Source organism: Mycobacterium cajalii (genome assembly GCF_045809005.2).
Classification (GTDB): domain Bacteria; phylum Actinomycetota; class Actinomycetes; order Mycobacteriales; family Mycobacteriaceae; genus Mycobacterium.
On the sequence record NZ_CM141436.1, the window covers coordinates 226,408 to 1,135,290 of the forward strand.

827 protein-coding genes, 5 tRNA genes, 48 pseudogenes and 2 riboswitches (1 of these 882 only partly in view) are annotated in these 908,883 nt (G+C 69.7%); of the genes and pseudogenes, 524 read left to right on the forward strand and 356 right to left on the reverse strand.

The features are described from left to right. Positions 1-817, forward strand: partial view of a FadD7 family fatty acid--CoA ligase gene (locus ACJ512_RS01110; protein WP_407684962.1) — the 3' portion only. It extends 758 nt beyond the left edge of the window; 817 of the gene's 1,575 nt are visible here — the last part of the coding sequence; its start codon lies off the left edge, out of view; the stop codon is at positions 815-817. Positions 818-957: 140 nt separating this feature from the next. Then, complete coding sequence (locus ACJ512_RS01115; protein ID WP_407689781.1) at positions 958-2,679, forward strand: transposase; 1,722 nt, start codon at positions 958-960, stop codon at positions 2,677-2,679. Positions 2,680-2,859: 180 nt separating this feature from the next. On the opposite strand, the gene ACJ512_RS01120 is transcribed toward ACJ512_RS01115, so the two are convergent. From ACJ512_RS01120 to ACJ512_RS01130, 3 genes are all read right to left on the reverse strand, one after another. After that, positions 2,860-3,342: a hypothetical protein gene (locus ACJ512_RS01120; protein WP_407684961.1), complete on the reverse strand. Its 483-nt coding sequence runs from the start codon at positions 3,340-3,342 to the stop codon at positions 2,860-2,862. A gap of 6 nt (positions 3,343-3,348) precedes the next feature. Beyond that, complete coding sequence (locus ACJ512_RS01125) at positions 3,349-5,514, reverse strand: elongation factor G-like protein EF-G2 (protein ID WP_407684960.1); 2,166 nt, start codon at positions 5,512-5,514, stop codon at positions 3,349-3,351. 129 nt (positions 5,515-5,643) lie between these two features. Then, positions 5,644-6,063: a TIGR03668 family PPOX class F420-dependent oxidoreductase gene (locus tag ACJ512_RS01130; RefSeq protein ID WP_407684959.1), complete on the reverse strand. Its 420-nt coding sequence runs from the start codon at positions 6,061-6,063 to the stop codon at positions 5,644-5,646. A gap of 239 nt (positions 6,064-6,302) precedes the next feature. On the opposite strand from ACJ512_RS01130, the gene ACJ512_RS01135 reads away from it, so the two are divergent. The 4 genes from ACJ512_RS01135 to ACJ512_RS01150 all read left to right on the forward strand — a co-directional run bounded on the left by ACJ512_RS01135 (position 6,303) and on the right by ACJ512_RS01150 (position 11,442). Then, positions 6,303-7,382, forward strand: a complete 1,080-nt coding sequence (locus ACJ512_RS01135) for a S1C family serine protease (RefSeq protein WP_407684958.1) — start codon at positions 6,303-6,305, stop codon at positions 7,380-7,382. A gap of 118 nt (positions 7,383-7,500) precedes the next feature. Continuing rightward, positions 7,501-9,327, forward strand: a complete 1,827-nt coding sequence (gene treS / locus ACJ512_RS01140; protein ID WP_407684957.1) for a maltose alpha-D-glucosyltransferase — start codon at positions 7,501-7,503, stop codon at positions 9,325-9,327. Between the two features lie 2 nt (positions 9,328-9,329). Then, positions 9,330-10,679 carry a maltokinase N-terminal cap-like domain-containing protein gene (locus ACJ512_RS01145; protein ID WP_407685009.1) on the forward strand — a complete coding sequence of 450 codons (1,350 nt, stop codon included), beginning with the start codon at positions 9,330-9,332 and terminating at the stop codon, positions 10,677-10,679. Between the two features lie 49 nt (positions 10,680-10,728). Further along, the gene (locus tag ACJ512_RS01150) at positions 10,729-11,442 is read left to right on the forward strand and encodes a YoaK family protein (RefSeq protein ID WP_407684956.1); all 714 of its coding nucleotides are present in this window, start codon (positions 10,729-10,731) and stop codon (positions 11,440-11,442) included. A gap of 29 nt (positions 11,443-11,471) precedes the next feature. Here the strand turns inward: ACJ512_RS01150 and ag85C are convergent, their stop codons facing one another. The 6 genes and pseudogenes from ag85C to ACJ512_RS01180 form a co-directional block, all read right to left on the reverse strand. Further along, positions 11,472-12,482 (reverse strand): diacylglycerol acyltransferase/mycolyltransferase Ag85C, encoded by a 1,011-nt coding sequence (gene ag85C, locus ACJ512_RS01155; RefSeq protein ID WP_407684955.1) that lies wholly within the window; start codon positions 12,480-12,482, stop codon positions 11,472-11,474. 223 nt (positions 12,483-12,705) lie between these two features. Beyond that, positions 12,706-13,523 (reverse strand): annotated as a pseudogene (locus ACJ512_RS01160) (ABC transporter permease). Continuing rightward, on the reverse strand, positions 13,513-14,337 hold the full coding sequence (locus ACJ512_RS01165; protein ID WP_407684954.1) for an ATP-binding cassette domain-containing protein: 825 nt from the start codon (positions 14,335-14,337) through the stop codon (positions 13,513-13,515). The pseudogene ACJ512_RS01160 and the gene ACJ512_RS01165 overlap by 11 nt, the downstream one beginning before the upstream one ends. Next, positions 14,334-14,795 carry a MarR family winged helix-turn-helix transcriptional regulator gene (locus ACJ512_RS01170; RefSeq protein ID WP_407685008.1) on the reverse strand — a complete coding sequence of 154 codons (462 nt, stop codon included), beginning with the start codon at positions 14,793-14,795 and terminating at the stop codon, positions 14,334-14,336. Before ACJ512_RS01170 ends, ACJ512_RS01165 begins: the two co-directional genes overlap by 4 nt. Before the next feature lie 18 nt (positions 14,796-14,813). Next, the gene (locus ACJ512_RS01175) at positions 14,814-15,311 is read right to left on the reverse strand and encodes a metallophosphoesterase family protein (protein ID WP_407685007.1); all 498 of its coding nucleotides are present in this window, start codon (positions 15,309-15,311) and stop codon (positions 14,814-14,816) included. A gap of 18 nt (positions 15,312-15,329) precedes the next feature. After that, the gene (locus ACJ512_RS01180) at positions 15,330-15,503 is read right to left on the reverse strand and encodes a hypothetical protein (protein WP_407684953.1); all 174 of its coding nucleotides are present in this window, start codon (positions 15,501-15,503) and stop codon (positions 15,330-15,332) included. A 191-nt stretch (positions 15,504-15,694) separates the two neighbouring features. Here ACJ512_RS01180 and ACJ512_RS01185 point away from each other — a divergent pair, with 191 nt between their 5' ends. After that, entirely contained in the window at positions 15,695-16,150 is a 456-nt protein-coding gene (locus tag ACJ512_RS01185) for a MaoC family dehydratase (RefSeq protein ID WP_407684952.1), read from the forward strand. Between the two features lie 64 nt (positions 16,151-16,214). Here the strand turns inward: ACJ512_RS01185 and ACJ512_RS01190 are convergent, their stop codons facing one another. From ACJ512_RS01190 to ACJ512_RS01205, 4 genes and pseudogenes are all read right to left on the reverse strand, one after another. After that, a complete protein-coding gene (locus ACJ512_RS01190) occupies positions 16,215-17,549 on the reverse strand; it encodes an acyl-CoA dehydrogenase family protein (protein WP_407684951.1) in 1,335 nt (444 codons plus the stop codon). 63 nt (positions 17,550-17,612) lie between these two features. After that, positions 17,613-18,347 (reverse strand): GAF and ANTAR domain-containing protein, encoded by a 735-nt coding sequence (locus ACJ512_RS01195; RefSeq protein WP_407684950.1) that lies wholly within the window; start codon positions 18,345-18,347, stop codon positions 17,613-17,615. Between the two features lie 59 nt (positions 18,348-18,406). Then, positions 18,407-20,118 (reverse strand): annotated as a pseudogene (ctaD, locus tag ACJ512_RS01200) (aa3-type cytochrome oxidase subunit I). An 82-nt stretch (positions 20,119-20,200) separates the two neighbouring features. Further along, a complete protein-coding gene (locus ACJ512_RS01205) occupies positions 20,201-21,277 on the reverse strand; it encodes a F420-dependent hydroxymycolic acid dehydrogenase (protein ID WP_407685006.1) in 1,077 nt (358 codons plus the stop codon). A 115-nt stretch (positions 21,278-21,392) separates the two neighbouring features. On the opposite strand from ACJ512_RS01205, the gene ACJ512_RS01210 reads away from it, so the two are divergent. Next, complete coding sequence (locus ACJ512_RS01210) at positions 21,393-21,758, forward strand: hypothetical protein (protein WP_407685005.1); 366 nt, start codon at positions 21,393-21,395, stop codon at positions 21,756-21,758. Between the two features lie 6 nt (positions 21,759-21,764). Here the strand turns inward: ACJ512_RS01210 and ACJ512_RS01215 are convergent, their stop codons facing one another. Next, positions 21,765-22,439 carry a TetR family transcriptional regulator gene (locus ACJ512_RS01215; RefSeq protein WP_407684949.1) on the reverse strand — a complete coding sequence of 225 codons (675 nt, stop codon included), beginning with the start codon at positions 22,437-22,439 and terminating at the stop codon, positions 21,765-21,767. A gap of 70 nt (positions 22,440-22,509) precedes the next feature. Between ACJ512_RS01215 and ACJ512_RS01220 the strand changes: the two genes are divergently transcribed. The 4 genes and pseudogenes from ACJ512_RS01220 to ACJ512_RS01235 all read left to right on the forward strand — a co-directional run. Further along, positions 22,510-23,619, forward strand: a complete 1,110-nt coding sequence (locus ACJ512_RS01220; RefSeq protein ID WP_407684948.1) for a flavin reductase family protein — start codon at positions 22,510-22,512, stop codon at positions 23,617-23,619. Between the two features lie 17 nt (positions 23,620-23,636). Beyond that, positions 23,637-24,752, forward strand: a complete 1,116-nt coding sequence (locus ACJ512_RS01225) for a fatty acid desaturase family protein (protein ID WP_407684947.1) — start codon at positions 23,637-23,639, stop codon at positions 24,750-24,752. A gap of 107 nt (positions 24,753-24,859) precedes the next feature. After that, entirely contained in the window at positions 24,860-25,387 is a 528-nt protein-coding gene (locus tag ACJ512_RS01230) for an SRPBCC family protein (protein WP_407684946.1), read from the forward strand. A 4-nt stretch (positions 25,388-25,391) separates the two neighbouring features. After that, positions 25,392-25,547, forward strand: a pseudogene (locus ACJ512_RS01235) (LLM class flavin-dependent oxidoreductase); the annotation flags it as partial. Here ACJ512_RS01235 and ACJ512_RS01240 read toward each other — a convergent pair. Further along, positions 25,545-26,657 carry a hypothetical protein gene (locus ACJ512_RS01240; protein WP_407684945.1) on the reverse strand — a complete coding sequence of 371 codons (1,113 nt, stop codon included), beginning with the start codon at positions 26,655-26,657 and terminating at the stop codon, positions 25,545-25,547. The pseudogene ACJ512_RS01235 and the gene ACJ512_RS01240 sit on opposite strands and share 3 nt — an antisense overlap. Next, positions 26,654-27,229 carry a TetR/AcrR family transcriptional regulator gene (locus tag ACJ512_RS01245; RefSeq protein ID WP_407684944.1) on the reverse strand — a complete coding sequence of 192 codons (576 nt, stop codon included), beginning with the start codon at positions 27,227-27,229 and terminating at the stop codon, positions 26,654-26,656. Before ACJ512_RS01245 ends, ACJ512_RS01240 begins: the two co-directional genes overlap by 4 nt. A 97-nt stretch (positions 27,230-27,326) precedes the next feature. On the opposite strand from ACJ512_RS01245, the gene ACJ512_RS01250 reads away from it, so the two are divergent. Next, positions 27,327-28,490 carry a sulfotransferase family protein gene (locus tag ACJ512_RS01250; protein ID WP_407685004.1) on the forward strand — a complete coding sequence of 388 codons (1,164 nt, stop codon included), beginning with the start codon at positions 27,327-27,329 and terminating at the stop codon, positions 28,488-28,490. An 18-nt stretch (positions 28,491-28,508) separates the two neighbouring features. Continuing rightward, positions 28,509-29,399 carry an alpha/beta fold hydrolase gene (locus ACJ512_RS01255; protein WP_407684943.1) on the forward strand — a complete coding sequence of 297 codons (891 nt, stop codon included), beginning with the start codon at positions 28,509-28,511 and terminating at the stop codon, positions 29,397-29,399. Between the two features lie 28 nt (positions 29,400-29,427). Here ACJ512_RS01255 and ACJ512_RS01260 read toward each other — a convergent pair whose 3' ends face one another. Next, positions 29,428-29,640, reverse strand: coding sequence for a TOBE domain-containing protein (locus tag ACJ512_RS01260; protein WP_407684942.1), 213 nt, complete (start codon positions 29,638-29,640; stop codon positions 29,428-29,430). 53 nt (positions 29,641-29,693) lie between these two features. Then, positions 29,694-30,308, reverse strand: coding sequence for a TetR/AcrR family transcriptional regulator (locus ACJ512_RS01265; RefSeq protein ID WP_407685003.1), 615 nt, complete (start codon positions 30,306-30,308; stop codon positions 29,694-29,696). Between the two features lie 143 nt (positions 30,309-30,451). Here ACJ512_RS01265 and ACJ512_RS01270 point away from each other — a divergent pair, with 143 nt between their 5' ends. Then, positions 30,452-31,771 (forward strand): cytochrome P450, encoded by a 1,320-nt coding sequence (locus ACJ512_RS01270; RefSeq protein WP_407684941.1) that lies wholly within the window; start codon positions 30,452-30,454, stop codon positions 31,769-31,771. A 9-nt stretch (positions 31,772-31,780) separates the two neighbouring features. Here the strand turns inward: ACJ512_RS01270 and msrA are convergent, their stop codons facing one another. After that, positions 31,781-32,293 carry a peptide-methionine (S)-S-oxide reductase MsrA gene (msrA, locus tag ACJ512_RS01275; protein ID WP_407684940.1) on the reverse strand — a complete coding sequence of 171 codons (513 nt, stop codon included), beginning with the start codon at positions 32,291-32,293 and terminating at the stop codon, positions 31,781-31,783. 112 nt (positions 32,294-32,405) lie between these two features. Here msrA and ACJ512_RS01280 point away from each other — a divergent pair, with 112 nt between their 5' ends. Genes ACJ512_RS01280 through ACJ512_RS01290 form a run of 3 tightly spaced genes read left to right on the forward strand, consistent with a single transcriptional unit; the run spans position 32,406 to position 34,370 of the window. Continuing rightward, positions 32,406-32,912, forward strand: coding sequence for a nuclear transport factor 2 family protein (locus ACJ512_RS01280; protein ID WP_407684939.1), 507 nt, complete (start codon positions 32,406-32,408; stop codon positions 32,910-32,912). Beyond that, complete coding sequence (locus tag ACJ512_RS01285) at positions 32,909-33,931, forward strand: NAD-dependent epimerase/dehydratase family protein (protein ID WP_407684938.1); 1,023 nt, start codon at positions 32,909-32,911, stop codon at positions 33,929-33,931. Before ACJ512_RS01280 ends, ACJ512_RS01285 begins: the two co-directional genes overlap by 4 nt. A gap of 58 nt (positions 33,932-33,989) precedes the next feature. After that, a complete protein-coding gene (locus tag ACJ512_RS01290) occupies positions 33,990-34,370 on the forward strand; it encodes a DUF427 domain-containing protein (protein ID WP_407684937.1) in 381 nt (126 codons plus the stop codon). Here the strand turns inward: ACJ512_RS01290 and ACJ512_RS01295 are convergent. Continuing rightward, positions 34,364-34,765, reverse strand: a complete 402-nt coding sequence (locus tag ACJ512_RS01295; RefSeq protein WP_407684936.1) for a nuclear transport factor 2 family protein — start codon at positions 34,763-34,765, stop codon at positions 34,364-34,366. The genes ACJ512_RS01290 and ACJ512_RS01295 overlap by 7 nt on opposite strands. Positions 34,766-34,834: 69 nt before the next feature. On the opposite strand from ACJ512_RS01295, the gene ACJ512_RS01300 reads away from it, so the two are divergent. Then, positions 34,835-35,746 (forward strand): DNA-3-methyladenine glycosylase family protein, encoded by a 912-nt coding sequence (locus tag ACJ512_RS01300; RefSeq protein ID WP_407684935.1) that lies wholly within the window; start codon positions 34,835-34,837, stop codon positions 35,744-35,746. A gap of 78 nt (positions 35,747-35,824) precedes the next feature. Continuing rightward, positions 35,825-36,367 carry a DNA starvation/stationary phase protection protein Dps gene (dps, locus tag ACJ512_RS01305; protein ID WP_407684934.1) on the forward strand — a complete coding sequence of 181 codons (543 nt, stop codon included), beginning with the start codon at positions 35,825-35,827 and terminating at the stop codon, positions 36,365-36,367. Between the two features lie 22 nt (positions 36,368-36,389). Here the strand turns inward: dps and ACJ512_RS01310 are convergent, their stop codons facing one another. Next, a complete protein-coding gene (locus ACJ512_RS01310; RefSeq protein WP_407684933.1) occupies positions 36,390-38,405 on the reverse strand; it encodes a chloride channel protein in 2,016 nt (671 codons plus the stop codon). 223 nt (positions 38,406-38,628) lie between these two features. On the opposite strand from ACJ512_RS01310, the gene ACJ512_RS01315 reads away from it, so the two are divergent. From ACJ512_RS01315 to ACJ512_RS01365, 11 genes are all read left to right on the forward strand, one after another. After that, positions 38,629-39,606: a pirin family protein gene (locus ACJ512_RS01315; protein ID WP_407685002.1), complete on the forward strand. Its 978-nt coding sequence runs from the start codon at positions 38,629-38,631 to the stop codon at positions 39,604-39,606. Next, on the forward strand, positions 39,606-40,241 hold the full coding sequence (locus tag ACJ512_RS01320) for a TetR/AcrR family transcriptional regulator (protein ID WP_407684932.1): 636 nt from the start codon (positions 39,606-39,608) through the stop codon (positions 40,239-40,241). Before ACJ512_RS01315 ends, ACJ512_RS01320 begins: the two co-directional genes overlap by 1 nt. 71 nt (positions 40,242-40,312) lie before the next feature. Continuing rightward, positions 40,313-41,275 (forward strand): class I SAM-dependent methyltransferase, encoded by a 963-nt coding sequence (locus ACJ512_RS01325; protein ID WP_407684931.1) that lies wholly within the window; start codon positions 40,313-40,315, stop codon positions 41,273-41,275. 49 nt (positions 41,276-41,324) lie between these two features. Further along, entirely contained in the window at positions 41,325-42,257 is a 933-nt protein-coding gene (locus tag ACJ512_RS01330) for a class I SAM-dependent methyltransferase (RefSeq protein WP_407685001.1), read from the forward strand. Positions 42,258-42,374: 117 nt separating this feature from the next. Beyond that, positions 42,375-43,808, forward strand: a complete 1,434-nt coding sequence (locus ACJ512_RS01335) for an aldehyde dehydrogenase family protein (protein WP_407684930.1) — start codon at positions 42,375-42,377, stop codon at positions 43,806-43,808. A 42-nt stretch (positions 43,809-43,850) separates the two neighbouring features. Further along, on the forward strand, positions 43,851-44,711 hold the full coding sequence (locus ACJ512_RS01340; RefSeq protein ID WP_407684929.1) for an SDR family oxidoreductase: 861 nt from the start codon (positions 43,851-43,853) through the stop codon (positions 44,709-44,711). Positions 44,712-44,721: 10 nt separating this feature from the next. Next, positions 44,722-45,690, forward strand: coding sequence for an NADPH:quinone oxidoreductase family protein (locus ACJ512_RS01345; RefSeq protein ID WP_407684928.1), 969 nt, complete (start codon positions 44,722-44,724; stop codon positions 45,688-45,690). A gap of 281 nt (positions 45,691-45,971) precedes the next feature. Then, positions 45,972-47,135: a ferritin-like domain-containing protein gene (locus ACJ512_RS01350; protein WP_461479939.1), complete on the forward strand. Its 1,164-nt coding sequence runs from the start codon at positions 45,972-45,974 to the stop codon at positions 47,133-47,135. Between the two features lie 56 nt (positions 47,136-47,191). Next, the gene (locus ACJ512_RS01355; RefSeq protein ID WP_407684927.1) at positions 47,192-47,575 is read left to right on the forward strand and encodes a hypothetical protein; all 384 of its coding nucleotides are present in this window, start codon (positions 47,192-47,194) and stop codon (positions 47,573-47,575) included. A gap of 28 nt (positions 47,576-47,603) precedes the next feature. Next, on the forward strand, positions 47,604-47,891 hold the full coding sequence (locus ACJ512_RS01360; protein ID WP_407684926.1) for an NADH-quinone oxidoreductase subunit I: 288 nt from the start codon (positions 47,604-47,606) through the stop codon (positions 47,889-47,891). Between the two features lie 37 nt (positions 47,892-47,928). Then, positions 47,929-48,336: an SCP2 sterol-binding domain-containing protein gene (locus ACJ512_RS01365; protein WP_407684925.1), complete on the forward strand. Its 408-nt coding sequence runs from the start codon at positions 47,929-47,931 to the stop codon at positions 48,334-48,336. Positions 48,337-48,410: 74 nt separating this feature from the next. On the opposite strand, the gene ACJ512_RS01370 is transcribed toward ACJ512_RS01365, so the two are convergent. Beyond that, positions 48,411-49,085 carry a response regulator gene (locus ACJ512_RS01370; protein WP_407684924.1) on the reverse strand — a complete coding sequence of 225 codons (675 nt, stop codon included), beginning with the start codon at positions 49,083-49,085 and terminating at the stop codon, positions 48,411-48,413. A gap of 35 nt (positions 49,086-49,120) precedes the next feature. On the opposite strand from ACJ512_RS01370, the gene ACJ512_RS01375 reads away from it, so the two are divergent. The 7 genes and pseudogenes from ACJ512_RS01375 (at position 49,121) to ACJ512_RS01405 (ending at position 55,359) form a co-directional block, all read left to right on the forward strand. Next, on the forward strand, positions 49,121-50,407 hold the full coding sequence (locus ACJ512_RS01375) for a sensor histidine kinase (protein WP_407684923.1): 1,287 nt from the start codon (positions 49,121-49,123) through the stop codon (positions 50,405-50,407). 179 nt (positions 50,408-50,586) lie between these two features. Beyond that, on the forward strand, positions 50,587-50,997 hold the full coding sequence (locus tag ACJ512_RS01380; protein WP_407684922.1) for a sterol carrier protein: 411 nt from the start codon (positions 50,587-50,589) through the stop codon (positions 50,995-50,997). Positions 50,998-51,048: 51 nt separating this feature from the next. Then, on the forward strand, positions 51,049-52,665 hold the full coding sequence (locus tag ACJ512_RS01385) for a long-chain fatty acid--CoA ligase (RefSeq protein ID WP_407685000.1): 1,617 nt from the start codon (positions 51,049-51,051) through the stop codon (positions 52,663-52,665). A 48-nt stretch (positions 52,666-52,713) separates the two neighbouring features. Beyond that, positions 52,714-53,820, forward strand: coding sequence for an NDMA-dependent alcohol dehydrogenase (locus ACJ512_RS01390; RefSeq protein ID WP_407684921.1), 1,107 nt, complete (start codon positions 52,714-52,716; stop codon positions 53,818-53,820). Next, a pseudogene (locus tag ACJ512_RS01395) lies at positions 53,820-54,209 on the forward strand (BtrH N-terminal domain-containing protein); the annotation flags it as partial. The gene ACJ512_RS01390 and the pseudogene ACJ512_RS01395, both read left to right, overlap by 1 nt. A 149-nt stretch (positions 54,210-54,358) precedes the next feature. After that, positions 54,359-55,027 (forward strand): transglutaminase-like domain-containing protein, encoded by a 669-nt coding sequence (locus tag ACJ512_RS01400; RefSeq protein WP_407684920.1) that lies wholly within the window; start codon positions 54,359-54,361, stop codon positions 55,025-55,027. A gap of 167 nt (positions 55,028-55,194) precedes the next feature. Then, on the forward strand, positions 55,195-55,359 hold the full coding sequence (locus ACJ512_RS01405) for a hypothetical protein (protein WP_407684919.1): 165 nt from the start codon (positions 55,195-55,197) through the stop codon (positions 55,357-55,359). A 4-nt stretch (positions 55,360-55,363) separates the two neighbouring features. Here the strand turns inward: ACJ512_RS01405 and ACJ512_RS01410 are convergent, their stop codons facing one another. The 4 genes from ACJ512_RS01410 to ACJ512_RS01425 all read right to left on the reverse strand — a co-directional run bounded on the left by ACJ512_RS01410 (position 55,364) and on the right by ACJ512_RS01425 (position 61,120). Continuing rightward, positions 55,364-57,061, reverse strand: coding sequence for a PE family protein (locus ACJ512_RS01410; RefSeq protein ID WP_407684918.1), 1,698 nt, complete (start codon positions 57,059-57,061; stop codon positions 55,364-55,366). Between the two features lie 76 nt (positions 57,062-57,137). Continuing rightward, on the reverse strand, positions 57,138-58,919 hold the full coding sequence (locus ACJ512_RS01415; protein ID WP_407684917.1) for a PE-PPE domain-containing protein: 1,782 nt from the start codon (positions 58,917-58,919) through the stop codon (positions 57,138-57,140). A gap of 163 nt (positions 58,920-59,082) precedes the next feature. Then, positions 59,083-59,907 carry a tyrosine-protein phosphatase gene (locus tag ACJ512_RS01420; protein WP_407684916.1) on the reverse strand — a complete coding sequence of 275 codons (825 nt, stop codon included), beginning with the start codon at positions 59,905-59,907 and terminating at the stop codon, positions 59,083-59,085. Continuing rightward, the gene (locus tag ACJ512_RS01425; RefSeq protein WP_407684999.1) at positions 59,900-61,120 is read right to left on the reverse strand and encodes an acyl-CoA dehydrogenase family protein; all 1,221 of its coding nucleotides are present in this window, start codon (positions 61,118-61,120) and stop codon (positions 59,900-59,902) included. The genes ACJ512_RS01420 and ACJ512_RS01425 overlap by 8 nt, the downstream gene beginning before the upstream one ends. Before the next feature lie 123 nt (positions 61,121-61,243). Between ACJ512_RS01425 and ACJ512_RS01430 the strand changes: the two genes are divergently transcribed. From ACJ512_RS01430 to ACJ512_RS01445, 4 genes are all read left to right on the forward strand, one after another. After that, positions 61,244-61,705 carry a DUF1348 family protein gene (locus ACJ512_RS01430; protein ID WP_407684915.1) on the forward strand — a complete coding sequence of 154 codons (462 nt, stop codon included), beginning with the start codon at positions 61,244-61,246 and terminating at the stop codon, positions 61,703-61,705. Between the two features lie 264 nt (positions 61,706-61,969). After that, positions 61,970-63,073 (forward strand): Re/Si-specific NAD(P)(+) transhydrogenase subunit alpha, encoded by a 1,104-nt coding sequence (locus ACJ512_RS01435; RefSeq protein ID WP_407684914.1) that lies wholly within the window; start codon positions 61,970-61,972, stop codon positions 63,071-63,073. Then, on the forward strand, positions 63,073-63,396 hold the full coding sequence (locus ACJ512_RS01440) for an NAD(P) transhydrogenase subunit alpha part 2 (RefSeq protein ID WP_407684913.1): 324 nt from the start codon (positions 63,073-63,075) through the stop codon (positions 63,394-63,396). Before ACJ512_RS01435 ends, ACJ512_RS01440 begins: the two co-directional genes overlap by 1 nt. After that, positions 63,393-64,817, forward strand: a complete 1,425-nt coding sequence (locus ACJ512_RS01445) for an NAD(P)(+) transhydrogenase (Re/Si-specific) subunit beta (protein WP_407684912.1) — start codon at positions 63,393-63,395, stop codon at positions 64,815-64,817. Before ACJ512_RS01440 ends, ACJ512_RS01445 begins: the two co-directional genes overlap by 4 nt. Before the next feature lie 8 nt (positions 64,818-64,825). Here the strand turns inward: ACJ512_RS01445 and ACJ512_RS01450 are convergent, their stop codons facing one another. Beyond that, complete coding sequence (locus ACJ512_RS01450) at positions 64,826-64,951, reverse strand: hypothetical protein (protein ID WP_090350544.1); 126 nt, start codon at positions 64,949-64,951, stop codon at positions 64,826-64,828. Between the two features lie 156 nt (positions 64,952-65,107). Between ACJ512_RS01450 and ACJ512_RS01455 the strand changes: the two genes are divergently transcribed. Further along, entirely contained in the window at positions 65,108-65,731 is a 624-nt protein-coding gene (locus tag ACJ512_RS01455; protein ID WP_407684911.1) for a TetR/AcrR family transcriptional regulator, read from the forward strand. Positions 65,732-65,736: 5 nt separating this feature from the next. On the opposite strand, the gene ACJ512_RS01460 is transcribed toward ACJ512_RS01455, so the two are convergent. From ACJ512_RS01460 to ACJ512_RS01475, 4 genes are all read right to left on the reverse strand, one after another. Continuing rightward, a complete protein-coding gene (locus ACJ512_RS01460) occupies positions 65,737-67,152 on the reverse strand; it encodes a PE family protein (protein WP_407684910.1) in 1,416 nt (471 codons plus the stop codon). A gap of 89 nt (positions 67,153-67,241) precedes the next feature. Continuing rightward, entirely contained in the window at positions 67,242-68,690 is a 1,449-nt protein-coding gene (locus ACJ512_RS01465) for a PE family protein (RefSeq protein WP_407684909.1), read from the reverse strand. 118 nt (positions 68,691-68,808) lie between these two features. Next, positions 68,809-69,771 carry a PE-PPE domain-containing protein gene (locus ACJ512_RS01470; RefSeq protein ID WP_407684908.1) on the reverse strand — a complete coding sequence of 321 codons (963 nt, stop codon included), beginning with the start codon at positions 69,769-69,771 and terminating at the stop codon, positions 68,809-68,811. A 120-nt stretch (positions 69,772-69,891) separates the two neighbouring features. Continuing rightward, positions 69,892-70,791: an alpha/beta hydrolase gene (locus ACJ512_RS01475; protein WP_407684907.1), complete on the reverse strand. Its 900-nt coding sequence runs from the start codon at positions 70,789-70,791 to the stop codon at positions 69,892-69,894. A gap of 114 nt (positions 70,792-70,905) precedes the next feature. Between ACJ512_RS01475 and ACJ512_RS01480 the strand changes: the two genes are divergently transcribed. From ACJ512_RS01480 to ACJ512_RS01490, 3 genes are read left to right on the forward strand one after another with little or no spacing between them, the layout of a single operon-like run. Continuing rightward, positions 70,906-72,006 (forward strand): NAD(P)H-dependent amine dehydrogenase family protein, encoded by a 1,101-nt coding sequence (locus ACJ512_RS01480; protein ID WP_407684906.1) that lies wholly within the window; start codon positions 70,906-70,908, stop codon positions 72,004-72,006. A gap of 18 nt (positions 72,007-72,024) precedes the next feature. After that, the gene (locus ACJ512_RS01485; RefSeq protein WP_407684905.1) at positions 72,025-72,765 is read left to right on the forward strand and encodes a glucose 1-dehydrogenase; all 741 of its coding nucleotides are present in this window, start codon (positions 72,025-72,027) and stop codon (positions 72,763-72,765) included. Positions 72,766-72,790: 25 nt separating this feature from the next. Further along, entirely contained in the window at positions 72,791-74,131 is a 1,341-nt protein-coding gene (locus ACJ512_RS01490; protein WP_407684904.1) for an FAD-binding oxidoreductase, read from the forward strand. A gap of 94 nt (positions 74,132-74,225) precedes the next feature. On the opposite strand, the gene ACJ512_RS01495 is transcribed toward ACJ512_RS01490, so the two are convergent. The 3 genes from ACJ512_RS01495 to ACJ512_RS01505 are packed head-to-tail and all read right to left on the reverse strand — an operon-like array spanning position 74,226 to position 76,432. After that, complete coding sequence (locus ACJ512_RS01495) at positions 74,226-74,765, reverse strand: TetR/AcrR family transcriptional regulator (protein ID WP_407684903.1); 540 nt, start codon at positions 74,763-74,765, stop codon at positions 74,226-74,228. 10 nt (positions 74,766-74,775) lie between these two features. Further along, a complete protein-coding gene (locus tag ACJ512_RS01500; RefSeq protein ID WP_407684902.1) occupies positions 74,776-75,600 on the reverse strand; it encodes a thioesterase family protein in 825 nt (274 codons plus the stop codon). A 16-nt stretch (positions 75,601-75,616) separates the two neighbouring features. Then, positions 75,617-76,432, reverse strand: a complete 816-nt coding sequence (locus ACJ512_RS01505; protein WP_407684901.1) for an SMP-30/gluconolactonase/LRE family protein — start codon at positions 76,430-76,432, stop codon at positions 75,617-75,619. 172 nt (positions 76,433-76,604) lie between these two features. Here ACJ512_RS01505 and ACJ512_RS01510 point away from each other — a divergent pair, with 172 nt between their 5' ends. From ACJ512_RS01510 to ACJ512_RS01520, 3 genes are read left to right on the forward strand one after another with little or no spacing between them, the layout of a single operon-like run. Continuing rightward, on the forward strand, positions 76,605-77,495 hold the full coding sequence (locus tag ACJ512_RS01510) for an acyl-CoA thioesterase (protein WP_407684900.1): 891 nt from the start codon (positions 76,605-76,607) through the stop codon (positions 77,493-77,495). 11 nt (positions 77,496-77,506) lie between these two features. Beyond that, positions 77,507-78,427 carry an LLM class F420-dependent oxidoreductase gene (locus tag ACJ512_RS01515; protein WP_407684899.1) on the forward strand — a complete coding sequence of 307 codons (921 nt, stop codon included), beginning with the start codon at positions 77,507-77,509 and terminating at the stop codon, positions 78,425-78,427. Then, entirely contained in the window at positions 78,427-79,575 is a 1,149-nt protein-coding gene (locus ACJ512_RS01520) for an acyl-CoA dehydrogenase family protein (RefSeq protein WP_407684898.1), read from the forward strand. The genes ACJ512_RS01515 and ACJ512_RS01520 overlap by 1 nt, the downstream gene beginning before the upstream one ends. Before the next feature lie 71 nt (positions 79,576-79,646). On the opposite strand, the gene ACJ512_RS01525 is transcribed toward ACJ512_RS01520, so the two are convergent. Then, the gene (locus tag ACJ512_RS01525) at positions 79,647-80,324 is read right to left on the reverse strand and encodes a DUF427 domain-containing protein (RefSeq protein WP_407684897.1); all 678 of its coding nucleotides are present in this window, start codon (positions 80,322-80,324) and stop codon (positions 79,647-79,649) included. 311 nt (positions 80,325-80,635) lie between these two features. Here ACJ512_RS01525 and ACJ512_RS01530 point away from each other — a divergent pair, with 311 nt between their 5' ends. From ACJ512_RS01530 to ACJ512_RS01590, 13 genes and pseudogenes are all read left to right on the forward strand, one after another. Next, positions 80,636-81,349, forward strand: coding sequence for a hypothetical protein (locus ACJ512_RS01530; RefSeq protein WP_407684896.1), 714 nt, complete (start codon positions 80,636-80,638; stop codon positions 81,347-81,349). An 81-nt stretch (positions 81,350-81,430) separates the two neighbouring features. After that, positions 81,431-82,600: a CaiB/BaiF CoA transferase family protein gene (locus ACJ512_RS01535; protein ID WP_407684895.1), complete on the forward strand. Its 1,170-nt coding sequence runs from the start codon at positions 81,431-81,433 to the stop codon at positions 82,598-82,600. A gap of 119 nt (positions 82,601-82,719) precedes the next feature. After that, the gene (locus tag ACJ512_RS01540) at positions 82,720-83,250 is read left to right on the forward strand and encodes a hypothetical protein (RefSeq protein WP_407684894.1); all 531 of its coding nucleotides are present in this window, start codon (positions 82,720-82,722) and stop codon (positions 83,248-83,250) included. Continuing rightward, positions 83,247-83,951: an NIPSNAP family protein gene (locus tag ACJ512_RS01545; protein ID WP_407684893.1), complete on the forward strand. Its 705-nt coding sequence runs from the start codon at positions 83,247-83,249 to the stop codon at positions 83,949-83,951. Before ACJ512_RS01540 ends, ACJ512_RS01545 begins: the two co-directional genes overlap by 4 nt. Next, positions 83,951-85,171, forward strand: coding sequence for a cytochrome P450 (locus ACJ512_RS01550; protein WP_407684892.1), 1,221 nt, complete (start codon positions 83,951-83,953; stop codon positions 85,169-85,171). The genes ACJ512_RS01545 and ACJ512_RS01550 overlap by 1 nt, the downstream gene beginning before the upstream one ends. Position 85,172: 1 nt before the next feature. After that, entirely contained in the window at positions 85,173-86,141 is a 969-nt protein-coding gene (locus ACJ512_RS01555) for a zinc-binding dehydrogenase (protein WP_407684891.1), read from the forward strand. Then, entirely contained in the window at positions 86,138-86,905 is a 768-nt protein-coding gene (locus ACJ512_RS01560) for an HpcH/HpaI aldolase family protein (RefSeq protein ID WP_407684890.1), read from the forward strand. The genes ACJ512_RS01555 and ACJ512_RS01560 overlap by 4 nt, the downstream gene beginning before the upstream one ends. 29 nt (positions 86,906-86,934) lie before the next feature. Further along, positions 86,935-87,642, forward strand: a complete 708-nt coding sequence (locus ACJ512_RS01565; RefSeq protein ID WP_407684998.1) for an SDR family NAD(P)-dependent oxidoreductase — start codon at positions 86,935-86,937, stop codon at positions 87,640-87,642. Positions 87,643-87,735: 93 nt separating this feature from the next. Next, complete coding sequence (locus ACJ512_RS01570) at positions 87,736-88,698, forward strand: alpha/beta hydrolase (protein ID WP_407684889.1); 963 nt, start codon at positions 87,736-87,738, stop codon at positions 88,696-88,698. A gap of 154 nt (positions 88,699-88,852) precedes the next feature. Then, positions 88,853-89,056 (forward strand): annotated as a pseudogene (locus ACJ512_RS01575) (hypothetical protein); the annotation flags it as partial. Between the two features lie 167 nt (positions 89,057-89,223). Then, the gene (locus tag ACJ512_RS01580; protein WP_461479940.1) at positions 89,224-89,535 is read left to right on the forward strand and encodes an enolase C-terminal domain-like protein; all 312 of its coding nucleotides are present in this window, start codon (positions 89,224-89,226) and stop codon (positions 89,533-89,535) included. Between the two features lie 160 nt (positions 89,536-89,695). Beyond that, the gene (locus ACJ512_RS01585) at positions 89,696-90,148 is read left to right on the forward strand and encodes an acyl-CoA thioesterase (RefSeq protein WP_407684888.1); all 453 of its coding nucleotides are present in this window, start codon (positions 89,696-89,698) and stop codon (positions 90,146-90,148) included. Between the two features lie 13 nt (positions 90,149-90,161). After that, on the forward strand, positions 90,162-90,599 hold the full coding sequence (locus ACJ512_RS01590) for an SRPBCC family protein (protein WP_407684887.1): 438 nt from the start codon (positions 90,162-90,164) through the stop codon (positions 90,597-90,599). A 21-nt stretch (positions 90,600-90,620) separates the two neighbouring features. Here ACJ512_RS01590 and ACJ512_RS01595 read toward each other — a convergent pair whose 3' ends face one another. Next, positions 90,621-91,313, reverse strand: coding sequence for a GntR family transcriptional regulator (locus ACJ512_RS01595; protein WP_407684886.1), 693 nt, complete (start codon positions 91,311-91,313; stop codon positions 90,621-90,623). 128 nt (positions 91,314-91,441) lie between these two features. Between ACJ512_RS01595 and fadD5 the strand changes: the two genes are divergently transcribed. From fadD5 to ACJ512_RS01660, 13 genes are all read left to right on the forward strand, one after another. Beyond that, positions 91,442-93,127 (forward strand): fatty-acid--CoA ligase FadD5, encoded by a 1,686-nt coding sequence (fadD5, locus tag ACJ512_RS01600; RefSeq protein WP_407684885.1) that lies wholly within the window; start codon positions 91,442-91,444, stop codon positions 93,125-93,127. A 263-nt stretch (positions 93,128-93,390) separates the two neighbouring features. Next, complete coding sequence (locus ACJ512_RS01605) at positions 93,391-94,146, forward strand: MlaE family ABC transporter permease (protein WP_407684996.1); 756 nt, start codon at positions 93,391-93,393, stop codon at positions 94,144-94,146. Between the two features lies 1 nt (position 94,147). After that, positions 94,148-95,017, forward strand: coding sequence for an MlaE family ABC transporter permease (locus tag ACJ512_RS01610; RefSeq protein WP_407684884.1), 870 nt, complete (start codon positions 94,148-94,150; stop codon positions 95,015-95,017). A gap of 5 nt (positions 95,018-95,022) precedes the next feature. Beyond that, positions 95,023-96,324, forward strand: coding sequence for an MCE family protein (locus ACJ512_RS01615; RefSeq protein ID WP_407684883.1), 1,302 nt, complete (start codon positions 95,023-95,025; stop codon positions 96,322-96,324). Then, positions 96,321-97,361 carry a virulence factor Mce family protein gene (locus ACJ512_RS01620; protein WP_407684882.1) on the forward strand — a complete coding sequence of 347 codons (1,041 nt, stop codon included), beginning with the start codon at positions 96,321-96,323 and terminating at the stop codon, positions 97,359-97,361. The genes ACJ512_RS01615 and ACJ512_RS01620 overlap by 4 nt, the downstream gene beginning before the upstream one ends. Next, positions 97,358-98,923 carry a virulence factor Mce family protein gene (locus ACJ512_RS01625; protein WP_407684881.1) on the forward strand — a complete coding sequence of 522 codons (1,566 nt, stop codon included), beginning with the start codon at positions 97,358-97,360 and terminating at the stop codon, positions 98,921-98,923. The genes ACJ512_RS01620 and ACJ512_RS01625 overlap by 4 nt, the downstream gene beginning before the upstream one ends. Continuing rightward, positions 98,920-100,494 (forward strand): virulence factor Mce family protein, encoded by a 1,575-nt coding sequence (locus ACJ512_RS01630; protein ID WP_407684880.1) that lies wholly within the window; start codon positions 98,920-98,922, stop codon positions 100,492-100,494. Before ACJ512_RS01625 ends, ACJ512_RS01630 begins: the two co-directional genes overlap by 4 nt. Positions 100,495-100,610: 116 nt before the next feature. Further along, positions 100,611-101,771, forward strand: coding sequence for a virulence factor Mce family protein (locus ACJ512_RS01635; RefSeq protein WP_407684879.1), 1,161 nt, complete (start codon positions 100,611-100,613; stop codon positions 101,769-101,771). Next, the gene (locus ACJ512_RS01640; protein WP_407684878.1) at positions 101,765-103,315 is read left to right on the forward strand and encodes a virulence factor Mce family protein; all 1,551 of its coding nucleotides are present in this window, start codon (positions 101,765-101,767) and stop codon (positions 103,313-103,315) included. The genes ACJ512_RS01635 and ACJ512_RS01640 overlap by 7 nt, the downstream gene beginning before the upstream one ends. Then, positions 103,285-103,947, forward strand: a complete 663-nt coding sequence (locus ACJ512_RS01645) for an Mce protein (RefSeq protein WP_407684877.1) — start codon at positions 103,285-103,287, stop codon at positions 103,945-103,947. Before ACJ512_RS01640 ends, ACJ512_RS01645 begins: the two co-directional genes overlap by 31 nt. Beyond that, complete coding sequence (locus ACJ512_RS01650) at positions 103,944-104,903, forward strand: RDD family protein (protein WP_407684876.1); 960 nt, start codon at positions 103,944-103,946, stop codon at positions 104,901-104,903. The genes ACJ512_RS01645 and ACJ512_RS01650 overlap by 4 nt, the downstream gene beginning before the upstream one ends. Further along, positions 104,900-105,454 (forward strand): mammalian cell entry protein, encoded by a 555-nt coding sequence (locus ACJ512_RS01655; protein ID WP_407684875.1) that lies wholly within the window; start codon positions 104,900-104,902, stop codon positions 105,452-105,454. The genes ACJ512_RS01650 and ACJ512_RS01655 overlap by 4 nt, the downstream gene beginning before the upstream one ends. Next, on the forward strand, positions 105,421-106,110 hold the full coding sequence (locus tag ACJ512_RS01660; RefSeq protein ID WP_407684874.1) for an Mce protein: 690 nt from the start codon (positions 105,421-105,423) through the stop codon (positions 106,108-106,110). Before ACJ512_RS01655 ends, ACJ512_RS01660 begins: the two co-directional genes overlap by 34 nt. An 11-nt stretch (positions 106,111-106,121) precedes the next feature. Here ACJ512_RS01660 and ACJ512_RS01665 read toward each other — a convergent pair whose 3' ends face one another. Genes ACJ512_RS01665 through ACJ512_RS01675 form a run of 3 tightly spaced genes read right to left on the reverse strand, consistent with a single transcriptional unit; the run spans position 106,122 to position 109,616 of the window. Further along, positions 106,122-107,255 (reverse strand): phosphodiester glycosidase family protein, encoded by a 1,134-nt coding sequence (locus ACJ512_RS01665; RefSeq protein ID WP_407684873.1) that lies wholly within the window; start codon positions 107,253-107,255, stop codon positions 106,122-106,124. 56 nt (positions 107,256-107,311) lie between these two features. Beyond that, positions 107,312-108,718: a YhgE/Pip domain-containing protein gene (locus tag ACJ512_RS01670; protein WP_407684872.1), complete on the reverse strand. Its 1,407-nt coding sequence runs from the start codon at positions 108,716-108,718 to the stop codon at positions 107,312-107,314. Between the two features lie 31 nt (positions 108,719-108,749). Further along, positions 108,750-109,616 (reverse strand): MarR family transcriptional regulator, encoded by an 867-nt coding sequence (locus ACJ512_RS01675; protein WP_407684871.1) that lies wholly within the window; start codon positions 109,614-109,616, stop codon positions 108,750-108,752. A gap of 61 nt (positions 109,617-109,677) precedes the next feature. On the opposite strand from ACJ512_RS01675, the gene ACJ512_RS01680 reads away from it, so the two are divergent. Then, complete coding sequence (locus tag ACJ512_RS01680) at positions 109,678-110,832, forward strand: NAD(P)H-dependent amine dehydrogenase family protein (protein ID WP_407684870.1); 1,155 nt, start codon at positions 109,678-109,680, stop codon at positions 110,830-110,832. On the opposite strand, the gene ACJ512_RS01685 is transcribed toward ACJ512_RS01680, so the two are convergent. After that, positions 110,735-112,156, reverse strand: a complete 1,422-nt coding sequence (locus ACJ512_RS01685; RefSeq protein ID WP_407684869.1) for an alpha/beta hydrolase domain-containing protein — start codon at positions 112,154-112,156, stop codon at positions 110,735-110,737. The two genes, ACJ512_RS01680 and ACJ512_RS01685, sit on opposite strands and share 98 nt — an antisense overlap. 175 nt (positions 112,157-112,331) lie before the next feature. On the opposite strand from ACJ512_RS01685, the gene ACJ512_RS01690 reads away from it, so the two are divergent. The 4 genes from ACJ512_RS01690 to ACJ512_RS01705 all read left to right on the forward strand — a co-directional run bounded on the left by ACJ512_RS01690 (position 112,332) and on the right by ACJ512_RS01705 (position 115,102). Then, positions 112,332-112,613 carry a hypothetical protein gene (locus ACJ512_RS01690; RefSeq protein WP_407684868.1) on the forward strand — a complete coding sequence of 94 codons (282 nt, stop codon included), beginning with the start codon at positions 112,332-112,334 and terminating at the stop codon, positions 112,611-112,613. 68 nt (positions 112,614-112,681) lie between these two features. Continuing rightward, on the forward strand, positions 112,682-113,521 hold the full coding sequence (locus tag ACJ512_RS01695; protein ID WP_407684867.1) for an alpha/beta hydrolase: 840 nt from the start codon (positions 112,682-112,684) through the stop codon (positions 113,519-113,521). A 325-nt stretch (positions 113,522-113,846) separates the two neighbouring features. Then, a complete protein-coding gene (locus ACJ512_RS01700) occupies positions 113,847-114,596 on the forward strand; it encodes a DUF2786 domain-containing protein (RefSeq protein ID WP_407684866.1) in 750 nt (249 codons plus the stop codon). Then, positions 114,593-115,102, forward strand: coding sequence for a TIGR04338 family metallohydrolase (locus ACJ512_RS01705; protein ID WP_407684865.1), 510 nt, complete (start codon positions 114,593-114,595; stop codon positions 115,100-115,102). The genes ACJ512_RS01700 and ACJ512_RS01705 overlap by 4 nt, the downstream gene beginning before the upstream one ends. A gap of 266 nt (positions 115,103-115,368) precedes the next feature. Here the strand turns inward: ACJ512_RS01705 and ACJ512_RS01710 are convergent. Further along, positions 115,369-115,530, reverse strand: a pseudogene (locus ACJ512_RS01710) (L-histidine N(alpha)-methyltransferase); the annotation flags it as partial. Positions 115,531-115,555: 25 nt separating this feature from the next. Further along, positions 115,556-116,857 (reverse strand): ergothioneine biosynthesis glutamate--cysteine ligase EgtA, encoded by a 1,302-nt coding sequence (egtA, locus tag ACJ512_RS01715; RefSeq protein WP_407684864.1) that lies wholly within the window; start codon positions 116,855-116,857, stop codon positions 115,556-115,558. A gap of 626 nt (positions 116,858-117,483) precedes the next feature. Here egtA and ACJ512_RS01720 point away from each other — a divergent pair. Further along, positions 117,484-117,888, forward strand: coding sequence for a hypothetical protein (locus ACJ512_RS01720; RefSeq protein ID WP_407684863.1), 405 nt, complete (start codon positions 117,484-117,486; stop codon positions 117,886-117,888). A gap of 325 nt (positions 117,889-118,213) precedes the next feature. Further along, positions 118,214-119,644 carry a sugar porter family MFS transporter gene (locus ACJ512_RS01725; RefSeq protein ID WP_461479941.1) on the forward strand — a complete coding sequence of 477 codons (1,431 nt, stop codon included), beginning with the start codon at positions 118,214-118,216 and terminating at the stop codon, positions 119,642-119,644. A gap of 12 nt (positions 119,645-119,656) precedes the next feature. Here ACJ512_RS01725 and ACJ512_RS01730 read toward each other — a convergent pair whose 3' ends face one another. From ACJ512_RS01730 to ACJ512_RS01745, 4 genes are all read right to left on the reverse strand, one after another. Continuing rightward, positions 119,657-120,172, reverse strand: a complete 516-nt coding sequence (locus tag ACJ512_RS01730; protein WP_407684861.1) for a DoxX family protein — start codon at positions 120,170-120,172, stop codon at positions 119,657-119,659. A 334-nt stretch (positions 120,173-120,506) separates the two neighbouring features. Then, positions 120,507-120,968 (reverse strand): methyltransferase, encoded by a 462-nt coding sequence (locus ACJ512_RS01735; RefSeq protein WP_407684860.1) that lies wholly within the window; start codon positions 120,966-120,968, stop codon positions 120,507-120,509. A gap of 151 nt (positions 120,969-121,119) precedes the next feature. Then, positions 121,120-121,914 (reverse strand): class I SAM-dependent methyltransferase, encoded by a 795-nt coding sequence (locus ACJ512_RS01740; RefSeq protein ID WP_407684859.1) that lies wholly within the window; start codon positions 121,912-121,914, stop codon positions 121,120-121,122. Continuing rightward, complete coding sequence (locus ACJ512_RS01745) at positions 121,911-123,479, reverse strand: radical SAM protein (protein ID WP_407684858.1); 1,569 nt, start codon at positions 123,477-123,479, stop codon at positions 121,911-121,913. Before ACJ512_RS01745 ends, ACJ512_RS01740 begins: the two co-directional genes overlap by 4 nt. Positions 123,480-123,667: 188 nt before the next feature. Between ACJ512_RS01745 and ACJ512_RS01750 the strand changes: the two are divergent. From ACJ512_RS01750 to ag85B, 3 genes and pseudogenes are all read left to right on the forward strand, one after another. Further along, a pseudogene (locus ACJ512_RS01750) lies at positions 123,668-123,998 on the forward strand (DUF427 domain-containing protein); the annotation flags it as partial. A gap of 74 nt (positions 123,999-124,072) precedes the next feature. Continuing rightward, a pseudogene (locus tag ACJ512_RS01755) lies at positions 124,073-124,423 on the forward strand (hypothetical protein); the annotation flags it as partial. Between the two features lie 174 nt (positions 124,424-124,597). After that, a complete protein-coding gene (ag85B, locus tag ACJ512_RS01760; RefSeq protein ID WP_407684857.1) occupies positions 124,598-125,575 on the forward strand; it encodes a diacylglycerol acyltransferase/mycolyltransferase Ag85B in 978 nt (325 codons plus the stop codon). 22 nt (positions 125,576-125,597) lie between these two features. On the opposite strand, the gene ACJ512_RS01765 is transcribed toward ag85B, so the two are convergent. Next, on the reverse strand, positions 125,598-126,332 hold the full coding sequence (locus tag ACJ512_RS01765; protein ID WP_407684856.1) for a Crp/Fnr family transcriptional regulator: 735 nt from the start codon (positions 126,330-126,332) through the stop codon (positions 125,598-125,600). 420 nt (positions 126,333-126,752) lie between these two features. Here ACJ512_RS01765 and ACJ512_RS01770 point away from each other — a divergent pair, with 420 nt between their 5' ends. Continuing rightward, positions 126,753-127,598, forward strand: coding sequence for a patatin-like phospholipase family protein (locus ACJ512_RS01770; RefSeq protein ID WP_407684855.1), 846 nt, complete (start codon positions 126,753-126,755; stop codon positions 127,596-127,598). Between the two features lie 508 nt (positions 127,599-128,106). Next, positions 128,107-128,304, forward strand: a pseudogene (locus ACJ512_RS01775) (redoxin family protein); the annotation flags it as partial. 401 nt (positions 128,305-128,705) lie between these two features. Here the strand turns inward: ACJ512_RS01775 and mymT are convergent. Beyond that, positions 128,706-128,852 (reverse strand): copper-binding metallothionein MymT, encoded by a 147-nt coding sequence (gene mymT, locus ACJ512_RS01780; protein ID WP_407684854.1) that lies wholly within the window; start codon positions 128,850-128,852, stop codon positions 128,706-128,708. 650 nt (positions 128,853-129,502) lie between these two features. On the opposite strand from mymT, the gene ltrA (ACJ512_RS01785) reads away from it, so the two are divergent. Beyond that, a complete protein-coding gene (ltrA, locus tag ACJ512_RS01785; RefSeq protein ID WP_407689776.1) occupies positions 129,503-130,876 on the forward strand; it encodes a group II intron reverse transcriptase/maturase in 1,374 nt (457 codons plus the stop codon). Positions 130,877-130,982: 106 nt separating this feature from the next. Further along, entirely contained in the window at positions 130,983-131,642 is a 660-nt protein-coding gene (locus tag ACJ512_RS01790) for an O-methyltransferase (protein ID WP_461479942.1), read from the forward strand. Positions 131,643-131,792: 150 nt separating this feature from the next. Here ACJ512_RS01790 and ilvD read toward each other — a convergent pair whose 3' ends face one another. Further along, positions 131,793-133,508: a dihydroxy-acid dehydratase gene (gene ilvD, locus ACJ512_RS01795; protein ID WP_407689666.1), complete on the reverse strand. Its 1,716-nt coding sequence runs from the start codon at positions 133,506-133,508 to the stop codon at positions 131,793-131,795. A gap of 145 nt (positions 133,509-133,653) precedes the next feature. On the opposite strand from ilvD, the gene ricR reads away from it, so the two are divergent. The 3 genes from ricR (at position 133,654) to ACJ512_RS01810 (ending at position 136,406) form a co-directional block, all read left to right on the forward strand. After that, on the forward strand, positions 133,654-133,944 hold the full coding sequence (gene ricR, locus ACJ512_RS01800) for a copper-sensing transcriptional repressor RicR (RefSeq protein WP_407689667.1): 291 nt from the start codon (positions 133,654-133,656) through the stop codon (positions 133,942-133,944). Between the two features lie 113 nt (positions 133,945-134,057). Beyond that, complete coding sequence (locus ACJ512_RS01805) at positions 134,058-135,302, forward strand: MFS transporter (protein ID WP_407689668.1); 1,245 nt, start codon at positions 134,058-134,060, stop codon at positions 135,300-135,302. A gap of 117 nt (positions 135,303-135,419) precedes the next feature. Further along, the gene (locus ACJ512_RS01810) at positions 135,420-136,406 is read left to right on the forward strand and encodes a L,D-transpeptidase (RefSeq protein ID WP_461479943.1); all 987 of its coding nucleotides are present in this window, start codon (positions 135,420-135,422) and stop codon (positions 136,404-136,406) included. Between the two features lie 15 nt (positions 136,407-136,421). On the opposite strand, the gene ACJ512_RS01815 is transcribed toward ACJ512_RS01810, so the two are convergent. Beyond that, positions 136,422-138,407, reverse strand: coding sequence for a M13 family metallopeptidase (locus ACJ512_RS01815; RefSeq protein WP_407689157.1), 1,986 nt, complete (start codon positions 138,405-138,407; stop codon positions 136,422-136,424). 42 nt (positions 138,408-138,449) lie between these two features. On the opposite strand from ACJ512_RS01815, the gene ACJ512_RS01820 reads away from it, so the two are divergent. Then, entirely contained in the window at positions 138,450-139,094 is a 645-nt protein-coding gene (locus tag ACJ512_RS01820; protein WP_407689156.1) for a hypothetical protein, read from the forward strand. Beyond that, on the forward strand, positions 139,091-139,780 hold the full coding sequence (locus tag ACJ512_RS01825; protein ID WP_407689155.1) for a hypothetical protein: 690 nt from the start codon (positions 139,091-139,093) through the stop codon (positions 139,778-139,780). The genes ACJ512_RS01820 and ACJ512_RS01825 overlap by 4 nt, the downstream gene beginning before the upstream one ends. A 4-nt stretch (positions 139,781-139,784) precedes the next feature. Here ACJ512_RS01825 and ACJ512_RS01830 read toward each other — a convergent pair whose 3' ends face one another. Both ACJ512_RS01830 and ACJ512_RS01835 read right to left on the reverse strand, forming a co-directional pair. Beyond that, positions 139,785-140,309, reverse strand: a complete 525-nt coding sequence (locus tag ACJ512_RS01830) for an XRE family transcriptional regulator (protein ID WP_407689154.1) — start codon at positions 140,307-140,309, stop codon at positions 139,785-139,787. Next, positions 140,306-143,329: an MMPL family transporter gene (locus ACJ512_RS01835; protein WP_407689153.1), complete on the reverse strand. Its 3,024-nt coding sequence runs from the start codon at positions 143,327-143,329 to the stop codon at positions 140,306-140,308. Before ACJ512_RS01835 ends, ACJ512_RS01830 begins: the two co-directional genes overlap by 4 nt. 342 nt (positions 143,330-143,671) lie before the next feature. Here ACJ512_RS01835 and ACJ512_RS01840 point away from each other — a divergent pair, with 342 nt between their 5' ends. Then, complete coding sequence (locus ACJ512_RS01840; RefSeq protein ID WP_407689152.1) at positions 143,672-144,223, forward strand: hemophore; 552 nt, start codon at positions 143,672-143,674, stop codon at positions 144,221-144,223. A gap of 105 nt (positions 144,224-144,328) precedes the next feature. On the opposite strand, the gene ACJ512_RS01845 is transcribed toward ACJ512_RS01840, so the two are convergent. Next, positions 144,329-145,510 (reverse strand): lysylphosphatidylglycerol synthase transmembrane domain-containing protein, encoded by a 1,182-nt coding sequence (locus tag ACJ512_RS01845; RefSeq protein ID WP_407689151.1) that lies wholly within the window; start codon positions 145,508-145,510, stop codon positions 144,329-144,331. A gap of 121 nt (positions 145,511-145,631) precedes the next feature. On the opposite strand from ACJ512_RS01845, the gene ACJ512_RS01850 reads away from it, so the two are divergent. Continuing rightward, entirely contained in the window at positions 145,632-146,792 is a 1,161-nt protein-coding gene (locus tag ACJ512_RS01850; protein WP_407689150.1) for an AI-2E family transporter, read from the forward strand. Between the two features lie 12 nt (positions 146,793-146,804). Here the strand turns inward: ACJ512_RS01850 and mmpL3 are convergent, their stop codons facing one another. The 3 genes from mmpL3 to trmB are packed head-to-tail and all read right to left on the reverse strand — an operon-like array spanning position 146,805 to position 151,196. Next, positions 146,805-149,624 carry a trehalose monomycolate exporter MmpL3 gene (mmpL3, locus tag ACJ512_RS01855; RefSeq protein ID WP_461479944.1) on the reverse strand — a complete coding sequence of 940 codons (2,820 nt, stop codon included), beginning with the start codon at positions 149,622-149,624 and terminating at the stop codon, positions 146,805-146,807. Between the two features lie 49 nt (positions 149,625-149,673). Beyond that, positions 149,674-150,387: an NYN domain-containing protein gene (locus ACJ512_RS01860; RefSeq protein ID WP_407687331.1), complete on the reverse strand. Its 714-nt coding sequence runs from the start codon at positions 150,385-150,387 to the stop codon at positions 149,674-149,676. Next, on the reverse strand, positions 150,384-151,196 hold the full coding sequence (trmB, locus tag ACJ512_RS01865; protein WP_407687330.1) for a tRNA (guanosine(46)-N7)-methyltransferase TrmB: 813 nt from the start codon (positions 151,194-151,196) through the stop codon (positions 150,384-150,386). Before trmB ends, ACJ512_RS01860 begins: the two co-directional genes overlap by 4 nt. Before the next feature lie 276 nt (positions 151,197-151,472). Between trmB and ACJ512_RS01870 the strand changes: the two genes are divergently transcribed. The 3 genes from ACJ512_RS01870 to ACJ512_RS01880 all read left to right on the forward strand — a co-directional run bounded on the left by ACJ512_RS01870 (position 151,473) and on the right by ACJ512_RS01880 (position 156,155). Then, entirely contained in the window at positions 151,473-152,603 is a 1,131-nt protein-coding gene (locus ACJ512_RS01870; protein WP_407687329.1) for a hypothetical protein, read from the forward strand. After that, positions 152,600-154,153: a hypothetical protein gene (locus ACJ512_RS01875; RefSeq protein ID WP_407687328.1), complete on the forward strand. Its 1,554-nt coding sequence runs from the start codon at positions 152,600-152,602 to the stop codon at positions 154,151-154,153. The genes ACJ512_RS01870 and ACJ512_RS01875 overlap by 4 nt, the downstream gene beginning before the upstream one ends. Positions 154,154-154,325: 172 nt before the next feature. Then, the gene (locus ACJ512_RS01880) at positions 154,326-156,155 is read left to right on the forward strand and encodes a phosphoenolpyruvate carboxykinase (GTP) (RefSeq protein WP_407687327.1); all 1,830 of its coding nucleotides are present in this window, start codon (positions 154,326-154,328) and stop codon (positions 156,153-156,155) included. 130 nt (positions 156,156-156,285) lie between these two features. Here ACJ512_RS01880 and ACJ512_RS01885 read toward each other — a convergent pair whose 3' ends face one another. Together ACJ512_RS01885 and ACJ512_RS01890 are read right to left on the reverse strand one after the other, a co-directional pair. After that, the gene (locus ACJ512_RS01885) at positions 156,286-156,528 is read right to left on the reverse strand and encodes a LuxR C-terminal-related transcriptional regulator (protein ID WP_407687326.1); all 243 of its coding nucleotides are present in this window, start codon (positions 156,526-156,528) and stop codon (positions 156,286-156,288) included. Further along, a complete protein-coding gene (locus ACJ512_RS01890; RefSeq protein ID WP_407687325.1) occupies positions 156,510-157,067 on the reverse strand; it encodes a hypothetical protein in 558 nt (185 codons plus the stop codon). The genes ACJ512_RS01885 and ACJ512_RS01890 overlap by 19 nt, the downstream gene beginning before the upstream one ends. 99 nt (positions 157,068-157,166) lie before the next feature. Here ACJ512_RS01890 and fadD4 point away from each other — a divergent pair, with 99 nt between their 5' ends. Next, positions 157,167-158,708: a fatty-acid--CoA ligase FadD4 gene (gene fadD4 / locus ACJ512_RS01895; protein WP_407687324.1), complete on the forward strand. Its 1,542-nt coding sequence runs from the start codon at positions 157,167-157,169 to the stop codon at positions 158,706-158,708. A gap of 47 nt (positions 158,709-158,755) precedes the next feature. After that, complete coding sequence (locus tag ACJ512_RS01900) at positions 158,756-159,688, forward strand: enoyl-CoA hydratase/isomerase family protein (RefSeq protein ID WP_407687338.1); 933 nt, start codon at positions 158,756-158,758, stop codon at positions 159,686-159,688. Here ACJ512_RS01900 and ACJ512_RS01905 read toward each other — a convergent pair. Both ACJ512_RS01905 and ACJ512_RS01910 read right to left on the reverse strand, forming a co-directional pair. Beyond that, entirely contained in the window at positions 159,682-160,032 is a 351-nt protein-coding gene (locus tag ACJ512_RS01905; protein WP_407687323.1) for a CD225/dispanin family protein, read from the reverse strand. The genes ACJ512_RS01900 and ACJ512_RS01905 overlap by 7 nt on opposite strands. 56 nt (positions 160,033-160,088) lie before the next feature. Continuing rightward, positions 160,089-161,234 carry an acyl-CoA dehydrogenase family protein gene (locus ACJ512_RS01910; protein ID WP_461479945.1) on the reverse strand — a complete coding sequence of 382 codons (1,146 nt, stop codon included), beginning with the start codon at positions 161,232-161,234 and terminating at the stop codon, positions 160,089-160,091. Positions 161,235-161,281: 47 nt separating this feature from the next. Between ACJ512_RS01910 and ACJ512_RS01915 the strand changes: the two genes are divergently transcribed. From ACJ512_RS01915 to ACJ512_RS01945, 7 genes are all read left to right on the forward strand, one after another. Then, positions 161,282-162,289, forward strand: a complete 1,008-nt coding sequence (locus ACJ512_RS01915; protein WP_407687321.1) for a MaoC family dehydratase — start codon at positions 161,282-161,284, stop codon at positions 162,287-162,289. Between the two features lie 229 nt (positions 162,290-162,518). Next, positions 162,519-164,192 (forward strand): hypothetical protein, encoded by a 1,674-nt coding sequence (locus ACJ512_RS01920; protein ID WP_407687337.1) that lies wholly within the window; start codon positions 162,519-162,521, stop codon positions 164,190-164,192. A 167-nt stretch (positions 164,193-164,359) separates the two neighbouring features. Beyond that, positions 164,360-165,772, forward strand: coding sequence for a tyrosine-protein kinase domain-containing protein (locus ACJ512_RS01925; RefSeq protein ID WP_407687320.1), 1,413 nt, complete (start codon positions 164,360-164,362; stop codon positions 165,770-165,772). Between the two features lie 2 nt (positions 165,773-165,774). Continuing rightward, positions 165,775-167,253 carry an O-antigen ligase family protein gene (locus tag ACJ512_RS01930; protein ID WP_407687319.1) on the forward strand — a complete coding sequence of 493 codons (1,479 nt, stop codon included), beginning with the start codon at positions 165,775-165,777 and terminating at the stop codon, positions 167,251-167,253. A gap of 65 nt (positions 167,254-167,318) precedes the next feature. Then, entirely contained in the window at positions 167,319-168,329 is a 1,011-nt protein-coding gene (locus tag ACJ512_RS01935; protein WP_407687336.1) for a glycosyltransferase family 4 protein, read from the forward strand. Between the two features lie 16 nt (positions 168,330-168,345). After that, entirely contained in the window at positions 168,346-169,272 is a 927-nt protein-coding gene (locus tag ACJ512_RS01940) for an aldo/keto reductase (RefSeq protein WP_407687335.1), read from the forward strand. Beyond that, positions 169,269-170,945, forward strand: coding sequence for an FAD-dependent oxidoreductase (locus ACJ512_RS01945; RefSeq protein ID WP_407687318.1), 1,677 nt, complete (start codon positions 169,269-169,271; stop codon positions 170,943-170,945). The genes ACJ512_RS01940 and ACJ512_RS01945 overlap by 4 nt, the downstream gene beginning before the upstream one ends. Before the next feature lie 12 nt (positions 170,946-170,957). Here ACJ512_RS01945 and ACJ512_RS01950 read toward each other — a convergent pair whose 3' ends face one another. Both ACJ512_RS01950 and ACJ512_RS01955 read right to left on the reverse strand, forming a co-directional pair. Continuing rightward, positions 170,958-171,833, reverse strand: a complete 876-nt coding sequence (locus ACJ512_RS01950; RefSeq protein WP_407687317.1) for a hypothetical protein — start codon at positions 171,831-171,833, stop codon at positions 170,958-170,960. Further along, the gene (locus ACJ512_RS01955; RefSeq protein ID WP_407687316.1) at positions 171,830-172,951 is read right to left on the reverse strand and encodes a Gfo/Idh/MocA family protein; all 1,122 of its coding nucleotides are present in this window, start codon (positions 172,949-172,951) and stop codon (positions 171,830-171,832) included. Before ACJ512_RS01955 ends, ACJ512_RS01950 begins: the two co-directional genes overlap by 4 nt. Positions 172,952-173,390: 439 nt before the next feature. Here ACJ512_RS01955 and ACJ512_RS01960 point away from each other — a divergent pair, with 439 nt between their 5' ends. Both ACJ512_RS01960 and ACJ512_RS01965 read left to right on the forward strand, forming a co-directional pair. Continuing rightward, positions 173,391-173,798 (forward strand): UDP-N-acetylglucosamine--LPS N-acetylglucosamine transferase, encoded by a 408-nt coding sequence (locus ACJ512_RS01960; RefSeq protein ID WP_407687315.1) that lies wholly within the window; start codon positions 173,391-173,393, stop codon positions 173,796-173,798. Then, positions 173,795-174,322 (forward strand): glycosyltransferase, encoded by a 528-nt coding sequence (locus tag ACJ512_RS01965; RefSeq protein WP_407687314.1) that lies wholly within the window; start codon positions 173,795-173,797, stop codon positions 174,320-174,322. Before ACJ512_RS01960 ends, ACJ512_RS01965 begins: the two co-directional genes overlap by 4 nt. Positions 174,323-174,340: 18 nt before the next feature. Here the strand turns inward: ACJ512_RS01965 and ACJ512_RS01970 are convergent, their stop codons facing one another. The 4 genes from ACJ512_RS01970 to ACJ512_RS01985 are packed head-to-tail and all read right to left on the reverse strand — an operon-like array spanning position 174,341 to position 179,464. Further along, positions 174,341-175,384: a glycosyltransferase gene (locus ACJ512_RS01970; protein WP_407687334.1), complete on the reverse strand. Its 1,044-nt coding sequence runs from the start codon at positions 175,382-175,384 to the stop codon at positions 174,341-174,343. An 11-nt stretch (positions 175,385-175,395) separates the two neighbouring features. Further along, positions 175,396-177,375: a glycosyltransferase gene (locus ACJ512_RS01975; protein ID WP_407687313.1), complete on the reverse strand. Its 1,980-nt coding sequence runs from the start codon at positions 177,373-177,375 to the stop codon at positions 175,396-175,398. A gap of 56 nt (positions 177,376-177,431) precedes the next feature. After that, positions 177,432-178,007, reverse strand: coding sequence for a serine O-acetyltransferase (locus tag ACJ512_RS01980; RefSeq protein ID WP_461479946.1), 576 nt, complete (start codon positions 178,005-178,007; stop codon positions 177,432-177,434). Continuing rightward, positions 178,004-179,464 carry an oligosaccharide flippase family protein gene (locus ACJ512_RS01985; protein ID WP_407687311.1) on the reverse strand — a complete coding sequence of 487 codons (1,461 nt, stop codon included), beginning with the start codon at positions 179,462-179,464 and terminating at the stop codon, positions 178,004-178,006. The genes ACJ512_RS01980 and ACJ512_RS01985 overlap by 4 nt, the downstream gene beginning before the upstream one ends. 589 nt (positions 179,465-180,053) lie before the next feature. Between ACJ512_RS01985 and ACJ512_RS01990 the strand changes: the two genes are divergently transcribed. The 4 genes from ACJ512_RS01990 to ACJ512_RS02005 are packed head-to-tail and all read left to right on the forward strand — an operon-like array spanning position 180,054 to position 184,259. Beyond that, the gene (locus ACJ512_RS01990; RefSeq protein ID WP_407687333.1) at positions 180,054-182,042 is read left to right on the forward strand and encodes a hypothetical protein; all 1,989 of its coding nucleotides are present in this window, start codon (positions 180,054-180,056) and stop codon (positions 182,040-182,042) included. An 11-nt stretch (positions 182,043-182,053) separates the two neighbouring features. Further along, positions 182,054-183,070 carry a GHMP family kinase ATP-binding protein gene (locus ACJ512_RS01995; RefSeq protein ID WP_407687310.1) on the forward strand — a complete coding sequence of 339 codons (1,017 nt, stop codon included), beginning with the start codon at positions 182,054-182,056 and terminating at the stop codon, positions 183,068-183,070. Continuing rightward, the gene (locus tag ACJ512_RS02000; RefSeq protein WP_407687309.1) at positions 183,058-183,675 is read left to right on the forward strand and encodes a D-sedoheptulose-7-phosphate isomerase; all 618 of its coding nucleotides are present in this window, start codon (positions 183,058-183,060) and stop codon (positions 183,673-183,675) included. Before ACJ512_RS01995 ends, ACJ512_RS02000 begins: the two co-directional genes overlap by 13 nt. Positions 183,676-183,677: 2 nt before the next feature. Continuing rightward, positions 183,678-184,259: a D-glycero-alpha-D-manno-heptose-1,7-bisphosphate 7-phosphatase gene (locus ACJ512_RS02005; protein WP_407687308.1), complete on the forward strand. Its 582-nt coding sequence runs from the start codon at positions 183,678-183,680 to the stop codon at positions 184,257-184,259. Between the two features lie 11 nt (positions 184,260-184,270). Here the strand turns inward: ACJ512_RS02005 and ACJ512_RS02010 are convergent, their stop codons facing one another. Beyond that, positions 184,271-185,074, reverse strand: coding sequence for an FkbM family methyltransferase (locus ACJ512_RS02010; RefSeq protein ID WP_407687307.1), 804 nt, complete (start codon positions 185,072-185,074; stop codon positions 184,271-184,273). Between the two features lie 60 nt (positions 185,075-185,134). Further along, positions 185,135-186,050, reverse strand: a pseudogene (locus tag ACJ512_RS02015) (IS982 family transposase). 334 nt (positions 186,051-186,384) lie between these two features. Between ACJ512_RS02015 and ACJ512_RS02020 the strand changes: the two are divergent. Continuing rightward, a complete protein-coding gene (locus ACJ512_RS02020; RefSeq protein WP_461480087.1) occupies positions 186,385-187,653 on the forward strand; it encodes an IS110 family RNA-guided transposase in 1,269 nt (422 codons plus the stop codon). 108 nt (positions 187,654-187,761) lie between these two features. Further along, complete coding sequence (locus tag ACJ512_RS02025; RefSeq protein ID WP_407688422.1) at positions 187,762-189,444, forward strand: hypothetical protein; 1,683 nt, start codon at positions 187,762-187,764, stop codon at positions 189,442-189,444. Positions 189,445-189,453: 9 nt separating this feature from the next. On the opposite strand, the gene ACJ512_RS02030 is transcribed toward ACJ512_RS02025, so the two are convergent. The 3 genes from ACJ512_RS02030 to ACJ512_RS02040 all read right to left on the reverse strand — a co-directional run bounded on the left by ACJ512_RS02030 (position 189,454) and on the right by ACJ512_RS02040 (position 192,749). Next, positions 189,454-189,879, reverse strand: a complete 426-nt coding sequence (locus ACJ512_RS02030) for a hypothetical protein (RefSeq protein WP_407688406.1) — start codon at positions 189,877-189,879, stop codon at positions 189,454-189,456. 169 nt (positions 189,880-190,048) lie between these two features. Beyond that, the gene (locus tag ACJ512_RS02035; RefSeq protein WP_407688407.1) at positions 190,049-191,554 is read right to left on the reverse strand and encodes a sugar transferase; all 1,506 of its coding nucleotides are present in this window, start codon (positions 191,552-191,554) and stop codon (positions 190,049-190,051) included. Between the two features lie 22 nt (positions 191,555-191,576). Then, positions 191,577-192,749, reverse strand: a complete 1,173-nt coding sequence (locus tag ACJ512_RS02040) for a PPE family protein (RefSeq protein WP_407688408.1) — start codon at positions 192,747-192,749, stop codon at positions 191,577-191,579. 992 nt (positions 192,750-193,741) lie between these two features. On the opposite strand from ACJ512_RS02040, the gene ACJ512_RS02045 reads away from it, so the two are divergent. After that, on the forward strand, positions 193,742-194,935 hold the full coding sequence (locus ACJ512_RS02045) for a CoA transferase (protein WP_407688409.1): 1,194 nt from the start codon (positions 193,742-193,744) through the stop codon (positions 194,933-194,935). Further along, a complete protein-coding gene (locus tag ACJ512_RS02050) occupies positions 194,929-196,242 on the forward strand; it encodes an amidohydrolase family protein (protein ID WP_407688410.1) in 1,314 nt (437 codons plus the stop codon). The genes ACJ512_RS02045 and ACJ512_RS02050 overlap by 7 nt, the downstream gene beginning before the upstream one ends. A gap of 7 nt (positions 196,243-196,249) precedes the next feature. Here the strand turns inward: ACJ512_RS02050 and ACJ512_RS02055 are convergent, their stop codons facing one another. Further along, positions 196,250-197,143, reverse strand: a complete 894-nt coding sequence (locus ACJ512_RS02055; protein ID WP_407688411.1) for an alpha/beta hydrolase — start codon at positions 197,141-197,143, stop codon at positions 196,250-196,252. Between the two features lie 252 nt (positions 197,144-197,395). Between ACJ512_RS02055 and ACJ512_RS02060 the strand changes: the two genes are divergently transcribed. From ACJ512_RS02060 to ACJ512_RS02085, 6 genes are all read left to right on the forward strand, one after another. Next, a complete protein-coding gene (locus tag ACJ512_RS02060) occupies positions 197,396-198,058 on the forward strand; it encodes a class I SAM-dependent methyltransferase (RefSeq protein WP_407688412.1) in 663 nt (220 codons plus the stop codon). An 84-nt stretch (positions 198,059-198,142) separates the two neighbouring features. After that, the gene (locus tag ACJ512_RS02065) at positions 198,143-199,324 is read left to right on the forward strand and encodes an alpha/beta hydrolase fold domain-containing protein (protein WP_407688413.1); all 1,182 of its coding nucleotides are present in this window, start codon (positions 198,143-198,145) and stop codon (positions 199,322-199,324) included. Between the two features lie 42 nt (positions 199,325-199,366). Then, a complete protein-coding gene (locus ACJ512_RS02070) occupies positions 199,367-200,776 on the forward strand; it encodes a WS/DGAT/MGAT family O-acyltransferase (RefSeq protein ID WP_407688414.1) in 1,410 nt (469 codons plus the stop codon). A 116-nt stretch (positions 200,777-200,892) separates the two neighbouring features. Continuing rightward, positions 200,893-201,684, forward strand: coding sequence for a crotonase/enoyl-CoA hydratase family protein (locus ACJ512_RS02075; RefSeq protein ID WP_407688415.1), 792 nt, complete (start codon positions 200,893-200,895; stop codon positions 201,682-201,684). A 45-nt stretch (positions 201,685-201,729) separates the two neighbouring features. Further along, positions 201,730-203,241, forward strand: coding sequence for a class I adenylate-forming enzyme family protein (locus ACJ512_RS02080; RefSeq protein WP_407688416.1), 1,512 nt, complete (start codon positions 201,730-201,732; stop codon positions 203,239-203,241). Further along, positions 203,238-203,534, forward strand: a complete 297-nt coding sequence (locus ACJ512_RS02085; RefSeq protein ID WP_407688417.1) for a hypothetical protein — start codon at positions 203,238-203,240, stop codon at positions 203,532-203,534. Before ACJ512_RS02080 ends, ACJ512_RS02085 begins: the two co-directional genes overlap by 4 nt. Here the strand turns inward: ACJ512_RS02085 and ACJ512_RS02090 are convergent. From ACJ512_RS02090 to ACJ512_RS02105, 4 genes are all read right to left on the reverse strand, one after another. Then, a complete protein-coding gene (locus ACJ512_RS02090; RefSeq protein WP_407688423.1) occupies positions 203,531-204,109 on the reverse strand; it encodes a TetR/AcrR family transcriptional regulator in 579 nt (192 codons plus the stop codon). The two genes, ACJ512_RS02085 and ACJ512_RS02090, sit on opposite strands and share 4 nt — an antisense overlap. 101 nt (positions 204,110-204,210) lie before the next feature. After that, positions 204,211-204,342 carry a hypothetical protein gene (locus tag ACJ512_RS02095; protein WP_407688418.1) on the reverse strand — a complete coding sequence of 44 codons (132 nt, stop codon included), beginning with the start codon at positions 204,340-204,342 and terminating at the stop codon, positions 204,211-204,213. A gap of 287 nt (positions 204,343-204,629) precedes the next feature. Continuing rightward, positions 204,630-206,099: an aldehyde dehydrogenase gene (locus tag ACJ512_RS02100; RefSeq protein WP_407688419.1), complete on the reverse strand. Its 1,470-nt coding sequence runs from the start codon at positions 206,097-206,099 to the stop codon at positions 204,630-204,632. A 42-nt stretch (positions 206,100-206,141) separates the two neighbouring features. Then, a complete protein-coding gene (locus ACJ512_RS02105; protein WP_407688420.1) occupies positions 206,142-206,912 on the reverse strand; it encodes a class I SAM-dependent methyltransferase in 771 nt (256 codons plus the stop codon). 42 nt (positions 206,913-206,954) lie between these two features. On the opposite strand from ACJ512_RS02105, the gene ACJ512_RS02110 reads away from it, so the two are divergent. Further along, positions 206,955-208,148 (forward strand): glycosyltransferase family 4 protein, encoded by a 1,194-nt coding sequence (locus ACJ512_RS02110; RefSeq protein ID WP_407688421.1) that lies wholly within the window; start codon positions 206,955-206,957, stop codon positions 208,146-208,148. On the opposite strand, the gene ACJ512_RS02115 is transcribed toward ACJ512_RS02110, so the two are convergent. Both ACJ512_RS02115 and ACJ512_RS02120 read right to left on the reverse strand, forming a co-directional pair. Then, positions 208,114-209,799, reverse strand: a complete 1,686-nt coding sequence (locus ACJ512_RS02115; RefSeq protein WP_461479947.1) for a hypothetical protein — start codon at positions 209,797-209,799, stop codon at positions 208,114-208,116. The genes ACJ512_RS02110 and ACJ512_RS02115 overlap by 35 nt on opposite strands. Before the next feature lie 21 nt (positions 209,800-209,820). Beyond that, positions 209,821-211,104, reverse strand: coding sequence for a PorA family protein (locus ACJ512_RS02120; RefSeq protein ID WP_407688955.1), 1,284 nt, complete (start codon positions 211,102-211,104; stop codon positions 209,821-209,823). Positions 211,105-211,292: 188 nt separating this feature from the next. Here ACJ512_RS02120 and ACJ512_RS02125 point away from each other — a divergent pair, with 188 nt between their 5' ends. The 3 genes from ACJ512_RS02125 to ACJ512_RS02135 are packed head-to-tail and all read left to right on the forward strand — an operon-like array spanning position 211,293 to position 213,163. Then, the gene (locus ACJ512_RS02125; protein ID WP_407688956.1) at positions 211,293-212,489 is read left to right on the forward strand and encodes an acyltransferase family protein; all 1,197 of its coding nucleotides are present in this window, start codon (positions 211,293-211,295) and stop codon (positions 212,487-212,489) included. Between the two features lie 49 nt (positions 212,490-212,538). Further along, positions 212,539-212,784, forward strand: coding sequence for a hypothetical protein (locus tag ACJ512_RS02130; protein ID WP_407688957.1), 246 nt, complete (start codon positions 212,539-212,541; stop codon positions 212,782-212,784). Next, complete coding sequence (locus ACJ512_RS02135) at positions 212,771-213,163, forward strand: type II toxin-antitoxin system VapC family toxin (protein WP_407688958.1); 393 nt, start codon at positions 212,771-212,773, stop codon at positions 213,161-213,163. The genes ACJ512_RS02130 and ACJ512_RS02135 overlap by 14 nt, the downstream gene beginning before the upstream one ends. 4 nt (positions 213,164-213,167) lie before the next feature. Here the strand turns inward: ACJ512_RS02135 and ACJ512_RS02140 are convergent, their stop codons facing one another. Both ACJ512_RS02140 and ACJ512_RS02145 read right to left on the reverse strand, forming a co-directional pair. Then, on the reverse strand, positions 213,168-214,664 hold the full coding sequence (locus ACJ512_RS02140; RefSeq protein WP_407688959.1) for an AMP-binding protein: 1,497 nt from the start codon (positions 214,662-214,664) through the stop codon (positions 213,168-213,170). Next, positions 214,661-215,641 carry a phosphotriesterase family protein gene (locus ACJ512_RS02145; protein ID WP_369741070.1) on the reverse strand — a complete coding sequence of 327 codons (981 nt, stop codon included), beginning with the start codon at positions 215,639-215,641 and terminating at the stop codon, positions 214,661-214,663. The genes ACJ512_RS02140 and ACJ512_RS02145 overlap by 4 nt, the downstream gene beginning before the upstream one ends. 74 nt (positions 215,642-215,715) lie before the next feature. Between ACJ512_RS02145 and ACJ512_RS02150 the strand changes: the two genes are divergently transcribed. Further along, entirely contained in the window at positions 215,716-217,425 is a 1,710-nt protein-coding gene (locus tag ACJ512_RS02150) for an acyl-CoA dehydrogenase (protein WP_407688960.1), read from the forward strand. Here the strand turns inward: ACJ512_RS02150 and ACJ512_RS02155 are convergent. Together ACJ512_RS02155 and ACJ512_RS02160 are read right to left on the reverse strand one after the other, a co-directional pair. Then, positions 217,407-217,787 carry a hypothetical protein gene (locus tag ACJ512_RS02155; RefSeq protein WP_407688961.1) on the reverse strand — a complete coding sequence of 127 codons (381 nt, stop codon included), beginning with the start codon at positions 217,785-217,787 and terminating at the stop codon, positions 217,407-217,409. The two genes, ACJ512_RS02150 and ACJ512_RS02155, sit on opposite strands and share 19 nt — an antisense overlap. A 73-nt stretch (positions 217,788-217,860) precedes the next feature. Beyond that, a complete protein-coding gene (locus ACJ512_RS02160) occupies positions 217,861-219,123 on the reverse strand; it encodes an amidohydrolase (RefSeq protein ID WP_407688962.1) in 1,263 nt (420 codons plus the stop codon). A 253-nt stretch (positions 219,124-219,376) separates the two neighbouring features. Between ACJ512_RS02160 and ACJ512_RS02165 the strand changes: the two genes are divergently transcribed. Both ACJ512_RS02165 and ACJ512_RS02170 read left to right on the forward strand, forming a co-directional pair. Then, positions 219,377-220,051: a TetR/AcrR family transcriptional regulator gene (locus tag ACJ512_RS02165; protein WP_407688963.1), complete on the forward strand. Its 675-nt coding sequence runs from the start codon at positions 219,377-219,379 to the stop codon at positions 220,049-220,051. Beyond that, positions 220,048-220,871: pseudogene (locus tag ACJ512_RS02170) on the forward strand (R2-like ligand-binding oxidase). Before ACJ512_RS02165 ends, ACJ512_RS02170 begins: the two are co-directional and overlap by 4 nt. 22 nt (positions 220,872-220,893) lie before the next feature. Here the strand turns inward: ACJ512_RS02170 and ACJ512_RS02175 are convergent. Next, on the reverse strand, positions 220,894-222,270 hold the full coding sequence (locus tag ACJ512_RS02175) for an NADP-dependent succinic semialdehyde dehydrogenase (RefSeq protein ID WP_407688964.1): 1,377 nt from the start codon (positions 222,268-222,270) through the stop codon (positions 220,894-220,896). Between the two features lie 82 nt (positions 222,271-222,352). Between ACJ512_RS02175 and ACJ512_RS02180 the strand changes: the two genes are divergently transcribed. Further along, complete coding sequence (locus ACJ512_RS02180; RefSeq protein WP_407688965.1) at positions 222,353-223,999, forward strand: acetolactate synthase large subunit; 1,647 nt, start codon at positions 222,353-222,355, stop codon at positions 223,997-223,999. Positions 224,000-224,083: 84 nt separating this feature from the next. Then, on the forward strand, positions 224,084-225,454 hold the full coding sequence (locus ACJ512_RS02185; protein ID WP_461479948.1) for an HNH endonuclease signature motif containing protein: 1,371 nt from the start codon (positions 224,084-224,086) through the stop codon (positions 225,452-225,454). Here ACJ512_RS02185 and ACJ512_RS02190 read toward each other — a convergent pair. After that, complete coding sequence (locus ACJ512_RS02190; RefSeq protein WP_461479949.1) at positions 225,445-225,777, reverse strand: hypothetical protein; 333 nt, start codon at positions 225,775-225,777, stop codon at positions 225,445-225,447. The genes ACJ512_RS02185 and ACJ512_RS02190 overlap by 10 nt on opposite strands. A gap of 129 nt (positions 225,778-225,906) precedes the next feature. Here ACJ512_RS02190 and ACJ512_RS02195 point away from each other — a divergent pair, with 129 nt between their 5' ends. After that, on the forward strand, positions 225,907-226,800 hold the full coding sequence (locus tag ACJ512_RS02195) for a LysR family transcriptional regulator (RefSeq protein ID WP_407688904.1): 894 nt from the start codon (positions 225,907-225,909) through the stop codon (positions 226,798-226,800). Positions 226,801-226,896: 96 nt separating this feature from the next. Then, positions 226,897-228,051 carry an NAD-dependent formate dehydrogenase gene (locus ACJ512_RS02200; protein WP_407688905.1) on the forward strand — a complete coding sequence of 385 codons (1,155 nt, stop codon included), beginning with the start codon at positions 226,897-226,899 and terminating at the stop codon, positions 228,049-228,051. On the opposite strand, the gene ACJ512_RS02205 is transcribed toward ACJ512_RS02200, so the two are convergent. The 4 genes from ACJ512_RS02205 to ACJ512_RS02220 form a co-directional block, all read right to left on the reverse strand. After that, a complete protein-coding gene (locus tag ACJ512_RS02205) occupies positions 228,042-229,484 on the reverse strand; it encodes a lipase maturation factor family protein (protein ID WP_407688906.1) in 1,443 nt (480 codons plus the stop codon). The genes ACJ512_RS02200 and ACJ512_RS02205 overlap by 10 nt on opposite strands. Positions 229,485-229,572: 88 nt before the next feature. Further along, positions 229,573-233,814 (reverse strand): alpha-(1->3)-arabinofuranosyltransferase, encoded by a 4,242-nt coding sequence (locus tag ACJ512_RS02210; RefSeq protein ID WP_407688907.1) that lies wholly within the window; start codon positions 233,812-233,814, stop codon positions 229,573-229,575. Between the two features lie 22 nt (positions 233,815-233,836). After that, positions 233,837-234,010, reverse strand: a complete 174-nt coding sequence (locus ACJ512_RS02215; protein ID WP_407688908.1) for a DUF2613 domain-containing protein — start codon at positions 234,008-234,010, stop codon at positions 233,837-233,839. Positions 234,011-234,063: 53 nt separating this feature from the next. Next, the gene (locus ACJ512_RS02220; RefSeq protein WP_407688909.1) at positions 234,064-234,261 is read right to left on the reverse strand and encodes a DUF2613 family protein; all 198 of its coding nucleotides are present in this window, start codon (positions 234,259-234,261) and stop codon (positions 234,064-234,066) included. A gap of 123 nt (positions 234,262-234,384) precedes the next feature. Between ACJ512_RS02220 and ACJ512_RS02225 the strand changes: the two genes are divergently transcribed. From ACJ512_RS02225 to ACJ512_RS02235, 3 genes are read left to right on the forward strand one after another with little or no spacing between them, the layout of a single operon-like run. After that, positions 234,385-235,536 carry a glycoside hydrolase family 3 N-terminal domain-containing protein gene (locus tag ACJ512_RS02225; RefSeq protein WP_407688910.1) on the forward strand — a complete coding sequence of 384 codons (1,152 nt, stop codon included), beginning with the start codon at positions 234,385-234,387 and terminating at the stop codon, positions 235,534-235,536. Between the two features lie 38 nt (positions 235,537-235,574). Beyond that, positions 235,575-236,225, forward strand: a complete 651-nt coding sequence (locus tag ACJ512_RS02230) for a TetR/AcrR family transcriptional regulator (protein ID WP_407688911.1) — start codon at positions 235,575-235,577, stop codon at positions 236,223-236,225. Positions 236,226-236,236: 11 nt separating this feature from the next. Then, entirely contained in the window at positions 236,237-237,490 is a 1,254-nt protein-coding gene (locus tag ACJ512_RS02235) for a chloride channel protein (protein ID WP_407688912.1), read from the forward strand. 13 nt (positions 237,491-237,503) lie between these two features. Here the strand turns inward: ACJ512_RS02235 and ACJ512_RS02240 are convergent, their stop codons facing one another. Then, complete coding sequence (locus ACJ512_RS02240; RefSeq protein WP_407688913.1) at positions 237,504-238,364, reverse strand: MaoC/PaaZ C-terminal domain-containing protein; 861 nt, start codon at positions 238,362-238,364, stop codon at positions 237,504-237,506. A 22-nt stretch (positions 238,365-238,386) separates the two neighbouring features. Then, a complete protein-coding gene (locus tag ACJ512_RS02245; protein ID WP_407688914.1) occupies positions 238,387-239,751 on the reverse strand; it encodes a 3-oxoacyl-ACP reductase in 1,365 nt (454 codons plus the stop codon). Positions 239,752-239,898: 147 nt separating this feature from the next. Between ACJ512_RS02245 and ACJ512_RS02250 the strand changes: the two genes are divergently transcribed. Then, complete coding sequence (locus tag ACJ512_RS02250; protein ID WP_407688915.1) at positions 239,899-241,245, forward strand: acetyl-CoA C-acetyltransferase; 1,347 nt, start codon at positions 239,899-239,901, stop codon at positions 241,243-241,245. Between the two features lie 264 nt (positions 241,246-241,509). Here ACJ512_RS02250 and ACJ512_RS02255 read toward each other — a convergent pair whose 3' ends face one another. The 4 genes from ACJ512_RS02255 to ACJ512_RS02270 all read right to left on the reverse strand — a co-directional run bounded on the left by ACJ512_RS02255 (position 241,510) and on the right by ACJ512_RS02270 (position 246,342). Continuing rightward, the gene (locus ACJ512_RS02255) at positions 241,510-242,538 is read right to left on the reverse strand and encodes an IS110 family RNA-guided transposase (protein WP_461479950.1); all 1,029 of its coding nucleotides are present in this window, start codon (positions 242,536-242,538) and stop codon (positions 241,510-241,512) included. Positions 242,539-242,613: 75 nt separating this feature from the next. Continuing rightward, entirely contained in the window at positions 242,614-243,849 is a 1,236-nt protein-coding gene (locus tag ACJ512_RS02260; RefSeq protein WP_369741377.1) for an IS256 family transposase, read from the reverse strand. Positions 243,850-243,871: 22 nt separating this feature from the next. Beyond that, entirely contained in the window at positions 243,872-244,210 is a 339-nt protein-coding gene (locus ACJ512_RS02265) for a hypothetical protein (protein WP_461479951.1), read from the reverse strand. A 296-nt stretch (positions 244,211-244,506) separates the two neighbouring features. Then, positions 244,507-246,342, reverse strand: coding sequence for an acyl-CoA dehydrogenase (locus tag ACJ512_RS02270; RefSeq protein ID WP_407688256.1), 1,836 nt, complete (start codon positions 246,340-246,342; stop codon positions 244,507-244,509). 258 nt (positions 246,343-246,600) lie between these two features. On the opposite strand from ACJ512_RS02270, the gene ACJ512_RS02275 reads away from it, so the two are divergent. Beyond that, on the forward strand, positions 246,601-247,089 hold the full coding sequence (locus ACJ512_RS02275; RefSeq protein WP_369741051.1) for a flavin reductase family protein: 489 nt from the start codon (positions 246,601-246,603) through the stop codon (positions 247,087-247,089). Between the two features lie 63 nt (positions 247,090-247,152). Here ACJ512_RS02275 and ACJ512_RS02280 read toward each other — a convergent pair whose 3' ends face one another. The 5 genes from ACJ512_RS02280 to ACJ512_RS02300 all read right to left on the reverse strand — a co-directional run bounded on the left by ACJ512_RS02280 (position 247,153) and on the right by ACJ512_RS02300 (position 251,665). Beyond that, a complete protein-coding gene (locus tag ACJ512_RS02280) occupies positions 247,153-247,899 on the reverse strand; it encodes a succinate dehydrogenase/fumarate reductase iron-sulfur subunit (RefSeq protein WP_407688257.1) in 747 nt (248 codons plus the stop codon). After that, complete coding sequence (locus tag ACJ512_RS02285) at positions 247,900-249,831, reverse strand: fumarate reductase/succinate dehydrogenase flavoprotein subunit (protein ID WP_407688258.1); 1,932 nt, start codon at positions 249,829-249,831, stop codon at positions 247,900-247,902. Between the two features lie 43 nt (positions 249,832-249,874). Continuing rightward, positions 249,875-250,705, reverse strand: coding sequence for a hypothetical protein (locus tag ACJ512_RS02290; RefSeq protein ID WP_407688259.1), 831 nt, complete (start codon positions 250,703-250,705; stop codon positions 249,875-249,877). 78 nt (positions 250,706-250,783) lie between these two features. Continuing rightward, positions 250,784-251,089 carry a hypothetical protein gene (locus ACJ512_RS02295; protein WP_407688260.1) on the reverse strand — a complete coding sequence of 102 codons (306 nt, stop codon included), beginning with the start codon at positions 251,087-251,089 and terminating at the stop codon, positions 250,784-250,786. A 114-nt stretch (positions 251,090-251,203) separates the two neighbouring features. Next, positions 251,204-251,665: an Hsp20/alpha crystallin family protein gene (locus ACJ512_RS02300; protein ID WP_407688261.1), complete on the reverse strand. Its 462-nt coding sequence runs from the start codon at positions 251,663-251,665 to the stop codon at positions 251,204-251,206. Between the two features lie 251 nt (positions 251,666-251,916). Here ACJ512_RS02300 and nirB point away from each other — a divergent pair, with 251 nt between their 5' ends. Next, the gene (nirB, locus tag ACJ512_RS02305; RefSeq protein ID WP_407688272.1) at positions 251,917-254,451 is read left to right on the forward strand and encodes a nitrite reductase large subunit NirB; all 2,535 of its coding nucleotides are present in this window, start codon (positions 251,917-251,919) and stop codon (positions 254,449-254,451) included. Further along, positions 254,448-254,816: a nitrite reductase small subunit NirD gene (gene nirD / locus ACJ512_RS02310; RefSeq protein ID WP_407688262.1), complete on the forward strand. Its 369-nt coding sequence runs from the start codon at positions 254,448-254,450 to the stop codon at positions 254,814-254,816. Before nirB ends, nirD begins: the two co-directional genes overlap by 4 nt. 2 nt (positions 254,817-254,818) lie before the next feature. On the opposite strand, the gene ACJ512_RS02315 is transcribed toward nirD, so the two are convergent. The 8 genes and pseudogenes from ACJ512_RS02315 to ACJ512_RS02350 all read right to left on the reverse strand — a co-directional run bounded on the left by ACJ512_RS02315 (position 254,819) and on the right by ACJ512_RS02350 (position 262,799). Further along, entirely contained in the window at positions 254,819-255,271 is a 453-nt protein-coding gene (locus ACJ512_RS02315) for a TetR/AcrR family transcriptional regulator (protein ID WP_407688263.1), read from the reverse strand. Positions 255,272-255,318: 47 nt separating this feature from the next. Further along, complete coding sequence (locus tag ACJ512_RS02320; protein ID WP_407688264.1) at positions 255,319-256,464, reverse strand: uroporphyrinogen-III synthase; 1,146 nt, start codon at positions 256,462-256,464, stop codon at positions 255,319-255,321. A gap of 16 nt (positions 256,465-256,480) precedes the next feature. Continuing rightward, on the reverse strand, positions 256,481-257,899 hold the full coding sequence (locus tag ACJ512_RS02325) for a nitrate/nitrite transporter (protein WP_407688265.1): 1,419 nt from the start codon (positions 257,897-257,899) through the stop codon (positions 256,481-256,483). 512 nt (positions 257,900-258,411) lie between these two features. Further along, positions 258,412-258,797: pseudogene (locus ACJ512_RS02330) on the reverse strand (aminoglycoside 2'-N-acetyltransferase). Positions 258,798-258,822: 25 nt separating this feature from the next. Continuing rightward, positions 258,823-259,734 carry a 5-oxoprolinase/urea amidolyase family protein gene (locus tag ACJ512_RS02335; protein WP_407688266.1) on the reverse strand — a complete coding sequence of 304 codons (912 nt, stop codon included), beginning with the start codon at positions 259,732-259,734 and terminating at the stop codon, positions 258,823-258,825. A gap of 14 nt (positions 259,735-259,748) precedes the next feature. Then, positions 259,749-260,411 carry a 5-oxoprolinase subunit B family protein gene (locus ACJ512_RS02340; RefSeq protein WP_407688267.1) on the reverse strand — a complete coding sequence of 221 codons (663 nt, stop codon included), beginning with the start codon at positions 260,409-260,411 and terminating at the stop codon, positions 259,749-259,751. A gap of 100 nt (positions 260,412-260,511) precedes the next feature. Next, positions 260,512-261,510, reverse strand: coding sequence for an ABC transporter substrate-binding protein (locus ACJ512_RS02345; RefSeq protein WP_407688268.1), 999 nt, complete (start codon positions 261,508-261,510; stop codon positions 260,512-260,514). 72 nt (positions 261,511-261,582) lie between these two features. After that, positions 261,583-262,799 (reverse strand): annotated as a pseudogene (locus tag ACJ512_RS02350) (DNA polymerase domain-containing protein). A 57-nt stretch (positions 262,800-262,856) separates the two neighbouring features. On the opposite strand from ACJ512_RS02350, the gene fadD2 reads away from it, so the two are divergent. Next, entirely contained in the window at positions 262,857-264,536 is a 1,680-nt protein-coding gene (gene fadD2 / locus ACJ512_RS02355; RefSeq protein ID WP_407688269.1) for a long-chain-fatty-acid--CoA ligase FadD2, read from the forward strand. 21 nt (positions 264,537-264,557) lie between these two features. On the opposite strand, the gene ACJ512_RS02360 is transcribed toward fadD2, so the two are convergent. The 3 genes from ACJ512_RS02360 to ACJ512_RS02370 all read right to left on the reverse strand — a co-directional run bounded on the left by ACJ512_RS02360 (position 264,558) and on the right by ACJ512_RS02370 (position 269,308). After that, positions 264,558-264,923, reverse strand: a complete 366-nt coding sequence (locus ACJ512_RS02360) for an ATPase (RefSeq protein WP_407688270.1) — start codon at positions 264,921-264,923, stop codon at positions 264,558-264,560. A gap of 904 nt (positions 264,924-265,827) precedes the next feature. Beyond that, positions 265,828-268,056, reverse strand: a complete 2,229-nt coding sequence (locus ACJ512_RS02365) for an acyl-CoA dehydrogenase (RefSeq protein WP_461479952.1) — start codon at positions 268,054-268,056, stop codon at positions 265,828-265,830. A 121-nt stretch (positions 268,057-268,177) separates the two neighbouring features. Further along, positions 268,178-269,308: an alpha/beta hydrolase family protein gene (locus tag ACJ512_RS02370; RefSeq protein ID WP_461479953.1), complete on the reverse strand. Its 1,131-nt coding sequence runs from the start codon at positions 269,306-269,308 to the stop codon at positions 268,178-268,180. Positions 269,309-269,480: 172 nt separating this feature from the next. Here ACJ512_RS02370 and ACJ512_RS02375 point away from each other — a divergent pair, with 172 nt between their 5' ends. Beyond that, a complete protein-coding gene (locus tag ACJ512_RS02375; protein ID WP_407689573.1) occupies positions 269,481-270,041 on the forward strand; it encodes a VOC family protein in 561 nt (186 codons plus the stop codon). 74 nt (positions 270,042-270,115) lie between these two features. Beyond that, positions 270,116-270,310: pseudogene (locus tag ACJ512_RS02380) on the forward strand (hypothetical protein); the annotation flags it as partial. Here the strand turns inward: ACJ512_RS02380 and ACJ512_RS02385 are convergent. Further along, positions 270,293-270,964 (reverse strand): TetR/AcrR family transcriptional regulator, encoded by a 672-nt coding sequence (locus ACJ512_RS02385; protein WP_407689572.1) that lies wholly within the window; start codon positions 270,962-270,964, stop codon positions 270,293-270,295. The pseudogene ACJ512_RS02380 and the gene ACJ512_RS02385 overlap by 18 nt on opposite strands. 92 nt (positions 270,965-271,056) lie before the next feature. On the opposite strand from ACJ512_RS02385, the gene ACJ512_RS02390 reads away from it, so the two are divergent. Next, positions 271,057-271,962, forward strand: a complete 906-nt coding sequence (locus ACJ512_RS02390) for an oxygenase MpaB family protein (protein WP_407689571.1) — start codon at positions 271,057-271,059, stop codon at positions 271,960-271,962. Here ACJ512_RS02390 and ACJ512_RS02395 read toward each other — a convergent pair. Beyond that, positions 271,937-272,374 carry a type II toxin-antitoxin system VapC family toxin gene (locus tag ACJ512_RS02395; protein WP_407689570.1) on the reverse strand — a complete coding sequence of 146 codons (438 nt, stop codon included), beginning with the start codon at positions 272,372-272,374 and terminating at the stop codon, positions 271,937-271,939. The genes ACJ512_RS02390 and ACJ512_RS02395 overlap by 26 nt on opposite strands. Beyond that, positions 272,375-272,632: a ribbon-helix-helix protein, CopG family gene (locus ACJ512_RS02400; protein ID WP_407689569.1), complete on the reverse strand. Its 258-nt coding sequence runs from the start codon at positions 272,630-272,632 to the stop codon at positions 272,375-272,377. 132 nt (positions 272,633-272,764) lie between these two features. Here ACJ512_RS02400 and ACJ512_RS02405 point away from each other — a divergent pair, with 132 nt between their 5' ends. Then, a complete protein-coding gene (locus ACJ512_RS02405; protein ID WP_461479954.1) occupies positions 272,765-274,531 on the forward strand; it encodes a PPE domain-containing protein in 1,767 nt (588 codons plus the stop codon). Between the two features lie 18 nt (positions 274,532-274,549). Here the strand turns inward: ACJ512_RS02405 and ACJ512_RS02410 are convergent, their stop codons facing one another. The 5 genes from ACJ512_RS02410 to rpmB are packed head-to-tail and all read right to left on the reverse strand — an operon-like array spanning position 274,550 to position 275,910. Continuing rightward, a complete protein-coding gene (locus ACJ512_RS02410; protein ID WP_407689615.1) occupies positions 274,550-274,939 on the reverse strand; it encodes a hypothetical protein in 390 nt (129 codons plus the stop codon). Next, positions 274,936-275,202, reverse strand: a complete 267-nt coding sequence (gene rpsR / locus ACJ512_RS02415) for a 30S ribosomal protein S18 (protein ID WP_407689614.1) — start codon at positions 275,200-275,202, stop codon at positions 274,936-274,938. The genes ACJ512_RS02410 and rpsR overlap by 4 nt, the downstream gene beginning before the upstream one ends. Continuing rightward, positions 275,202-275,507, reverse strand: a complete 306-nt coding sequence (gene rpsN / locus ACJ512_RS02420; RefSeq protein ID WP_407689613.1) for a 30S ribosomal protein S14 — start codon at positions 275,505-275,507, stop codon at positions 275,202-275,204. Before rpsN ends, rpsR begins: the two co-directional genes overlap by 1 nt. 2 nt (positions 275,508-275,509) lie before the next feature. Then, a complete protein-coding gene (gene rpmG, locus ACJ512_RS02425; protein ID WP_407689612.1) occupies positions 275,510-275,674 on the reverse strand; it encodes a 50S ribosomal protein L33 in 165 nt (54 codons plus the stop codon). Next, positions 275,674-275,910, reverse strand: coding sequence for a 50S ribosomal protein L28 (gene rpmB / locus ACJ512_RS02430; protein ID WP_407689611.1), 237 nt, complete (start codon positions 275,908-275,910; stop codon positions 275,674-275,676). Before rpmB ends, rpmG (ACJ512_RS02425) begins: the two co-directional genes overlap by 1 nt. Positions 275,911-276,015: 105 nt before the next feature. Here rpmB and mrf point away from each other — a divergent pair, with 105 nt between their 5' ends. Together mrf and ACJ512_RS02440 are read left to right on the forward strand one after the other, a co-directional pair. Continuing rightward, entirely contained in the window at positions 276,016-277,209 is a 1,194-nt protein-coding gene (mrf, locus tag ACJ512_RS02435; RefSeq protein WP_407689610.1) for a ribosome hibernation factor-recruiting GTPase MRF, read from the forward strand. After that, positions 277,209-277,472 carry a type B 50S ribosomal protein L31 gene (locus ACJ512_RS02440; RefSeq protein ID WP_407689609.1) on the forward strand — a complete coding sequence of 88 codons (264 nt, stop codon included), beginning with the start codon at positions 277,209-277,211 and terminating at the stop codon, positions 277,470-277,472. Before mrf ends, ACJ512_RS02440 begins: the two co-directional genes overlap by 1 nt. 18 nt (positions 277,473-277,490) lie before the next feature. On the opposite strand, the gene ACJ512_RS02445 is transcribed toward ACJ512_RS02440, so the two are convergent. Then, complete coding sequence (locus ACJ512_RS02445) at positions 277,491-278,057, reverse strand: DUF7676 family protein (protein WP_407689608.1); 567 nt, start codon at positions 278,055-278,057, stop codon at positions 277,491-277,493. A 91-nt stretch (positions 278,058-278,148) separates the two neighbouring features. After that, a riboswitch (cobalamin riboswitch) is annotated at positions 278,149-278,328 on the forward strand. Positions 278,329-278,363: 35 nt separating this feature from the next. On the opposite strand from ACJ512_RS02445, the gene ACJ512_RS02450 reads away from it, so the two are divergent. From ACJ512_RS02450 to ACJ512_RS02530, 17 genes and pseudogenes are all read left to right on the forward strand, one after another. Further along, on the forward strand, positions 278,364-280,028 hold the full coding sequence (locus ACJ512_RS02450; RefSeq protein ID WP_461479955.1) for a PPE domain-containing protein: 1,665 nt from the start codon (positions 278,364-278,366) through the stop codon (positions 280,026-280,028). Positions 280,029-280,076: 48 nt separating this feature from the next. Further along, a complete protein-coding gene (locus ACJ512_RS02455) occupies positions 280,077-280,985 on the forward strand; it encodes a class I SAM-dependent methyltransferase (RefSeq protein ID WP_407689678.1) in 909 nt (302 codons plus the stop codon). 145 nt (positions 280,986-281,130) lie between these two features. Continuing rightward, complete coding sequence (locus ACJ512_RS02460) at positions 281,131-282,894, forward strand: PPE family protein (RefSeq protein WP_407689677.1); 1,764 nt, start codon at positions 281,131-281,133, stop codon at positions 282,892-282,894. A gap of 113 nt (positions 282,895-283,007) precedes the next feature. Beyond that, the gene (locus ACJ512_RS02465; RefSeq protein ID WP_461479956.1) at positions 283,008-284,450 is read left to right on the forward strand and encodes a PPE domain-containing protein; all 1,443 of its coding nucleotides are present in this window, start codon (positions 283,008-283,010) and stop codon (positions 284,448-284,450) included. 200 nt (positions 284,451-284,650) lie between these two features. Further along, positions 284,651-286,516, forward strand: a complete 1,866-nt coding sequence (gene eccA, locus ACJ512_RS02470) for a type VII secretion AAA-ATPase EccA (RefSeq protein WP_407689360.1) — start codon at positions 284,651-284,653, stop codon at positions 286,514-286,516. Continuing rightward, positions 286,513-288,069, forward strand: a complete 1,557-nt coding sequence (gene eccB / locus ACJ512_RS02475; protein WP_407689359.1) for a type VII secretion protein EccB — start codon at positions 286,513-286,515, stop codon at positions 288,067-288,069. Before eccA ends, eccB (ACJ512_RS02475) begins: the two co-directional genes overlap by 4 nt. Beyond that, on the forward strand, positions 288,066-292,058 hold the full coding sequence (gene eccCa, locus ACJ512_RS02480) for a type VII secretion protein EccCa (protein WP_407689358.1): 3,993 nt from the start codon (positions 288,066-288,068) through the stop codon (positions 292,056-292,058). The genes eccB (ACJ512_RS02475) and eccCa overlap by 4 nt, the downstream gene beginning before the upstream one ends. Before the next feature lie 2 nt (positions 292,059-292,060). Further along, on the forward strand, positions 292,061-292,369 hold the full coding sequence (locus ACJ512_RS02485) for a PE family protein (RefSeq protein WP_407689357.1): 309 nt from the start codon (positions 292,061-292,063) through the stop codon (positions 292,367-292,369). Between the two features lie 3 nt (positions 292,370-292,372). Beyond that, complete coding sequence (locus ACJ512_RS02490; RefSeq protein ID WP_461479957.1) at positions 292,373-293,872, forward strand: PPE domain-containing protein; 1,500 nt, start codon at positions 292,373-292,375, stop codon at positions 293,870-293,872. After that, entirely contained in the window at positions 293,869-294,162 is a 294-nt protein-coding gene (locus tag ACJ512_RS02495; RefSeq protein ID WP_407688760.1) for a WXG100 family type VII secretion target, read from the forward strand. Before ACJ512_RS02490 ends, ACJ512_RS02495 begins: the two co-directional genes overlap by 4 nt. A gap of 31 nt (positions 294,163-294,193) precedes the next feature. Beyond that, a complete protein-coding gene (locus tag ACJ512_RS02500; protein ID WP_407688761.1) occupies positions 294,194-294,484 on the forward strand; it encodes a WXG100 family type VII secretion target in 291 nt (96 codons plus the stop codon). 20 nt (positions 294,485-294,504) lie between these two features. Next, positions 294,505-295,365, forward strand: a complete 861-nt coding sequence (locus ACJ512_RS02505) for an ESX secretion-associated protein EspG (RefSeq protein ID WP_407688762.1) — start codon at positions 294,505-294,507, stop codon at positions 295,363-295,365. 39 nt (positions 295,366-295,404) lie between these two features. Then, complete coding sequence (eccD, locus tag ACJ512_RS02510; protein ID WP_407688763.1) at positions 295,405-296,829, forward strand: type VII secretion integral membrane protein EccD; 1,425 nt, start codon at positions 295,405-295,407, stop codon at positions 296,827-296,829. Next, the gene (mycP, locus tag ACJ512_RS02515; RefSeq protein WP_407688764.1) at positions 296,826-298,229 is read left to right on the forward strand and encodes a type VII secretion-associated serine protease mycosin; all 1,404 of its coding nucleotides are present in this window, start codon (positions 296,826-296,828) and stop codon (positions 298,227-298,229) included. Before eccD (ACJ512_RS02510) ends, mycP (ACJ512_RS02515) begins: the two co-directional genes overlap by 4 nt. Next, the gene (eccE, locus tag ACJ512_RS02520) at positions 298,226-299,203 is read left to right on the forward strand and encodes a type VII secretion protein EccE (protein WP_407688765.1); all 978 of its coding nucleotides are present in this window, start codon (positions 298,226-298,228) and stop codon (positions 299,201-299,203) included. Before mycP (ACJ512_RS02515) ends, eccE begins: the two co-directional genes overlap by 4 nt. A 470-nt stretch (positions 299,204-299,673) precedes the next feature. After that, entirely contained in the window at positions 299,674-300,606 is a 933-nt protein-coding gene (locus tag ACJ512_RS02525; protein ID WP_407688766.1) for a sulfite exporter TauE/SafE family protein, read from the forward strand. A 154-nt stretch (positions 300,607-300,760) separates the two neighbouring features. Further along, positions 300,761-301,032 (forward strand): annotated as a pseudogene (locus ACJ512_RS02530) (MFS transporter); the annotation flags it as partial. Positions 301,033-301,034: 2 nt separating this feature from the next. On the opposite strand, the gene ACJ512_RS02535 reads toward ACJ512_RS02530, so the two are convergent. Next, a complete protein-coding gene (locus ACJ512_RS02535; RefSeq protein WP_407688767.1) occupies positions 301,035-302,246 on the reverse strand; it encodes an alpha/beta hydrolase family protein in 1,212 nt (403 codons plus the stop codon). Between the two features lie 97 nt (positions 302,247-302,343). Between ACJ512_RS02535 and ACJ512_RS02540 the strand changes: the two genes are divergently transcribed. Continuing rightward, positions 302,344-303,129, forward strand: a complete 786-nt coding sequence (locus ACJ512_RS02540; RefSeq protein WP_407688768.1) for a trans-aconitate 2-methyltransferase — start codon at positions 302,344-302,346, stop codon at positions 303,127-303,129. On the opposite strand, the gene stf0 is transcribed toward ACJ512_RS02540, so the two are convergent. The 4 genes from stf0 to ACJ512_RS02560 form a co-directional block, all read right to left on the reverse strand. Then, a complete protein-coding gene (stf0, locus tag ACJ512_RS02545) occupies positions 303,118-303,921 on the reverse strand; it encodes a trehalose 2-sulfotransferase (RefSeq protein WP_407688769.1) in 804 nt (267 codons plus the stop codon). The two genes, ACJ512_RS02540 and stf0, sit on opposite strands and share 12 nt — an antisense overlap. A gap of 15 nt (positions 303,922-303,936) precedes the next feature. Further along, positions 303,937-305,283, reverse strand: a complete 1,347-nt coding sequence (locus tag ACJ512_RS02550) for a sulfatase family protein (protein ID WP_461480088.1) — start codon at positions 305,281-305,283, stop codon at positions 303,937-303,939. A 113-nt stretch (positions 305,284-305,396) separates the two neighbouring features. After that, entirely contained in the window at positions 305,397-306,002 is a 606-nt protein-coding gene (bluB, locus tag ACJ512_RS02555) for a 5,6-dimethylbenzimidazole synthase (RefSeq protein ID WP_461480089.1), read from the reverse strand. A 65-nt stretch (positions 306,003-306,067) separates the two neighbouring features. After that, on the reverse strand, positions 306,068-306,550 hold the full coding sequence (locus tag ACJ512_RS02560; RefSeq protein WP_407688772.1) for a hypothetical protein: 483 nt from the start codon (positions 306,548-306,550) through the stop codon (positions 306,068-306,070). A 113-nt stretch (positions 306,551-306,663) separates the two neighbouring features. Here ACJ512_RS02560 and ACJ512_RS02565 point away from each other — a divergent pair, with 113 nt between their 5' ends. Then, on the forward strand, positions 306,664-307,329 hold the full coding sequence (locus ACJ512_RS02565; RefSeq protein WP_407688773.1) for a L,D-transpeptidase family protein: 666 nt from the start codon (positions 306,664-306,666) through the stop codon (positions 307,327-307,329). A 17-nt stretch (positions 307,330-307,346) separates the two neighbouring features. Here ACJ512_RS02565 and ACJ512_RS02570 read toward each other — a convergent pair whose 3' ends face one another. Then, positions 307,347-307,835, reverse strand: coding sequence for a nuclear transport factor 2 family protein (locus tag ACJ512_RS02570; protein WP_407688774.1), 489 nt, complete (start codon positions 307,833-307,835; stop codon positions 307,347-307,349). Beyond that, positions 307,822-308,466 carry a TetR/AcrR family transcriptional regulator gene (locus ACJ512_RS02575; RefSeq protein WP_407688775.1) on the reverse strand — a complete coding sequence of 215 codons (645 nt, stop codon included), beginning with the start codon at positions 308,464-308,466 and terminating at the stop codon, positions 307,822-307,824. Before ACJ512_RS02575 ends, ACJ512_RS02570 begins: the two co-directional genes overlap by 14 nt. Positions 308,467-308,504: 38 nt before the next feature. Here ACJ512_RS02575 and ACJ512_RS02580 point away from each other — a divergent pair, with 38 nt between their 5' ends. From ACJ512_RS02580 to ACJ512_RS02590, 3 genes are all read left to right on the forward strand, one after another. Continuing rightward, positions 308,505-309,731 (forward strand): hypothetical protein, encoded by a 1,227-nt coding sequence (locus ACJ512_RS02580; RefSeq protein WP_407688776.1) that lies wholly within the window; start codon positions 308,505-308,507, stop codon positions 309,729-309,731. 160 nt (positions 309,732-309,891) lie between these two features. Then, positions 309,892-311,787 carry an Hsp70 family protein gene (locus tag ACJ512_RS02585; protein ID WP_461479958.1) on the forward strand — a complete coding sequence of 632 codons (1,896 nt, stop codon included), beginning with the start codon at positions 309,892-309,894 and terminating at the stop codon, positions 311,785-311,787. Positions 311,788-311,913: 126 nt separating this feature from the next. Continuing rightward, positions 311,914-313,305, forward strand: coding sequence for a DUF7159 family protein (locus ACJ512_RS02590; protein ID WP_461480090.1), 1,392 nt, complete (start codon positions 311,914-311,916; stop codon positions 313,303-313,305). Between the two features lie 23 nt (positions 313,306-313,328). Here the strand turns inward: ACJ512_RS02590 and ACJ512_RS02595 are convergent, their stop codons facing one another. Continuing rightward, on the reverse strand, positions 313,329-314,555 hold the full coding sequence (locus tag ACJ512_RS02595) for an IS110 family RNA-guided transposase (RefSeq protein WP_461480091.1): 1,227 nt from the start codon (positions 314,553-314,555) through the stop codon (positions 313,329-313,331). 317 nt (positions 314,556-314,872) lie between these two features. On the opposite strand from ACJ512_RS02595, the gene ACJ512_RS02600 reads away from it, so the two are divergent. The 3 genes from ACJ512_RS02600 (at position 314,873) to ACJ512_RS02610 (ending at position 317,244) form a co-directional block, all read left to right on the forward strand. Then, complete coding sequence (locus ACJ512_RS02600; protein WP_461479959.1) at positions 314,873-315,226, forward strand: hypothetical protein; 354 nt, start codon at positions 314,873-314,875, stop codon at positions 315,224-315,226. 41 nt (positions 315,227-315,267) lie between these two features. Further along, complete coding sequence (locus ACJ512_RS02605) at positions 315,268-316,287, forward strand: NADP-dependent oxidoreductase (RefSeq protein ID WP_407688655.1); 1,020 nt, start codon at positions 315,268-315,270, stop codon at positions 316,285-316,287. Between the two features lie 114 nt (positions 316,288-316,401). Further along, positions 316,402-317,244, forward strand: coding sequence for a glycoside hydrolase family 16 protein (locus tag ACJ512_RS02610; protein ID WP_407688656.1), 843 nt, complete (start codon positions 316,402-316,404; stop codon positions 317,242-317,244). Positions 317,245-317,247: 3 nt separating this feature from the next. Here the strand turns inward: ACJ512_RS02610 and ACJ512_RS02615 are convergent, their stop codons facing one another. Continuing rightward, positions 317,248-318,762, reverse strand: coding sequence for a glycosyltransferase family 39 protein (locus ACJ512_RS02615; protein ID WP_407688657.1), 1,515 nt, complete (start codon positions 318,760-318,762; stop codon positions 317,248-317,250). 59 nt (positions 318,763-318,821) lie between these two features. Between ACJ512_RS02615 and ACJ512_RS02620 the strand changes: the two genes are divergently transcribed. Then, positions 318,822-319,127: a hypothetical protein gene (locus tag ACJ512_RS02620; protein WP_407688658.1), complete on the forward strand. Its 306-nt coding sequence runs from the start codon at positions 318,822-318,824 to the stop codon at positions 319,125-319,127. Positions 319,128-319,133: 6 nt separating this feature from the next. Here the strand turns inward: ACJ512_RS02620 and ACJ512_RS02625 are convergent, their stop codons facing one another. After that, positions 319,134-320,561 (reverse strand): amidohydrolase family protein, encoded by a 1,428-nt coding sequence (locus tag ACJ512_RS02625; protein WP_407688671.1) that lies wholly within the window; start codon positions 320,559-320,561, stop codon positions 319,134-319,136. Between the two features lie 38 nt (positions 320,562-320,599). Here ACJ512_RS02625 and ACJ512_RS02630 point away from each other — a divergent pair, with 38 nt between their 5' ends. Next, on the forward strand, positions 320,600-321,274 hold the full coding sequence (locus ACJ512_RS02630; RefSeq protein ID WP_407688659.1) for a GAP family protein: 675 nt from the start codon (positions 320,600-320,602) through the stop codon (positions 321,272-321,274). 24 nt (positions 321,275-321,298) lie between these two features. Then, positions 321,299-321,970 (forward strand): GAP family protein, encoded by a 672-nt coding sequence (locus tag ACJ512_RS02635; RefSeq protein WP_407688660.1) that lies wholly within the window; start codon positions 321,299-321,301, stop codon positions 321,968-321,970. On the opposite strand, the gene ACJ512_RS02640 is transcribed toward ACJ512_RS02635, so the two are convergent. Beyond that, complete coding sequence (locus ACJ512_RS02640) at positions 321,958-322,683, reverse strand: hypothetical protein (RefSeq protein WP_407688661.1); 726 nt, start codon at positions 322,681-322,683, stop codon at positions 321,958-321,960. The genes ACJ512_RS02635 and ACJ512_RS02640 overlap by 13 nt on opposite strands. Positions 322,684-322,737: 54 nt before the next feature. On the opposite strand from ACJ512_RS02640, the gene ACJ512_RS02645 reads away from it, so the two are divergent. Continuing rightward, complete coding sequence (locus tag ACJ512_RS02645; protein ID WP_407688662.1) at positions 322,738-324,234, forward strand: bifunctional phosphatase PAP2/diacylglycerol kinase family protein; 1,497 nt, start codon at positions 322,738-322,740, stop codon at positions 324,232-324,234. Here the strand turns inward: ACJ512_RS02645 and ACJ512_RS02650 are convergent. Further along, entirely contained in the window at positions 324,182-324,703 is a 522-nt protein-coding gene (locus ACJ512_RS02650) for a PAS domain-containing protein (RefSeq protein ID WP_407688663.1), read from the reverse strand. The genes ACJ512_RS02645 and ACJ512_RS02650 overlap by 53 nt on opposite strands. 321 nt (positions 324,704-325,024) lie before the next feature. Here ACJ512_RS02650 and ACJ512_RS02655 point away from each other — a divergent pair, with 321 nt between their 5' ends. Beyond that, positions 325,025-326,635: a diguanylate cyclase gene (locus ACJ512_RS02655; protein ID WP_407688664.1), complete on the forward strand. Its 1,611-nt coding sequence runs from the start codon at positions 325,025-325,027 to the stop codon at positions 326,633-326,635. 16 nt (positions 326,636-326,651) lie between these two features. Here the strand turns inward: ACJ512_RS02655 and ACJ512_RS02660 are convergent, their stop codons facing one another. Beyond that, positions 326,652-327,188 carry a hypothetical protein gene (locus ACJ512_RS02660; protein ID WP_407688665.1) on the reverse strand — a complete coding sequence of 179 codons (537 nt, stop codon included), beginning with the start codon at positions 327,186-327,188 and terminating at the stop codon, positions 326,652-326,654. 276 nt (positions 327,189-327,464) lie between these two features. On the opposite strand from ACJ512_RS02660, the gene ACJ512_RS02665 reads away from it, so the two are divergent. From ACJ512_RS02665 to ACJ512_RS02675, 3 genes are all read left to right on the forward strand, one after another. Further along, complete coding sequence (locus tag ACJ512_RS02665) at positions 327,465-328,133, forward strand: TetR family transcriptional regulator (RefSeq protein WP_407688666.1); 669 nt, start codon at positions 327,465-327,467, stop codon at positions 328,131-328,133. Positions 328,134-328,326: 193 nt separating this feature from the next. After that, positions 328,327-328,878, forward strand: a complete 552-nt coding sequence (locus ACJ512_RS02670; RefSeq protein WP_407688667.1) for an MmpS family transport accessory protein — start codon at positions 328,327-328,329, stop codon at positions 328,876-328,878. After that, a complete protein-coding gene (locus ACJ512_RS02675; RefSeq protein ID WP_407688668.1) occupies positions 328,875-331,805 on the forward strand; it encodes an MMPL/RND family transporter in 2,931 nt (976 codons plus the stop codon). Before ACJ512_RS02670 ends, ACJ512_RS02675 begins: the two co-directional genes overlap by 4 nt. Before the next feature lie 230 nt (positions 331,806-332,035). Here ACJ512_RS02675 and ACJ512_RS02680 read toward each other — a convergent pair whose 3' ends face one another. Then, the gene (locus ACJ512_RS02680) at positions 332,036-332,920 is read right to left on the reverse strand and encodes a hypothetical protein (RefSeq protein ID WP_407688669.1); all 885 of its coding nucleotides are present in this window, start codon (positions 332,918-332,920) and stop codon (positions 332,036-332,038) included. Between the two features lie 144 nt (positions 332,921-333,064). Here ACJ512_RS02680 and ACJ512_RS02685 point away from each other — a divergent pair, with 144 nt between their 5' ends. The 4 genes and pseudogenes from ACJ512_RS02685 (at position 333,065) to ACJ512_RS02700 (ending at position 335,837) form a co-directional block, all read left to right on the forward strand. Further along, complete coding sequence (locus tag ACJ512_RS02685; protein WP_407688670.1) at positions 333,065-333,601, forward strand: hypothetical protein; 537 nt, start codon at positions 333,065-333,067, stop codon at positions 333,599-333,601. A 326-nt stretch (positions 333,602-333,927) separates the two neighbouring features. Next, a pseudogene (locus ACJ512_RS02690) lies at positions 333,928-334,212 on the forward strand (integrase catalytic domain-containing protein); the annotation flags it as partial. Positions 334,213-334,513: 301 nt separating this feature from the next. Further along, the gene (locus ACJ512_RS02695; RefSeq protein WP_461479960.1) at positions 334,514-335,065 is read left to right on the forward strand and encodes a hypothetical protein; all 552 of its coding nucleotides are present in this window, start codon (positions 334,514-334,516) and stop codon (positions 335,063-335,065) included. A gap of 178 nt (positions 335,066-335,243) precedes the next feature. Beyond that, on the forward strand, positions 335,244-335,837 hold the full coding sequence (locus tag ACJ512_RS02700) for a hypothetical protein (protein WP_407689492.1): 594 nt from the start codon (positions 335,244-335,246) through the stop codon (positions 335,835-335,837). Positions 335,838-335,938: 101 nt separating this feature from the next. On the opposite strand, the gene ACJ512_RS02705 is transcribed toward ACJ512_RS02700, so the two are convergent. Then, positions 335,939-336,012 (reverse strand) — tRNA-Gly (locus tag ACJ512_RS02705). A 167-nt stretch (positions 336,013-336,179) separates the two neighbouring features. On the opposite strand from ACJ512_RS02705, the gene ACJ512_RS02710 reads away from it, so the two are divergent. The 7 genes from ACJ512_RS02710 to ACJ512_RS02740 all read left to right on the forward strand — a co-directional run bounded on the left by ACJ512_RS02710 (position 336,180) and on the right by ACJ512_RS02740 (position 345,473). Continuing rightward, a complete protein-coding gene (locus tag ACJ512_RS02710; RefSeq protein ID WP_407689493.1) occupies positions 336,180-336,827 on the forward strand; it encodes a hypothetical protein in 648 nt (215 codons plus the stop codon). Between the two features lie 35 nt (positions 336,828-336,862). Continuing rightward, positions 336,863-337,435: a dCTP deaminase gene (dcd, locus tag ACJ512_RS02715; protein WP_407689494.1), complete on the forward strand. Its 573-nt coding sequence runs from the start codon at positions 336,863-336,865 to the stop codon at positions 337,433-337,435. 110 nt (positions 337,436-337,545) lie between these two features. Further along, on the forward strand, positions 337,546-339,516 hold the full coding sequence (locus ACJ512_RS02720) for a DUF7159 family protein (protein WP_407689495.1): 1,971 nt from the start codon (positions 337,546-337,548) through the stop codon (positions 339,514-339,516). A gap of 213 nt (positions 339,517-339,729) precedes the next feature. Further along, complete coding sequence (locus ACJ512_RS02725; RefSeq protein ID WP_461480092.1) at positions 339,730-341,322, forward strand: DUF7159 family protein; 1,593 nt, start codon at positions 339,730-339,732, stop codon at positions 341,320-341,322. 47 nt (positions 341,323-341,369) lie between these two features. Then, the gene (locus ACJ512_RS02730; protein WP_461479961.1) at positions 341,370-342,509 is read left to right on the forward strand and encodes a DUF7159 family protein; all 1,140 of its coding nucleotides are present in this window, start codon (positions 341,370-341,372) and stop codon (positions 342,507-342,509) included. Between the two features lie 144 nt (positions 342,510-342,653). Next, entirely contained in the window at positions 342,654-344,051 is a 1,398-nt protein-coding gene (locus ACJ512_RS02735) for a DUF7159 family protein (protein WP_461479962.1), read from the forward strand. 96 nt (positions 344,052-344,147) lie between these two features. Then, positions 344,148-345,473, forward strand: a complete 1,326-nt coding sequence (locus ACJ512_RS02740) for a UDP-glucose dehydrogenase family protein (RefSeq protein WP_407689140.1) — start codon at positions 344,148-344,150, stop codon at positions 345,471-345,473. On the opposite strand, the gene ACJ512_RS02745 is transcribed toward ACJ512_RS02740, so the two are convergent. From ACJ512_RS02745 to ACJ512_RS02765, 5 genes are all read right to left on the reverse strand, one after another. Then, entirely contained in the window at positions 345,470-345,868 is a 399-nt protein-coding gene (locus tag ACJ512_RS02745; protein WP_407689141.1) for a MerR family transcriptional regulator, read from the reverse strand. The genes ACJ512_RS02740 and ACJ512_RS02745 overlap by 4 nt on opposite strands. A 4-nt stretch (positions 345,869-345,872) precedes the next feature. Then, the gene (locus ACJ512_RS02750; protein ID WP_407689142.1) at positions 345,873-347,495 is read right to left on the reverse strand and encodes a peptide chain release factor 3; all 1,623 of its coding nucleotides are present in this window, start codon (positions 347,493-347,495) and stop codon (positions 345,873-345,875) included. 77 nt (positions 347,496-347,572) lie between these two features. Beyond that, a complete protein-coding gene (locus tag ACJ512_RS02755) occupies positions 347,573-347,923 on the reverse strand; it encodes a hypothetical protein (protein ID WP_407689143.1) in 351 nt (116 codons plus the stop codon). Then, positions 347,916-348,302 (reverse strand): hypothetical protein, encoded by a 387-nt coding sequence (locus ACJ512_RS02760; protein WP_407689144.1) that lies wholly within the window; start codon positions 348,300-348,302, stop codon positions 347,916-347,918. The genes ACJ512_RS02755 and ACJ512_RS02760 overlap by 8 nt, the downstream gene beginning before the upstream one ends. Continuing rightward, a complete protein-coding gene (locus tag ACJ512_RS02765; RefSeq protein ID WP_407689145.1) occupies positions 348,292-348,840 on the reverse strand; it encodes a hypothetical protein in 549 nt (182 codons plus the stop codon). Before ACJ512_RS02765 ends, ACJ512_RS02760 begins: the two co-directional genes overlap by 11 nt. Before the next feature lie 96 nt (positions 348,841-348,936). Here ACJ512_RS02765 and ACJ512_RS02770 point away from each other — a divergent pair, with 96 nt between their 5' ends. The 3 genes from ACJ512_RS02770 to rfbA are packed head-to-tail and all read left to right on the forward strand — an operon-like array spanning position 348,937 to position 350,991. Further along, on the forward strand, positions 348,937-349,701 hold the full coding sequence (locus ACJ512_RS02770) for a maleylpyruvate isomerase family mycothiol-dependent enzyme (protein WP_407689146.1): 765 nt from the start codon (positions 348,937-348,939) through the stop codon (positions 349,699-349,701). Positions 349,702-349,752: 51 nt separating this feature from the next. Next, positions 349,753-350,115: a nuclear transport factor 2 family protein gene (locus tag ACJ512_RS02775; RefSeq protein ID WP_407689147.1), complete on the forward strand. Its 363-nt coding sequence runs from the start codon at positions 349,753-349,755 to the stop codon at positions 350,113-350,115. A gap of 9 nt (positions 350,116-350,124) precedes the next feature. Beyond that, complete coding sequence (rfbA, locus tag ACJ512_RS02780; protein WP_407689148.1) at positions 350,125-350,991, forward strand: glucose-1-phosphate thymidylyltransferase RfbA; 867 nt, start codon at positions 350,125-350,127, stop codon at positions 350,989-350,991. A 10-nt stretch (positions 350,992-351,001) separates the two neighbouring features. Here rfbA and ACJ512_RS02785 read toward each other — a convergent pair. The 8 genes and pseudogenes from ACJ512_RS02785 to ACJ512_RS02820 all read right to left on the reverse strand — a co-directional run bounded on the left by ACJ512_RS02785 (position 351,002) and on the right by ACJ512_RS02820 (position 362,153). Further along, positions 351,002-352,290, reverse strand: a pseudogene (locus ACJ512_RS02785) (pyridoxal phosphate-dependent aminotransferase). A gap of 31 nt (positions 352,291-352,321) precedes the next feature. Next, entirely contained in the window at positions 352,322-355,144 is a 2,823-nt protein-coding gene (locus ACJ512_RS02790; protein WP_407689149.1) for a (Fe-S)-binding protein, read from the reverse strand. Positions 355,145-355,374: 230 nt separating this feature from the next. After that, positions 355,375-357,096: an Hsp70 family protein gene (locus ACJ512_RS02795; RefSeq protein WP_461479963.1), complete on the reverse strand. Its 1,722-nt coding sequence runs from the start codon at positions 357,094-357,096 to the stop codon at positions 355,375-355,377. 101 nt (positions 357,097-357,197) lie between these two features. Continuing rightward, positions 357,198-357,731: a hypothetical protein gene (locus ACJ512_RS02800; RefSeq protein WP_407686918.1), complete on the reverse strand. Its 534-nt coding sequence runs from the start codon at positions 357,729-357,731 to the stop codon at positions 357,198-357,200. Positions 357,732-357,791: 60 nt separating this feature from the next. Beyond that, positions 357,792-358,370 carry a hypothetical protein gene (locus ACJ512_RS02805; RefSeq protein ID WP_407686917.1) on the reverse strand — a complete coding sequence of 193 codons (579 nt, stop codon included), beginning with the start codon at positions 358,368-358,370 and terminating at the stop codon, positions 357,792-357,794. 60 nt (positions 358,371-358,430) lie between these two features. Beyond that, positions 358,431-358,943, reverse strand: coding sequence for a (2Fe-2S)-binding protein (locus ACJ512_RS02810; RefSeq protein WP_407686916.1), 513 nt, complete (start codon positions 358,941-358,943; stop codon positions 358,431-358,433). Then, entirely contained in the window at positions 358,936-359,817 is an 882-nt protein-coding gene (locus tag ACJ512_RS02815) for an FAD binding domain-containing protein (protein ID WP_407686915.1), read from the reverse strand. The genes ACJ512_RS02810 and ACJ512_RS02815 overlap by 8 nt, the downstream gene beginning before the upstream one ends. After that, a complete protein-coding gene (locus ACJ512_RS02820; RefSeq protein ID WP_407686914.1) occupies positions 359,814-362,153 on the reverse strand; it encodes a xanthine dehydrogenase family protein molybdopterin-binding subunit in 2,340 nt (779 codons plus the stop codon). Before ACJ512_RS02820 ends, ACJ512_RS02815 begins: the two co-directional genes overlap by 4 nt. Before the next feature lie 52 nt (positions 362,154-362,205). Between ACJ512_RS02820 and ACJ512_RS02825 the strand changes: the two genes are divergently transcribed. Then, positions 362,206-362,760, forward strand: coding sequence for a nucleotidyltransferase family protein (locus tag ACJ512_RS02825; RefSeq protein WP_407686913.1), 555 nt, complete (start codon positions 362,206-362,208; stop codon positions 362,758-362,760). Positions 362,761-362,788: 28 nt separating this feature from the next. On the opposite strand, the gene ACJ512_RS02830 is transcribed toward ACJ512_RS02825, so the two are convergent. Further along, complete coding sequence (locus ACJ512_RS02830) at positions 362,789-363,451, reverse strand: RES family NAD+ phosphorylase (RefSeq protein ID WP_407686912.1); 663 nt, start codon at positions 363,449-363,451, stop codon at positions 362,789-362,791. Next, the gene (locus ACJ512_RS02835; RefSeq protein WP_407686921.1) at positions 363,436-364,029 is read right to left on the reverse strand and encodes a DNA-binding protein; all 594 of its coding nucleotides are present in this window, start codon (positions 364,027-364,029) and stop codon (positions 363,436-363,438) included. Before ACJ512_RS02835 ends, ACJ512_RS02830 begins: the two co-directional genes overlap by 16 nt. A gap of 230 nt (positions 364,030-364,259) precedes the next feature. Here ACJ512_RS02835 and ACJ512_RS02840 point away from each other — a divergent pair, with 230 nt between their 5' ends. After that, positions 364,260-365,288: a CobW family GTP-binding protein gene (locus tag ACJ512_RS02840; RefSeq protein ID WP_407686911.1), complete on the forward strand. Its 1,029-nt coding sequence runs from the start codon at positions 364,260-364,262 to the stop codon at positions 365,286-365,288. Here the strand turns inward: ACJ512_RS02840 and ACJ512_RS02845 are convergent. Beyond that, positions 365,269-365,406: pseudogene (locus ACJ512_RS02845) on the reverse strand (serine protease); the annotation flags it as partial. The gene ACJ512_RS02840 and the pseudogene ACJ512_RS02845 sit on opposite strands and share 20 nt — an antisense overlap. 202 nt (positions 365,407-365,608) lie before the next feature. Between ACJ512_RS02845 and ACJ512_RS02850 the strand changes: the two are divergent. From ACJ512_RS02850 to ACJ512_RS02875, 6 genes are all read left to right on the forward strand, one after another. Beyond that, the gene (locus ACJ512_RS02850; RefSeq protein WP_407686910.1) at positions 365,609-365,845 is read left to right on the forward strand and encodes a hypothetical protein; all 237 of its coding nucleotides are present in this window, start codon (positions 365,609-365,611) and stop codon (positions 365,843-365,845) included. Next, positions 365,842-366,177: a type II toxin-antitoxin system PemK/MazF family toxin gene (locus ACJ512_RS02855; protein ID WP_407686909.1), complete on the forward strand. Its 336-nt coding sequence runs from the start codon at positions 365,842-365,844 to the stop codon at positions 366,175-366,177. Before ACJ512_RS02850 ends, ACJ512_RS02855 begins: the two co-directional genes overlap by 4 nt. 337 nt (positions 366,178-366,514) lie before the next feature. Next, positions 366,515-368,374, forward strand: a complete 1,860-nt coding sequence (gene dnaK / locus ACJ512_RS02860) for a molecular chaperone DnaK (protein ID WP_407686908.1) — start codon at positions 366,515-366,517, stop codon at positions 368,372-368,374. Beyond that, positions 368,371-369,009, forward strand: a complete 639-nt coding sequence (grpE, locus tag ACJ512_RS02865; RefSeq protein ID WP_407686907.1) for a nucleotide exchange factor GrpE — start codon at positions 368,371-368,373, stop codon at positions 369,007-369,009. The genes dnaK and grpE overlap by 4 nt, the downstream gene beginning before the upstream one ends. Positions 369,010-369,055: 46 nt before the next feature. Then, on the forward strand, positions 369,056-370,234 hold the full coding sequence (dnaJ, locus tag ACJ512_RS02870) for a molecular chaperone DnaJ (RefSeq protein ID WP_407686906.1): 1,179 nt from the start codon (positions 369,056-369,058) through the stop codon (positions 370,232-370,234). Continuing rightward, complete coding sequence (locus ACJ512_RS02875; RefSeq protein WP_407686905.1) at positions 370,234-370,632, forward strand: heat shock protein transcriptional repressor HspR; 399 nt, start codon at positions 370,234-370,236, stop codon at positions 370,630-370,632. The genes dnaJ and ACJ512_RS02875 overlap by 1 nt, the downstream gene beginning before the upstream one ends. Here the strand turns inward: ACJ512_RS02875 and ACJ512_RS02880 are convergent. From ACJ512_RS02880 to ACJ512_RS02890, 3 genes are read right to left on the reverse strand one after another with little or no spacing between them, the layout of a single operon-like run. Further along, entirely contained in the window at positions 370,629-371,519 is an 891-nt protein-coding gene (locus tag ACJ512_RS02880; protein WP_407686904.1) for an aldose 1-epimerase, read from the reverse strand. The genes ACJ512_RS02875 and ACJ512_RS02880 overlap by 4 nt on opposite strands. Positions 371,520-371,542: 23 nt before the next feature. Next, complete coding sequence (locus ACJ512_RS02885) at positions 371,543-372,697, reverse strand: FAD-binding oxidoreductase (RefSeq protein ID WP_407686903.1); 1,155 nt, start codon at positions 372,695-372,697, stop codon at positions 371,543-371,545. A gap of 34 nt (positions 372,698-372,731) precedes the next feature. Next, a complete protein-coding gene (locus ACJ512_RS02890) occupies positions 372,732-373,700 on the reverse strand; it encodes a DUF3060 domain-containing protein (protein ID WP_407686902.1) in 969 nt (322 codons plus the stop codon). A 111-nt stretch (positions 373,701-373,811) separates the two neighbouring features. Between ACJ512_RS02890 and clpB the strand changes: the two genes are divergently transcribed. Then, complete coding sequence (clpB, locus tag ACJ512_RS02895; protein ID WP_407686901.1) at positions 373,812-376,358, forward strand: ATP-dependent chaperone ClpB; 2,547 nt, start codon at positions 373,812-373,814, stop codon at positions 376,356-376,358. Between the two features lie 4 nt (positions 376,359-376,362). Here clpB and ACJ512_RS02900 read toward each other — a convergent pair whose 3' ends face one another. Both ACJ512_RS02900 and ACJ512_RS02905 read right to left on the reverse strand, forming a co-directional pair. After that, positions 376,363-376,929 (reverse strand): LemA family protein, encoded by a 567-nt coding sequence (locus ACJ512_RS02900; RefSeq protein ID WP_407686900.1) that lies wholly within the window; start codon positions 376,927-376,929, stop codon positions 376,363-376,365. A 37-nt stretch (positions 376,930-376,966) separates the two neighbouring features. After that, positions 376,967-378,775: a DUF2207 domain-containing protein gene (locus ACJ512_RS02905; protein WP_407686899.1), complete on the reverse strand. Its 1,809-nt coding sequence runs from the start codon at positions 378,773-378,775 to the stop codon at positions 376,967-376,969. 225 nt (positions 378,776-379,000) lie between these two features. Here ACJ512_RS02905 and ttfA point away from each other — a divergent pair, with 225 nt between their 5' ends. From ttfA to ACJ512_RS02930, 5 genes are read left to right on the forward strand one after another with little or no spacing between them, the layout of a single operon-like run. Next, positions 379,001-379,876, forward strand: a complete 876-nt coding sequence (gene ttfA, locus ACJ512_RS02910; RefSeq protein WP_407686898.1) for a trehalose monomycolate transport factor TtfA — start codon at positions 379,001-379,003, stop codon at positions 379,874-379,876. Positions 379,877-379,892: 16 nt separating this feature from the next. Next, the gene (locus ACJ512_RS02915; protein ID WP_407686897.1) at positions 379,893-380,666 is read left to right on the forward strand and encodes an SDR family NAD(P)-dependent oxidoreductase; all 774 of its coding nucleotides are present in this window, start codon (positions 379,893-379,895) and stop codon (positions 380,664-380,666) included. After that, positions 380,653-381,204, forward strand: a complete 552-nt coding sequence (pyrE, locus tag ACJ512_RS02920) for an orotate phosphoribosyltransferase (RefSeq protein ID WP_407686896.1) — start codon at positions 380,653-380,655, stop codon at positions 381,202-381,204. The genes ACJ512_RS02915 and pyrE overlap by 14 nt, the downstream gene beginning before the upstream one ends. A 3-nt stretch (positions 381,205-381,207) precedes the next feature. Continuing rightward, positions 381,208-382,128, forward strand: coding sequence for a hypothetical protein (locus ACJ512_RS02925; RefSeq protein WP_407686895.1), 921 nt, complete (start codon positions 381,208-381,210; stop codon positions 382,126-382,128). After that, positions 382,125-382,769 (forward strand): TrmH family RNA methyltransferase, encoded by a 645-nt coding sequence (locus tag ACJ512_RS02930; RefSeq protein WP_407686894.1) that lies wholly within the window; start codon positions 382,125-382,127, stop codon positions 382,767-382,769. The genes ACJ512_RS02925 and ACJ512_RS02930 overlap by 4 nt, the downstream gene beginning before the upstream one ends. Positions 382,770-382,785: 16 nt before the next feature. On the opposite strand, the gene ACJ512_RS02935 is transcribed toward ACJ512_RS02930, so the two are convergent. Then, positions 382,786-383,745 (reverse strand): LysR family transcriptional regulator, encoded by a 960-nt coding sequence (locus tag ACJ512_RS02935; RefSeq protein ID WP_407686893.1) that lies wholly within the window; start codon positions 383,743-383,745, stop codon positions 382,786-382,788. Between the two features lie 24 nt (positions 383,746-383,769). On the opposite strand from ACJ512_RS02935, the gene ACJ512_RS02940 reads away from it, so the two are divergent. The 8 genes and pseudogenes from ACJ512_RS02940 to ACJ512_RS02975 all read left to right on the forward strand — a co-directional run bounded on the left by ACJ512_RS02940 (position 383,770) and on the right by ACJ512_RS02975 (position 392,371). Further along, entirely contained in the window at positions 383,770-384,927 is a 1,158-nt protein-coding gene (locus tag ACJ512_RS02940; RefSeq protein WP_407686892.1) for an XdhC family protein, read from the forward strand. Positions 384,928-384,959: 32 nt separating this feature from the next. After that, positions 384,960-385,841 carry an FAD binding domain-containing protein gene (locus ACJ512_RS02945; protein WP_407686891.1) on the forward strand — a complete coding sequence of 294 codons (882 nt, stop codon included), beginning with the start codon at positions 384,960-384,962 and terminating at the stop codon, positions 385,839-385,841. A gap of 2 nt (positions 385,842-385,843) precedes the next feature. Further along, positions 385,844-386,323: a (2Fe-2S)-binding protein gene (locus ACJ512_RS02950; RefSeq protein ID WP_407686890.1), complete on the forward strand. Its 480-nt coding sequence runs from the start codon at positions 385,844-385,846 to the stop codon at positions 386,321-386,323. Further along, a complete protein-coding gene (locus ACJ512_RS02955) occupies positions 386,320-388,719 on the forward strand; it encodes an aerobic carbon-monoxide dehydrogenase large subunit (RefSeq protein ID WP_407686889.1) in 2,400 nt (799 codons plus the stop codon). The genes ACJ512_RS02950 and ACJ512_RS02955 overlap by 4 nt, the downstream gene beginning before the upstream one ends. 2 nt (positions 388,720-388,721) lie before the next feature. Then, positions 388,722-389,447 (forward strand): annotated as a pseudogene (locus tag ACJ512_RS02960) (XdhC family protein); the annotation flags it as partial. A gap of 164 nt (positions 389,448-389,611) precedes the next feature. Beyond that, a complete protein-coding gene (locus ACJ512_RS02965) occupies positions 389,612-390,496 on the forward strand; it encodes an AAA family ATPase (RefSeq protein ID WP_407686888.1) in 885 nt (294 codons plus the stop codon). A 13-nt stretch (positions 390,497-390,509) separates the two neighbouring features. Then, positions 390,510-391,151 carry an SRPBCC family protein gene (locus ACJ512_RS02970; protein WP_407686887.1) on the forward strand — a complete coding sequence of 214 codons (642 nt, stop codon included), beginning with the start codon at positions 390,510-390,512 and terminating at the stop codon, positions 391,149-391,151. Positions 391,152-391,159: 8 nt separating this feature from the next. Continuing rightward, a complete protein-coding gene (locus ACJ512_RS02975; protein WP_407686920.1) occupies positions 391,160-392,371 on the forward strand; it encodes a vWA domain-containing protein in 1,212 nt (403 codons plus the stop codon). On the opposite strand, the pseudogene eutC reads toward ACJ512_RS02975, so the two are convergent. Then, a pseudogene (gene eutC, locus ACJ512_RS02980) lies at positions 392,355-393,071 on the reverse strand (ethanolamine ammonia-lyase subunit EutC); the annotation flags it as partial. The gene ACJ512_RS02975 and the pseudogene eutC overlap by 17 nt on opposite strands. Further along, positions 393,071-394,477, reverse strand: coding sequence for an ethanolamine ammonia-lyase subunit EutB (locus tag ACJ512_RS02985; protein ID WP_407686886.1), 1,407 nt, complete (start codon positions 394,475-394,477; stop codon positions 393,071-393,073). The gene ACJ512_RS02985 and the pseudogene eutC, both read right to left, overlap by 1 nt. Positions 394,478-394,525: 48 nt before the next feature. Between ACJ512_RS02985 and ACJ512_RS02990 the strand changes: the two genes are divergently transcribed. After that, positions 394,526-395,644: a glycoside hydrolase family 76 protein gene (locus ACJ512_RS02990; protein ID WP_407686885.1), complete on the forward strand. Its 1,119-nt coding sequence runs from the start codon at positions 394,526-394,528 to the stop codon at positions 395,642-395,644. Here the strand turns inward: ACJ512_RS02990 and ACJ512_RS02995 are convergent. Beyond that, positions 395,625-396,311: a DedA family protein gene (locus ACJ512_RS02995; protein ID WP_407686884.1), complete on the reverse strand. Its 687-nt coding sequence runs from the start codon at positions 396,309-396,311 to the stop codon at positions 395,625-395,627. The two genes, ACJ512_RS02990 and ACJ512_RS02995, sit on opposite strands and share 20 nt — an antisense overlap. A gap of 66 nt (positions 396,312-396,377) precedes the next feature. Then, the gene (locus ACJ512_RS03000) at positions 396,378-397,175 is read right to left on the reverse strand and encodes an Rv0361 family membrane protein (RefSeq protein ID WP_407686883.1); all 798 of its coding nucleotides are present in this window, start codon (positions 397,173-397,175) and stop codon (positions 396,378-396,380) included. Positions 397,176-397,291: 116 nt separating this feature from the next. On the opposite strand from ACJ512_RS03000, the gene ACJ512_RS03005 reads away from it, so the two are divergent. Further along, a complete protein-coding gene (locus tag ACJ512_RS03005; protein ID WP_407686882.1) occupies positions 397,292-397,705 on the forward strand; it encodes a DUF3151 domain-containing protein in 414 nt (137 codons plus the stop codon). A 9-nt stretch (positions 397,706-397,714) separates the two neighbouring features. Here ACJ512_RS03005 and ACJ512_RS03010 read toward each other — a convergent pair whose 3' ends face one another. Then, entirely contained in the window at positions 397,715-398,497 is a 783-nt protein-coding gene (locus ACJ512_RS03010; protein WP_407686881.1) for a site-2 protease family protein, read from the reverse strand. A gap of 9 nt (positions 398,498-398,506) precedes the next feature. After that, on the reverse strand, positions 398,507-399,163 hold the full coding sequence (locus tag ACJ512_RS03015) for a peptidase M50 (protein ID WP_461479964.1): 657 nt from the start codon (positions 399,161-399,163) through the stop codon (positions 398,507-398,509). Between the two features lie 96 nt (positions 399,164-399,259). Between ACJ512_RS03015 and ACJ512_RS03020 the strand changes: the two genes are divergently transcribed. From ACJ512_RS03020 to ACJ512_RS03040, 5 genes are all read left to right on the forward strand, one after another. Further along, entirely contained in the window at positions 399,260-399,982 is a 723-nt protein-coding gene (locus ACJ512_RS03020; RefSeq protein WP_407688689.1) for a class I SAM-dependent methyltransferase, read from the forward strand. 230 nt (positions 399,983-400,212) lie between these two features. Continuing rightward, the gene (locus tag ACJ512_RS03025; protein WP_369740925.1) at positions 400,213-401,511 is read left to right on the forward strand and encodes an adenylosuccinate synthase; all 1,299 of its coding nucleotides are present in this window, start codon (positions 400,213-400,215) and stop codon (positions 401,509-401,511) included. Then, positions 401,508-402,152, forward strand: a complete 645-nt coding sequence (locus ACJ512_RS03030; RefSeq protein WP_407688690.1) for a PaaI family thioesterase — start codon at positions 401,508-401,510, stop codon at positions 402,150-402,152. The genes ACJ512_RS03025 and ACJ512_RS03030 overlap by 4 nt, the downstream gene beginning before the upstream one ends. Before the next feature lie 44 nt (positions 402,153-402,196). Next, positions 402,197-403,492 (forward strand): formate-dependent phosphoribosylglycinamide formyltransferase, encoded by a 1,296-nt coding sequence (purT, locus tag ACJ512_RS03035; protein WP_407688691.1) that lies wholly within the window; start codon positions 402,197-402,199, stop codon positions 403,490-403,492. Beyond that, complete coding sequence (locus tag ACJ512_RS03040) at positions 403,489-403,884, forward strand: rhodanese-like domain-containing protein (RefSeq protein ID WP_407688692.1); 396 nt, start codon at positions 403,489-403,491, stop codon at positions 403,882-403,884. The genes purT and ACJ512_RS03040 overlap by 4 nt, the downstream gene beginning before the upstream one ends. A gap of 4 nt (positions 403,885-403,888) precedes the next feature. Here the strand turns inward: ACJ512_RS03040 and ACJ512_RS03045 are convergent, their stop codons facing one another. Beyond that, positions 403,889-405,262 carry an NAD(P)/FAD-dependent oxidoreductase gene (locus ACJ512_RS03045; protein WP_407688693.1) on the reverse strand — a complete coding sequence of 458 codons (1,374 nt, stop codon included), beginning with the start codon at positions 405,260-405,262 and terminating at the stop codon, positions 403,889-403,891. A gap of 328 nt (positions 405,263-405,590) precedes the next feature. Between ACJ512_RS03045 and ACJ512_RS03050 the strand changes: the two genes are divergently transcribed. Further along, the gene (locus ACJ512_RS03050; RefSeq protein WP_369741958.1) at positions 405,591-407,030 is read left to right on the forward strand and encodes a recombinase family protein; all 1,440 of its coding nucleotides are present in this window, start codon (positions 405,591-405,593) and stop codon (positions 407,028-407,030) included. A 217-nt stretch (positions 407,031-407,247) separates the two neighbouring features. Here the strand turns inward: ACJ512_RS03050 and ACJ512_RS03055 are convergent, their stop codons facing one another. The 4 genes from ACJ512_RS03055 to ACJ512_RS03070 all read right to left on the reverse strand — a co-directional run bounded on the left by ACJ512_RS03055 (position 407,248) and on the right by ACJ512_RS03070 (position 410,891). Next, positions 407,248-407,421 carry a hypothetical protein gene (locus ACJ512_RS03055; protein ID WP_369741957.1) on the reverse strand — a complete coding sequence of 58 codons (174 nt, stop codon included), beginning with the start codon at positions 407,419-407,421 and terminating at the stop codon, positions 407,248-407,250. After that, positions 407,421-408,971, reverse strand: coding sequence for a replication initiator (locus ACJ512_RS03060; protein WP_369742072.1), 1,551 nt, complete (start codon positions 408,969-408,971; stop codon positions 407,421-407,423). Before ACJ512_RS03060 ends, ACJ512_RS03055 begins: the two co-directional genes overlap by 1 nt. An 80-nt stretch (positions 408,972-409,051) precedes the next feature. Continuing rightward, on the reverse strand, positions 409,052-410,452 hold the full coding sequence (locus tag ACJ512_RS03065; protein WP_369741956.1) for an FtsK/SpoIIIE domain-containing protein: 1,401 nt from the start codon (positions 410,450-410,452) through the stop codon (positions 409,052-409,054). A gap of 100 nt (positions 410,453-410,552) precedes the next feature. Then, entirely contained in the window at positions 410,553-410,891 is a 339-nt protein-coding gene (locus tag ACJ512_RS03070; protein WP_369741955.1) for an SCO3933 family regulatory protein, read from the reverse strand. Between the two features lie 291 nt (positions 410,892-411,182). Between ACJ512_RS03070 and ACJ512_RS03075 the strand changes: the two genes are divergently transcribed. The 6 genes from ACJ512_RS03075 to ACJ512_RS03100 all read left to right on the forward strand — a co-directional run bounded on the left by ACJ512_RS03075 (position 411,183) and on the right by ACJ512_RS03100 (position 415,643). Beyond that, the gene (locus tag ACJ512_RS03075; RefSeq protein ID WP_369741954.1) at positions 411,183-411,524 is read left to right on the forward strand and encodes a putative quinol monooxygenase; all 342 of its coding nucleotides are present in this window, start codon (positions 411,183-411,185) and stop codon (positions 411,522-411,524) included. Next, positions 411,478-412,728, forward strand: coding sequence for a helix-turn-helix domain-containing protein (locus ACJ512_RS03080; protein ID WP_369741953.1), 1,251 nt, complete (start codon positions 411,478-411,480; stop codon positions 412,726-412,728). The genes ACJ512_RS03075 and ACJ512_RS03080 overlap by 47 nt, the downstream gene beginning before the upstream one ends. A 475-nt stretch (positions 412,729-413,203) precedes the next feature. Continuing rightward, positions 413,204-413,872, forward strand: a complete 669-nt coding sequence (locus tag ACJ512_RS03085) for a hypothetical protein (RefSeq protein ID WP_369741952.1) — start codon at positions 413,204-413,206, stop codon at positions 413,870-413,872. Positions 413,873-414,052: 180 nt separating this feature from the next. Beyond that, complete coding sequence (locus tag ACJ512_RS03090) at positions 414,053-414,742, forward strand: chymotrypsin family serine protease (protein WP_369742071.1); 690 nt, start codon at positions 414,053-414,055, stop codon at positions 414,740-414,742. A 111-nt stretch (positions 414,743-414,853) separates the two neighbouring features. After that, positions 414,854-415,408, forward strand: a complete 555-nt coding sequence (locus ACJ512_RS03095; RefSeq protein ID WP_369741951.1) for a hypothetical protein — start codon at positions 414,854-414,856, stop codon at positions 415,406-415,408. A 31-nt stretch (positions 415,409-415,439) separates the two neighbouring features. After that, entirely contained in the window at positions 415,440-415,643 is a 204-nt protein-coding gene (locus tag ACJ512_RS03100) for a hypothetical protein (RefSeq protein WP_369741950.1), read from the forward strand. A gap of 302 nt (positions 415,644-415,945) precedes the next feature. On the opposite strand, the gene ACJ512_RS03105 is transcribed toward ACJ512_RS03100, so the two are convergent. Beyond that, positions 415,946-416,185, reverse strand: coding sequence for a hypothetical protein (locus ACJ512_RS03105; RefSeq protein WP_369741949.1), 240 nt, complete (start codon positions 416,183-416,185; stop codon positions 415,946-415,948). Positions 416,186-416,999: 814 nt separating this feature from the next. Here ACJ512_RS03105 and ACJ512_RS03110 point away from each other — a divergent pair. The 5 genes from ACJ512_RS03110 (at position 417,000) to ACJ512_RS03130 (ending at position 421,317) form a co-directional block, all read left to right on the forward strand. Next, entirely contained in the window at positions 417,000-418,763 is a 1,764-nt protein-coding gene (locus ACJ512_RS03110; RefSeq protein ID WP_369741948.1) for a PE family protein, read from the forward strand. A 411-nt stretch (positions 418,764-419,174) separates the two neighbouring features. After that, positions 419,175-419,348, forward strand: coding sequence for a hypothetical protein (locus ACJ512_RS03115; RefSeq protein ID WP_369741947.1), 174 nt, complete (start codon positions 419,175-419,177; stop codon positions 419,346-419,348). Positions 419,349-419,422: 74 nt separating this feature from the next. Continuing rightward, positions 419,423-420,019, forward strand: coding sequence for a hypothetical protein (locus ACJ512_RS03120; protein WP_461480093.1), 597 nt, complete (start codon positions 419,423-419,425; stop codon positions 420,017-420,019). Positions 420,020-420,298: 279 nt separating this feature from the next. Next, the gene (locus ACJ512_RS03125; protein ID WP_407689294.1) at positions 420,299-420,931 is read left to right on the forward strand and encodes a nucleotidyltransferase domain-containing protein; all 633 of its coding nucleotides are present in this window, start codon (positions 420,299-420,301) and stop codon (positions 420,929-420,931) included. Then, on the forward strand, positions 420,931-421,317 hold the full coding sequence (locus ACJ512_RS03130) for a hypothetical protein (RefSeq protein WP_407689295.1): 387 nt from the start codon (positions 420,931-420,933) through the stop codon (positions 421,315-421,317). Before ACJ512_RS03125 ends, ACJ512_RS03130 begins: the two co-directional genes overlap by 1 nt. Positions 421,318-421,924: 607 nt before the next feature. Here the strand turns inward: ACJ512_RS03130 and ACJ512_RS03135 are convergent. From ACJ512_RS03135 to ACJ512_RS03155, 5 genes are all read right to left on the reverse strand, one after another. Further along, entirely contained in the window at positions 421,925-422,452 is a 528-nt protein-coding gene (locus ACJ512_RS03135; protein WP_407689296.1) for a hypothetical protein, read from the reverse strand. Between the two features lie 391 nt (positions 422,453-422,843). Beyond that, positions 422,844-423,368: a GNAT family N-acetyltransferase gene (locus tag ACJ512_RS03140; RefSeq protein WP_407689297.1), complete on the reverse strand. Its 525-nt coding sequence runs from the start codon at positions 423,366-423,368 to the stop codon at positions 422,844-422,846. Between the two features lie 3 nt (positions 423,369-423,371). Continuing rightward, positions 423,372-423,641, reverse strand: a complete 270-nt coding sequence (locus tag ACJ512_RS03145; RefSeq protein WP_407689298.1) for a type II toxin -antitoxin system TacA 1-like antitoxin — start codon at positions 423,639-423,641, stop codon at positions 423,372-423,374. Between the two features lie 443 nt (positions 423,642-424,084). Further along, positions 424,085-424,438 (reverse strand): CopG family transcriptional regulator, encoded by a 354-nt coding sequence (locus tag ACJ512_RS03150; protein WP_407689299.1) that lies wholly within the window; start codon positions 424,436-424,438, stop codon positions 424,085-424,087. Further along, positions 424,422-424,712 (reverse strand): transposase, encoded by a 291-nt coding sequence (locus ACJ512_RS03155; protein ID WP_407689300.1) that lies wholly within the window; start codon positions 424,710-424,712, stop codon positions 424,422-424,424. The genes ACJ512_RS03150 and ACJ512_RS03155 overlap by 17 nt, the downstream gene beginning before the upstream one ends. A 136-nt stretch (positions 424,713-424,848) precedes the next feature. Between ACJ512_RS03155 and ACJ512_RS03160 the strand changes: the two genes are divergently transcribed. From ACJ512_RS03160 to ACJ512_RS03170, 3 genes are all read left to right on the forward strand, one after another. After that, positions 424,849-425,993 (forward strand): IS3 family transposase gene (locus ACJ512_RS03160; protein ID WP_407689303.1). Its coding sequence is split into 2 segments (ribosomal slippage): positions 424,849-425,116 and positions 425,116-425,993, totalling 1,146 coding nucleotides; the frame shifts between segments, so codons are not numbered across the junction. A 655-nt stretch (positions 425,994-426,648) separates the two neighbouring features. Then, entirely contained in the window at positions 426,649-426,828 is a 180-nt protein-coding gene (locus ACJ512_RS03165; protein WP_407689301.1) for a hypothetical protein, read from the forward strand. A gap of 104 nt (positions 426,829-426,932) precedes the next feature. Further along, positions 426,933-427,238 carry a ribbon-helix-helix protein, CopG family gene (locus ACJ512_RS03170; protein WP_407689302.1) on the forward strand — a complete coding sequence of 102 codons (306 nt, stop codon included), beginning with the start codon at positions 426,933-426,935 and terminating at the stop codon, positions 427,236-427,238. Positions 427,239-427,345: 107 nt separating this feature from the next. Here ACJ512_RS03170 and ACJ512_RS03175 read toward each other — a convergent pair whose 3' ends face one another. From ACJ512_RS03175 to ACJ512_RS03185, 3 genes and pseudogenes are all read right to left on the reverse strand, one after another. Then, complete coding sequence (locus ACJ512_RS03175; protein WP_461479965.1) at positions 427,346-427,723, reverse strand: helix-turn-helix domain-containing protein; 378 nt, start codon at positions 427,721-427,723, stop codon at positions 427,346-427,348. Between the two features lie 1,170 nt (positions 427,724-428,893). Further along, positions 428,894-429,445 (reverse strand): hypothetical protein, encoded by a 552-nt coding sequence (locus ACJ512_RS03180; protein WP_461479960.1) that lies wholly within the window; start codon positions 429,443-429,445, stop codon positions 428,894-428,896. A 301-nt stretch (positions 429,446-429,746) separates the two neighbouring features. Then, positions 429,747-430,031, reverse strand: a pseudogene (locus ACJ512_RS03185) (integrase catalytic domain-containing protein); the annotation flags it as partial. 248 nt (positions 430,032-430,279) lie between these two features. Here ACJ512_RS03185 and ACJ512_RS03190 point away from each other — a divergent pair. After that, positions 430,280-430,996, forward strand: a complete 717-nt coding sequence (locus ACJ512_RS03190) for a maleylpyruvate isomerase N-terminal domain-containing protein (RefSeq protein WP_407689035.1) — start codon at positions 430,280-430,282, stop codon at positions 430,994-430,996. Between the two features lie 81 nt (positions 430,997-431,077). Here ACJ512_RS03190 and ACJ512_RS03195 read toward each other — a convergent pair whose 3' ends face one another. Genes ACJ512_RS03195 through ACJ512_RS03215 form a run of 5 tightly spaced genes read right to left on the reverse strand, consistent with a single transcriptional unit; the run spans position 431,078 to position 435,479 of the window. Beyond that, entirely contained in the window at positions 431,078-431,728 is a 651-nt protein-coding gene (locus ACJ512_RS03195; protein WP_407689039.1) for a hypothetical protein, read from the reverse strand. Continuing rightward, positions 431,725-432,363, reverse strand: coding sequence for a TetR/AcrR family transcriptional regulator (locus tag ACJ512_RS03200; protein ID WP_407689034.1), 639 nt, complete (start codon positions 432,361-432,363; stop codon positions 431,725-431,727). Before ACJ512_RS03200 ends, ACJ512_RS03195 begins: the two co-directional genes overlap by 4 nt. A 9-nt stretch (positions 432,364-432,372) precedes the next feature. After that, on the reverse strand, positions 432,373-433,518 hold the full coding sequence (locus ACJ512_RS03205; protein WP_407689033.1) for an acyl-CoA dehydrogenase family protein: 1,146 nt from the start codon (positions 433,516-433,518) through the stop codon (positions 432,373-432,375). A gap of 13 nt (positions 433,519-433,531) precedes the next feature. Continuing rightward, positions 433,532-434,716, reverse strand: coding sequence for an acyl-CoA dehydrogenase family protein (locus ACJ512_RS03210; protein WP_407689032.1), 1,185 nt, complete (start codon positions 434,714-434,716; stop codon positions 433,532-433,534). 16 nt (positions 434,717-434,732) lie between these two features. Continuing rightward, positions 434,733-435,479 (reverse strand): SDR family NAD(P)-dependent oxidoreductase, encoded by a 747-nt coding sequence (locus ACJ512_RS03215; protein ID WP_407689031.1) that lies wholly within the window; start codon positions 435,477-435,479, stop codon positions 434,733-434,735. A gap of 69 nt (positions 435,480-435,548) precedes the next feature. Here ACJ512_RS03215 and ACJ512_RS03220 point away from each other — a divergent pair, with 69 nt between their 5' ends. From ACJ512_RS03220 to ACJ512_RS03250, 7 genes are all read left to right on the forward strand, one after another. Continuing rightward, entirely contained in the window at positions 435,549-435,911 is a 363-nt protein-coding gene (locus ACJ512_RS03220) for a DUF3054 domain-containing protein (protein ID WP_407689030.1), read from the forward strand. 4 nt (positions 435,912-435,915) lie between these two features. Continuing rightward, positions 435,916-436,113, forward strand: a complete 198-nt coding sequence (locus tag ACJ512_RS03225) for a hypothetical protein (RefSeq protein ID WP_407689029.1) — start codon at positions 435,916-435,918, stop codon at positions 436,111-436,113. 404 nt (positions 436,114-436,517) lie between these two features. Then, positions 436,518-438,641: an MMPL family transporter gene (locus ACJ512_RS03230; RefSeq protein ID WP_407689038.1), complete on the forward strand. Its 2,124-nt coding sequence runs from the start codon at positions 436,518-436,520 to the stop codon at positions 438,639-438,641. Positions 438,642-438,666: 25 nt separating this feature from the next. Continuing rightward, positions 438,667-439,158, forward strand: coding sequence for a GNAT family N-acetyltransferase (locus ACJ512_RS03235; protein WP_407689028.1), 492 nt, complete (start codon positions 438,667-438,669; stop codon positions 439,156-439,158). A 127-nt stretch (positions 439,159-439,285) separates the two neighbouring features. Further along, complete coding sequence (locus ACJ512_RS03240) at positions 439,286-440,329, forward strand: ABC transporter permease (protein ID WP_407689037.1); 1,044 nt, start codon at positions 439,286-439,288, stop codon at positions 440,327-440,329. Positions 440,330-440,331: 2 nt separating this feature from the next. Further along, complete coding sequence (locus ACJ512_RS03245) at positions 440,332-441,330, forward strand: ABC transporter ATP-binding protein (protein WP_407689036.1); 999 nt, start codon at positions 440,332-440,334, stop codon at positions 441,328-441,330. Beyond that, the gene (locus ACJ512_RS03250) at positions 441,330-443,381 is read left to right on the forward strand and encodes an AMP-binding protein (RefSeq protein ID WP_461479966.1); all 2,052 of its coding nucleotides are present in this window, start codon (positions 441,330-441,332) and stop codon (positions 443,379-443,381) included. Before ACJ512_RS03245 ends, ACJ512_RS03250 begins: the two co-directional genes overlap by 1 nt. A 12-nt stretch (positions 443,382-443,393) precedes the next feature. On the opposite strand, the gene ACJ512_RS03255 is transcribed toward ACJ512_RS03250, so the two are convergent. Next, entirely contained in the window at positions 443,394-444,650 is a 1,257-nt protein-coding gene (locus ACJ512_RS03255; RefSeq protein ID WP_369736942.1) for an ISL3 family transposase, read from the reverse strand. Between the two features lie 62 nt (positions 444,651-444,712). Here ACJ512_RS03255 and ACJ512_RS03260 point away from each other — a divergent pair, with 62 nt between their 5' ends. From ACJ512_RS03260 to ACJ512_RS03270, 3 genes are read left to right on the forward strand one after another with little or no spacing between them, the layout of a single operon-like run. Then, positions 444,713-449,575: a type I polyketide synthase gene (locus ACJ512_RS03260; RefSeq protein WP_461479967.1), complete on the forward strand. Its 4,863-nt coding sequence runs from the start codon at positions 444,713-444,715 to the stop codon at positions 449,573-449,575. Beyond that, positions 449,572-454,887 carry an amino acid adenylation domain-containing protein gene (locus ACJ512_RS03265; RefSeq protein WP_461479968.1) on the forward strand — a complete coding sequence of 1,772 codons (5,316 nt, stop codon included), beginning with the start codon at positions 449,572-449,574 and terminating at the stop codon, positions 454,885-454,887. The genes ACJ512_RS03260 and ACJ512_RS03265 overlap by 4 nt, the downstream gene beginning before the upstream one ends. A 5-nt stretch (positions 454,888-454,892) precedes the next feature. Continuing rightward, positions 454,893-455,909, forward strand: a complete 1,017-nt coding sequence (locus ACJ512_RS03270; RefSeq protein WP_407685685.1) for an NAD-dependent epimerase/dehydratase family protein — start codon at positions 454,893-454,895, stop codon at positions 455,907-455,909. Positions 455,910-456,052: 143 nt separating this feature from the next. On the opposite strand, the gene ACJ512_RS03275 is transcribed toward ACJ512_RS03270, so the two are convergent. Both ACJ512_RS03275 and ACJ512_RS03280 read right to left on the reverse strand, forming a co-directional pair. Next, positions 456,053-456,391, reverse strand: coding sequence for a hemophore-related protein (locus tag ACJ512_RS03275; protein ID WP_407685686.1), 339 nt, complete (start codon positions 456,389-456,391; stop codon positions 456,053-456,055). Positions 456,392-456,725: 334 nt separating this feature from the next. Beyond that, positions 456,726-457,766, reverse strand: coding sequence for an NAD-dependent epimerase/dehydratase family protein (locus ACJ512_RS03280; RefSeq protein WP_407685687.1), 1,041 nt, complete (start codon positions 457,764-457,766; stop codon positions 456,726-456,728). 484 nt (positions 457,767-458,250) lie between these two features. On the opposite strand from ACJ512_RS03280, the gene ACJ512_RS03285 reads away from it, so the two are divergent. From ACJ512_RS03285 to ACJ512_RS03295, 3 genes are read left to right on the forward strand one after another with little or no spacing between them, the layout of a single operon-like run. Next, on the forward strand, positions 458,251-459,912 hold the full coding sequence (locus ACJ512_RS03285; protein ID WP_407685688.1) for an acyl-CoA dehydrogenase family protein: 1,662 nt from the start codon (positions 458,251-458,253) through the stop codon (positions 459,910-459,912). Beyond that, the gene (locus tag ACJ512_RS03290; RefSeq protein ID WP_407685689.1) at positions 459,909-467,597 is read left to right on the forward strand and encodes an SDR family NAD(P)-dependent oxidoreductase; all 7,689 of its coding nucleotides are present in this window, start codon (positions 459,909-459,911) and stop codon (positions 467,595-467,597) included. The genes ACJ512_RS03285 and ACJ512_RS03290 overlap by 4 nt, the downstream gene beginning before the upstream one ends. Before the next feature lie 11 nt (positions 467,598-467,608). Continuing rightward, the gene (locus ACJ512_RS03295) at positions 467,609-473,125 is read left to right on the forward strand and encodes an ATP-binding protein (RefSeq protein WP_407685690.1); all 5,517 of its coding nucleotides are present in this window, start codon (positions 467,609-467,611) and stop codon (positions 473,123-473,125) included. On the opposite strand, the gene ACJ512_RS03300 is transcribed toward ACJ512_RS03295, so the two are convergent. Together ACJ512_RS03300 and ACJ512_RS03305 are read right to left on the reverse strand one after the other, a co-directional pair. Continuing rightward, the gene (locus ACJ512_RS03300; protein ID WP_407685691.1) at positions 473,114-473,857 is read right to left on the reverse strand and encodes a 4'-phosphopantetheinyl transferase family protein; all 744 of its coding nucleotides are present in this window, start codon (positions 473,855-473,857) and stop codon (positions 473,114-473,116) included. The genes ACJ512_RS03295 and ACJ512_RS03300 overlap by 12 nt on opposite strands. A gap of 5 nt (positions 473,858-473,862) precedes the next feature. Continuing rightward, positions 473,863-474,615, reverse strand: a complete 753-nt coding sequence (locus tag ACJ512_RS03305) for an MBL fold metallo-hydrolase (protein ID WP_407685692.1) — start codon at positions 474,613-474,615, stop codon at positions 473,863-473,865. A 96-nt stretch (positions 474,616-474,711) separates the two neighbouring features. Here ACJ512_RS03305 and fgd point away from each other — a divergent pair, with 96 nt between their 5' ends. From fgd to ACJ512_RS03320, 3 genes are read left to right on the forward strand one after another with little or no spacing between them, the layout of a single operon-like run. Further along, positions 474,712-475,722: a glucose-6-phosphate dehydrogenase (coenzyme-F420) gene (fgd, locus tag ACJ512_RS03310; protein WP_407685693.1), complete on the forward strand. Its 1,011-nt coding sequence runs from the start codon at positions 474,712-474,714 to the stop codon at positions 475,720-475,722. A gap of 10 nt (positions 475,723-475,732) precedes the next feature. Further along, a complete protein-coding gene (gene pta / locus ACJ512_RS03315; protein ID WP_407685694.1) occupies positions 475,733-477,808 on the forward strand; it encodes a phosphate acetyltransferase in 2,076 nt (691 codons plus the stop codon). Next, entirely contained in the window at positions 477,805-478,968 is a 1,164-nt protein-coding gene (locus tag ACJ512_RS03320) for an acetate kinase (protein ID WP_407685695.1), read from the forward strand. The genes pta and ACJ512_RS03320 overlap by 4 nt, the downstream gene beginning before the upstream one ends. On the opposite strand, the gene ACJ512_RS03325 is transcribed toward ACJ512_RS03320, so the two are convergent. The 3 genes from ACJ512_RS03325 to glnX are packed head-to-tail and all read right to left on the reverse strand — an operon-like array spanning position 478,965 to position 483,576. Then, positions 478,965-481,262, reverse strand: a complete 2,298-nt coding sequence (locus tag ACJ512_RS03325; protein WP_407685696.1) for a serine/threonine-protein kinase PknG — start codon at positions 481,260-481,262, stop codon at positions 478,965-478,967. The genes ACJ512_RS03320 and ACJ512_RS03325 overlap by 4 nt on opposite strands. Further along, complete coding sequence (locus ACJ512_RS03330; protein WP_407685697.1) at positions 481,262-482,257, reverse strand: glutamate ABC transporter substrate-binding protein; 996 nt, start codon at positions 482,255-482,257, stop codon at positions 481,262-481,264. The genes ACJ512_RS03325 and ACJ512_RS03330 overlap by 1 nt, the downstream gene beginning before the upstream one ends. Beyond that, positions 482,257-483,576, reverse strand: coding sequence for a protein kinase G-activating protein GlnX (gene glnX, locus ACJ512_RS03335; RefSeq protein ID WP_407685698.1), 1,320 nt, complete (start codon positions 483,574-483,576; stop codon positions 482,257-482,259). Before glnX ends, ACJ512_RS03330 begins: the two co-directional genes overlap by 1 nt. A gap of 125 nt (positions 483,577-483,701) precedes the next feature. Between glnX and ACJ512_RS03340 the strand changes: the two genes are divergently transcribed. Next, on the forward strand, positions 483,702-484,343 hold the full coding sequence (locus ACJ512_RS03340; RefSeq protein ID WP_407685699.1) for an NUDIX hydrolase: 642 nt from the start codon (positions 483,702-483,704) through the stop codon (positions 484,341-484,343). Here ACJ512_RS03340 and thiE read toward each other — a convergent pair. After that, positions 484,315-484,986 carry a thiamine phosphate synthase gene (gene thiE / locus ACJ512_RS03345; protein ID WP_407685700.1) on the reverse strand — a complete coding sequence of 224 codons (672 nt, stop codon included), beginning with the start codon at positions 484,984-484,986 and terminating at the stop codon, positions 484,315-484,317. The two genes, ACJ512_RS03340 and thiE, sit on opposite strands and share 29 nt — an antisense overlap. 154 nt (positions 484,987-485,140) lie before the next feature. Here thiE and thiO point away from each other — a divergent pair, with 154 nt between their 5' ends. From thiO to ACJ512_RS03365, 4 genes are read left to right on the forward strand one after another with little or no spacing between them, the layout of a single operon-like run. Further along, positions 485,141-486,157 (forward strand): glycine oxidase ThiO, encoded by a 1,017-nt coding sequence (gene thiO / locus ACJ512_RS03350; RefSeq protein ID WP_407685701.1) that lies wholly within the window; start codon positions 485,141-485,143, stop codon positions 486,155-486,157. Further along, positions 486,154-486,351, forward strand: coding sequence for a sulfur carrier protein ThiS (gene thiS, locus ACJ512_RS03355; RefSeq protein WP_407685702.1), 198 nt, complete (start codon positions 486,154-486,156; stop codon positions 486,349-486,351). The genes thiO and thiS overlap by 4 nt, the downstream gene beginning before the upstream one ends. Before the next feature lie 52 nt (positions 486,352-486,403). Beyond that, positions 486,404-487,108, forward strand: a complete 705-nt coding sequence (gene thiG / locus ACJ512_RS03360) for a thiazole synthase (RefSeq protein ID WP_461480094.1) — start codon at positions 486,404-486,406, stop codon at positions 487,106-487,108. 11 nt (positions 487,109-487,119) lie between these two features. Next, positions 487,120-487,878: an SGNH/GDSL hydrolase family protein gene (locus ACJ512_RS03365; protein WP_407685704.1), complete on the forward strand. Its 759-nt coding sequence runs from the start codon at positions 487,120-487,122 to the stop codon at positions 487,876-487,878. Here ACJ512_RS03365 and ACJ512_RS03370 read toward each other — a convergent pair whose 3' ends face one another. Beyond that, positions 487,879-488,403 (reverse strand): serine/threonine protein kinase, encoded by a 525-nt coding sequence (locus ACJ512_RS03370; RefSeq protein WP_407685705.1) that lies wholly within the window; start codon positions 488,401-488,403, stop codon positions 487,879-487,881. Between the two features lie 225 nt (positions 488,404-488,628). On the opposite strand from ACJ512_RS03370, the gene ACJ512_RS03375 reads away from it, so the two are divergent. The 3 genes from ACJ512_RS03375 to ACJ512_RS03385 are packed head-to-tail and all read left to right on the forward strand — an operon-like array spanning position 488,629 to position 490,931. Further along, a complete protein-coding gene (locus tag ACJ512_RS03375) occupies positions 488,629-488,964 on the forward strand; it encodes a CD225/dispanin family protein (RefSeq protein WP_407685706.1) in 336 nt (111 codons plus the stop codon). Positions 488,965-488,980: 16 nt separating this feature from the next. After that, a complete protein-coding gene (locus ACJ512_RS03380; RefSeq protein ID WP_407685707.1) occupies positions 488,981-489,406 on the forward strand; it encodes a DUF2752 domain-containing protein in 426 nt (141 codons plus the stop codon). Between the two features lie 22 nt (positions 489,407-489,428). After that, positions 489,429-490,931 carry a M28 family metallopeptidase gene (locus ACJ512_RS03385; RefSeq protein WP_407685708.1) on the forward strand — a complete coding sequence of 501 codons (1,503 nt, stop codon included), beginning with the start codon at positions 489,429-489,431 and terminating at the stop codon, positions 490,929-490,931. Positions 490,932-490,958: 27 nt separating this feature from the next. Here ACJ512_RS03385 and ACJ512_RS03390 read toward each other — a convergent pair whose 3' ends face one another. Beyond that, on the reverse strand, positions 490,959-492,515 hold the full coding sequence (locus ACJ512_RS03390) for a sigma-54-dependent Fis family transcriptional regulator (RefSeq protein ID WP_461479969.1): 1,557 nt from the start codon (positions 492,513-492,515) through the stop codon (positions 490,959-490,961). A 417-nt stretch (positions 492,516-492,932) separates the two neighbouring features. Between ACJ512_RS03390 and ACJ512_RS03395 the strand changes: the two genes are divergently transcribed. The 14 genes from ACJ512_RS03395 (at position 492,933) to ACJ512_RS03460 (ending at position 509,251) form a co-directional block, all read left to right on the forward strand. After that, positions 492,933-494,564, forward strand: coding sequence for a ferritin family protein (locus ACJ512_RS03395; protein ID WP_407685710.1), 1,632 nt, complete (start codon positions 492,933-492,935; stop codon positions 494,562-494,564). A gap of 98 nt (positions 494,565-494,662) precedes the next feature. Next, a complete protein-coding gene (locus ACJ512_RS03400) occupies positions 494,663-495,706 on the forward strand; it encodes a 2Fe-2S iron-sulfur cluster-binding protein (RefSeq protein WP_407685711.1) in 1,044 nt (347 codons plus the stop codon). 41 nt (positions 495,707-495,747) lie between these two features. Then, entirely contained in the window at positions 495,748-496,848 is a 1,101-nt protein-coding gene (locus tag ACJ512_RS03405; RefSeq protein WP_407685712.1) for an aromatic/alkene monooxygenase hydroxylase subunit beta, read from the forward strand. Between the two features lie 23 nt (positions 496,849-496,871). Beyond that, on the forward strand, positions 496,872-497,207 hold the full coding sequence (mimD, locus tag ACJ512_RS03410) for a propane 2-monooxygenase effector subunit MimD (RefSeq protein ID WP_407685724.1): 336 nt from the start codon (positions 496,872-496,874) through the stop codon (positions 497,205-497,207). Between the two features lie 73 nt (positions 497,208-497,280). Continuing rightward, positions 497,281-498,018, forward strand: a complete 738-nt coding sequence (locus tag ACJ512_RS03415) for a metal-sulfur cluster assembly factor (protein WP_407685713.1) — start codon at positions 497,281-497,283, stop codon at positions 498,016-498,018. Between the two features lie 117 nt (positions 498,019-498,135). Continuing rightward, entirely contained in the window at positions 498,136-499,788 is a 1,653-nt protein-coding gene (groL, locus tag ACJ512_RS03420; RefSeq protein ID WP_407685714.1) for a chaperonin GroEL, read from the forward strand. Between the two features lie 115 nt (positions 499,789-499,903). Continuing rightward, on the forward strand, positions 499,904-500,929 hold the full coding sequence (locus tag ACJ512_RS03425; RefSeq protein WP_407685715.1) for an NAD(P)-dependent alcohol dehydrogenase: 1,026 nt from the start codon (positions 499,904-499,906) through the stop codon (positions 500,927-500,929). Next, positions 500,871-502,115, forward strand: coding sequence for a glycerol dehydrogenase (locus tag ACJ512_RS03430; protein ID WP_407685716.1), 1,245 nt, complete (start codon positions 500,871-500,873; stop codon positions 502,113-502,115). Before ACJ512_RS03425 ends, ACJ512_RS03430 begins: the two co-directional genes overlap by 59 nt. Positions 502,116-502,222: 107 nt before the next feature. Then, positions 502,223-504,136 carry a propionyl-CoA synthetase gene (locus tag ACJ512_RS03435; RefSeq protein ID WP_407685717.1) on the forward strand — a complete coding sequence of 638 codons (1,914 nt, stop codon included), beginning with the start codon at positions 502,223-502,225 and terminating at the stop codon, positions 504,134-504,136. Between the two features lie 44 nt (positions 504,137-504,180). Further along, on the forward strand, positions 504,181-504,609 hold the full coding sequence (locus tag ACJ512_RS03440; RefSeq protein ID WP_407685718.1) for a diol dehydratase small subunit: 429 nt from the start codon (positions 504,181-504,183) through the stop codon (positions 504,607-504,609). A gap of 14 nt (positions 504,610-504,623) precedes the next feature. Next, on the forward strand, positions 504,624-506,345 hold the full coding sequence (locus ACJ512_RS03445) for a propanediol/glycerol family dehydratase large subunit (RefSeq protein ID WP_407685719.1): 1,722 nt from the start codon (positions 504,624-504,626) through the stop codon (positions 506,343-506,345). Positions 506,346-506,367: 22 nt separating this feature from the next. After that, positions 506,368-506,958 carry a propanediol/glycerol family dehydratase medium subunit gene (locus tag ACJ512_RS03450; protein ID WP_407685720.1) on the forward strand — a complete coding sequence of 197 codons (591 nt, stop codon included), beginning with the start codon at positions 506,368-506,370 and terminating at the stop codon, positions 506,956-506,958. Next, positions 506,951-508,852: a diol dehydratase reactivase subunit alpha gene (locus ACJ512_RS03455; RefSeq protein WP_407685721.1), complete on the forward strand. Its 1,902-nt coding sequence runs from the start codon at positions 506,951-506,953 to the stop codon at positions 508,850-508,852. The genes ACJ512_RS03450 and ACJ512_RS03455 overlap by 8 nt, the downstream gene beginning before the upstream one ends. A 6-nt stretch (positions 508,853-508,858) precedes the next feature. Beyond that, entirely contained in the window at positions 508,859-509,251 is a 393-nt protein-coding gene (locus tag ACJ512_RS03460; RefSeq protein ID WP_407685722.1) for a glycerol dehydratase reactivase beta/small subunit family protein, read from the forward strand. Between the two features lie 204 nt (positions 509,252-509,455). On the opposite strand, the gene ACJ512_RS03465 is transcribed toward ACJ512_RS03460, so the two are convergent. The 3 genes from ACJ512_RS03465 to ACJ512_RS03475 form a co-directional block, all read right to left on the reverse strand. After that, positions 509,456-510,868 carry a PPE family protein gene (locus ACJ512_RS03465; RefSeq protein WP_461480095.1) on the reverse strand — a complete coding sequence of 471 codons (1,413 nt, stop codon included), beginning with the start codon at positions 510,866-510,868 and terminating at the stop codon, positions 509,456-509,458. 225 nt (positions 510,869-511,093) lie between these two features. Beyond that, positions 511,094-512,482 carry a PPE family protein gene (locus ACJ512_RS03470; RefSeq protein WP_461480096.1) on the reverse strand — a complete coding sequence of 463 codons (1,389 nt, stop codon included), beginning with the start codon at positions 512,480-512,482 and terminating at the stop codon, positions 511,094-511,096. Positions 512,483-512,487: 5 nt separating this feature from the next. Then, positions 512,488-513,879 carry a PPE family protein gene (locus tag ACJ512_RS03475; RefSeq protein WP_461479970.1) on the reverse strand — a complete coding sequence of 464 codons (1,392 nt, stop codon included), beginning with the start codon at positions 513,877-513,879 and terminating at the stop codon, positions 512,488-512,490. A 328-nt stretch (positions 513,880-514,207) separates the two neighbouring features. Here ACJ512_RS03475 and ACJ512_RS03480 point away from each other — a divergent pair, with 328 nt between their 5' ends. Next, on the forward strand, positions 514,208-515,464 hold the full coding sequence (locus tag ACJ512_RS03480; protein WP_369736942.1) for an ISL3 family transposase: 1,257 nt from the start codon (positions 514,208-514,210) through the stop codon (positions 515,462-515,464). A 12-nt stretch (positions 515,465-515,476) separates the two neighbouring features. Here ACJ512_RS03480 and ACJ512_RS03485 read toward each other — a convergent pair. Then, positions 515,477-515,566: pseudogene (locus tag ACJ512_RS03485) on the reverse strand (hypothetical protein); the annotation flags it as partial. Between the two features lie 92 nt (positions 515,567-515,658). Beyond that, positions 515,659-515,955, reverse strand: coding sequence for a PE family protein (locus ACJ512_RS03490; protein WP_407688470.1), 297 nt, complete (start codon positions 515,953-515,955; stop codon positions 515,659-515,661). Positions 515,956-516,295: 340 nt separating this feature from the next. Between ACJ512_RS03490 and ACJ512_RS03495 the strand changes: the two are divergent. From ACJ512_RS03495 to ACJ512_RS03505, 3 genes and pseudogenes are all read left to right on the forward strand, one after another. Continuing rightward, positions 516,296-516,767, forward strand: a pseudogene (locus ACJ512_RS03495) (peptidase); the annotation flags it as partial. A gap of 279 nt (positions 516,768-517,046) precedes the next feature. Then, positions 517,047-518,489 carry an HNH endonuclease signature motif containing protein gene (locus ACJ512_RS03500; RefSeq protein WP_407688471.1) on the forward strand — a complete coding sequence of 481 codons (1,443 nt, stop codon included), beginning with the start codon at positions 517,047-517,049 and terminating at the stop codon, positions 518,487-518,489. A 94-nt stretch (positions 518,490-518,583) separates the two neighbouring features. Further along, positions 518,584-520,077, forward strand: a complete 1,494-nt coding sequence (locus ACJ512_RS03505; RefSeq protein WP_407688472.1) for a neutral zinc metallopeptidase — start codon at positions 518,584-518,586, stop codon at positions 520,075-520,077. A gap of 16 nt (positions 520,078-520,093) precedes the next feature. On the opposite strand, the gene ACJ512_RS03510 is transcribed toward ACJ512_RS03505, so the two are convergent. The 5 genes from ACJ512_RS03510 to thiC all read right to left on the reverse strand — a co-directional run bounded on the left by ACJ512_RS03510 (position 520,094) and on the right by thiC (position 524,580). Beyond that, entirely contained in the window at positions 520,094-520,963 is an 870-nt protein-coding gene (locus tag ACJ512_RS03510) for an LLM class F420-dependent oxidoreductase (protein WP_407688473.1), read from the reverse strand. 16 nt (positions 520,964-520,979) lie between these two features. Further along, positions 520,980-521,417 (reverse strand): MarR family winged helix-turn-helix transcriptional regulator, encoded by a 438-nt coding sequence (locus ACJ512_RS03515; protein ID WP_407688474.1) that lies wholly within the window; start codon positions 521,415-521,417, stop codon positions 520,980-520,982. 72 nt (positions 521,418-521,489) lie between these two features. Continuing rightward, positions 521,490-522,116: an alpha/beta hydrolase family protein gene (locus ACJ512_RS03520; protein ID WP_407688475.1), complete on the reverse strand. Its 627-nt coding sequence runs from the start codon at positions 522,114-522,116 to the stop codon at positions 521,490-521,492. Further along, a complete protein-coding gene (gene thiD, locus ACJ512_RS03525; RefSeq protein ID WP_407688476.1) occupies positions 522,113-522,940 on the reverse strand; it encodes a bifunctional hydroxymethylpyrimidine kinase/phosphomethylpyrimidine kinase in 828 nt (275 codons plus the stop codon). Before thiD ends, ACJ512_RS03520 begins: the two co-directional genes overlap by 4 nt. Beyond that, positions 522,937-524,580 (reverse strand): phosphomethylpyrimidine synthase ThiC, encoded by a 1,644-nt coding sequence (gene thiC / locus ACJ512_RS03530; protein ID WP_407688477.1) that lies wholly within the window; start codon positions 524,578-524,580, stop codon positions 522,937-522,939. Before thiC ends, thiD begins: the two co-directional genes overlap by 4 nt. Then, a riboswitch (TPP riboswitch) is annotated at positions 524,573-524,683 on the reverse strand. It overlaps the preceding gene by 8 nt. Positions 524,684-524,811: 128 nt before the next feature. Here thiC and ACJ512_RS03535 point away from each other — a divergent pair. The 3 genes from ACJ512_RS03535 (at position 524,812) to ACJ512_RS03545 (ending at position 529,839) form a co-directional block, all read left to right on the forward strand. After that, positions 524,812-525,483 (forward strand): PAS and ANTAR domain-containing protein, encoded by a 672-nt coding sequence (locus ACJ512_RS03535; protein WP_407688483.1) that lies wholly within the window; start codon positions 524,812-524,814, stop codon positions 525,481-525,483. A gap of 136 nt (positions 525,484-525,619) precedes the next feature. Beyond that, on the forward strand, positions 525,620-525,976 hold the full coding sequence (locus ACJ512_RS03540) for an STAS domain-containing protein (protein ID WP_407688478.1): 357 nt from the start codon (positions 525,620-525,622) through the stop codon (positions 525,974-525,976). Further along, positions 525,973-529,839 carry a SpoIIE family protein phosphatase gene (locus ACJ512_RS03545; protein WP_407688479.1) on the forward strand — a complete coding sequence of 1,289 codons (3,867 nt, stop codon included), beginning with the start codon at positions 525,973-525,975 and terminating at the stop codon, positions 529,837-529,839. The genes ACJ512_RS03540 and ACJ512_RS03545 overlap by 4 nt, the downstream gene beginning before the upstream one ends. 11 nt (positions 529,840-529,850) lie before the next feature. Here the strand turns inward: ACJ512_RS03545 and ACJ512_RS03550 are convergent, their stop codons facing one another. Then, on the reverse strand, positions 529,851-530,126 hold the full coding sequence (locus ACJ512_RS03550) for a hypothetical protein (RefSeq protein WP_407688480.1): 276 nt from the start codon (positions 530,124-530,126) through the stop codon (positions 529,851-529,853). 63 nt (positions 530,127-530,189) lie between these two features. Between ACJ512_RS03550 and ACJ512_RS03555 the strand changes: the two genes are divergently transcribed. Then, positions 530,190-530,471, forward strand: coding sequence for an Rv1535 domain-containing protein (locus tag ACJ512_RS03555; RefSeq protein ID WP_407688484.1), 282 nt, complete (start codon positions 530,190-530,192; stop codon positions 530,469-530,471). Here ACJ512_RS03555 and ACJ512_RS03560 read toward each other — a convergent pair. The 5 genes and pseudogenes from ACJ512_RS03560 to ACJ512_RS03580 all read right to left on the reverse strand — a co-directional run. After that, positions 530,446-533,946, reverse strand: a pseudogene (locus ACJ512_RS03560) (HAD-IC family P-type ATPase); the annotation flags it as partial. The gene ACJ512_RS03555 and the pseudogene ACJ512_RS03560 overlap by 26 nt on opposite strands. A 483-nt stretch (positions 533,947-534,429) precedes the next feature. Further along, positions 534,430-534,864, reverse strand: coding sequence for a hypothetical protein (locus tag ACJ512_RS03565; protein WP_407688481.1), 435 nt, complete (start codon positions 534,862-534,864; stop codon positions 534,430-534,432). Positions 534,865-535,058: 194 nt separating this feature from the next. Then, positions 535,059-535,865: an exodeoxyribonuclease III gene (locus ACJ512_RS03570; protein WP_407688482.1), complete on the reverse strand. Its 807-nt coding sequence runs from the start codon at positions 535,863-535,865 to the stop codon at positions 535,059-535,061. Between the two features lie 2 nt (positions 535,866-535,867). Then, on the reverse strand, positions 535,868-536,779 hold the full coding sequence (locus ACJ512_RS03575) for an N-acetylglutamate synthase, CG3035 family (RefSeq protein ID WP_461479971.1): 912 nt from the start codon (positions 536,777-536,779) through the stop codon (positions 535,868-535,870). Next, positions 536,779-537,372 (reverse strand): peptide deformylase, encoded by a 594-nt coding sequence (locus ACJ512_RS03580; protein WP_407689219.1) that lies wholly within the window; start codon positions 537,370-537,372, stop codon positions 536,779-536,781. The genes ACJ512_RS03575 and ACJ512_RS03580 overlap by 1 nt, the downstream gene beginning before the upstream one ends. A 221-nt stretch (positions 537,373-537,593) precedes the next feature. Between ACJ512_RS03580 and ACJ512_RS03585 the strand changes: the two genes are divergently transcribed. Genes ACJ512_RS03585 through ACJ512_RS03615 form a run of 7 tightly spaced genes read left to right on the forward strand, consistent with a single transcriptional unit; the run spans position 537,594 to position 542,762 of the window. Beyond that, positions 537,594-537,902, forward strand: coding sequence for a DUF3263 domain-containing protein (locus tag ACJ512_RS03585; RefSeq protein WP_144950754.1), 309 nt, complete (start codon positions 537,594-537,596; stop codon positions 537,900-537,902). Between the two features lie 18 nt (positions 537,903-537,920). Beyond that, positions 537,921-538,391 carry a LytR C-terminal domain-containing protein gene (locus ACJ512_RS03590; protein ID WP_407689220.1) on the forward strand — a complete coding sequence of 157 codons (471 nt, stop codon included), beginning with the start codon at positions 537,921-537,923 and terminating at the stop codon, positions 538,389-538,391. Positions 538,392-538,440: 49 nt separating this feature from the next. Continuing rightward, the gene (sodC, locus tag ACJ512_RS03595) at positions 538,441-539,163 is read left to right on the forward strand and encodes a superoxide dismutase[Cu-Zn] (RefSeq protein WP_407689221.1); all 723 of its coding nucleotides are present in this window, start codon (positions 538,441-538,443) and stop codon (positions 539,161-539,163) included. Next, positions 539,144-540,283 carry a glutamate--cysteine ligase gene (locus ACJ512_RS03600; RefSeq protein WP_407689228.1) on the forward strand — a complete coding sequence of 380 codons (1,140 nt, stop codon included), beginning with the start codon at positions 539,144-539,146 and terminating at the stop codon, positions 540,281-540,283. The genes sodC and ACJ512_RS03600 overlap by 20 nt, the downstream gene beginning before the upstream one ends. 4 nt (positions 540,284-540,287) lie before the next feature. After that, positions 540,288-540,929 (forward strand): LON peptidase substrate-binding domain-containing protein, encoded by a 642-nt coding sequence (locus tag ACJ512_RS03605; protein WP_407689222.1) that lies wholly within the window; start codon positions 540,288-540,290, stop codon positions 540,927-540,929. A 1-nt stretch (position 540,930) separates the two neighbouring features. Beyond that, complete coding sequence (locus ACJ512_RS03610; protein WP_407689223.1) at positions 540,931-541,947, forward strand: TIGR03617 family F420-dependent LLM class oxidoreductase; 1,017 nt, start codon at positions 540,931-540,933, stop codon at positions 541,945-541,947. Then, positions 541,944-542,762, forward strand: coding sequence for an enoyl-CoA hydratase/isomerase family protein (locus tag ACJ512_RS03615; RefSeq protein WP_407689224.1), 819 nt, complete (start codon positions 541,944-541,946; stop codon positions 542,760-542,762). Before ACJ512_RS03610 ends, ACJ512_RS03615 begins: the two co-directional genes overlap by 4 nt. A 4-nt stretch (positions 542,763-542,766) precedes the next feature. Here the strand turns inward: ACJ512_RS03615 and ACJ512_RS03620 are convergent, their stop codons facing one another. From ACJ512_RS03620 to ACJ512_RS03680, 13 genes and pseudogenes are all read right to left on the reverse strand, one after another. After that, the gene (locus ACJ512_RS03620) at positions 542,767-544,932 is read right to left on the reverse strand and encodes an AAA family ATPase (protein ID WP_407689225.1); all 2,166 of its coding nucleotides are present in this window, start codon (positions 544,930-544,932) and stop codon (positions 542,767-542,769) included. Beyond that, a complete protein-coding gene (gene pssA, locus ACJ512_RS03625; RefSeq protein WP_407689226.1) occupies positions 544,929-545,792 on the reverse strand; it encodes a CDP-diacylglycerol--serine O-phosphatidyltransferase in 864 nt (287 codons plus the stop codon). Before pssA ends, ACJ512_RS03620 begins: the two co-directional genes overlap by 4 nt. Beyond that, positions 545,789-546,511 (reverse strand): phosphatidylserine decarboxylase, encoded by a 723-nt coding sequence (locus ACJ512_RS03630; RefSeq protein WP_407689227.1) that lies wholly within the window; start codon positions 546,509-546,511, stop codon positions 545,789-545,791. Before ACJ512_RS03630 ends, pssA begins: the two co-directional genes overlap by 4 nt. Before the next feature lie 242 nt (positions 546,512-546,753). Next, the gene (locus ACJ512_RS03635; protein WP_407689781.1) at positions 546,754-548,475 is read right to left on the reverse strand and encodes a transposase; all 1,722 of its coding nucleotides are present in this window, start codon (positions 548,473-548,475) and stop codon (positions 546,754-546,756) included. Between the two features lie 63 nt (positions 548,476-548,538). Beyond that, positions 548,539-549,744, reverse strand: coding sequence for a molybdopterin molybdotransferase MoeA (moeA, locus tag ACJ512_RS03640; RefSeq protein WP_407688609.1), 1,206 nt, complete (start codon positions 549,742-549,744; stop codon positions 548,539-548,541). Next, the gene (locus ACJ512_RS03645) at positions 549,745-550,668 is read right to left on the reverse strand and encodes an SDR family NAD(P)-dependent oxidoreductase (protein WP_369740870.1); all 924 of its coding nucleotides are present in this window, start codon (positions 550,666-550,668) and stop codon (positions 549,745-549,747) included. Between the two features lie 36 nt (positions 550,669-550,704). Continuing rightward, a complete protein-coding gene (locus ACJ512_RS03650; RefSeq protein WP_369741779.1) occupies positions 550,705-551,487 on the reverse strand; it encodes an ABC transporter permease in 783 nt (260 codons plus the stop codon). Between the two features lie 74 nt (positions 551,488-551,561). Continuing rightward, on the reverse strand, positions 551,562-552,404 hold the full coding sequence (locus ACJ512_RS03655) for an ABC transporter ATP-binding protein (RefSeq protein WP_369740869.1): 843 nt from the start codon (positions 552,402-552,404) through the stop codon (positions 551,562-551,564). Next, positions 552,401-557,881 carry a type I polyketide synthase gene (locus ACJ512_RS03660; protein WP_407688610.1) on the reverse strand — a complete coding sequence of 1,827 codons (5,481 nt, stop codon included), beginning with the start codon at positions 557,879-557,881 and terminating at the stop codon, positions 552,401-552,403. The genes ACJ512_RS03655 and ACJ512_RS03660 overlap by 4 nt, the downstream gene beginning before the upstream one ends. Before the next feature lie 49 nt (positions 557,882-557,930). Next, positions 557,931-559,697, reverse strand: a complete 1,767-nt coding sequence (locus ACJ512_RS03665; protein ID WP_407688611.1) for an NAD(P)/FAD-dependent oxidoreductase — start codon at positions 559,695-559,697, stop codon at positions 557,931-557,933. 12 nt (positions 559,698-559,709) lie between these two features. Further along, positions 559,710-559,922 (reverse strand): hypothetical protein, encoded by a 213-nt coding sequence (locus ACJ512_RS03670; protein ID WP_407688612.1) that lies wholly within the window; start codon positions 559,920-559,922, stop codon positions 559,710-559,712. A 95-nt stretch (positions 559,923-560,017) separates the two neighbouring features. Next, a complete protein-coding gene (locus tag ACJ512_RS03675; RefSeq protein ID WP_407688613.1) occupies positions 560,018-560,524 on the reverse strand; it encodes a cupin domain-containing protein in 507 nt (168 codons plus the stop codon). A 27-nt stretch (positions 560,525-560,551) separates the two neighbouring features. Beyond that, positions 560,552-560,851: pseudogene (locus ACJ512_RS03680) on the reverse strand (short-chain dehydrogenase); the annotation flags it as partial. Positions 560,852-560,871: 20 nt separating this feature from the next. On the opposite strand from ACJ512_RS03680, the pseudogene ACJ512_RS03685 reads away from it, so the two are divergent. The 3 genes and pseudogenes from ACJ512_RS03685 to ACJ512_RS03695 form a co-directional block, all read left to right on the forward strand. Then, positions 560,872-561,069 (forward strand): annotated as a pseudogene (locus ACJ512_RS03685) (SbtR family transcriptional regulator); the annotation flags it as partial. 288 nt (positions 561,070-561,357) lie between these two features. After that, positions 561,358-562,983: a chaperonin GroEL gene (gene groL, locus ACJ512_RS03690; protein WP_407688614.1), complete on the forward strand. Its 1,626-nt coding sequence runs from the start codon at positions 561,358-561,360 to the stop codon at positions 562,981-562,983. A 166-nt stretch (positions 562,984-563,149) separates the two neighbouring features. After that, a pseudogene (locus ACJ512_RS03695) lies at positions 563,150-563,583 on the forward strand (SDR family NAD(P)-dependent oxidoreductase); the annotation flags it as partial. Positions 563,584-563,771: 188 nt separating this feature from the next. Here the strand turns inward: ACJ512_RS03695 and ACJ512_RS03700 are convergent. Genes ACJ512_RS03700 through ACJ512_RS03710 form a run of 3 tightly spaced genes read right to left on the reverse strand, consistent with a single transcriptional unit; the run spans position 563,772 to position 567,378 of the window. Then, complete coding sequence (locus tag ACJ512_RS03700; RefSeq protein ID WP_407688615.1) at positions 563,772-564,167, reverse strand: pyridoxamine 5'-phosphate oxidase family protein; 396 nt, start codon at positions 564,165-564,167, stop codon at positions 563,772-563,774. Between the two features lie 8 nt (positions 564,168-564,175). Further along, entirely contained in the window at positions 564,176-565,609 is a 1,434-nt protein-coding gene (locus ACJ512_RS03705) for a PPE family protein (protein ID WP_407688616.1), read from the reverse strand. Positions 565,610-565,647: 38 nt separating this feature from the next. After that, positions 565,648-567,378, reverse strand: coding sequence for an N-acyl-D-amino-acid deacylase family protein (locus tag ACJ512_RS03710; RefSeq protein WP_407688617.1), 1,731 nt, complete (start codon positions 567,376-567,378; stop codon positions 565,648-565,650). A 77-nt stretch (positions 567,379-567,455) separates the two neighbouring features. Between ACJ512_RS03710 and ACJ512_RS03715 the strand changes: the two genes are divergently transcribed. Then, the gene (locus tag ACJ512_RS03715; protein WP_407688618.1) at positions 567,456-567,968 is read left to right on the forward strand and encodes a mycothiol transferase; all 513 of its coding nucleotides are present in this window, start codon (positions 567,456-567,458) and stop codon (positions 567,966-567,968) included. A gap of 10 nt (positions 567,969-567,978) precedes the next feature. Further along, a complete protein-coding gene (locus ACJ512_RS03720; RefSeq protein ID WP_461479972.1) occupies positions 567,979-568,833 on the forward strand; it encodes a hypothetical protein in 855 nt (284 codons plus the stop codon). Here ACJ512_RS03720 and ACJ512_RS03725 read toward each other — a convergent pair. From ACJ512_RS03725 to ACJ512_RS03770, 10 genes and pseudogenes are all read right to left on the reverse strand, one after another. Continuing rightward, positions 568,830-570,503, reverse strand: a complete 1,674-nt coding sequence (locus ACJ512_RS03725) for a cytochrome c biogenesis protein DipZ (RefSeq protein WP_407685202.1) — start codon at positions 570,501-570,503, stop codon at positions 568,830-568,832. The genes ACJ512_RS03720 and ACJ512_RS03725 overlap by 4 nt on opposite strands. Positions 570,504-570,512: 9 nt before the next feature. After that, positions 570,513-573,332 (reverse strand): MMPL/RND family transporter, encoded by a 2,820-nt coding sequence (locus ACJ512_RS03730; RefSeq protein WP_407685284.1) that lies wholly within the window; start codon positions 573,330-573,332, stop codon positions 570,513-570,515. A gap of 65 nt (positions 573,333-573,397) precedes the next feature. Continuing rightward, positions 573,398-573,820: an MmpS family transport accessory protein gene (locus ACJ512_RS03735; protein ID WP_407685285.1), complete on the reverse strand. Its 423-nt coding sequence runs from the start codon at positions 573,818-573,820 to the stop codon at positions 573,398-573,400. Between the two features lie 276 nt (positions 573,821-574,096). Next, the gene (locus ACJ512_RS03740; RefSeq protein ID WP_407685203.1) at positions 574,097-574,246 is read right to left on the reverse strand and encodes a hypothetical protein; all 150 of its coding nucleotides are present in this window, start codon (positions 574,244-574,246) and stop codon (positions 574,097-574,099) included. Positions 574,247-574,322: 76 nt separating this feature from the next. Continuing rightward, positions 574,323-574,520, reverse strand: a pseudogene (locus ACJ512_RS03745) (helix-turn-helix domain-containing protein); the annotation flags it as partial. Positions 574,521-574,675: 155 nt separating this feature from the next. Continuing rightward, a complete protein-coding gene (locus tag ACJ512_RS03750; RefSeq protein ID WP_461479973.1) occupies positions 574,676-575,932 on the reverse strand; it encodes a phophatidylserine decarboxylase associated domain-containing protein in 1,257 nt (418 codons plus the stop codon). Between the two features lie 115 nt (positions 575,933-576,047). After that, positions 576,048-576,497, reverse strand: coding sequence for a DUF5078 domain-containing protein (locus ACJ512_RS03755; RefSeq protein WP_369740855.1), 450 nt, complete (start codon positions 576,495-576,497; stop codon positions 576,048-576,050). Positions 576,498-576,573: 76 nt separating this feature from the next. Continuing rightward, the gene (locus tag ACJ512_RS03760; RefSeq protein ID WP_407685205.1) at positions 576,574-577,500 is read right to left on the reverse strand and encodes a crotonase/enoyl-CoA hydratase family protein; all 927 of its coding nucleotides are present in this window, start codon (positions 577,498-577,500) and stop codon (positions 576,574-576,576) included. Positions 577,501-577,511: 11 nt separating this feature from the next. Continuing rightward, on the reverse strand, positions 577,512-577,823 hold the full coding sequence (locus ACJ512_RS03765) for a hypothetical protein (RefSeq protein ID WP_407685286.1): 312 nt from the start codon (positions 577,821-577,823) through the stop codon (positions 577,512-577,514). Between the two features lie 219 nt (positions 577,824-578,042). Continuing rightward, positions 578,043-580,139 carry a prolyl oligopeptidase family serine peptidase gene (locus tag ACJ512_RS03770; protein ID WP_407685206.1) on the reverse strand — a complete coding sequence of 699 codons (2,097 nt, stop codon included), beginning with the start codon at positions 580,137-580,139 and terminating at the stop codon, positions 578,043-578,045. 67 nt (positions 580,140-580,206) lie between these two features. Between ACJ512_RS03770 and exaC the strand changes: the two genes are divergently transcribed. The 6 genes from exaC to ACJ512_RS03800 are packed head-to-tail and all read left to right on the forward strand — an operon-like array spanning position 580,207 to position 584,803. Further along, positions 580,207-581,730 carry an acetaldehyde dehydrogenase ExaC gene (gene exaC / locus ACJ512_RS03775; protein ID WP_407685207.1) on the forward strand — a complete coding sequence of 508 codons (1,524 nt, stop codon included), beginning with the start codon at positions 580,207-580,209 and terminating at the stop codon, positions 581,728-581,730. After that, complete coding sequence (locus tag ACJ512_RS03780; protein WP_407685208.1) at positions 581,730-582,230, forward strand: DUF779 domain-containing protein; 501 nt, start codon at positions 581,730-581,732, stop codon at positions 582,228-582,230. Before exaC ends, ACJ512_RS03780 begins: the two co-directional genes overlap by 1 nt. A gap of 10 nt (positions 582,231-582,240) precedes the next feature. Next, positions 582,241-582,519, forward strand: coding sequence for a putative holin (locus ACJ512_RS03785; protein WP_407685209.1), 279 nt, complete (start codon positions 582,241-582,243; stop codon positions 582,517-582,519). After that, positions 582,512-583,075, forward strand: coding sequence for a hypothetical protein (locus ACJ512_RS03790; RefSeq protein WP_407685210.1), 564 nt, complete (start codon positions 582,512-582,514; stop codon positions 583,073-583,075). Before ACJ512_RS03785 ends, ACJ512_RS03790 begins: the two co-directional genes overlap by 8 nt. Positions 583,076-583,107: 32 nt before the next feature. After that, positions 583,108-584,514 carry a dihydrolipoyl dehydrogenase gene (gene lpdA / locus ACJ512_RS03795; protein WP_407685211.1) on the forward strand — a complete coding sequence of 469 codons (1,407 nt, stop codon included), beginning with the start codon at positions 583,108-583,110 and terminating at the stop codon, positions 584,512-584,514. A 13-nt stretch (positions 584,515-584,527) separates the two neighbouring features. Next, a complete protein-coding gene (locus ACJ512_RS03800) occupies positions 584,528-584,803 on the forward strand; it encodes a hypothetical protein (RefSeq protein WP_407685212.1) in 276 nt (91 codons plus the stop codon). Here the strand turns inward: ACJ512_RS03800 and ACJ512_RS03805 are convergent. Together ACJ512_RS03805 and ramB are read right to left on the reverse strand one after the other, a co-directional pair. Continuing rightward, complete coding sequence (locus ACJ512_RS03805; protein WP_407685213.1) at positions 584,800-585,366, reverse strand: carboxymuconolactone decarboxylase family protein; 567 nt, start codon at positions 585,364-585,366, stop codon at positions 584,800-584,802. The genes ACJ512_RS03800 and ACJ512_RS03805 overlap by 4 nt on opposite strands. After that, complete coding sequence (gene ramB / locus ACJ512_RS03810) at positions 585,363-586,778, reverse strand: acetate metabolism transcriptional regulator RamB (protein ID WP_407685214.1); 1,416 nt, start codon at positions 586,776-586,778, stop codon at positions 585,363-585,365. The genes ACJ512_RS03805 and ramB overlap by 4 nt, the downstream gene beginning before the upstream one ends. A gap of 156 nt (positions 586,779-586,934) precedes the next feature. On the opposite strand from ramB, the gene ACJ512_RS03815 reads away from it, so the two are divergent. From ACJ512_RS03815 to ACJ512_RS03830, 4 genes are all read left to right on the forward strand, one after another. Next, a complete protein-coding gene (locus tag ACJ512_RS03815; protein ID WP_407685215.1) occupies positions 586,935-587,729 on the forward strand; it encodes an acyl-ACP thioesterase domain-containing protein in 795 nt (264 codons plus the stop codon). A 279-nt stretch (positions 587,730-588,008) separates the two neighbouring features. After that, positions 588,009-589,295 (forward strand): isocitrate lyase, encoded by a 1,287-nt coding sequence (gene aceA / locus ACJ512_RS03820; protein ID WP_407685216.1) that lies wholly within the window; start codon positions 588,009-588,011, stop codon positions 589,293-589,295. Positions 589,296-589,461: 166 nt separating this feature from the next. Further along, positions 589,462-590,328, forward strand: coding sequence for a 3-hydroxybutyryl-CoA dehydrogenase (locus ACJ512_RS03825; protein ID WP_407685217.1), 867 nt, complete (start codon positions 589,462-589,464; stop codon positions 590,326-590,328). Between the two features lie 70 nt (positions 590,329-590,398). Continuing rightward, positions 590,399-591,259 (forward strand): cyclopropane mycolic acid synthase family methyltransferase, encoded by an 861-nt coding sequence (locus ACJ512_RS03830; RefSeq protein ID WP_407685218.1) that lies wholly within the window; start codon positions 590,399-590,401, stop codon positions 591,257-591,259. 45 nt (positions 591,260-591,304) lie between these two features. On the opposite strand, the gene pcaA is transcribed toward ACJ512_RS03830, so the two are convergent. Further along, positions 591,305-592,168, reverse strand: a complete 864-nt coding sequence (gene pcaA / locus ACJ512_RS03835; protein ID WP_407685219.1) for a cyclopropane mycolic acid synthase PcaA — start codon at positions 592,166-592,168, stop codon at positions 591,305-591,307. A gap of 191 nt (positions 592,169-592,359) precedes the next feature. Next, positions 592,360-593,061: a TetR/AcrR family transcriptional regulator gene (locus ACJ512_RS03840; protein ID WP_407685287.1), complete on the reverse strand. Its 702-nt coding sequence runs from the start codon at positions 593,059-593,061 to the stop codon at positions 592,360-592,362. A 107-nt stretch (positions 593,062-593,168) separates the two neighbouring features. Here ACJ512_RS03840 and ACJ512_RS03845 point away from each other — a divergent pair, with 107 nt between their 5' ends. From ACJ512_RS03845 to deoC, 6 genes are all read left to right on the forward strand, one after another. Continuing rightward, a complete protein-coding gene (locus ACJ512_RS03845) occupies positions 593,169-594,530 on the forward strand; it encodes a DUF445 domain-containing protein (RefSeq protein WP_407685288.1) in 1,362 nt (453 codons plus the stop codon). 84 nt (positions 594,531-594,614) lie between these two features. Beyond that, a complete protein-coding gene (locus tag ACJ512_RS03850) occupies positions 594,615-595,061 on the forward strand; it encodes a helix-turn-helix domain-containing protein (protein ID WP_407685220.1) in 447 nt (148 codons plus the stop codon). Between the two features lie 170 nt (positions 595,062-595,231). Next, entirely contained in the window at positions 595,232-595,825 is a 594-nt protein-coding gene (locus ACJ512_RS03855; RefSeq protein ID WP_407685221.1) for a heparin-binding hemagglutinin, read from the forward strand. A 79-nt stretch (positions 595,826-595,904) separates the two neighbouring features. After that, positions 595,905-596,192, forward strand: coding sequence for a DUF2516 family protein (locus ACJ512_RS03860; protein WP_407685222.1), 288 nt, complete (start codon positions 595,905-595,907; stop codon positions 596,190-596,192). Between the two features lie 4 nt (positions 596,193-596,196). Next, positions 596,197-596,625 (forward strand): DUF2599 domain-containing protein, encoded by a 429-nt coding sequence (locus ACJ512_RS03865; protein WP_407685223.1) that lies wholly within the window; start codon positions 596,197-596,199, stop codon positions 596,623-596,625. Further along, complete coding sequence (deoC, locus tag ACJ512_RS03870) at positions 596,625-597,293, forward strand: deoxyribose-phosphate aldolase (protein ID WP_407685224.1); 669 nt, start codon at positions 596,625-596,627, stop codon at positions 597,291-597,293. The genes ACJ512_RS03865 and deoC overlap by 1 nt, the downstream gene beginning before the upstream one ends. A 10-nt stretch (positions 597,294-597,303) precedes the next feature. On the opposite strand, the gene ACJ512_RS03875 is transcribed toward deoC, so the two are convergent. Genes ACJ512_RS03875 through ACJ512_RS03885 form a run of 3 tightly spaced genes read right to left on the reverse strand, consistent with a single transcriptional unit; the run spans position 597,304 to position 599,721 of the window. Continuing rightward, positions 597,304-598,350, reverse strand: coding sequence for an LmeA family phospholipid-binding protein (locus ACJ512_RS03875; protein WP_407685225.1), 1,047 nt, complete (start codon positions 598,348-598,350; stop codon positions 597,304-597,306). Then, positions 598,347-599,189, reverse strand: a complete 843-nt coding sequence (locus ACJ512_RS03880) for a carbon-nitrogen hydrolase family protein (RefSeq protein ID WP_407685226.1) — start codon at positions 599,187-599,189, stop codon at positions 598,347-598,349. The genes ACJ512_RS03875 and ACJ512_RS03880 overlap by 4 nt, the downstream gene beginning before the upstream one ends. 10 nt (positions 599,190-599,199) lie before the next feature. Then, the gene (locus ACJ512_RS03885) at positions 599,200-599,721 is read right to left on the reverse strand and encodes a DUF2505 domain-containing protein (RefSeq protein WP_407685227.1); all 522 of its coding nucleotides are present in this window, start codon (positions 599,719-599,721) and stop codon (positions 599,200-599,202) included. Positions 599,722-599,747: 26 nt separating this feature from the next. On the opposite strand from ACJ512_RS03885, the gene ACJ512_RS03890 reads away from it, so the two are divergent. Both ACJ512_RS03890 and ACJ512_RS03895 read left to right on the forward strand, forming a co-directional pair. After that, positions 599,748-600,860 carry a UDP-N-acetylmuramate dehydrogenase gene (locus tag ACJ512_RS03890; RefSeq protein ID WP_407685228.1) on the forward strand — a complete coding sequence of 371 codons (1,113 nt, stop codon included), beginning with the start codon at positions 599,748-599,750 and terminating at the stop codon, positions 600,858-600,860. A gap of 82 nt (positions 600,861-600,942) precedes the next feature. Further along, positions 600,943-602,307, forward strand: a complete 1,365-nt coding sequence (locus tag ACJ512_RS03895; protein ID WP_407685229.1) for a L,D-transpeptidase — start codon at positions 600,943-600,945, stop codon at positions 602,305-602,307. On the opposite strand, the gene ACJ512_RS03900 is transcribed toward ACJ512_RS03895, so the two are convergent. Further along, positions 602,279-603,040 (reverse strand): SDR family NAD(P)-dependent oxidoreductase, encoded by a 762-nt coding sequence (locus ACJ512_RS03900; RefSeq protein ID WP_407685230.1) that lies wholly within the window; start codon positions 603,038-603,040, stop codon positions 602,279-602,281. The two genes, ACJ512_RS03895 and ACJ512_RS03900, sit on opposite strands and share 29 nt — an antisense overlap. Before the next feature lie 173 nt (positions 603,041-603,213). Between ACJ512_RS03900 and ACJ512_RS03905 the strand changes: the two genes are divergently transcribed. The 6 genes and pseudogenes from ACJ512_RS03905 to regX all read left to right on the forward strand — a co-directional run bounded on the left by ACJ512_RS03905 (position 603,214) and on the right by regX (position 609,433). Beyond that, positions 603,214-604,467 carry an ROK family transcriptional regulator gene (locus tag ACJ512_RS03905; protein ID WP_407685231.1) on the forward strand — a complete coding sequence of 418 codons (1,254 nt, stop codon included), beginning with the start codon at positions 603,214-603,216 and terminating at the stop codon, positions 604,465-604,467. A gap of 57 nt (positions 604,468-604,524) precedes the next feature. Next, on the forward strand, positions 604,525-605,898 hold the full coding sequence (gene mshA / locus ACJ512_RS03910) for a D-inositol-3-phosphate glycosyltransferase (RefSeq protein ID WP_407685232.1): 1,374 nt from the start codon (positions 604,525-604,527) through the stop codon (positions 605,896-605,898). Beyond that, a pseudogene (locus tag ACJ512_RS03915) lies at positions 605,895-606,444 on the forward strand (type III secretion system chaperone family protein); the annotation flags it as partial. The gene mshA and the pseudogene ACJ512_RS03915, both read left to right, overlap by 4 nt. A 117-nt stretch (positions 606,445-606,561) precedes the next feature. Continuing rightward, positions 606,562-607,317: a phosphoglyceromutase gene (locus tag ACJ512_RS03920; protein WP_407685233.1), complete on the forward strand. Its 756-nt coding sequence runs from the start codon at positions 606,562-606,564 to the stop codon at positions 607,315-607,317. A gap of 150 nt (positions 607,318-607,467) precedes the next feature. Then, positions 607,468-608,700: a sensor histidine kinase gene (locus ACJ512_RS03925; protein WP_407685234.1), complete on the forward strand. Its 1,233-nt coding sequence runs from the start codon at positions 607,468-607,470 to the stop codon at positions 608,698-608,700. Positions 608,701-608,749: 49 nt separating this feature from the next. Then, on the forward strand, positions 608,750-609,433 hold the full coding sequence (regX, locus tag ACJ512_RS03930; protein WP_003873718.1) for a two-component sensory transduction protein RegX: 684 nt from the start codon (positions 608,750-608,752) through the stop codon (positions 609,431-609,433). Here the strand turns inward: regX and ACJ512_RS03935 are convergent. From ACJ512_RS03935 to ACJ512_RS03950, 4 genes and pseudogenes are all read right to left on the reverse strand, one after another. Next, positions 609,430-609,777: pseudogene (locus tag ACJ512_RS03935) on the reverse strand (NUDIX domain-containing protein); the annotation flags it as partial. The gene regX and the pseudogene ACJ512_RS03935 sit on opposite strands and share 4 nt — an antisense overlap. A gap of 121 nt (positions 609,778-609,898) precedes the next feature. After that, complete coding sequence (locus ACJ512_RS03940; RefSeq protein WP_407685236.1) at positions 609,899-611,764, reverse strand: GMC family oxidoreductase; 1,866 nt, start codon at positions 611,762-611,764, stop codon at positions 609,899-609,901. Then, positions 611,761-612,090, reverse strand: a complete 330-nt coding sequence (locus ACJ512_RS03945; protein ID WP_407685237.1) for a hypothetical protein — start codon at positions 612,088-612,090, stop codon at positions 611,761-611,763. The genes ACJ512_RS03940 and ACJ512_RS03945 overlap by 4 nt, the downstream gene beginning before the upstream one ends. Continuing rightward, positions 612,087-613,040 carry a hypothetical protein gene (locus ACJ512_RS03950; protein ID WP_407685238.1) on the reverse strand — a complete coding sequence of 318 codons (954 nt, stop codon included), beginning with the start codon at positions 613,038-613,040 and terminating at the stop codon, positions 612,087-612,089. The genes ACJ512_RS03945 and ACJ512_RS03950 overlap by 4 nt, the downstream gene beginning before the upstream one ends. Before the next feature lie 45 nt (positions 613,041-613,085). Here ACJ512_RS03950 and ACJ512_RS03955 point away from each other — a divergent pair, with 45 nt between their 5' ends. Beyond that, positions 613,086-613,862 (forward strand): FadR/GntR family transcriptional regulator, encoded by a 777-nt coding sequence (locus ACJ512_RS03955; RefSeq protein ID WP_407685239.1) that lies wholly within the window; start codon positions 613,086-613,088, stop codon positions 613,860-613,862. Here ACJ512_RS03955 and ACJ512_RS03960 read toward each other — a convergent pair. Then, on the reverse strand, positions 613,818-614,612 hold the full coding sequence (locus ACJ512_RS03960; protein WP_407685240.1) for a hypothetical protein: 795 nt from the start codon (positions 614,610-614,612) through the stop codon (positions 613,818-613,820). The two genes, ACJ512_RS03955 and ACJ512_RS03960, sit on opposite strands and share 45 nt — an antisense overlap. Positions 614,613-614,810: 198 nt before the next feature. Here ACJ512_RS03960 and ACJ512_RS03965 point away from each other — a divergent pair, with 198 nt between their 5' ends. The 7 genes from ACJ512_RS03965 to ACJ512_RS03995 all read left to right on the forward strand — a co-directional run bounded on the left by ACJ512_RS03965 (position 614,811) and on the right by ACJ512_RS03995 (position 620,066). Further along, positions 614,811-615,827 carry a Ppx/GppA family phosphatase gene (locus tag ACJ512_RS03965; RefSeq protein WP_407685241.1) on the forward strand — a complete coding sequence of 339 codons (1,017 nt, stop codon included), beginning with the start codon at positions 614,811-614,813 and terminating at the stop codon, positions 615,825-615,827. Continuing rightward, positions 615,824-616,792 (forward strand): hypothetical protein, encoded by a 969-nt coding sequence (locus ACJ512_RS03970; protein WP_407685242.1) that lies wholly within the window; start codon positions 615,824-615,826, stop codon positions 616,790-616,792. The genes ACJ512_RS03965 and ACJ512_RS03970 overlap by 4 nt, the downstream gene beginning before the upstream one ends. A gap of 36 nt (positions 616,793-616,828) precedes the next feature. Next, positions 616,829-617,671: a sugar phosphate isomerase/epimerase family protein gene (locus ACJ512_RS03975; protein ID WP_407685243.1), complete on the forward strand. Its 843-nt coding sequence runs from the start codon at positions 616,829-616,831 to the stop codon at positions 617,669-617,671. Between the two features lie 13 nt (positions 617,672-617,684). Then, the gene (locus ACJ512_RS03980) at positions 617,685-618,515 is read left to right on the forward strand and encodes a thioesterase family protein (RefSeq protein WP_407685244.1); all 831 of its coding nucleotides are present in this window, start codon (positions 617,685-617,687) and stop codon (positions 618,513-618,515) included. 27 nt (positions 618,516-618,542) lie between these two features. Beyond that, complete coding sequence (proC, locus tag ACJ512_RS03985) at positions 618,543-619,418, forward strand: pyrroline-5-carboxylate reductase (protein ID WP_407685245.1); 876 nt, start codon at positions 618,543-618,545, stop codon at positions 619,416-619,418. Positions 619,419-619,558: 140 nt separating this feature from the next. Beyond that, complete coding sequence (locus ACJ512_RS03990; protein WP_407685246.1) at positions 619,559-619,816, forward strand: cell division/environmental response transcriptional regulator; 258 nt, start codon at positions 619,559-619,561, stop codon at positions 619,814-619,816. Positions 619,817-619,964: 148 nt separating this feature from the next. Beyond that, positions 619,965-620,066, forward strand: a complete 102-nt coding sequence (locus ACJ512_RS03995) for a 30S ribosomal protein bS22 (RefSeq protein ID WP_003402602.1) — start codon at positions 619,965-619,967, stop codon at positions 620,064-620,066. Between the two features lie 27 nt (positions 620,067-620,093). On the opposite strand, the pseudogene ACJ512_RS04000 reads toward ACJ512_RS03995, so the two are convergent. After that, a pseudogene (locus ACJ512_RS04000) lies at positions 620,094-620,439 on the reverse strand (IS607 family element RNA-guided endonuclease TnpB); the annotation flags it as partial. On the opposite strand from ACJ512_RS04000, the gene ACJ512_RS04005 reads away from it, so the two are divergent. Continuing rightward, positions 620,401-621,525, forward strand: a complete 1,125-nt coding sequence (locus ACJ512_RS04005) for an SDR family oxidoreductase (RefSeq protein WP_407685247.1) — start codon at positions 620,401-620,403, stop codon at positions 621,523-621,525. The pseudogene ACJ512_RS04000 and the gene ACJ512_RS04005 overlap by 39 nt on opposite strands. A gap of 5 nt (positions 621,526-621,530) precedes the next feature. Continuing rightward, complete coding sequence (locus ACJ512_RS04010) at positions 621,531-622,601, forward strand: lysophospholipid acyltransferase family protein (protein WP_407685248.1); 1,071 nt, start codon at positions 621,531-621,533, stop codon at positions 622,599-622,601. Between the two features lie 89 nt (positions 622,602-622,690). On the opposite strand, the gene cmaA2 is transcribed toward ACJ512_RS04010, so the two are convergent. The 7 genes from cmaA2 to ACJ512_RS04045 all read right to left on the reverse strand — a co-directional run bounded on the left by cmaA2 (position 622,691) and on the right by ACJ512_RS04045 (position 629,115). Then, a complete protein-coding gene (cmaA2, locus tag ACJ512_RS04015) occupies positions 622,691-623,623 on the reverse strand; it encodes a cyclopropane mycolic acid synthase CmaA2 (protein ID WP_407685249.1) in 933 nt (310 codons plus the stop codon). 10 nt (positions 623,624-623,633) lie between these two features. Next, the gene (locus tag ACJ512_RS04020) at positions 623,634-624,146 is read right to left on the reverse strand and encodes an FAS1-like dehydratase domain-containing protein (protein WP_407685250.1); all 513 of its coding nucleotides are present in this window, start codon (positions 624,144-624,146) and stop codon (positions 623,634-623,636) included. Positions 624,147-624,192: 46 nt separating this feature from the next. Next, entirely contained in the window at positions 624,193-625,104 is a 912-nt protein-coding gene (locus ACJ512_RS04025) for an HAD family hydrolase (protein WP_407685251.1), read from the reverse strand. 313 nt (positions 625,105-625,417) lie between these two features. Then, a complete protein-coding gene (locus ACJ512_RS04030; protein WP_407685252.1) occupies positions 625,418-626,044 on the reverse strand; it encodes a hypothetical protein in 627 nt (208 codons plus the stop codon). A 24-nt stretch (positions 626,045-626,068) separates the two neighbouring features. Then, a complete protein-coding gene (locus tag ACJ512_RS04035; protein WP_461479974.1) occupies positions 626,069-628,519 on the reverse strand; it encodes a TNT domain-containing protein in 2,451 nt (816 codons plus the stop codon). A gap of 4 nt (positions 628,520-628,523) precedes the next feature. Next, positions 628,524-628,814 (reverse strand): WXG100 family type VII secretion target, encoded by a 291-nt coding sequence (locus ACJ512_RS04040; protein WP_407685255.1) that lies wholly within the window; start codon positions 628,812-628,814, stop codon positions 628,524-628,526. After that, the gene (locus ACJ512_RS04045; protein ID WP_407685256.1) at positions 628,807-629,115 is read right to left on the reverse strand and encodes a WXG100 family type VII secretion target; all 309 of its coding nucleotides are present in this window, start codon (positions 629,113-629,115) and stop codon (positions 628,807-628,809) included. Before ACJ512_RS04045 ends, ACJ512_RS04040 begins: the two co-directional genes overlap by 8 nt. 83 nt (positions 629,116-629,198) lie before the next feature. Between ACJ512_RS04045 and ACJ512_RS04050 the strand changes: the two genes are divergently transcribed. The 7 genes from ACJ512_RS04050 (at position 629,199) to ACJ512_RS04080 (ending at position 635,539) form a co-directional block, all read left to right on the forward strand. Next, positions 629,199-629,468 carry a glutaredoxin family protein gene (locus ACJ512_RS04050; protein WP_407685257.1) on the forward strand — a complete coding sequence of 90 codons (270 nt, stop codon included), beginning with the start codon at positions 629,199-629,201 and terminating at the stop codon, positions 629,466-629,468. Positions 629,469-629,587: 119 nt separating this feature from the next. Beyond that, the gene (locus ACJ512_RS04055) at positions 629,588-630,967 is read left to right on the forward strand and encodes a glutamyl-tRNA reductase (protein WP_407685258.1); all 1,380 of its coding nucleotides are present in this window, start codon (positions 629,588-629,590) and stop codon (positions 630,965-630,967) included. 13 nt (positions 630,968-630,980) lie between these two features. Further along, positions 630,981-631,928 (forward strand): hydroxymethylbilane synthase, encoded by a 948-nt coding sequence (gene hemC, locus ACJ512_RS04060; protein WP_407685289.1) that lies wholly within the window; start codon positions 630,981-630,983, stop codon positions 631,926-631,928. Positions 631,929-631,950: 22 nt separating this feature from the next. Continuing rightward, positions 631,951-633,630, forward strand: a complete 1,680-nt coding sequence (locus tag ACJ512_RS04065; RefSeq protein WP_407685259.1) for a bifunctional uroporphyrinogen-III C-methyltransferase/uroporphyrinogen-III synthase — start codon at positions 631,951-631,953, stop codon at positions 633,628-633,630. A 94-nt stretch (positions 633,631-633,724) separates the two neighbouring features. After that, complete coding sequence (hemB, locus tag ACJ512_RS04070) at positions 633,725-634,708, forward strand: porphobilinogen synthase (RefSeq protein ID WP_407685260.1); 984 nt, start codon at positions 633,725-633,727, stop codon at positions 634,706-634,708. Between the two features lie 55 nt (positions 634,709-634,763). Next, a complete protein-coding gene (locus tag ACJ512_RS04075; RefSeq protein WP_407685261.1) occupies positions 634,764-635,276 on the forward strand; it encodes a DUF3093 domain-containing protein in 513 nt (170 codons plus the stop codon). Next, entirely contained in the window at positions 635,273-635,539 is a 267-nt protein-coding gene (locus ACJ512_RS04080) for a hypothetical protein (RefSeq protein ID WP_407685262.1), read from the forward strand. The genes ACJ512_RS04075 and ACJ512_RS04080 overlap by 4 nt, the downstream gene beginning before the upstream one ends. Positions 635,540-635,552: 13 nt before the next feature. Here ACJ512_RS04080 and ACJ512_RS04085 read toward each other — a convergent pair whose 3' ends face one another. Then, positions 635,553-635,993 carry an STAS domain-containing protein gene (locus ACJ512_RS04085; protein ID WP_407685263.1) on the reverse strand — a complete coding sequence of 147 codons (441 nt, stop codon included), beginning with the start codon at positions 635,991-635,993 and terminating at the stop codon, positions 635,553-635,555. Positions 635,994-636,384: 391 nt separating this feature from the next. On the opposite strand from ACJ512_RS04085, the gene ACJ512_RS04090 reads away from it, so the two are divergent. Both ACJ512_RS04090 and ACJ512_RS04095 read left to right on the forward strand, forming a co-directional pair. Further along, the gene (locus tag ACJ512_RS04090; protein ID WP_407685264.1) at positions 636,385-637,629 is read left to right on the forward strand and encodes an acyltransferase family protein; all 1,245 of its coding nucleotides are present in this window, start codon (positions 636,385-636,387) and stop codon (positions 637,627-637,629) included. A gap of 102 nt (positions 637,630-637,731) precedes the next feature. Further along, positions 637,732-638,418, forward strand: a complete 687-nt coding sequence (locus ACJ512_RS04095; RefSeq protein WP_407685265.1) for an Rv0518 family GDSL lipase — start codon at positions 637,732-637,734, stop codon at positions 638,416-638,418. Between the two features lie 206 nt (positions 638,419-638,624). Here the strand turns inward: ACJ512_RS04095 and ACJ512_RS04100 are convergent, their stop codons facing one another. Next, the gene (locus ACJ512_RS04100; RefSeq protein ID WP_407685266.1) at positions 638,625-639,497 is read right to left on the reverse strand and encodes an alpha/beta hydrolase; all 873 of its coding nucleotides are present in this window, start codon (positions 639,495-639,497) and stop codon (positions 638,625-638,627) included. A gap of 251 nt (positions 639,498-639,748) precedes the next feature. On the opposite strand from ACJ512_RS04100, the gene ACJ512_RS04105 reads away from it, so the two are divergent. Continuing rightward, positions 639,749-640,060, forward strand: coding sequence for an alkaline phosphatase family protein (locus tag ACJ512_RS04105; protein ID WP_407685267.1), 312 nt, complete (start codon positions 639,749-639,751; stop codon positions 640,058-640,060). A 73-nt stretch (positions 640,061-640,133) separates the two neighbouring features. Here the strand turns inward: ACJ512_RS04105 and ACJ512_RS04110 are convergent, their stop codons facing one another. Then, positions 640,134-640,373, reverse strand: coding sequence for a hypothetical protein (locus ACJ512_RS04110; RefSeq protein ID WP_461479975.1), 240 nt, complete (start codon positions 640,371-640,373; stop codon positions 640,134-640,136). 135 nt (positions 640,374-640,508) lie between these two features. Between ACJ512_RS04110 and ACJ512_RS04115 the strand changes: the two genes are divergently transcribed. From ACJ512_RS04115 to ACJ512_RS04125, 3 genes are all read left to right on the forward strand, one after another. After that, the gene (locus tag ACJ512_RS04115; RefSeq protein WP_407685290.1) at positions 640,509-641,072 is read left to right on the forward strand and encodes an alkaline phosphatase family protein; all 564 of its coding nucleotides are present in this window, start codon (positions 640,509-640,511) and stop codon (positions 641,070-641,072) included. 329 nt (positions 641,073-641,401) lie between these two features. Then, on the forward strand, positions 641,402-643,090 hold the full coding sequence (locus tag ACJ512_RS04120) for a glycine/sarcosine N-methyltransferase (RefSeq protein WP_461479976.1): 1,689 nt from the start codon (positions 641,402-641,404) through the stop codon (positions 643,088-643,090). 128 nt (positions 643,091-643,218) lie between these two features. Further along, positions 643,219-644,643 carry an amino acid permease gene (locus ACJ512_RS04125; protein WP_407685292.1) on the forward strand — a complete coding sequence of 475 codons (1,425 nt, stop codon included), beginning with the start codon at positions 643,219-643,221 and terminating at the stop codon, positions 644,641-644,643. 16 nt (positions 644,644-644,659) lie between these two features. Here ACJ512_RS04125 and ACJ512_RS04130 read toward each other — a convergent pair whose 3' ends face one another. From ACJ512_RS04130 to ACJ512_RS04140, 3 genes are read right to left on the reverse strand one after another with little or no spacing between them, the layout of a single operon-like run. Then, positions 644,660-645,577 carry a ketopantoate reductase family protein gene (locus ACJ512_RS04130; RefSeq protein ID WP_407685269.1) on the reverse strand — a complete coding sequence of 306 codons (918 nt, stop codon included), beginning with the start codon at positions 645,575-645,577 and terminating at the stop codon, positions 644,660-644,662. Positions 645,578-645,587: 10 nt separating this feature from the next. Then, a complete protein-coding gene (locus tag ACJ512_RS04135) occupies positions 645,588-646,748 on the reverse strand; it encodes an enolase C-terminal domain-like protein (protein WP_407685270.1) in 1,161 nt (386 codons plus the stop codon). A 9-nt stretch (positions 646,749-646,757) separates the two neighbouring features. Further along, entirely contained in the window at positions 646,758-647,153 is a 396-nt protein-coding gene (locus ACJ512_RS04140) for a nitroreductase family deazaflavin-dependent oxidoreductase (RefSeq protein ID WP_407685271.1), read from the reverse strand. 82 nt (positions 647,154-647,235) lie between these two features. Between ACJ512_RS04140 and ACJ512_RS04145 the strand changes: the two genes are divergently transcribed. The 8 genes from ACJ512_RS04145 to ACJ512_RS04180 all read left to right on the forward strand — a co-directional run bounded on the left by ACJ512_RS04145 (position 647,236) and on the right by ACJ512_RS04180 (position 655,001). Further along, positions 647,236-647,577, forward strand: coding sequence for a hypothetical protein (locus tag ACJ512_RS04145; RefSeq protein ID WP_407685272.1), 342 nt, complete (start codon positions 647,236-647,238; stop codon positions 647,575-647,577). A 100-nt stretch (positions 647,578-647,677) separates the two neighbouring features. Further along, entirely contained in the window at positions 647,678-649,006 is a 1,329-nt protein-coding gene (gene hemL, locus ACJ512_RS04150) for a glutamate-1-semialdehyde 2,1-aminomutase (protein WP_407685273.1), read from the forward strand. Continuing rightward, positions 648,999-649,607 (forward strand): histidine phosphatase family protein, encoded by a 609-nt coding sequence (locus ACJ512_RS04155; protein WP_407685274.1) that lies wholly within the window; start codon positions 648,999-649,001, stop codon positions 649,605-649,607. The genes hemL and ACJ512_RS04155 overlap by 8 nt, the downstream gene beginning before the upstream one ends. A gap of 14 nt (positions 649,608-649,621) precedes the next feature. Further along, positions 649,622-650,233, forward strand: coding sequence for a TlpA disulfide reductase family protein (locus ACJ512_RS04160; RefSeq protein ID WP_407685275.1), 612 nt, complete (start codon positions 649,622-649,624; stop codon positions 650,231-650,233). After that, complete coding sequence (locus ACJ512_RS04165; RefSeq protein ID WP_407685276.1) at positions 650,230-651,009, forward strand: cytochrome c biogenesis CcdA family protein; 780 nt, start codon at positions 650,230-650,232, stop codon at positions 651,007-651,009. Before ACJ512_RS04160 ends, ACJ512_RS04165 begins: the two co-directional genes overlap by 4 nt. 101 nt (positions 651,010-651,110) lie before the next feature. After that, entirely contained in the window at positions 651,111-652,679 is a 1,569-nt protein-coding gene (gene resB, locus ACJ512_RS04170) for a cytochrome c biogenesis protein ResB (RefSeq protein WP_407685277.1), read from the forward strand. Then, positions 652,676-653,653, forward strand: coding sequence for a c-type cytochrome biogenesis protein CcsB (gene ccsB / locus ACJ512_RS04175; protein ID WP_407685278.1), 978 nt, complete (start codon positions 652,676-652,678; stop codon positions 653,651-653,653). Before resB ends, ccsB begins: the two co-directional genes overlap by 4 nt. 49 nt (positions 653,654-653,702) lie before the next feature. Beyond that, positions 653,703-655,001, forward strand: coding sequence for a MinD/ParA family ATP-binding protein (locus tag ACJ512_RS04180; protein WP_407685279.1), 1,299 nt, complete (start codon positions 653,703-653,705; stop codon positions 654,999-655,001). 4 nt (positions 655,002-655,005) lie between these two features. Here the strand turns inward: ACJ512_RS04180 and ACJ512_RS04185 are convergent, their stop codons facing one another. After that, entirely contained in the window at positions 655,006-655,167 is a 162-nt protein-coding gene (locus tag ACJ512_RS04185) for a hypothetical protein (RefSeq protein WP_407685280.1), read from the reverse strand. Between the two features lie 123 nt (positions 655,168-655,290). Here ACJ512_RS04185 and ACJ512_RS04190 point away from each other — a divergent pair, with 123 nt between their 5' ends. Beyond that, positions 655,291-655,569 carry a DUF4229 domain-containing protein gene (locus ACJ512_RS04190; protein WP_407685293.1) on the forward strand — a complete coding sequence of 93 codons (279 nt, stop codon included), beginning with the start codon at positions 655,291-655,293 and terminating at the stop codon, positions 655,567-655,569. A gap of 11 nt (positions 655,570-655,580) precedes the next feature. Here ACJ512_RS04190 and ACJ512_RS04195 read toward each other — a convergent pair whose 3' ends face one another. Further along, positions 655,581-656,453 carry a 1,4-dihydroxy-2-naphthoate polyprenyltransferase gene (locus tag ACJ512_RS04195; RefSeq protein WP_407685281.1) on the reverse strand — a complete coding sequence of 291 codons (873 nt, stop codon included), beginning with the start codon at positions 656,451-656,453 and terminating at the stop codon, positions 655,581-655,583. Between the two features lie 50 nt (positions 656,454-656,503). On the opposite strand from ACJ512_RS04195, the gene ACJ512_RS04200 reads away from it, so the two are divergent. Beyond that, positions 656,504-657,280, forward strand: coding sequence for an S-methyl-5'-thioadenosine phosphorylase (locus ACJ512_RS04200; RefSeq protein ID WP_407685282.1), 777 nt, complete (start codon positions 656,504-656,506; stop codon positions 657,278-657,280). Further along, entirely contained in the window at positions 657,277-658,311 is a 1,035-nt protein-coding gene (locus ACJ512_RS04205; protein WP_407685283.1) for an NAD-dependent epimerase/dehydratase family protein, read from the forward strand. Before ACJ512_RS04200 ends, ACJ512_RS04205 begins: the two co-directional genes overlap by 4 nt. 322 nt (positions 658,312-658,633) lie before the next feature. Here ACJ512_RS04205 and ACJ512_RS04210 read toward each other — a convergent pair whose 3' ends face one another. Then, positions 658,634-659,944, reverse strand: a complete 1,311-nt coding sequence (locus tag ACJ512_RS04210) for an ISL3 family transposase (protein ID WP_407689792.1) — start codon at positions 659,942-659,944, stop codon at positions 658,634-658,636. 226 nt (positions 659,945-660,170) lie between these two features. On the opposite strand from ACJ512_RS04210, the gene ACJ512_RS04215 reads away from it, so the two are divergent. Beyond that, positions 660,171-661,568 carry an IS1380 family transposase gene (locus ACJ512_RS04215; RefSeq protein WP_461479977.1) on the forward strand — a complete coding sequence of 466 codons (1,398 nt, stop codon included), beginning with the start codon at positions 660,171-660,173 and terminating at the stop codon, positions 661,566-661,568. A gap of 190 nt (positions 661,569-661,758) precedes the next feature. On the opposite strand, the gene ACJ512_RS04220 is transcribed toward ACJ512_RS04215, so the two are convergent. After that, positions 661,759-661,989: a hypothetical protein gene (locus ACJ512_RS04220; RefSeq protein ID WP_407689809.1), complete on the reverse strand. Its 231-nt coding sequence runs from the start codon at positions 661,987-661,989 to the stop codon at positions 661,759-661,761. On the opposite strand from ACJ512_RS04220, the pseudogene ACJ512_RS04225 reads away from it, so the two are divergent. After that, positions 661,922-662,179 (forward strand): annotated as a pseudogene (locus ACJ512_RS04225) (cation:proton antiporter); the annotation flags it as partial. The gene ACJ512_RS04220 and the pseudogene ACJ512_RS04225 sit on opposite strands and share 68 nt — an antisense overlap. A 73-nt stretch (positions 662,180-662,252) precedes the next feature. Beyond that, positions 662,253-663,020, forward strand: a complete 768-nt coding sequence (locus ACJ512_RS04230; protein ID WP_407689808.1) for a cation:proton antiporter domain-containing protein — start codon at positions 662,253-662,255, stop codon at positions 663,018-663,020. Between the two features lie 15 nt (positions 663,021-663,035). Here the strand turns inward: ACJ512_RS04230 and ACJ512_RS04235 are convergent, their stop codons facing one another. Continuing rightward, positions 663,036-664,634: a DUF7937 domain-containing protein gene (locus tag ACJ512_RS04235; RefSeq protein ID WP_461480097.1), complete on the reverse strand. Its 1,599-nt coding sequence runs from the start codon at positions 664,632-664,634 to the stop codon at positions 663,036-663,038. Between the two features lie 338 nt (positions 664,635-664,972). On the opposite strand from ACJ512_RS04235, the gene ACJ512_RS04240 reads away from it, so the two are divergent. From ACJ512_RS04240 to ACJ512_RS04255, 4 genes are all read left to right on the forward strand, one after another. Next, on the forward strand, positions 664,973-666,754 hold the full coding sequence (locus ACJ512_RS04240) for a hypothetical protein (protein ID WP_461479978.1): 1,782 nt from the start codon (positions 664,973-664,975) through the stop codon (positions 666,752-666,754). An 11-nt stretch (positions 666,755-666,765) separates the two neighbouring features. After that, positions 666,766-667,425 (forward strand): glycosyltransferase family 2 protein, encoded by a 660-nt coding sequence (locus tag ACJ512_RS04245; protein WP_407685196.1) that lies wholly within the window; start codon positions 666,766-666,768, stop codon positions 667,423-667,425. Continuing rightward, positions 667,425-668,081 (forward strand): TIGR04282 family arsenosugar biosynthesis glycosyltransferase, encoded by a 657-nt coding sequence (locus ACJ512_RS04250; RefSeq protein ID WP_407685201.1) that lies wholly within the window; start codon positions 667,425-667,427, stop codon positions 668,079-668,081. The genes ACJ512_RS04245 and ACJ512_RS04250 overlap by 1 nt, the downstream gene beginning before the upstream one ends. A 121-nt stretch (positions 668,082-668,202) precedes the next feature. Then, entirely contained in the window at positions 668,203-668,934 is a 732-nt protein-coding gene (locus ACJ512_RS04255; protein ID WP_407685195.1) for a DUF732 domain-containing protein, read from the forward strand. Between the two features lie 15 nt (positions 668,935-668,949). Here ACJ512_RS04255 and ACJ512_RS04260 read toward each other — a convergent pair whose 3' ends face one another. The 11 genes and pseudogenes from ACJ512_RS04260 to fadD8 form a co-directional block, all read right to left on the reverse strand. Beyond that, positions 668,950-670,302: a hypothetical protein gene (locus ACJ512_RS04260; protein ID WP_407685200.1), complete on the reverse strand. Its 1,353-nt coding sequence runs from the start codon at positions 670,300-670,302 to the stop codon at positions 668,950-668,952. Between the two features lie 23 nt (positions 670,303-670,325). Beyond that, a complete protein-coding gene (menE, locus tag ACJ512_RS04265) occupies positions 670,326-671,429 on the reverse strand; it encodes an o-succinylbenzoate--CoA ligase (RefSeq protein ID WP_407685194.1) in 1,104 nt (367 codons plus the stop codon). A gap of 44 nt (positions 671,430-671,473) precedes the next feature. Further along, positions 671,474-671,776 carry a DUF3349 domain-containing protein gene (locus ACJ512_RS04270; protein WP_407685193.1) on the reverse strand — a complete coding sequence of 101 codons (303 nt, stop codon included), beginning with the start codon at positions 671,774-671,776 and terminating at the stop codon, positions 671,474-671,476. Between the two features lie 55 nt (positions 671,777-671,831). Continuing rightward, on the reverse strand, positions 671,832-672,131 hold the full coding sequence (locus ACJ512_RS04275; protein ID WP_407685192.1) for a hypothetical protein: 300 nt from the start codon (positions 672,129-672,131) through the stop codon (positions 671,832-671,834). Further along, positions 672,128-673,375: an inorganic phosphate transporter gene (locus tag ACJ512_RS04280; protein ID WP_407685191.1), complete on the reverse strand. Its 1,248-nt coding sequence runs from the start codon at positions 673,373-673,375 to the stop codon at positions 672,128-672,130. Before ACJ512_RS04280 ends, ACJ512_RS04275 begins: the two co-directional genes overlap by 4 nt. Before the next feature lie 97 nt (positions 673,376-673,472). Continuing rightward, positions 673,473-673,880 carry a VOC family protein gene (locus ACJ512_RS04285; protein WP_407685190.1) on the reverse strand — a complete coding sequence of 136 codons (408 nt, stop codon included), beginning with the start codon at positions 673,878-673,880 and terminating at the stop codon, positions 673,473-673,475. A 46-nt stretch (positions 673,881-673,926) separates the two neighbouring features. Further along, entirely contained in the window at positions 673,927-674,823 is an 897-nt protein-coding gene (locus tag ACJ512_RS04290) for an SDR family oxidoreductase (RefSeq protein WP_407685189.1), read from the reverse strand. Positions 674,824-674,852: 29 nt separating this feature from the next. Further along, a complete protein-coding gene (locus ACJ512_RS04295; RefSeq protein ID WP_407685188.1) occupies positions 674,853-675,755 on the reverse strand; it encodes a 1,4-dihydroxy-2-naphthoyl-CoA synthase in 903 nt (300 codons plus the stop codon). Continuing rightward, positions 675,752-676,213: a nitroreductase family deazaflavin-dependent oxidoreductase gene (locus ACJ512_RS04300; protein WP_407685187.1), complete on the reverse strand. Its 462-nt coding sequence runs from the start codon at positions 676,211-676,213 to the stop codon at positions 675,752-675,754. The genes ACJ512_RS04295 and ACJ512_RS04300 overlap by 4 nt, the downstream gene beginning before the upstream one ends. Positions 676,214-676,227: 14 nt before the next feature. Beyond that, positions 676,228-676,818 (reverse strand): annotated as a pseudogene (locus ACJ512_RS04305) (aldo/keto reductase); the annotation flags it as partial. 150 nt (positions 676,819-676,968) lie between these two features. Next, a complete protein-coding gene (fadD8, locus tag ACJ512_RS04310) occupies positions 676,969-678,570 on the reverse strand; it encodes a fatty-acid--CoA ligase FadD8 (RefSeq protein WP_407685186.1) in 1,602 nt (533 codons plus the stop codon). 119 nt (positions 678,571-678,689) lie between these two features. Here fadD8 and ACJ512_RS04315 point away from each other — a divergent pair, with 119 nt between their 5' ends. The 7 genes from ACJ512_RS04315 to ACJ512_RS04345 all read left to right on the forward strand — a co-directional run bounded on the left by ACJ512_RS04315 (position 678,690) and on the right by ACJ512_RS04345 (position 686,076). Further along, the gene (locus ACJ512_RS04315) at positions 678,690-680,291 is read left to right on the forward strand and encodes an amidohydrolase (RefSeq protein WP_407685185.1); all 1,602 of its coding nucleotides are present in this window, start codon (positions 678,690-678,692) and stop codon (positions 680,289-680,291) included. Between the two features lie 50 nt (positions 680,292-680,341). Continuing rightward, positions 680,342-681,256, forward strand: a complete 915-nt coding sequence (locus tag ACJ512_RS04320; protein ID WP_461480098.1) for an o-succinylbenzoate synthase — start codon at positions 680,342-680,344, stop codon at positions 681,254-681,256. Between the two features lie 17 nt (positions 681,257-681,273). After that, positions 681,274-681,801, forward strand: coding sequence for a hypothetical protein (locus ACJ512_RS04325; protein WP_407685183.1), 528 nt, complete (start codon positions 681,274-681,276; stop codon positions 681,799-681,801). Positions 681,802-681,840: 39 nt separating this feature from the next. Then, positions 681,841-682,629 carry an alpha/beta fold hydrolase gene (locus ACJ512_RS04330; protein WP_407685182.1) on the forward strand — a complete coding sequence of 263 codons (789 nt, stop codon included), beginning with the start codon at positions 681,841-681,843 and terminating at the stop codon, positions 682,627-682,629. A gap of 32 nt (positions 682,630-682,661) precedes the next feature. Then, on the forward strand, positions 682,662-684,296 hold the full coding sequence (menD, locus tag ACJ512_RS04335) for a 2-succinyl-5-enolpyruvyl-6-hydroxy-3-cyclohexene-1-carboxylic-acid synthase (RefSeq protein ID WP_407685181.1): 1,635 nt from the start codon (positions 682,662-682,664) through the stop codon (positions 684,294-684,296). A gap of 10 nt (positions 684,297-684,306) precedes the next feature. Further along, positions 684,307-684,855: a DUF3592 domain-containing protein gene (locus ACJ512_RS04340; protein ID WP_407685180.1), complete on the forward strand. Its 549-nt coding sequence runs from the start codon at positions 684,307-684,309 to the stop codon at positions 684,853-684,855. 69 nt (positions 684,856-684,924) lie between these two features. Continuing rightward, positions 684,925-686,076: a glycosyltransferase family 4 protein gene (locus ACJ512_RS04345; protein ID WP_407685179.1), complete on the forward strand. Its 1,152-nt coding sequence runs from the start codon at positions 684,925-684,927 to the stop codon at positions 686,074-686,076. 11 nt (positions 686,077-686,087) lie between these two features. On the opposite strand, the gene ACJ512_RS04350 is transcribed toward ACJ512_RS04345, so the two are convergent. Then, entirely contained in the window at positions 686,088-686,606 is a 519-nt protein-coding gene (locus ACJ512_RS04350; protein WP_407685178.1) for a CHAP domain-containing protein, read from the reverse strand. Between the two features lie 167 nt (positions 686,607-686,773). Between ACJ512_RS04350 and ACJ512_RS04355 the strand changes: the two genes are divergently transcribed. Further along, on the forward strand, positions 686,774-687,466 hold the full coding sequence (locus ACJ512_RS04355) for a demethylmenaquinone methyltransferase (protein WP_407685177.1): 693 nt from the start codon (positions 686,774-686,776) through the stop codon (positions 687,464-687,466). Positions 687,467-687,490: 24 nt separating this feature from the next. Here the strand turns inward: ACJ512_RS04355 and ACJ512_RS04360 are convergent, their stop codons facing one another. Then, a complete protein-coding gene (locus ACJ512_RS04360) occupies positions 687,491-687,823 on the reverse strand; it encodes a DUF732 domain-containing protein (RefSeq protein ID WP_407685176.1) in 333 nt (110 codons plus the stop codon). Between the two features lie 40 nt (positions 687,824-687,863). Continuing rightward, positions 687,864-689,102, reverse strand: coding sequence for a menaquinone reductase (menJ, locus tag ACJ512_RS04365; RefSeq protein WP_407685175.1), 1,239 nt, complete (start codon positions 689,100-689,102; stop codon positions 687,864-687,866). Positions 689,103-689,124: 22 nt separating this feature from the next. On the opposite strand from menJ, the gene grcC1 reads away from it, so the two are divergent. The 3 genes from grcC1 to ACJ512_RS04380 all read left to right on the forward strand — a co-directional run bounded on the left by grcC1 (position 689,125) and on the right by ACJ512_RS04380 (position 691,628). Next, entirely contained in the window at positions 689,125-690,132 is a 1,008-nt protein-coding gene (gene grcC1, locus ACJ512_RS04370; RefSeq protein ID WP_407685174.1) for a nonaprenyl/(2E,6E)-farnesyl/geranylgeranyl diphosphat synthase, read from the forward strand. Between the two features lie 105 nt (positions 690,133-690,237). Beyond that, complete coding sequence (gene htpX, locus ACJ512_RS04375) at positions 690,238-691,098, forward strand: zinc metalloprotease HtpX (protein WP_407685173.1); 861 nt, start codon at positions 690,238-690,240, stop codon at positions 691,096-691,098. Positions 691,099-691,271: 173 nt separating this feature from the next. Further along, positions 691,272-691,628: a type II toxin-antitoxin system HicB family antitoxin gene (locus tag ACJ512_RS04380; RefSeq protein WP_407685172.1), complete on the forward strand. Its 357-nt coding sequence runs from the start codon at positions 691,272-691,274 to the stop codon at positions 691,626-691,628. Positions 691,629-691,638: 10 nt separating this feature from the next. On the opposite strand, the gene ACJ512_RS04385 is transcribed toward ACJ512_RS04380, so the two are convergent. Both ACJ512_RS04385 and ACJ512_RS04390 read right to left on the reverse strand, forming a co-directional pair. After that, positions 691,639-693,168, reverse strand: coding sequence for a SulP family inorganic anion transporter (locus ACJ512_RS04385; protein WP_407685171.1), 1,530 nt, complete (start codon positions 693,166-693,168; stop codon positions 691,639-691,641). A 201-nt stretch (positions 693,169-693,369) separates the two neighbouring features. Beyond that, positions 693,370-694,395 carry an NAD(P)H-dependent glycerol-3-phosphate dehydrogenase gene (locus ACJ512_RS04390; protein WP_407685170.1) on the reverse strand — a complete coding sequence of 342 codons (1,026 nt, stop codon included), beginning with the start codon at positions 694,393-694,395 and terminating at the stop codon, positions 693,370-693,372. Positions 694,396-694,573: 178 nt separating this feature from the next. Here ACJ512_RS04390 and ACJ512_RS04395 point away from each other — a divergent pair, with 178 nt between their 5' ends. Further along, the gene (locus ACJ512_RS04395; RefSeq protein WP_407685169.1) at positions 694,574-696,052 is read left to right on the forward strand and encodes a trypsin-like peptidase domain-containing protein; all 1,479 of its coding nucleotides are present in this window, start codon (positions 694,574-694,576) and stop codon (positions 696,050-696,052) included. A gap of 3 nt (positions 696,053-696,055) precedes the next feature. Here the strand turns inward: ACJ512_RS04395 and ACJ512_RS04400 are convergent, their stop codons facing one another. Beyond that, positions 696,056-697,579: a flavin-containing monooxygenase gene (locus ACJ512_RS04400; protein WP_407685168.1), complete on the reverse strand. Its 1,524-nt coding sequence runs from the start codon at positions 697,577-697,579 to the stop codon at positions 696,056-696,058. Between the two features lie 225 nt (positions 697,580-697,804). Then, entirely contained in the window at positions 697,805-698,296 is a 492-nt protein-coding gene (locus ACJ512_RS04405; RefSeq protein ID WP_407685167.1) for a YajQ family cyclic di-GMP-binding protein, read from the reverse strand. A 69-nt stretch (positions 698,297-698,365) separates the two neighbouring features. On the opposite strand from ACJ512_RS04405, the gene ACJ512_RS04410 reads away from it, so the two are divergent. Continuing rightward, positions 698,366-698,449 (forward strand) — tRNA-Tyr (locus ACJ512_RS04410). A gap of 155 nt (positions 698,450-698,604) precedes the next feature. Here the strand turns inward: ACJ512_RS04410 and ACJ512_RS04415 are convergent. Then, a complete protein-coding gene (locus ACJ512_RS04415; RefSeq protein ID WP_407685166.1) occupies positions 698,605-698,931 on the reverse strand; it encodes a type II toxin-antitoxin system PemK/MazF family toxin in 327 nt (108 codons plus the stop codon). Then, positions 698,928-699,146 carry an antitoxin MazE family protein gene (locus tag ACJ512_RS04420; RefSeq protein WP_407685165.1) on the reverse strand — a complete coding sequence of 73 codons (219 nt, stop codon included), beginning with the start codon at positions 699,144-699,146 and terminating at the stop codon, positions 698,928-698,930. The genes ACJ512_RS04415 and ACJ512_RS04420 overlap by 4 nt, the downstream gene beginning before the upstream one ends. Positions 699,147-699,415: 269 nt before the next feature. On the opposite strand from ACJ512_RS04420, the pseudogene ACJ512_RS04425 reads away from it, so the two are divergent. The 3 genes and pseudogenes from ACJ512_RS04425 to ACJ512_RS04435 all read left to right on the forward strand — a co-directional run. Next, positions 699,416-699,880, forward strand: a pseudogene (locus ACJ512_RS04425) (acyl-CoA dehydrogenase family protein); the annotation flags it as partial. Further along, complete coding sequence (locus ACJ512_RS04430) at positions 699,774-700,019, forward strand: hypothetical protein (protein ID WP_461479979.1); 246 nt, start codon at positions 699,774-699,776, stop codon at positions 700,017-700,019. The pseudogene ACJ512_RS04425 and the gene ACJ512_RS04430, both read left to right, overlap by 107 nt. A 10-nt stretch (positions 700,020-700,029) precedes the next feature. Continuing rightward, positions 700,030-700,193 (forward strand): annotated as a pseudogene (locus ACJ512_RS04435) (steroid C27-monooxygenase); the annotation flags it as partial. A 74-nt stretch (positions 700,194-700,267) separates the two neighbouring features. On the opposite strand, the gene ACJ512_RS04440 reads toward ACJ512_RS04435, so the two are convergent. Together ACJ512_RS04440 and ACJ512_RS04445 are read right to left on the reverse strand one after the other, a co-directional pair. After that, on the reverse strand, positions 700,268-701,419 hold the full coding sequence (locus tag ACJ512_RS04440) for a Rieske 2Fe-2S domain-containing protein (protein WP_407685164.1): 1,152 nt from the start codon (positions 701,417-701,419) through the stop codon (positions 700,268-700,270). Positions 701,420-701,586: 167 nt separating this feature from the next. Continuing rightward, positions 701,587-703,872 (reverse strand): MMPL family transporter, encoded by a 2,286-nt coding sequence (locus tag ACJ512_RS04445; protein ID WP_407685163.1) that lies wholly within the window; start codon positions 703,870-703,872, stop codon positions 701,587-701,589. Positions 703,873-704,434: 562 nt separating this feature from the next. On the opposite strand from ACJ512_RS04445, the gene ACJ512_RS04450 reads away from it, so the two are divergent. The 4 genes from ACJ512_RS04450 (at position 704,435) to ACJ512_RS04465 (ending at position 709,256) form a co-directional block, all read left to right on the forward strand. Next, complete coding sequence (locus ACJ512_RS04450) at positions 704,435-704,812, forward strand: DUF1490 family protein (RefSeq protein ID WP_407685162.1); 378 nt, start codon at positions 704,435-704,437, stop codon at positions 704,810-704,812. Next, positions 704,799-707,204 carry a copper-translocating P-type ATPase gene (locus tag ACJ512_RS04455; protein ID WP_407685161.1) on the forward strand — a complete coding sequence of 802 codons (2,406 nt, stop codon included), beginning with the start codon at positions 704,799-704,801 and terminating at the stop codon, positions 707,202-707,204. Before ACJ512_RS04450 ends, ACJ512_RS04455 begins: the two co-directional genes overlap by 14 nt. Continuing rightward, the gene (locus ACJ512_RS04460; protein ID WP_407685160.1) at positions 707,201-707,743 is read left to right on the forward strand and encodes a DUF5134 domain-containing protein; all 543 of its coding nucleotides are present in this window, start codon (positions 707,201-707,203) and stop codon (positions 707,741-707,743) included. Before ACJ512_RS04455 ends, ACJ512_RS04460 begins: the two co-directional genes overlap by 4 nt. 217 nt (positions 707,744-707,960) lie before the next feature. After that, positions 707,961-709,256 (forward strand): NRAMP family divalent metal transporter, encoded by a 1,296-nt coding sequence (locus tag ACJ512_RS04465; RefSeq protein ID WP_407685159.1) that lies wholly within the window; start codon positions 707,961-707,963, stop codon positions 709,254-709,256. Position 709,257: 1 nt separating this feature from the next. Here the strand turns inward: ACJ512_RS04465 and ACJ512_RS04470 are convergent, their stop codons facing one another. From ACJ512_RS04470 to ACJ512_RS04485, 4 genes and pseudogenes are all read right to left on the reverse strand, one after another. Beyond that, on the reverse strand, positions 709,258-710,619 hold the full coding sequence (locus tag ACJ512_RS04470; RefSeq protein ID WP_407685158.1) for a hypothetical protein: 1,362 nt from the start codon (positions 710,617-710,619) through the stop codon (positions 709,258-709,260). A gap of 105 nt (positions 710,620-710,724) precedes the next feature. Further along, positions 710,725-711,157, reverse strand: a pseudogene (locus ACJ512_RS04475) (DUF1214 domain-containing protein); the annotation flags it as partial. Between the two features lie 232 nt (positions 711,158-711,389). Continuing rightward, positions 711,390-711,839: pseudogene (locus ACJ512_RS04480) on the reverse strand (cytochrome P450); the annotation flags it as partial. 184 nt (positions 711,840-712,023) lie between these two features. Then, positions 712,024-712,929, reverse strand: coding sequence for an NYN domain-containing protein (locus ACJ512_RS04485; protein ID WP_407685157.1), 906 nt, complete (start codon positions 712,927-712,929; stop codon positions 712,024-712,026). Between the two features lie 35 nt (positions 712,930-712,964). On the opposite strand from ACJ512_RS04485, the gene ACJ512_RS04490 reads away from it, so the two are divergent. Further along, a complete protein-coding gene (locus ACJ512_RS04490; protein ID WP_407685156.1) occupies positions 712,965-713,861 on the forward strand; it encodes an alpha/beta fold hydrolase in 897 nt (298 codons plus the stop codon). Positions 713,862-713,953: 92 nt separating this feature from the next. On the opposite strand, the pseudogene ACJ512_RS04495 reads toward ACJ512_RS04490, so the two are convergent. Both ACJ512_RS04495 and ACJ512_RS04500 read right to left on the reverse strand, forming a co-directional pair. Continuing rightward, positions 713,954-714,343: pseudogene (locus ACJ512_RS04495) on the reverse strand (adenylate/guanylate cyclase domain-containing protein); the annotation flags it as partial. Positions 714,344-714,583: 240 nt separating this feature from the next. Then, positions 714,584-716,743, reverse strand: a complete 2,160-nt coding sequence (locus ACJ512_RS04500) for an FUSC family protein (RefSeq protein ID WP_407685199.1) — start codon at positions 716,741-716,743, stop codon at positions 714,584-714,586. A gap of 150 nt (positions 716,744-716,893) precedes the next feature. On the opposite strand from ACJ512_RS04500, the gene galT reads away from it, so the two are divergent. From galT to ACJ512_RS04525, 5 genes and pseudogenes are all read left to right on the forward strand, one after another. Continuing rightward, a complete protein-coding gene (gene galT, locus ACJ512_RS04505; RefSeq protein WP_407685155.1) occupies positions 716,894-717,970 on the forward strand; it encodes a galactose-1-phosphate uridylyltransferase in 1,077 nt (358 codons plus the stop codon). Further along, complete coding sequence (locus ACJ512_RS04510) at positions 717,967-719,058, forward strand: galactokinase (RefSeq protein ID WP_407685154.1); 1,092 nt, start codon at positions 717,967-717,969, stop codon at positions 719,056-719,058. Before galT ends, ACJ512_RS04510 begins: the two co-directional genes overlap by 4 nt. Positions 719,059-719,150: 92 nt before the next feature. Continuing rightward, positions 719,151-719,240: pseudogene (locus ACJ512_RS04515) on the forward strand (hypothetical protein); the annotation flags it as partial. A gap of 29 nt (positions 719,241-719,269) precedes the next feature. Then, complete coding sequence (locus ACJ512_RS04520; RefSeq protein WP_407685153.1) at positions 719,270-719,626, forward strand: hypothetical protein; 357 nt, start codon at positions 719,270-719,272, stop codon at positions 719,624-719,626. Beyond that, on the forward strand, positions 719,623-720,318 hold the full coding sequence (locus ACJ512_RS04525) for a PAS and ANTAR domain-containing protein (protein WP_407685152.1): 696 nt from the start codon (positions 719,623-719,625) through the stop codon (positions 720,316-720,318). Before ACJ512_RS04520 ends, ACJ512_RS04525 begins: the two co-directional genes overlap by 4 nt. 17 nt (positions 720,319-720,335) lie before the next feature. On the opposite strand, the gene lpqN is transcribed toward ACJ512_RS04525, so the two are convergent. Continuing rightward, the gene (lpqN, locus tag ACJ512_RS04530) at positions 720,336-721,031 is read right to left on the reverse strand and encodes an envelope biogenesis lipoprotein LpqN (protein WP_407685151.1); all 696 of its coding nucleotides are present in this window, start codon (positions 721,029-721,031) and stop codon (positions 720,336-720,338) included. A gap of 175 nt (positions 721,032-721,206) precedes the next feature. Here lpqN and ACJ512_RS04535 point away from each other — a divergent pair, with 175 nt between their 5' ends. Then, positions 721,207-723,831 (forward strand): GH92 family glycosyl hydrolase, encoded by a 2,625-nt coding sequence (locus ACJ512_RS04535; protein WP_407685150.1) that lies wholly within the window; start codon positions 721,207-721,209, stop codon positions 723,829-723,831. A 27-nt stretch (positions 723,832-723,858) separates the two neighbouring features. Here ACJ512_RS04535 and ACJ512_RS04540 read toward each other — a convergent pair whose 3' ends face one another. Then, positions 723,859-726,249, reverse strand: coding sequence for a lysylphosphatidylglycerol synthase domain-containing protein (locus ACJ512_RS04540; protein WP_407685149.1), 2,391 nt, complete (start codon positions 726,247-726,249; stop codon positions 723,859-723,861). Between the two features lie 238 nt (positions 726,250-726,487). On the opposite strand from ACJ512_RS04540, the gene ACJ512_RS04545 reads away from it, so the two are divergent. From ACJ512_RS04545 to ACJ512_RS04590, 10 genes are all read left to right on the forward strand, one after another. Next, on the forward strand, positions 726,488-727,444 hold the full coding sequence (locus ACJ512_RS04545; RefSeq protein ID WP_407685148.1) for a class I SAM-dependent methyltransferase: 957 nt from the start codon (positions 726,488-726,490) through the stop codon (positions 727,442-727,444). A gap of 86 nt (positions 727,445-727,530) precedes the next feature. Next, positions 727,531-728,253: a FadR/GntR family transcriptional regulator gene (locus ACJ512_RS04550; RefSeq protein ID WP_407685147.1), complete on the forward strand. Its 723-nt coding sequence runs from the start codon at positions 727,531-727,533 to the stop codon at positions 728,251-728,253. Next, positions 728,250-729,047, forward strand: coding sequence for an MlaE family ABC transporter permease (locus tag ACJ512_RS04555; protein WP_369740722.1), 798 nt, complete (start codon positions 728,250-728,252; stop codon positions 729,045-729,047). The genes ACJ512_RS04550 and ACJ512_RS04555 overlap by 4 nt, the downstream gene beginning before the upstream one ends. A gap of 1 nt (position 729,048) precedes the next feature. Then, positions 729,049-729,918, forward strand: a complete 870-nt coding sequence (locus ACJ512_RS04560) for an ABC transporter permease (protein WP_407685146.1) — start codon at positions 729,049-729,051, stop codon at positions 729,916-729,918. Positions 729,919-729,922: 4 nt separating this feature from the next. Next, positions 729,923-731,137, forward strand: coding sequence for an MCE family protein (locus ACJ512_RS04565; RefSeq protein ID WP_407685145.1), 1,215 nt, complete (start codon positions 729,923-729,925; stop codon positions 731,135-731,137). Next, a complete protein-coding gene (locus ACJ512_RS04570) occupies positions 731,134-732,165 on the forward strand; it encodes an MCE family protein (protein ID WP_407685144.1) in 1,032 nt (343 codons plus the stop codon). The genes ACJ512_RS04565 and ACJ512_RS04570 overlap by 4 nt, the downstream gene beginning before the upstream one ends. Continuing rightward, the gene (locus ACJ512_RS04575) at positions 732,162-733,595 is read left to right on the forward strand and encodes an MCE family protein (protein WP_407685143.1); all 1,434 of its coding nucleotides are present in this window, start codon (positions 732,162-732,164) and stop codon (positions 733,593-733,595) included. Before ACJ512_RS04570 ends, ACJ512_RS04575 begins: the two co-directional genes overlap by 4 nt. After that, entirely contained in the window at positions 733,592-735,091 is a 1,500-nt protein-coding gene (locus tag ACJ512_RS04580; protein ID WP_407685142.1) for a virulence factor Mce family protein, read from the forward strand. Before ACJ512_RS04575 ends, ACJ512_RS04580 begins: the two co-directional genes overlap by 4 nt. An 8-nt stretch (positions 735,092-735,099) precedes the next feature. Beyond that, positions 735,100-736,251 carry a virulence factor Mce family protein gene (locus ACJ512_RS04585; RefSeq protein WP_407685141.1) on the forward strand — a complete coding sequence of 384 codons (1,152 nt, stop codon included), beginning with the start codon at positions 735,100-735,102 and terminating at the stop codon, positions 736,249-736,251. A 3-nt stretch (positions 736,252-736,254) separates the two neighbouring features. Then, entirely contained in the window at positions 736,255-737,805 is a 1,551-nt protein-coding gene (locus ACJ512_RS04590; protein ID WP_407685140.1) for an MCE family protein, read from the forward strand. A 48-nt stretch (positions 737,806-737,853) separates the two neighbouring features. Here the strand turns inward: ACJ512_RS04590 and ACJ512_RS04595 are convergent, their stop codons facing one another. Beyond that, entirely contained in the window at positions 737,854-738,582 is a 729-nt protein-coding gene (locus ACJ512_RS04595) for a TVP38/TMEM64 family protein (protein ID WP_407685139.1), read from the reverse strand. A 93-nt stretch (positions 738,583-738,675) separates the two neighbouring features. Between ACJ512_RS04595 and cysC the strand changes: the two are divergent. Next, positions 738,676-739,107, forward strand: a pseudogene (cysC, locus tag ACJ512_RS04600) (adenylyl-sulfate kinase); the annotation flags it as partial. A 13-nt stretch (positions 739,108-739,120) separates the two neighbouring features. Here the strand turns inward: cysC and recD are convergent. Genes recD through recC form a run of 3 tightly spaced genes read right to left on the reverse strand, consistent with a single transcriptional unit; the run spans position 739,121 to position 747,413 of the window. Then, positions 739,121-740,851: an exodeoxyribonuclease V subunit alpha gene (recD, locus tag ACJ512_RS04605; protein WP_407685138.1), complete on the reverse strand. Its 1,731-nt coding sequence runs from the start codon at positions 740,849-740,851 to the stop codon at positions 739,121-739,123. Next, positions 740,848-744,129: an exodeoxyribonuclease V subunit beta gene (gene recB / locus ACJ512_RS04610; RefSeq protein ID WP_407685137.1), complete on the reverse strand. Its 3,282-nt coding sequence runs from the start codon at positions 744,127-744,129 to the stop codon at positions 740,848-740,850. Before recB ends, recD begins: the two co-directional genes overlap by 4 nt. Continuing rightward, positions 744,129-747,413: an exodeoxyribonuclease V subunit gamma gene (recC, locus tag ACJ512_RS04615; protein WP_407685136.1), complete on the reverse strand. Its 3,285-nt coding sequence runs from the start codon at positions 747,411-747,413 to the stop codon at positions 744,129-744,131. The genes recB and recC overlap by 1 nt, the downstream gene beginning before the upstream one ends. Before the next feature lie 80 nt (positions 747,414-747,493). Here recC and ACJ512_RS04620 point away from each other — a divergent pair. The 3 genes and pseudogenes from ACJ512_RS04620 to ACJ512_RS04630 form a co-directional block, all read left to right on the forward strand. Beyond that, a pseudogene (locus ACJ512_RS04620) lies at positions 747,494-747,748 on the forward strand (nitroreductase family protein); the annotation flags it as partial. Between the two features lie 34 nt (positions 747,749-747,782). Next, positions 747,783-748,625 (forward strand): lysophospholipid acyltransferase family protein, encoded by an 843-nt coding sequence (locus tag ACJ512_RS04625; RefSeq protein WP_407685135.1) that lies wholly within the window; start codon positions 747,783-747,785, stop codon positions 748,623-748,625. After that, positions 748,625-749,059, forward strand: a complete 435-nt coding sequence (locus tag ACJ512_RS04630) for an SRPBCC family protein (protein ID WP_407685134.1) — start codon at positions 748,625-748,627, stop codon at positions 749,057-749,059. Before ACJ512_RS04625 ends, ACJ512_RS04630 begins: the two co-directional genes overlap by 1 nt. 25 nt (positions 749,060-749,084) lie before the next feature. On the opposite strand, the gene ACJ512_RS04635 is transcribed toward ACJ512_RS04630, so the two are convergent. The 3 genes and pseudogenes from ACJ512_RS04635 to ACJ512_RS04645 form a co-directional block, all read right to left on the reverse strand. Then, a complete protein-coding gene (locus ACJ512_RS04635; RefSeq protein WP_407685133.1) occupies positions 749,085-749,258 on the reverse strand; it encodes a hypothetical protein in 174 nt (57 codons plus the stop codon). A gap of 343 nt (positions 749,259-749,601) precedes the next feature. Then, positions 749,602-749,818 (reverse strand): annotated as a pseudogene (locus ACJ512_RS04640) (FAD-dependent oxidoreductase); the annotation flags it as partial. A gap of 8 nt (positions 749,819-749,826) precedes the next feature. Continuing rightward, complete coding sequence (locus ACJ512_RS04645; RefSeq protein WP_407685132.1) at positions 749,827-749,955, reverse strand: ferredoxin; 129 nt, start codon at positions 749,953-749,955, stop codon at positions 749,827-749,829. Positions 749,956-750,049: 94 nt separating this feature from the next. On the opposite strand from ACJ512_RS04645, the gene cynS reads away from it, so the two are divergent. Further along, positions 750,050-750,505, forward strand: coding sequence for a cyanase (gene cynS, locus ACJ512_RS04650; protein WP_407685131.1), 456 nt, complete (start codon positions 750,050-750,052; stop codon positions 750,503-750,505). Next, positions 750,506-750,683 (forward strand): annotated as a pseudogene (locus ACJ512_RS04655) (patatin-like phospholipase family protein); the annotation flags it as partial. It lies immediately after the preceding gene. 178 nt (positions 750,684-750,861) lie between these two features. Here ACJ512_RS04655 and ACJ512_RS04660 read toward each other — a convergent pair. The 3 genes and pseudogenes from ACJ512_RS04660 to ACJ512_RS04670 form a co-directional block, all read right to left on the reverse strand. After that, on the reverse strand, positions 750,862-751,557 hold the full coding sequence (locus ACJ512_RS04660) for a crotonase/enoyl-CoA hydratase family protein (RefSeq protein WP_407685130.1): 696 nt from the start codon (positions 751,555-751,557) through the stop codon (positions 750,862-750,864). Positions 751,558-751,630: 73 nt separating this feature from the next. Next, positions 751,631-751,894 (reverse strand): annotated as a pseudogene (locus ACJ512_RS04665) (hypothetical protein); the annotation flags it as partial. 185 nt (positions 751,895-752,079) lie between these two features. After that, complete coding sequence (locus tag ACJ512_RS04670; RefSeq protein ID WP_407685129.1) at positions 752,080-752,793, reverse strand: MBL fold metallo-hydrolase; 714 nt, start codon at positions 752,791-752,793, stop codon at positions 752,080-752,082. 122 nt (positions 752,794-752,915) lie between these two features. Here ACJ512_RS04670 and ACJ512_RS04675 point away from each other — a divergent pair, with 122 nt between their 5' ends. The 12 genes from ACJ512_RS04675 (at position 752,916) to rplA (ending at position 758,013) form a co-directional block, all read left to right on the forward strand. Further along, the gene (locus ACJ512_RS04675; RefSeq protein ID WP_407685128.1) at positions 752,916-753,131 is read left to right on the forward strand and encodes a type II toxin-antitoxin system VapB family antitoxin; all 216 of its coding nucleotides are present in this window, start codon (positions 752,916-752,918) and stop codon (positions 753,129-753,131) included. 140 nt (positions 753,132-753,271) lie between these two features. Beyond that, positions 753,272-753,344: transfer RNA gene (locus ACJ512_RS04680), tRNA-Thr, on the forward strand. Positions 753,345-753,377: 33 nt separating this feature from the next. Further along, positions 753,378-753,451, forward strand: a tRNA-Met gene (locus ACJ512_RS04685). Between the two features lie 31 nt (positions 753,452-753,482). Continuing rightward, positions 753,483-753,650 carry a 50S ribosomal protein L33 gene (gene rpmG, locus ACJ512_RS04690; protein ID WP_067102879.1) on the forward strand — a complete coding sequence of 56 codons (168 nt, stop codon included), beginning with the start codon at positions 753,483-753,485 and terminating at the stop codon, positions 753,648-753,650. A gap of 73 nt (positions 753,651-753,723) precedes the next feature. Next, positions 753,724-754,176: a (3R)-hydroxyacyl-ACP dehydratase subunit HadA gene (gene hadA / locus ACJ512_RS04695; protein WP_407685198.1), complete on the forward strand. Its 453-nt coding sequence runs from the start codon at positions 753,724-753,726 to the stop codon at positions 754,174-754,176. After that, positions 754,163-754,591 carry a (3R)-hydroxyacyl-ACP dehydratase subunit HadB gene (gene hadB / locus ACJ512_RS04700; RefSeq protein WP_407685127.1) on the forward strand — a complete coding sequence of 143 codons (429 nt, stop codon included), beginning with the start codon at positions 754,163-754,165 and terminating at the stop codon, positions 754,589-754,591. Before hadA ends, hadB begins: the two co-directional genes overlap by 14 nt. A 3-nt stretch (positions 754,592-754,594) precedes the next feature. Beyond that, on the forward strand, positions 754,595-755,095 hold the full coding sequence (hadC, locus tag ACJ512_RS04705) for a (3R)-hydroxyacyl-ACP dehydratase subunit HadC (RefSeq protein WP_407685126.1): 501 nt from the start codon (positions 754,595-754,597) through the stop codon (positions 755,093-755,095). 157 nt (positions 755,096-755,252) lie between these two features. Then, positions 755,253-755,325: transfer RNA gene (locus ACJ512_RS04710), tRNA-Trp, on the forward strand. A 146-nt stretch (positions 755,326-755,471) separates the two neighbouring features. After that, on the forward strand, positions 755,472-755,939 hold the full coding sequence (gene secE / locus ACJ512_RS04715) for a preprotein translocase subunit SecE (protein ID WP_407685125.1): 468 nt from the start codon (positions 755,472-755,474) through the stop codon (positions 755,937-755,939). 32 nt (positions 755,940-755,971) lie between these two features. Continuing rightward, positions 755,972-756,760, forward strand: a complete 789-nt coding sequence (nusG, locus tag ACJ512_RS04720; protein ID WP_407685124.1) for a transcription termination/antitermination protein NusG — start codon at positions 755,972-755,974, stop codon at positions 756,758-756,760. A gap of 44 nt (positions 756,761-756,804) precedes the next feature. Beyond that, positions 756,805-757,233 carry a 50S ribosomal protein L11 gene (gene rplK / locus ACJ512_RS04725; protein ID WP_369740671.1) on the forward strand — a complete coding sequence of 143 codons (429 nt, stop codon included), beginning with the start codon at positions 756,805-756,807 and terminating at the stop codon, positions 757,231-757,233. A gap of 72 nt (positions 757,234-757,305) precedes the next feature. After that, the gene (gene rplA, locus ACJ512_RS04730) at positions 757,306-758,013 is read left to right on the forward strand and encodes a 50S ribosomal protein L1 (RefSeq protein ID WP_407685123.1); all 708 of its coding nucleotides are present in this window, start codon (positions 757,306-757,308) and stop codon (positions 758,011-758,013) included. Positions 758,014-758,164: 151 nt separating this feature from the next. On the opposite strand, the pseudogene ACJ512_RS04735 reads toward rplA, so the two are convergent. The 9 genes and pseudogenes from ACJ512_RS04735 to ACJ512_RS04775 all read right to left on the reverse strand — a co-directional run. Next, positions 758,165-758,437: pseudogene (locus ACJ512_RS04735) on the reverse strand (RNA polymerase subunit sigma-24); the annotation flags it as partial. Next, positions 758,431-758,562 carry a hypothetical protein gene (locus tag ACJ512_RS04740; protein ID WP_407685122.1) on the reverse strand — a complete coding sequence of 44 codons (132 nt, stop codon included), beginning with the start codon at positions 758,560-758,562 and terminating at the stop codon, positions 758,431-758,433. The pseudogene ACJ512_RS04735 and the gene ACJ512_RS04740, both read right to left, overlap by 7 nt. 147 nt (positions 758,563-758,709) lie before the next feature. After that, positions 758,710-759,606, reverse strand: a complete 897-nt coding sequence (gene mmaA4 / locus ACJ512_RS04745) for a hydroxymycolate synthase MmaA4 (protein WP_407685197.1) — start codon at positions 759,604-759,606, stop codon at positions 758,710-758,712. Positions 759,607-759,693: 87 nt separating this feature from the next. Continuing rightward, positions 759,694-760,587, reverse strand: a complete 894-nt coding sequence (locus ACJ512_RS04750) for a cyclopropane mycolic acid synthase family methyltransferase (protein WP_407685121.1) — start codon at positions 760,585-760,587, stop codon at positions 759,694-759,696. 115 nt (positions 760,588-760,702) lie between these two features. Continuing rightward, the gene (locus tag ACJ512_RS04755; protein ID WP_407685120.1) at positions 760,703-762,217 is read right to left on the reverse strand and encodes a flavin-containing monooxygenase; all 1,515 of its coding nucleotides are present in this window, start codon (positions 762,215-762,217) and stop codon (positions 760,703-760,705) included. Positions 762,218-762,517: 300 nt separating this feature from the next. Beyond that, positions 762,518-763,378, reverse strand: a complete 861-nt coding sequence (locus ACJ512_RS04760) for a cyclopropane mycolic acid synthase family methyltransferase (RefSeq protein ID WP_407685119.1) — start codon at positions 763,376-763,378, stop codon at positions 762,518-762,520. 91 nt (positions 763,379-763,469) lie between these two features. After that, positions 763,470-764,387, reverse strand: a complete 918-nt coding sequence (locus ACJ512_RS04765; protein ID WP_407685118.1) for an alpha/beta fold hydrolase — start codon at positions 764,385-764,387, stop codon at positions 763,470-763,472. 9 nt (positions 764,388-764,396) lie between these two features. Then, the gene (locus ACJ512_RS04770) at positions 764,397-765,743 is read right to left on the reverse strand and encodes an ABC1 kinase family protein (protein ID WP_407685117.1); all 1,347 of its coding nucleotides are present in this window, start codon (positions 765,741-765,743) and stop codon (positions 764,397-764,399) included. Between the two features lie 52 nt (positions 765,744-765,795). Further along, positions 765,796-766,386 carry a DinB family protein gene (locus ACJ512_RS04775; RefSeq protein WP_407685116.1) on the reverse strand — a complete coding sequence of 197 codons (591 nt, stop codon included), beginning with the start codon at positions 766,384-766,386 and terminating at the stop codon, positions 765,796-765,798. A 29-nt stretch (positions 766,387-766,415) separates the two neighbouring features. On the opposite strand from ACJ512_RS04775, the gene ACJ512_RS04780 reads away from it, so the two are divergent. The 5 genes from ACJ512_RS04780 (at position 766,416) to rplL (ending at position 773,424) form a co-directional block, all read left to right on the forward strand. Next, positions 766,416-770,594 (forward strand): glycoside hydrolase family 38 N-terminal domain-containing protein, encoded by a 4,179-nt coding sequence (locus tag ACJ512_RS04780; protein WP_407685115.1) that lies wholly within the window; start codon positions 766,416-766,418, stop codon positions 770,592-770,594. After that, entirely contained in the window at positions 770,591-771,208 is a 618-nt protein-coding gene (locus tag ACJ512_RS04785; RefSeq protein WP_461479980.1) for a DUF7158 domain-containing protein, read from the forward strand. Before ACJ512_RS04780 ends, ACJ512_RS04785 begins: the two co-directional genes overlap by 4 nt. Before the next feature lie 5 nt (positions 771,209-771,213). Then, a complete protein-coding gene (locus tag ACJ512_RS04790) occupies positions 771,214-772,149 on the forward strand; it encodes an ROK family protein (RefSeq protein ID WP_407687650.1) in 936 nt (311 codons plus the stop codon). A gap of 277 nt (positions 772,150-772,426) precedes the next feature. After that, positions 772,427-772,999: a 50S ribosomal protein L10 gene (gene rplJ, locus ACJ512_RS04795; protein WP_407687649.1), complete on the forward strand. Its 573-nt coding sequence runs from the start codon at positions 772,427-772,429 to the stop codon at positions 772,997-772,999. Between the two features lie 32 nt (positions 773,000-773,031). After that, positions 773,032-773,424, forward strand: coding sequence for a 50S ribosomal protein L7/L12 (gene rplL / locus ACJ512_RS04800; protein ID WP_407687648.1), 393 nt, complete (start codon positions 773,032-773,034; stop codon positions 773,422-773,424). Positions 773,425-773,478: 54 nt separating this feature from the next. Here the strand turns inward: rplL and ACJ512_RS04805 are convergent, their stop codons facing one another. Beyond that, positions 773,479-774,192, reverse strand: a complete 714-nt coding sequence (locus ACJ512_RS04805) for a TetR/AcrR family transcriptional regulator (protein ID WP_407687647.1) — start codon at positions 774,190-774,192, stop codon at positions 773,479-773,481. Positions 774,193-774,263: 71 nt separating this feature from the next. Here ACJ512_RS04805 and ACJ512_RS04810 point away from each other — a divergent pair, with 71 nt between their 5' ends. The 9 genes from ACJ512_RS04810 to ACJ512_RS04850 all read left to right on the forward strand — a co-directional run bounded on the left by ACJ512_RS04810 (position 774,264) and on the right by ACJ512_RS04850 (position 789,912). Beyond that, entirely contained in the window at positions 774,264-775,760 is a 1,497-nt protein-coding gene (locus tag ACJ512_RS04810; RefSeq protein ID WP_407687646.1) for a carotenoid oxygenase family protein, read from the forward strand. A gap of 139 nt (positions 775,761-775,899) precedes the next feature. Next, the gene (locus tag ACJ512_RS04815; RefSeq protein ID WP_407687645.1) at positions 775,900-776,910 is read left to right on the forward strand and encodes an ABC transporter ATP-binding protein; all 1,011 of its coding nucleotides are present in this window, start codon (positions 775,900-775,902) and stop codon (positions 776,908-776,910) included. Positions 776,911-777,314: 404 nt separating this feature from the next. Beyond that, positions 777,315-780,839, forward strand: a complete 3,525-nt coding sequence (rpoB, locus tag ACJ512_RS04820; RefSeq protein ID WP_407687644.1) for a DNA-directed RNA polymerase subunit beta — start codon at positions 777,315-777,317, stop codon at positions 780,837-780,839. Between the two features lie 34 nt (positions 780,840-780,873). Then, complete coding sequence (locus ACJ512_RS04825; protein WP_407687643.1) at positions 780,874-784,824, forward strand: DNA-directed RNA polymerase subunit beta'; 3,951 nt, start codon at positions 780,874-780,876, stop codon at positions 784,822-784,824. Positions 784,825-785,036: 212 nt separating this feature from the next. Beyond that, positions 785,037-785,795 carry a deoxyribonuclease IV gene (locus ACJ512_RS04830; protein ID WP_407687642.1) on the forward strand — a complete coding sequence of 253 codons (759 nt, stop codon included), beginning with the start codon at positions 785,037-785,039 and terminating at the stop codon, positions 785,793-785,795. Between the two features lie 51 nt (positions 785,796-785,846). After that, entirely contained in the window at positions 785,847-787,475 is a 1,629-nt protein-coding gene (locus tag ACJ512_RS04835) for an acyl-CoA dehydrogenase family protein (RefSeq protein WP_407687641.1), read from the forward strand. Positions 787,476-787,483: 8 nt separating this feature from the next. After that, positions 787,484-788,422: a crotonase/enoyl-CoA hydratase family protein gene (locus ACJ512_RS04840; RefSeq protein WP_407687640.1), complete on the forward strand. Its 939-nt coding sequence runs from the start codon at positions 787,484-787,486 to the stop codon at positions 788,420-788,422. 3 nt (positions 788,423-788,425) lie between these two features. Then, positions 788,426-789,148, forward strand: a complete 723-nt coding sequence (locus ACJ512_RS04845; protein ID WP_407687639.1) for a PaaX family transcriptional regulator C-terminal domain-containing protein — start codon at positions 788,426-788,428, stop codon at positions 789,146-789,148. Further along, positions 789,145-789,912: a crotonase/enoyl-CoA hydratase family protein gene (locus tag ACJ512_RS04850; protein WP_407687638.1), complete on the forward strand. Its 768-nt coding sequence runs from the start codon at positions 789,145-789,147 to the stop codon at positions 789,910-789,912. The genes ACJ512_RS04845 and ACJ512_RS04850 overlap by 4 nt, the downstream gene beginning before the upstream one ends. 4 nt (positions 789,913-789,916) lie before the next feature. On the opposite strand, the gene ACJ512_RS04855 is transcribed toward ACJ512_RS04850, so the two are convergent. Together ACJ512_RS04855 and ACJ512_RS04860 are read right to left on the reverse strand one after the other, a co-directional pair. Then, positions 789,917-790,402 carry a DUF3060 domain-containing protein gene (locus tag ACJ512_RS04855; protein ID WP_407687651.1) on the reverse strand — a complete coding sequence of 162 codons (486 nt, stop codon included), beginning with the start codon at positions 790,400-790,402 and terminating at the stop codon, positions 789,917-789,919. Positions 790,403-790,456: 54 nt separating this feature from the next. Beyond that, positions 790,457-790,834, reverse strand: coding sequence for a DUF3060 domain-containing protein (locus tag ACJ512_RS04860; protein WP_407687637.1), 378 nt, complete (start codon positions 790,832-790,834; stop codon positions 790,457-790,459). 141 nt (positions 790,835-790,975) lie between these two features. On the opposite strand from ACJ512_RS04860, the gene ACJ512_RS04865 reads away from it, so the two are divergent. From ACJ512_RS04865 to ACJ512_RS04895, 7 genes are all read left to right on the forward strand, one after another. Beyond that, on the forward strand, positions 790,976-791,632 hold the full coding sequence (locus ACJ512_RS04865) for a TetR/AcrR family transcriptional regulator (protein ID WP_407687636.1): 657 nt from the start codon (positions 790,976-790,978) through the stop codon (positions 791,630-791,632). Positions 791,633-791,889: 257 nt separating this feature from the next. Further along, positions 791,890-792,264, forward strand: coding sequence for a 30S ribosomal protein S12 (gene rpsL / locus ACJ512_RS04870; protein ID WP_007167812.1), 375 nt, complete (start codon positions 791,890-791,892; stop codon positions 792,262-792,264). Beyond that, on the forward strand, positions 792,264-792,734 hold the full coding sequence (rpsG, locus tag ACJ512_RS04875) for a 30S ribosomal protein S7 (RefSeq protein WP_044509806.1): 471 nt from the start codon (positions 792,264-792,266) through the stop codon (positions 792,732-792,734). The genes rpsL and rpsG overlap by 1 nt, the downstream gene beginning before the upstream one ends. 83 nt (positions 792,735-792,817) lie before the next feature. Next, positions 792,818-794,923: an elongation factor G gene (gene fusA, locus ACJ512_RS04880; protein WP_407687635.1), complete on the forward strand. Its 2,106-nt coding sequence runs from the start codon at positions 792,818-792,820 to the stop codon at positions 794,921-794,923. 110 nt (positions 794,924-795,033) lie between these two features. After that, positions 795,034-796,224 carry an elongation factor Tu gene (tuf, locus tag ACJ512_RS04885; RefSeq protein ID WP_407687634.1) on the forward strand — a complete coding sequence of 397 codons (1,191 nt, stop codon included), beginning with the start codon at positions 795,034-795,036 and terminating at the stop codon, positions 796,222-796,224. A 149-nt stretch (positions 796,225-796,373) separates the two neighbouring features. Beyond that, complete coding sequence (locus ACJ512_RS04890; RefSeq protein ID WP_407687633.1) at positions 796,374-797,192, forward strand: mycofactocin-coupled SDR family oxidoreductase; 819 nt, start codon at positions 796,374-796,376, stop codon at positions 797,190-797,192. Between the two features lie 25 nt (positions 797,193-797,217). Next, a complete protein-coding gene (locus ACJ512_RS04895; protein WP_407687632.1) occupies positions 797,218-798,390 on the forward strand; it encodes an NAD(P)/FAD-dependent oxidoreductase in 1,173 nt (390 codons plus the stop codon). A 28-nt stretch (positions 798,391-798,418) separates the two neighbouring features. Here the strand turns inward: ACJ512_RS04895 and ACJ512_RS04900 are convergent, their stop codons facing one another. Beyond that, positions 798,419-799,465, reverse strand: a complete 1,047-nt coding sequence (locus ACJ512_RS04900; protein ID WP_407687631.1) for a DUF2332 domain-containing protein — start codon at positions 799,463-799,465, stop codon at positions 798,419-798,421. Then, positions 799,462-800,055, reverse strand: a complete 594-nt coding sequence (gene mftR / locus ACJ512_RS04905) for a mycofactocin system transcriptional regulator (protein ID WP_407687630.1) — start codon at positions 800,053-800,055, stop codon at positions 799,462-799,464. The genes ACJ512_RS04900 and mftR overlap by 4 nt, the downstream gene beginning before the upstream one ends. 98 nt (positions 800,056-800,153) lie before the next feature. Here mftR and mftA point away from each other — a divergent pair, with 98 nt between their 5' ends. The 7 genes from mftA (at position 800,154) to mftG (ending at position 806,726) form a co-directional block, all read left to right on the forward strand. Continuing rightward, positions 800,154-800,243, forward strand: coding sequence for a mycofactocin precursor MftA (gene mftA, locus ACJ512_RS04910; RefSeq protein ID WP_407687629.1), 90 nt, complete (start codon positions 800,154-800,156; stop codon positions 800,241-800,243). A gap of 4 nt (positions 800,244-800,247) precedes the next feature. Beyond that, positions 800,248-800,520, forward strand: a complete 273-nt coding sequence (gene mftB / locus ACJ512_RS04915) for a mycofactocin biosynthesis chaperone MftB (RefSeq protein ID WP_407687628.1) — start codon at positions 800,248-800,250, stop codon at positions 800,518-800,520. Beyond that, a complete protein-coding gene (gene mftC / locus ACJ512_RS04920) occupies positions 800,517-801,689 on the forward strand; it encodes a mycofactocin radical SAM maturase (RefSeq protein ID WP_407687627.1) in 1,173 nt (390 codons plus the stop codon). Before mftB ends, mftC begins: the two co-directional genes overlap by 4 nt. Before the next feature lie 2 nt (positions 801,690-801,691). Further along, entirely contained in the window at positions 801,692-802,894 is a 1,203-nt protein-coding gene (mftD, locus tag ACJ512_RS04925) for a pre-mycofactocin synthase MftD (RefSeq protein WP_407687626.1), read from the forward strand. Between the two features lie 112 nt (positions 802,895-803,006). Next, positions 803,007-803,732 carry a mycofactocin biosynthesis peptidyl-dipeptidase MftE gene (gene mftE, locus ACJ512_RS04930; RefSeq protein WP_407687625.1) on the forward strand — a complete coding sequence of 242 codons (726 nt, stop codon included), beginning with the start codon at positions 803,007-803,009 and terminating at the stop codon, positions 803,730-803,732. Continuing rightward, entirely contained in the window at positions 803,729-805,141 is a 1,413-nt protein-coding gene (gene mftF / locus ACJ512_RS04935; RefSeq protein WP_407687624.1) for a mycofactocin biosynthesis glycosyltransferase MftF, read from the forward strand. The genes mftE and mftF overlap by 4 nt, the downstream gene beginning before the upstream one ends. A gap of 145 nt (positions 805,142-805,286) precedes the next feature. Next, positions 805,287-806,726 carry a mycofactocin dehydrogenase MftG gene (gene mftG, locus ACJ512_RS04940; protein WP_407687623.1) on the forward strand — a complete coding sequence of 480 codons (1,440 nt, stop codon included), beginning with the start codon at positions 805,287-805,289 and terminating at the stop codon, positions 806,724-806,726. 30 nt (positions 806,727-806,756) lie between these two features. On the opposite strand, the gene ACJ512_RS04945 is transcribed toward mftG, so the two are convergent. The 3 genes and pseudogenes from ACJ512_RS04945 to ACJ512_RS04955 form a co-directional block, all read right to left on the reverse strand. After that, positions 806,757-807,626: a PE family protein gene (locus ACJ512_RS04945; RefSeq protein WP_461479981.1), complete on the reverse strand. Its 870-nt coding sequence runs from the start codon at positions 807,624-807,626 to the stop codon at positions 806,757-806,759. Positions 807,627-808,239: 613 nt separating this feature from the next. Next, positions 808,240-809,352 carry an MFS transporter gene (locus ACJ512_RS04950; RefSeq protein ID WP_407689169.1) on the reverse strand — a complete coding sequence of 371 codons (1,113 nt, stop codon included), beginning with the start codon at positions 809,350-809,352 and terminating at the stop codon, positions 808,240-808,242. Between the two features lie 10 nt (positions 809,353-809,362). Further along, positions 809,363-809,482, reverse strand: a pseudogene (locus tag ACJ512_RS04955) (TetR family transcriptional regulator); the annotation flags it as partial. Positions 809,483-809,524: 42 nt separating this feature from the next. On the opposite strand from ACJ512_RS04955, the pseudogene ACJ512_RS04960 reads away from it, so the two are divergent. From ACJ512_RS04960 to ACJ512_RS05020, 13 genes and pseudogenes are all read left to right on the forward strand, one after another. After that, positions 809,525-809,987, forward strand: a pseudogene (locus tag ACJ512_RS04960) (TetR/AcrR family transcriptional regulator); the annotation flags it as partial. A 460-nt stretch (positions 809,988-810,447) separates the two neighbouring features. Then, positions 810,448-810,753 (forward strand): 30S ribosomal protein S10, encoded by a 306-nt coding sequence (rpsJ, locus tag ACJ512_RS04965; RefSeq protein ID WP_003873519.1) that lies wholly within the window; start codon positions 810,448-810,450, stop codon positions 810,751-810,753. Positions 810,754-810,767: 14 nt separating this feature from the next. After that, positions 810,768-811,442, forward strand: a complete 675-nt coding sequence (gene rplC / locus ACJ512_RS04970) for a 50S ribosomal protein L3 (RefSeq protein ID WP_407689170.1) — start codon at positions 810,768-810,770, stop codon at positions 811,440-811,442. Then, on the forward strand, positions 811,442-812,095 hold the full coding sequence (gene rplD, locus ACJ512_RS04975) for a 50S ribosomal protein L4 (protein WP_369740609.1): 654 nt from the start codon (positions 811,442-811,444) through the stop codon (positions 812,093-812,095). The genes rplC and rplD overlap by 1 nt, the downstream gene beginning before the upstream one ends. Then, complete coding sequence (gene rplW, locus ACJ512_RS04980; RefSeq protein WP_407689171.1) at positions 812,095-812,397, forward strand: 50S ribosomal protein L23; 303 nt, start codon at positions 812,095-812,097, stop codon at positions 812,395-812,397. The genes rplD and rplW overlap by 1 nt, the downstream gene beginning before the upstream one ends. Positions 812,398-812,426: 29 nt before the next feature. Continuing rightward, a complete protein-coding gene (gene rplB / locus ACJ512_RS04985) occupies positions 812,427-813,269 on the forward strand; it encodes a 50S ribosomal protein L2 (protein WP_407689172.1) in 843 nt (280 codons plus the stop codon). A gap of 18 nt (positions 813,270-813,287) precedes the next feature. Continuing rightward, positions 813,288-813,569: a 30S ribosomal protein S19 gene (gene rpsS, locus ACJ512_RS04990; protein ID WP_003892827.1), complete on the forward strand. Its 282-nt coding sequence runs from the start codon at positions 813,288-813,290 to the stop codon at positions 813,567-813,569. Beyond that, a complete protein-coding gene (gene rplV / locus ACJ512_RS04995) occupies positions 813,566-814,099 on the forward strand; it encodes a 50S ribosomal protein L22 (protein WP_407689173.1) in 534 nt (177 codons plus the stop codon). Before rpsS ends, rplV begins: the two co-directional genes overlap by 4 nt. Further along, positions 814,099-814,935, forward strand: coding sequence for a 30S ribosomal protein S3 (gene rpsC, locus ACJ512_RS05000; RefSeq protein ID WP_407689174.1), 837 nt, complete (start codon positions 814,099-814,101; stop codon positions 814,933-814,935). The genes rplV and rpsC overlap by 1 nt, the downstream gene beginning before the upstream one ends. A gap of 3 nt (positions 814,936-814,938) precedes the next feature. Further along, entirely contained in the window at positions 814,939-815,355 is a 417-nt protein-coding gene (rplP, locus tag ACJ512_RS05005) for a 50S ribosomal protein L16 (RefSeq protein WP_407689175.1), read from the forward strand. Continuing rightward, entirely contained in the window at positions 815,355-815,597 is a 243-nt protein-coding gene (gene rpmC, locus ACJ512_RS05010) for a 50S ribosomal protein L29 (protein ID WP_407689176.1), read from the forward strand. The genes rplP and rpmC overlap by 1 nt, the downstream gene beginning before the upstream one ends. Next, on the forward strand, positions 815,597-815,902 hold the full coding sequence (gene rpsQ / locus ACJ512_RS05015; protein WP_144949707.1) for a 30S ribosomal protein S17: 306 nt from the start codon (positions 815,597-815,599) through the stop codon (positions 815,900-815,902). Before rpmC ends, rpsQ begins: the two co-directional genes overlap by 1 nt. A 176-nt stretch (positions 815,903-816,078) precedes the next feature. After that, positions 816,079-818,457: an arylsulfatase gene (locus ACJ512_RS05020; RefSeq protein WP_407689177.1), complete on the forward strand. Its 2,379-nt coding sequence runs from the start codon at positions 816,079-816,081 to the stop codon at positions 818,455-818,457. Positions 818,458-818,656: 199 nt separating this feature from the next. On the opposite strand, the gene ACJ512_RS05025 is transcribed toward ACJ512_RS05020, so the two are convergent. After that, positions 818,657-820,378 (reverse strand): transposase, encoded by a 1,722-nt coding sequence (locus tag ACJ512_RS05025; protein ID WP_407689781.1) that lies wholly within the window; start codon positions 820,376-820,378, stop codon positions 818,657-818,659. 269 nt (positions 820,379-820,647) lie between these two features. Between ACJ512_RS05025 and ACJ512_RS05030 the strand changes: the two are divergent. The 15 genes and pseudogenes from ACJ512_RS05030 to rplO form a co-directional block, all read left to right on the forward strand. Beyond that, positions 820,648-820,761 (forward strand): annotated as a pseudogene (locus ACJ512_RS05030) (DUF4436 family protein); the annotation flags it as partial. A gap of 106 nt (positions 820,762-820,867) precedes the next feature. Continuing rightward, on the forward strand, positions 820,868-821,200 hold the full coding sequence (locus ACJ512_RS05035; protein WP_407688444.1) for a DUF4436 family protein: 333 nt from the start codon (positions 820,868-820,870) through the stop codon (positions 821,198-821,200). Positions 821,201-821,234: 34 nt separating this feature from the next. Then, positions 821,235-822,104 (forward strand): formylglycine-generating enzyme family protein, encoded by an 870-nt coding sequence (locus tag ACJ512_RS05040; RefSeq protein WP_407688445.1) that lies wholly within the window; start codon positions 821,235-821,237, stop codon positions 822,102-822,104. A 616-nt stretch (positions 822,105-822,720) separates the two neighbouring features. Beyond that, on the forward strand, positions 822,721-823,110 hold the full coding sequence (locus ACJ512_RS05045) for a hypothetical protein (protein WP_407688446.1): 390 nt from the start codon (positions 822,721-822,723) through the stop codon (positions 823,108-823,110). 265 nt (positions 823,111-823,375) lie between these two features. Continuing rightward, on the forward strand, positions 823,376-824,125 hold the full coding sequence (locus tag ACJ512_RS05050; RefSeq protein WP_407688447.1) for a GAF and ANTAR domain-containing protein: 750 nt from the start codon (positions 823,376-823,378) through the stop codon (positions 824,123-824,125). Positions 824,126-824,457: 332 nt separating this feature from the next. Further along, complete coding sequence (rplN, locus tag ACJ512_RS05055; RefSeq protein ID WP_003403649.1) at positions 824,458-824,826, forward strand: 50S ribosomal protein L14; 369 nt, start codon at positions 824,458-824,460, stop codon at positions 824,824-824,826. Beyond that, complete coding sequence (gene rplX / locus ACJ512_RS05060) at positions 824,827-825,144, forward strand: 50S ribosomal protein L24 (protein ID WP_407688448.1); 318 nt, start codon at positions 824,827-824,829, stop codon at positions 825,142-825,144. It abuts the gene before it with no gap. Continuing rightward, positions 825,144-825,707 carry a 50S ribosomal protein L5 gene (gene rplE / locus ACJ512_RS05065; RefSeq protein ID WP_407688449.1) on the forward strand — a complete coding sequence of 188 codons (564 nt, stop codon included), beginning with the start codon at positions 825,144-825,146 and terminating at the stop codon, positions 825,705-825,707. Before rplX ends, rplE begins: the two co-directional genes overlap by 1 nt. A 2-nt stretch (positions 825,708-825,709) precedes the next feature. Beyond that, positions 825,710-825,895 (forward strand): type Z 30S ribosomal protein S14, encoded by a 186-nt coding sequence (locus ACJ512_RS05070; protein WP_407688450.1) that lies wholly within the window; start codon positions 825,710-825,712, stop codon positions 825,893-825,895. Positions 825,896-826,051: 156 nt separating this feature from the next. Further along, positions 826,052-826,450 (forward strand): 30S ribosomal protein S8, encoded by a 399-nt coding sequence (gene rpsH, locus ACJ512_RS05075; RefSeq protein WP_407688451.1) that lies wholly within the window; start codon positions 826,052-826,054, stop codon positions 826,448-826,450. A gap of 23 nt (positions 826,451-826,473) precedes the next feature. After that, positions 826,474-827,013: a 50S ribosomal protein L6 gene (rplF, locus tag ACJ512_RS05080; protein WP_407688452.1), complete on the forward strand. Its 540-nt coding sequence runs from the start codon at positions 826,474-826,476 to the stop codon at positions 827,011-827,013. 2 nt (positions 827,014-827,015) lie between these two features. Continuing rightward, positions 827,016-827,423: a 50S ribosomal protein L18 gene (rplR, locus tag ACJ512_RS05085; RefSeq protein ID WP_407688453.1), complete on the forward strand. Its 408-nt coding sequence runs from the start codon at positions 827,016-827,018 to the stop codon at positions 827,421-827,423. 40 nt (positions 827,424-827,463) lie between these two features. Then, positions 827,464-828,138: a 30S ribosomal protein S5 gene (rpsE, locus tag ACJ512_RS05090; protein ID WP_407688454.1), complete on the forward strand. Its 675-nt coding sequence runs from the start codon at positions 827,464-827,466 to the stop codon at positions 828,136-828,138. Positions 828,139-828,140: 2 nt separating this feature from the next. Next, positions 828,141-828,338, forward strand: coding sequence for a 50S ribosomal protein L30 (gene rpmD / locus ACJ512_RS05095; RefSeq protein ID WP_407688455.1), 198 nt, complete (start codon positions 828,141-828,143; stop codon positions 828,336-828,338). Further along, a complete protein-coding gene (rplO, locus tag ACJ512_RS05100; protein ID WP_407688456.1) occupies positions 828,335-828,775 on the forward strand; it encodes a 50S ribosomal protein L15 in 441 nt (146 codons plus the stop codon). The genes rpmD and rplO overlap by 4 nt, the downstream gene beginning before the upstream one ends. Positions 828,776-828,866: 91 nt before the next feature. Here rplO and ACJ512_RS05105 read toward each other — a convergent pair whose 3' ends face one another. Continuing rightward, positions 828,867-829,793 carry an LLM class flavin-dependent oxidoreductase gene (locus tag ACJ512_RS05105; protein WP_407688457.1) on the reverse strand — a complete coding sequence of 309 codons (927 nt, stop codon included), beginning with the start codon at positions 829,791-829,793 and terminating at the stop codon, positions 828,867-828,869. 40 nt (positions 829,794-829,833) lie between these two features. Here ACJ512_RS05105 and sppA point away from each other — a divergent pair, with 40 nt between their 5' ends. Continuing rightward, positions 829,834-831,621 (forward strand): signal peptide peptidase SppA, encoded by a 1,788-nt coding sequence (gene sppA / locus ACJ512_RS05110; RefSeq protein WP_407688458.1) that lies wholly within the window; start codon positions 829,834-829,836, stop codon positions 831,619-831,621. Here the strand turns inward: sppA and ACJ512_RS05115 are convergent. From ACJ512_RS05115 to ACJ512_RS05145, 7 genes are all read right to left on the reverse strand, one after another. After that, a complete protein-coding gene (locus ACJ512_RS05115) occupies positions 831,618-832,532 on the reverse strand; it encodes a class I SAM-dependent methyltransferase (protein WP_407688459.1) in 915 nt (304 codons plus the stop codon). The two genes, sppA and ACJ512_RS05115, sit on opposite strands and share 4 nt — an antisense overlap. A gap of 9 nt (positions 832,533-832,541) precedes the next feature. After that, complete coding sequence (locus ACJ512_RS05120; RefSeq protein ID WP_407688460.1) at positions 832,542-833,453, reverse strand: class I SAM-dependent methyltransferase; 912 nt, start codon at positions 833,451-833,453, stop codon at positions 832,542-832,544. Positions 833,454-833,465: 12 nt separating this feature from the next. Next, on the reverse strand, positions 833,466-834,422 hold the full coding sequence (locus ACJ512_RS05125; RefSeq protein ID WP_407688461.1) for a class I SAM-dependent methyltransferase: 957 nt from the start codon (positions 834,420-834,422) through the stop codon (positions 833,466-833,468). 109 nt (positions 834,423-834,531) lie between these two features. Continuing rightward, on the reverse strand, positions 834,532-834,792 hold the full coding sequence (locus tag ACJ512_RS05130; RefSeq protein ID WP_461479982.1) for a hypothetical protein: 261 nt from the start codon (positions 834,790-834,792) through the stop codon (positions 834,532-834,534). After that, on the reverse strand, positions 834,789-835,676 hold the full coding sequence (locus tag ACJ512_RS05135) for an MBL fold metallo-hydrolase (protein WP_407688462.1): 888 nt from the start codon (positions 835,674-835,676) through the stop codon (positions 834,789-834,791). Before ACJ512_RS05135 ends, ACJ512_RS05130 begins: the two co-directional genes overlap by 4 nt. After that, complete coding sequence (locus tag ACJ512_RS05140; protein ID WP_407688463.1) at positions 835,673-836,326, reverse strand: L-fuculose-phosphate aldolase; 654 nt, start codon at positions 836,324-836,326, stop codon at positions 835,673-835,675. The genes ACJ512_RS05135 and ACJ512_RS05140 overlap by 4 nt, the downstream gene beginning before the upstream one ends. Then, complete coding sequence (locus tag ACJ512_RS05145; RefSeq protein WP_407688464.1) at positions 836,323-837,303, reverse strand: NAD(P)-dependent oxidoreductase; 981 nt, start codon at positions 837,301-837,303, stop codon at positions 836,323-836,325. The genes ACJ512_RS05140 and ACJ512_RS05145 overlap by 4 nt, the downstream gene beginning before the upstream one ends. Positions 837,304-837,333: 30 nt before the next feature. Here ACJ512_RS05145 and ACJ512_RS05150 point away from each other — a divergent pair, with 30 nt between their 5' ends. Continuing rightward, positions 837,334-838,692, forward strand: coding sequence for a xylulokinase (locus ACJ512_RS05150; protein ID WP_407688465.1), 1,359 nt, complete (start codon positions 837,334-837,336; stop codon positions 838,690-838,692). Positions 838,693-838,701: 9 nt separating this feature from the next. Then, the gene (locus ACJ512_RS05155) at positions 838,702-839,373 is read left to right on the forward strand and encodes a GNAT family N-acetyltransferase (protein ID WP_407688466.1); all 672 of its coding nucleotides are present in this window, start codon (positions 838,702-838,704) and stop codon (positions 839,371-839,373) included. 325 nt (positions 839,374-839,698) lie between these two features. Here ACJ512_RS05155 and ACJ512_RS05160 read toward each other — a convergent pair whose 3' ends face one another. The 3 genes from ACJ512_RS05160 to ACJ512_RS05170 form a co-directional block, all read right to left on the reverse strand. Further along, the gene (locus ACJ512_RS05160) at positions 839,699-839,914 is read right to left on the reverse strand and encodes a hypothetical protein (protein WP_407688467.1); all 216 of its coding nucleotides are present in this window, start codon (positions 839,912-839,914) and stop codon (positions 839,699-839,701) included. 30 nt (positions 839,915-839,944) lie between these two features. After that, entirely contained in the window at positions 839,945-842,515 is a 2,571-nt protein-coding gene (locus tag ACJ512_RS05165; protein WP_461479983.1) for an ADP-ribosyltransferase, read from the reverse strand. 141 nt (positions 842,516-842,656) lie between these two features. Further along, positions 842,657-843,562 (reverse strand): class I SAM-dependent methyltransferase, encoded by a 906-nt coding sequence (locus ACJ512_RS05170; protein WP_407688089.1) that lies wholly within the window; start codon positions 843,560-843,562, stop codon positions 842,657-842,659. Positions 843,563-843,803: 241 nt separating this feature from the next. Here ACJ512_RS05170 and secY point away from each other — a divergent pair, with 241 nt between their 5' ends. The 6 genes from secY to ACJ512_RS05200 all read left to right on the forward strand — a co-directional run bounded on the left by secY (position 843,804) and on the right by ACJ512_RS05200 (position 848,370). Continuing rightward, positions 843,804-845,129 (forward strand): preprotein translocase subunit SecY, encoded by a 1,326-nt coding sequence (secY, locus tag ACJ512_RS05175; protein WP_407688088.1) that lies wholly within the window; start codon positions 843,804-843,806, stop codon positions 845,127-845,129. Beyond that, the gene (locus ACJ512_RS05180; RefSeq protein WP_407688087.1) at positions 845,126-845,671 is read left to right on the forward strand and encodes an adenylate kinase; all 546 of its coding nucleotides are present in this window, start codon (positions 845,126-845,128) and stop codon (positions 845,669-845,671) included. The genes secY and ACJ512_RS05180 overlap by 4 nt, the downstream gene beginning before the upstream one ends. 19 nt (positions 845,672-845,690) lie before the next feature. Continuing rightward, the gene (gene map, locus ACJ512_RS05185) at positions 845,691-846,494 is read left to right on the forward strand and encodes a type I methionyl aminopeptidase (RefSeq protein WP_407688086.1); all 804 of its coding nucleotides are present in this window, start codon (positions 845,691-845,693) and stop codon (positions 846,492-846,494) included. A gap of 66 nt (positions 846,495-846,560) precedes the next feature. Further along, the gene (locus ACJ512_RS05190; RefSeq protein ID WP_407688085.1) at positions 846,561-847,100 is read left to right on the forward strand and encodes a sigma-70 family RNA polymerase sigma factor; all 540 of its coding nucleotides are present in this window, start codon (positions 846,561-846,563) and stop codon (positions 847,098-847,100) included. A gap of 27 nt (positions 847,101-847,127) precedes the next feature. Further along, entirely contained in the window at positions 847,128-847,844 is a 717-nt protein-coding gene (locus tag ACJ512_RS05195) for an anti-sigma factor family protein (protein WP_407688084.1), read from the forward strand. Between the two features lie 19 nt (positions 847,845-847,863). Beyond that, positions 847,864-848,370 (forward strand): MarR family transcriptional regulator, encoded by a 507-nt coding sequence (locus ACJ512_RS05200; RefSeq protein WP_407688083.1) that lies wholly within the window; start codon positions 847,864-847,866, stop codon positions 848,368-848,370. Here ACJ512_RS05200 and mmsB read toward each other — a convergent pair. The 11 genes from mmsB to ACJ512_RS05255 form a co-directional block, all read right to left on the reverse strand. Beyond that, entirely contained in the window at positions 848,367-849,257 is an 891-nt protein-coding gene (gene mmsB / locus ACJ512_RS05205) for a 3-hydroxyisobutyrate dehydrogenase (protein ID WP_407688082.1), read from the reverse strand. The two genes, ACJ512_RS05200 and mmsB, sit on opposite strands and share 4 nt — an antisense overlap. A 9-nt stretch (positions 849,258-849,266) precedes the next feature. Next, complete coding sequence (locus ACJ512_RS05210; RefSeq protein WP_407688081.1) at positions 849,267-850,442, reverse strand: acyl-CoA dehydrogenase family protein; 1,176 nt, start codon at positions 850,440-850,442, stop codon at positions 849,267-849,269. Positions 850,443-850,455: 13 nt separating this feature from the next. After that, a complete protein-coding gene (locus ACJ512_RS05215) occupies positions 850,456-851,976 on the reverse strand; it encodes a CoA-acylating methylmalonate-semialdehyde dehydrogenase (protein ID WP_407688080.1) in 1,521 nt (506 codons plus the stop codon). Between the two features lie 139 nt (positions 851,977-852,115). Next, positions 852,116-853,987 (reverse strand): PecA family PE domain-processing aspartic protease, encoded by a 1,872-nt coding sequence (locus ACJ512_RS05220; protein ID WP_407688090.1) that lies wholly within the window; start codon positions 853,985-853,987, stop codon positions 852,116-852,118. 118 nt (positions 853,988-854,105) lie between these two features. Next, positions 854,106-854,882 (reverse strand): ABC transporter permease, encoded by a 777-nt coding sequence (locus tag ACJ512_RS05225; protein ID WP_407688079.1) that lies wholly within the window; start codon positions 854,880-854,882, stop codon positions 854,106-854,108. Further along, positions 854,879-855,541, reverse strand: a complete 663-nt coding sequence (locus ACJ512_RS05230; protein WP_407688078.1) for an ATP-binding cassette domain-containing protein — start codon at positions 855,539-855,541, stop codon at positions 854,879-854,881. The genes ACJ512_RS05225 and ACJ512_RS05230 overlap by 4 nt, the downstream gene beginning before the upstream one ends. Positions 855,542-855,592: 51 nt before the next feature. After that, positions 855,593-857,023, reverse strand: coding sequence for a PecA family PE domain-processing aspartic protease (locus tag ACJ512_RS05235; RefSeq protein ID WP_407688077.1), 1,431 nt, complete (start codon positions 857,021-857,023; stop codon positions 855,593-855,595). A 135-nt stretch (positions 857,024-857,158) separates the two neighbouring features. Then, positions 857,159-857,767: a dTDP-4-dehydrorhamnose 3,5-epimerase gene (rfbC, locus tag ACJ512_RS05240; RefSeq protein WP_407688076.1), complete on the reverse strand. Its 609-nt coding sequence runs from the start codon at positions 857,765-857,767 to the stop codon at positions 857,159-857,161. After that, positions 857,764-858,759 carry a dTDP-glucose 4,6-dehydratase gene (gene rfbB, locus ACJ512_RS05245; protein WP_407688075.1) on the reverse strand — a complete coding sequence of 332 codons (996 nt, stop codon included), beginning with the start codon at positions 858,757-858,759 and terminating at the stop codon, positions 857,764-857,766. The genes rfbC and rfbB overlap by 4 nt, the downstream gene beginning before the upstream one ends. A 28-nt stretch (positions 858,760-858,787) precedes the next feature. Continuing rightward, positions 858,788-859,654: an LLM class F420-dependent oxidoreductase gene (locus ACJ512_RS05250; protein WP_407688074.1), complete on the reverse strand. Its 867-nt coding sequence runs from the start codon at positions 859,652-859,654 to the stop codon at positions 858,788-858,790. After that, positions 859,651-860,529, reverse strand: coding sequence for an LLM class F420-dependent oxidoreductase (locus ACJ512_RS05255; protein ID WP_407688073.1), 879 nt, complete (start codon positions 860,527-860,529; stop codon positions 859,651-859,653). The genes ACJ512_RS05250 and ACJ512_RS05255 overlap by 4 nt, the downstream gene beginning before the upstream one ends. 274 nt (positions 860,530-860,803) lie before the next feature. Between ACJ512_RS05255 and infA the strand changes: the two genes are divergently transcribed. The 8 genes from infA (at position 860,804) to truA (ending at position 865,517) form a co-directional block, all read left to right on the forward strand. After that, entirely contained in the window at positions 860,804-861,025 is a 222-nt protein-coding gene (gene infA / locus ACJ512_RS05260; protein WP_003418601.1) for a translation initiation factor IF-1, read from the forward strand. A 44-nt stretch (positions 861,026-861,069) separates the two neighbouring features. Further along, positions 861,070-861,183 (forward strand): 50S ribosomal protein L36, encoded by a 114-nt coding sequence (rpmJ, locus tag ACJ512_RS05265; RefSeq protein ID WP_003919293.1) that lies wholly within the window; start codon positions 861,070-861,072, stop codon positions 861,181-861,183. Positions 861,184-861,409: 226 nt separating this feature from the next. Beyond that, on the forward strand, positions 861,410-861,784 hold the full coding sequence (gene rpsM, locus ACJ512_RS05270) for a 30S ribosomal protein S13 (protein ID WP_369740391.1): 375 nt from the start codon (positions 861,410-861,412) through the stop codon (positions 861,782-861,784). Positions 861,785-861,790: 6 nt separating this feature from the next. Further along, positions 861,791-862,210: a 30S ribosomal protein S11 gene (gene rpsK, locus ACJ512_RS05275; protein WP_407688072.1), complete on the forward strand. Its 420-nt coding sequence runs from the start codon at positions 861,791-861,793 to the stop codon at positions 862,208-862,210. A gap of 13 nt (positions 862,211-862,223) precedes the next feature. Further along, a complete protein-coding gene (gene rpsD, locus ACJ512_RS05280; RefSeq protein WP_407688071.1) occupies positions 862,224-862,829 on the forward strand; it encodes a 30S ribosomal protein S4 in 606 nt (201 codons plus the stop codon). A gap of 106 nt (positions 862,830-862,935) precedes the next feature. Next, positions 862,936-863,979 (forward strand): DNA-directed RNA polymerase subunit alpha, encoded by a 1,044-nt coding sequence (locus ACJ512_RS05285; RefSeq protein ID WP_407688070.1) that lies wholly within the window; start codon positions 862,936-862,938, stop codon positions 863,977-863,979. 94 nt (positions 863,980-864,073) lie between these two features. Next, positions 864,074-864,676 carry a 50S ribosomal protein L17 gene (gene rplQ / locus ACJ512_RS05290; RefSeq protein WP_407688069.1) on the forward strand — a complete coding sequence of 201 codons (603 nt, stop codon included), beginning with the start codon at positions 864,074-864,076 and terminating at the stop codon, positions 864,674-864,676. Continuing rightward, positions 864,657-865,517 (forward strand): tRNA pseudouridine(38-40) synthase TruA, encoded by an 861-nt coding sequence (truA, locus tag ACJ512_RS05295; protein WP_407688068.1) that lies wholly within the window; start codon positions 864,657-864,659, stop codon positions 865,515-865,517. Before rplQ ends, truA begins: the two co-directional genes overlap by 20 nt. A gap of 17 nt (positions 865,518-865,534) precedes the next feature. Here truA and ACJ512_RS05300 read toward each other — a convergent pair whose 3' ends face one another. Both ACJ512_RS05300 and ACJ512_RS05305 read right to left on the reverse strand, forming a co-directional pair. Beyond that, the gene (locus tag ACJ512_RS05300) at positions 865,535-866,236 is read right to left on the reverse strand and encodes a cutinase family protein (RefSeq protein ID WP_407688067.1); all 702 of its coding nucleotides are present in this window, start codon (positions 866,234-866,236) and stop codon (positions 865,535-865,537) included. A 76-nt stretch (positions 866,237-866,312) separates the two neighbouring features. Then, positions 866,313-867,224, reverse strand: a complete 912-nt coding sequence (locus ACJ512_RS05305) for a cutinase family protein (RefSeq protein WP_407688066.1) — start codon at positions 867,222-867,224, stop codon at positions 866,313-866,315. A 159-nt stretch (positions 867,225-867,383) separates the two neighbouring features. Between ACJ512_RS05305 and eccB (ACJ512_RS05310) the strand changes: the two genes are divergently transcribed. Beyond that, positions 867,384-868,766 (forward strand): type VII secretion protein EccB, encoded by a 1,383-nt coding sequence (gene eccB, locus ACJ512_RS05310; protein ID WP_407688065.1) that lies wholly within the window; start codon positions 867,384-867,386, stop codon positions 868,764-868,766. Here eccB (ACJ512_RS05310) and mycP (ACJ512_RS05315) read toward each other — a convergent pair. Together mycP (ACJ512_RS05315) and eccD (ACJ512_RS05320) are read right to left on the reverse strand one after the other, a co-directional pair. Next, positions 868,681-869,979 (reverse strand): type VII secretion-associated serine protease mycosin, encoded by a 1,299-nt coding sequence (gene mycP / locus ACJ512_RS05315; RefSeq protein ID WP_461479984.1) that lies wholly within the window; start codon positions 869,977-869,979, stop codon positions 868,681-868,683. The two genes, eccB (ACJ512_RS05310) and mycP (ACJ512_RS05315), sit on opposite strands and share 86 nt — an antisense overlap. Further along, the gene (eccD, locus tag ACJ512_RS05320) at positions 869,976-871,313 is read right to left on the reverse strand and encodes a type VII secretion integral membrane protein EccD (RefSeq protein ID WP_461479985.1); all 1,338 of its coding nucleotides are present in this window, start codon (positions 871,311-871,313) and stop codon (positions 869,976-869,978) included. Before eccD (ACJ512_RS05320) ends, mycP (ACJ512_RS05315) begins: the two co-directional genes overlap by 4 nt. 125 nt (positions 871,314-871,438) lie before the next feature. Between eccD (ACJ512_RS05320) and eccCb the strand changes: the two genes are divergently transcribed. The 9 genes from eccCb to ACJ512_RS05365 all read left to right on the forward strand — a co-directional run bounded on the left by eccCb (position 871,439) and on the right by ACJ512_RS05365 (position 881,467). Then, positions 871,439-875,140, forward strand: a complete 3,702-nt coding sequence (gene eccCb, locus ACJ512_RS05325; RefSeq protein WP_407689292.1) for a type VII secretion protein EccCb — start codon at positions 871,439-871,441, stop codon at positions 875,138-875,140. Then, on the forward strand, positions 875,137-876,348 hold the full coding sequence (locus ACJ512_RS05330) for a type VII secretion-associated protein (protein ID WP_407689291.1): 1,212 nt from the start codon (positions 875,137-875,139) through the stop codon (positions 876,346-876,348). The genes eccCb and ACJ512_RS05330 overlap by 4 nt, the downstream gene beginning before the upstream one ends. Before the next feature lie 48 nt (positions 876,349-876,396). Beyond that, entirely contained in the window at positions 876,397-876,714 is a 318-nt protein-coding gene (locus tag ACJ512_RS05335; RefSeq protein WP_407689290.1) for a WXG100 family type VII secretion target, read from the forward strand. Between the two features lie 16 nt (positions 876,715-876,730). Then, the gene (locus tag ACJ512_RS05340) at positions 876,731-877,027 is read left to right on the forward strand and encodes a WXG100 family type VII secretion target (RefSeq protein WP_407689289.1); all 297 of its coding nucleotides are present in this window, start codon (positions 876,731-876,733) and stop codon (positions 877,025-877,027) included. Between the two features lie 226 nt (positions 877,028-877,253). After that, positions 877,254-877,697, forward strand: coding sequence for a 50S ribosomal protein L13 (gene rplM, locus ACJ512_RS05345; protein WP_369740367.1), 444 nt, complete (start codon positions 877,254-877,256; stop codon positions 877,695-877,697). Then, positions 877,694-878,230: a 30S ribosomal protein S9 gene (gene rpsI, locus ACJ512_RS05350; RefSeq protein WP_407689288.1), complete on the forward strand. Its 537-nt coding sequence runs from the start codon at positions 877,694-877,696 to the stop codon at positions 878,228-878,230. Before rplM ends, rpsI begins: the two co-directional genes overlap by 4 nt. A 153-nt stretch (positions 878,231-878,383) precedes the next feature. Further along, positions 878,384-879,721 carry a phosphoglucosamine mutase gene (glmM, locus tag ACJ512_RS05355; protein WP_407689287.1) on the forward strand — a complete coding sequence of 446 codons (1,338 nt, stop codon included), beginning with the start codon at positions 878,384-878,386 and terminating at the stop codon, positions 879,719-879,721. Positions 879,722-879,764: 43 nt separating this feature from the next. Further along, the gene (locus tag ACJ512_RS05360; protein WP_407689286.1) at positions 879,765-880,070 is read left to right on the forward strand and encodes a hypothetical protein; all 306 of its coding nucleotides are present in this window, start codon (positions 879,765-879,767) and stop codon (positions 880,068-880,070) included. A 2-nt stretch (positions 880,071-880,072) separates the two neighbouring features. Then, positions 880,073-881,467 carry a hypothetical protein gene (locus tag ACJ512_RS05365; RefSeq protein WP_461479986.1) on the forward strand — a complete coding sequence of 465 codons (1,395 nt, stop codon included), beginning with the start codon at positions 880,073-880,075 and terminating at the stop codon, positions 881,465-881,467. 5 nt (positions 881,468-881,472) lie between these two features. Here ACJ512_RS05365 and ACJ512_RS05370 read toward each other — a convergent pair whose 3' ends face one another. From ACJ512_RS05370 to ACJ512_RS05380, 3 genes are read right to left on the reverse strand one after another with little or no spacing between them, the layout of a single operon-like run. Beyond that, positions 881,473-882,516 carry an LLM class F420-dependent oxidoreductase gene (locus tag ACJ512_RS05370; protein WP_407688757.1) on the reverse strand — a complete coding sequence of 348 codons (1,044 nt, stop codon included), beginning with the start codon at positions 882,514-882,516 and terminating at the stop codon, positions 881,473-881,475. A 46-nt stretch (positions 882,517-882,562) separates the two neighbouring features. Next, positions 882,563-883,414: a dienelactone hydrolase family protein gene (locus ACJ512_RS05375; RefSeq protein WP_407688756.1), complete on the reverse strand. Its 852-nt coding sequence runs from the start codon at positions 883,412-883,414 to the stop codon at positions 882,563-882,565. Positions 883,415-883,463: 49 nt separating this feature from the next. Further along, on the reverse strand, positions 883,464-883,658 hold the full coding sequence (locus ACJ512_RS05380; RefSeq protein ID WP_407688755.1) for an Rv1535 family protein: 195 nt from the start codon (positions 883,656-883,658) through the stop codon (positions 883,464-883,466). A 649-nt stretch (positions 883,659-884,307) separates the two neighbouring features. On the opposite strand from ACJ512_RS05380, the gene glmS reads away from it, so the two are divergent. From glmS to tsaD, 11 genes are all read left to right on the forward strand, one after another. Continuing rightward, on the forward strand, positions 884,308-886,185 hold the full coding sequence (glmS, locus tag ACJ512_RS05385) for a glutamine--fructose-6-phosphate transaminase (isomerizing) (protein ID WP_407688754.1): 1,878 nt from the start codon (positions 884,308-884,310) through the stop codon (positions 886,183-886,185). 103 nt (positions 886,186-886,288) lie between these two features. Continuing rightward, positions 886,289-887,128, forward strand: a complete 840-nt coding sequence (locus ACJ512_RS05390; protein WP_407688753.1) for a DUF4436 domain-containing protein — start codon at positions 886,289-886,291, stop codon at positions 887,126-887,128. A 99-nt stretch (positions 887,129-887,227) separates the two neighbouring features. Next, positions 887,228-887,905, forward strand: a complete 678-nt coding sequence (locus tag ACJ512_RS05395) for a rhomboid-like protein (RefSeq protein ID WP_407688759.1) — start codon at positions 887,228-887,230, stop codon at positions 887,903-887,905. A gap of 49 nt (positions 887,906-887,954) precedes the next feature. After that, a complete protein-coding gene (locus ACJ512_RS05400; protein WP_407688752.1) occupies positions 887,955-889,403 on the forward strand; it encodes an NAD(P)H-hydrate dehydratase in 1,449 nt (482 codons plus the stop codon). Positions 889,404-889,409: 6 nt separating this feature from the next. Further along, positions 889,410-890,807, forward strand: a complete 1,398-nt coding sequence (locus ACJ512_RS05405; RefSeq protein ID WP_407688751.1) for a glutamate decarboxylase — start codon at positions 889,410-889,412, stop codon at positions 890,805-890,807. Positions 890,808-890,908: 101 nt separating this feature from the next. After that, on the forward strand, positions 890,909-892,075 hold the full coding sequence (gene alr / locus ACJ512_RS05410; protein ID WP_407688750.1) for an alanine racemase: 1,167 nt from the start codon (positions 890,909-890,911) through the stop codon (positions 892,073-892,075). Between the two features lie 52 nt (positions 892,076-892,127). Further along, a complete protein-coding gene (locus ACJ512_RS05415; RefSeq protein ID WP_407688758.1) occupies positions 892,128-893,180 on the forward strand; it encodes an alpha/beta fold hydrolase in 1,053 nt (350 codons plus the stop codon). Beyond that, a complete protein-coding gene (tsaE, locus tag ACJ512_RS05420) occupies positions 893,173-893,643 on the forward strand; it encodes a tRNA (adenosine(37)-N6)-threonylcarbamoyltransferase complex ATPase subunit type 1 TsaE (protein WP_407688749.1) in 471 nt (156 codons plus the stop codon). Before ACJ512_RS05415 ends, tsaE begins: the two co-directional genes overlap by 8 nt. Beyond that, complete coding sequence (gene tsaB, locus ACJ512_RS05425) at positions 893,640-894,263, forward strand: tRNA (adenosine(37)-N6)-threonylcarbamoyltransferase complex dimerization subunit type 1 TsaB (protein ID WP_407688748.1); 624 nt, start codon at positions 893,640-893,642, stop codon at positions 894,261-894,263. The genes tsaE and tsaB overlap by 4 nt, the downstream gene beginning before the upstream one ends. After that, entirely contained in the window at positions 894,260-894,736 is a 477-nt protein-coding gene (gene rimI / locus ACJ512_RS05430; RefSeq protein ID WP_407688747.1) for a ribosomal protein S18-alanine N-acetyltransferase, read from the forward strand. Before tsaB ends, rimI begins: the two co-directional genes overlap by 4 nt. Beyond that, positions 894,733-895,755, forward strand: a complete 1,023-nt coding sequence (gene tsaD, locus ACJ512_RS05435) for a tRNA (adenosine(37)-N6)-threonylcarbamoyltransferase complex transferase subunit TsaD (RefSeq protein WP_407688746.1) — start codon at positions 894,733-894,735, stop codon at positions 895,753-895,755. The genes rimI and tsaD overlap by 4 nt, the downstream gene beginning before the upstream one ends. Before the next feature lie 4 nt (positions 895,756-895,759). Here the strand turns inward: tsaD and ACJ512_RS05440 are convergent, their stop codons facing one another. After that, positions 895,760-896,431: a C39 family peptidase gene (locus ACJ512_RS05440; RefSeq protein ID WP_407688745.1), complete on the reverse strand. Its 672-nt coding sequence runs from the start codon at positions 896,429-896,431 to the stop codon at positions 895,760-895,762. Positions 896,432-896,823: 392 nt separating this feature from the next. Between ACJ512_RS05440 and groES the strand changes: the two genes are divergently transcribed. The 6 genes from groES (at position 896,824) to ACJ512_RS05470 (ending at position 902,387) form a co-directional block, all read left to right on the forward strand. Beyond that, positions 896,824-897,126, forward strand: coding sequence for a co-chaperone GroES (groES, locus tag ACJ512_RS05445; RefSeq protein WP_007167930.1), 303 nt, complete (start codon positions 896,824-896,826; stop codon positions 897,124-897,126). 82 nt (positions 897,127-897,208) lie between these two features. Next, complete coding sequence (gene groL / locus ACJ512_RS05450) at positions 897,209-898,849, forward strand: chaperonin GroEL (RefSeq protein ID WP_407688744.1); 1,641 nt, start codon at positions 897,209-897,211, stop codon at positions 898,847-898,849. Between the two features lie 677 nt (positions 898,850-899,526). Then, complete coding sequence (gene ltrA / locus ACJ512_RS05455; protein WP_407689776.1) at positions 899,527-900,900, forward strand: group II intron reverse transcriptase/maturase; 1,374 nt, start codon at positions 899,527-899,529, stop codon at positions 900,898-900,900. A 106-nt stretch (positions 900,901-901,006) separates the two neighbouring features. After that, positions 901,007-901,279, forward strand: a complete 273-nt coding sequence (locus ACJ512_RS05460) for a type II toxin-antitoxin system Phd/YefM family antitoxin (protein WP_461479987.1) — start codon at positions 901,007-901,009, stop codon at positions 901,277-901,279. Next, positions 901,276-901,527 (forward strand): type II toxin-antitoxin system RelE family toxin, encoded by a 252-nt coding sequence (locus ACJ512_RS05465; RefSeq protein ID WP_407686600.1) that lies wholly within the window; start codon positions 901,276-901,278, stop codon positions 901,525-901,527. Before ACJ512_RS05460 ends, ACJ512_RS05465 begins: the two co-directional genes overlap by 4 nt. Before the next feature lie 80 nt (positions 901,528-901,607). Continuing rightward, on the forward strand, positions 901,608-902,387 hold the full coding sequence (locus tag ACJ512_RS05470) for an enoyl-CoA hydratase (protein ID WP_407686601.1): 780 nt from the start codon (positions 901,608-901,610) through the stop codon (positions 902,385-902,387). Between the two features lie 41 nt (positions 902,388-902,428). Here ACJ512_RS05470 and ACJ512_RS05475 read toward each other — a convergent pair whose 3' ends face one another. Beyond that, entirely contained in the window at positions 902,429-902,737 is a 309-nt protein-coding gene (locus ACJ512_RS05475; protein WP_407686602.1) for a WhiB family transcriptional regulator, read from the reverse strand. Between the two features lie 378 nt (positions 902,738-903,115). Here ACJ512_RS05475 and ACJ512_RS05480 point away from each other — a divergent pair, with 378 nt between their 5' ends. The 3 genes from ACJ512_RS05480 (at position 903,116) to ACJ512_RS05490 (ending at position 905,369) form a co-directional block, all read left to right on the forward strand. Continuing rightward, the gene (locus tag ACJ512_RS05480) at positions 903,116-903,937 is read left to right on the forward strand and encodes a hypothetical protein (protein WP_407686603.1); all 822 of its coding nucleotides are present in this window, start codon (positions 903,116-903,118) and stop codon (positions 903,935-903,937) included. A gap of 81 nt (positions 903,938-904,018) precedes the next feature. Continuing rightward, a complete protein-coding gene (locus ACJ512_RS05485; RefSeq protein ID WP_407686604.1) occupies positions 904,019-904,594 on the forward strand; it encodes a sigma-70 family RNA polymerase sigma factor in 576 nt (191 codons plus the stop codon). After that, a complete protein-coding gene (locus tag ACJ512_RS05490; protein WP_407686605.1) occupies positions 904,587-905,369 on the forward strand; it encodes an anti-sigma-D factor RsdA in 783 nt (260 codons plus the stop codon). Before ACJ512_RS05485 ends, ACJ512_RS05490 begins: the two co-directional genes overlap by 8 nt. Positions 905,370-905,396: 27 nt before the next feature. On the opposite strand, the gene ACJ512_RS05495 is transcribed toward ACJ512_RS05490, so the two are convergent. Beyond that, positions 905,397-905,810 (reverse strand): DUF5319 domain-containing protein, encoded by a 414-nt coding sequence (locus ACJ512_RS05495; protein ID WP_407686606.1) that lies wholly within the window; start codon positions 905,808-905,810, stop codon positions 905,397-905,399. Positions 905,811-905,969: 159 nt separating this feature from the next. Between ACJ512_RS05495 and guaB the strand changes: the two genes are divergently transcribed. Together guaB and ACJ512_RS05505 are read left to right on the forward strand one after the other, a co-directional pair. Further along, the gene (gene guaB / locus ACJ512_RS05500; RefSeq protein WP_407686607.1) at positions 905,970-907,556 is read left to right on the forward strand and encodes an IMP dehydrogenase; all 1,587 of its coding nucleotides are present in this window, start codon (positions 905,970-905,972) and stop codon (positions 907,554-907,556) included. Positions 907,557-907,563: 7 nt separating this feature from the next. After that, positions 907,564-908,691 carry a GuaB3 family IMP dehydrogenase-related protein gene (locus ACJ512_RS05505; protein WP_407686635.1) on the forward strand — a complete coding sequence of 376 codons (1,128 nt, stop codon included), beginning with the start codon at positions 907,564-907,566 and terminating at the stop codon, positions 908,689-908,691. Positions 908,692-908,883: the final 192 nt, after the last annotated feature.

Consider the following 908,883-nt stretch of genomic DNA (forward strand, 5'->3'; position numbering starts at 1 on the left):
CGACATCGACGCCGTCCGGGCCACCTGGTACACCGCGGTCCCGACGATTCACCAGATCCTGCTGGAGCGGGCCAAGACCGATCGGCAGCAGACCGAAAGGGCCGCGCTGCGGTTCATCCGCAGCTGCAGCGCCCCGCTCACGCCGGAGACGGCGCAGGCGCTGCGCGACACCTTCTCCGCGCCGGTGGTGTGCGCGTTCGGCATGACCGAGGCCACCCACCAGGTGTCCACCACGGGCATCGACCAACGCGAAAACCCCGCCGAGACACCGGGTCTCGTGGGCCGTTCGACCGGACCCGAGATCAGGATCGCCGGGTCCGACGGCCAGCCGCTGGACGCCGGGGCCGTCGGCGAGGTCTGGCTGCGCGGCCCCACCGTCGTGCGGGGCTACCTCGGCGACCCGGCGATCACCGCGGCCAACTTCACCGACGGGTGGCTGCGCACCGGCGACCTCGGGTCGCTGTCGGCGGCCGGCGACCTGAGCATCCGCGGCAGGATCAAGGAGCTGATCAACCGCGGCGGGGAGAAGATCTCACCGGAGCGGGTCGAGGCAGTCCTGGCCAGCCACCCCGGTGTGCTCGAGGTCGCGGTGTTCGGCATGCCCGACAAGATGTACGGGGAGACCGTGGCCGCGGTGTTCGTTCCCCGGCAACTCGCCGCGCCGACCCCCGCCGAACTGGTGGCGTTCTGCCGGGAGAAGCTGGCGCCCTACGAGGTGCCCACCATCTTCCAGGAAGCCGGGGAACTGCCCCACACCGCAAAGGGCTCGCTGGACCGCCGCGCCGTGGCCCGGCAGTTCGGTCCTCAACAGGGGTAGCCCGCCGAGCGCGAGCGTGCGCAGAATGTCAGGCACACCGGCGTGTCGCCGTACAGACACGCACGCTCGCGGTCTAGGGGGCTGGTGTTTTTCGCGTGGCGTTGACCGGGTAATCGGGTGCGGTCGGCGAGAATGGTTGGGTGAGTTTGGGTTTGACGCCGAAACAGGCGGATTTGTGGCGGTCGACGGTGGATTTCTGCGAGGGCCGGGTGGCGCCGGACTCGATTTACAGCGTGCTGCACCGGGAGTGCTTCAACTTGTTCGGCGATGAAATGTTCGCCGACTTGTTCACCGATGTCGGCCGGCGCAGCGTGCCGCCGATGATTGTGGCGGTGGTGATGGTGTTGCAGCGCATCGAGGGGCTTTCGGATCGGGAGGCGGTGGATCGGTTCGCGTTCGACGCGCGGTGGAAGTATGCCGCGGGCGGGCTGGACTTCGATTATCCGGGGTTTGTGCACACCGTGTTGGTGGACATGCGCGCGAGGCTGGCCCGCTCGGATCGCCCGGACCGGATCTTTGAGGTCACCCTGCAAGCGGCCAAGGCGGCCGGGCTGGTGGGCCGTAAGCGGGTGCTGGACTCGACCCCGCTGTATGACGCGGTGGCCACCATGGACACGGTCACATTGATCCGCTCGGCGATCCGGGGACTGCTGGCGGTCGCCGGCGCGGAGCTGCAACCCGCGCTGCGGGCGCGGCTGTCCCGCGACGACGACTACGTCAGCGCCGGCAAACCGGTGTGTGACTACGACGACGTGGCGGCGCGCGAGGCGCTGGTGGACGCGCTGGCCCGCGACGCGTCTGCGCTGCTGGCCTGCCTGGATGAGCAGGCGCTGAAGCCCGAGGTGGACAAGGCGGCCAAACTGTTGGCCACCGTGGTCGGCCAGGACCTCGACCAAGACGCCGCCGACGGGATATTCCGCATCGCGCGCCGTGTGGCCGCCGATCGGGTGATCTCCACGGTGGACCCGCAGGCACGCCACGGCCACAAGACCTCCGCGCGGGGTTTCGACGGATACAAGGGTCACATCGCGATCGACCCCGACGCCGAGATCATCACCGCCACCGAAGTCACCGCCGGCAACGCCGGCGACGCCCAACCCGCCACCGACCTGCTGGCCGGCGACCTACCCACTCCGGTGACCAGCGACACCAACACCGCCGACGGAGATTGCGTTGATCCTCAGGACGACTCGAGCCTCGGTGCAAGTGCTGGCACGACGACCGCGGCCAGCGCGGTCGGTGATGGTGATGGCGACGGGAGCGCCCCCAGCGTGTGCGGAGCCCAAGACCAGCGATGCCCGGCGGTTTACGGCGACGCCGCCTACGGTGCGGGCAAACTGCTGGCCGTGTTGGAAACCGCGGGCGCGGAAATCTTCACCAAGGTGCAGCCACCGACCGCGCCGGGTGGCCGCTACGCCAAGGACCGCTTCGTCATCGACCTCGACGTCGGCACGGTCACCTGCCCGGGCGCGGTGACCGTGCCGATCCGCCCGGCCAAGGGCGGCGGCGGCAACGCGGTGTTCGGCCCGGCTTGCGCCTGCTGCCCACTGGCCGAGCAGTGCACCAGCTCAACCGCCGGGCGCACCATCGCGATCAGCCGCTACGAGGCCGAACTCACCCGTGCTCGCACCACCCAAGCAGATCCGGGCTGGGTCGCCGACTACAAGGCCACCCGGCCGAAAGTGGAACGCAAGATCGGCCACCTGATGCGCCGCCGCCACGGCGGCCGCCGTGCGCGCGTGCGCGGCACCACCAAGGTCGCCGCCGATTTCTCCCTGCTGGCCGCCGCGATCAACCTCGCACGCCTGGGTGTGCTCGGATTACACCGGGAAGGCGCAAACTGGGCCGCCGCCACGACCTGAGGCCGGTCGGCGATGCCAACCGGCCCACCAGGACCGCCTGTAGACCAGCCAAGCAACGGAATCGCCAATCCCGACAACCGAATTCACCTGAGCTAGGAACCGCTCACGACCACACGAGCATCGCCCAATAGCCCGACCGGTCAACCAGCGCCCCCACAATGGCCGTTCGACACCAGCCACCTAGGGGGTGGCTGAGGACACCGTGCCCCACGCCGCCCGGGCGCCGGAATCGCCGATGCGGTAGGTCTGGATCAGCGTCGCGGCCGCGGCGACGACCACCAGCACCCCGACCACCGACTGCGCCACGAGGCTGACCGCCGTTCCGCGCGTCTGGCGGACATGGACGGCGGCCAGCAGCGCGACGGTGGCCAGCAGCGCCGCGACGATGTAGATCAACGTCGAGCCCAGCTGCTCGTGCGCGGCCAGCACGGGCACCGCGGCGGGCGCGGCGCGAACCCGCGCCGCCAGCCACGCGCCCGCGCCGGCGGTCACCGGGGTCAGGGCCACCGTGGCCACCGCCAGCAGGACGACGAGCCAGATCAGCCGCCGGCGCGCCGCCGGCCACAGCGCGCACAGGATCGCCAGGACCGCCGTCAGCGGCGCGAGGACCACGACGAAATGGTTCAGCAGGATATGGGCGGGAAGTCCGTTGAATGTCGACATGCCTTGTCAGACAGTAGCCGCCACCTTTGCGGCCGCCGATTCCGGCATCGGTTCGTAACGGGCGAACGACCGGGTGAACGACGCGGCCCCGTGCGCCAGGGAACGCAGATCGATGGCGTAGCGGATCAGCTCCACCTGTGGCACCTCGGCGTGCACGATCGTGCGGTCGCGACCGGCCTCGGTGCCCAGGACCCGCCCGCGCCGGCTCGACAGGTCGCCCATCACCGCGCCGACGAAGTCGTCGGGCACCAGAACCGAGATCTCGTCGATGGGTTCGAGCAGCGCCACCCGGGTCGTCGCCGCCGCCTCCCGCAACGCCAGCGCGCCGGCCGTCTGGAACGCGAAGTCCGAGGAGTCCACGCTGTGCGCCTTGCCGTCGAGCAGGGTGACGCGGATGTCGACCACCGGATAGCCGGCGTGCACACCCTTTTCCATCTGGGCGCGCACACCCTTCTCCACGCTGGGGATGAACTGGCGCGGCACCGCCCCGCCGACCACCTTGTCGAGGAACTCGAACCCGGAGCCCTCCGGCAACGGCTCCACCTCGATGTCGCACACCGCGTACTGGCCGTGCCCGCCCGACTGCTTGACGTGGCGGCCCTGGCCTTTGGCCTTGCCGCCGAACGTCTCCCGCAGCGGGATTCGGACGTCGACGGTGTCCACGGTCACGCCGTAGCGGTTGGCCAGCGCGTCCAGGACCACACCCGCGTGGGCCTCGCCCATGCACCACAACACGATCTGGTGGGTCTCCGGGTTCTGCTCGATGCGCAGTGTCGGGTCCTCGGCGGCCAACCGTCCCAGCCCGACCGACAGCTTGTCCTCGTCGGTCTTGGCGTGCGCCGCGATGGCGACCGGCAGCAGCGGTTCGGGCATCGTCCAGGGTTTGAGCACCAGGGGCTCGGACTTGTCCGACAGCGTGTCGCCGGTCTCGGCACGGCTCAGCTTGCCGATCGCGCAGATGTCCCCCGCGACCGCCGCCTGCGCCGGGCGTTGCTGCTTGCCCAGCGGAAACGACAGCGCCCCGACGCGCTCGTCCTCGTCGTGGTCGGGGTGGGTACTGCCATGGGAGTCGGCGCCGTTGCCCGCGCCGAAGAACGACGCAAAATGGCCCGACACGTGAACCGTCGCGTCGGGCCTGACCGTGCCGGAGAACACCCGGACCAGGCTGACCCTGCCGACGTAGGGGTCCGACGTCGTCTTCACCACCTCCGCGAGCAACGGCGCGTCGGCGTCGCAGGCCAGCGTGGTGTGCGGGGCGCCCTGCGGCGTGAACACCTCCGGCAGCGGGTGCTCCATCGGGGAGGGGAAGCCGCGGGTGATGATCTCCAGCAGTTCCTGGGTTCCGACGCCGGTCCCGCTGCACACCGGGATCACCGGGAAGAACGACGCCCGGGCCACGGCCCGCTCGAGGTCCGCGATGAGCACGGCCTCGTCGATCGTCTCGCCGCCCAGGTAGCGCTCCATCAGCGACTCGTCCTCGGACTCCTCGATGATCCCCTCGATCAGGGCGCCGCGGGCGCTCTCGATGCGGTCGGCGTCCGACGGGTCGGGCGGGTGGGTCGTGCGTCGCCCGTCCGCGTAGCCGTAGCAGGTTTGCGACAGCAGGCCGATCAGGCCGGCGCAGGCCGGCAGCGAGGCGGGCAGGTACAGCGGTAACACCTTGTCGCCGAACGCGTCCTGCGCGGCGGCCAGCGCCTCGGAGTAGTCGGCCCGTGCGTGGTCGAGCTTGGTGATCACCACCGCGCGGGGCATGCCGACCTGGCTGCACTCCTGCCACAGCAACTTCGTCGGCTCGTCGACCCCCTCGTTGGCGGCGATCACGAACAGTGCGCAGTCCGCCGCCCGCAGTCCGGCCCGCAGTTCGCCCACGAAGTCGGCGTATCCGGGGGTGTCGACCAGGTTGACCTTGATGCCGTCGTGCGCCAGGGACGCGACGGCGACGCCCACCGACCGTTGCTGACGGATCTCGGCGTCGTCGTAGTCGCACACCGTGGTGCCGTCGGTGACCGAGCCGGCCCGGGACAGCACCCCGGCCGCGACGAGCAGGGCTTCGACGAGGGTGGTCTTGCCGGCCCCGGACGGTCCGACGAGGACGACGTTGCGAATGTCGGCCGGGCCGGTGGCGGCGGGGGCGGCCGTCGCGCCGTGGGAACCGTTCGTCCTGTCCGCCATGGCTTCCCTCCGACTTTCCCGGGTCGCTTACTGCCGTACGTCTGTCTGGATATCTAGCTACCCTTCACCCAACAATCGGGGACCACAAGAGCCCGGGACGAATCGTTGACCGGCCCGCGCCGGGCGTGCTCAGGCCTGCCAGCCCGACCACCGCTGCACCGTCACCGCGATGACCGGGCCGTCCAACGAAACCGATTGGTACTGGGGGTATTTAGCGCGCAGCAGCCGCCGTCCGGCGTCCATCGCCGGGCCGTCGTCGTGCACGGCGGCGACACCGTCGGCCCGGACCCACCACAGCCGCGTCCAGTCGTCGGCGTAGTGGTCGACGAGCAGGCTCACCCGCGGGTGCTTCTCGATGTTGGCCAGCCGCCGCAGCCGCCGGGTGGTTTTGGGCTTGGCGTCGACGGCGGTGTACACCACGTCGCCGCCGGCGCCGTCGTCGAGCGCGAAAACCACCGGCACCAGGTGGGGGAGGCCGTCGGGTGTGATCGTGGCGAGCCGGGCCACCGGCGAGCGGGCGAACCTGGCCCTGGCGTCGAAGTCGCCCACCGTCTCAGCTTAGGCACCGGGACCGGTCGCCGTTCCCGTGGTCGGGGCGGCCGCGCAGCAAACCGGCGGCTTCCCGCCGCGGCCGGCTCGGCGCCGGCGGTCCCCGCGCGGTTACGCCGACCGCGAAACCCTGACGAGCGCCTGAATGGCGATCTGCATTACGGTTATATATTCAAAGTCGTCCCGCCTCAGAGCCGGAGGCCGGGGCGATTTCTGATTCTCGGCTACAGGAGGTACGGATGAGCAAAGGGCATCACCGCTCAGTCTGGTGGTCATGGTTAGCCAGCGTGCTGGCCGTGGTCGGTCTGGGCCTGGGCCTGGGCGCGGTGCCCGCGTCGGCCGCACCTCCCGGGTTGTCCACCCCCGCACTGGATCGGATCGCCGACCGGCCCATGCTCGCGCTCGACCCGGCGGCGCTGGTCGCGCAGGTCGGGCCGCAGGTGGTCAACATCAACACCAAGTTCGGCTACAACAACGCGGTGGGGGCCGGCACGGGGATCGTCATCGACCCCAACGGTGTCGTGCTGACCAACAACCACGTGATCGCCGGCGCCACCGACATCAGCGCGTTCGACGTCGGCAACGGCCAGACCTACGGCGTCGACGTGATCGGCTACGACCGCACCCAGGACGTCGCGGTGCTGCAACTGCGCGGGGCGGCCGGCCTGCCGACCGCCGCGATCGGCGGCGGCGCCAACATCGGCGAGCCGGTGGTCGCGATGGGCAACGCCGGCGGACAGGGCGGAACGCCCAGCGCGGTGGCCGGCCACGTCATCGGCCTCAACCAGACCGTCGATGCCACCGACACCCTGACCGGCGCCCAGGAGACGCTGGGCGGGTTGATCCAGGCGGACACGCCGATCAAGCCGGGCGACTCCGGCGGGCCGATGGTCAACGGCAACGGCCAGGTGATCGGCATGAACACCGCCGCCACCGACAACTACAAGATGTCCGGCGGGCAGGGCTTCGCCATCCCGATCGGCCAGGCGATGGGAGTGGCCGGCCAGATCCGCTCCGGTGCCGGCTCGAACACCGTGCACATCGGCCCGACGGCCTTCCTCGGCCTGGGCGTCGTCGACAACGGTGGCAACGGCGCGCGGGTCGAACGCGTGGTCGGCGACGGCCCCGCCGCGGCGGCGGGCTTCGCGCCGGGCGACGTGATCACCTCGATCGACGGTGCCCCCATCCACGGGGCCACCTCGATGACGGACGCTCTCGTCCCGCATCACCCGGGCGACAACATCACGGTGAGCTATCGCTCCGTGTCGGGCGGCGACCGCGAGGCTGTCGTGACCCTGGCGGACGGCCCGCCGGCCTGACACCCGTCCGGGGTGGTGCCCGCCGTCCAATCCGCTTGCCGCCCGGCGTGGTTCGCCGCGGCGTCGCGGGCGTGATTCCCGGCGCGCCGCCTCGGGTACCCGTGGCATCGTGGAATTGATGAACGACACACGAGACGCTGTCGAACACCATCCCGCAGAGGGCAGCCACGTCCAGGGCGGCGTGGTCGAGCACCCGAACGCAGAGGATTTCCGCAACGCGGCGGCACTGCCGGCCGACCCGACCTGGTTCAAGTACGCGGTTTTCTACGAGGTGCTGGTGCGGGCGTTCTACGACGCCAGCGCCGACGGGGCCGGCGACCTGCGCGGGCTGCACCAACGGCTGGACTACCTGCAATGGCTGGGCATCGACTGCATCTGGCTGCCCCCGTTCTACGACTCGCCGCTGCGCGACGGCGGCTATGACATCCGGGACTTCTACAAGGTGCTGCCCGAGTTCGGCACCGTGGAGGACTTCGTCGCGGTGCTCGACGCGGCCCACCGGCGCGGCATCCGGGTCATCACCGACCTGGTGATGAACCACACCTCGGATTCGCATCCGTGGTTCCAGGAGTCGCGCCACGACCCCGACGGGCCCTACGGCGACTACTACGTGTGGAGCGACACCAGCGAGAAATACACCGACGCGCGGATCATCTTCGTCGACACCGAGGAGTCGAACTGGACGTTCGACCCGGTCCGCCGCCAGTTCTACTGGCACCGGTTCTTCTCCCACCAGCCGGACCTCAACTACGACTGCCCGGCGGTGCAGGAGGCGATGATCGACGTCATGCGCTTCTGGCTGGGTCTCGGGATCGACGGGTTCCGGCTTGACGCGGTGCCCTACCTGTTCGAGCGCGAGGGCACCAACTGTGAGAACCTTCCCGAGACGCACGCGTTCCTCAAGCGGGTCCGCAAGGTCATCGACGACGAGTTCCCCGGCCGGGTGCTGCTGGCCGAGGCCAACCAGTGGCCCGCCGACGTCGTCGAGTACTTCGGCGAGCCCAGCACCGGCGGCGACGAATGCCACATGGCGTTTCACTTCCCGCTCATGCCGCGCATCTTCATGGCGGTCCGGCGGGAATCGCGGTTTCCGATCTCGGAGATCCTCGCGCAGACCCCCGAGATTCCCGACATGGCCCAGTGGGGCATCTTCCTGCGCAACCACGACGAGTTGACGCTGGAAATGGTCACCGACGACGAGCGCGACTACATGTACTCCGAGTACGCCAAGGACCCCCGGATGAAGGCCAACGTCGGGATCCGTCGCCGGCTGGCGCCGCTGCTGGACAACGACCGCAACCAGATCGAGCTGTTCACCGCGCTGCTGTTGTCGCTGCCCGGATCGCCGGTGCTCTACTACGGCGACGAGATCGGCATGGGTGACGTGATCTGGCTGGGTGACCGCGACGGGGTGCGCACCCCGATGCAGTGGACACCGGACCGCAACGCCGGGTTTTCCGCCGCCAACCCGGGTCGGCTCTACCTGCCGCCCAGCCAGGACCCGGTGTACGGGTACCAGGCCGTCAACGTCGAGGCCCAGCGCGACACGTCGACGTCGCTGCTCAACTTCACCCGCATGATGCTGGCCGTGCGCCGGCGGCACGAGGCGTTCGCCGTCGGGAGCTTCGAGGAACTGGGCGGGTCGAACCCGTCGGTGCTGGCATTCGTGCGTCAGGCGGCCGATGATGGCGACATCGTGTTGTGCGTCAACAACCTGTCGCGGTTCCCGCAGCCCATCGAGCTGAACCTGCAGCACTGGAGCGGCTACACACCGACGGAGCTGACCGGGCATGTGGAGTTTCCGCGGATCGGCCACCTGCCCTACCTGCTGACGCTGCCGGGACACGGCTTTTATTGGTTTCAACTGTGCGCATCGGAGGAGAGGCATGACCCACACCGCCGCGACGATGCAGAGCGAAGCGATGAGGAGGAGCGGCGCTCATGAGCATGAGTGAGCCGGCCAAGCTGCCCTGGGCCGAGTGGCTGCCACAGCAACGGTGGTACGCCGGACGTAACCGCGAGTTGTCCGCCACCGATGCGAGTCTGGTCGTGCCGCTGCGCGAAGACCTCGACCTGGTGCTGATCGACGCCGACTATGCCGATGGCTCGTCGGAGCGCTACCAGGTGATCGTGCGCTGGGATACGGCGCCGGTCTCCGAGTACAGCACCGTCGCCACGATCGGCGCGGCGGGCGATCGGACCGGTTTCGACGCCCTGTACGACACCGATGCGCCGCAGTTCCTGCTGTCGCTGATCGACGCGTCGGCCGAGCGGGACGCGTCGGGTACGCGGCTGAGGTTCGTCAAGGAACCGGATGCCGAGCTGCCGCTGGAGGCGCTGCCGCACGTCGCGGATGCCGAGCAGAGCAACACCAGCGTGATCTTCGACCGCCGGGCCATCTTCAAGGTGTTCCGGCGGGTCAGCAGCGGCGTGAATCCCGATATCGAACTCAACCGGGTGCTCGCCCGCGCCGGCAACCCGCACGTCGCGCGGTTGTTCGGCACCTATGAGATCGCCGGGTCGGACGGCACCGACGACACGGCGTGGCCGCTGGGCATGGTCACCGAATTCGCGTCCAACGCGGCCGAGGGCTGGGCGATGGCCACCGCCAGCGTCCGTGACCTGTTCGCCGAGGCCGACCTCTACGCCCACGAAGTCGGTGGCGACTTCGCCGGCGAGTCGTACCGGCTCGGCGAAGCGGTCGCCTCGGTGCACGCCACGCTGGCCGAGAACCTCGGAACCAGCCGGGCGACGTTCCCGCTGGACACCGTGCTGGCGCGGATGTCGTCGACCGTGGCGAAGGTGCCCGAACTCGAGGAGTACGCGACGGCCATCGAGGAGCGCTTCCAGAAGCTGGCAGGCGAGACGATCACCGTCCAGCGCGTCCACGGTGACCTGCACCTGGGGCAGGTGCTTCGGACACCGGAGAGCTGGCTGCTGATCGACTTCGAAGGCGAGCCGGGCCAACCGCTGCAGGAGCGCCGGGCACCGGACTCGCCGCTGCGCGACGTGGCCGGGGCGCTGCGGTCCTTCGAGTACGCCGCCTACGGGCCGCTGGCGGACCAGGCCACCGACAAGCAGCTCGCGGCCCGGGCCCGGGAATGGGTCGAGCGCAATCGCACCGCGTTCTGCGAGGGCTATGCGGCCGCGTCCGGAGTCGATCCGCGCGACTCGGCGGAGCTGCTGGCCGCCTACGAACTCGACAAGGCCGTCTACGAGGCCGGCTACGAGTCGCGGCACCGCCCGGGATGGCTGCCGATTCCGCTGCGCTCCATCGCACGGCTCACCGCGGACTAGGACAACGCGCGCCGCTGCGCCCGCCACGCTTGTCTGGAAATATGTACGCGTGACCGAGGAAGCGTTCAACAGTGAGGCTCGTCTGTCGTGGGTGCTGGCCGTGCTCGCCGGTGTGGTGGGCGCGATCTCATTCACCCACTCCGCCGGTTATTTCGTGGTTTTCATCACAGGCAACGCCCAACGCGCCGTGCTCGGATACTTCACCGGCGAAGTGTGGCTGGCCGCGAGCGCCGGGCTGCTCATTGTGGCGTTCGTCGCCGGCGTGGTGGTCGCGTCATTGTGCCGGCGATATTTGTGGGTGGACCACCCGCATGGTCCGACGGTGCTGACAACCCTGAGTTTGGTGGCCGCCACCGTGGTCGACGTCATCGACGAAGGGTGGGCACAAAACCTCCTCGACTTCGCGCCGATCGTGCTGATGGCCTTTGGCACCGGGGCCTTGAACACGTCGTTCGTCAAGGACGGCGAGGTGTCGGTGCCGTTGAGCTATGTGACCGGCACGACCGTCAAGATGGGCCAGGGCATCGAACGCCACATCGCCGGTGGTGGAAACGCCTCGGACTGGCTGGGCTACTTTCTGCTGTTGGCCAGCTTCGTCATCGGCGCCACGGTGGGTGGCCTCATCAGCGTGGTCGTGAACGGGACCTGGATGCTGGTGCTGGCAACGGCGTTGTGCGCGTTGACAACCGCGTACACGTACTTCCACCAGGACCGCCGTGCCCTGCTCGACCAGGCACCCAGAAGGCAGCGGCAGCGACGCTGACCGGTGCGCCGCTGCCGCTGCTGGTTCTATCAGGCGGCGGGCGCCTCCGGGGCGGGTGCGGCGCTGGTGAGAAGCACGTGCTGGATGTCGGGCTTCATGGCGACCAGTTGCTGGTTCCAGTAGGGCCACGAGTGCGTCCCGTTGGCGGGGAAGTTGAACGTCCCATTGTTGCCGCCCGCGGCCAGGTAGCTGTTCTGGAACTGCTGGTTGGTGCGCAGGGTCAGGCCCTCCAGGAACTTCGCGGGCATGTTGTCGCCGCCGAGGTCGCTCGGGGTGCCGTTGCCGCAGTAGACCCAGATGCGGGTGTTGTTCTGCACCAGGCGCGGGATCTGCAGCATCGGGTCGTTGCGCTTCCACGCCGGGTCGGTGGACGGGCCCCACATGCTGTTGGCGTTGTAGCCGCCCGAGTCGTTCATGGCCAGCCCGATCAACGTCGGCCACCAGCCCTCCGACGGGTTCAGGAAGCCCGACAGCGAGGCGGCAAAGGGGAACTGCTGGGGGTAGTACGCGGCCAGCACCAGCGCGGAACCGCCCGACATCGACAGACCCACCGCGGCGTTCCCGGTCGGTGAGACGTTGCGGTTGGCCTGCATCCACGCGGGCATCTCCCGGGTCAGGAAGGTCTCCCACTTGTAGGTGTAGGTCTGGCCGTTGCCCTGCGACGGCTGGTACCAGTCGCTGTAGAAGCTGGACTGGCCGCCGACGGGCATGATCACCGACAGCCCGGACTGGTAGTACTCCTCGAAGGCCGGGGTGTTGATGTCCCAGCCGTTGTAGTCGTCCTGGGCGCGCAGACCGTCGAGCAGGTACACCGCGTGCGGCCCGCCGTATTCGAACTGGACCTTGATGTTGCGGCCCATCGACGGCGACGGCACCTCCAGGTATTCGACCGGAAGGCCCGGCTTGGAGAACGCCCCCGCGGTCGCCGAGCCGCCGATCGCGCCGACGAGACCGGACAACAGGGCAGCCCCGATAGCCGCGATAGCCAGCCGGCGTGGCATACCTGCCGCCGCGCCGCGCACCGTTTCCACGAACTTCATGGCTCCCATCCATCCCAACTTTTTGTCTGCCGCATGACGCGGTCGGATCTGTTCTGGGGAGTGAAACACAGCGGAAGGGCGCGATCGGACCGTCGTGGCCGCAGCGCGACATCGCGGTTGGCTAACGATTGGACATCGCGCCGGAATCGTCTCGGTCAGGTCACGATTGGTTATCGGGTTGTTCCGGCGCGCCGCCGAATGCGGCCGGTACGGCCAAGCGAGCCTAGGCGACGAGGCGGCGCAACAGCGTTGCCGCCGTGACGATTCCGAGCACCGGCGCTACGAACAGCACGACGAGGTCCAGGAGGTCGAACGGCGCGCCGATCAGCAGCGCCCGCAGGGCGTTCACTTCGTAGCTCAACGGGTTGACGACGCTCAGCGCATGCAGCCACCCGGGCATCACGTTGATCGGGTACAGCGCGTTGACGCGAAGAACAAGGGCATGGTGATGGCCTGGCCGATGCCCATCAGGCGATCGCGGCTCCGGACCAGCCCGGCCAGCGTCATCGACAGGCACGCGAAGAACGCGGCGCCGAGCATGACGACGCCCATCGCCGCCAGGATCCGCAGCGGATTGACGGTCAGCCCGACGCGCATCGCGTAGGCCAACACCAGCACCCCGATCACCTGGGCGACCGAGCGCACCCCGGCCGCGAACGCCTTGCCGGCGATCAGCGCCGACGCGGGCGCCGGAGTCGCCATGAGCTTGGCCAGGACACCGGCGTCGCGGTCCCAGATGATCTGTATCCCATAGAAGATCGAGATGAACAGCGCCGACTGGGCGATGATCCCCGGCGCCAGGAAGGCCAGGTAGGACACCGGCCCGGTGTCGATGACGCGCAGGTGGCTGAACGTGGTGCCGAAGATCAGCAGCCACAGCGCCGGTTGCACCGTCCGGGTGAGCAGTTCGGTGCGGTCGTGCCGCAGCTTCTGCAGTTCCACGATCGCGAAGGCGCCCACGTTGCCCCATGTCGCGGCGACTCGTTGCCATCCGCGCGGCGCGCGCAGCAGCCACGCGGGGGCCTGCTGGTCAAGCGACACGGCCGGCAACCTTTCTGCGGGACTGGATTTCGCGAAGGGACGTGCCCGATTCGGTGGTGTCCCGGGACAATCCGGTGGCCGCGTGGTGGCGGAAAACGTCCTCGAGCGTGGCCTGCGGGGACAAGGCCGACTTAAGCCCGCCGGGCGTGCCCACCGCCTGCAACACCCCGCGGTGCATCAGCGCGACGCGGTCGCACAGCGCGTCGGCCTCCTCCATGTAGTGGGTGGTCAGCAGCACGGTCATGCCGAACTCGGCCTGCAGGTGCCGCACCTGTGTCCAGACGCCGTCGCGGGCGATCGGATCCAGCCCGACGGTCGGTTCGTCGAGCACCAGCAGCGACGGGCGGTTGACCAGCGCCTGGGCCACCTCCAGTCGGCGCACCATGCCCCCGGAGTAGGTGGCTGCGGGCCGGTCGGCGACGTCGAGCAACCGCATGGCCTGCAGCGCCTGGTCGACGCGCTCCGTCCGCTCGGCGCGGGCCACACCGTACAACCGCGCGAACCAGGCCACGTTCTGCCGGCCCGTCAGCGCCGGCTCGATCGAAAGCTGTTGCGGCACATAGCCGATGTTGCTGCGTATGTCGACGGCCTGGGTGCGCGCGTCGAGCCCGAACATGTGCAGCTCGCCGTGCCGCACGGGCGTGAGGGTGGTCAGCACCCGCACCACCGTCGTCTTGCCGGCACCGTTGGGGCCGAGCAGTCCCATGGTCTCGCCGGGCCGCACCTGCAGGCTCAGGCCGTCGACGGCGGTGAAGTCCCCGTAGCGGCAGGTGAGGTTGCGGCAGTCGATCGCCATGATGTCGGGCGCGCTCATATCGATTTCTCCTGCAGCATCGTGGTCAGCCTCTCCAGAACCGCCAAACCCTTGGCCAGCGCAGCGATTTCGGTGTCGTCGAGCTTGTCGAGCAACTCGGCGACCAGGGCGCGCCTGGCCGCGGCCGAGGCGTCCATGACCTGCTGGGCCGGTTCGGCCAGGTGCAGCCGGCCGACGCGCCGGTCACGGGGATCGACGTGGCGGTCCAGCAACCCCGCACCGACCAGCTTCGACACCAGGGTGGAGGCGGTGTTGGGCACCAGGCCGAGTTCGGCGGCGGCCTCGTTGACCGAGATCCCCGGCCGCCTCGCGATCAGCCGCAGCAGTTCGGCCTGGGACTCCGACAGTTGCCCGGGAGCGTAGCCGGTCCCGGCGGAGCGGCGCAGGTGGCGGCGGAACCGGCCGACGGCACGGGTCACGTCGGCGGCGAGCTCGGAGCGGGGTGTCACCCGGCCGATAATACCTCTTTAGGGAAGCTATCTTTCAAGCGCGTGGAGGTTGACGCTGGTCAGGGCGCCGCCGGCCGCGGTCGCGGTCATGTACGTGCAGTGGGGTTGGCGACGGCGGTCGGTCGGCGAGCCGGGGTTGAGCAGCCGCAGGCCGGAAGCCGTCGTGGTGTCCCAGGGGATGTGGCTGTGGCCGAACACCAGCACGTTGCTGTCGGGGTAGAGCCGCGACATCCGGGCCTCCCGCCCAGCCGCGGCGCCCGTCTCGTGGACCACGGTGACGCGCAGGCCGTCGAGCACCGCGTCGGCACGCTCGGGCAGCCGCGCGCGCAACCGCGCTCCGTCGTTGTTGCCCCAGCACGCCAGCAGGCGCGCGGACCGGTTCTCCAGCTCGTCGAGCAGTTCGACGCTCGTCCAGTCGCCGGCGTGGACGACGACGTCGGCCGCGGCGACCTCGTCCCACACCCGGGCGGGCAGGTCGTGCCCGCGCCGCGGGAGGTGGGTATCGGCGATGAGCAGCAGCCGCACCGCCCCATCTTGCACCAGCTACTTCTCGTTGGCGCGGGCTTCGGCTCCGGTCTCGCCGACGTCGAGCGAGTCGTCGGGGCTGGTCTGGCCGACGTACGTGCCGTCCTCGTCCCCGCGGCCGGCGCGCGAGCGCGACTCGTGGGTTTCGGGCTCGACGTCGGATTCGGCCTTGTGGCCCTTGGATTCAGGCATGTGCGGGGTCCTTTCGCTGTTTGCTCCTGGGTTCCCGTGACGGTGCCCGGCAAACCGCGCTCGGCTACAGCGGTAGGAAGTCGCGCCGGCGATGCCATGCGCCGTCCCCCGGCGACCACCCCCGCGACCCCCGGACAAACATGCCCCGATCCGGCGCTATTGTTACCACCCGGACCCAAGGAGGACACCGCATGCGCACCTTCGAATCAGTAGCCGACCTCGCCGCCGCGACGGGGGAGACGATCGGGCAGAGCGACTGGGTGACGATCACCCAGGAGGACGTCAACCTGTTCGCCGACGCGACCGGCGACCACCAGTGGATCCACGTCGACCCCGAACGCGCGGCCGCCGGGCCGTTCGGCACCACCATCGCCCACGGGTTCATGACCCTGGCGCTGCTGCCGCGGTTGCAGCACCAGATGTACACGGTCAAGGGCATCAAGCTCGCAATCAACTACGGCCTCAACAAGGTTCGCTTTCCGGCCCCGGTCCCGGTGGGTTCCCGCGTACGCGCGCAGAGCTCACTGGTCAGCGTCGACGACCTGGGCGACGGCGCCGCGCAGGCGACGGTGTCGACCACCGTCGAGATCGAGGGCTCGCCCAAGCCGGCGTGCGTGGCCGAGAGCATCGTCCGCTACATCACCTGACGGACCGGCGGCCGACCATCTCGGCAGCATCTCGGCGAGCAGAAGACACCAAGCCGGCGTGGGGTCAGAACTCGGCGATCGAGTGCTCCAGGCGTTCGGCCAGGCGGGCCTGCGCCTCGGCGCGCCGGGTCGGTATGTGCGCGGACGGGAAAGGTGTTGTCACCGGCTGGTATTCGCGCAGCGTGCGGCGGGCGACCGTCATCTTGTGCAACTCGGTGGCGCCGTCGGCGATGCCCAGTGACTCGGCGGCCACCAGCATCTTGACGAACGGCATCTCGTCGGAGACGCCGAGCGCGCCGTGCAGGTGCAGGGCCCGCTGGGCGACGTCGTGCAACACCTGCGGCATGGCGACTTTGACGGCGGCGATGTCGCGGCGCACCTTCTGGTAGTCGTGGTGCTTGTCGATCAGCCAGGCCGTGCGCAGTACCAGCAGCCGGAACTGTTCGATCTGGATCCAGCTGTCGGCGATCTTCTCCTGGGTCATCTGGAAGTCGGCGAGCCGGCCGTGCCGTGTCTTGCGGGACACCGCGCGCTCGCACATCATGTCGAATGCGCTGCGCGCCAACGCGATCGTCCGCATCGCATGATGGATGCGGCCACCGCCCAGCCGGGTCTGCGCGATCATGAACGCCTGGCCCTCGCCGCCCAGCACATGATCGGCCGGGACCCGGACGTCGTGGTAGCGGACGTAGCCGTGGCTGGCTCGCTTGGACGATTCGGCGCCCACGCCGACGTTGCGCACGATCTCGATGCCCGGTGTCTCGGCGGGGACGATGAACAGCGACATCTTGTCGTAGGTGCGCGACTCGGGATTGGTGACGGCCATGACGATGAAGAAGGATGCGTGCTTGGCGTTGGTGGAAAACCACTTCTCCCCGTTGATGACCCAGTCGTCACCGTCGCGGGTGGCGGCGGTGACGAACTGCCCGGGGTCCGAACCGCCCTGCGGTTCGGTCATCGAGTAGCAGGACGTGATCTCCCCGTCGAGCAGGGGTTGCAGGTAGCGGGCCTTCTGCTCGTCGGTGCCGAACAGCGCCAGGATCTCGGCATTGCCGGAGTCGGGCGCCTGGCAGCCGAACACCGACGGCGCCCACCGCGAGCGCCCGAGGATCTCGTTGAGCAGCGCGAGCTTGACCTGGCCGAAGCCCTGACCGCCGAGTTCGGGCCGCAGGTGCGCGGCCCACAGACCCTGGTTCTTGACCTGCTGCTGCAGCGGCCGCAGAACCGCCATCGTCTCGGGGTTCTTCTTGTCGTAGGGATCCAGGGCGACCAGGTCGAGCGGTTCGAGTTCGTCGACCATGAACTTTTCGACCCAGTCGAGCTTCGCCTGGTATTCCGGGTCCGTTTCGAAGTCCCACACCGTCGCCAGCCGTTCCCCGGTGCCGCGCCGCACCGGCATCGTTGATGGAGTCCCATCATCGTAGAGGCAGCGACCCGGCGGTGGGGCCGCCGCCACCCGGCCTCAGTGGCGGTCGCGGCGGGTCTCTACGACGCGCTGGGCGATGGCGGCCAGCTTCATCTGTCCCTCCTGGGAGAGCTGCCGCAGCATCTGGAAGGCGCGGATGTCGTCCACGCCGTAGCGCTCCATGATGATGCCCTTGGCCTGGCCGATGCGGTCCCTGGTGGACAGCGCGGTCAGCATCTGCTCCGCGTGCCGCCCGGCCAGGATCGCCGCCGCGGCGTGCGCGGCCAGCACCGAGCCGACGGTCTCGACCTCGGGCTCCCACGCACCGGCGGTGAAGCCGAACACGTTCAGCGCCCCGGCGGTCCGGTCCGAGGTGTACAGCTTGAACGACAGGGCGCGCAGCACCCCATGCTGCACGGCGCCCGGCGCGAACCGCGGCCAGCGCGTCTCGGCGCGCAGATCGTCGCTGCGCACGATCGTTTCGTGCAGGGCGGCCTCGTCGCAGGGCCCCTCGCCGAAGGTGATCTGCAGCTCGTCGAGCTCGCCGACCACCTCGTGGGTGCCTGCCACGGATTCGAAATCCCCGCCCCTTTTCACCAGCAGCACCCCGACGGCGTCGGCCCCCGGGATCATCTGCGTCGCGGCGTCGGTGACCTCTTCGAGGGTGTGCTCGACCGGGCGGGTGACGGTGAGCGTGCGGGCCAATTCGGCCATCCTCAAGGCCAGCTCGTGTCTGGATTCCGGGTCGGTGGGCTCGGGGGCATCGGATTCCCCGCGTTGTTCATCCGACATGACATCCAGCGTAGCGACCGGCGACCGTGGGCACTTCCGGCGCGACGGGGCACTGCCGCTCAATCGCTGGAGTGCTCCTTACCGAAGGCGCTGACGTGCATCTCCTCGCGGATGCGCTCGATCATGTGCGGGTAGTGCAATTCGAACGCCGGACGCTGCGAGCGGATCCGGGGCAACTCGGTGAAGTTGTGCCGCGGCGGCGGGTAACTGGTGGCCCATTCCAGCGCCTTGCCGTAACCCCAGGGGTCGTCCACGGTTACCGGTTCGCCGTAGCGATAGCTGCGAAAGACGTTCCACACGAACGGGATCATCGACACGCCCAGGATGAACGCGCCGATCGTCGAGACGACGTTGAGCGGCTGGAACCCGTCAGTGGACAGGTAGTCGGCGTAGCGGCGCGGCATGCCCATGTCGCCGAGCCAGTGTTGCACCAAAAACGTCGTGTTGAAGCCGATGAACGTCAGCCAGAACTGCAGCTTGCCCAGCCGCTCGTCGAGCAACCGGCCGGTCATCTTCGGGAACCAGAAGTAGATCCCGGCGAAAGTCGAGAACACGATGGTCCCGAACAATACGTAGTGGAAGTGCGCGACCACGAAATACGTGTCGTGGACGTGGAAGTCGAGCGGCGGGCTGGCCAGTCTCACACCCGTCATGCCCCCGAGCAGGAACGTGACCAGAAAGCCGAACGAGAACAGCATCGGCGTCTCGAACGTCAACTGGCCCTTCCACATCGTGCCGATCCAGTTGAAGAACTTGATCCCGGTCGGCACCGCGATCAGGTAGCTCATGAACGAGAAGAACGGCAGCAGCACCGCGCCGGTGGCGAACATGTGGTGCGCCCACACCGAGGCGGACAGCAAGACGCTGGACCACGTCGCGAAGACCAGCCCGACGTAACCGAACGTGGGTTTGCGCGCGAGGACCGGGAAGATTTCGGTGACGACCCCGAAGAACGGCAACGCCACGATGTAGACCTCGGGATGGCCGAAGAGCCAGAACAGGTGCTGCCACAGCAGCGGGCCGCCGTTGGCGGGATCGTAGACGTGAGCACCGAGATTGCGATCGGCGAGCAGCCCGAACAGCGCCGCCGTGAGCACCGGGAAGGCGAGAAAGATCAGCACGGAGGTGGCCAGAATGTTCCAGGTGAAGATGGGCAGCCGGAACATCGTCATGCCCGGGGCGCGCAGGCACACGATCGTGGTGACCATGTTGACCGCCGCCAGGATGGTGCCCAGCCCGGACACGATGAGTCCGGCCGCCCACAGGTCGCCGCCGGCCCCCGGCGAGTGGACGGAGTTGGACAGCGGGGTGTAGGCCGTCCACCCGAAATCGGCTGCGCCGCCCGGGGTGATGAAGCCGGAGACGACGATCAGTCCGCCGAACAGAAACAACCAGTACGAGAACGCGTTGAGCCGGGGGAACGCGACGTCGGGTGCGCCGATCTGCAGCGGCAGAACGACATTGGCGAAGCCGAACACCACGGGGTGGCGTACAGCAACAGCATCAGCGTGCCGTGCACGGTGAACAGCTGGTTGTACTGCTCGTTGGACAAGAACTGCAGCCCCGGCGCGGCCAGCTCGGCGCGCAACAGCAACGCCAGCAGGCCGCCGATCACGAAGAAGCCGAACGTGGTCACCAGGTACATCTGCCCGATGATCTTGTGATCGGTCGTGCTGACCAGGCTCAGCACCCAGCCGCCCAGCGATCGGCCGCGCGGGGAGAAGGGCCGCCGCGCCTCCGGCACGCGTACCAGTTCGACTTCTGCGACCATGCGATCCTCCCCGCCGCGGCGTCCCGGGCCAGTCGTCCGTCCGGGTGCGGATACCCGGGGGTGCCGCCTCAAACGAGCGACCTCAGTGCAGCTCGGGCAGGACGCGGGAGGAATAGAAGTCGATGGCGGTGACCGGATCTTCCTGGGGGAAGTGCAGGAACGGGACGGCGCCGGCGTCGAGAACCGTTTGCGCGGCGGCGATGTGGGGCGCCGGGTCGATGCCGACGGTCCAGTCGGCGAGCACCTTGTCGATGGGGTTGGACTCGGCGGCGCGCTGGATCTCGACGGGGTTGGGCTGGTCGACGGCCCCGGCGGTGAACCGCCACAGGACCGCGGCCCGGGTGGCCTGGTCCTTGTCCCCGACGACGGCGAACATCTCGGCGCGCTTGCCCAGGGTGGCGGCGTCGCGACCGGCGGCCCGCGCGCCCGCGGCGAATGCGGCGGTCAGCCGGGGGTTGGTGACGTCGCGGGCCTGGCCGATCCACCCGTCGCCGTAACGGCCGGCCAGGGTCGCGCTCTTGGGGCCGCTGGCCGCCACGAAGATCGGCGGCGGCGTCGGCGGCAGGTCGTAGAGCTTCAACGAGTTCGTCTGAAAGTATTTGCCGGCAAAAGAGATCCGTGAACCGCTCCACAGCTGGCGGATCAGTTCGATGGCTTCGAGCAACCGGTCGTGGCGCTCGGCGTAGGGGCCGAACTGGTTGGTGGCGGCCTGCTCGTTGAGCCGTTCGCCGGTGCCCAGTCCCAGGAACACGCGCCCCGGACTGAGCACCGCCAGCGAGGCGAAGGCCTGGGCCACGACGGCGGGGTCGTAGCGGTAACTGGGGCAGGTCACTCCGGTGCCGAAGGAGATGGCCCTGGTGGCGTTTCCCACCAGGGCCAGGGTCAGCCAGGGAAACATCGAGTGGCCCTCGTTGTCCTGCCATGGCTGGATGTGGTCGCTGGCCCACACGTATCCGAAGCCGCCCCGCTCGGCCGCCTTGGCTTGCGCCACAAGCTGATCGGTGCGGAACTGCTCGTGCGAGAGCACCACGCCCACGCTTTTGGCCGCGGCCGGGGGCGGGCCGGCGGGTCCGCCGCGATCGCCGCCCGGTTCCCCGCAGCCCGCGGCGAGTCCGGCGGTGCCGAGCGCGCCCGCCCCGGCGGCCAGCTGCCCGAACAGGCGTCGCTAGATGCCGGTCACCCGACTAAACTACCCGCCGCGGCGTTTAACGGACGAGGGCTCGGGCAACCGTCTCGGTATGGCTAGCGACGATGGCGAATTCGGTGCCGGTGACATGGTCGACCCCGCGGACTTCCCCGAGGAGGGCGGCCCCGGCGCAACGCTGAACCCGAGCGAGGGCACGGATTCCGACGAGGTGCGCAACGACGACGGCGACATCGTCGTCGACCCGCCCGAGGGCTGGCGCGAGGCGAACCGCTTCGGCGTGACGGCGCGCGAAGAACGCGAAGGCGAGTCCCTCGACCAGCGGCTGGCACAGGAGCGTCCCGACGTGCCCGAGGGCGCGACCGGGCCGGTGGCGGACGAACCTCCCGGGCGGGCGCACCGGGGCCAGATCGACGGCGCCCTCGAGGACGGCGAGTCGCTCTACGAGGTCGTCGACGAGAACGCCGCTCCGGACTTCACCCGGCGCGAGCGATGAGCCGAGTCAGGGGTTGCTGCGCCAGCCGGCGATGCCGACGGCGATCATCCTGAGCTGTTTGACGGCGATGCGCCGGATCTCTTCGAGCGCCTCGGCGCTCTGCGCGTCCTCGATCGCCTCGGCGATGGCGATCATCGCGTTGACGAACAAGGTGGCCAGCACGTTGAGATCCTCGGTGCTCCACGCGTTGAGCCCCGGGAAGCGGGCCAGGTCGGTGGCCAGCTCCGAGGTGATCAGCCGGATCTCGGTGCGGATGGCGTAGCGCAGCACGCTCAGCCCGCTGTTGCGCTCGCGGCCGATCAAGCGCCAGTGCTCGCGGCGGTCCGCGACGCTGGCGATCAGGATCTCGACGGACGACTCGATGACCCGGTTGGGGTCGAACCTGCCGCCGCGCGCCGCGCGCAGCGTGTCGCGCAGCGAACGGAACGACTCGTCGATGAGCACCAGGCCGAGCGCCTCCATCGACTCGAAGTGACGGTAGAACGCCGCCGGCACGATCCCGGCCTTCCGGGTGACCTCGCGCAGGCTCAGGCTGGAGAAGCTGCGGTCTCCCAGCAACTTGAGCGCAGCGTCGATGATGGCGCGCCTGGTGGCCTCCTTGCGCTCCTCGCGCGACGGGCTGTCGCGGGAGCGTTCGCGCCCGGAACCCCGCGGCCGTGAGCCAGGCGTACGGCTGTTCACTGTGTGAACCCTAACACAGAGCTGCGGGAAGGCCTTGACTACCTGGGCCTGCCGGTAGCACTGTGTACACATGTTCACTCAAACTACGCACACCTCCGGTGGGACCCTCGCCCGGGCTTTCCGGAAGCGAGTTCTGGGTTCCGATCTGCTCGACCTGCTCACCGGTCCGCACGGCGTCGACCGGTACGCCGAGCTGGTGGATCCGACCTGGACGCGGGGGGAATCCCGCGCCAGGGTCGTCGACGTCCGGCGGACGACTCCGCGCAGCGTCACCCTCACCCTCGCCCCGAACGAAACCTTCACCACCGCCCACGCCGTCAAGGCCGGTCAGTACGTCAACCTCACCGTCGAGATCGACGGCCGCCGGCACACCCGCTGCTATTCACCGGCCAACGCCGAAGGGGCGGCCACTCTCGAGTTGACGGTCGGTCGCCACGACGGCGGGCTGGTGTCCAACTATCTCTACCACCGCGCCCGCCGCGGCATGGTGGTCGGCGTGTCCGGGGTCGGGGGCGACTTCGTCCTGCCGGCCCGGCGGCCGCGGCGAATCCTGTTCGTCTCCGGCGGCAGCGGCATCACGCCGGTCATGGCGATGCTGCGCACCCTGGTCGCCGAGGGCCACCCGGACACGCCCGGTGCCGAGGTCGCGTTCGTCCACTACGCCCGCACCCCAGCGGAGGCGTGCTACCGCGACGAGCTGGCCGCGCCGCCCCCCGGCGTGCGGGTGCTGCGCGGCTACACCCGGTCCGGAGGCGGCGACCTCGTCGGCCGCTGCGGGCCCGAACACCTCGCGGCCGCCATGCCGGCACCGGACGCGGTGTTCGTCTGCGGCCCGGCGGCCCTGGTCGAGGCGGTCCGCGAGCACTGCGACAACGTCTACGCCGAGAGCTTCGTGCCGCCGGCACTCGACGCGCCGGCGACGCCGTCGGGTGGGCGAATCACGTTCTCCGACAGCGCCATCGACGTCGTCGACGACGGCCGGCCGCTGCTCGAGCAAGCCGAGTCGGCCGGCCTGGCGCCGGCCAGCGGATGCCGGATGGGCATCTGCCACACCTGCACGCGGCGCAAGAGCGCCGGCACCGTGCGCAACCTGGTCACCGGCGCGGTCTCGACCGTCCCCGACGACGACGTGCAGATCTGCGTGTCCGTCCCGGTCGGCGACGTCGACATCGCGCTCTAGATCCCGGAGGGAAAACCATGCCACAGAACAAGATCACGCTGACCCCGGATCAGGCCGACGCCTTCGGCCGCGAACTCGACGCCATCCGGGACCGCGTCCTGGCCGACCTCGGCCAAGAGGACGCCGACTACATCCGCCGCGTCATCAAGGCCCAGCGGGCGCTGGAGGCCGGCGGGCGGGCGCTGCTGTTCGCCGGGATGCTCCCGCCGGCCTGGCTGGCCGGCACCGCGATGCTGGGCCTGTCGAAGATCCTCGACAACATGGAGATCGGCCACAACGTCATGCACGGTCAGTACGACTGGATGCGCGACCCGGCGATCTCCGGCCGCTCCTTCGAGTGGGACACCGCCTGTCCCGCCGACCAGTGGCGGCACTCGCACAACTACATGCACCACACCTACACCAACATCGTGGGCATGGACCGCGACATCGGCTACGGCATCCTGCGGATGAGCGAGGACCAGCCGTGGGAGCCCTACTTCCTGGGCAATCCGCTGTACGCGTTCCTGCTGATGGTGTTGTTCCAGTACGGCGTCGCACTGCACGAGCTGGAAACCGAGCGCATCCGCGCCGGCGAGATCCGGCTTGCCGACAAGCGCGAGGTGCTCCGCGAGATCTGGAAGAAGACCCGCCGCCAGACGCTCAAGGACTACGTCGCCTTCCCGTTGCTGGCCGGACCGTTCGCGCCGTTCGTCTTCGCGGGCAACCTCTCGGCCAACCTGATGCGCAACGTGTGGTCGTACATGATCATCTTCTGCGGCCACTTCCCGGACGGCACACAGGAGTTCAGCATCGAGGAGACCAAGGACGAGTCCCGCGGCAGGTGGTACTTCCGGCAGGTCCTCGGCTCGGCGAACCTCACCGGCGGCACGATCTTCCACCTGCTGTCCGGCAACCTGTCGCATCAGATCGAGCACCACCTGTTCCCGGACCTGCCGGCCCGCCGCTACCCCGAGATCGCGCCCGAGGTGCAGCAGATCTGCGAGCGCTACGGCATCCCGTACAACCGCGGTCCGCTGCTGCGCCAGTTCGGGACCGTCGTCCGCAAGATCGTCAGGCTGACGCTGCCGGATGCGGTGCTGGGGAGGGGCCGGGCCGACTCGCCGGCCGCGCAGGCGCCCGTCGCGGCGTGACCGGCCGTCGAGCCTGCGTCCACGGCGTGCCCGCCCGGTAACGGATAGCACTGGACGCAGTCTCGATTCGGTCCGGCTGGGCCACATCCGGGTCGCGGCGGTGGCCAATGGTCGGCGTGGAATGGACCGGCGCGCGCTATGCGGACAGTCCGACGGTGGAGGCGTCGACGTGGATCGACGCCGACCCGGCCCGCGTGTGGAGCCTGGTCTCCGACATCAAGCTGATGCCGACGCTGAGCAACGAGCTGCAGTCGGTGGAGTGGGCCGACGGCGGCGACGGCCCGCGCGTTCGTTGTGCCCGCTTCGTCGGGCACAACGAACACCAGGCGTTCGGGCGCTGGAGCACCACCTCCCAGATCGTGGCCTGCGACCAGCACCGCGAATTCGCCTGGGCGGTCGGTGAACCCGACAACCCCGCGGCCACCTGGCGCTTCCGGCTCACCCCGCGCGACGGGGGCACCACCCTGAACTACCGGATGCAGATGGGGCCGGGGCGATCGGGGTTGTCGGTGGCCATCGAGGCGATGCCCGACAAGGAGCAGAAGATCGTCTTCGTGCGATTGCGCGAGTTCGAGACCGCGATCGACAAGACGCTGTCGGCGATCAAACGGCTGGCCGAACACGGCGTGCGGTGACGTGATGCGCACCGCGACGACGGTCGAGTTGTCCGGGGGGACATCCTCGGCCGCCGGCGACGTCGTCACGCTCGCCGTCGAGGCGGAGAACCTGGGTCTGGACGTGTGCTGGGTCGCCGAGGCGTGGGGTGCGGACGCGGTGTCCGCGCTTCTTTTCTTAGTGCACGGCCGTCGGCGCTTCGGCGACCTTGACGAGTCGCACCTGCGGGCGCGCCGGCACCTCGTCCGCCAGAAACCAGCGGAACGCGAGGTTGCCGCGCGGATAGCCCAGCGTGGTAAGCGAATTCGGGTGGGCGGTCCGCGCGCGGGACAACACGATCGTCACCGATCCGTCGCCGTTGGGCACGGCGCTGTGCCCGTTGATCGAGCAACGCGCGTCGGGACCCTCCGCGGCCCCGTAGGTGGCCATGAACTGGTTCCACACCACCAGGTTCCAGAACCGGCACGACGGCGGGCGGTGGGTGATGACCAGCGCCTCGTCGTCGGCAAGCACGAAGCTGCCGTAGGAGTAGCAGGCGTCGCGCGCCGACCAGCCGAAGTTGGCGTCGGGAACCTGGTAGGGATCGGCGAATTCGTTGGCGGCGTGCGCGGTTTGGTGCCCGAGCGCGTGTTGGTCGTCGGCGCGGGTCCCGACGGCCAGCGGGACGATCGCGAACATGGTGCGCAGCCACGCCGCGGCGGCCCGCAGCGCCGCGGCGGTTTCCGCGTCGCCGTGGCGGATCGGGTCCGGATCGTCGAGCGCCTCGATCCGCCAGTCGACGGGGCGACCGGTCAGCGGGTCGGCCTGGTAGTCGCGGGTCATGAGCACGGCGGCGTCCAGGGTGGGGCCCAGTTCGAAGGAGAAGTTGCCGCCGGCGTCGATGTCGAGGTCGCTGTCGCGGACGATCGCCACGACGCGGTCCGACCACGCGCCGGGTGCGGGTTCGTTGTAGGCGGTCAGCGAGAAGTACACGCTGTCGCCCCTGTTGCCGCTGACGCGGTAGCGCCGCGCCGGATCGACCGGGCACAGCAAGTAGTAGGCGTCGGTGTTGTCCCCGCCCCAGCGGCGGTCGCGGCGGAACGGGGTGTTGACCGCGACGAACTGCGGCCGGCCGGGCTCGGCGAACAGGTAGGCGTCGAACGCCACGCCCAGCGTGGTGGCCAGCATGCGGTAGCCGTCGGCGACGTGCCGGTCGTCGCTCACCGCGCGGTCGCCCTCCAGGAACGAGCGGTCCAGCCCGCCAAGGGTTTCCAGCAGTTCCCGCCACGCCGCGGTCGACTCGTGCGTCATGCGCTGATTCCTTTCAGGAGCAACTCGGTGGTGCGATCGATCCACGCGTCCCCGAGTTCGCGGGAGCGGGTGAGCAGGCCCAGCAGCGCGATGCCGGCGATCGCCTCGGCCAGCTCCGTGGCGGTGAGGTCGGCGCGCACCAGGCCCGCGCTCGCGGCGCCCGCCAGCCAGCCGGCAAGACCGCCGGCGATGACGTCGGCGAACCGCTCCAGCAGCGCCGAATGCAGCGTCGGGTCAGCCGCCATCTCGCCGATCAGGCCCGGCAGCGCCGCGCGGGCCGCCGGGTTCGACAGGAAGGCCACTGTGCGGCAGACCATTTCGCGCAGGTCGTGCCGCAGCGACCCGGTGTCGGGTATCGCGGTGGCGGCGCCGACCGGAAACACGGCCTCGTGCACCAGGTGTGCCTTGCCCGGCCAGCGCCGGTAGATCGCGGGCTTGCTGGTGCCGGCCCGCTGGGCGATCGCGGCGATGGACAGCCCGGAGTAGCCGGTTTCGGCGAGCAGTTCGACGGTCGCGCGCAGCACCGCACCGTCGATGCGGGGGTCACGGGGGCGCCCAAAATCCACTGCCATTACGAAACTCAACGTAACATAAGTCGCCGTGACCCAAGTCCGTCTCGACGACCTCGCCCACCCGCGCTTCGGTGAAGAAGCCCGGCAGATCCTCGACATGATGTCCTCGATGGCGCCGCTGTGCCCGTTGGACGCCGCCGCGCTGCACGCCCGGGCCGGCGCCGACACCGGCCTGCACGACTTCGGGCCCGACGACTACCGCGAGCGACTCGACGTCTACCTCGCGGCGCTGCGCGAGATCGACGGCCTGCACGAGGCGGGCGTCGTCAACTTCTACGGGCAGCTGCTGCAGTTGCTCAAGAACCGGTTGCTGCTGGCCGACCTGCTGCGCCGGCACCCGGAGATCGAGGACCTCGCAGTGCAATCGCCGGTGGTGATCGCCGGGCTGCCCCGCACCGGCACCACCCACCTGCACAACCTTTTGGCGGCGGCGCCCACCTTCCGCACCATGCCGTACTGGGAGAGCGTCGAACCCTTTCCCGTGCCGTCCGAAGAGGGAACCGAGCCCGATCCGCGGCGCGCCCGGATGGACGTCGCGGTCGGGGTGATCAACACCGTGATGCCGCATTTCGCGCTGATGCACGAGATGACCACCGACCACGTCCACGAAGAGATCCAGCTGCTGGCCAACGACTTCTCGACGATGCTCTTCGAGACGCTCGCCGAGGCGCCGCGCTGGCGCGAGTACTACCAGGCCCACGACCAGACGCCGCACTACCGCTATCTGGCCACCCAGCTCAAGGCGATGCAGTTCCTGCGCGGGGGACGGCGCTGGCTGCTCAAGTCGCCCCAGCACCTCGAGCAGGTGCCGGTGCTGGACCGGGTGTTCCCCGACAGCATCGTGGTGTTCACCCACCGCGACCCGGTGCCGGTGGCGCTGTCGATGATCGCGATGATCACCTATTCCGCGCGGATGCACCGCTCGCCGGTGCCGGTGCAGCGGATCGCGGCGTCGTGGGTCGACCGGCTCGATTCGATGCTGAGCGCGCTGGTCCGCGATCGCGACACCATCGGCCCGCACCGCTCGATCGACGTCCGCTTCGACGACTTCACGGCCGACGAACTCGGCGTCGCCGAGCGGGTCTACGCCCTGGCCGGCGAGCCGTTCACCGCCGCGGCGCGCACGGCGATCACCGGCTACCTAGGCGGGCACCGCCGGGGCCGGCTGGGCAATGTGGAGACGTCGGCGCAGATGTTCGGGCTGAGCGAGCGGGATTTGCGCGCGCGCTTCGCGCCGTATGTCGAGCGGTTCCTGGCGTAGCCGGTACGGTCACCGGGCATGGTCACCATGCCCGCGCTGGACGGCGTCGCACACCGGTTCGTGGATCTGCCCGGCGGCGTGGTGATCCATGTCGCCGATGCTGGGCCGGCCGACGGGCCGGCGGTGATGCTGGTGCACGGCTTCCCGCAGCACTGGTGGGAGTGGCACGAGCTGATCGGTCCGCTGGCCGCCGACGGCTACCGGGTGCTGTGCCCCGACCTGCGCGGCGCGGGCTGGAGTTCGGCGCCCCGGTCGCGCTACCGCAAGAACGACATGGCCGACGACCTGGCCGCGGTGCTGGACCGGCTGGGTGTGGCGACCGTCAAACTGGTCGCCCACGACTGGGGCGGCCCGGTCGCGTTCATCATGATGCTGCGCCATCCCGAGAAGGTCACCGGGTTCTTCGGGCTCAACACCTCGGCGCCCTGGGTTCGGCGCGACCTGTCGGTGCTGCGGGAGGTCTGGCGGTTCTGGTACCAGATCCCGATCATGCTCCCGGTCATCGGCCCGCGGGTGATCGCCGATCGCAAGGCCCGGTTCTACCGGATGCTGGCGTCGTGGGTCGGCGGGGGATTCCTGGCGCCCGAGGAAGAGGTCCGGATGTACGTCGAGTGCATGCGCCAGCCCGGGCACGCGGTGGCCGGGTCGCGCTGGTACCGCACCTTCCAGACCCGGGAGCTGGCGCGCTGGCTGTTCGGCGAGTACGACGGGGTGCGCGTCGACGTCCCGGTCCGCTGGCTCAGCGGCACCAAGGACCCGGTGCTGACACCGGAGCTGCTGAACGGATATGCCGAGCGGATCGGCGATTTCGAGGTCGAGCTGGTCGACGGCGTCGGCCACTGGATCGTCGAGCAGCGGCCTGAACTGGTCCTGGACCGGCTGCGCGCTTTCTTGCGCCTCGAAACGTAGTGGGCTGCACGAGGCTTCGGCGGTGTGGTTACTCGACGCCGATCATGACCTCGGTGGACTTGACGAACACGGTCGCGGGCTGACCGACCGCGAGGCCGAGTTCGGCCGCCGCGTCCTTGGTGATCGAGGACGTGACGACCTGCTCGCCGCCGTCGAGCTTCACCTTCACGATCGCCATCACGCTGCCGAGGTTGACCTCGGTGATGGTGCCTTTGAGCTGATTCCGGGTCGACAGACGCATCGCGGGCCTCCAGGGGACGAGGGGTGTGCGCTGAGCTTAGCGGGCGGGTGGGCTCAGCCGCGCGGGCCGAGCAGGGCTATGGACGCGTCCACCGCCGGTTCGACGATGTCGCGGACCGCCTTCCCGTCCTCCATCGCCAGGGCGGTCAGTTCGCGCAGGCCGCCCAGCAGGATGACGGCCAGCGACCCGGTCAGCGGCGGCAGGCCGGCGCGGCGGAACCCCGGGCTGGCGCTCAAATCGATCAGCAGGTCGGACAGCAGCTGAATCCCGCGGCGCTGCGCGGGCCGGGCGATCGCACCGAGCGAGGGCAGCTCCCGGATCCAGCTCAACGTGAGGGCGGGCCGGGCCTCGATGTGTGCGGCGTAGGCCTCGACGGCCTGCCGGATCTGCACGGGCCAGTCGGCTTCGGGGTCGACCGCCGCGGCGATGCCGTGCCCCAGCTTCTCGTTGTCGGCCTGCAGCAGTTCCAGGAAGCACGCTTCCTTGCTGGTGAACCGGTCGTAGAAGGTGCGTTTGGACGTGCGGGCGTTGCGGACGATGTCGGCGACGGTGCTGGCGCGGTAGCCGCGCTCGTCGATCGAGGTGGCGAGGCCCTCGAGCAGCCTGAGCCGGAACGGATCGGCCTCGGCCGGCGGGTCGCCAACCGCGTCGTCGGCGGCCGCCGTCATTGCTGAGGTCACCGCCGGCGCCCCTTTCGTGATCGCGACACCCTTGTCAGGAAGTGGTACCTCAAAGTACCGTACCGGGAAAGACCTGCGGTACATGGCGGTACCACCCCGCAGGGGTCGACAGGTGTTGGGAGATCATCGAAATGAGCGAAGTCGTCACCGACGCGCCCCCGGCGGTACGGATGCCTCCGGCGACGCGCCTGCCACCGATGGTGCAGGCCCTCGCGTTCGCCACGGCCCGGCGGTCGATGATGAACCGCCTCGCGCGCCGGTACGGCCGGGTCTTCACGGTCGCGATCCCGCTCTACGGTCAACAGGTCGTGGTCGGCGACCCGCAGCTGGCCAAGCAGGTGTTCACCACCAGCCCCGAGGTGCTCGGCAACATCCGGCCCAACCTGAGCCGGCTGTTCGGCTCCGGCTCGGTGTTCGGGCTCGAAGGCGAGGACCACCGGCAGCGGCGGCGGCTCCTGGCTCCGCCGTTCCACGGCAAGAGCATGAAGAACTACGAGAGCATCATCGAAGAAGAGACGCTGCGTGAGATCGCGGACTGGCCCGAAGGCGTGCCGTTCGCGACGCTGCCCTCGATGATGCGGATCACCCTCAACGCCATCCTGCGCGCGGTGTTCGGGGCCGAAGGCGCCGAACTCGACGAGTTGCGCCGGCTCATCCCGCCGTGGGTGACGCTGGGTTCGCGGTTGGCCGCCCTGCCGAAACCCCGACGGACCTATGGGCGCTACAGCCCCTGGGGGCGGCTGCGGGAGTGGCGCCGCCGCTACGACGTCATCATCGACAGGCTGATCGACGCCGAGCGCGCGGATCCGGACTTCGCGGAGCGCACCGACGTGCTCGCGCTGCTGCTGCGCAGCACCTACGACGACGGATCGGTCATGTCGCGCAAGGACATCGCCGACGAGCTGTTGACGCTGCTGGCGGCGGGGCACGAGACGACCGCGGCCACGCTGGGCTGGGCGTTCGAACGGTTGAGCCGGCACCCCGACGTGCTGCGGGCGCTGGTCGCCGAGGTCGACGACGGCGGCGGCGAGCTGCGCCAGGCCGCGATACTCGAGGTGCAGCGGGTCCGCACGGTCATCGACTTCGCCGCCCGCCATGTCTGTTCGCCGACCTATCGGCTCGGGGAATGGGTTATCCCGCAAGGTAATTCGGTCCTGGTCTGCATTTCGCAGATCCACGGCAATCCCGAGGTCTTCCCCGACCCGGAGCGCTTCGACCCGCAACGGTACCTGGGCAACAAGCCGCCGGCGGCCGCCTGGATCCCGTTCGGGGGTGGTACCCGCCGGTGCGTGGGGGCCGCGTTCGCCAACATGGAGATGGATGTGGTGTTGCGAACGGTGTTGCGCCACTTCACCATCCAGACGACGACGGCGCCCGGCGAGCGCTGGCACTCGCGCGGCGTCGCGTTCACGCCGAAGGACGGCGGGCGGGTGGTGGTGCGCCGGCGCTGAGCGACTGCCCTACTGGTCGGCGGTGGCCCGGCGCGGCAGCTTCCAGCCGGGACGCACGTAGTGGCAGGTGTACCCGTGGGGGTAGCGCTGCAGGTAGTCCTGGTGCTCGGGCTCGGCCTCCCAGAAGTCGCCGGCCGGGCTGACCTCGGTGACGACCTTGCCCGGCCACAGGCCCGAGGCGTCGACGTCGGCGATGGTCTCCAGCGCGATCCGCTTCTGCTCGTCGTCGAGGTAGAAGATGGCCGAGCGGTAGCTGGGTCCCAGGTCGTTACCCTGACGGTTCTTCGTTGTGGGGTCGTGGATCTGGAAGAAGAACTCCAGCATCGTGCGGTAGTCGGTGACCGTGGGGTCGTAGACGATCTCGATCGCCTCGGCGTGGGTGCCGTGGTTGCGGTAGGTCGCGTTGGGCACGTCGCCGCCGGTGTAGCCGACGCGGGTGGAGACGACGCCGGGCTGCTTGCGGATCAGATCCTGCATGCCCCAGAAGCAGCCGCCGGCGAGGATGGCCTTCTCGGTCGTCATAGCTTGTCCTCCTCGGGCTCGCGCTCCTCGGGATGGGATGACGTTGCCCAGGCTACACTTCGGCGATGCTGTGTAACGGGGCGATGACGTGTAACGGTGCGAAGGAGCCCTCGTGACCGCGCGCGAATTCTCCCGCGATGAGCTCTCGGCCGCCTTCGACAAGTTCGAGGCGAGGGTCGCCCGCGCCGCCGAGACGCGGGACTGGGACGCCTGGGTCGAGCAGTACACGCCGGACGTGGACTACATCGAGCACGCGATGGGCACCATGCACGGCCGCGACGAGGTCCGCACCTGGATCCAGCGCACGATGACGACCTTCCCGGGCAGCCACATGGTCGCGTTCCCCTCGCTGTGGTCGGTCCTCGACGAGTCCACCGGGCGGGTCATCTGCGAGCTGGACAACCCGATGCGAGACCCCGGCGACGGGACCGTCATCAGCGCCACCAACATCTCCATCGTCACCTACGCCGGCGACGGCCAATGGTGCCGTCAGGAGGACATCTACAACCCGCTGCGCTTCCTGAAGGCCGGGATGAAGTGGTGCCGCAAGGCCCAGGCCCTGGGCACCCTCGACGACGACGCCGCGCGGTGGATGCGGCAGAACGGAGGGGCCCGGTGAGCGCCAAACCCAAGCTGGTGATCGGCGCCAACGGTTTTCTGGGCTCGCACGTGACGCGCCGGCTCGTCGGCGACGGCGCGCAGGTCCGGGCGATGGTGCGCCCGAACGCCAACACGCGCGCCATCGACGACCTCGAGCTCACCCGCTTTCACGGCGACGTGTTCGACACCGCCACCCTGCAGCAGGCGATGGACGGCGTCGACGACGTCTACTACTGCGTCGTCGACACCCGCGCGTGGCTGCGCGATCCCTCGCCGCTGTTCCACACCAACGTCGAAGGCCTGCGCAACGTCCTCGACGTCGCCGCCACGGCCGGCCTGCGCAGGTTCGTCTTCACCAGCACCTACGCGACGGTGGGCCGGCGGCACGGGCACGTGGCCACCGAGGACGACGTCATCGCCTCGCGGGGTCTGACCCCCTATGTCCAGTCGCGGGTGCAGGCCGAGAACCTGGTGATTCGCTACGTGGCCGAGGCCGGGCTGCCCGCCGTGGCGATGTGCGTCTCGACCACCTACGGCAGCGGCGACTGGGGCGGCACCCCGCACGGCGCGTTCATCGCCGGCGCCGTCTTCGGCAAGCTGCCCTTCCTGATGAACGGCATCGCGCTCGAGGTCGTCGGCGTCGACGACGCCGCCCGGGCGATGATCCTGGCCGCCGAGCGCGGGCGCGTCGGCGAGCGCTACCTGGTCTCGGAGAAGATGATCGCGCTGAACGACGTGGTGCGCATCGCCGCCGACGAGGCCGGCGTGCCGCCGCCGCGCCGCTCGATCTCGGTGCCCGTGCTCTACGCGATGGCCGCGCTGGGCAGCCTGCGGGCCCGGCTCAGCGGCAAGGACGCCGAGCTCAGCCTCGCCTCGGTGCGCATGATGCGCGCCGAGGCCCCCGTCGACAGCGGCAAGGCCAAGCGCGAACTGGGTTGGCAGCCGCGCCCGGTCGAGGAGTCGATCCGGGAGGCCGCCCGGTTCTGGGCGACGATGCGCACGCCGAAGAACACGAGCACGACCGCCCGGCCCGAGTAGGCGCGCCTAGGCTCGGTGGCGGGCCGTGCAGACGCACGCGCCTGAGGAGGTAACACCCATGAGCCACCCCGAGATCAAGGAGCCCAGCGCCGGGCACCCGATCACGATCGAGCCCACACCGGGACGGGTACAGGTGCGCGTCAACGGCGAGCTGATCGCGGACACCACCGCCGCGCTGCAGCTGCGCGAGGCCACTTTGCCGGTCGTGCAATACATTCCGATGGGCGACGTGGTCGTCGAACGGCTGACCCGCACCGACACCGGCACGTACTGCCCGTTCAAGGGTGAGGCCAGCTACTACAGCGTGACCACCGGCGCCGGGGACACCGTCGACGACGCGATCTGGACCTACGAGCAGCCCTACCCCGCGGTCGCGGCGATCGCCGGGCACGTCGCGTTCTACCCCGACAAGGCCGACATCAGCGTGTCCGCTCAGTAGGGGACCCACCCGGGCAGCGCCGCGGCCTGCGCCCGGGTGTCGCTGTACAGGCGCATCGAGACGATCAGCCCCTCGCGGGTGTCGACGATGCACACGAACGGGCTGTCGTAGGCGACGCCGTCGATGGTCGTTCCGGTGGCCTGCGCCTCCACGACCACCGTGTCGCCCTCGTTGACGCAGCGCAACAGGTCGACGGTGACTTCGAGGTTCTGTTTGCGCCGTTCGATCGCCCGCCGGAACGTCTCCTTGTCGCAGGAGGTGCGCGTATACAGGGTCCAGTAGGTGAAGTCGTCGCTGAGCAGCGAGAAGCCCTCGTCCAGGTCGCCGCCTTCGCTGGTGCACTGGAAGAACATCCAGGCCAGCTCTCCCTGCGGGTCGTCGAACGGCGTCGTCACATCGCAATACTGTCCTGGGAGGCGGTCGACGGTCAATCGAGCCGGCGTTGCCGGGATCGGAGGGAACGGGTGCACAGCGAGCGCACTGTCGCCTTCCCGGGACCGGTCGACTTCCGGACCACCCTGGCGCCGCTGCGGCGGGGCCCCGGTGACCCGTGTTTCCAGGTCGCGGGCGACGGCGCGGTCTGGCGGACCAGCCTGCTGCCCGCCGGCCCCGTCGCCGCCCGGATCGCGCGCCTGTCGCACGACGCCGTGCACTGCGTGGCGTGGGGCGCCGGCGCGCCGCAGTTCGTCGAGCTGCTGCCCGCGATGCTCGGCGCCGACGACGACGCATCGGACTTCGTGCCGACCGACCCGACGGTGGCCGCCGCCCACCGGCGCGTCCCGCACCTGCGCCTGGGCCGCACCGGGCTGGTTCTGGAGGCGTTGATCCCGGCCGTCATCGAGCAACGGGTACCGGGTGCCGACGCGTTCCGGTCGTGGCGCCTGCTGGTGTGGCGCTACGGCACGCCGGCCCCGGGGCCGGCGCCGGCGGGCATGCGGGTTCCGCCGTCGGCCGAGGTCTGGCGCGGCATCCCGTCGTGGGAGTTCCATCGCGCCAACGTCGATCCCCGACGCGCGCAGACGGTGGTGTCCTGCGCACGCCGGGCGGACTCGCTGGAGCGGCTGGTGTCGCGGCCGCCGGAGCAGGCGCGTGAGGCGCTGACCTCGCTGCCGGGGGTCGGGGCGTGGACCGTCGCAGAGACCGCGCAGCGGGCGTTCGGGGACGCCGACGCCCTGTCGGTGGGCGACTACCACGTGTCGAAGATGATCGGCTGGACGCTGCTGGGCCGCCCGGTCGACGACGCGGCGATGGTCGAGCTGCTCGAGCCGATGCGGCCCCACCGTCACCGGGTGGTGCAACTGCTGTACGCCAGCGGGCTGGCCCGCGAACCGCGCCGCGGGGCGCGGTTGCCCGTGCAGCACATCGGCCGCCTGTAGCGCACCGGGTTACCCGACGGCCGGGTCGGGTACCCGTCGGGGGAACGCGACCGTGTCCGAACGTAGGGGAGAAATCGCATGACACAGTTCACAATTCCCGGACTGACCGACAAGCAGGGCGCGCAGCTGGCCGAACTGCTGCAGAAGCAGCTGAGCACCTACAACGATCTGCACCTGACGCTCAAGCACATCCATTGGAATGTGGTGGGCCCCAACTTCATCGGGGTGCACGAGATGATCGACCCGCAAGTCGAGGCGGTGCGGGGCTACGCCGACGAGGTGGCCGAGCGCATCGCCGCGCTGGGGGCCTCGCCCATGGGCACCCCCGGCGCGATCGTCAACGACCGCACGTGGGACGACTACTCGGTGGGGCGCGACTGCGTGCAGTCCCACCTGGCCGCGCTGGATTTGGTCTACACGGGCGTGATCGAGGATCTGCGCAAGGCGATCGACGAGACCGAGGACCTCGACCGGGTCACCCAGGACATGCTGATCGGCCAGGCCGCCTCGCTGGAGAAGTTCCAGTGGTTCGTCCGGGCGCACCTGGAGAGCGCGGGCGGCAAGCTGGCGCACGAGGGTTCGTCGAGCGAGCGGGACGCCGCGAGCAGCGCGCGCGGCTGACGGCAACGCCCGCGCCCGGCGGTCAGGCCCGGTTGTCGGACCTGGCCGCCGAATCGTGCTCGCGCGCACCGTTGGTGGGCACCAGGATGTTGACCCGGTCGCCCGGTTCGAGCCGGACGGCCACGTCGGCGTCCATCAACTGGCGCTGGTGGATGACGGACACCGGGTAGTGCCCGGGCGGCCACTCGAGTTCGCCGATGCTGCGGCCGACCGCAGCCGAGTCCGGACCCAGCGTGTATTCGACGATGCGGTAACCGGACAACTGGCTACGCGGGTCATGTTCGGCCGTAATGGCTTTCGGGTCGGCCCACTCGGCCGCCTGGTGGCTGGCCGCGATGTCCGGATAGGAGGCGGCGAGGTGGGCCGCCACCGCGCGCAGCACGTCCTGGTTGGTCAGCCAGCCCTGGACGTGCCGCTCCTCGGTGTCGATGACCGGCAGTCCGTCGCGGCCGTAGAGCACCAGCTGTCGCAACGCCTGGGCCAGGCTGTCGTTGGCGAACAGCGCCTGCGGCCGGCGGACGCGGGTGACCGGTCCCAGCCGCGACGTCCAGTCCTCGTCGGCGGCCGTCGCGCGGCCCAGGTCCAGCGGAACGGTGAACGGGTGCATGGCGTCGGCGGCGGTCAGGTGGGCGAATGCGTGGGTCGGCGTCGGGCGGTCGATGTCGATGCCGCGGCGCAGCAGCTTGGTGGTGTAGATGGTGCCGTAGGACAGCATGCGCGACACCGTCGTGCCGACGGCCACGGCCAGCATGACCGGCAGCGTCAGCGTGAAGTCCCCGGTCATCTCCACCGTGCTGGCCAGCGCGGTGAGCGGGGCCCGCGCGGCCGAGGCGAACACCGCGCCCATGCCGACGATCGCGTAGATCGCGGGGTTGCCCACGGCCGGGCCGATCAGCTGGTGCACCACCATCCCGAAGGCCATGCCGGAGGTGGCCCCGATGAACAGCGAGGGCGCGAACACGCCGCCAGAACCGCCGATGCCGATGGTCAGCCCGCAGGCCAGCATCTTGCCCGCCGTGAGGATGACCAGGAACCACAGCGCGTAGTGCCCGGCGAAGGCGTTGTACATCACGGGGTAGCCGACGCCGTACAGCTGCGGCACGGCGAGCAGCAGCAGCCCCAGCACGAGGCCGCCGACGGCCGGGCGTGCCCAGTCCGGGCGGGGCTCCCAGATCCGGTCGCACAGGTCCTCGGTCTTGTAGAGGACGTTTTTGAACAGCACGCCGAGTAGTCCCGCGATCACGGCCAGCAGCGCCACCAGAAGGTAGTTGGCGATGTGGTCGAGCTCGATGCCCTCGGGCAGCCGGGTCAGGAACGGGGCGGCGCCGAAGAAGACCCGGCCGATGACGTCGGCGACCATCGCCGAGAGCATGATCGTGAAGATCGCCTCGACCGAAAGCTCCCGCAGGATCAGCTCGACGGCGAAGAACACGCCGGTGATGGGGGCGTTGAAGGTCGCCGAGATGCCGCCGGCGGCGCCGCAGGCCACCAGCACCCGCAGCCGGTTCTCCGGCATCCGGACCCACTGGCCCGCGCTGGACGCCAGGGCCGCACCGATCTGCACGATCGGGCCTTCCCGTCCGACCGAGCCGCCCGAGCCGATGCACAGCGCCGAGGCCAGCGCCTTGACCACCGTCACCTGAGGCCTGATCCGGCCGCCGTTCTCGGCCACCGCGATCATGACTTCGGGCACCCCGTGGCCCCGCGCCTCACGGGCGAAGCGGGAGATCAGCGGGCCGTAGAGCAGTCCGCCGAGCACCGGGATGACCACGAAGAACCCGACCCCCAGCCACGGCAGGTGGTCGCTGCCCACCCAGCCCTGCCGGCCGAACTCGTCGTGCCCGGTCGCCAGCCAGGTGAAGCTGAAGATCAGATAGCGGAACCCCACGGCGCCGATCCCGGCGCCCATGCCCACCACGAGCGCGATGCAGAACAGCCCGAGGCGATTTGCTCGCAGCCAGCCGGCGGCCCGCCCGGCCGCGTGGGACAACATCCGCGGCCCCCGCGCCGAATCGGCGACCGTCTTTTCCTGCGCCATTCGCCGTCACCCTCTCCGCCGTCGGCCCTTCACCATTCGAGCATTTCAGACGGGCGCGTCACGACGATCCTCCGCCCCGGCGACTATTGCACTATAAAAGTTTCGCTGCGGACGGCGATGCGGTGCAGGTCACACGGGGAACCGGGCGTCGGCCCGGTCGATTTGCGCGGAATAATCGGACCGTAGTCCGGTTATATGGGTGGCTCTCGAATTGGAGGTACACATGCCGCCCGTCACCGCAGACCCACTCACACTGTCCCGGATCGGCCCGGCCGGACCCGCCGACACCGAACGCCCCGTCCGGTCGGTCCACACCGGCCGACGCGGCTACGAGGGGGTGGGGTTCCCCGTCGTCCGGGCGTTCGCCGGAGTCGGCGCCGCCGCCCTCGACCCGTTCGTGCACATGGACCAGATGGGTGAGGTGGACTACCAGCCGGGCGAACCGCGCGGCACCGACTGGCACCCGCACCGCGGCTTCGAAACCGTCACCTACATGCTCGACGGAACGATGGCCCACCAGGATTCGCACGGCGGTGGCGGCCTGATCACCGACGGCGCGACGCAGTGGATGACCGCCGGTGCGGGCATCCTGCACATCGAGACCCCGCCCGCCGAACTGGTCGAGCGCGGCGGCCTCTTTCACGGCATCCAGCTCTGGGTGAACCTGCCGGGGAAGGACAAATTCGCACCGCCGCGGTACCAGGCGATCGAGGGCGGCGACGTGTCCTTGCTGGCCTCCGGCGACGGGGGCGCGCTGGTCCGCGTCATCGCCGGTGAGATCGACGGCCACCGCGGCCCCGGCGTCACCCACACGCCGATCACGGTGGCCCACGCGACGATCGAGAACGGCGCCCGGCTCAACATCCCGTGGCGGCGCGACTTCAACGCGCTGCTCTATGTCCTGTCCGGCAGCGGGTATGCCGGTCCGCTCGAACATCCGATCCACCAAGGCCAGCTGGCCGTGCTGGGCCCCGGCGACCGCATCACCGTCGGCGCCCCGACAAACCGGCGCCCGACGGGAATTGACGTGATGCTCCTGGGCGGACGGCCCATCCGCGAGCCGGTATTCCATTACGGCCCATTTGTGATGAACTCGCGCGCGGAATTGATCGAGGCGCTGCGCGACTACGAAGCCGGAAAGTTCGGCACCATTCCGCCGAATGCTTTAATGCCGCATCACGGGGGTGGCACACTTTACTGATGTCGCCAGCGGTGGGTCGTCGCGCGGGCCGCCCGCCGGCGGCCAGGGCGGATCAGACGCGCACGCGCATCGTGCGTGCCGCTCGCCAGGTGTTCAGCGAACGCGGATTCGACGGGGCGACCTTCCAGGAGATCGCCGTTCGCGCCGACCTGACCAGACCGGCCATCAACCACTACTTTTCCAGCAAGCAAGACCTGTACCGGGAGGTCGTCCGGCAAGCCAACCACGACGTCGTCGGCGCCGGCATCGAACGGGCGCGCCGGGAGGGCACGCTGCTCGGGCGGCTGGGCGCATTTCTCACCGTGGCCCGGCAGGCGGATATCGACAATCCCGCCACGTCGGCATTTCTGGTCACCAATGTGCTGGAAGCGCAACGCCATCCCGAACTGAATGCCGCGGAAAATGACGCCGTCCGAATGACCCGGGAATTTCTGATTTGGGCGGTCGGGGACGCGATGGACCGCGGCGAGATCGGCGTCGAGATCGGCGCCCCGGCGTTGGTCGAGGTCTTGTTGCTGCTGCTGTGCGGCACGGGGTTCTATGCCGGTTATCTACGCAGCCACCAGGAGATGCAGGCCGTCACCGAGACGCTGCGGCGGCTGCTGCAAGGCGCGCTCACCCGGGCCGCGGGCTGACCCCGCCCGGGCAGTGACATCGAGCACAATCGCATAGCTTGCCTAACTTATTCCGGTAGTGTAGGCGCGTCATGACTGATCTCGGCGACTCCTCCCCGGCAGGGGCCCCGTCGGAGCCGGCTTCGCGACGGACCGCGGGCGACTCCTGGGCCATCACCGAACTCGTCGGCGCGACCGCCCTGGGCGTCGCCGCGTCGCGGGCGGTGGAAACCGCCGGGCCCGACCCCCTGATCCGCGATCGGTTCGCCGCGATCCTGGTGTCCTCGGCCGGTGCGCCGTGGGCGCGGCTCGCCGACCCCGAACTGGCGTGGCTCGACGGTGACGATCACGGGCAGCGCGTGCACCGGCTCGGCGTCGACTACCAGGCCGTGCGCACCCACTTCTTCGACGAGTACTTCGGCGGGGCCATGCGCGCCGGGCTCCGCCAGGTGGTGATCCTGGCGGCCGGGCTGGACTCGCGGGCCTACCGGCTGGACTGGCCCGCCGACACCACGGTCTACGAGATCGACCAGCCCAAGGTGCTGGAGTACAAGAACGAAATCCTGGAATCCCACGACGCCGTTCCCACGGCCCGGCGGCGCCCCGTTCCGGTGGATCTGCGCGACGACTGGCCGGCGGCGCTCACCCTGGCGGGTTTCGATCCCGGCCGCCCGACCGCGTGGCTCGCCGAAGGCCTGCTGCCCTACCTGCCGGCCGACGCCCAGGACCTGCTCTTCGAGAGGTTCACCGCCCTGAGCGTGCCGGGCAGCCAGGTGGCGGTCGAGGTGTTCGGGATGAACTCGCGCGTCACCACCCAGCGGTGGCAGCGGATGCGGGAGCGTCTCGGTCTGGACGTCAACGTCCAGGCGCTCACCTACCACGAGCCCGAGCGTTCGGATCCCACGCAGTGGCTGCGCGACCGCGGCTGGCAGGTGGACGAGGTGAACAACCGCGAGGAGATGGCCCGACTGGGCCGCCCGGTACCCGAAGACCTGGCCGACGAGGCCGTCAGCAGCACGTTGCTGCGCGCGCGCCTCGGCGCGCCATCCGAGTGACCGTCAAACACGTCAAACACGTCGAACAGAGGAACACCCGATGAGTTCACTGCGCACCCACGACGACACGTGGGACATCAAGACCAGCGTCGGCTCCACCGCGGTGATGGTGGCCGCCGCCCGGGCCGTCGAGACCGAGCGGCCCGACGCGCTGATCCGCGACCCGTACGCCAAGTTGCTGGTCGGCAACTCCGGCGCGAACGTGCTCTGGGAGAAGATGCTCGACCCGGCCATCGTGGCCAAGGTCGAGGCGATCGACGCCGACTCCGCGGCCCACCTGCACCACATGCGCAGCTACCAGGCGGTGCGCACCCACTTCTTCGACGCGTTCTTCAACGACGCGGTGGCCGCCGGCATCCGGCAGGTGGTCATCCTGGCGTCGGGGCTGGACTCGCGCGCCTACCGCCTGGACTGGCCGGCCGGGACCACGGTCTACGAGATCGACCAGCCGCAGGTGCTGGAATTCAAGTCCGCGACGCTGGCCGAGAACGGTGTCACGCCGACGGCCGACCGCCGCGAGGTGGCCATCGACCTGCGCCAGGACTGGCCGGCGGCGTTGCGCGAGGCGGGCTTCGACCCGGCGGCGCCGACCGCGTGGCTGGCCGAGGGCCTGCTGATGTACCTGCCCGCCGACGCCCAGGACCGGTTGTTCGCCCAGATCAGCGAGCTCAGCGCGCCCGGCAGCCGGGTCTCCGCCGAGACCGCGCCCGCCCACGCCGAGGAGCGGCGCCAGCAGATGCGGGAACGGTTCAAGAAGGTGGCCGCCGAGATCGGCCTGGAAGAGACCATCGACGTCGGGGAACTGATGTATCGCGACGACGACCGCGCCCACGTCGCCGACTGGCTCAACGACCACGGCTGGCGGGCCCAGTCGCAGGCCGCCACCGACGAGATGCGCCGCCTGAACCGCTGGATCGAGGGCGTGCCGTTCGCCGACGACAAGGGCGCGTTCTCCGACTTCGTGACCGCCGAGCGTTTGTAGCCGGCCGGCGCTGCGGATCCTTCCTACTGCTCTCCCAACCGCATGGTTAGGATCGCGGTTATCGCCGATTGAGCGGCGAACGCACGCTGCACTGCGTGCCTTCGCTCAGGAAGGACAATGATGACCACCGAATCGGTTGCACCGAAGTCACCAGCATCCGCGAACGGCGGGCCGGGCGCCGCGCCGGTCGACGTCGCCGCGACGGTGGACCGGCTGCGCAAAACCTTCGCCACCGGGCGCACCCGCGACATCGAGTGGCGCAAACGCCAGCTGCTGCAGCTGCAGAAAATGATGGAGGAGAACGAGGCCGCGCTCGCCGCCGCGCTCGCCGACGACCTGGACCGCAACCCGTTCGAGGCCTACATCGCCGATATCGCGACCACTGCGGGCGAGGCGAAGTTCGCGGCCAAGAACCTGCGGCGCTGGACACGGCGCAAGCACGTGCTGCTCGAGGTGCCGCAGCTGCCGGGCCGCGGCTGGATCGAGTACGAACCGTTCGGGACCGTGCTGATCATCGGCGCCTGGAACTACCCGTTCTACCTGACGCTGGGCCCCGCGGTCGGCGCGATCGCCGCGGGCAACACCGTCATCCTCAAGCCGTCCGAGCTGGCGCCCGCGTCCTCGCACCTGATGGCCGAGCTGGTGCCCCGCTACCTGGACCGCGACGCGATCGCGGTCGTCGAGGGCGACGGCTCGGTGAGCCAGGAGCTGATCGCGCAGGGCCTGGACCGGGTGATGTTCACCGGCGGCACCGAGATCGGCCGCAAGGTCTACGAGGGGGCCGCACCCCACCTGACCCCGGTCACCCTCGAGCTGGGCGGCAAGAGCCCGGTGATCGTGGCCGCCGACGCCGACATCGACGTCGCCGCCAAGCGCATCGCCTGGATGAAGCTGCTCAACGCCGGTCAGACCTGCGTGGCGCCCGACTACGTGCTGGCCGACGTCAAGATCCGCGACGAGCTGGTCGACAAGATCGGCGCGGCCATCACGAAGTTCCGTTCCAAGGACCCGGCCGGGATGCGGATCGTCAACCGCCGCCAGTTCGACCGGCTCAAGGGCTACCTGTCCGGCAAGGACGGCAGGATCACCGTCGGCGGCGAGTGCGACGACGCGACCCTGCGCATCAAGCCGGCGGTCGTGGTCGACCCGGACCTGGACGGGCCGTTGATGTGCAACGAGATCTTCGGGCCGATCCTGCCGGTCGTCACCGCCCAAAACCTGGACGACGCAATACGTTTCGTCAACGCACGGCCCAAGCCGCTGGCCGCCTACCTGTTCACCAAGTCGCGGGCGACCCGCGAGCGCGTGATCAAGGAGGTGCCGGCCGGCGGCATGCTGGTCAACCACCTGGCCTTCCAGGTCTCGACGGCCAAGCTGCCCTTCGGCGGGGTCGGCACGTCGGGGATGGGCGCCTACCACGGCCGCTTCGGGTTCGAGGAGTTCAGCCACCGCAAGTCGGTGCTGACCAAGCCGACCCGGCCCGACATGTCGAGCTTCATCTACCCGCCCTACAGCAACTGGGCCTTCAAGCTGGCCCGAAAGCTGTTCTGACACCGACGTTTTAGCCCCTCCCAACCCCTCGAAAGGAACCTGATGCCAGGAGTGCAGGATCGCGTCGTCGTCGTCACCGGAGCGGGCGGAGGTCTCGGGCGCGAGTACGCCCTGACCCTCGCCAAGGAGGGCGCCAGCGTCGTCGTGAACGACCTCGGCGGCGCGCGCGACGGCACGGGTGCCGGCCACAACATGGCCGACCAGGTCGTCAACGAGATCCGCGAGGCGGGGGGCCGGGCGGTGGCCAACTACGACAGCGTCGCCGACTCGGCGGGCGCGGCCAACATCATCAAGACCGCGATCGACGAGTTCGGTGCCGTGCACGGGGTGGTGAGCAACGCGGGGATCCTGCGCGACGGCACGTTCCACAAGATGACGTTCGAGAACTGGGACGCCGTGCTCAAGGTGCACCTCTACGGCGGCTACAACGTGCTGCGCGCGGCGTGGCCGCACTTCCGCGAGCAGAGCTACGGCCGGGTCGTCGTCGCCACCTCCACCAGCGGGCTGTTCGGCAACTTCGGCCAGACCAACTACGGCGCGGCCAAACTCGGCCTGGTCGGCATGATCAACACGCTGGCCCAGGAAGGGGCCAAGTACAACATCCACACCAACGCCGTCGCCCCGATCGCGGCCACCCGCATGACCGAGGACATCATGCCCAAGGAGGTGCTGGAGAAGCTCACCCCGGAGTACGTCGCGCCGGTGGTGGCCTACCTGTGCACCGAGGAATGCGCCGACACCGCATCGGTTTTCATCGTCGGTGGCGGCAAGGTGCAGCGGGTGGCGCTGTTCGGCAACGAGGGCGCCAACTTCGACAAGCCGCCGTCGGTGCAGGACATCGCCGCGCACTGGGGTGAGATCACCGACCTGTCGGCGGCCAAAAAGGCGGAATTCAAGCTGTAGGTCCAAGGCGATGAAAGCCTGCGTCGTACAGCGCCTGTCGGGCCCGGCCGGTATCGCCTACACCGACATCGACGACCTCGCCGAGGATCCCGACCACGTCATCATCGACGTGCGGGCCGCCGGGGTGTGCTTTCCGGACCTGCTGCTGAGCAAGGGCGAGTACCAGCTGAAGCTGCCGCCGCCGTTCGTGCCCGGCATGGAGGCCGCCGGGGTGGTGCACTCTGCGCCGGCGGGCTCGGGCTTCACAGTGGGCGACCGGGTTTCGGCGTTCGGCATCCTGGGTGCCTACGCCGAGCAGGTCGCCGTGCCGGTGCCCAACGTGATTCGCAGCCCCGCCGAGCTCGACGACGCCGAGGCGGTGTCGCTGCTGGTGAACTACAACACCATGTACTTCGCGCTGGCCCGCCGGGCGGCGATGCGGCCGGGCGACACGGTGCTGGTGCTCGGCGCGGCCGGCGGGGTGGGGACGGCGGCGATCCAGGTGGCCCGGGCGATGGGCGCGAAGAAGGTGCTGGCCGTGTTGCACCGCACGGCGGCCACCGACTACGTCTCCTCGCTGGGCGCCGACCTGGTGCTGCCGCTGTCCGGGGACTGGGCCGACGAGGTGCGCAGGTACACCGGCGGTCGGGGGGTGGACATCGTCGTGGACCCCATCGGCGGCCCGGCGTTCGACGACGCGGTGCGGGTCCTGGCCATCGACGGCAAGCTGCTGGTCATCGGTTTCGCCGCGGGCAGCATCCCGACCGTCAAGGTGAACCGGCTGCTGCTGCGCAACGTCAGCGTGGTGGGGGTGGCGTGGGGCGAGTACCTCAACAAGGTGCCCGGCTCGGCGGCGTTGTTCTCCTGGGGGCTGGGGCAGCTGGTCTACCTGGGCCTGAAACCGCCTCCCCCGCAACGATATCCGTTGTCGGAGGCGCAGGCGGCGCTGCAGTGCCTGGCCGACGGCGGGGTGCTGGGCAAGCTGGTGCTCGAGCCGTAGGCGGCGGGTCGCGACACCCCACCACTGACACACGCAAACCGGGGTCGCCGTTGCCGTCGCCGACGGGCACGGTGGTGGCGGTGATCGGTGACGACCGGCCCGCATCATGGCCGGCTGACGATCGATCAGGGGCCGACCAGTCGCGATTGGCCCAATCGGGTCAGGCTTGACCCGGGCGGACCTTACAGGCGGTGTGAGCGGCGTCATACGGTGGCGTTACCCAGGGATACAGGGGATTACCTAGCGGGAAGGACCGCCGCATGACCGAGATACTGACCCGCATGGAGCCGCTGCCCGGCGAAGTTCCGCTCGAAGACGAGGCATTGGCCGCTTACGAGAAGAAGTTCCGCGAGGACAACACCATCTGGGCCGAGCTTTTGCAGGAAAACCTCGACCGCCTTGGGCGCGGGTCGTTTTCGCTGCACTGGATGGACACCGAAAAGGCGAATTGGGGGGTGCGGGCGCGGCCGAGCTCGCGGGGATTGACCTACACCGACATCAACCGTCCGCCGGCCTACGGCACGCTGCCCGAGCACAATGCGACACGCAACTTCGCCCCGCGCGGCTCCGTGCGCGACCCGTACGCCGAGCAGATGCCGACGATCGACGCCTACGACATCCTGGACAAGAAGGAAGCCTGGGCAGACAACGTGATGACGCTGTATGAGGAGGCCAAGGCGCGGCAGTGGAACTCCACCAGCGACATCCCGTGGAGCGAGCTCGAACCGGTCAGCGAGGATCTGGAGAAGGCGGCGTGCCAGCTGGCCACCTCGCTCACCGAGGTCGAGTTCGTCGCCGGCGACTTCCCGTCCCGCTGGGTTTACCGCACCTCACCGGATTTCTTCGAAATCAAAAATTTCCTCGTGACGCAGATGATGGACGAAGCCCGTCACATGGAAGTGTTCCGCAAGCGCGCTCTCGCCGGGGGCGGCGGCTTGTTGCACGCCAGCCCGGCTTTGGAGTGGGCACTGAAGGCGATTCTCGAGTCGCCGACCCACACCCAGGGCACGTTCCTGCTCAATGTCCTGGGCGAAGGGCTCGTTCTCACCATATTCCGGGCCGGCGAATTCCTGTCCAAGACCCATGTCGACAAGGAAATCTTCCGGCGCTGCATGCAAGACGAGGCCCGACACGTCTCCTACGGCACGCTTGAGCTGAAGAACTTCCTCGACTGCTCCACCGACAGGGACAAGGCGCTTTCGGATATGCACCGCTTCGCCGACCTTGGTGAGCAGATCATCCTCACCGCGCTGAGCAGTCCCGGACTGCTCGAGCCGCTAGCCGTTCTGATGGGTGGAGGAGTCGACAAGATCGACGACGGCATGGAGGGTGTGTCGTTCCTTTGGGGGACGATTGTCGAGGAGTACCTGCAGCGCTGTGATCGCGCTGGGTTCGACCGCCGCGACAAGGTGACGATCCCGTTGGAGATGCCGTGGACGGCGTGAGCACGAGTACCGACCTTCCCACCGTCGAGTGGCTGACCAGGCTCGCGGAGACCAACATGGCAGACCTCGCCGAGTTTCGGAAGCTCGGCGAGGTCGACTGCCGGTTCGCCGTCAACATCTTCGACGGCGGCCCCGACGGGTCCGCGCTGATCGTCCAACTGCTTTTCGACGGTTTCGACGTCAGCGAGATCAAGGAAATCGGCGACACCGAACTGGATTCGATGGATTTTGTCATCGAGACCGACCGGGACTCGTGGCAGGAGATGGTGGACAGCATTCGCGCCGGACACGGCCGGCCGGACCTTGATCACACCCTCAACGCGCTGAGCATGGCGGCGACACCGATACGGGTCTGGTCGTCAGACCCGCTGGGCCGGGACTTGTTTTTCCGCAATAATCAGAGTTTGCAGCAATTCTTCAACAACTGTGCTCGGTTGTGAATCGCCCCATCAGGGAAGAGAAAAACTGATGAGCCGGACACGGCGAGGCAACTTCTATATCGATGACACGTGCATCGGGTGCGGAGCGTGCGAGCATGCGTGCCCGGGACGCATCGATGCCATATCGAAGAAAGCCGACGATTTCCTGGGCCGATTCGTGATCGACCTCGACCAGTGCATTGACTGCGGGAAATGCGTGCCGCTGTGCCCGGTCGACTGTATTCACGACGGCCGAGTCGAAGCGGGATTCGTGCCGGACAATGGCTACACGAAGATCGCCGAGCTGCACGAGTGGGCGGCCCGCAAGGACAGCTGAGTGCGTTGAAGGATTCAGGAAGCTGAGGTGCTATACCGTGGGTGTTTTCAAAGACGGCGACGAGGCGACGAAGTACATTGCCGGGATTTTCGAGAAGGCAGTCGCAGACGAATCGATCGGCGACCAACTCGCCGCGTCCGGTGTCGTGCTGCAACTCAACTGCTCCGACCCGGACATCCAGATCACGGTCGACATGCCCAACAAGAAGGTGTTCACCGGCAGTTGTGACCTTTCGCCCACCGTGGCGATGTCGATGACCTCCGACATGGCCAACCGGTTCTGGCAGGGCAAACTCAACCTCGCTGTCTCGCTGGCCAAGGGCCAGGTCCGCGCGAAAGGCCCGGTGCCGAAGATCCTCAAGCTCGTGCCTGTCGCCAAGAAGCTTTTCCCGCGCTATGAGGAGTTGTTGCGGGCCGAGGGGCGCACCGACTTGCTGGCTGTTTGACGCCGGCTTGGCACCCCGGCGGACTCGAATCCTTACTGGGAAATCCTTACTGGGAAATCCTCCCTGGGAAATCCTTACTGGGACCGGTCGGACTCGGAGAGATCATCGAGCAGTCGGAGCCGCCCGGCCATCGCGGCGGCGGCGATGCGATTGGTGACGCCGAGTTTGTGCAGCAACGCGGCCACCATCCGTTTGGTGGTGCGCTCCGAGACCATCATCCGGTGCGCGATATCGCCGGTCTCCATGCCCGTGGCAACCAACCGCCATAACTGGAGTTCCTGCGTGCTGAGATTGTCCAGCAACGCCGATCGCGGTTCGCGGGACTTCGCCAGCAGCGCATCGAGCAGCGCGCCGTCGATGACCCGCAAGCCTTCGGCGACGGTCCACAGCGGGCCGGCCAGTGCTTCGGGCCGCGCCGTCTTCGGCAGGAATCCGTCGGCGCCCGCGCGCAGCGCCTCCTCGGCGAGCTCGAGGTTGCCGGTCCCCGACAGCGCCACGATCCGGGTTGTGGGATGACGCGCCTTGATATGCCGGATCGCGGCTATCCCGCCGAGTGGGGGCATGGACAGGTCGATGATCGCGACGTCGGCAGCGCAGCGCGCCACCAGGTCGGCAGCCTCCTCGACGTAAGTGGTCTGCCCGCCCACCGTGAACAACTCGCCCCATTGGCGGTCGAGCAGCAAAGCCAGCCCTTGTGCGAAAAGCTCGTGGTCGTCGACGATTACAACGACGAACGGCTTGCCGGTCATTGCTGTGACGCTACCCCGGCCCTAATGTCGGCCCGGTGAGATCGGTCGATCGGCACCGTTGGACGGCGGAGGGACACGGCAGCGGCTACGGGCTGGCACGCACCGTCGTCGCCGTGCGGGTCGCGGTGGTGATCTCGATCGGCTTGCTGTTGCCGGTAGAGCCGGCCGGGGCGCGCGTGTATGTCGCGATCCTGATAGCGGCGGCGCTGGTCTATGCGGCGATCGTGTTCGTCCATCCGCAGTTGGAGGTGCGCCGCACTCGTTACCGTTGGCTGGTCACCGGCTTCGACTCGATGTTCACGCTGGTGTTCATCGCGCTGACCGGCGGGGTGCACAGCCCGGCGGTGTCGGTGCTGGTGCTGGTTGTCATCGCCTCCGCGGCACGGCTGTCGCTTACCCAGACGCTGGTGTTGGGGGTGCTACTCGGCGCCGGGTACATCGCCGTCGCGCTATTGGCCTCCACTGACGGTGTCGCGCTCGCACCGGTGCCGCAGAGTAGCTGGTGGGCGCTGTACCTGCTGTTCACGGCGATCATCACGGCTGGGTTGTCGTCCCTGGCCGAACGCGAACACCAATACAGCGTAAAGGCGATGGTGGAGGCCGAAGCCGAACACGCCGCCGCTGAAGAGGAACGTGACCTGCGCAGCCGGCTGTTGCAGTCCTACCAGTCGCAGCAGGACGGGTTACAGGTGCTGGTACACGAATTCCGCACCCCCATCGCTTCCTTGGAGGCGCTCATGTCCGCGCTCGCATCGGCGACGCCGATGCCGGAGTCCGACCGTGCCGCCAGTCTGCAGCTGGCCGGCCGCCACGTTCAGCACCTCGGCGACATGCTCGACGCCCTGTCCGACGTCGCGTTGAGCCGGCGCCCCGCCTTCTCGTCGGGCCGGGTCCGGCGGGTCGACATGGCCGGCCTGATCACCGCTGCAGCCGACGCCGCGGGCCTGGTTCCACCGCAGCTGCGGCTGACGGTGGGCGACGACGTGGGCGCGGTCGCGGTCAACGCCCAGGGACTGCGGCGGGTGCTGACCAACCTGCTGGAGAACGCTTCCCGGCATAGCCGTGATGCCCCCGTCGACGTGACGTGCGCCCAGACCGGCAACGACATCGTCATCGAGATCGCCGACCACGGTCCTGGCATACCCGCTCAGAGTCTGGGCCGGCTGACGGCCAAATACGTCAGCATCGGTGACCGGCGCGGTACCGCCGGGCTGGGCCTGTGGATCGTGCAGCAGATCCTCGAGGCGATCGGTGGGCGGGTCGATTTCAGCGCGCGCGACGGCGGCGGGCTCGTGGCGACCGTTCGCGCCCCGATCGCGTGATTCGATCGGGCGGGGATTGGCCCGCGGAGGCCACTGATTGGCACGCGCGCGACTGGCACGGCGGTGCTGTGGTCGCCACCATGGCACCAGCACGGCTGGTGGCGCACACCACAATGCCGCGCCCGCGGCGACGCCCGCACGCCCGAGCATGTCACCTGATGCACAGAACGGAGGCCGGGATGGCCGTCTTCACCGATGAAGATGAGGTTTACGCCTATCTGGGTGGGATTTTCCGGCGTGGGCTGGAAAAGGAAGGGTTGGCCGACAAGCTGGCGGCTTCGGGAGTGGTGTTGCGGGTTCACTACACCGACCCGGATGCGGTGGTGACGGTGGATATGCCTAACAAGGTCGTCGAAACCGGAGCGTCGAGTACGGCGGTGCCCAACGTTGAGTTGTTCATGTCGGCGGACATGGGAAACAGGTTCTGGTTGGGGAAGGTGAACTTGACGGTGGCGATGGCCAAGGGCACGGTGCGGGCCAAGGGTCCGGTGGCCAAGCTGATCAAGCTGATACCACAGGCCAAGAACTTGTTCCCGGAGTACCGGCTGATGCTGGAGGCCGCGCAGCGTCAGGACCTCATCGATGCGTGAGCGGCGCTGGACTGGTCTGCTGAGCGCGGTGGTGCCGCGGTGAAGTCGACGATGCAGGACGTTCAGTTGGGTGTCGCCGGGATCGTCGAGCATGCGGCGACGGTGCATGGCGAGCGGGAGGTGTTCAGCGCGCGCGGTCCCGGCACGATTTCTCGGGTGACCTACCGCGAGTTGGCGGTTCGGGCGGCCCGGCTGGCCAACGCGTTGCGTCAGGTCGGTGTGCGCGGTGACGAGCGGGTCGCCACGCTGCAGTGGAGCAATCAGGAGCACCTGGACAGTTACGCCGCGGTGCCGTCGATGGGTGCGGTGCTGCACACGTTGAACCTGCGGTTGCCGCCGCAGCAGTTGGCGTGGATCGCCAACGATGCCGACGACCGGGTCGTCATCGTCGACGACACGGTGCTGGGCGTGCTGGCGGCGGCGCTGCCGACGATGGCCTCGGTGCACACGGTGTTGGTCACCGGTGAGGGTGACCTGTCGCCTCTGGACGGTTGCGGGAGAACCGTGCTGCGCTACGAGGAGGTGGTGGCGGGCCAGCCGGAGACCTTCGACTGGCCCGGTGTTGACGAGCGCTCCGCCGCGGCGATGTGCTACACGAGCGGGACCACCGGTCACCCGAAAGGAGTGGTCTACAGCCATCGCTCGACGTGGCTGCATTCGCAGGCCGCCTGCACGGCGAACGCGTTGGGTATCGGCCATGACGACACGGTGCTGGCCATCGTGCCGATGTTTCACGCCAACGCCTGGGGGCTGCCCTATGCGGCGATGATGGCCGGCGCGCAACTGGTGTTGCCGGACCGCTTCTTGCAGGCCGCGCCGCTGGTGGAGATGATCGAGGCGACGCGCCCGACGATGTCGGGTGCGGTGCCGACCATTTGGACCGACATCCTGCACTACCTGCGCGACAATCCCGGCCATGACCTGAGTTCGCTGAAGTTGGTGGCGTGCGGGGGATCTGCGGTGCCGCGGTCGTTGATGAGCGCGTTTGACGAGTTGGGCATCCGGATCGTGCAGGCGTGGGGCATGACAGAAACGTCACCGCTGGCCTCGGTGGCCCTGCCGCGCCACACCGACCCCGCCGATACCGCGCAGCGACTGCGGGTGACACAGGGTCGGGTGGTGGCCGGCGTGCAAGCCCGCATCGTTGACGACACGGGCGCCGAACAACCCTGGGACGGTGAGTCGGTCGGGGAGATCCAGGTGCGCGGGCCGTGGATCACGGAACGCTACTACGGCCAGGACGTGGTCGCGGTCGCCGCCGACGGGTGGCTGCCAACCGGTGACGTCGGCACGATCTCCGAGGATGCGTTCATCACGTTGACCGACCGGGCCAAGGACGTGATCAAATCCGGCGGTGAATGGATTTCCTCGGTGGAACTGGAAAACGAATTGGCCGCTCACCCCGGGGTGCGCGCCGCGGCGGTCATCTCCGTGCCCGACCCCAAATGGCAGGAACGGCCGTTGGCGGTCATCGTGCGTCACGCCGGGCACACCGCGACAGCCGCGCAACTGGCGGACTTCCTGCGCGACCGGGTGGCCAAGTGGTGGCTGCCGGAGCGGTGGACGTTCGTCCCCGAGGTCCCGTTGACCTCGACCGGCAAGTTCGACAAGAAGACGCTCCGCCGGCAGCACGCGGACGGCGCGTTCGTCATCGAGACCCTCGGTTGATCTTGTCCCGTCGATAAACCAGGAGCACCCAGTGCAAGGAGTGAAACGGTGAAGACACGCGCAGCGATTCTGTGGGATCTGGGCCAGAAATGGGAGGTCGAGGAGGTTGAGCTGGATCCCCCCGGTCCCGACGAGGTGCTGGTCCGGCTGACCGCGACCGGGTTGTGTCATTCCGATGAACACCTGGTCACCGGCGACCTGCCGATACCGCTGCCGGTGGTGGGCGGACACGAAGGTGCCGGCACCGTGGCCGCGGTCGGGCCCGGCGTCGACGACGTCGACGAGGGCGATTCGGTCATTTTGACGTTCCTGCCCGCGTGCGGACGCTGCTCGTATTGTGCGCGCGGCATGGGCAACCTGTGCGAGATGGGTGCGGCGATCATGATGGGCCCCCAGATCGACGGCACCTACCGCTTCCACGCCCGCGGCCAGGGCATCGGTCAGATGTGTTTGTTGGGAACGTTTTCCGAGTACACCGTGGTGCCCAAAGCCTCACTGGTCAAAATCGACGCCGGAACCCCGCTGGACAAGGCAGCCTTGATCGGGTGCGGTGTCACGACGGGGTACGGGTCGGCGGTGCGCACCGGGGAGGTGCGCGCCGGGGACACCGTGGTCGTGGTGGGGGCGGGCGGTATCGGCATGAACGCCATCCAGGGCGCCCGCATCGCCGGAGCGTTGACGATCGTCGCGGTCGACCCGGTCGCGTTCAAACGCGAGCAAGCCGCCCGCTTCGGCGCGACGCACACCGCCGCCACGATCGATCAGGCGTGGGCGTTGGTCAGCGATCTGACCCGAGGCAAACTCGCCGACGTCTGCGTGTTGACCACCGACGTGGCCGAGGCGTCCTACATCGGCGAGGCGCTGTCATTGGTGGGCAAGCGGGGCCGGGTCGTGGTGACCGCGATCGGGCACCCCGACGACGCCTCGATGTCGGGATCGCTGCTGGAACTGACGTTGTACGAAAAGCAGATTCGCGGCGCGTTGTACGGGTCGTCCAACGCCGCCCACGACATCCCACGGCTGGTCGAACTCTACAACGCCGGGCAACTCAAACTCGACGAGCTGATCACCCGGGAATACAGCCTCGATCAGATCAACGAGGGATACGACGACATGAGATCAGGCCGCAACATCCGAGGCCTCATCAGGTTCTGATGACTGGCGCGACAGGGTTGGGTCAGACGTCTGTGCAGATACCGTACCGGCACCGGAGGGGTGGAGACTGCGGGTCGGGGGCGTTGCGTGATCTCACCGAGTGGGCTCGACTCGGTTGGGGGCCTGAAGTGCCAACCGAGGGTTTGGTGTTCGCTCTCGGCGGCGCCCTGGATTTTGTCTATGTGCGTTGCGCGCGGCTACGGCCCCAAGTCTATTTGGTGGGGCGCGGAGGCGGGCTGGAAGAGGACTACCTGACCCGTATCGGCGCCGGGTTCCGTGTGCGCTGCACTGACGACCCGGAAGTCGGCTGGGCGTGGGTGACCGGTGAAATCGACTCCGGCCGACCGGTCATGGTGTGGGCCGACATCGCCGAACTGCCCTACTGCCGCCGCACCGCTGCAGGATCGCTGTATCGCGGTCGCCGAACTGGCCGCGGGGCTTCCCGACGCCGAACACCGTCTGGCTGGCGCCCTGGACTGCGCCGCGCGATCGGTGACAACTCACCGAATACCACCATGTAGATGACGAAAGGCCCTCTGTGACGCACACATCGACCGAGCCCGATCCAAGCTTTCTGGACACCACGGAGTTCCTGGACTGGCGCCACGACAACGTTCAGCGCTTCACCCGGGCGGCGGTCGGCGACAGCCGCGATCCGGTGACGAGGGCTCAGCGCCTTTTCCTCGCCGTCCGCGACAACATCTGGTACGACCCCTACAGTGTCGATGACGATCCCGGCCACTACCGCGCCAGCTACGTCGCCACCGCTACCCGCGCCTACTGCGTCCCCAAGGCGGTCCTGCTCACCGCGGCGGCCCGCGCCGCGGGTATACCAGCCCGACTGGGTTTCGCCGACGTACGCAACCACCTACAAACGGCCACGCTGCGAGCCCGGATGGGCGGCACCGACCTGTTCGTCTACCACGGCTACAGCGAACTGTTCGTCAACGACCGCTGGGTCAAGGCGACACCGGCGTTCAACGCCGAACTATGCGCCCGATTCGGTGTGTCCCCAATCGACTTCGACGGCGAACACGACGCCCTCCTGCACGCCTTCGACAGCGAAGGCCACCAGCACATGGAATACCTTCATGACCGCGGCTGGTACCATGACCTGCCCTTCACCGAAATCATCACAGAACTCCGGCAACGTTACGGCCCGCTACTGCAAACCCACCCCACCGAGCGCGACGCCTTCGCAAAATAAGCTCTACCGGGGCGGCTCACACGTCGCGATAACCGCGAAATTTATTCGCTTACAGTGTCCGGCCGGATCGAACAATCGTGGCTGATCTCAGGTCCACGAGTTAGCCGTACCGGGCGGCGGGCGAGGCCGCGCGCTGATGCGGGTGGTTTGGCCAGGGCCTACGACGCGTGCTCATCGAACTTGCGGCGGTGCGCGGCGAGGAAGTCATCGGCGATGCGCTCACAGTCGTGACGATCGACCACCACCACCCGAGAACTAGGTTCGGGAATGGCAGCGCGTCGACGCTGAAGAATCTTGGGGCACAGAAAATGTCGTTCGCGCGGGAACCGTAGCCGGCTACGGCGAGGGGTGCGGCGTCCCGGTCAGGATGGTGTCGAGCGCGCTGGCGACGGTGAGGAATTCGACACCGCCGGCCAGGGTGCCCAGGCCCACATCGGCGGCGATGGGCTGGCCGATCGCGTTGGCGAGGCCCTGGAGCGGCTGGCCGTTGATCGCCTGCGTGATCCCGTTGAGGAACAGGTTGGCGTCGTAGGACGGCAGCGTGACGACCAGGGCCGTCGCGATGTCGGCGGTCGGCAGCAGCGTCGCGTAGGCGGTCGAGACGTCGGAGGCGAGGGCGTTGGCGAATCCGGTGTTGGCGTTCTCGAGGCCCGAGATGGCGCCGTCGAGCGCGGACGTCAGCGAGATGCCCGTCGGCACGGCCGGCGGTGCGCCGCCCAGGCTCGGCAGCGCCGGCGCCGACAGGCTCAGCGACGGCAGCCCCTGCGCGCTCAAATCGCTTCCGGCGGCCAGGATTCCCTGGTAGGCGCCGCTGAGCAGGTCGGGGCCCAGGGCCAGGGTGGCGTTGAGCGGCGGTAACACCCCGAACGGCGTGGTGACGTTGGCGTAGCCGGTCGAGTAGCCGTAGTTGGGGTCGCCGTAGCCCCAGTTGACCAGATACCTCAAATCCGGCTGCAGCAGGTCGGCCAGCGGGTTGCCGATGCCCGGGATCGCGCGCAGCGGTTCCAGCAACGGCAGGTTCTGGGTGGGGATCATGTAGTAGTGGGAGCCGCCGTCGTAGCCCGGCGACACCGGAAGGGTGATGGCCTGCGAGATCTGGCTCGCCGGGATCGTCAGGTACGTGCCGTGCACGAACGCGATGCCCGCGAAGGCGTTGAGATCGGCCAGGATGTCGATCGGGTACTGCGGGAAGTCGGCGAAGCCGTCGTATTCCAGCGTGTAGTTGTAGATCGAGTACCCGGTGTTCGAGGCCATTCCGCCATAGAAGGGGATGCCGAGACTGGGCAGGTCCAGGCCGGGGAAGCGGGCGAGCATGCCGCCGTTGGGGGTCATCTCGTTGCCGACGAGCACGAAGCTCACGTCGGACGTCGGCACATGGGCGGCAACGAGATTCGGCAGCTCCAGGGCGGCCAGGATGGCGCCCTGCGAGTAGCCGAAGACGGTGACGGGCTGGGTCGGCGCGTTGGGCCCGGTGAGCGCGTTGTTGAGGATCGTCAGGCCCCGGTCCACCGAGATGTTCAGGGTCAGGTCCTTGATCCCGGTGATCGGGTACAGGCCCTCGGGGGTGAACAGACCCTGGATGTTGCTCGCGGTGAAGTCGCGGGAGACGTAGTTGCCGTACGCGGTGGCGATGTACTTGGCGTCGGGGATCGGCACGCCGCTGGCGCCCAGGATGAGCGCGGTCTGCACCGGTGTCGTGCTGGTGGCCAGCGCCGTGGTGCCCGCCGCGCCGGATGCGCCGAGGGCAGTGGCCGCCGCGGATTCGGTTGCCGCGTAGGCGGTTGCGGCGCCGGTCAGCGCCCGGGCGAACTCGTCGTGGAAACTCTGCGCCTGCCGCAGCAGCGCCTGGTATTCCTGGGCGTACGCGCTGAACAGGTTCGCGGTGACCGCGGACACCTCGTCGGCGGCCGCGGCCTGCAGGCCGGTCGTCGCGCCCGCCGCGTCGGCGTTGGCCGCCCCGATCGCCGACCCGATCCCGGAGACGTCGGCGACCGCCGTCGCGATCGCCTGCGGCTGGGCGAAGACAAACGGCATCGGGTCACCCTATCTGCGGTCGGACGGCGTCAACGCGGTTTTGTTTGGCGCTCAAAGCTTTTCGGTGCGGGAACGGTCAGTAGGGGCCCGGGTTCGGCGTCCCGAGCAGGATCGTCTGCAGGGCATTCTCGAAGTTGATGAACTCGAAGCCGCCGGCCAGCGTGACCAGTCCGGTGTCGGCGGCGATCGGGTCGCCGATCGCGTTGACCAGGCCCATCGGGTTGCCGTTGATGGCTTGCGTGATCCCGTTGAGGAACAGGTTGAGGTCGTAGGACGGCAGCGACACCACCACGGCCGTGGCGATGTCGGCCGTCGGGAGCAGGGTGGCGTAGGCGGTGGAGATGTCGGTGGTGAAGCCCCCGACGATGGTGTTGTTGGCGTTCTCGATGCCGCCGATGAGGTTGGTGAGCGTGGTCGGGATGGACGCCACGGTGGGCAGCGCCAGCGCGGTTGTCCCCGACGACGCGCCGCCGGACAGCGCGCCCGCGATGCCCGGCACCGACAGGGTGGGCAGCGCCATGGCGGGCAGCGACGTGGGCAGCATGGCCGAGATGTCGGCCCCGAACGCGGCCGCGCCCTGCTGGGCGCCGCTGACCAGCAGCGGTCCCAGGGCGGTGGTCGCGCTCAGCGGCGGCAGGAACCCGAAGGGGGTCTGCACGTTGGCCAACCCGGTGGAGTAGCCGTACTCGGGGTTGCCGTAGCCCCAGTTGACCAGGTAGCGCAGGTCGGGCTGGACCAGGTCGGCCAGCGGGTTGCCGATCACGGGGATGGCGCGCAGCGGGTCCAGCAGCGGCAGGTTCTGGGTGGGGATCATGACGTAGTTGGTCAGGGCGCTGCCGCCGGGAGTGCCGAGCTGCGCCGACCCCGGCAGCAGGAACCCCGAGGCGATCTGCGAGGCCGACAGGGTCGGGTAGGTGCCGTGGATGAAGACGATGCCGGCCAGCGCGTTGAGGTCGGAGAAGATGTCGATCGGGTACTGCGGGAAGTCGGCGAAGCCGTCGTACTCCAGCGAGTAGATCGTGGTGTTGAACATGTCGCTGGGCGTCGAGTTGCCGAACGTGACCCCCAGGCTCGGCAGGCTCAGGCCGGGGAAGCGGGCGAACAGCCCGCCGTTGGGGGCGCTGGGGTCACCCAGCAGGGTGAAGTTGATCTGGCTGGACGTGTAGCCAAGGTTGTGCAGGATCGGCATCGCCATCGACGCGGCGATCGAGCTCTGCGAGTAGGTGAGCACGGAGATTGCGGAGCCGTTGCCGGGTGCGAACCCTGTGACACCGGTGATGGCGTTGTTCAGCTCGGTGACGTCGCGGGCCAGCGAGATGTTCAGCGTCAGGTCCTTGACCCCGGTGAACGGATACAGCCCCTCGGCGGTGGAGACGGCCTGGTTGACAAAGCCCGAAGGAAGCGTGAACTCGGTCAGGTAGCGGCTGGCGACATTGTTCATGTAAGTCAGCGACGGCGTCGCCGTGCCGCTGCCGGTCAGGATCAGCTGGGCGATGACGTTGGTCTGCGTCGGAGTGTACGGCGTGCCTGACGACGAGGCGGTGGGAGCCGCGGAGCTGAGGCCCAGCGTGCCGGCGATGCTCGCCTCGGCCTGGGTGTAGGCGTTGGAGGCCGCGTTCAGCGCCGCCACGAACTGGTCGTGGAACGTGCTCGCCTGCGCCATCATCGCCTGGTACTGCTGGCCGTAGGAACCGAAAAGCGCTGCGGTGGCCGCGGAAACCTCGTCCTCGGCCGCCGCAACCAGCCCGGTCGTCTGGGCCGCGGCCGCCGAGCGGGCCTGCTCGATCGCCGAACCGATTCCCGCCGCGTCGGACGCGGCCGTCGCCATCAACTGGGGCTGCACAAGCATGCTCGTCATCGGGCATTCCCTTCACGACCAGGATTCTTGAGTTGGCCAGCGCTTCAGCAGGCACGGTTATCTTAGAGCCGCGAGCGTCTCTTCGTGCGGCTTTTGCACACCCAATTTCCCGGCCGCTGCGCCGGCCGCGAGAACCGTTGCGGGGCCGGGCTTCCGGCGCCGGTCAGCCGAACAGCGCGGCGCGCAACCGGTCCACGTCGTCGGTGGTGATGCCCGCGTCGTGCAGGTACGCCTGCAGCGACCCGAACTCGCCGTCGATGGTCTGCCACGCGGCGGCCAGATACTCCTCCCGCACGCCCAGCACCCCGTCCGACAGCCGGGCCTCGGCGAAGGTCTCCACCTCCGGGGTGACCTCGGCCTCGGCGCGCTGGCGGATCATCTCGGAGATCTCGGCCCGCAGCTGGGGGACGGCGTCGTTGCTGCGCAGGAAATCCGCGACGATGACGTCGCGGTCGACGCCGACCGCCGCCAGCACCGTCGCCACCACGAAACCGGTGCGGTCCTTGCCCGCGAAGCAATGCGTGAGGACCGGGCGGCCGGCGGCCAGCAGCGTGACGACCCGGTGCACCGCGCGCTGCGCCCCGTTGCGCGTGGGGAACTGCCGGTATTCGTCGATCATGTAGCGGGCCGCGGCCTCCTCGACCGACAGGCCCTCCTCGCGCTGGAGCAGTTGCCGGAACGCGTGCTCGTGCGGCGCCTGCCCTTCGTCGCCGTTGGCGGGGTCGTCGTCGGCGAGATCGGGCACCGGCAGCAGGTGGATATCGACGCCGTCGGGCACCCGCCCCGGGCCGCGGCGGGCGACCTCGCGCGCCGACCGCAGGTCGGCGACGTCGGTGACCCCCAGTCGGCGCATCGTGGCGCGCCCCGCGTCGTCGAGGCGGCTCAGCTCACCGGAGCGGAACAGGCGCCCGGGCCGCAGCGCCGACACGGCGTCGGAGACGTCGCGAAAGTTCCACGCCCCCGACAGTTCCCGGGGCGCCTCAGCCACGCGACGTGACCGCCGCGGCCAGCGGGGACTTGGCCGCGCCGAGTTCGGCGCGCGCGATGGTCCGCATGTGCACCTCGTCGGGCCCGTCGAAGAGGCGCATGGCGCGGTGCCAGCCGTACGACCGGGCCAGCACGGTGTCCTCGCTGACGCCGGCGGCGCCGTGCACCTGGATGGCGCGGTCGATGACGTTGCAGGCCACCTGCGGCGCCACCGCCTTGATCTGGGAGACCAGCGTGTGCGCGGCCTTGTTGCCGTGCTGGTCGATGGTCCACGCCGCCTGATGGCACAACAGCCGGGCCTGGTCGATCTCGTTGCGGGACTTGGCGATTGCCTCGCGCACCACGCCCTGCTCGGCCAGCGGGCGGCCAAACGCCACCCGGTTCTGTACCCGGTCGACCATGAGGGCCAGCGCCCGTTCGGCGCCGCCGAGCGCGCGCATGCAGTGGTGGATGCGGCCCGGACCCAGCCGGGCCTGGGCGATCGCGAAGCCGCCGCCCTCCTCGCCGAGCAGGTTGGTGACCGGCACGCGCACGTTGTCGTAGACGATCTCGCAGTGCCCGGGCTGGTCCTGATAACCGAACACCGTCGTTGAGCGGACCACCGTCACACCCGGGGTGTCGATCGGCACCAGGACCATCGACTGCTGCTGGTGGCTCGCCGCGTCAGGGTTGGTGCGGCCCATGACGATGAGGATCTTGCAGCGCGGGTCCGAGGCCCCCGACGTCCACCACTTGCGGCCGTTGATGACGTAGTCGCCGCCGTCGCGCACGATGGAGGTCTCGATGTTGCGGGCGTCGCTGCTGGCGACCGCCGGCTCGGTCATCGAGAAGGCGCTGCGGATCTCGCCGGCCAGCAGCGGCTCCAGCCACTGCCGGCGCTGCTCCTCGGTGGCGAACAGGTGCAGCGTCTCCATGTTGCCGGTGTCGGGTGCCGCGCAGTTGAGCGCCTCGGGCGCGAGTTCCAGGCTCCAGCCGGTGAGCTCGGCCAGCGGCGCGTACTCCAGGTTGGTCAGGCCCGACTCGGCCGGCAGGAACAGGTTCCACAGGCCGCGCTCCTTGGCCTTGGCCTTCAGTTCCTCGACGACCGGCGGGACGGTGTGGTCGTCGGGGCCGGCCTGGAGGCGGTATTCGTCGTAGGCGGCCTCGGCTTCGAAGACATGCTCGGTCATGAACTCGGTCAACCGCTGGTGGTAGTCGCTTGCTTTGGCCGACATCGCGAAGTCCATGCCCGTCACGATAGGGCACCTCACATTCGGCGGCGCGAGCAGACGCGGACTCGCATTCAACAGCGCAGATCCATGCGATGGTGTGTCTGCTCGCGGTGGAAAATGTGTGCCATGACCGAGACGCTGCCTCCCTTCCCCCCGTTCACCCGCGAGACCGCGATGCGGAAGGTGCAGGCCGCCGAGGACGCCTGGAACACCTGCGACCCCGAGCGCGTCAGCCGCGCCTACACGCCGGACTCGCGGTGGCGCAACCGCGGCGAGTACGTCGTCGGCCGCGCCGACATCGTGGCGCTCCTGACGCGCAAGTGGCAGCGCGAACTCGACTACTCGCTGCGCAAGAGCCTGTGGGACTTCCACGACAACCGCATCGCCGTGCGGTTCCAGTACGAATGCCGCAACCGCGACGGCCGGTGGTACCGCAGCTACGGCAACGAACTGTGGGAATTCGCCCCGTCGGGGCTGATGGGGCGGCGCGAGGCCAGCATCAACGACGTGCCGATCGACGAGTCCGAGCGGCGCTGGTTCGGGCCGCGCCCGGCCGCCGAACACGGCCAGGACATCCCCATGTGGTGACGGTGCGGCTGTTGGTCACGCGTTGTCGCAACACAACGCCGTCTTGTGGCCCCACAACACAGCGACAGCTACCGAATCGCCGCCCGGTGGCGAAGCATCGACCGGGACAGCCGATCGGTTGCCGGGTTGGTCTGCCCGGCTGATCAGGGGTCGGTGGTGAATGCGGCGCGCGTTATGGTAGCCAAGCGCGCGGCCGAGCCGGCGCCATATCCATCGGTGGAACCATCCACCGGCAGAAAGCACGGGAAAGTAGATGTACGCGTCATGACAGATTCGCAGGCAGCGCCCGTCACGGTCGGTGTGGTCGCCGAGTCCGGGGCCGGCGAGCGCAGGGTCGCGCTGGTCCCCAAGGCGGTCGCACCCCTGGTGAAAAGCGGTGTCAACGTCGTCGTCGAATCCGGCGCCGGCGAGAAGGCGCTGCTGCCCGACGCCCTCTACACCGAGGCCGGGGCGAGCATCGGCGACGCGTGGGGCGCCGACGTCGTGGTCAAGGTCGCCCCGCCGACCGCCGCCGAGGTCGCCAAGCTGCGCGCCGGCCAGACGCTGATCGGCTTCCTGGCGCCCCGCAACGCCGACAACGCGATCGGCGCGCTGAAGAGCGCCGGGGTGCACGCCTACGCGCTCGAGGCCATCCCGCGCATCTCGCGCGCCCAGGCGATGGACGCGCTGTCCTCGCAGGCCAACGTGTCCGGCTACAAGGCCGTGCTGGTCGCGGCCTGGGAGTCGACCCGGTTCTTCCCGATGCTGACCACGGCGGCGGGCACCGTGAAGCCGGCCACCGTGCTGGTGCTCGGCGTCGGCGTGGCCGGGCTGCAGGCCCTGGCGACCGCCAAGCGCCTGGGTGCGCGCACCACCGGATACGACGTGCGGCCCGAGGTGGCCGACCAGGTGCGCTCGGTGGGCGCCCGGTGGCTCGAGCTGGGCATCGACGCGGCGGGCGAGGGCGGCTACGCCCGCGAGCTCACCGAGGAGGAGCGCGCCCAGCAGCAGAAGGCCCTCGAAGAGGCCATCACCGGCTTCGACGTGGTGATCACCACCGCCCTGGTCCCGGGCCGGCCCGCACCGCGGCTGGTGACCGCCGCGGCCGTGCAGGGCATGAAGCCGGGCAGCGTCGTGGTGGACCTGGCCGGCGAGACCGGCGGCAACTGCGAGCTGACCGAACCCGGCCAGACCGTCGTCAAGCACGACGTCACCATCGCCGCGCCGCTGAACCTGCCGGCCACGATGCCCGAGCACGCCAGCGAGCTGTACAGCAAGAACATCACCGCACTGCTGGACCTGCTGGTCAAAGACGGCAAGCTGGCCCCGGACTTCGACGACGAAATCGTCGCGGCGGCGTGCGTGACCCGCACCGGAGAGGACTCCTGATGTACGACGAGCTGTTGCAGAACCTGGCGATCCTGGTGTTGTCCGGGTTCGTCGGGTTCGCGGTGATCTCCAAGGTCCCCAACACGCTGCACACCCCGCTGATGTCGGGGACCAACGCCATCCACGGGATCGTGGTCCTGGGGGCGCTGGTGGTGTTCGGCAAGGTCGAGCACCCGTCGATCGCCCTGCAGATCATCCTGTTCGTGGCGGTGGTGTTCGGGACGCTGAACGTCATCGGCGGCTTCATCGTCACCGACCGGATGCTGGGCATGTTCAAGGGCAAGAAGAAGCCCGCCAAAATTGAGGAGCCTGCGGGCAAATGAACTACCTGATCACCGTCCTCTACATCATCGCGTTCTCGCTGTTCATCTATGGCTTGATGGGCCTGACCGGCCCCAAGACCGCGGTGCGCGGCAACCTGATCGCCGCGGTCGGCATGACCCTGGCGGTGGCGGCGACGCTGGTCATGATCCGCGACACCACCCAGTGGCCGCTGATCATCGCCGGCCTGGTCGTCGGTGTGGTGCTCGGCGTGCCGCCGGCGCGGCTGACCAAGATGACCGCGATGCCGCAGCTGGTGGCGTTCTTCAACGGCGTCGGCGGTGGCACCGTCGCGCTGATCGCGCTGTCGGAGTTCATGGAGACCAGCGGCTTCTCGGCGTTCCAGCACGGTGAGTCGCCGACCGTGCACATCGTGGTGGCCTCGCTGTTCGCCGCGATCATCGGCTCGATCTCGTTCTGGGGCTCGATCATCGCGTTCGGCAAGCTGCAGGAGATCATCTCCGGCAAGCCGATCGGCTTCGGCCGGATCCAGCAGCCGATCAACCTGCTGCTGCTGACCGCGGCCGTGGCCGCCGCGGTGGTCATCGGCCTGCACGCCCATCCCGGCAGCGGCGGTGTGTCGCTGTGGTGGATGATCGGCCTGCTGGCCGCCGCCGGGGTGCTGGGCCTGATGGTGGTGCTGCCCATCGGTGGCGCCGACATGCCGGTGGTCATCTCCCTGCTGAACGCGATGACCGGCCTGTCGGCCGCCGCGGCGGGGCTGGCGCTGAACAACACCGCGATGATCGTGGCCGGCATGATCGTCGGCGCGTCCGGTTCGATCCTGACCAACCTGATGGCCAAGGCGATGAACCGCTCCATTCCCGCGATCGTGGCGGGCGGGTTCGGCGGTGGCGGCGTGGCCCCCGGCGGCGGCGACGCCGGCGACAAGGTCGTCAAGGCCACCTCGGCCGCCGACGCGGCGATCCAGATGGCCTACGCCAACCAGGTGATCGTGGTGCCGGGCTACGGCCTGGCCGTGGCGCAGGCCCAGCACGCGGTCAAGGACATGGCGGCGCTGCTGGAAGACAAGGGTGTGACGGTCAAGTACGCCATCCACCCGGTGGCCGGTCGCATGCCCGGCCACATGAACGTGCTGCTGGCCGAGGCCGAGGTCGACTACGACGCGATGAAGGACATGGACGACATCAACGACGAGTTCGCCCGCACCGACGTCGCGATCGTCATCGGCGCCAACGACGTCACCAACCCGGCGGCCCGCAACGAGAAGTCCAGCCCGATCTACGGCATGCCGATCCTCAACGTCGACAAGGCCAAGTCGGTGATCGTGCTGAAGCGGTCGATGAACTCCGGTTTCGCGGGCATCGACAACCCGCTGTTCTACGGCGAGGGAACGACCATGCTGTTCGGCGACGCGAAGAAGTCGGTGACCGAGGTCGCCGAGGAACTCAAGGCGCTGTAAGCGGTCTGCTAGACGGGCGGGTAGGCCGGCGGCGGGTAGCCGTTGCCGTCGACGACCCCGCGCAGACCCCACGGCACATAGCGCAGGAAGAACTCGATCTCGTCGCTCGCGTCGTAGTCCGGGCTCGGATCCATTGGGCCACCCCTGTAGTCGGTAACGACTGGTTCGGCGTTAAGTCTAGTCCCATCCACCTCGGCGCAACACCCGCCTAAACTGTCCAACCAGTTGATTGACAGCTAGCCTGGTCCGGGGTCGCGCCCGGCCCCGGCAATGGACGATAGCGAGTGCAGATGCCATCCGAGACCGGGGTTTCCCGCCGCGAGGAATTACTGGCCGTTGCCACCAAGCTGTTCGCCGCCCGCGGCTATCACGGCACCCGGATGGACGACGTGGCCGACGTGATCGGCCTGAACAAGGCGACCGTCTACCACTATTACGCCAGCAAGTCGCTGATCCTGTTCGACATCTACCGCCAGGCCGCCGAGGGCACGCTGGCCGCCGTCCACGACGACCCGTCGTGGACGGCGCGTGAGGCGTTCTACCAGTACACCGTGCGGCTGCTCGGCGGGATCGCCGACAACCCCGAGCGCGCCGCCGTCTACTTCCAGGAAGCGCCCTACATCGCCGAGTGGTTCACCGCCGAGCAGGTCGCCGAGGTGCGCGAGAAGGAAGCCCAGGTCTACGAGCACGTGCACGGCCTCATCGACCGCGGGATCGCCAGCGGCGAGTTCTACGAGTGCGACTCACACGTGGTCGCGCTGGGCTACATCGGCATGACGCTGGGCAGCTATCGCTGGCTGCGGCCCAGCGGGCGGCGCAGCGCCAAGGAGATCGCCGCCGAGTTCAGCACCGCGCTGCTGCGGGGGCTGATCCGTGACGAGACGATCCGCCAGACGTCGCCGCTGGGGCCGTAGGGGCGCTAGCAGTACGGCCCGGGCGGGATCAGCCGGAAGATCGAGCCGAGGGCCCCGCTGAGCAGGGACAGCCCGGTCACGCTGGGTTGTCCGAGGTTCAGCGAGAGGCCCGGGTCCGCGGACGGAAGGTACGGGTAGGCGTCCGGCAGGCACGACGGCGGCAGCAGGCCGACGTCGACCAGGGCGGCCTGGGGGCCCTGCACGGCTCCGATGGCCAGATCGGCGCCGACGGTGAACGGGTCGATGACCTGGAACAGCCGCGCCGGGGTGGGGACGTTCGCGTAGTCGCCGCCCGGCCCGTAGTTGCCGTAGCCGAGGTCGACGAGCACCCGCAGGTCGGGCTGGACCAGGTCGGCGATCGGGGGGCCCACGAACGGGATGCCGCGGATCGGGGCCAGCAGCGGCAAGTGCTGGGTCAGCACCATGTAGTAGTGGGTGTCGCCCGTGTAACCGGGAGACACCGGCAACGGTTGGGCGGTCGCGATCTGGGTGGGCGTGAAACCCGCGTAGTCGTGCGCGTAGAGGTCGCCCATGAACGCGTTGAGGTCGGTCAGGAAGTTGAACGGGTATTGCGGGGCGTCGGCGATGCCGTCGTACTGGGACGTGTAGATGCTGGTCGGGAACGGCGAGTTCGGCGGGGTCGCCCCGTTGAAAGACATATCGAGGAACGGCAGGTAGAAGCCCGGGAAGCGCTCGAGTAGACCCCCGTCGGGGTTGTTGGGATCGGCGGTCAGCACGAAGGACAACCGGCTCGGGTCGGGGCGCAGCGCGGCCGGCAGCGCCGCCAGCGCACGGATCTCGTCGGTGGCGACCGCGGCGCTCTGCGAGTAGCCGAAGACGACGACGTCGTTTCCCGCGCCGAGTTGCGCGCGGATCGCGCTGTCCAGCAGCGGGACGCCCGCGGCGACGGACTGGCCGATCTTGAGGTCGCCGAGGCCAAAGGTGAACGGCCAGAACTGTTCGGGGGTGAACAGGCCCTGCGGGATCGCGCCGGGGAACAGGGTCTGGATGTAGGACGTGTTGACGGACCCGATGTAGCCGGGCGCCGGTGCGGAGTTGCCCGTCCCACCCATGATCAGCGCGGTGAGCGGGGGCGCGGCCGCCGAGCCGATCGGCGTCTGACCCGACAGCAGCGCCGCGTTGGCCGCCTCCGCGTGCGCGTAGGCGTTGCCCGCGGCGGCCAGCGCCCGGGTGAACTCGGCGTGAAACGCCGCGGCCTCCTCGACGGCCCGCCGGTACGCCCGCCCGTACGCGCCGAACACGGCAGCGACAGCGGCCGACACCTCGTCGCGGCCCGCCGCGACCACGCCGGAGGTTGATCCCGCCGCGGCCGCCTGCGCCGCGCCGATCGACGCGTCGACCGCCTCGAGGTCCGCGGCCGCCGTCGTCATCAACTGCGGGGACGTGAGCACGTACGACATCCCGCGCCCCCTCGATGACGACGACTCCTACGCGGCCATCGTGACCGCGGGGACAGGGCGGTGAGAAGGGTAGAAAGTCCCGCGGCCGATCAGAGCTGGGGCAGGTCGGTCACGGGCGGGATCAGGTGCAAGACGGGCCCGACGGCCCCGGTCAGCGTCGACAGCAGCGTCGTACTCGGCTGGCCGAGGAAGACGTTGAGGTGCGGACTGAGCGCCGGCGCGTACGGGTAGGCGGTCGGCAGCGCGGACGGGGGCAGGTAGCCCAGGTCCACCATCGCCGCCTGCACCCCCTGCACGGCGCCGGTGCCCAGGTCCGGGATGACGGTGAACGGGTTGGGGATTTCGAACAACCCGGCCGGGGTCGGGACGTTCGCGTAGTTGCCGTCGGGGCCGTAGTCGGCGTAGCCCAGGTCGACCAGCACCCGCAGATCGGGCTGGACCAGGTCGGCCAACGCATTGCCCACGTAGGGGACGTAGTCGCGGATCGGTTGCACCAGCGGCAGGTTCTGGGTCAGGACCATGTAGTAGTCGGTGTTGCCGCCCGACGTCGGCAACGGCACGGCATTGGCGACCTGGCTGGCCGTCAGCAATGGGTAGTGGGAGTGCAGGGACAGGCCCATGATGGCGTTGAGGTCCGACACCAGGTTCAGCGGGTACTGCGGGAAGTCGGCGATGCCGTCGTATTGGATCGTGTAAATCGAAGTGTGCCAAGGGGATTGGGGGGTGGCTCCGTTGAACGGCACGTCGAGCAGCGGAACGTAGAAGCCGGTGAACCGCTCCAGGATGCCGCCGACGGGATTGTTGGGGTCGCCGAGCAGCAAAAACGCGAGCTGGCTCGCGCTGGGTTGCGCCGCGGTGGGCAGGGCCAGCAGCGCGTTGATCTCGTTGGTGGCGATCGTGGCACTCTCGGAGTAGCCGAGCACCAGTGCGTTGTTGCCCAGCGCGATCTGGTTGTTGATCGCGGTGTTGAGCAGGCTGACCCCCTGGGTGACGGACTGGCCGAACGTGAGGGTGTTGCCGAGTTCGGGGGTGATCGGCCAGAACTGCTCGGGGGTGAACACGCCCAGCGGATTGGCCCCGCTGATCAGCGGCTGGATGTAGGCGGTGTTGACCTCGTCGATGTAGTACTGCACCGGGCCCGGGTTGTGCGCGCCGCCCATGATCAGCGCCGTCACCGGCAACGACGGCAGCGTGGACGCGAAGCTCACGGCCCCCGTGGGCGCGGTGGCGACCGCGGACTGGCCCAGCAGGCTCGCCCCGGCGGCCTCGGCCTGGGCGTAGGAGTTGCCGGCGGCGGCCAGCGCCTGGGCGAACCGGTTGTGGAAGTCCGCCGCCTGCGCCAGCAGGGCCTGGTTCTGCTCGGCGTAGGCGCCGAACAGCCTGGCGACCGCCGCCGACACCTCGTCCTCGGCCGCCGCGACCAGGCCGGTCGTCGGGCCGGACGCGTCGGCGCCGGCCGCGTCGATCGCCGCACCGATGCGCTGCACGTCCGCGGTCGCCGACGCGAGCGCGTCGGGCGCGGTTGTCAAATACGACATGTTCCCCGTCAATCCCCCTGCCCCGGCGGTCGGGCATCAGAAGAGACTGGAGCCGTCCGGCCGGGACGTCCTGCGCTTGCCGAACCTTCATAGCATGCTCAGGTGCGGCCGGCCGGGCTCAGTTCAGGACCGGCGGAATGAGGTCGAGCACCTGCCCGGCGTCCCCGCTCAGCACCGACAGCAGCGTCGTGCCCGGCTGGCCGAAGAAGACGTTGAGGTGCGGGTCGACCGAGGGGACCCACGGGTAGACGCTCGGGTACATCGACGGCGAGAGCAGCCCGGCCTCGACCCCGATGTCCACCGCGGCGCCGTAGGGGCCCTGCACGGAGCCCAGCGCCAGGTCGGGAATGACGGTGAACGGGTTGGGCACCGAGAACAGCCCCGCCGGGGTGGGGATGTTCGCGTAGTCGCCGCCGGCCCCGTAGTCGGCGTAACCCATCTCCACGAGCACCCGCAGATCGGGCTGGAACAGGTCGGCGATCGGCGGCCCGGCATAGGGGATGTCGCGGATCGGCTGCAGCAGCGGCAGATTCTGCGTCATGACCATGTAGTACTGGGTGTAGCCGGGCGACGTCGGCAACGGGACGGCGTGGGCGACCTGGTCGGGCGTCATCATCGGGCAGGTGTCGTGCACGTAGAAGTAGCCCATGAACGCGTTGGCGATGGCTGCCAGGTACTGCGGGCCGGGCAACGCGGTACCGGTGTGGCCCAGGATCAGCGCCTCCGTGGTCCCGCCGGCGGCCGGCGTCGACAGGGCGGCCAGCGCGGCGGCGGGCCCGGCGCTCACGGTCGGCGCCGGTCCGCCGATCCCGCCCGGCAGCAGCGCCGCGCCGGCCGCCTCGGCCTGGGCGTAGGTGCTCGCCGCGGCCGCCGGCGCGCGGGTGAACTCGTCGTGGAAGGCCGAAGCCCGCGCGACCACGGCGTGGTAGTCCCGGCCGAACGCGGCGAAGAACCGGGCGGCGCCCGCCGACACCTCGTCCTGCGCTGCTGCCGCCAAACCCGTTGTGGGAACGGCGGCTTGGGCGATCGCCGCGCTGATCGCCGAACCGATGCCGGCGACGTCGGCGGCCGTCGACGCCAAAACCCCGGGGCGGTGAACACCTGCGACATCTCCCCCCGTCCTTGCCGAGGCGACTAGGTGTGCACCGAGGGTAGGGTCGGGTCGCCGCAAAAACGGCCGTTTGCACAGAGTTCGCGGCGGCTAATCGCGCGCCGCCTTCAGGTGCTCGTCGAGGAACGCGATCTGGTCGGCGACGACGCGCTCGAACGCGGCGCCGACGTAGATGTCGAAATGGCCCTCGGGGTAGGACTTGATCTCACCGCGCGGGGCCCTGGCCGCATAGCGCAGCGTGGGACCCGCGGGCGCCACCGAGTCGAACTCGCAGACGCAGAACAGGATCGGGCAGGCGATCTTCGCCGCGGAGCGCCCCGGCCGGTAGGTCATGACCTGCAACGCGATCCGGGCGGCCACCGCGTTGGTCAGCCGCGCGCCGTCGGGCACCAGTCGCAGGTACCCGTCGTAGGCGTCGGGCGTGTTCAGCAGCGCAGCCTCGCCGGGGCGGCCCGCCGTGGCGACCATGACCGGTGGCCTGCCCAGCCGGCTCGCCACGACGTCGCGCACCGCGAGCGCGAAGATGCGCGCGGTGGCCAGCGGGTTGGCGATCGTGCGCGCCGAGGCCAGGCCGTCGGTGAAGGGGCACTGCGCCACGGCGGCGGCGATGCCCGGCAGGCGGGCCGCCGAGGCGATCACGTGCCCGCCGCCGAACGAGGTGCCCCACAACGCAATCCGATCATGGTCGATGCCGTCGAGGGTGCGGGCGTAGGCGACGGCCGCCGCCCAGTCCGCAAGCTGCATGTCGACGTCGAGCACCTGGCGGGGCCGCCCCTCGCTGTCGCCGAAGTTGCGGTAGTCGAACACCAGGCAGGCGTAGCCGGCCGCGCTGAACCGTTCGGCGTAGGCGTCCAGCCGCATGGTGCGCACCGCCCCCAGGCCGTGTGCCATCACCAGCAGCGGCGCGGGGCCGCCGGTGGCGGGCCGGTAGAGCCACGCGCTGATCCGGTCGCCGCCGGAATCGAACCAGACGTCCTCGCGTTGCGTCATCGCGGTCTCCCTTCTGCGCGCCGGCGCCGGCACCGGCCGTGGTAGGCCATTCAAAAATAATGGACTAGTGTCTAGAAACGCTTTCCAACGTTCACCTCAGGACGGAGGCCGCTCATGGCGATCCGCGTCGCCCACGTCGGGACCGGGAATGTCGGCCGGCTGGCCCTGGCCGAACTGATCACCAACCCGCAGTTCGAGTTGACCGGGCTGTGCGTCTCGTCGCCGGAGAAGGTGGGCAAGGACGCCGGCGCGCTGTGCGGGGTCGCGCTGGACGACGAGGTCGTCACCGGCGTCACGGCCGTCTCCGACCTGGACGCCGTGCTGGCCACCGGGCCCGAGTGTGTCGTCTACTGCGCGATGGGCGACACCCGGTTGCCGGACGCGATGGCCGACGTCATGCGCATCCTGGCCGCCGGGGTCAACGTCGTCGGGTCGTCGCCGGGGCTGCTGCAGTACCCGTGGGGCGTGATGCCCGACAAGTACATTGCGCGCGTCGAAGACGCTGCCCGGCAAGGCAATTCGAGCATCTTCATCAGCGGGGTCGACCCGGGGTTCGCCAACGACCTGATTCCGCTGGCCCTGGCCGGGACCTGCCGGCGCATCGAGCAGGTGCGCTGCATGGAGATCCACGACTACGCCAGCTACGACGGCGCGGAAGTGATGCACTACATGGGCTTCGGCCGCCCGCTCGACGAGATCCCGATGCTGCTGCAACCGGGCGTGCTCAGCATCGCCTGGGGCACCGCGATCCGGCAGCTGGCGGCCGGGCTGGGCATCGAGGTCGACGAGATCGCCGAGTCCTACCAGCGCGAGCCCGCACCCGAGGACTTCGACATCGCGGTCGGCCACGTCGCCAAGGGCACGCTGGCCGTGCTGCAGTTCGAGATCCGCGGCATGGTCGAGGGCCACCCCGCCATCGTCATCGAGCACATCACCCGGTTGCGGCCCGACCTGCGGCCCGACCTGCCCCGGCCCGCCTCCGGCGACGGCTCCTACCGCGTCGAGATCACCGGCGAGCCGTCCTACGCCGTGGACATCGTGCCGAGCAGCCGCAAGGGCGACCACAACCACGCCGCGATCGCCGGCGCGGCCGGCCGGGTCGTCAACGCCATCCCGGCGGTGATCGCGGCGCCGCCGGGCATCCGGACCACGCTCGACCTGCCGTTCATCACAGGAAAAGGCCTCTATGCGCTCACCGGGCTGGTGGCCACCTAAACCGAAGGGAGCCCAGCAGTGGGACGGGTTGACGGAAAAGTAGCGCTCATCAGCGGTGGCGCCCGCGGGATGGGCGCCGAACACGCGCGCCTGCTCGCGGCCGAGGGCGCCAAGGTGGTGATCGGCGACATCCTCGACGAGGAGGGCAAGGCGCTGGCCGAGACGATCGGCGACGCGGCCCGCTACGTCCACCTCGACGTCACCCAGCCCGACCAGTGGGACGCCGCGGTCGCGACCGCCACCGGCGAGTTCGGCAAGCTCAACGTGCTGGTCAACAACGCCGGCATCGTCGCGCTGGGGCAGCTGAAGAACTTCGACCTGGGCAAGTGGCAGAAGGTGATCGACGTCAACCTGACCGGCACCTTCCTGGGCATGCGGGCGGCCGTCGAGCCGATGACCGCGGCCGGGGGCGGCTCGATCATCAACGTGTCCTCGATCGAGGGCCTGCGCGGGGCTCCGGCGGTGCACCCGTACGTCGCGTCGAAGTGGGCGGTGCGTGGCCTGGCCAAGTCGGCGGCTCTGGAGCTGGCGCCGCTGAACATCCGGGTGAACTCCGTGCATCCCGGCTTCATCCGCACTCCGATGACCGCGAACCTGCCCGAGGACCTGGTGACCATCCCGCTGGGCCGCCCCGGCGAGGTGCGAGAGGTATCCACGTTCGTGCTGTTCCTGGCCAGCGACGAGTCGTCCTACGCGACGGGCAGCGAGTTCGTCATGGACGGCGGCCTGGTGACCGACGTGCCGCACAAGGAGTTCTGAGCGCGGCGGTGCTATAACCGCGAGCATGCTGCGCGCGCTGGAGACCGTGGTCGGAGCGAGCCACGTCGTCACCGATCCCGACGTCCTGGCCGGCCGCGCCGTCGACCACACCGGCCGCTACCGGGGGCGGGCCGGCGCGCTGGTGCGGCCGGGCTCGGCGGAGGAGGTCGCCGCGGTGCTGCGGGTGTGCCGCGACGCCGGGGCCCACGTCACCGTGCAGGGCGGCCGCACCTCCCTGGTGGCCGGCACCGTGCCCGAGCACGACGACGTGCTGCTGTCCACCGAGCGGCTGAGTGCCCTCGGCGATGTCGACACCGTCGAGCGCCGCGTCGAGGCCGGCGCCGGGGCCACGCTGGCCGCCGTCCAGCACGCCGCCGCCGCGGCGGGCCTGCTGTTCGGGGTGGACCTGGCCGCCCGGGACACGGCCACCGTCGGCGGCATGGCCTCGACCAACGCCGGCGGCCTGCGCACGGTGCGCTACGGCAACATGGGCGAGCAGGTGCTCGGCCTGCAGGTCGCGCTGCCCGACGGTTCGCTGCTGCGCCGGCACAGCCTGGTGCGCAGCGACAACACCGGCTACGACCTGCCGGCGCTGTTCGTCGGCGCCGAGGGCACCCTCGGCGTCATCACCTCGCTGGACCTGCGGCTGCATCCCGCCCCGTCGCACCGGGTGACCGCCGTCTGCGCGTTCGCCGACCTGGACGCGCTCGTCGAGGCGGGCCGCACGTTCCGCGACGTCGACGGGATCGCGGCGCTGGAGCTGATCGACGGCCGGGCGGGCGCGCTGGTCCGCGAGCACCTCGGGGTGGCGGCGCCGGTGGACGGCGACTGGATGCTGCTGGTGGAGCTGGCCGCCGACCACGACCAGACCGACCGGCTGGCCGACCTGCTCGACGGTGCGCAACTGTGCGGGGAGCCCGCGGTCGGGGTGGATGCCGTTGCGCAGCAACGGTTGTGGCAGGTCCGCGAATCGCTCGCCGACGTGCTCGGCGTGTACGGGCCGCCGCTGAAGTTCGACGTGTCCCTGCCGCTGTCGGCGATCGCCGGGTTCGCCCGCGACGCGACCGCGCTGCTGGGTGCGCTCGCGCCCGACGCGCTGCCGCTGCTGTTCGGCCACGTCGGCGAGGGCAACCTGCACCTCAACGTGCTGCGCTGCCCGGTCGAGCGGGAGCAGGCGGTGTACGGCCCGATGATGGACCTGATCGCCGCGTGCGGCGGCAACGTCAGCTCCGAGCACGGCGTCGGCAGCCGCAAGCGCCCCTACCTGGGCATGTCGCGCGAACCCGCCGACATCGCCGCGATGCGCGCGGTCAAGGCCGCGCTGGACCCGACCGGCTACCTCAACGCCGCGGTGCTCTTCGACTGACCGATCTCGGTCCGCGAGCGTGCGCAGTTGTACGCCCAACACGGCGTGTCAGCGTGCAAACACGCACGCTCGAGGGGGACCGGGGGGCCGGGGGTCAGCCTTGCGGCTTGATGCCGACGGCGTGGCGCAACTGCGCCAGGAACTGGTCGGCGTCGTCGCTGCGCACGATGTAGTGCGAGATGGCGATGCGGATCACGGTCGCCGCCTTCACCGCGGCGTTGGGCCCGGGCAGGTGTCGCTGCAGGCCCTCGCGCATCTCCGGGATCGCGGTGGCGAACTGGGCGATGGTGTGCTCGGGTTCGACGTCGACCATGCGCACCCCCGAGTACGAATGCTGGTACTCGACGATGAAGCGCAGCACCGCGTCGAGCTTGTCGACGCCCTTGAGCCCGGCGGTGGCCCGCACCAGGCCGCTCTCGAAGGTCTGGCGCTCGTAGCGCGAAAACGCCGACAGCAGTTCCTCTTTGGAGGCGAACCAGCGGTACAGCGTCGGACGTGACACCCCGGCCTGGGCGGCGACCTCGGACAGGCTGAGCTTGGTCTTGCCGTTACGGCCCAGCACCTCGGCGGTGGCTGCCAGGATCCGCTGGCGCGTCGAGGTGTCGGTGTCCGTGACCGACGCCGGCTGGCTCATATCTCAAACTCTACGAAGTTGCGCCGGGACGGCGGCGCACCAGCACGCATTGCTGGATGGCGCCGACCGCGCCCCGCTCGTCGAACAGCGTCCCGATCGTCGTCCCGACGCCGTCGGGGCCGTAGCTGGTCTCGGCGCGGATGCCGATCCACTCGCCCTCGGGGATGCGGAACACGTGCACGGCCAGATCGGTGTTCAGGAACGTCCACTTGCGGATGTTCAGCTTGCTGCCGATGCCGTTGGCGCAGTCGGCCACCGCGAACAGCCGCTCCAGCGGCGACATGGTCTCGCCCTGGACGAGGTCCACTTCCGGGCGGATCCAGGATTCGCCCGGGCCCCCGCTCATCGGTTCGGTCAGCCACAGCCAGTCCAGGCTGTGTACGTAGTTGCGGTCCCAGTCCTTGGCCTTGAGGTTGCGGTCGCGGGCCTCGGACCGCGGGCGCGGCGGGGGAGCCGCGGCGTGCGCCACGGCCGTCGTGTCCTGCCGCTGGAACCGCCACCCGGTGGCGCGCGCGACCGGGCGGGGTTCGCCGTCGGGGCCCGGCGCCAGCATCTCGGCGCCGACGAGCTCGATCTGCTTGCCGCCGCGCCGCAGTTGCGCGCCGACCCACAGGTCACCGTCGGCCGGCACCCCGCCCAGCAGGTCGATCACAACCCGGCTCAGCCGGGTGTCGTCGCGGTGTTCGCACCGCTCCATGGCCCGGACCAGCAGCGCCGAGACCGGCCCGCCGTGCTGGATGGCCGCCGACCAGGTGCCGCGCGTCAGGTCGGTGGCCCGGAACCTCTCGCCGTGGGCGTCCGCGTCGTCCATCAGCTCGTAGTAGGAGTCGGTCATGTGCGCCTCTCGGATGTCACGGCAGGCCGGCGCCGGGCGTCTCGACCGTCACGGCGTCCAGGCGGGACAGCCGGGTACCCCGCAGTCGCTCAGGGTAGGCGTCGGTGCTGGACAGCAGGAACAGCGTGCGGCGCCGGGGCCCGCCCAGCGCGCAGGCGATCGCGACGCGGTCGCCCATGTCGATGCGGTCGGTCACCTCGCCGCCCTCGATGACGCGCTCGAACTGGTGGGCCAGCGTCATCGCCGTCCACACCCCGCCCTCGGCGTCCAGCGCGATGCCGTCGGGCGGGCCGTCGAGGCCGTCGGCGAAGACGCGGCGGCCGGTCAGGGAGCCGTCGTCGCCGATGCCGAACGCGGTCAGCCGCCGGCCCGTCGACTCGGCGACGACGAGCTCCCGGCCCGGCGTGATCACCATGCCGTTGGGGAAGTCGAGGTCTCCGGCGACGACGGTCGCGGTGTCGTCGGGGTCGAGCCGGATGATGACGCCGCCGTGGGGCGCCTGGGATCCGATGTAGGCGCGCCCGTCGGCGTCGACGACCATGTCACCGAGGTTGGCCGGTGCCAGGGCGGCGAGGTCGGCGACGGGTGTCACGGTGTCGCCGTCGTAGCGCAGCACCTGCCGGTCCTCGGCCGAGACGATCAGCAGCGACCCGTCCGGGCGGAAGCCCAGCCCCGAGGGGCAGCGGCCGGGCAGGGGCAGCGTGGTCACCGAACCGGCCATCGTTGCGGTGTGCACGGCCTCGCCCAGCATGTCGGAGAACCACAGCAGGCCCTCGAACCAGCGCGGGCCTTCGCCGAAGCAGAACCCGTTGGCCAGGGGCTCCGGGATCATCGGCTCGCGTCTTTACAAACCACCGAGAAAGTGTCATGCACCGCGGGTGCCGGTGTCAATGTGGGCGAGTCCGCGCGCCACCGCTCCCGCGCGGTCGTTAGCCAAGCTTTACAAATCTTACGCAAAGTGTCACGCTGAGCCGTGAGCTGGCAGCGCGAGAGATGGAGCGGACTTGAGTAAGGTCTCCGAGGAATCCGGGCAGGCCGAGTGGACGGTGCAGGGCCTGCTGGACCTGTTCGACGTGCGGGCCGACGGGCAGGACCGATTCTTCGGTGACACCGGGATCGCCGGCGGCGACGAACGGCAGGTCGTGGAGGGCACGCAGGTGCTTGCCCAGGCGATCGTCGCGGTGGCCAAACGATTCCCGGACAAGTCGGTGCGCTCGGCGCACGCGGTGTTCTCCCGCGCCGTCACCGTCGGCCCGCCGGTCGAATTCGTCATCGACGTCGTGTCCGAGGGCCGATCCACCGCCACCGCGGTCGTCGCCGTGCACCAGAACGGCCGGCGCTGCCTGAGCATCACGGTGCTGGCCGACGTGCCCACCGCCGACGTCATCCGCCACCACCTGCCGCGGCCGGACGTGGCCGCCCCGGCCGATTCGCATGTGTCCGAGATGCCGATGGTCGGGCGGGAGCTGCGGCTGGTCGACGTCGTCGACGTCAACAGCCCCGACGAGGTCGGTCCGCCCGAACTGTATGCGTGGCTGCGCTACGACCCCATCCCCACCCGCGACGACCTGGCCAAGGCGCTGGTCGCGTACTTCACCGGGCACCTGGGCATTTCGACCACCATGCGCGCGCACCCGGGCATCGGCACCAGCCAGGCGCACCTGACGGTGTCCACCGCCCCGATGAGCATCTCGGTCGCCTTCCACGAGCCGGTGCGCTGGGACGGCTGGCTGCTCTACACCCACGAGAGCACCCAGGTGGGCGCGGGAATGTCGTACGTGCGCGGCACCGTGCACACGCAAGAGGGCGAGCTGCTGGCCTCGTTCGCCCAGGAGGCCCTGATCCGGCCGCTGCGCACCAGCGACACCTCGATCGACTCGCGCTCCCGGTTCTGACGGGCGGACCGATGCGCTTCGCCTTCACCCACCCGATGCACACCCATCCCTACAACCCGGAACTGGCGACGGGGGAGGGCATCGCGACCGTGGCGGCGGCCGCCGAGGCGGCCGGGTTCCACGGGTTCGGCTTCACCGACCACCCCGCCCCGTCGCAGCGTTGGCTGGAGGCGGGCGGCCATGATGCGCTGGATCCTTTTGTCGCACTGGGTTTCGCGGCGGCCAGGACGACGACGCTGCGGTTGATCCCCAACATCGTGGTGTTGCCGTACCGAAACCCGTTCGTGGTGGCCAAGTCCGGCGCGACGCTGGATCTGCTTTCCAACGGCCGGTTCACTTTGGCGGTCGGCGTGGGCTACCTCAAGCGGGAGTTCGCGGCCCTCGGCGTGGACTACGACGAGCGTGCCGAGCTGTTCGAGGAGGCGTTGCAGGTGATCCGCGCCGCATGGACCACCGACGACTTGTCGTTCGAGGGAAAGCATTTCACTGCGCGGGGCATCACCGCGCACCCTCGCCCGGTCAGCCGGCCGCACCCGCCGATCTGGATCGGCGGCAACACCGCGTCCGCCCGCCGGCGCGTCGCGCAATACGGCGACGGCTGGTGCCCGTTCGCCGCGCCCGGGATGCTGGCGCAGACGGCAGGCACCGCTCCGCTCGACTCCCAGGAGCGCCTCGCCGCGGGAATCGAGGACCTGCGCCGGCGCTGCGACAAGGCGGACCGGGACTTCTCGGCGTTGGAAATCACCTTCACCAACTTCGAGGGTGGCAGCCCCGGAAGCGACGAATTCGACTCCCGCGCATACCTTTCCGGACTGCACAAGCTGGCCGCACTCGGGGTGACCTGGGTGCAGGTCGGTCTGCCGGGCGACAGCCTGGCGCACCTGCTGGAAAGCATCGAGCGCTTCGGGAAACTCGTCATCGAAGCGCGCTGATGGACTTCTCCCGGGTCGAGCTGTCGGCCGACGACCAGGTGTTCCTCGACGAGTTGCGTGCCTTCATCGCCAAGCACGTCACCGACGCGGTGCTTCATCGACAGCTGGAGTTCGGCGAGAACTTCGACGAGCGAGTCCACCTGGCGCTGGGCAAAGCCGGCTACCTGGCCGCGGACTGGCGGCTCGAGTCCGAGGGCGGGTTCAGCCCGGTCCGCCGCCGGATCTTTCAGCTGGAGATCGCCCGGGCCCACACACCGTGGTACCACTGGGGCACGACGTCCGTCGTCGCGCGGCTGGTGCAGCAATTCGGCGCGCCGGAGCTCATCGACAAGGTGTTGCCGGGAGTGCTCTCCGGCGAGATCCGGCTGTGCCTGGGCTACACCGAGCCCGAGGGCGGCTCCGACGTCGCCGCCTGCAAGACGCGGGCGGTGCGCGACGGTGCCGGCTGGGTCATCAACGGCGCCAAGATGTTCACTTCCAACGCGCAGAACGCCCGCTACGTCTTCCTGCTGACCAACACCGACCCGCAGGGCCCCAAGCACAAGAACCTGACCATGTTCCTGGTGCCATTGGACTCGGCGGGCATCGAGATCCAGCCCCTGCGGACCGTCGACGGCGACCGCACCAACATCGTCTACTACAGCGACGTACGCGTCGACGACCTCTGCCGCATCGGCGAGGTCAACGCCGGCTGGACCGTGATGCGCGCGGCGCTGGACTCCGAGCACGGCATCGTCGACCGGGAAGACCACGGCCTGCAGTACGTCGCGGCGATGTCGGCGCACGGCGACATCATGGCCGAGGTGGTCGACACCGTGGCGGGGCTGGTGGCGCGGTGCGACGACGATTCGGTGAGATACCGGCTGGGGCGCGACATCGCGCGCATGGAGGCCGCGCTGTCCACGCCCGGGATGTTCGGCCGCGTCGCGATCGCGCAGACGATGCGCGACATCGCCCCGGACCTGATGGACATGCTGGGGCCGGCGTCGGCGTTGCCCACCGAGGCAACGGGCGCCGCGAGTGACGGTACGGCCGAACACCTTTTCCGGCTGTCACTGCCGCTGGGCATCTACGGCGGCACCCTCGAGGTGTTCCGCAACATGATCGCCCAGCACGCGCTGGGACTCGGGCGTCCCCGCTACTCGTGACGCCCGCGAGAGTGCTACTGCCGACGGCGGCACTTGGGATATGCGTCGCCGGTTGCACTTTCGCGGCTAGGCTAGGTGGCCGGCAGCTCGGCCAGCAGCCCGACGCGCGTCTCGTCGAAGCTGAGGAAGCCCTTGATGGGCAGGCTTTCCGGGGGCGGGTCCGGGTAGCTCCAGGCGATGTCGTCGACGACCCGCCCGCCCACGACGGCGGTCCAGTAGGTCGCAAAGCCTTTGTAGTTGCAGTAGCTCGACGTCTGCGAGCGCCGCAGCGCAGCGGTGTCGACCAGGGTGGGATCGACGTAGAGCCGTGGCGCGAGCGCCGTCTCGAACACGATCACCGTGTCGTCGGTGTCCACCAGCACGGCGCCGTCGACCGCGACGCGCAGGCGGCGTCTCGTCGGGCGGCAGTCCACCCGGTGGTACGGGTTCGGCGGGTAGTGCACGAGTTCGCGGCCCTCCTCGAGCCAGGTGTCGACCGCGTCCCACGGGACGTGGACGAAGCCCGGCGCCGCCGGCTCGGGCTCGGTCGGTAGCGCGGCCACCTCATCGACCGGGAAGACGTAGCTGAGCGGGTGGCCCCGGCGGTGCACCAGCAGCGCCCGTTCGGTGTCGAGCACCGGGCGGCCGGCGCGCAAGGCCTGCACCCGCCGCGGGTGCGGCTCGACGTAGACCACCTCACCGGGCAGTGGGGGCCAAAACCGCCCGGCCGGGTCGCTGCTGAGCGGGCCACGTCCGGCGACCAGGGTCATAGCGCTCCTTGGGGGAATGAGAGTTTCGGCGGATATCCCTTATTAAAACCACAATCCGGGGCCTCGGTCGCGGGTCCTGGCGAAGCCGGGCCGTGCCGCCCGTAGTGGCCACTCATGCCATACCGGCGGTCGGACGGGCCAGTAGCAAACCGCGCAGTGTCGCACGGGCGCCGTTGTGACAACGGTAAGGAAACGCGCAGATCACAAACCTTGACCTCATCGTGTTGTAAACGTGACGTAAGGCGATCACTGTTACCAAAGTGAAATGGGTTGGCGCTGATGCACTTTCCAAGACCGCTGAGGAGCGACGCATGACCGCACTGATGATGTATCCGCCCTGGGTCGAGCAGCTGGTGCGCCGCGCCTCCGGGGTCCGCCCGGCCGCATCCGCGGCGCTGCGGCCGCTCGCGGTGACGGCGGGCGTCGTCGCTGCCGGGGCGATGTCGCTGGCGCCCGCGCACGCCGACCCGCCCTCCGACCCCATCACCAGCGTGCTAGGCGGCGCCGGCACGGGCGGCGGTTCCCTCAACGACACCCTCGCCGGGTTCGGGCAGTCGCTGTGCCCGATGTTGGTGCAGCCCGGGGCGCAACTGGCGACGATCGCGTCGCAGCTGTCGGGCAAGCCGGGCCTGCCGCCGGAAATGGTCGGGGCCGTCGCCAGCATGGCGATACAGGCGGAATGCCCGGGTGTCATGACGTCACTGGCCAACGGGCAGATGCCCTCCGCGCTACAGGGTTTGGGCGGCAATTCGGGTATGCCGCTGCCGTTCCAGATCCCGGGGGCCGGCGGGGCGCCCGGAGGCCCGCTGCAGCTGCCGGGGCTGAGCCCCGCGGCGCCGAACCCGCTGCAGGTTCCGGGGCTGAGCCCCGCGGCGCCGAGCCCGCTGCAGGCGCCGGGGCTGAACCCCGTGGCGCCAAACCCCGTGGCGCCGAACCCCGTGGCGCCGAACCCCGTGGCACCGAGCCCGGCGGCGCCGGGCGTAATCCCGGTGGCCGCGAACGCGCCCCAGGTACCGGTCTCCTGAGACGGCGCGGCGGGCCCTCGATACGTGTCGCCGGGGACCCGCCACCGGCACCCACCGGCACCGCGGAGTAGGAACTTACCCATGGCGGGACCGGTGGAGGGCATCAAAGTCGTCGAGCTCGGGGTCTGGGTGGCCGGCCCGGCCGCCGGGGCCATCCTGGCCGACTGGGGCGCCGACGTCGTCAAGATCGAGCCGCCGGCCGGCGACCCGGGCCGCATGTTCGGCCGGATGCTGGGCTGCGACCTCGGGGTCAACCCGCCGTTCGAGATGGACAACCGCTCCAAGCGCAGCATCGTGCTGGACCTGACCACCGGGGCGGGCCGCGACACCGCCTTCGAGTTGCTCGGCGGCGCCGACGTTTTCGTGACCAACGTGCGCCCCGCTGCGCTGCAGCGGCTGGGCCTGGACTACGAGTCGGTGTCGGCCCGCAACCCCCGGCTGGTCTACGGCCTGATCACCGGCTACGGCGAGACCGGGCCCGACGCCGACCGCGCCGCCTACGACGTGGCCGCGTTCTGGTCCCGCGCCGGCCTGGCGCACCTGCTCACCCGGCCCGGCGACACGCCGCCGTTCCAGCGGGGCGGCATGGGCGACCACTCGGCCGGCATGACCCTGACCGCGGCCATCTGCGCGGCCCTGATCGCCCGCGAACGCACCGGGACCGGCCAACTGGTGAGCACGTCCCTGTACCGGCAGGGCGCCTACACCGTGAGCTTCGACCTGAACACCTACCTGTTGACCGGCCAGCAGATCGCCATCGGGCAGCGCGAATCGATGGGCAACCCGTGCATGAACAACTACACGGCCGCCGACGGGCGCCGGTTCTGGATCGTCGGCCTCGAGGCCGACCGGCATTGGCCCGCGCTGTGCCGCGCCGTGGGCCGCCCGGAGTGGTTGACCGACCCGCGATTCGAGGACGCCCGCGCCCGCGCCCACAACGCGGTGCCGCTGATCGCCGCGCTCGACGAGATCTTCGCGACCCGCCCGCTCGACGAATGGGCCCAGGCCTTCGCCGCCGAACCGGACTTCTTCTGGTCACCGGTCAACACGCTCGAGGACGTCGTCGCCGACGAGCAGTTCCACGCCGCCGGCGGCATCGTCGATGTGCCCGACGGCGCGGCCGGCGTGGCGATGGTGGCCACGCCGGCGGACTTCCACGGCACGCCGTGGGCACCGCGTTCTGGCGCACCGGAACTGGGCCAGCACACCGACGAGATCCTCGCCGAACTCGAGGCGCGCCGCGGGTCGTGACCGGCCCGGCGGACCTTTACAAATTTGCGCCAAAGTGTCACGCTGTCGGGTGAGTCGCGTCCCAACGCAAGCGCCGACACGTCAACCCCTCCCGGCGTGCGGCGGTGAGGAATGGATTGATGGTCACTTCAATGTTCGACGTCCGCGCGAGCGGCCGGGTCACCCCCGCGCGGACCACGGCCTCGCTGCGCTACCGGCTCGACGTCGTCGCGGCCGGCGCCGCCGACGTCGTCCAATCGGCCGGGGGCTGGCTCTACGACCGCGTGATGGCCGGATGGGAGGTGACCGTGCGGCTGCCGCACAGCTGCGACGCCCGCGCACTGCGGATCCTCGGCGCCCGGGTGTCGGATTGCCGGTCCGGGTGGTACGAGACCGAGATCGCCGATCAGGGCCTGGCCGTCAGCGCCGCGGCGTTCCGCGCCGACCCGCTCGTGCGGGACCGGGTGCTGGCGTCCCTGGACGGCGGGCTGACCGAGGTCGCGCTGTGGGGTGACGGGTGGCCGCTGAACGTGGACCGGGCGATGAGCCGGGCCCAGCACGTGCTCAGCGCGGCGGCCCGGGCGTTCAAGGGCCATGCCCTGCTGGCCGCCGGAATCCCTTGTGAGGCGGTCGGTCCCACCGAGCCCCTGCTGGTTCGGCCGGAGCGATGAAGAAGTACCACGGCCACACGCTGCTCTACCTGCACGAGACCATCGCCCTGGGCTCCGGGCGCGGCGACGGTTTCACCGAGGTCTTCACGGACACCTACCAGCCGCTGATGCAGGAGCTGGGGGCCCGGCTGTTCGCGCTCTGGGAAACCACCCCCTACAACGGCCACTGGCCGCAGGTGACGATCATCTGGGAGATCGATGGGTTCGCCGACTACTCCCGGATCGGGGCCGCCCAGGCGCGCGGCGGCAGCCACGAGGCCGCGGCGACCGAGTGGTCGGCGTTCCTGGCCGGCACCGGGGCCTCGGGCGAGGGCCGGATCATGTACCCGGGCCCCAGCAACAAGACGCTGGCCCAGCTCCGCGACGCCGGATTCACCGCGCCGCTGGTGATTCAGGAGATCATGCAGACCAAACCGGGACGGCAGGACGACTACATCCGCGAGCTGGAACGGCTCTACGTGCCGTGGTCGGAGCGCACCGGCAAGCGCTGGCTGGGCTCGTTCACCACCACCTTCCGCTACAACGAGGTGATCCACTACTGGGCGCTGGACGGAGGCTGGGAGTGCTTCGCCAACCACTACCCCTCCTGGAAGGAGAGCCCACCGGCCGAGATCGTCACCTGGATGAGCCTGGCGCCGGCGCTGCGCGACGGCTGGGAGGACTCGATCCTGCAGGCCCTACCGCCCTCGCCGCTGCAGTGATGCGACGACCCGCTTTCGCCTACGACCCCTTCGACGCCGCGGTGATGGCAAACCCGTTGCCGTACTACAGGATCCTGCGCGACGAGCACCCGGTGTACTACATGCCACGGTGGGACACCTACGCCCTGTCCCGCTTCGAGGACATCTGGCGGGTGCTGGAGGTCAACGACGGGACCTTCGTCGCCTCGGAGGGCACGCTGCCCGCGGCGTCGGTGCTGGCCGAACACAACACCGGGCCGGTCGCGGATCCGCCGCTGCACCCGTTGCCGTTTCACGCGGTGTTCGACGCCGGCCTGTACGGCGAGATCCGCCGCGCGCACTCACAGCCGTTGCGCCCCAGGCCCGTCGCCGGGCTGGCGGACCGGATCCGCGCGCTGGCCGACGAACGGCTCGACCTGCTGCTGCCGCAGGGCTCGTTCGACCTGACCCAGGACTACGGCGGCATCGTCGCGGCGTCAATGGTATGCGACTTGCTGGGCATCCCAACCGATCTCGCGCCGCAGGTGCTGGCCGCGGTCAACGCCGGCAGCCTTACCGAGCCCGGCGTCGGGGTGGACACCGCCGAGGCGCGGCCCAACTACCTGGAGTTCCTGGTGCCGGTTGTCGCGGCCCGCCGGGCCGGGCGCTCGACGGGCGCGCTGCCCGTCGTCGACGGCCTGCTCGGCTACCGGCTGCCGGACGCCAGCGCCCTGTCCGACGTCGAGGTCGCGACCCAGATGCTGTGCATCTTCATCGGCGGGACCGAAACGGTGCCCAAGATCGTCGCCCACGGACTGTGGGAGCTGCGCCGGCGGCCCGACCAACTGGCCGCCGTGCGCGCCGATCCGGCCACCAACGTCCCCCTCGTGCGCGAGGAGATGATCCGGTTCTGCGCGCCCGCCCAGTGGTTCGCGCGCACGGTGCGCAAGCCCTTCGGCCTGCACGGCCGGACGCTCGAGCCGGGCCAGCGCGTCATCACGCTGCTGGCCTCGGCCGCCCGCGACGAACGGGAGTACCCCGACCCCGACGAGTTCGTCTGGAACCGGCCCGTCCAGCGTTCCCTGGCCTTCGGCCGCGGACAGCACTTCTGCGTCGGCTACCACCTGGCCAGGCTGGAAATCGACGTGCTGCTGACCGAATGGCTGCGCCGGGTGCCCGACTACGCCATCCGCGACGAGGACGCCACCCGGCTGCCGTCCAGCTTCCAATGGGGATGGAACAAGATCCCGGTGGAGGTCTGACGTGTGGTCCTACCGGATCGTGGCCCCCTACGCCTTCGAGCGGATGTCGATCCCCGGCAAGACACCCGAAGACCTGGCGGACGGCCAAGTGCTGCTGCGGTTTCTGGCCGCCGGTGTCTGCGGCAGCGACCTGCCGGCGTTCCGCGGGGTGCGGGGCCGGGTGCCCGGCGACGACGGGCCGGGCGCGGCGGAGAAGGACGGCTTCCCGATCCACGAGGTGGCCGGCGAGGTGATCGCCAGCCGCCACCGCGACCACCGGGCCGGTGACCGCGTGGTGGGCTGGGCCTCCGGGTTCGACGGCATGATGGAGCGCGTGATCAGCGACGGCGACGGGCTGGCGCCCTACGACCCTTCTCTCACCCCCGCGCAGGCCGTCGGGCTGCAACCGCTGGCCTGCGTGCTCTACGCCTGCGAACAACTGCCGGACCTGGCCGGCCGCCACGTCGCGGTCATCGGCCAGGGCTCGATCGGACTGCTGTTCTCCTACGTCGCCAAGGCCGCCGGGGCGCGGCGCGTCACCGGCGTCGACCCGGTCGACCGGCGCCGCGTCGCAACGGAATTCGGGGTCGACGACGCGGTGCGCGCCACCAGCGACCGATGGGCCGGCCGGCTGGCCGCCGGTGATCGCGCCGACGTGGTCATCGAGGCCGTCGGACACCAGGTGGCCACCCTGAACCACGCCATCGCCGCCGCGGCGATGGGCGGCACGGTGTTCTATTTCGGCGTCGCCGACGACGACGCCTACCCGATCAGCATGCGCACCATGCTGCGCAACAACCTGACGCTGAAATCCGGTGTCACACTGGACCGGCGGCGGATGCTGGAACTGGCCGGCAAGTTCGCCGCCGACCACCCCGGGCTGCTCGGGGCGTATCTCACCCACACCTTCGGCGTCGACGACGTCCAGGCCGCGTTCGACCTGGCCTGCCGTCCCGACCCGGCGCGCGTCAAGATCGCGATCGCGGAATGAGCATGCCGGACAGCAACCTGCAACGGGCGCTGCGCCGCGGCGGCCCGGTCTGGGGCGGCTGGCTCACCGGCCCGACGTGGCTCGGTCCGGTCGAATTCGCCCGCGCCGGCTACGATTACGTGGGATTCGACGCGCAACACGGTTACCTCGACGACGCCGACATCGCCGGCGCGCTGCGCGACGTCGAACAGGTGCCGATCGGCACGGTGGTGCGGCTGCCCGACGCCGGCGCCGCGCCGATCGGCCGCGTGCTGGACGCCGGCGCCGACGCCGTCGTCATCGCAATGATCGAGTCGGCCGAGCAGGCCGCGGCGGCGGTGGCCGCCACCCGCTATCCGCCGGCCGGAGTGCGCAGCTTCGGCCCGCTGCGCGCCGGCCTGGGCCTCGACCCCAGGGCCCACGAGTCGCGGGCGAGCGTGTTCGCGATGATCGAGACCGCCGCGGCGCTGTCCGACCTCGACCGGATCTGCGCCGTCGACGGCCTCACCGGAATCTACGTCGGCCCGGCCGATCTGGCGATCTCCCTGGGCGCCGACCCGGTCGGGGCCACCCGGCATCCGGAGGTGCTCGACGCGATCGTGCGCACGCACCGCGCCGCCACGGACGCCGGCCTGGTCACCGGGATCCACGCCGGGGACGGCAAGGCCGGGCGGGCCATGGCAGAGCTGGGATTCCAGATGATCACGCTGACCGCCGAATCGCAGGCCCTGCGCAGGGGTGCGGCGGAGTATCTCCGGGAGGCCCGGGAGGTCGAGGGAAGGTGAGCGACGACACGAACCACCCGGTGGCCCTGGTGACCGGCGCCGCCGGCGGGCAGGGCTGGGCCATCACCAAACGCCTGCGCGCCGAGGGGTTCTCGGTGGCCGCCTGTGACCGGCGCATCGGCGAACTCGGCACGGCAGTCGAGGAACTCGGCGACGACGCGGTGCTCGCGCTCGAACTCGACGTCACCTCGCCGGCGCAGTGGCGGGCCGCCGTCGACCGCGTCGTCGAGCGCTTCGGCGCGCTGAGCACCCTGGTCAACAACGCCGGCGTGCTGCACCGGGCCTCGCTCGAGGAGGAAACCCCCGAGGGGTTCGAAAACTCCTGGCGCGTCAACTGTCTGGGGGCATTCCTGGGGATCCGGGCCGCCCTGCCGCGGCTGCGCGAGGCGCCACAACCGTCCGTCGTCAACATCTGCAGCACGGGCGCGATCCGCCCGTTCCCGCAACACACCGCCTACGGTTCGGCCAAGTGGGCGCTGCGCGGGCTGACCCAGACCGCCGCTGCCGAGCTGGGCCCGGCCGGCGTCCGGGTCAACGCCGTGTTCCCCGGGCCGATCTCGACACCGATGCTCGACGCGGCCACCCAGACCCGGCTGGCCGCGACGGCGATGTTCGGCCGGCTCGGCCGCCCCACCGAGATCGCCGACGCCGTCGCTTTTCTGGTCTCCGACGCGGCGGCGTTCATCACCGGCTCCGAGCTCGTCGTCGACGGCGGGCAATGCCTGCAGATCCGATGAGCCAGGGCTGTCGGTGGGCATCGTCGGCGCCGGCGCGTAGCTTCTGGGGGATGACCCGCAGATTCGAACCCGCCGACTTCAGCTGGTCGGCCCATGAGTGAGCTCGACGGCATCGAACGGCTCGACCCCGCGCTGCGCGCCGTCGCCACCACGCGTACCGATTTCTCCGCCGCCGCAATCGAACTCATCCGTGAGCCGTTCAACCAGCGGCGGCTCCTGGCGGCCGAGCTGACCGACGCGCGGGACGTCGACGTCGTCGACGACGAGGTGCCGGCGGAAACCGGGCCGGTGCCGGTGCGGATCTACCGCGGCGGCCCGGCGCCTGCACCGGCGGTCGTCTACTGCCACGCCGGCGGGTTCGCGCTGGGGAACCTGGACACCGACCACCGCCAGTGCCTGGAGCTCACCCGCCGCGCCAGCTGCACGGTGGTGTCGGTGGACTACCGGCTGGCCCCCGAGCACCCCTATCCGGCCGCGCTCGACGACGCGACCGCGGTGCTGCGCTGGGTGGCCCGCGACGCGTTCGAACTCGGCGTCGACCCGGCGCGGCTGGCGGTCGCCGGCAGCAGCGCCGGGGCCACCCTGGCCGCCTGCCTGGCGCACGGCGCGGCCGACGGGTCGCTGCCGGCGGTCGAGTTCCAGCTGCTGCACCAGCCCGTGCTGGACGACCGGCCGACGGCCTCCAAAGCCGAGTTCATCACCAGCCCGGCCTTCGACGGCGAGGCCGCCGAACTGATGTGGCGCCACTACCTGGGCCCGGCCGCCGGACCGGCGGCCGCCGTGCCCGCCCGGCGGGCCGAATTCAGCGGTCTGGCTCCGGCATTGATCACGTGCGCCGAGATCGACCCGTTCCGCGACGAGGCCGTCGACTACGCGCTGGCGCTGCTGCGCGCCGGGGTCTCGGCCGAGCTGCACGTGTTCCCGCGCACCTGCCACGGCTTCGACTCGCTGCTGCCCGACTGGGTGGTGTCCGAGCTGCTGTTCGCCCTGCAGGGCCACTCGTTGTCCACCGCGCTGCACGGCGCCCCCGGCCCCGGCCGCCCGACACCCGCCTAGGACCTAAGCCTCTACCCCGGCCGCGCGGCCGGCGCCACAATCGGCGGTCATGAAGATCACCGGCGTGGACGTGGTGCCGTTCGAGACGTTCGTCGACTGAATCGCGTTCGGCCAGTTGCTCACCGACCGCCGCGTGGTGCAGACCGTGACCACGGTGCGCACCGACGACGGCGCGCAGGGCCACTACTTCGGCGGCCACTTCCACGGCGACCAGGACGGCCTGCTCGCCGGGGACCGGGCGCTGATCACCCAGTTCCTGGGACCCCTGCTGGCGGGGCAGGATCCGCTCGACCGGGCCGAGATCTGGCGGCAACTCTGGGCGGCGAAGCTTCCCGAAAATGTCTGCAGCGTGATCGATCTGGCCCTGTGGGACCTGGCCGGCCGGGTGACCGGGCTGCCCGTGCGCAAGCTGCTGGGCGGCGCCCGCGCGCGGGTCAAGGCCTACGCCAGCAGCCGGGTCGTGCGGGCCGCGGTCGGCGACGAGATGGTGCTGATGTTGGACCCGAGCACCGGGTCGACTCCTACGTGCGGCTGGCCCGCGACCTCGAAATCCCGCTCTGCTCAACGGAGATCGCCGAGGGCGGGATCTACACACGGGCGGAATGGATCGGCCGGCGCGCGTCCGACATCAGCCGCATCGACGTCCTGCGCGGAGGCATCACCGGGGTGATGAAGGTGGCCGGGATGTGTGAGGCCTTCGGCATCCGCTGCGAGATCCACATGAGCGGCTTCGGCAACCTGCAGGTGCTGGGCGCCACCAGCGAGGACGTGTGCGAATACTACGAGCGCGGCCTGCTCGGCCCGGGGGTGCGCTACGACACCACGCCCCCTACCTGAAGGCGCCCTGCGACCCGCTCGGCCCCGACGGATACGTCGACGTGCCCTCGGCCCCGGCTACCAGATCGTGTGGGACTACATCGACGCCCACCGACTCGGCGAGTCGCAGGCCGAACCGGTCGCGCCCCTGCACCCGAGGTAGGCGTGCTGGAATACACCCATGGCTATTCCGTCCGCACCGGATGCTCTCACCAGCGACGACTTCCCGGTGTTGTGGCCGGTCGGCACCCGGTGGGCCGACAACGACATGTTCGGCCACCTCAACAACGCGGTCTACTACCAGCTTTTCGACACCGCGATCAACGCCTGGATCAACACCACCACCGGCCTCGACCCGCTCACCACGCCCGCGCTGGGCATCGTCGCCGAGTCGGGCTGCCGCTACCTGTCCGAGCTGGCCTTCCCGGACAGCCTCGTGGTGGGCGTGGCGGTGACGCGGCTCGGCAACAGCAGCGCCACGTACCGGCTGGGCGTGTTCCGGAGGGGAGAGGGGCAGCCGATCACCGCGCTGGGCCACTGGGTGCACGTCTACGTCGACCGGGACACCCGCAAACCGGTGCCGATCCCCGACCCGATCCGCGCGCTGCTCTCGACGGCCCGTGTGGGCCAATAGATATGCTTCGCCCATGCCAGTTCTGAGCAAGACCGTCGAAGTCAGCGCCGCCGCCGCGGCGATCATGGGCATCGTCGGCGATTTCGAGCGGTATCCGGAGTGGAACGAGGGGATCCGGGGCCTGTGGGTGCTCGCCCGCTACGACGACGGGCGCCCCAGCCAGCTGCGTCTCGACACCGAGGTGCAGGGCATGGAGAGCACCTTCATCCAGGCCGTCTACTACCCGGGGGACAACCAGATCCAGACCGTGCTGCAGCAGGGTGACCTGTTCTCCAAGCAGGAGCAGCTGTTCAGCGTGGTGGAGACCGGGGCGTCGAGCCTGCTGACGGTGGACATGGACGTCGAGACCTCGATGCCGATCCCCGCGCCCATGGTCAAGCAGCTGCTCAACCAGGTCCTCGACCACCTCGCCGACAACCTCAAGCAGCGCGCCGAACAACTCGCCGGGTGAGCGGCCACGGCGAACGCCGGGTCAGTCGAAGATCCCGGCGCGCTCCAGCATCTCGGTCAGCCGCTGCGCCGCGTCGGTGAACTGCCAGACCGTGTGCTCGGTGACGGCGGCGGCGTCGCGGCGGCGCAGCGCGGCGATCAGCCGGCGGTGGTTGTCCACCGCGGCCGCGCCCCAGTCCGGGTCGCCCGCGTACACCAGCACCGGCATGTAGCGCGCGGCGTTCAACAGGAACCAGGCCAGCTTGATCCGGCCGCCGGCCTGGTTGAAGACCCGGTGAAACGCGAACTCGATGTCGGCGATGGTCTCGGCGTCGGCGGATCCCACGGCCGTCGACAGGGCGTCGTTGGTGCGCTCGAGCTCATCGATCTGGGCGTCGGTGATGTGGGCGGTGGCCGCCGCCGCCAGTTGCTTGGCGATCGTCTCCTGCAGCCAGAAGATGTCCTGGATGTCCTGGCGGGTCAGCGGCAGGACGACATGGCCGCGGTGCGGCTCCAGCTGCACCATGCCCTCGCCGCGCAGCTTGAGCAGCGCCTCCCGCACCGGGGTGACGCTGACCCCGAGCTCGGCCGCGGTCTCGTCGAGGCGGATGAACGTACCCGGGCGCAGCTTCCCCGACATGATCGCCGCCCGCAGATGGCCCGCCACCTCGTCGGACAGCTGCGCCCGGCGCAGCGGCCGCCGTCTCCTCGGCCGGGCCGATATCGGTGCGTTCACGGGGGCTGCCAGGGCTTTCAGGGACTTGTCACGGGACCTTCGAGGCCATAGTGTGACCTACACAACACCATGTTTAATCAAATATCAAACTGGCGCAAGCGGTGCGCGAGTGAGGGGAAGGCGTTGAGTTGACCGCGCAATTGGCCGGCCACCGGACACAGGCCGCACAGGCCCACGATCGGGCGCACGAACAGCCCTACCGGGCCCGCAGGCAGAACTGGGTCAACCAACTCGAGCGGCACGCGCTGATGCAGCCGAACGCGACCGCGCTGCGGTTCCTCGGCAGGACGGTGACGTGGGACGAACTGCACCGCCGCGTCTCGGCGCTGGCCGGCGCGCTGAGCCGTCGCGGCGTCGGCTTCGGCGACCGGGTCATGATCCTGATGCTCAACCGCACCGAATTCGTCGAGGCGGTGCTGGCGGCCAACATGCTCGGCGCCATCGCCGTCCCGCTGAACTTCCGACTCACCCCGTCCGAGATCGCCCTCCTCGTCGAGGACTGCGAGGCGCGGGTCGTCATCACCGAGTCGGTGCTGGCCCCGGTGGCCACCGGGGTTCGTGACATCCAGCCCCTGCTGGCGACGGTCGTCGTCGCGGGCGGCCCGGCCGAGGGTTCCGCCGACAACGGGGTGCTGGGCTACGAGGACCTCGTCGGCGAGACCGGTGACGCCCACCCGCCGGTGGACGTCCCGAACGAGACGCCCGCGCTGATCATGTACACCTCCGGCACCACCGGCCGCCCGAAGGGCGCCGTGCTGACGCATGCCAACCTGACCGGCCAGACGATGACCGGCCTCTACACCATGGGCGCCAGCATCAACGACGACGTCGGCTTCATCGGCGTCCCGTTCTTCCACATCGCCGGAATCGGCAACATGCTGACCGGGATGCTGCTGGGCACACCGACGGTGATCTACCCGCTCGGCGCCTTCGAGCCCGGGCAGCTGCTCGACGTGCTGGAGGCCGAGCGGGTCACCGGCATCTTCCTGGTCCCGGCGCAGTGGCAGGCCGTGTGCGCCGAGCAGCGGGCGCGGCCCCGCGACCTGAAACTGCGGGTGATCTCGTGGGGCGCCGCGCCGGCGCCGGACGCGCTGCTGCGGGAGATGTCGGCGACCTTCCCGGGGGCCCAGATCCTGGCCGCGTTCGGCCAGACCGAGATGTCGCCGGTGACGTGCATGCTGCTGGGCGAGGACGCGATCCGCAAGCGCGGCTCGGTCGGCAAGGTGATCCCGACGGTCGCCGCCCGCGTCGTCGACGAGAACATGAACGACGTGCCGGTCGGTGAGGTCGGCGAGATCGTCTACCGGGCGCCCACGCTGATGAGCGGCTACTGGAACAACCCGGAGGCCACGGCCGAGGCGTTCGCCGGCGGCTGGTTTCATTCCGGGGACCTCGTCCGCATGGACGCCGACGGCTACGTCTGGGTCGTCGACCGCAAGAAGGACATGATCATCTCCGGCGGCGAGAACATCTACTGCGCCGAGGTCGAGAACGTCCTGGCCGGCCACGAGCGCATCGTCGAGGTCGCCGTGATCGGGCGCGCCCACGACAAGTGGGGCGAGGTGCCGATCGCGGTCGTTGCCGTCACCGGTGAGCATCTGCGGCTCGACGAGCTCGACGAGTTCCTGACCGAACGGCTGGCGCGCTACAAGCATCCCAAGGCGCTCGAAATCGTCGACGCCTTGCCGCGCAATCCCGCCGGCAAGGTGCTCAAGACCGAACTGCGGGTTCGCTACGGAACCCTGGAGACATCTCGAATGCGTTCCACAACAACGGATTCCATCAGTGAAGAGGGGGATTGGCGGAAACTGTAACGTTTGCCCACTGTTGACGAAGGGTTAATTGTGCAGATGCGGTTCACACGTGCATGGCCATCGGGTACATTCCTGTGGTCCCGGTTACTACTGGCGAGTAGATAGCCGATGGTCACACACGTGGAGTCTGGGCGAGGAGGGGGCGTGCGACACGATCCGCGGGGGTCTCGCCGGGCAGGCGGGACCGGCGTGAGGGTCTCGTGGTGACGTCAACTTCGACGAACCGGCGCGGCACCTACCTGGTCGGCTACCTCCGCGACCAGATGCAGACGCCGATGACGGTGATCGGCGGATTCTTCCGGATGTGCGTGCTGACCGGACAGGCCTTGTTCCGCTGGCCGTTCCAGTGGCGTGAGTTCGTCCTGCAGTGCTGGTTCATCATGCGGGTGGCGTTCCTGCCGACGATCATGGTGTCGATCCCGCTGACCGTGCTGCTGATCTTCACCCTCAACGTTCTGCTGGCCCAGTTCGGCGCGGCCGACCTGTCCGGGGCGGGCGCGGCGATCGGCGCGGTCACCCAGCTGGGCCCGTTGACCACGGTGCTGGTGGTGGCCGGCGCGGGGTCGACGGCGATCTGCGCGGACCTGGGCGCCCGCACCATCCGCGAGGAGATCGACGCGATGGAGGTGCTCGGCATCGACCCGATCCACCGCCTGGTGGTGCCGCGGGTGATCGCCGCGACCCTGGTCGCCACGCTGCTCAACGGGCTGGTGATCACCGTCGGCCTGGTCGGCGGATACCTGTTCGGGGTCTACCTGCAGAACGTGTCCGGGGGCGCATATCTGGCCACGCTGACCACCATCACCGGGCTGCCCGAGGTGGTCATCGCGACCGTCAAGGCGGCCACGTTCGGCCTGATCGCCGGACTGGTCGGCTGCTACCGGGGGCTGACCGTGCGCGGTGGCTCCAAGGGCCTGGGCACCGCGGTGAACGAGACGGTGGTGCTGTGCGTGGTCGCGTTGTACGCGGTCAACGTGGTGCTGACCACCATCGGTGTGCGGTTCGGGACGGGGCACTGACATGTCGACATCTGCTGTGCTGCGCTCCCGCTTCCCGCGGGCGGTGGAGAACCTCAACCGCTACGGCGGGGCCGCCGGGCGCGCGGTCGACGACATCGGGCAGATGGGATGGTTCGGGGCCCAGGCCGTCGGGCACATGCCGCACGCGCTGCGCAACTACCGCAAGGAGACGCTGCGGCTGATCGCCCAGATCGGCATGGGGACCGGTGCGATGGCCGTGATCGGCGGCACGGTGGCGATCGTCGGTTTCGTGACGCTCTCGGGTAGCTCGCTGGTCGCCATCCAGGGGTTCGCTTCGCTGGGCAACATCGGCGTCGAGGCGTTCACCGGGTTCTTCGCCGCGCTGATCAACGTGCGCATCGCCGCCCCGGTGGTGACCGGCATCGCGATGGCGGCCACCGTCGGCGCCGGGGCGACCGCGGAACTCGGCGCCATGCGCATCAGCGAGGAGATCGACGCCCTGGAAGTGATGGGCATCAAGTCGATCTCGTTTCTGGCCAGCACCCGGATCATGGCCGGGCTGGTGGTGATCATCCCGCTGTACTCGCTGGCGATGATCATGTCGTTCCTGTCCCCCCAGATCACCACCACGGTGTTCTACGGGCAGTCCCACGGCACCTACGAGCATTACTTCCGTACCTTCTTGCGCCCCGACGACGTGTTCTGGTCGTTCCTGGAGGCCATCATCATCACCGCGGTGGTGATGATCACCCACTGCTTCTACGGGTATGAGGCCGGCGGCGGACCGGTCGGCGTCGGCGAGGCCGTCGGCCGGTCGATGCGCTTCTCGCTGGTCTCGGTGCAGGTTGTCGTGTTGTCGGCCGCGCTGGCGCTCTACGGCGTCAACCCGAACTTCGCGCTGACGGTGTAGCCGCCATGCCCGCCCAGATCAACAAGCCGCACAACCCGCCCTACAAACTGGCCGGGGTGGCGGTGCTGGTCGCGGCCGTGGTGGCCGGCGCGTTGGTGTACGGGCAGTTTCGCGGTGATTTCACGCCGAAGACGAAGTTGACGATGCTGGCCTCGCGGGCGGGGCTGGTGATGGATCCGGGGTCGAAGGTCACCTACAACGGGGTGCAGATCGGCTTGGTGGCCGACATCGCCGAGACGCAGCACGACGGCAAGCCGGCGGCGAAGTTCACCTTGGACGTCTATCCGCGGTATCTGCATCTGATCCCGGCCAACGTGACCGCCAACATCGAGGCGACCACGGTGTTCGGTGGGAAGTACGTGTCGTTGACGACGCCGAAAAACCCTTCGCCGCAACGGATCACGCCGTCGATGGTGATCGACGCGCGCGGTGTGACGACCGAGATCAACACGTTGTTCCAGACGATCACCTCGCTTGCCGAGCGGGTGGATCCGGTGAAGGTGAACCTGACCTTGAGCGCGGCCGCGCAGGCGCTCTCGGGGCTGGGGGAGAAGTTCGGGCAGTCGATCGTCAAGGGCAACGCGGTGCTCGACGACGTGAACCCGCAGATGCCCCAGATCCGCGACGATGTGCGGAAGTTGGCGGATCTGGGCGACACCTATGCCAACGCCTCGCCGGATCTGTTCGATTTCCTGAGCAACGCGGTCATCACCTCGCGCACCCTCAACGCCCAGCAGAAGGACCTGGATCAGGCGTTGCTGTCGGCGGCGGGCTTTGGTAACACCGGTGCGGAGCTGTTCGACAAGGGCGGGCCGTATCTGGCGCGTGGGGCCAAGGACCTGGTGCCCACCGCGCAGCTGCTGGACACCTACAGCCCCGAGATCTACTGCACGTTGCGCAACTACCACGACATGGAGCCCAAGGTCGCCGCATTCCTCGGCGGTAACGGCTACTCGCAGAACACCCACACCGAGGCGCTGTCCGGGCTGGGGTTGGTGCTCAACCCGCTGTCGCTGGTCGCCTCGGCCGTGCTGACGATGGGCCTGGGCGGCATCGCCGGCGTGGTCGGCGGCGCGCCCAATCCCTACATGTACCCGGAGAACCTGCCGCGGGTGAACGCTCACGGGGGACCGGGCGGCGCCCCGGGCTGCTGGCAGCAGATCACCCGCGACCTGTGGCCGGCGCCCGAGCTGGTCATGGACACCGGCAACAGCATCGCACCGTACAACCACCTCGACACCGGTTCGCCGTATGCGATCGAGTACGTCTGGGGCCGCCAGGTAGGGGATAACACGATCAACCCATGAAAATCACCGGTACCCTCGTCCGACTCGGCATCTTCTCGTTGGTGCTGCTGCTGTTCACCGCGATGATCATCGTGGTGTTCGGCCAGATGCGCTTCGACCGGACATACGGGTATTCGGCCGAATTCAGCAACATCAGCGGGTTGCGGGCCGGCCAGTTCGTCCGGGCCTCCGGGGTGGAGGTCGGCAAGGTCAGCTCGGTGCACCTGGTCGACGGCGGCAAGCGGGCGCGGGTCGACTTCGCCGTCGACCGCTCGATCCCGCTGTATCAGTCCACGACCGCGCAGATCCGCTACCTGAACCTGATCGGTGACCGTTACCTCGAACTCAAACGCGGCGCAGGCGAGGGCGCCGAGAAGGTCCTGCCGCCCGGCGGGTTCATCCCGCTGTCGCGCACGTCGCCGGCACTGGACCTCGACGCGCTGATCGGCGGATTCAAACCCCTGTTCCGGGCGCTGGACCCGGAGAAGGTCAACACCATCGCCACCACGCTGATCACGGTGTTCCAGGGTCAGGGCGGCACCATCAACGACATCCTCGACCACACCGCGCAACTGACGTCGCAGCTCGGCGAGCGCGACCAGGCGATCGGCGAGGTGGTCAAGAACCTCAACATCGTCCTGGACACGACGGTCCGGCACCGCCAGCAATTCGACCAGACGATCAACAACCTCGAGGTGCTGATCACCGGCCTCAACGACCACCGCCAGCAGCTGGCCGGCGGGACCGCGCACATCAGCAACGCCGCCGGAACCGTGGCCGACCTGCTGGCCGAGGACCGTGCCCTGCTGCACAAGACCCTCAACAACCTGGACGCGATCCAGCAGCCCCTCATCGACCAGCGCGAGCAACTGAACGACTACCTGCACAAGGTGCCGACGGCCCTGAACATGATCGGACGCGCCATCGGCTCCTACGGGGACTTCGTGAACTACTACGCCTGCGACATCACGCTCAAGCTCAACGGGCTGCAGCCCGGCGGGCCGGTCCGCACGGTCCGGCTCTTCCAGCAGCCGACGGGGAGGTGCACCCCGCAATGAGAAGCCTCGAACCCGCCAACCGGCCCCGGATCGGCCTCATGGGCATCCTGGTCATGCTGCTCGTCCTCGGCGTGGGCCAGAGCTTCACCAGCGTTCCGATGCTGTTCGCCAGGCCCAGCTACTACGGGCAGTTCACCGATTCCGGTGGCATCAGCACCGGCGACAAGGTCCGCATCGCGGGCATGGACGTCGGCAAGGTCGAGGGCCTGAAGATCGACGGCGACCACGTGCTGATGAAGTTCTCGATCGGGACCAACACCATCGGCACCGAGAGCCGGCTGGCCATCAAGACCGACACGATCCTCGGCAAAAAGATCATGGAAATCGAGACGAGGGGTTCGGAGCGGCTGCGGCCCGGGTCCACTCTGCCGATCGGCCAGAGCACCACCCCGTACCAGATCTACGACGCGTTCTTCGACGTCACCAAGGCCGCCTCCGGCTGGGACATCGACACGGTCAAGACGTCGCTGCACGTGCTGTCGCAGACCATCGACCAGACCTACCCGCACCTCAGCGCCGCGCTGGACGGCGTCGCCAAGTTCTCCGACACCATCGGCAAGCGCGACGACCAGATCAAGCACCTACTGGCCCAGGCAAACCAGGTGGCCGGCGTCCTGGGTGACCGCAGCGAGCAGGTCGACCGGCTGTTGGTCAACACCAAGACACTGCTGGCGGCCTTCAACGAACGCGGCCAGGCCATCAACGCGCTGCTGGGCAACATCGCGGCCTTCTCCGAGCAGGTCAAGGGGCTGATCAACGACAACCCCAACCTCAACCACGTGCTCGAACAGCTTCACCAGATCAGCGACATTTTGGTGCAGCGCAAAGACGACATCGCCACGGGGTTCACCGAGGTCGGCCACTTCCTGCCCTCGCTGAATGAGGCCATCGCGTCGGGACCGTTCTTCAAGGTGGTCCTGCACAATCTGGCCCTGTATCAGATCGTTCAGCCCTGGGTCGACGCGGCGTTCAAGAAGCGCGGCATCGACCCGGAGAACTTCTGGCGCAGCGCCGGGCTGCCGGCCTACCGGTTCCCCGACCCCAACGGCACCCGCTTCGCCAACGGCGCTCCACCACCGGCTCCCCCGGTGCTCGAGGGCACCCCGGACCATCCGGGACCGGCCGTCCCGCCCGGTTCGCCGTGCTCCTATACGCCGGCCGCCGACGCGTTGCCCCGGCCCGACAACCCGCTGCCCTGCGCGGGCGCGATCACCGGACCGTTCGGTGGCCCGGGCTTCCCGGCACCGATCGACGTGCAGACGTCGGCGCCGAACCCCGACGGCCTGCCGCCCACGCCGGGCATCCCGATCGCCGGACGCCCCGGTGACCCGCCGCCGGACGTTCCCGGCACCCCGGTGCCGCTGCCGACGCAGGCACCGCCGGGCGCGCGCACCGAGAACCTCGCGCCGGCGGGCCCGGTACCGCCGCCGTCGACGTTCGCCCCGGGCCTGCCGCCCGGACCGCCGGCCCCGCCCGGGCCCGGCGAGCAACTACCGGCGCCGTTCATCAACCCCGGCGGCACCGGCGGCAGCGGTGCGGCGGGGGGAGGTAGCCAGAATTGAGCACCATCTTTGACATCCGCAATCTGAGACTGCCCAAGCTGTCGCGGGCGTCGGTCATCATCGGGTCGCTGGTGGTGATGCTGGCCCTGGTCGCGGGGTACGTCGGCTTCCGGCTGTACCAGAAGCTGACCAACAACACCGTGGTGGCCTATTTTCCCGACGCCAACGCCCTCTATCCCGGCGACAAGGTCCAGATCATGGGCCTGCAGGTGGGGTCGATCGACAAGATCGAGCCGGCCGGCGACAAGATGAAGGTGACCTTCCACTACGAGAACAAGTACAAGGTTCCGGCCAACGCCTCCGCGGTGATCCTCAACCCGACCCTGGTGGCCTCGCGGGCGATCCAGCTGGAGCCGGCCTACAAGGGTGGCCCGGTGCTGGCCGACAACGCGGTGATCCCCGAGAACCGCACCCAGGTGCCGGTGGAATGGGATCAACTGCGCGACAGCGTCACCAACATCGTGTCCAAGCTGGGCCCCACCAAGGAGCAACCGACCGGGCCGTTCGGCGAGGTCATTACGGCCTACGCCGACGGGCTGGCCGGCAAGGGCAAGCAGCTCAACACCACGCTCAACAGCCTGTCGCAGGCGTTGACCGCGCTCAACGAGGGCCGCGGCGACTTCTTCGCGGTGGTGCGCAGCCTGGCGCTGTTCGTCAACGCGCTGCACGCCGACGACCAGCAGTTCGTCGCGCTGAACCAGAACCTGGCCGACTTCACCACCCGGCTCGCCAGCTCCGACGGGGCCCTGGCCAACGCGGTGCAGCAGTTCGACGGCCTGCTGGCCGCGGTGCGCCCGTACCTGAAGCAGAACCGGCAGGTGTTCGCCAAGGACATCGACAACCTGGCGACCGTGACGAACACGCTGCTGCAACCGGATTCCCTCAACGGGCTGGAGACCTTCCTGCACGTCGGTCCGACCGCATTGTCGAACGTCAACCAGGTCTATCACCCGTCGCACGGATCGGTCGTCGCCGTCACCGCGATCTCCAACTTCGCCAACCCGATGCAGTTCATCTGCAGCGCGATCCAGGCCGGCAGCCGGCTGGGCTACCAGGAGTCGGCCGAGTTGTGCGCGCAGTACCTCGCGCCGATCCTGGACGCGATCAAGTTCAACTACCCGCCGTTCGGGTTGAACCTGTTCAGCACCGCCGAGGTGCTGCCCAAGGAGGTCGCCTACTCCGAGCCGCGGCTGCAGCCGCCCGACGGGTACAAGGACACCACCGTCCCGGGCATCTGGGTGCCCGATACGCCGACGTCGCACCGCAACACCCAGCCGGGCTGGATCGTGGCCCCCGGGATGCAAGGGCAACAGGTGGGGCCGGTCACGGCCGGGCTGTTGACCCCGGACTCGCTGGCCGAACTCATGGGTGGCCCCGACATCGCGCCGGTCCAGTCCGACCTGCAGACCCCGCCGGGGCCGCCGAACGCCTACGACGAGAACCCGATCCTGCCCCCGATAGGGCTCAACGCGCCGCAGGTGCCCATACCGCCCCCGCCGCCGGGCCCGGGCGTGGTCCCGGGTCCCGTCGCGCCGACACCGGCGCCCGTCGCCGCGGGGCTGGGCCAATGAGGGGAACGATGAGCGCGCTGCGCGCGAAGAGTGCACCGAATCGTCGGGTTCCGAGGGGAACGATGAGCGCGCTGCGCGCGAAGAGTGCACCGAATCGTCGGGTTCCGAGGGGAACGATGAGCGCGCTGCGCGCGATCCGCCACCGCTCCTGGCAGGCCCTCGCGCTGGGCGTGGCCGCGCTGATGCTCAGCTCGTGCGGCTGGAAGGGGATCGCCAACGTCGCAATCCCGGGCGGGCCGGGCACCGGGGCGAACTCCTACACCGTCTACGTGCAGATGCCCGACACGCTGGCAATCAACGGCAACAGCAAGGTGATGGTCGCCGACGTCTACGTCGGGTCCATCCGGGCGATCCAGCTGAAGAACTGGGTGGCCACGCTGACGCTCGGGATCGACAAGAGCGTCAAGCTGCCCAAGAACGCCACCGCCAAGATCGGGCAGACCTCCCTGCTGGGCTCCCAGCACGTGGAGCTGGCCGCACCGCCCAACCCGTCGTCGCAGCTGCTGAAGGACGGCGACACCATCCCGCTCAAGCACTCGTCGGCGTTTCCCACCACCGAGCAGACGCTGGCCAGCCTCGCGCTGATCCTGCGCGGGGGCGGCATTCCGAACCTGGAGGTGCTGCAGAACGAGGTCTACAACATCCTCAACGGCCGCGGTGACCAGATCCGCTCGTTCCTGGGCAAGCTGGACACCTTCACCACCCGGCTCGACGAACAGCGCCACGACATCACCCACGCGATCGACTCGACGAACCGGCTGCTGGCCTACGTGGCCGGGCGCGCCGACGTCCTCGACCGGGTGCTGACGGACGTCCCGCCGCTGCTCAAGCATTTCGCCGACACCAAGAACCTGCTGATCGACGCCACCGACGCGGTGGGACGGCTCAGCCAGTCCGCCAACCAGTACCTGTCGGAGGCGCGCGGGCCGCTGCACGAGGACCTGCAGGCGCTGCAATGCCCGCTCAAGGAGCTGGGACGGGGCTCGCCGTACCTGATCGGCGCGCTGAAGCTGATCCTGACCCAGCCGTTCGACATCGACACGGTGCCGAAGATCTTCCGCGGGGACTACCTCAACATCTCGCTGACGCTGGACCTGACCTACAGCGCCATCGACAACGCGTTCCTCACCGGCACCGGACTGTCGGGATCGCTGCGCGCTCTCGAGCAGTCGTTCGGGCGCGATCCCGAGACGATGATCCCCGACGTCCGCTACACGCCGAACCCGAACGACGCGCCCGGCGGGCCGCTGGTGGAGAGGGGGGACCGGAATTGCTGACCCCCTTCGTCAAACGCCAACTGGTCGCGTTCGGGATCATGACGGTGATCTCGCTGCTGGTGCTGGGTGTCTACTACCTGCAGATCCCCAGCCTGGTCGGCATCGGCCGGTACACGCTGCAAGCCGACCTACCCTCCTCGGGCGGGTTGTATCCCACGGCCAACGTGACCTATCGCGGCATCACGATCGGCAAGGTCACCGACGTCGAGCCCACCGAGCGGGGCGCCCACGCGACGATGAGCATCGACAGTCGCTACAAGATCCCGGTCGACGCCGTCGCCAACGTGCACTCGGTGTCGGCGGTCGGTGAGCAGTACCTGGACCTCGTGTCGACCGGCCACCCCGGCAAGTACCTCGCGCCCGGGCAGACGATCACCAAGGGCACTGTGCCGGCCGCGATCGGGCCGGCGCTGGACACCGCCTACAAGGGCCTGGCCGCGCTGCCCAAGGACAAGATCAGCCAGCTGCTCGACGAGACCGCACAGTCGGTCGGCGGCCTCGGCCCGGCCCTGCAGCGGCTGGTCGACTCCACCCAGGCGATCGTCGGAGACTTCAAGACCAACATCACCGACGTCAACGACATCATCCAGAACTCCGGGCCGCTGATCGACAGCCAGGTCAAGTCCGGGGACGCGATCGAGCGCTGGGCACACAACCTGAACAAGCTGGCCGCGCAGACCGCCCAGCAGGATCAGAGCCTGCGCAGCGTGTTGCGCCAGGCGGCGCCCACCGCTGATCAGGTCAACGAGGTCTTCGGCGACGTCCGGGAGTCGCTACCCCAGACGCTGGCCAACCTCGAGGTCGTCTTCGACCTGCTCAAGCGGTACCACGCCGGCGTGGAGCAGGTGTTGGTGTTCCTGCCGCAGGGCGCCTCGATCGCCCAGGCGGTCGCCGCGCCGAACCCCGGCATGGCCGACCTGGACCTGGCGCTGTCGATCAACCAACCACCCCCGTGCCTGACCGGCTTCATCCCGGCGTCGCAATGGCGGTCCCCGGCCGACACCAGCCTGCAGCCGCTGCCGTCGGGCACGTACTGCAAGATCCCGATGGACACCCCGGCCAACAGCGTGCGCGGGTCGCGCAACATCCCCTGTGTCGACGTGCCCGGCAAGCGGGCCGCCACGCCCCGGGAATGCCGCGACCCCAAGCCCTACGTCCCCGCGGGAACCAACCCCTGGTACGGCGACCCCAACCAGACCCTGACCTGCCCAGCACCCGCGGCCCGCTGCGACCAGCCGGTCAAACCGGGCATGGTGATCCCGGCGCCGACGGTCAACAACGGCCTGAACCCGGCGCCGTCGGACCACGTAGCCGGCACCCCCCCGCCTACCAGTGACCCGCTGACGCGGCCCGGGACCGGTTCGGTGGAGTGCAACGGGCAGCAGCCCAACCCGTGCGTCTACACTCCGGGCGGGCCACCCTCGGCGGTCTACAGTCCCCAGAGCGGCGAACTGGTAGGGCCCGACGGAGTCAAGTACTCCGTCGAAAACTCGACCAAAACAGGAGACGACGGATGGAAGGAGATGCTGGCACCAGCCGGCTGAACCCCACCGACGCGGACGACTCGTCGCGCACCCAGGACATGACCGACGACGCCCCGGAATCCGAGGCTTCCGAAGCCGATCAGGACGCCCCCGAGGACTCGGCGGCGCCCGCCGATGACCAGGTGCCGCGCGGCCCGTCGCGGCTGGGCCGGGGCTGGGTGGCCGGCATCGTCGCGCTGCTGCTCGTGTGCGCCGGCGCCGTCGGGGCCGGCGGTTATTTCGCGTTGCGTTTCCACCGGGAGGCCCTGGCCATCGCCCGCGAGGACGCGGCCGCGCTGAAGGCGGCGGTGGAGTGCGTGTCGGCGACGCAGGCGCCGGACCCCAACGCGATGGCGGCGAGCGAGCAGAAGATCATCGACTGCGGCACCGACGCCTTCCGGTCGCAGGCCCTGCTGTACACCAGCATGCTGGTGCAGGCGTATCAGGCCGCGAACGTCCACGTGCAGGTCTCGGACGTGCGGGCGGCCGTGGAGCGCACCAACAAGGACGGCTCGGTCGACGTGCTGGTCGCGATGCGCGTCAAGGTCGTCACCGACGAGACGCAGAACGAGACCGGCTACCGGCTGCGGGTGAAGATGGCGCTGGCCGAGGGCCAGTACAAGATCTCCAAGCTCGACCAGGTGACCAAGTGACGGTGGTGGTCGAGGAAACTCCCACCACGGCGGTGTCACCGGTGAACCCGTTGGCGCCGTGGCACATTCGCGCGTGCGCGATCGCGGTGGACGTCGTTCCGGGCGCCGCGGTGACGACGACGTCGGCGCTGGTGGCCATCACCGTCCGTGAGCACCCCGTGTGGTGGTGGCTGTGGCTGTCGGTCGGCGGCCTGGCGATCCTGGCGACGGCGGTCAACCGGTGGGTGCTGCCGGCCGTCACCGGCTGGAGCCTGGGCCGTGGCGTGTGCGGGATCGCGGTGGCCCGCCCGGACGGCGACGCGCCGACGGCGTGGGCGCTGCTGCTGCGGGATCTGGCCCACCTGCTCGACTCGGTCTCGGTGGTGGGATGGCTGTGGCCGCTGTGGGACTCCCGGCGCCGCACGTTCGCCGACATGGTGCTGCGCACCGAGGTGCGGCAGGTCGAGACGGATCGGCGCGCACTGCGGAGGTGGACCGCGGTGACGGTGCTCGCCGCGGCGGCGGTCTGCCTGGCGGGGTCGGCGGCCGGCTACGTGCTGGTGTACTCCCGCGAACGCGCGACCGATCGGACCGTGGCCCAGCTCGCGATCCAGGGGCCGAAGATCGTCGCACAGATGCTGACCTACGACCCGAAGTCGCTGCACGACGACTTCGCGCGCGCCCGTTCGCTGGCCACCGACAGCTACCGGGACAAGCTCGCCAAGCAGCAGGAGGTCGTGGAGAAGGGCCATCCCGTGATCAACGAATACTGGGTGACCGACAGCTCGATCCAGTCCGCGAGCCCGGACCGGGCGACGATGCTGCTCTTCATGCAGGGCCGACGCGGCGCCAGCCCCGACGAGCGGTACATCACCGCGACCGTGCGGGTGAGTTTCGCCAAAGCCAAGGGGGGCGACTGGCGCGTCGACGACCTCACCGTGCTGACCAAACCCAAACCGCCCGGGAGCGAAAAGTGAGCCCACGCAAGAGGTTTCATCCCGGCGAGGCGCCGTTGCTGGTCGGGCGCCCGGCGCCGGGGCCGCGACCCTGGGGCCTACCGGTCGCCGCGGCGATCGCCGCGCTGCTGACGGCGGCCGCGATCGCGGTGTGCAGCCTGATGCTGGTCTCCCACGAACACCACGAGCGCGCCGCGTCCAGGGACCGCGCGGTGCTCGGCTACGTGACCGGCTTCATGACGCAGTTCACCTCCATCGACCCCTTCCACGCCAACGACTACGTGTCGCGGATACTGGCCCAGGCGACCGGGGAATTCGCCAAGCAGTACAAGGAGAACGCGAACAACATCCTGCTGCAGGTGGCCCGCGCCGAACCGGCCACCGGCACCGTGCTCGACGCCGGCGTGGAACGCTGGAACGACGACGGCAGCGCCAACGTGATGGTGGCCACCGCGGTGACCTCCAAGAGCCCGGACGAGAAGCAAGTGATCGAGAACACGAACCGGTGGACGGCAACCGCGAAGCAGGAAGGGAATCAGTGGAAGATCAGCAACCTGGCTCAGGTGATCTGACCGCCGATGCGGGCGCTGTCGAGCCCGACGAGACCGCCGATGCGGGCGCTGTCGAGCCCGCCGCGGACGCCGAGCCCGCCGGCGAGGAGGCGACGGCCCTCGAAGACGGCGCCCCGGAGGGCCCCGTCCGGACCAGGCGTCCGGCCGGCAGGCGCCTTGCCGCCGCCGTCGCGGTCGCGGCGTTGCTGTTCGTCGGGTCCGCCGCGTTCGCCGGGGCGGCGGTGCAGCCCTACCTGACCGACCGCGCGACCGCCGCCACCAAGATCGAGGTGGCGCGGACCGCGGCCAACGCGATCACCACGCTGTGGACCTACACGCCGGAGAACATGAGCTCCCTCGCCGATCGCGCGTCGCGCTACCTCAGCGGCGATTTCGAGGCCCAGTACCGCAAGTTCGTCGACGCGATCGTGGCCCCCAACAAGCAGGCCAAGGTGACCAACAGCACCGAGGTCACCGGCGCGGCGGTCGAATCGCTGGAGGGTCCCAACGCCGTCGTCATCGTCTACACGAACACCACGTCGACCAGCCCGCTGACCAAGAACATCCCGGCGCTGAAGTACCTGTCCTACCGGTTGTTCATGAAGCGCACCGGCGGGCACTGGCTGGTGACCAGGATGACGACCATCACCTCGCTGGACCTGACACCGCACGTGTAGCGCGGCGCCGGTTAGTTGAACGCGAGCCAGCTGGGCAGCGCCCGTTCGTGGGAGTCGCACAGCACCTGCCGGGTGTCGCAGGAACCCCGCGGCGAACCCGCGCCGGCCCACATGCCCCCGGTGTCGCGGCGCAGCACGATGGCCGACGATCCGCCGCCGTCGAGCAGGATCGCCGTGTCGCTGCCCAGGCCGCGGAACAGGTCCTGCATGTTGTCCGGTGTGTAGCTGCCCCCCTCGAAGACGTACATCTCGTCCTTCTGCCGCGCATAGGCAAGGGCGGTTCGCGCCGCGCTGGGACCGGGATCGTGCAACTGGCCGGTGTCCCCCGGGGCCAGCAGCCCGAGCCCGGACACCGCGACGAACCTCTCGTTCTTGTTGAGCAGGTCGTTGATCACCGGGGAAGCGGCGTCGTAATCCTGCTTGCTCCTGGGCGCCACCACAAAGGGTGCACGACCGGCGGGCAGGACCATCGTCGTCAGCGCGGTCCACACCCCGTCGCCGTTCGACAGGGCCGGCTTACCGGGGTAGGCCGCGTTGCCGGTGATCGGCTGGTTGGCGCGGCCCAGCCCATGGGTGTTGTCCACGAAGGCGCCCAGCGGTGAGCTGCAGCCGGTCTGGCGCCACGAGCCCGCCTGCTGCGAGCGGATGTCAAAGAAGTTGGCGTTCACCGCGATCGTCGGCTGCCCCATGCGCTGCCAGGCGTTCAGCGGCGTGTACAGCTCGGACGCCTGCCACGATCCGTCACTGGCGCGGGCACCCGGTTTGTGTTCGCACAATGCCTGGATGCCCCGATGGGTGTCGACCAGCAGGTGTGGGGTGAGTCGCGCGGAGGCGTTCTTGATGATCATCAGGTGCCCGCCGTTGTTCATCTCGTACCAGCTGCCAGCGGCGTTGAGCATCGGCGCGGGGTGGCCGGCGCCGAAGTTGTAGACCAGGTAGGTGCCCTTGGTCGCGTTGATCGCGTTGGCCAGTTGATCGCGCCCGTCGGCGGCGTGCGCGACGGGCTGTCCCGCGGTGGCGGCCGCCAGGGCGCACGCGACCGCGGCGGCGCCCAAGACCGCCAGTCGGCGCAGGCCGCCGGTCGGTGTCAGCACGGTAGCCCTTTCGGCCCTGAGGTGAACGTCAGCACTGACAGCATCAGTCACACCAGCCGCACTGTCAACTTAAGTCACGTGCGGGTGACGGTTGGGTCGCGCCCGAATTACGTTTCCTCGCTTGAGCTTTCGGGTGCGTCGGCCCCCACGCCGTCCGGCGCGGTCGCCGGCTTGTCCCCCCGGGGCCGTTGCCGCGCCTGGTGCTGGGCCTGGTGTTCCATGGCGATCGCCATCTCCACCGCCCCGTGGATGCGGTGAAAGCCCTTGCGGTCGTAGAGGTGGGTGACGACGCCGCCCAGCAACAGGCCGATAGCCAGGCCGATACCGGTCTTCCACAAAGCCTGGGACAGACCGGCATCGGCGTCACCGGCGAGATACAGCAGCGACCGCGTGCCCAGGAACACCTGGTGCATCGGCTCGAAATCGGCCAGCCAGCGGAAAAACGGCGGCACCGCCTCCAGCGGGACCGTGGCGCCGGCCGACGGCAGTCCGAGGAACACGAAGATCAACAGGCCGACCAGCAGGCCGATCGTCCCCAGCACCGAGAGCAACGACGTCGACGTGACGCCCACCGCGGCGATCGCGAACGCTCCATACGCCCACAGTTGCCAGCCGAGGTCGATGGGCATGCCGAGCCCATGGGCGATCGCCAGGTAAGCCGCCGACGTGAGCAGCGCCAGCAGCACCATGATCCCCCACTTGACCAGCAGCGTCTGGAAGCGTGAGATCTTGACCTGCTCGGCGAAGCGGTACACCGGCCCGAACTCGGCCGGCACGTAGCCGAGCAGCGCGTCCACCAGGGTGTTGACCACGATGCTGCCGGTGAAACCGGCCAGCAGCAGCAGCAGTGCGTAGTAGAAGGCCGACAGCCCGTTGCCGGTGCCGTTCGGCAGCGGGTGGTACACGACCGACTTGACGTCGATCGGGCTCGCGAGGCCCACCGCCGAGGCGCCGGAGAGCGGCGCACCCTCGGCCTGGGCCGCGACGTCGGCCGTAAGCTGTTGGCCTACTTGGCCTTCCACAACCCCCATCGCCATGATCAGGGTCTGGTTGGCGATGCTGGCGCCCAGCGTGCCCGCCCGCGGGTTGGTCGAGACGGTGATCACCGGCCGGGTCGCGTGGGTGGGCGTGACCGCACTGGCGCCGTACTCGCGCAGGCTCGAGGAGAAGGTCGGCGGTATCAGCACCTCGCCGTACACCTGGGCCCGGTCCAGCCGCTGGGTGGCTTCCTGCCTGGACAGGATCCGGACCTCGAACTTCCGGTTGTCCAGGCCCGCGACCAGACCGGCGGCTATCTGGGCGCCCGCCGGGCCGGCGTCCTCGTTGACCACCGCGATGGGGAAGTCCCGCAGGTTGGTCCTCGGATTCAGGATGCCGCCGAGGTAGAGCGCGCACAGCGCCGACATCAGCGCCAGCGTGATCAGCAGCGGTGCCAGCCAGAACCGTACGGTCCGAAGCGCCTTGATGTTCCGATCAGGGTTCGGCGCCGCGTGCTTGGCCTGCGATTGAGACATGTGGGCTCCCGTCCGTCCTGCCCACTCTAGGTCAGGGCACCCCGGCGGTGAGCAATCGCTGGGCCTGGCGCAGTGCGTCGTTCAGCGCATCCAGGGTCAGGCCGACGGGGTGGCCGAGGTGGATCTCGATCTGATACTCCGGCTGGCCGTGCTGCCCGAAGATCGGCAGCACGACGAATTCGGTTGTGGTCAAGGCGGTTTCCAGCACGTCGGTGACCGATTGCAGCGTCACCATCGTCATCAGGGTGGTGAGTTGCCGGGTCACCCGCGCCGTCGGCTCCAGCGACGCCAGCACGTCGGCCAGCCGGTGGTGCAGCGACTGGTGGGTGTCGTCGAAGCGCCACGCCCCGTAGCCGCGGGCGCGGATGTCGGCGAGTACCCGCTGCTGCTGGGCTATTTCGGCGCGGCCGAGTCGCGGCATGACCCGGTGCAGCCAGGCTCGGACGAACTCGTCGTCCCGCCAGGCCATCGCGACCAGCCCGAACGGCGGGTCGATGGGGAAGCGCTGGCCGACGGCGTGCTCACCGTCGGTGCCGTGGCCGACGGCGTCGACGGTGGTCAGGTGCTTCTCGCCGATCTTCGACATCGAGCACCCCGCACCGAGGGTCTCGTGCAGGAGCGTCAGCACCGCACGGCCGCGGTCCAGCAACGGGAACTGCCGGCGCAGGCCGTGCACCAGCCCGAACAGGCCGCTGCCCAGGGCGTAGCGGCGATCCCCCCGGCGCGTCACCCATGCGCGCCGTTCCAGCTCGGCGAGTACCAGCGCACAGGTCGAGGTGCTGATCCCGCAGACCTTCGCGACCTCGGCCGACGTCCGCCCGTCCGGCGAATCCGCCAGCGTGGCAAGCACCTCGACCACGCGCGCGGTGGGCGGTGACTTGGCGGTTGACGTATCCATGCGCGGCTTTCTAGCATCCGTCCGAAATATGAGGAAGTGCGTCCTAATAATAGGAGAAACGGTGTACAAGGTGGGTGTCTGGGGGCCGGGCTCGATGGGGGTGATCGCCCTGCGGGGTGTCATCGACCACCCGCAGCTGCGATTGGTCGACCTCGTCGTGCACAGCGACGCCAAGGCGGGCCGCGACGCGGGTGAGCTGTGCGGCAGCGCCCCGGTCGGGGTGGCGGCCACCCGGGACCCGGGCCCGATGCTCGCCGGCGGCGCCGACGTGGTGGTCTACGCCGCCGGCGCCAACCTGCGACCGCTCGAGGCCGTGGAGGACATGGTGTCGATCCTGCGGGCCGGCAAGAACGTGGTGTCGTGCTCGGTGGTGCCGCTGGTCTTCCTCGACGCGGTCGACGGCGCGTTCACCGGCCCGCTGCGGGAGGCGGCGCTGCAGGGCGGCGCGTCGTTCTTCACCACCGGCATCGACTCGGGATTCGCCAATGACGTTCTGCCGCTGGTTCTCACCGGTGTGTCGCGGGTCATCGAGTCGGTCCGGGTGACCGAGATGTTCAACTACGCCACCTACCCGGACCGCTCGGCTGTCTACGAGATTCTCGGGTTCGGCAAGCCGCCGGAGTACCAGGCCTTCGCGGCCCAGCCCGGCATCTTCACCTTCGGCTGGGGTCCCGTCCTGCACCAGCTCGCCGCCGGGCTCGGCGTCACGATCGACACCATCGAGGAGGACAACGAACGCGTCGCCGCCACCGAGTCCTTCGATACCCCCACCGGCCACATCGCGGCCGGGACGATCGCGGCGATGCGCTCGACGCTGACCGGATACGTCGGTGGCATGCCGACTTTCGTCCTCGACCACGTCACCCGGATGCGCGACGACATCGCCGGAGACTGGCCGCAGCCGCACATCACCATCCCCCCGAGGGACCTGGGCTACGGGCCCGCATCCGGACGCGGTCTCTACCGCGTCGAGATCGAGGGTTCCCCGAGCATGCGGTGCGAGTTCGAGATGGCCGAGGACCACGACCACGACCTGGGCGCGCGCATCGCCGGCGCCTCCCGGATGGTCAACGCGATCCCCGCGGTGTGCGCGGCCGCCGCCGGACAGCCGGCTGTTCTTAGACCGGATACGTCGCGGCGGCCAACCGCAGGATCTCGTCGCGGTCGGCGGCCAGGACGACCCCCGAGCCGATCGCACCGTCGAGCGCCGCGGTGAAACTCTCGAGGTACTGGCCGGCCCCGCCCGGGTACAGCCGGCGCAGCGTGGCGGCGTCGAAGGGCTCACCCGAGCCGAAGAGCGCGGCCATGACGCTCTCCTGAGAGCCGACGCCGGAGGTCCGCGCGGTGGGCACGTCCACCCAGGGGGTCCTGACGCCGCCGCGCGCGAGCCCGTTGGCGTCCAGGGCGGGCGCCGGCGACTCGGTTTCGACCACCTCGATGGGCGGGGCCGCCGCCGCGGGCCGGCCGGTCCGCACCCAGGTGTGCAACGCGTCCAGCGCCGCCTGCACGACGTAATGGTGCTGCGGCCCGAAGTTGATGTAGTGCTCCAGTCGTCGGCCCATCAGCATGCGGGTCGGGGCGTAGGCCGCCACCAGGTCGTCGAGCGGTGCGCTGCCGTCATCGATCGGCGCCACCTGGATCGTGTAGTTGTCGGCGTGGGCGGCGCCGGGAATCTCCCAGACCCGCAGCCGGTCGGTGTCCGGCTGGCGCGCGAAGTAATACCCGTGCCGGACGCCGCCGAGAAGATCGGTTTCGGTGATGATCGCGACGAGCGGGACCCGCAGGTCGGCGCGGAACCGGGACGCCGCCAACCCGCCGGAGTCCTCGAAGATCGAGCCGCCGTCCAGCGGCGCCGCGGGCCCGAAGCGCGAGTGCACCAGAAAACCGTCGTAGGCACGGGCCAGCGGGTCGACGGCGTTGACATAGGTCGTCAGGAACATGGCCGACTGGGACTCGCCCACGGCGATCACGTGCCGGGCGTCGAGCCCGCGCAGCACGCCCTGGGCGCCGCCGCCGTCGCGGCCGTCGCCCAGGAGTCCGGCGACTTGGGAGAAGATGTCGTAGCAGAAGGCGTCGCCGGGGTGGTGCAGGGGCGCGTACCGGGCGGGGTCCTGGCTTTTCAGGGACATGTCCGCGCCCAGCATGCTGGCGCCTCCCTCGACCCCCACGCGCTGGGCCGACACCGCGACGTAACCGTAGCCCGCGCGCACGATTTCGCGGTGCGCCATCATCCACACGGCCGGCGCGTCGATGCCACCGCTCACGTTGAGCCATTCGACCAGGACCGTCCCGTTGAACCGCGCCCGGTCGGCGGGCGTCACGACCACCAAACGGGTCGTGTAATCGGCTGTTTCACAAGGGGTTACGCTCCATTGGCCGTCCGGGCCCAGCGGAGCGGTGGGAAGGTAGGCCGAGGCCGTGCCGGAGACGAAGAACTCCTCCGCCACACAGCCCACCTCGGCGATGTCGAAGGCCCCCAACAGCAGCAGCGGCTTGCCGGGCACGGACGTGACGCGGGGGGAATCGGTGAGCGGCCGCACGCGCACGAGCCTAAACGGCGACCCGGGGGCGCGGCCCGGCCGGGTGTTCGTTAAGTCCGCGTTATAAACGAGGAAGCCAATGGCTTTCGGGGCTTTGGTCCCTTCAGCGGCACCTGGGTCCGGATTAGCGTGGTCCCTGCTGGACGCCCACTGCCCGACAACGCACCCGAGGAACATGAACGACTGGGACGCATCCGACCTCGCGTGGGCACTGGCCGATGCGATCGCCCCCCTGCTCGCCGACGGCGACCGCGCCCGTATCTATGCCATCGTCGGTTCCGGCGAGTCGGACACCGCGATCGGCATCGTGCTGCAGACCGTTGCCCGGCGCGGTCTGTCCCTGCCGCCGGAGCTCATCGCCAAACTCGCCGACTGGCTCGGGGCCTATGCGCACAGCGACGACGCGTCCCGACTGCAGCGACTGCTCCGCGCGATCGAACCGTCACCCACCGACTGAACCGGCCGTCCGCAGCGCACCGGCGCGATGACGAGAGGTCTGCTCGCGGAGCCGTTACGCTGCCCGTAATGGCTACCACCCGCACCGAACGAGATTTCGACGGCGTCGGGGGCGTGCGCATCGTCTACGACCTGTGGACGCCGGACGCTTCCCCCCGAGCGGTGGTCGTGCTCTCGCACGGCCTCGGCGAGCACGCCCGCCGCTACGACCACGTCGCGCAGTGCTTCGGCGACGCCGGCCTGGTCACCTACGCCCTCGACCACCGCGGCCACGGCCGCTCGGGCGGCAAGCGGGTGCTGGTGCGCGACATGTCCGAGTACACCGGCGACTTCGACACGCTGGTCCGCATCGCGACCCGGGAGCACCCCGGCCTCGCCTGCGTCGTGCTCGGGCACAGCATGGGCGGCGCGATCGTGTTCACCTACGGGGTGGAACGCCCGGACAACTACGACCTGATGGTCCTGTCGGGTCCGGCGGTCGCGGCCCAGGACCAGCTGTCGCCCCTGCTGGTGCTGGCCGCCAAGGTGCTCGGCGTCCTCGTGCCCGGCCTGCCGGTGCAGGAACTCGACGTCGACGCCATCTCGCGCGACCCGGCGGTGGTGGCGGCCTACAAGGACGATCCGCTGGTGTACCACGGAAAGGTCCCTGCCGGGATCGGCCGGGTACTGGTGCACGTCGGCGAGACCATGCCGCAGCGAGCGCCCGCGCTGACCGCGCCGCTGCTGGTGGTGCACGGTTCCGACGACCGGCTGATCCCCGTCGCCGGCAGCCGTCGCCTGGTCGAGTGCGCGGGCTCCGCCGACGTCGAGTTGAAGGTCTATCCGGGGCTCTACCACGAGGTCTTCAACGAACCGGAGCGCGACCGGGTCCTCGGCGACGTGGTCTCCTGGGTTCTGCAGCGGCTGTGAGTGGCCGGACGCGGAATGTCGTACCGCTGCCGTAGTTTGGCGCCCATGACTCGCGCCGTCGACGATGCAGAGCGTAGCGATGAGGTGGGGGCACCTCCCAGCCGCGAAGCGGCGAGGGGGAGAGTGGCGCCCATGACTCGCGCCGTCGACGATGCAGAGCGTAGCGATGAGGTGGGGGCACCTCCCAGCCGCGAAGCGGCGAGGGGGAGAGTGGCGCCCATGACTCGCGCCGTCGACGATGCAGAGCGTAGCGATGAGGAGGAGTGGCGCCCATGACTCGCGCCGTCGACGATGCAGAGCGTAGCGATGAGGAGGAGTGGCGCCCATGACTGACGACAAGATGCTGGCCCGCATCGCCGCCCTGCTGCGCCAGGCCGAAGGCACCGACAACCCGCACGAGGCCGAGGCGTTCATGGGCGCCGCGCAACGGCTGGCGACGGCCGCGTCGATCGACCTGGCGGTGGCGCGCTCGCACGCGGCCGACCGCTCGCCGGCGCAGGCCCCGACGCAGCGGACCATCACCATCGGGACGGCGGGCACCCGGGGCCTGCGGACCTACGTGCAGCTGTTCGTGGGGATCGCGGCGGCCAACGACGTGCGCTGTGACGTGGCGTCGAATTCGACGTTCCTCTACGCGTACGGCTTCGCCGAGGACATCGACGCCACGCATGCCCTCTACGCCAGCCTGGTCGTCCAGATGGTGCGGGCTTCGGACGCCTACCTGGCCTCGGGCGCGCACCGGCCCACCCCGACCATCACCGCCCGGCTCAACTTCCAGCTGGCCTTCGGGGCCCGGGTCGGCCAGCGCCTGGCCGAGGCCCGCGAACAGGCCCGCCGGGAGGCCACCGAGGACCGCGGGCGCGCCCCGGGCACCGCCGTCGCGCTCCGGGACAAGGAGATCGAGCTGCGCGATCACTACCGCAGCGCGTCGAAGGCGCGCGGCACGTGGCGGGCCACCAGCGCGTCGGCCGGATACTCCTCGGCGGCCCGGCGTGCCGGTGACCACGCGGGGCGGCGGGCACGGCTGGGCGACAGCCCCGAGCTCCCGGGGGCGCGGACCGCGCTGGGCCGGTGAGTCCGGCGGGTGCCCCGCGGGACTTCCAGCGCGCCAAAGTGTATGCGGCCGAAGGGTTCGTCCGCACGTTGTTCGACCGCGCCGCGGAGCACGGGTCACCGGCGGTCGAGTTCTTCGGCACGCAGTTGACGCTGCCGCCGGAGGCCCGATTCGGCTCGGTGGCTTCTGTGCAGCGCTACGTTGACGAGGTGCTTGCGTTACCGGCGGTGCGGCGACAGTGGCCCGACGTTTCGCCGCTGAGGGTGCGCTCGCGGCGGTCCGCCACCGCGGCGCACTACGAAAGCCGCGACGGCGCGGGCGTCATCGCTGTTCCCGACCGCGACACCGCCGACTGGGCGCTGCGCGAGCTGGTGGTGCTCCACGAGGTGGCCCACCACCTGTGCCGGGCGCAGCCGCCGCATGGTCCGGAGTTCGTCGCGACCAGCTGTGCGCTGGCCGAGCTGGTGATGGGCCCCGAGGCGGGGCACGTGCTGCGCGTCGTCTACGCCACCCAGGGCGCGCGGTGAGCGACCCGGCCCTGTGGGCGCGCGAGGTGGAGGCCCGGATGACCGACGACGAGCGGTTCTCTCTGCTGGTCGGCGTGATCGGCGCCGGGGAGGGGTAGCCGTTGCGCGACGGGCTCATCCCACAGGACGTTCCAATGACCGCGGCGACCCTCCCGCTGCCGGCGATCGGCCTGCATCCACATTTCCGTGCGCTCGGCTTCGGCGTTCCGGCAGGCGACGTGATGGTAGGCACCGAGGTCCAAATCGGCGCAGCGAGCCGGTATCGCGGCGTGTGTCGGTTGGTACTCGGCCAGCCGGGTGATCTGATCGAACAGGTCGCTTCCCGCCGGATCGTAGAACCATCTGGGCGGCAACGACTTCGGTGTCTTGCGCAGGCGCGCGTCGTACGCCGAGTCAGCGGCGAGGTGGTTGAACAGCGACAGCGTCATCGGTCCTTCCTCGGATCGAGCCGGCTCAGCGAACCCACGGCTGTTCCTGCGCCAGCCGCGCGACCGTGGCCGCGATGCCCTGATCAATCACCCGGTCGGCGAAGTCGTGGGCTGGGCAGCGGCCCTGTTCGACCGCCCGGACCAGCCGATCCATAGCGTCAGCAAGCGGTTTTGGCGCCCGTTCGGCGGCGGTGGCCACGCAGCGGTTGGCCGCCGCGTACAGGCGCCGGTCGGCCAGCCCGATACGGGCCGCGGCGTCCCAGGCGGTGGCAACCGGTTCGACTGCTTCGGCCGCGATGTCGGCGGCAACCGGGTTGTCCAACAGTGCCACCAGGGTGAACACCACAGCCGGCCAAATGGTTTCGGGAACGGCATCGAGGTAGCGGATCTCCAGCCAGCCGCGCGGACGCACCGGCGGAAACAGCGTGGTCAGGTGGTAGTCCAGGTCGGCGGTGGTGGGGCGGCGCCCGCCGAGCAGCGCCCGTCCGTCCGCCCACTCGGCGAACGGCACGTAGTGCGTCACCGGCACCGCGTCCGGGTCGCGCACCAGCATCACAGGCGCCTTCAGCGCGTAGCGTGCCCAGTCGATGCCGGGATCCTCCCCGCTGGCGGCCAGGATGGGTCCGCAGCGCGCGGAGTCCAGCTCACTCCAGACCCGTTGGCGAGTCGACAGCCACCCGGAGAACGTCCCGCCCAGCAGCGGGGAATTGGCGGCGATCGCGATCATCGTCGGCCCCAGGGCGTGTGCCAAGCGCACCCGCGCCGCCCAGCCGGCCCGCGGCCCGCCGTCGAGGTTGACCTGCACCGAGGCCGTCGACGTCATCATCGCCGCCCCGGCTACACCGCTGCGGCTGGCAGCGAAGAACCGCTCCATGGCGCGATACCGCGCGCCCGGATTGACCCGTCGGGCCGGCCGTAACGGGTCGGTGCCCAGCAACACCAACCCCAGGCCGGCCTCGGCGAACGTCGTGCCCAGCACCGCCCGGTCGCGAGCCATCGCGTCAATCGCCGGCACCGCGCCGTCGGCGGGCGGACCGGACAACTCCACCGCACCACCGGGTTCCACCGTGACCACGCTGCCGCCCGGCAACGCGGGAAGTGCCTCCAGGACAGCGGCGATTTCATCCCAGCCGGGCCGACGGTAGGGGTCTGCGGGATCGTAGCAGTGTGCTTCGATCTCCAGGCCGACCCGCCCCAGCGGGATATCGGTCAGGCAACTGTCGCTGATGTAGTGCGCGGCGGCCGCCGAGCTGGCCAGTCCGCTCTCGGTCAGGCGCGGGTCGTCGCGCTGCGCCGCGATGCAAGTGCCGGGAGGAGCCAACGTCACAGCACGACCTCTTGACGCCCGCGCCGTCCCAGGCGCGGGCAGCAGTCCGTTGTCATTCGGCGTGTCAGTCTCATCGATCTCCTGCGGTCGGGTCGTCGGATCAACAGCGTCGTGCCGGGGGTCCAGTGAACCGGTTCGGCGCGGCCGCCGTCCAGGCACTGTTCGCCAGCTGACAATGCGGCCGGTTTCCGATTGTTGAGCGTCTCTTTGGATGACGACCACGGTGGGGCTGCGCGTCAGTGTTGTTGAGCTGCAGCGGTGTGCATGGTGTCGCGGTCGTGAGGTTGGGCCAGTGGCGATGCCTTGTGGGGCAACCGGAGCGCCGTTAGTTGCGGGGGCCGAGGCTGGTGCGGAAGGGTGCAACACCGATCGCCCCTTGTCGATGACGGGGTGCGGCGAGACGGTGGGACCTATGCCAGGAGCCCAACGCGGTGATCATCGTTGCCAACGCCCTCGAGGCACAGGCTGGGCTACGCGAGGGCCGGCTGGTGTGCCCGGCCTGTGGTGGGCGGTTCCGCAAGCATGGATTTTCGCGGCGGCGGTGGGTGCGTACCTACGGCGGTGGGCGTCGCCACCTACGTCCGGCTCGGGTGTGCTGTACGAACAAGGCGTGCGGGCGTACGCAGGTGCTGCTGCCGGCCTGGTGTGTACCGGGCCGGGCCGACGATGCCAGCACCATCGGGGCGGCGCTGAGCGCCGCTGCCGGCGGCCAGGGGCACCGGCCGATTGCCGAGCGGTTGGGCGTGTCGGCCGGCACCGTGCGCGGTTGGCTGCGTGCCGCACGCGCCGGTAGCGAATGGCTTTATCAGCGCGCCGTCATAGTCCACGCCCGGGTCAACCTGGTCTGTGAGGACCCCGCCTTGCCCGTGGCGGGTGGTACGGCGTTGGCCTATGCGGTCGACGCGTTGGGTGCCGCTGCCGCGGCGATCCGGCGTTTTTTCGGCGCCGCACTGCCACTCTCGGGGTGGCAGTTGATTGTGTTCATCACCGGCGGCCGCCTGTTGCGGCCCGTGCGGGTCAGGTCCGGCTGAACTTACGCACCGAAAATTGGTGAAGTCTGTGTTCTTCACCACACCACCCGGATTCTCGGCCGCATATTCGTCGACAGGCAGGCGCGTCTCATCGTCAAGCTGACGCCCCAAACCGCAGGAAAGCGTGTGCACCGTGCATGTCGCCGCCATCCTCAAAGCGAGTGTCGCGCAACACCGATCACGTCGACGGTGATCGTCAGATTGCTGACACATTGGTAGGCCGAGGCGGCGGCCGTGTTCGTTACTGTGCCGGCATCAACAGTCGGCGGAAAGGTCAGACAGCGTGCGGCGAGTCGATGATCTGCGAACCTCGCGGGTGGGACGCATGGCGGGCATCAGTGCGGCGAGTGTGGGCGTCATCTATGGCTACGACTTGTCGAATTTCGCGAGCGCGCTGCGCTACATCACCGATGACTTCAACCTGTCGACGCACCAGCAGGAGATGGTGACGACTGCGGCGGTGATCGGGCAGCTGGCCGGGACGATTGGCGGGGGCGTGCTCGCCAACGCAATCGGGCGAAAATCCTCGATGGTGCTGGTGGCTGCGGCCTACGCGGTGTTCGCGGTGCTGGGTGCGGTCGCGGTGGTGTCGCTGCCCTCGCTGGTAGCGGTGCGGTTGCTGCTCGGGCTGACCGTCGGAGTATCGGTGGTGGTGGTCCCGGTGTTCATCGCCGAGTGTGCGCCGGCTCGGGTGCGCGGGTCGTTGCTGGTCGCCTACCAGTTGGCAACGGTGCTCGGTTTTATCGCCGGATACATGGCGGCCTACCTGCTTGCTGATTTGCACAGCTGGCGATGGATGCTCGGTCTGGCCGCGGTACCCGCGGTGCTGGCCCTGCTGCTGTTGCTGCCGATACCCGACACTGCTCGCTGGTACATGCTCAAGGGCTCGGTAACACCGGCACGCCAGGTATTGCGGTGCGTGGAGCCCGAGGCAGAAGTCGAGCACGACCTCGCCGAAATCGCCGGCACGCTGTCCGAAACGCGCGGCGGCGCGCTCACCGACATGCTGCGACGGCCGTACTCCCGGGCCACGGCTTTCGTGGTGGGGCTCGGCTTTCTCGCGCACGTCACGGGCGTCAACACCGTCATCTACTACGGCCCCCGCTTGTTCGCGGCGATCGGATTCGCCGGCGACTTTGCGCTGCTGGTTCTGCCGGCGCTGGCGCAAGTCGCCGGGTTGGCGGCTACGATCGTTTCGCTGACCCTGGTCGACAAGCTGGGTCGGCGGCCGGTTCTACTGTCCGGCATCGCCATGATGATCGCGGCTGATGGCCTGCTGATTGTCGTGTTCACCGCCGGTTCAGGAGCCGACGGGCGCGTTCCTGGGCTGGAACTGGGCCTGGGCTTGGCGGGCGTGATGGTGCTCGCCGCTGGTTTCAGCTTGGGCTTCGGCTCGCTGCTCAGCGTGTACGCGGGTGAGAGTTTCCCGGGACGGCTGCGGTCAATGGGATCGAGCGCGATGCTCACCGCGGATTTGGTGGGCGCCACGATCGTCGCCGCGGTGTTCTTGACCATGCTCAGTTCGCTCGGCGGTGCGGCTACGTACACGGTATTCGGCGTACTGGCGCTGGGGGCGTTCCTCTTCGTCTACTGGTTCGCCCCCGAAACGAAAGGCACTCAGCTCGAAGAGATCCGGCACTTCTGGGAGAACACCGGCAGACCCACCGATCGGGCCATGCCGGGAATCCTGGTCCCCAAGGCGCGTGACGAAGTCATTGACCCACCGGCCGCGCTCCCCGTGGTGCGTGAGCGGTGAAGCCGTGCCCGATCATCCCCCGTTCAACGCCGTCACACGCCGAGCCAGCAGCGCGTCCACACTGGCCTTGCCGGCTCCGACGCACAACAGCCATGCCAGCAGACCGATCAGCAGCCACTCCGAGGAATAGAACACGTTACTCAGGAAATGCCACGGATCCGGATATTTCTGCGCCAGGCCCGGACCGATGTCGGTGATCAGCGCGCCGACCATGTCCCCGGCGAGAACCAGCGACACCAGCCGGGTGCCAAGGCCCAGCATCAGCGCCGCGCCACCGAGGAGTTCCACCACAGCGGTGAACGGGGCCAGCACCGGCGCGGCGGGAATGCCCAAATCGGCAAACATCGCGGTGAACTTCCCGAGATCACCGAGTTTGCCCACGGCGCCGCTGAAGAACATGAATCCGACGGTGAGTCGCAGCACGAAGTTCGGCAGCCAGCCCAGGTTGTTCAGTGTGTCCGTCGCCTGGCGGTATGCGGGCTGAATACGTGCGACGAGGGATTTACGGGCCATCACGGGGTGGGTCATGTTTTCTCCGCGTTCATCAGGGTGTATCCGCTGCGGCCACCTGCGACCGCACCGGTCGCCAACCGGGTGTATGTCAGCACTTCAGCTATGTCAACACTTCAGCTATATCAACACGGTGCGCCTGGTGCGCGGTGGGCGAATGTCAGCTGCCAGACAATATGCGGGGTTTCCGTGGGAACGTCGTGACCTTCCACGGCGAACCCGAAGGCGCACCGCGTACGTTCGTAATTCGCGCCACGGTTTGCCTGGAATAGCGGAGTTCGACGTCATCGCCGGCGGTGGGTCGAGGTGCACGCCCAGGTGGCGCGCGTTCGTCCGCAAACGCAAATTTTGCTCACCGATGCCCATTTTCCCTGATCTTCTCTATTCGGCTCTCAATGATGTTCAACCCGACGTAGCTCTGAAGCGCGATAACAAAGTAAGCGGCGTTGCCGCTGTTCAGGGCGGCGCCGATGAAGACTAGGACGTAACTGTCGTATATCGGGTTCCTAAGCAAATTGAATATGCGAGCGTGCGATATCTTCCCGCGCCCGAACCAGTTGCCGTTAAGTAGAGATGGCCAGCCAATCTCGCGTATTGCCAGCGCGAAAATCAACGTCGCCAGCGCGAAAAATGTATAGCCCACGACCGGCATGGCCGGGAAACGGAGGAGGTAATGGCTGTTCAAACGGAGTACTCGGTATATCGCGATTATCCAGAACGGCAGTATGACCAGGCCGTGAACCAACCAGCCGTTTTTTTGCCAGCGGTTGTAAATTCGGAATCGCTTTTGGGCGAACACGCTGGCGGAATTCATACCGACGGCGAGGGTGAAAATGACGCAAGTAAGTGACAAATATCCCATATCAACCTCGGTGGCTGGACGACGTTGTTCCGAGCGTCGGCCAAATGGCGATACCTCGGCTGAATACGCGTGACGAGAGATTCACGTGCCGTCCGGGGGTGGGTCAGCTTTTCTCCGCGATCATCAGGGTGTATCCGATGCGGCCCGCTTCGACCGCGTCGGTCACCAGCCGGGTGTATGCCAGCACGGTATCAGGTTCAATACCGCTGTCGGCGAGAATTTGTGGCGCTGCGATGCGCAGCGCGGTGATCCGAGCGTCGATGCGTTCGATCATTTTCAGCAGGCCGTCGTCATGGGCCTGCGTGTGTCGTACGTGCAGTCCCGCGCCGGCGAAGATCTCGGTGTAGTCGGCGACCGACCGGGCATCAGCGATGCAGGCCACCCACGCCGCCAGTGTAGTCAGCTCCGCCGGTAGGCCGGCGTCGGTGATGGTGACATCGGTGATTCCGGCCAACCCGCCCGGACGCAGGATGCGCGCGAACTCTCGCGCGGCGGCGTTCTTGTCGGGGAACGTGCACAGCGAACATTCGCAGACCAGTGCGTCGAAGGCGTTGTCGGGCAGTGGAAGATCTTCAGCGTCACCATGCTGGAAGCGCGCTCGCTGGTCCAGCCCGTCCGCTGCGACGGCGGCTCGCGCGTGGTCGACGTTGATCTCGCTGAAGTCGACGCCGTCGACGGTGACGTCGTATTCACCGGCCAGCAGCCGGGCAGTGGCGCCGCGCCCGCAGGCGACATCGGCCACTCGGCGCGCAGCGGCGCCCAGTCCGAGCGCCCCGGCCAGTGTACGGGTCAACGCCGCCCCGCCGGGATGGTAGGACTCGCCGAGCAACAACGCCACGGCGTCGCTGGAATACGCGTCGGCGCAACACGTTTTGATGCGCTGCGGCGGTACCGTCATCGGCGTACGGCTCTGCTGCCGGTGTTGGTGGCGTCGTGCCCGGTACGGGGACCGCCGGCTGTTTTGGAGCCGTTCGGGGAGTCGGTCAGCAGCCCGGCCAGCGGGGCGGCGTTGGGCACGATGTCGGGCACCGCCACCCCGGTGAGCTGTTCGCGGACCTGCTCGCGGTAGCCGACCGAGTTGAAGGCGCAGAACGGGATCAGCCGCCCGTCCGGGGTGATCTGCTGCACGCAGCATTTCATCAGCTGCTTGACGTTGAGGGTGAACGGATCCTGGAAGTCCTGGATCACGATCGCGAACACCCGGTCGGTGAGATTCGTCAGCGCGTCGGGCAGGTTGATCCCGCACGCGTCGGCGCAGTCCAGGGCACGGACAGCCTTCTGGAGCTGCTCGGTGGTGATGTCGCTGCCCATCACCGCCGACGCCGACCACAGCTTCTCCAACGCCTCCCGGATCGCCAGATCGGGGATGACCCGGTTGGAGACGTAGTCCAGGTAGTCCTCGACGGCCAGCAACCGCGGGATCGGCGCCACATGCTCGCCGTCGGTGAGCAGGTAGGTGATCGAGCGGCAGCTGGGGAAACAGCACGGCACCGGGAAAAAATCGCTGGCCTTGAGCCACTGCGGCAGCTGTGCGGCGATGCCATGGATGATGTCGGAGTTGGTCAGCCGGGTCAGCGGGTCGAACTCGACGTGCCGTCCGGCATGGGTGACCGGCTGAAACACCACTGTCTGCACGGCGGGGTGCGCCATGGCGTGGCGGATGACGGCGCCGAGTTCGTGCTCGTTGATACCGCGTTCCACCGCGGCGACCAGGCTGACGGTCAGGCCTGCCTGCGCGCAGTTGTCCAGCGCCCGGGCTTTGACGTCCCGTAAATCGCGGCCCCGGATCGCGCGGTGCGTGGCTTCCTCGAGTCCGTCGAACTGCAGGTAAATGTGCACCGGGCGGCCGGGCCGGTTGCGCTCGGCGAGCCCGGCGACAAACCGCCGATCCGAGGCCAGCCGGATGCCGTTGGTGTTGATGATGACGGTCTTGACCGGGCGCGCTTGGGCGGCGTCGACGAAATCGAGGATCTGTCTGTGGACGGTCGGTTCGCCGCCGGAAAACATCACCACCTCGGGTTCACCTTCGGCGGCCACCAACGCGTCGAGCATACGGTCACACTGCTCCATGGTGATGGCGAACCCATCGGGTTGGTGACCGGAGTCGGCGAAACAGATCGGGCAGTCCAGGTTGCAGTGGCTGTTGACCTCGATCAAACCCAGGCAGGCATGCTGCTTGTGGTCCGGGCACAACCCGCAGTCGCTGGGGCAGCCGTCGCGAATCTCGGTCTGGAACCGCAGCGGCAGTGTACCGGGCTTGTTGAAACGGGCTGCGTCCATGTACATTTCGGCGTCCCCGTGCACCAGTGCCTCGAAAGAGCCGTGGTCGCGGCAGCGTTTGCGCAGATACACCTTGCCGTCGCGGATGTTGACCTGGGCATCGACCACTATCTTGCACACCGGGCAGATGCTTTTGGTGTATTCGACGAACACCTCGTTGAGTTCTCGCTTCACGGTCGTCACCGATGCTCTCCTGTCAGCCGCACAACTCAGCGATTTCAGCACTGTGCGTCTCGTGCGCGATGCGCGACTGTCAGCAGCCGGACAGTTCGCCGCGGCGGGCGGCACTGTCTGCGCGATGACAGTTCACCGGTTTGGCGCACCCCGCAAGAGTGCAATGGGGTAGCAACACCTATGAGGAGGACTGCACCATGATCCGCGCCGTATGGAACGGGACCGTGCTCGCGGAGGCGCCGCGAACCGTCCGGCTGGAGGGCAGCCACTACTTTCCACCCGCGTCGCTGCACCTCGAGCATTTCATCGACAGCCCGACCAAATCGGTCTGCCCGTGGAAGGGCTTGGCTCGCTACTACAGCGTCACCGCCAACGGGGAGGTGAACCCGGACGCCGCCTGGTATTACCCACGCCCCAGTCCGCTAGCACGCCGGATCAAAAACCACGTCGCGTTCTGGAGCGGGGTGACCGTCGAAGGCGAACCCGAAGATGCAGCGCACGGGTTTCGCACGTCGCGTGGCGGACTGGCGGGAAAACAACATGGCGCGACGCGACAGCAACACACGAAACGGACAACAACTGAGGATCTCGCCCAGAGACGCCGCTCGACAACCGACGACGCGCTGCCGATATGGCGCGTCGGCGTCACCGGCGGGCTGGTCGGCATCCTGTGTTGCGCTGGCCCCACCATTCTCGCGCTCTTCGGAATAGTCAGCGCTACAACGGCATTGGCGTGGGCTAACAATCTGTACGGTAATTACGCGTGGTGGTTCCGCCTAGGCGGGCTGGCTGCACTCGTGCTGCTGACCTGGATTGCACTGCGGCGACGTGATCAGTGCAGCATCACCGCTATCCGGCGACTACGGTGGCGACTGACGACACTGCTTGCGATCGCGATCGGAACGTATGGTGCGCTCTATGCGCTGACGACCTGGCTTGAAAGGTTCGCGTAATCCGGGGAGCCACGCTGCGCAACGTTACCGGCACTGTCTCAACGCAATTAACTCAAGAAGCACGCTCACCTCGCTCGACGCCGCGCTGAACGTGCACGCATGAGTCACCATCAATTGAAGTCGCCCGTTGGGGCGCCTCACTGACTAGATCAAGGGACTCAGATAGGGGGAGACATGGCAGTTGTAAACGGAAACCTGCGGGGTTGGTCGCGCCTGCTGGGGGTGGCCGCGGTTGCGACCGCAGCTATTCTGGGCCTGATCAGCCTTGCGGGCGGAGCAGCGACCGCGCGGGCGTTTTCGCGACCCGGTTTGCCGGTCGAATATCTGCAAGTGCCGTCGGCGTCGATGGGTCGCGACATCAAAGTCCAGTTCCAAAGCGGCGGAAAGAATTCGCCCGCGGTGTACCTGCTCGACGGTCTGCGCGCCCAGGACGACTACAACGGCTGGGACATCAATACGTCCGCGTTCGAGTGGTACTACCAGTCGGGGTTGTCGGTCGTCATGCCGGTCGGCGGGCAGTCCAGCTTCTACTCCGACTGGTACAGCCCGGCCTGCGGCAAGGCAGGATGTCAGACCTACAAGTGGGAGACGTTCCTCACCAGCGAGCTGCCCCACTATCTTGCTTCCAATCGCAACGTCAAGCCGACTGGCGGCGCCACGGTTGGCATCTCGATGTCCGGGTCCTCGGCGATGGTTCTGGCGATCTACCACCCGCAGCAGTTCATTTACGCCGGTTCGTTGTCGGCGCTGCTGGACCCCTCGCAGGGGATGGGGCCGTCGCTAATCGGTCTGGCGATGGGGGATGCCGGCGGCTACAAGGCCGCCGACATGTGGGGGTCGTCCAGTGACCCGGCTTGGCAGCGCAACGACCCGTCGCTGCATATCGCGGAGCTGGTCGCCAACAACACCCGGTTGTGGGTCTACGTGGGCAACGGCACCCCGAACGAGTTGGGCGGCGCGAACATGCCCGCCGAGTTCCTGGAGAACTTCGTGCGCAGCAGCAACGTCAAGTTCCAGGACGCCTACCACGCCGCAGGCGGCCACAACGGGGTGTTCAACTTCCCCGACAACGGCACCCACAGCTGGGAATACTGGGGTGCCCAGTTGCAGCAGATGAAGCCCGACCTGCAGCGTGCCTTGGGGGCTGCCTGACTTGGCTGGGCTCCGGTCCGCCTCATGCCGCGCGAGCCCGCAACCCGTCCGGATCGGTGATCTCGATGACCGCGTACCCGACGGTGATCAGACGATCGCGCTCAAACTCTTTAAGGATCTTGTTGATCGACGGACGCTGCGCGCCGAGCATCGCAGCGATGGTGCGTTGCGCGAGTTCAACTCGCTTCTCGACGGCCTCGTCGACAAGGAGTTGCGCGAGCTGTGCGGGCAGGGGTCTACCAAGCATGCTGATCAGCCTGGCCTGCCCCGCGGACACCCGTTGCGCCACACTCGACAGCCACCGCCGCGAGATGGCCGGGCGGGTGGCGAGCAGCCGCTCAAACGCCTGCCGCTCCAGGAACAGGCAGGTGGCATCGGTCAATGTCCGCGCCGTGTAAAACAGCGGCATATCCAACAGCAGGGGGATGTCTCCGTCCACATCGCCGGGACGAAGAACATCCACGACTGCGCGACGCCGTCCGGACCCGACCGCGAGCTCGATCTGTCCCTGCCGCACGATCCACACCCCGTCAGCGGCCTGATCGCCGAGGAAGACCACCTGCCCAGGCGCGAACTGCTTGGCTTGCAAAGTTTCCGCGAGTGCCGACAGATCGTTGGGGTGCAGCGGCGCCGCTGCGCCGCGTCCCACGCAGCGTGCGACCCAGGCCGCGTGTCGCACCTGCGCCTCAGGCGGCTGCTGCCCGCCGGTCAGTGACTGCACAATATGCCGCAGCGGACCCGCAGAGTGGTCGGACATCGTGCCCCCTCGGTCGCTTAGCCAATAGTGCCATCCTGCCGACAATCTGGCCATCGTAATGTCATATTGCTGACAAGTTCGCGGTTCGACTCCGGTCGGCGAGTCCGCACGACATCGCGCTGTGCGCGATCGACGAGGGCTTGATCAGATGAGCGGCCGGCGAGGTTCCAGCCAGTGCCGACGGGGTCGTCGGGGTGTAACGGCGCCAAGGCCCCGTGTCCGACCCACCGCGTTGTCCGGGGCTACGTGTCGCGCCTGTGCGTCAGCTGCACGCTGACCACCGGTCGACCCGAGTTTGTTTGCTGCCCTGGTCGGGCCGGCGGAGCCTTTCATCGATCTCGACACTCACCCGCCTCATCGGAGTGTCACCACAACGACAATCGCGACAAAGCCCGGTGCTCCCGGCTGTTAGGTGAAAATATGACGACAGCGTTCGTGCTCTCCGGGGGTGCGAGCCTCGGTTCGATTCAGGTTGGGATGCTCCTCGGTCTCGCCGAGGCCGGGATCATGCCGGACCTGATTGTCGGCACTTCTGTGGGCGCGGTCAACGGCGGCTGGATGGCTTCGCGGCCGGATACCGCTGGGATCGGCGCGCTGGCCGACCTATGGCGGTCGCTGGCGCGACAAGACGTGTTCCCCACCCGCCCGATCGTCGGGCTCCTGGGGTTTCTCGGTTGGCGCTCCAACCTCGTGCCCGCCACGGGCCTGCGACGACTTCTCGGCGACCACCTGCAGTTCGCTCGGCTCGAGGAAGCACCGATCCCCCTGCATGGGGTGGCCGCCGACGTGCTTTCGGGCCAAGATGTCCTATTGTCGTCGGGAGATACGGTCGACGCGATCGCCGCCAGCGCCGCCATTCCCGCCGTCTGCCCGCCGGTGACTGTCAACGGACGCGACCTGATCGACGGGGGTGTGGTCAACAACACCCCGCTGTCTCACGCCGTCGCGCTCGGCGCCGACCTGATCTGGGTGTTGCCGACCGGCTACTCGTGCGCCCTGCCCGAGTCACCGAAGGGGGCTTTGGCGATGGCGCTGCACGCCATGACCCTCGCTATCAACCAACGCCTGGCCGTCGACATCACCCGCCTTGAAGGCGTGGCCGACCTGCGCGTCGTCCCACCGCTGTGCCCGCTCAGCATCTCACCAATCGACTTCACCCACTCGGTCCAGCTCATCGAGCGGTCGCATGCCAGCACCCGTGAATGGCTGGCAACGCGGCACCCCGTCGCCGGGCAGGCAGCTTTGCTTGAGCCGCATCGGCATTGAGCGCGGCGCCGCCCGCCGAAAACGCTTTCAGGGCAAGATTTTTACCCTAGCTGTCCTCCATCCGATACGCTTGCTGAGAGCCTAGGCCAGTGCTGACGGTGCCCACCTCGATCGGAATCGGAGTCGCTGAAGGCGTTGCTGTTCAGCCTGGTTCGTTTTCGTCACCCACGGCCGCCTCAACCTCGACCGGGGAAATGCGCGCTGGTTGTGCGACGTTTTCGCACAGCGCGATGTCCCAACACCCGCACCCGGCGACTGAGCCTCTGAAGCCGAATAAACCTTGCGTGACGAACAATTCGATAGTGAGCCGAGCCCGGAGAGGCGAACGGATAAACCGAAACAATGTCAGCGAGAGGACGATTTGCGTGCCTGGCTCATGCGCACAGGTTGAACTCGGGCATGCTCCATTCTTTTCTCTGCCCCACTAAGGCAACGTCTTTGCGCGCGAGACGGCTTCGGCGGGCCCCGGGTCGAGTCGGTAGTCGAAGACCGTGATGGTCGAGCTGCCTTTCAGGGGCAACGCCTGGTGGGTAAACCCGCGGTGCTGTGGTTTTGGACACCATGGTGTCCGACCTGTCTAGGCGAGGCGCCGATAGTTGGCCGAGTCGCCGCGGCACGCCCGGGTGTGACCTTCGTCGGAGTCGTCGGACTGGATCAGATAGCTGCCGTGCAGCAGTTCGTCGACAAGTACAAGCTGCAAGGATTTCAGCGAGCTGGCAGTGCTCGTTGCGCGAGGACGCCGGCTTCGTCGAACGCGCGCTGCACTTGGTGGTCGCGGCTTTCCGGGCCCGCCAATGTCACCCGTTCGATGATGCGATCCATCCCAGCGATGCCGGAATCCGATGTGCTACCACACCTTTCGGTGATTCGGCCATGTCGGTTGTGCTCCAGTCGTCTATCGGGACGGCCGGGGAGGATTTGGGCAACGTGTTAGCCGAAAACGCGATAGGCCTCTACAAAAAGTCGCTTACTCGTGTTACGTCGGTCCGGTTTCTGTCGCGGCGGCCAGCCCGCGATTGACCGCCACCGCCGAACCCGCCGACCGCCCGTTCGGGCGGTGACCGGCAGCAGGGCAGGAGCCTGAAGGTACGACCGTCGGTGCCGGATCTACTTGACGGGCACCAACTCGTCGCCGCAGGTGCAGCGGTAGGCTTGACCGGCACCCGAGCAGTGGCAGGGCCCTTCGATGCGGACGCGGCAGCCGCAGCCCTCGTGGCCACAGGTCAGCAAAGTTCCGGCTTCGTAGCTTGCCATGATGGATCACCCCTTGATGTCGTGAATTTCTCGTGCCGTCCCACTGTATACCCCACGCGGGTATATGGGAACGGTGCCGGCCGAATTTCACAGCGGCCGGCCGGTCGGTGCGGTCACGGGCCGCATCCGGCTAGCGTTGTCGGCATGGTGCGTCCTAGAAGCTGGATCAGGCTTGCGGGTGTAAGTCCCGTCCCGGTAGGCACCGGAGCGCCGGGTAGCAGGCCCCGGTTCGTCGTTGAGAGGCGGCGGGCTAAGCGGGGTGTCGAGAGCCTCTTTGGAGGGAGCAAGTGCGCGGGCCGTAGTGCCGCTAGGCGCGAGTCCTGCAGCCTCGTCAAATGTACAACGGAGGAGCCGAGCCGCTCATGTCACGGCGAAGGCCTATGTCCGTCGAGCCCCGGTCCGGGGTTAGCTCGGCGGGTCCTTCCGGGGTATGGGGAGCGGCACGTGCACACAGTCTGGTTCGGAAGGGGAGAGACCCGTCTGCCTGGCCTGCGTCAGGCAAAGACCAAGGGTATAAGCCGATGGTGAAATCCTTTGGAGGGCAGCGGGAGTCCGAGGGGGTCGTAGTACCGCTGATCGGCGTGAGAGACACGCCGGGAGGGAAGGGCCCCTGCTTTGATCACGCGCGCGAAGCGGGTAAGCATCAGGGCATGACCGAGGTGACTCGGTCCAATTACCCCGGCAAGCCATCGCTTGCTGTAGCCGACGACGAGCCGTTGGTGGCCTCGCCGGTGAAAGTGCAACAACTGCAACGGGTGCTATGGGCTGCGGCCAAGCAGTCTGAGGGTCGGCGTTTCCACGCTCTGTATGACCGTGTCTACAGGGGTGACGTCCTGTGGGAGGCGTGGGAGCGGGTGCGTAAGAACAAAGGTGCGGCCGGGGTGGATCGGATCACCGTGGCTGCGGTGGAGGACTACGGCGTGGACCGCATGTTGCGCGAGTTGCGTCGTGACCTTCGCGAGGGTGTGTATCTTCCCGCGCCAGCCAGGCGTGTGGAGATTCCGAAACCACGAGGTGGTAAGCGGCCGTTGGGGATTCCCACGGTGCGAGATCGGGTGGTCCAGGCGGCGGCCAAGATCGTGTTGGAACCGATTTTCGAGGCGGACTTTTTGTCGTGCTCGTTCGGGTTTCGGCCGAGGCGGTCGGCGGTGATGGCCAAGGAACGCTTGCGGACCGGGTTCATCGAGGGCCAGGTGTTTGTGGTCGAGTTCGATATCGCTAATTTCTTCGGCGAGATTGACCACGACCGGCTGCTCACGCAGGTGGGTAGGCGGGTCTCGGATCGGCGGGTGCTCAAACTGCTGCGGTTGTGGCTGCAAGCAGGAGTGATGGTCGAGGGGGTGACCCAGCGGACGGTCGCGGGCACCCCGCAGGGCGGGGTGATCTCGCCGCTGTTGGCCAATATCTTTCTGCATGTGCTCGACACCGAACTCGCTGCCCGTGGGGTGGGTGAGTTGGTGCGTTACGCCGATGACGGTGTGGTGTTGTGCCGCACGGCGGAACAGGCCGAGCATGCTTTGGCGGCGGTGGGAGAGATCCTGGCGTCGTTGGGGTTGCGGCTGCATCCGGAGAAGACGAAGGTGGTCGATCTGCGGGCAGGGCGTGAGGGCCTGGACTTTCTGGGCTGTCATTTCCGCGCCCGCATGTCGGGACGGTTGTGGGAGCAGAAGCGGGTCATCCGCTACTACTTGCACCGCTGGCCCAGTCAAACGGCTATGGCCCGGTTACGGGCCAAGGTGCGCGACCGCACCGGCCGCAACCGGGTCGGTCTCGATATCCGTGACGTGATCGCGGAGTTGACGCTGATTCTGCGCGGCTGGGGCAACTACTTTCGTACCGGCAATGCCGCCGTTAAGTTCCGCCAGATCGACCGGTACGTGTGTTGGCGGTTGTTTCGCTTGATGGTTAGAAAGCGGGGCCGCAATCTGCGTGCTGGACAAGCTGAGCAGTGGACCGAAGAGTGGTTTAACGGGCACGGCCTGCACCGGCTTCGTGGCACCATCCGTTACCCGAAAGCTGCGTAACCATGTCTAGAAGATCATCGGTAAGCCGTGTGCGGGAAAACCGCACGCACGGATTGAAAGGGGGAAGGGGAAACGGGCTCAACGAGCACCGCGCCCCCGACTACCAATGAGCCCGAAACCCACGCCCCGCGACGTCGACGAATTCCTCGATACCACAATGCTTGGCGACGACCCGGCCCTGGCCGCGGCGGCGGAGGCCAGCCACGCGGCCGGCCTGCCCCCGATCGCCGTCTCCGCGCAGCAGGGCAAATTCCTCAGCCTGCTGGCCGGGGCGGTCGGCGCCCGGCGGATCCTCGAGATCGGCACCCTGGGCGGATACAGCGCCATCTGGCTGGCCCGGGGGGCCGGCCCCCGCGGGCGGGTGGTCACCCTGGAATACGAGCCGAGGCACGCCGAGATCGCCCGCGCCAATCTGCAGCGCGCCGGGGTCGCTGACCGGGTTGAGGTGGTGGTCGGGGCGGCGCTGGACACGCTGCCGACGCTCACCGGCGACCCGTTCGACCTGGTTTTCATCGACGCCGACAAAGAGAACAACGTCGCCTATCTGCAGTGGGCGGTGAGGCTGGCCCGTCGCGGCGCGGTCATCTTGCTGGACAACGTGATTCGCGAGGGCAAGATCCTCGACCCGGCGGCCGCGGACGCGGCGGCGCTGGCGTCCCGCCAGGCGCTGCAGCTGATGGGTGATCATCCCCGCCTGGACACCGCGGTGATCCAGACCGTCGGAGCCAAAGACTGGGACGGCTTCGCCGTCGCGCTGGTTCGCTAGACGACGCCAGGGCGAGGAGCGTGGGCGCATCCGCCGCGCGAGACATAAATCAATGCGATTCCCACCGGCGTGTCGTCGCAACGGTTTACGTGTCGCGGAACCAGGGGAGGACCGGGAGAACCAGGCCGGCGGTGATCGACGGCGCGCGGCCTAACCGCAGACCGCGCCGCCGGCCGCCGACCCGACCAGCTTGACGTATTTGGCGAGCACACCGGAGGTGTACCGCGGCGCCGGCGGTGTGACGCTGTCGCGCCGCGCGGCGAATTCGTCCGGGTCGGCCAGCACGTCGAGGGTGCGGGCGCCGGCGTCGAGCCGGATCCGGTCGCCGTCGCGCAGCAGGGCGATCGGCCCGCCGTCGAGGGCCTCCGGAGCGATGTGGCCGACGCAGAAGCCCGTCGTCCCGCCGGAGAAGCGGCCGTCGGTGAGCAGCAGCACGTCCTTGCCCAGGCCGGCGCCCTTGATCGCGCCGGTGATGGCGAGCATCTCGCGCATTCCCGGGCCGCCCTTGGGGCCCTCGTAGCGGATCACCACGGCGTCGCCCTTGACGACGGTGCCGTCCTCGAGAGCGTCCAGTGCCGCCCGCTCGCCGTCGAAAACCCTTGCGGTTCCCTCGAACACGTCGGAGTCCAGGCCGGCGGTCTTGACGACCGCGCCGTCGGGTGCCAGCGATCCGCGCAGGATCGTGATCCCCCCGGTCGGGTGCATCGGGTTGCTCAGCGCGCGCAGCACCTTCCCGTCGGGGTCGGGCGGGGCGATCGCGGCCAGGTTCTCGGCGACGGTGCGGCCCGTCACGGTCAGGCAGTCGCCGTGCAGCAGGCCCGCGTCCAGCAACGCCTTCATCGCCACCGGGATGCCCCCGATGTGGTCGACGTCGGACATGACGTGGCGGCCGAACGGCTTGACGTCGGCCAGGTGCGGCACCTTTGACCCGATCCGGTTGAAGTCGTCCAGCGCCAACGCGACCCGGGCCTCGTGGGCGATGGCCAGCAGGTGCAGCACCGCGTTGGTCGAACCGCCGAACGCCATCACCACCGCGATGGCGTTCTCGAACGCCTCCCTGGTGAGGATGTCGCGGGCGGTGATGCCGCGCCGCAGCAACCCGACGACGGCCTCGCCGCTGCGGCGGGCGAACCCGTCGCGGCGGCGGTCGGTGGCCGGCGGGGCCGCGCTGCCGGGCAGCGACATGCCCAGCGCCTCGGCGGCGCTGGCCATCGTGTTGGCGGTGTACATGCCGCCGCAGGCGCCCTCGCCGGGGCAGATCGCGCGCTCGATCGCGTCGACGTCCTCCCGCGGCATCAACCCGCGGGCGCAGGCACCCACCGCCTCGAAGGCGTCGATGACCGTGACCTCGCGTTCGCTGCCGTCGGAGAGCTTGGCCAACCCCGGCAGGATGGTGCCCGCGTAGAGGAACACCGAAGCCAGGTCCAGGCGGGCGGCCGCCATCAGCATCCCGGGCAGCGACTTGTCACAGCCGGCCAGCAGCACCGAGCCGTCGAGCCGCTCGGCCTGAATCACGGTTTCGACGCTGTCGGCGATCAGCTCGCGCGAGGGCAGCGAGAAGTGCATGCCCTCGTGCCCCATCGAGATGCCGTCGGACACCGAGATGGTGCCGAACTCCAGCGGGTAGCCGCCCGCGGCGAACACCCCTTCTTTGACCGCCACGGCGAGGCGCTGCAGTGACAGGTTGCACGGCGTGATCTCGTTCCACGACGACGCGACCCCGATCTGCGGCTTGGCGAAATCTTCGTCACCCATCCCGACCGCGCGCAACATGCCACGGGCGGCGGTCTTCTCCAGGCCGTCGGTGACGTCGCGACTACGCGGTTTGATGTCGGCGACTGGCGGCGAATCGGTTGGTGTGGCCATCGTGCAAGTATGCGCGAGCCCCCCGCGCGGCAAATGCGCGGGTCATACCCCGGCGGGGTATGAGGTAGAATTCGGGCCGTGGGCCCGTACCACGGCAGGCACGTATTGGCAGGGGTGAGAAAAGTTGGCAGGGGTGAGAAAAGCGATGACGACCGCGCACGGATACTCGCAGCAGAAAGACAATTACGCCAAGAGGCTGCGGCGTATCGAGGGTCAGGTGCGCGGCATCGCGCGCATGATCGAGGAAGACAAGTACTGCATCGACGTCCTCACCCAGATCAGCGCGGTCAACAGCGCCCTGCGTTCGGTGGCGCTGAACCTGCTCGACGAGCACCTGAACCACTGCGTCACCCGAGCCGTGGCCGAGGGCGGCAGCGACGCCGAGGACAAACTGGCCGAGGCATCGGCCGCCATCGCGCGTTTGGTACGTTCCTGATAACGCAGGCGTGTTGAAACGCAAAGGCGGGGGAACCCGTCGTTGCGGTGCGTACGGTAGGGACAGCGTGATCTCGCAAGCACCTCGCCCGACAGGTTGCGCGCCCCGAAGCGATGACTGCCATGACTGCCGAAACCGCCACCGTTGCCGCGCGAACGTGGACGCCACGGGTCGCCGCGCAGCTCGCCGTGCTGGCCGCGGCCGCCTTCACCTACGTCACCGCCGAGATCCTGCCCGTCGGCGCCCTCCCGTCGATCGCACGCAACCTGCACGTCAGCCTGGTCGCGGTGGGCACACTGCTGACCTGGTACGCGCTGGTCGCCGCGCTGACGACGGTCCCGCTCGTGCGCTGGACCGCGCACCTGCCGCGCCGGCGGGCGCTGATGCTCAGCCTGACCTGCCTGACCGCCTCGCAGGTCATCTCGGCGCTGGCGCCCAACTTCGCGGTACTGGCCGCCGGACGGGTGCTCTGCGCGCTGACCCACGGCCTGCTGTGGTCGGTGATCGCCCCGATCGCGACCCGGCTGGTGCCGCCCAGCCACGCCGGGCGGGCGACCACGTCGATCTACGTCGGGACCAGCCTGGCGCTGGTCGTCGGTAGCCCGCTGACGGCCGCCCTGAGCCTGATGTGGGGCTGGCGCCTGGCGGTCGTGTGCATCACCGTCGCCGCGGCCGTCGTCACGGTGGCGGCCCGGCTGGTGCTGCCGGAGATGGTGCTCAGCGAGGACCAGCTCGCCCACGTGGGCCCGCGGTCGCGGCACCACCGCAACGGGGCGCTGATCACGGTGAGCCTGCTCGCGATGGTCGCGGTCACCGGCCACTTCGTGTCCTACACGTTCATCGTGGTGATCATCCGCAACGTCGTCGGCGTGCACGGCCCGAACCTGGCCTGGCTGCTGGCGGCCTACGGCTTCGCGGGCCTGCTGGCGATGCCGCTGGTGGCGCGGCCGCTGGACCGCCGCCCCCGGGGCGCCATCATCTGCTGCATGGCGGGGCTGACCGCGGCGTTCGTGGTGCTCACCGCGCTGGCGTTCGGCGGCCGGCTCAACGCGGCGACCGTGCTGATCGGGACGGGCGCGATCGTGCTGTGGGGGGCGATGGCCACCGCCGTGTCGCCGATGATGCAGGCCGCGGCGATGCGCAAGGGGTCCTCCGACCCGGACGGCGCGTCGGGCCTGTACGTGACGGCGTTCCAGGTGGGCATCATGGCGGGTTCGCTGGCGGGCGGGCTGTTGTACGAGCGCAGCGTCGCCCTGATGCTGGCCGCGTCGGCGGGCCTGATGGGCGTCGCACTGGTCGGCGTGGCCGCCAACAGGAAGATGCTGGACGTCACACCGGCAAGCTCACGCGATTCATAAGTCCCCAGCTCAAAGGGGGTTTTGCGGCCATTTTCCGGTCGCGCGGCGGCCGCGGAAAAGGTAGCTGGTCACCGCGTTGTGCCACACTGTTTCAGGAAGGTGACGGGAGGGATACACATGTCGCGCTGGACGAGGGCAGCCGGACTGGCCGCGGTCGTGGCGCCGCTGCTGGTGCTGACCGCGGGGCCCGCCGTGGCGGATCCGGATCAGGCCCCCGGGGATCCGGGGCTGGTGGCCGGCCCCGTCGACCCGCCCGCCCCGCCGCCGTGGGGCGTGCCGCCGGCCGACCCCGCACCCGGGCCGCTGGCGCCCGGGCCGCTGGCGCCGGCGCCCATGGCGCAGCAAGCCTACACGGGTCCCGCCGCCGGGCAGAACCCCGCGCCGTTCACCGGCGTCGCGCCGTTCGGTCCGCCCAGCTTCGTCCCGGCGCCGGGCTCGACCGTCGGGGTGGCCCAGCCGATCATCATCAACTTCCCCGGCCGCGTCGACGACGCCGGCGCCGCCGTGGACGCGGTGCACGTCTCGTCGGTTCCCGCGGTGCCGGGCAAGTTCTACTGGATGACCCCGACGCAGCTGCGGTGGCGCCCCCTGAGCTTCTGGCCGGCCCACACCGCGGTGACCATCGACGCAGGCGGCACCGTCTCCAACTTCATGACCGGGGACGCGCTGGTGGCGACGGCCGACGACGCCACGCACCAGCTGACCATCACCCGCAACGGCGTGGTGGAGAAGACCTTCCCGATGTCGATGGGGATGGCGGCCGGAGGCCACCAGACGCCCAACGGCACCTATTGGGTGCAGGACAAGAAGGCGTCGGTGGTGATGGACTCCTCGACCTACGGGGTGCCCGTCAACTCCGCCTATGGCTACAAGGTGACGGTGACCGACGCTGTCCGCTTCGACAACGTCGGCGACTATGTGCACAGCGCGCCGTGGTCGGTGAGCGACCAGGGCAAGCGCGACGTCAGCCACGGCTGCATCAACATCAGCCCCTCCAACGCGAAGTGGTTCTACGACAACTTCGGCCCTGGCGACCCGATCGTCGTGAAGAACTCCGTCGGCACCTACAAGAAGAACGACGGCTCCAACGACTGGCAGAACTAGCCTGCTCGCCCAGGGTCAGTTCCAGATGCGGACGCGGCGCGCCGGCTCCAGGAACAGCGCGTCGCCCTCGCCGACACCGAACGCCTCGTAGAACGCGTCGATGTTACGCACGACCCCGTTGCAGCGGAACTCCGGCGGTGAGTGCGGGTCGACGGCCAGCCGCCGGATCGCCTCGGCGTCACGGGATTTGGTGCGCCACACCTGGGCCCAGCCGTAGAACACGCGCTGCACGCCGGTGAGCCCGTCGATGACGGGGGCGGGCTTCCCGCCCAGCGACAGCTCGTAGGCCAGCAGCGCGATGGACAGCCCGCCCAGGTCGCCGATGTTCTCCCCGACGGTGAACGCGCCGTTCACGTGGTGGCCGTTGCTCAGCGCCCGGGGGATGTACCCCTCGTACTGCTCGATCAACGCCTTGGTGCGGGCGCCGAACTCGGTGCGGTCGTCGTCGGTCCACCAGTCGACCAGGTTGCCGTCGCCGTCGTACTTGGCACCCTGGTCGTCGAAGCCGTGGCCGATCTCGTGCCCGATCACCGCGCCGATCCCGCCGTAGTTGGCCGCGTCGTCGGCCCCGGCGTCGAAGAACGGCGGCTGCAGAATCGCTGCGGGAAAGACGATCTCGTTCATCCCCGGGTTGTAGTAGGCGTTGACGGTCTGCGGCGTCATGAACCACTCGTCACGGTCGACCGGACCGCCGAGCTTGGCCAGCTCGCGGTCGTGGTTGACGGCGTATCCGCGCCGGTAGTTGCCGTACAGGTCGTCGCGGTCGATCACCAGCGCCGAGTAGTCGCGCCACTTCGCCGGGTAGCCGACCTTGGCGGTGAACTTGGCCAGCTTGGCCAGGGCGCGCTCCCGGGTCTGCGGCGTCATCCACTCCAGATCGTTGATGCTGACCCGGTAGGCCGCCTCCAGGTTCTCCACCAGCGCGTCGATGCGGGCCTTGGCGCCGGGCGGGAAATGTCTTTGCACGTACAGCTTTCCGACGGCATCGCCCATCAGGCTCTCCACCAGCGACACGCCCCGCTTCCAGCGGTCGCGGATCTGCTCGGCGCCGGTCAGCAGCCGTCCGTAGAAGTCGAAGTCGGCGGCGACGACGGCGTCGGTCAACCAGGCGGCGCGCGCCCGGATCACCCGCCAGTGCGCCCAGCGCTTCCAGTCCTCGAAGTCCTCGCTTTGCCACAGGCCGGCGAAGGCGGTGAGGTAATCGGGTTGGCGCACCACGACTTCGGCGACCGCCTCGGGCGTGCCGCCCAGCGCGCCGACCCAGCCGTCCCAGTCGAAGCCGGCCCCTTCGGAGCGCACCTCGGCGAACGTGCGCAGGTTGTAGGTCAGGTCGGCGTCGCGGCGCTTGACCACATCCCAGTGCGCAGCAGCCATTTTCGTCTCCAGCGCCACGATGCGGGCCGCGGTCTCGGCGTGGTGTTCGGGGTCGCCGCCGAACACCAGCGAGAACATCCGCGCGATGTGGCGCGGATAGGCGGCCAGCACCGCGGCGTGCCGCTCCTCGCGAAAGTACGACTCGTCGGGCAACCCGATGCCCGACTGGGTGAGGTGCACCAGGTAGCGGGCCGAGTTCTTGGAGTCGGTGTCCACATACAGCCCGACGCCGCCGCCGACCCCGGTGCGCTGCAGGGCGCCCAGCACCGCGGCCAGCGCGGCCGGGTCGGCGGCCCCGTCGATGCTCGCCAGCTCGTGTCGCAGCGGCTGTAGGCCCCGGCGTTCGACGGCCTGCTCGTCGAGGAAGCTCGCGTAGAGGTCGCCGATGCGCTGCTGATCGGTGCCCGGGGCCGCTCCGCCGCCGCCGGCCTCCCTGATCAGGTCGCGCACCTGCTCCTCGGCGCGGTCGAACAGCTGGCGGAACGCACCGTCGGTGGCCCGGTCCGCGGGAATGGCGTATTCGGCGAGCCAGCGGCCGTTGACATGACCGAACAGGTCGTCCTGGGGGCGGGCGTTCGGGTCGACATGGCTCAGGTCGATGCCCGAGCGGATGGCCTCAACTGTCACCCTGCCATCCTTCCATCTGCGCGGGGGTGCGACGATCGGGCCATGTCCGACGGCGAGCAAACCGGGTCACCGGCGCGCGAAGAGGCCGACGACTCCGCCCCGCCGGACACCGGTCCCGCCGACGACCGCATCTTCTCCCACTACGGCGTCGCCTCGGCCGTTCTCGGCGTGCTCTCGGTGGCCGCGGTCGTGCTCGGCGCCCTCGTCTGGTCCGGCCACCGCGACGCGGTGGCCGAGCGCACCTACCTGACCCGCGTCATGCAGACCGCCGCCGACTGGTCGGGTGTGCTGATCAACATGAACAGCGGCAACATCGACGCCAGCCTGCAGCGGCTGCACGACGGGACCGTCGGGGAACTCAACGCCGACTTCGACGCCGCCGTGCAGCCCTACCGGCAGGTGGTGGCGAAGCTGCAGTCGCGCAGCAGCGGCCGCATCGAGGCGGTGGCGATCGACACGCTGCACCGCGACCTGGACACCCAGCCCGGCGCCGCGCGGCCCCCCAGATCCACCGTCACCACGAAGTTGCCGCCGTTCGCCAGCCGCACGGACTCGGTGCTGCTGGTCGCGACGTCAGTCAGCGAGAACGCCGGCGCCAAGCCGCAGACGGTGCACTGGAACCTGCGGCTCGACGTCTCCGACGTGGACGGCAAGCTGATGATCTCCAAGCTGGAGTCGATCCGATGAGGAACGCCTGGCGGCTGCTGGCCTTCGACGTCGTGGCCCCGCTGGCCGCGATCGCCGCGCTGCTGGCGGTGGGGGTGGTGCTCGCCTGGCCGCTGTGGTGGGTGGCGGCATGCTCGGCGCTGGTGCTGCTGATCGTGGAAGGGGTGGGCGTCAACTTCTGGCTGCTGCGCCGCGACTCGGTCAGCGTCGGCACCGACGACGAGGCGCCGGGACTGCGGCTGGCCGTGGTTTTCCTGTGCACGGCCGCCCTGGCGGCGGCGGTGCTGACCGGCTACACGCACTGGACGCGGGCCGATCGCGCCTTCGACCGGGACTCGCGCGAGGTGGTGCAGATCGCCACGAGGATGGCCGAGGCGATGGCGTCGTTCACCCCGGGCGCACCGGCGAGTTCCATCGACCGGGCCGCGGCGATGACGGTGCCGGAACGGGCGGGGGCGTTCAAGGAGCAGTACACCAAGTCCAGCGCCGAGCTCGCCCGCCAGAACGTCACCGCGCAGGCCACCGCGCTGGCGGCCGGGGTCGAGGCCATCGGCCCCGTGGTGGCCAGCGTGGCGGTGATCCTGCGGGTGACGCAGAGCGCGCCCGGGCAGCCGCCCGGCCGCGCGGCGCCGGCGTTGCGGGTGGGGCTGGTCAAGCGCGGCAGCGCGTGGCTGGTGTCCGACGTGGTGCCGGTGAACTCGCGCTGAGCGATCAGTTGGATTCCGCGGCGCGCGCGGACTTGACCTTGACGAACCGGTCCGACAACCGGCGCATCCGGATCATCAGCGAGGCCGACGGGCTGGCGCCGCCGGCCAGGTAGGTGGCCAGGTCTTCGGGATCCACCCCGATGCGGGAGGCGAATTCGTGTTCGGCCAGGCCGGACCGGTCGATCAGCACCCGCACGTGGCGGGCCACCTCGGCGCGTTCGTTGGCGTCCAGGTGGGCGCGGGCCCGTTCCAGCACCTCCCACAGGGCCCTGGAGATGCCCGTGATGCCCGTGATGCCGTACGGCCGGGTTACGTCCAGGACCTCCTCGACCTGGCGGGCGGTCCGCCCGTACGGGTCGCGTTTCAGGGCGGCCGCGATGCGCTTCCAGGTCGCGATGTCCCCGCCCTGCAGCGCCGACCGGATGGCGGCGGTCGACCAGAATTCGACCGGCTGGTCGGGGTCGGGCAGGGATTCGCCGCCGGACCGCTGCGACGGCGACGCGGGGCGTCGGTCGGATGCCAACGTCACCTCGCCTCCTCCAGCATCGCCACGGCCACCGACAGGCAGCGGTGTCTCACCTCGTCCCAGTCCGCCCTGGCGTCCGGTCCGGACCACTGCTCTTCGGTGAAGTCGCAAGGATGTGGGTCTGCGAGCCGACGGACCAACTGGGTGGCGATCCATTCCCGCCCCGATGACCCACAACAGTAGTACCTGTCCATTGTGCCCAGAACGAGAGCGGCGGTTTCGGGTTCCACCGTGCCGACCATATCCGCGAAATCGGCGTAGTCGCGGCTGGTGTTACGGCACATGATCAGGTAGCCCTTCAGGCGCAGCGCCTCGGCGCCGGTCGGGACCAGCAGGCGGTCCCCGGTGGGCAGTTGCACGTTGGCGGTCTCCACCGGGCTGCGCCGCTCGAACCGCGACTCCTCGCCGACGTCCCCGCTGGTCTGCAGCGCGTCGAGGGCGACCGACAGCCGCCCCCGCCACAGCGTGACCGGGTGCACCGGACGGCCGTTTCCGGTGATCGCGCGGGCGATGCCGTTGCGGGAGGCCCGCACCCCGGCCGGCCTCGTGGCGGGATGGCCGTTGCCGTTGCCGTTGCCGTTCCGGGCCGGGCCTGCCGCGACCAGCGCGCTTTCCTCGCCGAGGTCGACGTGGTGCGGAATCTGGCCCGGGCCCAGTCCCCGGTCCCGGCCGGTGCCGGCTTTCGCGCCGTTGCGGGCACAGCCGGTGAAGGCCAGCGGGTCGGCCACGCAGATCGCGTCGGGAGCCAGGTGTTTGAGCTTGGCGGCCGACTTGAGCACCACGCGCAGGTCGGCGCTGGGGGCGACCAGGGCCGAGATGTCGTCGGGGATGACCACGACGTCGCCGAGGTCGACCTCGGGCAGCGGCCGGTCGAAGTCGACCGACGGCAGGACGCGCGACAGCCAGGGCGGAATCCACCAGTTCCACTGCGCGAACATCGCCATCAGCGCCGGCACCAGGACCAGCCGAACCACGGTGGCGTCGACCGCGATCGCGACCGCGCAGGCCACGCCGATCTCGGCGACCAGCGGCATGCCGGCGGACGCGAACCCGATGAACACCGCGATCATGATCAGGGCTGCGCTGGTGATCGTGCGGGCGCTGGTGCTCACGCCGCACGCGACGGCATCGCGGGTGTTCCCGGTGTGCAGGAACCGTTCCCGGATGCGGGTGAGCAGGAAGATCTCGTAGTCCATCGACAGCCCGAAGGTCATCGCGAGCACCAGCGGGGGCACGGTGCTGTCGATCGAGTCGATCCGGGGGAACCCCAGGTCGGCCAGCCAGCCCCACTGGAACACCATCACCAGGCTGCCGTAGGCGGCCGCCACCGACAGCAGCGTCATCACCACGCCCTTGAGCGCCAGGAACACCGAGTGGATGGACAGCAGCAGCATCACGAACGCGATGAGGGCGACGAAGAGCAGCACCAGCGGCTCGGTCTGCGACACCCGGTCGTCGAAGTCCTTGATCAGCGCGGTCGGTCCGCCGACGTCGACGCGGGCCGTTCCCGCGCCGGGCACCTTGGGCAGCTGCGCGCGCAGCCAGCCGACGGTCTGCCGGGCGCTCAGGTCGTCGGGGTCGACCGAGAGCACCGCGGACAGCAGGGCGCTGCCGTTGTCGTCGGCGAACTGCGGCGGCGAGACCGAGGTGACGTCGGGGGCCTGCGCCATCCGCTGACGGATCGCGCCGAGTAGCCGGCTGTGCTCGGGTGCGGACGCCCCGCCGTCGGGGAACGTGACGAGCACCTGGATCGGGCCCAGCGTGCCGGGGCCGAGCGCCTGGGCCGCGGCGGCCACGCCGGCGCGGATCTCGTGCGAGGAGTCGAACTGGCGCAGCAGGCTGTTGCCCAGCACCATCGACGAGACGGGTACCGCCATGACGAGCAGAAGGGCCGACGCGGCCAGCGCCGAGATCCACGGCCGGTGCATCACCCCGCCGATCCAGCGGTTCCAGAACCTCGACTGGGTGCAGTCCGGCTGGCGCGACCAGCGCAGCAGCGCCGACCTGCGGGCCGCCGCGCGGCCGAACGTCGCCAGCACCGCCGGTGTCAGGGTGGTCGACGTCAGCATCGCCACCGCGACGGCCAGGATCGCCCCGGTGGCCATCGACTTCAGCGCCGGGGTGTTGATCAGGTAGATCGCGGTCATGGAGGCGACGACGGTCAGCCCGGACAACACCACGGCCAGCCCGGACGTGGCCATCGCGGCGTCGACGGCCTCGCGGGGCTCCCGGCCCGAGCGCAGCTCCTCGCGGAAGCGCATCAGGATGAACAGCGAATAGTCGACGGCCAGCGCGATGCCGAACATCGACACCGTCGGCGCCGCGAACACCGACATGGTGGTGTAGTCGGACAGCAGGTAGACCAAACCCATGGTGACCACGACGGTGCAGATGCCCAGGGCGAGCGGGATCGCGGCGGCCGCCAGGGACCCGAACACCGCCAGCAGGACGATCAGGATGATCGGCAGGTTCCAGCGTTCGGCGGCCGCGATGTCGTGCTTGGTGTTGGCCGCCGCCGCGGCGCTGAGCGCGCCCTGGCCGATGACGTACAGCCGCACCCGGCCGTTGGCGGTGTGACCCGGTTGGTCGCCCTGGACGCCGATCCTGGTGCGCAGCTGTTTGGCGACGTCGCTGGTGCCGGAGTTGTGGGCGTCCAGCCGCAGCGACAGCACGTAGGGCCGGTCGGGTTGCGGCGGCCGCTGCCGGGGACTGGGTGCCTCGGTCACGCCGGGGAACTGCCCGACGATCCCCCGCAGCTCCGCGACCGCGTCGCTCATGTCCTGGTAGGTGGCGTCCGGGCGGGGTGCGGCCACCAGCGCCAGCGACGACGCCCCCAGTTCGCGGTACTGATCCTGCAGTTGGTCGTGGACCAGCAGCGACTGCGAGCCGGCCACCTCGAAACCACCGCCGGTGAGGTTTCCGGACTGCGTCAGCGCCAGGTACACCGCCGGCACCAGCGCCAGCAACCAGCCCGCGAACACGACCCAGCGGTATCTGCGCAGGCTGCGGCTGACGCGCATCATGTACTGCTGGATGTTGGGCTCCCCGGTCTTCTCACGCGACGCGTGCAGGCGAGGATACCGCAGCCGGCTGTGTACGTGTTGGGCTTATTCGCATCCTGAGCTGCGGCAACACCGATGTTGCCAAGACGGGGCCAAGTCGTTGCGCATCGGTGACCTCGCCCGCCGCAGGCGATGTCGATCACATGCGTTGGCAGCCGCACCGCCGGGCTGGCAGGATGGCCGGTGGCCGCGCGAGGGGTTGGGGAACTCTGCGAAAAAAGGGCCGTTGACCGCAGCCGATCCGACGGCGTGGCACCCGGGGGAAATCCGGTCGCGCCGTCGCAAGCTTGGAGGATTTCTTCGATGACCACAGGCCCCGCGACCGTGCGCCGCAGACTGCGCAGACTCTCGCTCGGAACGCTCGCCGCGCTGGTGCCGGGCGCCGTCGCCGCGGTGGCGGTGGCGGCCGGGCCGCCCGCGAGCGGCGCCAAGGACCCGTGCTCGGCCAGCGAGGTCGCCCGGACCGCCGGTTCGGTCGTCAAGTCGATGGGCGACTACCTGGACTCGCACCCCGAGACCAACCAGACGATGACCGCGTTGCTGGAGCAGCAGTCCGGGCCGCAGTCCCTCGGGACGCTGAAGACCTACTTCGAGGCCAACCCCAAGGTCGCCGCCGACATGCAGAAGATCTCCGACCCGCTGACCGGGCTGTCGCTGCGGTGCAAGCTGCCGATCAGCATCCCGCAGGCCATGGGAATGATGCAGCAGATGCAGGGCGCCGGCGGGCTGCCGGGCGGTGCGGCCGGCGCGCTGCCGGTCGGCGGGACGACGGGCGCCCCGCCCGCGGCGACCGGACCGGCGCCGGCGGCCGCCAACCCGCTCTCGGGCCCGCCGCGGAACAACACCGTCGGCTAGTGATGTCGCGCCGAGCGTGAATCCACTGCGAAAATCCTCGCCGAATTTCGCAGTGGGTTCACGTTCGGTGACATCGCCCGTTCGGTGACATCGCCCGACGACGCGTCAACCCCCGGCCTCCGGGTCGTGGTCGGGCGGCGGCAGGGGGCCCTGCAGGGCCGTTTCGGTCGGGTCGGCCGGCCCCCGATCCGGCATGGGTGACCGTGCGGCCGGGGCGTCGTCGTCGTCGTAGTCGGGGACGGCGACGTCGTCGGCGTTCTCGGTGCGGAACACGAAGAAGAACACCACCCAGCCGACGGCGGCGATCAGCAACCAGCTGATCAGCCGGTAGATCAGCATCGCCGAGATGGCGCTGGGCAGCGACATGCCGCTGGACACCAGGCCCGGCACCAGCACCGCCTCGACGATCAACAGCCCGCCCGGCATCAGCGGTATCGTGCCGACCGCGCGGGCGGCCGCGTAGGCGACCGTCAACCCGGCGACCGACGCGTGGTCGCCGGCCGCGTAGGCCGCGAAGCCCAGGCAGGCGACGTCGGCGATCCAGTTGAACAGCGACCAGCTGAACGCCACGGCCAGGTCGCGCCGGCCCAGGCTCACCGACTCCAGCTGCATCAGCGTCTCGCGCCACTTCTCCAGGCCGGTGTCGGCCGGCCTGCCGCGCACGGAGTTGACCCATGACAGCACCCGGCAGCCGATGCCGTCGATCAGCTCCGGGCGCGAGGCCACCGCCTGGGCCAGCAGCAGCAACGCGACGAAGCCGCCCAGGGTGAACAGCAGCGAGAACGGGTTGTTCTTCGCGCCCAGGAAGAACGCCCCGCCCAGGCCCAGCAGCGCCAGGCCGACCGCCTGCAGCACCCCGGACATCACCAGCTGCCACGACGCGACCACCGTCGAGGCGCCCCAGATCCGCTGCTGGCGCAGCAGGAACGTCGCCGACAGCACGGGCCCGCCGGGCAGGGTGGTGCTCAGCGAGTTGGCGGCGTAGAAGGCGGCCTCCGACCGCAACTGTTTGACGTGGACCCCGGCGGACTTCAGCAGGGTTCGCTGGATCTGGGCGAAGCTGTGCATCGACGCGGCCGCCGCCGCCACCGCCGCCAGCAGCCACCACCAGTTGGCCTCGTAGACGCTCACCCAGCCCTTGGTCAGCTGGTCCCAGCCGAGCGAAACCTCGACGGCCAGCACGATTCCGACGATGCCGAGAATGACCCACCGCAGCCACCAGTACTTGCCGCGCGAGGTCTCCTCGCGGGGCAAGTCGAGCTTGCGGGCGGGTGCGTCGTGAGACACGTGCTTTAGGGTAACCGTGCAGGTGGCGCGGCGGTCGGGACGCGGCTCCGACCGTGTCGCCGTCGTAACCGGATCGTGCCGGCATCGAAGGCCGCGACGCGCACATCGATAGGCTGGCGCAATGTCGGGAAACGTCGACAAACCCTCTGACGCGGCCGCCGTCGAGCCCCTGGTCCGCAAGACCGCGGCCTGGGCGTGGCGTTTGCTGGTCATCTTTGCCGCGCTGGTCGCCCTGGCCTGGCTGCTCAAGAAACTCGAGATCATCGTCGTACCGGTGTTGCTGGCGCTGATGCTGAGCGCCCTGCTGGTGCCGGCGGTCGACTGGATGGACCGGCGGGGCCTGCCCCGCGGCGGGGCGGTGGCGCTGGTCCTGCTCGGCGGACTGGCGATCCTGGGCGGCATCCTGGCGTTCGTCATCACCCAGTTCATCGACGGCCTGCCCGGCCTGACCGACCAGGTCACCCAGAGCATCGACTCCACCCGCAGGTGGCTCATCCAGGGGCCGCCGCACTTCAGCGGCGACCAGATCGACAGCGCGGGCAACGCCGCGATCGAGGCCCTGCGCAACAACCAGGCGAAACTGACCAGCGGCGCGCTGTCCACCGCCGCCACCATCACCGAGGTGGTCACGGCCGCGGTGCTGGTCCTGTTCACCCTGATCTTCTTCCTCTACGACGGGCGCAACATCTGGCAGTACGTCGCCAAGATCATCCCCGCCCACTCCCGCGACCGGGTGCTCGCGGCCGGCCACGCCGGGTACGGCTCCCTGATCGGGTACGTGCGGGCCACCTTCCTGGTGGCGCTGACCGATGCCGCCGGGGTCGGCACCGGCCTGGCGATCATGGGGATACCGCTGGCGCTGCCCCTGGCCTCGCTGGTGTTCCTGGGCGCCTTCATCCCCCTGGTCGGTGCGGTGGTCGCCGGGTTCCTGGCCGTGATAGTCGCGCTGCTCGCCAAGGGGTTCGTCTACGCGCTCATCACGCTGGGGTTGCTCGTGGTGGTCAACCAGATCGAAGCCCATCTGCTGCAACCGCTGGTGATGGGGCGCGCGGTCTCGATTCACCCGCTCGGGGTGGTGCTGGCGATCTCCACCGGCGGTGTGCTCGCCGGGATCGTCGGCGCCCTGCTGGCCGTGCCGTCGGTCGCCTTCCTCAACAACGCGCTGCAGGTGCTGCTCGCCCGCGATCCCGACGCCGAAGCCAGGGAGCAGACCGGCGACGACGAGGACGTCGGGGTCATCCTCCGGGCGGAACCCGACCAGCCCGAGGACGGCCGGGATTGAGCGCCGCCGGACCTACAGCCGGCCCTCGCGGCGCAGCAGGTCCTGGGCGCTGAGCGCGCCGCCGATGCGACGGCGCTGGCGCGCCTTGTCGGTGTCGTCCTGCTGCCCGGGTTCCTGCGCGCGGGCGTTGAGCTTTTCCGTGGCGGTCTCGGAGTCGTCGGCCTCCGAGCGCATGACCGGCATGGCCTTGGTGGGTTCGGCGGGATCGCCGGCCTCGGCCTTGTCGGCCGCGTCCGCGGTCGGGACCGGAATGGCCCGGGTCTGACCGGCGGAGGGCGGCGGCGCCGGAGGTGACGGGGGCCGCGCGGGGGCGGGCTGGCCGGGGCCGCGGGAGTCGGCCGGCCGTTCCCGGCCGGGTGGTTTCTGGTTGCCGGTCGCGGCGCTCGCGCTCCGGTCGGGCGCGTCGGCCCGGGCGGGGCCCGACAGGCGGGGCCGCGCCGGCTCGGGCGCGCCCGGGTGCGTGGGGTCGTGCAGTGTCCGCGGGGCGGCGGCGACCAGCGCGCCCGCCGAGACCGGGGGCCGCGCGGGCCGGCCGTTGATGGTGGGCCGCTTGCGCTCGTCGGGCAGGTTGGTCTCGCCCAGGCCGAGGCGGTTCTGCAGCCGCCGGGCCCAGCGCGGCGCCCACCAGCAGTCGTCGCCGAGCAGCTTCATCACCGACGGCACGAGGAACATCCGCACCACGGTCGCGTCCAGCAGCAGCGCCGCCATCAGGCCGAAGGCCAGGTATTTCATCATCACCAGGTCGGAGAACACGAACGATCCCGCGACCACGGCGAGCACCAGCGCGGCCGCGGTGATGATCCGGCCGGTGGTGGCGGTGCCGATCCGGATGGCCTCCGCCGTGGACATGCCGCGTTCCCGCGCCTCGACCATCCGCGACACCAGGAACACCTCGTAGTCGGTGGCCAGGCCGTAGCCCACCGCCACGACGAGGGCGATCACCGGCGCGGTCAGCGGGGTGGCGGTGAAATTGAGCCACTTCGCGAAGTGCCCGTCGACGAAGATCCACGTCAGGATGCCCATGGTGGACCCGAGCGTCAGGGCGCTCATCACCGCCGCCTTGACCGGCAGCACGAACGACCCGAAGGCCAGGAACATCAACAGCATGGTCGCGGTCAGCAGCACGACGAGCATGAGCGGCATCTGGGCGAACAGGCTGTGGATCGAGTCCTGTTCGAGGGCGGGCGTGCCACCGACCCATATCTCGAGCCCCTTGGGCGGGGCGATCGAGCGCAGCTCGCTCAGCTTCTTCGGGGCGTCACCGGGGTTGATCAGCCCGTTCTGCAGCACCCGGACCGAGGGGTCCTTCGACGCGCCCGGCGCGTAGCTGCGCTCCTGCCACATCTTCGCCGGATCGTTGTCCGGGTCGATGAAGCCGCTGATCGACATCGCCCGGTTGCGGACGTCGGCGATCTGGGCGTCGGTGACGGGCTGGTGGTTGGTCGTCTGGATCACCAGGGTCAGCGGATTGGTGCGGTAGCCGGGGAAGAGCTTGTCGAAATGCTCCTGCGCCAGGCGCACCGAGTTGTCGGGCGGCAGGTACTTCTCGCTCATGCCGCCCAGCTTCAGGTTGCCCAGCGGGATGACCAGCAGGATCATGCCGACGACGATCGGGATGGCGAACACCAGCGGCCGCTTCATCACCCAGTTGACCAGCTTGCCCCAGAAGCCGGCCTCGACCTCTTCGCGGGTCTTCGTCTTCTGCAGGCGGTCGGCGAGCCAGTTGAGGTAGGCGCGCGAGACCTTCCAGTTGCGCAGGAACGGCACGCGGAACAGCGTCCGCACGCCCAGGGCGTCGACGTGCTTGCCCAGGATGCCAAGGCAGGCGGGCAGCAGCGAGATCGACAGCAGCGCGGCAAGCCCCACCGCGGCGATCAGCGCGTAGGTCAGCGACTTCACGAAGCCCTGCGGCAGCATCAGCAGGCTGGCGCCCGACGCGATGATCAGCACCGCCGAGAACGCGATGGTGCGCCCGGCGGTCATCACGGTGCGCCGCACCGCGGACTCGGTGTCGTAGCCCTCGGCGATCTCCTCACGGAACCGGCTCACCACGAACAGGCCGTAGTCCACCGCGATACCCAGCCCGATCAGCGAGACCACCGGCTGGGCGAAGAAGTGCACCGGCCCGAAGACCGCGAGCAACCGCAGGATGCCCAGGCCGCCCGCGATGCTCAATCCGCCGACCATCACCGGCAGGCAGGCGGCGATCACGCCGCCGAACACCAGGAACAACACCACCGCCACCAGCGGCAGCGCCAGCACCTCCATCCGGCGCTGGTCGGTCGCGATGGTGCCGGTCAGCGCGTTGGCCACCGGTTCGAGCCCGGCCAGCTGGACCGTGCCGCCGTCCAGCTTCTGCAGGGCCGGGGCGACGTCCTTGTAGTTGTTCAGGATGGTGTCGTCGTCGTCGCCCTTGAGCGGGATGGAGACGAACGTGTACTTCTTGTCGTCGGTCGCCATGCCCTTGACCACGGGGTTGGTGGTGTCGGGTGCGCGGAGGTAGCCGGCCCAGCCCATGACCTGGTCGGGGTGGTCCTTCTGGAACGTGTTGAGTTCGTCGGTGATCTTCTTCGACCAGGCCGGGTCGTTGACGGTCTTGCCGGCGGGCGCCTTGAAGATGGCCACGATGTGGCCGCTGCGGTCCCGGCCGTAGACGTTGTCACCGATGATCGAGGCCTTGACCGACTGGCTGCCCTCGTCGTAGAAACCGCTCTGCGTGACGTGCTTGCCCAGGCTTATCCCGAATGCGCCGCCGATCAGGCACAGAGCTACCGTGACCCCGATAACGATGTACCGGTAGCGGTACACAGTTCGACCCCACCAGGCGAACACGCAAACTCCTTACTGGATCGTTACCGACCCGCGCATAGGTTTTCCAGTGTCACACACGGGTGGTCAACAGCGCTGACAGCGGCCGGAACGGCTGCAGCCACGCCCCCTGATCTGGCAGCGAATCCAAACCGATCCGCGGCAACGGCTCCCTGAAGACACCGGCGATGTCCTCCAGGTCGACGAAATCCAAGGTATCCGACGCTAGCGCCCAACTCGCGTGTTCGCGAAATCCGAGCACCTGCACGGGCACCCCGGTGTGGGCGATCTCCTCGAGCGGTTCCCGGAACGCCTGACCGTCGGCCGAGGCCACGACCAGCGCCGCGAGCCCCTCTTGGCGCCGCTGTTCGATGTGGGCGAGCATGTCCCGGTCGACGTCGCTGTCCTCGTCGATCTTCGGTTTGGCGAAGACCGCGAACCCCACGTTGCGCAGGGCGTCCACCCAGGGCCGGACCACCTCGGCACTGCCCGGGGCGATGTTGGTGAAGACGGTCGCCTCGGGTTCGACGACCACCCCGGGACTCTCGGCGCTGACCTCGGCCGTCCGGGACAGCAGCCACCGGCCGAGCGCGTCGAAGCGGGGGCGCTCCATGGCCGTCGGCCGGCGGCCCAGGATCGAGCCGAGGCCCATGTCGAGGTTGGGTGCGTCCCACACCAGCAGGACCCGCCCGCCCGACGCCGAGAAGCCCGACATGCCGGAATCGGCCGGGTCGGCCGGGGATTCCAGGGGTTCGGGCGCTGCTGTGGTCTCTTCCGCCAGGCTCATGCTCGTCTTATCCAGATCAGCTCGGTCACGGCGCTGCCCGCCTCGTGGGCCTTGGTCTCGTACTTGGTGGTGGGGCGGGCGACCGAGACCGGCAACTCGGTGCCGGGATCGACCCGGCGCAGTCGCGGTTCGCCCATCCCGGCCTCGGCGATGTGCTCGGCGTAACCCGGGTGGTCCGTCGCCGCGTGCAGGACACCACCGGGGAGTAGTCGGTCGGCGATCATGCCAAGCGTGACCGGCTGCAGGAAGCGGCGCTTGTGGTGGCGTGCCTTCGGCCACGGATCCGGGAAGAAGACGCGGACCCCGCTCAGCGAGCCCGGGACGATCAGGCGTTGCAGCACGTCGATTCCGTTGCCGCGGATCAGCCGGATGTTGCCGACCTGCTCCCGGTCGATCGCGCACAGCAGCTGGGCCAGGCCCCGCCGGTAGACCTCGACCGCGATCACGTCGACGTCGGGCTCCACCTGGGCCATCGCCAGCGTCGACGACCCGCTGCCGCAGCCGATCTCGAGCACCACCGGTGCGGCGCGGCCGAACCAGGCACGGGTGTCCAGCGGCTCGCCGCCCGGGACCTCCTGGTCACCCAGCGACAGACCAAGCTCCGGCCACCGGCGTTCCCAGGTGTCGCGCTGGGCCCCGGACAGCGCGGAACGCCGCGAGCGGAACGCCGTGGCCGGCAGGCGGCGCTGTTCGCGATCGGTCCCCGACGGGCCCGGAGCGGGCGTCATGCCCGGCGCCCCCGCATCCACCGGTGTGTCGGGCCGTACCCCCACGCCGGGTTGCGCATGCATTTGTTCATCGTGGCCCATAAACGCCCCTGAATGCCCGATGTAGCCGACCCTGGTCCGGATTGATACCCAACAGTTGCCTTCGGCTGGTAACAGATGAACGGTGGCTCGCATCTCTTTCATCCGGGTGCCACCATTCGGTGGTACCGCTCGGCGACGACGCGGGCCGCACCCGGCCGCCACGGTGTGCTGGGACCGGGGGCGACCGCGCACCGCCCGGCAAACGCACCCGGCCTCGCAGACGAGGCTACAGCCGGATCCACGGGGGCGGGCGGGCCGACCGGACGGGGGCAGGGCATGAAGGGGCAGGGGCACCGAATCTTCGTCGACGAGCTGAGGCGATTCGCCGCCGGGCACGCCGACCCCCGGGTGACGGCGATCGCCGAGCGCACCGCCGAACCGCTGCGCGTGGTGGTCCGCGGACGCCGGGGGGCCGGACGCAGCACCGTGGCGCGCGCCCTGCGGGCGGCGGGGGAGCGGGCCACCGCCGGGCCGGCGACGTTCCGGGAGATACCTGCGGCGCGCGCGGTGGGCTCCGGCGTCGACCTGATCGTCGACTTGATCGTCTACGTGATCGCCGAGGTGATCAAGCCCGAGGACGCCGAAGCGATCGCGGCCGCCCGGCACCCGGTGCTGGCGGTGCTGAGCAAGGCCGACCTGGTCGGCTCCCTGTCCGGCCGCACCGGTGACGGGCCGACGGCGGCGGCGCGCGCCCGGTGCGCCGATCTCGCGGCGCTCGCCGGAGTGCCCGTCGAGCCGATGATCGGGTTGCTCGCCGTCGCCGCGCTCGACGGCCTCGACGACGGCCTGTGGGCCGCGCTGCGGGTGCTGGCCGACGAGCCCGGCCACGCCGACCTGTTCGACCTGTCCTGCGACGGGTTCCTCACGGCTGACGCCGCGGTGCCCGCCGACGTCCGGCTGCGCCTGCTGGACACGCTGGGCCTGTTCGGCGCCGCCCTCGCGGTGGCCGCGCTGCGCCAGGGCAGGACGGCGGCGCAGGTCCGGGTCCTGCTGCGCCGGATGAGCCGCGTCGATGCCGTCCTGGGCGCGCTGTCGGCCGTCGGCGCCGAGGTGCGCTACCGGCGGGTGCTCGATGCCGTCGCCGAGCTGGAGGCCCTCGCCGTCGGGGACGAGGCGATCAGCGGCTTCCTCACCCGCGACGACACGGTGGTGGCCAGGATGGCCGCCGCGGTCGACGTGGCGGAGGCGGCCGGGCTCGAGGTCGGCCCCGTCTCCGCCGGGGGCGCCGACGCCGACGCGGCCGCCCACCTGCCGCGGGCCGTGCGGTGGCAGCGCTACAGCATGGGCAGGCTGGGCCCGGTCAGCGACCTGCACCGCGCCTGCGGCGCGGACATCGCCCGGGGATCGCTGCGGCTGTGGTCACGGGCCTGCGGCTCGTTGCCCGAGCAGTCGGGCAAGGCGTGGTGAGCGGCGACGCGCCCGACGGAGACGATCCGGTCGCCCGGGTCGACGACCGCGTCGCGGCGGTGGCGCCCCAGCTGGGTCCGCCCACCCTCACCCGGCGCGACGTGGTGTTGGTCACCGGACCCTGGCTGGCCGGCGTGACCGCGGTCGCCGACGCGCTGCGCGAGCGGCTGCCGCAGCACAAGTTCGTCGAGTCGGCGGACCTCGGTCCCGGTGACGCGCCGGCGGCGGTGGTGTTCGTCGTGTCGGCGGCGGCCCCACTGACCCCGTCCGACTGCGCGCTGCTCGACGCCGCGGCCGCCGGCACCGACGTGGTGGTGGGGGTCGTGTCGAAGATCGACGTGCAGCACGGCTGGCGCGACGTGCTCGAGACCGACCGCGAGACGCTGGCCGCCCACGCGCCCCGCTACGCCGCCGTGCCGTGGGTGGGCGCGGCCGCGCTGCCCGACCTCGGCGAGCCCAGGATGGACGACGTGGTCGAGTGCGTGACCGCCCGGCTCGCCGATCCCGACCTGGTGCGGCGCAACCGGTTGCGGGCATGGGAGGCGCGGCTGCGCCACGCCGCGCAACGCTTCGACCGCGACGCCGACGGGCCCGGCCGCCGGGCCCGCGTCGATGCGCTGCGGGACGAGCGCGGCGCCGCGTTGCGGCAGCGGCGCCAGGCGAGATCCGAGCGCACCATCATGCTGCGCGGTCAGCTCCAGCAGGCGCGGGTCCAGTTGTCCCACTTCGCGCGCAACCGCTGCGCGTCGGTGCGGACCGAGTTGCAGGAGGACGCCGCGCGCCTGTCGCGGCGGGACATGCCCGGCTTCGAGGCCGGGGCGCGGGCGCGGGCGGACGAGGTGGTCGCCGAGGTCAGCGAGGGCACCGCCGCCCACCTGGCGGATGTGGCCCAGGTGGTGGGCGTGCCCCTGGAACTCCCGGGCCTCGAGCTGGACCCGGGGGAGCTGCCGTCGGTCGACGCCGCCGGGCCGCCTCTCAAATCGCGGCGGCAGGAGACTTGGCTGATGACGCTGCTGGGCGCCGGATTCGGGTTGGGCGTGGCGCTGACGTTGAGCCGGATGGTGTCCGGCCTGGCCCCCCGCCTCGATCCCGCAATGCAGATCGCCGGTGCCGTGGTCTGCGTGGCGGTCGGGCTGGCCGTCACGTTCCTGGTGGTCAACCTGCGCGGCCTGCTGCACGACCGCGCGCTGCTGGACCGCTGGGCGGGCGAGCTGACGTCGTCGCTGCGCTCCGTCGTGGAGGAGTTGGTCGCGACCCGGGTGTTGACCGCGGAGTCGGCGCTGAGCAACGCCCTGGTCGTCCGTGACGAGGCGGAGAACGCGCGGGTCGGCGAGCGGGTCAGCGCCATCGACACCGAGCTGCGCGAGCACGCCGCCGCCGCGGCGCGGGCCGCCGCGGCGCGGGACAGGGAGATGCCGGCGCTGGCCGCCGCACTCGAAGTCGTGCGTGAGGAACTGGGCGAACCGGGTATACGGCAGCTTGAGTGCCGGGCCCAGGGCGCCGACACCCGCGAACCGCCGCCTAGGAGCGCAAATGACAGCGATTGCTGACTTTTGGCACCGGTTTCTGAATCGTTGTAGTGAGCAGGCTTATACCCGCCCGAGCCTTACTCGACAAGTTGCTCACGATAACCTGTAGTTAACGCCACCAGGTCAATCGTTGTGTGGGCCTGGCTATAAATACAGACGCCCGTAAGCACGCAGGAGAATTCAGGAGAGTTCGATGACCTCAGCGACCATTCCCGGTCTGGATAACGCGCCGACGAAGCACCAGGGTCTGCTGTCGTGGGTACATGAGGTCGCCGAGCTCACGCAGCCCGACCGGGTGATGTTCGCCGACGGCTCCGACGAGGAGTGGCAACGGCTCTGCGAGCAGCTGGTCGAGGCGGGCACGTTCAAGCGGGTGAACGAGAAGAACTTCCCCAACTCGTTCGTGGCGCAGTCGGATCCCTCCGACGTGGCGCGGGTGGAGTCCCGGACGTTCATCTGCTCGGAGCGCGAGGAGGACGCCGGGCCGACCAACAACTGGAAAGACCCGGCCGAGATGCGGTCGACCCTGACCGACCTGTACCGCGGCTGCATGCGCGGCCGCACGATGTGGGTGGTGCCGTTCTGCATGGGCCCGCTGGGCGCCGAAGACCCCAAGCTGGGCGTGGAGATCACCGACTCCGAATACGTCGTCGTCTCCATGAAGGTGATGACCCGCATGGGCAAGGCCGCCCTGGAGAAGATCGGCGACGACGGATTCTTCGTCAAGGCGCTGCACTCGGTCGGCGCCCCGCTGGAGCCGGGCCAGAAGGACGTGCCCTGGCCGTGCAACGACACCAAGTACATCACCCAGTTCCCGGAGACCCGGGAGATCTGGAGCTACGGCTCCGGCTACGGCGGCAACGCGCTGCTGGGCAAGAAGTGCTACGCGCTGCGGATCGCCTCGGTCATGGCCCGCGACGAGGGCTGGCTGGCCGAGCACATGCTGATCCTCAAGCTGATCTCCCCGGAGAACAAGGCCTACTACATCGCGGCGGCGTTCCCGTCGGCGTGCGGCAAGACCAACCTGGCGATGCTGCAGCCCACCGTCCCGGGCTGGCGCGCCGAGACGCTCGGCGACGACATCGCCTGGATGCGTTTCGGCAAGGACGGGCGCCTGTACGCGGTCAACCCCGAGTCGGGGTTCTTCGGCGTGGCGCCGGGCACGAACTGGAAGTCCAACCCCAACGCCATGCGGACCATCGCCGCGGGCAACACGATCTTCACCAATGTGGCGGTCGACGACGACGGCGACGTGTGGTGGGAGGACCTGGAGGGCGAGCCGCCGCACCTCATCGACTGGAAGGGCAACGACTGGTACTTCCGGGAGACCGAAACCGCGGCGGCCCACCCGAATTCGCGCTACTGCACCCCGATGTCGCAATGCCCGATCCTGGCGCCGGAGTGGGACGACCCGCAGGGCGTGCCGATCTCGGCGATCCTGTTCGGAGCCCGCCGCAAGACGACCGTGCCGCTGGTGACGCAGGCCCGCGACTGGCAACACGGGGTGTTCATGGGCGCCACCATGGCCTCCGAGCGCACCGCCGCCGCCGAGGGCACGGTGGGCTCCGTGCGGCGCGACCCGATGGCGATGCTGCCGTTCATGGGCTACCACGTCGGGGACTACATGCAGCACTGGATCGACATCGGCAAGAACTCCGACGAGTCCAAGCTGCCGAAGGTGTTCTTCGTCAACTGGTTCCGTCGCGGCGAGGGCGGCAAGTTCCTGTGGCCCGGGTTCGGGGAGAACAGTCGGGTGCTCAAGTGGGTCATCGACCGCATCGAGCACACGGCCGGTGGCCAGGACACCGCGATCGGCACGGTGCCGTCGGTCGAGGACATCGACATGGACGGCCTCGACGCCAGCGCCGAGGACGTGGCGGCGGCGCTGGCCGTCCGGCCCGACGAATGGCGGGAGGAGTTGCCGCTGATCGAGGAGTGGTTCGAGTTCATCGGCGACAAGCTGCCCACCGGTGTCAAGGACGAGTTCGAGGCGCTCAAGCAGCGGCTGGCCGAGGCCGACTGACCGCCGCTCGGCGGTCGGCTAGGAGCCGCGCCGCCGACGCCTCTCGATCGGCGTGACCGTCGCGGGGGTGGGCTGTGTTTCCGGGTCCCGTTCGGGCGTTGGGCCGCCGTGGCGCGGCTGTGCTGCCACGCTATGGCGGGGATCGCGGGCGCACATCCGTAGCCGGGTACGCGATCTCGTCCGGCCGGAACGCTGACGCTACGTGGAGTCGGCCGCCTACGCGCCCGACTCCACCGGCGGTTCGCTTGGAGACCACGAGCCGCTCGGCGATCTCGCGGGTGCTCAGCCCCGCAACCAGCAGGTTGGCGATCTCGCGTTCCCGGGCGCTGAGCGGCAGCGGCCGGGCGGCCGCGGTCAGCGCCGGCGTGTGCATGCCACCGCCCGCGCGCGGAACATCTCGGCGGCTTGCGCGGCGGCGTCGGCGGCCGGCAACAGCGCCCCGAGCTGCTCGTCGACCAGCGAGGCGAGTTCCTCGCTCACCGCGGCGCGTCCGCGCAGCTGCCAGATGCCGCGCACCTGGCGCAACGTGCCGGCCTCCACGGCCCCCTCGACGAGGTGGCGCAGGAGCGCGTTGCCGCCGGTGTCCCCCCACATCGCGTCCGCGCTGAGGCCTTCGACGGGCCGCCGAGCACCCGCTCGACCCGCTCGACGGACTGCTTCTTGTCGAATGGCCGCGGCCAGGAACGCCGTCGGGTCGCGGGTGGTGCCCGCCCCGACGAGGTAGGTGAACGAGCCCAGCGGGATGCCGCGCGACGAGGCCGTTCCGGCCACCCAGCGCACCCGGTTGGGCAGCGACCCGGCGACGTCACGGGCCAGGGTGGTCTTCCCGACGCCGCCCTGCCCGGTCAGGGCAGCGCGGACCGCCGCGAACTCCGGCTCGCGGCGCATCAGCGGCCAATCGTCGGCGCCCACCAGAGCCAAGTCAGCGCCAGCAGAGGTAAAAGCCCCCCTTTACGGGCACAGAATGGGGGCTTCTACGTCTGGTCGGCGGGTGGGTAATACAGTCTGCGCATGGAGATCCGCCCCCACACTTCCGCTCGGGGAGGCGCGGGCAAGCCCGCGGTCATCCTCCACCCGTCGGGCACCGTCGTCACCTTCGATGAGCTGGAGGCGCGGGCCAACCGGCTGGCGCACTACTTCCGCAAGGCCGGCCTGGTCGAGGGCGACGCCGTCGCGATCCTGATGGAGAACAACGAGCACATCCACGCGGTGATGTGGGCGGCGCGCCGCAGCGGCCTGTACTACGTGCCGATCAACACCCACCTGACCGCGGCCGAGGCCGCCTACATCGTCGACAACAGCGCCGCCAGGGCGATCGTCGGCTCGGCGGCGCTGCGCAAGATCTGCGAGAACCTCGGCGAGCACCTGCCCGGCGGCCTGCCCGAGCTGCTGTTGATCGCCTCGGGCGAGGAGGATGCCGAGCTGCCCGGGTGGCAGCGCTACCCCGAATGCGTTGCCGACCAACCCGACACGCCCATCGACGACGAGCTCGAGGGCGACCTGCTGCAGTACTCCTCGGGCACCACGGGCCGCCCCAAGGGCATCAAACGCGCCCTCCCGCACGTCCCGCCCTCGGAGGCGCCCGGCATGATGTCGGCGCTGGTGAGCTTCTGGATGACGCCGGATTCGATCTACCTGAGCCCGGCGCCGCTGTACCACACCGCGCCGTCGGTGTGGTCGATGAGCGCGCAGGCCGGGGGCATCACCACGGTGGTGATGGAGAAGTTCGACCCGGAGGGCTGCCTCGAGGCGATCCAGCGCTACCACGTCACGCACGGTCAGTTCGTGCCGGCGATGTTCACCAGGATGCTCAAACTCCCCGAGGCGGTGCGCAATTCGTACGACCTGTCCAGCCTGCAGCGGGTGATGCACGCGGCGGCCCCGTGCCCGGTGGAGATCAAGAAGCAGATGATCGACTGGTGGGGTCCCATCATCGACGAGTACTACGCCTCCTCGGAGGCGATCGGGTCGACGCTGATCAGCTCCGAGGAGTGGCTGGCCCACCCGGGTTCGGTCGGCAAGCCGATGTCGTGTGAGATCCACATCCTCGACGAGGCCGGCAACGAGCTGCCGCCGGGTGCGTCCGGCGAGATCTACTTCGCCGGCGGCTACGACTTCGAGTACCTCAACGACGAGGAGAAGACCGCCTCCTCCCGCGACCACCGCGGGTGGGTGACCGTCGGCGACGTCGGCTACGTCGACGACGAGGGGTACCTGTACCTGACCGACCGGCGGCACCACATGATCATCTCCGGCGGGGTGAACATCTACCCGCAGGAGACCGAGAACCTTCTGGTCACCCACCCGAAAGTCCTCGACGCGGCGGTGTTCGGCATCCCCGACGACGAGATGGGCCAGAGCGTCAAGGCGGTGGTGCAGACGGTGGACCCGGCCGACGCCACCGAGGCGTTCGCCGACGAGCTGCTGGGCTGGCTGCGGGATCGCCTGTCGCACTACAAGTGTCCGCGGTCGATCTCGTTCGAGGCGCAGCTGCCGCGCACCGACACCGGCAAGCTGTACAAGGGGGAGCTGGTCAAGAAGTACTCGATGTGACGCTGCGCGTCGTCGATCTGGCCGAGCCGGCGGACGCCGACGAGCTCATGTCGGCAGGGCAGCCGCCCGGGGTGCTCGTCGCCGTCGGACCGGTCGCCGGTGCACCCGAATACTGGCTCGAACGAGCGACTTTCACCCTCACCGAGCAGCGCTGCGCGGACCGGCGGGTCGTCACCGTCGACTCCGTGCCCGACGCCCTGGCCGAGCTCGACGAGCGCTGCCGACGTTGGCCGCACGCCAGCAGCGTGTGCGACGACGTGCTGCGCTGCATCGATCCCGACGGCCCGGCGCTGACCGGTGTGGTGACCGAGTCGCTGGCCTACTCGACCCTGCAGGCGGGCCCGGAGTTCGCGCGCTGGCTCGCGCAGCGCGGGCCCGCGCGCATGCCCGGCAGCGCCGAGCCGGTGCAGGCGCGCCGCGACGGCGACGTCCTGCGGATCAGGTTCAACCGCCCGCACCGGCACAACGCGTTCTCCACCGGGGCGCGCGCCGCGCTGCTGGAGGCGCTGGCAGTCGCCCGGCTGGACCCGTCGGTGACCGGGGTGGTGCTGAGCGGCAACGGGCCGTCGTTCTGCAGCGGGGGAGACCTGGCCGAGTTCGGCACGCTCGCCGACCCGGCGAGCGCACACCTGGCCCGCACCCGTCACAGCCCCGCCCTGGCGCTCGACGCGCTCACCGCCAGGCTGGGCCGGGACTGCCGCGCCGAGGTGCACGGGCGGGTGCTGGGCAGCGGCCTGGAGATGGCGGCCTTCTGCGGGTGGGTCGCCGCGGCGGCCGACTCGGTGTTCGGGCTGCCCGAGCTGGCGCTGGGCCTGATCCCGGGCGCCGGCGGGACCGTCAGCGTGACGCGCCGCATCGGGCGCTGGCGCACGGCGTATCTGGTGTTGTCGGGACGCACCATCGGCACCGAGACCGCCCTTGACTGGGGGCTGGTGGACGCTAGTTACCTTGGCGTGCAAGGTGTTCAGGGCGTTCAGTAGCCCGGAAGCGTCGTGGCGGCGGGCGTTCGGGGCATCTCGGTCACCGCGACCGTGAGGATGACCAGGTACAGCACCCCGATGATCAGGTAGAAGGAGGCGGCCGCGATCGCGCCGATGACGGCCCACCTCTTGGCGTCGGCGGCCGCGGTCTGTGCCTCGGCGAAGCGCCCCTGGGCCCACAGGCCGGACACCTTGCTGGAGTACACGATCGACACGATGCCCAGCGGCAGGCAGCACAGGACCGCGCACAGGACCGCCCAGAGGAGGTAGTTGTCCGGCTCCCGCGGGGCCGGCCAGCCCTGCCAGCCCGGGGAACCCCCATAGGACCCCGGCGGATAACTCATGGCGACCGACTTTCCCGCTCGGCTCGCCTGATGGGAGAAGTCAGGCAAATAGAGTGTCAGAGGCCGCCGCGGGCCACCAGTTGCGCGGCGATCACGTTGCGCTGGATCTCATTGGTTCCCTCTCCGACGATCATCAACGGCGCGTCGCGGAAGTACCTTTCGACGTCGTACTCGGTGGAGTAGCCGTAGCCGCCGTGGATGCGCATGGCGTTCAGGGCGATCTCCATCGCCACCTCGGAGGCGAACAGCTTGGCCATCCCGGCCTCCATGTCGGCGCGCTCGCCGCTGTCGTAGCGCTCGGCCGCGTAGCGGGTGAGCTGGCGGGCCGCGGTGAGCTTGGTGGCCATCTCGGCCAGGTAGTTGCCGACGGACTGGTGCTGCCAGATCGGCCGGCCGAAGCTCTCCCGCTGCCGGGCGTAGTCCAGCGCGTCCTCGAGCGCGGCCGTGGCCACGCCCAGCGCCCGCGCGGCCACCTGAATGCGGCCCGTCTCAAGGCCTTTCATCATCTGCGCAAAGCCCTGCCCCGGTTCGCCGCCCAGGATGGCCGAGCGCGGAGCGCGGTAGCCGTCGAAGGACAGCTCGCAGGCTTCGACGCCCTTGTAGCCCAGCTTGGGCAGGTCCCGCGAGACTGTCAGGCCGGGCCCGTGCTCGACGAGGAGCACCGAGATGCCCGCGTGCCGCGGCGCGGCGTTCGGGTCGGTCTTGCACAGCAGCGCGATCAGCCCGGAGCGGCGCGCGTTGGAGATCCAGGTCTTGGACCCGTTGATCAGCAACCCATCGGAGCCGTCGGGCAGCGCGGTCGTCGACATGTTCTGCAGGTCGGAGCCGCCGCCCGGCTCGGTCAGCGCCATGGTGGCCCGCAGCTCGCCGGTGGCCATCGGCGGCAGGTACGTCCGCTTCTGCTCGTCGGTGCCGAACAGCGTCAGCAGCTTGGCCACCACGGTGTGGCCGCCCATCGCGCCGGCCAGGCTCATCCAGCCGCGCGCCAGCTCCTGGGTGACCCGCACATAGCACGGCGTCGACACCGGCGACCCGCCGTACTCCTCACCGATGGCCAGGCCGTAGATGCCGATCCGCTTCATCTGCTCGATCCACGCCTCGGGGTAGGTGTTGGCGTGCTCCACCTCGCGGACGGTCGGCTTGACGTCGCGGTCGACGAACGCCCGGACCGTGGCCACCAGCATGTCTTCTTCGTCTGTCACGCATGCCATATTGCCCCCGATCGGACGGGCTGCCAGCATGTGGCGTTGTGACGTACGCCGGAATCCGCGAGGGTGGTCCCTACTTCGACGACCTGTCCGTGGGTCAGGTCTTCGATTGGGCGCCCCCGATGACGCTCTCGGCGGGGGTGGCCGCCGCGCACCAGGCGATCGTGGGGGACCGGTTGAGGTTGTGCCTCGACGCCGAACTGTGCACCGCGGTGACCGGGGAGCCCGGTCCGCTGGCGCACCCGGCGCTGGTCTGTGACGTCGCGATCGGGCAGTCGACGGTGGCCACTCAGCGGGTCAAGGCCAACCTGTTCTACCGCGGCCTTGTCTTCCACCGTTTCCCGGCGGTCGGTGACACCATCTACACCCGCACGGAAGTGGTTGGGTTGCGCGTCAATTCGGTCAAGCCGGGGCGCGCGCCGACGGGCATGGCGGCGCTGCGGATGGTCACGACCGACCAGGCCGACCGCATGGTGCTCGACTTCTACCGGTGCGCCATGCTGCCGGCGAGCCCCGGCTGGACGCCCCCGGCGGAGCCCGGCGACGACCTGTCGGCGATCGACGCCGACGTGCCCGGCCCCGCCCACGACCCGGCCGGGCAATGGCAGCCCGAGGTCTTCCGGGCCAGGGTGCCCGGGCCCCATTTCGACGCGGGCGTCGCGGGCTCGGTGCGGCGCAGCAGCGGCGACGTGGTCAGCAGCGCTCCGGAGCTGGCCCGCCTTACGCTCAATGTCGCCGGTGCGCACCATGATTCGCGCGTGGGCGGCCGGCGGCTGGTCTACGGCGGGCACACCATCGGGCTGGCGCTCGCGCAGGCCTCCCGCTTGCTGCCGAACCTGGCGACGGTGCTGGGCTGGCGGTCGTGCGACCACACCGGGCCCGTCCACGAGGGCGACACCCTCTACAGCGAGCTGCACGTGGAGTCGGCCGAGCCGACCGGTCGCGGGGGCGTGCTGGGGCTGCGCTCGCTGGTCTACGCCGTCGGCGAGGCCGACGGTGCGCCGGATCGGCCGGTGCTGGACTGGCGGTTCAGCGCGCTGCAGTTCTGACCGCCCTGGCTCAGCCGTGGCTGCCGGCCCTCCCTGGGTGGTGGGAAGACGTCGGATGTTCGCCATGAACTCGGGTCTACCGGTGTTAGTCGATCACTGGATACAATCCCGAAACCCATCCCGTATGCGTGGCGGCATTGCGAGGCGAAAAATGAACTTGGCCGGTTGCCGGACGCGCATTGTTGCGCTTCTGCGTGGGGGGGACGGGAGAGTGGCGTCGGCTGTGGCCGTGTGCACGGCGCTGGTTCTGGCCGGCTGCGGAGGCCACATCCACTACTTGCCGTTGTCCGCGGTGGGCGTCGAGTCCGCGCCGTCGCGCGCGCCGGCCGATCCGGACACAGCGCTCGTCGGGCGTGACATACCCAATCCGCTGCGGGGCCAATACGAAGATCTCTTGCAACCGCTTTTCCCCCAGGGCAATCCCGCGCAGCGGCGGTATCCGTCGTGGCCCGCGGCGCACGACGCGGGTTTGCGCGTCTCCTGGCGGCAGTTGCAGCCCACCGATCCGCGTGCGTTGCCGCCCGATGCGCCAGATGATCGCAAGTTCGACTTCAGCGTGATCGACAATGCGCTGCAGACACTGGGCAACCGCAACATGCGGCTGATGCTCCGGGTGTATGCCTATAACTCGTGTTGCGACGACCACTACCCGAACCACACGAACATCGCCGTTCCCGATTGGGTGGCGGCCATTCCTGGCGCAACCACCAGGTATCCCGGGCCACCGAACAGTCCCGAAGCCTGGATAACGCAGGTGGTGCCGAACTGGAACAACCCCGATTACCTCAGCGGCTTTTCCGGGCTGCTGGCCGCGCTCGGCCGACGCTACGACCGAGACGAGCGGCTGAGCGTGTTCGAGTTCTCCGGGTACGGGGACTTCAGCGAAAACCACGTCACCTACTTGCGAGACTCGCTGGGTGCGCCCGGTCCGGCGCCGGGCGACAGCGTCGCGGAACTGGGGTATTACAGCCAGTTCCGCGACCAGAGCATCACCGCCGACTCCATTCGGCGGCTCGTCGCCGCCAACGTTGACGCCTTCGGCCATACCCAACTCGTGGTCACCCCCCAGAATCCGGAGATCGTCCGCGAACTGCTTTCCGACCAGGTCACGAATAGACTGTCCACGCCCGTCGGCATCCGCTCGGATTGCCTTGGCACTTACTCGCCGTTGCCGGTATGGGCCGAGTCCGGCGCCTCCCCGTATGTGCAGACCGGCGACCCGGTCGTCGCGGCGATCAGGCAGCGGCTGGCGACGGCGCCGGTGATCACCGAATGGTGCCAGCTACTGCTCGACGAAATCCCCCGGTCCTATTACGAGAAAGCCCTGCACGACGTCGTCAATTACCACGTTTCGATGACGGCGAGCTTCAATTTTCCGGACCGGGAATCCACCTCCCCGATGGCCGCCGACCTGTATGCGCTGTGGGCGCAGGCCAACGCCGCCGCCGGCTACCGATACACGGTGGATGCCCGGCCCGGGTCGCAATCGGTACGTGCCGCGGCCGCGACCGTAGCGGTCACCTGGGCCAACTACGGTTCCGCCGCCGCCACGGAGCGATGGGTCCCGGTCTACCGGCTGGTCGATTCCTCCGGCGCGGTGGTGCGCACTCTGCCGGCAGCGGTCAACCTCAACAGGCTCGTCCGTGACGGCCTGAGCCCATCACCTCACGAAGTCCTGGCGCCGTCTGCCACCGAGTCGGTCCGCCTCGACCTGACGGGCCTGGCGCCGGGGCGCTACACGATGCGCGCCGCGGTGAAGTGGAAACAGCACAAGCCCGGCGCCTCCCATGTGGTGAACTACCCCCCGATGGTGTTGGCGCGCGACGGCCGCGACGACGCCGGGAGCTATCCCGTCGCAACGCTCGACATACCCCGCGACGTACCCGCTCTCGCCCACCCCTGAGCGGCTTGGCTGGTCGTGGTTGCTGGCTTGAGGGGGCGGACGTCCGGATTGCGATTCGGAGGCTGCGGCGTGACGATTCTTGCTAACCTGCGATGTGCTTTGCTCGGCGGGTAAGGCGCAAACGGGATTGATGTTGTGTCGCACCGTCGGCTTAGAAAGGCTCGTGGATGGATTTCCGCACCTTCGTCCGGATTCTCCTTGCGCACTGGAAACTCGCCATGGGTGCGCTCCTGGCCTGTATGGTCGGCGCCGTCGTCGTCACGCTGTTGCAGACGAAGCACTACCAGTCGTCGGCCACGGTTCTGGTCTCCTTTTCCGGTGCCACTGATCTGAGCGAGTTGTACAGCGGCACGACGGCCGCGCAGGAGTGGCTGTCCTCGTACGCCCAGATCGCCGGCGGGCGCACCGTGATCGAGCACGCGATCAGTCAGCTTCAGGTCCCGTTGAACGCCGACGACGTGCTGAGCCAAACCAAGGTGAAGTACACCCCCAAGTCGATGCTTCTCACGATCAACGTTCAGGACACCGATCCACGGCGCGCTGCGGCGCTGGCGGGGGCGATGGCCGATCAGTTCAGCATTTTCGTCGCGACGCTCGGGACAAGTCTGCGGCCCGGTGGCACGACTACGACGCCGGCCCAGGCGCAGGACCTGCCCGCGATGGTAGGGCCGGCGGGCAAGGCGTTGCCGGCGGCTCGGGCGAAGGTGGTGGAGCCGCCCCGGGTCCCCGACAGTCCGGTTTCGCCGGCGCCGTTGCGCAACATGGTGATCGGGATCATCGCCGGGGTGCTCCTCGGCGTCGCGGTGGCGCTGACCCGCGACGTCAGCGATCGCACCGTGCGCACCCGCGAGAAGCTGGAAGAGCTTTCCGGTTTGCCGACCCTGGCCGAGCTACCCGGGACTCGTGGCGCGGCACCGCGGTTCGGCACGAACGCCGCGTTCGACGACGCCGTGCGTGACATGCGCGCGCGGCTGCGCCGGGCGATCGGACCGGAAGCACGCCGCGTCCTGGTGACGGCGCCGTTCGGCGGCGAGGGAACGACAACGACGGTGCTGAACCTGTCGCGGGCATTCGCCGAGGTCGGCGAAGACGTGCTGGTCGTCGAGGGCGATACGCGCCGCTCGGTGATCGCCGGTTTGCTCAATGTGACGTCGGGGGAGGGGTTGGCCAGCGCGCTGGCCAACCCCGAGATCGCCATGGAGGCCGTGAAGCCGACGCCCATCGAGAAGCTGTTCGTTCTCGCTTCGCGGATGGTCCGCCGCGACGCCCCGTCCTGCAGCGCCTTTCCGCCCGAGGTCGTCGACCATGTGCTGGCGGACCTGTCGTCGCGTTTCGACCGGGTGCTCATCGACGGCCCCCCGGTCTTGGCGACCGTCGACACCGCTCTGCTGGCCGGCGCCGTGCAGGCGACCGTGCTGGTCGTGCGGGCGAGGCGCACCACCGACGACGAACTCAAGGACGCGCTGACCGCTCTGCGCGCGGCACACACCGAGATCGTCGGGACCGTGCTGACCGACGCCCGACCGTCCTTCCGCAACGTGGCAGCCGGGCGCAACTATCGGGCCAAGGTCCGAGGCTAAGGGTGATCTTCTACCTGCAGAGGCGCCATCGCCTGGCGACGAATGCGGCCGCGCTGGCGGTGTTCGTGTTCGGGTGCTTCGTGTTCGGTGTGTTCTCGGTGCGCAGAACCACCGAGGGAGTGTTGCTGGTCGCCGCGCTGTTCTGCGTGGTCGTGTACTGGGTGAAACCTGAAGGGATGGTGGGGGTCACGCTGTTCGGGGCGTTTGCGGCGCTGCCGCAGGGATTGCACGTAGGCAAAGTCTTTGGCCCCGTGACGATCTTCGCGTATCAATTGGCCGCGGTGCTGGCGATCTGCTACCTGCTGCCGGCTGTCAGAATGCGACGATCCGATTTCCTGTTGCCGGGAATGCTCACGCTGATGGTGGTCTTCTCCACGGTGGTCGGATTCGAGACCGGAAGCGACGCCAAGTTGGTGATGCGTGAATCGACGACGATGCTCGAAATGATCGTCGGATTCGTGCTGGCCTTATTCGTCGTCTACGGCAACTACATCACATGGGCGATCCGCGTGATGGCTGTGACACTGTGGTTCTCGGCGGGCATGGCGATAGTGAGCTCGTTTCATGCCATCCGCCTAGCCGGCCGGGCGGAGACCCTGCGAGGGACCGGCGCCGGTCAGGCTCTCCGCATCATCCTCACCACCCAGACGCCGGCCACCGCCGTGATATGCGCACTGATCGCCGCCGCGATCATCGGCCGGCTTAGGCGCGCAACGTTTTTCGCGTTGGGCGTGCCCGCGTTGATCATCGCGTTTCTGGCCTTCACCCGTAACACGCTCATCGCCATGGCAGTGTCCGCCGGCGTGGCCCTAATTGGCGGCTTGAGCTGGTCGACCCTGCGCCGGACGGTCATGGTTGTGGCGGTCGCCGCGGCGGCCGTCGCGGTGACCGTACCGGGATCGCTGTTTTTGCTGCACGACACGGCGGCCGGGGGCTGGCTCAACGATCAGCTCTCTGTGTTCAATCAGCGGGTCCTCGGCGGCGTCTCGGAAAGTGCTCTCGCCGTGGACGAATCGACGCAGGAACGACTGCGTGAGGACGCCCTGCTCAACCATGAGATCGCCCGGGCGCCGGTGTTCGGCCACGGTCTGGGCTACGCCTATCAGCCCCCGAAAGGGGAGGGCGATGACGAGTTCAACTGGACCTACTACCCCGCCTACTCGCACAACTTCTACCTCTGGTGGTTGGCCAAGGCCGGGGCGGTCGGCATGGCGGCCTTCGTCGTCTTCGCGCTGACGCCCCTGTTCGCGGCGCTGCGGCGGGCGTCGGCGCCGGCGAAGATCAGCGCCGCGGCCAGCGCCGGCCTCCTGGCGATCTCAGCCGTCTGGCCGTTGCCGGAGATGCCCCCGGACGCTCTGGCGGTGGGGTTGGCCCTGGGAGCGGCGATGGCGTTCGCCGGCCTGCGGCGCGGGGTCCGGGATGCGGGCCAGCCAGACGCCGACCGGACGCCGGAGCCGATCGGCGCGACCACAGCCGGTTGAATACCGACGTGGCTTATCTCGACCGGGTGGCCGGTTTGCCGGGAGACCCGCGAGGGCCGCAAACGATCACGGTGATCCACGTGGGGCCCGACCGATACAGCGTGGGCGGGACCCAGTCGGTAATCCGGGTCATTCACGACAACAAGATCGGCGCCGACGAGGTCCGGGTTCTTTCGACGTGGAACGGGCCGCATCAGGCGAGGAACCTGCTGCTGACCGCGCGTGCCGCGGCGGCGTTGGCGCGTGTCCCGCGCACCACCATCGCGCACTTTCACATCTCGCACGGCGGGGCGTGGCTGCGCGAAGGATCATTGCTGCGACTGGCGAAGGCTCGCGGGTTACCGGTGCTCGTCACCGTCCACGGCTTCGATTTCCCCGAGTTCGCCCGGTCGCACCCCCGTTTTGTGGGTGCCACGTTGCGCCACGCCGGCCACGTGATCGTCTTGTCGGAGGACGCCCGCGCGGCCGTTGCCGAGGTGGCACCCTCGGTGCCGACCTCGCTCGTGGCGAACCCTGTGGTGATCGACCGAGACGCGCCCAAGGCCGGCTCGACGCCACTGGTGGTGCTCTTCGCGGGCGCCGTCGGCCTCCGCAAGGGCGTCGATACCCTCGTCGCGGCCTGGCGGTTACTTGTCGCCGAGGGCGTCGAAGGTCGTTGCCGAATAGTCGGTCCCAGAGAGGATTACACCCCGCCCCCGACGGAGCGGCTTTCGCTCGAGGGGCCGGTGCATCCGGACGCGGTCCGCGAATTGATCCGGTCGGCCCGAGTGGTTGTGCTTCCGTCGCGCGCTGAAGCGATGCCGCTGATCGTGACCGAGGCCCTCGCCGGCGCGCGACCGGCCGTGGCCACTCCCGTTGCGGGCATCCCGGCGATCGTGCCGGACCCGGCGATGCTCGTGCCCGTCGATGATGCGCCCGCGCTGGCCGCGGCGATCGCCCGGTACCTGCGCGATCCGGACCTGGCTGAGCTCGACGGGCTGCGGGGTCAAGCGCACATTGCGGCCACACGCAGCCCCGAAGTCATCGGCGCGCAGTTGCGCACGATCTACGAGAGCCTCGACGGTGCAGCGGGTTGAGCTTCCGGGACCCCGGCTGACGGTGAGTGTGGTCGGCTTCGGCTGCGGCGGCTTGATGCGGTCGCCGTCCCGCAAGGAACGCATGGCCGTGCTCGGCAGCGCCGTGGACAACGGCATCACCCACTTCGACACCGCGCGGATGTACGGCCTGGGAATGGCGGAGGCCGAGCTGGGCGTGTTCTTGCGCGCGGTGGGGCGCGACGCGGTCACGGTCGCCACCAAGTTCGGCATCGACGTCGGCGGAGCGGCAGGCCGCCTCGCCCGGTTTCAGGCCCCGGCGCGGGCGGTGCTGAAACGAGCCCCCGCGCTGCGGCGCGCGGTCAAGCGTCAGCACCAACCCGCCGGCAGCGCGCGACGGTACGACGCCGCCGTCGCGGCCCGCAGCCTCGACCGGAGCCTCGCCGCGCTCGGCGTCGACTACATCGACATTCTGTTCGTGCATGCTCCCCGGCCCGGGGACACGGTGGCGGCCGGAGAACTCCGCGAGTTCTTCGAGCGCGCGCGTCGGCAGGGCAAGATCCGCGCTTGGGGTGTCTCCCAGGACGAGGGGCTCGAGGTGGATTTCGCGCAGGCTTTCGCCCCCGAGGGGGTGAGTCAACTTCGCAGCGATCTGCTCGATCCCTCGCCGCGTCCCGCGGACATCGCGTTCGGCGTGCTGAGCGGGCCGTTGGCGACGCTCTCAGCGGCGTTGCGGGCGGATGCGCGGTTGGCCGGCCGATGGCGCGAAGTCCTCCAAGTCGATCCGCTGACCCCCGGCGTGCTCCCGAGGCTGATCGTTGGATCCGCCGCGACGGCAACGGGTTGCCGCGCGACGCTTTACAGCACCACCGATCCGCGCCGGGTCGCCGAAGCGGCGGGCGCCGTCGCGGCGCCGCCGGAGGCGGAGACCTTGACGCGATTTCTCGCCCTCGTCGAGAAGTTCCGCAAGGGTGCCGCCCCATGATCCGTGGTCCGGACCAGTTCGCCGCGGGCACGACGATCGAAACCGACGTCGCGATCGTCGGCGCGGGTCCGATCGGCATCGTGATTGCGCTGGAACTCGCGAAATCGGGCGTGCGGGTGGCGCTGATCGAAAGCGGTCTGCGGCGCGCGGACCGGGCGGCCCAGGAACTGGCGATGTTCGATTCGCGCCAAGACGACTACTTCCATGCGCGCAGCGGGCTGACCGTCCGTCGGCAGGTCGGGGGCGCCTCGGCGCTCTGGGGCGGGCGCTGCGTCAAGTTCGACCCCATCGACTTCGAAAACCGGCCGATCACCGCGGCGGCGCCGTGGCCGCTCGGGCACGACGATGTCGAGCCCTACCTGCAGAGGGCCTGCGATTGGGCGGCGTGCGGTCGGGCGGTCTTCAACGCGCGCGAGATTCCGGAACTCGCGCATAACGACATGATCGACGGGCTCCCCGACGGCGTGGTGCGCACGACCGACCTCGAACGCTGGGCTTTGCCGACGCGCTTCGGGCGCGAGTACCGCGCCGCGTTGCGGGACGCACCCCGGCTCACTCTGTGGTCCGGCCTCACCTGCACCGAGATCGTGACGGCAGAAGGCGGCGACTCCGTCGACCACCTCGTCGTCAAGAGGCTCGATGGCCGCGAGGGGCGAGTCATGGCGACCGACTACGTCGTCGCGACCGGGGGTGTGGAGGCGACCCGCCTGCTGCTGGCATCCAACCGCCACCATCCCGCGGGGCTGGGAAACGCCGGCGGACACCTGGGGCGCTGGTACATGGCCCACGTCGAGGGCCGGGTCGCGCGCGTGCATTTCAGCACCGACAAGATCATCTACGAACATGAGCGAGACGGCGAGGGCGTGTACGTTCGCCGGCGTTTCACGTTCAGTCCGTGCCTGCAGCGCGAACTGGGCATGCCGAATGCCGCCGTCTGGTTGGTGAACCCGCCGATCAGCGACCCGGCGCACGGCAGCGGCATCTTGTCGGGCGTCTACCTCACCCTGATCTCGCCGCTTGGGCGTTTCCTGCTCGCGGAGGCGATTCGCGAGGCGCACACCAAGACGGACGCTTCGCCCCGGGTCCTCGCGCACCTGCGCAACATTGTGCGAGACCTGATCCCCTCGGTCCGGTTCGCGGTCACCTTCTGCTACGCGCGGTTCCTCCGCAAGGGCCGCAAGGCGCCGGGCTTCTTCGTGAAGACCGCCGACAACAGCTATCTGCTGCACTACCACGGCGAGCATCTTCCCCACCGGGAGAGCCGGGTCGAACTGACCGACGAACGCGACGCGCTCGGCATGCGCAGGATCCGCACCCACCTGCACTTCCGCGACGCGGACTACCAAAGCGTGCGCAAGGCCATCACCCTGATCGACGAGCACCTCCGCCAGCACGGCGCCGGACACGTGGAGTGGCTGACCGACGACGCCGAGGGCTCGGTGCGCGCGTTCATGGCGGGGAATGCCGGCTTCCACCAGGCCGGAACGACCCGGATGTCCGAGACGGCCGAGGGCGGGGTGGTGGATCCGCACCTGCAGGTCCACGGCGTGCGCAGGCTCTACATCGCCAGCACGTCGGTCCTTCCGACCTCGAGCCAAGCCAACCCCACGCTGCTCGGGATAGCGCTGGGCGTCCGACTCGCCGAGCGCCTGGCGGCGGCCCGAACGCCCTGATCTACCAACGAATCACGTTGGCACTTGCCACAGTTCGTCGATCAGCGACTTCGTCTGCGCGATGTGGGCACGGCTGGAAGCCCCGAATACGATCGACTGGATCTGCGGTTGCCGGCAGACGTAATCGATGGCCTCGCGGGGCGGGATTGCGCCCGAGGCGAAGACGGACATCGCGATCACCCGGCAGCGCTTTTCGCGGATCGTCTTCTCGTAAAGCTCCGTGCCCCCGCACATCCGGAAGCCGATCTTGTTGATGTTGGCGCAGACGATGGGGTTGTCTATGCCTTGTCCCTCGAGCACGTCGAGAAGGCGCGGGAGGTTCATCGTGATGAAGCCCGGCTCGGCGTTGTACCTGAGCTTCACGTGGTCGCAGAAGAGCGGGAAGATCTCGTCCATTCCGAGGCCGAGGAGCAAGTCGGTGACGATGTTCTGGATGAAGATGACCGGCGTCGAAAGCCCGGCGTACATCTTCATCTCGGCGTCGACGAGGAGCTGCATCATCGACTCGACGTCCTTGGTGGCCAGCGCCACACCACCCTTGAACATCGACCGGACGGCGCCGGTGTCCGGAAGGAACCGCCGCAGCGCCTCGACCATCCCGAACTCGGTCACGGCGTTGGCGTATTTGTGCGCGTAGGGCATGCACGGGTAGAAGACGTAATCGGGATATTCGGCGCTGTTGGCGCGGAAGTGATCGCAGATTTCGCCGACGCGATCGTGGGTCGTGCAGACGAACGTGCGGATGCCTTCCCGGTAGGCGTCGTCGAGCGTCGCGAGAATGGCGGGGAGGCGCTGGAAGCGCATCGCCTGTTCGCGCGCCTTCTCCTCGGACATGTGGTTGACGCCGAAGAACTGGTTGTCCCCGAAAAGCACCCGGTCCATGGTCAATGCGCCGCGGTGGCGCGTCTCGCGAAGCGCGCGACGATCTCGCGGCGCAACGAGACGCGCACGGACCCGCCCTCCGCCGGCGGCGATGGCGCCGCGGGGCGCGCGCTGAGCGCGGTGCCCGCGATCATGTCGACCACGCGATCGACGTCGAGCGCCGAGCGAAATGTGTTCTCGCCGTTGACCCGATTGGTCTTCACGCTCTCGGCGAAGTAGTCGATCTGCGCCGAGTACTCCTCGCCGCGCAGGTAAAACCAGACCTCCTCGGTGAGGTCCGTCGTGTACCGGGAGGTCCAGCCCGTCCCGAGCTCGGGGAGTCCGGGATGCGGTTCCCGCAGATAGATCCGGCACTCCTGGCGGTCGGCGGTGATGCGGCCGTTTGTCCCCCACACCGACACCTTGACCGACATTTTGCGATAGCTCTCGTCGCTCCAGTTCACGCACAGCTGGCCGCTTGCGCCGTTGGGATAGCGCGTCGTGCAGTAGACCTCGTCGTCGACGTCGCGCGAGTAAATACTGTGGCGGACGACTCCGTCGACCGCATGCGGCACGCCGGCGATGAAGTTCATCAGGTCGATGGCATGACACGCGTAGTCGTAGAGGGCGCCGCCGCCTTCGGACTTCACCCCGCGCCACGTGCTGCCCTTCTGGCGCAGCACGACGGGGCCGTATGCCTCCGCGCGCACGTGGTCGACGCGCCCGAGGGCACCCGATGCGACGATCCGTGCCGCTTCCCGGAACGCGCCGACGAAGCGGTAGTGGTAGCCGACCTGAGTGACGAGCTGACGGCTTTCCGCCAGGGCAACCAGGTGTTCGCCATCGCGCACGTCGAGGACGAACGGCTTCTCGCAGAAGACATGCGCCCCGCTCATGAGGGCCTTCTCGACCAGCGGCGCGTGCAGCCGCGACGGGACGGCGATGACCACCGCATCGGGCCGGGTCTCCGCCAGCATCCGGTCTACGTCGTCGTAGCACGAAAGACCGGTGTATTTGCCCAGGACGTCGCGCACGTATCCGGCCGAATCGCAGGCACCCACCACGTCGAGGTCCGGATGCGTACCGAGGATCGCGAGGTGCGACAGACCCATCTTGCCCAGGCCGACGACGGTCGTCCGAATCATTGTCTGCGCCTCTCAGTCTTCTTTCGAGTCCCGGATCGGCGATGTGTACAGCTACCGTGTCGAGCCGGAGCAGCAAGAAGGATTGCATACTTCTCAGCGCGGGGCTAATGATTCCGTCTTTTCGGCGGTCTCTTTGCCGTCGGCAGTCTCCGCAGATGGCGCGTATGCCGCGAAGACAGTGGGCGGCTTTTCCCAGGCACGGTGCGCTGCGCTGCAATATTTCTCGCCGTGCGCGCGGGCAATTCCGATAACGCTGTGAGGCGATGCCACGTTTCACTACCATGAGCCTGCCCTTGTTCAATGCGTCGGAGGGGAGAGGTCGATCGTCCGCTTCAAGTTCGGTAAAGCCAGATTTGCCTTTGCGGACGGCTGCATCGCCGCGCACGGAAGCCCTGGCCGCCTTCTCCTTATCTCGTCATCGGGCGGGCATATCTACGAGATGTTCTGCCTGCGGGACTTCTGGCAGGACAAGGATCGGTACTGGGTGAGCTTCGGGACCGCCGACGCCCGATACCTGCTGCGTGAAGAGGAGGAGGTTTACTGGGCGGCGCACCCCACCGTCCGCAATGTCCCCAATTTGCTGCGCAACCTGGTGCTGGCATTGCGACTCCTGATCCGGCGTCGGCCCGCGATGATCCTGACCACCGGTTCGGGCGTGGCGGCCCCTTTCCTCTGGCTGGCTTGGCCGTTGCGGATTCCCACCGTTTTCGTCGAGTCCATCACCCGCATCACCGAGTTGTCGCTCACCGCGCGGATGGTGAAGCCCTTCGCCTCCCGTTTCCTGGTGCAATGGCCCGAATTGGCCGACCAAATTCCCGGCACGGAGTACCACGGGCGGATCGTGTGATCTTCGTGATGATGGGCATGGAGGTGCATCCCTTCGACCGGCTGGCACGCGCGATCGACGAGTTGGCCTGGGCCGGTGCGGTCGGCGACGATTTCTCGTTGCAGCTCGGAAACTGCACATACGAGCCGCGCCACGCCCGGTTCGAGCGCTTCCTTTCCTACGGGGACGTCTGCGAGCAGATCCGGCGCGCCGCTGTGGTCGTCACCCACGCCGGCGCGGGATCGGCCCTGCTGTGCATCGAGTTGGGGAGGTGCCCGGTGATCGTCCCCCGTCGCTCGTCGCGCGGGGAGCACGTCGACGAGCACCAGCTGCCGTTCGCCGAGAAACTGGAGGCCGCCGGCCTGGCGACCGTGGTCACCGAAATGGAGGAGCTACCGGCGGCCATCGCGGCGGCTCGGTCCCGGTCCGCTCCGCCCGACGTGCTGGGCCGGGCACGCGAGCTGACCGGGTGGTTGGAGACGTATTGGCGGGGCCTTGCGCGCGGGCGGGCCGCGCCGTCGTTGGGTGCGGGGCCTAAAAGCTAATCGCGCCAGTCGATCCGGTCAACACCGCTGGGCCAGCACCTCTGCGACGATCTCCAGGAGACGCTCCGCGACCATGTCGACGGCGCACCGGCGCGCGTAGTGGCGCGTCGCGGCGGCCCCGCGCTCCGCCGCGACGGACGGATCCGCCAAGGCGTCGAACGCGGCGGCGAGACCGGCAACGTCGTCGACACCGACCGGCGGGCAGCCCGGCGGCTGGTATTCGGGCAGGGCGCCGGCGGTGGACACGATCGGCATGACGCCCAGCTGCATGGACAGCACCTGCACGCCGCTTTGCGAGGCGCGCCGATAGTGCGTGACCGAGCCCTTCGCGGCGGCGAGTGTGGGGATGACATCGGCGTAGCGGTAGCTACCGGTGCGCCACACGGTGTGTTCCGGTAGGGCGCCGGCGTCCAGCTCTCCGGCGCCGATGAGCACCAGGTTGTCGCCGCACCAGCCACCGCCGCCGGCATGTCGCCGCCAGGCCTCGAGCACCAAGCCGAGGTTCTTGTAGGGGTTGAGCCGGCCGAACATGACAAAGTCGTGCCGGCCTTCGGGCCCCACGAACGGCGGAACCCGGTCCAGGTCGAGGTCGCTGGCAAGCGGGACCACGTGCACCCGTGTGCCGGCAACGTCGCGGCGCGTGGCGACGGCGGTGGCGACGTACTCGCTGTAGGTGATCGTCGCCGCCGAACGCGCGCCCCACCGGTCCAGCACCGCGAGTTCGTAGGCCGCCTGCTGTTCGCCGGGGTCGTGCGGACGGTCGTCGTGCACGATCTGAATGCGGGGAGTCAGCCCCGCCAGCACCATCCAGCGTGGGTCCCTGACCAGTTCGGTGAGCACGATGTCGGGCCGGAACTCGCGGATGCGGCGCCAGGCCTTCAGGGTCGGGAGCCAGGTCGCTGCCGTGCGGAACCGCGGATCCAGCACCAACTCGTAGTCACGTGCGGCGTCGGACTCCGGGTGTTGATCGGAGGTCACCAGCAGCACGTCGGCTCCTCGCCGCTGCATCGCCTCGGCCTGCACGCGCACCGCCGGGCGCGTCCACGGCGAAAACCACAGCACCCGAGGCGAACTCACAGCACTGCCTCGATCGCAGCCAGGTAGGCGTCGGTCATGGCCTCCACCGTGTAGTGCTTGCGCATGCGCTCGTAGCCGCGTCGTCCGACCGTCGGCAGTGCGGCGGAATCCGCCAGTATCCGGGCCAGGTGCTCCCGCCACCCTGACATCGACACGGGCTCGACAACGAACCCCGCCCTGCCGAAGTCCAGTATTTCCGGAACCGCGCAAATCGCCGACGCCGCGACCGGTACCGCACGCGCCATCGCCTCCACGATCACCAGCGGGAACGCCTCCGAGCGGCTGGGAACGCAAAGCAGATCGGCGTCGGCCAGCGCGGGGCCGGGGCCGGCCGACCACCCGCGCCACTGCACCCGCTCGCGCAACCCGGCGGGCGTACGCGCCTCTAGCCACTCCCGATCGGGGCCGTCCCCGAAAATCGAGAGCCGCCAGGGCAGGTCGACCAGCGTCGCGAGCGCTTCGATCAGCAGATGCGGGTTCTTGTGCTCGACGATGCGCGAGAGCATCACCAAGTGCGGCGGCGCATCGGCGGCCCGGATGCGCGGGCCGGGGTCGCCGCTCGCCACGACGCCGTTGGGTGCGACGAATCGGCGTCCCCGGAGCCTATGCTGCGCGGTCAGCATGTCCCAATGCCGTTGGGCCAGAACGATGAAACCATCCGCGCGACGCATGGCGGCGGTCAGCGGCCGCGAGTAGACGGGCCGGTCCTCCTCTGGGGGGACATGCGGCGCGGCCAGCCAGCGCCGGCCGGTGCCGGCTCCGCGCCACAGCGTGCCGAATCCCGTTTCGGTGTTGGTGTCGCCGGTGATGAGCACTGCCGGGCCCTCGGGAATGCCGACGATCGGCGCCCACCAGGGCCGGCGCACCACGCGCACGGTGTCCGGGATTTCCCGGATGATCGGCCCGAACCGCTGCAGGCAGACGATGGTGACCGAGTAGCCGCGGCGGTTCAACTCCGTTGCCAACAAAGCTTTTTGGCGTTCGGCTCCCCCGTAGACCAGGCGGTTGGTGGTGATCACGATCGACGGCAGGTTTGTGCGGCCCCGGCCGGTGCCGGCGAGCGTCGGCGCCGCACCGCCCCCGGACCGCTGCCGTCGCTCCAGCAGTGCGGCGCCGGCCAGGTAAGCGTCCGCCCGATGGACGCCGACCTGATGTTCGAGCAGCAGCGCGGCACTCGCGCGCGCCAAGTCGCGACCTCGGGAGCGCTCGGCGGCCGCGGCGACGGCCGGTCCAGCGCGGTCGACGCCGAGCTCGTCGGCCAGCAGAACCCGCCAACCTGCCGCGCGGGCACGGGCCTGCCAGTCGGCCGCCGCACCGTAGTCGTAGAACTCCTCGTCGAAGCCGCCTGCGGCGTTCCAGGCCGCGCGGCTGATCGCCAGGCAGCTGCCGCCCAGCTGTCCGTCGATGCTTTGCGACTCGGGCGGTTGGCGGGCGAAGAGCTCGGAAACCGGTGCGCCGCGTAGCGAATTCGAGCGCTCGGCGGCCGCGGTCAGCGACCGGACCAGAGTCGGGCGCCGGGTCGCGACGTCCCACGGCCGGCGGCCGGATGCGCTGTCGTCACCCGCCATGGGCGCAACCGCGGCCACTCGCGGTTGGCGAAGCAACTCCCGGGTCCGGGCCAACGGCCCCAGCAGGCGGGCGCCGGCGTCGAGGAACAGCAGGTCGGCGTCGCTCGGCGCGTGCTCTACCAGCGCGTTGACGGCCGCGGCGAAGCCGAGGTCCGCCGGCCCCGTCACCCAGCGCGCCTTCGGATAGCGGGCGGCCAGTTCCTCGCGGCGCCGGATTTCCCCGGCGTTGTCCGCGTGCACGTAGACCGGCAGCTCGGGCAGATGCTCGCCGACGCTGCGGAGGCACGCATCGAGCGCGTCGCGACAGTCGTGGTGCACGATCAGCACCGCGAGCGACCGCTTGGTCGGCAGGGCGGCCGTGCCGCCGACCGGGCGCCTGAGATAGGCCCGGTCCATTTCACGGGTCATGTCGCCGGCCGATTGCGCCGCAACGGGGCATCGGCCGCAGCAATGAAGAAAATCGGCTAATCCTCCGTGGTCGGCGTGATCGGCGTGGTCGGCGTGTTCGGGCGGCGGTCACGGACGATTCGGGCCGGATAGCCGGCGACGTCGACATCGTCGGGCACCGATTTGGTGACAACCGCACCCGGGCGGATGGCGACGCGGTCACCGACGTCGGCGCCCAGCACCATGGCCATGGGCGAGATGAAAACATCGTCGCCGACGGTCGGGTAGTGACCAGGGCGCCCCTCACCGATCGTCACGCCGTGGTGAATCCGGCAATTCGCGCCGACCCGGGCCTTGTAGTGCACGACCACCAAGCCGGCGTGAGCGATCGACAGGCCCGGGCCGAAGACGTTGCGCGGGATGTCGAAGCCGAGCCTCTCACCCAAGAGCTTGGTTCGCAGCCTCAGATACGCGGCGACGATGTGTCCTGCCGGCGTCCGGGCAGTGTTGGTCCAATACTCAGATTTGCGCAGCAGGCGCTGAAAATGGGCCGGGCGCTCCAAGATCCGGTGACGCAGTCGCCAACGCGGTAGGCCGTATGCTGTCAAGTCCGCAGCCAGGTACGCGCGCAGGTCCTCGCGAGTCCTGATCATGTCGGCTGTTTTCGGCGCACGGCGGCCAACGTCGACCAGGAGAGGGGGCCGACCGCCGCGCTGGTGGCCAGGTAGACGACAGCGGCAGCCGTCAGCACCACAACCACGTGGTGGCCCCAGAGCAGCAGCGTGACGACGACGCTCGCTCCCGTCGGAATCAGCAGCCGCAGCAAGAACACCACCGGCGTACGGTAGCCGCACCGACGGCGCAACCACCAACTGGAAACCACCATGTTGAACAGCTCCGTGCATACCAGCGCGACGCCGGGTCCGACGGCGCCGTAACGCCCGGCCAATGCCAGATTGAGCGACACGTTGAGCGCGAGGGTGGCAACCGTCAACCAGAACAAGACGTGCTGGAAATGCGCGGCGACCAACCCCTGCCCCAGGGTGCCCCCGACGATCCGCAGGGCCGCCGCGACGAACAACAAGGCCAGCGTCGGCGTCCCGCGCTCGACGAACGCCTTGTCGCCGAAGAACCCGATCAACGGGCCCGCCAGCAGCACGCCGACCACCGCGACGGGCGCCGCCACGAAGCACATCAGCTCGACGCTGCGGCGCAAGAAGCCGGCGAACGCGGCGACGTCACGGGAAAACAGCCCGGTGGCCGTCGACAGCGTCGACTTGAGGAACACCAGGGAGACCACGACGGTGTTGAACGCAATCGTGAAAGCCAACCCGTAGACGCCTACCTCGGAGTGGGTGCTCAACAGCGACAGGATCACGCCGTCGGCGCGACAGTACAAGAATCCGACCACCAGGAATCCGATCAGCGGCAGGCTTTCCAGTAACAGGTCGGCCGCCTCCCGCGGCGCGAAGACCGGACGCACGGAAATGTGCCGCATCGCCGCGCTGCCCTGAATCAGCAGAGCGACGGTGGGTGGGATGAGCTGCGCGACGGCGAACCAGATGACGTCGGACCGCGCGACAACCAGGTAGGCGACCATGGCCAGGGTGCCCAGCCGGCCGACGAGGTCCGAGATGGCCACGGCGGTGAACCGCACGGTGGCGAGAAAAACCGGCTCGAAGCGCGTCGTCATGGTTTGCAGCAGTAGGCCGCCGGACAGCACCACGAGCATCACCCGCACGTCGGCGTCGCGATAGACGAGCAGCCCCGACCCGGCGGCCAGCGCCGCCAGCGGAACGCAGTACACCAGGGCCATGGCGCTGTTGACGCGCACCAGGCGCTCGAGGTCGCCGCGGCCGGAGGCCACGCGTCGCACGATCACGGTGGCGGTGCCGAGATCGGCCAGGCTGGTCCACATCGCGATGAAAAGAACCGCGATGGCGAGCTGGCCGTAGCGCCCCGGGCCCAGGTAGCGAGCCGTCATCGCCACCGAAACCACTGAGGCCAGCATTCCCATTGCGCGGCCGATCAATTGGATCGAGAAGGCGTGAGCCATCCGGGCGAGAGGCACCGATGGGATGACCGCGGCCTGTATCGTCGGCTCAGACATGGCCGGTGGGCACCTAGTGTGCGCCGTGGCGTGTTGAGACGGGGGCCACCGCCTCGGCGATGCTCGCCCGATCAACCGCCGTCGAACACTCGGCGACACAGGAGATATCGAGCCGGAACACCGACACAATCTAACACGTCCAATAACATCGGCCTGGTTTGCTGTGGATCACTCCGACGGCTCGGTCGGCGCGTTTCGCGGGGGGCCGCAGACCTCGGCGATAAGCTGTCGCGTCCGGGAATACGCGGTAGCCGCAAAGCGCAGGATTCGGCGCGGTCCCGCGGCCCGGCGCCAACGGATGGCTGATTCTGGAGACACCGTCTCCCGCCGCATGCGCGCCCCTGCCCTGGGCGGCGTCCCACGGGCAGGTTGCCTGCTCACATGCTCCCCGTCCCCTCGGTGGACGCGTGCTTTTCGGGCGCCGGGCTCTTTCGCCGGGGCCCGCGTGGATTCGTCGAGGAGCCCGGCATCGGCCCCCGGAATTCGTTGAAAGCCAGGCGATTGCCCCGAGCACGGCGGCGGCGAAAGGGCCGATCCCGCGGTCCGCCGTTTGAAGTATTCGGTTGCCGGTGGTGATTCGCTGGCGACAATGCATACTGTTGCGGTGACGTTGTGGAGATGGCCGGGCAAAGCCTTCGCACTGGCCGGTGTGGTGGGACTGCTGGTGATCAGCGCTCCGGCTTCGAGTGCGCTCGGCGACCCGGGCACGGTCGTCGAGGCGCCGACGATGGCTTTGAAGGACATCGGGTCCACGGACGTGTTGACGTTCTGGGGCCTGACAACGAGCCAGCAGTTGACCGTGCCGGTCCTGCACGGGCTGACGCCGACCGCCCTGAACGCGAACGTGGAAGTGCCGATCAACCTGCGGTCGGGATTGCTCACCGTCACCCAGGGCGAGCGCACCATCGCGAGGGTGGGCCTGCCCACCAAGGATCAAGATTCCATTGTCATCCCACTGGAGGGAGCGGAAGTCTACGACAACTCGGTCACGGTGACGATGCGCTCGTACCTGGTGCCGTTGGAGGGCTTCTGCCTCTACCCGGAAAGCCCGCTGCGTCTGGTCAACGGGACGGTCAACTACGCCGGCGTGGAACAGCCGCCCACCACGGTGGCGCATTTCCTGCCGCCCGTGCTGCGGAAGTTGACCATCTTCCTGCCGCAGTCGCCATCGACGGCTGAATCCGACACGGCAATTCGAGTGGCCACCCTCGCGGCAGCGCATTACGGCGGGCAGGACCCGGAGATCGTGCTGGCCGCGTTGACCGAGGGACAGGCGGCGCCACCGACGCCTCCGCAACCGCTGGAACGCCAGATCGTGGTGAAAGAGGGTTCGGACAGCGGCCTTTCGTTGCAGGGCGCTGTCGGTGTGCCGTGGCTGCTGATCACCGAGCCGTCTGGACGAACTGACGATTCGGACACGGCTCTACTTTTCAATGACTTGTCACAGCTTGCCCTTTCGTCCAAGGCTGTCGCGCAGTCCTTTAAGCCCGATCAGCACCTGCCCGGCAACACCGCCACCTTGCGTGAGCTCGGGAAGGCGGTCGCCGAGGACACTTCGCTGCAGCCGCGGGTGGCGATCGGCCTGGATCAGACCCGTTTCGGCAGAGCCGTCCACGGGATGCGCGTGCATTTGCAGGGCTCCTACACCCCGACGCCCGCCAATGTCGCCGGGCAGATTTCCGTCACGATCGGTCAGGAGACCATCGACCACTGGCCGACCGACGGCCATGGCACCGTCGACCGCTGGGTCGATGTGCCGGATCGGCTCTTGCAGCGATACACAACGCTTGAAGTGGTGCTGGATGTCCCGGGAAACGTGGGGCATTGCGGGGATTTCTACACCGCCGGTTTTGGCAACCAACTACTCAAGTTGACCATCAACGGTGACAGCACGGTGGAGAGCGGCCTCGCCGCGCCGCCGGTGCCGGATGGCATGCAATCGATGCCGCAGGCGCTGATGCCGCGGGTGCAGGTGGGCATCGCGCCGCACTCGTTGAGCGACACCGAGCGCGCGATCGAGATCATGGTGAACCTGCAGCGAATGAGCTCGATACCGATCCAGACGACGGTCACCACCGTGCAACACGCGATCGATTCGCCCGATCCCGCGATCGTGATTTCCCCAGACGGGTGGAACCACCCCGATGTCGTGCTTCCGGTATCCGCGGGGCCCAGCGGGCCGATCACCGTCAACGCCGTCGAGTCCGGTGGCAAGCCGACCACGCTCGTGCTGGACCCGACACTGCAGTATGCCTCTCTGCAAACGGTTTTCAGCCGCGGCCGGTCCCTGCTGATCGCGACGTCCAACGGGGCGTCGGACAAACTCGACGAGCTTCTCCAATGGCTCAACGGCGACAACAAGCGTTGGCAGCGACTCGAGGGCGTCGCGGTGGTCTTCGTACCCGGCCAGGACCCGGTGAGCGTGAACCACCCGAACGTCCCCGGTGGTGGCCCGGCCGTGGCGGCCGGAAGTCACTCGGACCTGAGCTGGCTGTGGTGGCTCGGCGCCGGATGGCTTGCTGTCGCCGTCGTCGGCACCGGAGTGATCTTGGTGCGCACCAGGCGGATCCGGCGCTAACAGGAAGCCCCATGACCAGGCCACGATTCCGCGCACGTGCGCCGTTGCGGATATCGTTCGCAGGGGGTGGCACCGACGTGCCGCCTTTCCCGTCCGACGAGGGTGGCTGTGTCCTCTCGGCGACCATCGACCGCTACGCCTACGGTTCCCTCGACCCGCGCACCGATCGCATGGTCACGATCGAGTCGGTGGACTTCAAGACCACTACCGAGATGACGCTCGACGGGGAAATCCTCAACGACGGCAGCCTCGATCTCATCAAGAGCGCCGTGCGTCGGTTTGGTCGTGAGGGCACGGACGGCTATGACCTGGTCCTGCGGTCGAGCGCTCCGCCTGGCTCGGGACTGGGTTCGTCCTCGACGATGATGGTCGCGCTCACGGGCTTGCTCGCCCAGCACTACGGGGTGCCCCTCGGTGAGTACGAGACCGCCGAACTCGCCTTCACCATCGAACGCGGGGACCTGGGCATCACGGGCGGCATGCAGGACCTGTATGCGGCAACGTTCGGCGGATTCAACTTCATCGAGTTCACCGACCATGTGATCGTCAATCCACTGCGCATCCGCGAGGAGATCGCTTTGGAACTCGAACTCAGCCTGTTGCTGTGTTTCACGGGCATGACGCGGGATTCGGCGCGGGTGATCGAGGACCAAACGCGCCGCGCCACCACGGGCGTGGCGGACACCCTCGCCGGCTTGCGGGCACAGAAGGAACTGGCGGTCGCCATGAAGGCCGCACTGCTGACCGGCAAGCTGCACGAGTTCGGTGTGCTGCTGGGCGAGGCGTGGAGCCAGAAGAAGCGCATGTCGCCCTACATCACGAACGAGCGCATCGACGGGCTCTACGATCTCGCCCTGCGCCACGGCGCGCTGGGCGGCAAGCTCACCGGAGCCGGCGGTGGCGGCTACATTCTGTTGTTCTGCGACTTCGCCAAGAAGCACCGACTCATCGAAGCGCTCGAGCATGCCGGGGCCGCCGCAAGCGAGTTCGCTTTCGAGAGCAGAGGATTGACGACATGGCCGGCATGAGCCCAGCGGATGTGGTCGCGCCGAGCGTGGAGACGGCCAGGGAGCGGTTGGCCGAATCGATTGCCGTCAAACAGCAGATGCTGTTGGGCGACTGTGCCGCCCAGACGGTCGAGGTGGCGCGGGTGATGATCAGCTGCCTGCGCTCCGGTGGAAAAGTGATCTTCTTCGGCAACGGTGGATCCGCCCAAGACGCGGGCCATCTGGCCGCTGAGCTCATGGGCCGCTTCGCTTTTGACCGTCCGGGTCTTGCCGCGATCAGTCTTCCGGACGCCACGGCGGCGATGACGGCGATCGCCAACGACTACTCTTACGAAGAGGTGTTCACACGCCAGTTACTCGCCGCCGGACGCCGAGGAGACGTGGTGGTCGCACTGAGCACGTCGGGTAACTCACCCAATGTGGTCCGCGCGCTGGAGACTTCCGGCCAAGCCGAGATGGCCACCGTGGCGCTGACCGGTGCACGCGGCGGGAAGGTGGCCGACCTGGCCGACATCTGCATCCGGGTGCCGAGCCACGATACCGGCCGGGTTCAAGAGGCGTGCCTGCACCTGGGCCACACGATCTGCGAGATGGTCGAAGCGGCCCTGTTTCCCAGGCCATCCTGACCATGGCGGCGCTCGATCTGTGCAACGTGCGGACTGTTTTCCTGGACCGGGACGGGACGATCAACGTCAAGCCCGCGGCGGGCGAATACGTCACATCGCCGGCAGAGTTGGTGCTGTTGCCGGGTGCGGCCAAGGCGGTGGCCGCATTGAACGCGGCCGGCCTACGTACCGTGCTGGTGACCAACCAACGTTGGCTCTCGCAACAACGCGATCCGGCCCGTTTCGCCGCGATCCAGAAGCGTCTGGAACAGCTCCTGGCCGACGAGGGCGCCCGGCTTGACGCCGCCTATCACTGTCCCCATGCGGCGGACAGCTGCGAATGCCGCAAACCCGCTGCCGGCATGTTGTTGCAGGCGGCTCGAGAGCACGGTCTGAATCTGGCCGAATCGGTGATGATCGGTGACAGCGACGCCGACGTGACGGCGGGCCGTTCGGCCGGTGCTGCGACGATCCTGCTCCGCGCCGGCGGTGAAGAGTCCTCCGGCGCCGGCGCCGGCGCCGGCGTCGTGGTCGAGGACCTCCCCGCCGCCGTGCGGCTCATCTTGACCGCTCTGCAGTGGGCGCACCCATCCTCGTCCGATTAGCATGCCGGCCCCTAGGACAACTGGGCGCGCTCGGGGAAGAAGGCGAAGTTATTGACGTAGGGACCGTGCGCCGCCCAGCCGTCCTGCCGGCCGCCGACGTTCGCGGGGTTCTGGTGCCGGGCCGGATCGAACTCCGCGATGGACCGTCGGCCGTCACCGGGGTCGAAGTAACCCGCGTAGCCGAGGCGGGTCAGCAACGCGGTGATCTCGCCGACGGCGTGGGGATGATGGCGTTCCTCGGCTTCCACCAGGATGACCGGCCGATTGCGCACGAGTGTGTCTGTGGCTCCGCGCAGCACGGCCAGTTCGTGGCCCTCCACGTCGATTTTGATCAGGCCGACGTCGTCTAGGTGGAGATCGTCAAGAAGTATCACCGGAACGACGATGCTGTGGACCGCATCGCGATTCACGTCGCTCAGGGCATTGTCGGTGTCGATCGTGCTGCGGCCCGGGTCGGCTTCGACCACTCGCATGGCCGCCACGCCGGGTTTGTCCGACAGCGCCACCGCTTCCACGCGGACCGGGGCGCCGACCGCATCGAACATCGATGCTAGGTCCCGGGCTTGCGCCGCGCGGGGTTCGAACGCGATCACCGAGCGCGACCATGCCAGCATCGCGATCGTGAACTCGCCGACATCGGCCCCGATGTCCAGCGAGATCCGGTTCGGATCGCACAACGAAGCCACGAGTCGTACGTCCGGACGGAACTGCCCCAGGCGTTGCAGGATGCGATATCTTCGCCGCCAGAACAGGCGCGGTGCGAGAGCCTTTGCCGCCGGGGCGAGCCAACGTTTAGCCGAGTGTGCGACGGGCATACGCGGTGGTCTCCTGTGCGATGTGCAGAGTCATCAGCCTAGATGAGTGATTCCAAGGGGTCAGTGGTCGTAGGCGGTCAGTGATCGCAGGACGGGTTGGCTGGAGTGGTCGTTGTGCCAGATCGCGGCGGTGAGGGCGAGGACGCGTTGCAGGACGCGGGCGGCGACTCCCGCGATCGTACGCCCGCCGTGGCGTTCGAGGTCCAATTGGGCTTTGAGCGTGTTGTTGATGGATTCGATGCCGTAGCGTTTTGAAAAACCGTTGTCCGGCAGGAGGTTTCTCGCCCTTGCGGGCCGGCCGCAGCAAGGTGACCCCCTTGCTGGCAAGCTCGGTTTCGAACTGTTTGCCGTAGTAGTTCTTGTCCGCCATTAGCTGTTGGTTGGGGCGGGCGGCCAGCAGGGCAGGATCGGCATCGAGCATGCCCAGCAGCGTTTCGCGTTCGTCGGCCTTGGCCCCGGTGAGCGCGAACGCGACCGGCAGCCCCGCCGGAGTGCACAGCAGGTGCAGTCGCAGGCCCCAGAAGTACCGTGAGTGCGACGCGCAGTACCCGTACTCCGCCCAGCCTGCCAGATCGGCGCGTTTGGCAGTCTCTCGTGAGCGCCCGCACTCCACCAGGGTGGAGTCCACGACCCACACGTCGTCGGCTGACGGCGAGCAGCACTCGACCAGATGCGCGAACACTGCGCGCAGCATCCCGGCCGCTGCCCTGACACGCTTGTTGTAGCCGGATTGTGTTGGTAGATCCGGAAACATCCCACGCAGATGGGTATTCGCATAGCGCAACCACCGCGCCTGGGAAGTAAAGCCGAGCAATGCCTGCATCACCATCAACGTGACCAGTTCGGCGTCAGACAGTCGCGGCTTGAGTCCCACCTTCGGCCGCCACGGCCGGTGTTGCGGATTGTCTGCGAGATAATCGTGGGTCGTCACGTACAGTGCGGTTGCGAGGGTGTCGGCGTCCACTTCGGCCTCCAGTGCCAGGTTGGGTTTGCAACGCCAATCCTGGACACCCTCCACCCGCAATTCACAGCAGCCACACCAGTAACCCCCCTTGGAATTACTCATCTAGCCAAATTGACCTTGTGGTCGCCCGTTCCGGGGTGAAAATGGTGTGGTGGTCGCCTTGCGACGCCGTCGCTCTATGGTCCTTGCAGGCCGTCGTCTAGCCGGGTGCTGGGATCGCGTTGTGGGCCCTTCATTGTTGCCGCTTGTTCGAGCACGAGGATTAGATTCTGTTGTTGGCCTTGCGATTCCACGGGCGACCACACCCTTAGATATAGATCGGTGTGGAGACGGGAGGTCAGTGGCGGTGTTGCAGGAGTCCCATGATGACGAACAGATCATCGCCAGGGTCGCGGCCCTGGATATCGGCAAGGCCGAACTGGTGTGCTGTGTGCGTGTTCCTGCGCCCGACAGCGCGCGCAAACGGTTGCAGGAGGTGTCGACGCAGTCGACGATGACCGGCTCGCTGATCGAGTTGGCCAACCGACTGGTCGAGTTACGGGTCGAGCGGGTGGTGATGGAAGCCACCTCGGATTACTGGAAACCGGTGTTCTACCTGCTGGAGGCCCACGGGCTGGATCCGTGGCTGGTCAACGCCCGCGATGTCAAACATCTCCCGGGCCGACCCAAGACCGATGTGCTGGATGCGGTGTGGTTGTGCAAGGTGGCCGAACGCCAGATGCTGCGGCCCAGCTTTGTGCCACCCCCACCGATCCGGCGGTTGCGGGATCTGACCCGCTACCGCATCGACCTGGTCGGGGTGCGCACCGCGGAGAAGAACCGGGTCGAAAAGCTGCTCGAGGACGCCTGCATCAAGCTCTCGGTGGTGGCCTCCGATATTTTCGGGGTGTCCGGGCGCGCGATGATGGCGGCGTTGATCTCCGGCGAACGCGACCCCAAGGTACTCGCGCAGATGGCGCGGTCTCGGATGCGGACCAAGATCGGCCGGCTCGAGGACGCGTTCAACGGCCACTTCGACGCCCATCACGGGTTCCTGCTGGCGCGGATGTTGGACCGCATCGACGGTATCGACGCCGACATCGCCGCCCTCGACGAACAAATCGAGGCCTATCTGGCCCCTTTCGCCGCGGCGGCGACACGCCTGGATGAAATCCCCGGCATCGGGCCCATCGCCGCCGCGATCATCCTCGCCGAAATCGGCACCGACATGTCGCGCTTCCCCACCGCCGGGCACCTGTGTTCATGGGCGAAGTTCTCACCGGGGATCAACTCCTCGGCAGGCAAAACCAAGGGCAACGGCTCGACCGGGCACGGTAATCGCTACCTGGCGCGGGTCCTGGGCGAGGCCGCCGTGGTGGCCGGGCGCACCGACACCTTCCTGGGCGAACGCTACCGGCGCATCGCCCGCCGACGAGGCAAGAAACGCGCCATCGTCGCCGTCGGCCGCTCCATCCTCGTCATCGTCTGGCACCTCCTGGCCGACCAGGACACCCACTTCACCGATCTCGGCGCCGATCACTTCACCAAACACACAAACCCAGAGGTCAAAAAACGCAACCACATCCGCCAACTCGAAGCACTCGGCTACACCGTCACCCTCACCCCCGCAGCCTGACCACACCCGTATCGAGTCAGCGCACCGCCATTTTCGGATTAGTGCGCACCGCACGCTGTGCGATACTGACTTGTGTTCTGTGCCGAGCGAACTATTTTCAGCGCAGTGATGGTCTCAACTTCGGCGAAACGTGCGGCGGTCGTTGCCGTGTGCGTGGCGCTGGTGCTGACCGGATGCGGTCATCGGGGTAACCACGGCCCGTTGACCGTGGTGCACAGCCCAGCCATACCGTTGGCCGTGCAGGAGGTACCCAATCCGCTGCGCGGCCAGTACGAAGACCTCCTGATGCCGCTGTTTCCGCAGGCCAATCCCACGCAGCGGCGGTATCCCGCGTGGCCCACCGCTCACGACGCAAGCTTGCGTGTCTGGTGGCGGCAGTTGCAGCCCACGGATCCGAGCACCCTGCCGCCGGACGCGCCCGACGACGTCAAGTTCGACTTCAGCGTGATCGATGACGCGCTGGCGAAGCTGTCCGACCGAAATATGCGGCTCACCCTTCGCGTGGTGGCCTACGCCTCCTGCTGCAACACCGTCTTTCCGAACAACACCAACATCGCGATTCCCGACTGGATGCGCTCGGCGGCCACCGACTATCCCGGGCCGCCGCGATGGTGGGCGCCGCGGGTGACGCAGGTGGTACCGAACTGGAATGACCCCAATTACCTCAACGCTTTCGGGCAGTTGCTCGCCGCGCTCGGTCGCCGCTACGACGCCGATGAGCGGCTCAGTGTTTTCGAGTTCTCCGGCTACGGGGATTTCAGCGAGAACCACATCTCGTATTTGCGCGACACGTTGGGGGCACCCGGTCCGGCGCCGGAGGACAGCGTCGCGAAGCTGGGATATTACAGTCAGTTTCGCGACCAGAACATCACCGCCGCCTCGATTCAGCAGCTGGTTGCCGCGAACGTGAACGCCTTCCCCCAGACACAATTGGTGACGACGGCGTTGAATCCGCAGATCGTGCGTGACTTGCTCTCGGACGACGTTACGCGGAAATTGTCGGCGCCGGTGGGCATCCGGGCGGATTGCCTAGGGGTCCAGGCGCCGTTGCCCGCTTGGGCCGAGGTGGAGGGTTCGCACTACGTGCAGTCGAAGGATCCGCTCGTGAGCGCGCTGAAAGAGCGGCTGACCGCGGCGCCGGTGATCACCGAATGGTGCCAGTTACCCAGCGGGACCGATCCGAAGTCCTACTACGAGAAAGGCCTGCACGACGTCATCAAGTACCACGTCTCGATGACCTCGAGCTACAACTTTCCGGCCGTGGATTCGACCACCGCGATGAACCCGGCGTTGTACCTGCTGTGGGCGCAGGCCAACGTCGCCGCCGGCTATCGATATTCGGTTGAGGCGCGGCCGGGATCGGAATCGGTCCGCGACGGGGTGGCGAAACTCGACGTCACCTGGACCAACTACGGTTCCGCAGCCGCAACCGAGACCTGGGTTCCCGGCTACCGCCTAGTCGACTTCTCGGGGGCGGAGGTCCGCACGTTGCCCGCCACCGTGGCGCTGAAGAGCCTGGTCGGCAAGCAATCCGGCGGCGGGTCCGGCAAGGACCCGGTCGCGACGTCGTCGACCGAGACCGTGGCCTTCAAGCTGGACGGCTTGGCGCCGGGGAGTTACACGCTGTGCGCCTCCGTGGATTGGCAACAGCACAAGCCGGACACGTCGCACGTGGTGAACTACCCGCCGATGAGTTTGGCGCGCGGCGGGCGCGACGGCTCCGGTCGTTATCCCCTCGCCACGCTCGACATATCGCGCGACGAGCTGACGTCGGCGCCCGGAAACCAATAGCGCGACGCGTCAACTGGCCCGCACGTCGCCAAGGTGGCCGGAACCGTCCCGTGCGTGGTGGACCGTCGGTGCGGCCCCGCCGATCCGGGGTTCCTGGTCCGCGGGATGGGCCACGGCTGAGGGGCAGTAGACATTGCGTGCCGCAACCTCTTCCACCCCGACCTGTAAGTCGAAAAAGTCCAGATGGCGTGCGGCGAGGAAGCTGCCTCCGGTCCGGATCCTTGCATCGATCGGAGCATCGCTCTCCACGGCGCAGACTTCATGCGCGTCGTTGACCAACGTCCGGTCGTCCGGCCACTTCCAATGCCCCTGTCCCCAACTCCTGCAATGAGTGGTGTCCAAGACCTCGTTGTGCACACAGGGTTTATGGATGACCGCCAGATAGTGCTTGTCCTGGTCCGTGAATGGCGATGTCCGGGTGCCGAGCTCGGTCATGGACCGTCCCGAGGACACGACGAACAGCACGAGCCCCGCCGCCAAGAACGCGCCCAAGACGATTGCGGCGTTGTGTTCCCAGTGGTTGCGCCGCGGCGGCCGCAGAGCCAGCGGCCGACCAGCCGCGGGGTATGTCCGCGGTGACGGGTCGTGCCGCTGGGAGGGCACCCTAATACGCTCCGCGGCTCGTCAAGACGGCTTTCACGGTTTTGGCGATGATCATGAGGTCGCCCGCCATCGACCAGTTGTCGACGTATGACAAATCAAGCCGGACCGATTCTTCCCAGGAGAGTTCCGAACGGCCGCTCACCTGCCATATTCCGGTGACACCGGGCTTCACCAGTAACCGCCGCATCACATGGCCGTTGTATTTATCGACCTCGCGCCGCAGCGGAGGCCGCGGTCCGACCACGCTCATATCCTGCTTGATCACGTTGATGAATTGCGGGAGCTCGTCGATGCTGAACCTGCGCAGTACCCTGCCGACTGGCGTGATCCGTGGATCTTGGCGCAATTTGAACAACACTCCGCCGGCGCCCTCGTTCAGCGATAACAGGCGGCCGATCTGCGCATCGGCTCCCACTGTCATCGTCCGCAGTTTGAACATCGTGAACGGCTCGCCGTTCATGCCAATGCGTTCCGAATGGTAGAAGACGGGTCCCTTGCTCGTGAGCTTGATTGCAATGGCGGCGACAATGAGCAGCGGCGACGTCATGATGAGAGCCGCCAGCGCGAAACCGAAGTCGAACGTGCGTTTTTGGAATCGCTGAGCGCCTTCGTACTGCGGCTTCTCGACATGCAGCAGCGGGAATCCGGCGATCGGCCGCAGCGTCAATCGCGCTTCCGCGACATCTACCACCCCCGGCGACATCATGACGTCGACGTCCATGGTCTCCAACTGCCACATCATGTGTCGGATCGCGCGGACGCCGAAATGCTCGGTCTGCGTGACCACCACGGCGTCCGCGCCGCAGTTGCCGATCGCGGCCGCCGCGTGGGATTCGTCGCCGAAAATGGGGATTTCGCTGCCTGCGACCGTCAGGCTTTCGCCACGCGGAGGGCCATATCCCGGTATGCAGGCACCGCAGACCACGTAGCCGTCCAGCGGATTACGGTGCAACTCGTCGGTGAGGCGGGTGAGTCCCTGCCGGTCTCCGATCGCCAGCACCGACGTCTGGCATTGCCCGTCCGCGCGCTTGCCGCGGATGTACCTGCGCCACGCTTTCCGGGTCGTCAGCAAGCCAAACGTACCGACGGGGAGCGCAACCGCCAGATAGCCGCGGGCCAAATCGATCTTGGCCAATAGCGTCACTATGGCGATGAAGCCGAATGTCCAAAACGATGCGCTGCAGATTCGGCGGTACTCGTCGATCCCGGCCCCGATAACCTGAGTTGACCTTGTGCGGAATATCGCCAGCGACGACAACCACAGCGCCGCGAAGATGAGGGAGAACAATGTCATGACCGGGCCCGGGTAACCCGACATGTTCGGTGCATCCCCGAAACGCACGTACTGGGCCAGCATCACCGACGCGCAGACGATCAGTGAGTCGCTGATCCGTAAGTGGTGCGAATAGCGGTCCTGCCAGCGCCCCGAGCCTTGGGGCGCGGTCCTGACCACCGGATCGGAGATTCGCGATGCGCCGATTGCTCGTTGGTGAAGCGATGACGTCATGCCGATGTGCTTTCGTCCGGCCCTATGCGTATCCGCCGGACGGCGGGCGCGTCATCACCGTGGGGATGATCCCGTACCGGGGCCCCAGAGACCTGCCGGCACCAGCCAGCGCGGCCCGCGGCGCGGCGCTCAAGAGGCTTGGCGGCGCGTTCAGTCCATTAATGCCGGCGTTGGGCAATGCCGTGACGGCGCTCACCTGCGCTGCGGGAATTACGCTGGTCCAGCTCGCGGGCACCGACAGCGGGCCCAAGGAGGCCGCGTTGCCGAGGCTGGCCGCCACACCGGATCCGAGCGCAGCGGCTCCCGAGGTGGCCGCGTTCGCCGCCTGGGAGGCGGCGCTGGCCGCACCCGCCGCCGCAGCGCTCATCAAACCATTGGTGGTCTGGGCGATCGAAAGTATCGCGGACATGCCGTAAAGGGGGGTCACCGCCGCGTTGATGTAGTTGGGAAGTGCGTAGGCGGGAACGACCGCGAACTCGCTGGGCACCGACGCCATCAAGTTGGTGAGCGTCGAGGCGGGCGATGAGGCAAAGCTCGAGACCGGTGATACGAGCGACTGCAGCGTGGCGGGAATCGAGGAGATCGCGCCGGCTAGCGACAGTTGCTGCGCGGGCGTCACAGCGGCGGCATTGGCAACCGCGGTGGCCTGGCTGGTCACCCCCGCCGGGTTGACCACCTCCGGCGGCGAGACGAGAGGTGTCAGTGTGCACGCCACGGCGGAATGGGCGGCGTACTCGTACATCGCGATGGCGTCCCGCGCCCACATTTCACCATATTCGGCTTCGGTGGCCGCGATCGCCGGCGAATTCTGGCCGAAAAAATTGGTGGCGACCAGCGCCGCGAGTCGAGCCCGGTTTGCGAAGACCGCCGGGGGCGGCACTGTCATCGCGAAGGCGGCCTCATAGGCCTCCACGGCAAGCCTGGCCTGACTGGCCGTCTCCGCGGCCCGCGCGGCAACTCCGGCCGTCCATGCCATAAACGGCGCGAACGCGGACGCCATGGACAACGACGCGGGACCCATCCACCGTCCCGCGGTCAATCCCGAGATGACCGATCGGTAGTAACCCGTAGCGGCGTGGGATTCGGTCGCCAAACCTTCCCACATCGCCGCGGCGGCCGACAGCGACCCCGGGCCAGGACCGGAGTACATTCTCGCGGAGTTGATCTCCGGCGGCAGAGCACCAAAATCAGTCACGTGGATGCCAGCCCGGCGCCCGACCTGGGGTGATGTCTTTGAATCGCGCGGGCCCGCGAAAGCGCAACGCCGTTGACAACCGGGACACCCGAATGGATGTCGGCCGGCTCACCGACCGACGCCGTCTTCAGCGCCGCGATCAGGAATGACATCAGGACCCGCCCAAACTAGCTAACAACCACGACTCTTGACCCTCAAGGTCGTGCACGGCTCCCCCTGATCGCCGACGAGTCGGCAGTACCGAACTGTAGACGATCTTCGCTCGGTGACAAATCAAATTCTTGGAAATGTGACCAAGATAATGAAAAAAGTCTCACTAAGGGGGGCGGACGATTACCTGAGGGGGTTACGGGATCGCTTGTCCAGACCCAATGCGACATGGGTAACACTGTTTGATGGTTGCAGGTACGGTAACTACCGCCGGTTGCCCGCCCGGATGGGGAACTCCGTCCCGGGCCACGGAACGCCGCGCCGGCCGGCTCCTCGGGCCCGGTTCGGTCCGCCCCGGCTGTGCATGCGAGCACCGGGGCGTCGCTGCGGCGCGCCAGCTGCTGAGGACGGATCATACCCGGCGTTCGCGCAGATGACCTGGCGTAACCGGTTGCGCCACGCCGCCGAGTTTCGGCGCCTGGGACCCGAGTGCGCGCGGACGTGACACGGCAAGGCCGACGGATGTCTTGTCGCCGCCGGGCGTCGGCGCGTCGAGGGATCGGTGCGGCCGCTTCCGCGTCGGGGATCTTCTGGCCGGAGCTCATGTCGGCGAAGCCCGGGGCCCTGGCCGACGGCCCCGTGGCGCCGCGATTTCGCCGCAGGGGACCCGAAGCCGGCCCCACCTGGGCGCCCTGGCTGAGGGGAAGTGGCCTGAGGGGAAGAACGCCGAGCCTTCGGGCCCGGAGATGCATACCGAATAGTAATATTTTTACTAGAAACCATCCTATTGGTCTTTCTGCGGCGGGCGCCCTGCCGGCCCACCATGCGCGCACCATGGTGGGGTGAGTCCGACGCCGTCGCCGTGGTCCAGCCGGTGGGGGAGCAGCGGGCTGGCCTACCTGACCGGGTGGCCCGATGGGCCCCCCGACTTCTCCCGGGCGAACGTGCTGGGCCGCGCCGACGCGGTCGCCGCCGCCTTCGGCGACCGCACGGGTGTGGCCGTCGACGCGGCCGGGCTGCTGGCCGGGCGGGCGGCGTTGCTCGGGCTGCACCGTGGCGGCCGGGTGTCGGCCGGCGGTGCCACCCGGTTGCTGGCGGCCCGGGACGGGTGGTGCGCGATCACGCTGTCGCGGCCCGAGGACGTCGCGGCCGTGCCGGCGCTGGTGCAGGCCGACGAGGTGCCGGACGGACCGTGGTCGGCGCTGCACACCTGGGTCGCGACGCACCCGGTGCCGGAGGTCATCGAGCGGACGGCGCTGCTCGACATCCCGGCGGCCGGTCTGGGCGAGGCCGCCGCCACGCCGCCGCGGCGGGGGGCGCTGGGCCCGTGCGCCCCGGGGCGGCAGTGGGCCGGCCTGCTGGTGGCCGACCTGTCGTCGATGTGGGCCGGGCCGCTGTGCGGGCAGCTGCTGGCGCGTGCCGGAGCCACCGTCGTCAAAGTCGAAAGCCCGCGCCGCCCGGACGGCACCCGAAACGGCAACCGCGCCTTCTTCGACTGGGTCAACGCCGGAAAGCTCTCGTGCAGTGTCGATTTCGACGAGCAGGCCGACGAGCTGCGTGAACTGCTCGCGGTCGCCGACGTCGTGATCGAGGGCTCGCGTCCGGCCGCGCTGGCCCGGCGCGGTCTCGGGCCGCAGTGCCTCGCGCCGAGACCCGGCCGAATCTGGTTGCGCATCAGCGGATATGAAGACCACAGGCCGGCGTTCGGCGATGACGCCGCGGTGGCCGGGGGACTGGTCGGCACCAGCCCGGAGGGGCCGGTGTTCTGCGGCGACGCCATCGCCGATCCGCTGACCGGGCTGGAAGCCGCCGCGGCACTGGCCGACTCGCTCGACCGTGGTGGCGGCGAACTGATCGAGGTGTCGATGGCGGGCGTCGCCGCGACCTATGCCGCGCTGCCGGCGGAGCCGTCGGCGTCGCGTGCCGCGGCGCCGCCACCGCGGCCGCCGGCCGCGGTGGCACCCGCGGCAGAGCTCGGCGCCGACAACGGCGCCGTACGCCGCCTGGTGGCCGAAAGGCGTTGCCCGTCATGCTGATCAAGCAGGCGACATTGCTCGACGGCCGTACCGTCGACGTCCGGGTGAACGCCCGGATCGAGGAGGTGGCCACGCTCTCCGACGGCCTGCAAGCCGGGCGCGGGGAGGGGGTCCTCTACGCCAACGGAGGCACGGTCCTGCCCGGGCTCCACGACCACCACGTGCACGTCCGCTCGGCCGCTGCCGCGCTGGACTCCTTCGTCGTCGGGCCGCCCGGCGTCAGCACCGAGGCCGAGCTCAGGCAACTGCTCTCGAATGCCACCCCGGGTCCCGACGGATGGATTCGCGCCATCGGATACCACGAATCGGTCGCCGGGGAGTTGGACCGCAGCTTCCTGGACGCCGTGGTGCCCACGATCCCGGTGCGCATCCAGCACCGCAGCGGCGCGCTGTGGATCCTCAACTCCGAGGCCCTGGGCCGGGTCGGGCTGGCCGAGCATCCCGACGGGCGCCTGCGCAGCGCCGACCGCGGCTGGTCGGAGGCCGTGCTGCGCCGCGAAAGCGACCTGGCCGAGCTCAGCCGCCGCATCACCGCCTACGGCGTCACCGGCGTCACCGACGCCACTCCCGACCTCGATCCGGCCGAGATGGAGTCGCTGTCGGCGGCGCACGGCCGCGGCGAGTTCCGGCCGCGGCTGCGCTTCCTGTCACCGGGCAAGCGGATCCTGGCGGAGGATCGCCTCGACCTCGACGAGCTCGCCCGCTGGATCGGCGAACGCCACGCCGCCGGCGGGCCGGTCGCCGTCCACTGCGTCACCGCCGCCCAGCTGGTGGTGACGATCGCGGCCCTGCGCGCCGCCGGGAGCCATCCGCTGGACCGGATCGAGCATGCCGCCATGGTGCCCGACGACACCCTGGCCGACCTCGCCGATCTCGGGGTCACGGTGGTGACGCAGCCCAACTTCGTCGCCGAACGCGGCGACCAGTACCTCGCCGACGTCCCCGCCGCCGAGCACGGGCAGCTGTGGCGCGTCGCCTCGTTACTGGACGCGAGGGTGCCCGTGGCGCTGTCCACCGACATGCCCTTCGGCCACGGCGACCCGTGGACCGCGATGCGCGCCGCGGTGTACCGCACCGCGCCGAGCGGCGCCGTCCTCAACGCCGGCGAGAGCGTGTCGGCGCGCCGGGCCGTGACGATGTTCCTGGGCCGGCCGGACCGGCCGGGCCGGCCGCGGAGCATCGAAACCGGGCAGCCGGGCGACCTCTGCGTGCTCAGCGAGCCGCCGGCCACGGTGCTGGCCGAGCTGGACGCCGGCATGGTCGCGGCCACCGTCATCGGCGGCGAGCTGGTCTACTTCGCGATGTGAGCCGCGGTCAGGCCGCCGCGGTCAGCGCCGCGCGCAAGCTGTCGCACTGGCTGTCGAAGAAGCGTTGCGACACAGCGGCTTTGGGCGCCCACATGTCGAAGCCGTGGAACGCTCCGGGGATGACCTCGAGCTGGCACGCCACCCCGGCCGCCCGAAGCCGCTCGGCGTACGCGAGGTCTTCGTCATGGAACAGGTCGTGGGTGCCCACCCCGATCCATGCCGGCGGCAGACCGTGCAGGTCGGTGCGCCGGGCCGGGACGGCGACCTGCGGGTCGGCGCCGCCCAGATACGCCGCCCACCCGAACCGGTTGCTGCGCGCGCTCCACAGCCGGTGGTTCGGGTGATCCCCGGACGCCGAACTGCGGTCGTCGAGCATGGGATAGGCCAGCAGCTGGAACAGGGGGGTGACCTCGGCGCGGTCCCGGGCCAGCAGCGCCAGCGCCGCCGCCAGTCCGCCGCCGGCGCTGGCGCCGCCGATCGCGACCCGCCCCGCATCCACCGATCCCAGCCCCGCCAGCCAGGTCAGCCCCGCATAGCAGTCCTCCAGCGGCGCCGGATACGGATGTTCGGGCGCCAGACGGTATTCCACCGACGCGACGGTGATACCCAGGCGGGTGCTGAACCGCCAGCACACCGGGTCGTCCTGTTCGGCGCTGCCGATCACGTAGCCGCCCCCGTGGATCCACAGCAACGCGGGCGTCGGCCCGGTCACGCCGACGGGCCGGAACACCCGCACACCGTTGCCCGGACCCAACTCGATCACCTCGACGTCGTCGGCGCCGCCGCGTCCGCGCAGCCTCGTCGCCGCCCGCATGATCCGCAGCGTCCGCGGACCGATCATGTGCCGCGGCGCGAGGCGGGCGGCTCTACGCAAGTCGGGGTGAACGTCGCTGTTCGGCATGGGTCGAGTATTGCGCACGCAGCGGTTCGTGCGCGCCGGCGGAGCCGGTGACCCGCACGCCGAACCACCGCGCGCCGCCGGCGCGCGGCTGTGGCAGGCTCTGGGTTAGCCGAGCAAAGATCGGGGTATCGGTGGGAGTGCCGGTGGCGCGGTGCAGGCCGGCGCACCGGCGATGCGGGTTGGCCACGACCCCTCCCCGACGGGCGCCCCACGCGCCCGGGCCGGCGGGCCGGGCAGGAGCGAGGGACAGAATTGCTGGGGCATCTCTACGATCGGGCGCTGGGCGGTGAACGATGCTGGATCCGCCACGAGGACGGAGAGGTTCGGCTGCTGCCGGTTCACCGGTGGCTGGGTGTGCGGTCCCCGCCGGGCGAAGCGGCCGCCCCCGACGAGGCCCCCGACGAGGACTTCGACGAGGCGGTCACCCAGCTGTGCAACGGGCCGACGATCGAACTCGGTTGCGGGCCAGGGCGATTGGTGGCACGGCTGATTCAGCGGGGGGTGCCCGCGCTGGGTATCGACCGATCCGCGACCGCGATCCGACTGGCCGGCCGCGGCGGTGCGCCGGCCCTGCTGGGCGATGTCTTCGCGCCGCTGCCCGGAACGGGGCAATGGCAGACGGTCCTGCTCGTCGACGGCAACATCGGCCTCGGCGGGGACCCGCTGCGCATCCTGGGCCGCGCCGCGGAGTTGCTGTGCCGCGGCGGACGCTGCGTCGCCGAGTTCGACGCCGAGGCCATCGGCATCCGGGTGCGCTGGGTGCGCCTGGAGTCCGACGGCGACATCGGGCCCTGGTTCCGCTGGGCGTCCGTCGGTGTCGACAGCGCTGACACGCTGGCCGCGCAGGTGGGGCTGACGCTGACCGACGTCCGCCTGGTGGGCGCGCGGGTGATCGCGAGCCTCGCGGCCCTCTAGGCGGTGCGGACGCGTTCGACGCAAACGTCAGTTTCCGTGCAGCGCGCGGGGGTACCCTCGCGGAATGACGGCGAGGTACCGGGCATGACATCGTGCGTGAAATGGTTGCTACGGGCCCGCCCCGGCGATTACGCGCTGGCCCTCAGCGTTGCGGGGGCGTCACTGCCGGTGGTCGGCAAGCATCTGGAGCCGCTGGGCGGTGTCACCGCGATGGGCGTCTGGGGGGTGCGGCAGGCGCCGGAAGCTTTGGCCTCGTTGACCAAAGACCTGCTGACGCCCGGCATCCAGGACGCGCGCCGGCGCGACCGGCAGAGCACCCGTGACGTCTCCGTCGCGGCGCTGCGCGAAGTCGTGCCGACAGCCGATCTCGACGCCGAATGGCCCACCGCGGACCGCACCCCGCCGATCTGGGACGCGCTGCGCCGCCGTCACCTCTACCGCCGCGCGGTCCACTACGGCGACCACCCCGCGCAGGTGCTCGACGTCTGGCGGCGCAAGGACCTGCCGGCGCAGCCCGCGCCCGTCCTGGTGTTCCTCCCGGGCGGCGCCTGGGTGCACGGCAGGTGCGTGGGCCAGGGGTCCGCCCTGATGTCACGGCTGGCCGAGCAGGGCTGGGTGTGCCTGGCGGTCGACTATCGCGTCGCGCCGCACCACCGGTGGCCGCGCCACATCGTCGACGCCAAGACCGCCATCGCCTGGGCGCGGGCCAACGTCGACAAGTTCGGCGGGGACCGCGATTTCGTTGCGGTGGCGGGATGTTCGGCCGGCGGGCACCTGGCGGCGCTGGCCGGACTGACCCCCGGCGACCCCGCGCACCGGGAGAGGCTGCCGGAGGGGGCCGACACCTCCGTGGACGCGGTGGTCGGGATCTACGGCCGCTACGACTGGGAGGACCGCTCCACTCCCGAGCGCGCCCGCTTCGTCGACTTCCTGGAACGTGTTGTGGTCAAACGCTCGATCGCGCGTCACCCGGAGTTGTTCCGCGACGCGTCGCCCATCGCGCGGGTCCATCGCAATGCCCCGCCGTTTTTGGTGATTCACGGCAGCAAGGACTCCGTGATCCCCGTGGCGCAGGCCCGCAGCTTCGTCGAACGGCTGCGCGCGGCGTCGCATTCAAAGGTCGGCTACGTCGAATTGCCCGGCGCCGGCCACGGTTTTGACCTCGTCGACGGCGAGCGGGCGGGCGAGATGGCGCACGCGACGGCGCTGTTCCTCAACCAGGTCCACCGCACCAAGGCACGGATCGGCGCAAAAGAGGTCATCTGAGGCCACCGCTGAGTATCGTCGCCGTATGGGCAAGGGGCAGCGGTGAAACGGCTCAGCGGCTGGGACGCGGTCCTGCTGTACAGCGAGACGCCGAACGTGCACATGCACACGATCAAGGTCGCCGTCATCGAATTGAGCGAGGACAGACGCGACTTCGGCATCGAGGGCTTCCGCCAGGTCATCGGCGGCCGGCTGAACAAGCTCGAGCCGTTCTGCTATCAGCTCGTCGAGATCCCGCTCAAGTTCCACCACCCGATGTGGCGCGAGCACTGCGAGGTCGACCTCGACTACCACATCCGCCCGTGGCGGCTGCCGGCTCCCGGCGGTCGCCGCGAGCTCGACGAGGCGATCGGACGCATCGCCAGCACCCCGCTGGACCGCGACCGGCCGCTGTGGGAGATGTACTTCGTCGAGGGGCTGGCCGACAGCCGGATCGCGGTGGTCGGCAAGATCCACCACGCGCTGGCCGACGGCGTCGCCTCGGCCAACCTGATGGCCCGCGGCATGGACCTGCAGCCCGGCCCCGAAGGGGGCCCCTACGTGCCGGACCCGGCGCCCACGACGGGCCGGCTGGTGGGTTCGGCGTTCGCCGACCACCTGCGCCACATAAGCCGGATCCCCCACACGATCCGCTACACCGCCGACGGCCTGGCCCGGGTGCGCCGCAGCTCGCGCAAGCTGTCCCCGGAGCTGACCCGGCCGTTCGAGCCGCCGCCGACCTTCATGAACCACAAGATCACTCCGGAGCGGCGATTCGCCACCGCCACGCTGGCCCTGGCCGACGTCAAGGAGACCGGCAAGCGCCTCGGGGCGACGATCAACGACATGGTGCTCGCGATGTCGGCCGGAGCGCTGCGCACGCTGCTGCTGCGCTACGACGGCAAAGCCGAGCCGCTGCTGGCGTCGGTGCCGATGAGTTTCGATTTCTCTCCCGAGCGAATCTCCGGAAATCGCTTCACCGGCGTGCTGGTGGGCCTCCCGACGAATTCCGACGACCCGCTGGAGCGGGTGCGGTGCAGCCACGAGAACGCCATCTTGGCAAAGGAGGGCAACCAGCTCATGGGCCCCGAGTTGGTCAGCCGATGGGCCGCCTACATGCCGCCGGCGCCCACGGAGTCCTTCTTCCGGTGGGCGTCCGGCCGGGAGGGGCACAACAAGGTGCTCAACCTGAACATCTCCAACGTTCCCGGTCCCCGCGAGCGCGGCCGGGTGGGCGGGGCGGTGGTCACCGAGATCTATTCGGTGGGCCCGTTGACCGCCGGCAGCGGGCTGAACATCACGGTGTGGAGTTACGTCGACCAGCTCAACATCTCGGTGCTGTCCGACGGCGCCACCCTCGAGGATCCCCACGAGGTGACCGAGGCCATGGTCGCCGACTTCATCCAGATCCGCTGCGCCGCAGGGCTGTCCAAGGATTTGACGGTCGTCGACACGGTGATGGCTCCCGCCTGAACGCGGCCCGCGCCGCGGAGGGTAATCGGACTCTCGACTGCCGCTAACGCCATTTCCGGCGACCGCTACCATCAGTCGGTAACAGCCACTGACTTGGTAAGGAGCTGCGGCGCACCGTGAGCACAGGGAACGAACAGGCCGGCACCGGGGAACCCGAGGTCCTGGTCGAGCAGCGGGACCGGATCCTCATCATCACGATCAACCGCCCCAAGGCCAAGAACGCGGTCAACGCCGCGGTCGCCCGGGGCCTGGCCGACGCCATGGACCGGCTCGACGCCGACGCCGGCCTGTCGGTGGGGATCATCACCGGCGCGGGCGGATCGTTCTGCGCCGGTATGGATCTCAAGGCTTTCGCCCGCGGTGAGCTGCCCGTCGTCGAAGGCCGTGGCATGGGGTTCACCGAGCGTCCGCCGGACAAGCCGCTGATCGCCGCGGTGGAGGGATACGCCCTGGCCGGGGGCACCGAGCTGGCGCTGGCCACCGACCTGATCGTGGCGTCGAGGGACTCGGCGTTCGGGATCCCCGAGGTCAAGCGCGGTCTGGTCGCCGGCGGCGGGGGGTTGCTGCGGCTGCCCGAGCGCATCCCGTACGCGGTCGCGATGGAATTGGCGCTGACCGGGGACAACCTGTCGGCCGAGCGCGCCCACGAACTCGGGCTCGTCAACGCGCTGGCCGAGCCGGGCGGGGCGCTGGACGGAGCGATCGCGCTGGCCGAGCGGATCGCCGCCAACGGGCCGCTCGCGGTCGCGGCCACCAAGCGGATCATCGTCGAGTCCCGCGGCTGGAGCCGGGACACCATGTTCGCCGAACAGATGAAGATCCTGGGCCCGGTGTTCGCGTCCGACGACGCCAAGGAGGGCGCCATCGCGTTCGCCGAGAAGCGTGCGCCGCGCTGGACGGGTTCCTGAGCCCCGCTACACTATGTTCGTAGAGTCCACTTCGGGGGTTCAGGGATGAGCGTTTCGTTGCTGCTCGAGATGGCCGCGTCGGGTAACCCCGATCGCACGGCGGTCGTCTGTGACGACGTGCGCTTGAGCACGCAGCAGCTCAGCGATCTCGCCGACGGCGGCGCGGGCGTGATCGCGGCCTCGGGCGCCGGGCATGTGGCGTACGTCGGCACCGGCGGCGACATGCTGCCCGTGCTGATCTTCGCGGCCGCCCGCGCCGGGGTGGCGTTCACCCCGATCAACTACCGGCTGTCGGCCGAGGGCATCCAGACCCTGATCCGGCGACTGCCCGAACCGCTGGTGATCGTCGACGCCCGCTACCGCGACGCGGTCGGGGACGCCTCGCCGCGGGTGATGCTCTCCGACGACTTCCTGACCGCCGCGCGCGAGTGCGAGCCGGGCCCCGACGTCCCTGCGTTCGCCGACCCGGATTCGGTCGCGATCGTGCTGTTCACCTCGGGCACCACGTCGCAACCCAAGGCCGTCGAGCTCACGCACAACAACCTCACCAGCTACGTGACCGGCAGCGTCGAATTCGCCTCGGCCGCCGACACCGACGCGGCGCTGATCTGTGTGCCGCCCTACCACATCGCCGGCGTGAGCGCCGCGCTGTCGAACCTGTACGCCGGGCGAAAGATGGTGTACCTGCCCAACTTCGACGCGCGCGAGTGGGTCCGGCTGGTCAACGCCGAGCGGGTGACCACGGCGACGGTGGTGCCCACGATGCTGGACCGCATCGTCACCGCGCTGGAGGCCGACGGCGCAGCCTCCCGCGAGCTGCCGTCGCTGCGCAACCTGGCCTACGGCGGCTCCAAGGTCGGGCTGCCGCTGGTGCGCCGGGCGCTGGAACTGCTGCCGGGGGTGGGTTTCGTCAACGCCTACGGTCTGACCGAGACCAGCTCGACGATCGCGGTGCTGACCCCCGACGACCACCGCGCGGCGCAGGCCGCGTCCGACGCCGCCGGCGCCCGGCGGCTGGGCTCGGTCGGGCGGCCCCTGCCCGGCGTGGAGGTGCAGATCCGCGACGAGAACGGCACGCTGCTCGGGCCGGGGCAGACCGGGGAGTTGTTCGTGCGCGGCGAGCAGGTCTCGGGACGCTACACCGGGATCGGTTCCGTGCTGGACGAGGACGGCTGGTTCCCGACGAAGGACATCGCCATGCTCGACGAGGACGGCTACCTGTTCATCGGCGGGCGCAGCGACGACACCATCATCCGCGGCGGGGAGAACATCGCCCCGGCCGAGCTGGAGGAGGTGCTCGTCGAGCATCCGCACGTGCGCGACGTCGCCGTGGTCGGGGTGGAGGACGCGCAGTGGGGCCAGGCGATCGTCGCGGTGGTGGTGCCGGCCCCGGGGTGCGAGCCCGACCCGGAGGAACTGCGTGAGTTCGTCCGCGAAAACCTGCGCGGGTCACGCACCCCGGACCGGGTCGTGTTCCGCGACGAACTGCCGACCACCCCCACCGGCAAGGTGCTGCGCCGGGAGATCATCGAGAAGTTGGAGGGACTGCACGCATGATCAAGAACGGAACCCGTCTGGCCAGCCAGGTGTGCGACACCCAGGTCATCGTGGTCAGGAGCGCCGACAGCCTCGACGACCTGCGGTGCGGCGGTGCGCCGATGGTGGCCGTCGGCGCCGAGCGGTCGGGCGAGCTCGACCCGGCGTTCGCCGGGGGCAGCGTGATGGGCAAGCGCTACGTCGACGACGACGGCGCCGAGGTGCTGGTGACCAAGCCCGGCGCCGGGAGCCTGAGCATCGGCGCGACGCCGCTGCAGCTCAAAGAGGTCAAGCCGCTACCGGCCAGCGACTAGCTCTCCCGCTTGTCGGGCAGGCCGTTGCGGATAACGAATTCCTTTGCCTTGATGAGGAATTCGATCTGATCGCCGACGTGGTGGAGCGGGTCGATGCTGCGCGTCGAGCGGGACAGCAGGATCGCGCCCTCCAGCGCGGCGATCGACGTCACTGCCAGTGACGCCGCGTCGCCCTCGTCGAAGCCGTCGGCGACGAACGCCCGCGTCATCGCCGCGCACCAGCGGCCGAGGATGGCACCGGCCTCCGTCGACAGCGCGCGCTCGTCGTCGGTGGACCCGATCGCGGCCGCCACCACCGGGCAGCCGGCGCCGAAGTCACCCTCGATCAGCAGGCGCTCCCAGAACTCGACGAACTCGCGCAGCAGCGCTCGCGCGCCCCAGCCCGCGGCGTCGTCGATCATCGCGGTGATGGAGTCGCCGGAGTACCGCAGCGCCTCGCTGAGGATCTGGTTGCGCCCGTCGGGGAAGTGGTAGTACACCGAGCCGCGCGGCGCGCCGCTGCGGGCGAGCACCTCGTCGATGGTCACGCCGGCCGCCCCGCGTTCGCGCATCACCTCGGCTGCGCTGATCAGCATGTTCGTGCGCGTGTCGCACCGCTTGGCGGTGGGACGCTCGGGAGCCTTGTCGGTGGTCGTCGGCCTGTTAGTCGGCACGGTCGTACCTCCCGTGGCTGGGGTCATGCAGCGTGCGAATGCCGGGGTACCGGCCGGTGCATATTACGCGGACCGAAGCGGAACGGCCGCCGCTTGAGGTCTGGCAATTGTCGCGCGAACTGGTAGCCGCCGACGTTGAGTTCGATGATCCACATGGTTTTCTCCCCGGCCGTGTGGGGCCTTTGATTATGCTGAGGATCATATAAGACATCCGTCCAGTGAGCAATTTTTATTCCCTAACTAAACCCTGCACCACGGGAAACGGGTGAGACCGCCGTCACACCGCCCGCTCGGCGCACAAGGTCACGGCCCGGTTTCTATGGTGTATCGCATAATAACTAGGCGGCAGCCGTGCGCCGAAAAAACGCCGAGCGTGCACCCGGCGCGAGAAGTCGGAATCTCGCGGTGAGTGCACGCTCGGCGCGCGGCGTGTCAGCCCTGGCTAGCCCTCGACGGTGTGGCCCATCGGCATGAGCAGGCTCTTCTGCTGGGTGAAGTGCTCGACGCCCTCGGGCCCGTTCTCGCGACCGATGCCCGAGTTCTTGTAGCCGCCGAACGGGCAGCACGGGTCGAAGGCGTACCAGTTGATGGCGTAGGTACCGGTGCGGATCTTCTCCGCGACCTTGATGCCCTTGTCGATGTCGGTGGTCCAGACGCTGCCGGCCAGGCCGTACACCGAGTCGTTGGAGATCTTGATCGCGTCCTCTTCGGTGTCGTATCCGATGATGCTCAGCACCGGGCCGAAGATCTCCTCCTGCGCGATCGTCATCTTGTTGTCGACGTCGGCGAAGACGGTGGGCTGCACGAAGAAGCCGCCGTCCAGGCCCTCCGGGCGGCCCCCGCCGCACACCAGCCGGGCGCCCTCCTCGATGCCCTTGGCGATGTAGCCCTCCACGCGGGAGCGCTGCTTCTCCGAGATCAGCGACCCGATCTGGGCCGCCGCGTCCGACGGCGGGCCCACCGGCAGCGCCTGCACGAAAGTGCTTACCGCCTCGACGATTTCGTCGTAGCGCGAGCGCGGGGCCAGGATCCGGGTCTGGGCCACGCAGGCCTGCCCGGTGTTCATGATCCCGGAGAACACCAGCATCGGGATCGAGGAGGCGAGGTCGACGTCGTCGAGGACGATGGCCGCCGACTTCCCGCCGAGTTCGAGGGTGCACGGCTTCAGCATGTCCGCGGCGCGCCGGCCGATCTCCTTGCCGACGGCGGAGCTGCCGGTGAAGGAGAAGAGGTCGACGGCCGGGTTGGAGGTCAGCGCCTGGCCGGTCTCGACCCCGCCGGGCACCACCGAGAGCACGCCCTCGGGCAGGCCGGCCTCGGCGAAGGCCTCCGCCAAAAGGTTTGCGCTCAGGGGTGTTTCGGCGGCCGGCTTGAGCACCACGGTGCAGCCGGCCAGCAGCGCCGGGCCCAGCTTGTTGACCGCGAGGAACAGCGGCACGTTCCAGGCGACGATGGCGGCCACCACCCCGATCGGCTCACGGTAGACGATGGTCTGCCCGTAGCCGCCGTTGCGGATCTCCCGCCACTTGACCTCGTCGGCCGCGGGGCCGGCGAAGTAGTTCAGCGCGCCGATCGAGCTCATCCAGTGCATGGTCTCGATGCCGGTGGGTGGCTGACCGGTCTCGCCGGCGAGGACCTCGGTGAACTTGTCCTTGCGTTCCTCCATCAACTTCAGCGCGTTGGCGATGACGGCCGCGCGCTCCTTCGGCGGTGTGGTGGGCCAGGGGCCGTTGTCGAACGCGGCGCGCGCCGCGGCGACCGCCGCGTCGACGTCGGCCGCCGCCGCCAGCGGCGTCTTGCCGACGTACTCGCCGGTGGCCGGGCAGTGCACCTCGATGACGTCGGAGGTCGACGGCTCGGCCCACTTCCCACCAATGAAAAGCTTGTCGTATTCGGTCTTGATGTCGCCCATGGGCGCCACCCTACCCAAGGGGACGCGAAACGAGAACATGTTTCATTCCCGCGGTTTGAGGACCAGCACCAGATTGCTGACGAGGAACTCGCGCAGCACCGGCACCGACGTCATCCACCAGGCCCATCGGGGGTGGTAGCGGGGAAATGCGGCGACCGCCGCGCCCGTGCTCGCGGCCCAGGTCAGCCCGTCGGCGGCCGACACCGCGAACAACGACGACCCGTAGTCGTTTTTGGCCCGGTGGCCGTGTTTGCGGGCGTACCGCGCGGCGGCGCGCGCGCCGCCCAGATAGTGGGTCAGCCCCATCTCGTGGCCGCCGAAGGGGCCCAGCCAGACGGTGTAGGACAGGACCACCAGCCCGCCCGGCCTGGTGACCCGCAGCATCTCGCCGCCGAGCTGCCACGGCCGCGGCACGTGCTCGGCGACGTTGGAGGACAGGCAGATGTCCACCGAGTCGTCGGCGAACGGCAGCGCCATGCCCGACGCCCGCACGAACGTGCCGTTCCCCCGGTCGACCGCCGGGCCGCCCGCGTGCATCTCGTTCGGGTCCGGCTCGACGCCGATGTAGCGGACACCGGCGCGGCCGAAGGCCGCCGCGAAGTAGCCGGGGCCGCCGCCGACGTCGAGCAGGGTGCGGCCGGCCGGGGCCTCGCCGCGGCTCGCCCGCCACAGGTCGTCGACCATCGCCGCGGTGTCGGCGGCCAGCGCCCGGTAGAACCGCGGCGGGTCGCGCTGTTCGAACCGGAACGCCGAGAGCAGCCGCAGCGAGCGGGCCAGCGTCGCCCGGCGGGCGAAGACGTCGGTGACGGCCACCGGCCAACCCTATGCAGTCTCCCCCCGGCTAGGCTGAACTCGATGTCTTCCCTGCGCTCCGTACTGCTGTTGTGCTGGCGCGACACCGGCCACCCCCAGGGCGGAGGCAGCGAGGCCTACCTGCAGCGCATCGGCGCGCAACTGGCCGGCTCCGGCGTTGCCGTCACACTGCGGACCGCACACTATGCGGGCGCGCCGCGCCGCGAGGTGGTCGACGGCGTACGGATCGTGCGCGCCGGTGGCCGCTACTCGGTGTACGTGTGGGCGCTGCTGGTGATGGCCCTGTCCGAAGCCGGGGCGCGGCTGGGGCTGGCGCGGCTGCGGCGGGCGCGGCCCGACGTGGTCGTCGACGCGCAGAACGGCCTGCCGTTCCTGGCCCGGCTGGTGTACGGGCGCCGGGTGGTGGTGCTGGTGCACCACTGCCATCGCGAGCAGTGGCCGGTGGCAGGGCCGGTGCTCGGCCGGGTCGGCTGGTTCGTCGAGTCGAAGCTGTCGCCGTGGCTGAACCGGCGCAACCAGTACCTGACGGTGTCGCTGCCCTCGGCCCGGGACCTGGTCGCCCTCGGGGTGGACGACGAGCGGATCGCGGTCGTGCGCAACGGCCTCGACGAGGCGCCGGCGCCGTCGTTGTGCGCCCCGCAGGCGGCGACCCCGCGGGTGGTGGTGCTCTCGCGGCTGGTGCCGCACAAGCAGATCGAGGATGCGCTGGAAGCGGTCGCGGAGCTGCGCCGCCGCCGGCCGGGGATCCCCGGTCTGCGCCTCGACATCGTCGGCGACGGCTGGTGGCGGCGGCGGCTCGTCGAGCACGTGCACTCCCTGGGCATCGCCGACGCGGTGGTCTTCCACGGCCACGTCGACGACATGACCAAACACCACGTGCTGCAGAGCTCGTGGGTGCACGTGCTGCCCTCGCGCAAGGAGGGCTGGGGCCTGGCGGTCGTGGAGGCGGCCCAGCACCGGGTGCCCACCATCGGCTACCGGTCCTCGGGCGGGTTGTCCGACTCGATCGTCGACGGGGTCACCGGCATCCTGGTCGACGACCGCGCCGAACTGGTCGACCGCCTCGAGGAGTTGCTGACCGATGCCGTGCTGCGGGATCAACTGGGCATCAAGGCGCAGACCCGCACCGGCGAGTTCTCCTGGGCGCAGAGCGCCACCGCGATGCGCGACGTGCTGGAAGCGGTTCAGGCCGGGCAATTCGTCAGCGGGCTGGTGTGCGGCGCCGAAGCGCGCTGACCGCCGCGCCGGCGCCGCTACACATCAACAGCGCCAGCCACGCCAGGTGCGCGGCCAGGGTCACGCCGCGCCGGGCCGCGGACACGCCCGGGGTGTCGCCGCCGATCCGGTAGAGCGCGATGTCACGGTCCCGGTAGGCCGGTGTCAGGGCGTCCAGGGTGCGCAGCGCCGCGTCCGTGTCGCCGGGGGTGCCGGATTCGACGACCACCCATCCCACGCCGGCGGAAGCCAGCGCGGACGGCGCGGCGCCCGCCAGCAGCAACCCCTGCACCGCCCGCGCGTGATCGCCCTCCCCGGGCACGAGAACCCCGGAGATGACCAGGTCGCCGCTGCTCAGCACGTCGGCGCGCACCCAACGCGGCAGCGGGTCCAGCACCGGCGCGGGACCGGACCAGCGGAAGCGCCGCATGGTGCCGGCCGGCAACACGACGACAGCGCGGGGATCGGCGTTGACCGCCGCCGCCACGGCCGCCCACCCCGGCGGGTAGCGCACCGGCGCGACCCTGCCGCCCACGCCCCACGCCAGGTCGGGCAGGGCCGCGACCAGCACGGCGCAGCACACCAGCGCCGTGATCGCCGGACGCACCCGGCGTCGCAGCGTCACCACCGCGCCGGCGCCGGCCAGCGCGTAGCCGGGCATCGCCAGGGCCACCCACTTCTGCCCGTCGCGCAGCACCCCGAGGCCGGGCGCGGCGTCGACGAGCGCGCTCAGCGCGTGCAGGCCGGGCCCGGTCGCCAGCGCGGCCGGCACCAGCACCGACACCACCGCCAGCACGAGCAGCGGCGCGGTGGCCCGCCGGCGGGCCACCGCCGGCGCACCGGCCAGCACCACGCCCAGCAGCGCGACAGCCGACCAGATCGCGAAAAGTGTTGCCCGCGAAGCGGGTACGGCCTGGCCGTTCCAGATGCCGCCGAGGCTGGCCAGGCTGAGCAGCGTGCCCAGGCCCGGCTCGGCGCGCGGCGCGAACGCCCGCACCCCCGGCGCCGCGGCGGTGGTCAGCGAGGAGCCCAGCACCGCCGCCGTCAGCCAGGGCAACGCGGCCACCAGCGCGGCGGCCACCGCCACCGCGGCGCACAGCCGGCGCGAGCGCCCCGGGCCCGGCGCCCCGACGCACACCAGCGCGACCGTCGCGGCGAGCAGCAGCCCGGTCGGGGTCAGGCCGGCCAGCGCGATCCAGAACGCGAGGGCGAAAAACCCGCCCGCGCCGCCGGACGACCGCAGCGCGAGCATCGCCGTCGCCACCCACGGCAGGCAGCCGTAGCCGACCAGCAGGCTCCAATGTCCCTGCAGCAGCCGTTCGGCCACGTAGGGGTTCCAGATCGCCAGTGTGGTCGCGACGAACTGGCCGGCCGCGCCCGCCGCCGGCAGCGCCGTGGCGACCAGACGCGCCGCACCCCACCCCGCCAGCCACAGCCCGGCGACGAGCAGCACCTTGACCACGACGCCGCCGTCGACCACCCGCGAGGCCAGCGCCACCGCGAAATCCTGCGGCGTCGCCCGTGGCGCCGACGTCAGTCCCAGGGCACCGTCGGACAGGTACGACCGCGGCGTCGACACCGCGTCGCGCAACAGCAGATACCCGGGCCCGAGCAACGGCGCGGTGACCAGCAGGGCCAGGGCCAGCGCGTACCCGGGCCGAGTCCAGCGCACGGTGAGCCCGTCCGAGCCGGGCTAGTCCCGCTCGGGTGCGCCGCCCGGGGTGTCGGGCTCGGACGCCTCCGGTTCGGCCGGCTCGTCGGACGCCTGAGTCGGCGCATCCGGGTCGGCGCCCTCGCGACTCAGATCGGGACGCTGGGTCGGCAGTTTCTCGGTCTCGGCTTCGGCTCCGGGCACGGGGCCGTCGCCGCCGCGGCCGAAGAACTCCTGGTCGCCGCGGTCCAGGCCGGGATCGGTCAGCGCGCTCTCGGTGCGCAGGCTGAACGAGGCCAGCAGCGCGCCGCCGATCACCGCGATCAGGCCGACCGCGGTGAAGGTGATCGGCAGCACCCGCGACCACAGGGCCAGCCGGTCGCGCTCGTCGCGGGCGGCGTTGACCTGCGATTCGACGGTGTCCTCGTTGGAGGTGACCTTGTAGTCGACGAGCGTCAGCTCCGGCTTCAGCGGATCACGCGCGTAGTAGTGGTTCGCGTGCACGGCCTGCTTGACGATGGTGCCCGACACCGGGTCCACCCAGAAGGTCTTCTGCGCGGCGTAGTAGCGGGTCATGGTGATCTGCTCGCCGGGATCGCCGGGCACGCCCCACATCGACGCGGGGGCGGTGACCTTGCCGTCCTCGTTGCCGCCGTACAGCGACGGGTAGACGACGGGCGCCACCAGCTTGCCGGCGCCGTTGTAGCCGATGTTCTGCGTGAACCGGTACGTCGTCAGCCCGTTGACGTCGTCCTGGCTGTCGTAGTTGACGTCGAACGCCTTCTGCGCGATCGGGTCGAAGTACGGGTACGTCTTCTTCTCGGTGTGGAACGGGAACCGGTAGGACAGCCCGTCGTGGCGCAGCGGGATCGCGGTCGGCGGGTTGTCGTCGCCGAAGGCGCGGGGCTTCTGGACCGAGCCGCCGGGGTGGGTGTCGTCGGACACGGCCATGGCCGTCTTGCGGTTGAGGGTGACGGTGTCGACGATCGCCAGCAGCAGCCCGCTGTCCTTCTGCTTGTCGGTGCGCCGGACCGTCGACCCGGCCTGCAGCGTGACCACGTCGGCGTTGGCGGGCGACTCGACGGTGATCTGCTGCTGGGAGACCAGCGGAACGTTCTTGTTGGTCACCAGGTGTTCCGTGGACAGGGACCCCAGGTCGAGCGCGGTGCCGGTGCCGTTGCTGACCAGCGTGGTGTCGATGTCGAGCGGAACCTTGGTGATCCTGCTGCTGGTGTACGTCGACAGCAGCAGCGCGGCGATCAGCAGGGCGGCTCCGAGTCCGATGATTCCGCACGCGGCGAATCGCAACATGACTGCTCGGTTCACGTTGCCGTGTCCTCCTCATGCTCCATCGAGGCCCCTCGCTGCTCCCCGGGCCCGCCGGCCGGACCAGGCAGCAGGCAAACCCGTTTGACCCTAACAGCAGATCATCGGGCCCCGGCGGAGGAACCTGACGCCGCAGTCGGGTAGTGGGGTGTACCCGGAATGGGGCACGACATCACGGGCACACTGTGATGATGACCGACGGGACGATGACCGACGGCCGGCTGGTGGGGGGGAGCCGCAGCTTCCTGCCCGCGGTGGAGGGCATGCGCGCGTGCGCGGCGATGGGCGTGGTCGTCACCCACGTCGCCTTCCAGACGGGCCACTCCAGCGGCGTCGGCGGCCGGCTGTTCAGCCGCTTCGACCTGGCCGTCGCCGTCTTCTTCGCGCTGTCGGGATTCCTGCTGTGGCGCGGCCACGTCGCGGCGGCGCGCGGCGCCGACACCGCGAGGCGCCCCCGCACCGGGCACTACCTGCGGTCGCGGTTCGTCCGCATCATGCCGGCCTATGTGGTGGCGGTCGTGGTGATCCTGACCCTGCTGCCCGACGCCGACCAGGCCAGCCCGACGGTGTGGCTGGCCAATCTGACGCTCACCCAGATCTACGTCCCGCTCACCCTGACCGGCGGGCTGACCCAGATGTGGAGCCTGTCCGTCGAGGTCGGCTTCTACCTGGCGTTGCCGCTGCTGGCGCTGCTGGCGCGGCGGCTGCCGGTCCGGGCCCGGGTGCCCGCGATCGCGGCGCTGGCGGCCCTCAGCTGGGCGTGGGGCTGGACCCCCCTGGTGGCCGGGCACACCGATTCCGGCGCCAACCCCCTGAACTGGCCGCCGGCGTTCTTCTCCTGGTTCGCCGCGGGGATGCTGCTGGCGGAGTGGGTTTACAGCGACGTCGGGTGGCCGCACCGGCTGGCCCGCCGTCGGGTGCCGATGGCGGTCATCGCGGTGCTGGCCTACCTGGTCGCGGCGTCGCCGCTGGCGGGTCCGGAGGGCCTGGTCCCGGGGACACCGGCGCAGTTCGCGGTGAAGACCGCGATGGGCTCGCTGGTCGCCTTCGCGCTGGTGGCGCCGCTGGTGCTGGACCGGCCCGGCACGCCGCACCGGCTGTTGGGCAGCACCGGCATGGTCACGCTGGGGCGCTGGTCCTACGGGCTGTTCGTGTGGCACCTGGCCGCGCTGGCCATGGTGTTCCCGGTGATCGGGACGTTCCCGTTCACCGGCCGGATGCCGACGGTGCTGGCGCTGACGCTGCTGTTCGGTTTCGCGATCGCGGCGGTGAGCTACGCCCTGGTCGAGTCGCCCTGCCGGGAGGCGTTGCGGCGCTGGGAAAAGGGGCGCCGACTGACGGACGTCCCGGTTGTCGACGCGGAGGCGGACGCCATTGCGCCGTGACGATGTCGATGACCAGCAGTGATGCAGATTTGCATGATACAGTGCGTTTATGCCTAAGACGGTACAGATCCGTGACATCGACGACGACGTCTATGCCGGCCTGCTCCGCCGCGCCGCGGAGGAGGGCATCACGGTGCCCGAACTTCTGCGCCGGGAGGCGGTGCGGCTGGCCTCGCGGCCGTCGATCGCGCAGTGGCTGGCGCGAACCGGACGCCGGCCTTCGACCGTCTCCAGCGCCGAGGTGCTGGCCACGTTGGACGAGTGGCGCGGCGAGTGGCCACATGCTGATCGTTGACGCTTCGTGCCTGTTCGAGGTCGTTGCGGACACACCTCGCTCCGGCGTGATCGCCGCACGCCTCGCCGCCGACACCGAGCACGCCGCGCCGCACGCCATCGATGTGGAAGTGATGGGTGTGATCCGCGCCCAGCACCTGCGCGGCCGGCTCGACGCGACAGGCGCGTCGCAGGCGATCGTCGATCTGCGGGACTGGCCCGGGGAACGCGTGGGCCATCGCTGGCTGCTGGAGCGGGCGTGGCAGCTACGCGATTCGGTGCGTGGCTGGGATGCGTTCTACGTCGCGCTCGCCGAGGCCTTCGAGGCGACGCTGGTGACATTGGATGCGCGGCTGGCCCGCGCGCACGGGACGAAGTGTCGCATCGAGGTCCTCGATTGACCGCTCACCGGGCTTGCGATCGCGCCATGATCTCCGCGCGCACCGCCGAGCGCCGCGCCTTGCCGGCGTCGTCGCGTAACGGGGTGTCGACGAACTCGACGAATTCGGGGCTGCGCGGCAGCTTGTAGGGCGCGAGGTGCCCGCGCAGGAACTCCCGCACGCCGTCGGCGTCCAGCCCCGAGCCGTCGGCGGTGTGCACCAGGGCGTAGGGCACCTGGCCGAGGTCCTCGTGCGGAACCCCGACGACCAGGCACGACAGCACGTCCGGATGCGCCGACAGGGCGTTCTCGATCTCGGCGGGGTACACGTTGCGCCCGCCCACGGTGAACATGTCGACGCGGCGGTCGGACAGGTACAGGAACCCGTCCTCGTCGAAGTGGCCGAGGTCGCCGAGTGAGTCCCAGCCGTCGCGGTTCTTGGCCGTGGCGCCCACGTAGCGGTAGGTCGGCGCGCTGCCCGGGGCGGGTCGCATGTAGATCTCGCCGACCACGCCCGGCGGGCAGGGGTTGCCGTCGTCGTCGAGCACCTTCATCTCCCCGGCGACCACCACGCCGACCGAGCCGCGATGGGTCAGCCACTGGTCGCCGGAGATGAAGGTCAACGCCTGTAATTCGGTGCCGCCGTAGAGTTCCCAGACCTTTTCCGGCCCCAGCAGGTCGATCCAGGCCTGCTTGACGGCCGGCGGGCACGGCGCGCCCAGGTGCCAGAACCGCCGCAGCGACGACAGGTCGTAGGCCCCCGGGTCGGCTTCGCGGGCGGCCAGGTAGACGGGCAGCACCCGCTGCATGATCGTGGGCACCGTCGTCATGAAGGTGACGCGATGCTCGGTGATCAGCCGGAGGAACTCGTGCGGGTCGAACCGGGGCATCACCACCAGGTGGTGGCGCATCAGCAACGCGATCGTCGCGGTGGTGAAGCCGGTGTTGTGGCTCATCGGCACCGACATCAACGTGGTGTCGCCCTCCTGCGCGCCGAGGGGATAGCCGATGGCGGCCGGCACCCGGCTGTCGCCGCCGGACTCGATGAGCTTGGGCCGGCCGGTGCTGCCGCCCGAGCCCATCGCCTTCCACACCGGCGAGACCGCCTCGGGCAGCGCGGCGTCCGACAGCGACGGGTCGGGCGCGAAACCGGCCGGCACGCTGGGGATGTCGGGGCTTTCGCGGCCGACCAGCAGGGCCGGTGGCCGCAGCTCGAGCAGGCCGGTCAACTCCGCCTCCGGCAGCCGCGCCGACAGGGGCTGGGGCACCGCGCCCAGCTTCCAGCACGCCACCGCGGCCTGGATCCATTCGATGGAGTTGGGCAGCACCATGGTGACGTAGTCGCCGACGCCGACGCCGACGCCGCGCTCGGCGTAGGCGCGGGCCAGCCGGTTCGTCGAACGGTCGAGTTCGGCGCGGGTGAGGGTCACCCCGTCGCAGGTGACCGCGGGCTCGTCGGGTGCGAGCGCGGCCAGCGCCGAGATCTGGGTTCCGATCGGCGGAATCGGCTCGCTCTGCGTCACTCGTAGGCGCCCCGTCGCTCGAAGATCTTCCGCGGGTTGTCGACGAGCATCGTGTGCAGCTGCTCGTCGGTGACGCCGCGCTGCTTGAGCGCGGGGATCACGTCGTTGTGGATGTGCAGGTAGTGCCAGTTCGGCATGACCTGCGGCACCAGCTCCTCGGGCAGCGCGTCGAAGTAGCAGTTGGCGTCGTGGGAGAGCACCATCTTGTCGGCGTGCCCGCGCTCGCACATCTGCGCCACGATGTTGACCCGGTCCTCGAACAGGGAGATCACGTCGATGCCGAACCGGTCCATCCCGAGGTAGGACCCGGCGGCGATGAGCTCCTCGAGGTAGCCGACGTCGGTGCTGTCGCCGGAGTGGCCGATGACCACCCGGCTCAGGTCGACGCCCTCCTCCTCGAAGATCTTCTGCTGCTCGAGCCCGCGCCGCAGCCCGGCGTGGGTGTGGGTGGAGATCGGCACCCCGGTGCGCTTGTGCGCCTGGGCCACCGCGCGCAGCACCCGCTCGACGCCCGGGGTGACGCCGGGAGCGTCGGTGGCGCACTTGAGGATTCCGGCCTTGATCCCGGTGTCGGCGATGCCCTGCTCGATGTCGCGGACGAACATGTCGGTCATGATCTCCGGGCCGCCCAGCTCGGCGCCGGGACCCAGGTAGTGGAAATAGAACGGCACGTCGTTGTAGGTGTACAGCCCGGTCGCGACGACGATGTTCAGCTCGGTGGCCGCGGCCACCCGCGCGATGCGCGGGATGTAGCGGCCCAGCCCGATCACCGTCAGGTCGACGATGGTGTCCACCCCGCGGGACTTCAGCTCGTTGAGGCGGTCGATGGCGTCGGCGACCCGCTGCTCCTCGTCGCCCCAGGCTTCGGGATAGTTCTCGGCGATCTCGGTGGTCATGATGAACACGTGCTCGTGCATCAGCGTCACGCCGAGGTCGGCGGTATCGATGGGCCCGCGGGCGGTATTGAGTTCTGACACGCGACTGATGCTAGGTCGGCCGGCGCTCGGCCAACAGGGTCCCGGCGAAGCCGTTTTGGCAGTACGGTCACGTCATGTTGCTCAACCCCAATCACCTGCAGCGCAAATACCCGGACCGTCGCTCGGGGGAGATCATGGCCGCGACGGTGGAGTTCTTCGAGTCGCGGGGGAAGGCCCGGCTGAAGGCCGACGACCACGACCGGGTGTGGTACTCCGACTTCTTGGACTTCATCGCGCGCGAGCGCATCTTCGCCTCGCTGCTGACGCCGGGCGCCTACGGTGCGGACGACTGCCGCTGGGACACCTACCGCATCAGCGAGTTCGCCGAGATCGTCGGCTTCTACGGGCTGAGCTACTGGTACCCGTTCCAGGTCACCGCGCTGGGCCTGGGCCCGATCTGGATGAGCGACAACGAGGACGCCAAGCGCAAGGCCGCCGCCCAGCTCGAAGCCGGCGAGGTGTTCGCCTTCGGCCTGTCCGAGCAGGCGCACGGCGCCGACGTGTACCAGACCGACATGGTCCTGACGCCCCGCGCGGACGGATGGGTAGCGAATGGCGAGAAGTACTACATCGGCAACGCCAACGTCGCCCGGATGGTGTCCACGTTCGGCAAGATCGCCGGCGCCCCGGCACAAGACGACGAGTACGTCTTCTTCGCCGCCGACTCCCGCCACGAGCGCTACGAGCTCATCAAGAACGTGGTGAACTCGCAGAACTACGTCGCCAACTACGCGCTGCGCGACTACCCGGTCACCGAGGCCGACATCCTGCACCGCGGTCCCGGCGCGTTCCACGCCGCCCTCAACACGGTCAACGTCTGCAAGTACAACCTGGGCTGGGGCTCGGTCGGCATGTGCACCCACGCCATGTACGAGGCGATCACCCACGCGTCCAACCGCCGCCTGTACGGCACCGTCGTCACCGACTTCAGCCACGTGCGCCGGCTGCTCACCGACGCCTACCTGCGCCTGGTCGCCATGCGGCTCGTCGCCACCCGGGCCTGCGACTACATGCGCAGCGCGTCGGCCGCCGACCGTCGCTACCTGCTCTACAGCCCGCTCACCAAGGCGAAGGTGACCGGCGAGGGCGAGCGGGTGATGACCGCGCTGTGGGACGTCATCGCCGCGAAGGGCGTGGAAAAGGACACCTTCTTCGAGACCGTGACCCGCGAGATCGGCCTGCTGCCCAGGCTGGAGGGCACCGTCCACATCAACGTCGGGCTGCTCGCCAAGTTCATGCCCAACTTCCTGTTCGCCCCGGATGCCGCGTTGCCCGTGATCGGCCGGCGCGACGAGGCCGCCGACGACGCTTTTCTGTTCGCCCAGGGCCCGACCGGCGGCCTGGGCAAGGTGCGGTTCCACGATTGGCGCGCGGCGTTCGAGCGCTACGGTCACCTGCCCAATGTGGCGTTGCTGCGCGAGCAGGTCGACGTGCTCGCCGAGATGCTGGCGGCCGCCACCCCGGACGCGGCGCAGCAGCGCGACGTCGACTTCGCGTTCGCGGTCGGCCAGCTGTTCGCGGTGGTGCCCTACGCGCAGCTCATCCTCGAGGAGGCCGGGTTGTCGGGAGTGGATCCGGCGGTGATCGACGAGATCTTCGGCGTGCTGGTCCGCGACGTCAACGCCTACGCCGTGGAGTTGCACGACAAGCAGGCGACCACCGACGAGCAGGCCCGCTTCGCGATGCGGATGCTGCGCCGCCCGGCGCACGATCCCGCGCGCTCCGATCAGGTCTGGAAGGAATACGTGCTGCCGATGGGCGGCGCCTACCGGATGCGGCCCTGAGCCGCAATCCGGTTTGCGCGGCTAGTCAGTGGTGTGATCGCGGTCGCGAGATCCGCCGATGCGCCCTGCAGACCGGGAATGAGACCGCCGAACTGCGTGCCCCCGAGCGTGACGGTTTGGGTGACCGGAGGCCCAACCACTGGTTTGGCCACCGCGGTCGCCACCACCGGTTGCAGCGGCGTGAGGATCCCGCCGATCGGGATGGCCGCGGTCAACGACTGGGTGGTAGCGCCCGGGATCGTCAGCAGCGACGCCGGCAGATCCAGCGTGATCGTGCCCTGGCCGTTGAGGAAGCCGTTGGCGATGACGGCCGGAGCATTGGCGAGTGCACCGAACGCGCCCGCGACGTTCCCGGTCTGCACCGCGGTGAGGAACGTCGTGCCGTTCAGCGTCGCGGCCTGCCCGGTGATCGATCGGCACGCCGAGTGCGTCCGCTCACGTACCGAGCAGTTCGAGCATCACATCGCCGGCGACTTTGGCCCCGAACGGGACCGCCGCCAAGTCCACCCGGTAGTCCGGACTGTGCGGGGAGTAGGGAAACAGCTTCCCGGCCGCGAACGCCTCGGTGTACACCTGAGGGTCGGCCACCCCGACGAACAGGTACGCCAGCGGTACGTCATGGTGCGGACCTTTGAGCAGTTGGCAGTCTTCCGACGCCGTCACCGGCGTCAGGTGCGTCAGGACGTGGTCCGGCCCGATCGCCTTGCCCAGCGCCGCGGCCAGCCGCGCGCACAGGTTCTCGTCGTTGACCAGCGGCGTGCAGCCGCCGGGAAGCGTGATCTGCGGGAGCTGATCCTCGGGCATCCCGTAGGTGCGGGCGATGCCGTCGCAGACGGCCCTGATCCCGTCGATCAGCCGCTCGCGCACCTGCGGGTGGAACCATCGCAGATTGACCTTCAGCAGGGCCTGGGTCGGGATCACGTTGTGCGCCGAGCCGGCCCGCACCGAACCGACGGTCAGCACCGCGGTCTCGTGCGGGGGGATCATCCGGCTGACGATCGTCTGGAATTCGACGACCGCCAAGGCGGCCATCAGCACCGGGTCCTTGGCCAGCTGCGGCATCGACCCGTGGCCGCCGACGCCGTGAAACACGATGTCCACCTGGTCGGAGCCGGCCAGGGTCGGACCGCCGGCGGCGGCCACCATGCCGACCGGGCCGGGCGCGGTGTGCATACCGACGAGGTGATCCGGTCTGGGCACCACGTCGTACAGGCCGTCGTCGACCATGGCCTGCGCTCCGGCGATCAGTTCCTCGGCCGGCTGGCCGACCAGCACCGCGGTACCCGACCATGCGTCGGTCGCGCCGGCCAGCACCTTGGCCATCCCCAGCATCCAGGTGACGTGGGCGTCGTGCCCGCACACGTGCGCGACCGGTAACGGGGTGTCGTCCTCGCCGGAAACCTGCACGGTGCTCGCGTAGTCCAGGCCGGTGTTTTCGGCGACGGGCAGGGCGTCCATGTCGGCGCGGTACATGACGGTCGGTCCGGCGCCGTTGCGCAACACTGCCGCCACGCCGGTGCCGCCGATCCCGGTCGTCACCGCGAAGCCCAGCCCGGCCAGCTCGCGGGCGACGATCCCTGCGGTGCGGGTCTCGGTGAACCCCAGCTCGGGATGGCGGTGCAGGTCTTTGAACAGCTCGACCAGGCGAGACGCGTCGGCGTCGACTGCGGCATCCACGAGTTTCGAGCGTGTCGTCATTGCTGCCGGCCTTTCGCTGTCGGAGCGGGCTGAAAGGTCACCTCGGCGATCTCGCTTCGCCGATTCGGTCGCGCACCGCTTGGATCGACGGTAGTCCGCGCACTGGCCCCGGCACCGCCATCGGTCCCGCAAAGACCCCAGTCAGGATGTGGAACGCACAAATCACGCCGGTGTGGCACGCGAACACCGCACCGCTTGACTGTGACGCACCTCACGATAGGGTGACCAGTGGTCACCAACGACGGGAGACACCATGCCAACGGTGACGTGGGCGCGCGTCGACCCGGCCCGGCGGGCCGCCATCATCGAGGCCGCGGAGGCCGAGTTCAGGGCGCACGGCTTCTCCCGGGGCAGCCTGAACGTGATCGCCCGGCGCGCGGGCGTGGCCAAGGGCAGCCTGTTCCAGTACTTCGCGGACAAGCGCGACCTGTACGCGTTCGTCACCGACATCGCCAGCCAGCGGGTGCGCTCCTACATGGAGGACCTCATCCGGGAGGTGGACCCGAGCCGCCCGTTCTTCGAATTCCTCACCGACGTGCTCGACGGCTGGGTCGCCTACTACGCCGAGCACCCGCACGAGCGCGCGATCCACGCCGCGGTGACCCTCGAGGTCGACACGGAGGCCCGCGTCAGCGTGCGCAGCGTCAGCAACCGGCACTACCTGGAGGTGCTGCGGCCGCTGGTGCGCGATGCGCAGGCCCGCGGTGATCTGCGTGCCGACGCCGACGCCGGCGTGCTGTTGTCGCTGCTGTTGATGATCTTCCCGCATCTGGCGCTGGCGCCCTACATGCGCGGCCTGGACCCCGTGCTGGGGCTCGACGAGCCCACCCCGGAGCAGCCGGCGCTGGCCGTGCGCAGGCTCGTCGCCGTGCTCGCGGCGGCGTTCGCGGCACAGCCGGCCCTGCAACGATCCGAGGAGGTCTCGTGAAGAGGACACACGTGGGTTCGCTGGCTGCCGGCGGGCTCAACTGGGACAGCCTGCCGCTCAAGCTGTTCGCCGGCGGGAACGCCAAGTTCCGGGATCCCGCCGCCATCGACTTCTCCCGCGACCGCGCGGACTGGGAGAGGCTCTCCGACCTCGAGCGCGACTACGCCGTCCGGCTGTGCGCCGAGTTCGTCGCCGGCGAGGAGTCGGTGACCGAGGACATCCAGCCGTTCATCTCCGCGATGCGGGCCGAGGGGCGGCTCGGCGACGAGATGTACCTGACGCAGTTCGCGTTCGAGGAGGCCAAGCACACCCAGGTCTTCCGCATGTGGCTGGACGCCGCCCAGGTCCGGGCCGCGGTGACCTACAACCACATCGTGGAGGGCATGCTGCGCTGACCGGCTACTACGCCTGGCACCGGATCTGCGTGGACCGCGGCATCCTGCCCGGCATGCAGCAACTGGTCCGTCACATCGGCGACGACGAGCGGCGCCACATGGCGTGGGGCACCTTCACCTGCCGGCGCCACGTGGCCGCCGGCGACGCCAACTGGGAGGTGTTCGAGACGCGCATGAACGAGCTCATCCCGCTGGCGCTCAAGGTCACCGAGGAGGGCTTCGCGATCTACGGCGACGAGGTGCCCTTCGGCATAGCGCCGGAGGAGATGCTGCAGTACGCCGGCGACAAGGGGATGCGGCGCTTCGGCACCATCTCCGGCGCCCGCGGCCGGCCGGTCGCCGAAATCGACCTCGACTACTCGCCGCTGCGGCTCGAGGACACGTTCGCCGACGAGGACGCCAAGGTGCTTGCCGCCCTCTCGTAGTGGCGGCCGCTGGGCGGGGCGGCTACGCCACCCAGACGCTCTTGGCGTTGCAGAACTCCTTGATTCCCAGCCCGGCCAGCTCGCGGCCGTAGCCGGAGCGCTTGATGCCCCCGAAACCGAGTTCCGGGTAGGACACCGTCATCCCGTTGATGAAGACCTGCCCGGCCTCGATCTCGTCGATGAACCGCCGCTGCTCGGCCTCGTCGCGGGTCCAGGCGTTCGAGCCCAGCCCGAAGCTCGTCGCGTTGGCGATCTCGATGGCCTCGTCGATGCCGGCGGCCCGGTACATCGATGCGACCGGCCCGAAGACCTCCTCGGTGTAGAGCGCCATGTCCCGGGTGATGTCGGTGACCACCGTCGGCGGGTAGAACCACCCCGGCCCGTCGGGAACCTTGCCGCCGGTGCGGACCTTGGCGCCCGCCGCGACGGCGTCGTCGACCTGCTTGGCGATCTCGTCGCGGCCCGACTCGGTGGCCAGCGGGCCCACGTCGGTGTCCGGGTCGGTCGGGTCGCCGACCTTCAGGGCCTGCATGCGCTCGACGTACTTGTCGACGAACGTCTCGTAGATGTCGGTGTGCACGATGAACCGCTTGGCCGCGATGCAGGACTGCCCGTTGTTCTGGACGCGGGCGGTGACCGCCGTCTTGACGGCTTCGTCGAGGTCCGCCGACGGCATCACGATGAACGGGTCGCTGCCCCCGAGCTCGAGCACGGTCGGCTTGATCTCGTCGCCGGCGATGGCGGCCACCGACTGGCCGGCCGGTTCACTGCCGGTCAGCGTGGCCGCCGCGACCCGGGGGTCGCGCAGGATGCGCTCCACGGCGGCCGACGACACCAGCAGCGTCTGGAAGCAGCCGTCGGGGAAGCCGCCGCGGGCGATCACGTCGGCGAGGTAGAGCGCGGTCTGCGGGACGTTCGACGCGTGCTTGAGGAGGCCGACGTTGCCGGCCATCAAGGCGGGCGCGGCGAACCGGACGGCCTGCCAGAGCGGGAAGTTCCACGGCATCACCGCCAGCACCACGCCCAGCGGCTGGTAGCGGACATATGCCCGCGACGCCCCCACCTTTTCCGCGTCGGCCGGCTCGTCGGCCAGCAGCTCCTCGGCGCTCTCGGCGTAGTATCGAAAACCTTTGGCGCACTTGAGAACTTCGGCCTTTGCCGCTTTCAGGGTCTTGCCCATCTCCAGCGTCATCATCGCGGCGGTGGCGTCGGCCTCGGCTTCGAGCAGGTCGGCGGTGGCGTTTGCCCACCGCGCCCGCTGGGCAAAGGTGGTGTTATGGCGGTAGTCCTGGAACCGGGCGTGCGCGCGAGCGATCGCCGCGTCGACCTGCTCGTCGGTCGCCGGGGTGAAGGTTTTGACTGTCTCGCCGGTGGCCGGATTGATGGTGGCGATGGGCACGCTGACATCCTTCGTTTCGCGGTGGGTGTGAAAGGTTCCGATATCCAGCCTGCCACTATCGTGGCGACGAGGGAGGTGCCGGATGACTAAAGCGGCCGAGTTGATGGTCAAGTGCCTGGAAAACGAGGGTGTTTCCGTCGTCTTCGGTCTGCCGGGCGAGGAGAACATCCGCTTCGTGCAGGCGCTGGCCGCCTCCGGCATCCGCTACGTGCTGACCCGGCACGAACAGGCCGCGTCGTTCATGGCCGAGATGTACGGACGCGTCACCGGCCGCGCCGCGGTCGTGTCGAGCACGCTCGGGCCCGGCGCGATCAACATGCAGCTCGGCGTCGCCGACGCGACCACCAACAGCACGCCGCTGGTCGCGATCTCCGCGCAGGTCGGCCACGACCGCGAGTACAAGGAGTCGCACCAGTACGTCGACCTCGTTTCGATGTTCGCCCCGATCACCCGCTGGGCCGCCGCGGTGCCCACCGTGCACGCCATCCCGGAGATGTTCCGCAAGGCGTTCAAGACCGCCGAGACCGAGCGCCCCGCCGCGGTCTATCTGGCGGTGCCCGAGAACATCGATGCGGATGTCGCCGATTACGACCTGAAACCGCTGCGCCGCGACGTCGTCCACGCCGACGCGCCGGCGCCCGGCCAGGTGGAGCGCGCGGTCGCCATCCTGCGCGGGGCGCAGCGGCCGGTGCTGCTGGCCGGGCACGGCGCGGCCCGCAGCGACGCGACCGGGGCCCTGGTGCGCTTCTCCGAGCAGTTCGGCATCAAGGTCGCGTGCACCTTCCACGGCAAAGGCGTCATGCCCGACGACCACCCCAACAGCATCGGGACCATCGGGTTCATGCGGCACGACTACGTCAACTTCGGCTTCGACAACGCCGACGTGGTGATCGCCGTCGGCTACGAGCTTCAGGAGTTCGATCCGATGCGGATCAACCCGCAGGCCGACAAGAAGATCATCCACGTCCATCACTTCCCGGCCGAGGTCGACGCGCACTATCCGGTCGACGTCGGGATCATCGGCGACATCAGCGCTTCGCTGGACGCGCTCACCGAGGCGCTCGACGGCCACCGCTATCACCGCGACGGCGAGGTGCCGGGCTCGGGACTGCTCGCCGAGGAATTCGCTCGGGGACAACAGGATTCGCGGTACCCGCTGGCGCCGGCGCGGATCGTCGCCGACACCCGCGCGGCGCTGGGCCGCGACGACGTGGTCCTGGTCGACACCGGGGCCACCAAGATGTGGATGGCCCGGCTCTACCCGACCTACGAACGCAACACCTGCCTGGTCTCGAACGGGTTGTCCACCATGAGCTTTGCGCTGCCGGGGGCGCTCGGCGTCAAGATCGCCCGGCCGGACGCGAAGGTGCTCGCGGTCGCCGGCGATGGCGCGTTCCTGATGAACTCCCAGGAGATCGAGACGGCCGTGCGGGAGCGGATCCCGTTGGTGGTGTTGATCTGGGAGGACGGCGGCTACGGCCTCATCGAGTGGAAAATGGACCTCGAGCTCGGCGAGCACTGCTACGTCAAGTTCGGCAACCCGGACATCGTGAGCTATGCGGAAAGCTTCGGCGCCAAGGGATATCACATCGACAGCGCCGAGGAACTCCTGCCGACGCTGCGGACCGCGCTGGCCGACGACGGCGTCTCGCTGATCTGCTGCCCGGTCGACTACTCGGAGAACCTGCGGCTGACCAACCGCCTCGGGGAGCTGGACGAGACGCTGTAGTTTCATTGAAATAACTTGTGTCACTTGTGTTTCTGTGGTCACATTCCGGGGTTTTCTGTCGGTGGGTGCGCATAGTTTCGGGGTGTGAGTGTTGACCGGGAGGCGTTGGGTGCGGCGTTCGACGCGCTCGACGCCGACCTGGACACGCTGCTGGGGTTCGACTGCGAGGCGTTGACCACCCCGGAGTTGCTGGCCTGGCTGGGCCGGGTGGAAAAGGTGCGCCGGCGCCTGCCCGCCCTCGAGCATGCGGTGATCAACACCCTGGCCCACCAAGCCACCCCGGAGGAGTTGGGCGGCAAACTCTCCCACGCCATCGCCGAGGCCACCCTGATCTCGCGTGCTGCAGCCAACCGGCGGGTGCGCGACGCCGCCGACCTGGGCGAGCGCCACGGGCTGACCGGGGAACCCCTACCCCCGGTGCTGGCCGAGACCGCCGAGCGTCAGCGCCAGGGCACGCTCGGTTGCGAACACGTCACCGTGATCCGCCACTTCTGCCACCAGCTGCCCGGCTGGGTCGACCAACCCACCCGCGACCGCGCCGAAGCCGACCTGGCCCGCCACGGCACCCACATCCGCCCCGAACAACTCGGCACACTGGCCGAGCAACTCGACAACGCCCTCAACCCCGACGGCAACTACACCGACACCGACCGGGCACGCCGGCGTGGGCTGATCCTGGGCGCCCAGGGCCCCGACAAAATGTCGCACCTGAGCGGCTGGATCACCCCCGAACTGCGCGCCACCCTCGAAGCGGCGTGGGCCAAACTCGCCGCGCCGGGCATGTGCAACAACCTCGACGACAAGCCCTGCGTCGACGGCACCCCCACCCAGGACGCCATCGATAAAGACACTCGCGGCCCCGCCCAACGCCAGCACGACGGCCTGCTCGCCGCGCTGCGCGCGATGCTGGCCTCCGGGGAATTGGGTAAGCACAACGGGCTGCCCGCCTCGATCATCGTCACCACCACCCTGGCCGAACTCGAAGCCGCCGCCGGACAAGCTCTCACCGGCGGGGGCACCCTGCTGCCGATGAGCGATGTCATCCGCCTGGCCCGCCACGCCCGCCACTACCTGGCCATCTTCGACCAAGGCAAAACCCTGGCCCTCTACCACACGAAGCGGTTGGCCTCACCCGCGCAGCGAATCGTGTTGTACGCCAAGGACCGCGGCTGCAGCGCACCGGGCTGCACCGTGGGCGGCTACTACTGCGAAGTCCACCACGTCACCCCCTACGCGAAATCCGGCACCACCGGCATCGACGACCTCACCTTCGGCTGCGGCGGCCACCACCCCATCACCGAAAAAGGCTGGACCACCCGCAAAAACACCAACGGCGACACCGAGTGGATCCCACCCAAACACCTCGAGCGCGGCCAACCCCGCACCAACACCTACTGGCACCCCGAAAAACTCCTGCGCCACGAAGACGACGAAGACGACGACGATCAGTGCTGACTCAGGGACCTTCTCTTCGCCGCTACTGCGTGGTCCAGAACGAACCACCGGGCGGGGCGACGAGGTACGGGTCGCCGACGCAGTACGCGTTGTCCGCGGTCGCCCCCGCCCTCCCCCTCGGCAAGGATGCGGCAGTCGGTCGCGCCGCGGCGCGCGGCGCAATGGTTCACCGCATACGCCTCGACATGGTCCAGGCTGGCCAGGCCGCCGCCCACCGTGGTTTCGAAGGTATGGGTGGAGTCCGATCCCGCCATCACGATGTAGCCGCCGTCGGCAGCGATCACTGCGGACGCGATGGACTTTGAACAGGACGCCAGTTTCACCCGCGACCAGTGTATCCGCCAGTCAGGCCGAATTGGCCTGCGCCGGAAGAGCCTACTGTTTCCTTCTCGAATCCCCGGTGCCGGTGACACCCCGACCGCGACGCGCGGGCGGCGTGATCGAATGAGTCCGTGTTGTTCCGTCAGCTGGAGTACTTCGTGGCGCTGGCTCGTGAGCGGCATTTCGCGCGCGCCGCCAGCGCCTGCTACGTGTCGCAGCCCGCCCTGTCGGAAGCCATCCGCAAGCTCGAACAGGAACTCGACGTGCCGCTGGTCCGGCGCGGCCAGAAATTCGAGGGCCTCACTCCCGAAGGCGAGCGGCTGGTGCACTGGGCGCGGCGCATCCTGGCCGACCGCGACGCCCTCAGGCAGGAGGTCACGGCGCTGCAGACCGGCCTGACCGGCGACCTCCAGCTGGGTGTGGTGCCGGCGGCCTCGACTACCGTTGCGCTGCTCACGGATCCGTTCTGCGCCGCGCACCCGTTGGTCCGGGTCCGGCTCGAGATGAATCTGCGATCCGCCGGAATCGTCGAACGCGTCCGCCGGTTCGAACTCGACGCCGGGATCGTCTACCCCGACCAGCAGGACACCGACGAGCTCGTCGTCACCCCGCTGTACCGGGAGCGGCCCGTGCTCATCGCCGGTACCGAATTGCTCACCGGCCGCTCCGGCACCATCGCCTGGTCCGAAGCGATCGAATTGCCGCTGTGCCTGTTGACACCCGGCATGCGTGGCCGCCGGCTCATCGACGACGCGCTGCAACGCCAGGGGCTCGAGGTGACGCCGCAGCTGGAGACCGACTCCCTGGTGACCCTGCTCGCCCATGTACGCACGGGCCGGTGGGCCAGCATCGTCCCGCAACCGTGGATCGAAACGCTCGGCCCGCCCGCGGGGCTCGTCACCCTGCCGCTCGACCAGCCGCCGGTCAGGGCGCTCATCGCGCTCGTCACCAACAAGGCGGAGCCCGGCTCGCCCATAACCCGCGCGCTGCTACAGGTCGCGCGCGACGGGCCTCATCACCCGTGATCGGCGTGGCCTATCACGCGGTCGGAACCACGTCTTGGACACCTGGGTCGCCGTCCTCCGAGACTGGGATCGGTTGTCGCCGAAGGAGGATTCTCAATGGCCAGGTGCGTGATGGTGCTCTATCCCGATCCCGTCGGCGGGTACCCGCCGACCTACGCGCGCGACGGGATCCCCGAGATCGCGGGTTACCCCGACGGCAGCACCCTGCCGTCCCCGGCACGGACCGACTTCACCCCCGGGGAGCTGCTGGGCTGTGTCTCGGGCGCGCTCGGGCTGCGGGAGTTCTTCGAGGAGCGCGGTCACGAGTTGATCGTGACGTCGGACAAGGACGGGCCGGATTCGGAATTCGAACGGGCCCTGCCCGGCGCGGATATCGTGATATCCCAGCCCTTTTGGCCGGCGTACCTCACCGAGGAGCGCATCGCCGAAGCCCCTCGGCTCAAACTGGCGCTGACCGCGGGGATCGGCTCGGACCATGTGGATCTCGACGCGGCGAAGCGTCGCGGCATCACGGTGGCCGAGGTGACGTACAGCAACAGCATCAGCGTCGCCGAGCACACGGTGATGCAGATTCTGGCGCTGGTGCGCAACTTCCTGCCGTCGCATCGCTGGGCCGTCGAAGGCGGCTGGAACATCGCCGACTGCGCGCAGCGCGCCTACGACCTGGAGGGCATGGACGTCGGGCTGATCGCCGCCGGCCGGATCGGGCGGGCGGTGCTGCGCCGGTTGGCGCCGTTCGACGTCAACCTGCACTACACCGACACGCGCCGGCTCGCACCGGAAGTGGAGAAGGAGCTGAACGTGACGTTCCACCCCGACGTAGAGTCGCTGGTGAGGTCCGTCGACGTCGTGTCCATCCACTCGCCGCTCTACGAGGACACCCGCCGGATGTTCGACGAGAGGCTGCTGGCCACGATGCGGCGCGGCTCCTACATCGTCAACACCGCACGCGGCGAGGAGACCGTACCCGAAGCCGTCGCCGCCGCGCTGGCGAGCGGTCAACTCGCCGGCTACGCCGGCGACGTGTGGTACCCGCAGCCGCCGCCGGCCGACCACCCATGGCGCACCATGCCGAACAACGCGATGACGCCGCATGTTTCGGGCACCACCCTGTCCGCCCAGGCGCGCTACGCCGCCGGAACCCGCGAGATCTTGGAGTGCTTCTTCGCGGGGACGCCCATCCGTCCCGAGTACCTGATCGTCGAGGGCGGGAGGCTCGCGGGCACCGGAGCGCTGTCCTATCAGAGGTAGCGCGCCGCCTCCTGCAGCGTCATCGGCGCGACGTACCCGCCCACCTGGGTGCGATGCCACCACGCCCGGTCGCGCCGCAGTTCCGCCGGTGTGGTGAACCGGTACTCGTAGAGCTGCGCGCGCACATACCGGGGCGGGGCGCCGGGAAAGGGGTTGTGCCGCAACAGGCGAAGCGTCGGGCGGTCGTTGCGCAGCAGCCGCTGCAGCAGTGGTCGCAGCCACGGCTGGGCGTAGCCGGGGGAGATGGCCGCGAACCACATCAGCCAGTCCAGCCGCAGGTGATACGGGGCCCACTGGCGGGGCATCCGGCGCACCGCACCCGGTTTGCCCTTGAACTCGTATTCCTTCCAGACGGTCTGGCCGGTGATCTTGGCATCGTCGGTCCCCTCGATCACCACCTCCCGCCGCACCCGGCCGATGCTGCCGAAGGCGCCGTAGGTGTTGACCAAGTGGAACGGGTTGAAGGACATGTTCATCCGCTGGCGCGCGGAAAGCATGTTGCGCACCGGCCAGTAGCTCAGGAACGACACGGCCACGGTGAACGCCAGCACCAGGGCGGCGAACCACACCGGCGGTGAAGCCGGCGCGGAATGCGCGGGCACCGGCAGCAGCGCGCTCCAGGAGGAGTCGTCGATCGCGCTGCACGCCAACAGGATCGTCACCCAATTGAGCCAGGCGAAGTTGCCCGAGGCCACCAGCCACAGCTGTGTGACGACGACGATCGCCGCGGCGATGCCGGCCACCGGCTGCGGTGCGAACAACCCGAAAGGCACGATGAGCTGGGCGAAGTGGTTGCCCGCCACCTCGACGCGGTGCAGCGGTTTGGGCAGGTGGTGGAAGAACCAGCTGAACGGACCGGGCATCGGCTGCGTCTCGTGGTGGTAGTACAGGCACGTCAGGTCCCGCCAGCACTTGTCGCCCCGCATCTTGATCAGCCCGGCGCCGAACTCGACCCGGAACAACAGTAGGCGGGCCATCCACAACGTCAGCACCGGCGGGGCCGCGCGGTCGTTGCCGAGGAAGATCACCAGAAAGCCGGCCTCCAGCAGCAGCGACTCCCAGCCGAACGAGTACCAGGCCTGCCCGACGTTGACAATCGACAGGTAGAGAACCCACAGCGTCAGCCACATCAGCATCGCGGCCCACAGCGGCGCGAGGTCGCCCGCGCCGGCGACGACGGCCGCCGCCAGCGCCGCACCGAACCAGGAGACGCCGGCGAACACCCGATCGGAGTAGGCCAGATGAAAGACGCTGGGCGCGGTCCAGAACGACCTGCTGGCCAGGTACCGCGGCACCGGCAGGATTCCGTGCTCCCCGATCAGGGCGCGAAACTGCAGGGCGGCCCCCACGAACGCCACCAGGTAGACGGCGGCGGTGCCGCGCTCGAGCACCAGTCTGCCCAGCCAGTATTCGGGTGCGGACAACCAGCCCATGGCCATGACTCCTCACACGGTGGCGGTTACGCCGACCGGCATATCCAGTGAACCAGCCGGTAAACCGGCAGCCAAGGCCCGAGCCGGGCTATTCGGCCCGCTCGTCGCGGGCCCCGCGCACCCGCCCGGGCAGCACGACCGCGCAAGCCGCGACCGCGGCGAGCGAGATCAGCGCCGGCAGTTGCACGCTCGCCGAATGCCCGGCGTAGAAGTCGACCGACCGCCACGGATGCCGGGACAGCAACGCCCCCGCCAGGATCAGCCCACCCGCGCTCAGAGCAACCATGACCGCATCGGCGTTGCGGAGCGCATACCGCAGCGCGAAAGCGGCACCGGCCACGACCACCCCCGCGGCGCCGGCTATCACCGCCGCGGCCGCCAGCACCGCGACCGCGGCCCACCCACCGGGCGCCCACGGTGCCGCGGGCGGGTCGCCGTCGCAGCGACGGCGTCGCCACCAGGCGAGCAGGGCCAGCAACGGCAGCAGCGCCAGCCCCACCGCGAGGCCGGCCCGATACTGCGCGTTCGAGGCGAACGTCAACGTGATGGTGCCGGGATCGCCCGCGGGCACCACCCAGCCCTGCTGCCACCCGTTGACGGCCACCGGCGTCAGCCGGACCCCGGCGGCGGTGCGCGCCACCCAGCCGGGGTTGACGCTCTCGGGAACGACCAGCACCCGGGGCCGCGGCGACGCGGACGCGCGCACCTCGCGGTGATCGGAGCTCCAGGCTCCGGTCGCCGCGGGCGTGGCGGCGCCGGAACCGACGGGCAGCTCGGTCGTCCCGGCAGCCGCCAGCTGGGCCCCGTCCACCACGAACGCGGCGCCCGGGCTGATCAGCAGCTCCTGCCGGCCGGCCGGCAGTGCGATCGGGTCGCGTTCGCAGGGCAGCGCGGGCACCGGGTCACCGGCCAGCAGTGCGCCCGCGGTGGTCCGGATCGAGGTGTGCACGAATCGGCCGGCGACCGCGATGACCGGGCCGTGGTCGCAGTCGACGGTGACCTCCCGCGACCGGTTGCGGGCGGCGTCGGCGGGCGCGATCGGCCTGCCGTCGGCGCCGAGGACCGTGATCTCGGCCAGCCCAGGGGGTTTGAGCTGGTCGAATCCCAGCGCGTTGCGGTCGATGACGTCCTGCCAGTGCAGCAGGCTGACGGTGACGGTGCCGGTGACCCGGGGCTCGAGCGACAGGACTTGACCCACCGCGTCCGGCTTCACCTCCCGGACCTGGGGGCCGTCGCCCAGGTTGACGGCCACCAGCGTCGGGCGCGCCGGCAGTGCCGAGCCGCTGGGAACCACGCGCAGCCCGGTCACCTCGGTGGGCCGCGGCAGGGTGAGGGTCAGCGTCGGCGGGACTTTGTGTTGCACCAGCCGCTGCGGTGCCGTCCACGCGGTGGCCGGGTCACCGTCGGTGGCCGCGTACGCGGAGCCCAGGACGTCCACCGTATCGGCGTCGCCCTGTGCCCGAGTGGTATTCGGCTCGGCGATCAGGTCGGCCAGCTTGGGTCCCTGCCGGGGCCGCACCCACACCGTCGGGGTCACCGACGTCCGGTTCGGCACGGCCAGGGTGCGGCTGACGGTGACCGGCTCCTCGGCCACCAGCGCCAGCGACGCCGCGCAGCGCACGCTGTCCGGCGCCGGGGCGCATCCCGGCCGGCCGAGCAGTTCCGGGCCCAGGTCCCAGCCCGCGACGGCCGCGCCCGGCGGCGGCGCCGGAACCAGCGCGGTGTGCCGCAGGTCGACGGGATGGGCGAAGCCCGACGCGTCGTACTGGGTGATCGACAGCTCGGTGATGCCGAACTGCACGCCGGAGGACCCGTTGTCGGTGCCGGACGCGGTGATCCGCACCCACGGGGTCTCGCCGTAGGGCAGTGCCGCGGTGAGCGGCTCGCCGGCCTTGTCGAATCGCAAAGTGGTGCTGCCGGTGGCGGTTTCGATCAGGATCCGGCGCACCTGCGCGCCGACGGCGGTCGGGCTGGGCGTCACGGTGATGACCGCGTTGGTCAGCGGATGGTCGAAGTCGACCTGCAGCCACTGCCCGACGGCGGCCTGCAATCCGTTGGACACCCAGGCGGTCGCCGGGTCGCCGTCGACCGCGGCGGCGGGGGAGGTGGCCGGGGCGACGTCGGGCATCGCCGTGGCGTCCGACGAGGAACTGGACACGGTGATGCGGCCGCCGGTCCAGGCGCCGTACACCGTGTCGGCGCCGGGAGCGGGGTAGTCGGGCACCCGGTTGAAGGTGTGCCGGCTGTCGCCGGCCGCCCTTACGGCCGAGGAGTGCTGGTCCACCCGGCCGTAGTCGGTTTCGCGGGCCACCGGGGTGTCGGTGACGGTCACGAGCGGTGTCGGCAGACCGGCGCGCCGGGCGTCCGCGGTCATCAACACCGGGCCCAGTGCGGGCTGTCCCCGCAGCCGCCGGCGCTCGTCGAGGCGCAGCAGCACCTCGGGCCCGCCGTCGACGCGGGCCAGCCCGTCGGTGTCGGCGAAGTAGGGCGCGCCGGGGTCGCCGGCCACCTCCACCCGGTAGATCTCGACCGCGGGGTAACGCGGGCGCAGCCCGCTGTCCGCGACGAAGCCCGCCACGGCCCCGGGGCCCACCGGCGCGCCGAACTGCGCCACCTTCGCCAGGCGCGGCGATCCCTCGACCGCGCGGTGCACCAGGATGGGGCGCGCCGAGCGCGAGGTGTCGGGATCCAGGTCGTTTCGCAGCACCAGATACGAAATGCCCTGGCGGGCAAGGGTGTCGGCGAGTCCGGCCGACGGGCGTCCCGCGGCGAACAGACGTTGCACCGAATCCAGCGCCCGGATGGTTTGCGGCGGCGTCAGCGGGATGGAGTCGCGCACCCCCCACGGGCTGTCGCCGAGCACCTGCAACGGCTCGTCGTGGCTGGTGCCCCACACCTGGGTGGCAAACGGCGCCCCGGGCACCACGAGCACGCGCCCGGGCCGCGGCGTCCCGGTGTTGTGCTCGTCGAGCCACGCGGCGGCGTCCTGCCAGTAGCGCGGTATCGCGGTGAACGTGCCGGGCGGGGTGAGCCGGCCGGTCCAGGCCAGCGACGTGCTGACCAGCAGCGCCGTGAACACCACGATCGCGACCGCCACCCGCTTGTCGCGTTCCGGGTGGGCGAACGCCCGCAGCCACACCCGCGCCGGGCCGAAACCGGGAAGGGGCACCCGGCCCAGCAACTGGGCGATGCCCAGCACCACCGGGATCCGCACGAGCGATTCCAGCTTGTGCACGTTGCGCAACGGCGCGCCGCCGGCGTCCAGGAACGCCTGCACCTGGTGCGCCAGCGGCGATCCCAGCCCACCGCTGTAGCCCGCGGCCATCAGCAGCACACCGACCAGCAGCATCGTCACCAGCCGGCCCCGCGCGGGCATGCCCCCGCCGTTGTCGAAGCCGGCGAGCCCGGCCAGCCCGGCCGCCGCGACCAGGCAGGTGCCCAGGATGGCCGCCGACCCGGTCACCAGCGGCGCGCCCGCGGTGGCGCTCGGCGCGACGAACGGGGTCCAGCTGTCGGTGCCGCGCAGTATCTCGGTCAGCGACGACCACTGCGTGGTCACGCCCGAGGATTCGATGAAGTCCAGGAACGGGGGACTGATGGCGTGCAACTGGGCCAGCGCCACCACCCACCACAGCACGGCCAGCGACACCGAGAGCGCCCACCATCCGGTGTAGCGCCACCACAGCCGGTTCGGCCGGTGGCAGGCCCACCAGATCACCGCGGGCAGGCAGCCGGCCAGCGTCGCGATGGCGTTGACCGCGCCCATCAACGCGACCGCAAGCCCGGCCTGCCCGGCCAGCGCCCGCACGGATCTGCCGGAGCCACCCCGCAGTGCCAGGATCGTCGGCAGCAGCACCCAGGGCGCCAGCATCATCGGCAGCGTCTCCGACGAGATCGACCCGAGCGTGGTCAGCACCCGCGGCGACAGCGCGAACGCCGCCGCGGCGATCACCCGGGATGCCGGGCTGCCGACGCCCAGCGCCTCGGCGACCCGCAGCAGCCCCCAGAAGCCCGCGGCGAGCAGCAGCGCCCACCACAGGCGCTGGGTCGCCCAGCCGGGCACCCCCAGCAGGTGGCCGGCCAGGAAGAAGGTGCCGTGCGGGAACAGGTAGCCGTAGGCCTGGTTCTGAGCCTGGCCGAACGGCAGGTCGCTGTTCCACAGGCTGGTCGCGCGGCCCAGGAACCGCAGCGGGTTGGCGGTCAGGTCGAGTTTGGTGTCGGGGGAGATCCGGCCGGGGGACTGGGCGAACGTCAACGCCAGCGCGACCGCGCCGGCCAGGAGGAGCCACCGCCGGGACAGCGGGGCGGCCGGCGGGGGCGGGACCGGCACACCGGCTCGCGTCCGCGCCGGGTCAGCTACGGTTGCCGTACTCGACCCGGTTGAGCACTGACGACTGCGGATCGCCCCCGGGAAGTGGCGGCTTCGTGTCCTGCTGCACCATCAACGTCACCCCGAAAGTCGCTGCTGCGCCCAGCAACAGACCCACCACCACGCTGGCGGTGGCGGGCGCGACGATCCTGTTCATCGGGGGCTCCTCGGGGCGTGCAGATCTAGCGCCAACCTAGCAGACGGGCCGTCTCACGGCCGCGGGCAATCCTGCCCGTGACCACACCGGTCGCCGTACTGCACGACGGCGGGGCCGGCCGGGGCGGGCGGCGCCTGGGCGGGCGCCATGTCGTGGTCCTGCACGGCGAGCGTGACGCCGACGGTCGCGGCGGCGCCGATCGAGAGGCCCGCCGCGACGCTGGCCGCGGCGGCCAGCAGCAGCCTGATCATTGGTGGCTCCTTGGGTTCCGGCTCTGCGAATCCCCCGTGGAATGCCCCGGGGATCGGGCGTGAAACGTCACGCGGCGCGCCCCGAGACGGGAGGCCCGGACCGGGCCGTGACACCATGTGCCGATGCCTTTTCCGCGCACCCTGGCCGCACTGGCCGCAACGTCGGTAGTGGCGGGCGCGCTGGTGGCGGGCTGCGGCCAGCACGCCGCACGGCCCCCCGCCGCCTCCTCGGGCACGGCGGCCAAGCCCGCTCCCGCGCCGGCCTGCGGCGACCCCACGGCCCAGCTCTCGACCCGCGACAAGCTGGCGCAGCTGTTGATGGTGGGGGTGAAGAACGCCGACGACGCCCGGGCCGCCGTCGACGGATACCACGTCGGCGGCATCTTCATCGGCAGCTGGACGGACCTGTCGATCTTCCGGGGGCCCCTGGCCGACATCGCCGCGCACGCGGGTCCGCTGCCGCTGGCGGTCAGCGTCGACGAAGAGGGCGGCCGGGTGTCCCGCTTGAGGTCGCTGATCGGGTCGTCCCCCTCACCCCGGGTGCTGGCCCGGACGCAGACCGTCGCGCAGGTGCACGACCTGGCTGCCGAGCGCGGCAAGAAGATGCGCGAACTCGGCATCACCGTCGACTTCGCCCCGGTGGCCGACGTCACCGACGCCCCCGACGACTCCGTGATCGGCGACCGCTCGTTCGGCAGCGACCCCAAGACGGTCACCGACTACGCCGGCGCGTACGCGCAGGGGCTGCGCGACGCCGGGCTGCTGCCGGTGCTCAAGCATTTCCCCGGGCACGGGCACGGCTCCGGCGACTCGCATTCCGGTGGGGTGGTGACGCCGCCGCTGAGCGAGCTGCAAACCGACGACCTGGTGCCCTACCGGACGTTGGTGAAGGCGGCCCCGGTCGCGGTGATGATGGGCCATCTGCAGGTTCCCGGGCTGACCGACGGCGTCCCGGCCAGCCTCAGCAGGCCCGCGGTGCAGTTGCTGCGCGACGGCACCGGCTATGGCGGCCCGGCGTTCAACGGCCCGGTGTTCAGCGACGACCTGTCGAGCATGGCCGCGATCTCCGATCGCTACGGCGTCGCCGAGGCGGTACTGCGCAGCTTGCAGGCGGGCACCGACGTCGCGCTGTGGGTCACCACGGCGGAAATTCCCGCGGTGCTCGACCGGCTCGACAAGGCGGTCGCCGCGGGGGAGCTGGCGATGCCGGCAGTCAACGAGTCGGTGGTGCGCGTGGCGGCGATGAAGGGCCGCAACCGGGCGTGCGGGCACTGATACTCCGCGCCGCCCCGCGGGGTCGTTACTCTTGGTGCATGGCAGGTGGTACCAAGCGGCTGCCGCGTGCCGTGCGCGAGCAGCAGATGCTCGACGCCGCGGTGCAGATGTTCTCGGTCAACGGCTACCACGAGACCTCGATGGACGTCATCGCGGCCGAGGCGCAGATCTCCAAGCCGATGCTCTACCTGTACTACGGCTCCAAGGAGGACCTGTTCGGGGCGTGCCTGAACCGCGAGCTGAGCAGGTTCATCGACGCGGTGCGCGCCGACATCGACTTCACACAGAGTCCCCGGGACCTGCTGCGCAACACCATCGTGTCGTTCCTGCGCTACATCGACACCAACCGGGCGTCGTGGATCGTGATGTACACCCAGGCCAGCAGCTCGCAGGCGTTCGCCCACATGGTGCGCGACGGCCGCGAGCAGATCATCGAGATGGTGGCGGGCCTGGTGCGCGCCGGCAGCCGCACCGCGCGGTCGGAGATCGAGCACCAGATGATGGCCGTGGCGCTGGTGGGCGCCGGTGAGGCGATGGCCACCCGGCTCTCCACCGGCGACATCGACGTCGACGAGGCGGCCGAGCTGATGATCGACCTGTTCTGGCACGGTCTGCGCGGCGCCCCGGAGGATCGCGAGACCGCGCCTGCGCTGCACAACGCGGGCGGTCCCGGCGTCGGTTCCGGCTAGCCCCTGCCTTCGTGCGCCGCAACCTGGACTTCTTCTGCGCGGTGATCGCCGTCGGCTTGCTGGCCGGGGTCGCCGGGTTGACGACGTCGGCGGTGCTGCGCTTCGTCGAGCACCTGACGTACCACTACACCTTCGGCACGCTGCTCACCGGGATCACCGGCAGCAGCCCGGTGCGTCGCGCGCTCGGGCCGATGGTCGGCGCTGCGCTGGCGGCGATCGGCTGGTGGATCCTGCGGCGCACGACGGAGGTGCCAGAGCTCGCGCAGACCGTCGCCCGCCGGGATCGGGTACCGCGCCTGACCTGGAGCATCGACGCCCTGCTGCAGGTCGTGCTGGTCGGGTCCGGGGCGTCCCTCGGCCGGGAGGGCGCCCCGCGCCAGTTTGCGGCCGCACTCGGCGACGTGGCCATGGGTTGGCTCAGGCGGTTGTCCCCGGGCGACCGGCAGCTCCTGCTGGCGTGTGGGGCCGGTGCCGGGCTCGGCGCGGTCTACGCCGTTCCGCTGGCCGGTGCGCTGTTCTCGGTGCGCATCATTCTGCGCACCTGGCGGTTGCGGGCGGTGGGGGCGGCGCTGGTCACCTCCAGCCTCGCCGTCGCGGTCGGTTCGCTCATCACCAAGGACAAACCCGTGCTGCACTGGCCCGGCCTGGGTCTGTCCCCCGTGCTGACCGGGCAAGCGCTGCTGCTGGCCCCGGTGGCGCTCGCGGTGGGTTTGGCGTTCGACCGGCTGATGGCCGCGGCGCGGCCGCCGCGCCCGATGCGGACCTGGGTGCTGGTCCCCGCGCTCGGGACCGCCGGGCTGGTGATGGGCGTCTGCTCGCACTGGTGGCCAGACCTGCCCGGCAACGGGCGCAGCATCCTGACCGTCAGCCTGGCCAGCGGCATGACGCTGTCGGCGGCGGCGGTGATCCTGGTCCTCAAACCGCTGTTGACCGCGTTGTTTCTGCGCGCCGGCGGCGCCGGCGGCATGTTGACGCCGTCGCTGGCCACCGGCGCGGCGGCCGGTTCGCTGATGGCGCTGATCGCCGACTGGGCGGTCGGGACGCATCTGCACATGCCGACGGTCTCGCTCGCCGGTGCCGCGGGGGTGCTCGCGGTCACCCAGGGGTCGCCGCTGTGGGCTGCGGTGTTCGTCTGGGAGCTGGCCGAGCCCCCGCTGTGGCTGTTTCTGGTCTTCCTGGTCACCGCGGTCGGCGCGCACCTGCTCAAAGCCCTCGTGCCCGTTCGCGACACGCCGCCCCCGACGCCGTACCCGCGCACCCGCTGAATCCGGAAACCGTTCAGAGCGTGCGGACGGTGCCCGTGAGGTACGGGTACTTCTTGGCGACGTTGCGCAGCTCCAGGTCCCAGCCCGCGGCGCCGGTGTCGCATTCCCGGACGTACAGGCCCGCGGTGGCGGGCAGCACCAGCGGCTTGCCGAAGCGCACCGAGTACCGCACCGCGTCGGGCAGGCGGGCCTCGATGTTCGCCAATACCGCTGCGGCGCTGAACATCCCGTGCGCGATGACCGTCGGGAACCCGAACATCTTGGCGGCGACCGGGTTGGTGTGGATCGGGTTGTGATCGCCGGCGACGGCGGCGTAGCGGCGGATCTGTCCCGGTGTGACCCGCAGCAGCGCGTTGGGCGGCGGCAGTTTCGGCGGCTTCTGCGGCGGCGGCTTCGGTTCGTCCGACAGGCTAGTGCGCTGCTGGTGCAAAAACGTCGTCACCTGGTGCCACGCGGGCTCCTGGGAATTACCGCCGACGCTGACCTCGGTCACCAGGTCGACCAGCAGGCCTTTGCGGTGTTCGCGCAGGTTCTCCGCGCGCACCCGCACCCCGACCGTGTCGGTCACCGCGATCGGCCGGTAGGCGGTGATGTGGTTCTCGGTGTGCACCGCTCCCATCGCCGCGAACGGGAAGTCGAAACCGGTCACCAGCGACATCACCGCGGGGAAGGTCAACGCGAACGGGTAGGTCAGCGGCACGTGGTTGCCGTAGCGCAGGCCGGTGAGCGACGCGTACGCGGCGACGTTGGCGTGGTCGATGGGCAATTCGTCGACCGTGACCGTGCGGGTCGGCAGCTGGTCCGAACGGGCCACCAGGGGGAGGGCCCCGGCCGCTGCGCGCAGCATGTTCAGCATGCCGCTCGGCTGATTCATCGTGTTCTCCCGGGAGTTCTGGTCACGCGCCCAGCATGGCCTGGCCGCAGACGCGGATGACGTTGCCGGTCACCGCGTTGGAGGCCGGGTTGGCGAAGTAGGCGATGGTCTCGGCGACGTCGACCGGTTGGCCGCCCTGCAGCAGCGAGTTCATCCGCCGGCCCACCTCGCGGGTCATCAGCGGGATGGCCTCGGTCATCTTGGTCTCGATGAAGCCGGGTGCGACGGCGTTGATCGTGATGCCCTTCTCGTAGAGTCCCGGCGCCAGGGCCTGGGTCAGGCCGATCATCCCGGCCTTGGTGGTGGCGTAGTTGGTCTGCCCGCGGTTGCCCGCGATGCCCGCCATCGAGGACAGGCCGATCACCCGGCCGCCTGCGCCGATGCTGCCGCCCTCGACCAGCCCCTCGGTGAGCCGCAGCGGGGCGAGCAGGTTGACCGCCAGCACGGCGTCCCAGCGGGCGTCGTCCATGTTGGCCAGGAGCTTGTCGCGGGTGATGCCGGCGTTGTTGACCAGGACGTCGGCGTGGCCGCCGTAGTGGTCGCGCAGGTGCTGGGTGATCCTGTCGACGGCGTCCGCGGCGGTGACGTCGAGCGCCAGCGCGCTGCCCCCGACGCGGCTGGCGGCTTCGGCCAGGGGCTCGGCGGCCGACTCCACGTCGACCGCGACGACGCGGGCGCCGTCGCGGGCGAACACCTCGGCGATGGTCGCGCCGATGCCACGGGCGGCGCCCGTCACGATGGCGACCTTGCCGTCCAGCGGGCGGTCCCAGTCGGCCGGCGCCGTGGAGTCGGCCTCCCCGATGTAGAACACCTGGCCGTCCACGTACGCCGACTTGCCCGACAGGATGAACCGCAGTGTCGATTCGAGGCCCGTCGCGGCCGGCTTGGCGTGCGGCGACAGGTACACCAGCGCCGCGGTGGCGCCGTGGCGCAGCTCCTTGCCCAGTGAGCGCGTGAAGCCCTCCAGGGCGCGCTGCGCGATCTGTTCGTCGGTGCCGGCGGCCGCGTCGGGCGTGGTGCCGACGACCACGACGCGCGACGAGTGGCCGAGGTTGCGCAGCACCGGGGTGAAGAACTCGTACAGCCCCCTGAGCCCGTCCGGCGCCGTGATGCCGGTGGCGTCGAAGACGAGGCCGCCGAACTTGTCGGCCCAGCGGCCGCCGATGTTGTTGCCGACCACCTCGTAGTCCTCGGCCAGTGCCGCGCGCATCGGCTCGACCACCCGGCCTTCCCCGCCGATCAGCAGCGATCCGGCCAGGGGCGGGTCGCCGGGCCGGTACCGGCGCAGCGTCTCGGGCTGGGGGAGCCCGAGCTGTTTGGCCAGGAACGACCCGGGGCCGGAGTTGACCACCTGTGACAACAGATCGGACGAAAGCTTGGGAGCCACTGCGCCGCCTTCCATTTCCTCGTGGGTCGGTAGGTTCGATTCCTATAGGGCCAACCGTATCGGTGCTGAACTTACTTCAAAGTAAGAACAGCCGGTAGGATGGCCCCCAGTGGCCCTTGGTGGCCGACCCACACCGACATACCGGAGATGATCGTGGCCCCTGCAGAGGCAAACAACCAGGCTGCCCGGACGAGCGCTCAGACCAGGCGACGCGTCGCCGTGCTGGGTGGCAACCGGATCCCCTTCGCCCGCTCGGACGGCGCCTACGCCGAGGCGTCCAACCAGGACATGTTCACCGCGGCCCTGGACGGCTTGGTGGACCGGTTCGGCCTGGCCGGCGAGCGGCTGGGCGTGGTGGTCGGCGGCGCGGTCCTCAAACACAGCCGCGACTTCAACCTGACGCGCGAGAGCGTGCTGGGCTCCGAGCTGTCGTCGTACACGCCCGCGTTCGACATCCAGCAGGCCTGCGGAACCGGCCTGCAGGCGGCCATCGCCGCCGCCGACGGGATCGCGTCGGGCCGCTACGAGGTGGCCGCCGCCGGCGGGGTGGACACCACCTCCGACCCGCCGATCGGGTTCGGCGAGGACCTGCGCCGCACTCTGCTGCGGCTGCGCCGGGCCGCGTCGCACGTCGAGCGGCTCAAGCTGGTCGGCAAGCTGCCCGCCACCCTCGGCGTCGAGATTCCGGCCAACAAGGAGCCGCGCACCGGGATGTCGATGGGTGAGCACGCGGCCGTCACCACCAAGCAGATGGGCATCAAGCGCGTCGACCAGGACGAGTTGGCCGCCGCCAGCCATCGCAACATGGCCGCCGCCTACGACCGGGGCTTCTTCGACGACCTGGTCACGCCGTTCCTGGGGCTCTACCGCGACGACAACCTGCGCCCGGACTCCAGCGCGGAGAAGCTGGCCAGGCTGAAGCCGGTCTTCGGGGTCAAGGCCGGTGACGCGACGATGACGGCCGGCAACTCGACACCGCTGACCGACGGGGCGTCCGTGGCCCTGCTGGCCTCCGAGGACTGGGCGGACAGCCAGTCCCGGGCGCCGCTGGCCTACCTGGTGGATGCGGAGACCGCCGCGGTCGACTACGTCAACGGACGTGACGGCCTGCTCATGGCGCCGACCTACGCAGTGCCGCGGCTGCTGGCGAGAAACGGCCTGGGACTGCAGGACTTCGATTTCTACGAGATCCACGAAGCGTTCGCGTCGGTGGTGCTGGCGCACCTGCAGGCGTGGGAATCCGAGGAGTACTGCAAGGAACGGCTGGGCCTCGACGCGGCCCTGGGTTCGATCGATCGGTCCAAACTCAACGTCAACGGTTCGTCGCTGGCTGCCGGCCATCCCTTCGCGGCCACCGGCGGCCGGATCCTCGCCCAGGCGGCCAAGCAGGTCGCCGAGAAGAAAGCGGAGCGAAAAGGCGGTGGAACCGTGCGGGCGCTGATCTCGATCTGCGCCGCCGGCGGTCAGGGCGTCGCGGCGATCCTGGAGTCCTGACGCCCCGACCCGCCGGCAATGGCGTGGGTCACACCCGGTTAACCGCCCCGATGGTGGGTAACCCACGGTCCGGAAGCCCCGTGTTGTGGTCTGACCCCCCGACCCCGACGGCAATGCGGGGCATCCCTGACTCTGGTGCCCGTCGGGCCCGACAGGTGCGAAAAGACCGCCGCTGGACGGAGGGGATCCAGCGGCGGTCTTTTCGCCCTCTTTTCAAGACCCCTAATCCGAAAATGGCGGTGAGCTGACTCGATACGGGTGTGGTCAGGCTGCGGGGGTGAGGGTGACGGTGTAGCCGAGTGCTTCGAGTTGGCGGATGTGGTTGCGTTTTTTGACCTCTGGGTTTGTGTGTTTGGTGAAGTGATCGGCGCCGAGATCGGTGAAGTGGGTGTCCTGGTCGGCCAGGAGGTGCCAGACGATGACGAGGATGGAGCGGCCGACGGCGACGATGGCGCGTTTCTTGCCTCGTCGGCGGGCGATGCGCCGGTAGCGTTCGCCCAGGAAGGTGTCGGTGCGCCCGGCCACCACGGCGGCCTCGCCCAGGACCCGCGCCAGGTAGCGATTACCGTGCCCGGTCGAGCCGTTGCCCTTGGTTTTGCCTGCCGAGGAGTTGATCCCCGGTGAGAACTTCGCCCATGAACACAGGTGCCCGGCGGTGGGGAAGCGCGACATGTCGGTGCCGATTTCGGCGAGGATGATCGCGGCGGCGATGGGCCCGATGCCGGGGATTTCATCCAGGCGTGTCGCCGCCGCGGCGAAAGGGGCCAGATAGGCCTCGATTTGTTCGTCGAGGGCGGCGATGTCGGCGTCGATACCGTCGATGCGGTCCAACATCCGCGCCAGCAGGAACCCGTGATGGGCGTCGAAGTGGCCGTTGAACGCGTCCTCGAGCCGGCCGATCTTGGTCCGCATCCGAGACCGCGCCATCTGCGCGAGTACCTTGGGGTCGCGTTCGCCGGAGATCAACGCCGCCATCATCGCGCGCCCGGACACCCCGAAAATATCGGAGGCCACCACCGAGAGCTTGATGCAGGCGTCCTCGAGCAGCTTTTCGACCCGGTTCTTCTCCGCGGTGCGCACCCCGACCAGGTCGATGCGGTAGCGGGTCAGATCCCGCAACCGCCGGATCGGTGGGGGTGGCACAAAGCTGGGCCGCAGCATCTGGCGTTCGGCCACCTTGCACAACCACACCGCATCCAGCACATCGGTCTTGGGTCGGCCCGGGAGATGTTTGACATCGCGGGCGTTGACCAGCCACGGATCCAGCCCGTGGGCCTCCAGCAGGTAGAACACCGGTTTCCAGTAATCCGAGGTGAGCCTGTCACGATTTCTGTGTAAGTCAGAGGTGATTTGACTACGAGTTGTATTCTAGCACAATGGGATTCGCCCAGGGAATAGTCTGGCGAGTGTGTTGAGCGCCACAGTCCAGTTGTGCGTTCCAGTACCCGAATAGCCTCCTCTCTCGCTGGAGATGTTGCGCAGCCCGAGGTACAGCAACTTCATCGCGGCGTCCTTGTCCGTGAAATGACCACGGTTCTTGGTGATCTTGCGCAACTGGAAGTTGATCGACTCGATCGCATTGGTGGTGTAGACGATCTTGCGCAACTCCACCGGATAGTCCAGGAACGGAACGAATTCCCCCCAGGCGTTGTGCCACACGTCAATTGCACCCGGATATTGGGCGCCGAATTGCTGGTCGAACTCCTTGAGTGCGAGTTCGGCTCCATCGACGGTCGGCGCACTGTAGATCGCCCGCATCGCGGTGGCGACCTTCTTGCGGTCCTTATAAGACACGAAGCGCATCGCATTCCTAATGACGTGCACGACGCAGGTCTGCACCACGGTATCGGGATAGATCGAGCGGATCGCATCAGGCAGACCGGTCAGCCCGTCGCAGCAGGCGATGAGGATGTCGCGCACCCCGCGGTTGCGCAGGTCGATGACGACCTTCTGCCAGAACTTCGCCCCCTCGGAGTCCTGGATCCAGCAGCCCAAGGCGTGTTTGCGGCCCTCCAGATCCACGCCAATGGCCAAATAGGCGACCTTGGTGGTGATGACCCCGTTGTCGCCGATCCGCAGCCGCAGCCCATCGATGTAGAGGATCGGGTAGACCTCATCGAGCGGGCGGGCCTGCCAGGCCTTGATCTCATCGACCACCACCTCGGTGATATTGGAGATCAACTCCCGCGACACCGACGCCCCATAGACCTCCTGCAGGTGGGCTTCGATATCGCGGGTGGTCATTCCCCGTGAATACAGCGACAACACCACCGAATTGATGTTGTTGAGCCGGCGGGTCTTCTTCGGCACAATCGCCGGCTCAAACGAGCCGTTGCGATCACGCGGCGCATCGATCTGCACCGGGCCGTTGACGGTGGTCACCGTTTTCGGCGTGGTGCCGTTGCGCGAATTTCCCGATCCGCGTCCGGCCGGATCGCCGGCCTCATAGCCCAGATGGTGGGTTAGCTCCGCATTCAGCGCCCGCTCCAGCACGGCCTTAGTCAGCTGGTTCAGCAAACCGTCCGCGCCGTCGATCGGGGTCCCGGTCTTCACCGCATCCTTAATCAACGAGTCCAGCGTCTCTTCGGTGAACATCTCGGCCAGCCGCCGCGCCGCGGTCGTCTCCTCAGCCGGCATCTGCATGGTCTTGGTCACAAAACACTCCTTCTGTCCGCCCAACGGCGGTCCGATGATGGACCACCCCGGACTTACACAGATGGAATGACACGCCCTCCGAGGTGGCTTCCATCACCACCCGCTCGACCCGTAACTCGACCAGTCGGTTGGCCAACTCGATCAGCGAGCCGGTCATCGTCGACTGCGTCGACACCTCCTGCAACCGTTTGCGCGCGCTGTCGGGCGCAGGAACACGCACACAGCACACCAGTTCGGCCTTGCCGATATCCAGGGCCGCGACCCTGGCGATGATCTGTTCGTCATCATGGGACTCCTGCAACACCGCCACTGACCTCCCGTCTCCACACCGATCTATATCTAAGGGTGTGGTCGCCCGTGGAATCGCAAGGCCAACAACAGAATCTAATCCTCGTGCTCGAACAAGCGGCAACAATGAAGGGCCCACAACGCGATCCCAGCACCCGGCTAGACGACGGCCTGCAAGGACCATAGAGCGACGGCGTCGCAAGGCGACCACCACACCATTTTCACCCCGGAACGGGCGACCACAAGGTCAATTTGGCTAGACGCGGAAATCCCCCGCCCGGCGGCGGGGGATTTCCGCGTGGGTGACTCCGGCGCCCGTCAGAAGGCGGCTTCGTCGAGCTCCATGATGTCGTTGTCCAGCGTCTCGATCACCTCGCGGGTGGCGGCCAGCATCGGCAGGAAGTTCTTCGCGAAGAAGGACGCGACCGCGACCTTGCCCTCGTAGAACGACCGGTCCTCGCCGGTGGCACCCGCGTCGAGCGCCTGCACGGCCACCGCGGCCTGACGCTGCAGCAACCAGCCGATGACCAGGTCGCCGACGCTCATCAGGAAGCGCACCGACCCCAGTCCGACCTTGTACAGGCTCGTGACGTCCTCCTGTGCCGCCATCAGGTAGCCCGTCAGCGCGCCGGCCATCGCCTCGACGTCGGCCAGCGCCTTGGCCAGCAGCTCGCGCTCGGACTTCAGCCGTCCGTTGCCCGACTCGCTGTCCACGAACTCCCGGATCTGACCCGACACGTGGGCCAGCGCCACGCCCTTGTCGCGGACGATCTTGCGGAAGAAGAAGTCCTGCGCCTGGATGGCGGTGGTGCCCTCGTACAGCGAGTCGATCTTGGCGTCCCGGATGTACTGCTCGATCGGGTAGTCCTGCAGGAAGCCGGACCCGCCCAGGGTCTGCAGGCTCTCGGTCAGCTTCGCGTAGGCCTGCTCGGAGCCCACGCCCTTGACCACCGGCAGCATCAGGTCGTTGACCTTGACGGCCAGATCGGCGTCGACGCCGTGCAGCGCCTGCGCGACCGCGGCATCCTGATAGGTCGCGGTGAACAGGTACAGCGCCCGCAGCCCCTCGGCGTAGGCCTTCTGCGTCATCAGCGACCGGCGCACGTCCGGGTGGTGCGTGATGGTCACCCGCGGCGCGGTCTTGTCGGTCATCTGGGTCATGTCGGCGCCCTGCACGCGCGACTTGGCGTACTCCAGCGCGTTCAGGTAGCCGGTCGACAGGGTCGCGATCGCCTTGGTGCCGACCATCATCCGGGCCATCTCGATGACCTCGAACATCTGCGCGATGCCGTTGTGCACCTCGCCGACCAGCCAGCCCTTGGCGGGCACGTCGTGCTGGCCGAACGACACCTCACAGGTCGCCGACACCTTCAGGCCCATCTTGTGCTCGACGTTGGTCACGAACACGCCGTTGCGCTCACCCGGTTCGCCGGTCTCGAAGTCGAACAGGAACTTGGGCACGATGAACAGCGAGAGTCCCTTGGTGCCGGGGCCGGCGCCCTCGGGGCGGGCCAGCACCAGGTGGACGATGTTCTCGAACAGGTCGTCGGAGTCGGCGGAGGTGATGAACCGCTTCACGCCCTCGATGTGCCAGGAGCCGTCGTCCTGTTGCACCGCCTTGGTGCGGCCGGCGCCCACGTCCGAACCGGCGTCCGGCTCGGTGAGCACCATGGTCGCGCCCCAGCCGCGCTCGGCGCACAACACCGCCCACTTCTTCTGCTCCTCGGTACCGAGGTGGAAGATGATGTTGGCGAATCCGGCACCGCCGGCGTACATCCACACCGCCGGGTTGGCGCCGAGGATGTGCTCTTGCAGCGCCCACACCAGCGCCTTGGGCATCGGCATGCCGCCCAGCGCCTCGTCGATGCCGGCCTTGTCCCAGCCCGCCTCCAGGACGGCCCGGACGGACTGCTTGAAGGATTCCGGCAGCGACACGGCGTGGGTCTTCGGGTCGAACACCGGCGGGTTGCGGTCTCCGTCGACGAACGACTCGGCGACCGGCCCCTCGGCCAACCGGCTCATCTCTGTCAACATCTCGCGGGCGGTCTCGGCATCCAGGTCGCCGTACTCGCCCGCCCCTAAAGCCTTGTCAACGCCCAGCACGTCGAACAGGTTGAACACCTGGTCGCGGACGTTGCTCTTGTAGTGGCTCACTACGGTCCTCCTCGTTGAGAGTGCCACACAGTGGTTGGGTACTAGGTCTAAGTTACCCACCAGTAACTCTGTTAAAATATCCCCGCCGGACAGCTCCACGCAAGTCGTTGTGAGCTAAATTTCACAATCTAATTAACCAACCGGTTGGGTTGGCGCGCTGTTCCGGACTCTCGGGTACCCGCGCCGTCGCCCGTCGGCCGGCCGGCGGCTCTAGTAGGGTCGGGCGAGAAGTCGTCCGTCGATCCCGAGCGAAGGCCGATGAACTCGAACAACAAGCTGACCCCCACCTCGCTGCGCGAGGCGTTCGGCCATTTCCCGTGCGGAGTGGTCGCGATCGCGGCGCAGGTCGACGGCACCCGGGTGGGCCTGGCGGCCAGCACCTTCGTGCCGGTTTCGCTGGAGCCGCCGCTGGTCTCGTTCTGCGTGCAGAACACCTCGACCACCTGGCCCAAACTGCAGAGCGTGCCGATGCTGGGCATCAGCGTGCTGGGCGAGGCCCACGACGAGGCCGCGCGCACCCTGGCCGCCAAGACCGGCGACAGGTTCGCCGGCCTGGAAACGGTGTCCAACGACTCTGGCGCGGTGTTCATCAAGGGCACCGGCCTGTGGCTGGAGAGCGCGGTCGAGCAACTGGTCCCGGCCGGTGACCACACCATCGTGGTGCTGCGGGTCAACGAGGTGACCGTGGACGCCGAGGTGGCGCCCATCGTGTTCCACCGCAGCGGCTTCCGGCGGCTGGGCGCCTAGCTAGCCCGATGGTGGCGACCCGCTTCGCCCGGCTGCGCCGCGCTCGCGATCGCCACGAGCCCCTCAGCGGCGGAACAGCTTGTTACCCAGCCAGACGATCGGGTCGTACTTGCGGTCGGCGACGCGCTCCTTCATCGGGATCAGCGCGTTGTCGGTGATCTTGATGTTCTCCGGGCACACCTCGGTGCAGCACTTGGTGATGTTGCAGTAGCCGAGGCCGTGCTCCTCCTGCGCGTCGTTGCGCCGGTCCCGGGTGTCCAGCGGGTGCATCTCCAGCTCGGCGATGCGCATCAGGAATCGGGGCCCGGCGAAGGCCTTCTTGTTCTCCTCGTGGTCGCGGATCACGTGGCAGACGTTCTGGCACAGGAAGCACTCGATGCACTTGCGGAATTCCTGGGAGCGCGCCACGTCGGCTTGGTCCATCCGGTACTCGCCGGGCTGCAGATCCTTCGGCGGCGCGAAAGACGGTATCTCGCGGGCCTTCTCGTAGTTGAACGACACGTCGGTGACCAGGTCGCGCATGACGGGGAAGGTCCGCAGCGGCGTCACGGTGACCACCTCGTCCGCGGCGAACGTCGACATCCGGGTCATGCACATCAACCGCGGCTTGCCGTTGATCTCGGCGGAGCAGGAACCGCACTTGCCGGCCTTGCAGTTCCAGCGCACCGCGAGGTCGGGTGTCTGGGTCTGTTGCAGGCGGTGGATGATGTCGAGCACCACCTCGCCCTCGTTGACCTCGACCGTGAAGTCCTGCAGCGCGCCGCCGGCCTCGTCGCCACGCCACACCCGCAGGGTCGCGTTGTAGCTCATCTACTTCTCCGTCCTTGAGGTCCGTCCCGGATGCCCGGCCAGTTCGTCGTCGGTGAAGTACTTCTCCAGCTCGGAGATCTCGAAGAGCTCCATCAGGTCGGCACGCATCGGCACCTGATCCTCACGGGTGACCGTGATGTCGGGGATCACGTCGTCGCTGCCCGTAGCCGCGCGGCAGACCAGCAACACCTTGCGCCACGACGACTCCATCGACGGGTGGTCGTCGCGGGTGTGCCCGCCGCGGCTCTCGGTGCGCTCCAGCGCGGCCCTGGCGATGCACTCGCTGACCAGCAGCATGTTGCGCAGGTCGATGGCCAGGTTCCAGCCCGGGTTGTACCGGCGTTGCCCCTCGACGTGGATGTTCTTGAACCGGTCCCGCAGCTCGGCGAGCCGGTCCAGGGCCTCGGAGATCTCGTCCGCGTTGCGGATGATGCCGACCAGGTCGTTCATCGACTGCTGCAGCTCCAGCTGCAGGGTGTAGGGGTTCTCCGCCGCGGACTTGTCGGCGGGGCCCTCGAAGGGGGCCACCGCCCGCTGGGCGGCCGCGTCGAGCGTCTCCGGTGCGATCGCCGGGCGGCTGCTGAGCGCGCGCACGTAGTCGGCTGCGCCCAGGCCCGCCCGACGGCCGAAGACCAGCAGGTCCGACAGCGAGTTGCCGCCCAGCCGGTTGGAGCCGTGCATGCCGCCCGAGCACTCGCCGGCGGCGAACAGGCCCGCGACCGTGGCCGCACCCGTGTCCGCGTCGACCTCGATCCCGCCCATCACGTAGTGGCAGGTGGGTCCGACCTCCATCGGCTCCTTGGTGATGTCGACGCCGGCCAGTTCCATGAACTGGTGATACATCGACGGCAGCCGCCGCTTGATCTCCTCGGGCGTCAGCCGGGAGGCGATGTCCAGGTACACCCCGCCGTGCGGGCTCCCGCGCCCGGCCTTGACCTCGGAGTTGATGGCGCGGGCCACCTCGTCGCGGGGCAGCAGGTCGGGGGTGCGACGGGCGGAGTCGTTGTCCTTGAGCCACTGGTCCGCCTCCTGCTCGCTCTCGGCGTACTGGCCCTTGAAGACCGGGGGGATGTAGTCGAACATGAAGCGCTTGCCGTCGGAGTTCTTCAGCACCCCGCCGTCGCCGCGCACGCCCTCGGTGACCAGGATCCCCTTCACGCTCGGCGGCCACACCATGCCCGTCGGGTGGAACTGGACGAACTCCATGTTGATCAGCGACGCGCCGGCCCGCAGCGCCAGGGCGTGCCCGTCGCCGGTGTACTCCCAGGAGTTGGACGTCACCTTGAACGACTTGCCGATCCCGCCGGTGGCCATGACGATCGCGGGGGCCTCGAACACGATGAAGCGGCCGCTCTCGCGCCAGTAGCCGAACGCGCCGGCGATCCGGTCGCCGTCCTTGAGCAGCTCGGTGATCGTGCATTCGGCGAAGACCTTGATCCGCGCCTCGTAGTCGCCGAGCTCGGCGTAGTCGTCCTGCTGCAGCGAGACGATCTTCTGCTGCAGCGTGCGGATCAGCTCCAGCCCGGTGCGGTCGCCGACGTGCGCCAGGCGCGGATAGGTGTGCCCGCCGAAGTTGCGCTGGCTGATCTTGCCGTCCTTGGTGCGGTCGAACAGCGCGCCGTAGGTCTCCAGCTCCCAGACGCGGTCCGGGGCCTCCTTGGCGTGCAGCTCGGCCATCCGCCAGTTGTTGAGGAACTTCCCACCGCGCATGGTGTCGCCGAAGTGGGTCTTCCAGTTGTCCTTCGGGTTGGCGTTGCCCATCGAGGCCGCGCAGCCACCCTCGGCCATCACCGTGTGGGCCTTGCCGAACAGGGACTTGCACACCACCGCGACCTTCAGGCCGCGCTCGCGCGCTTCGATGACCGCCCGCAACCCGGAGCCGCCGGCACCGATGACGATGACGTCGTAGGAGTGCCGTTCGACCTCAACCATGGAACCTCACTCAGCCTTTTCTGGTTTTTCCTGAAATGGCTCTTCAGCCAACAAATCTCGGGTCAGGGATGGTGCCGCTGGCCACCAGCGCGATGTAGAAGTCGGTGAGCATCAGGGTGCCCAGCGTGATCCAGGCGAACTGCTTGTGCCGGGTGTTGATGTTGCTGACCTGGGTCCAGATCCAGTACCGCACAGGGTGCTTGGAGAAGTGCTTGAGCCGCCCGCCGGTCACGTGCCGGCACGAGTGGCAGGACAGCGTGTAGGTCCACAGCATGACGACGTTGCCGACCAGGACCAGGTTGCCCAGGCCGAAACCGAATCCGCCCGGCCCGTCCTCGGAATGGAAGGCGACGATGGCGTCGTAGGTGTTGATCACCGAGATGAGCGCGGCGACGTAGAAGAAGTACCGGTGACTGTTCTGGATGATCAGCGGGAGCCTGGTCTCGCCGGTGTAGTGGACGCGGGGCTCGGCCACCGCGCACGCGCTGGGCGACTGCCAGACCGTGCGGTAGTAGGCGCCGCGGTAGTAGTAGCACGTCAGCCGGAACAGCAGCAGGAACGGCAGCGTCAGGGCCGCATACGGCAGCCACCACACGTCCGGCAGGATCTGCGGCCAGAACTCGCTGGCCTCCTTGGCGCAACCGGTGCTGACGCACGGTGAGTAGAACGGCGTCAGGTAGTGGTATTTCGGCACGAAGTAGTTGTCCTGCATGAACGCGCGCACCGTCGCGTAGATGAGGAATGCCGCGAACCCCAGGTCGATCCGCAGCGGCGACATCCACCACCGATCGGTGCGGAGGGTCCGTTGCGGGATGCGGGCGCGCGTGGGTGAAAAGACACCCGACGCAGGACGGTTCGCCGTGGGTGCGCTCATCTAGTGTTCCTCTTCGAACGGGCTGTTGGTCGAAGGGTACACAGAGAGCCCCCCCTGGTTTGCAGAGGGTTTCGGTTGTCAGTACCTGCTGTGGCCCCCGACACCCTCGTCGTCGGCGTCGCGCCAGAACTCGCTGTCGTACGGGGTGTCGGGGATGACGATCTTTTCGCCGGGCCGCCGCACCGGGGCGCGCGCCAGATCCAGTTCGGACACGTCGTTGTCGAGCAGGTCGACGTCGGTCAGGATCCGGTCGGCGTCGATGACGATGCGGCGCAGCGCCGGGCTGTCGCCGTATCGCGCCTTCAGGGAGCCCACGCAGCGCCGCAAGCCGCCGATGAGGTCGTGCAGTTCGGCGAGCTCGGTGGCGCCGGTCGTGCTCGTCAACGAATCTCCCAGGGCAGGCGGTGTTGTGGATCACACTACGCCCCCGGCGCCGGCGGGGCGGCGCGCGGTGAATCCGGCGGAGCCGCCCGTGCCCCGCCGGATTCGCCCGGGCTGTTACTTGGCGATCGCGATGCGCTGCGGCTGGGTTCCGGCCCGATCCTTGTAGACGCCGGCGACTCGCACCGTCAGCACGCCCGCGTCGTACGAGGCCGAGACGGCCTCGCTGGTCACGTGGGCGGGTAGCTGGAACGTGCGGCGGAACGCGCCGTAGCGAATCTCACGCAAGGTGCGGCCCTCCTGCTCGTCGGCGCGCTCGTCGCGGTGTTCGCCGTGGATCACCAGGCGGCCGCGCTCCACCTCGACGTTGACGTCCTTCTCGACGTCGACACCGGGCAGTTCGACGCGGACCACCGCGTCGTCGCCGTCCTTGACGATCTCGGCCGCGGGCCGGAAACCGCCGTCCGTCGGCTCCTTCGCGGGCTTGTACCAGTCCGTTGCCGCTGCGGGCCCGAAGAAGTCGCGGAACCACCGGTCGGTGTCCCACGCCGGTCGCGACCACAATGCGAGGTTGCTCATCGGCATCTCCTTACGCTTCCTTGTGAGTTGGCTGTGACCGGCGCGGTGGCGGCCGGCTACCTCTACAAACATGAGCCGACCACGCTTAAGTTCCACCTGCGCGTTCGCCGTGAGCGAACCGCCTCACGCGCTGCGTTTTTCCGTGTGAGCCAGTCGTGATCTGTGCGTAACACACGGCGACGGGCCCTTAATCAGCCGCCGGTACGCTCAAATCCGTGACTGCTGAGGGGATTTCGCGCGCGAACTGTGCGATGTGTCACATTGTCGTGGTGGGGCATGGCATGGTGGGCCATCGGTTCGTCGAGGCGCTGCGCGCCCGCGACAGCGAAGGCGCGTGGCGCGTCACCGTGCTCGCCGAGGAGCCCGACGCGGCCTACGACCGCGTGGGGCTGACCTCCTACACCGAGAGCTGGGACCGTAACCTGCTGGCGCTGCCGGGTAACGACTACGCCGGCGACGAGCGGGTTCGGCTGCTGCTGAACGCCCGCGTCGTCGACATCGACCCGGCGGGCAAGTCGGTGGTGACCGCCGACGGGCAACGCCACGCCTACGACAAGCTGGTGCTGGCCACCGGGTCGTATGCGTTCGTTCCGCCCGTGCCCGGCCACGACCTGCCCGCGTGCCACGTCTATCGCACCCTCGACGATCTCGACGCCATCCGCGCCGGCGCACAGCGCACGATCGAGGGTGGCCACGCCCGCGCGGGGGTGGTCGTCGGCGGCGGCCTGCTGGGGCTCGAGGCCGCTAATGCGCTGCGCCAGTTCGGGTTACAGACCCACGTCGTCGAGATGATGCCGCGTCTGATGGCCCAGCAGATCGACGAGGCCGGGGGAGCGCTGCTCGCCAGGATGGTCGGCGACCTGGGGATCTCGGTGCACGTCGGCACCGGCACCGAGTCGATCGAACCCGTGGAGAACTCGGTGCGGGTGCGCCTGACGGACGGCGACATCATCGACGCGGGCCTGGTGATCTTCGCGGCGGGCATCCGGCCCCGTGACGAGCTGGCGGCGGCCGCGGGCCTGACGCTCGCCGAGCGGGGCGGCGTGCTCACCGATTTGTCGTGCCGCACAAGCGATCCCGACATCTACGCGGTGGGAGAGGTCGCCGCGATCGGGGGCCGCTGTTACGGGCTCGTCGGTCCCGGCTACACCTCCGCCGAGGTGGTGGCGGACCGGCTGCTGGGCGGATCCGCGGAATTCGGCGAAGCGGACATGTCCACCAAACTCAAGCTGCTGGGCGTCGACGTGGCCAGCTTCGGCGACGCGATGGGCGCGACGCAGAACTGCCTCGAGGTCGCCGTCAACGACGCCGTGAAGCGGACCTACGCCAAGCTGGTGCTCTCCGATGACGCCAAGACCCTGCTCGGCGGGGTGCTGGTGGGCGACGCGTCGTCCTACGGGGTGTTGCGTCCGATGGTGGGCAGCGAGCTGCCCGGCGACCCGCTGGGGCTGATCGCACCCGCCCAATCCGACAGTGGCGCTTCGGCTCTGGGTGTCGGGGCGCTGCCGGACTCGGCGCAGATCTGCTCCTGCAACAACGTCACCAAGGGCGACCTGAAGTGTGCGATCGCCGACGGCTGCGCCGACGTCGCGGCACTCAAGTCGTGCACGGCGGCCGGCACCTCGTGCGGCTCGTGCGTGCCGCTGCTCAAGCAGCTGCTGGAGGCCGAAGGCGTCGAGCAGTCCAAGGCGCTGTGCGAGCACTTCGACCAGTCGCGGGCGGAGCTGTTCGAGGTCATCTCGGCCACCGAGATCCGCACCTTCTCGGGCCTGCTGGAGCGCTACGGCCGCGGAAAGGGTTGCGACATCTGCAAACCCGTGGTCGCCTCCATCCTCGCCTCCACCGGCTCAGAGCACATTCTCTCCGGCGAGCAGGCCGCGCTGCAGGACTCCAACGACCACTTCCTGGCCAACATCCAGAAGAACGGCAGCTACTCGGTGGTGCCGCGGGTGCCCGGCGGGGACATCAAACCCGAGCACCTGATCCTGATCGGCCAGATAGCGCAGGATTTCGGGCTCTACACCAAGATCACCGGTGGCCAGCGCATCGACATGTTCGGGGCGCGGGTGGAACAGCTGCCGGAGATCTGGCGCCGCCTCGTCGAGGGCGGCATGGAGTCCGGCCACGCCTACGGCAAGGCGCTGCGCACCGTGAAGAGCTGCGTGGGCACCGACTGGTGCCGTTACGGCCAGCAGGATTCGGTGCAGCTGGCCATCGACCTGGAACTGCGCTACCGCGGCCTGCGGGCGCCGCACAAGATCAAGATGGGCGTCTCGGGCTGCGCGCGGGAGTGCGCCGAGGCGCGCGGCAAGGACGTGGGCGTCATCGCCACCGAAAAGGGCTGGAACCTCTACGTCGGCGGCAACGGCGGCATGACCCCCAAGCACGCGCAGCTGCTGGCCGCCGACCTGGACACCGAGACGCTCGTCCGCTACATCGACCGGTTCCTCATGTACTACATCCGCACCGCCGACCGGCTGCAGCGCACCGCGCCGTGGGTCGACTCGATCGAGGGCGGCCTGGACCACGTGCGCGAGGTCGTCTGCGAGGACTCGCTGGGTCTGGCCGAGGAATTCGAGGCCGCGATGCGGCGCCACGTGCAGAACTACCGATGCGAATGGAAGGGCGTGCTGGAGGACCCGGACAAGCTGTCGCGGTTCGTGTCCTTCGTCAACGCCCCGGACGCCGTCGACCCGACCGTGACGTTCACCGAGCATGCGGGACGCAAGATCCCCGTGTCCATCGGAATGCCCCGGGTCCGCGACTCGATTCAGGAGGAATCGTGACGTTAGTCAACGATATTCAGGACATTCAGGTGTGGACGACCGCCTGCGCCTACGACCATCTCATTCCCGGCCGGGGCGTCGGCGTGCTGCTCGACGACGGCACGCAGGCGGCGCTGTTCCGGCTGGACGACGGGTCGGTGCGCGCGATCGGCAACCTCGACCCGTTCTCCGGTGCGGCGGTGCTGTCCCGCGGGCTCGTCGGCGACCGCGACGACCGTACGATCGTCCAATCGCCCATCCTGAAGCAGGCTTTCGCGCTCGACGACGGGACTTGCCTTGACCACCCGGACGTTTCGGTACCGGTCTACCCGGTGCGCGTCACGCCCGGTGGTTCCGTCGAGATCGGGCGGCCCGCCACCGCGTAGCCTCACCGGGTGATGTCACCGACCAGGTAGCGCTGCAACGTCGGGCCGATGGCGTCCACGAGGGCGTCCACCGACATCGAATGCAGCGGTTCGGAACGCAGGCCGTAGCGCATGATGCCCAGGCCCACGAGCTGAGAGGCGCACAGCGACGCGCGCAGTGCCACCTTGTCCGCCCCCAGTGCTCTGAGCAGCGGGCCGAACACCGGGCCGATGAACATGCCCTCGACGATCTCGGCGGTCTTGGCCATCCCCGTGGACGCGACCGCGCCGGCCGCGAAGGGGCCGCCGCCGGCGGCGTCCCACGTGGTGATCAGCATGCGCAGGGTCCGGCGGCCCACCTGCTGGATGCTTCCGGTGACGATGCGGTCGACGAACTCCGGTGTGGCGAAGGGCAGATGCAGCATCTTGGCGACCGGATCGAAGATCCCGTGCGACGGGTCTTCGCGGCGGGGCATGCTGCCAGGATCACCCGGTCCGAATCAAGAATCAAGCACCGCCGGGCTCAGCCCGGTGGCCCCGGTGGGTCGTCGAGCGCGAGCCGGTAGCCGCGCTTGACGACCGTTGCGACGATGTTCTTGTCGCCCAAGGCGGTTCGCAGTCGGAGCACCGCCGTGTCGACGGCGTGCGGGTCGTTGCTGTTGCCGGGCAGAACGCTCAGCAGGTCGGCGCGCGCGACGACGTCGCCGGGACGCTGCGCCAGCGCGCGCAGGGTCGCCATACCGGCCCTCGACAGGGATTTGACCGAACCGTCCACCACCACGCAGGTCCCGCGGATCTCGATCTGGTGCCCGGCGGCCCGGATGCTGCACGAGCGCCGCGACGGGAGCTCCTGGGCGATGTGCCGGGCGAGCGCCCCCAGCCGCATCCGGTCGGGTGAGGAGGTGGGGACTCCGGCCCGGGTCAGGGGCTGCGCGGTCACCGGACCCACGCACATCGCGTGCACGTCGGTGCGCAGCGCGGCCAACAGTTGGTCCTCGATGTCCAGCTCGCGGCTGCGTTCCAGCATTGCCGCCGCGGCCGGTGCGGAGGTGAAGCTGACCGCGTCGAACTGGCGTCTGGCGACGGCGGTGAGCAGTTGGTCGAATTCGCCGCCGACCGGTGTCGGCTTCCAGCGGTACACGTGGATGGGCACCACCTCGGCGCCCGCCGAGCGCAGCTCGTCGAGGAACCCGGGATGGGGGTCCCAGCCCTCGGCCGCGCCGTGCAACTGGACGGCGATCCGCTTGCCGGACACGCCGGATTCGAGCAGGTATTTCAGAACCTCGCGCGACGACTCGGATTTCGGTGACCACTCCTCGGGCAGGCCGGCCGCGCGCAGCGCCCCGGTCGCCTTCGGTCCGCGCGCGACGATGCGTGCCCGCGAAAGCGCGGTGACGAGCTGGTTGGCCACGCCCCAGCCGTCAGCCGCGGCCATCCAGCCGCGGAAGCCGATTCCGGTGTGCGCCAACACGATATCGGGCGGCCGGTCGATCAGGGAGGTGGTGTTGCGGTACAACTCGTCGTCGTCGGGCAGGGCGATCATGTCGATGGCCGCGGCGCTGAAGACCTCGGCACCGTTGCGGCGCAGCAATGCACACAGCTCCTCGGCGCGGTTGGCCGAGGTCACCGCAATCCGGTAGCCGGTCAGTGGCGCAGAGGCGGCGCTCACCGGCACCGTCGCACGGTCACACCCGGGCCGGTTCGGTGTGGGGCCGGGTCTGGGCACCGGGGCCGGCCGTGGTCGCGGCCGCCGAGGCCGGGCGGCGGACGTACCTCGACCAGGTCATCGCCGCGGCGGCCGCGTAGAACAGCAGAAACGCCCAGTACGCTAGCGTGTCGGTGCCGGTGCTCAGGTAGGACTGGCGCAGCGCGAGGTTGATCGCGACGCCGCCGAGCGCGCCGAACGCGGCGACGAACCCGATCACCGCCCCCGACGTGGCCTGCGACCAGCGGCGCCGGTCATCCTCGGCGAGCCGGAGCCGGTGGCTGCGCGACTCGAAGACCGAGGGGATCATCTTGTAGACCGATCCGTTGCCCAGCCCGGCCAGGATGAACAGGGCCATGAACCCGCAGACGTAGCCGGCCATGGTGGCCGCGCTGGTCAGCCCGTGGGCGTGGTCCTCGTGCGTGCTGACGGCGACCAAGAACGCGGTGACGAGGCCCATCGTGGTCAGGACGGCCAGGGTGACGCGGCTGCCGCCGACGCGATCGGCCAACCGGCCGCCGTAGATGCGGGCCAGCGACCCCAGCGCCGGGCCGATGAACGCGAACTCGGCGGCGTGCAGCGCGGCCTGCGCGTGGCTCTGCCCGGTGCCGACGAAGTTGATCTGCAGGACCTGGCCGAACGCGAACGAGAACCCGATCCAGGAGCCGAAGGTGCCCAGGTAGAGCAGTGCGAGTACCCAGGTGTCGCGCTCGCGCAGGATCGAGCGCAAATGGCTCGTGTCGTACGTCGCGTGATCGAGGTTGTCCATGTAGCGGGCCGCACCCACGGCGACCACCGTGAGCAGTAACAGGTAGAGCCCGCACACCCAGTACGGTTCGTCGCGGCCGGCCACGGCGAGCACCAGCATCCCCACCAGCTGGATCATCGGCACCCCGAGGTTGCCGGCACCGGCGTTGAACCCGAGCGCGAAGCCCTTGCGCCGGTGCGGATACAGCGCGTTGGTGTTGGTCATCGACGCCGCGTAGTTGGCGCCGCCCAGCCCGGTCAGCGCGGCGCACGCCAGGTACATCCAGAAGGGCAGCCCCGGGTTGGCCATCAGCCAGATCGTGCCGATGGTGGGAACGATCAGCGCCACGATCGAGAAGACGGTCCAGTTGCGGCCGCCGAACGTGGCGATGCCCAGCGAGTAGGGGATGCGCAGGCACGCGGCGACGAGGGTGGCGGTGGCGCCGAGCAGGAATTTGTCGGCCAGGGAGAAGCCGTACACGTCCTGGGGCAGGAACAGCGCCATCACCGGCCACAGCGTCCAGACCCCGAAGGCGATGTGGTCGCAGGCGATCATCCAGAGCAGGTTGCGCCGGGCGATCTTGTTGTTGCCGGCCTCCCAGGCCGCACCGTCCTCCGGATTCCAGTCCGTGATCCGATGGTTGCGGCCCATGCGCTCTGTACCTTTCGTAGACAGGGTTGGCCCCTGGGGCAGCCGTGTCGCGATGAAGCCCGCAGCGGCGCGGTGTGGACCCGCGTGCGGGAGCCGTGTGGGCACCCCGGACGAAGAGGCATGCCCTGCCGTGTCTTTCGATGCTCACACTGAGAACGGAAGCGCGTCAACTTGATCCGGTCGATATCGCCTGTCAGTTGTATCCCAGTTATCTGGCAAATCGCTGAGGGGCGTTGTGGCTGTGATGTCCGTCTCCGCCAAGCGGTTTCGGTGCCACACCGGTGTGGGGAGTGCGGTCGCCCACGGCGAATCCGTGTGGCGGGCAGCGCAACAACGGCGCGGACGGCGAATCCCCGGTGGCAGGCGGCGACGTCGACAAGCGGGCCGCCGCGGCGGCAAAGGCCGTTGCGGGCCCGGGGTTGCCGGTGGGCCGGCGGCTCGACGGTGCGCGATGCCGGCCCGGCCACGCCGCGCAGCGAACAACGCTGCGCGGCAGAGAGCCCGGCGCCGACCTACCAGACGTCCCCTACGCGCCAGTCGCACATCAGGGGTTCGGAGGTGTCCGGCCTCAGCCCGACCGGCAGCACGAAGACGACGCCGTCGGCGTCGGGCGTGGGGGCCGGGCCGGTGGGTGCCGGCACCGACGTCGGCCCCCGCCAGCGCAGCCAGCCCCGGGAGGTGAACAGCCCGCGGCCGCGCCCAGCCCTGCCCGCGGCAGTCCTCCCGCAGCGCCGTGATGCCAGATCAGGGCGTGCATGCCGCCCAGCGAGTGGTCCCAGTCATCCTCGGTGAAGTTCCCCACGAATGCCGCGGTGACCATCTCGCGAAGGTGCTGCCGGGTCTCGTTGTCGAGATCGGCGGTATGGACCAGGCGGGCGGTGTGAACCCGGGCTCGCACAGCCGCAAAGTCTACGGAGAGATGTCTACGAAAAGAGGGCAACACCCGTGCGCGGCCCGGCGCCCAGCGGAGACCGGGACCGCGTCCAGTGCAGCCGCACGCGCTGGCCGGGCCGCACCTGGGCGACCTTGTCCATGTCCTCGGCGGTCAGCACCCCGACGACCGGGTAACCTCCGGTGACCGGGTGGTCGGGACCCAGGATCACCGGTAAACCGTTGGGCGGCACCTGAATCGCTCCGCGGCCTGCGCCCTCGCTGGGGAGCTGCCGGTCCGGGAAGTGGTATTGCAGGGGCCGCCCGACCAGCCGCATCCCCACCCGGTCGCTGTGGTCGGACGCCACCCAGTCGCCGTGTACCAGGACGTCGGGGTCGACGAACCAGTCGTCGCGCGGCCCGGGCACGACCGACAGCTCGACCACCTCGCCCGTGAGCGCGGCGACCGGGGCCTGGTCGAGTTCCGGATAGTCGGTGGTGTGCTCGCCGACCGGCAGGCGATCCCCGGGCCGGAGCGGGGACGGCCCGATCGCCGACATGACGTCGTAGCTGCGGGAGCCCAGCACCGGCTCCACACAGACGCCGCCACGCACCGCGACGTAGCTGCGCAGCCCGGCGCGCGGCACGCCCAAAGCGATCACCTGGCCGTCGCGAACGCGGTGAATGCTGTTGGTGCCGAACTTGATTCCGTTGACGGTCGGGTCGGTGTCGGCGCCCGTCACCGCGATGTCGACGTCGCCGCCGCGGACGCGCGCCGAGAAGCCGCCGAACGTCACTTCGACGGTGGCGCGGTCGTCGGGGTTGGCGACCAGGCGGTTGGCCAGCTTGTGCGCTCGGCGGTCGGCCGCCCCGGAACCGCTGACGCCGAGGTGCGCCAGCCCGGTCCGGCCGAGGTCCTGGATGACGGCGAACGGCCCGGTGCGCAGGATTTCCAGCGTGATCATGGCTCGGTTGCTCCTCACACGGCGCGGAACTGGACCCACATGCCCTGCGTCAGCAGCGCCGGGCTGGGCCGGTCGAGATCCCACAGGGGGGCGTCGGTGTGGCCGATGAGTTGCCACCCGCCCGGCGACTGCCGGGGATAGATCGCGCTGAACTCGCCGGCGAGGGCGACGGCACCGGCCGGCACCGAGGTGCGCGGCTCCGGACGCCGGGGCACCCGCAGCCGCGGGTCGCCGCCGAGGAGGTAGGCGAAACCCGGTGCGAAGCCACTGAATCCGACTTGCCACACGGTCGAGGTGTGGGCCTCGACCACCGCGTCGGGGGTCAGTCCGGTCAGGCCGGCGACCTCGTCGAGGTCCGGGCCGTCGTAGACCACGCCGATCACCGCGTCGGGGCCGCGGTCCGCCGGGGCGGCGGGGGCGGCGCCGACCCGCATCGTGCGCAGCCGCCGGCGCACGACGCCCTGGCGGCGGGGCCCTTCGAGTTTCACCAACACCGTGCGCGCCGCGGGAACGATGTCGACCACGCCCGGCAGTGCGGCGGCCCGCAGCGCCGCGACCCATGCCAGGACGTCGGCGGTGTTGCCGCACTGCACCATCAGCGCGTGGTCGCCGTAGTCGAGAACGGTGTTGCCGACCAGGTCCGTCGGCAGGTCCGTGGGGAGATCCGTCACGCTCATTACTCGACGGTAACCCCACATCCACCTGCGGACGAGTGATTTTCGAACACTGCCAGAGGTGCCTTACCGAACGCTCAAAAGACGCGCCGCCGGGCGCAGTTCAGCCGAGGATCCTGCCGATTTGCGGGGGCAGCTGCTCGGCGACCACCGGGTAGCTGAGCGTCGACGAGAAGGCGATCGCGCCGGCCTGCTCCTTGGAGGTGAAGACGTGGCGATGCTGCGCGGTCGCCTGAGATGCGGCCACCTCCGGGTCGGCCAACAGCGCCTGTTGGTCCTCCGGGCTCTCGGTCGCCCAGATCACCACGTCCGCGGAATCGAGCACCGCTTTGATGTGGTCGCGCGGGATGACGGCGCGGTAGCCGCTGCCGAAGGGTTTGATGCTGTCGGGGACGACCAGGCCCATGGCGGTCAAGAAGTCGGTCCGCCAGCCCGCCGTCGTGGCGACCACGGTGCCCTGCCACAGCCTGCCGTGCATCAGCAGGACCTTCTTGTCCTTCCAGCGCGGGTTCTGCTGGGCGACGGCGGAGAACTTCGCATCGACGCCGTCGACGAGCGACTTCATCCGCTCCGCCTGGAACACCGCCTGGCCGATCGCAGCGGCCTGGACCCGCCACGGCTCGAAGAACGCGTCGCCGCCGGCCTGCGGCAGGGTGGGGGCGATCGCCGTCAGCTTCTGGTAGGTGTCCGCGTCGACTCCGGCGTTGATGGCCACGATGAGGTCGGGTTTGAGCTTGGCGATCCGGTCGACCTGGATCCCGTTGTCGAGGCTCAGCACCACCGGTTGCGCCGGGCCCAGCTTCGGCCGGGCCCACGGCCACACCGCGAACGGCTCGTCGCCGAACCAGTTGGTCACGGCGACGGGCACGACGCCGACCGCGAGCAGGTCGTCCTGCTCGGTGTAGCCGGCACTGACCACGCGCTTGGGCGGCTCCTTGACGACCGTCTCGCCGAAGAGGTGTTTGATCGTCACCGACCCCCCGCCGGCGGGGCCCGGGGCCGGTTTGCGTGACGAGCACGCGGGCGACGCGCCGGTGACGGCGGCGGCCCCGGTGGCGCCTGCGAGCTGCAAGAATCGCCGTCGATTCCATCCCTGTCGCACCGCGTGAGAGTATCGCGTCCCCGTCCGGGTGCCGCGTCGTCGCGGCCCGCCCGCGATGGCGCGCCACGGCGTCTAGCGGTCCCGGCGGGTGTCCCAGGGGGAGTAGTCCGCGATCAGCTCCTCCTGCGCCGGCCGCTCGTCCACGGGAACGTGCTGCAGGTTGATCCGGATGCGGTACCAGATCGAGCTCGGCCCCCGCATGCCGTCGACGAGGACGTCGGCCGGCGCCAGCAGTTCGGCCGCGGCCGGATGCCGGTCGCGCCAGGCGTCCAGCGCGGCCAGCGCCTCGTCCCTGGTTTTGGTGCGCGCGACCTCTATGAGCGGGGCCGTCTTCTTCGCGCCCTTCGGGGCGCGCTCGGGCGGTCCCAGTTCCTCGGCCAGCATCAACAGGCGGTCCAGGTCGCCGGGCGCGTCGTCCATGCCGGCCCAGGGATCCCCCGAGCCGGCGAAGCGGCCGGGCACGGTGTCGACGGTGAAGGACCCCGGGTCGCAGTCGGCGACCTCGTCCCAGTGCAGCGGGGTCGACACCCGGGCGTCCGGCGTCGCCCGCACCGAATACGCCGACGCGACCGTGCGGTCCTTGGCGTTCTGGTTGAAGTCGACGAACACCCCCTGGCGTTCCTCCTTCCACCAGCGGCTGGTGGCCGCGTCGGGCACCCGCCGCTCGACCTCGCGCGCCACGGTCTGCGCGGCCAGGCGCACCTGCCGGAAGCCCCAGCGGGGGAGATCCGCGCGTAGATGTGAAAGCCCCGCGACCCCGACGTCTTCGGCCACGCGACCAGGCCGTGGTCCTCGAGCACCTCGCGGGCCGCGAACGCGACGTCGACGATCTGGCCCCAGCCGACCCCCGGCATCGGATCGAGGTCGACCCGCAGCTCGTCGGGATGGTCGAGGTCGCCGGCGAGCACCGGATGCGGGTTGAGGTCGATGCACCCCAGGTTGACCACCCAGGCCAGCCCGGCCGCGTCGTGGATCACCGCCTCGGCGGCGGACGTGCCCCGCGCGTAGCGAAGTTCGGCGACGTCGACCCAGTCCGGGCGGTTCTTCGGCGCGCGCTTCTGGAACACCGCCTCGGTGGAGATGCCCTTGACGAAGCGTTTCAAGATCATCGGGCGGCCCGCCACACCGCGCAGCGCGCCCTCCGACACCGACAGGTAGTAGCGGACCAGGTCGAGCTTGGTGTGGGGCGGCCGGCCGTCGTGGGCGGGAAAGACCACCCTGTCCGGATGGGTGACGGCGACCTCGCGTCCGGCCACCTCCAGCGAAACCGGACCGGACATGCGGTCCATGCTAATTCGGCGGGATTTTCCGGTCGCATTGCGACGGGCGTCACATATGGTGAGGGCATGCCTAATCTCCTCGGCCTGCCCGGGCAAACCGTGGCGAAAGTCCAGCAGTACCTCGAGCGCGGCTCAGCCGAACTGCACTACCTGCGCCGCATCATCGAGTCGGGGGCGTTTCGGCTGGAACCGCCGCAGAACTACGCCGCGATGGCCGCCGACATCTACAAGTGGGGCGAGTTCGGCATGCTGCCGTCGCTCAACGCCAGGCGCACGCCCGACCGCGCCGCGTGCATCGACGAAGACGGCGAGTTCACCTACCGCGAGCTCGACGAGGCGGCCCACGCCGTGGCCAACGGCCTGATCGGCAAGGGCGTCAAGGCCGGCGACGGTGTGGCCGTGCTGGCCCGCAACCACCGGTGGTTCCTGATCGCCTACTTCGGGTGTGCCCGGGTGGGCGCCCGCATCATCCTGCTCAACAGCGAGTTCTCCGGGCCGCAGATCAAAGAGGTGTCCGAGCGCGAGGGCGCCAAGGTCATCATCTACGACGACGAGTACACCAACGCCGTCAGCAAGGCCGAGCCGCCGCTGGGCAAGATACGGGCGCTGGGGGTCAACCCGGACGCCGACGAGCCGTCCGGCAGCACCGACGAAACCCTGGCCGACCTCATCGCGCGCAGCAGCAAATCGCCCGCCCCGAAGGCGGGCAAGCACGCGTCGATCATCATCCTGACCAGCGGGACGACCGGCACGCCCAAGGGCGCCAACCGCAGCACCCCGCCGACGCTGGCGCCGATCGGCGGCATCCTGTCGCACGTGCCGTTCAAGGCGGGCGAGGTGACCTCGCTGCCCGCGCCGATGTTCCACGCGCTCGGCTTTCTGCACGGCACCATCGCGATGTTCCTGGGGTCGACGCTGGTGCTGCGGCGAAAGTTCAAGCCGCCGCTGGTGCTCGAGGACATCGAGAAGCACAAGGTGACCGCCATGGTGGTGGTCCCGGTGATGCTGTCGCGCATCCTGGACACCGTCGAGAAGATGGACACCAAGCCCGACCTGTCCAGCCTGCGGATCGTGTTCGTCTCCGGATCGCAACTGGGCGCCGAGCTGGCGGCCCGGGCGCTGAAGGACCTGGGCCCGGTCGTCTACAACATGTACGGCTCCACCGAGATCGCGTTCGCCACGATCGCCGGCCCGCACGACCTGGAACGCAACGCGGCGACGGTCGGTCCGGTCGTCAAGGGCGTGAAGGTCAAGATCTTCGACGACAACGGCAAGCAGCTGCCGCGGGGTGAGGTCGGCAGGATCTTCGTCGGCAACACCTTCCCGTTCTCGGGCTACACCGGCGGCGGGAACAAGCAGATCATCGACGGGCTGCTGTCGTCGGGAGACGTCGGCTACTTCGACGAGTACGGCCTGCTGTACGTCAGCGGGCGCGACGACGAGATGATCGTCTCCGGGGGAGAGAACGTCTTCCCCGCCGAGGTCGAGGACCTGATCAGCGGGCACCCCGACGTGGTGGAGGCGACGGCGATCGGCGTCGAGGACAAGGAGTGGGGGCACCGGCTGCGCGCCTTCGTGGTCAAGAAGGACGGCGCTCAGGTCGACGAGGACGCCATCAAGGGATACGTGCGCGACCACCTGGCGCGCTACAAGGTGCCGCGCGAAGTGATCTTCCTCGAGGAGCTGCCGCGCAACCCGACGGGCAAGATCCTCAAGCGCGAGCTGCGCGAGCTGCAGGTCGACTGAGGAGTCCCCGCAGCCGCGGCGTCAGCGCCGCTCCTGGATGGCGCGGGTGATCTGGGCCGTGAGCTGGGGGTCGGCCAGCAGTTGGTCGATCAGCGCGGAGATGACCTCTTGTCCGGTGACGCGGGCGACGCCCAGCCGGTCGGCCGCTTCGCGCTGCCAGATGTCGAGGGCGCGGTGGGTGGCCGCCGGCAGGTCGACGGTGCGGCGGGTCCGGCGGCCGCGTGACGGCTGCTCGGCCGCCGGTGGGGTGGCCGCGCGCTGGGGGCGCCGCGGCCGGAAGCCGGTGATGCGCTCGGTGGGCGCGGCGTCGGAGGGGGATGCGGCGCCCGGCGGCGGGGCGCGGAAGGTTCCGCCACCGGGTCCGACGTGGCCTGGGTTGAGGTTCACTGCGGCGATCGTCCTCCCATGAGTGGCCAATCCAATCGACACTACGGTCAGTCGATACTGATTCTCTCACCGATCACCGCGCGAGTCGCGCCCCGGCGGGCAAACCGTCCACACAGCGAAAAGGCGGCGACCGGAGGCCGTCGAATTCGCAATGCCGAATAGTTCGCGACAAAATGCGCTGACTCAGCAAAGGATAATTTATTGGACCGACGCGCAATAGACTCGCCGCACCATGTTTCGCCGTTTTCTGCGAATACGCCGACGCGGGTTTACTGAATTCCGTAAGGCGGCGGCAGTAGATCAGTAGAAGCCATCCCAGCTGCGGCTTAGCGGATGATCTCGGCTGTGGCGCCGCATGATCCCCTGAATTCAGTGAGTACCATTTCGCGCAAAAAGACATCAAACTCAGATATGGCCTGAGACCTAATTCACAGCGGGAGTTTCGCTTTCTCTATTGTTTGCGCGCCATTTTCTTGATTAATGTTTTCGGCATAGCGCCGACAGCGTCAGGAGGAGCCCGCCGATGAACAACTTCCCGCGGACGATGCGCCGGCCGGCCATGTCCGCGGCCGAAGCCGCCCCCGCACCGGCGCCCGGCACGGGCTTCGCCCCCGCCGCGTCGCACGGCCCGGCCGAGCCTCCGGCCAGTCCCGCCATAGTTCCGGCCCGAGGGGGCAGCGGTAGCCCGGGGCATGGGGGACGGGGTCACCGGAGTGACGCGGCCGTGGCCATGGCGGCGGGTTCTGGCGCCACGGGCGCTGTGGGACTGGTGGTGGTCAGTAGACCGCCACCGGCGGTGCCGGCAATCCACGTCCTGCCGCAAGTGGATTGACCGGCGCCAGTGGGGGGGAACCATGCCGATCCGACCAATGTCGGGTCGGCATGGCCCTTTCCGCAACCCTGGTTAGGGATCCCGCGGCAGGCCGAGCAGCCGTTCGGCGATGATGTTGAGCTGCACCTCCGAGGTGCCGCCGTAGATGGTGGTGGCGCGGCTGGCCAGCAGGTACTCGCCCCACTTGCCCGGCAGTTCGGCGGTGTCGCCGATCGCGGCGTCGGTGCCGAACGACGACACCGCGAATTCGGCATAGCCCTGGCCGGTGCGCATCGACAACAGCTTGGAAATCGCCGCCGACGGCATCGCGTCACCACCGGCCAGGGTCAGCAGCGTGGAGCGCAGGTTGAGCACCTTGGCGGCATGCCCCTCGGCGATCAGCTGGCCGGCGCGGTGCTGGCCGACCTGGTCGAACTGGCCGTCGCGGACGAAGTCGACGAACTCGGGCAGGCTCGCCAGGAAGTTCGCGTCGCTGCTGCCTAGCGAAACCCGTTCCGCGGTCAGGGTATTGCGGCTGACCTCCCAGCCGCGGTTGACCTCGCCGAGCACACACTCGTCGGGCACGAACACGTCGTCGATGTACACGGTGTTGAACAACGCGTTGCCGGTGAGCTCGCGCAGCGGCGTGACCGTGACGCCCTCGCTCTTCATGTCCAGCAGGAAATACGTGATGCCGTTGTGCTTCGGGGCGCTCGGGTCGGTCCGCGCCAGCAGCGCGCCCCACTGCGAGAGCTGCGCGGCGGTGGTCCAGATCTTCTGCCCGGTGATGCGCCACCCCCCTTCGGTGCGCGTCGCCTTGGTCGACAGCCCGGCCAGGTCCGACCCGGCGCCCGGCTCGGAGAACAGCTGACACCAGATCATGTCGCCCCGGAAGGTCGGCGGCAGGAACCGCTGCTTCTGCTCTTCGGTGCCGAACGCGACGATCGAGGGGATGATCCACGCGGCGATGCCGACCTGCGGCCGCCGGACCCGCCCGGTGCTGAACTCCTGGGCGATGATGACCTGCTCGACCGCGCTCGCCGCCCGGCCCCACGGCTTGGGCAGATACGGCAGCACCCAGCCCGCTTCGGCGATCGCGACCTTGCGCGACTCACGGTCCATCTCCTTGAGCGCGGCGACCTCCGACCGTATCTCGGCCCGCAGCTTCTCGGTCTCGGGGTCCAGGTCGATGTTCACCGGGCGCATGCCCGTGGTGGTCGCCGTGTCCACGACCTTCTGCGGGAATTCGGTGCGGCGGCCGAAGCAGGCGGCCAGCATCAGCGCCCGGCGGTAGTAGACGTTGGTGTCGTGCTCCCAGGTGAAGCCGATGCCGCCGTGCACCTGGATGCAGTCCTGGGCGCAGCGCTGCGCGGCCGCCGGTGCCAACGTGGCCGCCACCGCGGCCGCGAACTCGACGTGGGAACCCGCGATGTCCCAACCGTTTTCACCGGCTTCGCGCGCCTCGTCGAGGGCGCGGGCGGCATCCCACACCGCGGCGGTGGCCCGCTCGGTGTCGGCCGTCATCTCCGCGCACTTGTGCTTGATGGCCTGGAACTGGCCGATCGGCCGCCCGAACTGCTCACGGATCTTGGCGTAGGCCGACGCCGTGTCGGTGGCCCAGCGCGCCACACCGACGGCCTCCGCCGACAGCAGGGTCGACATCAGCGCGTGCGCGGTGGCCATGCTCAGGTTGCTCAACACGGCGTCGTCGCCGATCTCGACGGCGTTGGCGCGCACGTGGGCGACGGGGCGCAGCGGGTCGATGCTCTTGACCGGCACGATCTCGAGCTGCTCGGCCCGCAGCACCACCCACTCGTCGCCGCTGTCGATCGCCACCGGCAGGACCAGCACCGAGGCCTGCGCGGCCGCCGGGACGGCGCGCACCTCACCGCGGATCACCAGTGCATCGTTGTTCGGGCCGTGCCGCGTCGCGGTCAGCCCGGAATCGAGCGCGTAGGCGGCGATGGCCGCGCCGGAGGCCAGTTCGGACAGCACCTTGGCCCCGGCGTCGTGCGCGGAGATCAGCGCGCCGGCAATTGCGGACGGCACGAACGGGCCGGGCACCGCCCCATAGCCGAACTCGGCCAGCACGATGGCCAATTCGAGGATGCCGAAGCCCTGTCCGCCGACCGACTCGGACAGGTGGACACCCTGCAGCCCCTGTTCGGCCGCCGCCCGCCAGTACGGCGGGGGGTTTTCCAGGGGCGACTCCGGTGTCGTCTCCAGGGCCTCGTGCAGGACCTCGGACGGCGCCACCCGCGCCACCAGGGATCGCACCGAATCGGCCAGGTCTCGGTGCTCGGGGGTTATCGCGATCGGCATTACGTGCCTTCCATTGCTTTGCTGGGCTTCTGCTCAAATCTCGTAGTGAGGTATTTCCCTCTCGGGTTACGGCCAAGCACCCTTCAATCTAGCCAACGGTCCCGCAGCGGGGTGAACGGTCTCAACGCCAGCGCCTGGCGATCCACCTGGCGATGATGTCGGCCTGCTCGCTGCGGGCGCCCGGGGTGGTGAAGTAGTGGTCGCTGTCGATCGAGACCCGCTCTTTGTCGGCGCCGGCCAGCGCGTCGTGGATGCGCCGGGCGTCGGAGGGGAAGACGCCGGTGTCGGCGTCGGCGTTGATCACCAGCGCCGGGCAGGTGATGCGGGCCAGGTGCGGTTCGGCGCGGGTCTGGGCGGTCCGCAGACTCCACATGCCCAGCCAGTTGCGCAGGGTGCAGGCGGCGGCGATGCCGTGCGCGGAGCGGTTGGCCTTGGCCGGGACGCCGGCGTAGCACGAGTTCGGTGCCCGCTTGCTCGGCTCGAGCGCGGGATCGACCATGCGCGGATCGGCCCAGGTCCGCATCACGGCGAAGGGACGATCGGAAAACCCCGCGGCACGAATGCGTTTGAGCTCCGACTCGGCCCAGTCGGTGATGTCGTGATTGCGCGCGGTCTGCGCCGAGCGGTAGCGGGCGACGAACTCCGGCGAGTACGGGGGCCCGTTTCGCTCGTCGAACAGGTCGAGGTCGGGATCGGTGGCGACCGGGTCGTTCTCGTCGACCACCGCGGCGTCCATCCAGGCGGTGAGCACCTCCGGCCGGCCGGGGTGCGCGGCGGTGGCGACGTAGCCGTCGGCGGGCGGCAGCTCCGTCACACCGGCCGCGGGCCGCATGCCGTCCAGCGGTGTGACATTGGGCTCGACCGCCTGCGACTGGTAAGCCGCCATCAACGATCCGCCGCCCGAATTCCCGAGCAGCACAACATTCTCCACCCCCTGCGTCTCGCGCAGCCAGCGCACACCGACGCCGATGTCGACCAGCGCGTGGTCGAGCAGGAAGCTGGACTCGAAGCCGCGAAACCTGGTGTTCCAGCCCAGGAACCCGATGCCGCGGGTGGCCAGGTAGTCGGCCAGGTAGTGCTCGGAGAAGTCGATCTGGTAATGCGTGGCGATCATGGCCACCTTCGGCTTGCGCCCGATGCCGCGGTAGTACAGGCCCTGACACGGATGGCCGCCGGCGCCGGCGCGCCGGGCGGTGGGTGACGGTAGCCCGACGAATTCGCGGATGACCCCCGCGGCGGTGTGGCGGCTCAATTCAGCGGCCCTCGGTGCAAGAAAGTGATTGGGATGGGGCATATCTCGGCCCGGCTCCGGCCGCGGTCGGCATCGGGCGCACCTCCCCTTGGATCAGAGCTGATTCCGATGTTAGATTCAGATTTTGATCTTGGCCAGGACCCCGGCGCCGGGGACCGAGGGGAGCCGCACGATGATCAAGCCGCACAACACCAACGGCGAATTCGAGCTCGGCGGCATCAACCATGTCGCGCTGGTGTGCTCTGACATGGCGCGCACCGTGGACTTCTACACCAACGTCCTGGGCATGCCGCTGGTCAAGTCCCTCGATCTGCCCGACGGGCAGGGGCAGCACTTCTTCTTCGACGCCGGCAACGGCGACTGCGTCGCGTTCTTCTGGTTCGCCGACGCGCCGGACCGGGTCGCGGGCGTGTCGTCGCCGGGGGCCATCCCGGGCATCGGGGACATCACCAGCGCGGTGAGCAGCATGAACCACCTGGCTTTTCACGTGCCGGCCGAGAAGTTCGACGCCTACCGGCAGCGCTTGAAGGACAAGGGCGTTCGGGTCGGTCCGGTGCTCAACCACGACGAGAGCGAGCGTCAGGTGTCGGCGACTGTGCACCCGGGGGTGTACGTCCGCTCGTTCTACTTCCAGGATCCCGATGGCATAACGCTGGAATTCGCCTGCTGGGTAAAGGAATTCGGGGCCAGTGACAACCAGGCCGTGCCGAAGACCGCGGCCGACCGGAGATGACCGACGCCGGGAACTGATCTCCCGCGTGGAGTAGCCCCTGAGCGACGTGGTCGACCCCGCGTTCGTCAACCGCGTGCGACGCGTGGTTCGACCTGATGACCGCCGGGCCCAGGGACCTCCGGTTGTCCCTCGTCACCGCGCTGCTGATCGAGGTGCCGTTGGCGGTGTTCCTGATCTACGGCGCGCAGCGCATCATGCGCCTCACGATGATGCGGTTGTGGCGGCTGGACCCGGGGATGCGGCTGTGGCATTTACCCCTTTTTCCCTGAGGCCTCTTTTTCCCTGACCCGGTACAGGTTTGGTTCGGCGAGTTCGTCGAGCAGCGAGGCCAGCTGGTCGACGAGCTCGTCCGGCTCGAGCCGGACGTCGCCGGCCAGCCAGGCGCTGAGGGTCTGCCCGACGCCGCCGACCACGAAGTGCGCCGCGGCCTTGATGCGGTCGTTGGCCGGGACGTGCAGCGCATCGCCGACGTGCTGACCCGAGAGCATGGCGAACAGGGCGCTGGACTCGGCGCGTTTGCGCACCACGACCGGATCGGCCAGCTGGGTGCTGAACAGCAGGCGCCCGACGCGGGCGTCGCCGGCGACGGCGCGCACGATGTTGGCCATCCCCGCGCGGGTCTGCTCGGGCGCCGGTACCGCGGCCACGGCGGCCTGGGTGGTGGCGGCCAGATCGGCGACCACCCAGTCGAACACGCAGCCCACGAACGCGTCCTTGTCGGCGAAGCTCTCGTAGAAGTAGCGGGCGGCCAGGCCGGCGTGCCGGCAGACGCCGCGCACGGTCAGCGCCGAGATGTCCTGCCGCTCGGCCCCCAGCAGGTCCAGGCCGGCCGCCAGGAGCCGGGACCGCCGCGCGGCGACCCGCGCGGCGGCGTCGACGCCGCCGTAGGGTCGCACGCTCGACGCCTCGGACTCCCCGGCCACGGGCACCATCTTGACACCGGGCGCGACCGCGGACAATATCAGGAAACAAGCGTTCGCACATTCGGTGCGACGGGCGCCGCGGGAGGTCAGGCATGGCGATTCACCAGCCGGTTCGCCAAGCGACGCCGCACGTCGAACGCGCGGTCACCGACCCGGCCCGCCCGGGGCGCACCCGGCGGCGGGGGTCGGGGATGGACGAGGGCCTGATGGGCGTGGCGCTGCTGGCCGGCCCGGCCAACGTGATCATGCAGCTGGCCCGGCCCGGGGTGGGCTACGGGGTGATGGAGAGCCGCGTCGAAAGCGGCCGGGTGGACCTGCACCCGATCAAGCGGGCGCGCACCACCTTCACCTACCTCGCGGTGGCCACCGCGGGCAGCCCCGCCCAGAAGGACGCCTTCCGCCGCGCGGTGAACCGCGCGCACGCGCAGGTGTACTCCACCCCCGAAAGCCCGGTGCGGTACAACGCCTTCGACGTGGACCTGCAGCTATGGGTGGGAGCCTGCCTGTACAAGGGCGGGCTCGACGTCTACCGCATCTTCGTCGGCGAACTCGACGAGCGCGACGCCGACCGCCACTACCGCGAGGGCATGACGCTGGCGACCACGCTGCAGGTGCCGCCGCAGATGTGGCCGGCCGACCGCGCGGCCTTCGACCGGTACTGGCAGGAATCGCTGGACAAGGTGCACATCGACGACGCCGTGCGCGGCTACCTGTTCCCCATCGCCGCGGGCCGCATGCGGGGCGTCGTGCTTCCGGGCCCGCTGCAGCGCATGTCAGACAATCTGGCACTGCTGATCACCACCGGCTTCCTGCCGCAGCGGTTCCGCGACGAGATGCGGCTGCCGTGGGACGCCGCCAAGCAGCGCCGGTTCGACCGGCTGATGGGCGCGCTGGGCACGGCGAATCGTCTGCTGCCGCGGTTCGTCCGGCAGTTCCCGTTCAACGTCCTGCTGTGGGACGTCGACCGCCGGATCAGGACGGGCCGGCCCCTGGTCTGAGCGCGCGAACCGAGCCGAACCGCGCGAAGTCGCGGTCCAGGGTCACCACGTCGCAGTGGTGTTCGGCGGCGACGGCCGCGAGTACGGCGTCGGGAATCAGGTCTCCGGAGGCGTCGGCCTCCTCGCAGGCTCGTCGCAGCAGCGCGAGGTGTCGTGGGCCGGGGCCCGTCGGCAGGTGGTGGGGCTGGGCGACGATGGCGTCGATGAATGCGAACGCCTCGTCCCGCGGCGTGGGGATCTCGAAGATACGACGGTTCGTCGCCAAGCGCAGAAACGACGCCCATACGACGTTCGGCACCGTGAACTGGTCGTCGCCCGCGAGCAACCGATCGAACCAGGGGCGGACGCTCTCGTGCTGCGGGTGGTCGCCGCGGTGCGCGGCCAGCAACACATTGACGTCGAGCAGCAACATCTACTTGAGGGCGTTCAGGTCCAGGCCCTCGTCGAGAACCTCGGACAGCGCCCGGTTGGAGGTCAGGTCGACCCCGGGCCGCGGGCCGGTGCCGCCCTGAAAAACCGGCACGGCCGGCCGGGCCGAGCCGCCCGGAACTGCGGCGAGTTCGCGGCGCAGGGCGTCCTCGATCACCGAACCGAGCGATTGACCCCGCTCGCGGGCCCGGCGTTTGGCCGCTGCGAGCAGTTCGTCGGAGATCGACACGGTGGTGCGCATGATGACAAGCCTAACGCATCACGCGCATCATAGTAGTTCATCGGCCATATCGGGGCGCTCAACCGACCGTTGTTGTTAACGACAACCATTTTCACTAAGCTTTCCCGCAGTGACCGGGAAGGGCGACTGACGATGACGGCACCGATTTGGATGGCCGCACCGCCGGAGGTGCACTCGGCCTTGCTGAGCAGTGGGCCCGGGCCGGGGTCGCTGTTGTCGGCGGCGGGGGCATGGAACTCGCTGAGTGCCGAATACGCCTCGGTAGCAGAGGAACTCACGGCGCTGCTGGGGTCGGTGCAGGCCGGCGCGTGGGAGGGGCCGAGCGCCGAGTCCTATGTCGGCGCCAATGCGCCGTATGTGAGCTGGCTGATGCGGGCAAGCGCCGACAGCGCGGCCACGGCCGCCCAGCACGAGGTTTCGGCCGCCGCCTACACCGCCGCGCTGGCGGCAATGCCCACCCTGGCGGAGCTGGCCACCAACCACGCCATTCACGGGGTCCTGTTGGCAACCAACTTCTTCGGGATAAACACCATCCCGATCGCGGTCAACGAGGCCGACTATGCGCGGATGTGGGTCCAGGCCGCCACCACGATGGGGACCTATCAGGTGGTCTCGGGTACGGCGCTGGCATCCACGCCGCAAACCGGCCCGACGCCGCCAATCCTGAAAACCGATACGCAAAATCCCGCGCAGTTCTCGGTGGCCACCAATCCGCTGCAGGGATTCGTGCAGCAGGTCGAACAGTTCCTGCAAAATCCGTTCGGTGTCCAGCAGGACATTCTCAACATCCTGAACAGCAATATCCAGAGCAATAACCCGCTGGGGCTGCCGCAGTGGTTCCAGAACATTCTGCAATCGGTCGGTGTCTCGAACACCCAAGTGGCACACGACCCGGCGATCGACCTTCCGTTCGACAACATGCTGGCCAGCTTCCTGCAGCACGTCGGCATCAATTGGGATCCGGCCGCCGGAACGATCAACGGTGCCACCTACGACACCTATGCGAACCCCGGCCAGGCGATGTACTGGGTCGCCCGCAGCCTCGAACTGTTCGAGGACTTCCAGAATTTCCTGGTGGACCTGACGCAAAATCCGGTGCTGGCGTTTCAGTGGCTCGGCAGCTGGCTTTTCTTCGACATCCCGACCCACATATTGGAAGTGGTGGCTTACGCGGTCAGCAACCCGGCGCTGGCCCTTGCCGCCCTCCCCGCCATCGCTCCCCTGGGAGCGGTGGGCGGCCTGGCGGGCATGGCGGGACTGGCCGCCATCCACCCGGTCGCGGCCGTCGTGCCCGCGCCGGCACCGCCCGCACTGCTGCCCCTGGCCCCCGTGGCCCCGACGATCGCGGCGCCGGCGGCGCCCGCCTCGGCGCCGGGCCCGGCGCCCACATCGTCGGCCCCGCCCGCGCCCCCGGGCCCCGCGCCGGCGGCGCCGCCGCCCGCTCCCGCGTCCCCGGCGGGCTTCTTCCCTCCGTACGCGGTGCCGCCGGGGCTCGGGTTCGATTCGGGAATGAGCGCCCGGGCGAGTTCGAGCGCGAAACGGAAAGCGCCGGAACCCGACAGCGCGGCCGTCGCGGCGGCGGCGTCCGCGCGGGAAGCCGCGCGTGCGCGGCGGCGCCGGCGGGCGAAGCAGCGTGACCACGGCGACGAGTTCCTGAGCATGGACTTCGACGTCGAACCGGCCTGGGAAGCAACCTCGAACGGCGAGGCCATCGCCTCGGATCGGGGTGCCGGAGGCCTCGGGTTCGCTGGCACTGCGCACAAGGACGCGGTCGGGGCGGCCGCGGGGCTGACCTCTCTGGCCGGCGACGGGTTCGGCGGTGGCCCGAAGGCCCCGATGATGCCGGGCACCTGGAATGCCGACGGCCGCCGGGGTGCCGGCGAACGGCGGGATGTCTAGCGCGGCTCGTCGGCTACCTCAGTTGCATCGACTCGAGTTGACCGCCCAAATCTGAAATCCGCCGAGCTGCTTCGGCAAGGGCGTGCTTTCCCATTCCCCGAGCTCCAGCCAATCGCGCAGGGCGGCCGCCTGGGCGTGGCCGGTGATGGGGCCGATCCAGTGCGGCGGGCCGCACGCCTCCCGTTCATTCGTGCAGGGCTGTACCACGGCCATGACGCCGCATCCGGCCGGTCGCGCCGCGCAGGTGAGCGTTCCCAGCATGCAGGCGGCGGAGACGAGCATGGCATGTGGGCAGCACCGGATTGTGGGCCGTAGTTCGTCGACCACCGAGAGTTCGAGGCCGCTCGCACAGGCGGCGCACACGATCACGGTGAAGGGACGGTCGGTGCCGCGGTGCGGGGCCGTCACCGGCTGATGCCCTGTCCCGGGTACGGGAGCAGCGCCATTTCGCGGGCGTTTTTGATGGCGGTCGCGACCTGTCTTTGCTGTTGGACGGTCAGGCCGGTGACCTGGCGGGAACGGATCTTGCCTCGTTCGGAGACGAACACCCGCAGCGTGGGGGTGTCCTTGTAGTCGACGGCGGTGAGCCCGAGGCTGGCGAGCAGGTTCTTCTTGCCGGACTTGAGGCCCGGCTGGCCGGGGCGACGCGGACGCTGAGTTTTCTTGGCCATCACCAGCTCGCCTTCCGCACCCCGGGCAGCTGGCCGACATGGGCCAGTTCGCGGACGCGTACCCGGGAGAGCCCGAATTTGCGCAGGTGCCCGCGCGGACGCCCGTCGACGGCATCGCGGTTGCGCACCCGCACCGCGCTGGCGTCGCGCGGCTGGCGCGCCAGCTCCGCTTGCGCCGCCGCTCGTTGCGCACCGGTGCTCGATGGTGACCGGATGATCTCTTTGAGCTCGGCGCGGCGCTCGGCATAACGCGCCACCACCGCGCGCCGCCGGTCGTTCTTGACGATCTTGGACTTCTTCGCCATGTTCAGCGCTCCTCGCGGAATTCGACGTGGCGGCGGAGCACCGGGTCGTACTTGCGCAGCACCAGCCGGTCCGGGTCGTTGCGCCGGTTCTTGCCGGTCACGTAGGTGTAGCCGGTGCCCGCCGTGGAGCGCAGCTTGACGATCGGGCGGATCGCGTTGGCCGCCATCAGATTCGCTGTCCTTCCCGGCGCAGCCTCGCCACGACGGCCTCGATGCCGTCACGGTCGATGACCTTGATGCCCTTGGCGCTGACCCGCAGCCGAATCCGGCGGTCCTGCGAGGGCAGGTAGTACGTCTTGAGCTGGACGTTGGGTGACCAGCGCCGGCGGGTTCGGCGGTGGGAATGCGATACGGCGTTACCGAAACCCGGGGTCCGGCCGGTCACCTGGCAACGAGCAGACACGGGCAGCCTCCTTGACCGCTTATTGAAAATCGTTTTCGACATGCATCGGCGGAGACGGTACCGTACAAGCAGCCTTAATGAAAATGATTACCAATAAGGAGGACGATGCGGACGCCCGTCATCCTGGTCGCCGGCCAGACAGACACCGATTCGGTTGTGGGGGAGTTGCTGAGTGCACCCGGAACCACGGTCGTCGAGCATCGTTTCGACGGTCACGTGGTGCGGCGGACTGTGATGACGCGGCGGGGCGGCGCGATGACGAGCGCCGAGTGCGGGCTGGAGCTCGCACACGGCTGCGTGTCGTGCACCATCCGCAACGACCTCCTGGTGTTGCTGCGCCAGCTCCACCGCCGCGCCGACGTGGACCGCGTGGTGGTGCACCTGGCGCCCTGGCTGGAGCCCGAACCGATCTGCGTGGCCATCGACCACGTTCGGGTGCGAGTGGGCCCGGGCTACATCGACGGGCCTGCGGCCCTGGACGTTTCGATCGCAGCCGTGGTCACCTGTGTCGACTCGGCAGAGTGGCTGAGTCAAGCGCTCGGTGACGACCTCCTCGGCGACGGACGCACCCGGGCTCAGGTGGTGGTCGGGCAGGGCGAATTCGCCGACGTGGCCGTCCTCAACCGGGCCAACCCCTTCGTTGTCTCCGTGTTGCGCCGTCTGTCGCCGCGCGCCCGCATCCGCGTGGGTGCCGACGGCATCGAGGACGCGCTGAACAGCTTGTACCGCGATGCGCGGCGGGGCCGAAGCGACGATCCGCATGGCGCATTGCTGGCCGGACAGCCGCCCCTGGATTCGCGTGGCCCGATCAGCCTGGTCGAGTTCAATGCCCGGCGCCCCTTCCATCCGCACCGCCTGCACGCGTGCGTGGACCTGCTGCTCGAAGGCGTCATCAGAACACGGGGGCGCGTCTGGCTGGCCAACCGGCCCGAACACGCGATGTGGCTGGAATCCGCAGGCGGCGGAATGCGTGTCAGTTCGGCCGGCAAGTGGCTGGCCGCACTGACGGGTCCCCAACTGGCCGCCATCGATGCAGAGCGACGAGCCTTCGCCGAACTGGCCTGGGATGACCGGTACGGTGACCGGCACACGGCGATGACCATCCTGGTCTGCGGCGCGAGCGCCACCGACATCCTCGATGCCCTCCACGGCGCGTTGCTCACCGACGACGAGCTTTGTTCTCCTCAGGACTGGGGCCACTACGACGACCCGTTCGGCGATTGGCACGAAGACCCCTGCGGGGACCTGGCGGAAGCCGCCGCGGACAACCCCTCCCACGTCCGTGACGGGGATCGCTGATGAAGCCCGGGATTCACCCCGACTACCATCCCGTCGTCTTTCTGGATGCCACGACCGGGTCGATGTTCCTGACCCGATCGACGGTGACCGGTTCGCGCACCATCGAATGGGAGACGCCGCGCGGACTACGCACCTATCCCGTCGTAGTCGTCGAGGTCACCTCGGCTTCGCACCCGTTCTGGACGGGCAGCCGCCGGATCGTCGACAGCGCCGGGCAGGTGGAGAAATTCCGTCGCCGCTACGGCGGCCGCGAAACCCGGTGAGCGCCTGGCTGAACCGGTTCAGCCGTGTCGAAAGCCCTTGCCGGTGCGATCCTGTGGGTCGGGCTTCAGCCCCAGGAAGGTGGCCCGCAGCCGGTCCCACAATTCCAGCTGTCCCCACGCGGGCTCGTCGCGAAGCTGCTGGTCGTTGGTGAGGAACGGGTTCGGCAGCAGCAGCGTCATCATCTGTTCGTCGCGGCCGTTGTGGAGCCGCACGCCCCACGAGGTGGGGGACCCGTCACCGCCGATCCGGCGATACAGCTCGGCGCGAGCGCATCGGCGGATACGGCCCAGCTCGGGTCCGCTTGCCCGGTGCTCGCCGATGCAGAGGTGAAAATGCCAGCGGCCGAAGTCAACCGTCACGTACCCGTCGTTCACCGTGATGCGCTCGGGTGCGTTGGGCGCCGCCACTTCCCAGGCCGCACCCTCGATCAGGGTGCCGAACCAGATATCTTCCCAGTACTCGCCGAAGCACACGTGGATCAGATCCAGCAGGCTTTGTTCGTCGGCCGGCAGCGACCAGCGCTGTTCCCGTCCGCCACCTTCGGTCTCGATCATCGGTGGGGTGGCGGTGTCGACGTCGGTCATGACGCCCTCCTTCCCGGTCGCGTCAGCGGCGTGCTGAAAGCTAATCCCGCCGAAGCCGCACCTGCAAGGTGCTGGCAGGTGTGGCTTGCGCAGGGCCGGGATGAGACACTGCTTCCCGTAAGGCGATGACGACGCAGGAAGCCGGTGTGAGTCCGGCGCGGTCCCGCCACTGTCATCGGGGAGCGACCCTCATAAGCCACGGCCACAGGCTGGAAGGCGAGGCGAGCGGCGATCCGAGAGCCAGGAGACTCGCGTCATCGCGTCCTGCTAGCCCGGGGCGGTGCACCCCGAGAAAGCTGACCGGTCATGAGGCTGCACGCCCTCTCCGGCGGCCCAGCCGCCCCGATCTGGATGGCCTCGCCTCCCGAGGTGCATTCGGCCCTGCTGAGCAACGGCGCGGGGCCCGGCCCGCTGTTGGCGGCCGCCGAATCCTGGCGCTCGCTGAGCGCTGCGTATGCCGCGACGGCCGACGAGCTGGCCGCGTTGTTGACCGCCGTGCAGGCGGAAAACTGGGAGGGCTCGACGGCCGGGGCCTATGCCGCCGCACATGAGCCGTACCTGGCATGGCTGACGCAGTCCGGCGCCGAGAGCGCCGCGAGGGCCGCCGAACTGGAAACCGCCGCTGCCGCCTACACCACCGCCCTGGCCGCCATGCCGACGCTGGCGGAACTGGCTTCCAATCACGCCGCTCACGCTGCGCTGGCGGCGACGAATTTCTTCGGTGTCAACACGATTCCGATCGCGCTCAACGAGGCCGACTACGCGCGGATGTGGATTCAAGCCGCCACCGTGATGGCCACGTATCAGGGTGTGGCCGGCGCGGCGGCGGCGACGCCGCAGACCACACCCGCCCCCCGTATCGCGAATTTTCGCCTGCCATCGGTATGGGATTTCTTCACGGGCGTAGACGATCTCATCGAGCAATCCCTGCCGCCTGATCTCCGGCAATCGATCGGAGCGGTGTTCTGGTTCCTCGAAAGTCCTGCCAATCTGGCAAGCCAGCTGCAGTACAACTTTCCCACCACTGACATCCCGGCGATAACGTGGGCCGGTGCGTACCAGGAGCTTTTCGTGCAGGACCCCTACTATTACGCCGCTTACTGGCCGACGGTCGTAGCGGCAGCGGGCAACAATCCCGAAATGCTGCTGTGGGTTTCTCTCATCTACGGAACGCAGATCGGCATCGACTACATGTGGGAAATTGCCCACGTCACTTATCTTCTGGGCGCAAATGGGCTCCTGACGCCGCTGGCGTCACCGCTGCTGGCCGCGCCGACCGGTGCGGTCGGGGGTTTTGCGGGGATGGCGGGTCTCGCCGGGCTCTCGCACCCGCCTGCGGTGCCCCTCGCGCCCCCCGCCCCGGTCGTCCCCCTCCTGAGTCCACCGCCGGTCTCGGTGCCGGCCATCGCGCCGGCCTCTGGCGCGACCGTGACGCCGCCGCCGGCTTCGGCTCCCGCGACGGCCGCACCACCCCCGCCCGCCGCGCCACCGCCGGCGCCGGCGCCGCCGACCGTCGGCCCCGGGCCCTTCCCCTATCTGGTGGGGGCCGTGGGGATGCCCAACCGGGCGGGCGCCGGCGCCGGTGCGAAGAGGAGAACGGCCGAGCCGGACATCGCCACGACGCCGGCGGCCGTCGCGGCGGCCCTGGAACAGTCCCACCGGCGCAGACGTCGACGGGTGGGTTCCCGGCAGCTCGGCCGCGGTTTCGAATACATGGATCTGGCGCCGGACGCAGAGCCCGACGCCTCCACGGGCTCGATGTCCGACTCTACGGCGGTTTCCGGGCGCGGGGCGGGAACGTCGGGCATCGACGGAACCGCTCACCGGGCCGGTCCCGCGCGGGCGGCGGGATTGATCACGCTGGCCGACGACGCGTTCGGAGGCCGCCCGTACCTGCCGCTGTTGCCGGGAACCTGGGACGCCGACCCGGCACCGCCCCCGAATCCGCGCGACCGGGCGGACAACGGCTGACGATCCAGCGGGAAGGGCGCCACAGGCCGTCGGCGTAGTGTCGGTTCCGTGCGTAGCGAAGGTGACACCTGGGACATCACAACGAGTGTCGGCTCGACGGCGTTGTTCGTCGCGACCGCGCGGGCGCTGGAAGCGCAGAAGTCCGATCCGTTGGCCGTCGACCCCTACGCGGAGGTCTTCTGCCGCGCCGTCGGCGGCCGCTGGGCCGACGTGCTGGACGGCAACGCCCCCGACCACGACCTCAAGACCGCCGACTTCGGCCAGTTTTTCGTCAACTTCCAGGGCGCCCGCACCCGGTACTTCGACGAGTACTTCCGCCGGGCCGCCGCAGCGGGCGTGCGGCAGGTGGTCATCCTGGCGGCGGGCCTGGATTCCCGCGCCTACCGCCTGGACTGGCCGGCCGCGACGACGATCTTCGAGCTGGACCGCCCGCAGGTCCTCGACTTCAAGCGCGAGGTGCTCGCCGACCGGGGTGCCCAGCCGCGCGCGTTGCGCCGCGAGATCGCGGTCGACCTGCGCGAGGACTGGCCGCAGGCCCTGCGGGACAGCGGGTTCGATCCGGCCCTGCCCTCGGCGTGGATCGCCGAGGGACTGCTGATCTATCTGCCGGCGACCGCGCAGGAGCAGCTGTTCACCGGCATCGACGGCCTGGCCGGCCCCGGCAGCCACGCCGCCATCGAGGACGGCGCGCCGCTGGACCAGCGGGAATTCGAGGCCAAGCGCGAGGAGGAGCGCGCCGCGATGGCCGCCGGTGAGGACCAGCGGCCCTTCTACCAGCTCGTCTACAACGAGCGCTGCGCGCCGGCCACCGAATGGTTCGGCAATCGGGGCTGGACAGCGAGCGGGGTCTCGCTGGCCGACTACCTGCGCCAAGCCGGCCGCCCGGTGCCCGGGCCGGAGACCGACGCCGGGTCGATGCTCGTCCGCAACACGCTGGTCAGCGCCGTCAAGGCGTAGTCCAAGGCGTAGTCGAACGCCCCTGGCGTTGCGCGAGCGCGCGATAGCCGGCGGAACCACGAAGCCCTTTTCGACGACCTACTTTCGACGGGTGCGCCGGTGAGGTCCGGCTCGGCCCCGAGATGGACGAAAAGGGGAAGTGCCCATGGGTTTTCAGATGCTGCCGCCCGAGGTCAATTCCGCGCTGATGCACGCGGGTGCGGGGTCGGCTCCGATGTCGGAGGCGGCGCTGGCCTGGGACGGGTTGGCTGACGAGTTGGGCTCGGCGGCGTCGGCGTTCGGGTCGCTGACCTCGAATCTGGCAGGTGCGGCGTGGCAGGGTCCGGCATCGGCGGCGATGCTGGCCGCGGCGTCGCCGTATGTGAACTGGCTGAACGCGGCGGCGGCCGGGGCGCGAGGGGCCGCCGGCCAGGCCAGGGCTGTCGTCGGTGCGTTCGAGACGGCGTACGCGGCGACGGTCCACCCACTGGCGGTCGCGGCCAATCGCAGTCGGTTCGTTGACCTGGTGCGGTCCAACTTTCTGGGGCTGAACGCGCCGGCGATTGCCGCCGCGGAGTCGGCGTACGAACAGATGTGGGCCGCCGACGTGGCCGCGATGACGGGTTACCACGGCGGGGCCTCGGCGGCGGCCGTGCAGTTGTCGTCCGCCCTCGGCCTGCCGTCCCTCAACACCGGCCTGGGCAACATCGGCAGCTGGAACCTGGGCAGCGGCAACACCGGCAATACGAACCTGGGCAGCGGAAACGTCGGCAACACCAACCTGGGCAGTGGGAACCTCGGCAACGGCAATGCGGGTAGCGGCAATATCGGCAACGCCAACCTGGGTAGCGGGAACGTCGGTAGCGGCAACGCCGGTCTCGGCAATGTCGGCAATTTCAACCTGGGGGGCGGAAACCAGGGCAGTAACAATGTCGGCAGCGGGAACATCGGCGCGGGCAACGTCGGCGGCGGCAACTCGGGTAACGCCAACTTCGGGTTCGGCAACCACGGCAGCGACAACGTCGGATTCGGTAACACCGGAAGCGGCGATATCGGCATCGGGCTCACCGGTGACCACCAGGTCGGCATCAACTTCGCCGGGCTGCTGAACTCCGGCACAGGCAACATCGGCTTCGGAAACTCCGGCAGCGACAACGTCGGTTTCTTCAACTCCGGCGACGGCAACTTCGGCGTCTTCAACTCCGGCAACGGCAACACCGGGTTTGCGAACTCGGGCAACACCAACACCGGCTTCTGGAACGGCGGCAACTTCAACTCCGGCTTCGGCAACGCCGCGGACCTCAACTTCGGCTTCGCGAACTCGGGCCCCGGCAACATGGGCTTCGGGAACGCGGGCAGCGGAAACCTCGGCTTCGGGAACGCGGGCCTGTTCAATGACGGCAACTTCAACTCGGGCGGCGGTACCTTCGACTACTCCGGCGGCACGCCGGCGCCGCCGGGTGTGGGTGCCAACACGGGCAGCTTCAATTCGGGGAACGTCAACACCGGCTTCTTCAACTCGGGTAACAGCAATACGGGTCTGCTCAACTCGGGCAACCTGAACACGGGTATCGGCGGCTCTGCCGACCTGACCGGGATAGTCGCCAACTCGGGCTTCGGCAACTCCGGAGCGGGATCGTCGGGCTTCTTCAACTCGGGCGACGGCTCCTCCGGGCTCTCCAACCACGGCTCGCAGAGTGCCGGGCTGTTCAACACCGGCGATGTCCAGACGGGCGTGTTCAACACCGGCGGCGCGAACGTGGGGATCTTCAACCGCGGCAACGACAACGTCGGCTTCGCCAGCAGCGGCCAGTTGGACAGCGGCTTCTCCAACTCCGGCACCGCCGACAGCGGCTTCGAGAACGCCGGGAACTTCGATTCGGGCGCACTCAACCGCGGTGACTACCAGGCCGGAATCCTCGGCAACTGAGGCAACCCGATAGCCCGGCGGGAACTTTTGTCTGCCGGGCATCGACTACTCACAGAGTCCGGTCCAGCCCGATGAGGAGTCTCTGCCATGGCGTCACGGGTTGCTGCCCCGGGATGAGCGCGCCGATCTGGATGGCTTCGCCGCCGGAGGTCCATTCCGCCCTGCTCAGCGCCGGTCCCGGACCGGGCAGCTTGCTGGCTGCCGCCGGTTCGTGGAGCGCGCTGAGCGAGACCTACACCTCGGTCGCGGACGAGCTCACCGCCATCTTGGCCGACGTCCAGGCCGGGGCGTGGGACGGCCCCAGCGCCGAGAAGTACGTGGCCGCGCATGTGCCCTACCTGATGTGGCTGCTGCAGGCCGGCGCGGACAGCGCGGCCGCGGCCGCCCGGCACGAGACTGCGGCCGCCGCGTACACCGCCGCGCTGGCCGCGATGCCGACGCTGGTGGAATTGGCCGCCAACCACGCGATCCACGCGGTGTTGGTGGCGACGAACTTCTTCGGACTCAACACCATCCCGATCGCCGTCAACGAGGCCGAATACGTGGGGATGTGGGTTCAGGCGGCCGCCACCATGGCCCAGTACGAGCTGACGTCGTTCTCGGCGGTGGCCGCCGCTCCGCAGACCACGGCCCCGCCCCAGATCGTCAAGCCCATCCAGAGCGGCGACAGCAACAACACCGGCAGTGCTCCGCAAGACATCGTCGACAGCGACGTCGGCAACCCGTATCAACTGAATTGGTGGACGAACAGGGTCCTCGAAATCACCCAGACCCTGCAGCGCGACATCCTCGAGTTTCCCCAGAACCCGGCCGGCGCGTTATCGCAGCTGCAATCCGACATTCCGGCACTGATCGCCGACGAAGTGGGTCACGCGGCGGAGGCTTACCAGGCGTTCTTCCCCGAGATCAATGCCCTGGCGGTCGCCCTGTCGGCCGCCAATCCCGGTTTCCTGGCCGGCTTGGGCGGTCTGGGCGGGCTCGGCGGCGTCCAGCCGCCCGCGGCGCCCACCCCCGCCGTGGCCGCTCCCGCACCGCAGGCACCCGGCCTGTCGGTGGCCGCCGGCTCCCCGGTGAGCGTCGCCGCGGCGCCGGGCCCCGCGCCGTCCCCGGCCCCGGCTTCCGCCCCGGCGACCGCGCCCGCCCCCGCGGCCCCGGCACCACCGGCACCGCCGCCTCCGGGCGCCGGGGGCGGCGGCTTCCCCTACCTCGTGGGCGGCCCGCAGGCGGGCGCCGGCGCGGGGATGGGTACCGGCGCCCGGCGGAAGGCCCCCGAGCCCGACGTCGCCGCGGCCGTCGCCGCCGCCGGGGCCGCGGCGACGCAGCGCGAGCGGTCGCGCCGGCGCCGGCAGGCGGCGATGACGAGCCCGGACCGCGGTTACCGCTACGAGTTCCTGGCGTCCGGCGGGGGAGCGGGGTCCCTGGGCTTTGCCGGCGCGGCCTCTTCGGACACCTCCGCCGAGGCGGGCGGGCTGGCGGTGCTGGCCGGTGACCGATTCGGCGGCGGGCCGTCGGTACCCATGGTCCCGGGTACCTGGGCGCCCGACGATACTGCATAATGAAAATCATGTTCAGTAAGCCGTGGTTCGGCTGTACTCCGAAAATGCGGATAAAGCCTGGCCATGGAATCTCAGTTGCGGTAAAGAGTGGAGAGGGACCGGGGATCCGAGGGGCCCGGGCGCGTGGACAGTTAGCTTATGCAATGCTAACTTCAGGCAAGTTAGGTTAGGGAACACTGTGCACAGGAGAAGAAGCGGCCGTGGATCGCGGTGACACCGGCGTGCTGGCAGCGCAGCCCGCGAATTCCCCTTCCAATGGCAACCCGAACGGCAGGGTCGACGGCGAGGTCGTCAGCCGGTTCGCGACGTGTTGCCGCGCACTGGGGCTCGCGGTGTACGAGCGGCAGCGCCCGGCCGACCTTGCCGCCGCGCGCTCCGGTTTCACCGCGCTGACCCGCATCGCCCACGACCAGTGCGACGCCTGGACCGGCCTGGCCGCCGCCGGCGACACGTCCCTGGGGGTGCTCGAGGCGGTCTCGCGCACCGCGGCCACGGCGGGCGTGCTGCAGCGCCAGGTGGAACTGGTGCCCGGCGCGCTCGGCTTCCGCTACGACACCGGGCTGTATCTGCAGTTCCGCGCCACCACGCCCGACGATTTCGGGCTCGCGTACGCGGCCGCGCTCGCGCAGGCGGGGCGCCTCGCCGACGCCGCCGGGATCGTCGCGGGCCTCACCGAACGCCGGCCCGGCTGGCGCGCGGCCCGCTGGGTCGCCGTCGTCGTCAACTACCGGGCCGAGCGCTGGTCGGACGTCGTCAAGCTGCTGACCCCCGTCGTCAACGACGCCGACCTCGAGGAGGCCTTCGCGCACGCCGCCAGGATCGCGCTGGGCACCGCGCTGGCCCGGCTGGGCATGTTCGCCCCCGCGCTGTCCTATCTCGAGGAGCCCGACGGCCCGGTCCCGGCCGCGGCGGTCGACGGAGCGCTGGCCAAAGCGCTGGTCCTGCGCGCACACGTCGACGAGGAGTCGGCCGGCGAGGTGTTGCAGGACCTGTACGCGGCCCACCCCGAGAACGCACAGGTCGAACAGGCCTTGTCCGACACCAGTTTCGGGATCGTGACGACCACCGCCGCCCGGATCGAGGCCCGCACCGATCCGTGGGACCCGGCCACCGAGCCCAGCGTCGAGGACTTCGTCGACCCCGCCGCCCACGAGCGCAAGGCGACGCTGCTGGCCGAGGCCGAGCGCCAGCTCGCCGAGTTCATCGGCCTCGACGAGGTCAAAAACCAGGTGTCGCGGCTGAAGAGTTCGGTGGCCATGGAACTGGTGCGCAAGCAGCGCGGGCTGCAGGTCGCCCAGCGCACCCATCACCTGGTCTTCGCCGGCCCGCCCGGGACCGGTAAGACGACCATCGCCCGCGTGGTGGCCAAGATCTATTGCGGGCTCGGGCTTTTGAAGCGGGAGAACATCCGGGAGGTGCACCGCGCCGACCTGATCGGCCAGCACATCGGTGAGACCGAGGCCAAGACCAACGCGATCATCGACAGCGCGCTGGACGGCGTGCTGTTCCTCGACGAGGCCTACGCGCTGGTGTCCACGGGCGCCAAGAACGACTTCGGCCTGGTCGCCATCGACACGCTGCTGGCCCGCATGGAGAACGACCGCGAGCGGCTGGTGGTGATCATCGCCGGCTACCGGGCCGACCTGGACAAGTTCCTCGACACCAACGAGGGGCTGCGGTCGCGGTTCACCCGCAACATCGACTTCCCGTCGTACGCGCCGTCGGAGTTGGTTGAGATCGCGCACAAGATGGCCGAACAGCGCGACAGCGTCTTCGAGCGGGCCGCCCTCGACCACATGGAGGCGTTGTTCTCCAAGCTGGCCGCGGAGACGACGCCGGACTCCAACGGAATCTCGCGGCGCAACCTCGACATCGCCGGTAACGGCCGGTTCGTGCGCAACATCGTCGAACGCGCCGAGGAGGAGCGGGAATTCCGGCTCGACCATTCCGAACACGCCGGAACAGGTGAATTCAGTGACGAGGAGCTGATGACGATCACCGACCAGGACGTCGAGCGGTCCGTGGAGCCGCTGTTGCGCGGTCTCGGGCTTTCGGTGCCGGCATGAGCGAGCACGAGCCCGACGAGCCCCGGCGTTCGTTCTCCTCGCGGACCCCGGCCAACGACAACCCCGACAAGGTCGAGTACCGCCGCGGCTTCGTCACCCGCCATCAGGTCAGCGGCTGGCGTTTCGTGATGCGCCGCATCGCCTCCGGGATCGCGCTGCACGACACCCGGATGCTGGTCGACCCGCTGCGCACCCAGTCGCGCGCGGTGCTGATGGGCGTGCTGATCCTGGTCACCGGCCTGGCGGGCTGCTTCGTGTTCTCGCTGATCCGGCCCGCCGAGTCCGCGGGCACCAGCGCGGTCCTGGCCGACCGTGCCACGGCAGCGCTGTACGTGCGGGTCGGCGACGACCTTCACCCGGTGCTGAACCTGACCTCGGCACGCTTGATCGCGGGCCGGCCGGTCAATCCCACGATGGTGAAAAGCTCTGAGCTGGACCGTTTTCCGCGCGGCAACCTGATCGGCATTCCCGGTGCGCCGGAGCGCATGGTGCAAAACCCCGCGCGCGACGCCGACTGGACGGTGTGCGACGCCGTCAGCGGCCGGGCCGGCCACGGCGCGCACAGCACGGGGGTCACGGTGCTGGCGGGTCCGCCCGACAGCGGGGGTGCGCGCGCGGCCGCGCTGCACGCCGGGCAGGGAATTCTGGTCGGTGACGGCACGAAGACCTGGCTGCTGTGGAACGGCCGGCGCAGTCAGATCGACCTGGCCGACCACGCCGTCACCAACGCGCTGGGCCTGGGCACCGACATCCCGGCGCCGCGCCCGATCGCCCTCGGGTTGTTCAACGCGATCCCGGCCGGGCCGGCCCTCACCGCGCCGGAGATCCCCGACGCCGGCAACCCGGCCGGCTTCGACGTCCCGGCGCCGGTCGGCGGGGTGGTGATCTCGTATGTGCTCGACCAGCGCACGCCGGGTGCCGTGCGGTACTACGCGGTGCTGCCCGACGGGTTGCAGCCGATCTCGCCGGTGCTCGCGGCGATCCTGCGCAACGCGAATTCCTATGGCCTGGAACAGCCGCCGCGCCTGGCCGCCGACGAGGTCGCCAAGCTGCCGGTGTCGCGGATGCTGGACGTCGCGCGCTATCCCGACCGGCAGGTCGCCCCGGTCGACGCGGCCGAAGACCCTGTCACGTGCGCGCATTGGAGCAAACCGGCCGGGGCGGCCACCAGCACGCTGAGCCTGCTCGCCGGCTCGGCCCTACCCGTGTCCGACGGGGTGCACACCGTCGACCTGGTCGGTGCGGGCAACGCCGCCCGCGTCGCCCTGCCCCCGGGCACCGGCTACTTCACCCAGACGGTGGGCGACGGCGCGTCCGCGCCGGCCGCCGGGTCGCTGTTCTGGGTGTCGGACACCGGCGTGCGCTACGGCATCGACAACGAGGCCGAGAACGGGCCGGGGCAAGGCAAAACCGTTGCGGCCCTTGGCCTGAACCCCCCCGCGGTCCCCATCCCGTGGTCCATGCTGTCGCTGTTCGCCCCCGGCCCGGCGCTGTCGCGCGCCGACGCGCTGCTGGCTCACGACGGCCTGCTGGCGGAAGGCGGAACACGATGAGCCGGTTGATCTTCGAAGCGCGGCGCCGGCTGGCGCCGCCCGGTTCCCGCAAGGGCAGCATCGCCATCGAGCCGCCCCCCGAGCTGCCCCGCGTGATCCCCCCGTCGTTCCTGCGGCGGGCGATGCCCTATGTGATCGTGATCCTGATCGTCGGCATGATCGTCGCGCTGGTCGCGACCGGGATGCGGGTGATCTCCCCGCAGACCCTGTTCTTCCCCTTCGTGCTGCTGCTGGCCGCCACCGCGCTGTATCGCGGCAACGACAACAAGATGCGCACCGAGGAGGTCGACGCCGAACGGGCCGACTACCTGCGCTACCTGTCGGTGGTGCGGGACAACATCCGCACCCAGGCCGCCGGGCAGCGCGCGGCCGCGCAGTGGTCGCATCCCGACCCGGCGGCGCTGGCGGCCGTGCCCGGGACCCGGCGCCAATGGGAGCGCGACCCCCACGACCCCGACTTCCTGGTGCTGCGGGCCGGGCGCCACCAGGTGCCGCTGGACACCGCGCTGCGCGTGCAGGACACCGCCGACGAGATCGATCTGGAACCGGTGTGCCACAGCGCGTTACGCAGCCTGCTCGACACCCAGCGCACGGTGCGCGACGTGCCGACCGGAATCGACCTGGCGAAGGTCTCCCGGATCACCGTCGTAGTCGGCGGCGGCGACGCCGATGACGAAGCGCGGGCGGCCCTGCGCGCCTGGATCGCCCAGGCGGTGACCTGGCACGACCCGACGGTGCTGGGCGTGGCGCTGGCCGCCCCGAACCTGGAGGGCCGCGACTGGTCCTGGCTGAAGTGGTTGCCCCACGTCGACGTTCCCGGCGAGCTCGACGGCGTCGGGTCGGCGCGTTTCCTGTCCGCCGACCCCGACGAGCTGGTCGCGCTGCTGGGCCCGGCCCTGCTCGACCGTCCGGTGTTCACCGGGGAGCCGGCGGATGCGCTGCGGCACCTGCTGGTCGTCGTCGACGACCTCGACTACGACCTGAACGCCTCGGCGCTGGCCGCGGGCCGGGCCGGGGTCACCGTCGTGCACACCAGCGCCACGCCGCCGCACCGCGAGCAGTACTCGGACCCGGAACGACCGATCCTGCGGATCAGCGCGGGCGCGATCGAACGCTGGCAGACCGGCGGCTGGCAGCCCTACATCGACAACGCCGACCAGCTCGGCGCCGACGACGCCGCCCACCTGGCCCGGCAGCTGTCGCGCTGGGACTCCAACCCCACCCACACCGGGCTGCGTTCGGCGGCCACCCGCGGTGCGGCGTTCACCACGCTGCTCGGCATCGGCGACGCGTCGCGGCTTGACGTGGCCACGCTGTGGTCGCCGCGCCGGCGCGACGACGAGCTGCGCGTGCCCATCGGGGTCACCGCGACCGGCGAGCCGCTGATGTTCGACCTGAAGGACGAGGCCGAGGGCGGGATGGGGCCGCACGGCCTGATGATCGGCATGACCGGGTCGGGCAAGTCGCAGATGCTGATGTCGATCCTGTTGTCGCTGTTGACGACCCATTCGGCCGACCGGCTGATCGTCATCTACGCCGACTTCAAGGGTGAGGCCGGCGCCGACGCCTTCCGCGATTTCCCGCAGGTCGTCGCGGTGATCTCGAACATGGCCGAGAAGAAGTCGCTGGCCGACCGCTTCGCCGACACGCTGCGCGGGGAGGTGGCGCGCCGCGAGACGCTGCTGCGCGAGGCCGGCCGGCGGGTGCAGGGCAGCGCGTTCAACTCGGTGACCGAGTACGAGAACGCCCGCGATGCCGGCGCCTCCGACCTGCCGCCGATCCCGACGCTGTTCGTGGTCGCCGACGAGTTCACCCTGATGCTGGCGGATCACCCGGAATACGCCGAGCTGTTCGACTACGTGGCGCGCAAGGGCCGCTCGTTCCGCATCCACATCCTGTTCGCGTCGCAGACGCTGGACGTCGGCAAGATCAAGGACATCGACAAGAACACCTCCTACCGCATCGGTTTGAAGGTGGCCAGTCCCAGCGTTTCTCGCCAGATCATCGGGGTGGAGGACGCCTACCACATCGAATCCGGCAGGGAACACAAGGGCATGGGCTTCCTGGTGCCCGCACCCGGTGCCGCGCCGATCAAGTTCCGCAGCACCTACGTCGACGGCATCTACGAGCCGCCGCGGCGGCCGAAATCGTATGTGGTGCAAGCGGCCCCGGAGCCGAAACTGTTCACCGCCGGAAGAGTGGAACCGGATCAGGACACGGTGGTCCCCGGCGGCGACACCGACGACATGGCCGGGCCGCCGCGCAAGCTGATCGCCACCATCGGGGAGCAGCTGGCGCGCTACGGGCCGCGGGCACCGCAGCTGTGGCTGCCGCCGCTGGACGAGCCCATCGCACTGACCGCGGTGCTGGCGCGGGCCGGCCTGCCGCAACGGCAGTGGCGCTGGCCGCTCGGCGAGATCGACAAGCCGTTCGAGATGCGCCGCGACGCACTGGTTTTCGACGCCAACTCGTCGGCCGGCAACATGGTGATCCACGGCGGCGCCAAGTCCGGGAAGTCGACCGCGCTGCAGACGTTCATCATGTCGGCGGCCAGCCTGCACTCACCGCGCGACGTCACGTTCTACTGCCTGGACTACGGCGGCGGGCAGCTGCGGGCGCTGGAAGACCTGGCCCACGTCGGCAGCGTCGCCTCGCCGCTGGAGCCCGAACGCATCCGGCGCACCTTCGGGGAGATCGAGCAGCTGCTCCGGTCCCGCCAGCAGCGCGAGGTGTTCCGCGACAGGCACGGATCGGCGCCCGACGACGGCTTCGGCGAGGTGTTCCTGGTCATCGACAACATCTACGCCTTCGGCCGGGACAACACCGACCAGTTCAACACCCGGAACCCGTTGCTGGCCAAGGTGACCGAACTGGTCAACGTCGGGCTGGCCTACGGCATCCACGTGGTCGTCACGACCCCGAGCTGGCTGGAGGTGCCGCTGGCGATGCGCGACGGCCTGGGCCTGCGGCTCGAGCTGCGGCTGCACGACGCGCGGGACAGCAACGTGCGGGTGGTCGGCGCGCTGCGCCGGCCGGCCGACGCCGTCCCGCACGACCAGCCGGGCCGCGGGCTGACCATGGCCGCCGAACATTTCCTGTTCGCCCGGCCGGAGCTGGACCAGGTGCCCGCCCTCAACGCCCGCTACCCGGGCATGGCCGCGCCGCCGGTCCGGTTGCTGCCCAACGACCTTTCACCCGACGCGGTCGGGCCGCTCTACCGCGGCCCGGAGCGCGTGGTCGTCGGGCAGCGCGAGGAGGACCTGGCGCCGGTGGTGCTCGACTTCGCCGCCAACCCGCTGCTGATGGTGTTCGGCGACAGCAGGTCCGGCAAGACCACGCTGCTGCGCCACATCATCCGCACCGTGCGCGAGCACTCCACGGCCGACCGGGTGGCCTTCACCGTGCTGGACCGGCGGCTGCACCTCGTCGACGAACCGCTGTTCGAGGACAACGAATACACCGCCAACGTCGACCGGATCATGCCGGCGATGCTCGGGCTGGCCCACCTCATCGAATCGCGCCGGCCCCCGGCGGGCATGTCCGCGGCCGAGCTGTCGCGGTGGACCTACGAGGGCCACACCCACTACCTGATCATCGACGACGTCGACCAGGTGCCGGACTTGCCGGCGGTCAGCGGCCCCTACGTCGGGCAGCGGCCGTGGACCCCGCTGATCGGGCTGCTCGCGCAGGCCGGCGATCTGGGTTTGCGGGTGATCGTCACCGCCCGCGCCAGCGGCTCCGGCCACGCGCTGATGACCAACCCGTTGCTGCGCCGCTTCAACGACCTGCAGGCGACCACGCTGATGCTCGCGGGCAACCCGCAGGACGGCGGCAAGATCCGCGGCCAGCGCTTCGCCAGGTTGCCCGCCGGGCGCGCGATCCTGTTGGGCGACAGCGAGGCTCCGACGTACGTGCAGTTGGTCAACCCGCTGGCGTCGGCGTCGGCGATGGCCGGTGAGTTCGGAACAGAAGGACTACAGGAGGAGTAGCCATGACGTTGCGAGTGGTTCCCGAGGGCCTGGCCGCCACCAGCGCGGCCGTGGAGGCGCTGACGGCGCGGCTGGCGGCCGCGCACGCGGCGGCGGCCCCGGCGATAACGGCGGTGGTGCCGCCGGCGGTGGACCCCGTGTCCCTGCAGACGGCCGCCGGCTTCAGCGCCCAGGGCCAGGAACACGCGGCCGTCGCGGCGCAGGGCGTCGAAGAACTCGGCCGCGCCGGTGTGGGCGTGGGCGACGCCGGCGCGAGCTATCTCGCGGGCGACACCGCCGCGGCCGCCACCTACGGGGTCACGGGCGGCTGAGAGATGAGCTCGCCCATCTGGATGGCCGCCCCGCCGGAAGTGCATTCGGCGTTGCTGAGCGCCGGTCCGGGGCCGGGGCCGCTGTTGGCGGCCGCCGGCGCCTGGACCGCGCTCAGCGCCGAATACTCTTCGGCGGCAGCCGAACTGGGCGGGCTGATCGGCTCGGTGCAGGCGGGGGCCTGGCAGGGGCCCAGCGCCGGGCAGTACGCCGCGGCGCACGCGCCGTACCTGGCGTGGCTGCAGCAGGCCGGCGCCGACAGCGCCGGTGTCGCCGCGGAGCACGAGGCCGCGGCGACGGCCTACAGCGGCGCCCTGGCCGCGATGCCCACGCTGGCCGAGCTGGCGGCCAACCACGTGATCCACGGGGTGTTGATCGCGACGAACTTCTTCGGCATCAACACCATTCCGATCGCGCTCAACGAGGCCGACTACGCGCGGATGTGGGTGCAGGCCGCCACCGTGATGAGCGCCTACCAGGCGGCCTCCGGCACGGCGCTGGCGTCGGCGCCGCGGACCGCGCCCGCGCCGCCGATCGTGAAAGCCGACGGCGGCAACGCCGCGGCCCAGGCCAACCCGTTTTCCGGACTCATGCAACTGGTGCAGACCTTCGCGAACTTCTACCAGCAGGGGTTCGGCGAATTCGAGACGCTGCTGCAGAACCCGGTGGGGACGCTGCAGCAGATCATCACCGCCTTCGCCACGAATCCCGCTGCGGCGCTGGTGGCTTACGGCCCGCTGTTCTTCTTCGCGGCCTACGAAGTCGTCTCGCCGATCGCGACGTACGGCCCGATGCTGATGGCGCTGTCGCTGGGCGTGAGCCTGAGCCTGGGCACGATCAGCTGGCCGGCCGGCGGGCTCGCGCCGATCGCCGCGCCGGTCGCGGCCGGGGCGGCCGGCGCGCCGGCGCTCGCGGCGGCCGGCCGGCCGGCATTGCCGGTGGCGGCCATGGCCCCGACCGTCGCGGCCCCCACCGCGGCCCCGGCCTCGGCGCCGGCCACCGGCGCGGGTGCTCCCACCGCGCCCGCCCCGGCGGGGGCGACCGGGAGCTTCGGCTACGCGGTGGCCCTCGGCGGTGGCCCCGGGCCCGGCTTCGGGCCGACGCTGGGTGGCCGCGGCGGCGCCAAGGCTCCCGCGGCGACCATCCCCGCGGCGGCCGCCGGGGTGGCGAGCCGGGCCGAGTCGCGGGCGCGGCGGCGCAAGCGGGCCACGATGCGCGAGTACGGTGACGAATTCCTGGACCTGGACTCCGATTTCGGGGTCACGCCCGACTACGACGACACCCAGGTGTTCGCCGGCGCGAACGGTGCGGGGGAGTTGGGCTTCGCCGGCACCGCCCACAACGGCGACGTCCTGCGCGCGGCGGGCCTGACCGAGCTGGCCGGTGGCGAGTTCGGTGGCGGCCCGCGCATGCCGATGGTGCCCGGCACCTGGGACCACGACGGCGACGGCCCGGACCGCGAGTCAGCAACACCCAGAAAATCAGGAAGAAGGGAAACACCATGAGCCTCTTGGATGCTCACATTCCGCAGTTGGTGGCCGCGCAGTCCGCGTTCGGCGCCAAGGCGGCGTTGATGCGCAGCACGATCAGCCAGGCCGAGCAGGAGGCGATGTCGGCGCAGGCGTTCCACGTCGGCGAGGCGTCGGCGGCGTTCCAGGCCGCCCACGCGCGGTTCGTCGAGGTCGCCGCCCGGATCAACGCGTTGCTCGACATCGCCCAGGCCAACCTCGGTGACGCCGCGGGCACGTATGTGGCCGCCGATTCCGCGGCCGCGTCCACCTACCCCGGATTCTGATCTCCCCGGCCGACCCACGAAAGGATTTGTGATGTCACAGATCATGTACAACTACCCGGCGATGCTGGCGCACGCCGCGGACATGTCCGGCTACGCCGGAACGCTGCAGGGGCTGGGCGCCGACATCGCCAGCGAGCAGGCGGCGCTGTCCAGCGCCTGGCAGGGCGACACCGGCATGACGTATCAGATGTGGCAGGCCCAGTGGAACCAGGCCATGGAGGACATGGTGCGGGCCTACCAGGCGATGGCCAGCACGCACGAGGGCAACACCCTGTCCATGTACGCCCGCGACGCGGCCGAGGCCGCCAAGTGGGGCGGATAGGCACCGCGTCGGCGACGTAGATGAACACAGCACCCAACGCCGTCGAGCTGACGGTCGACCAAGCGTGGTTCATCGCGGAAACCATCGGGGCGGGCAACTTCCCCTGGGTTCTGGCGATCACCACGCCCTATCGCGATGCCGCGCAGCGGGACGCGTTCTGCCGGAGTCAGAGCGACGAGCTGACCCGGATGGGTCTGGTGTCGGCCGAGGGTGTCGTCAACGCGGCGGTGGCCGACTGGATCAGGGTGGTGTGCTTTCCGGACCGGTGGTTGGACCTGCGTTTCGTCGGCCCGGGCGCGGACGAGTTGCTGCGCGGCGTGGTGGCCAAGCGCCCGGGCGTCACCGGCAAGACCGTCGTGGCCCTGCGCAGCGCGCAGCTGATCACGTTGACCGCCATGGACATCGAGGACCCCCGGGCGCTGGTTCCCGTCCTCGGTGCCGGGCTGGCGCAGCGGCCCCCGGCCCAGTTCGAGGATTTCAGCCTGCCGGCGCGGGTCGGGGCACGGGCCGACGAGCGCTTGCGTTCCGGTGCGCCGCTGCCGGAAGTCCTTGACTACCTCGGGGTTCCGGCTTCGGCGCGGCCGGTGGTCGAATCGGTGTTCACCGGTCCGCGCAGCTACGTCGAGGTGGTCGCCGGCTGCCGCCGCGACGGGCGGCACGCGACCACCGAGGTCGGCATGAGCCTGGTCGACACCACCGCGGGGCGCGTGCTGGTCAGCCCGTCCCGCGCGTTCGACGGCGAGTGGGTCTCGACGTTCGGCCCGGGCACCCCCTTCGCGACGGCCGTCGCCGTCGAACAACTGACCGCCCTGTTGCCGGACGACCCGTGGTTCCCCGGTCAGCGGCTGTCCCGAGACTTTTCCGCAACAACACACAGATAGAGAAGAGAGCACGATGTCCCAGCAACCGTGGCGGGTCCGATGACGTCCGGCACCGTCATGCCGATCGTCCGCGTCGCCATCCTCGCGGACAGCAGGCTGACGGAGATGGCCCTGCCCGCCGAGCTGCCGCTACGCGAAATCCTGCCCGCGGTGCGGCGTTTGATGGTTCCGGCGAACTCCAACGGCCACGGCGACGCGCCCGGCGACGACGGGGGGGCCGTCCAGCTGAGCCTGGCGCCCGTCGGCGGGGCGCCGTTCAGCCTGGACGCCAGCCTTGACACCGTCGGCGTCGTCGACGGGGATCTGCTTGCGCTGCAACCGGTTCCGGCCGGGCCGGCCGCGCCGGGCATCGTCGAGGACATCGCCGACGCCGCGATGATCTTCTCGGCCTCGCGGCTGCGGCCCTGGGGTACCGCGCACATCCAGCGCGGCGCGCTGGCCGCGACGATCGTCGTGGCGCTGGTGGCCACCGCCTTGTCGGTCAGCTACCGGGCGGCCACCGGGGCGCTGGCCGGACTGGTCGGGGTCAGCGTGGTGGCGGCGCTGACCGCGGTGGCCGGCCTGCTGGTCACCGCGCGTTCGCCCCGCACCGGCATCGCGCTCTCGATCACCGCCCTGGTGCCCGTCGCCGCCGCCCTGGCGCTGGCGGTGCCCGGCCGGTTCGGGCCGGCGAACCTGGTGCTGGCCGCGGCCGGGGTCACCGCGTGGTCGCTGATCGCGCTGATGGTGCCCGGCGGCGAGCGCGAGCGTGTCGTCGGCCTGTTCACCGCGACGGCGGTACTCGGGGCCGGCGTGCTGGTGGCCGCGGGCATCGAGATGTACTGGCGGCTGCCGATGCTCACCCTCGGCTGCGGCCTGATCGTGGCGGCCCTGCTGGTGACCGTCGAGGCGGCCCCGCTCTCGGCGCTGTGGGCGCGCTTCCCGTTGCCGGTCATCCCGGCGCCCGGCGACCCCACGCCGTCGGCGCCGTCGCTGCGGGTGCTCGAGGATCTGCCGCGGCGGGTCCGGATCGGCGACGCCCACCAGAGCGGGTTCATCGCGGCCGCGGTGCTGTTGAGCGCGCTGGGTTCGGTGGCGATCGCGCTGCGGCCCGAGGCCGTGGGCGGCTGGGGCTGGTACGTGGTGGCGGCGACGGCCGCGGCGTCGGTGCTGCGCGCGCGGGTGTGGGACTCGGCGGCCTGCAAGGCCTGGCTGCTCGCCCAGCCCTATCTGGTCGCCGGCGTGCTGCTGGTGTGCTACACCGCGACGGGCCGCTGGGCCGCCGCCCTGGGTGCGCTGCTGGTGCTTGTCGCGCTGCTGTCGGCGTGGCTGGTGGTGGCGCTGAACCCGGGCATCGCCGCGCCGGAGAGCTATTCGTTGCCGCTGCGCCGGCTGCTGGGCTTCGCCGCGTCCGGACTGGACGCGTCGCTCATCCCTGTCATGGCGTATCTGGTCGGGCTGTTCGCCCTGGTGCTCAATCGATGATGCGGGCCGGATCGGCTTGCCTGGCAGCGGCGTTCGCGGCTGTGCTGTGGGCGTGCCCACCGGCGTTCGCGATCGGCAAGCCCCAGCTGGATCCGGGGGTGCCGCCGCCCGCCGGCACGCCGGGGCCCGTGCAGCCGATGGAACAGCGCGGCCCGTGCAGCACCTCCGGGGTCATTCCCGGCAGCGATCCCGACGTGGTGTCGCCCAGCCAGGCGATGCTGAACCTCCCTGCGGCGTGGCAGTTCTCGCGCGGTGAGGGCCAGCTGGTCGCGGTGCTGGACACCGGGGTGCGGCCCGGTCCGCGGCTGCCCAACGTCGACCCCGGCGGCGACTTCGTGGAGACGACCGACGGCCTGACCGACTGCGACGGGCACGGCACCCTGGTCGCCGGGATCATCGCCGGCCAGCCCGGCGCCTCCGGTGCCGACGGATTCTCCGGGGTCGCGCCCGCGGCGCGGGTGCTGGCGATCAGGACGACGTCGGCGAAGTTCTCGCCGCGCACCCCGGGCGGCGATCCGCTGCTGGAGCGCGCCTCCCTCGACGTCGCGGCGCTGGGCCGGGCGATCGTGCACGCGGCCGACCTCGGCGCCCGGGTGATCACCGTTTCGGCGATCACCTGCCTGCCGGCCGACCGCCCCGTCGACCAGGCCGCCCTCGGCGCGGCGCTGCGCTACGCGGCGGTCGAAAAGGACGCGGTGATCGTGGCCGCCGCGGGCGACGGCGGTCCGAGCGGGTCGATCGCCGGGGGGGCGCCCTGCGAGTCCAACCCGCTGACCGACCTGAGCCGTCCCGAGGACCCGCGCAACTGGGCCGGCGTCAGGTCGGTGTCCATCCCGTCGTGGTGGCAGCCCTACGTGCTGTCGGTGGCCGCGCTGACCCCGGACAGCCGGCCGTCGAAGTTCACGATGGCCGGGCCGTGGGTGGGCATCGCGGCGCCCGGGGAGGACGTCGTGTCGGTGAGCAACGCCGACGGCGGCGGCCTGGCCGACGGGCTGCCCGGCAACCACCAGCAACTGGTCGCGCTCAGCGGCACCGGTTACGCCGCCGGCTACGTGTCCGGGGTCGCCGCGCTGGTGCGCAGCAAGTACCCCCAGCTGACGGCCGCCGAGGTGGTGCACCGCCTCACCGCGACCGCGCACAACGGCGCCCGGGCGCCCTCCGACGTCGTCGGGGCCGGCAGCGTCGACCCGGCGGCGGCCCTGACCTGGCAGCTGCCCGCCGCCGGCCACGGGGCCGCGGCGCCGGCCAAACCGGTGGCCGTGCCGCCGGCGGCGGCGCCGGCCGACACCATGCCGCGGACCGTCGCGGTGGCCGGTACCGCCGCGCTGGCGGTGGCGGTCGCGGCCGTCGCCGCTTTCACCGCGATCGGCGCACGCCGACGGAAGGAGTCACCAAAGTGAGCCCGCTTCGCTCGATACCGGTTCCCGGTCCCGGCCGGGTGACACTGGCGCTGCTGTTCGTCGTGCCCGCGGCGATGGCGTACCCGTGGCGGTCCGAACGCGCCTACTGGCTGGTCGGCGCCGCCGCCGTCGCGGTGGTCCTGCTGTTCGGCTGGTGGGGTGGTCTGCACTTCACCACGATTCTGCGGCGTCGGCTCGCCATCATGAGCCGCCGCAATCTCTACGTGCCGGGATCCGCGTCCGCGACCAAGGCGACCGCGCTGCTGCGGGTGGGGCCGCCGGCCGACGAGTCCGAGGCGCTGCCGCTGCCGCTGATCGCCCGGCACCTGGACTGCTACGGCATCCGGGCCGACGCGATACGGATCACCATCCGCAGCAGCGCGGCCCGGGTGCAGGAGACCTGGATCGGGCTCACGGTGTCGGCCACCGACAACCTCGCGGCGCTGCGGGCCCGCTCGGCGCGGATCCCGCTGTCCGAGACCACCGGTGTCGCGGTGCGCCGACTGGCCGACCACCTGCGCGAAATCGGTTGGGACGCCAACGTGGTCGGGCCCGAGGACGTCCCGCGGCTGCTGCCGGCCAACGCTCGCGAGACGTGGCGCGGGTTGCAGCGGGGCGCATCGGATTACGTTGCGGTATACCGGGTCTGCGTCGACGAGTCGCTGCCCGAGACCCTGGACGCGGTGCTGTCGCATCCGGTGCGCGAGACGTGCACGGCGCTCGAGATCGCCGGTGACCGCGCCGGGCGGACGCTCGCGGCCGCCTGCGCCTTCCTCACCGAGTCGCCTCCCGAAGCCGCCGCGCCGGTGGCCGGGCTGACCCCGCAACGCGGCAACCACGGGCCCGCGCTGGCGGCGCTGGATCTGCTGTCCACCCAACGGCTCGACGGGCACACCGCGGAGCCGGCAGGTCTGCTGGCACGGCTGGACTGGCCCGCCCCGGTGGCCGGCGCACACCGGGCGGCGATCGCCTAGCCCGTTGTTGGCCCGCTCACTGCGCGCAGCCCGAGCTGCCCGGCTGCCAGTCCGGCTGGTGCATTCTGGAGGTTCCCTGTGCATCGGGCGGCTCAACTTGTCGAGTGGGCGCCCACGGGTTTCTAATATTCCTACAGAGAAGGCAATTCCTACACTCGGCGTAGTTGAAAAACTGGCGCATGTTGGTGGTGGGGCTCACCCTGAATGCGGTCGATTTCGGCCGCCAACGGTCCCTGTGCAATAGCGATACGCGGTACGCCGCCGGCAGCCGTGCTCGACGCAGGGGATGATGATGTCACCACCCAGTTTCGGTCTTGAAAGCAAGCTTCGCGTTCAACCGCGTCGCAACGGCGTGACTTGGACCCGGCTCGGGGCTGCGCGTCGGTCCTCGGCCCGTCAGACCTGCGCCGCGCGCCAACCCTGCCCCAGCAGAGCATCCAGCTCGACACAGGAAATGAGGTAGTCCCCGAATGACCGAAATGGTCTGGCTGGCTCTGTTTCTCGCGCTCTTTGTCGGCACCGTGGTCGGCATCCTGGGCAGCGGCGGGTCGGTCCTGTCGGTTCCCCTGCTCGTTTACGTGGCCGGCATGGACCCCAAGCAGGCGATAGCGGTCGCACACCTGATCGTCGGCGCCACCAGCACCGTCGCCGCAATGTCGTTCATTCGGGCGGGCCGGGTGCAGTGGAGGACGGCGGTGTTCCTCGGCGGTGGTGGTCTCGCCGGGGCGTACGTGGGTGGCCTGCTCGCCGGCTTTTTCAGCGGTCGGGCGCTGCTTCTGGGATTCGCCTCGATCGTGGTCATCACCGGAATCGCGGTGCTGCGCCATCGCCGCCGTGGCGCTTTGGCAGAAGAGCACCGACCGCTGCCCACGGCTGTGGTCGTCCTCGGTGGCCTCGCGATCGGGCTGGTGTCCGGACTGGTCGGGGCTGGTGGGGGTGTCTTCATCGTTCCGTTCCTGATCTTGGTCGGCGGAGTTCCCATGGCCTACGCTGTGGGCACCTCTCTCATCGTCGGCGCCGTCAACTCGTTCGCCGGACTGGGCGGCTACCTGAGCAGCGTCCACGTCAACTGGAAACTGGCCGTGACCTTCACCGTGATCACGGTGATCGGCGGACATCTCGGAACGCGCGTCCACGAAAGATTCGATCCCGGCACGTTGCGCAAGGCCTTCGGATTGTTTGCGTTGGGGATTGCGTCGATCACCTTCGGGCGTGAAATCAACGCCGAGACGGGGATTGCCTTGGCGGCGGCAACAGCGGTCGTCGGCGTGTTGACCTTCGCCCGCGAGGCCAGAGAGCGGCGCGCCGCCGTAATCCGGCCGGCCGGGTATACGGCCCCCGACACGGATCAGCGAGCCGAGCACGCCGGTTCGAAGCCCATGTTGACGCCGGACCCCCAGTAAGGTCTCCGACTTTGATGCCTTCCAGCGGTCCGGACCTGATGTAACCTGCTCGGCCGGGCCGAAGGGAACCGTAGGGCAGTGCCGCGGTGGCCCGGAGGGCTTCCCGGGACCTGGACCGCTCGACGCCTTCGCACGGCTCGCTCGCGGGAATCGCATCGCGGTTTGGAACCCGGAAAACCCCCTGGCGTGGGATGCCGGCAACAACGTCATCGCTCGCCGTAACCTGCGCTGGTCGATTGTGACCTCGCATGTGGCCTTCTCGGTCTGGTCTTGTGGTCGGTGATGGTGCTGTTCATGCCCCGGTCCGTCGACGGTTTCTCGACAGGCGACAAACTGCTGCTCGGTGCCACCGCTCCACTCGTCGGTGCCCTCGCGCGCTTGCTCTACCCGATCGCCAACGCCAGGCTCGGCTGCCGCGACTGGGCGGACTAGAACATCACGGACCGCAGGAACCGCGTCATCCGGCGCAGGTAGTCCAGCTGGCTCACGTGCATGACGTGGCTGCCCGGGAACCAGTGCAGCGCGCAGCGGTCCCAGTGCTCCCACAGCATGACGGCCTGGTCCGGCGGCGCCATCCGGTCGCCGAGGCCGGTGATGAGCATGCGCCGGTCCCTGGGCACCAGCGGCCGGTAGTTCAGCGGGCCGTGGTAGGCCAGGCCTGCCGCGAGCTCGTCGCTGTCGATGCCCGACATGCGTAGCCCCAGGCCGACGAGTTTGTTTGCCGGGAACCAGGTTTCGAGCATCGTCGCCGGGGTGACGACCGGGCAGTTGGGGATCACGGCTTCGAGCCGGTCGTCGACCGAGGCCACCAGAGCGGACGTGTAACCGCCCATCGATATGCCGGTCAGCGCGATGCGGTCGACGCCGGTGTGGCGCAGATGGTCGAGGATGGAACGGAAGTCGTGCACGGCCTGGGCCATCGCCTCGGCGAAACCGCCGAGGCCCCGGGAGAAGTAGCCGAAACCGCTGAACGGCGAGAGCCGTCCGCGTCGCTTGCCGTGAAACGGCAGCGTGTACATCAGCACGTCGTAGCCGGACCGGTAGTACCACGGCAGCGAGAAGAACCGCCCGTTGGCCAGGTACGACGAACCCATGAAGCCGTGGATCACGCACAGGGTGGGCCGCGGACCGTCGTGGTGGCGCCAATGCTGCGCGCGCACGATGTTGTTGGCGGTCAACGCGTTCCACTGCGCACGCAGGGCGGGGTTGACCGCGGTGAAGCTGCTGGGGAACGCGATGTTGTCGACGGTGCCGCCGGCGATCCACTCGGCGACCGGATGGGCCGGGCGCGACCGGACGCGGGGCACCCCGGTGGGAGCCGGGAACGACTTCGCCGGGTCGCGTTCGGCGGCCAGGTCGGCGTAGAAGCGCAGGTTGGCCCGCTCGTCGCGGGACTCGGCGCGCCGCGCCGCGGCGGCGACCACCACCGGCGCCACGGTGGTGGCCAGCACGGACGCCACCCAGGTGCGCAGCGCGAGATCGCCGAGAGCCGACGCCTCGACCACCAGGCGCTCGCGCGCCGACAGCGCCGAAAGGGGCGGCAACCCGTCGGCGCCGGCCGGCACGTCCGCGCCCTCGAAGGCGTCCGGAATGTCCGGAACGGGGAACGGCGGATCGGCCGGATCCGTGTCGGACGTCACAAACGCCGATGGTATCCGCCGGACCGGGTACGCGCCGGGACGGCATACGGTAATACGGTTTGTCTGAAGGCGACGAGCGAAGATCAGGAGGACCGATATGTGGGACCCCGACGTCTACCTGGCCTTCGCCGACCACCGCGGCCGCCCGTTCTACGACCTGCTCACCCGGGTCGGGCCGGAGCGCGCACGCCGTGTGGTCGACCTCGGTTGCGGCCCGGGGAATCTGACCGCCTACCTGGCCAAACGCTGGTCGACCGCGGTGATCGAGGCGATCGACAGCTCCGCGGAAATGGTCTCGGCGGCCCGCGAACGCGGCATCGACGCCACCGTCGGCGACGTGCGCGAGTGGACGCCGCGGCCCGACACCGACGTGGTGGTCAGCAACGCCGCCCTGCACTGGGTGCCCGAGCACGCCGATCTGCTGGTCCGGTGGGCCACGGAACTGGCGCCGGGGTCCTGGATCGCCGTGCAGATGCCCGGCAACTTCGAGTCGCCCTCGCATGCGGTGGTGCGCACGCTGGCGCGTCGCGAGCCTTACGCAAAGCTGCTGCGCGACATACCGTTTCGTGTCGGTGCCGTGGTGCAGGCACCGACGCACTACGCGAACCTGCTGCTGGACGCCGGCTGCAGGGTCGACGTGTGGGAGACGACGTATCTGCACCAGCTCACCGGTGAGCACCCGGTGCTGGAATGGATCACCGGCACCGCGCTGGTCCCGGTGCGCGAGCGGCTCGGCGACGAGGACTGGGAGCATTTCCGCCGGGAACTGATACCGCTGCTGGACGACGCCTATCCGGCCCGGGCCGACGGCACCACCATCTTCCCGTTCCGCCGGGTGTTCATCGTCGCCGAGGTCGGCGGCGCGCGCCGCTCAGGTCGGTAGCCCGAGCCGGGGGGCCTCGTCCCGGTAGCGGTCGACCCACTCGTCGGATCGCTCGTCGGCCTGGCGTGCGGTCATCGGCTCGGGTGCGCGCCGCCGATCCTGCCCCAGCGCCTCGAGGATGTCGCCGACGATGGTCGTGAGGTTGCGCCACAGCACCGGGTACGCGATGTCCGTCGGCGCGATATTTTTCTCGGAAAACCAAGTGCGCCAACCAGTGTCCTGCTCGCGCAGGATTCCCACCACGTGGGCGATGGCGCCGGCGTGGTAGGCGGCGCGCGCGTCGCGCTCAGGGTCGGGGTGCCCCCGCCAGACCTGGGTCTGCGCGGCGCGCCAGAACGACACCGCCTGCGACACCACGTCGGGCCGGTACACGTGCACGTACACCGGCTCGCTCCCGATCAGGTCGCGGATCGCCGAGCGCAGGCAGCTCCCGGAGCGGTCCGGCAACAGCGCCGCCCGCCGCAGCAACGTATCGGTCTGGTTCCACATCAGCTTGCCGCCCCACACGCCGTTGGGCGTGCGGCCGGACCTGCGGACGTGTTCGCGCCAGGCGACCGGCGGCGTGACGTCGGGGACACCGGGCACCAGCGGGTCCAAGAGCCGCAGGATCGAGTCGTCGTCGACCCCGGCGAACCACTCGCGCGGTTGCGGGGGCAGTCCGGTGGCCGGGAGGTACTGGAAGAACTCGTGCGGGTCGCCGGCGCATCCCGTCGCGCGCAGCGACTCCATCAGCAGGGTGCTGCCGCTGCGCTGGGTGGCCAGGATCAGGTAGGCGGTGGCGGGAGCGGACATCGTTGCGCTTTCCCGCTACTCGTCGACGCCGCGGTCCGCCGCGATCGGCGACCGGCTGCTCGGGGGTCGGTCATGGGTTTGCAGGTAGGCCTCGAGCTTGCGCATCATGATGCGGCTCCCGGCGAAGTCGGAGGGGATCACATCCCCGATCCGCTGGCGCCAGTCATCGAGGCGCAGGGCCAGTTCGGTCGCGATCGCGTCCGCGGCGCCCTGGGCGCCCTGGGCGCCGAGGTCCCCGGCCAGCAGGTTGGTGGACTCGGTGGGGTCGCTGCGCAGGTCGTAGAGTTCGCGGTCGGGACGCGGGCCCGTGACCAGCGCCGCGAACGCCGCTCCCGACGGGCTCTCGGCGACGTCCAGCGGCAGGTCCACTCGGGGCCGGGACGCGTAGTTCTCGATGTAGCTGTGGTCCTTGGTGCGAATCGCGCGGATCGGGTCGAACGAGTCGTGGTAGGTCTTGCCGGTGATCACATGGTCCCGGACCGGCGTGCCGCGAGGCGGGTCCGGCGCGAGCAGGGCCGCCGCGTGGGACAGGCCGTCGACGTCGTCGGGAACGTCGAGACCCAGCAGGCCCAGCAGCGTCGGGACCAGGTCGACGCCGCTGAACAGTTCGTCGTAGACGCGGGGCCCCACGGTGCGCCCGGTGGGCGGGCGCACGATCATGGCGATGCCGGTTCCGGCGTCGTAGAGCGTCGATTTAGCGCGCGGCAAGGCCGGGCCGTGGTCGGTGAAGAACACCACCCAGGTGCGCTCGTCCAGGCCCGCCTCGGCCAGGGCGTCCAGCAGCCGGCCGACCGCGGCGTCGGCCACGGCGATCGCCCCGTAGAAGGCGGCGAGGTCGCCGCGGACCGCGGGGGTGTCGGGCAGGTAGCCGGGCGGCTCCACGGCGGCGGGGTCGGCCGGCCGGTAGCGGTCCCGCGGGTAGGGGCGGTGCGCCTCGAAGAAGCCGGCGGTCAACAGGAAAGGTTGTTCTGCTGAGTCTTTCGAGGCCTGCCGCCGCAGCCATCGACCGGCCCGGTCCACCACGTGGTCGCAGTACGAGTCGGATACGTCGAACTCGTCGAAGCCCAGCCGCTGCGGGTGCGAAGTCTCGTGCTGCATCCCGAAAAGTGCCGAGCGCCAGCCGGATTCGTCCATGATCTGGGGCAGTGTGCGGACCCCGGCCCGGTACTCCCAGCCGTGGTGGGCCAGGCCGACGAGCCCGTTGGTCTGCGGGTAGCGGCCGGTGAACAACGACCCGCGCGACGGCGAGCACTGCGGCGCCGTGGCATGGGCCCGGGTGAAGAGGATGCCCTCGGCGGCGAGCCGGTCCAGCCGCGGGCTGGAGACGTCCGGGTGGCCGTAGGCGCCCAGGTGGCGGCCCATGTCGTGGCAGTGCACGATCAGGACGTTGTCGCGCTGCCCGTCCGCCACGTGTCCGCCGCCCCTCCTGGTCGCCCTCCGTCGGCGACGATACCCGCTGCCCGAAAGAGGCCCGCTCAGCGCGGTTTCGGTGACTCGGCGGGTAGCCGATCCCAGCGGTTCTCGCTGACGAACTCCGGCAGCGGCCGCGCAAACGCCCACCCGTCCAGTTCCAGCGCCGGCCGCTCCGGGAACTCGGGCACCGGGCCCAGGCACAGGATGGCCACCGGCTCGGCACCGGCGGGCATCGCCAACAGGTCCGCCAGCCGCTGCGGATCGAACAGGGACACCCACCCCACGCCGAGGCCCTCCGACCGGGCGGCCAGCCACAGGTTCTGGATGGCGCAGGACACCGACGCGAGGTCCATCTGCGGCAGGGTCCGGCGGCCGAACACGTGTCGCTCCCGGTCCTCGCACAGCGCGACGACGAACAGCTCGGCGCAGTCCAGGATGCCCTCGACCTTCAGCGCGAGGAACTCCTCACCCCGCTCGCCCAGGGCCGCGGCGGTCAGCGGGCGCTCCTCGTCGACGAGTGCGTGGATGCGGCGCCGCAGGGAATCGTCGGTGATGCGCACGAAGCGCCAGGGCTGCATCAGGCCGACGCTGGGCGCGGCGTGGGCGGCCTGCAGCAAACGGGCCAGCACTTCGTCCGGCACGACGCCGCCCGGGGTGAAGCGGCGCATGTCGCGCCGCTCGGAGATCACCCGGTACACGGCCCGCCGCTCGTCCGCGCTGAACGCCTGATCGCTCACGGGCTGTAGGTGACGCCGACGGCCCGGTAGATGTATTCGGCCGGCATGTCGAACGCCAGCGACCGCCGCGGCAGGCGGTTGAGCACGTCGTCCGGGATGGCGGCCTTGTAGTGCAGCGACAGCTCGCCGCTGAACCTGTCGTCGACCGCACCGACGTCGAGGTCGACGTGTAGGCCGGTCGGGGAGATCTCGGCCCGGGCGGGGCCGGCCTGCGGCGCGTCCCAGCGCACGTCGACGGTCGGGCCGGCCAGCCTGGGCAGCATCGACACCGTCGCCAGTACCCGCTCGGCGGTGAACACCAGCGACCCCGAGTAGCTGGCGACGCCGTGCGGCAACCGCACGCCGGGGATGGCGCCGCTGAACCGCCGGGTCACCGCGACGTAGTCGGCAAGGTAGACAAGGCCTTCCGCCTCGGCCCGGGCGTGCAGCTCGTCGGGCAGCTTGCCGATGCCGAACAACTTTCGGACAAACACCGCCATGACGCCAGTATGACCCGTGCGGCCCGGGATCGACTCGCGGCGCCCGCATCACGGGGCCGTGACCCAACCGGGGCTAAAGCTTTACTTGACCCTGAGGTTCGCGCCGCCCGACGATGGGACGCATGCGCCTGTTGGCTTTGCTGTGCGCTGCGGCGTGCACGGTGTGCGGGTGGCTCTGGCTCGCCCCGAACAGCGGCGCGGCCGGCGCCCCCTGGTTCGCGAACGCGGTCGGCAATGCCACCCAGGTGGTTTCGGTGGTGGGGACCGGCGGTTCGGCGGCGCAGATGGACATCTATCAGCGCACCACCGCCGGCTGGCAGCCGCTGCGGACGGGGATCCCCACCCACGTCGGCTCGGCGGGCCTGGCGCCGCAGGCCCGAAGCGGGGTGCCGGCCACCCCGATGGGTGTCTACACCCTGGACTCCGCCTTCGGCACCGCGCCGAATCCCGGTGGGGGACTTCCGTACACGCAGGTCGTCGGGCCCAATTACTGGTGGAGCGGCGACGACCACAGCCCCACCTTCAACTCGATGCAGGTCTGCCCGAAGTCGCAGTGCCCGTTCAGCACCGCCGAGAGCGAGAACCTGAACATCCCGCAGTACAAGCACGCCGTCGTGATGGGCGTCAACAAGAACAAGACGCCCGGCGGCGGGGCGGCGTTCTTCTTCCACACCACCGACGGTCACCCCACCGAGGGCTGTGTGGCGATCGACGACGCGACCCTGGTGCAGGTCATCCGCTGGCTGCGGCCGGGCGCGGTGATCGCGATCGGCAAGTAGCGCCGCAGCCCAGGTGATCAGTCCAGGGCGCGGCCGGGGGTGAGCTTGAAGTCCAAGCCCGCCAACGACATCGTCGCCTCGTAGGTGCGCTCGTAGCCGGTGGCGCTGATCTTCCAGCCGTCGTCGGTGCGCCGGTAGGTGTCGTGGTAGAAGGCGGCACCGATCAGCATGAAGTTGAAGTCGGCCACGATCACCCGGTCCTGCAGGTACCAGGTGGCCGACGCCTCGTCGCCGGACACGGTGATCTCCGGATGCGTCACCCGGTGTTCGGTGATCACCGCCGGCCCAAGGGATTTGCGCATGTAGTTGACCAGGTCGACGCGGTTGGTGAAGTGGTGCTCCTCGCCGACCGACGATCCGTAGTCGCCGACCACGTCGTCGGCCAGGGTGTCGGCGAACTCGTCCCAGCGCTTGGTGTCCAGCGCACGCAGATACCGGTATTTGACCTGCTTGACGGCTTCGATGTCGGCGAACTCTTGGGGGGTCATCCCGTCATTGCAGCACATCGGGGCTGCCGCGTTGCAGGTAATGGGTCACCATGTCGATCAGCGCGCGCCGCTCGGCGCGCCAGTCGACCGGTGCGCCGATGATCATCTGCACCAGCACCACGCCGCGGAGCGCTGCCCAGATGACCTCGGCGACACCGTCATTGGCGGGATCGTCGGTGATCAGCCGGCCGAGCTGTGCGATCGCGGCGTTCATCTCGAGGAGGTGGTGGCGCGACGCCGCGCCCGGCCCGCCCCGGGTGGCCCGCAGGATCTCGAAGGCCGCCGTCGAGGTGGGGCTGCTGTAGCAGGCCCAGGCGGTGTCGACGACGACCTCGATGCGCTCGCCGGGCGCCAGCTCGCCGACGTCGGCCGACGAGAGGCTGTCGACCAGCCGGGCCACCCCGTCGTCGACCACGGCCATCAGCAGTCCGTTGCGGTCGCCGAAGTGGTACTGGATGACCCCCCAGGTCACGCCCGCGCGCTCGGCCACGTGCTTGGCGGTCGCGGCGGCGAAGCCCTCCTCGACGATGCAGCGGACCGTCTCGTCGATGATCCTGGCCCGGGTGTCGTCGCCGCGCTTGCGCGGCGCGCTGGTGCGCCGCGTGGGGCTCGCGGAGCGGCCGGGGGTCTGACCTGCGGAAATCGACATTGTTGACTTTATAACATAGCCGCATCTATTTTTGGGCGGTGACTCAATCCCGATACGCGCAGCTGTCCCGTCAGGAGCTGGCCGTCCTGGTCCCCGAACTGCTGCTGATCGGGCAGCTGATCGACCGCTCCGGCATGGCCTGGTGCATCAACGCCTTCGGCCGCGACGAGATGGTGCAGATCGCGATCGAGGAATGGGCCGGCGCCAGCCCCCTCTACACCCGGCGCATGCAGCGGGCGCTGGGCTACGAGGGTAACGACGTGCCCACCATCTTCAAGGGCCTGCAGCTCGACATCGGGGCCCCGCCGCAGTTCATGGACTTCCGCTACACCATCCACGACCGCTGGCACGGCGAGTTCCACCTCGACCACTGCGGTGCGCTGCTCGACGTGGAGCCGATGGGCGAGAAGTACGTCTTCGGGATGTGCCACACCATCGAGGACCCGACGTTCGACGCCACCGCGGTGGCGACCAACCCGCGCGCGCAGGTCCGGCCCCTCCACCGGCCGCCGCGGCGGCCCGCCGACCGGCAGCCGCACTGCGCGTGGACCGTCGTCATCGACGAGTCCCATCCCGAGGCGCAGGCCATCCCGGCGCTGGACGTGGTGCGCCGGACCAACGCGGCCGCCTGGGAATTGGCGGCGATCGATCCCGCCGACGAGGGGCTCGCCGACTACTCGGGGCCGGTGCTGTCCGACCTGGACTTCGGCGCCTTCTCGCATTCGGCGCTGGTGCGCATCGCCGACGAGGTGTGCCTGCAGATGCACCTGCTGTACCTGTCCTTCGCCCTCGCGGTGCGCGCCCGTGCCGCCGACGAGGCCCGGGCGATCGAGGTGTGCACCCGCGGCCTGATCGGGATAGCCGGCCTGGCCGCCGAGCGGATCCACCGCGCGCTGGGGCTGCCCGCCGGCGTCGAGGGCGTGCTGCGGGCGCTCGAGTTGCACCCGCTGCTCAACCCCGCGGGCTACGTCGTGGCGCAGACGGCGGGCAACGGGCTTTCGGTGCGTCGGTCGCCGGCCCACGACGACCGGGCCTGGATCTCGTTGTGCTCGCCGGACTCGGTGCAGCCGCTGCAGGCGATCGCCACCGCCGTCGACCCGCGGCTGCGGGTCGAGATGGGCGGCACGGCCGCCGAGTGGACGGCGGAGTTCGTGGCGGGCGACACGCCGGCCGACGAGCTGCCGGAGGTCGCGCTGGCCAAGGTCAGCGGCGGAGCGACGTTCGAGTTCCAGCCGCGGCGCTCGCTGCCCCTCACGGTGGTGTGATACCCGCCCGGGTGGAGTTGTCAAGGGGTCTGCGGTACCACTTCGGTGACACAATCGCATCGGCGGGGTACCAATGACGTTGCAAGCCATCGGCTTTGGGCGTGTCTGCGGCTATGGTTAACGCTGGCCACCGACCCCTGTAGACGAAGGTATTCGCTCTATGTACGACCCACTAGGGTTGTCGATCGGGACCACTAACCTGGTCGCCGCGCGCAACGAAAGCCCGCCGGTTTCGCGGCGCGCCGTGCTGACGCTCTATCCGCACTGCGCGCCGAAAATCGGCCTGCCCCTTGACGCTCCGCCTCTGAACGAGGCGGGCGTGCTGATGAGCGGCTTCGTGGAGCGCATCGGCGACTCGGTGGCGCTGGTGTCCGGGGACGGCTCGGCGCACGATCCGGACCTGCTGATGGTCGAGGCGCTGGACGCGATGGTGCTCACCGCCGGCGCGGACGCGGCGTCGTCGGAGATCTCGATCGCCGTTCCGGCGTATTGGAAGCCGGCGACCGTGCAGGCGCTGCGCAACGGCCTGCGGACCCACGTGGGCTTCGTGCGCAGCGGCATGGCGCCGCGCGTGGTGTCCGACGCGGTCGCGGCATTGACCGCGGCGAACGCCGAACTGTGTTGCGCAACAACCGGTGTGGTCGGGTTGCTCGACTTCGGCGGCAGCGGAACCTCGGCCACGCTGATGAACCTCGACGGCGACTTCGAGCCGGTAAGCCCGACGATGCGGTTCCCGGAGTTCTCCGGCGACGAGATTGACCAGGCGTTGTTGCTGCGGGTCTTCGAGGAACTCGGGCACGGCACCGGCATGGACCCGGGCAGCACCGCCGCGGTCGGGCAGCTCGGCCGGCTCCGGGAGCAGTGCCGCGCGGCCAAGGAGAGGCTGTCCACCGAGGCGGTGACCGAGATCGCCGCCGAACTCGGCGGGCGCCGGTGCACCATCCGGCTGACCCGCGAGGAGCTCGGTGACCTGATACAGGACCGCCTGACCGGCTTCATCTATGCGCTCGACGACATGCTGGTGCGCAACAACAGGAGCTGGTCGGACCTCTCGGCGGTCGTCACCGTCGGCGGCGGCTCGAGCATTCCGCTTGTCACCGAACGCCTTTCGGTGCATTCCCGCAGGCCGGTCGTGTCCCCGTCGGAGCCCGCCTTCGCGGCCGCGCGCGGTGCGTTGATGCTGGCGTCCCGCGGCGAGGAACTCGACTTTCGCACGCGCACCTCCGTCGGCCTGCTCGCGGCCGCCGCGGACGTCTGCGAAGTCGTCGACCTGGGGTGCGGCGACGTGTTGGTGATCGACGACGAGGCCATGACGGATCGCGAATTGGCTTGGTCGCAAACCGAATACCCCGGCGCCGTGCGGCTGCCGTACACGCCCGAGGCCTACGACGAGGACGGGCCCGCCGGCTGGTCGATGCGCCTCAACGTGATCGACGATGCGCCCAGAGCGCGGCCGTGGCGACGGCTCCGGCTGTCCCAGTTGATCATCGGAACCTGCGCCCTGGTGGCCATGACGGCGATCGGCGGGGTGGCCTACACGTTGACGGGCATCGAGAACCGCCAGGCCCCGCCCGCGCCCAGCGTGGCGCCGCGCCCGGCGCCGCCGCCCAGCGCAGTGCTGCCGACGGCCGTGCCCCCGCCGCCGTCGCCGCCGCCGGTGCCCAGCGCCGCACCGCCCCCGCCGCCGCCCCCGTCGTCGCCGCCCCCGCCTGCGCCACCGGTCGTGGTGACCACGCAGCCACCACCCCTGGTCGTCACCACCCCGCCGCCCCCGCCGCCGCGCCGGACCCACCCGCCGGCCGCGACGACGACGGCCCCGCCGCCCAGCCCGACCGAGACGCCCACGACGACACCGCCGCCGCCACCGAGCACGTCGGAGACGCCCACCACGACGACGGTGCCGATGACGACGGAGTGGATTCACGTCCCGCTGCTGCCGGTGCCGATCCCGGTGCCGGTCCCGGCGAACCAGGTTCCCCAGAACCAGGCACCCCAGTACCAGGCGCCCCAGTACCCGGGCACCGGGCAGAACCCGTTCCTGGGTCCGGGTTACTGATCGCAGCGCTGCACCTCACAAGCAGCTCACAGCTACTTTCGGTCACACGCGGGTAGCGTGGAAGCAACGATTCGGGTGTGCGTCGGGCGCGCACCGTAACGCGGCTTGGAGGACCTGGAGGCGCAAGTGGACATCGTGCTGGGGGTGTCGATGGCTGCCACGACGGTCCGGTTGTTGCTGATCGAGGGGGCCGACGCCGACGGCGTCACGATCGAAGAGGACACCTTCGACGTCGGCGAATCGTCGTCGACCGGTGCGGTCGAGCAGGTGATCGCCGCCATCGACGGCACCCGGGAAGGCGCGATCGAGGGCGGCTACCGGCTGGCGTCGATCGGGGTCACCTGGAGCGATCCCGCCCAGGTCGGCGCGTTGCGCGAAGAACTGGCCGCCCGCGAGGTGGGCGGCGTGATGCTGGTGTCGCCGCTGCTGGCCGCCGCCGCGCTGGCCCAGACGGTGGGCCACGCGATCGGCTACGAGCACATCGCGATGCTGTTCGTCGAGCCCGACCACGCGACGCTGGCCGTCGTCGAGGTTTCCGACGGCTCGATCGTCGACCTGCACCGCCGGGCGTTGGCGAACGCCCATCCGGAGGCGCCCCGCGAGGCCCTGGCGGCCGAGCTGGCCACGATGGTCGCCGCCCTGGACGCGCGGGGGTCGTGGGCCGACGGCGTGTTCCTCGTCGGCTGCGGCACCGAGATCGTCTCCGTCAAGCCCGCCCTCGAGGCGGTCACGCCGCTCGACGTCACCGCTCCCGAGGAGCCGGAGATGGCGCTGGCCCGCGGGGCGGCGCTGGCGTCGGCGAACGCGCCGCTGTTCGCGTCGTCGACGGCCGCGCTGGCCTACGCCCTGGACCCGGGCACCGGAGAGATCCACCCCCGCGGCCTGACCCCGACCTACCTGGACATCAGCGCCAACGCCGACCTGGGTGACGAGGCCCTGGCCTACAGCGCAATCGCCGAGGACGACGACGAGGCCCCGCGCCGTCGCCGCCGGCCGTTGATGTTGACCGGCAGCGCGCTGGCGGGCATCGCCGCCGTCGCCGCCGGGGTGGTGCTGCTGTCGCTGCCGTCGGACCGGCCGGCGTCGGCCGTGCAGCACAAGCCGCGCGTCAGCGTGGCCGCCCCGGCGAAGCACCTGCCGGCTCAGGCACCGGCCAAGCCGTCCCCGCCGAGCGCGCCGCCGCCCCCCGCGGCCGCCGCGCCGCCGCCGCCCTCGGCCGCCCCGGCCCCGGTCGAACATCCGGTACCGCACACCCCGGTGGAGGCGCCGCCCCCGGCGCACGTCTACCACCGGCAGGCGCCCCGGTACGTGCCCACCCCCGTGCAGCGGGCCGTGCCCGCACCGGCGCCGGCCGCCCCGCCGCCGCCGCCACCCGCCGCCGTGCCTCCGCCGCCGCCCGCGGCAGCGCCGGCGCAACCCAGCAGGCCGCTGACGACGGTGTATCTGCACTTTCCGTTCGTCACCGTGCCGATTCCGATCTACCCCCCGGCCCCGCCCCCGCCGCCGCCCGCACCCTAGGAGGTCGCATGAGAAGCCCTATGTCAAGCCGCCTCGTCTTGGGTGAGGATTCGTTGGAGTGCGCGGTGTTTGTCGGGGGCGTAGGCGAGGTTGTCTTGCCAGCAGTGCCAGATGATGTGCAGCCAGGCGCGGGCGAGGATGCGTACGGCGTGGGGGTGGTCGTGCCCGCGGGTTCGGGCCCTGTCGTAGAGGTCGGCGGCCCAGGGGTTGACCAGTCGGGTGTCGGCGGCGAAGTCGGTGACGGCGTCACGGAGTTGTTTGTCGCAAGCCCAGCGGAATCCGACAATGCGGGATTTGCCGGACTGGCGCGTAGAGGGCGCGGCGCCGGCCAGACAGGTCAGCGACTCCGGGGTGGGGAATCGAGCACGGCAGTCCCCGATTTCGGCAAGCAGGCGCGCGGCGCGGACCCGTCCGGCGCGGGGCAGGGACGTGAAGATGTGGGCGTCGGCGTGGGTGTCCAGTTGTGCCTCGATCTGGGTCGAGAGCGCTTTGATCTGTGCGACCAGGGTGCCCAGCAGTGCGACGTAGCTGGCGGTGATGTGGGCCTGGGTGCTGCCGTGAGAACCGGTTGCGCCGGGGGCAGCGTCAAGGATGCGGTGGTGCAGCACGGCGGGGTCGACCTTGCCGGAGTAGCCCTGCTTGGCGAGCCAGTCGCCGAGCCGTTTGGGGGTCAGCCAGTCGATCTTGTCCTGGGTGTCGAATCGGGTCAGGAACGCCAGGCTGATCGCGGAGTCGATGTCTTTGAACAATCCGACGGCGGCAGGCAGCACGTTGCGCAGGTGTGCGCGCAGCTGATTGGCAACGGCCACACGGTGATTGACCAAGTCCTTGCGGGCGCGGCAGGCGCGCCGCAGGGCGACGGTGGCGTCGGTATCGGGGATCAGCGCCCGCAGCCGGGCGCGGTCGGTGCGCAGGGTGTCGGCGAGCACGTAGGCGTCGAACCGGTCGTCCTTGTTGCCGGCCGAGCCGTAGCGGCCGCGCAGGTTCTTGACCTGATTCGGCGAGATCACCACCACGGCCAGACCGGCGAGCAGCAGGGCGTCGACGACTGGCCCGTCGGGACGTTCGATGGCGACCTCACCCACTCCATGGCGGCGCAGGAAAGCGATGAGTTCCCGCAGTCCGGGCGCGCTATGGGGCACCGTGGCTCGGTCGAGTTCGCGGCCCCGGTCATCGACGACGCTGACCGCGTGGTCGTCGCGGGCCCAGTCCAGACCGGCGGTCACACCCCCCGGCGGCTCCTGCGGCAGGGTGGTATCGGTCGGGGTATTGCTGGCAGACTTCACGTCAGCCTCCTCGCTGCTAGTCCCAGTGGGGAGGCACCCATCTTTTCTGGTGCCGCTGGTGCCGGGACGTGGTTGCCGGTCCGCTCACTGATCGGCGCTCGCAGCCAGACGCGGCGTTGGCGCTCAGCCCTATCGACGGTCGACACGCCCCGGGCAACCACCAGGGCCTGCAGATCTCATACTGGACATCAACCGCGTCAAGCGAGCAGGGCAGTGACCTGGTGGCACCTCGGGTGCATCAACGCTTCATCCAGAAGCGATGACCTCAGGAAGGTAGTCCAGTGAGCGAGTACGGTCCGTTCGGGTTCGATCCCGACGAGTTGCGCGGCGTGTTCGAGCGGATCGGCAAGTTCGTCGGCGCCACCGGGGCCCGGGCGGGCTGGTCGGCGGTCTTCGAGGACCTCGCGGGGCGGGCGCGCTCCGCGCCGGAGACCGCCGGCGAGGCCGGTGACGGCGTGTGGGCCGTCTACACGGTGGACGCCGACGGCGGCGCCCGCGTCGAGCAGGTCTATGCCACCGAGCTCGACGCGCTGCGGGCGCACAAGGACAACCTCGATCCGCGGCGCAAGGTCCGCTTCCTGCCGTACGGCATCACGGTCAGCGTTCTCGACGACGATTCGGACTCACCGGCTTAACGGCGTTCCGGCGAGTGGGCCGGGCCTGTAGTTTCTGCTTCGTGCCCGACTTGCCGAACCGTCAGATACTGTTGCGCCGCCGCCCGACCGGGCTGGTGAAGCCCGACGACACCGAGCTGGTCACCACGCCCGCGCCCGAGCCCGCCGAGGGGGAGGCGCTGATCCGCACCACCTACGTCGGCATCGACGCCGCCGCCCGCACCTGGCTGGACGACCAGCCCAGCTATCTGCCACCGGTCCAGCTCGGCGAGGTCATCCGGGCGGCCGGCATCGGCGAGGTCGTGACGTCGCGCTGTGACGCCTTCGCCGTCGGCGACGTGGTCACCACGCTGACCGGCTTCTCCGAGTACGCGATCATCCGCGACGACATGTTCAGCACGCCCATCCCGGGCGAGGACGACCAGCTCGCGATCATGTCGGTGTACGGCCCGACCGGTGCCACCGCCTACTTCGGGATGACCGACATCGGTCGGCCGCAGCCCGGGGAGACGGTGGTGGTCTCGGCGGCCGCGGGTGCCACCGGCTCGGTGGCCGGACAGATCGCCAAGATCGCCGGTGCCCGGGTGGTGGGGATCGCGGGCGGCCCGGAGAAGTGCAAGGCGGTGGTCGAGGACTTCGGCTTCGACGCGTGCATCGACTACAAGAACGACGATCTGGCCGCCGCGCTCAAGGAGCACTGCCCGCGACGGGTCGACGTCTACTTCGACAACGTCGGGGGGCCCATCCTCGACGCGGTGCTGGGCCGGATCGCCAACCGGGCGCGCGTGGTCCTGTGCGGGGTCATCTCCAGCTACCTCACCGGTGAGCACCCGGGTCCGGCAAACTACGTCAACCTGTTGTCGAAGACGGCGTTGATGCAGGGTTTCAACGCCCTCGACCAGTGGGGGCGTTTCGACGAGGCGTTCGCCGCGCTGCGCCGGTGGGAGGCCGACGGCCTGCTCCGGCACCGGGAAACCATCTTCGAGGGCATCGATTCCTGCGTCGACGCCCTCAACGGGTTGTTCACCGGGGTCAACATCGGCAAGACGCTGGTCAAGCTGAGCGAACCCACGTCCCGCTAGCGCGGCGAGATGCGGCGCGGGCCCGCCGCGTGGTTTCATAACACCGTTTGCAGCGTTGCTTCGGGGGAATGTCGGAGTAGGGCTTTCCGGCTTGCGGATGGGTGGTGTCTAGGAATGGATCGTCGCAACATGTTGACGACGGGGATCGGCATGCTCGCGGCCGCGGCCGCGGCCTCGATCCGTCTCCCGCAGGCCGAGGCCCAGCCGGTGCCGCCGCCGTCGACGCCCGCCCAGGCCACGGGCGGGCCCTATATCTTCCAGGACGAGTTCGACGGCCCGGCGGGCTCGGGCCCGGACCCGGCCAAGTGGACCGTGCAGACCTGGCAGGACGACGTGTTCCCGCCGGTCGACGGGATATACCGCGACGATCGCCAAAACGTTTACGTGGACGGCAACTCCAACCTCGTCCTGTGCGCCACCAACGACTTCGGCACCTATTACACGGGCAAGCTGCGCGGCAACTTTCGCAGCATGATCAACCAGACGTGGGAGTCGCGGATCAAGCTGGACTGTCTGTTCCCCGGTCTGTGGCCCTCGTTCTGGGCCGTCAACGAGGATCCGCTGCCCGACGGCGAGGTCGACATCTTCGAGTGGTACGGCAACGGCAGCTGGCCGCCGGGCACCACCGTCCACGCGGCGTCCAACGGAAAGACCTGGGAGGGCAGGTCGATTCCCGGGTTGGTCGACGGCGGGTGGCACACGTGGCGGATGCATTGGGGCGAGGACGGATTCCAGTTCTGGCGCGACTACGTCGACGGCGCCAAGCCCTACTTCAGCGTCCCCAACAAGCCGATCCCGGTGCACGGCAACCCCAGCGACCTGCGCTGGCCGTTCAACAATCCCGGCTACTGGCTGACGCCCATGTACACCCTCGCCGTCGGTGGGGTCGGCGCCGGAGACCCCGCCCTGGGCACCTACCCGTGCACCATGCTCATCGACTACATCCGAATCTGGTAGTCCTCACCGCTGCGCCTTGAGCACCTGAACCAGGTTGAACTGCCAGCGCTCGACGAGGCGGAAGCCCAGGTCGCGCGGCACCGCGAAGGCCGGGGTCGCGCCGTAGCGCGGACCCGGCGGCAGCGCGGGCCCCTGCTCGTGGGCGGGCCGCGACTCGTCGGCCTGGGTGATGATCCAGACGACGCGGCACCGGCTGAGCGGCTGGGCGACGACCTCCGGGATGAGGTTGGTGTCGAAGACGTCGTCGCGGTCGGTGGCCCGTTGCCACAGGGTGAGGTCGACCAGCTTGCGGTACGCATCGGGGCGGGCCGCCAGCAACGGGCGCATCGGGGCGGGCATGAACGTGACCGTGTCGTTCACCAGCAGGCAATCGCCCGGCGACGCCTGCGCGGCGATCAGGTCGGCCACCTGGCTGTAGTCCATCCCGTATTTGGCGTACGGGTTGCGCTGCGCCAGAACGTAGTTCGGTGTGGCGACCACCGCGAACAAACCGACCAGCACCATCGCCCGCCACGGCCTGACGGCCACCGCCGCGGCGCTGCACCCCAGGATCAGTGCCATCGCCGGTGCGGTGAACGACAGATAGCGCGGCGTGTAGACCGGGTGGATCGCCGCCGACCAGAACACGATCGCGGCGGTCGGGATCGCCAGCCAGGCGAGCGCCAGGGTCACCACCTGCCGATCCGCCGGCCGTGACGCGCGCAGCCGCACGACGGTCGCGGCCGCGACCAGCAGGGCCGCCAGCACCGCGAACTGGGGGTTCCTCTCGAAATACTGCTGCACCGCCACGTCTTCGAACGTGCGGCGCCCGATCGGTGCGATCCAGCTGATCTGGTGCACCTGCCCGGCGGCCAGGGCCAGGAACGGCGCCGTCGCGCACCCCGCCAGGGCCGAGGCGACGGCAAACCGCACCAGGACGGCACGCCGGCGCCGGAACGCGACGACTAAGGCGGCGTGCACCAGCACCAGCAGCGCCAGGTAGACGTCCAGCACGATCGAAACCGCTTGTGCCACAGCGTAAAACGACCAAATGCGGGTGTCGCCGCGGCGGCCGGCGTACAGCAGCAACACGGTCAGCCAGACCGCGGCCATCATCGAGACGGCGTAGGGCCGGGCTTCGATGCCCGCCCAGGTGGAACGGGGCAGGATCGCGCAGAACACGCCGGAGGCCACCGCGACCGTGCGCGACGAGAGCTGCTTGCCCAGCACCACCAACCCCGCCGCGGCGCCGCCGACGGCCAAACCGCTTGGGGCGCGGGCCCAGAACTCCGTGGGCGGAAAGATCGCGAACCAGCCGTGCATGAGCAGGTAGTAAAGGCCGTGCACGGCGTCGACGTTGCCCAGCATTCGCCACAACTGGGCCGGCGAGCGGCTGTAGGCGGCCGAAATGGTCGCCGCCTCGTCGTACCAGAAGGACGGGCGGCCGGCGCCGACCAGGCTGACCGCCGCGGCCAGCAGCCCCACGACCAGCGGGTCCAGCGCGGCCGGCGGCGGGCACAGCCGGGCGCGGGTGGACATCACCGCTATGTTGCCATGCGCACTGCGCGGTTCCGCGCATTCGAACGTATGATCGATCGATGGGCCAGCTCGGGGCGATCGGGTACAACGGGCAGCCGGTCCGCAGCCCGTTCCGCGTGGTGCGGCCGCCGGTCCCGGTGCTGGTGGACCTGACCGCGCTGTTCCCGCGCGAGCCGCACCGCTCGGGCCGTTACCAGCCCAACGGCCTGCAACTGCACAAGGTCGTCGAGGGCAGGCTGAGCTGCTGGGGCATCTGCGAGCAGGGCGACTGGTGGGGGCTGGTCACCTACCCGGTCGCCTACGGCGCCAAGCAGAGCACCGTGACCCACTGGGTGCCGGCCTGGACGCTGCGCCGCAGGGGCTGAGATCGTCTAAGGCCGCAACCGGCGCCCCTGCACGTACGTCGCGGCGACGGACGTCTCGCGCGCGCCCATCAGCACCGCGAACAGGGTCTGGTCGCGCGCGGTGGTCGCGTCGCCGGAGCGCAGTCCGTGGGCGACCGCGGCGTGCAGCGACGGTGTGCGCGCCGGGTCCACCACGACGAAGTCGGCCTCCTTGCCGGCGTCGAAGTTGCCGAAGCGGTCCTCCATGTCGAGTGCGCGTGCGCCGCCGAGCGTTCCGAGGAACAGCAGCTGGGCCGGATGCAGCGAAACCGCGGCCGCACCGGGCTCCGAAATGTGGGCCTTGAATGCGGCGTTGAGCACCTGGGGTATGGGCCACTGGTCGCCGGCGCCGAAATCCGTTCCGGCGCAGACATTGACGCCGGAAGCCACCGTCCGCCGCCACGGCATGGTGCCCGTGCCCAGGAACTGCTGGGAGACCGGGCAGTGCGCGATCGACGCGCCCGCCTCGCTCATCCGCGCAAGCTCGGAATCGCGGCAGTGCACCGCGTGCGCGAAAACGCTGCGCCGCCCCAGCAGGCTCGGCCCGCCGACCCGCGCCCCGGGCAGGAACCTGCCGTCGTAGAGGTCGAGGCAGGCGTCGACCCCGTAGGTCTTCCTGGTCTCGTCGACGTCGCCGGTGCCGGGGCGGTTGTCCTCGTTGAGGTGGGTGTGGAAGTACACGCCCCGGTCGCGCACCGAATCATACAGCTCGCCAAGGCGTTTGAGCGTGCGTGCGGTGACGGCCAAGGAGAACCTGGGGACGATCGCGACGTGCAGCCGCGCGGTCCCCGCGTCGCCGCCGGTGTCCGCCGCGTGCCACCTCTCGATCTCGTCGCCGACCAGCCGCAGCGCTTCGTCTTCGGAGGTGATCAACCGTGCGGCCGCGTGGGGGCCCGTCGTCTGGATTCCGCGACCGCTGACGATCCGCAGTCCGCGCCGCGCCGTCTCCGCGAACAAGGCGTCCTGGGCGTGGGGAAACGCGGACCCGAAGACCATGGCCGCGGTGGTCCCCGACACGACGCGCCGGTCGCAGAACTCGGCGGCGGCCCGCGCGGCGAATTCCGGATCGGCGAAGCGGGCCTCGGCGGGGTAGGCGCACGCGCTCAGCCAGTCCAGCAGGTGCCCGCCGAAGTGGGAGTCGCCGGCGAACGTCTGCGGGAAGTGCACGTGGGTGTCCACGAAGCCCGGGAGCAGAAAGCCGGGCCGGTGATCGCAAACCGGCGCCGACCGGTACTGCGCCGGGACATCGGCCCGGTGGCCGCAGAACGCGACGCGGCCGTCCTCGGCGACGACCAGCGCGCCGTCGGCGATCGACACCAGCGCCGCGGCCGCGTCGTTGACCAGCGGGGTTCCGGCGAGGTGAAAGATGTGTCCCAGATGGATTTCTGCCACGTGCCTCCCCAGCCTCAGGTCCATCATGCCGAAGCGGCGCGCCAATGCGATGATTGCTGCCCGTGGCACAAAGTTCGGGTTCCGTACTGACCGCGCTCGTCGCGCTGGCGCTGGTCATCGCGGTCTCACCCATCACGGTCATTCCGGCGGTACTGGTCCTGCACGCGTCCCGGCCGCGGCCCGTGGGTCTCGCCTTCCTCAGCGGGTGGGTGGTGGGCCTGGCGGCCGTCACCGGCGCGTTCGTCGCGAGTTCGGACCTGCTCGGCGACCTGCGCAAGTCACCGCCGACCTGGGCGTCGTGGCTGCGGGTGGTGCTGGGGTCGGCGCTGGTCGTCTTCGGCATCTACCGCTGGGCGACCCGCAACCGCCAGGGCAGCATGCCGGCCTGGATGCGTTCGTTCTCCAAGCTGACCCCGGTGCGCGCCGCGCTGACCGGGGCGCTGCTCGTGGTGATACGACCCGAGGTCCTGATCCTGTGCGCGGCGGCCGGCCTGGCCATCGGCAGCAGCACCCTCGGTGTCGCCGACGGGTTCGCCGGCGCCGCGTTCTTCGTCGTCATCTCCGCGTCGACGGTCGCCCTGCCCATCCTGGCCTACGTCGGCGCCGGTGACCGGCTCGACGACACGCTCGAGCGCGTCAAGGACTGGATGGAGCAGAACCACGCCGCGATGATGGCGGTGATCCTGGTGCTCATCGGTTTCATGGTCATCTACAACGGAATTCACGCTCTGCCCTGAGCTCCTGTGGGAGGATTGCTGCCCATGGCAGGTAGCTGGGGTGCGGTGCTGACCGCGCTCGTTCCGCTGGGGCTGGTCGTCGCGCTCTCGCCGATCACGGTCATTCCGGCGGTCCTGGTCCTGCAGGCCCCGCGGCGGCGGCCGAGCAGCCTGGCATTCCTGGCCGGCTGGCTGGGGGGCCTGGCCGCGCTGACGGCGCTGTCCGTGGCGGCGTCCGGCCTGCTGGGCGGGCTGCACAAGACCCCGCCGGCCTGGGCGTCGTGGCTGCGCGTGGTCCTGGGGTCCGCCCTCATCGTCTTCGGGATCTATCGGTGGCTGACCCGGCGTCGCCACACCGAGTCGCCGTCTTGGATGCGGTCTTTCGCCACCATCACCCCGGCGCGGTCGGGGATCACCGGGGCGGCGCTGGCGGTGCTGAGACCGGACGTGTCCCTCATCTGCGTGCCGGCCGGATTGGCCATCGGCACAAGCGGACTGGGCGCCGATGGTGACTGGATGGCCGCCGGGTTCTTCGTCGTCGTCGCCGCCTCGACGGTCGCGGTCCCGATCCTGGCCTACGTTGCCGCCGGCCCCCGCCTCGACGATCCGCTGGCGCGGCTCAAAGACTGGATGGACGAGAAGAACGCCGCCCTGCTCGCGGTGGTCCTGGTGGTGATCGGGGCGATGGTGCTCCAGCACGGAATTCAGGCCCTGTAGCCCCCGTCGGACAGGCCGGCGTCCGCTTCGAGCCGGTTCACCTCGCCGAAGGCCCACTCGCGGACCAGTTCCCGGCCGTAGCCGAAAAGCATTCCCGCATAGCCCTTTGCCGCCCATTGCCGGCTGTGGATCTCCTCGTGGTGCAGCACCCGGTCCAGGTCGGGATCGCTCCGGCGAGACGCGATGATGCGGCGCAACCGCTCGGCGGGGTCGGCGACCCTGCCCGCGTTGACCATGAAGATGTCACCCCAGGTGGTGCCGCCCCGGCGGCTGAACTGGCGCTGGATCCAGTTGCCGCCCAGGCCCATCAGCATGCCGTTGGGGGTGGTGACCAGGCGACCGCCGTGTCGGTGCACGAACCCGACGTCGCGCGTGTAGCTCCAGCCGTTGCGGCTCTGCCGGTTGAGGATTCGGCTCACCTCGGCGGCGCCGTAGGGCGTCTCGGGGAAGTCCGTGGGCTGCCCGCCCGCCCTGCCATAGCCGGTGCCGGCGTTCAGGACATAGGTCAGCAGCACCGCCCGTCGGGTGTCGGCGCCGCCGGTGCTCCGCGGGATCAGGAAGAACGACTTGCCCTGGCGGTCGCGGATCTCCTCCATTCCCGCGAGGAGGTGAAAGCCGGCGGGCGGGATGTGGGGCACGATGCCGGTGAGGGCCTCCGCGGGCACGCCGTGCCGTTCGGCGTTGTCGAGCCATTGCCTGGCGTGATCGTCCATCGGTCCTTCCTCGCAGAACTTTCTAGCAGCCCCGCGCCCGTTAGGGTGGAGCCAATGAACGGACGGCCCTGGCAACGCGTGCGCGGCGTCAAAGAGATCACCCGCGGGCTGGGCACCCTGGACCGGGAACTGTTCGACACCATCGCCGCCACCCCCACCCCGCTGCTCGACGCCGTCATGCCGCCGCTGACCCGCGCCGCCGACCATTCCAAGCTGTGGATCGCCGTGGCCGCGGGTCTGCTCGCCTCGGGCAATGCGAGCGCACAGCGCGGTGCGACGCGCGGTCTCGTCACGCTCGGCGTCACGAGCCTGGTCACCAACCAGTTCGCCAAGCGGATCCGCCGGCGGCCCCGTCCCCGCTTCGACGCGGTGCCGGTGGTCCGGCGGGCTGGCCGCCGGCGGACGTCGAACTCTCTGCCGTCCGGGCATTCGGCCAGCGCCGCCGCGTTCGCCGTCGGGGTGGGTCTGGAGATCCCGCTGCTGGGTTTCGGGCTGGGACTGGTGGCCGCGCTGGTCGGGCTGTCGCGGGTGGCGACCGGCGCGCACTACCCCGGCGACGTCATCGCCGGCTTCGGCATCGGGGCCGGCGTCGCGGTCCTGGGCGGGCGGCTGGTCCCGCCGATCGTGGCCACGGCCCTGCCCAACGCCGAACCGCTGTGGGTCGCGACGCCGGAACGCCCCGACGGGGCCGGCGTGGTGCTGGTGATCAATCCGGCGTCGGGCGGTGGCACGGGGGCCCGCGTCGTCGACGAGGTGCGCGCCGAACTGCCCCGGGCCGAGATCGTCGAACTGGGCCGCGACGACGACCCGGAACAGGTGTTGCGCAGCGCCGCCGCGCGTGCCGAGGTGCTCGCGGTCGGCGGCGGCGACGGCACCGTGGCGACCGCGGCGGCAGTGGCGACCGACGCCGGGCTGCCGCTGGCGGTGTTCCCCGGCGGCACGTTCAACCACTTCGCCAAGGACATCGGCTGCGACACCGTGGCCAAAACGGCCGACGCGGTCCGGCGCGGCAGCGTGGCCCGGGTCGACCTGGTGTGCCTCAACGAAACCCGGATGGTGCTCAACACCGCCAGCATCGGCGCGTACCCGGCGTTCGTCGAGCAGCGCGAGAAGCTGGAGAAGCGGATCGGCAAGCCGCTGGCCGGTTTCTACGCCATGCTGCACACGCTGCGTCACGCCGAGCCGGTCCGGATCCGCTACGACGACACCACCCTGCTGACATCGCTGTTCTTCCTTGGCAATTCGCTGTATCTGCCCTCCGGATTCGCCCCCTCGCTGCGGCCGCGCATGGACGACGGCCTGATCGACGTGCGCATGCTCGAAGCCGGTCGCCCGTGGGGCCGCACCAGGATCCTGACGGCGCTGGCCCTGGGCCGTCTGCAGCGCAGTCCGCTCTATCACGAGTTGCAGGTGCCCGAGTTCGGGTTCTGTGCCCTCGACGGTCCGACGGTCATCGCCCACGACGGCGAACTCGGCGACGAATACGACCGCGCGGCCTTCAATGCGAAGTATCGGATCCTGCCGGTGTACCGCCCGCGTCCTCGGTGCTGAGTGCCGCGTCGCGGTTGTGGTTCCACACCCACTCGGTGACGTCGGCGAGGCTGACCAGCAGGACCGGGTCGTCCTCGCGCAGCAGCATCGTGCCGAGGACGGCGACTCTGACGGCGCCTTCGGGTCGGTGCCGCCACACGGTGGTGACACCGACCGCCGCGCGAAGTGTGTCCAACGCGCTCACGCGTGGGCGTCGCGCCTCGGTGACCAACAGGCGGTGCAGGGGCGTGCCGTCGAGCCCGCCCTCGCCGTAGCCGAGCATGGACACGCACGCCGGGTTCGCGTAGACGACAGTGCCGTCCTGGTCGAGGGCGATCACCGGACTTGCCAGTCGCTGCAACAGCACGAGCGCGGGCAACTGCTGCAGGTATCCCTGCGGGGTGTCGGGCCGAGGCGCGCGTCGACGGTCTTCGGTCGGCGCGGGCGCAGGGCTGTCGGCTTGTGCCGGTTTGTCTTTGGCTGACCGCATCGAAGACCCCCAGGGTGGCGCGTGCGATGCTACTGACGACGAGGCCAACGATCATGCATCCCGGTTGCCGCCGCTAGGGCCGAAAGTCCCGGTGGCGCAGCAGAACCCCGCGTCTTTCGCGGCGGGCGTGTGCGACGTTACGGATAGTCGTAACGGTCGGGCCTATTTTGCATTGGTGTCATTGCCGTTGGAAACGGCAAACCGCACAATGTATTGGGCTGGGGCTTGAGGGGAGGTGCCGTGGTGGCCGTCGAACCCACGGAGTCTGCATCTGCCCGATCGGGCGAACGACAGGCCGAGGCGGACCAGGAGTTCCGCCGAATGGTCGAGGACAGCCCCGTCGCGATCTGCGTCCACGCCGACGGGCGCTTCCTCTACGTCAACGACACCATGGTGCAGAAGCTGGCGGCCGACTCCGCCGACCAGTTGCTCGGACACCGCATCATCGACGTCGTGGCGCCGCAGTCGGTCCCCACGGTGCTCGGTCAGATCGCGGCGCGCCGACGCGACGGGGACGTCTCACCGCCGGTGGAGATGGTGATCCTGGCGTTGGACGGGACGGCCCGCGCGGTGGAGGCGGTGGCAGTGCGGGCCCAGTGGCAGGGCAGACCGGCCCACCAGGTCGCGTTCTGGGACGTGACCGAGCACAAGACCGCCGAGGCGGACCTGCGCTACCAGGCGGCGCTGGTCACCCACGTCAGCGACGCGATCGTCGCCACCACCCTCACCGGCGTGGTCACCACCTGGAACCCCGCGGCCGAAGCCATCTACGGCCGCTCGGCGGTGCAGGCCCTCGGCCGACCGGTCGGTGAGGCGGTCGGCGCCGCCCTGGACCCGGCCGCGATCATCGCCGCAGGGGGCGTCGTGCACGCCACCCACCGCGCGGCCGACGGCTCGCCGCTGGTGGTGCGGGTGTCGGCGTCCCGCATGGACACCGGATACGTCGTGGTGTGCGCCGACCGGACCGCGCTGCGGCGTGCCGAACAGCATTTCCAGACCGTCGTGGCGTCCCTGGAGGAAGGCGTCGTCGTCATCTCGTCCGAGGGGATCGTGGAATCGGTGAACCCCGCGGCCCTGCGAATAATGGGTGTGCCGACGACGGAGGCCGTGGCCGTCGAGATGGCGACGGTGGTACCGATTCCGATCTATGACAGCGACGGCGAGTTGCTCATCGCCGATCAGCGTCCGGTGCTGGAATCCCTGAAAATCAGCCCCCGGGGGAGCCGGGTTTACGGTGTCGACCGATTCGACGATGGACGACGGGTCTGGCTCTCCGTGACGTGTTCGCTGCTCGACCCCGCCGATCCCGACGGTTCGTCGGTGCTGGTGTCGTTCGCCGACGTCACCGCGCAGCACACCAATTACCAGCGACTCGTCCATCAGGCGACACACGATCACGTGACCGGGCTGCCCAACCGCGCCCACATCCTGGACCTGGTCACCGAAGCGCTGGAAAGCGGAAGTCACCGGTTGGGCGCGGTGCTGTTCATCGACCTAGACAAATTCAAGGGAGTCAACGACGCGCTCGGGCATCACGCCGGCGACGCCGCCCTGCGGATCACCGCCGAACGCCTGCGGGACGCGTTGCGGCCCGACGACGTGGTCGGACGTGTCGGTGGCGACGAGTTCGTCGCGCTGCTGGCCGCGCCGATCGAGCCCGAGGAGGCCGACGTCGTCGCCGAGCGGCTGCAAGGTGCGCTCGGCGAACCGATCGTCGTCGGGCGCGACAGCGACGGGATTCCGGACGTCTTCCGCATCAGCGCCAGCATCGGCGTCGTCGCGGTGCCGCCCGGCGAGCAGCGCGCCGCCGCCGAGATTCTGCACGAGGCAGACCTCGCGATGTATCGGGCGAAGGCACGGGGACGGGCGTCGAGCCACTTCACGCTCGGGGCCCTCGAGCGGCACGGACCCGCCGACAGCTGTAGCGCCTAGCTCATCGAACCCGGCGTCACAGCCAGCCGGTGCGGGCGGCGGCGACCGGCTCGGCGGGGGCCGGGGCCAGTTCCCCGTCCCGCACCTGCTCGAGCATCCGCTTCACCGCGGCGACGATCTCCGGGGCCGCCGCGGCGAGTGCGGTCTTGTCGGCCTCGCCGACCTCGTCGGGGTCGACGCCCGCCCGGGCCAGCACGGCCGCCGGGTCGGCCAGCTGACCGGCCAGCCACGACACCGGGTCGGCGGACAGCTCGGGGACGAAGTGGCGGCGTCCGGGTTCCCACCCGTTGAAACGGGGGTGGTGATGGGCCCGGTCCAGCGTCCCCGGCGGGCTCTCGGTGGACCCGAACAGGTCGACCCGCCACACCGGCCGGTCGAAGGAGATCGGGACTCCGGCGTAGATGGATCCCTGCGGCGCGCCGCGGTCGACGAGGCGCAGTTCCAGCCTGACCCCCCGCTCGGGGGTTTCCTGCCCTTCGAGCGGAGACGGGTCGACGAAGAACATGTCCCCGATGACCACACCCAGGGTGTCGAATCCGAACGCTGCGAGCATCGCGCACCTTCCCCAGTCTCTTGGGTCGCTTGTCGTTCGTCATCGAGGGTAGACCGGGGCGGGGCGCAATTCAGCCGTACTGAAGCGGTATCGGACCGACCGGCTGGCTACGTCGCGGAGCGGGTCGCTGTCAGCCAGTGTTTTCGCGCCAAAACGCAATAAGAAGTCGGAAGGCTGCACGGCGATTTCGCAATGATCGGGCGGTCCCGAGACGACTGGAGGAACCAGAAACCTTGTGCGTTATGCAAATCACACAACGTGCGTTAGGCTCGGCCGGTGGCGCAACTGACATTCCAGCGCGCTCGCACCGAGGAAGAGAAGCGCCAACGTGCGGATGCTCTCGTGGAAGCCGCACGCTCGCTGGCAATGGAAACGGGCGTCGCGTCGGTCACCCTGACCGCGGTCGCCAACCGGGCCGGAATTCACTATTCGGCGGTACGCCGCTACTTCACCTCCTACAAGGAAGTCCTGCTGCGTCTGTCCGCCGAGGGCTGGGTGCGATGGTCCAATACCGTGTCGGAGAAGCTGGCCGAACCCGGCGCGAAGTCGCCCTCGCGCATCGCCGAGACATTGGCCCAAGCCCTGGCCGAGGACCCATTGTTCTGCGACCTGCTGGCCAACCTGCACCTGCACCTGGAACACGAGGTGGACGCTGAGCGGGTCATCGAGGTCAGGCGGATCAGTACCGCGGCCACACTCTCGCTGGCCGATTCGATCGGATGCGCGCTGCCCGAACTCGGACGATCGGGCTCGCTGGACATCCTGCTGGCCGCCTACTCGCTGGCGGCGACGCTGTGGCAAGTCGCGAACCCGCCGGAGCACCTGACCGACATCTACGCCGAGGAGCCCGAAGTGGTTCCGCCCGAGTGGAATCTGGACTTCGCAACCGCCCTCACCCGCCTGCTCACGGCCACCTGCATCGGCCTGATCTCGGGGTCCTCATGAACGCCGCAACCGGTACGGGGCCGGAGGTCAAGCCGCGGGCGTCGGAAACCAACCGGCGCAGCGACGCCCGGATGAAGGAAGGCCGTCGAAGGGGGACTGCTGTGGCCAACCAGATCGAGAACCTGTGGGGTATCTCCAAGGTTGCACACACGCTAGCTAATGTTGCGCCCGTGCTGAAGGACTTGAAGCGCCCATGACGACGACTGAGCATAGGACCGAGCCGCTGAAGAAGCAGGGCTCCGCCGGCAGCGAGGGCGACACGGTCGGCCCGCCGCGGCGCGCCAAGAAACAGGGAATCTTGGGGCGCTTCTGGTTGGTGCTCACGATCGCAGCCGTCGTTGCGGTGTCGGGATTCGTCGTATACCGACTGCACGGTATCTTCGGCGTCCACAAGGGTTCGTTCGGTGGTGGCACCTCGGGCGAGGTCCTCGACCAGTTCAACGCCAAGACGATCACCCTCGAGGTCTGGGGCTCACCGGGCAGCACGGCGACCATCAACTACCTCGACGAAAACACCCATCCGCAGCAGGCACTGAACGTGCCCTTGCCCTGGAGCAAAGTATTGAGTTCAACGAAGCCCGGCATCCCGGCAAACCTGGTGGCGCAAGGAGACGGCAGTTGGATCGCGTGCCGATTCGTCGTGAACAACCACGACGGTCGCGGTGACGTCATCAAGGCCCCGAATCGCTCGGATTCCAACGAAACCGTGAACCCCTTCGTCTACTGCCTGGACAAGTCCGCATGAGCGAGCCGAGCGAGGCTCCGCCGCGCGTCGATCAGCCGCTGATCCCGCCGTTCCTACCGCGGATGATCCACCGGCTGGCGCTGCCGATCGTCCTGGTGTGGTTGGGCATCGTCTTCGTCACCAACACCATCTCGCCACAGCTGGAGGTCGTCGCCAAAACGCACTCGGTGTCGATGAGTCCGACTGCCGCGGCGTCCTTTCAGTCGATGATGAAGGTCGGATCGACCTTCAAAGAGTTCAACTCCGACAACTCGGCCATGATCTTGCTGGAGGGCGACAAGCCGCTCGGGGCCGAAGCGCACCGCTACTACGACGAGATCGTCAGGCGCGCCGAGCAAGACAAGATACACGTTCAGCACGTGCAGGATTTCTGGAGTGATCCGCTGACGGCGGCGGGTTCCCAGAGCCACGATCAAAAGGCCGCCTACGTCCAGGTCTACCTCGCCGGCAACATGGGCAGCGGGCAGGCGAACGAGTCTGCCCTGGCCCTGCGCAAGATCGTGGACTCGGTTCCCGCACCGCCGGGAATCAAGGCGTATGTCACCGGCGCGGGTCCGCTGTTCGCCGATCAGTCCCATGCCGGCGAGAAGGGCGTCATGCTCGTCACCCTCATCACCTTCCTGGTGATTGTGGTGATGCTGCTGTTCGTCTACCGCTCGGTCATCACCATGCTGATCATGCTGGTGATGGTGTTCATCGAGTTGGCCGCGGCTCGGGGCGTCGTCGCGACGCTCGGTAACTACGGCGTCATTGGGCTTTCCACGTTCGCCAACAACATGCTGGTGCTGATGGCGATCGCGGCCGGGACGGATTACGCGATCTTCGTGGTCGGCCGCTACCACGAGGCGCGCGGTCTCGGCGAGAACCGCGAACAGGCGTTCTACACCATGTTCCACAGCACGGCGCATGTCGTGCTGGGATCGGGGCTGACCATCGCCGGCGCGATGTACTGCCTGAGCTTCTGCCGCTTGCCGTACTTTCAGTCGCTCGGGGTGCCGTGTGCGGTCGGCATGCTGGTCGCGGTGTTGGCGGCTTTGACGCTGGGGCCGGCCGTGCTCACGGTGGCCAGCTTCTTCAAGCTGCTCGACCCGAAGCGCAAGCTGCAGACCCAGGGATGGCGTCGCATCGGCACCGCGGTCGTCCGCTGGCCCGCACCGGTTCTCGCGGTGACCATCGGGGTCGCATTGGTTGGTCTGCTCGCCCTGCCCGGTTACAAGACCGACTACGACAACCGCCACTTCCTGCCGGCGGACACCCCGGCCAACGTTGGTTATGCCGCCGCGGACCGGCACTTCGACCAGGCTCGGCTCAATCCCGAGCTGTTGATGATCGAGACCGATCACGACCTGCGTAACCCGGCCGACTTCCTGGTCCTGGACAAGGTCGCCAAGGCGGTCTTCCACATCCCTGGCATCGGCCGCGTGCAGACCATCACCCGGCCGTTGGGCACGCCGCTCGACCACAGCACGCTGGGGTTCCAGATGAGTGCGCAGGCCGCAGGGCGGATCCAGACCCAGCACTATCAGGACGAGCAGGCGAAGAACTTACTCAAGCAGGCGGACGAACTGCGCAAGACGATGGCGACCCTGCACGAACAGATGCGCGTCACCCAGGACCTCAGCAACACCACGCACGAAACCACCAGGCTCACCAAGCAAACCGTGCAGATCACCGAATCGTTGCGCGACGACATCGCCAACTTCGACGATTTCTTCCGGCCGATCCGCAGCTACTTCTACTGGGAGAGACACTGCTACGACGTTCCGGCATGCTGGGCGATCCGGTCGATCTTCAACGCGCTGGACGGCATCGACCAGGTGGCGCAGAACATCGTGAACCTCAGCGCGAATCTGGACAAGCTGGATCGGATTCAGCCGAAGCTGGTGGCGCTCATACCGCCGCAGATCGAGAGCCAGCAGCACAACCTGGACACCATCATGTCGAACTACGCGACCACGATGGGTCTCAACGAACAAGCCAAAGCGCAGTCCGACAACGCCACCGCCGAAGGCGATGCCTTCGACAAGGCCAAGAACGACGACACCTTCTATCTGCCGCCGGAGGCATTCAAGAGTCCGGATTTCGCGCGGGGTCTCAAGCAGTTCATCTCCCCGGACGGGCACGCCGTCCGGTTGATCATCTCCCATGAGGGCGACCCGGCGACCCCTGAAGGCATCAGCCACATCGGGCCGATCAAGCAGGCCGTGCACGAGGCGATCAAGGGCACGCCCTGGGAGGGCGCCAAGGTCTACCTCGGCGGTACCGCCGCGACGTACAAGGACATGCACGACGGCTCCAACGTCGACCTGATGATCGCCGGAATTGCCGCAGCCACACTGATTTTCATCATCATGCTGGTGATCACCCGAAGCGCCGTGGCGGCCGTGGTGATTGTCGGCACGGTGTTGTTGTCGCTGGGCGCCTCATTCGGGCTCTCCGTGCTCCTATGGCAGTACATCCTGGGCTTGAAGTTGCACTGGATGGTGCTCGCGATGGCGATCATCCTGCTGCTGGCCGTCGGCTCGGACTACAACCTGCTGTTGATATCGCGGTTCAAGGAGGAAATCCACGCCGGGCTCAAAACCGGGACGATTCGCGCGATGGCCGGTTCGGGCTCGGTGGTGACCTCGGCCGGTCTGGTGTTCGCCGCGACCATGGCCACGTTCATGTTCAGCCCGCTGCTGGTGATGGCCCAGGTCGGTACGACGATCGCGCTGGGGCTGCTCTTCGACACCTTGATCGTGCGGTCGTTCATGACACCGTCGCTGGCCACCCTGCTCGGCCGCTGGTTCTGGTGGCCGCAGCACGTGCGTCCACGGCCGGCCAGCACCATGCTGCGACCGTACGGACCGCGTCCCGCCGTGCGCGACCTGCTCCTCAAGAACGTCGACGAGCACCCGCCGGGCGGAGTGGTACAGCCGCGCTGACTCGGCCTCGGGGCGCGTGAGTGTCGAGGTTCGCGCCGGCGTGGTCGAATTGCGACTCGGCTTTGATGGAGGCGCGACGCCGGTTCTGTGCTCAGCGGTGAACGACCGGCCACTGCCAGGAGTTTTGTGGAGCCGATGACGGGAATCGAACCCGCGTATTCAGCTTGGGAAGTCGAATTGAGGTGTCCTTAGTTGTCTCGGTGTGCCCGCCTGGCACTCTTCGAGTCGCGTCAAACATGCCGTGAGGTTTCCTGCCGCTGCCTCCGCCGCCGCTCCCGTTCGCTTTGGGCCTTCGCGCACCGGTGCGAGCAGTACCGCACGCCCGCAGTGCGGTTCCACTCCCCGACGGTCCCCGGCCTACCGCGCTGCTTAGTGAATAACTTCCGGCATGACTCGTTGGCGCAGCTGCCGAACGGGACGCCTTCGACGATGTAGTTGTAAAGCTGCAGGGCGCAAGCTTCGTAGAGTGTCGGCATTGCCTTTGCGCCCGTCAGCAGTCCAAAGAGTTCAGGGTCGGATTGGATGCTTACGTGGTACGGAGTAAGCGCCTGGTTGATCGCGGAGTCGAACCATAGCCACGCCATGCCCTCCGTAGATGGCTCAACCGGGTGGCCGTGGGCCACCCAGGCTTGCTGATACGCCTCCAGGTCGCCGCCCGACAGGTATACGTGCAAGTGAGCGGCCATCGCACGTAGGAACTGAACGTGTAATGCGATGAGCCGGACAGGAACAATGAAATCAGCGGAATACCCTTCTTCCGAAACTAATTCGATCCACTCACGGTGTTGCTGCTCGCCGTGACGGCCGGAGTATGTGCCGGGAGGAAGGCTATTAAGGCGCTGATCACCGAAGTGTGTCAGCCATCCCCACCGACTCGTAAAGTCGGCGAGCGCCTCGGCGTCATCGACGTCGAACCCGAACACCTCTTGGAGCACAAAGTCGTCGGGCAGCGCCACCGATGACTGTTCGCGCCCTGCAACGTCGTACTCAATAACCAAGTCGTCAAGGGGAAACTCTTGCAAAACCTTGGCCGGCGTCCGGTGCACCTTGGGGACCGGGATCGTCCCACCTGGCCATGGCGTGGGACGAAAACGCCCGGGTGTCGTTCCTTGCATTTACCCATTGTGCCGTGGGACGCTATGCGACGTCAACGTCCCACGGATGAGAAGGTTGCGCAACGACGATGCATGAGAAGAGGGCGAGGTGGAGTTAGTCCCAAGCGGGGAGCATGTCGAGCCGAAACGCATAGAGCATGTCCAGTGACTGATCGACACGTTTTCATCGACGAAAGCAAGCGTCGGGATTACGTCGTGGTCGCTGCGGTCCTAGTGCCCGATGACCTTCGAGCATTGCGGCATGTCGTCACGGAGCTGTTGCTGCCGGGTCAGCGCAGCCTCCATATGACAGATGAGAGCGACGGACGGAGAACAACAATCGCTCAAGCGTTCGTTAGCGCAGGCGTTGAAGCGACCGTGTACGACGCCGGCCGCAGTTACAGAACTCAGTTGCAGGCCCGGGCGGCATGCTTACGTCTGCTCGTCGATGACTTGGCAACAGCCCCGGACGACGCGTTCCTGATCATCGACCAGGATGACAGCTTGGTTCATTCGGATCGCCAACTCCTCTTCCAAGCCGTCAGAAAGGTAGACAGGCTAGAAAGCATGCGTTACGACCATCGACGGCGCCACGAGGAACTTCTGTTAGGCATACCCGACGCGATAGCTTGGTGTTGGGCCAAAGGCGGGCGGTGGCGGAATCTTATCGGTCCGATGGTCAGCAGTGTCAGGAACCCATGAGACCAGAAAACGCGAGGCCCGAGCGCCGCGGTCGTCCGGCCGGGTCTCGGGCTCACTTTCTACGGCTAGTGCCGCAGACACACCAACTATAGCGACACATCCTCGAATGGGCCACAAGTCGGCGTGCCTCACCTACTTTGAGCGCGTGGCCGGTGGTGATGCCTCAGCTATTTTGAGCGCGTAGCGCGGAAGGCTTGCCCGGTATGGAGGGCAAGATCGACATGGCCGCAAGACGGCAGGTAACCAACAAACTGCGAGGTCAGTACGGCAAGGCGTGCAAGGCGGACAAGACCAAGATCCTGGATCGGGTGGTGGCCACCACCGGGATGGGCCGTTCGACGGCCCGGCGGATGCTGACCGGCCCGAGACTGGTGGATCCGGCCGAGCAGGTCGACAGGCGATCGTTGCGGGCGCGGGGCTTCAGCGACGACGCCAGGGCGCTGCTGGAGCACGTGTGGGCGTTGATGGGCATGCCGTGCGGCAAGTACCTGGTGGTCATGCGTGATCTGTGGCTGCCGTTGCTGGAGAAGGCCGGTGATCTGGACAAGCCGTTCGCCACCGAGGCGGCCATGGCCGGGGTGAAGGCGATGAGCGCGGCCACCGTGGACCGCTACCTCAAACCCGCCCGGGATGCGATGCGCATTAAGGGCATCTCGACAACGAAACCCTCACCGCTGCTGCGGAATTCGATCGCCATCCGCACCTGCGCCGATGAGGCGCCCAAGGTCCCGGGGGTGATCGAGGCCGACACCGTGGCGCACTGCGGCCCGACGCTGATCGGCGAGTTCGCCCGCACCCCTGACGATGACCGACGTGGTCATCGGCTGGACCGAGAACGCTTCGATCCGCAACAACGCCTCCAAGTGGATCACCGCTGGCATCGAGGAGTTACAGCGGCGGTTCCCGTTCCCGATGGTGATCTTCGATTCGGACTCGGGGTCTGAGTTCATCAACCACGAGGTCGCTAACTGGCTGCAGGCCCGCGACATCGAACAGACCCGCTCGCGGCCCTACCAGAAAAACGACCAGGCCCATGTGGAATCCAAGAACAACCATGTGGTGCGCAAACACGCCTTCTACTGGCGCTATGACACCCCCGAGGAGCTGGAGCTGCTCAACGAGCTGTGGCCGGTGGTGTCGCTACGGTGCAACTTTTTCACCCCGACCAAAAAGCCCGTCGGCTACACCACCACAACCAACGGTCGCCGCAAGCGCGTCTACGACAAGCCGGCCACCCCGTGGCAGCGCCTACAGGAATCGGGTGTCCTTGATGCGCAACAGCTTTCAAACGTGGCCACCCGAATTGAGGGCATCAACCCCGCCGATCTGACCCGCCAGATCACCACCATCCAGATGCAGCTGCTGGACCTGGCCAAAGCCAAGACCGAGGCCCTCGCCGCCGCCCGCCACATCGACCTGCAAGCATTACAACCGTCAATCAACCGATTGGCCAAGGCGAAGTAATGCAAGCCCCCCACGCGCTCACTATGCGTGAGGCACCAGCCACCGCTTCGCGCTCACTTTTACGTGAGGCACCTCGCAAGTGCGGCGTTGCATTAATGCGCATGAGTTCAGACAAGCTTGCAGAAGCAACACCTCGTGCAGCCACTAACCACGACGCGAGCCAAACTGGAATACGACCTTGGGCCGCTGCGGGGAACGGTACGGGCGGCTCTCGGTGCAGCGACTCACCAAAGCTCACACCGATGCTCTGGTCACCGATTTCGTTGCCGGTGGGGCGACCACGGCGAAGGGCCGCACCCGGCGACCGTGGTCGGCCGACTCGGTGAACAAGGTGATCGGCACCGTTGAGCAGGTGCTTGCGGACGCGGAATCCCAAGGACTGGTTGCACGTAACGTCGCCAGGCTGGTGAACCGGGTGGCGATCCCGCATCAGGAGGTCGACACCTACTCCGAGGTCGAAGTGCAGCGACTGCTGGCCTCGATCACCGGCGATCGGATCCGGCATGCGTGGGAGTTGGAGCTGAGCGGCCTGCGGCGCGGTGAGATCGCGGGCCTGCGGTGGTCCGACGTCGACCTGGACGCCAAGACGCTGTCGGTCGCAAACAACCGGGTGGACGCGTGCGGTACGGCGGTGGAGAACGATCCGAAGTCGGCCACGTCGCGGCGGACGTTGCCGTTACCGGAGCGGCTGGTGACGGTTCTGCGGCCGGCGAAGGCCCGGCAAGGGCGGGAAAAGTTGGCGCTCGGTGCCGACGGCGGTCCATGGGAGTAAGTCGTGTGCAATCCTGAATCGAGTTGTCCGCGAGTTGTGACAACGTGTGACATTGAGGCTAGGAGTTCGAACGATTCGAACAGCGTTCGTGCTGCTAAATGTGGAGCCGATGACGGGAATCGAACCCGCGTATTCAGCTTGGGAAGCTGATGTTCTGCCATTGAACTACATCGGCGGTGTCGCTCCGAAAGGCTAGCACCCGCTGCCGGGGCCGGGCCGTCGGTCGGTCGTCGCGGCAGCCCAGAGTAGCCGCTCGAGTCGCACCGGCTGAGCAGGCCCCGACACTGACGGCGTGATGTTTACCCTTTCGTGATAATTCGTTATCTCGTAAGGTGCCTCCTTGTGGGCAGGCACGAATTACCCAGGACGCGCCGCAAGTCGGCAACGCTCCTGGCAGCGGTAGCCGCCCCCGCCGTCGTCTTCTTAGCGGCGAGCGCCGATGCTTACCCGGGCGCCGCGCGTGAGGTCGTCGCCGAGCCGGTCGTGGCCGACGTCGAACCGTGTTGTTTCGAGGTGGTGGCGGCGATGTCGGCCCCGGGAACCGCCGGTGACGGCGCGGCCCGCGGCGCCGAGTTCGCTGCCGCCTCCCGCTACCACCGGCAACCCAGATTCTTGCCGGCCGGCGTCGCACCGGAGCATGGCCTGCAGGTCAGGACCATCTTGGCGGCCCGCGCCATCAGCGCCGAGTTCCCCGAGATCCACGAGATCGGCGGGGTGCGGCCGGACCCGCTGCCGTGGCATCCCAACGGTCTGGCGATCGACGTGATGATCCCCAACCCCGGCAGCGCCCATGGCATCGCGCTCGGCAACCAGATCGTCGCGTTCGTGCGCCGCAACGCCCGTCGATTCGGCATGCAGGACGCGATCTGGCGCGGCGTCTACTACACGCCCAACGGCGCGCAACCGAGCAGGCTGGGCCACTACGACCACGTCCACGTCACCACCACCGGCGGCGGATATCCCACCGGCCGGGAGATGTACCTGCGTTGAGCCGGGGCCGTCTGCGCGGCAGATAGGCTCTGCGGATGCTGCTCTCCGATCGTGACCTGAGGGCCGAAGTCGCCGCCGGCCGGCTGGGCGTCGACCCGTTCGACGACACCCTGGTGCAGCCCTCCAGCATCGACGTCCGCCTCGACCGGCTGTTCCGGGTGTTCAACAACACCCGCTACACCCACATCGACCCCGCCAAGCAGCAGGACGAGCTGACCAGCCTGGTCGAACCCGACCCCGGCGAGCCGTTCGTGCTGCACCCGGGCGAGTTCGTGCTCGGCGCGACGCTGGAGCTGTTCACCCTGCCCGACGACCTCGCGGGACGTTTGGAGGGCAAATCGTCGCTGGGCCGCCTGGGCCTGCTGACGCACTCGACGGCCGGGTTCATCGATCCGGGTTTCAGCGGCCACATCACGCTGGAGCTGTCCAACGTCGCCAACCTGCCGATCACTTTGTGGCCGGGCATGAAGATCGGCCAGCTGTGCATCCTGCGGCTCACCAGCCCGGCGGAACACCCGTACGGCAGCTCGGCCGTCGGTTCGAAATACCAGGGCCAGCGGGGACCCACGCCGTCGCGCTCCTACCAGAACTTCATACGAAGTACCTAGCTTCGGCAGGCCCGCAGCACAGCTTCATCGCCGAATATCGATGCAGCGGTCCGCGTGGTTGCTCCTCCGCCCAGACCACGGCCGGCTGCGGGATTTTTGGAGGATGGGTTTTGGACACCGTGCTCGGGGTGTCGATGGCACCGGCAGCGATCCAGCTGGTTTTGCTGGAGGGCGAGAACGCCGACGGCCCCACGATCGAAGAGGACGAGTTCGACGTCGCCGCCGGCGCCCCCGATCGGGTGATCGCCGCCATCCTGGGCACCCGCGAGGGCGCGGCCGACGCGGGCCTGGAGCTGTCCTCGATCGGGGTGAGCTGGACCGATCAGCAGGAGGCCGCCGCGCTGCGCGACGCGCTGGCCGCCCACCGGATCGACAACGTCATGCTGGTGTCGGCGTTCCTGGCCGCCACCTCGCTGGCGCAATCCGTCGGCGGCGCAATGGGTTACGAGCGCACCGCGGTGCTTTTCGTGGAGCCCGGCACCGCGACGACGGCGCTCGTGGAGACCTCCGACGGCTCCATCGCCGACGTCCGCAAGACCTGCATCGATGCCGAGTCCTACGACGAGGCCGCCGCGCAACTCGGGGCGATGGTGGCCGGGCTCGACGATTCGGCACCGACCGCGGGCGGGCTGTTCGTGGTGGGGTCCGGTGTCGACGTCGCCCCGCTGCGGCCGACGCTGGAGGCGGCGACGTCGCTGGACGTCAGCCTGCCCGAGGAGCTGCAGACGGCGCTGGCCCGCGGCGCCGCGCTGGCGTCGGCGAACGCGCCGTTGTTCGCCTCGTCGACCGCTGCCCTGGCCTACGCCCAGGACGCCGGCACCGGTGCGGTCGACGTATCCGGCCTGCCGGACTACCTCAGCCTCTCCGGGGTTCCCGGCGACGACGACGTCGCGTACAGCGCGGTGCCCGACCCGGACTCCGAAGCCCCGACCGCCATCATCGAAGGACTTTTCGCCCCCGACGCGGGCCAACCGCGCCGCCGGCCCGCCCTGCTGATCGGCAGCGGGCTGGCGGTGGCCGGCATCAGTGCGGTGCTGGCGCTCGAGATCGCGCTGGCGATCGGCATCCGCACGACGGTCGCCCTGCAGCCCACTCCCGGCCAACATCTCATCGTCCCGGCCCAGCAGGCACCGGCGCCGAAGCCGGTGCAGGCCCTGGCGCCGAAGCCGGTGCTCAATGTGCCTATACCGGTGGCCGCGCCCAAGCCCCTGAACCCGCCGGTGGCCGCCCCGGTGCCGGCGGCGGCGCCCCCGGTCCCGGCGGCTCCGATCGTGCCGGTGCCCGTGGTGGTCCCGCCGTTGGTGCCGGTGCCGCCGATTCACGTGCCCGCGCCCGTGCTCGGCGTGCCCTTCCCCGACCACGTCCTGAGCCCGCCGTCTGCGCCTGTGCCGCACGTGCCGCGACCCGTGGTGGTCCCCCCGCCCGTCCACGTGCCGCACCCGCAGTCACCGCCGTCGGGCGGTGCCACGGGTCCGCTGTCGCCGCCGCACCCCATTCCCGGCGGGCAGGGCACGCCGCCCAAGCCGGGTGCAGGCCCGGGTGCGCCTGGGGGTGGTCATGTGCCGGTGCCCGGTGGGGGTCCGGGTAAGCCCGGTGGTGGTCATGTGCCGGGTGCAGGCCCGGGTGGTCCCGGTGGTGGTCATGTGCCGGTGCCGGGTGGGGGTCCGGGCGGTCCCGGCGCTCCGGGGGGTGGGCCTATTCATGTTCCCGGTGGTCCCGGTGGTCCCGGTGGTCTGGGTGGTCTGGGTGGGCCTGGTGGTCTGGGTGGGCCTGAGGGTGGTCATGTGCCGACGCCCGGTGCGGGTCCCGGTGGTCCCGGCCCGTTCGGTGGCGGGGGACCGCTGGGTGGCGGCCACGCTGGTGGGCCGATCGGTGGTCCCGGCCCGTTCGGTGGCGGGGGGCCGTTCGGTGGCGGCCACGGTGGCGGACCGTTCGGCGGGGGCGGACCCTTCGGCGGCGGAGGGCCGTTCGGCGGATTCGGTGGCGGCGGCCACGGCGGTGGCTTCGGCGGATTCGGCGGGGGCGGCCACGGCGGTTTCGGCGGTTTCGGTGGTTTCGGTGGATTCGGCGGGCACCACTGACGTTCGGCCCGGTGCTGCAGCACGCTGAACCGGGCTCGGCCAGAGTCCGCGCGCCGCGGGTACGCTCGGATCATTGCGGTCGGTCTAGAGCTGTGCCATCGCACCTGTGAGCCGGAACACCACGAGGCGTGAGGGTTTCCGTCGACCGGTGACCAAGGCGATCCCGGTTTGTACCGTGGACGGCGCAGCGAATTACCCAGGGGGATGGGAAAAGTGGTGGGCATCGTGCTCGGCGTCTCGATGACGCCGACCAGGGTCCGCATGGTGCTCGTCGAGGGGGAGAACGCCGACGGGGTCGTCGTCGACCAGGACGACTTCGACACCGGGCAGTCATCGCCCGCGGACGCGCCGCGCCAGGTGGTGTCGGCGATTCTCGGCACCCGGCAGGGCGCCGAAGAGGGTGGCTACCAGCTGCTGTCGACGGGAGTGACCTGGACCGATCACGTCGAGGCCGCGATGCTGCGCGATGCGCTGATCGACCACAAACTCGAGAACGTCATGCTGGTCTCGGCGTTCATGGCCGCGGCCGCGCTGGCTCAGTCCGTCGGCGACGCCACCAATTACACGCACACGGCGCTGCTCTTCGTCGAGCCCTACACCGCGACCCTCGCCGTGATCAACACCGCCGACGGGTCGGTTTCCGATGTGCACCGCCGGGTTCTTTCCGACGACGACCAGGAGGCGGTGGCCGAACTCGCCGAGATGGTTTCCGGCGCCGAAGCGCTCGACGCGCGACCCGAGGGCGTGGTCGTCGTCGGATCCGGCGTCGATGTCCCGCTGATCAAGCCGGCGCTGGAGGCCGCGACGTCGCTCGGCCTGGCCGTGCCCGACGAGCCGGAGACGGCCTTGGCGCGGGGTGCGGCGCTGGCGGCGGCCAACGCGCCGTTGTTCGCGTCGTCCACCGCCGCGCTGGCCTACGCGCTGGATCCCGGCGCCGACGAAATCGATCCGCTCGCTCTGGCCGGGCAGTCTCCGGGGCTGCTTTCCGCCTATCAGGGCGCTTCGGACACGTCCGGCGATGGCGGGGACGGCGAGGACAACGTCGCCTACAGTGCCGTGCCGGACGAGGACGCCGACGCGCAGACCGTCGTCTTCGACCCGCGGGCAAAGACACCGCGGCGCAAATCCCTGATGTTGGTGGGCAGCACGTTGACGGTGATCGTCATCGCGGCTGTCGTCGCCCTGGAGATCGCCCTGGCCATCAACATTCGCCCCACCGTCGCCTTGCGACCCAGCCCGAACGAAAACATCATCGTCCCAACGCATTCCGCACCCGCGCCGCCGGTCCAGGCGAAGCCGCCCCGGCCGGTGGTGGTGCCCCGCCCGATGCACCCGCCCGCGGTGGCTCCGGCTCCCGCGGCCCCGCGCGCGCCCGCACCGATTCCGGTGGTTCCCCCGCCCGTTCCCGTGCCCCGGGTGCCGATCATCCGTCCGCCGGTGCCCCGGGCGCCGGTCGTTCATCCGCCCGCCCCGCGGTGGGGAGGCCGGGGCCCGCTCAACGGGCCGGGTGTTCGCGGGCCCTTCGGGGGCGGCCACGGTCCCTTGCGCGGCGGGCCTTTCGGCGGCCACGGCCCGTTCGGTGGGCCGGGTCCGCGGGGTCCGCTGGGTGGCGGCCCGTTCGGTGGGCCGGGTCCGCGGCGTCCGTTCGGCGGCCCGTTCGGGGGCGGCCGCGGCCCGCTGGGCGGCCTCTTCGGCGGCGGCCATGGCGGCTTCGGCGGGGGCCACGGCTTCGGCGGCCACGGTTTCGGCGGCTTCGGCGGTGGGCATGGTTTCGGTGGATTCGGTGGTGGTTTCGGGCGCAGGTAGCCGTCGCGCGCCGGCGGGGCGAACCGAGAGGCGAAGGTGGAGGAGCAGTGGACGTTGTACTCGGCATGTCCGTGGCGCGGGAGGCTGTCCGCACGGTGCTCGTCGAGGGAGCGGGGGCCAGCGGAGTCACCGTCGACCAGGATGACCTGCGCGTAGCCGGCACACCCTCGGCCGCCGCCGCGACGGACCTGGCCATCGCCACCGTGCTGCGTACCAGGGAGAGCGCGGCGGCGGGCGGCTACCGGCTGCGGTCGACCGGGATCACCTGGACCGACGACGCCGAAGCGGCCGCGCTGCGCGACGCGCTCGCGCGGCGCCGCATCGAGGGCGTCACGCTGGTCTCGGCGTTCACCGCGGCCGCGGCGCTCGCCCAGGCGCTCGGCAGCGCGTCCAATCGCGACCGGACCGCGCTGCTCTTCGTCGAGCCGGCCACCGCGACGCTGGTGGTGGTCGACACCGTCGCCGGCGCCGGCGCCGGCGCTCGGCGGCAGGCCCTGGCGAAGGGGGATGCGGCAACAGCCCAGCTGGCCGCGATGGTCTCGGGGGTCCCAGCCCGGCAAGACCGCCCCGACGAGGTGTTCCTGGTGGGCTCCGGTGTCGACATCCGGTCGATCAAGCTGGCGCTGGAAGCCGCGACGCCGCTCCCGATGACCGCTCCCGAGGAGCCCGAGCTGGCGCTGGCGCGCGGGGCTGCGCTGGCCGCGGCGACTGCGCAGCTGGGAGAACCGCCCACCCTCGCGATCCCGTCGAAGGATCTGGCGGCCCCGGCGCGGGGGCCGGCCGAGGACACCGAAGCCGAAGCCGAGCCGAACCGCGGCCGGCGTCGCCGCCGGTCGGTGCTGCTGGCCGGCGCCGCGGTTGCGGTCCTGGTCGCCGGGGTGGCGGCGCTCGCGCTGGTGCTGACCCTCAAGACCGGCGCCCACGGCCCCGCGACGCAGGCGCCGCCCCCGAAGACCGCGGCTCCCGCCCCGCCCCCGCCGTCAGCAACGCCGGCGCCGCCGCCCGCGCCGGCGCCGCCGCCCCCGGCGCCCTCGCCCGCACCCGCGCCCGCCGCGCCGCCGCCCGCACCGACCGCGCACCCCCCGCAACAGAGTCCCCCGACCAGCCCCGGTGGCGACGATCACGACGGGGGCGCGTGGCTCCGCCGCCACCTGGATCGATACGGCATACCTGTTCCCTGGCCCTAGGCGAGCCCCGCCCGCCCCGCCGGAAGCGCGTAAAATCGTGGCCCAAGGGGAACACGGGTGGGGACGACCGGCGCGTCAGCGACGCCGGAGGGTGAGAGGAAGACGGCTCGAAGCCACCGCCTGGCAAACGACGATGGAGGAGCTTTGGACACGGTACTCGGCGTGTCGATGGCGCCGACGGCAGTCCGGATGGTCCTGGTCGAGGGGCAGGGCGGTGACGGTGCCACCGTCGACGAGGACGAGTTCCGGATAGCCGCCGACGACCAGGCGGCGACCATCAGCGCCGCCGACCAGGTGGTGTCGGCGATCCTGGGCACCAAGGAAGGCGCCGCTGAGGGTGGCTACCAGCTGGCCTCCACCGGGGTCACCTTCTCCGATCCCGCCGAGGCCGCCGCGCTGCGCGATGCGCTGGCCGCTCACAAGATCGAGAACGTCATGCTGGTCTCGTCCTTCCTGGCCGCGGCCGCGTTGGCCCAGGCGGTCGGCAACCACACCAACTATGCCCAGACCGCGCTGCTGTTCATCGAGCCCGACACCGCCACCCTGGCGGTGGTCGACAGTGCCGACGGCTCGATCACCGACGTTCACCGGCAGGTGTTGCCCGACGACGACGACGCGGCGGTCGCCCAACTGACCACGATGGTCTCCAAGGCCGAGGGGCTGGCCCCGCGTCCCGACGCGGTGTTCGTCGTCGGGGCCGGCATCGACATCCCGATGATCAAACCGGCGCTGGAAGAGGCGACCACGCTGCCGCTGACCACGCCCGAGGAGCCGGCCACGGCGCTGGCCCGCGGCGCGGCGCTGGCGTCGGCGAGTGCCCCGCTGTTCGCGTCGTCGACCGCGGCGCTGGCCTACGCCCAGGACCCCGGCACCGGCGCCATCGACCCGATGGCCATCACCCCCGGCTACTTCGAGGCCGGTGCTGACGCGGGCCTGGACAGCCTGGCCTACAGTGCCGTCGCCGACGACGACGCCTACACCGGTGCCTACCCGGGCGCCCAGACCGCGGCGACCAGCCTCCTCGACGGCGGTTACCGCGATCGCAGGTTCAGGTTGCTGGGAACCGCGCTGGCAGGAATCTTCGTCGTCGGTGTGGCGGCACTGGTCGTGGCCCTGGCGGTCGCCATCCGGCCCCACGCCGGCGTCAAACCCAACCCCGGCCACAAACTCGTCGCTCCCACGCATCAGGTGCCCGCACCGGCCGCGCCCAAGGCGCCCGCTCCCAAGGCGCCCGCGCCCGAGCCGGCGGCACCCGCCCCGGCCCCTCAGGCCCCGGCCCCCCAGGCCCCCGCCCCGGCGCCCGCCGCGCCGGCGCCCGCCCCACCTCCGCCGGCCGCCCCGCCCCCGCTTCCACCGCCCCCGCCGGTGCAGATCCCGCTGCCGCTGCCCCCCTTCCTCGGTGGCCCGGGGCCCGCTCCGAGGGGGCCGTTCGGCGGCGGCGACGACCACGGCGGATTTCCGGGGATCCCGCACGGCGGGTTCGGTCGCGGCCACGGCCATGGCGGGTTCGGAATTCCCGGCATCGGTATCCCAGGGCTGTAGTGCGCCTGGCCGGCCGGTGTCAGGTGTCATCTGCCGTTTAACTACCGCTCAGCGAGTCGATGCAGTTAGCTCATCGCGGCCGCCTACACCGGTCTTATGCGATGCACCGTATTCGGCACCGGCTATCTGGGCGCCACCCATGCGGTCGGGATGGCGGAACTGGGCCACGACGTCGTGGGGATCGACATCGATCCGGGCAAGGTCGCCAAGCTCGCCGGGGGCGACATCCCCTTCTACGAGCCCGGACTGCGCAAGTTGCTGACCGAGAACCTCGCCGCGGGGCGGTTGCGGTTCACCACCGACTACGACCTGGCCGCCGACTTCGCCGACGTGCACTTCCTGGGCGTGGGCACCCCGCAGAAGAAGGGCGAGTACGGCGCCGACCTTTGCCACGTCCATGCCGTCATCGACGAACTGGTGCCTCGGCTGACCCGGCCGTCGGTGCTCGTCGGCAAATCCACGGTGCCGGTGGGCACCGCGGCCGAGTTGAGCCGGCGGGCCGCGGCGCTGGCGCCCCGCGGGGTCGACGTGGAGATCGCGTGGAACCCGGAGTTCCTGCGCGAGGGCTACGCCGTGCACGACACCCTGCAACCGGACCGGATCGTGCTGGGCGTGCAAGAAGATTCGACCCGCGCCGTGGCCGCGGTCCGCGAACTGTACGCACCGCTGCTGGCGACCGGTATTCCGTTCCTGGTGACCGACCTGCAGACCGCGGAGCTGGTCAAGGTGTCGGCCAACGCCTTCCTGGCGACCAAGATCTCGTTCATCAACGCCATCTCCGAGGTGTGTGAGGCCGCGGGCGCCGACGTCAGCCTGCTCTCCGACGCGCTGGGCTACGACCCGCGGATTGGGCGCCAGTTCCTCAACGCCGGCCTGGGTTTCGGCGGCGGCTGCCTGCCCAAGGACATCCGCGCGTTCATGGCCCGCGCCGGCGAGCTGGGCGCCGACCAGGCGCTGACGTTCCTGCGCGAGGTGGACAGCATCAACATGCGCCGCCGCACCCGCATGGTCGAGCTCGCGAGCACCGCCTGCGGCGGGTCGCTGCTGGGCGCCAACATCGCCGTCCTCGGGGCGGCGTTCAAACCCGAGTCCGACGACGTGCGCGACTCACCCGCGCTCAACGTCGCCGGCCAGCTGCAGCTCAACGGCGCCGCGGTCAACGTCTACGACCCCAAGGCGCTCGACAACGCGCAGCGGCTGTTCCCGACGCTCAACTACGCGGTGTCCGTCGAAGAGGCCTGCGAGCGCGCCGACGCCGTGCTGGTGCTGACCGAGTGGCGGCAATTCATCGACCTGGACCCCGACGACCTGGCCGACCGGGTGCGGGCCCGGGTCGTCGTCGACGGCCGCAGCTGCCTGGACGTCGCCCGCTGGGAGCGGGCGGGCTGGCAGGTCTTCCGGCTGGGGGCGCGGCGGCCCTAGCGGCCGCTGGTGCCGACGTTCGCGCCGGCCAGCAGGTCGGTGAGTTCGTCGGCGTAGGCGAGGTGACGGCGCAGGCGCGCCGCGCTGTCGCGGGTCTGCGCCCAGCACTGCGTCAAAACGGCGCGGGACCGCTCGCGTCGCGCGTCGGACGCCCCGGTGCCGTCGGGGTCGCCGCGCAGCACGTCGAGCGCGTCGAGCAGCTGTTTCATCTCCGCCAGGGAGAACCCGAGCGGCTTCATCCGCCGGATCACCAACAGCCGCTGCACGTCGGCCTCGGTGTAGAGCCGGAAGCCGCCCTCCGACCGCGCCGACGGCTCGACCAGCCCGACGTCGTGGTAGTGGCGCACGGTGCGCACCGACAGCTCGGTGCGCAGCGCCACCTCGCCGATCCGCATCATCTCAGTCCGCGGCCGCGATCAGCGGCTCCAGCACGAGGTCCGGGTTGTTGCGCTGGATGGTCTCCATCCACCACTTGTCCGAGAACAGCGCCAGCAGCGCGCCGTCGGTGCGGGTCAGCACCTCGACGCCGCGTTGGGCCTGCAGGAACTGGGCGTCCTCCGGGCGGGTGCGGCGCGCGATGGTGTAGCTCAGGTGCTCGAGCTGGATCGGCGCGCTCAGCTCGCCGCCCATGCGGTGGCTGGCCACCTCGAACTGCATGGGGCCGACGGCGGCCAGCACCGGCGCCTGGTCGCCGCGCAGATCCGAGCGCAGCACCTGGACCACGCCCTCCTGCTCGAGCTGGGCGATACCCCGCCGGAACTGCTTGTGCTTGCTGGTGTCGGAGCCCCGGGCCACGGCGAAGTGCTCGGGGGCGAAGCTCGGGATCGCCGGGTACTCTACCGGCTCGTCGACGTAGAGGGTGTCGCCGGGCCGCAGGGCGGTCGCGTTGACCAGGCCGATCACGTCGCCGGGGTAGGCGGTGTCGAGGCTGGTGCGCTGCTGCCCGAACACCGACTGCGCGTACTTGGTGGTGAACGGCCGCCCGCTGGCGGCATGCGTGACGACCTCACCGCGGCGGAAGGCGCCCGAGCACACCCGGGCGAACGCGACGCGGTCGCGGTGGGCCGAGTCCATGCCCGCCTGCACCTTGAAGACCAGGGCGCTGAACGGTGCGTCGATGGCGCGCTGCCGGCCGGCGATGTCGACGGGCGCCTGCGGCGCCGGCGCGTGCTCGATGAGGGCCTCCAGCAGCTGGCTCACCCCGAAGTTGAGGATCGCCGAGGTGAACAGCACCGGCGTGGTCCGCCCCGCCAGGAAGGTCTCCCGGTCGAAGTCGGCGCCGTCGGCCGACAGCAGCGCGCATTCCTCCTGCGCGGTGTCGAAGTCGGCGCCGGTCAGCTCGCGCGCCCGGTCGGCGCGCATCCGCTCCTCCGGCGCGAGTGTGGCCCCGCCGGCGGTGCGGGTGAACCGCACGAATTCGCCGGTGGCGCGGTCGATGACGCCGTGGAAGTCGCCCGCGATCCCGACCGGCCAGGTCAGCGGTGTCGGGCGCAGCCCGATCCGGCGCTCGATCTCGTCGAGCAACTCCAGGGCGTCCCGGCCCGGGCGGTCCCACTTGTTGATCACCGTGATGATCGGGATGCCCCGGTGGCGGCACACCTGGAACAGCTTCAGCGTCTGCGGTTCCAGGCCCTTGGCCGCGTCGATCAGCATCACCGCGCAGTCCACGGCCGACAGCACGCGGTAGGTGTCCTCGGAGAAGTCGGCGTGCCCGGGGGTGTCGACCAGGTTCACCACGCATTCGGCGCCGTCGCGGTGGTGGTAGGCGAACTGCAGCGCGGTCGACGAGATGGAGATGCCGCGCGCCTTCTCCATGTCCATCCAGTCCGACACCGTCGACTTGCGCCCCGCTTTGCCGTGGACGGCGCCGGCTTCGTTGATCACCCGCGCGTGCAGCATCACCGCCTCGGTGAGCGTCGACTTGCCGGCGTCGGGGTGGCTGATCACCGCGAATGTGCGCCGGCGCAGTGCCTCCCCGGCGATTTCCGGGGCGCTCGGCGACACCACGTCGGGGGCGACCATCGGCACTCCTTGGTTACGGGGACAGGGCGGCACCACACTACACGTACTCTTACGTAACGGTAGATTTCGGCGTTCCCCTAGGCGGGCGGGGCCTCCGGAGCGCGGCGTGATTGCCCGCCGGGTTGGATCTCCGCCATCTCCCGCAGCTGCTGGGCCATGAGGCGGTCCTCGTCCGCGAACTTGCGGTGCTGAGCCGCGTGCCGCAGGTATTCCTCCCTGCGCGACTCGTTTTGTTCGGCCGCTTCCTCGTAAGCCCTCGCCGTGCGCTCGTGGCTGTTAGCGGAGTGGTCCACGCTGTCGGCCGCGGATCGCTGCGCCGCCTGCGCGCCGCGCCGCGCTTCGGCCGCCCGCTGCCCGGCGCGGAACGCCTCTTCGGCGAGCCAGCGCGGGTCGGAGCCGGCCTGGACGCGGTTGTCGCCGTCAGGCATAGCCATGCCCCTCGGACGGCGACTGTTCCCCGGCGTCGCGTTCGCTGGCCGACATCTCGCGCCCGATGTCGGCCTGGTCGCGCCGCTCGCGGGCCCGCTCGCGCTGTTCCTGGTCGTAGATACGCTGCACCCGTTCGCGTTCGCGTTCGGCGGCGGTGCCCTCGCGTTCGTCGGCGCTTGCCTCCCGCTCGTCGGCCATCTGCTCGCGGTTGTTGGCGATCAGGTCCCGTTCGTCGGCGATGCGATCGCGCTCGTCCGCCGAATACTCGCGCTTGTCCAGCTCGGCCTCGCGGTGCGCGACGGCCCGCTCGCGCTCGTCCAACTCGGCGGCCCGGCGGTCCAACTCGCCCCGCCGGGCGTCGCCGTCCTCAGCCGTCACTGTCCGTTCCCGTACCGATGAGCCCGCCGGGACCCTGCCTGACCTGTTCGGCTTCGCCCTCGGCGCGTTGCCGCGCGAGGGTTCGTTCGCTGGCGGCCTGCTCGCGTTCGACGTTGGCCTGTTCGCGCAGCACGGCCTCGTGCTGCCGTTCGCCCTGATCGGCCGCCCGCTCGGCGCTGGGGCCGGTCGCGCGATCGAGCAGGTGGTCGGTGTTCAGCTCGCGGTTGTTGGCGGCGCGCTCCCGTTCGTCGGCGAGCCGCTCCCGCTCGTCGGCGAGCCGCTCCCGCTCGTCGGCGATGCGTTCCCGCTCGTCGGCCAGGGTTTCGCGGCGGTCGGCCAGGATGGTGCGCGACTCGAGGTAACGCACCCATTGCTCCAGCCCTTCGGTGAGCGCCTCGCGTCGCGTCGCGACCTGCTCGCGCTCGGCGGCGACGTGCTCGCGCTCGGCGGCGATGCCCTCGCGTTCCTCGGCGATCCGCTCCCGCTCGATCGCCACGCTCTCCCGCTCCTGGGCGCTGGGGGCACCCGGCATGCTCATGGTTCCATCGCAGCACACCACGGCCGGCCTCGGTAGGGGCCAAGTCCCCTACCGACGGGCGTTTCGCCGCAATCGTGCCGCGGTAGCCTGGCCGGCGTGGACTATGCCGCCGCCTTCCTCGACGAGAACCACGCCTTCGCCGAGCTGTTCCGCGACGGCCGGGACGCCGACGATGTCACCCCGGTGCCGACCTGCCCGGGGTGGACGCTCAAGCAGCTGTTCCGCCACGTCGGGCGGGGCCAGCGCTGGGCGGCCCAGATCGTCAGGGACAGGCTCGACCATGCCCTGGACTTCCGCACCGTCGAGGACGGCAAGCCGCCACCGGATTCCGCCGGCGCGATCTCGTGGCTGCAGGGCGGGGCCCGGCGGCTTATCGACGCGGTGGAGCTGACCGGTGCCCAGACGCCGGTGTGGACCTTCCTCGGGCCGCGCCCGGCGAACTGGTGGGTCCGGCGCTGGCTGCACGAGATCGCCGTGCACCGGGCCGACGCGGCCATCGCCGTCGGCGCCGAGTTCACGCTGCGCCCCGAGATCGCGGCCGACGGCATCACGGAATTTCTGGAGCGCATCGCCGTCAGGGCCGGCGAGGACGGCGCGGAGCTGCCGCTGGCCGACGGCCAGACCCTGCACCTGCACGCCACCGATGCCGGCCTCGGCGACGCCGGCGAGTGGACCATCGCCGTCGAGGACGGCCGGATCGGCTGGTCGCACCAGCACGGCAAGGGCACCGTGGCGCTGCGGGGCGCCGCCACCGAACTGCTGCTGGCGATGGTGCGCCGGGTACCGCTCGCGGACACGGGCATCGAGCTGTTCGGCGACGACGCCGCGTGGCGGAACTGGCTGGAGCGGACCCCGCTCTAGCAACGCAGGGTTTCCGGCAACGGGGTTCGCCGGGCACGGTACCTTGCACCCATGACCACATCGGAGATCGCCACCGTTCTGGCGTGGCATGACGCCCTCAACGCCTCCGACGTCGACACCCTGGTGGCGCTGTCCAGCGACGACATCGACATCGGCGACGCGCACGGGGCCGCGCAGGGCCACGAGGCGCTGCGCCACTGGGTCGCGTCCCGCAGCCCGGCGGCCGAGATCGGCCGGATGTACGTGCACGACGGCGTCGTGGTCGTCGAACAGAAGTTCTCCGGTTCCGACGAGCCGACCGCGGCGTCGGCGTTCCGGGTGGTCCACGACCACGTCACCTCGGTGTTCCGCCACCAGGACCTGCCGTCGGCGCTGGCGGCCACCGAACTCACCGAGTCCGACCTCGTTCAGTAGGAGACACGCATGCGGGGAATCATTCTGGCCGGCGGATCCGGCACGCGCCTGCACCCGATCACCCAGGGCATCAGCAAGCAGTTGCTGCCGGTCTACGACAAGCCGATGATCTACTACCCGCTGTCCACGCTGATGATGGCCGGGATCCGCGACATCCTGGTGATCACCACCCCGCACGACGCGGCGGGCTTCCAGCGCCTCCTGGGCGACGGGTCGCAGTTCGGCGTGAACCTCAGCTACGTGACCCAGCACAGCCCCGACGGCCTGGCGCAGGCCTTCGTGCTCGGCGAGAACCACATCGGTAACGATTCGGTGGCTCTGGTGCTGGGGGACAACATCTTCTACGGCCCGGGGCTGGGCACCAGCCTGAACCGCTTCCAATCCCTGGCTGGCGGCGCGATTTTCGCCTACTGGGTGGCCAACCCGTCGGCCTACGGTGTCGTCGAGTTCAGCGCCGACGGCACGGCGCTGTCGCTGGAGGAGAAGCCCGCCACACCGAAGTCGCAGTACGCGGTCCCCGGTCTGTACTTCTACGACAACGACGTGATCGAGATCGCCAAGGGGCTGAAGAAATCCGACCGCGGCGAGTACGAGATCACCGGCGTCAACCAGATCTACCTGAACCGGGGCCGGCTCACGGTCGAGGTGCTCGCCCGCGGGACGGCGTGGCTGGACACCGGCACCTTCGACTCGTTGCTGGACGCCAGCGACTACGTCCGGACGCTGGAACGGCGGCAGGGCCTCAAGGTCAGCGTGCCCGAGGAAATCGCCTGGACGCAGGGCTGGATCAGCGATACGGAGCTGGAGGAGCGCGCGCGCACGCTGGTCAAGTCCGGGTACGGCGACTACCTGCTGGGGCTGTTGGAGCGGCGCTGAACCGGCGGGCCTACTGCCGGTAGCCGGCCAGGAAGTTGCCCAGCCGCTCGATCGCGGCCGCCAGGTCGCGGGCCCACGGCAGCGTCACGATGCGCAGGTGATCCGGTGCGGGCCAATTGAACCCGGTGCCCTGGGTGACCAGGATCTTCTCCTGCAGCAGCAGGTCGAGGACCAGCTGCTCGTCGTCGGCGATGTCGTAGACCTCGGGGTCCAGCCGCGGGAACGCGTACAGCGCGCCCTGCGGCTTCACGCAGGACACCCCGGGAATCTGGTTGAGCTTCTCCCAGGCGACGTCGCGCTGCTCGAGCAGCCGGCCGCCCGGCAGCACCAGGTCCTCGATGCTCTGGTGGCCGCCGAGGGCGACCTGAATCCCGTGCTGGGCGGGCACGTTGGGGCACAGCCGCATGTTGGCCAGCAGGCTGATGCCCTCGATGAAGCTGCCGGCGTGGTCCTTGGGCCCGGTGATCGCCAGCCAGCCGGCCCGGTAGCCGGCGACCCGGTAGGCCTTGGACAGGCCGTTGAACGTCAGGCACAGCATGTCGGGCGCGAGCGTGGCCACGCTGATGTGCTGGGCGTCGTCATAGAGGATCTTGTCGTAGATCTCGTCGGCCAGCAGCAGCAGTTGGTGCTTGCGCGCCAGGTCGACCATCTGGGTGAGCACCTCGCGGCTGTACACCGCGCCCGTCGGGTTGTTCGGGTTGATCACGACCAGCGCCTTGGTGCGCTCGGTGATCTTGGATTCCAGGTCGGCGAGGTCGGGCTGCCAGCCCTGCGTCTCGTCGCACAGGTAGTGCACGGGCGTGCCGCCGGCCAGGGAGGTCGACGCCGTCCACAGCGGGTAGTCCGGCGACGGGATCAACACCTGGTCGCCGTTGTCGAGCAGGGCCTGCAGCGTCATCGTGATCAGCTCGGAGCACCCGTTGCCCAGGTAGACGTCGTCGACGTCGAACCGGGGGAACCCCTCGACCAGCTCGTAACGGGTGACCACCGCGCGCCGGGCCGGCAGGATGCCCTGCGAGTCGGAGTAGCCCTGGGCGTAGGGCAGCGCCTGGATCATGTCGCGCATGATCACGTCGGGCGCCTCGAAGCCGAACGGCGCCGGGTTGCCGATGTTGAGCTTGAGGATGCGGTGCCCCTCGGCCTCCAGCCGCGCGGCGTGCTGGTGTACCGGGCCGCGGATCTCGTACAGGACGTCCTGGAGCTTCGACGACTGCGCGAACACCCGTTGCCGGTGATGACCGGTGGTGTGCACGGGCAGCTGGTGGGTTGTCACCCCACTATGGTGCCATCACTGTCCACCGATATTTTGCTGACCGGCGTCAACGGGTGGTCAGCGCTTCCCGGGTGGACGGGCGCCGCGGGCGATGCCCAAGCCTTTGACGGGCGCTGCGGGAGGCGCCTCGTCGTCGCCGGTCTGCTTTGCCGGCTCGGATTTCGGTGCGGCCTCCGGCTCGGCTTCCGCGGTCTCGGGAGCGTTCTCCGGCGCCTTCTCGGGCACCGCCTGGGCCGGGGCCTTCTTCGCGCCGGGCCGCTTGGCGCCGGCGGCGATGCCCAGGCCCTTGACAGGCGCGGCCTCGGCCTGCGGCTCCGCCTGTTCGGGCGCCTTTTCGGGGGCCTTTGCCGCGGGGGCGGACTTCTTGGCGCCGGGCCGCTTGGCGCCGCCGGCGATGCCCAGTCCCTTGACGGGAGCGGCCTCGGCCTTCGGCTCCGCCTGTTCGGGGGCCTTTTCCGGGGCCTTTGCCGCGGGGGCGGCCTTCTTGGCGCCGGGCCGCTTGGCGCCGCCGGCGATGCCCAGGCCCTTGGCGGGTGCGGGCGCGGCGGGGGCCTCGGCGGCGGGCTCCTCGGCTTTGGCCGGCGCCTGAGCGGGTGCGGCAGGCGCGGCGGCGGCCTCGGCCTTGGGCTTGGGCTTGGGCGCCGCCTTCGCCGCGGCTTCGGCGGCCGCACCCTTGGCCGGCAGCGTGGCCTTGTCGTACTCGAGCGACCCGAGCAGGATCTGCGCGACGTCCATCACCTCGACGCCCTCGCGGCCGGCCTCCTCCTGGCGGTCGTTGACGCCGTCGGTGACCATCACCCGGCAGAACGGGCAGGCGGTGGCGATGGTCGCGGCCCCGGTGGCCAGGGCCTCGTCGACGCGCTCGTGGTTGATCCGCTTGCCGATGTGCTCTTCCATCCACATCCGCGCGCCGCCCGCGCCGCAGCAGAAGCTGCGCTCGGCGTGCCGCGGCATCTCGGTGAGGGTGGCCCCGGCGGCCCCGATGAGCTCGCGCGGCGCCTCGTACACCTTGTTGTGCCGGCCCAGGTAGCAGGGGTCGTGGTAGGTGATGTCCTGGGACACGGGGCTGACCGGGACCAGCTTCTTGTCGCGGATCAACCGGTTGAGCAGCTGGGTGTGGTGCAGCACCGAGTAGTTGGCGCCCAGCTGGCGGTACTCGCGGCCCAGGGTGTTGAAGCAGTGCGGGCAGGTGACCACGACCTTGCGGTCGACGGTCTCCACGCCCTCGAACACCCCGTCCAGGGTTTCGACGGCCTGGGCCGCCAGCTGCTGGAACAGGAACTCGTTGCCCGAGCGGCGAGCGGAGTCGCCGTTGCAGGACTCGCCGGTGCCCAGCACCAGGTACTTCACCCCGGCGATCGCGAGCAGTTCGGCGACGGCCTTGGTGGTCTTCTTGGCCTTGTCGTCGTAGGCGCCCGCGCAGCCCACCCAGAACAGGTACTCATAACCGTCGAAGCTCTCGACGTCCTCGCCGTAGACGGGGACGTCGAAGTCGACCTCGTCGATCCAGTTGGTCCGGTCGGCGGCGTTCTGCCCCCACGGGTTGCCCTTGGTTTCCAGGTTCTTGAACAGCGTGGACAGCTCGGAGGGGAACTCCGACTCCATCATCACCTGGTAGCGGCGCATGTCGACGATGTGGTCGACGTGCTCGATGTCGACCGGGCACTGCTCGACGCAGGCCCCGCAGGTCACACACGACCACAGCACGTCGGGGTCGATCACGCCGCCCTGCTGCTCGGTGCCGACCAGCGGGCGGGCGGCCTGTTCCGGCCCGTGCCCGGGCACCCGGCCGAAGCCGGACTCGGGGACGTGGTGGCCTTCTTCGTGGACCGATTCGAGGTCGAGGCCCTCGAGCGGCTCGGCGGTTTTCTCGCCCAGGATGTAGGGCGCCTTGGCCATCCAGTGGTCGCGCAGGTCCATGATGAGGAGCTTGGGCGACAGCGGCTTGCCGGTGTTCCACGCCGGGCACTGCGACTGACAGCGCCCGCACTCGGTGCAGGTCGCGAAGTCCAGCATGGCCTTCCAGCTGAAGTCCTCGATCTTGCCGCGGCCGAATCGTGCGTCGTCGGGCGGGTTTTCGAAGTCGACCGGCTTGCCGTCGTACTCGACCGGCAGCAGCGGGCCCAGCGCGTCCGGCAGCCGCTTGAAGATCACGTTGATCGGCGCCGTGAAGATGTGCAGGTGCTTGGAGTGCAGCACGATGACCAGGAACGCCAGCATGACCGCGATGTGCGCGAGCAGCGCCGTCGTCTCGATGATCTCGTTGGCGGGCTGGCCCAGCGGGCGCAGGATCGCCCCGAACAGCTGCGACAGGAACGCCCCCTTGCCGTAGGGCAGGGTGCCGTTGTTCACCGCCGAGCCGCGGACCAGCACGTAGGTCCAGATGACGTTGAAGATCATGAACAGGACCAGCCAGGCGCCGCCGTTGTGCGAGCCGTAAAACCTTGAGCTGCGCCCGATTTCGCGTGGGTTACGCATGGTGCGGATGATCGCGAAGGTCGTGATGCCGAGGAAGACGGCGGTGGCGAAGAAGTCCTGCAGGAAGCCCAGGGCGTTCCAGCGGCCGATGATCGGGATGTGGAAGTTGGCCTGGAACAGGAAGCCGTAGGCCTCGATGTAGACCGTGAGCAGGATGAAGAATCCCCACATGGTGAAGAAGTGCGCCAGGCCGGGGATCGACCATTTCAGCAGGCGGCGTTGCCCGAAGACCTCGGAGATCTCCGTCCAGATCCGCTGGCCGGGGTTGTCGGCGTGCCCGGGGGCCGGCTGCCCGGACGTCGTCAGCCTGAACAGCCACCAGACCCGTCGTAGGGCCAGGGCGGCCACGACCAGCGTCATGCCCATGCCCACGGTCAACCTGATGAGCATCTGTGTGGTCACAGAGGATCTCCCCAATGCATCGTTAGTTCAGCCTGCGTGATTTGCCTGCTTAGCCCTGCTCATAGTTGCATCCCCGGCGCTTTCGACGCGAGAAAGGGTGCCCTAACCTAGGGTTCGTCGGTGCCTCTGGCCTGCGCTTCAGGCCCGGCCGGGGCCGGCTTCGCCGACGCCCGGCCACATCAGAAACCCCCGGGGCAGGGTGGGGCCGGTCGGCGTGACGGGCGGCAGGGTCAGCGCCCGAAGGGGGGCTGGAGCCGGGGAAACGGCCGCTCGCGGGTGGTCGTGGGCGGCGGGGTCGTGGTCGCCTGCGAGGTGGTGCTGGGCTCCGTCGTCGTGGCGGTGGTGGTCGGGGCCGGGGTGGTGGTCGCGGTGGTGGTCGGCGGCGCGCTGGTCGTGGTGGTGGTGGTGGTGGTGGTGGTGGTGGTGGTGGTCGTCGTCGTCGGCGTCGCGCTGGTCGTCGGCGCGGCAGGGCTGGTCGTCGGCTCGGTGGACGGGGGCGGTGGCGGGATGACCGTCACGGTGGGGCTGTTGTTCGGCCCGGTCACGGTCACGGTCTGCGGCGTCGGGGGGGGCGCCGCCGGGCTCGGTTTGCCGCGGCCCAGGGTGAGCGCCAGCAGCACCGCGACCAGCACGGCGGCACCCGCTCCGACCAGGCTCAACACGAGCGCCGTGCGCTTGTACCACGGCAGCGGCGCGCCCGCCTCGGCGTCGTCCGCCTGCGGTTGGTGGGCGTAACTGCCGGTGTACTCGGGACCGGTGTAGGGGACCAGCTCCTCCTCGTCGGCGTCTTGCGACCAGGCCACTGGCTCGTCGCTGCCCGACTCGCCCGCGTCCGCCCCGGCGGCCCGGGCGGCCCGGGTCATGTCGTCGGGGGCGGCACCGACCATCTCGGTGGGGTTCTCGACGGCCGGGGCGGCCGCGGTCGGGAGCCCCGCCGACGCCCGCTGTTCGCCGAGCAGCGCCGCGCCGATCGCGGCGCTGTAGCCGGGTTGCGGCGCGGCCAGGACCGGCAACCGCAGCCGCCCCGACAGTCTCGTGGTGATCAGCGGAATCCCGGCGCCGCCGCCCACGATCGCCACGGTGGTCACCTGCGACCGCGCAATCCCGTTGCGTTGCAACAGCTCTTCGACGGCGTCGAGGAAGCGGTCCAGCGGTTCGGAGATGAGCTGGTCGAACTCGGTGCGGGTCAGCCGGACCTCGTCGCCCGACGTTCCCGGAACCCCCGCGATGGTGGCCGCCGTGGCCGCCGACAGTTGTTCCTTGGCGCGCCGGCATTGGCCGAGCAGGCGGCCCGGTGACCCCATCCGCGTGGTGGCGTCGGCATCGGGTGCGGTCCCCCGCACGTGCTGAAGGACGAGCCGGTCGATCGCGTCGCCGGAGAAGTCGGCGTAGCGCAGCGACGGCGCGAGCAGGCGGAAGTTCGATCCCGCATCGCTGAGCGTGACGCTGGTGCCGCCGGCCCCGAAGTCGCAGACGACCACGACCCCGTCGGCCGGCAGCCCCGGCCCGGCGCGCAGCGCCGCGAGCGCCGCGGTGGCGTCGGACACCAGCATCGGCGGCACGCCGCCGGCCGCCAGGTCCGGCTGGGCGAAGAACTCCTCGCGCAGCGCGGTGGACTGCGCCTCGGACCAGTACGCCGGCACCGCGACGGTGATCGGGGTCCCGGAGCCGACGGTGCGGGCCATCGCCTCGATCGCCTCGACCGTCAGCACCTCGCCGAGGTACTTCGTCCCGTCGGCCGCCACCAGCGGAGTCCGGTCGCCGACGCGTTCGACGAATCCCCGCAGCACCAGTCCGGGTTCGGTGAGCTTCGGGTTCTCGTCGGGCAGACCGACCTCGGTAGCCCGGTCCTCGTAGAGCGTCACCACGGGGCTGCGGCGCACCCGGGCGCCACCCGGGTGGGCCGCGACCAGGTTCGCCACCCCGATCGACAACCCGAGCGACTCGCTCATCTGGCACACCTTTGCGTCCGTTGTCAGCCCGCCCCGCCGCGGATTGCAGCGAGTCTAAGGGCGCCGGCGCGCTACGGCCCCGGTGACGCGGCGGTGCGCGCTCAGGGCAGGCCGGGCGGCAGCGTGATCACCGTGGGCACCTCCGGGATGGTGATCACCGACGGCAGATGCGGCAGATGGTGGTGCGGCGGCTCCGGCCGCCGCGTCGGCTCCTGGGCCGGATGCTGTACGGGGGGTGGCGGCGGCGCCGCCGAGCTGGACGGCGTCGTGGTGGTGGGCGTGGTGGTCGGCGTGGTGGTGGTCGTGGTGGTGCTCGTCGGCGAGGTGGTGCTGGTCGTGGTCGTCGACGGGGCGTTGCCGCCCTGGTTGCCGCCGATCAGCTCGACGATGCCGAACACGATCAACCCGATCAAAATCAGGACGAGCACGACCCAGCCCACCAGCATCACGGGCCTGCGATACCAGGGTCTGGGCTCTTCTTCCTCGTCGAAGGGGTCGGGGTCCTGCGGTTGCCCGAATTGACCGGGCTGGTCCGGCGGGATTTCGCCGCCCTGCGGGGGGTGTCCGCCCAAGCCCCAATTGGCATGCTCGGTCGGCTGGTTGTGGAAGTCGTCAGGTGGGCCGTAGCGTGCCACGGCAACGATGTTACTGACTCCCGGGCGGTTGCGGTCGCCGCCGCCCGGAAACGGCGGTACTCAGAAGGTGTCGACCTTCTCCACGCTGACGAACATCCCGTGGCCGGTCTTGTCGTTGGTGAAGCGGGTGCCCTCGGGGGTGGCGTTGATGGTCCAGCCCTGCGCCGCGTAGGTCTTGTAGTCGATCGTGACGGTCGGGATGGCGCCCAGGTTGCCCAGCACCCACTGCACGGACCCGCCGGCGGTGATGCTGACGCCGTTGGCGTGCTCGCCGTCCTTGAGCGGGGAGTCGGTGAACGGCGCCTCGCAGCCGACGGTGTCCTTGTTGATCTGGCACCGCGTCTGACCGGACTTGGTCTCGATGAACACGTAACCGTTGTTGTCGGGCGGCAGCGGGATGGCGCCCGACGGCGTGGTCGGCCCGGTCGGGGCCGGCAGGCCGGTGGCCGGCGGCGGCGGCGACGGTGCCGGGCCCGGCGTGGGAATGCTGGGCTCGACGGGTCCCGCGCCCGGCGCGGCGACCGGCCGGCCCTCGATGCTGGAACTGCAGCCGGACACCGGCACGGCGCTCACCAGAACGGGCGAGAACAACAGCGAACCCCCGGCCAGACCCCACCGCGCCTTCTGCGACAACCGCACGAGCTGCTCCCGAACATCATGAAATACAGGACCTCAGATTATTCACCGAAGTCGCGCGGCCTACCGCGGTGACGCGCCCGGGGATGCGCCGGAATCGGCGCCGCGCATCGCCTCGGCGGCCCGGTGGGCGGCCGCGACGATGCCCTGGTAACCGGTGCAGCGGCAGAAGTTCCCGGACAGGCCCTCGCGGATCTCGGCGTCGGTGGGCTCGGGGTTGTCGCGCAGCAACGCGGTCAGCGACATGACGAAACCCGGCGTGCAGAAGCCGCACTGCAGCCCGTGGCACTCCCGCAGCGCCGACTGCACAGGCGACAGTGCGCCGTCGGGCGAGGCGATGCCCTCGACGGTCGTCACCTCCGAGTCGTCGGCCTGCACGGCGAACATCAGGCACGAGCGCACCGCGGCGCCGTCCAGCAGCACCGTGCAGGCGCCGCACGCCCCGTGCTCGCAACCCAGGTGGGTGCCGGTGAGCCCGCACCGCTCGCGCAGGAAGTCGGCCAGCGTCATGCGTGCCTCGACGCTTGCGCTGATCGGAGTTCCGTTGACGCACAACCGAATCGGTTCTTCATGCATGGCGGGCCTGCGCTTCCTGTACGGCCTGGGTCCAGGCGCGCGCGGCCATGGCGGCGCCCACCTGGGTGCGGTAGGACGCCGACCCCTGCAGGTCGGTCGGGATGTCGTCGAGCCCGCTCATCGCGGCCCGGCCGACGTCCCCGGGATCCAGCTCGCCGACCGGCTCGCCGATCACCGCGGCCTCGGCCGCGGTCGCGCGCCGGGGCGTCGACCCCAGGCCCAGCAACCCGATCGCGGCGCGGGACACCCGGTCACCGTCGTCGAGCTGGACCGCGACCAGCGCCCCCGCGATCGCGAAATCGCCGTGCCGGCGGGTGAATTCGTGCACCGCGAACCCGCACCTGCCCTGCCACGACGGGAAGCGCACGCCGGTGAGCGCTTCGTCGGGCGCCATCGTCGTCTCCCACAGGCCGACGAAGAAGTCGGCGGCGGCGATCTCGCGGCGCCCGCGCGGCGAGGCGACCTCCAGCACCGCGTCCAGCGTGAGGGCCACCGCCGGGTACTCGCCGGCGGCGTCGGCGTGGGCGATCGACCCGCCCAGGGTGCCGCGGTTGCGGATCTGGAAGTGCCCGACCAACGGTGTCGCCCGGGTCAGCAGCGGAACCGATTGGCGCACTTGGGGATCGGTACCCACCTTGGCCTCGGTGGTGCCCGCGCCGATCCACACCTCCTGCCCGCGCCGCTCGATGCCCTGCAGCTCGCGCAGCCGGGAGATGTCGATCAGGTGGTCGAAGTAGGCCAGCCGCATCGACAGCATCGGCACCAGGCTCTGCCCGCCGGCGATGAGCTTGGCGTCCTCGCCCAGTTCGGCCAGCAGCCCGACCGCCTCGTCGGTGCTGTCGGGCCGGTGGTAGGCGAACGACGCGGGCTTCACCGGTTCCTCCCGGCCAGCAGCGCGGCGATCGAGGCGGGGCTGGCGGGCAGGCGGATGACCGTCACGCCCAGCGGCGCGAGCGCGTCGTTGATCGCGTTGATCACCGCCGGGACCGACCCGATCGCACCGCCCTCCCCGGCGCCCTTGTAGCCGCCTGGCCCGGGGCCGGGTATCTCGACGTGCCCGAACTCGATGGGCGGCACCTCGGTGGTGGTCGGCAGCAGATAGTCGACGAACGTGGTGGCCAGCGGGTTGCCGTCGTCGTCGTAGCGCAGGTCCTCCAGCAACGCGCCGCCGATGCCCTGGACCGTCCCGCCCGCGATCTGGCCCTCCACGATCGCCGGGTTGATCATCGGCCCGACGTCCTCGCTGACGATGTAGCGCAGCAGGGTCACCTTGCCCGTCTGGATGTCGACCTCGCAGGTGCAGGCGTGGGTCGCGTTGGCCCACAGGATCGGGGCCGCGGCGACATAGCGGGCGGTGGCTTCCAGGTCCGGGGACGCGCCCGGGGGCAACAGCTGCGGCGAGTAGTGCGCGAGGTAGGCCAGCTCGCCGAAGGTCACCTTGCGCGACGGGTCGCCGCGCACGATCGCGGTCGAATGTGCCAGTTCCACTTCGGATTCGGCGACCTTGAGCTGGTGTGCGGCCAGCGCCACGATCTTGCCGCGCAGCGTGGCCCCCGCCTGGGCGACGGCGCCGGCGGTCATCGGGCCGCTGCGGCTGCCCTGCGTGCCGGCCCCGTACGGGGTGATCGCGGTGTCGCCCTGGATGGTGGCCACGTCGTCGATGTCGGCGCCCAGCGCGTCGGCAGCCAGCTGGATCACCGTGGTTTCCAAACTGTTTCCGCTGGAGCCGCCGTTGACGTAGACGTTGATCCTGCCCGTGGGCTCCATGCGCATGGTCGCGCCCTCGGTGGCCAGGTGCCCGGTCGCCGCGCCGGTGGGCTCGATGTAGGCCGAGAAACCGAGGCCCAGGTAGCGGCCCTGCGCCAGCGCTTCGGCCTGCTCCTTGCGAAACCCTTCGTGGTCAAGGATTTTCACCGCCTGCTCGAAGGTCTCGATCGGGGCGACGTGGTCATACGGCATGCCGTTGGGATTGACGTAGGGCATCTCGTCGCGGCGCAGCAGGTTGCGCCGGCGCAGCTCGACCGGGTCGATGCCCATCTTGCGGGCGGCGACGTCGAGCACGATCTCGCGGGCCAGCGACTCGTATTGCCACGGGCCGCGGTAGGCGGCCAGGCCGCTGGTGTTGGTGAACACCGTCTTGTAGTTGAAGCTGGCCCTGGGCACCCGGTAGGGGCCCGGGAAGAACATGCCGATGGCGGCGGTGGTCAGCACCGGGTAGGGCGTCGGGTAGGCGCCGACGTCCTGCACGAAGTCGATGTCGGCCGCGGTGATGGTGCCGTCGGAGTCGAACGCCATGCGCGCGGTGCCGTCGACGTGGCGGGCCTGCCCGGCCGACATCAGGTTCTCGCGCCGGTCCTCGATCCACTTCAGGGCCGCGGGCACCTTGCGCGCGGCCAGCATGATGCACATGTCCTCGCGCATCGGGACGACCTTCTGGCCGAAGCCGCCGCCGGTGTCGCGCATGATGACCCGAACCCGTTGCGCCGCAATGCCCAGCAGGCGCGCGCAGAACGCGCGCAGCTCGTGCGGGGTCTGCGTGGAGGCCCACAGCGTCAGCTCCCCGGAGGCGGCCGACCACTCGGCGACCAGGCCGCGGGTCTCGATCGGCACCGGCGCGTAGATCTGTTGGTAGATATGCTCTTTCGCCACGTACGCCGCGCTGGCGAACGGCTCCTCGTCCGGCGGCGCCCCGCCCAGGCCGCCCGCGACGTTGTCGGCGTAGGCCTCGTGCACCAGCACCTCGGAGGTCTGGGCCCGGGTGAGGTCGGTGATCGCGGGCAGCGGCTCGTAGTCGACGTCGACGAGTTCGAGCGCGTCCTCGGCGACATACCGGTTCTCGGCGACGATCAGCGCGACCGGGTCGCCGACGAACTTCGCCTCGCCCTCGGCCAGCGGCGGGCGCGGCGTGTCGGGCACGTCCTTGCCGGCCACGGCGTGCCACGCCTCGTGCACATCGGAGTTGAGGTCCTCGGCGGTGAACACCGCGCGCACGCCGGGCAGCTCCAGCGCCGCCGAGGCGTCGATGCCGTTGATCCGGGCGCGGGCGAAGGGGCTGCGCACGAAGCAGGCGTGCAGCATGCCGGGCCGGGAGATGTCGTCGACGAAGCTGCCGCGGCCGGTCAGCAGCCGCAGATCCTCCACCCGCTGGACGCGCGTGCCGGCGTAGCGGGGCGCCGGGCTCGTCGGGGCTGCCTGCACGTCTTGGGCCATGACGCTCCATCAGATTGTCGCTGAATGAGAAGCTCGATGCCATCATAGGAGAGTGGGGTTACCGCAGTCGACACCGCGGCACGTGGGGATCGTGCTTGCCGCCGGCGCGGGCCGGCGGTACGGCAGGCCGAAGGTCCTGGTCGACGGCTGGCTGGACATCGCGGTCGGCGCGTTGCGTGACGGGGGCTGCGCCGGCGTCGTGCTGGTGCTCGGCGCCGCCGAGGTGCCCGCCCCGCCCGGGGTCACCGCGATCACGGCGTCGCGCTGGCGCGAGGGGCTGAGCGCGTCGGTGCGCGCCGGCCTGGCCGAGGCCGACCGCCTGCGCGCCGACTACGCGGTGCTGCACGTCGTGGACACCCCCGACGTCGGCCCCGACGTGGTGGCGCGGGTGCTGGGCCGCGCGGAGGCGTCGGCAAGCGGCCTGGCGCGCGCCGTCTTCGGCGGCCGGCCGGGGCACCCGGTCGTCATCGCGCGCCGGCACTGGCCCGAGGTGCTGGCCCGGATATCCGGGGACCAGGGCGCGGGGGCGTACCTGCGCGAGCGGTCCGACGTCGCGAACGTCGAGTGCGGTGACCTCGCCGGCGGTGAGGACGTCGACGAGCAGTAGGCCGTGCGCGTCGGGGAATCCCCGCCTGTCAAACCACGGCGTAACCCAGGCGTTTCGCTGCGCCGGCGATGCGGCCGGCCAGATCGGGATGGTCCAGGGGCAGCGATATTCTCGGCCGGGCCGGCATCGCAGATGTGGCCGGTGTGAACAGCGCGAGGCAGGGGTCGCCGGCGAATCGGCTGTTGTAGCGCAGGCCGCCGAGATGTGGGAATGCCTCTGTGACGTGCCGCGCCCACTGTTGAGTCACCGTATGCGGGGCTGTAGAGATGGCGAAGGTGCCGCCGGCGCGCGTGGCCCAGGCTCCTTGGCTGTCAGCGGCGAGGTCGAGGACCAAGAGCCGGCGGGTGAATGACAAACCGGTGAGATATGGGCGACCGCGTTCACGATCGATTGTCCGGTCCACTTGGTAGGCCTCGCCAAGTGCAGCGCACGGGGTCGAGGCTCCATACCAAACGCCATGCTGCACATGTTCACCTTTGGGCAGGGGGTGCGGGTCGAAGCGCAGCACCGGCCCGAAAGTGCGCAGGACGTTCCACGCCAGTACGTGCTCGCCCTCAGTGCGATGGACGCGCCACCAGATCTCGTCGACGGCGATCGCGCGCGTCTCGTCGTCGTCGATGCCGAGCGAACGCAGTACGTGCGGTGGCGGAGGGCCCGGCAGCATGGGGTCGACGGTCAAGTCGCCGCCCACTCGCCGATCTCGATCAAGCCGAGGACAGGCTCGACGGATTCGCCGTGCAACAGCCACTCCCGCACCGACTTCGGTTGACCGTCGATTCGCAAATCGGACTGGGGGGCCATGAGAAAACCGGCCACCGCAGTGGGGTGCAACTGCCTGGCGAGCAGAGCCGGTAGCACCTCGTCGAGGCCACGCACCTGCTTGAGCTTTAGTGGCTCGCCACGGTCGATGAGCTCGAACTGGATCGCGGGGTACACCCACGTGCCGCCGTCGCTGATCGCCCACAGCGTGCGAGCGAGGCGGCGTTGCCGCACGCGGGAATCGTTGACGCCCAGCCCTTCTCTGACCTGGGCGGCGGTGTAGGCAGTGCTGTACAGCCTGGCCATGTGGGCGGTGACATCGGCTGCGATCTCCGCGTAGGCTGCGGGATCTTCGGTGAAGCCGGCGTCGTCGAGTAGCCGGGCTTCGTCGGTGGTGAGCGTGGCCGCCCACGGCCGGTGCGCGGGGAGCGTCTTGAGTGCCGCGATCAGGTCGGAGCGGCGCAAGTTGAAGCGGTCTAGCAAGAGTCGGTCGAGTTCATCGGTGGCCATCAGCGAACCCTTCATGTCTACTAACGCTAGTTAACGGGATCGTATCACCGTTAGTCGGATCTGGCGCCGGGCGCGAACTCGTGCAGTCGACCAAACCTTCGACGGCGTGATTGTGTTCACCGGCGCCTGGGAACAGGCCGGTCCCCGATGGTCCCGCCCCGGCCGCGAGCCTCGATGTGCGTCGATGTGTTTACCTGGTTCGGGTTCGGTCGTACCGGGAGAGGAGCAGCGTGGCAGCGATACCGGTCATCGCACTGACCGGCTATCTGGGTGCGGGCAAGACGAGCCTGCTCAACCACGTGCTTCGCGCGCGCGGTGCCCGCATCGGGGTCGTCATCAACGACTTCGGCGAACTCAATGTCGACGCCGGGCTGGTGACGGGTCAGATCGACGAGCCGGCGTCGATCGCCGGTGGGTGTATCTGTTGCCTGCCCGACGACGGCGGCCTCGACGAAGCCCTCGCCAAGCTCGCCGACCCCCGGCTGAACCTCGATGTCATCATCGTCGAGGCCAGCGGTCTGGCCGAACCCACCGCGGTGTCGCGGATGATCCGGTTCAGCGGTGTGGAGCGGGTACGTCACGGCGGCGTGGTCGACGTCATCGACGCGGCCCGTCACTTCGACACCGTCGACCGCGGCGGGGTGGCCCCGGCCCGCTACGGTGCGGCGTCGCTGGTGGTGGTCAACAAACTCGATCAAGTACCCGCCGACGACCGCGCGCCGGTGTTGGAGCGCATCGGGGCGCGGATCCGGGGCAGCAACCCGGATGCCCACATCGTCGGCGCGGTCGGGGGGCGGGTCGACCCGACTCTGCTGTTCGACGTCGCCGAGGCCGACTCGGGCCAGTTGTCTTTTCGCGAACTGCTTCTCGACGGTGAGGCTGGTGCCGAAGCCCCCGGACACGACCACGACCACGCGCGCGTTGCTTCTGTGACGGTCACCGGCGACGGGTGCGTGGATCCCGGCGCGGTCTTCGATCTTCTCGAGGATCCTCCGCTCGGGGTGTATCGGATGAAAGGCACCGTCGCCGTTCGCTATCGGGAACGCTTGCGCCGCTACGTCGTCAACCTCGTGGGCACCTCGGTGCATGTCGCGTCCGCCCCGCCCGGCGCGCACGCCAATGCGCTGGTCGCGATCGGCACCGGACTCGACGTCGACCGGGTGCGCGAAGGCATGACGGCCGCGTTGCGCCCCATCGACGGCCCCGCCCCCGCCGCCTGCGTGCGTCGGTTACAACGGCACCGCAGGCAAAGCATCTGAGCTCCCGGGTCTTGTCGTGGCCCATGGTGGTCAGGGTGCGGTAGCTGCCGTCGACGACGATGCCGGCCCCGCCGCCCAACGCGAAAATGTCGTCGGCCGCGGCGGTGATGTCGGGCACGCCGGCCCGGGCCGGCGAGGTACCTGCACGCCGCAGCGTACTCGGCTGAACATGCTGTAGGTCCTCGCCGACCTCGTCGGAGTCGAGCACCCGCGACCTGGGCTGAGGTGTCCGACGTCGCCGGTCAAGGCCGGCAAGGCGCAGCCCGTGCGAAGGGACCGCCAACCAGATACCCAGTCTACATTTCGTCTACACTGGGTTCATGGGTTCTGGGGACACTACAACCATTCGGGTTCGCCGGTTGGACTCTGAGCGGCTCCAATCGCTCGCTCGGGATCACCAGACCACGGTGATCGACGTTCTGCACTCCGCCATCGATGCCTTGGAACGCCAAGACTTCCTGCGGGGGCTGAACCAGGATTACCAGCAGTTGCGTAGCGACCCTCAAGCGTGGCAGCAGTACCTGGCGGAGCGCCGGGAGTGGGACACCCTGGCTTGATCTGGCGCGGAGAGGTCTACAACGTCGACCTCGGTCAACCGATCGGACACGAGCCTGGCTTTGTCCGGCCTGCTTTGGTGGTCTCGGTCGACATTCTCAACAACGGAGCCGGCGGACTCGTGGTCGTCGTTCCCATCACCTCTGTGGCCTACGGGCTACGGAGCCACATCGAGGTCGAGCCCGGGACCAGCGGGTTGGACCATACGTCGTATGCGCGCTGCGACCAGCTCCGGGTCATTTCCACCGAGCGCCTGGAATCGCGGATCGGCATTATCGGGCCCGACGATCTCCGAGCCATCGACCAGGCATTACGGTTCGTGCTCGACTTGTGATCCGGAGTTGAGAACCAGCCGCTGAGCATTCTCGCTGCCGTGCGTGATGGTTCCCACCAGGGCAATAGCCGAGAGGCCACCACGGTCATCGCGAGGCGTTGTCGGTGTGCGCGTGCAGTCACCTGCGCTCCTGTTGCGCGTCGGATCGCGAGGCGTGGGTTGGGGACCATTGTCGTCCCCGGGAACAAGACGGCAATGCCCGCCGTTAGGATGTTCGACAACTTGAGTGCGTCCGGCTCAACCCTAGGTTGACACCGCCGCTCCGCGAGGAGCAGGCTTGAGCGGGGAGAACTCAGACTAGTGCAGTAAGACGTTCGACTACTCAGGAGGAATCACTATGGCTCGTGCGGTCGGCATCGACCTCGGGACCACCAACTCCGTCGTCTCGGTTCTCGAGGGTGGCGACCCCGTGGTCGTCGCCAACTCCGAGGGCTCGCGGACCACGCCGTCCATCGTCGCGTTCGCGCGCAACGGCGAGGTGCTGGTGGGCCAGCCCGCCAAGAACCAGGCGGTGACCAACGTCGACCGCACCGTGCGCTCGGTCAAGCGGCACATGGGCACCGACTGGTCCATCGAGATCGACGACAAGAAGTACACCGCGCAGGAGATCAGCGCCCGGGTGCTGATGAAGCTGAAGCGCGACGCCGAGGCCTACCTCGGTGAGGACATCACCGACGCGGTCATCACGGTGCCCGCCTACTTCAACGACGCCCAGCGTCAGGCCACCAAGGAGGCCGGCCAGATCGCCGGCCTGAACGTGCTGCGCATCGTCAACGAGCCGACCGCGGCCGCGCTGGCCTACGGCCTGGACAAGGGCGAGAAGGAACAGACCATCCTGGTGTTCGACCTGGGCGGCGGCACCTTCGACGTCTCGCTGCTCGAAATCGGCGAGGGCGTGGTCGAGGTCCGCGCCACCAGCGGTGACAACCACCTCGGTGGCGACGACTGGGACGAGCGCGTCGTGCAGTGGCTGGTCGACAAGTTCAAGGCCTCCAGCGGCATCGACCTGACCAAGGACAAGATGGCGATGCAGCGGCTGCGGGAAGCGGCCGAGAAGGCCAAGATCGAGCTGTCCTCGTCGGGCAGCACCTCGATCAACCTGCCCTACATCACCGTCGACGCGGACAAGAACCCGCTGTTCCTCGACGAGCAGCTCACGCGGGCGGAGTTCCAGAAGATCACCCAGGACCTGCTGGACCGCACCCGTCAGCCGTTCCAGTCGGTGATCAAGGACGCCGGCATCTCGGTGTCCGAGATCGACCACGTGGTGCTGGTGGGTGGTTCCACCCGCATGCCCGCGGTGACCGACCTGGTCAAGGAACTCACCGGCGGCAAGGAGCCCAACAAGGGCGTCAACCCCGACGAGGTGGTGGCCGTGGGCGCCGCGCTGCAGGCCGGTGTCCTCAAGGGCGAGGTGAAAGACGTTCTGCTGCTTGACGTCACGCCGCTGAGCCTGGGCATCGAGACCAAGGGTGGCGTGATGACCAAGCTCATCGAGCGCAACACGACCATCCCGACCAAGCGGTCGGAGACGTTCACCACCGCCGACGACAACCAGCCGTCGGTGCAGATCCAGGTGTACCAGGGCGAGCGTGAGATCGCCGCGCACAACAAGCTGCTCGGCTCCTTCGAGCTGACCGGCATCCCGCCGGCCCCGCGCGGGGTCCCGCAGATCGAGGTCACCTTCGACATCGACGCCAACGGCATCGTGCACGTCACCGCCAAGGACAAGGGCACCGGCAAGGAGAACACGATCAAGATCCAGGAGGGCTCCGGCCTGTCCAAGGAGGAGATCGACCGGATGATCAAGGACGCCGAGGCCCACGCCGAGGAGGACCGCAAGCGCCGCGAGGAGGCCGACGTCCGCAACCAGGCCGAGACGCTGGTCTACCAGACGGAGAAGTTCGTCAACGAGCAGAAAGAGGCCGAAGGCGGCTCGAAGGTCCCCGAGGAGACGCTGAGCAAGGTCGAGGCCGCCGTGGCCGACGCCAAGACGGCGCTGGCCGGCACCGACATCTCCGCGATCAAGGCGGCGATGGAGAAGCTGGGCCAGGAGTCCCAGGCGCTCGGGCAGGCGATCTACGAGGCCACCCAGGCCGCCGGAGGCGCCGGCGGCGCTGAGGCGGGCGGCCCGTCCGGTTCGGCCGACGACGTCGTGGACGCGGAGGTCGTCGATGACGACCGGGAGTCCAAGTGAGCGACGGAAACCAAAAAGCTGAAGGCAACCAGGAACACGTAACGGTCACCGACAAACGCCGCATCGATCCCGAGACCGGCGAGGTCCGGCACACCTCTCCCGGCGCAGCAGCGCCGGGAGAGGGGCCGGCGGCCGGCTCACCGGGCGGGTCCGGCGAGGCGGAGACCAGGGTCGCCGAGCTGACCGCCGACCTGCAGCGCGTGCAGGCCGATTTCGCCAACTACCGCAAGCGGGCGCAGCGCGACCAGCAGGCCGCGGCGGACCGGGCCAAGGCCGGCGTCGTCAACGAACTGCTGGGCGTGCTGGACGATCTCGATCGGGCGCGCAAGCACGGCGACCTGGACTCCGGGCCGCTGAAGTCGGTGGCCGACAAGCTGGACAGCGCGCTGACCGGGCTGGGCCTGACGGCGTTCGGCGCCGAGGGCGAGGACTTCGACCCGGTGCTGCACGAGGCCGTGCAGCACGAGGGCGACGGTGCCGACGGCGCCAAACCGGTCATCGGCACGGTCATGCGCCAGGGCTACCGGCTCGGCGACCAGGTGCTGCGGCACGCGCTGGTCGCGGTCGTCGACACGGTCGCGGCCGGTGAAACCGGGCAGGACACGCACGATAACGGCCCCGGCTCCGGTGACTAGAACGCACAATCAGGACACAACGATCGGTGAGAGGAGGTGACGCGGCATGGCCCAGCGTGAGTGGGTCGAAAAGGACTTCTACAAGGAGCTTGGCGTCTCCTCTGACGCCAGTCCCGAAGAGATCAAGCGCGCCTACCGCAAGCTGGCGCGCGACCTGCACCCGGACGCGAATCCCGACAACCCCGCCGCCGGCGAACGCTTCAAGACGGTGTCGGAGGCCCACAACGTGTTGTCGGACCCTGCCAAGCGCAAGGAGTACGACGAGACGCGGCGGCTGTTCGCCGGCGGCGGGTTCGGCGGGCGCAGGTTCGAAGCCGGCAACTTCGGCGGGTTCGGCGCGGGCGGTGACGGCGCCGAATTCAACCTGAACGACCTGTTCGACGCCGCGGGCCGCAGCGGCGGCGCCACCATCGGCGACCTGTTCGGCGGCCTGTTCGGGCGCGGTGCGGCCGCCCGGCCCAGCCGGCCGCGGCGCGGCAACGACCTGGAGACCGAGACGGAGCTGGACTTCGTGGAGGCCGCCAAGGGCGTGGCGATGCCGCTGCGGCTGACCAGCCCGGCGCCGTGCACCAACTGCCACGGCAGCGGCGCGCGGCCGGGCACCAGCCCGAAGGTGTGCCCGTCCTGCAACGGGTCCGGCGTGATCAACCGCAACCAGGGTGCGTTCGGTTTCTCCGAGCCGTGCACCGACTGCCGGGGCAGCGGCTCGATCATCGAGCACCCCTGCGACGAGTGCAAGGGCACCGGGGTCACCACCCGAACCCGCACGATCAACGTCCGGATCCCGCCCGGGGTCGAGGACGGCCAGCGGATCCGGCTGCCCGGGCAGGGCGAGGCCGGGCTGCGCGGTGCCCCCTCGGGGGACCTGTACGTGACCGTGCATGTGCGCCCGGACAAGGTTTTCGGCCGCGACGGCGACGACCTGACGGTGACCGTCCCGGTCAGTTTCACCGAATTGGCCCTGGGCTCGACGATTTCGGTGCCCACGCTGGACGGCAAGGTCGGCGTGCGGGTGCCCAAGGGCACGGCCGACGGGCGCATCCTGCGGGTGCGTGGCCGGGGCGTGCCGAAGCGCGGCGGCGGCAACGGGGACCTGCTGGTCACCGTGAAGGTGGCCGTGCCGCCGAACCTGGAGGGCGAGGCCCAGGAGGCGCTGGAGGCCTACGCGGCCGCCGAGCGCTCCAGCGGCTTCAACCCGCGGGCCGGATGGGCGGGGAACCGCTGATGGCCGGGAGCGCGAGGAACCCGGAACGGGAGTCCCGGACGTTCCTGATCTCGGTGGCCGCCGAACTCGCCGGCATGCACGCACAGACCCTGCGCACCTACGACCGCCTCGGGCTGGTCCGGCCGCGCCGCACTTCCGGTGGGGGACGCCGTTATTCGGAGCGCGACGTGGACCTGCTGCGTGAGGTGCAGCGGCTCTCCCAGGACGAGGGGGTCAACCTGGCCGGGATCAAGCGCATCATCGAGCTGACCAACCAGGTCGAGGCGCTGCAGTCGCGGGTCAAGGAGCTGACCGACGAGCTGCTGACGTCGCGCGCCAGCCAGCGCCGCGACCTCGCGGTGCTGCCCAAGAGCACCGCGGTGGTGGTCTGGCAGCCCCGCAATCCCCGGGGCCGTTAGACGCGGATCGAGAACCGGGCCTGCGCCGGCTCGCCCGGTCGCGCACACCGGTAGCCGCCGCGGCGCAGTGCGTCGGTCGGTGCGGTCATCGGCTCGAAGCACACCACGTCCTCGGCGGGTGGGGCGAAGATCTGCGTGGCCGGATACCCACGCTCGAAGTGGACCTCCAGGCGCCGCCCGCCGCCGGACACCGCGAACACCGCACCCTCGGGTACCTGATCGTAGGCGTCGTCAAAACCCTTGTCGCCCAACAAAATTTCTTGCTCCGGCTGGAGTTCTGCTGAGCCGGTGGGCAATCCGCGTTCGTCGAGGGCCAGGTGTCGCAGCGGCGGGGTCTGGATCGTCCAGTCGCCACGCGCCACCCCGGGCAGATGCAGGTACGGGTGGAAGCCGAAACACAGCGGGACCGGGGTGTCGCCGGTCGCGGTGACCGTGGTGCTCACCGTCAGCGTGCGCCCGGCCAGCTGCGCCGACACCGTGAGCACGTGCGGATAGGGGAACCCGGCCAGCAGCCGCGGGTCGGCACCGACGTCGACCTCGGCGGTCAGCGCGTCGGCCGTTTGCGCCGTCACCCGCCAGCCCGGATAGGCGGCCATGGTGCCGTGGATGGGCAGCCCGTTGGGGTCGGCGCGCACCCCGTTCTCGCCCGGCGTCAGCCGCACCGTCGCGCCCTCGGCGCTGTAGGTGTCGCCGCCCAGCCGGTTCGCCCACGGGTACAGGATGGGGATGCCCATCGTCTTGCCGGCCTCGACGTAGGCGTCCAGGCCGCGGCGTTGGCCCAGCAGCTCCACCCCGTCGTCGGTCAGTGAGGTGCCGATCATGCCGGCTCCCGGCACGAACCGGGCGGCGAGGGGCGAGGACGGGTCGCGCAGTGTGACGGTGTGCATGCCCTACCTCGGTCGACCTCGACTCACCCGGACAGTGGGTCGTGCTGGATGCGTTCCGGCGGAGCGCCTTTGGCGATCAGGGCGGCCCTGGTGGCCCGCACCATGTCCGGTCCGCCGCAGATCAGGATCTGCCGGTCGCCCCAACCACCGTATCCGGTCACCACGTCGGGCAGCCGGCCCTTCTGATGCACGTGCAGGCCGCGGGGCGGGGTGCAGTCGGGATAGTCGGCGGCCCAGGGCGGGTCGGCGCCGTACTCCGACACCGGCGAGACCGACAGCCACGGATTGTGCGCCGCGACCTGCCACAGGGTGGGCAGGTCGTAGAGCTCGCAGCGGTAGCGGGCCCCGAAGAACAGGTGCACCCGCGGGTTGACCGCGTAGCGGCCCAGGTCCAGGATCAGCGCGCGCAGCGGCGCCAGCCCGGTGCTGCCGGCCACCATCAGCACGTCGCCGCCGTCCCGGTCGACGTGCAGCCCGCCGTGCGGGCTCGACAACCGCCACCGGTCGCCGGGACGGGTTTCCCCGACGACCGCGGTGCTGACCAGGCCGCCGGGGACCACGCGAACGTGGAACTCGATCAGCCCGTCCGGGTCGGCCGGGATGGCCGGGCTCAGGTAGCGCCAGCGGCGCGGGCACTGCGGGACCTGGGCGGTGACGTACTGGCCGGGGTGGTAGTCCATCGGGCGGTCCAGCTGCAGCCGCACGATCGCCAGGTCGCGGGAGGCCCGGATGTGCTCGACGACCGTGCCGTCCCACCAGGCGGGCCCCTCCTCGGCGTCGGCGGCACCGCTCATCACCCCGCTGATCAGGTTCAGCGACTGGCGCGCGGCCTCCGCGACGGGCCCGGTCCAGGCCTCGCCCAGGTGATCGCGCAGCGTGTCGTGCAGCGCCCGGCGCAGCGTCGCGTAGTGCGGCGCGGTGACCCCGTACTTGCGGTGGTCGCGACCGAGCTGGGCGAGGAAGGCCACCGGCTCCTCGGCGCGCCGCTCGACCAGCTCGCCGTAGACCCAGCGCAACGCCTGGGCGAAAGCGGCCCGCTGGCCTGCCATTTCGGCCGGGAACAGGTCGCGCACGGAAGTGTCGAGGGCGAACCAGTGGGTGTAGAACCGGTGGACGAGCGGGTCCTGCGCGATGGCGTCGCGCAGGACCCGCAACGCCTCGGGGTCCTCCAAGCTCACGGAGCCGAATTCTAGGCGCGCCGCGCCCCGGCGATCAGCCCTGCCGGACGGTGTTGGCGGTGCCGGCGTCGACGACGTCCGGCGAGCCCCAGTGGTAGGTCACCCGGTTGTCGGTTCCCGAGGTGCTCACGGCGTCGGCGCTGTCGACCGTGACGCGGTTCTCGTTTCCGGAGACGTTGAGGCTCGCGCAGTGGCCGGTGACCGTGATCGCGTTCGTCACCCCGCTCACCGACAGATAGCCGTTGTTGCAGGGGATCGTCTTGCGCGTGCCGGTGCCGCTGAGCTGTAACGTGCCCGCCCGGGGGACCGTCGTCGCGCGGGTCTCGTCGCGGCCGCGGTACTCGGTGCGGAACCCGTTGCCCGCCAGGCCGGCCAGTGCCAGCCAGCCGGTCACCAGGGCCAGCCAGCAGGCCATCCCCACCCGCAGGCGCGGCCGCAGCCGGCCGACCCAGTCGCCCGCTTCGTCGCGGTCGAGGTCGTAGGCGAACGACGTCACGCAGCGGGACCGCGCCGGGTTGCGGTCGTCGGCCAGGATCACCCCGTCGACGTATTCGCGGCCGCGCACGATCGCCTCGCCGCGGCGCCCGTCGAGGGTGTAGCGGACTTTGGTCTTGGCGTTCGGACCGCTCCACCGCCGGCGGGTGACGGTCCAGCCGCGCGCCAGCGGGAGGTGGACGTTGTACCACGTCGTCCCGCCGCGGTAGGTGGCGCGCGACAGCGCCTCCGCGCCGGTGACGGTCGCCGCCCGGCCCCACTTGAGCAGGACGAGGCGGACCCGCGCCTCCCACAGCTGCGTGGCGTAGACCCCCGCCAGGGTCAGCACCGCCACGACGGCGAACGCCTTGGGCAGCTCGATCCACAGCGCGACCGGTGCGACGGCGACCACGAACAGCGTCCACACGTACCACCACCGGAACGGCAGCAGTTCGGCCAGCCAGAAGGCCTTGGGGACGCGCCGCGGGGTGGGCGAGAGCCGCTGCTCGGGTTCGGGCGGCGGATTCATCGACGAAATCGTCCCACAACATTTAGACTTGAGCGGAACAGACTCAACCTTGACGGCGTTAGATATCGCGACAAGCATTTTGACCCGTAACCCGACCCGAACGGAGGCGTCGTGGACTCTTTCAACCCGACCACCAAGACCCAGGCTGCGCTGACCTCGGCGCTGCAGGCGGCCTCGTCCGCCGGCAACCCCGAGATCCGGCCCGCCCACCTGCTGATGGCCCTGCTGACGCAGGCGGACGGGATCGCCGCGCCGCTGCTGGAGGCGGTCGGTGTGGAGCCGGCGGCCATCCGCACCGAGGCCCAGCGCCTGCTGGACCGGCTGCCGCAGGCCAGCGGCGCCAGCGCGCAGCCGCAGCTGTCCCGCGAATCGTTGGCGGCCATCACCACCGCCCAGCACCTGGCCACCGAGATGGACGACGAGTACGTCTCCACCGAGCACCTGATGGTCGGCCTGGCCACCGGCGACTCCGAGGTGGCCAAGCTGCTGACCGGCCACGGCGTCTCACCGCAGGCGCTGCGCGAGGCCTTCGCCAAGGTGCGGGGCAGCGCGCGGGTCACCAGCGCCGATCCCGAGGCCACCTACCAGGCGCTGGAGAAGTACTCCACCGACCTGACGGCGCGGGCCCGCGAGGGCAAGCTCGACCCGGTCATCGGCCGCGACAACGAGATCCGCCGCGTCGTGCAGGTGCTGAGCCGCCGCACCAAGAACAACCCGGTGCTGATCGGCGAGCCGGGTGTCGGCAAGACCGCGATCGTGGAGGGCCTGGCCCAGCGCATCGTGGCCGGCGACGTGCCCGAGAGCCTGCGCGACAAGACCGTGATCTCGCTCGACATGGGCTCGATGGTGGCCGGCGCCAAGTACCGCGGCGAGTTCGAGGAACGCCTCAAGGCGGTGCTCGACGACATCAAGAACTCCGCCGGGCAGATCATCACGTTCATCGACGAGCTGCACACCATCGTCGGCGCCGGCGCCACCGGCGAGGGTGCGATGGACGCCGGCAACATGATCAAGCCGATGCTGGCCCGCGGCGAGCTGCGGCTGGTCGGGGCCACCACGCTCGACGAGTACCGCAAGTACATCGAGAAGGACGCCGCGCTGGAGCGCCGCTTCCAGCAGGTGCTGGTCGGCGAGCCGTCGGTGGAGGACACCGTCGGCATCCTGCGCGGGCTGAAGGACCGCTACGAGGTGCACCACGGCGTGCGTATCACCGACTCGGCGCTGGTCGCCGCCGCCACGCTGTCCGACCGCTACATCACCGCCCGCTTCCTCCCGGACAAGGCCATCGACCTGGTCGACGAGGCCGCGTCGCGGCTGAAGATGGAGATCGACTCGCGCCCAGTCGAGATCGACGAGGTCGAGCGCCTGGTGCGCCGCCTCGAGATCGAGGAGATGGCGCTGGCCAAGGAGGAGGACGAGGCGTCCAAGGAGCGGCTGGAGAAGCTGCGCTCGGAGCTGGCCGACCAGAAGGAGAAGCTGGCCGAGCTGACCACGCGGTGGCAGAACGAGAAGAGCGCGATCGACGTCGTCCGCGAGCTCAAGGAACAGCTCGAGGCGCTGCGCGGGGAGTCCGAGCGCGCCGAGCGCGACGGCGACCTGGCCAAGGCCGCCGAGCTGCGCTACGGGCGCATCCCGGAGGTGGAGAAGAAGCTCGACGCCGCGCTGCCGCACGCCGAGGCCCGCGAGAACGTGATGCTCAAGGAGGAGGTCGGGCCGGACGACATCGCCGACGTGGTGTCGGCGTGGACCGGCATCCCCGCCGGCCGCATGCTCGAGGGCGAGACCGCCAAGCTGCTGCGCATGGAGGACGAGCTGGGCCGGCGTGTGATCGGCCAGAAGAACGCGGTGACGGCGGTCTCCGACGCCGTGCGGCGGTCGCGGGCCGGGGTGGCCGACCCCAACCGGCCGACCGGGTCGTTCATGTTCCTGGGCCCGACCGGTGTCGGCAAGACCGAGCTGGCCAAGGCGCTGGCGGAGTTCCTCTTCGACGACGAGCGCGCGATGGTCCGCATCGACATGAGCGAGTACGGCGAGAAGCACTCGGTGGCCCGCCTGGTCGGTGCGCCCCCCGGCTACATCGGCTACGACCAGGGCGGTCAGCTGACCGAGGCGGTGCGGCGGCGCCCGTACACGGTGATCCTGTTCGACGAGATCGAGAAGGCCCACCCCGACGTGTTCGACGTGCTGCTGCAGGTGCTCGACGAGGGGCGGTTGACCGACGGGCAGGGCCGCACGGTCGACTTCCGCAACACCATCCTGATCCTGACGTCCAACCTCGGGTCGGGCGGCAGCGAGGAGCAGGTGATGGCCGCGGTGCGCTCGGCGTTCAAGCCGGAGTTCATCAACCGGCTCGACGACGTGATCGTGTTCCACGGCCTCGAGCCCGGCGAGCTGGTGGCCATCGTCGACATCCAGTTGGCGCAGCTGCAGAAGCGGCTGGCCCAGCGGCGGTTGCAGCTCGAGGTGTCCGATGCCGCCAAGAAGTGGCTGGCCCAGCGCGGGTTCGACCCGGTCTACGGCGCCCGGCCGTTGCGCCGGCTGGTGCAGCAGGCCATCGGCGACCAGCTGGCCAAGATGCTGCTGGCCGGCGACGTGCACGACGGGGACACGGTCGCGGTCAACGTCAGCCCCGAGGGCGACTCGCTGATCCTGGGCTGAGTGACTAGAACTGGACCTGCGGCGGCGCCTGCTGGCCTTCCGGCGCCTGGTAGAACGGCCGCTTGGTCACACCCGCCAGACCGGTGAAGAACACCCAGGGGATCGTCACCACCCGCCGGTTCAGGCTGGCCGCCGCGTCGTTGTAGTACTGACGCGCGAACGCCAGCTGGTTCTCGGTGTCGGCGAGTTGCTCCTGCAGCGCCAGGAAGTTGGCCGAGGCCTTCAGGTCCGGGTAGTTCTCGGCGACGGCAAGCACGTTGGCGATCGCCCGGTCCAGCCGCCCCTGCGCCCGCGCCTTCTCGTCGATGCTGCCCTCCGCCGTCGCCCGGGCCACACCCGCCCGGGCGGCGGTGACCTCTTCGAAGACCGATTTCTCATGCGCCGCATAGCCTTTGACGGTGTTGACCAGGTTGGGCACCAGGTCGGCCCGGCGGGTCAGCTGCACGTCGATCCCGCCGAGCGCCTCCTGGGCCTTGACGTCGAGACTGCGCAGCGTGTTGAACGCGACGACACCGAGCACTACCAGGCCCGCCAGCGCGGCCACGACGATGATGACGATGGTGCTACCCATTTGCTCTCCTAGCTCCTGCGGCCTGAGCCGAACCGATCTACCACGTGCCGCCCCCGCCGCCCCCGCCGCCGCCCCAGCTGCCGCCGCCGCTGCTGAAACTCGACCCGCCCGAGCTGGACGAGGAGCTCTGCGCACTCTTGTAGGCGCTGATCGACGCCGACACGGCGGAGTCGAAGCTGTCGAATCCGCCGGATGACGAGTACAGCGTCGCCGGGCGGGTGCCGGAAGAAACCGGATACCAGGCGGGGGCCGGGGGTTCGGACCCCGTGGCGGTCCGGTACTTGGCGGCCCACTTCTCGGCGGCGTCGAAGGCCACCGCGTAAGGGATGTAGGAGATGAACAGGTCTTTGCGCGCGGCGTAGTCGAAACGGTCCTCGGCGGACGGTGTGGTCAGCAGCCGCTCGAAGCCGGCGGCGCGCGACCACAGCCGCCGGCCCGACGGGGTGCGGCGGGTGCCCACGCCGCCGGCCAGCAGGCCGATGCCCCCGATCGCGAAGGCCGCGGGCGGCAGCCCCCACATGGTCCAGGTGAAAGCCCCCGCGAACCCGACGACGGCCAGCACCAGGGCTGCGACGACCAGCAGCCGACCGGCCCACTCGGCGGCCACGTTCACCATCAATCCCCGGGTGCGCGACCAGGATCGGCAACCGGCCTCGAGCCGTTCCCTGGCGTCCGCCAGTTTCTGGCCCGCCGTCTGACTGCCGGCGACGTTCAACGTCGCGCCGGCGGTGGTGACGCCCAGTGCCTCGCCCACCTCCCGCGTCACCGGGTCGACGGCCGCCCACTGCTCCGGGGTGCCGAGGCCGGCGACCTTCCAGTGCTTGGCTGTGGTCTTGTTCAGTCGCACCAGGCCCCGCTCGGCCATGTACAGCAGCGTGGCCACCAGCGCGTGGCCGCCGGCCTTCTCGTTGACGATGTAGGCGGTCTGGACGGGTCCGAGGCCTTCGGGCGGGACGTACAGCACCGGGGCCCCCGGGGCCGCCTCGCGCGACCGCCGGTCCCACAGGTAACCGCCGAGCCCGGCCAGCACCGACAGCAGCGCCACCGTCGCGGCGATCGGAACCGATCGGGAAAGGATCTTGTCGAAGCGCTCGGTCCACGGCAGCGTGGCCCGGTGCGGAAGCGGCACCTGCAGGTCGAGCCGCACGGTGACCGGGTTCTGCGGCGGCAGGGCCGCGGTGGTGACCGTGACGTGGTCGGTGCCCGCACCGGCGAGCACGCACGGGATGGACCCGGTCTCGTCCGCGGCGCACTGCACCAGCCCCGACGGACCGGGCAGGTCGATGCTCACGTGCGCGGCCGCGATCTTCATGGCCCAGAAGCCGACCACGTTGTAGTAGAACGACGCGGTCGGGGCGCTCGGGTTGGTCCCGGCGCGGTTGGTGAACTTCCCCGGCGCGGTCGGCGGTTTCACCAGCCCTCCGTCGACGGTGTACCTGATCGTGTAGGTGTGCGGACCCGGACTCACCGTCTCGTCGGGGTCGCCGATGCGGGCGACGTAGATGCCGCGCCGGTCGCGCCACTCGTAGCTCACCGGCACCGGCCGGTCGTCCAGGGTGATGCCGGTGATGGTGGGGACCATCCGCGCGTGCGGGTCGGTGGGGTCGGTGACCGGGAAGAACCGGAAGATGCCGTGCCGGCCGGCGCCCAGTCGCACCGTGAGCACCTCGGTGGCCGCGATGTGTCCGTCGGCGGCCACGCGATAGGTCGCGGCATAGTCGTCGATCTCCGACGACCAGTCGACCGCGCCCGGCCCGGGCTTCGGTGTGGCGCCGTGTGCGAGCGGCCACAACAAGCCGAGGCCCGACAGCGCGACGAGCACCATCGACGCGACCAGCTTCTTCATCGCACCGGGTTTCCTCCGCCCGAAGGTGTGCCGCGTGTTTGCTGCAATCGCAATGCGGCACGCGGATTCTCCCACGGGCGTGCCCGAATTACTTCCCGAAACCGTTTACTGGACTCGTGCGGGAACGCCGACCCCGCCGCGCGGGCGTGCCGTCACGCGCCTGATGCGCGGTTGTGACCTGGTGGCATTCTCCACTCCGGCCCAAGAGCAGATAACCTACTTGGGATGGTCCCCCTTTGGTTCACGCTGTCCGCCCTTTGCTTCGTCGGCGCGGGCGTGCTGCTGTACGTCGACATCGACCGGCGTCGCGGCCGCAGCCGGCGCCGCAAATCGTGGGCGCGGTCGCACGGGTTCGACTACGAGCGTGAGTCGACCGAGATCCTCAAGCGCTGGAAGCGCGGAGTGATGTCGACCGTGGGGGAGGTCGCCGCGCACAACGTCGTGCTGGGCCAGATCCGCGGCGAGGCGGTCTACATCTTCGACCTCGAAGAGGTGGCCACGGTGATCGCGCTGCACCGCAAGGTGGGGACCAACGTCGTGGTGGACCTGCGGCTCAAGGGGCTCAAAGAGCCGCGGGAGAACGACATCTGGCTGCTCGGTGCGATCGGGCCGCGGATGGTGTACTCGACGAACCTGGACGCGGCCCGGCGGGCCTGCGACCGGCGCATGGTCACCTTCGCGCACACCGCGCCCGACTGCGCCGAGATCATGTGGAACGAGCAGAACTGGACGCTGGTGGCCATGCCGATCGCCAGCACGCGCGCCCAGTGGGACGAGGGTCTGCGTACCGTGCGCCAGTTCAACGACCTGCTGCGGGTGTTGCCGCCGCTGCCGCAGGAGACCGCCTCGGAGTCGGGGGCGCCGGCGGGCCTGCGCAGTGCCTCGCCGAGCCGTCCGCTGATGCCGGCCGGCCGCGAGGAACTGCCGCCGCGGCGCGCGCAGCACGACGTGGCGGGCCTGGCCGGCCCGGACGTTCAAGCGGGCCGGCGCGAGCCGGAGCCCGTGCGCCGGGACCAGCCCCGCACCGAGGGCCGCCCCGAAGGCGTGCGCCGCCCGCCGCCACCGGTCAACGGCCGCGAGGCCTCCAACTACCAGCGCTGACCGCTGCCGGTCGCTCATGCCTCGCCCCGTAGCCCTGATCACCGGGCCCACGTCCGGGATCGGCGCGGGTTACGCGCGCCGCTACGCCGCCGCCGGCTACGACCTGGTGCTGGTCGCCCGCGACGTCGACCGGCTCGCCGCACTCGCGGCGGAACTGAAGACCGAGGCGGGCGGTGTCGACATCCTGCCCGCCGACCTGTCCGATGCGGCCGATCGCGACGAGGTCGTCGACCGGCTCGCCGGGGGAGTGCGGGTGTTGGTGAACAACGCCGGATTCGGCACGTCGGGGGAGTTCTGGGCGACGGATCCCACGCTGCTGCAGGCGCAACTGGACGTCAACGTCACCGCGGTGATGCAGCTGACCCGGGCCGCGCTGCCGGCCATGCTCGCCGCCGGTGCGGGCACCGTCATCAACGTGGCCAGCGTGGCGGGGCTGTTGTCCGGGCGGGGGTCGACCTACTCGGCGTCCAAGGCCTGGGTGGTGTCCTTCAGCGAGGGCCTGGCCGGTGGCCTGCGGGGCACCGGGGTCGGCGTGCACGCGGTGTGCCCGGGGTTCGTGCACACCGAATTCCACGAGCGGGCGGGACTCGACATGACCAGGCTGCCGTCGTTCCTGTGGCTCGAGGTCGACGACGTGGTCGAAAAGAGCCTCGCCGACATCTCCGCCGGCAAGGTGGTCAGCGTGCCCGGGCTGCAGTACAAGGCGCTCGTGACCGCGGGGCGGATGATCCCGCGGAACCTGGTGCGCGCGGCGGCAAGTCGGGTCGGGGGCGGCCGTGGACGAAGCTGACCGCGCGGAGCTGGCCGAGCTGGTCCGGCGCCTGTCGGTGGTGCACGGACGGGTCACGCTGTCGTCGGGCAAGGAGGCCGACTACTACGTCGACCTGCGCCGCGCCACATTGCACCACCGGGCGTCGGCGTTGATCGGCACCCTGGTCCGGCAGCTCACCAGCGACTGGGACTACGCGGTGGTCGGCGGACTGACCCTGGGCGCCGACCCGGTGGCGACGGCCGTCATGCACGCGTCCGGGCGGCCGATCGACGCGTTCGTTGTCCGTAAGGCAGCGAAAACCCATGGGATGCAACGACTTATCGAGGGCTCCGAAGTGACCGGGCGGCGGGCGCTGGTGGTGGAGGACACCAGCACCACGGGTAACTCGGCGCTGACGGCGGTGCATGCCGTCCAAGAGGCGGGCGGCGAGGTGGTGGGTGTGGCGACCGTGGTGGACCGCGCCACCGGCGCCGCCGAGGCCATCCGCGCCGAGGGGCTGTTGTACCGCAGCGTGCTGGGCCTTGCCGATCTGGGGCTGGGCCAGGCAGCAACGTGACTGATGCGCTGTAGATCCGGGCCGCCGAAGCGCGCCGCGGGTGTTTTCCTCGTCATCGCCGCCTGCCTGGCCGGCTGCTCGAGTTCCGCCCACCCCGTCCGTCCCTATGGCGCCGAAGGGGCGCGGCTCGGCGAGTCGCTGGCGTTGCTGGGCTGGAACATCGGGGTGTCGAACCTGCGCTGGTCCGAGGACTACGTGCTGATCGACGTCGACGCCGGCGTCGCGTCGCCCAACAGCCCGCACGCAAAACCGGAGGACGTCCGCTTCGGGCTCTACGGGGCGCTGGCGCACCCGCGGGAGGCCACCGCGCTGGGCAGCTGCGACAGCGCGGTCAGCAGCGGGCGGCAGATCCCCTCGCCGCTGTCGGCGCCGCCCGACCGGCTCACCGGCACCGTCTGCCTCGGGCCGCTGAAGGACCGGAGCCAGGTCCGCGGCGTGTACGCCTACTCGCCGCGCGACCGCATCCCCAAGACGTCGGCGGCCTACCCCGCGGCGTTCCCCGTGGGGCTGATGCCGACCAACGCCAACGACACCGGCCTGGTCGTCAAGACCGTCAACCTGTCGGCCTGGCACGCCGACGGCACCCCGGTGACCAAGGCGCAGCTCGGTGACCCGGCCGCGTTCACCGGCAACGGCTACATGCTGCTGGGGCTGGAGGCCACCGCCCTCGCGGACCGCTACCGCGACGACTCCGCCAAGCGCGGCGGCCCCATGATGCTGCTCGCCTCGCCGACCCTGCCCGCCCCGGGGCTGAACCCGGCCTGCTCCGCGTACGGGTCCTCGGTGCTGATCCTGCCCGACGCCTCGCTGGACGCGGTGCACGTCGACGCGTCGCTGTGCACCCAGGGCGACATCAACGAGGCGCTGCTCTACGCGACGGTCGCGGTCGACGGCACCCACGCCGGCGTGTGGACGCAGCGATGAACGAGCCCGGGCCCACCGAGTGGGGGGCGCCGGCCGCCGGCGTCGGGCCCTGGCCGGGCGAGCCGCCCGACGACCCCCGCTACGACCCGATCCTGTTGCGCGACGGCGACACCCGCAACGTCGTCGACGCCTACCGGTACTGGACCCGGGAGGCGATCGTCGCCGACATCGACACCCGCCGCCACCCGTTGCACGTGGCGATCGAGAACTTCGGCCACGACGCCAACATCGGCTCGGTGGTGCGCACCGCCAACGCCTTCGCGGTGCACACCGTGCACATCGTGGGGCGGCGGCGCTGGAATCGCCGCGGCGCCATGGTGACCGACCGCTACCAGCGGCTGTGCCACCACGACAGCATTGCGGAGTTGCTGGGCTTCGCGGCGGGCGCCGGGTTGAGCGTCGTCGCGGTGGACAACGTCCCGGGTTCGGTGCGCCTGGAAGAGGCCGCGCTGCCGTTGCGGTGCCTGCTGGTGTTCGGCCAGGAGGGGCCGGGCATCACCGGCGACCTGCGCGCCGGCGCGGCGATGACGGTCTCGATCGCCCAGTTCGGCTCGACGCGCAGCATCAACGCCGGGGTGGCCGCCGGGATCGCGATGCACGCCTGGATCCGGCAGCACGCCGACCTCGATCGCGCCTGGTGACAACCAGGATTCACGCTCAACTCCACAGCGTGACGTGCACCTTCGGCCGAAACCTCGTCACCCCGACGCCGGACCCGCGGATCATCGCCTGCGTGCACCGCGGTGTGGTGATGAAGCGCACCAGCTCCGACACGGCGGGCTGGCGGGCCGCCGGCGCCAGCGTCGCCGCGCACCATTCGCCCGAGCGGTCCAGCCCCGGCCCCTTGACGTGCACCAGCCGCCCGGCGGCCAGGTCCTTGGCCACCGCGAAGCCGATCGCCAGGCTCACCCCACCGACCCGCTGCACCTCCTCGAGCGCGGCGGCGTCGCTCTGGAAGATCCGCTGCTGTGACTCCGGAATCTCCAAGGCGCGCAACATGACCGCGATCTCACCGTCCACTCCGCCCGCCGACGGCCCCAGCATCCACTGCTGGGCACGCAGCGCTGCGGCCGTCGGAACACCTTTGGCCAGAGGGCTTTTCGGCCCGACGACGGCGATGATCTGATATTTCAGGAAGGCTCGCACGAAGATCGTCTCGTCCGAACCGACCGAACCGGCCGGGCCGATCGCGATGTCCACGGCGCGCGAGCAGATCAGCTCGCGGAACCGGCTGGTCGGGTGCACGCTCAACTCCACCGACAGGTCGTCGGCGCGCGACGAGAAGAGCTCGATCAGCCCCGGCGCGGCGTGCTCGGCGAACGCCGACGACGCCGCGATGCGCAGCAGGCGGCGCCCGTGGGCGGCCTCGGTGACCTCGATGGCGGTCTGCTGCTGCAGGCCCAGGATCTCCACGGCGCGGCTGGCCAGCCGCAGGCCGCCGGGCGTGAACGCCAGCCCGGCACCGGTTCTGGTGAACAACGGGTCGTCGAGCTCCTTGCGTAGCGCCGCCACGTGCATCGAGATCCCGGCGTCGGAAACGCCCAGCTCCGCGGCGGCGGCCCGCACCGATCCCAGCCGAACCACCGCCGAATAGGCCCGAAGTTGAGCCGGAGTCATGAGTATGAGCCTACGTTGGAACCCGTGCGGGAAGTGCTTGCTCAGCTGATGCCGATCTGGCGTGCCGGCGCGACCGCGGGGCTGGGCACCGTCGTGCGCACGCTGCGGTCGGCGCCGCGGCAGCCGGGCGCGTCGATGCTGGTGGCCCCCGACGGCTCGGCGACCGGATCGGTGTCGGGCGGCTGCGTGGAGGGCGCGGTCTACGAGCTGGCCACCGAGGTCGCGCACACCGGGACGCCGCGACTGGAACGCTACGGGGTCAGCGACGACGACGCGTTCGAGATCGGCCTGACCTGCGGCGGCATCATCGACGTCTTCATCGAGTCGGTCTCGCGGGCAACGTTTCCCGAGTTGGGGTCGATCGCCGACGACGTCGCGGCGGGTCGTCCCGTGGCGGTCGCGACCGTCATCGCCCACCCCGACGCGGCGTGGGTGGGCCGCCGGCTCATCGTCAGGCCCGACGCTCTGTCGGGGTCGTTGGGCTCGCCGCGCGCGGACGCCGCGGTCACCGACGACGCCCGCGGCCTGCTGGCGCTGGGCCGCAGCGAGGTCCTCGCGTACGGGCCCGACGGCCAGCGCCTCGGCGACGGCATGGAGGTCTTCGTCTCCAGCAACGCCCCGCCGCCCCGGATGCTGGTCTTCGGGGCGATCGACTTCGCCGCCGCCCTGGCCCGGCAGGGGTCGTTCCTGGGCTACCGGGTCACGGTGTGCGACGCGCGCGCTGTGTTCGCCACCCGCGCGCGCTTCCCGTCGGCCGACGAGGTCGTCGTCGACTGGCCGCACCGATATCTGGCCGCGCAGGCGGCGGCGGGCGCCGCCGACCGGGACACGGTGGTCTGCGTGCTCACCCACGACCCGAAGTTCGACGTCCCGCTGCTCGAGGTGGCGCTGCGCCTGGACGTCGGCTATGTCGGCGCGATGGGATCGCGCCGCACCCACGACGACCGGATCGACCGGCTGCGGGCGGTCGGGCTCACCGACACCGAGCTGAGCCGGCTGGCCAGCCCCATCGGGCTGGACCTCGGCGCGCGCACCCCGGAGGAGACCGCCGTCTCGATCGCCGCCGACATCATCGCCCGACGCTGGGGCGGCGGGGGCCTGCCGCTGGGTCTCACCACGGGGCGAATCCACCACGACGCGCGGCTCGAGGGCCAGTTCAGGGATTCCTTAACTCGCTATTGACGCCCCCACGGGGCGGGCTGACACTGTGGCGCATGCAAGTACCCGGCCCCTTCGAATACGAACGCGCGACGAGTGTGGACCACGCCATCGGACTGCTGGATCGGCTGGGGGAGGGCGCGCGGGTGGTCGCCGGCGGGCACAGCCTGCTGCCGATGATGAAGCTGCGGATCGCCAACCCCGAATACCTGATCGACATCAACGACCTGGCCCTCGAGCTCGGCTACGTGATCACCGACCCGACGCTGGTCCGCATCGGCGCCATGACCCGGCACCGCGAGCTGCTCGAGTCCGACACCCTGGCCGCGGTGTGCCCGATCTTCCGCGACGCCGAACGGGTGATCGCCGACCCGGTGGTCCGCAACCGCGGCACCCTGGGCGGCTCGCTGTGCCAGGCCGATCCGGCCGAGGACCTCTCGACGGTGTGCCTGGTGCTGGACGCGGTGTGCCTGGCCCGGGGACCGTCGGGCGAACGCGAGATCCCGATCGACGAATTCCTGGCCGGCCCGTACGAGACCACGCTGGCCCACAACGAGATCCTCGTCGAGGTGCGAATCCCGCTGCGGCACAAGAGTTCCAGCGCATACGCGAAAGTGGAACGGCGGGTGGGGGATTGGGCCGTCGCCGCGGCGGGGGCCGCCGTCAGCCTCGGCGGCCCGGCGCTGGCCTCCGTCCGCGTCGGGCTGACCGCGGTCAACCCCGACCACGATGCGCTGGAAGCACTCGCGGCGTCGCTGGCCGGCTGGCCGGCCACCGAGGAGACCTTCGCCGAGGCGGGCCGGCTCGCCGCGCAGGCCTGCGAACCGGTGACCGACATCCGCGGCACCGCCGAGTACAAGCGGCACCTGGCCTCCGAGCTGACCATCCGCACGTTGCGCTTCGCGGCGCAGCGGGCCGGCGCACAAGGGAGTGACTGACCATGCAGGTGAACATGACCGTCAACGGCGAGCAGGTGAGCGCCGACGTCGAACCCCGCATGCTGCTCGTGCATTTCCTGCGGGACCACCTGCGGCTCACCGGCACCCACTGGGGTTGCGACACCAGCAACTGCGGCACGTGCGTGGTCGACGTCGACGGCGTGCCGGTGAAGTCGTGCACGATGCTGGCGGTGATGGCCTCGGGGCACGCCGTGCGCACCGTGGAGGGTCTGGCGGTGGACGGCCGGCTCGACCCGGTGCAGGAGGGGTTCATGCGCTGCCACGGGTTGCAGTGCGGTTTCTGCACCCCCGGGATGATGATCACCGCCCGCGCCCTGCTGGACCGCGACCCCGACCCCGACGAGGACACCATCCGCGAGGCGATCTCCGGCCAGATCTGCCGGTGCACCGGCTACACGACGATCGTGCGCTCCATCCAGTGGGCCGCCAAGCACGCCGACGCGGTGGAGGCCACCTCATGACGACGATCGAATCGCGGCCCCCCTCACCCGAAGACACCGCGGACAACGACCAGAAGCCGTGCGGCTACGGGCGGATGCTGCGCAAGGAGGACCCGCGCTTCATCCGCGGCCGCGGCACCTACGTCGACGACGTCGCGCTGCCGGGCATGCTGCACCTGGCGATCCTGCGCTCGCCCTACGCGCACGCCCGCATCGCCGGCATCGACGTGTCCGCGGCCCTGGCCCACCCGAAGGTCAAGGCGGTCGTCACGGGTGCGGACCTCGCCGAGAAGGGCCTGGCGTGGATGCCGACGCTGTCGAACGACGTGCAGGCCGTGCTGGCCACCGACAAGGTGCGCTTCCAGGGCCAGGAGGTGGCGTTCGTCGTCGCCGAGGACCGGTACTCGGCCCGCGACGCGCTGGAGCTGATCGACGTCGACTACGACCCGCTGGACCCCGTCATCGACGTGCGCAAGGCGCTCGAGGAGTCCGCGCCGGTGATCCGCACCGACCTCGAGGGCAAGAAGGACAACCACATCTTCGACTGGGAGACCGGCGACGCCGCGGCCACCGAGGCGGCGTTCGCGCGCGCCGACGTCGTCGTCACGCAGGAGATGGTCTATCCCCGGGTGCATCCCGCCCCGATGGAAACCTGCGGCGCGGTGGCCGATCTGGACCCGGTCAGCGGCAAGCTGACGCTGTGGACCACCTCGCAGGCGCCGCACGCGCACCGCACCCTCTACGCGTTGGTCGCCGGCCTGCCCGAACACAAGATCCGGGTGATCTCGCCCGACGTCGGCGGCGGATTCGGCAACAAGGTGCCGATCTATCCCGGCTACGTGTGCGCCATCGTGGCCTCGCTGGTGCTGGGCAAGCCGGTCAAGTGGATGGAGGACCGCAGCGAGAACCTGACGTCGACCAGTTTCGCGCGCGACTACATCATGGTCGGCGAGATCGCGGCCACCAAGGACGGCAAGATCCTCGCGGTGCGCTCGAACGTGCTGGCCGACCACGGCGCGTTCAACGGCCAGGCCGCGCCGACGAAGTACCCGGCCGGGTTCTACGGGGTCTTCACCGGCAGCTACGACCTGGAAGCGGCGTACTCGCGCGTGACCGGGGTGTACACCAACAAGGCGCCCGGCGGGGTGGCCTACGCGTGCTCCTTCCGGATCACCGAGGCGGTGTACCTGGTGGAGCGGCTGGTGGACTGCCTGGCCTACGAGATGAAGCTGGACCCCACCGAGCTGCGGCTGCGAAACCTGTTGCGCCCCGACCAGTTTCCCTACACCACCAAGACCGGCTGGGTGTACGACTCCGGCGACTACGAGACCACCCTGCGCAAGGCCATGGACATGATCGGCTACGACGCGCTGCGCGCCGAGCAGCAGGAGCGCCGCGCCCGCGGCGAGCTGATGGGCATCGGGATGTCGTTCTTCACCGAGGCGGTCGGCGCCGGCCCGCGCAAGGACATGGACATCCTGGGCCTGGGCATGGCCGACGGCTGCGAGCTGCGCGTGCACCCGACGGGCAAGGCCGTGGTGCGCCTGTCGGTCCAGACCCAGGGCCAGGGTCACGAGACGACGTTCGCCCAGATCGTCGCGGAGGAGCTGGGTATTCCGCCCGACGACATCGACGTCGTGCACGGCGACACCGACCAGACCCCGTTCGGCCTGGGCACCTACGGCAGCCGCTCGACGCCGGTCTCGGGTGCGGCCGCGGCGATGGTGGCCCGCAAGATCCGCGACAAGGCCAAGATCATCGCCTCGGGCATGCTCGAGGTGTCGGTCGCCGACCTGGAGTGGGAGAAGGGCTCGTTCCACGTCAAGGGCGACCCGTCGGCGTCGGTGACCATCGCCGACATCGCCATGCGCGCGCACGGGGCCGGCGACCTGCCCGAGGGCCTCGAGGGCGGGCTGGACGCCGAAGTGTGTTACAACCCTTCGAATCTCACCTACCCCTATGGCGCGTACTTCTGCGTGGTGGACATCGACCCGGGCACCGCGGTGGTCAAGGTGCGGCGCTTCCTGGCGGTCGACGACTGCGGGACCCGCATCAACCCGATGATCATCGAGGGGCAGGTGCACGGCGGCGTCGTCGACGGCATCGGGATGGCGCTGATGGAGTGGATCGCCTTCGACGACGACGGCAACTGCCTGGGCGGCTCGCTGATGGACTACCTGATCCCGACCGCGATGGAAGTGCCGCACCTGGAGACCGGGCACACCGTGACGCCGTCGCCGCATCACCCGATCGGCGCCAAGGGGATCGGCGAGTCGGCCACCGTCGGCTCCCCGCCCGCGGTGGTCAACGCGGTGGTGGATGCGCTGGCGCCGTTCGGCGTTCGCCACGCCGACATGCCGTTGACGCCGTCGCGGGTGTGGGAGGCCATGCAGGGCAGAGCGAGGCCGCCGATCTGACCATGATCATCAGCGAACGAGCCCAGCAGCTGCTGGCGGCACGGACACCGTTCGTGCACGCGACGGTGGTGCGGGCCCAGCCGCCCACCTCGGTCTACCCGGGCGACGAGGCGATCCTGCTCGCGGACGGCACGATCGAGGGCTTCGTCGGGGGCCAGTGCGCGCAGAACTCGGTCCGCAAGGCGGCGCTGGGCGCGCTGCAGACGAACGAAAGCGTGCTGCTGCGGGTGCTGCCCGACGGCGACGTGCACTTCCCCGAGGCGCCCGGCGCCTGCGTCGTGGTCAACCCGTGCCTGTCCGGCGGTTCGCTGGAGATCTTCCTGACGCCGCAGCTGCCGCCCCCGTTGATCCGGGTCCACGGCGCCACGCCGATCGCCGACGCGCTGGTGCGGGTGTGCACGGTGCTGGGGTACGACGCGCGCGCCGACGCCGACGCCGACCCGGCCGACGTCACGGCCTTGCCGACCGCCGTCGTGATCGCCAGCCACGGCGGTCCCGAGGCCGAGATCATCCGCGCCGCACTGGATCACGGCATCGGGTACATCGGGCTGGTGGCCAGCCGGGTGCGCGGCGCCTCGATCCTGAACTCGCTCGACCTCTGCGAGGACGAGCGGGCCCGCGTGCACACCCCGGTGGGTCTGCCGATCGGCGCCAAGACGCCCGCGGAGATCGCGGTCTCCATCGCGGCCGAGCTCGTCGCCGCCGTCCGCGGCGCCGGCGGCCCGGGCCTGCTGCCCGCGGCGGTGCGCACGGTGCCGGAGGCGATCGACCCGGTCTGCGGCATGACGGTGCCGGCCGGGCCCGCCGCCGAGCACCTGCAGGTGGCCGGGGTGGACTACTGGTTCTGCGGCCCGGGATGCCGCGCGGCGTTCGCCGCGGGCCGCGCCGGCGCATGAGCGCGATCTTCGAGAGTCCGGCCGACGTCATCGACCGGTTCGACGCGCGGGACTACCTGCTCGACACCGGGACCGCGTCGGCGATCTATCTGGCGGTCACGCTGGGCCGGCCGCTGCTGCTCGAGGGCGAGCCCGGTGTCGGCAAGACCACCGCCGCGAAAACCCTTGCCGCGGTGCTGGAGACCCCCCTGGTCCGGCTGCAGTGCTACGAGGGCCTGACGGCGAACGAGGCCCTCTACGACTGGAACTACCGGCGGCAGCTGCTGTCCATCCGGCTGGCCGAGGCGAGCGGCACGGCGATCGGCGAACAGGATCTCTACACCGAGACCTACCTGGTGGACCGGCCCATCCTGCGCTGCGTGCGGCACCGGGGCCCGCGCCCGCCCGTACTGCTGATCGACGAGATCGACCGCGCCGACGACGAATTCGAGGCGCTGCTGCTGGAGTTCCTCGGCGAGTCTGCGGTGACGGTCCCCGAGCTGGGCACCTTCGTCGCCGAGCGCCCGCCGATCGCGGTGCTCACCTCCAACCGCAGCCGCGATCTGCACGACGCGCTGCGCCGCCGCTGCCTCTACCACTGGATCGACTACCCGGAACCGGCCCGCGCCGCCGCCGTCGTCCGGCGCACGGTACCCGGGGCCACCGCCGCACTGATCGACCGCGCCGCCCAGTTCGTCGGCGCGGCAAGGGAACTCGACCTGGACAAGCCGCCCGGCGTGGCCGAGACCATCGACTGGGTGGCCGCGCTGGTCTCGCTGAAAGTCGCGGACCTGGTCGACCCGGCCGCGCTGATGACCCTGGGGGCGCTGGCCAAGACGCCGGACGACCGTACGCTGATCCGCGACGCGTACGTAACCTTCACCGAGTGCAGCCTTACCTGAGAGGACCCGCAGCATGAAGATCGCCAACCAGTTCACCGTCAGTGCGCCCATCGACAAGGCGTGGGACGTGCTGTGCGACCTGGAGCAGGTGATCCCGCTGATGCCGGGGGCCGCGCTGACCGGCCACGAGGGCGAGGACTACTCCGGCAAGGTCAAGATCAAGGTCGGCCCCGTCACCAGCGAATTCAACGGCAAGGTGCACTTCGTGGAGCAGGACCGCGGCCAGTACCGCGCGGTCATCGACGCCAAGGGCAAGGAGATGCGCGGCACCGGCAACGCGGCCGCCACGGTGACCGCGCAGCTGCACGAGGAGGGCGACCGCACCAGCGTCACCGTGGACACCGACCTGAAGATCGTCGGCAAGCTGGCGCAGTTCGGCAGTGGGATGCTGCAACAGGTGTCGGAGAAGTTGCTGGGCCAGTTCGTGGAGTCGCTGGAGGCCAAGCTGGCCGCCGAGAACGCGCCGGCGATGCCGCCGAGCAACGGTTCGGCCGCGCCGGTCCCGGGGCCCCGCCACGCCGGGCCCGCTCCCGAGCCCGAACCCATCGACCTGCTCGAGCTGGCCGGCGGCGACCAGCTCAAGAAGTACGGTGCGCTGGCCCTGGGGATGCTGGCCGTGCTGGTGCTGATCTGGGTCATGCGCCGGAGGCGTTGACGTCCCCCATGGGTGGTCCGGCGCTGTTGCGGGGCGTCGACCTGGCGGCCTTCGCGGCCGCCCTGGTGGCGCGGCTGCGCGGTGCCGGGGTGCACGTGTCGGCCGACGGGCCGGCGAGTTTCGTGCAGGCGCTGCGGCTGCTGGGGACCCGCACCGGGTCTGCGCTGTATTGGGCGGCCCGGCTCACGCTGGTCAACCGGGCCGACGACCTGGGCGCCTTCGACGCGGTGTTCGCGGCGGTGTTCGGCGCCGGCGAAACCGGGCGATCCACGAGTTGGGTTGCCGCGCAACAACTCGCGAAGCGCGCATCCGGCCCGGTACGGGGCGCCGAAACCCAGTCCGGTGTGGCCGCGGGCCTACCCTGGGCGACGCGGGCCGCCGCCGGGCGCGACGATGACGACCCGGGCGCCGCGCGGGTCGCGGTCCCCGACGTGCTGCCCAGCCGCATCGCCGCACGCGCCGACGAACCGTTCGACCGCTTCGACGCGCGCGACCTGCGGTTGCTGGGGGACTGGATCGAGGAGACCGTCGTGCGCTGGCCGCGGCGGCGCAGCATGAGGTTCGAGCCCAGCGCCGCCGGCAAGCGCATCGATTTGCGCGCCACGATGAACGCGTCCCGCAAGACCGGCTTCGAGGCGCTCACCCTGGCGCGCACCCGGCCGCGGCGCAGGCCCCGCCGGGTCGTCCTGGTCTGCGACGTGAGCCGCTCCATGCGGCCCTACGCGGCGATGTATCTGCACCTGATGCGGGCCCTGACGAAGGGGCGTGGCGTGCGCCGGGCCGGGATCCGCCCGGAGGTGTTCGCGTTCTCGACGTCGCTGACCCGGCTCACCGCGGTGCTGTCGCACCGCTCGGCCGAGGTGGCGCTGCAGCGCGCCGAAGCGACGGTCACCGACCGCTACGGCGGCACCTCCGTCGGCCGCAGCCTGGCCACCCTGCTGGCGCCCGGCCTTCCGGGGCACGGCAACGCGCTGCGCGGGGCGGTGGTGATCGTCGCCTCCGACGGCTGGGACGGCGATCCCCCCGACGTGCTGGCGCGCGCCATGGCCCGGCTGCGCCGCCGCGCCGCCGTGGTGGCCTGGGTCAATCCGCGTGCGGCCCAAGCTGGTTTCGAGCCGCTGACCGGTTCGATGGCGGCGGCGCTGCCGTACTGCGACCTGTTTCTGCCGGCGCACTCACTGACCGGGCTGCGCCAGTTGCTGCTCGCGTTGTGTCTTTGAGCGCGACGCCCGAGCGGCCGAGTTCGCGGGCCCCGGCGACGAGCGCGGCGGTGATCGCCGCGGCCGTCGCATAGTCGAGGCCGTCGGGCGGGTGGATGTTGGAGATGCAGTTGCGGTCCGCGTCGGTGCGCCCGGGCGCCGGATGCTGCGTCAGGTAGATGCCCAGGCTGTCGGCGACCGAGAGCCCCGGACGCTCGCCGATGAGCACGAGAACCGTTGCGACGCCGAGTGCCTGGCCGATGTGGTCCCCGAGCGCGACGCGCGCCTGGGTCGCGACGACCGGCGGGGCGATGCGGTAGCGATCGCCGAATTCGCGCAGCAGCGCCGCGAGGGTGCCCGCGGCGTGGTCGGTCAGGGCGCGCGGGGAGAGCCCGTCGGCGAGCACGAAACCGATGTCCGCCCCGGTCTTCGGCAGACCCGTCAGGTCGGCCGGGCTGCGGCCCAGGTCGGGCCGGCGCAGGTACTCCCCGCGCGAGGCCGCCCTGCTGCCCACCCGCAGCGGCTCGGCGACGCCGACACCCCGGAGCCGCGCGACGAGCTCGTCGACGTCGAGCGGGTCGTGCACGGCGTCGCGCGCCGCGGCGTGCGCGGCCCGGAACTCTAGCACGCGCCGGGTGGGCAGCGAGTTGCCCGCCCGCCCGAGCCCGATGCGCGCCTGCGTGGTGGCCCGCAGCGGCGCCCACACGTCGGGAGCGTCCATCAGCCCGCCGCCAGTTCCCGCAGCGGCGACGCCGCGAGGTCGACGGGCAGGATCCGGCCCTGCGCGTCGGCCATGCCCAGGCCGGCCAGCCAGGCCTCGAACTCGGGCGCGGGGCGCAACCCCAGCGCCTGCCGCACGTACAGCGCGTCGTGGAACGACAGGCTCTGGTAGCCGAGCATGATGTCGTCGGCGCCGGGAACGGCGATGACGAACGCGGTGCCCGCCACGCCCAGCAGGGTCAGCAGCGTGTCCATGTCGTCCTGGTCGGCCTCGGCGTGGTTGGTGTAGCAGACGTCGACGCCCATCGGCAGGCCGAGCAACTTCCCGCAGAAGTTGTCCTCGAGGCCGGCGCGGATGATCTGCTTGCCGTCGTAGAGGTACTCCGGCCCGATGAACCCGACCACGCTGTCGACCAGCAGCGGCCGCAGCGCCCGGGCCACCGCGTAGGACCGCGCCTCCAGCGTCTGCTGGTCGACCGGCTTGCCGCCGACCCCGAAATGGGCCCCGGCCGACAGGGCCGAACCCTGCCCCGTCTCCAGGTACATGACGTTGTCGCCGACCGTGCCGCGGTGCAGCGAGCGGGCCGCCTCGTCGGCCTCGGTCAGCATCGCGAGGGAGGTCCCGAACGCCGAGTTGGCCCCCTCGGTGCCCGCGATCGACTGGAAGACGAGGTCGACCGGCGCGCCGCGGTCGATGAGTTCCATGGTGGTCGTCACGTGGCACAGCACGCACGACTGCATGGGAATGGCGAACCGCCGGCGGATGTCGTCGAGCAGGTGCAGCAGGTCCGACGCGGCGGCCGGCGAGTCGGTCGCGGGGTTGACGCCGATCACCGCGTCACCGCAGCCCAGCAGCAGGCCGTCGAGCAGCGCGGCGGCGATCCCGCGGGGGTCGTCGGTGGGGTGGTTGGGTTGCAGCCGGGTGGCCAGCCTGCCCGGCAGTCCGATGGTGGTCCGGAAGGCCGCGGTCGCGGTCGCGGCGGCGGCCACCAGGATCAGGTCCTGGTTGCGCATGATCTTCGACACCGCGGCAACCATTTCCGGGGTGAGCCCGGGGGCGAGGGCCGCAAGCCGCACCGCCGCATCGGTGCGGGAGGCGTTGTCCAGCAGCCAATCCCGGAAACCGCCGACGGTCAGGTGGGCGACCGGGGCGAAGGCCTCGCGGTCGTGGCCGTCGATGATGAGCCGGGTCACTTCGTCGGTTTCGTACGGCACGACCACGTCGGACAAAAACGACGCCAGCGGGATGTCGGCGAGCACCCACGCGGCCGCGGCGCGTTCGGCGTCGGAGCCGGCGGCGCACCCGGCGAGCTGGTCGCCGGAACGCGGGGGCGTCGCCTTGGCCAGCACGTCGACCAGCCCGTCGAAGGTGTAGCTGGTCCCCGAGACGGTTTGCCGGTAGCTCACCTGGAGAACAGTAGGTCACGCCCGGGCGATGAGGCAGGATCGACGGTTATGGATCAGCTATGGGCCAACCGGGCGGCCAGCTGCGAAGCCGCTGTGGTGCAACGACACCTGAAGCGGCTGTGGGCGCTGCCGGGCACCCAGCTGGGGGTGGTGGCGTGGCCGCCGACGCGGCGCGACCGGCTGTTCGGCAGCTGGCACTACTGGTGGCAGGCGCATCTGCTGGAATGCCTCCTCGACGCGCAGCTGCGCGACCCGCAGCCGCACCGGCGCACCAGGATCAACCGGCAGGTCCGAAGTCACCGGCTGCGCAACAACTTCTCGTGGACCAACAGCTACTACGACGACATGGCGTGGCTGGCGCTGGCCCTGGAACGCGCCGCCCGGATCGCCGGCGTGCAGCGCCGGCGCGCGCTGCCCAAGCTCGCCGACCAGTTCGTCAAGGCCTGGGTGCCCGAGGACGGCGGCGGCATCCCGTGGCGCAAGCAGGACCAGTTCTTCAACGCCCCGGCCAACGGCCCGGCCGCGATCTTCCTCGCCCGCTACTCGGACCGGCTGCGGCGGGCCCAGCAGATGGCCGACTGGATCGAGGAAACCCTGATCGACCCCGAGACCCACCTGGTGTTCGACGGCATCAAGGGCGGCTCGCTGGTCCGCGCGCAGTACACCTACTGCCAGGGCGTGGTGCTCGGGCTGGAAACCGAACTCGCCGCGCGCACCCACGACGACCGGCACGCGCCGCGGGTGCATCGCCTGGTCGCCGCGGTCGGGGAGCAGATGGCGCCGTCGGGGGTGCTGCGGGGCTCCGGCGGCGGGGACGGCGGCCTGTTCGCCGGCATCACCGCCCGCTACCTCGCGCTGGTGGCCACCGCGCTGCCGGGCGAGGGGGCCGCCGACGCCGCGGCCCGCGACACCGCCCGCACGATCGTGCTGGCCAGCGCGAAGTCGGCGTGGGACTACCGGCAGACGGTGGAGGGGCTGCCGCTGTTCGGCCCGTCCTGGGACCGCGACGCCGAGATCCCCACCGCGGGGCCGGGGGCCGGGGCGCAGGCGCGGTTCGTCGACGGCGCCGTGAGCGGGTCGGGGGTCGCCGAACGGGACCTGTCGGTGCAGCTGTCGGGATGGCTGCTGATGGAGGCCGCCTGCAGCGTCACCGGTCGGGGATCGTGATCTGCTTGCGCTCCTCGGGCGCGCCGCGCTGCCGTCCCCGGTACCCGCGCCAGGCGGCGATGAACGCCGGCAGCAGCGAGACGACCAGGATGCCCAGGATGATCTTCTCGAGGTTCTGGTGCACGAACGGCGCGCTGCCCAGGAAGTAGCCCGCCAGCGTCACCCCACCACCCCAGGCGATGCCGCCGACGATGTCGAACGCCAGGTACACCGGGTAGCGCATGTAGGACACCCCGGCGATCACCGGGACGAACGTCCGCACGAACGGCGCGAACCGGGCCAGGATGACCGCCCACGGGCCGTACTTCTCGAAGAACGCGTGCGACTCGGTCACGTAGTGCCTCTTGAAGAACCGGGAGTCTTCCTTCTTGAACAGCGCCGGACCGATGCGGCGCCCGATGAAGTACCCGGTCTGGTCGCCGAGCACGGCGACGAGGGCGACGCACGGCGCCAGCACCCAGATGTCCGTCGGCGGGTGGGGGTGCGCGCACAGCAGCCCGCCGGTGAACAGCAGCGACTCGCCGGGCAGCAGCGGGAACAGCAGACCGGTCTCGATGAAGACGATGACCAGGATCCCGGGCAGTACGGCCGAGCCGAAAACGCCCCCGGCGCCCAGCCAGTACATCGGGTCGAGGATGTCGGGCAGGGCCGTCACCGCTGTGCTCACGATTTCTCAACATACCGGCGCCGTCCCGCGGGGGCCGTGAAGTCGGGGAAGTGCCGGGTCACCGGGCTAGCCGCCGGCGGACTGGCAGACCTTCCACTGGTCGTCGCGGTACTGCAGGTCCAGGCTGCGCGTCGAGCGGAGCTGGGGGTCGTAGGCCATGAACGTGGTGACGTTGGCCTCGGCGTGCGGGCCGTTGACGACGACCTGGTCGATGCTGGCGATGACGGGATATTGCCGGGCGGCCGAGACGCGGCGGTAGGTCTCCGCCCACTCGTGCTCGTCGAAGTCGACGTAGCCGTCGCGCGTGCTCCCGCACGTGAGCGTCCGCAGCGTCGTCAGATCGCCCCTTTGCACCGCGGCGTCGAAAGTCTGGATGGTGTGCCGGACCCGGTCCTCCTGCGAGACCTTGGAGTGTTTGCCGCGGGTCAGCAGCACGGTGCCCAGGATCGCGATCGCCGCCAGTGCCAGCACCAGCACCACCAGCGCCAGCACCCAACCCCAGTTGACGTTCGGCGACGTCCGCAGCTTTGCCCCGAGTCGCGGTGGAATCCATTGTGGCACAGCGGCTTTCGGTGGCTGTCCCGCTTGCCCCACCGGGTTCCCGGGCGGCGAGGCGAAGACCTCCGTGGCGGGTTCGGGGGTGGTGGGCATGACGGTGGTCTCTTTGGCGTCGAATCCGGGCGCGGTGTAGCGGCGTTCGCGCTGCTGGTTGTCGGGATCGGCCTCGGGGGCCTCGCCCCGCTCGGACTTGTTCATCACGACGGTCTCGGTCTCGGGATCGTCGGGCACCACCGGGTAGCTCTCGGTTGCTTCGTCGCCGGGTTCCACCGGGTGCTCGCGGTCGGGCTCGGGCGGTTTGACCATGAGCGCTGCTGTCCTCCTACGAGTGGATAGTTGGGAGCTTAGCGACCCGCCACCCGGTTGGGGTCGCGGCCGAGGCGCGCCGTGACGCGCAGGCGGGAAACGGCACAATGGGGTCCATGACGTCGATGGGTGATCTCCTGGGGCCTGATCCGATCCTGCTGCCGGGGGACATTGAAGCCGAAGCCGAACTGCTCGCCGAGGAGAACCCGAGCATCGTCGCCGCCGCCCATCCGACGGCGTCGGTGGCCTGGGCGACGCTCGCCGAGGAGGCGCTGGCCGAGGACAAGGCCGTCACGGCGTACGCCTACGCCCGCACCGGCTACCACCGGGGCCTCGACGCGCTGCGCCGCAACGGCTGGAAGGGTTTCGGCCCGGTCCCGTACTCCCACGAGCCCAATCGCGGCTTCCTGCGGTGCGTGGCGGCGCTGGCGCGCGCCGCCGACGCCATCGGCGAGACCGACGAGTACGCCCGCTGCGTGGACCTGCTCGACGACTGCGATCCCGCGGCCCGCCAGGCGCTCGGGCTTTAGCCGGGGGCGTCAGAACCAGGCGCTCCAGAACCGGGTCAGCGAGTTGCCCCACCCCACCAGCACGTGCGGCACCCCGGAGAAGTCGAACAGCACGTACACGATGCCGAAGAGCCAGCGATTCAGTGCCGGCGCCAGGATCAGGAACAGCAGGACGAAGACGCCCCACTGCTTGGCCGGCGCCACCGCGCGCTGCGTCTCCGGGCTCAGGTGCGGCTCCAGGGCGTCGTAGCCGTCCAGGCCCGGGATCGGCAGCAGGTTCAGCACCATCCCGGTGACCTGCAGGAACCCGAGGAACGCCACCCCGGCCCACAGCACCGCGTGGGCCGGGTCGAAGAAGAACCGGGTCAGGGTCAGCAGCAGCACCGCGAGCAGCAGGTTGGCCGCCGGGCCCGCCAGGCTGACCAGGGTGCGCCGGGCGGGCGTCATGAACCACGTCTGCAGATACACCGCGGCGCCGGGCAGGCCGATCCCGCCCAGCGCGACGAACACCATCGGCAGGAGCAGCGAGAGGGCGGGATGGCTGTAGCGCCGCGGATCCAGGGTCAGATAGCCGCGCACGGCGGCGTCGTGGTCACCGAACCGCCAGGCGGTCAGCGCGTGCCCGAACTCGTGCAGGCACAACGACACCAGCCACCCCGCGACGACGAAGACGAACACCCCGGCGTAGGACAGCGGCCGGACGCTGGACCCGGCCAGCCAGGCCAGCACGCCGCCGGCCGCCGTGGTCGCCAGCAGGGCCAGGAAGATGGGGCTGGGGCGCACCGACTCGTGCTGCCGCGCGGGAAAGCTCACCGGTCGAAACTATCGGACGGCGAGCCAACCCTCGATGTGGCGGTACAACGTCGAGCGGCGCGCCGCGCGCGGCGCCGCGACGCCGTCGCGCACCACGGTGACGCCGGTGCAGCCCAGCTGGGCCGCGCGGCCGGGCACCCACCTGCGGCCTTGTACCCGGGCGCGCAAGCCGGGCAGCGTCCGCGTCGGCTCGATGCGCACCGCGGCGACATCGCCGTCGAACAGCGTGGTGTCGTCGACGACCGCCTCCCCGTGCAGCGGGTGCCCGTCGTCGGCCGGCAGCCAGCGGGCCCGGCCCGCGATCGCGCACCCGGTGTCGTCGCGGATCAGCGGCACCCGGTGGGCCGCTCCGCGCCGGGCGCGCCGCGCGGCCCGGCGCCCGGCGGGCAGCCGGTAGGCGCGGGTCGCCGCGGTGCGGCGGCGCGGCACGTAGGCCACCTCGACGTCGAGCCGGTCCGCGCGCAGCAGCCGCGTCAGCACCGCGGCCAGGTCGGCGTCGTCGCCCAGTACCACCAGCCGGCGGTAGGGCCCGACGGCGGCGTCCAGAGCGTTCGAGTCGGCCCGGCTTCCGGGCCGGAGCACGGCCAGGCCGCGCAGCGGCGCCGGGAGCCGGCGGTCGCCGAAAGCCAGCACCGCCGACGTGGGGGTCTCGCTGTTCCCGCTCACCGGCTCCGCCATGACTTTCCCGGCCGCACGACCGGAAGCTACCAGCCGGCGTGGTACATTCCCGCATCGTTTCTGGTAGGTGTGCGGAGGCTCGCGATGGTCAAACGGCGATGGAACGAGTCGGACGAAGCCAAGAGCACTTACGTCGAGGAGTTGTTCTCGGCGCTGGCCAGGCGCTACGACGTGATGACCGACGCGTGGACGCTCGGGCTGCACCGCCTGTGGAAGCGGCAGGCCATGAAGCTCTGCGCCGTCCGGCCCGGCGAACGCGTGCTGGACGTCGCGACCGGGACGGGTGATCTGGCGTTCGCCGAGGCGGCGGCCGTGGGGCCGGAAGGCCAGGTCGTGGGCGTCGACTCCTGCGCGGCGATGCTCGACGTCGCCCGGGGCCGGCGGCGCGGGGCCGTCGACTTCCGGGAGGGCGACGCCATGGACCTGCGGTTCCCGGATGCGTCTTTCGACGTGGTCACCATCGGCTTCGGGCTGCGCAACGTCGCCGACCGCGACCGGGCGCTGCGCGAGTTCCGGCGCGTGCTGCGGCCGGGCGGCCGGTTGCTGGTGCTCGATTTCAGCACGCCGACCTCGAAGAGTCTGAAAGCCCTGCACGACGCGCTCTACTTCGGCGTGATGCCGGCGGTGGGCTGGGTCTTCGCCTGGCATCGCGACGCCCATCACTACACCTCCGACTCGATCCGCACCTGGATGTCGCGGGAGGAAATCCGCGAGGTGATGCTGCGCGCGGGTTTCGCCGACGCCCGCTACATCTCGCTGAGCACCGGGTTCGCAACGGTCCACCTCGGTTCGCGCGAGGCCGGTTGACGGTAACCGCGCCGCAGCCGGTTCCCCTCGCAAAAGCGCCGACGCTTTAGGATCACCACCGTGAGTGCAGTAAGCATCGCGAAGGGTTGCCGGGCGGCAAACCGGAGGCGCTGCGGCGCGGCAACTGCACGGACAGCGGCGCCGAAACGAAAACCGTTGCGGCGCTTGCAGGTAGACTGCCTTTCCCGGCAGTGCCACAATCAGCAGGCGAGACCAGGTGGGAGCATGTCATGCCGGCAATCGTCCTCATCGGCGCCCAGTGGGGCGACGAGGGCAAAGGGAAGGCCACTGACCTGCTCGGTGGACGGGTGCAGTGGGTGGTGCGCTACCAGGGCGGCAACAACGCCGGTCACACGGTCGTGTTGCCCAGCGGGGAGAATTTCGCCCTGCACCTGATCCCGTCGGGGGTGCTGACGCCCGGCGTCACCAACGTCATCGGCAACGGCGTGGTCGTGGATCCCGGCGTCCTGCTCGACGAGCTGGCCGGCCTGCAGGACCGCGGCGTCGACACCTCCGGGCTGCTGATCTCGGCCGACGCGCACCTGCTGTTGCCCTACCACGTCGCCATCGACAAGGTGACCGAGCGCTACATGGGCAGCAAGAAGATCGGCACCACCGGCCGCGGCATCGGACCGTGCTACCAGGACAAGATCGCCCGCATGGGCATCCGGGTCGCCGACGTGCTCGACCCGGAGATGCTGACCCACAAGGTCGAGGCCGCGCTGGAGCTCAAGAACCAGATCCTGGTCAAGATCTACAACCGCAAGGCGCTGGACCCGCATCAGGTGGTCGACGCCCTGCTCGAGCAGGCCGAGGGCTTCCGGCACCGCATCGCCGACACCCGGTTGCTGCTCAACAACGCGCTGGAGGCCGGGGAGACCGTGCTGCTGGAGGGCTCGCAGGGCACCCTGCTCGACGTCGACCACGGCACCTATCCCTATGTGACGTCGTCGAATCCGACCGCCGGCGGCGCGGCCGTCGGTTCGGGCATCGGACCGACCCGGATCGGCACCGTGCTCGGGATCCTGAAGGCCTACACCACCCGCGTGGGTTCGGGCCCGTTCCCCACCGAGTTGTTCGACGAGAACGGCGAATACCTGACCAAGACCGGCGGCGAGTTCGGGGTCACCACGGGGCGGCGCCGCCGCTGCGGCTGGTTCGACGCCGTCATCGCCCGTTACGCCACCCGCGTCAACGGCATCACGGACTACTTCCTGACCAAGCTCGACGTGCTGTCCAGCCTGGACACGGTGCCGGTGTGCGTCGGCTACCGGCTCGACGGCAAGCGCACCCACGACATGCCGATGACGCAGCGCGATCTGGCCCGCGCCGAACCGATCTACGAGGAGCTGCCCGGCTGGTGGGAGGACATCTCGGGGGCGCGCGAGTTCGACGACTTGCCCGCCAAGGCGCGTGACTACGTCTTGAGGCTGGAAGAGCTTGCCGGGGCGCAGGTTTCATGCATCGGTGTCGGCCCGGGCCGGGAGCAGACGATTGTGCGCCGCGACGTCCTGGCGGCCCGCGCGTGACGGACACCGCACCGGATCCCAAAGCCCTCGATCCCGAATACGAGCACCACGGCGGCTTTCCGGAGTACGGCCCGGCCAGCCCCGGCCCCGGGTTCGGCCGCTTCGTGGCGGACATGCGCCGGCTGCAGGACCTCGCCGTGTCCGCGGATCCCGGCGACGAGGTCTGGGACGAGGCGGCCGGCCGCGTCGCGGCGCTGGTGGAGCTGCTGGCTCCGTTCGAGGCCGCCGAAGGCAAGGCACCGGCGGGGCGCACACCGGACCTGCCGGGCATGGGAAGCCTGCTGCTGCCGCCGTGGACGCTGGCGCGTTACGGCCCCGAGGGCGTCGAAATGACCGGCTATTTCAGCAGGTTTCACGTCGGGGGCAACCACGCGGTGCACGGCGGCGTGCTGCCGCTGCTGTTCGACAACCTGTTCGGCATGGTCTCGCACGCCGCGGGCCGGCCGATCAGCCGCACCGCCTTCCTGCACGTCGACTACCGCAAGGTCACCCCGATCGACGTCCAGCTGGCCGTGCGCGGCCGCGTCACCGGCACCGAGGGCCGCAAGGCTTTCGTGTCCGCGGAACTGGTCGACGGCCAGGACGCGGTGCTGGCGGAGGCGAACGGCCTGATGGTGAGGTTGCTGCCCGGCCAGCCCTGAGTCGGGTCCGCCGCGCCCGCCCGCCGCGCACCTATCCTTGAGCGGTGACCGACGGCGTGACTGACGAAGGACAGCAAGAACCCGACGACCCGGACGGCCGGACCACCGCGATCGAGCTGACCCCCCCGGTCGGCGGGACGGATCCCGGCGCGCAGGCGCGCGGAACCGCCGAACCCGACAGGGCCCACGTGCTGCTGCTGGGTTCCGGTGAGCTCGTCCAGGAGCTGACGCTCGCGTTGCGGCGCCTCGGCGCGGAGGTGAGCGTCGTCGACGCGGACGCCGACGGGCCCGCGCACGCGTTCGCCGACCGGTCGCTGGCCGTCGCGCTGGACGACGCCGACGCGCTGTCGGAGGCCGTCGGACGGTTGCGGCCGGACTTCGTGGCGACCGCGACCGGGTCCGTCGCCGGCCTGGCCCTCGAGTCCCTGCAGGGCACCGAGCTGGTGCCGGGCGCCCGCGCCGTGCGCCTCGCCGGTGACCCCGAGCGGCTGCGCCGGCTCGCCGCCGACGAACTGGGCCTGCCCACCGCGCCGTTCTGGTTCGTCGGGTCGGTCGGCGAACTCGAGGCGGTGGCCGCCCACGCCGGGTTGCCGTTGCTGGTGAAGCCGGTGGCCGGAGCGCCCGGGCGCGGACAGTCCGTCGTCACCAAGCGCCACGACCTCGAGACCGTATGGCAGGGCATTGTAGGAAAGCCAGTGGACAAGCCGGCGGGGGAGGGACAGTACCGCGTGCTGGCCGAAACGCTGGTCGACGTCGACTCTTTCGTCACCCTGCTCGCGGTGAGCAGCCAGGGGCCGCGCGGCCTGCAGATCGAGTTCTGCTCGCCGATCGGGCACAGCCGCGCCGAGGCCGACGTGCTGGAGTGCTGGCAGCCGCAGCAGATGAGCCCGGCCGCGCTGGACGCCGCCCGCTCGATCGCCGCGCGGATCGTCAAGGCGTTGGGGGGCCGCGGGGTGTTCGGCGTCGAACTGATGATCCACGGCGACGAGGTGTACTTCGCCGACGTCACCACGTGCCCGCGGGAGAGCGCCTGGGTGACCCTGCGCAGTCAGCGGCTCTCGGCGTTCGAACTGCAGGCGCGCGCGATCCTGGGCCTGCCGGTGGACACGATGATGACGTCGCCGGGTGCCGCGCGGGCGGTGAGCCCGGGCGCCGGGCTGCCCGGTGCGGGCGCGCTGGCGCGCGCGCTCGGCGTGCCCGAGAGCGACGCACGCCTGTTCGGGCCGGGACCGCGGGGCGGGTCGTGGGTGGCGCTGGCCACGGCACCGGACGTCGCGGCCGCCCGCGAGCGCGCCCGAGAGGTCGCCGGCCGGGCGCATATGCCAGACTCGGGACGATGAGCTACGCGGGGGACATCACGCCGCAGCAGGCGTGGCAGATGCTAAGCGACAACCCGGATGCGGTGCTGGTCGACGTGCGCACCGACGCCGAATGGCGCGTCGTCGGGGTGCCCGACCTGTGCAGCCTGGGCCGCGAGGTGATCTACCTCGAATGGCATTCGTCCGACGGACGGCTCAACGACAACTTCGTCGCCGAGTTGCGGGAGCGGATACCGTCGGCCGCGCGCGAGCGTCCCGTGGTGTTCCTGTGCCGTTCCGGCGGCCGCTCCGTCGCCGCCGCCACGGTCGCCACCGAGGCGGGCATCGCCCCGGCCTACAACGTGCTGAACGGCTTCGAGGGAAACGCCGACGCGGGCTGGCGGGCAACGGGGTTGCCCTGCAAGCGGTTCTGAGGCGTCAGCCGGCCTGCCGTTCGGCGGCGTCGGCGCTTTCGGCCGCCGCCAGCGTCTCGGCCTGCTGCTGCGCCCAGTTCACCAGCGGCCGCGCGTAGATCATCTGGCTGGTGATGGCCATCTGGCCCCGGGTGCGGCCCAGGAACGATATCCCCCAGGCCAACAGGGCGGCGACCCGGTTCCGGTATCCGACAAGGTAATACAGGTGCAGCAGCAGCCACGCCAGCCAGGCGATGAAGCCGCCGAACTCCAGCTTGCCGACTTTCGCGACGGCGCTGTAGCGCGAGACGAGGGCCATGCTGCCCTTGTCGCGGTAGCCGAACGGTTTTCGGTGGGCCGGGTCGTCGGTGCCCTTGACCGCATGCTTGATGATCGTGGCCGCGTACTGCGCCCCCTGGATCGCACCCTGGGCCATGCCGGGAACGCCGGGCACCGACATCAGGTCGCCCACGACGAACACGTGCGGGTGGCCCTTGACGGTGAGGTCGGGTTCGACGATAACCCTTCCGGCGCGGTCGGTTTCGGTGCCGTCGGACTGGTCGGCGATCATCTTGCCCAGCGGACTGGCCTGCACGCCGGCCGCCCACACCTTGCAGGCGCATTCGATCCGCCGTTCGCCGCCGTTCTTCTCCTTGATCGTGATGCCCATGTAGTCGACCGCGGTCACCATCGCGTCGAGCTGGACCTCGACGTCCATCTTCTCCAGCCGGCGCTGCGCGATGAGGCCCAGCTTCTGGCCCATCGGCGGCAGCACCGCGGGGGCGGCGTCGAGCAGGATGACCCGGCAGTCGCTGGGCTTGATGGTGCGAAACGCCCCGGCCAGGGTCCGTTCGGCGAGCTGGACGATCTCGCCGGCCAGTTCGACACCGGTCGGTCCGGCCCCGACCACCACGAACGTCAGGCGCCGATGCCGCTCGGCCGGATCGGTGGCGACCTCGGCCGCCTCGAACGCGCCGAGGATGCGGCCCCGCAGTTCGAGCGCGTCGTCGATGCTCTTCATGCCGGGCGCGAAGGCGGCGTACTCGTCGTGGCCGAAGTAGGACTGCTGGGCGCCGGCGGCCACGATCAGGCTGTCGTAGGGCGTCACCGTTTCGATGCCCATCAGGTGCGACCTGACCGTCTTGGCCGTGAGGTCGATCGCGCTGACTTCGCCCCACAACACCCGGATGTTCCTCTGCTTGCGCAGGACCAGCCTGGTGGTCGGCGCGATGTCGCCCTCCGACAGGATGCCCGTCGCCACCTGATACAGCAGCGGCTGGAACAGGTGGGTGGTCGTCTTGGAGACCATGGTGATCTCCACGTCGGCGCGCTTGAGCGACTTGGCCGCCGTCAACCCGCCGAATCCGCTCCCGATGATCACGACGCGATGGCGCGACATACTCGTCCCCTCTGATTTTTCGTGCTGGCGGTTTGCAGCGCACCAATACCGTACGACGCCGGCGGCGGTGCCGGGGGTGAGTGTCGTCGTACCCCGGTGGCATACCCGCACGTATGTTCGGCTGGGTTTCGGGTTTGTGGCCGTCGGCGGAGTCGGCGGCGTTCGCGGAGTTGTTCGCCTATCGGCTCTCGCGGTGCGCCGAGGACGAGGTTGCGTCGGGGCACTGGCCGCCGGGGCGGACCGGCTGGGATGCCGCTGTGGGCGCACCCAGTGTGCGGGGGCTGGCCCCACTCATGCCGCCAAGGTTAGATGCTGCTAATATACCCCCATGGCGAAGATGAAATCCGCTGGTCAGCGGGCTGGGGTGCGGTCGGCGGCGATTTACGCGCGTATCTCGGCTGATGTGGAGGGCACCGGGTTGGGGGTGGCGCGGCAGTTGGAGGATTGCCGCAAGCTGTCTGCTGACCGCGGTTGGCCGGTTGGCGATGAGTATGTGGATAACGATGTGTCGGCGTTCTCGGGCAAGCCGCGTCGGCAGTATGCGCGGATGCTGGCCGATCTGGCATCAGGGGCGCGGGATGCGGTGATCGTCTACAACTTGGACCGGTTGCATCGCCGACCGGTGGAGTTGGAAGAGTTTGTCGCTTTGTGTGAGTCGGTGGGTGTGCGAGACGTGGCTACCGTGACCGCCGATATTGACCTGGGTAACGATGACGGGTTGTTCATGGCCCGGATTTTCGCCGCGTTCGCCGCCAAGGAGTCCGGGCGCAAGTCCGCACGTATTCGCCGCAAGATGTTGCAGAACGCCGAACAGGGACTACCGCACGGCTCGGTGCGTCCGTTCGGCTACGAGGACGACAAGATCACGCTGCGGACGTCGGAGGCGGCGGTGGTGCGTGAGATGGTGGACCGCTACTTGGCGGGCCAGTCGTTGTTGTCGTTGACGGTGTGGCTCAACGACTCCGGCGTTTCCCCGGCGGTGGCCAAGTCGTGGCAGACCTCGGCGGTGCGCCAGATCCTGTGCTCGGGCCGTATCGCCGGGCTGCGGGAGCATCGTGGTGAGGTGATCGGCCCCGCGAAATGGCCGGCGATCATCACCCCGGCGGAGCGGGACCGGATCTTGGCGCGTATCGCGGCGCGGTCGGTGACCAAGACGCGGGCGGCGCGCACGTATGTGTTGTCGGGGATGCTGCGGTGTGGGCGTTGCGGTAATCGGCTGTATTCGCAAGCCCGGCACAGTAATCCCGATCATCGGGTGCGCCGCTATGTTTGTCTGAAAGGACCCGATCATGGCGGCTGTGGTCGGCTGACGGTGGTCGCCGAACCGGTTGAGGCGTTGTTGACTGATGCGGTGTTGACCCGCCTGGATTCTCGGGATCTGGCGAAGGTGTTGGCCGGCAAAGCCAGCCCTAATCATGATGTGGCGGCGTTGGCGGCGGCCGTGGAGGCCGATCAAACGCGCCTCGATGAGCTGGCCGGGTTGTATGCCGACGGCGCGATCAGCGCGCGGGAGTGGATCGCGGCCCGCGACCCGATCACCAGCCGCATCCAGCAGGCCAGGCGTGACATCGCTGAGGCCACCGATACCAGTGAGGTTTATGAGTTGGCGGGCACCGGCGGGGCATTGCGCCAAGGGTGGCCCGACCTCGACGTGGAACGTCAGCGGAGCATCGTTAAATCGATCTTGGATCACGCGGTGATCGCACCGGGCACCCCGGGTTCGCGCAGTCTGGACATTAACCGCGTGCAACCCTGTTGGCGTATCTAGGTTTTCGGCGTCGTGGATGATCCCTGGCGAGTGCCGAGTGTGTCTCTGGGTTGGTGGGCGGTCAAGGCCAAAGCCGCGCGCGCTCGAAGCCAGCTTCGAGCCTGGACAGCCCGCCAGCCCAGACGTCAGGAATGCTCTTATCGCCGGGAAGGGTTGTTTTGAAACGGCTTTCGTCGTCTATCCGGTTGGCCGGTGACGGTACGGTGCCATTGCGTGCTTAGCGCAGGAGGGTTGCGATGGCGGCCAGGGTGGTGGGGTCGGTGACGGTGACCGCCAAGTTCTGGCGTTCACATGAGGCGGTCAGCCAGGCTATGAACTCCGGGCGCTCGTGCAGCGGGACCGCGCCGGCATCGTGGTTGTTGGCGGCGCCGCCCGCGGGCGTCGTGGCCATCACCCTGCCCCGCGTGGTGGCGGCGGGATGCGGGTGGAGACAGTCCGGGATTCGGTGATACCGGTGATGCGGGCGCTGATGTGGCGCAGGGCTGCGGAGATGACCAGGACGCGGTCACCGGCGCTGGTGTGTCCGGCGCGGTCGAACTCCCACAGCATCTCATCGGTGTCGATCGGTTGCTGCTGCCTGCCTGTGCTCGCCGTCACGTCGTCAGCGAAATGGGCGGATTGCGTATCGTCCTGTCGCCCTGAATGTTTGGCTATCTGGTTACGGGTCCAGGTGGCGCGGGCGGCGCGCAGGGCACCCATGGTGGTCGAATAGCGCCGCGATTTGGTGGTGATGTGGCCGCGGTAGCCCAGGGTGTGCAGCCAGCGCCCGATCCCCGCCAACGACGGGCCTGCGGAGGCTGGGTGTTCGGCGAGTCCGGCGATGGTGGACAGGATGGCCCGCACATGTTCAGTAACGTCGAGTTCGCCGATCGCTTCTGCGGACAGCCGGCGCGCGGTGATGCCGAAGTCGTGCAGGGATTTGGTGACGTATTTCGCCAGATATGCCGCAACCCTGCGCGGCGACAACCGCGATGTCGTCATGCGCGCGGTGTCGTCGACTTCGGAATCGCTTGCGGTTATTGGTTCGGGTGTCAATGGTTGGGTATCAATTTGGGTGCCGAACCGCACCGTGCGCACCCCGCCCGGGTTGGGGTAATCGTCGTCGCCGGCGGGCACGTCGATACTGACGCGACTGGCGGCGTGTTGGATCAAGGCGGCCAGCTCGGCGGCGGTGATCGGTGACGACCAGCCGGGATGCTGCTCGGCTACCGGACGAGACACCCCACCACCCCGCGGGGCGGCGGGGCCGTGACGATCGTGGTCACCTGATTTCGTGGTGTCGTTGGTGGCGGGTGGCGGGTCGAGGCGGATCAGGGCATGGATGTGGGGTATGGCGCGGGCTTGCAATTCAACGACTTTGACAAAGCTGACCCGCACCGAGCCGGGCTTGACGCCAACTGTTTTCAGGTGCGTCGCCACGGCGCGCCGTAGTGCGATGGTGAACCGCCGCCACAGTTCGGGCAGATGCCAGGTGAACAAGACATGTCCCAGATAGTCGTAGCAGTCCGCGCACAATGGTTGGCCCACCACAGGGTCATCGACACTGTGGATTATGGTGCAGCGCAGGCAGTTTCCGTGCCGGCAGCGGCCCGCCGACCTGTTGGGTATGGCGTGACACGGGGTTCCGGTGGCGTTATGCACGGCCCCGTAGCTGGGGGCGGTCAAGGTGGTGAACACTTGCGGACGGTTGGCGACCTCGACGGGTATGTCGTGGTGGCCGCCGGCGGCTCCGGCGTGCACGAGTTGCCAGGTGTCACGGGCGTAGAGGTCTGAGCATGACGGGCACACCGACGCGCGGCGGTTGTTGCAGCGCGTCCACACCGTGTGCTGACGCCCGGCGGTGTCGGCACCGAGCAGCTGGATCGGGTGGGCGCAGTAACCGACCGATTCCACTCGCCGCCACCACGACCCGAAACCGGGTGAGGAGGCGCGCCGGCACATCTGGGTGACCACCGCATCGGCATCGATGGTGGCCGGCAGGCCCGGCAGCACGATCACCGGGCTCTGCGTCGTTACGGTCTTCACCGATTTCCCTGTTCGCCTGAACGCGGTGCCCGAAAGGTGCGGGCCAACAAGGTGATATCGCGATCGGTGACGTGAAAGGCCCGGACCCGTATCGGGTCGGCGGTGCCATCGATCATCACGTACCCGACACCGGGCGTGGCATCAGCGATCAGGTCGCATTCGGCGCCGGCATCGCGGGCTCCTTGACCCAAGACCATCGCGGTCTGGGTGGCTTCGGTCATGCGCAGCCCGATCCGCACGGTGAACAACTGCCGCACCGGCAGGGTGTCTTTGGCCGGGTCTTGCACCGCGGCCACCACCGATATCCCGACCGCGCGGCCTTGGGAGAGCAACAGGCCCAACAGTTGCTCGGTTTCGGTGCGCAATTTGCGGTCGCTGACATAGGCGGTCAGCGCGGCGATCTCGTCGATGATCACCACGATCAACGGCTCGGTGGTGCTGGGGGCGTGCAGGCGGGTGTGTCCGCGCAGCCGGTTGGCCCGCGCCTGCATCAACCCCACCAGCCCGCGCAGCAGTTCAACGGTGGGCTGGCCGGTGTGGTGGCAAAACACCGAAAACATCGGGGCGCCCGCACCCAGCTCCATGCCGCCTTTGGGGTCGATCACCCACAACCGCACCCGCCCTGTCGCGACCTGTGGTGCCAGTCCGGCGATCAGCGACCACAACACCGAGCCCTTCCCGGCTCCGGTGGCACCGGCGATCAAAATGTGCTGGCCCACAACGGGTAGCTGCCACCAGGTCCGCATCTCGGTGATCCCGACCCGCACCGCGGTCAAGTCGACCAAGGTTGCCCGCGTCGGCATGGGCAGGGCAATGGGTTGGGCCAGCACGTCACCGCGACTGATGATGATCCGCAGCTCACCGGGGGTGGTGGCGCGGATCATGAGCCGATTGGCGCGCCACGCCGCCGCCAGCGCGTCGCCGCACTTGTGCCAATCACGGATCGATTGGCCGGCCACCAGCCGCACGATGAGCACGTCGGCGTGGTCTCCGATCTGCACCGACCGCACCGCGGGTATCAGGGTGCGCTCACCCAGCCGGGCGGTCAAACCGTGCAGCGCGCACACCGAGTCCCAGGTGCGGTGATACCGCCACCACGACAGCCAGCGCTGGCGCACCGGCGCGGTTACCCACGCGGTGAACGAGGACGGCTCCAGCGCTGCCCAGCCGATATAGGCCGCAGCAGCTAGGGCGGCGGTCAGCGCACCTGCGCGGGGGCCGTGGCCGATGGCGACCCAGATCGAGACGATGACGGGGATACTGAGGACCGGGAACAGGATTGCCCACCACAGCAGCTGCCCGGCGGCTTTGACCAATCCCCAGATCAACTCACCGATCCAGTCATCATCAGATGACTGATTAGTGTTGCGGTTGTAGCGGTTTGAGGTGTTCGACATGATGGCACGCTTTCCATTGCGACGGGTTGTGGTGTTGCCGGGGCGGCCGGCCCGACAGCCACACCGCGCTCATGCGGGTGCTGCCGGGCCAGCCCTTCGGTTACCGGGCCTGCTGGCCCGCCTTCGCGGCCGCTGCCGGGTCGGCGGCGGTGATGGCCTCGGCGCGATACGCGATGCCCGAGCGGCCGTCTTGGGACCACGGCAACGCCACCAGATCCGACACCGCAACAGGTTGGCCGACAGTAACTTTCGGCTCGCCAACCACGGTGACTGCCAGCACCTCGCCGCCGGTGGCGTCCAGGGCGATCAGCTGGACCTGCCACAACGCCTGCCCGGTCGCCTTGTCGATGCGTGGTGCGCCGGTGTCGAAATTGGTGCGCTGCTCGGGAATCCGGGTGCACAGAAACGTCACGCCGGTGGTCTCGATTCGCAACTTCATGATGATGTGTCCTGTCTTCTCTGGTGAGCGGCCCAACGGTGTTGTTGGACGCGCCACCCAGTGCAGCCCGACACCAGCCAAGGTCGAGAACGGAGGACCAAAACACACAGCGCGGCTGTGCAAAACTGTGCGGTGCCTCGCACCGTCGCGCGTGGATTCACGGGTTGCCGCCGCCCCCGCCGGTGCCCGCTCTTGTCGTCAACGCCGCCAACGAGGCAGCCCGGTAGGGTGTGCTGCAACCGCGCACACGAGAACGACAACAACGCGCCACAGCCGTGTCGCACGTTGGGAGTGACATTGTTCGCACTGCTGGTCAGGTTCACTATTCGCGCGGGACACGAGGACGCCTTCGACGCACTCGTCGCGCACACATTGGCCGCGATCACTACCGAGGAACCCGACACGATCGTGTATGCCAGCCACACCCAGGCCGACGAGCCCAGCGTGCGGGTGTTCTACGAGTGCTACCGAAGCCACGACGCGTTCCAAGCACACGAAGCCGCGCCGCACACCCGCCGGTTCCTGGCCGAGCGGACCCAGCATCTGGCCGGCCCGCCCGAGGTGTGGACACTTACCCCCGTTGCCGGTGCGATCAACGGAAGGCCCCTTCGAGGCGACGGTGCCCCGCGCTGACCCCACACCCGGCGACCTGGTTCGTACCTACCGAGAAGAAAAGAACTGGTCACGGGAGCGCCTGGCCGGCCAGATGCACAAATCGGTCAGCTGGATCGCCCAGATCGAACGCGGCGAACTGCCGCTGGTCGACATCACGGTTTTGGGGCGACTCGCCGCGCTGCTGGGCGCCCCGCTGCAAGAGTTCATCGAAGCCGCCCTGGGACCCGACGCCGAGACCGCCCGCAACCGGCCCTACGTGGAGCGGCTTCGTCTGGCCATCGCCGGACACCCCGCCCCCGACAGCATCATCACACCGGTAGCCGACGGTCCACCCTGCGATGTGGAATCACTGCGACAACGCACCGGCCACATCTGGGAGCGCATCCACGCCAGCGCCTACCGCGACATGGGACCAGCCATCGCCGCCCTGATCGGCGAGCTGGAAAACGCTAGCCGCACCGCCGCGAAAACCCAACGTCCCGAACTGTTTCCGCTTCTTGCCCAGACCTATCAAGCCGCCGCGGCGATGCTGGTCAAAGTCGGTGACCGCGGTGCGGGATGGGTCGCCGCCGACCGGGCCATCGCCGCCGCCGAACGCACCCACGACCCCGCCCTGATCCTGGCCGGTCAACTACGCATGGCCCGCACCCTGCTCGACTCCAGCGAACAAGCACTGGCCCGCCACGTCTTAACCCAAGCAACCCAACGACACGAATCCATCATCGCCGGCGGCGATCACGCCCTGATCTCACTCGTGGGCTCCAGCGCGCTGCTGTTGGCGATTCTGCACGCCCGCGACGCCAACACCGCGGACGCCGAACAATGTCTGACGGTGGCACGCCGGCTCGCCGCCGTCCTGAGCGCCGACCGCAACCACCACGACACCGAATTCGGACCCACCAACGTGGCCATGCACGCCGTCGGTGTCGCAGTCGAACTCGGCAACGGACAACAAGCCCTCGACCGCGCCGCCCATGTCCGCCACCCCGAGCAGCTCTCACCCGAACGGCAAGCCCGGTACCTGGTCGACCTCGCCCGCGCCCACCTGCTCACCCGCTCCGGGCGCGGCGCACTGCTGGCCCTGATCAAAGCCGAACAGATCGCTGCCGAAGAACTCGCCGAATCACCGCGCGTCGCCGAACTCATCGACGACATCGAAGCCCTGCACCGACGCCCGCGCCTGTCCGGCCTGCGTGAACTCCGCCAACGCCTCTACGGGTAAACGCCCACTCCCGCGATCCCCGCGACACGGCCGCTGCCGGCCCGCCGCCTCGGCCACCGCAGCACCGTTCCCACAGCTCACCACCCACCTGAGCAGATCCGCCCTGGCGGGTGGCTACCTCCGGGCTCCGCTGCGCTCCCTCTGCTTCCGTCCGCTGGCGCTTCCGTCCGCGCCGGTCGCTGCACTGCGCCCTGCGTCCGCCACCCGCCACCGAGACCAGCCCACCGGTGAGCCGTGAGAGAACTTCCGCCGGCCGGCCGGACATCGGGCAGCGACGATCGTGCGCATGGCGCTCCCAGGCGCAGCCGTCGAGTCGCCCTCGCTGGCGCAGATCAGATCACGACCGACTCCTGAAACAATGATGTCTGACATCGGCGGTGAGGACTTTCTTCACTGCTATCAGGCGCGGTTTCGTCCTTCAAATTCCGAGGAAACCCCTGACGCCGCAGCGTCTCGCCTGCTACGTTCAGGAGCTATGACTACGCCGAACTACCCGCAGCTCGCAACAACTTTCCAGCAACTTACTGACAAGGCTCAGTCTCTGGTGCAACAGTTCCAGAAACAGGGCACTGCAGGTAGCCCTCAACTGGTGAGCATCACCACTCCCGGCTCCTACACCGTCCAGATCCCGTCCGGTGCGACTTCGGTCGACATGATCGCGCGTGGCGGTGGTGGTGGCGGCGGCGGATACGACGACGAGTCCGGCGTCGCGGGCGGGACGGACGGCGGCGAAACGACCGCATCGGTGAACGGTGGAGGTGTCTCGATATATGCCACCGGCGGCACCGGAGGCGGCGAAGGCGATGGAGGCACTGCGGGCTACGGTGGTGACTCGCCGAGCGTCATCTTCAATGGGCAAAGTTACACGGGCGGTATCGGCGGTGCCGCAGGTGACAACAGCGCTGGGGGCAACGGTGCGTCGCCGGGCGGGGGCGGCGGCGGTGGCGCTGGCGGCACATCTGGCACCGAGGGCGGGGGCGGCGGTGGCGGTGGCGGGGTCGAGCGATACACCCAGACCATCAGCTCCGGGATGACCGAGATCGCAGTAACCGTCGGAGCCGGAGGTATTGGTGGTGCCTCAAGCACTAACGCACCGGGCGGCAACGGTGGTGACGGCGCCGTATACCTCTACTTCCATACCTGACCACCGCATGCTTGCGATTGACCGCGCCGCGCCCCCAGTCCTGTTTCTTAGGTCGCGGAATCAGCATGGCCGCCGCTGCCGTGCCGCGATGATTGGGATGGGTTTCGCCCCATGCTGACACCCCTGATGACGTGACTGAACGAGTGACCAACGACCCGGTAGCGGGGGAGGCTGTCGATGATGCGGGCGGGATATCGCTGGTGGGCCGGAGTGTGCGTGTCCGTGCTGCTGCTTGCCGTCGTGTGTGCCCCCGCCGCCTCTGCGGCGCTCCCGCTGGGCGGCGGAGCGGGCATCATCGTCGACGGCACGTACTGCACGCTGAACACGATCGGCCACGACAAAACCGGAGACCTGGTTGGGTTCACCGCCGCGAGCTGCGGCGGACCTGACTCCCCAGTGGTTGCCGAGGGTTCGGAAAACCTCGGTCCCGTAGGCACCGTGGTGGCCCTTGCCAACGACCCTGGTCTGAAGTACTCCGTGATCAAATTCGACCCCGCCAAAATCACCCCGATTGCTAACTTCGCCGGATTCGTCATCAACGGCATCGACACCAGCCCTTTCGAGCGGGGCCAGCCAGTGTGCCGACTCGGGGCCGCCACCGGTGACTTCTGCGGCCGCATCGGCTCCCTTCCATTCCGGAACCGGCGAATGTCCATGGGCGGGGGCGCCTATCAGCCAGGCGATGACGGCGGCCCGGCCACGTCCGATGGCCTGCTTCTCGGCCTGATCACCGGTGGCATGTTCATCCCGCCCGACCTGCAGGGAGCGCCGCCGCATCAATTCATAGAGATGACGACGTTCAGCGCCATCCTTGATGATGTCAACAGCACTGGTGGCCCCGGCGCGGGATACATCCCGGTTCCTGCCTAATGCTGGCAGTCCAAGGCCGGCGTGCGTTGGCCATTATATCGAGGCTGAGTCAACTTTGGACGGCTTGTTCAGGGACTGGAGTCGCTGTACTACGAGGAGGAATGTCGATCCTTGTCGATCGGGAATTGTCAGGCGACCTCTGTTCCGGTGATTTGCGAGTTCGGCGGCCGGTCTGATGTCGGTCGATCATTCCAGCGGTTTGCCATCGTTGAAGGTGGCAGCAGCTGGGACAGGACGATCAAGCTCGCCTGCGTTGACCTTGCCCTGGCGGGGCTGTTGCTGACCCGGGCCGCGCGATCGGGTGCGATTCACCATCAGGCGCGGGCGGCGAGCGCGGTGAATGCGCTGCTGGGAAGGTCCCGGGCGGGTGCGCAGCTGGTGGTCGCGACGATGGATCAGGATTTGGAAGCGATCCAGCGCCAGTTGGATCAGACGACGGCGCAGAATCGGTTGTTGGCGGTGCGGTTACGTGCGTTGGCTGCGGTCTATCGGGGCGGCCCGTCGGACCGCCCCGCCCAACACCCCCGAACGACACCCGATCCCGGCTCGTCACACCCACGACCAAACATCACAACAGCCACACCCGGCCACACGCGTCGCGCCACACTGACGACCCAAGGATCAAGCAGTCAACTTTCGCTACGTGGCAGTGGTTTCGGGGGTTGAATGAAGCTGAGTTGGTGGTAATGTCGAGAACGTGACAGAAGATCAGTTCCTGATAGCGCTCTATGGAATTGTCACCGAGGCTGCCAATGCATTCGCCGGGTTTTTGACGGGCCATCTTATCCTTGATGATCTCGATGACCTCTTGGAAGCGTTGTCGTTGCTTTTTCTTGCCGCCGATATCGCACTGCACTGGGTTCAAGTAGGCGTTTGCCTTGCCGCGGATTTCGCCCCCTAATGAATTGACGTAATCTATCAAACAGTCACTATTGGTGGCTTTCGCCTGAATCTACTGACGTTTCTGTAGGTTCGTTGACTCGCGAATATCAAAATATGGAGAATACTCCACACCGACTACCGGCGCCCGCTGTCAACATTCCAGACCGCGTTCACCGCAATCCGCGGCCTCATATTCTTCACCCAGGGTTTTGAATAAGCCTCCTTGTTAATATCCCTAGAAGCCCAAGACGCTGGCCAAACTATGCATGAACGGCACACGGAACTATCCGCTGTCGGCCGCGAAATGCCACCCCGCCGCATCTACGGTAAAGCATCGACAATGATTTCCGCAGCACATCCAGAAATTTCGACGATATCGTCAACTATAGAAGGAGTTGACGTTGAAACCTCCGTAATAAGGTCTGCTGCTGAGAAAATAAGAGATGGGTCTGTGATGACATGCTCAATGAATATGCCGAACGCGGCGACGAGATTGTTGAGCGCATCCGTCATCTGCTGCTGAGCTTCAGCAACGGCCCCGGGATTTTGCAGATTGCTCATTTCGTTAACCTCGCAAAGCTATGGTCGTGGGACGTAACTTTCGCGGTGCCTCGTCCCTGGGATTAAGCGGGTGTGGAAGCGGAAGCAAGCAGCGCCGTTGCCACCCGTTGTCGCCCGCGGTTCCACTGCTGCTGGACGCCACCGCCCGGCCCGCCCTGCGCCATCCAGCACCACGTCAACGATAGTTGCACCGGACGGATTGGTGACGATGTAGACAGTATACCAGCTAGGAGTAGTGGTGGTGCTGACCAGTTGAGGGTTACGACCGATACCCTGTTTTCCGAACTGCTGGACCAGAGCTTGCGACTTGTCCGCAGGCAACTGCAAAACCGCTGCGGGCTGCGGGTAAATCGGTGCCATCATAGTTCGCTGACGCTAGCAGACCGCACCTCGGCATGGGCCGGATTTCACAGACAGATGTGACCCAAGATGTCACAGAAATTTGGCAGGAGATCACCAGTCCGCTCCCACGATGTCGACGGCGAAATTGCTTCAACCCGAAACAATTTCGCTATGGCATCACACGATGTCACGTGATAGCGTCGGTCGCCCGCGTCTTATCAGTAACGAAGCGCGCTGAATTGGGCGTTTGGGCTGGTTCTACTGTCGGCGCCATGTGTAAGACGCGGCGGTAAGGCTGGTTTCGTGGTGTAGCCACGTGTCTGCGTGAGGCGCGCGCGCCAGCCCCGAAGTCGCGCCGAGCAACAAGGGCGGGGGCTCCAGCTGGCTAGCGTGCGCCGGCGCGTCACGTCACCGGGGCTGGTAGCTTTGTGCCCGGTGTGGGTGAGGGTCTGATGGCTGAGTGGTGGTGTCGATGACGTCGGTGGCCGTGGTGCCGGAAGCCCTGGTAGCGGCGGTGTCTGATCTGGCCGGTATCGGTTCGGCGGTGAACAGTGCCCGCGCGGCCGCCTCACCGGCCACCACGGCGATCGCGGCCGCGGGCGCCGATGAGGTGTCGGCCGCGATCTCGGCGGTGTTTTCTGAGTTCGCGCGCGATTATCAGGCCGCGGGTGCGGCTGCGGCGGTGTTTCACCAGCGGTTCATGGACACCCTGAATTCCGGTGCGGGCGCCTACGCGGCGGCCGAGGCCGCCAGCGCCAGCCGCCTGCAGGCCCTGCACACCGTTGAGTGTGACGTGTCGGGGGCGATCAACGCGCCGTTCCTGCGGTTCACCGGGCGCCCGCTGTTCGGCAACGGCGCCAACGGCACCACCGTTGATGGTGTGGGCACCGCCGGTGGGGCCGGGGGGTGGCTGTTCGGCGACGGCGGGCATGGCGGGGCCAGCACCGCTCCGGGAGCCACCGGCGGGGCCGGCGGGGCCGGGGGGTGGCTGTTCGGCGACGGGGGAATCGGCGGGGCCGGAGGGCCGGCCACAGGAGCCGGAAACGGGGGAGCCGGCGGGGCCGGTGGGGCCGGTGGGGTCTCGGGATTGCTGTTCGGTATCGGCGGCACCGGCGGGACCGGTGGGACCGCCACCACCGGTGCCGGCGGTACCGGCGGGGCCGGCGGGGCCGGGGGTCTTCTCCTGTCGTGGGGCGGCACCGGCGGGACCGGTGGGACCGCCACCACCGGCACCGGCGGGACCGGTGGCGCGGGCGGCAGCGACGCCGGCCTGTTTCTTGGTTTCGGTGGGCACGGCGGCGCCGGTGGCGCGGCCAGCGGGGCCTCCGGTGTCGGCGGGCACGGTGGCGCCGGCGGCCTCGGCGCGGGCCGCAGCCTAATCGGGATCGACTACGCGGTGGGCGGCGCCGGCGGCGCCGGTGGTGCCGCCACCGGGACGGGTGGCACCGGCGGCGCGGGTGGCGCCGGTGGTTACGGCGCTGGCGTCTCCTTCGTCGGGTTCGACGTCGCGCACGGCGGCGCTGGCGGTGCCGGTGGCGCTGCCACCCATGTGGACGGCACCGGCGGCGTGGGTGGTACTGGCGGTGGTGCCGCCGGCTTGGCGCTTGCCGGGTTCGACGTCACCCACGGCGGGGCCGGTGGGGCCGGCGGGGCCGCCGCTCTGCACGGTGGCGCCGGTGGCACCGGCGGCATGGATGTCAGCCTCGCCCTGTTCGGCGGCAGCCTCGATCACGGCGGGGCCGGCGGGGCCGGCGGGGCCGCCACCGGCGCCAGCGGTCACGGCGGTGCCGGAGGTGACGGCGGTGTGGGCGCCACGTTGGTGGGCATCGCCAGCGGTGGGGGCGGCGGGGCCGGCGGCGCCGCTACCGGCGCCAGCGGGCACGGCGGTGCTGGCGGTGACGGCGGCCTGGGCGCCGCATTGGTAGGCGCTGGTCTCGGCGGTGGCGGCGGGCACGGCGGCAACACCACCCTCGGCCACGGCGGCCACGGCGGTGACGGCGGTGACGGCCTCGGATTGTTCGGATTCGGCGGCAACGGTGGTGACGCCGGGAGCGGCGCCTACCCCGCCCACGGCGGCGACGGCGGCAACGCCGGGGCAAGTATGAACGGCAAGTTCACCCCGGCGCTCTACGGCGACGGCGGCAACGGCGGTGACGGTGCCAGCGGCGGCAACGGAGGTCCCGGCGGCACCGCCGGCTTTTTCGGCGGCACCCCAGGGACCGACGGAACGCCGTAGCGCCGCCAGCAGGTCCCGGCACCGGTGACCGGCCGCGGGGGCGGATCGCTCAGGACGGGCATCCGGCCGGGGCGGGCACCAGGATCCACGCTCGAAGCCGGCATTTCGGATCATCCCCCTGGGGGAAATGGCGGAAGCCGGGGGGTGCGATCCCCCGGCCGCCCAGGGTGCCGGAAAGGCCGATGTGTGGGGCTGGGACCCCGGCGTTTATCGTCTCATGACCGGCGTGGCTCCTGGTGCGGGTGTGACCTATGGGCTTGGATTCGGGGTAGAAGCCAACGATCTGAACCCAAGGTCACACCCGTATGCCAGAGCCACCCAACCGTGGGGTGGAGGGCACCTGCCAGCCCGCATATCGGCGCTACCATTTCCCGGTGACGTGACGGAATAAGACGGAATAAGGGGTCGCCGGTGAATAAACATGGTCATGCTACGCGGGCCGGGGAAGTTCGCCGCCAAGCCGGGGCGGTCGCCACCGCGGTCAAAACCGATAACGGGCTGTGCTGGCAGGTGCGCCGCGACCGTGATGGGCTGGTGCGGATCACCAAATATCTTGCCCAGACCGGCCATTGGCACCGGCCGTGACGCTGTTTTACCCCGATTGCAGCAACAACAACTGGTCGTCTGTCCAGGACGCGATTAGTTTCCTGGAACAGCTCGTGCCAGAAGGTTTTAGCGGGATGTGCCACAAAGTGTCCGAGGGCAACTATTACGAGGACCCGTACTGGCCGCCGGTGCGGCAATGGTGCCAGCAGCATAACCTGCCCGTCATCGGTTACCACTACGTGACGACCGACGACCCCGCTTCGCAGGTGCGAACCTGGCACGCCAACAACGGCGGAACGCGCGCGATGCTGGACTGGGAGGACAACGGCGGCGACCTGGCTAATCTCACCGCCGTGGTCGACGCGTTCAACGCCGCCGGGATCATCGTGCAGCTGGGCTACTACCCCCAGTGGTACTGGCGGCAGCAGGGCCGCGGCACCCTGTCCGGCCTGGCCGACGCCCTGGTGTCATCCGGGTACCCGGACGGCTCCGGCTACGCCTCAACCATCTACGCCGACTCTGGCGGCAATACCGGCGAAGGATGGGCACCCTACGGAGGTGTTACCCCCGCCGCGTGGCAATTCACCAACAGCGCAAACATCGCCGGACACACCGTCGACTGCAACGCCTACCAAGGAACCGACCTCCGAGTCCTGTTCGACACCACCCCGACCACCCGCACGCCGACACCCGACAGGGCAAAGCTATAGCGCCTGGCCGCCACACCCTCGGGTACAGGCCCCTGTCCCGAGCGCAAGGGGTAGATTCCCGACTTGCGACAAAGGTCAGATGTTTCTGGCGCTTCGCTTGACTGTCAGCTACAAAAGGGCTGGTAAACGCCGGCGATGGGGCCTGGGGTGTCATTTGCGACATGTGAGGTAGGTGGGTCGCGTCATGCCCGTGCCACTGAAGACCAGGCCCGATCAAGCGCATGCAATTCAACTATAGTTGTATTACTCTAACTTTAGTTGGAGTAAGGGGTGTCTGCGATGCAGCTCAACAAGCCGTTCGCCACGGTGACACCGACCCTGGATGGTGACGTGCTCGCGGTGCTCGCGACCGCCGACGCGACGTTCACGGTCGCTCAGATCCAGCGCATGCTGACCGCGGTCTCGGGTGAGGGCATCCGCAAGGTCCTGACGCGGCTCACCGCGCAGGGGGTGGTGCTCCACGATCAGGTCGGCCGGACCCACACTTACCGCCTTAACACCGAACATCTCGCGGCCGGTCCGATCACGGCGCTGTCGCGCCTGACCGCCGCGTTCCTCGACCGCCTGGAGAAGCACCTGAAGGGGTGGGGTGAGGAGCTCGCGTACGCGGCGGTGTTCGGGTCGGCGGCAACGGGGCGGATGACGCTCGACAGCGACATCGACCTGTTCCTGGTGCGCGCCTCCGGCACCGACCGCGGTAAGGACCTGCAGTGGGAAGAGCGGCTGACCGAACTCGCGCGATCGGTCGCCGCGTGGACCGGGAACGACGGCCAGATCGTCGAATACACCACAGACGAGCTCATCGCCGCAGCCGTCGCGGGTGAGCCGCTGCTCGACGACATATCCAAGCAGGGCCTGACTGTCGCGGGGACACGGTCGTGGCTGAACCGGCAACTGAGAGAGAGGTCCTGATGGCGGGACAACGCGACTGCGATTCCGCGGTCATCGCGGGACGCATATCGAAGGCGATCGAATTCTTCGACGCCGCGGACCTCCTGGGAAAGGAGATGGCCAACGCGGCGGGTGATCTTTACGTCGACGCCGGCATCGCCGCCGCGGACGTGATCTGTTGCGTACGCCTCGGTGTGCATTCGAACACCGGCAGTCACAACGAGGCCGTCGCGCTGCTGAAACAGGCCGACAGCGGATCCGAGCGGCACTTGAACACGTTGCTGAACTTGAAGAACAAGGCAGCGTATACCCATCAGGATCTGACATCGGTCGAGCTGAAGAAGATGAACCGCGCAGCCGAGCAGCTGGTGGAGACGGCCAAACGGGTGACAGCATCGCGCACATGACCGCCTCACCCTGGTCGGAAACCTGATCCACCTGCACCACTACTAACCGCGAAGACCCCGTCAAAGGGGGTTCCCGACGTGCGAGCAAGGACAGATGAATCTGGTGGCTGGCCGTCCGCTTGCCGCTTTCTGTCTGCCCTCCTGGCGTCGAGTGTGAACAGGGGGCGGAATTTTCGCGATTTTCTCGCCCACGTTTCACGCTCGACGCCAGGATTCACACTCGATGCATTGGACCCGAAAACACCCGCACCAGGGGGTAGTTTCCCGACTTGTCAGCAAGGTCAGATGTTTCTGCCGCTTCGACGGCGGCTGATCAGCAAAATGGCTGGTAAAAGCTACTGATGGAGCAAGGGGTGTCGTTTGGGACATGTGAGGTGACCCGGATTGGTGGGCTTGCTGGCGACTCCACGGACGAAGGCCCCCGATGGACAAGCTCCGACAGAACACGAGTCGGAGACCGCACGTTTCGCGGCCCTCCCCACATGCCCAAGCGTTTGCTTCCGTGATGGCAGCGACGTGGTATAAAGTTGAACGAGCCTGGGGCGTTGAGCTTCAGGAAGTGAGCCCGGCTCCTCTCCGGACGGTGAGCGGCCGGGCTTCGCGTTTTTCAATGGACGACACGCTCTAAGTGCGCGACAAGCGGGTGAATCCGTTCAGCCCACACTCCACCGGCCGACGAGCACCAGGCGACGGCGTCGGCAACCCACAACAACGGGTCGCTATGTGCGGGCATGTGGTCGTAACCGAATCCGGCAGACTGCTCGCGCAGTTCACCGACGAGCACTTGCCGATCCAGATGGTCGCGGCCCTCGCGCGATTCGATAACCAACCGGGTGACGTTGCGGTCGAGTAGTAGGCGCACCATTCGGCGGAAGCTTTCAGCTCGGACCGTGGTCTCGTCACCCTTGCCGTGGAAAACCAGCGCCGTCGTCGAGGCGTTGCTAACGAGCGCATCGACGATTTGCCGGCGCCGGCTAACGCGTTCATGCACGAAATGCCACCGTCGTTGCCCTGGTAAGCAAAGCGAGCGTGCCAAGCGACGCAATGAGTCCACGTCCCCATCGGCCACCACCGCTACGCACACGTAGTAGCGGGCTCCCCTGCCCGACTCGTCGACGAACGCCTGAGCGGTCACCGGTCAACATTGACACACGGTGCGCGCCCCTCGACACGGTCGACTCCAACACCGAAGATCACGGCAAATTAGAAACCGCTGCCGAGCCTCTGACACGGCTCGACCGCAAAGGGGGTAGATCACCGACTTGCGAGTAACCTCATGTCGTTCGGTCATTTCGGCGTTGGTCGCTGGCGAAACTTGCTGGTAGGAGCAATGATCGAGTCAGGGGTGTTATTTGAGACATCTGAGGTGATCCGCATAAGTCGGCCCAATGCACGGGCGGGCGGCAACGCCGATCGACGCCTCGGAAGCCCGACGCAGCTACAGCTGGCATTGTGCGTACCGCCAACGTGTCGACATCGTTGTGCAAGGGCCTGGCGGGCTTCACGCCACTTGCGAAACCCGCCGTTCAGTCTGCTGTCGAGTCGTGCCAGCGCTCGCCGAGCGCCTTGGCCGCTGTGGACACCTTCATCACGAGGCGGCGCTCGCGGTGCCGGACGGGAACGAAGTGGTAGTGCTCGTAAAACGACTGAGCTTGGTCATCTATCGCATCAACGACGACAAGCCGCCCTCCGCCGATCTCCGACGCGGCAACGGCTTTCCCCAGTGCGTCTAGGAGTAGCTGCTCGCCGTACCCTTGGCCATGCAGCGCTGCATCGATGGCCAGACGGGCAATCAAATATCCGGGTATGCGGGTATAGCCCCCAGCCATCGACCCCGACACGCCGTCGTCTTTCCGCACGATTTCGGTGGGGCAGATGGCGAAATAGGCGCAGACCTTCGGCTCTCCGTGCGGGGTCCATACGTAAACGTGCGCTACTCTGCTGCTGTCCGCGCGGCGAGCCTGTTCGATCAGCCAGCTATTCAGTGACTCATTGCCGCAGTCGAACCCTTCCAGCGTGTGCGCGTCGTCGAGCCGCGCGGACTCGAACATTGCTCAACGCCGTTTGAACGCCGCAGGCTTGCGTGCGGCTGCCGCAAGTCGTGGTGCAGCGTCGGCAGCATCGAGCGAGGACATCAGCTTGTCGAACTGTTCGGGCTCCATCACCGTTAACAGCTCTTGGCGCAGGATGTCCTCGGCACGTTGGATCGCGGCTTTCCGGACGAACTCCGAGGTCTGCTCATGCACGACGTTGGCGGCTAGCTGGATGCGGTCCAGGGTTGCCTCCTCCGCGCGAAGTTCGAAGCGCTTCGCTTTGACTGCCACGACAACATCTCCTTAACTGATCAGCTGTAGTGTACGGTACCTGTACGTACGTCTCTAGGGCAAACGATACCGGCCGCGAGTCAGCGCCAGGAGCGGGTTGTCGTCGGACTCGCGCAGTCCCCAGGCCGCGATCCTCGTCGAGATTGATAACGCGCGACACGTCAACCGCGACGCTGAACGACCTGCGCGCGGTTCGGTGTTCGATGGCCATCCGTGCAGACCACCTGTGACCTGTAGAAACGCACCGCCGGGTGCCGGGAGGCAAGTCGGTTCCGGTCGTTCCTGCCACCGCCCAAGTGGGGGTAGATTCCCGACTTGCGACCAAGGTTAGATGTCTCTGGCGCTTTGACCGTGAGTCCTTGACAAAATGGCTGGTGAAAGCTTCGACGGGCGCATGGGGTGTTGTTTGAGACATGCGAGGTGGGCCAGACATGTCTGGCGGTTTAACCCGTGGGTGTGCCGGCGATGGTGTCGGCAACCTGCAGGATGGTGTCGGCGGCGCCGGTTAGCCGTTCGCGTAGCTGAGCCAATGCGCGCGGGCTTTCGAAGTGGTCTTCGGCGATTAGCCGCAACAGCTGCTCGCGGGCAATCGTCGACACCGGTAGCTCGCGGCTTCGGGCGATACGTTCCAGCGACTCCAACTCTTCTGGGTTGAGCCGGATTTGCAACACCTTGCTGCGTGGGTTGCCGCGGGTGATCGTCACGTGTGGAGGAATCGGCTTGTCGGCCTGGTCGGCCTCGGCGGCCTCGGCCTCGTCGCCGACTTTGGCTAGCAAATCATCAAGTTTCTCGTTCATCTGGACCTCGCTCGCGGTAGTAGTTGCGGTCACGGCTATTGGATTTCCACGCGTTGACGCCCCATACGACGCCGTCCTTGGCAAGGGTGATCACGCTCAGGACAGTCCGGGCGCCTGGCGAGTAGCCGACGGTGCGGACCTGCTGGCCGCTTATGGTGTTGTAGTCGGGGTCGAAGACGACTGCGTTGGCATCGTTTAGCGCCTCGTCGGCCTGCTCAGGTGTGACTCCATGCTTGGCGATGTAGTCACCGCGTCTGGACCAGTCGACCAACACACCTAAATGTAATACATGGCCGTATTACATTTCAAGTGTTTTCGCGGCCATGCCCTGGCATGTCCCCGGTGAATGAGTCCGCCTTGTTTTAGAGTCCTGTGGCCCCGAACGGGGGCTGGAAGGGACGATGAAGAACATGGCTGGCCGGAAGAAGCATTCCGCTGAGGACGTGGTGCGTAAGCTGCGCCGCGCTGATGAGCTCGCTGCGGCGGGCAAGACCAACGAAGAGATCGCGGCCGAGTTGGAGGTGTCGCCGGCCACGCTGTACAACTGGCGGCGCAGCTATGGCGGCATGGACGTGGACGCGGCCAAAGAACTCAAAGAGCTACGGGAACAGAACACCCGCCTCAAGCGGCTGCTGGCCGAGGCCGAGCTGGAAAAAGACGCCCTGCGGGAGGTCGCCAAGGGAAAATTCTGAGCCCGGACGCCAAACGCCGCGCTGTGGACATGCTCAAAGACGTGCTGGGCATGTCAGAACGGCTGGCGTGCAAGGCGGTCGGGCTGGCCCGCTCCACCTATCGCCGCACCCCGCTGGCGGCTACCCCGGCTGACCCTGACGCGCCGCTACGGGCCTGGCTGCGGGACTATTCCGCCAAACACCCCTGCCATGGGTTTCGCCGCGCCTGGGCGGCCCTGCGCCACGACGAACACCGTGAGGTGAACAAGAAGAAGGTGCACCGGCTGTGGAAGCAGGAGGGGCTGCAGCGCCGGGTGCACAGCCCGCGTAAACGCTGCGGGGCCTGCACCGCCCCGCAGGTCGAGGCAGACGCGCCCAAGGTGGTGTGGGCGCTGGATTTCCAGTTCGATTCCACCATCGACGGCAAAGCGGTCAAGATCGCCTCGATGCTCGACGAGCACACCCGAGAATCGCTGCTGAACATCGTGGAGCGCTCGATTACTGCCCAGCGGCTCATCGCCGAGCTGGAGCGGGTGTTCGCCGCGGCTGGCGGTCCACCGAAGGTGCTGCGGATGGATAATGGCCCTGAGCTTATTTCCCAAGCGCTGCAATCGTTTTGCGCTGGAAAGGTGGGGCTGTCCTACATCCCGCCCGGGACCCCATGGAACAACGGCTACATCGAATCGTTCAACAACCGGCTACGAAGGGAGTGCCTCAACCGCAACCACTGGACCAACCTGCTCGAAGCCCGCGTGGTCATCGGCGACTTCAAGCACGAACACAACCATCGACACCGTCACTCAGCGCTGGGCTACCTCACCCCCGCCGAGTACGCTGCCCGATGCAGCCACACCCATCACCCCGTGGCCTGCGAGATCAACTGAAATCGGTATCAACACAACCTGGCTCCAAAACCAGGCGGACCGACTATCGGGGACCTGCCAGCCCCGTCGTCCGAGGCACTCTGCACGCACTGCTGAAGCGGGTAGATTATCGACTTGCGACGAAGGCCAAATGTCTGTGTTGCGCAATGGAATTCGCTGGTCATGCTGCGTGAATTACGACAGAGTGGCCCAAGGTTACTGAGGCGTCGTTAATCCACCCACCGGCCAGGAGCCCGGTTGCGCACTGTTGGTAGAATGGCGGACGCGGTCGTGCCGGCCAGGTCCAGCGCTGGCGCTGGGAGCTAATCGGTGGCGGAGGAGTGGCCGAGACCGGCGTAGCCGCAGGGTGTATTTCTCGGTGTCGACGACGTACCAGAGTTGCCCGCCCCCTGTTGGCCTCGTATTGCCATTGCTTTATTGCGACACCGCGGTGCACAACACTGGCGAGCCGGTCTACGAACGGGTGGTGTCGGCCCATCGCTACCGGTTTGTCCGGCCGGGCACGCAGTTCTTGCCACGCCTCCGCGGTATTGGCCGGCGCTTGCCGGCATAACGCCTCCCAACCCTTTGCGGCTTCGCTGGTGGCAAGCCGCTGCTCCGGTCGGTAACCGCAGAAAACAGAGCAGATGCCATACGTTTGTAATACACTGGCCTGGTGACCGAGTTGCATTGGCCGAGCGACGCGGTGACCCACATGTGGGACAAGCACAGCACCACAGTTGAGATGGCAACCGAGGCCGTCAACGATCCCGACGTGGTGGGGTTTATCCCCGATCCCAAAAGCCGCTCGGGCAAAAGTAGCCGGTTCATTGGATTCTCGCCGACCGCAGATTGAGTGCTCGTCGTCATCGTCGTTAGCTACGAGGACCGGCAATACGGTGCGAACTGCTGGCCTGCCAACCTCACCGACCAGAGCACATACCGGGAAAGGAACAACCAGTGAACAACGAGCTCAGCCACCTGCTCGACGAGGCGCGCGAGTTGGAAGCCGTCGACAGCTCTGAATACACCACCGCGTCGGCCACCCACCCCAACCGCGAAAAGGCCCAAACCCTTACCGTGCGCCTCACCGCCGATGAGATGACCCGGCTACGCGCCGCTGCCGCAGAACGCGGCCTACCGGTATCGGCCGTGGTGCGCACGGCCATCGCCCACGAACTGGCGCCAGAACGCGACGACGGCACCCGCGCACTTATCACCGCGCTACATGATCACGACCTCACTGTCGTCAGAACGGCGAAGTGACTGCGGCGCAATGGTTCACGGTCAAGCCCGGCGTGTCGATGTCCTTGGCCAGCCGACTGACAGGTGATCCTGAGTCAAGGGGGTAGATTCCCGACTTGTAACAAAGGTCAGATACCTCTGTCGTTAGATCGCCGGAGTCCCCACGCTGGGGTTGCGCACCTGCGTGGGGTGACGCTGGTGACGGCCAACGACACCCCGAACCGGCGCTTGATCAGTTCCCGCACCATCTCCCGGGTCCACAACGCGAACTCGAACTGCAGCTGGCGCGGGTCATTGCCCGCCACCAAGGCGTAGAGCTCGCCCAGCTGCTGATCGGTCAGCTTCGGCGCACGACCAGGCATCGGCCTGGCCTTCAGTGCCGCCCAACCCCCTTCGTTGTACGTGGCCACCCACCCGTACACCGTCTTGCGGTGCATCCCCAACGCCAAGGCCACCGATTCTGGATGTTGGCCGTCGAGAACCGCCTGCACCGCACGCATTCTCATCGCTTCAAGCGTTCCGTGATCGAGCCTGCGGCCATCATCATCTCGCACAACATAATTCAACATAATTCAACCATAAAGTCGACTAAACTAATGACCGTTTTAGTAACTGGCAAAACACCAGCCCAGATGGTCCCATCAATGGCAAACAGGTGGCCCCATCCTCATGGCAAAACCAGCCCTGAAGTGGTCCCTTTCGCCTGGCAGTCGACAGATGGCGATGGCACGTACCAGACAGTCCCCGGCCTCGTCCCGGTACCCGGCAGCCGCTCGGCCGCCATCGTCGTACTCCGCGTCAAGGGGCCCATCAGTCATCGTCAAACGATAGGCCAAATCGCCCGCGATATCCCGGCGTTCCCTCCAAAGCCTTACCGCGCACTGCCGACGTGCGTCGGGCTTCGGGCTCTACAAAATCTTGTCGCCCCGTCCGTCGGTGCTGGAGCGGTGTCGCGCAAGGGCTTTCAAGGTCATTCGAGATCATCGGACTTACGCAAGGACGACGGCCTTCTCCGGCGGATTGTGGTAGAGGCCGACAACATCGACGACCTTGTCGACGAACAGTTGTCCAACAGGATCGACGGCGGGCGACCGGTACGCGGCTCGTCGACCAGCCCATCGAGCCGCTTGTCGACAAACCGGGTACGCCATTTGCCCACCGTGGCTGTGACACACCCAATTTCGCGGCCACCGCCTTGTTGGACAAACCCTCGCCGCAGGCCAGGATGATCCGTGACCGCAACGCCAATGCCTGCGACGACTTCGGCCGCCGTGACCACCGAACCAGAGTCTCACGCTCCTCCTCGGTCAAGGCCAACTCCGCCGTCGGTCGCCCACGTGATGCCATACATGAATCATCCCATCCACCAACGTGATTCGTTGCGGAACGCCGCCGAAGCCCATCGATTACAATTATGTAACGAATTAATGGCGCAGGACACTAGCCAGCCGTCAACATTATCTGATCAAGACGTTCCTCGGCTGGGCCGAAAAGCGGCTTCCCGACGGCACGCTGATCCAGCCCGCCCGGTCGGCGGCTGTCCCGCCACCGACACTGACCCCGAACCCCAGGACTACTGCGCCCAGTGCACCGCGATGACGAGGTGCCTCACGTAAAAGTGAGCGCGAAGCGGTGGCTGGTGCCTCACGCATAGTGAGCGGCGTGGGGGGCTTGCATTACTTCGCCTTGGCCAATCGGTTGATTGACGGTTGTAATGCTTGCAGGTCGATGTGGCGGGCGGCGGCGAGGGCCTCGGTCTTGGCTTTGGCCAGGTCCAGCAGCTGCATCTGGATGGTGGTGATCTGGCGGGTCAGATCGGCGGGGTTGATGCCCTCAATTCGGGTGGCCACGTTTGAAAGCTGTTGCGCATCAAGGACACCCGATTCCTGTAGGCGCTGCCACGGGGTGGCCGGCTTGTCGTAGACGCGCTTGCGGCGACCGTTGGTTGTGGTGGTGTAGCCGACGGGCTTTTTGGTCGGGGTGAAAAAGTTGCACCGTAGCGACACCACCGGCCACAGCTCGTTGAGCAGCTCCAGCTCCTCGGGGGTGTCATAGCGCCAGTAGAAGGCGTGTTTGCGCACCACATGGTTGTTCTTGGATTCCACATGGGCCTGGTCGTTTTTCTGGTAGGGCCGCGAGCGGGTCTGTTCGATGTCGCGGGCCTGCAGCCAGTTAGCGACCTCGTGGTTGATGAACTCAGACCCCGAGTCCGAATCGAAGATCACCATCGGGAACGGGAACCGCCGCTGTAACTCCTCGATGCCAGCGGTGATCCACTTGGAGGCGTTGTTGCGGATCGAAGCGTTCTCGGTCCAGCCGATGACCACGTCGGTCATCGTCAGGGGTGCGGGCGAACTCGCCGATCAGCGTCGGGCCGCAGTGCGCCACGGTGTCGGCCTCGATCACCCCCGGGACCTTGGGCGCCTCATCGGCGCAGGTGCGGATGGCGATCGAATTCCGCAGCAGCGGTGAGGGTTTCGTTGTCGAGATGCCCTTAATGCGCATCGCATCCCGGGCGGGTTTGAGGTAGCGGTCCACGGTGGCCGCGCTCATCGCCTTCACCCCGGCCATGGCCGCCTCGGTGGCGAACGGCTTGTCCAGATCACCGGCCTTCTCCAGCAACGGCAGCCACAGATCACGCATGACCACCAGGTACTTGCCGCACGGCATGCCCATCAACGCCCACACGTGCTCCAGCAGCGCCCTGGCGTCGTCGCTGAAGCCCCGCGCCCGCAACGATCGCCTGTCGACCTGCTCGGCCGGATCCACCAGTCTCGGGCCGGTCAGCATCCGCCGGGCCGTCGAACGGCCCATCCCGGTGGTGGCCACCACCCGATCCAGGATCTTGGTCTTGTCCGCCTTGCACGCCTTGCCGTACTGACCTCGCAGTTTGTTGGTTACCTGCCGTCTTGCGGCCATGTCGATCTTGCCCTCCATACCGGGCAAGCCTTCCGCGCTACGCGCTCAAAATAGCTGAGGCATCACCACCGGCCACGCGCTCAAAGTAGGTGAGGCACGCCGGATGATGCCACGACGCGCGCGGGCCGCCTTACGCTTAGCGGGTGGAAGAGGCAACCAAAACCGACATCCTCGCCGCGCTGGATGACAGTGGGAAGCGGTTCGTGTCGATGGTCCGGGGGCTCGATCCGGATCGCGCCGCGCGACCGGTGCCTGGGCTCACCTGGACGGCGGTGGAAACCGCGGCGCACGTGGTAACGGTGCTCGGCAGGCTGCTTGGCGATCGTCGACGCGCCGCCACAGGCGAAGGGGTTGCCGAGCTGAACGCGACCTGCCTCTCCGAGTACACCGACCGAGATATCAACGATATCGCCGACAGGCTCGAGGCAAATCTGCGTACGGTGATCGACCGCGTCTACGCCAAAGTCGCCTTCGACCGTCAGTATCCCTTCCACGGTGGATCAACGATCTCTGGCGGTGGTGGGGCTCGATGGATCGTGTGCGAGCTGCTCGTCCACGGCTACGACATCGCCGCTGCAACCGGAAACGAGTGGGCGATACCGGCCGCAGAGGCATCCATCGCGATTCGTGGCCCTGCTGAGTCGATGAATCGGCTGGTTGAGGGCAAGACTTCTAACCGACACCGGGTCCGTCTGGGAGAAGACGACACAGTCGAGTTCGTCGCATCCTCGGGATCCCCGGCCGCCGGTGACGAGCCGATCGACGTAGAACCGGACGAGTTCCTCCTGGCTTTCTTCCGAAGGATGGAAGTATCCGATCCGCGTGTCGCGGCGGTTGTCGCTGATCTGCCGCCCCTCTGAAGCGCACAGCGCATCGCCACCGAACGCCACCACAACCCCGCGGGCCCCGCGAACCGGCCGGCGACGACGCCCCCTTCCAGGTCACGGCCAGCCGCGGGCGTTGTCCTTGAGCTTGTCGTTGAGGTCGGCGCAGAAGTCGGCCGAGGTCCCGGCGAGCAGGATGTAGTAGGTCTCGACCTTGCGCAGGTCGCCGTTGGTCGGGGTCTCCCAACTGCCGTTGCACATCGCGTGTTCCCCGCCGGCGCTGGCCCGGCGCCAGTTGGTCATGACGCACTGCTTGAACGCAGCGATACTGGCGTCGTTGAAGCCGCTCGAGCCGCTGCTCGAGCCGTTCGAGACGTTGCTCTTGGCGGCGACCAGCATCGCGCCGCCCCACTTGCCGTCGGCGCGCCGGTAGGCCCGCGCCCCGAACCCGGCGTTGTCCTTCTGGCAGGACAACCCCCGGCGCAGCAGCGAGAAGGGGGCCGCCAGCTCCTGGTCGGTGACCGAGGCGGCGGCGTTGATGAAGTTGGCGGCATCCGTGCCGTCGCCCTGCTGGATGTCCGGGTTGGCCAGGTCGATCAGCTGTTTCGCGATCCCGGCGCTGGCGCCGCCGCCGATGATCGGCCCGCCGCCGGAGGTCAGCGGGGGCAACGTGGCGGTCGGGTCGGCGTGCGCCACGGGCGGCGCGGCTGAAGCGAACAGCAACGACGCGGCGAGAAGTGCAACTGTCCTCAGGCTCATACGTCCTATGATCCGTCATCGCTCAGCAGCGCGTTGAGCACGTGCCGGGTCTGCAGCCGGATGTACTCGTCGACGGTGTAGGTCGGGCCGAAGTGCCAGTGCTTGAGCGCCCAGCCGTGCGCGATCAGCACGATGTCGAACACCGTGAGGTCGACGTCGACGTCGCGGAACACGCCGGCGGCGATCCCGTCCTCGATGGCCTTGCGCAGCGGCGCCGCGCTGGCGATCTCGAGCTCCTTGATCCGCGCGCGCCCGGCGGGTCCCAGCGTACGGCTCTCCCGGTAGGTCAGGACCACGCCGTCGAGGTTCTCGTCGACGATCTCGATGTAGCGGCGGATCCCCGCGGTCAACTGCCCGACGACGTCGTCGCCGGCCGCGGCCATCACCGGCGCCAGCTGATCGCGGAACACGTCGAGGATCCGCACGATCGTGGCCAGCAGCAGGTCCTCCTTGCCGCCGAAGTACTTGTAGATCAGGCCGACGCTCACCTCGGCCTCGCGGGCCAGGTCCTGCATGGACATCTGGTGAAAACCGTTGCGGCCCATGACCGCGACCGCGGCATCGAGCAGCTGGCGGCGCCGGGAGCTGGCCCGCGCCGCGCGCACCGCCTCCTCGACGGGCAGCTCGCTGTAGTCGACCGCCATGAGACGCCTCTAGATACCCAGGTCCTTGGCGATGATCGTCTTCATGATCTCGTTGGTGCCGCCGTAGATGGTCTGGATGCGGGCGTCGACGAACGCCCGCGACACGGCGTACTCCCGCATGTAGCCGTATCCGCCGTGCAACTGCAGGCAGCGGTCGGCGGTGCGCACCTGCAGGTCGGTGGTCCACCATTTCAGCTTCGCGGCCCGCGCGGCGGTCAGCTTGCCTTCCAGGTGTTCGGCCAGGCAGTCATCGAGAAACGTTCGGGCGATGTCGATTTCGGTGGCGAGTTCGGCGAGCACGAACTGGCTGTGCTGGAAGCTGGAGATCGGTGAGCCGAACGCCGTGCGGCCGCGCACGTAGTCCAGGGTCTCGGCCAGGATCGCCTCGGCGGCGGCCACGGCGCCCACCCCCAGCGCCAGCCGCTCCTGCGGCAGGTTGCCCACCAGCTGGTAGAAGCCCCTGCCCTCCTGCTCGAGCAGATTGTCCACCGGCACGCGCATGTCGGTGAAGGTGAGCTCGCTGGTGTCCTGCGCGTGCAGGCCGATCTTCTCCAGGTTGCGGCCGCGGCAGAAGCCGGGGGTGTCCGCGTCGACCACCAGCAGCGACAGCCCCTTGTGCCGGTCCGGCGAGGTGCGCACCGCGATGACGAACAGGTCGCCGCACTGCCCGTTGGAGATGAACGTCTTGGCGCCGTTGACCACGTAGTGGTCACCGTCGCGCACCGCCGACGTCCGGATGCCGGCGAGGTCGCTGCCGACGCCGGGTTCGGTCATCGCGATCCCGAGCACGGTCTCCCCGGTCACCACTCCGGGCAGCCAGCGTTGCTGCTGCTCGGGTGTGGTCAGGTCGGTGAGGTAGGGCAGCACGATGTCGTTCTGCAGCGTGACGGCGATCGACTCGGCGGCCGCCCCGGCCCGCTGCAGCTCGTCGATGACGATCGCGTTGTAGCGGAAGTCGTCGACGCCCGGGCCGCCGAACCGCTCGGGCACCGAAAACCCGAGCAGCCCAAGCTTTCCGGCCTCGGTGAACAGCGACCGGTCCCATTGGCCGTCGCGCTCCCAGCTCTCGTGGTTGGGGGCGACGGCCTGCCGCACGAAATCGCGGACCAGCTCGCGGAACTGCTGGTGCTCGGCGGTGTATTCCAGGCGTGCCATGCGGGTTCTCCTGTCAGCGGAAGGCGTCGCTGCCGGTGAACGCCTGGCCGAGCACGAGTTGGTGCATCTCGGCCGTGCCCTCGTAGGTCAGCACCGACTCGAGGTTGACCATGTGCCGGATGACGGGGTATTCCAGCGAGATGCCGTTGCCGCCCAATATGGTTCGGGCGGTGCGGCAGATCTTGATCGCCTCGCGGGTGTTGTTGAGCTTGCCGAAGCTGACCTGCTCGGGGCGCAGCCCGGCGCCGTCCTTCAGCCGGCCCAGGTGCAGCGAGAGCAGCTGACCCTTGTGCAGCTCGAGCGCCATGTCGGCGAGCTTGGCCTGGGTCAGCTGGAATCCGGCGATCGGGCGGCCGAACTGGGTGCGTTGCGTGGCGTAGTCGAGGGCCGCCTGCCACGCCGAGCGGGCCGCCCCCATCGATCCCCAGATGATGCCGTAGCGCGCCTCCGACAGGCACGACAGCGGGCCGCGCAGTCCCTTGGCCGCGGGCAGCATCGCGTCGGCGGGCAACCGGACGTCGTCGAGCACGAGCTCGCTGGTGATCGACGCCCGCAGCGACAGCTTGTGGTGGATGGTGTTGGCGGCGAACCCCGGGGTGTCCGTGGGCACGACGAAGCCCCGGATCCCGTCGTCGGTGGCGGCCCACACGACCGCGACGTCGGCCACCGAGCCGTTGGTGATCCACATCTTGCGGCCGTTGAGCACCCAATCCGAACCGTCTTGGCGCGCCCGGGTTTTCATCGCGGCCGGATCGGACCCGGCGTCGGGCTCGGTCAGCCCGAAGCAGCCGAGCAGCTCGCCGGCGGCCATGCCGGGCAGCCACTGCCGCTTCTGCTCCTCGGATCCGAACTTCCAGATCGCGAACATCGCCAGCGAACCCTGCACCGACACCATCGACCGGACGCCGGAGTCGGCGGCCTCCAGTTCGGTGCAGGCCAGGCCGTAGTGGACGGCCGAGGCCCCGCCGCACCCGTAGCCGTGCAGGTGCATTCCCAGCAGGCCGAGTTCGCCGAACTGCTTGGCCAGTTGGCGGACCGGGAGGTCGCCGATCTCGAACCACTCCCCGATGTGGGGGAGGACGTGCTCGGCGCAGAATTGTCGGACCGTGTCGCGCACGGCGATCTCGTCGCCGGACAGCGACGCGTCCAGGGACAGCGGGTCGGCGCGGTCGAAGGGGGGCGGTGTCTGGGTGCTCATGGGACTCAGCCTGCCACTAACCGGCCATCGTCAGGCCGCCGCTCACGCTGATCACCTGTCCGGTGATGAACGACGCCGCCTCGGAGGCGAAGAACAGCACCGGCGCGGCGACCTCGTCTGGCCGCGCCAGGCGGCGAAACGGGATCGCCTTGACCAGCGCTTCTTTGAGCTTCTCGGGTTGCGCGTGGAACAGCGGGGTGTCGGTGGGGCCGGGGCACACGCAGTTCACCGTGATCTGGTGGCGGGCCATCTCGCGGGCCAGCGACTTCGTCAGCGCGATGACCCCGCCCTTGGCGCCGGCGTAGATTGATTCGCCCGCGCTGCCGACGCGGCCGGCGTCGCTGGCCACGTTGACGACGCGCCCGCCCGAGCCCGCCTCGATCATGCCGGGCAGGAACGCCGAGCACACGTGCACCGGTCCCAGGTAGTTGATGGCCACCACCTTCGCCGCGAATTCCGGTGTGGCATTGAGGAATTGATCGGTGCGGTCCCAGCCGGCGGCATTGACGACGATGCTGGGCACGCCGGCTTCGCTGTGGGTCCGGTCGCGCAGCGTGTCGACCCGCGCGGGGTCGGCGACGTCGACCGGCAGCGCGGTGATCAGGTCGGGTTGCTGCTCGGCGGTGGCCGCGGCGGCCGCCTCGTCGAGGTCGGCGGCGACGACGCGGTCGCCCCGGGCGGCGAAGGCCAGCGCGATCGCCCGGCCGATGCCCGATCCGGCGCCCGTCACCACCGCGAGCCTGCTCTGTGAATGGCTGTTCATTGCCGACGAATCTAGGTTCACCGCGCCCGCAGGGTCAAGGGCACCGGCGCCGCCCGGTATCCTCGCTGCATGCGACGGCTCGCGTACCTGGTCGTAGACGTCGTCGGTGTGCTGGTGTTCTGCGCCGTCGGGCGTCGCAGCCACGACGAGGGCATCACCGTGAGCGGCGTGGCGGCCACGGCGTGGCCGTTCCTGTCCGGCACCCTGATCGGCTGGGTGGCGGCGCGTGGCTGGCGACGGCCCACGGCGGTGGTCCCCACCGGGGTGGTGGTGTGGCTGTCCACCGTGGTGGTCGGCATGGTGTTGCGCAAGGCCACCTCGGCGGGGGTGGCGGCGAGCTTCGTGGTGGTCGCCTCCTCGGTCACCGCGGTGTTGTTGCTCGGCTGGCGGGCTGCCGTGGAGCTGGCCCGGCGGCGCCGCTCCGGCGCCTGACCCGATGCAACCCGCCGACCACGACAGCTGGGATCCCTCCACCGGCGTGGGTGTGACGGCGACCTTCGGTGCGGTCGCCCGGGCGGTGTGCACCGACAAGGGGTTGCTGAAGGGCGACACCCCGATCACGACCGGACTCATCGACATACTCGCGGCGCACACCCCTATCTCGGCGAATATCGTTATTTCCCAAAGCAGTTGACCGGGCCCGGCTGGCTCACCGTCGAACGCGACGTCGCCGCGCTGTTCGCGGACATGGGGATGGCCGGCGCGGCGGACTCGACGACGCGGCACTGTTCCCGGGGTTCGTCACCGCGACCCGGCGTTAGCGCTCACGGCGGACCGCCGGATCCAGGGTTTACTTCAGTAACTTAATGGTTAATAATCTGAATATCCGGGCTCGGCTCGCCGGTCCGCGCTCGAGCGCTGGCGAAACGTTGACCATCGCCACGGCGCGACCGAGGAGATCGAATGCATGATCAGCGACCGCGTCGACTGCGCGCGAAGGCCGTTGGACGACATCGCGCTCAACGAGCGGGAACTCTGGACGTGACCCGGATCGCCGTCGCCGCGCCGCGACGGGTCGTCGCGCTCGCGATCTTGTTCATGATCGCCGCGGGAGCGTTCGGTCTTCCCGCCGTGCGCAGCCTGTCGGCGGGCGGATTCGCGGATCCGGCATCCGAGTCCGCCCGTGCCACCGCGCTGCTGGCGGACAAGTTCGGCCAGGGCGGGTTGGACATGGCGCTGCTGGTCAGTGCGGACGGCGGCGTACGGGCCGGCCCGGGCAAGCTCGTCGGCATCGACGTCGTCCGGCAACTCGCGGCGTCGCCGTGCGTGGCGCGGGTGGCTTCGCCCTGGGACTCGCCGCGGCCGGCGCCGGGCCTGATCAGCGCCGACGGGAAGTCCGCGCTGATCATCGCCGAACTCAAAGGCGGCGAAACGGAGGCTCCCCGGCACGCGCAGGCGCTGGCGGACCGGCTGACGCGCGAGCGCGACGGCGTGCGGGTGCGGGCGGGCGGCACGGCGATCGTCTATGCGGAGGTCAACCACCAGACCGAAAAAGACCTGGTGCGAATGGAAGTCATCGCGATCCCGCTGAGCTTCCTGGCGTTGGTGTGGGTCTTCGGCGGGCTGCTGGCCGCGGCCGTCCCGCTGGCCGTGAGCGGATTCGCGATCCTGGGTTCGCTCGCGGCGCTGCGCGCCCTCGCGCTGGTGACCGACGTGTCGGTCTTCGCGCTGAACGTCGCGGCCGCGCTGGGGCTGGCGTTGGCGATCGACTACACGCTGCTGATCATCAGCCGCTATCGCGAGGAGCTGGACCGTGGTACCCCGCGCGAACAGGCCCTGCGGAAGACCATGGCGAGCGCGGGGCGCACGGTGTTGTTCTCCGCGACGACGGTGGCCCTGTCGCTGGCCGCGATGGTGTTGTTCCCGATGCCGTTCATGAAGTCGTTCGCCTACGCCGGCGTCGCGGTGGTGGCGCTTTCGGCCTTGGCGGCCGTCGCCGTGGCCCCGGCCGTGTTGGTGCTGCTGGGCGACCGGATCGACGCGCTGAACGTCTGGCGGGCGGGTCGCCGGCTGTTGCGACGCCCCGAACCGCAGCCAGGGCCCGTCGAGCGGAGCTTGTGGTATCGGATCGCGAATCTGGCCATGCGGCAGGCGATCCCGGTGGGCCTGGCCATCATCGCCCTGCTGCTCGTGCTCGGCACCCCCTTCCTCGGCGTCCGATGGGGCTACCCCGACGACCGGGTGCTGCCGGCGTCGGCGACCGCGCGGGCGGTCAGCGATCAGATGCGCAGCGCATTCGCCGCGAACTCCGAGACCAGGGTGACCGTCGTCATCCCGTCGATCGCCGGCCTGACGGTGCCCGATCTCGACGCCTACGCCGCCCGGCTGTCGCGCGTGCCCGACGTGTCGGCGGTGTCGCCGCCCGTGGTCGCAGAAGGCAGCGCCTACCTGACGGTCGACGGCACCGCCCCGCTGTACTCCCCGGCATCCGAGGACCAGTTGGACCGTCTGCACGCGGTGGCGCCGCCGGGCGGCCGGGCGGTGCAGATGACCGGGATGGCGCAGACCAATCGCGACAGCGTGGACGCCATCGTCTCGCTGGTGCCGCTGGTGTTCGGTTGCATCGCGGTCGTCACGCTCGCGTTGCTGTTCGTGCTCACCGGCAGTGTGGTCCTGCCGATCAAGGCGGTGCTGCTCAACATCCTGTCGCTGACGGCGGCGTTCGGCGCCCTGGTGTGGGTCTTCCAGGACGGGCATCTGGGCGCGCTGGGCACCACCCCGACGGGCACCCTGGTGGTCAACATCCCGGTGCTGATGTTCTGCATCGCCTTCGGATTGTCCATGGACTACGAGGTTTTCCTGATCGCCCGCATCCGCGAGTACTGGATGGCCTCGCCGCGGACCCGCGCCGCCAACGGCACGAGCATCGCGCTGGGCGTCGCCCGCACGGGCCGGGTGATCACCGCCGCGGCGCTGTTGATGTCGATTTCGTTCGCCGCCCTGCTTTCGGCCGAGGTCTCGTTCATGCGGATGTTCGGGGTCGGGTTGACGATCGCGATCGTCGTCGACGCCACGTTGGTGCGGATGCTGCTGGTCCCGGCCTTCATGCACGTGTTCGGGGAGCTGAACTGGTGGGCGCCCCGGCCCCTGGCGCGGCTGCATCGTCGGCTCGTGGGCGGCGAAGCGGCGGTGCCGGCGCCGGCCCCGGTCGCGACCGGCTGACCGCCGCGCGTGAGAGGCTTATCCGATGCTTCGGTTCGTCTCCGTTGCCCAGGATGACCCGCTCGCGCAGCCGTTGCTGGCCGAACTGGCCGTCGAGTACGCGCAGCGCTACGGCGGCACGCCCAGCACGCACCTGGCCTGGTTGCCCGTCCCGCCCGGGGAACTGGTGTCACCGGACGGCGCCCTGCTGATCGGCGTGCTGGACGGCGTCCCGGTCACCGGCGGCGCCTTCCGCCGTTACGACGCCGACACCGCCGAACTCAAACGGATCTGGACCGGCCGCGCGCATCGGCGCCGGGGGTACGCGCGGGCGCTGCTGGCGGCGCTGGAAGCCGAGACCGCCGCGCGCGGATACCGGCGGCTGTACCTGATCACCGGCAATCGCCAACCCGAGGCCGAGGCGCTCTACGACGCCACCGGCTACACCCGGGTGCCCGCCGATTCCCTCCCGTCCTGGGGCCCGTTCCGCCCGATCGCGTTCGAGAAGATGCTGGGGCCCGACGCAAAGCGGGCGTAGGTCACCGCCGATCAAGGCCTTTCGCCTCTACGAGACCCACCCTGACATGGCAATTCTTGCTGGGAGGGCACATCGGAGGTTGGTTGTGGGGCACATCGGCGAACTGCGCGAACAGGCGCGCATGGGAATGCTGATCACGGCATTGCGGGACATCCAGTGGCGACAGCGACGCTTCGTCATCGCGGCCGTCGGCACCGGAATGGTCTTCGCGATGACACTCATCATCGCCGGGATGATGGTCGGTACGCGGGTCGAGGCACAGCGCCTGGTCGACTCGATAGGCATCGACACCTACCTCATCAAGGCGGGCGCGGTGGGTCCGTTCATCGGTTCATCGAGGTTTCCGGAGGCGGATGTCCGGGATATCGCCCGGCTTCCGGGCGTCGAATCGGCGATCCCGGTGATCTACAGCAACATCATCCTGCAAGATGCCCGCTCACCGGAGAACGTCAACGTCTACGGTGTGCCCTTGCAGGGCATGCCGCCGATCGCGGCGGGGCGGGCACCGGTGAGCCTCGGTGAGGTCGCCGTGTCGACCACGCTGCGGCGCTCCGTCGGCGACAACGTCGAGATGGGCTCGCAGCTGCTGCGCGTCGTCGGGTTGGTCAACAAGTCGACCACGCTGGCGGGCCAACCCAATGCGTTCGTGACCGTTGCCGAGGCGCAGCGGCTGATGTATTCGGGGCAGAAGGTGATCTCCGCCGTCGGTCTGCGCGGCACCCCCACCCACGTCCCCGACGGCTTTCGCATCGTGGACCGCCGCGCCGCGGTCGAGGACATGATCCGCCCGCTGCACATGGCCCGCCTGGCGATGCGGTACCTGACGATTCTGCTGTGGGCGGTTGCCGCGTCGATCGTGGGATCGCTGGTCTATCTTTCTGCGCTGGAGCGCACCCGCGACTTCGCGGTGTTCAAAGCCCTTGGTGTCGCCACACACTCGGTGCTCGCCGGGCTCATGCTGCAGGCGGTGCTCGTCGCGTTGGCCGCCGCGATGCTGGGTGGTCTGCTGGCCGTGCTGATCGGCCCGTTGTTTCCGATGCTCGTGGTGGTGACCACCTCGGCCTTCCTGTCGCTGACGGCGACCGCGGTGCTGATCGGCCTGTTGGCGAGCCTGGCCGGCTTGCGGCGTGCGGTCGCGATCGACCCGGTGCTCGCGTTCGGAGCCGCGTGACCATGGGCGACCTACGCGTCAAAGACCTCGTCGTCGAATACTCCAACGGCGCAGAGCCGTTCCGCGTCTTCGACGGCCTCAACCTGGAAGTCACGGCCGGATCGCTGGTGATCCTGTTGGGCCCCAGCGGGTGCGGGAAAACCACGTTGCTGTCCTGCGTCGGCGGCATACTCAGCCCGACCAGCGGGAGCATCCAGGTCGGCGACATCGACGTCACGACGCTGGACCGGCGCAGGCTGACCACCTACCGGCGCCGCACCGTGGGCATCGTCTTCCAATCGTTCAACCTGGTGGCAAGCCTCACCGCGGTGGAGAACGTGATGGTGCCGCTGTGGGCGGCCGGCTGGTCGCAGCGGGCGGCGCGCGAACGCGCCGCGGAGTTGCTGGTTCGTGCCGGGTTGCACGACCGCATGACGCATCGGCCCGGTGACCTCAGCGGCGGTGAGCGAGAACGGGTGGCGGTGGCGCGCGCGATCGCACTGGACCCGCCCCTGATCCTGGCCGACGAACCCACGGCTCACCTCGACTACGTCCGCGCGGAAGGGGTTCTGCAGCTGCTGCGGGAGTTGGCCGGCGGGGACCGCATCGTCGTGGTCGCCACCCACGACACGCGGATCCTGCCGTACGCCGACCGCGTGGTCCGGCTGATGCCGGACTTCGCCACGACGGACGGCGAGCCCGAAACCGTGCATCTGGCAAGCGGTTCGGTGCTGTTCGAGCAGGGCGGCATGGGCGACCTGATCTATGTCGTCGCCGACGGCGAACTGGAGGTGGTCCGCCAATCGGCCGACGGATCCGAGGATCTGGTCAAGATCGTCGCCCCCGGCGAGTATGTCGGGGAGCTCGGGCCGCTGTTTCGCATGACGCGCTCGGCGACGGTGCGCGCACGCACCGATGCGGTCGTCGACGGCTACACCGTGGAGGCGTTCCGCAAACGGCTCGAGGAGTACACCGAGCATCGTCTGCCGCCACGCCCGACGGTCGACACGGAGAAAAGCTGATGGCACAGAAATACGATCAGGACGAACCCGAAAGCGCTACGGACGATTACGCGGGCCTGATGGCACCGACGTTGATCGGGCAACTGCAGTACCGGGCGGGACGCTATCGGGATGCCGCCGCCTTCACCTATTCCCGCGATGGCGAGGAAACGCAGAGCAGCGTGCTGACCTATGAGGGGCTGGACGCCCGGGCGCGGCGGATCGCGTCGAACCTGCAGCAGCAGGGCGCCGCGGGCGAGCGCGTCCTGGTCCTCTGCCCACCGGGTCTGGACTTCATCGCCGCCCTGTTCGGCTGTCTTTACGCCGGAGCGGTCGCCGTACCGGTGCATCCGCCGGTGCGCGATCACCTGGTCCCGCGCGTCGAGTCGATCATCGCCGACGCGCAACCCGTCTTCGCGCTGTCCAACGCCGAGATGCTGGAGAGAATCAAGCCGACGGTGGACGGGCTGGTCAAGGGAAGTCCGTTGCGGTGGTTCGTCACCGACACGGCGGGCGACGCACGGCTGTGGGTGCCGCCGGAAGTCGACGGCGGCACGGTCGCCATGGTGCAGTACACGTCGGGGTCCACGGCCGCACCGAAAGGTGTCGTGCTGTCGCATGGCAACCTGGTGCACAACCTGGAAACCATCCGCCAGACCTGGAAATCGGGATTCGACAGGACCGGATACGGAGTTTTCTGGCTGCCGCCCTACCACGACATGGGTCTCATCGGCGGCATCCTCGAGACGCTCTATGTCGGGGGGACGTGCACCCTCATGCCGCCGAACGCCTTCATCAAGCGTCCGATGCGGTGGCTGGAATCGCTGTCCCGGCATCGCGGCATGATCACCGCCGCGCCCAATTTCGCCTACGAGCTGTGTGTCGAACTCAGCACCCCCGAGCAGCGCGCGGCACTCGACCTGTCCAACTGGTCGATCGCCATGTGCGGTGCCGAGCCGGTACGCAGCGAAACCCTCGAGCGGTTCGCAGAGGCCTTCGCCCCGTCGGGTTTTCGTCCGGAGGCGTTCTACCCGGTGTACGGGCTGGCGGAGGGAACGCTGCTGGTCTCCGGAGGGTCGGACTCGCCGGTGCCGGTGGTGCGGCACATAGACCGGATCGCGCTGCGCGACGGCCGTGTTGCGGAGGTCGATCCGGAAAACCCGAGCGCCACAACGTTGGTCGGTTTGGGTCATCCGCAGGGCGGTCAGGAGGTCGTCATCGTCGACCCGGAGACCCGGCGGCCGTGCGACGCCGACGAGGTCGGCGAGATCTGGGTCGCCGGGCCGAGCGTTGCACACGGGTACTGGGGGAGGCCCGAGCAGAGCGAAGAGACGTTCTCGGCGTATCTCGCCGACACCGGGCGTGGCCCGTTCCTCCGTACCGGGGACCTGGGATTCTTCCGGTCGGGAGAGTTGTTCGTCACCGGACGCCGTAAGGACCTCATCATCATCCGCGGCAGCAATCACTACCCCGAGGACATCGAGGTGACCGTGCAGGCCTGCCATCAGGCGCTGCTGCACGGCCGGGGTGCGGCCTTCTCGGTCGCTCCCGGACCCGGTCTCGCCGAAGAGCTCGTCGTCGTCCAGGAGGTGAACCACCAGCAGCTCGGCGAGGCCGAACTCAACGAAATCCTGGACTCGATCCGGACCGCGATCACCGAGCGCCACGAGATCCAGGCGCACGCCGTTGTCCTGGTGGAGCCGCTGCGGATTCCGACCACGTCCAGCGGGAAGATCCAGCGGTCCGCCTGCCGGCAGCAGTTCCTCGACGGCAGCCTCGAGCCCGTCGCCGAATGGCGCGCACCGGCGCCCGATGCGCCCCCGGCCACCGTCTCGCCGGAACACGTCGGGCCCAGCGCCGCGGAGATCGCCGAATGGCTGGGCGCCCGGCTCTCCCGTGAACTCGGCGTCCCGCCGGCGAATATCGACCCGTCGCGTCCGTTCGCCTACTACGGCCTGGATTCCGTTCGTGCGGTCCAGCTGACTGCCGACTTGGAATCCTGGCTGGGGCAAGAGCTTTCGCCCACCCTCGCCTACGAATACCCCACGATCGACGCCCTTTGGATCTACTGACGTTGTAGTGGGTCATTTCCGTCCGGGTAGTGCTGGGCAGAGGCCGCCTCGGGTGAGCATGGCCATGGCGATGAGTGCGTCTGGGCTGTGGAATCCGTAGGCGCGTTTGGTTAATGCCCGCAGGTGGGTGTTAGTGGCTTCGGATCGGGCGTTGGACAGGCCGTGATCGAGCGTGTTCCAGATGAGGTCGCGGTAGCGGCGGATGCTGCGGGCCAGCGCGGCGAACTCGGGGATGCGTGAGTGCGACGCCCACGACAGCCAGCCGGCCAGCAGCTGCCGCCCGTGGGTGCCCTTGACCCGAAACACCTCGCGTAGTTGCTCTTTGAGCAGATACGCCCGGTAGAGGGTGCGGTTGGTGTCGGCGATCTTAGCGAGGCTGGTGCGCTGCTCGCAGGACAGGTCAGCCGGGTTCTTGCGGGTCGCCCACATGGCGTGCCGATCGGTGATCCCGGCGCGGGTCATGGTGCGTACCCGCACCTTGTCCAGTGCCTTCATGGCCCAGGCCACGACATGAAACCCATCCAGGCAAATCAGCGCCTGCGGCGCGCGGGCACGCACCAGGGCGTGGATCCATTCCGCCCCGTCGCAGCTGACGTGGGTGAGCAGCTTGGCCCGCTCGGCGCCGAGCTGATCGAAGAACCGGCCCAGCGTGTCCTGGTTGCGGCCCTCGCCGGCCCACACCAGCCGGCCTGTCGTGTGGTCAACCACGCACGTCAAGTAGCGATGTCCCTTGCGGTAGGCGATCTCGTCGATGCCGATCCGCGACAGTCCGGCGAGCAGGTCGTTGGTGTCGCGGCCATCGGCCACCACCCTGGTCACGATCGCCGCCACGGTGCGCCAGGCGATCTGCAGCAGCACCGTGAGCACACTCAATGCGGTGTGCGCGGCCAGCCACGCGCAGGTGTCCTCGAACGCCCAGGTGTGTTTGGCGCCCGGCCGCGCCCACGGCACATGCGCAACCACCACCCCATGCTCGCCGCATGCCACCCGCGGGGCCGCGGCCTGCAGATACGCCTTTGTGGTCCCCACATCCAGGGTCCGCCAGCGCCTGATCCCGTTCCCGTCCCGGCCCCCCGCGTCATAGCCCGGGCACCGCTTCCGGCACCGCGAGCACCGGCCCGCCTGCGACGCCTTGGGCCGCACCGAGAACACCAGAACTTCGGAGGTCTTCGGCTGCTTCCGACCCGTGGTCTCGGTCTCGATCGTCACGTCCTCGATCACCATGTTTTGGTCACCCAGACCGCTCGCCAATACCCTGGACATGCGCAACGCCGTAGCTCCTTCTCGCGGATTGAACCCTAGACAGTCCAAAACGTAAGCAGGACACGGCGTTGCGCCCAAATTCCCAGGTCAGCGAACCCACGACAACGTCACAAGAGCCCGCCCTTTCCCGGCATCTCGCCGGGGAAGCCCCCGCCCCCGCCCCCGCGCCGGCCGCCGACGTCGGCGGCGCCCGCGCCACCGACGAGCCGATCGCCATCATCGGGCTCGGCTGCCGGTTCCCGGGTGCCGACGGGCCGGCGGCATTCTGGCGGGAGCTGTCGGACGGCGTGGACGCGATCGGCGAGATCCCGCCGGACCGCTGGGACGCCGACGCCTTCTACGACCCGGATCCGTCCGTGCCGGGCACCGCGGTCACCCGCCGGGCCGGCTTCGTGCCCGCGATCGAAGAGTTCGACTTCCAGTTCTTCGGCATCTCGCCGCGGGAGTCGGCGCAAATGGATCCCCAGCAGCGCCTGCTCCTCGAGGTCGCCTGGGAGGCACTCGAGGACGCCGGGCAGGTGCCGGAGCGGCTTGCCGGTAGCGCCACCGGCGTCTTCGTCGGCATCTCCACCAGCGACTATGCCACCGCCCGCGCCGGTGACCTGCGGCTTGTCGACGCCTACACCGGCACCGGCAACGCGTTGAGCGTCGCCGCCAACCGGCTCTCGTACTTCTACGACTTCCACGGACCGAGCATGGCGCTCGACACCGCCTGCTCGTCGTCGCTGGTCGCCGTCCACCTGGCGTGCCGCAGCCTGCGTGACGGCGAGTGCTCACTGGCGCTGGCCGGGGGCGTGAACGCCATCCTGTCGCCGGCGCTCATGATCAACTTCACCAAGGCCAACATGATGGCCCCGGACGGCCGCAGCAAGGCATTCGACGCCGGGGCGGACGGCTTCGTGCGGGGCGAGGGCGCCGGGGTCGTCGTCCTCAAGCCGCTCAGCCGGGCACTGGCCGACAACGACCCGATCTATGCGGTGATCCGCGGCACCGCCGTCAACCAGGACGGCCGGACCAACGGGCTGGTCGCACCCAGCCGGCAAGCCCAGGAGGCCGTGCTGGCCGCGGCCTACCGCCGCGCCGGTCTTTCGCCCGGCACCGCCCAGTACGTCGAGACGCACGGCACGGGAACGCTTCTCGGCGACGCGATCGAAGCGAACGCGCTGGGCACCGTGCTGGCGAACGGTCGTCCGCCGGGCAGCCGGTGCCTGATCGGCTCGGTCAAGACCAACATCGGCCACCTGGAGGCGGCGGCCGGGGTGGCCGGCCTGATCAAGGTCGCGTTGGCGTTGCGGCACAGGGCGATCCCGCCGAGCCTGAACTTCGTCGAGCCCAACCCCGAGATTCCCTTCGACAGCCTGCCGCTGCGGGTGGCGCAGACCCTCACCCCCTGGCCGGAAAGCGGCGGGCGAGCGGTCGCGGGCGTCAGCGCCTTCGGCTTCGGTGGCACCAACGCGCACGTCGTGCTCACCGAAGCCCCGCAGGTCCGGGCGGTTGCAGCCGCGCCTGGCACGGCACCGGATCGCGCCGAGTTGCTGCCGCTGTCCGCGCGTTCCCCCGAAGCGCTGGCCGCACTGGCCGGCCGCTACGAGTCGGCGCTGGCATCCGGGGAGGCGCTCGCCGACCTGTGCTACACGGCCGGCGCCCGCCGCGGCCACTACGAGTATCGGCTGTCCGCGGTCGCCGACTCGCCCGCCACGATGTCCGAGTCTCTGGCCGCCTACCGCCAGGGGCAGTCCCGAGCGGGGCTTTCCGTCGGGCAATGCCGTCCCGGCCAGCGACCCGACGTGGTCTTCGTCTTCTCCGGCCACGGCTCGCAGTGGCACGGCATGGGACGGCGACTGCAGGTGCAGGAGCCGGTGTTCCGCGACGCGTTGGCGACGTGCGACCGCGCGCTGAAGCCCTACCTGGAAAGCTCCGTGCTCGATGCGCTGGCCGGGGAAGACGAACTCACCGACATCGGCCTGATCGAACCCGCGATCTTCGCCATCCAGGTGGCACTGACCGAACTATGGCGCTCATGGGGGGTCGAACCCACCGCAGTGGTGGGGCACGGCGTGGGTGAGGTCGCGGCGGCCCACGCCGCCGGCGCGCTGAGTCTCGAAGACGCCGCACGGGTGGTCTGCACTCGATCCCTCATGCTTCGAACCATGCGCGGCCGCGGAACGATGATGGCGGCCGAGCTCAGCCTTGCCGAGGCGCGCGAGCTGATCGCCGGCCGGGAGGGCCAGGTCTCGATCGCCTCGAGCGACAGCCACCGCGCGACGGTGTTCTCAGGGGACCAGCCGGTTCTGGCGGAGCTGATGGCGGTGTTGCAGCAGCGCGACCGATTCTGTCGGTGGGTCGACGTCGATGTGGCCGCCCACAGCCCGCAGATGGACGCTTTGGTTCCCGCTCTGCGCGCCGGCCTCGCCGGACTGCGGGCGAGCGCGCCGACGATCCCCCTCTACTCGACGGTGACCGGCGACCTGCTGACAGACCGCCTGCCCGACGCCGACTATTGGGCGGAGAACCTGCGCTCGCCGGTGCGCTTCTCATCTGCGCTGCGGAGGCTGCTGGACGTCGGCCATGACGCAGTTGTCGAGGTCAGCCCGCATCCGATCCTGCTGACCGCGGTGGCCGAGGACGCCGAGGACCTCGGGCGACGCTGTACGGTGCTGCCGTCCCTGCGCCATGACGACGGGGGGCGCGCTACCGCGTTGGCGTCTCTCGGCACCCTCTACACCCTAGGCCAGCCGATCGCGTGGGAGCAGCTGTACCCCACGGGCAGTCACTGCGTGGCCGCACCGACCTACCCGTGGCAGCGTGTCCGTTCCTGGGTGGACATCACGGTTACCGCGCCGCCGCGCGCCACCGCCGCGGGGGCCGCGGACCTGCGCGAACGGATCTACCAGGTGCGGTGGCAGCTCGCGTCCATCCCGCCGGGGCAAGAAGGGTCGGGACGGCCGGTCGCAGCCGGAAGCTGGCTCATCCTGGGTGACGGAGGGGGGGTCACGGAGGTCCTCCGGAAGCGCCTCGAATCGCAGTCTCAGACGTGCGTGCTGGTCGAGCCGGACCTCGACCGGCGACGCTTCGAGCGCCTCACGCCCGACAGCTATCGGCTGGACCCCGCGCAGCCCGACCACTTCCGGCGGCTGCTCGAAGACGCCTTCGGGGAGGGGCGGCCACCGTGCCGCGGCGTGGTGCATCTTTGGAACCTGCTGGCCGCATCGCCGGCCGACACGTCGGCTGAGTCGCTGGAATCGGCTGTCACCCTGGGCCCGGTGAGCGTGCTGCATCTCGTGCAAGCGCTGGCGCGGGCCGGTTGGCCGGCCTCGCCGCGGATGTGGCTGGTGACCCGCGGCGCGCAGGTGACAGACGCCCTGGAAATCGAGGGGGAGACCAGAGCCGAACCGGTGTCGATCGCGCAGGCTCCGGTGTGGGGGATGGCACACACCATCGACCACGAGCACCCGGAACTGCACTGCTCCTGTGTCGACCTGTCGGCTGACGGCGGCCCCGAAGAGGTCCAGGCCCTGTTCCGTGAGGTGTGGGCGGACGGCCGCGAGGATGAGGTGGCGCTCCGGGGCGACCGCCGCTACGTCGCGCGGCTGGTCCGCGACGACGCGGCCGAAGCCGCCGCGGCCCCGGCGGCCAAGGCCTTCAAGGAAGAAGCGACCTATCTGATCACCGGGGGACTCGGCGCGCTCGGACCCGTGGTGGCCACGTGGATGGCTGAGCAGGGCGCCCGCCATCTGGTCCTGATGGGACGGGGCGAGCCCTCGGCGTCGGCGCAAGAGAAACTGGACGTGCTGCGGGCTTCCGGCACGGAGGTGACGGTCGCGCAGGGCGACGTCGCCAGAGCCGAGCATGTCGCGGCCGTCCTGGCGTCGATCGGCGAGTCGATGCCACCGCTGCGTGGGGTGGTGCACGCAGCCGGCATCACCGACCACGCCATCCTGCAACGCCTCGACGAGCCGAAATTCCGCAAGGTGATGGCGCCCATGGTTCAGGGCGCCTGGAACCTGCACGCCCTGACCCGAGACGCGGATCTGGACTTCTTCGTGCTCTTTTCGTCGGCCGCGTCACTGCTGGGTCCGCCCGGGGCAGCGAACTACGCGGCCGCCAACGCATTCCTGGACGCGTTGGCGTGGCATCGACGTGCCGAAGGTCGGCCGGCCGTGAGCGTCGACTGGGGGCCATGGGCCGGGCTCGGCTTTTTCGCCCGGTCGGAGTTGCAACGCTACTTCGCCCAGTACGGAGTCGAGGCCATGCCTGCGGCCGACTGCCTCCGGGCGCTCTCGTCCTTGCTGGCGAGCTCGGCTACCCAACGCGCTGTCCTCGACATCGACTGGGCGCGGTGGCACCCGGACCTGCAGCCGCCGCTGCTCGCCGAGCTCGGCGGTGCAACGTCGGGCGCCACGCCGGAAGGCGGGCATGCGCCCGGGCCGGGAAGCGGCCTGCACGACGCGCTGCAGGTTGCGGCACCGGACGAACGCCAACGGCTACTCGAGTCGTACCTGCGTGAACTCGCCGCTGGCAGGCTCGGTATGGACCCATCGGCCCTGGACATCCAGGCGCCCCTGAACAGCCTCGGTGTCGACTCGCTCATCACGCTGGAGCTGCGGATGCAGGTGGAACGCGACGTGGGTGTCGTCGTGCCGGTCACCCGGTTGCTGGAGGGACCCACCGTGGCCAGTCTCGCCGGCTGGCTTCGCGACCAACTGGCAACCGGCACAACGCAGCCCGACGGGGCGCCTCCGCAGCAGACCGCGCCGGAGACAACGGGCCCGCGGGAAGCGGACGGCGCGCCTCCCGGTGGGCTCGACCTGCTCGCCCGGGTGCCTGAGCTTTCCGACGATGCCGTGGAAGAACTGCTGCAGAAGGTCCTTGCGGACAAGGGTGCGGAGCGGGAGCTTGCCGCAAACGAGGGGAACCGAGGGGGAGAATGATGGACGAGCGCATCGACATTTCGGGTTTGTCAGCAGAGAAGAAGCGGGCGCTGCTGTCCCGGCTGCTCATGGAGAAAGCGGAGGCGTCGGCCTCGGTGTACCCGCTGTCGTATGGACAGAGATCCATGTGGTTCATCCATAAACTTGCACCGGCCAGCGCCGCCTACACCATCACCTATGCCGGGCGGATCAGCGGCGAGCTCGACGTGCCGGCGCTGGAACGCGCGATCCAGGCACTCGTCGACCGCCATGCCGTGCTGCGGACCACCTACGCCGAGCGCGACGGGCAACCGGTCCAACTCGTTCATCCACAATGGCCGGTGCGGATCGCCCGCCACCAGCTCGGCGCCGATGAGTCCGAGCTAATCGAGTGGATCCGCCGGGAGACCGATCGTCCTTTCGACCTGTACACCGGTCCGGTGATGCGCGTAACGCTGCTTGAGCGCACACCCGAGGACCATGTCCTCCTGTTGGCGCTGCATCACATCGCCGTCGACTTCTGGTCCATCGACGTCATTCTCGACGAACTCGGCCTGCTCTACGCCGCCGAGCACGGTGCTGCCCCGCCTCCGCCGCCGGCGGAAAGCTTCGTCGACTACGCCGACCAGCAGACCCGGGCACTCGCAGGTGCCGAGGGCGAGGAGCTCTGGGCCTACTGGCGCGAGCAGTTGGCCGGCGACCCGCCGGTCCTGCAATTGCCCACCGACCGGCCGCGACCGGCCGTCCAGACCTACCCGGGCGCCGTGCACCGCTTCACCCTCGACGAAACAATGACCTCCGGGCTCAAACAGTTGGGCCGGAGCGTGGGCGCGACGCCTTACATGACACTGCTGGCGGCCTACGCCGTATTGCTGCACCGCTACAGCGGCCAGGACGACCTGATCATCGGCTCACCTTTCGCGTGCCGCGACCGGGCCGCGCTGGAGGATCTGGTCGGCTACCTCACCAATCCGCTGGCCCTGCGCGCCGACCTGCACGACGATCCGACGTTCACGGTCTTGCTCGGCCGCATCAAGGACACCGTGCAAGGCGCCCTCGAACACCAGGACTATCCGTTCCCGCTGCTCGTCGAGCGGCTTGCGCCGGTGCGCGACGCGGGCCGCACGCCGCTGTTCCAGGTCGCGTTCACCTGGGAACAAACGCGCCGCTTCTCCGACGAGCCCGGCGCGGCACACGGGGGCCTGCAGCTGAAAACCCTCCACATCGCACAAGGCGGCGCGCCGTTCGATGTCATGACGGAGATAGGAGAACGCGGCGGGAAGCTGTCCGGCCTGATGCAGTACAACACCGACCTTTTCGATGCCACCACGATGGAACGCATGGCCGGGCACTTCGCCACCCTCCTCGGCGGAATCGTCGCCGATCCCGGCCGGCCAGTCTCGCAGCTGCCGCTGCTCACCGGGGAGGAGCTGCGTCAGCTGGCGGCATGGAACGAAACCGAGGTCACCTACGACGCGCCGGCCTGCCTGCACGAGATCGTGGCGGCGACGGTCGCGCACGTCCCGGAAGCCATCGCGGTGACGTTCGAAGACCGCGAGTTGACCTATGCGGAACTCGACAGCCGGGCCGACGACCTGGCACACCGGCTGCGGCAGCTCGGCGTGGGTCCCGACATCATCGTGCCCGTCCTGATGGACCGCTCCGAGGACCTGGTGGTGGCGCTGCTGGGCGTCCTCAAGGCAGGTGGCGCCTTCCTGCCGCTGGATTCGACGCAGCCGTCGCAGCGGATGGCCGCGATGCTGGCCGACGTTGCGGACGCGCCGGCCTGCGTCACCCACGAGCGCCACCTCGTGCACCTGCCGCCGGAGTTCACCGGTCACCGGCTCTGCCTGGACCTGCCCTCGGCGCCATCGGACGGGGATGCCCCCGCCGCCCTGGAAGTCGCCGGTACGACGTCGGCGAACCTCGCCTACGTCATCCACACGTCCGGTTCCACCGGTAAGCCGAAGGGCTGCCTCAACACCCACGCCGGGATCCGTAACCGGCTGCTGTGGATGCAAGACGCCTACCGGCTGACCGGCGACGACCGGGTGCTGCACAAGACCCCGGTGAGCTTCGACCCGTTCGTCTGGGAGATCTTCTGGCCGCTGATCGTCGGCGCCCGGGTGGTCATTGCCAAACCCGAGGGCCACAAGGACGCCGGATACGTGGTTCGGACCATCATCGAAAAGGGCATCACCACGATGCATTTCGTGCCGTCGATGTTGCGCCGCTTCCTCGCCGAGCCCGGCGTCGCCGGGTGCACCACGTTGCGCCGGGTGTGCTGCAGCGGCGAGGCCCTGCCGTATGACCTGCGGGACCACTTCCTGGCCACCCTGGACGCCGAGCTCTACAACCTCTACGGTCCGACTGAGGCCGCGATCGATGTCACCCACTTCCACTGCCAGCGCGGCGACACCGGCACGCTGGTGCCAATCGGGCGACCGATCGCCAACACCGGCGCTCACATTCTGGACGCCCACATGCAACCGGTGCCGGTGGGTGTGCCAGGCGAGCTGTTCATCGGCGGTGTCGGGCTCGGGCGCGGCTACCTCAACCGGCCCGACCTGACGGACGCCGTTTTTGTCCCCGATCCGTTCCGTTCTGGGGAGCCCGGCCAGCGGCTTTACCGCACCGGCGACCTGACCAGGTATCTGCCCGACGGCAACATCGACTACCTGGGACGCCTCGACTTCCAGGTGAAGATCCGCGGCTTCCGGATCGAGCCGGGCGAGGTGGAGGCCGCGGTGGCACAACACCCCGCGGTGTCCGAGGCCGCGGTGGTGACCAGGACCGACAGCCGCGGAAACACCATGCTTGTCGCCCATGTCGTGGCAGCCGACGGCGCCGCGCCGTCGACAGCGGAGTTGCGCCGCTTCCTGCTGGATCTGCTGCCCGCCGCGATGGTGCCGGCCGTCTTCGAGGTGAGGGACGCGCTGCCGCTCACGTCGAGCGGAAAGGTGGACCGCAAGGCCTTGATGGCGGCCGCCGGCGCAACCGGGTCGCAGGCGCCGGCATTCGTCGCCCCGCGCACGCGCACCGAGCAGGTGCTGGCCAAGATCCTGTGTGAGGTATTGGGTCTGGAACGGATCGGCGTCGACGACGATTTCTTCGCGCTCGGTGGTGCCTCGACCCAGGCCCTGGAGGTCGCGGCGCGGGCGAACGCGGCCGGCCTGCCGCTGCGGCCGGAGTCCCTATTCGTGTACGGCACGATCGCCGAGATCGCCGCCGAATACGGGCAGGTCGCCGAGGATCGCCCGGCCGACCACGAAAGCCCCGCCGAGGCGGTCGTCACTGCGCCTGAACCCACACCGGTGCAACCCAAACCCGCAGAGAAGCGCAACACGGTGATCGAAAGCCTCGGTGTGTACCTGCCGGCACGGGCGGTGTCGACCGAGACGGTCATGGCGGAGTGCGCCAACGAGATCCGCATACCGCTGGAACGCCTGACCGGCATCAAGAACCGGCGGGTCGCCGGCGAGGACGAGTTCTCGATCGACCTCGCCAGGAAGGCGGCGGAGGACTGCCTGACCCGGTCGAGCTATCGCCCCGAGGAGATCGACCTGGTCATCGCCTGCAACATCTCCCGCTGCGACGGACCCGGGCACAAGTTCACCTTCGAGCCCAGCACCGCGTCGCGGCTGCGCCACCAATGTGGGCTTGTCAACGCGCTGGTGTTCGACATCAGCAACGCCTGCGCCGGAATGTTCACCGGCATCACCGTGGCGGACGCTTTCCTGCAAACCGGACTCATTCGGAGCGCACTGGTGGTCAGTGGGGAGTACATCACCCACCTCACCGAGACCGCGCAAAAGGAAATCGAGGGGCCGATGGACCCGCGGCTTGCCTGCCTGACCCTCGGTGACGCCGGCGCGGCGGTGGTCCTGGAGCGCGGGCCCAACAACCGGGTCGGCTTCCATGACATCGACATCAGCACCGTCAGCCGGTACGCCAAACTGTGCATCGCCAAGGCGACCGAGGGCCCGCACGGCGGTGCCATCATGACCACCGACTCCGTCACGCAGACCGCAGTCGCGGTCAAGCATGCGGTGCCCTACGCCCTTGCGGTGATGCAGCGGCACGGGTGGCGCCCGGAAACCTGTGACCACCTGCTGATGCATCAGACCTCGGAGTCGTCGATCAACGACGCGGTCGCCGCCATCAACCGGATTTTCGGGGAAGGCGCAGCCAACCGGGGTAACACCATCTACAACCTGGCGGAGCGGGGGAATACCGCCACCACGACCCATTTCGTCGCACTGAACGACTACATCCTCAGCAACCGGATCGAGTCCGGAGACAACGTGGTCTTTTCCATCACCGGCTCCGGGCAGAGCGTCGGTGCCGCGCTGTATACGTTCGACGACCTGCCCGACCGGATACGCCGGGGGGCCGGCGGCCAGCACGGCCACGGCACCGACAGCCACCGCGCGGAGATGCCGGCGACGGCCCGCCTGCGCATCGACAGCGTCGGCCTGGCGCCCGCCGGTCAATCGGGGCCTCCGGACTCGGTACAGCTCGCGGTGCAAGCGGCAACGACATGCCTTGACCGCAGCAGCCTGGACCGGTCAGCAGTCGACCTGATCCTCCACACCGGCGTCTACCGCAACGACTTCCTCAGCGAACCCGCGGTTGCCACGCTCGTCGCCGGCGAACTGGACATCAACAGCGACGTGCAGTCCCCGGACGGGCCCAAGACCCTCGCCTTCGACGTCCTCAACGGCGCGGTCGGCTTCCTCAACGCCTGCCAGGTGGCCGCCGGAATGATCGGGGCGGGAAAGGCCGTACATGCGATGGTCGTGGCGTCGGAGATAGAAAACAACACACCGGAGAGCGGCCATCCGTTGAACGGCATCAGCCAGACTGGCTCGGCCGTCCTGCTCAGCCGAAGCGACGGCACGGACGGCTTCGGCCGCTTCGTCTTCCAGCAGCACCCGGAGTACCGCGGGGCGCTCGCCACCTACACGCAGGAGCGGGACGGGCGGACCTTTCTGCAGGTCGACCGCGACCCCAACCTCGCAGCCATCTACGGGAGCTGTATCCCATCGGCCGCCAAGGAACTCCTGATGTTGGAGGGACTGGACCCCGCCGACATCGCGGTCGTGCTCCCGCCGTATCTGCCCTCGGCGGCGCTTGACGAACTAGCCGCTCAGATCGGCATCCCGAGATCACGATTCGTCGACCTCGGCGCCGACTGCGACCCGTTCACCTCGTCCGTGCCGTACGGGCTGGAGCAAGCCCGGCGGCACGGGCTGGCACGGCCGGGCGACATCGCGCTGATCGTGACGGTCGGCTCGGGCGTCCAGGTCGGTTGCACCACTTACCGTTTCTGATTCCGATGCTGGCGTTCGTCACCGGAGGAACCGGGTTCGTCGGGTCGAACCTGGTGGCCGCCTTGATCGACCGAGGGATAGTTGTCCGTGTGCTGCGACGACCAACCTCGTCGCTGGCGGGACTCGATGGCCTGGCCTTCGAGACGTCTGTCGGCGACGTGCTGGACAGTGTTGACACGCTCGCCGCCGCGATGGCCGGCTGCACCTGGGTGTTCCACACCGCGGCAATCTCCGCCTACTGGCGCTACCGCGGGCAGAATCGCCTCTACCGCACCAATGTCGAGGGGACCCGCAACGTGTTGGCCGCCGCCTTGCGCGCCGGTGTGCAACGGTTTGTCCTCACCAGCTCGATCGCCGCGCTGGGCGTACCGGAACCCGGGCGAACGCTCACCGAGGCCGACCACTTCAACCTGGCTCCGCGCAGGTTCCCGTACGGATACAGCAAGCATCTCGCCGAATGCGAGCTGCGCCGTGCGGTCGTCGCGGGACTTCCGGCCGTGGCGGTCAATCCGTCGGTCGTCATCGGGCCGCGCGACGTCAACCGCACCGAAAGCGCGATGTTCGTCCAGGCCGCGCGGGGAGGGCTGCGCGTCGCCGCGCCCGGCGGCACCAACTTCGTCGCGGTCGGTGACGTGGTGCAGGGGCACATCGCCGCCGCCGAACGGGGATGCGTCGGTGAGCGCTACATCCTGGCCGGCGAGAACCTAAGTTTCCGTGACGCTTTCACGACCGTCTGCGACATCGCCGGCCAGCCCGGGCCGGCGGTCGTCCTGCCGCGGTGGACCATACCGGTGGCGGCGGCCGCAGTGGGCGCCGCCCGCTTCGTAGTCGGCCCTCGCCTGCCCATCGACGGAAATCAGATGCGGCTGTCGTCTGCTGCCATCTATGCCGACGGCAGCAAGGCCCGCACCGAGCTGGGCGTGCCCTGTACACCGTTCCGCGCGGCCGCCCAGAGCGCCTACGACTGGTATCTGGATAACCACTTTCTGCGGAAACGGGCCGCCATCCCCGGGACACGCTGACAGCGATGGCACGACCGATCCACGCGGTTCCCGGCTTCATCGGCGGCGTGGTCCATCCTGGCGCGACCTGACCCGGACAACCGCTTCGCCCTCAATCACAACATCGAGCCGGCGGCGGACGCCTAATCGGCTTGCCCAACCACTCAGTAGTTGGGGCAGGCGTTAGCGAGGGGAATGACAATGTCCTGGAACATTGCCGCCTCAGGGGTGTCCTTCATGTCGAGGAGCATCTGCTGGCGCCGTTGCGGCGGCGAATCGACGAGATCATGCAACCAGGCCTGCGCCTCGGGGGTTGAGTTGAATTGCCAAGCAGCATCTGGAAATTTGGCATTCAGTGCCGCCACCACCTGCTTGTAACTGCATCTGCTGTACATGACCGGTGTCAAATCTGGTTGTGCGGATGCGACTCCTGCTCCAACGGTCAACGACAATGCCAGGGCGCCAAGCGCGGCGGCCAGTCTGCTCAAAGACGGTGTGGCCATTTGCGGATACCTTCTCACGATGGATCGATCGCCACATGCCGATGCTATCGGCGTAGGAGCTTGCCCTTTTTAGTCCCGATTTAGCCAGTATAGCTACGACGGCGCCGAACATGCACCGATTCGGCAACCGGCCTCACCTAGCAAGATCACGCCAGAAAAATAGTGTGTAAAACAACGAAAACCACGGCACCATACGAGACTTATGGGGTTCTGGCAGCCGGCGGATTCGACGGCGACTAACTGAGGGGCAACGCCAAAATTGTGGGCCATCTGGCACGAATTGGCCCGGTGGCGAGCTGGCGAGCTGATCTGCAGAAGCGTTGTCGGCTCCGGGTCAACGCCAGGTGTGACGTGGCGCGCTGTGGCGTCGTGGCATCTCCCCGGATCGGATCATGCCCCGAGCGCGAAACCATTTGACCGCGTCGCGGATTGCGGGCTCGATGGGTCCCGCGACATAGCCAAGTTCGCGAGCTGCCTTATCGCTGCTGTACCGGTAACGGTCGGTGAAGGCGTATCGGACGGAGACCGAATTGACCGTGGTTTCCCGACGGGTGACGACCTCGAAGAGGTCGCCGGCCTTACCCCCGATCCACGCGACCGGATACGGGAGCCGTCTGCGCGGCGGGTCGACCCCGGCCACCCGCGCCACCAGTTCCATGTAATCGCGATACGTCAGCTCCTCGCCGCCCAGAATGTAGCGCTCGCCGCGTTTCCCGCGCAGCCATGCGGCGATCATCCCGCGCGCCACTTCGCGGACATCCGCAAAATCGTTGTATCCCGGTGTCCAATAAGGGATTCGGCGGTTGGCGACCTCGACGATCAGGCGGCCGGAACTGGGTCTGGCATCGCGCGGGCCGACCAGGTAGGTGGGGCTGATGATCACCGCGTCCAACTTGTCGCAGGCCCGCTTCACCACGTTTTCGCCCTGCCGTTTGGTGACGGCGTAGCCAGACGCCAGCCCGGCTTCGTCCATCGCCCACGGGGTCCGCTCGTCGGCAGGAGTGCCGTCGGGCGTGGGTCCGATCGTGTTCGCGGTCGCCGTATGAACCAACCTCGGCGTACCGACGGCAATCGCAGCTTCGATGACAGCTCCCGTAGCGCCGACGTTGACGGCCGTCATCGCCGCCGTGACCCGCCGCCCGGTCGATACACATGCGGCGCAGTGGAAGACCACGTCGGCGCCGGCGAACACTCCGCGGAGCTCGGCGGCCGAACCGAGGTCGGCGTGCACCCACTTGACCGGGAGGTCGGCGAGCGAGCTCGTATCGGTGCTCGCGCGCCGCGTCGCGGTCACGGTGTGCCCCTGCGCGATCAGTGCGGCGGCCAGGTTGGCCCCCAGCAGCCCGCTCGCTCCTGTTACCACAGCGTGTGCCATCGGGCTTTCCGTTCGGGAGATGGTGAAGAAGGGGCGCCCAGCTCAGTTTACGCACACCACCGTCCGCGGCGGGGGCTCCGGCGGTAAACGGCTCGGCGAAAGACGGCGGAGCGCAAAGCCAATCAGCGATCATCGGCGACCATCGGGCACGTGACGGTCGCGACATCGATACGCGCGGAGACGTTTTGGGTTAGAGCGGAAAATGAGGGACGGGAGCAACTGGGCGTCTGGCAAGGCGAACGTGCGGCGGGCCCACGGAAACGGGACCCAAAACCGATGACTTTGTCCTCCGGTAGCAGGACTTTCGGCTCTAACCCGCAGTGCCCGCCGGCAGGAGAATCGGCGACACGTGCGAGGAGGCCACGGACTGCGCAGGCAGGGGGATTCCGATGTCAGAGCCGATGCCGCGCCTGTGTTTTTCCGGGCGCAACTCCGGACCTCTGTGCCCATCGGCGGTACGGCGCGACCGGAACGAAGTGCAGCGATGACCACCAACGTCGGCCTGGACCGGGACAGCCTCGAGATGATGCTGACGTCACTCGACGAGTTCGTCGCCGAGGCGTTGCCGGATGACCGCCGCTTGGAGCTCGACCACGACGACGTCTGCCCCGAGGAAACCGTCCGCGCGATGTGCGGGGAAGGCCTCGGCGTGCAGCTCGTCTTCATCCCGGAGGAGTACGGCGGATTCGGGGGCGGGACGTTCGACTCCTACCGGGTCTGCGAGCGGCTCGCCCGCTTCGACATCGGGATCGCCACCTCGGTATTCGCCACGTTCCTCGGTAGCGACCCGATCGTGGTCGGCGCCACCGCCGAGCAGCGCAAGGAATGGCTGGGACGCATCGCGGAACAGGGCGTGCTGTTCGCCTATGCCGCCACCGAGCCCGAAGCGGGAAGCGACCTGGCCGCGCTGACGACGACAGCCATGCCGGTGTCGACCGACGGTCAGGTGACCGGCTATCGACTCAACGGGCGCAAGCAGTGGATCAGCAACGGATCGATCGCGGACTTCTACTCGGTTCTGGCACTGGCGCCGGGCGGCCCCTCCTGGTTCGTCGTGGAGAAGGGCACCCCCGGCTTCTCGCACGGGCCTCCGGAGGACAAGCACGGCATCCGATTGTCCGACACAGCCGCGCTGTTCCTCGATGACGTGACGGTGCCGGCGGAGAACCTCGTCGGCCGGGAGGAGGGCCGCGGGCTCATCCAGGCCCAACAGGTGTTCGGCTATACCCGGGTGATGGTGGCCGCCTTCGGCCTGGGCGGCGGCTGGTCGGCATTGGACCGGGCGATCACCTATTCCGCCGAGCGAGTGCAGGGCGGCGCCCCGCTGTCGACCAAGCAGGGCTTCACCCACAAGCTGATCGTGCCGCACGCGGTGCGATTGGAGGCGGCGCGCGCGTTCATCGAGGAGACGGCCACCCGAATCGACGACGGCGAAGGCGCCGGTGGCGCGCTCAACACCGAAGGCGCGATCGCCAAGTATCTGGCCACCGAGGCCGGCAACGCGGCCGCCGAAGCCGCGATCCAGGCACACGGCGGCTACGGCTACACCCGTCCGTATCTGGTGGAAAAGATCAAGCGCGACGTCCGGATCACCATGATCTACGAGGGGACCTCGGAGATCATGGAGATGACCATTGCCCGCGGCCGCTGGCAGCAACACCTCAAGACGTCAGGCGCCTATTACCGTGACGCGGCGCGCGACCTGGACGGCGTACCCGGGGAATGTGGTGGGCCCACGGCGGCGCTGGCGCTGGAATGCCTGGCCGCGGTGCTGGAGGCCTGCCGGCTCGGCCGGCTGACCCGCAGCCAGCACGTTCTGCTGCGGCTGGGTGAACTGATCAGCTACGCCGAGTGTGCCGCCGCTCTGGCCCGCCGCGCCACGGCCTCCGCCGCCGGTGCGTTGCCGGAGAAGTCGGACACCCGCTTCGATGCGGCCGCGCTCGCCGCGGTCAGCCGGGTTTTCGCCCGGGAGGCGGCGCTCAAGGTCGCCGAGGAGGGCTTGCGGTGGGTGGCCGGCGCGGGCTCCGGGGCTGACCTTGCCGCGGCCCTGCCGCTTGACCGGGTACGGGCCGCGCAGGCCGGCCTGCTCAGCGACATGGACAGGGTGGGGGACGCGCTCTATCGAAGACAGGGGGGATCACCATGACGACCACGATGCAGGAGCCGATCGCGGTGGTCGGGGTCAGCGCGATCATGCCCGACGCGCCCGACGCCGCCACCTTCTGGGCCAACATCAAGGCCGGCCGATACAGCATCAGTGACGTGCCGCCGGAGCGGTGGGATCCGGAGCTTCACTACGATCCCGACCCCCGCGCGCCGGACAGGACCTACTCCCGCATCGGTGGTTGGGTCCGCGACTTCTCGTGGGAGCCGCTGGCGTGGCGGCTACCGATCCCGCCGGCGGTCGGCGCGCAGATGGACGACGGCCAGAAGTGGGCGGTCGCGGCCAGTCGTTCGGCTCTGCTGGAGGCCGGCTGGCCGGACTGGACGGTGGACCCGGAACGGGTCGCGGTCATCATCGGCAACGCCATCAGCGGCGACAAGCAGCACCGCACCAACCTGCGGATCCGGTTTCCGGTGTTCGCCCGTGAGCTGCGCGCGGCCCCGTCGTTCGCGGCGCTGCCCGAACCGGTGCGCGAAGCCGTGCTCGCCGAGACCCACGCCTCGTTGGTCGCCGGAATCGGCGAAATCACCGAGGACACCATGCCCGGAGAGCTGGCGAACGTGATCGCCGGCCGGGTGGCGAACCTGTTCAACTTCCGCGGCCCCAACTTCACCACCGACGCGGCATGCGCCTCGGGGCTGGCCGCCATGTCGGTCGCGGTGCGGGGATTGCAGGCCGGCGACTTCGATGCCGCCGTCACCGGCGGCGTCGACCACAACATGGACGTGGCCGGGTTCATCAAGTTCTGCAAGATCGGCGCGCTGTCGGCCACCGGCACTCGCCCATTCGACGCAGGCGCCGACGGCTTCGTGATGGGTGAGGGGGCCGCGCTGTTCGTCCTCAAGCGACTGTCCGACGCCGAGCGGGACGGTGACCGGATCTACGCGGTGCTGGTCGGCCTGGCCGGCTCCAGCGACGGCCGCGGCAAGGGCATCACGGCCCCCAATCCGGTTGGACAGCGGCTGGCGGTGGAGCACGCCTGGGCGGCGTCTGGTCTCGACCCGGCGGTGGCCACCTGCATCGAGGCGCACGGCACGTCCACGCGCGTGGGCGATGCCGCCGAGCTGGCCAGCTTGACCGACGTGTTCGGCAAGGCCGGTGCGCCGACCGGTTCGATCGCACTGGGCTCGGTGAAGTCCAATATCGGCCATCTCAAAGGCGCGGCCGGTGCCGCCGGCCTGTTCAAGACGGTGCTCAGCCTGCACGAGAAGGTGCTGGCGCCCAGCCTGCATTTCGAGCAGCCCAACCCCAACGTGGACTGGGATGAGATCCCGTTCCGGGTCAGCACCGAGCTTCGTGAGTGGCCGGCGCCCGAGGGCGGGGTGCGCTGCGCCGGGTTGAGCGCCTTCGGGTTCGGCGGCACCAATTTTCACGCCGTGCTCGAGGAGTATGTGCCCGGTCGGCACCGCCCTCCCCAGGAGGCCCGGTCGTATCCGGGCGCGACGATCGAGCGCCGGTCTTCGGCGGCGCCGACCGCGCCGAGCGCGCCGACCGCTGCGCCGGTGGGGTCGAAAGCTCCGCTGCGGGGAGCGGCAGTGGTGGGCGGGGCGGATGATGCCGAACTGATCACACACCTGGAGCGGCTTGCCGCGCAGGCTGAGGTCATGAAAAAGGCCGGCCACGCCCCTGCAGTGGCTGCGCCGGACCCCGCCTTGGCGAGCGCGGCCGTTCGGGTCGCCATCGACTACGCCGACGCGGCCGACCTGGCGACCAAGGCGACAAAGGCGGTAGAGGCGCTGCGGGACGGGAATCCGGCCGTGTGGCGGATATTGCGCACCCAGGGTGTCTTCCTCGGCCGCGGCGCGCCGGGCAAGGTCGCGTTCCTCTTCACCGGTCAGGGGTCGCAGTACGTGAACATGCTGGCCGACCTGCGAGAGCGCGAGCCGATCATCCGGGCGACGTTCGACGAAGGTGACCGCGTCACGAGACGGTTGCTCGACAAGCCGCTCACCGAGTACATCTTCGCGGACAACCCCGATGAGGCCGCCGCGCAACGGCTGGAACAGCAGCTCATGCAAACCGAGATCACCCAGCCGGCGGTGCTGACCGCGGATGTTGCCCTGGCCCGGCTGCTCGAGGCATACGGCGTGCGGCCGGACATGGTGATCGGCCACAGCCTGGGTGAATACGGCGCCCTGATGGCCGCCGGCGTGTTGTCGTTGGACGCTGCGCTGGAAGCGGCCGGCGCCCGCGGCCGGGCGATGGCGGACCTGCACGGTCCTGACAACGGTGCGATGGCGGCCGTGACCGGTCCGCTCGCCGAGATCGAGCGGATCGTCGGTGAGACCGACGGATACGTCGTCGTCGCCAACATCAACAGCACCAACCAGGCTGTGGTCGGCGGTGCCACCGACGCCGTCGAGCGTGCTGTCGCGGCATTTCGGGCCGCCGGCATGAACGCCTCCCGGCTCCCGGTCAGCCACGCGTTTCACACCGCGATCGTGGCGCCGGTCAGCGAACCACTCAAGACGGTCCTGCGTCGGCTCGGCGTGCATCCGCCGCGTCTGCCGGTCGTGTCGAACGTGACCGGCGACTTCTACCCGGCGGACGCCGACGTCGACACCGTGCTGGACCTGCTCAGCCGTCAGATTGCCTCGCCGGTGCGGTTCGTCGACGGGCTGCGCACGCTGTACGAGGCGGGCGCCCGCGTCTTCGTCGAGGTCGGCCCGAAGAAGGCGTTGCACGGTTTCGTCGAGGACGTGCTCGGCGACCCAGAACACGACGATGTGCTCGCGCTGTTCACCAACCACCCGAAAACCGGCGATGTTGCCTCGTTCAACCGGGCGTTGTGCGGGCTCTACGCCGCCGGGCTGGGTTTCACCCCGCCGCCGGCGGCCGACGCCGACACCCCGGTCGTGGCGACCGCTCCGCAAACCGCGGTGCCGAACGGGAGGACCGCGATGACCAGCGAGCAGTACGCCGAATTGGGCCGGCTGGTCGTCGATGTCGTCGAACACGGCATGGACGCCGCATCCGGCGCCGCCGCTGCATCGACGTCCGGCACCGCCGCGCCGGCTGCTGCCGAACCGGTGGTGATAACCGGCGCAGCGCTCGGGCTGCCCGGGGTCGAGCGGGTCTTCGACGACGAAAACATCGCCAGGATCCTCGACGGCCAACAGTTCATCGACACCATTCCGCACCGGCTGCGCCGGTCGATTGTCGACCGGCACATCACCCGTCTGGTCAAGCGCGCCTCGGGCGACCCCACGTTCGAGACGATCGCCAACGAGGCGGACGTCATCAAACTGGCCGGCCGCAGCGCACCGCTGGACGTGGTGGCCGAGTTCGCGGTCGACGCCGCCCGCGACGCCGCGCTGGACTCGACCACCAAGCTGGCAATTGGTGCGGGCTTCGACGCCCTGCGCGACGCAGGGATCCCGCTGGTCATGCACTACAAGACCACAACGCTGGGCACTCAGCTGCCCGACCGGTGGGGGCTGTCGAATTCGATGCGCGACGACACCGGCGTCATCTTCGCCTCCGCGTTCCCGGGTTACGACAACTTCGCCCGAGACCTCGAGCGGTATTACGTCGACCGGAGCAACAGGGAGCAATTGCTTGCACTGGAAGCTGTGCGCGCCCGGATGAGCGGCGACGAACCCGCCGCGGCGGAGGTCGACCGGCGCATCCACGAGCTGCGCCACGCGTGCGAGTCGGACCCGCACGTGTTCGACCGCCGGTTCATCTTCCGGTGCCTGGCGATGGGTCATTCCCAGTTCGCCGAAATCATCGGCGCCCGCGGGCCCAACACGGCAATCAACGCCGCGTGCGCGAGCACCACGCAGGCGACCACGCTCGCCGAGGACTGGATCCGGGCCGGCCGCTGCCGCCGGGTGATCGTGGTGTCCGCCGATGACGCCAGCTCCGACGCGCTGCTGCCCTGGCTGGGGTCGGGATTCCTGGCTTCCGGGGCCGCCGCCACCGACGACATCGTCGAGGAGGCCGCCACACCGTTCGACCAGCGGCGGCACGGAATGATCCTTGGCATGGGGGCGGCCGCCTTTGTGGTGGAGTCCGCCGAAGCTGCCCGCGAGCGCGGGCTGCAGCCGATCTGCGAAGTCCTCGGCTCGGTCACCGCGAACAGCGCCTTTCACGGCACCCGGCTCGACGTCGAGCACATCGGCGGTGTCATGGAAAATCTGCTTGCCCAGGCCGAGGCTCGCGGCGTGGACCGCCATGCCATCGCCGCCAGCACCGTGTTTGTGTCCCACGAGACCTACACGCCGGCCCGCGGGGGCAGCGCCGCGGCCGAAATCAGCTCTCTCCGAAGGGTTTTCGGGTCCGATGCCGATGCCGTGGTCATTACCGACACCAAGGGCTTCACCGGGCACGCGATGGGCGCCGGCATCGAGGACGTCGTGGCGATCAAGTCGCTGGAGACCGGTCTGGTACCCCCCGTCCCGAACTTCAAGGAGCCCGATCCGCAGCTTGGCCGGCTGAATCTGTCGGTCGGCGGAAGCTACCCGGTGCACTATGCGCTCAGGTTGGCCGCGGGCTTCGGTTCGCAGATCGCGATGACGCTGATGCGCTGGACGCCGGTGCCCGACGGTCGGCATCGGCCGCCGGACGAACTCGGTTACGAGTACCGGATCGTGGATCGGCCCGCCTGGCGGCGCTGGCTCACGCTGGCTACCGGTACCTCCGATGCGCAGCTCGAGGTTGTCCAGCACCGGCTACGGGTCGTGGACACCGGTGCGCGCGAGAAGGCCGTGCCCGCTCCGGCTCCCGTGCATGCCCCGACCGTGCAGCCTGGCCGGGTCGCGCCAACGCCCGTTTCGGCGGAGCCGCCTCCTGCCCCGGCACCCGAGCCGCCGCCGGCCCCGGAGCCCGCGGCGCCGGCCGGGGACGAGGTCACCGACGTCGTGGTCGGTATCGTCTCTGAGCTCACGGGTTATCCGCCCGATCTGCTCGACGTGGATCTGGACCTGGAAGCCGATCTCGGGGTGGACACGGTCAAGCAGGCCGAGATCTTCGCCGCGATCCGCCAGCACTACGGGGTGGCCCGCGACGACACGCTGAAGTTGCGTGACTTCCCCACCCTCACCCATGTCGTCGGCTGGATCCGCGACAAAACGGAGGCCGCTGCGCGCCCAAAAGCGCCAGCTGAGAGTCCCGAGGCAGCGCACAGCTACGTCGCGGCGGCTCCTGTCGTCGAGCCCACCATCGAAGGGGACATTTCCGCGACGGGCCGGATCACCCGGCAGGTGCCGGTACCCGCGCTGCGCCCGGCCCTGGCGGCCTGTGTGCCAACCGGGGTCACGCTCGGCAACGGCACGCGCGTCGCCGTCATGCGCGACCAAGGCGGTGTTGCGGATGCGCTGATCAGGCGGCTGACCCGGCTCGGCGTCGATGTGGTGGCTATGCAGCCCGACGACGACATCGAAGCCGTCCTGGACACCGTCCCGGGCGACGCGGTCGACGGCGTTTACTGGCTGGCGGCACTGGACGATGAGGGCCCGCTGCACGAGCTGGACCTGGCCGGCTGGCACGAAGCGCTCCGGCGCCGCGTGCGCAATCTCTACACCGCCATGCGACGCCTGTACGAGCGCAGTCCGTTCCTGGTCGTCGCCACCCGGCTGGGTGGACATCACGGCTACGACGCGGCGGGGGCGACCTGCCCGCTGGGCGGAGCGGTCACCGGGTTCGCCAAGGCGTATCGGCGCGAGCGGCCCGACGCCCTGGTCAAGGCGGTCGACTTCCCCGTCAACCGCAAGACCGTGGCACTGGCCGACGTGCTGATCGACGAGACACTGCGCGATCCGGGCTGTGTTGAAGTCGGCCATGCCGATGGCCGCCGCTGGGGTGTCGGCCTGGCGGAACGTCCGTTCCCGGAGGTGGCCAAAGCCCCTGGCGAGGTTCTCGGCACCGAGCCGGTATTCCTCATCACCGGCGCGGCAGGCAGCATCGTTTCGGCGATCACCGCCGACCTGGCCGCGGCGTGGCGCGGCACCTTCCACCTGCTGGACCTGGCACCGGAACCCGACGCCGCCGACGCCGACCTGCGCCGGTACACCCAGGACCGGAAAGGATTCGAAGCCGAACTGGCGACGCGGATGCGTAACCGGGGCCAGCGTCCGACACCGGTCCTGATCGAGCGCGAGTTGGCGCGCTTCGAACGCCTGCAGGCCGGGCTGGTCGCGATCCGTGCGATCGAGGCCGCCGGCGGTTCGGCGCGCTACCACAGCGTCGACCTCACCGACGCGGCCGCGGTGGCCGAAGTGATGGCCGAAGTGCGCAAGACCAGCGGTCGCATCGACGTTCTGCTGCACGCCGCCGGGGTGGAGGTCAGCCACCCGCTGCCCGACAAGGAGCCCGAGGAGTTCGACCTGGTGCTCGGGGTCAAGGGCGACGGGCTGTTCAACGTGCTGCACGCCGTCGGTCGCGGAGGGGCCGACCTCCCGCTGGGCGCCGTCGTGGCGTTCAGCTCGGTGGCCGGCCGGTTCGGCAACTTCGGACAGACCGACTACAGCGCTGCCAACGACCTGCAGTGCAAGATCTTGAGCAACCTGCGCCGCACCCGTCCGGAGGTGCGGGCGCTGGCGATCGACTGGACCGCCTGGGGCAGCATCGGCATGGCCACCCGTGGGTCGATTCCGAAGATCATGGCGGCGGCCGGTGTGGACATGCTGCCCGCGGAGGCGGGCGTGGCGTGGATCCGGCGCGAACTCGGCGCCGGCATGCCCGACGGCGAGGTGGTCGTGGCCGGGGCGCTGGGCGCTCTCGCCGCCGAATTCCATCAGACCGGCGGCATCGACCCGACCGCGCTGAGGCCCGAAGGACCCATGATCGGCGAGGTCCTGCGCGCCGGTGTGCACGACGGGTTGGTGCTGCGCACCACGCTGGACCCGGCAACCCGGCCGTTCCTGGATCACCACCGCATCGACGGCACACCCGTGCTACCCGGCGTGATGGGCATGGAGGCGTTCGCCGAAGCCGCCCGGCTGCTGGCGCCGGACCTGCACATCGCCGCTGTCGAGAACGTCGATTTCGGGGTGCCGCTCAAGTTCTATCGGGACGAGCCACGCACGCTGACGGTCACGGCGTTGCTGCGCCCCGACGGAGACGACCTGCTGGCCGAGTGCCGGCTGTCGGCCGAGCGCATGCTGCCCGGTTCCGGCCAGCCGCAGCGCACCGTGCACTTCACCGGCTCGGTGCGGTTGACGGCCAATCCGCCCGAGCTCGCCGACGACCTCGTTGATCGCGGGGCCGACTCCGGCGGAGAAGTTCCGGCGCTGACCCCCGAGCAGATCTACCGGCTCTACTTCCACGGCCCGGCCTATCGGGTCGTCGGCTCCGCCTGGGCACGGGACGGCGGTGCGGCCGCCAGGTTCGCCGCCGATCTGCCGCCGCAGGCCGATGAGCCGGTGCTGATGGGGCCCCGACTGGTGGAGCTGTGCTTCCAGACCGTCGGGCTGTTCGAGGCCGGCACCGAGGGCGTCCTGGCGTTGCCGATGCACGTGGATGCCGTACAGCTGGGCGCCGACCCGACCGAACGTGCCGGGCTGGTCGCCTCCGTGCGCCCGGAGGGACACGGCGGTTTCGTCTGCACGGTCCGCGACGACGACGACAACCTGGTGCTCCGCGTCGACGGATACCGCACCGTGCCGCTGCCGGACGCCACGCCCGTGGACATCATCGCCCCGATCCGCTCCGTCCTGCACGGCTGAGGAGACACTTCATGGACAGGCAGATCCGCCGGCTGGCGATCGTCAACCGCGGCGAGCCCGCGATCCGCGCACTGACCGCGGTGGCCGAACTCAACCAGGCCGGCGACCAACCGCCCATCCGGACCGTGGTGCTCTATACCGACCCGGACGCCGACGCCTGGTATGTGCGCCAGGCCGACGAGGCCGTGCCACTCGGGACGGCGACCTTCGTTGACCCCGCCGACGGTAGCCGCCGGACGCGCTACCTGGACCGGCCCGCGGTGATGGCGGCGCTGCGCCGCAGTGCGGTCGATTCGGTGTGGGTCGGCTGGGGCTTCTTGGCGGAAGATGCCGCGTTTGCGCAGGCGTGCGAAGAGGCCGGCATCAACTTCGTCGGCCCGGACAGCGCCACCATCCGGCGGCTCGGCGACAAGGTGGCCGCCAAACGGCTCGCCGAGCAGGCGGGTGTCCCGGTGGTGGCCTGGAGCGGTGGACCGGTCGACGACGTGGCCGACGCGACCGCACGCGCGGCCGGGCTGGGCTATCCCCTGCTGGTGAAGGCGGCCTCCGGTGGCGGCGGGCGTGGGATCCGGACGGTTGACAACGACGCCGAACTCGCCGCGGCACTGCCGTCGGCTCGCGCCGAGGCGCAGCTCGCTTTCGATGACCCCACGGTGTTCCTCGAGAAGCTCGTACCGGCCGCACGCCACGTCGAAGTCCAGGTGATCGCGGACCACTACGGCAGCGTCTGGGCAGTGGGCGTCCGCGACTGCAGCCTGCAGCGCCGCCGCCAGAAGGTGCTGGAGGAATCGGCGTCAACGGTGCTTGACGCCGAGGCGGAGCAGGCGATCCGCGACGCGGCGGTACGCCTGGCCGCCGCGGCGGGCTACCGCAACGCGGGAACAGTGGAGTTCCTGGTGGACCCGGACACCGGGAGCTTCCTGTTCATGGAAGTCAACACGCGGCTGCAGGTCGAGCACCCCGTGACCGAGGCGACCACCGGGCTGGACCTGGTCAAGCTGCAGCTCCACGTGGCGTGTGGCGGGCGGCTGATCGGCGCGCCGCCGCACGTGTCGGGGCACGCGATCGAGGCACGGGTGTGCGCCGAGGATCCCGAGGACGCGTTCATCCCCGCGCCGGGCCGGTTGGCTCGCCTGCGCCTGCCGACCGGCAACGGAATACGCGTCGACGCGGGCGTCCGCGAAGGGGACCGCATCCCGCCCGACTTCGACTCGATGATCGCCAAAGTCGTCGCCTGGGGCGGCGACCGCCCCGAGGCCCTTGCCCGACTCCGCCGTGCACTGCTTGACACCACCATCGTGGTGGAAGGCGGCACTACCAACCGCTCGTTCCTACTGACCTTGCTCAATCGACCGGAGGTGCGCGACGGGCACTTCGACAACCACTGGCTGGACTGGCTGACCGGGGAGGCGGCGCACCTGCCCACCCCTGATCCCGTTGCCCTGCTGGTCGCCGCCGTGGAGTCGTACGACCTCGACGAGGCCGCCGAGCGGGCCGCGTTCCATGCCCGCGCCGCGCGCGGTGGCGCCGAAACGTCGGCCGAAGTGGGTCACCGCTGCCGCCTCCGTTACCGGGGCCGGCGCTACATCCTGGACGTCTACCGCACGGGTCTGGGTACCTACCGCGTCATCGGCGCCGGCGCAGCGGACGTCACCGTCTCCAACCGGGACGGCTACGAGCGGCGGGTCGCCGTCGGCGGCCGGGCGCACCGGGTGGTGTCGGTGGTGGAAGGTGCCACCCTGCGCGTCGACGTCGACGGCGCCGCGCACGCCGTGTTCCGCGACGACGGGGGGTTTGTGCGCAGCCCTGGGCCGGCATTCGTGGTCTCGGTTCTCGTGGCACCCGGTGATCAGGTCGCCGAGGGGGACCGGCTGGCCGTGCTGGAGAGCATGAAGATGGAGACCACCCTCACCGCGCCCTTCCCCGGAACCGTCGCTTCCGTCGAAGCCGGCGCGAACGTGCAAGTGGAAGCGGGAGCGCCCGTGGTCCGCATCGCGACGTCCGACACCGGTGAGAGCTCCGGCGCCGGCGCGGTCGACTTCACCGGGCTACGCGCCGCGGAGCCGCCCGGAACGCCGCCGTGCGAGCGCGTGTATGGCGCGCTGCGCTCGTACCTGCTCGGCTACGACCTGGATCCAGACTCGCTCCGGGCAACGCTGACGCGGCAGCGCCGACTGGGCGAGATTGCGGCGCCCACCGACACCGGTCTGCTGCGTTGCGAGGACGGCTTGCTGGACCTGTTCACCGATGTCGGCTCGCTGTACCGACCACGCGGCGAGCTCGAGCCGGAGGAGGCGCTCGTCAACGGCAGCACCCAGGAGTACCTCCTGTCGTTCCTGCAGTGGCTGGACGCGGATCGGGCCGGCCTGCCCGACGCATATCGGCGCCGGCTGGAGCGGGCGCTGTCGCGGTACGGACTGCACGGGCTGGAACGCACGCCGGAGCTCGAAGAAGCCGTCGTCTGGATGTTCCGCTCCTTCCGTCGGCTCGGCGAGCTGGCAGGAGCGGTGACCGCCGTTCTCCAGCGCAGGCTCCGCCACCGCGCCGAGCTGGCGCACCTTGCGGACCCCGAGATGCGGGCCCGGCTTGACCGGCTGGCGGCCATCGGAGGGCGCCAGCGCAGGGTCGCGGACCTGGCTCGCGATGTGCGGTTCCACTATTTCGACGAGCCGCTGCTCGCCGCGGCCGTCGCCGACGAGTACGCCCGTGTGCAAGAGGATCTCGATGCGCTGCGCGACGATCCCGACGGCGCCGACCGACCCGGCCGGATCGACCGCCTCGTCGCCTGCCCTCAGCCGCTGCGTGCCGAGCTGCTACGGCGATGGCGTTGCAGCCGCGACCCGGCCCTGCGTCGGGCGTTGGTGGAGGTGTACGTCCGCCGGTTCTACCGGATCAGGCAACTTCGCGATCTGAACGTCGGCGAACGAGACGGCCGGCTGCTGGGTAGCGCCGACTACGACGTCGACGGCAAGCCCATCCACTTGGTCACCGCATACGCGCCCTGGGCAGAGCTGCCCGAGCTGTCCCGCGTGATCGCCGGGCATCTGCGCACGGCCGATCCAGATCGGCAGGTCGTCGTCGATCTGGAGCTGTGGCGCTACGGCGAGACGGCTGATTTCGACACCGTCGCCGTCGAGGCCGAAAAACTGCTCACCGGATGCGATTTCGGACGCCTGTTGCGGCGCCTGGATCTGACCGTGACGACCCTCGACGGGGCCGCGCCGGAGCGCTTTCGCACCCATCACGTGACCTACCGGCAGCGGGACGGTCAATTCGTCGAGGAGCCGCTTTATCGCAATCTGCATCCGATGTTGGCGAAGCGTCTGGATTTGTGGCGCCTGGAGAACTTCGAACTGCGGCGGTTGCGCTCGGCCGAAGACGTGTACCTGTTCCATGCGGTGGCCCGCGACAACCCCGCCGATCAACGGCTCTTCGCGCTCGCCGAAGTGCGCGACCTGATCCCGGCCCGGGCCACCGGCGGTGCGCTGCGGTACCCGCGGCTGGAGCTGATGGGTTCACTGGCGCTGTCGGCGATGCAGGAGGCGCTGACCACATTCGAGGGGCGCAACCGGCCGGCCGCCAACCGGATGGTGCTCTACGTGCGGCCACCGTGGGGGGTCCCGCGTGACGCGTGGGACGAACTGGCCGGGTCGTTGGCCCCCTTGGCGGTCGACGCCGGGCTGGAGAAGGCAGTGCTGCGCGTGCGGTTCCGCGACGGTCGGGATGCAGTGCTCGAGATGGAGGGGCTCGACGCGGGTGTGACCGTGCGCGAACGCCCGGTGGGCCGGGAGCCGGTCCGACCGTTGACCGCGTATCAACAAAAATTGTTGCGCGCCAAGCGCTTCAATGCTCCCTACCCGTACGAGATCGTGCGCATGCTCACCCCTCCGTCCGGGGCCGTGTCAAGTTTTCCCGCTGGGCGGTTCGTCGAACACGACCTGGACGAGCACGCAGGCCTGGTTCCGGTGTCGCGACCGTACGGGAACAACAGCGCCAACATCGTGGTCGGCCTTTTGCGCAACGACACCGAAAAGGTGCCCGAAGGCATGACCCGGTTGGCGCTGTTGGGCGATCCGACCCGTGGCCTGGGCAACCTGGCCGAACCCGAGTGCCGGCGCATCATCGCGGCGCTGGATCTGGCCGAGCGGCTGCGGGTACCGGTCGAGTGGTTCGCGCTGTCGTCGGGAGCGAGGATCGCCATGGACAGCGGCACCGAGAACATGGACTGGATTGCCGCGGTGCTGCGCCGGCTCATCGAGTTCACCCAGGCCGGCGGCGAGGTGAACGTCGTTGTCACCGGGGTCAACGTGGGCGCCCAGCCATACTGGAACGCCGAGTCGACGATGCTGATGCACACTCGGGGCATCCTGGTGATGACTCCGGCCAGTGCGATGGTGCTGACAGGCAAACAGGCACTGGACTTCTCCGGCGGGGTCTCCGCCGAGGACAACTTCGGTATCGGCGGTTTCGACCGGATCATGGGGCCCAACGGCCAGGGACAGTATTGGGCGCCCACGCTGGCCGACGCCTGCGACATTCTGTTGCGCCATTACGAATACACCTACGTGCCGCCCGGTGAGAGATGGCCGCGTCGGCGCACCGCGACCGACCCGGTAGACCGTGACGTGCGATCTGCGCCGCATGCGGGCTACGACATGGCCACCGTCGGCGAGATCTTCTCGGCCGACCGCAACCCGGAGCGCAAGAAGCCGTTCGACATGCGCTCGGTGATGCGTGCGGTGACAGACGCCGATTCGGCGCCGCTGGAACGCTGGGGCCACTGGCGGTCCGCCGAAACCGCGATCGTGTGGGATGCCCACATCGGCGGCATCCCGGTGTGCCTGCTCGGAATCGAATCGCACACCGTGCCCCGGCGCGGTTTCGTGCCGGCGGGCGGCCCCACCTCGTGGTCGTCCGGGACGCTGTTTCCTCAGGCGTCCCGCAAGCTGGCCCGTGCGATCAACGCCGCCAGCGGCAACCGCCCGGTGGTTGTGCTGGCGAACCTGTCCGGGTTCGACGGGTCGCCGGAGTCCATGCGCCGCTGGCAACTGGAGTACGGGGCCGAAATCGGCCGCGCCGTAACGAATTTCCGCGGCCCGATCGTGTTTGTGGTGGTTTCCCGCTACCACGGCGGTGCTTTCGTGGTGTTCTCGACGAGGCTCAACGAGCGACTGGAGATCGCCGCCGTCGAGGGATCGTTCGCCTCGGTGATCGGCGGTGCGCCTGCCGCCGCGACCGTCTTTGTCCGAGAGGTGGAAGCCCGCACCGATTCCGATCCCCGGGTACGCGAGGCCGCCGAAAGGGCCAGCTCTGCGGCGGGTTCCGACGGCGGCGTCACACTGGCCCGTCTGGGCGAGATCAGGGCGTCGGTCCACGCCGAAAAGCTCAGCGAAGTCGCCGACGAGTTCGATCGCGTGCACACGGTTGAGCGGGCCCTCTCGGTCGGCTCGGTGGACCGCATCATCTCCGCAGAAGGGTTGCGGCCCTACATCGTCGATGCGCTCGACAGGGGTATGTCAGCGGTGTAGCGGCCGGTCGAGCCAAGAATGTCGCGGTTGGGCCGCAGCCAGCACGCCCGGATCGCGGAGGGTGACCGGCGGTTCTGCTGCCACCGCTGTCACCTCAGCGGCCACGGTGAGCAGGAAACGGCCATCTCGCCGCCACCAGCCGGGGAACACCGTTCCCTCGGTCGCATGCACCGTCAACTCGCCCCAGCCGTCACCGCGCGGAGCTGCCAGTGTCACCTCCAGGCTGCGGGTGTCCCGGCGCAGCCCGGTGCGCAACACCTTCAGTGCACTTTCTTTCGCCGACCAGATCAGGTTGGCCGCCGCGTCGCGCTCGTCGCCGGCGGGGTGCGAGGCCACCAGCCGTTGCTCGGTCGCGGTGAGGAAGTCGAGCACAAAACCGGGTGTGCGCGGCTCCACCAGCTCCAGGTCGCAGCCGACGGGATGTCTGCAGGTCACGCAGACCGCCCAACCGGCACGGTCGGTGATGGACACCTCCAGCCCGACCGGAGTTCCCTCGACGCACACGTACGGGGCGCCCCCGGGAGCATTGCGGACCTCGATGCCCGCCAGCGCCGCCGGGTCGGTAGACCGGCCGGTCACCGCAGCGACGGCATGCTTGGCGACCAGCCGGCGCAGCAGATACTCGGTGCGCCGCTTGGTGAACCGCAGCCCGGCCAGGCTGGCGGCCTCCGCGGGCGCCAGCCATCGCTCGCCGGCGGGCAGCGCGTCCTCGCCCATGGCGAGCCATCGCATGTGCGTCATCCGCCGCGGGCAAGCGCGAGCGCGCGCTCGGTGGCCTCGCGGATCGGGCCGCGCCACAAGTCGCCGTGGCCGGGCGCCAGCAGGTCGGTTTCCAGCAGCGCCAGGGCGGCCAGGCTGCGAACGCAATCGTCCTGGCGGTAGCTGAACGCCGCAGGCAGCAGTTGCGGCCCGTCGCGGGACAGCAACGGATGCCCGGTGATCAGCGCGTCGCCGCTGACCAGCACCCCGTCGGCGAGAAACGAGCAATGCCCGCCGGTGTGCCCCGGCGTGGGAATGGCCATCGGGTGGCCCGGCAGCCCGGCGGCCGTCGCGGAGGTCAGCGGCTGCGCCGACGGGATGCCGTCGCGGATCAGGCCGCCGCTGCGCACCACGTGCAGACCCCACGCCGCCCACCGGGGCCGCCAAATGCGCAGTGCGACATCGAAAACCGACGCCTGTTCCAGGTATTCCCGCTTGGCGTGACCCACCTCGTCGGCATGGCAGTACACCGGCGTGCGGTATTCGTTGGCGAACCAGATCGCCGAGCCAAGGTGGTCGATGTGCGCGTGCGTCAGCAGGATGGCGCGCACGTCGCCGGCCTCGTAGCCCAGCTGCCGCAGCGAGGCCAGCACGTCCTGCCGGTCACCGGGATAACCGGCGTCGATCAGCATGACCCCGGTGTCGTCGGCGACCAGTGTCCAGTTGACGGCCTCGCCCCGCGCGAGGTGCACCATGTCGGTGACCTGGACAAGAGTCGGCGCCGGTCCCATGCCCGTGAGTGTAGGCAGCACGAGAGGAGCGATCGCAAGCGCGGCGAAGGCGGGCGCAGCGGGTCGCGACCAAACCGGTAGGAGTACAAAGAAACGGTGGCTGAACTGAAACTCGGATACAAGGCGTCCGCTGAACAATTCGCACCGCGCGAGCTCGTCGAGCTGGCGGTCGCCGGCGAGGAACACGGCATGGACAGCGCCAGCGTCAGTGACCACTTCCAGCCCTGGCGGCACGAGGGCGGGCACGCCCCGTTCTCGCTGGCCTGGATGACCGCCGTCGGTGAACGCACCAAGCGGATCACGCTGGGCACCTCGGTGCTCACCCCGACGTTCCGCTACAACCCCGCCGTCATCGCGCAGGCCTTCGCCACCATGGCCTGCCTGTACCCCGACCGCGTGTTCCTCGGCGTGGGCACCGGTGAGGCGCTCAACGAGATCGCGACCGGATACGAGGGCGACTGGCCGGAGTTCAAGGAACGGTTCGCCCGGCTACGCGAATCCGTGCGGTTGATGCGCGAGCTGTGGCGCGGCGACCGTGTCGACTTCGACGGCGAGTACTACCGCCTCAAAGGCGCCTCGATCTACGACGTGCCCGAGGGCGGCGTCCCGATCTACATCGCCGCGGGGGGCCCGGCGGTGGCCAAATACGCCGGACGGGCCGGTGACGGCTTCATCTGCACCTCCGGCAAGGGCGAGGAGCTCTACAAGGACAAGCTGATGCCCGCGGTGGCCGAGGGCGCCGCGGCCGCCGAGCGCAATGCCGACGACATCGACAAGATGATCGAGATCAAGATCTCCTACGACCCGGACCCGGAGCTGGCGCTGGAGAACACCCGGTTCTGGGCGCCGCTGTCGCTGACCGCCGAACAGAAGCACAGCATCGACGATCCGATCGAGATGGAGAAGGCCGCCGACGCCCTGCCGATCGAGCAGGTAGCCAAGCGCTGGATCGTCGCGTCGGACCCCGACGAGGCGGTCGAAAAGGTCAAGGACTACGTCGACTGGGGCCTGAATCACCTGGTGTTCCATGCGCCCGGCCACGACCAGCGGCGTTTCCTGGAGCTTTTCGAGAAGGACCTGGCGCCCCGGCTGCGCCGGCTGGCCTGAAGGCGGGCCGATGGCCGCCGGTTCCACCACAGCGATCTACATCGCCGCGCCCGAGCCGGAGACGGGCAAGTCGACGATCGCGCTCGGGCTGCTGCACCGGTTGACCGCGAGCGTCGCCAAAGTCGGTGTGTTCCGGCCGATCACACGCCGCAACGAACATCGCGACTACATCCTGGAGCTGCTGCTGGGGCACACCACCGCGGGACTGTCCTACGAGCAGTGCGTCGGCGTCACCTACCAGCGGCTGCACGCCGACAGCGACGCCGCTGTCGCGGACATCGTCGACGCCTACCAGGCGATGGCCCAGGCCTGCGACGTGGTGGTCATCGTGGGCAGTGACTACACCGACGTCACCAGGCCCGCGGAGCTCTCGGTCAACGCCCGCATCGCGGTCAACCTCGGCGCACCGGTGCTGCTGGCCGTCAGCGGCAAGGGCCGCACCCCCGATGAGGTCGGCCGCGTTGTCGAGGTCTCGCTGGCCGAACTCTCCGCTCAGCGCGCCCACGCCGCCGCAGTGGTGGCCAACCGGTGTGAGCCGACGGAACTCGCCGCGGTGGCCGAGGCGTTGCAGGCCTTCGACCAGCGCATCTACGTGTTGCCCGAAGAGCCCCTGCTGTCGGCGCCGACGGTGGCCGAACTCGAGCGCGCCGTGGCCGGGACCCCGGTCAGCGGCGAGGAGTCGCTGCGCGAGCGGGAGGTCACCGCTGTGATGGTCGCCGGGATGACCGCCGACCACGTGCTGGAACGGCTGCGCGACGGGATGGCGGTCATCACCCCCGGCGACCGTTCGGACGTGGTGCTCGCGGTCGCCAGCGCGCATGCCGCCCAAGGGTTTCCGTCGTTGTCGTGCCTGGTGCTCAATGGCGGATTCCCGCTGCATCCCGCCATCGCAGCCCTGGTCGCGGGGCTCCGGCTGCGGCTCCCGATCATCGCTACGGCGCTGGGCACCTACGACGCCGCCAGCGCGGCGGCCTCGGCCCGGGGCCGGGTCACCGCAACCGCCCAACGCAAGATCGACACCGCGCTGCAGTTGATGGATCGCTACGTCGATATCCCGGATCTTCTTGCTCAGCTAGCTATTCCGATCCCCACGGTGACCACACCCCAGATGTTCATTCACCGGTTGACGCTGCAGGCGCGTTCGGATCGCAAGCACATCGTGCTGCCCGAGGGCGATGACGACCGCATCCTCTCCTCGGCCGGGCGGCTGCTGCAGCGCGGTGTCGCCGACCTGACCCTGTTGGGCGACGAGGCCCGGATCCGGCACCGCTGCGCCGAACTCGGTGTGGACCTGGGCGAGACGCGGGTCATCGATCCGCGCACCAGCGACATGCGTCAACGATTCGCCGAGCAGTACGCCGAGCTGCGCAAGACCAAGGGAATCACCGTGGAGCAGGCGCGCGAGATCATGCTTGATGCAACATATTTCGGCACCATGCTGGTGTTCAACGGCATGGTCGACGGAATGGTGTCCGGCGCCGCGCACACCACGGCACACACGGTTCGCCCGGCACTGGAGGTCATCAAGACCGTTCCGGACGTCTCGGTGGTGTCCAGCGTTTTCTTCATGTGCCTGCCCGACCGGGTGCTCGCCTACGGCGACTGTGCGATCGTCCCCGACCCTACGCCCGAGCAACTCGCCGACATCGCGATCAGTTCGGCGCGCACCGCCGCGCGCTTCGGCGTCGAGCCGCGGGTGGCGATGCTGTCGTACTCCACAGGCGACTCCGGCGCCGGTGTCGATGTCGAAAAGGTCAGGGCAGCAACGCAGTTGGTACGCCACCGCGAGCCCGGTCTGCCGGTCGAGGGCCCCATTCAGTACGACGCCGCGGTGGAGCCCTCGGTGGCCGCCACGAAGCTGCGCGACTCACCGGTGGCCGGCCGGGCGACAGTGCTGATCTTCCCGGACCTCAACACCGGCAACAACACCTACAAGGCGGTGCAGCGCAGCGCGGGGGCGATCGCGATCGGCCCGGTGCTGCAGGGGTTGCGCAAGCCGGTCAACGACCTGTCCCGGGGCGCGCTGGTCGAAGACATCGTGAACACCGTTGCCATCACCGCGATCCAGGCGCAGAGCAACCCATGACCGGTGATCCCCTCGTGCTGGTGATCAACTCCGGCTCGTCGTCACTGAAGTACCGGCTGCTCGACCCCGATTCGGGCGTGGCCCGCGCGTCGGGCCATGTGGAGCGGATCGGGGAGCCGTCCTCTGCGATCCCGGACCACGACGCGGCCCTGCGCCGCGCGTTCGACACGCTGGCCTCCGACGGCATCGACCTGCGCGCGTGCGGGCTGTCGGCCGTCGGGCACCGGGTCGTGCACGGCGGCAAGACTTTCTACCGGCCCACCATCGTGGATGACGCGGTGATCGCCAAACTCAAGGAGCTTTCGCCGCTGGCGCCGCTGCATAATCCGCCCGCCATCCAGGGGATCGAGGTGGCCCGCCGGTTGCTGCCCGACGTCCCGCACATCGCGGTCTTCGACACGGCGTTCTTCCACGAATTGCCGGCGGCCGCGGCGACCTACGCCATCGACCACGAGCTGGCCGAGAAGTGGCGGATCCGGCGCTACGGGTTTCACGGCACGTCGCATCACTTCGTCAGCGGGCGCGCCGCGGAGTTTCTGGGCCGGCCGGTCGGCGAGCTGAATCAGATTGTGCTGCATCTGGGTAACGGCGCGTCGGCATCGGCGATCGCGCGGGGCCGGCCCGTGGACACCTCGATGGGGCTGACCCCGCTGGAGGGCCTGGTGATGGGTACGCGCAGCGGCGACATCGATCCCGGCGTCTTCAGCTACCTGTCGCGCGCCGCGCACATGAGCGTCGGCGAGATCGAATCGATGCTCAACCACCGGTCCGGGATGCTGGGCCTGGCCGGTGAGCGCGACTTCCGACGGCTCGGGGAGATGATCGAATCGGGTGACGCCGCGGCGCAATTGGCCTACGACGTGTTCATCCACCGGTTGCGCAAGTACATCGGCGCCTACCTGGCGGTGCTGGGCCACACCGACGTGGTCACCTTCACCGCCGGCATCGGCGAGAACGACGCCGCGGTGCGCCGCGACGCGCTGGCCGGTATGCGGGAACTGGGCCTGGTGATCGACGACGAGCGCAACTCCGCCGCGGGGGACGGCCCGCGCCGCGTCTCCGCCGACGACTCCCCGATCGCCGTGCTGGTGGTTCCGACCGACGAGGAGCTGGCCATCGCGCACGACTGCGTGCGGGCGCTGTCGCGGCCCGGCCCCTAGAACGTGCTGATGGGCCGCACGGTGTTGGCCATGTCGACCAGCGTGTAGCGGTGCCGCTGGGTCGGGGCGACCCGGGCCAGGTTGCGCAGCGAAGCCTCGACGCCCAGCCGCAGCCCGTGCTCGGTGAACGGGTAGCCCAGGATGTGGTTGGTGCTGGCCTCGTTGTCCTCCAGCCAGTCCAGCGCCCCGCCGAGCACCAGGGCGCGGATCTGCAGCACCCGCGGTTCGGTGGGGGGCAGCGCCTCCACCCGCCGGGCGGCGTCGCGGATCTCCTCCTCGGTGATCTCGCCCGCCGACCGGCCCGACATCAGGGTGACCGCGCTGGTCAGGCGCGCGGTGGTGAAGTGCCGGGAGGTCGCGGGCACCTCGTCGAGGGTGCGCACCGCGCCCGCGCGGTCGCCCTGGGCCGACAGGGCGCGGGCCCACCCGAACGCCGCCGAGATCACGCCGTCGTTGGTCTTCCACACCGTCTCGTAGAACCGGTGCTCGTCGGTGTTGCCGGCGAGCTCGGCGGTGGCCGCCAGCGCCAGCTTGGGCGCCAGCTCGCCGGGGAAGGTGTCGAGCACCTCGGTGAAATGCTCGGTCGCGGCGTCGTAGTCGCCGGTGAGCAGTTCGGCGACGGCCCGGTACCACACCAGCCGCCACTGCCAGCCGACCCGTTCGGCCAGGTCGTCGAGCTTGCGGGTGGCCTTGGCCACGTCGCCGAGGTCGAGCAGCGCGCGGACCTCCATCAGCGGCAGCTCGATCGATTCGGACAGCTCGACGTCGTCGGCGCTCAGCGACCCGTGGCGGGCCGCGCGCAGCGAGTCCAGCGTCTGGACCGGCTGGGAGAGCACCGTCGCCTGCAGCACCGGGGCGGCGACGTCGGCGGGATTGACCAGCGGCACCGCCATCGCGGTCACGATCTCGCGGGCGGTCAGCCGTTCCGAGTGCACCTGGCCGTCCAGGTAGACGTCGGTGTGGGCGACGAGCAACTCGACCCCGAACGTCGAGCGGCTGGGGGAGAAGATGGTCGACAGCCCGGGCCGTGGCACCCCGCTCTCCCTGGACACCACCTCCCGCAGCACGCCCATCAGCTGCGCGGACATCTCCTCGGCGCTGACGAAGCGGCGGCGCGGGTCGGGGTCGGTGGCGCGGCGCAGCAGCCGGCCGAACGAGTCGTGGGTGGCCAGCACCGGGTCGTCGTCGGGCAGCCCGTCCACGTAGCGGCCGTTGCGGGTGCGCAGGTTCAGCGTGAGCGCCGCCAGCGTGCGTCCGACCGTGTAGATGTCGGTGGCCACCGTGGGGCCGGTCCGCACGATCTCCGGCGCCTGGAAGCCGGGGGTGCCGTAGAGGTAGCCGAACGAGTTGACCCGCGACACCGCCCCCAGGTCGATCAGCTTGAGCTGGTCCTCGGTGAGCATGATGTTCTCGGGTTTCAGGTCGTTGTAGACCAGGCCGATCGAATGCAGATAGCTCAGCGCGGGCAGGATCTCCAGCAGGTAGGCGATGGCCTCGGCGACGGGCAACTTCTCGGCCTTGCCGTCTTTGGGGCCCTGCTTGAGCGACTGCCCGCCGATGTACTCCATGACGATGTAGCCGACCGGGTCGCCGTGGGAGTCCTTGTGCTCGACGAAGTTGAAGATCTGCACGATCTGCGGGTGCACGACCTCGGCCAGGAACTGCCGTTCGGCCATCGCGATCGCCTGCGCCTCGGCGTCGCCGGAGTGCACCAGGCCCTTGAGCACCACCGGGCGGTCGTTGACGTTGTGGTCGAACGCCAGGTACACCCAGCCCAGACCGCCGTGCGCGATGCAGCCCTTGACCTCGTACTGGCCGGCCACGATGTCGCCGGGATTGAGCTGGGGCAAAAACGAGAACGGGCTGCCGCAGGCCGGGCACCAGCCTTCCGACTCCCCTTTGCCCTCCTCGGTGGAGCGCCCGACCGGTCTTCCGCAGTTCCAGCAGAACCGCTTGGACTCCGGCACCACCGGATTGGTCATCAGCGCCTCGAGCGGGTCGATGTCGCGCCCCCGCGGGATCTCGACCAGGCCACCGCCGAGCCGCCGGACGGGTGGCAGGACCCGCGTGGCCGCGGTGCGTTCCTGCGGTTCGGAGCTCAGGCTGCCCAGGGAGATGTGCGGCAGGTCGTCGTCGTCGAAGTCGGGGCGGAACACCGCCTGGGTCGCCTGGACCCGCGCCGACCCCGTGGTGGTGAGCAGCACCTCGGCCCGCTGGGTGCCGGGGCCGGCGTCGTCGGCGTCGGAATCCCGCTGTTCCGACGCCTCGTCCGGCGTGTGCTCCGATTCGGCCATCAGTCCACGTACCTCGGCGTGGGCGGGGCGGGCGCCGGCCCGAGGACCGTCAGCCACTTGCGGTACAGCGTGTTCCACGTGCCGTCCCGCCGGATGCGCTCCAGCGTGCCGTTGACGAAGCGGACCAGCCCGGTGTTGTCCAGGTTGATGCCGACGCCGTAGGGCTGGGTGGCCATGTTCGGCCCGACGATGTGCAGGTAGGGGTCTTCCTCGACCAGGCCGGCCAGGATCGAGTCGTCGGTGCTGACGGCGTCGATCTGCCGCTGTTGCATCGCCACCAGGCAATCGGCCCAGTTCACCACCGACACGATAACCGGCGGCGGCGTGATCTGCCGGATCCGGTGCAGCGAAGTGGTGCCGCGGGCCACGCACACCCGCTTGCCGGACAGGTCGGCCGGTTTGGCGATCGGGGAGTCGCGCGGGGCGAGGATGCGCTGGGCGGCGTCGAGGTAGACGGTGGAGAAGTTCACCAGCTTGCGCCGCTCGCAGGTGATGGTCATCGTCTTGACGACGACGTCGACCTCCGATTTCTGCAGCGCGGTGATCCGTTCCTCCGACGACAGGATCCGGTACTCCACGTGCGACGGCGCGCCGAAGATGTCCCGGGCGATCTCGCCGGCGATGTCGACGTCGAATCCGGTGATCTCTCCGGTGATCGGGTCTCGGAAGCTGAACAGGTTGCTGCCGATGTCGAGCCCGACGATCAGCCTGCCGCGGGCGCGGATGTCGGTCACCGCCGCGTCGGCCTCGGCCTTGTCGGGAAACGGGCGCAGGCTGGCGGTGGCGTCGCAGCCCTGCGCGGCGTCTTCCCGGGGCAGCGGCGGCTCCGGCGGCAGCTGGCGCATGCCGACCGGGGTGGGCGGCGGCAACGTCAGCATCGAGGTCGACGTCAGCGACTCCGTGTGCCCGCAGGCGGCCAGCAGCAGCGCCGACATCGACACGGCGAGCAGGGCGCACCCCCGCCGGAGCCGGCGGACCGTCCCCGGGCGGCCCATCAGCGATATTCTTTCAGCCGCGGCCACAGGCCGAGGGCGACCGCGATGGCGGCCCCGAGGCTGAGCACCACGCCGCCGACCTGGGCGCCCGACAGCCCGCTGCGGGCGTTGAGGACGTCGTTGCGCAGGCGGCTGCGGCCCTGATCCATGGCCTTGACCAACTGGTCCTCGAGCTGGTCGAAAGCGGGGGTGGCGTCGTTCTCCCCGCCACCGAGGGCGACCTGGGTCGCGGCCCGGTAGTTGCCCACCGAGATGTAGGAGTTCATCCGGTCGTTGGCCTGCCGCCAGCGCACCAGCAGCTGGTCGGCGCCCTGCAGGTCGGGCTTGTCGACGGCGTCGCTGCGGGACATGTACTGCTCGAGCTGCCGGTGCATCGCGTCGATGCGGTGATAGAAGGCCTGCTTGCGGATGTCCTCGTCGCCGCGCCGGATCAGCGACAGCGTCTCGTCGGCGCGCGCCTGCTGGGCGGTGATCTCGACTTTGGTGATGGTCTTCAGGGAGTCCGCGGCCGTGTCCTTGGCGCTGCGGCTGGCGGTCGTGGAGATGGTCAACGCAGTCCCGACCCACACCACCATGACGAGGATAGCCAGCCCGCCCACGATCAGCCCCGGGTTGATCCGCCGCCGGGTGCGCCGCGCCAGCCAGCGGTGGGCGAACGCGCCGAGGGCCACCGTGGTGCCGACCACGAGGATCACCGGGGCCGGAATCTTGGTGGAGGCGGTCGTTTCGTCGTCCACCCGGTTCGAGGTCGCCTCGTAGAGCCGCGCCGCGTCCGGCAGGATCGTCGCCTGCATCAGGCCCGACGCCTCGGACAGGTACGACGACCCCACCGGGTTGCCCTCCCGGTTGTTGGTGCGCGCGATCTCGATGAGCCCGGTGTACACGGCCAGTTCGGCGTTGATCCGGCCCAGCAGCTGAATCAGCGGCTCGTCGGTCAGGCCGCTCGACGCCTTGGTCACGGCGACGGTGGCGTCGGTGATGGCCTGCTCGTAGCGCTCCCGGACCGGACGCGGTTCCGCTTCGGCGATGAAGGCGGTGGCCGCCGCGGCGTCGGCCACCGACAGGGTGGTGTAGAGCCGTCCGGCGGCGAACGACAGCGGCTCGGTGTGGTTGAGCACCGTCGTCAGCACCTGCTGGCGGTGGTTGATGGTCGTCGACGTGGCGAAGGCGGTCAGGCCGCCCAGGGTCGCCAGGACGATGCCGAGGGTCAGGATGCGGCCGGGCGTCGTCGAGATGAACCACCAGCGCGGGTGGGCCGGTTCGACCGGCGACCGGGATCCCTGGGGCTCGGTCGTCGGGTGGGCCAGCTCAACCGTCACGTCTGTGCAGACCTCGTCTCTCGGTCTCGGGGATTCACGGCACCAACTTCTATAAGCGAATTCTAAGAGGATGTTCCCGATGATGTGGGAGGCCGAACCAAATGACCCGCGCCTATTCTGAACGCGTGCACGGCGACGGCGACGGGTGGGTGATAGCCGAGAACGGCGCTCACTACTGGGGCCGGTTCGGCGCGGCCGGTCTGCTGCTGCGGGCCCCGCGGCCCGACGGCACCCCGGCGGTGCTGCTGCAGCACCGGGCGGTGTGGAGCCATCAGGGCGGCACCTGGGGTCTGCCGGGCGGCGCCCGCGACAGCCACGAGAGCCCCGAGCAGACGGCCGTGCGCGAGGCGCACGAAGAGGCCGGCCTGCGCATCGAGCGGCTGGTCGTGCGGGCGACGGTCCTCACCGCCGAGGTCTCGGGGATCGCCGGCACCCGCTGGAGCTACACCACCGTGGTCGCCGACGCCGGGGAGTTGCTGCACACCGAGCCGAACATGGAAAGCGCCGAGATGCGCTGGGTCGCCGAGGACGAGGTGGCCGCCCTGCCGCTGCATCCCGGTTTCGCCGCGAGCTGGCGCCGGCTGCGCACGGAACCGGCGCTGGTCCCGCTGGAGGCAGGCGACGAGCGACGGCATCACCTGCCGCGCACGCTGCGGATCGACGACGAGGCGTTCGTGTGGTGCATGCCCGGCCCCCCGCTTCAGGCCGACCAGGCGCCGTCGCCGCTGAGCCGCCGGATCAGCTCGCTGCTGCAAGCGCCGACTTGAGCCGGTGCGCCGCCGCGCGGGGATCCTGGGCCGCGGTGATCGCGCGCACCACCACGACGCGGCGGGCGCCGGCGCCGAGCACGTCGGGCAGGCGCTGCGCGTCGATACCGCCGATCGCGAACCACGGCTTGCCGGCGTCGAGCCGGGCGGCGGCGCCGACCAACTCCAGGCCCGCCGCCGCGCGGCCCGGCTTGGTGGGGGTGGGCCAGCAGGGCCCGACGCAAAAATAGTCGGCCGCGCCGTGGGCGGCGGCGGCGAGCTGGTCGGGGTCGTGGGTGGACAGGCCGATCAGCATGTCCGGCCCGACGAAGTCGCGCGCCACCTGCAGCGGCAGGTCGCCCTGCCCCAGATGCAGCACGTCGGCGCCGGCCGCGCGGGCGATGTCGGCGCGGTCGTTGACCGCGAACAGGGCGCCGTGCCGGCGGGCCGCGTCGGCGAGGATTTCGAGGGCGGCCAGCTCGTCGCGGGCCTCCAGCGGCCCGAACCGCTGCTCCCCGGCCGACCCCTTGTCGCGCAGCTGGATGACGTCGACCCCACCGGCCAGGGCGGCGTCGGCGAACTGCGCCAGGTCGCCGCGCTCGCGGCGGGCGTCGGTGCACAGGTAGAGCCGCGCTGCGGCCAGAGCGGAGACGCGTGTCTGCACACCGCGACGCTAGCGCGCTAGCGTGGAACCCGGGAAATACACAACACGGGAGCCCCGGGTAGCTGCGGGGCTGAGAGTGGGCACAGCCGGGGAACCGGATCTGCCCTTACCGTCACACCTGATCCGGGTAATGCCGGCGATAGGGAGGCCGAACATGCCGTCAGATCCGCGGTCGCTGGCCGTCGTCGGCGGCGGCGTCATCGGGCTTGCGGTGGCGCGCGCGGCGGCGCGCGCCGGGTGGTCGGTGCGGGTGCACCGCACCGCGGCCTTGGGCGCCTCCTGGGTGGCCGGCGGGATGCTGGCCCCGCACAGCGAGGGCTGGCCCGGCGAGGAGCGGCTGCTGCGGCTGGGCCTGGACTCGCTGCGGCTGTGGCGCGAGGGCGGGTTCACCGACGGCCTGCCCGCCGAGGTGGTCACCGCGCACGAGTCGCTGGTGGTCGCCGTCGACCGGGCCGACGTCGCGGACCTGCGCACCGTCGCCGACTGGCTCTCCGCGCAGGGCCACCCGGTGATCTGGGAGTCGGCCGCCCGCGACGTCGAACCGTCGCTGGCGCAGGGGATCCGGCACGGCTTCCGGGCGCCCACCGAGCTGGCGGTGGACAACCGGGGCGTGCTCGACGCGCTGGCCGCGGACTGCGAGCGTCTCGGGGTGCGCTGGGCCCCGCCGGTGAGCGAGTTGTCCGGGGCCGGCGGCGACGCGGTGGTGATCGCCAACGGTGTGGACGCGCCCGCGCTGTGGCCCGGGCTGCCGGTGCGCCCGGTGAAGGGCGAGGTGCTGCGTCTGCGTTGGAGAAAGGGGTGTATGCCGGTGCCGCAGCGAGTGATTCGGGCCCGTGTGCACGGGCGGCAGGTGTACCTGGTGCCGCGTCACGACGGGGTGGTCGTCGGGGCCACCCAATACGAACACGGTCGCGACACCGCCCCGGTGGTGTCCGGGGTGCGTGACCTGCTCGACGACGCGTGCGCGGTGCTGCCCGCGCTGGGCGAGTACGAGCTGGCCGAGTGCGCCGCGGGCCTGCGCCCGACGACGCCCGACAATCTGCCGCTGGTGGGACGGCTGGACGCGCGCACGCTGGTGGCCGCCGGCCACGGGCGGTCGGGCTTCCTGTTGGCGCCGTGGACCGCCGAGCAGATCCTCGCCGAGCTCGAGCCGGTCGGGGCGCGGCGATGATCGTCGTGGTCAACCAGAAAGAGGTCGAGGTCGGCGAGCACACCACGGTCGCCGGGCTGCTGGAGTCGCTGGGATTGCCGGACCGCGGCGTGGCGGTGGCCCTGGACTCGTCGGTCTTGCCGCGTTCGGACTGGGCGACAACGCTTTTCGATGGTGCGCGGATCGAGGTCGTGACGGCGGTGCAGGGTGGCTGACTCTGACTCGAAACTGACGATCGCCGACCGCAGCTTCGCCTCGCGGCTGATCATGGGCACCGGCGGCGCGGCCAACCTCGCGGTGCTCGAAGAGGCGCTGGTCGCCTCGGGCACCGAACTGACCACCGTCGCGATCCGCCGCGTCGACGCCGAGGGGCGCACGGGCCTGCTGGACCTGCTCAACCGGCTCGGCATCACGCCGCTGCCCAACACCGCGGGCTGCCGCAGCGCGGCCGAGGCCGTACTCACCGCGCGGCTGGCCCGCGAGGCGCTCGACACCAACTGGGTCAAGCTCGAGGTGATCGCCGACGAACGCACCCTGCTCCCCGACGCGCTCGAATTGGTCCGGGCCGCAGAGCAACTGGTCGACGACGGATTCGTCGTCCTGCCCTACACCAACGACGACCCGGCGCTGGCGCGCCGGCTGGAGGACACCGGGTGCGCGGCGGTGATGCCGCTGGGCTCGCCGATCGGGACCGGCCTGGGCATCGGCAACCCGCACAACATCGAGATGATCGTCGCCCGGGCCGGCGTGCCGGTGGTGCTCGACGCCGGCATCGGCACGGCCAGCGACGCCGCGCTGGCGATGGAACTGGGTTGCGACGCCGTGCTGTTGGCCACGGCCGTGACACGCGCCGCCGATCCGCCGGCCATGGCCGCCGCGATGGCCGGCGCCGTCGCCGCCGGCCGCCTGGCCCGGCGTGCGGGGCGGATCCCCAAGCGGTTCTGGGCGCAGGCGTCGTCGCCGGAGCGATGACGGTCGTGGCGATGGAACGTTATGTCGCGCTGGGCAGTTCGATGGCCGCCGGTCCCGGCATCGGGCCCCGCGCCGCGGACGCGCCACGCTGGTCGGGCCGCTCGGCGCGCAACTACCCGCATCTGGTCGCCGAGCGGTGCAACCTCGAGCTGGTGGACGTCACGTTCTCCGGCGCGACCACCGCGCACGTGCTCGCCGACCGCCAGCACGGCCGGCCACCCCAGATCGACGCGCTGGACGGGTCGGAAGCGCTGGTGACGATCACCGTCGGCGGCAACGACGTCGGCTACGTTCCCCTGCTCATGGCCGGCGCGCTGCCGCGCCCGGTCCGGCGGCTGCCGGTGCTGGGCGGGCGCATCGCGGAGTTGCTGGACCGCGACGCCCGCGACCGCGCCCTGGGGCAGGTTTTCGACGCGCTGTGCGCGGTCGGTGCCGCCGTGCGGCGGCGCGCCGCGGACGCACGGGTCTGCTTCGTCGACTATTTGACGATCCTGCCGCCCGCGGACGTCGCGGCGCCGCCGCTCACGGCGGCGGACGCCGGCCTGGGCCGCCATGTGGCCGCCGCCCTCGAACGACTCACGGCCGACGCGGCGGCGGCTACCGGCTGCGAACTCGTCGGCGCCGCCGCGGCCAGCCGGGCGCATCACGCGTGGTCGGCCGACCCCTGGACGACCAGACCCGGGCTACCGCTACCGGGCCGTCCGGCGCCGCTGCACCCCAATGCCGCCGGGATGCGCGCGGTCGCGGAACTCGTTGCGCCCCAAGCGTAGTCAGCCGTTGTTCCGCCACCACTCGTAGAGCGCGGGGACGTCGTTGTTGGACGCCCGGATGTAGCTCAACACGTTCTTGGCGTCCACCGTCCAGATGACCTCGGCGGCGTTCTGGAAGGTCCCGCACGCCACCTGCCCGGCGTTGCTGGTGGCGGAGCTGCCCTGGTGCCATTTCGTCGGGGACTTCTCGTTCCCGCAGTTGGCCAGGGTTTCCTCTTTGATGCTGGTGCTGAACATGTTGCCCAGATCGTTGCCGTTGCTGAACAGGATGTACTTCGCCTCGGCGGGCCCGTCGGGATCGGGGCTCTGCCCGCACTGCAGCGAGGCCAGCTGGCCCGGGGCGATCGGTTGGGGGGCGCAGACTTTCAGGTCGTATCCCTTCGACAGCGCGTTGGACAGCGTGTCGATGTCCGACTGGTTCCCCGTGTTGGGATCGGCGGCGGCAGGTGCGGCGCCCGTGAAGGCCAGGCTGCCCGCGAGCACCGTGAGCGACGCGACCCGCAGCGCATTGCTGGAATGGGACAAAACTGAAACTCCTGAACTGGGATCAGTAGGGCTACCCGCCGACTATGCCATACGCCGGCCGGGGAATAACGCGGCAAAGTGGAAATTCCGCGGCCCGCAAAAGCGCGCCAGCGATTGGGCGAAGCGCGATTCCGTCCGAGTTTCCGCTGATGTAGTGCTGTGGTGGCGTCTCTCGGGTAGGGTGAGCACCGCTTTAGGTCAGCAAACTCCTGACTGGAGAATTCAATGACCGCACAGCCCCCGCCACCCCCGCCCGGTTACCCGCCGCAGCCGCCGGCCGGGCAGGCGCCGAACAACTATCTGGTGTGGTCGATTCTGGCGACGATTTTCTGCCGCCTTCCGTTCGGGATCGTGGCGATCGTCAAATCCAGTCAGGTCAGCGGGCTCTGGGTCCAAGGGCGTTACGCCGAGGCGCAGGCGTCCGCCGACAGCGCCAGGAAGTGGGTGATGTGGTCGGTCATCATCGGCCTGGTCGTCATCGCGATCAACGTGATCCTGGCTCTGGCGGGCGCCTTCAACGCCTCCGACACCAGCACGGCGATGCTTGCCGCGATGTTCTGAAGCGGGGCTCGCGCTCATGGTGACCCGCCAGGGGCCGGTCGCGTCGGGCCTGGGGGCACCGCTGGCGGTGGCGGCGGCAGCGGTGCTGGTGTGCGGTGCGGTCTGGGTGGGCGACCCGACGACGCCCCACGGCCCGCTGCCGGTCTGCCCCACCAAGGCGCTGCTGGGAATCGACTGCCCCGGCTGCGGCAGCCTGCGCATGCTGTACTGCCTGCTGCACGGCGATCTGCTGGGCGCCACCCGGTTCAACGCGTTGGCCCTGCTGGCGGTGGTGTTGTTGGCGTGGGCGTACCTGGCGTGGGCCTACGGCCGGGTGGCGGGCAGACGGATACGGAGCTGGCAACACCGTCGGTGGTCGGCGGCGGCGACACTGGTCCTGGTGACCGTTTGGCTGGTGGTGCGCAACATACCGTTCGCACCGTTCAGCGCACTGCACGTCTGATCCGGGTCTAACCTGGGGCGCGATGGTGAACAAATCAAAGCCGCCCGCGGTGGTACTGGCAGTCGTTGCCCTGGCCGCGCTGTTGACCGGCTGCTCCCACTGCTCCACCAAATACCAGCAGGCGACCGGCAACGCCGACGCGGTGAAGTTCGCGACCACCTTGCATCGCAAGGTCACCACCGACGCGATGATGGCGCGCCTGTCGAAACTGCAGGACATCGCCAACGCCAACAACGGCACCCGGGCCGTCGGTACGCCCGGGTACGAGGCCAGCGTCGACTACGTCGTGCAGACGTTGCGCAACAGCGGTTTCGACGTCCAGACGCCCGAGTTCTCGGCGCGCGTCTTCCACGCCGAGAAGCCGGTGGTGACGGTCGGCGGCACGACCGTGGAGGCGCACGCGCTGGAGTTCAGCCTGGGCACCCCGGCGGACGGGGTGAGCGGTCCGCTGGTGGTCGTCCCCGCCACCGGAGATGCGCCGGGCTGCAAGGCCGCCGACTACGACCGGGTGCCGGCGCGCGGCGCGGTGGTGCTGGTGGACCGCGGCACGTGCCCCTTTGCGCAGAAGGAGGACGCCGCCGCCCAGGGCGGCGCCGTGGCGATGATCGTCGCCGACAACGTCGACGAACAGCAGATGGGCGGCACGCTCGGGGCCAGCACCGACGTCAAGATCCCGGTGGTGAGCGTCACCAAGTCCACCGGCCTGCAACTACGCTCTCATCCGGGCCCGACCACGATCAAGCTGGTTGCCTCCAGCCAGAACTTCAAGGCCCGCAACGTGATCGCCCAGACCAAGACGGGCTCGCCCACCGACGTCGTGATGGCGGGCGCGCATCTGGACAGCGTGGCCGCCGGGCCCGGGATCAACGACAACGGATCCGGGGTGGCCGCCGTTCTGGAAACCGCGGTGCAGCTCGGGAATTCACCGCAGGTGCACAACGCGGTGCGGTTCGGATTCTGGGGTGCCGAGGAACTCGGGCTCATCGGCTCGCGCAACTACGTCGAGTCCCTGGACGTCAAGGGGCTCAAAGCCATTGCGCTGTACCTGAATTTCGACATGCTGGCATCGCCCAACCCCGGCTACTTCACCTACGACGGGGACCAGTCGCTGCCGCTCGACTCCCGCGGCCAGCCGGTGGTGCCCGAGGGCTCGGCCGGCATCGAGCGCACACTGGCCGCCTACCTGGACGACGCCGGCAAGACAGCCCAGGACACCGCGTTCGACGGGCGCTCCGACTACGACGGGTTCACCCTGGCCGGTATCCCGGCCGGCGGATTGTTCTCCGGCGCCGAGAACAAGAAATCCGAGGAGCAGGCCAAGCTGTGGGGGGGAACCCCCGACCAGCCCTTCGACCCCAACTATCACGAGAAGACCGACACCCTCGACCACATCGACCGCACCGCGCTGGGCATCAACGGGGGAGGCGTGGCCTACGCGGTCGGCCTCTACGCCCAGGACATCAACGGCCGCAACGGTGTTCCGGTGATGGCGGACCGGACGCGGCACCTGCTGGCCAAGCCCTGACCCGCGGGGCGGGTGGAGCCTTCGGGATCACGCGATTCCGAATTCCTTGATCTTGCGGTAGATGGTGGCGCGCGACATCCCGAGCGCCTCGGCGGCATCAACTTTGCTGCCGTCGTTGTCCAACAGGCTGCGCACGATGGCGTCGCGTTCGAGTGACTCGAGCCGGGTCAGCTTGCGACGGGCCAACGACCGGCACTCGGCGGGCAACTTGTCGACGCCGATGATCCCAGATCTCTGCACCTCCAGCGTCGCGGCCAACACTTTGCGTAGCTGCGCGATGTTTCCCGGCCACGGCAGCTTGGCCAGCTGGCGCATGGCCTCGGGGGCCAGACTCACATTGGCGCCGCGCGTCAACTCCCGCAACAGCTGCGGCACGAGCTCCTCGAGATCTTCGATGCGGTGACGCAATGCCGGCATGGTGACTGTGTGGGGAAAGAACGGCAGGACCAACATGTCCACCAGTGCGGGGCGCGTTCCCGTGCTGATCGTCGCGGCGATCCAGCCGTGGCCGGCGCGGCTCTGCAGGACGACGCCCAGGCCCTCGAGTGTCTCTTCCGGAAATTCGTCGAGATTGGCGACCACGACCGCGAAATCGTCGCCGATGGTGGCCTCGGCCTCCAGCTCAGCGATGAAGTCGTCGGAATTCTTGAAGTCCGCGAGCCGAAGCACACGGATGGCGCGTTCGGGGGTGATGTGCTGGGCCACGGCCTGTGCCAGGGTAGCGCGTCCGGATCCGCTCTCGCTTTCGATGACGACCCAGTCGCGGTCGCGGTAGCAGCGTTCGACCTGCTGGCAGCTGCGCCGCCAGGAACTGCTGCGGCCGGCCAGGCGCGGTATCGACTGAACTGCTCTGTGGTGGACCGTGGTGGCTTTGGCCGCCGGCTGCATCTGCACATGAAACACGGCGTTGCGATCGCGGCCGCGCGACCCGACGTACTCGGCGACCGAGATTCTGACAGTGTTGTTGCCGGGGAGCACGGCGACCGCGGTTGCCGTACCGGCTGCCTGGGCCAGGTCGGTCGCGTGATCCAGCAACGCCGTCTGGTCGCCAGCGTTAAGCGCTTGCCGCAGAAACGAATTCATGAGCACAATATCGCCGCCGATGGCCAGCACACCGCCGGGATAGCGGCGGCTTTGCCGGCGGTAGGCCTCCAGCAGCGCGGTCTCGCTTTCGCCGGCGAGCGTGCTGATCCGGTCCTCGATCTGGTGGCTGGCGCGCTTCGCGAGCGCGAACAGAAGCGGGTCGGAGTGGCTGGCCCAGCAGGTGAGATCCACGACCCCGAGGACCCTGCCGGTGATCGGATCGTGGACGGGCGAGCCCGCGCACGCGAGGCGGCTCAGTGCGCCGATGTAGTGCTCGCTGCCCCGGATGAAAGTGGGGGCACCGCTGGTCAGCGCGGTGCCGATGCCATTGGTGCCCGTGAACTCCTCGGCGTAGGAGTAACCGGGCGCCAGCTGTACGTCGTCGAGCGCATGTACCAGCCTGGTGTTGGCGGCGACCCGTTCGACCACCAGTCCGTCCGGGGATGTCAGGATGACGCTGATGTCTTGCGGCGCCAAGTCGTCGGCCAGCGCCTTGAGCACCGGGGTCGCCGCGCGCAGGAGGATGGTGTCGGTATCCGGATCACGGACGTAATCCAGGTACACGCGGTCGGGATGGACACGCAGCGTGCGTGACCGCCGCCATGAACTGGCCACCTTCGGTGAGACAACGTGCGCGCTCAGCTCGCCGGTGGTGAGGAACTGCTCCCTGGCCCGCTGCAACTCTGCGGCAGATCCTGCTTTCGACATAGTGGATAAAACCTCGGTCCTGACTGGCTGAACCCGCAGCTTAGACCGTCCCGCTGTGACGGACGTCTCGATTTGATACTACGGCACGCTGCGCCCTGACTGTGACCCGCGTCTCAGACTGAGACGCCCGCCCGCGGGGCCACATGCTTGCATTTCTTACACATCGTTCCCTGCCGGAAACGCCCTGGCATGAATACAGGAAGGCGCACTATGAGCAGGCAAAGCCTGACAAAAACTCACGCAAAAATCACCGAACTGTCCTGGGAACCCACATTCGCCACCCCGGCCACGCGGTTCGGCACCGATTACACCTTTGAGAAGGCTCCGAAGAAAGACCCGCTGAAGCAGATCATGCGGTCGTATTTCCCGATGGAAGAGGAAAAGGACAACCGCGTCTTCGGCGCCATGGATGGGGCCATCCGGGGCAACATGTTCCGTCAGGTTCAGCAGCGCTGGATCGAATGGCAGAAGCTGTTCTTGGCCATCATTCCGTTCCCGGAGATCTCGGCGGCGCGCGCAATGCCGATGGCCATCGGCGCGGTGCCGAATGCGGAGATTCACAACGGGCTGGCCGTGCAGATGATCGACGAGGTTCGCCACTCGACGATCCAGATGAACCTCAAAAAGCTCTATATGAACAATTACATCGACCCGGCCGGATTCGACATCACCGAAAAAGCGTTCGGAAACTGCTACGCATCCACGATCGGGCGGCAGTTCGGTGAGGGTTTCATCACCGGTGACGCCATTACCGCGGCTAACATCTACCTCACCGTGGTCGCCGAAACGGCTTTCACCAACACCCTTTTCGTCGCCATGCCCGACGAGGCCGCGGCCAACGGCGATTATCTGCTGCCGACCGTGTTCCATTCGGTGCAGTCCGACGAGTCGCGGCATATCTCCAACGGTTACTCGATCCTGCTGATGGCGTTGGCCGACGAGCGCAACCGGCCGTTACTGGAGCGTGACCTGCGCTATGCGTGGTGGAACAACCACTGCGTGGTCGACGCGGCCATCGGCACTTTCATCGAGTACGGCACCAAGGACCGTCGCAAGGACCGCGAAAGCTACGCGGAGATGTGGCGGCGTTGGATCTACGACGACTATTACCGCAGCTATCTGCTTCCGCTCGAGAAGTACGGTCTGACCATCCCGCACGACCTGGTCGAAGAGGCATGGAGGCGCATCGTCGACAAGAGCTACGTGCACGAGGTCGCGAGGTTCTTCGCCACGGGCTGGCCGGTCAACTACTGGCGCATAGACCCGATGACCGATTCGGACTTCGAGTGGTTCGAGGAGAAGTACCCGGGTTGGTACTCGAAGTTCGGCCGGTGGTGGGAAAACTACAACCGGCTGGCCTACCCCGGCCGCAACAAGCCCATCGCCTTCGGGGACGTCGACTACGTCTATCCGCATCGCTGCTGGACGTGCATGGTGCCGTGCCTGATCCGCGAGGACACGGTGACCGACAAGGTCGACGGCCAGTGGCGCACCTACTGCTCGGAAACCTGCCATTGGACCGACGCGGTTGCCTTCCGCGCTGAATACCAGGGCCGGCCGACGCCGAACATGGGCCGGCTCACCGGGTTCCGCGAATGGGAGACCCTGCATCACGGCGGCGATCTCGCCGACATCGTCAGCAATCTGGGATATGTGCGCGACGACGGCAAGACGCTGATCCCCCAGCCGCACCTGCACCTCGACGATCCGTCGAAGATGTGGACGCTCGATGACATCCGGGGTAACACCTTCAACAGCCCCAACGTGTTACTCAACGAGATGAGTGATGAGGAGCGCGAGGCGCACATGGCGGATTATCGCGCCGGCGTCGGTCACCACTGATTCGACATCCATCGGTACCCGGTCGGCTGCGGTTTCCTCAGACCCGGGCCTGCGGCCGGCCGGGTGCCCCCGTTCATATCGACTGCGTAGGTGAATTCGTGACCGATATCCATCGCGTCAACTTCGAACCCGTTGACCTCCAAATGGAGGTGGCCGAGGACGAGAACATCCTCGATGCGGCGTTCCGCCAAGGCATCCATCTGATGCACGGGTGCCGGGAAGGCCGGTGCTCGGCGTGTAAATCGTATTTGCTCGACGGTGACGTCCAGATGGCAAACTATTCGACTTTTGCCTGCAACGACGCGGAAGTCGAAGAGGGTTACGTCCTGCTGTGCAGGTCGCACGCGTTCAGTGACTGCACCATCGAACTGTTGAACTTCGATGCCGACGAGTTGCTCAACGGCGTGCCCATCCAGCATGTCCGCGCCCGGGTGGCGGCGCTGGAGGCGATGACACGCGACATCGTCTCCTTGCACCTGGAAGCTGTGGAGCCGCCCGCCTTCGAGTTCAGACCGGGCCAGTACGCCGACATCGGCATCCCGCACAGCGACGAGCATCGCTCGTTTTCGATGGCGAGCACCCAGGCGCAACCCGGTCGGATCGAGTTCCTGATCAAGAAATACCCGGGCGGGAAATTCTCCGGCCTGCTCGACGACGGAATCCGGGTCGGCGACGAACTGACCCTGAGCGGGCCGTACGGCACCTCCACCCTCAAAGAGGGGCATGTACTACCCGTGGTCTGCGTCGCCGGGGGCGCCGGGATGGCGCCGATACTGTCGATCCTGCGGCACATGCGCGAGACGGCCAGCCGGCGCCCGGTCCATTTCTACTACGGGGCGCGCACCCCCGCGGACCTCTTCTATCTGACGGAGATCACCGAAATCGGCAAGGAACTCGCGGATTTCGTGTTCACCGCGTGTCTGTCGGAGTCGACGGAGGGAGCGATACCCGACATGATCGCCGTCGAAGAAGGCAACGTGACCGATGTGGTCGCCCGCAACGAGGACGACCTGGCCAAGACCGAGGTCTATCTCTGCGGACCCCCACCCATGGTCGATGCGGCGCTGGCACTGCTCGAAACCCGGTCCGTCCCCAAGGACCAGACCTTCTACGACAAATTCACCAGCCCGCTCTTCGAATAGCCACCGCCTGACCGGCGAGACAGAACCGAAAGGAACCACCGATGACGACAGATGCGAAACCGCGCAGTTTCCCCAAGATCGAACTCACCGACGCGGAGGCGGGCGCGCTGGACTTCCCGAGCTCCAAGAGTCGCAAGTTCAACTATTTCAAGCCGGCAAAGCTGCGGGCGACGGTGTACGAGGGCGTCACCGTCGACGTCCAGCCCGACCCGGAACGTTATCTGACGCAAGGCTGGGTCTACGGATTCGGCAGTGGTCCCGGCGGCTATCCGCATGACTGGACGGCCGCCAAGTCATCGAATTGGCACGCTTTTCGTGACCCCAACGAGGAATGGGAACAGACGATCTACCGCAACAACTCCGCGGTGGTGCGCCAGACCAGCCTGAGCATGGGGAACGCCAAACGCGCGCGGGCATACGAAGGTTTCAATTCCGCATGGGTGAATTTCCTGGCGCACAACCTCGGCGCGTGGATGCACGTCGAGAACGGTCTTGGGCTGCACGTCTTCACCGCCATCCAGCGTTCGGCCCCGACCAACATGATCAACAACGCGGTTTCGGTGACTGCGGCACACAAGCTGCGCTTCGCCCAGGACCTGGCGCTGTTCAACCTCGATCTCTCCGAGGAGGTCGAGGGCTTCGACGACCAGGTGCACAAAGAGGTCTGGCAGTCCGCCCCGGAGTGGCAACCTACCCGCGAGGTCGTGGAAAGGCTGACAGCCGTGGAAGATTGGTGCGAGCTGTTGTTCGCGACGAACGTCGTCTTCGAGCAGCTGGTGGGTTGTCTGTTCCGCAGCGAGTTGGTGATGCAGATCGCCGCGCGCAACGGCGACTACATCACCCCGACGATTGTGGGGACCGGCGAACACGATTACGACCGCGACCTGGCATACACCCGGGAGCTGCTGCGACTGCTCACCCGCGATGAGAAGTTCGGTGAGTCCAACAAGGCACTTTTCGGCACCTGGTTGGCGACCTGGATGCCGCGTTGCCTCGACGCCGCTCACGCACTGCAACCGCTGTGGTCACAGCCGGCGGACAAGAGCGTCACTTTCGCATCGAGTCTTGATGCGGCCGAAGGGAAACTCACATCCCTTCTCGAATCGATCGAGTTCGAAATCCCTAAGGAGCTTAAGAAGTGACCACCCAGTCCAAAGATGGGGCCATGCAGTTCGGATCCGCCGTCGAGCGTTCCAACAAATGCGGTGTGACGCTGATGAACACCCAGGTGGGACGCGTCGTTGCCGACGTCATGGGAAGCAAGGACGGGGTGGCGCTGGTGGAGTACCCGTCGATGATCCGGGTCGACGGCGAGAACCTGCTCGACTTCGACTACGCCGAGCTGACCGAGGCCCTCGGTCAGGAATTCGACGGCTCGGTCTTCGAGGAAATCAGCTCCACCCACTACGGGCGCATGGTGCACCTCGACGATCGGACGCTGCTCTTCGCCAACCCGGAGGATGCCGCCGAGTACATCGGCTTCGACCTGACGGCGATATGACAATGGTCCAGGAAGGTGATTCTCACTTCGTCGTCGACGGTTCCCCGACAGCCCAACGGGAGTCGGTGCGGCGATGAGCGGCACCGTGCGGCTCCTCGAGGTAGAGATCCTGGAGGCGCTGTCCGCCGTCACCGACCCGGAGCTGGACGAGTCCATCACCGATCTGGGGTTCGTGCGGTCGGTGGCCGTGGACGATGACGGCGTCACCGTGCACCTGCGGCTGCCGACGGCGTTCTGCTTACCCGATGTCGCCTACCTGATGGCTTCCGACGCGCGCGACGCGCTGCGGGAAGTCGAGGGTATCGGGCAGGTGCGGGTGCTGCTCGACGAGCACTACGACGGCGCCGAGATCAACGCCGGGCTGGCCGGGGCGGCCGATGATGCGGACAGCTTCGCAGCGGGCGCCGAACACCGGCTCGAGGAGCTGCGCCGCAGGTATCTGCGCGAGGCGCACAGCGCCGCAATGGAGCGATGCGTCTCGGCGCTCATGCAACGCGAGGCACTCGACATCGGGGATGTTCCCCGGTTGACCCTGCGGAATCTTCCCGACGACCAAGCCAAGCACGCACTGCTTCGACGCCGCTTGGCGTTGGGTCTCAGCATGTGCTCGAACGCCCGGGTCGCGGTCGATGGCGAGGGCAAACCGTTGCCGCTCGAACAGTTGTCGGCATCGCTGCGACTCGCCAGGTCCGTCCGGATCTCCATGGAAGGCAGCGCCCGCTTCTGCCGCGACTCGCTCGCCGGTCGAGACGACTACGCCGGATCCAGAGTCCGGGTCACCGATACCAGGACGGGGAGCCGGCAACGATGACCCCTGAGGCACCCCGGTTCGGTTGCGGTCCGGGTCGGCAACCAGCGGTTCGCGGAATTCCGTTGTGCCTTCGACGACCTCGATGCCGGACAGGAACATAGGGAAGAAGGGAAGAATATGGCAAAGGAGCTACGCTTCAGCACCGATGCGCGCACACGGCTGGAGCACGGTGTGAACGCGCTGGCTGACGCGGTACGAGTGACGCTGGGCCCCAAGGGTCGCAACGCGGTCCTGGAGAAGCTTACCGGGCCCCCGACGATCACCAACGACGGTGTGACGATTGCGCGCGAGGTCCAGTTGGCCGACCCGTTCGCGAACATGGGTGCCCAGCTGGTCAAGGAAGTCGCCATGAAGACCAATGGGCTGGTCGGCGACGGCACTACGACGGCGACGGTCCTGGCCCAGGCCATGGTGCGGGAAGGGTTGCGCGCCATGGACGCCGGCGCCAACCCGATGCGGGTGCGCCGTGGTATCGAACGCGCGGTGTCGGCCGTGATCGACGCGGTGACCGAGTGTGCGGTGCCGGTGAGCAACCGGAGCGCTCTGCTGCGCGTCGCGACGTTGGCCGCCGGTGACGACGAAGCGATTGGCGAGGTGATCGCCCGCGCGGTCGAACACGTCGGCGAGTTCGGCGTCATCACCACCGAGGAGAGCGACACGCTCGGGCTGGGCATTGAGGTCGTCGACGGTATCGAGTTCGACCACGGCTACATCTCGGCCTACATGGTCACCGATCCCGAGCGCATGGAAGCCGTGCTGGACGACCCGCTGATCTTGTTGACCAACAAAAAGCTCACCGCGGTCCAGGATGTCATGCGCAGCGTGGAGATCGCCAAACGCGCCGATCGTCCGCTCGTGGTGCTCGCCGAGGACGTGGACGGGCCGGCACTGCAGCTGTTGGTGGGCGGCAACATGCACAACACAATGCGGTCGGTGGTGGTGCGCGCACCCGGGTTCGGCCACCGGCGCATCGCGGAGCTCGAAGACCTCGCCGTCGCCCTGGGCGGTCACGTGGTCGCCAAGGACACCGGCATCGAATTCACGGAATTGACAGTTGATCATCTCGGCTCCTGTGAGCGGATCACGGTGACCGAAGATTCCACCACCATCGTCGGTCCCCGCGGCGAGCAGCGGCTCGTCGACGCGCGTGTCGCCCAGCTCGAAGTGCAGCGTGACCGGGCCCGGCTGGACCCCGATCGGGACAGTCTCGATCTGCGCATCGCCCGGTTGACCGGGCGCGTCGCGGTGATCCGGGTCGGGGGTGCCACCAGCGTCGAAGTCAAGGAACGCATGCTCCGGGTCGAAGACGCGCTGGCGGCCAGCCGTGCCGCGATGGAAGCGGGCGTGGTTGCCGGCGGCGGCACCGCATTGGCTCAGGCACATCGCGTGCTGAGCGAGTCGGGGCTGCCGGGCGACGACGAGGCAATCGGAGCACAGGTGGTGCGCCGGACGCTCGCCGAGCCACTGCGCTGGATCGCACACAATGCCGGCTTCGAGGGCGACCAGGTTGTCAAGATGGTCGAAGATCTGCCGCTCGGGCATGGATTCGACGCACTGACAGGGGATTACGGTGACATGTTCGGTGCGGGAATCATCGATCCACTCAAAGTCACCCGCGCCGCGCTGGAGTGCGCCGCCTCCATCGCCGCGCTGCTCATCACCACCGAGACGGCCATCGTCGAACAGGTGGTCGTCAACCCGGGTGCCATCATCGCGCCCGGGTTCGGCGATCTGGCCGAGGGCATCGTTCGACCGTCCAACATCTACTAGTGACCGCGCGGGGCACGTCGCCGATGCGAACCTCGGGGTTTGCGAGCCCTTTTGGCCCCGGGCAGCAGCGGCGGCGACACGCCGCGGCCCGAAACACTACGACGAGGAGCTCGTGATGAAAGCCGTCCAGGTGGTCGGATACCACGCCAAGCCGGAGCTGGTGGAGGTGCCCGAGCCCGAAATCGAAGGCCCGTTCGACGTGATCGTTCGAATCGGTGCCGCCGGGGTGTGCCGCACCGATCTGCACATCCTGGAAGGGCAGTGGGCGGAGATCAGCGGGGTCGTGTTGCCGTATACGATCGGCCACGAGAACGCCGGCTGGGTGCACGCCATCGGCGCAGCGGTCACCAATGTCGCCCCGGGCGACAAGGTGATCGTCCATCCGCTGATCACCTGTGGGCTGTGCCGCGCTTGCCGGTTCGGCGATGACGTGCACTGCGAAAGCAGTCGGTTTCCGGGTATCGACAGCAGCGGCGGCTACGCCGAATACTTGAGGACCAGCGCGCGCAGCCTGGTGAAGCTCGATGACAGCCTGGAACCCGCCGACGTCGCCGCGCTCGCGGATGCGGGCCTGACCGCATACCACGCCGCCGCCAAGGTGGCACGGTTGACCCGTCCGGGCGATGTCTGTGTCGTGATCGGCGCCGGCGGACTCGGCCACATCGGGATCCAAGTGCTGAAAGCGATTTCGGGTGTGACGGTAGTGGTGCTCGACCGCAGTCCCGAGGCGGTGCGGCTCGCCGTGGACCTGGGAGCCGACCAGGGGATCGTCGCCGACGGCAGTCACGTGCAACAGGTGCTCGACCTCACCGGTCAGCGGGGCGCGGAGGCCGTCCTCGATTTCGTCGGCGAGGGTGTGGCGACCAAAGAGGGCGTGGCCATGTTGCGGCGGGCCGGAAACTACTTCGTGGTCGGCTACGGCGGGAACATCGACGTTCCGACCATCGACATCATCTCCAGCGAAATCAACTTCATCGGCAACCTCGTCGGTTCCTACAACGATCTTCAGGAGCTGATGGTCCTGGCGGCCCAGGGCAAGGTCGCGCTGCACACCAGCAAGTATTCCCTCGACGAATTCCAGCGTGCTCTCGACGATCTCGACGCCGGGCAAGTGCGTGGCAGGGCGATACTCGTCCCATGAGCCGCGCCATCCACCGAGTTCTCCGTCCCGGAACCCGGGCCGCCCAACCGTCCACCAGGAAGGCAGGCTGACCATGCTTTCGGTTTTCTGCTCCCCCGCGCGCTATACCCAGGGTAAGGACGCCACCGCCGCGCTGGGTGCCGAAATGACTGCGATCGGGCTGGAGGGGCCCGCGCTGATCGTGGCGAGCCGGAGAATCGCCGGCTTGTTGGGCACCACCTGGAAATCCAGCCTGGCCGCCGCGAACATCGCCTACGGCGTCCACCACTTCACCGGTGAATGTTCAAGCGCGGAAATCGGACAGGTGAAAGAGCGGGCGCGTGATCTGTCGGCCCGAACGATCATCGGCGCCGGTGGCGGCAAGGTACTCGATACGGCGCGCGCCGCGGCATCCGATCTGTGCCTGCCCATCGTGAACTGCCCGACGATCGCCTCGAGCGATGCCCCCTGCAGCGCCCTTTCCGTGGTCTATTCGGACGAGGGGGTGTTCGAGGAATACCGAATCTATCCGCAGAACCCCGACTTGGTGCTGGTTGACACCGCGGTCGTCGCGCAGGCGCCGGCGCGGCTGCTCTCGGCCGGAATGGGCGATGCACTGGCGACCTGGTTCGAGGCCCGAACGTGCGCCGCCGGTTCGGTCCGCAACATGCGCGGCGGCGCCTCGACACGTTCTGCCCTCGGTCTTGCCGAGTTGTGTTATCGCACACTGCTGGCCGACGGCACCGAGGCGCTGGCCGCCGTCGCCGGCAATTCGGTCACGCCGGCCCTCGAACGACTCGTCGAGGCCAACACGCTCCTGTCCGGCCTCGGCTTCGAGTCGGCCGGATTGGCGGCGGCCCACGCCGTCCACAACGGCCTGACCGTCGCCCCCGAGACGCACGACTACTACCACGGCGAAAAGGTCGCCTTCGGCACGCTCGTCCAACTGGTGCTCGAAGGAGCCCCGCGCGAAACCGTCGCCGAGGTGTTGACGTTCTCCCGATCGGTCAATCTACCCATCACCCTCGAGGCGATCGGGCTGGGCGATGTCTCGCGCGAACGCCTTGCGCCGATCGCCGGACGCGCGACAGCGCCCGGCGAAACCATCCACAACGAGCCCTTCGAGGTCGGGCCCGAGAACGTCGTCGACGCCATCCTCACCGCCGACGCGATCGGGAGGGACTTCATGCTAGGAGCGCGGCAGTGAGATGACCCGGACGGCCGAGGTGGGCGCGGTCCCGCGGCACGGCCGCCACGCCACGCCACGATCGCAGCCCATTGAAAAGCACTGCAATGCACTGAAAGGTGGACCCGGTGGGTGCCTACGCCGACAACTACGCGCGAAGCCTGGCCGACCCGGAGGGATTCTGGCTGGAGGCGGCGCGGGCGATCGACTGGGCGCGCCCGCCGCGCCGCGCGCTGGATGCTTCCGGGGCACCGTTCTACCGGTGGTTCGGTGACGGGACGCTCAACACCTGCTACAACGCGCTGGACCGGCATGTCGCGGCGGGTCACGGCGACCGCCCCGCATTGATCTACGACTCGCCGGTCACCGGCACGAAGCGGCGCTACTCCTATGCCGAGCTCACCGATGAGGTGGCGAAGTTCGCGGGGGTACTGGTGGATCTCGGCGTCGGCAGGGGCGACCGGGTGGTGATCTACATGCCGATGGTGCCGGAGGCGGTGGTGGCGATGTTGGCCTGCGCGCGGATCGGGGCCATCCACTCCGTGGTGTTCGGCGGGTTCGCGCCGAAGGAACTCGCCGCCCGCATCGCCGACGCGAGGCCCAGGGTATTGGTGTGCGCGTCCTGCGGCATCGAGCCGTCCCGGGTCGTGGAGTACAAGCCGGCCGTGGACGAGGCCGTCGCAGCGACCGCAACGGGCGCGCGCCCGGAGCGGGTGGTGGTGCTGCAACGGCCCCAGGCCGAGGCCAAAATGGCCGCGCGGGACGTGGACTGGGACCAGGCGATGGCACGAACCGGGCCGGTGGGTTGCATCGACCTGGCGGCCACCGACGAGCTGTATGTCCTGTATACCTCCGGCACCACCGGCCGGGTGAAGGGCGTGGTCCGCGACAACGGAGGCCATGCGGTTGCCCTGGCCTGGTCGATGGCCAACATCTACGACATCGGGCCCGGTGACGTGTGGTGGACCGCATCCGACGTCGGTTGGGTGGTCGGCCACTCCTACATCGTGTATGCGCCGCTGCTGGTGGGTGCCACCACGGTGCTCTACGAGGGCAAGCCGGTCGGAACCCCCGACGCCGGCGCGTTCTGGCGACTGATCGCAGAGCACAAGGTGAAGGCGCTGTTCACCGCTCCCACCGCGCTGCGGGCCGTCAAGAAGGACGATCCGCAGCTGGCTGAGGTCGCCAAGTACGACCTGTCAAGTCTGCGAACAATTTTCACCGCGGGGGAACGACTGGATCCGCAGACGTTTCACTGGGCCGGCGACGGACTGGGCGTCCCGGTGGTGGACAACTGGTGGCAAACCGAGACCGGCTGGCCCATCGCGGCCAACCCCCGCGGGATGGAGCCGCTGCCGATCAAGCCCGGCTCGCCGACGGTCCCGATGCCCGGTTACGACGTGCGGGTCCTCGACGAGCAAGGCAACGAGGTGCCCACCGGCGCGCACGGCGCGGTCTGTGTCAAGCTGCCCCTACCGCCGGGAACGCTGACCACGCAGTGGCGCAACGACGAGCAGTACCGCTCCTCCTATCTCGCCCAACATCCCGGTTACTACCTGACCGGCGACAGTGGCTATCTGGACGCCGATGGTTACCTGTACGTCATGGGCCGCACCGACGATGTCATCAATGTTGCCGGCCACCGCTTCTCCACCGGCGCACTGGAAGCGGTGCTGGCCGCGCACCCGTCGGTTGCCGAATGCGTCGTCATCGGGGTGTACGACGCGCTCAAAGGACAAGTGCCACGTGGCCTGGTGGTGCTCAAATCCGGGGCGGAGGTCACCGACGCGGAGATACTGCGCGGGGAGCTGGTCACCGCGGTGCGCTGTGAGATCGGTGCGGTCACCTCCTTTCACCAGGTGTCCGTTGTCGACGGGCTGCCAAAGACCCGCTCCGGCAAGATCCTTCGCAAATTGTTGCGGGCCATCGCCGACGGCAGGGACGAGCCGGTGCCCGCCACGATCGAAGACCCCCGGGTGCTGGAGCAGCTGCGCCCGGTGCTACAGCCGGCGGCGGGCGTCGCGCCGCGACCGTGTGCATGACCTTCAGCCGCTGATGACCATCCGTACGAAGACGGGAGCAGCCGATGACCCACCCGACACTCGACCCCGCCCACGACTACCCATTGGGCGTCAACCGTTCGGAGCTGCTGTACACCTCTACCGGAAAGAACATCGCGGAGCTCACCATGGCCAATGTCATGGGGGGCGCGATCACGCCGGAAGATCTGCGGATCGCGCCGGAGACGCTCCGGTTGCAGGCCCAGATCGCGGAGCGGGTGGCGCGCCCGCAACTCGGTGCGAACCTGCGTCGGGCCGCGGAGATGACGGCGATCTCCGACGCCCGCGTGCTGGAGATCTATAACGCCCTGCGGCCCCGGGCCGCCACCAAGCAAGAGTTGCTGGGAATAGCCGACGAACTGGAGTTTACTTATGCCGCAACGCTGTTGAGCTCTTTGGTGCGGGAAGCAGCGGAGGTCTACGAGGACCGCGATCTGCTGGCGGTGCCGGAGTGAGCCGGGAGATGGGCGTGACCGCGCCGGCTGGCTCCCGGAACGCGACGCAGACGGGGGGCGCCCGCCGGTCGCTGCGCACCGAGGTGCTCGAAGCGCGCCCGGTCAACCGCGACGGGTTCGTCGAGGAGTGGCCCGAGGTCGGGATGGTGGCGATGGACAGCGCCTTCGATCCGCAGCCCAGCGTGCGGATAGCGGACGGCGTGATCGTCGAGATGGACGGCAAGCAGCGCGCCGACTTCGATTTCATCGATCAGTTCATCGCCGACAACGCCGTCGACGTGGCCACCGCGGAGTCGTCCATGCGGCTGACGGCGCAGGAGATCGGCCGGATGATCATCGACCCGAATGTTTCCCGATCCGAGATACTGCAGGTGACAAAGGGACTGACACCGGCCAAGCACCTCGAGGTGGCAAAGACGCTGAACATCGTCGAGATCATGATGGGAATGCAGAAGATGCGGGCCCGTCGTACCCCGGCGAACCAGGCCCACTGCACCAGCGGGCGCGACAACCCGCTGCAGGTTGCGTGCGAGGCGGCAGAGGCCGTGCTGCGGGGCTTCTCGGAATTGGAGACCACGCTGGGTGTCGTGCGCTACGCGCCTCTGGTGGCGATTGCGCTGCAAATCGGCAGCCAGGTCGGCGCCGGCGCGCTGACGCAGTGCGCACTGGAAGAGGCCACCGAGCTGGATCTGGGTATGCGGGGCATCACTTCCTATGCGGAGACCATCTCCGTCTACGGGACGGAAAAGGTGTTCGTCGAGGGCGGTGACACCCCGTGGTCCAAGGCTTTCCTGGCCTCCGCCTATGCCTCCCGGGGCATCAAGATGCGCTTCACCTCTGGAACCGGATCCGAGGTGCAGATGGGTGACGCGGATGGCAAGTCCATGTTGTATCTGGAGATCCGCTGCATCATGGTGGCCAAAGGCGCCGGGGTGCAGGGACTGCAGAACGGGTCGATCTCGTGCATCGGGGTGGTGGGGGCGGTGCCCGCCGGTATCCGAGCCGTCGCGGCGGAGAATCTCATCGCCTCCCTGCTGGACCTCGAGTGCGCCTCCGGCAACGACCAGTCCTTCTCGCATTCACCGATGCGGCGGACCGCGCGGCTGCTGCCGCAACTCATGCCGGGAACCGACTTCGTCTGTTCCGGCTATTCGGCTACGCCCAACTACGACAACATGTTCGCCGGCTCCAACATGGAATCCGACGACTACGACGATTTCAACACGATCCAGCGTGACATGCAGATCGACGGCGGTCTGCGGCACGTTGGCGAGGACGAAATCATCGAGGTCCGGACGTGCGCGGCGCGGGCGCTGCAGGCAGTCTTCGACTACCTGAATCTCCCGCCGATCACCGACGCGGAGATCGCCGCTGCGGTGTACGCCAACGGCAGCAACGATTTGGTCCCGCGCGACGTTCTCGAGGACCTCAAGGGCGCCAGGCAGGTGATGGAGCGCAACATCACCGGCCTCGACCTCGTCAAGGCGCTCGAGTCCAAGGGCTTCCACAAGGTCGCCGACAACCTTTTGACGGTGCTGCGCCAGCGTGTTTCGGGAGACCTGCTGCAGACGTCGGCGATCCTGGACGCCGATCTCAACCCTCTTTCGGCGATCAACGACTGCAACGACTATGCCGGCCCGGGCACCGGTTACCGACCTTCCGGTGCCAGGTGGGAGCAGATGAAACGGCTGCGGCACGTCACCAGCGCATCCGATCCGGAGCAGGAACTTGCCTGAGAGCACGGGTACGGAGGATGCCATGACCCGCAGCGCCGGTGTCTCCGAGCGGCGGTTCGCGCTCGAGACGGTGGGCGTCGCCGGTCCGGGGACGATGCCCGACGAGGTGGTGCTCGCGGTTTCGCCGGCGTTCGCCGACGTCTTTACGCGGACTATCGTCGACCTGCCGCATGCCGACGTGATCCGGCAGGTGTTGGCCGGGATCGAAGAGCAGGGTGCACCGGTGCGGATCATCCGCGTGCTGCACAGCTCGGATTTGGCGACGGTGGCGCACACCGCCGCTCGGCTGAGTGGGTCGGGGATCGGGATCGGCATCCTTTCGCGCGGCACCACGATGATTCACCAGCGGGACCTGCCCAGGCTGTCGAGCCTGGAATTGTTCCCGCAGTCACCCCTGATGACCTTGGAGACCTACCGGCATGTTGGCAGTAACGCCGCCCAGTACGCCAAAGGCGAGTCGCCGCCGCCCGTGCCTTCGATGAACGACCCGATGGCGCGCCCACGGTTTCAGGCGAAGGCCGCACTGCTCCACATCAAGGAAACCGAACAGGTGCTGCCGCGGGTCAAGCCGGTTGAGGTCGCCGTCCATATCATTGCGCCGCCGGGTGCGTGAGGACCGGCTGACGATGGGGCGGGTGCACGGTCTCGTGGTGGGAGTCGACATCGGTAACTCCACCACGGAGGCCTGCGTCGCTCGCATCGACCGGGATGGCGGCGTCGAGTTCCTCGGCGCCGCCCTGACGTGGACGACCGGTGTGAAGGGGACGGTCGCCAACGCCGAGGGGGTCGTGGTGGCGGTACACGACGCGCTGCGCACCGCGCGGGTGGCCCTGGGAGACGTCATGGCGGTGCTGGTCAACGAGGCGACGCCGGTGATCGGCGGCCTGGCCATGGAGACGATCACCGAGACGATCATCACCGAGTCGACGATGATCGGACACGACCCGTGCACCCCCGCCGGTGCGGGACTCGGTGTCGGCGTGACCACCCGGATCGAAGCTCTGGATGGGGTGGGAAGCGGACAACCCACGGTTGTGGTGGTGCCCTCGGGATGGGACTTCGAGGACGCGGCCGCGACGATCCGGGACGCTCAGAGACGCGGGGCGGACGTGCGCGCGGCCATCGTCGGCAACGACGACGCCGTACTGATAGTCAACCGGCTCGCGCACCCGGTTCCCGTCGTCGACGAAGTCTCGCGGATCGACGCGGTACCGATCGGCATGGTCGCGGCGGTGGAGGTGGCCGACCCGGGCCGCAGCATCCGTACCCTTTCAAATGTGTACGGCCTGGCAACGATTTTCGGCTTGGACGGGGAGCAGACACGCATGGTGTCGCCCGTGGCCCGGGCGCTGGCCGGGAGCCGCTCGGCGGTGGTCGTGCGCACCCCGGAAGGGGGTGTGCGCGAAAGGAGCATTCCGGCAGGGTCGCTCGAGTTGTTCGGCCCCACCCGGCGTGGGCGCGTCGCCGTAGCGGAGGGGGCAGAAGCGATCATGGCGGAGGTTGGGCGGGTGTGTCCGCTCGACGATGTCATCGGTGAGGTGGGCACCTGCGTCGGCGGAATGATCTCAACCGTACGACAAAGGATGGCGGAGCTTTCCGGACAACCCGTCGGCGACATCCACATCCGCGACCTGCTCGCGGTGGACACCGTTATCCCCCAGGAGGTTCGGGGTGGGCTGGCCGGCGAGGTGGCGCTCGAGAACGCGGTGGGTCTGGCCGCGATGGTGCGGACCACCGAGAGCGGCATGCGTCAGGTGGCCGGCGCCATAGAGCGCGACCTGGTTGCCCTTGGCGCGGGGCGGCTGCGCGCGATCGTCGGCGGGGTGGAGGCGGAGGTGGCGATCCGCGGCGCGTTGACCACGCCCGGAACCGACACGCCGCTGGCGGTGCTGGACCTGGGCGGGGGATCTACGGATGCGGCGTTCATCGGCGGCGAAGGGGCGATTCGCACCGTGCACATGGCCGGCGCAGGTGACCTGGTCACCAAGTTGATCGACACCGAGCTGGCTCTGGGCAGCCGCGAGATCGCAGAGGAGATCAAGCGTTGCCCGCTTGCGAAGGTCGAGAGCTTTTACCATGTACGGCTGGAGAACGGCACCACCCGGTTCTTCGACCAGGCACTGCCGGCGGACACGTTCGCGCGGGTGGTGACGCTCGGCGAGGCCGGCCTGGCGCCCATCCCCACGTCGCTTGGCCTGGACCGGGTGCGGGAAGTTCGTCGCTCGGCGAAGCGGCGGGTGTTCGAGGTCAACGCGCTGCGGGCGCTGGCGGCGATCGCCCCCGGCGCAGACCTGCGGCGAATCGGGTTCGTCGTGTTGCTCGGCGGCAGCGCGCTCGACTTCGAGATACCGGCGATCATCACCGACGCGCTCGCGCCATACGGAATCGTCTGTGGCACGGGTAATGTCCGTGGGACCGAGGGTCCGCGCAACGCGGTGGCCACCGGCTTGGTGGCCGGGTGCGCGGAACGTGGCATCGAGGGCTGGCCGCGGACGGCGGAGGTGTGACCGATCGTGGGTGACAAGGCGCCGACTGAGGTGCCCACCATCGTCGTGGTGAGCCGGGGCGCTCAGGTGATCGTGCGTGAGGTGCTGGCCGGGATCGAAGAGGAAGGCGTGCCATGCTCGTTGTGCGATACCGCGGCGGAGGCGTCTGTTGTCGCGGTGGGCGCCGTTGCGCTCGCGTACTCCGCTGCCGGCCGTTCGCGCCTGGAGGTCGGCGTGGCCGTCGGCACCGGCGGGCTGGTCTGCGTGCACCACGTCAAGCGGCCGGCGACCGACCCCATCGTGGTAGAGGAGGTGGGGGAGGACCTTCCGACGGCTAGGAGACTCGGGCACAATGCGGCGCGAGTCGTCGTTGGGGTTGCGTTGAAACCGGACCTGCCTGCTGGTGTCGTGAGCCGCTGATCCGCCCGCAGTGCATACGTCCGCCGGCCGGGGCGGAGTGCACCCACGGTCCCGGGTCGGGCCGTCCTGCGTTGTCGGTGCATCGGCGGCTCACGACACCGGCGGGTGAGGCAACCGAACCGGTAGGCACACATGTTCTGCCGCAAGTTATTTCGAACGTCTCCAGCGCAGTCATGCCGCTCGATGGGCGACCACGCAACTTTGTTATCTCTGCTTTTGTGATTGCTTGATCATCAACACCGCCGCGCGCCTGAGCAGGTCCCGCTTTTTCGTGACGGCGGCGAGTTGGCTGCGAAGCTGTTCGACTTCGCCGTGGTCGCGCCCGTTCAACGCGCTGACGGTTTTCTGAGCGGTGCGTGGCGGCGCCTGCTGTGGCGCGCGGCTCCGCGTGTATCCGTGAGCGCCTGGTTCGGTGGTCCACGACGGGAGTGCCTTGCTACGCATGCGCTGCGGGAGGGCCTCGGCCCTTCGCGGCGTGTTGACCACGCTGCCGATCGGACCGCCGGGCGCAGGCATGCCGCAGAACGTTCCCGGCGGTGCCGCCGCGGCGTCGAGAGCGGTGGTCGGCGATCCCATCGGAAATCCCATGGCGGCCAGCCGGACCGCCGGCGCGGCGGTACCCCACGCCGGTGGTACCGACAACCCGCCGACCAATGTCGATTCGCCCATTCCCGCCGAGACGCCGGCCCGGCCCAGACCCGCCGGGCCCACGGCACCCGCCGCCGAATCAGACGACCCCACCAGGGTGCCCAGTCCGGCGTCGAGTCCCGGAGGCACCGCAGCCGCTTTCGCCGCGGAAAGCGAAGCCACCAAAGACCCCTCGGCAGTCGCCACTTCCGGGAAGACGGTGAACAAGGTTCCGGTGGCTGAAAACAAGGCACCGGGGGCCAGTGCGAAGAACCCCGAAACATCGTCGAACAGTGTCTGGAATGTGTCGAGCGCGTTGTTCACACCGCCGGGCAGTGCTCCGGCGGAGAGTTGGTTGAGCGCGCCGGGCACACTGGCCAGGACTGTTTGGGCGGCGTTGGTGGTCGAGGTGGCGGCCGTCTGGCTGGTTGCGGCGTGTTGGGCGGCTGCTCCGGCGGGGTTGGTGTTTGGTGGTGCGGGGGTGAATGCGGTCAGGGTGGTGGCGGCGGCGGAGGCGCCGGCGTAGCCGTACATCGCCGCGGCGTCCTGGGCCCACATCTCACCGTATTGGGCTTCGGTGGCTGCGATGGCGGGGGTGTTTTGTCCGAGGATGTTGGTGGCCACCAAGCTGGCCAGTGATGCCCTGTTGGCGGCGATGAGCGGGGGTGGGACGGTGGCGGTGTAGGCCGCCTCGTAGGCCGCTGCCGCGGATCTGACCTGGAGGGCGGTTTGAGTTGCCCGGGTGGCCGTGGCGTTCATCCACGTCACGTAAGGTGCCGCCGCGGCGGTCATCGATTCCGACGACGTACCCAGCCACAGGTTGTCGGTCAGCTCGGTGACCACGCCGCGGTAGGAGGCGGCCGCCGAACTCAGTTCCGCGGCCAGTCCGTCCCAGGCTGCCGCGGCCGCCATCAGTGGTCCCGCTCCCGCTCCCGCATACATCCGACCGGAGTTGACCTCCGGGGGCAACGCCGCAAAATCCAGACCGATCATCGGATCACCTCCATGGTCACGCTCGCGCCGGACGTGCGGTGGGAGCGAGTTCGCCGGCTCGTCACGGTTGACGCGGTACCTTCACGCGGCGCGCGGACAACCGTCCGGGACTCGTACGCTTTCCGCCGCATCATGTACCTTCCGAAACTCGTTGCTAGCCCGCAACATCGGGCAGGTCGCCGCGCCTCTCCGCTCTTGGCCGGAGCTATGCGGCAGGAGTTGCTATTTCTGTGCTTCCTGGATCAAAAAGGCGGCCGTCTGCTTGAGTACGTCGCGCTCCTTCGCCAAGTCGGTGAGCTCTTGATGCAGCTGGTAGAGAATTTCCGGATCGACGAAGGCGGCAGTCTCCGTGTCCACTGCGCCGCGCTGCGGCTGCGGTGAGTGCTCCCGCGTGTGCTCGCAGCCGCCCGCATCTCCGGACCCCGAGCCCAGCAGCCTGCTTCGCAGGCCCCGTGAATACGTGTCGTTGCCCCTCGGCGCGTTGACGATGCTGGCCATCGGCGGGATCCCGCCGAGAAAGCCCGGTGAAGCCGCCGCCGCGGGGGCGGCGCCGAGACCGGTGGTCGGCGATCCCATCGGAGATCCCATGGCGGCCAGTCGGATTTCCGGCGCCGCGCTGGTCCACGCCGGTGGTACCGACAACCCGCCGACCAATGTCGATTCGCCCATTCCCGCCGAGACGCCGGCCCGGCCCAGACCCGCCGGGCCAAGGGCACCCGCCGCCGAATCAGACGACCCCACCAGGGTGCCCAGTCCACCCTCGAGCGCCGGAGACACCGCGGACACTTTCGCTGCCGAAAGCGTGGAGACCAACGGACTCAATGAGGTGTCAATCATGGGGAAGATGAGATACAGCGAACCGGACGCCACAAAGCTGTTTCCATACTCGAAGGCGAAGAATCCGGAAACGTCGCCGAACAGTGTCTGGAATGTGTCGAGCGCGTTGTTCACACCGCCGGGCAGTGCTCCGGCGGAGAGTTGGTTGAGCGCGCCGGGCACACTGGCCAGGACTGTTTGGGCGGCGTTGGTGGTCGAGGTGGCGGCCGTCTGGCTGGTTGCGGCGTGTTGGGCGGCTGCTCCGGCGGGGTTGGTGTTTGGTGGTGCGGGGGTGAATGCGGTCAGGGTGGTGGCGGCGGCGGAGGCGCCGGCGTAGCCGTACATCGCCGCGGCGTCCTGGGCCCACATCTCACCGTATTGGGCTTCGGTGGCTGCGATGGCGGGGGTGTTCTGTCCGAGGATGTTGGTGGCCACCAAGCTGGCCAGTGATGCCCTGTTGGCGGCGATGAGCGGGGGTGGGACGGTGGCGGTGTAGGCCGCCTCGTAGGCCGCTGCCGCCGATCTTACCTGGTAGGCGGCCTGTTCTGCCTGGACCGCGGTGGCGTTCATCCACGTCACGTAAGGTGCCGCCGCGGCGGCCATCGATGCCGACGACGCACCCAGCCACAGGTTGTCGGTCAGCTCGGTGACCACGCCGCGGTAGGAGGCGGCCGCCGAACTCAGTTCCGCGGCCAGTCCGTCCCAGGCTGCCGCGGCCGCCATCAGCGGTCCCGCTCCCGCTCCCGCATACATCCGACCGGAATTGACCTCCGGGGGCAACGCCGCAAAATCCAGACCGATCATCGGATCGCCTCCATGATGAGGCGAGCTGCTGCGTCACGCTCCAGTGCCGCCTCGGCGATCTCCCTACGCAACTGCGTGACCAGATCGGGTTCACCTTCCCTCGCTGCGATTTCGGCATTCGGGGCACCACGCTGTGGTTGCGGCGGCCGACTTCGCGTGTTGCCCGTCTTTCCGGCATCCTGCTCGAACAGCTTGGTGCGCAAGCCTTGCGAATATGTGTCAGTGCCCCTCGGCGCGTTGACCACGCTGGCCATCGGCGGGATGCCGCCGAAAAAGCCCGGTGAAGCCGCCGCCGCGGGGGCGGCGTCGAGACCGGTGGTCGGCGATCCCATCGGAAAGCCCATGGCGGCCAGCCGGACCGCCGGCGCGGCGGTACCCCACGCCGGTGGTACGGACAACCCGCCGACCAATGTCGATTCGCCCATTCCCGCCGAGACGCCGGCCCGGCCCAGACCCGCCGGGCCCAGGGCGCCCGCCGCCGAACCGGGTGAGCCCAGCAGGGTCGCCCCCACGCCGCCCCCGAGTCCGGGGGACACCGCAGACGCGTCTGCCGCGGCAGCCGCCGCGGGCAGCGCAAGGGACATGAGCGGAAAGGTTTGCGCCAGTACGCCACCGGTCAAATACGCCGACGAGGCAAAAACCAGAGCGGTAGACCCCGAATCCCCGGCCAGCGCGTTGAGGTGTTGGAACGCGGTGCTACCCAGAACGTTCTCGAGGTAGGTGATCGGGTTAAAAGACGTTCCGCCCTGCGCGATGCTTTTCAGGGAGTTCGGCACATTGGCCAGGACTGTTTGGGCGGCGTTGGTGGTCGAGGTGGCGGCCGTCTGGCTGGTTGCGGCGTGTTGGGCGGCTGCTCCGGCGGGGTTGGTGTTTGGTGGTGCGGGGGTGAATGCGGTCAGGGTGGTGGCGGCGGCGGAGGCGCCGGCGTAGCCGTACATCGCCGCGGCGTCCTGGGCCCACATCTCACCGTATTGGGCTTCGGTGGCTGCGATGGCGGGGGTGTTTTGTCCGAGGATGTTGGTGGCCACCAAGCTGGCCAGTGATGCCCTGTTGGCGGCGATGAGCGGGGGTGGGACGGTGGCGGTGTAGGCCGCCTCGTAGGCCGCTGCCGCGGATCTGACCTGGAGGGCGGTTTGAGTTGCCCGGGTGGCCGTGGCGTTCATCCACGTCACGTAAGGTGCCGCCGCGGCGGTCATCGATTCCGACGACGTACCCAGCCACAGGTTGTCGGTCAGCTCGGTGACCACGCCGCGGTAGGAGGCGGCCGCCGAACTCAGTTCCGCGGCCAGTCCGTCCCAGGCTGCCGCGGCCGCCATCAGTGGTCCCGCTCCCGCTCCCGCATACATCCGACCGGAGTTGACCTCCGGGGGCAACGCCGCAAAATCCACCGCTAATACCTCCTCACATGGTGGCTGCGGTTTCTTGGCGGCTGAAGGCCGCCATCATTGCGCAACCGATTCCTACAGAAATTTCTGGTGTCGTTCCAGGCGTTTGGGGTTGTGTTCGAAATCGGATTTCTTTACTGTCTTTGGCCGCTCGTGGTTCAAGCCCAGCTGGAGCCGACCGCGCTATCGGTGCGTGCCATGTCGGAACCAGCGGTTTGCGGCTCTTGTGACGTTGTCGTGGGTTCGCTGACCTGGGAATTTGGGCGCAACGCCGTGTCCTGCTTACGTTTTGGACTGTCTAGGGTTCAATCCGCGAGAAGGAGCTACGGCGTTGCGCATGTCCAGGGTATTGGCGAGCGGTCTGGGTGACCAAAACATGGTGATCGAGGACGTGACGATCGAGACCGAGACCACGGGTCGGAAGCAGCCGAAGACCTCCGAAGTTCTGGTGTTCTCGGTGCGGCCCAAGGCGTCGCAGGCGGGCCGGTGCTCGCGGTGCCGGAAGCGGTGCCCGGGCTATGACGCGGGGGGCCGGGACGGGAACGGGATCAGGCGCTGGCGGACCCTGGATGTGGGGACCACAAAGGCGTATCTGCAGGCCGCGGCCCCGCGGGTGGCATGCGGCGAGCATGGGGTGGTGGTTGCGCATGTGCCGTGGGCGCGGCCGGGCGCCAAACACACCTGGGCGTTCGAGGACACCTGCGCGTGGCTGGCCGCGCACACCGCATTGAGTGTGCTCACGGTGCTGCTGCAGATCGCCTGGCGCACCGTGGCGGCGATCGTGACCAGGGTGGTGGCCGATGGCCGCGACACCAACGACCTGCTCGCCGGACTGTCGCGGATCGGCATCGACGAGATCGCCTACCGCAAGGGACATCGCTACTTGACGTGCGTGGTTGACCACACGACAGGCCGGCTGGTGTGGGCCGGCGAGGGCCGCAACCAGGACACGCTGGGCCGGTTCTTCGATCAGCTCGGCGCCGAGCGGGCCAAGCTGCTCACCCACGTCAGCTGCGACGGGGCGGAATGGATCCACGCCCTGGTGCGTGCCCGCGCGCCGCAGGCGCTGATTTGCCTGGATGGGTTTCATGTCGTGGCCTGGGCCATGAAGGCACTGGACAAGGTGCGGGTACGCACCATGACCCGCGCCGGGATCACCGATCGGCACGCCATGTGGGCGACCCGCAAGAACCCGGCTGACCTGTCCTGCGAGCAGCGCACCAGCCTCGCTAAGATCGCCGACACCAACCGCACCCTCTACCGGGCGTATCTGCTCAAAGAGCAACTACGCGAGGTGTTTCGGGTCAAGGGCACCCACGGGCGGCAGCTGCTGGCCGGCTGGCTGTCGTGGGCGTCGCACTCACGCATCCCCGAGTTCGCCGCGCTGGCCCGCAGCATCCGCCGCTACCGCGACCTCATCTGGAACACGCTCGATCACGGCCTGTCCAACGCCCGATCCGAAGCCACTAACACCCACCTGCGGGCATTAACCAAACGCGCCTACGGATTCCACAGCCCAGACGCACTCATCGCCATGGCCATGCTCACCCGAGGCGGCCTCTGCCCAGCACTACCCGGACGGAAATGACCCACTACAACGTCAGTAGATCCCGGTTTGCACCGTCGACCCATGGGCGTCGGCCTGCTCGTAGGTCACCTGGAAATTACGGCCGAGCTTGGTGATGAATTCTGGTTCGGGTCGGTCATAAATCGGATGGGTATTTCCATCTCTCCTCAGCGGGAAATTTCATTGGTGACAGCACAATATTGGCGACGATTCGTTTAGCCGGTTGCGATCGCGTTGACCGCTTCGGTCATCGCATAGGAACCGGCACTGGTAGCCAGCGTGTTGACGAACATTTCGTGTATCGCCGCGGCCTGGGCGCTGAACGCTTGATACATACGGGCGTGCGCGACGAACTGAGCGGCAGTCAGCGCGGATACCTCATCGGCTGCCGCGGGAAGGATAGCCGTTGTCGGGGCCGCCGCAGCCGCGTTCTGGGAACTGACCGCAGAGCCGATAACACCTAAATCACCGGCTGCCGCCGACAAAGCTTCGGGCTGTGTGGTGACAAACATTCGTCAACTCCATTCTCGAGGATTGCTCGGCCCCCCTGCTGCACGCGGAGCAGCCGAAGAGTACATAGATTTGCGTTGTGACCTGAGTCTCAAATTGAGATTTCGCGGGGCTGCGTCACATCCCCGGGGTGCGCGACGGGTCAACGGTATGGGCGTACGCCGCCGAAGGCTGACTCCGTCTGCGGCGATGCATCAGGAGGCGCCGAGTTGCGGTCCGGTCGTAACGTGCGCGGGATCGGCTTCGTGATGGAAAGCCGGGCTGCACAGCGGCGCCGGTTCGCCGCCCCGCTGAGGACCGCGATCGGCGAAGCGGCGTCCGGGCCCTGTCGATGCTCGATGACCGTTTAGGGTGACGGGCCTGCCCGCGACCGACGGCCCCAGCGGGATTCGCCCGGACGCGCCGAAGCCCACCGGCTGGGTCCTCGACACAGACAACGGCGGTCGGCTAACTGGTGTCCTACGGCTCCCGGGACCCTCACGGCCCGGTCGTGTGCCATAGCAGCACCTACCGGCTCGCCAACGCGTTCTTCGCATCGCGGTGCAGCCTGATCGCCTGGGGCCGTATGGTTTTCATGCCCGGCCGCACAACGCTATTTCAGGGAGATGTCCGTCAACGGCGCGCTGCGCACGAGTTCGGGCTTGCCCTGCAGCGGATGGCTACGCTGGTGACCGGGGCAGACCCCGCCCTGGTGCGCGAGCGGCAGGCCGACTGCTTTGCCGGCGCGTACCTGTCCTGGGCGGACGGGGCCATCGACACCCGCGACCCGGTGATGGACGCCGACATCGACAACGACGACGCGCACGGTTCGGCGCCGGCCGGCCTGGCGCACCGCAGGATGGCCGAGCCCGTCGGCGCAGCATCAGCTGCTGCTGACCGCCGGTGCAATCGATGAGGCGGTCGCCGGCGACGAAGACGGCACCAGCGCGCCGGCAACATGGACGCGTGCTACTCCCGTCGCCCGGGCTGACGGCTGCGGTGTCGATCCTGTGGTGGCCAATCGGGTTGTCCGGCCTGGCGAATGCGGGCGGTCACCGCTCGGCGTGGGTTTGGCGGCCGGGACGTGTCAGACCCCTCTGGTTTACTCGCTTGTATGTTCGAAGAGCAGGCGGGTCCGGCGGGGTTGGTGGATCGGATCACGGCTGCCGCGCGGACGGAGAACAGGGCGGCCGCGGCGGGTTTGGTGGCCATCGGGGAGCTGTTCGGGTATCGGCTGGCCCAGGGTGAGGAGGCCGAGGACTGGGCGATCGACACGATGGCGGCGGTGGCCGCCGAGGTGGGGGCGGCGTTGCGGATCGGGCAGGGGTTGGCCGCCAGCCGGGTGCATTATGCGCGGGCGATGCGCGAGCGGCTGCCGCAGGTGGGGGCGGTCTTTGCGGCCGGGGATATCGATTTCCGGTTGTTCGCCACCATCGTCTACCGCACCGACTTGATCACCGACCCGGACATTTTGGCTGCCGTGGATGGGCAGTTGGCGGTGGCGGTGGCGCGGTGGCCCTCGATGACGCGGAGCCGGGTGGCCGGGGCCGTCGACAGGATCGTGGCCCGGGTCGACGCCGATGCGGTGCGCCGTCGGCGTGAGGAACAGCCCGGGCGCCGGGTGGAGTTCGATGAGGGGGTGGGCGGGCTCTCGCAGTTGCGCGGCTACGTGCTGACCCCGGATGCCCGCGCGCTCGATCAACGGTTGGACAAGCTGGCGGGCACGGTGTGTGCCGAGGATCCGCGCTCGCGGGCCGAGCGGCGCGCGGATGCGTTGGGGGCGTTGGCCGGCGGGGCGGATCGGCTGGGGTGTCGCTGCGGGCGCGACGATTGCCCGGCCGGGGGCCGGGCGGGGGCGCCCGCGGTGGTGATCCACGTGCTGGCCGAACAGCCCACTCTGCACGGTGACGGCGCTCCGGGTTCGCAGGTGTGCGCCGATGGGTTGATCAGCCCGGACCTGGTGGCCGAACTGGCGGCGACGGCCAAACTCGTGCCGCTGGTTCATCCCGGGGACGCCACTCCCGAGCCGGGGTATGTGCCGTCGAAGGCGTTGGCCGATTTCGTACGCTGCCGGGACCTGACGTGTCGCTGGCCCGGCTGTGAACGTCCGTCCTTTGACTGCGAGCTCGACCACACCATCCCTTACGCCCAGGGTGGGCCCACCCATGCGGCAAACCTCAAGTGCTACTGCAAAACCCATCATTTGGTCAAAACTTTTCTGGGCTGGACCGAAAAGCAGCTGCCCGACGGCACCCTGATCCTGGCCTCCCCCTCCGGGCACACCTATGTCACCACCCCGGGCAGCGCGCTGCTCTTCCCGAGTTTGGCCCGCGCGGTCGGGGGCTGCCCGGCCCCCGAAATCGACATCCCGCCCAAGGACTACTGCGCCGACCGCACCGCGATGATGCCCAAGCGCCGGCGCACCCGCAGCCAGGACCGCGCCTACCGCGTGGCGGCCGAACGCCGAAAAAACCGCGAGGCCCGCACGGCCCGAAGATCCGAAAGCCACTTCGGGCCTGCACCGCCCGCATACGACGACGACCCGCCGCCGTTCTGACTCGCATCGCGGCGGGCGCCCGTTGATCGGCGCACCTAGAATGAGATCCCTTTGATGCCGATGCCGCGTGCAGGCAGGCCGGGATGAGGTTGGCATGACAGACGGCGGGCGGAATCGACGTCGGTTGGCCGCAGGCCAGCCACGCGGAGGGATCACGATAATCGCCTGCCTGGCGGCCATGGCGGCCCTGGCGGTGGTGGCGGGTTGCACCACGTTCGTCGGTGGCCGGGCCCTGTCGATGCTCAACGACCCGTTCCGGGTGGCGGGCCTGCCCGCGACCAACGGCCCCAGCGGGATACGCCCGAACGCGCCGAGGCCGAGCGGGCGGGTGTTCGGCACCGACCACGGCGAGATCGACAAGCTGTCGCTGCTCTCGGTCAACGACATCGAGGGCTATTGGGAGTCCGTCTACGGCGAAACGCTGAAAGGCGTCTTCAAACCGGTCCGCAAGCTGGTGTCCTACGACTCCGAGAACCCGGACGCCCCGGTCGTGTGCCACAACAGCACCTACCAGCTCGTCAACGCGTTCTTCGCGTCGCGGTGCAACCTGATCGCCTGGGACCGCGGGGTTTTCATACCGGCCGCGCAACGCTATTTCGGCCCGATGTCGGCGACCGGCGCGCTGGCGCACGAGTTCGGGCATGCCCTGCAACACATGGCGAAGCTGGTGACCGGCGCGGACCCCACCCTCGTGCGCGAGCAGCAGGCGGACTGCCTTGCCGGCGTGTACCTGTTCTGGGTGGCCGACGGCAGATCGCCGCGCTTCACCCTGAGCACCGCCGACGGCCTCGACCACGTGCTGGCCGGGGTCATCAGCACCCGCGACCCGGTCCTGGACGCCGGCAGCGAGAACGACGACGAACACGGTTCGGCGCTGGACCGGATCAGCGCGTTCCAGATGGGGTTCATCAGCGGCACCCCGGCCTGTACCGGCATCAACGCCGAGGAGATCGAGCGGCGCCGCGGCGACCTGCCGACGGCGCTGCGGCCCGGCGACAGCGGGAACCCGGAGACCGGCGAGGTCCCGATCGACCCCGACACCCTGTCGACGCTGATGGCACTGTTGGGCAACGTGTTCTCGCCCCGCAAGGCACCCACGTTGGCCTACCGGCCCGCCGGCTGCGCCGACGCGAGGCCGAGCCCGCCGGCGTCCTACTGCCCGGCCGGCAACACCATCGTGGTGGACCTGCCCGCGCTGGCCTCGATGGCGAAGGTCGAAGACGTCCGGCAGCACGCCCTGCCGCAGGGCGACGACACCGCCCTGTCCATCGTGATGTCGCGGTACGCGCTGGCGGTGCAGCACGAACGCGGCCTGCCGATGCACAGCCCGTGGACGGCGCTGCGGACGGCATGCCTGACCGGCGTGGTGCACCGCAGGATGGCCGAGCCCGTCGACCCGTCCGCGCAGCACCAACTGCTGCTGACCGCCGGCGATCTCGACGAGGCGGTCGCCGGCCTGCTGACCAACCACCTGGTCGCCAGCGACGCCGACGGCGCCGGCGTGCCGGCCGGTTTCACCCGGATCGCCGCGTTCCGCGGGGGCGTGGTCGGTGTCATCAACGCGTGCTACTCCAGCTACCCTGGCTGACGGAAAGCCCTGTGGATCAGCCGATTTCGCCGAGGCGGGGGATCAACTCGTCACCGAGGCGGCGGATGAAACCGACCGGGTCCGGGTTGCCGGGGATCGGGCCGAGGTTGATCATCGCGATGCCCATCCCGGCGTAGCGCTCGACCGCCCTGAGGTATTCGTCGGGATCGGCGAACGGATCGGCGAAAAAGCCGACGGTCTTGCGAATCTCGCCGGGATCCCGGCCCGCCGCGTCGCAGTGCCGGTGCAGGACCTCGATCTTGTGCTGTAGTTCGCGGACATCGCTGGTCGTGCTGTTCCACACGGCGGCGTACTGCGCCACCAGGCGCAGCGTCTTGCGCTCGCCGTCGCCGCCGATCAGCACGGGGGGCCGCCGAACCGGTTGCGGCACACAGATGGTCTCGGCCAGCCGGTAATGCTCGCCGTCGTAGGGTCCGTTGTCGTCGCTCCACATCTGGGCGCAGATCTGCAACGTCTCCTCCAGCATCTCGAAGCGCGCGCTCAGCGGCGGATACGGGATGCCCAGGGCGGTGTGTTCGCGGTCGTACCAGGCCGCGCCGAGCCCCAGCAGCGAGCGGCCGCCGGACAGCACGTCCAGGGTGGTGACCGCCTTGGCCAGCAGGCCGGGATAGCGGTAGGTGACGCCGGTGACCAGCAGACCCAGCTCGATCGTCGATGTACGGCCGGCCAGAAAGCCCAGGGAGGTGTACCCCTCCAGGAACGGGTCGTCGGCGCGTCCGACGTTCTCCATCTGGAACAGGTGGTCGGCCAGGGTGAACAACGTCGCGCCGCCATGTTCGGCGGCCGTGGCCGCGTCGGCCAGCGTGGGACCCAGGGCCGCGGGGTCGCCCGGTAGAAAGTCGATGAAATGCACTCCCAATTCCATTGCTGCTAAAACCCTTTCATGACTCGGTCAAGCGCTCCAGCAGCGACAACGCGTCGAGGATGACGCGGCGTTCGCGTTCGGTGTAGCGCTCCTGCATGGTGCGCGCCAGCCATTCCTCCCGGGCCTGGCGGTCGCTGGCGGCCCGCTCGCGGCCCGCCTCGGTCAGCGAGATGACCTGGCGCCGGCCATCTTCGGGATCCGGGGATCGCTCGATGAGCCCGCGCCGGCCGAGGGCGGCGACGATGGCGGCCATCGACTGGGGCCGGATCCGCTCGGCGCCGGCCAACACGCCGGCCGACGACGGGCCCTCCTTCCACAGCCGGATGAGCACCGCCGTCTGGGACGGCGTCAGGTCGCCATCGACCGCGACCTCGCGCAGTCTGCGCCGCAGCCGGCCGATCACCACGCGGAGGTCGCGCGCGGCCGCCGCCGCGGACTCGCCGGCACTGTCCATGCCACCGAGGCTAAATTAGTCAGTCGAAACTGTCCAGTCTTGACTGACTAAATTCGGGGCCGCGAGAGCGGCTCAGGCCAGCAGCCGCAGGGCGGCGTCGACCGCCAGCGCGGGCACGTCGAGCGTCTTCGAGCGCAGATCGTGCCGCGCGCCGGCGACCTCGACGACCTCGGTCGGTGCGGGGATCAGCGCCGCGGCGGCGCGCAGTTCGGCGATGGTGCCGAAGGGGTCCGACGTCCCGTGGGTGAACACGGTGGGCACCGCGATCTGCGGCAGATGTTCGGTGCGGGCGCGTTCGGGCTTGCCCGGCGGGTGCACGGGGTAGGAGAACAGCGTCAGCAGGTCGACGTCGACGGGCGAAGCTTCCTCACCGGCGACCACCATCGACGTCTGCCGGCCGCCGTAGGAGTGCCCGCCGGCGACCAGCGGGCCGCCGGCCAGGCCGCGGCACAACGCGATCGCCTCGATGATCCCGGCGCGGTCGGTGGCCGCCGAGCCGGACGGCGGACCGGTGGGCCGGCGCCGGCGGTAAGGCAGGTTGTAGCGCACCGCGAGCCACCCGCGCCGCGCCCACTCGTCGCAAACCTGTTGCAGCAGAGTAGAATCCCGGTTTCCGCCGGCGCCGTGGGTGAGCACCACGACGCCCTGGGGGGGCCCGGACGGCTGGTGCGCGACACCGGCGATCGGGTCGAGGTTCATGACAGCCGGAACAGGGGGGACACGGGGCCGTGGCCGTGTCCCAGCGGATAGGCGGCGCGCAGGCATTCGGTGACCCACCGCTTGCCGAAGGCGACCGCGTCGGGCACGGCGAACCCGTGCGCAAGCGCGCACGCGATCGCCGCCGCCAGCGTGTCACCGCCGCCGTGGTCGTTGCCGGTCGGCACCCGCTCGGCGTCGAACTCGTGGAAATCCGCGCCGTCATAGAGCAGGTCGCGGCTGCGCCCCGACGACCGCAGGTGCCCGCCCTTGACCAGCACCCACCGCGGGCCCAGCGCATGCAGCGCCGTGGCCGCCGCGCGCTGCGACTCCTCGTCCACCACGTCCACGCCCACCAGCAGCCGCACCTCGTCGAGGTTCGGGGTCACCACCGTGGCGAGCGGGAACAGTTGCTCGCGAAGGGAATCCAGCGCCGCGGGCGCCAGGAGTGGGTCGCCGTGCATGGAGGCGCACACCGGGTCGACGACGAGCGGGACCGTCAGCTGCAGCCGGCGCCACGTGGCGGCCACCGTGCCGACGATGTCCGCCGAGGCCAGCATCCCGGTCTTGGCGGCCTGGATTCCGATGTCGGTGACCACGGCCTCCATCTGGCCGGCGACGACGTCGTCGGGAACCGCGTGAAAGTCCTTGACCCCCAAAGTGTTCTGAACGGTGACCGCGGTGACCGCGACGCAGGCGTGGACCCCGAGCAGCGCGATGGTGCGCAGGTCGGCCTGGATCCCCGCGCCGCCCCCGGAGTCCGATCCGGCGATGGTCAGGACGCGGCGCGGGGTCGTCCCCGGCGCCGGCAGGGGCAGGTACGTCACTGGGTGATCGGCAGGTACACCCGGTTGCCGTGCTCGGCGAATTCGCGTGACTTCTCGGCCATGCCGTTGGCCAGCATGGCCTCGATGTCCTCCTCGGTCTCGAGACCGTGCTGGGCGGCGAAGTCCCGGACGTCCTGGGTGATGCGCATCGAGCAGAACTTCGGGCCGCACATCGAGCAGAAGTGCGCGGTCTTGGCCGGTTCGGCCGGCAGCGTCTCGTCGTGGTACTCCCGTGCGGTGTCGGGGTCCAGCGACAGCGCGAACTGGTCGTTCCAGCGGAACTCGAAGCGTGCCTTGCTCAATGCGTCGTCGCGCTCCTGGGCGCGCGGATGACCCTTGGCCAGGTCGGCCGCGTGCGCGGCGATCTTGTAGGCGATGACGCCGTCCTTGACGTCCTTGCGGTCCGGCAGGCCAAGGTGTTCCTTGGGGGTCACGTAGCACAGCATCGCGGTGCCGGCCTGGGCGATGATCGCCGCGCCGATCGCCGAGGTGATGTGGTCGTAGGCCGGGGCGATGTCGGTGGCCAGCGGGCCCAGCGTGTAGAACGGGGCCTCCTCGCACAACTCCTCTTCCAGCCGCACGTTCTCGACGATCTTGTGCATGGGCACGTGACCAGGGCCTTCGATCATCACCTGCACGCCATGGGATTTCGCGATCTTGGTGAGCTCGCCCAGGGTGCGCAGCTCGGCGAACTGCGCGGCGTCGTTGGCGTCGGCGATCGAGCCGGGACGCAGCCCGTCGCCCAGGGAGAAGGTGACGTCGTAGCGCGCGAAGATGTCGCAGAGTTCGTCGAAGTTGGTGTAGAGGAACGACTCTTGGTGATGAGCCAGGCACCAGGCGGCCATGATGGAACCGCCGCGGGACACGATGCCGGTGACCCGCTTGGCGGTCAGCGGCACGTAGCGCAGCAGCACACCGGCGTGCACGGTCATGTAGTCCACGCCCTGCTCGCACTGCTCGAGCACGGTGTCGCGGTAGATCTCCCACGTCAGCTCGGTGGGGTCGCCGTTGACCTTCTCCAGCGCCTGGTAGATCGGCACCGTGCCGACCGGCACCGGGGAGTTGCGCATGATCCACTCGCGGGTCTCGTGGATGTTGCGGCCGGTGGACAGGTCCATGATGGTGTCCGCACCCCATCGGGTGGCCCACACCATCTTGTCGACCTCCTCGGCGATCGACGACGTCACCGCCGAGTTGCCGATGTTCGCGTTGACCTTGACCGCGAACGCCTTGCCGATGATCATCGGCTCGCTCTCGGGATGGTTGTGGTTGGCCGGGATCACCGCCCGCCCGCGGGCGACCTCGTCGCGCACCAGCTCGGCGGGCATGCCCTCGCGGGCGGCGATGAACGCCATCTCCGCGGTGATCTCGCCGGCGCGGGCCCGCTGCAGCTGGGTGCCCCGGTCGCGGATCACGCCGGGGCGCGCGGGCAGCCCGACCGCCAGGTCGATCACCGCGGCGGGATCGGTGTAGGGCCCGGAGGTGTCGTAGAGGTCGAAGTGCTCCCCGGTGGACAGGTTGACCCGCCGGAACGGAACCCGCAGCGCGGTGCCGCCGCCGGGCCCCGGCACCTCCTGGTAGGCCTTCCCGCTGCCGGCGATGGGACCGGTGGTCACGGACGGTTCGATGGTTGTGGTCATCCTGTCATCTCCCTACGCCGGCATTACCCGGTCAGGTTCGTACGGTCGACGGCCCCGAGCCGTCCTCTCAGCGCACTGGTCGTGCGCTCCCGCGGTTTGTGTTGTTGATCGACCCCCCAGCGAGGCTACCCCCGCCGGACCCGTCCGGCACCCGGGCGGGTGGTCAGGCCTCGTGCCGGGTGGGAAGATACGCAGGTGCACCAGTCCCCGGGCATGGGCCCCGAGACGCCGATGAACACCCGCGAGCAGCCACCCGGGCTGGTCGGGACCGCCCCGGGATACCTGAACGTCGGCGCCTTCCGGTTCTGGTTCCTGGGCCAGCGCTGGGAATGGTCCGACCAGGTCGCCAGGATGCACGGCTACGAACCCGGCGCCGTGACACCGACGACGAAACTGCTGCTGTCGCACAAGCATCCCGAGGACCGCGCGCACGTCCAGGACCTGCTCGACTACGCGCTGCAGTCCGGGGAGCCGTTCTCGAGCCGGCACCGCTTCATCGACACCACCGGCCGGGTGCACGACGCGATCGTGGCGGCCGACCGGATGTTCGACGAGCGGGGCGCCGTGGTGGGCACCGCCGGTTACTACATCGACCTCACCGACACCTTCGAGGAGGCCCGGCAGGAGGTGCTCGACGCCGCCCTGCCCGACCTGTTCGAGAACCGCGCGGCCATCGAGCAGGCCAAAGGCGTGTTGATGTTCGTCTACCGCGTCAGCGCCGAGCAGGCCTTCCGGGTCCTGCAGTGGCGCTCCCAGGAGACCAACACCAAGCTGCGCTCGCTGGCCAGACAGCTGCTCGACGACGTCTCGACGCTGGTGAGGCCCGCGGCCGCCGTCCAGGGTCAGTTCGACCACCTGTTGTTGACTGCGCACGAACGGATCCCCCCGGAACCGGGCGGCTGACCACCGCAATCGCGAACGCGGTCGGTCGGGCGGGATTAGTATCCAGACAATGCGCTGCGCGCCAAACGCATCCGCGTGCCGCGTCATCGGGCTCAGCGGCTGAATGTGACACGTCCGGCTGGCGAAAGGCACGGGATTGTTGGCGGTCGAACACGAGGCCCACGAGGATGCCGTGGTGGTCCGGATCAAAGGTGACGTCGATTCCAGCACGGTCGACGAGCTCACCGCTCAGCTCACCGCGGCCCTCGAGCTGGCCGCCACGCACCCGGCCGGGCTGGTCGTCCTCGACCTGCAGGCCGTCGACTTCTTCGGCAGCGCGGCCCTGAACGCGGTGTTGGGCTGCCACGAGGCGGGCCGGGCGGCGGGGACGGCGGTCCGCCTGGTCGCCGCCCACGCCCACGTGCTGCGGCCGATCCAGGTCACCGAGCTGGATCGGGTCTTCGACATCTACCCGACGCTGTCGCAGGCATTGCAGCGCAAGCGACGGCAATGAACGGGGCGCTGCCGGCGGACCTGGCGGCTGCGGCCGCGCTGGGTGGGGAGATGGGCCGCCGGTTCGCCGAGTTCGACTGGGCGGCCCACCCGCTGGGCCCGCCGCAGGACTGGCCGGCCGAGATGCGCGCGGCGGTCGCCACGACCCTGACATCGCGGTTTCCGCTCGTGCTGTGGTTGGGCACCGACGACCTGTTCGTCGTGTACAACGAGGCCTACATCGAGATCCTCGGCGACAAGCACCCGGCCGCCCTCGGCCAGCCCGGCCGCCACGTGTGGTGGGACATCTGGGACTCGATCGGCTCGATGCTGGCCGGCGTGGTCGCCAGCGGGGAGGCGACCTGGTCGCGTGACCTGATGCTGCCGATGGTCACAGCCGGCCGGCGCGAGGAACGCTACTTCTCGTTCACCTACAGCCCGCTGATCTCCGCCGACGGCCGGCCCTTCGGCATCTTCTGCCCGTCCTACGAGACCACCGACCGGGTGCTGAGCGAGCGCCGGCTGCACCTGCTCAACGCGGTGGCGTCGGCGACGACGGAGGCGCGCAGCTTCGACGAGGCGGTCGAGGCCGCCGTCGCGGTGTGCGCGGGCCAGCCCGCGGACCTGCCGTTCGTCGCCGTCTACGTCGAGGATGCGGGTTCGGGGCGGCTCGCGCTGTGCGGCGCGACGCCGGCGGTGTCGGGCCTGCTGCCCCGCACGCTGGAGGAGCTGACCGGACACGATCCGGCCGCGCGGTCCCGGGCGGAGGTGCGGCTCGCCGACGACGTGCCCGCGGTGATCCAGGGTGTCGCCGAGGTCCTGGCCGACGACTGCCCGCAGCAGGCCCTGGTGGTGCCCCTCGGCGAAGCCTCGACGGCCGGCGCCCTGGTGGTGGGGCTCGCTCCGCGGCGGCGCCTGGACACGCAGTACCGCGGCTTCTGCCAGCTGCTGGCCGACCAGCTGTCGTCGTCGTTCGCCCAGATCGTGTCCTTCGAGCAGCAGCGGCAGCGGGCCGACGCGCTGGCCGAGCTGGACCGGGCCAAGACGGCGTTTTTGACCAACGTCAGCCACGAGTTCCGCACGCCCCTGACGCTGCTGCTCGGTCCGCTGGACGACGCCCTGTTCGACGCGCCGCCCGGCAGCCTCCTGGCCGAGCGGCTGAGCACCGCGGGGCGCAACGCGCGCCGCCTGCAGCGGCTGGTCGACTCGTTGCTCGACTTCTCCCGCATCGAGGCCGGCCGCGCGAACGCGAAGCCGGTGTGCACCGACGTCGGCGCGCTCACCGAGCACATCGCGTCGTCGTTCAGCGAGCTGTGCCACCGGGCGGGGCTCGACCTCGTGCTGGACTGCGCCGCGGCGACCGCCGACGTCGATCCCGCCATGTGGGAGACGATCGTGCTGAACCTGCTGTCCAACGCGGTCAAATACACGCTGCAGGGCTCGATCTCGGTCGAGGTGCGCGCCGAGGCGGGGTGCTGCGTGATTGCGGTCCGCGACACCGGGGTCGGGATCGGCGCCGACGACCTGGACCGGCTGTTCGAGCGCTTCTACCGGGCCGACACCGCGCGCGGCCGCAGCGTGGAGGGCACCGGGATCGGGCTGTCGCTGGTCCGCGGCCTGGTCGAGCTGCACCGCGGCAGCGTGCACATCGACAGCGAGGTGGATCGCGGGACCACGGTGACGATCCGGCTGCCGGAATCGGTCGACGGCGCCGCGGTCGACCATTCGCCCGCCGCGCTGCTCGACGAGATGGTCGACGAGAGCAACCCGTATGTGGCCGAGGCGACGCAGTGGCTGCAGTCGGGGCCCGCCGAGGTGGCGGCCGCGCCCGGTGCGCCCGGCCGCCCGGTGGTGCTGATCGCCGACGACAACGCCGACATGCGGGCCCACCTGAACCGGGTGCTGTCCGCGCACTACGAGACCGTTCTCGTCGCCGACGGGCAGTCGGCGTTGGCGGCCGCGCGCAGGCTGCACCCCGACGCGATCGTGACCGACGTCATGATGCCCGGCGTCGACGGGTTCGGGCTGGTGGCGGCCATTCGCGCGGACCCGGCGCTGGCGGCCACGCCGGTCCTCATGCTGTCCGCGCGGGCCGGCGCCGAGGCGATCACCGAAGGCTTCGCCGGCGGGGCCGACGACTACCTGCCCAAGCCGTTCCGCTCGCAGGAACTGGTGGACCGGGTGGCGTCCCGGCTGTCCGCGGTGGGCCGCGAGCGCGTCCGGCAGCAGCGCGAGGCCCATCGGCGGCTCGCCGCCGATCTGGTGCAGCTCGACTCGGCGCTGCAGTCCGCCGACTCGGTGGCGGGGATCCTCGAAGCGTTCTCCAACTCGCCGTTCGGCTCCGGTGACGCCGCGGCGGTCACGATCGGGGTGGTCGACGGCGAGCGGCACATCCGGTTCGAGTACGCCGGCGACGTCCCCACGGAGTTGCGCGATCGCTACCACGTGGCCGCGTTCGAGGCCCCCCTGGTCGGCGCGGACGTCGTGCGCACCGGCGAGCCGATGATCATCCCCGACACGTTCGACCTCCCGGCGCGCTACCAGCACGCGGTGCAGGACACCGCGGCCGACGTCCGCGCGTGCGTCGCGCACCCGCTGCGCGACGACGCGGGCCGGATCGCGGGCGTGCTGGCGTTGCTGTGGCCCGCGCCGCGCCAGTTCGAACCCGCCGAGCTCGAGACCTTCCGCCGGATGGCCGAGCTCACCCAGTCGGCCCTGGACAGGGTCCGGGTGATGGCGCGCGAACACCGCATCGCCGTCGACTTCCAGGAACACCTGCTCGACCTGAACCGCGGCTCGACCGCGGGAGTCGTCGCGGCGGTGTACCAGCCGGCCGGGGAGGCGATGCGGGTCGGCGGCGACTGGTATTCGGTCACCCCGCTGGCCCCGGCGGGCAGGGTCGGGATATCGGTCGGCGACGTCGTCGGGCACGGCCTGTCCGCCGCGATCGTGATGAGCAGGCTGCGCGCCGCGGTGGCCGCCTCGGCGCTCACCGCCCCCGAACCGGATGCGGTGCTCACGGCGCTGGACCGGTACGCGGCCAGCGTCACGGGCGCCCGCTGCGCGACCGTCGCCTACGCCCTCGTCGAGACCGGACCCGACCCGGGGACCGCCACCGTCAGCTACAGCTGCGCCGGGCACCCCTACCCGCTGGTCATCCCGGCCGACCGGGCCCCGGCCTTTTTGGAGTCCGGCCGCCGTCCCCCGGTCGCCGTCACCGAAAGCGTCGTGTACGACGACCCGCTCGCCGCCACCGCGACGACGCAGCTGCAACCGGGCAGCCTGATCCTGCTCTACACCGACGGGCTCATCGAGCGGCTCGGCGAGACGCTCGACGACGGGTTCGCGCGCCTGAGGTCGGCGGCCGCGGACTGCGCCGACCTGCCGGTCGAGTCCCTCTGCAACGAGCTGTTGCAGCGGATGACGCCGGCGGCCGGCTTCCGCGACGACGTCGTGCTGCTGGCGCTACGCCCCAGCCACGCGGCCGCGACCAGCTTCGCCACCGTGGTGCCCGCCGCGCCGGCACAGATCCCCGTCACGCGGGGCCGGCTGCGGGGCTGGCTGAACACCATCGCCGTCGGCCCGCGCCGCGAGCTGGACATCCTGCTGGCCGCGGGCGAAGCGGTCACCAACGCGATCGAGCACGGCAGCGGCAGCGAACCGCACAAGACCGTCTCCGTCGAGGCGTTCCTGCGCCGCGACACCGTCGCGATCACCGTCAGCGACACCGGCCAGTGGGTCGGCGATTCCTCGGCCAGCATGCGCACCAAGCGGCGCGGGCGCGGGCTCACGCTGATGGGCGGGCTGGCCGACCGCGTCGACACCGTCCGCACCCCCGCGGGCACCCGGGTCACGCTGGAGTTCGACCACGCCCTGACCGGCTGACGAGCAACGGGTCAGGCCTCCTCCATCGCCTCGCCGAGCTCCTCCAGCAGCCGGTTGTGGTGGTTGTTCGCCATGATGTGGCCGGCGGCGATGACGAGGGCCACGGGCCAGTCGATGAGTTCGAAGGCCGCCAGGGCGGCCAGGCCGCCGTAGTACGCCAGCTGCTCGGGCCGCGGAATCTCCACCTGCCCCACCAGCGGCAGGTTCACGGCAAACGTCTCGCCCTCGCGGATCCTCTGCACCGCCTCGTGCTGCGACGTTCCCCGGCGTGCCTGCTTTTCTGCCATCGTTTGCCTTTCTGTAACGAAGGGTTTCCCGCCCCGCCGGGTCACCCGGCAACCGTCGGGTTCATGACGACGTCCGAGACCCTGGCGGATCCTCTGATATCGCCGGTTGCTTCGGCGCTCGCCGTGCCCCTGAGGCATGTCTATGCGTTGTTGTGGCGCGTGGGGATTGTGGAGATTGTCGCGACCGGGCGGCCGCGCCGTCAATCGGCGGATCTGTGTCCGGACTGCCCCATCTCTCCGCGACACCGTTCGCCACGGCCAGGGCGACCGTCGCGGCCGCGGCGCTTCCCAGAGCCTGCGCCCAGCCGAGCGGATCCAGCGGAGTGCAGCCGAGCAGCTGGCTGACCACCGGGATGCTGATCAGGGTGGCCATCGTGGCCATCGAGCCGACCGTGGTGAGCAGCACCAGCGGTGCGTGCGAATCCAGCAGCGTCTGGCCCAGTTCGGCGCCCACCAGGGCCACCAGCGCGACGGTGGAGGCACGCCGGGGCAGGCCGGTGACCCCCGCCATCGCCCACGCCGCCGTCGCCGCGGCGGCCGTGGTGGTGCCGCGGACGGCGACGGCGCGCCACAGCGCGGGCTGATCCGGGCCGCGCAGGCCCGGGTTGACGGGACCCCTGGGCTTGCTGACGGCGAGCGCCGCGGCCGGCAGCGCGTCGGTCATCATGTTCACCAGCAGCAGCTGGCGGGTGTTCAGCGGCGAGGTGCCCGTCAGCGCGCTGCCGATGATCGCGAACAGCACCTCCCCGGCGTTGCCGCCGAGCAGCACTGAGACCGCCGACTGCACCCGCTGCCAGAGCTGGCGTCCCTCTTCGATGGCCTGCACCAGGGCCTCGATGCTGGCGTCGACCAGCACCACGTCGGCCGCCAGGTGCGCCGGGTCGCTGCCGCCGGCGACGACGCCGATACCGACGGTGGCGGCGCGGATCGCGGCCGCGTCGTTGGAGCCGTCGCCGACCATCGCGCACAGCACGCCGGCGGCTTCCAGCGTCTGCACGACCTGGACCTTGTTCTCCGGTGTCATCCGCGCGAAGATCACCCGCTCCGTCACGACGCGTTCCTGGTCCTTGCGCGACAGCGCGTCCCACTCGGCACCGCTGATCACCTGGCCGACGGTCACCGGCAGCCCCAGCTCGGTGGCGATCGCCGTGGCGGTGATCGGGTGGTCGCCGGTGATCAGCTTGACGCCCACCCGCTGCCGCCGCAGCTCGGCGAGCAGACCGGCGGCCTCGGCGCGCGGGGTGTCGGACAGGGCGAGGAACCCGGCCAGGGCCAATCCGTGCGCGCAGAATTCGGCGATGCCGTCGGGGTCGTCGCGGATCCGGCGCGCCTGCTGCGGGGTGAGCTCCCGCCGCGCCACCGCGATGACCCGCAGCCCGCGGGCGGCCAGCTCACCGACCGTGGGCTCGGGGCCCGGGGCGCCGCAGGCGGCCAGCACGACCTCGGGTGCCCCCTTGACTGTGAGCTCGTGATCGGTGACCGACGCCGAGAACGACCTGCCGGACCGGAACGGCAGGTGTGCGTCCGGCTGCGGCACGGCCGTCGGGGCCCCGAGGGACTCGGCGGCCGCCGCCACGATGGCGGCGTCGGTCGCGTGCACGTGCGGGTCGCCGTTGGTCGCCGGGGCGGCGTGCGCGGCGCAGCGCAGGACCTCCTCGCGCGAATGTCCCGGCGCCGGGTGGACCTCGGCGACGCGCAGGCGGTTCTCGCTGAGCGTTCCGGTCTTGTCGAAACAGACCACGTCGATGCGGCCCAGGGCCTCCACCGAGCGCGGCACGCGGACCAGCGCCCCGAACTTCGTCAGCCGTCGCGCCGAGGCCGCCTGCGCGAGCGTGGCCACCAGCGGCATGCCCTCGGGGACCGCGGCCACGGCGATCGCGATCCCGCTGGCGACCGCTTCGCGCAGGGCCGCGCGCCGCAGCATTCCGAGCGCGCCGACCAGGGCGCCGCCGGACATGCTGACCGGGAAGGCCCGGTTGGTGAGCTGGCTGAGCTGGTGCTGCAGGCCCACCTCGGACGAGATGCCGGCGGACACCAGCTCGGCGGCGCGGCGCTCCTGGGTGTCGGCGCCGACGGCGGTCACGACGGCGACCGCGGTGCCCGCCACCAGCGTGGTGCCGGCGTAGAGCATGCAGCGGCGCTCGGCCAGATCGGCGCCGGGCGTGGCCTCGACCTGCTTCTCCACCGACAGCGACTCACCGGTCAGCGTCGACTCGTCGACCTCGACGTCGACCTCCTCGAGGATGCGGGCGTCGGCGGGCACCACCTCGTGCGTGCGCACCTCGATCACGTCGCCGGGCTGCAGCTGCGCGGCGATGACGTCGGCGTAGGCGCGCTGGCCGTCCGGCCCCGTCACCAGCTTGCGGGCGGGCGGGATCTGTTGCGCCAGAAGGTGATTCAGTCGGTTCTCGGCGCGCAGCCGCTGGCTGGCCGCCAGCATCGAGTTCGCGGCCAGCACCGAGAAGACCAGCACCGCGTCCACGGGCGAACCGAGCACCGCGCTGGCCGCCGAGCCCAGCGCCAGCACGGGCGTCAGCGGGTCGGTCAACTCGGCGCGGACCGCCTCGAGGAACTGCAGGAACGCACGCGCACCGGTGTCGGGCTGCGCGGCGCCGATCGCGGCCAGCGCGAGCCGGCCCGGCTCGCCGGCCGGCTCCGACTCGGGCGCGGGCAGCACCGCGCGGACCTGCTCGACCGACATCGCATGCCAGTCGTGCACCGAGCACGGCCGGGGCGCCTCGGCGCCGACGATGCCGCGGGCCAGCAGGTATCCCGACAGCAGCCCCGCCGCCGCGCCGGTGTTGATCGGCCCGGGCCCCAGGCCGCGCACGCCGGGGATCATCAGCAGCGACCCCATGGCCGTCGCGCCGGCCGCTATCCCGGCGCCGCGCCGGGTGGCGGCCCGGGCCGCCGGGAGGGCGCGCAGCACCCGCCACGCGGCGGCCAGGTCGGGCAGCAGCAGGTCGGCCTCCCAGGGCAGGGGATCGGTGTCGTGGCGCGGCAGGATGCCCAGCGCCAGGTCGGCCGTTTCCAGGGCGGGGCCCGGCAGCGCGGACAGCACCGCGACGGCGCGGCCCGCGCGATGCAGGTCGGCGACCGTCGCGGCGAGCGCGTCGTCCAGGGATCGGCCGCCGGGCGGCCGGAGGTCGTCGAACGCGTGCCGCAGCTCGCCCAGCGCGTCGACGTCGACCGACACCAGGTCGGCCCCCGACCGGTGGGCCTCGGCGACCACCGCCGCGGCCAGCGGATCGTGGGGCGGGCGGAACAGTGCCTCGACCGCGGAACCCGGCTCGGCGGCCGAGATCCCGGGGACCGGGTGCCAGCCGGCCTGCAGACCGTCCCTGGCCAGGACGAGCTGGGCGCGGTTCCACGCCGCGGGCAGCTCGTCCTCGGCGGCGCCGCGCACGCGCGCCACCTGCAGGCCGCTGGTGCACAACGCCCGGGGGTCGACGACGATCGCGTCGATTCGGTCCAGGCGGCGCAGGGCGTCGGGCCGCAGCGTCAGCACCGCGTGCCGATCGGCCAATCCGTGCCCGAGCGCCGCGGCGAACGCCTCGGGTGTGGTGCGGCTCGCCTTGGGCGCGGTCACCAGCACCGCGGTCGCGGCCAGGTGCACGCTGCGGGTGGTGGCGCCGATCAGCCCCGCGCTGAGCGCCTGCGTCAGCGCGAAGCGGCGCCCGGCGGCGGCCGGGGATCTGCCGGGCCGCGGCCGGCGCTCGGGCGTCGGGGCGTCCCGCTCGGCGCGGCGCGCCAGTTCCGCTTCGTGCAGGCGCCACACCCGCGCCTCGGCGCGGCTCTCGGCGGCGCGCAGCGACTGCATGAGCAGGCCCACCGACAACGCCCCCGGTGACTGGGTGACGGTCTCGGCGGCCACCCCGGCCAGGGCCAGCACGGTGTCGGTCGCGGGCCGGCCGATGGCGTTCTCGATCAGCCGCCGCGCCCAGGGCTGATAGTCCACCGCGACGACGCCCGCCAGCACACCGATCGGCGCCCGCGGCCAGTGCAGGGCGCGTCCGGTCAGTGCGATGCCCAGCCCGGCCGCGTTGGCGGCCACGGTCACCACCCTGATCACCGGCACCGCGCCTGCTGCGGGCGGCTGCACCGGGGGCGCCGCGGGTGCGGTGGGGGTCTGCTGGGGCAGCTCGCCGGTGATCGCCCGGGCGCCCTCGCGCAGCGGGATGGCCGCGATGTTCAGGGAGGCGCCCGCCAGGGCGGTGGTGGTCTGGACTCCGGCGGCCAGGACGCGCAGCGGTATTCGAATGGAGGAGGTGGCAATGCTCAAGGGCTGCTCAACGGATCCCGGCTAGTTGGTGCTGCGCAGCTCGCTCGCGCCCGCCCGGCGCCCGGCCGTCTTCTTGGCCGCCGGCTTGGCGGCCTTCTGGGGCACCGCTTTCTTCGGCGCGTCGTCGGTCGGCACCGGCTTCAGGTTGGCCTTCGGGGGCGGTTCGGGTTTGCGGTGCATGCGGTGCAGCAGCAGCGCGCCACCGCCCACGGCCAGCAGCACCGGCCACTCGACCAGGCCGGCCACCCCGAGCGCACCCATGGCCAGCGCGGCCGCCGGCGTGGAGTGACTGCCCGAGCTGACGCCGCGCTTGATGCCCTCCGCGGCACCCGTGACGCCGCCAACGATCCCGTTGACCGCCGCGCCGCCCACGGCGCCGGCGGCGGCGGTGGCCGCGTCGGCCGCACGGTTGACGGCGTTACCCACGTTTCGGGCTGCCCCACCGACGACACTCATGATGGCTCCTGATCTCTGGTCGTCCTCGCGGCGACCGGTTGACGTCGCCTGTATACCCGTTGAACGGAACGTAAACAGCGGCACCGAAATTTTACCTGTATCTTTCCAAAGAAAAGCCTGCCACGCTACTTGGGCGTAATACAACGAGTGGGCGCGCGAGAATTCCGACCGCCCCTATACCGTCCCCACCCGGTCTAGCCGTCGCGCAAATCCACCAGCACCGGGGCGTGGTCGCTGGGCGCTTTGCCTTTACGTTCCTCGCGGACGATCTGCGCGGCGCTCACCCGCCCGGCCAACGCCGGCGAGGCCAGGATGAAGTCGATGCGCATGCCTTGTCGCTTGGGGAATCGCAGCTGGGTGTAATCCCAGTAGGTGTACACGCCGGGGCCGGGCGTGAATGGCCGCACGACGTCGGTGAATTGCGCGTCGACGACGGCCTGGAAGGCCCGGCGCTCGGGTTCGGAAACGTGGGTGGCCCCGGCAAAGAATTCGGGGCTCCAGACGTCTTCGTCGGTGGGCGCGATATTCCAGTCGCCCGCCAAGGCGATCTGCGCCGCGGGGTCGTCGTGCAGCCAGCCGGCCGCCGCGTCGCGCAGCGCGGCGAGCCAGTCCAGCTTGTAGCCGTAGTGGGGGTCGGCCAGGGCGCGGCCGTTGGGCACGTACAGGCTCCACACCCGCACGCCGGCGCAGGTGGCGCCCAGCGCGCGGGCTTCCCGGGCAGGGTCCAGCCCGGGTTTGGCGCTCCAGCCGGGCTGGCCGTCGAAGCCGACCTGCACGTCGTCGAGGCCCACGCGCGATGCGATCGCCACGCCGTTCCACTGGTTGAACCCGACGTGGGCGACCTCGTAGCCGAGTTCGAAGAACGGCAGGGTGGGGAACTGGCTGTCCGCGCACTTGGTCTCCTGCATGGCCAGCACGTCGACGTCGGCGCGAGCCAGCCAGTCCACGACGCGGTCCAGGCGGGTGCGAATGGAGTTCACGTTCCAGGTGGCCAGCCGCATGGCTAGACGGTAGCGCCGCCGGGGTCGCCGGCCGGGAAGTACCGGCGGCGGTGGTGCGGCCGGAAGCCCAGCGCGCCGGCCACGGCGGTCCCGGCCGGGTCGGCGTCCTCGACGAGCGCCAGGTAGCCGCGGGTCGCCCCGCGCCCCGCGGCCCAGGCGAGCAGGGCTTCGCACACGCGGCGAGCGGCGGCCGCGTCGCCGGCGGCCGGCACCCACAGACCCACCCAACGGGCGCCGTCGGGGGAGTCGGTCACCGCGGCGCGCGCCGCCGCGGCGCCCGGTTGCACGCCGAACCTGAGCTCGCCGTCGGTGACGGCGGTCAGCGTCTGAACGTCGAGCCCGGCCCCCGACGTCGGCAGCCAGGCGTCGTCCGGGCGGGCCGAGAGGGTGGCGGCCGCGGCGGGGTCGCCGGCGGCCATTCCGGAGACGTCGCGCACCAGAACCTGTTCGGTTCGTTCCGCCGTCAGCCCGGCCGGCAGTGGCAGCAAGCGGTCCGGGATCGCCAGGCGCGGCTCCGCACCGCGGCGCCGGTACCAGTCGACGATGGCGGGCAGGCTGCTAATGTGAGCCGAAGTATCAAGCGGCACAGCTGAATTGACCGTCACATCCGCGCCGTGCCCGGCCCGCAGCAGCCAGCCGTCCAGCCAGGTGTGCTCGACGCCGGGCCAGGCTCGCGCGGCCGCGTGCTCGAGAGCGCGGATCTGGGACGTGCGTACCGGTGCGTCGGTCAGCACCCGCAGCGCCACGACGTCGTCGGGGGCGAACTCGACGACCGCGCCGGTCTTCGTCCGCACCCGCACCACCGGATCGACCGTCAGCAGGTGGCCCACCGCGTCGGTCAGCGGCGGGACCGACCCGGCGGCGCGCCGGTAGCGCACCGTCACCCGCGTGCCGGGCTCTGGCCACGCGACCATCAGTGACCGAACGGGTCGGGTCCCTCGCCCGGCAGCCACGACAGCCCGGGCACCCCCCAACCGTGGGCCTTGACGGCCCGCTTGGCGCCGCGGGCGTAGCGGCCCACGAGGCGGTCCAGGTACAGGAACCCGTCGAGGTGCCCGGTCTCGTGCTGCAGCATCCGCGCGAACAGGCCGGTGCCCTCGAGCGCGACCGGGTTGCCCTCGGCGTCCAGGCCGGTCACCTTCGCCCACTTCGCCCGGCCGGTCGGAAACGACTCGCCGGGGACCGACAGGCAGCCCTCGTCGTCGGCCTCCGGGTCGGGCATCGTCTCGGGCACCTCGGAGGTCTCCAGGACCGGATTGACGACCACGCCGCGGCGGCGCTCGCTAGTCCCGCGGTCGTCGGCGCAGTCGTAGACGAAAACCCGCAACCCGTACCCGATCTGGTTGGCCGCAAGACCGACCCCGTGGGCGGCGTCCATGGTGTCGTACATCGTGGCGATCAGCTCGGCCAGATCGGCCGGCAGCGAGCCGTCGGCGGCGACCGGCACGGGATCCGTCGGTCTGTGCAACACCGGGTCTCCCACGATGCGGATCGGTACGACTGCCATGGTCGGCTAGCTTAGGCGCGTCGACGATGCGGGCCGAAACGGCCCGAGGAGGAGGCGCGCGATCGGGCTGGGCGGGCGAGATGCGGGGCAATACGGCGACTCGCGGTCCGGGTTCGCCGCACCAGACTTCGCGGCGTGGTTCAATATTCGCGCAAAACATGCCCGTATTTAGGTCACCAGAGCAATTCGAGAATCCGCCGGAAGGGTCCAGGGGAAGCAATATGGACAGCGCCATGGCGCGGGCAAATCAATCGGGGGACGACGCTGACATCGCCGATGGGCTCACCCGACGTGAACACGACATCCTGGCGTTCGAACGCCAGTGGTGGAAATTCGCCGGGGTGAAGGAAGACGCCATCAAGGAGCTTTTCTCGATGTCGGCGACGCGCTACTACCAGGTGCTCAACGCGCTGGTCGACCGGCCCGAGGCGCTGGCCGCCGACCCGATGCTGGTGAAACGGCTGCGGCGGCTGCGCGCGAGCCGGCAGAAGGCGCGCGCGGCGCGGCGGCTCGGCTTCGAGGTGACCTGACTCGCTACAGTGGGCTCGATGAAAGAGCGCGTCCCCGATTCCACGGGGCTTCCGCTGCGGGCCATGGTGATGGTGCTGCTGTTCCTCGGGGTGATCTTCCTGCTGCTCGGGTGGCAGGCCCTCGGCTCGGGGAACTCCGACGACGACTCGGCGTCGGCGGTGTCCAGCATGACCAGCACCACCAGCTCCCCGGCCACCTCGACGACACCCGCGGCGAACCAGGCGGACGTCCGCGTCTACAACATCTCGGCCAAGGAAGGCGTCGCCGGGCGCACCAAGGACGAGCTCAGCTCCGCCGGTTTCCGGGTCACCGAGGTCGGCAACCTCACGATGCCCGACGTCACGACCACCACGGTGTACTTCACCGACGCCGACGGTGAGCATGCCACCGCCGACGCCGTGGGCAAGAAGCTGGGCGCACCCGTGGAAACGCGAATCCCCGCGCTCAGCGATCAGCCGCCGGGCGTCATCGTCCTGGTGGCGGGCTGAGACGTCCGGCCGCTCGATCGGTCTCGGGGCGCCGGGTTAGGCTCTCGTCATGCCTATGCTCGCCGGTCACCGTAATGCCGCTGCCGCCACCATGTCCGCACTGTCAACGTGTTTACTGGCCACCTGCGCCGGACTGCTGAGTGCCTGTTCGCCGGGCCAGAACCCCGCGACGTCCCCGGGCACCACGCCGCCGGTCTGGACCGGCTCACCCGCACCCGCGGCGTCCCCGGGCTCCGGGAACGCGGCGCCGGCCGCGCAGAGCATCATCACCGTGCTGAAGAACGCCGACGGCGCCGAGATCGCGACCGCCAAGTTCGATTTCGGCAACGGTTTCGCCACCGTCACGATCGCGACGACCGGGCCCGGCCACCTCGCGCCCGGCTTCCACGGCGTGCACATCCACAAGGTGGGCAAGTGCGAACCCAACTCGGTCGCCCCCGGTGGCGGCGAGCCCGGCGACTTCCTCTCCGCGGGCGGGCATTTCCAGGCGCCCGGGCATTCGGCCCACCCCGACAGCGGCTACCTGCCGCCGCTTCAGGTCCGCCAGGACGGGACGGGGATGCTCGAGACCACCACCGACGCCTTCGGCATGGACGACCTGCTGACCGGCCAGAAGACCGCGATCGTCATCCACGCCGGTGCCGACAACTTCGCCAACATCCCGCCGGACCGCTACCAGCAGACCAACGGCACGCCGGGCGCCGACCAGACGACGATGAACACCGGTGACGCCGGCAAGCGAGTGGCGTGCGGTGTCATCGGTTCCGGCTAACCGGGGCAACACCCGCATCGACTTCGCCCGCTCGCCGCGGCCGACGGTCGGGGTGGAGTGGGAGTTCGCGCTGGTCGACGCCGAAACCCGCGACCTGAGCAACGAGGCCACCTCGGTGATCGCCGAGATCGGCGAAAACCCGCGCGTGCACAAGGAATTGCTGCGCAACACCGTCGAGGTGGTCAGCGGCGTCTGCGAGTCCGCGGGGGAGGCCATCGAAGATCTGCGGCAAACCCTGGGACCGGCCCGGCGGATCGTCCGGGACCGCGGCATGGAGTTGTTCTCCGCCGGCACCCACCCGTTCGCGCGGTGGTCGTCGGCGAAACTCACCGACGCGCCGCGCTACGCGGAGTTGATCAAGCGCACCCAGTGGTGGGGCCGCCAGATGCTGATCTGGGGAGTGCACGTGCACGTGGGCATCCGCTCCGCGCACCAGGTGATGCCGATCATGAGCTCGCTGCTCAACTATTACCCGCACCTGCTGGCGCTGTCGGCGTCCTCGCCGTGGTGGGGCGGTGAGGACACCGGGTACGCCAGCAACCGGGCGATGATGTTCCAGCAGCTGCCCACCGCGGGGCTGCCGTTCCAGTTCCAGACCTGGGCCGAGTTCGAGGGCTTCGTCTACGACCAGAAGAAGACCGGCATCATCGACCACATGGACGAGATCCGTTGGGACGTCAGGCCGTCTGCGCATCTGGGCACCCTCGAGGTGCGGGTCTGCGACGGCGTGTCCAATCTGCGGGAGCTGGGCGCGCTGGTCGCCCTGACGCACTGCCTCATCGTCGACCTGGACCGCCGGCTGGAGGCCGGCGAGACGTTGCCGACCATGCCGCCCTGGCACGTCCAGGAAAACAAGTGGCGCGCCGCCCGCTACGGGCTCGACGCGGTGATCATCCTGGACGCCGACAGCAATGAGCGGCTGGTCACCGACGACCTCGCCGACGTGCTGACCCGGCTGGAGCCGGTCGCGAAATCGCTGAATTGCGTTGACGAACTGGCCGCGGTGGCCGACATCTGGCGCGGCGGCGCCTCCTACCAGCGGCAGCGGCGCGTGGCCGAGGAACACGAGGGCGACCTGCGCGCCGTTGTCGACGCGCTGGTGGCCGAGTTGGAGATCTAGCCCCATGACCGGTGCCGAAACCCTCGAGCTGGCGATGTTTCCGCTGGAATCGCCGCTGCTGCCCGGCCAGGACTTGCCGCTGCGGATCTTCGAGCCCCGCTACGGCGCGCTGGTGCGGCACTGCATCGAGAGCGGCGACCCGTTCGGCGTGGTGCTGATCTCGGCCGGCCGCGAGGTCGGCGGGGGCGATGCGCGCTGCGACGTCGGGGCCCTGGCCACGATCGGCGAATGCGTCGACCACGGCGCGGGCCGCTACTCGCTGGTGTGCCGGACGGGCGAGCGGATCCGGGTGTGCGAGTGGCTGCCCGACGATCCCTACCCGCGGGCCGCCGTGCGGCGCTGGCCCGACGAGCCGGGGGACCCGGTGACTTCGGCCCAGGTGCGCGAGCTCGAGGATCGCGTGATGGCCGTGTTCGGGCGCATCGCGGACGCGCGCGGAGCCGAACTGCCGGACCGCGAGGCGTTGTTGGGTCCGGCCGGGGGCGAGGATCCCGGGCAGCGGCTCTTCGTGCTGGCGTCGCGCGTCCCGATCGGGGCCGCCGACCGCTACGCCGTGCTGGCGGCGCCGTCGGTCGCCGAGCGGCTGGCCGCCTTCGCCGAGGCCGTCGACGCGCTCGCCGACGTGGTCGAATTCGAGCTGTCCTGACATGAAGGTGCATCTGCAGATCGACGGCGCACCGGCGGGTGCGCGGGCAAGCGCGGCAGGGATCGCCGAAGCGGGCGCCGACGGCCTGTTCACCTTCGAGGGTCAGCACGACGTGTTCTTCCCGCTGCTGCTCGCCGCCGGCGACACCCGTCTGGACCTGATGACCAACGTGGCGATCGCGCCGCCGCGCAGCCCGCTGCACCTGGCGCACGCGGCCTACGACCTGCAGGAGCACAGCGGCGGCCGGTTCCGGCTCGGCCTGGGGTCGCAGGTGAAGGCCCACATCGAGAAGCGTTACGGCAGTAAGTGGGAGCGGCCGGCGGCCCGCATGGCCGAAACCGTCGCGGCGATCAAGGCGATCTTCGCGGCGTGGGAGGGCCGGGGCCGCCTGGATTTTCGCGGCGAGTTCTTCACGCACACGATCATGGCGCCCAACTTCAACCCCGGGCCCAACCCGTTCGGGCCGCCGCCGGTGCTGCTGGGCGCGCTGGGCCCGGTGATGACCCGCACGGCCGCCGAGTCCGCCGACGGGCTGCTGGTCATGCCGTTCAACAGCGCCCGCCATCTGGCCGAGCGCACGATCCCCGCCGTCGCCGAGGGGCTGCGCCGTTCGGGGCGCTCGCCGGGCGACTTCCAGATCGTGGCCCAGGCGATGGTCGCCGTGGGCCGCGAGGAGGCCGACCTGGCGGCCGCGGTCGACGGGGTGGCGTCGCTGATCGGGTTCTACGGCTCGACGCCGGCCTACCTGCCGGTGCTCGAGGTCGAAGGGTGGGCCGACATCCAGCCCGAACTCAACGCGCTGTCCAAGCAGGGCCGCTTCGCCGAGATGCGGGCGATGATCACCGAACCGATGGTGGCCCGGATCGGGGTCGCCGGCAGCCCCGAGGAGTGCGCGCGGCAGATCGCCGAGCGGTTCGGCGAGCACGCCGAGGAGGTGTGCTGTTATTTCCCGGGCTACACCCCGCGCGGCCAGGACGTCGCGGACCTGATCGCCGCGCTGCACCGGGCGCCGCGATGACCTCGGCGGTGACGGTGGAGGTTGCCGCGGGTGTCGCGGTGCTCACCCTCAACCGCCCCGAGCGTCTCAACGCCTACACCGCCGAGATGGGCCGGCTGCTCAGTGCGGCGTACTCCGAATGCGACCGCGACGACGACGTCCGGGCGATCATGCTGACCGGTGCGGGCCGCGCCTTCTGCGCCGGCGCCGACTTCTCCGGCGGCGCATCGCCTTTCGACTCCCCGGCGGACGACGGCACGTTCTCGGCGTCGCCGATCGACCCGGCCGCGTTCGAACTGCGCAAGCCCGTTCTCGCGGCGGTGAACGGTCACGCGGTGGGCATCGGCCTGACGATCGCGCTGCAGGCAGACCTGCGTGTCGTCGCCGCGGACGCGAAATACGGTGTGGTGCAGGTGCGCCGGGGCGTGATCCCCGACTGCATGGCGCACTGGACGCTGGCGCGGCTGGCCGGGCTCGGGGTCGCCGCGGAGCTCCTGCTGACCGGGCGCACCTTCGGCGGCGCCGAGGCCGTCGCGCTCGGCGTCGCGAACCGGGCGCTGCCCGCCGGCGAGGTCTTCGAGCACACGATGGAGATCGCCCGCGACATCGCGGCCAACGTGGCGCCGATGTCGGCCGCGCTGTGCAAGCGGCTGCTGTGGGACACCGCGATCCACGGCTACAGCCCGCGGCAGGTGGCGGCGCTGGAAACCCAGCTGCACCACCGCGTGCTGGGCGGCGACGACGCCCGGGAAGGGGTGGCCGCGTTCCGGGAACGGCGGGCCCCACGGTTCGCCGCGCGGCTCTCGACCGACTGGGCGGCGCTGCCGGAGCCGTGAGACCCTATCCGGCCCCGGCGAACGCGCGCAGCGAATCCACCTGCACCGGATCCAATGAGGGGCGGACGGTTTCGCGGGCCGCCGCCAGGTCGGCGGCCGTCACGTCGGCGGCGTCGATGGACCGCCGCATCGCGGCCAGCGCCGCCTCCCGCAGCAGCGCCACGCAGTCCGCGGCGCTGTAGCCCTCGAGCCCGGCGGCCACGTCGTCGAGGTTCACGTCGGCGCTCAGTGGTATCGATTTGCCTGCCGTGCGCAGGATTTCGCGGCGGGCAGCGGCATCGGGCGGTTCGACGAACACCAGGCGCTCCAGCCGCCCGGGCCGTAGCAGCGCGGGGTCGATCAGGTCGGGACGGTTGGTGGCGCCGAGCACGACGACGTCGCGCAGCGGGTCGATGCCGTCGAGTTCGGTCAGCAGCGCGGCCACCACGCGGTCGCTCACGCCGGAGTCGACGCTCTGCCCGCGCCGGGGCACCAGCGCGTCGACCTCGTCGAGGAACACCAGCGCCGGCGCGGAGTCGCGGGCCCGGCGGAACAGCTCCCGGACCGCCCGCTCGCTGCTGCCCACCCACTTGTCCATCAGCTCCGAGCCCTTGACCGCATGCACGCTCAACTGCCCGGTGCTGGCCAGCGCGCGGACCACGAACGTCTTGCCGCAGCCGGGCGGGCCGTAGAGCAGCACGCCGCGGGGCGGATCGACGCCCAGCCGGGCGAAGGTGTCGGGATGCTGCAGCGGCCACAGCACCGCCTCGGTCAACGCTTGTTTGGCCTCGGCCATGTCGCCGACGTCATCGAGGGTCACGCTGCCGACCGCCAGTTCCTGGCCGGCCGAGCGGGACAGCGGCCGGATGACGCCGAGGGCGCCGGCCAGGTCGTCCTGGCTCAGCCGGGGTGGCTGCCCGTCGGTGCTGGCCTGCGACGCGGCCCGCAGCGCCGCCTCGCGCATCAGCGCGGCCAGATCGGCGACGACGAAACCTGGCGTGCGGGAAGCGATCTCGTCGAGAAGGAGGTTCTCGGTGGGCACCGGCTTCAGTAGGGCCTCCAGCAGCGCCTTGCGCGTCGCGGCGCCCGGCAACGGCAGGCGCAGCTCCCGGTCGCACAGGTCGGGGGCGCGCAGCCTGGCGTCGAGCTGGTCGGGTCGCGCGGTCGTGGCGATCAACGCGACGCCCCCGGTGCCCACCGCGGTGCGCAGCTCGCCGAGGATCAGGGCGGCCACCGGCTCGGCGGTGGCCGGCAGCAGGGCGTCCACATCGGCGATCAGCAGCACGCCGCCGTTGCCGCGAACCTGCTGCGCGGCCGCGGCCACCGCCGCGAGCCGGTTCTCGGGACTCAGCGCGCCGACCTCCGGGCCGTCGAGTTCCACCAGCGGGCGGCCGTCGCACACCGCGCGCACCAGCGTCACCTTGCCCACCCCGGCCGGGCCCGACACCAGCACCCCCAAATTGGCGCCGGCGCCCAGCGTCTCGAGCAGGTGCGGTTCGTCGAGCGCGAGCTTGAGCCATTCGGCGAGCTTGGCGGCCTGCGGCTGCGAGCCCTTGAGCTCCTCGATGAGGATCGCCGGGGTTCCCGTGCTCATCGGCTCCCGGGCGACCGGCCCGGCGCCGGCCGGGACGCCGGCCCCCCAGGTGACCAGCGTGTTCGGCTGCACGCTGACCGGCCCGTGCGGGTCGGCGCCGGTGACGGTCAGCAACTCCGACGTCCAGCTGATGCCGACCGCGGCCGCCAGCGCGCGGGTGGCGTCCGACGTCGAGGTGCCGGGGCCGAGGTCGCGGGGCAGCAGCGACACGGCGTCGCCGACGGTCAGCACCTTGCCGAGCAGGGCCTGGCGCAGGGTCACCGGCGACACCGACCGGGTCGTCAGGGACGAGCCGGCCAGTGTCACCGAGCGCGCGCCGTACACGGTGACCGCGCCGACGAGCACCGCGGTGCCCTCGCGCAGCCCGGCGTTGGACAGCGTCACGTCGTCGAGCAGCACGGTGCCGACGGGGATGCGCGGGCGGGCCAGGCCGGCCACGGCCGCCGTGGTCCGCGAGCCGGTCAGCGACACCGCGTCCCACTCCCGGATCCCGAGCGCCGCGACGGCGCTGGGGTGCAAGCGGACGACGCCCCGACGCGAGTCCAGGGCCGAGGTGTTGAGCCGGGCGGTGAGCGTGAGCCGACCGGGCCCCGTCATGTCAGACGCCCGCCCGGTTTGCGCAGCCCCAGCCGCGCCATCGACCGGCGGTGGGGCCGGGCCTGGCGGATCGCGCGCCGCGCGGCCCGCCGCTGCTTGGGCTTGTCGGCCCAGGCCTCGGGGTGGGCGGCCAGCCAGCGCTGGTTGCGCACGCCGAACGGGATGTGCACCAGGTAGGCGAGGATGATCGCCCAGATCAGCAGGTAGGGGGCCAGCACCGCGGCCGCGGCGAAGATCGCCAGCACCGCCAGCAGCGGCGCCGCCCAGCTCGGCGGCACCGCCACGGCGTGCATCTTCTTCATCGGGACCTTGCTGACCAGCAGCATCGAGGTCCCCACCACCCAGACGCACAAGAACACCGGCGAGGTCCACCAGCCCGCACCGAACTGCAGTTTGAGCCCGATCAGGCCGATGATCGACACCGCGCCGGCCGGCGCGGGCATCCCGACGAAGAACTCGCGCGCGTAGGCGGGCTGGCTGCCGTCGTCGAGCAGCGCGTTGAACCTCGCCAGCCGCAACACCACGCACACCGCGTACAGCAGCACCACCACCCAGCCGGCCGGCGACGTCGACAGCATCGTCACGTAGAGCACGATCGCCGGGGTGACCCCGAAGTTCACCGCGTCGGCCAGCGAGTCGATCTCCGCACCCATCCGCGACTGGGCGTCCAGGATGCGCGCCACCCGGCCGTCCAGACCGTCCAGGATGGCGGCCGCGGCGATCAACGCCATCGCGGCTTTCGGCTGGTGCTCGAGGGCGAACTTGACCGCGGTCAGCCCCGCGCAGATCGACAGCACGGTCATCGAGCTGGGCAGAATCTGCAGGCTCACCGCCCGCCTGGCCCGCGGCCTGATGCTCATGGCAGCTCGGCCAGGACGGTCTCGCCGGCGACCGCCCGCTGGCCCACCTCGACGAGCGGCACCGCGCCCGGCGGCAGGTAGGTGTCCAACCGGGAGCCGAACCTGATCAGCCCGTAGGTGTCGCCGACGGACAACTTGTCGCCCACCCGCGCGTCGCAGACGATGCGGCGCGCCAGCAGCCCCGCGATCTGCACCGCCACGACCTCTGCGCCGCCCTCGGTCCGGATCCGCAGGCTGGTGCGTTCGTTCTCGGCGCTGGCCGACGCCAGGTCGGCCGACCCGAAGCGACCCGGGCGGTGTTCCACCGCGATCACCTCGCCGGTCACCGGCGCGCGCTGCACGTGGGCGTCCAGCAGGGACAGGAAGATGCTGACCCGCGGCAGCGGCGCGTCACCCATGCCGAGTTCGGCGGGCGGGGCCGCGGCGTCGACCACGCAGACCACGCCGTCGGCCGGCGCCACCACGGCGCCGGCCCGCGAGGGCGGCACCCGCGGCGGGTGCCGGAAGAACCCCGCGCAGGCACCCGCGGCCAGCAGACCCGCCCGGCGCAGCCAGCGGTGGTGGCGGCCCGCCAGGGCGAGCCCCAGGCCGGCGGCGACGAACGGCCGCCCGGCCGGATGCAGGGGCGGGACCGTGGAGCGGACCAGCTCCAGCACGTGTCGCGGACCGAAAGTCGGGTCCTGCGCGGTCGGGCCGATAATGGGCGGGCGTCGGGCCACGCGGTCATCTTACGGAGCCGCGGCGCGTGGCGCCGCAGAGTCGAGCCGGGGGGCGGCCCTAGGTGGCTGGTGTCGAACGGCCATTGTGGGGGCGCTGGTTGACCGGTCGGGCTATTGGGCGATGCTCGTGTGGTCGTGAGCGGTTCCTAGCTCAGGTGAATTCGGTTGTCGGGATTGGCGATTCCGTTGCTTGGCTGGTCTACAGGCGGTCCTGGTGGGCCGGTTGGCATCGCCGACCGGCCTCAGGTCGTGGCGGCGGCCCAGTTTGCGCCTTCCCGGTGTAATCCGAGCACACCCAGGCGTGCGAGGTTGATCGCGGCGGCCAGCAGGGAGAAATCGGCGGCGACCTTGGTGGTGCCGCGCACGCGCGCACGGCGGCCGCCGTGGCGGCGGCGCATCAGGTGGCCGATCTTGCGTTCCACTTTCGGCCGGGTGGCCTTGTAGTCGGCGACCCAGCCCGGATCTGCTTGGGTGGTGCGAGCACGGGTGAGTTCGGCCTCGTAGCGGCTGATCGCGATGGTGCGCCCGGCGGTTGAGCTGGTGCACTGCTCGGCCAGTGGGCAGCAGGCGCAAGCCGGGCCGAACACCGCGTTGCCGCCGCCGCCCTTGGCCGGGCGGATCGGCACGGTCACCGCGCCCGGGCAGGTGACCGTGCCGACGTCGAGGTCGATGACGAAGCGGTCCTTGGCGTAGCGGCCACCCGGCGCGGTCGGTGGCTGCACCTTGGTGAAGATTTCCGCGCCCGCGGTTTCCAACACGGCCAGCAGTTTGCCCGCACCGTAGGCGGCGTCGCCGTAAACCGCCGGGCATCGCTGGTCTTGGGCTCCGCACACGCTGGGGGCGCTCCCGTCGCCATCACCATCACCGACCGCGCTGGCCGCGGTCGTCGTGCCAGCACTTGCACCGAGGCTCGAGTCGTCCTGAGGATCAACGCAATCTCCGTCGGCGGTGTTGGTGTCGCTGGTCACCGGAGTGGGTAGGTCGCCGGCCAGCAGGTCGGTGGCGGGTTGGGCGTCGCCGGCGTTGCCGGCGGTGACTTCGGTGGCGGTGATGATCTCGGCGTCGGGGTCGATCGCGATGTGACCCTTGTATCCGTCGAAACCCCGCGCGGAGGTCTTGTGGCCGTGGCGTGCCTGCGGGTCCACCGTGGAGATCACCCGATCGGCGGCCACACGGCGCGCGATGCGGAATATCCCGTCGGCGGCGTCTTGGTCGAGGTCCTGGCCGACCACGGTGGCCAACAGTTTGGCCGCCTTGTCCACCTCGGGCTTCAGCGCCTGCTCATCCAGGCAGGCCAGCAGCGCAGACGCGTCGCGGGCCAGCGCGTCCACCAGCGCCTCGCGCGCCGCCACGTCGTCGTAGTCACACACCGGTTTGCCGGCGCTGACGTAGTCGTCGTCGCGGGACAGCCGCGCCCGCAGCGCGGGTTGCAGCTCCGCGCCGGCGACCGCCAGCAGTCCCCGGATCGCCGAGCGGATCAATGTGACCGTGTCCATGGTGGCCACCGCGTCATACAGCGGGGTCGAGTCCAGCACCCGCTTACGGCCCACCAGCCCGGCCGCCTTGGCCGCTTGCAGGGTGACCTCAAAGATCCGGTCCGGGCGATCCGAGCGGGCCAGCCTCGCGCGCATGTCCACCAACACGGTGTGCACAAACCCCGGATAATCGAAGTCCAGCCCGCCCGCGGCATACTTCCACCGCGCGTCGAACGCGAACCGATCCACCGCCTCCCGATCCGAAAGCCCCTCGATGCGCTGCAACACCATCACCACCGCCACAATCATCGGCGGCACGCTGCGCCGGCCGACATCGGTGAACAAGTCGGCGAACATTTCATCGCCGAACAAGTTGAAGCACTCCCGGTGCAGCACGCTGTAAATCGAGTCCGGCGCCACCCGGCCCTCGCAGAAATCCACCGTCGACCGCCACAAATCCGCCTGTTTCGGCGTCAAACCCAAACTCACCCAACCATTCTCGCCGACCGCACCCGATTACCCGGTCAACGCCACGCGAAAAACACCAGCCACCTAGGCCAGGTCCCACACCTGCAACTCGGTCCCGGCGGCCACCTCGACGACGTCTTCGGGGATGTCCAGCAGCGCGTTCGCCGACGCCAGCCACCGCAGGTGATGAGACGCCGGAGGCCCGTAGCTGATGACCGTGCCGTCGCCGGCGTCGAGGATCGCGCGCCGGAACTGGCGTTTGCCGCGCGGCGAGGTCAGCGACTCGGTGAGGATCGCGGGGCGCTGTGGGCGCTCCGGGTCCGGCAGGCCCATGGCCCGGCGCAGCGCCGGGCGGATGAACACCTCGAAGGACACCAGCGCGCTGACCGGGTTGCCGGGCAGCGTGACGATCGTGGTGCCGGCGACGCGGCCGATGCCCTGCGGCATCCCCGGCTGCATGGCCACCTTGACGAACTCGACCCCCTGGTCGCCCTCCCGGCCGAAGGCGTCCTTGACCACCTCGTAGGCGCCCGCGCTGACCCCACCGCTGGTGATCACGAGGTCGGCCGCGGCGGCGTGCCGGTCCAGGATCGCGGCGAACTGCGCGACGTCGTCCTCGGCGGTCTCGACGGCGAGCACCTCCGCGCCGGCCTCGCGGACGGCGCCGGCCAGCATGACCGAGTTGGACTCGTAGATCTGGCCGGGGCGCAGCGGGAGACCCGGAACCACCAGCTCCGACCCGGTCGAGATCACCAGCACCCGCTGGCGCGGGAGTACCGGCAGGCCGGCCATCCCCAGCGCCGCGGCCAGGCCGAGCATCGCCGGGGTCACGACCTGGCCGCGGCGCAGCACGGTGGTGCCCGGGGCGACGTCCTCACCCGCCCGCCGGATGTGCTTGCCGGGCTCGCGGGGCGCCCGGATCGCCACCGTGTCCATCCCGCCGTCGGTGTCTTCCACCGGCACCACGGCCGTCGCGCCCGCCGGCAGCGGCGCACCGGTCATGATGCGGTGTGCCGTCCCGGGTAGCAGCGCCAACTCGTCGGTGCGTCCGGCCGGGATGTCCTCGGCGACGGGCAGCACGACTGGGTGCCCGGGTGTCGCGGCGGCGATGTCCTCGGCCCGCACCGCGTATCCGTCCATCGCGGAGTTGTCGAACACCGGCAGCGCCAGCCCCGCGACGACGTCGTCGGCCAGGACCAGCCCCTGGGCGTCCGCCAACGTGGCCGTGGTCGCCGGCCGGGCCCGGATCAGGCCGGCGACGACCCGCTGATGTTCGTCGACGGAGCGCACTCAGACTCCGAACGTGACGCCGGTGAGCTCCTCGGAGACGGCCCACAGCCGGCGCTGCAGTTCCTCGTCGTGGGACTGCGCGCTGGACGTCACGAGCTTGGGGTGGCCGCGCTGTTCGAGGAAGCCGTCGGGGCCGTAGTACTGCCCGCCCTGCACGTCCGGGTCGGTGGCGGCACGAAGGGTGGGCAGGGCTCCCATCGCCGCGCTCTGGAACAGCACCGGCCCCAGCACCGCCTTCAGCGGCTGGAAGATCGCCGGCAGGTTGCGGGCCAGCTCGGTGTTGGAGCCGCCGGGGTGCGCAGCGACGGCGATGGTCTTCGCCTCGGGGTTGGCGGCCAGCCGGCGCTGCAGCTCGTAGGTGAACAGCAGGTTGGCCAGTTTGGACTGCCCGTAGGCGGCGATCCGGTCGTAGTTGCGCTCCCACTGCAGGTCGTCGAAGTGGATCGCGGCGCGCAGCCGGTGGCCGAGGCTGCTGACGGTCACCACCCGCGAGCCGCGCACGTCCAGCAGGTGGTCGAGCAGCAGGCCCGTCAGCGCGAAGTGGCCGAGATGGTTGGTGCCGAACTGCATCTCGAAGCCGTCGGCGGTGAGCTGTTTGGGGGTCCACATCACCCCGGCGTTGTTGATCAGCAGGTCGATGCGCGGGTAGGCCGCCCGCAGCGCGTCGGCCGCGGAACGCACCGAGTCCAGCGAGCTCAGGTCCAGGGCCTGCAGGGTGACGTCGGCGCCGGGATGTGCGGCGACGATGCGCGACAGGGCGGCGTTGCCCTTGGCGAGGTCGCGCACGGCCAGCACCACGTGGGCGCCGCGGTAGGCCAGCACGACGGCCGCCTGGTAGCCGATTCCGGTGTTGGAGCCGGTGACGACGGCAACGCGGCCGCTCTGGTCCGGGACGTCGGCTTCCGACCATTTGTTGGACGTCATGGCCAAAACATACTCACCCGGGCCCGGCGCCGCCGTTCAGCGCTGATCCGACCACCGGAAGACGCTGAGGCACGCGATCAGTCCGCCGGCACTCCACGCGAGGAGGACCAGCAGTATTCGCCCGTGCTCCCAGCTGCCGGCCGGTTCGAACGTGGCCATCCGGCTTGGCAACAGCACCGAGCGGAATCCCTGAGCCATCCACTTGACGGGAAACAGCGACCCGATGGACAGCATCCATTGCGGCAGGACCATGAGCGGCACGTAGGTTCCCGAGACGAATTGCAGACCCACCGCGGGCCCGTTGGTGATGACGGCGGCCGACACCGCGTTGCTTGCGACGTTGCTGATGAAGATGCCCGCGAGCGAGCAGCTGATCACACCCAGAAGGAAGACCCACGTCAGGGTGAACCATCCGGAAAGGCTCGTCGGCAGGTGCAGGTCGAAGGCCAGCACCCCGACCAGGAGCAGGATGACGGCCTCGGCGAGGCTGACGATGGCGACCAGGCAGACCTTGCCGACGAAGTATGACGCCGCGGTCGTCGGGGTGCCGCGAAGCCGCCGCAACGCCCCGGTGTCACGGTCGGCGGCGATGCTGATACCGAGGTTGATGAACGACGTCGACAGGATGCCGTAGGCGAGCATGCTCGCCGCGATCACGGCGCCGGTGCTGATGTCGCTGCCGGGCAGCTTCGCGGAGAAGATCGACCCCAGCAGAACGCAGATCACCGCCGGCATCGAGAACGTCAGGGCCAGCTGCTCGGGCCGACGGTAGAACATCTTCAATTCGGGGATCACGCGTGAGAATCCGATCCGCACCACCGACGGAAGCGATGACTTGGCCGGCGTGGCCCGATGGCGTCGTCGCGCGGGCGCGGCCGCGCGCTCGATGGTGTTCACGCCACCCCGATCAGACGCAGGTAGGCGTCCTCGAGCGACGGCCGGGTGACCGTCAGCTCGGCCAGCTCCGCGCCGTCCTCGCTGAGCCGCCTGATCAGCTGCGTCGGGAAATCCGTTTTCTGCATCCGAATTTCGCCTCCCTGAAGCCATTGCACGGTCGCAGCCGAGTCGACGTGTGCGGTCAGCTTCGTCGGCGAGTCCACGGCGACCACCCGCCCGCCGGCGATGACCGCGACGCGGTCGGCGAGCGCTGCGGCCTCCTCCAGGTAGTGCGTGGTCAGCAGGATGGTCGTGCCGTCGGCCGCCAAGAGCCTGATCAAGTCCCAGAACTGCCGCCTGGCTTCGGGATCGAACCCGGTCGTCGGCTCGTCGAGGAACAGCAGTTCGGGCATGCCGATGATGCCGAGGGCGACGTCGAGGCGGCGGCGCTGTCCCCCGGACAGCTTCCTGACCCGCGCACCGGAAACCGAAGCGAGCCCGACCAGTTCGAGCGCCTCACCGGGCTCGCGCGCGGTGCCGTAGCACCTCGCGAACAGCGACGCGGTTTCCCCGACCGTGAGCATCCCGGCGTCGCTGACCTCTTGCAGAACTATGCCGATCCGGGCGCGCCAGTCCCTGCCCGCCATCCCCGGGTCCGCGCCGAGCACCCGCACGTCTCCGGCATCCCGCCGCCGGTTGCCCTCGAGGATCTCGATGGTCGTCGACTTGCCGGCCCCGTTGGGGCCGAGGATCGCGAAGATCTCGCCGTAGCCGACGTCGAGATCCAGATCCCGCACCGCTCGCACCCGCCCGTAGTCCTTCGACAACCCCCGAACGTGCACCGCGGATTTTTCAGTCACGGGTTCGCCCCTCCGGCCTCGGGCCGGGCGTCCTGCGCCCCGAGTTCGGCCAGCAGTTCGGCGAGCTCGTCGTCGGAAAGCTCGTCGATCAGCCGGTCGACGTCGCTGTCGGACGGTTGCGCGGCAACCGGTTCCGCGGAGCTCGCGGGCGTGTCACCGTGAATGCGGAGTAGTTCGGCGAGCACCCGATCCGACACGGAGTTCACGCTCACGCCGCTGAGTATCTCCAGCACCGGCAGGTCGATCGAGAACGCCGTGTTGATCCGCACCCGGAAGTCCATGGCCATCATGGAATCCAGCCCGATCTCATCGAGGATGGCATCGGGCTCGATGTCGGTGACGGCGCAGTCGAAGACCGTGGCGACGATGCGGCGAACGTGGTCCGCGACCAGCGCCGCCCTGTCGGCGGCCGCCGCACCGGCCAGGACCTCGAGGATCGAGGATTGCGGATCGCTTGAGTGCGAGGGTGTTTCGGTGGCCTCGAGTTCGGCGAACATCGGCACTACTCGCCCCCCGAACGCGGCGCGGCGGGCCCGGCCCCAGTCGGCGCCGATGGCGATGACGTTCGGCGCGCTCTGGTTGATCAGCCGATCCAGGATCCGCGCACCCATCGCGGGTGTGATCAGCTCGATGCCCCGCTGCGTGTAGACGTCCTCGAGCCCGAGCTCCTCGACCATGCCCACCGACCAGGGCCCCCACCCGATCGTGACGGCCGGCAGCCCCTGAGCCTGCCGGTAGTGGGCGAACGCGTCGAGATAGGCATTGGCCGCCGCGTAATTGCCCTGGCCCGGCGAGGCGATGGCCGACCCCGCGGACCCGAACATGACGAAGAACGCGAGGTCGTGCCCGTCGAAGGCGTCGTGCAGCACGCGGGCGCCGACAACCTTGGGCGCCAGCACTTTGGCGAAATCCGCGTCGCTCATGTTGAGCAGGAGTTGGTCGTCGACCAGCCCCGCGGCATGGATGATGCCGCGGACCGGCCGGCCGGCCTCGGCCATGTGATCGCTCAGCCACGCCCTCACCTGCGCGGCGTCGGTGACATCGACGGCGGCGGTCGCGACGTGGGCGCCGAGGCGCTCGATCGCCCGGATCGCGGTCACGGCCGCGAAGTGGGCGTCGCGGTCCGTCAGCGCCGCCCAGTCGCTTCGCGGGGGGATTGCGCTGCGGCCGAGCAACGTGATGTGGCGGGCGCCCCGCTCGGCCAGGTAGGTGGCGGCGACGCGGCCCAGCGCTCCCGCCCCGCCGGTGACGACGTACGTCGCGTCGGCGGCGAGCTTGGTGGGGAAGGGCTTCGTCAGGCCGGTGCACGGGCGCAGCCGCGGAACGAACGTCGTGCCGCCCCGGATCGCGATCTGGTCCTCGGCCGAGTCGCCGAGGATGTGGGCACAGATGCGCGCGGCGGTGGTGCCGCGATCGTCTGCCTCGTCGACATCGATGAGGCCGCCCCAGAATTCGGGGAACTCCTGGTGACCGATGACCCGGCCGAGTCCCCAGACGGCGGCCTGCGGGCTCGCGGTCAGCCGGGTTCCGGGTGCCGGTTGCGCGTTGGCCGTGACCAGGAAGAGGCGCGGCTTGCCGGCGGCGCCCGTGGCGAGGGTTCTCAGCAGATCCAGAACGGGACGCCATGTCCCGGTGTCGGTTTCAGAGCGGGCGTCGAGCGGCCAACAGTCGACGACGCCGGCGAGGCCGGTGTCACCGCCGAGGTGCGCGCCGAACAGGTCGTCCAGTCGATCGGCGGCCTCGGCGCGCTCGACCGTGTGCACCCGGTGGCCACGGCGGCGCAGCTCACCGGCGAGCAGCGAGCCGGTGCCCGACGTGTCGGCGAGGACCAGCCACGACGAATCTCCGGTGGGGTCGGCGAACCGGTCGCCGGCGTCGTCCATTGGGCGCCAGTGCAGTTCGTAGAGTCCCTTGTCGATGTGCTCGGGCGATACGCGGGACGAGGCGCTCAGCGACTGCACCGTGAAGCCGTCGAACACGGCGAGCGGGACCCCGCGCAGGTCGCTGACGGTGATGTCGCTCTCGATCGCCTCCCTGGTCGCGGACACTACGCGCACGCGCACCGTCATGTGCTCGTCGGGCGGGCCGTAGACGGCGCAATGGCGGATCCGGGTCGGCAGGTACGGCACCTCGTTTTCTTCCTTGCCGAGGAACGGTGCGCCGAAAAGCGTTTGGAAGGCGCCGTCGATGAGCACCGGATGGAATCGGTACTCCGCCAGCTCGGCCGCGATCCGGGCCGGGACGGTGATCTCGGCGACCGCCCAGTCCTCTCCGGCGGTCACCCGCTGCACGCAGCGGAACGCCTCGCCGTAGTCGAATCCGACGGCGCCGGTGCGGGCATAGAACTGCGCACCGTCGATCGCGGCGAGGCCCATGTCGTCGGGCGGACCGCCGCGGGCCGGGGCAGCAGGTAGGGTGTTGAGTTCCGCGGTCGCCGTGAGCGCCCACTTGAGCTCCCCGTCGGCCGTTGCGCTGAACGCGGTGAACTCCAGCGTGCCGTCCCGTTCGTCGAGCGTGGTCCGCAGAATGGGGTCGCACGTCTCGTCGAGGATGACGGCGCGGTGCAACACGAGGTTGTCGACGCTGTGCTTCGAGCCGTAGGTGAGCTCGGCGGCCGCGAGGCCCATCTCGACGTACACCGACCCGGGCAACACCACGCTGCCCTGCACGCGGTGATCGGCGAGGAAAGTGTTGACGACGCCGGTGATTTCGGCTTCCCAGGTGGGGTGGACGGCGCCGACCGGCTGCCCCAGCAGCGGGTGGGCCGGGTTGTAGTACAGCGACTCCACCGCTTCCTGCGTTTCGGTCCAGAAGCGCTTCGTCTGCCATGGATAGGCGGGCAGCTTCAGAAGCCGCGCGCCGGCGCGCGGTTGCAGCGCCTCCCAGGCGATCTCATGGCCGTGGCAGTGCAGCGCGGCGAGGCAGTTCATGATCGTTCGGCCGTCGTCGTGGTCACGGCGCTGGGTCGCGTGCACCGTGACCCGTTGGCTCCCGGCGGTTTCCTGGATCGAGGCCGCCAGGACGGGATGCGGGCCCAGTTCGACGAAATGGGTGTAGCCGTCCTCGATCATGCGGCGGATCGCCGGTTCGAACAGGACTGTGGCGCGGGTGTTCTGCCACCAGTACGCGGCGCCGGCGTCGTATTTGTCCAACGTCTCGCCGGTCACCGTCGAGTACAGGGGCAGCGTGGCGGCCTTCGACGACATTCCCCGCAACGCACCGTGGAGGTCCTCCTTGAGCGGGTCCATGTGGTAGCTGTGGTAGGGCACCTTGACCGAGAGGTGACGGTAAAAGATCCGGGCCTCGTCCAACTGCCGGGCGACGTCGTTCAGGACGTCGTTGTCCCCGGCGATGGTCACCGTCGACGGGCCGTTGATCGCGGCCACCGACACCCGCCGTCCGAACTCGGCTCGGGTCGTGTCCGTTACGGTGCGCAGGAGCGTTTCGGCGTCCAGGCCGACGGCGAGCATGCCGCCCCGCCCGCTGGCGCGTTGCTGGAGCCGGCTTCGGTGGTAGATCACCTCGATCGCCTGCTCGAAGGTGAGCAGACCGGCCAGATGGTGAGCGGCGACCTCCCCGGCGCTGTGGCCGATCACCGCGTCGGGTCGGATCCCGAAACTCGCGAGTTGCTCGGCCAGCGCGATCTGGATGGCGAAGTTCGCCGGTTGCGCGATCTCGGTTTCCGCCATGCGAGAACGGGCTTCGTCGCGTCCCAGCTCTTCGATCAGGGACCAGTTGGTGTAGCGGGACAGCTCACGATCGGTCCGCCGGATGCTGTCGGTGAACGCGGGGAAGACGTCGAGCAGGCCTCGGCACATCTTCCACCACTGGGGACCCATTCCGGTGCAGACGAACGCGAGTCTGGGTGCGGTCGGCAGGGCGCGCTCCGTGAGGAGCTGTCCCGCGTCGGCGACGGCTCGAAGTTGTTCTCGCGCTTCGGCGATGGACTCGGCGACCACCGCGCAGCGGTGGCTCAGATGGGCGCGTCGCCGACTGAGTGTGTACCCCAGGTCCGCCAGGGTCACCTCGGGGTGGGTCGCCAAGTGCTCGGCCAACCGGCCGGCCGCCGCGACCGCCGCCTCCTCGCTGCGCGCCGAGACCGGCAGAACCGTCAGCGGCAGAGGACGCGATTGCTCCGGTTCGCGGGCGCACCGCGGGGCGGGCGGCTCGGCGAGCACCACGTGCGCGTTGGTGCCGCCGAATCCGAACGAGTTGACGCCCGCCACGCGTCGCTCGCAATCGGGGAAAGGCCGGCCCGCGGCGGGAACGTCGATCCTCAGATCCGCCAGGCGGACGTGTCTGGTCGGGGTGCGCAGATGCAGGTTGGCCGGGATGTGGCCATGCTTGACCACCAGCGCCGCCTTGATCAGTCCGGCGACGCCCGCGGCGGCCTCGAGGTGGCCGATGTTGGTCTTGACCGATCCGATCAGGAGGGGTTTGGTCGCCGGCCGGTCCGCCGACAACGCCCCGGCCAGCGCCCGCATCTCGATGGGGTCCCCGACGGGTGTCCCGGTGCCGTGCGCCTCCACATAACCGACCTGTGCGGGCTGGACAGCGGCTCGCCGCAGAGCCCTCCTGATCGCGGCCTCCTGGGCCTTTTCGCTCGGCACGGTGATGCCGTCGGTGTGGCCGTCCTGCGACACCGCCGTGCCGAGGATCTGTGCGTAGATCTCGTCGCCGTCGCGCAGCGCCTTCTCGAGCGGTTTGATCACCACGATCGCCCCACCCTCTCCCCGGGCGTAGCCGTCCGCGGAGTCGTCGAAGGCCTTGGAACGCCCGTCCGGACTGAGAAACCCGCTCTTGGATTCGGCGATGGCGGTGTTGGGTCCGATCATGACGTTCACGCCGCCGGCCAGGGCGACCTGCGATTCGCCGTTCCAGATGCTCTGCGCCGCAAGGTGAATCGCGACGAGCGAACTCGAGCACGCGGTATCGAGCGTCATGCTGGGCCCGCGGAAGTCGAACGCATACGAGATCCGGTTCGCCAGCATCGTCATCATCATCCCGGTGGCCGAATGCGGCTTGAACCGGTAGCGACTGGTGCGGCCCTGGTTCTGCAGAAGTTGATAGTCGAGGGTGAAGCCGCCGACGAAGACCCCGACATCGGTGCCCGCCAGCGTGTCGGCGGGTATGCCCGCGTCTTCCAGCGCCTCCCACGTCGCCTGCAGCAGGAGACGTTGTTGAGGGTCGAGCGAGTGCGCCTCCCGGGGCGAGATGCCGAAGAACTGCGCATCGAATTGGTCGATGTCGCGCAGGAATCCGCCGCGGGAGGTGACGATCTTGCCGACCTTTGCCGGGTTCGGGTCGTGGTAGCGCGCGGCATTCCACCGTGTCTCGGGAACCACGCTGGTGGCGTCCGTCTCGCTGCACAGCAGGCGCCAGTAGCTCTCCGCCGAGTCGCCCCCGCCGGGGAAGCGGCACCCGATCCCGACGATCGCCAACGGCTCGTGGTCGCCGCGGTCAGTGTGTGCGTTCATTGTTCCCCTCGCGGCCCGGGTGCGCGTCTTCGCCCACGGGCGCCCGGTGTCAATTCGGTTGCAGCGCGGCCGAGGTGGTGATCACCCAGCCGCTGCTGATCGGGTGGGTCGCCTGCTCGCGCCGGTAGGTCGCGCGGAGCTCTCGCAAGAGCGAGTCGACTTGCCACGATTGCACCTGCCGCATGACGGCGTCGTCGCCGAATAGCGGGGATTTGTCCGCCAGGACGGTGTCGACAAGCTGGCCCGCGAGTTGACGCAGTAGGCGCGCGTTCGCGTCGAACTGCTCGGCGAAGTCCGGGCTGGGCCCCATCATCGCGGTGTGCAGGGCGACCATGAAGTTCAGTGGCGAGTACAAGTCGAGGAATGGCACCGGCGAGAGGTCGCCCTCGATTGCGGCCCACTCCCGGAAGAAGCGCTGCACCCGATTGCTGAGCGCGATGAGCCCGTCGAGGTGCGGAACGAAGTCGGGTTCGTCGGCGACGCCGACGAACCGGCCGTTCATGTAGAGCAGGCCGATGAATCCCCAGTAGAACGCGACGTCCCAGATGATCTTCGCCGACATCACGGTCGGCTTCCCCATCAATGCGTACTGATCCTGGTAGACGGCGAGCCACATGTCGGTGAGGGATCGGAACAAGGTGTCGCTGATCTGTGACCGCGCGACGACATCCTCCCCGTCCATGTCCCGGACGATCATGTCGGTGATCAGGCCGTTGCCGATGGCGACCAGATCCATCCCTGACGAATACAACGGATCGAGAAAGATCCCGGAATCGCCGGTGATGCACCAACGTTCGGAGCCGTCGAACGCCTTCGCCACGCCGTGGCTGTATCTCTTCATGACGCGGAAGTCCATGATCAGGTGCTCGTTCGCCGCCAGGGTCGCCGCGCACTGCGGCTCGTGTTCACCGAGCCACGCCTTCGCCTTGGCGAGGGTGTTGAACTCGTCGAACGCGTGAAACGTGGGGTCGGCGACGATCCCGACACTCGTGGCTCCGGAGGCCAGGCGGATGAGCCAGACCCAATATCCTTCGCCCATCAGGTGATTGGTCGACATCGCCCGGTCGCCCTCGACCAGGCGGCCCTGCCATGCCGGGTCGTCGCTCCACCGACCGACGTCGATCTCGGCGGCCACGCGCAACCACGCGGAATTGCAGGCGTGGCCATTGCCCCGCTTGAGACCGAGTTGCCGGGGCAGCATCCGGTTGCGGCCGGACGCGTCGACCAGCCATCGTCCGGTCGTGGCTGTTGTCGCGTCACCGTTTTGGATCGACACGCTGTGCGGACGGTTCTCGGAGCCGAATCGCACCGAGTGCGCCCGGCCGCGAGCGATTTCCACGCCGCTCGACAGGCAACGGCGGGTGAGCTCGTTTTCCAGGCGTCCGCGATCGACCTGATAGGTCACTTGCGGCACGAACGACGAGCTTCCCAGTTCCATTCTCTGGGCGATGTCCGTGTTCGCGCCGTGGGCGAAAAACATCCTCAAGCCCATCTTGCGGATGTGCGACGTGCTCAGGTGCTCGCCCAGACCGAGGCGATCGCGGAAGTAGTGCGCCGAGACCTCGACGGTCGATTCGCCGACGGTGTGGGTGATTTCGGGCAGCGGGTGGGCGCGCGGGTCGATGACCAGAACCCGCGTCGCGGGCCGCTCGCGGCGAATCTGCAGCGCCAGCGTGAGCGCCGCGACGCCGCCGCCCAGGATCACGACGTCGTGTTCGGCGGCGGCGTCGCTTTTCGATCGCCGACTCTTGATCCGGCGCGCCAGAGCCTCCCGTGTTGCGGTATCCAACTGCGAAAGCTGGGCTCGTACGTCCACGGGCTTTCCTTCTCAGTTCTCGGCTTCGGCCGGCACGACGTGCCGGTTGCGGCGCCGCATGGGCGGGATCCGGGACGAATCGCGGAGCCGTCCCGACGGCGGGCGGTCGGCTTCAAAGCTGTTGGGTTGCAACGAGTCGCCGGCGTATCCGGCGCCGACTCCGGGGAGCGGACCGCCCATCCGGGCCGACCCCGCGCACCGGGGCGTCCCCTGGTCAAGCTTCATCAAGCGCCAAGACTAGCGCGATCCCGCAACTGATTCAATTAGTTAATAGTTAAGTATCTGAATCCGACGGCACCCGGCCGACGGGGGCCGATCGCTCACACCCAGTGGTTGTCGTGGCGGATGAACCACTCCCTGCGATCGTCGTCGGTCATGTCGGCCAGGGCGCCGAATCCCTCGAAGTAGGCCTCGCGCGGCGCGCCCGGAGCGAACAGCATCAGGATCGACGCCGGTGCGTCGGCCTCGTTGCGGAAGCCGTGGACGCCGCCGGGCGGGACGTAGAGGAAGTCGCCCGCATGCCCGTCTGCCCAGCGGGTGCCGTCGTAGAGCTTCATCGTTCCGGACAGCACGAAGAACGCCTCGGACATGGCCCGGTGGAAATGCGGCCCCGGCCCGCCGCCGGCCGGCGGGAGGTCGACCCGGTACAGGCCGTAGTCGCCGTCGGTGGCCCGCTGGTCGGCCAGGTAGTGGTAGCGGGCCCCGGTCGGGGCTTCGTAGTCCGGGGGCGCCCCTCCATTTTCGGGGGCCCGCTTGAGCCAGGCGCTGACCTCCGGCTCGTCGGCGGTGTAGCGGCGCGGCGGATACGGCGGCACGACCAGGGACATGCCTCCAGTGTGGCCCCGCGCCGCCGCTCAGCCGACGGGAAACACGACGCCGGTGAGTTCCTCGGAGACCGCCCACAGCCGGCGCTGCACGTCGGCGTCGTGGGACTTCGCGCTGGACGAGACGAGCTTGGGGTGCCCGCGCAGCTCGGCGAAGCCGTCGGGCCCGGAGTACTGCCCGCCGAGCACACCGGGGTCGGTGGCGGCGCGCAGCGTCGGCAGCGCGCCGGCGGCGGCGTCCTGCATGAGCGGGTTGAGCACCGGCGTGACGAGGCGCTCGACGAGCGGGGGCAGGTTGCGGGTCAGCTCGGTGCGCGACCCGCCGGGGTGGCGCCTGCGCCGCGCCCGCGCCCGAGGACGCCTTCAAGGCCATGATCGCCCGCCTCCTGCGCGCCGCGCAGGAGGCGGGCACGGCGCGGCGCGACGTCGAGATGCGAGACCTCAAGGCGATCCTCGTCGGGTGCCAGGCGATGCAGGCCTACGACTCGGCGCTGGCCGAGCGGGCGACCGACGTCGTCATCGACGGCCTGCGCGCCGTCCGTCCGTAGCATCGGAACGGTGAACCCGGTCGCGACGAAGGAGTCCGCGCGCAGCGGCTGCTCGACCTGCCCTGAGGGGTTACGCGCAGCGCGATAACGGCGGACGCATTCTTGCACTCGGCATAGGCGAGTGCTAAGAATGACGTTGGCACTCGCGACCGCTGAGTGCTAGGTCGGGACGGTGAGGCCAGTCTGGTCGTCCGTCGCGGGCACTGCGCCCGGCCAGCGTAAGTAATTGGGGTTGTCGTCACCACGGTGGCCCCCGTTTCATTCCCGACCCGGAGGAATCACTTCGCAATGGCCAAGACAATTGCGTACGACGAAGAGGCCCGTCGCGGCCTCGAGCGCGGGCTCAACGCCCTCGCCGACGCGGTAAAGGTGACGTTGGGTCCCAAGGGCCGCAACGTCGTCCTGGAGAAGAAGTGGGGCGCCCCCACGATCACCAACGATGGTGTGTCCATCGCCAAGGAGATCGAGCTGGAGGAGCCGTACGAGAAGATCGGCGCCGAGCTGGTCAAGGAGGTCGCCAAGAAGACCGACGACGTCGCCGGTGACGGCACGACGACGGCCACGGTGCTGGCCCAGGCGCTGGTCAAGGAGGGCCTGCGCAACGTCGCGGCCGGCGCCAACCCGCTGAGCCTCAAGCGCGGCATCGAAAAGGCCGTCGAGAAGGTCACCGAGACCCTGCTCAAGCAGGCCAAGGAGGTCGAGACCAAGGAGCAGATCGCCGCCACCGCGGCCATCTCCGCCGGCGACCAGTCGATCGGCGACCTGATCGCCGAGGCGATGGACAAGGTCGGCAACGAGGGCGTCATCACCGTCGAGGAGTCCAACACCTTCGGCCTGCAGCTCGAGCTCACCGAGGGCATGCGGTTCGACAAGGGCTACATCTCGGGCTACTTCGTCACCGACGCCGAGCGGCAGGAAGCGGTCCTCGAGGACCCCTACATCCTGCTGGTCAGCTCCAAGGTGTCGACGGTCAAGGACCTGCTCCCGCTGCTGGAGAAGGTCATCCAGGCCGGCAAGCCGCTGCTGATCATCGCCGAGGACGTCGAGGGGGAGGCGCTTTCCACCCTGGTCGTCAACAAGATCCGCGGCACCTTCAAGTCGGTGGCGGTCAAGGCCCCCGGCTTCGGTGACCGCCGCAAGGCGATGCTGCAGGACATGGCGATCCTCACCGGTGGTCAGGTGATCAGCGAGGAGGTCGGCCTGTCGCTGGAGAGCGCCGACGTGGCGCTGCTCGGCAAGGCCCGCAAGGTCGTCGTCACCAAGGACGAGACCACCATCGTCGAGGGCGCCGGCGACACCGACGCCATCGCCGGGCGGGTGGCCCAGATCCGCAGCGAGATCGAGAACAGCGACTCCGACTACGACCGCGAGAAGCTGCAGGAGCGCCTGGCCAAGCTGGCCGGCGGTGTTGCGGTGATCAAGGCCGGCGCCGCCACCGAGGTGGAGCTCAAGGAGCGCAAGCACCGCATCGAGGACGCGGTCCGCAACGCCAAGGCGGCGGTAGAGGAGGGCATCGTCGCCGGTGGTGGCGTGGCCCTGCTGCACGCGGCGCCCTCGCTGGACGAGCTCAAGCTCGACGGCGACGAGGCGACCGGCGTCAACATCGTGCGGGTGGCGCTGTCGGCACCGCTGAAGCAGATCGCCTTCAACTCCGGGCTCGAGCCCGGCGTGGTCGCCGAGAAGGTCAGCAACTCCAAGCCGGGTGTCGGGCTCAACGCCGCCACCGGTGAGTACGAGGACCTGCTCAAGGCCGGCGTCGCCGACCCGGTCAAGGTGACCCGTTCGGCGCTGCAGAACGCGGCGTCCATCGCGGCGCTGTTCCTGACGACCGAGGCCGTTGTCGCCGACAAGCCGGAGAAGGCGGCCGCTCCGGCGGGCGACCCGACCGGCGGCATGGGCGGCATGGACTTCTGAGTCTGTCCAACGGGAAAGCCCGGTCCCTTTGGGGGCCGGGCTTTTTCGTGTCGTCACCTCCGTCACGGCGTGACGGCCGGCACTCGATTCGCGAAACCGATATCGCCGACGCTATCGGTTTTCGACGTCGCCTCGTGGTCGGAAGCGCGGTGACCCCCGCCTGACCCTCGTCGCCCGCCGCGAAGACCGGCTGCGCGAACTGGCCGACGAACTGGCCCGGGGCGGCTCGCACGTCGAGGTGATCGCCTGCGACGTCGCGGATCCCGCCGCCCGGGCCGACCTCCTCGACGAGGTCGGCAGGTGCGGGTCGACGTCGAGGCCGTCATCGACCTGACCACCCGCGCGGTCCAGCAGATGGTGCCCCGCGGACGCGGCGCGATCCTCAACGTCGGATCCACCGCGGGTTTCCACCCCTTCCCCGGGCAGGCCGGCTACGCCGCCACCAAGGCGTTCGTGAAGACCTACACCGAAGGGGTGCGCGCCGAGCTCGCGGGTACCGGTGTCGCCGTCGCACTGCTGTGCCCGGGACCGGTGCGCACCGAGTTCCTCAAGAACGCCGGCACGGACGAACGCAAATTCGCCGACGCGTTCCCGAAGTTCACTAGCGGCCAGGGCCGCATCCAGCCCTCCACCTCAGCGCGGGGTGGCGCTGCAGGCAACGCACCAGCAGCAGCGGCTCATAGGCGCGGTCGGGATGGCCCCAGCTGTTGATGCTGACGGCATCTTCCTGGCTCCGCGGAGGGGCGAGCGGTGCGACGCGGCTCACGGATGAGACTGTACGGCGCGCGTTAGGCCGGCAGCGAGAACACGACGCAGTCGTGCAGACAGCCCCTGGCCGCCTCGGGTGAGTCGGGGGCGGCGTCGCGGTGCAGCAGCGCGCGGTCGGGCACGACACCCAGGGACGCGGAATCGGGCCCCGCGGCCTGCGCGTGCCCGTCGACGATGAGCGAGTAGCCGCCCGGCTCGGTGGGGGGCCACAGCAGGGTGACGTCGCCGCGCCGGACGAGGTTGTCGCGGGTGTGACCGCCGATGGGGCCGACGTCGAGAGTCCCCCCGCGCAGCGTTGGCGCGACTGTCACGGTGTGCACGCGATAGCTGTCGTCGACGGTGATCAGATACGCGTACGGGTAGTCGGTGAGAGCGGCGGCGAGCCGCTGCAGGTCTACCTTCTTCTCCGTCCGCATGGTGTCGTCTACTCAGACGGGGTCGGCAGCAGGGTCAGCTCCCTGATGCCCGTGTTGGGACCGGTCGGGGTGCGGTCGGCCTTGCCGAAGAAGCCCGAGTTGGGGATGCCGGGCTCGCGAACGGGCGGGTTGCTGCGCGCCCCGGGGTCGCCGGCGGTGGGCGTGAAGGCACCCGTGAGAGCGGCGGCCATGGTCCGCACGCCCACGGTGGGCGTGGGGCCGCCGGCGGCGGTGACGGCGGCGGCGTTCGCGCCGAGCGACTCGACACCGCCCGCGATGGCGGCGGGCTGGCTCACCGGTGCGCCGAAGGCGGCGTTGGCCGCGGGCGGGTTGAGCAGGGCCGCGTTGCCCAGGCTCGCGCTCAGCCCGCCGGTGTTGGCCGCGGCCGAGCTGAGTAGGCCGGAATCCAGGTTGGCCGCGCCCAGGCCGCCGGTGATGTAGCGGCCGGATCCGAGCATCCCGGCGCCCGACTGGGCGCCCAGGGAGTTGTCCTGGAAGAAGCCCGTGTTGGCGGCGCCGTTGTTGAACAAGCCCATGTTCATGCTGCCGGAGTTGGCAAAGCCCGTGTTGAACGAACCGGCGTTCCCGATGCCGAAGTTTCCGTTGCCCGAGTTGAAGAAACCGATGTTGTTGTTGCCCGAGTTGAACAGGCCGATGTTCCCGGTCCCGGAGTTGAAGCCGCCGAAGCCGAACTGGTTGTTGCCGGTCAGCCCGATGCCGAAGTCGTTGTTGCCGGTGTTGCCCAAGCCGACGTTGCCGTTGCCGAGGTTGCCCCACCCCAGGTTGTTGTTACCGGAGTTGCCGGACCCGACGTTCTGGGCGCCGCTGTTGCCGAAACCGAGGTTGGATCCCTGGCCGCTGCTGCCGGGCAGGATGCTGGTGAGCTGGCCGTTGCTGAACTTCAAACCGAGCTTTTGCAGGACCTGCTGCCAGGGCGCGAGTTGACCGGCGGCCGCCGACGCGTCGGCGTGGTAGTTGAACATGGCCGCGACGTCGGCCGCCCACATCTGCTCGTACGCGGCCTCGGTGTCCATGATCGCCGGCGCGTTGAGCCCGAACCAGTTCGTGTTTGCCAGCGCCTGCACCAGCATCCGATTCGCCGTGACCACCGCCGGCTGGATCGTGGCCGCCAGCGCCGCCTCGAACGCGGCCGCGATGGCCGTCGCCTGGCTTGCTGCGCCTTCGGCCTGGGCCGCCGCCGCGCTCAGCCACCCCGAGTACTGCGTGGCGACGGACAGCATCGCCGTCGCCGACGCGCCCTGCCATGACGCGCTGGCCAGGTCCGTCGTCACCGTCAGGAACGACGACGCTGACGACGCCAGATCCTCGGCCAGCCCTTCCCACGCGGTCGCCGCAGCAAGCAGCGGCGCCGCTCCCGGTCCGGCGAAGAGTAATGCCGAGTTGATCTCAGGCGGCAACCACGCAAAATGCGGGCTCGTCACTGACCCAACTTAACCGGGACGGGCCGCCCTTCGTGGCGTTATCGAACGGCTACTGGGGATGACCGCCGGCCCCGGACCAACTTGCCGGGACGAGCGTCGGTGGGCACGCCGTCGGCGGCGATCACCTCCCCGGACACGATCGTGGCGACATAACCGTCGGCGGTCTGGTCCAGGCGGCGCCCGCCGGCGGGCAGATCGTGGCGGATCACCGGCTTGTGCAGCCGCAGCGCGGCGTGGTCGATGACGTTGAGGTCGGCCTTGTAGCCGACGGCGATGCGGCCGCGGTCGCCCAGGCCCGCCACCCGGGCCGGCACCGACGTCAGCGCGCGGACGGCCTCGGGCACGCTGAACCGGCCCGACTTCCGGTCCCGCGCCCAGTGGGTCAGGAAGTACGTCGAGTAGCTGGCGTCGCAGATCATCCCGTAATGGGCGCCGCCGTCACCGAGACCGAGCACCACGTCGTCCCGATGCAGCAGCCTGCCGACCGTGTCCAGCGAATTGTTTGCCAGATTGCTGGTGGCCACCAGCAGCATGGCGCGCCCGTCGTCGTCGAGCAGCCGGTCGTAGGCCTCCTCCATCGGCGCCACCCCGCGGGCGCGGGCGCGGGCGCCGATGCTCGTCGACGGGTCGGGCTCGTAGTCGGGGGTGTCGCCGAGCGGGTAGATCCAGTCCCACATCTGCGCGACGTAGAGGATCGGGTGGCCGTGGCCGGGCTTGTCGGCCAGGATGCGGGCGCGGACCTCCGGCTTGCGCATCTCGGCGACCCGCTCGGCCAGCGGCAGGTGCGCGATCTCGCGGTAGCTGGGGTAGAGCACGAAGGGGTTGGCGGTGAGCTGCAGCCCGATGATCAGCCCGATCGGGCGCGGCAACAGCTGCGCGGTGATGTCTCCGCCCGCGGAGTTCGCCTTCTCGATCATCGTGATGGCGTCCTCCCACGTCGGGTCGCCCGCGTTGGCGACCACCAGGGTGAACGTGACAGGCAGCCCGACGTCCTCGGCGACGTCGAACACCGTCTGCAGCACCGGCTGGTAGCCGCCGGCCGGGATGTCGGGAACGAACTGCAGCAGGCCGCCGCCGCCGTCGACGACGCCCTTGGCGATCTCCTCGATCTCCTCGCGCGCGGCGTCGTAGCTGGGGATCGGCGAACCGCTCTCGGTCTTGTGGATGGTCAGCCGCGACGAGGCGAAGCCCAGCGCGCCCACCTCGATCGCCTCCTTGGCCAGCGCCCGCATCTTCGCCAGGTCCTCCGCGGTGGCCGGCTCGCGGTCCGCGCCGCGCTGCCCCATCACGTAGACCCGCAGCGGCGAGTGCGGCAGGTAGGCGGCCACGTCGATGTCACGCCGTCCCGCCTCGATGGTGTCCAGGTACTCCGGGAAGGTCTCCCAGGTCCACGGCAGGCCGTCGGTCATCACCACGCCGGGAATGTCCTCGACGCCGGCCATCACGTCGACGAGCACGTCGTGGTCTTCCTGGCGGCACGGCGCGAAGCCGACCCCGCAGTTGCCCATCACCACGGTGGTCACCCCGTGCGCCGACGACGGGGTCAGGCGCTCCGACCAGATGGACTGGCCGTCGTAGTGGGTGTGCAGGTCGACGAAGCCGGGGGTGACCAGCAGCCCGGTGGCGTCGATCTCGCGCTCGGCGGTGGCGCCGTCGACCGCGCCCACCGCCGCGATGATCCCGTCCTTCACCGCCACGTCGCCGACGTACGGCTCACTCCCCAGCCCGTCGACGATGGTGCCGTTGCGGATGATGAGGTCGTAGGTCATCTAAATAATCTACGACCGTCGCGGGGGTCGTGCCAGGGCCGAAACCTCCCCCCGAAACCTCCCGTAGTGTCGGCGGTATGGCCGATCCCGACGCCGCCGTTCAGGAACTCCTCCGAGACGCGTTCACCCGGTTGATCGAACACGTCGACAACCTCACCGACGGCCTGACCGACGAGGTGTCCGCCTACCGCCCCACCCCGAGCGCCAACAGCATCGCCTGGCTGCTCTGGCACAGCGCGCGGGTGCAGGACATCCAGCTGGCGCACGTGGCCGGCGTCGAGCAGGTGTGGACCCGCGACGGATGGGTGGACCGGTTCGGGCTGGACCTGCCCCGCGACGACACCGGCTATGGCCACGGCGCCGACGAGGTGGCCAAGGTCCGCGCCCCGGCCGGCCTGCTGTCCGGTTACTACCACGCGGTGCACAAGCTCACCCTCGAATACATCGCCGGCGTCACGGCCGACGAGCTGGCCCGCGTCGTGGACACCAACTGGGATCCGCCGGTGACGGCCGGCGCCCGGCTGGTGAGCATCCTCGACGACTGTGCCCAGCATCTCGGCCAGGCCGCCTACGTGCGGGGTGTCCAGTAGGTTCGCGGGCGTGCGGTTCGCGGTGACGGCGCTGTTGTGGCTGGCCACCACCGTGGCCGTGGGCGTGGCCGTCCCCGCGGCGTGGGCCCAGGTCCATGTCGTCGACGAGCGCGGCTTTGCCGCGCTGGCCCAGAAGGCCGCGACCGACCCGCGGCTGCAGTCCGCGATGGCCGACGAACTCACCGCCCGCACGATGGCGCTGATCGCCGCCCGCGGTGGCGGGCATTACCGGGTCGACGGTTCGCGGGTGCACGCCGCCGCCGCCGCGTTCACGGCGGGCCCGGCCTTCCCGCCGCTGTTCGCCCAGGCGAACAGGGCCGCGCACGCCTGGTTGTTCACCGACCCGCGCTCCGGGCGGACCGGCACCGCGTGGGCCGTCGACGTGTCGCCGATGCTGCGCGACAGCGCGTTGGCGCAGTTGCTGGCCGACTACCGCGTCACGGTTCCCGCGGACCTGACCGTTGCGCTGACGCAGGCCGGACCGCCGCTGCGGCAGGGCCAGCTGAGCCGGCTGTCCACCTGGGGGCCCTGGCTCAGCATCGGCGCGGCGGCGCTGGCCGTGGTGAGCGCCCTGCTGACGCTGGCCGCCGCGCGCCGCCGCGGCAAGGCGCTGACGAGCCTGGGCGTGTCCGCGCTGGTCGTCGGCGCGGCCGGCTGGGCCGGCACCGAGGTCCTCGGCCGGCGCGTCGACGGCGTGCTCCGGCGCGGCACCGGCGACATCCGCCGGGTCGCCGAGGTGATGGTCGCCCACGCCGAGGCCGGCCTGCGCCTGTGGCTCGACGTGACACTGCTCGCCGGCGTCGCGCTCGTGGTGCTCGGCGTGCTGGTCGCGATGGCGGGCAGCCTCGTCCGGAAGGGCGGCTAGCCGAAGGTGAACGAAAAGACTTGCAGGCCTGGGCTGACCCGCATGTCCAACCGGTCGCGGCGGGCGGTCGGGTCGGACACGATCCGGTGCAGCGTGGGCGGCCCGCCGATCGGCGTCGTGGTGGTCGTGCCGTCGCGGGTCACGGCGATGCTGCCGGTGCCGCCGACGACCACGTACACGTCCTTGCCGGTGTAGTTCAGCCGGACGGCGGCGTCCTCGCTCTCGGCGGTGGCGCCCTGGTCGTCGATGCTCCAGCGGCCCCGCAGCGCGAAACGGTCGTCGGGCAACGTCGCCGGGAAGCCGAATGTGGCGGTGCCGGAGTCGTAGCGGCCGGCGCCGCCGTAGTAGAGGGCCTTGCCCGCGCCCAGGTAGGTCTCGGGCGTCAGCCTGGTGCGCGGCGTGTCGTCCGCCGCACCGGACGCCGGGGGCAGCCGGACGGCGGGGTCGGCGGCCACCAGCAGCCGGCGGATCAGCGTCTCGGTGCCGTCGTAGTCGCCCTCGCCGAACTTGGTGTGCCGCACGTTGCCGTCGGCGTCGATCAGGTACTCGGCCGGCCAGTACAGGTTCTGGTAGCTGTTCCAGGTGGCGTAGTCGTTGTCCAGGGCGACGGGGTAGGTGATGTGCAGTGCGGCGGCGCCGCTGGCCACGTTGGCGGGGACCCGCTCGAAGGCGTACTCGGGGGTGTGCACGCCGATCACCACGAAGCCGTCGCCGCGGTAGCGGTCGTACCAGCCGACGACGTGGGGGATGGCGCGCTGGCAGTTGATGCACGAGTACGCCCAGAAGTCGATCAGGACCACCTTGCCGCGCAGCGAGGCGAGGTCGATCGGCTTGTCGTCCGGGGTGTTCAGCCAGCCCGTGATCCCGGTCAGCGCCGGCGCCGGCCCGCACTCCTGCAGCCGGTCGGCGCCGTCGATGCAGTCGGCCAGCCGGCCTTTCGCGCCACCCGGGTCGAGCTCCTGGCGAATGTTGTTGGCGCCGAGTCCTTTCTGCATGGCGCTCGAGTAATCGGGGATGGCGCGCTGCAGCATCGCCGGCAGGTTGAAGACCAGCGCGACGGCCAGCACGATCATCGTGATCCCGCCGGCGATCCGCACGGCGCGCTGCCGGCGGCGGAACGCGGCGACGCGCTCGGCCACGCGCCGGCCGGCCAGCGCGAAGGCCAGCAGCGGCAAGGCGGTGCCGACGGAGAACATCAGGGTCAGGACGAGGACCGGCGCGCCGATCTTCGCGGTGCCCCCGGCCACCACGATGGCGGCCAGCACCGGGCCCGCGCACGGCACATACAGCGCGCCCAGCGTCAACCCGAGCCCGAATCCGCTTCTGCGGGAGGCGAATCGGGGTTGCGGTAGACGGGCGAACGGTCGTTCGATCAGCTGTTGCAGCGGCGGGAAGATCAAGCCCAGGCCGATCAGGGTCAGGATCACCAGGGCGGCCCAGCGGATCGCGTCCTGCGGCAGGTGCAGCGCCGACAGCAGCGCCGAACCGGCCAGGGTGACCGCGCCGAAGCTGCAGACCAGGCCCGCGATCACCAGATACGGCCGGGCGGAGGACCTTTCGCCGGAGGTGTCCACGCCGGAGAAGAACACCACCGGGAGCACCGGCAGGATGCACGGCGAGATGCCGGTGATCAGGCCGCCGAGGAACCCGATGAGCGCGATCGTGTCCATGGGGGAGGGCTAGTCGCTGTAGGCGAACGAGTGGTCGGGCGGCCGGACGGTGCTCGCCGGGACCCGGGGCGGCCGTGACCGCACCCGCATCGGCCACCAGAACCAGCGGCCCAGCAGCGCGGCGATGGACGGGGTCATGAACGCGCGCACGATCAGGGTGTCGAACAGCAGGCCCAGGCCGATGGTGGTGCCCACCTGGCCGATGACGCGCACGTCGCTGACGACCATGGAGGCCATCGTGAACGCGAAGACCAGCCCGGCGTTGGTGACCACCTTGCCGGTGCCGCCCATGGACCGGATGATGCCCGTGTTCAGGCCGGCGCCGATCTCCTGTTTGAACCGCGACACCAGCAGCAGGTTGTAGTCCGACCCGACGGCCAGCAGCACGATGACCGACATCGCCAGCACCAGCCAGTGCAGTTCGATGCCGAGGATGTGCTGCCAGAACAGCACCGACAGGCCGAACGAGGAGCCCAGCGATATCGCGACCGTGCCGACGATGACCGCGGCGGCCACGAAGGCGCGGGTGATGATCAGCATGATGATGAAGATCAGGCACAGCGAGGAGACCCCGGCGATCACCAGGTCCCACCGGGCGCCCTCGGAGATGTCCTTGAACACGGCCCCGGTCCCGCCCAGATAGATCTTGGCGTCCTCCAACGGTGTTCCCTTGAGCGACTCCTCGGCCGCGGTCTGGATCTTGTCGATGCTGGCGATGCCCGCGGCCGACGCGGGATCCCCGCGGTGCAGGACGATGAACCTGGCCGCGTGCCCGTCCTCGGACAGGAAGTTGTTCATCGCGCGCTTGAAGTCCTTGTTCTTGAAGACTTCCGGGGGCAGGTAGAACGAGTCGTCGTTCTTGGCGGCGTCGAACGCGTGCCCCATCGCGGTGGCGTTGTCGCTCATCTGGTCCATCTGGTCGAAGATCCCCGACATGGTGCTGTGCATGGTCAGCATCATGGTGCGCATGCTGACCATGGTCTCGATCATGGGCGGGAACTGGGCGACCATCTCGGGCATCAGCCGGTCGAGCTCCTTGATGTCACCCACCAGCGTGTTGAGCTGATCGGAGATCTCGTCCACGCCGTCGATCGCGCCGAACACCGAGCGGATCGACCAGCAGATCGGGATGTCGAAACAGTGCTTCTCCCAATAGAAGTAGCTGCGGATGGGCCGCCAGAAGTCCTCGAAGTCGGCGATCTCGTTGCGCAGTTCGTTGGTGATCTGCTGCATCTGCTCGGTGTCGCCGACCATGTGGTGGGTGGTGGCGACGAGCCGGGTCATCAGGCCGTACATCCGTTGCATCGTCGCGATCGTCTTGGCCATCTCGTCGGCCTGCACCAGCATGTCGTTCATGCGGTCGCGCTGGTATTTCATGTTCTGCAGCTGACCGGCGTTCTGCATGCTCATCTGGAACGGGATCGAGGTGTGGTCCATCGTCGTGCCGTCGGGCCGCGTGATCGCCTGCACGCGAGAGATTCCGGGCACGCGGAAGACGCCCTTGGCCAGCCTGTCGAGGATCAAGAAGTCCGCCGGGTTGCGCATGTCGTGGTCGGACTCGATCATCAGGATCTCCGGCTTCATCCGGGCCTGCGAGAAATGGCGGTCCGCGGCCATGAAGCCGGCGTTGGCCGGGATGAAGGTCGGCAGGTAGTTGCGGTCGTTGTAGTTGGCCTTGTAACCGGGCAGGGTGAGCAGCCCGACCAGCGCGACCGCACACGTGACGGCCAGGATGGGCAGCGGCCAGCGCACCACCGCGGTGCCGACCCGGCGCCAGCCGCGCACCTTGAGCAACCGCTTCGGATCGAACAGGCCGAACCGGCTGCCCACGGTCAGCACCGCGGGCCCCAGCGTGAGCGCGACCGCCACCGCGACCAGCATCCCGACCGCGCACGGCACGCCCAGGGTCTGGAAGTAGGGCATCCGGGCGAAGCTGAGGCAGAACGTGGCGCCGGCGATGGTCAGGCCCGAGCCCAGGATGACGTGCGCGGTCCCCCGGTACATCGTGTAGAACGCCGTCTCCTTGTCCTCGCCGGCCTGGCGGGCCTCCTGGTAGCGGCCGATGATGAAGATCCCGTAGTCGGTGCCGGCCGCGATCGCCAGCGAGGTGAGCAGGCTGACCGCGAAAGTGGACAGCCCGATGAGCCCGGTGTGCCCGACCAGCGCGACCGCGCCCCGGGCCGCGGTCAGCTCGAAACCGACGGTGACCAGCAGCAAAAACACCGTGACCGGCGAACGATAGACGAACAACAGCATGATCAGGATCACGGCGACCGTGGTCGCGGTGATCCGCAGCATGGACCGGTCGCCGCTGTGGTGCAGGTCGGCGGCCAGCGCCGACACGCCGGTGACGTAGGCCTTGACCCCCGGCGGCGGGGGTACGCCGTCCACGATCTTGCGGACCGCCTCGACGGATTCGTTGGCCAGCGGCTCGCCCTGGTTGCCGGCGAGGTTCACCTGGACGGTCACGGCCTTGCCGTCGTTGCTCTGTGCGCCCGCCGCGGTGAGGGGATCGCCCCAGAAGTCCTGGATGCTCAGCACGTGCCGCGTGTCGGCGCGCAGCTTGCGGATCAGGACGTCGTAGAACCGGTGCGCGTCGTCGCCGAGGGGCTGGTTGCTCTCCAGCACGATCATCGCCGAACTGTCGGTCTCGCCCTCCTTGAAGACGTGCCCGATGCGTTTCATGGCCACGAACGACGGCGCGTCCGAAGGGCTCAGCGACACCGACCGTTCCTGGCCGACCTCTTCCAGCGACGGGACGAACATGCCGAGCAGGACGGTGACGGCTACCCAGAACAGGATGATCGGCACCGCCAGGGTGTGGATCATGCGGGCGAGGAAGGGCCGTTCGGCGTGGGGGGAGCCGGCGGCTTGCGACCCCGGGGGCGGCGCGCTCACGCGGACTTCACCAGGCAGAAGGTGTAGGCGTGGACCTCGTGGGAGATGCGCTCGGCCTTGACTTCGCCGTCGACCGTGATCCGGCAGCCGAGGGTGTCGCTATCCCCTTGTGCCACAAGGTTTCCCATCACCGCCGCCTTCGTCGTGGTGATGTGCAGCGACCAGGGCAGCCGGGCGCCGTCGACGCGCTGCGGGTCGCCGTTGACGTCGAAGTAACTGATGTCGGCGACCGCCCCCGCCGGACCGAAGACCTCGTAGCTGATCCGTTTGGGGTTGAACGGCTTCGGGTTTTCCAGGTTGCTGTCGGCGTAGGACTCCCGCTTGGCGGAGCCGAAGTAGCCGTGGACCCGGTACACGACGAATCCCCCGACGACGACCACCGCCAGGACCACCAGCGGAATCCAGGTCCGCGAGAGCAACTTGAAGATCGGAGTCCCCTTCACCGGTCGGCGGTTCGGCCGGGCGGACCGGGTGCGCCGTCCGCTCGAGCATGTTCAACTACGGATCACCGCGTCGCGCCGGCCGCCCCCGATCCCGGTGGTGGTGCGGCCGTAACACAACCAAGGCTTACCTAAGTAAATCACGGTGCCGCAAGCCTAGGTCCGGACGGTCGCGCCCTTCCCTCGTGCCCCTGAAGTGTAAGGCGTATCACGTGCGTAACGCGAAGCTGCGCGGGATGCCCGCCGGTCAACAAATCACACGGCGTGCGTTACGTTCTGCCGGTGGCGCAACTCGCTTTCCAGCGCGCCCGCACGGAAACTGGTGATGGTCGAGGCCGACCACGATCTGCGCAATCCGGCCAGCATCCGGTCGATGGTGGTGACGACGGTCCGCGTGGGTGCCATCCGGCACTCCTTTGCACTTGGCTCCGCGGTGATCGCGGATGCCTGTCCAGCGTCGGGTGCGGGGGACCGGCCGGGATCAGTCAAATGACTCGAACGTGGGCTCTCCGGCGTCGAGCGCGCCGAGGGCGGCGTGCAATCCGGCGCGGCTGGTGACGCCCAGCTTGGGGAACGCCCGGTACAGGTGCGCGCTGACGGTGCGGGGCGAAAGATACAGCCGGGCGGCGATCTCCTTGTTGGACAGGCCCTTTGCCGCCAATTCGGCAATCCGCCGTTCCGCGGTGTCCAGCAGCTGCGGGCTTGCGATCACGAACGCATGGCTTTTGCTCCCGTCGCCGCGAACGTCTCTCGCGGCGACGGGTCAAGCGTCGCGTGTGCGGGCGGCCCGGGATCAGTCAAATGACGCAATCTCGGGGCCGTGCGGCCCCGGCGCTACCGGGGCTGCTCGGGTGCGACGGCGAGCTTGGCGTTCACCAGGATCGTCGGCGCGTCCCCGTACTCGGACTGGGGGATGGCCGAGAAGTTGAAGTCGGCGATCGCGCCGGGGCGGAAGACCAGGCAGTGCGTCGAGCCGCCGAACTGGAAGTAGCCGAGTTCCTCGCCCTTGTCCACGTGGTAGCCGGGTTTGATGTGCTGGCCGATCAGGGTGGAGGACACCTCGCCGATGCCGACCGCCACCAGCGCCATCAGGCCGATGACGGGGTTGTCGGCCTCGATGAGCAGGATCGCGCGCGCCGAGACGTGGGCCATGTAGGACTGGGAGTCCGGCGGCTTGAGGGCGTCCCAGCTCTTGGAGACCGTCTCCGAGAAGTAGGTGCCCGGCTGGACGAACGCCCGGACGATCGTCCCGGCCACGGGGCTGTGCCAGTGGTGATACTTCATCGCCGACAGGTACGCCTGGTAGACGGTTCCGCCGACGAACTGGTCCACCGACTCGTCGTTGGCCAGCATGTCGCACAGCGAGTACGGCTGGTGCTTGATCCAGAACCGGTCGCGGTGCGCGATGTTGGTGGCGATGCGGTAGGGCGTCGACTCGCAGGCGCTGACGATCACGCTGTCGTCGTCCGGCGAGGCGACGGGCCGCTGGCCGTCCTTGAGGCGCCGGGTGAAGAAGTCGTTCCAGGATTTGAAGCCCCAGTGCTCGTCGTCGGGGTCGTAGACGAACTGCTCGATGCCCAGCGTGTGGCGCGCCTTCTCGGATTTCCAGCCCTTCGGGGAATCGTTGAGCACGTACAGCGAGTCGGGGCTGTCGAGGAACTCGCACCACGCGCCGAGGATCTTTTTGATCATCCCGTTGATCCGGGGGTCGCGGAACGCGGCGAAACCGGCCGGGGTGGTCGTCGCCCAGTCGAGGACCGCGCTCAGAGGGATGATCACCGCCTCGTCGCCGAACTCCGGGGCGATCGTGAGGACCTCGTTGATGAGACACAGCATCTGGTCCACGTCGTGCAGGTGACGGTTGCGGTATTGCTTGGTGCGCGGCACCTGGTCGATCATCTCGTTGACGTACATGTTCACGACGGGGTCGTCGTCGATGAGTTGCCTGAACTCCTTGAGCACCGGGTGCAACTCGGTCTGCTCGCCCTTGAGCTCGGCCCGCTTCCGGTGGCCGTGCAGCCACGACTCCAGCGTGTCGTGGTTCTCCGGCAGCCAGCCGGCCCGGCGGCGCACGTCCAGGTCAACATTCACATCAACATCATCGGCATTGATCGTCATGACGATCAGCCTTCCCCCGCCCCCGGCGGGTCAAACAGAATGCCTCGCGAACGACGCGGGCCGCGCTATCCGGGTTCGGTGGAAACCCTCAGCCCCAGTTCCACACCGACATGTCGCCGGGGGGGTAGTTGTTGCACACGTCGGTCGCCTTGGCTACGACGCCCTTGTTGTTGAAGAAGAGCTTCATGTGGTTGCGCCAGCCCCACCACAGCGGGTCGATCTGGTCGTAGAAGTGCTCGGAGTACTCTCGGCGCCCGGCCGGGTTCATGCCGAAGAACCAGTGCACCTTGTCCTGGGTCGCCTGCGCGTACTGCTGGTGGTTGTTGTAGTCGATCATGTAGCGCTCGTAGTACACCGGGCTGGTGTCCCGGGCGGCCGCCATGTACTGCTCGGCGTCGCAGGTGGTCGCGATCATCCGGCGGGGGATCGGGAAGTCTTCCGTGGAGTCGGCGGTGGCGGTCGTGGGGAAGACCACGGCGGCCAGGGCCAAAGCGAGTAAAACGGCGCCCGCACGCAGGCCAGAGCTCAGCCGAGACATAGTCGTTACCGTAGCACTTCCGGGGCACGGGCGTAGGGGCCCTTGGTCATATTCGTGATTTTTATAGTACAGCTCACTATCCATCGTTATCAGGGACGATGACGTGTGTGGGATCGGGCCGCAGCTCCGGCGGGGCCTGGCTGTAATCCCCGAACGGGCCGTCGCGGCGCTCGACGGCGGCCCGCACGCCCTCCGTCTCGGCGGTGCGGACGAAGTTGAGAGCCTCGGGGGTGTTGCGCATCAGCCCGTCGAGGATGCCGCCCAGCATCTGGGTGGACGCCAGGCCCATGTTCTCGTAGGCCTGGTTGACGATCAGTTTCTGCGCCCGCAACTGCGACAGCGGGATGCATGCCAGCTCGGCGGCGATCTCGGCGACGCGGGCCTCGAGGCGCTCGAAGGGCACCGCCTCGTTGATCAGCTCGACCTCGGCGGCCTGCACGCCGCTGAGCGGGCGGCCTGTCAGCGAGTGCCACTTGACCCGGGCCAGGCTGAGGCGATACAGCCACATCCCGGTCAGGTAGGCGCCCCACATCCGGGCATACGGGGTGCCGATCACCGCGTCCTCGCTGGCGATGACGATGTCGGCGCACAGCGCGTAGTCGCTGGCCCCGCCGACACACCAGCCGTGCACCTGCGCGATCACCGGCTTGGAGGCACGCCAGATGGCCATGAACTTCTGCGTCGGCCCGGTCTCGCGCGCGGTGACCATCGCGAAGTCCTTGCCGGGGTCCCACCGCCCGTCGGTCGTCATGGCCTCGCCCCAGTGTCGGAAGCCCCTGCCGAAGTCGTAGCCGCCGGAGAAGGCCGGGCCCGCGCCGCGCAGCACGATGACCTTGATGGCGTGGTCGCGTTCGGCCAGGCCCACGGCCGCCTCGATCTCGTCGGGCATCGGCGGGACAATGGTGTTGAGCTGCTCGGGGCGGTTCAGCGTGATGGTGGCCACCGGGCCGGCCGTGGTGTAGAGCAGGGTTTCGAAGCGGGGTGCCGGCTCGCCAGGTTTCATAGCCCGGCAGCCTACGGATCCGGCTGTCGATTCTCCGGCGTCGACGCGTAGATGCGGCCGTTGATCTTGAGGTACGGCGTGCTCAGGTAGGCCGAGAACACCACTATGGCCACGAAGACCGACGCCGCGAGGATACCGTTCGGCCAGATCTTGCCCACCCCGATCGCAAAGCAGACGATGCCGACGATCGAGGTCGTCCAGTAGTACCGCCGGCCCGCCCGGCGGTGGGTGATGTAGCGGAAGCGTGCCTGCGTTGCCCCGGCCGCGATGCCGATCAGGCCGGTCACCAGCAGCGTGAGTTCGATGCGTTCGATCGCTGACACGTCGATGATCCTATGTTCGGGGACCGGCGCCTGCGCGCCCACCGGACCAGCAGGGCGACGGCGACGGGCGGCCACGGCGGCCGGCACGTACCTCTGGTAGCGCTGGACCGCGCGCCGATGTGGTCGCCGGCCGGGTGCCCGGCCAGCACCCAGAGGCGCACCCACGCGGCGGCGCCCGACGGGCCAACTGGGCAGCAGGGTGCCCTCCGGGCGCGGTGGCTAACCGGAGGACCCGGGCAACGTGCGGTGCAGGAACGAATAGCTCAGCGCCGCCTTGAACGCCAGTTGCTCGTTGTCGGCCGCCCCGGCGTGTCCGCCCTCGATGTTCTCGTAATACCAGACCTTGTGCCCGGCCGCCTCCAGGGCCGCCGTCATCTTACGGGCATGGCCAGGATGGACGCGGTCGTCGCGCGTGGACGTGGTGATCAACACCGGCGGATAGCGCCGCGATGCCGAGATGTTCTGGTACGGAGAGTATTCGGAGATGAACTTCCAGTCGTCGGGATTGTCCGGGTCGCCGTACTCGGCCACCCATGAGGCGCCGGCCAGCAACAGGTGGTAGCGCTTCATGTCCAGCAGCGGCACGTCGCACACCAGGGCGCCGAACTTCTCCGGGTACCTGGTCAGCATGATGCCCATCAGCAGCCCGCCGTTGCTGCCGCCGCGCGCGCCGAGCCGCTCCACCGTCGTGATGCCGCGGGCAACCAGATCGGTTGCCACCGCGGCGAAGTCCTCGTCCACCTTGTGCCTGCCCTCGCGGATCGCCTGGGTGTGCCAGCCGGGCCCGTACTCGCCGCCGCCGCGGATGTTCGCCAGCACGTAGGTGCCCCCGCGGGCGAGCCACAACCGGCCCAGCACGCCGTTGTAGGCGGGCGTGTTGGCGGTCTCGAACCCGCCGTAGCCGTACAGCAGCGTCGGGCCCGGCCCCGGCGCGTCGGCCGGCCCCACGACGAAGTAGGGGATGGCGGTACCGTCGGCCGACTCGGCGAAATGCTGTGCGACCGAGAAGTTTTCGGCGTCGAAAAACGCCGGCGCCGACTTGATCGCCTCCAGTGGCCCCGCGCCGGTGCCACGCATCAGCCGGGACGGGGAGACGAATCCGCTGGAGTCCAGGAAGAACTCGTCGCCGTGTTCGTCGGCGGCGGCGATCACCGTGTTGGTCGCGGCCGGGATGCCCGCCACGGGCTCGCGCCGCCAGGTGCCCCGTGACGATCGCAAGCGCGGCGAAGCCGGGCGCAGCGGGTCGTCACGCGAGGGCGGCGTGGCGATCTCGACGCGGCTGGCCACGTCGGCCAGCGTCACGATCAGCAGGCGGTCCCTGGTCCAGGCGTAGTGGTGCAGTGCGGTGTGCGCGTCGGGCTCGAACACCACCCGCAATTCGGCTGTGCCCGAGAGGAATGGGTCGTAGTCGGCCGCCAGCAGCGACCCGGCGCGGTACGTCGCGGTGCCGTGGTACCAGTCGCTGCGCAGCTCGATCAGCAGCCACTCGCGGTGTATCGACACGCTGGCGTCGGTCGGCGCGTCGATGCGGATCAACTCGGAGTCGTCGGGGGAGCCGCGCAGTTCGTAGATCTCCTCGTTCCAGAAGTCGACCGCCCGTGCCAGCAGGGTGCGCTCGAACCCCGGCGTGCGGTCCACCGAGGCGGAGACGCGCACGTCGGTGTCCGCGCCCTCGAAGACGGTTTCCGCGTCGGTCAGCGGTGTGCCCCGGCGCCACCGCTTGACCACCCGCGGGTAGCCGGACTCGGTGAGCGAGCCGGCGCCGAAGTCGGTGCCCACCAGTACGGTATCGGCGTCTTCCCACGCGATCTGGGACTTGGCCTCCGGTAGCTCGAATCCTCCCGTGACGAATCGCCGTGTGAGCATGTCGAATTCGCGAACGATGGACGCGTCGGAGCCGCCGGGGGACAAGCCGACCAGCGCGCGCGTGTACTCGGGTTCGATGACGCCGGCGCCCGCCCACACCCACTTCGCGTCGTCAGCTCGGCCCAATTCGTCTACGTCGATCAGCACGTCCCACTCGGGGGAGTCGGTGCGGTAGCTGTCCAGGGTGGTGCGCCGCCACAGCCCGCGCGGGTTGGCGGCGTCGCGCCAGAAGTTGTACAGGTGCTCGCCGCGGCGCACCACGTAGGGGATGCGGGCGTCGGTGTCGAGCACTTCGAGCGCCTCGGTGCGCATCCGCTCGAAGCCGGCGTCACGGAATTCCGCCAGCGTGGGTGCGTTACGCGCACGCACCCAGTCCAGCGCCTCGTCGCCGCTGATGTCCTCGAGCCACAGATACGGGTCGGCGCGGTCCGGGGCAGACTCAGATGTCATGGCAGCCATTGTGGCCCCGGCGGTACTGTGAGGTGTGTTACAGCGGTGAGAACGAGGAGCCGAGCAGATGACTGTTTTCGCACGTCCGGGTACGGCCGGGGCATTGATGTCGTATCAGTCCCGGTACGGGAACTTCATCGGGGGGCAGTGGGTCGCACCGGTGGGCGGCCGGTACTTCGAGAACCCGACGCCGGTGACCGGCCAGGCCTTCTGCGAGGTGGCCCGCTCGGATGCGGCCGACGTCGAGAAGGCGCTCGACGCCGCGCACGCGGCGGCACCGGCCTGGGGCAAGGCCGCGCCGGCCGCGCGGGCGGCGATCCTGAACAAGATCGCCGACCGGATGGAGGAGAACAAGCTCGCGCTGGCGGTCGCCGAGGTCTGGGACAACGGCAAGCCGATCCGCGAGGCCATGAGCGCCGACATCCCGCTGGCGGCCGACCATTTCCGGTACTTCGCCGCGGCGCTGCGCGCCCAGGAGGGCTCGCTGAGCCAGATCGACGAGGACACCGTCGCCTATCACTTCCACGAGCCGCTCGGGGTGGTGGGGCAGATCATCCCGTGGAACTTCCCGATCCTGATGGCCGCCTGGAAGCTGGCGCCGGCGCTGGCCGCCGGCAACGCGGTGGTGCTCAAGCCCGCCGAGCAGACACCGGCGTCGGTGCTCTACCTGATGTCGCTGATCGGCGACCTCTTGCCGGCGGGGGTGGTCAACGTCGTCAACGGGTTCGGCGCCGAGGCCGGCAAGCCGCTGGCGTCGAGCAACCGCATCGCCAAGATCGCGTTCACCGGCGAAACCACCACCGGGCGCCTGATCATGCAGTACGCCAGCCAGAACCTGATCCCGGTCACCCTCGAGCTCGGCGGCAAGAGCCCCAACATCTTCTTCTCCGACGTGATGGCGGCGCACGACAACTTCTGCGACAAGGCCCTGGAAGGGTTCACCATGTTCGCCCTCAACCAGGGCGAGGTGTGCACCTGCCCGTCGCGCAGCCTGATCCAGTCCGACATCTACGACGAGTTCCTCGAGCTGGCCGCCATCCGCGCCAAGGCCGTGCGGCAGGGCGACCCGCTCGACTCCGAGACGATGCTGGGTTCCCAGGCCTCCAACGACCAGCTGGAAAAGATCCTGTCCTACATCGAGATCGGCAAAGACGAAGGCGCGAGGGTCCTTTGCGGCGGCGAGCGCGCCGAGCTCGGCGGTGACCTGTCCGGCGGCTACTACATGCAGCCGACGATCTTCTCCGGCAACAACGCGATGCGGGTCTTCCAGGAGGAGATCTTCGGCCCGGTGGTGACGGTGACGTCGTTCGACGACTACGACGACGCGATCGCGATCGCCAACGACACCCTCTACGGTCTGGGCGCGGGCGTGTGGAGCCGCGACGGCAACACCGCCTACCGGGCCGGCCGCGACATCCAGGCCGGGCGGGTGTGGGTGAACTGCTACCACGTGTATCCGCCGCACGCTGCGTTCGGCGGATACAAGCAGTCCGGCTTCGGGCGCGAGTGCCACCAGATGGCGCTCGAGCACTACCAGCAGACCAAGAACATGCTGGTGTCCTACTCCGACAAGGCGCTCGGTTTCTTCTGATGGACCCGGGTGCCCCGGTGGGGGCCGTCATCACCGCCCCCGCCGCCGAGTTGCTCGCGCGGCTGGCCGAACGCCACGGCCCGCTGATGTTCCACCAGTCCGGCGGCTGCTGCGACGGGTCGTCGCCGATGTGCTACCCGCAAGGGGACTTCCTCGTCGGCGACCGCGACGTGTTGCTCGGGGTGCTCGACGTCGGGGACGGGGTGCCAGTGTGGATCTCGGGCCCGCAGTACGAGGTGTGGAAGCACACGCAGCTGGTGATCGACGTGGTCGCGGGCCGCGGCGGCGGATTCAGCCTGGAGGCCCCCGAAGGGGTGCGGTTCCTGTCCCGCGGCCGCGTCTTCACCGACGGGGAGCAGGCCCTGGTGCGCGCCGCGCCCGTCGTCACCGGCGCCGCCTACGAGCGGGGGCAGCGCCCGCCGGTGCGGGGTCAGGTGGTGGTCCGCGACACCGCGGCCGCGGCGGCAACGTGCCGTCCCCCCACCGGGAAACCGCAGTAATCTCGTCACCGTGATCCCGCTTCCGCGTCCCTGGCTGCTGGCGAGCGCCATGCTCCTCGGCTGCGCGGCCGGGCTGCTGGCCGGGGTCGCGTTCACCTCGGTGGCCCACGCCGGCATCCGCCCGGTCGTCGCGATCGCGCTGGTGGTCGGGATTCCCACCGTCACCGGGCTGCTGACGATCCTGTTCTCCGGGCGGCGCTGGGTCACGACGCTGGGCGCGTTCGTCCTCGGACTCGGGCCGGGATGGTTCGGTGTGCTCGTCGCCCTGCGGGTGGTCGCCGGTGGCTGAGGATCACGACCCCGAGTCCGGCCCGGGCACCGCGGCGTTCGTGCCGGATTTCTCGGACGACGAGCACACCGGCACCCAGTCCTGGGTCCCCGATTTCTCCGACGACACCGGCTCGCAGCCGGTGCCCGTGGTCACCGGGCCCGAGGCGCCCGAGCCGCCCTCCGAGCCGCCCAATGCGCCGGCGGAGCGCGAGCCGACCGGGGCGCCGGTGCCGGTCACCGTTCCCGGGCGTTACCTCTACCTGAAGTGGTGGAAGCTGGCGCTGGTGATCGCCGGCGTGTGGTCCGCGGCGGCGCCGGTGGGACTGGGACTGTTCTCGTGGTGGTACACCACGATCGACAAGTCGCTGCCGGTGTTCGTGGTCCTGGTCTACGTCATGGCCTGCGCCGTGGGCGGCGTGATGCTGGCGATGACCGAAGGGCGGCCGCTGGTCTCGGCGCTGTCGGTGGCGGTGATGTCGGGGCCGCTGGCCTCCGTTGCCGCCGCGGCGCCGCTGTACGGCTTCTACTATTGCCAGCAGACGGGCCACTGCCTGGTCGGGATCATTCCGTATTAACGACCGGCCCGGCCGCCCACTAGGGTGGGCTCGTGACTTCTCACTATGACGTCGTCGTCCTCGGAGCGGGCCCCGGCGGGTATGTCGCCGCCATTCGCGCCGCTCAGCTCGGCCTGAACACGGCCATCGTCGAACCGAAGTACTGGGGCGGGGTCTGCCTCAACGTCGGCTGCATCCCGTCCAAGGCGCTGCTGCGCAACGCCGAGCTGGCCCACATCTTCACCAAGGAGGCCAAGACCTTCGGCATCGGCGGGGAGGCGACGTTCGACTACGGCATCGCCTACGACCGCAGCCGCAAGGTCGCCGAGGGCCGCGTCGCCGGCGTGCACTTCCTGATGAAGAAGAACAAGATCACCGAGATCCACGGGTACGGCAGGTTCACCGACGACCACACCCTGTCGGTCGAGTTGAACGAGGGCGGCAATCAGGACGTCACGTTCGACAACGCCATCATCGCGACCGGCAGCAGCACCCGGCTGGTGCCGGGCACGTCGCTGTCGGCCAACGTGGTCACCTACGAGGAGCAGATCCTGTCCCGGGAGCTGCCGGAGTCGATCATCATCGCCGGCGCCGGCGCGATCGGCATGGAGTTCGGCTACGTGCTGAAAAACTACGGCGTCGACGTGACCATCGTGGAGTTCCTGCCCCGCGCGCTGCCCAACGAGGACGCCGAGGTGTCCAAGGAGATCGAGAAGCAGTTCAAGAAGCTGGGCGTCAAGATCGTCACCGGGACCAAGGTCGAGTCGATCTCCGACCCTGGATCCAGTGGCGCCCAGGTCACCGTGACGGTCAGCAAGGACGGCAAGCCCGAGGAGCTCAAGGCCGCAAAGGTGTTGCAGGCCATCGGGTTCACGCCCAACGTCGAGGGCTACGGCCTGGAGACGGTCGGCGTGGCGCTGAACGAATACCGGGGCATCGGCATCAACGAGTACATGCGCACCAGCGTTCCCCACATCTACGCCATCGGCGACGTGACCGCCTTCCTGATGCTGGCGCACGTCGCGGAGGCCATGGGGGTGGTGGCGGCCGAGACCATCGCCGGGGCCGAGACGTTGCCGCTGGGGGACTGCCGCATGCTGCCCCGCGCGACGTTCTGCCAGCCGCAGGTGGCCAGCTTCGGGCTCACCGAGGAGCAGGCCCGGGACGCGGGATACGACGTTCGGGTCGCCAAGTTCCCGTTCACCGCCAACGCCAAGGCCCACGGTTTGGGCGACCCCAGCGGTTTCGTCAAGCTGGTCGCCGACGCCACGCACGGCGAGCTGCTGGGCGGGCACCTGATCGGCCACGACGTGTCGGAGCTGCTGCCCGAGCTGACGCTGGCGCAGAAGTGGGACCTGACCGCGGCCGAACTGGCCCGCAACGTGCACACCCACCCGACCATGTCCGAGGCGCTGCAGGAGTGCTTCCACGGCCTGACCGGCCACATGATCAACTTCTGATGGCAGCGGTGCGATGATCCGCGGTGACACCATCGTCGGTGCCGTCGGCGGCGTGGCCACCGGTTACGTCCTGTGGCTGGTGGCCTTTTCGATCGGGAACGACACCACCACGGTGAGCCGGTGGGCTCCGCCGGTGTTGCTGCTGGCGGTCGTGCTCGGTGCCGGCGGCGCGGCCTGGGCATGGTGGCTGCGGCGACGCCGCAGCCACGCCTGGGCGGCGTTCGCGGCCGGGCTGCCGCTTTTGCCCGTGGTCCTGACGGTGGCCGTGGTGGCCGACACCTACCTCTAGCTCCTCTCGCGCGGATTGTCCAGCGGAATGTCGAGCGCGGTGATCGTCGCGGCGAGCCCGTCGTATTGGCTTGCCAACAAACAGAATTCGATCAACTGTCGCTGATCGAGGTGGCATGCCAGCTGTTGCCAGGTCGCGCCGGTCAGCCTGCGGTAGGCCAGGAACTCGTCTGTGGCCCGCAGCAGCGCGACCTGCCGGGCGTCGAGCGCGGCGGCGCCGTCGGCGGAGTGCGGCCAGGCGAAGATCGCAACCTGGGTGGCCGCGTCCAGGCCCGCCTGGCGGCCCATCCGCCGGTGGTGCTGCAACTCGTACTCGCACCCGCGCACGTGCCCGACGCGCAGGATCACCAACTCGGCGTCGGCCCGCGGCAGCCGGCCCCGCAGCAGTGCGCCGGAGTAGGGCATCCAGAACCACAGCAGCCGCCGGTGCCGGCCCAGCGTGGTGAACAGGTGCATCTCCGGCGCCCGCACGGTGCGCGCCATCACCCGCGCCGCCACCCAGTTGATCAGCCCCAGGTCGCGAAGCTTCGTCGTCGAGGGAATGCGGCCCGGCCCCCCGGTCATGGCTGCTTCACCAGGTAGGGGGACACGGTGCTGCGGTGCTCGTCGAGGTCGAGCGCGCGCCCCAACGCCGGGAACGCCCGCTGCGGGCAGTTGTCGCGTTCGCAGACACGGCAACCCGCGCCGATCGGTGTGGCGATCTCACCCGACAAGTCGAGTCCTTCCGAGTAGACGAGCCGGTGCGCGTGGCGGAGTTCGCAGCCCAGCCCGATCGCGAAGGTCTTACCGGGCTGACCATACCGCGCGGCACGGCGCTCCACGGTGCGGGCCACCCACATGTAGTTGCGCCCGTCGGGCATCTGGGCGATCTGCACCAGGATCTTGCCGGGGTTGGCGAACGTCTCGTAGACGTTCCACAACGGACAGGTGCCGCCGCTGGAGGAGAAGTGAAAACCGGTGGCGGACTGGCGTTTCGACATGTTGCCCGCCCGGTCCACCCGGATGAAGGAGAACGGGACGCCGCGCATCGACGGCCGTTGCAGCGTGGAGAGCCGGTGCGCGATCGTCTCGTAGCTCACCGCGTAGAACGACGACAGCCGCTCGACGTCGTAGCGGAAGTTCTCCGCGACGTCGTGGAACTGGCGGTACGGCAGCACCGCGGCCGCGGCGAAGTAGTTGGCCAGCCCCAGCCGGGCCAGGGTGTGCGACTCGTCGCTGGTGAACTTTCCCTCCTCGACCAGGGTATCGATCAGGTCGCCGAACTCGAGGTAGGCCAGTTCGGCGGCCATCTTGAACACCTGCTGGCCCAGCGACAGGTGGGTGCTGATCTCGAGGGTCTTGGTCCCCGCGTCGTAGCGGTGCAGCACGGTGTCGCCGAGGTCGATGCGCCGGTTGATGTGCACCCCGTGCACCTCGGTGAGGCGGCGGTTGAGCTCGCGGGCCAGATCGCCGTGGTGCAGCCGCATCTGGATCGTGAGGTCCTCGGCGGCGGTGTCCAGCTCGTGCAGGTAGTTCTGACGTTGGTAGAAGTAGTCGCGGACCTCTTCGTGGGGCATGGTGATGGACCCGGTGCCGCTGCCGTCGAAGAACCGCTCCTCGGTGGCGGCGGCCAGTTGTGCGGTGGTGATTCGGTAGCGCCGGTGCAGGTTGACCACCGCCCGGGCCAGGGCGGGGTGGTCGCTGACCATCTCGGCGACCTCGGTGGGGTCGACGTCGATGTCGAGGTCGCGGTCCATCGTCACCTCGCGCAACTCGGCCACCAGTCGGGTGTCGTCCTGCGAGGCGAAGAAGGTCGCGTCCACCCCGAACACCTCGGTGATCCGGAGCAACACGGCGACCGTCAGCGGTCGCACGTCGTGCTCGATCTGGTTGAGGTAGCTCGGCGAGATCTCCAGCATCTGAGCCAGCGCGGCCTGGGAGAACCCGCGCTCGTTGCGCAGCTGGCGCACGCGCGAGCCGACGAATGTCTTCGACACGCCAGCGAGCCTACCCGTCCTGCGAAGACCGGCTTTGCAGAGTTGGCATCCGGATACGGCTTTGTCACAATTGGTATTCGGGGAACGTCATTGGCATGATTCGCATCGGGCCCGGCGTCAAGCTTGGGTGCCGACAAGAGTACGGGGAGCGACGCCGTGAGCCTGGATAAGAGAATGATGCCGGTCCCGGATGGCCACCCCGACGTGTTCGATCGCGAATGGCCGCTGCGGGTCGGCGACATCGACCGCACCGGCCGGCTGCGGCTGGACGCCGCCGCCCGGCACATCCAGGACATCGGGCAGGACCAGCTGCGTGAGATGGGGTTCGAGGAGACCCATCCGTTGTGGATCGTCCGCCGCACCATGGTGGACCTGATCCGCCCGATCGAGTTCCAGGACATGCTGCGTCTGCGCAGATGGTGCTCGGGCACCTCCAACCGGTGGTGCGAGATGCGGGTGCGGGTCGACGGCCGCAAGGGCGGGCTGATCGAGTCCGAGGCGTTCTGGATCAACATCAACCGGGACACCCAGATGCCCTCGCGCATCGCCGACGACTTCCTGGACGGGCTGCGCAAGACGACCGACGTCGGCCGGCTGCGCTGGAAGGGCTACCTGAAGCCCGGTGGTCGCGAGGACGCGGGCGAGATCCACGAGTTCCCGGTGCGCGTCACCGACATCGACCTGTTCGACCACATGAACAACTCGGTCTACTGGAGCGTGATCGAGGACTATCTCGCGTCGCACACCGAGCTGCTGGCGGGCCCGCTGCGCGTGACCATCGAACACGAGGCGCCGGTGGCGCTGGGCGACAAGCTCGAGATCATCTCCCACGTCCACCCGGCGGGATCGACCGACCGGTTCGGCGCCGACCTGGCCGACCGGGCTGTTACGACGCTCACATATGCGGTCGGTGACGAGACGAAAGCCGTCGCCGCGCTCTTCGCACTCTGACCCCCGCCGCCCGGCGCGGGTCCGCCGGCAAATGCGCGCCTGACCTGCGACTTTGCGATTACTGACCGGTAGTTTCTGAAACGGTTAAGTTTTCGGCCGCCTTCGCAAGATTTGCAAACTCGGCGGAACTCGTTGCCGAAATTGGCAATTGAAATGGGTGGACTCCGGTCCGCACGCTGTGCCATCGTCGAGTTAGCACATCAGCGAAGTCGGGCCCGTAGCTACGCCGCAAGGCGGCACCGGCCTCGACGATCAAAGTTTGTTAAGGAGTCAAGCCCGATGTCTGTCGTTGGCACCCCGAAGAGCGCCGAGAAGATCCAGCAGGACTGGGACACCAACCCGCGCTGGAAGGACGTGACCCGCACCTACAGCGCCGAAGACGTCGTCGCGCTGCAGGGAACGGTCGTCGAGGAGAACACGCTGGCGCGCCGCGGCGCCGAGGTGTTGTGGGACGAGCTGCACGACCTGGAGTGGGTCAACGCGCTGGGCGCCCTCACCGGCAACATGGCCGTCCAGCAGGTGCGCGCCGGCCTCAAGGCGATCTACCTGTCGGGCTGGCAGGTCGCCGGTGACGCCAACCTGTCCGGCCACACCTACCCCGACCAGAGCCTGTACCCGGCCAACTCGGTGCCGCAGGTGGTTCGCCGGATTAACAACGCCCTGCAGCGCGCCGACCAGATCGCCAAGATCGAGGGCGACACCTCGGTCGAGAACTGGCTGGCGCCGATCGTCGCCGACGGCGAGGCCGGCTTCGGCGGCGCCCTCAACGTCTTCGAGCTGCAGAAGGCCATGATCGCCGCCGGCGTCGCGGGCACCCACTGGGAGGACCAGCTGGCGTCGGAGAAGAAGTGTGGCCACCTGGGCGGCAAGGTGCTGATCCCGACCCAGCAGCACATCCGCACGCTGACGTCGGCCCGGCTGGCCGCCGACGTGTGCGACGTCCCGACCGTCGTGATCGCCCGCACCGACGCCGAGGCCGCCACGCTGATCACCTCCGACGTCGACGAGCGCGACCGGCCGTTCATCACCGGCGAGCGCACGCGGGAGGGCTTCTACCGCACCCGCAACGGCATCGAGCCCTGCATCGCGCGTGCCAAGGCCTACGCCCCGTACGCGGACCTGATCTGGATGGAGACCGGGACCCCCGACCTCGAGCTGGCGCGCAAGTTCTCCGAGGCGGTCAAGGCCTCCTACCCCGACCAGATGCTGGCCTACAACTGCTCGCCGTCGTTCAACTGGCGCAAGCACCTCGACGACAGCACCATCGCGAAGTTCCAAAAAGAGCTTGCCGCAATGGGGTTCAAGTTCCAGTTCATCACGCTCGCCGGCTTCCACGCGCTGAACTACTCGATGTTCGACCTGGCCTACGGCTACGCCCGCAACCAGATGAGCGCCTACGTCGAGCTGCAGGAGCGCGAGTTCGCCGCCGAGGAGCGCGGCTACACCGCGACCAAGCACCAGCGTGAGGTCGGTGCCGGGTACTTCGACCGCATCGCCACCACGGTCGACCCGAACTCCTCGACGACCGCGCTGACCGGCTCCACCGAAGAGGGCCAGTTCCACTGAGGGCGTTGGCGCCGAGCGTGAACCTGCTGCGAGTTTTCGGCTGATTTTTCGCAATGGCTACACGCTCGGTGCACTGAGTATCAGCTGAAGTAGCATTGGCCCCGCCCGGCGCTGTCGGGCGGGGCCAATTGCGGTGCAGGACAATACGACGCGAAAGAGAACTCGGGTGAGCGACGCAGCTGCGATCCAGCGGGTAGGGGTAATCGGGGCCGGCCAGATGGGATCCGGCATCGCCGAGGTCTCGGTCCGTGCCGGTGTCGACGTGACGGTGTTCGAGACCACCGAGGCGTTGATCACGGCGGGCCGCAACCGCATCGTGAAGTCGCTCGAGCGCGGCGTCAGCGCGGGCAAGGTGACCGAACGGGAGCGCGACCGCGCGCTGGGCAAACTCACCTTCACCACCGACTTGAAGGACCTGGCCGACCGGCAGTTGGTGATCGAGGCCATCGTCGAGGACGAGGCGGTCAAGGCGAAGGTCTTCGCCGAGCTGGACCGGGTCGTCACCGACCCGGACGCGGTGCTGGCGTCCAACACCTCCAGCATCCCGATCATGAAGATCGCCGCGGCCACCAAGAACCCGCAGCGCGTGCTGGGCCTGCATTTCTTCAATCCCGTCCCGGTGCTGCCGCTGGTCGAGCTGGTCAGCACGCTGGTCACCGACGAAGCCGCCGCCGCCCGCACCGAGGAGTTCGCCGGCGCGGTGCTGGGCAAGCAGGTGGTGCGGTGCTCGGACCGTTCCGGTTTCGTCGTGAACGCGCTGCTGGTGCCGTATTTGCTGTCGGCGATCCGGATGGTTGAGGCCGGCTTTGCCAGCGTGGAGGACGTCGACAAGGCCGTGGTTGCCGGGCTGTCGCATCCGATGGGCCCGCTGCGGCTGTCCGACCTCGTCGGCCTGGACACCCTCAAGCTGATCGCGGACAAGATGTTCGACGAATTCAAGGAGCCGCAATACGGCCCGCCGCCGCTGCTGCTGCGCATGGTGGAGGCGGGCCGGCTCGGCAAGAAGTCGGGCAGGGGTTTCTACGCCTACTGAGCCTGTATGACATGCTCCCGCCGATCGGTTACTATTCTCCCGTTCAACAGTCGGGAGGTTCACCAAGAGCATGACAGCGCTGCAGCCCTACTACGAAGAGTCGCAATCGATCTACGACGTCTCCGATGAGTTTTTCGCGCTATTCCTAGACCCCACCATGGGTTACACCTGCGCGTACTTCGAGCGCGACGACATGACGCTGGAGGAGGCGCAGAACGCGAAGTTCGACCTCGCGCTGGGCAAGCTGAACCTCGAACCCGGCATGACGGTGCTCGACATCGGGTGTGGCTGGGGCGGCGCGCTGCAGCGCGCGGTCGAGAAGTTCGACGTCAACGTCATCGGAATCACGTTGAGCCGCAACCAGTTCGCGTACAGCAAGAAGAGGCTCGCCGGTATTCCCACCGAACGCAACATCGAGGTGCGGTTGCAGGGCTGGGAAGAGTTCGAGGACAAGGTCGACCGGATCGTCAGCATCGGCGCCTTCGAGGCATTCAAGGCGGATCGCTGGCCCGCGTTCTTCGAGCGCGCCCACGACATTCTGCCCGACGACGGCCGGATGCTGTTGCACACCATCCTGACCTACCACTGGCAGCAGATGTCGGCGCTCGGCATCTCCCTGACCATGCGCGATATCCGGTTCGCGCGATTCATCGGCACCGAGATCTTCCCGGGCGGACAGTTGCCGACCGAGGAAGACATTGTCAAATTCGCCGAGCCCGCCGGGTTTTCCGTCGAGCGAGTGCAATTGCTGCGCGAGCACTACGAGCGGACCCTCAACATCTGGGCGGCCAATCTGGAGGCCAACAAAGAAAAGGCGATCGCCATCCAATCGCAAGAGGTCTACGACCGGTACATGCACTATCTGACCGGGTGTGAGAACTTCTTCCGTAAAGGCATCAGCAATGTGGGGCAATTCACTTTGGTGAAGTGAGCGACGCCCCGGATCGTCGCTGACGAACCGGGGCGCGCCGCGCCGCTACTTTTCCAGCGTGAACTGGTTGACGTCGGTGTATCCCTGACGGAACAGCTTGGCGCAGCCGGTGAGGTATTTCATGTACCGGTCGTAGACCTCTTCGGACTGGATCGCGATGGCGTGGTCCTTGTTCGCCTCGAGGGCGGCGGCCCAGTGCTCCAGGGTTCTCGCGTAGTGCAGTTGCAACGACTGGATCCGGGTCACCTCGAAGCCCGCCGCGAGCGCGTGCTCCTCGACCGACGGGATGGTCGGCAGCCAGCCGCCCGGGAAGATCTCGGCCAGGATGAACTGGGTGAAGTGAACGACCTCGTGGGTCAGCGGCCTGCCCTTCGCCCGGGCCTCCTTGAAGGTGGGACGCGTGATGGTGTGCAGCATCATGAGGCCGTCCGCCGGCAGCACCCGGTGGGCCATGTGGAAGAAGTGGCCCCAGCGCTGGCGGCCGAAGTGCTCGAACGCGCCGATCGAGACGATCCGGTCGACCGGTTCGTGGAACTTCTCCCAGCCTTCGAGCAGCACCCGCCGCGAGCGGGCGGTGTCCATCTGGTCGAACGTCTCCTGCACGTGTTCGGCCTGGTTCTCCGAGAGCGTCAGGCCCACCACGTTGACGTCGTACTTCTCGATGGCCCGCCGCATGGTGGCGCCCCAGCCGCAGCCGATGTCGAGCAGGGTCATCCCCGGCTCGAGCGCGAGCTTGCTCAGCGACAGGTCGATCTTGGCGAGCTGCGCCTCCTGCAGCGTCATGTCGTCGCGCTCGAAGTAGGCGCAGCTGTAGGTCTGGGTGGGGTCCAGGAACAGCCGAAAGAAGTCGTCGGACAGGTCGTAGTGAGCTTGCACGTTGCCAAAATGCGGCGTGAGCTGCACGGACATCACGTAATGGGCCTTTCTGTGTTACTGAGGCACGGGCGCAGTCAACGGCGCATCCCGAACTACCCCCTACGCATCCCCTGCATGCTAGCCGCTCTCTCGGTCAAAGTCCCCTTACGCCGGGTACGTCACGCGCGACCGTTGCGATCCCGAAAGGGAAATGTTTTGCCGGTATTCGGGCGGACGCGACGGCCTCATTCCCCGGGCGGCGGGACGATCGGCGAGGGGTGCGGCTCCGCGCGGAACTTGTCCAGCGACCCGCCTACCTCGACGATGCCGCGCAGCGCGCTCCAGCTGAGCATGGTCAGGTAGTCGATGAGCTCGTCGCTGGTCATGCGCGGGTCCGACATCCAGGAGTGGGTGGCCAGCTGGACCCCGCCGACGATCAGATAGGCCCACGGTTCCACCCCGCCGGTGTCCATCCCGGCCTCGTGCATGCGCCGGCGCATCAGCACGGCGAGCATGCGCGCGATGATGCGTTCGGAGTCGGCGATCACCTTGCTCTTGCTGGCCGAGCTGTTTGCCATGACGAACCGGTACGGCTCGGGTTCGGACGCCACCGTGTCGACGTACACCCGGATGACCTCGCGGGTCAGGTCGATGCCGTCGAGGTTCGACGACAGCGCGGCCGCCATGTTGGGGATCAGGGTGGTCTGCGCGAAGCGCATCATCACCGCCGTCGTCAGGTCGTTCTTGTCGACGAAGTAGCGGTACAGCACGGTCTTGGACACCCCGATCTCCGCGGCGATCTCGTCCATGCTCACGAAACGGCCCTGGCGACGGATCGCGTCGATCGTGCCGTCGACCAACTCGTTGCGACGCTCCACCTTGTGCTGGTGCCAACGCCGTTTTCGGCCGTCGGTCTTCACGGTCCCGGCCGGGAGGTGCTCAGCCACTGTCACGAATTCCCATTCACTAGACGACCTCGATACTACGGCCCGGCGGGCGCCGCGGGGCGCACCGTCCGCACGGATGCCGACGACGGCCCGGTGGTGCATGGATGATGGTGTGGTGGCACGAGGATGCTGGCCCGGTGGCGCATAGGCTCCCCGCTCGGGTCGAGACGGCGGCGCGGCCCCGCGCGTCGTTCGCGGAGTCGTTCGCAGGCGCGGATCCGCAGGCCGACGCCGAGCGGCGGGTCGGTCTGCGCCGGATGAAGCTCGTGGCGCTCGGCTTCCTGGTCGGTGCCACCGGTGTGTTTCTCGCCTGCCGGTGGGTGCAGGCGCAGGGCGGCGCGGCCGCCTGGGTCGGCTACGTCGGTGCCGCCGCGGAGGCCGGGATGGTGGGTGCGCTGGCCGACTGGTTCGCCGTGACCGCGCTGTTCAAGCATCCGCTGGGCATTCCCATCCCGCACACCGCGATCATCAAGCGCAAGAAGGACCAGCTCGGCGAGGGCCTGGGGACCTTCGTGCGGGAGAACTTCCTGTCGCCGGTGGTCGTCGAGACCAAGCTGCGCGACGCAGAGGTGCCCGGACGGCTGGGCAAGTGGCTGTCGGAGGCCCCGCACGCCGAGCGGGTGGCCGGCGAGACCGCGACGGTGCTGCGGGTTCTGGTGGAGCTGCTGCGCGACGACGACGTTCAACAGGTCATCGACCGGATGATCGTGCGCCGCATCGGCGAACCGCAGTGGGGCCCGCCCGTGGGGCGGGTGCTGGGCACGCTGCTGGCCGAGAACCGGCAGGAGGCGCTGATCCAGTTGCTGGCCGACCGCGCCTTTCAATGGTCGCTGAACGCCGGCGAGGTCATCCAGCGGGTGGTCGAGCGCGATTCGCCGAGCTGGTCGCCGCGATTCGTCGACCAGCTCGTCGGCGACCGCATTCACCGCGAACTGATGGATTTCACCGACAAGGTGCGCCGCAACCCCGAGCACGAGTTGCGCCGCTCGGCCACCCGATTCCTGTTCGAGTTCGCCGAGGACCTGCAGCACGATCCGGACACCATCGCGCGCGCGGACGCCGTCAAGGAGCAGCTGATGGCGCGCGAGGAGATCGGCAACGCCGCCGCGACCGCGTGGCGGACGCTCAAGCGGCTGGTCCTCGAAGGCGTCGACGACCCGTCCAGCACCCTGCGCTCGCGCATCGCCGACACGGTCGTGCGCATCGGCGAATCGTTGCGCGACGACGCCGAACTGCGCGACAAGGTGGACGACTGGATGGTCAGGGCGGCGCAGCACCTGGTCACCCAGTACGGGGTGGAGATCACCGCGATCATCACCGAGACGATCGAACGCTGGAACGCCGACGAGGCCAGCCGGCGCATCGAGTTGCACGTGGGGCGCGACCTGCAATTCATCCGGATCAACGGCACGGTGGTGGGCGCGCTGGCGGGACTCGTCATTTATGCCGTCGCGCAGCTAATGTTCTGAGAAGTGCTAACCAGTGCTTGCAAAAGCAAGCACCGCTCCGTACGCTGGTGCCGTCCAATAGGCCCGACGACCCAGGAGTGCGCAATGCCAGCGGAGGAGAAGCTCTCCGCCAAGGTGTCCACGGCGGCCTCTGACATGGCCTCCGACATCGGCAGCTTCATCCGGAGCCAGCGCGAGCTCGCCCAGGTGTCGGTGCGGCAGCTGGCCGAACGGTCCGGCGTCAGCAACCCGTACCTGAGCCAGGTGGAGCGCGGGTTGCGCAAACCCTCCGCCGACGTCCTGAACCAGATAGCAAAGGCACTGCGGGTCTCCGCGGAGGTTCTCTACGTGCGGGCGGGCATTCTCGAGCCGGGCGAGACCAGCCAGGTCCGCGACGCCATCGTCACCGACATGGCGATCACCGAGCGTCAGAAGCAGATCCTGCTCGACATCTACGCCTCGTTCGCCCACCAGAACGAAGCCGCCCTCGAGGAGGGTGGCGCCGGCCCCGGTGCCGACGAGCCCGCCGGTGAGCCGGCGACGCATAGATAATCGGCCGCCGGGCTATCCAGAAACCATCGGGAGGTCTTCCGGCAAATTGCGCATCACGACACAGCGCGGCTCTTGACGACCGCAGCGGCGGCGGCCGACGCTGGCCCTAACTCTCCGACGCACCACGGAACAACCACAGACCACGAAAAGAAACCATGAAAGGAACAACCATGGCAGAAAACTCGAACATCGAAGACCTACGGGCCCCGTTGCTGGCGGCGCTGGGCGCGGCCGACCTGGCGCTGGCGACCGTCAACGACCTGGTCGCCAACATGCGCGACCGCGCCGAGGAGACGCGCACCGACACCCGCAGCCGGGTCGAGGAGAGGCGTGCCCGCCTGGCCAAGATGCAGGAGGACCTGCCCGAGCAGCTGACCGAGCTGCGCGAGCGGTTCACCGCCGACGAGCTGCGCAAGGCCGCCGAGGGCTACATGGAGGCGGCGACCGGCCGGTACAACGAGCTGGTCGAGCGCGGCGAGGCCGCGCTGCAGCGGCTGCGCAGCCAGCGGCCCTTCGAGGACACTGCGGCGCGCGCCGAGGGCTACGTGGACCAGGCCGTCGAACTGACCCAGGAGGCGCTCGGCACCGTGGCGTCGCAGACCCGCGCGGTCGGGGAGCGGGCGGCCAAGCTGGTCGGCATCGACCTGCCCAAGAAGGCCGAGGAGCCGGCCAAGGCCGTGGCCAAGAAGGCCCCCGCCAAGAAGGCTCCGGCCAAGAAGGCGCCGGCCAAGAAGGCGCCGGCCAAGAAGGTCACCCAGAAGTGAGCCGGGGTCCGGGTCGCCCCTCGCGCGACCCGGACCACCAGAGTCGACGTTTCCGGCGGCGCCCGCATACCCTTGAGGCGTGACACACCTCGTGGGCACCGTCATGTTGGTCTTGCAGATCGCCGTCCTGGTGACGGCCGTGTATGCCTTTGTGCACGCGGCGCTGCAGCGGCCCGACGCCTACACGGCCGCCGAAAAGCTGACCAAGCCGGTCTGGTTGGTGATCCTGGGCCTGGCCGTGGCGCTGACCTCCATCCTGAGTTTCGTCTTCGGCGTGCTGGGAATGGCGATCGCCGCCTGCGCGGCCGGCGTGTACCTGGTCGACGTCCGGCCCAAGCTCCTCGAAATCCAGGGCAAGTCGCGCTAGCGGGATGAGGGCCCTGTCGGCTGCGCTGACCGCGGCGCTCGTCGCGCTGCCGGGTCCGTTGGCCACCGCCGATCCCGGCCGCGGCGCGGGCGGGTCCGCGCTGCCGCCGCCGCCCTACGTCGATCACACGCAGTGGACGCAGTGGTCCGGCATGCCGCGCCTGCGGGTCTTCCCGACACCGGCCGCGCGGGTCACCTCCCTGCGGCCCGGGACGGCCGACGCGGCCGACGAGGCCTGGTCGGAGTTGCTCGCGCTGGCCCCGAACGCCGGAACCCCCGGCATGCGCGCGCAGTTCGTCTGCCACTGGCAGTTCGCCGAACGGGCGCTGCCCGGCAAGGTCAGCTGGAACCTGGAGCCGTGGAGGCCCGTGGTCGGCTACGACGACATGGTGGCATCGGGGTGCAATCCCGGCGGCGCGGAAGACGTGTCCTAGTGGCGGGCCGGCCCACCCGGGCGCAACTGGCCGCGCTGGTGGACCACACGCTGCTCAAACCCGAGGCCACCGACGCCGACGTGACGAGCCTGGTCGCCGAGGCCGTCGAGCTGGGTGTGTACGCGGTGTGCGTGTCGCCGTCGATGGTGCGGGCCGCCGGGGGCGGTGTGCGGGTCGCCGCGGTGGCCGGTTTCCCGTCGGGCAAGCACGTGCCGGCGGTCAAGGCGCTCGAAGCGGGCGGGGCCGTGGCCGACGGCGCCGCCGAGATCGACATGGTCATCGATGTCGGCGCGGCGCTCAGCGGCGACGTGGACGCGGTGCGCCGCGACATCGAGGCGGTGCGCGGCGCCGTGCCCGGGGCGGTGCTCAAGGTGATCGTGGAGTCGGCGGTGCTGTTGGGGCAGGCCGGTGAGCGCGCGCTGGTGGACGCCTGTCGCGCCGCCGAGGCGGCCGGTGCCGACTTCGTCAAGACCTCGACCGGCTTTCACCCCGCGGGCGGGGCGTCGGTGCGCGCGGTCGCGCTGATGGCACAGACCGTCGGCGGCCGGCTGGGCGTCAAGGCCAGCGGCGGGATCCGCACCGCCGCCGACGCCCTGGCCATGCTCGATGCGGGCGCGACCCGGCTCGGCCTGTCGGGCACCCGGGCGGTGCTCGACGGGCTGGACTGAACGCCCGGCCTCAGAGGTTGGCGAAGCAGGGGTCCTGGCCGCTGCCGCCGCTGCCGGTGGGGATCGTCGCGTTCTGGGTGGAGAACTTGCTCACCACGCCGGTGTCGGTGACCTGCACGCTGTCGGCGTGAATGCCCAACGGGTAGTTCTGGGTCAACTTCGTGGTGAAGTTGTCCAGCGTCGACTGCACGGATTCCTTCGGCATCGTGAAGCCCAGCGCGTTGAACGTCTGGATCTGCAGCTGCAGCCCCTTGCCCTGCACGATCGGCTTGGCGGTGATGTTGTCGAGCATGCCCTTGAGCTCGATGGTCCCGTCCTTGGGGTGGGTGGTCACGCTGTTGGTGACGAACGGACCCAGGACCGGGATGGAGTTCTGCACGGTCTGCTTGATGCCTTCGGCCGTCCAGGTGATGGTGGCGTCCAGCGATCCGACGGTGCCCTTGGAGTTGGCCGTCGACTTGAGCTGGACGTCCCGGATGTCGATGGCGATCTTCATGCCCTTGGCGTCGCGGATCTGGTTGCCGGCCGTCGACACCGAGATGTTGGTGAAGTGCTTGGTGGCCAGCTGCCACAGCATCAGCGGCGTCACCCCGAACGACGCGGTGGCCTTGTCCTTGACCTCGCAGGCCACCGCCTCGGCGACCTTGGTGTCGGCCACGTGGCGGGCGTACAGCTCGGCCCCCACCAGCCCCCCGATCAGCAGCGCGAACACGATGATGAAGACCAGCAGGATGGACAGCGGGTCACGCAGGAAGCGCCGTTTGCGCTTCCCGCCCGACGGGCCCTCGTTGGCTGCCGCCATCCGTTCCGTCGGCGGCGTGGGCGGGCTCGGCGGCGGGGCGTAGGGGGGACGCTGCCGGGGCGCGTGCGGCGCCCCCAGCTGGTCGGTCTGGCCGGGCTGCTGGCCGGGGCCGGGAGCCGGCGGTCCCTGGGACGGATCGCCGGTGGGCATCCGCTCGGTGGGCCGCTCGGTGGGTGGTTGACCGAAGGGACCTTGGTTGCCGGGACGGGACCACATCGGCGGGCCCTCGTTCGGTGGTCCTTGTGGGTTCGTCACTCAACCGATTGTGCCCTATCGGCGCGAGCGAACGCCGAGCGGTTGCGCAGCACCGCGATGGCATCCCGGGCGCGCGCCACCCGGTCGACGTCGATGTCGGCGAACACCAGTTCGGGGTGCGACCCGGCCGACGCGATCACCTCACCCAGCGGCGAGGCCACCAGGCTGCCGCCCACCCCGGTCGGCGCGCCCGAGGCCGCGAGGTCCTGCCCGGGGTCGGCCTGGCCGGCCGCCGCGACGTAGCTCGTCGAGTCCAGCGCGCGGGCACGGGCCAGCAGCCGCCACTGCTCGAGCTTGCCCGGGCCCGCACCCCAGGAGGCGCAGACGACGATCAGCTGGGCGCCACGCCGGGCGAGTTCGGTGTAGAGCTCGGGAAACCGAATGTCGTAGCAAACGCTCAAACCCACCCGGACGCCGTCGACGGTGATCACCACCGGCTCGTGGCCGGGCGCGACGGTCCGCGACTCGGTGAACCCGAACGCGTCGTAGAGGTGGATCTTGTCGTAGTGGGCCCACAGCTGGTCCGAGGGCTGGTTGGGCGATCCCGGTCCCGCCGCGATCAGCGTGTTCGTCACCCGGCCGTCGCCGGACGGGGCGAACATCCCGGCGATCACGGTGACACCGAAGTCGGCGGCGATCCGCCGGACGCCGTCCGCCCAGGGCCCGTCGACCGGCTCGGCCACGGGCGCCAGCGGGACGCCGAACCGGCACATCGTCGCCTCGGGGAACAGCACCAGGCGCGCGCCGGCGTCGGCGGCCCGGCCGGTGTACTCGCGGACCAGCTCCAGGTTCGCGGCGGGCTCGGTGCCACTGAGAATCTGCGCCAGGGCGATCCGCATGGGCGCCAGCTTAGAGCGTGTTGCCCGCGATCCACTCGCTGGTGAAGCGCTGTTCGGCCGCCACCAGCTCGGCCAGGCGCGTGCCGATGATCCTCTCGACCTTGCCGCCGATGATCGGCGCCCGCACCTGCACGGTGATGCGGAAATCCAGGCGGGCGCCGCAGGGCGCGGGCGACAGCTCGGCGGTGCCCCACACGTTCACCGGGGCGTCCACGATCTCCCCGGCGATGGAGGCCGTCGCGGCCCCGTCGGTGACCGGCCCCCAGGTCTCCTCGCGCCGGATGCACAGGTCGCCGCGGTGTAGCTGCGTGACCATGGCGGGCAGATTGTGACTACACACCACCTGCCGGGTGACCACCTCGATGGTGGCCGCGTCACCGGACCGGCCGCCGACCCGGATCGACTCCAGCTCGGCCTCGTCGACGGGAATGTCGGCCAGCCGGGCCCGCCAGTACTCCTCCTCCTGGAAGGCGCGGTGGATGTCTTCGACGCCGCCCGAGTAGTCGGCGGACAAGTCGAATGAACGCGGCATAGCTGGTCAGGCTACCGTTACGGCCCATGACACCCAGCGGTGCCGGTTCCGGCTACGCCGGTGCGCAGGTCGGCGAGGCGGTGCCGCTGGCGCCGCTGACCACGTTGCGCGTCGGCCCGGTCGCGCGTCGCCTCATCACCTGCACCAGCACCGAGCAGGTGGTCGCCGTCGTGCGGCAACTCGACGCCGAGGCCCGCGGCGGCGGTGCCGGCGTCGACGGCGGACCGCTGCTGATCTTTGCCGGCGGCTCCAACGTCGTGATCGGGGACACCCTGACGGACCTCACCGCGGTGCGGTTGGCCGGCGCCGGCATCACGGTCGAGGGCGATCGGCTCCGCGCGGAGGCCGGCGCGGTGTGGGACGACGTCGTCGTCACCGCCATCGAGCACGGGCTGGGCGGGCTGGAATGCCTGTCCGGCATCCCGGGCTCGGCGGGGGCGACCCCGGTGCAGAACGTCGGGGCCTACGGCGCGGAAGTGGCCGACACGATCACCCGCGTCCGGGTGCTGGACCGCAGCAGCGGTGCGGTGCGCTGGATACCGGCGGGTGAGCTGGGCTTCGGCTATCGCACCAGCGTCTTCAAGCGGGCCGGCCAGTCCGGGCGCGGGGTGCCCGCCGTCGTGCTGGAGGTGGAGTTCGCGCTGGACCCGTCCGGGCGCAGCGCACCGCTGCGCTACGGCGAGCTGACCGCCGTGCTGAACGCGGCCGCCGGCGAGCGCGCCGATCCACGGTCGGTTCGCGACGTGGTGCTCGGCCTGCGCGCCCGCAAGGGCATGGTGCTCGACGCGGCGGACCACGACACGTGGAGCGTGGGATCGTTCTTCACCAACCCGGTGGTCGCCCACGACGTGTACGAGCGGCTGGTCCGCGAGGGGCCGGTCCCGCACTACCCGGCGCCGCACGGCGTCAAGCTGGCCGCCGGCTGGCTGGTGGAGCGGGCGGGCTTCGCGAAAGGGTTCCCGGACGACGCGGCGGCGCGCTGCCGGCTGTCGACCAAGCACGCGCTCGCCCTGACCAATCGCGGGGGCGCCACCGCCGCGGACGTCATCGCCCTGGCCCGGACCGTGCGCGACGGGGTGCGCGACGTGTTTGGCATCACATTGTCGCCGGAGCCGGTGCTGTTCGGCTGCGCGCTCTAGCTGCCGGTTTCCGGCGGTCAGGAGCGGTTCGCGAGTCGTCGCGTCCGGGCGTGGTCGTTATCTCCCGGTATCTTTGTTTGGCGTGAGCAGATCCAGCGTCCCGCCGCCGATCAACCGGCGCCTGGCCTTGGCTGCTCTGGGGCTCGGCGCCTTCGCCCCCGGCGTCCTGGCCGCCTGCGGCGGCACCGTGACCAGGCATGTTCAGAAGAACGAACCGCCGGCGCCGCAGCTGAAGTTCCAGCCGGCCGACGCCGCCGCCAACGTGGTCCCCACCGCCGCGATCAGCGCCCAGGTCGGCGAGGGCTGGTTCCAGAAGTTGGCGCTGACCAACTCGGCGGGCAAGGTCGTTGCCGGGGTGTTCAACTCCGACCGCACCGCCTACACGGTCACCGAGCCGCTGGGCTACGACTCGACCTACACCTGGAGCGGTTCGGTGGTCGGCCACGATGGCAAGGCGGTTCCTGTCGCGGCCAAGTTCACCACCGTGTCCCCCACCAAGACGATCGACGGGGGATTCCAGCTGGCCGACGGCCAGACCGTCGGTGTCGCGGCGCCGGTCATCATCCAGTTCGACTCGCCGATCAGCGACAAGGCCGCCGTCGAGAAGGCCATCACCGTCACCACCGAGCCACCGGTCGAGGGCTGCTGGGCCTGGCTGCCCGACGAGGCGAAGGGCTCCCGCGTGCACTGGCGCCCCCGCGAGTACTACCCGGCGGGCACCTCGGTCAACGTCGACGCCAAGTTCTACGGGGTGCCGTTCGGCGACGGCGCCTACGGGGCGCAGGACATGTCGCTGAAGATCGCGATCGGCCGGCGCCAGGTGGTCAAGGCCGAGGTCACGTCGCACCGCATCCAGGTCCTCACCGACGCCGGCGTCATCATGGACTTCCCATGCAGCTACGGCGAGGGCGACCTGGCCCGCAACGTCACCCGTAACGGCATCCACGTGGTCACCGAGAAGTACTCCGACTTCTACATGTCCAACCCGGCCGCCGGCTACACCAACGCCCACGAGCGCTGGGCGGTGCGCATCTCCAACAACGGCGAGTTCATCCACGCCAACCCCTCGAGCACGGGCGCGCAGGGCAACAGCAACGTCACCAACGGCTGCATCAACCTCTCGACCGCCGACGCCGAGGAGTACTACCGGACCGCGATCTACGGCGACCCGGTCGAGGTGACCGGCAGCCCGATCCAGCTGTCCTACGCCGACGGCGACATCTGGGACTGGGCCGTGGACTGGGACACGTGGGTGGCGATGTCGGCGCTGCCGCCGCCGACCGCACACACGCCGGCCTCCCAGATCCCCGTGACCGCACCGGTCACGCCGTCGGACGCCCCCACGCTGTCCGGGACACCGACCACCGCGACGACCCCGACCACCACGACGACCACAACCACCACGACCACTACGACCACTACGACGTCGCCTGGCTTCGGCGGTTGAACCGACTGGTCGAGGCCTGGTCGCGCGGCCGCATGACGACCAGGTCCAGGTCGACGTGGGCGGGCCGGGAGGCCACGAAACCGATCACCTCGGCGACGTCGGCGGCCGTCAGCGGCGTGATGCCCGTGTACACCGCGTCCGCGCGCTGTTCGTCGCCGTCGAAGCGGACCAGGGAGAACTCGGTCTCAACCGCCCCCGGGGCAATCTCGGTGAGCCGCACCGGTTTTCCGAGCAATTCGCCGCGCAGCGTGCGGTGCAGCGCGCCCTGGGCGTGCTTGGCCGCGGTGTAGCCCGCGCCGCCGTCGTAGACCTCGAATCCCGCGACCGAGGTGACGGTGACGATGAGGCCGTCGCCGGAGTCGACCAGCTTGGGCAGCAGCGCGCGGGTGACCCGCAGCGTGCCCAGCACGTTGGTCTCCCACATCCACCGCCAGTGCTCGAGGTCGGCGTCGGCGACCGGCTCCAGCCCCCGCGCGCCGCCGGCGTTGTTCACCAGCACGTCGACGCGATCCAGCGCACCCGCCAGCGCGTCGACCGCCGCGTCGTCTGTGACGTCCGCCACAAAGGCGGTCCCGCCGACCTCGTCGGCCAGGGCTTCGATCCGGTCCGCGCGGCGGGCCACCGCGACCACGTAGAACCCTTGCGCGGCGAGGGTTCTGGCGGTCGCCGCCCCGATCCCGGAACTGGCGCCGGTGACTACCGCGACCCGTCGGTCCCCGCCCGCTGTCGTCATCGGAGCAACTCTAGTGAACGTGTTAAATTTCCGATGTGCACCCCAGCGCCTTGTCCAGCACGAGCACCGCGTGTCGTCTCGCGGGCCGCTCGTGTTGTCGCCGCGCACTTTGCCGCTCCTGATCTTCTGGCGTGGCCAAAGACCGGCGATCGAAAATCGGACAAAGGACGCTCGTGCGCTCTACCACCCTCACCTCCGGCCGGCACGGGGCCGGCCGAAAGGCCCACACCCGGCCACACCCCCGGATCTTTCCGCCGGCCCTGCACCTCTCGGACTCCGCGGCCGCGTCCGTGTTCCGTGCCGTGCGGTTGCGCGGCCCCGTCGCGCGTGACCTCATCGCCGGCGTCACCTCGCTGAGCGTCGCGACGGTCAACCGCCAGGTGACCGCCCTGCTCGACGCGGGCCTGCTGCGGGAGCGCGCTGACCTGGTCGTCGCCGGGGCCATCGGGCGCCCGCGGGTGCCCGTGGAGGTCAACCACGAACCGTTCGTGACGCTGGGCATGCACATCGGTGCGCGCACCACCAGCATCGTGGCCACCGACCTGTTCGGCCGCACCCTGGACACCGTCGAGACGCCGACACCGCTGCATCCGGCCGGGACGGCGCTGGCCGCGCTGGCCGACAGCGCCGCCCGGTATCTGCGGCGCTGGCACCGGCGCCGCCCGCTGTGGGCGGGGGTGGCCATCGGCGGCACCGTCGACGGCGCGACGGGCTGCGTCGACCACCCGCGGCTGGGCTGGCGCCAGGCCCCCGTCGGCGCGGTGCTGGCCGAGGCGCTGGGCCTGCCGGTGTCGGTGGCCTCGCACGTCGACGCCATGGCCGGCGCCGAGCTGCTGCTCGGCCAGCGGCGGTTCGCGCCCAGCTCGCCGACCAGCCTGTACGTCTACGCGCGCGAGACGGTGGGTTACGCGCTGGTGATCGGCGGCCGGGTGCACATCCCGGCCAGCGGCCCGGGCACCATCGCGCCGCTGCCGGCCCACTCCGAACTGCTCGGCGGCACCGGGCGGCTGGAGTCCACCGTCAGCGACGAGGCGGTGCTGGCGGCCGCGCGTCGGCTGCGGATCGTGCCCGCGGGGCCGGCCAACGGGCCCGCCGGCGCCGTCACCGACCTGCTGCGGGTGGCCCGCGCCGGCAACCGGCAGGCCCGGGAGCTGCTGGCGGAGCGGGCGCGGGTGCTCGGTGAGGCGGTGGCGTTGCTGCGCGACCTGCTCAATCCCGACGAGCTCGTGGTCGGTGGCCAGGCCTTCACCGAATATCCCGAGGCGATGGAGCACCTCAAGGCGGCATTCGCCGCCCGCTCGACGCTGCCGCAGCGCGAGATCCGCGTCACCGCCTTCGGCGACCGGGTGCAGGAGGCCGGGGCGGGCACGGTGTCGCTGGCCGGCCTGTACGCCGACCCGGTGGGCGCGATGCGCCGGACGCGGTAGGGCCGTGCCACGGGCGCGCGCGGGCCGCCCGCGGACCCGTCCTGTAAAGATGAAAGCGTGCGGCACGATGACGCCTCCCGGCCATCCGGCGACAAAGCGAGTCGGTTTGCGGTGACCCCGCGCCGGGTCGCGCTGCTGGCGGTGCACACCTCGCCGCTGGCCCAGCCGGGCACCGGCGATGCCGGAGGCATGAACGTCTACGTGCTGCAGAGCGCCCTGCACCTGGCGCGCCGGGGCATCGAGGTGGAGATCTTCACCCGCGCCACCGCGTCGGCCGACCCGCCGGTCGTGCGGGTGGCGCCGGGCGTGCTGGTGCGCAACGTGGTCGCCGGGCCGTTCGAGGGCCTCGACAAATACGACCTGCCCACCCAGCTGTGTGCGTTCGCGGCCGGGGTGCTGCGGGCCGAGGCGTCCCACGAGCCCGGCTACTACGACCTCGTGCATTCGCACTACTGGCTGTCCGGGCAGGTCGGCTGGCTGGCCCGCGACCGCTGGGCGGTCCCACTGGTGCACACCGCCCACACCCTGGCCGCGGTGAAGAACGCGGCCCTGGCCGACGGTGACGCACCCGAGCCGCCGCTGCGCACGGTCGGCGAGCAGCAGGTCGTCGACGAGGCCGACCGGCTGATCGTCAACACCGACGACGAAGCGGGACAACTGGTTTCGATCCATCATGCCGATCCGGCGCGCATCGACGTGGTCCACCCCGGGGTGGACCTCGACGTCTTCCGGCCGGGCGACCGCCGCGCCGCCCGGACCGCGTTGGGGCTGCCGCTCGACGAGCCCGTGGTGGCCTTCGTCGGCCGGATCCAGCCGCTGAAGGCGCCCGACATCGTGTTGCGGGCCGCCGCGAAGCTGCCCGGGGTGCGCGTCGTCGTGGCCGGCGGGCCGTCGGGCAGCGGGCTGGCCTCCCCGGACGGCCTGGTCTCCCTCGCCGGCGAACTCGGCATCACGCAGCGGGTGACATTCCTGCCGCCGCAGTCGCGCGCGAACCTGGCCACCTTGTTCCAGGCGGCCGATCTGGTCGCGGTGCCCAGCTATTCGGAGTCGTTCGGGCTGGTCGCCATCGAGGCGCAGGCCTGCGGCACGCCGGTGGTGGCCGCCGCGGTCGGCGGGCTGCCGGTCGCGGTGCGCGACGGGGTCTCCGGCACGCTGGTGGCCGGGCACGACATCGACGACTGGGCCGCGGCCCTCAGCGATCTGCTGCGGCTCACCGACGGGGCGCGGGCCGGGGCGATGAGCCGGGCCGCGGCGGCACACGCGGCGACGTTCTCGTGGGAGAACACCACCGACGCCCTGCTGGCCAGCTACCGGCGGGCGATCGGGGAGTTCACCGCCGGGCGCCGGCGCCGCGGCGGCGCGTTGTCGTCGGACCGGGCCTCGGCGCGCGGTCCGCGCCGCTGGGTGTCGCGCCGGGGGGTGGGGGCATGACGTCGTCCGATTCCGATCAGTCCGTGCGGCAGGTGATCGAGCGCGCGCTGCAGACCAGCGGCCTGACCTACTCCGAGACCCCCGGATCCCACGGCGGCCCCCCGGGGCTCGTCGTGGAGCTGCCCGGCGAGCGCAAGCTCAAGACCAACACCATCCTGAGCATCGGGGAGCACTCGGTGCGCGTCGAGGCCTTCGTGTGCCGCAAACCCGACGAGAACCACGAGGGCGTCTACCGGTTCCTGCTCAAGCGCAACCGCCGCCTCTACGGGGTCGCCTACACCCTGGACAACGTCGGCGACATCTACCTGGTGGGCAGGTTGTCGCTGGCCTCGGTCGACGCCGACGAGCTCGACCGGGTGCTCGGTCAGGTTCTCGAGGCGGTGGACTCGGACTTCAACACGTTGCTGGAGTTGGGTTTTCGCTCGTCGATCCAGAAGGAGTGGGACTGGCGGGTGTCGCGGGGCGAGTCGCTGAAGAACCTGCAGGCGTTCGCCCACCTGATCCACGAAGACGACGACGCAGAGCGCGAAGCGCGATGAGGAGGAGTCGAGCAAGAATCCGCGAAGACGACGATGCAGAGCGCGAAGCGCGATGAGGAGGAGTCGAGCAAGAATCGGCGAGGACGACGAGGGCGACGGTTCGCGTCCATGAGATGCTAGGCCGATGCAACCGCGAAACCCCGGCACGTTGGTGCTGCTGCGCCACGGTGAGAGCGAGTGGAACGCCAGCAATCAGTTCACCGGCTGGGTCGACGTCGGGCTGACCGACAAGGGGCGGGCCGAAGCGGTCCGCAGCGGCCGGTTGCTGGTCGAACACGACTTGTTGCCCGACGTGCTGTACACCTCGTTGCTGCGGCGCGCGATCAGCACGGCGCACATGGCTTTGGAGACCGCCGACCGGCTGTGGATTCCGGTACGGCGCAGCTGGCGGCTCAACGAACGCCATTACGGTGCGCTGCAGGGCCTGAACAAGGCCGACATCAAGGCGCGCTACGGCGAGGAACAGTTCATGGCCTGGCGGCGCAGCTACGACACCCCGCCACCGCCGATCGAGCAGGGCAGCCAGTTCAGCCAGGATGCCGACCCGCGGTACGCCGACATCGGCGGCGGCCCGCTGACCGAGTGCCTGGCCGACGTGGTGGACCGGTTCCTGCCGTATTTCACCGACGTCATCGTCCCGGATCTGCGTAGCGGCAAAACCGTGCTGGTCGTCGCGCACGGCAACTCGCTGCGTGCCATGATCAAATACCTCGACGGGATGTCGGACGAGGAGATCGTCGGGAGCAACATCCCCACCGGCATCCCGCTTCGCTACGACCTGGATGCCCAGCTGCGGCCGATGGTTGCCGGCGGCACCTACCTCGACCCGGAAGCCGCCGCCGCCGGCGCCGCGGCGGTTGCCGGGCAGGGCCGCGCCTAGCCCACGGCGGCGTGCGCGGCGCCCCGGAACCCGGGTTTGCCAAACATCACGTGAACGACAGCCGAATACCTGTTGCGTAGCCTGTGACTTGTCCGATTTTGGCCTCATTCCGCTAGGGCTGCGTTCAGAAGGATTTGTAGGATTTCTTATGTGACTGTGTTCTCGGCAGTGTTGCTGGCCGGGGTCTTGTCCGCGGTGGCGCTGGCCGTGGGTGTTGCGGCCGGTATTCGGCTGTCGTCGCGGCTGGCCCAGCGCCGGCAGCGGGCGGCCGCCGAGTCCACCGGGATCACGGTCGCGCAGATGCTGCAGCGAATCGTCGGACTGATGCCGTTGGGCGCGGCGGTGGTGGACTGCCATCGCGACGTCGTCTACCGCAACGAGCGGGCCAAGGAACTGGGCCTGGTGCGCGAGCGGCAGCTTGACGACCAGGCCTGGCAGGCCGCGCAGCAGGCGCTGGACGGTGACGACGTCGAGTTCGACCTGCGGCCGGCGAAACGCGCGCCGGGGCGGTCGGGGTTGTCGGTGCACGGGCACGCCCGGTTGTTGAGCGAGGAGGACCGCCGGTTCGCCGTGGTGTTCGTCCACGACCAGTCCGACTACGCCCGCATGGAGGCGACCCGGCGCGACTTCGTGGCCAACGTCAGCCACGAGCTCAAGACCCCGGTCGGAGCCATGACTCTGCTCGCCGAGGCCCTGCTGGCGTCGGCGGACGACTCCGAGACCGTGCGCCGGTTCGCCGAGAAGGTGCTCATCGAGGCCAACCGGCTCGGCGACATGGTCGCCGAGCTCATCGAGCTGTCCCGGCTGCAGGGCGCCGAGAGGCTGCCCGACGTCACCGCCATTGACGTCGACACCGTTGTCTCCGAGGCGATTTCGCGCCACAAGGTGGCCGCCGACACCGCCGACATCGAGGTCCGCACCGATGCGCCCAGCGGCCTGCAGGTGCTGGGCGACCCGACGCTGCTGGTCACCGCGCTGGCCAACCTGGTGTCCAACGCGATCGCCTATTCGCCGAAGGGGTCGCTGGTCTCGATCAGCCGCCGCCGCCGCGGCGAGAACGTCGAGATCGCCGTCACCGACCGCGGTATCGGGATCGCGCTGGAAGACCAGGAGCGGGTTTTCGAGCGGTTCTTCCGCGGCGACAAGGCGCGCTCGCGGGCCACCGGCGGCAGCGGGCTGGGCCTGGCCATCGTCAAGCACGTCGCGGCCAACCACAACGGCAGCATCGGCGTGTGGAGCAAGCCGGGCACCGGGTCGACGTTCACGCTGTCCATCCCGGCTGCCCTGGCGTCCCAGCGGGACGACGAGGGGGAACTCGAGCACCCACGGGGCCGCGAGGTGCGGCCCAACCGGCCCCAACGAGAGGAAGAACTGAGCCGATGACCCGCGCCCATGACGATGCAGAGCGCAGCGATGAGGAGGAATGGCGCCGATGACGAGTGTCCTGATCGTGGAGGACGAGGAGTCGCTGGCCGATCCGCTGGCATTCCTGCTGCGCAAGGAGGGCTTCGAGGCCACGGTGGTCACCGACGGGTCGGCCGCGCTGGCCGAGTTCGACCGGGCCGGTGCCGACATCGTGCTGCTGGACCTGATGCTGCCGGGCATGTCGGGCACCGACGTGTGCAAGCAGTTGCGGGCCCGTTCCAGCGTGCCGGTGATCATGGTGACCGCACGCGACAGCGAGATCGACAAGGTGGTCGGGCTGGAACTGGGCGCCGACGACTACGTCACCAAGCCGTATTCGGCGCGTGAGCTGATCGCCCGCATCCGCGCCGTGCTGCGCCGCGGCGGCGACGACGACTCCGAGATCAGCGACGGCGTGCTCGAGTCCGGGCCGGTGCGCATGGACGTCGAACGCCACGTCGTCTCGGTCAACGGTGACACGATCACGTTGCCGCTCAAGGAGTTCGACCTGCTCGAGTACCTGATGCGCAACAGCGGGCGGGTGCTGACCCGCGGCCAGTTGATCGACCGGGTGTGGGGCGCGGACTACGTCGGCGACACCAAGACGCTCGACGTCCACGTCAAGCGCCTGCGGTCCAAGATCGAGGCCGACCCGGCCAACCCGGTGCACCTGGTGACCGTGCGCGGGCTGGGCTACAAGCTGGAGGGCTAGCGCGGCTCGTCCCTCGGCGGCGAACCGTTGGAGTCGAAGACGGTTCGGGCGTCGCCGCGGGCGCTCAACTCGATACGGCGACGCATGTCCTGCGTCATCCGCGGAAGCTCGTCGGGGTCGAACCACGCCGCGGCGGTGCTCTCGTCGTCGGCCGCATACGGCTCGCCGGACACCCACTGCATCCGGAACACGTGATCCAGGTATTGGGCCCGGTCGCCGTTGGCGTGGACGGCCCGCCGGGTCACGTGCACCCACACGAGCCGGATGGCCCACGCGCTTACCCCGGTTTCTTCGCTCACTTCGCGCGCGGCGCAGTCCGCGGGATTCTCTCCGGGCTCGACGATCAAATCGGGGATCGGCATCCAATTGAGTGTGCGTCGAGGGCGTTCAGCGTGCATCCAGGGCGGTGGGCACCGGCGTGTCGTCGCCGAGGTTTCACCCTCGTCGCGGAGGTTTCACACTCGATCAGCGGGCGCTGAGCACCTCGTCGGCCACGCCCAGCGCCACGGCCATGATCGACACCTGCGGGTTCACCTCCGGGCAGCTGGGCAGGATGGACGCGTCGGCGACCCAGACGCCGTCGACGCCGCGCAGCCGCCCCGTCCCGTCGACCGGGCAGCGCTGCTCGTCGGCACCCGCCGCGGCGGTGCCCGTCGGGTGAAACGCGGCCAGGTGCAGGCTTTTCGGGTTGCTGCCCCGCAGCGCGTCGCGCAGCGCGGGCAGCGAGGTGACCGTCGCCGCGCCGGGCAGGCCGGTCAGCACCTCCACGGCGCCCGCGGCGAACAGCAGCCGCCCCATGGCCTCGATCGCGGTCATCAGCCGGGCGACGTCCGCGCGGTCGATGTCGTAGCGCACCACGGCCTCGCCGCGCACCGAGGACACCGAGCCGACGCCCCGGTCGGCCACCATGGCGCCGAACGTCGCGACCTGCGGGGCCCGGTCGAGCCAGCCGAGCAGTTCGGCGCCGTAGCCGGGGAAGACCATCGACCCCATCCCCGGCGGCGTGGAGGTGGCTTCGATCAGCACGCCGTGCGACTCGTGCAACTCGTCGACGGCGGCGCTCTGCAGCACCCCGTGCCAGGCGACGACGTCGTCGTCGAAGCGCCCGGCGAGCATCGTCGCCGGATGCAGCGCCAGGTTGCGGCCCAGGCGCGGGTGCGCGCCAAGAGCGCTGCGCCGCAACAGGGTCGGAGTCTCGGTGGCGCCGGCGGCCACGACGACCGTGTCGGCCAGGACGTCGATCGCGGTGCCGTCGGGACGCCGCGCGCGCACCCCGAGCGCGCGCCCCTGCTCGTGCAGCACCCGTTCGACGCGCGCCTGCGCGATGATGCGGGCGCCGGCCGCGCAGGCCTCGGGCAACGCGTTGAGGTGCACGCCGAACTTGGCGTTGCGCGGGCAGCCGATCGCGCACTGGCAACAGCCGCCGCAGCCCGGCGCGTTGCGGGGAATGGGCGCCGCGCGCCAGCCCAGCGCCGCGGCGGCATCGAGCAGCGTGCGCCCGTTGCGGCCCATGACCTCCAGCGGGACCGGCGCGACCCGCAGCGTGGCCTCGACATCGTCGAGATGAGCGGCGAACCGGTCGGGATCGGCCGGCCGCAGGCCGAAGTCGTCGTGCCACCGGCGTTGTACCGCCGGCGGGGGCCGGTAGCAGGTTCCGGAGTTCACCACGGTGGTGCCCCCGACCGCACGCCCGATCGGCAGTACCACGGACGGTCGCCCCAGCGCGACGGTCGCCCCCGCGCCGCGGTACAGCCCGGCGTAGCGGTCGATCGGGTGGGTGCTGCGGAACTCCTCGACCGTCCAGCGGCGCCCCTCCTCGAGCACGACGATGTCCAGACCCGCCCGGGCCAGGGTGCGGGCCGCCATCGCGCCGCCCGCGCCGGAGCCCACGATCACCGCGTCGGCGGCCACGACGGAGCCGCTCTCGGTGGAGGGCGTGACGTCCAGGTCCGCGTCCGGCCGCGCCGCCCCGTCCTGCGTGGCACGCGAAAGAAGTTCCGGCGCAAAGGTGTCCGCGCCGTTGGCGAGCAGCACGATCGCCTTGAGGGCCTCGACGGCCGCACCCGTCTCCGGGGTGAGCGCGCCGACGCGCCGCAGCACCGCTTCGCGGCCGCGCGGGTCGAGCCGCGACAGCGACCGCCCGGTGCACAGGTAGCTCGCCGCGGCCACCGAGGCCAGCCCGGCCCGCATGGCCAGCCGCGAAGACGGCGGCAGCTGCCGCAGGTAGCGCTCCACGCGCTCGACGAGCTGGGCCGGTGTCGGGCCGCCGTGTTCGGCGGGCAGCAGCGCGGCGCCGAACGAGGCGGTCACCCGGTCGGCGAACCGGCTCACAGCAGCCGGCCGGCCCGGCGGCCCAGTTTGAGGAACAGCGGATAGGTCGCGAAGATCGCGCCCGCCGCCGCGTGCATGGGCCAGCCGAGACGCTCGGTCTGCACGCCGAAAACCCCGCTGTTCCACATGAAGTCGCGGCCGTCACGGGCCCGGAAGGGTCGCCAGAGCAGCCCGAGGCCCGGCACGTTCTGGTAGAGCCCGAACGAGCCGCCGAAGAAGACCCCGAGGGTGGCGGCCTCGGCGACGTCGCGGCGGTCGGCGGGCAGGCGCCGCTCGATGAGCACGCCGGAGGCGAACAGCATGGGGGGGTCGAACAGAAAGCTCATGTCGTCGGGGTCCTTTCGTTCACGACGGGTGCCTCGTCACCGCGCAGGCCGACTTCGGCGTGCCCACTTCCCAGCACCGACCAGCGCCGCTCGCCGATCTCGATGTGGATGTCGGCCTGTTCGGTGTTCGTGCACACCGCGGTGCCCCCGTCGGGGTCGGTGTAGGCCAGGCTGACGCACCGCTCCGGTGGCTGGTCGACGCGGATGAGCGCACGACGGCCACCGAGGCGTCCCTCCAGCTGCCAGTGCATCACGCCGAGCGTTGTCCGCATCCACAGTGCCGGCAAAGGGCTTGCGGGCCAATCCCTTCCGTTGATGCGGAACCGAACGAACGCCAGCGGCGCGAGCCGGCGCAGGCCCGGCTTGTGTGACACGGCGGTGACCACCTCGAGGGCGTCGCCGTCACCGAGGTCGGCGTGCAGCCACCCCCAGCGCCTGGCGTTGCCGTGCCCGTAGATGTGCGCGACACCGCCGCGCCACCCCTCGACGCGCGCGGCGGTGCCGTCGACGGTCAGGCTGCCCGCGAACTCGGCGGTGGGGGCGAGGACCACCTGGGCGCCCGGCAGCAGTTCGCGGTCCCAGGCCGCACGGGGGAACGTCCACAGCGGCCCGCCGGTGTCCTGCCAGGACACGTCCCATGCCAGCGAACCGGCGCTTCCGGCCAGCCGCTGTGGGGCCGCCCGCACGCCCGCGGCGTCGAACCACGTGGCGCCGGTCGCGGGACGGGTGGGTTCGGGACCGAATCGTTCGGTGCGGGGCGGGCCGTCGGGCGGGAACCGGCTCACCCAGCCGTGCGCGTAGGCATCGCCCCGCACCGGGGCGACCGTTTCGCAGTGGATCCACAGGCCGGCGCGCGTCAGCGGATCCGACAGGGTGACGTACCAGACTTCCAGGCGCCCGGCCTCGCCCCGCCAGCGCGGAGCCGACGCCGAACGCATCTCGTCGTCCATCGCTGCACCTCCCACGCCGGTGCGTCCACTATATTGGTTGGACCAATGAACCAGTCAAGTCCGATCCGGCCGCCGGACCGCCACCGCGTGGACGAACAGATCGCCGCGTCGATCGCCGACGCCATCCTCGACGGCGCCTTCCCGCCCGGCTCGGCGCTGCCGCCGGAACGGGAGCTGGCCGAGCAGCTCGGCGTCAACCGCACGTCGCTACGGCAGGGGCTGGCCCGGGTGCAGCAGATGGGACTCATCGAGGCCCGGCACGGCAGCGGCAACGTGGTGCGCGACCCGCAGGGCCTCACCCATCCCGCGGTGGTCGAGGCGCTGGTCCGCAGGCTGGGCCCCGAATTCCTGGTCGAGCTGTTCGAGATCCGCGCCGGACTCGGGCCGCTGATCGGCCGGCTGGCGGCGCAGCGCAGCACCCCCGCTGACGCCGAGGCGCTGCAGTCGGCGCTGACCGCGGTACGGGAGGCCGACGGCGCCGGGGAGTGTCAGGCCGCCGACCTCGCCTACTTCCGGGCGCTCATCCACGGCAGCCGCAACCGTGCGCTGGGTTTGCTGTACCGCTGGGTCGAGCAGGCCTTCGGGGGCCGCGAGCACGAGCTGACGGCGGCCTATGACGACGCCGCGGCGGTGGTGGCCGGACTGCGGGCGATCACCGAGGCCGTGCTGGCGCGCGACCCGGACGCGGCCGCCGCCGCGGTCGAGGACTACCTGCGGGCCAGCGCGCAGCGCATGGTCGTGGCCTACGGCACCAGCCGGGCGGCCGCCGAGGCTGTGCTACTCGGCGAATCGAGTGGCGGGATGCACCGCGACGAGCCCTAACTTGCTGCGCCGCTTGCACATCGCCGCCAGTTCCGCGTAGGCCTTCGCGCCCAGCAGTTCGGTGAGCTCGTCGGCCAGGCTCTCCCACACCTGCGTGGCGCCGATGTGGGCGCCGGGGTCGCCGGTGCAGTACCAGTGCAGGTCCGCTCCGCCGGAGCCCCAGCCGCGGCGGTCGTATTCGGTGACCCAGGTCTTGAGGATCTCGGTGCCGTCGGGCCGGGTCACCCATTCCTGGCTGCGCCGGATCGGCAGCTGCCAGCAGACGTCGGGCTTCATCGTCAGCGGCGCGACACCCAGCTTGAGGGCTTTGCTGTGCAGCGCGCACCCGGCGCCGGCGGGAAAGCCGGGGCGATTCAAGAAGATGCATGCGTCCTTGTGTTTGCGGGTGCGGTACTGCGGTTGCCCCTCGTGCTCGTCGAGCTCCAAATACCCCTTGCGACCCAGGCCCTTGTCGCGGAACTGCCAGTCGTCGTCGGTCAGCTCGGACACCGCGTCGTCCAACCGGGCGCGGTCGTCGTCGTCGGACAGGAACGCCCCGTGCGAGCAGCAACCGTCGTCGGGTCGACCGGCCACCGTGCCATGGCAGGCCGGCGTCCCGAACACGCACGTCCAGCGCGAAAGCAGCCAGGTCAAATCGGCCGCGATCAGGTGCTCGGGGTTGTCGGGGTCGTAGAACTCCACCCATTCGCGGGCGAAATCCAGATCGACCTCTTGCCCGGGGCGGGGGTCCGGATTCGGCACGGATCCCACGGTAGACCACGATTCCGGCCCGACGGCCCGCTGACACCCCGGGCCCCGGCGCGAGCGTGCAGCGCCGGGCTGGATCGGATTGCCCGCCTCCTCCTCAGACCGCCACGCGGTCTGCATCGTCGCCGGGCTGGATCGGATTGCCCGCCTCCTCCTCAGACCGCCACGCGGTCTGCATCGTCGCCGGGCTAGGTTGTTTGCGTGCGATTGGGCGTGCTCGACGTGGGTAGCAACACGGTCCATTTGTTGGTGGTCGATGCCCACCGCGGCGGACACCCCACTCCGATGAGTTCGACGAAGGCCACGTTGCGGCTCGCCGAGGCGACCGACAGCTCGGGCAAGATCACCAAGCGCGGCGCGGAGAAGCTCATCTCGACGATCGACGAGTTCGCCAAGATCGCCGACAGCTCGGGCTGCGCCGAGCTGATGGCCTTCGCCACCTCGGCGGTCCGCGACGCCGAGAACTCCGAGGACGTGCTCGCCCGGGTGCGCAAGGAGACCGGCGTCGACCTGCAGGTGCTGACCGGGGTCGCCGAGTCGCGGCTGACCTTCCTGGCGGTGCGGCGCTGGTACGGCTGGAGCGCCGGGCGCATCGTCAACCTCGACATCGGCGGCGGTTCGCTGGAGCTGTCCAGCGGCGTCGACGAGGAACCCGAGGTGGCCCTGTCGCTGCCCCTGGGCGCGGGGCGGTTGACCCGCGAATGGCTGCCCGACGACCCGCCCGGCCGCCGCCGGGTGGCGATGCTGCGCGACTGGCTGGACTCCGAGCTGTCCGACGCCAGCGTCGCCGTGCTCGACGCGGGCGCCCCGGACCTGGCGGTGGCGACGTCGAAGACGTTCCGCTCGCTGGCGCGGCTCACCGGGGCGGCGCCCTCGGCGGCCGGACCCCGGGTGAAGAGGACACTCACCGCAAACGGCCTCAGACAACTCATATCTTTCATCTCTAGGATGACGACCGCTGACCGCGCGGAGTTGGAAGGGGTGAGCGCCGAAAGAGCACCGCAGATCGTGGCGGGTGCCCTGGTGGCGGAGGCGAGCATGCGAGCGCTGTCGATCGAAACGGTGGATATCTGCCCGTGGGCCTTACGCGAGGGCCTCATCTTGCGCAAACTCGACAGTGAAGCCGACGGAACGGCCCTCGTCGAGACCGCGGTGCGCGATGCTGGAGACCGGGTAGGGGATCGGAACGCGAACCGATCGAGAGGCAACAAAGCATGACCGGACCACACTCCGACACCGAGAGCCCCGGCACTCGGCCCATCTCGGTGGCCGAATTGCTGGCCAGAAACGGAACGATCGGCGCCCCCGCGGTCACCCGGCGCCGCCGCCGCCGGCGCGGTGACAGCGACGCGGTCACGGTCGCCGAGCTGACCGGGGACATCCCGGTCATCCGGGACGACCACGTCCCCGGACGCGAGACCAACGGCACCCGCACGGCCGAAGCCCCCGAAGCCCCCGAGCAGGAACCTGGCGTCGCCGCCGACGACGGGCGGAAGAGGCCGTACTGGTCGGAGCCCGAGCCGCGCTGGCCCACGTCGCCGCCGCCGCCGCCCGCGCGCGTGTCCGGGCCCGAGCGCAGCGCCTACCCGCGGCCCGTGCGCCAGGCCGACGAGCACGACGCCGAGCAGCAATCCGGGGCCGAGGGGATGAGTCCCGACCCGGTCGACGACTACGCCGGCATGCCCGTGGACGTAATGGACTCCGAGGTGCGCGACGCCGATCTGGTGGACGAAGACTCCGCCTACGTCCGCTCCTACCTGGACGATTCGACCCTGTTCGGCGGCCAGACGCTCGCCGACGAGCTCGCCCGACGGCGCGGCGGCGCCGAAGCGGTGGAAAGCGGCGAAGACCGCGACTCCGACGTCGGCGACCGCGCCGTCGAGCCGCGCCGGGACGAGGCCGGCGGGCCGGGCAAGTTGGAGGCGCTGTGGCGCGGCAGCGTGGTGGTCGTGCAGTCGATCCTGGCGGTCGTCTTCGGGGCCGGGCTGTTCATCGCCTTCGACCAGCTGTGGCGGTGGAACAGCATCGTGGCGCTGGTGCTGTCGGTCCTGGTCATCCTCGGGCTGGTCGTCGGAGTCCGGGTGGTTCGCAAAACCGAGGACATCGCGAGCACGCTGATCGCGGTCGCGGTCGGCGCGCTGATCACGCTGGGGCCGCTGGCGCTGTCGTTGCAGTCGGGCTAGACACACCCACTCGGAACCCAGTCGGAACCACGGACAGTGCGCCCAGCCATCAAAGTCGGTCTGTCGACGGCCTCGGTGTACCCCTTGCGCGCCGAGGCCGCGTTCGAGTACGCGGCCCGGCTCGGCTACGACGGGGTCGAGCTGATGGTGTGGAGCGAGTCGGTCAGCCAGGACATCGACGCCGTCCAGAAGCTCTCACGGCGCTACCGCGTGCCGGTGCTGTCCGTGCACGCGCCCTGCCTGCTGATCTCCCAGCGGGTGTGGGGCGCGAACCCGATCCCCAAGCTGGAGCGCAGCGTGCGGGCCGCCGAGCAACTGGGCGCCCAGACCGTCGTCGTGCATCCGCCGTTCCGCTGGCAGCGGCGCTACGCCGAGGGATTCAGTGAGCAGGTCGCGGCGCTGGAAGCGTCGAGCGACGTGCTGGTCGCCGTCGAGAACATGTTCCCGTTCCGGGCGGACCGCTTCTTCGGGGCCGGTCAGTCCCTCGAGCGGATGCGCAGGCGCGGCGGCGGGCCGGGACCCGCGATCTCGGCGTTCGCGCCCTCCTACGACCCGCTGGACGGCAGCCACGCCCACTACACGCTCGACCTGTCCCACACCGCCACCGCGGGCACCGACGCGCTGGACATGGCGGAGCGGATGGGCGCGGGGCTGGTCCACCTGCACCTGTGTGACGGCAACGGGCTGCCCGCCGACGAGCATCTTGTTCCCGGGCGCGGCACCCAACCCACCGCCGAGGTCTGCCAGATGCTGGCCGCCGGCCATTTCGCCGGACACGTGGTGCTGGAGGTCTCCACGTCCTCGGCGCGCTCGGCCCACGAGCGCGAGACCCTGCTCGCCGAATCGTTGCAGTTCGCCCGCACCCACCTGTTGCGCTGACCCCCAGGAGATCATGACCGCGTTATTCACCACCGCAATGACGTTGCGGGAGGTCGACCCCGGCGTTTTCGAAGGCGAGCTCGACAAGCGCTGGACGATCGGTCCGAAGGTGCACGGCGGTGCCATGCTGGCGCTGTGCGCGAACGCCGCGCGCATCGCGTGCGGCGGGCCGTCGAACGGGCTCGAACCCGTCGCCGTGTCGGCGAACTTCCTGTGGGCGCCCGACCCGGGGCCGATGCGGCTGGTGACGTCGGTCCGCAAGCGCGGCCGCCGGATCAGCCTCGTCGACGTCGAGCTCGTGCAAGGGGACCGCACCGCCGTGCACGCCGTGGTCAACCTCGGCGAGCCGGAGCACTATCCGCCCGGGGGGCACGCGGCGCCGCTGCTGTCGGCGAACCCGGTTGTGGAGCTGATGGCGCCGGAACCGCCCGACGGCATCGAGCCGATCGGGCCCGGCCACCCGCTGGCCGGCCTGGTGCACCTGGGTGAGGGCTGCGACGTTCGGCCGCTGCTGTCGACGATGGGCCCCAGCACCGACGGGAAGCCGCCGAGGCTGCAGATGTGGGCCCGTCCCCGCGGCGTGGCCCCGGACGCGCTGTTCGCGCTGATGTGCGGGGATCTGTCGGCGCCGGTGACCTTCGCCGTGGACCGCACCGGCTGGGCTCCCACCATCCAGCTCACCACCTTCCTGCGGGCCCTGCCGGCCGACGGCTGGCTGCGGGTGCTCTGCACGTGCATGGAGATCGGCCACGACTGGTTCGACGAGGACCACTTCGTGGTCGACAGCCTGGGCCGGATCGTGGTGCAGTCGCGCCAGCTGGCATTGGTGCCCCCGCCGCGCTAGCGGGCGGTGTCTGCGATGCTGTCCGGCATGGCAAGGATCGCGATCATCGGGGGCGGCAGCATCGGCGAGGCATTGCTGTCCGGGTTGCTGCGCGCCGGTCGGCAGGTCAAAGACCTGGTGGTGGCCGAGCGGATACCCGAACGGGCCAAGTATCTCGCGGACACCTACTCGGTGTTGGTCACCTCGGTGACCGAGGCGGCCGAGAACGCGGCCTTCGTCGTCGTCGCGGTGAAGCCCGCTGATGTGGAGTCGCTGATGGGGGAGTTGGCCCGGGTGGCCGCCGCGGCCGAGGACGACTCCCCCGACCAGGTCTTCGTCACGGTCGCGGCGGGGATCACCGTCACCTACCTCGAATCCAAACTGCCCGCCGGGACGCCGGTGGTGCGGGCGATGCCGAACGCCGCGGCGTTGGTCGGGGCGGGCGTGACTGCGCTGGCGAAAGGCCGGTTCGTGACCCCGGCGCAGCTCGAGGAGGTCTCGGGGCTGTTCGACGCCGTCGGCGGCGTGCTGACCGTCGCCGAATCCCACATGGACGCCGTGACCGCGCTGTCCGGCTCGGGGCCGGCGTATTTCATGTTGATGGTCGAGGCGTTGGTCGACGCCGGTGTGGCGGCCGGCCTGACGCGCGAGGTGGCCACCGAGCTGACCGCGCAGACGATGGCCGGGTCGACGGCCATGCTGCTCGAAGCGCTGGATCAGGAGCGGCGGCCGCGCGCGGGCGAGGGACTGGGCAAGCGGGTGGACGCCTCGGCGGCCCAGTTGCGCGCGACGGTGACGTCGCCGGGCGGTACGACCGCTGCTGCGCTGCGCGAACTGGAGCGGGGCGGGTTGCGGGCCGCCGTCGATGCGGCTGTCCAGGCCGCGAAAACGCGCTCTGAGCAGCTGAGAATTACATCGGAATAATTCGGCTTTTTTGAATTGATTGTCCCCCACCAGTACCAGTAACCCCATTAGTCCCGCTATTCTCCTCCTTGTATGCACGTGTGGGTGCCAGCGGAGGGGAAGCCGCTGGCATTGCGCGTGCCTGACACGATTGGGTTGCGATGACGTCTACGAACGGGCCATCTGCGCGAGATTCTGCCGGCAAGGCGCGGGACACCAGTCCCGGCGATGGCCAGCAGGGCAGGGCACAATTTCTCACCGTCGCGGAGGTGGCCGCGCTGATGCGGGTCTCCAAGATGACGGTGTACCGGCTCGTGCACAACGGCGAGTTGCCCGCGGTGCGGGTCGGTCGATCCTTCCGGGTGCACGCCAAGGCCGTCCACGACATGCTCGAGACGTCGTACTTCGACGCCGGCTGACCCGAATCCCCGTGGCCCCGCAGCGCGGCCCGGTGGTCGCGCGCCCGCCGCACGGTCCCGGTTTGGTGTTCGCGGCGGGTGGCCGGGTAAAGTGGCGGGGTCTTTTCAAGTCCTTCACCAACCGGTCACGGGTCAGATAGCGGAGTTCATGGGTTCAGTAATCAAGAAGCGGCGCAAGCGCATGTCGAAGAAGAAGCACCGCAAGCTGCTGCGTCGCACCCGGGTGCAGCGCAGAAAACTCGGTAAGTAACCGTTGCAAGTGGGTGATCATTAGTGATCATGCGACTTGCACCCCGTCTCGGGGGTGTTCCCCAACCGTGCGGTTGGTTCCCTTCCGCGCTTCACAGCCACCTGCCCGGCTCGGCCGGGTCTTACGGTCGGCTCCACGCTTGACGGCGGCCCCGACTGGGCCGACGACGCTAATGGGTTCCTCGTAGCGTGCGAGGTTGACCGCGGCGCAGTCATCACGTTGATGGGGTGACCGAACAGCCGTCGCATTGCCAGGTTTTCGACGAGGGAAACCATCGGTCGGCTACCACCAACTCCGGCCACCATCCCGTCTCGCCGCTAGCTAGGCTGTCCGGGTGGATTTGTCGAGCGGAGACGGTCCCGGCACGAGCGGCGCCGGGGGGGAGACCGTGCACTACCCCAAGGTGGTGCTGGTCACCGGCGCGTGCCGGTTCCTGGGCGGCTACCTGACCGCCCGGCTCGCGCAGAACCCGCTTGTCAACAGCGTCATCGCGGTGGATGCGATCGCGCCCAGCAAGGACATGCTGCGCCGGATGGGTCGCGCGGAGTTCGTCCGCGCCGACATCCGTAATCCCTTCATTGCCAAGGTGATTCGCAGCGGCGAGGTCGACACGGTGGTGCACGCCGCGGCGTCCTACGCACCGCGGTCCGGGGGCAGCGCCGCGTTGAAGGAACTCAACGTGATGGGCGCGATGCAGTTGTTCGCGGCCTGCCAGAAGGCGCCCTCGGTGCGCCGGGTGGTGTTGAAGTCCACCTCCGAGGTGTACGGGTCGGATCCGCACGACCCGGTGATGTTCACCGAGGACAGCAGCAGCCGCCGGCCTTTCCGCGCGGGCTTCGCCAAGGACAGCCTCGACATCGAGGGCTACGCGCGCGGCCTGGGGCGGCGCCGTCCCGACATCGCGGTGACGATCCTGCGGCTGGCCAACATGATCGGCCCCGCGATGGACACCACGCTTTCGCGTTACCTGGCCGGGCCGTTGGTGCCCACGATGTTCGGCCGCGACGCGCGCCTGCAGTTGTTGCACGAGCAGGACGCGCTGGGCGCGCTGGAGCGTGCGGCGATGGCCGGCAAGGCCGGCACGTTCAACGTCGGCGCCGACGGCATCATGATGCTGTCCCAGGCGATCCGGCGGGCGGGGCGGATCCCGTTGCCGGTGCCCGGCCTCGGCGTGTGGGCCCTGGATTCGCTGAGACGGGCCAATCGCTACACCGAGATCTCCCGCGACCAGTTCGACTACCTGAGTTACGGCCGCGTCATGGACACCACCAGGATGCGTACCGAACTCGGCTTCCAGCCGAAATGGACGACGGCCGAGGCGTTCGACGACTACGTCCGCGGCCGCGGCCTGACTCCCATAATCGACCCTCATCGGGTACGCTCCTGGGAGGGTCGCGTCATTGCCTTAGCGCAGCGTTGGGGAAGCTGGAAGCCAATTTCGTGGGGTGGGGTCAGGTAGAGATCGTGGCAGGTGACACCAGAGCGAACGTGATTCCCCTGCACACGAATCGGGGTCGGGTGGCGGCGCGCCGGAGGGCCGATCAGCGGGCCGAATCCGCGCGCCAGCATCCCTCGCTGCTCTCGGATCCGCGCGGCCGCGCGTCGGTCGAACAGATCGCCGCAGTCGTGCGCGAAATCGACGAGCACCGGCGCGGCGCGGGCGCTGCCGCGGGGACCGGCGAGGCGCCGCTGAACGAGCTCGCCCAGCGGGTGGCCGCCGTGGCCGGCTTCCTCCGGCAGCGGCTGACGGGCGACTACACCGTCGACGAGTTCGGCTTCGACCCGCACTTCAATGACGCGGTCGTCCGGCCTTTGCTGCGGTTCTTCTTCAGGTCGTGGTTCCGCGTCGAGGTCAGCGGTATCGAGCACCTGCCGAGCGAGGGTGCCGCGCTGTTGGTGGCCAACCACGCCGGGGTGCTGCCCTTCGACGGGCTGATGCTCTCGGTGGCGGTGCACGACGAACATGCGGCCCAACGGGACCTGCGGCTGCTGGCCGCCGACATGGTGTTCGACCTGCCCGTGGTCGGTGAAGCGGCCCGCAAGGCCGGTCACACCATGGCGTGCACGACCGACGCGCACCGGCTGCTGGCGGCCGGCGAGCTCACCGCGGTGTTCCCGGAGGGCTACAAGGGGCTGGGCAAGCGCTTCGAGGACCGCTACCGGCTGCAGCGGTTCGGGCGCGGCGGCTTCGTGACGGCGGCGCTGCGCACGAAGGCGCCGATCATCCCGTGCTCGATCGTGGGCTCGGAGGAGATCTACCCGATGCTGGCCGACGTGAAGCTGCTGGCGCGGCTGTTCGGGCTGCCCTACTTCCCGATCACCCCGCTGTTCCCGCTGGCCGGTCCCGCGGGCTTGGTGCCGCTGCCGTCCAAATGGCGCATCGCGTTCGGGGAACCGATCTACACCAACGACTACGCCGCCTCCGACGCGGAGGACCCCATGGTCACCTTCGAGCTGACCGATCAGGTGCGCGAGACGATCCAGCAGACGCTGTACCGGCTGCTCGCCGGCCGGCGCAACATCTTCCTCGGCTGACTCTGCCTCGGCCGACTTCCCTGGCCCACCGACCGCAGCGCCCCGGTGCCTGAACGACACCGGGGCGCTTGGCGGCAAGCTTCGAGGGACTACTTGACGAGCGTGAACTGACAGACGTTGGTGTAGCCGTCGCGGAACAGGTCCGAGCATCCCCGCAGGTAGTGCATGTAGATGTCGAAGGTCTCCTGCCCCTTCAGGGCGATCGCCTCGTCCTTGTGCGCCTCCAGCGCATCCGCCCAGGCGGTCAGCGTCGGAACGTAGTTCTTCCCGATCAGGTGATGACGCTCGATCTGGAAACCCGCCTCCGTCGCGTAGCGGTCGACCTGCGCGATCTGGGGCAACTTCCCGCCGGGGAAGATCTCCCTGAGGATGAAGCTGATGAAGCGCAGCAGGCTCATCGTCGTCTTCAGGCCGAGTTCCTGGGCCTCCTCGGTGGTGGGCACCACGATGGTGTGCAGCAGCATCCGGCCGTCGTCGGGCAGCAGGTTGTAGAACTTCTTGAAGAACGTGGCGTAACGCTCGTATCCCGCGTCACCGGCGCCGTCGGCGAAGTGCTCGAACGCTCCCAGCGAGACGATGCGATCGATCGGCTCGTTGTCGAATTCCTCCCAGCCCTGAATGCGCACCTCTTTGCGGCGGGGGCTGGCGATCTCCTCGAACTTCGCGACGTCGTGGGCGTACTGGTTCTCGCTCAACGTCAGGCCGATGACATTGACGTCGTATTCGGAGACGGCGTGCCGCATGGTCGAACCCCAGCCGCAGCCGATGTCGAGCAGGGTCATGCCGGGCTCGAGGTTCAGCTTGTCCAGCGCCAGCTTCCGCTTGGCGTACTGGGCCTCTTCCAGCGTCTTGCCCGGACGGTCCAGGTTCAGCTCCGAAGGCTCGTCGAAGTAAGCGCAGCTGTAGGTCATCGACGGGTCGAGCCAGAGCTTGAAGAATTCGTTCGACTTGTCGTAATGGGATCGCACCGCCGCGACCGGCGGTTTCAGCTGGGTCCTGCCCGTCTCCCCCTGTGGAGTCATTGAATCGACCCTACTTTCCGGCTGATATGGATGCAATTGCGGCGACGGTTTCTTCAGCGCCGGCTTCCTGGTGTGCGGCTTCGCCCAGCATCGTGACCGTGCTGGTCACTACGGGGTTGCCATCCGCGTCCGTTACCTCGCTGCGGATTTCTGCAATCACCGTACCGTGCGACTCGATGACCGCGTCAAGATAAGTGTCGAAATACAGCCGGTCCTGGGCGACTATCGGCCGGTGGAACTTGAACTTCTGGTCTCGGTGGATGACGCGTGCGATGTTGATCGGGATGTTGAACTTGGTGAAGATCTCCAGTTGCACACGCCGGCCCGCCACCGCCAGGAAGGTCAGCGGGGCCAGCACGGTGGGATAGCCGGCGGCCTCGGCGTCGGCCTCGTTGAAGTGCGACGGGTGCTCGTCTTTGATCGCGAGGGCGAACTCCCGGATCTTCTCGCGACCCACCTCGAAGTAGTCCGGCGCCCGGTAGTGGCTGCCGATGAGGTCTTGGGTTCCTTCGGGAATTGTCATGCCGGTGCCGCTTTCCGCTCGAAGACGTATTCAGCGGCGGAGCTTATCAGCGCGGTTGGCGTCGTGACGCCAGTGCGGCCAGCGCCCCCCCGGCCGCGCCCAACGCCAGCGCCGACGGGACACCGATCCGGGCAGCCTTGCGGGCGGTGCGGAAGTCGCGTATCTCCCACCCCTTCTCGCGGGCCAGGCTGCGCAGCCGGGCGTCGGGGTTGACGGCGACCGCGGTGCCCACCAGCGAGAGCATGGGTACGTCGTTGTAGCTGTCGGAATAGGCGGTGCAGCGTTTGAGGTTCAGGCCCTCCCGGATCGCCAGCGAGCGCACCGCGTGCGCCTTACCGGTGCCGTGCAGGATCTCGCCGACCAGCCGGCCGGTGAACACCCCGTCGACCGACTCGGCGACGGTGCCCAGCGCGCCCGTCAGCCCGAGCCGGCGCGCGATGGTCGCCGCGAGCTCGTAGGGCGTGGCGGTGATCAGCCACACCTGCTGGCCGGCGTCGAGATGCATCTGGGTGAGCTCGCGGGTGCCGGCCCAGATCTTGTCGGCGATGATCTCGTCGTAGATCTCCTCGCCGAGGTCGACGAGCTCCTGGACGGGCCGGCCCTCGATGAACGTGAGCGCCTTGCGCCGCCCGGCCGCCACGTCGTTGCTGTTCTCCTTGCCCAGCAGCTGGAACTTGGCCTGGGCGTAGATGAATCCGAGCACGTCGCGATACGTGAAATAGTCGCGGGCGGCCAGCCCGCGGCCGAAGTGCACCGCCGAGGAGCCCTGCACCAGGGTGTTGTCGACGTCGAAGAACGCGGCGGCGGTCAGGTCGACCGGGGGCTGCGCGGGGACCTCGCCGGCCTCGGCGGCCGCCTGCAATCCCTCGAGCGCCCGCGCGGCGCTGGCCTCGGCCGCCAGCGTTTCCAGGTCAACGGGACCGGGGCGATCCGCGCTGCCCGACTCAGCGGAAGCCATCGCTCAACCTCCTACCTGCTGTGCCGCCGCCCGGTGGCCCGTGGCCGGCCGGTATCAACCCTATCCGGCGGATGCCCGGGACAGGATTACGTGCCTGGCCTGGGTTGGACCGCCGGACGCGACGGCGATGCCCTAATGCCGGTGGGCATCAGAATTCGGAAACGCACGCCGCTTGTACCAGTCGTGCTCCAGTGACATCATCTCTGCCTTAACGGGGTACCGATCGGAATCCATTTCTTCGGCACCGTTAAATACAGCTCCGCTTCCTTCATTCGGTCAGGCGGGCCGGCAACGGCGGAAACGCCTGGCCGGGTCAGTCTACGACTTTGATGCTGAACCACTCACGTGGAATTCCTCGACGCAGCGTTTCGTCAAGTTCCTCGAAGGTGAGAACGATCAGATGCGATGCTGCTATGGCATCGTGCTCTGGCATCCATCCACGATCAGTTGATTCATGGTCTACCGTCATGCTGACGCGTCCGGGGTGATTGATGGGATCGGGCTTCGTCAGAGTGACCCTGGGGTTCAGTCCCTCCCGATACCAGCGAAAACTGGGAGAATCGCTGTACTTCCCTGGTCGGGCTGCTTGGCTGATGAGAAACAACATGTATTTTTCGGCATCCTCGAACCGTCTGAACATCCAATAGCGTTCTCGTGAACTGCGCGACTTTTTGTCAAAATAATATCCGTTGTCGCCGATGACGAGGTAATAGACGAGTTCGCTATCGTTGAAGAAGCAGAGCTCCCGATCGCCGATCATCGTGGGAGGCTTTGCGCCCCAGCCGGACTCCTGGTTTTCCTCTGTCGCTGCGAAATTGTGTTGCGGTACAGGACTGCCCATTTTGCGAAGGTAGATCTCTTGCCACGAGTACCATGATTTGACGATCCGGTGCAGTGGCGGGGGGAATTCGTGCAAATCGATGCGATATTCGCCGGTCACGCGTGCGCTCCTTAAGTGTTGCGTTCAGTCCCTCAAAAACCCTGTGTCAATAAGCTGCTGAACGCTTGGGTTCACGTCTTTTGGTGCCAGTATAAGAAGTTGCGGTTCACCGCCGGGATGGCCGAACCAAGGCGCCGCGATGGAAAATTCCATTCTCCAACCGGCAGGCAGTGTGGCCGAGGCGTCGACTTGATAGGTTTGGTAGGGCTTATCGAGACTAGTGTGCGGTAGTGCGCGTCCCTCATACGGCGTCCCTTTGAAAGCGAGCCAATTGCCGCCGGGGTGACCGATGCGATCGACCCACTTGCCGTGCAGCGCAGCAATCTCCTCAGGCGTCAAATCGTGGACCGTGCCAGGAATCGCGTAGGGCTTTGCAGGATCGTTGACGTCGGGATATCTCAGGTCGCCGTTTTCGTCTTCAAATAACTCTCGGTATCGTTCTTCCGAGAGTTCGCCATACTCGCTGGCTTCCGGGAAAATGTCCCTCGCTTTTGGGGGATTGTGATCGCCGGCGCCGTGGGTATGATCGCTCGGCCCATCGCCGCCATCGTCCGGGTTCGAGTCGTGGGGTGCGGTGCCATCGCCCGGCGGATGCGGCCGATCCCCGTCGCCCGGTTGATGCGGTGTGCCGCCCTCGCCGGGCGGATGCGGGGGGCCGCCGTCGTGGGGCAGCTGCGGTTCGGGCGGGTGCATGCCGGGTTCCCCGCCGTGCGGCCCGCCTGCAAAGGCCGACGGCACCTCGGCCGGGGCTGCGTTGCCCGTGGGCGCGGAGGGCGTCGTCGGCAGGTGCGGCGCCGCCGGGGCAACGGGCGCGCCCGGCTCGCCGGCGGGCATAACCGGTGGGCGCGCGGAAACCGGCTCGGGCGGCGCCGGGTGGGGGAGCGGTGTCCGTTCTGCCGGCGCGGGAACCACCGGCTTGCGCCCATGTTCTGGCCGGGCGGCCGGTTCGGCCGGCGCACCCGCGGCCGGTTTCTCGGCGACGGGCGGTTTGGATTCGGTCGGGCTGTGCGGCAGTGGACCGTCGGCGGGCCCCGGTGCCGGCGTGGCCGGGGGTGTCGACCGGCCCGCTTCCGGCGCCTTGGGACCGGTCGCCGGTGGCTCCACCGGAGCCTTGACCGGCGGCGCCTCGGGAACCTCCGGCAGGGGCGGCTTGCGCACGCCCTTGAGCGCGTCGGCGGCGTCGCGCCCCACCTTGCCCAGCTTCGAGAGCGGCCCGCCCGGCACCGCCAACGTGGCCCCGTCGAAAACGGTCTTGCCGAGCGCTTCGGCTGGGTTTGTGCTCCACTCGTCCCAGTGGGTGACGTCCTTGCCCAGCGCCTTCCAGGATTCGGCCACTCCGGTCCCGCCGTCGGGGCCCAGACCGACCAGCGGTGCTTCCCCGGAAACCATGCCGGCCAGGTCTCTGAAGTAACCCACCGGATCGGTTTGGAGCCGGTTCGGGCTGAATTCCCAGAGCCCCTTGGCGAATCCATATCCCTCTTCGCCGACGCCTTTGAGGACCTGGCCCACCTGATTGACGGCCCTGCCCACCTCGGTGCCGTGCAGAAAGTGGTCCCACCCCCTATCCGCCCAGCGGCCCGTGTCCGCGGCCGCCGCGGCGGCCGCGGACACGGTGGCGTTGATCTGGCCGGCGAGTGCCTGGGCTTCGCGGGCGAAGTTGTCGATCACCGTGCGGATGTCGTCGGCGATCCGTTTGATCTCGTCTTCGTCCTCGTCGGTCAGGAACTCCCAGACCTCTTTGATCCCGGTCAGCGGGTCACAGATGCGCGCCAACAGATCCAGGATCGCCGCGTGTACCTGGTCGATCCCGGCTGCGTAGCCGCTGAGCTGCGCGGCGATCGCCTGGCATTGCCGCGCGATGTCGACGGTGGCGTCGGAGGCATCCGACAACGCCTTGGCAATGGCGGCGCCCTCCGGGATCTGCTGGGCGGCGATGGCGGCCATCGTGCCGCCGCCCGCCGCGGTCTCGGTCGCCATGAAGTTCGCGCCCGCGGTGGTCCACGCCGCCGCGGCGGCTCGCAATTTCGCCGAATCGCCACTGGGCCAGATCATTCCGACATACGGCGCCACCCAGCCCCAGCCGGCGGGGGCGCCGCTGCCGGCGCCCACCGCAGAAGGCGGTGGCGAGCCCACGATCAACGGCCCGGTCACCTGCGGCCTCGGCAGGGCCGCGGCCCGACCGCTGACATCCGACATCGCCTCGGCCAGCGCGTAGTTGTGTGCCGACACCCGCACGCCGTCACCGATGCTGCACAGCCCGTTGCGGGCGCCGGCCATCGCCTCGATCACCTTCGCGGCGGCGTGGTCGTAGCTGTGACCCAACGCCGCGCCCACCGGATCGTCACCGGCCATGCCGGCACTGCCGGCCAGTGCCGCGGTCACCGCCGAAATCACCGATCCCAACGAAACGCCGGTGTCCACCACCGTGGCGCCGGCGCGGTCTAGAGCCGTCGGGTCACACGCCAGCGGCGCCATCGGTTCACGACCACATGCCGAGATTCGTCGACATCGCCCCGGTGTAGTTGCCGTGCGCTGTCGTGGCCGCCTTCTCCAGTTGCGCGAGCGCCTCCCGCATCATCGCCTCGCCGCGCTCCCAGTGCCGGTGCGCCTCGGCGTGCGCGGCGGCGGCCTCACCCGACCATGTCGCGTGCAAACGCGTGGCGCGAGAATCGATCTCGGCGATCGTGTCCTCGGCATAGCGCTGGAACGCCGCCATCTGCTGCACCGCCTCGGCCAGCGCTTGCGGATCCACCGCGAACGCCTCAGCCACCGCGCACCGCCCGCTCCGCCTGGGCGGACCCGGCCTCGTTGGCCTGGTAGCGCTCGCCGGACTCGCCCACCAGACGGGCCAGCATCGACAACCCGAGCTCGACCTCGCGGGCACCCCGGTGCCACAGCTCCCACGCCGAGGCGTATGCCGTCCCCGAGGCGCCCTGCCAACCGCCCAGCATCTGGCCCACCCGGTCGTCGAGATCGGCCAGCTGAGCAGAAAGGTGCTCGGCGGCACCGCCGAGTGCGGCGGCGGCCCCCTGCATCACCAGCGGGTCGACGCGGACTGTGTCGTCGGCCATAGCGGCAACCTAGCCAGTGCCCGCCGGTCCCACAATTCACGCGGCCCGGCGGGGGCCCCGCCGCCGATGACACACTGGCGGGCATGACCCAGTCCCCGAGCCGCCGGCAGGTGCGGTTGTTGACCCGCAACGGGTGCGCGATGTGCGTGCACATCGGCGAACGGCTGGCCGAACTGGCCGCTGAGCTGGGCTTCGACCTGGCGACGACCGACGTCGACGCGGCCGCGGCCGCGGGTGATCCCGCCCTGCGGGCCGAGTTCGGCGACCGGCTGCCGGTGATCCTGCTCGACGGCCGCGAGCACAGTTACTGGGAGATCGACGAGCCCCGGCTGCGCGCCGATCTCGCCCGCTGAGGACGCCCCGAAGCCGGAGGTCGCCAGGCATTTATTTGGTAGGCCAGCTCAGAACCGACTACCGTGGATGTCAACTTCAGTAACTGACCGAGCAAGGGAGCTGGCCAGGTGATGCTGCCGTGAGCATCCTGCTTTTCGGGGTTTCGCACCGCAGTGCGCCGGTCTCCGTCCTGGAACAACTCAGCATCGACGAATCCGATCAGGTCAAAATCGTCGACCGGATGCTGCAGTCCCCGCTGGTGACCGAGGCGATGGTGCTCTCGACCTGCAACCGGGTCGAGGTGTACGCGGTGGTCGACGCCTTCCACGGCGGGTTGGCGGTGATCGGGCAGGTGCTGTCGGACCACTCCGGCATGTCGATGGCCGACCTGACCAAGTTCGCCTACGTCCGCTACAGCGAGGCCGCCGTCGAGCACCTCTTCGCGGTGACCAGCGGGCTGGACTCGGCGGTCGTCGGCGAGCAGCAGGTGCTCGGTCAGGTGCGCCGCGCGTATGCCGGCGCCGAAGCCAACCGCACCGTGGGCCGGGTCCTGCACGAGCTGGCCCAGCGGGCGTTGTCGGTGGGCAAGCGGGTGCACTCCGAGACCGGTATCGACGCCGCCGGCGCCTCGGTCGTCTCGGTCGCCCTGGACCTGGCCGAACGCCGGCTGGGCGGGCTGGCCGGCGAGACCGCCGTGGTGATCGGCGCCGGGGCGATGGGTGCGCTGTCGTCGGCGCATCTGACCCGGGCCGGGATCGGGCGCGTCCACGTGCTCAACCGGTCGCTGTCGCGGGCGCAACGGCTGGCCCGCAAGATCCGGGAAACGGGCGCCCACGCCGACGCGCTGCCGCTGGAACGCCTGCCCGAGGCGCTGGCGCACGCCGACGTCGTCGTCAGCTGCACGGGGGCCGTCAGCCCGGTCGTGTCGCTGGCCGACGTGCATCACGCGCTGGCCGCGTCGCAGCGGGACGAGGCCGCCGAGCCACTGGTGATCTGCGACCTGGGCATGCCCCGCGACGTCGACCCCGCGGTGGCCGGGCTACCCGGAGTCTGGGTCGTCGACGTCGACCGCATCCAGCACGAGCCCTCGGCCCACGCCGCGACCACCGACGTCGACGCCGCCCGCCACATCGTCGCGGCCGAGGTCGCCGCCTACCTGGCGGGGCAGCGGATGGCCGAGGTCACCCCCACCGTGACGGCGCTGCGCCAGCGGGCCGCCGATGTCGTGGAGGCCGAACTGCTGCGCCTGAACAACCGGCTGCCCGGCCTGGAGAGCGCCCAGCGCGAGGAGGTGGCGCGCACCGTGCGGCGGGTGGTGGACAAGCTGCTGCACGCGCCCACCGTCCGGATCAAGCAGCTGGCCAGCGCACCCGGCGGCGACAGCTACGCCGAGGCGCTGCGCGAGCTCTTCGAACTCGACCCGACCGCCGTGGACTCCGTTGCCGCCGTTGCCGCGGGTGAATTGCCGTTCATATCAAGCGGATTCGACGCGGGTATGCCGCCACCGTACGCCGAGTAGCCGATTGGCGAACGTGATCCGGATAGGCACCCGGGGCAGTCTGTTGGCCACCACCCAGGCCGCGACCGTCAGGGACGCGCTGATCGCCAACGGCCATCCCGCGGAACTGGTGACCATCAGCACGGCGGGCGACCGCTCGTCGGCGCCGATCGACACCCTCGGGGTGGGCGTCTTCACCACCGCGTTGCGCGAAGCCATCGACGACGGCCGCGTGGACGCCGCGGTGCACTCGCACAAGGATTTGCCGACCGCCGACGACCCGCGGTTCACGATCGCGGCGATCCCGCCGCGCAACGACCCCCGCGACGCGGTGGTGGCCCGTGACGGACTGGTCCTCGGGGAGTTGCCGGCGGGGTCGCTGGTGGGCACGTCGTCGCCGCGGCGGGCCGCGCAGCTTAGAGCATTGGGTCTCGGTTTGGAAATTCGCCCCCTACGAGGCAACCTAGATACCAGGTTGAACAGGGTAAGCAGTGGTGATCTTGACGCCGTCGTGGTGGCGCGGGCCGGCCTGGCCCGGCTCGGCCGCCTCGACGACGTCACCGAGACGTTGGAGCCGGTACAGATGTTGCCCGCACCGGCGCAGGGCGCGCTCGCCGTGGAGTGCCGCGCCGGTGACAGCCGGTTGGTGGCTGTGCTGGCCGAGCTGGACGACGCCGACACGCGCGCGGCGGTCACCGCGGAGCGAGCCCTGCTGGCCGAACTGGAGGCCGGTTGCTCCGCACCGGTGGGTGCGATCGCCGAGGTGGTCGAGTCCATCGATGAGGACGGCCGCGTCTTCGAAGAGCTGTCGCTGCGCGGTTGCGTGGCGGCGCTGGACGGATCCGACGTGATCCGCGCGTCCGGCATCGGCACCCCCGGTCGGGCACGGGAGCTGGGGCTCTCGGTCGCGGGGGAGCTGTTCGAACTGGGCGCCCGGGAGCTGATGCGCGGAGTGCGGCCGGATCCGGCGCAAGAAAATTGAGTCGAACGACGTGGGAGCGACAATGACGACGCGAGGGCGTAAGCCAAGGCCGGGCCGCATCACTTTCGTGGGTTCCGGTCCGGGCGACCCCGGGCTATTGACCACGCGGGCCGCCGCGGTGCTGGCCAACGCGGCGGTGGTGTTCACCGATCCCGATGTGCCCGACGCGGTGCTGGCGCTGATCGGCAGGGACCTGCCGCCCGTGTCCGGCCCGGCGCCGGCCGATCCGGCGGCGGGCAACGCCGACGGTGATCACGCCCCGGCCACCCCCGCGGTGGTTCCCGGCGGCCCCGACATCCGCCCGGCCCTGGGCGAGCCGGCCGAGGTCGCCAAGACGCTGACCGCCGAGGCCCGCTCCGGTGCCGACGTGGTGCGACTGGTCGCCGGTGATCCGCTGACACTCGACGCGGTCATCACCGAGGTGAACGCGGTCGCGCGCACCCACCTGCACATCGAGATCGTCCCCGGTCTGTCGCCGGCCTGCGCGGTCCCGACGTATGCGGGGCTCCCGCTGGGTTCGGCCCACACCGTCGCCGACGTGCGCGACCCACATGTCGACTGGGACGCGCTGGCCGCGGCCCCCGGGCCGCTGATCCTGCAGGCCACCGCCTCGCACCTGCCCGAAGCGGCCCGCACGCTGATCGAGCACGAACTGGCCGAAACCACCCCGTGCGTGGTGACCGCACACGGCACCACCTGCCAGCAGCGTTCGGTGGAGACCACGCTGCAGGGGCTGGGCGATCCGGGTGTCCTGGCGGGCATCGACGCCGCGGGCCCGGCCGGCGGGAACGGCAGGGAACCCCAGACCGGCCCGCTGGTGGTCACGATCGGCAAGACGGTGAGCAACCGGGCGAAGCTGAACTGGTGGGAGAGCCGCGCGCTCTACGGCTGGACCGTGCTGGTGCCCCGCACCAAGGATCAGGCCGGCGAGATGAGTGAGCGGCTGACGTCCTACGGCGCGCTGCCGATCGAGGTGCCCACCATCGCCGTGGAGCCGCCGCGCAGCCCCGCCCAGATGGAGCGGGCGGTCAAGGGCCTGGTCGACGGCCGCTTCCAGTGGGTGGTGTTCACCTCGACCAACGCGGTGCGCGCGGTGTGGGAGAAGTTCGGCGAGTTCGGCCTGGACGCCCGGGCGTTCTCCGGGGTGAAGATCGCCTGCGTCGGCGAGTCGACGGCCGACCGGGTGCGCGCGTTCGGGATCAGCCCCGAGCTGGTGCCGGCCGGGGAGCAGTCCTCGCTGGGCCTGCTGGACGAATTCCCGCCCTACGACAGCATTTTCGACCCGGTGAACCGGGTCCTGCTGCCGCGCGCCGACATCGCCACCGAGACGCTCGCCGAGGGGCTGCGCGACCGCGGCTGGGAGATCGAGGACGTCACCGCGTACCGCACCGTGCGGGCCGCGCCGCCGCCGGCGACCACCCGCGAGATGATCAAGACGGGCGGCTTCGACGCGGTGTGCTTCACCTCCAGCTCCACCGTGCGCAACCTGGTCGGTATCGCGGGCAAGCCGCACGCGCGGACCATCATCGCCTGCATCGGACCCAAGACGGCCGAGACGGCCGCGGAGTTCGGTCTGCGGGTCGACGTCCAGCCCGAGATCGCCGCGGTGGGCCCACTGGTGGATGCCCTGGCCGAACACGCCGCGCGGCTGCGCGCCGAGGGGGCGCTGCCGCCGCCGCGCAAGAAGAGCCGCAGGCGCTAGTGGCGGTGAGCGCCCCCCTCGCGAGCGTGCGAGTCTGTACGCCGACACGCCGTCGAGACCGGCATTCTGCGCACGCTCGCGGCCGCCACGCGTCATGAGCCCCTACCCTCGGCAACGTCCGCGCCGGCTGCGCTCCACCCCCGCCTTCCGCCGCTTGGTGGCGCAAACTTCTTTGGAACCAAGGCATCTGGTGCTGCCGATGTTCGTCGCCGACGGGATCGGCGAACCGCGGCCGATCCCGTCGATGCCGGACGTGGTGCAGCACACCCGGGACTCGCTGCGCAGCGCCGCCGCCGCCGCGGTCGCCGTCGGGGTGGGCGGGCTGATGCTCTTCGGTGTGCCGCGCGAGCAGGACAAGGACCCGGCCGGATCGGCCGGCACCGACCCCGACGGCATCCTCAACGTCGCCCTGCGTGATCTGGCCGGGGACCTCGGCGAGGCCACCGTGCTGATGGCCGACACGTGCCTCGACGAGTTCACCGACCACGGGCACTGCGGCGTGATGGACGACCGGGGCCGGGTCGACAACGATGCCACCGTCGCCCGCTACGTCGAACTGGCTGTGGCACAGGCGGAGTCGGGTGCCCACGTGGTGTCGCCGAGCGGGATGATGGACGGCCAGGTGGCCGCGATCCGCGACGGCCTGGACGCCGCGGGCCACACCGACGTGGCGATCCTGGCGTATGCCGCGAAGTTCGCCTCGGCCTTCTACGGCCCGTTCCGCGAAGCGGTGTGCTCGAGCCTGTCCGGGGACCGCCGCACCTACCAGCAGGAGCCGGGCAACGCGCGGGAGGCGCTGCGCGAGATCGAACTGGATCTGGACGAGGGCGCCGACATCGTGATGGTCAAGCCCGCGCTGGGGTATCTGGACGTGGTCGCCGCGGCGGCCGGCGTCTCGCCGGTGCCGGTGGCCGCCTACCAGGTGTCGGGGGAGTACGCGATGATCTGCGCCGCCGCGGCCAACGACTGGATCGACGGGCGGGCCGCGGCGCTGGAGTCGTTGACCGGCATCCGGCGCGCCGGAGCCGATATCGTGCTCACCTATTGGGCCGCCGCGGCGGCGGGCTGGCTTTCGTGAGACGGGACGTGCTGTGACATCGAAGACATCGGCGAGGGGCACCAGGGAGAAGCCCTTGTTCTACGAACCCGGCGCCAGGTGGTACTGGGTGCTGGCCGGGCCGTTCGCGGCGGTGTCGATGATCCTGATCGAGGTGTGGAGCGGGGCCGGGGTGCAACTGCTGACCCCGGCCATCTTCCTGGTGATGGTGTCGGCGTTCGTGGCGTTGCAGGTGAAGGCGGCGCGGATCCACGTCTCGGTGGAACTCACCGAAGACACGTTGCGTCAGGGCACCGAGACGCTGCTGGTGCGCGAGATCCTCAAGGTGTACCCGGAGCCGGAGAACCACGAGGCGTCCGGCAAGGAGCTGGCCAAATGGCAGTCGGCGCGGGCGCTCGGCGAACTGGTCGGTGTCCCGCGCGGCCGGATCGGCATCGGGCTCAAGCTCACCGGGGGCCGCACGGCGCAGGCGTGGGCGCGGCGCCACCGGCACCTGCGGGAGGCGCTGACGCCGCTGGTCCAGGAGCGGGTGCAACCGCCCGCGGCCACCACCGACCGCGACGACGACGGCGTCGGGCCGCAGCGGTGAGTGCACGGCGCCGGGCGCCCTATCGTGCCCTGATCGAACTCGGCCTGGCCTGCCTGGCGCTGGTGGGCGCCGGGCTGAGCTGGTCGCACGCGAGCCAGAGGCAACGTGTCGCCCCGATCGTGGACGGCCAGCCCTTCACCACATCGCTGGTGTACAACCCGCAGTTGCTGTTGCTGACCCTGGTTCTGGCGACGGCCGGGGGGGTGCTGATGGTCGCCGGGACGTCCCGGGCGCTGCGGGCGCGCCGCGACGGCGACGGCTGAAGGCCGAAAACGGCTACGCGGTCTTGCGCACGAGCGGCAGCATCAGTTGACGGCGGCTGGCGATGCCGTCGGCCAGGTCGTGCAGCGCCTGGCGCACCGAGTCTGAGATCGGGAACCGCGCCTGCGGCCCGTCGTCTCCGAGCGCGTCGGTGACCGCGGGGCCGGCGACGAGCGCCCACTCCAGCCCGGCGGCGCGGCACTGCTCGTCGAGCGTGGTGAGCAGCGAGACCGCGGGCGCGGCAAAGGCGTGCACCTCGCTCATGTCGAGCACCACAGGACTCTCGCCGAGGACGAAGCGCCGTAGGTGTTCGCCGATGCCATCGGCATTGCCGGCGTCGACCTCCCCGCGGATGGTGACCACCGTCGCCAGGTGACGGCAGTGGGCCCGCAGCTGCGCGCCACCGTAGGCGAAGGTGCTGTTCCCCTGTCGAGTCCTGATGTCTGCGATCGTCATGAGCTCCTCGTTCTCCGTGCTCCACACGAAATCTTTGGAGGCCGAGTCGACGCCGACCAAGCCTGGTAGTAGTACGGTTACCCCCCAAACTAAGGAGACCGACAACCCCGTCTAACTCTTCACTAAGAAGAGGATTCCGGGCCCCAGAAAAGGGCCGAAAACGGCGGTGCGGGGCCGTTTCGGTCGCCGGCAAACCGCCACGGGACGCCCCGGCCGGGCTGACGGGGCCGCACCGGCGGCCCTCACCCCGCCCCGGCGTTCTCGCTGTTAGGCTGCCAGGGCTGTCGGTTGCCGGGTCAGGGGGCTTGGAGAAAGCGTGCGCGCGCCGCAGCGGCGCGCGGAGGGGTTGGGCAATCGGCCGGCAACGGCACAGTCCAACGGAAAGAGCAGCGTGCGCACCGGAGCGATCAAGGGCGAGATCAAGGCTCTCACCGGGCTCCGCATCGTCGCCGCAGTGTGGGTGGTGCTGTTCCACTTCCGGCCGATGCTGGCCGACGCCTCCCCCGACTTCCTGGACACGCTGGCGCCCGTGCTCAACTGCGGCGCGCAGGGCGTCGACCTGTTCTTCATGCTCAGCGGGTTCGTCCTGGCCTGGAACTACCTCGACCGCATGGGGCGGACGTGGTCGACGCGCGCCACCGCGCACTTTTTGTGGCTGCGGCTGGCCAGGGTGTGGCCGGTGTATCTGGTCACGTTGCACCTGGCCGCGCTGTGGGTGATCTTCACCCTGCACGTCGGCCGGGTGCCCGCACCCGACGTCGCCGACTTCACCGCGATCAGCTACATACGGCAGGTGTTGCTGGTGCAGTTGTGGTTTCAGCCGTTCTTCGACGGGTCGAGCTGGGACGGGCCGGCCTGGTCGATCAGCGCCGAATGGCTGGCCTACGTGTTGTTCGGGGCGCTCGTCCTGGTGATCTTCCGGATGACGCACGCCACGCGGGCGCGCAGCCTGGCGGTGCTGGCCTGCGCGGCGACGCTGCCGCCGGTGGTGCTGCTGCTGGTCAGCGGCCACTTCTACACCCCGTGGAGCTGGCTGCCGCGGATCGTCACGCAGTTCACCGCGGGCGCGCTGGCCTGCGCCGCCGTGCGCAGGCTGCGGCTGACCGATCGCACCCGGCGCGCCGCCGGGTACGTCTCGCTGGCACTGCTGGCCGCCATGGTGGGTGTCCTCTACTGGTTGCACGCGCACCCGATATCCGGAGTCGTGGAGAACGACAGCGGCGGGGTGGTCGACGTGCTGTTCGTCCCGCTGGTGATGACGCTGGCGATCGGCGTGGGCAGCCTGCCGAGGCTGCTGTCGGCCCGGGTGATGGTTTACGGCGGGCAGATCTCGTTCTGCCTCTACATGGTCCACGAGCTGGTGCACACGGCATGGTCCTGGGCCGTGATCCAGTTCAACCTCACCCCGTGGGAGCAGGACGATCCGTGGCGGTGGAACGTCCTCGGCCTGCTCGCGATCGCTGTGGCTTTCTCGGTGCTGATGTACCACTTCGTCGAAGAGCCCGCCCGCCGCTGGATGCGCAGCATGGTCGGCGGCAGGCCCGCGCAGGCGGCGACCGGTCCCGGCGAACCGGCGAGCGCCCGCGTCCGCCAGATCGATCGTGCGCGGGAGACGGTTTCAGCCCGGGCGGTGTGACCGGCCCGCAGGACACGCGGAACGTCGCCCGCGAGTCCGTCCCGGATTCTTCGTACGATTCCCTGGGTAGCGCGTGCGGCGCCGTTCACAGGGGAGGTGGCAGTGAGTCGTCGGGCCACGGTCGTCGCCGGCCTCGCGTGTGTGCTGGTGATCTTCGGGCAGCTGGCGCGGCCGGCGCGGGCACGGGCCTTCGACACCGTGGACACCCGGCTCTACCGCATCGCGGTCGTCGGCGACTCGTACACCACCGGCACCGACGAGGGCGGCTTGGGCCCGTATTCCTGGACCGCGCGGGTGTGGCGCACGCTGGCCGGCGAGGGCGTGCGCATCGCGCCCGACGTGGCGGCCGAGGGCAGGGCCGGCTACGTCGTGCTCGGCGACCACGGCAGCGTCTTCGAGGATCTGACCGCGCGCGCGGTCCAGCCTGACGACGCGCTGGTGGTGTTCTTCGGCTCCCGCAACGACCAGGGCGCCGATCTGGGGATGCTGGCCGGAAAGTCGCACGACACCTTCGATCTGGCGCGGCGCCTGGCGCCGACGGCGCGGTTTCTGGTGATCGGGCCGCCGTGGACGAGCGCCGACGTGCCCGAGTCCATCCTGCAGATCCGCGACGTGCTCAACGCCGAGGCCCGGGCAGCCGGAGCGGCTTTCGTCGACCCGATCGGCGACCGCTGGTTCTTCGACCGGCCCGACCTGATCGGCGCGGACGGCGTGCACCCCACCGACGCGGGTCACGAGTACCTGGCGGACAAGATCGCACCGTTGATCCGCATGCAGCTGCCCCGGTGAGCGGGCGGGTCAGTCCTCCGCGTGCCTTTCGTGGTCCCACTGCTCGAGGCGTTCCTGCAGCCGGACCAGGCCGGCCCCCACGACGGGGGTGGCGGCCGCGATGCATACCAGCAACAGCGGAGTCATCCGTGAAACCTCCAAAACCCTTTCACTGCTGAGACGTTGACTCGTCCTGTGAAGTTCATTTCTGCGCTCCGACGTCTCGGCTAGGCCGCCAGCCAGGCCAGCTCGCCGGGCAGCTGCCCGCGCCAATAGAACATGTCGTGGCCGCCCAGCGAGAAGCTGCCCGACGGCGGGGCCGTGAGTTGGCCGACGAATTGGCGGGTGGCCAGGGCGAAGCGGTCGAAGGTGCCGCAGTCGACCCGCAGCGGGATCTGCGACAGCGCCGGCACACCCAGCACGCTGTTCTGCACCCAGTCGTCGTCGCTGTCGAACGCCCCGGGATCGCTGGTCGCGAACGAGGTGAACAGCGCCGGGCTGATCGCGCAGATCCCGGCGGTGCGGGCCGGTCCCAGCCGGGCGCCAAGGTGCAGCGCGCCGTAGCCGCCCATCGACCATCCCATGAAACCCACCCGGGAGGTGTCCATGCCCATCGAGGTGAGCATGGGCAGCAGCTCGTCGAGCACCATGGCGCCGGAGTCCACGCCCGACGCCCGCCGGTGCCAGTAGGTGTTGCCGCCGTCCACGCCCACCACCGCGAACGGCGGGCGGCCCGCCCGGACCAGTTGGGCCAGCCCGTTCTCGACGCCGACCTCGAGCATCTGGTTGGCGTCGCCGTCCACCCCGTGCAGCGCGATCACCGGGCGCAGCGGTGCGCTCTGGCCCGGCGGGAGGGCCATGACCCAGTTGGTCTTGATGCCGCCGCGGGCGGCGGAGACGAACGAGCCGGTCAGCCGGGTCGGCAGGGTCGTGTCCGCGGTCGAGGGCTCGAACGGCGCCGGTGCCTGCGGCAGCGGCGCCGCCCGCGGCTCCAGTGGGTCCAGCAGCGCGCTCAGCGCCCACACACCGGCGGCGGCCGCGCCGGCACCGGCGCCGATGCGCAGCAGCGCACGGCGATTCACGTCAGCCACGGGCGTCATGATGCCCGCGCCGACCGATCTGAGCCCGGCCGGGCACGCCGCGTGGCCGCTTTCGTGATGAACCGGTCACGAAAGGGTGACATTCGGTGCCGCGGGCGGTTCGCGGCGTCGCGGGTTAGGGTCGGTCGTGCTCTGGCGCAGGGTGGTACGACTCGTCCTCGCGCTCGTCGTCGTCGCGTCCTGCGTCCTGCGCCCGGCATCCCGCGCCGCGCGGCGCCGGGGCTGCGACTGCCACGCCCATCCACCACCTGGTGGTGCTGTTCCAGGAGAACGTGTCGTTCGACCACTACTTCGGGACCTACCCCCACGCGGCCAACGTCGACGGGCAGCCCTTCACGGCCGGGGCGGGCACCCCGGCGGTCGACGGCCTCACCCCGGAGTTGTTGTCGCACAATCCCAACGCGGCACAGCCGAGGCGCCTGGGCGGGCCCGGTGAGCAGGTGACCTGCGACCAGGACCACGCCTACCGGGCCGAGCAACTGGCCTTCAACGGCGGCGCCATGGACCGCTTCGTCGAGAACACCGACGGCGGGGCGTGCCCCTCGGCGCGCCCGGCCTGGTGATGGGCTACTACGACGGCAACACGGTGACCGCGCTGTGGAACTACGCCCAGCACTACTCGTTGAGCGACAACTCCTAGGGCACCACGTTCGACCCCTCGACGCCGGGACACCTCAACCTGATCTCGGGCCAGACCCACGGCGTCACGACGACGTTCATGCCGCAGGGCCGGCCGTTCCCGCCGCACACGGTCATCTTCGACGCCGGCGGCGGGCAGGGCACGCTGATCGACGACGCCCAACCGCTCGGCGACGACTGCTCCACCCGGGACCAGGTCCGGTTCGACGGCCACCGCAACATCGGTGACCTGCTCAACGCGAAGGGTGTCACCTGGGGCTATTTCCAGGCGGCTTCAAGCAGTACTTCCCGTCCACGGCCAACCCGCACCACCTGCAGCCGGAGGCGACCGACAGCATCGGCCGCACCGACCAGGCCAACCACCAGTACGACCTGTCGGACTTCTGGGCGGCGGCCGACGCGGGCCGGCTGCCGTCGGTCAGCTTCCTCAAACCGCCGGCCTACCAGAACGGCCACGCCGGATACTCCGACCCGCTCGACGAGCAGCAGTACCTCGTCGAGACCATCAACCGCCTGCAGCGGCTGCCGCAGTGGCGCGACATGGCGATCGTCGTCGCCTACGACGACTCCGACGGCTGGTACGACCACAAGGCGTCGCCGATCGTGTCCCCGTCGGCCACCGCCGAAGACGCCCTGAACGGCCCCGGGCGGTGCGGTGACCCGGCCGGCACCCCCGTCGCCTACCAGGGCCGGTGCGGATACGGCCCGCGCCTGCCGCTGCTGGTGATCTCGCCCTATGCCCGGGCGAACTTCGTGGACCACACCCGCACCGACCAGACGTCGATCCTGCGGTTCATCGAGGACAACTGGGACATCGGCCGCGTCGGCGACCACTCGTTCGACGAACGCGCCGGTTCGCTGGCCGCGATGTTCGACTTCACCGGACCGGAGCAGCCGACGCTGCGACTCGACCCGCACACCGGCGAGCCGCGGTAGCGGGGGCCGGGCCCGGCAACCCGGCCCGCAACCCGGGGCCCGCCCGAGGTGTTCGCCGTTTCGTAATTGTGACCGTGGTTCACAGTTGCACACGGCTACGGGTACACTCAGCTACCGGTGTGAGAATGACGGGTCGTGTGGACAGTTTCGCGTGCGAAGTGGCACGAATGGGACTCAACCCGGACCACGTCGTTTTCGCTCGACGGAATGCACCGGCATTGATTTCGCTCACGGCTCGGGGGCGGGCGGCGGCGCATTCCGTGACTGTAGGTGCACCGAACGCACCACCGAGTTGCAGATTGCGTCGGGCGACTGGAAAGAAAGGTTAGATGACTAGCATATCCGCGTCGCGGGAGAACGTAGAACTCGAGTTACACGACCAAGTTTACGGCGATGACCCGCTGTCGGACCGCGAGACCGGGTTATATCGTGCCGAATATGTGATGAGCTTCGTCGAAAAATGGGATCAATTGATCGACTGGGATGCTCGCGCCGAATCCGAGGGTCGGTTTTTCGTCGACGTCCTGCGCGCGCGAGGCAAGCACCACGTCCTCGACGTGGCCACCGGCACCGGCTTCCACTCGGTCCGCCTGACCCAGGCCGGTTTCGACGTGACGAGTGCCGACGGTTCGGCGGCGATGCTGGCCAAGGCCTTTGAGAACGGCAGAAAGCGCGGTCTGATCATCAGGACCGTCCAGGCCGACTGGCGGGAGCTGAACCGGGGCATCCAGGGCAAGTACGACGCCATCATCTGCCTCGGCAATTCTTTCACCCACCTGCACGAGGAGCACGATCGCCGGCGGGCGCTGGCCGAATTCTATGCCGCGTTGCGCCACGACGGAATTCTGATCCTCGATCAGCGCAATTACGACGAAATCCTGGACCACGGTTTCAAGTCGAAGCACAAATACTACTATTGTGGTGATCAGGTCTCGGCGGAACCCGAGTACGTCGACGACGGTCTGGCACGTTTCAAATACACGTTCCCGGACGGCGCCGAATACACATTGAACATGTTTCCGCTGCGAAAGTCTTACGTTCGCCGCCTTATGTTCGAAGCGGGATTCACGACCGTGCGCACGTACGGCGACTTTCAGGAATCATACGAGGACACCGAGCCGGATTTCTTCGTCCACATTGCGGAGAAATCGATCCACGGCGACGGGGGGGAAGGGCCAGATAGCGAACGAGGCCTGACCGACAGCAACGCCGAGTCGGAGGCCTACTACGACAGCGCCGACGCCGACGCGTTCTACTCGATGGTCTGGGGCGGCGAAGACATCCACGTCGGCTGCTACGAGAACACCCGCGACATCGGGGCGGCCGGCGCCGAGACCGCCAACCGCATGATCGGCCGGCTGTCGAAGGTCGACGGCGACACCACCGTGCTGGACCTGGGGTCCGGCTACGGCGGATCCGCGCGGCACCTCGCCAAGGAGCACGGCTGTTCGGTCACCTGCCTCAACCTCTCGGAGGTGCAGAACGAGACCAACCGGGACAAGAACCGGCACGCCGGCCTGCAAGACAGGGTCCGGGTGCTGCACGGCAGCTTCGACGACGTCCCCGCGCCGGACGGCAGCTACGACGTCGTGTGGTCCCAGGACGCGATCCTGCACGCCGCCGACCGCCGCAAGGTGCTCGAGGAGGCGTTCCGGGTGCTAAAGCCCGGCGGCGAGCTGATCTTCACCGACCCGATGCAGGCCGACGACGTGCCCGAGGGGGTGCTGCAACCCGTCTACGACCGGCTGAACCTGTCGGACCTGGGATCGATGCGCTTCTACCGCGAGGCGGCGCACGCGGTGGGCTTCGAGGTGGTCGACCAGATCGACCTGGTCGGCAATCTGCGCACCCACTACCAGCGCGTGCTCGAGGAGCTCGAGGCCCGGCGCGGCGAACTCGAGGAGAAGGCGTCGGCGGAGTACCTCGACAACATGCAGGTCGGGTTGAAGAACTGGGTGAGCGCGGCCGATGACGGCCACCTCGCCTGGGGCATCCAGCACTTCCGTAAGCCCAGCTGAGTCCGGTAGGCGCGGCGGTGTGCGCTCGGCGCCCCACCGCCGCGCCGGCCGGTATCGTGAACTCCTCAGCTTGCGGAAGGGCACGGAAGGGCACGGAAGGGCACGGAAGGGCACGGAAGGGCCACGTAATCGACACCCAGCCAGCACTGCACCGGGGGCTGTCGCAGCGGCAGCTCAACATGATCGCCATCGGCGGCGTGATCGGCGCCGGACTGTTCGTGGGATCCGGCGTGGCCATCCGCGCCACCGGCCCCGCCGTGTTCCTCACCTACGCGCTCTGCGGCGCGCTGATCGTCCTGGTGATGCGCATGCTCGGCGAGATGGCCGCCGCGGACCCCGTGACCGGTTCGTTCGCCGACTACGCGGCGCAGGCCCTGGGCGGCTGGGCCGGGTTCTCGGTCGGCTGGCTGTACTGGTACTTCTGGGTGATCGTCGTGGGGTTCGAGGCGGTCGCCGGCGGGAAGGTCGTCAACTACTGGTTCCACGCGCCGCTGTGGCTGACGTCGCTGTGCCTGATGACGTTGATGACCGCGACGAACCTGTTCTCGGTGTCGTCCTTCGGTGAGTTCGAATTCTGGTTCGCCGGAATCAAAGTGGCGACCATCGTGGCGTTCCTGCTGCTCGGCACGGCGTTCGCCTTCGGGCTCGTGCCCGGCCACCCGATGGACTTCTCCAACCTCACCGCCCATGGCGGGTTCTTCCCCCACGGTGTGGGTGCGGTGTTCACCGCGATCGTGGTGGTGGTCTTCTCGATGACCGGCACCGAGGTGGTCACCATCGCCGCGGCCGAAAGTCGTGACCCCGAACGCGCGGTGCAGCGGGCGATGAACTCCGTGCTGGCGCGGATCGGGGTCTTCTTCGTCGGCTCGGTGTTCGTGATCGTGGTGGTGCTGCCGTGGAACGCCGTGCAGCCCGGCAGTTCCCCCTACGTCGCCGCGCTACGGCACATGGGGATTCCCGGCGCCGATCAGTTCATGAACGCGGTGGTGCTCACCGCGGTGCTGTCGTGCCTGAACTCGGGCCTGTACAGCTCGTCGCGCATGCTGTTCACGCTGGCCACCCGCGGCGAGGCGCCGGCCCGCCTGGTCAAGATCAGCGCGCGCGGGGTTCCCGCGCCGGCCATCCTGAGTTCCTCGGCGGTGGGGTTCGGTTGCGTCGTCCTGGCGTGGGTCGCGCCGGACACGGTGTTCATCTTCCTGGTGAATTCCTCGGGCGCCATCGTCCTGTTCGTCTACGTGCTGATCGCGGCGTCCCAGATCGTGCTGCGCCGCCGGACGCCGCCCGAGCGGCTGCGGGTGAGGATGTGGTTGTACCCGGTGCTGTCGCTGCTGACGGTGGCCGGGCTCGTCGCGGTGCTGGCGCGCATGGCGTTCGATCCGGCGGCGCGCAGCCAGTTCTGGCTCGGCCTGCTGTCCTGGGCGGTCGTGATCGCGCTGTACTTTCTCGCCCGGTGGCGGCGCGGGCGGCGCGAGCCGCAGGCCGCTGCGCCGGCTGCCCCGGCGCGCGTCCCCGGCGGGCGGAGCCCGAAAGCGTTGGGCGACTGCGCGCAGTAGGCACCGCGCGTCGGCGTCAGACCCAGCGCCGTTCGACGGCCTTGACCAGCGCGGTCAGCGTGGCGTTGACCGGTGCCGCGACGCCGACGCGCGCGCCGTGCCGCGGCACCGCGCCGTTGATGACGTCGACCTCGCTGACCCGGCGGGCCTCGTGGTCCAGCAGCGCCGAGGGTTTGGCATCGGGCAACTGCGCGCCGAACGCGCGGGCGTGCGCGACCGGGTCGGTGACGGCCACCGCCACGCCGCACGCGCGCGCCACCGTCCACGCCTCCGTCGCGGCCGCCCGACTCACCGGGCCCATCTCCGCGTCGTCCATCACCTGGCCCACCGTCATCGAGGTCAGCGCGCACGGCGCGCTGTAGGCGGCGTTGCAGATGAGCTTCTCCCACTGCATGGCGGCGATGTCGGTGACCGCGGCGGCGTCGAAGCCGGCGCCGGCCCAGGCCCGCGCGATGGACTCGACCGTGGCGTGCGGCAGCGACGCGTAGGCGCCGAACCGCATCGCCCGCATGGCGTTGTGATGCACGTGGCCGGCGGCCACCCGCGACGCGCCGAACCCGCTGGCGATGCCCACCGCGACGCGCTGTTCCCCCAGGATGCCGGCGACGGTCTCCGCGCAGCCGAGCCCGTTCTGGATCGTCAGCACCGGCGTCGACTCGCCCAGCATCGGAAGTGCTTGCTGCGCAGCGGTGTTCACGTCGGCAGCCTTGACGGCCAGCACCACCAGGTCCATGGCCTCGGCCGGGGCGGCGGTGCTCGCCCGCAGCGCGACCACCTGATCGGAGCCGGGGCCGGTGACCCGCAGCCCGGCCCGGTTGATCTGCTCGACGTCGGCGCGGTGCCGGTCGATGGCCACGACGTCGTTGCCCGCGGCCGCGAGTTTGGCCGCGTAGATGGAACCCATTGCACCGCAACCGATCACCGCGATCTTCATCCAGACTCTCCTAGGCTGTCAGTTCGACGATCAGCTCGGCCAGGCCCGCCTTCTGCTCGAGCCCGAAGCCCGGCGCGTCGGTCGGCGCGATCCGCCCGCCGGCCGGCGCGCACCGGCCGGGGTAGCCGCCGAACGGCGCGAACACCCCGGGATACGACTCGCAGCCGCCCAGCCCGAGGCCGGCCGCGATGTGCAGGTTGATCAGGTGCCCACCGTGCGGGAAGGCGAACCGGCGGTCGAACCCGTGGGTTTCGAGCACGAGAAGCATCCGCGCGTACTCCGTGAGCCCGTAGCTCAGGGCGGCGTCCATCTGGAAGACGTCGCGGCCGGGCCGCATGCCGGCGTAGCGCACCAGGTTGGTGACGTCCTGGGTCGAGAACAGGTTCTCCCCGGTCGCCACCGCGCCGTCATAGCGGGCCGTCACCGCGCGGTTGAGCTCGAAATCCAGTGGGTCGCCGGGCTCTTCGTACCAGCGCAGGCCGTAGGGGGCCAGCGCGGCAGCCCACCGCGTCGCCGCCTGCCGGTCGAACCTGCCGTTGGCGTCGACGGCGACCCGGCCGGTGTCGCCGACGACGTCGACGACCGCCTCGACCCGTTCCAGGTCGTCGTGCAGGGCCGCGCCGCCGATCTTCATCTTGACCGCGTCGTAGCCCGCGTCGAGGTACCCGCGCACCTCGGCGCGCAGCCGGTCGCGGTCACCGCCGCGGTGGTAGTAGCCGCCGGCGGCATACACCTGCACCGCGTTCTCGGGCTCGCGCCCGTGCTGGCGTGCGATGGTCACGCAGGCGGGCTCGTCGCCGAGTTTGGCGTTCAGGTCCCAGCACGCCAGTTCCAGGGCGGCCGCGGCCGCCGCTCGATCGCCGTGGCCGCCGGGCTTCTCGCCGCGCAGCGCACACGCCAGCACCTTGGCGGGGTCGATGCGACCCGAGCCGTCCAGCAACGCCTCGGGGGCGGCGGCCAGCACGCGCGGGATCATCCGGTCGCGCAGGATCCCGCTCTGGGCGAAGCGGCCGATCGAGTCGAAGGCCACCCCCGTCACCGGCCTTCCGCCCCGGATGACGTCGCTGCGCAGCGCGACGAGCGAGACGGTGTGGCCCGAGAAGTCGACGACCGCGTTGGCGGGGCCACCCTTGAGCGCGACCGGCCGTTCCAGGATCGCGGTGATGCGCATCGGGCCGTCTCACGGGGTCCGGGTCAGCAGCACCGCCTGTTCGAACGGCAGTCTCCGGAAAATCGGTTGCCACCGGGGAGCGACGTGCCCAGCCGCCTCGGCCTTCGGCACCACGCGCGGGTCGATAACACCGAAAGCCTTACCGTAGCGGCGCATCCGCCCGCCCCCCGCGGCGGTGAGGTTCTTCAGCCAGTCGCGGTCGGGGCCGTAGGTCAACAGGATGGCCACGCCGGGCTTGCCGTCGATCTCGGCGCTGAAGACGGTGACCGGCGTGCGGTACGGCTTGCCCGAGCGCCGGCCGGTGTGCTCGACGATGGCGAACGTGGGGGCCCAGCCGGCCCACATCCGCTGCACGGGGTTGGTGACACGTCGGTTGAAGCGAGCGAGCCCTTGCGGAAGTTTCATACCGACATCCAACTCGTTCGCCGTCGCCGACATCAACAGCTCTCGCGCGCAGCCGCCGGCAAGGGGGGCTAATCTCGCGGTCATGGCCGACTCGCCGGGTGACGAGGCCGCACAGCGCGCCGCCGAACTGTCGCGCCGGGAACGGGATCTTGCCGCCCACCGGCCCGTCACCGAGGACGACGTCAAGCGCGCGGCCGAGCGGGCCGCACGCGCCCGCGAGCGTGACGTCGAGGCCCACCGGCGCCTGCTGCAGCGCCACTATGCGGCCGCGGCGGCCCACGAGCGCGCCGCCGAGGCCCACGAGCTGGCCCTCGAGGAGGGCCTGGGCGACGTCGCCGCCCACCGGCTGGCGGCCGAACGGGAACGCGAAGCCGCGCGCCGCGACCTGATGACGGCCCAGGAGGCCGAGCAAAACCCCGATTGACCTGCGCAGGTCGCCAGCGGCGAGTGTGGGCGGGCATGATGTAGCCGGTCTGCTACACCCTGTAGTGGACCGGGTCAAGACGGCTGGGACACTGGTGGCCATGGGTAGTTCGGAGCAGACGACGACGTCGACCGCGGTTTCCGCGCGTCTGTTCGCGGAAGCCTGCGCCGTCATCCCCGGCGGGGTGAACTCCCCGGTCCGCGCGTTCGCCGCCGTCGGCGGCACCCCGCGGTTCATCACCGCGGCGAGCGGCTGCCGGCTCACCGACGCCGACGGCAACCGCTACGTCGACCTGGTCTGCTCCTGGGGGCCGATGATCCTCGGCCACGCCCACCCCGCGGTCGTCGACGCCGTCGCCCGGGCCGCCGCGTCCGGCCTGTCGTTCGGCGCGCCCACGCCGGCCGAGAGCGAGCTGGCCGCCGAGATCATCGGGCGGGTGCCGGCCGTCGAGCGGATCCGGCTGGTGAACTCCGGCACCGAGGCCACGATGAGCGCGGTGCGGCTGGCCCGCGGATTCACCGGCCGGGCCAAGATCGTCAAGTTCTCCGGCTGCTACCACGGCCACGCCGACGCGTTGCTGGCCGACGCCGGGTCCGGGGTGGCGACGCTGGGTCTGCCGTCGTCGCCCGGGGTCACCGGGGCGGCCGCCGCCGACACGATCGTGTTGCCCTACAACGACATCGAGGCCGTCCGGCAGACGTTCGCCCGGTTCGGCGACGAGATCGCGGCGGTGATCACCGAGGCCAGCCCCGGCAACATGGGCGTCGTGCCGCCGGCGCCCGGCTACAACGCGGCGCTGCGCGCGATCACCTCCGAGCACGGGGCGCTGCTGATCTCCGATGAGGTGATGACGGGCTTTCGGGTCAGCCGAAGTGGTTGGTACGGAATCGATCCCGTCGCCGCCGACCTTTTCACGTTCGGCAAGGTGATGAGCGGCGGGCTGCCGGCCGCGGCGTTCGGCGGCCGGGCCGAGGTGATGGAACGGCTGGCGCCGCTGGGGCCGGTGTACCAGGCCGGGACGTTGTCGGGGAACCCGGTCGCGATGGCCGCCGGGCTGGCCACGCTGCGGGCCGCCGACGACGCCGTGTACGCCGCGCTGGACGTCAACGCCGACCGCCTGACCGCGCTGCTCTCCGAGGCGCTGACCGAAGCCGGTGTGCCGCACCAGGTTCCACGGGCCGGCAACATGTTCAGCGTCTTCTTCGCCGACGCGCCGGTGACCGACTTCGCCGCCGCGCGCGCCAGCGAGACCTGGCGCTTCCCCGCCTTCTTCCACGCCCTGCTCGACGCCGGCGTCTACCCGCCCTGCAGCGCGTTCGAGGCGTGGTTCGTCTCGGCCGCGCTGGACGACGCCGCCTTCGATCGGATCGCGGCGGCGCTTCCCGGTGCGGCCCGCGCGGCCGCCGCGCAGGACGGGCCCCATGGCTGAGAAAACCCGGGTGCATGTGATCCGCCACGGCGAGGTGCACAACCCCAGCGGGATCCTCTACGGCCGGCTGCCCGGATTCCGTTTGTCGGAGCGGGGCAAGGCGCAGGCGGACGCGGTCGCCGCCGCGCTGGCCGGCCGCGACATCGCGGCGGTGATCGCCTCCCCGCTGCAACGGGCGCAGGAAACCGCCGCCCCCATCGCCGCCGAGCACGACCTGCCCGTGGACACCGATCCCGACCTCATCGAGTCGGCCAACTTCTTCGAGGGCCGCCGCGTGAGCCCGGGCGACGGCGCCTGGCGCGACCCGCGGTTCTGGTGGCGGCTGCGCGACCCGTTCACCCCGTCGTGGGGCGAGCCCTACGCCGAGATCGCGGCCCGGATGAGCAGCGCGGTGGACAAGGCGCGCGCCCGCGGCGCCAGCCAGGAGGTGGTGTGCGTGAGCCATCAGCTGCCGGTGTGGACGCTGCGGCTGCACGTGACCGGCAGGCGGCTCTGGCACGACCCGCGGCGGCGGGAATGCGGCCTGGCCTCGGTGACCACCCTGGTCTACGACGGCGACCGACTGGTCGACGTCGAGTATTCCGAGCCGGCGGCGCCGTGAGGAGGAGCGGCGCCGTGACCGTGCGAGGGCTGGCGATGGCCGCGATGATGCTGGCGGGCCTGCTCGCCGGCTGCACCGGTCGCGACGCGGTGGCCCAGGGCGGCACCTTCGAGTTCGTCTCGCCCGGTGGCAAGACCGACATCTACTACGACCCGCCGTCCAGCCGTGGCCGCCCGGGCCCGCTGTCCGGGCCGGACCTGGCCGACCCGGCGCGCACGTTGTCGCTGGACGACTTCGCCGGCCGCGTCGTCGTCGTCAACGTGTGGGGGCAGTGGTGCGGTCCGTGCCGGGCCGAGATCGGCCAGCTGCAGCGGGTCTACGACGCCACCCGCGACGCGGGGGTGTCCTTCCTGGGCATCGACGTGCGCGACAACAGCCGCCAGGCCGCGCTGGACTTCGTCGACGACCGGCACGTGACCTACCCGTCGATCTACGACCCCGCGATGCGCACGCTGATCGCGTTCGGCGGCAAGTACCCCACCACCGTCATCCCGTCCACCCTGGTGCTGGACCGCCGGCACCGGGTCGCGGCGGTGTTCCTGCGGGAGCTGCTCGCCCAGGACCTGCAGCCCGTCGTGGAGCGGGTCGCCCACGAGTCCCCGGCCGGCCAGGCCGCGCCGCGATGAGCGGCTTCGCCCACCTCGCCGCCGCCGGCCCGCTGGTGGTGGCCCTCGGCGTGTGCCTGCTCGCCGGGCTGGTGTCGTTCGCGTCACCGTGCGTGGTGCCGCTGGTGCCGGGCTACCTGTCGTATCTGGCGGCCGTGGTCGGGGTGGACGAGCAGCCGCTGCCGGGCGCGACCGAGGCCCCGCCGGGCGCCCGGTGGCGGGTCGCGGGGTCGGCGGCGTTGTTCGTCGCCGGGTTCACCACGGTGTTCGTGCTGGGCACCGTCGCCGTGCTCGGGATGACGACCACGCTGATCACCAACCAGCTGCTGCTGCAGCGGGCGGGTGGCGTGCTGACCATCGTGATGGGGCTGGTGTTCGTCGGCCTGATCCCGGCGCTGCAGCGCCAGGCGCGGTTCAGCCCGCGGCAGTTCACCACGGTCGCCGGCGCGCCGCTGCTCGGCGCGGTGTTCGCGCTGGGCTGGACGCCGTGCCTGGGCCCGACGCTGACCGGGGTGATCACGCTGGCCTCGGCCACCCAGGGCGCCGACGTCGCGCGCGGGATCGTGCTGGTCATTGCCTATTGCCTGGGCCTGGGGATCCCGTTCGTGGCGCTGGCGTTCGGCTCGGCGGGCGCGGTGGCGGGCCTGGGCTGGCTGCGGCGGCACACCCGGGCCATCCAGGTGTTCGGCGGCGCGCTGCTGATCGCGGTCGGCGCGCTGCTGGTCACCGGGGCGTGGAACGACTTCGTGTCGTGGCTGCGCGACGCGTTCGTCTCCGACGTGAGGCTGCCGATCTGATGGCGCGAGCAGACGCAGAATCGCCCAAAACGGGACGTTTTGGGGCGATTCTGCGTCTGCTCGCGCAGAAGGGGCGCAACACCTGGCGGACGCTGACCTCGATGGGCACCGCGCTGGTGCTGCTGTTCCTGCTCGCGCTCGGCGCGATACCCGGGGCCCTGCTGCCGCAGCGCAGCCTCAACGCCGGCAAGGTCGACGACTACATCAAGTCGCACCCGGTGATCGGCCCGTGGCTGGACCGGCTGCAGGCCTTCGACGTGTTCTCCAGCTTCTGGTTCACCGCCGTGTACGTGCTGCTGTTCGTGTCCCTGGTGGGCTGTCTCACCCCGCGGATGATCGAGCACGCCCGCAGCCTGCGCGCCACGCCGGTGGCCGCGCCGCGCAACCTGGCCCGGCTGCCCAAGCACGCCGACGTTCGGCTGGCGGCCGATCCCGCGGAGCTGAACGCCCTGGCCAACACGATCCGTGGCCGGCTGCGCGGCTGGCGCACGGCCGTGCGCCAGGAGGACGACGTGGTCGAAGTGTCCGCCGAGAAGGGCTACCTGCGCGAGTTCGGCAACCTCGTCTTCCATTTCTCGCTGCTGGGCCTGCTGGTCGCGGTGGCCGCCGGCAAGCTGTTCGGCTACGAGGGCAACGTGATCGTCGTCGCCGACGGCGGACCCGGCTTCTGCTCGGCCTCCCCGGCCGCGTTCGACTCGTTCCGCGCCGGAAACACCGTCGACGGCACGTCGCTGCGCCCGATCTGCGTGCGCGTCGACGATTTCCGGGCGCACTACCTGCCGTCGGGGCAGGCCACCTCGTACGCCGCGAACATCGATTACCAGGCGGGCCGGGACCTGGCGGCCAACCGCTGGCGGCACTACCGGCTGGAGGTCAACCACCCGCTGCGGGTCGGCGGCGACCGGGTCTACCTGCAAGGCCACGGGTACGCCCCCACGTTCACGGTGACGTTCCCGGACGGGCAGACCCGCACGTCGACCGTGCAGTGGCGCCCCGACAACCCGCGCACCCTGCTGTCGTCGGGGGTGGTGCGGGTCGACCCGCCGGCCCGCAGCTATCCCGACGCGAGCGAGCGACGTCAGCACGAGATCGCGATCCAGGGCCTGCTGGCGCCTACCGAGCAGCTCGACGGCACCCTGCTGTCCTCGCGGTTCCCGGCCCTGGACGCCCCCGCGGTGGCCATCGACATCTACCGCGGCGACACCGGGCTGGACAGCGGACGGCCCCAGTCGCTGTTCACCCTGGATCCCCGGCTGCTCCAGCAGGGCCGGCTGACCCGGGAAAAGCGGGTCAACCTGCGCCCCGGGCAGGAGGTCCGGATCGAGGCGGGCCCGGCGGCGGGCACCGTCGTGCGCTTCGACGGCGCGGTGCCGTTCGTCAACCTGCAGGTGTCGCACGATCCGGGCCAGGCCTGGGTGCTGGTGTTCGCCATCACGATGATGGCGGGGCTGGTCGTGTCGCTGCTGGTGCGACGCCGCCGGGTCTGGGTGCGTCTGACCCCCGTCGGCGAAACCGACCCCGGTACGGTGAACGTCGAACTGGGTGGCCTGGCCCGCACCGACAACTCCGGTTGGGGCGACGAGTTCGAGCGGCTGAGCGAGCGGTTGCTCGCCGGACTGGACGCGGCCCCCGAGGCCGCCAAGAGGAGCCTTCAGGTGGACGTCACATGAACACCCTGCACGTCAACATCACGCTGGCACGCTACTCGGACTGGGCTTTCACCTCGGCCGTGGTGGCCCTGGTGGTGGCGCTGCTGTTGCTCGCCGTCGAACTGGCCTACGCGGGCGGGCGCCGCGTGGACCGTCGCGAGCGGGTGCTGGCGGGCTCGGTCGGCACCGACAGTGACCTTCCCGGCATCGTGGACGACGTCCCCGCGCGGCCGTTCGACGAACGCACCGGGCGGGCCGGGCTGGCCGTGGTCTACCTCGGCATCGGGCTGCTGGTGGCGTGCGTCGTGCTGCGCGGTCTGGCCACCCTGCGCCCGCCGTGGGGCAACATGTACGAGTTCATCAACCTGACGTGCCTGTGCGGCCTGCTCGCCGGCGCCGTCGTGCTGCGCCGCCCGCTTTACCGCCCGCTGTGGGTCTTCCTGCTGGTGCCGATCCTGATCCTGCTGACGGTGTCCGGCCGCTGGCTCTACACCAACGCGGCCCCGGTGATGCCTGCGCTGCAGTCCTACTGGCTGCCCATCCACGTGTCGGTGGTGAGCCTCGGGTCGGGGGTGTTCATGGTCGCCGGCATCGCCAGCGTCCTGTTCCTGTTGCGCACGTCGCGGCTGGGGCAACCCGAGACCGACGGAGCACTGGCCCGGCTCGTGCAGCGGTTCCCGGATGCGCAGACGCTGGACCGCATCGCCTACCGCACCACGATCTTCGCGTTCCCGGTGTTCGGTTTCGGCGTGATCTTCGGCGCTATCTGGGCCGAGGAGGCCTGGGGCAGGTACTGGGGCTGGGACCCCAAGGAGACGGTGTCGTTCGTCGCGTGGGTGGTGTACGCGGCCTACCTGCACGCCCGCTCGACCGCGGGGTGGCGGGACCGGAAAGCGGCCTGGATCAACGTCGCGGGGTTCGTGGCCATGGTCTTCAACCTGTTCTTCGTTAATCTGGTGACCGTGGGCCTGCACTCGTACGCGGGCGTGGGCTGACGGCTGGTCTGACAGTGGGCAAACGACCCGCATAACCGATCCAGGGGGAGTGCACATGTCCGAGGAGCCGACGACGGGCGTCGAATCGCCCGATCAGCCGACCAGGCAGTTGCGCCCGCAGGAGGCTGCCGAACAGCAGGCCGGGGCGCCGCGCGAGCCGGGCGGCGATGCGCCGACCCGCGCCTTCGCCGGGTTCCGCACGGAGCGGCGGGGCCCCGGCAGGCAGGAGTGGCCCCCCTCGGGCGGGATGCCGCAGTGGGAACCGACGCCGGCCACCGGCATGACGCGCGTCGACCCGACGGCCTACGGCGCGTACTACACCGGACCGGTCGATGCGGGCCCCACCGAGGTCCGCCCCGCGCCGGCGGCGCCGTCGGGCCCGCGCCGTCCCGAGCCGCTGCCGCACACGCCGTACCCGGAGCTGTCCACCAGCATGCTGTTGCGCCCGGTGAAGCCCCCGCCCACCGAGGGCTGGCGCCGGCTGCTGTACGTGCTGTCCAACGGGCTGATCAACGTGGGCGAGGGAGCCCGGGCCGCCCGCTACAACAACCTGGTGGCCCAGGTCAACCGGCCGCTGCGGGGCTGCTACCGGATCGCGTTGCTGTCGCTGAAGGGCGGGGTGGGCAAGACCACGATCGCCGCGACGCTGGGGGCGACGTTCGCCGAGATCCGCGGCGACCGGGTGGTGGCCGTCGACGCCAACCCGGACCGCGGCACCCTGAGCCAGAAGGTGCCGCTGGAGACGGCGGCGACGGTGCGCGAGATGCTGCACGACGCCGGGAGCATCGAGCGCTACAGCGACATTCGCCGGTACACCTCGAAAGGGCCGAGCGGGCTGGAAGTGCTGGCGTCGGAGACCGATCCGTCCGTGTCGGAGGCGTTCAGCGCCGCCGACTACGACCGCACCCTCGACGTCCTGGAACGGTTCTACGGCCTGGTGCTCACCGACTGCGGCACCGGGCTGCTGCACTCGGCGATGTCGTCGGTGCTGGACAAGGCCGACGTGCTGGTCGTCGTCAGCTCGGGATCCATCGACGGCGCGCGCAGCGCCTCGGCGACGCTGGACTGGCTGGACGCCCACGGCCACGAGGACCTGGTCCGCGATTCGATCGCCGTGATCAACGCGGTGCGCCCGCGCACCGGCAAGGTCGACATGAACAAGGTGGTCGACCACTTCTCCCGCCGCTGCCGCGCCGTGCGCATCGTGCCGTTCGACCCGCATCTCGAGGAGGGCGCCGAGATCAGCCTGGACCGGTTGCGGCGGGGGACCCGCGAGGCGCTCGTCGAACTGGCGGCCGTCGTGGCCGACGGGTTCGGTGGCGACCAGCGCAACCCGGGTCTGGGCTGAGCGGCTAGCGAGGGTTGTTGTCCCCGTGGCCTAATCGCCGGAGGAAGTCGGGATCGTCGTCGGGTCCGATGACGCGCGTCTTCGGCCGACCGTTCTGCAGCCGCGCCGCGCGCCAGCCGACGTAGATCAGGGTCCCCAGGATCAGCACGACGAGCAGATAGAGCACTCAACACCTCCTGCAGCGAATATACCCGCGTCGTAGGCTCGACCCGTGGCAGCAGAGCCGGGCCCCGAAGGCACCGAAGGCACCGAAGGCACCGAAGGCACCGGACACCGGGGCGGCGGCACGATCGGCGGTGTCCTGCCTTACGCGGCAGCGCGGTTGTTGCTCGTGGCCGCGCTCACCGGGGTGATCTACGGGATCGCCCGGCTGCTGGGGATCGCGCAGTTCCCCGTCATCGTCGCCGCGTTGTTCGCATTGATCATCGCGATGCCGCTGGGCATCTGGTTGTTCAGCCCGCTGCGCCGGCGGGCCACCGCCGCGCTCGCGACGGCCGGGGAACGCCGCCGCCGGGAACGAGAACAGCTGCAAGCCCGCCTGCGCGGCGAGGACGTCGACGAGGACTAGCGCACACCCGATCAGCGCGCCAGCGTCAACGCCAGCGCCACCGCGACCGCCCAGACGACCATCGCCAGGCCGGTGTCGCGCAGCACCGGGATCAGCGCCGGGCCGCCGCGGCCCGATCGCACCGGCCCCGCGGCCCGCAGCGCCAACGGCGTGGCCACCAGGCCCGCCGCGCACCACGGCGTGGCCGCCGTCAGCACCAGGGTCAGCGCCCCGGCGGTCACCAGCAGCGCCTGGTACAGCGTGCGGGTGCGGGCGTCGCCGAGACGCACCGCCAGCGTGATCTTGTGCGACTGCGCGTCGGTGGGGATGTCGCGCAGGTTGTTGGCCACCAGCACCGACGACGACAGCGCCCCCGTCGACACCGCCAGCACCAGCCCCACCCAGTCCACCCGCAGCGCCTGGGTGTACTCGGTGCCCAACACCGCGACCAGGCCGAAGAACACGAACACCGCGACCTCGCCGAAACCGGCGTAGCCGTAGGGCTTCGACCCGCCGGTGTACAGCCAGGCCCCCGCGATGCAGGCGGCGCCGACCGCGATCAGCCACGGCGCGGACAGCAGTGCCAGCGCGACGCCCGCCGCGGCGGCCACCGTCAGGCTGACCACCGCCGCGGTCAGCACCGAGCGCGGCGCCGCCAGTCGCGCCCCGACCAGCCGCACCGGGCCGGCGCGGTCGTCGTCGGTGCCGCGCACGCCGTCGGAGTAGTCGTTGGCGTAGTTGACGCCGACGGTCAGCGCGACCGCGACGGCCAGCGCCAGCAGCGCCTTCCACCACACCGCGGCGTGCAGCCACGCCGCGGCGCCGGTTCCGGCGACCACGGGCGCCACCGCGTTGGGCAGCGTCCGCGGCCGCGCACCCGAGATCCACTGCCCGAAACTGGCCACGAAAACATCCTGCAACATCCCGCCGAAGGCCCATGCACCAGAATGGGCGGATGCTCGGGGTGATCGGCGGCAGCGGCTTCTACACGTTCCTCGAATCCGACGTTCGCACCGTCACCGTGGACACCCCCTACGGCCGGCCCAGCGCCCCGGTCACCCTCGGCACGGTCGGCGGGCACGAGGTCGCCTTCCTGCCCCGCCACGGCGCCACCCACGAATTTTCGGCGCACACCGTGCCCTACCGGGCCAACATGTGGGCGCTGCGCAAGCTCGGGGTGCGGCGCGTCTTCGGCCCGTGCGCCGTCGGCAGCCTCGACCCGGCCAACGGTCCGGGCACGGTCGTCGTGCCCGACCAACTGGTCGACCGCACGAGCGGCCGCTCCGACACCTACTTCGACTCCGGCGGCATCCACGTCGACTTCGCCGACCCGTACTGCCCGACCTTGCGCGCCGCCGTCACCGGCCTGCCCGACGTGGTCGACGGCGGCACCATGGTGGTGATCCAGGGCCCGCGGTTCTCGACCCGCGCCGAGAGCCGATGGTTCGCCTCGGCGGGGTTCGGCCTGGTCAACATGACCGGCTACCCGGAGTCGGTGCTCGCTCGTGAGCTTGAAATATGTTATGCAACAATAGCTTTGGTCACCGATCTGGATGCGGGCGTGGCGGTCGGGGAGGGGGTGAAGACCGCCGAGGTGTTCGCGCAGTTCCAGCGCAACGTCGAGCTGTTCAAGAAGCTGGTGCGCGAGGCGATCGCGCGGGTGGCCTCCGAGCGCACCTGCACCCACTGCCTGCCGCACACCGGCGTCACGCTGCCCGTCGAGCTGCCGTGAGGGTGCTGCTGACCGGCGCGGCCGGTTTCATCGGGTCGCGGGTCGACGCGGCGCTGCGGGCCGCGGGTCACGACGTGGTGGGCGTCGACGTGCTGCTGCCGGCCGCCCACGGCCCGGACGCGGACCTGCCGCCCGGGTGCCACCGGGTCGACGTCCGCGACGCCGACGCGCTGGCCCCGCTGCTGGCCGGCGTCGACCTCGTGTGCCATCACGCCGCGATGGTGGGGGCCGGCGTGGACGCCGCGGACGCGCCCGCCTACGGCGGCCACAACGACCTGGCCACCACGGTGTTGCTCGCGCAGATGTTCGCGGCCGGCGTGCGCCGCCTGGTGCTCGCGTCGTCGATGGTGGTGTACGGACAGGGGCGCTACCACTGCCCCGAACACGGGCCCGTCGACCCGCTGCCGCGCCGGCGCGCCGACCTGGACGCCGGGGTCTTCGAGCACCGCTGTCCGGTCGGCGGTGAGGAGTTGCGGTGGCGCCTCGTCGACGAGGACGCCGCCCTGCGGCCGCGGAGCCTGTATGCCGCCAGCAAGACCGCGCAGGAGCACTACGCGCTGGCGTGGTCGGAGGCGACGGGCGGGTCGGTGGTGGCGCTGCGCTACCACAACGTCTACGGCCCCGGGATGCCGCGTGACACGCCCTATTCGGGGGTGGCGGCCATCTTTCGGTCCTCGTTGGAAAAGGGAGAACCACCAAGGGTTTTCGAGGACGGCGGCCAGATGCGTGACTTCGTCCACGTCGACGACGTAGCCGCCGCGAACGTGGCCGCGGCGGCGAGCGACCGCGGCGACTTCCTCGCGGCCAACGTGTGCTCGGGGCGGCCGGTCTCCATCATGGAGGTGGCGACGGCGCTGTGCGACGCGCGCGACGGTGCGCCGGCGCCGGTGGTGACCGGCCAGTACCGCAGCGGCGACGTGCGCCATATCGTCGCCGATCCGGCCCGGGCCGCCGAAGCTCTGGGGTTCCGGGCCGCCATCGAACCCCGAAAAGGCCTGCGGGACTTCGCTTTCGCGCCGCTGCGCGGTTAACGGCCGTAGCGGCGCGTGACCCCGGCGGACGGGGCTGCGCGGAAGGCCGGTGATTAGTCCGGATTTTTGGCTCTCCTGACGTATCCGTGGGTCGATCAAGCCCGGTTTCAGCGGCCGGTGCAGTGATGGTTGGACGTTTCTGTGGTCCCTTCCGCGATAGTTGCTCCTTGGCGCTGCCCCGCGTGGGAGGTGTCCATGTGGAGCCCCCGAGCGCAGCGAGGCGGAACGACATGGACGCCGACGAGCGGGTGGTGCAGAATCGGCAACGCTTGGGGAAGGGACATCCCTGGGACATCCCCGAGAGGTGGCCCTGATGGGGGTGTCAGCCGCGGCCGGGTAGGGCGGGTCGGTGGCCCCCGAGGGCGAGCATGGCCAGGGCGATCAGTGCGGCGGGGTTGTGGAATCCGAACGCGATGCGGGTCAGGACCCGGATCTTGGTGTTGGTGGATTCGATTAGCCCCTGGGACAGGCCGTGGTCGAGGGCGGCGTCGATGCTGTCGCGGTGTTTGACGATGCGGCGAGCCAGATCGACAAACACCGGAATGCGGCAGCGGCGTGCCCAGGAGATCCACTTGTCGAGGGCGTCCTTGCCTTCTTGCCCCTTGACCGAGAACACATGCCGCAGGCCCTCTTTGAGGAGGTAGGCACGGTACAGCCGGGTGTCGGTTTTAGCGATCCAGGCCAGCTTCTGGCTTTGCCGTTCGGTGAGGTCCTCGGGATTTTTCCACAGCGCGTAGCGGGCCCCTTTGAGCTTGCGGGCCCGCTCGTGTCCCGGTCGCGGCGGCGTGTCTTCGCTGGGCCGGCCGCGGCCCCATTTGGGCTCGCTACGAGCCAGCGAGCGCGCGTCGTTCCAGGCCCGCCGGCGCTCGGTGTCGAGTGCCTCGGTGGCCCAGGAGACCACATGGAACGCATCGGCGCAAAGGATCGCGCCCGGGCAGCGCTCGGCCACCACGTCGGCGATCCAGTCCGCGGCGTCAGCGGACACGTGGGTGATCAACCCGCAGCGCTCGGCGCCCACAGCGTCGAAAAACTTTCGCAGGGTAGCCTTGTCGCGTCCCGGTGCGGCCCAGATCAGATGCCCGCTGTCGTGGTTAACGACCACGGTCAAATACTTGTGATGGCGTTTGTAGGAAATCTCGTCGATGCCGATCCGGCGCAGGTTGGCAAACCGATCAGCGGTCTTTTCGGTGTCGGCCCAGACCCGCGCCACGATCGCGCCGACAGTGCGCCACGCGATCCGCATAAACTCGCACACCGCGGTTTTCGAACACGCCACCACCAGCCAGGCCACCGTGTCATCGAAGGCCAAGGTGTGTCCGGCGCGATGACGCGCCCACGGCACCGCAACCACGGTCGGCCCGTGTGTGGGGCAGTTCACCCGCGGCGCGTCGGCCTCCAACAGCACCTGCACCGTCCCCAAATCCAGGCCCCGCCATCGGCGTGGACCCTCACCGCGGTCATACCAGGGCGCCTTGCTTCCACAGCGCCCACAACGCTGTGAAACACCGCTGCGGGGACGCACCCGCGCCACCACCACCTCGGCGTCCTCGCCCTCGTCGGAGAACTCGATGTCCTCGATCACCGTGCGCTTATCGACACCCAGCAGCGCACGCCATAACCTCACATTCCGCACGTCGTTGCCCGCTCCCTTGGTTCCTGACCTTCGACAAGCCAGAAACCTTAGGCGACAACGACGTGCGCCCCTCCCTCGCGGCTACCCACCCACGGAAGTGTCAGGGGAGCCGGATTTTTCGCGGAATGCCGACGTAGCTGTGTGTTGATGCGCGAAAGTGCCTGTCCTGCAACGCATAATGGGAATTCTCTAGGTTTCCATATGGCGAGCGGAAGGCACTTCGCACGTGAAGGGTATCGCGGTGGCGCGGCGGGTGAAAGTATCGGCGGACGGTCGCGGGGTGGTGTCGCACGCCGGGATGGGGCTGTTGCGGGAACTGGCCGATCTGACCGGGTTATCCGCGCAGGTCACGGCGGTGTTGGCCGATACTTACAAGGGGCCGTGGACCTATGCCCCGGGTGCGGTGTTCGCCGATCTTGCCGCGGCGGTAGCCGACGGGGCGGACTGCATCGACGGGGTCGGCCAGTTGTGTGGAGATCGCGAGCATGCGTTCGGGGCCAAGGCCTCGACAACGACGATGTGGCGGCTCGTTGACCATCGCATCGATGCCGCGCACCTGCCGAAGGTTCGCACCGCGCGGGCATCGGCGCGGGCGGCGGCCTGGGCGGCCGGGGCCGCGCCCCCGGCGGGTGTGCCGCTGTACATCGACATCGACGCCACGCTGGTCATCGACCATTCCGACAACAAGGCGCAGGCGGCCCCGACGTGGAAGAAGTCGTTCGGCCATCACCCGCTGCTGGCGTTTCTGGACCGCCCGCAGATCGCCGGCGGTGAGGCCCTGGCCGGGCTGCTGCGCAAAGGCAACGCCGGATCCAACACCGCCGCCGATCACATCACGGTCCTTCAGCAGGCTTTGGATTCGCTGCCGGCAGATTGGCGTCCCGGCCCGCAGAACCCGGCCGCGCCGGCGGTGGTGGTGCGCTCAGATTCCGCCGGAGCCACCCACAAGTTTGCCCAGGCCTGCCGCGATCACGGGGTCGGGTTCTCCTTCGGGTTTCCCGTCGATGCCCGGGTCCAGGACGCCGTGGACACCCTCAACCTCGGCGATGGCTGGTATCCGGGGATCGACTCCGATGGGCAGATCCGTGACGGGGCGTGGGTGGCCGAGGCCACCGGCCTGGTCACGCTGTCGAGCTGGCCTGCCGGGACCCGGCTGGTGCTGCGCAAAGAACGCCCACACCCCGGGGCGCAGCTGCGCTTCACCGACATCGACGGCATGCGGGTGACCGCCTTCATCACCGACACCCCACCGGGGATGGTTCCCGGGCAGCTGGCCGGTCTGGAACTGCGCCACCGCCAACACGCCCGCGTCGAGGACCGCATCCGCGAAGCCAAAGCCGCCGGCCTGGCCAACCTGCCCTGTCATGATTTCCAGTCCAACGCCGCCTGGCTCGAAATCGTCCTGGCCGCCGCCGATCTGGTCGCCTGGGCCCAACTGATCGGATTCACCGACGCCCCGCAGCTGGCCCGCTGCGAGATCACCGCCTTCCGCTACCGGGTCCTACACGTCGCGGCCCGCATCACCCGCAGCGCCCGCCAACTACGGCTGCGCATCGACGCGACCTGGCGCTGGGCCGGCGCCATCGCAACCGCCTGGCAACGCATCCGCGCCGCCTTCCCCTGACCACCGCAAACCCGCCCCGACGACCCGAAAGACCCACCGGCCATAGGAAAGCCCGCCCACCCCGGCGACACGGGACGGCCAAACACACCCCAAGTCCAAAATGCGCTATCGCTCAGCGATCTTCATGGCTCAGCACCCCCGAACCCCACCAGTGCGAAAAATCGAGGTTAGTCCGGCCACACCGAGGTATTCACACCTTCGTCGCGGCGCCAGACCACGGCCGACGACAGGCAGCGATGACGTAGGAGCCCACCATGCAGTCGCTGATCCTGGCATACGGCGTGATGCTGCTCATCGCCGTGTCGGTGTCGGGTATCGCCGCCCGGACCGTGCTGTCCAACTCGTTGGTGTTCATGGTCGCCGGAGCGCTGCTGGGGCCGGGCGGCTTCGGGCTCACCCACATCGAGGTGGGCGACACCATCACGCGGCAGCTTCCCACCATCGCGCTGTACATCGTCGTGTTCGCCGGCGGGCAGCGGGCGAGTTTTCAGGCGCTGAAAGAGAACTGGCCGCTGCCGGGCAGGGCGCTGGGGCTGGGGATGCCGTTGACGATGGTGGGGATCGCGGTCCCCACGCACTTCATCACCCACCTGCACTGGTCGGGATCGTTCGTCTTCGGCGCGCTCCTGGCACCCACCGACCCGGTGTTCGCGTCCGCGATGGTGGACCCGCAAGGACATCCCGTTGCGGTTGCGCCGGTTGCTGAACGTCGAGTCCGGCCTCAACGACGGGCTCACCCTGCCGTTCGTCATGATCGCCCTCGACATCGCACAGCACCAGCAGATCAGGCAGTGGGTTCTCGGTGCGGAACTCTTCGGGGGCGCGGTGGTCGGGTTCGTCCTGGCGTTGGTCGTCGCGCTGATATGGCGGATACCGGCCCTGGGCGCCGCGCCGCGCCTGCAGCCGCTCGCACCGGTCGCGCTCGCGATCGTCTTGTTCGCGATCACCCACCTGGCACACCCCGGCCGCTTTCTCGACGCCAACCCGTACCTGGCGGCGTTCGTGGCCGGGTCGACGTGGGCCACGCTCAACAAGGAGTCGACCGAGAAGTTCAAGCCGTTCGGCGAGTCGCTGTCGGAGCTGTCGAAGTTCGCGGCGTTGCTGGTCTTCGGGGCGTTGATCACCCCCACGCGGCTGCTGCACGCCGGCTGGCAGGGGTGGGTGCTCGCGGTGATCGCCATCGTGGTGGTCCGCATCGGGGTCATGCTGCTGTCGTTGGTGCGCTCCCGGTTGACGATGCAGGAGCGGTGGGTCGCCGCCTGGTTCGGCGCCAAGGGCTTCGCCTCGGTGATCTATGCGCTGATCGCGGTGAAGGACCCCTTCCCCGAGGGTGACCGGGTGTTGACCCTCGCCGCGGTGACCATCGCGCTGCACTCCTCGAGCGATGTGCCGGTGGCGAAGAGGCTCGACGTGGAACCACCCGGCAGCCTGCCGACCGACGAGCGAAGCTAGGCGTCCGACCGCCGCCTAGGTCGAGTCGTGCGGGGACCGGAAGATCCTGGGCTTCGGCACGGGGATCTGCCGCGTGGCCGAGTCGTCGCCCCGGAAGATCCGCGGGCCCGGCCCCGCCTGCGGAATCACGGTGGTGGGGTGCTCCGCGTCGGCGCGGGGGGCGCCCGTCGGGATCCGCGTGGTCGCCGCCGCCGAGGGCGGGGCGGGGCGGGGCACCCGGACGCGGGTGGTCGGTGCCGCCGACGGCCGGCGGCCGCCGGCCGGGGCGGCGCGCTTGCGGCCCCGGTGCCGGCGGCCGGTGACGATCGCCGCGGTCAGGATGCACAGGGCCAGCCCGCACAGCGTCACGTCGAAGACGCTGGTGATCTGTTGGGCGAGATCGTTGCCGTACACCGGGTTCCGCGCGGTGGCGTTGGGCGGCTCCTGGAACCGCGGCGCCAGCGCGACACCCAGCACGACGCGCGAGACGCTCAGCGTGGCGACGAGCCCGCACAGCGACGACACCAGCCGCGCCGAGACCGCGTCGTTTGCCAGGTTGACGCGCAGCCAGATCGCCAGGGCCGCGGTGACCAGGTCGAAGCCGGCCAGCACCATGCTGTCGTACCGGGAGAACGGGTAGTTCAGGCTGACCGCGACGGTGAGGTCGGTGAGCCGCATGGCCATCGACCCCAGGCACCAGACGGCGATCAGCGCCAGGCCGTTGCGGGCCGCCGCCCGCCAGGCGTTCGCCTCGGTCGCGCGCGTGCCGCGGTGGTCCAGGAACGTCCGGGGCGCGAACACCGCCGCGGCCGCCGCCCACGCCAGGTAGCCCTCGAACCCGACGCCGGCCGTCGAGGTGTTCTGCGCGATGCCGTGGAATGCGTCGACGTCACGGCCGACGGGCAGGATCCACACCAGGACACCGGCGACCGGCGCCGACACCCCGAGCGCCACGGTGGCCAGCCGGGACGCCTTGGTGGTGCGGACGAGCCAGGTGGAGGCGACGAGGACGGCGACCAGGGCCACCACGCCGTAGACCACCGCGCTCGTGATGACCGCAAGGTTCTGTTTGCCGAACCCGGAGCCGCCCAGCGCGTACTTCACCCGCCAGAACAGGTTGAAGCCGAAGCTCAGCGCCGCCCCGAGCATCGACGCGTAGCCGATGACCCGGACGAGGGGGAACTTGGTGTCCGTCGACTCGAGGCTCACCGGTTGAGCGCTCAGCAGCGCGCCGGCCACACCGAGCCACGCCCCCGGCCCGACACCGCCCGGCACCTCCACGGTGCCGGCGAAACGGACCGTCTCGAACACGTCGAACCCGACGAACGCCAGCACCAGCAGCAGATAGGGGACGTTGCCGCCCGCGCGAAGCCGGCCGGCCACGGCGGGCCGGGACCGCACCGGGCCCAGCCGCGTCACGCCCAGCGCCAGCAGCGACAGCACGGTCACCGCGATCAGCACGGCGAACACGGCGCCGCTGGTGCCGGGGATGCCGAGCCCGAAATAGAGGTTCCACGGCAGCAGCGGCGCGACGACGAGCAGGCCGGCGGCCGTCAGGTCGCGGGCCCGCGACCAGCCGCGGGCCGGTCCCGGGGCGGCGGCGGCCTGGGCCCGGTGCGCGGCGGCGCCGGGCATGCGCTGCGTCTGCCCGCCGATGGGGCCGGTAGGCGTGTCGTCGCTGCTCTGGCTCACGAGGCCCCCCGGGTCTCAAGGACGGTTACCGCTGGCGCGGGTTCGGTGGTGCGGCCGGGGAACACCCCGGCGGGCCGACTGCGCTGCTCGCTTGCGACCATAATCTCCGTTCGGACGCCGCGGCGGCGGCCCCCCGGGTGTCGTTGCGCGGCGACCGTGCCGTCGTTCGCCGCCGCTGGTTACGCTGCGCTGGTAGGCGAACTGATACTGCCGACGGTATCGCAGTGTAGTGATGCCGGGACATTGCTGGCTGCGGGGTCGCCAGCCGAAGGAGAGCCGGGATGGACGTCGTTTTGGGGGTCGCGGTCACAGGCCCCGTTGCCCGCTTGGCCCTGCTGGGGCCGGACGGCGAGGGCAACGACGTGATCGACCAGTCCGTCGTCGACCTCGAAGACAGCCCGGTCGCGAAGCTGACCGAGACCGTCGTCGGCACCAACCGGCTCCTGGCCGACGAGAGTCACCGCCTGGTCGGCACCCGGCTGTGCTGGACGGATCATCCCAGGGCCGAGCAGCTGCGGCGGGCGCTGGAAGACTCCGGTGTCCTCAACGTCGCGGTGCTCTCGGAGTCACAGGCGGTGGCGGCCCTGATGCGGGCGGCCGGGCGCCCCGGTGCCGCGCTGGTGGTCGACGACGAGACGGCGACGTTGTCGCTGGTGGGCTCCGGCTCCGGCTCCGGGGACGTCGACGCGCCGCCGACGCTGTTGGCCTCGGGGCCCCTCGCCGGCGACGACGCCACGGCCACGTTCGACACGCTGATGGCCAGGCTCGGTGAGCACCCCGACGCTCCCGGCGAGGTCTACCTGGTCGGTGCGTCCGATCGCGCTTCGTCCGACCTGACCCGCATCGCCGGCCAATTGGGCGATGCCACCGCCCGGGTGCAGATTCCCGAAGACCCGACGTTCGCCCTGGCCCGGGGTGCGGCGCTGGCGGCCGCCCCGGCCGCCGGCGCGCCGGACGCCACGCGGGCCGCGCCGGTGCTGGGCGGCGACGAAACCGCGATGATGGCGGGCGGCGACGCGACCGCCCTGGCGCCCGCGGCCGAGCCGGACGCCGAGGAACAGCAGCTGGCCTACTCGATGGCCGGCGACTCCGAGCTGTTGCCGGCCTTCGAGGAGTACGGCGACGAATACGACTACGACGATGCCGCCGCCGGCCGGGCGCCCCTGAACCGGCGCGCGCTGCTGATCGGCAACGCCGTCATCGCGTTCGCGGTCATCGGGTTCGCCTCGCTGGCCGTCGCGGCGGCGATCGCGGTGCGGCCGACCGCGAGCCAGGAACCCGTGGTCGGACACCAGAACGCCGCCCCCGGCAAGTTCATGCCGCTGTTGCCGACGCAACAGCAGGCCCCGGTACCGCCCCCGCCGCCCGAGGCGCCCGACGCCGGGTTCCAGGGCGGCACCATCCCGGCCCCGGCGAACGGAGGCGCGGCCCCACAGCCGGCGTCGCCACCCGCCCCGGGCGGGCCCGCTCCGAACGCGCCGGCCGCGCCCGGCGGGCCGGGCGGGCCGGGCTTCGTGCCCAACCCCCTGCCGAATGTGCCGATGCCCATCCCGATCCCCATCCCGTTCCCGGGCTGGCAGCCGCCATATCCGAACCCGCCGTACAATCCGCCGACCACGAATCCCACCCCGCCCACGACGTCGAGCGCGCCGACCACGTCGATGGCGCCCACGACGTCGAGCGCGCCGACCACGTCGAGCGCGCCCACCACGTCGAGCGCGCCGACCACGTCGAGCGCGCCCACGACGTCGAGCGCGCCGACCACGTCGATGGCGCCCACGACGTCGAGCGCGCCGACCACGTCGATGGCGCCGGTGACCCCCACCGAGCCGCCGTCGACGGTTCCGAGCACCCAACCCACGACCCAGGCGCCGGTGCCGACGTACACGCAGCCCCAGACCCAGGCGCCCCAGACCCAGGCGCCCCAGACCCAGGCCCCCCAGACCCAGGCCCCCCAGCCGGTGGCGCCCCAGCCGGTGGCGCCCCAGCCGGTGGCGCCGAAGCCTCAGACGCCGCAGGGGTCGGGCGGGGCAGGTGGCGGTCAACACGGTTTCGGGTTCTGAGCGGCCGCCCCATGCCGGAGCCGGACGCCGCGGTCACGGTGGTGCTGCCCTGTCTCGACGAGGAGGAGTCGCTGCCGGCGGTGCTGGCGGCCATCCCCGAGGGGTACCAGGCGCTGGTCGTGGACAACAACAGCACCGACGACACCGGCGCCGTCGCGCGCCGCCACGGCGCCCGGGTGGTCGTCGAGCCGCGGCCCGGGTACGGGTCCGCGGTGCACGCGGGGGTGGTCGCCGCGACGACCCCGATGGTGGCGGTCATCGACGCCGACGGCTCGCTGGACCCCGGTGACCTGCCGCGGCTGGTCGCCGCGCTCGACGACGCCGACCTGGTCATCGGCCGGCGCCGCCCCGTGGCGGGGCTGCACTGGCCGTGGGTCGCGCGGCTGGGCACCGTGGTGATGAGCTGGCGGTTGCGCGCCCGTCATGGCCTGCCCGTGCACGACATCGCGCCGATGCGGGTGGCGCGGCGCCAGGCACTGCTGGAATTGGGGGTCGCCGACCGGCGGTCCGGCTATCCGCTCGAGCTTCTGGTCCGTGCCGCGGCGGCCGGCTGGCGCGTGGTCGAGCTGGACGTCGCCTACGGTCCCCGGACCGGCGGCAAATCCAAGGTCAGCGGGTCGCTGCGGGGCAGCGTCATCGCGATCCTGGACTTCTGGAAGGCGATCTCGTGATCCGGCCGGTGACGTTGCTGGTCGTCGCCAAGGCGCCGGAGCCCGGCCTGGCCAAGACCAGGCTCGCCGCCACGGTCGGCGAACGGGTCGCCGCCGACATCGCCGCGGCCGCGCTGCTGGACACGCTGGACGCCGTGGCCGCCACGCCCGTGGCCGCGCGGGTGGTCGCACTCACCGGCGACCTGGACGCCGCCGCGGGGGCCGCCGAGATCCGGCGGCGACTGGATTCGTTCACCGTGATCGCGCAGCGCGGCGAGGACTTCGGCGACCGGCTCGCCAACGCCCACGCCGATTCGGCGCAGGGGTATCCGGTCCTGCAGATCGGGATGGACACCCCGCAGGTGACCGCCGGGTTGCTGGTCGGTTGCGCGAAACGCCTACTCGCAGCGCCGGCCTTACTCGGCCCGGCGTGTGACGGCGGGTGGTGGGTGCTCGGGGTGGCGACGCCGGCGATGGCCGAATGCTTGCGCACCGTTCCGATGTCGCAACCCGACACCGGAAAGCTCACCCTGAAGGCCTTGCGCGCCAATGGAATCGACGTTACGCTTGCAGATGAATTGTCCGACTTTGACGTAGTCGACGACATCGCCGCCGTGTACTCGGCGTGCGCAGCCGAGAGCCGCTTCGCGCGGGTTGTCCGCGCGGCCGGGCTCTGACGACGGCGATCGCAGCGTTTCAGCGGTCGGCGCCGGGACGAGGCTGACCAGTAGTCAAAGATGCGGTGTCGATCACCGTCCAGAGCCCGTTCGGCGACGGTCCCCGCGGAACGGAGTCTCGATGTCCACCACTACCACCGTCGCCGCCGTCACCAGTCACGCCGGCGCACTGGTCACGGCCCTCGTCGTGCTCACCGGCGGCGCCTCTCTGTCCGGCGGTGCGGCCGCGGCCGATCCGAACCAGGACGCGCAGTTTCTGGCGCTGCTCGACCAGGAACAGATCCCCGCACTCAAGGGCGTGCCCAGCCTCATCGCCACGGCCCACAAGGTCTGCCGCAAACTCGACGGCGGCATGACGGTGGACTCCCTCGTGGACGACATGAAGGACCATGCGCTCATCAACCCGTCCTGGCGCGGAGTCCCCGAGCGTCGCGTCATCTCCACCGTCACCCGGTTCATCACCGCGTCGGTCGAGGCCTACTGCCCGGGCGACCAGAGCAAGATCGTTTCCATCATGGTCTATGCCCCACCCGGACCGCATATTCCGACGCAGGCCGTCTCCCTGCGCACCCGGGTGCTTCCCCAGGGGGACCTCGCTCCCGACCCGCCGGAGATCCCGGTGCCACCGCCCCCGGACGCACCGACTCTGGTGCCGCCCAGGCCGATCGCGGTACCGCCTCCGCCGAAGCGGTCACCGCCACCGCCGAAAAAGACGCCGCCCCCGCCGAAGCAGTCACCGCCGGGTACCGCCGGCGGCGGCGCCGGCGGGCCCGGCGGCAACGAGGGCGGTGCGCCCGCGGATCCGTCACCGGCGCCGCCCCTGTCGCCGGGCTGGGTCAGGCTCGCACCGTGAGACGGGACCCGGCGCCTACCAGTTCGTGACGATGACGGTGTTGACCAGCAGTGCCCCGGCGGCGTTGAGCACCAGCCACACGCGATGCGACCGCAGCGGCAGCAGCGCGGGCGCGGCGGTGAGCCAGACCGTGAACGGCAGCCAGATCCGTTCCACCTCGGCCTTGCTCAGCGTGGTCGCGTCCGCACTGACGACGGCGAGCAGCATCGCCAGCAAAACCAGGTGGAATCCGCAGCGGCGCCGCAGCGCGGCCACGTCGAACACCCGGGTCAGCCCGGCCACGCTGCCCAGTCCGATCGCGCACACGACGCAGGCCAGGTTGGCCCACCACCAGTAGGCGAACGGCCGGTCCTTGGCAATGCCCTGCCAATAGCGTTGCTGGACAAGGGTATAACCCTCGAACCAGGAGAACCCCGCGACGGCGAACACCGCCACCACCGCCAGCGCCGCCGCGACGGCGGCACCCGAAGCCCGCAGCGCGGCCGGCCGCGCGGGCGCCGACACCAGCACCGCCAGCGCCGGCAGGCCCATCAACACCAGGCCGTAGCTGAGGAAGATTCCCCAGCCGAGCAGCAGTCCCGCGCCGGCGGCCGCCAGCGCGGGGAACCGGGCCGTCCCGTGCACCGCCACGGCCAGCAGGGCGAGACCCCACGCCGCGACGCCGGCGAAATATCCGTCGGCCGACACCGCCATCCAGATCGCCGTCGGGGCCACCGCGACGAACGGCGCGACCCGCCGCGCGGTCGGCTCGCCGGCCAGCGCGCGCACTGCGACGACCAGGGCCGCCGCCGCGCTCGAGCCGACCAGCAGGCACAGCAGGCCGGCCCAGGCGCCGCCGTGCAGGCCGATCCGGTCCAGCCACACGAACGTCAGCAGCGCACCCGGGGGATGGCCGGAAACGTGCGTCGTCCAGGAGTGCGGCTGGAAGTCGAGGATGCGGGCGGCGAACGTGCGCAGCGTGGCCGGGATGTCGGTGATGCCCGGCACGTCGTGCAGGTACTCGTCGCGGGTGGTCAACCGGCCGGCGAAGCCGCGCTGCCAGCCGTCGATCATCGCCAGCGCGAACGCCCACGAGCACGCGGCGGCCCAGGTGCCCAGCGTCAGCACGCGCCAGGAAAGGCGTTGCGCCACAGCGGGTCCCCACAGCACCGCGGCCACGGCCAGCAGGACGGCCGGCCCGGTGCCCCAGCCGGCGTGAATCTCCCACGCCCCGAAGATCGGCGCCGACCCGGCGTGCGTGGCGAATCGCTCCGGCCCGACCCCCAGCAGGGGTTTGACCCCCAGATGCAGGCGCGGCAGCACGAACGCCGCCAGCACCAGGGCGGCGCCGGCCGCGACCGCCACCGCCTCCCGGGCAAACTCCCCCAGCGCAGTCTTCACGGTCGACAAGCCTATTGACCGGGGGAGAACCGCCGCACCAGTGCCCGCCGGTCGAGCTTGCCGATGCCGCGGCGCGGCAGCGCGTCGACGACGTGCAGTTCGCGCGGCGCCGCGGTGGCGTCCAGGGTGCGCGCCACGTGCGCCCGCAAGGCCTCCAGCGTCGGCGGGGCGCAACCGTCGGCGGGCACCACCGCGGCGACCACACGCCGGCCCAGCCGGTCGTCGGGCAGGCCGAACACCGCGCACTCGCGCACGGCGGGGTGGGTGCCCAGCGCCGCCTCGACGGGCTGCGGCAGCACCGTCAGCCCGCCGGTGCTGATCGCGTCGTCGGCGCGGCCCAGCACGCTGAGCACGCCCGCGTCGTCGATGACGCCGAGGTCGTCGGTCCGGAACCAGCCGGGCTCGGCGAACGGGTCGGGCACGACCGGGTTGCGGTAGCCCTTCGCCAGCGTCGCGCCCCCGATGACGACGCGCCCGTCGCCGCTCACCCGCACCCGGACACCGTCGAGGGGGACGCCGTCGTACACGCAGCCGCCAGCGGTCTCGCTCATCCCGTAGGTGCGCACCACCGTGACGCCGGCGGCCGCCGCGGCGTCCAGCACCCGATCCGGTGCCGGTCCGCCGCCGAGCAGCACGGCGTCGAGGTCGGCGAGGGCGGCCGCGGCCGCCGGGTCGGCGAGCGCTTTGGCCAGCTGGGCGGCGACCAGCGAGGTGTAGCGGCGGCCGGGGCCCAGCCGCCCGATCGCGGCGGGCAGTTCGGCGGGTTCGAAGCCGGCGGAGACGTCGAGTTCGACGGGCTCCGCGCCGGCGAGCACGCTGCGCACCACCACCTGGATGCCGGCGATGTGATGCGGCGGCAGGGCCAGCAGCCAGGCGCCCGGCCCGCCGAGCCGGTCATGGGTGGCCGCCGCGCCGGCCCGCAGGGCGGCGGCGCTCAGCAGGGCGCCCTTGGGCGCACCGGTGGTGCCCGACGTGGTCGCGACGAGGGCGACGTCGTCGTCGATGGCTTCCCCGACCCGCAACGCGCGCAGCGCTTCCGGGTCGGGGTCGGCCGGCACGGCGAGGATCGCCGGACCGTGGCCGGCCAGGACGCGTTCCAGGGCGGGCAGCAGCACGGCGGCGGCGCGGCCCGCCGGGACGCCGAGTGCCCGCAGGACGGCTATGGGCGCGCTCCCGCGTCCTGCTCGTCGTCGAACGGCCAGCCCCGTTCGGCCAACCGGGCCCGCACCCGCTCGATGTCTGCCGGCGACGGCAGCTCGTCGGTGATCTGGGTGATCGCCACGCCGATGTCGATGTGGTCGAGCTCGTCGCGCTCGATCAGTTCGTTGGACACGGCAACGACCTCGTCATGGCTCAACCGGCGGGTCAGCAGCGCGAGGACCGCGAAGGTGTCGGTCGGTGGCACGCCCTCGGGGTAGCCGGCGCGTAGCCACGTCACGATCGAGCTGAGGAATCCGTTCACTGTGCAACCTGTTCCGGGCAGTGGGCTCGGCTTCGGCGGAGAACCGACTCCGATGCTACTTGGTCTTTGCTCCGAGGAACGGATACCCGGTGTGGTGCGCGATGAAATCCCGGGAGATGTACGCCAGAGCGAGCAGGATCACCGCGACCACCAGCGCGTAGATCGCCCACGCGAGCGCGGTCAGCGCCGGGTTGCGCTGCGGGGCGGCGCCGTTGGTGCGTACTTCCCCGGCGCCCATGGCGTGCAGCCGCAGCCCGACGGCGAACAGCCCGGGCAGGGCGGCGCCGGCCAGCATGCTGAACACCAGGATCTTCAGGGACGCCTCGTAGTTGAACCACGCGCTGAACCCGCTCATGACAGGTTCCCCGCACCGACCGTGGGGTCGTCGGAGCCGGAGCGGGGCGTCGCCCCGTTGCCGGTCGGGGGTATCACGTCGGTCGGCGGCGGAATCTCCTCGGCGGCGTCCAGGCCGGCGGTCAGGCTGCCCTCCCATTCGGCGTTGACGTTCTTGGGGTCGACCTTGACCTTGCGCGACCGGACGTAGATGACGGCCGAGACGGCGACCAGCAGCCCGAAGCCGATGATCGCGCCGGGGTAGCCCCCGATGAGGTGGACGATCCAGTAGGTCACCGCGCCGACGAGCCCGGCCAGCGGGAGGGTGACCAGCCACGCGACCACCATCCGGCCGGCCACGCCCCAGCGCACCACCCCGCCGGGCTTGCCGAGCCCGCTGCCCAGCACCGAACCGGTGCAGACCTGCGTCGTCGACAGCGCGTAGCCGAAATGGGTGGACAGCAGGATGACCGCGGCCGAGGATGACTCGGCGGCCATGCCCTGCGGCGACTGGATCTCGACCAGCCCCTTGCCCAGCGTGCGGATGATCCGCCAGCCGCCCAGGTAGGTACCCGTCGCCATGGCGAGGGCGCAACTGACGATGACCCACAGCGGTGGCATCGAGGCGCTCTTGCTGACCGACCCGTACGACATCAGCCCCAGGAAGATGATGCCCATCGTCTTCTGGGCGTCGCCGGTGCCGTGCGCCAGCGAGACCAGCGACGCGGAGCCCCACTGGCCGTAGCGGAACCCCGACTCGGTGCGCTCGGAGCCGACGCCGCGGGTGAGCCGATAGACCAGCCAGGTTGCTATCGCCCCGACGGCGATGGCCAGGATCGCGGCGACGACGGCCGGGATGAGTACCTTGGACACCACGCCCTGCCAGAGCACCCCGTGCGCGCCCACCGCGGCGATCGCGGCACCGACGATGCCGCCGACCAGCGCGTGCGAGGAACTCGACGGGATGCCGAGCAGCCAGGTCATCAGGTTCCAGACGATGCCTCCGACCAGGCCGGCGAACACCAGCTCCAGCGTCACGATGTGCCCGTCGATCAGCCCCTTGGCGATCGTGGCGGCGACCGCGGTGGACATGAAGGCGCCCACCAGGTTGAGCACCGCCGACAGCCCGACGGCGACCTTGGGCGCCAGGGCTCCACTGGCGATCGAGGTCGCCATGGCGTTGCCGGTGTCGTGGAAGCCGTTCGTGAAATCGAAAGCGAGTGCCGTGATTACGACAATGATCAAGAGGAACAGTTGGATGTCCACAGCGCCTGATTCTCGTAGTGGGGGGATTGCATTGTCGAATGGAGGAAGACCGCAAATGTGGGTGTACCTTGAGTCGTCGCCATAAGTTACCTCGTCGTTAATCTGACTTGGGCTCCCGTTCACCACGGGTGTCGCGGCGAAGCGGATGCTCAGGCGGGATTTCGACGAAGATCAGCGTGATCCCGTCCGGGTCGGTCACGTGCATCTCGTGCAGGCCCCACGGTTCCTGGCGCGCCTCGCGAGCAATCATCACGCCGCGGGACTCCAACTCTGCCTGGGTTGCGCGGACGTCGCGGACCTGGAGCCACAGCGCGCCGGGAAACGGGCCCCGCGAATGATCCGGCGAGCCGAAGCCGGCAAGCTCCAGCAGCGACTGGCCGGCGAAAAACACTGTGCCCGCACCATATTCGCGGAAGATCGCCAGCCCGATGCGGTCCCGGTAGAAGCTCAGCGAACGCTCGTAGTCCGCCGGTCGGAGCAGCATCCGGCTGGCCAGGATCTCCATGGCGTTGTGTCTATCACGTTCGCGTCGCCGCGGCGATGGCCTTGGGTCAGTTCCCGGCCGGGCGGTTGGGCTGGAGGCTCTGCCGCTGCATGAGGGCGTTGACCCAGCGCGGGCCGATGGTGTCGAGCGCCTTGGCCGCGAGCGCCATCCGCGGCGCGATCCGCACCGGCCGGGTGCGCGCCGCGGTGATCATCCACTCGGCGGCCTCCTGCGAGGTCAGCGCGGGGACCCCCTCGTAAGCCTTCGTCGGGGCGATCATCGGCGTGGCCACCAACGGGTAGTACAGCGTCGTCGAATGCACGCCCCGGTGGCCCCACTCGGTTTCGACCACCCGGCTCACCATCGACAGCGCGGCCTTGGAGGCGTTGTACACCGCGAACAGCGGCGAGGCCTCCGACAGCACGCCCCACGTCGAGACGTTGATGACGTGGCCGTCGCCGCGCTCGAGCATCCCGGGCGCCAAACCGCGGATCAGCCGCAGCGGCGCGTAGTAGTTGAGCACCATGGTCCGCTCGACGTCGTGCCAGCGTTCCAGCGACTCGGCCAGCGGGCGGCGGATGGACCGGGCGGCGTTGTTGACCAGGATGTCGATCCCGCCGAGGCGCTGCTCGACGTCGGCGACCAGCGCGTCGACGGCGTCCATGTCCGAGACGTCGCAGGGCATCGCCAGCGCGGTGCCTTCGGCGGCGGTGATCCGCTCGGCCAGCGCGTCCAGCAGCTCCCGGCGGCGGGCGGCGACGACCACGGTGGCGCCGAGGCGGGCGAACCGCTCGGCCGCGGCCTCCCCGATGCCCGAGGACGCCCCGGTGATCAGGATCCGCTTGCCGGCCAGTTCGATCGGCTTGATCGCGGGCCGGTTGACCAACACCTGCGGCGCGGCGGGTGGTCGCATGGTGGCCAGCACGAGCTGGTCGGTGAGGCGGCGAAGCGGGCTTTTGCTCATCGAGGCGAGTCTAGGTGGTGGGCTGCCGCTCAGAAGTACCGCGGGAACGGGCTCCAGTCCGGGGGGCGCTTCTGCAGAAACGCGTCGCGGCCCTCGACGGCCTCGTCGGTCATGTACGCCAGCCGCGTCGCCTCGCCGGCGAACAGTTGCTGGCCCACCAGCCCGTCGTCGAGCAGGTTGAACGCGAACTTCAGCATGCGTTGGGCCTGGGGCGATTTCGCGTTGATCTCCGACGCCCACTGCACGGCCACGCGTTCGAGTTCGGCATGGTCGACGACCTCGTTGACCGCGCCCATGTGGTGCATCTGCTCGGCGGTGTACGTGCGGCCCAGGAAGAAGATCTCGCGGGCGAACTTCTGGCCCACCTGGCGGGCCAGGTACGCGCTGCCGTAGCCGCCGTCGAAACTGCCGACGTCGGCGTCGGTCTGCTTGAAGCGGGCATGCTCGCGGCTGGCCAGGGTGAGGTCGCAGACCACGTGCAGGCTGTGCCCCCCACCGGCCGCCCACCCGTTGACCAGGCAGATGACGACCTTGGGCATGAACCGGATCAGCCGCTGCACCTCGAGGATGTGCAGCCGGCCCGCGCGGGCGGCATCGACGGTGTCGGCGGTCTCGCCGGAGGCGTACTGGTAGCCGGATCGTCCCCGGATGCGCTGGTCGCCACCCGAGCAGAAGGCCCAGCCGCCGTCCTTCGGGGACGGGCCGTTGCCCGTCAGCAGCACCACGCCGACGTCGGGCGACATCCGGGCGTGGTCGAGCGCGCGATAGAGCTCGTCGACGGTGTGCGGCCGGAACGCGTTGCGCACCTCGGGCCGGTTGAACGCCACCCGCACGGTGGCGTCGGTGACGTGGCGGTGGTAGGTGATGTCGGTCAGGTCGCCGAAGCCGCTGATCGGCCGCCACGCCTGTGCGTCAAAGGGGTTGTCGCTCATGCTCGTAGCGGATCGAGCCGGAAGACGGCGCAGCGCCCGGCCAGCGCCTCGAACTCCTCGGGGCGCCCGTCGGTGACCAGCCCGGAGCGCCTCATGAAACCGACACCGGTGGGCACCTCGGTGGGGAACGCCCGCAGCACCGGCCCGGCGTCCTCGGCGGACAGTTCCACCATCCGGACCCGCTCGCTGCGGCGGCCCCGTTGCAAGGTGGCTTCGCGCGCGGCCCGGGCGTTGCGAACCCAGTCGGCGCCGGGGAAGCCGCCGACGACGTAGCGCTTGTCGTCCAGCGTCATCGGGGTGACCGGCGTCGACCGCGGGGCCCCGGTCTTGCGGCCCGGGACGGTCAGCACGACCGGGCTCTCCCCGCCGAAGCTCAGCCCGAGCCGCGACATCAGGATGAAGGCCTTGTTCGCCGGCTTCAGCCACCGGGGCGGCTTGAGGGGTTCTGCACCTGCCATGCCTGACACAGTAGTCAGGCGTTCGGCGCCTCCACCGCGTCCAGCCGGGCGATCGCGTCGGAGCTCAGGGTGACGCCGCCGGCGCCGAGGTTCTCCTCGAGGTGCGCGATCGAGCGCGTGCCGGGGATCAGCAGCGTGTTCGTCGACCGGGCCAGCAGCCACGCCAGCCCCACCTGAGAGCCCGTGACGCCGAGCTCGGCGGCGATCTCGGCGACCACCGCGTCGTCGGCGACCTTGGGGAACCCGGGGAACGCCGAGCCGAGCGGGAAGTACGGCACCCAGGCGATGCCTTCGTCCGCGCAGAAGTCGACCATCTCCTCCTGCGAGCGGTCCAGCAGGCTGTAGGCGTTCTGCACGCAGGCGATCCCCGCCGGCAGCGCGCGCCGCAGCACGTCGAGGGGCACGCTGCTGATCCCGATCGCGCCGACCTTGCCCTCGTCGCGCAGCGCGATCATCTCGGCCAGCTGGTCGTCGAGGTCGACGACCTGGTCGCCCTCCGCGCGCACGCCCGGGCCGAGGTCCATGCGCCGCAGGTTCACCACCGGCACGCAGTCGAGGCCGAGCTGGCACAGGTCGTCCTCGACCGCGGCGCGCAGCTCGGCGGGCCAGCAGTTCGCCGGAGCAGACGGGCCGCATGCTCGACCTGCTGATCGCGGGGGTGGCCACTACCTAGGCCGGCGCCCCGCCGCGACAGCCCCGCCAGCCGGGCGCCCGCCCGCGAGGGCCCCGCCGGCCGGGCGCTCGAGGCCCAGAAACTAGCCGACCGCGCGGCCGGCGCCCTCCCAGAACCGGGCCCGCACGGCCTTCTTGTCCGGCTTGCCCAGCGCTGTCACCGGCACCGACTCGACGACGATCACCTGCTTGGGCGACTGCACCGAACCCTTGCGCTCCTTGACCGCGGACTGGATCTCGACCGTCACCCGCGCCACCGACTCCGCGTCGCAGGGATGGTCGGGCCGCAGCACGATCACCGCGGTGACGGCCTCGCCCCACTTCTCGTCCGGCGTGCCGATCACGCACACCTGCGCGACGGCCGGGTGCTCGGCGACGACGTCCTCGACCTCGCGCGGGAACACGTTGAACCCGCCGGTGACGATCATGTCCTTGACCCGGTCGACGATGAACCAGAAGCCGTCGGAGTCCTCGCGGGCCATGTCGCCGGTGTGCAGCCAGCCGCCGGAGAACGTCTTGGCCGTCTCCTCCGGCAGGTTCCAGTAGCCGCCGGACAGCAGCGGCCCGGACACGCAGATCTCGCCGACCTCGCCCTGCGGCACCGGGTTGCCGTCCGCGTCCAGCAGCGCGGTGCGGGCGAACAGGGTGGGCCGCCCGCAGGAGGTGAGCCGCTTCTCGTCGTGGTCCTTCTTGGCCAGATACGAGATCACCATCGGGGCCTCGGACTGCCCGTAGTACTGGGCAAAGATCGGCCCGAAGCGGCGGATGGCCTCGGCCAGCCGCACCGGGTTCATCGCCGAGGCGCCGTAGTAGACCGTCTCCAGCGAGGACAGGTCGCGGGTGTGCGAATCCGGGTGGTCCATCAGCGCGTAGATCATCGACGGCACCAGCATGGTCGCGGTGATCTTCTGCTCCTCGATCACCCGCAGCACCTCGGCCGGGTCGAACTTGGTCAGCACGACCAGCTCGCCGCCCTTGATGATCGTCGGCACGAAGAACGCCGCCCCGGCATGCGACAGCGGGGTGCACATCAAAAAGCGCGGGTTTTCCGGCCACTCCCACTCGGCAAGCTGGATCGTGGTCATCGTGGTGATCGACTGCGCGGTGCCCAGCACGCCCTTGGGCTTGCCGGTGGTGCCGCCGGTGTAGGCCATCCCGCCGATGTGGTCGGGCGGAAGGTCGGCCGCCACCAACGGCTTCGGCGGATACTTCGCGGCCTCGGCCACCAGGTCCACCGCGGCATCGCCCAGGGCTTCGGGGACCGGGCCGATGGTCAGGACCTGCTTGAGGTCGGGCACCTTCTCCAGCAGGCCCAGCGCCCGCTCGACGAACATCGGGTTGGGGTCGATGATCAGCGACGTCACGCCGGCGTCGCCCAGCACGTAGGCGTGGTCGTCCAGGGAGCCCAGCGGGTGCAGCGCCACGCGCCGGTAACCCTGGGTCTGGCCGGCGCCGATGATCATCAGCACCTCGGGCCGGTTCAGCGACAGCAGCCCGACGGTCGCGCCGGTGCCCGCACCGAGCGCCTCGAACGCCTGAATGTACTGGCTGATCCGCTCGGCGAGCTGTCCACCGGTCAGCGTGGTGTCGCCGAGATGCAGCACCGGCTTGTCCTTGTTGCGCTTGAGCGCACCGACGGTCAGGTGTCCGGAATGAATGGGATGGCGTAGCAGATCATCACCCATGGCGTCGCTCCTCCTCATCGCATCGCTTTCGCATCGTCGCCGACGCGACCCATGGGCCAAGACTAGAACGTGTTGCAATTCCGGTCAGCCACACCCTCACAGCACTACGATCCCTGCACATGGCGCACGCTGATCTGGTCTTCACCGGAACCGTACTGACCGTCGACGAGTCGCGGCCCACCGCCGAGGCCCTCGCCGTCGCCGACGGCCGCATCGTCGCCGTCGGGACCCGTGCCGAGGTGGCCGCGCTCGTCGGCGCCGGCACGACGACGATCGACCTCGGTGACGGCTGCGTCATGCCGGGATTCGTCGAGGCGCACGGTCATCCGCTGATGGAGGCCCTGGCGCTGTCGGACCGGATCGTCGACATCCGGCCGGTGACGGTGCGCGACGCCGACGACGTCGTGGCCGCGGTCCGCCGCGAGGCCGCCGCCAGGGGCGCGGCCGGCGCCTACCTGAGCGGCTGGGACCCGCTGCTGCAACCCGGCCTGCCCGAGCCGACGGCGGCCTGGCTCGACGACACGGCACCCGAGGGGCCGCTGGTGATCGTCCACAACTCCGGGCACAAGGCCTATTTCAACTCGGCCGCCGCGCGCAACGCCGGGCTCACCCACGCCACCCCCGACCCGAAGGGCGCCCGCTACGGCCGCGGCGCCGACGGCGAACTCGACGGCAGCGCCGAGGAGATCGGCGCGGTGTTCCCGCTGCTGGCCGGGGCCATCGAGCCCGAGAGCTACCCGCAGATGCTGCGCGACGAATGCGCGCGGCTCAACCGCGCCGGGCTGACCACCTGCTCGGACATGGCGTTCGACCCCGCGTTCGCGCCGTTGCTCGCCCAACAGCACGACGAGCTGACCGTGCGGCTGCGCACCTACGAGATGTCCACGCCGCAGATGTCGACGGCCGCGACGCCCGGGCAGGGCGACGACCTGGTGCGCCAGGTCGGCATCAAGATCTGGGTGGACGGCTCGCCGTGGATCGGCAACATCGCGCTGAGCTTCCCCTACCTGGACACCGCCGCCACCCGCACGATCGGTGCCGCCGGTTCCTGCGGGCACGCCAACTACACGCGCGAGCAGCTGGCCGAGATCGTCGGCGCCTACTTCCCGCTGGGCTGGCAGATGGCCTGCCACGTGCACGGCGACGCCGGCGTGGACACCATCCTCGACGTGTACGAGGAGGCGCTGCAACGCAATCCGCGCCCCGACCACCGACTGCGGCTCGAACACGTCGGCGCCATCCGCCCCGACCAGCTCCAAAGGGCAGCCGACCTCGGCGTCACCTGCAGCATCTTCGTCGACCACATCCACTACTGGGGCGACGTCATCGTCGACGGCCTGTTCGGCGAGGAGCGCGGATCCCGTTGGATGCCTGCGGGTTCCGCGGTGGCCACCGGCATGCGCATCTCGCTGCACAACGACCCGCCGGTCACCCCCGAGGAGCCGCTGCGCAACATCGGCGTGGCCGTGACGCGCACCGCGCCGTCCGGCCGGGTGCTTGGGCCGCAGGAGTGTCTCACCGTCGAGCAGGCCATCCGCGCGCAGACCCTCGACGCCGCCTGGCAACTGTTCGCCGACGACGTGACCGGTTCGCTCCAGGTCGGCAAGTACGCCGACCTGGTGGTGCTGTCGGCCGACCCCCGCACGGTGCCACCGGAGCGCATCGCCGACCTGGAGGTGCGCGCGACGTATCTGGCGGGCCGCCGGGTCTACGGCCGGTGAGGCCACCCCTACAGGACCTGCTGGACCGCCTGCACGTCGTCGCGTTGCCGATGCGGGTCCGGTTCCGCGGCATCACCACCCGCGAGGTCGCGCTGATCGAGGGGCCCGCCGGGTGGGGGGAGTTCGGGGCGTTCCCCGAATACGGGCCTTCCGAGGCGGCCGCCTGGCTGGCGTCGGGCATCGAGGCCGCCTACCGCGAGCCGCCGCCGCTGCGGCGCGACCGCGTGCCGATCAACGCCACCGTGCCGGCCGTCGGGCCGGCAGAGGTGCCCGGCGTGCTGGCCCGGTTCCCCGGGGCGCGCACGGCCAAGGTGAAGGTCGCCGAGCCCGGGCAGACGCTGGCCGACGACGTCGCCCGGGTCAACGCCGTGCGCGAACTCGTCCCCGTCGTGCGGGTGGACGCCAACGGCGGCTGGACCGTCGAGGAGGCCGCCGCCGCCGCGGCCGCGCTGAGCGCCGACGGCCCGCTGGAATACCTCGAACAACCCTGCGCCACGGTCGACGAGCTCGCGGCGCTGCGCCGCCGGCCAGACATGCCACGCGTGCCGATCGCCGCCGACGAGAGCATCCGCAAGGCCGACGACCCGCTGGCCGTGGTCCGCGCCCGCGCCGCCGACATCGCCGTGCTCAAAGTCGCCCCGCTGGGCGGGATTTCGGCGCTGCTGGACATCGCCGCGCAGATCGACATCCCGGTCGTGATCTCCAGCGCACTGGATTCGGCGGTGGGCATCGGCCACGGCCTGATGGCGGCGGCGGCGCTGCCGCACCTGCATCACGCCTGCGGGCTGGGCACCGGCGGGCTGTTCGTGGAAGACGTGGCGGACGTCGCCCCGCCCGTCGACGGCTTCCTGCCCGCCGGGCCGGTCACGCCGGATCCGGCGCGGCTGCGGACGCTGGCCGCGCCGCCCGGGCGGCGGCAGTGGTGGGTCGACCGGATCGGGGCCTGTTATCGATTGCTGGCCTGATCGGTAGCGTGAGGGCCGTGGAAAATGTGGCGGGGAACACCCGCACCGAGACCGGGGCCACCGCGCTGCGCATCGTGTTCGGCGTGGCCTGGGCGATCGACGCCTGGCTGAAGTGGCAGCCGGGCTTCCGCGCCACCATGCTGCCGAGCATGGTCGCCACCGCGCAGGGCGAGCCGCACTGGCTGAGGCCGTGGTTCGACCTCTGGATCCATCTGATGCAACCCGCCCCGGGCCTGTGGGTGGATCTCATCGCGCTGACCGAGACGGGGATCGCGGTCCTGCTGTTGACCGGTCTCGCCCGTCGCGCCGTCTACCTCGGCGGCGCGCTCTACAGCCTGAGCATCTGGTCGACGGCCGAGGGGTTCGGCGGGCCGTACACCGCCACCTCGGGCGCGACCGACGTCGGGACGTCGATCATCTACGTGCTCGTATTCCTGGCCCTGCTGGTGAAACTCGAGCACGGGCTCGACCGTCGCCTGGCGCTGGACATCCCGATCGCGCGCCGCGTCCCCTGGTGGCATCACGTGGCCGGACCCTCGGTGTAGCGGACAGCCGCGCACCCGGGCACCTGTACCGTCGTGCGGGTGATCAACCTGGCTTACGACGACCGCGGCTCCGGGGAAGCCGTCGTCTTCATCTCCGGCCGTGGCGGCCCCGGACGCACCTGGCTGCCGCATCAGGTGCCGGCGTTTCTGGAAGCGGGCTACCGGGTCATCACCTTCGACAACCGCGGGATCGGCGCCACCGAGAACGCCGAGGGGTTCACCACCCAGACCATGGTCGCCGACACCGCCGCGCTGATCGAGTCGCTGGACGCCGCGCCGGCGCGCATCGTCGGGGTTTCGATGGGCTCGTTCATCGCCCAGGAGCTGATGGTGGTCCGGCCGGAGCTGGTCAGCTCCGCGGTGCTGATGGCCACCCGCGGACGCCTCGACCAAGCCCGCCAGTTCTTCCACGACGCCGAGATCGAGCTGTACGAGTCGGGGGCCCAGCTGCCGCCCTCCTACGACGCGCGCTCACGTTTGCTGGAGAGCTTCTCCCGCAAGACGATCAACGACGACGAGGCCGTGGCCGACTGGATCGCGATGTTCTCCACCTGGCCGATCAAGCAGACCCCGGGGCTGCGCTGCCAGCTGGACGTCTCCCCGCAGACCAACCGGTTGCCCGCGTACCGCAGCGTCGCCGCCCCGGTGCTGGTGATCGGCTTCGCCGACGACGTGGTCACCCCGCCCTATCTGGGCCGCGAGGTGGCCGACGCCCTGCCCAACGGCCGGTACCTGCAGGTCCCCGACGCCGGCCACCTCGGCTTCCTGGAGCGGCCGCAGGCCGTCAACTCCGCGGCGCTGCAGTTCTTCGCCGGCGTCAAGGTCTGAGCGCGCCGTCGCCGGTGTGACACCCTGTATGGGTGAACCCCTCGACGACCCAGGCCCGCGTCGTCGTTGACGAGCTGATCCGCGGCGGCGTCCGCGATGTCGTGCTGTGTCCCGGGTCGCGCAACGCCCCGCTGGCGTTCGCCCTGCAGGACGCCGACCGCGCCGGCCGGGTCCGGTTGCACGTCCGCATCGACGAACGCACGGCCGGCTATCTGGCCATCGGCCTGGCGATCGCCGCCGGCGCGCCGGTGTGCGTCGCGATGACGTCGGGCACCGCCGTGGCGAACCTGGGCCCGGCGGTGGTCGAGGCCAACTACGCCCGGGTGCCGCTGATCGTGCTCTCGGCCAACCGGCCCTACGAACTGCTGGGCACCGGGGCCAACCAGACCATGGAGCAGCTGGGCTACTTCGGCACCCAGGTGCGCGCCGCCATCAGCCTGGGCCTGGCCGAGGACGCGCCCGAGCGGCTGGACGCGCTCAACGCCACCTGGCGCTCGGCGACCTGCCGGGTGCTGGCGGCCGCCACCGGGTCGCGCACCGCCAATGCCGGTCCCGTGCAGTTCGACATCCCGCTGCGCGAGCCCCTGGTGCCCGACGCCGAACCCCGGGCGGTGACCGCGCCGGGCCGGCCCGGCGGGAAGCCGTGGACCTACACGCCGCCGGTGACGTTCGACCAGCCGCTGGACATCGACCTGTCACCCGACACGGTCGTCATCGCCGGGCACGGCGCGGGCGTGCATCCCAACCTGGACCAGTTGCCGACCGTCGCCGAGCCGACCGCCCCACCGGCCGCCAATCCGCTGCACCCGCTGGCGCTGCCGCTGCTGCTCCCCAAGCAGGTGATCATGCTCGGCCGCCCGACCCTGCACCGGCCGGTGTCGGCCCTGCTGGCCGACCCGCAGGTGCCGGTGTACGCGCTGACCACCGGGCCGCGCTGGCCGGACGTGTCCGGCAACTCGCAGGCCACCGGCACCCGGGCGGTCACCACCGGAGCGCCGCACCCGGCGTGGCTGCGGCGCTGCGCGGAGGTGAACCGGCACGCGAGCCAGGCCGTGCGCGGTCAGCTCAAGACGCACCCGCTCACCACCGGCCTGCACGTGGCCGCCGCGGTGGCCGACGCGCTGCGGCCGGGCGACCAGCTGGTGCTCGGCGCCTCCAACCCGGTCCGCGATGCGGCCCTCGTCGGCCTGCACCCGCGCGGCATCCGGGTGCGCTCCAACCGCGGGGTCGCCGGCATCGACGGCACCGTCTCCACCGCGATCGGGGCCGCTTTGGCATTCGAGGCGGCACACGAGGGGCGCACGATCGCCCTGATCGGCGACCTGACCTTCGTCCACGACAGCTCCGGGCTGCTGATCGGGCCCACCGAGCCGACGCCGCAGCGCCTGACCATCGTGGTGTCCAACGACAACGGGGGCGGCATCTTCGAGCTGCTCGAGCAGGGCGACCCCAGGTTCTCCGACGTGTCGTCGCGGGTGTTCGGCACCCCGCACGACGTCGACGTGGGCGCACTGTGCCGGGCTTACCACGTCGAGAGCCGCCAGATCGAGGTCGGGGAGCTCGACGCGGCCCTCGACGAACCCGCGGCGGGCATGCGCGTGCTCGAGGTCAAGGCGGACCGGTCCTCGCTGCGTGGCCTGCACGCCGCCATCAAGGCCGCGCTGTGAGCCCGGTGCGATGCCGGACACCCTGACCTCGGGGAAGGCGGTGCTGCGCATCCTGATCCACGGCCGCAGCGACGAACCGCCGAAGACCCGGGCCCGCGTCGTGCTGCGGTGGGCGCGCATCGCGGTGCTGATCGTGGCCGGTCTGGTCACGCTGCAGTCGGTGCTGCTGGTGGCCGGCGCCTGGCGCGACGACCTGGCGATCCGGCACAACATGGGGGTGGCGCAGGCCGAGGTGCTCAGCGCCGGGCCGCGGCGCTCCACGATCGAGTTCGTCACCCCCGAGCGGGTCACCTACCGGCCCGAGCTCGGTGTGCTGTACCCGTCCGAGTTGTCGACGGGCATGCGCATCTACGTCGAATACAACAAGAACGACCCGAACCTGGTCCGGGTGCAGCACCGCAACGCCGGGCTGGCGATCATCCCGGCGGGTTCCATCGCGGTGGTCGGCTGGCTGGTCGCGACGGCGCTGCTGATCGGTCTGGCGGTGCTGGACAAACGGCTGGACCGGCGCCCCGGGACCGGCCCCGAGGGGGCGCCGTCGGCCGTGTCAGGGTCGTGAGCAGCAGATTTCAAACGACGTATGCCCGTCGGCAACCTAATCGACAGTCGGCCCTGACACTATCGTGACGTGCGCGTTGCGATCGTCGCCGAATCCTTCCTCCCGCATGTCAACGGTGTCAGCAACTCGGTGATCCGGGTGCTCGAGCACCTGCGCAGGACGGGGCACGAGGCCCTCGTCATCGCACCCGACACCCCGCCGGGTGAGCCCCCCGCCGAGCGCATTCACGACGGGATCCGGGTGCATCGGGTGCCGTCGCGGATGTTCCCGAAGGTGACCACGCTGCCGCTCGGGGTCCCCACCCCCCGCATGGTGCGCACCCTGCGCGGGTTCGACCCCGACGTCATCCACCTGGCCTCGCCGGCGCTGATCGGCTACGGCGGGGTGCGGGCCGCGCGCCGTCTCGGGGTGCCGGCCGTCGCGGTCTACCAGACCGACGTCCCGGGTTTCGCGGCGAGCTACGGCATGGGCATCACCACCCGGGCGGCGTGGGCGTGGTTCCGGCACCTGCACGGCCTGGCCGACCGCACCCTGGCCCCCTCCAGCGCCACGATGGAGTCGCTGGTGGCCCAGCGCATCCCGCGGGTGCACCAGTGGGCGCGCGGGGTCGACATCATCCGCTATGCGCCCTCGGCGCGTGACGAGGCGCTGCGGCGGCGCTGGTCGCCGCAGGGCAAGCCGATCGTGGGGTTCGTGGGCCGGCTCGCGCCGGAAAAGCACGTCGAGCGCCTCGCCGCGTTGGCCGCCGGCGGCCAGGTGCAGCTCGTCATCGTCGGCGACGGCGTCGACGAGGCCAAACTGCGCTCGGCGATGCCGACGGCGTTGTTCACCGGTGCGCTCTACGGCGCGGACCTCGCCGCGGCCTACGCCAGCATGGACGTCTTCGTGCACACCGGCGAACACGAGACGTTCTGTCAGGTCGTGCAAGAAGCGCTGGCGTCGGGGCTGCCGGTGATCGCCCCCGACGCCGGCGGCCCGCGTGATCTCGTCACGCCGTGCCGCACCGGATTGCTGCTGCCCGTCAACGAGTTCGAGGCCAGGCTGCCCGCCGCCGTCGCGCATCTGCTCGCCGAACGGCAGCGCTACGCGCAGGCGGCCCGGCGCAGCGTGCTGCACCGCAGCTGGCCGGTCATCTGTGACGAGCTGCTCGGCCACTACGAGGCGGTGCTGTCGCCGTTCGCCCGGGCGCAGTTGTCCGCACGCCGGAGGCGGCGCGCGTAACGCCCGCCGCGTCAGGGCATCAGGATGTAGGACATTCCCGGGACGCTCCTGGCGTCGCGGGTCCACCACTGGCCGGCGCCGCCGTGGGATCCGTTGTTCATCTCCGTGATGTTCACCCACGTGCCGTCGAAGCGTTCGGAAACCGAGTTCACCCAGGCGGCATGGCCGTACGGGCTGACGCCGGGCAGCCACGGCTGGAACACCACGATCGCGCGTGGCTGCGCGTCGGTGACGACCGTCCAACCGTGCGCCCGCGCCGAGTCCGCCCAGTCCATGGCGTTGCCCTCGAGGGCGGGGTAGTACCCGCCGGCCTCGAACCACATCTGCAGGGCGCCCCACGTGCACTGGCCCTCGGTGGCGGCGTTGACGAAGCGGCGCTGTCCCATCGCGCGCCCCGGGCTGGCCGCCGGTGCAGCGCCGCCCGCCGCGGCCGGTTCGGCTTCTGCGGTCGCGGCGAAAACCAGCCCGCCCGCGGCGAGGGCCGTGGCCGCCGCGATGCCGGCGCGCAGCAGTCCGCGACGGGCAACCACCCGGCATCGCTGTAGCGATGGCGATCTCAGGCCGAATCCCATTGGCGTCGCGTCTCCGTGTGATGAGTGCGGAGTTGAGCTTAGGTAACGGCCGTGCGCGCCGAGGGGGAATCCGAAGATCCGTGCGGGGATATCGGGGTGCGATCCGCCCCGGTAGCGTCTACGGCGTGAGTCGCGCCGCCCTGGACAAGGATCCCCGCGCCGTCGCGTCGATGTTCGACGGCGTCGCCCGCCGGTACGACCTGACCAACACCGTGCTGTCGCTCGGCCAGGACCGGTACTGGCGCAGCGCCACCCGGTCCGCGCTGCGGATCGGGTCCGGCCAGAAGGTACTGGATCTGGCCGCGGGGACCGCGGTGTCCACGGTCGAGTTGGCGAAGTCCGGGGCGTGGTGCGTGGCGGCCGATTTCTCGGTCGGGATGCTGGCGGCGGGTGCGGCCCGCAAGGTGCCCAAGGTCGCCGGCGACGCGACCCGGCTGCCGTTCGCCGACGGCGTGTTCGACGCGGTCACGATCAGCTTCGGGCTGCGCAACGTCGCCGACCTGCAGGCGGCGCTGCGCGAGATGGCCCGCGTCACCAGGCCCGGCGGTCGGCTGGTGGTGTGCGAGTTCTCCACGCCCACCAGCGCGGTGTTCGCCACCGTCTACAAGGAGTACCTGATGCGGGCGCTGCCGCGGGTCGCGCGGGCGGTGTCCAGCAACCCCGAGGCCTACGTGTACCTGGCCGAGTCGATCCGCGCCTGGCCCGACCAGGCCGCGCTGGCGCACCAGATCGGCGCGGCGGGATGGTCGGGCGTGCGGTGGCGCAATCTGACCGGGGGCATCGTCGCGCTGCACGCGGCGTACAAGCCGCTGCGGTGAGGCGAGGGCCGGGAAACCTCGAAACTAGGTCCCGGCGCGCTGGATGAAGCCGACCTGCTCGGGGCAGTAGTGGTCGATCCCGGCGCCCAGGAACTGCAGCGCCTGGCCCTCGGTGGTGCCCAGCGGCAGGTTGCGCTGCAGGAAGACGGCGGATTGGTGGGCGTCGTGGTCCACGCCTCGCTCGATCCGCTGGCATTCGATCTTGGCCAGCCACGCGAGCTGGTCCTGGGGGCCGTAGACGCCGAAGTCGTTGACGGTGTTCTTGAAGTCGGTGTCATAGTCGGCGTGCGCCAGCGGAGCCAGCGCGATTGCTGCAGCCGCCACGGCAACGCCCGTGACCAGCCTCGTACGCTTCATTAGCGGGACTATACACCGCGATCACGAATTGATCTCGGGGTCAGGTGAACGGCGCTCGCCGGTCGATCAGCCGGGACAGCCGGCCGGCGCCGCGCCAGGCCCGCGCCACCCAGTCGGCGTCCTCGTCGGTGACCAGGTTGGCCATCACCCGCACCGCGATCGCCATCAGCGCCGGCGAGCGCATCGCGATCGGCCCGGTCGCGGGCAGGAACCGCTGGAAGGTCAGCAGCAGCCCCAGCCGGCGCGCGACCGAGAAGCCGCGGGCGTAGTGCTGTTGCAGCAGCCGCGGCCAGACCTGCGACAGGTCGCCGCAGTCCAGCAACTCGGCGGCCAGCCGCCCGGTTTCCAGGCCGTAGTCGATGCCCTCGCCGTTCAGCGGGTTGACGCAGGCCGCGGCGTCGCCGATCAGCATCCAGTTGGGCCCGGCCACCCCGGACACCGCGCCGCCCATCGGCAGCAGCGCCGACGCCACCGCCCGGGGCGGACCGGTGAAGCCCCACTCGTCGCGGCGCAGGTCGGTGTAGTAGGAGATCAGCGGGCGCAGCGCCAGCTCCGCGGGCCGTTTGGACGTCGACAGGGCTCCCACGCCGATGTTCACCTCGCCGTTGCCCAGCGGGAAGATCCAGCCGTAACCGGGCAACACCGCCCCGTCGGGGGAGCGCAGTTCCAGATGCGAGGTCAGCCACGGGTCGTCGGCGCGCGGAGTGGCCAGGTAGCCGCGCGCGGCGACGCCGTACACCGTCTCCTGATGCCAGCGCCGGCCCAGCGTGCGGCCCAGCGACGACCGGGCCCCGTCGGCGACGATCAGCTGCTCGCAGCCCACCTGGGTGCCGTCGGCCAGGCTCAGCGTCACCACCCGCCGCGACGCGTCATGATGGGCGGCGACCACCTTGGCGCCCAGCAGCATGCGCGCGCCGGAGTCTTCGGCGCACCGGCGGATCCGGTCGTCGAGCTCGAGGCGGGCCACCGCGCTGCCGGTGGACGGGAACGACGGGCCCGGCCAGTCCACCTGCACCTCGCCGCCGAACCCGCTCATCCGCAGCCCGCGGTGCCGGATGCGGGTGTCGAGCCAGCCGCCCAGTCCCAGCCGTTCGAGCTCCGCGACCGCGCGGGGGGTCAAGCCGTCGCCGCACGCCTTGTCGCGGGGGAAGTCCGCCGAGTCGACGACGAGGACGTCCCTGCCCGCCCGGGCGGCCCAGGCGGCGGCCGCCGAGCCGGCGGGCCCGGCGCCCACGACCACCACTTGGGCCCGGAGGGCTCTGGTCGCTCTCGTCTCCATGCACACCAGTATGTTTGGTCGGGTGAGGACTCCGGCGACGGTGGTGGCGGGCGTTGACTTCGGCGACGCCGCGTTGGCGGCGACCGTCCGGGGCGGCGTCGAGCGGATCGAGCAGCTCATCGGCACCGAGTTGCGCAGCGCCGACGCGGTGATGACCGACTCGCTGACGCACCTGTTCGACGCCGGTGGCAAGCGGTTCCGGCCGCTGTTCACGGTGCTGTCGGCGCAGCTGGGGCCCAACCCCGACGCCGAGGAGGTCACGGTCGCCGGGGCGGTGATCGAGCTGGTGCACCTGGCCACGCTCTACCACGACGACGTGATGGACGAGGCCGAGGTGCGCCGCGGCACCCCCACCGCCAATGTGCGCTGGGGCAACAACGTCGCGATCCTGGCCGGGGATTACCTGTTCGCCACGGCGTCGCGGCTGGTGTCCCACCTGGGGCCCGACGCGGTGCGGCTCATCGCCGAGACATTCGCCCAGTTGGTGACGGGGCAGATGCGCGAGACCCATGGCGCGACCGGCAACGACGACCCGATCGAGCACTACCTGAGGGTCGTCTACGAGAAGACCGCCTGCCTGATCGCCGCGGCCGGCCGGTTCGGCGGCATGTTCTCCGGCGCCGACGACGACCAGGTCCAGCGGCTGAGCCGGCTGGGCGGCATCGTGGGCACCGCCTTCCAGATCTCCGACGACATCATCGACATCGACAGCGACTCCCACGAGTCCGGCAAGCTGCCCGGCACCGACGTGCGCGAGGGGGTCAAGACCCTGCCGATGGTCTACGCGCTGGGCGAACCGGGGACCGAGGCGGCGCGGCTGCGCGAGCTGCTCGCCGGGCCCGTCGAGGACGACGAGGCGGTGGCCGAGGCGTTGACGTTGTTGCGGGCCTCGCCGGGCATGGCCAAGGCCAAGCAGTTCCTGGCGCAGTACGCGGCGCAGGCGCACGAAGAACTGGCCAAGTTGCCCGACATCCCCGGCCGGGACGCGCTGCGGACACTGGTCGACTACACGATCAGCCGGCACGGCTAGCCGCGAACGCCGGGCGTGGCGGAACTCGGAATGCCATTCTGAGCGTTCAATGAGAAGTGGTCGGTCCTGACCGAGCTTTATCTGAGTGTTCTGAGGAGGACACCGATGACCTGGCATCCGCATGCCAACAGACTGAAGACCTTCGTCCTGTTGGTCGGCATGTCCGCGCTGATCGTCTTCGCCGGTGCCCTGTTCGGCAAGACGGCGCTGATCTTCGCGATGCTGTTCGCCGTCGGCATGAACGTCTACGTCTACTTCAACAGCGACAAGCTGGCCCTGCGGGCGATGCACGCGCAGCCGGTGTCGGAGCTGCAGGCTCCGATGATGTACCGCATCGTGCGCGAGCTGGCGACCTCCGCGCACCAGCCGATGCCGCGGCTGTACGTCAGCGACACCAATGCGCCCAACGCGTTCGCCACCGGGCGCAATCCGCGCAACGCCGCCGTGTGCTGCACGACCGGCATCCTGGACATCCTCACCGAGCGTGAGCTGCGCGCGGTGCTGGGACACGAGCTCTCCCACGTCTACAACCGCGACATCCTGATCTCCTGCATTGCCGGCGCGATGGCGTCGGTGATCACCGCGCTGGCCAACATGGCCATGTTCGCCGGCATGTTCGGCGGCAACCGCGACGGCGAGAATCCCTTTGGGCTGCTGCTGGTTTCGTTCCTGGGGCCGGTCGCGGCGACGGTGGTGAAGCTGGCGGTGTCGCGGTCGCGCGAGTACCAGGCCGACGAGTCGGGGGCCGTGCTGACCGGTGACCCGCTGGCGCTGGCGTCGGCGCTGCGCAAGATCTCCGGCGGCGTGCAGGCCGCGCCGCTGCCCCCGGAGCCGCAGCTGGCCAGCCAGGCCCACCTGATGATCGCCAACCCGTTCCGCGCGGGCGAGCGGATCGGGTCGCTGTTCTCCACCCACCCGCCGATCGAGGACCGCATCCGTCGGCTCGAGGCGATGGCGCGCGGGTAGGCGATTCGATATCGCCCGCGCTATCAAATTCGGCGTGAGCCATATGGTCGGAGAGCCGGGGTCCGGAGAGCCGGGCCCCGGAGAGCGGCCTCGTCGGCCCCCGCGTGCGATGGACTCCAGCCTGGGGATGAGTGACTCCCGTATTTGATAGCACCCGTGCTATCAAATCCCGCGTGAACCGCTATACCTACCGCGCTCAGTGGCTGCCCGACTACAACGAGTACGTGGGTGTGTGCGTCGAATTGCCCTACATGAGGCGCGAGGCGCCGACCGCGCCACAGGCCGTGGCCGCCGTCGAGCAGGCCGTCAAGGACCATGTCGAGGGCCTGCGCGCCACCGGAGAGCAAGTTCCCACACCGTTTTCCGAACGCCGCTACAGCGGGAAATTTCTTGTCAGGACGTCGCCGCAGCTGCATGCCCGCCTGGCGCTGGAGGCCACCGAGCAGGGGGTGCCGATGAACCAGTGGATCGTGCAGAAGCTCAGCGGCCGGGCGCCCAATAGCACCTTCGGTCTCTCCGGGTTCGATTAGTCGAGCCCGATCACGCTGCGGCTTCGGGCCTTTCGGCTTCGACGACCTCGCCGGCGGTCTTGCGGGCGGCGTGGCCCGTCTCGAGCCTTCCCCGGATGTGGACCGTTCCGCCGTTGGCCTCGTGCTGGCGCTGCCAGTCGCTGATCGCCTGGTGCGCCGCATGATCCAGGTAGTGCGCCGAAATGTCCACCGTGACAATGGCCTCGGCGGGGGTGGACGCGAGCACCCGCGTCAGCCGGGGGAGCGCAAGGAATGTGCACGCCGCGCCGTCGATCACCACATGCCACTCGTCGCCGGCCGGCCCGGCCTCGACCCTGGCGCGGATCACCCGCCACCCGGTGAGCGCGATCGCCAAAGCCAGCCCGAGCAGCACCCCGTGCAGCAGGTTGAGGAAGACCACACTGAAGGCGGTCACCAGATAGACCGCGAGATCGCCGTGCCGCATTGCGGTTTCGATGTGGGCGGGCTTGAGCAACCCCACCCCGATGACGATCAGCAGCCCGGCCAGCGCCGCGGTCGGGATCTCGTCGACCAGCCCCGCGAACGGAATGGTGAAGAGCAGGATCCAGATGCCGTGCAGCACCGCGGACGCCCGCGACCTGGCGCCCGCGGTGACATTGGTCGAGCCGCGCACGATCACGCCGGTCACCGGCAGCCCGCCGATCGCCCCGGACACCATGTTGGCGGTGCCCTGCCCGACCAGCTCGCGATCGAAGTCGGTGCGCGGCCCGTGGTGCATCCTGTCGACCGCGACCGCGGACAGCAGGCTCTCGACGCTGGCGATCAGCGCGACGGTGATGACGCCGGTGGCGATCGCACCCCAGTTGCCGTGCGGAACGTCGGGCAGCCGCAGCGCATCCAGCGGCGAACCTTCGAGGTCGATCCGCTTGACGTGGAAGGGCAGGGCCAGCGAGAGCACCGTCACCGCGACGATGGCGACCAGTGGGCCCGGGATGCGGCGCACGGCGGCCGGCGCCCAGCGCCAGGCGACCAGGATGGCGATGACCAGCGCCCCCAGCAGCGCCCCGGGCCGGTGCGCGCCGATCACCTGGCCCGGCAGGCCGATGAGGTTGTGCCACGCCGTGCTCTTGGACTGCCCGCCGAGCAGCACGTGTGCCTGCTGCAGGGCGATGGTGATGCCGATGCCGGCCAGCATGGCGTGCACGACGACCGGCGAGATCGCCAGTGCGGCGCGGGCAACTCGGCTGAACCCCAGCAGCACCTGCACGGCGCCCGCTGCGACCGTGACGAAACATGTGCGCGCCCAACCGAAATTGGACACGAGGTCGGCCACGACAACGGTCAGGCCGGCCGCGGGACCGCTGACCTGCAGCGGTGCCCCGCCGAGGGCTCCGACGACGATTCCCCCGACGACCGCGGCGATCAGGCCGGCCAGTACCGGGGCGTTGGAGGCGATGGCGATCCCCAGGGACAACGGGAGCGCGACCAGGAAGACGACGAGCGAGGCCGGCACGTCGTGCCGGAGCATCGGTCGCAGGCGGGCGCTCGGGAAAGCGTTGCGGGCCAGGCGTTTTGGCATCTTCGCTTCCCGTCGGTAGAGCGGGGACATGCCGATCGCCGGCCCGTAACGTGTTGGCGCACAGGAGGTTGCGTTCCCAGCCCGCATTTCGCGGGCTGGGAACTCCCGGCGGTATGTCTCGACGGTAGGTGGGCTTCGCGGCGCCGGTCAAGCCGGCGGCCCGGTCCCATAGGGAATGCAAATTTTCGGCGGCGGCGCCGGTCAGAACCCCGAGCCGTGCACCTCGTGCCCCGGGACCTCGACCATCAGACCCCGGTAGGCCTGCTCCACGGTGGAGCCGTGGTTGATCACGGCGTCGACCTCGCGGGCGATCGGCATCTTCAGGGCGTGGTCGTCGGCGAACTCCATGATCACGCTGGCGGCTTTGACGCCCTCGGCGACCTGGTTCATCGAGGCGATGATCTCGTCGATCGGCTTGCCGGCGCCGAGTTGTTCGCCGACGTGGCGGTTGCGGCTGCGCTGGCTGGTGCAGGTGACGATCAGGTCGCCCAGGCCCGCCAGTCCGGGGAAGGTGTCGGGGTCCCCGCCCATCGCGACGCCCAGCTTGGTCATCTCGCGCAACGCCCGCGCGATCACCAGCGCGCGGGTGTTCTCGCCGATGCCCAGCGAGTAGCCCATCCCGACGGCGATGGCGTAGACGTTCTTCAACGCGCCGGCCAACTCCACGCCGACGACGTCGTCGGTGGTGTACACGCGGAACCGCCGGGTCCGCAGCAGCTCCGAGAGCCGGGTCGCCAGGTGCTGGTCGGGCATCGCCAGGACCGCCGCGGCGGCATAGCCCTCGCCCACCTCCCGGGCGATGTTCGGTCCGGCCAGGATTCCCGCCGGATGACCGGGCAGCAACTCCTCGACGATCTGCGACATCCGCATGTTGGTGCCCTGCTCGAGTCCCTTGACCAGGGACACCACCGGGACCCAGGGCCGCAGTTCCCTGGCGAGTTCGGTGAGCACGCCGCGGAATCCGTGCGAGGGCACGCCCATGACCACGACGTCGGCGCAGTGGGCGGCCTCGGCGAAGTCGGTGGTGGCGCGCAGGCCGTCGCTGAGCACGACGTCGTTGCCGAGGTAGCGGCTGTTGCGGTGGTTGTCGTTGATGTCCTTGGCGGTCACCTCGGAACGCACCCATTGCAGTGTCGGTCCCCGGCGCGCGCAGATCGACGCCACCGTGGTGCCCCAGGAACCGCCGCCGAGGACGACGACATTGGGTTCGCGTTGTTCACCTGCCATGCCGACCAGCGTATTGCCGACACCCGAGATTTAGAAGCAGTTCACCGCCCGCGCGGCACCCGAATTCGAACCCAACGACCCCCCGGGCAGGGGACTTCGGTCCCTAGCCGCGCCGGCCCGGCCTGCCGGATCGTCAGATGGTCTGCAACAAGGCCTGGAAACGAGGGAAAGAGGAACGATGCCCATGCTTCGGTGGGGCCGCACGCTCGCGGCGCTGTCCGCGGCCGCGCTCGCGGTGATGACGGCGCCGGCGGGCATCGCCTCTGCCGAGGGTGGGCGTCCGCAGGCCAATCCGCAGGAACGCGCGGCGGCGATCATCCGGCCGGCCGTGATGTACCTGTCGGGCCAGGCGTACGGCCAGGTCCGGTTGCCCAACGGGCAGTTGCTGTCGCAGTTCGGCGAGGGCTCCAACATCCCCTTCACGGCGACCTGGTTCTGCACCGCATTCATCGTCAACCCCGACGGTTGGGCGGCTACGTCGGGCCATTGCGTGGACCCGGACAACGTCAAGGACCTGATCCTCAAGCGCGCCGCCAACGAATACGTCATCCAATACCCCGACTCACCTGTCGGGCAGGATCCGGCCGCGGTCTTCCAATGGCTCCGGCAGAACGCGAAGGTGGAGGGCGACGCCCCCGACCGGGGTCCGCAGCCCGCGCTGATCCTGGTGTACGGCAGCGGCAGCCGGGTCGCCGGGAAATTGCTCGCCAACGTCGTGGACTTCCGACCCATCGGCAAGGGCGACGTCGCCCTGCTCAAGGTCGAGAAGCACAACATGCCGTCGTCGGTGCTGGCCGCTGACGCCGACGTCAGCATCGGCACACCGATTCTCGCGGTGGGTTACCCGGAGAGCACGAAACGGATCACCGATCCGTCGCTGGACCCGACGAACAAGAGCGGCACCGTCAGCAAGAAGTCGTCCATGGGCAGCGTTCCGCAGTACGAGATCGATGCCCCGGTCACCGAAGGGATGAGCGGCGGCCCCACCATCGACCTCGACGGCAAGGTGATCGGCATCAACAGCTTCTCACCCATCGGCGAGCCGCAGCCGTTCAACTTCGTCGCGCCGGCCGGCAACCTCGCCGCGCTACTGGCCGGCAAGGGGGTCAAGGCGACGCTGGGGCCGGCCGACGTCTTCTACCGGAAAGGGCTCGGCCAGTACTTCTCCGGCCACTACACCTGCGCCATCGACGAATTCGACAAGGCGCTGGCGATGTCGCCCGACTACCCGGGTCTGGTGGAACTCAAGACGAGCGCGGTGAACCTGCGCCAGCGTTACGGCGACGTCTCGGCGCTCAGCGGCACCACGCTGATGTGGTACGTCATCGGTGAGGTCGCGCTGGTGCTCGCCGCCGGCGGGGGATTGACCCTGTTGGTGGTGCGGAGGCGGTGGCGCCTGTACGCGCCCGCGAAAGCCCCTGGGGTTCAACTTGTTTCCCCCGGAGACGGCGACACGGTCAAACCGATCCGCGCCCGCAGGGGCATCAAAACCGGCGCCGCCCGGCTCATCGGCGTGGCCCCCGCGCACGAGGCGGCGGAACCGCACTTCTGCGCGAGCTGCGGGGCCGAACACCACCCCGCCGAGAAGTTCTGCCCCAACTGCGGCGCGGAGATCCTGCCCGGGGATTCCGCCGTGGGGTCCGACCGGATCGGCTGACGCTTACCCCGCCAGCGCCGCCCGGTCGGCGACGCGCCCGAACACCATGGCTTCCTCGATGCGGTCGAACTGGTAGTCGAGGGCATCGGCGAGGTAGTTCTGCCGCACGTTCCACGGCCGCCTGGTGCCGGACTTGGGCAGCGCGTGCAGCGAGCGCAGCACGTAGCCGGCGTTGATGTCCCAGGCCGGCTTCTCGGTCATCGGTTCGCCGCCGAGATGCGGGTAGGCGTGCGTATATCCGTGAGAGGCCATGTGGGCCAGCAGCTTCGCGGTCGCACGGGCGGTGATGTCGGCGCGCAGCGTCCAGGAGGCGTTGGTGTAGCCGACGCACCAGAACAGGTTGGGCACGTCCTCGAGCATGTGCGCCTTGTAGACGAAGCGGTCCCGGGGATCGATCTCGACGCCGTCCAGGCTGATCGCGGTCCCGCCGAGCGCCTGCAGTTGCAGGCCGGTGGCGGTGACGACGATGTCGGCGTCGAGGTGACCGCCGGATTCGAGCGCGATGCCGCTGGCGTCGAAGTGGTCGATGTGGTCGGTGACCACCTCGGCGCGGCCGGCGCTGATCGCGTTGTAGAGGTCGGCGTCGGGGATCAGGCACATCCGCTGGTCCCACGGGTCGTAGCGCGGCTTGAAGTGGGTGTCCACGTCGTAGCCGGCGGGCAGCTCGTTGATCGCCTTGCGGCGCAACAGCCACCGGACGAGGCGGGGCGCCTTGCGGGACAGGGCGAAGAACACCGCCTCGGTCAGTGCGCTGTACATGCGGATCACCAGATGAGCGGCCTTGCTTGGCAACAGCTTTCGGGCGACGGCGGCCACCCTGCCGTATCGGGAGGCCGAGACCAGATAGGTGGGGGAGCGCTGCAGCATGGTCACCTTCGCTGCGCGGTCCGACAGCGACGGCAGCAGGGTGACCGCGGTGGCACCGCTGCCGATCACCACGATCCTCTTGCCGGTGTAGTCGAGGTCTTCCGGCCAGTGCTGGGGATGCACGACGGTCCCGGCGAACTGGTCGATGCCGGGGAAGTCGGGGGTGTAGCCCTCGTCGTAGTTGTAGTAGCCGCTGCCGAAGAACACGAACCTGGCGCGGTAGGTCCTGCGGGTGCCGTCCTGCTCGGCGGTGATCGTCCAGGTGTCGGTGGCCGAATCCCAGTTCGCCGAGCGGACATGGTTGTTGAATCGGATGTGGCGGTCGATGCCGTACTTGCGCGCGGTGTTCGTCAGGTACTCGCGGATGTGCATGCCGTCGGCGACGCCTTCCCGGCGGGTCCAGGGCTCGAAGGGGAACGACAGCGTGAAGATGCTGCTGTCGGAGCGCACGCCGGGGTAGCGGAACAGGTCCCAGGTGCCACCGATCTGCGCGCGCCGCTCCAGGATCGTGTAGCTCAGGTCCGGGTTGCGTTCGGTGATGCGGTAGGCCGCGTCGATGCCGGAGATCCCGGCGCCGACGATGACGACGTCGCAGTAACCGTCGCCCTGGCCGTTGGTGTGGGGCGCGCCGCCGGCGGCTTCCCGGGGAGTCACGGTCATCGTGAACCTCGCTTGCTAGGGGCCTCGAAAAAACTGTGTTCCCCACCACACTAGAGGGGGGCCGAGAGTCGCGGATCAGCGGTGACGGTCGCCCCGGGGTTTCCGATCCCGATGTTTTGATTGCGCGCGGCGAAGTTTACGATCAGGCCAAGTTGGGATTACGCAACGGGTCCGCGAAATATCCACACGCTGACAATTTCAACGTCAGCGATCGCCGCGGCGCAGCTAGCGGTAGTTGACGAACTGCAGCGCGACGTCCAGGTCGGCGTTCTTGAGCATGGCGATCACGGCCTGCAGGTCGTCGCGCTTCTTGCTGGTGACGCGAATCTCGTCGCCCTGGATCTGGGTCTTGACGGTCTTCGGGCCCTCGTCGCGGATGAGTTTGGTGATCTTCTTGGCGTTCTCACTGCTGATGCCCTGTTTGAGGGTGCCGTTGACCTTGAAGGTCTTGCCGGATGCCTGCGGATCGCCGGCGTCGAACGCCTTCATCGAGATGTCGCGGCGGACCAGCTTCTCCTTGAAGACGTCGACGGCGGCCTTGACGCGCTCCTCGGTCGACGACGTCAGCTCGATTGCCTCGTCGCCCTTCCAGGCGATCGAGGTGTCGGTCCCGCGGAAGTCGAAGCGGGTGGCCAGCTCCTTGGCGGCCTGGTTGAGCGCGTTGTCGACCTCCTGACGGTCGACCTTGCTGACGATGTCGAACGATGAGTCCGCCATGGAATCCGTCCCTTCTTGCGGTGGTGGCCGTTTGTGCTTTGTCTACCCGTTCGTTGTAACCTGTCTGGCGGCAGGTTGCCCGAGCGGCCAATGGGAGCGGACTGTAAATCCGTCGCGAAAGCTACACAGGTTCGAATCCTGTACCTGCCACCACAGGTCAAAGGCTGTTTCGGCTAGTCGCCCTGACCCTGACATGTCACGGATCACCACAACTCGCGGCCAACTATGACCGCGCGGTAGGCGAACACCGGTTCGACTCAGCTAACCGTTGGGGCGGGGCGATGGCTTTCCTGGGGGAAGTGCGCCAATTAACGAGCCAGTCCGAGGAACACCATCAAAGACCGTTCGATTTCCGTCATAAGTGCGGACGGCGCCCGACCGATACGCGCGCAAAGATTCGATCGGCGGACGGTCGTGATCTTGTCGATCATCGCGAAGCTGGGCTCGGCGATCTTCGTCGTCTTGTCGTTCGGCACGGCGACCCTGGATATCGGCGTGTCGGTGACCGTCGTGGTCAGCGGGATGACGACGACCGAATCTGTCTCCGAAAACAGGTCGTCTTGGACGATGATCGCCGGGCGCGGCTTGGCTGCGTAGACACCGCCGGAGACGGTCCATAGCTCGCCACGGTTCACGCGTCGTCGTCCAGGGAACCGAGAGCGGAGATCGATTCGACGAACTCCATGTCGTCGCTGTGTCGGTCGGCCTCGGCGAGCGCCAGCGCCTCACGGTGCGCTTCGGCGGCGAACGCAGCTGAGCGGACATCCGGCACCCACACCTGGACCGGGCGGTACCCGCGCAGGCGCATCCGCTCGCGGTATTGGCGGGCTCTCCGCGTCGATGTGCTCACGCTCCCCATGTTGCATGAAACGACTGTTGCATGCAACGAGGCCCAAATCAATTGTCGGTGGTTGAAGCCCGCCGCAGCAAAGCGGCGCCGCGAAGCGACGTCCACGGCGTTCCTGCTCAGTGGCGGAACCTCCCAACCCTGCTGCAAAACTAGAACGCGTTATAGATAACCGATTGTGCGACTTAGCCTGGGCTAATGGCCTGATATCCAGCTAAGATTATGACTTGCTCTAGTCTATGCATCAGCCCCGCACTTCGGGAGGAACGACAGTGATGTCGATTCAGCAACGCAACGCCCAATCGGTCTTGGCCGGCATCGATGCTCTGCTGCCGCGGATCCGCGAGCGCGCGCGGGCGACGGAGGAGCTGCGGCGGCTGCCCGCCGAGACCGTGCAGGACCTCCAGGACATCGGTTTCTTCACCCTGTTGCAGCCCGGGCAGTGGGGCGGGTTGCAGTGCGACCCCACCATGTTCTACGAGGCCGTCCGCCGGCTGGCGAGCGCGTGCGGCTCCACCGGCTGGGTGAGCTCGATCATCGGTGTCCACAACTGGCACCTGGCGCTGTTCGAGCAGCAGGCCCAGGAGGACGTCTGGGGCGAGGACTCCAACGTGCGGGTCTCGTCGTCGTATGCGCCGATGGGCGCCGGCGTCGTCACCGACGGCGGGTACCTGGTCAACGGCTCGTGGAACTGGTCGTCGGGTTGTGACCACGCGACGTGGGCCTTTTTGGGCGGTGGCCAATGACGCTCCGATCCAACGGTTCTGGCGCGACGCGCACGCCGGGCGGGTGCACGCCGCCAACGACCCCGAGCGCGCGTACGTGATCTTCGGCAACCACGAGTTCGGGTTGCCCCCCGGCGACACCATGGTCTGACGCGGACAACCGGATCCCGATCTGCCTCATGTTCAACGCGACCGCCGACCACTGCCGGACCTCGCGCCGGTGTCCAAGCCCGAACGGCTGCGCTCGGGATGGCTCAACGGGATCAAGCACTGGCAGGTCGACTACCAGGGTGGGTCATCGTCCGGGTGTCCGGTCAAGCACTAAGCGGCACAACCGGATTCGCCCGGCTCCGCACCGCCAAACGCTCCTTGGGGAGCGCGCCGGACCTCAGCCGACCGCTACTGGAACTGGTCCGCCCGGCGTTGCAGGTTCTGTTCCACCTCGGCCTGCCAGTATTCGTTGGCGGTGCTGGTGTCGACCTCGAACTCGAAGCGATCGGTCATCTCGGCCGTGACGTCGGCGGCGTCGACGTAGAACTGCTCGTACCACCGGCGCAGCTGGTAGACCGGGCCGTCCTCTTCCACCAGAAGGGGGTTTTCGATCCGGGTCTTGTTCTTCCAGATTTCGACGTCCTGCAGGAAGCCCATGCTGACGCCTTCGGTGAAGGCCTTCGAGAGTTTCTCGGTGTCGGCCTCGTCCATACCCTGGGGCTTCTGCACGGAAATGCCCCATTGCAACATGAAGGAGTTCTGCGTGACGGGGTAATGGCAGTTGATCAGAATCGACTCCACCTTGTAGCCGCCGTAGCTGTTGTGCAGCCAGTTGATCATGAAGGACGGACCGAAATACGACGCCTCGGAATCCAGGATTTGTTCACCGGTGTAGTGCGAACCGCCGAGCATGACGTCCTGGCGGCCCACGGTGCGCAGGTATTGCGACGCGATGTGGCCTTCGAAGACATTCTTGAAGTACGTCGGGAACCCGTAGTGGATGTAGTAGAAGTGCGCCATGTCGACGATGTTGTCGATGATCTCGCGGCAATTGGAGCCCTCGATGAGCTTTCTGTTCCAACGCCATTCGGTCCACGCGTCGCTGTGGGCCTCGGGGATCTCGGGGATCTGCAGTTGCGGGGGCGGTGGGCTGCCCTCCGGGTCGTGCCAGACGAACAACAGACCGCCGCGCACGTCGGTGGTCCACGACCGGGTGCGGGCAAACCGTGGCGTGCGCTTGGCGTACGGCACCTGCTGGCACCTCCCGTCGCCGGTCCAGCGCCAGTCGTGGAACGGACACGCGACCGCACCGTCCTTGATCGTGCCCTGCGACAGGTCCCCACCCATGTGCCGGCAGTAGGCGTCGAGGACGTTTGGGGTGCCATCGCTTTGGGGGTCGGCGAAGACGACCAGCTTGGTGCCGAACGCGTTGATGGCGTGCGGCTCGCCGTCGAGGAAGTCCTTGACCGGGCCCAGGCAGTGCCAGCCGCGGGCAAACCGCGTCGGCGGGTCGCCGACGTCGATCTCCCGGATGCCGACTCCGCCGGTATCGGTTTTCACTGTGTGCCTCCGCTCTACGAGACGACTAGAACACGTTACAATTCTGTCTCTTTGTTGAGCAATAAGCACAGGCCATAACCGCTAGATATGTGACTTATGGCCCTTATTTGTTTCGAGGGCTTGCGGCGACTCGTCGTCCTGCGGTACGTCGTCGACGACGTTCTGGGTTACCCGTCGGGCGCCACCGGGTCGGCGTCGACCGTCGCGCGCGGCGCCGCGGTGGGGCGTTCGTGCCGGCCGGCGGACTCGTCGATGCCGATGCGGGCGTGCAGCCAGGCCAACGGTTTCGGGGCCCACCAGTTGGCCCGGCCGAGCACGTGCATGACGGCCGGAACCAGAATCATGCGCACCAGGGTGGCATCGGCGAGCACGGCCAGCGTCAGGCCCACTCCGAACATGCGCATGAACGACACCTGCGAGGCGCTGAGCGCCGCGAACGCCACGGCCATCACCAGCGCCGCGGCGGTGATCACCCGGCCGGTGTAGGCCACCCCCAACGCGATGCTTTCGTCGTTGTCGGCGGCAGTCTTTCGGGACGCGAGCCAATATTCGCGAATCCGCGCGATGAGGAAGATCTCGTAATCCATCGACAACCCGAAGGCGATGCAGAACAGCAGGACCGGCATGTTGGCGACGAGCCGTCCCGTCGGCGTGATCCCCAGGCCGCCTAGGTGGCCGTCCTGGAAGATCCAGACCAGCGCCCCGAACGTCGCCGACAGCGACAGGACGTTGAGCACGAGCGTCTTGACCGGCAGCACCACGCTGCCGGTGACCAGGAACAGCAGGACCGCCGTGATGACGGCGATCAGGCCCAGCACCAGCGGCAGCCGCGCGGTGATCCCGTCGACACCGTCGCGGTTGGTGGGGCCCAGCCCGGTCAGCTGAACCGGTCGCCCGCGCGGGCCATCGACCGCGTGCAGGCGGTCGAGTTGCAGGTCGGACGCCCGGGAGAACGGCGCTGTCGTGCTGGTGACGGTGAGAAACGCGCTGCCGTCGGCGATTCCGGTCGGCGCGGCCGGCGGGCCGACGGCGTTGCCCGCGACGAAGGTCGCCGTCGGTGCGGTCACCGCGGCGACGTCGGGCACGCGGGACAGGTCGGCGGCGTAGCGGTCGAGGTCGTCGGCGTCGAGGCCCCGCGCGTCGGGGATGACGACCTGCACCGTCGTGGCGACGTCGGCGGCGAAGTCGTTGCGCAGCTGATCGCCGACCTGGTGCGCCGAGGCCGAACGCGGCAGGACCCGGTCGTCGGGGAAACCCCACTTCACGCCCAGGAACGGAGCGCCGGCCAGCGCCACCAGGGCGGTGACGGCGAGGCCGACCGGCACGGCGTGGCGCATGACGAACCGGGTGGATCGGTACCAGAACAGTTGCTGTACCGGTATACGGCCGTGCTCGCGACGCCGCAGCATTCCGCGGAGCAGTCGGCGCATGTCCATCGCGTCCAACCGCGGTCCCAGCCACACGATCGCCGCGGGTGTCACCACGACCGCGGCGACGGCGGCGAATGCGACGGTCGCGACGCCGGCATAGGCGAACGACCGCAGGAAGTACATCGGGAACAGCGCCATCACGGCCATGGACAACGCGACTGTGGTCGCCGAGTACAGCACCGTGCGACCGGCTGTCTGCATGGTCCGGATCAGGGCCCGGTCGGGAAGGCCGCCCCGGGCCAGCTCGTCGCGGTACCGGCTCACGATCAACAGCGTGTAGTCGATCGCCAGCGCCAAACCCAGTGCGGTGGTGAGGTTGAGCGCATAGACCGACACGTCGGTGGTGAAGGTGAGCAGGCGCAGTATCGACATGGAACCGACGATCGCTGTCAGTCCCACCGCGATCGGCAACGCGGCCGCCAGCAATCCGCCGAACACCCAGATCATGGCCAGGAAGCTGAGCGGGATCGCGATCGATTCCATCGTCAGAAGGTCGTGCTCGATCTGATCGTTGACCTGTGCGTAGGCCACCGCCAAGCCGCCCGCGCGGACGGTGACGCCATCGCGGTCGTGCACCGATTCAGCGCAGAGCGTTCGGGCGTGTTTCTGCGCGTCGTTCTCTCCGCCCCTGAGGTTCGCGACGATCAGACCGGATTTGCCGTCTTTGCTCACCAGATGCCCCGCCGATTGCGCCGTCGACGTCCACGGCGAGGAGACATTGAAGACAAACGGCGAGCGTTCCAGATGCTCGACGATGTCGGTACCGACGGCGCGCGCCGGCGCACTGCGTGCGCCGCCGGGGGCGGTGACCACGACCAGAAGTTGCTGTTCGCTTTCCCCGAACTTCTGCTCGAGCAGCCGACTGCCTTTGCTGGATTCCGACGCGGGGTCATAAAAACCTCCGGCGGACAGATATTTGGCGACCGGTGACCCGAAACCGACCGCTCCCAGGAAGACCAGCAGCGCCACCGCGATCACTCGACGCGGCGCCGCCAAGGCCAGCAACGCAATGCGACGCGGCACGCTCCCCCTCTTTCCCCGATCTTCGACGCGGCGCATCTCACGACCGGGCCCGGCCACGCACGCGGCGGCACGTCGATCCGAAACTAGCATCGGTCACCGGGCGTTCGGGCTTCCGAACGTGCTTGTCGCGCCGTGTTTCCACGCGCGCCGCCACCACTGTTTCAATCATTGGATCTTTCGCGCTGTATCTGCCGACTGGCACGAGCTACCGCCTGCACGACGCGGGCAGGCGCAACGAAGCGCGCGCGACAAATCCACCAACTCGGAGGCGAAATCGACACCGCTAAGACCAACTAGTGCCCGTGAAAATACCCAATTGCAACGATCCGTACAAGTTTTGCGGTTCAGAGCGTCGGGCGGGACGGACGTCGACCTAATGGACAAACCTGCGTCGAAGTTTTCGCATTGTCGCGAACGTGGGTCGCGATCGCCATTATTCAGTGCGCCACTAGCCTTTTTCGGAGAAATGCGGACGGCGGTGTGATGTCGACCGTACGGGCGCACGCAGGTTGACGGATATACCCTGTGGGGGTATGTTCATGGCGTGGGCACCCCAGGTGGGGTGGGGGATATAGTCCCGGGCGAGGTTTCGGGATGGCCCGCGGCGGTGATCGTCGACGACGGAAGGGAAGTGGTCGGGATGGCTTGGCAGGGATTGATGGGTAAGGCGGTGCCCGCGCTGGTGACCGGTGTGGTGGGTGCCGCGGCGTACGAGGCCTTGGCGAAGGCGCCGTGGCGCAGGATGACGGTCAGCGCTGCTGCCGTGGGTTTGCGCGGGGCGCGTGCCACCGAACGGGTGACCAGGGAGGCCGCCGAGAGGGCGCGTCTGGCGACGGCCGACGTGCTCGCCGAGGCGGCCGAGCGCGTCGGGGAACGGGTTTCCGCGCCGGCGGACTCTTCTTCCGTCGCCGGCGGCGGGGGTGACAATGCCTGCCACTGACACGGCGCTCAACGCTGGGGCCGGCGCCACGTTGAAGGTCGTCTCCCAGGGGGGCGGGCGAATGCGGGTGCGCATCAGCGGGTTTGGGATGGACGCGGCCCTGGCGGTGGCGATCGAGGAGACGGTCGCCGCGGTGGCCGGGGTGCGGGCGGTGCAGGCCTATCCGCGGACGGGATCGGTGGTGATCTGGTATCTGCCCGACGACTGCGACGTCGCCGCGGTGTCGGCGGCGATCGTGGCGGCCCGGGACGTGCCCGCGGAGTCGCTGCCCGTGCGCGCCCCGTACTCGGTGAGTGTGGGTGAAACCGGGGTGCTGGCGCGGATCGCCGGCGGACTTTTGCGTGCGCTGGGCGTGTCGACCGACGCCGGCACCGCAGAGTCCGACGGTGGGGGCAGTTGCCACCAGCCGGCGCCGTCGTGCCATGGGGCGCCGGCCGCCGATGCCAACGGCGAGCAGCGCAAATGGCTGCGGCGGGTGTGGCTGGCCGCGCCGTTGGGGCTGGTGTCGATGGCGGCGCCGATGTTGTTCGGCGGCGCGTGGGCGGGATGGCTGGCGTTTGCCGCGACGGTGCCGGTGCAGTTCGTGGCCGGCTGGCCGTTTTTGGTGGGGGCCGTGCGGCAGGCGCGGGCGGGGTCGGCGGGCATGGACACCCTGATCAGCCTGGGCACCTTGACCGCGTTCGCCTACTCCACCTATCAGCTGTTCGCGGGCGGGCCGTTGTTCTTCGACACCGCGGCGTTGATCATCGCGTTCGTGGTGCTGGGCCGCTATTTCGAGGCCCGGGCCACCGGCAAGACCCGCGAGGCGATCAGCACGCTGCTCGAGATGGGCGCCAAGGAGGCCTGCCTGCTCGTCGACGGTCAAGAGGTGCTGGTGCCGGTGGAGCGGGTGCAGGTCGGTGACCTGATGCTGGTGCGGCCCGGGGAGAAGATCCCCGTCGACGGCGAGATCGTCGACGGGCGCGCGGCCGTGGATGAGTCGATGCTGACCGGCGAGTCGATGCCGGTGGAAAAGACGGTGGGCGACCGGGTGGCCGGGGCCACCGTGAACACCGACGGGCTGTTGACCGTGCGCGCCACCGCCGTGGGCGCCGACACCGCCCTGGCCCAGATCGTGCGCCTGGTGGAGCAGGCCCAGGGCGGCAAGGCGCCCGTACAGCGGCTGGCCGACCGGGTGTCGGCGGTGTTCGTCCCCGCGGTGCTCGGTGTGGCGGCGCTGACGTTCGCCGGCTGGGCGCTGCTGGCGGCCAACCCCGTCGCCGGGATGACCGCGGCGGTCTCGGTGCTGATCGTCGCCTGCCCCTGCGCACTGGGCCTGGCCACCCCCACCGCGATCATCGCCGGCACCGGTCGCGGCGCGGAGATGGGCATCCTGGTCAAGGGCGGCGAGGTGCTGGAAGCCTCCAAGAAGATCGACACCGTGGTGTTCGACAAGACCGGTACCCTCACGCGTGGTCAGATGCGGCTCACCGACGTCGTCGCCGACAAGCGGCACAAGAGCGATGTGGTCCTCCGGCTCGCCGCGGCGGTCGAGTCGGGTTCCGAGCACCCCATCGGCGCGGCCATCGTCGCCGGCGCACGCGAACGGGAGCTGGACGTCCCGGCCGCCACGGCGTTCACCAACCTGGCCGGCCACGGCGTGCGCGCCGAGGTCGACGGCCGGCCCGTGCTGGTCGGACGGCGCAAACTGGTCGAGGAAAACGACCTGCGCCTGCCCGACCAGCTCGCGACCGCGGCCGCCGACCTCGAAGCGCAGGGCCGCACCGCGGTGTTCGTCGGCCGCGACGACCGGGTGGTGGGCGTGCTGGCGGTGGCCGACACGATCAAAGACGACGCCGTCGACGTCGTCCGCCGGCTGCACGAGATGGGGCTACAGGTCGCGATGATCACCGGCGACAACGCCCGCACCGCCGCCGCGATCGCCGAGCAGGTCGGCATCGACCGGGTGCTCGCCGAGGTGTTGCCCGAAGACAAGGTCGACGAGATCCGCCGGCTCCAGGACGAGGGCAGGCTGGTCGCGATGGTCGGCGACGGCGTCAACGACGCCCCCGCCCTGGTCCAGGCCGACCTGGGCATCGCGATCGGCACCGGCACCGACGTGGCCATCGAGGCCTCCGACATCACCTTGATGTCCGGCCAACTCGACGGTGTGGTGCGCTCGCTGCAGCTGTCGCGGCAAACCCTGCGCACGATCCACCAGAACCTGGGCTGGGCCTTCGGCTACAACACCGCCGCGATCCCGCTGGCCGCCTTCGGGGTGCTCAACCCCGTCGTGGCGGGCGCGGCGATGGGCCTGTCCTCGGTCAGCGTGGTCACCAACTCGCTGCGGCTGCGCCACTTCGGCCGCGACACGACGATCAAGGCCCTGCCCGAGCGGCCCGCGACCGCATGATCCACGGCGTCCTGCTGAGGTGGGCCGTCACGGGATTGTTCGCGTTGGGTGCGGTCGAATGCGCCCTGCCGATCCTCACCCGGCGCCGGCCATGGCCGATGGTGGTCAGCCACGGTTTGCACGTGCTGATGGCGGTCGCGATGGCGGCGATGGCCTGGCCGTGGGGAATGCGCGCCCCGACAAAGGCACTGGCGGTGGTGTTCCTGCTGGCGGCGGCGTGGTTCGCGACGATGGCCGTCGCCGCCGCCGCCCGCACGCCCGCCCAGCGGCGGTTGAGCGGGTACCACGTACTGATGATGCTGGCGACGGCCTGGATGTATGCCGCCATGGACGGCCCACCGGACACCCCCTGGCTCACCTGGATCACCGCCGTGAACTGGCTCGGCGCCCTGACCTTCGGGGCCGCGACGCTTTTCTGGACGCTGCGCTACCTCACCGACACCGACACCGCCCGCCTCAAATCCCTGGGAAACCTCGCACAAGCCGCCATGGCCGCCGGGATGGCCGTCCTGTTCCTCGCCGGGGTGTCCCGCATCTGAGTTGTCGGGGCACCTCGCGCGGATCGGATGACGAATTTCGCGCGCGCTCGGCAGTGAGCACCGGAATCGGACCGGAACGAATCGATGCCGTACGGTCGAGGAAGCCTGCCCGTCGGGTCCGCGCCGGTCGCGCCGGTGCAGCGCGCCCCGGGCACCAAGCGCCGCCGGTTTCCGCCGTCGTGCACGTCCGCTGTCTAACGAGAGGGTTGGTCGAGAGTTGACCGATACCACCACGCCGGTGGCGGACGAGCGCGACGACCGGCCGCGTGCGGCGATGCGCCGTCGCCTCCGGTGGCTGCGGTGGGCGCTGCTGTCGGTGTGGGGCCCGGGCCTGGTGGTGATGTTCGCCGACACCGACGCCGGCTCGCTGATCACCGCTGCGCAGTCCGGCGACCGCTGGGGCTACCGCATGGTGTTGCCGCAGCTGATCTTGATGCCGATCCTCTATGTCGTCCAGGAGATGACGGTGCGGCTGGGCATCGTCACCCGCCGCGGACACGGCGCGCTCATCCGGGAACGGTTCGGGCGCGGCTGGGCTTGGGTCTCGGCGTTCACGCTGTTCGCCTCGGCGATCGGGGCACTGCTGACCGAGTTCGCCGGCGTCGCCGGGGTCGGCGAACTGTTCGGCGTCTCCAGGTGGGTGAGCATCCCCATCGCCACCGTGGCGCTGCTGGCGCTCGCGCTCACCGGCAGCTACCGGCGCGTCGAACGCATCGGAATCGTCTTCGGGGCGGCCGAACTGGCGTTCCTGGTCGCGATGGTCATGTCCCGGCCCGATCCGAACGCGCTGGTGCGCGGCCTGGCGTCGATGCCGCTGGGCGACCCCTCGTATCTGCTGCTCGTCGCGGCCAACGTCGGCGCGGTGATCATGCCGTGGATGATCTTCTATCAGCAGGGCGCCGTGGTGGACAAGCGCCTGTCGGTGGCCGCGCTGCGCCAGGCCCGCTACGACACCGCCTTCGGCGCGGTGCTGACCCAGCTGATCATGATCGCCGTCGTCGTCACCGTCGCGGCGACGCTCGGGACGCACAACGGCGAGACGACGCTGCAGACCGTCGGCCAGATCTCGCACGCGCTGACCCCCTACCTCGGGCGCGTCGGCGGCACCGTGCTGTTCGGACTGGGGATGCTGGGCGCGGCACTTGTCGCCGCGATCGTCGCGTCGCTGGCCGGCGCATGGGGGCTCGCGGAGGTGTTCGGCTGGCACCACACGCTCAACGAGCGGCCCAACCGCGCCACCGCCAAGTTCTACATCACCTACGCGCTCGCCCACATCGTCGGCGCGATCCTCGTGCTGGCCAGCGTCGATTTGGTCAACCTCGCCGTGGACGTCGAGGTGATGAACGCCCTGCTGCTGCCCATCGTGCTGGGTCTGCTGCTCGCGCTGGAGGCCCGGGCCCTACCCGAACAGTGGCGGATGCGCGGGCTCTACAAACACCTCACCCGCGGCCTGTGCCTACTGGTCATCGCCTTCGGGCTGTACATGGTTCCCCAGGCGTTCGGCTGGGTCTGACTCAGAACCAGGGCCCGGGATAGCGGCCGTCCTGGTCCTGCACCAGCACGATCTCCTGGCAGTCACCGTTCGCCGACGCGGCGCCGCGACACACCAGCGTCCAGTCCGAGATCCGCCCGAAGGGCCGCACCGACCAGTTCGAGGCGACCGGCTCGGTGCCCGGCAATGCGAGCACGGAAAACGTGCCGTCGGCCTTGGTGATGTAGAGGTGGTCTTCGAAGAACGACAACTTGGTGATCGACATCTTCTTCGCGTCGTCCCGGCTCTTCAGCAAATCCCATTGCCGGGTGCGCAGGTTCCACACACCGAAGCCGAATTTCGAGTCTTCGGAGTCACGACCGTCGACGAACAATTTCCCGGCCGACAGTGTCGCGGCCAATCCGCCGCCGGAAATCTTGTCCGAGTCGCCGATCTTGATCATCTGTTTCGCATTCAGGTCGAAGAACACGGTCGACACGGCCGGGGGCTGATGGGAATCCCAGTGCGTCAATTTCACCAGCTTGTCGGGCCCGTCGGACAACTCCGCGTCGACGGACCGCACGTCGTTGTCCTGGTAGATCGGCTCCCCGGTCGGCCGGCGCAGCTCCGCGCCCGACGTCGTGGCGCCCCCGGTGTTGCGGTGGAAAGCCAGCACGTCCTGCCACACCTGGGCCTGCTCCGGATCGTCCCACAGCGACGCCAGGTCGGTGCCCGACAGCACCACCGTCCGGGGCGGGGAGGCGGGCGCGTGCCCGTCGGTGAAGGCGTTCACCCAGGCCACGCCCGTCGCGGTCGAGCCAAACCCCCATCGGTCGGCCGCGGTCAACTTCAGGTCGGGGGTCGGTGGTTGCAGCTCTTTCGTGGCCACCGGGCGGTCCGACTTGAGGTCGAACGCGTAGGCGGTCACCTTGGTGGTTGCGGGCTCGGACGCCTGCGCAGGTGTCGCGGTGGTGAGCACGTACACGACCCTCATGTCGTCGGCCGTGCCGGACAGCGCGCACACGGCGCCGGTCAACTTCTCCCCCGCGGGGACCATGGGGGTGCCCGGCGTCACGTACTGCCCCGTCGTGGTGTCGAAGATCTTCGGGCGGATGTCCTCCAAGGCCGATTTCCCGTCCGACACTTTCTCGGGACACCCGAAATATGCCGTGCCGCCATAGCTTTTCCAGTCCTTTTCCAGCGGCCCGGTCACCGGTGCCGGCGGTGGCGCGGTGCTGCCGGTCTTACCGGCCGTCGGCGGTGTGGTGGACGGCGACGTGGAATTGGTCGTCGTCGTGGCCGCCGGTGGGGAGGCGGTTTCCGAGCAGGACGCGATGAGACAGGCGGTCGAGCCCAATAGGGCGATTCTGCGCATGGGCGCGCGCAGACCGTCAATCGTGCTCATCGGCAAATCCCCCGTTAAGATCCTGTAACCGCCGAGCCTATAGCCGGTCAGGTGCGCCCGCGACCGGGCCGGGATCCCGCGAGCGCTACGTCACAGGGCCCTGCGTCACGGAATCGGCTCGGCTTCGGGAAAGACCCACGCGCCGCTGAGGATCGCCTCGCGCGGGCTGTGGAGCCGGACGATGTAGTTCCAGCCCGGAGTGATCGGCAGGCAGTTGGCCGTCGGTGGCTCGCAGCCGCCGAACTCGATGACGATCGTGCCGTCGGCGGAGCGTTGCGCGGTGAGGTTGTTGAGCGAGTAGGCGTTCTGCGGGTTGGCGGTGAAGTAGCCGTCCTTGTTGTAGACGGTGACCGACCAGAAGCCGTCGACCGGCACCTGGTCCACGCACAGCCGGTACCGGGTGGCGCCGTCGGTGTGCGCCCGGATGGACGCTGAAATACATGGCGTCCCTTTGCGGATTGCCGCCCCATGCCGCCGCCGAGCCGATCAGGCGTCGCACGGGGTCGGTGTCGTCCTTGGTGCCGAACATTCCCGCGGAGTAGAGGGTCGCTTTCCGCCCTGACGAAGTTGTCCGGCGAAACGAGCACCGCGCCGTCGGGCGTCGTGCGCACTTTCATCGTTGGGACGGTACGCGGCCGGCGCGGTGCGGAGGATCAGTTCGCGTCGAATTCGACGGGCAGGCTCGTCGGGCCGCTCAGGGTGGCCATCGGCTTCCAGGGCGCCGGCCCGGCCAGGCGCGGGTTGCGCATCCGGTCGGCGAGGACGTTCAGGGCCTCGGCGGGCTCGACCAGCTCGTTCATCACCGCGCCCATGGTGTCGTGCAGCCGCTGCACCGCGCGCGGGGTGAAGGCCTTGGCGGTCAGGCTGCGCAGCCGATGATGGGCCTGGCCCTCCGGGCAGAGCAGGCTGTTGGTCACCTTGTCCCACAGCGGTTGTCCCACAGCGGTTGTCCCACAGCGGTTGTCCCACAGCGGCCCCGAGCTGATGCCCTGGGCGAGCATGTTCAAGCCCGGCGGGATCTGGAATCGGGCGTCGCGGAGCACGGATCGCACCAGTCGGTAGGAGAGCACCTCGGGCCCGTGCGGGCCCAGCGCGACCGGAGCCTGCTGCAGGGCGGCCCGCAGCCGGGGGCGGATCTCGGCGGGGGTCGCCTCGTCGTCGTATGCGAGCGTCGGCAGATCGGCGTCGAAAACGCTTGCGGCAGAAGAGCCGACGATCATGGCGGTCTCCTATCGGCTCCCGGTGCGGTGCCTCGGACGACTATCGCACAATGTATGGCCGTCAAAGGCGGCTGTCAATCACGCGTGCGGGTTATACTGCGGACGCACGATGTTCGGGTCGGCCCCCGCCGGATCGCCATACATCGAAGATGAAATGTATAGCCAGCAGGGCCGGTTGCCGGGCTCACTCGTCGACGCGCAGCCGCACCATCCGGGTGGTCGACGTCTCGTCCAGCTCGACGGCGTCGGCGCGCGAACGCAGAAAATCGCTGAAAGACTTGAATCCCAAAGACTTTTCGCTGAACGACGGATCCATCCGTTTCATCTGCGCCTTCACCGCGGAGTTGTGCAGCCAGTCGACGTCGTCTTTCTCCAGCCCGATCTGCAGCGCCCGCGTCAGCAGCGCCGTGGCGGCGGCCTGCGGATCGGGCGGCTCCGGCTCCTCGGACTGGGCCGCCTTGGCGCGTCCGCCCCGCCGCTTCGGCGGGGTCTTCTCCGCCTCCGCCCCGGCCTGCGCGGGTGCCGGTTCGAGGGCCGGCACCCCCGGGAGGGCGTCGTAGATGACGAAGTCGTCGCAGGCGGCAGCCAGCGCGCGGCTCGACGAGCCGGCCACCCCGATGCCCACCACGTACCGGCCCAGCCGCTTGCAACGCTGCGCCAGCGGGATGTAGTCGGAGTCGCCGGCCACGATCACCACGTGGGTCAGGTCCGGCAGCCGGAACATGTCCTCGACGACGTCGACGGCCAGCCGGATGTCGGCGCCGTTCTTGCCGTAGGCCGCGGCGGGGAACAATTGCACCAGGTCGACCGCGCGGGCCACCAGCTGTCCGCGGTACCCGGCGTTGACGTCGGCCGACCAGTCGGCGTAGGCGCGGGTCAGCACCAGCGTCCCGAACGACGACGCGAAGTCGAGGATCGCCGCGACGTCGACCGTGGCGCGGGCCTGCCGCTCGGGATCGAGCCCCTTGGCCTTGTCCCGCTGGAACGAGTTGCGCCCGTGAACCTGGTCGTAGCGCGAGATCACGATGTTGTCGAAGTCGAGGTAGACGGCCACGCGGGCGGCAACCGGTTCGGTCATGCAGTAGATCATCGCCGAGTCGCCGGCCTCAGGGGTACACCGGAGGTATGAACCAGCTGAAGTTCCTCCAGTTGCACGGCGACCGCGTCGCCTACCGCGACGAAGGCGATGGCGGTGGCGGTGGCGGTGGCGATGGCGAGATCCTGCTGCTCATCCATGGTATGGCCGGGAGTTCGGAGACCTGGCGGTCGGTGATACCGCCGCTGTCCAGGAAATTCCGGGTCATCGCACCGGACCTGCTGGGCCACGGCGCGTCGGCCAAACCCCGGGGTGACTACTCGCTGGGTGCGTTCGCGGTCTGGCTTCGCGACCTGCTCGACGAGCTGGGCGTGAGTCAGGTCACCCTGGTCGGGCACTCGCTGGGCGGTGGTGTGGCGATGCAGTTCGTCTACCAGCACCCCGACTATGCCAAGCGGTTGATCCTCATCAGTAGCGGCGGTCTCGGTCCCGACGTGGGGCTGGTGCTCCGGCTGCTCTCGGCGCCCGGGGCGGAGCTGGTGCTGCCGGTCATCGCGCCGGCGCCGGTGCTCGCCGCCGGCAACAAACTCAGGTCGTGGTTGCGGGGCGCCGGCATCCAGTCGCCGCGCGGCGACGAGTTGTGGAGCGCCTACTCGTCCCTGTCGGACCGCGAGACACGCCAGTCGTTCCTGCGGACGTTGCGATCCGTGGTCGATTACCGCGGGCAGGCGGTCAGCGCGCTCAGCCGCCTGCGGCTGCGCGAGGAGCTGCCGGTCATGGCGATCTGGGGCGAGCGCGACGGCATCATTCCCGTCGACCACGCCTACGCCGCGCACGAGGCGCGCACGGACAGCCGGCTCGAGGTGCTGCCCGACGTCGGTCACTTCGCCCAGGTGGAAGCGCCACGCGAGGTGGTCGAGCTGATCGAGGACTTCATCGGATCCGGCGACCGCCGCGACATGGGGAGCCCGCAGCCCAGGGCGTGATCCCAAAGCCGCGGTCCTGCGGCCCGGCTTCGTGCCCTCGACACCGGTCGTAGAATCGGGGGCCGATGCGCAAAACCGCAGGTGCAGCGCTCCCGCCGGGCGTCGTCGTCGTGCGGCCTCGGGTGGCCGAACACCGCCAACAACCCGTCGCCCTTGATCGAGCTGATGTGGCCCTCGTACCGATCGATGATGCGCTGCACCTCCTGCCGGTAGCGGCCGACCAACGTGTGGTACGCCTCCGGTTCCAAACGGGTGGACAACGCCGTCGAATCGACCAGGTCGGCGAACATGATTGTCAGGCGCCGAATTTCCCCATATCGGGCAGGGGTGGCGAGCAGGTCCTCGGCCTCCGGATTGCCGTGGTCGACGGAAAGAACGTGGGCGGCCAGGGCGGTCGCGGTGGCATGGTCGCCGTTGTTCGCGGCCCGCACCGCGCGGTCCAGTAGCTCGTTTATCGATCCACCGTTATCGCCAGGAACCACCTGCTTTTCCAGCCCGGGACAGCTAAGAATAATCCCGACCGGTCACTTTGGTCATTTTGAAACCGGAATTTTGGAACAATCGCCATGTGCATGTGTTTCTTCGTGAACCGATGCCGTTCGGAAAATCGCTGTTATCGACGTAATTGTCTGGCGGTGAACGCAACAATTCGGCCCGAATTCTGCGAACTCCTGGCAAACGTTTCGCGCCCGACGGGCGTGATCGACACGCGCGCCCGGGGGTCAGCCCGCAGTGGGGGCGCCAACCCGGGTGTCGTCGCGCGCCCCGAGGTCGGCGGCCACGGTGGCGACGAGCCGGTCGATCTGGCGCAGCGAGTGCACCGCGGTGAGGAACCGGCGGGTGTCGGGCCGCGGCGGCGACCCGCCGTCGTGCTGGCGGGCCAGCGCCTCGGCGGTGTCGAGCGCGTCGGTAGCCGACGCGATGGTGGGGGCGCGGGCGCCGTCGAGGGCGGCGATCAGCGCGTCGATGTTGCGCCGGGTCTGGGCGGCGGTCGCCGTGAATGCGGTCGCCGACTCGTGGGCGAGGGGACCGCCGAACCGCTCGGCGGTGCGCGCCAGGGACCTCGCGAAGTGATCACACGCGGTGAGAAGTTGCAGGCCGCGGCGGACGCTGCGGCGGCCGGCGAATCCGGCGACCCCGACCAGGAGCGGCTTGGCGGTGGTCCGGAACTGTTGCAGGTCCCGGTCGAGCTGGCGTGCCCGCTCGGTCGGGCTCACGGCGCCGCCGCCGCCGAGCATGGCCGCCGCGGACGTCTCGATCAGCGCGGACAGCGTCGTCAGGAACGCGCGGGCGTCGTCGCGGATGGCGGTGCGGGTGTTGGTCGGCAGCACCAGGATGGCCACCCCGACGCCGATGACGGCGCCGATCGCGGTCTCCTCGATGCGCAGCAGCAAGACGTCGAAGCTGAATTCGCCGAGCAGCCCGTACAGCAACGCCAGCATCGTGGTGATCCAGAAGATCATCAGGCTGTAGGTGACCGTCATGAAATAGAACGCGCAGAACAGGCAGACGAAGATCAGCACGAGCGAGGCGACGGCGTTGCCGGAGACCAGCGTGGCCACCAGCATCCCGCACGGCACGCCCAGCACCGTGCCCAGCAGCCGCTGCCAGCCCTTGGTCAGGGTTTCCCCCCAGGAGTTGGTGCCGGCGAAGATCACGAACGCCGCGATCACCGCCCAGTACCAGCGCAACGGCGACACCAGCTCGCCGGTGACGATGGCCAGCGACGCGGCGACGGACACCTGGATGGCCTGCCGCGTCGTCGGGAGCAGGCCGGTGCGCCGATCGGTGCCGGGAGCCGCGCCGGCATCCGGGCCGCCCGATGCCGGCGCCGGTGCCCCGGCGGCGGTGCGCTCGACGATCGCCCGGACCTCGGCGCTCGCGTTCGCGGCGTTGGCGATCGCCAGGGCGAGACGGCGCACGGCGGCGTCCGCCGGATCGCCGGCCCCGGGAGCCCCGGCGGTCCGCGGAACCGTGGACGTCACCCCGGCGGGCACCGGGCTCCGTTCCAGCAGCCCGCGGGCGCGTTCCCCGGCCCGCCGGAGACCGTCGGACCGCGGCGACCGGATGGCCCGCGCCAGCTGGGCCAGCGTGTCGACGAGCTCGTGGCGGGTCGACTCGGGTATCTCCGCGGCGACGTCCGCGACTCTGCGCCCCGCGGTGGCGACCCATTCGATGGCCAGCTCGGCGTCGAACAGCCAGGGGGCCAGCTGCTTGCCGGCGACCCCGAGCGACAGCATGGCGGGATCGGCCTTGTCCTCGATCTGGGTCTGCACCATCAGAGCGGTCTCGTTGAGCCGGATGGTGCGCGCTCGCATGCGCCGCCGCCGCTCGTCGAACCGGCCCGTGCGCACCGTGTCGGCGGTGGTGTCGACCACGATCGCCATCCGCGCCCGCAACGCCCGGATGGTGGCGCGCAGCACCCGTTCCGGCCGGTCGGGCAGCACATAGGTGCTGATCACGTACGTGCACACCGTGCCCACCGCGACCGCCCCGATCATCCAGGGCAACTCCGTGATGCGGGCCCGCAGGTACAGGCTGAAGAAGTAGGACATGAACGCGACCATGCCGAGCGCCCGGCCGCGCGCGCCGAAGCGGCGGCTGTAGGCCGCGCCGAACACGACCACCACAAACACGGCGTCGCCGGCCACCCGGTGCGGCGCCAGCAGCGCCGCCGCGGTGATGGCGACCGCGGCCGGCACCGGAAGCAGTCCCATCGTGATCCGCTGCTGGCGCGGGTCCGGCTCGTTGATCGACCGGGACGCCACCATGGTGATCACGACCCCGAGCAGGGCGACGGTCAGGGGCTGCCCCGTCGCCTTCGTCAGGAGGAAGAGGACGACCAGGGAGCAGGCGAGCGCGGCCGTCGTGCGGCCGGCCATCCGTAACCGCAACCATCCGGGATCCGAGCCGATCGCCCGGGTGCGGGCACGCTCGTACAGACCAGTGATCTCCCCGACCGCCTCTCGTATCGCTGACACGCCTGGATTACCCCGAACCGCGCCGCGGCGATCAAGCTACCCTTCGAGACCATGGCGCCGACGCGGGCGAAGCTGGCCGATGGCCGTGACCTGCTGTTCTTCGCGCTGCCCGGGCACCGCCCGGCGCCCGTCGCCGACCGCAGGCCCCTGCCCGCGCGCGATCCCGACCAGTCGCGGCTGCGCTACGACCAGACGACCGGGCAGTGGGTGATCGTCGCGGCACGGCGCCAGGACCGCACCTACAAGCCGCCCCATGACCAGTGCCCGCTGTGTCCGGGCCCGACCGGGTTGACCAGCGAGGTGCCCGCCCCCGACTACGACGTCGTCGTCTTCGAGAACCGGTTCCCCAGCCTGTCCGGCGCGGGCCCGGCGGCGCCGGACCCCGGTGACGGCTTCGTCTCCGCTCCCGGGCACGGCCGCAGCGAGGTGGTCTGCTTCTCCAGCGCCCACACCGGCTCGTTCGCCGGGCTTCAGCCGGCGCACGCGCGGCTGGTCGTCGAGGCGTGGCGGCACCGCACCGCCGACCTGATCCAGGCTCCGGGCATCGAGCAGGTGTTCTGCTTCGAGAACCGCGGCGAGGAGATCGGGGTGACGTTGACCCACCCGCACGGTCAGATCTACGGCTACCCGTACCTGACGCCGCGCACCGCCGTCATGCTGGCGCGGGCGCGCGAACACCGGAGGCGGCACGGCGGGAACCTGTTCACCGACCTGCTGGCCCGCGAGGTCGCCGACGGCGGCCGCATCGTGGCGCGCACCGAGCTGTTCACCGCGTTCGTGCCGTTCGCGGCGCGCTGGCCGGTGGAGGTGCACATCTACCCGAACCGCTTCGTCCACAACCTCGTCGAGCTCGGCGAGGAGGAGCTGGACGGATTCACCCGGATCTACCTCGACGTGCTGAAGCGGTTCGACCGCATGTACGAGGGCCCGCTGCCCTACATCTCGGCGCTGCACCAGTACGCCGACACCCAGGCGCAGGCCGACGGCTGTTTCCACGTGGAGCTGATGTCGATCCGGCGCAGCGCGGACAAGCTGAAATACCTGGCGGCCTCCGAGTCGGCGATGGACGCCTTCATCAGCGACGTCACGCCCGAAGACGTGGCCCGGCGGCTGCGGGGGCCGGGATGACGGTCCGTTACGTCGCGCCCGGCCGGGTCAACCTGATCGGGGAGCACACCGACTACAACCTGGGCTTCGCGCTGCCGATCGCGCTACCCCAACGCACCGTGGTGACGTTCGCGCCCGACGGCGGCGACACGCTCATCGTGGGCAGCAACCGCGCACCCGACGTCGTGCGGTTCGCGCTCGGCGTCGTTCCCGGCCAGGTGACCGGCTGGGCCGCCTACGTGGCCGGGGTCGTGTGGGCGCTGCGGCAGGCCGGCCACCCGGTGCCCGGCGGCGCGATGAGGATCACCAGCGACGTGGAGATGGGCTCGGGGCTGTCGTCCTCGGCGGCGCTGGAATGCGCGACGCTGGGCGCCCTCGCGACGGCCGCCGGCGTCCGCATCGACCGGAAGGAGCAGGCGCGCCTCGCCCAGCGCGCCGAAAACGACTACGTCGGCGTTCCCACCGGTCTGCTGGACCAGCTGGCCGCCCTTTTCGGCGAACCGTCGACGGCCCTGCTGATCGATTTCCGCGACCTCACCGTTGCGCCGGTGCCCTTCGACCCGGACGTCGAGGGCGTCGGGCTGCTGCTCATCGACTCCCGCGCCCGCCACGCCCACGCGGGTGGCGAATACGCGGCCCGCCGCGCCTCCTGTGAGCGGGCGGCCGCACGTCTGCGGGCAACGTCGTTGCGCGAGATCTGGGATCGCGGGAGCGCGGCGCTGGACGAGATCGGCGACCCGATCGATGCCCGTCGCGCACGCCATGTTCTCACCGAGAACGGCAGGGTGTTGGATTTCGTCGCGGCGGTGGGGGAGCCGGACTTCGTCGAAGCCGGACGCATCCTGACCTCCTCGCACGTGTCCATGCGCGACGATTTCGGCATCACCACCGAGCACATCGACCTGATTGCCGACACCGCGGTGCGCGCGGGTGCGCTCGGCGCCCGGATGACCGGCGGCGGATTCGGCGGCTCTGTGATCGCGCTGGTGCCGGACAGCCGGGCCGACGCCGTCACCGAGACGTTGCGCCGGACGGTGACCGCGGCGGGCCACCCGAGGCCGGTGATCATTCGCACCCGCGCGGCCGCGGGCGCGGGTCCGGACGGGTGAGCGAGCCGGTCGGCTCCGTCGAGGTCGGCGCCTACGCCGAACTCGACGACTTCCTGGCACCCGGGCCCCGCGGCGTCACGGTGCCGCGCGACGGGTGCGCGCGCATCTACTGGGCCGGGTCCCACCACGCGAAGCTGGTCCGCCTGGTCGAGGGGCTTCGGGACAGGCTGGCGCCTCGGTGACGACCGGCAAAACCTGTAACGTAACGGATATGGCCTCGACTGTCTGCGCCGTCTGCGGTGTCGGATTCACCGGGCGTCGCGACGCGGTGTACTGCTCGTCGGCATGCCGGCAGAAGGCCCACCGCGCCCGGACCGCCGGCCGCCTCGACGCCCTGCAGCAGCGCCCCGCGAAGGGCTCCGGCCCGGACCCGCTGCGGCGCGAGGACGCGAGATCGCTGCAGTGCGCCGTCGCCGACTCGCTGCGGGTCGCCCGGGAGCGGGTCGAGCGGTCCCGCGAACTGTGTCGCCTCTCCGAGGAACGCCTGCGGCAATGCAGCACCGCCCGGCAACGACTCGACCGGCAGTACTGGGCGGCCGCGGGTACCGCCGAAAAGGCCCCGCTGTGACCTGGGAACTGGACGGCCAGGGGGAAGCGGTCGAGGAGGCGCTCGCCGGCGGGGTTCCGCAGCGGGTGGGCTGGTTCCGGTTCTTCTTCGAAGACCAGCGCTGGGAATGGTCCGACGAGGTGGGCCGGATCCACGGCTACGAACCCGGAAGCGTGACCCCGACCACCGAACTGGTGCTCGCGCACAAACATCCCGAGGATCGCGAGCGGGTGGTCGCGAGCATCGACGACATGGTCAACCGCCGTCAGGCGGCGTTCAGCACCCGGCACCGCATCGTCGACACCGGCGGGGCCGTCCACGACGTCGTCGTGGTCGGCGATCAGATCCGTGACGAAGACGGTGACGTCATCGGCACCCGCGGGTTCTGCATCGACGTCGCGCCGGCGTCCGCCGAGGACGCGATCACCCGGAAGGTCGCCAAGATCGCCGAGCGCCGCAGCGTGATCGAGCAGGCCAAAGGCATGCTGATGCTGATCTACGGCATCGATGACGAGGCCGCGTTCAACGTGCTCAAATCGCTCTCCCAGGTGCACAACATGAAGCTGGGTCTCCTCGCCCAGCAGATCGCCACGGACTTCTGCGCGCTCAGCGGAACCCTCATCGGCTCACGCTCCCGCTTCGACCAGGATCTGCTCACGGCGCATCTGCGGGCGGCCGAGTCCGCCGGACACCTCGACGGCGCCACTCCCTGAGCTGCGGCGAGCCGCGTTCAGGCGGTGATCCTGGTTTGCTTGTCGATGACGGAGGTCGCGTCCATCAGCGGCTCTAAATCGCTTTCCAGCGCGTCGGCGGTGATACGGAGCACGAACACCGCTCCCCGGCCGGGGATCACCACCGTCTTCTGCGCGACCGCCCGGGTCGCGCCGCCCTTCGCATACGTGCCACCGAGTTGCCACGCCCGGAAGCCGCCGAGGGTGGACGCAGAACCGCCGCCAAAGCCGTCATATCCGGGCAGATTCTGCAGCTCGCCCGGGGCGTACTCGAGGATCTTCGCCGGGTCGACGTCACCGGTCAGCTTGGACAGCAGCGCCGAGATCGTGGGCGGATCGGCGGGATCCGCGGGGTGCGCCAAGCTGATGCTGCCGTACGACGCCGCGCTTCCGCTGCTCGACTGCCAGCCCGGGGGCACCGCCAAATCGATGGTGGGACAGCCGGGATCGCCCCGATGGACGGCGGTCTCGGTGATGCCGTTGTCCCTGATGTAGTCGGCGATGGTCTTGTGGGCCTGTGCGCCCGGCGTCGCGCCGGCTGTCGAGGTCGACGTGGACATGGACGTCGACGTGGACGTGGACGTGGCCCCGCTCGTCGACGTCCGTTTGCCGACGGCTCGGTGGTCCGGGCCGCAACCGGCCAGCGCCAGAATCACCGCCACGGAAATGGTTGCTACAAGGAAGTGTTTCGGCACGGAGATCTCCTGAAAAACTCTCGGCGACTGGGGTAGTCGCGTCGAGACGAGGCTAGCGCAGGTGCGTCCACAACGTTGCTGGTTCGCCTCGAGCCGCCCGGTGTCGGCGTGGTGCCGCGCGCCCGTCGCGTGCGAAATACCGCGCGAAGCGCCCGCCATGCAGTAAGGAACAGCTATGCGGTCACGAAGCGCCCTCCTCGCGCTGGTGGTGGCGGCCGCGGTGTTCCTGACGTTCATCGCGGCGGCTCCGCCCACCGCCTACGAGGGGGAGCCCAAGCTCGTCGCGAATCCCGTCGATTACGTCGACACCCTGATCGGCACGGGGACGGGGGGCGAGACCGTCGGCGAGATCAACAACTTCCCGGGCCCGGCGGTGCCCTTCGGCATGGTGCAGTACTCACCGGACACCGTCTACAACTACGCCGGCTACAACTACGACAACCCGCGCTCCACCGGGTTCAGCATGACCCACGCGTCGGTCGGCTGCGCCGCCTTCGGCGACATCTCGATGCTGCCGACCACCACCGCCCTGGGCTCGCAGCCGTGGAACGCCTGGGAGACGATCGCCCACGACGACACCGAGGTCGGCGAGCCGGGCTACTACCGGGTGCGGTTCCCCGACACCGGGGTGAGCGCCGAACTGACCGCCACCACCCGCACCGGGGTCGGCCGGTTCAGCTACCCGCACAACGGCCGGCCCGCCCTGTTCCACGTGCGCTCCGGCGCGTCCCTGGCCGGCAACTCCCGCGCGGCCATCCAGATCGGCGAGGACAACACCACGATCACCGGATGGGCGACCAGTGGCGGGTTCTGCGGCAAACACAACACCTACACCGTGTACTTCGCGATGAAGTTCAACCGGCCGTTCCTGTCCTACGGCACCTGGGACGGCTACTGGATCTATGCCGGCGCCCGCGGCGCCGCGTCGCCCTACAGCGGGGGTTACGTGGAGTTCCCCGCCGGCTCGCAGATCGAGGTGCAGACCGCGATCTCCTACGTCAGCATCGACGGGGCCAGGGCGAACCTGGAAGCCGAGAACGTGGACGGCTTCGACGGGATCCGCGCCGCCGCCGCGTCACAGTGGAACGCCACGCTGTCCCGAATCGCCGTGGCCGGTAACAACTCCGACAATCTGGAGACCTTCTACACCGCGCTCTATCACTCGCTGCTGCATCCCAACACCTTCAACGACGCCGACGGGCGCTACCTCGGCTTCGACGGCGCCATCCATACCGTGCCCGACGGGCACACCCAGTACGCGAACTTCTCCGACTGGGACACCTACCGGTGTCTGGCGGCCCTGCAGGCGCTGCTCTTCCCGCAGCGGGCAAGCGACATGGCCCAGTCGCTGGTCAACGACGCCACGCAGAGCGGGGCGCTGCCGCGCTGGGCGCTGGCCAATTCCGCGACCGGGGAGATGACCGGGGACAGCGTCGTGCCGCTGATCGCCAACTTCAATGCCTACGGCGCCGAGAACTTCGACCGCGCAACGGCATTGCGATACATGGTGCACGCGGCGACCAAGGGCGGGGTGGGCCTCGACGGCTACGTGGAGCGGCCGGGCATCGCCACCTACCTGGCGCTGCGGTACGCGCCGTTCACCCTGGAATTCCGCACCGGCGGCCGCATCGCCGACGCCTCGATCACGCTGGAATGGTCGATCGACGACTTCGCCATCTCCCGCTTCGCGGACGCGCTCGGGGACACCGCGACCGCCGCCGAATTCCAGGCCCGGGCGCAGTACTGGCAGAACCTGTTCAACCCCAGCACCCGCTACATCTCGCCCCGCAGCGCGATGGGGTTCTTCAGCGGGGGACCGGGATTCGTCGACTCCGAGGGCTTCGGCCAGGACGGGTACGACGAGGGCAACGCCGAACAATACGTCTGGTCGGTGCCGCACAACGTCGCCGGCCTGGTGACCGCCCTCGGCGGACGCAGCCGGGTGGCCGGTCGGCTCGACCGCTTCACCCGCAAACTCAACGTCGGCCCCAACGAGCCCTACCTGTGGGCCGGTAACGAGCCCAGCTTCGGGGTGCCGTGGCTGTACAACTACGTTGGTCAGCCCTGGAAGACTCAGCTCACGGTCGACCGGGTGCGCGGGCTCTACGGCCCGACGCCCGACGGCGCGCCGGGCAACGACGACCTGGGCGCGCTGTCCAGCTGGTACGTGTGGGCCGCGCTCGGGCTGTATCCGGCCATCCCGGCGGTGCCGGTGCTCAGCGTGGGCGCGCCGTTGTTCGACCGGGTCGTGATCGGGCTCCCGGGCGGCAAGTCGATCCGGATGACCGCACCGGGCGCCTCCGGGCCCCGCCACCTGAAGTACATCAGCGGCCTGCGCGTGGACGGCCGGGCCACCGACCACACGTTTCTTCCGGAGTCGATCATCCGCACCGGCGGCGACCTGGCGTTCTCGCTCGCCCCCTACCCCGACAAGCGATGGGGGACAAGCGCATCCAGCGCCGGGCCGTCGTTCGGCACGAGCGCCTCGGCGGTGACCGCGAACGTCCCGCGGCCCGCGGTCACGATCGCGCCGGGAGGAACGGGCACGGTGAAGGTCGACCTGCAGCGCATGACCGACGACGCCGGCGGCTACACCGTCACCGGCGTCTCGCCCGAGCCGGGCATCGCACCGTCGCGGGCGTTCGGGGAGTTCGGCGCCGATGGGTCGGCCACCGTCAGCGTCGCGATCACCCTCACGCCGCAGGTGCCCGAGGACTACTACCCGGTCTTTCTCTCCACCACGGTCGGTGCAAGCGTGCGGCGCTCGATGGTGCTGGTGGTGGCCGCCGGTTCCGAATAGGTATGCGGCCCAGCGCGATCGCCGGCGTCAGATCAACTCGTGGCTGGTCAGCCAGCGCATCACCGGCCAGCCGACGAACACCGGCAACCAGCAGGTGAGCACCCGGTACAGCAGCACCGACGGCACGCCGATGGCCGCGGGCACGCCGAATGCGGCCAGGCCACCGATCAGCGCCGCCTCCACCGCCCCGACGCCGCCGGGTGTCGGTGCCGCGGAGGCCAGCGTCCCGCCGACCATCGTCACCACCGTGACGCTGACGAACGACGCGCCGCCGCCGAAGGCCTCGGTGCTGGCCCACAGCGCCAACGCCGCGCCGAGAGTCGTTCCGGCGCAGCCGAGCACGATCAGCCCCAGGCGTTTGGGCTCGCGGGCGACATCGACGAGGTCGGCGCCCACCTCCTGCAGCTTGGGGCGCACGTCCGTGGCCAGCCAGCGCCGCAGCTTGGGCACGAACAGGAACGTGCCCGCGATGCCCAGGGCCACGCCCGCGATCAGGTACAGCACGGTGGCGGTCGGCACGAAGTGGGAAAGGTCCGTCGACGCACCGGCCAGGGTGCTGAACAGGATGAGCAACACCAGGTGCATGATCACCTGCACCGATTGCTGCAGCGCCACCGCCGTGGTGGCGCGCACCGCCGACAGCCCGCCCCCCTTCTGCAGGTACCGGGTGCTGAGCGCCAGTCCACCGACGCCGGCGGGCGTGGTGGTGGCGGCGAAGGTGTTGGCCACCTGCGCGACCGACAGCTTCCAGAAGTTCACCGACTCGTCGGCGCTCGCCCACAGGGCGGCCGCCGCGCCCACGTAGGTCAGCGCCGAGATCGCCAGCCCCAGCAGCGCCCACCACCAGTTCGCGGTACTCAACTCGGAGAAGAACGTGGGCACGGTGCTGATGAAGGGGTAGGCGACGTAGACGAGCGCCCCGAACAGCACCAGCTGGATGATCTGGCCGCGGGTGAACCGGGTGATGGTTTCGGGTTTGATCTGGTCGGCGCCCGTTTGCCGCTTGACCTCGGCGCGTGCGCTGGAGATGGTGGCGCCGGCGTTCGGCAGCGACTTCCGAAGCCGTTTGGGCACCGCGATCTTGGTGAGCCTGCGCGAGGCGGTCAGGATGGCGTCCTCGCCGAAGGCGCCGATCGCGGCGCCGACCGCCGACTCCGCGTCGTACAGCGCCGTCGTGGTGACCAGGAGTTGGGCCAGGTCGGACTGGAACTGCGCGTCGGTGGCGCCGTACTCGGCGGCGCCGAACCCGCCGAACAGCACCGCGCCGTCGGCCACCGTGATCTCGCGGCCACGCAGATCCCCGTGGGAGATCTGGTGGTCGTGCAGCGTGCGCAGCGCCTTCCACACCCGCGCGACCGGGACCTCGGGCGCGCACTCGTCGAGCGTCCTACCGCGAACGGGGTTGTGGGCGTAAAGCATCCAGTCGCGCGCCAGCGGCGTCACGGCGATCGTCGAGGTGTTGGCGACGCCCGCGTCGCCGATGGCGATGGACATCAGCGCGCGGTGTTCCACGGCGCGGCGCATGGAGGCCACCAGGGGCGCGGTCTCGTTGTCGCGCAGCCGCACCTTGCGCCAGATCTGGCGCAGTGCGCCGCCGCTGCGCTGATGGGGCCCGTAGAGCTCCATCACCGCCGAGGCCGTCGTCGCCGGGTCGGCATGGGCCGACGCGGCGCGCAGGACCAGCGGCCCGGCGCTGGCCGGCCGGACCACGGTCAGCTGCGACACGAAGAACCCGCGCCGGGCCATCGCCCGGACCGCGCTGTCGAGCGGCACCTCGAGGGCGGGGGTGCCGACGGCCAGCACCACCAGCGCCCCGACCAGCCACCCGACGGCCAGCCCCAGCAGCGAACGCGCCGGCACGATCGCGCTGATGACGAGGTGGATCGGCACGAAGGCGAGCAGCAGCGCCCACCACCAGCGCCGCCAGCGCGCCGGCAGCCAGGGGCCCGACACCGTCAGCACCGCCGCCAGCATCGCGATCCACCGCGGATCGTCGAGGAACTGGGCGGGCATCGTGGTGAGCCGGTCGGACAGCTCGAAGTGCCATCGGGGTGCCGCGATGTGGTTGCTGCTGATCGACAGCAGGACGACGGAGACTATCCCGGCCCCCGCGTAGGCGCCCAACAGCTTCCACTGCCGGGAGAAGATCAGGCCCATCAGGATCACGAACGGCAGCGCCACGATCGCGAACCCGTACACCAGGTAGACCGCGTCGGACTGCGCGGGCGACAACACCCCGACGATCTGGGACACGGACCTCTCGAGCGAGACCCAGTCGGGCCGGGTGATCAGCGAACTCGTGATCACGGTGGCAAGGAACAACGCGGCCAGGACCAGTCGCAGGATGTCGTTGGTCCGCCGGATCAGCGGTTGCAGCAAGTTGCCGGAAACACCGATGTCGCACCCGTCAACTCGCATGCTTCAAGTGTCCCTTGAGATCCTTCGGATCAGCGCCGCACGCGCGGCGGCCCGGCGTCAGGGTAACCCGCCCCGCAAACCGGACGGCCGGGCGAGGACGCCTTCGGCGGCCCCGGCCGCACCGGGCGGTGACGCCACGTGCGCCACCGTGGCGCCCGGAACCGTTGGGCCGCAGCGATTTCGGCGGCGCGCGTAGGGTCGTGCAGGTAGGCGTGCCAGCGATACGGAGGAGTCGAGCGTGGCCAGAACCGACAACGACAGCTGGGAGATCACCGAAAGCGTGGGGGCGACGGCCCTGGGTGTCGCGGCGGCCCGCGCCGCCGAGACCGAGAGCGAGAACCCGCTGATCAGCGACCGGTTCGCGCGGGTGTTCCTCGACGCCGCCGGCGAGGGCATGTGGAGCTGGTTCGCGGCCCCGAACCTGCCCGCGCAGATCACCGCGGCCGAACCCGACCTGAAGCCCCGCATGCAGGCCATGGTCGACTACATGGCCGCGCGGACGGCCCTCTTCGACACGTTCTTCCTCGACGCCGCCGGTGCGGGCGTGCGCCAGGTGGTCATCCTGGCGGCGGGGCTGGACTCGCGGGCGTGGCGGCTGCCCTGGCCGGACGGCACCACGGTCTACGAACTCGACCAGCCCCGGGTGCTTCAGTTCAAGGCGTCGACGCTGCGGGACAACGATGCGCAGCCGACGTGCAACCTGGTGCACGTCCCGGTCGACCTGCGCCATGACTGGCCGGCCGCGTTGCGGCGGGCAGGTTTCGACGCCGCCGCGCCGAGCGCCTGGTCGGCCGAGGGGTTGTTGCCGTTCCTGCCGGCGGCCGCTCAGGAGCTGCTCTTCGAGCGTGTCCAGCAGCTCGGCGCGCCGGGCAGCCGGATCGCCGTGGAGGCGCCCGGGCCCGACTTCCTCGACCAGGCCGCGCGCGAGAAGCAGCGCGAGACGATGCGGCGGTTGCGCGATCTGATGGCCGAGGCCGAGCCGGACCGGGAAATCCCCGACGTCGCAGACCTGTGGTATTTCGAGGAGCGCGAGGACGTCGGCGACTGGCTGGGCCGCCACGGTTGGGACGTGACGGTGACGCCGGCCGAGGAGCTGATGGCCGGTTACGGCCGCACACCCCCGCAGGGCATCGAGGACGCCGCCCCCCGGACGCTGTTCGTGACGGCGCAGCGCCGGGACCCCGCCGCCACGTAGCGGCCGCGCGGGCTCGGGCGCGCCCGCCCGGCGACACGCTGGTCTTACCACTTGACGTCTGGCCACCCGGCCCACAGACTTGCCGCATGGCGCTGCAACCGGTGATTCGCCGCTCGGTGCCCGAAGAGGTCTTCGAGCAGATCGCCGCCGACGTGCTGAGCGGGGAGATGCAGCCCGGTGCGGCCCTGCCCAGTGAGCGCCGGCTCGCCGAGGTGCTGGGCGTGTCGCGGCCGGCCGTCCGCGAGGCGCTCAAGCGGCTGTCGGCGGCCGGGCTGGTCGACGTGCGCCAGGGCGGCGTCACCACGGTGCGCGACTTCCGCCGGCACGCGGGCCTGGACCTGTTGCCGCGGTTGCTGTTCCGCAACGGCGAGCTCGACGGCGCGGTCTTCCGCAGCATCCTCGAGGCCCGGCTGCGCAACGGCCCGAAGGTCGCCGAGCTGGCGGCCGAACGACACGGGCCCGACCTGGCCGGGCTGCTCGAGAACTCGCTGCGCGCGCTGGAGTCGGAGCCGGACCCGCTCGAGTGGCAACGCCGTGCGCTCGTGTTCTGGGACCATCTGGTCGACAGCGCCGGATCGATCGTGTTCCGGTTGATGTACAACGCGTTTCGCGCCGCATACGAGCCGGCCGTCGCCGCCGTGGCCCCGGGGCTGACCGCGCAAGGCAACCGTCCGGAGATCTACCGGGCCCTGGCCGATGCGATCTGCGCCGGCGACGCGCCCGGCGCGAAGGACGCCGCCCACCACGCGCTGGAACTCGCGAATGCGGCCCTGCTGGACGCACTCGAGCGCCGGGGGAGGCGGCAGTGAGCACCCCCGCGGTGATCACCACCTACCTGCGCGGCCAGATCCAGCCGGGGGTCGACGCCGTCGGCGGGTTCTTCCGGACCTGCGTGCTGACCGGTAAAGCGCTGTTCCGGCGGCCCTTTCAGTGGCGCGAGACGATCGAGCAGGGCTGGTTCATCACCAGTGTGTCGCTGCTGCCGACCCTCGCGGTCGCGATCCCGCTGACCGTGCTCATCATCTTCACGCTCAACATCCTGCTGGCCGAGTTCGGCGCCGCCGACATCTCCGGCGCGGGCGCGGCGCTGGGCGCGGTCACCCAACTGGGCCCGCTGACCACCGTGCTCGTGATCGCCGGCGCCGGGTCCACGGCTATCTGCGCGGACCTGGGTGCGCGCACCATCCGCGAGGAGATCGACGCGATGGAGGTGCTCGGCATCGACCCCATCCACCGGCTGGTGGTGCCCCGCGTCGTCGCCGCGACCATCGTCGCGACCCTGCTCAACGGTGCGGTGATCACCATCGGCCTGGTCGGCGGTTTCATCTTCGGCGTTTACATCCAACATGTTTCGGCGGGCGCCTACGTCGGCACCCTCACCCTGGTCACCGGCCTGCCCGAGGTGGTCATCTCGGTGGTCAAGTCGGCCACGTTCGGAACGATCGCCGGGCTGGTGGGCTGCTACCGCGGCCTGACCACCAAGGGCGGTCCCAAGGGCGTCGGCATCGCCGTCAACGAGACGCTGGTGCTGTGCGTGATCGCGCTGTTCGCGGTCAACGTGGTGCTGACGACGATCGGTGTCCGGTTCGGAACGGGGCGCTGAGATGTCCACCGGTGTCGTCGCACGGGGCCGCTTCCCGCGCACCGCGGCCACCATCGGGCGCTACGGAGGCGGCACGGCGCGCCGGTTCGAGCGGATCGGGATCTTCGCGCGGTTCACCCGGATCAGCGTCTGGCAGATCGGGTGGGCGCTGCGCCGCTATCACCGGGAGACGCTGCGGCTGATCGCCGAGATCGGCATGGGAACCGGTGCGATGGCCGTCGTGGGTGGCACGGTCGCGATCATCGGGTTCGTGACGCTGTCCGGCGGATCGCTGATCGCCATCCAGGGCTTCGCGTCGCTGGGCAACATCGGTGTCGAGGCGTTCACCGGATTCTTTGCCGCACTGGCCAACACGCGCGTCGCCGCGCCCATCATCTCCGGCGTCGCGCTGGCCGCCACGGTCGGCGCCGGCGCCACCGCGCAGTTGGGTGCCATGCGGATCAGCGAGGAGATCGACGCGCTGGAAGTCATGGGCATCAAGTCGATCTCGTTTCTGGTCTCGACCCGGATCCTGGGCGGGCTGGTGGTGATCGTGCCGTTGTACGCGCTGGCCCTCGACATGGCCTTCACCTCCGGGCAACTCGTCACGACGGTGTTCTACGGCCAGTCCAACGGCACCTACGAGCACTACTTCCGCACCTTCCTGCGACCCGAGGACGTGGGCTGGTCGGTGCTCGAGGTCGTCATCATGGCGGTGGTGGTGATGATCACCCACTGCTACTACGGCTACACCGCCAGCGGCGGCCCGGTCGGGGTCGGTCAGGCCGTCGGCCGCTCGATGCGCTTCTCCCTGGTTTCGGTGGTGGTCGTGGTCCTGCTGGCCCAGTTGGCGCTCTACGGCGTCGACCCGAACTTCAACCTCACGGTGTGAGGCCATGACGACGCCGTCGATGCGGACCGACCGACGCGTGTGGCTGTATGTGGAGGCCGTGGTCCTGCTGTCGGCCTGCGGGCTGGTCCTGGCGTTGGTGTACATGCAGTTTCGCGGCGACTTCACACCGAAGACGCCGCTGACGATGGTGGCGTCGCGGGCGGGGCTGGTGATGGAACCGGGGGCGAAGGTCACCTACAACGGGGTGGCGATCGGCCGGGTGGCCGGCATCTCGGAGATCGAACGTGACGGCAGGCCGGCGGCCAGGCTGCTGCTGAACGTGAACCCCCGCTATATCGAGCTGATCCCGGCCAACGTGGTGGCCAACATCGAGGCGGCCACCCTGTTCGGCAACAAGTACGTGGCGTTGAGCGCGCCCAAGAACCCGGAGCCGCAGCATATCTCGACGCACGACGTCATCGACGTGCGGTCGGTGACGACCGAGTTCAACACGTTGTTCGAATCGGTCACCTCGCTGGCGGAGAAGGTCGACCCCGTCGAGCTGAACGCGACGCTGTCCGCGCTGGCGCAGGCGCTCAACGGGCTGGGCGGCAAGTTCGGGGAGTCGCTGGTCAACGGCAACCAGATTCTGGCGCAGCTGAATCCGCGCATGCCCGCGTTCCGGCACGACGTGCGGCGGCTGGCGGACCTGGCCGACGTCTACGCCGGCGCCTCACCCGACCTGTGGGGCTTTCTGCGGAACGCGGTGACCACCGCGCGCACACTGACCCGACAGCAGAACGATTTGGACGCGGCGCTGCTGGCGGCGGTCGGGGTGGGGCGCAACGGCGAAGAAATCTTCGCCCGGGGCGGGCCGTACCTGTCGCGCGGGGCCGCCGATCTGGTGCCCACCGCGCGGCTGCTCGACACCTACAGCCCCGAACTGCTCTGCACGATCCGCAACTTTCACGACGCCGCACCCAAAGTCGCCCACGCCGCCGGCGGCAACGGCTATTCGCTGGCGGCCGCCGGAACCGTCGTCGGGGCCCCCAATCCGTATGTCTATCCGGACAACCTGCCGCGGGTCAACGCACGCGGCGGGCCCGGCGGCGAGCCGGGCTGCTGGCAGACCATCACCCGCGACCTGTGGCCGGCGCCGTATCTGGTGATGGACACCGGTGCCAGCGTCGCGCCGTACAACCACCTGGAGCTCGGCCAGCCGATGTTCACCGAATACGTCTGGGGCCGCCAATACGGGGAGAACACGATCAACCCATGAGAACCACCGGCACAGCGATCAAACTCGGCGTCCTCTGGTCGGTGCTGGCGGTGTTCACCGTGGTGATCATCGTGGTGTTCGGCCAGATGCGGTTCGACCGCACCACAGGGTATTCCGCGGTGTTCACCGACGCGAGCGGGTTGCGCGCCGGCCAGTTCGTCCGGGCGGCGGGAGTGGAGGTCGGCAAGGTCTCCAAGGTGACCCTGATCGCCGGGGACAGCCGCGTGCTGGTGGACTTCGCCGTGGACCGCTCGCTGCCGCTGGACCGGGCGACGACGGCGTCGATCCGCTACCTCAACCTCATCGGCGAACGCTACCTGGAACTGGGCCGCGGCGACAGCGGCGAGCGGCTGGCCCCGGGCGCGACGATCCCGGTCGAGCACACCCGGCCGGCGCTGGACCTCGACGCGCTGATCGGCGGGTTCCGCCCGTTGTTCAAGGCGCTGGACCCGGACAAGGTCAACGGCATCGCCTCCTCGATCATCACCGTGTTCCAGGGGCAGGGTGCCACCATCAACGACATCCTGGACCAGACCGCGTCGCTGACGGCCGCTCTGGCCGACCGGGACAAGGCGATCGGCGAGGTCGTCACCAACCTGAACACCGTGCTGGCCACCACCGTCAAGCACCAGAAGGAGCTCGACGGGACGGTCGCGAACCTGGAACTGCTGATCACCGGGCTGAAGAACCGGGCCGATCCGCTGGCCGCGGCGGCGGCACACCTGAGCGACGCCGCGGGCACCCTGTCCGCCCTGCTGGGCGACGACCGGCCGGCGCTGCACGGCACCCTGGGACACCTCGAGGACGTCGTGCAGCCGCTCATCGACGACCTGCCCGCCCTCGACGACGTGCTCGAGAAACTGCCTCAGGCCTACCGCGTGATCGGCCGCGCCGGCGGCATCTACGGCGACTTCTACAACTTCTATCTCTGCGACATCGCCATCAAGGTCAACGGTTTACAGCCCGGCGGCCCGGTGCGCACCGTCAAGCTGTTCGGGCAGCCCACCGGGAGGTGCACGCCGCAATGAGAACCCTCACGGAGGTCAACCGCGGCCGCGTCGGGCTGATGGGCGCGCTGGTCACGCTGCTCGCCGTCGGCGTCGGGCAGAGCTTCACCAGCGTGCCGATGCTGTTCGCCACACCGACCTATTACGCGCAGTTCGCCGACACCGGCGGCATCAGCACCGGTGACAGGGTGGAGATCGCCGGGGTGAACGTCGGCCTGGTGCGCTCGCTGGTGATCCGGGGGAACAGCGTCCTGATCGGATTCTCGTTGCCCGGCAAACGGATCGGGACGCAAAGCCGCGTGGCGATCCGCACCGACACCTTTCTGGGCCGCAAGAACATGCAGATCCAGCCCCGCGGCTCGGAACCGTTGCGGCCGAACGGCATCCTCCCATCGGGACAGACCACCACGCCCTACCAGATCTACGACGCGTTCGTCGACGTCACGAAGGCGGCGACGGACTGGAACATCGACCTCGTCAAGCGGTCCCTGAACGTCTTGTCGGAGACCTTCGACCAGACCGCTCCGCACCTGAGCGCGGCCCTCGACGGTGTGGCCAGATTCTCCGAGACCATCGGCGGGCGCGACGAGCAGATCAAGCAGCTGTTGGCCAACGCCAACAAGGTCGCCGGCGTCCTCGGCGACCGCAGCGAACAGGTCAACGGCCTGCTGGTCAACGCCGAGACGCTGCTGGCCGCCTTCCGGGAGCGCAGCCAGGCGCTGAGGATTCTGCTCAGCAACGTGTCGGCGGTGTCGGCCCAGGTATCCGGGCTGATCAGCGACAATCCCCGCGCGCACCACGTGCTGCAGCAGTTGGGCACGGTCAGCGACGAGCTGGTCAAACGCAAGAACGAACTGGCCGATGTGCTGGTGCTGCTCAGCAGGTACACCGCATCCCTGACGGAGGCCGTCGCCTCCGGGCCGTTCTTCAAGGCGATCGTGGCGAATCTGCTGCCCTACCAAGTCCTGCAGCCGTGGGTCGACGCGGCGTTCAAGAAGCGGGGCATCGACCCGGAGAACTTCTGGCGCAGCGCCGGGCTGCCGGCGTTCCGCTGGCCCGACCCCAACGGGACCCGGTTCCCCGACGGCGCGCCGCCGCCGGCGCCGCCGGTGTCGGAGGGCACTGCGGATCATCCGGGACCCGCCGTCCCGCCGGGATCGCCGTGTTCGTACGCGCCGCCGGCAGACGCGTCGCCGCGGCCCGCAAACCCGCTGCCCTGCAGGGTGTCCGAGCAAGGCCCCTTCGGTACCGTCGCGGGCGGCTTCCCCGCGCCCCTGGACGTCCAGGCGTCGCCGCCCAATCCCGACGGGACGGCGCCCACACCGGGGATACCGAGTGCGGCGCGGCCCGGCGAGACGCCGCCGGACGTCCCGGGCACCCCCGTTCCCCTGCCGGCGCACGCGCCACCGGGGGCGCGCACCCAACCACTGACGGGCGGTGAGCACCCATGAGCACCATCTTCGACATTCGCAACGTGCGGTTGCCGAAAGTGTCGGGCAGGGCAATGGTCGTCGGGGTGCTCGCGGTGGTGTTCGTCTGCATCGCGGCGGTCGCGGGGGTGCAGCTCTACCGGAAACTGACCAACACCACGGTCGTCGCATATTTCCCCGAGACCCTCGCCCTGTACCCCGGCGACAAGGTCCAGATCATGGGGGTGCGGGTCGGTTCGATCGACGCGATCGAGCCGCTGGGCGACAAGATGCGAGTCACGTTGCACTACAGCAACAAGTACAAGGTGCCCGCCCGGGCCACGGCATCGATCCTGAACCCCAGCCTGGTGGCGTCGCGCACCATCCAGCTCTCACCGCCCTACACCGGCGGGCCGGTGCTCGAGGACGGCGCGGTGATCCCGATCGAGCGCACCCAGGTGCCCGTCGAGTGGGATCAGCTGCGCGACTCCATCAACGGGATCCTGCGCCAACTCGGCCCGACGGCCCGGCAGCCGAAAGGGCCGTTCGGTGAGGTCATCGAAAAGGCGGCCGACAACCTGGCCGGAAAAGGCAAGCAGGTCAACGACACCCTGAACAACCTGTCGCGGGCGCTGACCGCCCTGAACGAGGGCCGGGGCGACTTCGTCGCGATCACGCGAAGCCTCGCGCAGTTCGTCGGCGCCCTGTACCAGAACGACCGGCAGTTCGTCGCACTCAACGCCGACCTCGCCGAGTTCACCGGCTGGCTCACCAGATCCGACCATGACGTGGCGGACACGGTGGGCCGGATCGACGACGTGCTGGCAACCGCCCGGAAGTTCGTCAGCGACAACCGGTCCGCGCTGGCGCACGACGTCGGCAACCTCGCCGACGTGACCACCACGATCCTGCAGCCCGAGCCGCGCGACGGCCTGGAAACCGCGCTGCACGTGCTGCCCACCTTCGCGGGCAACTTCAACAACCTCTACCACCCGCTGAACAGCTCGCTGGTGGGCCTGTTCGCGTTCCCGAACTTCGCCAACCCGCTTCAGTTCGTCTGCAGTGCCATCCAGGCCGGCAGCCGACTGGGCTATCAGGACTCGGCCGAGCTGTGCGCGCAGTATCTGGCGCCGGTGCTGGACGCCATCAAGTTCAACTATTTTCCCGCCGGCGCGAACTTCTTCAACTCGCCGGCCACCCTGCCCAAGGAGGTGGCCTACTCCGAGGAGCGGCTGCACCCCCCGCCGGGGTACAAGGACACCACCGTCCCGGGGATCTTCGCGCGCGACACACCGCTTGCGCACGGCAACCACGAGCCCGGCTGGGTCGTCGCGCCCGGCATGCAGGGCACGCCGGTGCAGCCGCCCACGGCGAACATGCTCACCCCGGAATCGCTGGCCGAGCTCATGGGCGGCCCGGATGCCCCGCCCCCGCCGCCGGGTGTCAACATGCCCGGTCCGCCGAACGCCTATGACGAGTCCAATCCGCTTCCGCCGCCGTGGTATCCGCAGCCCGCCCACCCGGGGCCGGGCCAGTGAGGCGCGGCGTGAGCGCGGTACGCGCAGGCGGCCGGCGGCCGGCGTGGGTGCTGGCCGTCCTGCTGGTACCGGTGATGTTGACGTCGTGCACCTGGCGGGGCATCGCCAACGTGCCGCTGCCCATCGGTCAGGGCACGGGCGCCGACCACCTTACGATCTATGTGCAGATGCCGGACACGCTGGCGCTGAACACCAACAGCCGGGTAAGGGTAGCCGACGTGTGGGTCGGCACGGTGCGTGCGATCAGGCTGAAGAACTGGATCGCGACCCTGACGTTGGACGTGGACCCCGGCGTGCGGCTGCCGGCCAACGCGACCGCGAAAATCGGTCAGACCAGCCTGCTGGGCACCCAGCACGTCGAGCTGGCCGCGCCGAAAAACCCGTCACCGCAACCGTTGCGGAGCGGCGACACCATCCCGCTGAAGCACGCCTCGGCCTACCCCACCGTCGAACGGACGTTGGCCAGCATCGCGGTGATCCTCAACGGCGGCGGGATTCCGAACCTCGACGCGATCCAGTCCGAGGTCATCGACATCCTCGACGGCCACGTCGACCAGGTTCGCGAATTCCTCGGGCGCCTGGACACATTCACCGGCGAACTGAACCGGCAGCGCGGCGACCTGACCCGTGCCATCGATTCGAGCAACCAACTGCTGGCCATCGTCGCCAACCGTAAGGACACGCTGGAACGGGTGCTCACCGAGATCCCGCCGCTGATACAGCATTTCGCCGATACCCGGGTCTTGTTCGCCGACGCCACCGAGTCTTTGGGGCGGTTCAGCGACGCCGCCAACCGGGCGCTGGTCGCCACCCGGCCCAACCTGCACCAGAGCCTGGCGTCGCTGCAGCGGCCGCTCAAGCAGCTCGGCCGGGCCTCGCCGTACGTGGTGGGCGCGCTGAAGCTGGGCCTCACGGCGCCGTTCAACATCGACGACGTGACGCAGGTGATCCGCGGCGACTACATCAACGTGTCCGCCACGCTCGACCTGACACTTTCCACCATCGACAACACCACGCTCAGTGGAACGGGTTTCTCCGGGGCCCTGCGGGCCCTCGAGCAGTCGTGGGGACGGGATCCGGAAACCATGATCCCCGACGTCCGCTACACGCCCAACCCGAACGATGCCCCGGGTGGGCCGCTGGTGGAAAGGGGTGACTGAAAGGTGTTGACCCGCCTGATCAAAGCCCAGCTGGTGGTGCTGGCGGGGGTCGCCGTGGCCGCGGTGGTCGTCCTGGTCTGGTACTACCTGCAGATACCGAGCCTGGCCGGCGTCGGGCGGTACATGGTGTATGCCGAATTGCCGCAGTCCGGCGGCCTGTATCGCACGGCCAACGTCACCTACCGGGGCATCACCATCGGCAAGGTCACCGGTGTCGACCCGACCCGGCGCGGCGCGCGCGCGGCGATGAGCATCGACAACCGCTACCAGGTCCCCGCCGACGCGTCGGCCAACGTGCACTCGGTCTCGGCGGTCGGCGAGCAGTTCATCGACCTGGTGTCGAGCCGCAACCGCGGGCCGTTCCTGCGCAACGGGCAGACGATCACCAAGACCACCGTGCCCAGCCAGATCGGCCCGGCGCTCGACGCCGCCAACGAGGGCCTGGCGGTGCTGCCCAAGGACAAGGTCGCCGCACTGCTCCACGAGACGGCCCAGGCCGTCGGGGGGCTCGGGCCGGCGCTGCGGCGGCTGGTCGACTCCGCCCAGGGCATCGCGCACGACTTCCGGGGCAGCCTCGACGACATCGACGACATCATCGCGCGCTCGGCGCCCATCATCGACAGTCAGGCCGATTCCGGTGACAACATCGGGCGGTGGGCCGCCAATCTGAACACGCTGGCCGCGCAGACCGCCCGGCAGGATCCCGCGATACGCAACATCCTGGCCAACGCGGCGCCGACCGCCGAGCAGGTCAACGCCGCGTTCGGTGACGTGCGGGAGTCGCTGCCGCAGACGCTGGCCAACCTCGAGGTCGTGCTCGACATGCTCAAGCGCTATCACCACGGCGTCGAGCAGGCGTTGGTGTTCTTGCCGCAGTCGGCGTCCATCGCCCAGTCGGTGACCGCGCAATCTCCCGGCCAGGCCAACCTGGGCGTCGGCGCGATCGCGCTGAACCAGCCACCGCCGTGCCTGACCGGATTCCTGCCGGCCTCCCAGTGGCGGGCACCGGCTGACACCACCGTCGCGCCGCTGCCGGCCGGCACCTACTGCAAGATCCCCATGGACGCGGCGAATGTGGTTCGCGGAGCGCGCAATTACCCGTGCGCGGACGTGCCCGGCAAGCGCGCCGCGACCCCGCGCGAGTGCCGCAGCCCCAAACCCTACGTGCCCATGGGTACCAATCCGTGGTACGGGAACCCCGATCAGATCCTCACCTGCCCCGCGCCGGGCGCGCGTTGCGACCAGCCGGTCAAGCCGGGCAACGTGATCCCGGCGCCGTCGGTCGACAACGGCCTCAACCCGCTGCCTTCGGACCGGGTGCCGGGCACGCCGCCGCCGCGCAGCGATCCGCCGCAGCGGCCGGGTTCGGGGACCGTCGAGTGCAACGGCCAACAGCCCAACCCGTGCGTCTACACCCCGAACGCGATCCCGACCGCGACGTACGACGTGCGCAGCGGCAAGGTCGTCGGGCCCGACGGGGTGGTGTATTCCGTGGAGAACTCGAGTCATCTCGGCGACGACGGGTGGAAGGAAATGCTGGGGCGGACGGGCTGATTCGGCCCGGGTGCGCTCAGCGGGTGACCGAAGCCGCCGGAGCCGAAGTCAGGCCCCGGCTTCCGGTTCCGGGGCGTCGCCCTCCTCGGGGTGGCCCGCATGCCCGCGCCATCTCCGATATCCACGCCGCGCCGCGAACGCGCCGACGATGGCGGTGACACACCACACCGCTATCGCCGAGTACGCCAACGGCGACGACAGGTTCCCGATCGACGCGCCCAGCACGGTGTAGACGAAAGCCCGGGGCAGCGAACCGATGAGCGCGCCGGCGCCCATCTGCCACAACGGAACTCCGAACGCGCCGAACGCATAGGAGGCGAGCGCGTCGGAGAGGCCGGGGATGAATCGCTGGCCGACGACCGCCCACAGGCCGCGGCGTTCGATCAGCGCGTCGAGCCGGTCGGCGCGCGCCGGTCCCAGCAGCGCCCGCGCGCTGGTGCGGCCGGCGCGACGGCCGACGAAGGCGGCGACGACCGCGGTGCCCACAGTGGCCCCCAGCGTCACGCCGATCCCCAGAAGAGGCCCGAACACCAGCCCGCTGCCCGCGGCGAGGATCGGGCCCGGCACGAACACCGCGCCGAGAACGGCCGAGGCCACGGCATAGGCCAGGGGCGCCGCCGGACCCGTCGCGGCGACCGCGCTGCGCACCCGCCCCACGTCGATGACTTGCGCCACGGCCACCAGATAGAACAGCACGAGCAGAAAGCCCGCGAACGCGGCGAGGCGCACGACGTGGCGCCGCCGCGGCGCCGGCGCGGATTCGTCTTCACCAACCATGTCGACCATGCTGACCGGAATTCTCACACCCGCATGCCGGGCCGTGAGACCGATCCCGGCGGCATGTTAGTGTCCGACGGGGTCGACTCGGGGGATGCGGAAGGCGAAGAATTCGCCCGCCGCTTCGGGCTGGGCTTTTCCGCGCAGGCGCGCGAAGAGAACATCAGGCGCATCGGTGCGGTGGCGCAGTTGTTCTGCGACGACGGCATCGTGGCGCTGACCGGCTTCATCAGCCCCTATCGCCGCGACCGCGACCGGGTCCGCGCCTCCCTGGCCGCGGGCGACTTCATCGAGATCTTCGTGGACTGCCCCCTCGAGGTTTGCGAACACCGGGACCCCAAAGGCCTCTACAAGAAGGCCCGGGCCGGGGAGCTCAAGGGATTCACCGGAATTGACGACCCCTACGAAGCCCCGCTGAACCCCGAGATCAGGCTCGACGCGCAGAAAGACCCGGACCTGCTGGCCGAGGAAGTGGTTTCCTACCTCGAACAGGTGGGCGTCATTTCCGACGAGCCCACCCGCTGAGCGTCGCGGGGCGTCAGCCCCGCAGTCGTTGCCGCAGTCCCGTCGCCCGCACGGCCCGGCGCCCGATCGCGGCACGCACCGCATCCGGTGACCCCACCACCCGGACCCTGGTCTCGGCGCGTGTCACGGCCGTGTAGAACAACTCCCGCGTCAGCAGCCGCGAATCCTCCGGCGGCAGCAGCACCGTCACCTCCTCGGCCTGGCTGCCCTGGCTCTTGTGAATGGTCATGGCGTGCATGGTCTCGACGTCACCGAGGCGGCCGGTCGCGAAGCTCAGCGCGCCGGTCGCGCCGGCGATGACGGCACGCAGACCGTCCGGGCCGGCCACGGTCACACCGGTGTCGCCGTTGTAGACGCGCAGGCCGTAGTCGTTCGCCGTCACCAGCAGCGGACGTCCCGCATACCAGTCCGACCACGGCGGCTGGCCCGTCTCCTCGCAGATCCATCGCTGCACCGTGGCGTTCCAGTGGGCCACACCGAAGGGACCGCGCCGGTGCGCACACAGCAAGCGGTGCTCGTCCAGCCGTGCCAGCGCGACGTCGGCGGCGCCGAGCAGGGCGGCTTCCCGCAGCCGCAGCGCGTGCGACACCAACACCGCACGCAGGCGCTGCGACGGGTCCTCGCCCTCCCCGCACTCGAGGAACTCGACGTCCGCGGCACCCGAGCGCAGCACCGACAGCGCCCGGTCGGCGTCCCCGACGCGGACCGCGTCGGCCAGCGCGCCGATCGATCCGCCGAAGCGGTGCGACGTGCGCAGCGCCGCGACGCGGACGTCGTCGCGCGCGGACAGGCCGTCCACCAGGTCGGCCAACACCGCCCCGGCCTCCACCGACGCCAGTTGGTCGGCGTCACCGACGAGCACCAGCCGCGCGTCCGGGCGCACGGCCTCCAGCAGCCGCGCCATCAGCGTCAGGGAGACCATCGACATCTCGTCGACGACGATCAGGTCGTGCGGCAGCCGGTTGGAGCGGTCGTGGCGAAACCGGGTCGAGCTGCCGGGCCTGGAACCGAGCAGCCGGTGCAGCGTCACCGCGTTCAGTTCGGCCAGCCGCGCGCGATCGACCGCGGCAAGCCCGGCCAACTGATCGGCCACCGCCTCCTGCAGCCGGGCGGCGGCCTTGCCGGTGGGCGCGGCCAGCGCGATGCGGGGCCGCGGGTCCCCGGCGAGCTCGGCCCGTTCGGCCACCAGTGCCAGCAGCCGCGCGATCGTCGTCGTCTTGCCGGTGCCGGGGCCGCCCGTGAGCACCGTGACCGGTTGGGACAGCGCGGTTTCGGCGGCCCGGCGCTGTTCGGGGTACGCGGCGGGGAAAAGTCGCTCGGGGGCGGGCACGGAGGGCGCCGGCCCCCGTGCCAGCAGCGCGAGCAGGTCGTCGCGCACCTGCGTCTCCACGCGCCAGTACCGGTCGAGATAGAGCAGCCGGTCCGCATCCAGGCGCAGGACCGGCGGCTCACCGAGCAACGGGCTGGCCCGCACCGCCGACAGCCACGCCGCGGGGTCGGGCCAAGGCAACCCGACGGAGCCCACCGTCTCGGCGACCGTCGGCAGGTCCAGGCACACCGACCCGCCCCGCAGCGCACGCACGGCCAGGGCCACCGCGAGTGCCACCCGTTCGTCGGGTTCCTTGCCCAGGGCGCAGAGCCGCTGCGCCACGTGGATGTCGGAGACATCCAGGACGCCGGCCTCGTTGAAGCCCCGCAGCGCACCGGTGGCGCCGATGGCGACCTCCGCTTCGGTGGCCGTCACGCGGCCCGCCTCCCCTCGTCGAGCAGATCCGACAGCGCGATCACCAGCCCGGCGGGCGGGCGCCAGCTGAAGACGCCGCACGGGTGCCCGTCGACCACCGGGGTGTCCACTCCGCACATGCCGCGCACGTAGAGGTAGAGCACCCCGCCCAGGTGCGCCCGGGGGTCGTAGCCGGGCAGGCGCCACCGCAGAAAACGGTGCACCACAACGACATACAGCAGCGCCTGCAGTGGGTAGTCCGAATGCAGCATCGCCTCGGCCAGCCGCGCGAAGCCGTAGTCGGAGGCGGTGTCGCCGAGTTGGTTGGTTTTGTAGTCGACGACCAGGTACCGCTGCCCGGGCAGCCGCAGCACCGCGTCGATCGAGCCCGCCAGGTACCCGCGCAGCGGCTGCGCCCCCCATGCCGCCGACATCAGGCGGTCGGCGTAGGGCGCCACCGGGTCGGCGGCGCCCAGGTGCTCGCGCAGCAGCTCACCCACGTCGCGCAGGTGGACATCGGGGGCGCCGCCGTGCAGGTCGCCTCCGGCCAGCGGGATCTCGAAGTCCATCTCCCGCAACCGGTCCCGCACCCCGATCTGCCGCAACGTCGCGCCGGGCGCCAGGGGTCCCAGCGGTGTGTCGTGCATCGGCACCAGCGCGGCGCCCAGTGCGCCGGCGTCGGCGTCGACGGGCCCCCACGCCGACTGCCGCCGCACCTGCGCCGTCAGCTCGACGGCCAGGTCGGGCGCCGACGGGTCGGCCGTCTCGAGCACCGCGTGCACCAGCGAGCCGAACGCCGCCCCGCCCGGCATCGCGGCCAGCGGGGAGGCCGGATCCGCGCCGCCGCCGGCCCCGGGCACCGTGACGACGACCGCCTCCACCTCGTCGTCGCGCGCGCCGGCCTCGGGCTCGCTCGCCACGCCGAACACCTCGGCCGCGCGCACCAGCGCCGAATACGACGTGCGCCGCCACGCGGTGTCGATCGTCCGGTGAAAGTGACGTACCGCGAGAACGTCTGCGCAGCACGGAGTTCGGGCCGCCGCGGCCGTGACGATCTCGGACTCCTCCACCGACGGGCCGCCCGCGGCCTCCCACCCCTTGAACAGCGTCCAGGCGTCCGCGTCGGTGACCCGGGGCGCGCACTGGTCCGGCACCTCCGCCCCGCCCGGGGCGCGGCCCCGCAACAGCCGCGAGAGCCCGCCGTTGACCTCGTCGCGGGTCGGCGCCCACCACGCCACCACCTGGGAGCACGCCCGGGTGAGCGCGACGTAGGTGAGCCGGATGTTGGCGCGCGCCTCCTCGGCGCGCTGCAACTCCTCGACCGCCTGGCGTTGCGGGCCGCGGGTCTTGCCGCCGACGTACAGGCAGCGGGCGTCGTCGTGGTCGTGATAGAGCAGGACGTCGCCGGTGCCGACGTAGCGGTTGAACGTGAACGGCAGGTACACGATCGGAAACTGCAGACCCTTGGCCACGAACACCGTCATGATCTGTACGGCCGCGGCGTCGCTGTCGAGGCGGCGGTCGCGTTCGGCGACGCCCCTGCGGGCGTCGCATTGACGCCGCAGCCAGTCCCGCAGCGCCGGCAGGCCCAGGTGCTCGCGGTGCGCCGTCTCGTGCAGCAACTGCGCGATGTGGGCCAGATCGGTCATGTGGCGTTCACCGCCGCGCTCGCCCAGCACGCGCCGGCCCAGGCCGGCCAGTTGCGCGGCTTCGAACACCGCCGCCACCCCGCGCCGGCGGGCGTGGTCGGCCCATTCGCGCAACGTGCCGGCCACCCGGTCGGTCAACGCATCACCCTCGGCGGCAAGGGTTTCGGCGGTCGCACCGAAGAACATCGTGCAGGCCGCGGCGCGGACCAGCCCGCTGCGCTGCGGCGCGTCGAAGGCCTCCAGCAGGCACAGCCAGTCTTCGGCGGCCCGGGACTTGAAGACGTCGGTGTCGCCGGTGTAGACGGCCGGCACGCCCGCCGCGGCCAGCGCGTCACGGCACGCGCGCGCGTCCTCGTGCCTCTCGACGATCACCGCGACGTCACCCGCCCCGACGGGCCTCCCGGCATAGGTGGCGTCGCCGGTCAGCAGCGCCGCGATGTCGGCGGCCAGGTCTTTCGGGATGTGGCCGCGCAGCACGTCGATCGGGATGGTGTCGGTGCCGGTGTATCCCAGGGCGGGGCGGGTGACCACGCGCAGCCGAAACGGCGCGTTGTGCGGTGCGCCGGCCAGCCGGTGCCCGTCGTGGTGGGCGCGGATGTCGCGCACGACGATGTCCGGGTGGCCCAGCGTCGCGCCGCGCAGCACGGTCTGCAGGCTGTCGACGAGGACCTTGTCGCTGCGCCAGTTGACGTCCAGCGTGTAGCGCGCCCCGGCGCTGCGGGCTGCCCTGAGGTAGGTGTAGATGTCGCCGCCGCGGAAGCCGTAGATCGCCTGCTTCGGGTCGCCGATCAGGATCAGCGTCGCGCGCCCGCCGAACGCGCACTCGAGGACCCGCCACTGGACGGGGTCGGTGTCCTGGAACTCGTCGACCAGCACGATCCGCCAGCGCCGCCGCATCCGGTCGCGAGCCGGGGAGTCTGGTGCGTCAAGGGCTTTCGCGAGCCGGGTGAGCAGGTCGTCGTAGCTGAGGATGCGCAACCGGCGCTTGCGGTGTTCGAGCTCGACCTGGACGGCGGCGGCGAAGCGCAGCCGCACCTCGGCCGCCCCGCCCGGCTCGGGATCGAGCGGGCGCAGCTGCGCGCACGGGTCGCCCACCACGGTGCGGGCCAGGCCCAGCGCCTCGTGGTATTTCAGCAGCGGGTCGCCCTCTTGACGGCCGAACTCCGCGAGGTAGAGATCGTCGACGATCTCACGGACCAGGTCGTCGAGGTTCTCCTGCAACCGGACGCCGATGGCGGTGTCGCCGGCGACGCCGAGGGATTTCAGTACCGCGCCGCAGAACTCGTGCGTGGTGGCGATGGTGGCCGCGTCGAAGTTCGCCAGTGCGTCGCGCAGCCGCGCCCGCCGCAGGGCGCGCTCGCCTGCGCCGGCGCCTACCAGGTGGGCGACCAGATCGCTGCCGGGCGGCACCCGGCCCTCCAGTGCGGCGATCGCCTGCACGATCTGGTCGCGCACCCGGTCGCGCAGTTCCCGGCTCGCGTTGCGGTTGAAGGTGATCAGCAGCATCTCGTCGAGTGTCGCGCCGGTCTCGGCGAGGTAGCGGGTCACCAGCCCCGTCAGGGCGAATGTCTTGCCGGTGCCGGCGCTGGCCTCCAGCACGGTGGTGGAGGCCTCGGGCGGCAGCGCGCCCATCAGGTCGAAGCGGTCCATCACGGGTTCCTCTCGCCGGCCAGCAGGGGCAGCCACACCCGCGCCGCCAGCGCGCCCAGCCGGGTGTCCTCGCCGGGCGCCTCCTCGCCCGGGCGGGGCGGGCCCAGCAACAGCGAGAGCGGCGCGCGGTTGCCCCACACCCGCACGTGTGCCCGCTCGGCGTCGTCGCCGGGATGAAAGTCGGCGCTGCGCCACTTGTGCTGGGCGGCCGCGCGGGGATCGTCGCCGTCGCGGCGGGCCTCGGCCCACGCACACGACGTCTTCAACGGCAGCGGCAGCGGCTCCCGCCGACCCGTGTCGTAGAGCGCCACCAGGTCGCGCAGCACCCCCACCGGGTCCGGCGGCGGCACGAACAACCTTCGCGCGATACGGTTCTTGCTCTTACCGCGGCCGATGCACAGCGCCGTCCACTCCTGGCCCGGCCGCTGCGCCGCCAGCGCGACCAGTCCGATCCACGACGCCAGCACGTGCTTGGGCGCCAGCTTCGAGTAGCTCACCGCCACCGAGCGCGACCCGAAAACCGGTGTGACCGTGCCGGTGAGCCGGCGGCCGCCGCCGAGGGCGACGTCGACGTCGTGCGCGTCGCCGTCGGCGTCGCGATACCGCAATGCCTCCACCGCCAGGTCGCGCGCGCGGTCGCGGATCTCCATCGCCTTGCGCATGCCGAGCCGGCCCGGTGGCAGCGTCCCGCGGCGCCACTCGGCATTGGCCGCGGCGTCCGGATGCATTCCGTGCAGCATGTCGCGCAGCATCCGGTCGCCGACCGTCCACTCGTCGAGCGCGTCGATCTCCACCGGCATCGCGTCCTCGACGGTGTCGACGTCCCACGGCAGTGTGCAGTCCAGCGCGCGGAAGAACCCCTTGACCGGGTCTTTGAAGAAATCCAGCAGGTCGGCCAGCGAAACGTCGGCGGGAGACATCGCCGGCAGCGGACCGCTGATGAAAGCGTTTGGCGCATAACGCGTCCCGGCTGCAGCTTCGGCCGCTGCCAGCGCGGCGGGGTCGAACGTGAACGGCCGGCCGGGCACCAGGTCCCCCGGCCTGACGTTCCGGACGTCGAAGGGCTGCAGCGGATGACGGGTCACGACCTGCTCGCGCACCGGCGCCTGCGTCGTCCGGTCCAGCGCGTCGAGCACCTCGGCCAGCGGCACCGCCGGCGGGCACGGGTGGCCGGTGTGCTCGTCGGCGCCGGTGTAGGTGATCACCAGGGTTTCGGTGGCCGCGCCGATGGCGTCGAGCAGCAGCTGCCGGTCCTCCGAACGGATGTCGCGCTCGCCGGTGCGCGGGTCACGGTCCAGCGCGTCGTCGCCGTCGGGGACGTGGTGGCGGGGGAACACCTTGTCGTCGAGCCCGACCAGGCACACCACCCGGTGCGGTACCGAGCGCATCGGCACCATGGTGCACACGGTCAGCGTGCCGGTGCGGAAGTTGGCCCGGGTGGGCCGCCCGGCCAGGTGCTGATCGAGCAGCGCGCGGGCGTCGGCCAGCCGCAGCGGTGTCGAACCGCGAGAACCTGCCTGCTGCAACACCTCCGAGAACTCCCGCTGCAGCTGGGGCTCCTGCCAGGAGTCCTCGGGGCGGGTCAGCAGGCCCACCCCCTCGGTCAGCGCGTCCAGCCAGTCGTTCAGCGGCATGGTGCCACCGAGGTTTTCGGTGACGTGGTGCAGCCGTTCGACGAATTCGGCCAGCCGCCCGGCCAGTTCGACCTTGTTGCTGCCGACGTCGTCGAGCGGCAGCGCGGTGTCCAGCCACGCCCGCGAGTCGTCGGACATGGCCACGCCGGTCAGGACGCGGTCCAGGCCGAAACGCCAGGTGTTGTGCACGACGTGGCCGAGCCCGTACGGCCGGCGGTGCTGCTGGTCGAATCCCCATCGGACGTTGGATTCGCGCACCCAGTCGGTGATCGCGTCGAGGTCGTCGTCGGTGAGTCCGAACCGCGCGCGCACCGGGGCGGCCTGCGCGAGGTTGAGCACCTGGCCGGCGGTGGCCCGGGTGCCGGCGAGGGCGAGCAGTTCGGCGGCGACGCCGAGCAGCGGGTTGGTCTGGGTCAGCGCCCGGTCAGCCAGCCTGACCCGCAGCTGGTGCGACGGGTGGCCCTGGCCCGCCGCCTCGCCGAGCCCGAAGCCGGCGACGAACAACGGCGCGTAACTCTCGATGTCCGGGCACATCACCACGATGTCGCGGGGCTGCAGGGTCGGGTCGTCGTCGAGCAGCCCCAGCAGCACTTCGCGCAGCACGTCGACCTGACGTGCCGGGCCGTGACAGGCGTGCACCTGCACCGAGCGGTCGCCGGGCCGCAGCGCGCGTCCTTCGGGGCACAGCTCGTTGGCCTCGATGTCGGATTGCAGCCAGCCCAGCAGGGTGTCGGATTTGGCGGCGGCGCCGAGGAATTCGTCGGTGGCCGGGTCGGCGGGCAGCGAGCGCTGGAGCTCGCGCAGGTCGCGTCCCAGCGTCTCGAGCAGCGGGTGATGCGCCGCGCCCCGGCTGCCGTCCTCGCGGCGGGGCACCACGCCGTGCAGCCCGTCGAGCGCCCGCCACAGCGGTTCGCTGGGGTGCGGCAGCCACAGGTGCAGATCGTGGTGGACGGACAGCGCCTCGAGCAGGTCGATGTCGGTGCTCGCCAGCCGGGTGTGTCCGAACAGCGACAACCGGGCCGGCAGGTCGGCCGGGCCCGCGCGCAGCCGGGCCACCGTCTTCTCGTGCCGGACGTGGGGGGGATCGGCCGGCACGACGGCCACCAGCGCCCGCCACAGGTGCGGCTGCCAGGCCAGGTCGGCCTCCACGTCGCCGGCGCCGCCGTCCAGCCACCCGGCCAGCAGCCGGGGACGCTGCCGGGCGTACGAGGCGAACAGGCCGGCCAGCCGGCGCGCCACCGCGTAGCGGCGGGCCCGGCGCAGTTCCGCCTCCAGCTCGTCGGTGTCGAAGTGGCCCAGATGCGTTGCCAGGGTTGCGCACCACGGCTCGTCCAGCGAGCAGTCGATCACCTGCAGCAGCGGCCAGGTCATCGCCTCCGGCGACCACGGATCGTCGTCGGCGCGGCCGGCGATCTCGGCGACCAGCGCGGCGGGGCTGCGGAACGCGACCCCGGCGCACACCCCGTCGGCGCGGCCGGGCCTGCGACCCAGCACGTGCGACAGCCGCTGGCTCAGCCAGCGTTCCACGCCCCGGGCCGGCACCAGCACCAGTTCCTCGGCGAACGGGTCCGGCAACGGGTCGGCCAGCAGGGCCGCGAGCCCGTCGGCCAACCGGTCGGTGCGCCCGGCACGGTGCAGATGAAGCGCCATCGGGCTGCACATTAGCTCGCCGGACCGACAGAGCGGGAGGATCGGGTGCCGGACGCCCGGGGCGTGCTGGCACCATGGGTAGGAAGGTGACGGATTCCTACGACATCGGCCAGGCCACGATGGCGATGATGATCGCGGCCACCGACCTGGGCGTCGGCACCGGCCATTCCGCGGTGGGGGACCAGGACAGGGCGCGCGAGATCCTGGGCGTACCCGACGGCCACCTGGTGGCGTTCATGCTCGGCGTCGGATATCCCGCCGATCGCCCGCTGACCCCGATCCGCAGGCCCGACCGGCGCCCCTTCGGGGAGGTCGTCCATCGCGGGCGGTGGTGACCGCGGGGCCGGCGATGTGTGCGACGCTTTGACCATGGTCGGTGCCGCGGACGCCCTGGACTGGGCCAGAAGGCAGCTCACCGACCGGGTGCCCAGGGCCGACCTGGATCAGCGCGACCCCGATTTCATCCGCGACCAGCTGCCCGGCACGTGGCTGCTGGCCTCGCTGTATTTCCGTGCCGATGTGCGCCACCTCGACCGGATACCGCCGGAGGGGCCGGTGCTGCTGGTCGGCAACCACAGCGGTGGCAACGTGCCGCCCGACACGTTCGTGTTCACCCTGGCCTTCTGCTCGTACTTCGGCGTGGAGCGCCCGTTCTATCAGCTCGCGCACAACCTGGTCACCGCGTACCCACCGCTGCGCTGGCTGCGCAAGTTCGGCACCGTGGCGGCAAGCCCCGAAAACGCCCGCCTGGCACTGGAGTCCGGTGCCGCGGTCCTGGTGTACCCGGGCGGGGACTACGAGGTGTACCGCCCGTCGTGGCAGCGGCACGTCGTCGACTTCGGCGGCCGGATGGGCTTCGTGCGGCTCGCGCGCGACGCCGGCGTGCCGATCGTGCCGGTGGCCGCCGTGGGCGGGCAGGAGACGGCGTTGTTCCTCACCCGCGGGCAGGGATTGGCCAGGCTGCTGCGGCTCGACAAGATCGCGCGGCTCAAGAGCTTGCCCGTCTCCCTGGCGCTGCCGTGGGGCCTCAACGTCGGCGACCTGCTGGGCCACATCCCGCTGCCCGCCAAGATCGTGGTCGAGGTGCAGGAGCCGATCACGGTGCGCGACCCGGACGTGCCGGACTCGGCCGTCTACGACGAGGTGATCGCCAGCCTGCAGGCGGGCGTGGACCGACTGGCCGCCGAGCGACGATACCCGGTGCTGGGCTGATGCGCGTCGAACGCAAGATCGTCGTCAACGCCGGCCGCGACGCCGTCTGGGAGGTGCTCAGCGACCCCGGGCGCTATCCCGCCCTGCTGCCCCACTTGGAGCGCTGGGAGACGCTGACCGAAGGCCCCGCCCGGGTGGGTGCCCGCTACACCGTGCTGTGGAAGATCGGGTCCATCCCGGTGGGCGGCGTCGCCGAGGTGGTGGAGTTCGACACCGGGCGCGATCTGGCCTGGATCAACATCACCGGCGTGACGCAGCGCGGCAGGTTCCGGTTGCGCGACGCCGGGCCCGGCCGCACCGCGGTGACCTTCCGGCTCGCCTACAGCTCCGAGGGTGGACTGCTCGGTCTGATCGCCGACCGGGTCGCCGCGTTCTGGGTCGGCCGCTCCCTGGACGAGAGCCTGAAAAACCTTCGGCGCCTGGTCGAGTCGTGACTGCGCGCCGCCGAGCCCGGTTGATTCAGGGCCGGACCTCGTCGTAATCGACGAGCAGATGCCGGGGACCCCGGAACACCTGGCTGGTCCGGTACGGCGGGGGATCTTCGACCAGCCGCGCGTTGTGCACGGGGCGCTGCGGGTCGAAGGCGTTCGGGTCGGTGCAGCGGCGCGGATAGCGGTTTGCCGCGCCGTACATGAGATAGATCGGCGACCCCTGGGGATCGTGGTGCGGGCGATGTCGATGTCGGCCAGCGCCGATCGGGTCGGGAAGAACTGCACGGAAGACTGCAGCCGCAGCACCTCCTCGATGGCGCCCGGGACCAATTCCGGCCGGCCGCGCAGCAACTCGATGGACCACAGGTTGCGCAACACGGTCAGCACGCAATGCGAGATCAGGTTGACCGTCGAGTCATGACCGGCGACGAACAGCAGGATGGCGTTGTTGACGATCGCGCTCGGCGACATCGGCGCGGCCGGGTCTTGCGGGGGTCCGAACTCACCCGCGGATCGTGGGCCAGCGCGATCAACAGGTGCGCTCACCGGTCGACCTCGTCGCAGACCATGTTGTGGGCGGCGACCCGGGCGCCCAGCACGGCGTTGTCCCAGTGTTCCATCGCCAGGAACTCGTAGGCGTAGAGCACGTGGGGAGCGCGCGATGTCGCCCGCGACGAAGACGTGGTCGGTGACCACCCCGTTGATGTCGAACGCGCGGCACCCGGCGTCGCACCCCACACCCCACGGGCCGGCGGACAGCCCGTCAGGACCTACTTGGACAGCGGCGGTCGGTCATAGGGTTCGTCGGGCTCGTCGCCGCTGAGCTTGAGCACCTCCGGGGCCAGCGGCGCGCACTGGGCGTACCCCAGGCAGCGGTTCAGGTCCACGACAATCCGCATGGCGGCCCCGATCTTCGTGGCTGAAGATCCGACGGGGGCAGCGTCCCCCCGCGTCCCCGCCCGCGCGCCGATCGCGGGAGTGCATGCTGGGGCGATGAACCGACACGAACTCACCGAACAGATCGTCCTGGCCCGCCTGGCGCGAGGCCTGAGCTGGCAGCAGCTGGCCGACGCCATCGGCAGACCGGTCGTGTGGACCACGTCCGCCCTGCTCGGCCAGCAGCCGGTGCCCGCCGAGTTCGGCGAAATCCTGCTGGAGATGCTGGGCCTGGACGCATCGGCGGTGCCGCTCCTGGCCGCTCCGCCGATGCGCGGCGGGCTCCCGACCGCGGTGCCGACCGACCCGACGATCTACCGCTTCTACGAGGCGCTGCAGGTGTACGGCGGCGCCCTCAAGGAGCTGATCCACGAGCAGTTCGGCGACGGGATCATGAGCGCGATCAACTTCAGCGTCGACCTGCACAAGGAACCGCACCCGTCCGGCGACCGCGTCGTCGTGAAGTTCGACGGCAAATTCCTTCCATACCAATGGGTTTCAGCGGAGGACTGAATGCCGGGCAGGGCACACCGGCCGGAACGTGCCGACCTCATCCTCTCCGGCGGGGGGTGTCAAGTTCATGGGACTGGTAGGCGCCATCACCGGGCTCATGGACGCCGGATACTCGACCTACCGGGTGTCGGGCGTCTCGGTGGGTTCCGTGGTGGCGGCGATCGCGGCTGCCGCATCCCGGGGCGGCGCAGGGCCCGTCCCCATCCTGGGGTCCGCCTGCCTTGACGTGATCGCGGCCTGTCGAGCGATATGCAGGGTGGCGTGACGAGAGCGCGCCGACGTGCCAGACTCGTTGACGGAGGAGGTGGTTGGGGGCGGTTGCCCCGCAGCCGCCCCTTTCCTCACACGCCGCAGTTCTACAGCCCGAACTCGGCTTCGATCCCGTCGATCCCGGCGCGAATGGCCTGCAGCGCGTCGGCGCGGGCCCGCAACTTGGTCGCGGCGTGGGCGCGCTGGTGCAGGCCGGCGAATTCCCGCGCGGCTTCCTGGGCGCGGTTGAGCACCATCTCCGGCAGCACGATCTCGTCGACGAAACCGGCGGCGAGGGCGGTCTCCCCGAAGAACGTCTTGGCCAGGCCGGTGGCCTGCTGGTACGCCGAACGCGTCAGCCGCAGCTTCATGATCTCCAGGGCCGCATACGGGATGGTCATGCCGATCGCGACCTCGTTGGCCTGGATGTTGTAGGCGTGGGCGGCCACCCGGTGGTCGCCGGACGACAGCAGGAAGGCCCCCATCGCGATCGCGTGGCCCGTGCAGGCCATCACGACCGGCTTCGGGTAGGACAGCAGCCGATACGCCAGTTCGAAGCCGCCCCGCAGCATGTCGATCGCCGGTTGCACCTCGCCGGAGGTGAGGACCTTCAGGTCGAACCCGCCGCTGAAGACCCGGTCGTTGCCGGCGATCACCACTGCCCCGGCGTTCTCCCGGTCGGCCCGGTCGATCGCCTCGCCGAGCGCCTGCTGCATCGCCGGGCCCAGCGCGTTGACCTTGCCGTCATCCATCCGGATGACGGCGACGGAATCCTCGAGGCTGTAGACGACCGGGCCGGTCATGGGTGCTCCTTCGATACGGACAGCGGAGTCGATTGAATCAGATCGACCGTCGAGCACCCCGGCGGACCGGGTGTCACACGTGCTGACCGCGGTGCCTGCCCAGCTCGTCCTGGGCGTCGCCGCAGCGCAGGCTGACGTCGGTGGGCTGGTCGAGCTGTCGGGAACGCCACCTGTCCTGGGTCTCACGCACGGCGCCGTTGATCCGTTCGATCTCGGCGCGGAACACCTCGGGACGCGTCTCCTTGCTCGCATAGTGGAAGTAGGTCAAGAGGCCGCGCAGCAGTTCGAGCCTCTGCTTCTCCCGCTTCGCCAGGTCGTGCGTGGTCAGCAGTTCGATCGCCAGAAGCCCGATCCCGCGTCGAGGACCCCGTGCCGGCCGCTCTGGATCCGCCCCAAGGAATCCACCCTTCGCTCATCTCGCCGTGGTCGTGCGCCGGGCCGTTCGCCGGGTCGATCGTAAATGCTTCCGGACACCGCCGACCGGGGAACTCTCCGACGGGACCGGGCGCCCGCGGGTGCCGCTCAGCCGCCCATCAGCATTCGCCACTGCTCGAGATCGGCGGCGCGGTACACGTAATTGGAACGTTTGACCTCGGACAGCGATGCGCTCGGGTCGGCCGAGTACCAGTGCCCCGGAAACACCGTCGGATCGCCGGGCAGCGTGGCCAGCCGCTGCAGGCTCCGGTACATCTCGTCGGAGTCCCCACCGGGGAAGTCCGTGCGCCCGCAGCCGTCCAGGAACAACGTGTCGCCGGCGACCAGTCGGCCGTCGAGCAGAAAGCACTGGCTGCCCGGCGTGTGTCCCGGGGTGTGCAGCAGCTCGATCTCGATGTCGCCGACGGCGACCTTGTCGTGATTCTCATGGGTGGTCAGGTCGCTCATCCCGATTCCGGTCACGCGCGAGACCCACAGTGCCTCATGGGTATTCACGTGCACGGGCACGGCCTTGCGATCCAGCAGCTCGGCCAGGCCCTTCAATTCGAAGCCCATCATCGAACCGCCCACGTGGTCGGGATGATGGTGGGTGACCAGAACCCCGGACAGGTGCATGCCGTCGGCCTCCAGCGTGTCGGCCAGGTCGCCGGCGGCGTAGGCCGGGTCGACGACGACGCAGTCGCCGGTCTGTCGATCGCCGATCAGGTAGGCGAAATTGCGCATCTGCGTCGCGACCACATCGCCGGCGGCGAAGTCGCGACCGGAGAGCAGTTGACGGAAGTAGAGACGGTCCTCTGACACCCCATCAGACTAGGACTCGCCCGGGATGCGCCGACCGCAGCCGTGCGGCAGCGCGGGCGACGCGTTCTGCGGATGCTCCGTGAGTGTCGGTTGCGCTTGTATGCACCGGGTATCGTTGGCGCATGAGGGAGAAGGTCGAGATCGTGATCGACACCGATCTGGTCGACGAGGCGATTCGTCGGTACGGCCTGGCAGATGCGCGCGAAGCCGTTCACCTCGCGCTCCGGACCCTGCTCAACGAGGGTGACGCCGGGGAGGGCGAACCACCCGACGACGAGTACGACGAGTTCAGCGACCTCAGCGCGTGGGAACCCCGCCGCAGCGAGAATCGGGGGTGATCCTCCTCGTCAGCCCGTTGTTCCGCCGTCGGGCAGTTCTCGTCGCCCGGTTACGGAATCCGCACGTGGTTTGGTGACGCCGCGAGCCGGGTTGTACCCTCTTCTAGGCCCGCGGCATCACCGGTCGATTCGGGTGAACGGCCCCCTTAGCTCAGTCGGTAGAGCGTTTCCATGGTAAGGAAAAGGTCAACGGTTCGATTCCGTTAGGGGGCTCGGCGGACGCCGGGCAGGCTGGCGGCGTACAGAGGCGATGTAGCTCAGTCGGTTAGAGCGAACGACTCATAATCGTTAGGTCGCCGGTTCGAGTCCGGCCATCGCTACAACACAACAATTTTCGAGAGAGAACGGGACATGGCTTCCAGCACCGATGTACGGCCCAAGATCACCTTGGCGTGTGAGGTGTGCAAGCACCGCAACTACATCACCAAGAAGAACCGCCGTAACGACCCCGACCGGCTGGACCTGAAGAAGTTCTGCCCGAACTGCGGCAAGCACCAGGCGCACCGCGAGACCCGCTAGCGCCGACACGCGAGTGGATATCCAGATCGACTAGGTAGGTTCGAACGCCGTGCCGTTGACGAGGATCGTCGGGATGCACTACCGCTATCCCGACCATTACGAGGTGGAACGCGAGAAGATCCGCGAATACGCGGTCGCCGTGCACAACGATGACGAGGCGTTCTTCGAGGAAAAGGCGGCCGCCGAGCTCGGGTATGACGCTCTGACGGCGCCGCTGACGTTCATCAGCGTGTTCGGCTATCGGGCGCAGTCGGCGTTCTTCGAGCATGCCAACGTCGCGGTTACCGACCAGCAGATCGTCCAGGTCGACCAGGTTCTGAAGTTCAAGAGGCCCATCGTGGTGGGCGACAAGCTCTACTGCGACGTCTACGTGGACTCGGTGCGTGAGGCGCACGGCACCCAGATCATCGTGACGAGGAACATCGTCACCAACGAGGCAGGCGAGGTCGTTCAGGAGACCTACACGACCTTGGCCGGCCGTGCCGGCGACAACGGAGAAGAGGGATTTGCACATGCCACTACGTGAGTTCAGTTCGGTGAAGGTGGGCGACCAGCTGCCGGAGAAGATCTACCCGCTGACGCGCCAGGACCTGGTGAACTACGCGGGGGTCTCCGGCGATCTGAACCCGATTCACTGGGACGACGAGATCGCCAAGGTCGTCGGGCTGGACACCGCCATCGCGCACGGGATGCTGACCATGGGCATCGGCGGGGGATACGTGACGTCCTGGGTCGGCGACCCCGGGGCGGTCACCGAGTACAACGTGCGGTTCACCGCCGTGGTGCCGGTGCCCAACGACGGCAAGGGCGCCGAGCTCGTGTTCAGCGGGAAGGTCAAGTCGGTCGATCCCGAGACCAAGTCGGTGACCATTGCCCTCACGGCCACCACCGGGGGTAAAAAGATCTTCGGCCGGGCCACCGCGTCGGCCATTCTGGCGTAGCTGATGGCGCTCAAGGTCGACATCCGCGGCATGGTCTGGCGGTACCCGGACCACTTCGTCGTGGGCCGCGAGCAGGTCCGCAGCTTCGCGCGCGCGGTCAAGTGCACCGATCCCGCGACCTTCTACGAGGAGAAGGCGGCCGAGCTGGGCCACGACAACATCATCGCGCCGCTGACGTTCGTGTCGATCTTCGCGAAACTCGTGCAGGACGATTTCTTCCGGAACGTCGACGTGGGCATGGAGACGATGCAGATTGTCCAGGTCGACCAGAAGTTCGTCTACCTGAGGCCGGTGCGCGTCGGCGACAAGCTGTTCGCCAGGATGGAGGTCTATTCGGTGGACGAGCGCTTCGGCGCCGACATCGTCGTCACGAAGAACACCTGCACCAACGAGGACGGTGAGGTGGTCCTGGAGGCCTACACGACCCTGATGGGGCACGAGGGTGACAACTCGATCCAGCTCAAATGGGATGCGGAATCGGGACAGGTCGTCAGAACTGCGTGATTAGTAACTGACTCGCGCGTCGATGTACACTCGAACCTCGGGGTTTTCCCAGCATTAACGCGCTTCCCACGAATTGCACGAGCGGAAGCGCGCGCCGTGCAAGCCCTGAGGACAGGGTTGGACCGGGTCGGAGGTGGATCTGTCCTGCCAACCGCGAAGGGGCGTAGCTCAACTGGCAGAGCAGCGGTCTCCAAAACCGCAGGTTGCAGGTTCAAGTCCTGTCGCCCCTGCTGACGGCGTACGTCCGACGACGATGCAGGCCGGGACGGCCTGAGGAGGAGTCGGACACTGGGTATCGTGCCATGGTGGACACTGGAAGTGTGCCTCATCACAACGGGACGGCTCACGAAATAGTTATCGGACAAAGGAGCATGCGGTGAGCGACGAGAAGGACGTTGCCGACGACGCCGCACGCGACGGCGGCGACACCGAGCAGAGCCGCGGGAGCGGCGGCCGCACGGCGGTGGCGACCCAGACCGCGGCGCGCCCGCAACGGCCCACGGGTAAGCGGTCACGGCAGCGGGCGGACGACGCGGGCGGCGCCGGCGGAGACGAGTCGTCGGCCGAGGCCGGGACGGGCAAGGGCAAGGCCAAGAAGGGCCTCAAGAGCAAGGCCACAAACGCGCCGAAGACCACGAAAGCCGGCAGTTCCGCCAACCCCTTCGTCTTCGTCTACAACTACCTCAAGCAGGTCGTTGCGGAGATGCGGAAGGTGATCTGGCCGAACCGCAAGCAGATGCTCACCTACACCTCGGTGGTGCTGGTGTTCCTCGCCTTCATGGTGGCGCTGGTCGGCCTCGCGGACTTCGGCCTGACCAAGCTCGTGCTGCTGGTGTTCGGCTGAGCTTTCGAGACTGACAGGAAGGACTGAAAACCGTGAGTACCTTCGACGGTGACACGTCCGCGGGCGAAGCGGTCGACGTGGAGGAGCGCGAAGAGGCGCCCCAGGCGCTGGAGGCCGCGGAGCCCCACCAGGCTCTGGAGGCCGCTGAGGCCTCCGACGCCGCCGGGCCCGAGGCTCCGGCGGAGTCGGCCGAAGACGTCGACCCGGCCACCGCGCTCAAGGCGGAGCTGCGCCGCAAACCCGGCGACTGGTATGTCATCCACTCCTATGCCGGGTACGAGAACAAGGTCAAGGCCAACCTGGAAACCCGGGTGCAGAACCTCGACGTCGGCGACTACATCTTCCAGGTGGAGGTTCCCACCGAAGAGGTCACCGAGATCAAGAACGGCCAGCGCAAGCAGGTCAACCGCAAGGTGCTGCCCGGCTACATCCTGGTGCGCATGGACCTGACCGACGACTCGTGGGCCGCGGTGCGCAACACCCCCGGGGTGACCGGTTTCGTCGGCGCGACGTCGCGACCGTCGGCGCTGACCCTCGACGACGTGGTGAAGTTCCTGCTCCCGCGCGGCGCGGCGAAGAAGCCCGCCAAGGGTGCGGCCAGCACCGCCGTCGCCGCCGAGACGGGTGGTCTGGAACGTGCGGCCGTCGAGGTCGACTACGAGGTCGGCGAATCGGTGACGGTCATGGATGGGCCGTTCGCCACGTTGCCGGCCACGATCAACGAGGTCAACGCCGAGCAGCAGAAGCTCAAGGTGCTGGTGTCGATCTTCGGCCGGGAAACGCCGGTGGAGTTGACGTTCGGCCAAGTCTCCAAGATCTAGCCGGCGGACCGGCTGCACAACCCAGGAAGGAACACCCACATCTCATGGCCCCGAAGAAGAAAGTCGCCGGGCTGATCAAGCTGCAGATCCAGGCCGGGCAGGCCAACCCGGCCCCGCCGGTTGGCCCGGCGCTCGGCCAGCACGGCGTCAACATCATGGAGTTCTGCAAGGCCTACAACGCGGCCACGGAGAACCAGCGCGGCCAGGTCATCCCGGTGGAGATCACCGTCTACGAGGACCGCAGCTTCACCTTCGCGCTCAAGACGCCGCCCGCCGCCAAGCTGCTGCTCAAGGCGGCCGGTGTGGGCAAGGGCTCGGCGGAGCCGCACAAGACCAAGGTCGCCAAGGTCAGCTGGGACCAGGTCCGCGAGATCGCCGAGACCAAGAAGTCCGACCTGAACGCCAACGACATCGACGCCGCCGCCAAGATCATCGCCGGGACGGCCCGGTCGATGGGCATCACCGTCGAATAACCGTCACCAACGGGTGGGAGGGCCAGCTTCGGCCCGCTTGAAACCACAACCAACCACGAGATTGGATATCTGATGAGCAAGAACAGCAAGGCCTACCGCGCCGCCGCGGAGAAGGTGGACCGCGACAACCTGTACAGCCCGCTGGAGGCGGCCAAGCTGGCCAAGGAGACGTCGTCGGCCAAGCAGGACGCGACCGTCGAGGTCGCGATCCGGCTCGGCGTCGACCCGCGCAAGGCCGACCAGATGGTCCGCGGCACCGTCAACCTGCCGCACGGCACCGGCAAGACGGCCCGGGTCGCGGTGTTTGCGGTCGGCGAGAAGGCCGAACAGGCGCAGGCCGCCGGGGCCGACATCGTCGGCAGCGACGACCTGATCGAGAAGATCCAGGGCGGGTTCCTGGACTTCGACGCCGCGATCGCGACGCCCGACCAGATGGCCAAGGTCGGGCGCATCGCCCGGGTGCTGGGCCCGCGCGGCCTGATGCCCAACCCCAAGACCGGCACCGTCACCCCCGACGTCGCCAAGGCCGTGGCCGACATCAAGGGCGGCAAGATCAACTTCCGGGTGGACAAGCAGGCCAACCTGCATTTCGTCATCGGCAAGGCGTCCTTCGACGAGAAGAGCCTCGCCGAGAACTACGGCGCCGCGCTCGACGAGGTGCTGCGGCTCAAGCCGTCCGCGTCGAAGGGCCGGTACCTGAAGAAGATCACCGTCTCGACGACCACCGGCCCGGGCATTCCCGTCGACCCGTCGATCACCCGCAACTTCGCCGAGGCGTAGTGAGTCGGCGCCCGCAGGGTGCCGAAAAATGAAGCGTGCCCGCGCCTGAACCATTAGACAAGTTTCAAACGCGATATCGCCCGCGATATCGGATTTGCAATCGGAATGGCGGCTTCCCGCGCGTTACCGCTGTGACTGGTGTGGCGAACGCTTAGCCGCCGCACTCGGCGATGCGGCGCCGCAGAAACGCCCGGCCCGGCTCGGATCCGTTGGATTCCAACGCCGCCCGGTACCAGGTGACGGCCTCGGCCGGTTGCCCGGCGCGCCGCAGCAGGTGGGCGCGCACCGTCGCGACGAGGTTCGAGCGGGCCAGCCGGGCATCGTCGGCGACCTCGTCCAGGGCGGCCAGGCCGGCCTGCGGCCCGTCGCGGAACCCGACGGCCAGCGCGCGGTTGGCGCGCACCACCGGCGAGCCGGTCAGCTGCGCAGCGCCTCGGCGCAGGCCTCCTGGACGGCGTCCTCGGCGACGGTGAGGTCACCGGACCACCGCGCGAGCGCGGCGACGGCAGGTCGCCATTCCCTGCGGAAGACGCCATCCAGGTCGGTCATCGGCGCAGCGTCAGAGGCCGGACACCCCGGCCAACCGCAGCGCCAGGTACTGCATGTCTCGTCACCTCCGGTAGGGGGGCGAAGCCATGTGCTTCACTGTCTACCTGTCTACCTGTTCGACGAACGGCGCGGCGCCATTCCGACGAGCTAGGCGGCCGCCCCCGGCTTGAGGTAGGTCACCAGGCTGCAGTCCAGCATCTCGTCGGAGAAATAGTGCTCGCAGCCCCGCAGGTACTTCATGTAGCGCTCGTAGACCTCTTCGGAGGTGACCTCGATGGCCTTCTCCCGGTTGGACTCCAGCGTCTCGCCCCAGATGTGCAGCGTCTTGATGTAGTGCGGGCGCAGCGAAAGCGGTTCGGGCACAACGAAACCCGCCTTCTCGCCGCGCTCGACCATCATCTCGGTGGAGGGCAGCCGGCCACCGGGGAAGATCTCGGTGACGATGAACTTGATGAAGCGCGCCGTCTCCCACGTGATCCTTTTGCCGCGAGCCGCCATCTCGTAGGGGTGGTAGCTGACGCTGCTCTGGACGGTCATCCGGCCGTCGTCGGGCATGATGTCGAAGCACCGCTTGAAGAAGTCTTCGTAGTTCTCGTGCCCGAAGTGCTCGAAGGCCTCGATCGACACGATCCGGTCGACCGGCTCGGTGAAGTCCTCCCAGCCGTGCAGCCGCACCTGGCGCGAGCGGGTGGTGTCGATCGCGCCGAGCACCTGCTCGCAGCGGGCGTGCTGGTTCTTCGACAGCGTCAGCCCGATCACGTTGACGTCGAAGCGTTCGACGGCCCGCTTCATCGTGGTGCCCCACCCGCAGCCGATGTCCAGCAGTGTCATCCCGGGCTTGAGGTCCAGCTTGTCCAGGTTCAGGTCGATCTTGGCGTACTGGGCCTCCTCGAGGGGCATGTCGTCACGCTCGAAATACGCGCAGCTGTACGTCCGGCTCGGATCCTGGAACAGCGCGAAGAAATCGTCGGAGACGTCGTAATGGGCCTGGATGTCCTCGGCGCGTGTCCGCGTCTTGGTCGGCCTCGTCGGTTGCTCAGCCATGGTGGTGTTGTTCTCCTGGGTGATGTTCGTTGCAACCATACCGACTGCGCCGTGTGCACCCGAAACACGCTGGTCGGCGCGAGAGGCTTACTTTGCCAGCGTGAACTGGTTGCAGTCGATGTACCCTACCTGGAACGCCTTGGCGCATCCGGTCAGGTATTTCATGTAGCGCTCATAGACCTCTTCGGACTGGATCGCGATCGCCTCGTCGTGTCGTCCCTCCAACGCGTCGGCCCAGAAGTCGAGGGTCCTGGCGAAATCCGACTGCAACGACTGGATGCGGTTCACGGTGAACCCCGCGTTCGCCGCGTGCTCTTCGACTGCCTCGATCATCGGCAGCCGGCCGCCGGGGAAGATCTCGGTCGCGATGAACCTGGCGAACTTCGCCATCTCCATCGTCAGCGGGATGCCGCGCTCCATGGCCTGCTTGACGTGCAGCCCGGTGATCGTGTGCAACAGCATGACGCCGTCGGTGGGCAGGGCGTTGTAGACGAACTTGAAGAAGTCGTTGTACCGGTCGAACCCGAAGTGCTCGAGCGCCTCGATGACGACGATCCGGTCGACCGGTTCGCCGAACTCGGCCCAGTCGCGCAGCAGCACCCGCCGTGAGCGGTCGCTGTCAATCCCGTCGAGGACCTGCTGGCAGTACGCGTGCTGGTTCTTCGACAGCGTCAGGCCGACGACGTTGACGTCGTAGCGCTCGACGGCGCGCTTCATCACCGAACCCCAGCCGCAGCCGATGTCGAGCAGGGTCATCCCCGGTCGCAACCCCAGCTTGTCGAGCGTCAGGTCGAGTTTGGCGAGCTGAGCCTCGTGCAAGGACATGCCCTCGTGCGGGAAGTAGGCGCAGCTGTAGGTGCGTGTCGGATCCACGAACAGCGCAAAGAAATCGTCCGACAGGTCGTAGTGCGCCTGCACGTTCTCGAGATTGCAGTCATGATTGGACCGTTTGAGCGTGGCCCCCGCCCGGTGCTCGAACATCGTGGCCTCCCGACCGAACCGGCACCTGTACTCGATGCCGCTGCGGGAACCCTACTCGCGGTCTGGCGCGAGCGATGGATTTAAAACACGCTTGCGCGGGATTTCTCGATTCGGGTCAGCTGATCGTGTAATCGGTCAGCGGGAAGCGGGACGCCTCCCGCACCGCGTTGAGCACCGACGTGGGCCGCAGCAATGACGCCCTGCCGCTGGGGTCGAAGTAATAGGACCGCGAGGTGGCGCAGTCGCCCGCGTGGAAGACGGTCTTGTCGAGGCGGGCGGTCATCCGGTCCATGAACCGCGCCATTGCCCCCTCGGTCACCTCGAACTCTGTGGCTCCCCGGCGCTGGAGCTCACCGAAGAGCCGGTCCATGTGCCGCATCTGATATTCGACGGTGTTGAAGAACGACAAGCTGGAAAACGCGAACGGACTGGCCAGGCTCAACAGGTTGGGGAAATAGGGAATGGACACCCCCTGGTAGGACTGGAACCCGGCATCGCGCCACCATTTCCCGAGGTTCCGCTCCTTTCGCCCGACCACCTCGAACGCGGGGAAGTTGGCGTCCCAGAGGTCGAAACCGGTGGCCAGCACCAACGTGTCGATGACGGTCTTGTGCCCGTCGGCGGTGACGATGCCGTCGGGCTCGATCCGCTCGATGCGATTGGTCTCCACGTGTACGTGGGGCTTGGCGAAAGTGCGGTAGTAGCTGTTCGACCACGTCGGGCGTTTGCAGCCGAAGTCGTAGTCGGGCGTCAGCTTGCGGCGCAACTCCTTGTCGCGGATCGCGATGAAGCGGTTGATCTTCGAGAGATCCGACGCGGCGATGTTCAGCCGCCGCAAACCGCGGTAGTGCAGCGCGCCGTCCAGGATCACGTCGAAAACGGTGTCGGTCACCTGTCTGAGGGCTCGCTGCACAAGCGGGATCTGAGCGAACACCCATCGCAGCCAGGCCGGGATGGCGAAGTCGATCTTGGGCACCACATGGATCGCGGTGCGCTGGTACACCGTGAGGTCGGAGGCTTTGGCGGCCAGTTGGGGAATCAACTGCACAGCGGTCGCTCCGGTTCCGATGAGCGCGACGCGGCGCCCCTCGAAGTCGTAGTCGTGATCCCACGCCGTGGTGTGGACGATCTTCCCGCCGAAACCCTCGATGCCGGGAATCTGCGGTGTGTGCGGCTGTGACAGGAAGCCGGTGGCGGTGATCAGAAAGCGTGTCGTCAGGCCATCGCCGCCGGCCAGCGTCACCCGCCACACGTGGGCGTCCTCGTCCCAGCGCGCACTCTCGACCGTCGTGTCGAACCGGATGTGGCGGCGCACGTCGTACTTGTCGGCGACGTCTTCGGCGTACTGCCGCAACTCCTCACCGGGCGGGAACAGCCGTGACCAGTGCGGGTTGGGCTCGAACCAGTACGAGTAGGTGGTGCCCGGAACGTCCACGGCCAGGCCCGGATACCGGTTGAGGTACCAGGTCCCCCCGAGGCCGGGCTCGCGCTCCAGAATCGCGATGTTGTCGTATCCGAGTCGTTTGAGCTGTATCGCCGCGCCCATGCCGCCGAAACCGGCACCGACGATGACCACGTCGTAGCCGGGCCGGACGTCGTCGAGTGCGGGAATCGCCGGTTGCTCGGGCATGCTGGAAATGCTCTCCTGATTTACGTTCGCAGCGATGCTACCCAGCGGTCGCTTGTTTGCCAACGCGCCACGACGTCGGCCAGGGCGGGCGCCGATCGGGCGAGAATGGGCTCACCTGTCCGTGGGTGTCGGGGGTTGGCCGAAGACGAGGATCCCGGCCGTGAAAGCGCCAAGCCGTCGAAGATGCACGAGGCGGGCCGTCAGCGGCATGCGCGTCGGACGATCTGCGCGCCGCGCGAATCGTCGGCCGAACCCAAGGCGGCGCAGCGGGATCCGGCGGCGCGCGGTGGGCGCCCGCCCTCACTTCGTGAGCGTGTACTGGGCGACGTTGGAGATGCCCTTGCGGAACAGGCCCGCGCAGCCGGTGAGATAGCGCATGAAGCGGTCGTAGACCTCTTCGGACTGGATGGCGATGGCGCGTTCGCGGTTGGCCTCGAGGTTGGCCGCCCACATGTCGAGGGTTCGGGCGTAATGGGGCTGCAGGTATTGGACCTGCTCGATGGAGAACCCGCTGTGGTGTGCGTTGTCGACGATGTCGGGTTCGCCGCACATCTGGCCGCCGGGGAAGATCTCCTTGCCGAGGAAACGCAGGAAACGCAGGTCTGTCATCGTGATCGGGATGCCGTGCTCGTGCCAGTACGACTGCGGCCGCGTGAAGATGCTGTGCATCATCATCCGGCTGTTGTCGGGGAGCGTCTTGTAGGCCCAGTCCCAGAACACGGGCCACCGCTCCTTTTTGAACGCGTCGAAAGCCTCGAAACTGATGATCCGATCGACGGGTTCGTCGAACTCCTCCCAACCCTGCAGTCGGGCCTCGGCCCGCCGGGTCGTCGGGATCGCGGCCAGCCTATCTCTGGTGCGCGCGTAGTGATTTCGGCTGAGCGTGATCCCGATGACGTTGACGTCGTATTTCTCTAGGGCTCGGACCACGGCCCCGCCCCAGCCGCATCCGACGTCGAGCAGCGTCATCCCCGGCTCGAGGTGCAGCTTGTCCAGCCCCAGGTCCAGCTTCGCGAGCTGTGCCTCTTCCAGCGACATGTCGTCGCGCTCGAAGTAGGCGCACGTGTAGACCATGTTCGGATCGAGGAACAACGCGAAGAAGTCGTCCGAGAGGTCGTACGTCGCCTGCGACTCTTCGTAATAGGGTTTCAGGTCACTCATCGTCAACCATCCTTCCAACGCCACGATTTTGGCCCTGACAGAGTTCCCACGGAATTCGCTCCCAACCCCGTGAAAGCCCGGCCGACCGACCTCAGCGGGCCTCGGCGAAATTGCTCGTCAGCACGCCGATCAGCCGATCCCACAGTTGTTGAGGTAGGTCGTGGCCCATGCCGTCAAACAAGAATAGTCGCGCCCCGGTGACGGCGCGCGCAACGGCACGGCCCCCGGAGGGGCGCATCAGCTTGTCGGCCCGGCCGTGGATCACGACGGTCGGCGCACCGATGCCCCGGTTGTACCGCCTCAGACTGCCGGTGCCCAGGATCGCGCCGAAGTGCCGGGCGACGCCTTGCGGGTAGTAGCTGCGGTCGTAGCCCTCGGCGGCTTCCGCGCGGACCTGTTCCTCGGTGGCGCGGAAGCGCGGGCTGCCGATGATGTTGGTGACGCGCACGGCGTTGTCGATGATCACCTCGCGCGGTGAGCCCGGCGGTGGGCCCTTGAGGAGCGCCAGCAACGCGCGCGGGGCCGGCGGCGGCAGGAACGGGCGGTTGTTGCTGGAGAACAGGATTCCCAGCGTCCTGGTCCGTTCGGGGAACCGCGCCGCGAAGACCTGGGCGATCATGCCGCCCATCGACGCCCCCACGACGTGGGCGTGCTCGATGCCCAGGTGATCGAGCACCGCGGCGGCGTCGCCGGCCATGTCGTCCAGCGTGTAAGCCGCGTTGCTGCGCAGACCGACCCAGAAGCGGGCCAAACGGACCGCCAGCGGCTGCCCGGAGCCGCGATGCTCGGTCTTGCTGGACAGGCCGACGTCGCGGTTGTCGTAGCGGATGACCCGCAGCCCGTGCCGGACGAGCTTCTCGCAGAAGGCGGTCCGCCACAGCAGCAGCTGGGCGCCCAACCCCATGATCAGCAGCACGGGCGGATGGTCGATGTCGCCCATGTCCTCGTAGTAGAGCTTCAGGTCACCGGCGGGGGAGGGCGAGACGGCGTGCCCGCTACGTATTTCCATCGGTCTCGGTCAGGCCTCGAGGTCGGAGGAGTGCTCGCGGCTGAGCTCGACCATGAAGTTGGCGAAGTACCCCGTCAGCTGCGGGTCGGACATCATCTGCCACTTCGGCGCCAGCAACTTCATGTACCGCTCGACGTAGAGGAACTGCTTGCCGATCAGCACGAGCTCGCGCGGCAGCTTGACGTCGTAGGCGTCGGCCAGCGCCGAGAGCTGCCGGCCGATGTCGGCGTACGACAGGTCGCCCAGGGTCTGCAGCGTCAGCGGGGTGGCGAAGCGCTCCAGGTCCTTGGCGGCCTCGGCCTCGGGCTTCATCGCGCCGACCGCGCCCATCAGCACGACGATCTTGCCGGCCGCGGCGTGGTCCTTCTTGACCAGCAGCGCGTACACGAGTTCGCGCAGCAGCCAGCGGGTTCGCGGGTCGATGCGCCCCATGATCCCGAAGTCGAAGAACACGATCCGGCCCGCCTCGTCGACGTAGAGGTTGCCCGCGTGCAGGTCGCCGTGGAACAGCCCGTGCCGCAGGCCGCCCTCGAACAGGCTGAACAGCAGCGCCTTGACCAGCTCGGTTCCGTCGAAGCCGGCCTTGCGGATGGCGGCGGCGTCGTCGATGCGGATGCCGTGCACCCGCTCCATCGTCAGCACCCGGTCGCTGGTGAAGTCCCAGTGCACCTCCGGCACCCGGATGCCCTGGCCCAGCGGGGAGGCGTGCAGGTGGGAGACCCAGGCCTCCATCGACTGCGCCTCGAGGCGGAAGTTCAGCTCCTCGGCCAGGTTGTCGGAGAAGTCGGCGACCACGTCCTGCGCCGAGAGCCGGCGGCCCAGCTTGGCCAGTTCGACGGCCTGGGCGAAGCGCTTGAGGATCTGCAGGTCGGCGGCCACCCGGCGGCGGATGCCCGGCCGCTGGATCTTGACGACGACGTCCTCGCCGGTGTGCAGGGTCGCGTAGTGCACCTGGGCGATGGACGCCGACGCGAACGGCTTCTCCTCGAAGGTGGCGAATAGTTCGGCGGGTTCGCGGCCGAGCTCCTCGACGAACAGCTTGTGCACCTGTGCGTTGTCGGCCGGGGGCACGCGGTCCAGCAGGCCACGGAACTCGCGGGACAGCGATTCGCCGAACGCCCCGGGGCTGGACGCGATGATCTGTCCGAACTTCACGTACGTCGGGCCGAGGTCGGCGAAGGTCTGCGGGAGCTGCTTGATCACCTTCTGCTGCCACGGCCCCCGGCCCGGCAGCGTGGTGAGGAAGCGGGCGGCGGCGCGGGTGACCTGCCAGCCGGTGACGGCCACCCGGGCCGCTTCGGCCGGCAGGGGCACCCGGTCCAGCCTGGCCACCTCTCGGTGGTTGGTAGAGCTCATTCCAGCAGTCTGCCAAACCGGCGGTGTCAACTCCCAATCTCTGCGCGGCCGCTCACCGGCTCCAGGGCTTGACCCAGCCCTGGATTTCCCAGCCCTCCCGCGCGGCGACCAACTCGTACATGGTGGCGCCGTCGATGCTTTCGCGCACGATGTCGGCGTGCCCGGCGTGCCGGGCCAGCTCGTTGATCACGTGCAGGATCACCCAGCGCACCGACCAGGCCCGCTGGTTCTTCGGGAACCACGGGATGTCCTGCGGGACGGGCACGGCGGCGTCGAGGTCGGCGGTCTCGACCAGCCGCAGCGACGCCTCGTGCTGGGCTTCCAACGCCGCCAGCAGCCCGGCCAGCGTCTCGTCGGGCCGCATCACGTGCTGGTCGGCGAACTCCGCGGCGATCTCCTGGAACGGCCGGGGGTCCTTCGGTGGCGCGCCCGGCGCGGCGGCGACGCGGGCCATCCAGCTGCGCTGCATCCCGGTGGCGTGCTTGACCAGCCCGCCGATCGACAGGGCGCTGACCGACGGTGTGGACCGGGCCTGCTCGTCGCTGAGGCCGTGGGACACGGCGAAGTAGGCGCTCTGGTGGAAAGCCAGGAACTCGCGCAGGGCGCTTCGTTCGTCGGCGACGGGCGGGGCGAGTGCGGGCATGGGACGATCCTTCCCCGTAAGGTGCGGGCATGCAGGTGGTTTCGGCCGATGCGACTGAACTGTTCGTCGGGCCGCCGGATGCGCCGCTGCAACTGGTGCGGGTCACGGTTTCCGGGTGCACGCGCCCGATGCCGGTCCGCATCGACGGCGACGGCCTGCAGGGGGAAGCCGTCGCGGCCGCCGGGCAAGGGGTGGTCGAGGTTCCGGTGGTGGTGGAGCGGCCGGTGGTCGGCGAGCGGCGCGCCGCCCGCGTCCAGCTGTCGGCCAGGTCGTTCGAACTCAACTTCGAATTCGTGATAGCCGAGCCCGGCTGGACGATGTTCATGGTCAGCCACTTCCACTACGACCCGGTCTGGTGGAACACCCAGGGCGCCTACACCAGCGAGTGGACCGAGGACCCGCCCGGCCGGGCGCGCCAGCGCAACGGCTTCGACCTGGTACGCGCCCACCTGGAAACGGCCCGCCGCGATCCCGACTACAAGTTCGTGCTGGCCGAGGTTGATTACCTCAAACCGTACTGGGACACGCGCCCCGAGGACCGGGCCGACCTGCGCCGGTTCCTGGCCGAGGGCCGCGTCGAGGTGATGGGCGGCACCTACAACGAACCCAACACCAACCTCACCAGCCCGGAGACGACCATCCGGAATCTGGTGCACGGCATCGGCTTTCAACGTCACGTCCTGGGCGCCGACCCGGCCACCGCGTGGCAGCTCGACGTGTTCGGCCACGACCCGCAGTTCCCCGGGCTGGCGGCCGATGCCGGCCTGACGTCGAGTTCGTGGGCGCGCGGTCCGCACCACCAGTGGGGTCCGGCCCAGGGCGGTCCCGAGACCGGTGGGGTCGATCGCATGCAGTTCAGCAGCGAGTTCGAGTGGATCTCGCCGTCCGGTCGTGGCCTGCTCACCCACTACATGCCCGCGCACTATTCGGCGGGCTGGTGGATGGACTCCGCGAGCACGCTCGCCGAGGCCGAGGACGCCACCTACGCGCTGTTCGCACAACTCAAGCGGGTGGCGTTGACGCGCAACGTGCTGCTGCCCGTCGGCACCGACTACACACCGCCGAACAAGTGGGTCACCTCGATCCACCGGGACTGGGCCGCCCGCTACACCTGGCCGCGTTTCGTGTGCGCGCTGCCGCGGGAGTTCTTCGCCGCGGTGCGCGCCGAACTGGCCGGGCGCGGGTGTGCGCCGTCGCCGCAGACCCGCGACATGAACCCGATCTACACCGGCAAGGACGTGTCCTACATCGACACCAAACAGGCCAACCGGGCCGCCGAGAACGCCGTCCTCGCCGCCGAGCGCTTCGCCGTGTTCGCCGCGCTCGCGACCGGCGCCGAGTATCCGCAGGCCGCGCTGTCCAAGGCGTGGGTGCAGCTGGCCTACGGGGCGCACCACGACGCGATCACCGGATCGGAATCCGACCAGGTCTACCTGGACCTGCTGACCGGCTGGCGCGACGCGTGGGAGCTGGGCCGCGCGGCTCGCGACAACTCGCTGGCGCTGCTCTCGGAGGCGATGACCGGGGACGTGACCGTGTGGAATCCGCTGGCGCGGCAGCGCACCGACATCGTGACCGCCCGGCTCGACCGCGCCGCCGCACCGGGGGTGCGGGTGGTCGACGCCGACGGCGCCGAGGTGCCCGCCCACGTCGGGCACGACGGCCGGTCGATCACCTGGCTGGCGGCCGACGTGCCGTCGCTGGGCTGGCGTGCCTACCGCCTGCTCCCCGCCGGGGCACCGACGGGCTGGGAGCCCGTACCCGGATCGGAGATCGCCAACGAGCACTACCGGCTGGCCGTCGACCCGGCGCGGGGCGGGGGCGTGGCGGCGCTGTGGCACGGTGCCCAGCAGCTGATCGCCGACGGCCGGGTCGGCAACGAGCTGGCCGTCTACGAGGAGTACTCGTCGCACCCGACGCAGGGCGAGGGCCCCTGGCACCTGCTGCCCAGGGGTCCGGTGGTGTGCTCGGCCGGTTTCCCCGCGCGGGTGCAGGCCTACCGTGGCCCGCTCGGTCAGCGGCTGGTGGTCCACGGCCGCGTCGGCGCGCTGCTGCGCTACACCCAGACCCTGACGCTGTGGCGCGGCGTGGCGCGGGTGGACTGCCGCACCACCGTCGACGAGTTCACCGGTGCCGACCGCCTGGTGCGCCTGCGCTGGCCGTGCCCGGTGCCCGGCGCCATGCCGGTCAGCGAGGTGGGCGACGCCGTCATCGGGCGCGGTTTCGCCCTGCTGGGCGACCGGGAACGCTCGGTGGACACCGCACAGCACCTGTGGACCCTGGACAACCCGGCCTACGGCTGGTTCGGGCTGTCCGCGGCGGCCCGGGTACGGGCCGGGGCCGCCGCGCGGGCGGTGTCGGTGGCCGAGGTGGTCTCGCCCGACGAGACGAACTCCGCACCGCTGGCGCGCGAACTGCTGGTGGCGCTGGTCCGCGCCGGTGTCACGGCCACCTGCAGCGGCGCCGCCAAGCCGCGCTACGGCCACCTCGACGTCGACTCCAACCTGCCCGACGTGCGGATCGCGCTGGGCGGGCCGGCCCGCAACGTCTTCACCGCGGCCGTTCTCGCGCAGGCCGGCCCGGCATACTCCGCGGAACTCGACCGGCAACTGGCCGCGACCGGCCGGGCCAGGGTGTGGGTGCCGGCCGCGGCCCCGCTGGCGGTGGTCTGGGTGCCCGGTGCCGACCTGCGCCCGCCGCGGGCGCTGCCCGTGCTGGTGCTCGACGGCCGCGACGAGGAAAGCCTGCGCGCCGAGATCGCGGCGGTGGCCGAGGATCTCGCCGACGCCGAGATCGCCGTCGCGCAGCGGGCGCCGTCGGGGATGGGCCCCTGCGAAGACCGCACGGTCGCGCTGCTCAACCGCGGGGTGCCCAGCTTCGCCGTCGACATCGAGGGCACGCTGCACACCGCGCTGCTGCGATCCTGCACCGGCTGGCCGTCGGGCACCTGGATCGACGAGCCGCGCCGCACCGCGCCCGACGGCTCGAACTTCCAGCTCCAGCACTGGACACACGCCTTCGACTACGCGCTGGCCTGCGGCGACGGCGACTGGCGGCAGGCCGGAATCCCGGCGCGCAGCGCGGAATTCTCGCACCCGTTGCTTGCCGTCGTCGCCGGCGAGCGGGAGGCCGTGCTGCCGCCGGCGGGATCGCTGCTGCGCGCCGACCCCGCCGACGCGGTGCAGCTCGCCGCCCTCAAGGCGGCGGGCAACCCGCTGGCGGCGGGCAGCGCCCGGCCGGTCGACCCCGGCGCGGTGGCGTTGCGGTTGGTGCAGGCGACGGGGACACCCACCCGTGTGGCGCTGGGCTCCTCGATCGCCGCGATCACCGGCCTGCGCGCCGCCGACCTGCTGGAAGCGGCGGGCGAACCCGTCGACTCCGTGCACCTGCACGGCTATCAGGTGGCCACGGTGCTGGCGTGGCTCGAAACACCCCGGCTGTCGACGACTTCCGCCGCGCTGGCCCCGCACGCCGAGGCCGCCCAGCCCCTCTACGCGCGCTACTGGCTGCACAACCGGGGGCCGGCGCCCCTCGGTGGATTGCCCGCGGTCGCCCACCTGCACCCCACCCGGGTGACCGCCGACCCCGGCACGGAGGTGGTGCTGCGACTGACCGCGGCCGGCGACTGCAGCGATGCCGCACTGGACGGCGCGGTGACGGTGGTGTGCCCGGACGGTTGGTCGGCCACGCCGGGTGAGCTGCCCTTGGCGCTGGAGTCCGGCGGGCACCGGGAAGCCGACGTGACGGTGGCGATCCCGGCTCGCGCACGACCCGGGCTCTATCCGGTCCGCGCGCAGCTGCGCCTGGCAGGCGGCGAAATCCCCGCTGCGTGGCGTCAGGTGGTCGAGGATGTATGCGTGGTGGCGGTGGGCGGCGACGCCGATCTCGGCGGACTGGCCTATCTGTTGGACGGCCCCGCCGACGTCACGCTGCGCGCCGGGGACACGGCCCGGCTGGCGGTCACGGTCGGCAGCCACGCGCGGGCCGACGTGACGCTCGAGGCGCATCTGATCAGCCCGTGGGGCACCTGGGAGTGGCTGGGCCCGGCCGTGCGCGGCGCCGTGCTGCCCGCCGGCGGCACGATCGAGCTGGGCTTCGACGTGACCCCGCCGGCCTGGCTGGAGCCGGGCCGGTGGTGGGCCCTGGTCCGGCTGGGCTGTGCCGGGCGGCTCGTCTACTCACCGGCGGTGCAGGTGAGTGTGACATGAGCGGCCATCCGGTGGCCGCCGTCGGCGGCGCGCCCGTCGCGCTCGCCGACCTCGACGCGGCCGAGGCGCGGTTGCGCGCCGGTCCGGGTGCGGCGGCGCTGCCCGCCGCCGGTAGCAGCGAGGGACGTCAACTGCGGCGCTGGCTGACCCAGCTGATCGTCACCGAGCGGGTGGTCGCCGCCGAGGCCGGCGCGCGCGGACTCACCGCGGGCGGCGCCCCGACCGAGGCCGAGCTGCTGCCCGACGCCGCGGCCCGGCTGGAGATCGGCAGCGTCGCCGCCGCCGTGCTGGCCGATCCGCGCGCCCGAGCGTTGTTCGCCGATGTCACCGCCGGGGTCGCGGTGACCGACGACGACGTCGCCGCCTACCACGCCCGCAACCCGCTGCGGTTCGCCGCGCCGACCCCGGCCCCGCACGGCTGGCGGGCCCCCGCACTCGTCGGCCCGCCGCTGGCGGAGGTGCGGTGCGCGATCGCCGAGCACCTGCGGGGTGCCGCGCGCCGCCGCGCCTTCCGGATCTGGCTGGACGAGCGCCGCGCGGCGCTGGTCCGGCTGGGGCCCGGCTACGAGCATCCCGGGGACCCGCGCCAACCCGACAACACCCACCGGCACTGAGCGCCATGTACACCCTCTGCCTGGACATCGGGGGCACCAAGATCGCCGCCGGGCTGGCCGACGCCGCCGGCGCGCTGGTGCACACCGCGGTGCGCCCCACCCCCACCGGCGGGGTCGCCGAAGCGGTGTGGGACGCCGTCGCCGCGGCGATCGCCGACGTGCAGCGCGTGGCCGACGCTCCCGTCGGCGCCGTGGGCATCGCGTCGGCCGGCCCCGTCGACCTGCACCGCGGAACGGTCAGCCCCATCAACATCAAATGCTGGCGGCGCTTCCCGCTGCGCGACCGGGTCGCGGCCCTGATTCCCGGGGCGCCCGGCGTGCCGGTGCGGTTGGGTGGCGATGGCATCTGCATGGCCCTGGGCGAGCACTGGCGGGGCGCGGGCCGCGGGGCGCGCTTCATGCTGGGCATGGTGGTCTCCACCGGCGTGGGCGGCGGGCTCGTGCTCGACGGCGTGCCGTATGCCGGGCGCACCGGTAACGCCGGGCACGTCGGTCATGTGGTGGTCGAACAGGACGGGCGGCCCTGCACGTGCGGCGGCCACGGCTGCGTCGAGACCGTGGCGTCGGGGCCCTCGATGGTGCGCTGGGCGCGGGCACACGGCTGGTCCGCGCCGCCCGGTACCGGCGCCAGGGGTCTGGCCGCCGCGGCGGCGGCCGGGGATCCGGTGGCGCAGCGGGCCTTCCGCAGGGGCACCACCGCGCTGGCGGCGATGATCGCCTCGGTGGGCGCGGTGTGCGACCTGGACCTGGTCGTCGTCGGGGGAGGGGTCGCGAAATCGGGTTCCCTGCTGTTCGAGCCGCTGCGGGCGGCGCTGGCCGGCTACGCCGGCCTGGACTTCCTGGCCGGCCTGCGGGTGGTGCCCGCGGAGCTCGGTGGGGAGGCGGGTCTGGTCGGCGCGGGCCGGCTGGCCACGCTGGACCGGCCCCCCGCCGCGGCGTGAGTTCCGCGGTGGGCCCGTGGGCGGCGGTCCCCGGCGTGTCGGGCCGTTTTGGCCGACCGCGGGTGGCCGGGCTATCCTGATGGCCGATCCACCGAAGACCGTCGGTCACCGAGCAATCGGTCGAAGGTCCGGGAGCATCCCGGCGGCCCGCGCAGGAGGACGAGGCATCATCGCCGGCGCGCTCCGGTGCACCGTTGACGCCCCGGCCGCTGCTGCGCCGGGGCGTTCGTCGTTCTTCCGGTGGGTCACATGGACACGACCACACCAGGAGGTATGCATGGCCAGGGCTGACAAGGCCACCGCCGTTGCAGACATCACCGAGCAGTTCAAGGGCTCGACTGCCACCCTGATCACCGACTATCGCGGCTTGACGGTGAGCAACCTGGCCGAGCTGCGCCGGTCGCTGGGGGCCTCGACCACCTACTCGGTCGCCAAGAACACGCTGATCAAGCGGGCTGCGTCGGAGGCCGGGATCGAGGGCCTCGACGAGCTGTTCGTGGGCCCGACGGCCATCGCGTTCGTCACCGGCGAAGCCGTCGACGCCGCCAAGGCCCTCAAGACCTTCGCCAAGGAGCACAAGGCGCTGATCATCAAGGGCGGCTACATGGACGGCCGCGCCCTGACGGTCGCCGAAGTCGAGCGCATCGCCGACCTCGAGTCTCGCGAGGTGTTGCTGGCCAAACTGGCCGGCGCCATGAAGGGCAACCTCGCCAAGGCGGCCGGACTGTTCAACGCCCCGGCCTCGCAGATCGCCCGGCTCGCGGCCGCGCTGCAGGAGAAGAAGGCCTCGTCCGCACCCGCTTCGGAAGCCCCCACCGAATCTTCCGAGACCCCGGCCGAAGCCGAATAAACCCCAAACCGAAATCAGGAAGGACCCACACCATGGCAAAGATGTCCAGCGACGAACTGCTCGACGCGTTCAAGGAAATGACCCTGTTGGAGCTCTCGGACTTCGTCAAGAAGTTCGAGGAGACCTTCGAGGTCACCGCGGCCGCCCCGGTCGCCGTCGCCGCGGCCGGCCCGGCCGGTGGTGGCGCCCCCGCCGAGGCCGCCGAGGAGCAGTCCGAGTTCGACGTCATCCTCGAGGGTGCCGGCGACAAGAAGATCGGCGTCATCAAGGTCGTCCGCGAGATCGTCTCGGGCCTGGGCCTCAAGGAGGCCAAGGACCTGGTCGACGGTGCCCCCAAGCCGCTGCTGGAGAAGGTCGCCAAGGAGGCCGCCGAGGAGGCCAAGGCCAAGCTCGAGGCCGCCGGCGCCAGCGTCACCGTCAAGTAGTTCGTCACCGCGAAGCCCCCGGCGCCGCCCTGCGGTTCCGGGGGTTTCGCGTGCTCAGGGCGCGCCGGTCGCCGCCCGCTGCGACCGTCGCACCCGTTCGGGCGAATCCCCCAGCGAGACGAGCAGGTTCGTCGTCATCGTGCCCAGCACCGGCCCGACGACCGCGCCGTCGCCGCCGAAGTAGCCGGCCAGTTCGAGCATCACGAACCCGTGCATCAACGTCCAGAACTGCGCCGCCGTCGCCACCACGCCGGCGTCGCCGGCGGGCTCGTCGGCGTGGGTCGGCCCCGCCGCGATCCGCCCGGCCGCCATGCACCGGTGCACCCCCCGGACCACGTGCGCGAAGCTGGGGTGGTGCTGTTCGATCTCGGCGACCGTCAGGTTCAGGACGTTGCGCGCCGGGGCGTTGATGCCGTGTGCGCTGGTGCTGCCGAACATCAGCCGGTACATGTGGGGCCGTTCGATCGCATAGCGCCGGTAGGCCAGGCCGGTGGCCAGCAGGTCGGCCACCGGGTCGTCGGTCTGCGGCGCCGCCAGCGCCGCGTCGAACTGGCGCAGCCCCTCCTCGGCGACCGCGGCGATGAGCCCGCGCATCCCGCCGAAATGGGTGTACACCGCCATCGTCGAGGTGCCCGCGGCGCCGGCGACCTTGCGGGTCTGCAGCGCGTCGGGCCCGTCCTCGTCGAGCAGGCCGACGGCGGCGACCAGCATCTCCTCGCGGACACCGCCGACGCTGCGCTGCCGTGCCGAAGTCGTCTCCGAAGCCATCCTTGTCATCTTCTCACCCGAGGCGTACGGTTCCGATAACGCTGAAATAACAATGTTATAGGAGCTCGGCCATGACTTCCGCCCCGCCCGCTTCCGCCCGGACCGCCGAAAACCACAATCCCTACCTCGAGGGCTTCCTCGCGCCCGTGCGTGCGGAGCTGACCGCGACCGACCTGGAGGTCACCGGACACATCCCGGAGTACCTCGACGGGCGCTACCTGCGCAACGGCCCCAACCCGGTCGCCGAGGTCGACCCGGCCACCTATCACTGGTTCAGCGGCGCCGGCATGGTGCACGGGGTGGCGCTGCGCGACGGGAAGGCCTGCTGGTACCGCAACCGCTGGGTGCGCAGCCTGTCGGTGTGCGCCGCCCTCGGCGAGCCGGCGCCCGGCCGGCTCGACCCGCGGGCGGGCATGCTGGCCCTGGGCGCCAACACCAACGTGCTGACCCACGCCGGAAAGACCTTGGCCCTGGTGGAGGGCGGGATCGCCAACTACGCACTCACCGACGAGCTCGACACGGTGGGCACGTGCGACTTCGACGGCACGCTGGCCGGCGGCTACACCGCGCATCCGCACCGCGACCCGATGACCGGCGAACTGCACGCGGTGTCCTATTCGTTCGGCCGCGGACGCACCGTGCAGTACTCGGTGATCGACACGGCCGGCCGCGCCCGCCGGACCGTGGACATCGAGGTCTCCGGGTCGCCGATGATGCACGACTTCTCGTTGACCGACAAATACGTGGTGATCTACGACCTGCCGGTGACCTTCGACCCGGCGCAGGTGTTGCCCGCCTCCGTGCCGCGCTGGCTGTCGCTGCCCGCCCGGCTGGTGCTGCAGTCGCTGATCGGGCGCGTCCGGGTGCCGGGCCCGGTCAACGCGGTGATGAACCGCAGCCCGCGGCACTCCGACCGGATGCCCTACGCCTGGAACCCCCGCTATCCCGCCCGCATCGGCGTCATGCCCCGCGAGGGCGGCAACCGCGACGTGCGCTGGTTCGACGTCGAACCCTGCTACGTCTACCACCCGCTCAACGCCTATTCCGAGATGCGCGACGGCGCCGAGGTGCTGGTGCTCGACGTGGTGCGCTATGCGCGGATGTTCGACCGCGACCGGCACGGCCCGGGCGAGACGGCGCCCACGCTCGAGCGGTGGACCGTCAACCTGGCGTCCGGCGCGGTGGGCACCGAAACCCGAGACGGTCGGCCCCAGGAGTTTCCCCGCATCAACGAGACCCGGCTCGGGGTGCGGCACCGGTTCGGCTACACCATCGGCGCGTACTTCGCGGACCGCTCGTCGGCGCTGTACAAGCACGACTACGCGACGGGCTCCACGACGACGGCCGCGCTCGACCCCGACCTGCTGATCGGGGAGGTGTGTTTCGTGCCCGACCCCGCGGCGGACGCCGAGGACGACGGCATCCTGATGGGCTACGGTTACCACCGCGGCCGCGACGAGGGGCAACTGCTGTTGCTCGACGCCCAGACGACCGAGCCGGTCGCCACCGTGCACCTGCCGCAGCGCGTACCGATGGGGTTCCACGGCAACTGGGCACCGGCCCGCTGACCCGGGGCGGTCTCGGGTGGGCCACTTTTGTCCCGCGGGGCCGCGCAACCGCGATGCCACGCCTCAGGCGTGCGCTACAGTGACTCAAGCCACACAAACGGGCAGGTGGTGGGCACACGCGAGGACGGAAGGATCCCCCATGGGCGTCGCTATCGAGGTCAACGGACTCACGAAGTCCTTCGGGTCCTCGAGGATCTGGGAAGACGTGACGCTGGATATCCCCCCCGGGGAGGTCAGCGTCCTGCTCGGACCGTCGGGTACCGGCAAGTCCGTGTTCCTGAAGTCCCTCATCGGGTTGCTGCGCCCGGAGCGCGGCTCGATCACCATCGACGGCACCGACATCATGCAGTGCTCGGCGCGCGAGCTGTACGAGATCCGCACGCTGTTCGGCGTGATGTTCCAGGACGGCGCGCTGTTCGGGTCGATGAACCTGTTCGACAACGCGGCGTTCCCCCTGCGCGAGCACACCAAGAAGAAGGAAGGCGAAATCCGTGACATCGTCATGGAGAAGCTTTCGCTGGTGGGCCTGGGCGGCGACGAGAAGAAGTTCCCCGGCGAGATCTCCGGTGGTATGCGCAAGCGCGCCAGCCTGGCCCGGGCGCTGGTGCTCGACCCGCAGATCATCCTCTGCGACGAGCCGGACTCCGGTCTGGATCCGGTCCGCACCGCATACCTGAGCCAGCTGATCCTGGACATCAACGCCCAGATCGACGCCACCGTGCTGATCGTGACGCACAACATCAACATCGCGCGCACCGTCCCGGACAACATGGGCATGCTGTTCCGCCGCAAGCTGGTCATGTTCGGGCCCAGGGAAGTCCTGCTGACCAGCGACGAGCCGGTCGTGCGGCAGTTCCTCAACGGCCGCCGCATCGGGCCGATCGGCATGTCCGAGGAGAAGGACGAGGCCACCATGGCCGAGGAGCAGGCCGCGCTCGAGGCCGGCCAGCACGCCGGCGGTGTGGAGGAGATCGAGGGCGTGCCGCCGCAGATCGTGGCGTCCCCGGGCATGCCGGAACGCAAGGCGGTGGGGCGTCGCCAGGCACGGGTGCGCGAGATGCTGCACACGCTGCCCAAAAAGGCTCAGGCCGCGATCCTCGACGACCTCGAGGGCACCCGCAAGTACCAATCCCACGAGTTCGGCGACTGAGGGCTGGGCACGGCCGGGTTTCGGCGACATTTCGCCGCAACTTGCCGCCCCGCCCCCTTGACGGCGCGGCCCAAACGGGTCAATCTGTTGGTCAGCATGTGTCCACGGGAAAGTCGAGATGCCAGCCAGCGCCGATGCCCCCAAGGGCTGGTAGTGATGGGTAGTTGAGGAATGCGCCGTCCTGAGCTATTGTTGGACGTTGCGCTGGCTACCTCCTGCCCACCTCACCCGCCACTGACACTGTGGTCCTAGGTTGAGTCGCCCTTTGCGGCTCAGCTGTCTAGTTGCGTGCGTGAGATCCGGACAGATCGTTCGCCAGCCCTAACGAAACAGTTTCGCGGCGAACAGGCCCGGTGGCCGCCGGTTCCACCAGTGAGTCGCACGAGGTGCTGGAAGGATGCATCTTGGCAGATTTCCGCCAGAGCAAGACGGATCGCCCACAAAGTTCCTCTCATGGAAGTTCCTCGAACGGCTCCGTGCCCGGGGCTCCAGACCGGATCTCCTTCGCCAAGCTGCGCGAACCCCTCGAGGTTCCGGGGCTGCTCGACGTTCAGACCGACTCGTTCGAGTGGCTGATCGGATCGCCGCGCTGGCGGGAGTCGGCGCTCGCCAGGGGTGAGGCCAAGCCGGTGGGCGGCCTCGAAGAGGTGCTCTACGAGCTGTCGCCGATCGAGGACTTTTCCGGCTCGATGTCGCTGTCGTTCTCCGACCCGCGCTTCGACGAGGTCAAGGCGCCGGTCGACGAGTGCAAAGACAAGGACATGACGTACGCGGCCCCGCTGTTCGTCACGGCCGAGTTCATCAACAACAACACCGGCGAGATCAAGAGCCAGACGGTGTTCATGGGCGACTTCCCGATGATGACCGAGAAGGGCACCTTCATCATCAACGGGACCGAGCGTGTGGTCGTCAGCCAGCTGGTGCGCTCACCCGGCGTCTACTTCGACGAGAGCATCGACAAGTCCACCGAGAAGCTGCTGCACAGCGTCAAGGTGATCCCGAGCCGGGGTGCGTGGCTGGAGTTCGACGTCGACAAGCGCGACACCGTCGGGGTGCGCATCGACCGCAAGCGCCGCCAGCCCGTCACCGTGCTGCTCAAGGCGCTGGGCTGGACCAACGAGCAGATCACCGAGCGCTTCGGCTTCTCCGAGATCATGATGTCGACACTGGAGAAGGACAGCACCGCGGGCACCGACGAGGCGCTGCTGGACATCTACCGCAAGCTACGCCCGGGCGAACCCCCGACCAAGGAGTCCGCGCAGACGCTGCTGGAGAACCTGTTCTTCAAGGAGAAGCGCTACGACCTGGCCCGCGTCGGCCGCTACAAGGTCAACAAGAAGCTGGGCTTGAGCGCCGAGCCGGCCCAGACGTCGTCGACCACGCTGACTCAAGAGGACGTCGTCGCCACCATCGAGTACCTGGTTCGCCTGCACCACGCCCGTACGGATGGCCAGCCCGCTGTTATGACCGTGCCGGGCGGGGTCGAGGTGCCGGTGGAGACCGACGACATCGACCACTTCGGCAACCGCCGGCTGCGCACGGTGGGTGAGCTGATCCAGAACCAGATCCGGGTCGGCATGTCCCGGATGGAGCGGGTGGTCCGCGAGCGGATGACCACCCAGGACGTCGAGGCGATCACGCCGCAGACCCTGATCAACATCCGGCCGGTGGTGGCCGCGATCAAGGAGTTCTTCGGCACCAGCCAGCTGTCGCAGTTCATGGACCAGAACAACCCGCTGTCGGGTCTGACCCACAAGCGCCGCCTGTCGGCGCTGGGGCCGGGCGGTCTGTCCCGCGAGCGCGCGGGCCTGGAGGTCCGCGACGTGCACCCGTCGCACTACGGCCGCATGTGCCCGATCGAGACCCCGGAGGGTCCGAACATCGGCCTGATCGGCTCGCTGTCGGTCTACGCCCGGGTCAACCCGTTCGGGTTCATCGAGACGCCCTACCGCAAGGTCGTGGACGGGGTCGTCACCGACGAGATCCACTACCTGACCGCCGACGAGGAGGACCGCCACGTCGTCGCCCAGGCCAACTCGCCGATCGCCGAGGACGGCCGGTTCGTCGAGTCGCGCGTGCTGGTGCGCCGCAAGGCGGGCGAGGTGGAGTACGTGGCCTCGTCCGAGGTGGACTACATGGACGTCTCGCCGCGCCAGATGGTGTCGGTGGCCACCGCGATGATCCCGTTCCTCGAGCACGACGACGCCAACCGTGCCCTGATGGGCGCCAACATGCAGCGCCAGGCGGTTCCGCTGGTGCGCAGCGAGGCGCCGCTGGTGGGCACCGGCATGGAGTTGCGCGCCGCGATCGACGCCGGTGACGTCGTCGTCGCCGACAAAGCCGGGGTGATCGAGGAGGTGTCCGCCGACTACGTCACCGTGATGGCCGACGACGGCACCCGGCACACCTACCGGATGCGCAAGTTCGCGCGCTCCAACCACGGCACGTGCGCCAACCAGTCGCCGATCGTGGACGCCGGCGACCGGGTCGAGGCCGGCCAGGTCATCGCCGACGGCCCGTGCACCCAGAACGGCGAGATGGCGCTCGGCAAGAACCTGCTGGTGGCCGTCATGCCGTGGGAGGGCCACAACTACGAGGACGCGATCATCCTGTCCAACCGCCTCGTCGAGGAGGACGTGCTGACCTCGATTCACATCGAGGAGCACGAGATCGACGCCCGCGACACCAAGCTGGGCGCCGAGGAGATCACCCGGGACATCCCGAACGTCTCCGACGAGGTGCTCGCCGACCTGGACGAGCGCGGCATCGTGCGCATCGGCGCGGAGGTCCGCGACGGCGACATCCTGGTCGGCAAGGTCACCCCGAAGGGGGAGACCGAGCTGACTCCCGAGGAGCGGCTGCTGCGCGCGATCTTCGGCGAGAAGGCCCGGGAGGTCCGCGACACCTCGCTGAAGGTGCCGCACGGCGAGTCCGGCAAGGTGATCGGCATCCGGGTGTTCTCCCGGGAGGACGACGACGAGCTGGCCGCGGGTGTCAACGAGCTGGTGCGCGTCTACGTGGCGCAGAAGCGCAAGATCTCCGACGGCGACAAGCTGGCCGGACGGCACGGAAACAAGGGCGTCATCGGCAAGATCCTGCCGGCCGAGGACATGCCCTTCCTGCCCGACGGGACCCCGGTGGACATCATCCTCAACACCCACGGGGTGCCGCGACGGATGAACATCGGCCAGATCCTGGAGACCCACCTCGGGTGGGTGGCCAAGTCCGGCTGGAATATCGAGGGTTCACCGGAGTGGGCGGCCAACCTGCCCGAGGAGCTGCTGCACGCCGAGCCCGACCAGATCGTCGCGACCCCGGTGTTCGACGGCGCCAAGGAGGAGGAGCTGCAGGGTCTGCTCTCCTCCACGCTGCCCAACCGCGACGGCGAGGTGCTGGTCAACGGCGACGGCAAGGCGAGGCTGTTCGACGGGCGCAGCGGCGAGCCGTTCCCGTACCCGGTGACGGTGGGCTACATGTACATCATGAAGCTGCACCACCTGGTGGACGACAAGATCCACGCCCGCTCCACCGGGCCGTACTCGATGATCACCCAGCAGCCGCTGGGCGGTAAGGCCCAGTTCGGTGGCCAGCGCTTCGGCGAGATGGAGTGCTGGGCGATGCAGGCCTACGGCGCGGCGTACACGCTGCAGGAGCTGTTGACCATCAAGTCCGACGACACCGTCGGCCGGGTCAAGGTCTACGAGGCGATCGTCAAGGGCGAGAACATTCCCGAACCCGGCATCCCCGAGTCGTTCAAGGTGCTGCTCAAGGAGCTGCAGTCGCTGTGCCTCAACGTCGAAGTGCTGTCCAGTGACGGCGCGGCGATCGAGCTGCGCGAGGGCGAGGACGAAGACCTCGAGCGGGCCGCGGCAAACCTGGGAATCAACTTGTCGCGCAACGAATCCGCGTCCGTCGAGGACTTGGCTTAATAGTTACCAAACCCGAAAGGGGAAAGGGAGTTACGTGCTAGACGTCAACTTCTTCGATGAACTCCGTATCGGCCTGGCCACCGCGGAGGACATCAGGCAATGGTCGTACGGCGAGGTCAAGAAGCCCGAGACGATCAACTACCGCACGCTCAAGCCCGAGAAGGACGGCCTGTTCTGCGAGAAGATCTTCGGACCGACTCGCGACTGGGAGTGCTACTGCGGCAAGTACAAGCGCGTCCGGTTCAAGGGCATCATCTGTGAGCGCTGCGGCGTCGAGGTGACCCGCGCCAAGGTGCGCCGGGAGCGGATGGGCCACATCGAGCTGGCCGCACCCGTCACGCACATCTGGTACTTCAAGGGCGTGCCCTCGCGGTTGGGCTACCTGCTGGACCTGGCGCCGAAGGATCTCGAGAAGATCATCTACTTCGCGGCGTACGTGATCACCTCGGTCGACACCGAGATGCGGCACAACGAGCTCTCGACGCTCGAGGCCGAGATGATGGTGGAGCGCAAGGCCGTCGAGGACCAGCGCGACGCCGACCTGGAGGCGCGCGCGCAGAAGCTCGAGGCCGACCTGGCCGAGCTGGAGGCCGAGGGCGCCAAGGCCGACGCGCGGCGCAAGGTGCGCGACGGCGGCGAGCGCGAGATGCGCCAGCTGCGTGACCGCGCGCAGCGTGAGCTGGACCGGCTGGACGACATCTGGAACACCTTCACCAAGCTGGCCCCCAAGCAGCTCATCCTCGACGAGAACCTGTACCGGGAGATCGTCGACCGCTACGGCGAGTACTTCACCGGCGCCATGGGCGCGGAGTCGATCCAGAAGCTCATCGAGAACTTCGACATCGACGCCGAGGCCGACATCCTGCGTGACGTCATCCGGAACGGCAAGGGGCAGAAGAAGCTTCGTGCGCTCAAGCGGCTCAAGGTGGTCGCGGCGTTCCAGCAGTCGGGCAACTCCCCGATGGGCATGGTGCTCGACGCGGTCCCGGTGATCCCGCCGGAGCTGCGGCCCATGGTTCAACTCGACGGTGGCCGGTTCGCGACGTCGGACCTCAACGACCTGTACCGGCGGGTGATCAACCGCAACAACCGGCTCAAGAGGCTGATCGACCTCGGTGCCCCCGAGATCATCGTCAACAACGAGAAGCGGATGCTGCAGGAGTCCGTCGACGCGCTGTTCGACAACGGCCGCCGCGGCCGGCCGGTCACCGGGCCGGGCAACCGCCCGCTGAAGTCGCTGAGCGATCTGCTCAAGGGCAAGCAGGGCCGGTTCCGGCAGAACCTGCTCGGTAAGCGTGTGGACTACTCGGGCCGTTCGGTCATCGTGGTCGGTCCGCAGCTCAAGCTGCACCAGTGCGGCCTGCCCAAGCTGATGGCCCTCGAGTTGTTCAAGCCGTTCGTGATGAAGCGGCTCGTCGACCTCAACCACGCGCAGAACATCAAGAGCGCCAAGCGCATGGTGGAGCGTCAGCGCTCGCAGGTGTGGGACGTGCTCGAAGAGGTCATCGCCGAGCATCCGGTGCTGCTGAACCGCGCGCCCACCCTGCACCGCCTGGGCATTCAGGCCTTCGAGCCGATGCTGGTGGAGGGCAAGGCGATTCAGCTGCACCCGCTGGTGTGTGAGGCGTTCAACGCCGACTTCGACGGCGACCAGATGGCCGTGCACCTGCCGCTTTCCGCGGAGGCCCAGGCCGAGGCCCGCATCCTGATGCTGTCGTCCAACAACATCCTGTCGCCGGCGTCCGGCCGCCCGCTGGCCATGCCGCGACTGGACATGGTGACCGGGTTGTACTACCTGACCACCGAGGTCCCCGGCGACAAGGGCGAATTCGTCGCGGCCGCCAAAGACAGCGCGGAGTCGGGCGTGTACGCCTCGCCGGCCGAGGCGATCATGGCGTTCGACCGCGGCGTGCTGTCGGTGCGGGCCAAGATCAAGGTGCGGCTGACCCAGCTGCGCCCGCCGGCCGAGATCGAGGCCGAGGTCTTCGGGGTCAACGGATGGCGGCCGGGCGATGCCTGGACGGCGGAGACCACGCTGGGCCGCGTGCTGTTCAACGAGCTGCTGCCGCACGGCTATCCGTTCGTGAACAAGCAGATGCACAAGAAGGTGCAGGCCGCGATCATCAACGACCTGGCCGAGCGCTACCCGATGATCGTGGTCGCGCAGACCGTCGACAAGCTCAAGGACGCCGGCTTCTACTGGGCGACCCGCAGCGGGGTGACCGTGTCGATGGCCGACGTGCTGGTGCCGCCGCGCAAGAAGGAGATCCTCGATCACTACGAGGAGCGTGCCGACAAGGTCGAAAAGCAGTTCCAGCGTGGCGCTTTGAACCACGACGAGCGCAACGAGGCGCTGGTGGAGATCTGGAAGGAAGCCACCGACGAGGTCGGCCAGGCGCTGCGCGAGCACTACCCCAGCGACAACCCGATCATCACGATCGTCGACTCGGGCGCCACGGGTAACTTCACCCAGACCCGCACGCTGGCCGGCATGAAGGGCCTGGTGACCAACCCCAAGGGTGAGTTCATCCCGCGCCCGGTCAAGTCCTCGTTCCGCGAGGGTCTGACCGTGCTGGAGTACTTCATCAACACGCACGGCGCCCGGAAGGGCTTGGCGGACACCGCGTTGCGTACCGCTGACTCGGGCTACCTGACCCGTCGTCTGGTGGACGTGAGCCAGGACGTCATCGTCCGCGAGCACGATTGCGAGACCGAGCGCGGTATCCTCGTCGAGCTGGCCGAGCGTCAGCCCGACGGCACACTGATCCGCGACCCGTACATCGAAACCTCTGCGTACGCCCGGACTTTGGGCGCCGACGCGGTCGACGAGAAGGGCAACGTCGTTGTCGCGCGTGGCGAAGACCTGGGTGACCTGTCGATCGACGCCCTGCTTGCCGCGGGCATTACGCAGATCAAGGTGCGCTCGGTGCTGACCTGCACCACCGGCACCGGGGTGTGCGCGACGTGCTACGGCCGGTCGATGGCCACCGGCAAGCTGGTCGACATCGGCGAGGCCGTCGGCATCGTCGCGGCGCAGTCCATCGGCGAGCCCGGCACGCAGCTGACCATGCGCACCTTCCACCAGGGTGGTGTGGGTGAGGACATCACCGGCGGTCTGCCCCGTGTGCAGGAGCTGTTCGAGGCCCGCGTCCCGCGCGGCAAGGCGCCCATCGCCGACGTCACCGGGCGGGTCCAGCTCGAGGACGGCGAGCGCTTCTACAAGATCACCATCGTTCCCGACGACGGGGGCGAGGAGGTCGTGTACGACAAGCTCTCCAAGCGCCAGCGGCTGCGTGTGTTCAAGCACGAGGACGGTTCCGAGCGGGTGCTCTCCGACGGTGACCACGTCGAGGTGGGCCAGCAGCTGATGGAGGGCTCGGCCGACCCGCACGAGGTGTTGCGCGTGCAGGGCCCCCGCGAGGTGCAGATCCACCTGGTCCGCGAGGTCCAGGAGGTCTACCGCGCCCAGGGTGTGTCGATCCACGACAAGCACATCGAGGTGATCGTCCGCCAGATGCTGCGCCGGGTCACCATCATCGACTCGGGTGCGACGGAGTTCCTGCCCGGTTCGCTGATCGACCGTGCCGAGTTCGAGGCGGAGAACCGACGGGTGGTGGCCGAGGGCGGCGAGCCCGCCGCCGGCCGTCCGGTGCTGATGGGTATCACGAAGGCGTCGCTGGCCACCGACTCGTGGCTCTCGGCGGCGTCGTTCCAGGAGACCACGCGGGTGCTGACCGATGCGGCGATCAACTGCCGCAGCGACAAGCTCAACGGTCTGAAGGAGAACGTGATCATCGGGAAGCTGATCCCGGCCGGTACCGGCATCAACCGCTACCGCAACATCGCGGTGCAGCCCACCGAGGAGGCCCGGGCCGCGGCGTACACGATCCCGTCCTACGAGGATCAGTACTACAGCCCGGACTTCGGTCAGGCCACCGGTGCCACGGTTCCGCTGGACGACTACGGCTACAGCGACTACCGGTAGTTGCCGCGAAAATGCCCCGGGTTACGCCCGGGGCATTTTCGCGCGCACCTCGAGCGGGGTGGCTTGCTTTCTCGCCGGTATGGGGCGAAAGTCCGGGAAGCCGCCTCATGATCCGCGAAACCGATAGCGCCGGTGATATCGGTTTCGAAAGTCGCCGCATGGTCCCGAGCGCGCCGTCGCCGGTGTAGACACCCGTCACTACACTGGCCGCCATGCTCATCGGTTCGCACGTCAGCCCCCGGGACCCGCTGGCCGCCGCGCAGGCCGAGGGCTCCGACGTCGTCCAGATCTTCCTGGGCAACCCGCAGAGCTGGAAGGCACCCAAGCCGCGCGAGGACGCCGCGGCGCTCAAGGCCGCCAAGCTGCCCATCTACGTCCATGCGCCGTATCTGATCAATGTCGCCTCGGCCAACAACCGGGTGCGCATCCCGTCGCGCAAGATGTTGCAGGACACCTGCGACGCGGCCGCCGACATCGGCGCCGCCGCGGTGATCGTGCACGGCGGCCACGTGGCCGACGACGCCGACCTCGAGGAGGGCTTTCAGCGCTGGGCCAAGGCCCTGGATCAGTTGCAGACCACCGTGCCGGTGTACCTGGAGAACACCGCCGGCGGCGACCACGCGATGGCCCGCCACTTCGACACCATCGCCCGGCTCTGGGATGTCATCGGCGACAAGGGGATTGGCTTCTGCCTGGACACCTGCCACGCGTGGGCGGCCGGCGAGGCGCTCGTGGATTCCGTGGACCGCATCAAGGCCATCACCGGTCGCATCGATCTGGTGCACTGCAACGATTCCAGGGACGCCGCGGGCTCGGGCCGGGACCGCCACGCCAACCTGGGCAGCGGACAGATCGACACCGACTTGCTGGTCGCGGCGGTCAAGGCCGCCGACGCGCCGGTCATCTGCGAAACCGCCGAGGCGGGCCGCAAGGACGACATCGCGTTCCTGCGGGAGCAGACCGCCGGCTGAACCGCTGTTACACCTCTTGTGCGGTTGTCGAGAAAATGTAACATGGGGGGCATGTCAGACACCCATGCCGTCACCAACCAGGTTCCGCCCCTGGAGAACTACAACCCCGCCGCTCTCCCGGTCCTCGTGGAAGCGCTTGTCCGCGAGGGTGGGCAATGGGGGTTGGACGAGGTCAACGAGGTCGGCGTACTGTCCGGATCCGAACAGGGGCAGCGCTGGGGCGAGCTGGCCGAACGCAACCGGCCGATCCTGCACACCCACGACCGGTACGGGTTCCGCGTCGACGAGGTGGAGTACGACCCGGCGTACCACGAGTTGATGCGCGCCGCGATCGCCCACGGTCTGCATGCCGCGCCCTGGGCCGACGAACGTCCGGGCGCTCACGTCGTTCGTGCGGCCAAGATGTCGGCGTGGAACTGCGAGCCCGGCCACGTCTGCCCGATCTCGATGACCTATGCCGTCGTTCCGGCGCTGCGCCACAACCCGGAACTGGCAGCGGTCTACGAGCCGTTGCTCACCAGTCGCGACTACGACCCGGAACTGAAACTGGCCACCTTCAAGCCGGGTATCACCGCGGGTATGTCGATGACGGAGAAGCAGGGCGGCTCCGACGTCCGTGCCGGAACCACCCAGGCCACCCCCAACGGTGACGGCACCTACAGCCTCACCGGTCACAAGTGGTTCACCTCGGCGCCGATGTGCGACATCTTCCTGGTGCTGGCGCAAGCACCGGGCGGGTTGTCGTGTTTCCTGCTGCCCCGCATTCTTCCCGACGGAACCCTCAACCGGATGTTCCTGCAACGACTCAAGGACAAGCTGGGCAACCGCGCCAACGCCTCCAGCGAGGTCGAATACGACGGCGCGGTGGCGTGGCTGGTGGGGGAAGAGGGCCGCGGCGTCCCGACCATCATCGAGATGGTCAACCTCACCCGGCTGGACTGCACCCTGGGCAGCGCGACCAGCATGCGCACCGGCGTGACCCGCGCGGTGCACCACGCCCAGCACCGGAAAGCCTTCGGCGAGTACCTGATCGACCAGCCGCTGATGCGCAACGTCCTCGCCGACCTGGCGGTCGAGGCCGAGGCCGCAACCATGGTCGCGATGCGGATGGCCGGCGCCACCGACAAAGCGGTGCGCGGCGACGAGACCGAGGCGCTCTTCCGCCGGATCGGCCTGGCGGCCAGCAAGTACTGGGTGTGCAAACGTTCCACCCCGCACGCCTCCGAGGCGCTGGAATGCCTGGGCGGCAACGGATACGTCGAGGAGTCCGGGATGCCGCGGCTGTTCCGCGAGGCGCCGCTGATGGGGATCTGGGAGGGTTCGGGCAACGTCAGCGCGCTGGACACGCTGCGTGCCATGGCGACTCGCCCCGAATCCGTCGAGGTGCTCTTCAGCGAACTCGAGAACAGTGCCACCCAGGACGCGCGGCTGCGCACCCACGTCGAGCGTCTGCGCAGTGAGTTGGGCGACCTCGACACCATCGGTTACCGCGCCCGCCAGGTCGCCGAGGACATCTGCCTGGCTCTGCAGGGCGCATTGCTGGTGCGCCACGGGCATCCCGCGGTCGCCGAGGCCTTCCTGACCACGCGGCTCGACGGTCACTGGGGCGGCGCTTTCGGCACCATGCCCGCCGGGCTCGACGTCTCACCCATCCTGGAGCGCGCGCTGGTCAAGGGTTGAGTCGCAGCATGACTCACGCAATCAGGCCGGTCGACTTCGAGGACCTGAAGACAATGACCTACGAGGTCACCGACCGGGTCGCGCGGATCACCTTCAACAGGCCCGACAAGGGCAACGCGATCGTCGCGGACACCCCGCTGGAGCTGTCCGCGCTGGTCGAGCGTGCCGATCTCGATCCCGGCGTGCATGTGATCCTGGTGTCCGGTCGCGGGGAGGGTTTCTGTGCCGGCTTCGACCTGTCCGCCTACGCCGACCGGACCGGCTCGGCCGGCGGCAGCAGCGCATATGCGGGCACTGTGCTCGACGGCAAAGCGCAAGCCATCAACAGCCTGCCCAACCAACCGTGGGACCCGATGATCGACTACCAGATGATGAGCCGCTTCGTGCGCGGCTTCTCGTCCCTGATGCACGCCGACAAGCCGACGGTGGTCAAGATCCACGGCTACTGCGTGGCCGGCGGCACCGACATCGCGCTGCACGCCGACCAGGTGATCGCGGCCGCCGACGCCAAGATCGGCTACCCGCCGACGCGGGTGTGGGGCATCCCGGCGGCGGGCCTGTGGGCGCACCGGCTCGGTGACCAGCGCGCCAAGCGGCTGCTGTTCACCGGCGACTGCATCACCGGCGCGCAGGCCGCCGAGTGGGGTCTGGCGGTCGAGGCGCCGGAGCCCGAGGACCTCGACGAGCGCACCGAACGACTCGTACAGCGGATCGCCGCGGTCCCGGTCAACCAGCTCATCATGGCCAAGCTCGCACTGAATTCCGCACTGCTGCAACAAGGTGTGGCCACCAGCAGGATGGTCAGCACCGTGTTCGACGGGGTGGCCCGGCACACCCCGGAGGGGCACGCGTTCGTCGCCGACGCGGTCGAGCACGGCTTCCGCGACGCGGTCCGGCATCGCGACGAGCCGTTCGGCGACCATGGCCGCAAAGCCTCCGGGGTGTAGCCGATGCCGAACATGACGGCCCGCTCGGTGGTGCTGTCCGTGCTGCTGGGCGCCCATCCCGCCTGCGCCACCGCCGGTGAACTGATCGGGCTGACGGCCGATTTCGGCATCAAGGAGACCGCGCTGCGGGTGGCGCTGACCCGCATGGTCGGCGCCGGGGACCTGATCCGCTCCGCCGAGGGCTACCGGCTCTCGGAGCGTCTGCTGGCCCGCCAGCGCCGGCAGGACGACGCCATGCGCCCGCGAACCCGGGCCTGGCGCGGGGACTGGCTGACGCTGATCGTCACCACCGTGGGCACCGATGCCCGCTGCCGGGCCGCCCTGCGAACAACCATGCACCACAAACGCTTCGGCGAGCTTCGCGAGGGGGTGTGGATGCGGCCGGACAACCTGGACCCGGACCTCGGGCCCGACACGCTGGGCCGGGTCCGGGTGCTCAGGGCGCGCGACGATGCGCCCGCCGAGTTGGCCCGCGCGCTGTGGGACCTGCCTGCGTGGTCGGCGACCGGTCATCGGCTGCTCGACGAGATGGCAACCGCGGCAGACGTTCCGGGCCGGTTCATGGTGGCCGCGGCGATGGTGCGCCACCTGTTGACCGACCCGGTGCTGCCCGGCGAACTGTTGCCGGGCGAATGGCCCGGCGCCCGGTTGCGGGCCGCCTACCACGACTTCGCGACCGAGCTCTCCAAACGGCGCGATACAACCCGACTGGTGGAGGTGAGATGAGCGATCCCGTGCGGGTGGAGCGCAACGGCGCTGTGACGACGGTGATCATCGACCGACCCGCGGCGCGCAACGCGGTCAACGGCCCGACCGCCGCCGCGCTGTACGCGGCGTTCGACGAATTCGACCACGACGACTCGGCGTCGGTGGCAGTGCTGTGGGGTGACGGCGGAACCTTCTGCGCCGGAGCCGATTTGAAAGCCTTCGGCACCCCCGAGGCCAACGCCGTGCACCGCAGCGGTCCCGGCCCGATGGGGCCGACGCGCATGGTGCTGTCCAAGCCGGTGATCGCCGCGGTCAGCGGCTACGCCGTCGCGGGGGGCCTGGAGCTGGCCGTCTGGTGCGACCTGCGAGTGGCCGAGGAGGACGCCGTGTTCGGGGTGTTCTGCCGGCGCTGGGGCGTTCCGCTGATCGACGGGGGCACCGTGCGACTGCCCCGGCTGATCGGGCACAGCCGTGCGATGGACATGATCCTGACCGGCCGCGCCGTGGCCGCCGACGAGGCACTGGCGATCGGGCTGGCCAACCGGGTCGTGTCCAAGGGCCAGGCCAGGCGGGCCGCCGAGGAGTTGGCGGCCCAGCTCGCCGCGCTGCCGCAGCAGTGCCTGCGCTCGGACCGACTCTCGGCGCTCCACCAATGGGGGGCAACGGAATCCGAGGCGCTGGACTTCGAGTTCGCCAGCATCTCGCGCGTCGCCGCAGAGGCCAACGAAGGGGCCGGGCGGTTCGCCGCGGGCGCCGGCCGGCACGGCGCCCCGGACGGCTAGCGAGTCAGCTACCCTGCTTGACGGTGTTGCCCGGGCCGATGTCGTCCACCTTCGGGCTGCCGGCCTTGTAGGTGACGGTGTTGTTGAGGCCCACCACGCTGATGCGGGTGTTGACCTTGTCGAAGGTGATCGTGTTGCTCGCCCCGCCGATGGTCACGGTCTCGCAGGTGCCGGTGACGGTGAGCGTGTTGTTGGAGCCGCCCACGTTCAGCGATTTCCCGTCACCGCAGTCCAGGGTGGCCGTCGTCCCCATGGACCCGTAGTTGAGCGTGTTGCCGATCTGGACGGAGGCAGTGGTGCTGCCGCTGCTCGTGCTCGTCGGCGCGGCCCCGCCACTCGTCGTCGAGGCCGGGCTGCTCGACGTCGTCGAGGTGGAGGTTCCGGGCGGGTTGGCCGTGGAACTGCAACCCGCCAGCACGACGGCGGCGACGGCCGGGGCGAGGGCGAGCGCACCCAGGCGAAGGGAGTGGTCGGTGAAGTCGGCGCGCATCGCTGCTGGGTTCTCCTCGCTCGTTGACGGCATGTGGATGGCAGTCGCTGTGGCTCAGGCGGGCACCTGCTGGAGACGGTTTACCATGCCCAGTTCACGGCCGCGGTCCCACAGGAACGGCGCGCCGTTGTGAAAGAACACCGTCTCGTCGGAGCCGTAGACGGTGATGTCGTGGGTGACCGTGTCCGCGACGACGGTGTTGCCCGAGCCCATGACGGTCACCGCATAGCAGGTCCCCAACGCGGTGACGACGTTGCGGTTGCCGTTGACGAGCAGCGTCGCATCGTTGCAATCCACCGTCTGCTCGACGCCCTCCCCGATGACATGGGTGTCGCCGTTCTTGGCCTGCGCGGCCGGGGCCGGCGCGGCGGGGACGGCGGCGAGGGTGACGACGCAGGTCGCCAGCGACCCGGCGACGGCTGTCCAATTCACTGCGGGCCCCCTTTGCGACGGGTGAATCTGCACGACTGAGACTACGTGCAGTCGGCACTCCGATGGCAGGGTTATCTGCATTTACCGCGCCCCACTAGAGTCATTAGTCGACCCCAGTCAGCGCGATCGAAGGGCATCCGCATGGCAGCTCAGCCGGAACCGCCGTCGGCGGCCGGGCGCCAGCGGGCCGGCAAGTCCGCCTCCCGCCCGGCGAAGCTGAGCCGGGAGGGCATCGTCGACGGCGCGCTGGCGTTCCTGGACCGGGAGGGCTGGGACTCGCTGACCATCAACGCGCTTGCCACACAGCTGGGGACCAAGGGCCCCTCGCTGTACAACCACGTGGACAGCCTCGAGGACCTGCGCCGCGCGGTGCGGATCCGGGTCATCGACGACATCATCATGATGCTGAACCGGGTCGGTGAGGGGCGGGCCCGCGACGACGCGGTGTTGGTCATGGCCGGCGCCTACCGCAGCTACGCGCACCACCACCCCGGGCGGTACTCGGCGTTCACCCGGATGCCGCTGGGCGGTGACGACCCCGAGTACACCTCCGCGACCAGGAGTGCGGCCGCACCGGTGATCGCCGTGCTGACCTCCTACGGCCTCGACGGCGAGGAGGCGTTCTACGCGGCGCTGGAGTTCTGGTCCGCCCTGCACGGGTTCGTGCTGCTGGAGATGACCGGCGTCATGGACGAGATCGACACCGACGCGCTGTTCTCCGACATGGTGCTGCGCCTGGCGGCGGGCCTGGAAAAGCGCACCGCGGGGCACGCCGCACCGGAGGGTGCCCGAGGGTGACGGCCGCCGCTTTGACCTGCCAGACCGGCGGCGGGTATCGTGGAAGCTCGTGCCTGGCGGCTTACGGCGCCTGACGTAAGTAAAGGGATGCCGGGCAAATTCGCATGTCCACGGCGCACCCGGAGAAATCCGCTGCCGGAAGCGTGCGACACACCCGGACGCGGGGTAGTGCGGCCGGACATAACTGCAGTACGACGACTTGAAGAACGCCCGCGAGACCGAAACACCTCGAACGCTCAACACAGAAAGCCTCCTAGATGCCAACCATTCAGCAGCTGGTCCGCAAGGGCCGCCGGGACAAGATCGCTAAGGTCAAGACCGCGGCCCTCAAGGGCAGCCCGCAGCGTCGTGGCGTGTGCACCCGCGTGTACACCACCACCCCGAAGAAGCCGAACTCGGCGCTTCGGAAGGTCGCGCGCGTGAAGCTGACGAGCCAGGTCGAGGTCACGGCCTACATCCCCGGCGAGGGTCACAACCTGCAGGAGCACTCGATGGTGCTGGTGCGTGGTGGCCGGGTGAAGGACCTGCCGGGCGTGCGGTACAAGATCATCCGCGGTTCGCTGGACACCCAGGGCGTCAAGAACCGCAAGCAGGCTCGCAGCCGCTACGGGGCCAAGAAGGAGAAGAGCTGATGCCGCGCAAGGGACCCGCGCCCAAGCGTCCGTTGGTCAACGACCCGGTCTACGGGTCGCAGCTGGTCACCCAGCTGGTGAACAAAGTTCTGCTGCAGGGGAAGAAATCCCTGGCGGAGCGCATTGTCTACGGTGCGCTCGAGCAAGCCCGTGACAAGACTGGCACCGACCCCGTCATCACGCTCAAGCGCGCGCTCGACAACGTCAAGCCCGCCTTGGAGGTCCGCAGCCGCCGCGTCGGTGGTGCGACCTACCAGGTGCCCGTGGAGGTGCGTCCGGACCGGTCCACCACACTGGCGCTGCGCTGGCTCGTCAGCTTCTCGCGGCAACGGCGCGAGAAGACCATGATCGAGCGGCTGGCCAACGAGATCCTCGATGCCAGCAACGGCCTCGGGGCCTCCGTCAAACGGCGCGAGGACACCCACAAGATGGCCGAGGCCAACCGCGCCTTCGCGCATTACCGCTGGTAGGAGCCGGAACCGGCGCCGATTGGCGAAAGTGGCCGGGCGCAACCAAGACAGCGAACTAAGCAATCGAAAGTGGGAAGACTTCTGTGGCACAGAAGGACGTGCTGACCGATCTGACCAAGGTCCGCAACATCGGGATCATGGCGCACATCGACGCCGGCAAGACGACGACGACCGAGCGCATCCTCTACTACACCGGCATCAGCTACAAGATCGGTGAGGTCCACGACGGCGCGGCCACGATGGACTGGATGGAGCAGGAGCAGGAGCGGGGGATCACCATCACCTCCGCCGCCACCACCTGCTTCTGGAACGACAACCAGATCAACATCATCGACACCCCCGGCCACGTCGACTTCACCGTCGAGGTGGAGCGCAGCCTGCGCGTGCTCGACGGTGCCGTCGCCGTCTTCGACGGCAAGGAAGGTGTCGAGCCGCAGTCCGAGCAGGTCTGGCGGCAGGCCGACAAGTACGACGTGCCGCGGATCTGCTTCGTCAACAAGATGGACAAGATCGGCGCGGACTTCTACTTCTCGGTGCGCACCATGGAGGAGCGCCTGGGCGCCAACGCCATCCCGATCCAGCTGCCGATCGGCTCAGAGGGCGACTTCTCCGGCGTCGTCGACCTGGTCGAGATGAAGGCCAAGGTGTGGAGCGCCGAGGCCAAGCTCGGCGAGAAGTACGACGTCGTCGAGATTCCCGCGGACATGCAGGAAAAGGCCGAGGAGTACCGCACCAAGCTGATCGAGGCCGTCGCGGAGACCGACGAGGCGCTGCTGGAGAAGTACCTCGGCGGCGAAGAGCTGACCGTCCCCGAGATCAAGGCCGCGCTGCGCAAGCTGACCATCAACTCGGAGGCATACCCGGTGCTGTGCGGCAGCGCCTTCAAGAACAAGGGTGTCCAGCCGATGCTGGATGCGGTCATCGACTACCTGCCCTCGCCGCTGGACGTGCCGCCGGCCGTCGGGCACGCGCCGGGCAAGGAAGGCGAGGAGATCACCCGCCGGCCGTCGACCGACGAGCCGTTCTCCGCGCTGGCGTTCAAGGTCGCCACCCACCCGTTCTTCGGCAAGCTGACCTACGTCCGTGTCTACTCGGGCACCGTCGAGTCCGGCAGTCAGGTCATCAACGCCACCAAGGGCAAGAAGGAGCGGCTGGGCAAGCTGTTCCAGATGCACTCCAACAAGGAGAACCCGGTCGAGCGGGCCAGCGCGGGGCACATCTACGCGGTGATCGGGCTCAAGGACACCACCACCGGTGACACCCTGTGCGACCCCAACGACCAGATCGTGCTGGAGTCGATGAGCTTCCCCGATCCGGTCATCGAGGTGGCCATCGAGCCCAAGACCAAGAGCGACCAGGAGAAGCTGAGCCTGTCGATCCAGAAGCTCGCCGAGGAGGACCCCACCTTCAAGGTGCACCAGGATGCGGAGACCGGCCAGACCGTGATCGGCGGCATGGGCGAGCTGCACCTGGACATCCTGGTGGACCGGATGAAGCGCGAGTTCAAGGTCGAGGCCAACGTGGGCAAGCCGCAGGTCGCCTATAAGGAGACCATCAAGCGGACGGTCGACAAGGTCGAGTTCACCCACAAGAAGCAGACCGGCGGGTCGGGCCAGTTCGCGAAGGTGTTGATCAGCCTCGAACCGTTCCACGGCGAAGACGGTGCGACCTACGAATTCGAGAACAAGGTCACCGGTGGGCGCATCCCGCGCGAGTACATCCCGTCGGTGGACGCCGGAGCCCAGGACGCCATGCAGTACGGCGTGCTGGCGGGCTACCCGCTGGTCAACGTCAAGGTCACCCTGCTCGACGGCGCCTTCCACGAGGTCGACTCGTCGGAGATGGCGTTCAAGATCGCCGGTTCGCAGGCGCTGAAAAAGGCTGCCGCACAAGCGCAGCCGGTCATCCTGGAACCGATCATGGCCGTCGAGGTCACCACGCCCGAGGACTACATGGGCGACGTGATCGGCGACCTGAACTCCCGCCGTGGCCAGATCCAGGCCATGGAGGAGCGGGGCGGTTCGCGCGTCGTCAAGGCGCACGTGCCGCTGTCGGAGATGTTCGGCTACGTCGGCGACCTGCGGTCCAAGACCCAAGGCCGAGCGAACTACTCCATGGTTTTCGACTCGTACGCCGAAGTGCCGGCGAACGTGTCGAAGGAGATCATCGCGAAGGCGACGGGTCAGTAAACCCTCACGGGGAGTAACCTTGCCGGGTCACTGCAATGCCTTGGGCGCGGCACAACTGAAAACATCAACATTGCTTTAACGAGCACCAACAAGTCCAGGAGGACACAGAAGTGGCGAAGGCGAAGTTCGAGCGGACGAAGCCGCACGTCAACATCGGGACCATTGGTCACGTTGACCACGGCAAGACCACGCTGACCGCGGCGATCACCAAGGTGTTGCACGACAAGTACCCCAATCTGAACGAGTCGCGTGCATTCGACCAGATCGACAACGCGCCCGAGGAGCGTCAGCGCGGCATCACGATCAACATCTCCCACGTGGAGTACCAGACCGAGAAGCGCCACTACGCGCACGTCGACGCCCCCGGCCACGCCGACTACATCAAGAACATGATCACCGGCGCGGCGCAGATGGACGGCGCGATCCTGGTGGTCGCCGCGACCGACGGCCCGATGCCGCAGACCCGCGAGCACGTGCTGCTGGCCCGCCAGGTCGGTGTGCCCTACATCCTGGTCGCGCTGAACAAGGCCGACGCCGTGGACGACGAGGAGCTGCTCGAGCTCGTCGAGATGGAGGTCCGCGAGCTGCTGGCCGCCCAGGAGTTCGACGAGGAGGCCCCGGTCGTGCGGGTCTCGGCGCTCAAGGCGCTCGAGGGCGACGCCAAGTGGGTCGAGTCCGTCGAGCAGCTGATGGACGCCGTCGACGAATCCATCCCGGACCCGGTCCGCGATACGGAGAAGCCGTTCCTGATGCCGGTCGAGGACGTCTTCACCATCACCGGCCGCGGCACCGTGGTCACCGGTCGTGTGGAGCGCGGCGTGATCAACGTCAACGAGGAAGTCGAGATCGTCGGCATCCGGCCGTCGACCACCAAGACGACCGTCACCGGTGTGGAGATGTTCCGCAAGCTGCTCGACCAGGGCCAGGCCGGTGACAACGTCGGTCTGCTGCTGCGTGGCATCAAGCGCGAGGACGTCGAGCGCGGCCAGGTCGTGACCAAGCCCGGCACCACCACGCCGCACACCGAGTTCGAGGGCCAGGTCTACATCCTGTCCAAGGACGAGGGCGGCCGGCACACGCCGTTCTTCAACAACTACCGCCCGCAGTTCTACTTCCGCACCACCGACGTGACCGGTGTGGTGACGCTGCCGGAGGGCACCGAGATGGTGATGCCCGGTGACAACACCAACATCTCGGTGAAGCTGATCCAGCCCGTCGCCATGGACGAGGGGCTGCGGTTCGCGATCCGTGAGGGTGGCCGCACCGTCGGCGCCGGCCGGGTCGTCAAGATCAACAAGTAGTCCGGTAGCACAGCGGCGCTCATCCGACAGGGTGGGCGCCGCTGTGCGTTGCAAGATCATCTCCGAGATCTGATCCGCCGATTAACTAGAACACGTTCCAGTTTCGCTGCTAGCCTGGCTGCTGCGACAGCGCGGCGAAAGGGGCAGACGTGGCGGGATCACTGCAGGGCCGGGTGGCGTTCGTTACCGGCGCGGCGCGCGGTCAGGGCCGGTCGCACGCGGTGCGGCTCGCCGCCGAAGGCGCCGATGTCATCGCGCTCGACATCTGCGCGCCGGTGTCGCCCAGCGTGACGTACACGCCGGCGACGCCGCATGACCTCGCCGAAACCGTCCGCCTGGTCGAGGCCGAGGGTCGCAAGGTGCTGGCCCGCGTGGCCGACGTCCGCGACGACGCCGCGCTGCGGCAGCTGGTGGCCGACGGCGTCGAACAGTTCGGCCGCCTGGACGTCGTGGTGGCCAACGCCGGAGTGCTGGGCTGGGGCCGGGTCTGGGAGCTCACCGACGAGCAGTGGGACACGGTCATCGGGGTCAACCTGACCGGCACCTGGCGGACCCTGCGCGCCGTCATTCCCGCGATGATCGAGGCGGGCAACGGGGGCTCGATCGTGGTCGTCAGCTCGGCGGCGGGGGTGAAGGCCACGCCCGGCAACGGCCACTACTCGGCCAGCAAGTTCGGCCTGACCGCGTTGACCAACACGCTGGCGATCGAGCTGGGCGAGTACGGCATCCGGGTCAACTCCATCCACCCGTACTCGGTGGACACTCCGATGATCGAGCCGGAGGCGATGATGGAGATCTTTGCCAGGCATCCGGCCTTCGTGCACAGCTTCCCGCCAATGCCGTTGCAACCCAAGAGCTTCATGACGGCCGACGAGGTGGCCGACGTGGTGGCCTGGCTCGCCGGGGACGGCGCGGGCACGCTGTCGGGAACCCAGGTCAACGTCGACAAGGGCGCCTTGAAGTACTGATCGACGGGCGTGGTAAGAACACCACGTGACTGAACAGGGCATCGTGATCGTCGGGGGCGGGCTTGCCGCGGCCCGGACGGCCGAGCAACTGCGCCGGTCGGAATACACCGGGCGCATCACGATCGTCAGCGACGAGGGGCACGTGCCCTACGACCGCCCGCCGTTGTCCAAAGAGGTGCTGCGCAAGGAGACCGACGACGTCGCGCTCAAACCGCGCGAGTGGTACGACGAGAACGACATCACGCTGCGGCTGGGTTCGGCCGCCACCGGCATGGACACCCACGCGCAGACGGTGACGCTGGCCGACGGGACCGCGCTCGGCTACGACGAGCTCGTGATCGCGACCGGCCTGGTGCCGCGGCGCATCCCGGCGTTCGGAGACCTCGAGGGCATCCGCGTGCTGCGCTCGTTCGACGAGAGCATTGCGCTGCGCGAGCACGCCTCGCAGGCCCGGCACGCCGTGATCGTCGGCGCTGGCTTCATCGGCTGCGAGGTCGCGGCCAGCCTGCGCAGCCTCGGGGTCGAGGTGGTGCTGGTCGAGCCGCAGCCGACGCCGCTGGCGTCGGTGCTCGGCGAGCGGATCGGCGAACTGGTGGCCCGGCTGCACCGGGACGAGGGGGTCGACGTGCGCCTCGGGGTGGGCGTGGCCGAGGTGCGCGGGCAGGGCCACGTCGAGACCGTGGTGCTGACCGACGGCACCGAACTGCCGGCCGACCTGGTGGTCGTCGGCATCGGATCGCGTCCGGCCACGGACTGGCTGGCCGGCAGCGGCGTCCAGGTGGATAACGGCGTGATCTGCGACGCGGCCGGGCGCACCACCGCGCCGAACGTGTGGGCGCTCGGCGACGTCGCCTCGTGGCGCGACGCGACGGGACACCAAGCGCGCGTTGAGCATTGGAGCAACGTGGCCGACCAGACGCGGGTCGTGGTGCCGGCGATGCTGGGCCGGGAGGAGCCCTCGACGGTCGTCGTCCCGTACTTCTGGAGCGACCAGTACGACGTCAAGATCCAATGTCTGGGGGAGCCGCAGGCCACCGACACCGTCCATCTCGTGGAGGACGACGGCCGCAAGTTCCTCGCCTATTACGAGCGCGACGGGGTGCTCGTCGGGGTGGTCGGCGGCGGCATGCCCGGCAAGGTCATGAAGGCCCGCGGCAAGATCGCCGCCGGTGCGCCCATCTCCGAAATGCTCGGCTAGCGAGCGGTTTTCGCGCTCGCTGTTGGCCCTAGTGCCAGGTCACGGGCGCGCCGTGCGGATGGCACTGCCCCAGGACCGCGAGCCGGCCACCCGGCCAGCGGCGGGCCCGCACCAGGAACCGGAACCCGGAGCCGGACCAGTCGCGCGCGGGTTCCATGGTGAGGTGGGCGAACGGCGCACGCTCGTCGGCGCGATCGGCCAGCGCGCTGACCCCCTCGCACACCGCCCGGCGCTCGTCGGCGCCCAGGTACTGCCAGACGATCGAATGCCACAGCACCGTCAGCGCGCCGTCCGCCAGGGTCAGGCCGGCGACCGCGTCGGCCGCCGTGCGGCGCTCCAGCCGCGCCGGGACGGCCCGGGCCACCGCGATGGCGCCGCGCAGCCGGTCCAGCCGGGCGCCCTGGTCGGGCCAGACGTAGCTCAGCAGGGTCGCTTCCCCGTCGGCTGCGCCGACGTCGACGGGGGCGATGTCGTATCCGTGGCGCTCGACGATGTCGAGCGCGCGCAGGGGCGGCGGCCGGCCGCGCCAGGCGTCGTCGATCGTCACCGGCGAGTCCGCCGGTCCCCACTGCCCGCTCGCGAAGCGGTAGCGGTAGCGGTCGGCGCGCAGGTTCAGGCCAGCGCTCGTGCCGATCTCGAAAAGCCTTATCGGCAAGCCCGATTCGTGACCGATGCACAACAGCCCGCCGAGCAGCGCGGCGGACCGGCCGACCTCGTTGGTCTGGGGCGGCCGTTGCAGGCCGGCCCGCAGCGCATCGACGTGGGCCGCGGCGGCGAGCACGATCTCGGGCCAGGCGGCATCGGCTACCCACGCGCCGCCGGTGCTGGGGTACCAGCGGCGCAGCGCGGGCGCGCGGCCGTCGAGAACCAGCCGGTGCAGCGCGCCGAGCAGTCGCAGCGGCATCGCGTCGCGCGACGGGTCGCTTTCGTGTCCGGCCAGCACGGTCGCGAACACGCCGCCGGATTCGACGTCGCGGGCCACCAGCTCCAGCAGCTCGCCGTACATCGGTGAGCCCAACTCGGCGCAGAAGCGCCCCTGGGCCCGCAACGTGTGCGGCAGGCGTCCGGGGGTCACGTGTCCAGCCTTGCCAGCCCGGCGCCGACCGCGTCGAAGGCGTTGCCCAGCGCCACGGGCAAGGGCACCGATTCGTCGGCCAGCCAGTGCTCGTAGGCGGCCAGCGCCACCCCGAGCATCGTCCAGGCGACGGTCTGCGGCAGCAGGTCGGTCGCCTTGGCGCCCAGCCGGCGGGCCACGAACCCGGCGATCACCTCCCGCCAGCCGGCGTACATCGTCATCGAATATGCTTGCAGCTCCGCAGTTTCCAGGATGACCCGCATCCGCTGGCGGTGCCGTGCGGTCTCCGAGGCGTCGAAGGTGTTGAACGCCAGCAGTGCCGCCCGCAGCGTCTCGCCCAGCGGCGCCGACCGGTCGGCGCCGTCGAGCAGGTCGCGCAGGTGCGCGAGGTGGGTGTCGAAATCGCCCCAGGGGATCGCGTTCTTGGAGGCGTAGTAGCGGAACACCGTGCGGCGCGCGATGCCGGCGGCCTGCGCGACGTCGTCGACGCTGACCTCGGCGAAACCGCGCGCGGTGAACAGCTCGATGGCGACGTCGGTGATGTGGTGCGGGGTTGTCGAGCGGCGCCGGCCGACCCGGGACTGCGGCATCGTCGGACCCGCCCTTCCATTTCGGCACTCGATGCCATATTCTGGCGACGATTGTGACTCAACTCATCGTTGTCAAGAACCGGCGAAAGGCAAGCCCCGTGGACCACGAGACCCACACCGACACCGAACTCGTCACCGAGAGCCTGGTCGAAGAGGTGTCCATCGACGGGATGTGCGGGGTCTACTGACCCCGTGTTCGACCCAGACCTCGGCTGGCGGTTGCATCCCCAGGTGGCGGTCCGGCCGGAGCCGTTCGGAGCGCTGCTCTACCACTTCGGCACCCGCAAGCTGTCCTTCCTGAAGAACCGCGCCGTCCTGACGGTGGTGCGGTCGCTGGCCGAGCATCCCGATGCCCGGTCCGCCTGCCGCGCAGCGGGTGTGGACGACTCCGGGCAGGGTCCCTACCTGCACGCGCTGAGCGTGCTGGCCGAATCGCAAATGCTGGTACCCCAGGAGGCTTCATGACAGCCCAGACATCGGGGGTGCCCCGGCTCATCGAGCAGTTCGAACGGGGCCTGGACGCGCCCATCTGCCTGACGTGGGAGCTGACCTACGCGTGCAACCTGGCCTGCGTGCACTGCCTTTCGTCGTCGGGCAAGCGCGATCCGCGCGAGCTGTCCACGCGCCAGTGCATGGACATCATCGACGAGCTGGAACGCATGCAGGTGTTCTACGTCAACATCGGCGGCGGGGAACCCACGGTGCGCCCGGACTTCTGGGAGCTGGTCGACTACGCCACCGCGCATCACGTCGGGGTGAAGTTCTCCACCAACGGGGTCCGGATCACCCCGGAGGTCGCCACCCGGTTGGCGGCCAGCGACTACGTCGACGTCCAGATCTCGCTGGACGGCGCCACGGCCGAGGTCAACGACGCCGTCCGCGGTCCCGGGTCGTTCGCGATGGCGGTGCGGGCGCTGGAGAACCTGGCCGATGCCGGGTTCGGCGACGCGAAGATCTCGGTCGTCGTCACCCGCCACAACGTCGGCCAGCTCGACGAGTTCGCCGCGCTGGCCGGCCGCTATGGCGCCACGCTGCGGATCACCCGGCTGCGGCCGTCGGGGCGCGGCGCCGACGTCTGGGATGAGCTGCACCCCACCGCCGCCCAGCAGGTCCAGCTCTACGACTGGCTGGTCGCCAAGGGCGAGCGGGTGCTCACCGGTGACTCCTTCTTCCACCTGTCGCCGCTGGGCTCCTCCGGCGCCCTGGCCGGGCTGAACATGTGTGGGGCCGGCCGGGTGGTGTGCCTGATCGACCCGGTGGGCGACGTGTACGCCTGCCCGTTCGCCATCCATGACCGCTTCCTGGCCGGCAACGTGCTGTCCGACGGGGGATTCGACAACGTCTGGAAGAACGCCCCCCTGTTTCGTGAGCTGCGCGAACCGCAGTCCGCGGGCGCCTGTGGCAGCTGTGGGCACTACGACAGTTGCCGGGGCGGGTGCATGGCGGCCAAGTTCTTCACCGGCCTGCCGATGGACGGCCCGGACCCCGAATGCGTCCAGGGTCATGGCGAGCCGGCGCTGGCCGGAGCCCGTGAGACGCCGCGGCCGCGGGCCGACCACTCCCGGAGCGGGCCGGTCCCGCTCACGCTGGGCGTGCGGCCGTCGGCGCGCCTGTGCGAAGAAAGCCCGGTGTAGTCATGGCCAAGTGGTTCGAAACGGTCGCCATCGCCCAGGAACGCGCCAAGCGCCGGCTCCCGAAATCCGTCTATTCGTCGCTGATCTCGGCCAGCGAAAAGGGAATCACCGTCTCCGACAACGTCGCGGCGTTCGGTGAACTCGGTTTCGCGCCGCACGTGGTCGGTGCGCAGGCAAAACGCGACTTGTCGACCACCGTGATGGGGCAAGAGATTTCGCTGCCGGTCATCATTTCGCCGACCGGTGTGCAAGCGGTCCACCCCGACGGTGAAGTCGCGGTGGCGCGGGCCGCGGCGGCCCGGGGCACCGCGATGGGGCTCTCGTCGTTCGCCAGTAAGCCGATCGAGGACGTCATCGCCGTCAATCCCAAGGTGTTCTTCCAGCTGTACTGGCTGGGCGGGCGCGACGCCATCGCCGAGCGGGTGGAACGGGCGCGTGCGGCCGGGGCGGTCGGCCTGATCGTCACCACCGACTGGACGTTCTCGCACGGGCGCGACTGGGGGAGCCCCTCGATTCCCGAGAACATGAATCTGTTGACCACCCTGCGGTTGTCCCCGGAGGCGATCGTGCGGCCGCGGTGGCTGTACATGTTCGGCAAGACACTGCGGCCGCCGGATCTGCGGGTGCCCAACCAGGGTCGCCGCGGCGAGCCCGGCCCCCTGTTCTTCAACGCCTACGGGGAATGGATGGCCACCCCACCGCCGACCTGGGAAGACATCGCGTGGCTGCGCGAACTCTGGGACGGACCGTTCATGCTCAAGGGCGTCATGCGGGTCGACGATGCCAAAAGGGCTGTCGACGCGGGCGTCTCGGCGATCTCTGTGTCCAACCACGGCGGCAACAACCTGGACGGCACGCCGGCGTCGATTCGCGCCCTGCCCGCGGTGGCGGCGGCGGTCGGCGACCAGGTCGAGGTGCTGCTCGACGGTGGCATCCGGCGCGGGGGCGACGTCGTCAAGGCGGTGGCGCTGGGGGCACGGGCGGTGATGATCGGGCGGGCCTACCTGTGGGGTCTCGCCGCGGCCGGCCAGCCCGGCGTCGAGAACGTCCTCGACATCCTGCGCGGGGGGATCGACTCGGCGCTGATGGGGCTCGGGCACGCCTCGGTGCACGACCTGAGCGCCGACGACGTCCTGGTCCCGGCCGGGTTCGGCCGGGCGCTGGGGGTGCCGCCCGCGGCCCGCGACCAGCCCCCGGCGGGGTGAGGTTCCTGGTGCCTGCGAGGCAACCGTGACGCACGAGTCCTGAAATCGGGGCGTTCGATGAACGCCCCAGAAAAAATATTGTTTTCAGGGGACAACAATTGGTGCACGCCAGGTGAATTGGCCTTACCATCGGCGAGTGCCCGTACTCGGCGAACTGGGAAGTGTGACGTCGAGCCAGCTGTTCACGCCGTATCTGCTGATCCCGGTGGGGTCCACCGAACAGCACGGCCCGCACCTGCCCCTGGACACCGACACTCGGATCGCGACCGCGGTCGCGGCCGAGGCCCGGGCGTTTCTGGGCCGGGAATGGCTGGTTGCGCCGGCCATCGCCTACGGCGCCAGCGGCGAGCACCAGAGCTTCGCCGGAACCGTCTCCATCGGCACCGAGGCACTCACGCTGCTGCTTCTCGAGTACGGCAGGTCGGCCACCTGCTGGGCGCGGCGCCTGGTCTTCGTCAACGGGCACGGCGGCAACGTCGCCGCCCTGGGCGCCGCGGTGGGCCGGCTCCGGGCCGAGGGGCGCGACGCGGGGTGGGCCCCGTGCGCCGCGGCGGGCGCCGACGCCCACGCCGGCCACACCGAGACATCGGTGTTGCTGCACATCTGCCCCGCCGAGGTGCGGACCGACCGGTGGCTGCCCGGCAACGACGCACCGCTGGCCGAGTTGCTGCCCTCGATGCGCCGGGGCGGAGTGGCGGCCGTCAGCCCGGTGGGCGTCCTGGGCGATCCGACGACGGCGACCGAGAGCGAGGGGAAGCGCCTTCTCGCGGAGATGGTCGACGGGTGCGTGCGCCGCGTCGCCCGGTGGCGGCCCGGCGTCGACGGGATGCTGACATGAGCCAGCCCCGGCTGCCGGACGGGTTCGCCGTTCAGGTCGATCGCCGCGTGCGGGTGCTCGGCGACGGTTCGGCGCTGCTCGGTGGTTCGCCGACCCGGCTGCTGAAGCTGGCCCCCGCCGCCCAGCACATGCTCTCCGATGGCCGGCTGAAGGTACGCGACGACGTCAGCGCCCAGTTGGCCCGCACCCTGCTGGACGCCACGGTGGCCCACCCCCGGCCCGCCGGCGGCCCGTCACACCGCGACGTCACCGTGGTTATTCCGGTGCGCGACAACATCGTTGGCGTACGGCGTCTGGTCAGTTCGCTCCGCGGGCTGCGTGTCATCGTCGTCGACGACGGTTCGTTCCAGCCCCTCGGGCCGAACGACTTCGTCGGTGCGCACTGCGACGTCGAAGTGCTGCGCCACTCCCGCGCCAGGGGCCCGGCGGCGGCACGCAACACGGGGCTGGCGGCCTGCAAGACCGAGTTCGTCGCGTTCCTGGATTCCGACGTGGCGCCGCGCCGCGGCTGGCTGGAAGCGCTGCTCGGGCACTTCTGCGACCCCACCGTCGCCCTCGTCGCGCCGCGCATCGTCGGCCTGGCGCGCAGCGAGAACGTCGTGGCGCGCTACGAGGCGGTGCACTCCTCGCTGGACCTCGGCGAGCGGGAGGCGCCGGTGCTGCCCCACAGCACGGTGTCCTATGTCCCCAGCGCCGCGATCATCTGCCGCTGTTCGGCCATCCGCGAGGTCGGCGGGTTCGACGAGACCATGCAGTCCGGTGAGGACGTCGACCTGTGCTGGCGCCTCATCGAGGTGGGGGCCCGGCTGCGCTACGAGCCGATCGCGCTCGTCGCCCACGACCACCGCACTCAACTTCGGGATTGGCTGGCGCGCAAGGCGTTCTACGGCGGGTCGGCCGCACCGCTGTCGGTGCGCCACCCGGACAAGACGGCACCGGTGGTCATATCCGGTTGGGCGCTGACCGCCTGGATCTTGATGGCGCTCGGGACCAGCGCCGGCCGGCTGGCCTCGGTCGCGATCGCCCTGCTCACCGGCCGGCGAATCGCGATGGCCATGCGCAGCGTCGAGACGTCGGCGGGTGATGTGCTGGTGATCGCGGCCCGCGGCCTGTGGTCGGCGGCGCTGCAGTTGGCCTCGGCGGTGTGCCGGCACTACTGGCCCCTGGCGTTGTTCGCGGCGTTGACGTCGCGCCACTGCAGACGCGTCGTGGTCGTCGCGGCGGTCATGGACGGCGTGGTGGACTGGCTGCGCCGCCGCGACGCCACCGACGAGGATGCCGAACCGATCGGTCTGCTGACCTACCTGCTGCTCAAGCGCGTGGACGACCTGGCCTACGGCCTGGGCCTGTGGTGGGGCGTGTTCCGGGAACGCAACCTGCGCGCGCTCAAGCCGCAGATCCGCAGCTAGTGCCGCGCGCTCGGTTGGCCGGTGCGCAGGACGGCCGACCCCGGTCCCTCGTGCGCGCCGGATATGTTGGCTACGAGGGGATTTCCAGCTACTCCGGTGCGTACCACCCGGCGCCGGCCGCGGTTGGCCCCGGTTCCCCGCCGCCGTGACCGCAACCGCCCCGCACAGCGACGTGCTGATCGTCGGTGCGGGCAGCGCCGGTTCGGTGGTCGCCGAGCGCCTGTCCGCCGACTCGGGCTGCACCGTCACCGTCCTCGAGGCGGGGCCGGCGCTCGCCGACCCGGTGTTGCTGGCGCTGACCACCAACGGGCTGCAGCTGCCGATCGGCGCGGGCAGCCCGCTGGTGCAGCGCTACCAGACCCGCCTGACCGATCGGCCCGTGCGCCGGCTACCGATCGTGCGCGGCGCCACGGTCGGCGGTTCGGGTGCGGTCAACGGGGGTTACTTCTGCCGCGGGTTGCCGCGCGACTTCGACCGGGCGGCGATACCAGGCTGGGCATGGTCGGACGTCCTCGGTCATTTCCGCGCCATCGAGACGGACCTGGATTTCGACGGTCCCGCCCACGGGGACAGCGGGCCCATTTCCGTTCGGCGCACCCGGGAGATGACGGGCGCCACGGAACTGTTCATCGCCGCCGCGCAGCGCGCCGGGTTTGCGTGGATTTCCGACCTCAACGACGTTGGGCAGGAACATATTTCGGGAGTAGGGGCCGTCCCGCTCAACATCGTCGACGGCGTGCGCAAGGGGTCCGGCGCGGGGTTCCTGGTGCCGGCACTGGGCCGGCCGAACCTCACGCTGCTGGACCGGACGCGCGCGGTGCGCCTGCGTTTCGCGGGCACCAGTGCGGTCGGTGTCGACGCGATCGGCCCGCAGGGCCCGCTGACGCTGCGGGCGAGCCGGATCGTGTTGTGCGCCGGCGCCATTCAGTCGGCACACTTGCTGATGCTCTCGGGTATCGGAGGCGAGGCGGCGTTGCGGGCCGCCGGCGTGCCGTTGGTGGCGGCGCTGCCGGTGGGGCGGTCCTGCAGCGATCACCCGGAATGGGTGCTGCCGACCGATTGGCCGGTTGCGCCGGGCCGGCCCGTGCTCGAGGCGGTGCTGAGCACGGACGACGGCATCGAGATCCGGCCCTACACCGGCGGATTCGTTGCCATGACCGGTGACGGCAGCGCCGGCCATCCCGACTGGCCACACATCGGGGTGGCGCTGATGCGGCCGCGGGCCCGCGGGACGCTGACCCTGGTCTCACCGGATCCCGGCGTCCCTCCGCGCATCGAGCACCACTACGACAGCGAGCCGGACGACGTCGCGGCGCTGCGCCGGGGCAGCGAGTTGGCCCGCGAACTGGCCAGTGCGGCAGCCTCTGTCGGGGAGCCCCTCTGGTCGACGTCGCAGCATCTGTGCGGCAGCGCCCCCATGGGCACCGACGACGACCCACGCGCCGTCGTCGATCCCCGCTGCCGGGTGCGCGGGGTGGGGAACCTGTGGGTGATCGACGGTTCCGTGCTGCCGACGATCACGGGCCGTGGCCCGCACGCCACCATCGTGATGCTGGGCCACCGCGCGGCCGAATTCGTCGGGTGAGCCATCGGCGCGCCCCACGGGGCGCGCCGATTACTCCGCGACGGCGTTCCAGTGCGCCGCGGGCGCCGCCGCCACCGCCGTCTCCTCGCGGGCGGCAGCAGCGGGGGCCGCCGCCGGGGAATACGGCGGCGTCGCCGGGGAGTAGGCCGCCGAGGCGGCCGCCGGCACCGGCGTGCCCGTGCCGACCGGCATCGGCGGCATCGTCGCCGGGGCGACGGCAGACGCTTCCGCCTGCACCGCAGCCGGGGCGCTGACGGCCAACGGCACGTCCGCCGGCTCCGCGGCCGCCGGGGCCGCAGCGTAGGCGGGCGTCGGCGCCTGCATCGGTGCGGCGGGTGCGCTTGCCGACACCGCCGAGGCCGCCGGGACGGCCGAGATCGGCGCGCCGGGCACCACCGCCGCCGCGGGAGGCGGCGCGACCGCGGTCGCCAGGGGCGCCGCCGGGGCGACCGGCGCAGTCCCGCCGGCCAGGCTCGCCGTCGCCGACGGCACCGCAGCGGCCGCCGAACCCGCCGGCGCGGCCGCGCTCATCACCGGCTGCGCGTGCGACAGGGCCTGACCGGACTGGTTGACGGCGGTGCTCAGCATGCCCTGGTGAGCCGTTTGCAGAGGCGAGGCGTTGGCCGCCTCGGTGAGGGCATACTGCGCGGCGCCACCGTTCATCAACTGCACGAACTGGTCGTGAAACGCCGCGGCCTGGGCGCTGAGCAGCTGGTAGGCCTGGGCGTGCGCGCCGAACAGTGCGGCGATGCTCGCCGAGACCTCGTCGGCACCGGGCGGTGTCACGCTCGACGCCGGGCCCATCGCCGCCGCGTTCGCCGAACTGATGCTCGAACCGAGATAACCTAAGTCCGCCGCCGCCGCTGTCACCTGCTCCGGTGCCGCGATTACGTATGACATTTCACTTCCCCCGCGTGTCGAATCGCGTCCAACCGGATGGTATCCCGCACCCCGGGTTCCGCGGGGGCTTTTGGCCCGACCATACCGGCCGGTGCCCACCCGGTCGACCTGTTCGCAGGCAGCCGCCGACCCCCGGCCCCGCCCAGGAAAGGGCGGGCCGCGCCTGCGAACCGTTGCCGGGGCGGGCGCGACCCGCCGGTGAGGGTGGCGACGTTCATGCAGTCCACGTAGATGGCCACGACGAGTGGCGATGCGCGCGCTGGAATGCGTCAGGCGCGAACAATGCGTCGCAAAAAGCGTGGACGGCACGACGCCGTGTCATGGATCTGGTTGTCATGAATCAGCCTTCGCCGGTCACCTCCCTTCGCTCGCTGATGCGACTACGCCGAGCGACCATGCGCGGTGGCAAGCGCCCGGCCCGACCCGGCGGCCGCCGGGCAGGTCGATGGGTGAGTCCGCTACCGGGACAAGCGAATCCCGGAACGGTCCGCCGTCAATCAACATCACATTCACCCCAAATCGCCGAGATGATCTGCAGTTGCTGATATAGATTTTTGATACCAGAAAATCGAGATCTGCGCAAGAGGCCGCCGCACGGCGGCACGGGTGCTGGTCAGGCGCATCGCCCTCCGGCGCAGGCGTCCTCGCGCCGGGCCGACCCCCGCCGCACCGGCCGGAGTCGTCGTCCGTCCCGCCCGGGCGCCCACGGCCCGATCACCACCGCGGCGACGCCCTGCTTGTCGTCGGGGACCGCGCCCATGATCGCCGCCGTCGTCGGCGCGGTGCAGAACCCGATGCCCGTACTGAGGATCAGCGTGGGCCAGGCCAGGTCGAGATAGCCCGAATGCAGGTCGAGGATGCGCATGCAGCCGAAGCCGACGGCCGTGCACAGCATGCCCAGGGTCACCACGAGGCGCAGGCCCAGCTTCGGCACGTACCAGAACGACAGGGCCGAGCAGACGCCCAGCGGCACCATGAAGGGCGCGAAGGCCACCGCCGTCATCAGCGGCGAATAACCCATGATCTGCTGCACGTACTGCATGGCCAGGTAGAAGAAGCCAAAGGTCGCGCCGAACAGCACGACGATCGTCGCAAAGCCGGGATCGGCGAACAGTCGCACGTCCAGGAGCGGACTGCGCCGACGGGCCGCCAGCCGGAACTCGACCACGCCGAACGCCACCGCGATGAGGGCGCCGGCGACCAGTCCGCCCCAGACCAGCGGATCGCTCCAGCCGAGGTCGGGGGCCTCCAGGATCGTTGCCACCGCGATCGCCAAGGCCGCGCCGATCAGGACCGCGCCCCGCCCGTCGATGCGGGGGGCGTCGGCGTCGCGCGACGGCGCCACCGTGCAGGCCAGCGCGAAGATCGCCAGGCCGCCGACGCCCAGCGACCAGAAGATCGCGTGCCAGTCCCAGAAGCGCAGCAGCAGAACGGAACCCAGCATGCCCAGCACTCCGCCGCACCCGGCCGTGCCGGCCCAGATGCCGACGGCCTTCGGGTAGGCCACGGTGAGCAGTGACAGCGTCGCGGGCATCACGAAGGCGGCACCGGCCCCGGCCAGCGATCGGCCGGCGATGATCTGCAGCGGGCTGTGCAGCAGCGCCGGCGCCGTCGATCCCGCCGAGAAGATCATCAGCTGCGACTGCGTCGCCGAGATGGCCACCGCCAGATCGCCCAGCGCGGTGTTCAGCGCCGTCATGGACGCGACGACCAGTGCCACGCCCATGCATCCGACGGTTGAACGCGGCCGCCAGCAGGTCGTCTCCGCTGGGGAAGTGGCGGTACAGGGCGGCCCTGGCTACGTTGGCGTTACGGGTTACGGCCTCGATGGTCTGCCGAGCGAGCCGCTGCGACACGCATCGGCGGCAATCGGCAGGCGCGAACCTGGACCCTGAACCGCCCTGATACCGCCGTCGCCCACGCCGCCGGCCGAGGGCCCGCTGCGGGGAGCGGCTGATCGCTCTGGTGCTCGCCCAGGCCGAGGTCGTGGCCCAGGCGCCGGCCGTGCTGACGGCCATGTCGTGGTTGGCGCTGGGTCCCGACCTCGACCGGTTGCCCGAGCCGCGGCACACCCGCGCCGCCGGCGGTTCCTCCATCACCACGCTGCGCGAACGGATCGCCCGGCAGTACGCGGCGCCCTTCGACGCCGTATTCGACAGCCCGCAGGCCGCCGAGTTGGGCGAGGTGGACCGCTCCCGCGCCATCGCGCTGCTGATCGGCCCGCTGGTGCTGGGCCGGCTGAGCACGTTGCCCGATTTCGACTACGGCGAGTGCGCCCGCGCGGCGGTCGACGGGTTCCTGGACGTGCAGCGCGTGCACAGCCGCGCCGACGCGGCGCGCGCGGAACCGGCGGGTGCCTGAGCCCCTCCGGTCGGCCCCGCCCGGAGGCGGCTTCCCGGCCCGCGAACACGCCGCTGACCGGCGCGTCGGCGGGCCGCTGGTAGCGTTCTCGTGAGGCGTGCCCGGGATTGGGCCGGGGATTTTGCCCCGGGCCTGATCTGAGGCATACTGTTCGGGTTGCCCTGCGCCAGGTTTTCGCCTGGCCGGGCATACGACCAGCGTCCGAACGGGCGCGTCCGGTCCCATCCTTGAGTGCGACTAAATCGGCCGCGCACGAGGCTGCGTGCGGGTGACACACCCGACCGCGGGGGTCGGTGGACCACGACAGGTAAACAGCGGCGCAGCATCCGGCGCGACGCTAGGCCGACCGAAAATCGGGCGGTCGAACTGCGCGCCGGAGGGCACCAGGTCCGGACATCGGACCTCGAGAACGAACGAGGCCCGGACACGGGCTTCACGAGGGAATCAGGTAGGGAGAGGCGTGGCGGGACAGAAGATCCGCATCAGGCTTAAGGCCTACGACCACGAGGCCATCGACGCGTCGGCGCGTAAGATCGTCGAGACCGTCGTCCGCACGGGTGCCAGCGTCGTAGGGCCGGTGCCGTTGCCGACCGAGAAGAACGTGTACTGCGTCATCCGCTCTCCGCACAAGTACAAGGACTCGCGGGAGCACTTCGAGATGCGTACGCACAAGCGGTTGATCGACATCCTCGATCCGACGCCGAAGACCGTTGACGCCCTGATGCGCATCGATCTTCCGGCCAGCGTCGACGTCAACATCCAGTAGGAGATCCAGAGCTCATGGCAAGGCAGGGCAATTCCGCCGCGCGGCGGGGCATTCTGGGTACCAAGCTCGGGATGACGCAGGTGTTCGACGAGAACAACCGGGTCGTGCCGGTGACCGTGGTCAAGGCGGGCCCGAACGTGGTGACGCGCATCCGCACCCCGGAGCGCGACGGCTACAGCGCCGTGCAGTTGGCCTACGGCGAGATCAGCCCACGCAAGATCAACAAGCCGGTGACCGGCCAGTACGCGGCCGCGGGCGTCAACCCGCGCCGGTACCTGGCCGAGCTGCGGCTCGACGACGCGGAGGCGACCGCCGACTACGAGGTCGGCCAGGAGCTGACGGCCGAGATCTTCGCCGCCGGCGCCTTCGTCGACGTGACCGGGACCTCGAAGGGTAAGGGCTTCGCCGGCACGATGAAGCGGCACGGCTTCCGCGGCCAGGGCGCCAGTCACGGCGCCCAGGCAGTGCACCGTCGCCCCGGGTCCATCGGCGGCTGCGCCACCCCCGCGCGGGTCTTCAAGGGCACGCGCATGGCCGGCCGGATGGGCAACGACCGGGTGACGGTCCAGAACCTGGTGGTGCACAAGGTTGATACCGAGAACGGCGTGCTGCTGATCAAGGGTGCGATCCCCGGGCGCACCGGTGGTCTCGTGATGGTCCGCAGCGCGGTCAAACGAGGTGAGATGTGATGGCACTCAAAATCGACGTCAAGACGCCAGACGGCAAGGTGGACGGCTCGGTCGAGCTGCCCGCCGAGTTGTTCGACGCGCCCGCGAACATCGCGCTGATGCATCAGGTGGTCACCGCGCAGCGGGCGGCGGCCCGGCAGGGCACGCACTCGACCAAGACGCGCGGCGACGTCAGCGGCGGTGGGCGCAAGCCGTACCGGCAGAAGGGCACCGGCCGCGCCCGGCAGGGCTCGACGCGGGCGCCGCAGTTCACCGGCGGTGGCACCGTGCACGGCCCCAAGCCGCGCGACTACAGCCAGCGCACGCCCAAGAAGATGATCGCCGCGGCGCTGCGCGGGGCCCTGTCCGACCGGGCCCGCAACGGGCGCATCCACGCGGTCACCGAGCTGGTGTCCGGCCAAACCCCGTCCACGAAGAACGCCAAGGCGTTCCTGCACAGCCTGACCGACCGCAAGCAGGTTCTGGTGGTCATCGGCCGCAGCGACGAGACCGGCATGAAAAGCGTGCGCAACCTGCCCGGTGTGCACATTCTGGCGCCCGACCAGCTCAACACCTATGACGTGCTGCACTCCGACGACGTGGTGTTCAGCGTCGAGGCGCTCAACACCTACATCGCCGCCAACACGACCAGCTCCGAGGAGGTTTCGGCCTGATGGCGACCCTCGCCGACCCCCGCGACGTCATTCTGGCGCCGGTCATCTCCGAGAAGTCCTACGCGCTGCTCGACGACAACGTGTACACGTTCGTCGTGCACCCCGACTCGAACAAGACACAGATCAAGATCGCCGTCGAGAAGATCTTCTCCGTGAAGGTCGCGTCGGTGAACACGGCAAACCGGCAGGGCAAGCGCAAGCGGACCCGCACCGGCTTCGGCAAGCGCAAGAACACCAAGCGGGCCATCGTGACCCTGGCGCCGGGCAGCAAGCCGATCGACCTGTTCGGAGCGCCGGCCTAGCCGCGCGTGAGAGAGAGACCTGATCAGACATGGCAATTCGCAAGTACAAGCCGACGACCCCCGGTCGCCGCGGCGCCAGCGTGTCCGACTTCGCCGAGATCACCCGCTCGGAGCCCGAGAAGTCGTTGGTGCGCCCGCTGCACGGTCACGGCGGTCGCAACGCCCACGGCCGGATCACCACCCGCCACAAGGGCGGTGGCCACAAGCGCGCCTACCGGGTGATCGACTTCCGCCGCAACGACAAGGACGGCGTCAACGCCAAGGTCGCCCACATCGAGTACGACCCGAACCGCACCGCCAACATCGCGCTGCTGCACTACCTCGACGGCGAGAAGCGCTACATCATTGCCCCGCAGGGACTCTCGCAGGGCGACGTGGTGGAGTCTGGCGCCAACGCCGACATCAAGCCGGGCAACAACCTGCCGCTGCGCAACATCCCGGCCGGTACGGTCGTCCACGCCGTGGAGCTGCGGCCGGGCGGCGGCGCCAAGCTCGCGCGCTCGGCGGGGTCCAGCATCCAGCTGCTCGGCAAGGAGGGCAGCTACGCCTCGCTGCGCATGCCCAGTGGTGAGATCCGCCGGGTCGACGTGCGCTGCCGCGCCACCGTCGGCGAGGTGGGCAACGCCGAGCAGGCGAACATCAACTGGGGCAAGGCCGGTCGCATGCGGTGGAAGGGCAAGCGTCCGTCGGTCCGCGGTGTGGTCATGAACCCGGTGGACCACCCGCACGGTGGTGGTGAGGGTAAGACGTCCGGTGGCCGGCACCCCGTCAGCCCGTGGGGCAAGCCCGAGGGGCGGACCCGGCATCCCAACAAAGCCAGCAACAAACTCATCGTCCGGCGCCGTCGCACCGGCAAGAAGCACGGTCGCTAGGAAGCTCAGGAGTAGCTCATGCCACGCAGCCTGAAGAAGGGCCCGTTCGTCGACGACCACCTGCTCAAGAAGGTGGACGTGCAGAACGAGAAGAACACCAAGCAGGTCATCAAGACCTGGTCGCGGCGTTCGACGATCATTCCGGACTTCATCGGTCACACCTTTGCGGTGCACGACGGACGCAAGCACGTCCCGGTGTTCGTCACCGAGGCGATGGTGGGTCACAAGCTCGGCGAGTTCGCGCCGACGCGCACCTTCAAGGGACACATCAAGGACGACCGGAAGTCGAAGAGACGATGACAAGTACTGAGTTCCCGTCGGCTTTCCCGACGGCAACAGCCAAAGCACGGTTCGTGCGGGTGTCGCCGAGAAAGGCGCGCCGGGTGATCGACCTGGTGCGTGGCAGGTCGGTGGCCGACGCGCTGGACATCCTGCGCTGGGCGCCGCAGGCCGCCAGCGAGCCGGTCGCCAAGGTGATCGCGAGCGCAGCGGCGAACGCGCAGAACAACGGCGGGCTGGACCCGTCGACCCTGGTCGTCGCGACGGTGTATGCCGACGAGGGTCCGACCGCCAAGCGCATCCGGCCGCGCGCCCAGGGCCGCGCCTTCCGGATCCGCAAGCGCACCAGCCACATCACGGTCGTGGTGGAGAGCCGCCCGGTGCGCGACGAGCGGTCGGCGAAGTCGACGCGCGCCCGCCGCGCCGAGGCCAGCAAGGCCGCCGCCAAGACGGCGCCGGCCAAGAAGGTGCCCGCCAAGGCGGCGCCGGCCAAGACGGTGCCTGCCGAGCAGACGTCTGAGACTTCTGAAGCGAAGGGAGGCTCAGACTAGTGGGCCAGAAGATCAATCCGCACGGCTTCCGTCTGGGCATCACCACCGACTGGAAGTCGCGGTGGTACGCCGACAAGCAGTACGCCGACTACGTCAAGGAAGACGTCGCGATCCGCCGGCTGCTGTCCACCGGGCTGGAGCGCGCCGGGATCGCCGACGTGGAGATCGAGCGGACCCGTGACCGCGTCCGCGTCGACATCCACACCGCCCGTCCCGGCATCGTCATCGGCCGCCGTGGCACCGAGGCCGACCGGATCCGCGCGGACCTGGAGAAGCTCACCAAAAAGCAGGTGCAGCTCAACATCCTCGAGGTGAAAAACCCGGAGTCCCGGGCGCAATTGGTGGCCCAGGGCGTCGCCGAGCAGCTGAGCAACCGCGTGGCGTTCCGTCGCGCGATGCGCAAGGCGATCCAGTCGGCGATGCGTCAGCCCAACGTCAAGGGCATCCGGGTGCAGTGCTCCGGGCGCCTCGGCGGCGCCGAGATGAGCCGCTCGGAGTTCTACCGTGAGGGCCGCGTGCCGCTGCACACCCTGCGTGCCGACATCGACTACGGCCTCTACGAGGCCAGGACCACCTTCGGCCGGATCGGTGTGAAGGTGTGGATCTACAAGGGCGACATCGTCGGCGGCAAGCACGAATTGGCCGCCACCGCCCCGGCGGGCGCCGACCGCCCGCGCCGCGAGCGGCCCTCGGGCACCCGTCCCCGGCGCAGTGGCGCGTCGGGCACCACGGCCACCAGCACCGAGGCCGGCCGGGCCGCGGGCGCCGACGAAGGCGCCTCGCCGGCCTCCAGCGAAGCCGCGCCGGCCCTCGAAACGCAGAGCACGGAGGGCTGAACCATGCTGATTCCCCGCAAAGTCAAGCACCGCAAGCAGCACCATCCCCGCCAGCGCGGCATCGCCAGCGGTGGCACGGAGGTGAACTTCGGCGACTACGGCATCCAGGCGCTCGAGCACGCCTATGTGACCAACCGGCAGATCGAGTCCGCTCGTATCGCCATCAACCGGCACATCAAGCGTGGCGGGAAGGTGTGGATCAACGTCTTCCCCGACCGTCCGCTGACCAAGAAGCCCGCGGAAACCCGCATGGGTTCGGGTAAGGGCTCCCCGGAGTGGTGGGTGGTCAACGTCAAGCCGGGCCGGGTGCTGTTCGAGTTGAGCTACCCCAACGAGGCGATCGCCCGGGCGGCCCTGACCCGAGCGATCCACAAGTTGCCGATCAAGGCCCGCATCGTGACCCGAGAGGATCAGTTCTGATGGCAGTGGGAATCTCGCCGGGCGAACTGCGTGAGCTCACCGACTCCGAGCTCACCGAACGCCTGCGCGAATCCAAAGAGGAGCTGTTCAACCTGCGCTTCCAGATGGCGACCGGGCAGCTGTCCAACAACCGCCGGCTCCGTACGGTGCGGCAGGAAATCGCGCGCGTCTACACCGTGCTGCGGGAACGAGAACTGGGCCTGGCCTCCGGGCCGGGCGGTGCCGATGGTGAGGAATCGTGATGGCTGAAGCCAAGACCGAAAAGGGTGACAAGCACACCCCGCGCAACCCCAAGACCCGTGGCCGTCGCAAGACGCGCATCGGCTACGTGGTGAGCGACAAGATGCAGAAGACCATCGTGGTCGAGCTCGAGGACCGGGTGCGTCACCCGTTGTACGGCAAGATCATCCGTACCACCACGAAGGTCAAGGCGCACGACGAGAACAGCACCGCCGGCATCGGCGACCGGGTTGCGCTGATGGAGACGCGCCCGTTGTCGGCGACCAAGAGGTGGCGGCTCGTCGAAATCCTGGAGAAGGCCAAGTAGCCGAACCAGACTCGAGCACTCGCGCGAGCAGTCCCCCGCAAGCGGGAGGTAGCCCCAGCGAAAGCCCCCGACGCCCCGGCGTGTCGGGGGCTTTCGCGTCTTCTCGCGCGGGCGCCGGTTGCGGCCGTGTAATCTCCGACCCGACGCCGGGGGATGGCGAGAGCGGAGTGTGAGCGATGGCGAATGAGTCGGGAGAGTCTGGCCGCGCGGGAGGATTCAGCGGCAAGATCGAGCTGGACATCCGTGACTCCGAACCGGACTGGGGCCCTTTCGCCGCGCCGGTGGCGCCGGAGAACTCGCCGAACGTGCTCTATCTGGTCTGGGATGACATCGGCATCGCGACGTGGGATTGCTTCGGCGGCCTGGTCGAGATGCCGGCGATGACGCGGATCGCCGACCGCGGGATCCGGCTGTCGCAGTTCCACACCACCGCGCTGTGCTCGCCGACGCGGGCCTCGCTGTTGACCGGCCGCAACGCCACCACCGTGGGCATGGCCACCATCGAGGAGTTCACCGAGGGGTTCCCCAACTCCAACGGGCGCATCCCGGCGGACACCGCCCTGCTCTCGGAGGTGCTCGCCGAACGTGGCTACAACACGTACTGCATCGGCAAGTGGCACCTGACGCCGCTGGAAGAGGCCAACCTGGCGTCGACCAAGCGGCACTGGCCCACCTCGCGCGGCTTCGAACGGTTCTACGGCTTCCTCGGCGGCGAGACCGACCAGTGGTACCCGGACCTGGTCTACGACAACCACCCCGTCAGCCCCCCGGGCAGACCGGAAGACGGCTATCATCTGTCGAAGGACCTGGCCGACAGGACAATCGAATTCATCCGCGACGCCAAGGTGATCGCCCCGGACAAGCCGTGGTTCAGCTACGTGTGCCCGGGCGCCGGGCACGCGCCGCACCACGTCTTCAAGGACTGGGCCGACCGCTACGCCGGCAAGTTCGACATGGGCTACGAGCGCTACCGCGAGATCGTCCTGGAGAACCAGAAGTCGCTCGGGATCGTGCCGCCCGACACCGAACTGTCGCCGGTCAACCCGTACGCGGACGTGACGGGTCCGTCCGGCGAGCCGTGGCCGCTGCAGGACACGGTCCGGCCCTGGGACTCGCTGAACGACGAAGAGAAGAACCTGTTCACCCGGATGGCCGAGGTGTTCGCCGGGTTCCTGAGTTACACCGACGACCAGATCGGCAGGATCCTGGACTACCTCGAGGAATCCGGCCAGTTGGACAACACCATCATCGTGGTGATCTCCGACAACGGGGCCAGCGGCGAAGGCGGACCCAACGGATCGGTGAACGAGGGCAAGTTCTTCAACGGCTACATCGACACCGTCGAGGAGAGCATGAAGCTCTTCGATCACCTCGGCGGGCCCGAGACCTACAACCACTATCCGATCGGCTGGGCGATGGCCTTCAACACGCCCTACAAGCTGTACAAGCGCTACGCCTCCCACGAGGGCGGCATCGCCGACACGGCGATCATCTCGTGGCCCAACGGGATTGCGGCCCGCGGCGAGATCCGCGACAACTACGTCAACGTCTGCGATGTCACGCCGACGGTCTACGACCTGCTGGGCATGACGCCCCCCGAGACCGTCAAGGGCATCGCGCAGAAGCCGCTGGACGGCGTGAGTTTCAAAGCCGCGCTTGACGATCCGGGCGCGGACACGGGCAAGCACACGCAGTTCTACACTATGCTGGGCACCCGCGGGATCTGGCACGACGGCTGGTTCGCCAACACCGTGCACGCCGCGACGCCCGCGGGCTGGTCGCATTTTGCCGACGATCGCTGGGAGCTCTTCCAGATCGAGGCCGACCGCAGCCAGTGCCACGACCTGGCCGCCGAACACCCGGACAAGCTCGAAGAGCTCAAGGCGCTGTGGTTCGCCGAGGCCGCCAAGTACAACGGACTGCCGCTGTCCGACCTGAACATCGTCGAGACGATGATGCGCTCGCGGCCCTACCTGGCCGGCGAACGGGAGACCTACGTCTACTATCCCGGCTGCGCGGACGTCGGCATCGGCGCGGCCGCCGAGCTTCGCGGCCGCTCCTTCGCCGTGCTGGCCGACGTGACGGTCGACAGCACCGGCGCCGAGGGCGTCCTGTTCAAGCAGGGCGGCGCCCACGGCGGTCATGTGCTGTTCATCCAGGACGGACGGCTGCACTACGTCTACAACTTCCTCGGTGAGCGCCAGCAAGAGGTTTCGTCCTCGGGCGCCGTCCCGCTGGGCAGGCACGTGCTCGGCGTGCGCTACGCGCGGACGGGGACGGTGGAGAACAGCCACACCCCGCTCGGCGACGCCACGCTGTTCATCGACGACACCGTCGTGGGCTCGCTGACCGATGTGGCAAGCCATCCCGGCACATTCGGGTTGGCCGGCGCCGGAATCACCGTCGGGCACAACGGCGGATCCCGCGTGTCCAACCGCTACAAGGCGCCGTTCACGTTCACCGGGGGCACCATCGCCCAGGTCACGGTGGACATCTCGGGTCGGCCCTACGAAGACCTGGAACGCGAACTCGCGCTGGCGTTTGCGCGCGACTGATCTCGGGTCGGCCGCCTAGGTGGCTGGTGTCGAACGGCCATTGTGGGGGCGCTGGTTGACCGGTCGGGCTATTGGGCGATGCTCGTGTGGTCGTGAGCGGTTCCTAGCTCAGGTGAATTCGGTTGTCGGGATTGGCGATTCCGTTGCTTGGCTGGTCTACAGGCGGTCCTGGTGGGCCGGTTGGCATCGCCGACCGGCCTCAGGTCGTGGCGGCGGCCCAGTTTGCGCCTTCCCGGTGTAATCCGAGCACACCCAGGCGTGCGAGGTTGATCGCGGCGGCCAGCAGGGAGAAATCGGCGGCGACCTTGGTGGTGCCGCGCACGCGCGCACGGCGGCCGCCGTGGCGGCGGCGCATCAGGTGGCCGATCTTGCGTTCCACTTTCGGCCGGGTGGCCTTGTAGTCGGCGACCCAGCCCGGATCTGCTTGGGTGGTGCGAGCACGGGTGAGTTCGGCCTCGTAGCGGCTGATCGCGATGGTGCGCCCGGCGGTTGAGCTGGTGCACTGCTCGGCCAGTGGGCAGCAGGCGCAAGCCGGGCCGAACACCGCGTTGCCGCCGCCGCCCTTGGCCGGGCGGATCGGCACGGTCACCGCGCCCGGGCAGGTGACCGTGCCGACGTCGAGGTCGATGACGAAGCGGTCCTTGGCGTAGCGGCCACCCGGCGCGGTCGGTGGCTGCACCTTGGTGAAGATTTCCGCGCCCGCGGTTTCCAACACGGCCAGCAGTTTGCCCGCACCGTAGGCGGCGTCGCCGTAAACCGCCGGGCATCGCTGGTCTTGGGCTCCGCACACGCTGGGGGCGCTCCCGTCGCCATCACCATCACCGACCGCGCTGGCCGCGGTCGTCGTGCCAGCACTTGCACCGAGGCTCGAGTCGTCCTGAGGATCAACGCAATCTCCGTCGGCGGTGTTGGTGTCGCTGGTCACCGGAGTGGGTAGGTCGCCGGCCAGCAGGTCGGTGGCGGGTTGGGCGTCGCCGGCGTTGCCGGCGGTGACTTCGGTGGCGGTGATGATCTCGGCGTCGGGGTCGATCGCGATGTGACCCTTGTATCCGTCGAAACCCCGCGCGGAGGTCTTGTGGCCGTGGCGTGCCTGCGGGTCCACCGTGGAGATCACCCGATCGGCGGCCACACGGCGCGCGATGCGGAATATCCCGTCGGCGGCGTCTTGGTCGAGGTCCTGGCCGACCACGGTGGCCAACAGTTTGGCCGCCTTGTCCACCTCGGGCTTCAGCGCCTGCTCATCCAGGCAGGCCAGCAGCGCAGACGCGTCGCGGGCCAGCGCGTCCACCAGCGCCTCGCGCGCCGCCACGTCGTCGTAGTCACACACCGGTTTGCCGGCGCTGACGTAGTCGTCGTCGCGGGACAGCCGCGCCCGCAGCGCGGGTTGCAGCTCCGCGCCGGCGACCGCCAGCAGTCCCCGGATCGCCGAGCGGATCAATGTGACCGTGTCCATGGTGGCCACCGCGTCATACAGCGGGGTCGAGTCCAGCACCCGCTTACGGCCCACCAGCCCGGCCGCCTTGGCCGCTTGCAGGGTGACCTCAAAGATCCGGTCCGGGCGATCCGAGCGGGCCAGCCTCGCGCGCATGTCCACCAACACGGTGTGCACAAACCCCGGATAATCGAAGTCCAGCCCGCCCGCGGCATACTTCCACCGCGCGTCGAACGCGAACCGATCCACCGCCTCCCGATCCGAAAGCCCCTCGATGCGCTGCAACACCATCACCACCGCCACAATCATCGGCGGCACGCTGCGCCGGCCGACATCGGTGAACAAGTCGGCGAACATTTCATCGCCGAACAAGTTGAAGCACTCCCGGTGCAGCACGCTGTAAATCGAGTCCGGCGCCACCCGGCCCTCGCAGAAATCCACCGTCGACCGCCACAAATCCGCCTGTTTCGGCGTCAAACCCAAACTCACCCAACCATTCTCGCCGACCGCACCCGATTACCCGGTCAACGCCACGCGAAAAACACCAGCCACCTAGGCCCCGATTCCTTGCCGGCCTCGACCAAAGGTGTTGGTGCCCATGACCGCTGAGCCCTCCCCGGCCCCCGACGGTGCGGCCGGAGTCACGACGACGGCAGACGGCGATCACCCCGGGTGTCGTCGTCGGCGTGATCGTCATCTATGTCGTGTCCCTGATCGCCGTGCACCTGCCGGCCAGGTCGGCGCCCCCGCTGCCCGCGGTGGATTTGAGCAAGGTCGCCGCGCACGGCGACCCCAACAACCGGCCGTTCGACTCCTACCAGACGGAGACGATCGCCGCCGACGTGTTCACCGGTTCGGGCCAGAACCGCGAGAAGACGCCCGCCCACGTGGAGGTAACCGGGCAGCTGGACGGCTGGGACGCGACCGTCACCCGCGTGCACGAACCCCGACGAGGCCGAGTCGGACGTCCGGGACGACGTGATCATCACGCTGCGCCGGGCCAAGGGCCCGCTGATCTTCGACGTCGGGATCTGCCTGGTCCTGCTCAGCCTGCCCGCGCTGGCGTTGTGGGTGGCCATCCCGATGGCCCTGGGCCGCACGTCGTTCGTGCCGCCGTTCATAACGTGTCATGGGGCAATGCTTTTCGCCATCGTCCCGCTGCCCAACATTTTGCCGGGCGGACCGCCCTATGGTTCCTGGGTCGACCAGGCCGTGGTGCTGTGGGTGCTGATTGCGCTGGTCGTCGCGATGTCCCTGTTCGTGTCCGCCTGGTGGCGACAGCGCGATCGCGGGGCGCCGAAGAAGGCGTGAGGTCGCCGCGCCGGGCTTGCCCTACCCTGGGGGGATGCTCAGCGAGCTGGTCGACCTGCCGGGCGGCTCGTTCCGCATGGGCTCGACGAGCTTCTACCCCGAAGAGGCGCCGATCCACACCGTGGCCGTGGCGCCTTTCGCGGTGGAACTGCACCCGGTGACGAACGCGCAGTTCGGCGAATTCGTCGCCGCCACGGGTTATGTGACCGTCGCCGAGCAGCCGATCGACCCGGCGCTTTACCCGGGGGTGCAGGAGGTGCGGGCCGGGGCGATGGTTTTCCGACCGACGCCGGGCCCCGTCGACCTGCGCGACTGGCGACAATGGTGGGACTGGGTGCCGGGAGCGTGCTGGCGGCACCCGTTCGGGCCCGACAGCGACGTCGCCGACAGGGCCGACCATCCCGTCGTGCAGGTGGCCTATCCCGACGCCGTGGCCTACGCGCGGTGGGCCGGGCGCCGGCTGCCGACCGAGGCGGAATGGGAGTACGCGGCGCGCGCCGGGAGCACCGCCACCTACGCCTGGGGCGAGGAGGCCGTCCCCGACGGCCAACTGATGGCCAACACCTGGCAGGGCAGCTTCCCGTACCGCAACGAGGGCGCCCTCGGCTGGGTGGGCACCTCGCCGGTGGGGACGTTCCCGCCCAACGCGTTCGGCCTGCTCGACATGATCGGCAACGTCTGGGAGTGGACGGCCACCGAGTTCTCGGCGCACCACCGGCTCGACCAGCCGCCGAAAAGCTGCTGCACCCCGTCGGGACCCGCGGATCCCGGCGTCAGCCAGGCGCTGAAGGGCGGTTCGCACCTGTGCGCGCCGGAGTACTGCCACCGGTACCGTCCCGCGGCGCGCTCACCCCAGTCGCAGGACACCGCGACCACCCACATCGGGTTTCGCTGCGCGGTGTAGCGCACGCCGGACGGCCCGGTAGCTCACGCGCCCGGTGGTCTCCGCCGGCCACCGTGGCGTCCTCGGTGGCCGGCCGGGGAGTTCGCGAAACGGACAACACGTCGGCATTGCGTTGTCGCTGCAGATAGTTTTTAACTCGGTATGTGGCACATGGCCAAGGTCGGGTGCTCAGCTATATCTTGCGGCTCATCTCGATCGGGCGGACGAAGACTGTGAAGGCGATCGCTGCACAAGTTGCCACAACACCGGCGACAACGACTCTCCGTGCGAAACACTTGCCGCGACAACGCGGGGCGACCGCGCGGCCGACGGTTGTCCGGGGCTCGGCGCTGCCGCAGGACTGGCCGGCGCCGCCCGACGAGTCGAGCGAATACGGCGACAGACGGCCGACTCCCCGGGAACAGTGGCCGACAGTTTCGACAGATCCGCAGACAGCCTTGCCCGACCCGCCCGGTCATACGACCGGTTGGCCCAAGGCGTCGGGAATCCCGACGAATCCCTGGAACGCGCCGCTCGCCACCGCGAGTTCGCACAAGAGGATCGTCGGATGGCGCAGCAGCTGAGGCGGCCGGCGGAATCAGGATCAGTCCTGCGAGTGATGCGGAAACGAGCGACCATGACCCAGAGAGAAGACGGCCGCGGGGCCGACGCCGGCTCGCCGCTGGCAACGGTCGAAGAGAGGGTGTTGCGTGCGGCCCGGCGGGCCGCGCAGGCACGGCAAGGCGCCGCCCACGCTCAGCGATCCGCGGCCGACAGCATGCAGAGATCCGCTGAGAGTCAGGAGCGGATCGCACGGGCATATGAGGAAGCAGCCGCATACAGCGGTCATCGCGACGAATATCTCGAACGCGCTTCTCGTCACCGCGATTTCGCGCGGGATGATCACCTGATGGCTCGGGAACTGCGACAACTGGCTGACGCTGAGTGGACGGACCATCCGGTCGTCGACACCGCAGCACCGAACGGCCCGGCGGGAATCGAGCTCGGTCCAATCTGTGGCGAGTAACGAGCAGGCCTTCAAGATGCGCGCGGACATCCCATCGGCCTACCGTCGCGCCACCTCATGGCGGGTCGCGGCGGGAGTGTATGCGGGACCCTGGCGGGGTACACGACGCTCGTCAGTCAAATTTCTCAGGCGGAAATTTTCCGCTCGGCTCTTTGCCGGGCGGTGTGCGGTTCACTAGTCGCTTAAGGTCCCGACGGCCTTTCGGTCATCCTTCTCTTCGGCCCGCTCCGCATCACGCGACTGCGAGAGGATGCCATCCACCCTCATGGACGACCATGACTATGCCCAGGTACTCCGCGACACCATGGAGGAGCTCACCGCGCAATTCGCCCACCCCACCGATATCGGTGCGACTTTGCACAGCGTGACGGCGAGCTGCGTCGAGTTGATCGACGGCGCGGACAGCGGCGACGTAATGCTGATTTCCGGGGGCGAGCGTTTCCGGTCGGTGGCCGCGACCTCGCAACTTGCCGTCGACATCGACCGCTTGCAGGAGCGGTTCGGCGAAGGACCTTGCCTGGACGCCGCCGCCGGTGCCCCGATGGTCGTCTGCAACGGCCTTCGTCAAGAGCCGCGGTGGCCGCGCTTCGCCGAGGCGGCTGTCGGCGCCGGCGTCAACAGCGCATTGTCGTTCCAGCTCTTCACCAACAAGAAGCGCATGGGGGCGTTGAACCTTTTCGGCACCAAACCGAAAGCGTTCACCTTGGAATCGCGGGCGGTGGGTGCCATGTTCGCGACGCACGCAGCCGTCGCGCTCATTGCCGAGGACGAGCGACTGCAATTTCGGTCCGCCCTGGCAAGCAGGGATATCATCGGCCAGGCCAAGGGCATGATCATGGAACGGTTCCATGTCGACGCCGTACGGGCTTTCGAACTCCTGACCAAACTCTCGCAGGACTCCAACACCAAACTCGCCGATATCGCCGACGAGCTGGTCTCGCACGGACCGGAACCCACGTCGGGCACGTCGCGCGCTCCCGCTGCTCGCCGTACCACCCTGCGAGAAACCACCTGAACAAGTTCCTGCTCCACCACGTCGCAGGTGCGGGCGAAAGCGCAGGCTGCGAGGCAACCGGCAGGTGGTCACAGCTGCGCCCCGCCTGCACCGGCGACGACCCAACCGCCATTTCGGGACGAATTTGGCTCTGAGCTGGCCTTCGCCTAGACTCTAGGGGTTGCCGTGGGCAGACCTCGGCCGGCATGTGACCAGCAACCAGCTTTGCAGCCGGCCCCGCGTGCCCTTCGGTGACGCAGACCGCGCACGTCAGGGTGTGGTGAGCAGCGTTTTTCGGGGCTCACCGAGTGCCCTCTCCTGCCGTGCACACGTAAACCAGGTCAGGAGATCGAGTGATTCAGCAGGAATCGCGACTCAAGGTCGCCGACAACACCGGCGCCAAGGAGATCTTGTGCATCCGGGTGCTCGGTGGTTCGTCGCGACGCTACGCCGGCATCGGGGATGTCATCGTGGCCACCGTCAAGGACGCCATCCCCGGTGGCAACGTCAAGCGTGGCGACGTGGTCAAGGCCGTCGTGGTGCGCACCGTCAAGGAGCGCAGGCGTCCCGACGGCAGCTACATCAAGTTCGACGAGAACGCGGCCGTCATCATCAAGCCGGACAACGACCCGCGTGGGACGCGCATCTTCGGCCCGGTCGGGCGCGAACTGCGCGAGAAGCGCTTCATGAAGATCATCTCGCTGGCTCCGGAGGTGTTGTAGATGAAGGTCCGCAAGGGCGACACCGTGCTGGTGATCGCGGGCAAGGACAAAGGGGCCAAGGGCAAAGTCCTGCAGGCCTACCCCGAGCGCAACCGGGTGCTGGTCGAGGGCGTGAACCGGATCAAGAAGCACACCGCGGTTTCGACCAACCAGCGCGGGGCGCGCTCGGGCGGGATCGTCACCCAGGAGGCTTCGATCCATGTCTCCAACGTGATGGTGGTCGACTCCGACGGCAAGCCCACCCGGGTCGGCTACCGGGCGGACGAGGAGACAGGCAAGCGAGTCCGTATCTCCAAGCGCAACGGCAAGGACATTTGATGACAACTGCGGAAAGAGTCATGCCGCGGCTGAAAGAGCGCTACCGCAACGAAATTCGGGATGCGCTGCACAAGCAGTTCGGCTACGGCAACGTCATGCAGATCCCCACCGTCACCAAGGTCGTCGTCAACATGGGCGTCGGCGAGGCGGCCCGGGATGCCAAGCTGATCAACGGCGCGGTCAACGACCTGGCCCTGATCACCGGGCAGAAGCCCGAGATTCGCAAGGCGCGCAAGTCCATCGCGCAGTTCAAACTGCGCGAGGGGATGCCGATCGGTGTCCGGGTCACCCTGCGCGGAGACCGCATGTGGGAGTTCCTCGACCGGCTCACCTCGATCGCGCTGCCACGCATCCGTGACTTCCGCGGCCTGTCGCCCAAGCAGTTCGACGGCGTCGGCAACTACACCTTCGGGCTGGCCGAGCAGTCGGTGTTCCACGAGATCGACGTGGACAAGATCGACCGGGTCCGCGGCATGGACATCAACGTCGTCACCTCGGCGACGACCGACGACGAGGGGCGGGCGCTGTTGCGGGCCCTCGGCTTTCCGTTCAAGGAGAACTGACTATGGCTAAGAAGGCACTGGTTAACAAGGCGGCGCGCAAGCCACGGTTCGCCGTTCGCGCCTACACCCGCTGCAACAAGTGCGGGCGCCCGCGTGCGGTCTACCGCAAGTTCGGGCTGTGCAGGATCTGCCTGCGCGAGATGGCGCACGCCGGCGAACTGCCCGGCGTGCAGAAGAGCAGTTGGTAACGAGCCCACCCAGGATTTGACGACCCCAAGAACAGGTTGCGCGGCAGGCCCCATGCGAAGTTTTCGGCCGGGAACCACCGCGAGGAAGGTGTCAGACGCTGTCATGACCGCGACTACGACGATGCAGAGCGCCGCGATGAACAGGAGCGCGCGCAAATGACGATGACGGACCCGATCGCAGACTTCTTGACGCGTCTGCGCAACGCCAACTCGGCGTACCACGACGAGGTGAGCCTGCCGCACTCGAAGATCAAGGCCAACATCGCCGAGATCCTCAAGACCGAGGGCTACATCAGCGACTACCGGACCGAGGACGCCCGGGTGGGCAAGTCCCTGGTGGTCCAGCTGAAGTACGGGCCCAGCAGGGAGCGCAGCATCGCGGGGTTGCGACGGGTGTCCAAGCCGGGACTGCGGGTGTATGCGAAGTCCACCAACCTGCCGCGGGTGCTCGGCGGCCTGGGCGTGGCGATCATCTCGACCTCCTCGGGTCTGCTCACCGACCGTCAGGCGGCCAGGCAGGGCGTGGGCGGCGAAGTCCTCGCGTACGTGTGGTAGTGGGAGAGGCAGCGTAAACACAGATGTCGCGTATTGGTAAACGGCCGATTCCGGTTCCTTCCGGGGTCGACGTAACGATCGATGGACAGAAGGTCTCGGTCAAGGGCCCCAAGGGCGTCCTGGACCTGACGGTCGCCGAGCCGATCACCGTGGAGCGCAGCGAGGACGGCGCGATCGTGGTCAACCGTCCCGACGACGAGCGACGCAACCGCTCGCTGCACGGGCTGTCCCGCACGCTGGTGTCCAACCTGGTCACCGGCGTCACCCAGGGTTACACCACCAAGATGGAGATCTTCGGGGTCGGTTACCGGGTGCAGCTCAAGGGTTCCAATCTGGAGTTCGCGCTGGGATACAGCCACCCGGTCGTGATCGAGGCCCCCGAGGGCATCACGTTCGCGGTCGAGTCGCCGACGAAGTTCTCGGTCTCGGGGATCGACAAGCAAAAGGTCGGCCAGATCTCGGCGAACATCCGCCGCCTGCGCCGCCCCGACCCGTACAAGGGCAAGGGCGTGCGCTACGAGGGTGAGCAGATCCGCCGTAAGGTCGGAAAGACAGGTAAGTAGTCATGGCGCAATCACAGACTGACGCCGCCGCGCGAAAGCCGGTGGGGCAGAACATCTCCGGGGCCCGGCGGGTATCCCGGCTGCGCAGGCACGCGCGGCTGCGCAAGAAGGTCTCGGGCACCCCGCAACGTCCGCGGCTGGTGGTGAACCGGTCCGCGCGGCACATCCACGTGCAACTGGTCAACGACGAGAACGGCACCACGTTGGCGGCCGCGTCGTCGACCGAGGCCGACGTGCGCGGGCTGCAGGGAGACAAGAAAGCCCGTAGCGTGCGGGTGGGCCAGTTGATCGCGGAGCGCGCCAAGGCCGCCGGCATCGACAGCGTGGTGTTCGACCGCGGCGGATACTCCTACGGCGGACGGATCGCGGCCCTGGCCGATGCCGCTCGCGAGAACGGATTGCGATTCTGATGAACGACATCAGCCTGGTGACAACTGGAAGGACCGCATAATGGCGGAGCAGTCGGCCGGCGGGCAGGACAGCCGCGACAGCCGCGACTCGCGTGGTGACCGCGACAGCCGGGGTCGCCGCGACGGAGGTGGCCGCGGCGGTCGTGATCGGGACCGCGACGGCGACAAGAGCAACTACCTGGAGCGCGTCGTCGCCATCAACCGTGTCTCCAAGGTGGTCAAGGGTGGGCGGCGCTTCAGCTTCACCGCCCTGGTCATCGTGGGCGACGGCAACGGCATGGTCGGCGTCGGCTACGGCAAGGCCAAAGAGGTCCCCGCCGCGATCGCCAAGGGTGTCGAGGAAGCCCGCAAGGGGTTCTTCCGGGTGCCGCTGATCGGCGGCACCATCACCCATCCCGTGCAGGGCGAGGCCGCCGCCGGCGTGGTGATGTTGCGCCCCGCCAGCCCCGGTACCGGTGTGATCGCCGGCGGTGCGGCGCGCGCGGTGCTGGAATGCGCCGGGGTGCACGACATCCTGGCCAAGTCGTTGGGCAGCGACAACGCGATCAACGTGGTGCATGCCACGGTCGCCGCCCTCAAGCTGCTGCAGCGTCCCGAGGAGGTGGCGGCCCGGCGCGGGTTGCCGATCGAGGACGTCGCCCCGGCCGGCATGCTGCGGGCGCGACGGGAAAGCGACGCGCTGGCCGCGGCGGCCGCACGTGAAGGAAACGCATAACCATGGCAGATCTCAAGATCACCCAGGTACGCAGCACGATCGGTGCGCGCTGGAAGCAGCGCGAGAGCCTGCGCACGCTGGGTCTGCGGCGGATTCGCCACTCGGTGATCCGTGAAGACAACCCACAGACCCGCGGGCTGATCGCGGTGGTCAGCCATCTGGTCGAGGTGGAGTCGGCGCCCGAAGGGACAACACAGTGACCATCAAGCTGCACGACCTGCGCCCCGCGCCCGGGTCGAAGACCGCCCGGACCCGCGTCGGCCGCGGGGAGGGTTCCAAGGGCAAGTCGGCGGGCCGTGGCACCAAGGGCACCAAGGCCCGCAAGCAGGTGCCGGTGACCTTCGAGGGCGGGCAGATGCCGATCCACATGCGGCTGCCCAAGCTCAAGGGATTCAAGAACCGGTTCCGCACCGAGTACGAGATCGTCAACGTCGGCGACATCGGCCGGCTGTTCCCGCAGGGTGGATCCATCGGCGTGGACGACCTGGTGGCCAAGGGCGCGGTACGCAAGAACTCGTTGGTCAAGGTGCTCGGCGACGGCGAGTTGATCGTCAAGGTCGACGTGTCCGCGCACAAGTTCAGCGGCAGCGCGCGCGAGAAGATCAGCGCCGCGGGCGGCTCGGCCACCGAGCTCTAGACCGCGCAAGCAGTCCCCCGCAAGCGGGAGGTGCCCCAGCAAAAGCCCCCAAAACCATTGGTTTCGGGGGCTTTTGCGTCTGCTCGTGCCACTAGGTGAGCTGCGGGAGCACCTCCGCGGCAAGGCGTTCCATCTGCTCGCGGTTCTCCGGGACATCGGTGCCGACGGGGTTGAGCAGCAGCGTCTGGGCTCCGGCGTCGATCACCTCGCGTAGCCCGCGGGCGACGTCGCCGGGCGTTCCCGACACCGGCACCGCATCGATGCCGGGCATCTTGCCGTATATCCGCCGCAACCCGGCGAGCACCCGCTCGCGGGCCCGCGCCGCGTCGTCGTCGACCATCAGGTAGACCCGCTTGCCGATCGTGAAGCGCGCCGGATCCTTGCGCTGCTCGTCGAGCTCGCGGCGCACCACTTCGACGGCCCCGGCGAACGCTTCGGTGGTCGACGACCCGGCGCCCAGGAACGCGTCACCGTGGCGCACCGCCCTGGCCAGGGCCTTGGGCGCCAGCCCGCCGAACCAGATCGGCGGGTGCGGCCGCTGCACCGGCTTGGGCGCGACGGGCAGGTCGTCGACGTCGCGGAACCTGCCGTGGAACGTCACCCGCGGCTCGTCGGACCAGGCCGCCTTCATCAGCTCCAGTCCCTCGGTGAAGTAGGAGATGTACGTCGACTTGTCCACGCCGAACGCGGCGAAGCGCCGCGAGCCCCCGCCGGTGCCCACGCCGACGTCCAGCCGTCCGTGGCTGAGCCGGTCCACGGCGGTCGCGGCCGAGGCCAGCTGGAGCGGGTCGTGCAGGGACGTCACCAGCACGGCGACGCCCAGCCGCAGCCGTTCGGTGTTCGCCGCGCACCACGCCAGCAGTTCCAGGGGCGCCAGCAGCGGCGCCGCCCCGATGATCTGCTCGAGAACCCAGCCCGCCTCGAACCCGAGTTCCTCGGCGCGCGCGAGGTAGGAGCGCAGCCCTGCGGCGTCGAAGCCGTCGTAGTCGAATTGGGGGATGGCGATCGAGAACCTCACCCCCTCACCGTACGGGGGGCGATCGGTACGCTGGACGGATATGTTTGCGTTCCTGCCCTCGATTCCCGGTGTTCCCGATCTCGGGAAAGACGTCCGTGCCCTGGCCGGCCGGCTCGACACCGCCCGCCACCACGGCGTGCCCAACGGTTGCGTGCTCGAGCTGGACCTGCGCGCGGTGCCGCCCGAGACGGCGGGCTTCGACCCGCTGGCGATCATCAGCGGCGGCGGCCGGCCGATGGCGCTGCGCGACACGGTGGCCGCGATCCACCGCGCCGCCGAGGATCCGCGGGTCGCGGGGATGATCGCCCGCGTGCAGCTCGCGGCGTCCCCGGCGGCGGTGGTCCAGGAGCTGCGCGAGGCGATCGCGGCCTTCAGCGCGGCCAAGCCGTCGCTGGCCTGGGCCGAGACCTATCCCGGCACGCTGTCGTACTATCTGGCCTCGGCGTTCCGTGAGGTCTGGATGCAACCGTCGGGAACCGTCGGGCTGACCGGCTTCGCGACCAACGCGCTGTTTTTGCGCGACGCGTTGCACAAGGCCGGTGTGGAGGCGCAGTTCGTCACCCGCGGCGAATACAAGTCGGCGCCGAACCTGTTCACCGAGAACGGCTTCACCGACGCCCACCGCGAGGCCGTCACCCGGATGCTGGAAAGCCTGCAGGACCAGGTGTGGCAGGCGGTCGCCCAGTCGCGCACCATCGACCCGCAGTCGCTCGACGCGCTGGCCGACCGGGCCCCGCTGCTGCGTGACGACGCCGTGTCCTCCGGCCTGGTCGACCGGATCGGGTTCCGCGACGAAGCCTACGCTCGGGTGGCGGAAATGCTTGGCGTCGAGGATGTTTCGGACGACAATGAACCGCCCCGGCTGTACCTGGCGCGCTACGCCGCCGCCGCGCGGGCGCGGCTGGCCCCGCCCTTGCCGTCGGTCCCGGGCCGCAAGCCCAAGCCGGCGGTGGCCGTGGTGACCCTCGACGGCCCGATCGTCAACGGGCGCGGGGGACCGCAGTTTCTGCCGTTCGGTAACTCCTCGGTGGGCGGCGACACCATCGCCGCGGCGCTGCGCGCGGCCGCCGCCGACGACGCGGTGGCCGCGATCGTCGTGCGGATCGACAGCCCCGGGGGGTCGGTCAGCGCGTCGGAAACCATTTGGCGCGAGGTGAAAAGGGCGCGCGAACGCGGCAAGCCGGTGGTGGCGTCGATGGGCGCGGTCGCCGCCTCCGGCGGCTACTACGCGGCGATGGGGGCCGACGCGATCGTGGCCAATGCGGGCACGATCACCGGCTCGATCGGGGTGCTCAGCGGAAAGCTCGTGGTCCGTGACCTCAAGCAGCGGCTGGGTGTCGGTTCGGACACCGTGCGCACCAACGCCAATGCCGACGCCTGGTCGGCCGACGCGCCCTTCACCCCGGAGCAGCAGGCGCATCGCGAGGCGGAGGTGGACTTGTTCTACGCCGACTTCGTCGAGCGCGCCGCCGCGGGACGCAACTTGAGCATCGAGGCGGTGGACGCCGTTGCCCGGGGCCGGGTTTGGACCGGCGCCGACGCCCTCGAGCGTGGGCTGGTCGACGAACTCGGCGGGCTGCGGGCCGCGGTGCGCCGGGCCAAGGTGCTGGCCGGGCTCGACGAGGACACCGACGTGCGCCTGGTCGGCTATCCGAGCCATTCGCTGCTGGACCTGTTGCGGCCGCGGGCCTCGTCGCTGCCCGCCGCCGCGTCGTTCCCCGACGCGCTGGGCGCGCTGGCGGGCCGCGTGGTCGCCGGGGTGCTGGACAACCTCGAGCAGACGCTGAACGGCGCGAGCGCGCTGTGGCTGGGGGAGTCGCGCCTCTAGCCGGCGAAAGTGCCGCTGATGAAGATGATCTCGCCGAGCGGGTCGTCATCCTCCGCTGCGGGCACGTCCATGCCGTGGCGTTGGAAAAGTTCCGTGCGGGTCACCCCCTCGACGTTCCAGCCCCTTGAGCGCAGGTAGTCCACGACGTGGTTGCGTTCGCCGGCGTAGACCAGCGACGCCATGTCGATGTCGACGCCGTGCTCCCGGAACGGACTGGACATCTCCCGCACCCGCTCGGCATCGAAATCCACGATGCCGGGCACGAATTCGGTGCCAATCGTGCTGCCCGGCGCGCTGAGCGCGGTGACGTCGTCGAACAACCGGTCCTGGGCGTCCGGCGGCAGGTAGATCAACAGCCCCTCGGCCAGCCACGCCGTCGGCGCCGCCGTGTCCAGTCCCGCCGCGGTCAGCGCGGTGGGCCAGTCGGCGCGCAGATCGATGGGGATGGTGCGCCGAACCGCGGAGGGCTGGGCGCCGATGGCGGACAGGGCGTTCGACTTGAAGTCGATCACCTCGGGCTGGTCGATCTCGTAGACCAGCGTGCCTGACGGCCACGGCAACCGATAGGCGCGCGCGTCCAGCCCGGACGCGAGGATGACCGCCTGACGGACCCCCGAAGCGGTAGCCGCGGCGAAGTAGTCGTCGAAATACCTGGTGCGCAAAGCCATTCCGTCGACCATCGCCTGCATGCGCACCGGTGAGGCGTTCTCGAACGCCGCCGGGTCGAGCTCGCCGTCCAGCAGCTTGGTGAAGAAATCGACCCCGACGGCGCGCACCAGTGGCTCGGCGAACGGGTCGTCGATCAGGTGCCGCGGGTCCCGGGTCGCCATGGCGCGCCCGGCCGCGACCATCGTCGCGGTCACGCCCACACTAGAGGCCAGGTCCCAGCTGTCGTCGTGAGCGCGTGCCATGGGATGACCCTACTTCAAGGTCGCGGCGACGTAATTCAGGTCGCCGAAGGCGGCCGTCAGCTCCTCGGGAAACTCGAAACCGTTCTGCGCATACAGGTCCCTGACCGCATGGGCAGCCACCTGCCACCCGTGGCCGCTCAGGTAGTCGACCACGACGCTGCGCTCACCCTGGTAGAACAGGTTGGCCGCGTCGAGGTCGAAACCGGCGCGCTGCCACCGCTCCGTGATCCGCTGCAACCGCTCGTCGGTGAAGGCGTTGGGATCGGGCACGTGCTCGGTGGCCAGCCGGCTGCCCGGCGCGCTGAGGGCGGTGATGTGGTCGAACAACCGGTCCTGGGCTTCGGGCGGCAGGTAGGGCAGCAGGCCCTCGGCGCTCCACGCGGTCGGCCGGCCGACGTCGAAACCGCCGCGCCGCAACGCCTCCGGCCAGTCGTCGCGCAGATCGATGCCGATGGCGCGGCGCTCGGCGGTCGGGGTGGCGCCGAGGCCGGCCAGGGTCTCCGTCTTGAAAGCGATCACCCGTGGCTGGTCCACCTCGTAGACCACCGTGCCGGCGGGCCAGCGCAGCCGGTAGGCGCGGGTGTCGAGGCCGGAGGCCAGGATCACCGCCTGCCGGACGCCGTCTTCGGCGGCGCCGGTGAAGAAGTCGTCGAAAAACCTTGTCCGGACCGTCATCTGCTCGACCCGCGCTCTGCGGTTGAGTAGCGGGTCGTCGTCGAAGTCGAGTTCTCCTTCGATGATGCGGATGAACGGATCCAACCCCACCGCGCGCACCAGGGGGTCGGCCAGCGGGTCGTCGAGCAGCGCGTCGGGCCCCTGGGAGGCCAGGGCGCGGGAGGCCGCGACCATGGTGGCGGTCGCGCCGACGCTGGACGCGAGATCCCAGCTGTCGCCCTCGGTACGTCCGGGATTCGTGGTCATCGGCTTACGCTCCTATTTCTTCTCGAGGGTGCCGCTGGTGTAGAGCATCTCGCCCATGCGCATGTCGTCGTCCTGCAGGGGCGGGAGCCCGTTGGCCACGAACAGCTCCCGGATGCTGACGCTGTCCAACCGCCACCCGCGATCGGCGAGGTAGGGGGCTGCCTCGTTGCGGTCGCCGAAGTAGACCAGCCCCGCCATGTCGAGGTCGAAGCCGTGCGCGCGCCAGCGCTCGGAGATGGCCCGCATGCGTTCCTTCATCTTGTCCTCGTCACCGGGCTCGGGATTGGGCGCGCTTTCGGTGGCCAGCCGGCTGCCCGGTGCGCTGAGCTCGGTGATGGTGTCCAGCAGCCGGTCCTGCGCCTCCGGCGGCAGATAGCCCAGCAGGCCCTCGGCGCTCCACGCGGTCGGCTGCGCGGTGTCGAACCCGGCGGTGCGCAGCGCGGTGGGCCAGTCGTCGCGCAGGTCCACGGCCACCACGCGCCGGTCTGCCGTGGGCGCGGCGCCCAAATCGGCCAGTGTGCGGGACTTGAACTCGATCACCTGCGGCTGGTCGACCTCGTAGACGACCGTTCCGGCGGGCCAGCGCAGCCGGTAGGCCCGGGCGTCGAGCCCGGAGGCCAGGATCACGACCTGCCTGATGCCCGCCCCGGTCGCCGTCAGGAAGAACTCGTCGAAGAACTTGGTGCGCACGGCCATGTTGTCGGCCATGCGTGACATGGCCCCGGCGGAGCCGGTGGCGCCGTCATGCACGTCGTTGAGCTCGCCCGGGTCCAGTTCACCGCTCGCCAGGCGGGCGAGCAGGTCCACGCCCACCGCCCGCACGAGCGGCTCGGCGAACGGGTCGTCGATCAGCGGGTTGTCGGCGCGGGTGGCCATCGCGCGGGCGGCCGCGACCATGGTCGCGGTCGCTCCGACGCTGGATGCCAGGTCCCAGGTGTCCCCCTCGTACCGGGAGCCGGTGGAAGTCATAGTCGTACCCCTAAGTAGTTAGTCCAACTCGGCTAATAATTAGCCCGTTTAACAGCTTCCTCCACTGTACGCCGTCGCCCGATCGCGGCAACCTCGCTCGACACCGGTCTCAGGCCGGTCGCGTGGCACGGTAGTAATTGAGCCCTCCCACCACGCGCTGCCGATGCGTGGCGATCAAAGTGCGGTCGAACCCCGCCGCCCGCAGCGGCCGGGGGACCGCGTCGCCGAGCTTGCCGGCCGCATGATGGTTGTGCCTCATCAGAGGCGCGGCCAGGCCGTCGCGGACGGTGATGTCGACCCGGTGCAGTCTGCCGCCCGGGCGCAGGACACGGAAAACCTGGCGTTTCCGACGAATCCTGTAGCGGATCAAAGAGATTCGATGTCGAGCCAGCGGTCGACGTCGAAGCCGTCGACCACCGAGCGGATCGTGGCGCCGCCGCGGCCGGGATAGTGCGCGGGTATCACCACTGCTCCCGCCCGGGCGGCCTCGGTGAATATGCGGTGGCGGGTGGCGGCGGCGGCCGGGGCGTCCACGTCGAAGGCGCAGGCGTCGGCGGGCCGGCGCAGCTGCAGCGGGCTGTGGGTGAGGTCGCCGACGAAAACCGCCGGCCGGCCCGCGTCGAGCCAGAGCACCGAGGAACCCGGCGTGTGTCCGGGGGCGGCCCGCAGGTGCAGCGACGGGCTGATCCGGTAATCGTCGGACCACAAGACGAGCTGTCCGGCGTCGTCGACCGGCAGCACGCTGTCGGCGAACACGAGTTGGTCAACGGGCTGCCGGCCCGCGGGTCCGTCGGGGGCGAAATGGCGGTAATCGGCGGCCGGCAACAGATACCGCGCGTTGGGAAACGTCGGCACCCAAATGTCGTTGGCCAGCACGGTGTTCCACCCGACGTGGTCGGAATGGATGTGGGTGTTGACCACCACGTCCACCGCGTCGCGGTCTACCCCCGTCGCCTCCAGCGCGGCAAGGAACCCGGTGTTGAGGTGATCCAGCGGCGGCAGGTGCGGGCGCTGGCGGTCATTGCCGACACCGGTGTCCACGATGACCGTCAGCCCGTCGACGTCGATGACCCAGCTCTGGACCGCGATGTGCCACTGATCGGTGTCGGGGTCGAAGAAGTCCGGCACCAGCAGGTCGGCGTTGTCCCGCCATCCCGACGGCGGTGTCTGGGGAAAACAGCGGGCGCCCAACGAGAATCGGATCTCGACGATGCGCGCGACTCCTGCGCGGCCGAGCCGGAATCGGTGCGTCACGCGTTGGCACGCAGATAGCCGTAGACGGCGGCGAAGTTGCCGTTCACATCGTCGGGAATGGGCACTGCGCCGCCCAGGGCCCTTGCACCCCAGACGATCTGGGCGGTGCGTTCCACCAGCGCGGTGACGTGCAGCACCTTGTCGGGTCGCGGGCCGACGGCCACCAGGCCGTGGTTGGCGATCAGGGCGGCCGCGCGCCCGTCGAGAGCCTGGACGGCGTTGAGGCCGACGTCGGGCGTGCCCGAGGCGGCGTACTCGGCGCACCGGACGTCGCCGCCGCAGTACACGGCGAACTCGTCGATGCAGGCCGGAATGGGCTGGCGCGCAACGGCGAACATCGTCGCCCACACAGGGTGGCTGTGGATGACGCTGCCGACGTCGTCGAACGCCCGGTAGCAGGACAGGTGCAGCTGCATCTCCGACGACGGGAACCGGCCTTCCGCGGCCTGCAGTACGGCGCCGTCGGGGTCGACGAGCACCACGTCGTCGAGCCGCATGTCGCGATAGTCCACCGACGACGGCGTGATGACGATGTTGCCGTCGGCGCACCGGGCGGAGATGTTGCCGGCGGTGCCCTCGACCAGGCCGCGGCGCAGCATGTCCTTGGCCGCGTCCAGGACCGCGGTTTCGGGGTTGTCGACATACCTCACGAGCCCAGCACCTCCGGGTTGACGATATGGGCGGGGGTGTTCCCCGACAACAGCGCTTCCAGGTCATCGGCCACCATCTGCGCCTGCCGCGCCTCGGTATCCCAGGTGGCACCCCCGATGTGCGGGGTCAGGACGACGTTGGGCAGGCCCGCCAGCGGGTGGTCCGTCGGCAGCCATTCGCCGGCGAAGTGGTCCAGCCCCGCGGCGGCCACCTTGCCGGTGTGCAGCGCCTCGACCAGCGCGTCGGTGTCGTGCAGCTGCGCCCGGGCGGTGTTGAGGAACACCACGCCGTCGCGCATGGCCGCGAACTGCGCCGCGCCGATCATCCCGGCGGTTTCGTCGCTGACCGGCGTGTGCAGGGACACCACGTCGGCCTCGGCCAGCAGCTCGTCGAGCCCGTACTCGGCCTCGTCGCTGTAGGGGTCGTGGGCGATGACCCGCAGGCCCAGGCCGGACAGCCGCCAGCGCACCGCCCGGCCGACCGCGCCCAGGCCCACCAGCCCGGCGGTGCGCCCCGCGATCTCCCAGGACCGGAAGCGCTGGTACGGGATGCTCCCGTCGCGAAAGATGTTGCCGCTCCGGACGTCGGCGTCCGCGGGCAGCAGGTGGCGGGTGACGGCCAGCAGCAGGGCCACGGTCATCTCGGCGACCGCGTCGGCGTTGCGCCCCGGGGTGTTCAGCACCGGGATACCGGCCGCGGTGGCCCCGGGGACGTCGACGTTGTTGGGGTCACCCCGGGTGGACGCGATCGCACGCAATCCGAGGTCGAACACCGGCCCGCGCACCGAGTCGCTTTCCACCACAACCACATCGGCGTCTTCGCCGGCGATCCGCTCGGCCAGCTGCTCGGCGCTGTAGATACGCAGGGGCCGCTGCTCTATCCACGGGTCGTAGATGACCTCGGCCAGCTCCCGGAGCTTGGCGAACCCCGGCCCGCGCAGCGGGGCCGTCACCAGGGCGCGTGGTTTGGACGTCACGAGAGCCAATGCTGGCGTACGGTGACGCCCGTGTCACGCGAAGCCGTCACAATCGGCATCGATATCGGCAGCACGTCGGTCAAAGCGGTCGCCGCCGACGCCGACGGCCGCGTGACGGCACGGGCGCGCATCGGTCACCGGTTGCGGGTGCCGGCGCCCGACCGGCTCGAGCACGACGCCGACGAGGCGTGGCGGCGGGGCCCGGTGGCGGCGCTGGACCGACTCGGCCGCCGCGACGCCAAGGCGGTCGCCGTTGCGGCGATGGTGCCGTCGCTGACCGCCGTCGACCCCACCGGCGGCCCCGTCACGCCGGGGCTGCTGTACGGGGACGCCCGGGGCCGGGGCCCGGGGACGGCCGAGCAACCGCTGCCCGCGGTGGGTGAGGCGGCGGAGTTCCTGCGCTGGACCGCGGCTGCGGCGCCCGGGGCGGCCGGGTACTGGCCGGCGCCGGCGGTGGCCAATTATGCGTTGGCCGGCGAGGCTGTGATCGACTTCGTCACCGCCGCGACGACATTCCCCCTTTTCGACGGGACCGGCTGGAACGCGGCGACCTGCGCCGAACGCGGAGCGACCGTCGAGCAGATGCCGCGGGTGGAAACCGTCGGAGCTGCGGCCGGCCGGCTGCGCCAGACCGGCGCGGTGCTGGCGACCGGCGCCGTCGACGCCCTGTGCGAACAGATCGTGGCCGGCACCGACCGCGACGGCGACGTGCTGGTGCTGTGCGGCACCACGCTGATCGTGTGGGCGACCGTCGCGGAGGCGAGGCATGTTCCCGGCCTGTGGACGATCCCGCACACGGCCGCGGGCAAGAGCCAGATCGGCGGGGCCAGCAACGCCGGCGGACTGTTCCTGGGGTGGGTGGATCGCGTGCTGGGGCCGGGCGACGCGGCCGCGACCGACCCGCGGCGGGTCCCGGTGTGGTCGCCCTACATCCGGGGGGAGCGCACGCCGTTCCACGATCCGGACCGCCGGGCCGTGCTCGATGGTCTGGACCTGACCCACGACGCCGCCGCGCTGCGCAGGGCCGCCTACGAGGCGTCGGGCTTCGTGGTGCGTCAGCTCATCGAGCTGAGCGGGGCGCCGGTGACGCGCCTCGTCGCCGCGGGCGGCGGCACCCGGGTCGGGCCGTGGATGCAGGCCGTCGCCGACGCCACCGGCCGTGCAGTGCAGGTCTCCGAGGTCGCCGAGGGCGCCGCGCTGGGGGCGGCGTTCCTGGCCCGCATGGCGGCCGGCCTGGAGACGTCGATCGCCGATGCCGCCCGCTGGGCGCGCACCGGGCGCGTCGTCGAGCCCCGGCCCGCGTGGGCGGCGGCGGTCGAGGATCGCTACCACCGGTTCCTCGAGCTGGGAAGCCGACGCTCCGAGGCGCTACCTCCGGCGGCGATCTAATCTGGTGCAATGACCGACCAGGACCGCAAAGCCGCCCGGCGAGAGATCGCAGATGCCCTGTTGAACGCCCTCGAACGACGCCATGAGATAGCCGACGTCGTGGTGGAGTCCGAGGACAAGGCGGCCGCGGTCGGGGCGGTCGCCGCGTTGCTGGGCACCTCGCACGCGGCCGCCGAGGCTGTGATGGGCATGTCGTTCGACCAACTGACCAAAGATTCGCGCCGGAAGATCCTCGCCGAACTCGAAGACCTCAACAAGCAGCTGAGCTTCACCGTCAAGGAACGGCCGGCCAGCTCGGGGGAGAACCTCGAGCTGCGGCCGTTCTCGCCGCAATCGGACCGGGACCTCTTCGCCCTGCGGACCGCGGAGATGGGCGCCGGGGACGGCTCCGGCGGACCGGCCGGCAACCTCGACGACGAGATCAACGCGGCGCTGCGGCGTGTCGACGACGAGGAAGCCGCCTGGTTCGTGGCCGAGGAGGAGGGGGAGAAGGTCGGCATGGTGTTCGGCGAGCTGGTGCGCGGCGAGGTCGACGTGCGGATCTGGATCCACCCCGAGCACCGCAAGAAGGGCTACGGCACCGCGGCGCTGCGCAAGTCGCGTTCGGAGATGGCGTGGTGCTTCCCGGCCGTGCCTATGATCGTCCGCGCGCCGGCCGCCAGACCCGCCGAGACCGCCTGAAGTCGTCGGTGTTCCCCTGCGCGCCGAACGTGGTGGCTGTGGGCGGATTCCCGTGCGTAGCAACCGCGGTCGACGGATATATTCGGCCAAGCGAGTTGACCACGGGCTCGGGCAGGGGATTGCCACAACACTTCCGGGCGCGCGTAGAGGTCTGACGCTCGAGCGTCACAAATGCCACTGAGCGGCGAGTGGCAGCCACTTTTCAACTGATTGCGAGAAAAATTCTCGACGCCCTTAGGCGACGCAATTTTCGGGCCGAAGTGCTCGGACGGCGTACCGTCCCAGAGCGGCCATTGCTGCCGCCGCTGCAACCATCAAACGACGGTTAGCTATGTTTACGCTGGTCGTACTCAGTACCTGAGGTGTCATCCCAAAACTTCGGCGACACCTCGGTGACGCGATCTTCAGGTGTTACGGCATCTACTTTTCGCTGAAATTCGTCAAAGATTTTCCGTGCGTTCGCCAATTCTTCTTCTGTCGGCGGAGTAACACCCGCTTCTTCGGGTGTCGAAAAGATCTTCCCGGCGAGTTCCTTGCTCATCCTAATCTCCCGTCACGTTCAAGAGACCCATCAATTTTGCTCAGCCCGTTCAATCATTTCGATGATGGTCCTGCCCGTTGATGGATCTATCCGTCTGCCTAGAACATAGAATCGCGAGCGAGCGGGAAATAATATCTCCAGCTCGCCTGGGAAAGCCGAAATGGACGAGACATCCCGTCCTGTACTGGAAAGAATCCTGAACTCTACATTCCCGGCAAACGCCGACGACTGTGCCACTGCGGGATTTGTTGTGGTACTCAAGAACGCTTTTTCTGTGATGACTTCGCCGGGTTGGTACTGAGCGAGGACCTCGGGCGGCAGATCTGTGCCCCGGACTACTGGACCGTGATACGGAGGAAGCTTCGCTAGCGCACGATTTACCGCGTCAACACGAGCTTGCTGAGACGCGTCCAATGCACTACTCCTCAGCGCGTCGTTTAGTTCGAGGTAACCCGTTCCAGTGTAGTCCGCGATAGCCGCGAGATCGTCGGAGCTCAAGCTGTCGAGAGCGGTCGGTGGGCCGCCATCAGAAGCGTCGCGATGGTCAGTGGCATCATCATCGGGTTCGCCCAGCTTTCCGCCGTTAGGTTCCCGCACGTGTTGGGCCCCATGTCGCGGGTTGCCGTCGTTGTGTTCGTGCAGACCACGGTCGTGCTGTCCGGGTGGCCTGTCGTCGGGCCGATGCTCGTCACCAAATCCGTGCGGTTCATCGCCGCGTGGTGTGGGCAGTTCGGCGGGGTGACCGCTGGCAGCGGTGAAGTTGGCGGCCGGCGGGCGCGGTGCGGGCGCCGCGGCAACCGGTGCTGGTGCCGCTTCGGCGGGTGCTGGGCCGGGCGGTGCGGGAGCCCCGGCCGGTACGCGTTCGGCCAGCTGCTGCGGAGCCGCCGATGGCAGGCCCCGAGACGTAGCGGCGGGTACCCACTCCGGTTGATGTGGGCGAGCCACCGGTGTAGCCACCGGTTCACGCGTTCCGCTGGCGGGTGAGGGCTCATGCAAAGATCCCGCGGGTGCCGGTGCCGGCTCGTGCGCGCCACCCGCGGGCGGGTGCTCGGCCGGGTGCGGTGGGTGCTCGACGGGCGCCGCGGGCGGTTTGTCGGGCGGCAGTCCGACGGGTTGGCCACCCAGCGGGGCCTCGGCCCGGGGGGTCAGGTCCCGGCTGAGGCCGTCGAGGTCTTTGGTCAGCCCGGAACCGGCTTTGCCGATATCTCCCAACGCGTCGCCGGCGCCGGCGACCCGACCGGCGGCTCCCGCACCGCGCCCGGCTACGCCGGCGACATCGGCGGCCTGACCACCTTCCTCGGCGGCCCGCCCCGCCGCCGCAGCCCCCTTGGCCCCGGCCCCGGCCTCACCGACCCCGGGCACAACCAGCGTCGCGACGTCGAAAAGGTTCTCCCCCAACCCCAATCCCGGCCGATCGCCGCGCCAATCATCCAAATGCAGCAGCGATCTGAACATCTGCTTGTCGGCGTCCACGGCATCCTGTGGGTTGAGGATGTGGTTGAGCAGGCCCGTCCTGGTCATGCCCTTCCAGGCGGGCGCCGCGCCCTCAGGGTCCAGCACAAACCACCGCGGATCCAACCCCTCGATCCCTTTGGCCATCTCGTAGGCGCCCTTGAGGAACCCCTCACCGGTGTTGACCCAGGTGGCGAACGTCGCCGCGACCTGATTGCCGACCTGCTGGCCCAGAAAATGGGTGAACTGGCCGCGCAGGAACCTTTCCATCCCGACCACCAGGCCGTCGATGACCTGCACGCCCTCATCCATCGACTGTTCGAACGCCCGCGCCTCGCGACCCAGATTGTGCAGAACCGCGTTGATGTCCTCGGCGATCCTCTTGACCTCGTCGAACGCCTTGCCCTCCAAGACCAACACCACATCGTGGCCGATATCGGCCAGCGACCCCAGCCGTTGCAACAGGTCCCGGATCGCGTTCTGGGCGTGGCTCACCTCGTCGGCGAACCGGTCGAGGGTCGCGGCCAGCTTCCCGCATTGCGCGCCGACGCTGTTGGCGTGCTCACCGAGCTGCGACAACACCGCACCGATCTGCGCGCCCTCGGGGATCTGCTGCTCACCGACGAGCGCATTGGACGCGCCCAGCGCACCCTGCACCCCGCCGATCGCCGCCCCGAAACTACGCCAACACCCCGCCGCGGCATACAACGCGCCCACATCGGCGTCGGGCCACACGTCATCGACGAACGCCTGCACCAGCGCCCACCACGGCGGCGGCGGCTGCCCCGGACCCAGGGTCCCCGGCGGCCCGGGCGCGGCGATCGTGACCGGATCCGGCGGCGCCGACAGCACCCCGGCACCCCCACCCAGTGTCGACGCCGCCTCGGCCCGCGAGTAGTTCGACGCCGAAAGCTCGATCTTGGCCCCGTTGAACCGGCACGCGTTGACCACGGCCGCGGCCGCGCTCACCAGCGACTCGGCCGCGCACTGATACGCCAACCCGAACACCGTCCCGGCATGATCGTGCCCGGTGTTGGCCGCAAACCCACCCGTGAGCACCGTGAGATTGGCGGCCAGACCGTCGCCGGCGCCCACCACGGCGGCGCCCGCAGCAGACAACACCGCAGGGTCCACCGCCAACCCAGTCACGCGCGGAATTCTCGCCCAGCCCGCCCGCCGGCGCTAATCACCCAAGGACCGCGCCGCCAAGTTAGCCCTCACGAACAAAACAGCACAACTCACCCATCAACAACCCGACCAGCGCCTCCGACGCCGCCGGGCGTCGGTGGTTCAGCGCAGCGCCGCGGTGACGGCGACGATGTTGCGGAGCTGTGATTCCTCGTCGTCGGGGTAGACGAGGCCGTAATCGGCGAAGAGCTCACGCCGGGGCCGGGTGCTGACCTGCCAGCCCGCGCCGGTCAGGTAATCGACGACGTCGCTGCGCTCGCCGTCGAAAAACAGTCCCGACAAGTCGATGTCGCAGCCGACTTTGGCCCACCGCTCGTTGAACTGCCGCGCGCGTTCGCTCATCGTCCGGCCCGAATCCCCATGGAATTCGGTGGCCAGCCTGCTTCCGGGGGCGCTGAGCCCGGTGATGTTGTCGAACAGCCGGTCCTGGGCTTCGGGCGGAAGGTACATCAGCAGGCCCTCGGCGCTCCAGGACGTCGGCCGGGTCGTGTCGAAGCCGGCGTCGCGCAGCGCGGCCGGCCAGTCTTCCCGCAGGTCGACGCTGGCGGTTCGCCGGTCCGCGGTCGGGGCGGCGCCCAAGTCCGACATCGCGGTGCTCTTGAAGTCGACGACCTTGGGCTGATCGACCTCGTACACCACGCTGTCCGGCGGCCAACTGAGCCGGTAGGCGCGCGCGTCGAGACCGGCGGCCAGGATCACCGACTGACGGATGCCGTCGCGCGCCGCGTTGAGGAAGAAGTCGTCGAAGAAGCGGGTGCGTACCGCGATCGAATCGGTCTCCAGCTGCAGGTCCCGCTCGCCGTCCTCGTCCGCATCGGGGACCACCTCGCCGTCGACCAGGCGGCGGAAGAAGTCGAGCCCGACCGCCCGGACCAGAGGCGCCGCGAACGGGTCGTCGATGATCGGGTTGGTCGCTTCGCTGGCCAGGGCGCGGGCCGCCGCGACCATCGTGGCCGTGGCGCCGACGCTCGAGGCCAGGTCCCAGCTGTCTTGATCACTGCGCGTCATGGTGCTCCATTCCTCCCGGTGCTCACGCCAGGAACGCCGGCTGCCGGTACTTAGCGAGTATAAAGAGTTGTCCCGGTTTTGCGCTTTGCCGCAGGCACAACGGCCCGCTAACGAAACTGTGCAGATCAGCTGTTAGTCTCGTACACGATTTGACGCGCTGTAGATAAGGTCGGCCGTACGTCCTGGCCTGCGGGTGTTGGGCGCGTGACCAGGATGACCCTCGGCTGCGCAGGAGGATAGAGTGCTTTCGGCTTTCATCTCGTCGCTGCGGACAGTCGACCTGAGACGGAAGATTCTCTTCACCCTCGGCATCCTTCTGCTCTACCGGCTCGGTGCCGCGCTGCCGTCACCCGGCGTCAACTACCCCAACGTGCAGCAGTGCATCAAAGAGGCCACCGGCGGCGAGGCCGGGCAGATCTACTCGCTGATCAACCTGTTCTCCGGCGGGGCGCTGCTCAAGCTCACCGTGTTCGCGGTGGGCGTGATGCCCTACATCACGGCCAGCATCATCGTGCAACTGCTCACGGTGGTGATCCCGCGCTTCGAGGAGCTGCGCAAGGAAGGCCAGTCCGGCCAGGCCAAGATGACCCAGTACACCCGCTACCTGGCGATCGCGCTGGCCGTCCTGCAGGCCACCAGCATCGTGGCGCTGGCGGCCAACGGCGGGCTGCTGCAGGGCTGCTCGCTGGACATCATCGCCGACCAGAGCATCTTCACCCTGGTCGTCATCGTGCTGGTGATGACGGGCGGGGCGGCGCTGGTGATGTGGATGGGCGAGCTGATCACCGAACGCGGGATCGGCAACGGCATGTCGCTGCTGATCTTCGTGGGCATCGCCGCGCGCATCCCGTCCGAGGGCAAGACCATCCTGGACAGCCGCGGAGGGGTCATCTTCACCGCGGTCCTGGTCGCCGCGCTGGCCATCATCGTGGGCGTGGTGTTCGTCGAGCAGGGACAGCGCCGGATCCCGGTGCAGTACGCCAAGCGCATGGTGGGCCGGCGCATGTATGGCGGCACCTCCACCTATCTGCCGCTCAAGGTCAACCAGGCCGGCGTCATCCCGGTCATCTTCGCGTCGTCGCTGATCTACATCCCGCACCTGGTCACCCAGCTGATCCGCAGCGGCAGCGGCGGCATGGGCAACAGCTGGTGGGACAAGTTCGTCAGCACCTACCTGTCCGACCCGAGCGACCCCGTCTACATCGCCATCTACTTCGGGCTGATCATCTTCTTCACGTACTTCTACGTGTCGATCACCTTCAACCCCGACGAGCGCGCCGACGAGATGAAGAAGTTCGGCGGCTTCATCCCCGGCATCCGTCCGGGTAAGCCCACCGCCGACTACCTGCGCTACGTCCTGAGCAGGATCACGCTGCCGGGCTCGATCTATCTGGGCGCGATCGCGGTGCTGCCCAACCTGTTCCTGCAGATCGGCAACGGCGGGGCGGTGCAAAACCTGCCGTTCGGCGGTACGGCCGTTCTGATCATGATCGGCGTCGGATTGGATACGGTCAAACAAATCGAGAGTCAGCTCATGCAGCGCAACTACGAAGGGTTCCTCAAGTGAGACTCGTTTTGCTGGGGCCGCCGGGGGCGGGCAAGGGCACGCAGGCCGAGAAGCTCGCTCAGAAGCTGGGAATCCCGCAGATCTCGACCGGTGACCTGTTCCGGCGCAACATCGGCGAGGGCACCGAACTCGGCCTGGAGGCCAAGCGGTACCTGGACGCCGGCGACCTGGTGCCCGCCGAGCTGACCAACCAACTCGTCGACAACCGGCTCGACGACCCGGACGCCGCCGACGGGTTCATCCTGGACGGGTATCCGCGCTCGCTCGAGCAGGCCAAGGCGCTGCACGAGATGCTCGAACGGCGCGGCACCGACATCGACGCGGTGCTCGAGTTCCGGGTGTCGCAGGACGAGTTGCTGCAGCGGCTCAAGGCGCGCGGCCGTGCCGACGACACCGACGACGTCATCCTGAACCGGATGAAGGTGTACCGCGAGGAAACCGCGCCTCTGCTGGAGTACTACCGCGACCAACTCAAGACCGTCGACGCCGTCGGCTCGATGGACGAGGTGTTCGCCCGCGCGCTGCAAGCCCTCGGCAAATAGCGAACCCGGGCGAGGAACCATGACACCGCTGGCACGACTGCGCAGTCGCCGGGTCGTGCCGCAGCGCAGTGCCGCCGAACTGGACGCGATGGCCGCGGCGGGCGCCGTCGTCGCCGCCGCGCTGCACGCCGTCCGCGCGGCAGCGGTCCCCGGGGCATCGACGCTGAGTCTCGACGAGATCGCCGACTCGGTGATCCGCGACGCCGGGGCCACGCCGTCGTTCCTGGGTTACCACGGCTACCCGGCGTCGATCTGCGCGTCGGTCAACGACCGGGTCGTCCACGGCATCCCGTCGGCCGCCGAAGTCCTCGCCCCCGGGGACCTGGTGTCCATCGACTGCGGGGCTGTGCTGGCCGGCTGGCACGGGGACGCCGCGATCACCTTCGGGGTGGGCCCGCTGCGGCCCGCCGACGAGGCGCTCTCGGCGGCGACCCGGGAATCGCTGGAGGCCGGGATCGCCGCGATGGTCGTCGGCAACCGGTTGACCGACGTCGCCCACGCGATCGAGACGGGCACCCGCGCGGCCGAGCGTCGCTACGGGCGCCGGTTCGGGATCGTGGAGGGCTACGGGGGCCACGGCATCGGCCGGCAGATGCACATGGATCCGTTCCTGCCCAACGAGGGAGCCCCCGGCCGGGGCCCCATGCTGGCGCCCGGTTCGGTGCTGGCCATCGAACCGATGCTGACGCTCGGCACGGGCAAGACGGTGGTGCTCGACGACGAGTGGACGGTGACCACCTCCGACGGCTCGCGCGCGGCGCACTGGGAGCACACGGTCGCCGCCACCGACGACGGCCCGCGCATCCTCACGTTGCCTGCGTGAGACCTGCATGAGGCCCGCGTGAACTAACCGCTCCGGCGGCTCGTGTCACTGGGCGGAGGTGATCGGGTGGCTCGAGTTGCTGGCACTGGGGCGGCGGCGGCCGAGGCCGCGCTGATGAGGGCGATCTACGACGAGCACGCCGCGGTGCTGTGGCGCTACGCGCTGCGGCTGACCGGGGACGCGAGCCACGCCGAGGACGTCGTCCAGGAAACTCTGCTGCGGGCGTGGCAGCATCCGGAGATCATCGGGGATGCCGACCGCTCGGCGCGGGCCTGGATGTTCACCGTCGCCCGCAACATGATCATCGACGACCGGCGCAGCGCCCGGTTCCGCCACGTGGTCGCCTCCACCGACGACGTGGGAGCGCCCGAGCAGTCGACACCCGACGAGGTGAACGCGGCGTTGGACCGGTTGTTGATCGCCGACGCGATGGCCCAGTTGTCCGCCGAGCACCGAGCCGTGATCCAGAGGTCGTACTACCGCGGCTGGACCACCGTGCAGATCGCCGCCGACCTGGAGATCGCCGAGGGCACGGTCAAGTCGCGCCTGCACTACGCGGTGCGGGCGCTGCGCCTCACGCTGCAGGAACTCGGGGTCACCCGATAAGTCATGACGAACAGGGAGAGTGATGAGATGAACGCTCGGCCAGGGGACATCGGCCCGCCCGATGACCGCTACGCGATGTGGGATGCCGCCTACGTGCTGGGATCGCTGTGCGCCGCCGAGCGCCGCGAATTCGAGGCGCACATGGCCGGCTGCCGGCCGTGCCGGGACGCCGTCGCCGACCTGAGCGGCGTGCCGGCCCTGCTTTCCCGGCTGGATCGCGAGGAGGTGGCCGCGCTCGGCGAGTCGGGCCCGTTGGCGACCCCGGAGGTGTCCCCGGCGCTGCTGCCCTCGCTGCTGGCTGCGGTGCGCTTCCGGCGACGCCGCACGCGCGTGGCGACGTGGGCGGCCGCCTCGGCCGCGGCCGTCGTGCTGGCGGTCGGCGTGTTCGTCGGCGTGCACGGTCATTCGGCGGCGCCCCCGCCGCAGGCCAGTGCGTCGTCCCAGCCGATGGCGCAGGTCGGCACCACCCTGCTCACCTCGACGGTGCAGGTCAGCCGCCGACACTGGGGAACCTCCATCAACCTCGACTGCGTGTGCCTGGCCCCGCTGACCGCACACCACGACACGCTGGCGATGGTGGTGGTGGGCCGCGACGGCAGCCAGACCCGCCTGGCGACCTGGGTGGCCGTCCCCGGACACACCGCGACGCCGGCCGGCAGCATCTCGACTCCGGTCGACCAGATCGCCGCCGTGCAGGTGGTTTCCGCCGACAACGGGCAGGTCCTGCTGCAGCACTCGCTGTAGACGCGGTAAGAAAGGGGGCGTGACCGCCTCGAGACCGCCCAAACGGGACCCGATCGCCGCGGCACGGGCCAACTGGGAGCGCGCCGGCTGGGGCCACGTGGCGCCGGGCATGGTCGCGGTGACCTCGGTGATGCGCGCGCACCAGATCCTGCTGGCCCGCGTCGAGAACGCGTTGCGCCCCTACGACCTGAGCTTCTCGCGCTACGAGCTGCTGCGGCTGCTGGCGTTCAGCCGCACCGGGGCGCTGCCGATCACCAAGGCGTCCGACCGGCTGCAGGTCCACGTCACCAGCGTGACCCACGCGATCCGCCGACTGGAGGCCGACGGGCTGGTTCAGCGGGTGCCGCACCCGACCGACGGGCGCACCACGCTGGTCCAGATCACCGAGCTGGGCCGCTCCACGGTCGAGGACGCCACCGTCACGCTCAACGAGCAGGTGTTCGCCGAGATCGGCATGGACGCCGAGGCGTCGCAGGCGCTGGTGGCGGCGATCGAGACGTTGCGCCGCAACGCCGGCGATTTCTAGCCGCGCAGCATTTCGATCACCGCGCTGAAATCCTCGTCGGCGTGGGAGGCGTCGGACGCGATGAACTCGGCGTAGATCTCGGCGGCGTGACTGCCCAGCGGGGCCGCCGAACCGGTCGAGGCCACCGCCTCCATCGCCAGGCCCAGGTCCTTGTTCATCAACGCGGTCGCGAACCCGGGCCGGAAGTCGTTGTTGGCCGGCGAGGTCGGCACGGGGCCCGGCACCGGGCAGTTGGTGTGCACCGCCCAGCAGTTGCCGGTCGCGCCGGTGATGACGTCGAACAGCGACTGCGCCGACAGCCCGAGCTTCTCGGCCAGCACGAACGCCTCGCCGATCGCGATCTGCTGCACGGCCAGCACCATGTTGTTGCACACTTTGGCGGCCTGCCCCGCGCCGGCGGCGCCGCAGTGAATGACCTTGCCCGCCATCGGTTCCAGCACCGGGCGCGCCCGCTGCAGCGCGGACTCCTCACCGCCCACCATGAACGCCAGGGTCCCCGCCGCGGCGCCCTTCACCCCACCCGAAACCGGGGCGTCCAACTGGACCACCCCGTGCGATTCCGCCAGCGCGTGGACCTCCCGCGCGTCGTTGACCGAGATCGTGGAGCTGTCGATGAACAGCGCACCGGCCCGCGCGACCGGTAGTACCTCGGCGTAGCAGCGCTTGACCACCTCGCCGGTGGGCAGCATGGTGACGACGACGTCGGCCCCGGCGACCGCGTCGGCGGCGCTGTCGAACACCGCCACGCCGTTCGAGGCCGCCGCCGTCGCCGATGCGGGCACCGGATCGAACCCGCGCACGGTGTGGCCGGCGGCAACGAGATTCGCCGACATGGGTCCGCCCATGTGGCCCAGTCCCAGGAACGCGACGCTGGAAACGTTGGTCATGGCGCCTTTCTACGCGGTGGCCCGGAACCGCGCGGCCTCGGCCCGCCCGACGACCACCCGCATGATCTCGTTGGTCCCCTCCAGGATCCGGTGCACGCGCAAATCACGCACGATCTTCTCCAGCCCGTACTCGCGCAGGTAGCCGTAGCCGCCGTGCAGCTGCAGGGCCTTGTCGGCGACCTCGTAGCACGCATCGGTGACGTAGCGCTTGGCCATCGCGCACAGCTCCACCTTGTCGGCGTCGTCGGCGTCCAGGGCGGTTGCCGCCCGCCACAACAGCAGTCGCGACGTCTGCAACGCGGTGGCCATGTCGGCCAGGGTGAAGCGGATGGTCGGCTCGTCGATCAGGGCGGAGCCGAACGCCTGCCGTTCGCGCACGTAGGCGCCCGCCTTGTCGAAGGCGGCCTGGGCGCCGCCGAGCGAGCATGCCGCGATGTTGAGGCGGCCGCCGTTGAGGCCGTTCATCGCGATGCCGAAGCCGGTTCCCTCGCCGTCGGCGCCGCCGAGCATCGCGTCGGCCGGCACCCGCACCCCGTCCAGGATCACCTGCGCGGTGGGCTGGGCGTGCCAGCCCATCTTCTCCTCCGGCGCGCCGAAACTCAGCCCCGCAGAGCCCTTTTCGACGATGAAGGTGGAGATGCCGCGGGAGCCCGGATTTTCTGGGCCGCCCGTCCTGGCCATCACCACATAGACGTCGGAGGCGCCCGCGCCGGAGATGAACTGTTTGACGCCGTCGAGGACGTAATCGCCCCCCTGCTTGACGGCGCGGGTGCTCAGCGCGCCGGCGTCGGAACCGACACCCGGCTCGGTCAGGCAGTAGCTGGCGATGACGTCCATCGACGCCAGCCGCGGAACCCAGATCTTGCGTTGTTCTTCGGTGCCGTAGCAGTCGATCATCCACGCGCACATGTTGTGGATGGACAGGAACGCGGCGGTCGTCGGGTCTGCGACGGCAAGCTGCTCGAAGATGCGGACCCCGTCGAGGCGGTGCAGCCCGCTGCCGCCCACGTCGTCGCGACAGTAGATGGCCGCCATGCCGAGATCGGCGGCCTCGCGCAGCACGTCGATCGGAAAGTGCTGGGCGGCATCCCATTCCAGGGCGTGCGGGGCGAGGCGTTTGGCGGCGAACGCGGCGGCCGTTTCGGTGATCACCCGTTCGTCGTCGTTCAGCGCGAAGAGTTCCATGGACTCAAGCGCCCTAATCCATTGTCGGGATGACGAATTCGGCGCCGTCTTTGATGCCGGACGGCCACCGCGACGTGACCGTCTTGACCTTGGTGTAGAACTGGATCGACGCCGGGCCGTGCTGGTTGAGGTCGCCGAAGCCGGAGCGCTTCCAGCCGCCGAAGGTGTGGTAGGCCACCGGAACCGGGATCGGCACGTTGACCCCCACCATGCCCACCTGCACGCGGGAGACGAAGTCGCGGGCGGAGTCGCCGTCGCGGGTGAAGATCGCCACGCCGTTGCCGTACTCGTGCGCCGACGGAAGCGCCAGCGCCTCTTCGTAGGTCTTGGCCCGGACCATGCACAGCACGGGCCCGAAGATCTCGTCGGTGTAGATCGACATGTCGGGGGTGACGTGGTCGAACAGCGTCGGGCCGATGAAGAATCCGCCCTCGAGGCTGGCGTCCCCGAACGTCATGTCGTCGCTGGCCCGCTCCCGGCCGTCGACGACGAGCTCGGCGCCGGCGGCCACGCCCTGGCCGATGTAGTCGCGCACCCGCGCCAGCGCGGCCTCGGTGACCAGCGGCCCGTAGTCGGCCTTGGGGTCCAGGCAGTGGCCCACCCGCAGGTTGTTGATCCGCTCGACGAGGCGGGCGCGCAACCGCTCCGCGGTCTGATCGCCGACCGGAACCGCGACGCTGATCGCCATGCAGCGCTCGCCGGCGCTGCCGTAGCCGGCGCCGATCAGCGCGTCGACGGCCTGGTCGAGGTCCGCGTCGGGCATCACGATCATGTGGTTCTTGGCGCCGCCGAAGCATTGCGACCGCTTCCCGGTGGCCGCAGCAGTCGAGTAGATGTACTGGGCGATGTCGGAGCTGCCGACGAATCCGACGGCCTGGATGTCGGGGTGGTGCAGGATGGCGTCGACGGCCTCCTTGTCGCCGTGCACCACCTGGAACACACCCGGCGGCAGGCCGGCTTCTCCGAACAGCTCGCCCAGGCGCAGCGGGACCGACGGGTCGCGCTCGCTGGGCTTGAGCACGAACGCATTTCCGCAGGCCAGCGCCGGGCCGGCCTTCCACAGCGGGATCATCGCCGGGAAGTTGAACGGGGTGATGCCCGCGACGACGCCCAGCGGCTGGCGCAGCGAGTAGACGTCGATGCCCGGACCGGCGCCCTCGCTGTACTCGCCCTTGAGCAGATGGGGTATCCCGATCGCGAACTCGATCACCTCGATGCCGCGCTGGATGTCACCGCGCGCGTCGGGCACGGTCTTGCCGTGCTCGAGCGACAGCAGCTCGGCGAGCTCGTCCATGTGGTCGTTGACCAGCTCGACGAACTTCATCAGCACGCGGGCGCGGCGCTGCGGATTCCAAGCCGCCCAACCCTTTTGGGCTTCGACCGCCGAGGCCACGGCGGCGTCGACGTCGGCCTTGCCGGCCATCGCGACCTGCGCCTGCACCTGTCCGGTGCTGGGGTTGAAGACGTCGGCGGTGCGGGTGGACTGCCCCGTTGTGCGCTTCCCGTCGATGAAGTGGGGGATGGTTGTGGTCATGGGTGTCCTCGGGTACGCGAGAGGGCGGCATTTGATACTAGGACATCCTAGTAAATGCCCACGGTGCTGGCAAGCCGCCCTGGCGCGCGGTGACGCCGTGGGGATCCCCTGCGGCGCTGAAGGCGCCTTCCCCGGGATGTCAGGAAGGGTTGTCGAAGTACATTGTCCCGCCGGTGGGGTTGTAGGAGAGGTAGATCGGCATCTGCAGGAAGGGGGTAGCGCCGGTGTTGAATTGGCCGCCACTCCCGACGGCGGACGTTGCATAGGGCGCAGCGGTGCCCGGGCCGGCCACCTGCGTGTACAGCACAGTCGCGTTACCCCCGTTGACGGCCTCCACGATGATTTTCGTGCCCTCCGGCAGCCGGGTGCCGGGCGCCAGTTGGTTCAGCGGATCCGGGAGCAGGTTGCTCGGGACGGCCCCGGCATGTCCGCCCGTGTCGACGAACGCCCCGGTGGTGCTTTGCAGACTGCCGTCGTTTATCTGCACCAGCAGGTTGTCGGTCTTCGGTGCGCCGGAGACGTTGGCGAAGCTCGACAGCGGGTTGGCGTTGGCGAACTGGAAGTAGTCGCGGGGTTCGTTGATGAGAATGCCCTGATCGAGTTGGGTGGGCAATTGTTGGACGGCGGTGGTGGTGAACGGTGCGCTCAGCGTATTGGCGCCGACACCGACGAGCGTCTCCGGCGCGAGCGGGGTTCCGTTGTGCACCTCGGAGCTGATGACGCCGACCGTCATCGGGCTGGTGAGTACGCCGTGCCCGAAATTCACCGACGCTTGATACGTGGTGTAGGTGACGACCGTCTCGTCGCCCGGCGCGCCGAAGTCGAGGGTGAGATCCTTCGCAATGGGAGCGCCGAGGGAGTTCAGGTTGACGTCCTTCGGGGCGAACAACAGCGCGCTGGACCCGGTATCCACGGTTGCCTGCGAAGTCGGTCCACCGTTCACGGACACCGCCAGTGTCGGGCGGCTGCCATGCATCGTCAGGCTCACGGCGGCTGGACCGCCAGCGGCGCCCGTTGCCCCGGCGTGGCCCAGCCATTGCCCGCTCCCGAGGCCGCCGGTGCCGCCGACACCGGAGACGACGCCGCCGGTGCCGCCCGTACCACCGTTGCCGACCAGGTGCCCGCCGTTGCCGCCGACCCCGCCGTTGCCGAGCGCCCCGCCCATTCCGCCGGCGCCGCCGTCACCGAACCACTGCGCGCTGCCGCCGGTACCGCCGTTCCCGTACGGTCCGCCGATTCCGCCGGTGCCGCCGTTGCCCCACAGCAGACCCCCGTTTCCTCCGGTGCCGCCGACGCCGCCGCTAGCGGTGGTGGTGAACGTTCCGCCCTGACCGCCGGCGCCGCCGGTGCCGAGGAACAGCGCATTGCCGCCGGCGCCGCCGATCCCCGTGGGCCCGCCGAAGCCGCCGGTGCCGCCGTTGCCCCACAGCAACCCCCCGGTTCCGCCGATCCCGCCGGACGCGCCGAACCCGCCCATGCCGCCGGTGCCGCCGGTGCCGAGCAGCCCGGCCGGACCGCCGGCACCGCCGGGGTCGCCGGCGGCCGTGCTGGCGCCGCCGTCGCCACCGTTGCCCCACAGGATCCCGCCGGCTCCGCCCGGCGTCCCCACCCCGTTCGCGGTGGTCGTGCCGTCGGCGCCGTTGCCGATCAGCGGACGCCCCAGCAGCGTGTTGGTCGGCGCATTGATCAGGCCGAGCACGTCTTGTTCGAGGGTTTGCAGTGGCGCCGCGTTGGCGGCCTCGGCGGCCGCATAGGCGCCCGCACCGGCATCGAGGGCCTGCACCAACTGGGTGTGGAACGTCGCGGCCTGCGCGCTGAGTGCCTGATATGACCAGGCGTGCCGGGAGAAGATCGCCGCAATGGCCGTCGACACCTCGTCGCCGCCGGCGGCCAGCAGTCCGGTGGTGGGCGCCGCCGCCACCGCGTGGGCCACGTTGATCGTCGAGCCGAGATTCGCCAAGCCTCTGGCCGCATCGGTCATGGTCTGGGGTGCGGTGAACACGAACGACATCGAAACCTCCACCGGAGCCGGGTTGTTCAGCGGATGCCTGGTGTACGACACGTGCAGAATAGCGGCTCCAAACCGAAAGTCTTTCTTTTCGCTGACAATTAACGAATTGTCAACCCGGTCAGGCGCGCCGGCCCAGCGCCAGCAGGCGGTGGTCGCGGGTGAACACCAGGCGCACCAGGCCGAGGGCGACCACGACGGTGGTGGCCGCGACCGACCCCAAAATGAGGAACATCACCACCGCCTGCACGAGCACGGCCTGCACGGGTGGGACTCCGGCCAGGATGAGCCCGGTCATGGCGCCCGGCAGGAACACCAGCCCGGTGGCTTTCGTGGTTTCGATCTGCGGGCTGATCGCCGAGCGCAACGCGACGCGCAGGTACGGTGCGGCGGCCTGCCGGGACGCTTGCCCGAGCGCGAGCCGGGCTTCGACCTCGTCGCGTTTGTCGCGCAGCTCGTCGACCAGGCGCCGGGCGACCAGCACCATGGCCGTCATCGAGTTGCCGATCATCATCCCGGCGATCGGGACCACGGTCCGCGCCTGCAGGGGGAACACCCGCAGCCCGAAGATGACCCCCAGCGTGATCGCGGCGGCCGCGGTGAACGCGACGATCGCCAGTGCCGCCAACCGGGGCACCTCCGGCGCGCGGCGGCGGGCGACGTCCCCGGCGTAGGCGACCATGCCCGCGATCCACGCCCACGACCACCACAGCGAACGGCCCGGCTCGAACAGCAACGTCAGCGCGCCGCCCACGAGCAGCAGCTGGACCAGGGCGCGCGCCGCCGCCCACAGCACCTGCCGCTCCAGGCCGAGTCGTTGCCACAGTGACACCGCCGCCGCCACGGCGACCAGCGACAGCGATGTCGCCAGCCCGACCCACCCGACCTGCCCGTTCACCGCGTCGCCGGTCCCACGCCCAGGCAGCGGCCCGCTTCGATGCGCAGCACTCGGTCGGCGGCGCGGGCGGCCTGCGCGGCGTCGTGGGTCACCCAGATGGCCGGGATGCCGTCGCGGTCGGCCAGATCGCGCACCGCGCGCTCGATCACGCGGGCCGCCTCGGCGTCCACCGCGGAGGTGGGTTCGTCGAGCAGCAGCACCTGGGGTCGCGCCATCAGGGTGCGGGCCAGGCACATGCGCTGCGCCTCCCCGCCCGACAGCGCGCCGGCGTCGCGGTCCAGCCACGAGCCGGTCAGGGCGACGCGCTCCAGCGTCTCGCTCATCCGCGCGTCGGAGGCGCCCGGGTCGGCGACCCGCAGGTTGTCGGCCACGGTGCCGGGGAACGGCGTCGGACGCTGGAAGCACATGCCCACCCGGCGTCGCAACACCAACGGGTCGAGTTCGGCGATATCGTTGCCGCAGAACAACACTCGCCCTCTGGTCGGCAGTTCCAGCCGGTTGCACAGGCGCAGCATGGTCGACTTGCCCGCCCCGGACGGCCCGAATATGGCCGTCACGCCCCGGCCGGGCACCGCGGCGGCGAAACCGTCCAGCGCCCGCACCCCGTCGCGCTCCACGACGACGTCGACGAATTCGAACACCGGCGGCTGGTCCACCACGACAGCTTCTCATCCGTCCCGGGCGGGGGCGGGGCCGGCGAGGCCGGTGGGTCAGGTGTCGAAGGAGATCGACCCGCCGGGGGAGGTGTAGGAGAGGTAGATCGGGTCGTCGAGGAAGGGGGTGACACCGGTGTTGAAGTCGCCGCCGGCCGCGCTCGAAACCACGGACACCTGTTGGGAGGCGGTCGTCGTGCTGTACAGCAGCGTCCCACTGCTGTTGTAGACCGAGATCTGGGTTCCGGGCTGCACGTACCCGTAGGCGTTGGTGGGCGGGTTGAGCGCGGTCGGGACGGACCCGTACAGGCCGCCGGAATCGATGAACGCGTCACCGGTCGACTGCACGGTTCCGCCGTTGATCTGCACGTCCAGGGTGGTCACCGGCGCCCCGGTCACGGACCCATAGGACGGCAGCGGGTTTGCCCCGAAGTCCATCAACCCGCCGGGTTCGTCGAGCAGCACGCCCCGGCCGAGGCTGCCGGGCAGCGCCGTCACCGGGCTCGTGCTCAGCGGACCCCCGGCGTTCACCCCGACGCCCAGGATGGCGGGCGCCTGCGACGCCGAGTAGGTGTAGCCGTTGGACACCACGGAGGTGACCACGGCCACGGTGGTCGGCGACGTGACGTACCCGTTGCCGAAATTGATTGTCGCGCTGTAGGTGTCGTAATACTCGGTCAGGTAGTTCCCGGGCTCCCCGTAGGTGACGCTGCTGAACCCCGTGATCGCGCCCAGGCTCTGCGCGTCGACATCCTGGGGCGGCACGATGAGACCCATCGAGCCGGTGTCGACGATCACGGGCACGCTGGGGCCGCCGGCGATGGAGACGTCCGCGATCAGGCGCCCATTCTGGTAGGACAGCGGCACAGAGGTCACCGGAACGGTCGGGCCGGCCGCACCGGCGACACCGCTTGCGCCGAACAACAATCCGCCCCGGCCGGCGGCGCCGCCGGCGGCGTTGGGCCCGCCCGTCCCGCCGCTTCCGCCGTTGCCCCACAGCCCGGCGGACCCGCCGGCACCCCCGGTCGCCCCGAGCGCGGTGCTGTTCCCGCCGTTTCCGCCGTTGCCGTAGAGGATTCCGCCGGCCTGGCCGGCCGTCCCCACGCCCTGGGCGTTGGTGTAGCCGTTGGCGCCGTTGCCGATCAGCGGCCGTCCGAGCAATGTGTTGGTGGGCGCGTTGACCAGGTTCAGCAGCAGCTGCTGAACGCTGGCCGCCTCGGTGTGGGCATAGCCGGCCGCGGCCGCCTGCAGGGCCTGCACGTGCTGGTCGAGGAACGCCGCGGCGCGGGCGCTCGCCGCCTGGAACCGCGCCGCGTGCAGGGAAAACACCTCTGCGGCCATCGTCGACACCTCATCGGCGGCGGCCGACAGGATTGTTGTCGTGGGTGCGGCGGCCGCCGCGTGGGCCGCATCGAGTGTGGAGCCCAGAGTCGCCAGATCGTCTGCCGCGTCGGCCAGGAATTCCGGCACCGCCATCACTACCGACATCTGACCCCTCCAGCGCCGTTGCCATCGAGCTGTCGCCCCCCGAATCGGCGATGCACGGATGGTAGATCTTGGCGTCGGCGAAATTAACGGAAATAGCCGGTTTTCACGGGTGTGCCCGGTCGGCGCCGGGCGCGGTTACCCGCTGCGCAGGCTGTCGATGAAGGCCCGGCTCTCCGCCCAGGTGGGCAGTACCCCGGATGCACGAACCTCGTCGAAGCTCGGGGCCGCAGCATCCCGGTCCGACAGGCTGGGCGCAGCCCCGTCGACCAGCGGCCAGTCGATCGCCAGCACCGGATCGGTTGCGCAGATGGTGTGCTCGCGCTGCGGGTTGTACTCGGAGGAGCACAGGTACATGATCGTCGAATTGTCTTGCAGGGCAAGAAAACCGTGTGCCAGTCCTTCGGAGATGTAGATGGTGCGGCGTTCGGAGTCGTCGAGCAGGACCGAGTCCCATTTCCCGAACGTCGGTGAGCCCAGCCGGACGTCGACGACGACGTCGAACACCGAGCCCCGCACGCACGTCACATATTTGGCCTGGCTCGGGGGCACCTGGGCGAAGTGCAGGCCGCGCAGCACACCGGCCGAGGAGACCGAGCAGTTGGCCTGCCGGACGTCCAGGCGGTGACCGGCGAAGCCGGTGAAGTCGCGGTCCTTGAGCCATTCGAAGAACAGCCCGCGGGAGTCGCCGTGGATGGTCGGGGTGATCTCCCACGCGCCGGGGATGTCGAGCTCGCGAACCTTCACTGACCACGCTCCTCGTAGCGGGCTTCGGCGCCGTCCTTGAGCGGCCGCCACCACGATTCGTTCTCGCGGTACCAGTCGATGGTGGCTTGCAGGCCCGCCTCGAAGTTGGCATGCTTGGGCGCCCAACCCAATTCGTTGTACAACGACGTAGGGTCGATGGCGTAGCGCACGTCGTGGCCCGCGCGGTCGGGGACGTGGTCGAAGTCGTCGGGGTCGTGTCCCATCATCTGCAGGATCGTGCGCATCACCGTCAGGTTGTCGCGCTCGCCCTCGGCGGCGATCAGGTAGGTGCGGCCGTTCTCGCCCTTGTCCAGGATCCGTCGCACCGCGCTGTTGTGGTCCTCGACGTGGATCCAGTCCCGGACGTTGGCGCCGGCGCCGTACAGCTTCGGGCGGCGCCCGGTCAGCACGTTGGTGATCTGGCGCGGGATGAACTTCTCCACGTGCTGATACGGCCCGTAGTTGTTGGAGCAGTTGGAGATCGTCGCGCGCACCCCGTAGGACCGCACCCAGGCCCGGACCAGCAGGTCGCTGGCGGCCTTGGTCGCGGAGTAGGGGCTCGACGGGTTGTACGGCGTGGACTCGGTGAACCGCTGCGGCTCGTCGAGTTCCAGGTCGCCGTAGACCTCGTCGGTGGAGATGTGGTGCAGTCGCACTCCGTGCCGTCGCACCGCCTCGAGGATGACGTAGGTACCCACCACGTTGCTCTGCAGCGACGTGCCCGGGTCTTCCAGTGAGTTGTCGACGTGGGTCTCGGCGGCGAAGTGCACCACCGCGTCGGACTCGGCGACCAGCCGGCTGACCAGCTCGGCGTCGCTGACGTCACCTTCGACGAACCGGATCGAGTCCTCGACGCCGGCCAGCGACTCGCGCCGGCCGGCGTAGGTCAGGGCGTCGAGCACCGTCACGGAATCCTCGGGGTGTTCGCGCACGGTGGCGTGCACGAAATTGGCGCCGATGAAGCCGGCGCCGCCGGTGACCAGTAGCCGCATGGCCTAAGACCCTAGCCCAGGGGGCGGCTCAGTTGGGGGGAGTCAGCCCCAGCGGTCCGGCCAATTCGGTCAGCGCGGGCAGCAGGGTTTCTTCGTTCCAGCCACCCAGCACCTGGATCGCCACGTGATCGGCACCGGCCTCCAGGTGTTCGACCAGGCGTTGCACGACGGCCTCGGGGCTGCCGTGGGCCACCACCGCGTCGATGAGCCTGTCGCTGCCGGGCTTGCGGACGTCGGCCTCGGTGAAGCCCATCCGCAGCCAGTTGTTGACGTAGTTGCTCAGGCCCAGGTAGTGCTCGAGGAAGCGGCGGCCGACGTCGCGGGCTTCTTCGGCGTCGGTGCTGAGCACCACCTTGTGCTCGGGGGCCAGGAACACCGAATTGCCGAGCAGCTCGCGCGCCTTGGCCGTGTGCTCGGGCGTGGTCAGGTACGGATGGGCGCCGGCGCTGCGCTCGGCCGCCAGCCGCAGCACCCGCGGCCCGAGCGCCGCCAGGACCCGGCGGCTGGTCGGCACGACGGCCGCGTCGAGTGCGTCCAGGTAACCCACCAGCGCGTCGTAGGGCTTCACGTACTCCCGGGTGTGCTCGGGGTGACCCACCCCGACGCCCAGCAGGAACCGCCCCGGGTAGGCGCCCTCGATGCGCTGGAAGGACGCGGCGACCTCGGGCGCGGGCGCCGACCAGATGTTGACGATGCCGGTGGCCAGTTGCAGCGAGGTGGTCTGCGACAGGGCCGGCTCGACCCAGGACAGGTCCGCGTCCGGCGATCCGCCGATCCACGCCGCGCCGTAGCCGAGCGATTCGATCGCCCCGGCCAGCTCGGGCGTGATCGACCGGGTGGGAAGCCACACGCCGAACCGGCCCAGCTCGGGTTTGAGTGAAACCGCCTCGGTCATCTAAGTCCCCCTTCTGTCCCGCCCGTCAGCCCGAGCGGCCCGGCCAGTTCGGCGAGCGCCGAGACCAGGTTTTCATCTTTGGTCAGGACCTGCACGGGAACATGGTCTGCCCCCGCGTCGAGGTGCTCGCGCAGCCGCGCCGCGATCTGTTCCGGCGTGCCGTAGGCCACCAGGGCGTCGACGAGGCGGTCGCTGCCCGGGCGGGTGACTTCCTCCTCGGAGAAGCCCAGCCGCTTCCAGTTGTTGCGATAGTTGGCGAGATTGAAGTAGATGTCGAGCGCCCTGCGCCCCACCGCGCGGGCCTTCTCGGGGTCGGTGGTCAGCACCACCTTGTGTTCGGGCGCCAGGAACGCCTCCGGAAAGCCCGAGGCGCCGATCAGTTCGCGGGCCTGCGCGGTGTGCTCGGGGGTGGTGAGGTAGGGATGCGCCCCGGCGCTGCGTTGGGCGGACAGCTTCAGCACGCGCGGGCCCAGGGCCGCCACCACCCGGCGGTCGGCGGGCACGCCGTGCGCGTCGAGCTTGTCCAGATACTCCACCAGCGCGTCGTAGGGCTTGCGGTATTCGGTGTGCGCCTCGGGGTGGCCGACGCCGATCCCCAGCAGGAAGCGCCCGGGGTAGGCGGCATCGATGCGGTGGAACGACTCGGCCACCGGTGCGGCGGCCGCCGTCCAGATGTTGACGATTCCGGTGGCCACCTGCAACGTGGTGGTGGCCGCCAGGATCGGCTCCACCCAGGCCAGCTCGGCGGGTGGGGAACCGCCGACCCAGACGGCGCCATAGCCGAGGGCTTCGATGTCCTTGGCCTGCTGTGGCGTGACGCCGCGTCCGAACGATCCGAACCTGCCTAAGTCGGGCTTGCTCGCTGCATCGGTCATGGTGTGTGGAACCGGGGGTGCGGTGCCGCTATTCCGGCGCGGCGGGAGCGCCCGGTCGGTGATCCCGCTAATATGCCCCGGCGGGATTTTGGCTCAGGCTCGATTTCCGGGTATCGTAGATCAACGGTGCGACTTTCGCGCCGGCTTTCTGCGTGCCCTGTCCTAGGAATTTCCTGTCACCGGCTCACGTTTGAAGACCGGGTGACGCTGCGCCGATGCGGGCGGACCGAGAAGCCACCTGAAGACGATTAAAGACGAGGATTTCTGAGAAGTTATGGCCAAGAAGGACGGTGCCATAGAGGTCGAGGGCCGCGTGGTCGAGCCCCTGCCCAATGCGATGTTCCGCATTGAGCTGGAGAACGGCCACAAGGTGCTCGCCCACATCAGCGGCAAGATGCGGCAGCACTACATCCGCATCCTGCCCGAGGACCGGGTGGTGGTGGAGTTGTCTCCCTATGACCTGTCCCGGGGCCGCATCGTGTACCGGTACAAGTGAGCAAGCCCGAAACCACAGGAACGACAGAACAGGATCGACCAGCCGTGAAGGTGAACCCGAGCGTGAAGCCCATCTGTGACAAGTGCAGGGTGATCCGCCGGCATGGGCGGGTCATGGTGATCTGCCCCGATCCGCGCCACAAGCAGCGGCAGGGCTAGTGGCGATCGCCAGCGCGGCGTAGCCGGGCGAAGCGGGTCGCCACCATGTACCCGGCCACCCGCGATCACAACTGAATGCAGACCTCCCAGCACCAGTGAGCCGCTGGCATCTTCAGAGATGGGCGGCTCATCCACGCCCGGACGGAGGCCGGGCCCCACCCCGAACTGTCGGGGCCGGGAACGGGCTGGGACCAGACCTCCGCCGAAAAAAGAGGAAACGCCACCTATGGCTCGACTAGTAGGCGTCGATCTGCCGCGCGACAAGCGCATGGAGATCGCGCTGACCTACATCTACGGCGTCGGCCGGACCCGCTCGAACGAGATTCTGGCGGCCACCGGCATCGACAAGGACCTGCGCACGCGGGACCTGACCGACGACCAGCTGACCCACCTGCGTGACTACATCGAAGCCAACCTGAAGGTGGAGGGCGACCTGCGCCGCGAGGTGCAGGCCGACATCCGCCGCAAGATCGAGATCGGCTGCTACCAGGGCCTGCGGCACCGCCGCGGCCTGCCGGTGCGCGGCCAGCGGACGAAGACCAACGCGCGGACCCGCAAGGGCCCCAAGCGCACCATCGCAGGCAAGAAGAAGGCCAGGTAGAACCCGATGCCACCAGCAAAAAAGGCGCAGGCGAGCTCCCCCAAGAAGGGGCAGAAGACCCGGCGGCGGGAAAAGAAGAACATTCCGCACGGCGCCGCTCACATCAAGAGCACCTTCAACAACACGATCGTGACGATCACCGACCCGCAGGGCAACGTCATCGCCTGGGCGTCGTCGGGCCACGTCGGCTTCAAGGGGTCCCGGAAGTCGACCCCGTTCGCCGCCCAGCTGGCCGCCGAGAACGCGGCGCGCAAGGCGCAGGAGCACGGCGTGAAAAAGGTCGACGTTTTCGTCAAGGGCCCGGGTTCGGGCCGGGAGACGGCGATCCGGTCGCTGCAGGCCGCCGGTCTGGAGGTCGGCGCGATCTCCGACGTCACCCCCCAGCCGCACAACGGCTGCCGTCCGCCGAAGCGCCGTCGGGTTTAGGAGAGAAAAGCAGATGGCTCGTTACACCGGACCCATGACCCGCAAGTCGCGCCGGCTGCGCACCGACCTCGTCGGCGGCGACCAGGCGTTCGAGAAGCGTCCCTATCCGCCCGGCCAGCACGGCCGCGCGCGGATCAAGGAAAGCGAATACCTGCTGCAGCTGCAGGAGAAGCAGAAGGCCCGTTTCACCTATGGGGTGATGGAAAAGCAGTTCCGGCGCTACTACGAAGAGGCCGTGCGGCAGTCCGGTAAGACGGGCGAGGAGCTGCTGCGGATCCTGGAGAGCCGGCTCGACAACGTCGTCTACCGCGCCGGGCTGGCCCGCACCCGCCGGATGGCCCGCCAACTCGTCACGCACGGGCACTTCAGCGTCAACGGCGTGCATGTCGACGTGCCCAGCTACCGGGTCTCCCAGTACGACATCATCGACGTGCGGGACTCCTCGCTGAACACGGTGCCGTTCCAGATCGCGCGGGAGACCGCGGGTGACCGCCCGATCCCGAGCTGGCTACAGGTCGTGGGGGAGCGCCAGCGCATCCTGGTCCACCAATTGCCGGAGCGGGCGCAGATCGAGGTGCCGCTGACCGAGCAGTTGATCGTCGAGTACTACTCGAAGTAGAGCCTCCCGCACCACCGGGTGCGGGTACCCCGGAGCCGCGGCCGCGGCGACGGACCACCTGAGCGGCATCAAATAGCGGGTGCCGAGAAGGAGAAGAAGAGACACCATGCTGATCTCACAGCGACCCACCCTGTCCGAGGAAGTCGTCGCCGACAACCGGTCCCAGTTCGTCATCGAACCGCTGGAGCCCGGATTCGGTTACACCCTGGGCAATTCGCTGCGCCGCACGCTGCTGTCGTCGATCCCAGGCGCGGCCGTCACCAGCATTCGCATCGACGGTGTGCTGCACGAGTTCACCACCGTGCCCGGCGTCAAGGAAGACGTCACCGAGATCATCCTGAACCTCAAGAGCCTGGTCGTGTCGTCGGAGGAGGACGAGCCGGTCACGATGTACCTGCGCAAGCAGGGCCCGGGCGCGGTCAACGCGGGTGACATCGTGCCGCCGGCCGGCGTCACCGTGCACAACCCCGAGATGCACATCGCGACGCTGAACGACAAGGGCAAGCTCGAGGTGGAGCTGGTCGTCGAGCGGGGCCGCGGCTACGTCCCGGCGGTGCAGAACCGCGCCTCCGGCGCCGAGATCGGCCGCATCCCGGTCGATTCCATCTACTCGCCGGTGCTCAAGGTGACCTACAAGGTGGACGCCACCCGTGTCGAGCAGCGCACCGACTTCGACAAGCTGATCCTGGACGTCGAGACCAAGAGCTCGATCAGCCCCCGCGATGCGCTGGCCTCTGCCGGCAAGACCCTGGTCGAATTGTTCGGCCTGGCACGCGAACTCAACGTCGAGGCCGAGGGCATCGAGATCGGGCCGTCGCCCGCCGAGGCCGACCACATCGCGTCGTTCGCGCTGCCGATCGACGACCTGGACCTGACCGTGCGGTCCTACAACTGTCTCAAGCGCGAGGGTGTGCACACGGTCGGCGAGCTGGTGAGCCGCACCGAGTCGGACCTGCTGGACATCCGCAACTTCGGCCAGAAGTCCATCGACGAGGTCAAGGTCAAGCTGCACCAGCTGGGTCTGTCGCTCAAGGACAGCCCGGCGAGCTTCGACCCGTCGGAGGTCGCGGGTTACGACGTCGCCACCGGCACCTGGTCCAGCGAGGGCACCTACGACGACCAGGACTACGCCGAAACCGAACAGCTCTAACGGCCGTCCGGTGACGATGCGGCCGGTCATCGGCCGCCGAGGAGCCGGACGAAATGGCTGCAGTGAGATTTTCATCTAGACAGGAGCGTCAGCAATGCCCAAGCCCACCAAGGGTCCGCGCCTCGGCGGGTCGTCGTCGCACCAGAAGGCCCTCCTGGCCAACCTGGCCACATCGCTGTTCGAGCACGGCCGGATCAAGACGACGGAGCCGAAGGCGCGCGCGCTGCGGCCCTACGCGGAGAAGCTGATCACCCACGCCAAAAAGGGCACGCTGCACAACCGTCGAGAGGTCCTCAAGAAGATCCGCGACAAGGACGTGGTGCACGCCCTTTTCGAGGAGATCGGACCCTTCTTCGCCGACCGCGACGGCGGCTACACCCGCATCATCAAGGTCGAGGCGCGCAAGGGTGACAACGCGCCGATGGCCGTCATCGAACTCGTGCGGGAGAAGACCGTGACCTCCGAAGCCGACCGGGCACGTCGGGTCAAGGCCTCGAAGAGCCAGGAGACTCCGGTGGCGGCCGCCGCGGCGCCGCAGGCGGCGGTCGAGCCGGAGGAAGCGGTCGGACCGACGGCCGAGGAAGTCTCGGCGCCCGTGGCGTCGCCCGAGGCCGGCGAGACCGCAGCCGCCCAAACCGAGGCGCCCGCGGCCGGGGAGGCCCCCGCCGACGAGTCCGATGAGGCCGCCGACAGTTAGCGACGAGGTCCGTCTGCGGCTCGACATTGCCTACGACGGAACCGAATTCGCGGGCTGGGCGGCACAGGTTGGTCAACGCACCGTCGCCGGGGTTCTCGACGAGGCGTTGACGACCGTCTTCCGCACACCGGTGCGGCTGCGCGCCGCCGGCCGCACCGACGCCGGGGTCCACGCAAGCGGGCAGGTAGCGCACGCCGATGTGCCCGTCGTCGCCCTCGCGAACGCCGAGTCGCGCTCCCGGCGGGCCGGCGAGCCGGAGTTCCTGCCGTTGCTGCGGCGGCTCGGCCGGTTCTTGCCTCCCGACGTCCGCGTGCTCGAAATCGTCCGTGCACCCTCGGGTTTCGACGCCCGCTTCTCGGCCCTGCGCCGGCACTACCGTTACCGGTTGTCCACGGCGCCCTACGGTGCGGAGCCGTTGCAGGCTCGCTACGTCACCGCCTGGCCGCGCGCCCTGGACCTGGAGGCGATGGCCACCGCGTCACGAGACTTGCTGGGACTGCACGACTTCGCGGCGTTCTGCCGTCACCGCGACAACGCCACCACCATCCGCGACCTGCAGCGGCTCGAGTGGTCGCGTGCGGGCCACCTGGTCACCGCGCACGTCACCGCCGACGCGTTCTGCTGGTCGATGGTGCGGTCGCTCATCGGGGCGCTGCTGGCCGTCGGCGAACATCGCCGCCCCGCCTCCTGGTGCCGCGACCTGCTGACCGCCACGGCGCGCTCCAGCGAATTCGCGGCCGCGCCGGCGCACGGGCTGACGCTCGTCGGCGTCGACTATCCGCCCGACGACCAGCTGGCCGAACGGAATTCGATCACCCGCGGCATGCGTACCCGCGGCTGAACCGGCGCGCACCGCGGCTACAGCTTGGCGGCGACGAAGCTGGCAGCCTGATCCACCAGGCCGGAATCGATGTACGAGGGCTGGAAATGCGACGGCCAATTGGTGCCGTTCGAGCAGATCGGGTCTCCGGGTGCGCACTGATCGATCGTCTTGCCGGCGAACGCGGGACTGAAATCGCGCAGGGGCCCGAGGATTCGGCGGGTGCCGTTGCCGAACAGCGCGACGGCCGCGATGTGATCGGCCATCGCCGGTGGGAGGGGATTGGTGAACCCGAAGGCCGGTTGGGTCACCGCGACCACGAGGTCGGTGGCCGCGGCGCCCAGCGAGTAGCCGCCGAGCACCATGCGGGTCTTCGGGCAACTGCGCGCCGTGGACTGGACGTGCGCGCTCATGTCGTCGGCGCCCGTGGCGGGGCTGATGTCGGCGGGATAGTTCACCCCATACGACGCGATCGGCATCTTCGGCACCTTGGGGCGCAGCGCGTTGACGAACGCGTTGCCGACGTAGCCGGGGCCCGGTGGCTCCTCCCGGCCCCGCGCGAAGACCACCTCGGCGGCCGGGCAGGGCGACGCCGCCGCCGGCCCCGGCGCCACCGCAGCCGCGATCAGGCAGGCCGGGCCGACCAAAGCGGCGCCCAAAAGACTCGCCAGCCGGCCGGACGCATTCGGCCTGCTGCCCGAACTGCATTGGAGCAGAGGGGCACCCGCGCGAAGCCGCATGGGCCGATGGTAACGATGCGACCGGCCGGGTCAGCCGATCACCGCCGACGGTTCCAGAATTGTTATCGACGCAGCGTCAGTAGACGACGTCCACCAGGTCGGGCGCGCGTGGCGGCGAGGACGACTGGGACGGCGGGGGCACATTGTCGTGGATGGACGGGCCCGATCCCGGCGGCAGCGGCCCGGCCGGTGTCTGCGGCCCGGGCGCCTGCGGGGAACCGCCGGGCGCCTGCGGGCCGAAGACCGGGACCTGCGGGCCGAACCCGGGCACCTGCCGGCCCGTCCCGGCCAGCAGCTTGGACGCCACGAAAGCCGCCGCCTGGGTGGTGTAGACCGGGACATAACCCTCGGTGTGTCCGCTCCACTCGTTGCCGGGGCCCGCGTGGCAGATCGGGTCGGTGGGGTTGCACAGGTCGATCACCTTGGAACCGAACAGGGAACTCTGGGCCGCCAGCGAGCGGCCGGAGCGGTCGGCCACGTCGCCGAAGACGGCGACCGCCGCGACGTCGCCGGCGTACTGGGGCGGTAGCGCGCTGCCCCAGTTGATGCCGCCGATGGGGACCCCGCTCACGATGTCGATGACGTCGGCGCCCTGCGAGTAGCCACCCAGCACCAGCTTGGTGGTGGGGCACGACGACATGAAGGACTTGACGTGCGAGATGACGTCGTTGGCGCCGTCCCCGGTGTGGATCTGCAGCTTGCTGGCGTTGTAGTTCACCGCGTACGTCCCGATGTCCAGACCGCCGGTCTGCTGGCGCAGCGAGTCGACGAACGCTTCGCCGACCCGCCCGATGCCGGGGGGTTCGTTGGTTCCGCGGGCGAAGATGACCTGCGCGTCCGGGCAGCTGTCGGCTGAGGCGACGGGGACGGCGCCGGGCGTGCTCAGCAGCCCCGCGGCGCCGGTCAGAACGGCGGCTCCCAGGCCCACCCAGCGACCCCCCGACCGCGCGCCGGCCGCCCGAGGGCCACGTGTGCGGTGCGAAAACATGCGCCAATATTAGCCCTAACCAGGCCAGACGACACCTCGGCGGCTGTGGATGAACTGTGCGCGGGCACCGGCACACGGGCTACCGTGAGGCCCCACGGATCCGGGACGGATCGGAAAGAGACACGGACGGGGGAGGGCGGCGGGGTGGCGGGCCGGTCGATGACGGCGCTGCAGGTCAGCGGTTACCGCTTTTTGCTGCACCGCGTCGAGCGCGCCCTGGTGGGGGGCCGGTCGTTTGCGGCGCAGCCGGCGCCGCTGACCCTCGGCTGGGTTCTGGCGGCGGTCGCCGTGGCCGGCTGCGCCGTGTTGGCCCTGCTGCGGCCGCAGGCGGGGTTCGACCAGGCGCGGATCGTGGTGGCCCGGGAGTCCGGGGCGCTGTACGTCCGCGTAGGCGACACCTGGCATCCGGTGCTCAACGCAGTGTCGGCGCGGCTGATCGCCGGCGCCGGCACCGGCCCGCGGCTGGTGTCCGAGGCGGACCTGCGTCACACCAAACGCGGCCCTCTGCTTGGCATTCCGGGCGCCCCGACGCTCATCGGAGCGGTGCTGCCCGCGGCGGAGTCGGTGTGGGCGGTCTGCGACGGCCGGGGGCCCGGCGGCGAGGCCACGACGGTCGTCGTCGGACCCACCGACGCCTCGGCCGCCCGTCGCCTGGGCGACGGGCAGGCCCTCCTGGTCGCACCCGGCCCGGGCCCACCCGCCTACCTGCTCTACGGGGGGCGCCGGGCCGTTGTCGACCTGACCGACGCCGCCGTGGTGCGGGCGCTCAGGCTGGAGGGCCGAGCGCCGCGGGCCGTCTCCCGGTGGTTGCTGGACGCCGTCCCGGAGGCGCCGCCGATCACGGCGCCGCGGATCGCCGGAGCGGGCCGTCCCTCGGCGGGCCTGCCGGGTTTTGCGGTCGGCGATGTGCTGCGCATCACACGCGGGGACGGTGACGAATATTACGCGGTCCTGCCCGCCGGGGCTCAGCGCATCGGCCGGGTGGCCGCGGATCTGCTGCGTCTCGGCGACTCGCACGGGATGGCCGAGGTCCGCACGGTGCCACCCGACGCGATCCGCGCCGCTCCGATCGTGACGACGCTGCCGGTGGGCGGCTTCCCCGACCGGGCACCGGATCTGGCCACCGCCGCCGGCACGGTGTGCGTCGCGCAGGACCCGGCCGCGCCCGCCGGCGGCGTCGGCTTCCTGACGGCGGATCGCCTCCCGCTGCCGTCCGGGCAGGAGCCGGTGACGTTGGCCCAGGCCGACGCGGGCGGTCCCGCGCTGGACGCGGTCTATCTGCCGCCGGGTCGCAGCGCCTACGTGCGGGCCGGCCGGGACGCCGACCGATACCTCGTCACCGATACCGGGGTGCGCTTCGCCGTCCCCGACGACGACGCGGCGCACGACCTCGGCCTTCCGGCGGCGGTTCCGGCGCCGTGGCCGATGGTGGCGGCGCTGCCGTCGGGACCGGAACTCAGCCGGCGCGCGGCGTCGGTGGCCCGGGATGTCGGCGTCGGGTCCGGGCGGCCCGCGCAGCAGGCGCGCCGGCCAGCGCGATGAGGCAGATCGCCGCGCCGCCCAGCGCGGTGTTGCGCGCGTCCCGGTTCGGGGACGCCGTCGGGGCGGTGGCCGGCACCGCCGACGGTGCCGCGGTGGCCGCGGCGCCGGGCGGGCCGGAGTCGGTGCTGACCGCGGCCAGGGCATCGACCGTCCCGTGACCGACGAGCGGGTCGCGCCCGGCGGGCGGGTGGTGCGCGGTCGACTCGATGCGCCGCATCACCTGCCGCGCGGTCAGCGCCGGAAAGCGGGCCCGGATCAATGCCGCCACCCCGCTGACGATCGGCGCGGCGAAGCTGGTGCCCGACACCGTGCACCCGAGCGGGCTCACCCGCTCACCGGTCGCGGCGACGTCCACCCAGGGGCCGGCCAGCGTGAACGGCGAGGGCGCTCCCGCGGCGTTCACCGAACCGACCGTCAGGACGTAGTCGTCGTACCAGGCCGGACTGACCGCGACCGTGGCGGTGTCCCAGGTGGCGTCCGGTTCCTGGGTGGGACACTGCCCCGGGCCGCCGGTGTTGCCCGCCGCGGCGACGACGACGGCGTTCTTGACGTCGACGGCGTAGGCCAGCGCGGCGCCCAGCGCCCGGTCGTCGAGCACCGAGGAGGCCGGAACGCAGGCGACCGCGGAGATGTTGATCACCGAGGCGCCGAGATCGGCGGCCGTGCGGACGGCTTTGGCCAGCGTGTCGACGTCCCCGACGCCGGGGCGGGACCGGTCCGCGGCAGGGGCGAACTTGGCGCTGGACTGGCGGATGGCGATCACGGTGGCATCGGGTGCGACCCCGCCTGCGCCCGCGGAATCCGTTGCGGCGGTGATCATCGCGGCCACCAGCGTGCCGTGTGCGTCGCAGTCACGGGTACCGTCGCCGGTGGACACGTAGTCGCCTCCGGGCACCACGGCGGGCAGCCGGGGGTGCGGGGAGACGCCGGTGTCGATCACCGCGACGCGTTGACCCGCCCCGCGGGTGAGCCGCCAGACCCGCGGCAGGTCGAGGTCGGCGAGCGGGTCGGCGGCCGGGGCGGGACCGCTGGTGAGCGGCGCGCAGACGTCGCGCTGCGCGGTCGGCGCCGGCGGTGCCGGCGGTGCCGGCGGCGGCAGCCACCTGTCGTCGACCTGCGGCGGCGAAACCGCATGGGCGGTGGGCGTCCCGAACTGACACAGCCCCGCCAGCGCCGCAACCGCCAGCAGGCGCCCGGCAAGAGCCGGCGTCACCGGACGTGGATTCCGCGAACGGCGCCGTAGACGCCGCAGATCCAGCACGCGAGCGGCGCCATGGCCAGCAGCGCAAGCCATTCCAGCAGCCCGAGGCCACGGCACAGCGGGGGCGGCAGCGACAGGTCGGGGACGGCGAACCCCAGACACAACGCCCCGGCGGCCAGCAGCGCCGCGGCCGCGGCGATGAACGGTCCCCGATCGGGCGCGCCGACCGCCGTAGCGGCGAATACCGCTGCGAGGACGACGAACCCGGCGACGGCCGGCGGCAACGCCCGCCTGGCGTCGATCTCCCTGGCCCTCGACAACAGCAGCGCCCCGGTGACGGCGGCAAAGACCAGGCGGGCCAGGCGCGGTCCGCCGGCCAGCGCGGTGACCACGGCACCGAGGGCGGCCGAGGCGGAGAACGCGCCGGCCAGGCTGGTCGCCCAGCGGTCGGCGCGGACCGCCCCGGCGGCCACCCGGTCCCCGTCGGGTGCGGCGGCATCGAGGCGCGGCGACAGGCCTGCCGCCACGATGGACATCCGCCCCGAGGCTTCCAGCAGGCCGAGGGATGCCAGCGCGGACACCGCACCGATCGCCGATGGCGGGGCCCCGGTCAGCACACCCACGCACGCGGCGGCGGCGACGACGATCGCCACGCCCGCCAGCGCGGTCAAACCGGCTGTGCCGCTGGTCGATACGCGCATCGACAGCACCGACGCGACCCCGGCCGTCGTCGCTGCCAGCAACACGCCCGGCGCGCCCGGGGGGCCGGGAACAGCGAGGAATCCGGCGACCGCGGCGAACAGGGTGGCGATCACGCCCAGCGCGAGCCCGGCCGTGGGGTCCCGGTCCGCCCGGCGGGCGAGCACCGCGGACAGTCCGGCGATCGTGCCGGCCACGGCGGCCGTTCCGGCGGGTACGGTGCCGCAGAACGCGTTCCGGATGAGCGCGAGGCCCCCGACGCCGGCCAGGACGACCGCCGCGACGGCACCCGCGGTGCGGGCCGCGTGGCGGCCGTCGGGCCGGCCTGCCGCGCCGAGCGCGGCCGAGACCGCCTCGGCGAGGTCGTCGTGGCGCGGCGCCGGCGGCGGCGGGGCGCACTGGCTGAGCACCAGAACGGCACCGTCGTGGATGCCGTTGTGCGCCAGCGTGCTTGACCCGGGCAGCGCGGGCAGCCCCGGTGGGGACAACCGGTAGCGGGTCGCCTCCACTGCGCCGGCGGGGCCACCCATGATGTCGACGATCGACGGGATGAGGGCGGCCACGGGCACGTGGGCGGGCAACGTCAGGTCCGCCGCGGCGGCACCGGCGTGCACGCACACCCGGCACAACTCGTCGGATGCAGGCAACGTGCGTCCCCTTCGCTCGAATCACCGGCACGTTAACCGGTTTCCGGTTGGGCCGGTGTCCGGCTGTCCACAGGTGACTTGCCGCCGGACGCGCGGCTGCCTACCGTCCCCGGGCGTGGGCCGCGATGACGCGTGATTTTGTGCCCCCGCCGCGGCGTCCGCCGCCGGCGGTCGCGGCGGCGGACATCGTGGTCGAGGCCCCGCCCGACCTGCCGGCCCCCGCGTCGCAGGGTCCGCTGCTGCGCCTGCTCCCGCTCGTCGCCTCGCTGGCGGCCGCTGGAGCCATGGCGGCGTCGTCGCTGTCGGGGTGGGGCGGGGGCCGCGCCCCGGTGTTTCTGGCGTTGCCCGCGATGATGCTGCTCTCGACCGTGGCGACGGTGACCGCCGGGCGGGGGCGCCGCGGCGATATCGACGCGGCCCGCGCCGCCTACCTCGAACATCTGAGCAGCCTGCGCCAGTCCGTGGCCGAAATCGCAGCGGCACAACGCTTCTCCGAACGCTGGCGTCATCCCGACCCGGACACGTTGTGGACGATGACCGGCGGCCCGCGGATGTGGGAGCGGCGCCCGGCCGACGCCGACTTCTGCCTGGTCCGGGTCGGCGTCGGTGCCCGGCCGCTCGCCGCCCGCCTGGTGGTCGGGCAGCCACCGCCACGCGGAGCCGCCGACCCGGTGACCACCGCGGCCATGCGGCGATTCGTCGAGACCCATGCGATGGTCGCCGACGTGCCGATCGCGATCGGGTTGCGAGCCGGTGCGACCCTCACCCTCGAGGGTGATCCGGCGGCGGTGCGGGGACTGCTGCGCGCCATGATCTGCCAGCTGGCGGTGCTGCATCCCCCGGATCGACTGCTGATCGCGGCCGCGGTCGGCGACCGCCGCCGCGCGCACTGGGAGTGGCTGAAGTGGTTGCCCCACAACGGGCATCCCGCCGAAACCGATGCGTTGGGGCCTGCCCGCATGGTGTACCCGAGTGTTGCCGGGGCGCTGGCGGCACTGGGCGGCCTGCGGGGCGCGGCGCGGGCGGTGCTGATCGTCGAACTCGACGAGCGCGCCGACGCGGCACCGGGCGTTGTCGTCATCGCGGTCGGCGGCGGCCGCGACGGCGCACCCGTGTCGATAGTTCAGGCCGGCGAGACGGATGCCGTGACGCGTCCCGACCGGCTCGACCCGGTGGAGGCGATGACATGCGCGCGCCGGCTGGCGGCCTACCGGGTCGGGGCCGACGGCCGGGCCGTGGGGTCCGGATGGCCGGCGCTGGCGGGAATCGGCGACATCGGGGGATTCGATCCGATGCCGTTGTGGAGCGGCGCAAGTGGTCGTGAGCGGCTGTGTGTTCCCCTCGGCTGTGCGGCCGACGGCACGCCGCTGCGGCTCGACATCAAGGAGCCCGCCGACGGCGGCGTCGGCCCGCACGGCCTGTGCGTGGGGGCCACCGGATCGGGCAAGTCCGAACTGCTGCGCACCGTCGCGCTGGGCATGATGGCGCTCAACTCACCGGCTTCGCTCAACCTGCTCCTCGTCGACTTCAAAGGCGGCGCAACCTTTCTCGACATGGCACGCGCCCCGCACGTGGCCGCGGTCATCACCAACCTGGCCGACGACGCGCCGCTGGTGGCGCGGATGCGCGACGCGCTGGCCGGCGAGATGAACCGCCGCCAGGAGCTGTTGCGGTCGGCGGGGTGTGGCAGCGCCGCGGCCTACGAACGGGCCCGGGCCGGCGGTGCCGCGCACAGCGCGCTGCCGTCGTTGTTCGTCATCGTCGACGAATTCTCCGAACTGCTCGGCCGCCATCCCGACTTCGCCGACACCTTCGTCGCGATCGGCCGGGTGGGGCGCTCGCTGGGCATGCATCTGCTGCTGGCCAGTCAGCGCCTCGAGGAGGGCAGGCTGAGGGGCCTGGAGGCCCACCTGTCCTACCGGCTGTGCCTGAAGACGCTGTCCCCCGGGGAGTCCCGCCTGGTGTTGGGCACGTCCGCCGCGTTCGAATTGCCGAACACGCCCGGCGCGGGCTACCTGCGCGCGGGCAGCGGCGAGCCGGTCCGTTTCCAGGCCGCCTTCGTGTCGGGGCCGGTGCGGACGGAGCCGGCGCCCGACGTGCCGGCCGCGGCGGCGGCGACGGTGCGCCCGTTCGGCACCCGGGCGGCCGGACCGGTGGCGCGTGTCGCGGCGTCCGGCGGCGCGCCGGCGCCGACGGTGTTGCACGCGCTCGTGGACCGGTTGTCGGGGCACGGGCCGCCCGCGCACCGGGTGTGGTTGCCTCCGTTGGGCCCGCCGCCGGCGCTGGCCACCCTGCTGCGCGCGGCCCCACTGCATGCCCTGACGGTTCCCATCGGCCTGGTCGACCGGCCGCTGCAGCAGCGCCGGACGCCGCTGCTGGCCGACTTGTCCGGGGCCGCAGGCAATGTGGCGGTCGTCGGGGCGCCCCAATCTGGCAAGTCGACGGCGTTGCGCACACTGATCACCGCGTTGGCCGCCACCCACGATCCGTGCGAGGTTCAGTTCTACTGCCTGGATTTCGGCGGCGGGGCGCTGGCGGCGCTGCACGACTGGCCGCACGTGGGTGCCGTCGCGGGCAGGGCCGAGCCGCGACTCGCGGCCCGCGTGGTCGCCGAGTGCGAGTCGGTGGTGCGGTCGCGGGAGGCCTTCTTCGGCGAGCACCGCATCGACTCGATCGCCCGGTATCGCCGGCTGCGTGCGCAGCGCGCGGCACCGCGGGGCGATCCGTTCGGCGACGTGTTCCTGGTGATCGACGGCTGGGGGGCCCTCCGGCACGAGCTCGAGGAGCTGGAAGCGCCGATCACCGCCCTTGCCGTCCAAGGGCTTTCGTTCGGCGTGCACGTGGTGCTGTCGGCGGCCCGGTGGGCCGACGTCAGGCCGTCGCTGCGGGACCAGATCGGCACCCGCATCGAGTTGCGGCTCGGCGACCCCGCCGACTCCGAGCTCGACCGCAAGGCCGCCCAGCACGTGCCCCGCGACAGGCCGGGCCGCGGCCTCTCGCCCGACGGCCTGCACATGGTCATCGCCGTGCCCGGCGACGAGATCCCGCACGGCGACTCGTCGGCGCCGCCCATAGCGCTGTTGCCTTCGCAGGTGGACCATCACGCCGTCGTGACCGGTGCGGGTGCCGTGCCCCGGGCGAGCGTCCTGATCGGCATCGAGGAGCACCGATTGCAACCGGTGGTGGTCGATTTCGAACGGCATTCGCACCTGCTGGTCCTCGGGGACAGCGAGTGCGGAAAGACCGCCGCCCTGCGCGTGCTGTGCCGGGAGCTCGCGCGGACCGCGAGCGTGGCCGAGGCGCACCTGCTGATCGTCGACTTCCGTCGCGCGCTGCTGGGCGCGGTCGAGACGGGGCACGTGGGCGGCTACGCCGCCTCGCCGGCGACGCTGGCCGCGCTGCTCCCCGGGTTGCTGGACCGGCTGCGGCGGCGGATGCCCCCCGCGGATGCGACCCAGGAGCAGCTGCGGGCCGGGTCGCGGTGGTCCGGGCCGGACATCTACGTGCTGGTCGACGACTACGAACTGGTCGCCGCGCCGTCGGGCAACCCGCTGGCCGGGCTGGTCGAATACCTGCCCCATGCAAGGGATTTGGGGCTGCATCTGGTGCTCGCGCGGCGCAGCGGGGGCGCTGAGCGCGCGTTGTTCGAGCCGCTGCTGGCGGGCCTGCGCGATCTGGGTTGCGCGGAACTGAGGATGAGCGGATGCCCCGGCGACGGCGCGCCGTTCGGTTCCGGCCGACCGGTGCGGTTGCCGCCGGGGCGCGGGGTGCTGGTCGCCCGGCCCGGTGACGAACAGCTCATCCAGGTGGCCTGGAGCCCGCCGTGAGCGCGCACCTCGCGATCATCGAGGCGGGGCCCGGCACCGTGCGCCGGTTATGTTGTGCAGCAGACGGTTCGGCTGCGACAAAGGTCACGGCGGCGGCCCTGGGGGCGATCGACGACCCGGTGGCGCTGGTCGGGGAGCGGCCGGTGGGCGTCGACGCGCTGTGGCGCGCTGCGCTGCGGTCGGCGCTGTGCCCGGAGGCCGGGGAAGCGCTGGTGCTCGTGCACCCGTCGTGGTGGTCGCCGGCGCGCATCGGCGTGGTCAGCGCGGCCGCGGGGACGCTGGCCGCCGACGTGCGGGCACGCCCGCGGTCGTGGCTGTTGGCCAGGGCGGCCACGGGCGCGGCGGCGGTGGTGGAGATCACCGAGCGGTTGGTGGTGATCACCGGGGCCGAGGTGGTGGCGATACCGCGCGCGACGCGGCGGCACCGCCTGGCCGAGGAGGTCGCGGCGGTGCTCGCCGGGACGACGGGCACCGTGGTCCTCGACGCGCCGGGGGGCGTCACGGGGGCGGCGGCGCTGGCGAAGTCGATCGCCGAGGCGGCGCGCGGTGGCGGGCGCGCGGTCGTCCACGTCGACGACGTCCGCCTGGCCCGCCTGGCCCGGTCGATTGAACCGGCCCCGGCCCGCGCCCCCCGGAACCGGGTCGCGCGCTCGGGCGGGGGCTCAGGTCCGCGGGCGCGGTTGCGCGCCGGGTTCACCGCCGCCGCCGTCGTGCTGGCCGCGGCGGCCCCGGCGGTGGCCCCGGGCGGACGTCACGCCGCGACACCCGCGCCCGCCGCGGCCCCGACGCTGCTGGTGGAGGGCAGGGTGGCCCTGTCGGTTCCGGCCGGCTGGCCGGCCCGGCGCGTGGTCGCCGGCCCGGGTTCGGCGCGGGTGCAGGTCACCTCGCCGTCCGATCCCGAGGTCGCGCTGCACATCACCCAGTCCCCGGTGCCCGGCGAGGCGCTCAGCGGCGCCGCCGAGCGGCTGAAGCGGGCCATCGACGCCGAGCCGGCCGCGGTGTTCGTTGACTTCGATCCGTCGGGCACCAGCGCGGGCCGCCCCGCGGTCACCTACCGCGAGGTGCGCGCCGACCATCACGTGCGGTGGACCGTGCTGCTGGACGGCGAGGTCCGGATCAGCGTCGGGTGCCAGAGCCGGCCCGGTGGCTATGACGCCGTGCGCGACGTGTGCGAGCGGGCGGTCCGCTCCGCGCATGCGATCGGATGATCGGGAACCCGGTGGAACCGCAAGCGGCCCGCCGCCGTCGAACCTGATATGACGACCTCCAACGCCCTGAGCGCCGACTTAGACCTGATGCGCTCGGTCGCGGCCACGACCGACACCCGTAACGAAGAGCTGCGCGCGATGCTGCAGGCATTCATCGGCCGCATGGGCGGTGTCCCGCCGTCGGTGTGGGGTGGGCCCGCGGCGGCGCGGTTCAAGGAGGTGGTGGATCGCTGGAACGCCGAGTCGGTACGGCTGCACCACGTCCTGCACGCCATCGCCGAGACCATCCGCCACAACGCGACCGCCCTGCAGGAGGCCGCCGAACACCACGCCCACCGCGTCGCCGCCTCCGGCGGACACCTGTGACCGGAGAGGAGTAGCCGTGGACCCGGTGCTGTCCTACGACTTCGGCGAAATCGAATACGCCGTGCGGCAGGAGATCCACGCCACGTCGGCAAGGTTCAATGCTGCGCTGGAGGAATTGAGGTCGCAGATCGCCCCGCTGCAGCAGCTGTGGACCCGCGAAGCGGCGGCCGCCTATCAGGCGGAGCAGCTGAGGTGGCATCAGGCGGCGAGCGCGCTCAACGAGATCCTCGTCGACCTCGGCAACGCGGTCCGCGACGGCGCCGAGGAGGTGGCCGACGCCGACCGCCGGGCCGCCGGCATCTGGGGGCGGTAGCCGTCGCGCCCGCGCAGGCTGCTGTGTGGTCCCGGCGGAGGAGAGCCGCCGGGACCACACAGCGATTTTGACCTGCGGGGACGTCCGTCGGTAAGCTGCTCCGTTGGCGTGCGGTAACGCCGGGGCCTCGGGTCAATGTCGGTCGCCGAGACCAGCCCCACCGTGTGACGCCTGACCGGCACCCGGGTTGCACCGGGATCCACCCCGAGAAGAGAAGGTAAGCGCTGTGCCCACTTATGCGCCGAAGGCGGGTGACACCACGCGGTCGTGGTATGTCATCGACGCCACGGACGTGGTGCTTGGCCGTCTTGCCGTCGCGGCAGCCACCCTGCTGCGCGGCAAGCACAAGCCGACGTTCGCCCCCAACGTCGATGGCGGAGATTTCGTCATCATCATCAACGCCGACAAGGTCGGCATCGGCCCCGAGAAGCTGCGCGACAAGCTGGCTTACCGCCACTCGGGATATCCCGGTGGCCTGCGCAAACGCACCATCGGCGAGCTGATGCAGAAGCACCCCGACCGCGTCGTCGAGAAGGCGATCGTGGGCATGCTGCCCAAGAACAAGCTCAGCCGGCAGATCCAGCGCAAGCTGCACGTCTACGCCGGCCCGGAGCACCCCCACGCCGCGCAGCAGCCGGTTCCGTTCGAGATCAAGCAGGTGGCCCAGTGACCGAGACGACCGAAGCCCTGGAAGAAGCCACAGAAGCCACCGAAGCCACGGAGGCCACGGCGGCGCCGGAAGCCCCGGCCGAGGTCCCGGAGACCCCCGAGGCCGTCGGGGCCGCCGGGGTGCCCGCCGCCGACTCCTACGTGTTCGAGCGGCCCATCCAGACCGTCGGCCGCCGCAAGGAGGCCGTGGTGCGGGTGCGCCTGGTGCCCGGTACCGGCAAATTCGACCTCAACGGGCGCAGCCTGGAGGCCTACTTCCCCAACAAGGTGCACCAGCAGCTGATCAAGGCCCCGCTGGTCACCGTGGACCGCGCGGAGAATTTCGACATCTTCGCCCACCTGACCGGCGGCGGGCCGTCGGGCCAGGCCGGTGCGCTGCGGCTGGGCATCGCCCGGGCGCTGATCCTGGCGTCGCCGGAGGACCGCCCCGCGCTGAAGAAGGCGGGCTTCCTGACCCGCGATCCGCGTGCCACCGAGCGCAAGAAGTACGGCCTGAAGAAAGCGCGTAAGGCGCCTCAGTACAGCAAGCGCTGATTCGGCGGTCACTTTCTGGCCGCGAAGCGGCATCTCGCACGAGACGTTGTGCGCGTCTTTCGGCGTGTCTGCGCGCTGTCGTGCGCGGTTTCGGTCAGAAAGGAACGGGCACGTTAGGTGCTGGACCGTCCAAACTGTGAGAGGTTTGTCCGCATGGGTCGACTATTCGGCACCGACGGTGTTCGTGGGGTCGCCAATCGCGAGTTGACCGCCGAGCTGGCGTTGGCGCTGGGCATGGCCGCAGCCGGGCACCTCGCGCGGCCGGGCGGACCCGGCCGGCGGGTGGCCGTGGTGGGCCGGGATCCCCGCGCCAGCGGGGAGATGCTGGAGGCCGCGGTGATCGCCGGGCTGACCTGCCAGGGTGTCGACGCGCTGCGGGTCGGGGTGCTGCCCACCCCGGCCGTGGCGTACCTGACCGGTGCCTATGACGCCGACTTCGGCGTCATGATCTCGGCGTCGCACAACCCGATGCCCGACAACGGCATCAAGGTGTTCGGTCCCGGCGGCCGCAAACTCGACGACGACAGCGAGAACCGGATCGAGGAACTCCTCGCCGCCGGGCCGGGGGTGCGGCCGGTCGGTGCGGGGATCGGCCGGGTGCTCGACGCCGAGGACGCCGCGGACCGCTACCTGCGCCACGTCGGTAAGGCCAGCACGCTGCGGCTCGACGGGCTGACCGTGGTCGTCGACTGCGCCCACGGGGCTGCGTCGGCGACTGCACCGACCGCGTACCGCGCGGCGGGTGCGCGGGTCATCGCGATCAACGCCGAGCCCAACGGGCTCAACATCAACGACGGTTGTGGGTCCACGCACCTGGACGCGCTGCGCGCGGCGGTCGTCGCGCACGGTGCCGACCTCGGCCTGGCGCACGACGGGGACGCCGATCGGTGCCTGGCCGTCGACGCCGGCGGACACGTCGTCGACGGCGACGCGATCATGGTCGTGCTCGCGCTGGCGATGCAGGAGGCCCGGGAGCTGGTGTCCGACACGCTGGTCACCACCGTGATGAGCAACCTCGGGCTGCACCTGGCCATGCGTGCGGCCGGCATCACCGTGCGCACGACCGGCGTCGGCGACCGTTACGTGCTGGAGGAGTTGCGCGCCGGCGACTACAGCCTCGGCGGAGAGCAGTCCGGCCACATCGTGATGCCCGCGCTGGGCTCCACCGGAGACGGCATCGTCACCGGTCTGCGATTGATGACCCGCATGGTGCAGACCGGCGCCCCGCTGGCCGACCTCGCCGCGGCGATGCGGACGCTGCCCCAGGTGCTGATCAACGTCGAGGTGGCCGACAGGGCCACCGCCTCCGCGGCGCCGTCGGTGCAGGCCGCGGTCGAGGCGGCCACGGCCGAGCTGGGCGAAACCGGCCGAATCCTGTTGCGGCCCTCCGGAACCGAGCCGGTGATCCGCGTCATGGTCGAAGCGCCGGCCAAGGAGGTCGCCGAGCGGATCGCCGCCCGGGTCGCGGAAGTGGTCGGCGCCGCGAGCTGATTCTCGCCGGAACCCCGGCGCCGCCCCCGGCGTCGGAATAGGCATGAGACAACGTAGTTCTGCCGAGGTCGACGTGGCGGCGGTGCACCGGGTGGCCGACCGGTTGGGGGCGGCCGCCGAACTCATCGACGGCGCCGTGGGCGAGCACCTGGCCAGGCTGGCTTTCGGTGGGGCCGCTGCCGGACGCGCCTACACCGCGCGCGGTGATGCCCTGCGGGCCGGCCTCCAGCGCCTCGTGACCGAGCTGTCGCAGTGGTCGCGGGCCTCGGCGGCCGTCGCCGTGGCGCTGCGGGCCAGCGCCGAGCGCTACGCCGATGCCGAGCTCTATGCCGCCAGGCGGATCGCCTGACCATGACCGGCCGGTTGGACGTCACCGGGCGCCTCGCCGACGGCCGGCTCGCGGTCGAGCACACACAGACCTACGTGCGGGCCTGTCGCGCGCTCGGCTACCAGGAGCCCGACCTGACGACGCGACCGTCCCAGATCCGCGACTGGTACGACAGCGAACAGGGCCTGGACCTGCACGCGCTGGACCGCGACTGCGCGGAACTGCGGGCGGCGTCCGCCGCGGTCGCCGAAGGCCTGCGCATGCAGCGGGCACAGGTGGACGAGCTGGCCGCGGCGTGGACGGGCCCGGGCGGTGCGGCCGCGGTCGCCTTCCTGCAGCGCCATTGCGATGCCGCCGGCGCCGTGGCCGCCGAGATCCGCGCCGCGGCGCAGCGGTGCGAGTCGCTGCGCGACAACCTGTGGTACCTGCTCGACTCGAAGGTCGCCACCGCCATCGCCGTCGATGACCGTACGCACGCGCAGCAAGCCGCGTGGTTGGCCGCCGCCGCCGCGGTCGCCACCGGGACCGGCGATCGGGCGGCCGAGCAGATCGTTCGCCAACAGATAAACCCCTACGTCGACAACGACATTCGCAACGACTGGTTGACGGCGATGCGTTCGACCGGGGCGGGGATCGCGGCGTCCTACGACATGGTCATCGACAAGATGGCCGCCGCGCCGGCGGTCTACTTCGAGGTTCCGGGTGACTTCGCGCCGACCTACCAACCGGCCCCGCCGGACCCGCCGGCCGTGGCGGCCGCGGTCGCGCCCGCCGCCGCGGTGCCCGCCGCCGCGGTGCCCTCCTTGCCGGCCGACCCGCCGCCGGGCGCTGCCACGGCGCCCGTGGCGCCGGCCGACCCGCCGCCGGGCGCTGCCACGGCGCCCGTGGCGCCGGTGCCGGACTGGGGAGCCGCGCTCGGTGACCCGGCGGGTGCGCCCGCCGGCGGTCTGGGCGGCGGCCTGGGCGGTCTGGGCGGTTTGAGTGGGCTCGCGGGGCGGATCGTCGAGGCGATGAGCGGGTTGCTGGGTTCGGCCGGTCAGCTCGCCGACCCGTCGGCGCTCGACGACGCACTGGGCGCCGCGGACCCGTCCGGCATCGACGATCCCTTCCACCCCGACGACGGGGGTGACGACGCCGACGAGCACACCCACGGCGGCGAGATCGAAGACGTCGACCAGTCGCGCGAAGACGACCACGACCAGCCCGGCGATCCGACTCGAGGCGGGGACCAGGCCCAACCCGGTGACCAGGGCCAACCTGTCGACCAGGTCCCACCGGTCGATGCACCGGCGCCGGCGGCCGGGCCGCCGCCCGCCGCGCCGGTGGCGCAGCCGGTCGATGCGCCGGCGCCCGCGGTGGACGAGGCGTCGACGCCATGTGAGATCGCCGCCGACCAGCTGCCGCAGGCGGGCCGGTGAGGAGTTCAGGCGGGTCGCAGCTCGAGCAGCTCCTCGACATGACGCACCGATTCCGCGGGATCGGCGCTCACGGGGCTGACCAGCAACGTCGTCACGCCGGCCTCGGCGAAGGCGGCCAGGCGTTCGGCGACGAAACCGCGGGGGCCGACCAGCGAGATCCCGCGCACCAACTCGTCGGGCACGGCATCGGTGGCCTCGCGCTTACGGCCGGACAGATACAGGTCTTGAATCCGATCGGCGACCTCACCGAACCCATACCGGGTGGCGAGGTTGTGGTAGAAGTTGCGGCCCCGGGCGCCCATCCCGCCGAGGTAGAGGGCCAGCTGCGGCTTCACCCACCCCAGCCGCTCTTCGACGTTGTCGCCGATGGCCAGCGACGTGTGGACCATGACGTCCAGCGGCCCCAGCGCGGGATCGCGTTTGGCGGCACCGGCGGCCAACGCCTCGCCCCAGACGGACGCGGCCTTCTCCGGAAGGTAAAAGACCGGCTGCCAGCCCTCGGCGATCTCGGCGGTCAGCTCCACGTTCTTCGGCCCCAGCGCGGCGATCGTGATCGGAATGCGTTCGCGCACTGGGTGATTGATCAGTTGAAGAGGTTTGCCCAGGCCCGTGCCGCGATCCTGCGGGACCGGGATCTGATAGTGCTTGCCGGCGTATTGCAGCCGTTCGCGCCGCCACACCTTCCGGCAGATCTCCACAACCTCCCGGGTGCGGCCCAACGGCGCGTCGAACTCCACACCGTGAAATCCCTCGATCACCTGGGGACCGGAGGTGCCGATGCCCAGGCGGAACCGGCCGTCGGACACGAAATCCAGCCCGGCGGCTGTCATCGCCAGCAGCGACGGGGTCCGGATGTAGAGCGGAACCACACCCGAGGCCAGCTCCACCGTGTCCGTCTTGGCGGCAAGGTAGCCGAGCTGGCTGATGGCGTCGAAGGAATACGCTTCGGCCACCACCGCGATGTCGAGGCCGGACTTCTCCAGTTCGACGATGCGGTCGACGGCCTGGTGAAAGCCGCCCGAATAGTCCAGAGCGATCCCGATGCGCATGCACGACAGATACCACGACGGTCGCGGCCCGCTGCGGCGGCCCGCGCTATTTCAGCAGCGCGACAATCTTTTCTTCCAGCGAAACCGGCGGAGCCTCGGGGTCCACCTGGTCCGTCTTGGGTAGGTGCACCTCCGGGTCGGCGAACGCGCGATAGGCCTTGTCACCGCCAAGCGTGCAGAGCAGGTACCCGGTCAGCAGCGCCCGTACCGAGCGCTGCGTGCGCCGGTGCGAGCCCGCCAGCCCGAAGGCCTTGGGCAGTCGCCTGCCCTCGGCCAGCCCCCTGGGTTCGGCCTTGCGGACGATGCGCAGCGTGGCCGACTCCCATGCCTGCGACAGTGCCAGCGCGTTGGAGTTCAGCGACGCGGGTTCTCCGGGCGCGGTCAGAATCAGGCCGGGGACCTTCAGCGTCGCGGCCGGCTCCTCGGCCGGGGGACTGGTCACCGTCGGGAAGATCGCCGCCACCGCACCGGCCGGCTCGCCCGCCATGCCGGCCATGCCGGCCGCGGCGAACACGGCGGCCGACCCCCCGAACCCGTGGCCCGCCAGGCCGAGCTTGGCGGGGTGGACGCTGATCTTGCCCGGCCCGAGGCGGACCCCCGCCATGATGTCGAGCGCGGTACCCAGATCGAACGCCAGGTTCAGCACCGACGGCGCCACGCCACGCTCGGTGTCCGGGGCGCCGGCCACGATGCCCCACGACGCCAAATGCTCCAGCAGACCGTGGTAGCGGGCCGCGCCGGTGAGCCAGTCGTGACCGAACGCCACGCCCGGCAGGTTCAGCCCCGCCTCGGGGGTGTACACCACACCCGGCAGGCCCGCAAAAGCCAGGTCACCGCGCAAAACCCGATGCGGGCCACGGCGGCTGAGGGTCGCGACGAGCTTGCGGATGCGGGCCACGCGTCGACGTTAGCGCACCGCGGGGCTGCTCCGGGCGCCTCCGCGGTCGCTACGCCAGCACCTCGATGACCCCCACCCGCCACAGCGCCGCGTAGAGCTGGCGCAGCGGAATGCTCAACACGCGGGCGGCGGCGTCCACCAGCGGGTCACCGCCGCCGACGATCGGCGACCTCCGGCGCGGCCGCGGCGGCGCCGGGGCCTTTTCGGTGGTGTAGAGGACTTCGTCGTAGAGCACAGCAGTCATGGTTCTCTCCTCGAAGCGCGGGCCGGTGGCCGTTTCGGCGCGATCCGCTGCGAAATTCTCCATTTGCATTTGATTGCGATGGCCCATCTCCGGTTTGCGTGTCGCGAAACATTTGCTGAACACAAATCTTCGGAATGGCGCCCGGTGCGGCATCTGCGCTGCCGGGTCGTCAGCGTCGATGTCGGCCGGCGAAACTCACGGTAAAAGTGGGGTTACCGGGTGGTGTACGATGACGTATGCGATAAGCGTTGAAAAGCACTGTGATTCGACTTCCGAATCGCACAGAACCCATGCTTTCGTGGTCAGGCGGGCGTCAACTCCGTCGTCCTTTCCGCTGTTTCCGGCATGTCCGCAGCGCCGGCGTCCAGCCGCAGAGCGCCACCTGGTCGGTGCCGCTCATTCGACTGTTCGGTAGTTGCCAGCATTCGCTGATATTTCGCACCTTAAGGGCCGGCGGCGCGCGTTCGATGAAGCCGTCGAAAACGTCGGAAATACATCAGGTGACGAACGCACGTTTTTCATGAGGTCGATATGAACCCACCCGCATCGGCCACGGCGCGCCGCCGGCCGCGCTATGCGGGGCATCGGTACACTCCGCCCGCCGCGCGCGTCACCGCCCCGACGGGGGCGCTGCACTACCCTGGGATGGATGTGCGGAATCGTCGGCTACGTCGGGCAGCGGCCCGCCCACGAGGTCGTCATGGACGCGCTACGCCGGATGGAGTACCGCGGCTACGACTCGGCGGGCATCGCCCTGGTCGACGCGGACGGCCGGCTCACCGTGCGCCGCCGCGCCGGCCGGCTGGCCAACCTGGAGCAGGCGGTGGCCGAGATGGCCGCGTCGTCGGAGGCGTCGCTGGCCGGCACCACCGGCCTCGGCCACACCCGCTGGGCCACCCACGGTCGACCCACCGATCGCAACGCCCACCCGCACCGCGACGCCGCCGGCAGGATCGCCGTCGTTCACAACGGCATCATCGAGAACTTCGCGCCGCTGCGCCAGGAGCTGGAGGCGGCCGGGGTGGAGTTCGCCAGCGACACCGACACCGAGGTCACGGTGCACCTGGTGGCGCAGGCCTACCGCCACGGCGACACGGCCGGCGACTTCGTGGCCTCGGTGCTGTCCGTGCTGCGCCGGCTGGAGGGCCACTTCACGCTGGTGTTTGCCAGCGCCGACGCGCCCGGCACCATCGTCGCCGCCCGGCGGTCCACCCCACTGGTGCTCGGCATCGGCGACGGCGAGATGTTCGTCGGCTCCGACGTGGCGGCGTTCATCCCGCACACCCGCCAGGCCGTCGAACTGGGCCAGGACCAGGCCGTTGTGCTGACCGCGCACGACTACCGGATCACCGACTTCGACGGCAACGACGACGCCGCCAACGCTCGCGAGTTCCACATCGACTGGGACCTGGCCGCCGCCGAAAAGGGCGGCTACGAGTACTTCATGCTCAAGGAGATCGCCGAGCAGCCCACCGCGGTGGCCGACACCCTGCTCGGGCATTTCGTCGACGGCCGCATCGTGCTCGACGAACAGCGGCTGTCCGATCAGGAACTCCGCGACATCGACAAGGTGTTCGTCGTCGCCTGCGGCACCGCCTACCACTCCGGGCTGCTGGCCAAGTACGCGATCGAGCACTGGACCCGGTTGCCGGTGGAGGTGGAGCTGGCCAGCGAGTTCCGCTACCGCGACCCGGTGCTGGATCGCAGCACGCTGGTGGTCGCCATCTCGCAGTCCGGGGAGACCGCCGACACCCTGGAAGCGGTGCGCCACGCCAAGGAGCAGAAGGCCAAGGTGCTGGCGATCTGCAACACCAACGGCTCGCAGATCCCCCGCGAGTGCGACGCGGTGCTCTACACCCGCGCCGGCCCGGAGATCGGGGTGGCCTCCACCAAGACCTTCCTGGCCCAGGTCACCGCGAACTACCTGGTCGGCCTGGCGCTGGCGCAAGCCCGCGGCACCAAGTACCCCGACGAGGTCGAGCGCGAATACCGTGAGCTGGAAGCGATGCCCGACCAGGTGGCCCGCGTGCTCGCGACGATCCGGCCGGTGGCCGACCTGGCCTACCGGTTCGCCCAGTCCTCGACGGTGCTGTTCCTGGGCCGCCACGTCGGTTATCCCGTGGCGCTGGAAGGCGCGCTCAAGCTCAAGGAACTGGCCTACATGCACGCCGAGGGGTTCGCCGCCGGCGAGCTCAAGCACGGCCCGATCGCGCTGATCGAGGACGACCTGCCGGTCATCGTCATCATGCCCTCGCCCAAGGGTCAGGCCACGCTGCACGCCAAGCTGCTGTCCAACATCCGCGAGATCCAGACGCGCGGCGCGGTCACCATCGTCATCGCCGAGGAGGGCGACGACACCGTCCGCCCGTACGCCGACCATTTGATCGAAATCCCTTCGGTGTCAACACTTCTGCAACCTCTACTGTCGACCGTCCCGCTGCAGGTGTTCGCGGCGTCGGTGGCGCAGGCCCGCGGCTACGACGTCGACAAACCGCGCAACCTGGCCAAGTCCGTCACCGTGGAGTAGACACCGGCGCGCCGCCTCGCTTTGGCCGTACGGCCGGAGTGCACCCGATCGGTGAACTACATTCCTCGGGGACGGTTCGCCAGGCATACAAAAGGGGAGCAGCATGCGGTCGGCGGTCGGCAGGTTCGGCGTCGTGGGTCTGGTCGTGGGCATCGTCGTGGCATACGTGGCGGCGGTCGCGCTGTATGCCACCGGCGGCGAGGGCCGCCAGCGGGTGGTGAGCCCGCCCGGCGGCGAGGCGACGACGGCGACGATGAATGTCGAAGACATCCAGTCGAATTACAGCGTGCTCGTCGCCAACCTGACCGTGGTTCCCGGCTCGGCGCTGTTGGACCCGCAAACCCACCACCTCAACGAGGACCTCAGCCTGCGGGTCAGGTCGGTGGCCTCGCCCACGCGCCGCACCTGGACCAGGGGCATGCTTCCGGGCACGTTCCCCGTTCCGCTGACCATCGCCGGCGAGATCGAACGGTGGCCCTTCGACCACTACCGCTCGGGGCCCGTCGAGGTCGAACTGTTCCGCGGCGACCATGCCGAGCCCATCCACGTGCCGGTGAAGTTCGTCAACCACCTCTCCGGGTGGGAGGTCGCCGCCGGTAGCCACAACGGGCACGGCCCATACCGGGTGAGCCTGCAGCGATCGCTCAGCACGGCGGCGTTCGCCATCGTCATCCTCGGTGTCCTGATCACGATCGCCGTCCTGGCCCTGGTCGTGGCGATCCAGACGGCTCGCGACCGGCGGAAGTTCCAGCCGCCCATGACGACCTGGTATGCGGCGATGCTCTTCGCGGTCGTGCCGCTGCGCAACGCGCTTCCCGGCTCGCCGCCGTTCGGTAGCTGGATCGACATCACGATCGTCCTTTGGGTGCTCGTGGCGCTGGCGGTCTCGATGTCCCTCTACATCAATTGCTGGTGGCGGCACCTGCGGCCGGACAACCCCTAGGTGGCTGGTGGCCCGTTTGCCGTGGTTTCACGGCGTGGCGCCGGGCATGCGAAGGTTGACGTCGTGGCGGATACATCGGTGCGGACGCGGGCGCGGAACATGGCGCTCGCGGTGTGGCATTGGGTCAGCGACGCGCCGCTGACCTACGGCTGGCTGCTCGTGCTGACGATCACTACGCTCATCCAGAGCCACCTCACCGGCAAGCAGTTGCACGCGGTTTTGCTGCACCGTTCCACCAACATCCACGAGCTGGGCTCCGATCCGCTCGACGTGCTGTTCTCGAGCCTGTTGTGGATCGACGGCAAGAACCTGGAACCGTACCTGCTGCTGTTCAGCCTGTTCCTGGCGCCGGCGGAACACTGGCTGCGCCAGCTGCGGTGGCTCACCGTGGGGCTGACCTCCCACATCCTTGCCACCTACATCGGCGAGGGCATGCTCTACTTCGCGATCGAGGAGCACAGCGCGTCGGAAAGGCTGGTGTTGGCCCGCGACATCGGGGTCAGCTATTTCCTGGTCGGCGTGATGGCCGTGCTGACCTATCACATCGCGCGACCGTGGCGCTGGGGCTACCTCGGGGTGCTGTTCATCATCTTCGGTTTCCCGCTGCTCACGATGAACCGCGTCGAACTCAACTTCACCGCGATCGGGCACTTCGCGTCGATCCTCATCGGGCTCTGCTTCTACCCGCTGACGCGCACCAAGGGCGGCGCGCAACTGGGCCCGGCCAAGCTCAGGGACGCGCTGCGGCGGTTCCGCTCCGGCGAGGCTTCTGCCTGACGGAGTCCTGACCAAGGCCCGTCGGCGCCGGCACGTAGTGTTGGCTTCGATGCGGCATTACTACTCCGTGGACGCGATCCGCGACGCCGAAGCGCCCCTGCTGGCCGGCCTGCCCGACGGCGCCCTGATGAGGCGCGCGGCCTTCGGGCTGGCCACCGCGATCATCGCCGAACTCGTCACCCGCACGGGTGGGGTCGCCGGGCGCCGGGTGTGCGCGGTCGTCGGCTCCGGGGACAACGGCGGCGACGCGCTGTGGGCGGCGACGTTCGTGCGCCGCCGCGGCGCGGCCGCCGACGCGGTGCTGCTCAACCCCGACCGCGCCCACCCCAAGGCCCTGGCGGCATTCCGCAAATCCGGCGGTCGTGTCGTCGAAAAAGTCTCGCCGACAACCGATCTCGTCATCGACGGGGTGGTGGGCATCTCCGGGTCGGGGCCGCTGCGGCCGGCCGCGGCCGAGGTGTTCGCCGGCCTGGCCAGGCCGGGCGCCGACGCCATCCTGGTGGTCGCCGTCGACATTCCCAGCGGGATCGACGTGATGACCGGGGCGATCACCGGTCCCGCCGTGTGCGCCGCGCTGACCGTCACCTTCGGCGGGCTCAAGCCGGTGCACGCGCTGGCCGACTGCGGCCGCGTCGAACTCGTCGACATCGGCCTGGACCTGCCGGGCCCCCCGGACGTCGAGGCGCTGGGGTTCGAGGCCGCCGACGTGCTGGCGCGCTGGCCGGTGCCCGGGCCCAACGACGACAAGTACACGCAGGGCGTGACCGGCGTGATGGCCGGTTCGTCGACCTACCCGGGCGCCGCCGTGCTGTGCACCGGCGCCGCCGTCGCGACCCACTCCGGCATGGTCCGCTACGCGGGCAGCGCGCACGCCGAGGTGCTCGCGCGCTGGCCCGAGGTGATCGCCTCGCCCACCCCGGCCGAGGCCGGGCGGGTGCAGGCCTGGGTCGTCGGGCCCGGCTTGGGCACCGACGCGACCGGCGCCGGCGCCTTGACGTTCGCGCTGGACACCGACCTGCCGGTGATCGTCGACGCCGACGCGCTGACCATCCTGGCGGAGCGGCCCGAGCTGGTGGCCAACCGCGCTGAAAGGGGGGCGCCGACCGTGCTGACCCCGCACGCCGGGGAATTCGCCCGGCTGGCCGGCAGCGCGCCCGGTGACGACCGGGTCGGCGCCTGCCGCAAGCTGGCCGACGAGTTCGGTGCCACGGTGCTGCTCAAGGGCAACGTCACCGTCATCGCCGACCCAGGCGGCCCGGTCTACCTCAACCCGGCCGGGCAATCCTGGGCCGCCACCGCGGGCTCGGGCGACGTGCTGTCCGGGATGATCGGCGCGCTGCTGGCGGCGGGCCTGCCGGCCGCCGAGGCGGCCGCGGCGGCCGCCTTCGTCCACGCGCGCGCGGCGGCGTCCTCGGCCGCCGACCCTGGACCCGGCGACGCGCCGACGTCGGCGTCGCGCATCATCCCGCACGTCCGGGCCGCCCTGGCCGCCTTGTAGAGCTTTATGGAAAGGAACCCCGTGCCCCACCACCCGTCCATGCCCGCGCACGCGATCGCCCCCGCCTACACCAACCGCCTGTTCACCGCCCCGGTCCCGGCGCTGCGCCTGCCGGACGATTCGATGAGTCCCGACGCCGCCTACCGCTTCATCCACGACGAGCTGATGCTCGACGGCAGTTCGCGGCTGAACCTGGCCACCTTCGTGACCACCTGGATGGACCCCGAGGCCGGCAAGCTGATGGCTGAGACGTTCGACAAGAACATGATCGACAAGGACGAGTACCCGGCGACCGCGGCCATCGAGCAGCGCTGCGTGTCCATGGTGGCCGACCTGTTCTACGCCGACGGCCTCAACGACGCCGACCCCTCCAGCGCCTGCGGGGTGTCGACGGTCGGGTCCAGCGAGGCGGTCATGCTGGGCGGGCTGGCCATGAAGTGGCGGTGGCGGGCGAAGGTCGGTAAGGGCTGGGAGAAGCGGACCCCGAATCTGGTGATGGGTTCCAACGTCCAGGTGGTGTGGGAGAAGTTCTGCCGCTACTTCGACGTCGAGCCGCGCTACCTGCCGATGGAGAAGGGCCGCTACGTGATCACCCCCGAGCAGGTCGTCGACGCCGTCGACGAGAACACCATCGGCGTGGTGGCGATTCTGGGCACCACCTACACCGGGGAGCTCGAGCCCGTCGCCGACATCTGCGGCGCACTGGACAAGCTCGCCGCCGGCGGGGGCGTGGACGTCCCGGTGCACGTCGACGCCGCCAGTGGGGGATTCGTTGTGCCGTTCCTGCATCCGGAGCTCAAATGGGACTTCCGGCTGCCGCGCGTGGTGTCGATCAACGTCAGCGGCCACAAGTACGGCCTCACCTATCCCGGCGTCGGCTTCGTGGTGTGGCGCAGCAAGGAGTACTTGCCGGACGAACTCGTCTTCCGGGTCAACTACCTCGGCGGGGACATGCCGACGTTCACGCTGAACTTCTCCCGTCCCGGCAACCAGGTGGTCGGCCAGTACTACAACTTCCTGCGGCTGGGCCGCGACGGCTACAGCAAGGTGATGCAGGCGCTGTCGGGCACGGCGCGCTGGCTGGCCGAGCAACTGCGCGTCAGTGACCGTTTCGAGGTGATCTCGGACGGTTCGGCGATCCCGGTGGTCACCTTCAAGCTCGCTGGTGACTGCGGCTACAACGAGTTCGACGTCTCCCACGAGCTGCGGACCTACGGCTGGCAGGTGCCGGCCTACACCATGCCCGACAACGCCACCGATGTGGCGGTGCTGCGCATCGTGGTGCGCGAGGGCCTCTCGGCCGACCTGGCCCGGTCGCTGCACGACGACGCCGTGTCGGCACTGACCTCGCTGGACAAGACCAAGCCCGGCGGACACTACGACGACCAGCACTTCGCGCATTAATCTCCGCGCCCCGAAAGTGTGACCGCCGACGCATTTCCCGAGTGGCGGCCCCGGCAACTGCACTTTCGCGGCATTCTGCGGGTTCTGGGACAATATCGACCGTGTCCATCACCCCGCTGTCCCTGACGCCGGGCGTCCTCGGCGAGGCCGTCGTGGACCTGGGCGCCATCGCGCACAACGTGCGGGTGCTGCGCGAGCACGCCGGCCACGGGCAGGTGATGGCCGTGGTCAAGGCCGACGGCTACGGCCACGGGGCCACCCGGGTCGCGCGCACGGCGTTGGCCGCGGGAGCGGCCGAGCTGGGCGTGGCCACCGTCGACGAGGCGCTGCAACTGCGCGCGGACGGGATCACCGCCCCGATCCTGGCGTGGCTGCACCCGCCCGGCATCGACTTCGGGCCCGCCCTGCTGGCCGACGTGCAGGTCGCCGTGTCCTCGCTGCGCCAGCTCGACGAGTTGCTGGACGCGGCGCACCGCACCGGTCGCGCGGCCACGGTGACCGTCAAGGTCGACACCGGGCTGAACCGCAACGGTGTACCCCCCGCGCAATTCCCGTCGCTGCTGACCGCGCTGCGCCGCGCCGGCGCCGAGGACGCCGTGCGGGTGCGTGGCCTGATGTCGCACATGGTGCACGCCGACCAGCCCGACAGCGCCATCAACGACGCGCAGGCCCGACGGTTCCGCGAGCTGCTCGCGGCGGCGCGCGATCAGGGGGTGCGGTTCGAGGTCGCCCACGTGTCGAACTCGTCGGCGACGATGTCGCGGCCCGACCTGGCCTTCGACCTCGTCCGGCCCGGCATCGCCGTGTACGGCCTCAGCCCCGTACCCGCGCTCGGCGACATGGGCCTGGTTCCGGCGATGACGGTGAAATGCGCTGTCGCCCTGGTGAAGCCGATCCGCGCCGGTGAGGGCGTGTCGTATGGCCACACGTGGGTCGCCGACCGGGACACCAACCTGGCGCTGCTGCCGATCGGCTACGCCGACGGGGTGTTCCGGACGCTGGGCGGACGCCTGGAGGTCCTGATCAACGGCAGGCGGCGGCCCGGCGTCGGGCGGATCTGCATGGACCAGTTCCTCGTCGACCTGGGCCCCGGGCGGCCCGACGTGGCCGAGGGTGACGAGGCGATCCTGTTCGGGCCGGGCGGCGGCGGCGAGTCGACCGCACAGGACTGGGCCGACCTGCTCGGCACCATCCACTATGAGGTGGTGACCAGCCCCCGGGGACGCATCACCAGGACATACCGCGAGGCCGAAACCGTTGAGCGATGACCGAATCCGTCGGCGCCACTGGGGGAGGGCCTGGTTTGCGGGAGGTGCCGGTCTGACCGCGATCGCCGCCATCGTGGGCGCCTCGGCGCGCCGCTCCGTCACCCAGCGCGCTACCGCTTCCGAAGATCCCTACGCCGGTGAGGATTTCGACAGGATCGACGACGACCGCGGCTACGTGGTGACCACCCCGGACGGGGTGCCGCTGGCCGTCCGCGAGGCCGGGCCCGTGGATGCCCCGCTGACGATGGTGTTCGTGCACGGGTTCTGTCTGCGCATGGGCGCCTTCCACTTTCAGCGCACCCGGCTCCCCGGGCGGCTGGGGCCGCGGGTGCGGATGGTCTTCTACGACCAGCGCGGCCACGGCCGGTCCGGCGACGGCGCACCGGAGACCTACACGCTGACCCAACTCGGCAAGGACCTGGAAAGCGTGCTGACCGTGGCCGCACCGCGTGGGATGATCGTGCTGGTGGGTCACTCGATGGGCGGCATGACGGTGTTGTCGCACGCCCGCCAGTATCCCCGGGGATACGGGAACCGGATCGTCGGCGCTGCGCTGATTTCCTCTGCGGCCGAAGGGTTGTCGCGCTCGCCGTTGGGTGAGCTGCTGACTAACCCTGCGCTGGAAGCCATCCGGTTCACCGCCAGGTCCGCCCCCAAGCTGATGAACCGCGGCCGCAACGTGTCCCGGTCCCTGATCGCTCCGGTGTTGCGGGCCGCGTCGTTCAGCGACCTGCAGGTCAGCCGGAGTCTGGACGCGTTCTCGCAACGCATGATGAACGACACCCCGATCACCACCCTGATCGGTTTCCTGGACGCGCTGGAGCGGCACGACGAAACCGCCGGGCTGTGGACGCTGCTGCGGGTGCCGACCCTGGTCGCCTGCGGCGACCACGACCTGCTCACACCGGACGAGTACTCGCGCAAGATGGCGGCGTGTATGCCGCGGTCGGAGCTGGTCGTCGTCTCCGGGGCCAGCCACCTGGCGCTGCTGGACAAGCCGGAGGCCATCAACGAAGGGCTGATCCGGCTGGTCGACCGGGCCCTGCCCGGCGCGATGACCCGGCGGTACCGCCGGATCCGGGAGAGGTTCGGGCGCCGTGGCTGAGCGCACACCGGAGGGCGGCACGGCCACCTGCGAGCGCGTCGAGGACACCGTCGCGCTCGGGTCCCGCTTGGGCGGGCAGCTGCGCGCGGGCGACGTGGTGGTGCTCTCGGGTCCGCTCGGTGCGGGAAAAACGGTGCTGGCCAAGGGGATCGCGGCCGCCATGGACGTCGAGGGCCCGATCACGTCGCCGTCGTACGTGCTCGCGCGGGTGCATCGGCCCCATCGGCCCGGCGCGCCGGCGATGATCCACGTCGACATGTACCGGCTCCTGGACCGGCCTGGCGCCGACCTGCTGGGCGAACTCGACTCCCTGGATCTCGACACCGAGCTCGACGACGCGGTCGTCGTGGTGGAGTGGGGCGAGGGCATCGCCGAACGCCTCGCCGAGCGCCACCTCGACGTCCGCCTGGAGCGGGTCAGCCGCTCCGACGTGCGGCTCGCGAGCTGGCGGTGGGCCTCATGAGCGTCATCCTGGCCATCGACACCGCGACCCCGGCGGTCACGGCCGGCCTGGTGCGGCGCGACGATTTGTCCGTGCTGGCCGAACGGGTGACCGTCGACGCCCGCGCCCACGCCGAACGGCTCACCCCCAACGTGCTTGCCGCGCTCGCCGACGCCGCGCTGAGCATGTCCGATCTGGGCGCCGTCGTGGTGGGCTGCGGCCCGGGCCCGTTCACCGGCCTGCGGGTGGGCATGGCCAGCGCCGCCGCCTACGGGCACGCGCTGGGCATCCCGGTGCACGGGGTGTGCAGCCTGGACGCCATCGGGGTGCACACCACCGGCGAGGTCCTGGTCGTCACCGACGCCCGTCGGCGCGAAATCTATTGGGCGCGTTACCGCGACGGGGTCCGCACGGCGGGCCCCGCCGTCAACGCCCCGGCCGACGTCGACCCCGGCGGGGCCCGCGCGGTGGCCGGCTCACCCGAGCACGCGGGGATGTTCGGCCTGCCGCGGTGCGGGCCCGTCCATCCGACACCGGCCGGCCTGGCGGCCGCCGTCGGGGACTGGTCGGCGCCGCCGGCGCCCCTGGTGGCGCTGTACCTGCGTCGTCCCGACGCCAAACCGCTCGCGGAGCGCCGATGACCGCCTGCGGCGAGCCCGTGACCATCGGCGCGTTGACCCCGGCCGACGCGCAGCGGTGCGCCGAGCTCGAACTGCAGCTGTTCGACGGCGACGACCCGTGGCCGGCGGCGGCGTTCAACCGCGAACTGGCCAGCCCGCACAACCGCTACGTGGGTGCGCGCAGCGCCGGAACGCTGGTCGGGTACGCGGGCGTCTCGCGGCTGGGCCGCACACCGCCGTTCGAGTACGAGGTCCACACCATCGGCGTGGACCCCGCCTGCCAGGGCCGCGGCATCGGCCGGCGGCTGCTCGACGAGCTGCTGACCTTCGCCGCCGGCGGTGTGGTGTACCTCGAGGTGCGCACCGACAACGAGCCCGCCATCGCGCTGTACCGCAGCGTGGGGTTCGAGCAGGTCGGCCTGCGCCGGCGCTACTACCGCGTCAGCGGCGCCGACGCCTACACCATGCGCAGAGAGGCTCGGAAGGTTCCGTGACCGTCGTCTTGGCCATCGAAACGTCGTGCGACGAAACGGGAGTCGGCATCGCACGCCTGGACCCCGACGGCACCGTGACCCTGCTGGCCGACGAGGTGGCGTCCAGTGTCGACGAGCACGTCCGCTTCGGCGGCGTGGTGCCCGAGATCGCCTCCCGCGCCCACCTGGAGGCGCTCGGCCCCTGTATGCGCCGCGCCCTGGCGACCGCCGGGCTGGACAGACCCGACGTGGTGGCCACCACCATCGGGCCCGGCCTGGCCGGCGCCCTGATGGTGGGGGTGGCGGCGGCCAAGGCCTATGCGGCGGCCTGGGACCTGCCGTTCTACGCCGTCAACCACCTCGGGGGGCACCTGGCCGCCGACGTCTACGAGCACGGACCGCTGCCCGAGTGCGTGGCGCTGCTGGTGTCGGGCGGGCATACGCACCTGTTGCACGTGCGTTCGCTCGGTGAGATCGTCGAGCTCGGCAGCACCGTCGACGACGCCGCCGGCGAGGCCTACGACAAGGTGGCCCGGCTGCTGGGCCTGGGCTATCCGGGCGGCAAGGTGCTCGACGAGCTCGCCCGCACCGGAGATCCCGATGCCGTCGTCTTCCCCCGCGGCATGACCGGGCCCGGCGACGACCCGTACGCGTTCAGCTTCTCCGGGCTCAAGACCGCGGTGGCGCGCTACCTGGAAAGCGCCCCGGACGCGGCGCTCCCCGACGTCGCGGCCGGATTCCAGGAAGCCGTCGCCGACGTGCTGACGCTCAAGGCGGTGCGAGCGGCGACCCGGGCCGGCGTGTCGACCCTGCTGGTCGCCGGGGGAGTGGCCGCGAATTCGCGGCTGCGCGAGCTGGCGGCGCAGCGTTGCACGGCGGCCGGCCTGGCCCTGCGGGTCCCCAGCCGCCGGTTGTGCACCGACAACGGGGCGATGATCGCGGCCTTCGCCGCGCACCTGGTGGCCGCCGGAGCGCCGCCGTCACCGCTGGATGTGGCCAGCGATCCGGGGCTGCCGGTGCTGAAGGGGCAACTGCGGTGACGGCCTAGACGCGCGGCACCCACGGCACGGTGCCGTAGCCGGTCGCCTGGGTGACGATGAGCAGGTCGTCGCTGGTCGACCAGGCCTGGGTGAAGGTGTCCATCGGGATCCGTTCGTCGCGGCCGTCGGGGGTGCCGCTGTCGTTGAGGTGGACGACGTCGTCGGCGGTGTCGACGCCGGTGACGACGACGGCGTGGTCGGGTTTCGTGCGCTGTCCCTGACCGGCGGGGTAGTTCCAGATCGTTTCCGCGTTGAGCGCCGCGATGACCTTGTGCCCGCTGCCGAGGTAGTCCTCCAGCCCCTGCAGGGTGTTTCCGGTCGTGATCTCGGACTGGATGCCGTAGTGCTGCAGCAGCATGACCATGTCCTGCGGCGACGTGCCGTCGAAGAAGTAGACGTCGCCGCCGTGGGATTCGCTGGGGGTGAAGATGCCGCGCAGCTCGATGCCGAGCTGGGTGGGTTCGTGGCCGGTGAGCTGGCCGACCACGTCGGCGACGGCCATCAGGCCGCAGTCTTCCTGATGCTGGTAGCGCCAGTAGGGTGCGGCGGCCTCCGGGTCCCCGTACATCTGGCCGCCCGGCTGGGCGTGGGCCGGGCCGGCCCACCCGACCAGGGCCGCGACGAGCAGTGCGACCAGGGCCGCGGCGCGGCTCGCGTTGGCGGTGCGACTGTGCATGCTTCCACTATTAGCACTCGGGATCAGCGCTCGGGGAACCGCGCGCGGCGACGCCTCACGGTGTCCGCCTTCGGGTTTGGGTGCGGGCGGCGCGGATGCCCGCCCGAGCGGTGTTCTCGCCCGGCACCGGGAGGGCCGGGGAGCCCGGCTTGTCCGCTGAGAGGGGAAGCAGCGGGCCGCCCTTGAGTGCTAGCACTCTCATGTATAGAGTGCTAGGTGGCAATCGGACGTCCCCCTGCGCCGGCACCCGCGACGACGGTTCGAGGGTACGGCCGAATGCCAGACCACCTGACAGGCGGACGGTTCGCGGCACGCCGCGGTCCGACCGCCAACCAACCCCGGCCCGGGCGATGGTCCCGGGCCTGCTACCAACTAACTGGAGGGCTCCCATCGTGGCGAAGGTGAACATCAAGCCACTCGAGGACAAGATTCTCGTGCAGGCCAACGAGGCCGAGACCACGACCGCGTCCGGTCTGGTCATTCCCGACACCGCCAAGGAGAAGCCGCAGGAAGGCACCGTCGTCGCCGTCGGCCCCGGCCGCTGGGACGAGGACGGCGAAAAGCGCATCCCGCTGGACGTGTCCGAGGGCGACACCGTCATCTACAGCAAGTACGGCGGCACCGAGATCAAGTACAACGGCGAGGAGTACCTGATCCTGTCGGCGCGCGACGTGCTGGCTGTCGTATCCAAGTAACCCGTGTTCCGCCCCGGCGATCCCCGTGCGAAGCACGGGCGATTTCCGGGGCGGCATGCGTCAGTAGGCGTGAAGGAGCCTGATGAGCAAGCTCATTGAGTACGACGAGGACGCGCGTCGTGCCATCGAGGCGGGCGTGAACACGCTCGCCGACGCGGTCCGGGTGACCCTCGGCCCGCGCGGCCGCCACGTGGTGCTGGCCAAGTCCTGGGGCGGCCCCACGGTCACCAACGACGGCGTCACCGTCGCGCGCGAGATCGAACTGGAGGACCCGTTCGAAAACCTCGGCGCCCAGCTGGTGAAGTCGGTGGCCACCAAGACCAACGACGTCGCCGGCGACGGCACCACCACCGCCACGGTGCTGGCCCAGGCGCTGGTCAAGGGCGGCCTGCGCCTGGTCGCCGCCGGAGCCAACCCGATGGAGCTCGGCGCGGGGATCGGCAAGGCCGCCGACGCGGTGTCCGAGGCGCTGCTCGCCTCGGCCACGCCGGTGACCGGCAAGGAGGCGATCGCGCAGGTGGCGACGGTCTCCTCGCGGGACGAGCAGCTCGGTGAGCTGGTCGGTGAGGCGATGAGCAAGGTCGGCACCGACGGCGTCGTCAGCGTCGAGGAGTCCTCGACGATGAGCACCGAGCTGGAGTTCACCGAGGGTGTCGGCTTCGACAAGGGCTACCTGTCGGCGTACTTCGTGACCGATTTCGACGCCCAGCAGGCCGTGCTCGAGGACCCGCTGATCCTGTTGCACCAGGAGAAGATCAGCTCGCTGCCCGACCTGCTGCCGATGCTGGAGAAGGTCGCCGAAGCGGGCAAGCCGTTGGTCATCATCGCCGAGGACATCGAGGGCGAGGCCCTGGCGACGCTGGTGGTCAACTCGATCCGCAAGACGCTGAGGGCCGTCGCGGTCAAGTCGCCGTTCTTCGGTGACCGGCGCAAGGCGTTCATGGAGGACCTGGCGATCGTCACGGGCGGCCAGGTGGTCAACCCCGACGCCGGCCTGCTGCTGCGCGAGGTCGGGGTCGAGGTCCTGGGCTCGGCCCGCCGGGTCGTGATCGGCAAGGACGACACCATCATCGTCGACGGCGGCGGGTCCGCCGAGGCGGTGGCCGCCCGCATCAAGCAGTTGCGCGCCGAGGCCGAGGCGAGCGACTCCGACTGGGACCGCGAGAAGCTGCAGGAGCGGCTGGCCAAGCTGGCCGGCGGGGTCGCCGTGCTCAAGGTCGGTGCCGCCACCGAGACGGCGCTCAAGGAGCGCAAGGAAAGCGTCGAGGACGCCGTCGCGGCGGCCAAGGCGGCCGTCGAGGAGGGCATCGTGGCCGGCGGTGGCGCGGCGCTCATCGGGGCCCGCAAGGCGCTCGACGACCTGCGGGCGTCGCTGACCGGCGACCAGGCCGCGGGGGTCGACGTCTTCTCCGACGCCCTGGCCGCACCGCTGTACTGGATCGCCGACAACGCCGGGCTCGACGGCGCGGTCGTGGTCAACAAGGTCAGCGAGCTGCCCGCCGGGCACGGCCTGAACGCCGCGACGCTGCGCTACGGCGACCTGATCGCCGACGGCGTCATCGACCCGGTCAAGGTCACCCGGTCGGCGGTGCTCAACGCCGCGTCGGTGGCCCGGATGGTGCTCACCACCGAGACGGCTGTCGTGGAGAAGCCGGCCGATGAGGAGGACCATGGCCACGGGCATGGCCACGGTCACAGCCACGGGCATCACCACCACCACTGAAGCGAGCAATGCGAAGCGCCCCCGGCTGATGTCGGGGGCCTTCGTATTCGAGGTTCGGCGGGCGTCATCATCACCACTGAGTTGCGTGCCACGGAGTCGTCTCCGATCCAAGCGGCCGGGGTGTTCCTTTTCGGCGCTGCGCCTGTCCCGCCCGGTGTAACATGTGTACACATGGTGCGTCCTAGAAGCTGGATCAGGCTTGCGGGTGTAAGTCCCGTCCCGGTAGGCACCGGAGCGCCGGGTAGCAGGCCCCGGTTCGTCGTTGAGAGGCGGCGGGCTAAGCGGGGTGTCGAGAGCCTCTTTGGAGGGAGCAAGTGCGCGGGCCGTAGTGCCGCTAGGCGCGAGTCCTGCAGCCTCGTCAAATGTACAACGGAGGAGCCGAGCCGCTCATGTCACGGCGAAGGCCTATGTCCGTCGAGCCCCGGTCCGGGGTTAGCTCGGCGGGTCCTTCCGGGGTATGGGGAGCGGCACGTGCACACAGTCTGGTTCGGAAGGGGAGAGACCCGTCTGCCTGGCCTGCGTCAGGCAAAGACCAAGGGTATAAGCCGATGGTGAAATCCTTTGGAGGGCAGCGGGAGTCCGAGGGGGTCGTAGTACCGCTGATCGGCGTGAGAGACACGCCGGGAGGGAAGGGCCCCTGCTTTGATCACGCGCGCGAAGCGGGTAAGCATCAGGGCATGACCGAGGTGACTCGGTCCAATTACCCCGGCAAGCCATCGCTTGCTGTAGCCGACGACGAGCCGTTGGTGGCCTCGCCGGTGAAAGTGCAACAACTGCAACGGGTGCTATGGGCTGCGGCCAAGCAGTCTGAGGGTCGGCGTTTCCACGCTCTGTATGACCGTGTCTACAGGGGTGACGTCCTGTGGGAGGCGTGGGAGCGGGTGCGTAAGAACAAAGGTGCGGCCGGGGTGGATCGGATCACCGTGGCTGCGGTGGAGGACTACGGCGTGGACCGCATGTTGCGCGAGTTGCGTCGTGACCTTCGCGAGGGTGTGTATCTTCCCGCGCCAGCCAGGCGTGTGGAGATTCCGAAACCACGAGGTGGTAAGCGGCCGTTGGGGATTCCCACGGTGCGAGATCGGGTGGTCCAGGCGGCGGCCAAGATCGTGTTGGAACCGATTTTCGAGGCGGACTTTTTGTCGTGCTCGTTCGGGTTTCGGCCGAGGCGGTCGGCGGTGATGGCCAAGGAACGCTTGCGGACCGGGTTCATCGAGGGCCAGGTGTTTGTGGTCGAGTTCGATATCGCTAATTTCTTCGGCGAGATTGACCACGACCGGCTGCTCACGCAGGTGGGTAGGCGGGTCTCGGATCGGCGGGTGCTCAAACTGCTGCGGTTGTGGCTGCAAGCAGGAGTGATGGTCGAGGGGGTGACCCAGCGGACGGTCGCGGGCACCCCGCAGGGCGGGGTGATCTCGCCGCTGTTGGCCAATATCTTTCTGCATGTGCTCGACACCGAACTCGCTGCCCGTGGGGTGGGTGAGTTGGTGCGTTACGCCGATGACGGTGTGGTGTTGTGCCGCACGGCGGAACAGGCCGAGCATGCTTTGGCGGCGGTGGGAGAGATCCTGGCGTCGTTGGGGTTGCGGCTGCATCCGGAGAAGACGAAGGTGGTCGATCTGCGGGCAGGGCGTGAGGGCCTGGACTTTCTGGGCTGTCATTTCCGCGCCCGCATGTCGGGACGGTTGTGGGAGCAGAAGCGGGTCATCCGCTACTACTTGCACCGCTGGCCCAGTCAAACGGCTATGGCCCGGTTACGGGCCAAGGTGCGCGACCGCACCGGCCGCAACCGGGTCGGTCTCGATATCCGTGACGTGATCGCGGAGTTGACGCTGATTCTGCGCGGCTGGGGCAACTACTTTCGTACCGGCAATGCCGCCGTTAAGTTCCGCCAGATCGACCGGTACGTGTGTTGGCGGTTGTTTCGCTTGATGGTTAGAAAGCGGGGCCGCAATCTGCGTGCTGGACAAGCTGAGCAGTGGACCGAAGAGTGGTTTAACGGGCACGGCCTGCACCGGCTTCGTGGCACCATCCGTTACCCGAAAGCTGCGTAACCATGTCTAGAAGATCATCGGTAAGCCGTGTGCGGGAAAACCGCACGCACGGATTGAAAGGGGGAAGGGGAAACGGGCTCAACGAGCACCGCGCCCCCGACTACCAATGAGTACGCATAGTCTGCGGGACCTGCGGGGCAGCCTGGGAGCTGTGGTGCGGGCGGTGGCCGCGACCGGCGAAGAAGCCATCATCACCGACAGTGGCACCGAAGTCGCGGTGATCATCAGCCTGGCCGACTACGAGCGGTTGCACGAGCACGCCGATGTCATCGACGCGCTTCGGCTGCGCGAGCTGCGGGCACACTCGTTTCGCGCGGTGCCTCTGGCGGAGATGCTCGATGAGCTCGGTGTCGACGCGGACGCGTTCGCGGCCGGATGAAGATCTCGTTTCACCCGGACGTACTCAAACAGCTACAGCGGCTCCCACGTGCCGAGTTGGAAGCCGCGCTGCAGGTGATCATAGGTTTGTCCCATGATCCGCGACCCGTCAACGCGAAGAAACTGGTTGGGAGTCAGCGTGATTGGCGTGTGCGCTTCGGACAATATCGGGTGGTGTACTCCATCGACGATGCCGCCGGCGAAGTAACGGTGTTCAACGTGGCCAAGCGCAGCGACGCTTATCGGTGAGACGTTGGCGTCAGCTCGGGCGGCTCGGGCGGCCGGTGCTAGCGTCCGAGCAGCGCCGGGGCGACGAGTGAGGTCAAGCGATGGAAGAACCGCTGCTGCTGCAACACCGCGACGAGCGCGGCGTCGTCACGCTGACGCTGAACCGCCCGCGCGCGTTCAACGCGCTGTCGGAGGCGATGCTCGCGGCGCTCGGTGAGGCCGTCGGCGCGCTCGCCGAAGACGGAGCGGTGCGCGCCGTCGTGCTCGGGGCTTCCGGCACGGCCTTCTGTGCCGGCCACGACCTGAAGGAGATGCGCGCCGAGCCGTCGCTCGAGTACTACCGGCGGCTGTTCGCGCAGTGCACGGCGGTGATGCTGGCTTTCCAGCGTCTGCCCGTGCCGGTGATCGCGCGTGTCCACGGTCTGGCGACCGCCGCGGGCTGCCAGCTCGTCGCGATGTGCGACCTCGCGGTGGCCGGCCGCGACGCGCGCTTCGCGGTCAGCGGCATCAACGTCGGGCTGTTCTGCGCGACACCGGGGGTGGCGCTGTCGCGCAACCTGTCCCGCAAAGCCGCCTTCGAGATGCTGGTCACCGGCGAGTTCGTCTCCGCCGAGGAGGCGCGGGTGCTGGGGCTGGTCAACAAGGTGGCGGCCCCCGAGGCGCTGGACGACGCGGTCGAGGCGCTGGTGGCGCGGGTGGTCGCCAAGCCGCGCGTCGCCGTCGCCATGGGCAAGGCCCTCTTCTACCGCCAGATCGAAGCCGGCATCGAGTCCGCCTACGAGGACGCGGGCGCGACGATGGCCGCCAACATGATGGATCCCTGCGCCCTCGAGGGCGTCCAGGCCTTCATCGAGAAGCGCCCGCCCCGCTGGGCCGGGTGAGGGCCGCACCGGAACGACCGCCGCCGAGGAGTCAGGGCAACTCAGGCCGATCGGCGAATGCCCCGCCCGCGGCCGATGTCGCCCTTGAGCAGCAAGTCGCGCTCGGACTCCGACAGGCCACCCCACACGCCGTAGGGCTCACCGACGTCGAGGGCGTGGGAACGGCACTGCTGGATCACCGGGCACTGCCGGCACATTTCCTTGGCGCGCTGCTCGCGCTGCGTGCGCGCGCGGCCGCGCTCGCCGTCGGGATGAAAGAACATCGACGAGTCAACGCCGCGGCACAGGCCCTGTAGTTGCCAGTTCCAGATGTCGGCGTTGGGCCCGGGTAGCTGCTCAGGCTGTGGCATTGGCTTGTTCCCTCTCTGCACGGCACGCCAGTTGAGGTCGAGTTCGAGAAGCGTCCGAGAAGCGTCCGAAAAGCTGTGGTGCAACTGGAATGAAGCGGCGTCACCGATGACAACCCGTCACGGTTAGACGTTAAGGCGGACGGCGAATTTCCGTCAATAGCCGCTTAGGCCGGCAAAATATGTAAACGTTGGAGCAGATTTTACTCTGCGTTCATCTATGCCGCATTCCCCGACAGGAAGGGCCGCTACCAGGCAATTGGCCGAATCGAGATCTCCCCAGCTCAGTGCCGGGAGGGCGGCACCGGGCAATTAGTCATGGCGCGTTTGCGATTAACATTTCGGTAACACAACCCGCACGAACTGTTTACTACTATGCCGGTGATTGAGACTTATCACACTTTCGGGGTCGACGAAAAGTTGGCCGACGCCGCGTTCGGCGGCGAGCCGGGCCGCTGGCCGTTGCCGACGGCGAGCACCCCGCAGCAGTTGTGGCTGCGGGCGGTCGCGGCCGGTGGGCAGGGCCGCTACGGCAGCGCCTATCGCGATCTGGCCCAGTTGCGGCGCGGCGGTGCGCCGGGGCGCCTGCTTTCGCTGGCCCACAGCACACAGGGGTCGTTCCTGCGCCAGCTGGGATGGCACACCCTGGCGCGGGGCTGGGACGGACGGGCCCTGGCGCTGGCGGCGGCGGACCCCGAGGCCCGCGCCGACGCGCTGACCGGGCTGGCGGCCGACGCGCTGGGCGTCGGGCGCCTGGCCGCCGCGGCGGCGTTGCTGGCCCGCGTGGACGAGGTGCTGGAGCCGGGGCCGGTGGTGCCCGACCGGCTTGCCGTGCGCCGGCGGTGGGTGGCCGCCGAGCTGGCGATGGCCGCCGGCCACGGCGACGCCGCCGTGCGCCACGCCGGTGAGGCGGTGGAACTGTCCCGGGCGATGGCGGTCGCCTCGGCGCGGCATCGGGTCAAGAGCGACGTCGTGCTGGCGGCCGCCCTGTGCAGCGCCGGTACCACCGACAAGGCCCGCGCGGTGGCCGACACCGCGCTGAACGAGACCGCCCGGCTGGGGCTGACGCCCCTGCGATGGGCCCTGGCATGCTTGCTGATCGATATCGGGAGCGTCACGTTTGCGGCACGGAATTTGGCCGAAATCCGCGATATCTGCGCAGGTCAGGTGCGACGCGCCGGTGGAACCTGGCATACCGATTGAACGGCCCTCCGCCCGTTATTGTCATTGCGTAGGTAAGCCCCGGGATGTGTCCGGTCCGTAACGTTGGAGATACCGCCGTCGATGACAATTCAAGGGGAACGTCTCGACGCCGCGGTGGCCGAGGCCGCAGCGGGGGACCGGAAGGCTCTACGGGAGGTGCTGGAGACCATCCGTCCGATAGTGGTGCGATATTGCCGGGCGCGAGTCGGCACGGTCGAGCGAGGTGGTCTGTCAGCCGATGACGTGGCTCAGGAGGTGTGCTTGGCCACCATCACGGCGCTGCCCCGCTACCGCGAACGGGGCCGGCCCTTTCTGGCTTTCCTCTACGGGATAGCCGCCCACAAGGTCGCCGACGCCCATCGCGCGGCGGGCCGCGATCTCACCTATCCGGCCGAAACGGTTCCCGAGCGCTGGTCGGCCGAAGCGGGTCCGGAGCAGCGGGCCATCGAAGCCGACTCGGTGAGCCGGATGAGCGAGTTGCTCGAGATCCTGCCCGCCAAACAGCGCGAGATCCTGATCCTGCGCGTCGTCGTCGGCCTGTCCGCGGAGGAGACCGCCGCGGCCGTCGGCAGCACCACGGGCGCGGTGCGGGTGGCCCAGCACCGTGCGCTGACGCGCCTCAAATCCCAAATCGTTGCGGCAGGTGACTATGCGTGAGTTTGGACGTGCCCTCGGCGACCAGCCGGGAGTGGACGAGTTCGCCCGCACCGATGTGCTGCTCGACGCGCTCGCCGAACGCCTGCCGGTCGATCTGCAGGATCGCGACGACCCCGACGACGCGGCGCTGGCCCAGCTGCTGGAGGACTGGCGCGACAACTTGCGGTGGCCGCCGGCCAGCGCGCTGGTGTCGCCGGAGGAGGCCGTCGAGGCGCTGCGCACCGGGATAGCGGAACGCCGGCGCAGCCGGCGCGGCCTGGCCGCGATCGGGTCGGTCGCCGTGACGCTGATGGTGCTCAGCGGGTTCGGGGCCCTGGTGGCCGAGGCGCGCCCCGGGGACGCGCTCTACGGCCTGCACGCGATGGTCTTCGACCAGCCCCGGGTCAACGACGACCAGATCACGTTGTCCGCCAAGGCGGAGCTGGCCAAGGTCCAGGAAATGATCAACCAGGGCCAGTGGGACCAGGCGCACACCCAGCTGGCCGAGGTCAGCACAGCGGTGCAGTCGATGAACGACAACGCCAGCCGGCACGACCTGATGGACCAGGTCAACCTGCTCGACACGAAGGTTCGCTCGCGCGACCCGAACGCGACGCTGCCTCCCGCGCCCGGCCGGCCCGGGGTTTCGGCGCCGGTGTCCCAGCCGCCGGACGTCTCGATGCCTCCGCCGGCGGAACAGGGATCGAGTCCCGCGCCCACGCCGTTCTCCGGGGATCATCGCCGCCACGGGCAGGCCGCCGTGCCCGCACCGGAGGAACCGGACGGCGCCCCCTAGCCCGGGGCGGGGCGCGGTGCGGCCGACTCAGTGCAGCCGGGGGTATTCGTCGGCGTCCGAGGTCGCTTCGTTGAGCGAAGCGTCGGCGTATCCACGGCAGTAATCCCACGTCACGTAGGAGTCCGGCTCGGGGTCGTAGGCGGGCTCGTGCGGGCGGACGGTGCCGTCGATCAGCAGCTGCAGCAGGTTGGCCCGCAACATGTCCCAGTCGTGGTAGTGGTCTTGCTGGCACTCGTCGCAGCACACCACGAGCCCGCGAATCCCCTTGTGCGCCAACAGCGCCTCGTAGACCGCCAGGTCGGCCAGGTCGGCCTCGACCGCCATGCGCTCCTGCTGGTCCAGCGGCTGACCCGGCTCTACGGCATCCAGCGCCGCCGACGGATCACAGGGGTCGTCGGCGAACGGGTCGGGCGGCAAACCCGGGGGGAGGTGGTCGCGCACCCCTCTAGGGTACGCACGCCCACGACGGGAACGCCAGCAGGTAAACGCGCGCCGTTTCCGCGTCGATTCGCCGGTCCGTCCGCGGCGCGCATCGTCACCGGCGGGGGGCGAGCCGATAGGATGGGTGTCTCACTTCGCATGCGTATGGAGGCCTCACCGATGTCCCGTGGCATGTCCCACCTGGAAGACAGTTCCGACCTGGTTGCGAGCCCTTACCTGCGCGGCGGCCTGACGGAGGACTCGGTGCCGACCGGGGGCGACAATCCCAACAAGGTAGCCATGTTGGGTCTGACGTTCGACGACGTCCTGTTGCTGCCGGCGGCTTCCGACGTGGTGCCCGCCACCGCGGACACCGCCAGCCAGCTCACCAAGAAGATCAGGCTCAAGGTGCCGCTGGTCAGCTCGGCCATGGACACCGTGACGGAGTCGCGGATGGCCATCGCGATGGCGCGCGCCGGCGGGATGGGTGTGCTGCACCGCAACCTGCCCGTCGCCGAACAGGCCGGCCAGGTCGAGACCGTCAAGCGGTCCGAGGCGGGCATGGTCACCGACCCGGTCACCTGCCGCCCGGACAACACGCTGGCCCAGGTCGACGCGATGTGCGCGCGGTTCCGGATCTCCGGGCTGCCGGTGGTCGACGACGCCGGCGCGCTGGTCGGCATCATCACCAACCGCGACATGCGGTTCGAGGTCGACCAGAGCAAGCAGGTCGCCGAGGTGATGACCAAGGCCCCGCTGATCACGGCGCAGGAGGGCGTCAGCGCCGATGCCGCGCTGGGCCTGTTGCGCCGCAACAAGATCGAGAAGCTGCCCATCGTCGACGGGCACGGCCGGCTGACCGGGCTGATCACCGTCAAGGACTTCGTCAAGACCGAACAACACCCGCTGGCCACCAAGGACCGGGACGGCCGGCTGCTGGTGGGCGCCGCGGTCGGCGTCGGCGGCGACGCCTGGGTGCGCGCGATGATGCTGGTCGACGCCGGGGTCGACGTGCTGATCGTCGACACCGCGCACGCCCACAACCGGCTGGTGCTCGACATGGTCGGCAAGCTCAAGGCCGAGGTCGGCGACCGGGTCGAGGTGATCGGCGGCAACGTGGCCACCCGGACGGCGGCCGCCGCCCTGGTCGAGGCCGGCGCCGACGCGGTGAAGGTCGGGGTGGGCCCGGGATCGATCTGCACGACGCGGGTGGTGGCCGGCGTCGGCGCGCCGCAGATCACGGCGATCCTGGAAGCTGTGACGGCCTGTCGTCCTTCGGGCGTGCCGGTGATCGCCGACGGGGGCCTGCAGTACTCCGGTGACATCGCCAAGGCCCTGGCCGCCGGCGCGTCGACGGCCATGCTGGGATCGCTGCTGGCCGGCACCGCCGAGGCGCCCGGTGAGCTGATCTTCGTCAACGGCAAGCAGTTCAAGAGCTACCGCGGCATGGGGTCGCTGGGCGCCATGCAGGGCAGGGGCGGGGGCAAGTCCTACTCCAAGGACCGCTACTTCCAAGACGACGCGCTCTCGGAGGACAAGCTGGTTCCCGAGGGAATCGAGGGGCGGGTGCCGTTCCGCGGCCCGCTGTCCTCGGTGATCCACCAACTCACCGGCGGTCTGCGCGCCGCGATGGGCTACACCGGTTCGCCCACCATCGAGGCGCTGCAGCAGGCGCAGTTCGTCCGGATCACCGCCGCCGGCCTCCGCGAAAGCCACCCGCACGACGTCGCCATGACCGTCGAAGCGCCGAACTACTATGCCCGCTGAGGCAGGCATGGTCGAGATCGGGATGGGCCGCATCGCCCGCCGCACCTATGAGCTCAGCGAAGTCAGCATCGTGCCGTCGCGGCGCACCCGCTCGTCGCAGGACGTGTCGACGGCCTGGCAGCTCGACGCCTATCGGTTCGAGATCCCGGTGCTGGCCCACCCGACCGATGCCCTGGTCTCGCCGGAGTTCGCCATCGAACTCGGCCGGCTCGGCGGGCTGGCCATCCTCAACGGCGAAGGCCTGATCGGCCGGCACGCCGACGTCGAGGCCAAGATCGCCCAGCTCCTCGAGGCCGCCGAGAAGGAGCCCGAACCCTCCGCGGCGGTCCGGCTGCTGCAGGAACTGCACGCGGCACCGCTGGACCCGGAGCTGCTGGCTTCGGCGGTGGCGCGCATCCGCGAGGCCGGCGTCACCACCGCGGTGCGGGTCAGCCCGCAGAACGCGCAGTGGCTGACGCCGGTGCTGGTCGCGGCCGGCATCGACCTGCTGGTCATCCAGGGCACCATCGTCTCGGCCGAACGGGTGGCCAGCGACGGCGAGCCGCTGAACCTGAAGACCTTCATCTCCGAGCTCGACGTGCCCGTGGTCGCCGGGGGCGTGCAGGACCACCGCACCGCGCTGCACCTGATGCGCACCGGGGCCGCCGGTGTCATCGTCGGCTACGGCTCCACCCGGGGCGTGACGACCACCGACGAGGTGCTGGGGATCAGCGTGCCGATGGCCACCGCGATCGCCGACGCCGCCGCCGCGCGCCGCGAATACCTCGACGAGACCGGCGGCCGTTACGTGCACGTGCTGGCCGACGGCGACATCCACACCTCCGGCGAACTGGCCAAGGCGATCGCCTGCGGCGCCGACGCGGTCGTGTTGGGCACCCCGCTGGCCGAGTGCGCCGAGGCGCTCGGCGACGGGTGGTTCTGGCCGGCGGCGGCCGCGCACCCGTCGCTGCCGCGCGGAGCGCTGCTGCAGATCGCGGCCGGCGAACGCCCGCCGATGGAACGCGTCCTGGGCGGGCCGTCCGACGACCCGTTCGGCAGCCTCAACCTGGTGGGGGGCCTGCGCCGGTCGATGGCCAAGGCGGGATACTGCGACCTCAAGGAATTCCAGAAGGTCGGGCTGACCGTCGGTTCCTGACGGCGCGCCGGGCGAACAGAGACCCGAACTTGCGCTGCCGCAGCCGATAACGGGCGGAACGCTGATTGTGCCTGTCACCGCGCAGCGGTCACGGCCGCGGGCGTCGCGGCGACCCGTGGAGCGCGCACCAGATCCGGCCGGTGTTCAGCCGGTGGTCGCGCCGGACGAGTTATCTGTAGACCGGCGGGTTAG

Excerpts from the sequence above, each read along its gene's own strand:
- ACJ512_RS01120 (WP_407684961.1), bottom strand. The coding sequence starts at position 3,342 with ATGTCGACATTCAACGGACTTCCCGCCCATATCCTGCTGAACCATTTC.
- ACJ512_RS01125 (WP_407684960.1), bottom strand. The coding sequence starts at position 5,514 with ATGGCGGACAGGACGAACGGTTCCCACGGCGCGACGGCCGCCCCCGCC.
- ACJ512_RS01135 (WP_407684958.1), top strand. The coding sequence starts at position 6,303 with ATGAGCAAAGGGCATCACCGCTCAGTCTGGTGGTCATGGTTAGCCAGC.
- treS (WP_407684957.1), top strand. The coding sequence starts at position 7,501 with ATGAACGACACACGAGACGCTGTCGAACACCATCCCGCAGAGGGCAGC.
- ACJ512_RS01145 (WP_407685009.1), top strand. The coding sequence starts at position 9,330 with ATGAGTGAGCCGGCCAAGCTGCCCTGGGCCGAGTGGCTGCCACAGCAA.
- ag85C (WP_407684955.1), bottom strand. The coding sequence starts at position 12,482 with ATGAAGTTCGTGGAAACGGTGCGCGGCGCGGCGGCAGGTATGCCACGC.
- ACJ512_RS01165 (WP_407684954.1), bottom strand. The coding sequence starts at position 14,337 with ATGAGCGCGCCCGACATCATGGCGATCGACTGCCGCAACCTCACCTGC.
- ACJ512_RS01180 (WP_407684953.1), bottom strand. The coding sequence starts at position 15,503 with ATGCCTGAATCCAAGGGCCACAAGGCCGAATCCGACGTCGAGCCCGAA.
- ACJ512_RS01185 (WP_407684952.1), top strand. The coding sequence starts at position 15,695 with ATGCGCACCTTCGAATCAGTAGCCGACCTCGCCGCCGCGACGGGGGAG.
- ACJ512_RS01190 (WP_407684951.1), bottom strand. The coding sequence starts at position 17,549 with ATGCCGGTGCGGCGCGGCACCGGGGAACGGCTGGCGACGGTGTGGGAC.
- ACJ512_RS01195 (WP_407684950.1), bottom strand. The coding sequence starts at position 18,347 with ATGTCGGATGAACAACGCGGGGAATCCGATGCCCCCGAGCCCACCGAC.
- ACJ512_RS01210 (WP_407685005.1), top strand. The coding sequence starts at position 21,393 with ATGGTCGACCCCGCGGACTTCCCCGAGGAGGGCGGCCCCGGCGCAACG.
- ACJ512_RS01220 (WP_407684948.1), top strand. The coding sequence starts at position 22,510 with ATGTTCACTCAAACTACGCACACCTCCGGTGGGACCCTCGCCCGGGCT.
- ACJ512_RS01225 (WP_407684947.1), top strand. The coding sequence starts at position 23,637 with ATGCCACAGAACAAGATCACGCTGACCCCGGATCAGGCCGACGCCTTC.
- ACJ512_RS01230 (WP_407684946.1), top strand. The coding sequence starts at position 24,860 with ATGGTCGGCGTGGAATGGACCGGCGCGCGCTATGCGGACAGTCCGACG.
- ACJ512_RS01240 (WP_407684945.1), bottom strand. The coding sequence starts at position 26,657 with ATGACGCACGAGTCGACCGCGGCGTGGCGGGAACTGCTGGAAACCCTT.
- ACJ512_RS01245 (WP_407684944.1), bottom strand. The coding sequence starts at position 27,229 with ATGGCAGTGGATTTTGGGCGCCCCCGTGACCCCCGCATCGACGGTGCG.
- ACJ512_RS01250 (WP_407685004.1), top strand. The coding sequence starts at position 27,327 with ATGATGTCCTCGATGGCGCCGCTGTGCCCGTTGGACGCCGCCGCGCTG.
- ACJ512_RS01255 (WP_407684943.1), top strand. The coding sequence starts at position 28,509 with ATGGTCACCATGCCCGCGCTGGACGGCGTCGCACACCGGTTCGTGGAT.
- ACJ512_RS01260 (WP_407684942.1), bottom strand. The coding sequence starts at position 29,640 with ATGCGTCTGTCGACCCGGAATCAGCTCAAAGGCACCATCACCGAGGTC.
- ACJ512_RS01265 (WP_407685003.1), bottom strand. The coding sequence starts at position 30,308 with ATGACGGCGGCCGCCGACGACGCGGTTGGCGACCCGCCGGCCGAGGCC.
- ACJ512_RS01270 (WP_407684941.1), top strand. The coding sequence starts at position 30,452 with ATGAGCGAAGTCGTCACCGACGCGCCCCCGGCGGTACGGATGCCTCCG.
- msrA (WP_407684940.1), bottom strand. The coding sequence starts at position 32,293 with ATGACGACCGAGAAGGCCATCCTCGCCGGCGGCTGCTTCTGGGGCATG.
- ACJ512_RS01290 (WP_407684937.1), top strand. The coding sequence starts at position 33,990 with ATGAGCCACCCCGAGATCAAGGAGCCCAGCGCCGGGCACCCGATCACG.
- dps (WP_407684934.1), top strand. The coding sequence starts at position 35,825 with ATGACACAGTTCACAATTCCCGGACTGACCGACAAGCAGGGCGCGCAG.
- ACJ512_RS01310 (WP_407684933.1), bottom strand. The coding sequence starts at position 38,405 with ATGGCGCAGGAAAAGACGGTCGCCGATTCGGCGCGGGGGCCGCGGATG.
- ACJ512_RS01315 (WP_407685002.1), top strand. The coding sequence starts at position 38,629 with ATGCCGCCCGTCACCGCAGACCCACTCACACTGTCCCGGATCGGCCCG.
- ACJ512_RS01320 (WP_407684932.1), top strand. The coding sequence starts at position 39,606 with ATGTCGCCAGCGGTGGGTCGTCGCGCGGGCCGCCCGCCGGCGGCCAGG.
- ACJ512_RS01325 (WP_407684931.1), top strand. The coding sequence starts at position 40,313 with ATGACTGATCTCGGCGACTCCTCCCCGGCAGGGGCCCCGTCGGAGCCG.
- ACJ512_RS01335 (WP_407684930.1), top strand. The coding sequence starts at position 42,375 with ATGATGACCACCGAATCGGTTGCACCGAAGTCACCAGCATCCGCGAAC.
- ACJ512_RS01340 (WP_407684929.1), top strand. The coding sequence starts at position 43,851 with ATGCCAGGAGTGCAGGATCGCGTCGTCGTCGTCACCGGAGCGGGCGGA.
- ACJ512_RS01345 (WP_407684928.1), top strand. The coding sequence starts at position 44,722 with ATGAAAGCCTGCGTCGTACAGCGCCTGTCGGGCCCGGCCGGTATCGCC.
- ACJ512_RS01350 (WP_461479939.1), top strand. The coding sequence starts at position 45,972 with ATGGAGCCGCTGCCCGGCGAAGTTCCGCTCGAAGACGAGGCATTGGCC.
- ACJ512_RS01355 (WP_407684927.1), top strand. The coding sequence starts at position 47,192 with ATGGCAGACCTCGCCGAGTTTCGGAAGCTCGGCGAGGTCGACTGCCGG.
- ACJ512_RS01360 (WP_407684926.1), top strand. The coding sequence starts at position 47,604 with ATGAGCCGGACACGGCGAGGCAACTTCTATATCGATGACACGTGCATC.
- ACJ512_RS01370 (WP_407684924.1), bottom strand. The coding sequence starts at position 49,085 with ATGACCGGCAAGCCGTTCGTCGTTGTAATCGTCGACGACCACGAGCTT.
- ACJ512_RS01380 (WP_407684922.1), top strand. The coding sequence starts at position 50,587 with ATGGCCGTCTTCACCGATGAAGATGAGGTTTACGCCTATCTGGGTGGG.
- ACJ512_RS01385 (WP_407685000.1), top strand. The coding sequence starts at position 51,049 with ATGCAGGACGTTCAGTTGGGTGTCGCCGGGATCGTCGAGCATGCGGCG.
- ACJ512_RS01410 (WP_407684918.1), bottom strand. The coding sequence starts at position 57,061 with ATGCCGTTTGTCTTCGCCCAGCCGCAGGCGATCGCGACGGCGGTCGCC.
- ACJ512_RS01415 (WP_407684917.1), bottom strand. The coding sequence starts at position 58,919 with ATGACGAGCATGCTTGTGCAGCCCCAGTTGATGGCGACGGCCGCGTCC.
- ACJ512_RS01425 (WP_407684999.1), bottom strand. The coding sequence starts at position 61,120 with ATGTCGGCCAAAGCAAGCGACTACCACCAGCGGTTGACCGAGTTCATG.
- ACJ512_RS01430 (WP_407684915.1), top strand. The coding sequence starts at position 61,244 with ATGACCGAGACGCTGCCTCCCTTCCCCCCGTTCACCCGCGAGACCGCG.
- ACJ512_RS01435 (WP_407684914.1), top strand. The coding sequence starts at position 61,970 with ATGACAGATTCGCAGGCAGCGCCCGTCACGGTCGGTGTGGTCGCCGAG.
- ACJ512_RS01440 (WP_407684913.1), top strand. The coding sequence starts at position 63,073 with ATGTACGACGAGCTGTTGCAGAACCTGGCGATCCTGGTGTTGTCCGGG.
- ACJ512_RS01445 (WP_407684912.1), top strand. The coding sequence starts at position 63,393 with ATGAACTACCTGATCACCGTCCTCTACATCATCGCGTTCTCGCTGTTC.
- ACJ512_RS01450 (WP_090350544.1), bottom strand. The coding sequence starts at position 64,951 with ATGGATCCGAGCCCGGACTACGACGCGAGCGACGAGATCGAGTTCTTC.
- ACJ512_RS01455 (WP_407684911.1), top strand. The coding sequence starts at position 65,108 with ATGCCATCCGAGACCGGGGTTTCCCGCCGCGAGGAATTACTGGCCGTT.
- ACJ512_RS01460 (WP_407684910.1), bottom strand. The coding sequence starts at position 67,152 with ATGTCGTACGTGCTCACGTCCCCGCAGTTGATGACGACGGCGGCCGCG.
- ACJ512_RS01465 (WP_407684909.1), bottom strand. The coding sequence starts at position 68,690 with ATGTCGTATTTGACAACCGCGCCCGACGCGCTCGCGTCGGCGACCGCG.
- ACJ512_RS01475 (WP_407684907.1), bottom strand. The coding sequence starts at position 70,791 with ATGACGCAACGCGAGGACGTCTGGTTCGATTCCGGCGGCGACCGGATC.
- ACJ512_RS01480 (WP_407684906.1), top strand. The coding sequence starts at position 70,906 with ATGGCGATCCGCGTCGCCCACGTCGGGACCGGGAATGTCGGCCGGCTG.
- ACJ512_RS01490 (WP_407684904.1), top strand. The coding sequence starts at position 72,791 with ATGCTGCGCGCGCTGGAGACCGTGGTCGGAGCGAGCCACGTCGTCACC.
- ACJ512_RS01495 (WP_407684903.1), bottom strand. The coding sequence starts at position 74,765 with ATGAGCCAGCCGGCGTCGGTCACGGACACCGACACCTCGACGCGCCAG.
- ACJ512_RS01500 (WP_407684902.1), bottom strand. The coding sequence starts at position 75,600 with ATGACCGACTCCTACTACGAGCTGATGGACGACGCGGACGCCCACGGC.
- ACJ512_RS01505 (WP_407684901.1), bottom strand. The coding sequence starts at position 76,432 with ATGATCCCGGAGCCCCTGGCCAACGGGTTCTGCTTCGGCGAAGGCCCG.
- ACJ512_RS01515 (WP_407684899.1), top strand. The coding sequence starts at position 77,507 with ATGCGCTTCGCCTTCACCCACCCGATGCACACCCATCCCTACAACCCG.
- ACJ512_RS01520 (WP_407684898.1), top strand. The coding sequence starts at position 78,427 with ATGGACTTCTCCCGGGTCGAGCTGTCGGCCGACGACCAGGTGTTCCTC.
- ACJ512_RS01525 (WP_407684897.1), bottom strand. The coding sequence starts at position 80,324 with ATGACCCTGGTCGCCGGACGTGGCCCGCTCAGCAGCGACCCGGCCGGG.
- ACJ512_RS01530 (WP_407684896.1), top strand. The coding sequence starts at position 80,636 with ATGACCGCACTGATGATGTATCCGCCCTGGGTCGAGCAGCTGGTGCGC.
- ACJ512_RS01535 (WP_407684895.1), top strand. The coding sequence starts at position 81,431 with ATGGCGGGACCGGTGGAGGGCATCAAAGTCGTCGAGCTCGGGGTCTGG.
- ACJ512_RS01540 (WP_407684894.1), top strand. The coding sequence starts at position 82,720 with ATGGTCACTTCAATGTTCGACGTCCGCGCGAGCGGCCGGGTCACCCCC.
- ACJ512_RS01545 (WP_407684893.1), top strand. The coding sequence starts at position 83,247 with ATGAAGAAGTACCACGGCCACACGCTGCTCTACCTGCACGAGACCATC.
- ACJ512_RS01550 (WP_407684892.1), top strand. The coding sequence starts at position 83,951 with ATGCGACGACCCGCTTTCGCCTACGACCCCTTCGACGCCGCGGTGATG.
- ACJ512_RS01560 (WP_407684890.1), top strand. The coding sequence starts at position 86,138 with ATGAGCATGCCGGACAGCAACCTGCAACGGGCGCTGCGCCGCGGCGGC.
- ACJ512_RS01570 (WP_407684889.1), top strand. The coding sequence starts at position 87,736 with ATGAGTGAGCTCGACGGCATCGAACGGCTCGACCCCGCGCTGCGCGCC.
- ACJ512_RS01585 (WP_407684888.1), top strand. The coding sequence starts at position 89,696 with ATGGCTATTCCGTCCGCACCGGATGCTCTCACCAGCGACGACTTCCCG.
- ACJ512_RS01590 (WP_407684887.1), top strand. The coding sequence starts at position 90,162 with ATGCCAGTTCTGAGCAAGACCGTCGAAGTCAGCGCCGCCGCCGCGGCG.
- ACJ512_RS01605 (WP_407684996.1), top strand. The coding sequence starts at position 93,391 with ATGCAGACGCCGATGACGGTGATCGGCGGATTCTTCCGGATGTGCGTG.
- ACJ512_RS01610 (WP_407684884.1), top strand. The coding sequence starts at position 94,148 with ATGTCGACATCTGCTGTGCTGCGCTCCCGCTTCCCGCGGGCGGTGGAG.
- ACJ512_RS01615 (WP_407684883.1), top strand. The coding sequence starts at position 95,023 with ATGCCCGCCCAGATCAACAAGCCGCACAACCCGCCCTACAAACTGGCC.
- ACJ512_RS01620 (WP_407684882.1), top strand. The coding sequence starts at position 96,321 with ATGAAAATCACCGGTACCCTCGTCCGACTCGGCATCTTCTCGTTGGTG.
- ACJ512_RS01625 (WP_407684881.1), top strand. The coding sequence starts at position 97,358 with ATGAGAAGCCTCGAACCCGCCAACCGGCCCCGGATCGGCCTCATGGGC.
- ACJ512_RS01635 (WP_407684879.1), top strand. The coding sequence starts at position 100,611 with ATGAGCGCGCTGCGCGCGATCCGCCACCGCTCCTGGCAGGCCCTCGCG.
- ACJ512_RS01645 (WP_407684877.1), top strand. The coding sequence starts at position 103,285 with ATGGAAGGAGATGCTGGCACCAGCCGGCTGAACCCCACCGACGCGGAC.
- ACJ512_RS01670 (WP_407684872.1), bottom strand. The coding sequence starts at position 108,718 with ATGTCTCAATCGCAGGCCAAGCACGCGGCGCCGAACCCTGATCGGAAC.
- ACJ512_RS01675 (WP_407684871.1), bottom strand. The coding sequence starts at position 109,616 with ATGGATACGTCAACCGCCAAGTCACCGCCCACCGCGCGCGTGGTCGAG.
- ACJ512_RS01690 (WP_407684868.1), top strand. The coding sequence starts at position 112,332 with ATGAACGACTGGGACGCATCCGACCTCGCGTGGGCACTGGCCGATGCG.
- ACJ512_RS01695 (WP_407684867.1), top strand. The coding sequence starts at position 112,682 with ATGGCTACCACCCGCACCGAACGAGATTTCGACGGCGTCGGGGGCGTG.
- ACJ512_RS01700 (WP_407684866.1), top strand. The coding sequence starts at position 113,847 with ATGACTGACGACAAGATGCTGGCCCGCATCGCCGCCCTGCTGCGCCAG.
- ACJ512_RS01725 (WP_461479941.1), top strand. The coding sequence starts at position 118,214 with ATGGCGGGCATCAGTGCGGCGAGTGTGGGCGTCATCTATGGCTACGAC.
- ACJ512_RS01730 (WP_407684861.1), bottom strand. The coding sequence starts at position 120,172 with ATGACCCACCCCGTGATGGCCCGTAAATCCCTCGTCGCACGTATTCAG.
- ACJ512_RS01735 (WP_407684860.1), bottom strand. The coding sequence starts at position 120,968 with ATGAATTCCGCCAGCGTGTTCGCCCAAAAGCGATTCCGAATTTACAAC.
- ACJ512_RS01740 (WP_407684859.1), bottom strand. The coding sequence starts at position 121,914 with ATGACGGTACCGCCGCAGCGCATCAAAACGTGTTGCGCCGACGCGTAT.
- ag85B (WP_407684857.1), top strand. The coding sequence starts at position 124,598 with ATGGCAGTTGTAAACGGAAACCTGCGGGGTTGGTCGCGCCTGCTGGGG.
- ACJ512_RS01765 (WP_407684856.1), bottom strand. The coding sequence starts at position 126,332 with ATGTCCGACCACTCTGCGGGTCCGCTGCGGCATATTGTGCAGTCACTG.
- ACJ512_RS01770 (WP_407684855.1), top strand. The coding sequence starts at position 126,753 with ATGACGACAGCGTTCGTGCTCTCCGGGGGTGCGAGCCTCGGTTCGATT.
- mymT (WP_407684854.1), bottom strand. The coding sequence starts at position 128,852 with ATGGCAAGCTACGAAGCCGGAACTTTGCTGACCTGTGGCCACGAGGGC.
- ltrA (WP_407689776.1), top strand. The coding sequence starts at position 129,503 with ATGACCGAGGTGACTCGGTCCAATTACCCCGGCAAGCCATCGCTTGCT.
- ACJ512_RS01790 (WP_461479942.1), top strand. The coding sequence starts at position 130,983 with ATGAGCCCGAAACCCACGCCCCGCGACGTCGACGAATTCCTCGATACC.
- ilvD (WP_407689666.1), bottom strand. The coding sequence starts at position 133,508 with ATGGCCACACCAACCGATTCGCCGCCAGTCGCCGACATCAAACCGCGT.
- ricR (WP_407689667.1), top strand. The coding sequence starts at position 133,654 with ATGACGACCGCGCACGGATACTCGCAGCAGAAAGACAATTACGCCAAG.
- ACJ512_RS01805 (WP_407689668.1), top strand. The coding sequence starts at position 134,058 with ATGACTGCCATGACTGCCGAAACCGCCACCGTTGCCGCGCGAACGTGG.
- ACJ512_RS01810 (WP_461479943.1), top strand. The coding sequence starts at position 135,420 with ATGTCGCGCTGGACGAGGGCAGCCGGACTGGCCGCGGTCGTGGCGCCG.
- ACJ512_RS01820 (WP_407689156.1), top strand. The coding sequence starts at position 138,450 with ATGTCCGACGGCGAGCAAACCGGGTCACCGGCGCGCGAAGAGGCCGAC.
- ACJ512_RS01825 (WP_407689155.1), top strand. The coding sequence starts at position 139,091 with ATGAGGAACGCCTGGCGGCTGCTGGCCTTCGACGTCGTGGCCCCGCTG.
- ACJ512_RS01835 (WP_407689153.1), bottom strand. The coding sequence starts at position 143,329 with ATGATGCGCGTCAGCCGCAGCCTGCGCAGATACCGCTGGGTCGTGTTC.
- ACJ512_RS01840 (WP_407689152.1), top strand. The coding sequence starts at position 143,672 with ATGACCACAGGCCCCGCGACCGTGCGCCGCAGACTGCGCAGACTCTCG.
- ACJ512_RS01850 (WP_407689150.1), top strand. The coding sequence starts at position 145,632 with ATGTCGGGAAACGTCGACAAACCCTCTGACGCGGCCGCCGTCGAGCCC.
- ACJ512_RS01860 (WP_407687331.1), bottom strand. The coding sequence starts at position 150,387 with ATGAGCCTGGCGGAAGAGACCACAGCAGCGCCCGAACCCCTGGAATCC.
- trmB (WP_407687330.1), bottom strand. The coding sequence starts at position 151,196 with ATGGGCCACGATGAACAAATGCATGCGCAACCCGGCGTGGGGGTACGG.
- ACJ512_RS01870 (WP_407687329.1), top strand. The coding sequence starts at position 151,473 with ATGAAGGGGCAGGGGCACCGAATCTTCGTCGACGAGCTGAGGCGATTC.
- ACJ512_RS01880 (WP_407687327.1), top strand. The coding sequence starts at position 154,326 with ATGACCTCAGCGACCATTCCCGGTCTGGATAACGCGCCGACGAAGCAC.
- ACJ512_RS01885 (WP_407687326.1), bottom strand. The coding sequence starts at position 156,528 with ATGCACACGCCGGCGCTGACCGCGGCCGCCCGGCCGCTGCCGCTCAGC.
- fadD4 (WP_407687324.1), top strand. The coding sequence starts at position 157,167 with ATGGAGATCCGCCCCCACACTTCCGCTCGGGGAGGCGCGGGCAAGCCC.
- ACJ512_RS01900 (WP_407687338.1), top strand. The coding sequence starts at position 158,756 with ATGTCGGCAGGGCAGCCGCCCGGGGTGCTCGTCGCCGTCGGACCGGTC.
- ACJ512_RS01905 (WP_407687323.1), bottom strand. The coding sequence starts at position 160,032 with ATGAGTTATCCGCCGGGGTCCTATGGGGGTTCCCCGGGCTGGCAGGGC.
- ACJ512_RS01925 (WP_407687320.1), top strand. The coding sequence starts at position 164,360 with ATGGATTTCCGCACCTTCGTCCGGATTCTCCTTGCGCACTGGAAACTC.
- ACJ512_RS01945 (WP_407687318.1), top strand. The coding sequence starts at position 169,269 with ATGATCCGTGGTCCGGACCAGTTCGCCGCGGGCACGACGATCGAAACC.
- ACJ512_RS01955 (WP_407687316.1), bottom strand. The coding sequence starts at position 172,951 with ATGATTCGGACGACCGTCGTCGGCCTGGGCAAGATGGGTCTGTCGCAC.
- ACJ512_RS01960 (WP_407687315.1), top strand. The coding sequence starts at position 173,391 with ATGTTCTGCCTGCGGGACTTCTGGCAGGACAAGGATCGGTACTGGGTG.
- ACJ512_RS01975 (WP_407687313.1), bottom strand. The coding sequence starts at position 177,375 with ATGACCCGTGAAATGGACCGGGCCTATCTCAGGCGCCCGGTCGGCGGC.
- ACJ512_RS01980 (WP_461479946.1), bottom strand. The coding sequence starts at position 178,007 with ATGATCAGGACTCGCGAGGACCTGCGCGCGTACCTGGCTGCGGACTTG.
- ACJ512_RS01985 (WP_407687311.1), bottom strand. The coding sequence starts at position 179,464 with ATGTCTGAGCCGACGATACAGGCCGCGGTCATCCCATCGGTGCCTCTC.
- ACJ512_RS01990 (WP_407687333.1), top strand. The coding sequence starts at position 180,054 with ATGCATACTGTTGCGGTGACGTTGTGGAGATGGCCGGGCAAAGCCTTC.
- ACJ512_RS01995 (WP_407687310.1), top strand. The coding sequence starts at position 182,054 with ATGACCAGGCCACGATTCCGCGCACGTGCGCCGTTGCGGATATCGTTC.
- ACJ512_RS02000 (WP_407687309.1), top strand. The coding sequence starts at position 183,058 with ATGGCCGGCATGAGCCCAGCGGATGTGGTCGCGCCGAGCGTGGAGACG.
- ACJ512_RS02005 (WP_407687308.1), top strand. The coding sequence starts at position 183,678 with ATGGCGGCGCTCGATCTGTGCAACGTGCGGACTGTTTTCCTGGACCGG.
- ACJ512_RS02010 (WP_407687307.1), bottom strand. The coding sequence starts at position 185,074 with ATGCCCGTCGCACACTCGGCTAAACGTTGGCTCGCCCCGGCGGCAAAG.
- ACJ512_RS02025 (WP_407688422.1), top strand. The coding sequence starts at position 187,762 with ATGGTCTCAACTTCGGCGAAACGTGCGGCGGTCGTTGCCGTGTGCGTG.
- ACJ512_RS02030 (WP_407688406.1), bottom strand. The coding sequence starts at position 189,879 with ATGACCGAGCTCGGCACCCGGACATCGCCATTCACGGACCAGGACAAG.
- ACJ512_RS02035 (WP_407688407.1), bottom strand. The coding sequence starts at position 191,554 with ATGACGTCATCGCTTCACCAACGAGCAATCGGCGCATCGCGAATCTCC.
- ACJ512_RS02050 (WP_407688410.1), top strand. The coding sequence starts at position 194,929 with ATGCTGATCAAGCAGGCGACATTGCTCGACGGCCGTACCGTCGACGTC.
- ACJ512_RS02055 (WP_407688411.1), bottom strand. The coding sequence starts at position 197,143 with ATGCCGAACAGCGACGTTCACCCCGACTTGCGTAGAGCCGCCCGCCTC.
- ACJ512_RS02065 (WP_407688413.1), top strand. The coding sequence starts at position 198,143 with ATGACATCGTGCGTGAAATGGTTGCTACGGGCCCGCCCCGGCGATTAC.
- ACJ512_RS02080 (WP_407688416.1), top strand. The coding sequence starts at position 201,730 with ATGAGCGTTTCGTTGCTGCTCGAGATGGCCGCGTCGGGTAACCCCGAT.
- ACJ512_RS02085 (WP_407688417.1), top strand. The coding sequence starts at position 203,238 with ATGATCAAGAACGGAACCCGTCTGGCCAGCCAGGTGTGCGACACCCAG.
- ACJ512_RS02090 (WP_407688423.1), bottom strand. The coding sequence starts at position 204,109 with ATGCTGATCAGCGCAGCCGAGGTGATGCGCGAACGCGGGGCGGCCGGC.
- ACJ512_RS02095 (WP_407688418.1), bottom strand. The coding sequence starts at position 204,342 with ATGTGGATCATCGAACTCAACGTCGGCGGCTACCAGTTCGCGCGACAA.
- ACJ512_RS02100 (WP_407688419.1), bottom strand. The coding sequence starts at position 206,099 with ATGGGCGACATCAAGACCGAATACGACAAGCTTTTCATTGGTGGGAAG.
- ACJ512_RS02110 (WP_407688421.1), top strand. The coding sequence starts at position 206,955 with ATGTCTTCCCTGCGCTCCGTACTGCTGTTGTGCTGGCGCGACACCGGC.
- ACJ512_RS02125 (WP_407688956.1), top strand. The coding sequence starts at position 211,293 with ATGATGACCGACGGGACGATGACCGACGGCCGGCTGGTGGGGGGGAGC.
- ACJ512_RS02130 (WP_407688957.1), top strand. The coding sequence starts at position 212,539 with ATGCCTAAGACGGTACAGATCCGTGACATCGACGACGACGTCTATGCC.
- ACJ512_RS02135 (WP_407688958.1), top strand. The coding sequence starts at position 212,771 with ATGCTGATCGTTGACGCTTCGTGCCTGTTCGAGGTCGTTGCGGACACA.
- ACJ512_RS02150 (WP_407688960.1), top strand. The coding sequence starts at position 215,716 with ATGTTGCTCAACCCCAATCACCTGCAGCGCAAATACCCGGACCGTCGC.
- ACJ512_RS02160 (WP_407688962.1), bottom strand. The coding sequence starts at position 219,123 with ATGACGACACGCTCGAAACTCGTGGATGCCGCAGTCGACGCCGACGCG.
- ACJ512_RS02165 (WP_407688963.1), top strand. The coding sequence starts at position 219,377 with ATGCCAACGGTGACGTGGGCGCGCGTCGACCCGGCCCGGCGGGCCGCC.
- ACJ512_RS02180 (WP_407688965.1), top strand. The coding sequence starts at position 222,353 with ATGACTAAAGCGGCCGAGTTGATGGTCAAGTGCCTGGAAAACGAGGGT.
- ACJ512_RS02200 (WP_407688905.1), top strand. The coding sequence starts at position 226,897 with ATGGCCAGGTGCGTGATGGTGCTCTATCCCGATCCCGTCGGCGGGTAC.
- ACJ512_RS02205 (WP_407688906.1), bottom strand. The coding sequence starts at position 229,484 with ATGGGCTGGTTGTCCGCACCCGAATACTGGCTGGGCAGACTGGTGCTC.
- ACJ512_RS02215 (WP_407688908.1), bottom strand. The coding sequence starts at position 234,010 with ATGAACAGGATCGTCGCGCCCGCCACCGCCAGCGTGGTGGTGGGTCTG.
- ACJ512_RS02220 (WP_407688909.1), bottom strand. The coding sequence starts at position 234,261 with ATGATCAGGCTGCTGCTGGCCGCCGCGGCCAGCGTCGCGGCGGGCCTC.
- ACJ512_RS02225 (WP_407688910.1), top strand. The coding sequence starts at position 234,385 with ATGCCTTTTCCGCGCACCCTGGCCGCACTGGCCGCAACGTCGGTAGTG.
- ACJ512_RS02230 (WP_407688911.1), top strand. The coding sequence starts at position 235,575 with ATGGCAGGTGGTACCAAGCGGCTGCCGCGTGCCGTGCGCGAGCAGCAG.
- ACJ512_RS02240 (WP_407688913.1), bottom strand. The coding sequence starts at position 238,364 with ATGAATCAGCCGAGCGGCATGCTGAACATGCTGCGCGCAGCGGCCGGG.
- ACJ512_RS02250 (WP_407688915.1), top strand. The coding sequence starts at position 239,899 with ATGATCGTGGCCCCTGCAGAGGCAAACAACCAGGCTGCCCGGACGAGC.
- ACJ512_RS02275 (WP_369741051.1), top strand. The coding sequence starts at position 246,601 with ATGAACTCGAACAACAAGCTGACCCCCACCTCGCTGCGCGAGGCGTTC.
- ACJ512_RS02280 (WP_407688257.1), bottom strand. The coding sequence starts at position 247,899 with ATGAGCTACAACGCGACCCTGCGGGTGTGGCGTGGCGACGAGGCCGGC.
- ACJ512_RS02285 (WP_407688258.1), bottom strand. The coding sequence starts at position 249,831 with ATGGTTGAGGTCGAACGGCACTCCTACGACGTCATCGTCATCGGTGCC.
- ACJ512_RS02290 (WP_407688259.1), bottom strand. The coding sequence starts at position 250,705 with ATGAGCGCACCCACGGCGAACCGTCCTGCGTCGGGTGTCTTTTCACCC.
- ACJ512_RS02300 (WP_407688261.1), bottom strand. The coding sequence starts at position 251,665 with ATGAGCAACCTCGCATTGTGGTCGCGACCGGCGTGGGACACCGACCGG.
- nirB (WP_407688272.1), top strand. The coding sequence starts at position 251,917 with ATGTGTCACATTGTCGTGGTGGGGCATGGCATGGTGGGCCATCGGTTC.
- ACJ512_RS02315 (WP_407688263.1), bottom strand. The coding sequence starts at position 255,271 with ATGCCCCGCCGCGAAGACCCGTCGCACGGGATCTTCGATCCGGTCGCC.
- ACJ512_RS02325 (WP_407688265.1), bottom strand. The coding sequence starts at position 257,899 with ATGGGCCGCAACCATCGGATCACGGACTGGAATCCGGAGGACGGTGCG.
- ACJ512_RS02335 (WP_407688266.1), bottom strand. The coding sequence starts at position 259,734 with ATGATCACGCTGGAAATCCTGCGCACCGGGCCGTTCGCCGTCATCCAG.
- ACJ512_RS02340 (WP_407688267.1), bottom strand. The coding sequence starts at position 260,411 with ATGAGCGTGACGGATCTCCCCACGGACCTGCCGACGGACCTGGTCGGC.
- fadD2 (WP_407688269.1), top strand. The coding sequence starts at position 262,857 with ATGCCTAATCTCCTCGGCCTGCCCGGGCAAACCGTGGCGAAAGTCCAG.
- ACJ512_RS02365 (WP_461479952.1), bottom strand. The coding sequence starts at position 268,056 with ATGCCGATCGCGATAACCCCCGAGCACCGAGACCTGGCCGATTCGGTG.
- ACJ512_RS02375 (WP_407689573.1), top strand. The coding sequence starts at position 269,481 with ATGATCAAGCCGCACAACACCAACGGCGAATTCGAGCTCGGCGGCATC.
- ACJ512_RS02390 (WP_407689571.1), top strand. The coding sequence starts at position 271,057 with ATGGCGATTCACCAGCCGGTTCGCCAAGCGACGCCGCACGTCGAACGC.
- ACJ512_RS02395 (WP_407689570.1), bottom strand. The coding sequence starts at position 272,374 with ATGTTGCTGCTCGACGTCAATGTGTTGCTGGCCGCGCACCGCGGCGAC.
- ACJ512_RS02400 (WP_407689569.1), bottom strand. The coding sequence starts at position 272,632 with ATGCGCACCACCGTGTCGATCTCCGACGAACTGCTCGCAGCGGCCAAA.
- ACJ512_RS02405 (WP_461479954.1), top strand. The coding sequence starts at position 272,765 with ATGACGGCACCGATTTGGATGGCCGCACCGCCGGAGGTGCACTCGGCC.
- rpsR (WP_407689614.1), bottom strand. The coding sequence starts at position 275,202 with ATGGCCAAGAAAACTCAGCGTCCGCGTCGCCCCGGCCAGCCGGGCCTC.
- rpsN (WP_407689613.1), bottom strand. The coding sequence starts at position 275,507 with ATGGCGAAGAAGTCCAAGATCGTCAAGAACGACCGGCGGCGCGCGGTG.
- rpmG (WP_407689612.1), bottom strand. The coding sequence starts at position 275,674 with ATGGCGGCCAACGCGATCCGCCCGATCGTCAAGCTGCGCTCCACGGCG.
- mrf (WP_407689610.1), top strand. The coding sequence starts at position 276,016 with ATGCGGACGCCCGTCATCCTGGTCGCCGGCCAGACAGACACCGATTCG.
- ACJ512_RS02440 (WP_407689609.1), top strand. The coding sequence starts at position 277,209 with ATGAAGCCCGGGATTCACCCCGACTACCATCCCGTCGTCTTTCTGGAT.
- ACJ512_RS02445 (WP_407689608.1), bottom strand. The coding sequence starts at position 278,057 with ATGACCGACGTCGACACCGCCACCCCACCGATGATCGAGACCGAAGGT.
- ACJ512_RS02450 (WP_461479955.1), top strand. The coding sequence starts at position 278,364 with ATGAGGCTGCACGCCCTCTCCGGCGGCCCAGCCGCCCCGATCTGGATG.
- ACJ512_RS02460 (WP_407689677.1), top strand. The coding sequence starts at position 281,131 with ATGGGTTTTCAGATGCTGCCGCCCGAGGTCAATTCCGCGCTGATGCAC.
- ACJ512_RS02465 (WP_461479956.1), top strand. The coding sequence starts at position 283,008 with ATGAGCGCGCCGATCTGGATGGCTTCGCCGCCGGAGGTCCATTCCGCC.
- eccB (WP_407689359.1), top strand. The coding sequence starts at position 286,513 with ATGAGCGAGCACGAGCCCGACGAGCCCCGGCGTTCGTTCTCCTCGCGG.
- eccCa (WP_407689358.1), top strand. The coding sequence starts at position 288,066 with ATGAGCCGGTTGATCTTCGAAGCGCGGCGCCGGCTGGCGCCGCCCGGT.
- ACJ512_RS02485 (WP_407689357.1), top strand. The coding sequence starts at position 292,061 with ATGACGTTGCGAGTGGTTCCCGAGGGCCTGGCCGCCACCAGCGCGGCC.
- ACJ512_RS02490 (WP_461479957.1), top strand. The coding sequence starts at position 292,373 with ATGAGCTCGCCCATCTGGATGGCCGCCCCGCCGGAAGTGCATTCGGCG.
- ACJ512_RS02495 (WP_407688760.1), top strand. The coding sequence starts at position 293,869 with ATGAGCCTCTTGGATGCTCACATTCCGCAGTTGGTGGCCGCGCAGTCC.
- ACJ512_RS02500 (WP_407688761.1), top strand. The coding sequence starts at position 294,194 with ATGTCACAGATCATGTACAACTACCCGGCGATGCTGGCGCACGCCGCG.
- ACJ512_RS02505 (WP_407688762.1), top strand. The coding sequence starts at position 294,505 with ATGAACACAGCACCCAACGCCGTCGAGCTGACGGTCGACCAAGCGTGG.
- eccD (WP_407688763.1), top strand. The coding sequence starts at position 295,405 with ATGACGTCCGGCACCGTCATGCCGATCGTCCGCGTCGCCATCCTCGCG.
- mycP (WP_407688764.1), top strand. The coding sequence starts at position 296,826 with ATGATGCGGGCCGGATCGGCTTGCCTGGCAGCGGCGTTCGCGGCTGTG.
- ACJ512_RS02525 (WP_407688766.1), top strand. The coding sequence starts at position 299,674 with ATGACCGAAATGGTCTGGCTGGCTCTGTTTCTCGCGCTCTTTGTCGGC.
- ACJ512_RS02540 (WP_407688768.1), top strand. The coding sequence starts at position 302,344 with ATGTGGGACCCCGACGTCTACCTGGCCTTCGCCGACCACCGCGGCCGC.
- stf0 (WP_407688769.1), bottom strand. The coding sequence starts at position 303,921 with ATGTCCGCTCCCGCCACCGCCTACCTGATCCTGGCCACCCAGCGCAGC.
- ACJ512_RS02550 (WP_461480088.1), bottom strand. The coding sequence starts at position 305,283 with ATGGGCCGCCACCTGGGCGCCTACGGCCACCCGGACGTCTCCAGCCCG.
- bluB (WP_461480089.1), bottom strand. The coding sequence starts at position 306,002 with ATGCGCCGCTTCACCCCGGGCGGCGTCGTGCCGGACGAAGTGCTGGCC.
- ACJ512_RS02560 (WP_407688772.1), bottom strand. The coding sequence starts at position 306,550 with ATGGCGGTGTTTGTCCGAAAGTTGTTCGGCATCGGCAAGCTGCCCGAC.
- ACJ512_RS02565 (WP_407688773.1), top strand. The coding sequence starts at position 306,664 with ATGGGACGCATGCGCCTGTTGGCTTTGCTGTGCGCTGCGGCGTGCACG.
- ACJ512_RS02570 (WP_407688774.1), bottom strand. The coding sequence starts at position 307,835 with ATGTGCTGCAATGACGGGATGACCCCCCAAGAGTTCGCCGACATCGAA.
- ACJ512_RS02575 (WP_407688775.1), bottom strand. The coding sequence starts at position 308,466 with ATGTCGATTTCCGCAGGTCAGACCCCCGGCCGCTCCGCGAGCCCCACG.
- ACJ512_RS02585 (WP_461479958.1), top strand. The coding sequence starts at position 309,892 with ATGTACGACCCACTAGGGTTGTCGATCGGGACCACTAACCTGGTCGCC.
- ACJ512_RS02610 (WP_407688656.1), top strand. The coding sequence starts at position 316,402 with ATGGATCGTCGCAACATGTTGACGACGGGGATCGGCATGCTCGCGGCC.
- ACJ512_RS02615 (WP_407688657.1), bottom strand. The coding sequence starts at position 318,762 with ATGTCCACCCGCGCCCGGCTGTGCCCGCCGCCGGCCGCGCTGGACCCG.
- ACJ512_RS02620 (WP_407688658.1), top strand. The coding sequence starts at position 318,822 with ATGGGCCAGCTCGGGGCGATCGGGTACAACGGGCAGCCGGTCCGCAGC.
- ACJ512_RS02625 (WP_407688671.1), bottom strand. The coding sequence starts at position 320,561 with ATGGACCTGAGGCTGGGGAGGCACGTGGCAGAAATCCATCTGGGACAC.
- ACJ512_RS02635 (WP_407688660.1), top strand. The coding sequence starts at position 321,299 with ATGGCAGGTAGCTGGGGTGCGGTGCTGACCGCGCTCGTTCCGCTGGGG.
- ACJ512_RS02640 (WP_407688661.1), bottom strand. The coding sequence starts at position 322,683 with ATGGACGATCACGCCAGGCAATGGCTCGACAACGCCGAACGGCACGGC.
- ACJ512_RS02645 (WP_407688662.1), top strand. The coding sequence starts at position 322,738 with ATGAACGGACGGCCCTGGCAACGCGTGCGCGGCGTCAAAGAGATCACC.
- ACJ512_RS02650 (WP_407688663.1), bottom strand. The coding sequence starts at position 324,703 with ATGCGGTCAGCCAAAGACAAACCGGCACAAGCCGACAGCCCTGCGCCC.
- ACJ512_RS02655 (WP_407688664.1), top strand. The coding sequence starts at position 325,025 with ATGGTCGAGGACAGCCCCGTCGCGATCTGCGTCCACGCCGACGGGCGC.
- ACJ512_RS02660 (WP_407688665.1), bottom strand. The coding sequence starts at position 327,188 with ATGCTCGCAGCGTTCGGATTCGACACCCTGGGTGTGGTCATCGGGGAC.
- ACJ512_RS02670 (WP_407688667.1), top strand. The coding sequence starts at position 328,327 with ATGACGACGACTGAGCATAGGACCGAGCCGCTGAAGAAGCAGGGCTCC.
- ACJ512_RS02675 (WP_407688668.1), top strand. The coding sequence starts at position 328,875 with ATGAGCGAGCCGAGCGAGGCTCCGCCGCGCGTCGATCAGCCGCTGATC.
- ACJ512_RS02680 (WP_407688669.1), bottom strand. The coding sequence starts at position 332,920 with ATGCAAGGAACGACACCCGGGCGTTTTCGTCCCACGCCATGGCCAGGT.
- ACJ512_RS02695 (WP_461479960.1), top strand. The coding sequence starts at position 334,514 with ATGGTGATCTTCGATTCGGACTCGGGGTCTGAGTTCATCAACCACGAG.
- dcd (WP_407689494.1), top strand. The coding sequence starts at position 336,863 with ATGCTGCTCTCCGATCGTGACCTGAGGGCCGAAGTCGCCGCCGGCCGG.
- ACJ512_RS02740 (WP_407689140.1), top strand. The coding sequence starts at position 344,148 with ATGCGATGCACCGTATTCGGCACCGGCTATCTGGGCGCCACCCATGCG.
- ACJ512_RS02745 (WP_407689141.1), bottom strand. The coding sequence starts at position 345,868 with ATGCGGATCGGCGAGGTGGCGCTGCGCACCGAGCTGTCGGTGCGCACC.
- ACJ512_RS02750 (WP_407689142.1), bottom strand. The coding sequence starts at position 347,495 with ATGGTCGCCCCCGACGTGGTGTCGCCGAGCGCCCCGGAAATCGCCGGG.
- ACJ512_RS02755 (WP_407689143.1), bottom strand. The coding sequence starts at position 347,923 with ATGCCTGACGGCGACAACCGCGTCCAGGCCGGCTCCGACCCGCGCTGG.
- ACJ512_RS02765 (WP_407689145.1), bottom strand. The coding sequence starts at position 348,840 with ATGAGCATGCCGGGTGCCCCCAGCGCCCAGGAGCGGGAGAGCGTGGCG.
- ACJ512_RS02775 (WP_407689147.1), top strand. The coding sequence starts at position 349,753 with ATGACCACATCGGAGATCGCCACCGTTCTGGCGTGGCATGACGCCCTC.
- rfbA (WP_407689148.1), top strand. The coding sequence starts at position 350,125 with ATGCGGGGAATCATTCTGGCCGGCGGATCCGGCACGCGCCTGCACCCG.
- ACJ512_RS02795 (WP_461479963.1), bottom strand. The coding sequence starts at position 357,096 with ATGAGCGAGTCGCTCGGGTTGTCGATCGGGGTGGCGAACCTGGTCGCG.
- ACJ512_RS02810 (WP_407686916.1), bottom strand. The coding sequence starts at position 358,943 with ATGCATGAAGAACCGATTCGGTTGTGCGTCAACGGAACTCCGATCAGC.
- ACJ512_RS02820 (WP_407686914.1), bottom strand. The coding sequence starts at position 362,153 with ATGGCCCAAGACGTGCAGGCAGCCCCGACGAGCCCGGCGCCCCGCTAC.
- ACJ512_RS02835 (WP_407686921.1), bottom strand. The coding sequence starts at position 364,029 with ATGGCCACCGATGAACTCGACCGACTCTTGCTAGACCGCTTCAACTTG.
- ACJ512_RS02850 (WP_407686910.1), top strand. The coding sequence starts at position 365,609 with ATGGGTTCTGGGGACACTACAACCATTCGGGTTCGCCGGTTGGACTCT.
- dnaK (WP_407686908.1), top strand. The coding sequence starts at position 366,515 with ATGGCTCGTGCGGTCGGCATCGACCTCGGGACCACCAACTCCGTCGTC.
- dnaJ (WP_407686906.1), top strand. The coding sequence starts at position 369,056 with ATGGCCCAGCGTGAGTGGGTCGAAAAGGACTTCTACAAGGAGCTTGGC.
- ACJ512_RS02875 (WP_407686905.1), top strand. The coding sequence starts at position 370,234 with ATGGCCGGGAGCGCGAGGAACCCGGAACGGGAGTCCCGGACGTTCCTG.
- ACJ512_RS02880 (WP_407686904.1), bottom strand. The coding sequence starts at position 371,519 with ATGCACACCGTCACACTGCGCGACCCGTCCTCGCCCCTCGCCGCCCGG.
- ACJ512_RS02890 (WP_407686902.1), bottom strand. The coding sequence starts at position 373,700 with ATGAATCCGCCGCCCGAACCCGAGCAGCGGCTCTCGCCCACCCCGCGG.
- ACJ512_RS02900 (WP_407686900.1), bottom strand. The coding sequence starts at position 376,929 with ATGGGTAGCACCATCGTCATCATCGTCGTGGCCGCGCTGGCGGGCCTG.
- ACJ512_RS02905 (WP_407686899.1), bottom strand. The coding sequence starts at position 378,775 with ATGAAGAAGCTGGTCGCGTCGATGGTGCTCGTCGCGCTGTCGGGCCTC.
- ttfA (WP_407686898.1), top strand. The coding sequence starts at position 379,001 with ATGGTCCCCCTTTGGTTCACGCTGTCCGCCCTTTGCTTCGTCGGCGCG.
- ACJ512_RS02915 (WP_407686897.1), top strand. The coding sequence starts at position 379,893 with ATGCCTCGCCCCGTAGCCCTGATCACCGGGCCCACGTCCGGGATCGGC.
- ACJ512_RS02925 (WP_407686895.1), top strand. The coding sequence starts at position 381,208 with ATGCGCTGTAGATCCGGGCCGCCGAAGCGCGCCGCGGGTGTTTTCCTC.
- ACJ512_RS02930 (WP_407686894.1), top strand. The coding sequence starts at position 382,125 with ATGAACGAGCCCGGGCCCACCGAGTGGGGGGCGCCGGCCGCCGGCGTC.
- ACJ512_RS02935 (WP_407686893.1), bottom strand. The coding sequence starts at position 383,745 with ATGACTCCGGCTCAACTTCGGGCCTATTCGGCGGTGGTTCGGCTGGGA.
- ACJ512_RS02945 (WP_407686891.1), top strand. The coding sequence starts at position 384,960 with ATGCAAGTACCCGGCCCCTTCGAATACGAACGCGCGACGAGTGTGGAC.
- ACJ512_RS02950 (WP_407686890.1), top strand. The coding sequence starts at position 385,844 with ATGCAGGTGAACATGACCGTCAACGGCGAGCAGGTGAGCGCCGACGTC.
- ACJ512_RS02955 (WP_407686889.1), top strand. The coding sequence starts at position 386,320 with ATGACGACGATCGAATCGCGGCCCCCCTCACCCGAAGACACCGCGGAC.
- ACJ512_RS02965 (WP_407686888.1), top strand. The coding sequence starts at position 389,612 with ATGAGCGCGATCTTCGAGAGTCCGGCCGACGTCATCGACCGGTTCGAC.
- ACJ512_RS02970 (WP_407686887.1), top strand. The coding sequence starts at position 390,510 with ATGAAGATCGCCAACCAGTTCACCGTCAGTGCGCCCATCGACAAGGCG.
- ACJ512_RS02975 (WP_407686920.1), top strand. The coding sequence starts at position 391,160 with ATGGGTGGTCCGGCGCTGTTGCGGGGCGTCGACCTGGCGGCCTTCGCG.
- ACJ512_RS02990 (WP_407686885.1), top strand. The coding sequence starts at position 394,526 with ATGGATCAGCTATGGGCCAACCGGGCGGCCAGCTGCGAAGCCGCTGTG.
- ACJ512_RS03000 (WP_407686883.1), bottom strand. The coding sequence starts at position 397,175 with ATGGTCAAACCGCCCGAGCCCGACCGCGAGCACCCGGTGGAACCCGGC.
- ACJ512_RS03005 (WP_407686882.1), top strand. The coding sequence starts at position 397,292 with ATGACGTCGATGGGTGATCTCCTGGGGCCTGATCCGATCCTGCTGCCG.
- ACJ512_RS03020 (WP_407688689.1), top strand. The coding sequence starts at position 399,260 with ATGGTCAAACGGCGATGGAACGAGTCGGACGAAGCCAAGAGCACTTAC.
- ACJ512_RS03025 (WP_369740925.1), top strand. The coding sequence starts at position 400,213 with ATGCCGGCAATCGTCCTCATCGGCGCCCAGTGGGGCGACGAGGGCAAA.
- ACJ512_RS03040 (WP_407688692.1), top strand. The coding sequence starts at position 403,489 with ATGAGCTACGCGGGGGACATCACGCCGCAGCAGGCGTGGCAGATGCTA.
- ACJ512_RS03045 (WP_407688693.1), bottom strand. The coding sequence starts at position 405,262 with ATGTCGCGCCATCGCGTCGTGATCATCGGGAGCGGATTCGGCGGGTTG.
- ACJ512_RS03050 (WP_369741958.1), top strand. The coding sequence starts at position 405,591 with ATGGCGAAGATGAAATCCGCTGGTCAGCGGGCTGGGGTGCGGTCGGCG.
- ACJ512_RS03055 (WP_369741957.1), bottom strand. The coding sequence starts at position 407,421 with ATGGCCACGACGCCCGCGGGCGGCGCCGCCAACAACCACGATGCCGGC.
- ACJ512_RS03060 (WP_369742072.1), bottom strand. The coding sequence starts at position 408,971 with ATGTGCCGGCGCGCCTCCTCACCCGGTTTCGGGTCGTGGTGGCGGCGA.
- ACJ512_RS03065 (WP_369741956.1), bottom strand. The coding sequence starts at position 410,452 with ATGTCGAACACCTCAAACCGCTACAACCGCAACACTAATCAGTCATCT.
- ACJ512_RS03070 (WP_369741955.1), bottom strand. The coding sequence starts at position 410,891 with ATGAAGTTGCGAATCGAGACCACCGGCGTGACGTTTCTGTGCACCCGG.
- ACJ512_RS03085 (WP_369741952.1), top strand. The coding sequence starts at position 413,204 with ATGACTACGCCGAACTACCCGCAGCTCGCAACAACTTTCCAGCAACTT.
- ACJ512_RS03090 (WP_369742071.1), top strand. The coding sequence starts at position 414,053 with ATGCGGGCGGGATATCGCTGGTGGGCCGGAGTGTGCGTGTCCGTGCTG.
- ACJ512_RS03105 (WP_369741949.1), bottom strand. The coding sequence starts at position 416,185 with ATGAGCAATCTGCAAAATCCCGGGGCCGTTGCTGAAGCTCAGCAGCAG.
- ACJ512_RS03110 (WP_369741948.1), top strand. The coding sequence starts at position 417,000 with ATGACGTCGGTGGCCGTGGTGCCGGAAGCCCTGGTAGCGGCGGTGTCT.
- ACJ512_RS03125 (WP_407689294.1), top strand. The coding sequence starts at position 420,299 with ATGCAGCTCAACAAGCCGTTCGCCACGGTGACACCGACCCTGGATGGT.
- ACJ512_RS03130 (WP_407689295.1), top strand. The coding sequence starts at position 420,931 with ATGGCGGGACAACGCGACTGCGATTCCGCGGTCATCGCGGGACGCATA.
- ACJ512_RS03140 (WP_407689297.1), bottom strand. The coding sequence starts at position 423,368 with ATGTTCGAGTCCGCGCGGCTCGACGACGCGCACACGCTGGAAGGGTTC.
- ACJ512_RS03150 (WP_407689299.1), bottom strand. The coding sequence starts at position 424,438 with ATGAACGAGAAACTTGATGATTTGCTAGCCAAAGTCGGCGACGAGGCC.
- ACJ512_RS03175 (WP_461479965.1), bottom strand. The coding sequence starts at position 427,723 with ATGAGAATGCGTGCGGTGCAGGCGGTTCTCGACGGCCAACATCCAGAA.
- ACJ512_RS03180 (WP_461479960.1), bottom strand. The coding sequence starts at position 429,445 with ATGGTGATCTTCGATTCGGACTCGGGGTCTGAGTTCATCAACCACGAG.
- ACJ512_RS03200 (WP_407689034.1), bottom strand. The coding sequence starts at position 432,363 with ATGGCGGTCGACTACAGCGAGCTGCCCGTCGAGGAGGCGGTGCGCGCG.
- ACJ512_RS03205 (WP_407689033.1), bottom strand. The coding sequence starts at position 433,518 with ATGGCACGCCTGGAATACACCGCCGAGCACCAGCAGTTCCGCGAGCTG.
- ACJ512_RS03210 (WP_407689032.1), bottom strand. The coding sequence starts at position 434,716 with ATGAGCACCCAGACACCGCCCCCCTTCGACCGCGCCGACCCGCTGTCC.
- ACJ512_RS03215 (WP_407689031.1), bottom strand. The coding sequence starts at position 435,479 with ATGAACAGCCATTCACAGAGCAGGCTCGCGGTGGTGACGGGCGCCGGA.
- ACJ512_RS03220 (WP_407689030.1), top strand. The coding sequence starts at position 435,549 with ATGCGACGGCTCGCGTACCTGGTCGTAGACGTCGTCGGTGTGCTGGTG.
- ACJ512_RS03225 (WP_407689029.1), top strand. The coding sequence starts at position 435,916 with ATGCAACCCGCCGACCACGACAGCTGGGATCCCTCCACCGGCGTGGGT.
- ACJ512_RS03230 (WP_407689038.1), top strand. The coding sequence starts at position 436,518 with ATGATCGCCGCGGGAGCGTTCGGTCTTCCCGCCGTGCGCAGCCTGTCG.
- ACJ512_RS03235 (WP_407689028.1), top strand. The coding sequence starts at position 438,667 with ATGCTTCGGTTCGTCTCCGTTGCCCAGGATGACCCGCTCGCGCAGCCG.
- ACJ512_RS03240 (WP_407689037.1), top strand. The coding sequence starts at position 439,286 with ATGCTGATCACGGCATTGCGGGACATCCAGTGGCGACAGCGACGCTTC.
- ACJ512_RS03245 (WP_407689036.1), top strand. The coding sequence starts at position 440,332 with ATGGGCGACCTACGCGTCAAAGACCTCGTCGTCGAATACTCCAACGGC.
- ACJ512_RS03250 (WP_461479966.1), top strand. The coding sequence starts at position 441,330 with ATGGCACAGAAATACGATCAGGACGAACCCGAAAGCGCTACGGACGAT.
- ACJ512_RS03265 (WP_461479968.1), top strand. The coding sequence starts at position 449,572 with ATGATGGACGAGCGCATCGACATTTCGGGTTTGTCAGCAGAGAAGAAG.
- ACJ512_RS03270 (WP_407685685.1), top strand. The coding sequence starts at position 454,893 with ATGCTGGCGTTCGTCACCGGAGGAACCGGGTTCGTCGGGTCGAACCTG.
- ACJ512_RS03275 (WP_407685686.1), bottom strand. The coding sequence starts at position 456,391 with ATGGCCACACCGTCTTTGAGCAGACTGGCCGCCGCGCTTGGCGCCCTG.
- ACJ512_RS03280 (WP_407685687.1), bottom strand. The coding sequence starts at position 457,766 with ATGGCACACGCTGTGGTAACAGGAGCGAGCGGGCTGCTGGGGGCCAAC.
- ACJ512_RS03285 (WP_407685688.1), top strand. The coding sequence starts at position 458,251 with ATGACCACCAACGTCGGCCTGGACCGGGACAGCCTCGAGATGATGCTG.
- ACJ512_RS03290 (WP_407685689.1), top strand. The coding sequence starts at position 459,909 with ATGACGACCACGATGCAGGAGCCGATCGCGGTGGTCGGGGTCAGCGCG.
- ACJ512_RS03295 (WP_407685690.1), top strand. The coding sequence starts at position 467,609 with ATGGACAGGCAGATCCGCCGGCTGGCGATCGTCAACCGCGGCGAGCCC.
- ACJ512_RS03300 (WP_407685691.1), bottom strand. The coding sequence starts at position 473,857 with ATGCGATGGCTCGCCATGGGCGAGGACGCGCTGCCCGCCGGCGAGCGA.
- ACJ512_RS03305 (WP_407685692.1), bottom strand. The coding sequence starts at position 474,615 with ATGGGACCGGCGCCGACTCTTGTCCAGGTCACCGACATGGTGCACCTC.
- pta (WP_407685694.1), top strand. The coding sequence starts at position 475,733 with ATGGCCGCCGGTTCCACCACAGCGATCTACATCGCCGCGCCCGAGCCG.
- ACJ512_RS03320 (WP_407685695.1), top strand. The coding sequence starts at position 477,805 with ATGACCGGTGATCCCCTCGTGCTGGTGATCAACTCCGGCTCGTCGTCA.
- ACJ512_RS03325 (WP_407685696.1), bottom strand. The coding sequence starts at position 481,262 with ATGGCCGAATCGGAGCACACGCCGGACGAGGCGTCGGAACAGCGGGAT.
- ACJ512_RS03330 (WP_407685697.1), bottom strand. The coding sequence starts at position 482,257 with ATGGGCCGCCCGGGGACGGTCCGCCGGCTCCGGCGGGGGTGCGCCCTG.
- thiO (WP_407685701.1), top strand. The coding sequence starts at position 485,141 with ATGCCGTCAGATCCGCGGTCGCTGGCCGTCGTCGGCGGCGGCGTCATC.
- thiS (WP_407685702.1), top strand. The coding sequence starts at position 486,154 with ATGATCGTCGTGGTCAACCAGAAAGAGGTCGAGGTCGGCGAGCACACC.
- thiG (WP_461480094.1), top strand. The coding sequence starts at position 486,404 with ATGGGCACCGGCGGCGCGGCCAACCTCGCGGTGCTCGAAGAGGCGCTG.
- ACJ512_RS03365 (WP_407685704.1), top strand. The coding sequence starts at position 487,120 with ATGGAACGTTATGTCGCGCTGGGCAGTTCGATGGCCGCCGGTCCCGGC.
- ACJ512_RS03375 (WP_407685706.1), top strand. The coding sequence starts at position 488,629 with ATGACCGCACAGCCCCCGCCACCCCCGCCCGGTTACCCGCCGCAGCCG.
- ACJ512_RS03380 (WP_407685707.1), top strand. The coding sequence starts at position 488,981 with ATGGTGACCCGCCAGGGGCCGGTCGCGTCGGGCCTGGGGGCACCGCTG.
- ACJ512_RS03385 (WP_407685708.1), top strand. The coding sequence starts at position 489,429 with ATGGTGAACAAATCAAAGCCGCCCGCGGTGGTACTGGCAGTCGTTGCC.
- ACJ512_RS03395 (WP_407685710.1), top strand. The coding sequence starts at position 492,933 with ATGAGCAGGCAAAGCCTGACAAAAACTCACGCAAAAATCACCGAACTG.
- ACJ512_RS03405 (WP_407685712.1), top strand. The coding sequence starts at position 495,748 with ATGACGACAGATGCGAAACCGCGCAGTTTCCCCAAGATCGAACTCACC.
- mimD (WP_407685724.1), top strand. The coding sequence starts at position 496,872 with ATGCAGTTCGGATCCGCCGTCGAGCGTTCCAACAAATGCGGTGTGACG.
- ACJ512_RS03415 (WP_407685713.1), top strand. The coding sequence starts at position 497,281 with ATGAGCGGCACCGTGCGGCTCCTCGAGGTAGAGATCCTGGAGGCGCTG.
- groL (WP_407685714.1), top strand. The coding sequence starts at position 498,136 with ATGGCAAAGGAGCTACGCTTCAGCACCGATGCGCGCACACGGCTGGAG.
- ACJ512_RS03425 (WP_407685715.1), top strand. The coding sequence starts at position 499,904 with ATGAAAGCCGTCCAGGTGGTCGGATACCACGCCAAGCCGGAGCTGGTG.
- ACJ512_RS03440 (WP_407685718.1), top strand. The coding sequence starts at position 504,181 with ATGACCCACCCGACACTCGACCCCGCCCACGACTACCCATTGGGCGTC.
- ACJ512_RS03450 (WP_407685720.1), top strand. The coding sequence starts at position 506,368 with ATGACCCGCAGCGCCGGTGTCTCCGAGCGGCGGTTCGCGCTCGAGACG.
- ACJ512_RS03490 (WP_407688470.1), bottom strand. The coding sequence starts at position 515,955 with ATGTTTGTCACCACACAGCCCGAAGCTTTGTCGGCGGCAGCCGGTGAT.
- ACJ512_RS03500 (WP_407688471.1), top strand. The coding sequence starts at position 517,047 with ATGTTCGAAGAGCAGGCGGGTCCGGCGGGGTTGGTGGATCGGATCACG.
- ACJ512_RS03505 (WP_407688472.1), top strand. The coding sequence starts at position 518,584 with ATGACAGACGGCGGGCGGAATCGACGTCGGTTGGCCGCAGGCCAGCCA.
- ACJ512_RS03510 (WP_407688473.1), bottom strand. The coding sequence starts at position 520,963 with ATGGAATTGGGAGTGCATTTCATCGACTTTCTACCGGGCGACCCCGCG.
- ACJ512_RS03515 (WP_407688474.1), bottom strand. The coding sequence starts at position 521,417 with ATGGACAGTGCCGGCGAGTCCGCGGCGGCGGCCGCGCGCGACCTCCGC.
- ACJ512_RS03520 (WP_407688475.1), bottom strand. The coding sequence starts at position 522,116 with ATGAACCTCGACCCGATCGCCGGTGTCGCGCACCAGCCGTCCGGGCCC.
- thiC (WP_407688477.1), bottom strand. The coding sequence starts at position 524,580 with ATGACCACAACCATCGAACCGTCCGTGACCACCGGTCCCATCGCCGGC.
- ACJ512_RS03535 (WP_407688483.1), top strand. The coding sequence starts at position 524,812 with ATGAACACCCGCGAGCAGCCACCCGGGCTGGTCGGGACCGCCCCGGGA.
- ACJ512_RS03545 (WP_407688479.1), top strand. The coding sequence starts at position 525,973 with ATGAACGGGGCGCTGCCGGCGGACCTGGCGGCTGCGGCCGCGCTGGGT.
- ACJ512_RS03550 (WP_407688480.1), bottom strand. The coding sequence starts at position 530,126 with ATGGCAGAAAAGCAGGCACGCCGGGGAACGTCGCAGCACGAGGCGGTG.
- ACJ512_RS03555 (WP_407688484.1), top strand. The coding sequence starts at position 530,190 with ATGACGACGTCCGAGACCCTGGCGGATCCTCTGATATCGCCGGTTGCT.
- ACJ512_RS03565 (WP_407688481.1), bottom strand. The coding sequence starts at position 534,864 with ATGAGTGTCGTCGGTGGGGCAGCCCGAAACGTGGGTAACGCCGTCAAC.
- ACJ512_RS03570 (WP_407688482.1), bottom strand. The coding sequence starts at position 535,865 with ATGCGGCTGGCCACCTGGAACGTGAACTCCATTCGCACCCGCCTGGAC.
- ACJ512_RS03575 (WP_461479971.1), bottom strand. The coding sequence starts at position 536,779 with ATGGTCGCGTGGCCAGAGCCCGGCACGCGGGTGACGGTGCGCTACCGG.
- ACJ512_RS03580 (WP_407689219.1), bottom strand. The coding sequence starts at position 537,372 with ATGGCAGTCGTACCGATCCGCATCGTGGGAGACCCGGTGTTGCACAGA.
- ACJ512_RS03585 (WP_144950754.1), top strand. The coding sequence starts at position 537,594 with ATGGACAGCGCCATGGCGCGGGCAAATCAATCGGGGGACGACGCTGAC.
- ACJ512_RS03590 (WP_407689220.1), top strand. The coding sequence starts at position 537,921 with ATGAAAGAGCGCGTCCCCGATTCCACGGGGCTTCCGCTGCGGGCCATG.
- sodC (WP_407689221.1), top strand. The coding sequence starts at position 538,441 with ATGCCTATGCTCGCCGGTCACCGTAATGCCGCTGCCGCCACCATGTCC.
- ACJ512_RS03605 (WP_407689222.1), top strand. The coding sequence starts at position 540,288 with ATGACCGGTGCCGAAACCCTCGAGCTGGCGATGTTTCCGCTGGAATCG.
- ACJ512_RS03610 (WP_407689223.1), top strand. The coding sequence starts at position 540,931 with ATGAAGGTGCATCTGCAGATCGACGGCGCACCGGCGGGTGCGCGGGCA.
- ACJ512_RS03615 (WP_407689224.1), top strand. The coding sequence starts at position 541,944 with ATGACCTCGGCGGTGACGGTGGAGGTTGCCGCGGGTGTCGCGGTGCTC.
- ACJ512_RS03620 (WP_407689225.1), bottom strand. The coding sequence starts at position 544,932 with ATGACGGGGCCCGGTCGGCTCACGCTCACCGCCCGGCTCAACACCTCG.
- pssA (WP_407689226.1), bottom strand. The coding sequence starts at position 545,792 with ATGAGCATCAGGCCGCGGGCCAGGCGGGCGGTGAGCCTGCAGATTCTG.
- ACJ512_RS03645 (WP_369740870.1), bottom strand. The coding sequence starts at position 550,668 with ATGACGTCCAACAAATGGTCGGAAGCCGACGTCCCGGACCAGAGCGGC.
- ACJ512_RS03660 (WP_407688610.1), bottom strand. The coding sequence starts at position 557,881 with ATGAACGCACACACTGACCGCGGCGACCACGAGCCGTTGGCGATCGTC.
- ACJ512_RS03670 (WP_407688612.1), bottom strand. The coding sequence starts at position 559,922 with ATGAAGCTTGACCAGGGGACGCCCCGGTGCGCGGGGTCGGCCCGGATG.
- ACJ512_RS03675 (WP_407688613.1), bottom strand. The coding sequence starts at position 560,524 with ATGTCCCTGGTCGTGCCGCCGTATCCGCCGCGCCGCTACACCGCCGAC.
- groL (WP_407688614.1), top strand. The coding sequence starts at position 561,358 with ATGGCCAAGACAATTGCGTACGACGAAGAGGCCCGTCGCGGCCTCGAG.
- ACJ512_RS03700 (WP_407688615.1), bottom strand. The coding sequence starts at position 564,167 with ATGCGGACGGAGAAGAAGGTAGACCTGCAGCGGCTCGCCGCCGCTCTC.
- ACJ512_RS03710 (WP_407688617.1), bottom strand. The coding sequence starts at position 567,378 with ATGACCTACGACCTCATCATCCGCAACGGCACCATCGTCGACGGGCTG.
- ACJ512_RS03715 (WP_407688618.1), top strand. The coding sequence starts at position 567,456 with ATGGCCGATCCCGACGCCGCCGTTCAGGAACTCCTCCGAGACGCGTTC.
- ACJ512_RS03725 (WP_407685202.1), bottom strand. The coding sequence starts at position 570,503 with ATGGACACGATCGCGCTCATCGGGTTCCTCGGCGGCCTGATCACCGGC.
- ACJ512_RS03730 (WP_407685284.1), bottom strand. The coding sequence starts at position 573,332 with ATGATCCACACCCTGGCGGTGCCGATCATCCTGTTCTGGGTAGCCGTC.
- ACJ512_RS03740 (WP_407685203.1), bottom strand. The coding sequence starts at position 574,246 with ATGGCACCCACGCGGACCGTCGTCACCACCATCGACCGGATGCTGGCC.
- ACJ512_RS03755 (WP_369740855.1), bottom strand. The coding sequence starts at position 576,497 with ATGTCTCGGCTGAGCTCTGGCCTGCGTGCGGGCGCCGTTTTACTCGCT.
- ACJ512_RS03760 (WP_407685205.1), bottom strand. The coding sequence starts at position 577,500 with ATGAAACCTGGCGAGCCGGCACCCCGCTTCGAAACCCTGCTCTACACC.
- ACJ512_RS03770 (WP_407685206.1), bottom strand. The coding sequence starts at position 580,139 with ATGACATCTGAGTCTGCCCCGGACCGCGCCGACCCGTATCTGTGGCTC.
- exaC (WP_407685207.1), top strand. The coding sequence starts at position 580,207 with ATGACTGTTTTCGCACGTCCGGGTACGGCCGGGGCATTGATGTCGTAT.
- ACJ512_RS03780 (WP_407685208.1), top strand. The coding sequence starts at position 581,730 with ATGGACCCGGGTGCCCCGGTGGGGGCCGTCATCACCGCCCCCGCCGCC.
- ACJ512_RS03800 (WP_407685212.1), top strand. The coding sequence starts at position 584,528 with ATGATCCGCGGTGACACCATCGTCGGTGCCGTCGGCGGCGTGGCCACC.
- ACJ512_RS03805 (WP_407685213.1), bottom strand. The coding sequence starts at position 585,366 with ATGACCGGGGGGCCGGGCCGCATTCCCTCGACGACGAAGCTTCGCGAC.
- aceA (WP_407685216.1), top strand. The coding sequence starts at position 588,009 with ATGTCTGTCGTTGGCACCCCGAAGAGCGCCGAGAAGATCCAGCAGGAC.
- ACJ512_RS03830 (WP_407685218.1), top strand. The coding sequence starts at position 590,399 with ATGACAGCGCTGCAGCCCTACTACGAAGAGTCGCAATCGATCTACGAC.
- pcaA (WP_407685219.1), bottom strand. The coding sequence starts at position 592,168 with ATGTCCGTGCAGCTCACGCCGCATTTTGGCAACGTGCAAGCTCACTAC.
- ACJ512_RS03845 (WP_407685288.1), top strand. The coding sequence starts at position 593,169 with ATGGTGTGGTGGCACGAGGATGCTGGCCCGGTGGCGCATAGGCTCCCC.
- ACJ512_RS03850 (WP_407685220.1), top strand. The coding sequence starts at position 594,615 with ATGCCAGCGGAGGAGAAGCTCTCCGCCAAGGTGTCCACGGCGGCCTCT.
- ACJ512_RS03855 (WP_407685221.1), top strand. The coding sequence starts at position 595,232 with ATGGCAGAAAACTCGAACATCGAAGACCTACGGGCCCCGTTGCTGGCG.
- ACJ512_RS03865 (WP_407685223.1), top strand. The coding sequence starts at position 596,197 with ATGAGGGCCCTGTCGGCTGCGCTGACCGCGGCGCTCGTCGCGCTGCCG.
- ACJ512_RS03880 (WP_407685226.1), bottom strand. The coding sequence starts at position 599,189 with ATGCGGATCGCCCTGGCGCAGATTCTCAGTGGCACCGAGCCCGCCGCG.
- ACJ512_RS03885 (WP_407685227.1), bottom strand. The coding sequence starts at position 599,721 with ATGCCGCGTTCATTCGACTTGTCCGCCGACTACTCGGGCGGCGTCGAA.
- ACJ512_RS03890 (WP_407685228.1), top strand. The coding sequence starts at position 599,748 with ATGACACCCAGCGGTGCCGGTTCCGGCTACGCCGGTGCGCAGGTCGGC.
- ACJ512_RS03900 (WP_407685230.1), bottom strand. The coding sequence starts at position 603,040 with ATGACGACAGCGGGCGGGGACCGACGGGTCGCGGTAGTCACCGGCGCC.
- ACJ512_RS03920 (WP_407685233.1), top strand. The coding sequence starts at position 606,562 with ATGCAACCGCGAAACCCCGGCACGTTGGTGCTGCTGCGCCACGGTGAG.
- regX (WP_003873718.1), top strand. The coding sequence starts at position 608,750 with ATGACGAGTGTCCTGATCGTGGAGGACGAGGAGTCGCTGGCCGATCCG.
- ACJ512_RS03945 (WP_407685237.1), bottom strand. The coding sequence starts at position 612,090 with ATGAGCTTTCTGTTCGACCCCCCCATGCTGTTCGCCTCCGGCGTGCTC.
- ACJ512_RS03950 (WP_407685238.1), bottom strand. The coding sequence starts at position 613,040 with ATGGACGACGAGATGCGTTCGGCGTCGGCTCCGCGCTGGCGGGGCGAG.
- ACJ512_RS03955 (WP_407685239.1), top strand. The coding sequence starts at position 613,086 with ATGAACCAGTCAAGTCCGATCCGGCCGCCGGACCGCCACCGCGTGGAC.
- ACJ512_RS03970 (WP_407685242.1), top strand. The coding sequence starts at position 615,824 with ATGACCGGACCACACTCCGACACCGAGAGCCCCGGCACTCGGCCCATC.
- ACJ512_RS03980 (WP_407685244.1), top strand. The coding sequence starts at position 617,685 with ATGACCGCGTTATTCACCACCGCAATGACGTTGCGGGAGGTCGACCCC.
- proC (WP_407685245.1), top strand. The coding sequence starts at position 618,543 with ATGGCAAGGATCGCGATCATCGGGGGCGGCAGCATCGGCGAGGCATTG.
- ACJ512_RS03990 (WP_407685246.1), top strand. The coding sequence starts at position 619,559 with ATGACGTCTACGAACGGGCCATCTGCGCGAGATTCTGCCGGCAAGGCG.
- ACJ512_RS03995 (WP_003402602.1), top strand. The coding sequence starts at position 619,965 with ATGGGTTCAGTAATCAAGAAGCGGCGCAAGCGCATGTCGAAGAAGAAG.
- cmaA2 (WP_407685249.1), bottom strand. The coding sequence starts at position 623,623 with ATGACTCCACAGGGGGAGACGGGCAGGACCCAGCTGAAACCGCCGGTC.
- ACJ512_RS04020 (WP_407685250.1), bottom strand. The coding sequence starts at position 624,146 with ATGACAATTCCCGAAGGAACCCAAGACCTCATCGGCAGCCACTACCGG.
- ACJ512_RS04025 (WP_407685251.1), bottom strand. The coding sequence starts at position 625,104 with ATGGCTTCCGCTGAGTCGGGCAGCGCGGATCGCCCCGGTCCCGTTGAC.
- ACJ512_RS04035 (WP_461479974.1), bottom strand. The coding sequence starts at position 628,519 with ATGGCGCCGCTGGCGTGTGACCCGACGGCTCTAGACCGCGCCGGCGCC.
- ACJ512_RS04045 (WP_407685256.1), bottom strand. The coding sequence starts at position 629,115 with ATGGCCGACGACACAGTCCGCGTCGACCCGCTGGTGATGCAGGGGGCC.
- ACJ512_RS04050 (WP_407685257.1), top strand. The coding sequence starts at position 629,199 with ATGACCCAGTCCCCGAGCCGCCGGCAGGTGCGGTTGTTGACCCGCAAC.
- ACJ512_RS04065 (WP_407685259.1), top strand. The coding sequence starts at position 631,951 with ATGACGACGCGAGGGCGTAAGCCAAGGCCGGGCCGCATCACTTTCGTG.
- hemB (WP_407685260.1), top strand. The coding sequence starts at position 633,725 with ATGAGCCCCTACCCTCGGCAACGTCCGCGCCGGCTGCGCTCCACCCCC.
- ACJ512_RS04085 (WP_407685263.1), bottom strand. The coding sequence starts at position 635,993 with ATGACGATCGCAGACATCAGGACTCGACAGGGGAACAGCACCTTCGCC.
- ACJ512_RS04100 (WP_407685266.1), bottom strand. The coding sequence starts at position 639,497 with ATGACGCCCGTGGCTGACGTGAATCGCCGTGCGCTGCTGCGCATCGGC.
- ACJ512_RS04120 (WP_461479976.1), top strand. The coding sequence starts at position 641,402 with ATGACTAGCATATCCGCGTCGCGGGAGAACGTAGAACTCGAGTTACAC.
- ACJ512_RS04130 (WP_407685269.1), bottom strand. The coding sequence starts at position 645,577 with ATGAAGATCGCGGTGATCGGTTGCGGTGCAATGGGTTCCATCTACGCG.
- ACJ512_RS04135 (WP_407685270.1), bottom strand. The coding sequence starts at position 646,748 with ATGCGCATCACCGCGATCCTGGAACGGCCGGTCGCGCTCAAGGGTGGC.
- ACJ512_RS04140 (WP_407685271.1), bottom strand. The coding sequence starts at position 647,153 with ATGAAACTTCCGCAAGGGCTCGCTCGCTTCAACCGACGTGTCACCAAC.
- ACJ512_RS04145 (WP_407685272.1), top strand. The coding sequence starts at position 647,236 with ATGGCCGACTCGCCGGGTGACGAGGCCGCACAGCGCGCCGCCGAACTG.
- hemL (WP_407685273.1), top strand. The coding sequence starts at position 647,678 with ATGGGTAGTTCGGAGCAGACGACGACGTCGACCGCGGTTTCCGCGCGT.
- ACJ512_RS04155 (WP_407685274.1), top strand. The coding sequence starts at position 648,999 with ATGGCTGAGAAAACCCGGGTGCATGTGATCCGCCACGGCGAGGTGCAC.
- ACJ512_RS04165 (WP_407685276.1), top strand. The coding sequence starts at position 650,230 with ATGAGCGGCTTCGCCCACCTCGCCGCCGCCGGCCCGCTGGTGGTGGCC.
- resB (WP_407685277.1), top strand. The coding sequence starts at position 651,111 with ATGGGCACCGCGCTGGTGCTGCTGTTCCTGCTCGCGCTCGGCGCGATA.
- ccsB (WP_407685278.1), top strand. The coding sequence starts at position 652,676 with ATGAACACCCTGCACGTCAACATCACGCTGGCACGCTACTCGGACTGG.
- ACJ512_RS04200 (WP_407685282.1), top strand. The coding sequence starts at position 656,504 with ATGCTCGGGGTGATCGGCGGCAGCGGCTTCTACACGTTCCTCGAATCC.
- ACJ512_RS04220 (WP_407689809.1), bottom strand. The coding sequence starts at position 661,989 with ATGGTGTCGCCCACCTCGATGTGGGTGAGCCCGAAGCCGCCCGGCCCC.
- ACJ512_RS04235 (WP_461480097.1), bottom strand. The coding sequence starts at position 664,634 with ATGCCCGGCGCCGCCGCGCACCGGGCCCAGGCCGCCGCCGCCCCGGGA.
- ACJ512_RS04240 (WP_461479978.1), top strand. The coding sequence starts at position 664,973 with ATGGACGTCGTTTTGGGGGTCGCGGTCACAGGCCCCGTTGCCCGCTTG.
- ACJ512_RS04245 (WP_407685196.1), top strand. The coding sequence starts at position 666,766 with ATGCCGGAGCCGGACGCCGCGGTCACGGTGGTGCTGCCCTGTCTCGAC.
- ACJ512_RS04255 (WP_407685195.1), top strand. The coding sequence starts at position 668,203 with ATGTCCACCACTACCACCGTCGCCGCCGTCACCAGTCACGCCGGCGCA.
- ACJ512_RS04275 (WP_407685192.1), bottom strand. The coding sequence starts at position 672,131 with ATGAGCGGGTTCAGCGCGTGGTTCAACTACGAGGCGTCCCTGAAGATC.
- ACJ512_RS04285 (WP_407685190.1), bottom strand. The coding sequence starts at position 673,880 with ATGGAGATCCTGGCCAGCCGGATGCTGCTCCGACCGGCGGACTACGAG.
- ACJ512_RS04290 (WP_407685189.1), bottom strand. The coding sequence starts at position 674,823 with ATGAGCAAAAGCCCGCTTCGCCGCCTCACCGACCAGCTCGTGCTGGCC.
- ACJ512_RS04295 (WP_407685188.1), bottom strand. The coding sequence starts at position 675,755 with ATGAGCGACAACCCCTTTGACGCACAGGCGTGGCGGCCGATCAGCGGC.
- ACJ512_RS04300 (WP_407685187.1), bottom strand. The coding sequence starts at position 676,213 with ATGGCAGGTGCAGAACCCCTCAAGCCGCCCCGGTGGCTGAAGCCGGCG.
- fadD8 (WP_407685186.1), bottom strand. The coding sequence starts at position 678,570 with ATGGGTGATGATCTGCTACGCCATCCCATTCATTCCGGACACCTGACC.
- ACJ512_RS04315 (WP_407685185.1), top strand. The coding sequence starts at position 678,690 with ATGGCGCACGCTGATCTGGTCTTCACCGGAACCGTACTGACCGTCGAC.
- ACJ512_RS04320 (WP_461480098.1), top strand. The coding sequence starts at position 680,342 with ATGCGGGTCCGGTTCCGCGGCATCACCACCCGCGAGGTCGCGCTGATC.
- ACJ512_RS04340 (WP_407685180.1), top strand. The coding sequence starts at position 684,307 with ATGCCGGACACCCTGACCTCGGGGAAGGCGGTGCTGCGCATCCTGATC.
- ACJ512_RS04360 (WP_407685176.1), bottom strand. The coding sequence starts at position 687,823 with ATGAAGCGTACGAGGCTGGTCACGGGCGTTGCCGTGGCGGCTGCAGCA.
- menJ (WP_407685175.1), bottom strand. The coding sequence starts at position 689,102 with ATGGAGACGAGAGCGACCAGAGCCCTCCGGGCCCAAGTGGTGGTCGTG.
- htpX (WP_407685173.1), top strand. The coding sequence starts at position 690,238 with ATGACCTGGCATCCGCATGCCAACAGACTGAAGACCTTCGTCCTGTTG.
- ACJ512_RS04385 (WP_407685171.1), bottom strand. The coding sequence starts at position 693,168 with ATGCCAAAACGCCTGGCCCGCAACGCTTTCCCGAGCGCCCGCCTGCGA.
- ACJ512_RS04390 (WP_407685170.1), bottom strand. The coding sequence starts at position 694,395 with ATGGCAGGTGAACAACGCGAACCCAATGTCGTCGTCCTCGGCGGCGGT.
- ACJ512_RS04395 (WP_407685169.1), top strand. The coding sequence starts at position 694,574 with ATGCCCATGCTTCGGTGGGGCCGCACGCTCGCGGCGCTGTCCGCGGCC.
- ACJ512_RS04400 (WP_407685168.1), bottom strand. The coding sequence starts at position 697,579 with ATGACCGTGACTCCCCGGGAAGCCGCCGGCGGCGCGCCCCACACCAAC.
- ACJ512_RS04405 (WP_407685167.1), bottom strand. The coding sequence starts at position 698,296 with ATGGCGGACTCATCGTTCGACATCGTCAGCAAGGTCGACCGTCAGGAG.
- ACJ512_RS04430 (WP_461479979.1), top strand. The coding sequence starts at position 699,774 with ATGCGCCGATGGGCGCCGGCGTCGTCACCGACGGCGGGTACCTGGTCA.
- ACJ512_RS04455 (WP_407685161.1), top strand. The coding sequence starts at position 704,799 with ATGCCTGCCACTGACACGGCGCTCAACGCTGGGGCCGGCGCCACGTTG.
- ACJ512_RS04460 (WP_407685160.1), top strand. The coding sequence starts at position 707,201 with ATGATCCACGGCGTCCTGCTGAGGTGGGCCGTCACGGGATTGTTCGCG.
- ACJ512_RS04470 (WP_407685158.1), bottom strand. The coding sequence starts at position 710,619 with ATGAGCACGATTGACGGTCTGCGCGCGCCCATGCGCAGAATCGCCCTA.
- ACJ512_RS04485 (WP_407685157.1), bottom strand. The coding sequence starts at position 712,929 with ATGATCTACTGCATGACCGAACCGGTTGCCGCCCGCGTGGCCGTCTAC.
- ACJ512_RS04490 (WP_407685156.1), top strand. The coding sequence starts at position 712,965 with ATGAACCAGCTGAAGTTCCTCCAGTTGCACGGCGACCGCGTCGCCTAC.
- ACJ512_RS04500 (WP_407685199.1), bottom strand. The coding sequence starts at position 716,743 with ATGGCCGGCCGCACGACGGCCGCGCTCGCCTGCTCCCTGGTCGTCCTC.
- galT (WP_407685155.1), top strand. The coding sequence starts at position 716,894 with ATGGCGCCGACGCGGGCGAAGCTGGCCGATGGCCGTGACCTGCTGTTC.
- ACJ512_RS04510 (WP_407685154.1), top strand. The coding sequence starts at position 717,967 with ATGACGGTCCGTTACGTCGCGCCCGGCCGGGTCAACCTGATCGGGGAG.
- ACJ512_RS04520 (WP_407685153.1), top strand. The coding sequence starts at position 719,270 with ATGGCCTCGACTGTCTGCGCCGTCTGCGGTGTCGGATTCACCGGGCGT.
- ACJ512_RS04535 (WP_407685150.1), top strand. The coding sequence starts at position 721,207 with ATGCGGTCACGAAGCGCCCTCCTCGCGCTGGTGGTGGCGGCCGCGGTG.
- ACJ512_RS04540 (WP_407685149.1), bottom strand. The coding sequence starts at position 726,249 with ATGCGAGTTGACGGGTGCGACATCGGTGTTTCCGGCAACTTGCTGCAA.
- ACJ512_RS04550 (WP_407685147.1), top strand. The coding sequence starts at position 727,531 with ATGGCGCTGCAACCGGTGATTCGCCGCTCGGTGCCCGAAGAGGTCTTC.
- ACJ512_RS04560 (WP_407685146.1), top strand. The coding sequence starts at position 729,049 with ATGTCCACCGGTGTCGTCGCACGGGGCCGCTTCCCGCGCACCGCGGCC.
- ACJ512_RS04565 (WP_407685145.1), top strand. The coding sequence starts at position 729,923 with ATGACGACGCCGTCGATGCGGACCGACCGACGCGTGTGGCTGTATGTG.
- ACJ512_RS04570 (WP_407685144.1), top strand. The coding sequence starts at position 731,134 with ATGAGAACCACCGGCACAGCGATCAAACTCGGCGTCCTCTGGTCGGTG.
- ACJ512_RS04575 (WP_407685143.1), top strand. The coding sequence starts at position 732,162 with ATGAGAACCCTCACGGAGGTCAACCGCGGCCGCGTCGGGCTGATGGGC.
- ACJ512_RS04580 (WP_407685142.1), top strand. The coding sequence starts at position 733,592 with ATGAGCACCATCTTCGACATTCGCAACGTGCGGTTGCCGAAAGTGTCG.
- ACJ512_RS04595 (WP_407685139.1), bottom strand. The coding sequence starts at position 738,582 with ATGGTTGGTGAAGACGAATCCGCGCCGGCGCCGCGGCGGCGCCACGTC.
- recB (WP_407685137.1), bottom strand. The coding sequence starts at position 744,129 with ATGGACCGCTTCGACCTGATGGGCGCGCTGCCGCCCGAGGCCTCCACC.
- recC (WP_407685136.1), bottom strand. The coding sequence starts at position 747,413 with ATGGCGCTTCATCTGCACCGTGCCGGGCGCACCGACCGGTTGGCCGAC.
- ACJ512_RS04625 (WP_407685135.1), top strand. The coding sequence starts at position 747,783 with ATGGTCGGTGCCGCGGACGCCCTGGACTGGGCCAGAAGGCAGCTCACC.
- ACJ512_RS04630 (WP_407685134.1), top strand. The coding sequence starts at position 748,625 with ATGCGCGTCGAACGCAAGATCGTCGTCAACGCCGGCCGCGACGCCGTC.
- ACJ512_RS04635 (WP_407685133.1), bottom strand. The coding sequence starts at position 749,258 with ATGTACGGCGCGGCAAACCGCTATCCGCGCCGCTGCACCGACCCGAAC.
- ACJ512_RS04645 (WP_407685132.1), bottom strand. The coding sequence starts at position 749,955 with ATGCGGATTGTCGTGGACCTGAACCGCTGCCTGGGGTACGCCCAGTGC.
- cynS (WP_407685131.1), top strand. The coding sequence starts at position 750,050 with ATGAACCGACACGAACTCACCGAACAGATCGTCCTGGCCCGCCTGGCG.
- ACJ512_RS04660 (WP_407685130.1), bottom strand. The coding sequence starts at position 751,557 with ATGACCGGCCCGGTCGTCTACAGCCTCGAGGATTCCGTCGCCGTCATC.
- ACJ512_RS04675 (WP_407685128.1), top strand. The coding sequence starts at position 752,916 with ATGAGGGAGAAGGTCGAGATCGTGATCGACACCGATCTGGTCGACGAG.
- rpmG (WP_067102879.1), top strand. The coding sequence starts at position 753,483 with ATGGCTTCCAGCACCGATGTACGGCCCAAGATCACCTTGGCGTGTGAG.
- hadA (WP_407685198.1), top strand. The coding sequence starts at position 753,724 with ATGCACTACCGCTATCCCGACCATTACGAGGTGGAACGCGAGAAGATC.
- hadB (WP_407685127.1), top strand. The coding sequence starts at position 754,163 with ATGCCACTACGTGAGTTCAGTTCGGTGAAGGTGGGCGACCAGCTGCCG.
- hadC (WP_407685126.1), top strand. The coding sequence starts at position 754,595 with ATGGCGCTCAAGGTCGACATCCGCGGCATGGTCTGGCGGTACCCGGAC.
- rplK (WP_369740671.1), top strand. The coding sequence starts at position 756,805 with ATGGCCCCGAAGAAGAAAGTCGCCGGGCTGATCAAGCTGCAGATCCAG.
- rplA (WP_407685123.1), top strand. The coding sequence starts at position 757,306 with ATGAGCAAGAACAGCAAGGCCTACCGCGCCGCCGCGGAGAAGGTGGAC.
- ACJ512_RS04740 (WP_407685122.1), bottom strand. The coding sequence starts at position 758,562 with ATGACCGACCTGGATGGCGTCTTCCGCAGGGAATGGCGACCTGCCGTC.
- mmaA4 (WP_407685197.1), bottom strand. The coding sequence starts at position 759,606 with ATGGCTGAGCAACCGACGAGGCCGACCAAGACGCGGACACGCGCCGAG.
- ACJ512_RS04750 (WP_407685121.1), bottom strand. The coding sequence starts at position 760,587 with ATGTTCGAGCACCGGGCGGGGGCCACGCTCAAACGGTCCAATCATGAC.
- ACJ512_RS04755 (WP_407685120.1), bottom strand. The coding sequence starts at position 762,217 with ATGCCCGAGCAACCGGCGATTCCCGCACTCGACGACGTCCGGCCCGGC.
- ACJ512_RS04760 (WP_407685119.1), bottom strand. The coding sequence starts at position 763,378 with ATGAGTGACCTGAAACCCTATTACGAAGAGTCGCAGGCGACGTACGAC.
- ACJ512_RS04765 (WP_407685118.1), bottom strand. The coding sequence starts at position 764,387 with ATGGAAATACGTAGCGGGCACGCCGTCTCGCCCTCCCCCGCCGGTGAC.
- ACJ512_RS04770 (WP_407685117.1), bottom strand. The coding sequence starts at position 765,743 with ATGAGCTCTACCAACCACCGAGAGGTGGCCAGGCTGGACCGGGTGCCC.
- ACJ512_RS04775 (WP_407685116.1), bottom strand. The coding sequence starts at position 766,386 with ATGCCCGCACTCGCCCCGCCCGTCGCCGACGAACGAAGCGCCCTGCGC.
- ACJ512_RS04780 (WP_407685115.1), top strand. The coding sequence starts at position 766,416 with ATGCAGGTGGTTTCGGCCGATGCGACTGAACTGTTCGTCGGGCCGCCG.
- ACJ512_RS04785 (WP_461479980.1), top strand. The coding sequence starts at position 770,591 with ATGAGCGGCCATCCGGTGGCCGCCGTCGGCGGCGCGCCCGTCGCGCTC.
- ACJ512_RS04790 (WP_407687650.1), top strand. The coding sequence starts at position 771,214 with ATGTACACCCTCTGCCTGGACATCGGGGGCACCAAGATCGCCGCCGGG.
- rplJ (WP_407687649.1), top strand. The coding sequence starts at position 772,427 with ATGGCCAGGGCTGACAAGGCCACCGCCGTTGCAGACATCACCGAGCAG.
- rplL (WP_407687648.1), top strand. The coding sequence starts at position 773,032 with ATGGCAAAGATGTCCAGCGACGAACTGCTCGACGCGTTCAAGGAAATG.
- ACJ512_RS04805 (WP_407687647.1), bottom strand. The coding sequence starts at position 774,192 with ATGGCTTCGGAGACGACTTCGGCACGGCAGCGCAGCGTCGGCGGTGTC.
- ACJ512_RS04810 (WP_407687646.1), top strand. The coding sequence starts at position 774,264 with ATGACTTCCGCCCCGCCCGCTTCCGCCCGGACCGCCGAAAACCACAAT.
- ACJ512_RS04815 (WP_407687645.1), top strand. The coding sequence starts at position 775,900 with ATGGGCGTCGCTATCGAGGTCAACGGACTCACGAAGTCCTTCGGGTCC.
- ACJ512_RS04830 (WP_407687642.1), top strand. The coding sequence starts at position 785,037 with ATGCTCATCGGTTCGCACGTCAGCCCCCGGGACCCGCTGGCCGCCGCG.
- ACJ512_RS04835 (WP_407687641.1), top strand. The coding sequence starts at position 785,847 with ATGTCAGACACCCATGCCGTCACCAACCAGGTTCCGCCCCTGGAGAAC.
- ACJ512_RS04840 (WP_407687640.1), top strand. The coding sequence starts at position 787,484 with ATGACTCACGCAATCAGGCCGGTCGACTTCGAGGACCTGAAGACAATG.
- ACJ512_RS04845 (WP_407687639.1), top strand. The coding sequence starts at position 788,426 with ATGCCGAACATGACGGCCCGCTCGGTGGTGCTGTCCGTGCTGCTGGGC.
- ACJ512_RS04850 (WP_407687638.1), top strand. The coding sequence starts at position 789,145 with ATGAGCGATCCCGTGCGGGTGGAGCGCAACGGCGCTGTGACGACGGTG.
- ACJ512_RS04855 (WP_407687651.1), bottom strand. The coding sequence starts at position 790,402 with ATGCGCGCCGACTTCACCGACCACTCCCTTCGCCTGGGTGCGCTCGCC.
- ACJ512_RS04865 (WP_407687636.1), top strand. The coding sequence starts at position 790,976 with ATGGCAGCTCAGCCGGAACCGCCGTCGGCGGCCGGGCGCCAGCGGGCC.
- rpsL (WP_007167812.1), top strand. The coding sequence starts at position 791,890 with ATGCCAACCATTCAGCAGCTGGTCCGCAAGGGCCGCCGGGACAAGATC.
- rpsG (WP_044509806.1), top strand. The coding sequence starts at position 792,264 with ATGCCGCGCAAGGGACCCGCGCCCAAGCGTCCGTTGGTCAACGACCCG.
- mftR (WP_407687630.1), bottom strand. The coding sequence starts at position 800,055 with ATGCCGCAGTCCCGGGTCGGCCGGCGCCGCTCGACAACCCCGCACCAC.
- mftC (WP_407687627.1), top strand. The coding sequence starts at position 800,517 with ATGACAGCCCAGACATCGGGGGTGCCCCGGCTCATCGAGCAGTTCGAA.
- mftD (WP_407687626.1), top strand. The coding sequence starts at position 801,692 with ATGGCCAAGTGGTTCGAAACGGTCGCCATCGCCCAGGAACGCGCCAAG.
- mftF (WP_407687624.1), top strand. The coding sequence starts at position 803,729 with ATGAGCCAGCCCCGGCTGCCGGACGGGTTCGCCGTTCAGGTCGATCGC.
- ACJ512_RS04945 (WP_461479981.1), bottom strand. The coding sequence starts at position 807,626 with ATGTCATACGTAATCGCGGCACCGGAGCAGGTGACAGCGGCGGCGGCG.
- ACJ512_RS04950 (WP_407689169.1), bottom strand. The coding sequence starts at position 809,352 with ATGGGCGTGGCACTGGTCGTCGCGTCCATGACGGCGCTGAACACCGCG.
- rplC (WP_407689170.1), top strand. The coding sequence starts at position 810,768 with ATGGCAAGGCAGGGCAATTCCGCCGCGCGGCGGGGCATTCTGGGTACC.
- rplD (WP_369740609.1), top strand. The coding sequence starts at position 811,442 with ATGGCACTCAAAATCGACGTCAAGACGCCAGACGGCAAGGTGGACGGC.
- rplW (WP_407689171.1), top strand. The coding sequence starts at position 812,095 with ATGGCGACCCTCGCCGACCCCCGCGACGTCATTCTGGCGCCGGTCATC.
- rplB (WP_407689172.1), top strand. The coding sequence starts at position 812,427 with ATGGCAATTCGCAAGTACAAGCCGACGACCCCCGGTCGCCGCGGCGCC.
- rpsS (WP_003892827.1), top strand. The coding sequence starts at position 813,288 with ATGCCACGCAGCCTGAAGAAGGGCCCGTTCGTCGACGACCACCTGCTC.
- rplV (WP_407689173.1), top strand. The coding sequence starts at position 813,566 with ATGACAAGTACTGAGTTCCCGTCGGCTTTCCCGACGGCAACAGCCAAA.
- rplP (WP_407689175.1), top strand. The coding sequence starts at position 814,939 with ATGCTGATTCCCCGCAAAGTCAAGCACCGCAAGCAGCACCATCCCCGC.
- rpmC (WP_407689176.1), top strand. The coding sequence starts at position 815,355 with ATGGCAGTGGGAATCTCGCCGGGCGAACTGCGTGAGCTCACCGACTCC.
- rpsQ (WP_144949707.1), top strand. The coding sequence starts at position 815,597 with ATGGCTGAAGCCAAGACCGAAAAGGGTGACAAGCACACCCCGCGCAAC.
- ACJ512_RS05020 (WP_407689177.1), top strand. The coding sequence starts at position 816,079 with ATGGCGAATGAGTCGGGAGAGTCTGGCCGCGCGGGAGGATTCAGCGGC.
- ACJ512_RS05040 (WP_407688445.1), top strand. The coding sequence starts at position 821,235 with ATGCTCAGCGAGCTGGTCGACCTGCCGGGCGGCTCGTTCCGCATGGGC.
- ACJ512_RS05045 (WP_407688446.1), top strand. The coding sequence starts at position 822,721 with ATGACCCAGAGAGAAGACGGCCGCGGGGCCGACGCCGGCTCGCCGCTG.
- ACJ512_RS05050 (WP_407688447.1), top strand. The coding sequence starts at position 823,376 with ATGGACGACCATGACTATGCCCAGGTACTCCGCGACACCATGGAGGAG.
- rplX (WP_407688448.1), top strand. The coding sequence starts at position 824,827 with ATGAAGGTCCGCAAGGGCGACACCGTGCTGGTGATCGCGGGCAAGGAC.
- rplE (WP_407688449.1), top strand. The coding sequence starts at position 825,144 with ATGACAACTGCGGAAAGAGTCATGCCGCGGCTGAAAGAGCGCTACCGC.
- ACJ512_RS05070 (WP_407688450.1), top strand. The coding sequence starts at position 825,710 with ATGGCTAAGAAGGCACTGGTTAACAAGGCGGCGCGCAAGCCACGGTTC.
- rpsH (WP_407688451.1), top strand. The coding sequence starts at position 826,052 with ATGACGATGACGGACCCGATCGCAGACTTCTTGACGCGTCTGCGCAAC.
- rplF (WP_407688452.1), top strand. The coding sequence starts at position 826,474 with ATGTCGCGTATTGGTAAACGGCCGATTCCGGTTCCTTCCGGGGTCGAC.
- rplR (WP_407688453.1), top strand. The coding sequence starts at position 827,016 with ATGGCGCAATCACAGACTGACGCCGCCGCGCGAAAGCCGGTGGGGCAG.
- rpsE (WP_407688454.1), top strand. The coding sequence starts at position 827,464 with ATGGCGGAGCAGTCGGCCGGCGGGCAGGACAGCCGCGACAGCCGCGAC.
- rpmD (WP_407688455.1), top strand. The coding sequence starts at position 828,141 with ATGGCAGATCTCAAGATCACCCAGGTACGCAGCACGATCGGTGCGCGC.
- sppA (WP_407688458.1), top strand. The coding sequence starts at position 829,834 with ATGTTTGCGTTCCTGCCCTCGATTCCCGGTGTTCCCGATCTCGGGAAA.
- ACJ512_RS05115 (WP_407688459.1), bottom strand. The coding sequence starts at position 832,532 with ATGGCACGCGCTCACGACGACAGCTGGGACCTGGCCTCTAGTGTGGGC.
- ACJ512_RS05120 (WP_407688460.1), bottom strand. The coding sequence starts at position 833,453 with ATGACCACGAATCCCGGACGTACCGAGGGCGACAGCTGGGATCTCGCG.
- ACJ512_RS05125 (WP_407688461.1), bottom strand. The coding sequence starts at position 834,422 with ATGACTTCCACCGGCTCCCGGTACGAGGGGGACACCTGGGACCTGGCA.
- ACJ512_RS05155 (WP_407688466.1), top strand. The coding sequence starts at position 838,702 with ATGACCGACCAGGACCGCAAAGCCGCCCGGCGAGAGATCGCAGATGCC.
- ACJ512_RS05160 (WP_407688467.1), bottom strand. The coding sequence starts at position 839,914 with ATGAGCAAGGAACTCGCCGGGAAGATCTTTTCGACACCCGAAGAAGCG.
- ACJ512_RS05170 (WP_407688089.1), bottom strand. The coding sequence starts at position 843,562 with ATGACGCGCAGTGATCAAGACAGCTGGGACCTGGCCTCGAGCGTCGGC.
- map (WP_407688086.1), top strand. The coding sequence starts at position 845,691 with ATGACACCGCTGGCACGACTGCGCAGTCGCCGGGTCGTGCCGCAGCGC.
- ACJ512_RS05195 (WP_407688084.1), top strand. The coding sequence starts at position 847,128 with ATGAACGCTCGGCCAGGGGACATCGGCCCGCCCGATGACCGCTACGCG.
- mmsB (WP_407688082.1), bottom strand. The coding sequence starts at position 849,257 with ATGACCAACGTTTCCAGCGTCGCGTTCCTGGGACTGGGCCACATGGGC.
- ACJ512_RS05210 (WP_407688081.1), bottom strand. The coding sequence starts at position 850,442 with ATGGAACTCTTCGCGCTGAACGACGACGAACGGGTGATCACCGAAACG.
- ACJ512_RS05215 (WP_407688080.1), bottom strand. The coding sequence starts at position 851,976 with ATGACCACAACCATCCCCCACTTCATCGACGGGAAGCGCACAACGGGG.
- ACJ512_RS05220 (WP_407688090.1), bottom strand. The coding sequence starts at position 853,987 with ATGTCGTTCGTGTTCACCGCACCCCAGACCATGACCGATGCGGCCAGA.
- ACJ512_RS05235 (WP_407688077.1), bottom strand. The coding sequence starts at position 857,023 with ATGTCGGTAGTGATGGCGGTGCCGGAATTCCTGGCCGACGCGGCAGAC.
- rfbB (WP_407688075.1), bottom strand. The coding sequence starts at position 858,759 with ATGCGGCTACTGGTCACCGGCGGCGCCGGCTTCATCGGCGCCAATTTC.
- ACJ512_RS05250 (WP_407688074.1), bottom strand. The coding sequence starts at position 859,654 with ATGACCGAGGCGGTTTCACTCAAACCCGAGCTGGGCCGGTTCGGCGTG.
- ACJ512_RS05255 (WP_407688073.1), bottom strand. The coding sequence starts at position 860,529 with ATGACCGATGCAGCGAGCAAGCCCGACTTAGGCAGGTTCGGATCGTTC.
- infA (WP_003418601.1), top strand. The coding sequence starts at position 860,804 with ATGGCCAAGAAGGACGGTGCCATAGAGGTCGAGGGCCGCGTGGTCGAG.
- rpsM (WP_369740391.1), top strand. The coding sequence starts at position 861,410 with ATGGCTCGACTAGTAGGCGTCGATCTGCCGCGCGACAAGCGCATGGAG.
- rpsK (WP_407688072.1), top strand. The coding sequence starts at position 861,791 with ATGCCACCAGCAAAAAAGGCGCAGGCGAGCTCCCCCAAGAAGGGGCAG.
- rpsD (WP_407688071.1), top strand. The coding sequence starts at position 862,224 with ATGGCTCGTTACACCGGACCCATGACCCGCAAGTCGCGCCGGCTGCGC.
- ACJ512_RS05285 (WP_407688070.1), top strand. The coding sequence starts at position 862,936 with ATGCTGATCTCACAGCGACCCACCCTGTCCGAGGAAGTCGTCGCCGAC.
- rplQ (WP_407688069.1), top strand. The coding sequence starts at position 864,074 with ATGCCCAAGCCCACCAAGGGTCCGCGCCTCGGCGGGTCGTCGTCGCAC.
- truA (WP_407688068.1), top strand. The coding sequence starts at position 864,657 with ATGAGGCCGCCGACAGTTAGCGACGAGGTCCGTCTGCGGCTCGACATT.
- ACJ512_RS05300 (WP_407688067.1), bottom strand. The coding sequence starts at position 866,236 with ATGCGGCTTCGCGCGGGTGCCCCTCTGCTCCAATGCAGTTCGGGCAGC.
- ACJ512_RS05305 (WP_407688066.1), bottom strand. The coding sequence starts at position 867,224 with ATGTTTTCGCACCGCACACGTGGCCCTCGGGCGGCCGGCGCGCGGTCG.
- eccB (WP_407688065.1), top strand. The coding sequence starts at position 867,384 with ATGACGGCGCTGCAGGTCAGCGGTTACCGCTTTTTGCTGCACCGCGTC.
- eccCb (WP_407689292.1), top strand. The coding sequence starts at position 871,439 with ATGACGCGTGATTTTGTGCCCCCGCCGCGGCGTCCGCCGCCGGCGGTC.
- ACJ512_RS05335 (WP_407689290.1), top strand. The coding sequence starts at position 876,397 with ATGACGACCTCCAACGCCCTGAGCGCCGACTTAGACCTGATGCGCTCG.
- glmM (WP_407689287.1), top strand. The coding sequence starts at position 878,384 with ATGGGTCGACTATTCGGCACCGACGGTGTTCGTGGGGTCGCCAATCGC.
- ACJ512_RS05360 (WP_407689286.1), top strand. The coding sequence starts at position 879,765 with ATGAGACAACGTAGTTCTGCCGAGGTCGACGTGGCGGCGGTGCACCGG.
- ACJ512_RS05365 (WP_461479986.1), top strand. The coding sequence starts at position 880,073 with ATGACCGGCCGGTTGGACGTCACCGGGCGCCTCGCCGACGGCCGGCTC.
- ACJ512_RS05370 (WP_407688757.1), bottom strand. The coding sequence starts at position 882,516 with ATGCGCATCGGGATCGCTCTGGACTATTCGGGCGGCTTTCACCAGGCC.
- ACJ512_RS05380 (WP_407688755.1), bottom strand. The coding sequence starts at position 883,658 with ATGACTGCTGTGCTCTACGACGAAGTCCTCTACACCACCGAAAAGGCC.
- glmS (WP_407688754.1), top strand. The coding sequence starts at position 884,308 with ATGTGCGGAATCGTCGGCTACGTCGGGCAGCGGCCCGCCCACGAGGTC.
- ACJ512_RS05390 (WP_407688753.1), top strand. The coding sequence starts at position 886,289 with ATGCGGTCGGCGGTCGGCAGGTTCGGCGTCGTGGGTCTGGTCGTGGGC.
- ACJ512_RS05395 (WP_407688759.1), top strand. The coding sequence starts at position 887,228 with ATGGCGCTCGCGGTGTGGCATTGGGTCAGCGACGCGCCGCTGACCTAC.
- ACJ512_RS05400 (WP_407688752.1), top strand. The coding sequence starts at position 887,955 with ATGCGGCATTACTACTCCGTGGACGCGATCCGCGACGCCGAAGCGCCC.
- ACJ512_RS05405 (WP_407688751.1), top strand. The coding sequence starts at position 889,410 with ATGGAAAGGAACCCCGTGCCCCACCACCCGTCCATGCCCGCGCACGCG.
- tsaB (WP_407688748.1), top strand. The coding sequence starts at position 893,640 with ATGAGCGTCATCCTGGCCATCGACACCGCGACCCCGGCGGTCACGGCC.
- rimI (WP_407688747.1), top strand. The coding sequence starts at position 894,260 with ATGACCGCCTGCGGCGAGCCCGTGACCATCGGCGCGTTGACCCCGGCC.
- ACJ512_RS05440 (WP_407688745.1), bottom strand. The coding sequence starts at position 896,431 with ATGCACAGTCGCACCGCCAACGCGAGCCGCGCCGCGGCCCTGGTCGCA.
- groL (WP_407688744.1), top strand. The coding sequence starts at position 897,209 with ATGAGCAAGCTCATTGAGTACGACGAGGACGCGCGTCGTGCCATCGAG.
- ltrA (WP_407689776.1), top strand. The coding sequence starts at position 899,527 with ATGACCGAGGTGACTCGGTCCAATTACCCCGGCAAGCCATCGCTTGCT.
- ACJ512_RS05460 (WP_461479987.1), top strand. The coding sequence starts at position 901,007 with ATGAGTACGCATAGTCTGCGGGACCTGCGGGGCAGCCTGGGAGCTGTG.
- ACJ512_RS05465 (WP_407686600.1), top strand. The coding sequence starts at position 901,276 with ATGAAGATCTCGTTTCACCCGGACGTACTCAAACAGCTACAGCGGCTC.
- ACJ512_RS05470 (WP_407686601.1), top strand. The coding sequence starts at position 901,608 with ATGGAAGAACCGCTGCTGCTGCAACACCGCGACGAGCGCGGCGTCGTC.
- ACJ512_RS05475 (WP_407686602.1), bottom strand. The coding sequence starts at position 902,737 with ATGCCACAGCCTGAGCAGCTACCCGGGCCCAACGCCGACATCTGGAAC.
- ACJ512_RS05485 (WP_407686604.1), top strand. The coding sequence starts at position 904,019 with ATGACAATTCAAGGGGAACGTCTCGACGCCGCGGTGGCCGAGGCCGCA.
- ACJ512_RS05490 (WP_407686605.1), top strand. The coding sequence starts at position 904,587 with ATGCGTGAGTTTGGACGTGCCCTCGGCGACCAGCCGGGAGTGGACGAG.
- guaB (WP_407686607.1), top strand. The coding sequence starts at position 905,970 with ATGTCCCGTGGCATGTCCCACCTGGAAGACAGTTCCGACCTGGTTGCG.
- ACJ512_RS05505 (WP_407686635.1), top strand. The coding sequence starts at position 907,564 with ATGGTCGAGATCGGGATGGGCCGCATCGCCCGCCGCACCTATGAGCTC.